743 protein-coding genes, 1 tRNA gene and 11 pseudogenes (1 of these 755 only partly in view) are annotated in these 922,746 nt (G+C 63.3%); 392 read left to right on the top strand and 363 right to left on the bottom strand.

Going from position 1 to position 922,746, the window contains the following annotated elements; all coding sequences use genetic code 11:
- Window positions 1-301: the 5' end (the start) of an NAD-dependent epimerase/dehydratase family protein gene (locus AC19YX_RS03775; RefSeq protein WP_500605682.1), read on the bottom strand. 524 nt of this gene lie to the left of the window's left edge; 301 of the gene's 825 nt are visible here — the first part of the coding sequence; it begins with the start codon at window positions 299-301; its stop codon lies beyond the left edge, outside the window.
- A 287-nt stretch (window positions 302-588) separates the two neighbouring features.
- On the bottom strand, window positions 589-1,866 hold the full coding sequence (locus AC19YX_RS03770) for an OprD family porin (protein ID WP_020300556.1): 1,278 nt from the start codon (window positions 1,864-1,866) through the stop codon (window positions 589-591).
- A gap of 303 nt (window positions 1,867-2,169) precedes the next feature.
- On the opposite strand from AC19YX_RS03770, the gene AC19YX_RS03765 reads away from it, so the two are divergent.
- Complete coding sequence (locus AC19YX_RS03765) at window positions 2,170-3,831, top strand: MFS transporter (protein WP_201130589.1); 1,662 nt, start codon at window positions 2,170-2,172, stop codon at window positions 3,829-3,831.
- Window positions 3,828-4,964 (top strand): HlyD family secretion protein, encoded by a 1,137-nt coding sequence (locus tag AC19YX_RS03760; protein WP_500605681.1) that lies wholly within the window; start codon window positions 3,828-3,830, stop codon window positions 4,962-4,964. The genes AC19YX_RS03765 and AC19YX_RS03760 overlap by 4 nt, the downstream gene beginning before the upstream one ends.
- 66 nt (window positions 4,965-5,030) lie before the next feature.
- On the opposite strand, the gene copD is transcribed toward AC19YX_RS03760, so the two are convergent.
- From copD to AC19YX_RS03745, 3 genes are all read right to left on the bottom strand, one after another.
- A complete protein-coding gene (copD, locus tag AC19YX_RS03755; RefSeq protein ID WP_500605680.1) occupies window positions 5,031-5,897 on the bottom strand; it encodes a copper homeostasis membrane protein CopD in 867 nt (288 codons plus the stop codon).
- Between the two features lie 3 nt (window positions 5,898-5,900).
- On the bottom strand, window positions 5,901-6,266 hold the full coding sequence (gene copC / locus AC19YX_RS03750; RefSeq protein ID WP_078471510.1) for a copper homeostasis periplasmic binding protein CopC: 366 nt from the start codon (window positions 6,264-6,266) through the stop codon (window positions 5,901-5,903).
- Window positions 6,267-6,347: 81 nt separating this feature from the next.
- Window positions 6,348-6,788 (bottom strand): GNAT family N-acetyltransferase, encoded by a 441-nt coding sequence (locus AC19YX_RS03745; RefSeq protein ID WP_201130592.1) that lies wholly within the window; start codon window positions 6,786-6,788, stop codon window positions 6,348-6,350.
- A 252-nt stretch (window positions 6,789-7,040) separates the two neighbouring features.
- Here AC19YX_RS03745 and AC19YX_RS03740 point away from each other — a divergent pair, with 252 nt between their 5' ends.
- Entirely contained in the window at window positions 7,041-7,661 is a 621-nt protein-coding gene (locus tag AC19YX_RS03740; RefSeq protein WP_020300563.1) for a TetR/AcrR family transcriptional regulator, read from the top strand.
- 213 nt (window positions 7,662-7,874) lie between these two features.
- Here the strand turns inward: AC19YX_RS03740 and preA are convergent, their stop codons facing one another.
- The 3 genes from preA to hydA form a co-directional block, all read right to left on the bottom strand.
- A complete protein-coding gene (preA, locus tag AC19YX_RS03735; protein WP_078471508.1) occupies window positions 7,875-9,149 on the bottom strand; it encodes an NAD-dependent dihydropyrimidine dehydrogenase subunit PreA in 1,275 nt (424 codons plus the stop codon).
- Window positions 9,150-10,517 (bottom strand): NAD(P)-dependent oxidoreductase, encoded by a 1,368-nt coding sequence (locus tag AC19YX_RS03730; protein ID WP_500605679.1) that lies wholly within the window; start codon window positions 10,515-10,517, stop codon window positions 9,150-9,152.
- A 204-nt stretch (window positions 10,518-10,721) separates the two neighbouring features.
- Window positions 10,722-12,161, bottom strand: coding sequence for a dihydropyrimidinase (hydA, locus tag AC19YX_RS03725; RefSeq protein ID WP_201130594.1), 1,440 nt, complete (start codon window positions 12,159-12,161; stop codon window positions 10,722-10,724).
- Window positions 12,162-12,783: 622 nt separating this feature from the next.
- Here hydA and AC19YX_RS03720 point away from each other — a divergent pair.
- The 4 genes from AC19YX_RS03720 to AC19YX_RS03705 all read left to right on the top strand — a co-directional run bounded on the left by AC19YX_RS03720 (window position 12,784) and on the right by AC19YX_RS03705 (window position 17,532).
- The gene (locus AC19YX_RS03720) at window positions 12,784-14,271 is read left to right on the top strand and encodes an NCS1 family nucleobase:cation symporter-1 (protein WP_201130595.1); all 1,488 of its coding nucleotides are present in this window, start codon (window positions 12,784-12,786) and stop codon (window positions 14,269-14,271) included.
- A 94-nt stretch (window positions 14,272-14,365) separates the two neighbouring features.
- Complete coding sequence (locus tag AC19YX_RS03715; RefSeq protein ID WP_500605678.1) at window positions 14,366-15,643, top strand: Zn-dependent hydrolase; 1,278 nt, start codon at window positions 14,366-14,368, stop codon at window positions 15,641-15,643.
- Window positions 15,644-15,902: 259 nt separating this feature from the next.
- The gene (locus AC19YX_RS03710) at window positions 15,903-16,454 is read left to right on the top strand and encodes a hypothetical protein (protein WP_238596157.1); all 552 of its coding nucleotides are present in this window, start codon (window positions 15,903-15,905) and stop codon (window positions 16,452-16,454) included.
- Between the two features lie 109 nt (window positions 16,455-16,563).
- On the top strand, window positions 16,564-17,532 hold the full coding sequence (locus AC19YX_RS03705) for an aliphatic sulfonate ABC transporter substrate-binding protein (protein WP_500605677.1): 969 nt from the start codon (window positions 16,564-16,566) through the stop codon (window positions 17,530-17,532).
- 754 nt (window positions 17,533-18,286) lie between these two features.
- Here AC19YX_RS03705 and AC19YX_RS03700 read toward each other — a convergent pair.
- From AC19YX_RS03700 to AC19YX_RS03690, 3 genes are read right to left on the bottom strand one after another with little or no spacing between them, the layout of a single operon-like run.
- Window positions 18,287-19,702 carry an efflux transporter outer membrane subunit gene (locus AC19YX_RS03700; protein WP_500605676.1) on the bottom strand — a complete coding sequence of 472 codons (1,416 nt, stop codon included), beginning with the start codon at window positions 19,700-19,702 and terminating at the stop codon, window positions 18,287-18,289.
- Window positions 19,686-20,852: an efflux RND transporter periplasmic adaptor subunit gene (locus AC19YX_RS03695; RefSeq protein WP_500605675.1), complete on the bottom strand. Its 1,167-nt coding sequence runs from the start codon at window positions 20,850-20,852 to the stop codon at window positions 19,686-19,688. The genes AC19YX_RS03700 and AC19YX_RS03695 overlap by 17 nt, the downstream gene beginning before the upstream one ends.
- The gene (locus AC19YX_RS03690) at window positions 20,842-24,063 is read right to left on the bottom strand and encodes an efflux RND transporter permease subunit (RefSeq protein WP_500605674.1); all 3,222 of its coding nucleotides are present in this window, start codon (window positions 24,061-24,063) and stop codon (window positions 20,842-20,844) included. The genes AC19YX_RS03695 and AC19YX_RS03690 overlap by 11 nt, the downstream gene beginning before the upstream one ends.
- 229 nt (window positions 24,064-24,292) lie before the next feature.
- Here AC19YX_RS03690 and AC19YX_RS03685 point away from each other — a divergent pair, with 229 nt between their 5' ends.
- The 3 genes from AC19YX_RS03685 to AC19YX_RS03675 all read left to right on the top strand — a co-directional run bounded on the left by AC19YX_RS03685 (window position 24,293) and on the right by AC19YX_RS03675 (window position 26,307).
- Window positions 24,293-24,697: a PA0061/PA0062 family lipoprotein gene (locus AC19YX_RS03685; protein ID WP_500605673.1), complete on the top strand. Its 405-nt coding sequence runs from the start codon at window positions 24,293-24,295 to the stop codon at window positions 24,695-24,697.
- Window positions 24,698-24,757: 60 nt separating this feature from the next.
- Window positions 24,758-25,168, top strand: a complete 411-nt coding sequence (locus AC19YX_RS03680; RefSeq protein ID WP_078471495.1) for a PA0061/PA0062 family lipoprotein — start codon at window positions 24,758-24,760, stop codon at window positions 25,166-25,168.
- Between the two features lie 122 nt (window positions 25,169-25,290).
- Entirely contained in the window at window positions 25,291-26,307 is a 1,017-nt protein-coding gene (locus AC19YX_RS03675; RefSeq protein WP_500605672.1) for a PDDEXK nuclease domain-containing protein, read from the top strand.
- 223 nt (window positions 26,308-26,530) lie between these two features.
- Here the strand turns inward: AC19YX_RS03675 and AC19YX_RS03670 are convergent, their stop codons facing one another.
- Genes AC19YX_RS03670 through AC19YX_RS03660 form a run of 3 tightly spaced genes read right to left on the bottom strand, consistent with a single transcriptional unit; the run spans window position 26,531 to window position 29,545 of the window.
- A complete protein-coding gene (locus AC19YX_RS03670; protein ID WP_078471493.1) occupies window positions 26,531-27,358 on the bottom strand; it encodes a sulfite exporter TauE/SafE family protein in 828 nt (275 codons plus the stop codon).
- Entirely contained in the window at window positions 27,355-28,632 is a 1,278-nt protein-coding gene (locus AC19YX_RS03665) for an NAD(P)/FAD-dependent oxidoreductase (protein WP_500605671.1), read from the bottom strand. Before AC19YX_RS03665 ends, AC19YX_RS03670 begins: the two co-directional genes overlap by 4 nt.
- Before the next feature lie 28 nt (window positions 28,633-28,660).
- Complete coding sequence (locus tag AC19YX_RS03660; protein WP_500605670.1) at window positions 28,661-29,545, bottom strand: MBL fold metallo-hydrolase; 885 nt, start codon at window positions 29,543-29,545, stop codon at window positions 28,661-28,663.
- A gap of 248 nt (window positions 29,546-29,793) precedes the next feature.
- Between AC19YX_RS03660 and AC19YX_RS03655 the strand changes: the two genes are divergently transcribed.
- From AC19YX_RS03655 to AC19YX_RS03640, 4 genes are all read left to right on the top strand, one after another.
- Entirely contained in the window at window positions 29,794-31,134 is a 1,341-nt protein-coding gene (locus AC19YX_RS03655; RefSeq protein WP_201130604.1) for a sigma-54 interaction domain-containing protein, read from the top strand.
- 174 nt (window positions 31,135-31,308) lie between these two features.
- Complete coding sequence (locus AC19YX_RS03650; RefSeq protein WP_201130605.1) at window positions 31,309-32,802, top strand: helix-turn-helix transcriptional regulator; 1,494 nt, start codon at window positions 31,309-31,311, stop codon at window positions 32,800-32,802.
- A 126-nt stretch (window positions 32,803-32,928) separates the two neighbouring features.
- On the top strand, window positions 32,929-33,180 hold the full coding sequence (locus AC19YX_RS03645) for a CsbD family protein (RefSeq protein WP_201130606.1): 252 nt from the start codon (window positions 32,929-32,931) through the stop codon (window positions 33,178-33,180).
- Between the two features lie 11 nt (window positions 33,181-33,191).
- A complete protein-coding gene (locus tag AC19YX_RS03640) occupies window positions 33,192-33,467 on the top strand; it encodes a DUF1652 domain-containing protein (RefSeq protein WP_078471487.1) in 276 nt (91 codons plus the stop codon).
- A 71-nt stretch (window positions 33,468-33,538) separates the two neighbouring features.
- On the opposite strand, the gene AC19YX_RS03635 is transcribed toward AC19YX_RS03640, so the two are convergent.
- Window positions 33,539-34,933, bottom strand: coding sequence for a sensor histidine kinase (locus tag AC19YX_RS03635; protein WP_500605669.1), 1,395 nt, complete (start codon window positions 34,931-34,933; stop codon window positions 33,539-33,541).
- On the bottom strand, window positions 34,911-35,594 hold the full coding sequence (locus AC19YX_RS03630; RefSeq protein ID WP_020300587.1) for a response regulator transcription factor: 684 nt from the start codon (window positions 35,592-35,594) through the stop codon (window positions 34,911-34,913). Before AC19YX_RS03630 ends, AC19YX_RS03635 begins: the two co-directional genes overlap by 23 nt.
- A 367-nt stretch (window positions 35,595-35,961) precedes the next feature.
- Between AC19YX_RS03630 and AC19YX_RS03625 the strand changes: the two genes are divergently transcribed.
- The 5 genes from AC19YX_RS03625 to hcnC all read left to right on the top strand — a co-directional run bounded on the left by AC19YX_RS03625 (window position 35,962) and on the right by hcnC (window position 40,923).
- A complete protein-coding gene (locus AC19YX_RS03625) occupies window positions 35,962-36,351 on the top strand; it encodes a hypothetical protein (RefSeq protein WP_500605668.1) in 390 nt (129 codons plus the stop codon).
- Between the two features lie 188 nt (window positions 36,352-36,539).
- Window positions 36,540-37,469, top strand: coding sequence for a hypothetical protein (locus AC19YX_RS03620; RefSeq protein WP_201130609.1), 930 nt, complete (start codon window positions 36,540-36,542; stop codon window positions 37,467-37,469).
- A 469-nt stretch (window positions 37,470-37,938) separates the two neighbouring features.
- A complete protein-coding gene (gene hcnA / locus AC19YX_RS03615) occupies window positions 37,939-38,256 on the top strand; it encodes a cyanide-forming glycine dehydrogenase subunit HcnA (protein WP_078471483.1) in 318 nt (105 codons plus the stop codon).
- Window positions 38,253-39,662, top strand: coding sequence for a cyanide-forming glycine dehydrogenase subunit HcnB (gene hcnB / locus AC19YX_RS03610; protein ID WP_078471482.1), 1,410 nt, complete (start codon window positions 38,253-38,255; stop codon window positions 39,660-39,662). The genes hcnA and hcnB overlap by 4 nt, the downstream gene beginning before the upstream one ends.
- Window positions 39,655-40,923 (top strand): cyanide-forming glycine dehydrogenase subunit HcnC, encoded by a 1,269-nt coding sequence (gene hcnC, locus AC19YX_RS03605; protein ID WP_421547112.1) that lies wholly within the window; start codon window positions 39,655-39,657, stop codon window positions 40,921-40,923. The genes hcnB and hcnC overlap by 8 nt, the downstream gene beginning before the upstream one ends.
- Before the next feature lie 59 nt (window positions 40,924-40,982).
- On the opposite strand, the gene AC19YX_RS03600 is transcribed toward hcnC, so the two are convergent.
- On the bottom strand, window positions 40,983-41,594 hold the full coding sequence (locus tag AC19YX_RS03600) for a glutathione S-transferase (protein ID WP_078471480.1): 612 nt from the start codon (window positions 41,592-41,594) through the stop codon (window positions 40,983-40,985).
- A 256-nt stretch (window positions 41,595-41,850) separates the two neighbouring features.
- On the opposite strand from AC19YX_RS03600, the gene AC19YX_RS03595 reads away from it, so the two are divergent.
- The 3 genes from AC19YX_RS03595 (at window position 41,851) to AC19YX_RS03585 (ending at window position 43,481) form a co-directional block, all read left to right on the top strand.
- Entirely contained in the window at window positions 41,851-42,768 is a 918-nt protein-coding gene (locus AC19YX_RS03595; protein WP_500605667.1) for a DHH family phosphoesterase, read from the top strand.
- A gap of 14 nt (window positions 42,769-42,782) precedes the next feature.
- The gene (locus AC19YX_RS03590; RefSeq protein WP_201130613.1) at window positions 42,783-43,052 is read left to right on the top strand and encodes a DUF7660 family protein; all 270 of its coding nucleotides are present in this window, start codon (window positions 42,783-42,785) and stop codon (window positions 43,050-43,052) included.
- An 87-nt stretch (window positions 43,053-43,139) separates the two neighbouring features.
- Window positions 43,140-43,481, top strand: coding sequence for a DUF2388 domain-containing protein (locus AC19YX_RS03585; protein WP_500605666.1), 342 nt, complete (start codon window positions 43,140-43,142; stop codon window positions 43,479-43,481).
- A 13-nt stretch (window positions 43,482-43,494) separates the two neighbouring features.
- Here AC19YX_RS03585 and AC19YX_RS03580 read toward each other — a convergent pair whose 3' ends face one another.
- On the bottom strand, window positions 43,495-43,932 hold the full coding sequence (locus tag AC19YX_RS03580; protein WP_500605665.1) for an SMI1/KNR4 family protein: 438 nt from the start codon (window positions 43,930-43,932) through the stop codon (window positions 43,495-43,497).
- Window positions 43,933-43,953: 21 nt separating this feature from the next.
- Window positions 43,954-44,874, bottom strand: coding sequence for a MurR/RpiR family transcriptional regulator (locus AC19YX_RS03575; RefSeq protein ID WP_078471475.1), 921 nt, complete (start codon window positions 44,872-44,874; stop codon window positions 43,954-43,956).
- Window positions 44,875-45,184: 310 nt separating this feature from the next.
- Between AC19YX_RS03575 and AC19YX_RS03570 the strand changes: the two genes are divergently transcribed.
- Complete coding sequence (locus AC19YX_RS03570; RefSeq protein WP_201130616.1) at window positions 45,185-47,122, top strand: bifunctional 5-dehydro-2-deoxygluconokinase/5-dehydro-2-deoxyphosphogluconate aldolase; 1,938 nt, start codon at window positions 45,185-45,187, stop codon at window positions 47,120-47,122.
- 90 nt (window positions 47,123-47,212) lie between these two features.
- On the opposite strand, the gene AC19YX_RS03565 is transcribed toward AC19YX_RS03570, so the two are convergent.
- A complete protein-coding gene (locus tag AC19YX_RS03565) occupies window positions 47,213-47,368 on the bottom strand; it encodes a hypothetical protein (RefSeq protein WP_161955750.1) in 156 nt (51 codons plus the stop codon).
- Between AC19YX_RS03565 and iolE the strand changes: the two genes are divergently transcribed.
- The 16 genes from iolE to AC19YX_RS03485 all read left to right on the top strand — a co-directional run bounded on the left by iolE (window position 47,346) and on the right by AC19YX_RS03485 (window position 65,419).
- Window positions 47,346-48,254: a myo-inosose-2 dehydratase gene (gene iolE / locus AC19YX_RS03560; protein ID WP_500605664.1), complete on the top strand. Its 909-nt coding sequence runs from the start codon at window positions 47,346-47,348 to the stop codon at window positions 48,252-48,254. The two genes, AC19YX_RS03565 and iolE, sit on opposite strands and share 23 nt — an antisense overlap.
- On the top strand, window positions 48,251-49,060 hold the full coding sequence (iolB, locus tag AC19YX_RS03555) for a 5-deoxy-glucuronate isomerase (protein ID WP_078471472.1): 810 nt from the start codon (window positions 48,251-48,253) through the stop codon (window positions 49,058-49,060). The genes iolE and iolB overlap by 4 nt, the downstream gene beginning before the upstream one ends.
- Window positions 49,061-49,096: 36 nt before the next feature.
- Entirely contained in the window at window positions 49,097-50,596 is a 1,500-nt protein-coding gene (locus AC19YX_RS03550; RefSeq protein ID WP_078471471.1) for a CoA-acylating methylmalonate-semialdehyde dehydrogenase, read from the top strand.
- Window positions 50,597-50,630: 34 nt separating this feature from the next.
- Window positions 50,631-51,452 (top strand): TIM barrel protein, encoded by an 822-nt coding sequence (locus tag AC19YX_RS03545; RefSeq protein WP_201130619.1) that lies wholly within the window; start codon window positions 50,631-50,633, stop codon window positions 51,450-51,452.
- Between the two features lie 54 nt (window positions 51,453-51,506).
- A complete protein-coding gene (gene iolD / locus AC19YX_RS03540; RefSeq protein ID WP_500605663.1) occupies window positions 51,507-53,444 on the top strand; it encodes a 3D-(3,5/4)-trihydroxycyclohexane-1,2-dione acylhydrolase (decyclizing) in 1,938 nt (645 codons plus the stop codon).
- A gap of 34 nt (window positions 53,445-53,478) precedes the next feature.
- Complete coding sequence (gene iolG / locus AC19YX_RS03535) at window positions 53,479-54,504, top strand: bifunctional inositol 2-dehydrogenase/D-chiro-inositol 1-dehydrogenase (RefSeq protein WP_078471468.1); 1,026 nt, start codon at window positions 53,479-53,481, stop codon at window positions 54,502-54,504.
- Window positions 54,505-54,690: 186 nt separating this feature from the next.
- Window positions 54,691-55,551, top strand: coding sequence for a sugar phosphate isomerase/epimerase family protein (locus AC19YX_RS03530; RefSeq protein WP_078471467.1), 861 nt, complete (start codon window positions 54,691-54,693; stop codon window positions 55,549-55,551).
- A gap of 83 nt (window positions 55,552-55,634) precedes the next feature.
- Window positions 55,635-56,681 carry a Gfo/Idh/MocA family protein gene (locus AC19YX_RS03525; protein WP_500605662.1) on the top strand — a complete coding sequence of 349 codons (1,047 nt, stop codon included), beginning with the start codon at window positions 55,635-55,637 and terminating at the stop codon, window positions 56,679-56,681.
- Between the two features lie 145 nt (window positions 56,682-56,826).
- Window positions 56,827-57,027: a hypothetical protein gene (locus AC19YX_RS03520; protein ID WP_078471465.1), complete on the top strand. Its 201-nt coding sequence runs from the start codon at window positions 56,827-56,829 to the stop codon at window positions 57,025-57,027.
- Between the two features lie 54 nt (window positions 57,028-57,081).
- Window positions 57,082-58,008 (top strand): sugar ABC transporter substrate-binding protein, encoded by a 927-nt coding sequence (locus AC19YX_RS03515; RefSeq protein ID WP_078471464.1) that lies wholly within the window; start codon window positions 57,082-57,084, stop codon window positions 58,006-58,008.
- Window positions 58,009-58,127: 119 nt separating this feature from the next.
- Window positions 58,128-59,693, top strand: coding sequence for a sugar ABC transporter ATP-binding protein (locus AC19YX_RS03510; RefSeq protein WP_201130623.1), 1,566 nt, complete (start codon window positions 58,128-58,130; stop codon window positions 59,691-59,693).
- Window positions 59,694-59,762: 69 nt separating this feature from the next.
- Entirely contained in the window at window positions 59,763-60,785 is a 1,023-nt protein-coding gene (locus AC19YX_RS03505) for an ABC transporter permease (protein ID WP_020300609.1), read from the top strand.
- Between the two features lie 216 nt (window positions 60,786-61,001).
- Window positions 61,002-62,351 carry a carbohydrate porin gene (locus AC19YX_RS03500; protein ID WP_201130624.1) on the top strand — a complete coding sequence of 450 codons (1,350 nt, stop codon included), beginning with the start codon at window positions 61,002-61,004 and terminating at the stop codon, window positions 62,349-62,351.
- Between the two features lie 330 nt (window positions 62,352-62,681).
- A complete protein-coding gene (locus tag AC19YX_RS03495) occupies window positions 62,682-63,086 on the top strand; it encodes a TraR/DksA family transcriptional regulator (protein ID WP_020300610.1) in 405 nt (134 codons plus the stop codon).
- Between the two features lie 500 nt (window positions 63,087-63,586).
- The gene (locus AC19YX_RS03490) at window positions 63,587-65,104 is read left to right on the top strand and encodes a methyl-accepting chemotaxis protein (RefSeq protein WP_242487463.1); all 1,518 of its coding nucleotides are present in this window, start codon (window positions 63,587-63,589) and stop codon (window positions 65,102-65,104) included.
- A gap of 111 nt (window positions 65,105-65,215) precedes the next feature.
- Complete coding sequence (locus tag AC19YX_RS03485; protein WP_078471461.1) at window positions 65,216-65,419, top strand: hypothetical protein; 204 nt, start codon at window positions 65,216-65,218, stop codon at window positions 65,417-65,419.
- Between the two features lie 28 nt (window positions 65,420-65,447).
- Here the strand turns inward: AC19YX_RS03485 and AC19YX_RS03480 are convergent, their stop codons facing one another.
- The 7 genes from AC19YX_RS03480 to AC19YX_RS03450 form a co-directional block, all read right to left on the bottom strand.
- Entirely contained in the window at window positions 65,448-67,664 is a 2,217-nt protein-coding gene (locus AC19YX_RS03480) for a TOMM precursor leader peptide-binding protein (RefSeq protein WP_500605661.1), read from the bottom strand.
- Between the two features lie 12 nt (window positions 67,665-67,676).
- A complete protein-coding gene (locus AC19YX_RS03475; protein ID WP_201130627.1) occupies window positions 67,677-68,033 on the bottom strand; it encodes a BMA_0021/BMA_0022 family TOMM bacteriocin in 357 nt (118 codons plus the stop codon).
- 12 nt (window positions 68,034-68,045) lie between these two features.
- Entirely contained in the window at window positions 68,046-68,399 is a 354-nt protein-coding gene (locus tag AC19YX_RS03470) for a BMA_0021/BMA_0022 family TOMM bacteriocin (protein ID WP_201130628.1), read from the bottom strand.
- Window positions 68,400-68,423: 24 nt separating this feature from the next.
- The gene (locus tag AC19YX_RS03465) at window positions 68,424-72,302 is read right to left on the bottom strand and encodes a TOMM system kinase/cyclase fusion protein (RefSeq protein WP_500605660.1); all 3,879 of its coding nucleotides are present in this window, start codon (window positions 72,300-72,302) and stop codon (window positions 68,424-68,426) included.
- Window positions 72,277-73,284 carry an FHA domain-containing protein gene (locus tag AC19YX_RS03460; protein WP_500605659.1) on the bottom strand — a complete coding sequence of 336 codons (1,008 nt, stop codon included), beginning with the start codon at window positions 73,282-73,284 and terminating at the stop codon, window positions 72,277-72,279. The genes AC19YX_RS03465 and AC19YX_RS03460 overlap by 26 nt, the downstream gene beginning before the upstream one ends.
- Before the next feature lie 123 nt (window positions 73,285-73,407).
- The gene (locus tag AC19YX_RS03455) at window positions 73,408-74,115 is read right to left on the bottom strand and encodes a RhiA family protein (RefSeq protein ID WP_421547097.1); all 708 of its coding nucleotides are present in this window, start codon (window positions 74,113-74,115) and stop codon (window positions 73,408-73,410) included.
- 141 nt (window positions 74,116-74,256) lie between these two features.
- A complete protein-coding gene (locus tag AC19YX_RS03450) occupies window positions 74,257-74,934 on the bottom strand; it encodes a hypothetical protein (RefSeq protein ID WP_500605658.1) in 678 nt (225 codons plus the stop codon).
- Window positions 74,935-75,316: 382 nt separating this feature from the next.
- Here AC19YX_RS03450 and AC19YX_RS03445 point away from each other — a divergent pair, with 382 nt between their 5' ends.
- Together AC19YX_RS03445 and AC19YX_RS03440 are read left to right on the top strand one after the other, a co-directional pair.
- Window positions 75,317-75,625, top strand: a complete 309-nt coding sequence (locus AC19YX_RS03445; RefSeq protein WP_500605657.1) for a hypothetical protein — start codon at window positions 75,317-75,319, stop codon at window positions 75,623-75,625.
- 95 nt (window positions 75,626-75,720) lie between these two features.
- Window positions 75,721-75,984, top strand: a complete 264-nt coding sequence (locus AC19YX_RS03440) for a hypothetical protein (protein WP_078471452.1) — start codon at window positions 75,721-75,723, stop codon at window positions 75,982-75,984.
- A gap of 56 nt (window positions 75,985-76,040) precedes the next feature.
- On the opposite strand, the gene AC19YX_RS03435 is transcribed toward AC19YX_RS03440, so the two are convergent.
- From AC19YX_RS03435 to AC19YX_RS03425, 3 genes are all read right to left on the bottom strand, one after another.
- On the bottom strand, window positions 76,041-76,280 hold the full coding sequence (locus AC19YX_RS03435; protein WP_078471451.1) for a DUF2789 domain-containing protein: 240 nt from the start codon (window positions 76,278-76,280) through the stop codon (window positions 76,041-76,043).
- A gap of 116 nt (window positions 76,281-76,396) precedes the next feature.
- Window positions 76,397-76,786: a hypothetical protein gene (locus AC19YX_RS03430; protein ID WP_500605656.1), complete on the bottom strand. Its 390-nt coding sequence runs from the start codon at window positions 76,784-76,786 to the stop codon at window positions 76,397-76,399.
- A gap of 70 nt (window positions 76,787-76,856) precedes the next feature.
- The gene (locus AC19YX_RS03425; protein WP_500605655.1) at window positions 76,857-77,087 is read right to left on the bottom strand and encodes a hypothetical protein; all 231 of its coding nucleotides are present in this window, start codon (window positions 77,085-77,087) and stop codon (window positions 76,857-76,859) included.
- A gap of 629 nt (window positions 77,088-77,716) precedes the next feature.
- Between AC19YX_RS03425 and AC19YX_RS03420 the strand changes: the two genes are divergently transcribed.
- From AC19YX_RS03420 to AC19YX_RS03410, 3 genes are all read left to right on the top strand, one after another.
- Complete coding sequence (locus AC19YX_RS03420; RefSeq protein WP_371106562.1) at window positions 77,717-78,187, top strand: hypothetical protein; 471 nt, start codon at window positions 77,717-77,719, stop codon at window positions 78,185-78,187.
- Window positions 78,184-78,390 carry a hypothetical protein gene (locus AC19YX_RS03415; RefSeq protein WP_078471448.1) on the top strand — a complete coding sequence of 69 codons (207 nt, stop codon included), beginning with the start codon at window positions 78,184-78,186 and terminating at the stop codon, window positions 78,388-78,390. The genes AC19YX_RS03420 and AC19YX_RS03415 overlap by 4 nt, the downstream gene beginning before the upstream one ends.
- Window positions 78,391-78,509: 119 nt before the next feature.
- Window positions 78,510-79,520 carry an ABC transporter substrate-binding protein gene (locus tag AC19YX_RS03410; RefSeq protein ID WP_500605654.1) on the top strand — a complete coding sequence of 337 codons (1,011 nt, stop codon included), beginning with the start codon at window positions 78,510-78,512 and terminating at the stop codon, window positions 79,518-79,520.
- Between the two features lie 34 nt (window positions 79,521-79,554).
- Here the strand turns inward: AC19YX_RS03410 and AC19YX_RS03405 are convergent, their stop codons facing one another.
- Both AC19YX_RS03405 and AC19YX_RS03400 read right to left on the bottom strand, forming a co-directional pair.
- Entirely contained in the window at window positions 79,555-81,687 is a 2,133-nt protein-coding gene (locus AC19YX_RS03405; RefSeq protein WP_500605653.1) for a TonB-dependent receptor, read from the bottom strand.
- 86 nt (window positions 81,688-81,773) lie between these two features.
- A complete protein-coding gene (locus AC19YX_RS03400) occupies window positions 81,774-82,160 on the bottom strand; it encodes a DUF2946 domain-containing protein (protein WP_201130638.1) in 387 nt (128 codons plus the stop codon).
- A 97-nt stretch (window positions 82,161-82,257) separates the two neighbouring features.
- Between AC19YX_RS03400 and AC19YX_RS03395 the strand changes: the two genes are divergently transcribed.
- Window positions 82,258-82,695, top strand: coding sequence for a DUF3995 domain-containing protein (locus AC19YX_RS03395; RefSeq protein WP_201130639.1), 438 nt, complete (start codon window positions 82,258-82,260; stop codon window positions 82,693-82,695).
- A gap of 34 nt (window positions 82,696-82,729) precedes the next feature.
- Here the strand turns inward: AC19YX_RS03395 and AC19YX_RS03390 are convergent, their stop codons facing one another.
- Genes AC19YX_RS03390 through AC19YX_RS03365 form a run of 6 tightly spaced genes read right to left on the bottom strand, consistent with a single transcriptional unit; the run spans window position 82,730 to window position 88,796 of the window.
- On the bottom strand, window positions 82,730-83,098 hold the full coding sequence (locus AC19YX_RS03390; protein ID WP_020300631.1) for a Na+/H+ antiporter subunit G: 369 nt from the start codon (window positions 83,096-83,098) through the stop codon (window positions 82,730-82,732).
- A complete protein-coding gene (locus tag AC19YX_RS03385; protein WP_078471443.1) occupies window positions 83,095-83,373 on the bottom strand; it encodes a K+/H+ antiporter subunit F in 279 nt (92 codons plus the stop codon). Before AC19YX_RS03385 ends, AC19YX_RS03390 begins: the two co-directional genes overlap by 4 nt.
- Window positions 83,370-83,858, bottom strand: coding sequence for a Na+/H+ antiporter subunit E (locus tag AC19YX_RS03380; RefSeq protein ID WP_078471442.1), 489 nt, complete (start codon window positions 83,856-83,858; stop codon window positions 83,370-83,372). The genes AC19YX_RS03385 and AC19YX_RS03380 overlap by 4 nt, the downstream gene beginning before the upstream one ends.
- Window positions 83,855-85,540 (bottom strand): monovalent cation/H+ antiporter subunit D, encoded by a 1,686-nt coding sequence (locus AC19YX_RS03375; RefSeq protein ID WP_201130640.1) that lies wholly within the window; start codon window positions 85,538-85,540, stop codon window positions 83,855-83,857. The genes AC19YX_RS03380 and AC19YX_RS03375 overlap by 4 nt, the downstream gene beginning before the upstream one ends.
- A complete protein-coding gene (locus AC19YX_RS03370) occupies window positions 85,537-85,881 on the bottom strand; it encodes a Na+/H+ antiporter subunit C (RefSeq protein ID WP_003202835.1) in 345 nt (114 codons plus the stop codon). Before AC19YX_RS03370 ends, AC19YX_RS03375 begins: the two co-directional genes overlap by 4 nt.
- Entirely contained in the window at window positions 85,881-88,796 is a 2,916-nt protein-coding gene (locus AC19YX_RS03365; RefSeq protein WP_078471440.1) for a monovalent cation/H+ antiporter subunit A, read from the bottom strand. Before AC19YX_RS03365 ends, AC19YX_RS03370 begins: the two co-directional genes overlap by 1 nt.
- 244 nt (window positions 88,797-89,040) lie before the next feature.
- Here AC19YX_RS03365 and AC19YX_RS03360 point away from each other — a divergent pair, with 244 nt between their 5' ends.
- Entirely contained in the window at window positions 89,041-89,514 is a 474-nt protein-coding gene (locus tag AC19YX_RS03360; protein ID WP_078471439.1) for a hypothetical protein, read from the top strand.
- An 8-nt stretch (window positions 89,515-89,522) separates the two neighbouring features.
- Here AC19YX_RS03360 and AC19YX_RS03355 read toward each other — a convergent pair whose 3' ends face one another.
- A complete protein-coding gene (locus AC19YX_RS03355) occupies window positions 89,523-90,551 on the bottom strand; it encodes a DMT family transporter (protein ID WP_102047923.1) in 1,029 nt (342 codons plus the stop codon).
- Between AC19YX_RS03355 and AC19YX_RS03350 the strand changes: the two genes are divergently transcribed.
- The 11 genes from AC19YX_RS03350 to AC19YX_RS03300 all read left to right on the top strand — a co-directional run bounded on the left by AC19YX_RS03350 (window position 90,546) and on the right by AC19YX_RS03300 (window position 101,834).
- Window positions 90,546-91,109, top strand: coding sequence for a helix-turn-helix domain-containing protein (locus AC19YX_RS03350; RefSeq protein WP_500605652.1), 564 nt, complete (start codon window positions 90,546-90,548; stop codon window positions 91,107-91,109). The two genes, AC19YX_RS03355 and AC19YX_RS03350, sit on opposite strands and share 6 nt — an antisense overlap.
- 197 nt (window positions 91,110-91,306) lie before the next feature.
- On the top strand, window positions 91,307-92,509 hold the full coding sequence (locus AC19YX_RS03345; RefSeq protein ID WP_078471437.1) for an SfnB family sulfur acquisition oxidoreductase: 1,203 nt from the start codon (window positions 91,307-91,309) through the stop codon (window positions 92,507-92,509).
- Window positions 92,510-92,522: 13 nt separating this feature from the next.
- Window positions 92,523-92,987, top strand: a complete 465-nt coding sequence (locus tag AC19YX_RS03340) for an acyl-CoA dehydrogenase (protein WP_020300640.1) — start codon at window positions 92,523-92,525, stop codon at window positions 92,985-92,987.
- Complete coding sequence (locus AC19YX_RS03335; protein WP_020300641.1) at window positions 92,987-94,384, top strand: LLM class flavin-dependent oxidoreductase; 1,398 nt, start codon at window positions 92,987-92,989, stop codon at window positions 94,382-94,384. The genes AC19YX_RS03340 and AC19YX_RS03335 overlap by 1 nt, the downstream gene beginning before the upstream one ends.
- Window positions 94,385-94,520: 136 nt before the next feature.
- Window positions 94,521-95,510 (top strand): AMP-binding protein, encoded by a 990-nt coding sequence (locus tag AC19YX_RS03330; protein ID WP_078471436.1) that lies wholly within the window; start codon window positions 94,521-94,523, stop codon window positions 95,508-95,510.
- Window positions 95,507-96,283 (top strand): ABC transporter ATP-binding protein, encoded by a 777-nt coding sequence (locus AC19YX_RS03325; protein WP_500605651.1) that lies wholly within the window; start codon window positions 95,507-95,509, stop codon window positions 96,281-96,283. The genes AC19YX_RS03330 and AC19YX_RS03325 overlap by 4 nt, the downstream gene beginning before the upstream one ends.
- Entirely contained in the window at window positions 96,283-97,164 is an 882-nt protein-coding gene (locus AC19YX_RS03320; protein WP_078471434.1) for a branched-chain amino acid ABC transporter permease, read from the top strand. The genes AC19YX_RS03325 and AC19YX_RS03320 overlap by 1 nt, the downstream gene beginning before the upstream one ends.
- A gap of 4 nt (window positions 97,165-97,168) precedes the next feature.
- On the top strand, window positions 97,169-98,218 hold the full coding sequence (locus AC19YX_RS03315) for a branched-chain amino acid ABC transporter permease (protein WP_421547086.1): 1,050 nt from the start codon (window positions 97,169-97,171) through the stop codon (window positions 98,216-98,218).
- Window positions 98,219-98,257: 39 nt separating this feature from the next.
- On the top strand, window positions 98,258-99,613 hold the full coding sequence (locus AC19YX_RS03310; protein ID WP_078471432.1) for an ABC transporter substrate-binding protein: 1,356 nt from the start codon (window positions 98,258-98,260) through the stop codon (window positions 99,611-99,613).
- Window positions 99,614-99,616: 3 nt separating this feature from the next.
- The gene (locus tag AC19YX_RS03305; protein ID WP_020300647.1) at window positions 99,617-100,384 is read left to right on the top strand and encodes an ABC transporter ATP-binding protein; all 768 of its coding nucleotides are present in this window, start codon (window positions 99,617-99,619) and stop codon (window positions 100,382-100,384) included.
- Between the two features lie 13 nt (window positions 100,385-100,397).
- Window positions 100,398-101,834, top strand: coding sequence for an FAD/NAD(P)-binding protein (locus AC19YX_RS03300; RefSeq protein ID WP_500605650.1), 1,437 nt, complete (start codon window positions 100,398-100,400; stop codon window positions 101,832-101,834).
- Between the two features lie 18 nt (window positions 101,835-101,852).
- Here AC19YX_RS03300 and AC19YX_RS03295 read toward each other — a convergent pair whose 3' ends face one another.
- The 5 genes from AC19YX_RS03295 to AC19YX_RS03275 all read right to left on the bottom strand — a co-directional run bounded on the left by AC19YX_RS03295 (window position 101,853) and on the right by AC19YX_RS03275 (window position 106,906).
- Window positions 101,853-102,962: a Gfo/Idh/MocA family protein gene (locus tag AC19YX_RS03295; RefSeq protein ID WP_500605649.1), complete on the bottom strand. Its 1,110-nt coding sequence runs from the start codon at window positions 102,960-102,962 to the stop codon at window positions 101,853-101,855.
- A gap of 271 nt (window positions 102,963-103,233) precedes the next feature.
- A complete protein-coding gene (locus tag AC19YX_RS03290) occupies window positions 103,234-104,001 on the bottom strand; it encodes an SDR family oxidoreductase (RefSeq protein WP_020300650.1) in 768 nt (255 codons plus the stop codon).
- A 31-nt stretch (window positions 104,002-104,032) separates the two neighbouring features.
- A complete protein-coding gene (locus AC19YX_RS03285; protein WP_078471429.1) occupies window positions 104,033-105,100 on the bottom strand; it encodes a phosphotransferase family protein in 1,068 nt (355 codons plus the stop codon).
- A 159-nt stretch (window positions 105,101-105,259) separates the two neighbouring features.
- On the bottom strand, window positions 105,260-106,210 hold the full coding sequence (locus AC19YX_RS03280; protein WP_500605648.1) for a 2-hydroxyacid dehydrogenase: 951 nt from the start codon (window positions 106,208-106,210) through the stop codon (window positions 105,260-105,262).
- A gap of 153 nt (window positions 106,211-106,363) precedes the next feature.
- Window positions 106,364-106,906, bottom strand: a complete 543-nt coding sequence (locus AC19YX_RS03275) for a cysteine hydrolase family protein (protein WP_078471427.1) — start codon at window positions 106,904-106,906, stop codon at window positions 106,364-106,366.
- Window positions 106,907-107,417: 511 nt separating this feature from the next.
- Between AC19YX_RS03275 and AC19YX_RS03270 the strand changes: the two genes are divergently transcribed.
- Both AC19YX_RS03270 and AC19YX_RS03265 read left to right on the top strand, forming a co-directional pair.
- Entirely contained in the window at window positions 107,418-108,698 is a 1,281-nt protein-coding gene (locus tag AC19YX_RS03270; RefSeq protein ID WP_201130649.1) for an HAAAP family serine/threonine permease, read from the top strand.
- A gap of 169 nt (window positions 108,699-108,867) precedes the next feature.
- Window positions 108,868-110,538, top strand: coding sequence for a SulP family inorganic anion transporter (locus AC19YX_RS03265; protein ID WP_207202221.1), 1,671 nt, complete (start codon window positions 108,868-108,870; stop codon window positions 110,536-110,538).
- 51 nt (window positions 110,539-110,589) lie between these two features.
- On the opposite strand, the gene acnB is transcribed toward AC19YX_RS03265, so the two are convergent.
- Window positions 110,590-113,190, bottom strand: a complete 2,601-nt coding sequence (gene acnB / locus AC19YX_RS03260; protein ID WP_078471425.1) for a bifunctional aconitate hydratase 2/2-methylisocitrate dehydratase — start codon at window positions 113,188-113,190, stop codon at window positions 110,590-110,592.
- Between the two features lie 408 nt (window positions 113,191-113,598).
- Between acnB and AC19YX_RS03255 the strand changes: the two genes are divergently transcribed.
- Window positions 113,599-114,069: a DUF1289 domain-containing protein gene (locus AC19YX_RS03255; RefSeq protein WP_078471424.1), complete on the top strand. Its 471-nt coding sequence runs from the start codon at window positions 113,599-113,601 to the stop codon at window positions 114,067-114,069.
- A gap of 189 nt (window positions 114,070-114,258) precedes the next feature.
- On the opposite strand, the gene uspL is transcribed toward AC19YX_RS03255, so the two are convergent.
- A complete protein-coding gene (gene uspL / locus AC19YX_RS03250) occupies window positions 114,259-115,122 on the bottom strand; it encodes a universal stress protein UspL (protein WP_078471423.1) in 864 nt (287 codons plus the stop codon).
- Window positions 115,123-115,347: 225 nt separating this feature from the next.
- On the opposite strand from uspL, the gene AC19YX_RS03245 reads away from it, so the two are divergent.
- The 7 genes from AC19YX_RS03245 (at window position 115,348) to AC19YX_RS03215 (ending at window position 124,532) form a co-directional block, all read left to right on the top strand.
- Entirely contained in the window at window positions 115,348-115,953 is a 606-nt protein-coding gene (locus AC19YX_RS03245; protein ID WP_078471422.1) for a MiaE family protein, read from the top strand.
- 175 nt (window positions 115,954-116,128) lie between these two features.
- A complete protein-coding gene (locus tag AC19YX_RS03240) occupies window positions 116,129-116,836 on the top strand; it encodes a winged helix-turn-helix domain-containing protein (protein WP_078471421.1) in 708 nt (235 codons plus the stop codon).
- Window positions 116,837-118,123, top strand: a complete 1,287-nt coding sequence (locus tag AC19YX_RS03235) for an ATP-binding protein (protein ID WP_421547079.1) — start codon at window positions 116,837-116,839, stop codon at window positions 118,121-118,123.
- 90 nt (window positions 118,124-118,213) lie between these two features.
- The gene (locus AC19YX_RS03230) at window positions 118,214-119,332 is read left to right on the top strand and encodes an AAA family ATPase (protein WP_500605647.1); all 1,119 of its coding nucleotides are present in this window, start codon (window positions 118,214-118,216) and stop codon (window positions 119,330-119,332) included.
- Window positions 119,329-119,766 (top strand): bpX5 domain-containing protein, encoded by a 438-nt coding sequence (locus AC19YX_RS03225; RefSeq protein ID WP_500602961.1) that lies wholly within the window; start codon window positions 119,329-119,331, stop codon window positions 119,764-119,766. The genes AC19YX_RS03230 and AC19YX_RS03225 overlap by 4 nt, the downstream gene beginning before the upstream one ends.
- A 1-nt stretch (window position 119,767) precedes the next feature.
- Window positions 119,768-121,591, top strand: a complete 1,824-nt coding sequence (locus AC19YX_RS03220) for a hypothetical protein (protein WP_500605646.1) — start codon at window positions 119,768-119,770, stop codon at window positions 121,589-121,591.
- On the top strand, window positions 121,575-124,532 hold the full coding sequence (locus tag AC19YX_RS03215; protein ID WP_500605645.1) for a bpX6 domain-containing protein: 2,958 nt from the start codon (window positions 121,575-121,577) through the stop codon (window positions 124,530-124,532). The genes AC19YX_RS03220 and AC19YX_RS03215 overlap by 17 nt, the downstream gene beginning before the upstream one ends.
- Before the next feature lie 23 nt (window positions 124,533-124,555).
- Here AC19YX_RS03215 and AC19YX_RS03210 read toward each other — a convergent pair whose 3' ends face one another.
- Window positions 124,556-125,122, bottom strand: coding sequence for a GNAT family N-acetyltransferase (locus AC19YX_RS03210; protein ID WP_078471415.1), 567 nt, complete (start codon window positions 125,120-125,122; stop codon window positions 124,556-124,558).
- A gap of 312 nt (window positions 125,123-125,434) precedes the next feature.
- Here AC19YX_RS03210 and AC19YX_RS03205 point away from each other — a divergent pair, with 312 nt between their 5' ends.
- The 3 genes from AC19YX_RS03205 to AC19YX_RS03195 all read left to right on the top strand — a co-directional run bounded on the left by AC19YX_RS03205 (window position 125,435) and on the right by AC19YX_RS03195 (window position 128,122).
- Window positions 125,435-125,869 carry an HD domain-containing protein gene (locus AC19YX_RS03205; protein ID WP_078471413.1) on the top strand — a complete coding sequence of 145 codons (435 nt, stop codon included), beginning with the start codon at window positions 125,435-125,437 and terminating at the stop codon, window positions 125,867-125,869.
- Between the two features lie 200 nt (window positions 125,870-126,069).
- The gene (locus tag AC19YX_RS03200; RefSeq protein ID WP_201130657.1) at window positions 126,070-126,609 is read left to right on the top strand and encodes a CbrC family protein; all 540 of its coding nucleotides are present in this window, start codon (window positions 126,070-126,072) and stop codon (window positions 126,607-126,609) included.
- A gap of 157 nt (window positions 126,610-126,766) precedes the next feature.
- Window positions 126,767-128,122 carry an MATE family efflux transporter gene (locus AC19YX_RS03195; RefSeq protein ID WP_078471411.1) on the top strand — a complete coding sequence of 452 codons (1,356 nt, stop codon included), beginning with the start codon at window positions 126,767-126,769 and terminating at the stop codon, window positions 128,120-128,122.
- A 55-nt stretch (window positions 128,123-128,177) separates the two neighbouring features.
- Here AC19YX_RS03195 and AC19YX_RS03190 read toward each other — a convergent pair whose 3' ends face one another.
- On the bottom strand, window positions 128,178-128,900 hold the full coding sequence (locus AC19YX_RS03190) for a pirin family protein (RefSeq protein ID WP_201130659.1): 723 nt from the start codon (window positions 128,898-128,900) through the stop codon (window positions 128,178-128,180).
- Window positions 128,901-129,148: 248 nt separating this feature from the next.
- On the opposite strand from AC19YX_RS03190, the gene AC19YX_RS03185 reads away from it, so the two are divergent.
- Both AC19YX_RS03185 and AC19YX_RS03180 read left to right on the top strand, forming a co-directional pair.
- Window positions 129,149-130,099, top strand: a complete 951-nt coding sequence (locus AC19YX_RS03185; protein ID WP_078471554.1) for a GlxA family transcriptional regulator — start codon at window positions 129,149-129,151, stop codon at window positions 130,097-130,099.
- Window positions 130,100-130,285: 186 nt separating this feature from the next.
- A complete protein-coding gene (locus AC19YX_RS03180; RefSeq protein ID WP_500605644.1) occupies window positions 130,286-131,791 on the top strand; it encodes an ATP-binding protein in 1,506 nt (501 codons plus the stop codon).
- Here the strand turns inward: AC19YX_RS03180 and AC19YX_RS03175 are convergent.
- Window positions 131,756-134,578, bottom strand: a pseudogene (locus AC19YX_RS03175) (ATP-binding protein). The gene AC19YX_RS03180 and the pseudogene AC19YX_RS03175 sit on opposite strands and share 36 nt — an antisense overlap.
- Before the next feature lie 350 nt (window positions 134,579-134,928).
- On the opposite strand from AC19YX_RS03175, the gene AC19YX_RS03170 reads away from it, so the two are divergent.
- Entirely contained in the window at window positions 134,929-135,495 is a 567-nt protein-coding gene (locus tag AC19YX_RS03170; protein WP_500605643.1) for a flavodoxin family protein, read from the top strand.
- A gap of 55 nt (window positions 135,496-135,550) precedes the next feature.
- Complete coding sequence (locus AC19YX_RS03165; protein WP_500605642.1) at window positions 135,551-136,375, top strand: alpha/beta fold hydrolase; 825 nt, start codon at window positions 135,551-135,553, stop codon at window positions 136,373-136,375.
- A 44-nt stretch (window positions 136,376-136,419) separates the two neighbouring features.
- Here AC19YX_RS03165 and AC19YX_RS03160 read toward each other — a convergent pair whose 3' ends face one another.
- On the bottom strand, window positions 136,420-136,905 hold the full coding sequence (locus AC19YX_RS03160) for a helix-turn-helix domain-containing protein (RefSeq protein ID WP_500605641.1): 486 nt from the start codon (window positions 136,903-136,905) through the stop codon (window positions 136,420-136,422).
- Window positions 136,906-137,169: 264 nt separating this feature from the next.
- Between AC19YX_RS03160 and AC19YX_RS03155 the strand changes: the two genes are divergently transcribed.
- The 6 genes from AC19YX_RS03155 to ycaC all read left to right on the top strand — a co-directional run bounded on the left by AC19YX_RS03155 (window position 137,170) and on the right by ycaC (window position 142,481).
- Entirely contained in the window at window positions 137,170-137,514 is a 345-nt protein-coding gene (locus AC19YX_RS03155) for a hypothetical protein (RefSeq protein WP_201130664.1), read from the top strand.
- 89 nt (window positions 137,515-137,603) lie between these two features.
- Window positions 137,604-138,515: a LysR family transcriptional regulator gene (locus tag AC19YX_RS03150; protein ID WP_500605640.1), complete on the top strand. Its 912-nt coding sequence runs from the start codon at window positions 137,604-137,606 to the stop codon at window positions 138,513-138,515.
- 303 nt (window positions 138,516-138,818) lie between these two features.
- Window positions 138,819-139,235, top strand: coding sequence for a DoxX family protein (locus tag AC19YX_RS03145; RefSeq protein ID WP_201130666.1), 417 nt, complete (start codon window positions 138,819-138,821; stop codon window positions 139,233-139,235).
- Entirely contained in the window at window positions 139,228-139,869 is a 642-nt protein-coding gene (locus AC19YX_RS03140) for an antibiotic biosynthesis monooxygenase (protein WP_201130667.1), read from the top strand. The genes AC19YX_RS03145 and AC19YX_RS03140 overlap by 8 nt, the downstream gene beginning before the upstream one ends.
- Before the next feature lie 112 nt (window positions 139,870-139,981).
- Window positions 139,982-141,820, top strand: a complete 1,839-nt coding sequence (locus AC19YX_RS03135; RefSeq protein WP_078471400.1) for an amidohydrolase — start codon at window positions 139,982-139,984, stop codon at window positions 141,818-141,820.
- 43 nt (window positions 141,821-141,863) lie between these two features.
- Window positions 141,864-142,481 carry an isochorismate family cysteine hydrolase YcaC gene (gene ycaC, locus AC19YX_RS03130; RefSeq protein ID WP_078471399.1) on the top strand — a complete coding sequence of 206 codons (618 nt, stop codon included), beginning with the start codon at window positions 141,864-141,866 and terminating at the stop codon, window positions 142,479-142,481.
- A 157-nt stretch (window positions 142,482-142,638) separates the two neighbouring features.
- Here ycaC and AC19YX_RS03125 read toward each other — a convergent pair whose 3' ends face one another.
- Both AC19YX_RS03125 and AC19YX_RS03120 read right to left on the bottom strand, forming a co-directional pair.
- Window positions 142,639-144,069, bottom strand: coding sequence for a mechanosensitive ion channel family protein (locus tag AC19YX_RS03125; RefSeq protein ID WP_201130668.1), 1,431 nt, complete (start codon window positions 144,067-144,069; stop codon window positions 142,639-142,641).
- An 81-nt stretch (window positions 144,070-144,150) separates the two neighbouring features.
- Complete coding sequence (locus AC19YX_RS03120) at window positions 144,151-145,170, bottom strand: alpha/beta hydrolase (protein WP_500605639.1); 1,020 nt, start codon at window positions 145,168-145,170, stop codon at window positions 144,151-144,153.
- Between the two features lie 159 nt (window positions 145,171-145,329).
- Between AC19YX_RS03120 and AC19YX_RS03115 the strand changes: the two genes are divergently transcribed.
- On the top strand, window positions 145,330-146,211 hold the full coding sequence (locus AC19YX_RS03115; protein WP_078471396.1) for a LysR family transcriptional regulator: 882 nt from the start codon (window positions 145,330-145,332) through the stop codon (window positions 146,209-146,211).
- Window positions 146,212-146,387: 176 nt separating this feature from the next.
- A complete protein-coding gene (locus AC19YX_RS03110) occupies window positions 146,388-147,035 on the top strand; it encodes a hypothetical protein (RefSeq protein ID WP_078471395.1) in 648 nt (215 codons plus the stop codon).
- A 51-nt stretch (window positions 147,036-147,086) separates the two neighbouring features.
- On the opposite strand, the gene AC19YX_RS03105 is transcribed toward AC19YX_RS03110, so the two are convergent.
- A complete protein-coding gene (locus AC19YX_RS03105) occupies window positions 147,087-147,974 on the bottom strand; it encodes an NAD(P)/FAD-dependent oxidoreductase (RefSeq protein WP_500605638.1) in 888 nt (295 codons plus the stop codon).
- Window positions 147,975-148,126: 152 nt separating this feature from the next.
- Here AC19YX_RS03105 and AC19YX_RS03100 point away from each other — a divergent pair, with 152 nt between their 5' ends.
- The gene (locus AC19YX_RS03100; protein ID WP_421547067.1) at window positions 148,127-148,591 is read left to right on the top strand and encodes an Rrf2 family transcriptional regulator; all 465 of its coding nucleotides are present in this window, start codon (window positions 148,127-148,129) and stop codon (window positions 148,589-148,591) included.
- A 9-nt stretch (window positions 148,592-148,600) separates the two neighbouring features.
- On the opposite strand, the pseudogene AC19YX_RS03095 reads toward AC19YX_RS03100, so the two are convergent.
- Window positions 148,601-149,221 (bottom strand): annotated as a pseudogene (locus tag AC19YX_RS03095) (LysE family translocator).
- 278 nt (window positions 149,222-149,499) lie between these two features.
- Here AC19YX_RS03095 and AC19YX_RS03090 point away from each other — a divergent pair.
- Window positions 149,500-150,009 carry a GAF domain-containing protein gene (locus AC19YX_RS03090; protein WP_500605637.1) on the top strand — a complete coding sequence of 170 codons (510 nt, stop codon included), beginning with the start codon at window positions 149,500-149,502 and terminating at the stop codon, window positions 150,007-150,009.
- Window positions 150,010-150,177: 168 nt separating this feature from the next.
- Window positions 150,178-150,798, top strand: coding sequence for a LysE family translocator (locus AC19YX_RS03085; protein ID WP_500605636.1), 621 nt, complete (start codon window positions 150,178-150,180; stop codon window positions 150,796-150,798).
- 21 nt (window positions 150,799-150,819) lie between these two features.
- On the opposite strand, the gene AC19YX_RS03080 is transcribed toward AC19YX_RS03085, so the two are convergent.
- On the bottom strand, window positions 150,820-151,716 hold the full coding sequence (locus tag AC19YX_RS03080; protein ID WP_078471389.1) for a DMT family transporter: 897 nt from the start codon (window positions 151,714-151,716) through the stop codon (window positions 150,820-150,822).
- A gap of 134 nt (window positions 151,717-151,850) precedes the next feature.
- Between AC19YX_RS03080 and AC19YX_RS03075 the strand changes: the two genes are divergently transcribed.
- Both AC19YX_RS03075 and AC19YX_RS03070 read left to right on the top strand, forming a co-directional pair.
- The gene (locus AC19YX_RS03075; protein WP_500605635.1) at window positions 151,851-153,182 is read left to right on the top strand and encodes an aminotransferase-like domain-containing protein; all 1,332 of its coding nucleotides are present in this window, start codon (window positions 151,851-151,853) and stop codon (window positions 153,180-153,182) included.
- Between the two features lie 84 nt (window positions 153,183-153,266).
- Window positions 153,267-154,466, top strand: a complete 1,200-nt coding sequence (locus AC19YX_RS03070; RefSeq protein WP_500605634.1) for a PrpF domain-containing protein — start codon at window positions 153,267-153,269, stop codon at window positions 154,464-154,466.
- A gap of 17 nt (window positions 154,467-154,483) precedes the next feature.
- Here AC19YX_RS03070 and AC19YX_RS03065 read toward each other — a convergent pair whose 3' ends face one another.
- From AC19YX_RS03065 to AC19YX_RS03040, 6 genes are all read right to left on the bottom strand, one after another.
- Window positions 154,484-154,933, bottom strand: coding sequence for a WapI family immunity protein (locus AC19YX_RS03065; RefSeq protein ID WP_500605633.1), 450 nt, complete (start codon window positions 154,931-154,933; stop codon window positions 154,484-154,486).
- Between the two features lie 30 nt (window positions 154,934-154,963).
- A complete protein-coding gene (locus tag AC19YX_RS03060; RefSeq protein WP_020298306.1) occupies window positions 154,964-155,290 on the bottom strand; it encodes a low molecular weight protein tyrosine phosphatase family protein in 327 nt (108 codons plus the stop codon).
- Between the two features lie 151 nt (window positions 155,291-155,441).
- The gene (locus AC19YX_RS03055; RefSeq protein WP_500605632.1) at window positions 155,442-156,221 is read right to left on the bottom strand and encodes a DUF4272 domain-containing protein; all 780 of its coding nucleotides are present in this window, start codon (window positions 156,219-156,221) and stop codon (window positions 155,442-155,444) included.
- A 38-nt stretch (window positions 156,222-156,259) separates the two neighbouring features.
- Window positions 156,260-156,547 carry a barstar family protein gene (locus AC19YX_RS03050; RefSeq protein WP_500605631.1) on the bottom strand — a complete coding sequence of 96 codons (288 nt, stop codon included), beginning with the start codon at window positions 156,545-156,547 and terminating at the stop codon, window positions 156,260-156,262.
- Between the two features lie 46 nt (window positions 156,548-156,593).
- Window positions 156,594-157,193, bottom strand: coding sequence for a helix-turn-helix domain-containing protein (locus tag AC19YX_RS03045; RefSeq protein ID WP_161955751.1), 600 nt, complete (start codon window positions 157,191-157,193; stop codon window positions 156,594-156,596).
- Window positions 157,194-157,285: 92 nt separating this feature from the next.
- Window positions 157,286-159,247 carry an oxidoreductase gene (locus tag AC19YX_RS03040; RefSeq protein WP_078471382.1) on the bottom strand — a complete coding sequence of 654 codons (1,962 nt, stop codon included), beginning with the start codon at window positions 159,245-159,247 and terminating at the stop codon, window positions 157,286-157,288.
- Window positions 159,248-159,461: 214 nt separating this feature from the next.
- Here AC19YX_RS03040 and AC19YX_RS03035 point away from each other — a divergent pair, with 214 nt between their 5' ends.
- Complete coding sequence (locus AC19YX_RS03035) at window positions 159,462-160,511, top strand: ABC transporter substrate-binding protein (protein ID WP_078471381.1); 1,050 nt, start codon at window positions 159,462-159,464, stop codon at window positions 160,509-160,511.
- 72 nt (window positions 160,512-160,583) lie between these two features.
- Window positions 160,584-161,396 (top strand): class II aldolase/adducin family protein, encoded by an 813-nt coding sequence (locus AC19YX_RS03030; protein WP_421547061.1) that lies wholly within the window; start codon window positions 160,584-160,586, stop codon window positions 161,394-161,396.
- A 129-nt stretch (window positions 161,397-161,525) separates the two neighbouring features.
- Here AC19YX_RS03030 and AC19YX_RS03025 read toward each other — a convergent pair whose 3' ends face one another.
- From AC19YX_RS03025 to AC19YX_RS02995, 7 genes are all read right to left on the bottom strand, one after another.
- The gene (locus AC19YX_RS03025) at window positions 161,526-162,320 is read right to left on the bottom strand and encodes a PA4824 family protein (RefSeq protein WP_078471380.1); all 795 of its coding nucleotides are present in this window, start codon (window positions 162,318-162,320) and stop codon (window positions 161,526-161,528) included.
- Window positions 162,321-162,486: 166 nt separating this feature from the next.
- The gene (locus AC19YX_RS03020; RefSeq protein WP_078471379.1) at window positions 162,487-162,840 is read right to left on the bottom strand and encodes a DUF2493 domain-containing protein; all 354 of its coding nucleotides are present in this window, start codon (window positions 162,838-162,840) and stop codon (window positions 162,487-162,489) included.
- Window positions 162,828-164,531 carry a Na/Pi cotransporter family protein gene (locus AC19YX_RS03015; protein WP_078471378.1) on the bottom strand — a complete coding sequence of 568 codons (1,704 nt, stop codon included), beginning with the start codon at window positions 164,529-164,531 and terminating at the stop codon, window positions 162,828-162,830. The genes AC19YX_RS03020 and AC19YX_RS03015 overlap by 13 nt, the downstream gene beginning before the upstream one ends.
- 28 nt (window positions 164,532-164,559) lie before the next feature.
- Complete coding sequence (locus AC19YX_RS03010) at window positions 164,560-164,766, bottom strand: hypothetical protein (RefSeq protein ID WP_078471377.1); 207 nt, start codon at window positions 164,764-164,766, stop codon at window positions 164,560-164,562.
- A gap of 84 nt (window positions 164,767-164,850) precedes the next feature.
- Window positions 164,851-167,568: a magnesium-translocating P-type ATPase gene (mgtA, locus tag AC19YX_RS03005; protein ID WP_421547059.1), complete on the bottom strand. Its 2,718-nt coding sequence runs from the start codon at window positions 167,566-167,568 to the stop codon at window positions 164,851-164,853.
- A gap of 284 nt (window positions 167,569-167,852) precedes the next feature.
- Complete coding sequence (locus AC19YX_RS03000; RefSeq protein ID WP_078471375.1) at window positions 167,853-168,143, bottom strand: hypothetical protein; 291 nt, start codon at window positions 168,141-168,143, stop codon at window positions 167,853-167,855.
- 412 nt (window positions 168,144-168,555) lie between these two features.
- A complete protein-coding gene (locus tag AC19YX_RS02995) occupies window positions 168,556-168,912 on the bottom strand; it encodes a hypothetical protein (RefSeq protein ID WP_500605630.1) in 357 nt (118 codons plus the stop codon).
- 396 nt (window positions 168,913-169,308) lie between these two features.
- On the opposite strand from AC19YX_RS02995, the gene AC19YX_RS02990 reads away from it, so the two are divergent.
- The 7 genes from AC19YX_RS02990 to AC19YX_RS02960 all read left to right on the top strand — a co-directional run bounded on the left by AC19YX_RS02990 (window position 169,309) and on the right by AC19YX_RS02960 (window position 176,061).
- Window positions 169,309-169,614 (top strand): hypothetical protein, encoded by a 306-nt coding sequence (locus AC19YX_RS02990; RefSeq protein WP_500605629.1) that lies wholly within the window; start codon window positions 169,309-169,311, stop codon window positions 169,612-169,614.
- A complete protein-coding gene (ltnD, locus tag AC19YX_RS02985) occupies window positions 169,607-170,512 on the top strand; it encodes an L-threonate dehydrogenase (protein WP_020298321.1) in 906 nt (301 codons plus the stop codon). The genes AC19YX_RS02990 and ltnD overlap by 8 nt, the downstream gene beginning before the upstream one ends.
- Before the next feature lie 10 nt (window positions 170,513-170,522).
- Window positions 170,523-171,815, top strand: a complete 1,293-nt coding sequence (gene otnK, locus AC19YX_RS02980) for a 3-oxo-tetronate kinase (RefSeq protein ID WP_421547057.1) — start codon at window positions 170,523-170,525, stop codon at window positions 171,813-171,815.
- Window positions 171,816-171,835: 20 nt separating this feature from the next.
- Window positions 171,836-172,474 carry a 3-oxo-tetronate 4-phosphate decarboxylase gene (gene otnC, locus AC19YX_RS02975; protein ID WP_078471552.1) on the top strand — a complete coding sequence of 213 codons (639 nt, stop codon included), beginning with the start codon at window positions 171,836-171,838 and terminating at the stop codon, window positions 172,472-172,474.
- A 176-nt stretch (window positions 172,475-172,650) separates the two neighbouring features.
- Entirely contained in the window at window positions 172,651-174,111 is a 1,461-nt protein-coding gene (locus tag AC19YX_RS02970) for a GntT/GntP/DsdX family permease (RefSeq protein WP_201130679.1), read from the top strand.
- A gap of 21 nt (window positions 174,112-174,132) precedes the next feature.
- Window positions 174,133-174,915 (top strand): 2-oxo-tetronate isomerase, encoded by a 783-nt coding sequence (gene otnI / locus AC19YX_RS02965; protein WP_500605628.1) that lies wholly within the window; start codon window positions 174,133-174,135, stop codon window positions 174,913-174,915.
- A 69-nt stretch (window positions 174,916-174,984) separates the two neighbouring features.
- Window positions 174,985-176,061: an alpha/beta fold hydrolase gene (locus AC19YX_RS02960; protein WP_500605627.1), complete on the top strand. Its 1,077-nt coding sequence runs from the start codon at window positions 174,985-174,987 to the stop codon at window positions 176,059-176,061.
- An 89-nt stretch (window positions 176,062-176,150) separates the two neighbouring features.
- Here the strand turns inward: AC19YX_RS02960 and AC19YX_RS02955 are convergent, their stop codons facing one another.
- Entirely contained in the window at window positions 176,151-176,957 is an 807-nt protein-coding gene (locus AC19YX_RS02955; RefSeq protein WP_078471369.1) for a DeoR/GlpR family DNA-binding transcription regulator, read from the bottom strand.
- A gap of 159 nt (window positions 176,958-177,116) precedes the next feature.
- Between AC19YX_RS02955 and AC19YX_RS02950 the strand changes: the two genes are divergently transcribed.
- Complete coding sequence (locus AC19YX_RS02950; protein ID WP_421547054.1) at window positions 177,117-177,452, top strand: hypothetical protein; 336 nt, start codon at window positions 177,117-177,119, stop codon at window positions 177,450-177,452.
- Here AC19YX_RS02950 and AC19YX_RS02945 read toward each other — a convergent pair whose 3' ends face one another.
- Both AC19YX_RS02945 and AC19YX_RS02940 read right to left on the bottom strand, forming a co-directional pair.
- Window positions 177,453-177,776 (bottom strand): hypothetical protein, encoded by a 324-nt coding sequence (locus AC19YX_RS02945; protein ID WP_421547053.1) that lies wholly within the window; start codon window positions 177,774-177,776, stop codon window positions 177,453-177,455.
- Between the two features lie 59 nt (window positions 177,777-177,835).
- Complete coding sequence (locus AC19YX_RS02940; protein WP_500605626.1) at window positions 177,836-178,267, bottom strand: SPOR domain-containing protein; 432 nt, start codon at window positions 178,265-178,267, stop codon at window positions 177,836-177,838.
- A gap of 360 nt (window positions 178,268-178,627) precedes the next feature.
- On the opposite strand from AC19YX_RS02940, the gene fabV reads away from it, so the two are divergent.
- The 6 genes from fabV (at window position 178,628) to AC19YX_RS02910 (ending at window position 185,857) form a co-directional block, all read left to right on the top strand.
- On the top strand, window positions 178,628-179,824 hold the full coding sequence (gene fabV, locus AC19YX_RS02935; protein ID WP_020298331.1) for an enoyl-ACP reductase FabV: 1,197 nt from the start codon (window positions 178,628-178,630) through the stop codon (window positions 179,822-179,824).
- Window positions 179,825-180,092: 268 nt separating this feature from the next.
- Complete coding sequence (locus AC19YX_RS02930; RefSeq protein WP_078471365.1) at window positions 180,093-180,791, top strand: AzlC family ABC transporter permease; 699 nt, start codon at window positions 180,093-180,095, stop codon at window positions 180,789-180,791.
- Window positions 180,791-181,102: an AzlD domain-containing protein gene (locus AC19YX_RS02925; RefSeq protein ID WP_020298333.1), complete on the top strand. Its 312-nt coding sequence runs from the start codon at window positions 180,791-180,793 to the stop codon at window positions 181,100-181,102. The genes AC19YX_RS02930 and AC19YX_RS02925 overlap by 1 nt, the downstream gene beginning before the upstream one ends.
- A gap of 53 nt (window positions 181,103-181,155) precedes the next feature.
- Window positions 181,156-182,145: an SMI1/KNR4 family protein gene (locus AC19YX_RS02920; protein WP_500605625.1), complete on the top strand. Its 990-nt coding sequence runs from the start codon at window positions 181,156-181,158 to the stop codon at window positions 182,143-182,145.
- The gene (locus AC19YX_RS02915; RefSeq protein ID WP_500605624.1) at window positions 182,142-183,101 is read left to right on the top strand and encodes an NUDIX domain-containing protein; all 960 of its coding nucleotides are present in this window, start codon (window positions 182,142-182,144) and stop codon (window positions 183,099-183,101) included. Before AC19YX_RS02920 ends, AC19YX_RS02915 begins: the two co-directional genes overlap by 4 nt.
- Window positions 183,102-183,280: 179 nt before the next feature.
- Window positions 183,281-185,857: a bifunctional diguanylate cyclase/phosphodiesterase gene (locus AC19YX_RS02910; protein WP_500605623.1), complete on the top strand. Its 2,577-nt coding sequence runs from the start codon at window positions 183,281-183,283 to the stop codon at window positions 185,855-185,857.
- A gap of 3 nt (window positions 185,858-185,860) precedes the next feature.
- Here AC19YX_RS02910 and AC19YX_RS02905 read toward each other — a convergent pair whose 3' ends face one another.
- Window positions 185,861-187,273, bottom strand: a complete 1,413-nt coding sequence (locus AC19YX_RS02905; RefSeq protein WP_421547049.1) for a DUF2252 domain-containing protein — start codon at window positions 187,271-187,273, stop codon at window positions 185,861-185,863.
- Window positions 187,274-187,436: 163 nt separating this feature from the next.
- Window positions 187,437-187,994, bottom strand: coding sequence for a hypothetical protein (locus tag AC19YX_RS02900; RefSeq protein ID WP_500605622.1), 558 nt, complete (start codon window positions 187,992-187,994; stop codon window positions 187,437-187,439).
- 215 nt (window positions 187,995-188,209) lie between these two features.
- Here AC19YX_RS02900 and AC19YX_RS02895 point away from each other — a divergent pair, with 215 nt between their 5' ends.
- Window positions 188,210-189,136 carry a pyridoxal-phosphate dependent enzyme gene (locus tag AC19YX_RS02895; protein WP_201130689.1) on the top strand — a complete coding sequence of 309 codons (927 nt, stop codon included), beginning with the start codon at window positions 188,210-188,212 and terminating at the stop codon, window positions 189,134-189,136.
- Here the strand turns inward: AC19YX_RS02895 and AC19YX_RS02890 are convergent.
- Together AC19YX_RS02890 and AC19YX_RS02885 are read right to left on the bottom strand one after the other, a co-directional pair.
- Window positions 189,130-189,945, bottom strand: coding sequence for an AraC family transcriptional regulator (locus AC19YX_RS02890; protein ID WP_078471358.1), 816 nt, complete (start codon window positions 189,943-189,945; stop codon window positions 189,130-189,132). The genes AC19YX_RS02895 and AC19YX_RS02890 overlap by 7 nt on opposite strands.
- 100 nt (window positions 189,946-190,045) lie before the next feature.
- The gene (locus tag AC19YX_RS02885) at window positions 190,046-190,447 is read right to left on the bottom strand and encodes a hypothetical protein (protein ID WP_078471357.1); all 402 of its coding nucleotides are present in this window, start codon (window positions 190,445-190,447) and stop codon (window positions 190,046-190,048) included.
- Window positions 190,448-190,571: 124 nt separating this feature from the next.
- On the opposite strand from AC19YX_RS02885, the gene AC19YX_RS02880 reads away from it, so the two are divergent.
- Both AC19YX_RS02880 and AC19YX_RS02875 read left to right on the top strand, forming a co-directional pair.
- Window positions 190,572-191,360 carry a DeoR/GlpR family DNA-binding transcription regulator gene (locus AC19YX_RS02880; protein WP_201130690.1) on the top strand — a complete coding sequence of 263 codons (789 nt, stop codon included), beginning with the start codon at window positions 190,572-190,574 and terminating at the stop codon, window positions 191,358-191,360.
- A gap of 71 nt (window positions 191,361-191,431) precedes the next feature.
- Window positions 191,432-193,552 (top strand): hypothetical protein, encoded by a 2,121-nt coding sequence (locus AC19YX_RS02875; protein ID WP_500605621.1) that lies wholly within the window; start codon window positions 191,432-191,434, stop codon window positions 193,550-193,552.
- Here the strand turns inward: AC19YX_RS02875 and AC19YX_RS02870 are convergent.
- Entirely contained in the window at window positions 193,549-194,421 is an 873-nt protein-coding gene (locus tag AC19YX_RS02870; protein ID WP_421547044.1) for a LysR substrate-binding domain-containing protein, read from the bottom strand. The genes AC19YX_RS02875 and AC19YX_RS02870 overlap by 4 nt on opposite strands.
- 107 nt (window positions 194,422-194,528) lie before the next feature.
- Between AC19YX_RS02870 and AC19YX_RS02865 the strand changes: the two genes are divergently transcribed.
- On the top strand, window positions 194,529-194,888 hold the full coding sequence (locus AC19YX_RS02865; RefSeq protein WP_500605620.1) for a carboxymuconolactone decarboxylase family protein: 360 nt from the start codon (window positions 194,529-194,531) through the stop codon (window positions 194,886-194,888).
- A 5-nt stretch (window positions 194,889-194,893) separates the two neighbouring features.
- Window positions 194,894-195,271 (top strand): tautomerase family protein, encoded by a 378-nt coding sequence (locus AC19YX_RS02860; protein WP_201130693.1) that lies wholly within the window; start codon window positions 194,894-194,896, stop codon window positions 195,269-195,271.
- A gap of 145 nt (window positions 195,272-195,416) precedes the next feature.
- On the opposite strand, the gene AC19YX_RS02855 is transcribed toward AC19YX_RS02860, so the two are convergent.
- Window positions 195,417-196,430, bottom strand: a complete 1,014-nt coding sequence (locus tag AC19YX_RS02855) for a hypothetical protein (RefSeq protein ID WP_242487432.1) — start codon at window positions 196,428-196,430, stop codon at window positions 195,417-195,419.
- Between the two features lie 34 nt (window positions 196,431-196,464).
- Window positions 196,465-197,247: a fimbrial biogenesis chaperone gene (locus tag AC19YX_RS02850; protein ID WP_201130694.1), complete on the bottom strand. Its 783-nt coding sequence runs from the start codon at window positions 197,245-197,247 to the stop codon at window positions 196,465-196,467.
- Window positions 197,248-197,668: 421 nt separating this feature from the next.
- Between AC19YX_RS02850 and AC19YX_RS02845 the strand changes: the two genes are divergently transcribed.
- The 12 genes from AC19YX_RS02845 (at window position 197,669) to lapD (ending at window position 209,891) form a co-directional block, all read left to right on the top strand.
- On the top strand, window positions 197,669-198,763 hold the full coding sequence (locus AC19YX_RS02845) for a methyl-accepting chemotaxis protein (protein ID WP_500605619.1): 1,095 nt from the start codon (window positions 197,669-197,671) through the stop codon (window positions 198,761-198,763).
- 42 nt (window positions 198,764-198,805) lie between these two features.
- On the top strand, window positions 198,806-199,171 hold the full coding sequence (locus tag AC19YX_RS02840) for a response regulator (RefSeq protein ID WP_020294535.1): 366 nt from the start codon (window positions 198,806-198,808) through the stop codon (window positions 199,169-199,171).
- 4 nt (window positions 199,172-199,175) lie between these two features.
- Entirely contained in the window at window positions 199,176-199,493 is a 318-nt protein-coding gene (locus tag AC19YX_RS02835; RefSeq protein ID WP_500605618.1) for an STAS domain-containing protein, read from the top strand.
- Between the two features lie 3 nt (window positions 199,494-199,496).
- Window positions 199,497-201,530 (top strand): chemotaxis protein CheA, encoded by a 2,034-nt coding sequence (locus AC19YX_RS02830; protein ID WP_500605617.1) that lies wholly within the window; start codon window positions 199,497-199,499, stop codon window positions 201,528-201,530.
- 18 nt (window positions 201,531-201,548) lie between these two features.
- On the top strand, window positions 201,549-203,183 hold the full coding sequence (locus AC19YX_RS02825; RefSeq protein ID WP_500605616.1) for a methyl-accepting chemotaxis protein: 1,635 nt from the start codon (window positions 201,549-201,551) through the stop codon (window positions 203,181-203,183).
- An 11-nt stretch (window positions 203,184-203,194) separates the two neighbouring features.
- Window positions 203,195-203,713, top strand: a complete 519-nt coding sequence (locus AC19YX_RS02820; protein WP_201130698.1) for a chemotaxis protein CheW — start codon at window positions 203,195-203,197, stop codon at window positions 203,711-203,713.
- Window positions 203,703-204,527: a CheR family methyltransferase gene (locus AC19YX_RS02815; protein WP_078471346.1), complete on the top strand. Its 825-nt coding sequence runs from the start codon at window positions 203,703-203,705 to the stop codon at window positions 204,525-204,527. Before AC19YX_RS02820 ends, AC19YX_RS02815 begins: the two co-directional genes overlap by 11 nt.
- Window positions 204,524-205,015 carry a chemotaxis protein CheD gene (locus tag AC19YX_RS02810; RefSeq protein ID WP_020294529.1) on the top strand — a complete coding sequence of 164 codons (492 nt, stop codon included), beginning with the start codon at window positions 204,524-204,526 and terminating at the stop codon, window positions 205,013-205,015. The genes AC19YX_RS02815 and AC19YX_RS02810 overlap by 4 nt, the downstream gene beginning before the upstream one ends.
- Complete coding sequence (locus AC19YX_RS02805) at window positions 205,012-206,064, top strand: protein-glutamate methylesterase/protein-glutamine glutaminase (protein WP_500605615.1); 1,053 nt, start codon at window positions 205,012-205,014, stop codon at window positions 206,062-206,064. Before AC19YX_RS02810 ends, AC19YX_RS02805 begins: the two co-directional genes overlap by 4 nt.
- Window positions 206,065-206,313: 249 nt before the next feature.
- Window positions 206,314-206,970, top strand: a complete 657-nt coding sequence (locus AC19YX_RS02800; protein WP_043228240.1) for a response regulator transcription factor — start codon at window positions 206,314-206,316, stop codon at window positions 206,968-206,970.
- Window positions 206,971-207,216: 246 nt separating this feature from the next.
- Window positions 207,217-207,933, top strand: a complete 717-nt coding sequence (lapG, locus tag AC19YX_RS02795) for a cysteine protease LapG (RefSeq protein ID WP_500605614.1) — start codon at window positions 207,217-207,219, stop codon at window positions 207,931-207,933.
- Between the two features lie 11 nt (window positions 207,934-207,944).
- On the top strand, window positions 207,945-209,891 hold the full coding sequence (lapD, locus tag AC19YX_RS02790) for a cyclic di-GMP receptor LapD (RefSeq protein ID WP_500605613.1): 1,947 nt from the start codon (window positions 207,945-207,947) through the stop codon (window positions 209,889-209,891).
- A gap of 55 nt (window positions 209,892-209,946) precedes the next feature.
- On the opposite strand, the gene AC19YX_RS02785 is transcribed toward lapD, so the two are convergent.
- Together AC19YX_RS02785 and AC19YX_RS02780 are read right to left on the bottom strand one after the other, a co-directional pair.
- Window positions 209,947-210,285, bottom strand: a complete 339-nt coding sequence (locus tag AC19YX_RS02785) for a tryptophan synthase subunit beta (RefSeq protein ID WP_078471343.1) — start codon at window positions 210,283-210,285, stop codon at window positions 209,947-209,949.
- A gap of 124 nt (window positions 210,286-210,409) precedes the next feature.
- The gene (locus AC19YX_RS02780; protein WP_500605612.1) at window positions 210,410-227,005 is read right to left on the bottom strand and encodes a retention module-containing protein; all 16,596 of its coding nucleotides are present in this window, start codon (window positions 227,003-227,005) and stop codon (window positions 210,410-210,412) included.
- 344 nt (window positions 227,006-227,349) lie between these two features.
- On the opposite strand from AC19YX_RS02780, the gene AC19YX_RS02775 reads away from it, so the two are divergent.
- Genes AC19YX_RS02775 through AC19YX_RS02765 form a run of 3 tightly spaced genes read left to right on the top strand, consistent with a single transcriptional unit; the run spans window position 227,350 to window position 232,274 of the window.
- A complete protein-coding gene (locus AC19YX_RS02775) occupies window positions 227,350-228,702 on the top strand; it encodes a TolC family outer membrane protein (RefSeq protein ID WP_043228256.1) in 1,353 nt (450 codons plus the stop codon).
- Window positions 228,703-228,754: 52 nt separating this feature from the next.
- Window positions 228,755-230,908 carry a type I secretion system permease/ATPase gene (locus tag AC19YX_RS02770; protein WP_078471341.1) on the top strand — a complete coding sequence of 718 codons (2,154 nt, stop codon included), beginning with the start codon at window positions 228,755-228,757 and terminating at the stop codon, window positions 230,906-230,908.
- Window positions 230,898-232,274 (top strand): HlyD family type I secretion periplasmic adaptor subunit, encoded by a 1,377-nt coding sequence (locus AC19YX_RS02765; protein ID WP_201130701.1) that lies wholly within the window; start codon window positions 230,898-230,900, stop codon window positions 232,272-232,274. The genes AC19YX_RS02770 and AC19YX_RS02765 overlap by 11 nt, the downstream gene beginning before the upstream one ends.
- Window positions 232,275-232,468: 194 nt before the next feature.
- On the opposite strand, the gene AC19YX_RS02760 is transcribed toward AC19YX_RS02765, so the two are convergent.
- The 7 genes from AC19YX_RS02760 to AC19YX_RS02730 all read right to left on the bottom strand — a co-directional run bounded on the left by AC19YX_RS02760 (window position 232,469) and on the right by AC19YX_RS02730 (window position 238,167).
- On the bottom strand, window positions 232,469-233,416 hold the full coding sequence (locus AC19YX_RS02760; RefSeq protein WP_500605611.1) for a diguanylate cyclase: 948 nt from the start codon (window positions 233,414-233,416) through the stop codon (window positions 232,469-232,471).
- Between the two features lie 134 nt (window positions 233,417-233,550).
- Window positions 233,551-234,453 (bottom strand): 4-hydroxy-tetrahydrodipicolinate synthase, encoded by a 903-nt coding sequence (gene dapA / locus AC19YX_RS02755; protein WP_500605610.1) that lies wholly within the window; start codon window positions 234,451-234,453, stop codon window positions 233,551-233,553.
- A gap of 303 nt (window positions 234,454-234,756) precedes the next feature.
- The gene (locus tag AC19YX_RS02750; RefSeq protein ID WP_500605609.1) at window positions 234,757-234,930 is read right to left on the bottom strand and encodes a hypothetical protein; all 174 of its coding nucleotides are present in this window, start codon (window positions 234,928-234,930) and stop codon (window positions 234,757-234,759) included.
- A 28-nt stretch (window positions 234,931-234,958) separates the two neighbouring features.
- Window positions 234,959-236,008: a beta/alpha barrel domain-containing protein gene (locus AC19YX_RS02745; RefSeq protein WP_421547035.1), complete on the bottom strand. Its 1,050-nt coding sequence runs from the start codon at window positions 236,006-236,008 to the stop codon at window positions 234,959-234,961.
- Between the two features lie 22 nt (window positions 236,009-236,030).
- On the bottom strand, window positions 236,031-236,963 hold the full coding sequence (locus AC19YX_RS02740) for a DUF6282 family protein (protein WP_201130705.1): 933 nt from the start codon (window positions 236,961-236,963) through the stop codon (window positions 236,031-236,033).
- Window positions 236,964-236,995: 32 nt separating this feature from the next.
- Complete coding sequence (locus AC19YX_RS02735; RefSeq protein WP_500605608.1) at window positions 236,996-237,766, bottom strand: HpcH/HpaI aldolase family protein; 771 nt, start codon at window positions 237,764-237,766, stop codon at window positions 236,996-236,998.
- On the bottom strand, window positions 237,763-238,167 hold the full coding sequence (locus tag AC19YX_RS02730) for a cupin domain-containing protein (protein WP_421547033.1): 405 nt from the start codon (window positions 238,165-238,167) through the stop codon (window positions 237,763-237,765). Before AC19YX_RS02730 ends, AC19YX_RS02735 begins: the two co-directional genes overlap by 4 nt.
- 264 nt (window positions 238,168-238,431) lie before the next feature.
- Here AC19YX_RS02730 and AC19YX_RS02725 point away from each other — a divergent pair, with 264 nt between their 5' ends.
- The 4 genes from AC19YX_RS02725 to AC19YX_RS02710 all read left to right on the top strand — a co-directional run bounded on the left by AC19YX_RS02725 (window position 238,432) and on the right by AC19YX_RS02710 (window position 243,902).
- Window positions 238,432-239,862: an NAD-dependent succinate-semialdehyde dehydrogenase gene (locus AC19YX_RS02725; protein ID WP_500605607.1), complete on the top strand. Its 1,431-nt coding sequence runs from the start codon at window positions 238,432-238,434 to the stop codon at window positions 239,860-239,862.
- 30 nt (window positions 239,863-239,892) lie between these two features.
- Window positions 239,893-241,485, top strand: a complete 1,593-nt coding sequence (locus tag AC19YX_RS02720; RefSeq protein WP_421547031.1) for a GMC family oxidoreductase — start codon at window positions 239,893-239,895, stop codon at window positions 241,483-241,485.
- A gap of 59 nt (window positions 241,486-241,544) precedes the next feature.
- The gene (locus AC19YX_RS02715; RefSeq protein WP_500605606.1) at window positions 241,545-242,888 is read left to right on the top strand and encodes an MFS transporter; all 1,344 of its coding nucleotides are present in this window, start codon (window positions 241,545-241,547) and stop codon (window positions 242,886-242,888) included.
- 192 nt (window positions 242,889-243,080) lie between these two features.
- Window positions 243,081-243,902: an IclR family transcriptional regulator gene (locus AC19YX_RS02710; RefSeq protein ID WP_078471330.1), complete on the top strand. Its 822-nt coding sequence runs from the start codon at window positions 243,081-243,083 to the stop codon at window positions 243,900-243,902.
- Window positions 243,903-243,952: 50 nt separating this feature from the next.
- Here the strand turns inward: AC19YX_RS02710 and AC19YX_RS02705 are convergent, their stop codons facing one another.
- From AC19YX_RS02705 to AC19YX_RS02685, 5 genes are all read right to left on the bottom strand, one after another.
- Window positions 243,953-244,768, bottom strand: coding sequence for an ABC transporter permease (locus AC19YX_RS02705; protein ID WP_078471329.1), 816 nt, complete (start codon window positions 244,766-244,768; stop codon window positions 243,953-243,955).
- Window positions 244,768-245,976, bottom strand: a complete 1,209-nt coding sequence (locus tag AC19YX_RS02700) for an ABC transporter permease (RefSeq protein ID WP_078471549.1) — start codon at window positions 245,974-245,976, stop codon at window positions 244,768-244,770. Before AC19YX_RS02700 ends, AC19YX_RS02705 begins: the two co-directional genes overlap by 1 nt.
- Window positions 245,977-245,993: 17 nt before the next feature.
- Window positions 245,994-247,040 carry an ABC transporter substrate-binding protein gene (locus tag AC19YX_RS02695; protein WP_078471328.1) on the bottom strand — a complete coding sequence of 349 codons (1,047 nt, stop codon included), beginning with the start codon at window positions 247,038-247,040 and terminating at the stop codon, window positions 245,994-245,996.
- Between the two features lie 90 nt (window positions 247,041-247,130).
- Window positions 247,131-248,255 carry an ABC transporter ATP-binding protein gene (locus AC19YX_RS02690; RefSeq protein ID WP_078471327.1) on the bottom strand — a complete coding sequence of 375 codons (1,125 nt, stop codon included), beginning with the start codon at window positions 248,253-248,255 and terminating at the stop codon, window positions 247,131-247,133.
- Between the two features lie 47 nt (window positions 248,256-248,302).
- Window positions 248,303-249,673: an aminotransferase gene (locus tag AC19YX_RS02685; RefSeq protein WP_078471326.1), complete on the bottom strand. Its 1,371-nt coding sequence runs from the start codon at window positions 249,671-249,673 to the stop codon at window positions 248,303-248,305.
- Window positions 249,674-250,069: 396 nt separating this feature from the next.
- Between AC19YX_RS02685 and AC19YX_RS02680 the strand changes: the two genes are divergently transcribed.
- Window positions 250,070-250,852, top strand: coding sequence for an IclR family transcriptional regulator (locus AC19YX_RS02680; RefSeq protein ID WP_020296126.1), 783 nt, complete (start codon window positions 250,070-250,072; stop codon window positions 250,850-250,852).
- Here the strand turns inward: AC19YX_RS02680 and AC19YX_RS02675 are convergent, their stop codons facing one another.
- The 14 genes from AC19YX_RS02675 to AC19YX_RS02610 all read right to left on the bottom strand — a co-directional run bounded on the left by AC19YX_RS02675 (window position 250,853) and on the right by AC19YX_RS02610 (window position 260,530).
- Window positions 250,853-251,572 carry a class I SAM-dependent methyltransferase gene (locus AC19YX_RS02675; protein ID WP_500605605.1) on the bottom strand — a complete coding sequence of 240 codons (720 nt, stop codon included), beginning with the start codon at window positions 251,570-251,572 and terminating at the stop codon, window positions 250,853-250,855. It abuts the gene before it with no gap.
- A gap of 137 nt (window positions 251,573-251,709) precedes the next feature.
- Window positions 251,710-252,867 (bottom strand): glutathionylspermidine synthase family protein, encoded by a 1,158-nt coding sequence (locus AC19YX_RS02670; RefSeq protein ID WP_078471324.1) that lies wholly within the window; start codon window positions 252,865-252,867, stop codon window positions 251,710-251,712.
- Between the two features lie 13 nt (window positions 252,868-252,880).
- Window positions 252,881-253,597: a DUF1190 domain-containing protein gene (locus AC19YX_RS02665; RefSeq protein WP_500605604.1), complete on the bottom strand. Its 717-nt coding sequence runs from the start codon at window positions 253,595-253,597 to the stop codon at window positions 252,881-252,883.
- A 20-nt stretch (window positions 253,598-253,617) separates the two neighbouring features.
- Window positions 253,618-254,046, bottom strand: a complete 429-nt coding sequence (locus tag AC19YX_RS02660) for a DUF350 domain-containing protein (RefSeq protein ID WP_078471322.1) — start codon at window positions 254,044-254,046, stop codon at window positions 253,618-253,620.
- 15 nt (window positions 254,047-254,061) lie between these two features.
- Window positions 254,062-254,712, bottom strand: coding sequence for a DUF2491 family protein (locus tag AC19YX_RS02655; protein WP_500605603.1), 651 nt, complete (start codon window positions 254,710-254,712; stop codon window positions 254,062-254,064).
- 80 nt (window positions 254,713-254,792) lie between these two features.
- A complete protein-coding gene (locus AC19YX_RS02650; RefSeq protein ID WP_078471320.1) occupies window positions 254,793-255,356 on the bottom strand; it encodes a rhomboid family intramembrane serine protease in 564 nt (187 codons plus the stop codon).
- Window positions 255,357-255,434: 78 nt separating this feature from the next.
- A complete protein-coding gene (locus AC19YX_RS02645) occupies window positions 255,435-256,133 on the bottom strand; it encodes a PspA/IM30 family protein (RefSeq protein ID WP_020296119.1) in 699 nt (232 codons plus the stop codon).
- 25 nt (window positions 256,134-256,158) lie between these two features.
- Window positions 256,159-256,848, bottom strand: coding sequence for a YjfI family protein (locus AC19YX_RS02640; protein ID WP_078471318.1), 690 nt, complete (start codon window positions 256,846-256,848; stop codon window positions 256,159-256,161).
- 113 nt (window positions 256,849-256,961) lie between these two features.
- Window positions 256,962-257,681 carry an anti-sigma factor gene (locus AC19YX_RS02635; RefSeq protein ID WP_500605602.1) on the bottom strand — a complete coding sequence of 240 codons (720 nt, stop codon included), beginning with the start codon at window positions 257,679-257,681 and terminating at the stop codon, window positions 256,962-256,964.
- Entirely contained in the window at window positions 257,678-258,232 is a 555-nt protein-coding gene (locus tag AC19YX_RS02630) for a sigma-70 family RNA polymerase sigma factor (protein WP_201130714.1), read from the bottom strand. Before AC19YX_RS02630 ends, AC19YX_RS02635 begins: the two co-directional genes overlap by 4 nt.
- A gap of 108 nt (window positions 258,233-258,340) precedes the next feature.
- Window positions 258,341-258,883 carry a DUF3455 domain-containing protein gene (locus tag AC19YX_RS02625; RefSeq protein WP_500603003.1) on the bottom strand — a complete coding sequence of 181 codons (543 nt, stop codon included), beginning with the start codon at window positions 258,881-258,883 and terminating at the stop codon, window positions 258,341-258,343.
- A gap of 111 nt (window positions 258,884-258,994) precedes the next feature.
- Complete coding sequence (locus AC19YX_RS02620; RefSeq protein WP_500605601.1) at window positions 258,995-259,459, bottom strand: hypothetical protein; 465 nt, start codon at window positions 259,457-259,459, stop codon at window positions 258,995-258,997.
- Window positions 259,460-259,478: 19 nt separating this feature from the next.
- Window positions 259,479-259,970, bottom strand: a complete 492-nt coding sequence (locus AC19YX_RS02615) for a GNAT family N-acetyltransferase (RefSeq protein WP_421547023.1) — start codon at window positions 259,968-259,970, stop codon at window positions 259,479-259,481.
- Entirely contained in the window at window positions 259,970-260,530 is a 561-nt protein-coding gene (locus tag AC19YX_RS02610; protein WP_500605600.1) for a GNAT family N-acetyltransferase, read from the bottom strand. Before AC19YX_RS02610 ends, AC19YX_RS02615 begins: the two co-directional genes overlap by 1 nt.
- Before the next feature lie 111 nt (window positions 260,531-260,641).
- Here AC19YX_RS02610 and AC19YX_RS02605 point away from each other — a divergent pair, with 111 nt between their 5' ends.
- On the top strand, window positions 260,642-261,229 hold the full coding sequence (locus AC19YX_RS02605) for a LysE family translocator (RefSeq protein ID WP_078471311.1): 588 nt from the start codon (window positions 260,642-260,644) through the stop codon (window positions 261,227-261,229).
- A gap of 1 nt (window position 261,230) precedes the next feature.
- On the opposite strand, the gene AC19YX_RS02600 is transcribed toward AC19YX_RS02605, so the two are convergent.
- The 4 genes from AC19YX_RS02600 to AC19YX_RS02585 all read right to left on the bottom strand — a co-directional run bounded on the left by AC19YX_RS02600 (window position 261,231) and on the right by AC19YX_RS02585 (window position 266,317).
- Window positions 261,231-262,064 (bottom strand): AraC family ligand binding domain-containing protein, encoded by an 834-nt coding sequence (locus AC19YX_RS02600; protein ID WP_500605599.1) that lies wholly within the window; start codon window positions 262,062-262,064, stop codon window positions 261,231-261,233.
- A gap of 124 nt (window positions 262,065-262,188) precedes the next feature.
- On the bottom strand, window positions 262,189-264,669 hold the full coding sequence (locus tag AC19YX_RS02595) for a TonB-dependent siderophore receptor (RefSeq protein WP_500605598.1): 2,481 nt from the start codon (window positions 264,667-264,669) through the stop codon (window positions 262,189-262,191).
- 106 nt (window positions 264,670-264,775) lie between these two features.
- The gene (locus AC19YX_RS02590; protein WP_500605597.1) at window positions 264,776-265,771 is read right to left on the bottom strand and encodes a FecR domain-containing protein; all 996 of its coding nucleotides are present in this window, start codon (window positions 265,769-265,771) and stop codon (window positions 264,776-264,778) included.
- Between the two features lie 3 nt (window positions 265,772-265,774).
- Window positions 265,775-266,317: a sigma-70 family RNA polymerase sigma factor gene (locus tag AC19YX_RS02585; RefSeq protein WP_500605596.1), complete on the bottom strand. Its 543-nt coding sequence runs from the start codon at window positions 266,315-266,317 to the stop codon at window positions 265,775-265,777.
- A 168-nt stretch (window positions 266,318-266,485) separates the two neighbouring features.
- Between AC19YX_RS02585 and AC19YX_RS02580 the strand changes: the two genes are divergently transcribed.
- Window positions 266,486-267,844, top strand: coding sequence for an XAC2610-related protein (locus AC19YX_RS02580; RefSeq protein WP_500605595.1), 1,359 nt, complete (start codon window positions 266,486-266,488; stop codon window positions 267,842-267,844).
- A gap of 113 nt (window positions 267,845-267,957) precedes the next feature.
- The gene (locus AC19YX_RS02575; protein ID WP_421547018.1) at window positions 267,958-270,057 is read left to right on the top strand and encodes an EAL domain-containing protein; all 2,100 of its coding nucleotides are present in this window, start codon (window positions 267,958-267,960) and stop codon (window positions 270,055-270,057) included.
- A 10-nt stretch (window positions 270,058-270,067) separates the two neighbouring features.
- Here AC19YX_RS02575 and AC19YX_RS02570 read toward each other — a convergent pair whose 3' ends face one another.
- Entirely contained in the window at window positions 270,068-272,536 is a 2,469-nt protein-coding gene (locus tag AC19YX_RS02570) for a hypothetical protein (protein ID WP_500605594.1), read from the bottom strand.
- 260 nt (window positions 272,537-272,796) lie between these two features.
- Between AC19YX_RS02570 and AC19YX_RS02565 the strand changes: the two genes are divergently transcribed.
- The 4 genes from AC19YX_RS02565 (at window position 272,797) to AC19YX_RS02550 (ending at window position 275,953) form a co-directional block, all read left to right on the top strand.
- Window positions 272,797-273,054 (top strand): transmembrane sensor/regulator PpyR, encoded by a 258-nt coding sequence (locus AC19YX_RS02565; protein WP_201132166.1) that lies wholly within the window; start codon window positions 272,797-272,799, stop codon window positions 273,052-273,054.
- Window positions 273,041-274,213 carry an NnrS family protein gene (locus AC19YX_RS02560; RefSeq protein WP_500605593.1) on the top strand — a complete coding sequence of 391 codons (1,173 nt, stop codon included), beginning with the start codon at window positions 273,041-273,043 and terminating at the stop codon, window positions 274,211-274,213. Before AC19YX_RS02565 ends, AC19YX_RS02560 begins: the two co-directional genes overlap by 14 nt.
- Before the next feature lie 114 nt (window positions 274,214-274,327).
- Window positions 274,328-275,296, top strand: coding sequence for a GGDEF domain-containing protein (locus tag AC19YX_RS02555; RefSeq protein WP_500605592.1), 969 nt, complete (start codon window positions 274,328-274,330; stop codon window positions 275,294-275,296).
- Window positions 275,297-275,353: 57 nt separating this feature from the next.
- Window positions 275,354-275,953 carry a SagB/ThcOx family dehydrogenase gene (locus tag AC19YX_RS02550; protein ID WP_500605591.1) on the top strand — a complete coding sequence of 200 codons (600 nt, stop codon included), beginning with the start codon at window positions 275,354-275,356 and terminating at the stop codon, window positions 275,951-275,953.
- 211 nt (window positions 275,954-276,164) lie between these two features.
- Here the strand turns inward: AC19YX_RS02550 and AC19YX_RS02545 are convergent, their stop codons facing one another.
- The 7 genes from AC19YX_RS02545 to gloB form a co-directional block, all read right to left on the bottom strand.
- Window positions 276,165-277,775 carry an ABC transporter ATP-binding protein gene (locus tag AC19YX_RS02545; protein WP_500605590.1) on the bottom strand — a complete coding sequence of 537 codons (1,611 nt, stop codon included), beginning with the start codon at window positions 277,773-277,775 and terminating at the stop codon, window positions 276,165-276,167.
- A 1-nt stretch (window position 277,776) separates the two neighbouring features.
- Window positions 277,777-278,796 (bottom strand): ABC transporter permease, encoded by a 1,020-nt coding sequence (locus tag AC19YX_RS02540; protein ID WP_020296098.1) that lies wholly within the window; start codon window positions 278,794-278,796, stop codon window positions 277,777-277,779.
- 1 nt (window position 278,797) lies between these two features.
- On the bottom strand, window positions 278,798-279,871 hold the full coding sequence (locus tag AC19YX_RS02535; RefSeq protein WP_078471299.1) for a microcin C ABC transporter permease YejB: 1,074 nt from the start codon (window positions 279,869-279,871) through the stop codon (window positions 278,798-278,800).
- Window position 279,872: 1 nt separating this feature from the next.
- Window positions 279,873-281,723: an extracellular solute-binding protein gene (locus AC19YX_RS02530; RefSeq protein ID WP_500605589.1), complete on the bottom strand. Its 1,851-nt coding sequence runs from the start codon at window positions 281,721-281,723 to the stop codon at window positions 279,873-279,875.
- Window positions 281,720-283,549, bottom strand: a complete 1,830-nt coding sequence (locus AC19YX_RS02525) for an extracellular solute-binding protein (protein WP_078471297.1) — start codon at window positions 283,547-283,549, stop codon at window positions 281,720-281,722. The genes AC19YX_RS02530 and AC19YX_RS02525 overlap by 4 nt, the downstream gene beginning before the upstream one ends.
- Before the next feature lie 331 nt (window positions 283,550-283,880).
- Window positions 283,881-285,314, bottom strand: a complete 1,434-nt coding sequence (locus tag AC19YX_RS02520; RefSeq protein ID WP_078471296.1) for a transglycosylase SLT domain-containing protein — start codon at window positions 285,312-285,314, stop codon at window positions 283,881-283,883.
- Window positions 285,315-285,413: 99 nt separating this feature from the next.
- Entirely contained in the window at window positions 285,414-286,181 is a 768-nt protein-coding gene (gloB, locus tag AC19YX_RS02515; RefSeq protein ID WP_078471295.1) for a hydroxyacylglutathione hydrolase, read from the bottom strand.
- 65 nt (window positions 286,182-286,246) lie between these two features.
- Here gloB and AC19YX_RS02510 point away from each other — a divergent pair, with 65 nt between their 5' ends.
- From AC19YX_RS02510 to AC19YX_RS02490, 5 genes are all read left to right on the top strand, one after another.
- Complete coding sequence (locus tag AC19YX_RS02510) at window positions 286,247-287,005, top strand: class I SAM-dependent methyltransferase (protein ID WP_078471294.1); 759 nt, start codon at window positions 286,247-286,249, stop codon at window positions 287,003-287,005.
- Window positions 287,006-287,100: 95 nt separating this feature from the next.
- Window positions 287,101-287,553, top strand: a complete 453-nt coding sequence (rnhA, locus tag AC19YX_RS02505; protein WP_078471293.1) for a ribonuclease HI — start codon at window positions 287,101-287,103, stop codon at window positions 287,551-287,553.
- 72 nt (window positions 287,554-287,625) lie between these two features.
- On the top strand, window positions 287,626-288,387 hold the full coding sequence (dnaQ, locus tag AC19YX_RS02500) for a DNA polymerase III subunit epsilon (protein WP_020296090.1): 762 nt from the start codon (window positions 287,626-287,628) through the stop codon (window positions 288,385-288,387).
- A 119-nt stretch (window positions 288,388-288,506) separates the two neighbouring features.
- Window positions 288,507-290,762 carry an Orn/Lys/Arg family decarboxylase gene (locus tag AC19YX_RS02495; protein ID WP_500605588.1) on the top strand — a complete coding sequence of 752 codons (2,256 nt, stop codon included), beginning with the start codon at window positions 288,507-288,509 and terminating at the stop codon, window positions 290,760-290,762.
- Window positions 290,763-290,776: 14 nt separating this feature from the next.
- Window positions 290,777-291,361: a GNAT family N-acetyltransferase gene (locus tag AC19YX_RS02490; RefSeq protein WP_078471291.1), complete on the top strand. Its 585-nt coding sequence runs from the start codon at window positions 290,777-290,779 to the stop codon at window positions 291,359-291,361.
- On the opposite strand, the gene AC19YX_RS02485 is transcribed toward AC19YX_RS02490, so the two are convergent.
- Entirely contained in the window at window positions 291,358-292,251 is an 894-nt protein-coding gene (locus tag AC19YX_RS02485) for a LysR substrate-binding domain-containing protein (RefSeq protein ID WP_078471290.1), read from the bottom strand. The genes AC19YX_RS02490 and AC19YX_RS02485 overlap by 4 nt on opposite strands.
- Before the next feature lie 89 nt (window positions 292,252-292,340).
- Complete coding sequence (locus AC19YX_RS02480) at window positions 292,341-292,577, bottom strand: hypothetical protein (RefSeq protein WP_078471289.1); 237 nt, start codon at window positions 292,575-292,577, stop codon at window positions 292,341-292,343.
- 229 nt (window positions 292,578-292,806) lie between these two features.
- On the opposite strand from AC19YX_RS02480, the gene AC19YX_RS02475 reads away from it, so the two are divergent.
- Both AC19YX_RS02475 and AC19YX_RS02470 read left to right on the top strand, forming a co-directional pair.
- Window positions 292,807-293,364, top strand: coding sequence for an NADPH-dependent FMN reductase (locus tag AC19YX_RS02475; RefSeq protein ID WP_078471288.1), 558 nt, complete (start codon window positions 292,807-292,809; stop codon window positions 293,362-293,364).
- Between the two features lie 133 nt (window positions 293,365-293,497).
- Window positions 293,498-294,784, top strand: a complete 1,287-nt coding sequence (locus tag AC19YX_RS02470; protein WP_201130734.1) for an arsenic transporter — start codon at window positions 293,498-293,500, stop codon at window positions 294,782-294,784.
- A gap of 1 nt (window position 294,785) precedes the next feature.
- Here AC19YX_RS02470 and AC19YX_RS02465 read toward each other — a convergent pair whose 3' ends face one another.
- Together AC19YX_RS02465 and AC19YX_RS02460 are read right to left on the bottom strand one after the other, a co-directional pair.
- Window positions 294,786-296,228: an efflux transporter outer membrane subunit gene (locus tag AC19YX_RS02465; RefSeq protein ID WP_500606132.1), complete on the bottom strand. Its 1,443-nt coding sequence runs from the start codon at window positions 296,226-296,228 to the stop codon at window positions 294,786-294,788.
- Between the two features lie 53 nt (window positions 296,229-296,281).
- A complete protein-coding gene (locus AC19YX_RS02460) occupies window positions 296,282-297,091 on the bottom strand; it encodes a helix-turn-helix transcriptional regulator (RefSeq protein ID WP_078471286.1) in 810 nt (269 codons plus the stop codon).
- Window positions 297,092-297,678: 587 nt separating this feature from the next.
- Between AC19YX_RS02460 and AC19YX_RS02455 the strand changes: the two genes are divergently transcribed.
- The 5 genes from AC19YX_RS02455 (at window position 297,679) to AC19YX_RS02435 (ending at window position 345,090) form a co-directional block, all read left to right on the top strand.
- Window positions 297,679-304,092, top strand: a complete 6,414-nt coding sequence (locus AC19YX_RS02455) for an amino acid adenylation domain-containing protein (protein WP_500605587.1) — start codon at window positions 297,679-297,681, stop codon at window positions 304,090-304,092.
- Between the two features lie 291 nt (window positions 304,093-304,383).
- Window positions 304,384-327,177 carry a non-ribosomal peptide synthase/polyketide synthase gene (locus AC19YX_RS02450; RefSeq protein WP_500605586.1) on the top strand — a complete coding sequence of 7,598 codons (22,794 nt, stop codon included), beginning with the start codon at window positions 304,384-304,386 and terminating at the stop codon, window positions 327,175-327,177.
- Window positions 327,174-341,861, top strand: a complete 14,688-nt coding sequence (locus AC19YX_RS02445) for an amino acid adenylation domain-containing protein (protein ID WP_500605585.1) — start codon at window positions 327,174-327,176, stop codon at window positions 341,859-341,861. Before AC19YX_RS02450 ends, AC19YX_RS02445 begins: the two co-directional genes overlap by 4 nt.
- 120 nt (window positions 341,862-341,981) lie before the next feature.
- Window positions 341,982-343,130, top strand: coding sequence for a macrolide transporter subunit MacA (gene macA / locus AC19YX_RS02440; protein ID WP_078473738.1), 1,149 nt, complete (start codon window positions 341,982-341,984; stop codon window positions 343,128-343,130).
- Window position 343,131: 1 nt separating this feature from the next.
- On the top strand, window positions 343,132-345,090 hold the full coding sequence (locus AC19YX_RS02435) for a MacB family efflux pump subunit (RefSeq protein WP_078473739.1): 1,959 nt from the start codon (window positions 343,132-343,134) through the stop codon (window positions 345,088-345,090).
- A gap of 22 nt (window positions 345,091-345,112) precedes the next feature.
- Here the strand turns inward: AC19YX_RS02435 and AC19YX_RS02430 are convergent, their stop codons facing one another.
- Both AC19YX_RS02430 and AC19YX_RS02425 read right to left on the bottom strand, forming a co-directional pair.
- Window positions 345,113-345,916, bottom strand: a complete 804-nt coding sequence (locus tag AC19YX_RS02430; protein WP_500605584.1) for a helix-turn-helix transcriptional regulator — start codon at window positions 345,914-345,916, stop codon at window positions 345,113-345,115.
- Between the two features lie 244 nt (window positions 345,917-346,160).
- Complete coding sequence (locus AC19YX_RS02425; RefSeq protein WP_078473741.1) at window positions 346,161-347,111, bottom strand: DUF1853 family protein; 951 nt, start codon at window positions 347,109-347,111, stop codon at window positions 346,161-346,163.
- 104 nt (window positions 347,112-347,215) lie between these two features.
- Here AC19YX_RS02425 and AC19YX_RS02420 point away from each other — a divergent pair, with 104 nt between their 5' ends.
- From AC19YX_RS02420 to AC19YX_RS02365, 12 genes are all read left to right on the top strand, one after another.
- Window positions 347,216-348,106 carry an NAD(+) kinase gene (locus AC19YX_RS02420; RefSeq protein ID WP_020296082.1) on the top strand — a complete coding sequence of 297 codons (891 nt, stop codon included), beginning with the start codon at window positions 347,216-347,218 and terminating at the stop codon, window positions 348,104-348,106.
- On the top strand, window positions 348,103-349,077 hold the full coding sequence (locus tag AC19YX_RS02415) for a metallophosphoesterase (protein WP_178103002.1): 975 nt from the start codon (window positions 348,103-348,105) through the stop codon (window positions 349,075-349,077). Before AC19YX_RS02420 ends, AC19YX_RS02415 begins: the two co-directional genes overlap by 4 nt.
- Window positions 349,074-349,946 (top strand): rhomboid family intramembrane serine protease, encoded by an 873-nt coding sequence (locus tag AC19YX_RS02410; protein WP_078473743.1) that lies wholly within the window; start codon window positions 349,074-349,076, stop codon window positions 349,944-349,946. The genes AC19YX_RS02415 and AC19YX_RS02410 overlap by 4 nt, the downstream gene beginning before the upstream one ends.
- Before the next feature lie 16 nt (window positions 349,947-349,962).
- The gene (locus AC19YX_RS02405; RefSeq protein WP_020296079.1) at window positions 349,963-350,223 is read left to right on the top strand and encodes a YeaC family protein; all 261 of its coding nucleotides are present in this window, start codon (window positions 349,963-349,965) and stop codon (window positions 350,221-350,223) included.
- Complete coding sequence (locus AC19YX_RS02400) at window positions 350,220-351,050, top strand: DUF2797 domain-containing protein (RefSeq protein WP_078473744.1); 831 nt, start codon at window positions 350,220-350,222, stop codon at window positions 351,048-351,050. The genes AC19YX_RS02405 and AC19YX_RS02400 overlap by 4 nt, the downstream gene beginning before the upstream one ends.
- A 13-nt stretch (window positions 351,051-351,063) precedes the next feature.
- On the top strand, window positions 351,064-353,727 hold the full coding sequence (gene pepN / locus AC19YX_RS02395; protein WP_500605583.1) for an aminopeptidase N: 2,664 nt from the start codon (window positions 351,064-351,066) through the stop codon (window positions 353,725-353,727).
- 467 nt (window positions 353,728-354,194) lie between these two features.
- A complete protein-coding gene (locus AC19YX_RS02390) occupies window positions 354,195-355,274 on the top strand; it encodes a WD40/YVTN/BNR-like repeat-containing protein (RefSeq protein ID WP_421547001.1) in 1,080 nt (359 codons plus the stop codon).
- Between the two features lie 31 nt (window positions 355,275-355,305).
- Entirely contained in the window at window positions 355,306-357,681 is a 2,376-nt protein-coding gene (locus tag AC19YX_RS02385; RefSeq protein ID WP_078473747.1) for an efflux RND transporter permease subunit, read from the top strand.
- Between the two features lie 198 nt (window positions 357,682-357,879).
- Complete coding sequence (locus AC19YX_RS02380; RefSeq protein WP_078473748.1) at window positions 357,880-358,173, top strand: DUF5629 family protein; 294 nt, start codon at window positions 357,880-357,882, stop codon at window positions 358,171-358,173.
- Entirely contained in the window at window positions 358,160-359,335 is a 1,176-nt protein-coding gene (locus AC19YX_RS02375) for a lactonase family protein (protein WP_500605582.1), read from the top strand. The genes AC19YX_RS02380 and AC19YX_RS02375 overlap by 14 nt, the downstream gene beginning before the upstream one ends.
- Window positions 359,336-359,502: 167 nt before the next feature.
- Window positions 359,503-359,682 carry a hypothetical protein gene (locus AC19YX_RS02370; protein WP_078473750.1) on the top strand — a complete coding sequence of 60 codons (180 nt, stop codon included), beginning with the start codon at window positions 359,503-359,505 and terminating at the stop codon, window positions 359,680-359,682.
- Between the two features lie 217 nt (window positions 359,683-359,899).
- Window positions 359,900-360,025: a hypothetical protein gene (locus tag AC19YX_RS02365; RefSeq protein ID WP_020296071.1), complete on the top strand. Its 126-nt coding sequence runs from the start codon at window positions 359,900-359,902 to the stop codon at window positions 360,023-360,025.
- Between the two features lie 52 nt (window positions 360,026-360,077).
- Here the strand turns inward: AC19YX_RS02365 and AC19YX_RS02360 are convergent, their stop codons facing one another.
- The 10 genes from AC19YX_RS02360 to AC19YX_RS02315 form a co-directional block, all read right to left on the bottom strand.
- On the bottom strand, window positions 360,078-360,692 hold the full coding sequence (locus tag AC19YX_RS02360) for a glutathione S-transferase (RefSeq protein ID WP_500605581.1): 615 nt from the start codon (window positions 360,690-360,692) through the stop codon (window positions 360,078-360,080).
- Complete coding sequence (locus tag AC19YX_RS02355) at window positions 360,689-364,333, bottom strand: AAA family ATPase (RefSeq protein WP_500605580.1); 3,645 nt, start codon at window positions 364,331-364,333, stop codon at window positions 360,689-360,691. Before AC19YX_RS02355 ends, AC19YX_RS02360 begins: the two co-directional genes overlap by 4 nt.
- Window positions 364,330-365,574 carry an exonuclease SbcCD subunit D C-terminal domain-containing protein gene (locus AC19YX_RS02350; RefSeq protein ID WP_201130750.1) on the bottom strand — a complete coding sequence of 415 codons (1,245 nt, stop codon included), beginning with the start codon at window positions 365,572-365,574 and terminating at the stop codon, window positions 364,330-364,332. The genes AC19YX_RS02355 and AC19YX_RS02350 overlap by 4 nt, the downstream gene beginning before the upstream one ends.
- 59 nt (window positions 365,575-365,633) lie before the next feature.
- Entirely contained in the window at window positions 365,634-367,277 is a 1,644-nt protein-coding gene (locus AC19YX_RS02345; protein WP_500605579.1) for a BatD family protein, read from the bottom strand.
- On the bottom strand, window positions 367,274-369,031 hold the full coding sequence (locus tag AC19YX_RS02340) for a VWA domain-containing protein (RefSeq protein WP_500606131.1): 1,758 nt from the start codon (window positions 369,029-369,031) through the stop codon (window positions 367,274-367,276). Before AC19YX_RS02340 ends, AC19YX_RS02345 begins: the two co-directional genes overlap by 4 nt.
- Entirely contained in the window at window positions 369,031-370,107 is a 1,077-nt protein-coding gene (locus tag AC19YX_RS02335) for a vWA domain-containing protein (RefSeq protein ID WP_078473755.1), read from the bottom strand. Before AC19YX_RS02335 ends, AC19YX_RS02340 begins: the two co-directional genes overlap by 1 nt.
- Window positions 370,100-370,594 carry a DUF4381 domain-containing protein gene (locus tag AC19YX_RS02330; RefSeq protein WP_500605578.1) on the bottom strand — a complete coding sequence of 165 codons (495 nt, stop codon included), beginning with the start codon at window positions 370,592-370,594 and terminating at the stop codon, window positions 370,100-370,102. Before AC19YX_RS02330 ends, AC19YX_RS02335 begins: the two co-directional genes overlap by 8 nt.
- Complete coding sequence (locus AC19YX_RS02325; protein ID WP_020296063.1) at window positions 370,591-371,538, bottom strand: DUF58 domain-containing protein; 948 nt, start codon at window positions 371,536-371,538, stop codon at window positions 370,591-370,593. Before AC19YX_RS02325 ends, AC19YX_RS02330 begins: the two co-directional genes overlap by 4 nt.
- Window positions 371,539-371,543: 5 nt before the next feature.
- The gene (locus tag AC19YX_RS02320) at window positions 371,544-372,503 is read right to left on the bottom strand and encodes an AAA family ATPase (RefSeq protein WP_003218556.1); all 960 of its coding nucleotides are present in this window, start codon (window positions 372,501-372,503) and stop codon (window positions 371,544-371,546) included.
- A gap of 221 nt (window positions 372,504-372,724) precedes the next feature.
- Window positions 372,725-373,078, bottom strand: a complete 354-nt coding sequence (locus AC19YX_RS02315) for a hypothetical protein (RefSeq protein ID WP_500605577.1) — start codon at window positions 373,076-373,078, stop codon at window positions 372,725-372,727.
- Between the two features lie 512 nt (window positions 373,079-373,590).
- Here AC19YX_RS02315 and AC19YX_RS02310 point away from each other — a divergent pair.
- Window positions 373,591-378,450, top strand: a complete 4,860-nt coding sequence (locus AC19YX_RS02310; protein ID WP_201130754.1) for an NAD-glutamate dehydrogenase — start codon at window positions 373,591-373,593, stop codon at window positions 378,448-378,450.
- Between the two features lie 101 nt (window positions 378,451-378,551).
- Here AC19YX_RS02310 and AC19YX_RS02305 read toward each other — a convergent pair whose 3' ends face one another.
- The 3 genes from AC19YX_RS02305 to AC19YX_RS02295 all read right to left on the bottom strand — a co-directional run bounded on the left by AC19YX_RS02305 (window position 378,552) and on the right by AC19YX_RS02295 (window position 380,912).
- Window positions 378,552-378,962: a cupin domain-containing protein gene (locus AC19YX_RS02305; protein ID WP_201130755.1), complete on the bottom strand. Its 411-nt coding sequence runs from the start codon at window positions 378,960-378,962 to the stop codon at window positions 378,552-378,554.
- 98 nt (window positions 378,963-379,060) lie between these two features.
- Window positions 379,061-380,494 carry a MocR-like pyridoxine biosynthesis transcription factor PdxR gene (gene pdxR, locus AC19YX_RS02300; protein WP_500605576.1) on the bottom strand — a complete coding sequence of 478 codons (1,434 nt, stop codon included), beginning with the start codon at window positions 380,492-380,494 and terminating at the stop codon, window positions 379,061-379,063.
- Between the two features lie 106 nt (window positions 380,495-380,600).
- The gene (locus tag AC19YX_RS02295; RefSeq protein WP_421546990.1) at window positions 380,601-380,912 is read right to left on the bottom strand and encodes a hypothetical protein; all 312 of its coding nucleotides are present in this window, start codon (window positions 380,910-380,912) and stop codon (window positions 380,601-380,603) included.
- Window positions 380,913-381,156: 244 nt separating this feature from the next.
- Here AC19YX_RS02295 and AC19YX_RS02290 point away from each other — a divergent pair, with 244 nt between their 5' ends.
- Genes AC19YX_RS02290 through AC19YX_RS02280 form a run of 3 tightly spaced genes read left to right on the top strand, consistent with a single transcriptional unit; the run spans window position 381,157 to window position 383,332 of the window.
- Entirely contained in the window at window positions 381,157-381,801 is a 645-nt protein-coding gene (locus tag AC19YX_RS02290; protein ID WP_201132169.1) for a secretin and TonB N-terminal domain-containing protein, read from the top strand.
- Window positions 381,798-382,343 carry a sigma-70 family RNA polymerase sigma factor gene (locus tag AC19YX_RS02285; protein WP_020296056.1) on the top strand — a complete coding sequence of 182 codons (546 nt, stop codon included), beginning with the start codon at window positions 381,798-381,800 and terminating at the stop codon, window positions 382,341-382,343. The genes AC19YX_RS02290 and AC19YX_RS02285 overlap by 4 nt, the downstream gene beginning before the upstream one ends.
- A 38-nt stretch (window positions 382,344-382,381) precedes the next feature.
- Window positions 382,382-383,332, top strand: a complete 951-nt coding sequence (locus tag AC19YX_RS02280; protein WP_500605575.1) for a FecR family protein — start codon at window positions 382,382-382,384, stop codon at window positions 383,330-383,332.
- 111 nt (window positions 383,333-383,443) lie between these two features.
- Here the strand turns inward: AC19YX_RS02280 and AC19YX_RS02275 are convergent, their stop codons facing one another.
- Together AC19YX_RS02275 and gspH are read right to left on the bottom strand one after the other, a co-directional pair.
- Window positions 383,444-384,067, bottom strand: coding sequence for a type II secretion system protein GspJ (locus AC19YX_RS02275; protein ID WP_500605574.1), 624 nt, complete (start codon window positions 384,065-384,067; stop codon window positions 383,444-383,446).
- Window positions 384,064-384,525 carry a type II secretion system minor pseudopilin GspH gene (gspH, locus tag AC19YX_RS02270; protein WP_500605573.1) on the bottom strand — a complete coding sequence of 154 codons (462 nt, stop codon included), beginning with the start codon at window positions 384,523-384,525 and terminating at the stop codon, window positions 384,064-384,066. Before gspH ends, AC19YX_RS02275 begins: the two co-directional genes overlap by 4 nt.
- A 116-nt stretch (window positions 384,526-384,641) precedes the next feature.
- Here gspH and AC19YX_RS02265 point away from each other — a divergent pair, with 116 nt between their 5' ends.
- Window positions 384,642-385,073 carry a type II secretion system protein N gene (locus AC19YX_RS02265; RefSeq protein WP_500605572.1) on the top strand — a complete coding sequence of 144 codons (432 nt, stop codon included), beginning with the start codon at window positions 384,642-384,644 and terminating at the stop codon, window positions 385,071-385,073.
- A gap of 6 nt (window positions 385,074-385,079) precedes the next feature.
- Here AC19YX_RS02265 and gspI read toward each other — a convergent pair whose 3' ends face one another.
- The gene (gene gspI / locus AC19YX_RS02260; protein WP_500605571.1) at window positions 385,080-385,469 is read right to left on the bottom strand and encodes a type II secretion system minor pseudopilin GspI; all 390 of its coding nucleotides are present in this window, start codon (window positions 385,467-385,469) and stop codon (window positions 385,080-385,082) included.
- A gap of 148 nt (window positions 385,470-385,617) precedes the next feature.
- On the opposite strand from gspI, the gene gspG reads away from it, so the two are divergent.
- From gspG to AC19YX_RS02215, 9 genes are all read left to right on the top strand, one after another.
- Complete coding sequence (gene gspG, locus AC19YX_RS02255; protein ID WP_078473767.1) at window positions 385,618-386,067, top strand: type II secretion system major pseudopilin GspG; 450 nt, start codon at window positions 385,618-385,620, stop codon at window positions 386,065-386,067.
- An 8-nt stretch (window positions 386,068-386,075) separates the two neighbouring features.
- A complete protein-coding gene (gene gspK, locus AC19YX_RS02250; protein ID WP_500605570.1) occupies window positions 386,076-387,056 on the top strand; it encodes a type II secretion system minor pseudopilin GspK in 981 nt (326 codons plus the stop codon).
- Window positions 387,053-388,219: a type II secretion system protein GspL gene (gene gspL / locus AC19YX_RS02245; protein ID WP_421546984.1), complete on the top strand. Its 1,167-nt coding sequence runs from the start codon at window positions 387,053-387,055 to the stop codon at window positions 388,217-388,219. The genes gspK and gspL overlap by 4 nt, the downstream gene beginning before the upstream one ends.
- Window positions 388,212-388,778, top strand: coding sequence for a type II secretion system protein M (locus tag AC19YX_RS02240; protein WP_421546983.1), 567 nt, complete (start codon window positions 388,212-388,214; stop codon window positions 388,776-388,778). Before gspL ends, AC19YX_RS02240 begins: the two co-directional genes overlap by 8 nt.
- Window positions 388,775-391,141, top strand: coding sequence for a type II secretion system secretin GspD (gene gspD, locus AC19YX_RS02235; protein ID WP_500605569.1), 2,367 nt, complete (start codon window positions 388,775-388,777; stop codon window positions 391,139-391,141). The genes AC19YX_RS02240 and gspD overlap by 4 nt, the downstream gene beginning before the upstream one ends.
- Before the next feature lie 260 nt (window positions 391,142-391,401).
- On the top strand, window positions 391,402-392,820 hold the full coding sequence (gene gspE / locus AC19YX_RS02230; protein ID WP_078473772.1) for a type II secretion system ATPase GspE: 1,419 nt from the start codon (window positions 391,402-391,404) through the stop codon (window positions 392,818-392,820).
- Window positions 392,820-394,031, top strand: a complete 1,212-nt coding sequence (gene gspF, locus AC19YX_RS02225; protein WP_078473773.1) for a type II secretion system inner membrane protein GspF — start codon at window positions 392,820-392,822, stop codon at window positions 394,029-394,031. Before gspE ends, gspF begins: the two co-directional genes overlap by 1 nt.
- Window positions 394,032-394,437: 406 nt before the next feature.
- Window positions 394,438-395,655 carry a substrate-binding domain-containing protein gene (locus AC19YX_RS02220; RefSeq protein ID WP_500605568.1) on the top strand — a complete coding sequence of 406 codons (1,218 nt, stop codon included), beginning with the start codon at window positions 394,438-394,440 and terminating at the stop codon, window positions 395,653-395,655.
- A gap of 187 nt (window positions 395,656-395,842) precedes the next feature.
- Complete coding sequence (locus AC19YX_RS02215; protein WP_500605567.1) at window positions 395,843-408,220, top strand: filamentous hemagglutinin family protein; 12,378 nt, start codon at window positions 395,843-395,845, stop codon at window positions 408,218-408,220.
- A 126-nt stretch (window positions 408,221-408,346) separates the two neighbouring features.
- Here the strand turns inward: AC19YX_RS02215 and AC19YX_RS02210 are convergent, their stop codons facing one another.
- The 4 genes from AC19YX_RS02210 to AC19YX_RS02195 form a co-directional block, all read right to left on the bottom strand.
- On the bottom strand, window positions 408,347-408,793 hold the full coding sequence (locus tag AC19YX_RS02210; RefSeq protein WP_500605566.1) for a DUF3806 domain-containing protein: 447 nt from the start codon (window positions 408,791-408,793) through the stop codon (window positions 408,347-408,349).
- Window positions 408,794-408,991: 198 nt separating this feature from the next.
- Window positions 408,992-409,066: transfer RNA gene (locus tag AC19YX_RS02205), tRNA-Gln, on the bottom strand.
- A gap of 131 nt (window positions 409,067-409,197) precedes the next feature.
- A complete protein-coding gene (locus tag AC19YX_RS02200) occupies window positions 409,198-409,902 on the bottom strand; it encodes a hypothetical protein (RefSeq protein ID WP_500605565.1) in 705 nt (234 codons plus the stop codon).
- Window positions 409,899-411,104 (bottom strand): SGNH/GDSL hydrolase family protein, encoded by a 1,206-nt coding sequence (locus AC19YX_RS02195; protein WP_500605564.1) that lies wholly within the window; start codon window positions 411,102-411,104, stop codon window positions 409,899-409,901. Before AC19YX_RS02195 ends, AC19YX_RS02200 begins: the two co-directional genes overlap by 4 nt.
- A gap of 388 nt (window positions 411,105-411,492) precedes the next feature.
- Between AC19YX_RS02195 and AC19YX_RS02190 the strand changes: the two genes are divergently transcribed.
- The gene (locus tag AC19YX_RS02190) at window positions 411,493-412,224 is read left to right on the top strand and encodes a leucine-rich repeat domain-containing protein (protein ID WP_500605563.1); all 732 of its coding nucleotides are present in this window, start codon (window positions 411,493-411,495) and stop codon (window positions 412,222-412,224) included.
- 154 nt (window positions 412,225-412,378) lie between these two features.
- On the opposite strand, the gene AC19YX_RS02185 is transcribed toward AC19YX_RS02190, so the two are convergent.
- From AC19YX_RS02185 to AC19YX_RS02155, 7 genes are all read right to left on the bottom strand, one after another.
- Window positions 412,379-414,832, bottom strand: a complete 2,454-nt coding sequence (locus tag AC19YX_RS02185) for a TonB-dependent siderophore receptor (RefSeq protein WP_500605562.1) — start codon at window positions 414,830-414,832, stop codon at window positions 412,379-412,381.
- Window positions 414,833-414,935: 103 nt separating this feature from the next.
- Entirely contained in the window at window positions 414,936-415,928 is a 993-nt protein-coding gene (locus AC19YX_RS02180; RefSeq protein ID WP_500605561.1) for a siderophore ABC transporter substrate-binding protein, read from the bottom strand.
- On the bottom strand, window positions 415,925-416,701 hold the full coding sequence (locus tag AC19YX_RS02175; protein ID WP_201130771.1) for an iron ABC transporter ATP-binding protein: 777 nt from the start codon (window positions 416,699-416,701) through the stop codon (window positions 415,925-415,927). Before AC19YX_RS02175 ends, AC19YX_RS02180 begins: the two co-directional genes overlap by 4 nt.
- Window positions 416,698-417,648: an iron chelate uptake ABC transporter family permease subunit gene (locus tag AC19YX_RS02170; RefSeq protein ID WP_500605560.1), complete on the bottom strand. Its 951-nt coding sequence runs from the start codon at window positions 417,646-417,648 to the stop codon at window positions 416,698-416,700. Before AC19YX_RS02170 ends, AC19YX_RS02175 begins: the two co-directional genes overlap by 4 nt.
- Window positions 417,645-418,586 carry an ABC transporter permease gene (locus AC19YX_RS02165; RefSeq protein ID WP_500605559.1) on the bottom strand — a complete coding sequence of 314 codons (942 nt, stop codon included), beginning with the start codon at window positions 418,584-418,586 and terminating at the stop codon, window positions 417,645-417,647. Before AC19YX_RS02165 ends, AC19YX_RS02170 begins: the two co-directional genes overlap by 4 nt.
- Window positions 418,586-420,352 carry an ABC transporter ATP-binding protein gene (locus AC19YX_RS02160; protein WP_500605558.1) on the bottom strand — a complete coding sequence of 589 codons (1,767 nt, stop codon included), beginning with the start codon at window positions 420,350-420,352 and terminating at the stop codon, window positions 418,586-418,588. The genes AC19YX_RS02165 and AC19YX_RS02160 overlap by 1 nt, the downstream gene beginning before the upstream one ends.
- Window positions 420,346-422,133, bottom strand: a complete 1,788-nt coding sequence (locus AC19YX_RS02155; protein WP_500605557.1) for an ABC transporter ATP-binding protein — start codon at window positions 422,131-422,133, stop codon at window positions 420,346-420,348. Before AC19YX_RS02155 ends, AC19YX_RS02160 begins: the two co-directional genes overlap by 7 nt.
- A gap of 238 nt (window positions 422,134-422,371) precedes the next feature.
- Here AC19YX_RS02155 and AC19YX_RS02150 point away from each other — a divergent pair, with 238 nt between their 5' ends.
- A complete protein-coding gene (locus tag AC19YX_RS02150) occupies window positions 422,372-423,016 on the top strand; it encodes a TetR/AcrR family transcriptional regulator (RefSeq protein ID WP_500605556.1) in 645 nt (214 codons plus the stop codon).
- Window positions 423,017-423,087: 71 nt separating this feature from the next.
- Here the strand turns inward: AC19YX_RS02150 and AC19YX_RS02145 are convergent, their stop codons facing one another.
- Window positions 423,088-424,014: a YncE family protein gene (locus tag AC19YX_RS02145; protein ID WP_500605555.1), complete on the bottom strand. Its 927-nt coding sequence runs from the start codon at window positions 424,012-424,014 to the stop codon at window positions 423,088-423,090.
- Window positions 424,015-424,178: 164 nt separating this feature from the next.
- On the opposite strand from AC19YX_RS02145, the gene AC19YX_RS02140 reads away from it, so the two are divergent.
- The 14 genes from AC19YX_RS02140 to AC19YX_RS02075 all read left to right on the top strand — a co-directional run bounded on the left by AC19YX_RS02140 (window position 424,179) and on the right by AC19YX_RS02075 (window position 437,479).
- The gene (locus AC19YX_RS02140) at window positions 424,179-424,547 is read left to right on the top strand and encodes a hypothetical protein (protein WP_238596173.1); all 369 of its coding nucleotides are present in this window, start codon (window positions 424,179-424,181) and stop codon (window positions 424,545-424,547) included.
- Window positions 424,548-424,733: 186 nt separating this feature from the next.
- Window positions 424,734-425,531 carry a hypothetical protein gene (locus tag AC19YX_RS02135; protein ID WP_500605554.1) on the top strand — a complete coding sequence of 266 codons (798 nt, stop codon included), beginning with the start codon at window positions 424,734-424,736 and terminating at the stop codon, window positions 425,529-425,531.
- Window positions 425,532-425,642: 111 nt separating this feature from the next.
- Window positions 425,643-426,296, top strand: a complete 654-nt coding sequence (locus AC19YX_RS02130) for an alanyl-tRNA editing protein (protein WP_500605553.1) — start codon at window positions 425,643-425,645, stop codon at window positions 426,294-426,296.
- Between the two features lie 387 nt (window positions 426,297-426,683).
- A complete protein-coding gene (locus tag AC19YX_RS02125; protein ID WP_201130779.1) occupies window positions 426,684-427,295 on the top strand; it encodes a transposase in 612 nt (203 codons plus the stop codon).
- A 74-nt stretch (window positions 427,296-427,369) separates the two neighbouring features.
- A complete protein-coding gene (locus AC19YX_RS02120) occupies window positions 427,370-429,001 on the top strand; it encodes a ShlB/FhaC/HecB family hemolysin secretion/activation protein (protein ID WP_500606130.1) in 1,632 nt (543 codons plus the stop codon).
- A 21-nt stretch (window positions 429,002-429,022) separates the two neighbouring features.
- Complete coding sequence (locus AC19YX_RS02115; protein WP_500605552.1) at window positions 429,023-430,828, top strand: DUF2341 domain-containing protein; 1,806 nt, start codon at window positions 429,023-429,025, stop codon at window positions 430,826-430,828.
- An 11-nt stretch (window positions 430,829-430,839) separates the two neighbouring features.
- Window positions 430,840-431,265, top strand: a complete 426-nt coding sequence (locus AC19YX_RS02110; protein ID WP_020294495.1) for an ExbD/TolR family protein — start codon at window positions 430,840-430,842, stop codon at window positions 431,263-431,265.
- Between the two features lie 3 nt (window positions 431,266-431,268).
- On the top strand, window positions 431,269-431,979 hold the full coding sequence (locus AC19YX_RS02105; protein ID WP_078472078.1) for an energy transducer TonB family protein: 711 nt from the start codon (window positions 431,269-431,271) through the stop codon (window positions 431,977-431,979).
- Between the two features lie 40 nt (window positions 431,980-432,019).
- Window positions 432,020-433,720, top strand: a complete 1,701-nt coding sequence (locus tag AC19YX_RS02100) for a putative porin (protein WP_078472079.1) — start codon at window positions 432,020-432,022, stop codon at window positions 433,718-433,720.
- Window positions 433,721-433,738: 18 nt separating this feature from the next.
- Window positions 433,739-434,386 (top strand): DNA repair protein, encoded by a 648-nt coding sequence (locus AC19YX_RS02095; protein WP_500605551.1) that lies wholly within the window; start codon window positions 433,739-433,741, stop codon window positions 434,384-434,386.
- A gap of 19 nt (window positions 434,387-434,405) precedes the next feature.
- On the top strand, window positions 434,406-434,900 hold the full coding sequence (locus AC19YX_RS02090) for a YbjN domain-containing protein (protein ID WP_500605550.1): 495 nt from the start codon (window positions 434,406-434,408) through the stop codon (window positions 434,898-434,900).
- On the top strand, window positions 434,897-435,847 hold the full coding sequence (locus tag AC19YX_RS02085) for a peptidylprolyl isomerase (protein WP_421546970.1): 951 nt from the start codon (window positions 434,897-434,899) through the stop codon (window positions 435,845-435,847). Before AC19YX_RS02090 ends, AC19YX_RS02085 begins: the two co-directional genes overlap by 4 nt.
- 43 nt (window positions 435,848-435,890) lie before the next feature.
- Window positions 435,891-436,868 (top strand): LysR family transcriptional regulator, encoded by a 978-nt coding sequence (locus AC19YX_RS02080; RefSeq protein WP_078472083.1) that lies wholly within the window; start codon window positions 435,891-435,893, stop codon window positions 436,866-436,868.
- A gap of 92 nt (window positions 436,869-436,960) precedes the next feature.
- Window positions 436,961-437,479: a GNAT family N-acetyltransferase gene (locus tag AC19YX_RS02075; protein WP_078472084.1), complete on the top strand. Its 519-nt coding sequence runs from the start codon at window positions 436,961-436,963 to the stop codon at window positions 437,477-437,479.
- A 120-nt stretch (window positions 437,480-437,599) separates the two neighbouring features.
- Here the strand turns inward: AC19YX_RS02075 and AC19YX_RS02070 are convergent, their stop codons facing one another.
- Both AC19YX_RS02070 and AC19YX_RS02065 read right to left on the bottom strand, forming a co-directional pair.
- Complete coding sequence (locus AC19YX_RS02070) at window positions 437,600-438,295, bottom strand: aspartate/glutamate racemase family protein (protein WP_500605549.1); 696 nt, start codon at window positions 438,293-438,295, stop codon at window positions 437,600-437,602.
- 143 nt (window positions 438,296-438,438) lie between these two features.
- Window positions 438,439-438,999: a hypothetical protein gene (locus AC19YX_RS02065; RefSeq protein ID WP_421546968.1), complete on the bottom strand. Its 561-nt coding sequence runs from the start codon at window positions 438,997-438,999 to the stop codon at window positions 438,439-438,441.
- 129 nt (window positions 439,000-439,128) lie between these two features.
- Here AC19YX_RS02065 and AC19YX_RS02060 point away from each other — a divergent pair, with 129 nt between their 5' ends.
- The gene (locus AC19YX_RS02060) at window positions 439,129-439,620 is read left to right on the top strand and encodes a hypothetical protein (RefSeq protein ID WP_078472087.1); all 492 of its coding nucleotides are present in this window, start codon (window positions 439,129-439,131) and stop codon (window positions 439,618-439,620) included.
- Between the two features lie 20 nt (window positions 439,621-439,640).
- Here the strand turns inward: AC19YX_RS02060 and AC19YX_RS02055 are convergent, their stop codons facing one another.
- From AC19YX_RS02055 to ccoN, 3 genes are all read right to left on the bottom strand, one after another.
- Window positions 439,641-440,066 carry a hypothetical protein gene (locus AC19YX_RS02055; RefSeq protein ID WP_102047932.1) on the bottom strand — a complete coding sequence of 142 codons (426 nt, stop codon included), beginning with the start codon at window positions 440,064-440,066 and terminating at the stop codon, window positions 439,641-439,643.
- 70 nt (window positions 440,067-440,136) lie between these two features.
- Window positions 440,137-440,355, bottom strand: a complete 219-nt coding sequence (locus AC19YX_RS02050; RefSeq protein ID WP_078472088.1) for a hypothetical protein — start codon at window positions 440,353-440,355, stop codon at window positions 440,137-440,139.
- Between the two features lie 54 nt (window positions 440,356-440,409).
- A complete protein-coding gene (gene ccoN, locus AC19YX_RS02045; RefSeq protein ID WP_078472282.1) occupies window positions 440,410-441,837 on the bottom strand; it encodes a cytochrome-c oxidase, cbb3-type subunit I in 1,428 nt (475 codons plus the stop codon).
- A 435-nt stretch (window positions 441,838-442,272) separates the two neighbouring features.
- On the opposite strand from ccoN, the gene nirA reads away from it, so the two are divergent.
- The 12 genes from nirA (at window position 442,273) to AC19YX_RS01985 (ending at window position 459,500) form a co-directional block, all read left to right on the top strand.
- A complete protein-coding gene (gene nirA / locus AC19YX_RS02040; protein WP_500605548.1) occupies window positions 442,273-443,946 on the top strand; it encodes a nitrite reductase NirA in 1,674 nt (557 codons plus the stop codon).
- A complete protein-coding gene (locus AC19YX_RS02035; RefSeq protein ID WP_078472090.1) occupies window positions 443,943-444,437 on the top strand; it encodes a DUF934 domain-containing protein in 495 nt (164 codons plus the stop codon). Before nirA ends, AC19YX_RS02035 begins: the two co-directional genes overlap by 4 nt.
- Before the next feature lie 170 nt (window positions 444,438-444,607).
- On the top strand, window positions 444,608-445,279 hold the full coding sequence (locus AC19YX_RS02030; RefSeq protein ID WP_201130788.1) for a DUF3313 domain-containing protein: 672 nt from the start codon (window positions 444,608-444,610) through the stop codon (window positions 445,277-445,279).
- A gap of 165 nt (window positions 445,280-445,444) precedes the next feature.
- Window positions 445,445-445,888 (top strand): SRPBCC family protein, encoded by a 444-nt coding sequence (locus AC19YX_RS02025; RefSeq protein ID WP_201130789.1) that lies wholly within the window; start codon window positions 445,445-445,447, stop codon window positions 445,886-445,888.
- Window positions 445,889-446,163: 275 nt separating this feature from the next.
- Window positions 446,164-446,664 (top strand): thiol peroxidase, encoded by a 501-nt coding sequence (tpx, locus tag AC19YX_RS02020; RefSeq protein WP_020300412.1) that lies wholly within the window; start codon window positions 446,164-446,166, stop codon window positions 446,662-446,664.
- 313 nt (window positions 446,665-446,977) lie between these two features.
- Complete coding sequence (locus AC19YX_RS02015) at window positions 446,978-448,294, top strand: MdtA/MuxA family multidrug efflux RND transporter periplasmic adaptor subunit (RefSeq protein ID WP_500605547.1); 1,317 nt, start codon at window positions 446,978-446,980, stop codon at window positions 448,292-448,294.
- Complete coding sequence (locus tag AC19YX_RS02010; RefSeq protein ID WP_078472111.1) at window positions 448,291-451,389, top strand: MdtB/MuxB family multidrug efflux RND transporter permease subunit; 3,099 nt, start codon at window positions 448,291-448,293, stop codon at window positions 451,387-451,389. The genes AC19YX_RS02015 and AC19YX_RS02010 overlap by 4 nt, the downstream gene beginning before the upstream one ends.
- Window positions 451,386-451,514 (top strand): hypothetical protein, encoded by a 129-nt coding sequence (locus AC19YX_RS02005; protein WP_500605546.1) that lies wholly within the window; start codon window positions 451,386-451,388, stop codon window positions 451,512-451,514. The genes AC19YX_RS02010 and AC19YX_RS02005 overlap by 4 nt, the downstream gene beginning before the upstream one ends.
- Entirely contained in the window at window positions 451,511-454,618 is a 3,108-nt protein-coding gene (locus AC19YX_RS02000; RefSeq protein WP_078472112.1) for an efflux RND transporter permease subunit, read from the top strand. Before AC19YX_RS02005 ends, AC19YX_RS02000 begins: the two co-directional genes overlap by 4 nt.
- Window positions 454,615-456,117 (top strand): efflux transporter outer membrane subunit, encoded by a 1,503-nt coding sequence (locus AC19YX_RS01995; protein ID WP_500605545.1) that lies wholly within the window; start codon window positions 454,615-454,617, stop codon window positions 456,115-456,117. The genes AC19YX_RS02000 and AC19YX_RS01995 overlap by 4 nt, the downstream gene beginning before the upstream one ends.
- Before the next feature lie 350 nt (window positions 456,118-456,467).
- The gene (locus AC19YX_RS01990) at window positions 456,468-458,549 is read left to right on the top strand and encodes a putative bifunctional diguanylate cyclase/phosphodiesterase (protein ID WP_500605544.1); all 2,082 of its coding nucleotides are present in this window, start codon (window positions 456,468-456,470) and stop codon (window positions 458,547-458,549) included.
- A gap of 204 nt (window positions 458,550-458,753) precedes the next feature.
- The gene (locus AC19YX_RS01985) at window positions 458,754-459,500 is read left to right on the top strand and encodes an SDR family oxidoreductase (protein WP_078472115.1); all 747 of its coding nucleotides are present in this window, start codon (window positions 458,754-458,756) and stop codon (window positions 459,498-459,500) included.
- Window positions 459,501-459,588: 88 nt separating this feature from the next.
- Here AC19YX_RS01985 and AC19YX_RS01980 read toward each other — a convergent pair whose 3' ends face one another.
- The 6 genes from AC19YX_RS01980 to AC19YX_RS01955 form a co-directional block, all read right to left on the bottom strand.
- Window positions 459,589-460,137 carry a hypothetical protein gene (locus AC19YX_RS01980; protein ID WP_242487534.1) on the bottom strand — a complete coding sequence of 183 codons (549 nt, stop codon included), beginning with the start codon at window positions 460,135-460,137 and terminating at the stop codon, window positions 459,589-459,591.
- A gap of 33 nt (window positions 460,138-460,170) precedes the next feature.
- Window positions 460,171-460,968 (bottom strand): PoNe immunity protein domain-containing protein, encoded by a 798-nt coding sequence (locus tag AC19YX_RS01975; protein ID WP_500605543.1) that lies wholly within the window; start codon window positions 460,966-460,968, stop codon window positions 460,171-460,173.
- A gap of 13 nt (window positions 460,969-460,981) precedes the next feature.
- Window positions 460,982-462,025 carry a hypothetical protein gene (locus AC19YX_RS01970; protein ID WP_500605542.1) on the bottom strand — a complete coding sequence of 348 codons (1,044 nt, stop codon included), beginning with the start codon at window positions 462,023-462,025 and terminating at the stop codon, window positions 460,982-460,984.
- Window positions 462,026-462,096: 71 nt separating this feature from the next.
- Window positions 462,097-463,506, bottom strand: a complete 1,410-nt coding sequence (mapR, locus tag AC19YX_RS01965; RefSeq protein WP_020300422.1) for a GntR family transcriptional regulator MpaR — start codon at window positions 463,504-463,506, stop codon at window positions 462,097-462,099.
- Between the two features lie 104 nt (window positions 463,507-463,610).
- Entirely contained in the window at window positions 463,611-465,023 is a 1,413-nt protein-coding gene (ccoG, locus tag AC19YX_RS01960; RefSeq protein ID WP_078472118.1) for a cytochrome c oxidase accessory protein CcoG, read from the bottom strand.
- A 207-nt stretch (window positions 465,024-465,230) separates the two neighbouring features.
- The gene (locus AC19YX_RS01955) at window positions 465,231-465,464 is read right to left on the bottom strand and encodes a DUF3203 family protein (protein ID WP_078472119.1); all 234 of its coding nucleotides are present in this window, start codon (window positions 465,462-465,464) and stop codon (window positions 465,231-465,233) included.
- 208 nt (window positions 465,465-465,672) lie between these two features.
- Between AC19YX_RS01955 and AC19YX_RS01950 the strand changes: the two genes are divergently transcribed.
- Window positions 465,673-466,167, top strand: a complete 495-nt coding sequence (locus tag AC19YX_RS01950) for an MgtC/SapB family protein (RefSeq protein ID WP_078472120.1) — start codon at window positions 465,673-465,675, stop codon at window positions 466,165-466,167.
- 129 nt (window positions 466,168-466,296) lie between these two features.
- Here AC19YX_RS01950 and AC19YX_RS01945 read toward each other — a convergent pair whose 3' ends face one another.
- The gene (locus tag AC19YX_RS01945) at window positions 466,297-466,467 is read right to left on the bottom strand and encodes a hypothetical protein (RefSeq protein WP_020300426.1); all 171 of its coding nucleotides are present in this window, start codon (window positions 466,465-466,467) and stop codon (window positions 466,297-466,299) included.
- Between the two features lie 248 nt (window positions 466,468-466,715).
- Here AC19YX_RS01945 and AC19YX_RS01940 point away from each other — a divergent pair, with 248 nt between their 5' ends.
- From AC19YX_RS01940 to glgB, 3 genes are all read left to right on the top strand, one after another.
- Window positions 466,716-468,710 (top strand): alpha-1,4-glucan--maltose-1-phosphate maltosyltransferase, encoded by a 1,995-nt coding sequence (locus tag AC19YX_RS01940; protein WP_201130796.1) that lies wholly within the window; start codon window positions 466,716-466,718, stop codon window positions 468,708-468,710.
- Window positions 468,711-468,821: 111 nt separating this feature from the next.
- Window positions 468,822-472,169, top strand: coding sequence for a maltose alpha-D-glucosyltransferase (treS, locus tag AC19YX_RS01935; RefSeq protein ID WP_500605541.1), 3,348 nt, complete (start codon window positions 468,822-468,824; stop codon window positions 472,167-472,169).
- Window positions 472,166-474,397 (top strand): 1,4-alpha-glucan branching protein GlgB, encoded by a 2,232-nt coding sequence (gene glgB / locus AC19YX_RS01930; RefSeq protein ID WP_078472123.1) that lies wholly within the window; start codon window positions 472,166-472,168, stop codon window positions 474,395-474,397. The genes treS and glgB overlap by 4 nt, the downstream gene beginning before the upstream one ends.
- 169 nt (window positions 474,398-474,566) lie before the next feature.
- On the opposite strand, the gene AC19YX_RS01925 is transcribed toward glgB, so the two are convergent.
- The 17 genes from AC19YX_RS01925 to AC19YX_RS01845 form a co-directional block, all read right to left on the bottom strand.
- Window positions 474,567-475,367 (bottom strand): endonuclease/exonuclease/phosphatase family protein, encoded by an 801-nt coding sequence (locus AC19YX_RS01925; protein WP_500605540.1) that lies wholly within the window; start codon window positions 475,365-475,367, stop codon window positions 474,567-474,569.
- 89 nt (window positions 475,368-475,456) lie between these two features.
- Window positions 475,457-476,215, bottom strand: a complete 759-nt coding sequence (locus AC19YX_RS01920) for a PIG-L deacetylase family protein (protein WP_201130798.1) — start codon at window positions 476,213-476,215, stop codon at window positions 475,457-475,459.
- Between the two features lie 284 nt (window positions 476,216-476,499).
- A complete protein-coding gene (locus AC19YX_RS01915; RefSeq protein ID WP_500605539.1) occupies window positions 476,500-477,159 on the bottom strand; it encodes a glycosyltransferase family 2 protein in 660 nt (219 codons plus the stop codon).
- Complete coding sequence (locus AC19YX_RS01910) at window positions 477,156-477,755, bottom strand: SAM-dependent methyltransferase (protein ID WP_201130799.1); 600 nt, start codon at window positions 477,753-477,755, stop codon at window positions 477,156-477,158. The genes AC19YX_RS01915 and AC19YX_RS01910 overlap by 4 nt, the downstream gene beginning before the upstream one ends.
- Window positions 477,752-478,510 carry a PIG-L deacetylase family protein gene (locus AC19YX_RS01905; RefSeq protein WP_500605538.1) on the bottom strand — a complete coding sequence of 253 codons (759 nt, stop codon included), beginning with the start codon at window positions 478,508-478,510 and terminating at the stop codon, window positions 477,752-477,754. Before AC19YX_RS01905 ends, AC19YX_RS01910 begins: the two co-directional genes overlap by 4 nt.
- Window positions 478,507-479,505, bottom strand: coding sequence for an acyl-CoA dehydrogenase family protein (locus AC19YX_RS01900; RefSeq protein ID WP_500606129.1), 999 nt, complete (start codon window positions 479,503-479,505; stop codon window positions 478,507-478,509). Before AC19YX_RS01900 ends, AC19YX_RS01905 begins: the two co-directional genes overlap by 4 nt.
- 1 nt (window position 479,506) lies before the next feature.
- Window positions 479,507-481,669 (bottom strand): glycogen debranching protein GlgX, encoded by a 2,163-nt coding sequence (gene glgX, locus AC19YX_RS01895; protein WP_078472130.1) that lies wholly within the window; start codon window positions 481,667-481,669, stop codon window positions 479,507-479,509.
- 144 nt (window positions 481,670-481,813) lie between these two features.
- Window positions 481,814-482,116, bottom strand: coding sequence for a DUF2934 domain-containing protein (locus tag AC19YX_RS01890; protein ID WP_201130800.1), 303 nt, complete (start codon window positions 482,114-482,116; stop codon window positions 481,814-481,816).
- A 21-nt stretch (window positions 482,117-482,137) separates the two neighbouring features.
- Window positions 482,138-484,924 carry a malto-oligosyltrehalose synthase gene (locus tag AC19YX_RS01885; protein WP_500605537.1) on the bottom strand — a complete coding sequence of 929 codons (2,787 nt, stop codon included), beginning with the start codon at window positions 484,922-484,924 and terminating at the stop codon, window positions 482,138-482,140.
- Window positions 484,921-487,002, bottom strand: coding sequence for a 4-alpha-glucanotransferase (gene malQ / locus AC19YX_RS01880; protein WP_500605536.1), 2,082 nt, complete (start codon window positions 487,000-487,002; stop codon window positions 484,921-484,923). Before malQ ends, AC19YX_RS01885 begins: the two co-directional genes overlap by 4 nt.
- Window positions 486,999-488,795, bottom strand: a complete 1,797-nt coding sequence (treZ, locus tag AC19YX_RS01875; protein WP_500605535.1) for a malto-oligosyltrehalose trehalohydrolase — start codon at window positions 488,793-488,795, stop codon at window positions 486,999-487,001. Before treZ ends, malQ begins: the two co-directional genes overlap by 4 nt.
- A 12-nt stretch (window positions 488,796-488,807) precedes the next feature.
- The gene (gene glgA, locus AC19YX_RS01870; RefSeq protein ID WP_078472135.1) at window positions 488,808-490,376 is read right to left on the bottom strand and encodes a glycogen synthase GlgA; all 1,569 of its coding nucleotides are present in this window, start codon (window positions 490,374-490,376) and stop codon (window positions 488,808-488,810) included.
- Window positions 490,377-490,869: 493 nt separating this feature from the next.
- On the bottom strand, window positions 490,870-491,823 hold the full coding sequence (locus tag AC19YX_RS01865) for a D-2-hydroxyacid dehydrogenase family protein (RefSeq protein WP_500605534.1): 954 nt from the start codon (window positions 491,821-491,823) through the stop codon (window positions 490,870-490,872).
- A gap of 135 nt (window positions 491,824-491,958) precedes the next feature.
- Window positions 491,959-492,393 (bottom strand): YqaA family protein, encoded by a 435-nt coding sequence (locus AC19YX_RS01860; RefSeq protein WP_500605533.1) that lies wholly within the window; start codon window positions 492,391-492,393, stop codon window positions 491,959-491,961.
- Window positions 492,390-492,839 carry a DUF411 domain-containing protein gene (locus AC19YX_RS01855; RefSeq protein ID WP_500605532.1) on the bottom strand — a complete coding sequence of 150 codons (450 nt, stop codon included), beginning with the start codon at window positions 492,837-492,839 and terminating at the stop codon, window positions 492,390-492,392. Before AC19YX_RS01855 ends, AC19YX_RS01860 begins: the two co-directional genes overlap by 4 nt.
- A 191-nt stretch (window positions 492,840-493,030) precedes the next feature.
- Complete coding sequence (locus AC19YX_RS01850; protein ID WP_078472139.1) at window positions 493,031-493,486, bottom strand: SRPBCC family protein; 456 nt, start codon at window positions 493,484-493,486, stop codon at window positions 493,031-493,033.
- Window positions 493,487-493,560: 74 nt separating this feature from the next.
- Window positions 493,561-495,555, bottom strand: coding sequence for a methyl-accepting chemotaxis protein (locus AC19YX_RS01845; protein WP_500605531.1), 1,995 nt, complete (start codon window positions 495,553-495,555; stop codon window positions 493,561-493,563).
- A gap of 403 nt (window positions 495,556-495,958) precedes the next feature.
- Here AC19YX_RS01845 and AC19YX_RS01840 point away from each other — a divergent pair, with 403 nt between their 5' ends.
- Window positions 495,959-496,486: a hypothetical protein gene (locus AC19YX_RS01840; RefSeq protein ID WP_500605530.1), complete on the top strand. Its 528-nt coding sequence runs from the start codon at window positions 495,959-495,961 to the stop codon at window positions 496,484-496,486.
- A 47-nt stretch (window positions 496,487-496,533) separates the two neighbouring features.
- Here AC19YX_RS01840 and AC19YX_RS01835 read toward each other — a convergent pair whose 3' ends face one another.
- Complete coding sequence (locus tag AC19YX_RS01835; protein ID WP_500605529.1) at window positions 496,534-497,529, bottom strand: aldo/keto reductase; 996 nt, start codon at window positions 497,527-497,529, stop codon at window positions 496,534-496,536.
- A 119-nt stretch (window positions 497,530-497,648) separates the two neighbouring features.
- Between AC19YX_RS01835 and AC19YX_RS01830 the strand changes: the two genes are divergently transcribed.
- The gene (locus AC19YX_RS01830) at window positions 497,649-498,563 is read left to right on the top strand and encodes a LysR family transcriptional regulator (RefSeq protein WP_078472142.1); all 915 of its coding nucleotides are present in this window, start codon (window positions 497,649-497,651) and stop codon (window positions 498,561-498,563) included.
- 104 nt (window positions 498,564-498,667) lie between these two features.
- On the opposite strand, the gene AC19YX_RS01825 is transcribed toward AC19YX_RS01830, so the two are convergent.
- The gene (locus tag AC19YX_RS01825) at window positions 498,668-498,796 is read right to left on the bottom strand and encodes a hypothetical protein (RefSeq protein ID WP_274522643.1); all 129 of its coding nucleotides are present in this window, start codon (window positions 498,794-498,796) and stop codon (window positions 498,668-498,670) included.
- Between the two features lie 170 nt (window positions 498,797-498,966).
- On the opposite strand from AC19YX_RS01825, the gene AC19YX_RS01820 reads away from it, so the two are divergent.
- Window positions 498,967-499,155: a hypothetical protein gene (locus AC19YX_RS01820; protein WP_020298154.1), complete on the top strand. Its 189-nt coding sequence runs from the start codon at window positions 498,967-498,969 to the stop codon at window positions 499,153-499,155.
- A gap of 16 nt (window positions 499,156-499,171) precedes the next feature.
- On the opposite strand, the gene AC19YX_RS01815 is transcribed toward AC19YX_RS01820, so the two are convergent.
- Window positions 499,172-499,552 carry a fe2+ zn2+ uptake regulation protein gene (locus AC19YX_RS01815; protein WP_500605528.1) on the bottom strand — a complete coding sequence of 127 codons (381 nt, stop codon included), beginning with the start codon at window positions 499,550-499,552 and terminating at the stop codon, window positions 499,172-499,174.
- Between the two features lie 299 nt (window positions 499,553-499,851).
- Between AC19YX_RS01815 and pvdQ the strand changes: the two genes are divergently transcribed.
- The gene (gene pvdQ, locus AC19YX_RS01810; protein WP_500605527.1) at window positions 499,852-502,194 is read left to right on the top strand and encodes a bifunctional acylase PvdQ; all 2,343 of its coding nucleotides are present in this window, start codon (window positions 499,852-499,854) and stop codon (window positions 502,192-502,194) included.
- A 34-nt stretch (window positions 502,195-502,228) separates the two neighbouring features.
- Here the strand turns inward: pvdQ and AC19YX_RS01805 are convergent, their stop codons facing one another.
- Entirely contained in the window at window positions 502,229-503,242 is a 1,014-nt protein-coding gene (locus AC19YX_RS01805; protein WP_500605526.1) for a FecR family protein, read from the bottom strand.
- A 152-nt stretch (window positions 503,243-503,394) separates the two neighbouring features.
- On the opposite strand from AC19YX_RS01805, the gene AC19YX_RS01800 reads away from it, so the two are divergent.
- Both AC19YX_RS01800 and AC19YX_RS01795 read left to right on the top strand, forming a co-directional pair.
- On the top strand, window positions 503,395-503,664 hold the full coding sequence (locus AC19YX_RS01800; RefSeq protein ID WP_020298150.1) for a PepSY domain-containing protein: 270 nt from the start codon (window positions 503,395-503,397) through the stop codon (window positions 503,662-503,664).
- A 218-nt stretch (window positions 503,665-503,882) separates the two neighbouring features.
- Window positions 503,883-504,920: an Ldh family oxidoreductase gene (locus AC19YX_RS01795; RefSeq protein WP_500605525.1), complete on the top strand. Its 1,038-nt coding sequence runs from the start codon at window positions 503,883-503,885 to the stop codon at window positions 504,918-504,920.
- A 69-nt stretch (window positions 504,921-504,989) separates the two neighbouring features.
- On the opposite strand, the gene AC19YX_RS01790 is transcribed toward AC19YX_RS01795, so the two are convergent.
- On the bottom strand, window positions 504,990-505,310 hold the full coding sequence (locus AC19YX_RS01790; RefSeq protein WP_020298148.1) for an ElaB/YgaM/YqjD family protein: 321 nt from the start codon (window positions 505,308-505,310) through the stop codon (window positions 504,990-504,992).
- A 155-nt stretch (window positions 505,311-505,465) separates the two neighbouring features.
- Between AC19YX_RS01790 and AC19YX_RS01785 the strand changes: the two genes are divergently transcribed.
- Window positions 505,466-505,720 carry a hypothetical protein gene (locus AC19YX_RS01785; RefSeq protein WP_020298147.1) on the top strand — a complete coding sequence of 85 codons (255 nt, stop codon included), beginning with the start codon at window positions 505,466-505,468 and terminating at the stop codon, window positions 505,718-505,720.
- Here AC19YX_RS01785 and AC19YX_RS01780 read toward each other — a convergent pair.
- Window positions 505,692-506,627, bottom strand: a complete 936-nt coding sequence (locus AC19YX_RS01780) for a LysR family transcriptional regulator (protein ID WP_500605524.1) — start codon at window positions 506,625-506,627, stop codon at window positions 505,692-505,694. The two genes, AC19YX_RS01785 and AC19YX_RS01780, sit on opposite strands and share 29 nt — an antisense overlap.
- Window positions 506,628-506,711: 84 nt before the next feature.
- Between AC19YX_RS01780 and AC19YX_RS01775 the strand changes: the two genes are divergently transcribed.
- Window positions 506,712-507,632: a carbon-nitrogen hydrolase family protein gene (locus AC19YX_RS01775; protein ID WP_500605523.1), complete on the top strand. Its 921-nt coding sequence runs from the start codon at window positions 506,712-506,714 to the stop codon at window positions 507,630-507,632.
- Between the two features lie 132 nt (window positions 507,633-507,764).
- The gene (locus tag AC19YX_RS01770) at window positions 507,765-508,661 is read left to right on the top strand and encodes a LysR family transcriptional regulator (protein ID WP_500605522.1); all 897 of its coding nucleotides are present in this window, start codon (window positions 507,765-507,767) and stop codon (window positions 508,659-508,661) included.
- Window positions 508,662-508,670: 9 nt separating this feature from the next.
- On the opposite strand, the gene AC19YX_RS01765 is transcribed toward AC19YX_RS01770, so the two are convergent.
- The 5 genes from AC19YX_RS01765 to AC19YX_RS01745 form a co-directional block, all read right to left on the bottom strand.
- Window positions 508,671-510,104: an aldehyde dehydrogenase family protein gene (locus AC19YX_RS01765; RefSeq protein WP_500605521.1), complete on the bottom strand. Its 1,434-nt coding sequence runs from the start codon at window positions 510,102-510,104 to the stop codon at window positions 508,671-508,673.
- On the bottom strand, window positions 510,101-511,297 hold the full coding sequence (locus AC19YX_RS01760) for an iron-containing alcohol dehydrogenase (protein ID WP_500605520.1): 1,197 nt from the start codon (window positions 511,295-511,297) through the stop codon (window positions 510,101-510,103). The genes AC19YX_RS01765 and AC19YX_RS01760 overlap by 4 nt, the downstream gene beginning before the upstream one ends.
- 90 nt (window positions 511,298-511,387) lie before the next feature.
- Entirely contained in the window at window positions 511,388-512,854 is a 1,467-nt protein-coding gene (locus AC19YX_RS01755) for an APC family permease (RefSeq protein ID WP_500605519.1), read from the bottom strand.
- Window positions 512,855-513,273: 419 nt separating this feature from the next.
- Window positions 513,274-513,834 carry a GNAT family N-acetyltransferase gene (locus tag AC19YX_RS01750; RefSeq protein ID WP_500605518.1) on the bottom strand — a complete coding sequence of 187 codons (561 nt, stop codon included), beginning with the start codon at window positions 513,832-513,834 and terminating at the stop codon, window positions 513,274-513,276.
- An 80-nt stretch (window positions 513,835-513,914) separates the two neighbouring features.
- On the bottom strand, window positions 513,915-514,811 hold the full coding sequence (locus tag AC19YX_RS01745; protein ID WP_078472153.1) for a LysR family transcriptional regulator: 897 nt from the start codon (window positions 514,809-514,811) through the stop codon (window positions 513,915-513,917).
- Between the two features lie 127 nt (window positions 514,812-514,938).
- Between AC19YX_RS01745 and AC19YX_RS01740 the strand changes: the two genes are divergently transcribed.
- A complete protein-coding gene (locus AC19YX_RS01740; protein ID WP_500605517.1) occupies window positions 514,939-516,459 on the top strand; it encodes an MFS transporter in 1,521 nt (506 codons plus the stop codon).
- Window positions 516,460-516,471: 12 nt separating this feature from the next.
- On the opposite strand, the gene AC19YX_RS01735 is transcribed toward AC19YX_RS01740, so the two are convergent.
- Window positions 516,472-517,725, bottom strand: a complete 1,254-nt coding sequence (locus AC19YX_RS01735) for a ferredoxin reductase family protein (protein ID WP_500605516.1) — start codon at window positions 517,723-517,725, stop codon at window positions 516,472-516,474.
- Window positions 517,726-517,998: 273 nt separating this feature from the next.
- Here AC19YX_RS01735 and glsB point away from each other — a divergent pair, with 273 nt between their 5' ends.
- Window positions 517,999-518,907 (top strand): glutaminase B, encoded by a 909-nt coding sequence (gene glsB, locus AC19YX_RS01730; protein WP_020298136.1) that lies wholly within the window; start codon window positions 517,999-518,001, stop codon window positions 518,905-518,907.
- 78 nt (window positions 518,908-518,985) lie between these two features.
- On the opposite strand, the gene AC19YX_RS01725 is transcribed toward glsB, so the two are convergent.
- Both AC19YX_RS01725 and AC19YX_RS01720 read right to left on the bottom strand, forming a co-directional pair.
- Complete coding sequence (locus AC19YX_RS01725; RefSeq protein ID WP_201130824.1) at window positions 518,986-519,453, bottom strand: LEA/WHy family protein; 468 nt, start codon at window positions 519,451-519,453, stop codon at window positions 518,986-518,988.
- A 66-nt stretch (window positions 519,454-519,519) separates the two neighbouring features.
- Window positions 519,520-520,956 carry a nucleobase:cation symporter-2 family protein gene (locus tag AC19YX_RS01720; RefSeq protein ID WP_078472157.1) on the bottom strand — a complete coding sequence of 479 codons (1,437 nt, stop codon included), beginning with the start codon at window positions 520,954-520,956 and terminating at the stop codon, window positions 519,520-519,522.
- Between the two features lie 252 nt (window positions 520,957-521,208).
- On the opposite strand from AC19YX_RS01720, the pseudogene AC19YX_RS01715 reads away from it, so the two are divergent.
- From AC19YX_RS01715 to AC19YX_RS01685, 7 genes and pseudogenes are all read left to right on the top strand, one after another.
- A pseudogene (locus AC19YX_RS01715) lies at window positions 521,209-521,703 on the top strand (RNA polymerase sigma factor); the annotation flags it as partial.
- A 43-nt stretch (window positions 521,704-521,746) separates the two neighbouring features.
- Window positions 521,747-522,688 carry a FecR family protein gene (locus AC19YX_RS01710; protein ID WP_500605515.1) on the top strand — a complete coding sequence of 314 codons (942 nt, stop codon included), beginning with the start codon at window positions 521,747-521,749 and terminating at the stop codon, window positions 522,686-522,688.
- 121 nt (window positions 522,689-522,809) lie between these two features.
- A complete protein-coding gene (locus AC19YX_RS01705) occupies window positions 522,810-525,248 on the top strand; it encodes a TonB-dependent receptor (RefSeq protein WP_500606128.1) in 2,439 nt (812 codons plus the stop codon).
- Window positions 525,249-525,464: 216 nt separating this feature from the next.
- Entirely contained in the window at window positions 525,465-526,181 is a 717-nt protein-coding gene (locus AC19YX_RS01700; protein WP_500605514.1) for a helix-turn-helix transcriptional regulator, read from the top strand.
- Between the two features lie 52 nt (window positions 526,182-526,233).
- A complete protein-coding gene (locus AC19YX_RS01695) occupies window positions 526,234-526,575 on the top strand; it encodes a nuclear transport factor 2 family protein (RefSeq protein WP_078472162.1) in 342 nt (113 codons plus the stop codon).
- 70 nt (window positions 526,576-526,645) lie between these two features.
- Window positions 526,646-527,755 carry a cell division protein ZapE gene (gene zapE, locus AC19YX_RS01690; protein ID WP_500605513.1) on the top strand — a complete coding sequence of 370 codons (1,110 nt, stop codon included), beginning with the start codon at window positions 526,646-526,648 and terminating at the stop codon, window positions 527,753-527,755.
- 43 nt (window positions 527,756-527,798) lie between these two features.
- Window positions 527,799-528,380 carry a DinB family protein gene (locus tag AC19YX_RS01685; RefSeq protein WP_500605512.1) on the top strand — a complete coding sequence of 194 codons (582 nt, stop codon included), beginning with the start codon at window positions 527,799-527,801 and terminating at the stop codon, window positions 528,378-528,380.
- A 9-nt stretch (window positions 528,381-528,389) separates the two neighbouring features.
- Here AC19YX_RS01685 and AC19YX_RS01680 read toward each other — a convergent pair whose 3' ends face one another.
- The 5 genes from AC19YX_RS01680 to AC19YX_RS01660 form a co-directional block, all read right to left on the bottom strand.
- Entirely contained in the window at window positions 528,390-529,841 is a 1,452-nt protein-coding gene (locus AC19YX_RS01680; RefSeq protein ID WP_421546937.1) for a heavy metal sensor histidine kinase, read from the bottom strand.
- Window positions 529,838-530,512 (bottom strand): heavy metal response regulator transcription factor, encoded by a 675-nt coding sequence (locus tag AC19YX_RS01675; protein WP_078472166.1) that lies wholly within the window; start codon window positions 530,510-530,512, stop codon window positions 529,838-529,840. Before AC19YX_RS01675 ends, AC19YX_RS01680 begins: the two co-directional genes overlap by 4 nt.
- 374 nt (window positions 530,513-530,886) lie before the next feature.
- Window positions 530,887-531,108, bottom strand: a complete 222-nt coding sequence (locus AC19YX_RS01670; RefSeq protein ID WP_078472167.1) for a hypothetical protein — start codon at window positions 531,106-531,108, stop codon at window positions 530,887-530,889.
- A gap of 186 nt (window positions 531,109-531,294) precedes the next feature.
- Complete coding sequence (locus tag AC19YX_RS01665) at window positions 531,295-533,034, bottom strand: phosphoethanolamine transferase CptA (RefSeq protein WP_500605511.1); 1,740 nt, start codon at window positions 533,032-533,034, stop codon at window positions 531,295-531,297.
- A 278-nt stretch (window positions 533,035-533,312) separates the two neighbouring features.
- Window positions 533,313-533,498, bottom strand: a complete 186-nt coding sequence (locus tag AC19YX_RS01660) for a DUF6026 family protein (RefSeq protein WP_043229767.1) — start codon at window positions 533,496-533,498, stop codon at window positions 533,313-533,315.
- A 242-nt stretch (window positions 533,499-533,740) separates the two neighbouring features.
- Here AC19YX_RS01660 and gnd point away from each other — a divergent pair, with 242 nt between their 5' ends.
- The 3 genes from gnd to AC19YX_RS01645 are packed head-to-tail and all read left to right on the top strand — an operon-like array spanning window position 533,741 to window position 537,077.
- Window positions 533,741-534,745, top strand: coding sequence for a phosphogluconate dehydrogenase (NAD(+)-dependent, decarboxylating) (gnd, locus tag AC19YX_RS01655; RefSeq protein WP_338013629.1), 1,005 nt, complete (start codon window positions 533,741-533,743; stop codon window positions 534,743-534,745).
- A complete protein-coding gene (gene zwf, locus AC19YX_RS01650) occupies window positions 534,742-536,259 on the top strand; it encodes a glucose-6-phosphate dehydrogenase (RefSeq protein WP_500605510.1) in 1,518 nt (505 codons plus the stop codon). The genes gnd and zwf overlap by 4 nt, the downstream gene beginning before the upstream one ends.
- Window positions 536,256-537,077 (top strand): Cof-type HAD-IIB family hydrolase, encoded by an 822-nt coding sequence (locus tag AC19YX_RS01645; RefSeq protein ID WP_500605509.1) that lies wholly within the window; start codon window positions 536,256-536,258, stop codon window positions 537,075-537,077. The genes zwf and AC19YX_RS01645 overlap by 4 nt, the downstream gene beginning before the upstream one ends.
- A gap of 57 nt (window positions 537,078-537,134) precedes the next feature.
- Here AC19YX_RS01645 and nhaB read toward each other — a convergent pair whose 3' ends face one another.
- The 16 genes from nhaB to paaF all read right to left on the bottom strand — a co-directional run bounded on the left by nhaB (window position 537,135) and on the right by paaF (window position 555,276).
- Complete coding sequence (gene nhaB / locus AC19YX_RS01640) at window positions 537,135-538,637, bottom strand: sodium/proton antiporter NhaB (RefSeq protein WP_078472171.1); 1,503 nt, start codon at window positions 538,635-538,637, stop codon at window positions 537,135-537,137.
- A 223-nt stretch (window positions 538,638-538,860) separates the two neighbouring features.
- On the bottom strand, window positions 538,861-540,912 hold the full coding sequence (gene paaZ / locus AC19YX_RS01635) for a phenylacetic acid degradation bifunctional protein PaaZ (RefSeq protein ID WP_500605508.1): 2,052 nt from the start codon (window positions 540,910-540,912) through the stop codon (window positions 538,861-538,863).
- 56 nt (window positions 540,913-540,968) lie between these two features.
- On the bottom strand, window positions 540,969-542,222 hold the full coding sequence (locus AC19YX_RS01630; RefSeq protein WP_500605507.1) for an OprD family porin: 1,254 nt from the start codon (window positions 542,220-542,222) through the stop codon (window positions 540,969-540,971).
- 38 nt (window positions 542,223-542,260) lie between these two features.
- A complete protein-coding gene (locus AC19YX_RS01625; RefSeq protein WP_020298116.1) occupies window positions 542,261-543,907 on the bottom strand; it encodes a cation acetate symporter in 1,647 nt (548 codons plus the stop codon).
- Complete coding sequence (locus AC19YX_RS01620; RefSeq protein ID WP_043229807.1) at window positions 543,904-544,212, bottom strand: DUF485 domain-containing protein; 309 nt, start codon at window positions 544,210-544,212, stop codon at window positions 543,904-543,906. Before AC19YX_RS01620 ends, AC19YX_RS01625 begins: the two co-directional genes overlap by 4 nt.
- Before the next feature lie 109 nt (window positions 544,213-544,321).
- Window positions 544,322-545,398, bottom strand: coding sequence for a 1,2-phenylacetyl-CoA epoxidase subunit PaaE (paaE, locus tag AC19YX_RS01615; protein ID WP_020298114.1), 1,077 nt, complete (start codon window positions 545,396-545,398; stop codon window positions 544,322-544,324).
- 33 nt (window positions 545,399-545,431) lie between these two features.
- Complete coding sequence (gene paaD, locus AC19YX_RS01610; RefSeq protein ID WP_500605506.1) at window positions 545,432-545,968, bottom strand: 1,2-phenylacetyl-CoA epoxidase subunit PaaD; 537 nt, start codon at window positions 545,966-545,968, stop codon at window positions 545,432-545,434.
- The gene (paaC, locus tag AC19YX_RS01605) at window positions 545,955-546,716 is read right to left on the bottom strand and encodes a 1,2-phenylacetyl-CoA epoxidase subunit PaaC (protein ID WP_500605505.1); all 762 of its coding nucleotides are present in this window, start codon (window positions 546,714-546,716) and stop codon (window positions 545,955-545,957) included. The genes paaD and paaC overlap by 14 nt, the downstream gene beginning before the upstream one ends.
- Before the next feature lie 8 nt (window positions 546,717-546,724).
- A complete protein-coding gene (gene paaB, locus AC19YX_RS01600) occupies window positions 546,725-547,006 on the bottom strand; it encodes a 1,2-phenylacetyl-CoA epoxidase subunit PaaB (RefSeq protein WP_020298111.1) in 282 nt (93 codons plus the stop codon).
- A gap of 38 nt (window positions 547,007-547,044) precedes the next feature.
- The gene (paaA, locus tag AC19YX_RS01595) at window positions 547,045-548,034 is read right to left on the bottom strand and encodes a 1,2-phenylacetyl-CoA epoxidase subunit PaaA (protein WP_078472177.1); all 990 of its coding nucleotides are present in this window, start codon (window positions 548,032-548,034) and stop codon (window positions 547,045-547,047) included.
- A 1,043-nt stretch (window positions 548,035-549,077) separates the two neighbouring features.
- On the bottom strand, window positions 549,078-550,397 hold the full coding sequence (gene paaK / locus AC19YX_RS01590; protein WP_078472178.1) for a phenylacetate--CoA ligase PaaK: 1,320 nt from the start codon (window positions 550,395-550,397) through the stop codon (window positions 549,078-549,080).
- Window positions 550,398-550,500: 103 nt separating this feature from the next.
- Window positions 550,501-551,706, bottom strand: a complete 1,206-nt coding sequence (gene pcaF / locus AC19YX_RS01585; RefSeq protein WP_421546928.1) for a 3-oxoadipyl-CoA thiolase — start codon at window positions 551,704-551,706, stop codon at window positions 550,501-550,503.
- Window positions 551,699-552,148 (bottom strand): hydroxyphenylacetyl-CoA thioesterase PaaI, encoded by a 450-nt coding sequence (paaI, locus tag AC19YX_RS01580; RefSeq protein WP_078472180.1) that lies wholly within the window; start codon window positions 552,146-552,148, stop codon window positions 551,699-551,701. Before paaI ends, pcaF begins: the two co-directional genes overlap by 8 nt.
- Entirely contained in the window at window positions 552,141-553,658 is a 1,518-nt protein-coding gene (paaH, locus tag AC19YX_RS01575) for a 3-hydroxyacyl-CoA dehydrogenase PaaH (protein ID WP_500605504.1), read from the bottom strand. The genes paaI and paaH overlap by 8 nt, the downstream gene beginning before the upstream one ends.
- 2 nt (window positions 553,659-553,660) lie before the next feature.
- On the bottom strand, window positions 553,661-554,452 hold the full coding sequence (gene paaG, locus AC19YX_RS01570) for a 2-(1,2-epoxy-1,2-dihydrophenyl)acetyl-CoA isomerase PaaG (protein ID WP_201132172.1): 792 nt from the start codon (window positions 554,450-554,452) through the stop codon (window positions 553,661-553,663).
- Between the two features lie 50 nt (window positions 554,453-554,502).
- Complete coding sequence (gene paaF, locus AC19YX_RS01565; RefSeq protein WP_078472182.1) at window positions 554,503-555,276, bottom strand: 2,3-dehydroadipyl-CoA hydratase PaaF; 774 nt, start codon at window positions 555,274-555,276, stop codon at window positions 554,503-554,505.
- Between the two features lie 369 nt (window positions 555,277-555,645).
- Between paaF and paaY the strand changes: the two genes are divergently transcribed.
- The 4 genes from paaY (at window position 555,646) to AC19YX_RS01545 (ending at window position 560,052) form a co-directional block, all read left to right on the top strand.
- Window positions 555,646-556,239 carry a phenylacetic acid degradation protein PaaY gene (gene paaY / locus AC19YX_RS01560; RefSeq protein WP_421546924.1) on the top strand — a complete coding sequence of 198 codons (594 nt, stop codon included), beginning with the start codon at window positions 555,646-555,648 and terminating at the stop codon, window positions 556,237-556,239.
- Between the two features lie 63 nt (window positions 556,240-556,302).
- Window positions 556,303-557,226 carry a phenylacetic acid degradation operon negative regulatory protein PaaX gene (paaX, locus tag AC19YX_RS01555; protein ID WP_201130837.1) on the top strand — a complete coding sequence of 308 codons (924 nt, stop codon included), beginning with the start codon at window positions 556,303-556,305 and terminating at the stop codon, window positions 557,224-557,226.
- 97 nt (window positions 557,227-557,323) lie between these two features.
- A complete protein-coding gene (feaR, locus tag AC19YX_RS01550) occupies window positions 557,324-558,238 on the top strand; it encodes a transcriptional regulator FeaR (RefSeq protein ID WP_078472185.1) in 915 nt (304 codons plus the stop codon).
- A gap of 323 nt (window positions 558,239-558,561) precedes the next feature.
- Window positions 558,562-560,052, top strand: a complete 1,491-nt coding sequence (locus AC19YX_RS01545) for an aldehyde dehydrogenase family protein (protein WP_500605503.1) — start codon at window positions 558,562-558,564, stop codon at window positions 560,050-560,052.
- A 369-nt stretch (window positions 560,053-560,421) separates the two neighbouring features.
- Here AC19YX_RS01545 and AC19YX_RS01540 read toward each other — a convergent pair whose 3' ends face one another.
- From AC19YX_RS01540 to AC19YX_RS01500, 9 genes are all read right to left on the bottom strand, one after another.
- Window positions 560,422-560,943 carry a cytochrome c family protein gene (locus AC19YX_RS01540; protein ID WP_201130839.1) on the bottom strand — a complete coding sequence of 174 codons (522 nt, stop codon included), beginning with the start codon at window positions 560,941-560,943 and terminating at the stop codon, window positions 560,422-560,424.
- Window positions 560,944-560,956: 13 nt separating this feature from the next.
- A complete protein-coding gene (locus AC19YX_RS01535) occupies window positions 560,957-561,478 on the bottom strand; it encodes a methylamine dehydrogenase light chain (RefSeq protein ID WP_020298098.1) in 522 nt (173 codons plus the stop codon).
- Window positions 561,479-561,493: 15 nt separating this feature from the next.
- A complete protein-coding gene (mauD, locus tag AC19YX_RS01530) occupies window positions 561,494-562,105 on the bottom strand; it encodes a methylamine dehydrogenase accessory protein MauD (protein WP_078472286.1) in 612 nt (203 codons plus the stop codon).
- Window positions 562,106-562,108: 3 nt separating this feature from the next.
- Entirely contained in the window at window positions 562,109-562,648 is a 540-nt protein-coding gene (locus AC19YX_RS01525; RefSeq protein WP_078472187.1) for a MauE/DoxX family redox-associated membrane protein, read from the bottom strand.
- A gap of 27 nt (window positions 562,649-562,675) precedes the next feature.
- The gene (locus AC19YX_RS01520) at window positions 562,676-563,821 is read right to left on the bottom strand and encodes an amine dehydrogenase large subunit (RefSeq protein ID WP_078472188.1); all 1,146 of its coding nucleotides are present in this window, start codon (window positions 563,819-563,821) and stop codon (window positions 562,676-562,678) included.
- 321 nt (window positions 563,822-564,142) lie between these two features.
- Window positions 564,143-565,612: a c-type cytochrome gene (locus tag AC19YX_RS01515; RefSeq protein WP_500605502.1), complete on the bottom strand. Its 1,470-nt coding sequence runs from the start codon at window positions 565,610-565,612 to the stop codon at window positions 564,143-564,145.
- 2 nt (window positions 565,613-565,614) lie between these two features.
- On the bottom strand, window positions 565,615-567,270 hold the full coding sequence (locus AC19YX_RS01510) for a GMC family oxidoreductase (protein ID WP_201130843.1): 1,656 nt from the start codon (window positions 567,268-567,270) through the stop codon (window positions 565,615-565,617).
- Between the two features lie 41 nt (window positions 567,271-567,311).
- Window positions 567,312-567,827, bottom strand: a complete 516-nt coding sequence (locus AC19YX_RS01505) for a sugar dehydrogenase complex small subunit (RefSeq protein ID WP_078472191.1) — start codon at window positions 567,825-567,827, stop codon at window positions 567,312-567,314.
- 617 nt (window positions 567,828-568,444) lie between these two features.
- The gene (locus AC19YX_RS01500; protein WP_020298094.1) at window positions 568,445-568,711 is read right to left on the bottom strand and encodes a hypothetical protein; all 267 of its coding nucleotides are present in this window, start codon (window positions 568,709-568,711) and stop codon (window positions 568,445-568,447) included.
- A gap of 353 nt (window positions 568,712-569,064) precedes the next feature.
- Here AC19YX_RS01500 and AC19YX_RS01495 point away from each other — a divergent pair, with 353 nt between their 5' ends.
- The gene (locus tag AC19YX_RS01495) at window positions 569,065-570,390 is read left to right on the top strand and encodes a sigma-54 dependent transcriptional regulator (RefSeq protein ID WP_078472192.1); all 1,326 of its coding nucleotides are present in this window, start codon (window positions 569,065-569,067) and stop codon (window positions 570,388-570,390) included.
- A gap of 70 nt (window positions 570,391-570,460) precedes the next feature.
- On the opposite strand, the gene fapF is transcribed toward AC19YX_RS01495, so the two are convergent.
- The 8 genes from fapF to AC19YX_RS01455 all read right to left on the bottom strand — a co-directional run bounded on the left by fapF (window position 570,461) and on the right by AC19YX_RS01455 (window position 578,143).
- A complete protein-coding gene (fapF, locus tag AC19YX_RS01490; protein ID WP_500605501.1) occupies window positions 570,461-571,759 on the bottom strand; it encodes a fibril amyloid transporter FapF in 1,299 nt (432 codons plus the stop codon).
- A gap of 52 nt (window positions 571,760-571,811) precedes the next feature.
- Window positions 571,812-572,546 carry a fibril amyloid subunit FapE gene (gene fapE / locus AC19YX_RS01485; protein WP_500605500.1) on the bottom strand — a complete coding sequence of 245 codons (735 nt, stop codon included), beginning with the start codon at window positions 572,544-572,546 and terminating at the stop codon, window positions 571,812-571,814.
- A gap of 50 nt (window positions 572,547-572,596) precedes the next feature.
- On the bottom strand, window positions 572,597-573,277 hold the full coding sequence (gene fapD, locus AC19YX_RS01480) for a fibril amyloid maturation endopeptidase FapD (protein ID WP_500605499.1): 681 nt from the start codon (window positions 573,275-573,277) through the stop codon (window positions 572,597-572,599).
- 64 nt (window positions 573,278-573,341) lie between these two features.
- On the bottom strand, window positions 573,342-574,328 hold the full coding sequence (gene fapC / locus AC19YX_RS01475) for an amyloid-like fimbrin subunit FapC (protein ID WP_078472196.1): 987 nt from the start codon (window positions 574,326-574,328) through the stop codon (window positions 573,342-573,344).
- A 64-nt stretch (window positions 574,329-574,392) separates the two neighbouring features.
- A complete protein-coding gene (gene fapB / locus AC19YX_RS01470) occupies window positions 574,393-574,971 on the bottom strand; it encodes a fibril amyloid subunit FapB (RefSeq protein ID WP_500605498.1) in 579 nt (192 codons plus the stop codon).
- A 1-nt stretch (window position 574,972) separates the two neighbouring features.
- Window positions 574,973-575,422, bottom strand: coding sequence for a functional amyloid chaperone FapA (gene fapA, locus AC19YX_RS01465; RefSeq protein WP_078472198.1), 450 nt, complete (start codon window positions 575,420-575,422; stop codon window positions 574,973-574,975).
- Between the two features lie 344 nt (window positions 575,423-575,766).
- Window positions 575,767-576,291, bottom strand: coding sequence for an AAA family ATPase (locus AC19YX_RS01460; protein WP_500606127.1), 525 nt, complete (start codon window positions 576,289-576,291; stop codon window positions 575,767-575,769).
- Between the two features lie 217 nt (window positions 576,292-576,508).
- Window positions 576,509-578,143, bottom strand: a complete 1,635-nt coding sequence (locus AC19YX_RS01455; RefSeq protein ID WP_043229803.1) for a methyl-accepting chemotaxis protein — start codon at window positions 578,141-578,143, stop codon at window positions 576,509-576,511.
- A gap of 290 nt (window positions 578,144-578,433) precedes the next feature.
- Between AC19YX_RS01455 and AC19YX_RS01450 the strand changes: the two genes are divergently transcribed.
- Window positions 578,434-579,264, top strand: coding sequence for an undecaprenyl-diphosphate phosphatase (locus AC19YX_RS01450; protein ID WP_500605497.1), 831 nt, complete (start codon window positions 578,434-578,436; stop codon window positions 579,262-579,264).
- A complete protein-coding gene (locus AC19YX_RS01445) occupies window positions 579,261-579,689 on the top strand; it encodes a DUF1294 domain-containing protein (protein ID WP_078472201.1) in 429 nt (142 codons plus the stop codon). The genes AC19YX_RS01450 and AC19YX_RS01445 overlap by 4 nt, the downstream gene beginning before the upstream one ends.
- Here the strand turns inward: AC19YX_RS01445 and AC19YX_RS01440 are convergent.
- The gene (locus AC19YX_RS01440) at window positions 579,686-580,030 is read right to left on the bottom strand and encodes an MmcQ/YjbR family DNA-binding protein (protein ID WP_500606126.1); all 345 of its coding nucleotides are present in this window, start codon (window positions 580,028-580,030) and stop codon (window positions 579,686-579,688) included. The genes AC19YX_RS01445 and AC19YX_RS01440 overlap by 4 nt on opposite strands.
- Window positions 580,031-580,041: 11 nt before the next feature.
- Window positions 580,042-580,950: a LysR substrate-binding domain-containing protein gene (locus AC19YX_RS01435; RefSeq protein ID WP_078472203.1), complete on the bottom strand. Its 909-nt coding sequence runs from the start codon at window positions 580,948-580,950 to the stop codon at window positions 580,042-580,044.
- Between the two features lie 127 nt (window positions 580,951-581,077).
- On the opposite strand from AC19YX_RS01435, the gene AC19YX_RS01430 reads away from it, so the two are divergent.
- Together AC19YX_RS01430 and AC19YX_RS01425 are read left to right on the top strand one after the other, a co-directional pair.
- Window positions 581,078-581,686 (top strand): FMN-dependent NADH-azoreductase, encoded by a 609-nt coding sequence (locus AC19YX_RS01430; RefSeq protein WP_020298079.1) that lies wholly within the window; start codon window positions 581,078-581,080, stop codon window positions 581,684-581,686.
- A 256-nt stretch (window positions 581,687-581,942) separates the two neighbouring features.
- Window positions 581,943-582,980: an alpha/beta hydrolase family protein gene (locus AC19YX_RS01425; protein WP_500605496.1), complete on the top strand. Its 1,038-nt coding sequence runs from the start codon at window positions 581,943-581,945 to the stop codon at window positions 582,978-582,980.
- Window position 582,981: 1 nt separating this feature from the next.
- Here the strand turns inward: AC19YX_RS01425 and AC19YX_RS01420 are convergent, their stop codons facing one another.
- From AC19YX_RS01420 to AC19YX_RS01410, 3 genes and pseudogenes are all read right to left on the bottom strand, one after another.
- Complete coding sequence (locus tag AC19YX_RS01420) at window positions 582,982-584,169, bottom strand: MFS transporter (RefSeq protein WP_500605495.1); 1,188 nt, start codon at window positions 584,167-584,169, stop codon at window positions 582,982-582,984.
- Window positions 584,170-584,345: 176 nt separating this feature from the next.
- Window positions 584,346-585,935 (bottom strand): ABC-F family ATPase, encoded by a 1,590-nt coding sequence (locus AC19YX_RS01415; RefSeq protein ID WP_078472206.1) that lies wholly within the window; start codon window positions 585,933-585,935, stop codon window positions 584,346-584,348.
- Between the two features lie 20 nt (window positions 585,936-585,955).
- A pseudogene (locus AC19YX_RS01410) lies at window positions 585,956-586,167 on the bottom strand (hypothetical protein); the annotation flags it as partial.
- Between the two features lie 92 nt (window positions 586,168-586,259).
- Between AC19YX_RS01410 and AC19YX_RS01405 the strand changes: the two are divergent.
- Both AC19YX_RS01405 and AC19YX_RS01400 read left to right on the top strand, forming a co-directional pair.
- Window positions 586,260-586,802 carry a hypothetical protein gene (locus tag AC19YX_RS01405; RefSeq protein ID WP_500605494.1) on the top strand — a complete coding sequence of 181 codons (543 nt, stop codon included), beginning with the start codon at window positions 586,260-586,262 and terminating at the stop codon, window positions 586,800-586,802.
- 52 nt (window positions 586,803-586,854) lie between these two features.
- Window positions 586,855-587,655 carry a GNAT family N-acetyltransferase gene (locus AC19YX_RS01400; RefSeq protein WP_201130848.1) on the top strand — a complete coding sequence of 267 codons (801 nt, stop codon included), beginning with the start codon at window positions 586,855-586,857 and terminating at the stop codon, window positions 587,653-587,655.
- Window positions 587,656-587,723: 68 nt separating this feature from the next.
- On the opposite strand, the gene AC19YX_RS01395 is transcribed toward AC19YX_RS01400, so the two are convergent.
- A complete protein-coding gene (locus tag AC19YX_RS01395) occupies window positions 587,724-588,581 on the bottom strand; it encodes a hypothetical protein (protein ID WP_500605493.1) in 858 nt (285 codons plus the stop codon).
- A 251-nt stretch (window positions 588,582-588,832) separates the two neighbouring features.
- On the opposite strand from AC19YX_RS01395, the gene AC19YX_RS01390 reads away from it, so the two are divergent.
- The 4 genes from AC19YX_RS01390 (at window position 588,833) to AC19YX_RS01375 (ending at window position 591,843) form a co-directional block, all read left to right on the top strand.
- Window positions 588,833-589,357: a MarR family winged helix-turn-helix transcriptional regulator gene (locus AC19YX_RS01390; protein WP_201130850.1), complete on the top strand. Its 525-nt coding sequence runs from the start codon at window positions 588,833-588,835 to the stop codon at window positions 589,355-589,357.
- A complete protein-coding gene (locus AC19YX_RS01385; RefSeq protein WP_500605492.1) occupies window positions 589,357-590,559 on the top strand; it encodes an FAD-dependent monooxygenase in 1,203 nt (400 codons plus the stop codon). The genes AC19YX_RS01390 and AC19YX_RS01385 overlap by 1 nt, the downstream gene beginning before the upstream one ends.
- Window positions 590,560-590,630: 71 nt before the next feature.
- Window positions 590,631-591,263, top strand: a complete 633-nt coding sequence (locus AC19YX_RS01380) for an ankyrin repeat domain-containing protein (RefSeq protein ID WP_500605491.1) — start codon at window positions 590,631-590,633, stop codon at window positions 591,261-591,263.
- Between the two features lie 175 nt (window positions 591,264-591,438).
- Window positions 591,439-591,843, top strand: coding sequence for a hypothetical protein (locus AC19YX_RS01375; protein WP_500605490.1), 405 nt, complete (start codon window positions 591,439-591,441; stop codon window positions 591,841-591,843).
- A 74-nt stretch (window positions 591,844-591,917) separates the two neighbouring features.
- Here the strand turns inward: AC19YX_RS01375 and AC19YX_RS01370 are convergent, their stop codons facing one another.
- Window positions 591,918-592,472 carry a hypothetical protein gene (locus AC19YX_RS01370; protein ID WP_500605489.1) on the bottom strand — a complete coding sequence of 185 codons (555 nt, stop codon included), beginning with the start codon at window positions 592,470-592,472 and terminating at the stop codon, window positions 591,918-591,920.
- A gap of 290 nt (window positions 592,473-592,762) precedes the next feature.
- Here AC19YX_RS01370 and AC19YX_RS01365 point away from each other — a divergent pair, with 290 nt between their 5' ends.
- From AC19YX_RS01365 to moeB, 4 genes are all read left to right on the top strand, one after another.
- On the top strand, window positions 592,763-593,941 hold the full coding sequence (locus tag AC19YX_RS01365; protein WP_500605488.1) for an acyl-CoA dehydrogenase family protein: 1,179 nt from the start codon (window positions 592,763-592,765) through the stop codon (window positions 593,939-593,941).
- 1 nt (window position 593,942) lies between these two features.
- Complete coding sequence (locus AC19YX_RS01360) at window positions 593,943-594,218, top strand: MoaD/ThiS family protein (RefSeq protein ID WP_201130854.1); 276 nt, start codon at window positions 593,943-593,945, stop codon at window positions 594,216-594,218.
- Window positions 594,219-594,222: 4 nt separating this feature from the next.
- Window positions 594,223-595,056 (top strand): hypothetical protein, encoded by an 834-nt coding sequence (locus AC19YX_RS01355; protein WP_242487472.1) that lies wholly within the window; start codon window positions 594,223-594,225, stop codon window positions 595,054-595,056.
- Between the two features lie 67 nt (window positions 595,057-595,123).
- Window positions 595,124-596,335 carry a molybdopterin-synthase adenylyltransferase MoeB gene (gene moeB / locus AC19YX_RS01350; protein ID WP_500605487.1) on the top strand — a complete coding sequence of 404 codons (1,212 nt, stop codon included), beginning with the start codon at window positions 595,124-595,126 and terminating at the stop codon, window positions 596,333-596,335.
- Window positions 596,336-596,386: 51 nt separating this feature from the next.
- Here the strand turns inward: moeB and AC19YX_RS01345 are convergent, their stop codons facing one another.
- Both AC19YX_RS01345 and AC19YX_RS01340 read right to left on the bottom strand, forming a co-directional pair.
- Complete coding sequence (locus tag AC19YX_RS01345; RefSeq protein ID WP_500605486.1) at window positions 596,387-596,806, bottom strand: hypothetical protein; 420 nt, start codon at window positions 596,804-596,806, stop codon at window positions 596,387-596,389.
- A 38-nt stretch (window positions 596,807-596,844) separates the two neighbouring features.
- Window positions 596,845-597,549: an alpha/beta fold hydrolase gene (locus tag AC19YX_RS01340; protein WP_500605485.1), complete on the bottom strand. Its 705-nt coding sequence runs from the start codon at window positions 597,547-597,549 to the stop codon at window positions 596,845-596,847.
- A 375-nt stretch (window positions 597,550-597,924) separates the two neighbouring features.
- On the opposite strand from AC19YX_RS01340, the gene lpxO reads away from it, so the two are divergent.
- Window positions 597,925-598,824, top strand: a complete 900-nt coding sequence (lpxO, locus tag AC19YX_RS01335; RefSeq protein WP_078472217.1) for a lipid A hydroxylase LpxO — start codon at window positions 597,925-597,927, stop codon at window positions 598,822-598,824.
- A 54-nt stretch (window positions 598,825-598,878) separates the two neighbouring features.
- Here lpxO and ligD read toward each other — a convergent pair whose 3' ends face one another.
- Together ligD and ku are read right to left on the bottom strand one after the other, a co-directional pair.
- Window positions 598,879-601,401, bottom strand: a complete 2,523-nt coding sequence (gene ligD / locus AC19YX_RS01330; protein WP_500605484.1) for a DNA ligase D — start codon at window positions 601,399-601,401, stop codon at window positions 598,879-598,881.
- Window positions 601,402-601,436: 35 nt separating this feature from the next.
- A complete protein-coding gene (gene ku / locus AC19YX_RS01325) occupies window positions 601,437-602,339 on the bottom strand; it encodes a non-homologous end joining protein Ku (RefSeq protein WP_500605483.1) in 903 nt (300 codons plus the stop codon).
- 216 nt (window positions 602,340-602,555) lie between these two features.
- Here ku and AC19YX_RS01320 point away from each other — a divergent pair, with 216 nt between their 5' ends.
- Window positions 602,556-602,918: a hypothetical protein gene (locus tag AC19YX_RS01320; protein WP_500605482.1), complete on the top strand. Its 363-nt coding sequence runs from the start codon at window positions 602,556-602,558 to the stop codon at window positions 602,916-602,918.
- Window positions 602,919-602,982: 64 nt separating this feature from the next.
- Complete coding sequence (locus AC19YX_RS01315; protein WP_078472221.1) at window positions 602,983-604,134, top strand: PQQ-dependent sugar dehydrogenase; 1,152 nt, start codon at window positions 602,983-602,985, stop codon at window positions 604,132-604,134.
- 59 nt (window positions 604,135-604,193) lie between these two features.
- On the opposite strand, the pseudogene AC19YX_RS01310 reads toward AC19YX_RS01315, so the two are convergent.
- A pseudogene (locus AC19YX_RS01310) lies at window positions 604,194-605,279 on the bottom strand (GNAT family N-acetyltransferase/peptidase C39 family protein); the annotation flags it as partial.
- 92 nt (window positions 605,280-605,371) lie between these two features.
- On the opposite strand from AC19YX_RS01310, the gene AC19YX_RS01305 reads away from it, so the two are divergent.
- The 3 genes from AC19YX_RS01305 (at window position 605,372) to ilvA (ending at window position 609,166) form a co-directional block, all read left to right on the top strand.
- Window positions 605,372-606,958, top strand: a complete 1,587-nt coding sequence (locus AC19YX_RS01305) for a RimK family ATP-grasp domain-containing protein (RefSeq protein ID WP_500605481.1) — start codon at window positions 605,372-605,374, stop codon at window positions 606,956-606,958.
- 10 nt (window positions 606,959-606,968) lie between these two features.
- On the top strand, window positions 606,969-607,898 hold the full coding sequence (locus AC19YX_RS01300; RefSeq protein WP_078472223.1) for a magnesium transporter CorA family protein: 930 nt from the start codon (window positions 606,969-606,971) through the stop codon (window positions 607,896-607,898).
- A 242-nt stretch (window positions 607,899-608,140) separates the two neighbouring features.
- Entirely contained in the window at window positions 608,141-609,166 is a 1,026-nt protein-coding gene (gene ilvA, locus AC19YX_RS01295; protein ID WP_078472224.1) for a threonine ammonia-lyase, biosynthetic, read from the top strand.
- On the opposite strand, the gene AC19YX_RS01290 is transcribed toward ilvA, so the two are convergent.
- Complete coding sequence (locus AC19YX_RS01290; protein WP_020298058.1) at window positions 609,167-609,472, bottom strand: NIPSNAP family protein; 306 nt, start codon at window positions 609,470-609,472, stop codon at window positions 609,167-609,169.
- A 69-nt stretch (window positions 609,473-609,541) separates the two neighbouring features.
- The gene (eco, locus tag AC19YX_RS01285; protein ID WP_078472225.1) at window positions 609,542-610,027 is read right to left on the bottom strand and encodes a serine protease inhibitor ecotin; all 486 of its coding nucleotides are present in this window, start codon (window positions 610,025-610,027) and stop codon (window positions 609,542-609,544) included.
- A 519-nt stretch (window positions 610,028-610,546) separates the two neighbouring features.
- Between eco and AC19YX_RS01280 the strand changes: the two genes are divergently transcribed.
- Window positions 610,547-610,816 (top strand): DUF1652 domain-containing protein, encoded by a 270-nt coding sequence (locus AC19YX_RS01280; protein WP_020298056.1) that lies wholly within the window; start codon window positions 610,547-610,549, stop codon window positions 610,814-610,816.
- A 301-nt stretch (window positions 610,817-611,117) separates the two neighbouring features.
- Here the strand turns inward: AC19YX_RS01280 and AC19YX_RS01275 are convergent, their stop codons facing one another.
- Both AC19YX_RS01275 and AC19YX_RS01270 read right to left on the bottom strand, forming a co-directional pair.
- Window positions 611,118-611,381, bottom strand: a complete 264-nt coding sequence (locus tag AC19YX_RS01275) for a DUF2790 domain-containing protein (RefSeq protein WP_078472226.1) — start codon at window positions 611,379-611,381, stop codon at window positions 611,118-611,120.
- Between the two features lie 165 nt (window positions 611,382-611,546).
- Window positions 611,547-612,560, bottom strand: coding sequence for an NAD-dependent epimerase/dehydratase family protein (locus AC19YX_RS01270; protein WP_500605480.1), 1,014 nt, complete (start codon window positions 612,558-612,560; stop codon window positions 611,547-611,549).
- A 595-nt stretch (window positions 612,561-613,155) separates the two neighbouring features.
- On the opposite strand from AC19YX_RS01270, the gene AC19YX_RS01265 reads away from it, so the two are divergent.
- A complete protein-coding gene (locus tag AC19YX_RS01265; RefSeq protein WP_500605479.1) occupies window positions 613,156-614,457 on the top strand; it encodes an OprD family porin in 1,302 nt (433 codons plus the stop codon).
- An 11-nt stretch (window positions 614,458-614,468) separates the two neighbouring features.
- On the opposite strand, the gene AC19YX_RS01260 is transcribed toward AC19YX_RS01265, so the two are convergent.
- The 7 genes from AC19YX_RS01260 to AC19YX_RS01230 form a co-directional block, all read right to left on the bottom strand.
- The gene (locus tag AC19YX_RS01260) at window positions 614,469-615,407 is read right to left on the bottom strand and encodes a carbohydrate kinase family protein (RefSeq protein WP_201130864.1); all 939 of its coding nucleotides are present in this window, start codon (window positions 615,405-615,407) and stop codon (window positions 614,469-614,471) included.
- A 151-nt stretch (window positions 615,408-615,558) separates the two neighbouring features.
- On the bottom strand, window positions 615,559-617,055 hold the full coding sequence (gene xylB, locus AC19YX_RS01255) for a xylulokinase (RefSeq protein ID WP_500605478.1): 1,497 nt from the start codon (window positions 617,053-617,055) through the stop codon (window positions 615,559-615,561).
- Between the two features lie 35 nt (window positions 617,056-617,090).
- Window positions 617,091-618,572, bottom strand: coding sequence for a mannitol dehydrogenase family protein (locus AC19YX_RS01250; RefSeq protein ID WP_500605477.1), 1,482 nt, complete (start codon window positions 618,570-618,572; stop codon window positions 617,091-617,093).
- Window positions 618,573-618,588: 16 nt separating this feature from the next.
- Window positions 618,589-619,692, bottom strand: coding sequence for an ABC transporter ATP-binding protein (locus tag AC19YX_RS01245; protein WP_078472232.1), 1,104 nt, complete (start codon window positions 619,690-619,692; stop codon window positions 618,589-618,591).
- A gap of 43 nt (window positions 619,693-619,735) precedes the next feature.
- Window positions 619,736-620,566 carry a carbohydrate ABC transporter permease gene (locus AC19YX_RS01240; protein ID WP_078472233.1) on the bottom strand — a complete coding sequence of 277 codons (831 nt, stop codon included), beginning with the start codon at window positions 620,564-620,566 and terminating at the stop codon, window positions 619,736-619,738.
- Window positions 620,567-620,576: 10 nt separating this feature from the next.
- On the bottom strand, window positions 620,577-621,503 hold the full coding sequence (locus AC19YX_RS01235; protein ID WP_500605476.1) for a carbohydrate ABC transporter permease: 927 nt from the start codon (window positions 621,501-621,503) through the stop codon (window positions 620,577-620,579).
- A 78-nt stretch (window positions 621,504-621,581) separates the two neighbouring features.
- Window positions 621,582-622,892: an ABC transporter substrate-binding protein gene (locus AC19YX_RS01230; protein ID WP_078472235.1), complete on the bottom strand. Its 1,311-nt coding sequence runs from the start codon at window positions 622,890-622,892 to the stop codon at window positions 621,582-621,584.
- Between the two features lie 346 nt (window positions 622,893-623,238).
- Here AC19YX_RS01230 and AC19YX_RS01225 point away from each other — a divergent pair, with 346 nt between their 5' ends.
- On the top strand, window positions 623,239-624,255 hold the full coding sequence (locus AC19YX_RS01225) for an AraC family transcriptional regulator (protein WP_078472236.1): 1,017 nt from the start codon (window positions 623,239-623,241) through the stop codon (window positions 624,253-624,255).
- Window positions 624,256-624,268: 13 nt separating this feature from the next.
- Here the strand turns inward: AC19YX_RS01225 and AC19YX_RS01220 are convergent, their stop codons facing one another.
- The 6 genes from AC19YX_RS01220 to AC19YX_RS01195 all read right to left on the bottom strand — a co-directional run bounded on the left by AC19YX_RS01220 (window position 624,269) and on the right by AC19YX_RS01195 (window position 633,206).
- Window positions 624,269-625,354, bottom strand: coding sequence for an LLM class flavin-dependent oxidoreductase (locus AC19YX_RS01220; protein WP_500605475.1), 1,086 nt, complete (start codon window positions 625,352-625,354; stop codon window positions 624,269-624,271).
- A gap of 66 nt (window positions 625,355-625,420) precedes the next feature.
- Window positions 625,421-627,982 carry a TonB-dependent receptor plug domain-containing protein gene (locus AC19YX_RS01215; protein ID WP_500605474.1) on the bottom strand — a complete coding sequence of 854 codons (2,562 nt, stop codon included), beginning with the start codon at window positions 627,980-627,982 and terminating at the stop codon, window positions 625,421-625,423.
- An 80-nt stretch (window positions 627,983-628,062) separates the two neighbouring features.
- Window positions 628,063-629,661 (bottom strand): ABC transporter substrate-binding protein, encoded by a 1,599-nt coding sequence (locus tag AC19YX_RS01210; protein WP_500605473.1) that lies wholly within the window; start codon window positions 629,659-629,661, stop codon window positions 628,063-628,065.
- Between the two features lie 4 nt (window positions 629,662-629,665).
- On the bottom strand, window positions 629,666-630,874 hold the full coding sequence (locus AC19YX_RS01205) for an LLM class flavin-dependent oxidoreductase (RefSeq protein WP_500605472.1): 1,209 nt from the start codon (window positions 630,872-630,874) through the stop codon (window positions 629,666-629,668).
- 15 nt (window positions 630,875-630,889) lie between these two features.
- Entirely contained in the window at window positions 630,890-632,113 is a 1,224-nt protein-coding gene (locus tag AC19YX_RS01200; protein WP_201130872.1) for a lipase family protein, read from the bottom strand.
- Between the two features lie 13 nt (window positions 632,114-632,126).
- Window positions 632,127-633,206 carry an ABC transporter substrate-binding protein gene (locus tag AC19YX_RS01195; protein WP_201130873.1) on the bottom strand — a complete coding sequence of 360 codons (1,080 nt, stop codon included), beginning with the start codon at window positions 633,204-633,206 and terminating at the stop codon, window positions 632,127-632,129.
- A gap of 346 nt (window positions 633,207-633,552) precedes the next feature.
- Between AC19YX_RS01195 and AC19YX_RS01190 the strand changes: the two genes are divergently transcribed.
- The 3 genes from AC19YX_RS01190 (at window position 633,553) to AC19YX_RS01180 (ending at window position 636,680) form a co-directional block, all read left to right on the top strand.
- Window positions 633,553-634,623: a sigma-54 interaction domain-containing protein gene (locus tag AC19YX_RS01190; RefSeq protein ID WP_078472243.1), complete on the top strand. Its 1,071-nt coding sequence runs from the start codon at window positions 633,553-633,555 to the stop codon at window positions 634,621-634,623.
- A gap of 129 nt (window positions 634,624-634,752) precedes the next feature.
- A complete protein-coding gene (locus AC19YX_RS01185; protein WP_500605471.1) occupies window positions 634,753-635,334 on the top strand; it encodes a TetR/AcrR family transcriptional regulator in 582 nt (193 codons plus the stop codon).
- Window positions 635,335-635,495: 161 nt separating this feature from the next.
- The gene (locus AC19YX_RS01180; RefSeq protein WP_078472244.1) at window positions 635,496-636,680 is read left to right on the top strand and encodes an MFS transporter; all 1,185 of its coding nucleotides are present in this window, start codon (window positions 635,496-635,498) and stop codon (window positions 636,678-636,680) included.
- A gap of 24 nt (window positions 636,681-636,704) precedes the next feature.
- On the opposite strand, the gene AC19YX_RS01175 is transcribed toward AC19YX_RS01180, so the two are convergent.
- The 3 genes from AC19YX_RS01175 to AC19YX_RS01165 are packed head-to-tail and all read right to left on the bottom strand — an operon-like array spanning window position 636,705 to window position 640,032.
- On the bottom strand, window positions 636,705-637,547 hold the full coding sequence (locus AC19YX_RS01175) for a metal-dependent hydrolase (RefSeq protein ID WP_078472245.1): 843 nt from the start codon (window positions 637,545-637,547) through the stop codon (window positions 636,705-636,707).
- 36 nt (window positions 637,548-637,583) lie between these two features.
- On the bottom strand, window positions 637,584-638,477 hold the full coding sequence (locus AC19YX_RS01170) for an SDR family NAD(P)-dependent oxidoreductase (RefSeq protein WP_500605470.1): 894 nt from the start codon (window positions 638,475-638,477) through the stop codon (window positions 637,584-637,586).
- The gene (locus tag AC19YX_RS01165; RefSeq protein ID WP_500605469.1) at window positions 638,464-640,032 is read right to left on the bottom strand and encodes a flavin-containing monooxygenase; all 1,569 of its coding nucleotides are present in this window, start codon (window positions 640,030-640,032) and stop codon (window positions 638,464-638,466) included. The genes AC19YX_RS01170 and AC19YX_RS01165 overlap by 14 nt, the downstream gene beginning before the upstream one ends.
- Before the next feature lie 274 nt (window positions 640,033-640,306).
- Between AC19YX_RS01165 and AC19YX_RS01160 the strand changes: the two genes are divergently transcribed.
- The 10 genes from AC19YX_RS01160 to AC19YX_RS01115 all read left to right on the top strand — a co-directional run bounded on the left by AC19YX_RS01160 (window position 640,307) and on the right by AC19YX_RS01115 (window position 653,805).
- Entirely contained in the window at window positions 640,307-641,302 is a 996-nt protein-coding gene (locus tag AC19YX_RS01160) for an alpha/beta fold hydrolase (RefSeq protein WP_500605468.1), read from the top strand.
- A 290-nt stretch (window positions 641,303-641,592) separates the two neighbouring features.
- On the top strand, window positions 641,593-642,870 hold the full coding sequence (locus AC19YX_RS01155) for an alkane 1-monooxygenase (RefSeq protein ID WP_078472249.1): 1,278 nt from the start codon (window positions 641,593-641,595) through the stop codon (window positions 642,868-642,870).
- A 144-nt stretch (window positions 642,871-643,014) separates the two neighbouring features.
- The gene (praA, locus tag AC19YX_RS01150) at window positions 643,015-643,506 is read left to right on the top strand and encodes an alkane oxidation protein activator PraA (RefSeq protein WP_078472250.1); all 492 of its coding nucleotides are present in this window, start codon (window positions 643,015-643,017) and stop codon (window positions 643,504-643,506) included.
- A gap of 129 nt (window positions 643,507-643,635) precedes the next feature.
- Entirely contained in the window at window positions 643,636-644,163 is a 528-nt protein-coding gene (praB, locus tag AC19YX_RS01145) for an alkane oxidation protein activator PraB (protein WP_020298029.1), read from the top strand.
- Window positions 644,164-644,257: 94 nt separating this feature from the next.
- Window positions 644,258-645,682: an outer membrane protein transport protein gene (locus AC19YX_RS01140; RefSeq protein WP_078472251.1), complete on the top strand. Its 1,425-nt coding sequence runs from the start codon at window positions 644,258-644,260 to the stop codon at window positions 645,680-645,682.
- Window positions 645,683-645,960: 278 nt separating this feature from the next.
- Window positions 645,961-648,510 (top strand): acyl-CoA dehydrogenase, encoded by a 2,550-nt coding sequence (locus AC19YX_RS01135; protein ID WP_500605467.1) that lies wholly within the window; start codon window positions 645,961-645,963, stop codon window positions 648,508-648,510.
- Between the two features lie 30 nt (window positions 648,511-648,540).
- Window positions 648,541-649,893 (top strand): 3-oxoacyl-ACP reductase, encoded by a 1,353-nt coding sequence (locus AC19YX_RS01130; protein WP_078472253.1) that lies wholly within the window; start codon window positions 648,541-648,543, stop codon window positions 649,891-649,893.
- Window positions 649,894-649,896: 3 nt separating this feature from the next.
- Window positions 649,897-650,790 carry a MaoC family dehydratase gene (locus tag AC19YX_RS01125; protein WP_500605466.1) on the top strand — a complete coding sequence of 298 codons (894 nt, stop codon included), beginning with the start codon at window positions 649,897-649,899 and terminating at the stop codon, window positions 650,788-650,790.
- The gene (locus tag AC19YX_RS01120; protein WP_500605465.1) at window positions 650,787-652,085 is read left to right on the top strand and encodes an acetyl-CoA C-acetyltransferase; all 1,299 of its coding nucleotides are present in this window, start codon (window positions 650,787-650,789) and stop codon (window positions 652,083-652,085) included. Before AC19YX_RS01125 ends, AC19YX_RS01120 begins: the two co-directional genes overlap by 4 nt.
- Window positions 652,086-652,101: 16 nt before the next feature.
- Window positions 652,102-653,805 carry an AMP-binding protein gene (locus tag AC19YX_RS01115; RefSeq protein WP_500605464.1) on the top strand — a complete coding sequence of 568 codons (1,704 nt, stop codon included), beginning with the start codon at window positions 652,102-652,104 and terminating at the stop codon, window positions 653,803-653,805.
- A 97-nt stretch (window positions 653,806-653,902) separates the two neighbouring features.
- Here the strand turns inward: AC19YX_RS01115 and AC19YX_RS01110 are convergent, their stop codons facing one another.
- On the bottom strand, window positions 653,903-657,001 hold the full coding sequence (locus AC19YX_RS01110; RefSeq protein WP_500605463.1) for a multidrug efflux RND transporter permease subunit: 3,099 nt from the start codon (window positions 656,999-657,001) through the stop codon (window positions 653,903-653,905).
- Window positions 657,002-657,013: 12 nt separating this feature from the next.
- Complete coding sequence (locus tag AC19YX_RS01105) at window positions 657,014-658,168, bottom strand: efflux RND transporter periplasmic adaptor subunit (RefSeq protein WP_201130885.1); 1,155 nt, start codon at window positions 658,166-658,168, stop codon at window positions 657,014-657,016.
- Between the two features lie 180 nt (window positions 658,169-658,348).
- On the opposite strand from AC19YX_RS01105, the gene AC19YX_RS01100 reads away from it, so the two are divergent.
- From AC19YX_RS01100 to nudC, 5 genes are all read left to right on the top strand, one after another.
- Complete coding sequence (locus AC19YX_RS01100; protein ID WP_020298020.1) at window positions 658,349-659,050, top strand: response regulator; 702 nt, start codon at window positions 658,349-658,351, stop codon at window positions 659,048-659,050.
- A 4-nt stretch (window positions 659,051-659,054) separates the two neighbouring features.
- Window positions 659,055-660,353, top strand: a complete 1,299-nt coding sequence (locus AC19YX_RS01095; protein WP_078472259.1) for an ATP-binding protein — start codon at window positions 659,055-659,057, stop codon at window positions 660,351-660,353.
- 112 nt (window positions 660,354-660,465) lie between these two features.
- On the top strand, window positions 660,466-661,245 hold the full coding sequence (locus AC19YX_RS01090; protein ID WP_500605462.1) for a class I SAM-dependent methyltransferase: 780 nt from the start codon (window positions 660,466-660,468) through the stop codon (window positions 661,243-661,245).
- A gap of 141 nt (window positions 661,246-661,386) precedes the next feature.
- Window positions 661,387-662,199 carry a crotonase/enoyl-CoA hydratase family protein gene (locus AC19YX_RS01085; RefSeq protein ID WP_500605461.1) on the top strand — a complete coding sequence of 271 codons (813 nt, stop codon included), beginning with the start codon at window positions 661,387-661,389 and terminating at the stop codon, window positions 662,197-662,199.
- Between the two features lie 6 nt (window positions 662,200-662,205).
- Entirely contained in the window at window positions 662,206-663,036 is an 831-nt protein-coding gene (gene nudC, locus AC19YX_RS01080) for an NAD(+) diphosphatase (protein ID WP_500605460.1), read from the top strand.
- Between the two features lie 169 nt (window positions 663,037-663,205).
- On the opposite strand, the gene AC19YX_RS01075 is transcribed toward nudC, so the two are convergent.
- On the bottom strand, window positions 663,206-663,985 hold the full coding sequence (locus tag AC19YX_RS01075; protein WP_078472263.1) for a TSUP family transporter: 780 nt from the start codon (window positions 663,983-663,985) through the stop codon (window positions 663,206-663,208).
- 153 nt (window positions 663,986-664,138) lie between these two features.
- The gene (locus tag AC19YX_RS01070) at window positions 664,139-665,377 is read right to left on the bottom strand and encodes an acyl-CoA dehydrogenase family protein (RefSeq protein WP_421546878.1); all 1,239 of its coding nucleotides are present in this window, start codon (window positions 665,375-665,377) and stop codon (window positions 664,139-664,141) included.
- 345 nt (window positions 665,378-665,722) lie between these two features.
- Between AC19YX_RS01070 and sfnG the strand changes: the two genes are divergently transcribed.
- Complete coding sequence (gene sfnG, locus AC19YX_RS01065; RefSeq protein WP_078472265.1) at window positions 665,723-666,814, top strand: dimethylsulfone monooxygenase SfnG; 1,092 nt, start codon at window positions 665,723-665,725, stop codon at window positions 666,812-666,814.
- A 40-nt stretch (window positions 666,815-666,854) separates the two neighbouring features.
- Here the strand turns inward: sfnG and AC19YX_RS01060 are convergent, their stop codons facing one another.
- Window positions 666,855-667,334 carry a nuclear transport factor 2 family protein gene (locus AC19YX_RS01060; RefSeq protein WP_078472266.1) on the bottom strand — a complete coding sequence of 160 codons (480 nt, stop codon included), beginning with the start codon at window positions 667,332-667,334 and terminating at the stop codon, window positions 666,855-666,857.
- Window positions 667,335-667,520: 186 nt separating this feature from the next.
- Here AC19YX_RS01060 and pssA point away from each other — a divergent pair, with 186 nt between their 5' ends.
- On the top strand, window positions 667,521-668,864 hold the full coding sequence (gene pssA, locus AC19YX_RS01055; RefSeq protein WP_500605459.1) for a CDP-diacylglycerol--serine O-phosphatidyltransferase: 1,344 nt from the start codon (window positions 667,521-667,523) through the stop codon (window positions 668,862-668,864).
- A gap of 54 nt (window positions 668,865-668,918) precedes the next feature.
- Here the strand turns inward: pssA and AC19YX_RS01050 are convergent, their stop codons facing one another.
- The 8 genes from AC19YX_RS01050 to AC19YX_RS01015 all read right to left on the bottom strand — a co-directional run bounded on the left by AC19YX_RS01050 (window position 668,919) and on the right by AC19YX_RS01015 (window position 677,662).
- Window positions 668,919-670,133: an MFS transporter gene (locus AC19YX_RS01050; RefSeq protein ID WP_500605458.1), complete on the bottom strand. Its 1,215-nt coding sequence runs from the start codon at window positions 670,131-670,133 to the stop codon at window positions 668,919-668,921.
- Window positions 670,134-670,363: 230 nt separating this feature from the next.
- Window positions 670,364-671,188, bottom strand: a complete 825-nt coding sequence (gene efeO, locus AC19YX_RS01045) for an iron uptake system protein EfeO (RefSeq protein WP_078472269.1) — start codon at window positions 671,186-671,188, stop codon at window positions 670,364-670,366.
- A 28-nt stretch (window positions 671,189-671,216) separates the two neighbouring features.
- A complete protein-coding gene (efeB, locus tag AC19YX_RS01040) occupies window positions 671,217-672,530 on the bottom strand; it encodes an iron uptake transporter deferrochelatase/peroxidase subunit (protein WP_078472270.1) in 1,314 nt (437 codons plus the stop codon).
- A 17-nt stretch (window positions 672,531-672,547) separates the two neighbouring features.
- Window positions 672,548-673,753, bottom strand: a complete 1,206-nt coding sequence (gene efeO / locus AC19YX_RS01035; RefSeq protein ID WP_500605457.1) for an iron uptake system protein EfeO — start codon at window positions 673,751-673,753, stop codon at window positions 672,548-672,550.
- 8 nt (window positions 673,754-673,761) lie between these two features.
- Complete coding sequence (gene efeU, locus AC19YX_RS01030; RefSeq protein WP_500605456.1) at window positions 673,762-674,610, bottom strand: iron uptake transporter permease EfeU; 849 nt, start codon at window positions 674,608-674,610, stop codon at window positions 673,762-673,764.
- 267 nt (window positions 674,611-674,877) lie between these two features.
- Complete coding sequence (locus tag AC19YX_RS01025) at window positions 674,878-675,783, bottom strand: AraC family transcriptional regulator (protein WP_500605455.1); 906 nt, start codon at window positions 675,781-675,783, stop codon at window positions 674,878-674,880.
- Window positions 675,784-675,861: 78 nt separating this feature from the next.
- Window positions 675,862-677,160 carry a glycosyltransferase gene (locus AC19YX_RS01020; RefSeq protein WP_500605454.1) on the bottom strand — a complete coding sequence of 433 codons (1,299 nt, stop codon included), beginning with the start codon at window positions 677,158-677,160 and terminating at the stop codon, window positions 675,862-675,864.
- Window positions 677,161-677,302: 142 nt separating this feature from the next.
- Window positions 677,303-677,662 (bottom strand): response regulator, encoded by a 360-nt coding sequence (locus AC19YX_RS01015; RefSeq protein ID WP_078472275.1) that lies wholly within the window; start codon window positions 677,660-677,662, stop codon window positions 677,303-677,305.
- 264 nt (window positions 677,663-677,926) lie between these two features.
- Here AC19YX_RS01015 and AC19YX_RS01010 point away from each other — a divergent pair.
- From AC19YX_RS01010 to AC19YX_RS00985, 6 genes and pseudogenes are all read left to right on the top strand, one after another.
- Window positions 677,927-680,093, top strand: a pseudogene (locus tag AC19YX_RS01010) (CHASE3 domain-containing protein); the annotation flags it as partial.
- 113 nt (window positions 680,094-680,206) lie between these two features.
- A pseudogene (locus AC19YX_RS01005) lies at window positions 680,207-681,427 on the top strand (response regulator); the annotation flags it as partial.
- Window positions 681,427-682,242 (top strand): CheR family methyltransferase, encoded by an 816-nt coding sequence (locus AC19YX_RS01000; protein ID WP_020298001.1) that lies wholly within the window; start codon window positions 681,427-681,429, stop codon window positions 682,240-682,242. The pseudogene AC19YX_RS01005 and the gene AC19YX_RS01000, both read left to right, overlap by 1 nt.
- Window positions 682,239-682,844 (top strand): chemotaxis protein CheB, encoded by a 606-nt coding sequence (locus AC19YX_RS00995; RefSeq protein ID WP_500605453.1) that lies wholly within the window; start codon window positions 682,239-682,241, stop codon window positions 682,842-682,844. Before AC19YX_RS01000 ends, AC19YX_RS00995 begins: the two co-directional genes overlap by 4 nt.
- The gene (locus tag AC19YX_RS00990; protein WP_500605452.1) at window positions 682,838-684,031 is read left to right on the top strand and encodes a hybrid sensor histidine kinase/response regulator; all 1,194 of its coding nucleotides are present in this window, start codon (window positions 682,838-682,840) and stop codon (window positions 684,029-684,031) included. Before AC19YX_RS00995 ends, AC19YX_RS00990 begins: the two co-directional genes overlap by 7 nt.
- Window positions 684,032-684,097: 66 nt before the next feature.
- Window positions 684,098-684,475, top strand: a complete 378-nt coding sequence (locus tag AC19YX_RS00985; RefSeq protein WP_020297998.1) for a response regulator — start codon at window positions 684,098-684,100, stop codon at window positions 684,473-684,475.
- 24 nt (window positions 684,476-684,499) lie between these two features.
- On the opposite strand, the gene AC19YX_RS00980 is transcribed toward AC19YX_RS00985, so the two are convergent.
- The 7 genes from AC19YX_RS00980 to mexE all read right to left on the bottom strand — a co-directional run bounded on the left by AC19YX_RS00980 (window position 684,500) and on the right by mexE (window position 696,100).
- Window positions 684,500-686,167, bottom strand: coding sequence for an ATP-binding protein (locus AC19YX_RS00980; RefSeq protein ID WP_078472279.1), 1,668 nt, complete (start codon window positions 686,165-686,167; stop codon window positions 684,500-684,502).
- Complete coding sequence (locus AC19YX_RS00975; RefSeq protein WP_500605451.1) at window positions 686,164-687,666, bottom strand: ATPase domain-containing protein; 1,503 nt, start codon at window positions 687,664-687,666, stop codon at window positions 686,164-686,166. The genes AC19YX_RS00980 and AC19YX_RS00975 overlap by 4 nt, the downstream gene beginning before the upstream one ends.
- Window positions 687,667-687,950: 284 nt before the next feature.
- The gene (locus AC19YX_RS00970) at window positions 687,951-689,006 is read right to left on the bottom strand and encodes a tetratricopeptide repeat protein (RefSeq protein WP_201130899.1); all 1,056 of its coding nucleotides are present in this window, start codon (window positions 689,004-689,006) and stop codon (window positions 687,951-687,953) included.
- A gap of 76 nt (window positions 689,007-689,082) precedes the next feature.
- The gene (locus tag AC19YX_RS00965; protein ID WP_421546872.1) at window positions 689,083-689,982 is read right to left on the bottom strand and encodes a bestrophin family protein; all 900 of its coding nucleotides are present in this window, start codon (window positions 689,980-689,982) and stop codon (window positions 689,083-689,085) included.
- Window positions 689,983-690,230: 248 nt separating this feature from the next.
- Window positions 690,231-691,652 carry an efflux transporter outer membrane subunit gene (locus AC19YX_RS00960; RefSeq protein WP_500605450.1) on the bottom strand — a complete coding sequence of 474 codons (1,422 nt, stop codon included), beginning with the start codon at window positions 691,650-691,652 and terminating at the stop codon, window positions 690,231-690,233.
- A complete protein-coding gene (locus AC19YX_RS00955) occupies window positions 691,649-694,828 on the bottom strand; it encodes an efflux RND transporter permease subunit (protein ID WP_078473478.1) in 3,180 nt (1,059 codons plus the stop codon). The genes AC19YX_RS00960 and AC19YX_RS00955 overlap by 4 nt, the downstream gene beginning before the upstream one ends.
- Before the next feature lie 15 nt (window positions 694,829-694,843).
- Complete coding sequence (gene mexE, locus AC19YX_RS00950) at window positions 694,844-696,100, bottom strand: multidrug efflux RND transporter periplasmic adaptor subunit MexE (RefSeq protein WP_500605449.1); 1,257 nt, start codon at window positions 696,098-696,100, stop codon at window positions 694,844-694,846.
- A gap of 1,051 nt (window positions 696,101-697,151) precedes the next feature.
- Between mexE and AC19YX_RS00945 the strand changes: the two genes are divergently transcribed.
- The 15 genes from AC19YX_RS00945 to AC19YX_RS00875 all read left to right on the top strand — a co-directional run bounded on the left by AC19YX_RS00945 (window position 697,152) and on the right by AC19YX_RS00875 (window position 713,338).
- Entirely contained in the window at window positions 697,152-698,678 is a 1,527-nt protein-coding gene (locus AC19YX_RS00945) for a B12-binding domain-containing radical SAM protein (protein WP_500605448.1), read from the top strand.
- An 87-nt stretch (window positions 698,679-698,765) separates the two neighbouring features.
- Window positions 698,766-699,674, top strand: coding sequence for a GHMP family kinase ATP-binding protein (locus AC19YX_RS00940; protein WP_500605447.1), 909 nt, complete (start codon window positions 698,766-698,768; stop codon window positions 699,672-699,674).
- Between the two features lie 2 nt (window positions 699,675-699,676).
- Window positions 699,677-700,630 (top strand): GDP-L-fucose synthase family protein, encoded by a 954-nt coding sequence (locus AC19YX_RS00935; RefSeq protein WP_500605446.1) that lies wholly within the window; start codon window positions 699,677-699,679, stop codon window positions 700,628-700,630.
- On the top strand, window positions 700,623-701,456 hold the full coding sequence (locus AC19YX_RS00930; RefSeq protein ID WP_500605445.1) for a transketolase: 834 nt from the start codon (window positions 700,623-700,625) through the stop codon (window positions 701,454-701,456). Before AC19YX_RS00935 ends, AC19YX_RS00930 begins: the two co-directional genes overlap by 8 nt.
- 5 nt (window positions 701,457-701,461) lie before the next feature.
- Window positions 701,462-702,424: a transketolase family protein gene (locus tag AC19YX_RS00925; protein ID WP_500606125.1), complete on the top strand. Its 963-nt coding sequence runs from the start codon at window positions 701,462-701,464 to the stop codon at window positions 702,422-702,424.
- Between the two features lie 44 nt (window positions 702,425-702,468).
- Entirely contained in the window at window positions 702,469-703,623 is a 1,155-nt protein-coding gene (locus AC19YX_RS00920) for a DegT/DnrJ/EryC1/StrS family aminotransferase (RefSeq protein ID WP_500605444.1), read from the top strand.
- Between the two features lie 3 nt (window positions 703,624-703,626).
- Window positions 703,627-704,340: a sugar phosphate nucleotidyltransferase gene (locus tag AC19YX_RS00915; RefSeq protein ID WP_500605443.1), complete on the top strand. Its 714-nt coding sequence runs from the start codon at window positions 703,627-703,629 to the stop codon at window positions 704,338-704,340.
- Between the two features lie 76 nt (window positions 704,341-704,416).
- Window positions 704,417-705,355 (top strand): NAD-dependent epimerase/dehydratase family protein, encoded by a 939-nt coding sequence (locus AC19YX_RS00910; protein ID WP_500605442.1) that lies wholly within the window; start codon window positions 704,417-704,419, stop codon window positions 705,353-705,355.
- A gap of 36 nt (window positions 705,356-705,391) precedes the next feature.
- Window positions 705,392-706,201: an ABC transporter permease gene (locus AC19YX_RS00905; protein WP_500605441.1), complete on the top strand. Its 810-nt coding sequence runs from the start codon at window positions 705,392-705,394 to the stop codon at window positions 706,199-706,201.
- 5 nt (window positions 706,202-706,206) lie between these two features.
- Window positions 706,207-707,538, top strand: coding sequence for an ABC transporter ATP-binding protein (locus AC19YX_RS00900; RefSeq protein ID WP_500605440.1), 1,332 nt, complete (start codon window positions 706,207-706,209; stop codon window positions 707,536-707,538).
- Between the two features lie 28 nt (window positions 707,539-707,566).
- Window positions 707,567-709,531 carry a glycosyltransferase family protein gene (locus tag AC19YX_RS00895; protein ID WP_500605439.1) on the top strand — a complete coding sequence of 655 codons (1,965 nt, stop codon included), beginning with the start codon at window positions 707,567-707,569 and terminating at the stop codon, window positions 709,529-709,531.
- On the top strand, window positions 709,528-710,532 hold the full coding sequence (locus tag AC19YX_RS00890) for a hypothetical protein (RefSeq protein WP_500605438.1): 1,005 nt from the start codon (window positions 709,528-709,530) through the stop codon (window positions 710,530-710,532). Before AC19YX_RS00895 ends, AC19YX_RS00890 begins: the two co-directional genes overlap by 4 nt.
- Complete coding sequence (locus AC19YX_RS00885) at window positions 710,522-711,490, top strand: glycosyltransferase family 2 protein (protein ID WP_500605437.1); 969 nt, start codon at window positions 710,522-710,524, stop codon at window positions 711,488-711,490. Before AC19YX_RS00890 ends, AC19YX_RS00885 begins: the two co-directional genes overlap by 11 nt.
- 116 nt (window positions 711,491-711,606) lie before the next feature.
- On the top strand, window positions 711,607-712,710 hold the full coding sequence (locus AC19YX_RS00880; RefSeq protein WP_500605436.1) for a CgeB family protein: 1,104 nt from the start codon (window positions 711,607-711,609) through the stop codon (window positions 712,708-712,710).
- Window positions 712,711-712,921: 211 nt separating this feature from the next.
- Window positions 712,922-713,338 (top strand): hypothetical protein, encoded by a 417-nt coding sequence (locus tag AC19YX_RS00875; RefSeq protein ID WP_500605435.1) that lies wholly within the window; start codon window positions 712,922-712,924, stop codon window positions 713,336-713,338.
- Window positions 713,339-713,836: 498 nt separating this feature from the next.
- On the opposite strand, the gene AC19YX_RS00870 is transcribed toward AC19YX_RS00875, so the two are convergent.
- Window positions 713,837-714,463: a response regulator transcription factor gene (locus AC19YX_RS00870; protein WP_020297990.1), complete on the bottom strand. Its 627-nt coding sequence runs from the start codon at window positions 714,461-714,463 to the stop codon at window positions 713,837-713,839.
- A 208-nt stretch (window positions 714,464-714,671) separates the two neighbouring features.
- Here AC19YX_RS00870 and AC19YX_RS00865 point away from each other — a divergent pair, with 208 nt between their 5' ends.
- The gene (locus AC19YX_RS00865; RefSeq protein WP_078473476.1) at window positions 714,672-715,883 is read left to right on the top strand and encodes an EAL domain-containing response regulator; all 1,212 of its coding nucleotides are present in this window, start codon (window positions 714,672-714,674) and stop codon (window positions 715,881-715,883) included.
- 102 nt (window positions 715,884-715,985) lie between these two features.
- Complete coding sequence (locus AC19YX_RS00860; protein WP_500605434.1) at window positions 715,986-719,612, top strand: transporter substrate-binding domain-containing protein; 3,627 nt, start codon at window positions 715,986-715,988, stop codon at window positions 719,610-719,612.
- 162 nt (window positions 719,613-719,774) lie between these two features.
- On the opposite strand, the gene AC19YX_RS00855 is transcribed toward AC19YX_RS00860, so the two are convergent.
- Together AC19YX_RS00855 and AC19YX_RS00850 are read right to left on the bottom strand one after the other, a co-directional pair.
- On the bottom strand, window positions 719,775-721,049 hold the full coding sequence (locus tag AC19YX_RS00855; RefSeq protein ID WP_500605433.1) for an MFS transporter: 1,275 nt from the start codon (window positions 721,047-721,049) through the stop codon (window positions 719,775-719,777).
- Window positions 721,050-721,368: 319 nt separating this feature from the next.
- Window positions 721,369-722,628: a CaiB/BaiF CoA transferase family protein gene (locus tag AC19YX_RS00850; protein ID WP_500605432.1), complete on the bottom strand. Its 1,260-nt coding sequence runs from the start codon at window positions 722,626-722,628 to the stop codon at window positions 721,369-721,371.
- A gap of 330 nt (window positions 722,629-722,958) precedes the next feature.
- On the opposite strand from AC19YX_RS00850, the gene AC19YX_RS00845 reads away from it, so the two are divergent.
- The 10 genes from AC19YX_RS00845 (at window position 722,959) to AC19YX_RS00800 (ending at window position 734,341) form a co-directional block, all read left to right on the top strand.
- Window positions 722,959-723,870 carry an SDR family NAD(P)-dependent oxidoreductase gene (locus AC19YX_RS00845; RefSeq protein WP_500605431.1) on the top strand — a complete coding sequence of 304 codons (912 nt, stop codon included), beginning with the start codon at window positions 722,959-722,961 and terminating at the stop codon, window positions 723,868-723,870.
- Window positions 723,871-723,964: 94 nt separating this feature from the next.
- Window positions 723,965-724,813 (top strand): HTD2 family dehydratase, encoded by an 849-nt coding sequence (locus AC19YX_RS00840; RefSeq protein ID WP_500605430.1) that lies wholly within the window; start codon window positions 723,965-723,967, stop codon window positions 724,811-724,813.
- Window positions 724,807-725,637, top strand: coding sequence for an HpcH/HpaI aldolase/citrate lyase family protein (locus AC19YX_RS00835; protein ID WP_500605429.1), 831 nt, complete (start codon window positions 724,807-724,809; stop codon window positions 725,635-725,637). The genes AC19YX_RS00840 and AC19YX_RS00835 overlap by 7 nt, the downstream gene beginning before the upstream one ends.
- A gap of 136 nt (window positions 725,638-725,773) precedes the next feature.
- Window positions 725,774-726,985, top strand: a complete 1,212-nt coding sequence (locus AC19YX_RS00830; protein ID WP_500605428.1) for an acetyl-CoA C-acetyltransferase — start codon at window positions 725,774-725,776, stop codon at window positions 726,983-726,985.
- A gap of 55 nt (window positions 726,986-727,040) precedes the next feature.
- Entirely contained in the window at window positions 727,041-728,267 is a 1,227-nt protein-coding gene (locus tag AC19YX_RS00825; protein ID WP_201130908.1) for a CoA transferase, read from the top strand.
- Between the two features lie 52 nt (window positions 728,268-728,319).
- The gene (locus tag AC19YX_RS00820; protein WP_500605427.1) at window positions 728,320-729,969 is read left to right on the top strand and encodes an acyl-CoA dehydrogenase family protein; all 1,650 of its coding nucleotides are present in this window, start codon (window positions 728,320-728,322) and stop codon (window positions 729,967-729,969) included.
- Window positions 729,970-730,128: 159 nt separating this feature from the next.
- Window positions 730,129-732,477, top strand: a complete 2,349-nt coding sequence (locus AC19YX_RS00815; RefSeq protein WP_500605426.1) for an acyl-CoA dehydrogenase family protein — start codon at window positions 730,129-730,131, stop codon at window positions 732,475-732,477.
- A 115-nt stretch (window positions 732,478-732,592) separates the two neighbouring features.
- On the top strand, window positions 732,593-733,033 hold the full coding sequence (locus AC19YX_RS00810) for a MaoC family dehydratase N-terminal domain-containing protein (RefSeq protein WP_500605425.1): 441 nt from the start codon (window positions 732,593-732,595) through the stop codon (window positions 733,031-733,033).
- Window positions 733,034-733,043: 10 nt separating this feature from the next.
- Entirely contained in the window at window positions 733,044-733,451 is a 408-nt protein-coding gene (locus AC19YX_RS00805) for a MaoC family dehydratase (protein WP_500605424.1), read from the top strand.
- Between the two features lie 155 nt (window positions 733,452-733,606).
- On the top strand, window positions 733,607-734,341 hold the full coding sequence (locus AC19YX_RS00800; RefSeq protein ID WP_500605423.1) for an IclR family transcriptional regulator: 735 nt from the start codon (window positions 733,607-733,609) through the stop codon (window positions 734,339-734,341).
- Window positions 734,342-734,476: 135 nt separating this feature from the next.
- Here the strand turns inward: AC19YX_RS00800 and AC19YX_RS00795 are convergent, their stop codons facing one another.
- On the bottom strand, window positions 734,477-735,460 hold the full coding sequence (locus AC19YX_RS00795) for an aldo/keto reductase (RefSeq protein ID WP_500605422.1): 984 nt from the start codon (window positions 735,458-735,460) through the stop codon (window positions 734,477-734,479).
- Window positions 735,461-735,565: 105 nt separating this feature from the next.
- Here AC19YX_RS00795 and AC19YX_RS00790 point away from each other — a divergent pair, with 105 nt between their 5' ends.
- Window positions 735,566-736,465, top strand: coding sequence for a LysR family transcriptional regulator (locus tag AC19YX_RS00790; RefSeq protein WP_500605421.1), 900 nt, complete (start codon window positions 735,566-735,568; stop codon window positions 736,463-736,465).
- Window positions 736,466-736,489: 24 nt separating this feature from the next.
- Here AC19YX_RS00790 and AC19YX_RS00785 read toward each other — a convergent pair whose 3' ends face one another.
- The 3 genes from AC19YX_RS00785 to AC19YX_RS00775 form a co-directional block, all read right to left on the bottom strand.
- Window positions 736,490-737,311 carry an SDR family oxidoreductase gene (locus AC19YX_RS00785; protein WP_500605420.1) on the bottom strand — a complete coding sequence of 274 codons (822 nt, stop codon included), beginning with the start codon at window positions 737,309-737,311 and terminating at the stop codon, window positions 736,490-736,492.
- A 468-nt stretch (window positions 737,312-737,779) separates the two neighbouring features.
- On the bottom strand, window positions 737,780-738,424 hold the full coding sequence (locus AC19YX_RS00780; RefSeq protein ID WP_500605419.1) for an SDR family oxidoreductase: 645 nt from the start codon (window positions 738,422-738,424) through the stop codon (window positions 737,780-737,782).
- A gap of 99 nt (window positions 738,425-738,523) precedes the next feature.
- On the bottom strand, window positions 738,524-739,408 hold the full coding sequence (locus AC19YX_RS00775) for an NAD(P)-binding domain-containing protein (protein WP_500605418.1): 885 nt from the start codon (window positions 739,406-739,408) through the stop codon (window positions 738,524-738,526).
- Window positions 739,409-739,595: 187 nt separating this feature from the next.
- Here AC19YX_RS00775 and AC19YX_RS00770 point away from each other — a divergent pair, with 187 nt between their 5' ends.
- Window positions 739,596-740,252 carry a TetR/AcrR family transcriptional regulator gene (locus tag AC19YX_RS00770; RefSeq protein WP_500605417.1) on the top strand — a complete coding sequence of 219 codons (657 nt, stop codon included), beginning with the start codon at window positions 739,596-739,598 and terminating at the stop codon, window positions 740,250-740,252.
- Between the two features lie 238 nt (window positions 740,253-740,490).
- Here AC19YX_RS00770 and AC19YX_RS00765 read toward each other — a convergent pair whose 3' ends face one another.
- Both AC19YX_RS00765 and AC19YX_RS00760 read right to left on the bottom strand, forming a co-directional pair.
- Complete coding sequence (locus AC19YX_RS00765; RefSeq protein ID WP_500605416.1) at window positions 740,491-741,984, bottom strand: cytosine permease; 1,494 nt, start codon at window positions 741,982-741,984, stop codon at window positions 740,491-740,493.
- Window positions 741,981-742,202 carry a hypothetical protein gene (locus tag AC19YX_RS00760; protein ID WP_421546853.1) on the bottom strand — a complete coding sequence of 74 codons (222 nt, stop codon included), beginning with the start codon at window positions 742,200-742,202 and terminating at the stop codon, window positions 741,981-741,983. Before AC19YX_RS00760 ends, AC19YX_RS00765 begins: the two co-directional genes overlap by 4 nt.
- A gap of 244 nt (window positions 742,203-742,446) precedes the next feature.
- Here AC19YX_RS00760 and AC19YX_RS00755 point away from each other — a divergent pair, with 244 nt between their 5' ends.
- Both AC19YX_RS00755 and AC19YX_RS00750 read left to right on the top strand, forming a co-directional pair.
- Window positions 742,447-743,211, top strand: coding sequence for an SDR family NAD(P)-dependent oxidoreductase (locus AC19YX_RS00755; protein ID WP_500605415.1), 765 nt, complete (start codon window positions 742,447-742,449; stop codon window positions 743,209-743,211).
- Window positions 743,212-743,538: 327 nt separating this feature from the next.
- The gene (locus AC19YX_RS00750; RefSeq protein ID WP_500605414.1) at window positions 743,539-744,474 is read left to right on the top strand and encodes a helix-turn-helix domain-containing protein; all 936 of its coding nucleotides are present in this window, start codon (window positions 743,539-743,541) and stop codon (window positions 744,472-744,474) included.
- A 61-nt stretch (window positions 744,475-744,535) separates the two neighbouring features.
- On the opposite strand, the gene AC19YX_RS00745 is transcribed toward AC19YX_RS00750, so the two are convergent.
- Window positions 744,536-745,411, bottom strand: coding sequence for an NAD(P)-binding domain-containing protein (locus AC19YX_RS00745; RefSeq protein ID WP_500606124.1), 876 nt, complete (start codon window positions 745,409-745,411; stop codon window positions 744,536-744,538).
- Window positions 745,412-745,626: 215 nt separating this feature from the next.
- Here AC19YX_RS00745 and AC19YX_RS00740 point away from each other — a divergent pair, with 215 nt between their 5' ends.
- From AC19YX_RS00740 to AC19YX_RS00720, 5 genes and pseudogenes are all read left to right on the top strand, one after another.
- Window positions 745,627-746,073 carry a cupin domain-containing protein gene (locus AC19YX_RS00740; protein ID WP_500605413.1) on the top strand — a complete coding sequence of 149 codons (447 nt, stop codon included), beginning with the start codon at window positions 745,627-745,629 and terminating at the stop codon, window positions 746,071-746,073.
- A gap of 38 nt (window positions 746,074-746,111) precedes the next feature.
- A complete protein-coding gene (locus AC19YX_RS00735; RefSeq protein ID WP_500605412.1) occupies window positions 746,112-746,792 on the top strand; it encodes a type 1 glutamine amidotransferase domain-containing protein in 681 nt (226 codons plus the stop codon).
- 20 nt (window positions 746,793-746,812) lie between these two features.
- A complete protein-coding gene (locus tag AC19YX_RS00730; protein ID WP_500605411.1) occupies window positions 746,813-747,607 on the top strand; it encodes an acetoacetate decarboxylase family protein in 795 nt (264 codons plus the stop codon).
- Between the two features lie 438 nt (window positions 747,608-748,045).
- Window positions 748,046-749,128, top strand: a pseudogene (locus AC19YX_RS00725) (cache domain-containing protein); the annotation flags it as partial.
- A 345-nt stretch (window positions 749,129-749,473) separates the two neighbouring features.
- Window positions 749,474-749,989, top strand: a pseudogene (locus tag AC19YX_RS00720) (methyl-accepting chemotaxis protein); the annotation flags it as partial.
- A 263-nt stretch (window positions 749,990-750,252) separates the two neighbouring features.
- Here AC19YX_RS00720 and AC19YX_RS00715 read toward each other — a convergent pair.
- Window positions 750,253-751,167: a LysR family transcriptional regulator gene (locus tag AC19YX_RS00715; RefSeq protein ID WP_242487507.1), complete on the bottom strand. Its 915-nt coding sequence runs from the start codon at window positions 751,165-751,167 to the stop codon at window positions 750,253-750,255.
- Between the two features lie 267 nt (window positions 751,168-751,434).
- Between AC19YX_RS00715 and AC19YX_RS00710 the strand changes: the two genes are divergently transcribed.
- Window positions 751,435-752,457 carry a zinc-dependent alcohol dehydrogenase family protein gene (locus AC19YX_RS00710; RefSeq protein WP_078473448.1) on the top strand — a complete coding sequence of 341 codons (1,023 nt, stop codon included), beginning with the start codon at window positions 751,435-751,437 and terminating at the stop codon, window positions 752,455-752,457.
- A 238-nt stretch (window positions 752,458-752,695) separates the two neighbouring features.
- Window positions 752,696-754,342, top strand: a complete 1,647-nt coding sequence (gene pgm, locus AC19YX_RS00705) for a phosphoglucomutase (alpha-D-glucose-1,6-bisphosphate-dependent) (RefSeq protein ID WP_500605410.1) — start codon at window positions 752,696-752,698, stop codon at window positions 754,340-754,342.
- 57 nt (window positions 754,343-754,399) lie between these two features.
- On the opposite strand, the gene AC19YX_RS00700 is transcribed toward pgm, so the two are convergent.
- Window positions 754,400-755,095 carry a pirin family protein gene (locus AC19YX_RS00700; protein ID WP_500605409.1) on the bottom strand — a complete coding sequence of 232 codons (696 nt, stop codon included), beginning with the start codon at window positions 755,093-755,095 and terminating at the stop codon, window positions 754,400-754,402.
- Between the two features lie 264 nt (window positions 755,096-755,359).
- On the opposite strand from AC19YX_RS00700, the gene AC19YX_RS00695 reads away from it, so the two are divergent.
- Complete coding sequence (locus AC19YX_RS00695) at window positions 755,360-757,819, top strand: UvrD-helicase domain-containing protein (protein WP_500605408.1); 2,460 nt, start codon at window positions 755,360-755,362, stop codon at window positions 757,817-757,819.
- 45 nt (window positions 757,820-757,864) lie between these two features.
- On the opposite strand, the gene AC19YX_RS00690 is transcribed toward AC19YX_RS00695, so the two are convergent.
- A complete protein-coding gene (locus AC19YX_RS00690) occupies window positions 757,865-758,134 on the bottom strand; it encodes a DUF1652 domain-containing protein (RefSeq protein WP_078473444.1) in 270 nt (89 codons plus the stop codon).
- 276 nt (window positions 758,135-758,410) lie between these two features.
- On the opposite strand from AC19YX_RS00690, the gene AC19YX_RS00685 reads away from it, so the two are divergent.
- The 4 genes from AC19YX_RS00685 to AC19YX_RS00670 all read left to right on the top strand — a co-directional run bounded on the left by AC19YX_RS00685 (window position 758,411) and on the right by AC19YX_RS00670 (window position 762,215).
- The gene (locus AC19YX_RS00685) at window positions 758,411-759,226 is read left to right on the top strand and encodes a helix-turn-helix domain-containing protein (protein ID WP_500605407.1); all 816 of its coding nucleotides are present in this window, start codon (window positions 758,411-758,413) and stop codon (window positions 759,224-759,226) included.
- A gap of 51 nt (window positions 759,227-759,277) precedes the next feature.
- The gene (locus AC19YX_RS00680) at window positions 759,278-760,684 is read left to right on the top strand and encodes an NAD(P)/FAD-dependent oxidoreductase (RefSeq protein ID WP_500605406.1); all 1,407 of its coding nucleotides are present in this window, start codon (window positions 759,278-759,280) and stop codon (window positions 760,682-760,684) included.
- 30 nt (window positions 760,685-760,714) lie between these two features.
- On the top strand, window positions 760,715-761,056 hold the full coding sequence (locus AC19YX_RS00675; RefSeq protein ID WP_078473442.1) for a cupin domain-containing protein: 342 nt from the start codon (window positions 760,715-760,717) through the stop codon (window positions 761,054-761,056).
- A gap of 73 nt (window positions 761,057-761,129) precedes the next feature.
- Window positions 761,130-762,215 carry a polyamine ABC transporter substrate-binding protein gene (locus tag AC19YX_RS00670; RefSeq protein WP_500606123.1) on the top strand — a complete coding sequence of 362 codons (1,086 nt, stop codon included), beginning with the start codon at window positions 761,130-761,132 and terminating at the stop codon, window positions 762,213-762,215.
- A 165-nt stretch (window positions 762,216-762,380) separates the two neighbouring features.
- Here the strand turns inward: AC19YX_RS00670 and AC19YX_RS00665 are convergent, their stop codons facing one another.
- The 5 genes from AC19YX_RS00665 to AC19YX_RS00645 form a co-directional block, all read right to left on the bottom strand.
- Window positions 762,381-763,145 carry an SDR family oxidoreductase gene (locus AC19YX_RS00665; protein ID WP_201130925.1) on the bottom strand — a complete coding sequence of 255 codons (765 nt, stop codon included), beginning with the start codon at window positions 763,143-763,145 and terminating at the stop codon, window positions 762,381-762,383.
- Window positions 763,142-764,539 (bottom strand): aspartate aminotransferase family protein, encoded by a 1,398-nt coding sequence (locus AC19YX_RS00660; RefSeq protein WP_500605405.1) that lies wholly within the window; start codon window positions 764,537-764,539, stop codon window positions 763,142-763,144. The genes AC19YX_RS00665 and AC19YX_RS00660 overlap by 4 nt, the downstream gene beginning before the upstream one ends.
- Before the next feature lie 25 nt (window positions 764,540-764,564).
- Entirely contained in the window at window positions 764,565-765,386 is an 822-nt protein-coding gene (locus AC19YX_RS00655) for a molybdenum cofactor biosynthesis F family protein (RefSeq protein ID WP_500605404.1), read from the bottom strand.
- A gap of 80 nt (window positions 765,387-765,466) precedes the next feature.
- The gene (locus AC19YX_RS00650) at window positions 765,467-766,141 is read right to left on the bottom strand and encodes a helix-turn-helix transcriptional regulator (protein WP_078473438.1); all 675 of its coding nucleotides are present in this window, start codon (window positions 766,139-766,141) and stop codon (window positions 765,467-765,469) included.
- An 86-nt stretch (window positions 766,142-766,227) separates the two neighbouring features.
- Complete coding sequence (locus tag AC19YX_RS00645) at window positions 766,228-767,562, bottom strand: aminotransferase class III-fold pyridoxal phosphate-dependent enzyme (protein WP_201130927.1); 1,335 nt, start codon at window positions 767,560-767,562, stop codon at window positions 766,228-766,230.
- A gap of 271 nt (window positions 767,563-767,833) precedes the next feature.
- On the opposite strand from AC19YX_RS00645, the gene AC19YX_RS00640 reads away from it, so the two are divergent.
- From AC19YX_RS00640 to feaR (AC19YX_RS00625), 4 genes are all read left to right on the top strand, one after another.
- The gene (locus tag AC19YX_RS00640; RefSeq protein WP_078473436.1) at window positions 767,834-769,321 is read left to right on the top strand and encodes an aldehyde dehydrogenase family protein; all 1,488 of its coding nucleotides are present in this window, start codon (window positions 767,834-767,836) and stop codon (window positions 769,319-769,321) included.
- 190 nt (window positions 769,322-769,511) lie between these two features.
- Complete coding sequence (locus AC19YX_RS00635) at window positions 769,512-771,029, top strand: APC family permease (protein WP_078473435.1); 1,518 nt, start codon at window positions 769,512-769,514, stop codon at window positions 771,027-771,029.
- Complete coding sequence (locus AC19YX_RS00630; RefSeq protein ID WP_078473434.1) at window positions 770,995-771,582, top strand: DUF3156 family protein; 588 nt, start codon at window positions 770,995-770,997, stop codon at window positions 771,580-771,582. Before AC19YX_RS00635 ends, AC19YX_RS00630 begins: the two co-directional genes overlap by 35 nt.
- 149 nt (window positions 771,583-771,731) lie before the next feature.
- Complete coding sequence (feaR, locus tag AC19YX_RS00625) at window positions 771,732-772,670, top strand: transcriptional regulator FeaR (RefSeq protein ID WP_078473433.1); 939 nt, start codon at window positions 771,732-771,734, stop codon at window positions 772,668-772,670.
- A 63-nt stretch (window positions 772,671-772,733) separates the two neighbouring features.
- On the opposite strand, the gene AC19YX_RS00620 is transcribed toward feaR (AC19YX_RS00625), so the two are convergent.
- On the bottom strand, window positions 772,734-773,537 hold the full coding sequence (locus tag AC19YX_RS00620) for a helix-turn-helix transcriptional regulator (protein ID WP_500605403.1): 804 nt from the start codon (window positions 773,535-773,537) through the stop codon (window positions 772,734-772,736).
- Between the two features lie 215 nt (window positions 773,538-773,752).
- On the opposite strand from AC19YX_RS00620, the gene AC19YX_RS00615 reads away from it, so the two are divergent.
- From AC19YX_RS00615 to AC19YX_RS00575, 9 genes are all read left to right on the top strand, one after another.
- A complete protein-coding gene (locus AC19YX_RS00615) occupies window positions 773,753-775,117 on the top strand; it encodes an APC family permease (protein WP_078473431.1) in 1,365 nt (454 codons plus the stop codon).
- Between the two features lie 9 nt (window positions 775,118-775,126).
- Window positions 775,127-776,227 (top strand): DmpA family aminopeptidase, encoded by a 1,101-nt coding sequence (locus AC19YX_RS00610; RefSeq protein ID WP_078473430.1) that lies wholly within the window; start codon window positions 775,127-775,129, stop codon window positions 776,225-776,227.
- A gap of 296 nt (window positions 776,228-776,523) precedes the next feature.
- Window positions 776,524-777,972: a serralysin family metalloprotease gene (locus AC19YX_RS00605; protein WP_078473429.1), complete on the top strand. Its 1,449-nt coding sequence runs from the start codon at window positions 776,524-776,526 to the stop codon at window positions 777,970-777,972.
- A gap of 93 nt (window positions 777,973-778,065) precedes the next feature.
- Window positions 778,066-778,452 (top strand): AprI/Inh family metalloprotease inhibitor, encoded by a 387-nt coding sequence (locus AC19YX_RS00600; RefSeq protein WP_421546833.1) that lies wholly within the window; start codon window positions 778,066-778,068, stop codon window positions 778,450-778,452.
- A gap of 218 nt (window positions 778,453-778,670) precedes the next feature.
- Complete coding sequence (locus AC19YX_RS00595; RefSeq protein ID WP_500605402.1) at window positions 778,671-780,449, top strand: type I secretion system permease/ATPase; 1,779 nt, start codon at window positions 778,671-778,673, stop codon at window positions 780,447-780,449.
- Window positions 780,446-781,780 (top strand): HlyD family type I secretion periplasmic adaptor subunit, encoded by a 1,335-nt coding sequence (locus tag AC19YX_RS00590; protein WP_500605401.1) that lies wholly within the window; start codon window positions 780,446-780,448, stop codon window positions 781,778-781,780. Before AC19YX_RS00595 ends, AC19YX_RS00590 begins: the two co-directional genes overlap by 4 nt.
- A 2-nt stretch (window positions 781,781-781,782) precedes the next feature.
- The gene (locus AC19YX_RS00585; RefSeq protein WP_500605400.1) at window positions 781,783-783,141 is read left to right on the top strand and encodes a TolC family outer membrane protein; all 1,359 of its coding nucleotides are present in this window, start codon (window positions 781,783-781,785) and stop codon (window positions 783,139-783,141) included.
- Between the two features lie 43 nt (window positions 783,142-783,184).
- Window positions 783,185-784,885, top strand: coding sequence for a polyurethane esterase (locus tag AC19YX_RS00580; RefSeq protein WP_500605399.1), 1,701 nt, complete (start codon window positions 783,185-783,187; stop codon window positions 784,883-784,885).
- 79 nt (window positions 784,886-784,964) lie between these two features.
- Complete coding sequence (locus AC19YX_RS00575) at window positions 784,965-786,818, top strand: polyurethane esterase (RefSeq protein ID WP_500605398.1); 1,854 nt, start codon at window positions 784,965-784,967, stop codon at window positions 786,816-786,818.
- Window positions 786,819-786,865: 47 nt separating this feature from the next.
- Here AC19YX_RS00575 and AC19YX_RS00570 read toward each other — a convergent pair whose 3' ends face one another.
- Window positions 786,866-787,294: a hypothetical protein gene (locus AC19YX_RS00570; protein WP_421546829.1), complete on the bottom strand. Its 429-nt coding sequence runs from the start codon at window positions 787,292-787,294 to the stop codon at window positions 786,866-786,868.
- A 298-nt stretch (window positions 787,295-787,592) separates the two neighbouring features.
- Here AC19YX_RS00570 and AC19YX_RS00565 point away from each other — a divergent pair, with 298 nt between their 5' ends.
- The gene (locus tag AC19YX_RS00565; protein WP_020297941.1) at window positions 787,593-787,976 is read left to right on the top strand and encodes a hypothetical protein; all 384 of its coding nucleotides are present in this window, start codon (window positions 787,593-787,595) and stop codon (window positions 787,974-787,976) included.
- Window positions 787,977-787,996: 20 nt separating this feature from the next.
- Here the strand turns inward: AC19YX_RS00565 and AC19YX_RS00560 are convergent, their stop codons facing one another.
- On the bottom strand, window positions 787,997-788,221 hold the full coding sequence (locus AC19YX_RS00560) for a YgdI/YgdR family lipoprotein (RefSeq protein WP_020297940.1): 225 nt from the start codon (window positions 788,219-788,221) through the stop codon (window positions 787,997-787,999).
- Between the two features lie 214 nt (window positions 788,222-788,435).
- Here AC19YX_RS00560 and AC19YX_RS00555 point away from each other — a divergent pair, with 214 nt between their 5' ends.
- Both AC19YX_RS00555 and AC19YX_RS00550 read left to right on the top strand, forming a co-directional pair.
- Window positions 788,436-790,088 carry a VRR-NUC domain-containing protein gene (locus AC19YX_RS00555; RefSeq protein WP_500605397.1) on the top strand — a complete coding sequence of 551 codons (1,653 nt, stop codon included), beginning with the start codon at window positions 788,436-788,438 and terminating at the stop codon, window positions 790,086-790,088.
- Window positions 790,085-792,361, top strand: coding sequence for an ATP-dependent DNA helicase (locus AC19YX_RS00550; protein ID WP_500605396.1), 2,277 nt, complete (start codon window positions 790,085-790,087; stop codon window positions 792,359-792,361). Before AC19YX_RS00555 ends, AC19YX_RS00550 begins: the two co-directional genes overlap by 4 nt.
- Before the next feature lie 17 nt (window positions 792,362-792,378).
- Here AC19YX_RS00550 and AC19YX_RS00545 read toward each other — a convergent pair whose 3' ends face one another.
- From AC19YX_RS00545 to AC19YX_RS00535, 3 genes are all read right to left on the bottom strand, one after another.
- On the bottom strand, window positions 792,379-792,702 hold the full coding sequence (locus AC19YX_RS00545; RefSeq protein WP_500605395.1) for an Hpt domain-containing protein: 324 nt from the start codon (window positions 792,700-792,702) through the stop codon (window positions 792,379-792,381).
- 71 nt (window positions 792,703-792,773) lie between these two features.
- Window positions 792,774-795,611 carry a response regulator gene (locus tag AC19YX_RS00540; protein ID WP_500605394.1) on the bottom strand — a complete coding sequence of 946 codons (2,838 nt, stop codon included), beginning with the start codon at window positions 795,609-795,611 and terminating at the stop codon, window positions 792,774-792,776.
- A gap of 122 nt (window positions 795,612-795,733) precedes the next feature.
- On the bottom strand, window positions 795,734-796,555 hold the full coding sequence (locus AC19YX_RS00535) for an aldo/keto reductase (protein ID WP_078473417.1): 822 nt from the start codon (window positions 796,553-796,555) through the stop codon (window positions 795,734-795,736).
- A 215-nt stretch (window positions 796,556-796,770) separates the two neighbouring features.
- Between AC19YX_RS00535 and AC19YX_RS00530 the strand changes: the two genes are divergently transcribed.
- The 12 genes and pseudogenes from AC19YX_RS00530 (at window position 796,771) to AC19YX_RS00475 (ending at window position 808,747) form a co-directional block, all read left to right on the top strand.
- On the top strand, window positions 796,771-796,986 hold the full coding sequence (locus tag AC19YX_RS00530) for a TOBE domain-containing protein (RefSeq protein ID WP_020297934.1): 216 nt from the start codon (window positions 796,771-796,773) through the stop codon (window positions 796,984-796,986).
- Between the two features lie 77 nt (window positions 796,987-797,063).
- Complete coding sequence (locus AC19YX_RS00525) at window positions 797,064-798,101, top strand: isopenicillin N synthase family dioxygenase (RefSeq protein WP_201130942.1); 1,038 nt, start codon at window positions 797,064-797,066, stop codon at window positions 798,099-798,101.
- 34 nt (window positions 798,102-798,135) lie between these two features.
- Entirely contained in the window at window positions 798,136-798,951 is an 816-nt protein-coding gene (locus AC19YX_RS00520) for a MetQ/NlpA family ABC transporter substrate-binding protein (RefSeq protein WP_500605393.1), read from the top strand.
- Window positions 798,948-799,937 carry a methionine ABC transporter ATP-binding protein gene (locus tag AC19YX_RS00515; protein WP_500605392.1) on the top strand — a complete coding sequence of 330 codons (990 nt, stop codon included), beginning with the start codon at window positions 798,948-798,950 and terminating at the stop codon, window positions 799,935-799,937. Before AC19YX_RS00520 ends, AC19YX_RS00515 begins: the two co-directional genes overlap by 4 nt.
- Window positions 799,934-800,605 (top strand): methionine ABC transporter permease, encoded by a 672-nt coding sequence (locus tag AC19YX_RS00510; protein ID WP_020297930.1) that lies wholly within the window; start codon window positions 799,934-799,936, stop codon window positions 800,603-800,605. The genes AC19YX_RS00515 and AC19YX_RS00510 overlap by 4 nt, the downstream gene beginning before the upstream one ends.
- Before the next feature lie 211 nt (window positions 800,606-800,816).
- Window positions 800,817-801,722 (top strand): LysR family transcriptional regulator, encoded by a 906-nt coding sequence (locus AC19YX_RS00505; RefSeq protein WP_500605391.1) that lies wholly within the window; start codon window positions 800,817-800,819, stop codon window positions 801,720-801,722.
- Between the two features lie 342 nt (window positions 801,723-802,064).
- Entirely contained in the window at window positions 802,065-804,113 is a 2,049-nt protein-coding gene (locus AC19YX_RS00500; RefSeq protein ID WP_500606122.1) for an ATP-binding cassette domain-containing protein, read from the top strand.
- Window positions 804,110-805,171 carry an ABC transporter substrate-binding protein gene (locus tag AC19YX_RS00495; RefSeq protein ID WP_500605390.1) on the top strand — a complete coding sequence of 354 codons (1,062 nt, stop codon included), beginning with the start codon at window positions 804,110-804,112 and terminating at the stop codon, window positions 805,169-805,171. Before AC19YX_RS00500 ends, AC19YX_RS00495 begins: the two co-directional genes overlap by 4 nt.
- A pseudogene (locus AC19YX_RS00490) lies at window positions 805,168-806,061 on the top strand (homocysteine S-methyltransferase family protein); the annotation flags it as partial. The gene AC19YX_RS00495 and the pseudogene AC19YX_RS00490, both read left to right, overlap by 4 nt.
- 15 nt (window positions 806,062-806,076) lie before the next feature.
- The gene (gene msrA, locus AC19YX_RS00485) at window positions 806,077-806,517 is read left to right on the top strand and encodes a peptide-methionine (S)-S-oxide reductase MsrA (RefSeq protein WP_238596235.1); all 441 of its coding nucleotides are present in this window, start codon (window positions 806,077-806,079) and stop codon (window positions 806,515-806,517) included.
- Between the two features lie 66 nt (window positions 806,518-806,583).
- Window positions 806,584-807,531 carry an ABC transporter substrate-binding protein gene (locus AC19YX_RS00480; protein ID WP_078473409.1) on the top strand — a complete coding sequence of 316 codons (948 nt, stop codon included), beginning with the start codon at window positions 806,584-806,586 and terminating at the stop codon, window positions 807,529-807,531.
- A gap of 49 nt (window positions 807,532-807,580) precedes the next feature.
- Window positions 807,581-808,747, top strand: a complete 1,167-nt coding sequence (locus tag AC19YX_RS00475) for an MFS transporter (protein WP_078473408.1) — start codon at window positions 807,581-807,583, stop codon at window positions 808,745-808,747.
- A 28-nt stretch (window positions 808,748-808,775) separates the two neighbouring features.
- On the opposite strand, the gene AC19YX_RS00470 is transcribed toward AC19YX_RS00475, so the two are convergent.
- From AC19YX_RS00470 to AC19YX_RS00410, 13 genes are all read right to left on the bottom strand, one after another.
- Window positions 808,776-809,570: an ABC transporter ATP-binding protein gene (locus AC19YX_RS00470; RefSeq protein WP_500605389.1), complete on the bottom strand. Its 795-nt coding sequence runs from the start codon at window positions 809,568-809,570 to the stop codon at window positions 808,776-808,778.
- Between the two features lie 11 nt (window positions 809,571-809,581).
- Window positions 809,582-810,343 (bottom strand): ABC transporter permease, encoded by a 762-nt coding sequence (locus AC19YX_RS00465; protein ID WP_078473406.1) that lies wholly within the window; start codon window positions 810,341-810,343, stop codon window positions 809,582-809,584.
- A gap of 9 nt (window positions 810,344-810,352) precedes the next feature.
- Entirely contained in the window at window positions 810,353-811,120 is a 768-nt protein-coding gene (locus tag AC19YX_RS00460; protein ID WP_500605388.1) for an ABC transporter permease, read from the bottom strand.
- Between the two features lie 298 nt (window positions 811,121-811,418).
- On the bottom strand, window positions 811,419-813,887 hold the full coding sequence (locus AC19YX_RS00455; RefSeq protein WP_078473404.1) for a TonB-dependent receptor plug domain-containing protein: 2,469 nt from the start codon (window positions 813,885-813,887) through the stop codon (window positions 811,419-811,421).
- Window positions 813,888-814,092: 205 nt separating this feature from the next.
- On the bottom strand, window positions 814,093-816,360 hold the full coding sequence (locus tag AC19YX_RS00450) for a TonB-dependent receptor (protein ID WP_500605387.1): 2,268 nt from the start codon (window positions 816,358-816,360) through the stop codon (window positions 814,093-814,095).
- 283 nt (window positions 816,361-816,643) lie between these two features.
- Entirely contained in the window at window positions 816,644-816,919 is a 276-nt protein-coding gene (locus AC19YX_RS00445; RefSeq protein ID WP_500605386.1) for a type II toxin-antitoxin system RelE/ParE family toxin, read from the bottom strand.
- Window positions 816,919-817,191, bottom strand: a complete 273-nt coding sequence (locus tag AC19YX_RS00440) for a CopG family ribbon-helix-helix protein (RefSeq protein ID WP_078473401.1) — start codon at window positions 817,189-817,191, stop codon at window positions 816,919-816,921. Before AC19YX_RS00440 ends, AC19YX_RS00445 begins: the two co-directional genes overlap by 1 nt.
- Before the next feature lie 239 nt (window positions 817,192-817,430).
- Window positions 817,431-818,489, bottom strand: coding sequence for an ABC transporter substrate-binding protein (locus AC19YX_RS00435; protein ID WP_078473400.1), 1,059 nt, complete (start codon window positions 818,487-818,489; stop codon window positions 817,431-817,433).
- 36 nt (window positions 818,490-818,525) lie between these two features.
- Window positions 818,526-819,578, bottom strand: coding sequence for an ABC transporter substrate-binding protein (locus tag AC19YX_RS00430; protein ID WP_500605385.1), 1,053 nt, complete (start codon window positions 819,576-819,578; stop codon window positions 818,526-818,528).
- Window positions 819,579-819,598: 20 nt separating this feature from the next.
- Window positions 819,599-820,765 (bottom strand): LLM class flavin-dependent oxidoreductase, encoded by a 1,167-nt coding sequence (locus AC19YX_RS00425; protein ID WP_020297916.1) that lies wholly within the window; start codon window positions 820,763-820,765, stop codon window positions 819,599-819,601.
- 376 nt (window positions 820,766-821,141) lie between these two features.
- Window positions 821,142-823,007, bottom strand: a complete 1,866-nt coding sequence (locus AC19YX_RS00420) for an ABC transporter ATP-binding protein (protein WP_500605384.1) — start codon at window positions 823,005-823,007, stop codon at window positions 821,142-821,144.
- Entirely contained in the window at window positions 823,000-824,781 is a 1,782-nt protein-coding gene (locus AC19YX_RS00415; RefSeq protein ID WP_500605383.1) for an ABC transporter ATP-binding protein, read from the bottom strand. The genes AC19YX_RS00420 and AC19YX_RS00415 overlap by 8 nt, the downstream gene beginning before the upstream one ends.
- Before the next feature lie 84 nt (window positions 824,782-824,865).
- Window positions 824,866-826,128 (bottom strand): acyl-CoA dehydrogenase family protein, encoded by a 1,263-nt coding sequence (locus AC19YX_RS00410; RefSeq protein WP_421546813.1) that lies wholly within the window; start codon window positions 826,126-826,128, stop codon window positions 824,866-824,868.
- Between the two features lie 419 nt (window positions 826,129-826,547).
- On the opposite strand from AC19YX_RS00410, the gene AC19YX_RS00405 reads away from it, so the two are divergent.
- The 14 genes from AC19YX_RS00405 to yddG all read left to right on the top strand — a co-directional run bounded on the left by AC19YX_RS00405 (window position 826,548) and on the right by yddG (window position 842,549).
- On the top strand, window positions 826,548-827,603 hold the full coding sequence (locus AC19YX_RS00405; protein WP_421546812.1) for an ABC transporter substrate-binding protein: 1,056 nt from the start codon (window positions 826,548-826,550) through the stop codon (window positions 827,601-827,603).
- A 43-nt stretch (window positions 827,604-827,646) separates the two neighbouring features.
- Window positions 827,647-828,378 (top strand): class II aldolase/adducin family protein, encoded by a 732-nt coding sequence (locus AC19YX_RS00400; protein ID WP_078473394.1) that lies wholly within the window; start codon window positions 827,647-827,649, stop codon window positions 828,376-828,378.
- A gap of 36 nt (window positions 828,379-828,414) precedes the next feature.
- Window positions 828,415-829,614, top strand: a complete 1,200-nt coding sequence (locus tag AC19YX_RS00395) for an LLM class flavin-dependent oxidoreductase (RefSeq protein ID WP_500605382.1) — start codon at window positions 828,415-828,417, stop codon at window positions 829,612-829,614.
- 11 nt (window positions 829,615-829,625) lie between these two features.
- Window positions 829,626-831,200 carry an ABC transporter substrate-binding protein gene (locus tag AC19YX_RS00390; protein WP_500605381.1) on the top strand — a complete coding sequence of 525 codons (1,575 nt, stop codon included), beginning with the start codon at window positions 829,626-829,628 and terminating at the stop codon, window positions 831,198-831,200.
- On the top strand, window positions 831,193-832,269 hold the full coding sequence (locus AC19YX_RS00385) for an ABC transporter permease (RefSeq protein ID WP_500605380.1): 1,077 nt from the start codon (window positions 831,193-831,195) through the stop codon (window positions 832,267-832,269). The genes AC19YX_RS00390 and AC19YX_RS00385 overlap by 8 nt, the downstream gene beginning before the upstream one ends.
- Window positions 832,270-832,279: 10 nt before the next feature.
- Window positions 832,280-833,125: an ABC transporter permease gene (locus AC19YX_RS00380; protein ID WP_201130957.1), complete on the top strand. Its 846-nt coding sequence runs from the start codon at window positions 832,280-832,282 to the stop codon at window positions 833,123-833,125.
- On the top strand, window positions 833,122-834,924 hold the full coding sequence (locus AC19YX_RS00375; RefSeq protein ID WP_201208191.1) for a dipeptide ABC transporter ATP-binding protein: 1,803 nt from the start codon (window positions 833,122-833,124) through the stop codon (window positions 834,922-834,924). The genes AC19YX_RS00380 and AC19YX_RS00375 overlap by 4 nt, the downstream gene beginning before the upstream one ends.
- Before the next feature lie 153 nt (window positions 834,925-835,077).
- Complete coding sequence (locus tag AC19YX_RS00370; RefSeq protein WP_500605379.1) at window positions 835,078-836,742, top strand: AMP-binding protein; 1,665 nt, start codon at window positions 835,078-835,080, stop codon at window positions 836,740-836,742.
- A 16-nt stretch (window positions 836,743-836,758) separates the two neighbouring features.
- A complete protein-coding gene (locus AC19YX_RS00365) occupies window positions 836,759-837,520 on the top strand; it encodes an SDR family NAD(P)-dependent oxidoreductase (protein WP_201130958.1) in 762 nt (253 codons plus the stop codon).
- A gap of 15 nt (window positions 837,521-837,535) precedes the next feature.
- Window positions 837,536-838,729 (top strand): acetyl-CoA C-acyltransferase, encoded by a 1,194-nt coding sequence (locus tag AC19YX_RS00360; RefSeq protein ID WP_201130959.1) that lies wholly within the window; start codon window positions 837,536-837,538, stop codon window positions 838,727-838,729.
- Between the two features lie 9 nt (window positions 838,730-838,738).
- A complete protein-coding gene (locus AC19YX_RS00355) occupies window positions 838,739-839,866 on the top strand; it encodes an acyl-CoA dehydrogenase (protein ID WP_500605378.1) in 1,128 nt (375 codons plus the stop codon).
- A gap of 14 nt (window positions 839,867-839,880) precedes the next feature.
- Entirely contained in the window at window positions 839,881-840,654 is a 774-nt protein-coding gene (locus AC19YX_RS00350; protein WP_078473384.1) for an enoyl-CoA hydratase, read from the top strand.
- Between the two features lie 111 nt (window positions 840,655-840,765).
- Complete coding sequence (locus AC19YX_RS00345) at window positions 840,766-841,542, top strand: helix-turn-helix domain-containing protein (RefSeq protein ID WP_500605377.1); 777 nt, start codon at window positions 840,766-840,768, stop codon at window positions 841,540-841,542.
- Window positions 841,543-841,643: 101 nt separating this feature from the next.
- Window positions 841,644-842,549 carry an aromatic amino acid exporter YddG gene (gene yddG, locus AC19YX_RS00340; RefSeq protein ID WP_500605376.1) on the top strand — a complete coding sequence of 302 codons (906 nt, stop codon included), beginning with the start codon at window positions 841,644-841,646 and terminating at the stop codon, window positions 842,547-842,549.
- Window positions 842,550-842,725: 176 nt separating this feature from the next.
- On the opposite strand, the gene AC19YX_RS00335 is transcribed toward yddG, so the two are convergent.
- The gene (locus tag AC19YX_RS00335; protein WP_421546805.1) at window positions 842,726-843,877 is read right to left on the bottom strand and encodes an acyl-CoA dehydrogenase family protein; all 1,152 of its coding nucleotides are present in this window, start codon (window positions 843,875-843,877) and stop codon (window positions 842,726-842,728) included.
- Between the two features lie 3 nt (window positions 843,878-843,880).
- Complete coding sequence (locus tag AC19YX_RS00330; RefSeq protein ID WP_500605375.1) at window positions 843,881-844,987, bottom strand: enoyl-CoA hydratase/isomerase family protein; 1,107 nt, start codon at window positions 844,985-844,987, stop codon at window positions 843,881-843,883.
- A 504-nt stretch (window positions 844,988-845,491) separates the two neighbouring features.
- Between AC19YX_RS00330 and AC19YX_RS00325 the strand changes: the two genes are divergently transcribed.
- From AC19YX_RS00325 to AC19YX_RS00290, 8 genes are all read left to right on the top strand, one after another.
- A complete protein-coding gene (locus AC19YX_RS00325; protein ID WP_500605374.1) occupies window positions 845,492-846,271 on the top strand; it encodes a transporter substrate-binding domain-containing protein in 780 nt (259 codons plus the stop codon).
- A 70-nt stretch (window positions 846,272-846,341) separates the two neighbouring features.
- Entirely contained in the window at window positions 846,342-847,067 is a 726-nt protein-coding gene (locus AC19YX_RS00320) for an ABC transporter permease (protein ID WP_078473380.1), read from the top strand.
- Entirely contained in the window at window positions 847,064-847,774 is a 711-nt protein-coding gene (locus tag AC19YX_RS00315; protein WP_500605373.1) for an ABC transporter permease, read from the top strand. The genes AC19YX_RS00320 and AC19YX_RS00315 overlap by 4 nt, the downstream gene beginning before the upstream one ends.
- Before the next feature lie 78 nt (window positions 847,775-847,852).
- Window positions 847,853-848,614 carry an ABC transporter ATP-binding protein gene (locus AC19YX_RS00310; RefSeq protein ID WP_078473378.1) on the top strand — a complete coding sequence of 254 codons (762 nt, stop codon included), beginning with the start codon at window positions 847,853-847,855 and terminating at the stop codon, window positions 848,612-848,614.
- A gap of 12 nt (window positions 848,615-848,626) precedes the next feature.
- Window positions 848,627-849,106, top strand: a complete 480-nt coding sequence (locus AC19YX_RS00305) for an Lrp/AsnC family transcriptional regulator (protein WP_007974731.1) — start codon at window positions 848,627-848,629, stop codon at window positions 849,104-849,106.
- Between the two features lie 395 nt (window positions 849,107-849,501).
- Entirely contained in the window at window positions 849,502-850,440 is a 939-nt protein-coding gene (ctlX, locus tag AC19YX_RS00300; RefSeq protein ID WP_500605372.1) for a citrulline utilization hydrolase CtlX, read from the top strand.
- Complete coding sequence (gene astA, locus AC19YX_RS00295) at window positions 850,437-851,471, top strand: arginine N-succinyltransferase (RefSeq protein WP_078473376.1); 1,035 nt, start codon at window positions 850,437-850,439, stop codon at window positions 851,469-851,471. Before ctlX ends, astA begins: the two co-directional genes overlap by 4 nt.
- Window positions 851,472-851,540: 69 nt before the next feature.
- On the top strand, window positions 851,541-852,401 hold the full coding sequence (locus tag AC19YX_RS00290) for a LysR family transcriptional regulator (RefSeq protein ID WP_078473375.1): 861 nt from the start codon (window positions 851,541-851,543) through the stop codon (window positions 852,399-852,401).
- A gap of 104 nt (window positions 852,402-852,505) precedes the next feature.
- Here AC19YX_RS00290 and AC19YX_RS00285 read toward each other — a convergent pair whose 3' ends face one another.
- The 11 genes from AC19YX_RS00285 to arnB form a co-directional block, all read right to left on the bottom strand.
- Window positions 852,506-853,213 carry an HPP family protein gene (locus tag AC19YX_RS00285; protein ID WP_500603116.1) on the bottom strand — a complete coding sequence of 236 codons (708 nt, stop codon included), beginning with the start codon at window positions 853,211-853,213 and terminating at the stop codon, window positions 852,506-852,508.
- A gap of 161 nt (window positions 853,214-853,374) precedes the next feature.
- Complete coding sequence (locus AC19YX_RS00280) at window positions 853,375-854,553, bottom strand: MFS transporter (RefSeq protein ID WP_500605371.1); 1,179 nt, start codon at window positions 854,551-854,553, stop codon at window positions 853,375-853,377.
- 157 nt (window positions 854,554-854,710) lie between these two features.
- A complete protein-coding gene (locus tag AC19YX_RS00275; RefSeq protein ID WP_500605370.1) occupies window positions 854,711-856,336 on the bottom strand; it encodes an ArnT family glycosyltransferase in 1,626 nt (541 codons plus the stop codon).
- A complete protein-coding gene (locus tag AC19YX_RS00270) occupies window positions 856,337-857,710 on the bottom strand; it encodes a UDP-glucose dehydrogenase family protein (protein ID WP_078472906.1) in 1,374 nt (457 codons plus the stop codon).
- Entirely contained in the window at window positions 857,707-858,120 is a 414-nt protein-coding gene (gene arnF, locus AC19YX_RS00265; protein ID WP_078472907.1) for a 4-amino-4-deoxy-L-arabinose-phosphoundecaprenol flippase subunit ArnF, read from the bottom strand. Before arnF ends, AC19YX_RS00270 begins: the two co-directional genes overlap by 4 nt.
- Window positions 858,117-858,461, bottom strand: a complete 345-nt coding sequence (gene arnE, locus AC19YX_RS00260; RefSeq protein WP_020297497.1) for a 4-amino-4-deoxy-L-arabinose-phosphoundecaprenol flippase subunit ArnE — start codon at window positions 858,459-858,461, stop codon at window positions 858,117-858,119. The genes arnF and arnE overlap by 4 nt, the downstream gene beginning before the upstream one ends.
- Complete coding sequence (gene arnT / locus AC19YX_RS00255) at window positions 858,458-860,107, bottom strand: lipid IV(A) 4-amino-4-deoxy-L-arabinosyltransferase (RefSeq protein WP_500605369.1); 1,650 nt, start codon at window positions 860,105-860,107, stop codon at window positions 858,458-858,460. The genes arnE and arnT overlap by 4 nt, the downstream gene beginning before the upstream one ends.
- Entirely contained in the window at window positions 860,104-860,988 is an 885-nt protein-coding gene (arnD, locus tag AC19YX_RS00250) for a 4-deoxy-4-formamido-L-arabinose-phosphoundecaprenol deformylase (protein ID WP_500605368.1), read from the bottom strand. The genes arnT and arnD overlap by 4 nt, the downstream gene beginning before the upstream one ends.
- Entirely contained in the window at window positions 860,988-862,979 is a 1,992-nt protein-coding gene (gene arnA, locus AC19YX_RS00245) for a bifunctional UDP-4-amino-4-deoxy-L-arabinose formyltransferase/UDP-glucuronic acid oxidase ArnA (protein WP_500605367.1), read from the bottom strand. The genes arnD and arnA overlap by 1 nt, the downstream gene beginning before the upstream one ends.
- Entirely contained in the window at window positions 862,976-863,995 is a 1,020-nt protein-coding gene (gene arnC, locus AC19YX_RS00240; RefSeq protein ID WP_500605366.1) for an undecaprenyl-phosphate 4-deoxy-4-formamido-L-arabinose transferase, read from the bottom strand. The genes arnA and arnC overlap by 4 nt, the downstream gene beginning before the upstream one ends.
- 5 nt (window positions 863,996-864,000) lie before the next feature.
- A complete protein-coding gene (gene arnB, locus AC19YX_RS00235; protein ID WP_500605365.1) occupies window positions 864,001-865,140 on the bottom strand; it encodes a UDP-4-amino-4-deoxy-L-arabinose aminotransferase in 1,140 nt (379 codons plus the stop codon).
- A gap of 503 nt (window positions 865,141-865,643) precedes the next feature.
- Here arnB and AC19YX_RS00230 point away from each other — a divergent pair.
- Entirely contained in the window at window positions 865,644-866,576 is a 933-nt protein-coding gene (locus AC19YX_RS00230; protein ID WP_500605364.1) for a site-specific integrase, read from the top strand.
- A 156-nt stretch (window positions 866,577-866,732) separates the two neighbouring features.
- Here the strand turns inward: AC19YX_RS00230 and AC19YX_RS00225 are convergent, their stop codons facing one another.
- The 6 genes from AC19YX_RS00225 to AC19YX_RS00200 all read right to left on the bottom strand — a co-directional run bounded on the left by AC19YX_RS00225 (window position 866,733) and on the right by AC19YX_RS00200 (window position 873,989).
- Window positions 866,733-869,159, bottom strand: coding sequence for a TonB-dependent siderophore receptor (locus AC19YX_RS00225; RefSeq protein ID WP_500605363.1), 2,427 nt, complete (start codon window positions 869,157-869,159; stop codon window positions 866,733-866,735).
- 104 nt (window positions 869,160-869,263) lie between these two features.
- Complete coding sequence (locus tag AC19YX_RS00220; protein WP_500605362.1) at window positions 869,264-870,235, bottom strand: FecR domain-containing protein; 972 nt, start codon at window positions 870,233-870,235, stop codon at window positions 869,264-869,266.
- A gap of 5 nt (window positions 870,236-870,240) precedes the next feature.
- Complete coding sequence (locus AC19YX_RS00215; RefSeq protein WP_500605361.1) at window positions 870,241-870,756, bottom strand: sigma-70 family RNA polymerase sigma factor; 516 nt, start codon at window positions 870,754-870,756, stop codon at window positions 870,241-870,243.
- Between the two features lie 171 nt (window positions 870,757-870,927).
- Entirely contained in the window at window positions 870,928-871,359 is a 432-nt protein-coding gene (locus AC19YX_RS00210) for a copper uptake system-associated protein (protein ID WP_500605360.1), read from the bottom strand.
- 62 nt (window positions 871,360-871,421) lie between these two features.
- Window positions 871,422-873,344, bottom strand: coding sequence for a TonB-dependent receptor (locus AC19YX_RS00205; RefSeq protein WP_500605359.1), 1,923 nt, complete (start codon window positions 873,342-873,344; stop codon window positions 871,422-871,424).
- Between the two features lie 255 nt (window positions 873,345-873,599).
- Entirely contained in the window at window positions 873,600-873,989 is a 390-nt protein-coding gene (locus AC19YX_RS00200) for a DUF2946 domain-containing protein (protein ID WP_500605358.1), read from the bottom strand.
- A 199-nt stretch (window positions 873,990-874,188) separates the two neighbouring features.
- On the opposite strand from AC19YX_RS00200, the gene AC19YX_RS00195 reads away from it, so the two are divergent.
- From AC19YX_RS00195 to AC19YX_RS00170, 6 genes are all read left to right on the top strand, one after another.
- Window positions 874,189-875,082 carry a TauD/TfdA dioxygenase family protein gene (locus tag AC19YX_RS00195; protein WP_500605357.1) on the top strand — a complete coding sequence of 298 codons (894 nt, stop codon included), beginning with the start codon at window positions 874,189-874,191 and terminating at the stop codon, window positions 875,080-875,082.
- Window positions 875,083-875,097: 15 nt separating this feature from the next.
- On the top strand, window positions 875,098-875,979 hold the full coding sequence (locus AC19YX_RS00190; RefSeq protein WP_500605356.1) for an ABC transporter ATP-binding protein: 882 nt from the start codon (window positions 875,098-875,100) through the stop codon (window positions 875,977-875,979).
- A gap of 51 nt (window positions 875,980-876,030) precedes the next feature.
- On the top strand, window positions 876,031-876,897 hold the full coding sequence (locus AC19YX_RS00185; protein ID WP_500605355.1) for an ABC transporter permease: 867 nt from the start codon (window positions 876,031-876,033) through the stop codon (window positions 876,895-876,897).
- Window positions 876,898-876,940: 43 nt separating this feature from the next.
- Window positions 876,941-877,951, top strand: a complete 1,011-nt coding sequence (locus tag AC19YX_RS00180) for an ABC transporter substrate-binding protein (RefSeq protein WP_421546786.1) — start codon at window positions 876,941-876,943, stop codon at window positions 877,949-877,951.
- 311 nt (window positions 877,952-878,262) lie between these two features.
- Complete coding sequence (locus tag AC19YX_RS00175) at window positions 878,263-878,778, top strand: hypothetical protein (RefSeq protein ID WP_500605354.1); 516 nt, start codon at window positions 878,263-878,265, stop codon at window positions 878,776-878,778.
- A 586-nt stretch (window positions 878,779-879,364) separates the two neighbouring features.
- Window positions 879,365-880,696 carry a hypothetical protein gene (locus AC19YX_RS00170; protein WP_500605353.1) on the top strand — a complete coding sequence of 444 codons (1,332 nt, stop codon included), beginning with the start codon at window positions 879,365-879,367 and terminating at the stop codon, window positions 880,694-880,696.
- 358 nt (window positions 880,697-881,054) lie between these two features.
- Here the strand turns inward: AC19YX_RS00170 and AC19YX_RS00165 are convergent.
- The 4 genes and pseudogenes from AC19YX_RS00165 to AC19YX_RS00150 all read right to left on the bottom strand — a co-directional run.
- Window positions 881,055-881,282 (bottom strand): annotated as a pseudogene (locus AC19YX_RS00165) (histone-like nucleoid-structuring protein, MvaT/MvaU family); the annotation flags it as partial.
- A 739-nt stretch (window positions 881,283-882,021) separates the two neighbouring features.
- Window positions 882,022-884,049, bottom strand: a complete 2,028-nt coding sequence (locus tag AC19YX_RS00160) for a UvrD-helicase domain-containing protein (RefSeq protein WP_500605352.1) — start codon at window positions 884,047-884,049, stop codon at window positions 882,022-882,024.
- Window positions 884,046-886,175 (bottom strand): ATP-dependent nuclease, encoded by a 2,130-nt coding sequence (locus tag AC19YX_RS00155; RefSeq protein ID WP_500605351.1) that lies wholly within the window; start codon window positions 886,173-886,175, stop codon window positions 884,046-884,048. Before AC19YX_RS00155 ends, AC19YX_RS00160 begins: the two co-directional genes overlap by 4 nt.
- A 146-nt stretch (window positions 886,176-886,321) precedes the next feature.
- The gene (locus AC19YX_RS00150; protein WP_500606121.1) at window positions 886,322-887,053 is read right to left on the bottom strand and encodes an NADPH-dependent oxidoreductase; all 732 of its coding nucleotides are present in this window, start codon (window positions 887,051-887,053) and stop codon (window positions 886,322-886,324) included.
- 259 nt (window positions 887,054-887,312) lie between these two features.
- Here AC19YX_RS00150 and AC19YX_RS00145 point away from each other — a divergent pair, with 259 nt between their 5' ends.
- Window positions 887,313-887,627 (top strand): DUF7693 family protein, encoded by a 315-nt coding sequence (locus AC19YX_RS00145; protein ID WP_500605350.1) that lies wholly within the window; start codon window positions 887,313-887,315, stop codon window positions 887,625-887,627.
- Window positions 887,628-887,661: 34 nt separating this feature from the next.
- Here AC19YX_RS00145 and AC19YX_RS00140 read toward each other — a convergent pair whose 3' ends face one another.
- The 7 genes from AC19YX_RS00140 to AC19YX_RS00110 form a co-directional block, all read right to left on the bottom strand.
- Window positions 887,662-888,354 carry an ImmA/IrrE family metallo-endopeptidase gene (locus tag AC19YX_RS00140; protein WP_500605349.1) on the bottom strand — a complete coding sequence of 231 codons (693 nt, stop codon included), beginning with the start codon at window positions 888,352-888,354 and terminating at the stop codon, window positions 887,662-887,664.
- 186 nt (window positions 888,355-888,540) lie between these two features.
- Window positions 888,541-889,887, bottom strand: coding sequence for an RES family NAD+ phosphorylase (locus AC19YX_RS00135; protein WP_500605348.1), 1,347 nt, complete (start codon window positions 889,885-889,887; stop codon window positions 888,541-888,543).
- Window positions 889,888-889,987: 100 nt separating this feature from the next.
- The gene (locus AC19YX_RS00130) at window positions 889,988-890,917 is read right to left on the bottom strand and encodes a hypothetical protein (RefSeq protein WP_500605347.1); all 930 of its coding nucleotides are present in this window, start codon (window positions 890,915-890,917) and stop codon (window positions 889,988-889,990) included.
- A gap of 403 nt (window positions 890,918-891,320) precedes the next feature.
- Window positions 891,321-892,028 (bottom strand): hypothetical protein, encoded by a 708-nt coding sequence (locus AC19YX_RS00125; protein WP_500605346.1) that lies wholly within the window; start codon window positions 892,026-892,028, stop codon window positions 891,321-891,323.
- Window positions 892,029-892,163: 135 nt separating this feature from the next.
- Window positions 892,164-894,071 carry a DUF7380 domain-containing protein gene (locus tag AC19YX_RS00120; RefSeq protein WP_500605345.1) on the bottom strand — a complete coding sequence of 636 codons (1,908 nt, stop codon included), beginning with the start codon at window positions 894,069-894,071 and terminating at the stop codon, window positions 892,164-892,166.
- Window positions 894,072-894,212: 141 nt separating this feature from the next.
- Window positions 894,213-895,631: a UvrD-helicase domain-containing protein gene (locus tag AC19YX_RS00115; protein WP_500605344.1), complete on the bottom strand. Its 1,419-nt coding sequence runs from the start codon at window positions 895,629-895,631 to the stop codon at window positions 894,213-894,215.
- A complete protein-coding gene (locus tag AC19YX_RS00110) occupies window positions 895,621-897,351 on the bottom strand; it encodes an ATP-dependent nuclease (RefSeq protein WP_500605343.1) in 1,731 nt (576 codons plus the stop codon). The genes AC19YX_RS00115 and AC19YX_RS00110 overlap by 11 nt, the downstream gene beginning before the upstream one ends.
- Window positions 897,352-897,547: 196 nt before the next feature.
- Here AC19YX_RS00110 and AC19YX_RS00105 point away from each other — a divergent pair, with 196 nt between their 5' ends.
- The 3 genes from AC19YX_RS00105 (at window position 897,548) to AC19YX_RS00095 (ending at window position 900,123) form a co-directional block, all read left to right on the top strand.
- On the top strand, window positions 897,548-898,567 hold the full coding sequence (locus tag AC19YX_RS00105) for an HNH endonuclease (RefSeq protein ID WP_500605342.1): 1,020 nt from the start codon (window positions 897,548-897,550) through the stop codon (window positions 898,565-898,567).
- Between the two features lie 374 nt (window positions 898,568-898,941).
- The gene (locus AC19YX_RS00100) at window positions 898,942-899,109 is read left to right on the top strand and encodes a hypothetical protein (protein WP_500605341.1); all 168 of its coding nucleotides are present in this window, start codon (window positions 898,942-898,944) and stop codon (window positions 899,107-899,109) included.
- A 537-nt stretch (window positions 899,110-899,646) separates the two neighbouring features.
- Window positions 899,647-900,123, top strand: coding sequence for a helix-turn-helix domain-containing protein (locus AC19YX_RS00095; protein WP_500605340.1), 477 nt, complete (start codon window positions 899,647-899,649; stop codon window positions 900,121-900,123).
- A 23-nt stretch (window positions 900,124-900,146) separates the two neighbouring features.
- Here AC19YX_RS00095 and AC19YX_RS00090 read toward each other — a convergent pair whose 3' ends face one another.
- Window positions 900,147-900,488 (bottom strand): hypothetical protein, encoded by a 342-nt coding sequence (locus AC19YX_RS00090; protein WP_500605339.1) that lies wholly within the window; start codon window positions 900,486-900,488, stop codon window positions 900,147-900,149.
- A gap of 101 nt (window positions 900,489-900,589) precedes the next feature.
- Here AC19YX_RS00090 and AC19YX_RS00085 point away from each other — a divergent pair, with 101 nt between their 5' ends.
- The gene (locus tag AC19YX_RS00085; protein ID WP_500605338.1) at window positions 900,590-900,751 is read left to right on the top strand and encodes a hypothetical protein; all 162 of its coding nucleotides are present in this window, start codon (window positions 900,590-900,592) and stop codon (window positions 900,749-900,751) included.
- 42 nt (window positions 900,752-900,793) lie between these two features.
- On the opposite strand, the gene AC19YX_RS00080 is transcribed toward AC19YX_RS00085, so the two are convergent.
- From AC19YX_RS00080 to AC19YX_RS00065, 4 genes are all read right to left on the bottom strand, one after another.
- Window positions 900,794-902,770 (bottom strand): DUF3732 domain-containing protein, encoded by a 1,977-nt coding sequence (locus tag AC19YX_RS00080; RefSeq protein WP_500605337.1) that lies wholly within the window; start codon window positions 902,768-902,770, stop codon window positions 900,794-900,796.
- Window positions 902,770-903,282, bottom strand: a complete 513-nt coding sequence (locus AC19YX_RS00075) for a three component ABC system middle component (protein ID WP_500605336.1) — start codon at window positions 903,280-903,282, stop codon at window positions 902,770-902,772. The genes AC19YX_RS00080 and AC19YX_RS00075 overlap by 1 nt, the downstream gene beginning before the upstream one ends.
- Before the next feature lie 96 nt (window positions 903,283-903,378).
- Complete coding sequence (locus AC19YX_RS00070) at window positions 903,379-904,485, bottom strand: ABC-three component system protein (RefSeq protein ID WP_500605335.1); 1,107 nt, start codon at window positions 904,483-904,485, stop codon at window positions 903,379-903,381.
- 424 nt (window positions 904,486-904,909) lie between these two features.
- A complete protein-coding gene (locus AC19YX_RS00065; RefSeq protein ID WP_500606120.1) occupies window positions 904,910-905,878 on the bottom strand; it encodes a DNA-binding protein in 969 nt (322 codons plus the stop codon).
- A gap of 170 nt (window positions 905,879-906,048) precedes the next feature.
- On the opposite strand from AC19YX_RS00065, the gene AC19YX_RS00060 reads away from it, so the two are divergent.
- Window positions 906,049-907,053: a tyrosine-type recombinase/integrase gene (locus AC19YX_RS00060; protein WP_500605334.1), complete on the top strand. Its 1,005-nt coding sequence runs from the start codon at window positions 906,049-906,051 to the stop codon at window positions 907,051-907,053.
- 123 nt (window positions 907,054-907,176) lie between these two features.
- Here AC19YX_RS00060 and AC19YX_RS00055 read toward each other — a convergent pair whose 3' ends face one another.
- Complete coding sequence (locus AC19YX_RS00055; protein ID WP_500605333.1) at window positions 907,177-907,335, bottom strand: winged helix-turn-helix transcriptional regulator; 159 nt, start codon at window positions 907,333-907,335, stop codon at window positions 907,177-907,179.
- Complete coding sequence (locus AC19YX_RS00050; protein WP_500606119.1) at window positions 907,313-907,474, bottom strand: winged helix-turn-helix transcriptional regulator; 162 nt, start codon at window positions 907,472-907,474, stop codon at window positions 907,313-907,315. The genes AC19YX_RS00055 and AC19YX_RS00050 overlap by 23 nt, the downstream gene beginning before the upstream one ends.
- A 286-nt stretch (window positions 907,475-907,760) precedes the next feature.
- Here AC19YX_RS00050 and AC19YX_RS00045 point away from each other — a divergent pair, with 286 nt between their 5' ends.
- Both AC19YX_RS00045 and AC19YX_RS00040 read left to right on the top strand, forming a co-directional pair.
- Complete coding sequence (locus AC19YX_RS00045; RefSeq protein WP_500605332.1) at window positions 907,761-908,600, top strand: DUF2971 domain-containing protein; 840 nt, start codon at window positions 907,761-907,763, stop codon at window positions 908,598-908,600.
- Between the two features lie 573 nt (window positions 908,601-909,173).
- Complete coding sequence (locus tag AC19YX_RS00040) at window positions 909,174-911,030, top strand: hypothetical protein (RefSeq protein WP_500605331.1); 1,857 nt, start codon at window positions 909,174-909,176, stop codon at window positions 911,028-911,030.
- Window positions 911,031-911,220: 190 nt separating this feature from the next.
- Here AC19YX_RS00040 and AC19YX_RS00035 read toward each other — a convergent pair whose 3' ends face one another.
- Complete coding sequence (locus AC19YX_RS00035; RefSeq protein WP_500605330.1) at window positions 911,221-912,288, bottom strand: serine/threonine protein kinase; 1,068 nt, start codon at window positions 912,286-912,288, stop codon at window positions 911,221-911,223.
- A gap of 699 nt (window positions 912,289-912,987) precedes the next feature.
- Between AC19YX_RS00035 and AC19YX_RS00030 the strand changes: the two genes are divergently transcribed.
- Window positions 912,988-914,286 carry a hypothetical protein gene (locus AC19YX_RS00030; RefSeq protein WP_500605329.1) on the top strand — a complete coding sequence of 433 codons (1,299 nt, stop codon included), beginning with the start codon at window positions 912,988-912,990 and terminating at the stop codon, window positions 914,284-914,286.
- On the opposite strand, the gene AC19YX_RS00025 is transcribed toward AC19YX_RS00030, so the two are convergent.
- A protein-coding gene (locus tag AC19YX_RS00025; RefSeq protein WP_494968698.1) for an IS3 family transposase occupies window positions 914,283-915,433 on the bottom strand; the annotation gives its coding sequence in 2 pieces (ribosomal slippage) (window positions 914,283-915,190 and window positions 915,190-915,433; 1,152 coding nt in all). The two genes, AC19YX_RS00030 and AC19YX_RS00025, sit on opposite strands and share 4 nt — an antisense overlap.
- 594 nt (window positions 915,434-916,027) lie before the next feature.
- Here AC19YX_RS00025 and AC19YX_RS00020 point away from each other — a divergent pair.
- Window positions 916,028-916,393 (top strand): hypothetical protein, encoded by a 366-nt coding sequence (locus tag AC19YX_RS00020; protein ID WP_500605328.1) that lies wholly within the window; start codon window positions 916,028-916,030, stop codon window positions 916,391-916,393.
- Window positions 916,394-916,927: 534 nt separating this feature from the next.
- Window positions 916,928-917,689 carry a hypothetical protein gene (locus AC19YX_RS00015; protein ID WP_500605327.1) on the top strand — a complete coding sequence of 254 codons (762 nt, stop codon included), beginning with the start codon at window positions 916,928-916,930 and terminating at the stop codon, window positions 917,687-917,689.
- 176 nt (window positions 917,690-917,865) lie between these two features.
- Here the strand turns inward: AC19YX_RS00015 and AC19YX_RS00010 are convergent, their stop codons facing one another.
- Both AC19YX_RS00010 and AC19YX_RS00005 read right to left on the bottom strand, forming a co-directional pair.
- Window positions 917,866-919,308, bottom strand: a complete 1,443-nt coding sequence (locus AC19YX_RS00010; protein ID WP_500605326.1) for a hypothetical protein — start codon at window positions 919,306-919,308, stop codon at window positions 917,866-917,868.
- Window positions 919,308-922,706, bottom strand: coding sequence for a DEAD/DEAH box helicase (locus AC19YX_RS00005; protein WP_500605325.1), 3,399 nt, complete (start codon window positions 922,704-922,706; stop codon window positions 919,308-919,310). The genes AC19YX_RS00010 and AC19YX_RS00005 overlap by 1 nt, the downstream gene beginning before the upstream one ends.
- Between the last annotated feature and the right edge of the window lie 40 nt (window positions 922,707-922,746).

Here is a 922,746-nt window from a genome sequence, read left to right as displayed (position 1 = left end):
AGACCCCGCAGATGTTGGCCCCGAGAATCTCCTCGAACGGCCGCTCCACCGAGACCCCGCCAAAGTGCAGGATCGCGTCGACGCCTTCGACCAACTGATGCACGGCCTGCTTGTCTGCCAGGTCGCAGTGCACCACTTCTTCCTGGGGGCCGGCGGCCGGGGCCATTTCGCCGATGTCCGACAGCCGCAGGACTTCAGCGTAAGGCCGCAGGCTTTCGCGCAGGACCTTGCCCAGGCCGCCGGCGGCGCCGGTGAGTAGCAGGCGATTGAAGGGTTTGCGCGGGGAGGGGGTGCTGTTCATGGAAAACCCTGATCAATGATCGTTGCTTGAAATTGTTGTAGGTTGTCGTATGACTTTTTCGGAGTTTCGTTATCTGAAGGGGCCTTTGTCAACGCCTGATCGCGAAAAAGCTGTGGCCTTTTGTTACCGGTCGCCGCTGTAGCCGCTGCCGCAGGCTCGGGCTGCGTTCGGACGCTGGCCTTCGAAATCGCCGCATTTCTTCCGGATGTAAGACGGCGTACTCAAGGGCAAGCGCAGCCTCGTTCCTCGGTTGTGGCTACAGCTGTTCTTCTCGACCTTTCCGCGCTTTAGAGCAGGGAGAGCGGATAACTGATGAATATCCGATTCTCGTCGAACTCGTTGGTGCTGTAGTCGCGGCGGATGCTTGCGTTGCGCCATTTCAGGTTGAGGTTCTTCAAGGCACCGCTCTGCACGGTGTAGGCCAGTTCCGACTCGCGTCCCCATTCCTTGCCGTCGGTGATGGCCCCGGTGTGCACGTTGTCGCCGCTGATGTAGCGGTTCATCAGGGTCAGGCCGGGCACGCCGAGGGCGGCGAAGTTGTAGTCGTGGCGCAGTTGCCAGGATTTCTCCCGGGCGTTGTCGTAACTGGCGTTGTAACTGTCGTTGGCCAGAGTGCCGCCGCTGGTGCCGTTGACCCGCATCCAGGCGCTGTCGCCGGTGAGCTTTTGCAGGCCGACATAAAAGGTGCTGCCGCCGTATTTGGCCGAGAGCAGGGCGAACGCGGTCTTGTTGTCGAGGTCGCCGGCCAGGGCACTGCCGTCTTCCTTGCCGATGAAGTAACCGAGGTTGGCACCCAGGGTCCAGTCGCCCAGGGGCTGGGTGTGGGTCAGATTGAGGTACTGCTGCTGATAGATATCAGTCAGCTCGGCATACCACAGGCCGACCTGGGTGCGCTTGTCGTTGAAGGTGTATTCGCCGCCGCCGAAGTTGAAGCGGTCCGAGGTGAAAGCGGTTTTACCCTGCATGAACATGTCTTCCATGCTCGAGTCGTTGCGCGGGCTGTTGCCGCGGAACTGGCCGCCGTAGAGCGTCAGGCCGTCGATTTCCCTGGAGGTGACCTGGCCGCCGCGGAAGGTCTGCGGCAGTGAGCGACCATCGTCGGAGCGCAGGATCGGCAACACCGGCATCCATTCCCCGACCTTCAATTCGGTTTGCGACAGCTTGGCCTTGAGCGCCACGCCCAGGCGGCCGAAGTTGTCGGCCGGACGCCCGTCACGGTCCAGGGGCAGCAACTGGGTGCCGCCGGTGCCTTTGCCGCCGTCGAGCTTGACCGAGTACATCCCCAGTACGTCCAGGCCGAAGCCGACGGTGCCCTGGGTAAACCCGGACTTGGCGTCGAGGATGAAGCTCTGGGTCCATTCCTCGGCCTTGCCCTGGGGGTACGCGGGGTTGGTGAAGTTGCGATTGAAGTAGGCGTTGCGCAGGTTCAGCGTGGCCTTGGTGTCATCGAGAAAACCTTCAGCCTGGCTGCACAGGGGCATGGCCAGGGTCAGGGCGGCGCAGCTGTACAGGGCGAGGGTCTGGGGCGTGGGCGAACGGGCAAACAGACGGGCGAGTGTCGTCACAGGTGAGGCTCCGTTTTATTGTTATTGTTGGCATTGTCATACGTTGTCGTACGACATGGGCGGATTATTTACGGCGCTGTGGCGGCTTGTCAACGGCCAATCCGAGTTTCGCAGGGGTGCCTGAAGGAGTGCCGCTACCCATGGCCAGCGCAGCCTCGTGCCTTGGCAGCGGCTACGCGCCGATCTGTAGCGCTCCCCACAAAAAAACGCCGAGGTACTTGCCAGCCCGCGGTGCTTTTGCGGCACACTGCCTGGCAGTTTCCGGCTTGATCGAGTCACCGTACGCCCGCACAAGGTCATTGAATGGATCACTACGTCCCGCGCAACTGGCAGCCCCACGAAAAGCCCAGCTTGCCCGGCTCGCCCTCGACACCGCTGCACTCCAACCGCAAGCGCCTGGCGTATGCCCTGGTCGGCTTGCTGGTGGCGCTGACCGGTGGCCTGGGCAATTCCCTGGTGATCGCCAACCTGCCGTACCTGCAAGGCGCCCTCGGGGCGACCACCGCCGAAATGGCCTGGCTGCCCGCGGCCTACGTCATGACCAACGTCTCGATGAACCTGCTGCTGGTGAAGTTTCGCCAGCAATTCGGTCTGCGGGCCTTTACCGAGGTGTTCCTGGTGCTCTACGCCCTGGTGACCTTCGGCCATCTGTTCGTCAACGACCTGAACTCGGCCATCGCCGTGCGCGCGGCCCACGGCATGGTCGGCGCGGCCCTGAGTTCCCTGGGCCTGTACTACATGATCCAGGCCTTCCCCGCGAAGTGGCGCCTCAAAGCCCTGGTCCTGGGCCTGGGCACTTCGCAACTGGCCTTGCCCCTGGCCCGGCTGTTTTCCGAAGACTTGCTGCAAATTGCCGAATGGCGCGGGTTGTACCTGTTCGAACTGGGCCTGGCCCTGACGTCACTGGGCTGTGTGCTGCTGCTCAAACTGCCGCCGGGCGACCGCTTCAAGACCTTTGAAAAACTCGATTTCCTGACCTTTGCCCTGCTGGCCAGTGGTGTGGCGCTGCTGTGTGCGGTGCTGTCCCTGGGGCGCATTGACTGGTGGCTGGAAGCGCCGTGGATCGGCGTCGCCTCGGCCGGTTCCATCGTGCTGATCATGGCCGGCCTGTGCATCGAACATAACCGCAGCAACCCGATGCTGATGACCCGCTGGTTGGGCAGCGGGGCGATTATCCGCCTGGCCCTGGCGGTGATACTGATCCGCATGGTGCTGTCGGAGCAGTCCACCGGTGCCGTGGGCTTTCTGCAGGCGCTGAACATGAGCAGCCAGCAGATGCGCATGCTCTACGGCGTGATGCTGCTGGGCAGCATCGCCGGGCTGGCCACCAGCGCCCTGACTATCAACCCGGCGCATCTGCTGATGCCGCTGATCATTTCCCTGGCGCTGATGGCCACGGGGTCGGTGATGGACAGCTTCTCCAACAACCTGACGCGCCCGGCCAACATGTACTTCAGCCAGTTCCTGCTGGCCTTCGGCGGCACGTTTTTCCTCGGCCCGACCATGGTCCTGGGCACCCGCAACGTGCTGACCAACCCGCGCAACCTGGTGAGTTTCTCGGTGCTGTTCGGCATCTGCCAGAACCTCGGCGGGCTGATTGGCGCCGCCTTGCTCGGCACCTTCCAGATCGTGCGCGAGAAGTTCCACTCCAGCCATATCGTCGAACACCTGACCCTGCTCGACCCCCGGGTCCTGGCACGGGTGCAAAGCGGCGGCTCGGCGGTCGGCGGGGTGATCGCCGATCCCGACCAGCGCACCCTGCAGGGCATTCGCAGCCTGGCCACCGCCGCCACCCGCGAAGCCAATGTGCTGGCCTATAACGATGTGTTCATGCTGATCGCGGTGATTGCCGTGCTGACCATGATCTGGATCTTCATTCGCAGCCTGTGGCTGATGAGCACCACCAAAGCCGCCGCGCCTGCCGGCCCGGCTCCCGTTCAACCCAACGGTGCCCCTTCTTCATGAGCGAACCGACCACCACGACCACCAATGCCATAGCCTCGACCCCGGAAGGCACGGCGCCGCCGTCGACCCCGACCCCGGTGACCGAGCCGCGCTCGTTGCGGGTGCGGATCATCTCGTCCCTGGGCTTTGCCGCCATCGCCATTGTCGGCGTGGCGATCGTGCTCTATGCCTGGCAGTTGCCACCGTTCGGCAGCGCCGTGGAAACCACCGAGAACGCCCTGGTGCGTGGCCAGGTGACCATCATCGGCCCGCAGTTGAGCGGCTATGTGTTCGAAGTGCCGGTGCAGGACTTCCAGTTCGTCAAGGCTGGCGACCTGCTGGTGCGCCTGGATGACCGCATCTACCAGCAGCGCCTGGATCAGTCTCTGGCCCAGCTGGCGGTGCAGAAAGCCGCCCTGGCCAATGTGGTGCAGCAGCGCAACAGCGCCGAGGCCACCATCAAGCTGCGCCAGGCGGCCCTGGCCGACAGCCAGGCCCAGGCGCAAAAAAGCGCGGCCGACCTGCGGCGCAACCAGGCGTTGGTCAGCGACGGCTCAGTGTCCCAGCGCGAGATGGACGTGACCCGCGCCGCCAACGCCCAGACCATCGCCGCCGTGGCCCAGGCCCAGGCATCCCTGGAAATCGCGCGCCAGGACCTGCAGACGGTGATCGTCAACCGTGGCTCGCTGGAGGCGGCGGTCGCCAGCGCCGAAGCGGCGGTGCAACTGGCGCGGATCGACTTGTCCAACACCCGGATCCTCGCGCCGCGCGACGGCCAGTTGGGCCAGATCGGCGTGCGCCTGGGGGCCTACGTCAATTCCGGCGCGCAGTTGATGGCGCTGGTGCCGAACCAGCTGTGGATCATCGCCAACATGAAAGAGACCCAGATGGACAGCGTGCGCATCGGCCAGCCGGCGAGTTTCACCGTGGACGCCTTGAACCATCGCAAATTCACCGGCCGGGTGCAGCGGATTTCCCCGGCCACCGGCTCGGAGTTCAGCCTGCTGCAAGCCGATAACGCCACCGGCAACTTCGTCAAGATCGCCCAGCGGGTGCCGGTGCGCATCACCGTCGACCCGGACCAGGCCGAAAGCCAGCGCCTGCGCCCGGGGATGTCGGTGGTGGTGAGTATCGATACCTCGGTCACGCCCTGAGAACCTGTTTGCGCGTGGCCCATGGAGCGTTAAAAGCTCCCCGGGAGCGTGAACAGGTTGCGCGGCCTACACCGCCTGCATCGGCGGCAGGGTGCCCAACAGGGAAACGGCGGCCACGGCCGCCACCCCCAGCAGCCACTCCAGCAGCACGCTATTGCGCAACGCCCCCAGGCGCTGGTCGCAGCCAGGCAGGCGCAGGCGGTGCAGCAGCGCCAGGCCCAGCATGGCCGACACCAGCAGTGCCTTGATCAGCAGAATCAGAGCAAAGCCGCTGAACAGTGGCGTCGGCCACCAGTGCCCGGTCAACACCCGGACATTGATCAGGCCACTGAGCAGCAAGCCCGCCACCAGGGCGTAACCCACGCCGCTGAAGCGCCTTAGAACCGCTTCCATCGCGGAGGGGTTCGGCTGCAGCAACAGTAACGACAACAGCATCAGCCCGCCGAGCCAGACCCCGACGCAACTCAAATGCACGATCTGATTGAGGATCAGCAACTGGCCCGCCAGCCCATCGAGCATGGCGCCGTGGCCCACCGGGGCCAGGGTTGCCAACAGCAGCGCGGCGAGGCTCAGCTTGAGCGGCAGACGAGTGCGCAGGGGGCTCAGCAGCACCCCCAGCAGCAGGGCATTGAACAGCAGGTGCCAGGACCAGACCTGGCCAAAGAAGGTCTTGCCCAGCACCAATTGCACGGTTGCCGGGTCCAGCGCCGCCGACCAGGAATCGGCCATGCTGGCGGTGATCAGCAGCAGCCAGCAGACCCCACTGAGCAGCGCCAGGGTCGCCAGCCCAGTGCTGATGCGAGCGAGGCGCCGATGCAGCACCGGGTGGCTATCACCACGGCCCAGGAGCAGGGGGCCAAAGACCCAGGCCCCGAACAGCATCAACACCATCGTGAAGTGCACAAACCGGCACAGCACCAGCAGGCTCGACATGAATTACTGACCGACCTTGAAGCTGTAGCTGCCGGCGCTTTTATGGGTGTCGACCGACACTGCGTGCCAGTCGACCTTGTAGGTGCCTGCCGCCAGCGGGGCGGCCGGGGTCACCACCAGGGTCTTCTTGTCCGCGCCTTCGGTGGCCAGGCCATTGAGCGCCACCGGCGCGCCGTCCCGGCTCAGGCTGACCTGGGTGAAGCTGGCCTCGACGCCTTCGGAGAACACCAGGCGCAAGGCCTGCGGTGACGTCACCACACTATCAGCGGCCGGGGTGCTGACTTGTAGATGGGCGTGGGCGAACACCGAGGAAGCGGCCAACAGGGAAGCCAGCAGGGCGCTGGTGGTGAGGAGTTTTTTCAGGAGCATCGCGGGATACCTTCGAGGAAGACGACGGGTGCTCAATAGAGCACGAAGCGGCCGGCGAATGAAACGCCGGCCAGTGGATTTTCAACGCTGCGCCAGGCGCATATGGATGATCGGAAAGGGCCGGCCCTCGCCATCGGTCGGCGAGCAGCCGATGTCTTCGAAACCGTAGTGCCGATAAAAGCCGTGAGCCTGGGGGTTCTGCTGGTTGACGTCGACACTGAGGCTCGGGTGCCGGGCGCGCACGTAATCCAGCAACTGGCGGCCGATGCCCTGGCCGCGTTGTGCCGGTTCGATAAACAGCATCTCCACCTTGTCACCCGCGGTGGCGATAAAACCACCCGGGCTGCCATCGGGGTGTTGCCAGAGCCAGGTCTTGAGGGCTGGCAGGTAGGCGTCGCGCACCAGGGGGTAGAGCAACTGGATATCGTCTTCGCTGAGGAAGTCGTGGGTGGCGCGTACCGAACGCTGCCACAGGTCGGCAAGCGGCTGGTCGTCGGCAGCGTTGCGTGGGCGGATAGTCATGAGTGTTCCATCGGTAACAGGACAGATGGCCGGCGACAGGGCAGGGCCGGCATTCGTGCAGAAGGAGCGGGTGCCCGGGTCGCGAATTAACGTCTGGACGGGGCACTGCGGCAGCGTCTGCCAATGAATGGGAGGGCGATCCTACCCAATCTCGCCTGTTGTGGCGAGAGGGGCGGCTGCGTGGCCGAGCAGACCTCGCCCCGCTCTGGAGCGGATGCTAGTCTTGAGCCACGTTGTCTTCAGGGAGCCCTCATGGGCAATCACAAGATCGAAATCCGCCGCAGTAACGTTGAAAAAATCCTCCTCGCCGCCGAGAAAGTCTTCGCTGAAAAGGGCTATGGCGGCACGGCCATGGCCGACATCGCCGAAGAGGTGCAACTGCCGCGCTCCAACCTGCATTACTACTTCAGCACCAAGAGCGAGCTGTACAGCGCAGTGCTGTTCGACCTGCTGGAGGTGTGGAAACAGGATGCCCTGTGCTTCGAGATGTTCGATGACCCGCGGGTGGTCCTCAGCAGCTACATCCGCGCCAAGATGAACCACTCCCGCAGTCGGCCCTACGGATCGAAAGTCTGGGCCAACGAAATCATCCACGGCGCACCGACCCTCGGCGAAGCGCTGGATGCCAGCCTGTATGACTGGGCAAAAATGAAAGAAGCGAAAATCCGCCAGTGGGTCGAAGACAAACGCATCCTGCCGGTGGAGCCTTCAAGCCTGCTGTACATGATCTGGGCCTCGACCCAGCACTACGCCGACTTCGACCACCAGGTGATGATCCTCAACGATCACCAGCCACTCTCCGACATGCAATTCGAACGCGCCCTGCAAACCGTCACCAGCGTCATCCTGCGCGGCATCGGCCTGGAACCCTGAAGCCTCCGTAGCCGCTGCCGAGCCCGCGAGGTTGCGCTGGCCGGTGTGAGCGCCGTGGAGTATCAGGTGGATGTCGGACGGTTTTGACGCCCAGCGTCCGAACGCGGCCCGAGCCTCCGGCAGCGGCTACAGTTGTAGCCGCTGCCGAGCTTGCGAGGTTGCACTGGCCGGCGTGGGCGCTGTGGAGGGTCAGGTGGATTCAGGCTGGCATACTCACACCGCTTCGCAATACGGGTTGCGCGGGTCATGCAGCCAGTCGAGGAAGGGTTTGCCGGTTTCCTGGGGGGCCATTTCGATGCAGTCCTGCACCGGGCAGGTGATCTGGCACAGGTTGCAGCCCACGCATTCGTCGTCGATCACTTCATATTTATGGGTGCCGTCCGCCTGCCGGATGCTGGCGATGGCCTGGTGCGAAGTGTCTTCGCAGGCGATGTGGCAGCGCCCGCAACCGATGCACGCCGCCTGGTCGATCTTGGCGATCACCTGGTAGTTGATATCCAGGTACTTCCAGTCAGTGGTGTTGCCCACGGCCTTGCCCGAGAACTCCTGCAGGCTGCTGTAGCCCTGGCTGTCCATCCACCGCGACAGGCCGTCCTTCATCTCCTCGACAATCCGAAACCCATGCAGCATCGCCGCGGTGCACACCTGCACCGCCCCGCAGCCCAGGGCCACGAATTCCGCCGCATCGCGCCAGTTGCCAATGCCGCCAATGCCGCAGATCGGCAGCCCCCGGGTCTGCGGGTCACGGGCAATTTCCGCGACCATGTTCAGCGCAATCGGCTTGACCGCCGAACCGCAATAGCCGCCGTGGGTGCTCTGGCTGCCGACCATGGGGTGGGCCACCATGCGTTCCAGGTCGACGCTGGTGATGGAGTTGATGGTGTTGATCAACGACACCGCATCCGCTCCTCCACGGTGGGCCGCCCGCGCTGCGAGTCGGATGTCAGTGATGTTCGGCGTGAGCTTGACGATCACCGGCAGCGAGCAATAGGTCTTGCACCAGCGGGTCACCTGCTCGACGTATTCCGGCACCTGGCCCACGGCCGCGCCCATGCCCCGTTCCGGCATGCCGTGGGGGCAGCCGAAATTCAGCTCGATGCCATCGGCGCCGGTAGCCTCCACCAGGGGCAGAATGTGTTTCCACGACTCTTCAACGCAGGGCACCATCAGCGACACAATCAGCGCCCGGTCCGGCCAGTCCTTTTTCACCTGGGTGATTTCCCGCAGGTTGATTTCCAGGGAACGGTCGGTGATCAGCTCGATATTGTTGATGCCCATCACCTCGCGGTTGGGCCCGAAATGCGCCGAGTAGCGCGACGAGACGTTGACCGCTGCCGGGTCTTCCCCGAGGGTTTTCCAGACCACGCCACCCCAGCCGGCTTCGAACGCGCGCACCACGTTATAGGCCTTGTCGGTGGGGGGCGCCGAGGCCAGCCAGAATGGGTTGGGGGCTTTGATGCCGGCGAAGACAATCGAGAGATCGGCCATTTACGCAGCCTCCACATTGAGCATGAGTTGGGCATGCATGGCTTCTGCGGCCAGCTTGCCGTGTTGCACCGCCTGCACGGTGAGGTCCTGGCCGAGGCTGACGCAGTCGCCGCCGGCATAGACCCCGGGGATGCTGGTGCGCAGCTGTTCATCCACCTGGATGCGCTCGCCCGCGCGCTTCAGTTCCCGGGCCAGCGGGTCGCTCAGGGCTGCGCCGTCGAAGGCCTGGCCGATGGCCTTGAAAATCCCGTCGGCGGCCAGTTCAAAGGTCTCGCCGGTGGTCTGCAAGCGGCCCTCCACCAGTCGAGTACGGGCGAAGCGCATGCCGCGTACTTGCCCCTGTTCATCCAGCAGCACCTCCTGCGGCGCGGCCCAGGTCAGCAGACGCACCTGATTGGCCTTGGCGATGTCCTGCTCGTGTTCGGTGGCGCCCATTTCCTCGAGGCCACGGCGATACACCAGGTTCACATCCCGCGCGCCGAGGCGCGCCATCTGCACCGCCATATCGATGGCGGTGTTGCCGGCGCCGAGCACGATGCAGCGGTCAGCCACCGGCAATTGGCCGAGGTCATCGGCCTGGCGCAATTCGTGGATGTAGTCGGTGGCGGCGAGCATGCCCGGCGCGTCTTCATGGGCCAGCCCCAGCTGTTTGCTGGCGGCCAGGCCCAGGCCGAGAAACACCGAATCGAACTGCTGGTGCAGCTCGGTCAGGCTCAGGTTGTCACCGAGCGTGTGCCCATGGCGGATTTCGATGCCGCCGATGCCCAGCAAAAACTCCAGCTCCTGTTGGGCAAAGTCATCCACCAGCTTGTATTTGGCGATCCCGTATTCATTGAGGCCACCGGCTTTTTCCCGGGCCTCGAAAATCACCACCTCGTGCCCATGCAGGGCGCTGCGGTGGGCGCAGGCCAGACCCGCCGGGCCGGCGCCGACCACGGCAATGCGCTTGCCGGTAGACGCGGCGCGCTGGAACGGGTGCTGGCTGAAGTGCGCGTTGTCCACGGCGTAGCGTTGCAGCAGGCCGATCAGCACCGGCGCGCACTCCTGGGCGTTGTTGCGCACGCAGGCCTGCTGGCAGAGGATTTCCGTCGGGCAGACCCGGGCGCAGCTGCCGCCGAGGATATTGGCCGAGAGGATTTTCTGCGCCGCACCCTGGATGTTATCGGTGTGGATATTGCGGATGAACGACGGGATATCGATCTCGCTGGGGCACGCATTGACGCAAGGTGCGTCGTAGCAATACAGGCAGCGCGACGCCTCCAGATGGGCCTGGCGCGCGTTCAGCGGCGGCGCCAGGTCGGTGAAATGACTGGCCAGGGTGGCGTTGTCTGCGATGGGGTGGGGCAAGTGGTTCAAGGTCTTGATCACGGTAAAGGCCTCACGGTTTTTTCTCGATTGCCTCTGACGGGCATTGTTTTTTCACAGCGCTGTGGCAAAGACGCTTTCAGTGGCCGGCGAACGCACTGTAGTCAGCGCGTTCACCGTGGCGAGGGCGCTGCTGTGGCGAGGGAGCTTGCTCCCGCTCGGTGGCGCAGCAACCGCAATAGCAACGGCCCCCACCACAGCGCGACCTCAGCGCTCCACGGCCGTCGCCTTGCTGGCTTCGGCGCGCTTGCTCAACAGGTCGAACACCGCCGGGTAGGGTGGGCGTTCCACGTAGCGCCCGGCGCCGCGTTCGGCCCGCAGATCGCCGTCGACCCACAGCAACTTGCCCTGGCTGATGGTGTGGCTCGGCACGCCGCGCACGGTCTTGCCTTCGAAGATGTTGAAGTCGACCTGCTGGTGGTGGGTCTTGGCGGAAATGGTGCGGGTGCCTTGCGGGTCCCAGAGCACCAGGTCGGCATCGGCACCGACACGGATCGCGCCCTTGCGTGGGTAGAGGTTGAAGATTTTCGCGGTGTTGGTGGAGGTCAGGGCCACAAAGTCCTGCATCGACAGGCGGCCGGTATTGACCCCTTCGTCCCAGAGCACGGCCATGCGGTCTTCGATACCGGCGGTGCCGTTGGGGATCTTGCTGAAGTCGTCGCGCCCGGCGGCCTTTTGTTCGGCGCAGAAGCAGCAGTGGTCGGTGGCGGTGGTATGCAGGTTGCCCGATTGCAGCCCATGCCACAGCGCCTCCTGGTGGCCGCGAGGGCGGAAGGGCGGGCTCATCACGTAGCCGGCAGCGGTCTGCCAGTCTGGGTGCCGGTATACGCTGTCGTCGAGCAACAGGTGCCCGGCCAGCACTTCACCGTAGACCGGCTGGCCTTTGCTGCGGGCATAGGTGATCTCGTCGAGGGCTTCCTTGGTCGAAACGTGCACCAGGTACAGCGGAGTGCCCAGGGTTTCGGCGATGCGAATGGCGCGGCTGGCGGCTTCGCCTTCGACCTGCGAGGGCCGCGACAGCGGGTGCGCTTCCGGGCCGGTAATGCCCTGGGCCATCAGCTTGCGTTGCAGGTGATACACCAGCTCGCCGTTCTCGGCATGCACGGTGGGCACCGCGCCCAGTTCCAGGCAGCGTTCGAAGCTCGCCACCAGGGTGTCGTCGGCAGCCATGATCGCGTTCTTGTAAGCCATGAAATGCTTGAAGCTGTTGACCCCGTGCCGGCTCACCAACTCAGCCATTTCTTCGCGCACCTGTTCGCTCCACCAGGTAATGGCCACGTGAAACCCGTAGTCGGATGCCGACTTCTCGGCCCAGCCACGCCACTGATGGAACGCTTCGAGCAACGACTGCTGGGGGTTGGGAATCACGAAGTCGATGATCGAAGTGGTACCCCCCGCCAGACCCGCCGCCGTGCCGCTGAAAAAGTCTTCGCTGGCCACGGTGCCCATAAAGGGCAATTGCATGTGGGTGTGGGGGTCGATGCCGCCGGGCATCAAGTATTGGCCGCTGCCGTCGAGCACGTCGACGCCGGCGGGAATATCCAGGTTATTACCGATGGCCTTGATCACGCCGTCGGCGCACAAGACATCGGCTTTATAACTTTCATCATGGGTAATAACGGTGGCGCCACGGATCAACAGAGACATTCCGAGTTCCTCGCAGGCATGACCGAGTTATGTCGGTTCTAAGTGTTTTATATCGACCGTGCTGCGCAAGTTTATTCCTGTCAGCGGTGTCAGGAATAGAAACTAGCTGGTGTTCCTGGAATGAGCAAGATTATTTTTTATAAGCTTATATCACTATTAAGTTGTTGAATTTAAACGAATAAATTCAAATAACTGCAAAATGGTGCAGCCCCTCACCATTTTGACGCACTTGACAGGATCGAAATATGGTCAAGATTTCCTATGTGAAATCAGCTGCTTGAAGGGGGCTTATGGCCTGAACAAAAGTGTGCAATAAGTTTCAGTGCACCAGTTTGAGTCCTGACGCTGCGGTCAACTTGCCGAACAGTTAGCCTGAGTGAACAGGCAAGTACCCGGGACGTGATAGTTAATAAGAATAAAACTGATGAACATCAGTTGTTTACATGGATTTTAACGGTCGCCAAACACCGTCAATGGACAATCCGGCACGCTTATTGAGTGCCGCCGCTGACAGGTTGGCCGGTCGCTAAAAGTCGTAAGTTCTCCGGCCATCGTCCGGCTAGCGGTCCCGTCCGCCAGCTGCCTGATGAGCAAAAATAATCAAAAGAACAGTGGAGCGGCCATGCAACAGAACAGATCTCAAGTGACCGAGCGCGCAGGCTTGTATGAGCTGGACGCCGGCAGCGACGTACTCGACAGCCCCCGTTATAACCACGACATCGCCCCGACCAAGGTCCATGAACGCACCTGGAACAAATGGCACATCACCGCGCTGTGGATCGGCATGTCGATCTGCGTGCCGACCTACACCCTGGGCGGGGTACTGACCGCCTATTTCGGCCTCAGCGTCGGCGAGGCACTGCTGGCGATCTTGCTGGCCAACATCATCGTGCTGATCCCCCTGACCCTCAACGCCTTCGCCGGCACCAAGTACGGCATTCCGTTCCCGGTGTTGCTGCGCTCGTCGTTCGGCATCATCGGCTCCAACGTGCCATGCCTGATCCGGGCCCTGGTGGCCTGCGGCTGGTTCGGCATCCAGACCATGTTCGGCGGGCTGGCGATCCACCTGTTCCTGGGGTCGATCTTCGAAGGCTGGAAGGCCCTGGGCGGCACCGGCGAGGTGATCGGTTTCATGATCTTCTGGACCCTCAACCTGTGGGTGGTGCTGCGCGGGGCCGAGTCGATCAAGTGGCTGGAAACCCTGTCCGCGCCACTGCTGGTGGCGGTGGGCATCGGCCTGCTGGTGTGGGCCCTGCCCAATGTGTCGTTGAGCGAATTGCTGGCGATCCCGCCCAAGCGTCCCGAAGGCGCCAGCGTCACCAGTTACTTCATGGCCGGGCTCACGGCGATGGTCGGGTTCTGGGCCACGCTGTCGCTGAACATTCCCGACTTCAGCCGCTACGCCAAAAGCCAGAAAGACCAGATCCTCGGGCAGATTTTCGGCCTGCCGCTGACCATGTTCCTGTTCGCCGCCCTGGGCGTGGTGATGACCGCCGCCTCGGTGAAACTGGTGGGCGTGACCGTGTCCGATCCGGTGAGCCTGATCGGCCATATCCAGAGCCCGGGCTGGGTGGCCCTGGCCATGGCGCTGATCATCATCGCCACCTTGTCCACCAACACCGCGGCCAACATCGTCTCACCGACCAATGACTTCCAGAACCTGGCGCCGAAGCTGATCGGGCGCACCAAGGCGGTGCTGCTCACCGGCCTGGTGGGCCTGGCCCTGATGGCCCATGAACTGTTGAAAAAGCTGGGCCTGCTGATCTCCGACGTCAGCCTGGAAACCGTGTACTCCAATTGGCTGCTGGGCTATTCCAGCCTGCTGGGGCCGATTGCCGGGATCATGGTGGTGGACTATTTCATCATCAAGAAACAACGCCTGGACCTGGCCGGCCTGTACCGCGATGACGTGTATCCGGCCTGGAACTGGAACGGGTTTATCGCCTTTGCCGTGCCGGTGGTGCTGACCCTGCTGTCCCTGGGCAGCGACGCATTCAGCTGGTTCTACAGCTACGGCTGGTTCACCGGTTCGGCCCTGGGCGGCATCCTCTACTACGGCCTGTGCAGCCTGCGCAATGCCCAGGCGGTGGCCGCCAAGACCCCGGTTTGAGCCTGCACCTGTTGGCTCGCGGTGATGCATGAAGCCCAGGCGGCCCGGGTTCGGGTCGCCCCACACAATCAGAAAAAAGCCTGAGGAGATCACCATGAACGCTGCCGTCGACGTTCTGCAATCCAGCCATCAGCACATCAACCGCGACCGCCTGTGGCAGTCGCTCATGGAACTGGCCAGGCTCGGGGCCACGGTCAAGGGCGGGGTCTGTCGCCTGGCCCTGACCGACCTCGATCGCCAGGCCCGGGACCTGTTCGTGAAATGGTGCGAGGAGGCCGGTTGCACGGTCACGGTGGACGGCATCGGCAACATCTTCGCCCGCCGTCCCGGGCGTACCCCGGGGCTGCCACCGGTGATGACCGGCAGCCATATCGACACCCAGCCCACCGGCGGCAAGTTCGACGGCTGCTTCGGTGTGCTGGCCGGGGTGGAAGTGCTGCGCACCCTCAACGACCTAAAGCTGGAAACCGAGGCACCGCTGGAAGTGGTGGTGTGGACCAACGAAGAAGGCTCGCGCTTCCCGCCGTGCATGATGGGGTCCGGGGTGTTCGCCGAGAAGTTCACCCTGGAGGACACCCTGGCCAAGACCGACGTCGACGGGGTCAGCGTCGGCGAGGCCCTGAACGCCATCGGCTACGCCGGCCAGCGCAAGGTCAGCGGGCACCCGGTGGGCGCCTATTTCGAGGCCCATATCGAGCAGGGGCCGATCCTCGAGGACGAGCGCAAAACCATCGGCGTGGTCATGGGCGCCCTCGGCCAGAAGTGGTTCGACCTCAAGCTGCGCGGGGTGGAAGCCCACGCCGGACCGACCCCGATGCACCTGCGCAAGGACGCCCTGGTCGGCGCGGCGGCGGTGGTTGCGGCCGTCAACCGCGCAGCCCTGGGGCACCAACCTCATGCCTGCGGCACCGTCGGTTGCCTGCAAGCCTATCCCGGCTCGCGCAACGTGATCCCGGGTGAGGTGCGCATGACCCTGGATTTCCGCCACCTGGAACCGGCGCGCCTGGACTCGATGATCGACCAGGTGCGGCAAGTGATCGACAGCACCTGCGAGGAGCATGGCCTGAGCTTTGAACTGACGCCCACCGCCGACTTCCCGCCGCTGTACTTCAACCCGGACTGCATCGAAGCGGTACGCGGCGCGGCCCAGGGCTTGGGCCTGTCCCATATGGACATCGTCAGCGGTGCCGGGCACGACGCGATCTTCGTCGCCGAACTGGGCCCGGCGGGGATGATCTTCGTGCCCTGCGAAGGCGGCATCAGCCACAACGAAATCGAAAACGCTGCCCCTGATGACCTTGCGGCCGGCTGCGCCGTGCTGCTGCGCGCGATGCTGGCGGCCTCCGCCACCATCGCCGGCACCCGCCGCTAGCGCCATGCAACCACTCAACGGCGTCCGACTCACCACGGCGCCGCCAATGGCCAGCGCAGCTTTCGGCAGCGGCTACAGCACTCACCTGTAGCCGCTGCCGAGCGCGCAAGGCTGCGCTGAACCTCAACAACTCGACGACACCGGACACCCCAGCGCATCGCTGTTAACCAGCCTCCGAACGCGGTCGGTGGCCATCGACAGCGACGACATATTTCAGGTTGCCGTACACTGGCAAAATTTCCCGCACTGGATGCCGACTATGCACAGGATGGCGCTTTGTCTGACCCTGGCCCTGAGCCTGAGTGGCTGTATCGATTACAAATGGGGCCACGACTGGAAGGCCGACAGCCTCGGCGGTTGGCAGGACGCCAGCACCGGCAAGTACAACGAGGGCACCTCGTTCAAGCTGGCCTGCGGGCCCGAGCCGCTCTATGTGAAGGTGACGTCCGCGCCGTCCCACCATCTGATGTCGCTGCTGTTCATTCCCCTGGTCCCTGCGGCCACCGGCGATGACAACCATCTGCGCATCAAGGCCAGTTACCCCAGCATCACCGCGTGTTCGGCGGCGCAGAACCCCTTGGTGATCAAGTTGGACAACCGGGTGATCAACACCATCGGCTACTTGGGCGGCGACCAGGCCGGCAGCTGCGAGCTCCGGCTGGACGCGCACGAGCTGCAGGGCGAGCGCGTGTCGATCGAGGTCAATCAGGCGGTGCTGCCCTGTGCCGTGGCTCCGCTGACCCTGAAGAAAAATGGCTATTTCTGCCTGCGGCAAACTCAGTACGGTGGTTCGGCGCCCTGTGATCGTTAGGTCCCGTCAGCCACACGAACCTAAGCTAATTCTTAAAAAGTATTTATTTTCCGTTTATTAGATCGATTAGCTTTTAGCGACTTTCCTGTCCTCCAGAAGGTCCGCCCCCATGCGTCTGCCCTTTGCTTTGCGTCGTAGTTTGTCGATCACCGCTCTGACCGGCCTGGCGCTGGGCATGGCTCTCAATGCTCAGGCCGATAGCGACCTGCGCATCGGTTACCAGAAATCCTCGACCTTGTTGGCGGTGCTCAAGGCCCAGGGCACCCTGGAAAAACAACTGGCGGCCCAGGGCGTCAATGTCACCTGGCATGAGTTCACCAGCGGCTTACCCCTGGCGGAATCGCTGAATGTGGGCAACGTCGACATCTCCGCCGACGTCGCCGATACAGTGCCGGTATTCGCCCAGGCGGCGGGAGCCAACCTGACGTACTTCGCCAGCGAAACCCCATCGCCGGCCGCGCAGTCGATCGTGGTGCCCAAGGACTCGACCCTCAAGACACTGGCCGAACTCAAGGGCAAGCGCATTGCGGTGACCAAGGCTGCGGGCAGCCATTACCTGCTGATCGCGGCGCTGCGCAGCGTTGGCCTGACATTCGCCGATATCCAACCGGTGTACCTGACTCCGGCCGATGGCCGCGCGGCCCTGGAGACCCACAAGGTCGACGCCTGGGTCACCTGGGAGCCCTTCGTCGCCAGCGCCGAACGCCAGCAGGGCGCGCGGGTGCTGCACGATGGCCAGGGCCTGGCCAGTTATCGCCGCTATTACCTGGCTTCCAATGATTACGCCAAGGCCCATCCCGAGGTGCTGAACCAGGTGTTTGCCGAGTTGCAGAAGACCGGCACTTGGGTCAAGGCGCACCCGGCGGACGCGGCGAAATTGCTGGGGCCGCTGTGGGGCAACCTTGATGCGCCGACTGTGGAGTTGGCCAACAGTCGGCGCACTTACAAGGTGGAAGTGGTGAAGCCTGATGCCTTGGGTGAGCAGCAGAAAATTGCTGATGCTTTCTATCAGGAAAAACTTTTGCCCAAGCCTGTGGATGCGCGGGCGGTGCAACTCTGGAGTCCTAAAGCGCTTTGATATGTGCTGTAGGCGCTGCTGAGGTAGGAGGTTGCGCTGGCCGGTGTTGGCGTCGGAGATCTTTCTGGTGAATGGAGTGTTGGGGGCTTATCCGTTGCTGCGGTAATGGCGGCTTAGGGTTTCGCCCTTACGGCGAGGTACTTTTGGCAAACGCCCCAAAAGTACCCAAAAGGTCTCGCCCCGAGCGTACGGCCACTCGCTGCGCTCGGGTCCCCTCGTTCCGGCGTCCCTCAGGGGGCATCGCTTCCAGCGACGTCTTCGACTGCGTCGAAGGGCGCTGCGCGCCAATCCCCTGATGAACACCTCCACTCGGCCTGCCGAAGGGGCGGGTGGATCAAGATCAAAAGCAAGGTCAACAGCCAAAGCAAAAGCAAGGCAGGCAAGCCCTGTGGCCGCTGCCGAGGCACAGGCTGCGCTGGCCAGTAAAGGCGCGGTGATTTTAGGGGAGGGGCGGGGACGCGCAGGTGCCAGTCCAGGCCGGCCGGAGGGCATGCCGAGCCTAGGCGAGGCACCGAGTGGTGGGGCAAGAGCCCTTTGGTTACTTTGGACTGGGCCGGCATTCCGGCTGTTCCAAAGTGACCCGCTGTAAGAGCGGAATCTATAGGCGCCACGCCCGCAGTAATGGATATGTACACCCATAAAACCGAGGCGCTAGGTCTTGGGGCCGCTACGCGCTGGAGCGCCAGCCCGGCCCGGCGGGAGCAAGCTCCCTCGCCACAAAAAGCTTCCTCAGCACACATAACCCCTGCTGGGTTCAGCCGCTTTTCCACCCGCCACCCAACGCCACCACCAATCCAACGCTAGCCTGCAACTCTCGCGTTTGCACTGCTTGCAAACTGCGCTGCGCCTGCAAGGCTGCGGTCTGCGCTGTCACTACATCCAGGTAGCTGACGGCCCCCGCTTGATAGCTGTTCATGGCCAGTAACTGCGTGTGCTGGGCCGCATTGACCGCCGCCTGCTGATCCAGCGCCTCCTGGCGCAAATCGCGCAATTGTCCCAGGTTGTCCTCCACCTCGCGCACCGCCCCGAGCACTCGGCTCCGGTAATGAGCCGCCGCTTCTTCAAACTCGGCATGGGCCAATCGCTCATTGGCGCTGAGCCGCCCGCCATCGAAGATCGGCAGGTTGATCAACGGCCCCAACGCCCAGTAACGATTGCCCGCCGCCAGCAGATTCCCCACGCCCTGGGTCTGGCCACCGAGCAGCCCAGTCAGGCTGAAGTCCGGGTACCACGCCGCGCGCGCTACGCCGATACCGGCATTGGCCGCATACACCCGACGTTCTGCCGCCGCGATGTCCGGTCGCCGTTGCAGCAAGGTACTGGGCAGTTGCGCGGGAATGGCCGGCAGGCTCAGCCATTGTGACGAGGGGGCGAGGCTGAAGGTGCTGGCCGGTTCGCCCACCAGCTCACCGATGGCGTGTTCGGTGAGGTTGCGTTGCGCCCGCACTTCGTCCCGTTCGGCCTCGGCGCTGGCCAGTTGGCTCTGGGCCCGGGTCAGGTCCAGTTCCGAGGCGATCTGCCCCTGGTAGCGGTCGCGGGTCAGTTGCAGGGCCTGGGCGTAATCTTCGAGGGAGCTGCTCAAGATCCGGCTCTGGGCATCCAGGCCGTCGAGCTGCATATAGAGGTTCGCCAACTGTTGTTGCAGGCTCAGGCGCGCGGCCGCCAGGTCATCGCCGGAGGCCTGGGCCTGGGCATCGCCGGCCGCGGCCTGATTGCGAATCCGTCCCCACAGGTCGAGGTCGAAGTTCAGGGAAAACCCCGCCGTGTTGCTGTTGTAGATCGACGGCTGGGTGCTGCCCCGCAGCGGTCGGCTGTCGGACTGACGCTGGCGCAGGGGTTGGGCACTGGCGCTGATCTGCGGGAACAGTCCGGCATGCAGTTGGCTGGCATAGGCCTGGGCGCCGTCGTAGTGGGCGAGGGCGGCGGCGAGGTCCGGGTTGGCCTTGAGCAGGCGCTGCTGCAGGTTGTCCAGGCGTGGGTCCTGGTACAGCCGCCACCAGGGTTCGGCCAGCGCCTGGGGCGCATGGGCCGGGTGCCAGGGCCCGTCCGCGGTCTGTTCGCGAAACTGCGCCGGCAGGTCGACGGTGGGCGCCTGGTAGTGGGGCGCCAGCGAGCAGCCGTGCAACCCCAGCAACAGCAGCACAGCCAGGGGTTTAAGCCTTGGGCGCATGGGCACCTCCGGCGTCCGCCAGTTGCACCAGATCGCCTTCACGCAGGGCGTCCGGCGGGTTGTCGATGACCTGGTCGACGGGCGTCAGGCCCTGGTCGATCACCAGGCGCTCCCCAAGGTCGAGGCCGATATGGATGCTGCGCAGATGCACGTGCCGGGCGCTGTCGATCAGCGCCACCTGGGTGCCCGCGGCGCGGAAGATCAGGGCGCTGGCCGGGATGCTGACGCCATGGGTGTCGGCCGGGATCGCCAGGGTCGCCTCGGCATAGTCGCCGGGCATCAGGGCGCCTTCAGGGTTGGCCGCGACAAACTGCGCCAGCAGGGTGCCCGAGCGCGGATCGATGGCGGTGGAGTCGCCCACCAGTTGCGCGCTGAAGTGCTGGCCCGGGTGCTCGGGCACGGTCAGTTGGGCCACCAGCCCGGGGTGGATCACGCTGGCGTAGTTCTGCGGGATCGGCACATACAGCCGCAGCTTGTGGGTGTCGGCCAGGTCGAACAGCTCCGGGTCGCTGTCGTTGTCGGCCTTGATCAACTGGCCAATGTCGGTGTGGCGCGCGGTGATGGTGCCGGCGAACGGTGCGCGGATGGTCTTGTAGTCCTCCAGTGCCGAAAGCCGTGCATAGTCGGCGCCGGCCGCCTCGGCATTGGCCTTGGCGGCTGCGGCGTTGGAGCGTTTTTCATCGGCCTCCTGGCGCGACACCGAGTGGCTGGCCAAGAGGTTCTGCCAGCGCTCGGCGGTGGTCTGGGCCAGGCGCGCATTGGCCTGTTCCTGGATCATCCGCGCCCGGGTCTGAGCCACTTGCTGGTCCAGGTCGGGGCTGTCGATATGGGCCAGCACCTGGCCGGCGGTGACCTTGGCCCCGATGTCCTGGGTCCAGTCTTTCAGGTAGCCGCTGACCCGGGCGTGGATTGGTGCCTTGCTCCAGGCTTCCAGGTGCGCCGGCAAGCGCAGGGTGTCGCCGAGCACATTCTGCTGCGGCTGCAATACCAGCACCTGCGGCACAGCCGCAGTTTCAGTCCAGGCGGTCACGGCCTGCTCGTGCCGGGTGCGCGCGGCCAGACCGTTGGCCACCAGCAGGGCGGCCAGGGTCAGGCCGCCGATGCCCAGCAGCATCAGGCGTTTGCGCGAAGGGGTGTGCTCAGGCGACATGGGTGTTTTCTCCAGCAACAGCGGGATGGGAGAGACGTCCGTGGACCAGGCTGAAGACCACGGGGACAAAGATCAGGGTGGCGACGGTGGCGAGGATCAGCCCGCCGATCACCGCGCGGCCCAGGGGGGCGTTCTGTTCCTCGGAAAGGGCCAGGGGCAGCATGCCGATAATCATCGCCAGGGCGGTCATGCACACCGGGCGAAACCGCGTGTAGCCGGCTTCCAGGGCGGCCTTGAGGGCATCGCCGTGCTCCGCCAGGCGCTCGCGGCAGAAGCTCACCACCAGGATCGAGTTGGCGGTGGCCACCCCCATGCACAGGATGGCGCCGGTCAGGGCTGGCACTGACAATGAGGTGCCGCTGAGAAATAGCATCCACACGATCCCGGCCAGGGCCGCCGGCAGCGCGGTGATGATCACGAATGGATCGACCCAGGACTGGAAGTTGACCACGATCAGCAGGTAGATCAGCACCACCGCCCCCAGCAGGCCCAGGCTCAGGCCGCTGAAGGCTTCGTGCAGGGCGTCGATCTGCCCGTGCAGGCTGACGGTGGCACCTTTGGGTCGCAGGCTGGCGGCGGCGTCCAGAACCTTTTGCATGTCATGGGCCACGGCGCCGAGGTCACGGCCCTGGACATTCGCATACAGATCCAGGGTCGGCTGGATGTTGTAGTGGCTGACCACCGCCGGGCTCTCGACCCGGGAGATATCCGCCAGGCCGCCGAGGATCTGCGACTGCCCATTGCTGCCGGTGACCGGCAGCGCCTCCAGGGCCGGCAGGCTGTCCAGGCGGTACTGCGGGGTGGCGGCGACGATGGAGTAGGACACGCCATTTTTCGGGTTGAGCCAGAAGGTCGGCGCCACCTGGGAACTGCCGGCCAAGGAGGCCACCATGCTGTTGGTCACGTCCCGTTCGGTGATCCCCAGGCCATTGGCCCGCAGGCGGTCAACCTTGACTTGCAGCGATGGGTAGCCGGTGGACTGCTGGATCCGCAGGTCGGCAATGCCCGGCACATGCTGCAGGCGCCGCTCCAGTTCCACGGCGAAGGCGCGGTTGGCCACGTTGTCGGGCCCGGAGACTTTCACGTCCAGCGGGGCCGGGGCGCCGAAGTTGAGGATCTGGCTGCTGATGTCCGCCGGCAAAAAGGCGAAGTGGCTGCCGGGAAAGCTTTCCGGCAGGGCTTCGCGCAGCTGTTTGACGTAGTCGGCGGTGGGGCCGTGGCCGGGCTTGAGGGTGACCTGGATATCGCCGTCCTGGGGGCCGATGGTGCCGCTGTTGCTGTAGGCCATGTCGATGCCGCTCAGAGGGATGCCGATGTTGTCGATGATGCTGTCCAGTTGCTCGGCCGGGATCACTTCGCGGATCCGCGCTTCGATGCGGTCGAAGGCCGCCGCGCTTTCCTCGATCCGCGTGCCCAGGGGCAGTCGCACATGCACCGCCAGGGCGCCGGCGTCGGTGGCCGGGAAGAAGTCCTGGCCCAGGCTCGGCAATAGGGCGAACGAGGCCAGCACACAGGCGAGGAAGCCGAGGATGAAGGTCTTGCGCCGGCCCAGGGCCAGGTGCAGCAGGCCGTGGTAGGTGTCGCGCACGTTGGAGAAGCGCCGCTCGAAACCCTGCTGGAAAGCCAGCAAGGCACGCACCAGGGCGTTGCGCGGCTTGGCGTGCTGCTCGCCTTCGTGATGGTTGATGAAAGCATCTTCCGGATGATGCCCGGGGCCTGCTTCCGGCGTGTGTGGCTTGAGCAGGTACATGGCCAGGGTCGGCACCAGGGTCCGCGAGAGGATGAACGAGCTGGCCATGGCGAAAATCACCGCCAGGGCCATGGGCCGGAACAGGTAGCCGGCAATGCCTTGCAGCAGGAACATCGGTACGAAAACGATGCAGATGCACAGCAGCGAGACGAAGGCCGGGCCGACGATCTGCCTGGCGCCGTCGAGGATCGCCACCTTGACCGCCTTGCCCTGTTCCAGGTGCCAGTTGATGTTCTCGATGGTCACTGTGGCATCGTCCACCAGAATCCCCACCGCCAGGGCCAGGCCGCCCAGAGTCATCACATTCAGGGTCTGACCGCTGAGGGCCAGCAGGGCAATGGCCGCCAGCACCGCCAGGGGAATCGAGGCGGCGATGATCAGGGTCGAGCGCCAGCTGCCGAGAAACAGCAGGATCATCGCGCTGGTCAGCAGGGCGGCAATGATGCCTTCCTGGGCCACGCTGCCCACCGACTGTTTGACGAACACCGAGGCGTCCCCCAGCAGCGAAGTCTTGAGCGAGGGCGGCAGGGTTTCATTGATGCGCGGCAGCATCCCGCGAATGCCGTCGACAATCGACAGGGTGGAGATATTGCCATTCTTCAGGGCCGGCATCAGCACGGCGCGCCGGCCATCCACGCGCACGATATTGGTCTGCGGCGGCGAGCCGTCGCGCACGTGGGCCACCTGGCCGATGGTGATCAGCGCGCCGTCCACGGTCTTGATCGGCAGGTCGTTGAGTTCCTCGATGGCGGTGGGGCTGTTGTTCAGCAGCACCGTGTATTCATTGCCGCCGAGCTTGGCGGTGCCCACCGGGATGATCTGGTTCTGCGCCGCCAGGGCATTGCCCACGTCCTGCGCCGACAGGCCTCTGGCCGCCAGGGCTTGGGGGTCCAGGTCGAGGGTGATCTGGCGCTGCTTGCCGCCCATGGGCGTGGGCATGGCCAGGCCGGGCAGGGAGCTCAGGGGCAGGCGGATATTGTTCTGCACCAGGTCGCGGATCTTTGCCTCCGACAGGATCGGGCTGGAAAACGCCATTTGCAGGATCGGCACCGTCGAGGCGCTGTAATTGAGGATCAGCGGCGGGGTGATGCCTGGCGGCATCTGCTTGAGCACGGTTTGTGACACCGCGGTCACCTGGGCATTGGCGGTACGGATGTCCACCCCAGGCTGGAAGAAGATCTTGACGATGCCCATGCCCGGCAGCGACTGGGATTCGATGTGTTCGATGTCGTTGACCGTGGTGCTCAGGGAGCGCTCGTAGGTGTAGATCACGCGCCCGGCCATGGCCTCGGGCGACAGGCCGTTGTACTGCCAGACCACCGCCACTACCGGGATGCCGATATCGGGGAAGACATCGGTGGGCGTACGCAGGGCCGCCATGGGCCCGATGATGCAGATGAAAATTGCCAGCACGATAAACGTGTAGGGCTTGAGCAGTGCGGTCTTGACCAGCCCGAGCATGCCGAAAACCTCCGAGGGAGTGGGATTGCAAACCTCGGCAGACTGCGGCGACCCACCTAACACGCGGCTTTCGTGAAGATGAAGGAAGATTTAAGCGCGGCCTGAAAATCCTTTCATGTGGATTCATTTGTTCAGGGCGGGGCACGCCCACAAGCTGGATAGGCATCCGGCGAGGCGTGTTATCCGGCTCGTCCCGGGCACTGTTTTTTCACTTGCGAGGTGTTGCGCCATGTCATTCAAACCCCTGTTGCTGCTGCCGGGGCTGGCCCTGGTTGGCCTGCTTTCGGCTTGCGCCGGGCCGCTGCCCAAGGCCGATCCGAGCCAGGCCTGGATCGGGCTGGCCCAGGAGTCGCCGAACGATCTGCTGGCCGACAGTGTCGACGGCAAACGCCTGGAGGATGGGCGTTACTTTCAGGTGAGCCCGGGCGCGCACCGCCTGCAAATGGCGCTGTTGCAAGGCGCCAACGGCAACTCGGCGCAGCCGGAATGCGAGGGGCGCCTGGACTACTCGGGCTTCAAGGCTGGCGAGCATTACCAGTTGCTGGAGTCGAGCCAGGGCCAGGAAGTCAGCGCCGTATTGATGGATGCCCAGGGCCGGCCCCTGGCCCATAGCGCGGACTTCAGCTGCCTGTAGCCGTGCCGCAGAAGCCGACGCAGCTCGCGCCGGCGCCCATGATTGATGAGGTGTTTAGTGATGTCCCGTAGACCGTTGTTGCTGATCCCGATGTTGAGCCTGGTGGCGTTGTTGGCGGCGTGTGCCGGGCCCATGCCCCAGCCCGACCCCAGCGAGGCCTGGATCGGCCTGCAAGAAGAGGCGCCCAATGACCTGCTGGCCGAGCGCGTGGATGGGCAGAAGATCGACGATGGGCGTTATTTCCAGGTCAAGCCCGGTGCCCACCGCCTGGACGTGACCCTGTTTGAAGAGAACGTCGGTGATTCCAACCAGCAAGACTGCGACGGCCATATCAGCTACAGCGGCTTCAAGGCCGGCGAGCATTACAAGCTGGTGGAATCGTCCCTGGGGAGCGAGGTGTCGGCGCGCTTGTATGACGCCATGGGCAAGCAGGTGGCCAGTACCCATGACTTCGCGTGCATGCCGGGCTGACAGGTCTGATTGCGTCGCCGAAATCAGGACATTTCGCTCAGTGAAAATAGACAAGGCTGACTACAAGTTCTTGGCGGTCCACTGGATGATAGGGGCCTGTGTCCTGAAACCGGGCGTGCGTTATGAATAAAGAGACTGAAGCGGCAATGACCTCCACCGATGTGGCATTTGGTGAAGTGGCGCAGATGATCGCCGCCGCGCGGCAGCGGGCGGTGCGAGCGGTGAACACTGAATTGGTGGAACTGTATTGGCAGGTCGGGGCCTATATCAGCCGCAAGATCGAGGCGGCGGAGTGGGGGGATGGCGTCGTCCAACACTTGGCGGATTACCTGGCGCGGCAACAGCCGGGCCTGCGGGGGTTTACCCGAGCGAACCTGTTTCGCATGCGACAGTTTTATGAGGTCTATCGTGATGACGAGAAAGTCGCACCACTGGTGCGACAATTGCCTTGGAGCCACCATCTGGTGGTCATGGGACAAAGCAAAGGGGCAAGGGAGCGTGAGTTCTACCTGCACTTGGCGGTCCGGGAGCAGTGGTCACGGCGAGAACTGGAACGGCAGATCAAATCGGCCCTGTTCGAACGCACGCTGACCCGCCCGGCAAGCGTCTCGGCCGCGTTGAGAGACACTCATCCCGAGGCCCTGAAGGTGTTCAAGGATGCCTACATGGTGGAGTTTCTCGATCTGGCCCAGGGGCATGGCGAAGCCGATCTGCATCAGGGGCTGGTGCGCCAGCTCAAGGATTTTCTGATCGAGATGGGGCGGGACTTCTGCTTTGTCGCGTCAGGCTATCCATTACAGGTTGGCGGGCGGGATTTTGCCCTGGATCTGCTGCTGTTCCATCGTGGGTTGAATTGCCTGGTGGCCGTTGAACTCAAGGTCGGGCGCTTCGAACCGGAGTATCTGGGCAAGCTGGATTTCTACCTGGAGGCCCTGGATCGCCAAGTGCGCAAACCTCACGAAAACCCGGCCCTGGCAGTGTTGCTCTGTGCCAGCAAGGACGACGAGGTGGTGGAATATGCCCTCAACCGTTCGCTTTCGCCGGCGTTGATTGCCGAGTATCGGACCCAACTGCCGGACAAGAAACTGCTGCAGGCCAAGCTGCAGGAGTTTTATGCGCTGGATACGCAAGCGCGATGAAGCTGGCGGCAAGCTGTGCGGGCTGTTCCGTGTGCTGGTGAGTCGAGTGAGCAGCAAGGCCGTAGCCTAGCCGCGGCGCGTGCCCCATGTTCAGTTCTGCTCGCTGCCGAACCAGTCCGCCAGCCGCCCGGCAGCCAGGTTCAGGCCATGGTCGTCGGCTGCGTGCCCGAGCGGCAGAGGTCAATATTTCCCTTGTAGGCGCCGGCTTGCCGGCGAAATAGGCTCAACGGGGCAACAGCCCCAGGGCTCCGAAGGCCAGCAGCAGCGCCGCCAGCATGCCGGTAATGGCGAACAGTTGTTGCAGGCGCGGGCCGGCCAGATGGCTGGCCATTTGTCGGCCCATGACCAGTCCCACTACCGCGCCCAAGGCAAAGGGCGCGCCCACGGCCCAGTGCATGACCCCGCTGACGCTGGCGGTCACCACGCTGCCCAGCGACACCAGGGCGATCACCGCCAGCGAGGTGGCGACGATGCTTTTGCTGTCCAGGTTGGTGTAGCGGCCCAGGGCCGGAACGATTACAAACCCGCCGCCCACCCCTAGCAAACCGGAGAGCAGGCCCGACAGCATCCCGGTCAGCGTCAGGGCGCGGGCACAGGGCAGGGTCCAGCGCAGGCGACCTTGCTGCGGGTTGAGCACGCAGGGCAAAAAGGCCGGGCGCGGTGCGGCCTGGCCGTGTTTCAGTTCACGGCTGGCCTTGAGCAACATCCGCCCGCAGGCGTACAGCAGCACCAGGCTAAACAGCAGCGCCAGGGGGGCGTTCGGCAGGCGATGGGCCAGCCACAGCCCCAGGGGGGTCAGCAGGATGCCGATGCCGGCGACAAACCCCGCCGCACGATAACGCACGATGCCCTGGCGCAGGCCGAGCAGGGCGCCGACGCTGGCCGCCAGGCCTACCGCCAGCAGGCCGACCGGCGCCGCCTCGACCATGCTCAGGCCCAGGCCGAACACCAGCAACGGCACCGCAAGAATCCCGCCACCAGCCCCGGTCAAGGCCAGGATCGCGCCAATCACCAGCCCCAGGCCGGCGCCGATCAAGGTCACTTCATTCATGCCGGCGGGGTGTCCGTGTTCAGGGTCGGACGGGCCAGCCATTCATGGCCCTTGAGCATGCCGCGCCAATACAGCGGCGGCAGGATCCGCTCTTTCAACCACCAGGCGCGGCGCGTGGCTTTGCGCCCATCCAGCAACCAGGGGGCGAAGCTCGGTGCGAGCTTGCCGCCGTAGGTGAATTCGGCGAGGACGATCTTGCCCCGTTCCACCGTCAGAGGGCAGGAACCATAGCCGTCGTACTGCGCCAGGCGCTGCAGGCGCTTGAGGGCCACCAGCACGTTGTTGGCCACCACCGGCGCCTGCTTGCGCGCGGCGGCCGCGGTTTTGGCGTTGCTGGTGTTGGTGGCATCGCCCAGGCCGTGGATATTGGCAAAACGCGTGTGGCGCAGGCTGTAGGGGTCGACGTCGACCCAGCCCGCGGCATCGGCCAGGGGGCTGCTGCGGATAAAGTCCGGGGCGGTCTGCGGCGGCACCACATGCAACAGGTCAAAGCGGCGTTCCAGGTGTTCCTGGCGCCCATCGGCCAGGGTTCGGACAAAGGTCGCGCGCTTGGCGGGGCCGTCAACCGCCACCAGGTTATGCCCGAAATCCAGGTCGATCGCGTACTTGTGCACGTACTCCATCAGGGCCGGCACGTAGTCCGGCACCCCGAACAGCACCGCGCCGGCGTTCATGAAGCGGGTGTTGATCCGTGGCAGATGGCCGTTGCGCAACCAGTGGTCGCACGACAGGTACATGGCTTTTTGCGGCGCGCCGGCGCACTTGATCGGCATCGGCGGCTGGGTGAACAGGGCCTGGCCCTGCTTGAGTTGTTGCACCAGCTGCCAGGTGTAGGGCGCCAGGTCGTAGCGATAGTTGGAGGTCACGCCGTTGCTGCCCAGGGTGGCGCTCAGACCGTCGATGGCGTCCCAGTCGAGCTTCAGGCCGGGGCACACGATCAACTGGTCGTAAGCCAGGGCCTGGCCGTTGTCCAGCACCAGGGCATTGGCCTCGGGCTCGAAGGTGCTGACCGCGGCCTGGATCCACTTGACCCCCTTGGGGATCAGCGAGGCCATGCTGCGCTCCGTGGACCGGGCGCTGAACACCCCGGCGCCGACCAGGGTCCAGCCGGGCTGGTAATAGTGCTGCGGGGCGGGGTCGATGATCGCCACGTCAAGCTGTGCGTCGCGCGCCATCAGGCTCGACGCGGCGGCGATGCCCGCTGCACCGCCGCCGACGATCAGCACCTGGTGGCTGCCGTCGACGGCCCGCTGCAGGGTGGAAATAGGGCGCATGGCAAGGTCTCCGTGGGGAGTGGAATAGTTATAGGGAATTGAGCGGGATCTTCAGGTAGCGCACACCGTTGTCCTCGGGCTCCGGCAGTTGGCCGCTGCGCATGTTGACCTGCACCGAGGGCAGGATCAGCACCGGCATGTCGAGGGTGGCGTCGCGGGCCTCGCGCATCCTGACAAAGGACTCTTCATCGATGCCCTGGTGGATATGGATGTTGTGCGCGCGCTGCTCGGCCACGGTGGTCATGTACTGCAACTCGCGGCCGTTGGGCAGGTAGTCGTGGCACATGAACAGGCGGGTCTGCGGCGCAAGGGCAAGGATCTTGCCGATGGAGCGGTACAGGGTCCGCGCATCGGCCCCGGGGAAGTCGCAGCGTGCGGTGCCGTAGTCGGGCATGAACAGGGTGTCGCCAACGAAGGCCACGGTCTCGTCGCCGACCTGCACCAGGTAGGTCATGCACGCCGGGGTATGCCCCGGGGTGTGCAGGGCGCGAGCGCTGAGGCCGCCGATGGCGAATTCGGCGCCGTCGGCCAGCAGCACGTCGAACTGGCTGCCATCGCGGGCGAACGCCGGGCCCTCGTTGAACAGGCTGGCGAACACCTTCTGCACCTGGGTGATGTGCTGGCCGATGGCGACCTTGGCCCCCAGGCGCTGCTTGAGGTAAGCCGCAGCAGACAGGTGGTCGGCGTGGACGTGGGTTTCCAGGATCCACTCGACCTCGGCGTCCAGTTCGCGGACCCGCTCGATCAGGCGGTCGGCGGATTCGGTGCGAGTGCGCCCGGACTTGGGGTCGTAGTCGAGCACGCTGTCGATCAAGGCGCAGCGCCGGGTCGTCTGGTCCATCACCAGGTAGCTGATGGTCCAGGTGTCGCGGTCGAAAAAGGCTTCTACACGCAAGGTGGTGCCGATGATCATGCTGCTCTCCAGACGATGAAGTGACGCCGGCCGGAACGGGCAGTCGTCCCTTGGGGTGTCAATAACCGTGCCAACGTCCAGGGCCGAATGGGCACGCCGTTTCATTCAATTCAATGGCTTGCAGCATAGACGGAGGGCGTTTCGAGCTGTCACTGCCAGTTATTTTGGCAGTTGGGTGGCAGTCGATGGCATTAAGTGGCAGAAACCGCCCCGGTGTTTTAAGCTGCCGCACCCCCGCAGGAGTTGCCATGTCCACCTCGCCCCGCGACCTCGCCAGCAGCCGGATGTCGGCCCTGGTGTCTTACCTGGAGCACGATCCGCAGCCGACCATCGTGCTCGATACCCAGTACAACATCATTGCCGCCAATACCGCCTACCAGCGCCAGTTCGGCGTGGAGGGCCGGCCCCATGTCGGCGCCAAGTGCTACCGGGTGTCCCATCAATTTGCCGTGCCCTGCGATCAGGCCGGCGAACATTGCCCGATGCGCAAGGCCCACGACAGCCGGGTGCCGGAGCGCATGCTGCACGTGCACCACACGCCACGGGGGCCGGAGCACGTGGAGGTGGAGTTGCGGCCGATCATTGGTGAGAGCGGGGCGGTGGTGGCCTATGTCGAGCGCCTCAATTCGTTGGCCGTGGCTTCGGTGCAACCTCAGCGCAAGGGGCTGGTGGGGCGTTCGCCGGCCTTCAACGAGGCTTTGAGCGCGTTACTGCGGGCGGCGCCGGCGCCGATCCCGGTGTTGCTGCAGGGCGAATCGGGCACCGGCAAAGAGCTGTTCGCCCGTGCCCTGCATGACGGCAGCCCGCGCGCCAGCGGGCCGCTGGTGGTGGTCGATTGCACCGGACTCACCGAATCGTTGCTGGAGAGCGAACTGTTCGGCTACGAGAAGGGCGCGTTCACCGGGGCCTTGCAGCGCAAGATCGGCCTGGCCGAAGCGGCCCATGGCGGGACCTTGTTCCTCGATGAAATCGGCGAGGTGCCGCTGGCGATGCAGGTCAAGTTGCTGCGGCTGATCGAGTCCGGCAGCTTCCGTCCGGTGGGCAGTTTGCGCACCGTGCATTCGGATTTTCGCCTGGTGGCGGCGACCCACAAGCCGCTCAAGGACATGGTGGCCGCCGGGACCTTTCGCCAGGATCTGTATTACCGCATCAGCGCCTTTCCGATTCGTCTGCCGGCCCTGCGCGAGCGTCGGGATGACCTGCCGCTGCTGATCGACAGCCTGCTGCAACGCCTGGCCCCGGGCGCGGTGCCACGGGTCGACGCCCAGGCCATGGAGCGCCTGCGGGTGTATGCCTACCCGGGCAATATCCGCGAGCTGCGCAATATCCTGGAGCGCGCGAGCCTGTTCAGCGATGACGGGGTGATCCGCGTCCAGGACCTGCCCGGCGAACTGCGCACAGACACGCTTGCGCCGCCCCAGGCTCCCGCCGAAGCCATCAGCCGCCGACGCCGCAGCAAGGACCTGGAACGCCTGGCCCACGCCCTGGAAGTGTTCGACGGCCCGCGCAGCGAACTGGCCCAGAGCCTGGGCCTGAGCGAACGCACCCTCTACCGCCGCCTGAAAGCCCTGGGCCTGCCCCCGGCGTAGCCGCTGCTGCGCCGCGATTGCACTGACACTCCACGGCGTCGATCAGGGCCAGCGCAGCTCGGCAGCGGCTACAGGGGCGGTTTTTTGGGCACGATGGCGTTGGGCTGTGGTCGTATCTTGCATCCTGTCCCGGCCCGCCCTGACGTCGCGCCGCTCACTTCCGGAGACGACCCTATGAGCCAAGCCGTACTTGCCACCGAAACCAACCGACGCCAGTTGCAGCAGATCATTTCCGGGTTGTCCGATGGGGTGATTCTGATCGAGGTCGACCAGACCATTCTCTGGGCCAACCAGGCCGCCCTGGCCATGCACGGGGTCAGCGACGTCAGTCAACTGGGGGCCAATGCCGCCGAATATGCTGAGCGCTATGCCCTGCGCTACCGCAACAACCACCCGGTGGCGGCAGACAGTTACCCGATCAACCGGGTCGCCGCCGGCGAGACGTTCAGCGATGTGGTGGTGGAGGTCAGGACCGAAATCGATGGCGAGGAGAGGCACTGGGTGCATCGCATCCGCAGCATGATTCTCACCGACCGGGCCGGAGCGCCGGAGTCGCTGGTGCTGATCCTCAGCGATGCCACCGACTGGGCCAGCGCCGAGCAGCGTTTTGAAAAAACCTTCAATGCCAACCCGGCGCCGGCGGTGATCTGCCGCCTCAGCGACCTGCGCTATATCAAGGTCAACCAAGGCTTCCTGGAGATGACCGGCTACGCCCGCGAACAGGTGATCGGGCGCTCCGTGTACCAGCTGGATGTGCTGGAAGAGGCTGACAACAAGGACCTGGCCATCGAACGCCTGAACCAGGGCGCGACCATCCCGCAGATGCAGGCCGAGCTGCGCCTGCCCGAAGGTGGCAGCAAGCTGGTGATCGTGGCCGGGCAACCGCTGGATATCAACGACGAAGACTGCATGCTGTTTTCCTTCATGGACCTGGAGCCGCGGCGCAAGGCCGAAGTGGCGCTGCGCCAGAGTGAGGAGCGCTTCGCCAAGTCGTTCCGCCTGACGCCGGTGCCGACCATGGTCTGCAGCGCCGACAGCCAGCTGGTGGTGGATGTCAACGAAGCCTTCCTCGACACCAGCGGTTATCCCAGCGAAGAACTGTTGGGCAAGACCGTGGAAGAGATCGGCTTTATCGAGGGCAGGGAGGCCTGTGCCGAGCTGTTCGCGGCCCTGGAAAAGGCCGGCAGCGTCGCCGGGCTGGAGCTCAAGGTGCGCAAGAAAGGCGCGGAGCTGATCGATTGCGTGGTCTCGGCCGACACCGTGATTATCCAGGACAGCCCGTGTTACCTGCTGGTGTTGATGGACATCACCGAGCGCAAGCGCACCGAGCTGGAACTGGTCGCAGCGATCGAGGAAGTGATGCAGGACGCCTCCTGGTTCAGCCAGACCCTGATCGAAAAACTGGCCAACATGAAAAGCACCAGCCCGGCGCAGCGGGCCAGCGCCTCCTTCACCGACCTTACGGCCCGCGAGCGCGATGTGCTGGGGCTGATCTGCGAAGGCCTGGCCGACAAGGAGATCGCCGCGCGCCTGCAACTGGCGCCCAACACCGTGCGCAATCACGTGGCCACGGTGTACTCCAAGCTGGCGGTGCACAGCCGCAGCGAGGCGATTGTCTGGGCCCGCGAACGCGGGCTGTTCGCCGGAGAGCGGCGGCGCAAGGGCTAGGCGGCCGGTGCAAATGCACTAGTTCGCCCGGTGCAAATTGAGCTTCTGCGCCGGGTCGGCGTTTCTTAGTCTGTATGTCAGCGATGCCCCCGGGCATTGCCCCTCTCACAGCGAAAGGAATGCAAGATGCGCAGCGAACAGATCAAAGGTGCAGTGGACAAACTCGCGGGCAGGGCCCAGGGCGCGGTCGGTGAACTGATGGACGATCCGCAGATGCAGGCCGCAGGCGCGACGCGCCAGGTCGCGGGCCAGATGCAGCAAAGCTATGGCGAGGCGCTGGACAACGCGACGGATTTTGTCCGGGAAAAACCCCTGGCGACCCTCGCCATCATGGCCGGGCTCGGCATTCTCGCCGGCCTGCTGTTGCGACGCCGTTGAGGTTGTCGAACATGACCAGCCTCAGCCAGTTGCGCGCGCAGCTGGAACTCAATTTCCAGCCCCTGGCCTGTGATTGCAGCCTCAATGGCGAAGCCTCGCTGACCGTGCGGTTGTACGACCGTGACAGCGGCCGTGTCGACCTGGTGGTCAGTGGCCTCAAGTTGCAGAACCTGAGAACCGCCGAGCAGGTGGCGGCGCTGATCGAGGAGTTGCGCTATGAGCTGAACAGCAACCACCTCGGCCAGCGACCCGCCCTGGCCAGTGCTTGCGAAGACGGCAACCTGTAGCCGGCGCGAAGCTGCTGCTGCGCCAGTTTAGGTGTGACCCGTCTCGGCACGGCCAGGGCGGCCCTGGCGGATCAGGTGTCGGCAATCAGGTTGGGGCGGCAGTCCAGGGACAGGCGGGCACCGCCGCGTTCGCTGCTGCCGACTTCGAGCTTGAAGCCGTGCAGGTTGACGATGGCCGCGACGATCGACAGCCCAAGGCCGAAACCGCCGTGGGTGTTGCTGTCGTCGACCCGGTAGAACCGCCGGAACACCGCGCTGCGCTCCGCCTGGGGAATACCCGGGCCGGAGTCGAGCACCTCCAGGCGCGGGCTGCCGCAGTCGTCGAGGCCACGCAGGATCACCTCGCCCCCCGGCGGGGTGAATTTGATCGAGTTGCTCAGCAGGTTGGCCAGGGCCTCGAACAGCAGGGCGCGGTCGCCGGTCAGCCGAGGCAGGCTGTCGGGCACGTCAAGGGTCAGGGTCAGCTGGCCTTCCTCGGCCAGGGGCAGGTAGAAATCGTGCAGCTCATGCAGCAGCGGCACCGGGTCCAGCACCAGGAACCCGGATCGGCGTTGCTGATCCTCCAGCTCGGAAATCCGCAGCAACCCGCGAAAGCGCGCCATCAGCGTATCGGTCTCGGCCAGCACCTGATCCATCTGCAATGCCTCGGGCGAGCCGTCGGCGGCCTGCTGCTGGATCCGGTACAGCTGGGCACGCAGGCGGGTCAGTGGGGTGCGCAGGTCATGGGCGATGTTGTCGCACACGCCTTTGACCTCATGCATCAGGCGCTCGATGCGTTCGAGCATGGCGTTGACGATGGCGGCCAGCATGTCCAGTTCGTCGCGACGGTTGGACAGGGGAAGGCGGTGGGTCAGGTCGCCGGCGACTATGGCTTCGGCGCTGGCCTGCAATTGGCGGATCCGGCGCAGCGGACGCCGCCGCAGCAGGTGCCAGCCGGCGACGCCGGGAATGATGGTCAGTGACACGCCCCAGAGCAGCGCATGGAGGATGATCCGGTTCACCGCGAACAACGAGCCGTTGTCGCGCACCAGGATCAGCCAGCGGCCGTCCTGGGTATGGGTGGCCACCGCATCGCAACTGTCGCGGGGCAGGTCGGGGTCGTCGGAGTCGATGCAGCCTTTGAGTTCGTGGATCTGCCCGTCCAGCGGCAGGTCGTCGGGGATCTCGCGGATCGGCCCGCTCAAGTGCCCGCGTTGTTCGTCGAACAGGCCATAGGCGTCGATGGCGCGCATGTCGAAGGTCATGCTGGTGGTCAGGGCCTCCACCAACTGGTCACCCTGGAAACGCGAGAACAGATGCTGGCGCTGCATCAGCGAATGCTTGGCCAGGGTTTCGAGGTAGCCGGAGACTTCGTAGTACATGACCCCCAGCAGCAGGCAGCTCCAGGCCACGAACAGCGTGCTGTAGAGCGCCAGCAGGCGGCTGCTGGAGGAGCGCCAGCCTTTAGAGGGGTTCAGCAATGACATAGCCCGAACCTCGCACCGTGCGGATCAGCGGAGTCATGCCGGGCGGATCGATCTTTTTACGCAGGCGGCCGATGTGCACGTCGATCAGGTTGGTGCCGGGGTCGAAGTGATAGCCCCAGACCTCTTCGAAAATCATCATCCGCGACAGGATCTGCCCGGTGTTGCGCATCAGGAATTCCAGCAGTTTGTATTCGGTGGGCAACAGGCTCAGCAGTTGCTCGGCCCGGGTGGCTTCGCGGCTGATCAGGTTCAGCTCCAGGTCAGCCACCCGCAGGCAGGTTTCGAATTCGCGAACCGTGCTTTTGCGCCGCAGCAGGACTTCGACCCGGGCCGCCATTTCGTCCGAGGCGAAGGGTTTGGTCAGGTAGTCATCGCCGCCGGCGCGTAGACCGCGTACCCGTTCGTCGACATCGGAGAGGGCGCTGATCATCAGGATCGGCGTCGACACGCCAATGGTGCGCAGGGTGGTGACGATGGCCAGGCCGTCGAGCTCGGGCAGCATGCGGTCCAGGGTGATCAGGTCGTAGTCGCCGCTGACCGCGCGCACCAGGCCTTCGCGGCCGTTGTCGACCCAATCCACGTCGAGCCCGTGGCTGCTCAGTTCGGCCACGATCTCACGGGCGGTTACGGCATCGTCTTCGATGGTCAGAATGCGGGTCATTGGGCTTACCTGATAAGGAATTCATGACACAGGCCGGCATTTTGCCAAGAAACGGCGCCCAGGTTCCTAAAAAAACTTTCATGTTGGCAGCAGGGCCCTTGCCGCTACCGCCCAGCCCAACGCGCCAAAGACACTGCAGCCGCCGCAGGCCGGGCCGCGTTCGGCCGCTGGCCATCCGCGACACCGTGCTTACACCTGGCACTCCTACGGCGCCCACCCGGGCCAGTGCAGCCTCGCGGAGCTCGGCAGCGGCTACAGATCTGCAATGCCGTGCATTTACCTGGCACTCCACGTCGTTCATCCCGGCCAGCGGGGGAGGGGGCTGTTATGATTCGCGGGTTTTTTTCTCTCGTTCAAGGTTGAACCGATGAAAGTGTGGCCATGGATAAAAAGTCTCGGGTTGTTGTTATTGGTGTGCCTGGTGCTGAATGCGGCGGTACACCTCTCGTTGCTCCTGCCTTACATCGTGAAGCACGTGCACCTGAGCAGCTCGATCGGCCAGAGGATGCTGATCACCCTCATCATGAAAATCCTCATCACAAGCGTGGCCGCCGTCTTGCTGCCGGCGTTGCTGTTGAAGTTCAACTTTCGCCGCTCAGCCTACGGCGCCATGCTGATCGGCATTCTGGTTTGCATGGACCTCCCTCCAGCCACCGCCCTGAGTAGCCTGTTGCTGATGCTATGGTTCCTGGCGCTGATGCTGTGGCTGGCCTGGTGCAAGCTGCGCGATGTCTACCGCTATTACCGGACCAAATGAATGGGCGGCACCGTGCAGAACGCCCGCCGGTAAACGCAGCGGTCGGCAAATTGCACGGTTCCAGCCCAACATTTTTTTTATAACTAATTGTTTTTAAAGAATTTTATTTGTTGGTTCGGTTGGCACGGTGGCTGCAATTCTCCCTTCGAGACTTGTAACACCATTTTTCTGCCTGGAGCCGAACAACAATGAATAGATCCTCTGATACCTATCTGCCTGCCGTGGATGAGTCGAGCAGCCGCTCGGGTGTGTCCTGGGGCGCGATATTCGCCGGTGCGGCGGCCGCTGCGGCCCTGTCGCTGATTCTGATCCTGCTGGGCTTCGGCCTGGGCTTTTCGGCCGTGTCGCCCTGGGCCAACCATGGCATCAGTGCCAAGGGCCTGGGGATCTCCACAATTGTCTGGCTGGCGTTGACCCAGATCCTCGCCTCGGGCCTTGGTGGTTACATCGCCGGTCGCCTGCGGGTGAAGTGGGCCAACATGCACGGTGACGAGGTCTACTTCCGTGACACCGCCCATGGCTTCCTGGCCTGGGCCGTGGCCACTCTGGTGACCGCGACCCTGGTGGTCGGTTCGGTCAGCAGCATCGTCAGCGGTGGCGTGCAGGCCGGTGCCAGCGTGGCTTCAGGAGCGGCCAGCGCGGCCACTCAGGCAGCCGGCAGTGCAGCCAGCAAAACCAGTGGCGATGACTATGGCTATTTCGTCGACAGCCTGTTCCGCGATGATCGCCCGGTGGCCGTCAGCGATGACGCAGCCCGTGGCACCGTGACCCGGATCTTCGTCCGCACCTTGGGCAACGACGGGCAGCTGGCTCCTGAGGATCGCAGCTACCTGGCGCAACTGGTGGCCCAGCGCACCAACCTGACCCAGGCTGATGCCGAGCGCCGCGTGGACGAGGTGTTCGCCAAGACCCGTGCGGCCGTGGACGAAGCCAAGCTGGCCGCCAAGCAGGCAGCTGACACCGCCACCAAAGTCGCGGCCTGGACGTCGCTGTGGATGTTTGTCGCCCTGCTGTGCGGTGCTTTCTTCGCCAGCCTGGCTGCCACTTTTGGCGGTCGCCGCCGGGATGCAGTGGTGTACCTCGAAACCGACGCCTACCTGACCACCCCTGTTCGCTGATTGAAGGAGAATTCCCATGCGCTCATTACTCTTGTGGTTCCTCGGTGTGCCGATCCCGGTGATTATCCTGATCGCCATCTTCATGCACTGATGGCCTGATCCGCCTGATACCAGGGCCGCAGCTACCTTTGTAGTTGCGGCCTTGTTGTTTGTGGGGGAAGGCACCTGGGGACACCTGACGCTCCACGGCGCCCTTTCGGGCCAGCGTCCAAATGCGGCCCGAGTCTTGGCAGTGGCTACAGGGAGGCGACGGATGGTCGGAGATGCATCAGATTCGCAATGCCGTGTCTTGGCGCAGATCAATACTTGTGTGGGCAAAACCTTCTAGATTGGGTGCGCTTCAGCCCTGCATGTTCAGCGGCGACGCATTGGCGAATCCTGACCGCAAGCCGGCTGGGCGAGCAGCTGCAGGATATTGCACGGCATGAGGCTGGCAATCCCCCTTTAATTTTCATGGATGAACGCGCCCATGGGTCCAACAGACCGCACCTTCGACATTCAGCCGCTGCCACAGGCGGACATGACTATCAGCCTCAATGGCCAGCCCGTAAGCGCGGCCATTGGTGAAACCGTGCTCAGCGTGATCCAGTCGCTGGGCCTGCGCCAGGTGGCGCGCAACGATCATGGGCAACTGGCCGGCGCCTACTGCGGCATGGGCGTGTGCCACTGCTGCCTGGTGCAGATCGATGGCCGGCACAAGCGCCGCGCGTGCCAGACCCTGGTCAGGCCGGGGATGCAGGTGCAGACCGCAGTCAACCGTATCGACCAGCCGGAGCACGCGCTATGAGCCTGTGCCCGGTAATTGTTGGCGGTGGCCCGGCAGGCATGGCAGCGGCCATCGAGCTGGCGGAGCATGGGGTGCGCAGCATCCTGATTGACGAGGCGTCGCGCCTGGGCGGGGTGGTCTATCGCGGCCCGCTGCGCGATGGGGTGCAACTGGACTACCTGGGCCCGCGCTACTGCGAAGTGCTGGCTCGGTTGCACGGTGATTTTGCCCGCCAGGCGCCGCTGATCGAAGTGCGCCTCAACAGCCGGGTGATCGGCGCTGAATCCACACGCTCATTGATGGTGCTCGATGCCGACGAGCAACTGTACGAACTGGCCTACCCGCAATTGCTGCTGGCCGCCGGGTGCCATGAGCGCAGCGTGCCGTTCCCCGGCTGGACCCTGCCCGGGGTGATGTTGCTGGGCGGCTTGCAATTGCAGATCAAAAGCGGTGTGGTCAAACCCCAGGGGCCGGTGGTGATCGCCGGAACCGGGCCGTTGCTGCCGCTGGTGGCCTGCCAGCTGCATGCCGCCGGGGTGGCGGTGGCGGGGGTCTACGAGGCCAGCGCCTTCGGCAAGATCGCCAAGCAGAGCCTGGCCCTGCTGAACAAGCCCCAGCTGTTTCTCGACGGCCTGAGCATGCTGGCCTACCTCAAGCTGCACCGCATCAGCCTGCGCTATGGATGGGGCGTGGTCGAAGCGCGGGGCGAGGGCGGGGTGAGCAGCGTGCTGGTGGCGCCGTATTCGGCCGATTGGCAGCCGGACCTGGCCCGGGCCGAGGCGGTGGCCGCCCAGACCCTGGCGGTGGGCTACGGTTTTATCCCGCGCACCCAGCTCAGTCAGCAGATGGGCCTGGAACATGGCTTCAGCGATGACGGCTACCTGCGGGCCACGGCCGATATCTGGCAGCAGAGCAGCGAACAGCACATTCACCTGGCCGGTGATATGGGCGGGATTCGCGGTGGCGAGGCGGCCATGCTCGCCGGGCGGATTGCGGCGGTGTCGATCCTGGTCCAGCGCGACGTGCTGGGCACCGAAGCCGCCTTGCAGCGGCGCCAGGTGTTGCTCAACAAGCTGGCGGCGATTGTGCGGTTTCGCGTAGCCGTCGACCGCTACACCGAGCGTGGCAGTGGCCAGACCAGCCTGCCCGCAGCCGATACCGTGATCTGCCGCTGCGAACATGCGACCCGGGGCGACATCGACCTGGCGCTGTCCCAGGGCGTGCAGGACATGGCCAGCCTGAAAATGCGCACCCGTGTCAGCATGGGTGATTGCCAGGGGCGGATGTGCGTCGGCTATTGCAGCGACCGCCTGCGCCAGGCCACCGGCCGCCAGGATGTCGGTTGGCTGCGCCCGCGCTTCCCCCTGGACCCGATCCCGTTCTCGGCGTTTTCCCAATCTGGCAAGGATGCTTCGACTCATGAGTAAGTTCTACGACGTGATTATTGCCGGCGGTGGTGTGATCGGCGCCTCCTGCGCCTACCAACTGTCCAAGCGCAAGCACCTCAAGGTCGCGCTGATCGACGCCAAGCGCCCGGGTAACGCGACCCGCGCCTCGGCCGGCGGCCTGTGGGCCATCGGCGAGTCGGTGGGGCTGGGCTGCGGGGTGATCTTCTTTCGCATGATGTCGGCCAACCGCAAGCGCGAAGCCGCGGGCTCGGCGGTGGTGGTCGACTCCAGTACACCGCATATCCTGCCGCAGTCGTTCTTCGACTTTGCCCTGCAATCCAACGCCCTGTACCCGCAGCTGCACCGCGAGCTCAAGGGCTTGCACGGGATGGATTTCAAGTTCGAGGAGACCGGCCTCAAGTTTGTGATCTACGACGATGAAGACCGGCTCTACGCCGAGCACATCGTCGGCTGCATCCCGCACCTGGCCGACCAGGTGCGTTGGCTGGACCAGGCGGCACTGCGGGCGGCCGAGCCCAATGTCAGCCTGGAGGCCCAGGGCGCCCTGGAGTTTCTCTGCGATCACCAGGTCAACCCCTTCCGCCTGGCCGATGCCTACACCGAGGGCGCGCGGCAGAACGGCGTCGACCTGTACTTCAACACCAACGTCACCGGCGTGCTGCACCAGGGCACCCGGGTCCGGGGCGTGCGCACCGACGAGGCCGGGGTGTTCAACTGCGACACCCTGATCAACGCCACCGGTGCCTGGGCCGCCGAGCTGAGCCGGATGGCCACGGGCCTGAGCATTCCGGTCAAGCCGGTGAAAGGCCAGATCCTGCTCACCGAGCGCATGCCCAAGTTGCTCAATGGCTGCTTGACCACCAGCGATTGCTACATGGCGCAAAAGGACAACGGCGAGATCCTGATCGGCAGCACCACTGAAGACAAAGGCTTCGACGTCACTACCACCTACCCGGAAATCAACGGCCTGGTGCAGGGAGCGGTGCGCTGCATTCCGGAGTTGGCCCAGGTCAACCTGAAACGCTGCTGGGCCGGCTTGCGCCCGGGTTCGCCGGATGAGCTGCCGATCCTCGGGCCGATGGCTGGGGTCCAGGGTTACCTCAATGCCTGCGGGCACTTTCGCACCGGCATTCTGACCTCGGCCATCACCGGGGTGCTGCTGGACAAACTGGTGAACGACGAGCCGCTGCCGCTGGATATCACGCCGTTCCTGGCCGACCGCTTCGAGCTGCAACCTGATCTGCAACCTGAGCCGCAGCCCGAGGCCGTCCTGGCCTGAGGCCTCAGGAGCAGGGGAGGTTCGCCAGCGCGGTTTTTCCGCTGCTGGCGACGCAGGCCTCAGATGGCCGGGGTGCTGAGGAACGCCGGCAATTGCTCGGCGTAGGCACTGAAGGCCTGGACCTTGGGAAACTGGGAGGCGTCGAGCTGATCGGCGACCATCATCTGGGTGAAACCCCAGGCCACGGCCAGGGTGATGCCCGCCTGATCGAGCTGGCCATCCTGGGGCAGGGGGTGTTTGTGCAGCTCCTGCTCCAGTTCGCGGTAGGCGGCCTGCAACTGGCCGCCCACCCGTTCCAGCCAGGGCGCGTGCTGCTTGTCGGCGGGGCGCAGTTGTTTTTCATAGACGATCTGCACCGATTTTTCGCAGGCCGCCAGCGCCAGGCCAATCACCCGCAACGCTGAGATACGCGGCTCCAGGGCTGCCGGCATCAGGCTGTGCTCCGGGCCGGCCAGGGCTTCGAGGTAATCGAGGATCAGGGTCGAATCCATCAGCACTTCACCGTTGTCGCAGACCAGGGTCGGCGCTTTGACCACCGGGTTGATCTTCTGGAACTGCTCGAAGGTACTGAACACCGACACGGCGGCATGTTCGAAGGGCAGATCCAGGCACTTGAGGCTGATGGCGACACGGCGAACGTAGGGCGAGTCGAGCATTCCGATCAGTTTCATCGAGCATTTTCCTTGTGCGAAACAACGCTGGGAGGGAGACCGCCGGGTAATTTAGCGACTCGCGCCCGGGATTGGCCATGGCAGGCCGAGAAAATTTTTCGGCGCTCGCCGACAATCCCCGGCGCCTTTGCGCTGCCCCTGCGCCACACCACAAAACCCGTCAGGCATACCAGGCGGTTACCGGTCATCAAACTGTCATGGGCGGCTGGCAGGGTGGGCGGCCCGGCCCGCGGGCTGTTTGCGCCACAAGGACGTCATGATCATTGTCACTTCCGGCTCGGCCTATCTGGATATCGATGCCTACGCCTGCTGCATTGCCTACGCCGAATTGCTCAACCTCCAGGGCCAGCCGGCCCGGGCGGTGAGCAGTGCGCCACTCAACGAAAGTGTGGCCGCCAGCCTGCGGACCCTGGGTCCCGGGCTCGACCCGTACGTGCCCGGGCCCGAAGACGAGTTTGTGCTGGTGGATATTTCCAATCACCTGCACCTGGACCCGATCGTTGCCCTGGAGCGGGTGGTGGAGGTCATTGACCATCACCCGGGCTTCGAGGAGTTCTGGGACCGGCGCCTGGCGCAGCGCGCCGATATCCGCCAGATCGGTGCCGCCTGCACCCAGGTGTTCCAGCGTTGGCACGCCTCGGGTCTGCTGGCCTCGATCAGCCCGGCGAGCGCCACCTTGCTGGCTGCCGGGATCCTCGACAACACCCTGAATTTTACCGGCCACAGCTGCACCGAAGCCGACCGCGAAGCCTACGCCGCCCTGGCCGCGCTGGCCGGCCTCGACCCGCAGTGGGCGCGAGGCTATTTCGGCGAATGCCAGCGGGCAATCGAGGGGCAACTGGAGCAGGCGTTGCTCAAGGACCTGAAAATCATGGCCCCCATCAGCAACCTGCCGCGCACCTTCGCCCAGCTCACGGTGTGGGACGCTGGCCAACTGCTGCTCCAGCGGCGGCAGATCGAGCAGGTGCTGGGGCGCCAGGGCCAGGACTGGTTGCTCAACCTGATCAGCCTTCGCGAGCACAAGAGCTACCTGCTGACCGGCAGCGCCGGCAGTTCGCAGAAACTCGCGCTGCTGGTAGATTGCCCGGCGCAGGACGGTGTGCGTGTGCTGGATCGACCGGTGCTGCGCAAAGAGTTGCTGCGCAAGGGGCTGGAGTTGCAGCCGAACAACTGACAAGGCGGGTGGTGATGGGGATTGAAGAGTATTTGCAGGCGGTGTGCGACGAACAGAGCTTCATGGCCTTCGTCGATGCGCTGGTGCAAGACCGGCTCCAGGATGCGGCGGCAGCGGCCCAGGGCCAGCCACCGGCCTGGGAGAATCTGAGCATTGCGGACTTTCTCGAAGGCGCCAACGCCTGGGCTCGGGCCACCGGGGTCGGCGCCTCCCAGGGCCTGGCCGAGGCGTCGCCCTGGCAGCGTTTCGCGGTGTTTTTGTACTGCGGGAAAATCTACGAGTAGGCGCCGACAGGCCCGGCCGACATTGCGCGAACGACTATGCTGCTGGCCGAAGCGGCGCAATCACGCAGCTACTGACTGGGAGGCACTATGCAGTTGAACGCCTTGGCCCTGGCCGCGTTGTGGCTGGGTGTCAGCCTGGGGGCCTGGGCCGAAACCGCGAGTAAGCCCAACGGCTTTGAACAGGCGTTTTCCATCACCATGGCCTTGCCCGCGCTGAGCATCATCTACACCAGCGACCTGAGCAGCGACGAAAAACAGATCAAATGGAGCCAGGCCCAGGAGGAGGCGTGCCTGTTCATTGCCTCGGAGGGGGCGATTCGCGGCGTGTTTTTCGAGCAGGCCCTGAGCCAGGTTCGCGGGCGCGGGGCGGCTCATGGGCGGGCCTTGAGCGACCTGCAATGGGCCGCGATGATCGCCAGTGCCCAGTGAGTCGGGGCCGGTTTCAGTCGGGGTCGACGATCAGTTGTGCGACAAAGGCTGAAAACGACGGCGCCAGGAACACCAGGGCGCGTTCAGGCTCATCGTAGTACTCGGACTCGAAAAAAATAATCGCGCCCGCCTGTGCGTCATCGGTGGCGAAGCAGAAGTAGTCGCCGCCTGCATCGCCGGCGAAGGGCACCAGGTTCTGCGGCATCAGCGGGTTGTCGAGGAAGGCCCCCAGGTAGGTGGATTCCAGGGTGTTGCGCCCGTATTTGAGGGACAGGAACTCGTTGATCTTGTAGCCCTCGTCCTCAACCATAAACAGGTTGGTCTGGCAGTGTCCGCCATTGTGTTGCAGGTAAAACGCTCGCAGTTGCGCCGGCAGTTCGCAGCCGATCTGTGCTTCGACCTGGGCAATATCCTGCGGAGTGAGGGCGTCCTTGCTGTGTTGCAGGTCCATGTTGGTCCCTAAAAAGCGTTACTAGTCGTCGAAGCCGACCTGTTCGTGAATTTCATCCACCTTCAATTCCAGGCGATAGGCCACGGCGATAAACAGCGCCTGGCACAGGCACAGGGTGGCGCTCAGGGAGCGGAAGGCGAACGAGCTGCCCTCATTCACCAGCAACACCGCGTTGGCGCGCTTGGCCAGGGGCGAGAGGTTGCTGTCGGTGATGATCAGGGTCTTGGCCTGGTGGTGCTGGGCAATGCGCAGGCAATGCTGGGTCTCTTTGCCGTACGGAGTGAAGCTGATGGCGATCACCAGGTCGTTGGGGCGGATGCTGCGCATCTGTTCGCGGTAGCTGCCGCCCAGGCCCGACACCAGGTGGATGCGCTTGTTGGTGTGTTGCAGGTTGTACACCAGGTAGTCGGCCACGGCGAACGAGCGGCGCACCCCGACTACGTAGATGTTGTCGGCATTCACCACCAGGTCCACGGCCTTGTCGAACGCCGCATCGTCGAGCTCCAGCCCCAGGCGCTCGATCCCGGACAGGGTGGCATTCACGCATTCACGCGCCAGGTCGCCGCCACTGGCCTTCTGCGACTTGTTGGCGATCATGCTGCGGATGCGCTGCTGGTAGTTCTGCACCGGGGTGGTCTTGTGGGTGTAGGCCTCGCGAAACAGTGCCTGCATTTCACTGAAGCCACTGAAGCCGAAGCGCTGGGAGAAACGCACGATGGCCGACGGGTGCACTTCGCACTCGCGGGCAATGTCGCTGATGCGGTCGACCATGATCCGGTCGCTCTGCTGGCTCATGTAGCTGGCGATGCGTTTGAGCTGGCGCGGCAGGCTTTCGTATTCATTGGTGATCAGCTGCAGCAGGCGCTCGGCATTGATCGGTGGGCTGGTGAGGTCGCTCTCTGGCGCGCTCTCGGAAGTCGCCGGCTGATCGGTGCGGGACATAGAAAATCCTTCTGGCTTGTTCTTATAGGGCCGGCATGGGCATCCGTCCCCTGACAATAGGTGGGCTGTGCGCAGTCTACAGGTTAGGCACGCAGAAAATCTTGAGGCTGATGGCGTCGGGCCGATTGCTGAATCGATGCACGGCCTCTGGAGCGGTGCTTGAAAAGTTTATTGGAAAAAATATTCCATGTAAAAAATTTATAGAAAAAATATTGATTGGCGCCGACAGACGTTTTAGTCTGCATCCACCAAGAGTGTTCGGTGCCGGCAAGAGGGCGAACACAGGCTGATAAAAATAACAGGAGCCAGCATGGGCCAGACTCGTTTTGCCAGTGGGCGTCAATTGGATCTGATCTGCCTCGGACGCCTGGGCGTCGACCTCTATGCACAGCAGGTGGGTGCACGGCTTGAGGATGTCAGCAGTTTCGCCAAGTACCTGGGCGGCTCGTCGGCGAACATCGCCTTCGGCACCGCGCGCCTGGGCCTCAAATCGGCGATGTTGAGCCGGGTGGGGGACGACCACATGGGGCGTTTCCTGGTGGAGTCCCTGGCCCGCGAGGGCTGTGATGTCAGCGCGATCAAGGTCGATCCGCAACGCCTGACCGCCATGGTCCTGCTGGGCCTCAAGGACCGCGAGACCTTCCCCCTGGTGTTCTACCGCGAGAACTGCGCCGACATGGCGTTGCGCGCCGAAGACATCGATGAAGCCTTTATCGCGTCGAGCAAGGCGCTATTGATCACCGGCACCCACTTCTCCACCGACGGCGTGTACCAGGCCAGCGTCCGGGCCCTGGATTACGCGCACAAACACCAGGTCCAGCGGGTACTGGATATCGACTATCGCCCGGTGCTCTGGGGCCTGGCCGGCAAGGCCGACGGTGAAACCCGGTTTGTCGCCGACCACCAGGTCAGCCAGCACGTGCAGCAGATCCTGCCGCGCTTCGACCTGATCGTCGGCACTGAAGAAGAGTTCCTGATTGCCGGCGGCAGCGAAGACCTGCTGACGGCGCTGCGCACCGTGCGCTCCCTGACCGCCGCGACCCTGGTGCTCAAGCTCGGCCCCCAAGGCTGCACGGTGATTCACGGAGCGATCCCGGCGCGCCTGGAAGACGGCGCGATCTACCCCGGGGTGCGGGTGGAAGTGCTGAACGTGCTCGGCGCCGGCGATGCCTTTATGTCCGGCTTCCTCAGCGGTTGGCTGGCGGATGCCAGCGACGAGCGCTGTTCGCAGTTGGCCAACGCCTGCGGCGGCCTGGTGGTGTCGCGCCATGCCTGCGCCCCGGCGATGCCAACCCCGGCCGAGCTGGAATACCTGTTCAACAGCCCGGTGCCGATTACCCGGCCGGACCGCGACCCGGTGCTGCAACGCCTGCATCAGGTCAGCGTGCCGCGCAAACACTGGAAGCAGCTGTTTATTTTCGCCTTCGATCACCGCTGGCAGTTGCTGGAGCTGGCGCAAAAAGACGGCCGCGACTCGGCCGCCATCAGCCAGCTGAAACTGTTGTTTATCCAGGCCGTGCAACGGGTTGAAAGCGACCTGCGCGAGCAGGGCGTCGAGGCCGATGTCGGGCTGCTGGCCGACCAGCGCTTCGGCCAGGATTCGCTGAACGCCGCCACCGGTCGCGGCTGGTGGGTGGCGCGCCCGGTGGAGGTCCAGGGGTCGCGGCCACTGGCCTTTGAACACGGGCGTTCGATTGGCAGCAACCTCATTGCCTGGCCCCAGGAGCAGATCATCAAATGCCTGGTGCAATACCACCCGGATGACGAGCCGCTGCTGCGCCTGGAGCAGGAGGCCCAGCTCAAGGGCCTGTACCAGGCGGCGCAAGTCAGCGGGCATGAACTGCTGCTGGAAGTGATCCCGCCCAAGGACCACCCTTCGGCCCACCCGGACGTGCTCTACCGCGCGCTCAAGCGCTTGTACAACCTGGGCATCTTCCCCGCCTGGTGGAAGATCGAAGCCCAGAGCCGCGAACAGTGGCAGCAGCTCGACGAACTGATCGAGGAACGCGACCCGTACTGCCGTGGCGTGGTGCTGCTGGGCCTCAATGCCCCGGCGGCCACCCTTGCCGAAGGCTTTCGCCAGGCCAGCCAGAGCCGCACCTGCCGTGGTTTTGCCGTGGGCCGCACGATCTTCCAGGAGCCAAGCCGGGCCTGGCTGGCGCAGGAAATCGACGATGAAACCTTGATCCGGCAAGTCCAGGCCACCTTCGTCGAACTGATCGACGCCTGGCGCCAGGCCCGTGACTGATTGATGAACACCGCCAGTGCTTCAGGTGCATCAACGGCGATCATTCGGGCCAGCGCAGCCTCGCTCCTCGGCAGCGCCTGCAACGCCTGATCAGCCCACCCTGTAGCCGCAGCCGAAGGCTGCGCTGGCCAGCATGAACAGCGCTGTTTTCCAGATCCACGGACGACGATTTCCAGCCCAACCGCTCAACGTTTTTTGACGAACAACAATAAAAGGTAGCGCCATGCCCAGTATCAGAATTGGCATCAACCCGATCTCCTGGAGCAACGACGACTTGCCGTCCCTGGGCGGTGAAACGCCGCTGAGCACGGCCTTGAGCGAAGGCCGCGAGATCGGCTACGAAGGCTTCGAACTCAACGGCAAGTTCCCCAGGGACGCCAAGGGCGTCGCTGATGTGCTGCGGCCCTATGGCCTGGCGCTGGTTTCGGGCTGGTATTCGAGCCAGTTGGCCCGGCGCTCGGCGGCCGAGGAGATCGACGCCATTGCCAGCCATGTCGAGCTGCTGGCGCAGAACGGGGCCAAGGTCCTGGTCTATGGCGAAGTCGCCGACTCGATCCAGGGCCAGCGCATTGCCCTGGTCGAGCGCCCGCGCTTTCACAACCAGCAGGCCTGGCAGGCCTACGCCGACAAGCTCACCGAGCTGGCGCGCTTCACCCTGTCCCGGGGCGTGCGCCTGGCCTATCACCACCATATGGGGGCCTACGTCGAATCCCCGGCCGACATCGATCAGTTGATGCAACTGACCGGCAGTGAAGTCGGCCTGCTGTTCGATTCGGGCCACTGCTACATGGGCGGCGGCGAACCGCTGGAGGTGCTGCGCAAACACATCGACCGCGTGTGCCACGTGCATTTCAAGGACGTGCGCAAGCCGGTGGTGCAGTTGGCGCGCAATAACCTCTGGAGTTTCCCGGACTGCATCATCAACGGCACCTTTACCGTGCCCGGCGATGGCGACATCGACTTTGCCGCGCTGCTGGAGGTGTTGCTGGACGCCGACTACCAGGGCTGGCTGGTGGTCGAGGCGGAACAGGACCCGGCGGTGGCCCCCAGCTATGCCTACGCCAAGAAGGGCTACGAAACCCTGCGCCATTTGCTCGGCACGGCGCAGCACAGCCGAGGGGTGGCGCAATGAGCCTGCTGGTCAAGAGTGCTGCCAAGGGCCGGACCATGGTCCAGTTGCAGGAGGGCGAACTGACCTACGTCGGGTTTGCCGCCTATCGCCTGAGCCTCGGCGAAACCCTGCCGGTCAGCGCCGGGGACAAGGAGCTGTGCCTGGTGCTGCTCGGCGGCCGGGTGGATATTCGGGGCGAAGCGCCAGGGCAGGGCGGGTTCGCCTGGGAGAACCTGGGGGATCGGCAGTCGGTATTTGAAGACAAGTCGCCGTTCGCCGCCTACCTGCCGCCCGGCAGCCAGGCCCAGGTCACCGCCCTGAGCGATGTGCAGATCGCCGTCTGCGCCGCCCCCGGTGCCCCGGACAAGCGTTTTGCCCCGCGCCTGATCCGTCCCGAACAGTGCAAGCGCAGCGTGCGTGGCAAGGGTGCCAACACCCGTTATGTGTGCGACATCCTGCCGGACACCGAGCCGGCTCACTCGCTGCTGGTGGTGGAGGTGCGCACGCCGTCCGGGCATTCCTCCAGCTACCCGCCGCACAAGCACGACACCGATGACCTGCCGCACCAGAGCTTTCTCGAGGAAACCTACTACCACCAGGTCAATCCGCCCCAGGGCTTCGTGTTCCAGCGGGTGTACACCGACGACCGCAGTATCGACCAGGCCATGGCCGTGGAAAACAGCGACCTGGTGGTGGTGCCCAAGGGTTATCACCCGGTCAGCGTGCCCTACGGCTACGAGTCCTATTACCTCAACGTCATGGCCGGGCCCAAGCGTGTCTGGCAGTTCCATAACGACCCCCGGCACAGCTGGCTGCTGGACCTCTGAGCCCAACCTTTCAACCCTTGAGGGAGCACAAGAACAATGAGCGATACCCCGGTAGTAGGTCATTACATCGACGGTCAGGTTCACACCCAGGGCGAGCGTTCGAGCCCGGTGTTCAACCCGGCCACGGGCGAGGTCCAGGCCCAGGTGGCCCTGGCCAGCCTGCAGACCGTGGAGCAGGCGGTGGCGTCGGCGCGCCGGGCGTTCCCGGCCTGGTCCGAGCAATCGGCACTGCGCCGTTCGCGGGTGATGTTCAAGTTCAAGGAACTGCTGGACCGTCACCATCAGGAGCTGGCGCAGATCATCACCCGCGAGCACGGCAAGGTGCTGTCCGACGCCATGGGCGAAGTCACCCGTGGCATCGAGATCGTCGAATACGCCTGTGGCGCACCGAGCCTGCTCAAGACCGATTTCAGCGACAACATCGGCGGCGGTATCGATAACTGGAACCTGCGCCAGCCCCTGGGCGTATGCGCCGGGGTCACCCCGTTCAACTTCCCGGTGATGGTGCCGCTGTGGATGATCCCCATGGCCCTGGTCACGGGTAACTGCTTCATCCTCAAGCCCTCCGAACGCGACCCGTCCGCCAGCCTGCTGATGGCTCGCCTGCTGACCGAAGCCGGCTTGCCCGATGGCGTATTCAATGTGGTGCAGGGCGACAAGGCCGCGGTGGATGGCCTGCTGCAACACCCGGACATCGAGGCGATCTCCTTTGTCGGTTCGACCCCGATTGCCGAGTACATCCACCAGCAGGCCAGTGCCCGAGGCAAGCGCGTGCAGGCCCTGGGCGGGGCCAAGAACCACATGATCGTGATGCCCGACGCCGACCTTGACCTGGCGGCGGACGCCCTGATCGGTGCGGCGTTCGGCTCGGCCGGCGAGCGCTGCATGGCGATTTCGATCGCGGTGGCGGTGGGCGAGGTAGGCGACGCGCTGATCGCCAAACTGCTGCCGCGCATCGATCGGCTCAAGGTCGGCAACGGCATGCAGGGCGACAGTGACATGGGGCCGCTGGTCACTGCGCAGCACAAGGCCAAGGTTGAAGGTTTTATCGACCAGGGCGTGGCCCAGGGCGCGCAGCTGTTGGTGGACGGGCGCCAGTTCAAGGTGCCGGGGGCGGAGCAGGGCTTTTTCGTCGGCGCCACCCTGTTCGATGGGGTGACCCCGCAGATGAGCATCTACCAGGAGGAAATCTTCGGCCCGGTGCTGGGCATCGTCCGCGTCGCGGATTTCGCCAGCGCGGTGGCCTTGATCAATGCCCACGAGTTCGGCAACGGCGTGTCCTGCTTCACCCGCGACGGCGGTGTGGCCCGGGCCTTTGCACGCACGATCAAGGTCGGCATGGTCGGCATCAACGTGCCGATTCCGGTGCCCATGGCCTGGCACTCCTTTGGCGGCTGGAAGCGTTCGCTGTTCGGCGACCACCATGCCTATGGCGAAGAAGGCATGCGCTTCTACAGCCGCTACAAAAGCGTGATGCAGCGTTGGCCCGACAGCATTGCCAAAGGCCCTGAATTCAGCATGCCGACTGCCCAATAATTCACATCAACCCGTTGCGTTGCGGAGAACAAGAATGAGCCAGCCCCTGCGTTTCGCCTTGAACCGTATGGTTGCACCCCGTTTGTCCCTGCCTGAATTCATCAACCTCGCGGTCAGCCTCAAGGCCGACGCGATCGAAATCCGCAATGACCTCAAGGGGGTCGAGATTGAAGACGGCACGCCGCCGCAGGAGGTGCGCGAGCTGTGCGCGGCCCAGGGCATCAAGGTGCTGTCGATCAACGCCCTGTACCCCTTTGATGTGTGGAATGACCAGCGCCGGGAACAGGTGCTGAAACTGGCGGCCTATGCCCGCGATTGCGGCGCCGAAGGCCTGGTGATGTGCCCGTTGAATGACCCGGCCGACCCACGCAGCGAGGCCGAACGCAGCGCCGGCCTGCGCACCGCCTTGACCCAGCTGGCGCCGATCCTGCGGGAACACCGGCTGCTGGGTTTTATCGAGCCCCTGGGTTTTGAAGAGTGCGCGCTGCGGCGCAAGCGGGTGGCGGTGGACGCGATCCGCGCCATCGGTGGCCTGGATGTGTTCCGCCTGGTGCACGACACCTTCCACCATCACTTGGCCAGCGAGCATGAGTTCTTCCCCGAGCTGACCGGGCTGGTGCATATCTCCGGGGTCGAGGATGCCCAGGCGCCGCTGAACAGCATCCGCGACGGTCATCGGGTGCTGGTGGGCGAGGCGGACATCCTCGGCAACGCGGCGCAGATCGACACCCTACTCAGCAGCGGTTATCGCGGCTACCTGTCGTTTGAACCGTTCGCCGACAGCGTGCATGGCCTGGCGGATATCCGGCAGGCCATCGGCGCCAGCATCACCCATTTGCGCCAAGCCCTGGCCTGAGCCGGGCCGAGCACCGTACACAGCAGGTTTTCGGTTTCTTTGGAAGGAACGGACATGAGTACGACACGATTGACCATGGCCCAGGCCCTGGTGAAATTCCTCGACAACCAGTACGTCGAGGTCGATGGGGTGCAGAGCAAGTTCGTCGCCGGGATCTTCACCATTTTCGGCCACGGTAATGTGCTCGGCCTGGGCCAGGCCCTGGAGCAGGACAGCGGCGATCTGCTGGTGCATCAGGGGCGCAACGAGCAGGGCATGGCCCATGCCGCCATCGGTTTTGCCAAGCAGCACCTGCGGCGCAAGATCTATGCCTGCAGTTCGTCGGTGGGCCCGGGCGCGGCCAATATGCTGACCGCCGCCGCCACGGCCACCGCCAACCGCATTCCCTTGCTGCTGCTCCCGGGAGATGTCTACGCCAGCCGCCAGCCGGACCCGGTGTTGCAGCAGATCGAGCAGTTCCATGACCTGAGCATCAGCACCAACGATGCGTTCAAGTCCGTGAGCAAATACTGGGACCGGATCAACCGCCCCGAGCAGTTGATGAGCGCGGCGATCCACGCCATGCGCGTGCTCACCGACCCCGCCGAAACCGGTGCGGTGACCCTGGCCTTGCCCCAGGATGTGCAGGCCGAGGCCTACGATTACCCGGACTACTTCCTGCAAAAACGCGTGCACCGCATCGACCGCCGGCCGCTCACCGAGGCCATGCTGGCCGACGCCGTGGCGGTGTTTCAGGGCAAGCGCAAGCCGCTGATCATCTGTGGCGGCGGGGTCAAGTACGCCGGCGCCAACCAGGCCTTGCAGGCATTTGCCGAGCGCTTCGGAATTCCATTCGCCGAGACCCAGGCCGGCAAGAGCGCGCTGCTTTCCAGCCACCCGCTGAACCTCGGCGGCATCGGCGAGACCGGCTGCCTGGCGGCCAACCTGCTGGCGCCGGAAGCCGACCTGATCATCGGCATCGGCACCCGCTACAGCGACTTCACCACCGCCTCCAAATCCCTGTTCAAGCAGCCTCAGGTGCAGTTTCTCAACCTCAATATCAGCCCCTGCGATGCCCTGAAACTGGACGGCGTGCAGCTGCTGGCCGATGCCCGGATCGGCTTGCAGGCACTGAGCGAGGCCCTGGGGCGCAGCGACTATCAGGCGGCCTGGGGCGGGCAGATCGAGGACGCCAGGGCGCAACTGGAGGCCGAGGTGGATCGGGTCTATCAGGTGCACTACCAACGTGACGGCTTCGTCCCGGAAATCAACGACCACCTGGACCCGGCGGTGCTGCGGGAATTTATCGAACTGACCGGCTCCTGCCTGACCCAGAGCCGGGTGCTGGGGGTGCTCAACCAGGCCCTGGCCGACGATGCGGTGATTGTCGCCGCCGCCGGCAGTTTGCCCGGCGACCTGCAGCGCAGCTGGCGCAGCAAGGGGGTCAACACCTACCACGTGGAGTACGGCTATTCGTGCATGGGCTACGAGGTCAGCGCGGCGCTGGGGGTCAAGCTGGCCGAGCCCGAACGTGAGGTCTACGCGCTGGTGGGGGATGGCTCGTACCTGATGCTGCACTCGGAGCTGGTCACCTCGATCCAGGAGCGGCGCAAGATCAATGTGGTGCTGCTGGACAACATGACCTTCGGTTGCATCAACAACCTGCAGATGGAACACGGCATGGACAGCTTCGGCACCGAGTTCCGTTTCCGCAACCCGGACACCGGCAAGCTCGACGGCGGCTTCGTGCCGGTGGACTTTGCCATGAGCGCCGCGGCCTATGGCTGCAAGACCTACAAGGTCAGCACCGAGGAGCAATTGCAGGCGGCCCTGGCGGATGCCCAGACCCAGACCGTGTCGACCCTGATCGATATCAAGGTCCTGCCCAAGACTATGATCCACAAGTACCTGTCCTGGTGGCGGGTAGGGGTGGCCCAGGTCTCCACCAGCGCCCGCACCGACGCGGTGGCCAAGACCCTCAACGAACGCCTGGCCAAGGCCCGGCAGTACTGATTGCCCTGAACTGAACAACCGCAGGAGTGTAGCCATGTCTTCGTCGTCTCATTCGTTAAAACTGGGCGTTATCGGCACCGGTGCCATCGGCCAGGATCACATTCGCCGTTGCAGCCAGACCCTGCTCAACAGCCAGGTGGTGGCCGTCACCGACATCAATTTGCAGCAGGCGGCCAAGGTCGTGGCCGACCTGGGCCTGGGCGCCGAGGTCTACCCCGACGGTCACCGGTTGATCAACGCGCCGGAGGTCGAGGCGTTGCTGGTGACCTCCTGGGGCCCCAGCCATGAAGAGTTCGTGCTGGCGGCCATCGCCGCGGGCAAGCCGGTGTTCTGCGAGAAGCCGCTGGCGGTGACCGCGGCAGGCTGCCGCCGCATCGTCGAAGCCGAGGTGGCCCACGGCAAGCGCCTGGTGCAGGTCGGTTTCATGCGCCCTTATGACCAGGGTTACCGCGCACTCAAGGCGGTGATCGACAGCGGCCAGATCGGTGAACCGTTGATGCTGCACTGCGCCCACCGCAACCCGACTGTGGGCGAGAACTACAAGACCGACATGGCCATTACCGACACCCTGATCCACGAGCTGGACGTACTGCGCTGGTTGCTGGCCGACGATTATGTGTCGGTGCAGGTGGTGTTCCCGCGCAAGACCAGCAAGGCCCATGCGCACCTCAAGGACCCGCAGATCGTGTTGTTGGAAACCGCCAAAGGCACGCGCATCGACGTCGAGGTGTTCGTCAACTGCCAGTACGGCTACGACATCCAGTGCGAAGTGGTAGGGGAGAGCGGTATCGCCCGTCTGCCGGAGCCGTCCCAGGTGCAACTGCGCAGCGGCGCCAAACTGTCCAACGCGATTCTGATGGACTGGAAAGACCGGTTTATCGCCGCCTATGACGTCGAGTTGCAGGCCTTTATCGACGGCGTGCGCGCCGGCAAGGTCGGCGGCCCTTCAGCCTGGGACGGCTTTGCCGCGGCGGTGGCCGCCGATGCCTGTGTCGAGGCCCAGGGCAGCGGCGCAATCGTCAACATCACCCTGCCGGACCGCCCGGCGTTTTATGGCTGATACCCGATCCCAAACGAAACCCTGGAGCTCGAATCCCACACCCTGTAGCCGCTGCCGAGCTCCGCGAGGCCCGAGTGGGCGTCGTAGGAGTGTCAGGTGTCAGCAAGGCGCTGCGGATGGCCAGCGTCCGCACGCGGCCCGAGGATTCAGGGCCCGTTGAGCCAACTTTTGAGGGAGTAACACCCTATGCGTATTGCACTCGATCCATATATGTATCGCCATCTGCCCTTGAACCAGATGACCGACAAGGCAGCGGAACTGGGCTACGAGTACATCGAACTGTCGCCCCGGGAAGACTTCATGCCGTTCTACAAGGCGCCACGGGTCGACCGGGCGCGGATCAAGGAGTTTCGCAAGGCCTTGAGCGACAGCGGGGTCAAGCTCTCCTCGCTGTTGCCCATGTACCACTGGGCCAGCGCCGATGAAGGCCTGCGGGTGGCGGCGGTGCGAAACTGGAAACGCGCGATCCAGATCGCCGTCGAGATGGACTGCGAGCTGGTCAACAGCGAGTTCACCGGCCAGTCGGACAAGGCCCTGGTGTGCGAGAACCAGTTCATGCGCTCCATGGACGAGCTGATGCCGGAGTTTGAACGCGAGGGCGTCAAACTCAATATCCAGGCGCACCCCTACGATTTCTGCGAGCGCAACAATGAGGCGGTGGACATCATCCGTGGCCTGGACCGGGACTGGATCAACTACGTCTACGCCGCGCCGCACACCTTCTTCTATGACGACGGCAAAGGCGATATCGCGCCGATGCTCAAGTACGCCGGCGACAAGCTGGCGCACCTGATCATTGCTGACACCTATAACCACCGGGCCTCATCGGGCCAGCGCTACATCGTCAACCCACCGGGCGTGCACGCTACCGTGCACCAGCACCTGGACATCGGCCAGGGCGAAGTGGATTGGGAAACCTTCTTCTCCACCCTGCGCGAGATCCGCTTCGATGGCATTGCCACGGTCTCGGTGTTCGCCTGGGAAGACCGCCCCGATCAGTCCAGCCTGATGATGCTTGAGCGCGTCAAAAGTGAGCTGTGCCGCTAAACCGCAACCCCTACCCAACGGCAGGCGCCAGGCCGCATGTGCTCTTGCGGCCCTGGCGCGCCGCCCCATCAGCAGGAGGATGTATGCGTATAGGTCTTGTCGGATACGGCCATGGCGGCCGTCACTTTCATGCGCCGCTGATTGCCAGCTTGCCCGGCGCGCAGTTTGTCGGGGTCGTCACCCGTTCGGCCGAGCGCCGGCAGTTGCTGGCCCAGGATCACCCGGGCCTGGCGGCGTTCGACAGCATCGGCCAACTGGCCGAGGCCGGGGTCGATGTGCTGGTGGTCTCGACGCCGTTGGCAGGGCGCCCGGCGCTGGTGCTGGAGGCGATCGAACGCGGCATCGCGGTGGTCAGTGACAAGCCTTTCGCGACCGATGCACCACAGGCGGCGTTGCTGATCGACAGCGCCGCCGCGCGCCAGGTGCCCCTCAGCGTTTACATGAACCGGCGCTGGGACTCGGACTTTCTCACGGTGCGCAAACTGATCGAGTCCGGAACCCTGGGCCGGATCACTCGCTTCGAATCCAAGGTCGAACGCTACGCGCCGCAGTCGCTAGGCAATGACAGTGGCGGCGGCTTCCTTCGGGACCTGGGCAGCCACCTGGTGGATCAGGCGCTGCAACTGTTCGGGCCGGTGGCGCGGGTGTATGCCGAGCTGCACTACACCCCCGAGGAGCCGGAGGTCGACCACGGCTTTTTTGTGTCCCTGAGCCACGCCAACGGGGTGGTCTCCCATCTGGCCGGCAGTTGCCTGCAAAACAGCCAGGGGCCGCGTTTTCGGGTCAATGGCACGGCCGGCTGTTACACGGTCGATGGCCTGGATGGCCAGGAACAGGCGCTGGTGGCCGGTCTTTCGCCGAAAACCGAAGGCGAGCGCTGGGGCGTCGAAGAGCATCGGCGCTGGGGCTGGTTCGAGCAGGGCCAGGAACGCGAGCGCATCACCTCCGAGCGCGGGGCCTGGAATCAGTTCTATCAGCAGCTGTTGCAAGCGCTGGAACAGGGGACTGCACTGCCCGTGGACCCCGCCGATGCGCTGGCCACCACCCAGGTGCTGGACGCCGCGCGGCTAAGCTGGCTGCGGCGCCAGGTGGTGGAATTGGCAACGGTTTCCAGCCCGGAACAAAATTAGAATAAAATTCTAAAATGAGTTGATATAGAAATTATTTTCCAATAAAGTCATTTCCAGGTTGCCGACTATCGAAGGCTCCGATGGGCTTCAAGCACTGCTTGATTCCCTGGAGAGCCTGCCAACAAAAACAAATCAGGTGCCGTCGATGAAAACCTCCAACAGTGCGTCGCACGTTCTGCCTTCCACGTCCCAGCCACGCTCCAGCCATGTTCCGAGCGACCCCGAACTGCCCCGGGCCGTGCACCTTTCTGTGTTCCAGTATTTTTTCGGCCTGTTGTGCATTGAGCACAACGGTGCGCTGGTGTGCTGCATTCCCGGCGCGCCCATCGTGCGCCTGCCGCACTGAGTTGCTTCTGCGCCTTATCCATAAAACCTACAAGAATGTGGAGAAAGACCTTTCATGAAGACCAAGACCCGTTTCGCCACGCTGGCCCTGTCACTGATGCTGAGCAGCGGCGCGGCCTTTGCCGACCTGAAGATCGGCGTGAGCATGTCGCAGTTCGATGACACCTGGCTGACCTACCTGCGCGAGTCCATGGACCACAAGGCCAAGTCCCTGCCCGATGGGGTCAAGTTGCAGTTCGAGGACGCCCGCAGCGACGTGGTCAAGCAACTGAGCCAGGTCGAAAGTTTTATCAGCCAGAAAGTCGATGCCATCGTGGTCAACCCGGTGGATACCGCCGCCACCCGGAAAATCACCGAAGCGGCGGTCAAGGCCGGCATTCCCCTGGTCTACGTCAACCGCCGCCCGGATGACCTGAACCTGCCCAAGGGCGTGGTCACCGTGGCCTCCAACGACCTGGAAGCGGGGCAGATGCAGATGCAGTACCTGGCCGAGAAGATGGGCGGCAAGGGCGACATCGTGATCCTCCTCGGCGACCTGGCGAACAACTCCACCACTAACCGCACCAAGGGCGTCAAGGAAGTGCTGGCCAAGTACCCGGGGATCAAGGTTGACCAGGAACAGACCGGCATCTGGCTGCGGGATAAAGGCATGACCCTGGTCAACGACTGGCTGACCCAGGGCCGCAAGTTCGACGCCATCGTTTCCAACAACGACGAAATGGCCATCGGCGCCTCCATGGCCCTCAAGCAGGCCGGGGTGGAGAAGGGCAGCGTGCTGATCGCCGGGGTCGACGGTACGCCCGACGGCCTGCGTGCGGTGAAGAAGGGCGACCTGACGGTCTCGGTGTTCCAGGATGCCAAGGGCCAGGCCGATGGCTCGATCGATACCGCGGTGAAGATGATCAAGCATGAGCCGGTGGAACAAGCTGTCTGGGTGCCTTATCGCCTGATCACCCCGGACAACGTCGACCAGTTCAAGTAATGCCGCTGACCTCGCCCCGGCGCCAGAGCGGCGGGGCATCGACACCGTCATCGTCCGTTCAATAACAACAATAAGCGGCCAGGCAGCCTCGGGCCGCCTGGCTGATGGAGTACCTGATCATGTTCTCTCGCGCGACTGCTGTGAGCACTGCGCCGCTGGCGATTCCGCCCGGCGCCCTGGCCACGGACGAACCCTACCTGCTGGAAGTGATCAACGTCAGCAAGGGCTTTCCCGGTGTGATTGCCCTGTCCGATGTGCAGCTGCGGGTGCGCCCGGGCACGGTGCTGGCGCTGATGGGCGAGAACGGTGCGGGCAAGTCGACCCTGATGAAAATCATCGCCGGCATTTACCAGCCCGATGCCGGCGAGCTGCGGCTCAAGGGCCGGCCCGTGGTGTTCGACACGCCGCTTGCGGCGTTGCAGGCGGGGATCGCGATGATCCACCAGGAACTCAACCTGATGCCGCACATGAGCATCGCCGAAAATATCTGGATCGGCCGTGAGCAACTCAACGGCCTGCACATGATCGATCACCGCGAGATGCACCGCTGCACCGCCCGGCTGCTGGAGCGCCTGCGCATCGACCTCGACCCCGAGGAGCAGGTGGGCAACCTGAGCATCGCCGAACGGCAGATGGTCGAGATTGCCAAGGCGGTGTCCTACGACTCCGATGTGCTGATCATGGATGAGCCGACCTCGGCCATCACCGACAAGGAGGTGGCGCACCTGTTCTCGATCATTGCCGACCTCAAGGCCCAGGGTAAGGGCATCATCTATATCACCCACAAAATGAATGAAGTGTTCGCCATCGCCGATGAAGTCGCGGTGTTTCGCGACGGCGCCTACATCGGCCTGCAACGCGCCGACAGCATGGACGGTGACAGCCTGATCTCGATGATGGTCGGGCGCGAGCTGAGCCAGTTGTTCCCGGTGCGGGAAAAGCCCATCGGCGATCTGCTGCTGTCGGTGCGCGACCTGCGCCTGGACGGGATCTTCGCCGGGGTGTCGTTCGACTTGCACGCCGGGGAGATTCTCGGCATCGCCGGGCTGATGGGCTCGGGGCGGACCAACGTCGCCGAAACCCTGTTCGGCATCACCCCCAGCGACGGCGGCGAAATCCGCCTCGACGGCCAGCCATTGCGCATCGGCAACCCGCACCTGGCCATCGAGAAGGGCTTTGCCCTGCTGACCGAGGATCGCAAGCTCAGTGGCCTGTTCCCCTGCCTGTCGGTCCTGGAAAACATGGAGGTGGCGGTGCTGCCCCATTACGCCGGCGGTGGTTTCGTCCAGCAAAAGGCCTTGCGCGCCCTGTGCGAGGACATGTGCCAGAAGCTGCGGGTCAAGACCCCGTCGCTGGAGCAGTGCATCGACACCCTGTCGGGCGGCAATCAGCAAAAGGCCCTGCTGGCGCGCTGGCTGATGACCAATCCGCGGATCCTGATCCTCGACGAGCCGACCCGCGGCATCGACGTCGGGGCCAAGGCCGAGATCTATCGGCTGATCTCGTTCCTCGCCAGCGAGGGCATGGCGGTGATCATGATTTCCTCGGAACTCCCCGAAGTGCTGGGCATGAGTGACCGGGTCATGGTCATGCACGAAGGCGAGCTGATGGGCACCCTCGACCGTGCCGAAGCGACACAGGAACGTGTCATGCAACTGGCCTCGGGCATGGCCCTGGTCCACTAGTTCTTACAGGCATTGAGGTCGAGGGCGCAGTGGTTCGCCGTCGGCCACGGACATAAAAGGTGAATGGTTATGAACGCGATACTGGAAAACAAACCTGCCACGGCGCCGACCCGAGCGCGTCGTCGGTTGCCGACCGAGCTGAGTATTTTCCTGGTGCTGATCGGCATCGGTCTGGTCTTCGAAGTGTTCGGCTGGATCGTGCGTGATCAAAGCTTCCTGATGAACTCCCAGCGCCTGGTGCTGATGATCTTGCAGGTGTCGATCATCGGCCTGCTGGCCATCGGCGTGACCCAGGTGATCATCACCACCGGCATCGACCTGTCGTCTGGCTCGGTGCTGGCGCTGTCGGCGATGATCGCCGCCAGCCTGGCGCAGACCTCGGACTTTGCCCGGGCGGTGTTCCCCTCATTGACCGACCTGCCGGTGTGGATCCCGGTGATCGCCGGGCTGGGGGTCGGGCTGCTGGCGGGGGCGATCAACGGCAGCATCATCGCCATCACCGGTATCCCTCCCTTTATTGCCACCCTCGGCATGATGGTTTCGGCCCGGGGCCTGGCCCGCTACTACACCGAAGGCCAGCCGGTGAGCATGCTCTCGGACTCCTACACCGCCATCGGCCACGGGGCGATGCCGGTGGTGATTTTCCTGGTGGTGGCGGTGATCTTCCACATCGCCCTGCGCTACACCAAGTACGGCAAGTACACCTACGCCATCGGCGGCAATATGCAGGCGGCGCGGACCTCGGGGATCAACGTCAAGCGTCACCTGGTGATCGTCTACAGCATCGCCGGGCTGCTGGCGGGCCTGGCCGGGGTGGTGGCCTCGGCACGGGCCGCCACCGGGCAGGCGGGGATGGGCATGTCCTATGAACTGGACGCCATCGCCGCGGCAGTGATCGGCGGCACCAGCCTGGCCGGTGGGGTCGGGCGCATCACCGGCACCGTGATCGGCGCGCTGATCCTCGGGGTCATGGCCAGCGGCTTTACCTTTGTCGGGGTCGATGCCTACATCCAGGACATCATCAAGGGCCTGATCATTGTGGTGGCGGTGGTCATCGACCAGTACCGCAACAAGCGCAAGCTCAAGCGCTGATGCTCACATCGCGCCCTTGACCACAGGCACCGCGGCTGGCTTGCCAGCCCCTGTGCAGCAAGGGCCGGGGCCGGTGTCGCGCCTTGTCGCCACCGGCCCCGGTCACGGTCCGGCCATGATCGAGCCGGGCTGACCGAAGACCTGCCAATACCCGCAGTACCCCCACAACCCGCATCAAAAAAACCTTAACAACAATAAATAGAGGTGAGCTTTGCCATGGGCGCAAGAAAAGACCCGCGTTACCTTTCCCCCTGCCTGTTGCTGGCAGCCATCGGTTTTGCCGACCACGGCCAGGCGGCGGACGCGTTCGCTGCCGACTCGAAATGGCTGACCGGCGACTGGGGCGGCCTGCGTACCGAGTGGCTGAATAAAGGCTACGACGTCCAGCTCGAGCACGGTGGCGAGTTCGCCAGCAACCTCAAGGGCGGTTACAACGACGACCGGACCGCGCGCTGGACCGAGCAGTTCGTGTTTGGTCTCAAGGTCGATCTGCAAAAGGCCATGGGCCTGGAGAATGCCCAGTTCAAACTGGCGATCACCGAGCGCGACGGCCGCAGCCTGACCAACGACCGCATCGCCGACCCGCGGGTTGGCGGCTACACCTCGTCCCAGGAAGTCTATGGTCGTGGGCAGACCTGGCGCTTGACCCAGCTGTGGTTCAGCAAGGGCTTTTTGCAGGACGGGGCGCTGGACGTGAAGCTCGGTCGCTTCGGCCCCGGAGAAGACTTCAACAGCTTTCCCTGCGACTTCCAGAGCTTGACCTTCTGCGGTTCCCAGGTCGGCAACTGGGCGGGAGGCATCTGGTACAACTGGCCGGTCAGCCAATTGGCCGGGCGGGTCAGGTACAGCATCAACCCGCAGTGGTTCGTGCAGATCGGCGCCTACAACCAGAACCCGTCGAACCTGGAGACCGGCAATGGCTTCAAGCTCGACGGCAGTGGCACCCAGGGCACGCTCCTGCCGGTGGAGGTGGTGTGGTCGCCCAAGGTCAACGGTCTGCCCGGCGAGTACCGCGCCGGTTACTACTACAGCACGGCCAAGGCCAACGACGTGCTCAAGGACCTCAACGGCCAGCCGCAACCTCTGACCGGCAATGACCTGCGCACCCATGGCAGCAAGTCCGGCTACTGGCTGGTGGCCCAGCAACAGGTGACTCGGCATGCCGGGGACGCCAGCCGTGGCTTGTCGTTGTTCGCCAACCTGACCCTGCATGACAAGGACACCAATCAGGTCGACCACTTCATCCAGGCCGGGCTGGTGTACAACGGGCCGTTCGATGCACGGCCCAAGGACGCCATCGGTTTTGGCGTGGCCCGGGTGCACACCAACAGCGATTATCGCGAGCGCGCCCAGTTGCAGAACCAGGTCAACGGCATCGGCGATTACGACAACCCCGGCTATATCCCGTTGCAGCGCAGTGAATACAGTTCGGAGTTGTACTACGGGGTCCACGTCACCCAGTGGCTGACGGTACGGCCGAACCTGCAATACGTGAAAAATCCGGGCGGCGTGCGCGAAGTGGATTCGGCAGTCATCGGCGGGGTCAAGGTCGAGACGGTGTTCTGAAAAAGCGGTTTTTCAGGGGGCAGTGCCCGGTTTTTCTCGAATGGCACTGCCGTTTGTCTTCTAAAAGACCCCTCAGGATGGAATTTTTTGTTATAAACGCACTCCGATCTGTACCGACAAAGCCCGCAATAGCGGGCTTTCGGCGCTTTGTCGGACAGATTGACTCTCATTTCAGTTGCTGAGGCCTCAAACCGGCCTTAGACTGCCGCCCCTCGTAAATTGAGTGCCGGGTGGCGCTTGGAATGTATGGCGCCTTTCCAGAGACCCCAGAGGGTCGACCGGAACGCTCCCTAATTCGCCTTAATGCACGTATTTTTTATAGAGAAATCAATGACAAAGGAAAAGTTGCTGGCCATGCCGGCGGATGACTACATGAATGCCGAGCAACTGGCTTTTTTCACTGAGCTGCTGCAAGCCATGAAGGTGGAAACCCACGAGCGCATCGAGCAGAACCGGATCGCCATTGAAAGCCTGGACACCCCGGCTGACCCGGCCGACGCCGCTTCGGTCGAAGAAGAGCGCACCTGGCTGGTCAACTCCATCGACCGCGACCAGCGCATGCTGCCGCAGCTCGAACAGGCCCTGGGTCGGATCGGTGACGACAGCTTCGGCTGGTGCGACGACAGCGGCGAGGCCATCGGCCTCAAGCGCCTGCTGATCAGCCCGACCACCAAGTACTGCATCGAAGCCCAAGAGCGCCACGAGCAGATCGACAAGCACCAGCGCCAAGCCTGATGCCATCAGCGCCGCCGCTACGCCGGCGGCGCCAAGTCCCAGATTTTTGCCTTTGGCCTGTGGCCGCTGCCGCAGGCTGCACGGGCCCGTCCAAACACCGCACATTTACCTGACTCCCCCACGGCGTCCATCCCGGCCGGCGCAGCCTCGTGCCTCGGTAGCGGCTACACAAACCTACTCATGTATCCGACACGCCACAGCGCACTCAGGGTCAGCGCAGCCCGACGGCAGCGGTTATAGGATCATTTTGATATTGCTGCTGACATCGAAAATCCCCGCCAACTGACTGACCCCATCCATTGACCTGCTGCAACCCCCCGACTAAGGGACCATGGATAATGGCGTTCTAGTATCGTCTAATGCTTGCAAACAATTAGAAACTGCTCGGGGTAATCAATGTGACAAGGGACGGATCTCTATCGGTTGCCGCTGCGCAACCGGCTCAACTACCCGACACCGCCAGCCGCTGGTGGGCGCCGACTCTGCAGAGCATCGCCCTTATGCTGCTGTTAAGTGGCCTGGCCCTGTGGGGCTGGCCGCTGTACCTGTGCCTGCCACTGGCGGTGCTGGTGATCTGGTTGCCGCGCCTGCGCTCGCGCAAGGTGCCCGTGGCCAGTGTGTCTGCCGAGCAGGGCGACATGGCTGCGCTGACCCGCGACCTGTCCTACAGCACCAGCCATAACGCCTTGTCCGCCGCCGGCGTGGCGTTTTCGGTGAAGCAGCTGGCAGGCAAACTGCAATCCCAGCTCGATTCGGCGGCGCGGATTGTCAGCAGTGCCGAGGTCATGATCCAGACCGAGCAGGCCACCTCTCAGCTCAGCCGCGAGGCCCTGGGCGCCGCCAGCCAGGCCCACGAGCGCAGTGCCGAAGGCCGCAGCGTGTTGGCCGAGTCCATCACCCGCATGCACCAGCTCAGTCAGCGCGCCAATGCCAGCCGCGAATTGATCGAAGCCCTGAGCCAGCGCAGCGAAGAGATCCAGCGCGTGACCCTGGTCATCCAGTCGATTGCCAGCCAGACCAATCTGTTGGCGCTCAACGCCGCCATCGAAGCGGCGCGGGCCGGCGAGCATGGCCGCGGCTTTGCGGTGGTGGCCGATGAAGTGCGCGGCCTGGCCGGACGCACGGCCACGGCCACCGACGAGGTCGGGGTGATGGTGGCGGATATCCAGCAGCGCACGGCCCAGGTGGTGGAGCAGATCCGCCAGCTGTCCGCCGACCTCACCATTGGGGTGGAGCAGGTTGAGCACACCGGCCAACACCTGGAAGACATCGCGCGCCTGGCGGCCGGGGTCGAAGGCCAGGTCAGCGAGATTGCCCGGGGTGCGCAAACCAACCGCGAACAGCTGGACAGCCTGTTCCATGCGGTGGAGCAGATGCGCAGCGACCTGGCCATCAGCGACCAGCAGACCCGCAGCCTGGCCGACGCCGCGGTGCAGATGGAGGGCCAGGCCGAAACCATCAGCGAGCGCCTGGCCGAGGTCGGCCTGGACGACTATCACCAGCGGGTCTACGACCTGGCCCGGGAGGGGGCGAACCGCATCGCGCAGCAGTTCGAGACCGATGTGGAGCACAACCGGGTTGCCCTCGACGATTTGTTCGACCGCAGCTACCAACTGATCCCCAACACGGCACCGGCCAAGTACCAGACCCGTTTCGACCGCTACACCGACCAGGTGCTGCCGGCGATCCAGGAGTCATTGCTGACCCGCCACGACGGTCTGGTGTTTGCCATCGCCTGCACCCCTCAGGGTTATGTGCCCACCCACAACCAGGTGTTTTCCCAGCCACTGACCGGCGACCCCCAGGTCGACACCCTGCATAACCGCACCAAGCGCAAGTTCGAGGACCGCACCGGCATCCGCTGTGGCAGCCATCAGCAGGCGCTGCTGCTACAGACCTACACCCGCGACACCGGCGAACTGATGCACGACCTGTCGGTGCCGATCATGGTCAAGGGGCGGCACTGGGGTGGCCTGCGCCTGGGCTACAAACCCGAGCAGGCCGCACCGCGCCGGTAATTGTTGCCGCGGCTGCAACAAAGCTGTGCAGGACGCGGCTGTTTCCCGGGACCGGAAATGATTAGCATGGCCAACATCGTTAGTCTGCTAACTACTTCCGGAGGGAATGCGATGCACAGCAGAGTCGATGTCGCCGTCATGATTGGCAGCGGTGTACCGCCCAGCCTGCGTGCCCTGGGGCGCAGTGTGTGCTGGGTAGTCCTGCTCAACGGTGAGCAGCGCGGTACGGCGTTCGCCAGCCGCGATGAGGCCGAGGAATGCCGCGCCGCCTGGCAGGCGCAACTTGCAGCGGCCGAGCCTGCCCGCCTGCATTGATCCTGTCGCCGAACCGCCCTTGACGCTGCTATAGAAACAGCGGCGCCGGGTTGAGCTCGCTCTCGTCGAGGGGGGCAGTTCGCCAACCCAGGGTGCAGGGCACGTCATACAGGCGCCCGGCTGCGAAGCGCGGCCAGAAATGGCGCAGCCCGGGCACGATGGCCTGCACCACATTCAAGCCGAGATCGGGACGGGTCTTGTCCACCATCAGCCATTCCAGGCCTTGCCGTGCGAACACGCGCTGGCAGTGGTCCAAGGCCTGTTCCAGGGATTCCGGTGCCTGGGTGAAGTCCCGGGCTGAAAGGCTGCCGACGGGTTGCAGAAAACTGGCGTCTGCCAGCAGTTGGCGATTCCAGGGATCGGGACCGCGCACCAGCGGATCGAACAGCTGGTTGACCTCGGTCAGCGCGCGCTGCACCGCCAGGTGCGGATCGAGGTGGCAGCCGAAGCCCAGGGCGTGGCGGTCTTCCTCGGGATGCCAGGCCACGGCGGCGCACACCGGTATCTCCAGGTCGTGGGTCAGGTCCAGGACCCAGAGCTGCCAGCCGAGCCCCGCGTAGTCCGCCGCCAGTTGGTTGAAATACGGGTCGTTGAAGCTGGCCAGGTCGAGCCCCGGGCGTTGCAGCCGGTTGTACCACCAGATGGCCGTCGCATCCCGCTCCACCAACTCCAGGGTGCCCTGGAGCAACGCCTCCGCCACACTGGTGCCGGCCGCGGTGCCATTGGGGTTGTGGATGCCGAACGCCAGCCCGGACTCTTCCGGGGCCTGGGCATAGCAGTAGGCCAGGGGCACCTGGCACCAGCGCTGCTGGCTCAGGGACCAGGCCGGGGTCCAGTCGATGGCGGTCCGGGGATCCCAGGGCAGGGGCACCTGTTGCCGGACATCGCGGGTGCCGGCGTTGATCTGCTGGCGCCGGGCGAATTGCCGCTCACTGAATTGCTGCAACGGATTGAAGCCCAGGCTGGGTTCGGCAAGGTCCACCTGGCGCGCCCGGGTACGGGCCTCATCGCCCTGATAGACCCCGCTGAATCGTTCCAGAGCCTCACACAGGGCGCTGGTACGGGCCTGTTCGGCGGTCGCGCCTTTGCCGGCGCAGACCTTGTCGATGGCCAGCCCCGGGGCCTGTGGGTCGGGGCGCACCATGTAGCCGGACACATAGACCTGGCGCAGGCCGTCATGCCGCCGGGGCATGGTGTGCAGGTAGCAGATCGGCCCGGTCAGGGGGCTGACCAGATGCCGGTAGCGCTCATAGGTCCGCTGCGCGCGCTGATGGCGGTAGCCGCCTTCGAGCCGCTGGCCGGGCGCGGCCTCCAGGCAAGGCTGGCGCCAGGCCTGGAGAGTCATCAGGTCGGGCGTTCCGCAGCCTGGGCACTGGGGGCGTTTGACCAGGGTGTGGGCCTGTGTCTGCAGGGTTCGGGTGTCCAGCGACAGGATGTCCCAGGCCTGCCGGGGGCTGCCGTCCTGTTGGCTGAACCAGTGTTCGATGGCCATGGTCAACAGCCCGTGGCACGCCATTTCACTGGCCGGCCCGCAGGTCAGCGGCGGGCGGGCATAGGTCGGCGACCCTTGCTGTTCCAGCCAGGTCTCCAGGGGCTTCTGGGTGCCGATCCAGAACCGCAGGCAATCGATGCAGGCGCTCTGCGGCAGTTCGATAAAGGGCCCGATGCTTGGCGTCAGGCCATTGGGCCTGGCCAGTAGCACGGGGCGGCCTTGCTGTTGCGCCTGCCGGCACAACCTGTGCAGTTCGGGGCAGCGGTAGTCATCGCACAGCACCAGCTTCAGTGCAGCGTCTGCCTGCACCTCGATCCCGGCCAATTGCAGGGCCTGCCGACACCGCTCGAAGCGTTCCAGGCTGACGCTGGCGGTGCGCACCAGATCGACCTGGCTCAGCGGTGGCGCCGCCCCATCCCGCCCTGAAGCCTGGCGCCAGAAAGCCTGTTCGGCGCGGGCCTCGTCGCTCTGTGGCGGTGCGTGCAGCTGGATGTAGGCGGCGCGCGCCAGGGCTTGCAGGATGCTTTCTACTTGCGGGCCGTCGAGACGCCCCGCCAATTGATCAATGATCTGCGAGCCGGTATGCCCCCCATCGATCAGGGGGGCTACCAGCCCCAGACCCTTGAGCCGGATCAGGGCGCGCCTGGACTCACTCACCACCACCAGGCTGTCGTCGTCCAGCCGATGCAAGGCAAAGCCTGGCGCGATTCTGGGGCAGGTTTGTGGCGCCCGCGGGCGTATCTGATCCGGCATGACGCAAGGTCCTCAGCAGCAGGTAAACAGGTAGATCGGCCCGGCGTCGTTGTAGGCCGCCAGCGCAATGGCCTGCTCCTCAAGCGCAGGCGTCTCGGGGATGCTGAAGGTCATGCGGTTGGGCGGCAGCAACCACTCCCGGCCGTTCCAGCCCTGGCTGGGGTCGCAGGGGGTAATCACCAGGTCGATGTTCCAGGGCACGATATAGCCGAAGTAGTCGATCAGGGCCTGTTTCGGCGATTCGATAAACAGCTGGCGGAAAGCCACGCTGATGTCGTTGTCACCCCAGGACAGGGCCACGGCGCGCAAATAGACTTCGGAGAATTCAAGCAGCACTTCCTGGCTGGGTACTTCGTTGAGGCGTGGCATGGCGTGGCTCCTTCAGCGGGTCTGGGGTTGCAGGAAGGTCAGGAACTGCAGGTTGTAGGCCGCCAGGGCCTCGGCCTGCTGATTCGCCGGTGGCGCCGGGGGCAGGTGCAGTTGCAGGCGGTCGGTTTTCTTCACCAGCCAGTCGACCACGGTTTCCGGACGGAACTCGGCGTTGTCGAAGATCACGTCGATTTCCAGGGCGAAGGGGATTTCATAGTTCAGGTACTGGCGCACCGCCGCCCGGGGGTTTTCCCGGAGTGCGGCCTTGAAGCCCTCGTCCTGCCAGGCCAGGGCCACGGCGCGAATGACTTGGGCGCGGTACAGCAAAAATTCGTCGTATACCGACGTTGAGACCTTGTGCTCCATGACAACTCCTTGTTTGCAGCGCGGTTAGTGAAACAAATTGCTCATGTCCTTTTGTGCATCGCGCCGGGAACGCGACATCTGCATCTGTTCGGCCAGGGCGCAGGCCTGTTGCAGGGTATCGGCAATCTCCGTGGCATTGCGCTGGGCCCCCTGGCGCGACAGCACCCGGGCTTTCAGACGCAGCAGTTCGGGCTGGTAGTAGCGTTCGCCCAGTTCGTCGCACAGCGCCAAGCCGCTGTTGCACAGGCTCAGGGCCTCGGCCTGATGGCCCTGGTGGGACTGGATATCGGCCATCAAGCCGTGGAAGTAGGTATGCCCCAGCAGGCAGCCCAGTTGCCGCAACTGGTCGATGGTGCGGCTGGCCCTGGCGAAGGAGGCCTGGGTCCAGCTTTGAATCAATTCGCCGTAGGCCCCGTATGCCGGCAAGCCATAGGTCGTGGCCAGCTCCACCAGTTGTCCGCAGACCTGTGCGGTCTGCTGCAGGTCGCCGGCGTACTGGTGGATATAGGCCTGGTACATCAGGGCCAGGCCCAGGGAAGGCACATGATCGAGCTCGCGGGCCTGGCGCACGGCATCCGCGGCCAGACCGTGGGCCAGGCTGTCGTCGGTGTGGGTAAACCAGGTGACGCAGGCCAGCACCGATTGCGCCCAGATGCCGCAGTCCAGGCCATACAACAGGGTCTGTTCCACGCGCTGGGATGACCGGGGCAGCGCCACGGCCTGTTGCAGGTGCTCGCGCGCCAGGCCGTAGTGGCCGTCGATCCAGGCCGCGCTGCCGGCCAGCACCAGGGCGGCGATGCGCTCCTCGCTGGAGGCGCTTTGGCGGTTATACAACTGGGCGACGATCTGCCGGACTTCGCGGCGGTGGCTGGCCACATGGTGGTAGGTCGCCAGCGACCAGAGCAGGGCGGGGGTGTGCTCGGCGTTGGTCGAGCGCAGGGCCAACTGATGGGCGCGGTTCGCGGTGTTGCGCACCCGCTCGTTGGCCCAGCCATGGCGGGCCATCAAGGCGCTGATCTTGAGGCGATAGAGGCGCAGTTCCGGGCCCTGGCGCCGGGAGCGTGGCAGCTGTTCGAGCCAGGGTTCGGCCTCGGCGATCAGGTCCAGGGCCGCGTCATACAAGGCCCGTTGCAGGGCTTGCTCGGTGGCTTGTCCGCTCCAGTGCAGGGCCTGCTCATATTGGGCGGCGGCAGCGTGATGGTGCGCCAGCACGCCCTGTTCGCCCTGGCCACTGGTGCACAGGCGAGCTTCGAGAGCGGCGGCGATCCGCCCGTGGGCCTGTTCCCGGGCCGCGCGCGGCATGCTGTCGTAGGCCGCGGTGCGCAGCAGCGCGTGCTTGAAAATGTAGTGCGCATCGCCCACCTGGCGGCAGCGCGAGACCAGGCCCACGCTGAGCAGAGTCTGCAGGTGGGCATGCAGGGTCACGTCGTCGCACGGGGCAATCTGCGCCAGCAACTCGGGGTCGAACTCACGCCCCAGCGCGGCGGCCAGTTGCGCGGTGTGCTTGGCCGCGCCGACTCGGTGCAGGCTGTGGCCGAGGGTCTCGCGCAGGCTCACCGGCAACAGCTCGCGCAGGTGCGCAGTGGCCAACTGGTAAGTGTCACCGTTCAGCACCAGGTCGCCGCGACTGCGCAGGAAGGCCACCAGTTCCTGCACGTAGAGCGGAATCCCCGCCGTGTGTTCATGGATGCTGTGCAGGGCCTGGGCGTCGATCTGTCTGCCACCCAGCAGGGGGCTCAGCAACTGTTCCAGGGTGGCGCGGTCCAGGCCGCTCAGGGGCAGGCTCGGGACCCTGGGGATCCACGGCGATTCCTCGGTTCGCGCGGTCATCACCAGGCAGATGGCGGTGCCTTGCAGCTTGGGCAGCAACTGGTCGAGGAAGGCCGCGCTGCTGGGGTCGATCCAGTGCGTATCTTCCAGCAGCAGACGCAGGGGCTGGCGCTCGCCGATGGACAGCAGCAGGCGTTCGAGGGCATCGAGCAGCATCTGCTTTTGCAGTTCGGGCGAATGTTTTTCCCAGAAACCCGGCCGCTGGGGCGCGCCGCCGATGCCCAGCCAGGAGCACAGCAGCACGCTCAGGTGATCGGCATCCAGGCCCAGTTCCTCCAGATGGCGGTGCAGGCGCTGGACGCGGTCTTGGGGCTGGGCGCTGGTGCCGCGTTCGAGATACTGGCGCACCCAGCGCAGCACCGGATACAGCGCCGCATGTTGCTGTTCCGGCTCGCACAGGCTCGACAGAATAAGGCCGTCATCGAGGGCGGCCCATTCGAACAGCAGCCTGGATTTACCGACGCCGGCTTCTCCACACAGCAGCATGGCCCGCCCGCCGTCGGCCAGGGTGTTGCGCCACAGGGCCTGCAGCGCCTGCAGTTCAACCTGGCGCCCGGCCATGGCCTCGATGCCGTGATCGAGGAAGGAAAAACCATCGCTGGCGTGCTCCCTGACCAGCAGGTAGGTCGGCGCGTCGCTTGCCATCTGAGGCATCACTTGGCTGCACTCGACAAACCTGGCCAGGGCCAGCCGGGCATCCTGGCTGAGGCGGATCTGCCCGGGAGCGGCCCGGCGTTGCAGCTCCTGGGCCCGGGCGGCGGTCTGGCTGGGCTGCATGTCGGCGCACAGCAGCACGTCGCCGACATGGATGGCGATCGACATCTCCAGCACCACACCGTGTTGCGCACGCAGCGCCTGGGCCCGGCGCCGGGTCTGGCCGATCAGTTCGAGGGCGGCGCGAGCGGCGTGCTGGCCACTGCGGTCGCTGACCCTGGGGTAGCCGAAGTAAAACAGCATGGCCGCGGCCAGCGCGCCCATGGCGTGGCCACCCAGGCGCTGGACGATGTCCAGCGAGGTGGAAAGGTGCTCACGCTGCAGGGCTTCGAGCGTCTCCAGGTCAATCGTGGTCGAGCCGGTGCGGCCCAGGCTGACGCTGCAATAAAGGGCGGTGACCTGGCGTTTTTCGAAGGGCGCGCGCGAGGGGCTGCTGGGGTTGATCCAGGTCCGTTCGTGATCGGGAGCAGCGGGCTGATCATGTTCGGCCAGGGTCATCGGGCGCAGCAGATTGTCGACGTTGACCGACGCCAGGCGCTGGTAAAGCCCGATGGTATCCCCGGCACGAATTCGGGGTTGCTTGGCCAGCGCCGCACGCAGCACCTCCTGCAAGGGATGGCCCGCCAGCCCGGGCGGCAGGGGCAGGTCCTGGGGCGTGAGCTGGGCATGGTAGATCTCGGCCAGCGTCGCGCCGTGAAAGGCCGAGCGCCCGGTCAGGCATTCGATAAACAGCAGGCCCCAGGCATAGAGGTCGGTCTTTGCCGTGGCCGGCTCGCCCCGCAGTTGTTCCGGAGCGCTATAGGAGGGGGTGCCCGTGATGTCCGTGGCGTCGAGCGGCGCGGGTACGTCATCCAGGGCCAGGCCGATGCCGAAGTCGAACAGCGTGGCGCTGGGCCTGGCGTTGGTGGCATCGATCATGATGTTCTGCGGTTTCAGGTCACGGTGCACGATGCCCAGGGCGTGGGCGCAGGCCAGGGCGTCGAGGACCTGCAGCATGATCTGGGTCGCCTCGGCGGCCGACAGCGCACCCTGGCGCAGGATGTATTCGCGCAGGGTTTCACCGGGCAGGTATTCATAGACCGCGTAATACAGGTGTCGATTCAGCGTGCCCTTGTCCAGCAGGCGCACGATGTGGGGGTGGTGCAGACGCGCGCAAAGTGCGGTTTCGCGATCGAAGCGGGTCAGCCGAGGGGCGCTCAGGCTGTCGGCGGCATCGGGGTCCAGTTGCAGCAGCTTGATCGCGACCCACTGCCCGGTGCTGTTCTGCCGCGCCCGGAAAACCGAGGCCATGCCTCCGCTGCCGAGCAGGCCGGTGAGTTCATAGCCGGGTAGATCAAAGGACCGGGATATCGAGTTCATGGCCGAACATGCTCATCGAGGTCGGGGGGAGGTGCATGCTCGTCGCCGGCTGCCAGCGACCTTCGAGCGATGAGCCCCGCCAGACCTCGATCGCCACGCTGCCCAGGCGCACGCCGCCGCGCCTCCTTTCGATAAAGTCCTGGCCGATCAGCCCCTGGGACACCGCTTGCTGGAACTGCTTGCGCAGGCGGAACACCTGGATGTTCAGGTGCGCCTTGTCCAGGCCCAGCATGCCCACCAGGTCATCGAGCTCCAGCCAGCCCTGGGTATGGAGGTCGAATCCCTGGGCAGCGTCGGCCAGGCGCTGGCGGGCAAGCAACAGCAGCAGGTAATGATGGGTCCTTTCCCCCAGCTCCAGGCTCTGCGCGCCGCGAAACAGGGTCAGTTGCACATGCTCTTCGTCGAGGCTGGTCTTGAAGCGCATGCAACTGCTGAGGGACGACGGCGCGCTGACCAGGGTGTTCTGCTCTTCGCTGGAGTACGACAGCCGCCAGTCCTGATGATCGAAATGCAGCAGCTCGCCATCGCGCAACGGGACCGCGCCGTCGCTGGTTTCCTGCATCCAGCAACCGTCGGGGGTGCGGTAAATGCAGCTGTAGGGCGGCCCCTCGTCGGACAGCACCAGGAAGTTGTGCAGGGTGAGCGGTTCCACGTGGGGCGCGAGGGGGATCAGCAGGTCGGCGGGCGGAGCCAGGTCGACCACACGCCAGGGCGTGGCATCGAGCATGCCGAAACGGATTTCGTCGCCGAGCTTGATGGCTACCGGTTGGTGTCGGGTCAGGGGCTGTTCGTTGAGCAGGCAGCCGTTGCGGCTCTGGTCGGTCAGCAACCACTGCTGGGAGCTCCAGCGAACGGTGGCGTGCAGCAGGGAAATATCGATGGCGGTCAGTGGGCTGTCACAGCGCTGGGCGAGTCGGCCGAATACATGACAAGACTTGAGCGCGTGCAATGCGCCCGTCGACGAATTCAACAAAATGGCCATGGCTCAGCTCCCTGCTTAGACAAGTTCCCGAGCGGAGTATCCATGGAAGTTCAGCCGCTGCAAATCTGTTTCAGAAAATTCTGTGCGTTGTAAGGATTTATCTGAAATGGCGGAAATATGGCATTAGGCCTGCATGGTATTGGGGCGCGCCTGTTCGGCCGGGTTGTAAATGATCGGGCCGGTCTGCTGACCCTTGGCCATGCTGGCGGGCTGGCTCGGGCTGCCGCTTTTCAAGGTCCAGGTGCCGTCGATGTTATAGAACGCGGTCATGTTGTAGATGCCGGCGGGGAAGGTGATCTGTTGGGACAGGTTCAGGGCTTCAGGGACGATGACGTCGTTGGTTGCACCGTTGTAACCGAAGCTGATCCAGTACGTCAGCGGGCCGGTGCAGGGGGTGAAGGTGCCCGCCTGATTGGGTTGGGGTTTTACGCCAAAGGTCCCGGCGCCATCCAGACCGATGCCGCAGATCACATTGTTGACCGGTGCGACCGTCGCATCGGCCTTGATCACCAGGGCCCCGGCGGTTCCCGAGCTAGGTTTGGAGAACGTATAGCCGTACTGGTTCTGGCTGAGGGTGACCTGGTTGCCGGGAGGCGCGGCAATGATTTGCTGGGTCAGGGGGCTGTCATAGTCGAACCAGACCAAGTCGTAGCTCAGGCTCCAGACGAACTTGATCTGCGTTCCCGGGTTGGCCCCCATCACCATCCAGGCCAGGGTCTGAAACCCATCACCGTTATTGAGCGTGACGTTGGCCGAGTCCTGATACACACACGCGTTGCCGCTGGATGACGAGTTGTTGATGAACCAGATTGCGTATTGCACAGCGCTCATTGATCGTTCCTTGGCGTTTGACCCTGACAGCGGGTCGGGCGATCGGTGGATAACCCAGGGTTGTCCCTCGGTGTTGGCGGGCAGTCCAGCAGCTTGAGCGCGCCAGGGCTGCTGGACGCCGCCAACGGAAGGCGCGTGGTTTTACTGAGGATTGATGGTCCAGGTGCCGTCGATGTTATAGGTCACGTTGAAGGTGGTATGCCCGGTGGTGGTGTCGCAGGCGGCCGAGAGAGTGGAGGCGCTGGAGAAGTTGATCACTGTCCCGGCCTGGTAGCTGCCGGTCTGCACGTAGAACACCAGGATTGGCTGGCAATCGACGAACTGGTTGGGCTGGGCCACCACGAAGTTCGACACGGTAGCGGGGCCGCCCGCGGCGTTCTGGATGGCCGAGCCGATGTTGAAGTTGCCGGTGGTATTGGGGTTGTAGGTCGGTGCGACGATGCGAAATGCACCTGGCTGCACGCCTGTCTGGGTGAAGGCAGGAGTCAGGCCCAGCGGTGAAACGCTCAGGTTGGTGGCGTTACCGACTGGGGGAGTGTTTGCAGGTGTGAGGTTGATCGGTTGGCTGGAGGTGGTCCCGCCGGAAACATGACCGATGGTGGGGGGAGTGGTCTGGGTCTGGGCGCCGGCAAAGTATTGCTGGTTCATTTGAAACGTCAGGACCGAGCCGGAGGTGCTGTAGGGCTGCAGTTGTGACTGGAACAGGCTGTTGGAATAGACAAGTCCACCGCCGGTATAGACCGCGGGTGATTGGAAGAAGAAAAAGCTCTGCGCAGTTTGCGAGTTGTTGGTCACGTTGATGGTGTAGATAGTGCTCATTTCAATGCCCTTTGAGTTTGAGTTTTAACTGCCAGTGTTGTGAGTGGATCCTGCAATGAGCAGGCCAGTCTTATAGGTGTGCGGAACGTGAAGTTTGTCTCGAAGTCATGGATTTGTTATTCGAGATGGAACTGTTGTTCGCCAAAGGAAAGTATCTTTCGGGCATTGTTATCGGCAATTACAAACGATTACATAAATTGCAGTTTCCCGCCGTGGATGAGCAGGACGATGTGAAGTAACAGAGGCGTAATGTCGTGTAATGGTGGCGGAACGACATTATCGCTAGCGTGGGTCACGGCCATGACTAGTGCTGCGGCTCCCGAGCGGCAGCCTTGCCAGGCGGGACAAATCGTTCTCATGGACTATTTGCAAGGAAAATCAAATGGTTATTGTGATAGAAGCAAGAAATTCGACTGCCGCCGCGCAGCGGGTTGATATCAAGCTCCACAACCAGGCAGCTATTCTGGCTACCGTGAATATCGCTGCTCAAACCAATGTGGTTCTTTATACGGTACCCGTGGCTGGCAATGTAGTTCTGGATTTGATCTGCAACGGAGTTGCTGCGCAAACGACTGTGCTCAATGTGGTCTATCCGGGTAATAGTTATGTCACCCAGAACAGTGACTGGCCCCTGAAGTGGGAAGTTCAGGCGAGTGACGACGGCTTGCAGTTGGAACTGAGCAATTCGTAGAGCTTGAATGTTTTTAGCGAATGATCGATCAAGCTCCAAACAGTGTTGTGCAGAATTAACTGAGTGGCTTTTTAATTATCAATGGAGAACTGAAGATGGTTGCTAATGTGACAGTCAATATTGTCGGCGGTGCACAAGCGCAAAACACCACGGCGGTAACACTCGGTCTGGCCCGCTGGGGGCTCAATGGTGCGGCGAACTTCGGTGCGCCGCTGCCAGTGGCCAGTGGTCTGCAGACGTTGACGGTGTACAAGACCACCGCGCCGACGCAGATCAGCATCACCGTGGAGGTGCGCGATTGGGACTCCACGCTGAACATCACGGTGCAGAACGACAGCATCGCCGTCACCGTGATTTAGCCCCGCAGTCGCCCCGGCGGCATGAGCTGCCGGGGCCTGCGCTGATCGACCGCGCCTCAGCTGTGCTGGTGCAGGCGCAGATTCAGCTCATCCACCACCCGGGCCCAGTCGGCGTCTTCACGCAGTTGTTCCTTGAGAAATGCCGCCTGTTGCGGGGTCCAGAAGGGCGCGTCGATCAGCTTCTGATCCTCGGCCAGGGGCGAGTGCTGGGCGATGAAGCCGTCGATGGCGGCGGGTGCGGAGTCCAGCCCGAGTTGATCGAACAATCCTGTGAGGTCGTGGGTTGGCGTATCCATAGATGATCTCCTTGCGCTGAAAGTGCCCTAGGTCGGGCGAGAGGCATTCAGTGCATCTGAGGCGGGTGGGCGCCAGGAGTTCGATCGGTGAGGGCCGCAGGTTTGGATGCGCCGATTCAGGCGCTGGTGTCGACCGAGCCGATCATCACGCTTTCAGCTTGAAACAGGGCGGTCTGGGCCATGGACAGCGCGCTGGTCAAGGCCAGGACCTGAGCGCGGGCGGCGGACACCAGCATCGCCCGCCCGGCTTCGGAACCGGATCGGGCAGCCTTGACCATTGCCAGCCGGGCAGTGGCCCGCCGCAGTTTCTGTTGCAGTTGCTCGATCTGTTTTTTCAGGCGCAGCAGGTGCTTTTTCTTCGCCAGCAGCAGGTTGTCCAGCTCATTGCCGGCGCTGGCCCGGGTGCCGAACAGGTTGCCTGAGCGCTCATCGTCTTCGGCTTGTGCGGCGGCGGGTGCCGGCGCCAGGGCGGGCAGGCGAGCCTGTGGATTCAAGTTGATCATCATGATGCTCTTAAATGGATGCTCGCCGGGGTATCGGTGGTTCAGCCAGATCCTTGATGGCTGTGTGCTGCACTCAGGACTTCAGCGCTCCCTGGTCGACTGCCAGCTTCAATGCCCTGGCGGCCTCGACGGCGGCAACGGCGGCGGTTTCCGAGGTCTTGAACCAGCGGTCCTTCTCGACCTGATGGAAGGTCACGGTGGTCAATGGGGGTTTGGCACGCATCACGATAACCGCTTGAAACTCGCCTTCGACTTCCCAGGATTCCCCACGGATGAAGAACTCGCCTATATCTAATTCCGTCACTGATGAGCCTTCCTTTGGAGATTATTGTGCGGGTGGAGCTTTGCCGTGCTGGCTGGTTTTTCGTTAACGGCGCAGTATGGCAGTTGTTGTCGCAGGAGTGCTGAGTTAACTCAGTGTCGTTTCGCGTTGAATCCTCCTACTTTGATTTGGGAATGTTCCAAGTACCTTTCCAGGACAAGGGATGTATGCAGAGGCCGTGGTCAATGGTTAGAATCCCGCCACTGATTGTTTTGGCACTTTGTACTGCGGCCTGAATAATCGTACCCGGTGATCGTTTTAATACCTTGATCAGGCCTTTGCCGCCGCTTTGAATGGTCGCAAGGCATAAAGTTGCTCTAGAATTGCCCCTGTGGTCAGTGATCAGTGCTTGATCCGGGCCTTCCCATCGGCGTGGCACCAGGCGATATCGCCTTATTTACCGCCTTTGTGAGCCTGTGCTGTTTACCGGTCTTCAGTGTCACCTCCTTCAGTGTTTCAGGCGTGTCTGTATCCAGACAGGTGCTGAAGGCGTGTCCGGCCTACCTCGGGTTTTTGTGTGAACCATTGCGGCGAGAGCGCCGCTCTGGCCTTTTTTTGTGCTGCCCGTTTTTCCTGCGGGGCACTTTATCTTTTGCGTTGGGGAGCTTTCCTTGGCAGTAAGTAATCTTGAGATGCATGCTTTGTTCGTGTTGGGTGATTTGCGCGCAAAGCTGGTGAAGCAGTTTCAGTCCCGTTTTGTGTACATCACCGAGCAAACCGCCGAAGGCATTTACATTGCCGAAATCGACACCGAATCCGCCCTGGTGGTTGACGATAAACAGCGCCTGGAACTCAAGGTCGGCGATCATTTTCGCGCGGCGGTGTTGCCCAGTCGCGAAGGCGGCAAGTTCGAGATCAAGTTTCGTGAAATCAAGATCACCGTCTACGGGCTGGGCGAATACGCCTTTGTGACCAGCGCCGACGGGCACGGGATCCTGTTCAAGGAAGGTCACACCGTGGTCATGGTGTTCGCCGCCCACGAACAACTGCAAGAAGGCCTGACCAAGACCCTGAAGGCCGTGACCGGCAAGGCCGCCAAATGGCGCAAGGGTGAACTGGTGACCTTCAAGGCCAGCGAGTGACGAGCGCCAGTCGCGCCGAGTTTCATCAGCAGCACCAGGAACTCGCCCGCGCCGAAGCCCAGCGCCTGTTCGCGCAAAAGGCCGTGCTGCAAGGCGCCTGGCTGAACTGGGTGGCGGCACAACTGTACAACCTGCGTCCGGCGCCCTACGCCAGCATGGTGCGTCGGGAACTCCAGCAGTTGCAGGCCCCCGCCGAAAAATAGCCGCCAGGCTTCGAAAACCGGAACCTCTACTACAGTCTGTTGACTGAATATTCAGAGGCTTCCGGCTCTGTGCTGGAAGACCATTCTGCTAATGCTGTGAAAGCACGGGGTGCACAGGCATGAAGGGACTTCGAGCACTGCTGGTCGGTACGTTGTTCACATTCGGCTCGACGCTGGGGCTGCCAGCCACGGCCGCGCAGGCGCCGATCCATTTCGCCGACCTGAACTGGGAAAGCGGCAGCCTGATCACCGAGATCCTGCGCACCCTGGTCGAGACCGGGTACGGCCTGCCCACCGACACCCTGCCGGGCACCACCATTACCCTGGAAACCGCCCTGGCCAATAACGATATCCAGGTCATCGGCGAAGAGTGGGCCGGACGCAGCCCGGTATGGGTCAAGGCCGAGGCTGAGGGCAAGGTCCTGGCCCTGGGCGACACGGTCAAGGGGGCCACCGAAGGCTGGTGGGTGCCGGAGTACGTGATCAAGGGCGACCCGGCCCGCGGCATCAAGCCTCTGGCGCCGGACCTGCGCAGCGTCACTGACCTGCCGCGCTACAAGGACGTGTTCAAGGACCCGGAGAGCCCGGACAAGGGGCGCTTTCTCAATAGCCCCATCGGCTGGACCTCGGAAGTGGTCAACCAGCAGAAGCTCAAGGCTTACGGCCTGGCCGACAGCTATGTGAATTTTCGCAGCGGCTCCGGCGCGGCCCTGGATGCGGAAATCAGCTCGTCGATCCGCCGTGGCAAACCGGTGCTGTTCTACTACTGGTCGCCGACCCCACTGATCGGTCGCTTCAAGCTGGTGCAGCTGGAAGAGCCGGCTTTCGACGCCGAGGCCTGGAAGACCCTGACCGACGCCGACAACCCCCATCCCAAGCCCACCCGTTCCCTGGCCTCGAAACTGTCGATTGGGGTGTCTGCGCCCTTCAAACAGCAGTACCCGCAGATTGCCGAGACCTTCAGCAAGGTCACCCTGCCCATCGAGCCCCTGAACAAGGCCCTGGCCGAGATGAGTGAAAAGCACGGCGATCCGCGCCAGGCAGCCCAGGCGTTCCTCAAGCAACACCCGGACCTGTGGCGCGCCTGGCTGCCCAGGGACATTGCCGACAAGGTTGCCGCCGCGCTGTAGGCCGGCGGCGGGTCGGTGAGAGGGCGGTGGTGGCTCAGAAGCGGGTCTGCACCGCCAGCTCAAAGGTGCGTGGGGTGCCCAGGTAGTAGGCCGGTGAGACGTGGGCGTATTCGGCGTAGACCTGGTTGGTGAGGTTGCGTATGCGGCCGGTGACGCTGGTCTGTGAGTCGACCTTGTAGGTCAGGAAGCTCCCATACAGCGTGTAGGACGGCACGGTAAGGGTGTTGGCGTTGTCGGCGAACACCGAGGCCACGTAGCGCGCATCGACCCCGGTTTGCCAGCGCGCTGTCAGGTCATAGGTCAGCCACAGGTTTCCCACCCGGTCTGGCACGTTGACCGGGGTATTGCCCTTGCGCGAGACGACGTTGCCGGCGGCATCTTTCTCGTTGAACTCGTCATATCGGGCATCGACCCAGGCGAAGTTGCCCTCCAGTAGCAGGTTGGGGCTCAAGTGCAGCGAACTGGCCAGTTCCACGCCCCGCGAACGCTGCTGGCCTACCGCAATGCTGTTGCTTGGATCCTGCGGGTCGGTCACCGAAAAGTCCTGGCGCTCGATGCGGTAGGCCGCCAGCGTGGCCGAGCCCCGGCCGTCCAGGTAGTCGAATTTGCTGCCGATCTCCCATTGCTTGCCGGTCGACACGTCGAAGTTCTGGGTGCCATTGGGCTGTTCGGCGGCCGTGCTGTACAGCACGTAAACGTTGGCGCTGGGGATGAACTGGTAGGTCAGGCCGAGGCGCCCGGTGACCGGCTCCCAGCGTCGCGTGAGATGACGCGGGTTGCTGGGCGTGACTTCACGGTGGTTGGTCAGGTCCAGTTCGATTGCGTCGTAGCGCAGGCCGCTCACCAGCGCCAGGCGTTCGGTCAGCGCCAGGCGGTTCTCGGCAAACAGCGCCCGGGTCGTGACCTCATTGGTCTTGTCGGCGACAAAGCCCTGGCGGGTCTGTGGCAGGTCATAGAAGTGCCCGGGCAAGTAGTTATCGGGATCGATACTGTTGGCGGCCTTGACGTTGAGCGGCGAACTGGTGGTGCGGTTGACCTTGTACTCGAAGCCGCCGGACCAGGTGCTGTCGAGGCCGAACAGCTGGCCCTCGTGGCGCAATTGGAACTGGTTGCCGTTCTGCTCGCCCTGGTGCCGCACCTGATAGGCGGTGGAGCGATTCACCCGGCTGTTGTCGGCGTTGTACTGGTAGGTCTCGAGGTTGCGGTAATCGCGCTGGCTGTCCAGGTGGTAGAGGGTGTTGCTCAGGCTGGTGCTGTCGTTGATCCGGTAGTCGATGATCGATCGCACCCAGATCGTGCGCTGCTCGTAGCGGCCGTCCGCGACGTTGTAGTTGTTGAAGCGGTTGCGCTTGTCGATCTTCAGTTCGCCGGCCTTGGGGTTGAGCACCGGGGTGCCCCAGTAGGGGCTGTCCTGGTGCTCGTCCTGGTACTCCAGGGCCAGGGTGTGGGACAGGTCCGGGGTCAGGTCGCTGAGCAGGGAAAATGCCAGGCTCCAGGCATCGCCCTGCTGGCGGTCGATATAGCCATTGCTGGTGTTGTGACTGAGGTCCAGGCGCGCGTAGTGCTGGACCTCGGCGCCCGCGTCGCTGAGGGCATGGTTGAGGCCGAAGGCGGTCTGGGTCGTGTCGTAGGTGGCGTAGCTGATCCGGCCCTCGGCCGCCTGTTCCTGGCGGTTGGCCAGTTTGCTCACGTAGTTCAGCGAACCGCCCACCGAGCCTGCGCCATTGACCAGGGAGGCCGGGCCACCGAGCAACTCGACCCGGTCGTAGATCCAGGCATCCACCGGCCGCGCCAGGCCGCTGGAGACATTGATGCCGTTGAACATCTGGGTGATCTGGCTGTTGCTGAAACCCCGGTAGGAAACAAATCCGCCAAAGCCCGGCGGCGCGCTGGCATTGACCCCGGGCAGGCTGTTGGCCGCGTCCTGGAAGGTCCGCGCGCCGTGGCGCTGCATATCGCTGCGATTGGCCACGGCCACCGAGGCCGGGGTCTGCCGCAGGCTCAGGCCCAGTCGCGAAGCAATGCCCCCGGCTTGGTCGAGGGCCAGGCCCGGTTCGGCCTCCTGTTCGCCGTCGATGGTGATCGGGGCCAGGTCGAGGCTGGCTTGCGCCCAGGCGTTGGCGGACAGGCAGCCGAACAGGCCGGCCAGCAAAGGAAGGTTTTTCATCGATGTATCCTGAATTTTTGGCTAGGAATCAGCCCACGGCCGAACGCCACGCGTTGGCGCGGTGGGCAGGTGGTCGAGCGAAAGAGTCAGGCGACAGGTGGGGCGCGCGGGTGGGCCGTGGGCCAGAGGAAGCGGGTGGGGATTTCAGCGCTGGCGATCGGCGCCGGGGGCGGGCTGTGCTGCTCCGGCAGGATCGCCAGGGTCAGGCTGGAGTTGAGTGCCGGGCCCATGCCGCCACTGGAACACAGCGGACAACCGAAGGCCTTGGACAGGGTCGGCAGCGACTCATCGCCGGGGCTCACGGGGCTCGGTGCCTGGGTCTGCGGGTCGACCGCACAGAACTGGCCGCCGATGCCGTTGAGCTGCATGCCGACCATTTGCCCGTGACCGATGCTGCAGGCGAACACGTTGAACAGGACGCAGCAATAGAGCATCCAGGCCAGCAGTGAGCGGTCGGTTCGGGCAAGTTTCATGGGGCGGCACTTTACCATCGGTGCGACTGAAAGCACTTACAAAAACGTCCAGGGCGGTCCATTCTTCAGCGACATTTTTTGTCAGGGATGTCTGAGCATGAGCCTTTTGGTCGCGCAAGGAACAGCCACGGTTTTGATCCTGATTGCCTTGGTTCATCTGTACTGGGCCCTGGGCGGGCGGCTTGGCAGTGAGGCGGTGGTGCCCCAGGTGGCGGGTGCGGCACCGGGCCAGTGGCAGCCGGCGTTCCGGCCGACGGCATGGATTACCGCGCTGGTGGCCCTGGGGTTGTTGTTGATTGCGCTGCTGGTGTGCCTGCGGGTCGGGCTGTTTCTGCCGCTGCTGGGCCAGCCGTGGTTGCAGTGGTTGATCAGTGCAATTGCGCTGTTGATGTTCGCCCGGGCCATTGGCGATTCGAGCCTGGTGGGCTTCTTCAAGGAGCCCAGCCCGTCGCGCTTCGCACGGCTCGACAGCCTGGTCTATTCGCCGCTGTGCGTGGCTCTGGGGGCCGGCCTGCTGGTGGTGGCGTGGAACTGAGGCAGCGGGGTTGCCGTTGCGCCACCACCGCTCTTCAGTTGCCGCTTTCGCTGCGCTTGCTGCTGACTTCGGCCGGTACATCGTGCCCGGCCATGCGCTTGCGAAACAGCGCGGCGCGAGCCAGCAGCAGGGTGGTCACCGGCACGGTGATCGCCAGCAGGATCGGGATCAGCCAGGCATGCAATACCGGGCCGGACTTGAGCGCCGAAAAGTAGATGATCGACGCCAGCGCCACGGCCCAGGAGCCCAGGGTGGTGGCCAGCGCCGGCGGGTGCATGCGCTGGAAATAGTCCTTCATGCGCAGCATGCCCACCGCGCCGATCAGGGCGAACAGACTGCTGAGCACCAGCAGGATCGCCACGGGGATCTCGACCCAGGGCGACAATTCAACCAGGCCATTCATTCGATCACCTCGCCACGCAGAAGGAATTTCGCCAGGGCGAAGGAGCCGACAAACCCGAGCAGCGCGATCAGCAGCGCCGCCTCGAAGTAGGTATCACTGGCGTAGCGAATGCCCAGCACCAGCATCATCAGCATCGCCAGGATGTACAGGTAGTCCAGGGCCAGGACCCGGTCCTGGGCCGAAGGGCCCTTGAACAGGCGGACCAGGGTCAGGACCATGGCCACCGAAAACAGGAACAGGCTGAGCAGGATTGCATTGGAGAGGAGGGCGCTCATTCGAAGATCTCCATCAGTGGCCGCTCATAGGCGGTCTTGAAGTGCTCGATGAATTGCTCTTCGTCGTCCAGATCGAACACGTGCAGCAACAGGATGCTGCGGTCCAGGGACAATTCCGACCAGACCGTGCCCGGCACCACCGTGGTGATGGTCGACAGCGCCGCCAGGCCGTTGGCATCGCGCAGGTCCAGGGGGATCTTGACGAACTTCGAGCGTGGCGGCCGGCGTCCGGCATTCAGCACGCTCCAGGCCACCGCCAGGTTGGACAGCACCACATCGCGGCCCACCAGCAGGAACAGGCGCAGGATGGTCATGGGCCGGCGAATGCGGATTGGCAATGGCCGCAACGGGCGCATCAGCAGGGGAGCGGCGAAACCCAGGATCGCCCCCAGCAACAGGTTGCCCGGGCTCAGGGACAGGTTGAGCAGCAGCCACAGCAGCCACAGCGCCAGGGACAGCCAGGGGGCGGGGAAGATGCGCTTCATGGCTGCACCTCCAGCGCTGCGGCTCGGGCTTCAGGGCTGGGCACGGCGCGGGTGCCCAGCACCGCCATCACGTATTGCTGCGGGTTGTTGAGGCTGTCGGCGGTGGCCTGGGTGAAGCGCAGCAGCGGCTCGGCCTTGAACGTCAGCAGCACGCTCAGCCCCAGCAGGGCGATGATCGGCACGCATTCAAAACGACGCAGCAGGGGCGAAGGCCGCTCCTCGGGAGTCCAGAAGCGCTGGATGCCAACCCGCGAAAAGGCGATCAGCGAGGCCAGCCCCGAGAGGATCAGCAACGCCAGCAAGCCCCAGGCCGCGAGGCTGATCGGCTGCTCGCTGGCAACGCCCAGGCCTTGCGGGTTGAGCAGGGCGCTGATCAGGCTCAGCTTGCCGATAAACCCCGACAGTGGCGGCATGCCGATAATCAGCAGGGCGCAGGCGATAAAGCTCAGGCCGAGGAAGGCCATGGTCCAGGGGATGACCTGGCCGACCACGGCTTTTTGCTCGTCATCGAGGTTGGTGCCCCGGGGCGGTTGCAGGGATTCCAGCGGTCGTGGCAGGACTTCGACTTCATCCTCCAGGGGGATTTCATTGGCCGAACGCGAGCGTTCGATCAACTCCGCCAGCAGGAACAGCGCACTCAGGGCCAGGGTGGAACTGACCAGGTACACCAGCGCCCCGGCGATCAATTGTGGCTGGGCGAACCCTACGGCCGACAGCAGGATCCCGGCCGAGACCAGGATGCTCAGGCTGGCCATGCGCTCCAGGCGCTGGGCGGCGAGAATCGCCAGGGCCGCGCAGGCAATTGTCGCCATGCCGCCGTAGATCAGCCACTCGCCGCCAAAGTAGGCCGATGCGCCGGCCTGCCCGGAAAACAGCAGGGTCCACAGGCGCAGCAGGGTGTAGACGCCGACCTTGGTCATGATCGCGAACATTGCCGCCACCGGCGCGCTGGCCGAGGAGTAGGCCGGCACCAGCCAGAAGTTCAGCGGCCACATCCCGGCCTTGGCCAGGAACGCGGTGGCGAGGATCGCCGCGCCGGCATGCAGCAGGCCACGGTCGGCCTCCGGCACCAGCGGGATCTTCAGCGCCAGGTCGGCCATGTTCAGGGTTCCGGTGACGCCGTAGATCAGCGCCGCGCCGATCAGGAACAGCGACGACGCCAGGAGGTTGATCGCGATGTAGTGCAAGCCCGACGAGACCCGGGCGCGCCCCGAACCGTGCAGCATCAAGCCGTAGGAGGCAGCCAGCAGCACTTCGAAAAACACGAACAGGTTGAACAGGTCGGCGGTCAGGAAGGCCCCGTAGAGGCCCATCAGCTGGATCTGGAACAGTGCGTGGAAGCTGGCCCCGGCGCGGTCCCAGCGAGCCATGGCGAACAGCAGGGCGCTGACGCCGATGATTCCGGTCAGCACCAGCATCAGTGCTGACAGGCGATCGACCACCAGCACGATGCCGAACGGCACCTGCCAGTTGCCCGGCAGGTACACGCCGATCGAGCCGGGCACGCCTTGTTGCTGGGTCCAGTACAGCAGGAGCACGGAAATACCCAGGCCGACCATGCTTGAAAACAGGTTGATCCGGGCCTTGAGCGGGCGATGTTTCTCGCCAAGCATCAGCATGATCGCGGCCGTCAGCAACGGCAGCAGGATGGGGGCGGCTATCAGGTGCGGCATCAGGTTCATTCTTTAGGCTCCCGGCCATCCACGTGGTCGGTGCCGGTCAGGCCTCGCGACGCCAGGAGCACCACCAGGAACAGCGCGGTCATGGCGAAACTGATGACGATAGCGGTGAGGACCAGCGCCTGGGGCAGCGGGTCGGTGTAGTGCAGCAGGTCCTGGGGCACGCCGTCCTTGATGATCGGCTCCTTGCCGATGAACAGGCTGCCCATGCTGAAGATAAACAGGTTGACCCCGTAGGACAGCAGGCACAGGCCCATCACCACCTGGAAGGTCCGCGGGCGCAGTACCAGCCAGACTCCGGAGGCGGCCAGGACGCCGATGGCGATTGCGATGACTTCTTCCATCAGGCGGCTCCAGGCTTGGGCAGGGCTTTGATCTGGTTCGGCTTGTGGGCCCGCACCGATTGGTGCGCCAGGGCAGTGAGGATCAGCAGGGTCGAACCGACCACCACCGCGTAGACCCCGATGTCGAAGAACAGCGCGCTGGCGATATGGATATCACCCAGTACCGGCACGCTCAGGTGCAGGGTATGGGTGGTCAGGAACGGATAACCGAAGGCCATGGCCCCGAGGCCGGTAACCGTGGCGAACAGCAGCCCGGTGCCCATCCAGCGCAACGGTCGCAGGCTCATCTGCGCCTCGACCCATTGGGTGCCGGCGACCATGTATTGCAGGATGAACGCCACCGACATCACCAGGCCGGCGACGAAACCGCCGCCCGGCTGATTGTGCCCGCGCATGAACAGGTAGAACGACACCACCAGGGCCACCGGCAGCAGCAGGCGCACCAGCACCGCCGGCACCATCATGAAGCCCAGGGCGGTATCGCTGGCCTGGCGCGGGTTGACCAGGTCAGTGACCACGTCCGGTGCCAGCAGGCGCTGCTGGGCCGGCAGTTGCATGCTTTCCTTGGGCGGGCGGAAGCGTCGCAGCAGGGCGAACACGGTCAGGGCCACGGCTACCAGCACGGTGATTTCACCCAGGGTGTCGAAGCCCCGGAAGTCCACCAGCATCACGTTCACCACATTGCTGCCACCGCCCTCGGGCAAGGCGCGGCTGAGGTAGAACGAGGAAATGTCATTCGGTGTCTGGCGCGTCAGCATGGCGTAGGAGAGCACCGCCATGCCGAGGCCGACGGCGGTCGACAGCGCCAGGTCGCGCAGGCGGCGGATGCGCGCCTTGGGCACGCTGCTGGGCAGTGGCGAGACGTCTTCGATCCGCCGCGGCAGCCAGCGCAGGCCGAGCAGGATCAGGACCGTGGTCACCACTTCGACCACCAGTTGAGTCAGGGCCAGGTCCGGCGCCGAGAACCAGACGAAGGTCACGCAGGTCATCAGGCCGCAGACGCTGACCATGGTCAGGGCCGCCAGCCGGTGATACTTGGCTTGCCAGGCGGCGCCCAGGGCGCAGGCAATTGCCAGCAGCCACAGGGTGACGAACACGATCGAGCCCGGGATCTTCGGCCGGTCGCCCCAGGTCAGGCTGCTGTTGAGCATCGGGATCAGGCCCAGCAGCACGGCGGTCAAAACCAGCAGGAACAATTGGGTCTGCAGGCGCCGGGTGCTGATCCACCGCTCCAGGCGTCGGGCCAGGCGCATCATGCTCACCAGGCTGCGTTCGAACAGGCGCTTGCCGTTGAGCGCGCCGGTCAGCGGCGGGTAGGCGAAGCGTCCCAGGTGCAGCTGCTTGCGCAGCAGCAGGTAGAGCACGATGCCGCCGGACATGGCGATCAGGCTCATGATCATCGGCGCATTCAGGCCGTGCCAGATCGCCAGGCTGTACTCGGGCAGGACCCCGCCCACCACCGGCAAGGCCGCAGCGGCCAGCAGCGGACCGACGATCTGCGCCGGGAAAATCCCCACCAGCAGGCAGGTGAACACCAGCAGTTCCACCGGCGCGCGCATCCAGCGCGGCGGCTCGTGCGGGGTGTGGGGCAGGTCGGTGGCCGGCTCGCCGAAGAACACGTCGACGGTAAAGCGCAGGGCATAGGCGACGCTGAAGGTCCCGGCGATGGTGGCGATCACCGGCAGGGCGGCTTCGACCCAGGCGGTGGAGTTGATGAACACGGTTTCGGCGAAGAACATTTCCTTGGACAGGAAACCGTTGAGCAGCGGTACACCGGCCATGGAGGCACTGGCCACCATGGCCAGGGTCGCGGTGAAGGGCATCAGCTTGACCAGGCCGTTGAGCTTGCGGATATCCCGCGTGCCGCTCTCGTGGTCGATGATCCCGGCGGCCATGAACAGCGAGGCCTTGAAGGTGGCGTGGTTAAGGATGTGGAATACCGCTGCCACGGCGGCCAGCGGGCTGTTCAGGCCCAGCAGCAGGGTGATCAGGCCCAGGTGGCTGATGGTGGAGTAGGCCAGCAGGCCCTTGAGATCGTTCTGGAACATCGCGCAATACGCGCCCAGCACCAGGGTGCAGGCACCGGCGCCGCCGACGATCCAGAACCATTCTTCACTGCCGGAAAGCGCGGGCCAGAGCCTGGCCAGCAGGAACACCCCGGCCTTGACCATGGTCGCGGAGTGCAGGTAGGCCGAGACCGGGGTCGGTGCGGCCATGGCGTGGGGCAGCCAGAAGTGGAAGGGGAATTGTGCGCTTTTGCTCAGGGCGCCGATCAGGATCAGCGGCAACAGGATGGGGTACAGGGCATGGGCCCGAATCAGGTCGCCGGCGGCCAGTACCTGATCCAGGTCGTAGCTGCCGACGACATGGCCGAGCAGCATGACCCCCGCCAGCAGGCACAAGCCGCCCGCGCCGGTCACCATCAGCGCCATGTAGGCGCCACGGCGGGCGTCGGAGCGGTGGTGCCAATAGCCGATCAGCAGGAACGAGAAGAGGCTGGTCAGTTCCCAGAAGAACACGATCTGGATCAGGTTGCCGGAAATCACCAGGCCCAGCATGGCGCCCATGAACGCCAGGAAAAACGCAAAGAAGCGCGGCACCGGGTCTTCCGGCGACATGTAGTAACGGGCGTACAGCGACACCAGGGTGCCGATGCCCAATACCAGAATGGAGAACAGCCAGGCAAAGCCGTCCATGCGCAGGACGAAGTTCAGGCCCAGGCTGGGCAGCCACATGAACTCCTCGCGGATCACGCCGCCATGGGCGATCTGGGGATATAAAAGGGCTACTTGAATGGTCCCGGCCAAGGCAACAAGGCCGGCCAACAGGGATTCGGTGTTACGTGCGTTGTGCGGCAACAAGGCCGCTACACAGCTTCCAATAAAAGGTAGAAGCAATAGAACTATCAGGGACATAGGCTTCTAATCTGCGGAGAATTCTGACGAATGATACGTGCCGGACCCCGGATCACCAAACGTCAAGCTGTGCCAGGATCCTACAAAACTAGTTACATCAGGTTTCAAAGTAGGGGACAAACCCGACACCTGCCCAAAAACCGTGGCCATTTACCCGACACCGCCAGTGACCTGCGGCCATCGCCAAATGTTATCGTGGCGCCCGCGCCGACCCCTGGCTTGCAAAGGACCCTGCAGACTCCCCATGACTTCCACTACCTTGCGCCACAAGACCCTGATCATCGTGCTGCTGGTCATCATCCTGGGGTTGCTCGTCAACCTGTGGTTCGGCTTTATCGCCAGTTCGCCGAGCATGGGGATGCGGAAGATCAAGACCCTTGAACCCTTGCTGATCGAAGGGCCCCTGGAGGATGACAACGTGTATGCGCTGCCGCCGGGCACGCTGCTGTTTCTGGACACCGGCTTTGCCGAAGGGCACGTCCGCTACCTGGCGTACTTCTATCACAAGGGCGCGTTTGCCCATGAAGAGGTGCCGGCGGACCTGGAACACGGCCCCACTCTGGGGGCGCCCACCTGGCTGTACAACGTTGATCTGGACAACCCGGACGCACCCATCCCGCGCCCCCCGATGACCCGCGACGATATCGTCCAGGCCGTGCGCGCCGGCCAGGTCACGCGCCAGGACCTGACCGCCATCCTGCGCTCCCTGCCCAAGTAGCCTGGTGCTTACTGGCGGGATTCCAGCGTCTGCTCTTGCTCATCCGCCTCAGGCACCGGTTCGGCACGGCCCCTGGTTTTCAGCTCGCTGATGATCACCGCCGCCACGATCAGCGCACCACCGACCAGGGCCAGGGCCGGCAGCCGTTCGCCGGCGATGCGTCCGACCAGCCCGGCCCAGACCGGTTCGCCGGCGTAGATCAGGGTGGCGCGGGTCGGCGAGACGCTTTTCTGCGCCCAGTTCATCGCCACCTGGATCGCCGCACTGGCGGCGCCCAGGCCCAGGGCGCTGGCCAGCAGCAGCCAGGAAAACGACGGCAGGCTTTCCTGGGTCGGCACCACCATCAGGAACGCCAGCAATGAGGTCGCCGCCAGTTGCACCACGGTGACCCGGCGCACATCGACCTGGCCGGCGTAGCTGCTGATCAGGATGATTTCTGCGGCAATGGCCACGGTGCTGATCAGGGTGGCGATTTCCCCGGGGCTGAAATCCAGCGAAGCGCCGTTGGGCCCCGACAGCAGCATCAGCCCGGTAAAGGCCAGCATGATGCCGATGCTCGGCATCAGCCCCGGGCGCTTGCCCATGAACAGCCATTGCAGCAGCGGTACAAAGGGCACGTAGAGCGCGGTGATAAAGGCCGACTGGCTGCTGGGAATGGTCTGCAGGCCGATGGTTTGCAATCCGTAGCCGAGCATGATCGCGGTGCCGATGAAAGTCCCGGCCTTGAGTTCGAACCAGGTCAGGCCCCGCAGGCTGCGGGCCGAAAACAGCGCGACGATGATTGCGCCGGCGGCAAAGCGCAGGCCGACGAAAAACATTGGCCCGCTCACGGTCATGGCGTGCTGCACCATCAGGAAGGTGCCGCCCCAGATCATGGTGATCAGCACCAGCACGCATTCGGCTTTGCTCAGCTTGAGGAAGGTTTTGCGGGAGTTCACCGGAGTCATGACCTTGCGTACAGGGGGAGTGGAACGCACAATGCGCCGAAATGCGGGCAGTATACTGCGCAATCCTTCTAAGTGAGCAATATAGTGCACAAAGAATCCGGCCAGCGGGCTTCGGTCCTGCAACATGTCAGCCTCAATGTGCGCCGCCTGCGCCACGCCGCCGGGCTGAGCCAGAGCGTCCTCGCGGAACAGTCCGATGTCAGCCGGCGGATGCTGGTGGCCATCGAGGCCGGCGAGAAAAACGTCAGCCTGGGCACCCTCGACCGGGTGGCCGCGGCCTTGGGTGTCGCGTTCAGCGACCTGATCCAGGCCCCGGAAGTGCGCGACCCCAGCCGTATCAATGAGCTGGCCTGGGCCGGGACCATCCCCGGCAGCACGGCGATGTTGCTGGCCAAGGCCGTGGCCACCCGCGAGGTGGAACTCTGGGAGTGGCGTCTGGAGCCGGGCGAGCTCTATCAGTCGCAATGCGATGCCGAAGGCTGGAGCGAACAAATCTATGTGTTCGAAGGCTGCCTGATCCTGGTACTGGGCGATACGGAGCGGCGGATCGAGACCGGCGAGTTCTTCATGTTCGCCAGCCACGTGCCCCATGCCTATCGCAACGACGGCCCGCTGGCCACGCGCTTCGTGCGCAATGTGGTGGTCTGAACTGACGCCAGGGCAACTGTTGGCCAGCCAACAGTGCTTGAACACTTTGCCTGTTTTGAATTGATGCCAGTTCTCTGATTGTTGATTAAGAGGCTGATAAACAAGGCTTTTAAACTTCGGCACGACTTCTGCAATAAGTCCTGAAACACAGGTCCGCCACGGGCCTGGCGCATTCATCCAGGACTTGGAGTCGGCCCATGACAGCCTCTGCCCAACCCACTCGAACCGCCCATATCATTCGCACCGACGCCGAGGCGATCAGCATCGCCCGGGAACTGGCCGAGCGCTTTGCGGTCGATGCCAGCGTGCGTGATCGCGAGCGGCGCCTGCCGGTCGCCGAACTCGACGAGTTTTCCGCGAGCGGCTTGTGGGGCATCACCATACCCAGGGAATACGGCGGCGCGGGGGTGTCCTACGTCACGGTGGCCGAAGTGATCAAGATCATTTCCGCGGTCGACTCGTCCCTGGGGCAGATCCCGCAGAACCACCTGGGCGTGCTCGACATCCTGCTGCAAACCGCCAGCGAAGAGCAGAAGCGCTACTACTTCGGCAAGGTGCTGCAGGGCGTTCGCTTCGGCAATGCCTTCTCCGAAGCCAAGAGCAAAAACGCCGGGGCCTTTGAAACCACGATCCGCTTCGACGGTGACAGCGCGCAGATCGACGGCGAGAAGTTCTACTGCACCGGCGCGCTGTTCGCCCATATCGTGCCGGCGGTGGCGGTGAACGAGCAGAACCAGGCGTTTATCGCCTTTATCGAGCGCGACAACCCCGGGCTGACAGTGATCGACAGCTGGGACGGCTTCGGCCAGCGCACCACCGCCAGCGGCGGCGTGACCCTGAACGCGGTCCGGGTGCCGCTGAGCGCGGTGATCCCGGCGCATCGCGCCTTCGATGAGCCCACGGCCGACGGGCCGATTTCGCAGATTATCCAGGCCGCCGTGGACACCGGCATCGCCGTCGGCGCCCTTGAAGAAACCAAACATTACGCCCGCCAGTCACGGCCCTGGATCGACAGCGGCCTGGACCATGGCTGGCAGGACCCGTTCACCATCGCCGCCATCGGCGACCTGGAATGGCGCGTCCACGGCACCGAGGCGATCCTCGAAAAAGCCGGGCGCGCCATCGACCAGGCCTTGCTCAACCCCAATGAAGACAGCGTGGCTCACGCCTCGGTGGTGGTGGCCCAGGCCAAGGTGCTGTCGGCCGAAAGTGCCTTGCTCGCCAGCAGCAAGTTGTTCGAACTGGCCGGGACCCGCTCGGTGCTCGGCAAATACAACCTCGACCGTTACTGGCGCAACGCGCGCACCCACACCCTGCATGACCCGGCGCGCTGGAAATACCACCTGATCGGCAACTTCCTGCTCAACGGCGTCAAGCCAGCCCGTCACGCCTGGAATTAAAAGGACTTCGCTCATGAATGCACTGACCCAAACCGCTGCCGCCCAGCCGTCCCTGGCCCGCAGCGGCAATGACCTGGAACGCGCCCGGCAACTGTTGCAGCAGACCCTGCTGTTCGTCCGCGAGCAGGCCCAGCCCTGGGCTGGCAGCGGCCTGGCCAAGGCCAGCGACGACCCCTATGTGATCAGCCGTTTCGGCGACTTGCAGATCCGCATCGAAGTCGCGGCGGCCTTGCACGAACGGGCCGAAGCCCTGCGCAACGCCGCCCAGGACCCGGCCGAGGTCAGCGTGGCCCAGGCCGAGGCGGCGATTGCCAGTGCCGAAGCGCTGCTGGCCGCAAGTAACGCCGAATTCGAATTGACCGGGCAACGCAGCCCGCAGTTGGCGGCTCTGAACGATCCGCTGCGCTGGAAATATCAGTTGATCGGCAACTACCGCCTCAATGGCGTGCTGCCACCGAGCCTCAGGAGTGCTGTTTGATGTCCCGTGAAATTCGCCTCAACGCCTTCGACATGAACTGCGTCGGCCATCAATCCCCGGGCCTGTGGGCGCACCCGCGCGACCGCTCGTGGCAATACAAGGACCTTGAATACTGGACCGACCTGGCCAGGATTCTCGAACGCGGCAAGTTCGACGGTCTGTTTATCGCCGACGTGCTGGGCATCTATGACGTCTACAACGGCAACGGTGACGCGGCGATCCGCCAGGCGACCCAGGTTCCGGTGAACGACCCGTTGCAACTGATCCCGCCGATGGCGCTGGTGACCGAGCACCTGGGTTTTGGCCTGACCGCGTCCCTTTCGTTCGAGCACCCGTATCCCTTCGCCCGGCGCCTGTCGACCCTGGATCACCTGACCAAGGGCCGCGCCGGCTGGAACATCGTCACCTCCTACCTGGAAAGCGGGGCCAAGAACCTGGGGCAGAAGACCCAGACCGAGCACGACGCGCGTTATGACTTTGCCGAGGAATACCTGGAGGTCTGCTACAAGCTCTGGGAAGGCAGTTGGGAAGATGGGGCGATCCTGCGTGACCGTGAGCGGCGGATTTTCAGCGACCCGAGCAAGATCCACGAGATCCAGCACTTTGGGAAACACTTCCAGGTTCCCGGTATCCACCTGTGCGAGCCCTCGCCGCAGCGCACGCCGGTGCTGTACCAGGCCGGGGCATCGAGCCGGGGCAAGCAGTTTGCCGCCGAGCACGCCGAATGCGTATTTGTTGCCGCGCCGTCCAAGGTGCTGCTGAAAAAGACCGTGGCCGATATTCGCCGCCGCGCCGCCGAGGCCGGGCGTGATCCGTCGAAGATCCTGATTTTCAACCTGCAGACGGTGATCCTCGGCGAGACCGATGCCAAGGCCAAGGCCAAGTTCGAAGAGTACAAATCCTGGGTCAGCTATGAGGGGGCGATGGCCCTGATCTCGGGCTGGACCGGTATCGATTTCAGCCAGTTCAAGCCCGATGAACCGCTTAAACATGTGCACACCAACGCCATCCAGTCGGCGGTCGAGGCGTTTTCCACGGCGGACCCGAACAAGGTCTGGACCCCCCATGAGTTGGCGGACTGGGTGGGGATTGGTGGTTTTGGCCCGTTGTTCGTCGGCAGCCCGGAGACCGTCGCCGACCTGTTGCAGGAATGGGTCGAAGACACCGATGTCGATGGCTTCAACCTGGCGTATGCCCTGACCCACGAGACCTTTGTCGACGCCGTGGAATTGCTGGTGCCGGAGTTGCAGAAGCGCGGCGTGTACAAGACCGAATACGCCCCCGGCACCCTGCGCGAAAAACTCTTCGGCGCCGGCCCACGCCTGCCCGAGATCCACCCCGGCAGCGCCTGGCGTGATCTGGGTGGCCAACGCGCCGCCGCGCAAAAAACTGCCTGAGGAGCCTCGGCAGAAAACACATAGGGCTGCAGCAGGCGGATGGTCGTTGCTCATGAGGGGCAGCGGCCACAGATTTTGATTCACCCAACCCCCAGCCAGCGGACCACCGCACGCTTTAGCCATACGAGGTAAGCCCATGAGCGTGCATGAACTGAAACGTCCGCCCGTTGCCGAGCCGTTGGCCGCTGACGGGCGGCTAAGCCTACCCCAGGCCTTGGAGCAACTGCGGCACTGGGCCCAGGTCAGCCCGTTGCAAACCGCGCTGCGCCACAAGCGTCACGGCCAGTGGTATGCCTGGCGCTGGATCGACGCCTTGCGCGATGTCGAGCGCCTGGCCGACGGCCTGCGCCAGCAGGGCTTCAGCGAGCAGTCGCGGCTGGCCCTGAGCGGTGCATTCGAACCCAACCTGTTGCTGCTGGCCCTGGCGGCCCAGAGCATCGGCGCCCAGGTCTTGAGCCTGGGCGACGAGCTCGGCCCCGAGGCCCTGCGCCAGGCCTTGTGGCGCTTGCAACCGAGCCATGCCTTTGTGCATTCGCGCCAGCAATTGCGGCAATGGCTGGCCGCGGTGCAGCACGCCCCAACGCCACTGGTGCTGATCAGCAACCAGCAGGTGCCGCGCCTGCCGGCAGATGCACCGCAACCGCTGGTGGAGTTCGCTGCATTGCTCGGCGCCAGCGAAGCCCCGCAACGCCAGGTCTACTGGCGTCAGCCGGTGGCCGCCGCGCAGTTGTGGAGCGAGGAGGGCACCCAGTGGCAGGACGGGCTCAAGGTGGTGCTCGAACAATGGTTGAGCAGCGGCCACAGCCTGGCGTTCCCCGAAAGCCGTGGCAGTGCCGGTCGCGACCGCCGCGACGTGGCCCCCAGCGGCTTGCTGCTGTCCGCCGAACGCCTGCAACGCCTGGCCGACGACATCGAAAACCGCCTGGCGCCGCCCCACAGTTGGCGCCGGCAACTCTGCGAGTGGGCTCTGGCCCATCCCGAGCACCGCCTGGCCCGGCTGTTGAAAAACCGCGTGCGGCGCCTGCTCGGCTTCCAGCGCCTGGACTTTATCTGGCAAGCCCCGAGTCACGCCGCGCGAGCCTCGGCGCCGACCTGGCTGGCCGAATTCAAACGGAACATCGCATGAGCTCAACCGATTGCATCTTGCAGGTCAGCGCCATTTCCCTGTCGTTCAAGGGGGTCAAGGCGATCAATGAACTGTCCTTCGACGTCCGGCGTGGAGAGATCTGCGCCCTGATCGGCCCCAACGGCGCCGGCAAAAGCTCCCTGCTCAATGTGTTGAACGGCGTGTACCGCTTCGACGCCGGGGCCATCGTCTTCAACCAGCAGGCGTTCAAGCGCATCGACCCGCTGAGCGCCGCGCGCCGTGGCATTGGTCGCACCTTTCAAAACAACGCGCTGTTCAAGAAGATGAGCGTGATCGACAACATCCTCACCGGGCTTTCGCGACACATGCGCGTCAGCTTTATCGAACAGGCCCTGGGTCTGCCCCGGGCGCGGCGCGAGGCCGAGGCGTTCCGCCAGCGGGCCCAGGGCATCCTCGAATTTCTTGAACTGCAGGCCCAGCGCGATGTGCTGGTGGGCAACCTGTCCTACGGCCTGCAAAAGCGCGTGGAGCTGGGGCGGGCGCTGATCGCCGAGCCCAGCCTGTTGCTGCTGGATGAGCCCATGGCCGGGATGAACGCCGAGGAGAAGCAGGAAATGGCGCGCTTTATCGCCGATATCAACCGCGACCTGGGCACCACCGTGGTCCTGATCGAGCACGACATGAGCGTGGTCATGGGCCTGTCCGACCACGTGGTGGTGCTCGATTACGGACGCAAGGTCGGCGACGGCACCCCGGCCCAGGTGCAGGCCAATCCGGAGGTGATCGCGGCCTACCTGGGAGTGGTGCACTGATGAATTTCTTTCTCGAAACCCTGCTCGGCGGCCTGCTGGCCGGCACCATGTATTCCCTGGTGGCCATCGGCTTCGTGCTGATCTACAAGGCCAGCGGAGTGTTCAATTTCGCCCAGGGCGCCATGCTGCTGTTCGCCGCGCTGACCTTTGTCAGCCTCCACGAACAGGGCGTGCCCTTTGCCGTGGCCTTGCTGCTGACGGTGCTGGTGATGGTTGTCGGCGCCCTGCTGATCGAGCGCCTGGTGCTGCGGCCGCTGGTCAACCGTTCGCAGATCACCCTGTTCATGGCGACCCTCGGCCTGTCGTTCATCATCGAGGGCCTGGCCCAGGGGCTGATGGGCTCACAGGTCCGGGCCCTGGACCTGGGCATCGACGACGTGCCGCTGTTTCTCGGGCCGTTGATGGTCAGCCAGTTCGACCTGATCGCGGCGGCGACCGCCCTCGTGCTGGTGACCGTGCTGGCACTGTTGTTCAACAAGACCCGCATCGGCGTGTCGCTGCGGGCGGTGGCCGACGACACCACCGCAGCCTTGTCCATCGGCATCAACCTCAACCGCATCTGGCAGATCGTCTGGGCGGTGGCCGGGGTGGTCGGGCTGGTGGCCGGCTTGCTCTGGGGCGCGCGCCAGGGGGTGCAATTCTCGCTGTCGCTGGTGGTGCTCAAGGCCTTGCCGGTGCTGATCATCGGCGGCTTCACCTCCATCGGCGGGGCGATTGTCGGCGGGCTGATCGTCGGCGCCGCCGAGAACCTGGCCGAGGTCTATATCGGCCCGCTGATCGGCGGCGGCATCACCCCCTGGTTCGCCTACGCGCTGGCCCTGGCCTTCCTTTATATCCGTCCCGCCGGCCTGTTCGGCGAACGCGCCATCGAGCGAGTGTGAATTCATGTCCCTGACTCTGTTGCATTCGTCGGCACCGGTGCTGCTGGTCCGGCGCCGCCTGCCCTGGGGCCTGATCGGCCTGTTGCTGCTGGCCTTTGGCGCGGTGCCCCTGCTGGGCAACGACTATTGGCTAAACGCGATCCTGATTCCGTTCCTGGTGCTGTCCCTGGCTGGCCTGGGGCTCAACCTGCTCACCGGCTACACCGGCCAGACGTCGGTCGGGGCCGCGGGTTTCATGGCGGTCGGGGCCTTTGCCACTTACGGCTTCCTGCTGCGCCTGCCGGAGCTGGGACTGCCGCTGGCGCTGCTGGGCGGTGGCCTGATCAGCGCCGTGGTGGGGGTGTTGTTCGGCCTGCCGAGTTCGCGGATCAAGGGTTTTTACCTGATGGTCACCACCCTGGCGGCGCAGTTTTTCCTGGAGTGGCTGTTCGTCAAATTCCCCTGGTTCTACAACTACGGTTCATCGGGGACCATCTCGGCGCCGAGCCTGAGCCTGTTCGGCCATGACCTCAACACTCCGGTCGGGCGCTACCTGCTGACCCTGGTCACGGTGCTGCTGCTGACCTGGGTGGCGCGCAACCTGGTGAACAGCCAGATCGGCCGCAACTGGATGGCGATCCGCGACATGGACACCGCCGCCGCGGTCATCGGCATCGGCGTGGTGCGCTACAAGCGCCTGGCGTTTGCCGTCAGCTCGTTCTACCTGGGGATCGCCGGCGCGCTCTGGGCCTTTGCCTACCTGGGTACGGCCAGCGCCGGCAGCTTCGATATCAATCGCTCATTCCAGATCCTGTTCATCATCATTATCGGCGGCATGGGCAGTCTCGCAGGAAACTTCGTCGGCGCGGCCTTTATCAGTCTGCTGCCGATCTTTCTCAGCCACGCCGGGCAGGCGCTGTTTGGCGGCGCGGTGGATGCCGGGCAGTTGCAGAACCTGCAGAAAATCATCTTCGGCGTGCTGATCATCGTGTTCCTGATCAAGGAGCCCGAGGGCCTGATCCGCCTGCTCGGCAACTTCAGGCAACGGCTGGCGCACTGGCCGCTGCGCTTCTGACCCCATCCCGTTCAACCCCTATTTCGTTAGAGAACCACTATGCGTGCATCCTTGAGAGCGACTTTCCTGAAACTCAGCCTGGCCCGCGCCGCCCTGGCGCTCGCGGCGTTTGCCAGTGTGGTGCCTGCGGCCCAGGCCGGTCCGGACCAGCAGTTTTTCCCCCTGGCCACCTACCGGGTCGGGGCGTACGCCTCCAGCGGCGTGCAGGTGTGGGCGGGGATGATCGACTACCTGAACTACATCAACCAGGTCGAAGGCGGGATCAACGGGGTCAAGCTGGTCTGGCAGGAATGCGAGACCGAATGGACGGCAGAGAAGGGCATCGAATGTTATGAGCGCTTCAAGAAAGGCCTGGATGGGGCGCCGGTCGCGGTCTACCAGCCCAACGGCGCACCGGCGGCCTATGCCTTGAGTGAGCGCGCGGAGGTCGACAAGATCCCGCTGATCACCCTCGGTTACGGGCGCACCGAGGCCACCGACGGCACGGTGTTCCCCTATAACTTCCCGGTGATGCTGACCTTCTACAGCGAAGCCTCGACCCTGGTGAACTACATCGCCCAGCGCGAAGGGGGCTTCGACAAGCTCAAGGGCAAGAAGATCGCCACCGTCTACCACGACTCGGCCTATGGCCGCGAAACCCTCGGCCCGCTGAAATTGCTGGCGCAGAAATACGGCTTCGAGAATATCCAGATCCCGGTGGCCGACCCGGGCAACGAGCAGTCGGCGCAGTGGCGGCAGGTCCGTCAGTTGAACCCGGACTGGGTGTTCCTGCGTACCTGGGGCGTGTCGACCCCGGTGGCGGTGAAGACCGCGGCGCGCTTCGGCTTTCCGGTGGACCATATCGTCGGCGATATCTGGGCCAGTTCCAGCGAAGACGTACTGCCGGCCGGCGCGGCGGCCAAGGGCTACCTGGCCTTGACCCCGTACCCGGCGGGCAGCGATTTCGAGATCCACAAGCGCCTCAAGCAGTCCATCCTCGACCCGGGCAAGAGTGATCTCAAGGACCTGAAAAACTTCGGCAGCGTCTACTACAACTCCGGGCTGGTGAATGCCGCCGTGGCGGTGGAGGCGATCCGCACCGCCCAGGGCAAGTTCGGCAAGCGCCCACTCAACGGCGAGGAAGGGCGCTGGGGCCTGGAGCATCTGAATATCGACGATGCGCGGCTCAAGGCCATGGGTTACCTGGGCCTGATGCAGAACCTCAAGCTCTCTTGCCGTGACCACGAAGGCGGCGGTTCGGCCCGGGTGCAGCAGTGGGACGGCAGCCAGTGGACCCTGGTCAGCGAATGGATCGCCGCCGATCGCGCTTTGCTGCGGCCGCTGATCGACGAAAAGTCGGCCGCCTTCGCCAAGGAAAAAAACCTCACGCCGCGCACCTGCACCGGGGATGAATAAGCCATGAGCCACGCCGCCAGCGCCGTTTCGAGCGACCCGCTGTTACAGGTCCGGGACATTGAAGTGATCTACGACGGCGCGATTCTGGCCGTGGCCGGGGTCTCCCTGAGTGTGCCCAGGGGCGGCATCGTTGCCTTGCTCGGGGCCAACGGCGCGGGCAAGAGCACCACGCTCAAGGCCATCTCCGGGCTGGTGCGGGCCGAGCGCGCGGAGGTCAGCCGGGGCAGCATCGAGTTTCTCGGCCGCGACACTGCGGGCGTCGACCCCAGCCACCGGGTGCGCCAGGGCATGGTCCATGTGCTGGAGGGGCGCCATGTGTTCCCGCAGTTGACGGTGGAAGACAACTTGCGCAGCGGCGGGTTTGTCCGGGGCCTGAGCCGGCGTGAACTGGCCCAGGACCTGGAGCGGATCTACGCCTGGTTCCCGCGCCTGAAAACCAAACGCAAGACCCAGGCCGGCCTGACCTCCGGCGGCGAGCAGCAGATGGTCGCCATCGGCCGCGCGCTGATGACCCGTCCTACTTTGGTACTGCTCGACGAACCGTCCATGGGTTTGGCGCCTATTATCGTCCAGGAAATTTTCCAGATCGTCGCCCAGCTCAATCGCGAGGCGCAGGTGAGCTTTCTGATCGCCGAGCAAAACATTAATGTGGCGCTCAAATATGCTTCCAGCGCCTACGTGCTCGACACCGGGCGCGTGGTGCTGTCGGGCAGCGCCGACGAGTTGCTGGCCCGTGGCGACCTGCATGACTTCTACCTAGGTAAACACTGACCGTGAGAACCCCATGAGCGAACCACACAATGCCCAGGCCCATCCCGAGACCGGCAGCGCCGATATCCTGATTGTCGGTGGCGGGCTCAGCGGAGCCTTGCTCGCCGGGCAGCTGTTGCGCTTGCCGGGACGGCGCCGAGTGGTGGTGCTCGAGGCGCGCAGCGAGCTGGGGCGCGGCGAGGCCTACAGCGCGGTGGAGTTGGGCCATACCCTGAACGGCAATGCTGCGCGCATGAGTGTCGACCCGGACAACGCCGATGACCTGACCCAATGGCTGACCCGCTACCTGGCGGACGGCGGCTGGCCCGAGGCGCACGAGCAAGGGGTGCCGATCAGCGAGTTGTTTCCGCCACGGGGCCTTTTCGGCCTGTATGCCCAGCAATGGCTGGCCCAGGCCGAAGCGCTCGGGGCGCGCGAGGGATCGACCGTGCGCCATGTCCGAGGCGAAGTGGTGGACCTTGAGATCGATGCCGACGGCACGCTGCTGACCCTGGCCGATGGACGCCAACTGCGAGGCGCCTATGGGGTGCTGGCCACCGGCATGTTTCCCGCCGCGCGCACGCCGCAGACCGAATCCAGTGGCTTGAATGCAGCGGCGCTGGACCCCTGGGATGTGCAGGCCATGGCCCGGCTGGACCCGCAGGCGAGGGTGCTGATCATCGGCTCCGGGTTGACCATGGTCGATGCCGTGGTGTCCCTGGAACAGGCTGGGCATCGTGGGCCGATCGAGGTGTTTTCCCGCCATGGCCTGTTGCCCCATGTCCGTCGCCAGCCGCCGGTGTGGGAAGACTTCCTGGCCCGGGATCCGGGTATTCGCAGCCCCCGGCAATTGCTGCGCGAGCTGCGCCGTCAATGTAGGGCGGCAATTGCCCAGGGGATTGACTGGCAGGCACCTTTGGACACGGTGCGTGCCCATATCGGCCGCCTGTGGAGCCAGGCCAGCGACCGCCAGCGCCGCCAGTTCGTGCGCCATGTACGGCCTTGGTGGGAGAGCCATCACCATCGCTCGCCACCCTTGAGTGCTGAGCTGGTGGCGCGACTGCATGAGCAGGGCCGGTTGCGGATCCACGCGGCGTCGTTCCAGGGCCTGGAGCCTGGAGCGGATGGGCGCCTGGCAATTCGCATCCGCCGCCGTGGGGAGTCGCACACCACCCAGGTGCCGGGTGATGCGCTGATCAACTCCAGCGGTATCGAATACGACTGGCGCCGGGTGGCGCGCGCGCTGCCCCGGCAATTGCTGGCCCGGGGCCTGATCCAGCCCGGCCCGCTGGCCCTGGGGATTGCCGCCGACCCCGGTGGCGCGGTGCTGGATGCCCAGGGGCAGGTGTCCAGTCGCCTGTTCGCCATGGGCCCGCCACTGCGTGGCCTGTGGTGGGAAAGTACCGCCGTGACCGACGTCGCCCTGCAGGCCAAGCACCTGGCGGCACGCCTGGCCGCGCTGCCCCTGTAGCCGCAGCCACGTTGGTCGCTACGGCAGGCTGACCCAGCGTTGTTCCAGGGCCGCCAGGCGGATGGCCGTGGCCAGGCGCTCGACTTCCCAGGCCTCCTGGAAGTCGGTGCCGCCCAGGCCCTGGCCGGCCACGGCCATCAGCAGCTCGTGAACCTCCAGGGTCTTCAGTTCGTTGTAACCCAACTGGTGGCCGGGAGCGGGGCTGAACGCGGCGTAGCCGGGCAGGTCGGGGCCGGCCAGCAGGCGCTGGAATCCTGCTTCGCCGGCACGGTACAGCCGCAGTTCGTTGAGTCGTTCCTGGTCGAAGGCCAGGGTGCCGCGAGTGCCGCTGATCTCGAAGCTCAGGTGGTTTTTGTAGCCATGCTTGAGCCAACTGCTGCTGAACGTCCCCCGGGCGCCGTTGGCGAAACGCAACAGGGCGTGGGCCTGATCGTCCACGGCAATCGGCCGTTGTTCCTGGCTGCCGTTGCTGGCCGGGCGCTGGCGGTGCACGGTCTGGGTGTCGGCGCATACGGCGCTGACCGGGCCCATCAGGTAGCGGGCCATGGCCAGCAGGTGGCTGCCAAGGTCGGCCAGGGCGCCGCCGGCGTGCTGGGGGTCGCAGCGCCAGGACCAGGGCGAAGCCGGGTCGGCCATGAAGTCTTCGCTGAACTCACCCTGGAAGCTGAGCAACTGCCCCAGTTCGCCAACCTCGATCAGCTCGCGAGCGCGGACGATCATCGGGTTGTGCTGGTAGTTGTAGCCGACCCGAGTCACCACGCCAGCAGCCTTGGCCGCCTGCTGCATCTGTTCGGCCTGCTCGACGCTGACTGCCAGCGGCTTTTCGCAATACACCGCTTTGCCGGCCGCCAGCGCAGCCATCGCCATGGGGAAGTGCAGGTGGTTGGGGGTGGTGATGGCCACCAGGTGCACCTTGGGGTTGGCGATCAACTGCTGCCAGTCGCCGTGGGCCTGCTCAAAACCCCAGGCCGCCGCGCAGTGCTCGGCCCGCTGGCAATCGGCATCGGCCAGGGCGGCCAGGTGCAGCCGCATGGGCAATTCGAACACCGCGCTTACATTGCGAAACGCCAAGGCGTGGGCCCGGCCCATAAAACCGGTGCCGATCAGACCAATTCCAAGCTCATGCATAGCCACGCCCTTCAGAATTTTTATTTTAAGAAGGGCTATTTATGGAATAAATATTCGCTAATTGCAATCCGTGGAATAAAAATTCACACGCGCCAGTAACCGCTGCCGAGCCCGCGAGGCTGCAACAGGCGCCATTGCATTTCAGTGTGATTGGGTTGTTCGGGAGGGCCAGCGCAGCCTAGCGGCAGCGGTTACAAGTGCTAGGTTGCGCTGGCTGGAACGGGCGCCATGGTCTTTCAGATGGAGTCGTGTCGTCCGACAGCAGACGAACTCAGGAAAGGAACCCGCCATCCACATTCAAGGCCACGCCGGTGGTGTAGCTGGAGGCATCGCTGGCCAGGTACAGCACGGCGCCGGCCATTTCGCTGGGGTCGGCCACGCGCTTGAGGGGGATTTGCGCCAGTGCGGTCTTGAGGATGGCGTCATTCTTCACCAGGGCCGAGGCGAATTTGGTGTCGGTCAGGCCCGGCAGCAGGGCGTTGCAACGGATGCCGAACTGCGCGCACTCCTTGGCGAAGACCTTGGTCATGTTGATCACCGCAGCCTTGGTCACCGAATAGATGCCCTGGAAGATCCCCGGCGATATGCCATTGATCGACGCCACGTTGATGATGCTGCCGCCACCGTTGTCGCGCATCAGCTTGCCGGCTTCCACCGACATGAAGAAATAGCCGCGAATGTTCACGTCGACGGTTTTCTGGAACGCGCCCAGGTCGGTGTCCAGCACGTTGCAGAACTGCGGGTTGGTGGCCGCGTTGTTGACCAGGATGTCCAGGCGCCCGAATTGCTCGCGAATGCCGGCGAAAACCTGGCTGATCTGCTCCATTTCCCCGATATGGCAGGCAATCGCCGTGGCCTTGCCACCGTCGGCAATAATGGCGTCGGCCACGTGCTGGCAACCTTCGAGCTTGCGGCTCGACACAATCACATGGGCACCTTGCTGGGCCAGAAGCTTGGCGATGGCTTCACCGATACCGCGGCTGGCGCCGGAAACGAAAGCGATCTTGCCATCGAGGTCGAACAACTGGGTCTTGGACATGGTTATTCCTTGTTGTAGGCGAGGGGCGCCATCAGAGGCTGGATTTCTGGATGACTTGCAGGCTCATCTGCTCCAGCAGTTTGTTCATGTGAATGAACTGCGCGAAGCGTTTGTCCTGGGTCTGACCGTGGAAGAAGCGGTAGTAGATCTGCTGCACGATGCCCGCCAGGCGGAACAGGCCGTAGGTGTAATAGAAGTCGAAGTTGCCGATCTCGATGCCTGAGCGCTCGGCGTAGTAATCGACGAACTGCTGGCGGGTCAGCATGCCCGGGGCGTTGCTCGGTTGCCGGCGCATCAGTTGCACTGCTGGTGGGTCGCCGGCTTCGATCCAGTAGGCCAGGGTGTTGCCCAGGTCCATCAGCGGATCGCCGAGGGTGGTCAGCTCCCAGTCGAGCACGCCGATGATCTGCATCGGGTTGGCGGGGTCGAGGATCACGTTGTCGAAGCGGTAGTCGTTATGCACGATGCTCGAGGTCGGGTGGTCGGCCGGCATCTTGTCATTGAGCCAGGCTTTCACCGCTTCCCATTTCGGCGCGTCCGGGGTCAGGGCTTTCTCGTAGCGGTCGCTCCAGCCGCCGATCTGGCGTTTGACATAGCCTTCGGGCTTGCCCAGGTCGGCCAGGCCGCAGGCGTTGTAGTCCACGCGATGCAGTTCGACGAACTTGTCGATAAAGCTCTTGCACAGGGCTTGGGTCTGGTTCGCGTCCAGGCCCAGCTCCGGCGGCAGGTCCGAGCGCAGGATGATGCCCTTGACCCGTTCCATCACATAGAACTCGGCGCCGATCAGCGACTCATCGGTGCAGTGCACATAGGCTTTGGGGCAGTAGGGAAAACCGTCTTTGAGCTGATTGAGAATGCGGTACTCGCGGCCCATGTCATGGGCCGACTTGGCCTTGTGGCCGAAGGGCGGGCGGCGCAGGACGAACTCCTGTTCCGGGTATTCCAGCAAGTAGGTGAGGTTCGAAGCGCCGCCCGGAAACTGGCTGATCTGCGGCGTACCGCTAAGGCCTGGAATATGCGCCTTGAGGTACGGATCGATCAGGTTGGCATCAAGTTCTTCGCCGGAACGAGTACGGGTGGACTGGTCAGTAAGCGCCATGCTTATCCCTTCTGCTTATTCTGGAGGCCAGAGATTATTGGCTAATCTAATGCGCACACCGGGCCGCCACAATCGTGGCGGGCCTTTATAGGTGAGCGTGTTGCCGGGCAATCATTGCTTTTGATACAAGCGTTTGAAAACCCCAGGCCTGACTCTAGTTCAGTTCGACGCAGGCAGGGTGAGGGGCGTCAGCAAGGGTTGGCCGGAGAAGTAGGCCCGCAGGTTTTTACCGACCATTTCCACGGTGTCGCGGGCGGCTTCCGGCGAATGGCCGGCGACATGGGGCGTCAGCACCACGTTGTGCAGCCCCTTCAACTCCTCGGGAACCTGGGGCTCGTGATCGAACACATCGAGGGCCGCGCCGGCGATGCTGCGCTGCTCCAGGGCGTGCAGCAGGGCGGCGGTATCGACCACGCTGGCGCGGGCGATGTTCACCAGAAAACCATCGGGCCCGAGGGCCGCCAGCACCTGTTTGTCGATCAACTGCCGGGTGTCGGTGCCGCCCGGGGTGGCGATGACCAGGTAATCCGATTGGCGCGCCAGCTCGGCCGGGGTTTCGCAATAGTGGTAGGGCTGGTCGGTGCGCGGCCGGCGGTTGTGGTAGCTCACGCTCATGTCAAAGCCCAGGGCGCAGCGTTTGGCGATGGCCAGGCCCACCGCGCCCAGGCCGAGAATCCCCAGGCGTTTGCCGGCCAGGGACGGGCGCATGACCTTGGGCCATTCGCCACGGCGCACAGCGGCATCGGCCCGGGGAATGTCACGCACCAGGCTCAGCAGCAGCGCCAGGGCATGGTCGGCCACCGACGAGGCGTTGACTCCGGCGCCATTGGTCACGGCAATTCCGCGGTTGCTGGCGGCCTGCAGGTCGACCTGTTCATAACCGGCGCCGATCACGCAGATGATTTCCAGGTGCGGCAAGGCGGCGATTTCTTCGGCATGCAGGCCCAGCGGACCACGGGTCAGCACGGCGTTGATCTGCCCGGCATGGGTCTTGATGGCTTGGGCGCGCTCACTGGGTGTGGGTGCGAGGATCAGGTGAAAGCCTTGGGCTTCGAGAATTGGCAGGTATTCGTTGATGGTTTCAACCAGGACCAGAACAGTGGCGGGCATGGCGGGTTCCTGAGGCGGAGGACAGGGCGCTCAAGAGTGCTGGTTGGGGGGGCTTTTGGCAATCGCCGTCGGTGCGCAAAGGTTCAGGCCAGAGACCTCGCAATCAGGTCTTGGGGAAAAGCCCGCCAGGGCGGCGGGCTGATCAGGGTGACGTCAGAACGCGATATCCACGGTGTTTTCCAGGCGTACGAAGGCACCGTTGAGGGTGGCGTTGTGGTGATCGATGATCGCCTTGGCCGTCAGCACGGGAGTGTCCATGCAAGTGTGCGCATCGGCTACCAGCACGGGCGCAAAACCCAGGTCTGCGGCGGCGCGGCAGGTGCTGTCGATGCAGTATTGAGTCTTCATGCCGACGATCACCAGTTGGCCGATGTCGGCAGCGTGCAGGCGCTCGGCCAGTTCGGTGCCGAAGAAGCAGTTGGGGCGGGTCTTGTCGAACAGGGTGTCGTGTTGCTCATCCAGCTCCAGAGTCGGCAGCAACTGCCACAACGGGCTGCCGGCATGAATGGGCGACTCGGCCGGGCCGGTGTGGCGCACGGCGAAGATCGGCACGCCGGCCTGGCGGGCGCGGCGGATCAGTTGGTTGATGTTTTCCAGTACGCGTTCGCGTTCGAAAGGTTTGTCCGGGCCGTTGAACAGTCCGACTTGCATGTCGACGACCAGCAGGGCGGGGCGCTTGGCTTGGGCTGATGGCATGGTGTTTCTCCTTGAAAGCCAGCTGGACGGAGAAACAAAAGGCCCCGTCCATCGCTGGCGGGGCCTTGGTGTCACTGCGCTGTATTCAACTCTCGCAGCCACCATCCGACCCGCCGAAGGCAGTCGTGGTGGTGGAGGTGGGGTTGAGCGCGTAAATATTCATGGGGTCCGATCATGCCGTCGTCGCCCCAAGGCTGTCAACGTCGAGCGCGCCATTCGCACTGGCCCCTGTAGCCGCTGCCGAGCCCGCGAGGCTGCGCTGGCCGGAGCGGGCGCCGTGGGGTGTCAGGTATGGACACGTTGCTGCTGATGGCCAGCGTCTGAACGCGGCCCGAGCCGTCGGCAGCGGCTACAGCCATGCCGGCAAATACACCGTTCCTCAGCTAAGTCTTTGCTTCTGTTACCGAATCCCGGACAATCGCGCCCCTGTTTCGACCAGGGCGCTGCCTGTCGGGTTTTCCGACTCGTCCTGGCCGAGTGGCAAATGACCGGAATGCGGAGATCCGACCGGATGAATGATCAGGCCAATAGCGTTGATCAACGCTTTGAAGCGGCAGCCCCAACGACCCTCAGTCGCTGGGATCGCCATGACACCACCTGGATGCTGGGCCTGTTCGGCACCGCCATCGGTGCGGGTACCCTGTTTCTGCCCATCAACGCGGGCCTGGGCGGTTTCTGGCCGCTGCTGATCCTGGCGCTGCTGGCATTCCCCATGACTTTCTACGCCCACCGGGGCCTGACCCGCTTCGTGCTTTCCGGGCGTGACGGTGCGGACATCACTGACGTGGTGGAAGAGCATTTCGGGCTCACCGCCGGCGCATTGATCACGCTCCTGTACTTCCTGGCGATCTTCCCGATCCTGCTGATCTACAGCGTGGCCCTGACCAATACCGTCGACAGCTTCATGACCCACCAGTTGCACATCGCGCCGCCGCCCCGGGCGATCCTGGCCCTGATGCTGATTTTCGGCCTGCTGGCGGTGGTGCGCTGTGGCGAGCAGGTGATCGTCAAGGCCATGAGCCTGATGGTCTATCCGTTCATCGTTGCCTTGCTGTTCCTGGCGGTGTTCCTGATCCCGCACTGGAATGGCGGCATCCTCGCCACCGTCAGCGATGTCCCGGCGCCTTCGGCCTTCCTGCATACCCTGTGGCTGGCGATTCCGGTGATGGTGTTTTCGTTCAACCATTCGCCGATCATCTCGGCCTTTGCCGTGGACCAGAAGCGCCGCTATGGCGAACACGCCGAACAGCGCAGCTCGCAGATTCTGTCCCGCGCCCACCTGTTGATGGTGGGCATGGTGCTGTTCTTCGTCTTCAGTTGCGTGCTGACCCTGTCGCCGGCGCAACTGGCCGAAGCCAAGGTCCAGAACCTGTCGATCCTGTCCTACCTGGCCAACCACTTCAACAACCCGACCATCGAATTCGCCGCGCCGTTGATTGCGTTCGTGGCCATTGCCAAGTCCTTCCTCGGCCACTACATCGGTGCCAGCGAAGGCCTCAAGGGCCTGATCGGCAAGAGCGGCCGGCGCCCGGGATCGAAAACCCTGGACCGGGTCACCGCCGCTTTCATGCTGGTGATCTGCTGGGCCGTGGCAACCCTCAACCCGAGCATTCTGACGATGATCGAGACCATGGGCGGCCCGGTGATCGCGACGATCCTGTTCCTGATGCCGATGTACGCCATCCACAAGGTGCCGGCCATGGCTCGTTATCGCGGTCAGGCTTCCAATGTCTTCGTGACCCTGGTCGGCCTGGTGGCGATCTCGGCGCTGGTGTATTCCCTGAGCGTCTGATCTGCCGCGCTCCACTGACCGCCCCGGGTTGCCGCCCGGGGCGGTTTTTTTTGCCCGGAACAAGGCGCGACATGGGCACGCTCGCCGAGATATCTGATTGATATCAAGAGTCTTGCCGCGATAGCGACTAAGCTTGGGGGCCACGATCGACCTCCAGGATTGCATCGCCTTGCCGTCTCCCGAACTCCCTGTTGTCCAGCGTCCGGAACGCTCCCGTGACCTGCTGGCCGGCCTGTCCATTGCCGGCCTGTTACTGCCCGAGGCGGTTGCCTATTCGAGCATCGCCGCCTTGCCGCCCCAGGCCGGGGTGATTGCCCTGTTTGCCGGCCTGCTGTGTTATGGCCTGCTGGGTAACAGCCGGTTTGCGATTGTCTCCGCGACCTCTTCTTCCGCGGCTGTGCTGGCAGCGGCGACCCTGTCCCTGGCCGGCGGTGACAGTGCCTTGCGCATGAGCCTGGCGTTTGCGCTGGTGCTGTTGACCGGCGGCTTCTTCGTCCTGGCGGGATTGTTCCGTCTGGGCGGGGTCACGGCCTTTATCGCCAAGCCGGTGCTGCGCGGTTTTGCCTTCGGCCTGGCCCTGACCATCGTCATGAAGCAGGTGGCCAGCGTGGTCGGGGTCCACCTCACGGACCCCAACCTGGTGCGGTTCCTGCCGCAGTTGCTGGAGCAGCTGCCGCAGTGGAACTGGGCCGGCGCCGCCGTGGCGCTCACGGCGTTGCTGGTGCTTTGGCTGTGCGGGCAGATTCGCTACCTGCCGGGCGGATTGCTGGTGGTAATCCTCGGCATCGCCGCCGGGCAGTGGCTGGACCTCGAGGCCCACGGGGTCAAGCTGATCGGGGTGATTGAACTCAAGCTGGAAGTGCCGAACCTGCCGGTGCTGCCGTTTGCCGACTGGTTGCGCCTGGGGGAGTTGGGCTTTGCCATGGTGATGATCCTGTATGCCGAGTCCTATGGCTCCATCAGCTCATTTGCCCTGAAGCACGGCGACCGGGTGTCGTCCAACCGCGACCTGCTGGCCCTGGGCGCGTCCAACCTGCTCTCGGGGCTGTTTCACGGGATGCCGGTCGGCGCCGGTTATTCCGCGACCTCGGCCAACGAAGCCGCCGGCGCCACCTCGCGCCTGGCGGGGCTGACGGCGGCGCTGGTGATGCTGGTGATCGTGCTGACGGTATTGCCCTATATCGCCCTGACCCCGGAGCCGGTGCTGGCGGCAATCGTGATTCACGCCCTGGGGCGAGGCCTGAGTCTGGAGCCCCTGGGGCGTTATTTCATCTGGCGTCGCGACCGGCTGCTGGTGATCTGCGCGGTGGCCGCGGTGTTGGTGCTGGGGGTGCTGGACGGCCTGCTGATGGCGGTCGGGGTGAGTATCGTGCTGATGCTGCGCCAGCTTTCGGGGGCGGATATCCAGATTCTCGGGCAGTTGGGCAGCGGGCATGATTTTGTCGACCTCAATCGCCATCCCCAGGCCCGGCAAGTCCCCGGGGTGTTGATCCTGCGGCCGAGCGAGGCGTTGTTCTTTGCCAACGCGGAACGGATCCTGGGCGGTGCGCTACGGCTGATCCGGCATGCCGAGGCGCCGGTGCACACGGTGGTGCTGAGCCTGGAGGAATCCCCCAACCTGGACGGCACCAGTATCGAGGTCCTGGACGATTTCTTTCTGCGGGTCAGCCAGGAACACAAGGGCCTGGCCCTGGCCCGGGTCAAACACAGGGCGCGGGCCGCCTTGCTTGCGCTGCCTTCGACCGAGGCCCTCGGGGTGCTGATCAGCGGCACCAGTGTCGATGACACGGTGCAGGCGGCGCTCAATCTCCAGCCCGCCGAAGACAAATCCCAGGCATAAAAAAACGCCGCGTATCGTGGAATACGCGGCGTTCTTCAGTGCTTTACAACGTTAGGCTTGGATCACCGGAATGTTGGCATTCGCGGCAGCCTCACGGAATTCGGCGATCTGGTCAAAACTCAGGTAGCGATACACATCGCTGGCCATGGTGTTGATCTGAGCGGCGTATTCCATGTACTCCTCGACGGTCGGCAGGCGACCCAGGATCGAAGCCACCGACGCCAGCTCGGCCGAAGCCAGGTAGACATTCGCGCCATCACCCAGACGGTTCGGGAAGTTACGGGTCGAAGTCGACACAACGGTCGAGTTCGGCTCTACGCGTGCCTGGTTACCCATGCACAGCGAGCAGCCCGGCATTTCCATGCGCGCGCCAGCCTTGCCGTAGATGCCGTAGTAGCCTTCTTCGGTCAGTTGGTGAGCGTCCATCTTGGTCGGCGGCGACAGCCACAGACGGGTTGGCAGCTGGCCCTTGACCTGATCCAGCAGCTTACCGGCAGCGCGGAAGTGACCGATGTTGGTCATGCACGAACCGATGAACACTTCGTCGATCTTCTCGCCAGCAACGCTGGACAGCAGACGGGCGTCGTCCGGGTCGTTCGGCGCGCAGAGCACAGGCTCCTTGATTTCAGCCAGGTCGATTTCGATGACTTCGGCGTATTCGGCGTCGGCATCAGCCACCATCAGCTCAGGGTTGGCGATCCAGGCTTCCATCGCTTGAGCACGACGTTCCAGGGTCCGCGCATCGCCGTAGCCTTCGCCGATCATCCAGCGCAGCAGGGTGATGTTGGAGCTCAGGTACTCGGTGATCGACTCTTTCGACAGCTTGATGGTGCAACCGGCAGCCGAACGTTCGGCCGAGGCGTCGGACAGCTCGAAGGCTTGTTCGATGCTCAGGTTGTCCAGGCCTTCGATTTCCAGGATGCGGCCGGAGAAGGCGTTCTTCTTGCCTTTCTTTTCTACGGTCAGCAGGCCAGCCTGGATCGCGTAGTAAGGAATGGCGTGAACCAGGTCACGCAGGGTGATGCCCGGTTGCATTTCGCCCTTGAAGCGCACCAGGATCGATTCCGGCATGTCCAGTGGCATAACACCCGTGGCGGCGGCGAACGCTACCAGGCCGGAACCGGCCGGGAACGAGATGCCCATCGGGAAACGGGTGTGGGAGTCACCACCGGTGCCGACGGTGTCCGGCAGCAGCATGCGGTTCAGCCAGCTGTGGATGATGCCGTCGCCTGGACGCAGCGATACACCGCCACGGGTCATGATGAAGTCAGGCAGGGTGTGGTGGGTGGTCACGTCGATCGGCTTTGGATAGGCCGCGGTGTGGCAGAACGACTGCATCACCAGATCGGTGGAGAAGCCCAGGCACGCCAGGTCTTTCAGTTCGTCACGGGTCATTGGACCGGTGGTGTCCTGGGAGCCGACGGTGGTCATTTTCGGTTCGCAGTAAGTACCAGGACGAACGCCTGCTACGCCGCAAGCCTTGCCGACCATTTTCTGCGCCAGGGTGAAGCCCTTGGTGCTTTCGGCTGGTGCTTCAGGCTTCTTGAACAGGTCCGACGGTGGCAGACCCAATTCGGTACGGGCTTTCTCGGTCAGGCCACGGCCGATGATCAGCGGGATACGACCGCCGGCACGAACTTCGTCCAACAGGACCGGGGTCTTCATTTCGAAGGTGGTCAGGACTTCATCGGTGCCGTGTTTGCAGACTTTGCCAGCATGGGGGTACAGGTCGATCACGTCGCCCATGTTCATGTTGGTAACGTCGAACTCGATAGGCAGTGCGCCGGCATCTTCCATGGTGTTGTAGAAGATGGGAGCGATCTTGCTGCCGAAGCAGAAGCCGCCAGCGCGCTTGTTCGGCACGTAAGGAACGTCGTCGCCGAAGAACCACAGTACGGAGTTGGTGGCCGACTTACGCGACGAACCGGTACCGACCACGTCACCGACGTAGGCGATCGGGAAGCCTTGGCCGCGCATTTCTTCGATCTGCTTCATCGGGCCGGTCTTGCCTTGCTCGTCCGGCACGATGCCTTCGCGAGCCATTTTCAGCATGGCCAGGGCGTGCAGCGGGATGTCAGGGCGGGACCAGGCATCCGGGGCAGGGGACAGGTCGTCGGTGTTGGTTTCGCCGGTGACCTTGAACACGCGCAGGCTGATCTTGTCGGCCAGGGTTGGGCGGTTCTTGAACCACTCGCCGTCGGCCCAGGACTGGATCACGGCTTTGGCGTGCTGGTTGCCGGCCTTGGCTTTTTCAGCCACGTCGTGGAACGCATCGAACATCAGCAGGGTGTGCTTGAGTTGGGCGGCAGCGACCGGCGCCAGCTCGGCGTCGTCCAGCAGTTCGACCAGGGTCACGATGTTGTAGCCGCCTTGCATGGTGCCGAGCAGTTCAACAGCGCGTTTCTTGTCGATCAGAGGGGAAGTGGCTTCGCCCTTGGCCAGGGCAGACAGGAAACCGGCCTTGACGTAAGCAGCTTCGTCAACGCCTGGTGGAATGCGGTTGGTGATCAGGTCAACGAGGAATTCTTCTTCGCCAGCCGGAGGATTTTTCAGCAGCTCGACCAGGCCTGCGGTTTGTTCGGCGTTAAGCGGCTGGGGAACGATACCCAGGGCTGCACGCTCTTCGATATGTTTGCGGTAGGCTTCAAGCACAGTTATTACCCTCATCAGTGGTCCCAAATGGGTGTCCGGGACGCTCATCCCGAAATTGCCGTACTCATGCGCTGCGTGGCGTTGTGGGCCACTTAGCCAGAATTACCGACAATTCCTTACAGAAGCTGCTTTCAAAGTTTTACGCCTGCAGAACGGGGAGCTGATGAGGGTTGGCGTTGGGCTTTTCCCCGCTGGAAAAACCCTTCGCCAACACCGTTCTGAAGGAACGACTGTGCTCGTGACGCTTTGAAAACAGCTTCAAACGGACATTGGCGCCTAAAAAGGCTGGCTGATTCTACGGGAAAAAAAATTTAAAGGTAAGTTAGGCCCCGAAGTTTGAGGGGTGATCAATGTTAGACAAAGGGCTAACATGCGCTCCTGTTTTGCTTTTCCGCGTACTCCCTACCTATGCCCAATCAGACTATCAAGACCCCCTGCGTCGGCCTCTGCTCCACTGTCTACGGTGATTTGGTGTGCCGTGGCTGCAAGCGCTTCCACCATGAAGTGATTCACTGGAACGGCTACAACGAGGAAGAAAAACGCGCGGTGTGGCTGCGTCTGGAACAGCTGCTGGTGCAAGTGATGGCCGGCAAACTGGAGATTTTCGACGCCCAGCGCCTGCGCGGGCAGCTGGAGGCGCGCAAGATCCGCTTTGTGCCGCACCAGTCGCAATACTGCTGGGCCTACCAGTTGATCGCCCGTGGGGCGCGGGTCATCAGCCAGCTGGATGCCTACGGGATGGTGTTGCTGCCGGAGTTCCGCGACTGGAGCCTGCCGGAACTGCGCGATGCCATTGATCGGGAATTCTTCCTGCTGTCGGAAGCCCACTACCAGCGCTACATCGCGCCAGGGTTTCTCAAGGACGCATTTGGCGCCTGAGTGAACGGCTGTGGCGAGGGGGCTTGCTGTGGCGAGGGAGCTTGCTCCCGCTGGCCTGTGCAACAGGCCCCAACCCTGCCACGTCAATCTGCCTGACCCACCGCCGCGTCCTCATTTACGGCCGCTGCGCGCCCGTGCGGGAGCGAGCTCCCTCGCCACAAGAGTGCCATGCCGCGCTAATAACGCTTTTCAGCCCTTGGCTGCCAACTCCTCCAGGTGGTCCATCATTTCCTGCGGTTTGAGCACCAGCACGTCGCTTTCCAGAGAGTCGAGCACCACTTCCGCGGTATTGCCGATCAGGGCGCCCGACAGCCCGGTGCGCGCCACGGTGCCAATGATGGTCACCGCCGCCTGCAGCTGATGGGCGGTGTGGGGGATCAGCACATCCGCCGGGCCTTCTTCGATATGCAGGTGCGCGTCGTCGATATCGAATTCGGCCTGGAACGCCTTGCACTGCTCGCGGTAGCGCGCCTCGATGGTTTCCTTGAGCTGGAACACCGGGTCGGCCGCCGACAGCATGGGCGAGGGGTGGGCGCTGATCACATGCAGCCGGGCCTTGGCCAGGCTGGCGATGTCGAAGCCGTGGTCGACGATGCTGTTGTGCAGGGCGCGGTGTTCGCCGTCGGTGTTGCCGACGTCGATGGCCGCCAGGATCACCTGGCCGGCCCAGGGCTTGGAGGTCTTGACCAGCAGCACCGGGGTCGGGCAGTAGCGCAGCAGCTTCCAGTCGGCAGGGGTGAGCAGGGCCTTTTTCAGCGGGTTGTCGGCAAAGTGCTGCTTGATCACCAGGCCACAGCCCTCGGCCTGCTGCACGTCGATGATGGTCTGGTGCAGGCTGTCATTCCAGGCCTGCTCGGTGGTCACGCTGTAGCCCTCGCTCGACAGGCTGCTCTTGAGCACGCTGAGCAGCGCCGAATGCTCGTGCTTTTTATCGCAGACCAGCAGGTGCAGGTGGGCCTGGGTCACCCCGGCGATCAGCTTGGCGCGCTTGAGCGCGAGGCTTTCGGAATGCTCGGGCTCGATAACCACCAGGATGCTGCGGATGGCTTGCATGTCGGGATCTCCAGAAGGGATGAGGGCGTGCCTGCACAACTATAGTTGCTGCGCACCGGGCAGGATGTTGATGCACATCAAGCGGCGCGACTGGTGGTCTGTGGCGCGGCCGGTATAATCGGCGACCTTCGCCGTGAACCTTTTGTCCGTGAGCCTCATGTTATTGACCCGTGATATTGCCGCCGCCCTGCCTTGTGAGTCCTTTGCCCCGCTGGAAGTGCAGCCATGAGCCTGCCGGAAATTCACGAGTTCCTCGGCTGCCGCACCCCGGATGGCTGGGTCCAGGCCGCGCTGGCGGATCAGGAAACCCTGCTCATCGACCACAAGAACTGCGAGTTCAAGGCCGCCAGCACCGCCCTGAGCCTGATCGCCAAGTACCACTCCCATGTCGACCTGATCAACCTGATGTCGCGCCTGGCGCGTGAAGAGCTGGTGCACCACGAGCAGGTCATGCGCCTGATGAAAAAGCGCAAGATCGAGCTGCGCCAGCTGTCGGCCGGGCGTTATGCCTCGGGCCTGCGCAAGGTGGTGCGCAGCCACGAGCCGGTAAAGCTGGTGGACACCCTGGTGGTCGGGGCCTTTATCGAAGCTCGCAGCTGCGAGCGTTTCGAGGCCCTGGTGCCGCACCTGGACGAAGAGTTGGGCACGTTCTATTTCGGCCTGCTCAAGAGCGAGGCCCGGCACTTCCAGGGTTACCTGAAGCTGGCCTACCAGTACGGTGACGCCAAGGACATCGCCCAGGTCATCGAGCGGGTGCGCGCGGCGGAGCAGGAACTGATCGAGTCGCCGGACGTCGAGTTCCGCTTCCACAGCGGCGTGCCTACTCTGTAAAACGGATCGGATCCGTGTAAAAAAACAGGCAAATTGTAAAAAACTCTTAAAAGAATGAAAGTTCGCGCAAAGCCGGCCGCAATGGCCGGTTTTTGCGTATTGGCGTAGCCGTGGATTCACCTGTTGGGCCCTATAATGCGCGCACTGAAAATGGGCGGGTCGCAGACGGGTACTTATGGATAACCTGGGTCTTGGCAAAGTATTGCTGGTGGAGGATGACGAAAAGCTCGCCGGGCTGATCGCGCACTTCCTGTGCCAGCACGGATTTGAAGTCCGCACCGTGCATCGCGGCGACGTGGCGCTGGCCGCGTTCCTTGAGTTCAAGCCGAAAATCGTCGTCCTCGACCTGATGCTGCCGGGGCAGAGCGGCCTGCACGTGTGCCGGGAAATCCGCGCGGTGTCCGACACCCCGATCGTGATCCTCACTGCCAAGGAAGATGACCTGGACCACATCCTGGGGCTGGAGTCCGGCGCCGACGATTATGTGATCAAGCCGATCAAGCCGCCGGTGCTGCTGGCTCGCCTGCGCGCCCTGCAACGGCGTCAGGTGCCCGAGGCGCCGGCGCGCGGCAACTTGGAGTTCGGCAGCCTGAGCATCGATCGCAGTTGCCGCGAAGTGCGCCTTGAAGGCGAAGGGATCGAGCTGACCACCATGGAGTTCGAACTGCTGTGGCTGCTGGCCAGCTCGGCGGGCAAGATCCTGTCGCGGGACGACATTCTCAACCGCATGCGCGGGATCGCCTTCGACGGCCTCAACCGCAGCGTCGACGTCTATATCAGCAAGCTGCGGGCCAAGCTCAAGGACAACCCGCGCGAGCCGCTGTGCATCAAGACCATCTGGGGCAAGGGCTATCTGTTCAATCCGTTCGCGTGGGAGCTTTAGATGCTGCGGCTTTTCCTGGGCTTGTACATTGTCCTGGCCATTGGTTTTGCCGGGGCCATCACGGCGGTCGACCATATCTTCACCACGGTGCTCAGTGACCCGCTGGAAGCCTATAACCGTGATGCGGTGCGCGGCCCGGCCTACAGCCTGACGGAGAAACTGCGGCCCTACGACAGCCAGGGGCGCGAGCAGCAGCTGGAACAGCTCAAGCCGCACTATGGCTTGCAGTTGAAGCTGGTGCAGGCCGCTGAACTGGGCCTCAGCCCCCGGGAGCAGGCGCTGCTGGACAGCAACCAGCTGGTGGTGCGCCAGACCTTCACCGAGTTCATCGCCAACATTGACGGCGGCCCGCAGCTGCTGAGCATCAAGCTGCCGGAAGAACCCTCGCTGACCATCCTCTACACCATCGCCGCCTATGCCTTGCTCGGCGCGTTGGTGGGCATCGTCCTGTACTTCTGGGTGCGCCCGCACTGGCGGGACCTGGAGCAGCTGCGGCTGGCCGCCGAGCGTTTTGGCAACAACGACCTGGGCACGCGCCTGCACCTGTCGCGGCGCTCGAACATCCGTGACCTGGCCGAGCACTTCAACCGCATGGCCGGGCGCATCGAGGGCCTGATCGCCAACCAGCGCGAGCTGACCAACGCGGTGTCCCACGAGCTGCGCACGCCGATTGCCCGGTTGTCCTTTGAACTCGACCAGCTCCGGCAGCAACCCGACCCACGGGAAAACCGCGAGCTGATCGCCGATATGTACTCGGACCTCGGCGAGCTGGAGGAAATGGTCTCCGAGCTGCTGACCTATGCCAGCCTCGAACGCGGGGCCACGGTGATCAAGCGCGAAGATATCCAGGCCCACAGTTGGCTCGACAGTGTGGTGGGCAGTGTTGCCCTGGAGGCCGAGGCGGCCGGGGTGCAACTGCGGGTTCGCACCTGCCAGGTCGATTCGATCCGCATCGAGCCACGGTTTATGGCGCGGGCCGTGATCAACCTGCTGCGCAACGCGATTCGCTATGCCGAACAGCGGGTCGAGGTGTCGCTGGTACGCCAGGGCGACGGTTATGAAGTGCGGGTCAACGACGACGGGCCCGGGGTGCCGATCGACGGGCGGGAGAAGGTCTTTGAACCCTTTTCCCGCCTCGATGCCAGCCGCGATCGGCGCACCGGCGGCTTTGGCCTGGGCCTGGCTCTGGTGCGACGGGTCTCGCAATCCCATGGCGGGCATGTCGAAGTCGGTGATTCGGAGTGGGGCGGTGCCTCGTTCCGCATGACCTGGGCCCATCTGGAATAAGGCGCCGCCCGACGCCCCGGCGCAATGCGCGCTTTGCGATCAGGGGCGGATCAGGCAGAATCCTGCGCTTTGATTTCAGGGAAGACAGTGATGATCGCCTCATTGCAGAGCGCCGCGGCGCAGGTTCGAAGCGCGGTCCGGGTCGCCACTGAAGGCCTGGTAGGCCGTGAGCAACTGGCCGAGCTGATTGTGCTGGCCGCCGTCGCCCAGGAGCACCTGCTGGTGATCGGCCCGCCGGGCACTGCGAAAAGCGCCGTGGTGCGGCGTGTTGCCCAGTCCATGGGCGGGCGCTACTTCGAATACCTGCTGGGCCGGTTCACCGAGCCTTCGGAGCTGTTTGGCGCGGTCGACCTGAAAAAACTGCGTGAAGGTACGGTCGAGACCGATGTCAGCGGCATGCTGCCCGAGGCCGATATCGTGTTTCTCGATGAGGTGTTCCTCGGCTCCACGGCCATTCTCAACACCCTGCTCGGGGTGCTCAACGAGCGGCGTTTCCGCCGTGGCCACACCCAGATCCAGTGCCCGTTGCGGGTCTGTGTCGGCGCCGCCAACGGCCTGCCGGACGACGAGGCCCTGGCCGCGTTCGGCGACCGCTTCCTGCTGCACCTGTTTGTCGAATCGGTGCCGGACAACCAGCTCGAAGCCATGCTCAGCGGCGGTTGGCAGTCCGAGCAGCGTCCGGTTCAGCAATTGCTGGGGCTGAGCCAGCTCGACACCCTGAGCCAGGCGCTGAAAGGCGTCGACCTCGACCAGGCGCGGCCACTGCTGGCCACGGCCATCCGCCGTCTGCGCGAAGCGGGCATTGCCCTGTCCGACCGGCGCATCGTCAAGTCCCAGCGCCTGATCGCCGCCGCCGCGCTGTTGAGCGGCCGCACCCAGGCCACCGACGCCGACCTGTGGCCGCTGCTCTACGTGCTGCCGACCCAGGAAACCCAGCAACGCGGGCGCGAAGTGCTGCGCGAGCTGTTTGCCGCGTCGAGCAACAGCCATCTGTTCAGCGCGGTGGAGGAGGCGACCTTGCAGCCGCTGTCGCGGGTCAATCGTCTGCAGGAAACCGCCCTCGAACTGTTGCAGCGCCCGCTGGCCGATCACGCCGCCGTGGAAAGCCTGCTGCGGGAAATCGACGCCAATTTCGACAGCGCCACCTTGCCCGAGCCGTTGCAAGGCCTGCGGGGCCAATTGGCCAGCCAGTTGTCTGGCGGCGCATGACGCAAGCGCCTGGATTGAGCTGGAACTGGCAGCCCCGGGCCGAGCCGGTTGTCGCCCGCGCGGCGGTGGCCTGGGGCGATGTCGCCCGGCGCCTGCACGCCCGCCTGCAACAGCTGCCGGCCCCCCAGGCCGCGCGGTTGCAAGCGACGGCCAATGCCCAGGTACTGCTGGTGCTGGGCGAAGAGGCCGATCTGCCGTGGATCGAAGGCCTGCAATACGCCGCGCCCGACCCTGAGGCTCCGCAGCTCTGGCTGCCGACCCACTACCAGCCCGACGTGCCGCCAGCGTTGCTGGCTCAGGCGTTGCTGGCGCGTTGTTCATCGACGCCGCTGCTGCTCTGGCACCAGCCGAAGGCGCTGATCCCCCTGCACCGACAACTGCCGGTCAGCGCGCAACACCTGGCGCGAATCGCCGCCTACTGGGCGGAGCCCTGACATGCAATTACCCCAAGCGCTGGAACCCTGGAGCGAATGGCTAGGCTGGTTCGCTCCCGAACTGCTGCCCGGGTTCGCCGATTTGCTGGGACGGATCAACCCGGTGCTCGGGCCGTTGCGTGGTCGCCAGCAAAATGGTGTGCCCGAGTCGGACGGCCTGGGCGACTTGCAACGCCGAGGGCCCTACGAGCGACTGTTGTCCAGCGAATGGCTGCTGGCGGAGGAAGTGCCCGATGAGTTTCTGCGGCGGGCCGCCGGTGGCGAGCATCTGTTTGTCGCCCCGCAGTACCGCGCGCATCAGGCCAACGCGCTGATTGTGGTGCTGTTTGATGCCGGTCCATTGCAGCTGGGTGCCTCGCGCCTGGTGCATGTGGCACTGCTGATCCTCCTTGCGCGTCGGGCGCGGGAAGCCGGCGCGCAGTTTCGCTGGGGCATCCTGCAAGCCACGCCGCGCCTGTACGAGCTGGACTCGGTGGCGCAGATCAAGCGCCTGCTGGACCAGCGGGTGTTTGCCTGCGTCAGCGCCGCGCACTGGCAGGCCTGGAGTGAATGGCTGGGGCAGCAGGAGCTGGCGGCGGGTGAATGCTGGGCGGTGGGGCAACGCCTGCCGATCGACGCCAACGACCCGCTGTGTAGCCACCGGGTACAGGTGCAGCGGGACCTGGATGGCAGCGCCCTGAGTTTCGAGGTGCTGGGTTCCGGGCGTGCCCGGTTGCAGTTGCCAATGCCCGACAACGCAGCAGCCATGGGTTTGCTGCGGGGCGAATTCGACAGCGTGCAAGCCGCCCCGGTGCGTCATGATGAGGCCGCGCCACGGGTGGCCCTGACCCTGCCACCGGTGATCTCCAGTGCCGGCAACTATGTGGCCCTGGCGCTGCTGGGCCAGCCCGGCGCAGTGGTGATCAAGCTGCCCACCGAGCAGCAGAAGAAGAAAATCGAGATCCGTCGCCACCTCTGGGCGGCCGGTCGCAGCCCGCTGAGCATGGCCTTTCTCAGTCGCACCTTTGGCGCGGTGCTCAGCGATGAGCAGCAGTTGGTGTTCTGGAAAATGTCCGGGCTGGTGAATGTGCCACGGCCGGGTATCGAGCAGCTGAAGATCCCGCCGGGCACCGCCAGCCTGCTGCCCACCGCCTGGCTGCGCAGCCGTGACGCCGGGCGTCTGTACCTGCTCGATACCCAAGGCCATTTGGCGTTCTGGACCATGCGGGTCTACCCGCTGCGCGCCGATCAAGAGCTGGGCAAGACCCATTTCCTCGCCGACCGGGTGCTGGGCATGGCCAAGGTCGAGCACGAAACCCTGGTGTATGTCCGCAATGAGCGTGGCCAGTTGCAGGCCCACACCGCCGGGGTCAATGGCGGCGGGCTTGACCGCTTCGTGGTGGGCGCTGCCGAGGGCGTCAGCCAGGTGCTGATCGCCGCCGGTTTCGCCTGGCGCCACGGCTTCGGGGCCTGTGCCTTGCTGACGGTGAACAATGGCAGTGAAAGCTGGCGCCTGCTGACCCCGGCCAGTTACCCGGCCCCGCACGAGCAGATCAGCCTGGCCCCGGGCTGGCGCGGGCTGGGCCTGGTGCGCAAGGACGAGAGCTGTTCGATGCTGCTGATGGGCCCCGACCAGCAGACCTTTGCCCTGTACTTCGAGGGCCGCCAGGAGGTGCTGTTCAGCACCAGCCACCCGGTGGTCAAAAGCAGTTTCTGCCCGATCAGCGGGTTGCTCGCGGTACTGACCGGCGCCCGCGAGCTGCTGGTGTACTCGGTGCGCCAGCGCAAAATGCGCCTGCAGCTGTTCTGTAACCTGGCGCCCGAGAAGGATGCAGCCCGTGCATGAGCCAGGCCTGGAGCCGATACGCCATCCGCTGTTGCGTGGCCGGCAGCGCATCGAAGGCCTGTGGTTCAGTGCCGAACGCTGCCCGGAACCCGAGCGTCGGCGCCTGATCCTCAGCCACTGGCAGGCCGGGGCGCGGCTCTACCGCTTTGCCCAGGGCGATCTGCTGCGCTTTGCCGCCCCCCAATCGGTGCTGTGCGAGGCACTGCTGGGCTGGCCCCTGATTCGTCACGGCCGGGCCCTGTGTTCGGCGCAACTGGATGCCGGAGAAATCGCTCGGCTGCCGGCGGCCGACCTGTGGCTGGTGCGCGGCAGCCAGGTCCTGGCCTTGCACCTTGGCGACGGGCAGTTGATCGAACCCGGGCGCTGGCTGGAGGTCGGTGACTACCCGCTGCTCGACACCTTCAATTGTGTGGTCGCGCTGCCGGCCCCGGTGTTGCAGCCCATCGCCGTGGAAACCGACCTGCGGCAGGTGCTCGGGCCTGCGCTGGCGGCGCCGGACCCGGAGCGCGCCGCGGTGATGCAGGCGATGATCGAGCGCCAGCAGCAACAACAGCGCGAGGGGCGGCAGGCCCCCGCGAGCCCCTCGAACACCGGTGCCAGTCCTGGCGCACGGACGGGCAGCGGTATCGGCGGCATCGGTGGGCTCTGGGAAAAACTGCTGCTGGCGGGCCTGGTCCTGGCGGGGCTGTTGGCGTGGCTCAAGCCCTGGATCCGCGATCGGTCCAGCAGCCTGCCGAGCGCGGCGAGTCCGGAGCCGCTGAAGTCGGCGGGCGATTTCGGCGGCTGGATCCTGGCCCTGGTGCTCAGTGCCATCCTGTTCACCGCCATGCTCGCGCTGCTGGGCAAGCTGCTGCGGCGTAACAGCCAGGGCTGGGCGCCGTCGGCGCCGGCCAGTGCCGCCGCGCCGGCCGCCCCGGGCATCCGTCAGCGGGCCCAGGCCGGGCGCGCCAAACCGGCCCAGTGGCGGCGCTGGCTGAGCCGCCTGACCCTGGGCTCGCGCCTGCGGGATCTGTACGGCAAGCGCCAGGCGGCCTATCTGCGGCGCATGCTCGACATGTTCGAGCGCGGCGACTTGCAAGAAGCCCTGCGTCACGCGATCCCTCTGGGGGGCGAGCCCTCCGGCGAGCAGGCTTTCGGCACCCCCGAACGGCGCCAGGAACTCAAGCTCGGGGAGGCCCGTGGGGCGAGCCGGGCGATGTTGTTTCCCGATGACATGCAAGCCCATCTGCGGCAGCTGTATCGGCAAAGTTTTACCCGCCTGGATCGGGAAGGGCGGATCGAAGAGGCGGTGTTTGTGCTCGCCGAGCTGCTGCACGCCCGCCAGGAGGCCCTGGATTACCTGGAGCGCCACCAGCGCTTTACCCAGGCCGCCGAACTGGCCCTGGCCTGGGACATGTCGGCGCCACTGATCGTGCGCCTGCTGTGCCTGGCCGATGACTGGCCACGGGCATTGCAGGTGGCGCGCCGGGACGATGCCTTCAACGAAGCGGTGTTGATGCTTCAGGGCAAATGGCCGGAAATCGCCAACAAACTGCGCCTGGAATGGGCCGAGGCGCTGACCAGCAAGGGCCTGTGGTTGCAGGCGGTGGAGGTGATCTGGAACCTGCCGGATGAACGGGAGCGCGCAGCCCGCTGGTTGCTCGATGCCGAAGCCGCCGGTGGCGGGCTGGCGGCAGCGGCCCTGGTCAAGCGCGCGATCCTGCTGCCCGACACCCTGGAGACCTACCGCGACTATGTGCAGCAACTGCGCGATGACCCGCAGCGCTGCGAGGAGCGCGCGGTGCTGGTCCGGGCGCTGTTGCAGCACCGCAGCCATGGCGGTTCCCTGGCCTGGCTGGCGGGGGCCATTGTGCATGCAGTGCTGGCCGACGTGGCGCAAGGCCTTGGCCCGTTGCTCGCCCATCAGGTGCAGTTGCTGGTCAAGTTGAGCAGCGACAAGCTGCTGCGCGTTGACCTGCCGACCCAACTGCTGCAGCGCTCCAAACCGACACCGCTGCACTCGGTCCTGTCGACCCTGGAATGGGTGGCCGGGGAGAGCGGTAGCCGGGTGATTTTCGATGCGGTGCTGCTGGACGACGAGCGCTACCTGCTGGCCTTGGGCGAAGCCGGGACGCTGGTGGTCGATCGCCACGGCGCGCCGCTGTTCAGTCTGGCGGCCCCGGCCTGGCACATTGTGCTGGGCCATAGCCGGCAGGTGGCCCTGGTGCTGGCCCGGCGCGATGCGGTGTGGCGCGTGAGCAAGCTGGACCTGGTGCAGCGTCGGGTGATCGACCTCGGGGTGCTGGTGATGGAGCATTTTTCCCGAAGTTTCGACGGCTGCGCCTGGACCATAGGCGCCGAGCGCCAGGTGCGGGTGGTGGATGTCGATCGCGGGTTCGAGACCTTGTGGCACGTCAGCGACCTGCCGGGCAGCCTGTTGGGGATCAAAGGCGACGCCGAGCACGAGTACCTGTTGCTGGATGCCGGGGAGCGCGGCAGCGAGCGCTGGCATTACCGGTTGCCGGGGCGACGCTTGCAGGGGCGCGATGATGTGCCGCCGCTGACCGAGGTCGGCCAGTTCCAGGTGCTGACGGCCTCCGGGGATGTGTTGCAGGGCTCGATCAAGGACGGCGACAGCGCCGAGTCGACCCTGGTGCTGGCCATGGGCGGCAGTCGCAAGAGCTGGTACCTGCCGGGCCTGGGCGAAGACCTGTTTCATCCGCCCCAGGTGTTTGCCAGCCAGAAGTGGCTATTGATCGATTACCTGGTCGGCGAGCACGAGCAGCGCTGGCACTTTATCAGCCGCAGCGACGACCGCCTGGCGGCGACCCTGACCTGGCCGCAACAGAGCATCGCCCACCTGCGCATGGGTGATTCCCACTGGCTGCTGTTCGACCGCGAGGGGCGCCTGTGCCATATCGATGTCGACACCTGCGAAGTGCGCCACCTGAGCATCCATTGAGCCGCGCCCCTGGTTCCAGGGGCTTACAGGTCCAGGCTGTGGATCACCTGGGTGGCGTCGTCCGGGTCGGTCCTGTGGCTGAAGCCCAGGGCGCTGGTCAGCTCGCGGATGCTGCGGTTGGCGGCGCTGTCCACCGAGTACAGGTGTTTGAAACCATTGCTGCGGGCCTCGTCGATCAGGTGCTGCAACAACAGTGCGCCGAGGCCGCGTTGTTGCCAGTCATCGGCCACGGTCACCGCGATCTCGCAGACATCCGCGCCATCCCCGGCCTGGGCATAACGGCTGATGCCGATCTCCCGCAGGCTGCCGTTGTCGTGGACCAGCGCGACAAAGGCCACTCGCTCCCGGGTGCCGACATCCATCAACTGGTCCAGCAGGCGGCCGTCGACTTCCTTCACTTCACCCAGAAAGCGCTGATGCCGGGTCAGCGGCGAGAGGTTTTCGATAAAGGCTTTTTCACGCTCGCGGTCCTGGGCGCGCAACGGACGGATCAGCACCGGGCTGCCGTCGTTCAGGCGATCGATCCAGTGCTGGCCCTGTTGGGCCGGAAATGACAGCGGGGCAGGGCGCAGGCTTGAGGTGCTGGGCATGGTCGAGTCTCTGAAAAGTGAAAGGGTTGCTGATCATTTACGCCTGTGGCGCGGGCGGCACTTGATCAGGGTCAAGCCTTGCGTGGGCGGCTCGACGGATCCGATCACCGGTAGGGCGGGCAGGCAATTTATGTCGCAGGTGGAACTGCGGGCGCAAAAGGCGATCTGTTGCTGGCCCTGGCGCGCAATTGATAGCGGCAGACGGCTCGGGGCGCTTAAGATCGAGCACCGCGGATCACAGGAGGTATCCATGAACAACACCGGCACAGTACTCACCCACGGCCATCGGCCCCGCGCAGCAAGGGTCAGCCCATGAGCACCCTGGAGCGAGCCATCGCCATTGCCGCCCAGGCCCACGAGGGCCAGTTCGACAAGGGCGGTTCGCCCTATATCCTGCATCCGCTCAAGGTCATGATGCGTGTCTCGACGCTTGAGGAACGCATGGCCGCGGTGTTGCACGACGTGGTGGAAGACACCCCGGTGACCCTCGACGAATTGCGCGAACAGGGCTTCAGTCAGGCGGTGCTGGCAGCCATTGACGCCCTGACCAAGCGCGAGGGCGAAGACTACCCGCTGTTCGTCGAACGTGCCGGCCGCGACCCCATCGCACGGGTGGTAAAACTGGCGGACCTGGCCGAAAACAGCGACCTGGCGCGCCTGCACAACCCCACCGAAAAAGACTTCCAGCGCCTGGAAAAATACCGCAACGCCATCGCCTACCTCACCGACCTCCACCCACCCTTGTAGCCGCTGCCGCAGGCTGCGCTGGCCCTCTGGAACACCGCACCTGCACCTGACCCAACACAGCGCCCATGCCGGTCAGCGCAGCCTCGTGCCTCCGCAGTAGCTACAACGCGGTGAGCGGTACAGGACAAGATGGCGAGTGACTCTTGCGTCGACTGATGGCAGGCTTCAGTGCGAAATCGCCTGAGCCAGGAGCTGTCCAGATGAATCTGCCCCATTTCAATTACCACCCCGACCCGGTCGCCAGCGGTTCCGTCGAGCCGTCCGAGGCCAGCTGCATCTGTTGTGAGCGGCCCCGAGGCTTGATCTACGTGGGCCCGGTGTTCGCGGTGGAAGAGTATGAAGAGAGCTTCTGCCCTTGGTGCATTGCCGATGGCAGCGCCCATGAAAAATTCGCCGTGACCTTTACCGACGAAGACAGCATCGGCCCCGACGACGATGACCTCGACGAACAGGTCCGGGACGAAATCAGCCAGCGCACCCCCGGCTTCAATGGCTGGCAGCAGGAGCAGTGGCTGACCCATTGCGGCGACGGTGCGCAGTTTCTGGGCAAGGCCGGTCACGCCGAACTGCTGGAACTGGGGGCCGAAGCGATCCTCGCGGTGCAGGATTCCACCGGCCTGCCCAACGGCCCGCAATGGGAAGGTTTTTTCAATGCCCTGGATAAACACCAGGGCCCGACGGCCTACCTGTTCCGCTGTCGCACTTGCCAGGCACTGGCGGCGTATCAGGATAACCACTGAGGGCTGCGCCAGGCGCCGCGTCTGCCTGGCTTGAGTCGAGCCGTGGCCCGTCCCCCCTGGACGTGCCGCTGCCGGCTGTTTCATCCCGCCCCTTGACCGCCCATGACGTAGAATCTTCCTGCCTGCCCCTCATTTGCCGCCGAGACCTGCCCCCTCCATGCAAACCCCCACACAACGCCCGCTATGGAAGATCTACCTGGCGTTTCTCGCGCCGATGGTGCTGTCCAACTTCCTGCAATCGATGTCGGGCACCCTGAACAGCATTTACATCGGCCAGATGCTCGGCACCCAGGCCTTGGCGGCGGTCTCGGGGATGTTCCCCATCGTGTTTTTCTTTATCGCCCTGGTGATCGGCCTTGGCGCCGGGGCCGGCGTGCTGATCGGCCAGGCCTGGGGCGCGCGGGAGCCGGGCACGGTCAAGGCGATTGCCGGTGCGACCCTGTTGCTGGGGGCGATCATCGGCTTGCTGGCGGCGGTGGTGGGCAGCCTGTTTGCCCGGGAAGCCTTGCAGGGCCTGGGCACCCCGGCGGATGTGCTGGAGGACGCGGTGTCCTATGCCCGGGTGATGATGCTGACCATGCCGCTGCTGCTGGTATTTGTGCTGTTCACCCAACTGCTGCGCGGGGTCAGTGACACGCTGTCGCCGCTGCTGGCCCTGGTGGTGTCGACCTGCGTCGGCCTGCTCCTGACCCCGGCGCTGATTCGCGGCTGGCTGGGGCTGCCGAGCATGGGCATCCAGAGTGCGGCGTTGGCCGGCCTGGCGGGCAATATCGCGGCCATGGCGGTCCTGGCCTGGCGCCTGAACCGCAAGCGACATGTGCTGGCGCTGGACCGTGGGCTGTTCGCGGCCATGCGCCTGGACCTGAACATCCTCGGCAAGGTGCTGCGCATCGGCTTGCCGACCGGCTTGCAGATGGTGGTGATCTCGCTGTCGGAGCTGGTGATCCTGGCCCTGGTCAACCAGCACGGTTCCCAGGCCACGGCGGCCTATGGTGCGGTGACGCAGATCGTCAACTACGTGCAGTTCCCGGCGCTGTCGATTGCCATTACCGCCTCGATCCTCGGCGCCCAGGCGATTGGTGCCGGGCGCCTGGAACGTATCGGGCCGATCCTGCGCACCGGGTTGCTGATCAACGTCTGGCTGACCGGCGGCCTGGTGCTCCTGGGTTACCTGTTGTCCCACTGGCTGCTTGGGCTGTTCATCACCGACCCGGCAACCCAGGCCCAGGCCCAGCACCTGTTGCACATCATGCTCTGGAGCATGCTGGTGTTCGGCTTCCAGGCGGTGGTGGGCGGCATCATGCGCGCCAGCGGCACGGTGCTGATGCCGGTGACGATTTCGATTTTCTGCATTCTGGCGATCGAGGTGCCGGCGGCCTATCTGTTCAGCGCGCACTTCGGCCTTGAGGGTGTGTGGATGGCTTTCCCGGTGACCTACCTGTGCATGCTGGCGTTGCAGAGCGCCTACTACAAACGGGTCTGGCAGCATCAGAAGATCCAGCGCCTGATCTGATCCACGCCACAACGCAACCCGGCAGGGGACGTCGCCCGTGCCGGGTTGCTGTGGGTCATGGCAATTGCGGCAGGTCCTGAGGTCGCAGGTCGAATACCAGGACTTCGGCATCCTCGCCCTGGTCGAGGTGGATTTCCCGCTCATTGCGCAACCGCGCGCCGTCGCCTTCCTGCAACCGCTGGCCATTGACCGTCAGACTGCCGCGCGCCACGTGGATGTAGGCGTAGCGCTCGGCGTCCAGGGTCAGGCTGGCGGCTTCGGCGCCGTCGAACAGACCGGCGTAGACCCGCGCGTCCTGGCGCACATGCAGCGAACCCTTGGCCCCGTCTGGGGAGATGATCAGCTGCAAGCGTCCGCGTTTTTGCTGCGCGCTGAAGTGCTCCTGCTGATAACGCGGTTCGGCGCCGCTGACCTGGGGCACGATCCAGATCTGCAGGAAGTGCACCGGCCGGGTCGAGCTGTGGTTGAACTCGCTGTGGGCCACGCCGCTGCCGGCACTCATCAATTGCACATCGCCGGGACGGATCACCGAACCGGTGCCCAGGGTGTCCTTGTGTTCCAGGGCGCCTTCGAGCACATAGGAGAAAATCTCCATGTCGCGGTGCGGGTGCTGGCCGAAACCCTTGCCGGCGGCGACCCGGTCGTCATTGATCACCAGCAGGTCGGAAAAACCCTGTTCCTTTGGGTTCCAGTAGTTGGCGAAGGAAAACGTGTGGAACGACTTCAACCAGCCATGGTTGGCGGCGCCGCGGTCCGAGGCTTTGCGAAGGGTAAGCATAAGGTCTTCTCCTGAAGGGGAGCGGGGCTGCGAGATGCAGGGCTCCGGCGTTGAGAAGAAGGTTAATGGTTACCTGTTGGCTCAAAAAGCGCCTGAAAGTTGAATGACTGTCGCTTTTGGGTTGACAGTGGGTGAGCGGCATTTACCCCGAGTTGCGGAATATTCCACCCGGGGCGAGACCTTCGCCATAATGCGCGGGCCTGATTCCAGGCCTGCAAGCTTTGCCTCCGACGAGTGCCTTCTTTGTGATCAAAACCGTGGCTATGGTGCTGTTTCCGGACTTCCTCCTGCTCGATATGGCCGGGCCCCTGGAGGTGTTTTCCATCGCCAACCGTTACCTGCCCGACGCCGACCATTACCGGATTTCGACCATCGGCACCGAGCGGACGGCGCTGCGCGCCTCGAACGGGGTGCTGGTGCATGCCGACCACCCTTTGGAGCAGTCCCTGGACAGCTATGACCTGCTGCTGGTGCCGGGCGGGCCGGGGGCCTACAACCAGCAGCACCAGCCGTTGCTGGCCTGGCTCGAATCGGCGCCGCAGCGTGCCCGGCGCTACGGTTCGATCTGTACCGGGGCCTTTATCCTGGGGCATGCCGGGTTGCTCGACGGCCACCGCGTGACCACCCACTGGCACTACACCGAACGCCTGGGCAAAAGCTTCCCCAAGGCCCTGGTCGAGACCGATCACATTTACCTCCAGGACCGTCGGCTGATCACCTCCGGCGGGGTCACGGCGGGCATCGACCTGGCGCTGTCCATCGTCGCTCAGGACCATGGCAAGAAGGTCGCCCTGGAAGTGGCCAAAGTGTTGCTGGTGGTGATGAAACGCCAGGGCAGCCAGGCACAGTTCAGCCCGCTGGTGGCGGCCGTAGCGCCCCAGGACTCGCCGATTACCCGGGTGCAGAACCATGTCCTGGAGCACCTGGAAGAAGCCTTCAGCATCGAGCGCATGGCCAGCCTGGCGGCCATGAGCGCGCGGCATTTTGCCCGGGTCTTTGCCCGCGAGGTGCAGATGACGCCCATGGAGTTTTTGCAGAGCGCACGCATCGACCGCGCCCGCAGCCTGCTGGAAAGCAGCGACCTGCCGCTGAAGACGGTGGCCTTTCGCAGTGGCTTTGGCAGCGTGCGGCACATGCGCTTTCTGTTCGGTGAAAAACTCGGCCTGACCCCGACCCAGTACCGCCAGCAGTTCAGTTGAGGGGCGGATGGCCGTGCAGGGCACCGTGATGTCCGTGCCGCTCCCCGTGCCAGCATTGCCCTGCCATGTGTGCCTGCCAAGATAGCGTCGAGCCCTCTGGAAAAGGATGCGCAGAGCTTGGCCTGGCCCGTCCGCCGATTGAGGACGCTGTGCCTGGCCAGGTCATTTCGCGCCACAGTGCATGACATGAACCGCCTTGAACCCCATGACCCCGACGCGGTGCTGCGTTTCGGGCCTTTCACCCTGCAGCGCCAGCAACGCCTGGTCAGTGAAGCGGGGCGGCCGCTGCCGTTGGGCGGACGGGCCCTGGAACTTCTCCTGGTGCTGGTGGAGTGCGCCGGCCAGTTCGTCAGCAAGGACACCCTGATCGCCCGGGTCTGGCCGCACAGCGTGGTCGAGGAGATCAACCTGCGGGTGCACATCGCCGCGTTGCGCCGGGCCCTGGCCGATGGCCGCGACGGCCAGCACTACATCATCAACCTGCCGCAGCGCGGCTACTGTTTTGTGGCCCCGGTGTATGGCCGCGCCCCGGGCGAAAGCCTGGCCAGCGACCCGACGCCTTCGGGCCCACGGCACAACCTGCCGGCGCGGCTGAGCCCGGTGATCGGTCGTGAGGAACTGCTGGGCAGCCTGCTGCGGCGGCTGTCGGGGCAGCGCCTGGTGACGCTGGTCGGCTCGGCCGGGGTCGGCAAGAGCACCCTGGCCCTGCGCCTGGCCGAATTGCGTTTGCCACGCTGTCGCGATGGCGCCTGGCGGGTTGACCTGGGAGCGCTGCGCGAACCGGCGGCGCTGATCAAGCACCTGGCGCACGGCCTGGGACTGAGCCTGGAACCCGAAGGTTCGCTGAGCGATCTGTGCCGGCAACTGGCCCCGCGGCAGATGCTGTTGGTGCTGGACGGCTGCGAGCACCTGCTGGCGCCGTGCCGGGCCCTGGTGCTGGCGCTGTTGCAGGCGGCGCCCCAGGTGTCACTGCTGCTGAGCAGCCGCGAGCCGCTGCGGATAGCCGCCGAGTGGGCACAGGCGGTGCCGGTGCTGGCGCTGCCACCGCTGTCGGCGCTGCGCAGCGTGAACCAGGCACTGGCCTATCCGGCGGTGCAGCTGTTTGTCAGTCGGGCCCGTGCCGGGCAGCAGGGCTTTTGCCTGCGCGAGCAGGACCTGCTGGCCCTGCGCGATATCTGCCGGCGTCTGGATGGCCTGCCCCTGGCCCTGGAATTGGCGGCGGCCCAGGTCGCGGCGCTGGGCATCCAGGGCTTGCAGGCCCAGCTGGAGAACGGCTTGCAGGTGTTGGGCAAGGGCCGGCGCACGGCCGTGGAGCGGCATCAGACCCTGAAGGCCGCCCTGGACTGGAGTTATGAACGCCTGAGCCTGCCCGAGCAGTGGCTGTTCCAGCACCTGGCGTTGTTTCCCGGCGGCTTCAGCCCGGCAGCGGTCAGGCGCAGCGTGGTCGGCAGCGCCCTGGAGCACGCCGACCTGAGTCACCTGTTGAGCCGCCTGGCGGCCAAGTCCCTACTGAGCCTGGAACCGCGACCGGGTGCCCTGCGCTATCGGTTGCTCAACACCACCCGCGCCTACGCCCGCGACAAACTCGATGACCCGTTGCAGTTGCAGCATTTGCAGCAGCGTTATGCCCATTACATCGGCTGCCCGAGTTGGGTCTCAGGCCGCGAGCTGGCGTTGCAGGTCGTCGAGTAGGCGCCGCACCTGCATCAGGTCGGGGGTGGCGAAACCTTCAGTGAAGCGCGCGTAGATCGGCTCCAGCACATCCCGTGCCTGCTGGTAGCGACCCTGCTGCTGCCACAGCCGCGCCAGTGAGGTGGCGCTGCGCAGCTCCCAGGCCAGGGCGCCCTGGCGCCGAGCCACGGCCAGCGCCTCGAGCAATACCCCTTCGGCGCTGCGGGTCTGTTGCGGGCAATCCTGGCTCAGCAGGTTGTCGGCCCGTACCCGCAGAATCTCCGGTGCGCTCCAGCCGGCGGCACCGCTGTTGGCGCGTTGCAGCAGGGCGTCGTCCACCACTTCGGGGCGCAGGGTCAGCATGATGTCGCGGATCAGCCCGTCGCCCTCGGCAGTTTCGGGATCGGCGCCGCCGGGGGTTGCTTCCAGCACCTGGGCATAGTGCCGGCCCCAGGTGTGGAACAGCCGCACCGAGTGTTTCTGCGCCTGTTGCAGCAGCAGTTCGAGCAAGGCCCGGGCCGTCGGCGCGTCGCCGTTGTAATGGGCGATGACGCAGCCGGACAGGGCCAGGGTGTAGCAGATCGAGGTGCCATGGTTGATCTGCAACGCCAGTTCCAGCGCCTGGCTGGCGGTGCGCCAGGCCTGCTCGGGAAAACCTTGCAGCCACAGGATCCGCGCGAGGATGGTCAGGGACGCCACGCTCTGGTCGTACTGCACGCCAAAACCGTGGGTAAAGCGATTGAGGTGGCCACTCTGGGCCATGCGCTGGATCACCTGTTCGGCGTTGTGCCGGGCCAGCACCTGGTCCCCGACAAAATGCTGCGCCAGCACCTGCAAGCGCTGGGCGCTGAGGGCCAGCACCGGTTCCTCGTGGGGCCCCAGGCGCTCGAAGTGCCGGCTCTGCTCCTGGGCCTGCCGGTAGTTGCCGCAGCACAGGTTGACCGCCATCAGCCCCGAGACGGCCTTGAGCTGGCCGAGCAGGTCGGCGCAGTGTTCGGCCAATTCCCGGGCACTGACAAAGGCCTGAAGGGTGTGCGCGGTGGCGCCGCGGGTGTGGTACGAAAAACTGCCCATGGCCAGCTGCAGGCTGATGTTCAGGCGCGGGCAGGGCGTGGCGAACTGCTCCAGCAGGGCCAGGGCCTTGCTCACGTACAGCCCGTGCTCCTTGAGCAGCGACAGTTCCTGCCACAGCGGCATGGCACTGGCGGTCAGGCGGATGGCCAGGATCTGCGGGCCGTGGGGCCCCAGGCCCCAATCGAGCGCGGCGCGGATGTCTTCGCGGTGCGGTGCATAGCGGCTGATCCACTGTGCGCTGGGGAGCAGCTCCCAGTCATGTTCGGCCTGTTTCATCAGGGCCAGGCAGCGTGCGGCGTGGCGTTCGCGGGTGGCGAACAACTCGGCGGCAGCGGCGAGTTTCTCCCGGGCGTAGCTGCGGGTGGTGTCCAGCAGGCGGTACGCCACCTCGTCGTCGCCGGCTTCCACGTTCAGCAACGACTTGGCCACCAACTGCGTCACCGAACCCAGCACCTCGCCGGGGGCGATGTGTTCGCCGCCAATCACCGCCGCCGCCGACTCCAGGGTAAAGCTGCCGCGAAACAGCGCCAGGCGCCGCAGGCAGATCTGTTCGCAGGGGGTGAGCAGGGCGAAGCTCCAGTCCAGGGTGGCGCGCAAGGTCTGCTGGCGCGGCAGGCTGCAGTCGCGGCCACGGGTCAGCAGGCGAAAGCGCCCCTGCAACTGGGTCAGGAGCCCGGGCAGGCCAAAGCGGGCGATTTGTGCCGCCGCCAGTTCCAGGGCCAGGGGAATGCCGTCCAGACGACGGCAGACCTCGATGGCCAGGGGCAGCTCGGCGTCGCTCAGTTCGAAGGTTTCCTGGTTCGACAGCGCCCGTTCCAGCAGCAATTGCAGGGCCGGGTAGCCGAGGGCCCGGGCGCGGTCCGGGGGTTCGGTCGCCGGCGGGCAGGCCAGGGAATCCAGACGCTGCACAGACTCGCCCTCGGCCCGCAGGCTTTCGCGGCTGGTGGTCAGGATGTGCAAATGCGGGGCGCTGCGCAGCAGGGTCTCGCTGATCAGGGCGATGGCATCGAGCAGGTGCTCGCAATTGTCGATCACCAGCAGCATCTACCGCTCGCGCAACTGCTCGGCAATGCCTCCCAGCGGGTCCTGGTCACGGGGGGTGAGGTCGAGCAGGCCCGCGAGGTTGGGCACGATCAGCGCCGGGTCGTTGAGCGGCGCCAGGTCCAGCAGGCGGATGCCGTCGCGGTAATGGCCGATCAGCAACTCGGCGACGCGCAGGGCGACGGTGGTCTTGCCGATGCCGCCGGCGCCGGTCAGGGTGATAAAACGCTGTTGCGGCAGCTGTTGCACCAGGCTGTCGATCAAGGCCTGGCGCCCGATCATCCGCGTGCGTCGCAGCGGCAGGTTGTGGCCGAGGCTGGCATGGGGCAGGGGGGCGCTGTGGCAGGGCGCCGGTTCGATGCTCAGGGGGGCGACAAAACTGTAGCCGCGCTGAGCCACGGTGACGATGTAGCGCTGGCCGGCCTGGCCATCGCCCAGGGCCTTGCGCAAGGCCGCCATGTGCACCCGCAGGTTGCCGTCCTCGACGACGCTTTTGGGCCAGACACGGGCGATCAGTTCCTGTTTGCTCACCACATTGCCCGCGTGTTCCAGCAGGATCAGCAGGATATCGACCGCCCGCTTGCCCAGGCGCAGCGGACGCCCGGATTCCAGCACCAGGCGCTGTTGCGGGTGGATGCGATAGGGGCCGAAATGCACGGCCTGGTCGCCGGCAAGGGGCTTGTACTGACTCATGGGGCGGTCTCTTTTTCGGCTCGCGAAGCCCACGGCCACACCCGACCCAGGCGGGCAGTGCGCTGACTGGCGATGAACCTGAGCATATTCCTCAGGTTTTACCCGCTGCGCAACGAGGACCGCGCCCGCTGTACGCCGGCGATTTTCCTCCAGGGCGCGTCGCAGAGCGGTTGCGCGCCGGATTTACGGGGCATTGCCGATCGTCTGCTGGCGGCGCAGGGGCCAGAAAATTAACAACGTTTAACTCGTGTTGACGCGGGCCCAAGCCCAACCATTGGCGGATTAAGGGCCGTGCCACGGAGTCGCCCGGGCGCCCGGAACCGGCAGGGCCAGCCATCGAGGATGCCAGGATGAGCAGGGTGGCGATTGTCTATCACAGCGCGTACGGGCGGACCCGCAGCCTGGCCGAAGCGGTGTTGGCCGGTGTCGAGAGCCAGCCCGGGAGCCGTGGCTGCCTGATCGCGGTGGAGCAGGTGCAGGAGCACTGGGACGAGCTGCACCGCGCCGACGCGATTATCTTCGGCGCGCCCACCTGCATGGGCAGCCTTTCGGCGCCGTTTCGCGGGTTTATGGACGCCACCGCCGCCTTCTATCTGGCCCAGCCCTGGCGCGACAAGCTGGCGGCTGGGTTCACCCATGCCGACAGCCTCAGCGGCGACACTCTCAACAGCCTGCTGCAACTGGCGGTGTTTGCCTCTCAGCACGGGATGATCTGGGTCGGCCTGGGCCTGCTGCCTGGCACCGGCGGCGAAGGCTCGTCCCTGAACCGACTAGGCTGTTCCCTGGGCGCCATGGCCCAGTCGTTGCCCGAACACTCGCTCCAGGCGGCGCTGGCGCTGGCCGACCGACGCACCGCGGCCTGCCTCGGCCAACGCGTGGCGCAGATTGCCGTGCGCCTGCGGCCTGATCCCGATTGACCCGGCGCTCGGCGCCGATTGTTGTTCGTCCGACCCACCCACGAGGAATCCCACCATGAGCACCTTTACCACCCGCGATGGCAGCGAGATCTACTACAAGGATTGGGGCAGCGGCCAACCCGTGGTCTTCAGCCACGGCTGGCCCCTGAACGCCGACAGCTGGGAGGCGCAGATGCTGTTCCTGGCGTCCCGAGGCTACCGGGTGATCGCCCATGACCGCCGGGGCCACGGTCGCTCCAGCCAACCGTGGGACGGCAACGACATGGACACCTATGCTGACGATCTGGCGCAACTGATCGAACTGCTGGACCTGCAGGACGCCGTGCTGCTGGGCTTCTCCACCGGCGGTGGCGAGGTGGCGCGTTACATCGGTCGTCACGGTACGGCGCGGGTGGCCAAGGCCGGGCTGATTTCTTCGGTGCCGCCGCTGATGCTCAAGACCGAGACCAACCCCAAGGGCGTGCCGCGCGAGGTCTTCGACGGCTTGCGCCAGGGTTCGCTGGCGGACCGTTCGCAGCTCTACCGTGACCTCGCCAGCGGGCCGTTTTTCGGTTTCAACCGGCCGGGGGCCGAGGTGTCCCAGGGCCGCATCGACTGGTTCTGGATGCAGGGCATGCTCGCCGGGCATAAAAATGCCTACGACTGCATCCAGGCGTTTTCCGAGACCGACTTCACCGAAGACTTGCTCAAGTTCGATATCCCGACCCTGGTGGTGCACGGTGACGACGACCAGATCGTGCCCATCGAAACCGCCGGTATCGCCTCGGCGCGCCTGGTCAAGGGCGCCCAGCTGCTGGTGTACCCGGGCGCGCCCCATGGCCTGACCGACACGCACAAGGAGCGTTTGAACGCCGATTTGCTGGCGTTTATCCAGGGCTGAAGGTAGCCGGCGCGGGCTAGGCCCGCGTCGGCCGGATTACCGGCTCAGGTGTGTGCTGCCGAAGCGCGCCCGCAAGCCATGGTTGAAGAGCCCTCGCTGAAACCTGGCAGGGCGTTGCGCGTCGCGGCGAGCCGCAGTTGGTGGCTGCGCCAGGTCATGGGGTTGACCCCTTCGCTGCGGGTGAACATATGGCAGAAGTGGGCCTGATCGCAGAAGCCGCATTCCTGGCTGATCTGGGTCAGGTTGAGGGTGGAGTGGGTGATCAGTTCCTTGGCCCGGGCGATGCGCTGCTGGCGGATCCATTCCTGGGGCGAAAGGCCGGTGCTGCATTTGAAGGCGCGGGAGAAATGGCTGCGTGACAGCGCGCAGGCGCGGGCCAGCTCGCTCACTTCCAGGCTTTGCGCCAGGTTGGCCAGGATCAGTTGCTTGATCAGGCGCTCGCGCCGCGCGCACAGGCCTCCGGTGGCGGGCCTTGGGCTGTTCGGCTGGCCATTGTCGAAGCACAAGGCAGGTTGCTCAAGTCGGGCCATGACAAGTATCCGTGGTCGATGGGAACGCACATGCCGGGTCGGTCGCCTTGCTCGAAAACACGTTCCCGGTGCGGTGGAAAAAAAACCGGGGTAGACCTGGGTATTTTTCGCCCCGGGGCGCGGGCTGACGAGTTAAACGTTGTTAATTTCAGGGTTGGCGCGGGCTATCCGTTACTGGCCATGGTGGCTATCGAGAGCAGTGATTTCTGCGGCGCCGGGAGGCTGCCCACAATGGCGCCATTCACTGTCCCGGAGCTTCTCGCCATGTCTCGCCACCCTTTATCCCTGCGTTGCGCTGCAATCACTGGCGCCCTCCTGATGCTAGCCGTGCTGGCGGGCTGCGCCAGTTCCCGGCCGGCGTTACTGATGGATAACAGCCAGGCCCGGCAGATCGAATGCCACGGTGTGTTCGGCAGTTGGGCCGGGTGCCGCAGCGAGGCCGTGGCGGTGTGTGGTGGCGGGGCGTATCAGGTGCTGAGCCGCAATCGCGAGGAGGGCGCCTCGGAGGCGCAAGTCGATGCGCACAACGCCGGGGTCGCCTTCCAGGAGCGCAGCATGCTGGTGCGCTGCGGTGTCGAGGGGCCGGTGCGGGTCGCGCTCAACGGATGACGGCGGGCACAACACAGCACAGGCGTCCAAGGCAAAACCGCTGCGCTGTGTTCAGGTGCGGGTTTGCCCTCCTGTGCCCGGACCGATTTATGAACCGCAATGACCTGCGCCGCGTCGACATGAACCTGCTGGTGATTTTCGAAGCCCTGATGTTCGAGAAGAACCTGACCCGGGTGGCGGAAAAACTGTTTATGGGCCAGCCGGCGGTAAGCGCCGCCCTGAGCCGCTTGCGCGATCTGTTCGATGATCCATTGCTGTTGCGCAACGGCCGAGGCATGGAACCCACCGCCCGGGCGCTGGCGATCCTGCAGGAGCTGCAACCGGCGATGGACACCATTTCCGGCGCGGTCAGCCGGGCCAAGGCGTTCGACCCGTCCAGCAGCTGCGCGGTGTTTCGCATCGGTTTGTCGGATGACGCCGAGTTCGGCCTGTTTCCACCCTTGCTCAGCCAACTGCGCGAAGAGGCCCCGGGGATCGTCGTGGTGGTACGCCGCGCCAACTTCCTGCTGATGTCGTCGTTGCTGGCCAGTGGCGAGATCTCGGTGGGGGTCAGCTATACCACCGACCTGCCGGCCAATGCCAAGCGCAAGAAGCTGCGGGATATTCCGTGCAAGGTCTTGCGCGGCGACAACCGCCCCGAGCCCCTGACGCTGGACGACTACTGTGAGCGGCCCCATGCCATGGTCTCGTTTTCCGGTGACCTGAGCGGCAATATCGACCTTGATCTGGCGCGGGTCGGACGTGCACGCCGGGTGGTGCTGGCAGTGCCGCAGTTCAGCGGCCTGCGGGCGCTGCTGGCCGGCACCGAAATGCTCGCCACCGTGCCCGATTACGCCGCCTGCGCCCTGACCGAAGGCAGTGCCCTGCGCGCGGAAGATCCGCCGCTGCCGATCGCTGCCGCCGAACTGTCCATGGTCTGGAGCGGCGTCCACGACAACGACCCCGCCGAACGCTGGCTGCGCTCGCGCATCGCCGAGCACATGTCCCACCCCATGGCCTGAAACCCAGCGCCTGTTCACCGACCCACCCCGATGCAGGTGCCTGTAGCCGCTGCCACCAGGTTCCGGCCGCGTTCGGACGCTGGCCCTCAAGACCGCCTCACTACACCTGACCTTTCACGGTGCTTGTTGCGGCCAGCGCAGCCTCGTGCCTCGGCAGCGGCTACGGAGGGCGAGGTCATCCTTGCTGATTCAGCCCTCGGAAAGAGAGCACGTACATGCAATTTTTCTGCGGCAACGGGTCGCACACTGGGCGCTCGATCAAACAACGCGGCCCGGGGAGGGGTATCCAATGGTGTTCGAGCAATGACGCGCTCAACCGGTGAGGCGCGGGCCCAGGACTTTGGCCTGTTGTTCCTGCGGGTCAGTGCCGCGCTGTTTCTGCTGTGGGTCCACGGCTTGCCCAAGTGGCTGCACTACAGCGCCGAATTGTCGCGCATCGAGGATCCGTTCCACCTCGGCGCCGACCTGACCCTGTCCCTGGCGATTTTCGCCGAAGTGCTGTGCCCGCTGTTGATCGTGGCCGGTGTCCTGGTGCGCCTGGCCTGCCTGCCGGTGTTGCTGCTGTTGGCGGTGGCGCTGCTGCTGGTGCACCCGGATTGGAGCCTGGAACAGGGCCAGTTCGCCTGGCTGTTGCTGATCCTGTTTACCAGCGTGCTGATCGCCGGCCCCGGGCGTCTGGCGCTCAATTCACGTTTCAGTGGAGTACTGCGCCATGTCTGAGCAAATTGCCGAACCCTCTATGCCCCAGCCGCGGCCGGGCCTGGATGAAGTCGTGACCCTGGTGGTCAAGCACCGGATCAAGGCCGGCCACGAGGCGGACTACGAAGCCTGGCTGCGCGGCATTGTGCGGGTGGCCGGGCAATGGCCGGGGCATTTGGGGGTGGATGTGGTTCGCGGCCGGCTGGGCGGGCTGGCGCACTTCACCTGCGTGCTGCGCTTTTGCTCGACCGAAGCCATGCAGCGCTGGCTCGACTCGCCGCAACGCCTGGCACTGATCAACCAGGCCGCACCGATGCTGGCCGATGGCGACCAGACCGAGGTCGCCGCGCTCAATGAATTCTGGTTCGCCCCCCTGGCCGACGCCGCGACACCGCCGCCGCGCTGGAAGCAGGCGGTGGTGACCCTGTGCGTGATCCTGCCGCTGACCCTGCTGATCCCGCTGCTCTGGGGCCCGGTGCTGCGCCTGCATCCCTGGCTTTCCAATTACCTGGTCAGCACCTTTGTGGTGACCCTGACTATCGTGTTGCTGGTGGTCTACCTGTTGATGCCGGCCGCCACCCGGCTGTTCGCGCCCTGGCTGCAGGCTTCCAGCGCCCATGAACACCTGGAGCCCGAGCATGGCCAGCAAGGATGACCCGAGCGATCCACGGCGGCGCCAGCTACTGGCGGCCGGCTCGTTGCTCAGCGCCGCGGCGGCTTTCTGGCCACGGCTGTCTTTTGCCTCATCACCTTTACAAGGAAACCCGATGAACGCCGATCTGATTCTGTTCAATGGCCAATTCCATACCGTGGACCGCGAAAATCCCCGGGCCAGTGCCGTCGCCATCAGCCAGGGGCGCTTTGTCGCCGTGGGCACCGACGCCCAGGCCATGGCCCTGCGCGGCAGTGGCACTCAGGTCATCGACCTCAAGGGCCGCACGGTCATCCCCGGGCTCAACGACTCGCACCTGCACCTGATTCGCGGCGGCCTCAACTACAACCTGGAGCTGCGCTGGGAAGGCGTGCCGTCCCTGGCCGATGCCTTGCGCATGCTCAAGGATCAGGCCGACCGCACGCCGACCCCGCAGTGGGTGCGGGTGGTCGGCGGCTGGAACGAATTCCAGTTCGCCGAAAAACGCATGCCGACCCTGGAAGAACTGAACCAGGCCGCCCCCGACACCCCGGTGTTCGTCCTGCACCTGTATGACCGGGCCTTGCTCAACCGCGCCGCCCTGCGCGTCGCGGGCTACACCAAAGACACGCCGAACCCGCCCGGCGGCGAGATCGTGCGCGACAGCAACGGCAATCCCACCGGCATGCTGGTGGCGCGGCCCAACGCGATGATCCTGTATTCGACCCTGGCCAAGGGGCCCAAGCTGCCCCTGGAGTACCAGGTCAACTCGACCCGGCAATTCATGCGCGAGCTCAACCGCCTGGGCCTGACCAGCGCCATCGACGCCGGTGGCGGTTTCCAGAACTACCCCGACGACTACGCGGTGATCGAGCAGTTGGCCAAGGACCAGCAACTGACGGTGCGCATCGCCTACAACCTGTTCACCCAGAAGCCCAAGGAAGAGCTCAGCGACTTCAAGAACTGGACCGGCAGCGTCACCCTGCACCAGGGCGACGACTACCTGCGGCACAACGGTGCCGGCGAGATGCTGGTGTTTTCGGCGGCGGATTTCGAAGACTTCCTCGAACCCCGTCCCGACCTGCCGCTGACCATGGAACAGGAGTTGGAGCCGGTGGTGCGCCATCTGGTGGAGCAGCGCTGGCCGTTCCGCCTGCACGCCACCTATGACGAATCGATCTCGCGCATGCTCGACGTGTTCGAGAAGGTCAATCGCGACATCCCGTTCAACGGCCTGCCCTGGTTTTTCGACCATGCCGAGACCATCACCCCGAACAACATCGAGCGCGTGCGGGCCCTGGGCGGCGGCATTGCGATCCAGGACCGCATGGCGTTCCAGGGCGAATACTTCGTCGAGCGCTACGGGGCCAAGGCCGCCGAGGCCACGCCGCCGATCAAGCGCATGCTGGCCGAAGGCGTGCCGGTGGGTGCGGGCACCGACGCCACCCGGGTCTCCAGCTACAACCCCTGGACCTCGCTGTACTGGATGGTCAGCGGGCGCACCGTCGGCGGCCTGGAGCTGCACGCCGAGGGCCTGCCACGCCTGACTGCCCTGGAACTGTTCACCCACGGCAGCGCCTGGTTCTCCTCGGAGCAGGGCAAGAAAGGCCAGATCAAGGTCGGCCAACTGGCGGACGTGGCAGCGCTGTCGGCGGACTTTTTCAGCGTCGACGAAGAGGCCATCAAGTGGATCGAGTCGGTGCTGACCGTGGTCGGCGGCAAGGTGGTGTACGGCGCCGGTGACTTCGAGGACCTGGCGCCGACCCGCGTGCCGGTGCTGCCGGACTGGTCGCCGGTGGTCAAGGTCCCGGGCCACTGGCGCCCGACCTCGCCGTTACAGGCTCAGGTGCACCAGTGCAGCGGCCCGTGCGGCGTGCATGCCCACAGCCATGAGCGGGCGCGCCTTTCCAATGTGCCGGTCAGCGACTTCCAGGGTTTCTGGGGCGCGTTCGGCTGCTCGTGCTTTGCCTTTTGAATCCGCTATTCCCCGAACCCAAGCACCCCCAAAGGAGTTACCCATGACTTACAAACGCTTGAACAAAGATGAAGCAGTGGTGCTGTTGGTCGATCACCAGACCGGCCTGATCTCGCTGGTGCAGGATTTCTCGCCCAACGAGTTCAAGAACAACGTGCTGGCCCTGGCGGACCTGGCCAAGTTCTTCAAGCTGCCGACCATCCTCACCACCAGCTTCGAGCAGGGCCCCAACGGCCCGATCGTGCCCGAGCTCAAAGAGATGTTCCCGGATGCGCCATACATTCCGCGCCCTGGCCAGATCAATGCCTGGGACAACGAAGACTTCGTCAAGGCGATCAAGGCCACCGGGCGCAAGCAACTGATCATCGCCGGGGTGGTGACGGACGTCTGCGTGGCGTTCCCGACCTTGTCGGCGCTGGCGGAAGGTTTTGATGTGTTCGTGGTGACCGATGCGTCCGGCACCTTCAACGAAACCGTGCAGCAGGCGTCCTGGGCGCGCATGACCGCGGCCGGCGCGCAGATGATGAACTGGTTCTCGGTGGCCTGCGAACTGCACCGCGACTGGCGCAACGACATCGAAGGCCTGGGCAACCTGCTGTCCCAGCGCATCCCCAACTACCGCAACCTGATGAACAGCTACACCGCGCTGACCGCCAAGTAAGCGTCGGACCCCAACCGCTTGCCTACCCCAGGCAAGCGGTTTTTTTGTGCCCGCTGTAGCCGCTGCCGCAGGCTCGGGCCGCGTTCGGACGCTGGCGCTGACAGGCGCCGCGTATGGCAGGTGAACTCCGGTGGTGCGCCCAGCCAGCGGCCCATCCTCAATTGCGTTTTTGCAGCCAGCCGAGAAAGCCGCTTTTGCGGGTGTCGACGGGTTTGCCCAACAGCACCGAGCGGCTGCTTTGCTGGCGTACGGCTTGGAGTTTGTTCAGGGCGCTGTTCACCTCTTTGCGCTGGGCCATGCAATCGCGGGTCAGGGTTTTGTCCAGGCGGTAGACGATGCAGGAAGTCAGCGCAGTAAAGCGGGCCTGGGATGGGGTGTCGGCGAGGATGCTCTGTTCGCCCATGACCTCGCTGGGGCCCATGCGTCCGGCTTCGACCTGGCGGTTGCCCTCGGTCACGGTGGCACTGACCACGCCGGTGGCGATCACCAGCAGGGCCTCGGGCACTTCGCCCAGTTCCAGGATCACTTCGCCAGCGGCGTACTGCCGGGGCGTCATGGCCTGGGCCATCAGGTCCCGTTCATGGCCATCCAGAGAACGAAAGACCTTCACCTCATCCAGCAACACCCTGGCCCTGGAACTGGGCTCGGCGAAACCTTCGGGCTGGCGCGAAATGCCGGCGGCCTCCAGGTGCCGGTGTGCCAGGTCGAACAACTGATTGCGCACCTGACCCTTCTGCCCCAGTTCGGCGATAAACCCGCTGGCGACATATTCCGACAGGCTCTCGCCGGCCTCCTTCAGCAGCACCTTGGGCGGCGGGTCGAGCAGCAGGCTGTTGCTGCCCTGCAAGGCCCGCTCCAGGGCATCCAGCACCCGCCGTGGACGAATGTGATTAGGCACCTTGATGCTGATCGACACCCCGTGCCGGTTGCTCGGCCGGCTGAGGTTGACCAGCTTGGCCTTGGCCGCCACCGAATTGGGAATCACCGCCGTGGTGCCGACGCTGGTCAGCAGGTGGGTGGCGCGCCAGTCGATGTCCAGCACCTTGCCTTCGACGCCGTCGATCATGATCCAGTCATCCACCTGATACGGCTTGGTGGTGTTGAGCACGATGCCGCTGAACACATCGCTCAAGGTGCTTTGCAGGGCCAGGCCGACAATGATCGCCATGGCCCCGGACGTCGCCAGCAAGCCCTTGACCGGCAGCTCCAGGACATACCCGGCCGCCGCGACAATCGCCACCAGGAACACCAGGGCGCCAATCACGTCCTGCAACAGGCGGCCGCTGTGGCCGATACGGCGGATCAGCACCAGGCCGATCAGTTCGGTCAGCACCCGCGCGGCGTACAGCCACCAGATGATTGCCAGCGCCGTGGCGCCCAGTTGCAGCACGTTGTTGTCGGGCCAGCCTTGTGCCTGCAACGGGCTGACGCCGGCATTGATGATCAGCGCGCTGTACCCCAGAAACAGCGCCAGGCGCAGGGCAACCCGCGGCAGGCGCTGCGCGAAGGGCGCGAGGTGCCACAACAGCGCGTCCACCAGCAGCAGGCAGGCACTCCAGAGCAACAGGTGATGAGCGAGAAAAGTCATGGCGGCACCGCACGGAAGGAGGGCAAAGGAGAGGAGTCGGGCAGGCGACCGCGAAGTCGACGGCCCGGCGTCAGGTATGGCTCAGTTGAGGTGCACCTTGAGTTCGGCGGCGGCCTGGCGGACCGCGGCCTGGACTTCGGGAATGCGGCTCAGCGGATTGAGCAGGCCGAAGTCGTGGATCATGCCGTTGTAGCGCACCGCCGTGACCGCGACTCCGGCACTGTCCAGCTTGCGTGCATAGGCTTCGCCTTCATCGCGCAGCACGTCGAACTCGGCGGTCTGCACCAGGGCCGGCGGCAGGCCGCGCAGCTGTTCGATGCTGGCCTGCAGCGGCGAGGCGTGGATCTCGGCGCGTTGCTGTGGGTCGCTGGTGTAGCTGTCCCAGAACCAGTTCATCATGCCCCTGGTCAGGAAGTGGCCCTCGGCAAACTGCTGGTACGACGGGCTGTCGAAGCGCGCATTGGTCACCGGCCACAGCAGCAGTTGGAAGCGCAGGTCCGGGGTCTTCTGCTCCTTGGCCATCAGCGCCACCACCGCCGCCATATTGCCGCCGACGCTGTTGCCGGCCACCGCCAGGCGACGGCTGTCGACGCCGATTTCCCGGCCGTGCTCGGCGACCCAGCGGGTGGCGGCGTAGGCCTGATTGATCGCCGTCGGGTACCGGGCTTCAGGCGACGCGGTGTAGTCGACGTAGACCGCCACGGCACCGGAGCCCAGCACCAGGTCGTGGATCAGGCGTTCGTGGGTCGGGTAATCCCCCAGCACCCAGCCGCCACCGTGGAAGAACATGAACACCGGCAGCTCGCCCCGGACCTTGGCCGGGCGCACTATTTTCAGCTGCACCGGCTGCCCGGCTACCTGAATGCTGCGTGAACTGACCTCAACCCCGGACAGGTCGACCTTGACCGAAGCCTGGGCCCCGCTGAGCACTGCGCGGGCGTCCCTGGGGCTCAGGTGTTCCAGCGGCTTGCCGCCCCCGGCGGCCAGGGCGTCGAGGAAGGCCTGGGTCTGGTGCTCCACCCCCGGGCTGCCAGCGGCGAAGGCGCTGTTCACGGACAAGGCGAGGAGGCTGGTGGCGAGGGCTTTTTGCAGAGTGTTCATGGGCGGCAATCCTTTCGATCAATTGAGTTTTTAGTTGTTTATTCAATGGGTTGCGCTGTGATGTGAAGGGTCTCAGCGACAACCTGTGCTCAGATTAATCTGATGCCTAATCGTGAAAAAGCCGCTATAAAGCGTTTGACTGTCAACCGAGGCGTGACAATGAACCCGTTTGAAGACATGCGTATTTTTTGCCAGGTGATGGACTCCGGCAGCTTCACCGCGGCGGCCGACAAGCTGGGGTTGTCCAAGCAGTTCGTCAGTCGCCGCCTGATGCAGCTCGAAGAACGCCTGGGGGTGCGCCTGCTCAACCGCTCCACGCGGCGCCTCGACGTCACGCCCCTGGGCCAGAACTACTACGAGTCGGCGCTGCGCCTGCTGGGCGAGGTCGAGGAGGTGGAGCAGGGCATTGCCGGGCAGAACAGCGAACCGCGCGGCACCCTGCGCCTGAGTGCGCCGCTGTCGTTCGCCCTGGCGCACCTGGGGTGCCTGTTGCCGCTGTTTTTGCAGCGCTACCCCCAGGTATCGGTGGAGGTCGACCTCAGTGACCGTCCGGTGGACCTGCTCAGCGAAGGTTATGACCTGGTGCTGCGCATCGGTGTGCTTGAAGACTCGACCCTGATCGCACGCCGCATCGCCACCATCCAGCGGGTCTACTGCGCCAGCCCGGGCTACCTGGCCAGCCGTGGCGTGCCGCAACACCCCGAGCAACTCAGTGGCCACGATTGCCTGCCCTATGGTCATGGACGCCAGGTGCAGTGGCGCTTCCAGGTCAAGGGCAAGCCCATGAACATCAACGTCGGCGGGCGTATGCGGGTCAACAATGGCGAGTTGCTCAAGGACGCCGCCGTTGCCGACCTGGGCATCACCTACCTGCCGACCTTTATCGTCGGTCAGGCGCTGCAGGATGGGCGCCTGGTGCGGGTGCTGGAAGACTTCGAGCCCGAGCCCCTGACTTTGTCGGCGGTCTACCCCCAGCATCGCCAGGGTTCTCGACCGGTGCAGGCCTTGATCGAGTTCCTGCGCGAACGGCTGATGGATTGAGCGCGGCCCTCAGCGCCGGGGCAAAGTGCCACGTGCGCATGGCGGCGCCCGCACAAGTGGTTTATATTCCGCGCCGCTCACGCCCGGGCTTTTTTCCGCCTGGGGTGTGGAGTCTCCATTCCCAAGGATTCGGGTGCGCAACGGACCCGTTTCGTTCTGACAAAGAAAGGAAATCAATGTCTTCTCAACTTCTGCGTGCCGCGTTCGTTCTGGGCGCTGTCGCCATTTCTTCCCAGGCCAGCGCTGCCCCTGATTTCGCCGCGTGCTTCAGCCTCAAGCCAGGTGTTTCCTTCGGCGCCGAAGGCACCACGGTCAGCATCGAAAAAGCCAAGTTCATGGGTCAGGACGCGATTGCGGTGACCCAGTCCGAAGGGGGCGTCAGCTCCGCCAGTTTCTACGACGCCAGCGGCCGCAAATTGCTGGGCAACGTGCGCTACGGGATCTCCGCCATGGGCGGCGACGCCAAGGCGCCGCTGATGACCGAGTCCTACAGCAAGGCACCGGAGTTTCCGGGCAAGGCGGCGCCGGGCGCCAAGTTCAAGCTCAGCGGCAGCGGCAAGCTGGAAAACCATGCCGACGAGACCAGCACCCCGCTGGAATACGAAGGGTTCAGCGACTACACCTTTGTCGGCTTCGAAGACCTGCCGACCAAGATCGACTACAAGGACCGCACCTTCAGCAACACCTGCCACCTGAGTGCAGAGTTCGAAGGCGGGCGCATGGAAGCGTGGTACGCCCCGGGTTTTGGTCGGGTCAAGTTCGAGCGCTACTCGGGTGATTCGCTGCTGATGGCCGAAGAAATCGACTCGGTGATCCAGGAGTAAACCCCTGCGCCGCCCACGCCTTGCGGTGTCGGGCGGCGTTGCACCTGGGCCTTAGCGCAGCACCAGCGATTGGTGCGTCGCCGCGCCGGCCCGGGCGCCATCCCCCACGGCGATCGCCACCGAGCCGAACGCCAGCGCCGCATCGCCGCAAGCGAACACCCCGCCAACGCTGGTTTCGCGGCTGGCATCGGTCTTGATGAAACTGCCCATCGCCCCGGCTTCAAGCTCGCAGCCCAGGCGCTCGGCCAAAGGGCTGGCCAGGTGGGTGCGCGGTTGGGTGAACAGGCCCTTGAGGCGGATCACCCGCTGGTCGACCAGCACCACATCGGCCTGATCGCCGCTGATATGGCTCAGCCGTTGCTCCTCCAGAGTCACCCCGCGTTTGGCCAGTTGTGCCCGTTGCTCGGCATCGGGCACGAACACGCCATTGGTAAAGAACGTGGTGGGGCCCCATTCGGGCAGCAGCAGGGCGTGATGCATGGCCAATTCGGAGTTGGCCAGCACGCCGATCGGCCCGCCCTCGAGTTCATAGCCATGGCAGTAGGGGCAGTGGAAGACGCTTTGACCCCAGCGCGATGCCAGGCCTTCGACTGCCGGCAGTTCGTCGACCACGCCACTGGCGAGGATCAGCCGCCGGGCGCTGTAGCGCTGGCCATCGAGGGTGTCGACCTCGAACAACCCGGCTTCCTGGCGCCCATGGCTGGCGGTTGCCGAGACCCAGGTCACCGTGGGGTAGGCCAGCAACTGGTTGCGCGCATCGTTGGCGATGTCGGCGGCGGGGCGTCCGTCCTGGCCAAGAAAGCCGTGGGAGTTGCCGGCAAAACGGTTGCGCCGTTGCGCCGAATCCAGCACCAGCAGCGTTCGTCGTGCCCGCGCCAACTGCAAGCCGGCAGACAGCCCGGCATAGCTGCCGCCCACAATAATCACGTCGTACACCATGCAATACACCTTCAGTGGGGTCCCTTGAAGGGCTTCAAGGATTTCACGACACACCGTAAGTTACGTGAAAGTTGCCTGTCAACACTCTCGTAACTTCACTGGTTGCAAGCGATACTCGGTCCGCCCCGATTCAGGCCGACCACGAGGACAGGATGAGAACCGACACCCGACTTTCCCGCATGCTGCATGTGCTGATCCACATGGACCGCCACCAGCAATGCGCGACTTCCGAGACCATCGCCCGCATGCTCGGAACCAACCCGGTGGTGGTGCGCCGGACCATGGGGCTGCTCAAGGAGCAAGGTTATGTGCGTTCCGAAAAAGGCCATCAGGGCGGCTGGACCCTGACCCGCAGCCTCGCCGACATGACCCTGCTGGACATTCACCAGGCACTGGGCGCGACCTCGATCTTCTCCATCGGCCTGTCCACCGACCACCCGGAGTGCCTGGTGGAGCAGGCGGTGAATGCAGCCCTCACCGACGCCTTCGATGCGGCCCAGGCGCTGCTGCTCGAGCGCCTGGGGCGGGTGACCCTGGCCGAGCTGGCCGAGGATTTCGACCGGCGCTTTCAAACCACCCTGAGCGACGCCGCCGCACCAGACGCCGACCGGGCTTGAGGCCGCGGCTCAGCGTTTGCTGAAGGCCAGGCGCGCGGCGAACAACAGAAACAGCGTGCCGGTGGTGCGGTCCATCCAGCGCATCACCGGCGCTCGTTGCAGGACGGCACTCAGCGGGCGGGTGGCGCCGATCAACAGCAGCGATCAGGCCAACCCCAGCACCACATGGATGGCCACCAGGCCAAAGGTCCACGGCACCAGTGGGCTGCCCTGGGGGATGAATTGCGGCAGGAATGACACATAGAAGATGCCGATCTTGGGGTTGAGCACATTGCCCAGCATGCCCTTGAGAAACCAGTTGGCGCCGCGCTGGCCCGGGGTCTTGGCCGCCGCCATGGTGCTGCGCGGCGCCAGCAGCATGTTCAGCCCGAGCCAGCACAGATAAGCCGCGCCGCAGTACTTGAGGGCGGTGTAGGCCAGTTCGGAAACCATGATCAATGCGCCCAGGCCAAACGCCACCGCCGCGCCCCACAGCAGGCAGCCGGCGTTGATCCCGAGGGCCGCCTGAATCGCCTGGCGCTTGCCTTCGACCGTGGCCGTGCGCAGCACCAGGGCGGTGTCGAGCCCGGGGGTGATAGTCAGGAGCGTAGCGGCCAGGGTGAAGGCCAGGAGGCTGTCGGCAATGGTCATGGCAAGGTTTCGCGGCGGGATGTGGCGGGCAGATTAGCACCTGGCCAGCCTGAACCTTTTCCCTCGCCCGCTTTCTATCCCAAATCACCGCTCCCCGGCGCCCGGGGTCTTGCACGCAGCCGGTCATTCGTCGCAGCAGGCTCAAGCCGAGGGTGCTGTTGCCGATCATTTCATAGCACTGGCCTGTCATGCCTCGAGCGGTTCGGCACAACCCGCAAGCGGCCGATGGCAACCGCAGGACTTTCAGGGGGCGCTATGGCGTCCATGCCGGGGGGAGGGTGTTTTATCCATTATTGTCAGGAGTGTTGGTCATAAAAAATCTTACCGCTGAAGAACGGGCTGCGATTGCTGAAATAGAAGTCACCTCAAATATCCTGAGGCTGACCACCCGTTTGACCCGTATGCGATTCGCCGCGATTTCCAAGATGACCGACACCCATTGGGTCGCCTGCGCGGTGCATGACGAATTGCAGTTCGGCGTGAATGTGGGCGATGAACTCTTGATCGAGGCCACCCTGTGCAATCAGCTGCGCCTGGCCCGCAAGCCGATCGTGATCGAACACGCCAGCCTTGACCCGGTGTTCTCCGAACACCCGCTGCCCAAGCACCATGGTTTTGAAAGCTACATCTCACTGCCGATCGTTTTCGCCGACGGCACGGTTTTCGGCACCTTATGCGCCCTCGATGCGTTGCCCAGAAAACTGGAAAACCCGGAGACCATGGAGTTGCTGAGTATCTTCACCCGACTGATCGGCACCACGCTGGATCTGCAGCGTAAAACGGTTTGAAGCGCGGTTGGTTAAAACCCACAGGGCGGCCAACGAAACCCTGAATGAGTGATGGGGGGGTGGACTATGGAAGGGTGGCTTGCACTGGCGCTTGCATCGCGCCCGGATGCTCTTTAAGTTTTCAGGTCTTGACTAAAAACCGTCACCCCACCTGCACTTGGAGCTCCCATGAACCTGGCCACCCTGGCGCTGTTCCTCCCGGCCTGCTTCGCCCTGAATATGGCCCCCGGGCCGAATAACCTGCTGTCGGTCAGGAATGCCACGACCTACGGCTTTCGCACGTCGTGCCTGGCTGGCGTGGGTCGGCTGCTGGCGTTTTCGCTGATGATCGCCCTGGCGTCGGCCGGGCTGGCGGTGGTGCTGCAAGCCTCGGAGCTGCTGTTCTACGGGATCAAGATCCTCGGTGCGGGCTACCTGTTGTACCTGGCGTATCAGTTATGGCGTGCCGATACCCGGGTCGAGGCCGAGAGCAACACCGCGTCCCTGGGGTTGCTGGCCCTGGCGCGACAGGAGTTCCTGGTGGCCATCGGCAACCCCAAGGCCATCCTGATTTTCACTGCGTTCCTGCCGCAGTTCGTCGATCCGACTGCACCGATCTCTGCGCAGTTCCTGGTGCTGGGCGGGTTGTTCCTGGTGCTGGAGTGGATCGCCATCAGTGGCTACGCCTTTATGGGGCTGTACATGCGGCGCTGGTTTGCCCAGCCCGCGGGCAAGCGCATCTTCAATCGCTGCTGCGCCGCCTTGTTGTCGGCGGCGGCCTCGGTGCTGTTGCTGGCGCGCCGCGCCTGAGTCTCGCGAAGGTGCGCCGGGCTAGCGGGAAAACCGCTTGGCCCCGGCCACGCAGGCGATCACGGCCACGGTGACCCCGAGCATGCCCAGGCTGACCTGTTCGTGGAGCAGGGTCGCGGCCAGCGCCAGGCCGAAGAAGGGTTGCAGCAACTGCAACTGGCCGACGGCGGCAATGCCGCCCTGGGCCAGGCCGCGATACCAGAACACGAAGCCGATCAGCATGCTGAACAGCGACACGTAGCCCAGGCTCAGCCAGGCCGGCAGGCTGATGCCGGCAAAGCGGGCCGGGGCCAGCAGCCAGGTGGCCCCGGCCATGACCGGCAAGGCCAGCACCAGCGCCCAGCAGATCACCTGCCAGCCGCCCAGGCTGCGCGATAGGCGGGCGCCTTCGGCGTAACCCAGGCCACAGATCAGCACCGCCAACAGCATCAGGATGTCGCCTTCAGGCGCTGCGCTCAGGCCTTGGGACAGGGCGAAACCCATCACCAGCGCGCTGCCCAGGATCGAGAACAGCCAGAACACCGGACGCGGTCGTTCGCCGCCGCGCAATACGCCGAACACCGCCGTCGCCAGGGGCAGCATGCCGAGAAACACGATGGAGTGGGCGGAGGTCACATATTGCAGGGCCAGGGCGGTCAATAGCGGAAAGCCCAGCACCACGCCGATGGCGACAATCAACAACGGCAGCACCTGGCTGCGGGCAGGGCGCGGCTGCTTGAACGCAAGCAGCATGCACAGCGCCAGGAGGCCGGCGATGGTGGCCCGGGCGACGGTCAGAAACACCGGGTCGAACTCCAGCACCGCGACCCGGGTCGCGGGCAGCGAGCCACTGAAAATAATCACGCCGATCAATCCGTTGAGCCAGCCGCTGGAGGTTTTTTCCAGAGTCGGGTGGGTTGGGGTCGATGTCTGTTCCATCAGGGTCACACTCGATTGCAGGGAGGGAAAGGGCAGGGCCAAGGTCAGGATTGCAGTGGCATGACGGGTGGCATGAAGCGCATGCTATGACCCGCTCCCGATACAATCAAAAAATTGTCATGGATACATTGCTCATGCCTCGCGCCCGCTATAAAGCCCTGGTTGATAGCTTCGCCGCCGACATTCGTGCTGGGCGCCTGGCGCCCGGTACGCGCCTGCCGACCCATCGCCAACTGGCGGCCGAGCACCGGCTGGCCCTGGTCACTGCCAGCCGGGTCTACGCCGAACTGGAGGCCATGGGCCTGGTCAGCGGCGAAACCGGGCGCGGCACCTTTGTCCGGGAGACCGCGCTGCCACCGGGTCAGGGTATCGACCAGCCGGATGTGCTGGCGGGCATGCTCGACCTCAACTTCAACTACCCCTCGGTTCCCGGGCAGGCCGACCTGCTGCGCACGGCCCTGCGCCAGTTGGCGTTGTCCGGTGACCTGGAATCCCTGCTGCGCTACCAGCCCCATGCCGGGCGTTTGCATGAGCGGGCTGGCGTCGCACATCACCTGCTGAGCCGCGGGTTGCAGGTGCAGGCCGAGCAGGTGCTGATCGTCAGCGGCGCCCAGCATGGCTTGGCGGTGGCGCTGATGGCGCTGCTGCAACCGGGGGATGTGATCGCCGCCGACGCGCTGACCTACTCGGGGTTCAAGGTGCTGGCCGAATCCCTGCACCTTGAAGTGCTGCCGATCCCTGCAACGGCCGAGGGGCCGGACCTCGACGCCCTCGACCAACTGTGCCGCCAGCGTTCGGTGCGGGCGGTCTACACCATGCCGACCCTGCACAACCCCATGGGCTGGGTGATGGCGCTGGAACAGCGCCGGCAACTGGTGGCGATTGCGCGCGAGCATGGGCTGTCGATCATCGAGGATGGGGCCTATGCGTTTCTGGCCGCCGAGGCGCCGCCGCCGATTGCCGCCCTGGCGCCGGAAAGAACGCTGTATGTGTCCGGGTTTTCCAAGAGTGTCGCCACCGGCCTGCGGGTTGGTTTTATCGCCGCGCCCCTGCCGCAGGTGCCGGCGCTGGAGCGCAGTATCAGGGCCACCACCTGGAACACCGCAGGGATGCTGACGGCGATTGCCTGTGCCTGGATCGACGATGGCACGGTCGCTCGGCTGGAGGCGCAAAAACGCGCCGACGCCGAGGCCCGGCAGGCCCTGGCCGACCAGGTGCTGGCGGGGTTGCCGGTGGTGCGCCACCCCTCTTCGTACTTTTTGTGGCTGCCCCTGGCCGAAGAGGTCCGCGCGGACCAGATCGCCATGGAGTTGCTGCGTGAGCAGGTGTCGGTGTCCACGGCCGAACCGTTCGCCACCTCGGCCCATGTTCCCCATGCGCTGCGCCTGGCCTTGGGCTCGCTGGAGATGGGGGCGTTGCGCGAGGCCTTGCTCAAGGTGCGACGGGTGGTGGGTGCCTATTCATGAGCGGCGCCAGCGCAGGGCTGGTCAAAGTCCGGGCAACGGCTTTAGGCTTTGCCCCCTGACTTCGCCAATCGCCCCGAGCCGACCATGAACACAGACCCGCAGCGCTGCACGCTTGACGCCGGCATTCTTCAGTTTCCGGTGTTTCACATGCGCGGCGGCACCTCGACCGGGTTGGTCCTGGCCCGGGAGGCGGTGCCCGAAGACGAAGCGCTGCTGGAGGAGTTGCTACGCCACCTGATGGGCGTGCCGCTGGTGGGGGACTGGCCGGGCAACACCCAGATCACCGGGCTGGGCCGGGGCATCCCCACCAGCAACAAGGTGTTTATCGTCGAGCGCAGGCCCGGCGAGACGCGCATGACCAGCACCCTGGCGCAACTGGCGGCCGGCAAGAGCCACATCGACTGGAGCGTCAACTGCGGCAATATGTCGGCCGCCTTGCCGCTCTATGCCCTGGCCCGGGGCTGGCTGGCACCTGAGGAGCCGACGGCGCAGATCGAAATCTTCAATACCAACACCCGGACCACGCTCTATGCGCGCCTGGGGTTTGCCAATGGCCGTCTGCTCAGCGACACCCGGATCCCTGGGGTCAACGGGGTGTTTCCCGGGGTCGATCTGTTTCTGCACGACCCGGTGGGGGCCAAGACCGGGGCGTTGTTTCCCAGCGGCCTGCGCCGCGACAGGCTCAATGGCATTGCCGCGACCTGCATCGATGTCGCGGTGCCGATGATCATCGTCAACGCCGCCGACCTGGGCAAAAGCGGTTATGAAACGCCAGCGCAGCTGGACGCCGATCCGGTGTTCAAGTCGGCCCTGAGCGATCTGCTGGTCGAAGGCGGCCAGCGCATGCAACTGCGCAATCGCAGCGGCGCCCTGATGAGCGCCGATGAACTGCGGCGCAGCGAGACCCTGCCAAAAATCTGCATCGTCAGCCCGGCACAGGCCGGTGGCCACATCAACACCCGCTACTTCACCCCGCAAAGCGCCCATCCGTCCCTGGCGGTTTCCGGTGGCTGCTGCCTGGCGGCGGCGTGCCTGATCGAGGGCACGGTGGCCCATGACGTGCTCAGCGCGCCCCAGGCCCTGGGCGCCAGCGTGGGTGAATTCCCGCTGTCGATCGAAAACCCTGCCGGCGTGCTCGACACCCTGATCACCGCACGTCTGGACGGCGAGCAGGTGCTGATCGACGCGGCGGCCTATCGGCGCAGCGCCCAGGTGCTGTTGCGCGGCAGGATGGCGCTGTACAACGCCTCGGCGGCCTTGAGCGCGGCCTTGCTGGCGCGCTGATGTCGCTCAGCGGTTCATCAAGGCACAACCGGGAAGCGTGCGATCAATCCCTGGACCCTGGCTTGCAGCACCTCGGGCCTGTTGGTGGACGCCGGCACCTGCAACGACACGCCTTCCAGGCGTTGCTCGGCGCTGGCCCAGGGGGGCGCGGCCTCGTGGGACAACACCAGCTCCAGGACCGGGTGCGGCCCGGGGTTGAAGTGAAACGCCAGGCAAGGCTCGGTGAAGTAGCAGGACTGGATGGCCGGCGCGCCGGGATCCAGGGCCCCCAGCCAACGTTCCAGTTTCAGCAGTTCCTGGGTGGTCAGGCAGGGGTCGACAAAGCTCCAGCTGCCGCGGGGGTCTTCGATCCGGCCGCGAACCTGCAGCCAGTTGGCATCCAGGCGATCCGTGTGCCCGGGGAACTGATAGTTCTCGATCTCCAGCAGCACATGGCAGGTCGGCAGGTCGAACAGTTCCAGGGCCATAGCGGCTCGATCCTTGAGTGACGGTGGGGTTCAGTCTGGCAAAAACTGCGGCACCTGCTTGCGCAGGATCTCGATCAACTCCGGGGCCATGAACTCGAAATCATCGGGGATGTTCAGGCAGATGATCTTTTTGTCCCGCAGGTGCGGCTTGAATTTGCTCGACAGTTTGCTGCGGTGCCGGGGTTCCATGACCAGGATCAGGTCCGCCCACTCCAGAAGTTCCGGGCACACCGGCACCTGGGCATCGTGGTTGATCCCGGCCGAGGCGGTCTCGACCCCCGGCCAATCGGCGAACACCTGCTCGGCAGTGGGGCTGCGCAGGCGGTTCTGACTGCAGATAAACAACACATTGACCATCCGATGGCTCCTTGAAAAAAACAGGGTCGTGCGTCAGGCCTATCAGTGGGCAGCCAGCGCTTCAGGTGGGGCGAGGGTGCTGGCGGCTGCTGGGCCGGCCGGCGCTGCGCAGCGGCCAAGTAATGGGGCCGTAGCGCAGGCGGTTTTCCTGTCAGGTATCGGTATTGACGTCGTCCCATTCCTGACCCATGTAGCCCATCAACCAGTTGAATGCGTAGTGGCGTTCATAGGTCACGCTGGCGTCGAGGCCGGCCGGGGGCGCGGTGTTTTTCATGCGGGCTTCGACCACATTCCAGTCATAGCGGTAGGTGCGGTCGGTCTGGTCGAGGACTTCTTGCAGCGGGCGCGGCTTGGCGTCGGCGATAAACTCCTCAGGAGTGCGCTTGAGCATGATGGCCGCGGCGCTGTTGACGTCGCAGACGTTCTGCGGCTTGTCCAGGGTGTCGACATAGCCCAGGGCCCAGAGCAGGACCCAGGCCGATTCGTAGCGCCAGGAGAACTTGATGCGCTGCTCTTCTGAGGGCTGGGGATTGGCGATAAACAGGCTTTCTTCCGGGGTAAAGCGCGGGGTCAGGTTGTAGCCCTCGACCAGTTTGTCCACCGTCGGCTGGTCCAGGCCGCTGCCCTTGGCCGCGACCACCAGCAAGGCCATGGCGCGGTAGGCGACGGCGTCAGTGCTGCGCGGGTGGGCGTTGGCTTGGGTGGCGATCGCCGGCAGGCCCGCCGGCAGCGGCACGCCCTCGGCACGCAGCAGGGCTTCGGAGCGCTCCTTGCGGGCGCTGCCCTCGGCCGAGACCTGCTGGTCCATGGCGTGGATCTGCTGCTTGCGCTCTTCGAAGGACTTGGTCTGGGCCTGGGCCAGCGAACCGTGGAGGGTGGCCGCGACCAGCAGCAGGCCAGACAGGGTGTTGTTGCGGGAGATAAAGGCCATTCGAGGGATCTTCTTCCTTGTTGGATAAGGGGTGTGGCTTAGCGGTAATGGGTTTGGCAGGCCTGTTCGGGATAGAGCTGCTTGAGTCGCTCCAGGCACTCCTGAATCATCCGCGCCTCGCGGGGCAGGCGTTCGGCGAACCCCGGCCAGTGCTCGAAAACCAGCTGTTCGGGCATCTCCACCAGGGCGCTGATGGCGTCCCAGAAGGCGTCCCAGTTGCAGCCATACCAATGCGGGAAACCCAGGGCATCGCGCAGCCGTGCATGCAGCTGCGGTGCGTCCTGGATGTTGGCCAGGTCGATCTGGAGCGAGGGCAGGCGGCTCATGGGGCGTTGTGCCGGATCAAATGGTGCATGACTTATGGCCTGAAAACTAAAAGGTTGGGGGGGTGATGACCCACAGCACCAGCGCATCGACCTCGCCCGGGTTGCCGTAGCGATGGGGTTCCTGGCTGGAAAAACTGAAGCTGTCGCCCTCGTTGAGCTGGAAGTGCCGTTCACCGACCCACAGCTCAAAGCTGCCGGCCAGCAGGTAGCCGGCTTCTTCGCCTTCGTGGCTGTAGCTGAGCTGGCTGTAGGTGCCCGGAGGAAAACGCGAATGCAGGAACTCCAGCTGCCTTGTCGGCTGCGGGGTCAGTAACTGGTCGACGATGCCGTTTTCGTAATGCACGCTCATGCGGTTTTGCCGGCGCACCACGTAACCCTGGTCTTCAGGCGCGGTATTGGTTTCGCTGGCGAAGAACCACTGGATGGTCACGCCCAGGCTGCGGGCGATGTTGAACAGCGCCGGAATCGACGGATACGCCAGGTTGCGTTCCAACTGGCTGATGTAACCCGCAGTCAGCTCGCTGTTTTGCGCCAGCTCGGTCAGGGTCATGCCGCGGCGTTTGCGCAGGCCGCGGATCCGTGTGCCGAGAAACTGCGGGCCCGCCGCGTTGCCGTCGGGCGGGGGCGCGCTGGTGGCAGGCGGCATCTTGCTGCTGTTGCTCATGGCGTGCTCCGAACCGTGGAGGTGGGCGCGCCGGGGCGCCCGATCCTGGAAAAGGTGCGGAGTATAAAACAGCCTTACAGCTCCCAGGCGACTTTCAAGCCTTCGTAGATCGCTTCTTCGGCGGTGCGCGGCGCCAGGCAGTCGCCGATCCGGCGAAACTCCACCAGCCCCTGCAGCTCGTCGCCCAGGGTGTCGACCACTTGGTGACCCTGGCACAGCACCAGGCTGTCGATGTTTTCCAGGAGCATGGGTTCGCCGCTGGCGGTGTGTTGCAGGTACACCGTGTTGTCGTCGCAGCCGTACAGGCGCGCATAGGGAATGATCGGGATGGCCAGTCGATGCAGCTCGCCGGCCAGTTGGTCGCGCACGTAGAGCGGCAGGTTTTCCCCGCAGTGGGTGCCGTTGACCGCCAGTTGCACCTGATGCCCGGCGCGGACCAGGCGTTCGGCGATGCCGGGGCCGATCCAGTCGCAGCGCCAGTCCACCACCACCACCGAGCGCCCCAGTTGCACCTCGTCGCGCAGCACCTGCCAGGCATCCACCACTTGCAGTTCGCCGCCACGCTCAAAGGCCGGCCAATAGGGCTCGGCGCCGGTGGCAATGATCACCAGGTCCGGGCGCTCGCGTTCCACCAGCGCCCGGTCGACCCGGGTATTGCGCACCACCCGCACCCCGGCCAGTTGCATCTCGCGTTGCAGGTTGGTGCTGGCGCCGCCGAACTCGCTGCGCCGTGGCAGCAACTGCGCCAGCAGCACCTGGCCGCCCAGTTGCGCACTGGCCTCGTAGAGCGTGACCTCATGCCCCCGTTGCGCGGCCACCGCGGCGGCCTTCATCCCGGCCGGGCCGCCGCCGGCGACCATGATTCGCTTGGGCCGGGCGCTGCTGTGCAAGGTGCCGAATTGCAATTCGCGCCCGGTTTCCGGGTGCTGGATGCAGGAAATCGGCAAGCCTTTATGGAAGTGGCCGATGCAGGCCTGGTTGCAGGCGATGCAGGCGCGCACATCTTCAGCGCGCCCGCTGTCGGTCTTGTTGGGCATTTGCGGGTCGCAGATCAGTGCACGGGTCATGCCGCACACGTCGGCCTGGCCACGGGCCAGGATCAGTTCGGCTTCCTGGGGCTGGTTGATGCGCCCGGTGACAAACAGCGGAATCTGCAGGCCGGCCTTGAAGGTCCCGGCCTCACGGGCCAGGTACGCGGCCTCGATCGCCATCGGCGGCACGATATGCACTGCGCCGCCCAGGGATGCCGAGGTGCCGGCGACGATGTGCACGTAATCCAGCTCCCGTTGCAGGGCCTGCACCGCGGCCAGGGAATCGTCCTCGCTCAGGCCCTCGGGGTCGCGTTCATCGGCGCTGATGCGCAGGCCGATGATGAACTGCTCGTCGGTGCTGGCGCGGATCGCGGCGATCACCTCGCGGACAAATCGCAGGCGTTGCTCCAGGTCGCCGTTGTAGCCATCGCTGCGCTGGTTGACCCGGGGGTTGATGAATTGCGCCGGCAGGTAGCCATGGCTGGCCACCACCTCCACGCCATCCAGCCCGGCCTGGTGCAGGCGCCGGGCGGCGCTGGCGTAACCGCGGATGATTTCGTCGATCATCCCCTGGTCGAGAGCCCGGGGCATGACCCGGAACCGTTCATTGGGCACCGCCGAGGCCGAATAGGCCACGGCCAGCAGGCCGTCGCTGGACTCCATGATCTCGCGCCCCGGGTGGAAGATCTGCGACAGCACCAGGGTGCCGTGGGCGTGGCAGGTTTCGGCCAGGCGCCGGTAGCCGTCGATGCAGGCGTCATCGGTGGCCATCAGCACGTGGGAGGTGTAGCGCGCACTGTCATGGACCCCGGCCACCTGCAGCACGATCAACCCGACGCCGCCCTCGGCCCGCGCCCGGTGGTAGGCGATCAACTGCTCGTTGACCAGGTTGTCGGTGGGCATGGAGGTGTCGTGACCGCTGGACATGATGCGGTTCTTCAGGCGTTTGCCACGGATCTGCAACGGCTCGAACAGGTGCGTGAAGGCGGAGGACGGCGTCGACATGGGAAAGCTCCAGGCGGGCCGAAGACGCGAAGGCGGGTATTCGGCATTTTTATTATTGGCCTATAGAAATTTACCCTCAGTAAAAAATCAACTTGTTTTTTTACTTGTGGTTGCAGTAGCTTCGTTTTGTGCCCGCTCCTGGGGCCACCCTCACAACAATAAAAAAGGACCCTGGCGGCGATGACCCAAGGGGGACCTGCACGAGGAACCAATGATGAAATCGAACACGCGCAAACAGGGCCTTTATCCGTTGTTCCTGCTGCTGGCTGCCGGGCTGGGCAGCGCCCAGGCAGCGCCGGACATGGTGGTGGTCGGGTACGGCGGAGCCGGACAAAAAGCCCAGGACGTGGCGATCTTCCAGCCCTTCAGCAAGGCCGACGGCAGCAAGCTGATCCAGAGCGAATACAACGGCGAGATGGCGCGGATCAAAGTCATGGTCGACACCGGCAGCGTCGACTGGGATGTGGTGCAGATCGAAGGCCCGGATTTGATGCGCGGCTGCGAGGAGGGCATGTACGAGCGCCTTGACTGGAAGGTCCTGGGGCATGCCGAGCAGTTGATTCCCGATGCCGCGCAAGACTGTGGCTCAGCGGCCCTGGTCTGGAGCGTGGCGATTGCCTATGACCGCCAGAAGCTGGCCCAGGCGCCAACCTCCTGGGCGGATTTCTGGGACGTGAAGAAAATCCCCGGCAAGCGTGGCCTGCGCAAACGCGCGGTGTACAACCTGGAGTTCGCCCTGATGGCGGACGGGGTCAAGGTCGAGGACGTGTACAAGGTCCTGGCGACCCCCGCCGGTGTCGACCGCGCGTTCGCCAAGCTGGGTGAGCTCAAGCCCTACATCCAGTGGTGGGAGGCCGGCGCGCAACCGGCGCAATGGCTGAGCGCCGGCGATGTGGTGATGACCTCGACCTACAGCGGCCGGATCGCTTCGGCGGCCCAGGGTGGCAGCCCCCTGGCGCTGGTCTGGCCGGGCAGCCTGTATGGCATGGATTACTGGGCGATCATCAAGGGCTCGCGGCATGTCGACCAGGCCAAGCGCTTTATCGCCTTCGCCAACCAGCCTGAGGTGCAGGTCAATTACGTGCAGCAGATCCCCTATGGGCCGACCAATACCCAGGCTGCGGCGCAGCTCGATCCGAAGCTGGCGCAATGGGTGCCGACCTCGGCGCAGAACCTGACGGGGGCGTTGTCGATGAACGTCGAGTTCTGGGTCGATCATGGCGAGGAGCTCGAAGAGCGCTTCAACGCCTGGGCCAGCAAGTAGTGGCGGAGCGGGCTGGACGTCCGTTGGCGTCCAGCCCTATTGTTCGCGCAGCCGATCAGCCTGGAGAACCTGATGATGAACACCCTTGCACCGCCGCTTGGCGCCGTCCCTGCAACTGCCGGCCCCGAGCGCAGCGCCACTGAACAGCGCCTGCGCGAAGAGCTGGCGGCCTGTTACCGGTTGGTTGCGCACTTTCGCATGACCGACCTGATCTTTACCCATATCTCGGTGCGCCTGCCGGGGCCGGAACACCATTTCCTGATCAACCCCTATGGCCTGATGTTCGACGAAATCACCGCGTCGAACCTGGTCAAGATCGGCCTCGACGGGCGTGCGGTGGAGGCCTCGCCGTACCCGGTGAACCCGGCGGGGTTCGTGATTCACAGTGCGATCCACGGCGCCCGCGAGGATGCCCAGTGCGTGCTGCACACCCACACCCGCTCCGGTTGCGCGGTGGCGGCGCTCAAGTGCGGCTTGCTGCCGGTGAACCAGATTTCCATGGAGTTTTACGGGCGCGTGGCCTATCACGATTACGAAGGCGTGGCCCTGGACATGGGCGAGCAGCAACGGTTGGTGGCGGACCTGGGAGACAAGCCGGTGCTGATGCTGCGCAACCATGGTCTGTTGACCGTGGGCGAGAGCGTCAGCCAGGCGTTTCTGCGCATGTATTACCTGGAGAAAGCCTGCGAGATCCAGCTTGCGGCCCAGGCTGCGGGAGAGCTGGTGTTGCCACCGGCGGATGTGTGCGCATACACCGAACGCCAGTTCAATGACCCCGCAAGGCCCCTGGAAGAGGGTGAGCTCAACGACCCCGATGCGATGCAATTGGCCTGGTCCGCTCTGCTGCGCCTCCTCGACCGCACCGCCCCCGATTACCGCCAATAACCTTGTAGCCGCTGCCGCAGGCTCGGCCGCATTCGGACGCTGGCCCTGTAAAACGCCGTATTTCTCTCGGGTGGATTACGGCGCCCATGAGGGCCAGCGCAGCCTTGTGCCTCGGCAGCGGCTACAGGGTTAGAAGCGCAGGGTGGCGCCGGTGCTTAGCCAGCGGTCGCGGGTCTGGTTGAGGTTTTGTCCGAGCACGAGGTCGAGGTCGATGCGTTGACCAACATGCAGCCTGGGCCCGGCTTGCCAGGCGTTATCGCCGCCACGCTGGCCGTAGCGTTCGGCGATCAGGGTCAGGCTCTCGGCCAGGTCGTACTCCAGTCCTGTACCCCAGGTCCAGCGGTGATTGCGCTGGCCGTCATCGTAGGCATGGCTCCAGCCGGCGTTGAGGTTCAGGCGCAGGGCCTGGATGGGCGAGTAGGTCAGGGGCAGGTTGAAGTCGGCGCCGTCAAAGGCGTGGCTGCGGTTCAGGGCCACGTGCGCCGAGGTGGCCAGGGCCAGTTGCAGGCCGAGGTCTTCACGGTCCCACAGTTGCGCCTTGAGCTGCGGGCTCAGTTGCGTCTCGGACGCGCCGTCTTCCCGGCCGTGCTGCACTTCGACGCCCAGTTGGGCCCAGGGCAGGGCCTGGAAGGTGCAGGCCGGCGACAGCACGGTCTGCTGGCTGGAATGGTCATGCCGATTGCTCTGGTGCCAGAGGTCGACGTTGCATTCCCCCGGGGCGTTGATCCCGCCATCGTCCACCACATAGGCACCCCCCGCGGCACGGGCGGTGGAGAACAGGGACAGCAGCACGATCAACACCAGGATCAGGCTGATGAACTGCAGGTTACGCCGCAGCATCCGTACCCGGGACGGCGGCAGGCTGTTGCTGATGGACGTGAATGGGCCCGGGTTGGGGGCGCTATGACGCTTGGGCTTGAGCATGGTGGAACTCCGTCAGGGTCGGGGCGATGCGCCCTGCGTGCTGGCACGCAGGGGGCGTTCGAAAGGGGACGCAGGTGGTGAGCGGATCAAGGCCCGCAAAGGGGGCACAGCGCCTGCTGGGTTCTTCGTTCATGAGGAAGGCTCGTTGTGGGTGGAAAGGGGTGGGTTATTGCCGGTCAGTGACCGACAGGGTCTGAATGCCCTGGGCCTTGGCCCGGGCCAGCAGCTCTTCGGTGTCCTCGCCGCCGGGCAAGGCAATCACCAGGTCCGGGCGACTGTCCTTGAGCATGAAGGCATTGCGCAGGCGCTCGGCGTGCTTGCCGTGGAGCTGCCAGTTGGGCGGATAGCGCACGATGTCGGCACCGATCTCTCGGGCCCAGTCTTCGATTTCCGCCCCCAGGAACTGGCTGCCGCCGTGAATCAGCACCCGCACTTCGTGCATGCGCTGGAAGGCTTCCAGCACCCGCCGGCACAGGTGGGTGTCGGCGTAGTGGCGCCCGGCGCAGATCAGGATGCGCATTGCTCTGGTTCCTTGCGGTCAATGGTGTCGGGAGCGTCTGCCAGGCCGTCACCGGCCAGGCTGCTGTTGATGTCGCGTTCCCCGGCGCGTTCCAGGGCCGGGTACGCCAGGGCGGCGATGTGGTGATGCACGCGGCGGTAGTCGCGCAGCAGGCGCTGGAAAATATCGCCGGACTCGGCCCAGGCGCTCTTGTCTTCGCGCAAGGTCCGGAAGTGCTCGCGACTGGCCATGGCTTCGAGCCTTCTCACCACTTCCTTGCGGCTGACCAGCTGGTGTGCGGTGGGCAGGTCTTCGCGCAGGAACACGGTCACCGCCAGGCTCAGGCTTTCGAGGACTTCACGGTGCAACGGGTACAGGGTGCCGAGTTCAAAGGCCGAGAAGTGCTCGCCCCGACGCAGGCGCCGCGCCGCCAATTGCGCGAGGCTGGTGGAGAGAATGTCGCCGGCGTGTTCCAGGTTGATCACGAACATCAGGATCTCCTGGGAACGGTCGGCATCCTGGTCGCTGATGCCTTCCTTGCCGATATCCGCCAGGTAGGCGCGGATCGCCGCGCTGAGCAAGTCCAGGGACTGGTCGATGCGCCGCACTTCATCGGCGCTGGCCTGCTCCGAAGTGCGCAGCAGTTGCAGCACCCGGCTGAGCATGCTCGACAGCATGTCGGCCATGCGCAGGGCTTCGCGGGCGGCGTTGGCCAGGCCGATGTTGGCCACTTCCAGGCCGGATTCGTCCAGGTACAGCGGCATCCCGGGGTCGACCACCCGCTCGGGCTCCGGCAGCAGCCGGGTGAGCAGGGCGGCAAGGGGCCCGGTGAGGCCGATGAACAGCAGGGCCAACACCAGGCTGAAGGCGCTGTGCACACCCACCACCAGCAGTGCCGGTGGCAGTTGGCCGAGGAGTTGGGGCTGGGCCAGCAACGGCACCCAGGGCAACAGCATCAGCACCCCGCTCAGGCGCACCAGAAAATTGCCCAGGGGCAGGCGCCGGGCCACGCTGGAGCCGGCGTTGACCAGCGAAGGCAGCGCGCCGCCGATGTTCACCCCCAGCACCAGGGCCATGCTGGTGGAGGGTGAAAGCAGGCCGGCGCCGGCCAGGGATGCAACCAGCAACACCACCGCGACGCTGGAGTGGCAGACCCAGGCCAGCACCGTGGCCACCAGCAGCGCCAGCAGCAGTTCGCCGTCCAGGCTGCGCATCAGCAGTTGGAATATCGCCGAGCCTTCGACGTCGCCCAGGGTGGCGCCGAGCATGCGCAGGGCCAGCAGCATCAGGCCCAGACCGATCAGGGCGCAGCCCAGGCTTTCGAAGCGTGAGTCGTCCCGCAGGCGGAACACAATAAAGCCGACCAGCAGCACCAGCGGGGTGACGATCGAGATATCGAAACTCAGCAGTTGCACCACCAGGGTCGAGCCGATATTGGCGCCCAGCATCACTGCCAGCGCCGGCGCCAGGCTCAGGGTCCCGGCGGCGGTAAAAGAGGTGGCCATCAGGCTGACGGCGGTGCTGCTCTGCAGCACCCCAGTGATGCCGATGCCACAGGCCAGGGCCATCCAGCGGTTAGTCAGGTTTTGCCCCAGCCACTGACGCAACTGCGTGCCGAAACCGCGCAGCAGGGCCGAGGAAATCATATGGGTGCCCCACAGCAACAGGGCGATGGAACCAGCGAGATTGATTAGCAGAGTAGTTCCCGACATGAGGACTCTCCTTGAACTGTTTCATTGTCTAGCGGGCCGCAACCCGGATCGAGGTGCGGTTGATGGCGCTGCTGAACGCCAGGAGAAATCGGACCTCAACCGCGCTCAGCCAGCCCCTGGCATAGAGCCGGACGCTGAGGGCGGTGAGTAGCCTGGCGCTGTTCGACAGGCCGATCACCAGCAGTGCACGCAGGGCCCGATCAAGTGGTTGCCACAGGTATTGGATCAGTCGCATTGCTGTTCTCCCCAGGGTGTTGGGAGGAGCCGTTGCCGATCCAGGGTGGCCGCCAAACCGGCCGGCCACCCTGGGCTCAGGTGCTTAGAACCACTGCTTGAAGCGGCGGATGTAGATGGTCTTCATGGTCTGGGCCACGACGCAGTAGCAGAGCAGGGTGCCGACCAGCCACGGGAAGTATTCCCACGGCAGCGGTACCAGGCCGACCATCGCGCCCAGCGGCGAGAACGGTACGTAGATCCCCAGCGCCATCACCAGGCCGGTGGCCAGCATTACCGGCAACGCAGCGGTGCTCTGGATGAACGGGATCTTGCGGGTCCGCAGCATGTGCACCACCAGGGTCTGCGACAGCAGGCCTTCGATGAACCAGCCGGATTGGAACAGGGCGGCCATTTCCACGCTGTTGGCGGCGAACACGAACCACATCAGGGCGAAGGTGGAGATGTCGAAGATCGACGAGGTTGGCCCGATCCACAGCATGAAACGGCCAATGTTGTTGGCGTCCCACTTGCGCGGCTTGCTCAGGTATTCCTTGTCCATCTTGTCCCACGGCAGGGCCAGCTGGGAGAAGTCGTACATCAGGTTTTGCAACAGCAGGTGGATCGCCAGCATCGGCAGGAACGGGATGAAGGCACTGGCCACCAGCACCGAGAACACGTTGCCGAAGTTGGAGCTGGCGGTCATGTTCAGGTACTTCATGATGTTGCCGAAGGTCTCGCGACCCTTGATCACCCCTTCCTCCAGCACCATCAGGCTCTTTTCCAGGAGGATGATATCTGCCGATTCCTTGGCGATATCGGTCCCGCTGTCCACCGAGATACCGACGTCGGCATCGCGCAGCGCCGGAGCATCGTTGATACCGTCGCCGAGGAAGCCCACGGTGTGCCCGTTGGCCTGCAGGGCCTTGAGCACCCGGGATTTCTGCAGCGGGGTCAGCTTGGCGAAGACCGTGCGCTCTTCCACCAGGCGGCTGAGGGACACGTCATCCATTTGCTCGATGTCGCGACCCAGTACCGGCACGCCGACTTCCAGGCCGACTTCGCGGCAGATCTTGGCGGTGACGATCGGGTTGTCGCCGGTCAGGACTTTGACCACTACGCCGTTTTCACGCAGGGCGGCAATGGCTGGACCTGCGGTTTCCTTGGGCGGATCGAGGAAGGTCAGCAGACCTTCGATGACCAGCTCGCGTTCGTCGCTGGCGTTGTACTGCGTACGGATCGCGTCGGGTGCCAGGTCGCGGGTGCCCACCAGCAGCACGCGGAAACCATCGCGGTTGTATTCCTCGGCCTGCTCCAGCAGTGCGGCGCGGCGCTGGGCGTCGAGTTCGACGACCTTGCCGTCCTGGCGTACCTGGGTAGCGGTTTCGAGCATTTCCTCGACCGCGCCCTTGCACACCATCAGGTGATGGCCGGTGTCGTCCGCGAGGATCACCGAGAGACGGCGACGCACGAAGTCAAACGGCAGTTCGTCGACCTTGGTCCAGGCCTGGGGCGGGCTGAACTTGGGGTTTTCTTCGGCGAAGCGCACCACGGCGCGGTCCATCAGGTTTTTCATGCCGCTCTGGTGGTAGCTGTTGAGCCAGGCCAGTTGCAGCACCTGGTCGCAGCGCCCGCCGGCAATGTCGACGTGACGTTCGAGGATGATCCGGTCCTGGGTCAGGGTGCCGGTCTTGTCGGTGCAGAGCACGTCCATGGCGCCGAAGTTCTGGATCGCGTTCAGGCGCTTGACCACCACCTTGCGTTTGGCCATGGCGGCGGCGCCCTTGGCCAGGTTGGCGCTGACGATCATCGGCAGCATTTCCGGGGTCAGGCCGACGGCCACCGCCAGGGCGAACATGAAGGCTTCGGTCCAGTCACCCTTGGTGAAGCCGTTGATCAGCAGCACGATCGGCACCATCACCAGCATGAAGCGGATCAGCAGCCAGCTGACGCTGTTCACCCCACGGTCGAACGCAGTCTGGGTGCGGGTGCCGACAATGGAGCGGGCCAGGGAACCGAAGTAGGTGCGCGAACCGGTGGCCACCACCACGGCCGTGGCGGTGCCGCTGACCACGTTGGTGCCCATGAAGCAGATGTTCGGCAGGTCGAGCAGGTCCTGCTGGTCGGCGGCGACGCTGCTGGCGGACTTTTCCTGGACCGCGCCCAGGGTGTCGTACTTCTCCACCGGCAAGGCTTCGCCGGTCAGCACGGCCTGGCTGATAAACAGGTCGCGGGATTCGATCAGGCGGATATCGGCCGGGATCATGTCGCCCGCCGACAGGCGCACGATGTCGCCCACGACCAGGTCGCGCATCGGCACTTCGCGCAGTTGGGCCTGCATGCCCATCTGCTCGCGGCGCAGGACTGCGGCGGTGGTCCGCACCATGGCCTTGAGGGCCTCGGCGGCCTTGGCCGAACGGTGTTCCTGCCAGAAGCGCATCAGGCCGCTGGCCAGGACCATGACCAGGACAATGATGACCCCGGTGAGGTCGGTTTCTTCGCCGTCTTGCAGTGGCAGCCAGAAGTCAGTGATGAAGCTGATGCCGGTCAGGGTCATCAGCACATAGATGAAGGGGTTGTTGAAGGCCTGGAGCAATTGCACCAGGGCGTGGGGTGGGTGGTCGTGGGCCACTTCGTTGAAGCCGTCCCGGTGCAGGCGGCCCTCGGCGTCGAGTTCGGTCAGGCCATTGGTGTTGGATTTGACGTTGCCCAGGGTCACGTCAAGGCTGTTCTGGGCTTCCCGGGCCGCACGCATCGACAGCTTGTTTTCGTCGCTGGACGCGTTGCCGTTGTGGGCCTTGGGTTTTTTTACTGCTGTAGTCATTGCGTGTGCTCCTGCCGCAGTCTTGCGGCACGACACACAAACAACTCACCTGATTAAAGACGAGCGAAAGTATGTCGAGCCGCAAGTAAGCGATCGATTCAGGTAGTTGCGTGTTATTGGTTTTAACGTTCGCTGCATACTCCGTGACAATGGATATACAGCGAACCTACTACTGGCCTCTTCCATAACAGGCTCCCATTGATTTGATTTAAAGCGGGCAACAGTAAGTTGCCGAATTCCTTATATAAGGAAAACGCTCGGGAAGAACACGAAGTGTCTTCGGATCAGTGGAAAGTGCGGGTTCCGAGGTACAGGCTGTAGATCATCCCGGCCTGCTGGAACAGCTGCGCGATACTCCGACTCGGTGGGTCCTGGCTGTCATCGACACACCAGCGTTGCTGGAGCTGACCGGTGGCCGGGCAGACGCGCCAATTGGACCGCAGGTGGGCCTGGGTACGGGCGCAGGGGGTGGAGAAGGGCGAGCGTGCCGCGACGCTGCGCTCACGGCACAGCTTGACGCGCATCGTCGAAGCAAAGGCGCGTACGCCTGGCATTACTGTGGATTTGAAGTTCATAACATTACCTCGCGACCGGACTGGCTCCGGTGGAGGCAAGTTACGATGGAGCTTCAAGCTCTAGCGCAGCTCACCCGACCGAAGAGTCGAGTCCCGTCATTGCCTGGGTTAGTGCCTGGTTCTGCGCAGAGGCAGCGGCCAGACAGCGTCTAGATACTGTGTCCATTGGCTTCTTTAGTGAGTTGAAAAATGGCCGGTGTTGCCGGCCCGCGCAATTTACTGGCGAGGGGGGGTGAAGTCAACATTAAAACCACCCGGATGAGTGTATTAATTGGCGTCAGACAGGAAATGTACAGGAAGTCGGCTGATTTATGGCAGTGTGCTATTTGTTGTCGTGGTTCATTGCGCCGTTATTACAAGTCAGTGCTCAGGGACTATATCCGTGAGCACTGTTGTAATTAATGAAGGGAGATTATGGCGCGCTCAATTGCCGGGATATATCCCGATAAGTCTGACTGTCGGTGGCAGCCAGTAATTGCCGACCGTCATTGAAGGTGCCGAGAAACGTCACTTCGGTCTGGGTGCCTGCCATCAGGTAACCGGCAATTGCGCCCGCCGGCCCCAGGAGCATGGCCCCGGCGATGCCGAAGCCCAGTGCATCCTTGTTGGCGACGGAATCCTGGGTGGCGATTTCCAGGGTCTTGAAGGCCGAGGCCTTGAGCACCACGCCGGGGGAAGTATTGAAGGCGGTCTTCAGCTTGAAGCTGCCGTTGCGGTATTCGCCATCACCTTGCAGGAAGTCACCTGCGAGAACTTGGATCGTTGCCATGTCGAATCATCCTTATCCAAACATTGCGGGACTCAGCATCAGGCACCAGCCCGGCAAGGGGGTCAACGCCAGTGCGATGAGGGGCGCTACCGTCAGTCGGTGGTCCTGTGTCCTGAGCATCGACCCGGCCCTGGGCGCTTGAACTGATCCAGGTCAGGGTTGCAGGCGCTGTTCGGCCGATTATCGAGGCTGGCCGACGCGCGGTAGAACCGTCGCGCCCCTGACGCCGAGCGGGCGGTATCGGTGGTGGCGGCTGCGCAGCGAGGCAGGTTGGGGAGGGTGGGTGTGTGAGTGGCGATGTTAAAAAATGTTAGATTGAAAAATAACTTCACATAATCCGTTCATTGGTGGATTATCTGTTCCAACCTGACAACAAAACCAAGCAGGATGGCCCTCATGTACGACAAGGCCCCGTTGCACCCGCCGAGCGCCAAGGCTCCTCGGTCGACCCACACCCACTCTTTGCATGCCTCGCTGCGCGTTGCCCGCCCCGAACCCGCCGAGCTGCTGGCCGCCGCCTTTGGCGTCAGCCCCGCGGTAATCCGGCACGCCGTATCGCTGCTCGCAGCTCCCGTCGCCGCACAGGCGCTGCCCGGGAGCGCGCTGATCAGCGCCAACCTCTATTCCCTCGACGCGGCCCGCCGCCTGCGCGCTGCCGCGCAGGGTACGCCGTCGCCTATTTCTGGAGTTGCTCATGAATAACAAAAACGTCGGTGTCGTCGGTCTCGGTGCCATGGGCCTGGGTATCGCCCGCTCGCTGTTGCGCAGCGGCTTCAATGTGCATGCCTGCGATGTGCGCGCCGCGGTCACCGAGCAATTCGCCAGTGAAGGCGGGGTGGCTTGTGCCAGCGCCGCGCAGATGGCCGCCGAATGTGACGTGATCATCACCGTGGTGGTGAACGCCGAGCAGACTGAAAGCGTGTTGTTCGGCGACGGTGCGGCGGTTGCGGCCCTGCGCCCCGGCAGCCTGGTGATCGGCTGTGCCACCGTGGCCCCGACCTACGCCGTGGACCTCGGGCAGCGCCTGGCCGAGCAAGGCCTGCTGTACCTCGATGCGCCGATCTCCGGTGGTGCGGCCAAGGCCGCGGCCGGCGAAATGACAATGATGACCTCGGGCCCGGCCGAAGCCTACGCCAAGGCCGAGGCGATCCTGGCCGGCATGGCGGGCAAGGTCTACCGCCTGGGCGATGCCCATGGCCTGGGGTCCAAGGTCAAGATCATCAACCAGTTGCTGGCCGGGGTGCACATTGCCGCCTCCGCCGAAGCCATGGCCCTGGGCCTGCGTGAAGGGGTGGACGCCGACGCCCTGTACGAAGTGATCACCCACAGCGCTGGCAACTCGTGGATGTTTGAAAACCGCGTGCCGCACATCCTCAAGGCCGACTACACGCCGCTGTCCGCGGTGGATATTTTCGTCAAGGACCTGGGCCTGGTCCTGGATACCGCCCGCGCCAGCAAATTCCCGCTGCCGCTGTCGGCCACCGCGCACCAGATGTTCATGCAGGCTTCCAGCGCCGGTTTCGGGCGCGAGGATGACTCGGCCGTGATCAAGATTTTCCCGGGCATCGAGTTGCCGACCGCCAAGCCCGAGTCTGTGTGAGGACCGCCCCATGAGCCCGACCCTTTCCCGCCCGTTGCTGGGCTGCATCGCCGATGACTTCACCGGCGCCACTGACCTGGCCAACATGCTGGTGCGCGGCGGCATGCGCACGGTGCAAAGCATCGGCATCCCCAGTCGCGAAGTGGCGGCGGAGCTGGATGCCGACGCCATCGTCATCGCCCTCAAATCCCGCACCACGCCGGTCAATGACGCGGTGGCCGAGTCCCTCGCCGCCCTGAATTGGCTGCGCGAGCAAGGTTGCGAGCAGATCTTCTTCAAGTACTGCTCGACTTTCGATTCCACCGCCGCCGGCAATATCGGCCAGGTCAGCGAGGCCTTGCTCAAGGCCCTGGGCAGTGACTTCACCCTGGCCTGCCCGGCATTTCCGGAGAACGGCCGGACCCTTTTCCGTGGCCACCTGTTTGTCCAGGACCAGTTGCTCAGCGAGTCGGGCATGCAGCATCACCCGTTGACGCCGATGACCGACGCCAATCTGGTGCGCGTGCTGCAATCCCAGACCACGCAGAAGGTTGGCCTGTTGCGTTACGACAGCATCGCCCAGGGCGTCGAGGCGGTCCGGACGAGGATCGCCGAACTGCGGGCCCAGGGCGTGGGCATGGCCATCGCCGATGCGCTGTCCGACCAGGACCTCTATACCCTGGGAGCCGCCTGCGCCGACCTGCCGTTGCTGACCGGTGGCTCGGGGTTGGCCCTGGGCCTGCCGGAGAACTTCCGCCGGGCCGGCAAGCTGCGAGACTTCGATGTGTCGAGCCTGCCGACCGTGGCCGGTGGCGAAGTGGTCCTGGCCGGCAGTGCCTCGGTGGCGACCATTGGCCAGGTTGCGGCCTGGCTTGAAGCCGATCGCCCGGCCCTGCGCATCAATCCGATGGCCCTGGCGGCCGGTGAACCGGTGGTGGCGCAAGCCCTGGCCTTTGCCCGCGAGCACCAGCACACCGTGTTGATCTACGCCACCAGCACCCCGGACGAGGTCAAGGCGGTGCAGCAGCAACTGGGTGTCGAGCGTGCCGGGGCCCTGGTGGAAAATGCTCTGGGCGAGATCGCCAAGGGGCTGCGCCAGGCTGGCGTGCGGCGCTTTGTGATTGCCGGTGGCGAAACTTCCGGTGCAGTGGTCAAGGCCCTGGGCGTGCAGCTGTTGCAGATCGGCGCGCAGATCGACCCAGGCGTGCCGGCCACTGTCAGCGGGGGCGACGAGCCGCTGGCCCTGGCCTTGAAATCCGGCAACTTCGGCGGTCGGGATTTCTTCGCCAAGGCCCTCAAGCAACTGGCTGGAGATGCCCAATGAGCACCGCAGTCAAAAGCGCCCTGAGCAAGGAAAACGCCCTGCGCGAAGAGATCTGCGACGTCGGTCGCAGCCTCTATCAGCGCGGCTATACCGTGGGCAGCGCGGGCAATATCAGTGCGCGCCTGGACGATGGCTGGCTGATCACCCCGACCGATGTCTGCCTCGGGCGCCTGGACCCGGCGGCCATCGCCAAGGTCAACCTGGCGGGGGAGTGGGTGTCCGGCGACAAGCCGTCCAAGACCCTGGCCCTGCATCGCCAGGTCTACGATCGCAACCCGGGCGTGGGCGGGGTCGTGCACACCCATTCCACGCACCTGGTGGCACTGACCCTGGCCGGTGTCTGGCAGGCGGATGACATCCTGCCGCCGCTGACCCCGTACCAGGTAATGAAGGTCGGGCACATCCCGTTGATCGGTTACCAGCGCCCCGGTTCGCCGAAGGTCGCCGAGCAGGTTGCGCAACTGGCCAACCGAGTGCGTGGCGTGATGCTTGAGCGCCTGGGTCCGGTGGTCTGGGAAAGCTCGGTGTCCAGGGCCAGCTACGCCCTGGAAGAACTCGAAGAAACCGCGCGCCTGTGGCTGATGACCCAGCCCCGGCCGGAACCGCTGAGCCAGGCGGCCCTGGACGAGTTGCGCGAGACCTTCGGTGCCGCCTGGTAGGGCACCGGTATTCACTTGACCCAACGTAAATGCAGGCAGGCCATGGGAGACGCGTTGCGACTCCAGTGGAGACCGGTCTGCCTGAAAAACAATAACAACAGGACTTCACCCATGACGTATCCCGACTGCAGTCTCGTTAACACACTACCCCTGGTCTGCGACGGAGGGCTGGCATCATGAGCCCGCTGATCCTGATGCTGATCGCCGGCGTGGGCATCGCCATGCTGTTGTTCCTGGTGCTCAAGTACAAGTTCCAGCCCTTTGTCGCGCTGATGCTGGTGAGCATCCTGGTGGCGCTGGTGGCCGGGGTCAAACCGGCAGACCTGGTGGCCACCATTGAAGGCGGCATGGGCAAGACCCTGGGCCACATCGCGATCATCATTGCCCTGGGCGCGATGATCGGACGCATCATCGAGCTTTCCGGTGGTGCCGAGGCCCTGGCCAAGACCCTGATCGAACGCTTCGGCAACCGCCGTACGCCGCTGGCGCTGACCATTGCCGGCTTCATCATCGGCGTGCCGGTGTTCTTCGAGGTCGGGGTCATCATCCTGATGCCGCTGGCCTATGGCCTGGCCCGCAAGGCGCGCAAGCCGCTGCTGATCTTCGCCCTGCCGATGTGTGCGGCGCTGCTCACCGTGCACGCGTTCCTGCCGCCTCATCCGGGCGCCGTGGCCGCCGCCAGCCAACTGGGCGCGGACCTGGGCCGGGTGCTGATGTTCGGCCTGCCGCTGACCGCTTTCCTGTGCTACGTCGGCTACCGTGTGGCCGGGCGCATGACCCGTCGCTTCTACCCGATGACCGACGATATCCGTGCGGAAGTCTATGGCCCCCATGTCACCAACGCCGACCTCGAAGCCTGGAACAACGGCTCCAGCCAAACCAGCGCCCAGGCCACTGCGGCCGTGTCCCACATGGGCCTGGAAGAGTCCACCAGCAGCATCGTATCCAAGCTGCCGCCGGCGCCACCACCGGGTTTCGGCCTGATCGTCAGCCTGATTCTGCTGCCGATCATCCTGATTCTCCTGGGCACCCTGGCCACTTCGCTGTTGCCCCCAGAGTCGACCTTGCGCGGGATCATGACCGTGCTCGGCGCGCCCCTGGTGGCGCTGTTGATCGACACCTTGCTCTGTGCCTGGCTGCTGGGTTCGCGTCGCGGCTGGAGCCGTTCCCAGGTGTCGGATGTGATCGGTTCGGCCCTGCCGGGCGTGGCCATGGTGATCCTGATCGCCGGTGCCGGCGGTGTGTTCGGCAAGGTCCTGGTGGACACCGGGATCGGTGCCGTGGTCTCCGACATGTTGCGCACCACCGGCCTGCCGGTGCTGGCCCTGGGCTTTTTGCTGACCATGCTGCTGCGTGCGGTGCAAGGTTCGACCACCGTAGCCCTGGTGACCACCGCCGGGATCATCGCGCCGCTGATCGCGACCCTCAACCTGACCCCCAACCACATGGCCCTGCTGTGCCTGGCCATGGGCGGTGGCGGGTTGGCGATGTCCCACATCAACGACGCCGGCTACTGGATCTTCACCAAGCTGGCCGGGCTTAATGTCGCCGACGGCCTGCGTACCTGGACCGTGATCACCACCTTGCTCGGCACCTTGGGTTTCTTGATTACCCTGTTGATCTGGCCTTTTGTCTGACCCTTTGTCCCAGGAGTTAACATGCCTCGTTTTGCTGCCAACCTCAGCATGCTCTACCCGGAACACGAGTTTCTCGACCGTTTCGCCGCCGCCGCGGCCGATGGTTTCGAAGCGGTGGAGTACCTGTTTCCGTACGACTACAGCGCCCAGGAACTCAAGCAGCGCCTGAGCGACAACGGCCTGGTCCAGGCCTTGTTCAACGCGCCACCGGGCGACTGGGCGGCGGGCGAGAGGGGCACCGTGAGCCTGCCCGGGCGCGAGAGCGAATTCCGCGCCGGTTTCGACCGCGCCCTGGAATACGCCGCCGTGCTGGGCAACTCGCGGATCCACGTGATGGCCGGCTTGCTGCCGTCCGAAAGCGACCGCGCGCGGCACCACGGCGTGTACCTGGAAAACCTGGCCTATGCCAGTGCCCAGGCGGGCAAGGTCGGGATCACGGTATTGCTCGAACCGATCAATACCCGTGACATGCCGGGCTTTTTCCTCAATCGCCAGGACCAGGCCCAGGCCATCTGCCGGGAAGTCGGGGCCAGCAACCTCAAGGTGCAGTTCGACTGCTACCACTGCCAGATCGTCGAAGGCGACCTGGCGGTCAAGCTGCGTCGGGATTTTTCCGGCATTGGCCATATCCAGATCGCCGGCGTGCCGGACCGTCACGAGCCGGACCTCGGGGAGCTGAACTACCCGTACCTGTTCAACCTCATCGACGAGCTGGGGTATGACGGCTGGATCGGCTGTGAATACCGCCCACGGGGCGACACCTCGGCCGGCCTGCAATGGCTGCGCGACTGGAAGGCCCGCTAAACCCTCGATGCCCCCCCTGTGCGCCGCTCGCGCAGGGGCTCCCAGAACAAAAACAACAGGACTCATCCCATGCAGCGCTTCGCTTCCCGGCCCGCTATCGGGCTGCTGTTTTCCCTGCTTTTCGCCGGCTCCACCCTCAGCGCCGCGCCCTTGCCGGCGGCCACCGAAGGAGACTGGGTAGCCCCCGAGTTCACCTTCCATAGCGGTGAAAAGCTGGCCAACCTGAAACTGCACTACATCACCCTCGGCAATCCGAAAAACCCGGCCATCCTCTACCTGCACGGCACCTACCGCCCTGGCAGCGATGTGCTGAGCAAGGATTTTGGCGGCGAACTGTTCGGCCCCGGCCAGCCGCTGGACGCCAGCAAGTACTACATCATTTCCACCGATGGCATCGGCGTCGGCCAGTCGAGCAAACCCTCGGACGGGCTGCGCACCAAATTCCCCGCGTACAACTACGCGGACATGGTCCAGGCCCAATACCGGCTGGTGACCGAGGGCCTGGGGGTCAAGCATCTGCGGCTGGTCATCGGCAATTCCATGGGTGGCATGCAGACCTGGATGTGGGGCCAGACCTGGCCGCAGATGATGGATGCCCTGGTGCCCATGGCTGCGCAGCCGACCGAGATGTCGTCGCGCAACTGGATGATGCGCCGGCTGCTGGTGGAGTCGATCAAGCAGGACCCGGCCTGGAACAACGGTAACTACAGCGCCCAGCCGCCGTCCCTGCGCCTGGCCAATGCGCTGTTCAGCGTCGGCACCAGCGGCGGCACCCTGGCGTATCAGGCGGCTGCACCGACCCGGGCCCTGGCCGACAAACTGGTGGATGAACGCCTCGCCGCCGCGCAAAGCGCCGACGCCAATGACTTTATCTACCAGTGGCAATCGTCCGCCGACTACAACGCGGCCCCGGGCCTCGGCAAAATCCAGGCCCCGGTGCTGGCGATCAACTCGGCTGATGACGAGCGCAACCCGCCGGAAACCGGAACCCTGGAAGCCTCGCTGCGCCAGCTCAAGAACGCGCAGCTAGTGCTGATCCCGGCCAGCGCCGAGACCCGCGGCCACGGCACCACCGGCATGGCCAGGTTCTACGCCAGGGAGCTGGGCCAGTTCATGCAACAAACCGAAAAAGCCCACCCCCTGTAGCCGCTGCCGAGGCATGAGGCTGCGCTGGCCGGGGCTGTCGCCGTGGTGTGTCAGGTGTATGGATGTCGCGTGAGCGGCTACAGGGTCGTTTACTCGGGGAGCAGCAGCTCGACGCCTTGTTTGCGAATCCCGTCTGCTGCTGCCGGGGCCAGGGCGGCGTCGCTGATGATGACGTCGAACTGCTCCAGGCCGGCGATGCGGTACATGCTGAAGGTGCCGTATTTCGAACTGCTGGCCACCAGCACCACCTGGGACGCCGACTGCATGGCCACCTGCTTGACCTCGACCTTCAGCGCCGAAGGAGTGGTGATGCCACGGCGCAGATCCCAGGAACTGGTGGACATAAAGGCAATGTCGGTCACCATCTGGCGCAGGGTGGTCACGGCCAGGCCGCCGACGCAGGAATGGTTGGAGTGGTCGAGCTGGCCACCGGTGTGGATCACCGTCACCTGCGGCGCCTCCATCAACGCTTGCACCACCCCGAAGTCATTGGTGACCACGGTCATGCCCGAGAGGGCCTTGATGTAGGGCACGATTTCCAGGGTGCTGGTGCCTGCATCCAGGTACACCGTCATGTCCGGGCGCAACAGGCGGGCGGCCAATTTGGCCATGGCCTGCTTCTGCGGCAGCTCGACCACCGCCTTGGACTGGTGGCTTGGCTCGCTGTGCAACTGGCTGGCGATGCGCACCCCACCGGTTACCGAATAGGCCCGGCCTTCCTGCTCCAGCAGGGCGATATCGCGGCGCACGGTCATGTGCGAGCAATCGAACATTTCCATCAACTGATGCACGCTCAGCACCTGGTGCTTGCGCAACTGACGCAGGATCTGCTCGCGACGTTGCTCCGGAATCATCGGCGCGCCATTGTCGGTGGCGATGTCCTTGGGATTGGGCATTCGGGCTCCAGGGTGGCTTGACTGCACAGGCAGGAAAACGGGAAGACATAGTAGCGAATCCCACACCTACGGACGAGGGATTGTGCCGTGCCGCTGAGGTTTTTTCAGGGGCCAGGTTATGATCCCCAACCCCTGAAATTGTTCCGAGGACCTGCCCCCATGTGCACCCCGCAAAACTACTGCAACGGCCGCCTGCGCATCAGCCTGGAACCTCGGGAAATGCGCATGAGCCACTGGCTCTATGGGCCCAAGGTCGAGGACCTGAGCCAGGGCCGGGTGCTGCTGGATCTGAGCGCCGGGCAATGGGACTTGCTGGCGGCGGATGAGTCGGCATTGGGCCTCGATCTGCGCCTGCGCAAGTACCCCGGGGATCGCCGGGAAGTGACCCTGAACATTCACCTGGCCGACCTGAGCCTGTGGCTCGATGGCCAGGCGGTCGCCGAGGCTGAGCTGGAGGCGGCGCTGGATGCCGCCCTCGACCGACCCCAGGGCTAGTCAGCCCGTGGTCGCCTCGATCAGTTGCGCATAGGCCTGGGCTTCCAGTTCGCCGCTGCCGCTGATGGCTTCGCCGGTTTCGTTGTACAGCGCAAAGTCATGCTGTTCGTCGCCGATGCTGGCGGCGCCGTCCAGGCCCAGCAACAGGCTGTACAACTGGTCGGTCAAGGCGCCATCAATTACCGCCAGGACCTGGGCCTTCTGGTGCGCGGTCAGCGCCAGGGCCTGCAACTGCTGGCCGACCTGGGTCTGGTCGTCGTGCAGGCTGTGCAGGTAGTGGTCTTTTTGCTTTTTGCAGTTGGCGACCAGGGTCTTGGCATCCATCGGCGAGGGCTCCTTGTGCTAGCAAGTACGAGGCTGAGGTAGGGGGGAGGTGAGCGAGTTCAAGCGTCTTCCCGAGGCAGGGTTCCCAGCAGTTCGCGGGCGCCAAAAATCGCCGGGCCGCTGACGAACACGCGAAACCGCGGGTCGTCGGGGCCGCCGTAGGGAATCCGGTCCTGGGTGGGATTGAGTCCCGCCGCGTGCAGCTCGGCATACAACTGGTCGGCCCGGGCCTGGCTGCGGAAAAAACCGACGCAGTGGTTATGGGGCAATTCCAGTATCAGTTGCAGAAAGTAGCGACAGGCCTGGTCTTCATCCTTGGACACATACTCCGGCGGCTCCGCCTGGCCGCGTTCGGTGTAGAACACGCGCCATTGCGGGCCGTGCCTGACCAGGCAGAAGGCGTCGGAGGCGCCCCGGTCGGAGCCAATGCTGTACGAGCGTGGGTTGCAGCCGGCGTCATGCAGCAGTTTTGCCAGTACTTGGGTATCCATGACGCGAGTGTTTTCCTTGGGCTTCATTCGGGGCTGACGCGGGCAAGGCGCGTCAGGTGGGCCATTGTGGCCAATCCGCGATCGGCTCGATAGCCCGGCGTGCTTCGGGATTTTCGCGCGCGGCACCCCGTGGGCGCAGGGTAACTGGTAGAGTTTCGCCGCTTGCGGCTACGCAATCCGGGTCCGGGGCACTAGAATCCCCGGGTTGTACCCACCGTGATCAGTTGAATAACGAGTCTAAATTGGCTGCATTGCCAATCTCGCCGTGACGCGAAGGCGTTCCGAGCGTCTATGAACTTGAACTCGTGACACTGCTACAGCCCGTATTGGCTCTTGGCATATTGAATTTGGAGATTGTGTATGGTCATCAAACCCCGCGTTCGCGGCTTTATCTGTGTGACGACCCACCCGGTCGGCTGCGAGGCCAACGTCAAGCAACAGATCGACTACGTCACTGAACAGGGCGCCATCGACGCTGGGCCAAAGAACGTACTGGTGCTCGGCGCATCCACCGGCTACGGCCTGGCGGCGCGGATTACCGCGGCCTTCGGTTGCGGCGCCAACACCCTGGGGGTGTTCTTCGAGCGCGGCAGCGTTGACGGCAAGCTCGGCACCGCCGGCTGGTACAACACCGCCGCTTTCCACAAATTTGCCGAAGAAAAAGGCCTGTACGCCAAGAGCATCAACGGTGATGCGTTCTCCGATGCGGTCAAGGCCGAGACCATCGAGACCATCAAGCGTGACCTGGGCAAGATCGACCTGGTGGTCTACAGCCTGGCTGCGCCGCGCCGTACCCACCCGAAAACCGGCGAAGTCCTGAGCTCGACCCTCAAGCCGCTGGGCAAGTCGGTGACCCTGCGCGGTGTGGACACCGACAAGGAAATCGTCAAGGAAACCACGCTGCAGCCTGCGACCCAGGAAGAAATCGACGGCACTATCGCGGTCATGGGTGGCGAAGACTGGCAGATGTGGATTGACGCGCTGCACGACGCCGGCGTGCTGGCCGAAGGCGCGAAAACCACCGCCTTCACCTACCTGGGCGAGAAGCTGACCCACGACATCTACTGGAACGGTTCCATTGGCGAAGCCAAGAAGGACCTGGACCACAAGGTCATCGGCATGCGCAAGCAACTGGCAGACCTGCACGGCGACGCCCGCGTATCGGTGCTCAAGGCCGTGGTGACCCAGGCCAGCTCGGCGATCCCGATCATGCCGCTGTACCTGTCGCTGCTGTTCAAAGTCATGAAAGAGCAGGGCAGTCACGAAGGTTGCATCGAACAGGTTTACGGTCTGTATAAAAACAGCCTCTACGCCGAGACTCCGGTGATCGACCAGGAAGGCCGCCTGCGTGCCGACTACAAGGAACTGGAGCCGCAAGTCCAGGACCGGGTCAAGGCGCTGTGGGACCAGGTCACCAGCGAAAACCTCTATGAAATGACCGACTTTGTCGGCTACAAGCAAGAGTTCCTGCGCCTGTTCGGGTTCGAGATCCCGGGTGTCGACTACGAAGCCGACGTCGATCCGGACGTGAAGATCGCCAATCTGGTGCAAATGTAAGCCGCACCGTCTTGCGCGTGACCCCCAACGCCCCTCCCTCGTGAGGGGCGTTGTCATTTGTGGCCGTTGCCTTAACCGGGTTGCCCATGACACCCCACGGCGCCCTTGAGGGCCAAGCAGCGACACGCGTTTTTTGTAGCCGCTGCCGCAGGCAGCGCTGGTCCGACACCGGCGGCGTCCGCCATCACGCGTAAATGCGCAAGATTGTTCAAGCCAATAGCCTCCGGGGCTGGCACAGTCGCTGTCCATTTAGGGAATGCAGGGTTCTATGTCCAGCCAGCTTTTGCCGCGCGCCGCCTTTGTGCGCGGTGCCATTGCCATCATTCCGCTGTCCCTGGCGACCGCGCCCTGGGGGCTGCTCGCCGGGTCCATGGCCATCGAGGCCAATCTCACGCCGCTGCAAGGGCAGGGGCTGTCGGGCATCGTGTTTGCCGGTGCCGCGCAATTGGTGGCGATCGGCATGCTCAAGGGCGGTGCGGGGATTTTCTCGATTCTGCTGACCACCTTGCTCCTGACCTCCCAGCACTTGCTCTACGGCATGAGCCTGCGTTCGGTGATTTCGCCCTTGCCGGGGCGCTGGCGCATGGGGCTGGGCTTTTTGCTTACCGACGAGTTGTTCGCCTTGATCAGCGCCCATGACCGGGAGCAGTTCAACCGCTGGTACGCCCTGGGCGTGGGCCTGACCTTTTACGTGGCCTGGAACCTGTTCACCCTGGCCGGCATCGTCCTCGGCAAGAGCATTCCCGGGCTGGAGCACCTGGGCCTGGACTTTTCCATCGCCGCGACCTTTATCGCCCTGATCACGCCCCTGGTGCGCAACGTGCCGACCGTGGTCTGTGTCGCCGTCTCGCTGTTCTGCTCGGTGCTCTTCAGCTACTGGCAGTGGGGGTCGGCGCTGGTTCTGTCGGGGCTGGCGGGCATGACCGCAGGCTTTATCTGCAACAAGCTGTATCGGGAGCGCACATGATGGTCTGGGCAGTGATTTTCGGCATGGGGTTCCTGGTCTTCCTCAACCGCTACGTGTTTCTCGAACCGCGCCTGCCGCTGCGCCTGGGCAGCAACGCCCGGCAGTTTCTCGGCTTTGCCGTACCGGGCATGCTGACCGCGATCTGCGGGCCGATCGTGTTCATGCCCGACCACCAGTTGAACCTGCAATGGCACAACCCGTACCTGCTCAGCTCGCTGGTGGCCATCGCGCTGGTGGTTTTCACTCGCAACACCTTGCTCAGCATGTTGTTGAGCATGGCGTTCTTTTTTCTGCTGCGCTGGTGGATGTGAAGAGCGGTTGAGGTAGCCTTGGCGCCTGCCTTTTACCGCAAGGGATGCACTGGATGAGCGAGCTGCTGCACGATATCGACCTGGCGAGTTTCTGGGAGCCGAACACAAGCGGCGACAGCCATGACCAGCCTCCGGACGATCAGCTGATCGCCGAGCTGGAACAGACCCTGGGCTACCGCCTGCCGGCGTCCTATATCGCCTTTATGAAACGCCACAATGGCGGCCGGCCCCAACTGAGCTGCTTCCCCACCGAGGAGTGGACGTCCTGGGCCGAGGACCATTGCGCCATCGACAGCTTCCTCAGCATCGGCCGCCGCCAGCGCTCGTCGTTGGGGGGGGAGCACGGCAGCCGGTTCATGATCGAGGAGTGGGGCTACCCGGACCTCGGCGTCTACATCTGCAACTGCCCCTCGGCCGGGCACGACATGATCGCCCTCGACTACCGCGAGTGCGGCCCGCAAGGTGAGCCGCAGGTGGTGCACGTCGATCAGGAAGGCGATTACCAGGTGACGGTCCTCGCCCGCAACTTCGAGGCATTCGTCCGTGGCCTGGTGTCGCCCGAGGTCTATGACACCTCGGAGCAGGACTATCTCGATGACCGGCTGAAGGTCTGCGAGGCGCCGTTTTCCGAGGTGCTGGGCGAATTGATCAGGCATTTCCACGGGCTGCCCGACACCGGCGCGGCGATCCGCCGGGTGGCGTTGCAGATCGTCGAGCAGAAACGTTATTTCGCCCTGCACGCCGACCCCTTGTCGCAGCTGCTGTACGACCTGCAGTTCTGGCTCTACCAGAGTCGGCATCCGGTGCAGACCCAGGAGCAATACCTGGCCATCTACAGCGAGATGATCGCCTTCGGCAAAGGCTTCGGCACCGGCGGTTATGCCCCCGGGTTTATCACCGACTGGTGGGCCGCCCGGGTTGAGGGCGGGCAACTGCGGCAGGGCGATGCAGGTTTTGCCCTGACCCAGGCTCATATCAACCGCATGCTCGAGCAACTGGCAGAGGTGCCGAGCCATACCGACCTGAACAAGGACCTTGCATGAGTCAGCCCCGGGTACAGATCACCGACGAACAGTTGCTCTCGGACAACTGGTACATCCTCAAGAAGTACAGTTTCAACCTGCAGCGCCGCGACGGCAGCTGGCAGGCGCAGACCCGCGAGGTGTATGACCGCGGCAATGGCGCGACCATCCTTCTGTACAACCTGGCGCAGCGCACCGTGCTCCTGACCCGCCAGTTCCGCATGCCGGCGTTCGTCAATGAGCACAGCGGGTTTCTGATCGAGGCGGCGGCCGGGTTGCTGGACAACGCCAGCCCCGAGCAGCGGATCCGCCAGGAGGCCGAGGAAGAGACCGGCTACCGGGTGCAGGCGGTGGAAAAAATCTTCCAGGCCTTCATGAGCCCGGGCTCGGTCACCGAGCGTATCCACTTCTTCATCGGCCAGTACCAGGCCCGGGACCGCATCGGCGACGGCGGTGGGCTGGAGGAGGAGGGCGAGGACATCGAAGTCCTGGAACTGGGCTTCGAGCAGGCCCTGGCCATGGTCAAGTCCGGCGAGATCATCGATGGCAAGACCATCATGCTCTTGCAGTACCTGGAGTTGCACCTGATGGCGCCGCGCAGCCTGATGATCCTGGTCGCCGGCCCGTACCGCGCCGGCACCGACGATGACCCGGCACGCCTGGCGGCCAACGTCGAGGCCATGGAGCAATGCGCCGCCGACCTGCTCAAGGCCGGGCATTTTCCCGTGCTGGGGGAGTGGGTGGCGTTGCCCATGACCCGTTTGGCGGGTTCCCGCGCGGTGGGCGACGAACTGTACAACGCCCATTTCCACGCTTACGCCGAAGGCCTGTTGCAACGCTGCGACGCGGTGCTGCGCATCGGTGGCCCCTCGGCGGGCGCCGACCGTATGGTGGCCCATGGTGAGCAGTTGGGCTTGCCGATCTACCGTGGGCTGGAGCAGGTCCCGCCATTCGTGGCGGCCACCGCAGAGGCCTGACCCTCATCTTCGCCGGGGTCCGGACGCAAGACCGGGCGTCGGCCAGGGTGGGTCGTGGCCGGGTTTCTGCAATTTGCACACTGGCTCGCGGAAAAAACTGTCTATCGTCAAAGGGCAGGTGAGAGCAGCACCAGGGTCGCCGAGGTTGGCGGCGGTGTCGCGCTCGCACCCGGAGGATTATGGACAATCTCAGCGTCGACCCCGAGCAACGACCCGCGACCCGGACCTCCAACCTGTCCCTGACCCGCGCCACCCTGCTGGGCTGTTCGTTACTGTTGCTGGCGATCTTTCTGCTCACCAGCGGCCTGCTGATCTATATCGCCCTGGGCCAGAACCGCGAGGCCGAGGCGCACAACCGTTTCGATATCGACAAGGCGCTGCAGGTTTTCGATAAATCCGCGCGTTCCACGGTCAAGGACTATGCCTTCTGGGGCGACGCCTACCGATACCTGCACCAGAGCGTCGATACCGACTGGGCATTTGGCCGGCAGAACCTGGGGTCGACGCTGTTCAGCGACCTGGGCTTTGACGGCGTGTTCGTGCTCGACCCAAGCAATCGCCCGGTGTATTCGCTGATCGAGGGCCGGTTGCAGACCGCCGCTCCACCGGATTGGCTCCGCGATATCCCACCGCAGTTGCTGGAGCGCGCACGCCAGAGTGCGTCCAGCGATGAAGCGACCAGTCGCTTTGTCGACCTGCAAGGCACCCCGGCCCTGATGGCTGCCGCGGCCCTGACCCCAGGCACCGATCCAACGGTCGAGGCCGACAACGGGCCGGCCTCGGTGCTGGTGTTCGTCGCGCGCCTGGGGCCTGAGCGCCTGGCGGCCCTGGGTCAGGATTTTGGTGTCGAGCAGTTGCACGTCGGCGGTACGCAGGCCGACCTGCCCGCGCTGCGCCTGCCCGACGCCGCCGGGGTGCTGCAATGGGTGCCGGCGCGGCCCGGGCAGCAGTTGCTGGTGCTGGTCTTGCCGCTGCTCGGCATCGCCGGGCTGGTGTTTGCCCTGATGACCGCCTTTATCCTGCGCCGGGCCACGGCGGCGGCCCGGGCCATGGATGCCCACTACAACTCGTTGCAGGCCAGCCGCTGGGCATTGGCGGCCAGCGAGGAGCGCTTTCGCGATGTGGCCGAGGCGGCTTCCGACTGGATCTGGGAACTCGACGGGCAACTGCGTTTTACCTACCTCTCCGAGCGCTTTGAAACCATCACCGGCCTGTCTCGCACCACCTGCCTGGGGCGTCCGGTGGATGAGGTGCTGACCTCCGACCAGGGGCCCTTGTCGCAATGGTTCAAGGACCATGCACGGCGAGCCAATGCCATCGTCCAGTGCAACTACTTCGCGGGGGATGGCCAGCCACGGATCTGCCGCCTGTCGGTGCGCGAGATGGAGGGCCGGGGCTATCGTGGCACCGCCAGTGACATCACCGAAGAAGTCGAGGCCCGCAGGCGCATCGAATACCTGTCCCAGCACGATGCCTTGACCGGCCTGGCTAACCGCTCGCGGATGCAGGAGTTCATCGAGGGCAAGCTCAAGGCCACGCCGACCCTGGAGGAACCACTGCTGATGCTGAGCATCGACCTCGATCGCTTCAAACCGGTCAACGACCTGCTCGGGCATGCCGCCGGGGATCTGGTGCTGAACCAGGTCTCCCAGCGCCTGCAGCAGTGCCTGCGCAGCGACGACCTGGTGGCACGCATCGGCGGCGACGAGTTTGTGCTGGTGGTGGCCGGCATGCGTTCCCAGGACGAAGTCGAGAGCCTGTGCCGGCGCCTGATCGAACGCATCGAGGAGCCGTTCCAGATCGCCGAGCACGAAGTGTTTATCAGCGCCAGCATCGGCATCGCCATGGCCCCGGCCGACGCCATCCTGGCCGAGGAGCTGCTGCGCTACGCCGATATCGCGCTGTATGAAGCCAAGGACGCCGGGCGCGCCACCTGGCGCTTTTATGCCGGTGACATGAACGCGCGGATCATCGAGCGCCGCCAGCTCGAAAGCGACCTGCGCCACGCGATCAAGCATGGCGAGCTGCGCCTGGACTTCCAACCGCGCTACCGCATCGAGGGCCAGCGGCTGGCCGGGGCCGAGGCGCTGGTGCGCTGGCAGCATCCGCAGCGCGGGCTGCTGGGGCCGGATCGGTTTATCCATATCGCCGAGGAAACCGGCTTGATCCTGCCCCTGAGCAACTGGGTGCTGCAGCACGCCTGCGAGGCGGCGGCGAGTTGGCCGGAAGAGGTGATGATCTCGGTCAACCTATCGCCCACCGAATTCCAGCGCGGGCACCTGGTGGCGCGGGTCAAGGCGGTGCTGGCCGAGACCGGGCTGAACCCGGCGCGCCTGGAGCTGGAGCTGACCGAAAGCGTGATGCTCGACGATGCCCAGGGTGCGCTGGTCATCATGCAGGGCCTCAAGGCCCTGGGGGTGCGGCTGCTGATGGACGATTTCGGCACTGGCTACTCGTCCCTGAGTTACCTGCGCTCGTTCCCGTTCGACGGCCTGAAGATCGATCGCAGTTTCGTCGGTGGCCTGACCGCCAGCGGCGGCGACCATTCGATCATCCAGGCGATTGTCGGCCTGGGCCGCGCGCTGTCGCTGACGGTCACCGCCGAGGGCGTGGAAACCATCGATCAGTTGCAGGCGCTGGGCGCCATCCGTTGTGACGAGGCCCAGGGGTTCTACCTCAACCAGCCGATGGATGCCCAGGCCATCAAGGCCCTGCTGGGCGCCCGGGACCCGGCCGCAGACACCACACCCAACTGAGGTTCAAGGCAGATGGTCGGCGGCAAAGTCCGCCTCTGAACGCGCCTGCAAACGGCCCTTGCGACAGGCTTGCTGGAAGCGTTCGAAGTCGCGCTCGTTTTGCGTGGCATAGGCCTTGGCGTACTGCCACAGGGCCTCGGCCAGGGTCTCGCTCTTGCCGATGTAGCCGCTGATCAGCGGCGCCTGCCCCGAGGCCTTGGCGTGGGCCCGAGCCAGGGCCCGGCCGCAGATCCGCGCGTAGGCGCCGAAGGTCTCGGCGTCGAAGGTTTCCAGTTCCGCCGAGACCTTCATGTCGCGCAGTTGGCGCACGTAGAAATGCCGGCCATTGGGCCCGGTGGTCCAGCCCAGGAACAGGTCGCTGGCCGACTGCATCAGGCGCTGGCCCTCGACCACGCGCTGGCCGTTATGGCTGGGGCGCGATTTGCCGCGCACGTAGCCGGCCAGCACCGAACGCCGGGCTTCCTTGAATTGCAGGAACAGCGGCCGCTCCTGGTCGTCGGTCAGCAGCGACACCAGGCAGCGGGTGCCGACACTGCCCACGCCCACCACCTTGAACGCCAGGTCGCGAGCCTTGAAGCGCGCCAGCAGGTCGCGCCGGTCGGCCTGCAAGGTGCCGCGATAGTCGCGCATCAAGGTCTCGTACAGCGGCCGCCAGTCCCCCAGGCGCATCCAGTCATCGTCAGCGTCGAGCAGGGTGGTGTTCTTGTGCAGGTGGAAGATTTCCGGCAGATCGTCGCGAATCCGCAGGCGGCCACGGGCATCGCGCTCGCTGATCTTGGGCAGCAGCTCGGCGTGGGTGCGCCGCTCGGCCTTGTCCATGGCGCGTTGCACGTGCTCCAGGGTGGCGCGGTTGGACTGCGCCTGTTCCAGCAGGTCTTCATAGGTCAGGGCGTCGTACCAGATATCCAGCGCGCTTTCCCCGGCGCAGTTGGCCATGCTGCGCTGGTAGGCGCCCACCAGTTGCCGGCACAGTTCTTCCTCGACCGCTTCGCCGTGGCGCAGGTCGCGGGCGGCGATCAGAAAACTCGCCACCAGGCGCTTGAGGTCCCACTCCCAGGGCCCGGGGTGGACTTCATCGAAGTCGTTGACGCTGAACAGCAGGTTGCGTTCCGGGGTGGCGAAACCGCCGAAATTCATCAGGTGGCAATCGCCGCAGATGGTCGAGGACAGCCCCATGTCGGGGGTGGTGGAAAGGTCATGGGCCTGGAGCAGGGCATTGCCGCGATAAAAGGTGAAGGGCGAGACCAGCATGCGCCCGTAGCGCAACTCCACCAGCGAGCGCACCCGGCCCTGGCTTGAGGCTTCGATCAGTGGCAGCGGGTCGCGCTTGATCTTGCCGGGGGCGGCCTGGCTGCTGCGCGGGCATTGCTTGCGGGCTTGCTTGCCGAGTTTCAGACGGTCGTCGACGCTGCTCATGGGGGGCGGGTTTCCGGGGGGCGGGGCAGTTGCCGCTTGGCAGCGCGCCGAGGGCCGACGGCCTTCGGCATCGCTGATAACGGCGGGAGGTTGGATGAAACGCTAGCAGGAATCCGCCGCTTGGCCAGGGCCCCGCGCTGCTCCAGGCGCGACGGGCCAGGGCTTAGCGCGATGGCAGGTCGCGGCGGTAAATCGTCAACTCGTTATTGCTGGCCAGGACCAGGATCGTGCCGCAGGGAGAAAAGCCGAAGGCGCGCATTTCCCGTTCGATCGCCAGTTTGTGCATGACGCCAGGCCGGTCGTGGAGGTTGCCGTACAGCCAGGAGCCCGGCTCCACCAGAAGCAGATGCTGTTCCGGCCAGCACAGGGTCACGCTTTCGACCATCCAGCCATCGCTGGTGCCCAGCAGCAGGCCACCGCCGTTGATGCCGCTCATGCGCAGGATCTTGCCGTCCAGCGGGCCGATGCCTGGGGTTTCCAGGTGCAGGTCGCTGTCGAAACCTTCGCGGTAGTCGCGGGCGATTTTCTCGCCGCTGTGGCAGTCGATCACGCTGCGCCCTGCGCTGGACGTCACCAGCAGCAACGGCAGGTCGCGGTCGAAACCCACTTCCAGCAGACTGCCGGCGGCCATCTCGGTGACGAGCTTCCAGGGCAGCGGCGCGGGGCTGAGCGGCATCTGCGCGACCTTGTGGCGTATGGCATCGAGGGAGTCTTGGGGCATATCGAATAGTCCGCTGGGCAAGGGGGCGATGGTGGTGGCCGGCGCCGGGCCGGTTAGGGGAGCCGGCGCGGGTCAGGGCACCCCGGGGGGCGAAAGCAAGGCCGCCCATGCATTTACCAGACTCGGGGCCGGGCCTGCAATTTTTTACAAGCCGGGGGCGGTATCGACTCAGTAGCCTGGGGGTCTATTTCCTGTTGTCAAAAAAGGCTGATCCGATGCTGCATATCCGCACCCCGTTGATTCTTCACCCCGGCCTTTCGAGCCCGACCCGGCGCATCTGGCTCAAGCTGGAAAACCTGCAACCCAGCGGCTCGTTCAAGATGCGCGGCATGGGCCTGATGTGCAGCCAGGCGGCGGAGCAGGGCAAGCGTCGCGTGATCTGTGCCTCGGGTGGCAATGCCGGGCTGGCCACGGCCGTGGCGGCCACCCGCCTGGGCCTGGGCGCCTGCATCGTGGTGCCCGATACCACCTCGCCGATGACCCGGCAACGGATCGCCGCCATCGGCGCCGAAGTGATCGTCCACGGCTCGGTCTGGGACCAGTCCAACCAACTGGCCCTGGAGCTGGCCGAAGACCCGCACAGCCAGTACGTGCCGGCCTTCGATCACCCGATCCTGTGGCAGGGGCACAGCAGCATGGTCGATGAAATCCTCGAAGACTGCCCCCAGGTCGACACCCTGGTCGCCTCGGTGGGCGGTGGTGGCCTGCTTGCCGGGCTGCTCACCGGGCTCAAGCGCCATGGCCGCACCGATTGCCGCATCGTCGCCTGTGAAACCCAAGGCGCGGCGTCCTTTGCCGCAGCGCTCGCGGCCGGGCATCCGGTGCAGTTGGATGAGGTCAAGACTGTCGCCAGCACCCTGGCCGCACGTCAGGTGGCACTCGGGCCGGTGCAGATGATCGCTGAGTTCCAGCACCGCAGCGTGGTGCTGTCGGATGCCGAGGCGATCATGGGCGTGGTGCGCTACGCCGATGATCTGCGGCAATTGGTCGAACCCTCCTGCGGCGTGTCGCTGGCGGTGGCCTACCTCGATCACCCGGCCCTGGCCGAAGCCCGGGATGTGGTGATTGTGGTGTGCGGCGGGGTGAGTATCAGCGCGCAGCAGGTTGTCGACTGGCAGGTGCCTGCCGCCACCCATCAGTAATCCGACGGCGCGACCTTGTAGGCCAGCTTGAACGCCCGGTTGAAGTGGCTCTGGTCGTAAAAACCGACCTCGGCCGCGACCTGGGCGATGCTCTGGCGCCCGCTGGCGAGCAAGCGGCAGGCGCTTTCCAGGCGCAGCCGCAGCAGCCAGGCGTAGGGCGTGATGCCGGTGGTCTTGGAAAACCGCCGCAGAAACTGAAAGCGGCTCAGCCCGCAGAGACCGGCCAGGTCCTCCAGGCTGATCTTCTGCGCCAGGTGCGCGTGGCAGAAATCCAGCAGCGTGGCCCATTGTCGGTGGCCGAGTTTTTCATCGATCGCCTCCGGCTTGACGCTCTGGGAGTGCTCCAGCAGTGACTTGACCAGGTGCAGCAATTGCTCATCGGTGGCCAGGGCCGACATCGATGAGTTGCCCGCCAGGCTCTGGTGCACCAACGCCAACTGCTGCCACCACTGGGGCGCGCGAATCAGCGCCGGCCGCAGGTGCAGCGGCTGATCGTCGCCACTGATGTCCCGGACCATGGCCGTCATCAGCTCGGCGCTGATGCGAAATGTCTTCAGGGTGTGAATCGCGCCACTGGCGGTATCGCCCGCGCCGTCGTGGATTTCGTGGGCCGGCATGAACGACACCGAACCCCGCTCCAGGCACGCCGACGTGCCGCGATAACCAATCTTCTCCATGCCCCGGGTCACCAGGCCGACGTGAAAGTCGAGGTGGAAGTGGCGCTTGAAACAAAAACCGCCGAGGTCGGCTTCACCCAGCACCAGCCCCGGGGTTTGCGTGACCTGATGGTATTGAACGCGGCCTGGCATGGGGGACTCTGGGGTTTTCTCGGGGCGGGGGAGCGATCATAAACCAGCCGGGGCAGGGCGCGACACCTGCAGATTACGGAGTGCAAGGCAGGGTTTGAAATTACGCGTCACGCAGCAAGTCGCGAGAGTTGAGGAGTTCGTAGGCGATTTCCGGGTTTTTTTCCAGGCCGCGGCGAATGGCGGCGGGGATTGACTGGCGGGTCTTGCGACATAGGCCCGGCAGCTCGTCGATATGGATGCCGATACCGCGCATGCTGCGCACCTCGTTGAAGCCCGGGGCGATCTCCAGGCGGATGCCCAATTGCTCGTAGAGCCGGCGTTGCAGGAATTCGAGGTCCTGCAGGCTCTTGAGGTTTTCCAGGCGCTCGAGCAGGCGCTTTTCTTCCTGGCGGGTCAGGCCGAGGATGCGCAGGTCCGCCTCGGGTTGGTCGAGCAGGCGCTCGCGCTCGCAGATGCAGGCACCGGGTGGGCAGGGTTGACGGAGCGGGGGAATGGGCGTCATGGGGCCAATCATAGCCACCTGTTATCGGCTTTGCCCATGGGCAGCGGAGAAAGCCCCGACGACGCATTGTGCTCGGCCCCGGGTTTGGCTAATCTCGCGCAAACCCGCATAAGCAGGCACAAACATGCACAGTGAACATTCCCTCGCCGAACTGCCTTCCCTGCGTCGGCAGAAAATCCTGCTGCTGCTCGAACGCGACGGCAAGGTCATGGCCGCGCAGTTGAGCCAGCATTTCGCCGTGTCCGAAGACACCATCCGCCGCGACCTGGCTGAACTGGCCAGCGCCGGCCTGGTGCAGCGGGTGCATGGCGGCGCGCTGCCGCGTCCGCGGGACACCGGCAAGGACTACCTGACGCGCATGGGGGAAGTCAGCGAGATCAAGCGTCAGCTGGCGCAACACGCGGCGCGACGGGTGGAGGATGGGCAGATCGTGCTGTTCGATTCCGGCACCACCACCCTGATGATCGCCCAGTCCCTGGCGCCCCGGCTGACGATCACCGCTGTCACTGCTTCACCGATGATCGCCATGACCCTGGCCGAACACAGCGGGATCAAAGTGATTCTTGCCGGTGGCCAGCTCAACCCGATTACCATGGCGGCCACCGGGCACGAGGCGCTGCGGCTGATCCAGGGCATCAAGGCCGACCTGCTGTTCACCGGGGTCTGCGCGATCCACCCCCAGGTCGGCATCAGCACGTTGCATTTCGATGAGCTGCCGCTCAAGCAGGCCATGCTCGACAGTGCGTCCCAGGTCATCGCGGTCACCACCGCCGACAAACTGGGTGCCGTCGAGCCCTTTGTCGTCGCGCCCTGCAACCGACTGCACAGCATGATCACCGAGCGCTACCTGGCCTCGGGTGATATCGAGGCGTATCGGCAGCAGGGGATCGAGGTGCTGCAGGTGGATGGCTGAGGGCGTGGCGGTGGAGCCTGGCAGGGCGGTACTCGGGATCAGCGGATCAAACAGGCAGGGAGCGGGTCAACGTGGTGGCTGACGGCAAGAAATACGCAAGTCCCCAGGCAACGGGCGGCGCGGGAAACAGCTTTGAACATCGGGTCCAGGCCTATTACCTGTTGCTGCTGATAAATGGCCATCCGACCGGCCTGGGCCTTGGGCCGCTGGTGCAGATTCAGTTCCAGGGCCAGACGTCCGGCCTGGCCACCGATGACATCATCTGCACCCATCAGCTTGGAGATACCCGGACCCGGGTCTATATGCAGTGCAAGATCACCTTGCATGCCCGGGCCTCCGATAGCGCTTTCTGCAAGGCGCTGACCGGGGCCTGGGGCGACTTTGCGGGGGGCAGTGATGGCGACGGTGGGTCTTTCACCCGCGGCGTCGATCGGCTGGTGGTGGTCTGTGATCCGGCGACGTCGAGCGAGTCCATGAAAGACGCCGCGCACGTGACCGAACTGGCAAGAGCTTCCGTCGGTGCACAGGATTTCGCGCACAAGTGCACGTACAAAAAAACCAGCAAGATGCTGGACACCATCAGGACCGTGGTCATGCCGCAGGCCCAGGGCGGCGAAGAGGAAGCCACGCAGCTCTGGGCGTTCTTGAAGTCGCTGTGGTTTTACCGTCACGACCTGAACGCCGAAGGCTCAGTGGAAAACAGCGCCATTATGGCGATGATTGCCGGCCACTTTGGCGCCGAGCCATCGCCTACATTTATCTGGGCGAGGTTGGTGTTGCTGGCGACGCAATTGAATCGCAATGGCGCAACCGTGGACCGACAGACGATCCTGGAGCATCTCGGCCCCGAGCTGGCCACCCGCACCGAGCCTGACCCAGGCCGGGTGAACGTGCGCGCGGCCAGTCCGTTCCTGCTTCCATCCAGCGCTGGTCTGCCGGGGATTGCGCGCTTCCCATTCAATTCGCCGCTCCAGGCTTTCGAGAAAATACCCGAGCTTCAGGGGTTCGATTTCCATGGGGTGACCGCCGAGCCGGTGTCGGCCTTGCTGGCATTGCGCGGGCTGAGGGTGCGCGCCTATTTCGAAGAGGACCGCATCAGCGCGTCCCGGGTGTTCCAGGACGCTTTGCGGCGCAGCCTCTGGGCGCTGGACAGCATGGCCGGCAGTTTTGATGACAAAGCCTGCCTGGCGTTGTTTGTGCTGCTCAATGCCGACAATCCGCAGTTGCAGTATCAGGCGGTGTTGTGGGCGCGGGGTTATCGGATCAGCGACCTGAAAGCGTCGAACGAGGTGGTGGAGTCTCTTGAGAAAATCGATTTCTACTTCAATCGCGGCGTCTTCGGTCGGGAGTGGCGGTTGCAGGATGCCGAAAGGACCAGGGTGATCCGGTCTGGGGTTCGTGAGTTGCGCACGCTCGATATTACCCGTGAGCTGCAAGCCAAGTCTTTCAGGGCTATGACCGGACAACCCGAGCCACCTGAGTGCGAAGATCCGCAGGAGTTGGACCGCTTCTGGTCCATGCGCTGGAATGCATTCGATCTCGGCTACGACTATCGCCATCCTGAGCACCACACCGCCTCCCAGGCAGGGATTGCCGGGGTCGTCACATTCGAGGCCCTGATGCGGGTGGTGCAGGGTGGTTGCGTCAGTGAAGCCCTGGGCCACTACGAACTGTGCACGTCGGAACTGACGTTTGATCGCTTGCTCAGTGCCCGGGTCGATCTGGCGGCCCACGTAACTAGGGGTATGCAGCGCTTGTCGGGCAATGACTCTCTGGTGCTGGCCGAACTGGACAAGCTGTTGGAAGCCAGCCTGGCCGGTGCCGAGGCGGGCTTGTCCAGGGGCCGCTTGACGGTATTGCCCGTGCCAAGGGAGTTCCGATTGTTAGCCGATGAGGTGTTTGACCTGGACTTCGAAAACATCAGCCTGCTGCCGGCTTTCGAAGAACAAGCCCGGGCCGCCCATGGGGCCACCCGCAGCGAGCAACTGGAGTTCGTGGCGGAGTCGGTCAGGCACCGCCCGCCGTACACCGCGCCCTATACCCTGATGGGCAGCGGCAGCCTGTATGCCGACTTGATCCTGGCCAGGATGTTGCGCAGCAAGTTGTTCGCCAACAGCCGCAGCGAAGGCGAGGCGGCCAATATGCATGGGCTTGGGGTCGAGCAGTTGCGCATCACCAAGGTCTTTGATTAGTCCACGGTCTGGCGTTCCAGGCTGGCGGCAATCAGCGTCGCCAATTGCTCGACCTCCGGCGCCGGCCGTTGCTGCGCGCGGTGCAGCCTGTAGCCCAGGGTCGGCAGCGGCGGCAGGCCGTCGAGAACCTGCAGATGAGCGGGAAGGCCGATGCGGGTGCGCAGGGTGACGCCCAGCCCGGCGCTGACGGCGGCCCACAGGCCGCTGACGCTGGGGCTGGTCAGGGCGATGCGCCAGGGGATGCGGGCCTGGTCCAGGGCCTGGGTCGCGGCGCTGCGCAGCACGCAGGGTGCATCGAACATCACCAGGGGTAACGGCGACTCCTGTGATGCCGGCAGTTCGGGCAGTTCCCGAGTACCGATCCAGTGCATTTGCGCGGCGCCCAGGGGCTGGCAGTGGGCCGTGCGTGCTCCGCTGTCCCAGGCCAGCGCCAGGTCCAGGCGGGCGCTGTCGACCAGGCTCAGCAGTTCGGTGTTGCGGGCGATGCGCACCTCCAGGGTGACCCGAGGATGGACCTTGGCAAAACGCCGCAGTACATCGCTGAGCAGGTGTTCGCCGAAGTCCTCCTGCAACCCCAGGCGCACGCTGCCTTCGATTTGCGTGGCCTGCAGGTCGGCGAAAATATCGTCATTGAGCTGCAACAAGTGCCGGGCCTGACCGAGCAGACTTTCGCCCACCGGTGTCAGCACCAGGCCACGGCCGGATTTCATCAGCACCGGGCTGCCGACCTGCTCTTCGAGTTTTTTCAGTTGGGCGCTGACGGCCGAGGTCGAGCGGCCGAGGCGGTCGGCGGCCTTGGCGAAGCTGTTGAGCTCGGTGCCGGTGACGAAGGTGCGCAATACATCGAGATCAAAGGTTGGGCGGCGCATGGGATAGTCCAGTAAATCGGGATTGTTGATCTTAAGTAATCTGATATTTGGGATGATCCTGGCTTGATAGTTTGCCTCCGTCAAATTCAATTTCAGGAGTGCCAACCATGAGTTTCGCAATGAGCCCGACCTCAACAGATCGACCTGCGCCAACATTCACCGGGAAGTTCGCCGAACTGACCCAGGACCTATTGTTTGGTGATATCTGGCAGCGCCCCGAGCTGTCGCCACGGGAGCGCAGCCTGGTGACGGTGGCGGCGTTGGTGGCGCTGTATCGGCTGGAGCAGTTGCCCTTTCATTTGCAGCGGGCGCGTGACAACGGTGTGAGCACGGCGCAGTTGAGCGAAGTGATCACCCACTTGGCGTTTTACTCCGGTTGGCCAACAGCGGCTTCGGCCTTGATGCTGCTGGAACAGGCCGCTGGCGAGCAGCAGTCTGTCCCGCAACCCGACGCAGAACAGGAGTAAGGCCCATGCCATTCGCCCGTATCTCCCTGCATCGGGGCAAATCCCGGGACTACCTGCAACGCCTGTCCGAAGGCGTGCATCAGGCCTTGGTGGAGGCGTTCGAGGTGCCGCCAGACGACTGCTTTCAGGTGATCCACCAACATGAAGCTGGCGAGTTGATTTTCAATGCGCACTACCTGGGCGGACCGCGCACTGACGATTACCTGCTGATTGTGATCACCGCTGGCCGGCCTCGCACGGGCGATACCAAGCGGCGTTTTTACCGGGCGTTGGTCGAGCGCCTGGAGCAATCCCTGGGGCTGGACCCGGAGGATGTGATGGTGGTGATCAGCAGCACCGAGGCACAGGATTGGTCCTTTGCCGGTGGGCGTGGCAACGAGTGACTTTAAACAATTGGCCGGCCCTCATGCGGGGGGGCAGCTAAAGGGCTGGGGTGGGTGTTGCAGGCGAGTGACATGGCCAAGCCCCTTGAACAAAGGGGTGCTTTCATTGGCCGTAGGTGTGCTGGATAGGCGCATTGCAAACAGCCTAACGATGGAAGAACTCCATGATCACCCCGCCGGTGAACGTGCCGATCCTGGGTTTGTCGGTGCGCCAGATCAAGTTGGCTTCCAGGTCCTGACTACGAGATATGTCCTTGCTGGCGTCGAACATGGGTGATTCCCGGTTGAAAGGGATGCGAATGCCGTTTCTGCGCAGTTCGAAGGCTACCGAGTTGAAGGGCTTGTTATTCACGTCATGGGGGATAAGCAGGTCTTCGCCGGGGCTGATGGTGCTGAAGTTGGCAGGCTTCATATAGGTGCTCATGCTGAAGACGGTGTCGTCGTTACAGCGCCTGGTGGCAGTAAGAGTCAGTTTGCGGTGGCTGGCCACTTTGTTGGGAGTGGCTTGCCCACTGTAGAGGGTTCCGAAGTCGATGTTTTGAGTGGAGAAACTTACCGTGGCCGGGCACAGAATATAGTTGATGAGGTTCATGTTGCGTACAGTCAGGCTGTAACTTTTTCTAGGGTCCGTCATCCCCGGGCTGTCGCCGCTTATCTGGAATGCCTTGTAGTTTATAAGTTGGGTGATAGGGCCGCTGCTATTGGTGCCGGGTGCGCTCTTTTTTACGAGGAACAGACTGTAAGTCATCGGCACATCATATTCGTGGCAGCCATCGCCCCCGGTATTGCAGTTAATTTTTACATTGGTGTTTATCCGGCAGCCTTGTGTCTGGGAACACCGATAGTCCGTCCCGTTGTAGTTGACCCCCATCTCGACATGTGGGCCCAGGCTGCTGTTACTCGTATCGTCAGGGCTAAGCTTGAGCATTACGTACTGCCATGAGTCGTTTGTGTCCAATCTGCATTTAAGGGTCAGCGAAGTACTGGTGGAGCGCCAAAGAATGGTGCCCGCTGCTGCTTCATTGGGCACGCTGATGGTATTGGGTATGTCGGTATATGCCTGGGTAATACCGTTCGAAGCACAATTCATTGTCGCCTGGCTGTTCTCTATAAAGCCGAACAGCAACAGTGTGATCAATAGTAGTTTTAATGGGTTCATGTATAAGCGCCGGTTTCCAGGTTTATTCTCTGGCTCAAGGTTTGACCTCGCCATGGCTACTGCTGCTTGACAGCCTTGCTCGCTGTTCCTTGGAGCTGCCGCCGTCGCTGATGGCCTGGTAGTCGACGCTGGTTGGGGGCTGCTTGCAGTCCAGGGCCAGGGTCTGCTCGGAAAAGGGCGCGAGCATCAGGTGGATCGTGGGCGGTGCACAGGGTTGGTGACGAGCATCGAGGGGCTCGATGTCGGTGAAGGTCACGTGATAAGGCGAAGGGTTGGCCAGCAGGGCCTTGGGTGACCCTTGTTCGGTCAGCAGTTTCCAGCTCACTTCGGCCGCAGCCCTGGCCGGATTCCTTTCTAGCGGCGGCCGGTAGAACACCTTGAAGTGATGCAGCGGTGCAATCTGCAATTGGTTGGTCCCGCTCTCCGCAGCGTCGGGCAGTTTGAGTACATCGAGCAGCAGGTAAGTCTCGCGGTCATCGGGCAGCCCGTGGCCCTGATAAAAGATTTCGATGGATTTGCGTTGCCCGGGCTGGATCAGCAGCAAGGGGTTGGAGATCGCCAGCGGGATGTTCCGGGTGTCTCGCTTATCGCCCCAGTTGAGGCTCAGTTGCATCAGTGCCGGCTCCTTGCCCAGGTTGACGATGTTGACCGGCCAGCGCTGTTGGCGGCCATCGAGAATCAGGCGGGTGCGGCCATCGTTGAACGACAGGTCGGCCTGGACGGTGGGGGGCAGCACCAGTGCGCAAACCAATGCGGCAGCCCGTAACAGACTAGCCAGGGTTGGGTTCAGGTGGCGGTTGGTCAATGGGCGCGTCATGGGGGCGGTAGTCTGCGAATTAGGCGTGTGTTTAACCTGATTAAGCGGTTGGCCGCGTCTTACAAGATGTGTTTGTAGCGGCGGGCAGGCTAGGTTTTCCTTTGCGCGATGGATATAGGAACAGTCCTAATTGCACAGGCGGGCCCGGCTGCTCGTGGGGTGTCGCGCGGCCGAGTGCAGGCCAAAACCTGCGGCGCCCTTAAGGCGATTCCCTAAGCAGCGACAGTTTTTTGTACGCGGTTTTTTTGGCGCGAGCGGCAAGCGCTTTGGGCTGGACCGATCCGGGCATGGGCGGCGGAATTTTTATGCGCTGGGAGCGTCATGTGCCCAGCACCCGGGCTGCTGAATGGATTAAGGGTTATCCTTATGTTGATCTCAATGTGCCATCGGTACTATCTGCGCACTTCGACGGGTGCAGTGGATGCCGACAATGCGGATTTATCTAGGGGTTTGGTTGGGGCTCGCGCTCAGTGTCACAGGGCTGATCCTGGCCTCGCCTACGCTTACGATAGCTGCTCTTGTCTTCAGCGCCCTGCTGCTGATTGGTCTGCGCCCGGTGCCACGGCCGGTGTCGCCAACGACCGAACCGCTGATCGAAGTCGTCGCCGATAACGCCGCGTCACCGTTGCAGAACCTGGTGCTGGCCATTGCTCCCAGCTGGCACGAGAGCCTCGGCCGCAGCCGGGAATTATTGCACTCCAATATCACCGAGCTGTTCCACAGCTTCCACAATATCGCCGCACGCCTGGACGGCAGCCTGAGCAGTTCCGAAGGCGTGCTCGGCAGCGGCGGGGTGGGCGAAAGCCTGCGCGACGCCAACCAGCGGCTGCACGAAGTCAGCGCCTCGTTTCAGGCCAGCAGCCAGCGTCAACAGGAACTGCTCGGCACCATCAGCCACCTCGACACCTACACCAGCCAGTTGCAGCAGATGGCCAAGCGGGTCCAGGACATTGCCAGCCAGACCAACCTTCTGGCCCTCAACGCGGCCATCGAAGCCGCCCGCGCCGGGGAATATGGGCGGGGCTTTTCGGTGGTGGCCGATGAAGTGCGCAAGCTGTCCACGCTGTCGGCGGAAACCGGGCAGGGGATGGACGCCAAGGTCGGTGAAATCAACCACGCGATCCAGGACACGATTGCCGCCGCGGCCGAGCTGGGCAACAGCGAGCAGAGCAACCTGGACTTCCTTAACCGCTCGGTAAGCGACGTCATGGCACGCCTGGGCGACAACCTCAATCAGCTGTCCGACGTCTCCGGGGCGTTGCAGCGCGAGGCTCGAGATACCCAGCACGACATCCAGGCGATCATGGTCAACCTGCAGTTCCAGGACCGCACCGACCAGATGCTCGACCACGTACAGCTGGACCTGCGGCAACTGCTGGCGGCCATCGACCAGGATGACCCGAGCCTGCACGACCCCAAGGCCTGGCTCGAACGCCAGCGCCAGCGATTTACCACCCATGAAGAGCGTCACGGCCAGTCCCAGGGCGCGACTGTGAACGAGGTGACGTTTTTCTAGGGCCCCGACTTTCAAGCGTTTTCATTTCCCAAGGAGCGGCATATGGCCAAGACAATTCTGATCGTCGACGACTCGCTGTCGATGCGCCAACTGGTAAAGATGAGCCTCACCGGGGCCGGGCATGAGGTGATCGAGGCCTGCGATGGGCGCGATGCCCTGAGCAAGCTGGATGGGCGCAAGGTCAACCTGATCATCAGCGACGTGAACATGCCCAACCTCGACGGCATCGGCCTGGTGAAGGCGGTCAAGGCGCGCAATGAATACCGCTTCACGCCGATCATCATGCTCACCACCGAAAGCGAGCAGGCGAAGAAGGCCGAAGGCCAGGCGGCCGGCGCCAGGGCCTGGATCGTCAAGCCGTTCCAGCCCCAGCAGTTGCTGGCGGCGGTCGACAAGTTGCTGGGTTGAGCCGGTGTTCACGCTGACGCCCTCGGCCTTCGACGGCCCGGCCCGGTTGCAGGTGGCCGGCGACCTGACCATCTATCAGGTGGGCGAGGCCCGGGAAGCGCTCCTGCAGTTGCTGCCCTTCGACGCCCCGGCCTGGCAGCTGGACCTGAGTGCGATCGAAGAATTCGACAGCGCCGGCGTGCAGTTGCTGCTGGTGCTGCAACGCAACCTGTCGAGCAACGGCAGCCCGGTCAGCGTGGTCGGCTGCGCGCCGCAGGTGCATGAGCTGATCGAGCTGCTGCGCCTGGAAACCCTGTACCCCGCAGCACCAACCGAGGATTGAGCGATGCTCAGTGGCGACCAGTGGAACCAGTTGCTCCAGGGTTTTCTCAGCGAAGGGCGCGACCTGCTCAAGGACGCTGAAGACAGCTTGCTGTGCCTGGAAAGCGCCCCGCAGGATGACGCGGCGATCAACAGCCTGTTTCGCGCCGTGCATACGCTCAAGGGCTCGGCGGGGATCTTTTCGCTGACGCCCCTGGTCAGCCTGACCCATCACCTGGAAAGCCTGCTGATGTCGGTGCGCGACGGCCAGCGCCAACTGACGCCGGCCCTGACCTCGCTGATGCTCAGTTGCATGGATGAGCTCACTGCCATGATCGAGCGCGTCGACCCCGACAGCGGCCTGCTCGACACCGACCAGGGGCAGCAGGCGATCCTGCTGACGGCCTTGGCCGAAGCCCAGGACCTGGCCCCCCACAGCCCTTCGTTGGAGCAAGCCGACGAGCCCGGCACGGCCCTGGCTGAAGCCGAGGGCGACGCGGTGCTGTGGCAGATCTCCATCGGCTTTGCCCAGGACCTGTTGCGCAATGGCTTCGACCCGGCGGCGTTTTTGCGCTACCTCAAGCGCCTGGGGGACATCGTCACCCTGCAGACCCTGACCCGGCAGTTGCCGGACCTGCACAGCTTCGATCCCGAGAGCTGTTACCTGGGCCTGGAGCTGACCTTGCGCAGCACCGCGAGCGAGGCGCAGATCCGCGAGGTGTTCCAGTTTATCGAGGACTTCTGCAGCCTGGGCATCGTGCCCCTCGAACCCCTGCCAGCCGCCGCGGAACCGGCCGTGGCACCTGTCGCGCCGCCACTGGCCGCGCCCGCCATGACCGTGGCCAATCGCGAGCGCCGGCCCCAGGACACCGCCCTGGTCAAGGTTGCGGCGCACAAGCTCGATGAGTTGATCAACCTGGTGGGGGAGCTGGTGATCAGCACTGCCGGCGCGCAGATGCAGGCCCGGCGCAATGGCGACCCGGCCTGCATCGAAAGCACCCAGGCGCTGTTCCAGTACGTGGAGCAGATCCGCGACAGCGCGCTGAAGCTGCGCATGGTCGAGGTCGGCGAGACGTTCAATCGGTTTCACCGCGTGGTGCGCGATGTCAGCCAGGAGCTGGAAAAAAAGATCCAGCTGAGCATCCGCGGCGGCGAGACCGAGCTGGACAAGTCGGTGATCGACAAAATCGCCGACCCCCTGACCCATCTGGTGCGCAACGCTATCGACCACGGCATCGAAACCCCCGAGGAACGCCTGGCGCTGGGCAAGCCTGCCGAGGGCAAGTTGAGCCTCAACGCCTATCACGACTCAGGGATGATCGTGCTGGAAATCAGCGACGACGGACGCGGCCTGAACACTGCACGCATCCTCGAAAAAGCCGTGGCCAGGGGCATGGTCGAGGCCGACGCGCAACTGAGCGAGCAGCAGATCCACCTGCTGATTTTCGAAGCCGGATTCTCCACCGCCGAACAGGTGTCCAGCCTCTCCGGACGCGGCGTGGGCATGGACGTGGTGCGCAGCGCCATCGACCAGTTGCGCGGGGTCATCGAGATCGACTCCAGCGCCGGCCAGGGCTGCACCTTTCGTGTGCGCCTGCCGCTGACGCTGGCGATCATCGACGGCTTTCTGGTGGGGGTGGGCGACGACAGTTTCGTGATCCCGCTGGACATGGTCACCGAATGCATGGAGGCCAGCGACAGCGCCTTCGAGGGCGGTTACGGCTACCTCGACCTGCGCGGCAAACCCTTGCCCTGTATCGCCCTGGACCGCCATTTCGGCCTGCCCGACAGTGGCGTGCGGCGGCGTAATATCGTGGTGGTCAGCCAGGGCCGGCAACAGGCTGGGCTGATCGTCGACCACCTGCAGGGCGAGCTGCAGACGGTGATCAAACCCCTGGGCCAGATGTTTCGCCACCTGCGCGGCATCAGCGGCTCGACCATTCTCGGCTCCGGTCATGTGGCGCTGATTCTTGATATCCCCAGCCTCTTTCGACACCTGCAAACCCGCATCGACGGGGCCCCGCGGCCGGCACTCGGCCTTGCAGAAACCCTTGCCTAGCCTTTCAGGAGAAACACCATGCAGTTCATTCGCAACATGAAGATAGGCATCCGGTTGACCTTGGGGTTCCTGGTGGTGGTGGCCTTGACCGCCGCCATCGGGTTTATCGGCATCCGCAACCTGGAGCAGGTCAATGACCTGTCCGACCGGATGTACGAGCTGGACGTCACCGGCCTGAGCCAGTTGCAGGAGGCCAATATCCAACTGATCACTGCCGGGCGCTCGATGCGCCACAGCCTGTTGGCCACCAGCCAGTCCGGGCGCGAGCAGGCCGCCAGTCAGGCGCGTGCCGCCCTGGAACAGACCGCGAGCCTGATCGCCAAGGCCCGCACCAGCTTTATCACCAAGGAAGGTCAGGCCAAGATCGACCAGCTGCAAGGCCCGCTCAAGGAGTACCAGGAGCTGGTGCAGCAGGTGCTGGGCATGCATCAGCAATCCGGGCAGTTGCAGGAGACCAGCGACATCACCGACCTGCTGCCCAAGGCTGTGGTCAGTGGCGACGCAGTGGACCAGATGATCGGCCAGGTGACCCGGCACAAGCAGGAGCGGGCCAGCGAAGCCAACCAGCAGATCAGCGACATTGCCGCCAACTCCCGGGTGCAGATGATCTCGCTGGTGGCGGTGGCCACCTTGATGGGCATGCTGATCGGGGTGCTGGTCACCCGCAGCATCACCCGTCCGCTCAACGGCGCAGTGGCGGCGGCCAACCGCATGGCCGCCGGCGACCTGAGCCAGGATCTGGCAGTCACCAGCAAGGATGAAACCGGGCAATTGCTCAGTGCCATGCAGAACATGACCCTGCGCCTGCGCAGCATCCTCGGCGATGTGCGCAGCGCAGCCGATGCATTGTCTTCGGCGTCGGAGCAAGTCAGCTCGACTTCGCAATCCCTGAGCCAGGCCGCCAACGAGCAGGCGGCCAGCGTCGAGCAGACCAGTGCCTCGGTGGAGCAGATGTCGGCCTCCATCACCCAGAACACCGAGAGCGCCAAGATCACCGACGGCATTGCCGGCAAGGCCGCCAACGATGCGGTGCAGGGCGGTGGCGCGGTGAGCGACACGGTGCTGGCGATGAAGCAGATTGCCGACAAGATCAGCATCATCGACGACATCGCCTACCAGACCAATCTGCTGGCGCTCAACGCGGCCATCGAAGCGGCCCGCGCCGGTGACCATGGCAAGGGCTTCGCGGTGGTTGCCGCCGAGGTGCGCAAACTCGCCGAGCGCAGCCAAGTCGCGGCCCAGGAGATCGGCCAGGTGGCCAGCAGCAGCGTGCACCTGGCGGAACAGGCCGGGCGTCTGCTGGGGGAGATCGTGCCCAATATCCAGCGCACCTCGGACCTGGTGCAGGAAATCACCGCTGCCTCCCAGGAGCAGAACGGCGCGGCCGGGCAGATCAACATTGCCATGGGCCAGATGAACCAGATCACCCAGCAGAACGCCGCGGCCTCGGAAGAGCTGGCCGCCACCGCCGAAGAAATGAACGCCCAGGCCGGGCAATTGCAGGAGTTGATCGGCTTCTTCCGCTTCGAGCAGGACGCCCTCGGTGCCCAGCGCCCTCAAGCCCGTGGCCCGGAGTCTTTCAAGAGTGCGCCGGCAAGCTGGAGCAAAAGCAGGACGGCGGTCGATGAAGGCCAGTTCGTCAGCTTCAACTGAGTGACCTGCCCATGACCTCACTGCACTCCAGCGCTGTCGCGGACAGCGCCCTGGCCACCCGGATCCAGCACCTGTCGTTTCGCGTGCGCGAGGCGGCCTATGCCTTGCCCATCGAACTGGTGCGGGAAATCATCGAATACGCCCACGTCACCGCGGTACCGATGATGCCGGCTTTTATCCATGGCGTGATCAACCTGCGCGGCAACGTGGTGCCGGTGCTCGACCTGGCCGCGCGCTTTGGTTTCGAGCTGACCCGGCCGGACAATCGCACCTGCATCGTGATCATCGAGCTGGCCCTGGGCGAGAGCGTGCAACGCATCGGTCTGGTGGTGGACGCGGTGGACGCGGTGCTGGATATCGACCCGTCCCAAGTGGTGCCGGCACCGCCGTTCGGTGTTGGCATCCGCACTGATTTCATCGCCGGCATGGCCCGGGGCGAAGAGGGCTTCACCATCATCCTGGCGATCGCCCAGGTGCTGTCCCTCGACGACATTTCCCAACTGAGCCTTGCGGTGCTCAATGGCCGCTGAGCCCGTGCCGGGCCTGCGGCTGCCGGAGTTGGCCGACAGCCAGTTTCGCCTGCTGCAACGCCTGATGCTCGAGGCTTCGGGCATCGCCCTGGCGGCCAATAAGCGGCCGCTGGTGGCCGGGCGCCTGATGAAGCGCCTGCGCCATTACCAGTTGCCGGGCTACGAGCAGTACCTGCAGTTGCTGGAGCAGCCGCAACACCTGGCCGAGCGCCGGCTGGTGGTGGACCTGCTGACCACCAACGAGACCTACTTCTTTCGCGAACCGGCGCATTTCGCTTTTTTTGGCCAGTGGCTGGCCAAGCGCAAAGGCGCGCTGCGGATCTGGAGCGCGGCCTGTTCCTCCGGTGAAGAGCCCTACAGCCTGGCGATGGCGGTCAGTGAGCACGGGACCACCCAGGACTGGTCGATCCTGGCCAGCGACCTGAGCCTGAGCATGCTGGAACGCGCCGCCAGCGGTATCTACGACCTGGCCCAGGCCCGGCATTTCCCCGAGGGCTGGCTGCACCGTTATTGCCTGAATGGCGTCGGGGCCATGCACGGGCGCTTTCGGGTCCAGGCCGCGCTGCGCCAGCGGGTCAGCCTGCGCGAGGTGAATCTGGTACAGCCCCTGCCCGAGGGCGTGGGGCCGTTCGAGGTGATCTTCCTGCGCAATGTGCTGATCTATTTCGACAACGACGAGAAGCAGCGCATCGTACGCCGCCTGGTGGAGCAACTGGTGCCCGGCGGCCTGTTGTTTATCGGCCACGCCGAAAGCATTCATGGCTTCGGCCTGCCGCTGCGCCTGCTCAGTCCTTCGGTGTACCAGCATTTATGAAACCGGCCTTGTTCCTCAACCCTGGCGAGTATTTCTTCGGCCGTCACGAGGGCACCGTCAGCACCCTGCTCGGCAGTTGCGTGTCGGTGGTCCTGTGGCACCCGCGCTGGCGCCTGCTGGCGGTCTCGCACTACCTGCTGCCGAGCGATCCGCAGGCGCGCAACGGCCTCGACACGCGCTACGGCGAGGCGGTGTTCAAGCGTATCCATGCCGATATGCTGCGCCACGGCACGCGCCCCTGCGAGTACCGCAAGGGGCTGTTCGGCGGTGGCAGCCTGGTGCGCTTCGAACCGGCGGGCGGGCGCAAGGTCGGCCACAGCAACAGCGCCTTCGCCCGGGAGCAATTCAGCCTGCGCAACTGGTCGCTCGATTACTGCGACCTCAATGGCGAGCACTACCGGCGCCTGCAGGTCGACGGCCGCAGCGGCGTCGTGGCCTGCCAGCGCAATGCCTCGGGCGCGCTGCCGGCACGGGCGGGTGGGCGGTGATCAAGGTGTTTATCGTCGATGATTCGGCCTTGGTGCGTCAGGTCCTCAGCACCTGCCTGGGCAACCACCCGGGGATCGAGGTGATCGGCCTGGCCGCCGACCCGCTGTACGCCATCGACAAGATGCGCCGCGAATGGCCGGACGTGCTGATCCTCGATATCGAGATGCCGCGCATGGATGGCCTGACGTTTTTGCGGCAGATCATGAGCGAGCGCCCGACCCCGACCATCATCTGCTCGACCCTCACCGAGCAGGGCAACAGTGTCGCGGTCGAGGCCCTGGCTGCCGGCGCGGTCGGGGTGTTCACCAAGGCCCGGCTGGGGCTCAAGCAAAGCCTGGAGCAACTGGCCAGCGAGCTGATCCGCAAGGTCGAGGAGGGCGCCCGCAGCCGTCCCCGGGTCTTGCCCAGCGCTCCTCGGGTGGCGCCGCCAAGCCCTGCCGTTGCGCCCATCAGCCTGTTGCGCACCACCGAACGCATCGTCGCCCTGGGCTGTTCCACCGGCGGCACCCAGGCGCTGGAGTTTGTCTTGCGCCAGTTGCCGCGTGACTGTCCCGGGATTGTGATCGTTCAACATATGCCGGAGAAGTTCACCGCCGATTTTGCCCGGCGTCTGAACAGCCTGTGTCAGATCGAAGTACGCGAGGCCAGGCACCTGGATCGCGTGCACGATGGCCTGGCGCTGCTGGCGCCGGGTGGCCTGCACATGCAGCTCAAGCGTAGCGGGGCGCATTACCAGGTCGAGGTGCTCGACGGGCCGCCGGTCAACCGGCACAAGCCCGCGGTGGATGTGTTGTTCCGCTCGGTGGCGCGGCAGGCCGGGCCCAACAGCCTGGGGATCATCATGACCGGGATGGGCGACGACGGCGCGCGGGGCTTGCTCGCCATGCGCGAAAATGGCGCCCATACCGTGGCCCAGGACGAGGCCAGCTGCGTGATTTTCGGCATGCCCAGGGAGGCCATTCGCATGGGCGCCGCGCAACAGGTCGAGCCGTTGTCCCATGTGCCGAAACTGATCCAGCAATTCGCCAGCAGCCCGCGCCACACCTGAGGCTGGCCTGGCCGGGTGCGGCACCCTGCGCGGATAACCGGGCGGCGCAGCGGGATCATCGACGACGCCTGGGTCGCCGTGCTCGGCCTGGCCGGTGTGTTGCATTGCACAGCGGTCAGGGGCGCAGGCTGGCCCACTGCCTGACCCCGGCTTTGGCAGTCTGCAATTCATCAAGGCGATCACGCCGGCTATAAAAATACTGCAACGCCTTGGCGTTGTGCCCTTATCCATGTGACTGGGCTGAAGCCTATGCTGTGTCGAATTTTGCTTGCCAACGATTACCCGGTGGTCCGTGCCGGAATGAGGGCCTTGCTGGAGAAGAAAACCGAATATGAAGTCATCGCCGAAGCCGGCGACAGCCACAGCGCCATCGAGCTGGCCTCACGCCTGTTGCCGGAAATCGTGCTGCTGGACCTGGTCCTGGAGCGCCACGCCTGTATCGACTTGCTGAAGACCTTGTCCCTGAGTTCACCCGCCAGCCGGGTGCTGGTGCTGTCGATGCACACCGACAGTCCCTTCGTCATGCAGTGCCTGCAACTGGGGGCCCACGGCTACCTGCTGCGCAGTGCCAGTGTGATCGAGCTGGAGCTGGCCCTGGAGACCCTGCGCCAGGCCGGGCAGTACCTGTCCTCGGCGGTAGTGCCCCTGGTGATCAACCACGCCATCAAGCGCCAGCATGAACCCAGCCTCAAGGCGCCGAACAAGGTGCTCACGGCGCGCCAGCTGGAGATCCTGCGCCTGATCGCCCGGGGCGAAAGCACGCGCAATATCGCCCAGGGCCTGGGCCTGAGCGTGAAGACCATCGAGGCCCATCGCTCGCAGATGATGCATCGCCTGCGGATCCACGATATCGCCGGGCTGGTGATGTTTGCCGTGCGCAAGGGCATCGTCCAGCTCAACGATTAGCCATCGCCGCAATCCGCCACCCGACAATGGCCAGCGCACCTCCCCTGTAGCCGCTGCCGCAGGCTGTGCTGGCCCGTCCAAATAACCCACCTTACTCGGCGTTCATGCCAGCCAGCGCAGTCTCGTGCCTCGGTAGCGGCTACAGGGTGTTTTGCTGGGGCGGTGAGGGGGCGGACCGTTGGCGGAAGTGATTTCACTGTGCCATTGTTTTTTGCCCGGCATACCCGCAACATGGCCGCACCTTCAATGCTGCAAGCTTGGATAATCGCAGTGGCGATACGCTTTAAACTCCCTCGGATCCTGTATGGTCTTGCCATCGCCCTGTTACTGGGTGGCAGCCTGCTGGGCGACTTGCTTGCCGATTGGGATTTCAGCCAGATCAGCCGCCGCGCCGAGGCGCTCTATGGGCCGCTGGGCCCGGGGCGGCAACGGATCGATGCCTGGCAGCAACTGCTCGCGACGCAGAAACAGGTCAGCGAGACGGAGCTACTCAAGGTGGTCAACCTGTTCTTCAACCGTCAACTGCGCTACGAGGAAGACATCGACCTGTGGCACGAGACGGATTACTGGGCCACGCCCATCCAGTCCCTGTGGAAAGGGGCCGGCGACTGTGAAGACTACGCCATCGCCAAGTATTTCAGCCTGCGCCACCTTGGTGTCGCGGCCGACAAGTTGCGCATCACCTACGTCAAGGCCTTGCGCCAGAACCGCGCGCATATGGTCCTGACCTATTATTCCAGCCCCGAAGCCATGCCCCTGGTGCTGGACAGCCTGATGGACCCTATTCTGCCCGCCAGCCAGCGCCCCGACCTGCTGCCCGTCTACGCCTTCAACGGCGAGGGGCTGTGGTTGACGGGGGCGGCGGGCAACAAGAAAGTCGGTGACACCAAGCGCCTGTCGCGTTGGCAGGATGTCTTGAAGAAAATGACCGCCGAAGGGTTTCCGGCCAGTTCGGATAATTAACAGGAGCCACGATGTCACTGTTCAAACAATTGCTGATCGCTATCTGTGTGTTTCTCGTGGTCGCGTTCAGCGGTAGCTTCATGGTCAGCCTGGAAAGTTCGCGGGCGCAGTACGTCAATCAGTTGCGCTCCCACGCCCAGGACGCGGCCACCGCGCTAGCCCTGTCGCTGACGCCGAACATCGATGACCCGGCGATGACCGAGTTGATGGTCAGCTCGATTTTCGACAGCGGCTACTACGCCAGCATCCGTGTGATCGACCTGAGCAATAACCAGGTGCTGGTGGAGCGTGCCGCCGAGCCGGATGCCAGTGGCGTGCCGGCCTGGTTCGTGAACATGATCGGCCTCGCGCCGGCGGGCGGCGATGCCATCGTCAGCCGAGGCTGGCAGCAGGCCGCGCGGGTCGAGGTGGTCAGCCACCCGATGTTCGCCCTGGCCAAGCTCTGGCAGAGCGCATTGGGCAGCCTGGGCTGGCTGCTGGTCTGCGGCGCCCTGAGCGCGGTCCTGGGGGCCTTGCTGCTGCGCCGTCAGCTCAAGCCGCTGGACTATATGGTCGAGCAGTCCCATGCCATCGCCCGGCGCGAGTTTCTCAGCCTGCCCGACCTGCCGCGCACCCCCGAGTTGCGCCGGGTGGTACAGGCCATGAACCAGATGGTGGAGAAGCTCAAGGCGTTGTTCATCGAACAGACCGAGCGCAGCGAGAAGCTGCGGGTGGAGTCTTACCAGGACAGCCTGACCGGGTTGGCCAACCGACGTTATTTCGAAATGCAGCTGCACTCCCGGGTCAGCAACCAGGAGGAGGCCAGCTCCGGCTACCTGCTGATGTTGCGGGTCAATGACCTGGCCGGCCTCAACCAGCGCCTGGGCGGCCAACGCACCGACCAGTTGTTGCAGGCGGTGGGCCAGCAACTGGTGCGGACCTGCGCCAAGTACCCGGAAACCCATAACCTGATCACCCGCAGCCGTGGCGGCGAGTTCGCGGTGCTGGCACCCGGCCTGGTGCGCGACGAAGCGCTGCAACTGGCCCAGGAACTGGAAAGCACCCTGCAGAGCCTGCGCGAAACCGGCGCCACCGATATGCCGATCGTGGCCCACATCGGGCTTGCGCCCTACAACCCGGGCGATGCCTCGGCGGACCTGCTGAAGCTGGCCGATCAAGCCCTGACCCAGGCCGAAGGCAGTGGCGAGCAGAGCTGGGTGTGCCTGGAGCACAGCACCCCGGGCACGGTCAGCGATGACTCCCACAGCTGGCATACCCTGCTGGATGCGGCGCTGGACCAAGGGCGCTTCCAGTTGTTTTTCCAACCGGTGGTCAGCAGCAGCGACACCCATCAGGTGCTGCACTACAAGGTCCTGTCACGGCTGCTGGACAACCAGGGCCAGGCCATTGCCGCCGGCCGCTTCCTGCCGTGGATGGAACGCTTCGGCTGGTCGACGCGGCTTGACCGGCTGATGCTGGAGCTGGTGCTCAAGCATCTGGCGCACCACGACCAGGCCCTGGCCCTGAACCTTTCGGCCGCCACCCTGAATGACCCGCAGGCCCTGGAGCGGGTGTTCGAGCTGCTGGCCCAGCACCCGGCACTGGGGTCACGCCTGACCCTGGAAATCGGCGAAGAACAAGTGCCCGAGCAAGCCCAACTGGAGCACCTGAACCGGCGGATCCACAGCCTGGGCTACAGCCTCAGCCTGCAGCGCTTCGGTGGCCGTTTCAGCATGATCGGCAACCTTGCGCACCTGGGCCTGGCCTACCTGAAAATCGACGGCAGCTACATCCGCGCCATCGACCAGGAAAGCCACAAGCGTCTGTTTATCGAAGCCATCCAGCGCGCCGCCCACAGCATTGACCTGCCGCTGATTGCCGAGCGCGTGGAAACCGAGGGTGAATTGCGGGTGATCCGCGAGATGGGCATAGAAGGGGTGCAAGGCCAGCTGTTCGGTGAACCAGCGCCCTGGAAGTGAAGCCTTGAAGGTCACGCCTCCTTGACGGGCAAGCCGTGAAGGAGGCGCGAGGCAATCAGATCAAACCGGTTTCGTCATCGTCGATCAGATGATTCAACCCGCCCAGCGCCGTCCGTGCCTGGGTCCGATCCATCAACTTGGCCTGGGCCGCTGGCGGCAGGTCAGTGACGCGGATCACGCCTTTGCTGGTCAGCACCTGGATCAAGTCATCAAGTACCCGGATCATCTCAAGGTCACTGTGCTTGAGCTGCTTGAGGCTGGTCTCGATCACGTCATTGGCAAACCACGACTGGATCTCATGGTGGTCAGCCGGCAGCGTCTCGGTGGCTTCGGCATAGGCCACCGCCTCGACGCGCACCAGTGCGCCTTGTTGATCACGTTGCACGTAGAACATCAGCGTTCTCCCAATAAAAAAATCCCTGCGGGCGCTGCACGCAGCACCCGCAGAGATTACACACATTTGCCCGAGGCTGATGCCAACCGGTCGCCAGTCCCGAAAGATTGGCGACCCCTGGCGATCAGTCGTGGTGCTTGACGGTCAGGTCACCACCGGCGATCAGGTTGTTGATCGCGCTGCTGCCACTGCCCCAGCTGGCGCCCTCGACCTTGATCGTGACGTCCGCAGTGCCGCCGCCATTGGCGGTGAACGACCCGGTGCTGCTGACTTGCAGGGTTGAAGTACCCGACGAGTCGGTGGTCAGCTTCAGGTAGCTGGACAGGTTGTTGTCGTTATTGCCTTGCAGCAGGTCGGACAGGTCCAGCTTGTCGCCCTCGGAGTGCTTGAAGTCAGTGATGACGTCGTTGCCGGTATCCCCTTTGAGCCAGACGAAGGTATCGGCCCCTGCGCCGCCGGAGAGGATGTCATCACCCTTGCCGCCGACCAGGATGTCGTTGCCCGCGCCGCCATAGAGCTTGTCGTTGCCGCCCTGGCCGAACAGGATGTCGTCGCCGGCATTGCCGATCAGGGTGTCAGCGCCGTCCTTGGTGCCGTAGATGTTCGAGGCACTGGCCAGCGCACCGACGTCAGCGACGTGCTCGGTGATGAACTGATGCAGGGCACGGTCGTCGATCTGATCCACCGGCTTGGACAGTTGGTCAGCTGCAAATTGCTTGAGTGCGGAACCGCCCTCGAGGTTTTTGTAGCTGATCAGGTCACCGAACAGAATGTCGTTGCCCGAGCCGCCGTTGATGGTGTCGGCGCCGGCATCGGCGGTGTGGCCGGTGATGGCGTCGGTCAGCTTGGCGGTGTCGATGGTGGTGACGACTTTGTCGGTGTCGAACTGCTGCAGCACGCTTTTGTTGATGTCGGAGCCCAGGCCGATGGCTTCCACCACGACTTTGTCGGTGACCGCGTTGGACAGGTCGTTATAGGCCGTCTTGGCCAGGTTGAGCGCCGTGTTGCTGCCGCTGGCATACCCGGCGATGTCGAAGCCGCCGTTGCTGCCGGCCACCACATAACCCTCAAAGGTCTGCGTACCGCGGTAGTCATACGAGTAGACCTTGCCATCGGCATCGACAATGACCTGGGTGCTGCCATTGATCGTTGCGGTGACCACGATGCCTTTGTTCAGGGCATAGGTCGAGTTGTTGACCTTGTCATCGAAGTAGACGTTGTTGCCACCGCCCCAGTACCGGGTCGTGCCCAGGTTCGCGTCGCCATACGTCGCGTTGTAGATGTTCGGCGCGCCATCGGTAATGAAGTACGTCAGGTTTTTTGCGCCCGCGTTGCTGGTGGCTTCGCTGCTCTTGAACCAGGCCGCCGCACTGTTGAACGCATCCTGATAGTTGGTCAGGTCGTTCGGGTTCGACGACATCTGGTTCAGCACCGCCTGCAGGGCAGCCTTGGCGGCAGCCTGGTCGGCGAGGTTGACCGAGACTTGGGCCTCGACCTTGGTATCGAAGTCGATCAGCAGCACCTTGACGATGCCGGAGTCGCTTTTGTTGGCATTGCTGATCAAGGTGTCGAACAGGGTCGAGAGCTGGGTCTTGATCGAGTTCATGGACTTGTCGCCGATACTGCCCGAGGTGTCGACGATAAACGCGATGTTGTAGTTGCTGCCCGGGGTGACGATGCCGCCTTTATCGCCCACTACCATGTTGTTGACGTTGGAGCTGCTCAGGTTGATGACATCGTCGCTGCCGCCGCCTTCGGTAATCACGTAGGGCTGTGGCGCCACGGTGATGGTGCTGGTGGCCACGTTCGAGTTCAGGCTGTCGGCACCGGCGTTGTCCTTGACCGAGATCTCGATGGTGCGATCGCCGGTGGTTGGGTACTTGCTGCCGTTGGAGAACTGGAACGACTCGATCAGCGTCTTGTAGCTGCTCGAATCGGCCGCGCCCGACAGGGTCAGCACAATTTTACCGCTGGTGTCGGTGCCGACCTTGGTCACGGTGATGCCGTTGTAAGTGCCACCAACGTTGACCAGGCTCGAGGTGAGCTGATCGCCCACGCTGGCATTCTTCAGGGTGATGGTCGCGCTTTGCATCTGGCTGTTGTCGACATCGGCGATGTTGACGCTGCCGGTAATCGCCACGCCGCCGCTCGCACGCTCGGTGAGGGCGCCGTTGTAGCCGGTTTTGGTTGCGCCGTCAGCAGTGTTGAGGTCCAGGGTCGGCGCGTCGTTGACCGGGGTCACGGTAATGGCGCCGCCAACGGCTGGCGAGGTCAACGGGTTGCTGCCATCGGCGTTGCCGCTGTCGGTGGCGGTGTAGGTGAAGTTCGCCGTGCCGTTGAAGTTCAGGTTCGGCTTGAAGTACAGCGTCGCCTCGCCGTTGGTTGCGTTGATGGTGCCGGTGAACGGCTTGGTCATCGCGGCGTCGGTGAAGAACGTACCGTTGGTAGGCGTGCTGACGGTGAACGACTTGACGTTGGCCAGGCCGTCGACATCGGTGGCGCTCAACTTGACGGCGATCCCCGAGGTCGGGTCTTCGGCACCGGTCGCCGTGGTCGCAATGGCCACAGGCGCATCGTTGACCGGGGTCACGGTAATAGCACCGCCGACCGCTGGCGAGGTCAGTGGGTTGCTGCCATCGGCGTTGCCGCTGTCGGTGGCGGTGTAAGTGAAGTTCGCCGTGCCGTTGAAGTTCAGGTTCGGCTTGAAGTACAGCGTGGCCTCGCCATTGGTCGCGTTGATGCTGCCGGTGAACGGCTTGGTCATCGCGGCGTCGGTGAAGAACGTACCGTTGGTAGGCGTGCTGACGGTGAAGGACTTGACGTTGGCCAGGCCATCCACATCGGTCGCGCTCAACTTGACGGCGATCCCCGAGGTCGGATCTTCGGCACCGGTCGCGGTGGTGGCGATGGCCACAGGCGCGTCGTTGACCGGAGTCACGGTGATGCTGCCGCCAACGGCTGGGGAGGTCAGCGGGTTGCTGCCGTCCGCATTGCCACTGTCGGTCGCGGTGTAGGTGAAGTTCGCCGTGCCGTTGAAATTCAGGTTTGGCTTGAAGTACAGCGTCGCCTCGCCGTTGCTGGCGTTAATGCTACCGGTGAACGGTTTGGTCATTGCGGCGTCGGTGAAGAACGTACCGTTGGTAGGCGTACCCACAGTGAACGACTTGACGTTGGCCAGGCCGTCGACATCGGTGGCGCTCAACTTGACCGGGATACCCGAGGTCGGGTCTTCGGCACCGGTCGCGGTCGTTGCGATAGCCACAGGTGCGTCATTGACCGGGGTCACGGTGATGGTGCCGCCGACCGCAGGCGAGGTCAGTACACCACTGCCATCAGCGTTGCCGCTGTCGGTCGCGGTGTAAGTGAAGTTCGCCGTGCCGTTGAAGTTCAGGTTCGGCTTGAAGTACAGGGTCGCCGAACCGTTGCTGGCATCGATGCTGCCGGTGAACGGTTTGGTCATCGCCGCATCGGTGAAGAAGGTGCCGTTGGTAGGCGTACTGACAGTGAAGGATTTGACGTTAGCCAGACCATCCACATCGGTCGCGCTCAACTTGACTTCGATACCCGAACTCGGGTCTTCAGCACCCGTTGCGGTGGTGGTAATGGCCACCGGTGCATCGTTGACCGGGGTCACGGTAATGCTGCCGCCAACCGGTGCCGAGGTCAGTACGCCACTGCCATCAGCGTTGCCGCTGTCGGTGGCGGTGTAGGTGAAGTTGGCGGTGCCGTTGAAGTTCAGGTTCGGCTTGAAGTACAGCGTCGCTTCGCCGTTGGTGGCGTTGATGGAGCCAGTGAATGGCTTGGTCATCGCGGCGTCGGTGAAGAACGTACCGTTGGTAGGCGTACCCACAGTGAACGACTTGACGTTGGCCAGGCCATCCACATCGGTGGCGCTCAACTTGACTTCGATACCCGAAGACGGATCTTCAGTACCGGTCGCCGTGGTCGCAATGGCCACTGGCGCATCGTTGACCGGGGTCACGGTGATGGTGCCGCCGACCGCAGGCGAGGTCAGTACGCCGCTGCCATCAGCGTTGCCGCTGTCGGTGGCGGTGTAGGTGAAATTGGCGGTGCCGTTGAAGTTCAGGTTCGGCTTGAAGTACAGCGTGGCCTCGCCGTTGGTCGCGTTGATAGTGCCGGTGAAGGCCTTGGTCATCGCGGCATCGGTGAAGAACGTACCGTTGGTAGGCGTGCTGACCGCGAAGGATTTGACGTTGGCCAAACCATCGACATCGGTGGCGCTCAACTTGACGGCGATGCCCGAGGTCGGGTCTTCGGCACCGGTTGCGGTGGTGGCGATGGCCACAGGTGCATCGTTGACCGGGGTCACGGTGATGGTGCCGCCGACCGCAGGCGAGGTCAGTACGCCGCTGCCGTCAGCGTTGCCGCTGTCGGTCGCGGTGTAGGTGAAGCTCGCCGTGCCGTTGAAATTCAGGTTCGGCTTGAAGTACAGCGTGGCCTCGCCGTTGCTGGCATCGATGCTGCCGGTGAACGCCTGGGTCATCGCCGCGTCGGTGAAGAAGGTACCGTTGGTAGGCGTGCTGACGGTGAAGGATTTGACGTTAGCCAGACCATCGACATCGGTGGCGCTCAACTTGACTTCGATACCCGAAGACGGATCTTCAGCGCCGGTCGCGGTGGTGGCGATGGCCACAGGTGCGTCGTTGACCGGGGTCACGGTGATGCTGCCGCCTACCGGTGCCGAGGTCAGTGGGTTGCTGCCGTCGGCGTTGCCGCTGTCGGTGGCGGTGTAGGTGAAGTTGGCGGTGCCGTTGAAGTTCAAGTTTGGCTTGAAGTACAGGGTCGCCGAACCGTTGCTGGCATCGATGCTGCCAGTGAACGGCTTGGTCATCGCCGCATCGGTGAAGAAGGTGCCATTGGTAGGCGTGCTGACGGTGAACGACTTGACGTTAGCCAGGCCATCCACATCGGTCGCGCTCAGCTTGACGGCAATGCCCGATGTCGGGTCTTCGGCACCGGTCGCCGTGGTCGCTATGGCCACTGGCGCATCATTGACCGGGGTCACGGTGATGGTGCCGCCGATCGCAGGCGAAGTCAGTGGGTTGCTGCCGTCCGCGTTGCCGCTGTCGGTCGCGGTGTAAGTGAAGCTGGCAGTACCGTTGAAGTTCAGGTTCGGCTTGAAGTACAGCGTCGCCTCGCCATTGGTGGCGTTGATGCTACCGGTAAACGGTTTGGTCATCGCCGCGTCGGTGAAGAAGGTGCCATTGCTTGGCGTACCGACCGTGAACGACTTGACGTTGGCCAGGCCATCCACATCCGTGGCGCTCAACTTGACTTCGATACCCGAAGCCGGGTCTTCAGCACCCGTTGCGGTGGTCGCGATAGCCACCGGCGCATCGTTGACCGGAGTCACGGTGATGCTGCCGCCAACCGCTGCCGAGGTCAGTGGGTTGCTGCCGTCGGCATTGCCGCTGTCGGTGGCGGTGTAGGTGAAGCTGGCGGTGCCGTTGAAGTTCAGGTTCGGCTTGAAGTACAGCGTGGCCTCGCCATTGGTCGCGTTGATGCTACCGGTAAACGGTTTGGTCATCGCCGCATCGGTGAAGAACGTGCCGTTGGTAGGCGTGCCGACGGTGAACGACTTGACGTTGGCCAGGCCATCCACATCGGTCGCGCTCAACTTGACTGGAATACCCGAGGTCGGGTCTTCGGCACCGGTCGCCGTGGTGGCAATGGCCACTGGCGCATCGTTGACCGGGGTCACGGTGATGCTGCCACCAACCGCTGGCGAGGTCAGAGGGTTGCTGCCGTCCGCGTTGCCGCTGTCGGTGGCGGTGTAGGTGAAGTTGGCGGTGCCGTTGAAGTTCAGGTTCGGCTTGAAGTACAGCGTCGCCTCACCGTTGCTGGCGTTGATGGTGCCGGTGAACGGCTTGGTCATCGCGGCGTCGGTGAAGAACGTACCGTTGCTTGGCGTGCCCACGGTGAACGATTTGACGTTGGCCAGGCCGTCGACATCGGTGGCGCTCAACTTGACCGGGATACCCGAAGTCGGGTCTTCCGCGCCGGTCGCGGTGGTGGCGATGGCTACCGGAGCATCGTTGACCGGGGTCACGGTGATGCTGCCGCCGACCGGTGCCGAGGTCAGCGGGTTGCTGCCGTCGGCGTTGCCGCTGTCGGTGGCGGTGTAGGTGAAGTTGGCCGTGCCGTTGAAGTTCAGGTTCGGCTTGAAGTACAGCGTCGCCTCACCGTTGCTGGCGTTGATGGTGCCGGTAAAGGGCTTGGTCATCGCGGCGTCGGTGAAAAAGGTGCCGTTGCTTGGCGTGCCCACGGTGAACGACTTGACGTTGCTCAGGCCATCCACGTCGGTAGCGGAGAGCTTGACTGCAATGCCCACGGTCGTGTCTTCGGCACCGGTTGCGGTGGTCGCGATCGCTACAGGCGCGTCGTTGACCGCCGTGACCACGATGCTCACTTTGCCGGTGGTGACTTCTTCAACCTGGGTGCTCAGCTCTTTGGCCGTGGCGGTCACGGTCAGGTCGAAGCTGGCGGTGGCGTCCTTGGCCGGGGTCACGGTCAGGGTGCCCAGGTTCCAGTTGCTGACATCGTACTGGGTGGTCGCACCGGTCGAGGTGTAGCTGTGGCCGGTGGTGCCGTCGGTGATCACGGTGCCTTTTGGCAAGCCGCTGATTTCCACCTTGTGGGATTCCGAGCCATCGTTGTCGACGAAGGTGGTGGTGATCGGGCTGACCTTGATGCTGCTGTCTTCCAGGCCGTGGTTGTACACGTAGCCGGTGTAATAGCCTTCGCCATTGACCACGTGGGCGTCGTTGAACACCGCGCCGGCGTCTTTCAGCGCCTCGAGGCTGGTGTAGGTCTGCACGCCGCTGCTGCCCAGGGCCATCGAAGGACCGTTGTCGATCGAGACGTTGACGTTGTAGTTGCCCGGACCGTTCTGGTTGTAGTGGTAGATGTCGAGGGTGTAGTAGCCCGACTCGGACGGAACGAACGGGGTCGCGTTGATCCCGGCGCCGTGGCTCCAGGTCTCGGTGGAGACCAGTTTGCCGCCCACGGTGACCGCCAGGCTGTCATCGGCAGTGCCGGTGAAGCTGTAGCTCTTGCCGGCTTCCAGGTAAATCAGGCCGGAGACCTTGGTCGCGGTGAACTGGGACACATCGCCATTGCTTACGTTGCTGATTACGCCAGTGGAGGTGGCGCTGTCAGCGGTCTTGGCGTTGATGACCCGGATCAGGTCGCTGGATTGAGCGACGCCACTGCCGTCCCGGCCCAGTGCATCAGGCAGGTTCTGGCCGTTCCAGGTCTGAATGATCAGGCCGGTCGGTACATTGCCATATTGGCCGATGGTCACCACCGGCACGTCGGTCACCGGGTGGATATCCACGGTGATGGTCTTGGTGTCGCTGTAGGCGCTGCCGTCGGTGGCCTGGAACTTCAGTTCGGTGTAGTCACCCTGTTTGTTGCCGACGCCGCTGGTGCCGAAGCTGTTATCGCCCGACTCGTTGGCTGCGGGGGTGTAGCGCACGTTGTGACTGTCGAAGTCGGCCTGGCTGAAGGCCTTGCCGGCTGAAGTGTCGGTTTTCAGGTCGGCTGCGGTGAGCGTGACCCAGGCACCGTCGACTTTGTATTCAATGGAGCCGTTTGGCAGGCTGGTGAAGACCACTTTCGGGTCTGTCGAGTCGATGTCCTGGACGCCAAAGGTGTTCCAGCTCAGCTCGATCGAGGTGTCTTCATTACCGGCGATGGCGCCATCGACTGCGGTCGGCGCGTCGTTGACCGGGGTCACGGTGATGACACCGCCCACCGCTGTCGATGTCAGCGGGTTGCTGCCATCGGCGTTGCCGCTGTCGGTGGCGGTGTAGGTGAAGTTCACCTGGCCGTTGAAGTTGGCGTCCGGCTTGAAGTACAGGGTGGCCGAACCGTTGTTCGCCGCGATGCTGCCAGTAAAGGCCTGGGTCATCGCCGCATCGGTGTAGAAGGTGCCATGGGCCGGTGCGCTGACGTTGAACGAAGCAACGTTGGCGATGCCATCGACGTCGGTGGCATTGAGGTGAACCTCGATGCCACCCACTTGATCTTCGGCGCCGGTGGCGCTGGTAGCGATGGCCACTGGCGCATCGTTGACCGGGGTGACGGTGATGGTGCCGCCGACCGCAGCCGAGGTCAGCACGCCGCTGCCGTCAGCGTTGCCGCTGTCAGTGGCGGTGTAGGTGAAGTTCACCTGGCCGTTGAAGTTCAGGTCAGGCTTGAAGTACAGGGTCGCTGCACCGTTGTTCGCGGCAATGCTGCCGGTGAAGGCCTGGGTCATTGCAGCGTCGGTGTAGAAGGTGCCGTGGGTTGGCGCACTGACGTTGAACGAGGCGACGTTGGTGATGCCGTCGACATCGGTGGCGCTCAGCTTGACTTCGATGCCGGTCGCTTGATCTTCCGCACCGGTGGCGCTGGTGGCGATGGCCACTGGAGCGTCGTTGACCGGGGTCACGGTGATGGTGCCGCCGACCGCAGGGGAGGTCAGTACGCCACTGCCATCAGCGTTGCCGCTGTCGGTGGCGGTGTAGGTGAAATTCACCTGGCCGTTGAAGTTGGCGTCCGGCTTGAAGTACAGGGTCGCTGCGCCGTTGTTGGCTGCGATGCTGCCAGTAAAGGCCTGGGTCATCGCCGCGTCGGTGTAGAAGGTGCCATGGGCCGGTGCGCTGACGTTGAACGAAGCAACGTTGGCCAGACCATCGACGTCGGTGGCGTTGAGGTGAACCTCGATGCCACCCACTTGGTCTTCGGCGCCGGTGGCGCTGGTGGCGATGGCCACAGGAGCGTCGTTCACCGGGGTGACGGTGATCACGCCGCCCACGGCAGGCGAAGTCAGTACGCCGCTGCCATCAGCGTTGCCGCTGTCAGTGGCGGTGTAGGTGAAATTCACCTGGCCGTTGAAGTTGGCGTCAGGCTTGAAGTACAGGGTCGCCGAACCGTTGTTGGCTGCAATGCTGCCTGTGAAGGCTTGAGTCATTGCGGCGTCGGTGTAGAAGGTGCCATGGGTTGGCGCGCTGACGTTGAACGAAGCAACGTTGGCCAGGCCATCGACGTCGGTGGCATTGAGGTGGACTTCGATGCCGTCCACCTGGTCTTCAGCACCGCTTGCAGTGGTGGCGATGGCGACTGGAGCGTCGTTGACCGGGGTGACGGTGATCACGCCGCCCACGGCAGGCGAGGTCAACACGCCACTGCCATCGGCATTGCCGCTGTCGGTGGCGGTGTAGGTGAAGTTCACCTGGCCGTTGAAGTTGGCGTCCGGCTTGAAGTACAGAGTCGCTGTACCGTTATTGGCTGCGACGCTGCCGGTAAAGGCCTGGGTCATCGCGGCATCGGTGTAGAACGTACCGTTGTTCGGTGCGCTGACGTTGAACGAAGCAACGTTGGCGATGCCATCGACATCGGTGGCATTGAGGTGGACTTCAATGCCGCCCACTTGGTCTTCAGCACCGGTGGCGCTGGTCGCGATGGCGACCGGCGCATCGTTGACTGGCGTGACGGTGATGGTGCCGCCGACCGCAGGGGAGGTCAGTACACCGCTGCCATCGGCATTGCCGCTGTCAGTAGCCGTGTAGGTGAAATTCACCTGGCCGTTGAAGTTGGCGTCCGGCTTGAAGTACAGAGTCGCCGAACCGTTGTTCGCCGCGATGCTGCCGGTAAAGGCCTGGGTCATCGCCGCGTCGGTGTAGAAGGTGCCATGGGTTGGCGCGCTGACGTTGAACGAAGCAACGTTGGCAAGGCCATCGACGTCGGTGGCATTGAGGTGGACTTCGATGCCGCCCACTTGGTCTTCCTGGCCCACAGCCGTAGTGGCGATGGCCACCGGTGCGTCGTTGACCGCTGCCACGGTGATGCTGCCGTTGACCGCAGGCGAAGTCAGCGGGTTGCTGCCATCGGCATTGCCGCTGTCGGTGGCGGTGTAGGTGAAGTTCACCTGTCCGTTGAAGTTGGCGTCCGGCTTGAAGTACAGGGTGGCTGCGCCATTGCTGGCCGCAACGCTGCCGGTGAAGACCTGGGTCATCGCCGCGTCGGTGTAGAAGGTGCCGTTGTTCGGCGTGCTGACGTTGAACGAAGCAACGTTGGCAATGCCATCGACATCGGTGGCGGACAGATGGACTTCGATGCCCGTTGGCTGGTCTTCGGTCCCTGCAGCGGTGGTGGCGATGGCCACCGGCGCGTCATTGACCGCAATCACGTTGATTGGCAGGTTGATCGACTCGGACTTCGGATCGGCTGTGCCGTCCTGCGCCGTGGCGGTGACGGTGAGGTTGACCACGCCATTGGCGTTCGGCGCCGGGTTGTAGACCAGGGTCGTCTTGTTCCAGGTGCTGATGTCGACGCTTTGATTGCCCGCCGTCGCGGTAAAGGTGTGGACGCCATCGGTGATGGTCGAGTTCACCGGTACGCCGCTGATTTCCAGCTTGAGCGACTCGGAGCCGTCCTTGTCGGTGGCATAGGCGTCGATGGTCGACAGCTTGATCGCATGGTCTTCCAGACCCACGTTCAGCACCTGGGTGACGTTGATGTTGTCCATCACGCCGCCCAGCGAGTTGTTGGTGTCGCCGGCCGGAGCCTTGAACTCGAGCTTGGCATCACCGTCGGTGGTGACCGGTACCACGAAGGTGTAGGTCTTCATGCCGACGGTGGTGGTGTCCAGGGTGCCGACTTTGACGCCGCCCCAGAACACGTCGATCACCGAGTTGTTTTCAGCGCCGGCACGCGGCGAGTAATCAACCGAGATGCTGTAAGCCGTGCCTGCTTCGGCCTTGATGATGGTGTACAGGCTGGCATCGTCGCCGGCGTCTTTCTCCAGTTCGATGACCTTGCTGTTGCCTGGGGTATCGACCCCGTAAATGCTGCTTTGGCCGATTTCGACCTTGCCATCGGCGTTGCCAGTGAGCCACTGGGTAGTCGGGCCGCCATTGCCGGCCGCGTTGTTGGCGTCGCCTACGGCAATCGTGCCCCAGGAACCGTTGAGGTTGGCGCTGTCGAAATTGATCGAGGTTACGCTGCCGCCGCCGATCAGGCCCAGGTGCGGGGTGTCGGTAACCGGGTTGACAGTGATGTCGGCGGTGGTCACTGGGCTCGGTTTGCCGTCATTGTCCACGGCAGTGAAAGTCAGATGGGTGCTGCCACTCCAGTCGCCAGTCGGGTCGAAGTACACCGCGGCCTTGCCATCGGCGCCAGCCGACACCGAATCGCCCACTTTGAGCTCGGTGGTCAGGGTCGCGTCGCTGTACAGCTTGCCGTTCTCCGGCAGGGCGGTGATGACGAACTTGGCGACGGTGCCGTCCACATCGCTGCCGCTCAATACGATGGTGGTCGCATGGTCTTCGTCGGTGGTGGTGGCCGCAGCCGACGCCGTCGGGGCATCGTTGACCAGGTCGATGGTGACCTTGCCGGTGGCGGTGCCGGTTTCCGGTTTTTCAACGGCCGGGTTGCTGCCGCCGTTGTCGGTCACTTCGATGGTCACGCCACGATCGGTGCCCACCGGGTTGTTGCCCGGGCTCTGGAAGGTGATGGCTTCAACCAGCTTGATGAAGTCGGCGGCGCTGCTGCCGGTTTTCGCATCGCTGGTGAGGGTGTAGACGATTTTGCCGTCGGCGGCGCTGCCGCTTTGGGTGATGGTGATCCCGGCAACCGCCAGCGCCTTGAGGGCGTCGGCATTGCTCAGCAGGTCGCCCACCGCCAGATGATCGACCGTGACCACGACTTTGCTGAAGGTGGTGTTGTCGACGTCATTGATGGTCAGGTTTTCGACCAGGGCCACCGGGTCTTTCTGCTCGGTGAAGGTGGTGCTGCTGAACTCCACTTTAGGCGCGTCGTTCACCGCGGTTATGGTGATCACGCCGCCGACCGCAGGGGAGGTCAGTACACCGCTGCCATCGGCATTGCCGCTGTCGGTGGCGGTGTAGGTGAAGTTCACCTGGCCGTTGAAGTTGGCGTCAGGCTTGAAGTACAGGGTCGCCGTGCCGTTGTTGGCTGCGATGCTGCCGGTGAAGGCCTGAGTCATTGCGGCGTCGGTGTAGAAGGTGCCGTTGTTCGGCGTGCTGACGTTGAACGAGGCGACGTTGTCGATGCCATCGACATCGGTGGCATTGAGGTGGACTTCGATGCCGCTGGTTTGATCTTCCTCACCGCTCGCGCTGGTGGCGATGGCCACTGGAGCGTCGTTCACTGGCGTGACGGTGATTACGCCGCCCACGGCAGGCGAGGTCAGTACGCCGCTGCCATCGGCGTTGCCGCTGTCGGTAGCGGTGTAAGTGAAGTTCACTTGGCCGTTGAAGTTGGTGTCCGGCTTGAAGTACAGGGTCGCTGCACCGTTGTTGGCTGCGATGCTGCCGGTAAAGGCCTGGGTCATCGCGGCGTCGGTGTAGAACGTACCGTTGTTTGGCGTGGTGACATTGAACGAGGCGACGTTGGTAATACCGTCGACATCGGTGGCATTGAGGTGGACTTCAATCCCGCCCACTTGGTCTTCAGCACCGCTGGCGCTGGTAGCAATGGCCACTGGAGCGTCGTTCACTGGAGTGACGGTGATCACGCCGCCCACGGCAGGCGAGGTCAACACGCCGCTGCCATCGGCATTGCCGCTGTCAGTAGCGGTGTAGGTGAAATTCACCTGGCCGTTGAAGTTGGCATCCGGCTTGAAGTACAGGGTTGCCGTGCCGTTGTTGGCTGCGATGCTGCCGGTAAAGGCCTGAGTCATCGCCGCATCGGTGTAGAACGTGCCGTTGTTGGGCGCGGTGACATTGAACGAGGCAACGTTGTCGATGCCGTCGACATCGGTGGCGTTGAGGTGGACTTCGATGCCACCTACTTGATCTTCAGCACCGGTGGCGCTGGTGGCGATGGCCACCGGAGCGTCGTTCACCGGAGTGACGGTGATTACGCCGCCCACGGCAGGCGAAGTCAGCACGCCGCTGCCATCAGCGTTGCCGCTGTCGGTGGCGGTGTAGGTGAAGTTCACCTGGCCGTTGAAGTTGGTGTCCGGCTTGAAGTACAGGGTTGCCGAGCCATTGTTCGCTGCAATGCTGCCGGTAAAGGCCTGAGTCATTGCGGCATCGGTGTAGAACGTACCGTTGTTCGGTGTGGTGACATTGAACGACGCGACGTTGTCGATGCCGTCGACATCGGTGGCGTTGAGGTGGACTTCGATGCCGTCCACCTGGTCTTCAGCACCGGTGGCGCTGGTGGCGATGGCCACCGGAGCGTCGTTGACCGGAGTGACGGTGATCACGCCGCCCACGGCAGGCGAAGTCAGTACACCGCTGCCATCGGCATTGCCGCTGTCGGTGGCGGTGTAGGTGAAGTTCACTTGGCCGTTGAAGTTGGTGTCCGGCTTGAAGTACAGGGTCGCCGTGCCGTTGTTGGCGGCAATGCTGCCGGTAAAGGCCTGAGTCATCGCCGCATCGGTGTAGAAGGTACCGTTGTTCGGTGCGGTGACATTGAACGAGGCAACGTTGTCGATGCCGTCGATATCGGTGGCCGACAGATGGACTTCAATCCCGCCCACCTGGTCTTCGGCACCGGTGGCGCTGGTGGCGATGGCGACTGGCGCGTCGTTGACCGCATTCACGGTGATCACACCGTCTACCGCCGGTGAGGTCAGCACACCGCTGCCATCGGCATTGCCGCTGTCAGTGGCGGTGTAGGTGAAGTTCACCTGGCCGTTGAAGTTGGCGTCCGGCTTGAAGTACAGGGTCGCCGAGCCGTTGTTGGCGGCGATGCTGCCGGTGAAGACTTGGGTCATCGCCGCGTCGGTGTAGAACGTACCGTTGTTCGGCGTGGTGACGTTGAACGAGGCAACGTTGTCGATGCCGTCGACGTCAGTGGCCGAGAGATGGACTTCGATACCGGTAGTCTGGTCTTCATCGCCGGTGGCGCTGGTGGCAGTCGCTACTGGAGCGTCGTTGACCGGGGTCACGGTGATCACGCCGCCAACCGCAGGCGAAGTCAGTACGCCGCTGCCGTCAGCATTGCCACTGTCAGTGGCGGTGTAAGTGAAGTTCACCTGGCCATTGAAGTTGGCGTCCGGCTTGAAGTACAGGGTCGCCGTGCCGTTGTTGGCGGCAATGCTGCCGGTAAAGGCCTGAGTCATCGCCGCGTCGGTGTAGAACGTACCGTTGTTCGGCGCGGTGACATTGAACGAGGCAACGTTGTCGATGCCATCGATATCGGTGGCATTGAGGTGGACTTCAATGCCGCCCACTTGATCTTCAGCACCGCTGGCACTGGTGGCGATAGCGACGGGTGCGTCGTTCACCGGGGTCACGGTGATGGTGCCGTCGACGGCAGGCGAAGTCAGCACGCCGCTGCCATCAGCGTTGCCGCTGTCAGTAGCGGTGTAGGTGAAGTTCACCTGGCCGTTGAAGTTGGCGTCCGGCTTGAAGTACAGGGTCGCCGTGCCGTTGTTGGCTGCAATGCTGCCCGTGAAGGCTTGAGTCATTGCGGCGTCGGTGTAGAAGGTGCCGTTGTTCGGCGTGCTGACGTTGAACGAGGCAACGTTGGCCAGGCCATCGACATCGGTGGCATTAAGGTGGACTTCGATGCCGCCCACTTGATCTTCAGCGCCAGTGGCATTGGTAGCAATGGCTACTGGAGCGTCATTCACCGGGGTCACGGTGATCACGCCGCCGACGGCAGGCGAGGTCAGTACGCCACTGCCGTCAGCGTTGCCGCTGTCGGTGGCGGTGTAAGTGAAATTCACCTGGCCGTTGAAGTTGGCGTCCGGCTTGAAGTACAGAGTCGCCGCGCCATTATTGGCCGCAACGCTACCGGTGAAGACCTGGGTCATCGCCGCGTCGGTGTAGAAGGTGCCGTTGTTCGGTGCGCTGACGTTGAACGACGCAACGTTGTCGATGCCGTCGATATCGGTGGCCGACAGATGGACTTCAATGCCGCCCACCTGGTCTTCGGTACCGGTGGCGCTGGTGGCGATGGCGACTGGCGCGTCGTTGACCGCATTCACGGTAATCACGCCGCCGACCGCAGGGGAGGTCAGCACGCCGCTGCCGTCAGCATTGCCGCTGTCGGTGGCGGTGTAAGTGAAGTTCACCTGGCCGTTGAAGTTGGTATCCGGCTTGAAGTACAGGGTCGCGGCGCCGTTGTTGGCGGCGATGCTGCCGGTGAAGACCTGGGTCATCGCCGCGTCGGTGTAGAACGTACCGTTGTTGGGCGCAGTGACATTGAACGAGGCGACGTTGCCGATGCCGTCGACATCAGTGGCCGACAGATGGACCTCGATGCCGGTGGCCTGGTCTTCATCGCCGGTGGCGCTGGTGGCGATGGCGATTGGCGCGTCGTTGACCGGGGTGACGGTCAGGTCCAGGGTGCTGCTCGAACCGGTGTTGGTGGTGTAGCCGATTTGCGGCACATCACCGTTGTAGTCTTTGACCGGGGTGAAGGTGTAGTCGCCATTGGCGGCGATGCTGATGCTGCCGACGCCCGCGATGGTGGCGATCTGGCCCGCGTTATAGGTGGCACTGCCCACGTTGAAGGTGGCCACGCTCAAAGTGTTGTCGATGTCGCTGTCGTTGGTCAGGACGTTGCCATAGGCAATGCCGTCCTCGGCAATGGTCTGGCGGTCGGCAACCAGCACGCTCGGGTCGTCGACGGCGACCACGGTGGTTTCGGCCGCCTTGGGGTTGATGGCCAGGTCTTCGTAGTTGCCGCCGGTGGCGCCGGTGATGGTGGTGCTGAGGTGCAGGTCTTTGCCGTCGGCCAGGTTGGCGGGCGTATCGACGCTGACGGTGCCGGTGGTATCACCGGCTTTGATGGTGATGGTGGTGTTGTTCGACAGGGTGATGGTGACGTCAGTCTGCGCCGCGTTGGTCACGGTGGCGGTGTAGGTGATTTTGTCGCCTTCATCGACCGACGCATTCGCGCTCAACGACACGGTGGTGGTGTCGATGGTGTCGGTGATCTGGGTCACGGCCGGAGCCGGATCGGTGGTGATGATCAGGTTGCCGCCGCCGGAGGTGCCGGCAATGGTGGCCGAGACCGTCGAAGCATCCAGATAAGGCGTGTCGTTGCTGGCATAGGTCACGTTCAGCACGCCAGCGGTCTGGCCGGCTGCGATTACCACGGACAGGCCGTTGGACAGCGTCACGGTCAGGTCGCTGGTGGGCGCCTGGGTGATGAATACGGTGTAGGAGATGACCCCGCCGGCTTCAGTAATGGTCGGCGTGGCGGTCAGGGTAATGGTGACGTCGCGCGGGGTGCTGCCGTTATTGTCGATGTTGCCGACAGTGAAATCGTTGCCGATGGCCGCCGCGGCGTTCAAGCCGGTGGTCGGGTAGCCGATGGTAGGGTCGACTTCGCCTGCGGTGGCTTCGAGCAGGATAAAGCTGTGGCCGCCGCCGGCGGCACCGTCTCCACCTGCGGCGGTTGGGCCGGCAGCGGTGGCTTCGAGGTCTTGGGTCGGGTCGGCACCGGCAGCGATGGCTTGCTGCAGTTCGGCGACCGAAGGGGCGGCCTGGGCGGTGGCTTCACTCAGGTTGGTCGTGGAGTCAGGAGCGTTCGCGCTCCACTGACTGTCGCGACCCAGATCGAGAACGCGGCCATCGGCCAGCTCCAGCGACACGGCGCCTTCAGGTCCGGTCTGGACTTGTTCCCCGGCAAACAGACGATCCCCTTCTACCAGCAGACGGCGAATCCCTTCTGGGGACACTGCGAATACTTGACCGACAATGCTTTTGACGACGGCAACGCTGCTCATTAAAGGACTCTCCGTGTATTACCGTGTGGGTATCCATCATGCCGACCGGCTTTTTTCGTTAGTGCCGATTCAATTGCTGGAGTACGTTTGATTCTAAGAATTAATATTGGCGTCAATAATTTGTTGAGATGTTGACTAAATTACTTTTCCGTCAAGGTATTGACCTATTTGGCGTCATCCTAAACAATCTGTTCGGTAATGTCACATTGATATTTAAGCGGCATCGCGACTTTCTGTTTGTGTCCTCCAGTTCCCACGACAAACGGTCATTTCGATTGCCATTCCAATGCAGTAGGTCAATGTTTGCTGCATTTTTAAGCAAAAATTTCCGGGAAATAATCAGAATGCGTTTGCACTTATTCAAGGCTCTTCCTTTCGCTCTAGCCGCAAGTTTCGTCCAAGCACAAACCCTGCCAGAGGCTATGCAAAAAGCACTGGATGTTCACCCGGAGATCCAGGCAGGCATCAATGCGCGTATTGCCGCCGATTACCAGCTGCGTGCCGCCAAGGGCGGATACCTGCCTAAAGTCGACGTACTGGGCGGCTACGGTCGCGAACGCTCGGACAACACCTCGACTCGTGCCGAAAGCAACAGCCATGAATGGAAGTCCTTGAATCGCGGCGAATCGACTATTCGCCTGCAACAAAATCTGTTTGACGGTTTTGCCACGCAAAGTGAAGTAGGGCGCCAACAAGCCACCGCCAACTCCCGTGGTTATTCGTTGCTCAATACTTCCGAGCGGACCGCGCTGACTGTTGCCCAGGTTTATCTGGATGTCCTGTCCCGTCGCGAGATGGTGCAGTTGGCAGAAGACAACTTGAAGAGCCACGAACGCATCTTTGATCAGATCCAACTGCGCACTAGTCGCGGCGTCGGCAGAATGGCGGACATGGACCAGGCAGAAGCCCGTCTGGCTCAGGCGCGAAATAACTTGCTGACTGAACAGACCAACTTGGCGGATGCGCAAACCAACTACTTGAGCGCCGTGGGCCAGATGCCCGACGAGCTGGTGGCCCCCCAGGGTTTTGTTGCCCTGATGCCCGCCAGCCTCGAAGAAGCACGGCGCCAGATGATCGAGGACAGCCCGGTCCTGCGCTCCGCCGAGTCCGATATCGCCGCTGCCGAGAAGCAGTACGAAGCCGCCAAGTCGACCTTCTACCCACGTTTCGACGCCGAGCTGGCGCGTTCTGCCAACAACAACCTTGGCGGTGAAGAAGGGCACGACAACAGCTACTCCGCCATGCTGCGCATGCAGTTCAACCTGTACTCGGGCGGCAGCAACAAGGCCGATCTGCAATCCAAGGCGTCCCAGGCCACCCAGGCCCTGGACATCCGCAACAACGCCCTGCGTGAGCTGACCCAGGAGCTGGGCCTGGCCTGGAACGCCTACAACAACGCCACCGCCCAGGTGCCGATCGCTCAGCAATACGTGGACCGCAGCACCAAGGTGCGCACCTCGTACCAGCAGCAGTTCAGCCTCGGCGAGCGGACCCTGCTCGACCTGCTCGACAGCGAAAACGAGCTGTTCAGCGCTCAGCAGCGCCTGGTGCAGATCCGCAACCTGCAGCTTTACACCCAATATCGGATCAAAGCCGACATGGGTCAGTTGCTGAAAAGTCAGGGCGTAGTCGCACCGATGGCATCAGTTGTGCAGAATGATATTAAACCGATGGTAAACCTGCCGCGGATGGACTGATTCTTGACGGAGTTGGGCCATTCACCTGCTTAAGCGTTAAGAGAGTGTCAGCTTGGATTCTGAAATAGGTTCGGTGCAACTTACCCATGACCCGCGCAGTCAGCATGATGATCCATTGCTCGACGGCTTGTTGACACTCTGTTCGCTGCATCACAAGCCCGCCAGTCGGGCGATGCTCACCACCGGCTTGCCCTTGGCCGCCCAGCGCCTGGGCGCCGAGTTGCTGCCCCGCGCCGCGGCTCGGGCCGGCCTGCAGGGGCGCCTGCTGCAGCGCAAGCTGGAGCAGATCCCTTCCATCGCGCTGCCAGCCATGCTCCTGCTTAAGGAAGGGCGGTGTGCGGTATTGCTCGGCTGGGAAGGCGACACCGCGCGTCTGCTGCTCAGCGAAAGCGACGGCGGCGAAGTGCGGGTTGACCGCGAATTGCTGAGTCAAGATTACAGCGGTCGGGTTTTCTTCGCCCAACCGCAACATAAATTTGACGTTACCAACGGCACGCTGATCCCGCGTGCCCATTCCTGGTTTCGTGAAACCCTCAAGCGCTCGCGTTGGCTGTATGCCGACGCCATCGCGGCGAGCCTGGTGATCAACCTGATTGCCCTGGCGGCGCCACTGTTCGTGATGAACGTGTATGACCGCGTGGTGCCGAACCAGGCCACTGCCACCCTGTGGGTGCTGGCCATTGGTATCTGCGGTGCCTACCTGTTCGACCTGCTACTCAAGGGCCTGCGCAGCCTGTGCCTGGACCTGGCCGGTAAAAAGACCGATCTGATCATTTCGGCGACGCTGTTCGAGCGCATCGTCGGAATGGCCATGAAAGTGCGTCCGGCGCGGGTCGGCAGCTTCGCGCAGAACATCCATGAGTTCCAGGGGATGCGCGACTTCCTGACCTCGCTGACCCTGGCCAGCCTGATCGACTTGCCCTTTACCCTGATCATCCTGCTGGTGATCGCGCTGCTCGGTGGCCACCTGGTGTGGATCCCGATCGTCGCCTTCCCGCTGGCCCTGGGTATTGGCCACCTGCTGCAAAAGCCGTTGACCGCGACCCTGGAGCGGACCATGGCCCTGGGCGCCGAGCGGCAGTCGAGCCTGATTGAAACCCTCGCCGGGCTGGATGCGGTAAAGGTCAACAACGCCGAGAGCGAGCGCCAGTACCAGTGGGAACAGACCATTGGCACCCTCAGTCGCCTGGAGCTGCGAGTCAAAGTTCTGTCGGGCCTGGCCATGAACATCACCCTGCTGATTCAGCAGCTGGCCGGCGTGGCGATGATCATCTTCGGCGTGTACCAGATTATTGACGGCACCCTCAGCATGGGCGGCCTGGTGGCCTGCTACATGCTCAGCGGTCGCGCCCTGGGGCCGCTGGCCCAGCTGTCGGGCCTGTTGACCCGTTACCAGCAAGCCAAAGTGACCATGGTCTCGGTCGACCAGATGATGGAGTTGCCGCAAGAGCGCAACTTCGACGAGCGCCCCCTCAGCCGCCAGGTGCTGCAAGGTGCGATGGAGTTCCGCGCGGTCGATTTCACCTACCCGAACCAGCAGACCCTGGCCCTGCGTGGGGTCAACCTCAACGTTCGGCCGGGGGAAAAGATCGGCATCATCGGCCGCAGTGGCTCGGGCAAGAGCTCACTGGCCAAGTTGCTGGTCGGCCTGTACCAGCCGGACTCGGGTTCGTTGCTGGTGGACGGCGTAGACATCCGCCAGATCGATGTCAGCGAGCTGCGTCATAACATTGGCTATGTGGCCCAGGACATCCAGCTGCTGGCCGGTACCCTGCGCGACAACCTGGTGTCGGGTGCGCGTTACGTGGATGACGAAATGGTCCTGCAGGCCGCAGAGCTGGCCGGCGTCCATGAGTTCGCCCGGTTGCATCCGCAGGGTTATGAACTGCAGGTCGGTGAACGCGGACAGAACCTTTCCGGTGGCCAGCGGCAGAACGTGGCCCTGGCCCGTGCGCTGCTGCTCAACCCGCCGATCCTGTTGCTCGATGAGCCGACCAGCGCCATGGACAACACCGGCGAAGAGCGCCTCAAGCAGCGGCTGCAGGCCGTGATCGAAAACAAGACGGTGATTCTGGTGACCCACCGTGCCTCGCTGTTGAGCCTGGTGGATCGCCTGCTGGTGATCGACCGTGGCCAGATACTCGCGGACGGCCCGAAAGCCGCCGTCATGGAAGCGCTGAAAAAGGGGCAGATCAGTGTTGCTTAAATCAGGCCCAGGCCGCTTCAAGGATGCAATCCTCGGTTACTTCAAGGGCGGCGACGCGCTTGACGATCAGCCGTTACCCGAGGTCGAAAAGGCCCTGATCGACGATGCACCACGCATCGTGCGCCTGACCATCTGGGGGGTGATCGGCTTCTTCGTGTTCCTGCTGCTGTGGGCGCACTTTGCGATTATCGACGAAGTCACCAAGGGCGAAGGCAAGGCCATCCCCTCGTCGCGGATCCAGAAAATCCAGAACCTGGAAGGCGGCATCGTCGCCCAGATCTACGTGCACGAAGGGCAGATCGTCGAGGCAGGTGCCCCCCTGGTGCGCCTGGACGACACGCGCTTTGCCTCCAACGTCGGTGAAACCGAAGCCGACCGGGTGGCCATGGAGCTGCGGGTCGAGCGCCTCAGCGCAGAAATCGACAACCGCCCGCTGAATATCACCGACGCTGCACGCAAAGCCGTGCCTAATCAGGTGTCCAACGAAGAGTCGCTGTACCAGAGCCGACGCCAGCAACTGTCGGATGAAATCGGCGGCCTTCAGCAGCAACTGGTGCAGCGTCAGCAGGAGTTGCGCGAGTTCGGTTCCAAGCAGGAGCAGTACCGCAACAGCTTGAACTTGCTGCGTCAGGAAATCGGCATGTCCGAACCCCTGGTGCAGCAGGGCGCGATATCGCCGGTGGAAGTGTTGCGCCTCAAGCGGTCCGAGGTGGAAACCCGCGGCATGCTCGATGGCACCACCCTGGCCATTCCCCGTGCCCAGGCCGCGATCAATGAAGTACAGCGCAAGATCGACGAAACCCGCGGCAAGTTCCGCAGTGAAGCCCTGGCGCAGTTGAATGAGGCGCGCACCAACCTGAGCAAGGCCCAGGCCACCTCCAAGGGCCTGGAAGACCGCGTCAGCCGGACCATGGTGTCCTCGCCGGTGCGTGGCATCGTCAAGCAGATGCTGGTCAACACCGTGGGCGGGGTGATCCAGCCCGGCAGCGATATTGCCGAGGTGGTGCCGTTGGACGACACCCTGCTGGTGGAAGCCAAGATCCGCCCGCAAGACATCGCCTTCCTGCATCCGGGCCAGGAAGCGATGATCAAGTTCACCGCCTACGACTACACCATCTACGGTGGCCTCAAGGGCAAGCTGGAGCAGATTGGTGCCGACACCGTGCAGGATGAAGATAAGAAGAACACCTTCTACATCATCAAACTGCGCACCGACCGCAGCCACCTGGGCACCGATGAAAAGCCGTTGCTGATCATCCCGGGCATGGTTGCGTCGGTTGACATCATCACCGGCAAGAAAAGCATCCTGAGCTACCTGCTCAAGCCCATCATCAAGTCTCGCGCCGAAGCCATGCACGAACGCTGATCCCGCCGTAGCCGCTGCCGAGCCCCGCGAGGCTGCGCTGTCCATAACAGACGCCGAATTGCCCTGAGTGAATCGCGTTGGCCATCCGGGCCAGCGCAGCCTCGCGGGCTCGGCAGCGGCTACAGGGCATCATTCAGCCCAACGCCGCAGGCCGGAACAGACGCCGACATCACCAAAGCAAACGGCATCCGGTGCTACTTGCCAAATGCGGCGTATACCGCGCCCATGCGCCCCTGATCCTTGGCCTGGTACAGCAGGCGGTCGACCTGTTCGACGAAGTCCAGGGCCGAGGTGTCCGGGGCGGCGAGGGTGGTGCCGACGCCAAGACTCAGGCTCAGCAGGTCGCTGACGCTGGAGGCGGCGTGCGGGATCTGTTGCTGGCGCACCAGGTGCAGGCATTTATCGGCCACCCGTTGCGCCGCCAGGGCGTCGGTTTCCGGCAGCAGCCAGACAAACTCCTCACCGCCGATACGCGCCACGAAATCCCGCCGGCGGTTGGTCGCCAGGGCCAGGGTCTGGGCCACGCGGCGCAGGCAGTCGTCGCCCTGGATATGGCCGTAGTGGTCGTTGTACTGCTTGAAGTAATCGATATCGAGAATGATCAGGCTCAGCGGCAGTTGGCTGCGCTGGGCACTGGCCCATTCACGTTCCAGCACGGTGTCGAACATGCGCCGATTGGCGATCCCGGTCAGGCCGTCCTGGAAGGAATATTCTTCGAGCTGCTTCTGCAATCGCAGCAGATGCTCTTCGGTTTTCTTGCGCTCGCTGATGTCGAACATAAACCCCACCAGCGCCTCGACTTCGCCGTCCTTGCGCACCACATGCACCACGTCGCGGATCCACACATAGTCGCCGCTCTGGGTCAGGGCCCGGTAATCGGCTTCGTGGTCGACCCCGGCGCGGGATTGAGACACGCAGAACTCCACCACATAGTCGCGATCGTCCGGGTGCATGCGCTCCACCCAGTCATTGACCCCGACCCAGCTGCCCTGGGGCCAGCCCAGCAGGCGTTCGATCTGCGGGCCGATGTAGCTGAAGGTCATGGTCTGCCAATCGATGCGCCAGGGAATGGCCTGGGTCGATTCCAGCAGGGTCTTGTAGACATCGCTATCGGTTGCGGCGGGCACGTGGCTTGAGGTCATGGCGGGCGAGATCTCGGCGAGGAAAAACCAGCGGCAGCATGCTGGCGATTCTCGCCGTGAATCAAGGCCTATCGCTGCTCGGGCGATGGAAGGTGCGGCGTGTTCGCCGCTCCCTTCATCACCCGCCGTCGACCCTACAGGGCGAGGCTGGCCGCTGCCGGTTTTGCCCCGGCGTTCTGCAGCGCCGCGAGCCGCTCGCGCAGTTGCAGAACGGTGTCGGCGCTGCTGTTGTGCATGGGCGCTCGCAGTTCGTCATTGATCAGGCCCTGCAACGCCAGGGCGCTTTTGACCGGCGCCGGGTTGGGCTCGACGAACAGGTTCTGGATCAGCGGCAGCAAGCGGAAAAACGTCTCCCGGGCTTCAGCCAGCCGACTGTCAGCCACCTGTTGATGCAGCTGCACGAACAGCTCCGGGTGAATATGCGCCGACGCGGCGATGGCCCCGGTGGCCCCCAGGCACAGTGCGCTGAAGATCTGCGGGTCTTCGCCGCACAGCAGGTCGACATCGCCGCTGGCCAGCAGCGCCAGGGTGGTCTGCAGGTTGCCGCCACAGTCCTTGATCGCCACGATCCGTGGGTGCTTGACGATCGCCAGCAGCGTGTCCTGGTGCAGGGTCACGCCGGTGCGATAGGGAATGTCGTAGAGAATGATCGGCACGCTGCTGGCGTCGGCCACGGTGCTGAAGAAGGTGTGCAGCGCGGCCTGGGACGGGCGGATGTAGTAGGGCGCCGGCACCAGCAGGCCGGCGACCGGGCGTTGCAGGATCTGCTGTTGCTGGTGCAGCAGATCCGCCAGGTTGTTGCCCGCCAGGCCCATCATCACCTGATGCCCGGGCGCCAGTTCCAGCACCGCGTCGAGCACCGCCAGTTGCTCGGTCTTGCTCAAGGCCGCCGCCTCGCCGGTGGTGCCGCACACCACCAGCCCGGCGACGCCGCTGCGCAGCAGGTGCAGGGTCAGGCGGCGCAGCGCGACAAAATCGATGGCGCCCTGGTTGAAGGGCGTGACGATGGGGACCCAGATTCCTTGAAACGATGACATGCGTGTTCTCCTGATGGTTGACCGTTGGGTCGCCGCCAGAAGAGTAGAGGGGAATCAAGCAAGGGCAGGGTGTGCGTAGCGCTCGTGTCCGGTCAGCTCATCTGACGGGACACAGCGCCCCGGTCACATGAGCGACTGTTTCTTCGATTTAGAGGTGCAAGCCAGGCGAACCCCGGCCTTGGCAGTCAAGCCAATGGCGCAGAAATGGGGGTTGCAGGCTGGGGACATGAATACACACTCGTTAATCAGGCGCACATTTTTAAAAGCTGGCACCGGGTTTGTCAATTGCCGATTGGCGCGGGTTCACACCAGCATCAGTCGCCAGGACTCGACGATCTCATGGGCGATGCGCCGCCACCGCGAGCGCGGCCCGGCCCGCTGCCCGCTGCGGTCCACGGTGAGCGTGCCGCGCAACTGCCGCGCCGCCTCGGGTGACAACCAGTGCCAGCGCTGGCCGGCGGGCAGGTGGGATGGCATGTCGTTGCTCCTGATTGGATGAAGGCGTTCAGTCGGTGCTCGGGGCGAAACCCTGCCAATAGTCCGGTCGGTCGTCCTGCTGCTGATAGCTTTGCACCTGATCGGCCGCGCGCCCCAGCAGCTCGCCGGCGCTGCAGCCGTGGCGGGTCAGGTAGGCGTCGAGTTCGTCGATGGCCCGGCGCAACACGTCGTAGCCGCCGGTGAACACCGCCGAGGTCAGCTCGGTGGCACAGGCGCCGGCCAGCAGAAAACGCGCCACGTCCAGGCCGCTGCGGGCGCCATTGGTGGCGATCAGCGGGAAGTCGCGGCCCAGTCGCTGGCGGGTCAGCATCAGCCAGCGTGCGGTCAGCGGCAGGGCCCAGCTGCCACCGATCGCGGCCGAGGTGCCGAGCAGGGGGCGCTGGCTGTCCAGGTCCGGAATGAAGCCCATGAAGCGCCCCATCATCACCACGCTGTCGGCACCGCCGCGGCGCGCAGCCTCGGCCAGGCCGACCACGTCTTCGCTTTGCCCGGTGAGCTTGATCCACAGCGGCAGGCGCGTGGCCTGGCGGATCCTGGCGACGATCTGCTCGATCCGCGCGCTGCCCCGCTCCAGGACAATCGCGCCTTTGGCGGCTTCTTCGCCGTGGGGTGCACCGATGTTCAGCTCCAGGGCGCGCAGGCCGGCCTGTTCGATCTGCACCGCAAACTGCGCGCAGCGTTCCAGGTCGCCGAGGATCAGGCTCGGGATGACATAGGCGTCCTGCTGGCGGGCCTGTTGATCGAGCCCGGCCAGTTCATCCAGCCAGCCGTCGAAGTCTCGCTGGACCAGGCCCGAGCGGCCGAACAGGCTGGCCTCGGGAGGCGGCTGGAAATTCCACGGCAGGCGATTCCACTGGGCATCGAGCAAGGTGTAGTCGGTCTTGTCCAGTTGCTGCTTGGCGGCGGTCGATTCGTTGGTCGACTTGGCGATCACCGCCCCGGCCCCGGTGGCCAGGGCACGCTTGATCGCCGCCGCATTCATGGTGTGTTCCCCGGCGCCACAGATCACCGGGTTCTTCAGGGCCAGGGCCCCGATGTGCGTCGTCAGACGGCTCATGTTCGCTCCTCGAAAGCCCGGCTCAGATGTTCATCAGGCGGGCGGCGTTGAGGGAGGTCATCTTGCGCACATCGTCGTCGCTGTAGCCCAGGTCGAGGACGCTGGCGATCACGCTGCGAAAGCCGTCGACGATTTTTGGGTTGCCCTGCTGGCCGAGGTCCGAGCCGAGGATGGTCAGGTCCACGGTGCCGGCCTCGATCACCTGGGCCAGAAACTCACCGTCGTAGAATTTGAACTTCGACCCGGGCACCCACATGCACATGGAGTGCTCCATGTACACGCCCTCGCTGGCCAGTTGGCGCATGTCGTCCAGGGTTGCGTCGACCACGTAGGTCGGGTGGTTGACCAACAGGCGCTTGACCCCGCGCTTGCGTGCCTCCTCGAACAGCGGCCAGATTTCCCGGATATTCAGGTGCCCGGCAGACAGCACCACGTCTTCGGCGGCGATCAGGTCGAGGATGCCTTTGACCTCTTCGCGCAGCTTGCCGTCGTCGTCCAGCACCGTGAGCGGGATCGGCTGCAGCATGCGCTGGGTGGTCTGGGGGAATTTGTCGACGAACTTCACGTCCTGGTGATGGTGGGCAATGTGGTTGGCCGAGGAAAAGGTCGGCATCCACACCAGCTTGGCGCCGAGTTTCAGGCCGTGTTCCACCGCGTGGATATTCAGCCCGCCCACCGAGTTGTTCAGTGGCACGCCGGACAGCATCTGCACGTTCAGCTCGCTGAAGTGTTTGTTCAGCAGGCTGGTGACGGGCGTGCAGGAGTAGTAGTGGTCCTTGAGCAGCACGGCCTTGAGGCCGGCGGCGGAGGCTTCCTGCATGGCTTCGATATGGTCGCAGTAGCGGGGCATCACCGAGGGGCCGCTGTGGCAATGCAGGTCGATGGCACCGCGTACCAGGCTGTCGATCCGGGCTTCGCGTTCAGGGTTGTCGAGGGGCTTGAGGGTGGCGTTCATGATCGGGGCACCTGTGGGTAAGGGGGCTGTGTTCAGCGTGCGAATAACGGGCGAAAGGCCTGGGCCTGCGCGGTCCAGCCGGTGCGCAGTACGGCCTGGTCCGAGCCGAGGATGAAAAAGCTCGCGCCGTGGGCGGCGTAGCGCGGGATGTCTTTGAGGTCGGCGACGAACAGCCCGGCGGCCTTGCCGGCACGCCGCGCCACCTGCAGGGTGTGCAGGGTCGCCTGTTCCACCTCCGGGTGGTCGAGGTCGAAACGGCGCAGGGACACCGCCAGGTCGGCGCGCCCGACGAACAGGCAGTCCACCCCGTCGACAGCGGCAATCTGCTCCAGCTGCGACAGGGCACTGGCGTCCTCGATCTGGCAGATCAGCGCGGCGCGACCGTCGTGAAAGTCCACGTGCCGGGCCAGGGGCAGGGCGCCGTAACCACCGGCGCGGGGCGAGTTGGAAAAACCGCGATTGCCGTCCCGGTAGCGGGTGGCGGCGACGATTTCCCGGGCCTGGTCGGCCTGGGTGATGTGCGGCAACACCAGCCCGGCGGCGCCCAGGTCCAGGGCCTGGAGCAGGGTCCCCGGACGGCTGTCGGGCACGCGCACCAGACCGGCGACCGCCGCGGCCCGGCAGGCCAGCAAGGCGATGTCCAGGCTGCTGCCGGTGAAGGCCGCATGCTCGGCGTCCAGCACTACCGCATCGAGGCCGGCGCCCCCGGCAATCTCAATGCCGGCATGGGCCGGGGTCTTGATGAAACTGCTCAGTAACGGCTCGCCGTCGAGCAACCGCTGACGCCAGGTCAGGCTGCTCATAGGGCACCGGACTCACGGGGCTCAGGGGCGCTGAATTCCGCCGCCTGATACTCCACCAGGTGCTGGTAGTCGTCGCGCAATGGCGAGAACACGTCGAGGTTCATCACCACCTCGTCGCCCAGGGGCTCGGCGTAGTGCACCACGTGGGGCGGGATGCGCAGCATGCTGCCCGGGCCGCCTTCGATCACTTCGTCACCCAGGTGAAAACGCACCCGGCCCTGCACGATGATCACCAGTTGCTCGAAGGTGTGGCTGTGGGGGAACACGTCCATCCCCGGGGTCAGCCAATTCATTACGCAAAGGGTGTCGTCGCCGCGAAAGCCGACACGCTCGACCCCCTTGCGCACGGTTTCGCGGGGCAGGTCATTCCAGTTGTGCAGCAGGGCCTGGGCCAGGTTCATGGTGCATCTCCTCAGTCTTCGGGGCAGCGAAGGCGGGCTGTCCGATTTTGTTTTTGTTTCTTTCTGAAGAATAGTGTTTCTTCTGTCGATAAAAGCTACTCCCGAAAAACCAGCCCCGTCAACTGCCCGCCAATAACTTTTAAAGCCCAATGCAATGACTTGACAGGGGCAAAAGCTGCGCCCTAGGATTGTGTCACTCAAAAAAACAATGTTTCGCACAGAAGAATACAAGGCGAAACCTTTCCAGCAGCGCGAGGAGCCACGATGCGTGTTATCCAATCCATCCTGATCGACGGCCACTGGTCCAGCGGCAGCCATGAACAACAAGGGGCCGTGTTCAACCCGGCCACGGGCGAGCAGATCGCCAGCCTGGGTTTCGCCAGCCCGGCGGACCTCGACCTGGCCCTGGCCGCAGCCGCCAGGGGCTTTGAGGTCTGGCGCAAGACATCGGCCTATGAGCGTTCGAAAATCCTGCGCCGGGCCGCCGATCTGGTGCGCGAGCGCTCCCAGGCCATTGCCGAACTGATCACCCTGGAACAAGGCAAGCCCCTGGCCGAAGCACAGATGGAGGCCTTTGGTGCCGGCGACCATATCGACTGGTACGCCGAAGAAGGGCGCCGGGCCTATGGGCGGGTGATTCCGCCGCGCCAGCGCGGTGCCCGGCAGATCGTGCTGCGCGAGCCGATCGGCCCGGTGGCGGCCTTCAGTCCGTGGAATTTCCCGGTCAGCCAACTGGTGCGCAAGATTGCCGGTGCCCTGGCTGCCGGGTGCTCGATCATTGCCAAGGGGCCGGAAGAAACCCCTTCGTCCTGTATCGAACTGTGCCGGGCGTTCCAGGATGCCGGGGTGCCGCCCGGGGTGTTGAACCTGGTGTTTGGGGTGCCGGCGCAGATTTCCGAGTACCTGATCCACTCGCCGGTGATCCGCAAGATCTCTTTCACCGGTTCGGTGCCGGTGGGGCGTGCCCTCGGTGCCCTGGCCGGGCAGCAGCTCAAGCGTTGCACCCTGGAGCTGGGCGGGCATGCGCCGTTCATTGTCTGCGATGACGTGGATGTCGAGGCCGTGGCGGCCTTGGGCGCCGGCTTGAAGTTCCGCAATGCCGGGCAGATCTGCGCCTCGCCGACCCGCTTTTTTGTCCAGCGCAGTGTCTATCCGCAGTTTGTCAGCGCCTTCAGCAAGGCTGGCGCGGCCTTGAGGGTGGGCGCCGGCCACCTGGCCGACAGCCAGATGGGGCCCCTGGCCAATCCGCGTCGGGTGGCGGCAATGCAGGCCTATGTCGACGATGCCCTGGCCGTGGGCGCAACCCTGGCCACAGGTGGGCGCCCGTCCGAGGCGCCGGGTTTCTACTTTGCGCCCACGGTGTTGACGGATGTGCCGGACAACGCCCGGGTGATGCACGAAGAACCCTTTGGCCCAATTGCCTCGATCGTGCCGTTCGATGACCTGCAACAGGTGATCGACCAGGCCAACGCCTTGCCCTTCGGCCTTGCAGCCTTTGCCTTCACCCGCTCGATCGCCCGCGCCACCCTGCTTGCCGACGAGCTGCAAAGCGGCATGGTCTCGATCAACCACTTCGGCATCGCCGCGCCGGAAACCCCCTTTGGCGGGATCAAGGACAGTGGTTATGGCAGCGAGGGCGGTAGCGAAGGCCTGGACGCCTACCTGACCACCAAGTTCGTCAGCCAGGTCGGCTGAGGCTGTTCGCGACGTATCAGGAGTGTTGCCATGGACACCCATGACTTTATCGTCATCGGCGCGGGCTCGGCCGGCTGCGCGCTGGCGGCCCGGCTGGTGCAGGCCGGCAAGCGCGTGCTGTTGCTGGAGGCCGGCCCGGCGGACAACCATCCGTACATCCACATCCCGGGGACCTTTGTCCGGGTCCATGGCACGTGCCGCACCTGGATGTACAAGACCGAGGCCGAGCCCTTCGTCAACGGACGTCAGGTCTACATTCCCCAGGGGCGAACCCTGGGCGGTGGCAGCTCGGTCAACGCGATGATCTATATCCGTGGCCAGGCCGAGGACTATGAGCAGTGGCGCGACGCCGGGTGCCCGGGCTGGGGCTGGCAGGATGTGTTGCCGGTGTTTCGCCGCTCCGAGGCCAATGCCCGACTGGGCGGCGAGTTGCACGGCCAGGGCGGGCCCTTGAAGGTCAGCGACCCGCGCCATCGCCACCCCTTGAGCGAGGCGTTCGTCAGCGCCGCGCAGCAGGCCGGGGTGCCGCTGAGCCAGGATTTCAATGGGGCGCGGCAGGAGGGGGTGGGGTTCTATCAGACCACCACCGCCGACGGGCGCCGGGCCAGTTCCGCCGCGACCTATTTGCGCGGGGTGCGCCACAGCCCGCTGCTCAAGGTGCTGACCGGGATGCACGTCACCCGCCTGCTGCTGGAGGGGCGACGCGTGGTGGGCGTCGAAGCCCGCAGCCAGGCGGGCGCCTTGCAGCGTTTTGCCTGCAACGCAGAGGTCATCCTCAGTGCCGGGGCCATTGCCTCGCCGAAAATCCTCCTGCTGTCGGGCATCGGTCCGTTGCAGCATTTGCACGACATGGGCATCTCGCCGGTGCTCGACCTGGACGGCGTGGGGCGCAACTTCCAGGACCACTTGAGCGCCTCGGTCTACGGCCAGACCCGTGAGCCCATCAGCCTGCTGGGCCATGACAAAGGGCTCAAGGCGCTGAATCACGGCTGGCAGTACCTGACCCGGCGCCAGGGCCTGCTGGCGTCCAACGTGGTGGAGAGCGGCGGCTTCGTCGACACCCGTGGCTGTGGCCGGCCCGACGTGCAATACCACGTGGTGCCGGCCCTGGTCGGGGATGTCGATCGCTTGCCGCCGGCGGGCCACGGCATCTCGGTCAACCCCTGTGCGCTGCGCCCAAAATCCCGGGGTCGGCTGCTGTTGCGCAGCCGCGATCCGTTCGACCCGGTGTCACTGCGGGCCAATTACCTCAGCGACCCGGATGACATGCTGACCCTGATTGCCGGGGTCAGGCTGGCGCAGAAGATTATGCGCGCGCCGGCCCTGGCGCGCCTGCTCAGCGGCCCGTTGCTGCTGGCCGATCGCGACGATTTGCCGGAGCAGGACTACGCCGACTATGTGCGCAGCGTGGCCAAGACCGTGTTCCACCCGGCAGGCACTTGCAAGATGGGCAGCGACGCGCAGGCGGTGGTCGCTGCCGATCTGCGGGTGCGCGGCATCGACGGCCTGCGGGTCGCCGATGCCTCGGTGATGCCGAGCATCGTCAGCGGCAACACCAATGCGCCGAGCATCATGATCGGCGAGCGCTGCGCCGACTTTATCCTGCAGCGCCCGGCCGCCTGATTCCCCGGGATGCCGGGGCGCGGCAGCGATTCTCTACAACAACAATAAAGAGAGCCTCGATGAACCTACTTTCGCGCAGCACCTTCGACAACGAGCCCGACTGGCGGCTGTACAACAGGATTGCCTGGCGCATCCTGCCGTTTCTGTTTGTGTTGTACGTGGTGGCGTTTCTCGACCGGGTCAATGTGGGGTTCGCCAAGTTGCAGATGGCCGCCGACATCGGCCTCAGCGATCTGGCGTTCGGCTTTGGCGCCGGGGTGTTTTTCATCGGCTACTGCCTGTGCGAGATCCCCAGCAACATGCTCCTGCAAAAGCTCGGTGCACGGTTCTGGATCGCACGGATCATGGTGGTGTGGGGGCTGCTGTCGATTTCCATGATGTTTATCCAGACCCCCACCGCCTTCTACGTGCTGCGCTTTTTGCTGGGCATGGCCGAGGCCGGGTTCTACCCCGGGGTGGTGCTGTACATGACCTACTGGTTCCCGTCCTGTGCGCGCTCCCAGGGCATGGCCTATTTCAATCTGGGTATTGCCATGGCCGGGGTGCTGGGCAGCCCGCTGTCGGGCTGGATCATGCAGAACTTTGCCGGCGACCTGGGGCTGGCCGGCTGGCAATGGCTGTTTTTGCTGGAGGGCTTGCCGGCGGTGATCCTGGGGGTTGTGGTGTTTTTCTACCTGGATAACGGGCCCGGCCAGGTCAAGTGGCTGAGCCCGGCGCAAAACCTGCGGGTCCAGGAGCAATTGCGTGAAGAGCGCCAGCGCAACCAGGGCCAGGGGGCCGACCACCGTTTTCGCGCGGCCTTCGTCAACAAGGGCATCTGGTGCCTGATCGTCACCAACTTCAGCTTGCTCTGCGGCACCTACGGCGTGTCGTTCTGGATGCCGCAGATCGTCAGGAACCTGGGGGTGCAGAGCCTGTTCGATACCGGCCTGATCGCGGCGATTCCGTTTGCCGTGGCCTCGGTGTGCATGATTGTGGTCAGCAAGCATTCGGACAAGACCCGCGAACGGCGCTGGCACGGCACCCTGTGCGTGGTGGCGTCGGCCTGCGGGCTGATCTTCAGCGGGTTGTTCCATGACAACGCCTACCTGTCCCTGGCCGGGTTGAGCCTGGCGATGGCCGGTGGTTTGTCGGCGTTCTGCGTGCTGTGGGCGCTGCCCGGGGTCTTGCTGACCGGCACCGCCGCTGCGGCCGGGATTGCCCTGATCGCCACCGTCGGCAACCTCGGCGGTTATGCCAGCCCGTTCATGATGGGCTGGGTCAAGGACAGCACCGGGCACCTGGAATACGGCCTGTATGTGTTGGCGGCCATTACCCTGCTGGGGGCGGTGAGCATGTTCGCCGTGCCGCAGTTACGAGGCGGGGCACGGCTGGCGCCAGGAGGCAGGGCACTCAAAGTCTGAATCGACGGCGTCGGCCAGGCCACACCCGGAGCGCGTTTTCCCCAGGGAAACCGCGCTCCGGGTGTTGTGCGTTGTGCAATCAGCTGTTTCTTCAGGCGATACAATCGGCAAGAATAGCGAAATGCTTTTTCGGCGAAGAGCGGCGCAGGAACGGGGTTCCTGCCCCCCATGCGATACAAATAGAGGTGAACAGTGAAGGCAGAAGATAAGGATGGCAAGGAAGGCACCAGCAGTGGCCCGGTGCTGCTGGAGTCGGTGGAAATGGTGTTCCGCCTGCTCGACGAACTGACCGCTGCCCGGCGTCCGCTGGGTGTGACCGAACTGGCGCAGCTGTTGCAGACCGCCAAGCCGCGCACCTATCGTCACCTGGCCTCGATGCGCCAACTGGGGATTCTGGAACAGGACCCCAGCACTGAAAAATACCTCCTGGGTTCACGCCTGGTGGCCTACGGCGAGGCGGCCAGCGAGCAGTTTGACCTGCGGGCCCTGGCCGATCCTTACCTGACCCGGATCCGTGACAACACCGGGCAGAGCGCGCTGCTGGCGGTGGCCACCCATGATTCGGCGCTGGTGGTGTCCTGTGTGGAGTCCAAGGCCAATGTGTGCATCTCGGTCAAGCCGGGCAACCGCGTCTTGCCCTACTGCTCGGCCCAGGGCCGCACGGTGCTGGCGTTTTCCGATGCGGCGACCCAGCAGCGGGTGATGCGGCGCAAGATGCCGCGCCTGACCGAGAACACCATGTGCGACCCCGAGGCGCTGGCCGAGCGCCTGGCGCTGATCCGCGAGCGGCTGTACGACGATGCCGACGGCGAAATCACCGTCGGCATCAATGCCCTGTGCTGTCCGTTGTTTCGCGAGAATGACGTGATTGTCGGCACCATCGGCATCGTCGGCCCCAGCTCGGCGATCCCGGTGCCGCCCCCGGCCAATATGCTCAAGGAATTGCAGGCCGCCGCGGCAGAAATCAGCGAACGCCTGCACGCCGCGACCTACACCCGCAAACCGGCGCGCTAGGCCCGAGGTTCCAGGCTCCTACAGACCGAGCCTGGAACAGGTGTCGGGCTTCAGGCGGGGTCTTTTGCGGGTTGGCTCAGGCGCCGCGACAGCATCAGCAGCAAGGTGGCGAACAGCACCATGATGGTCGCCGCCGCCAGCAACACCGGGCTCAGGGATTCGCGGGCCGTGGTGAACATTTCCCGGGGCAGGGTGCGCTGGTCGGGGCCGGCCAGGAACAGGGTGACTACCACCTCATCCAGGGACGTGGCGAAGGCGAACAACCCGCCGGAAATCAGCCCGGGGGCAATCAGTGGCAGGGTGATCTTGCGCAAGCAGATCCAGGGTGTCGCGCCCATGCTGGCCGCTGCCCAGAGCAGGCGCTGGTTGAGCCCGACCAGTGCCGAGCCGACGTTGATCACCACGAAGGGCACGGCCAGGGTGGTGTGGGCCAGGACCAGGCCGGTAAAGGTCCGGGTCAGGCCCAGGCTGGCAAACACGAAGTACATCCCGACCCCGACAATCACGGCCGGCACGATCATCGGCGCAATCAATAGCACCTCGATAAACCGCCGCCCCGGCAGCCGTTCATGGCTCAGCCCGAGGGCCGCGAGGCCGCCGAGCACCACCGCGAGCAAGGTGCTGAGGCAGGCGATGGCAAAGCTGTTGAACAACGCCCCCAGCCATTGGCTGGAACCGAAGAACGCCTCGTACCAATGCAGGGTCAGGCCGCTGATGGGCAGCGACATATAGCGGCTGTCGCTGAACGACAGGGGCAGCACGATCAGGATCGGCAGCACCAGGAAAGCCAGCACCAGCCAGCCGCTCAGGGACAGGCTGAAAAAGCCGAACACGCTCAGGGCGCCGGCGTTAGGGTTCTTGACCATCAGTGTCTCCCCTGGGAGCGGCCACGGGCGAGCCGGGCCTGGATCAGATAGAGCAGGGTGGTGACCGTCAGCAGGACGATGCCCAGTGCGGACGCCAGGCCCCAGTTCAAGGTGCCAGTGGTGAATTGGGCGATGTAGTAGCTGATCATCTGGTCGCCGGGGCCACCGATCAGCGCCGGGGTGATGTAAAAGCCCAGGGTCACGATAAACACCATCAGCGCGCCCGCCGCCAGGCCCGGCAGGACCTGGGGCAGGTACACCCGGAAGAAGGTGAACAACGGCCGTGCGCCCATGGAATAAGCGGCCTGGACCAGCAGCCGGTTGCTCGACTGCATGGCTGCCAGCAACGGAAACACCATGAACGGCAGCATTACGTGGACCAGCGCCAGGATCACCCCGAAGCGGTTGTACAGCAGGCGCAGCGGGCTATCGATCAACCCCAGGTACAGCAACGAGGTATTGACCACGCCCTGGTCCTGCAACAGCACCATCCAGGCCGTGGTGCGCACCAGAATCGAGGTCCAGAACGGCAGCAGGATCAACAGCAGCAACAGGTTGCGCGTGCGCGGCGTGCGCCGGTCGAGGTAGGCGCACAGCGGGAACGCCAGCAGCACGCAGATCAGCGTGGTGGCCGCGGCAATGGCGAAGGTGCGCAGCAGTATCGAGCGGTACAGCCCTTCTTCACCCTTGCCGACGATGCCCTGGTTGTAGTCGTGCTTGAGGTCCAGCGCTGACAGCAAGTGGTAACTGCCGACCGGTCCGCTGGCGCGCTTGAAGCTTTGCCAGGTTTCGTTTTCCAGCCAGCGCGGGTCAAGGGCCGCGAACCCCTGGGCGCTGCCATCCAGGCTGGCGGCGCCGCGCTTGGCGGTGGCGAGCATGGCGCGCAACTGCGGTGCCTCATAGGACAGACGGCGGGCGAGCCCCGCCAGGTCCTTGGCCGACACCTGTTGCAGGTCGGCACTGAACGGGCGCAGCAGGCGCTCATCAGGCGCCGAGCGGCCATCCCATTGCTTGAGCGCCAGGGCGGTTTGCGGCAGTGCGTCGGGCAGCTCGCTGTCGGCCACGCCCCGCCACAGCAGAGTGGCGATCGGGCCGACGAAGGTCAGCAGTAAAAACAGCACCAGGGGCGCGAGCAGGGCATAGGCGCGCCACAGCGCGCGATGATTTCTGCGTGCCACGACCGGCAGTGCAACAGCGAAGGTGGTCATCTCGAGGCCTCGGATAGTTACTTGGCCGACCAGGCGGTCCACTTGGCATTCAACTCATCGACCCGGTCGACCCAGAACTTGTCGTCGATCTGCAGCACGTTGGCGCTGTTCTGCGGCGCGCTGGGCATGTCCGCTAGGACCTTGGGGTCAACCTGGGCGATGCCCTTGATCGTGGTAATACCGGTCGGTTGCAGGGCCGGCCAGAGCTTTTGCTGGTCGGGGTTGCCCATCTCCTTGAGCAGGCCGTAGGCGGCTTCCGGGTTCGGCGAATTGCGCAGGATCACCCAGCTGTCCATGGTCTGCAGCGACTGGTTCCACACCAGGCCAAAGGGCTTGTGATCCTGGTTGATGGCATTGGTCACCCGGCCGTTGTACGAGGTGGTCATCGCCACTTCACCGGAGGCCAGCAGCTGCATGGGCTGGCCGCCGGATTTCCAGAACAGCAACTGATCCTTGATCTGGTCCAGCTTGGCGAAGGCGCGGCTGACCCCGGCCGGGGTGTTGAGCACTTTGTAGACCTCGGCCACCGGCACGCCGTCGGCCATCAGGGCGATTTCCAGATTGCCCTTGGGGCCCTGGCGCAGTGCGCGTTTGCCCGGGTACTTCTTCAGGTCGAAGAAGTCGCCCCAGCCCTGGGGTGTGCCGGCCAGTTTCGACTTGTCATAACCCAGGACGAAGTTGTAGACCGCGGCGCCGACCCCGCACTCGCTGATCGCCGAGGGGATGTAGGTGTCCTTGCCGCCGATGCGCGCAAAGTCCAGGGGCAGGAACAGGTCCTCGCTGCACCCCAGTTGCAGGTCTTCGCCCTCGACCTGGACCACGTCCCAGCCGCTGTCCGGGCCTTCGGCCTTGGTCCGCAGGATGCCGATGCCGCTGTCCCAGGAGTCTTCCTGGACCTTGTTGCCCGAGGCCTTGGCGTAGGGCGCAAAAAAGATCTGCCGTTGCACGTCCTGGTAGCTGCCGCCCCAGGACACCACGGTCAGGTCGCGGGCCTGTGCGGCGGCTGAGACCAGGCCGAGGCAAAGCAGGGTGGAACAGGTGAAAAGCGATCTGCGGTTGAACATGATTTGACTCCAGAGCTGGTTTTTAATCGTTCTTGTGGCAGCAATAGAAAGGCGTGATGCAGCTGTTTGTTGTTATGCAAGGCCGGTGTTTCAGGGCAGGATCAGCGCGTGCTCCCGTGGCAGCGCCAGCCCGACGCGCTCGCCCGGCAGGGGCAGGGCGCGCTGCAGGCTGCCGGGGTTGAGCTTGAGCATCAGCGGTGCGCCGCTGGGCAGGACCAGGTGCAAGCTGCAATGGGCGCCGTGGAAGATGCTGTCCACCAACTGCGCGTGCAGCGCCGGTTCGCCGGGGTTGGCCAGGCGCACGTTTTCCGGGCGAATCGCCAGGGCGGCCGGGTCGCCGACCGCCAGGGTCGCGCTGGCGTACGGCACTTCGTGCAGCGAGCCGTCTTCCTTGAGGCGGATACCCGCGCTGCCGTTGCCCAGGTGGCTGATCCGGCCCTCGAGGAGGTTGGTCTCACCCAGGAAGTTGGCCACGAAACGGCTGCTGGGGCGGTTGTAGATCGCTTCCGGCCTGTCGATCTGGGCGATTTTGCCTTCATGGAACACCGCGACCCGGTCGGACAGGGTCATGGCTTCGTCCTGGTCATGGGTGACGTAGACAAAGGTGATGCCGAGCTGGCGATGGATGCTCTTGAGCTCCAGCTGCATGCGTTCGCGCAGGGCCTTGTCCAGGGCGCCCAGGGGTTCGTCCATCAGCAACATGCGCGGGCGATAGACCAGGGCCCGGGCCAGCGCCACCCGTTGCTGCTGCCCGCCCGACAACTGAGCCGGGCTGCGCGAGGCAAAACCGCCCAGTTGCGCCAGCTCCAGGGCTTCGCCGACGCGCTGGGTGCGTTCTGCGGCCGGAACATTGCGCAGGTTGAGGGGGAAGGCCACGTTCTGTTCCACGGTCATGTGCGGAAACAGGGCGTAACTCTGGAACACCACGCCCATGTCGCGCTTGTAGGCCGGCAGTCGGCTGATGTCCTGGCCATCCATGAGGATCCGCCCGCGATCCGGTGCGTCGAAGCCGGCCAGCATCATCAGCGTGGTGGTCTTGCCCGAGCCGCTGGGGCCCAGCAGCGAGAGGAATTCGCCCTGGGCAATCTGCAGGTTCAGGTCGTTGACCACCCAACTGCGCTCGTCGTAGGTCTTGTGCACGTTTTCAAAGCGCACCAGGGCCGTATCACCCGTTGCGGGGGCTGCCGTCGAGGCCTGGGGGGACGCTGCGTTCATGGGCTCGGCTCGTTGTCTGATGGGTTCTTTGAGCAGGGGCGCGGCGCTCATTGCGCCAGCTCCGCGTACACCTCGTCCAGGGACTCGGCGACGGCCGTGAGGATGACCTCGACCTGGGCCGCGTCGATGATCAGCGGTGGCGCCATGACCAGGGTGTCGCCCAGGGCTCGCAGCAGCACACCGCGCCGTTGCAGGGCTTCGGCGACCCGGGCCGCGACTTTGAGGTGCGCGGGGAAGGGTTCGCGGCTGTCCTTGTCGGCGACGAACTCCAGGGCCGCCATCAGACCGATGCCGCGGGCTTCACCGATCAACGGATGGTCGGCAAAGGCCCGGACGCCCGCCTGGAACCGCGGCGCCACGGCGGCGACATTGCCCAGGATATCCAGCTCGTCGTACAGGGCCAGGGTTTCCAGGGCCACCGCCGCCGCCACCGGGTGGCCGCCGTAGGTGTAGCCATGGCCGAAGCCGCCCAGGACGTTGCTCTGGTCGGCAATGGCTTGGTAGATCGTGTCGCTGATCAGTAAAGCAGAAATGGGTTGGAAGGCCGCCGACAGGCCTTTGGCGCAGGTCAACATGTCCGGTTTCAGGCCCATGGCCTGGGAGCCCCAATAGTGCCCGGTACGGCCGAAGCCGCAGATCACCTCGTCGGCCACCAGCAGGATGTCGTACTTGCGCAGCACGGCCTGGATCTTGGCGAAGTAACCGGTGGGCGGGACGATGACGCCCCCGGTGCCCATCACCGGTTCGGCGAAGAACGCGCCGATGGTTTCCGGGCCGTGCTCGAGGATGGTCTGTTCCAGCTCGGCGGCCAGGCGCGTGCTGAAGGCTTCTTCGCTCTCCCCGGGCTGGCCCTGGCGATACAGGTGCGGGCAGCGCACGTGGATCACATCGGCCAGCGGGTCGCCCCAGCCTTTATGCATGTTCGGCAGGCCGGTGAGGCTGGCGGCGGCCAGCGTGGTGCCGTGGTAGCCGCGCTGGCGGGCGATCAGCCTGTGCTTCTGCGGCTGGCCGATGGCCGTGTGGTAATAGCGCACCAGCTTGATCGCGCTGTCGATGGCTTCCGAGCCCGAGCTCTGGAAGATCACTTTGCTCAAGGTCGAGGGCGCCCGTTCGATCAGCGCGGTGGCCAGGTCAATCACCGGTTGGGTGGTGCGGTGGGCGAAGGTCTGCTGATAGGGCAGGGTCAATAACTGCTGGTAGGCGGCCTGGGCCAGGCGCGGCTGGCTGAAACCCAGGGTCGCGCACCACAGGCCCGACATGCCTTCGATAAAGCGTTGGCCTTGGGTATCGAATACGTAGATCCCCTCGCCACGCTCCATGACCAGGGGGCCGACCTGTTCGTGCAGCCGCAGGTTGGTCTGGGGGTGCAGGTGGTGGGCGATGTCCTTGCGGGCAAGGGCTGAATCGAGCGCCGTCATAATCTGTTCCTCGTGCATGAATCGTAAGCGTATGCGTGACGTGGTTTCATATTTACGAGGATTTATACTGAGCGTCAAACGATATTTTATTTCTTACAGGAAAATACCGTTTCTCTGAGTGAGCATTTTTTTGGTTTTCTTTGATAGCGGTTGCAGCCGGGTTTTGGCTTTTTCAATCAGATCAATGGCTTATTTCATTGGCTGGCCGCGTTGCACCTGCCCAGGTTAGGCGTTCGCTTTAACCGTTCGCGGGCTTGGCCGGCAATCTCTTGCTTTTCAGCCTGTGGCGTGAGAAATAACCGAGATCAAGAAACGTGCGTACCGCCTGGCGAAACGAATCAGGTTGCAGGAAACTTGCCAGCAAGGGCCACCACAAGACTTTTTCAGGGAGCGGTAATGAGCGACGAAACAGGCAAGGGCGGAGTGCGCTCCGTGCAATTGGCGCTGGACGTGCTGGAGCAGGTCGCTGCGGCATCGGGCGAGATCGGCGTCAGTGAGCTGGCGCTGAAGCTGTCCACCACCAAGGGCTCGGTGTTCCGGCACCTGAAAACCCTGGTGGAACGCGGTTACTTGAGCCAGAACCCGGCGACTTCGCGCTACCGCCTGGGGATTCGCGCCTATGTCCTGGGTCAGGCAGCGGCCTCGGGCATCGATCTGCTGAGTGCCTCGGCCGATGCAATGCGTGATTTGCGCGAGGAGCTGGGGCTGTCGGTGGTGCTGTCGGTGCTCGAGGGCGGGCGCCTGACGGTGGTCACCACCAGCCTGGGCAAGGCGTCGCTGGAGATCGGCGTGCGCCCGGGCACCGAGTTGTCCATGCACTGCAATGCCCAGGGCAAGCTGGCACTGGCGCACTCGGACAAGTTGCTGGCGCAGTTGGTCCATGGCGCGCCGTTGCAGCGCTTCACCGAGCACACGGTGGTGGAGGTCGCCGAGCTCCAGCGCCAGGTGCACGAAGCCCGGGCCCGGGGCTACGCGCTGGCCATCGAGGAAGAGACCCTGGGCATCTGCGCCCTGGCGGCGCCGATCTTTGGTGCCACCCATGAGCTGACCGGGACCCTGGCGTTGGTCGGTACCTTGCAGCACATTCCCCGGGTGCCGCCCGCGCCTTATGTCGAAGCTGTGCGCCGGGCGGCCCTGAGGATTTCCTGGAACCTGGGCTACAAGGGCGCGCTCGGCTGATCAGTCGACGTTGCGCTCGGCCAGCCAGGCGCCCCAGAACAGGCTCGAGAAAAACCGCGTCGGCGCACCGAAGCCGGCGTCAGCCAGCAGTTGCGCGATGGCCGCTTCCGAGGCCGGCGGGTCGGCACCCTGGAGGATTTTGCCAAGCTTGGCCTGCACCTGCTCGGCGCTGGCCCCCTGTTGCCGCCAGCGCTGGCCCCAGGCCGCGAGCAGCAGGGGCTGGCTGGCGTAGGGTTGCTGGTTGCCGGCCAGAATCAACGGCGCCCCCGGTTTCAGGCGCTGAGCGAGCTGGGCGAGGATCTTCTGTTTCGCGGCTTCACCCGGCAGGTGATGGAGGACCCCGACCAGCGTCGCGGCGTCATAGGCTTCGCCCTCGGCCAAGTCGTCGAGGGTGCCCAGGTGCACGTCGGTGCGTTCCAGCAAGTCACGGGCCTGGAGTTGGCTGACGGCAAGTTCGAGCATCGCCGCCGACGGGTCGACGGCACAGAACTGCCACAACGGCTCCAGCGCCGCGCAAGCCAGAATCTCCTGAGCGGTGCCGCCAGCCCCCACCACCAGGATCCGCGCCGGCTGCCCGGATCCCAGATGCGCCGCCAGCATGCACGCCAGCAGGTCATGGCAGGCGTCGTAACCAGCCAGGGCGATGCGGCTCTGTTGGGCGTATTCATCGGCGCGCGAGGCGTCGAACTTGTCCACGGACAGATTGGGCGAGTTGGGCATGTGCAGCTCCTTGGGTTCAGGTGCTGCTTACCTTAAATGCCCTATTAGGATAAATGAAATTCATGTTTCGACTGGGATGCATTCCTGGCTGGAATGCCTGCTCCGGGCGGAGCAGGGAAGGCCAAGGGCGAGTTGCGTCAGTCGAGAATCAGGTGCGGCAGGAAGCGGCTGGAGTCCTTGGTGATCAGGCTGTTGTCTTCACGCACGCCAATGCCAGCGGCCTGGTCGCCAATCACCCAGGAACCGATCAGGGTGTAGCTGTCATCAAAACGCGGCAGCGGGGCCAGGGCCTGGAGGATAAAGGGCGCGTCGGTGTAAGGCCCGTCTTCCTTGACCACCTGATCGTCGGCGGTGCGCAGTTCGATATTGGCCCCCTCGCGGGAGAAGAACGGCTTGCGCACCCAGCCCTTGGGCACCGCACTGTTGGGGTGCGGGTCGAGGTAGCTTTCCAGCAGGTTCGGGTGGCCCTGGTTGAACTCCCAAAGGAGCGGCAGGATGCCCTTGTTGGAGATGATCGCCTTCCAGGCCGGCTCGAAGAACTGCGTGTCGCACTGGGCGATGGCGGCACCGAAGGGTTCGTGGAAGATGAACTCCCAGGCATGCAGCTTGAACAGGTGCGGGATCCAGCGTTCTTCCAGGTCGACGAAGCGTCCTTCGGCGTTGAGGCCGATGTCTTCGATGTCGATATGGCGCGATTCGATGCCGACCTGTTCCGCCACCAGCCGCAGGTAGTCGGTGGTGGCCTTGTCTTCCACCGACTCTTTCATCGAGGCGAAGTAGAACGGGCGCTTGATCCCCAGCTGGGCGAAGGCCTGGTGCAGGCGGGTGTCGATGCTGTTGAACTGGTCGGCATGCCGCGGCAGCAGGCCACGTTCGATATTCTGCTCCAGCCAGCCCCACTGGAACGCGGCGGTTTCATAGAGGCTGGTGGGGGTGTCGTAGTTCAGCTCCAGCAGCTTGGCCGGTCCCGTGCCGGCATAGGAAAAGTCCAGGCGGCCGTACAGGTGCGGGTGGCCTTCGAGCCAGGAGTTGCACACCAGGTCGTGAAACGCCGGCGGGATGCTCAGGCGTTCCAGCAACTCTTCGCTGCGCGCCACCTTGTTCGCCAGGTCCATGCACATTTCATGGATCTCGGTGGTCGGGTCCTCAAGGTCGTTTTCGATCTGCTTGAGGCTGAACTGGTAGTAGGCGCTCTCGTCCCAATAGGCTTCGCCATCGATGGTATGGAACATGAAGCCGAGCTTTTCTGCGGTCTGCCGCCAGTCCGGGCGTTCCTTGAAGGGGATCTTCTGCATCGCCGTAGTTTCCTTAGCTGCTGGAGCGCCCCGAGCTTTTGCTCGATCCGCCCCAACCGCTGCGGGCGCTGGCCTGGCTGCCGAAACCGCCGCGCGAGGTGGAGGAGGCGACGGAGATCGGCCGCGTGTTCTTGAAGCTGTTGCCCATCTGCGCCTGGCGCGACCGGCTGAAGGTCGAGCCGGAGTCGATGCGTTGATTCAGCGTCGAGTTGGCGTAACCGCCGCGGTCGTCGCGGTAGCGGTACACCGGTTCGGAGTAGTAGCTGCGATTGCCGCCGCTGAGCATATTGCCGATCAGCAGCCCGGTCAGCAGGCCGTTGGTCGAGCCGCCGGAACCGCCGGAGTTGCCCGAGTTGCCGGCGTCCATGCCCGCAGCCTTGGCCCGGTCGAGGTCGGCCTGGGTGAAGGTGCCGTCGGCGGAGATCTGAAAACCGCCGAGTTTGGGGATGAACTTACCGTTGGACTCCTGCTGGCACCAGTTCTCGACGAAATCGGCGTCGCATTCGGCCTGGTTGTCATACAGCGGCGCGCGGCTGCGGTGTTCGGCCATGGCCTTGATATAGGCGTCGGAGCAGATGTCGACCGGGAGCTTGCCGTCGACGCATTCCTGCACCGACTGGAAGTTGAATTTCTGTTGCACGGAAATGGTATCCGGCTCGGAATTGCAGCCGGAAATCGCCAGGGCCACCGAGGTCGCCAGGGACAGCTGAACGTATTGACTTCGTTTCATCACGGACTCCGTTCAGGCCATCAGTTCTGGGAAGGGGTCATGCAGGCGGCATTGAGCAGGCCGACGCTGATGGCGACTGCTGCCACGTAGATGCCGGCGGCGACTTCACCCCGGCGGATGCGTTCCGAGGTGCCCTTGAGCACCAGGCTGGTCATGAAGAAAGCAAGCATCTGCACCACGGCGGCGATCAGCGCCCAGACCACGAAGTCCAGCAGGCTGATGGAGTAGGCGATGACATTGCTGGCCGGGATCGCGAAGCCGATGATCGCGCCACCCAGGGCAATGGCGGCGGCGACGTTGCCTTCGCGGATCAGCTCGAATTCCTTGTGCGGCGTCAGGCGGGTGTAGACGAACTGGAACAGGCCGAACAGCACCGCGGCGCCGAGGATGTAGGTGACAAAGCCGATCACGGCGAATTTGTTCAGGGAAATCGAAAGTGCTTCAAGCATGGGCCTGGTCCTTGGTCAGAGAGGTTGCAAGTCGGTCATGTACAGCGAGATGCCGAGGGAAGTGCTGAGGCTGATGCTGCCTTCGGCGTCTTCTTCCACGGAAAACAGCAGGAACTCGCGGCGATCGGTGAGGCCGGTGTCCCGCGCATAGAGCATGGAGCGGTGTTCGACGACATAGGACTGGTCCGGGTTGCTGACCCGTTCGCTGAAGGCCACCAGTTCGGTCTGACCGGCTTCGGTGCCCCATTCGCGACTGTATTCGGCGCCGTCATGGCTGTAGCCGGGCAGCCCGATCAGGCTGTTGGGGCCGGCCAGGCGGCGCAACTCGGCTTCGCTGCTGATGGTCACGTAGCTCAGGTAGTTGAACAGGATCACCGATTCGACCTGGCCGTCGACCGCGCCGCTGGTGTGGATCTGCAGCCAGTAGTCTTCGTCGTTCATGTAAAAGCGCGACAGCCAGTTGGACTGGCCGAGGTCGACCACGCCCTGGCTCCAGATCTGCTGGGTGTCGGGAATCACCACCGCGCTCTTGCCGTCGAGCAGCAGCTTGAGGGTTGGGTCGAAGCTGACGGCCAGCCCTTGGGCCAGGCCCAGGGGACCGACGGCGGGCAGGCTCACCTGGGCTTTCGGGGCTTCAAAACCGAGGAATTGTTTAAACCATCCCATTGCTGATGTCCTTGAGGCGAGTGGGGCGATGCAACGCTCAGCGCTGCCGGGCATGGCGCGCGGCAAGTGTGAGCGAGGGGTTACCGGGGCGCATTAGACATCGCCCGCGGGCGCGAGAAAAGGCTTTTCGCGGCGACGAAGCCGGCGAAGGCACCGGCGATATGCCCTTCGAAGGACACGCCGGCGCGGGGGATAAAGCCGAAAATCAGCCCCGAATACAGGAACATCACCACGCTGGCGGCCAGCAGGCTGCCCCAGCTGCGCAGGAACCAGGCACGAGCCAGGATGTAGGCCCACAAACCGAAGACCCAGCCGCTGGCGCCCACGTGGATGCCCCTGAAACCGAACAACCAGACCAGGGCGCCGCCGAGCAGGATGATGGTCAGGCTGACGCTGACAAAGCGCTTCAGGCCTTCGGTCATCACCAGGGCACCCAGCAGCAGGAAGGGCACCAGGTTGGCCGCCAGATGGCCGAATGAACCGTGCAGGAAGGGCGACAGGACAATCCCCGGCAACCCCTGCAGGGTACGGGGGATCAGGCCGAAAATATTCAGGCTATAGCCAAGGGCGCTGTTGAGCACCTGTACCGCCAGCATCAGCAACGCCAGCCCGGCCAGCGTCTTGAAGCCTTTCACTGCATCCATCCTGGCCCTCCTGAAGGCCGTTCTGCCAAGACCTGTAACCGCTGCCGAAGACTCGGGCAGCGGCTACAGGTGGGCTGATTACTCGGCCGACTGTTTTTTCAGACGGTCGAGAATCGCGTTGGCGCTGCCCTGGTTGGGGATGATGTTGGCTTCCTGCAGGCGGCGCTCCAGGTCGTTGCCATTGGCGGAATCGGCCAATTCTTCATGGGCTTCGAGCTCGGCGGCGCGCTGGTCCTGCTTGGCTTGCAGGCGGCTCAGGGTGCCGACTGCGGTTTCCAGCTTGCCATTGGCCCCGCCGCTGGCGATGGAGGCACTGACCTGGGCTTTCTGCACGCTTTCCCGGGCCTTGGCCATGTCCACTTGCTGGCGCAGGCTCTTGATCCGGGCTTCGGCCTTGGCAATGTCCTTGCGCATCTTCTCGGCATAGGTGCCGAATTCGGCAGACTGCTTCTGCTCGGCGTCGAGGCTGGTGGTCAGGCCGGAGATGGCTTCAGCCACTTCCAGGGCCAGGTCTTCGCGGTTGGCCTGCAAGGCGGCCATGGCCTTGGATTCCAGGTCGGCGATCTTGGCGTTGTACTCGGCAACGCGCTCGGACGACAGCTTGTGCTTGGCCATGATGGTCACCAGCTCGCGCTTGGCGTTGGCCAGGGCGCCGTCGGCGTCGCGGATTTCCTGGTCGAGGATACGCAGGGCCTGTTGGTCGGCAATGGCTTCGCCGACTTCGTTGGCGCCGCCGCGCAGGGCGGTAAAGAGTTTGTTCCAGATGGACTGAGTCATGGTGAAGGCTCCAGGTTCGGGAAAATCAGTTGAAGAAGCTTTCGAAGGCTTCAGTGGCGCGTTGTACGTTGTCGATCAGGGTGCGCACTTCGGTCACCACGTTGGTCAGGTTGGAACCCGAGCTCAGCGCGCCGAACATGTTGTAGACCGTCTGGCCATTGGGCATCGACTCGATGCCGATCGACGACAGCGGGAACATTTCCCGGCTGCGCAGCACGGCGTCGTTGAAGCGAACCACGTCGTTGATCGATTCCAGATCCACCAGCACGGTGTCGACGATGATCTGCTCGCCCACCACCGCGATGTAAATCGGCAGGCCACCGTATTCGTTCATCTGCAACTTGATGCTCTGCTCGGAGCCTTGCATCAGGGTCAGGGTGATTTCCCGCGAGGTCACCTCATCGAGTGCCTGCAAGGCGCTGAAGAGACGATCGATGGACCAGTTTTCACCTGCAATCATGTTGTTCTCCAATACCGGTGAGCCAGCCATCAGCGGCTGGCGCAGCTTCTTCTCGAGTTCCTTGAGCACGCTGCGGTTTTCCGGCAGCACCCAAGTTTCGTGTTTCACATAACCCGCGGCGCTGAGGCCGGCACGCATCTGCTTCATATAGAAGCTGGATGGTTTCTTGCTGGAGGCCTTTGCGGGCTCTCCTGGTCGGCTCTCTGAATCCGCCGTTGAATCGTCGGGCGGGCTTGCGGGGAGGCGGGTTTTCATTGGGGTGTCTCCGTGTCTCAGGTATCACGCGTGAGAACACTACAGATCAATTCGCTGATTCTCAATAGCTCACGCGTGAGATTTTGTTACGGCGGGAAATACCCGTTCGCGGCCTAGATGACTTTCACTGCACGGCCAATGAATTGCACCGGGCCTGTGGGTTTGCCGATGGCTGAGCCGGTGCTTTGTTCCAGGGTCAGCTCGAACAACTGGTTGGCTTCCAGAGGGGGCAGTTTGTCCAGGGGCACGTGCAGGGTCTGCCCGGGCTTGACCAGGCCCAGGGAAACCGGGCCTTGCCAGTCGTCGCCCTTGGTCCAGAATTCCAGGGCCTTGTCCGCCGGAACTTGGGCCATTCCCAGGGGGATCAGCTGGATTTCCCGTGGGTTGCTGGCCTGGACCACCCAGCCGGGGGCCTGGTCTTGCGGTGCCACCAGCACCACCAGGTAGGTCGGTGTGCTGACCGGCACGGCCCGGGTCAATAGCAGGCTGCCCAGAATCAGGCTGACGGCCAGCCCGGCCGCCGCCAGCCCGCGCCACAGCGGCAGTAGATTCCACCAGGTGGATACCGAGGCGCGGGGAGGGGCGTGTGATCGGGGTTGGCTGTCGCCGAGGCTGCGTTCGATTCGGCTCCACAAATGCGCCGAAGGTGGGTGCGGCGCGGCCAGTTGGGTCAAGGGATGCAGGCGCTGTTCCCAGGCATCCACCGCAGCGCGCAGCCGCGGTTCGCTGGCCAGACGACGTTGCAGGGCGTCGCGCTGTTCGCCCTCCAGGGTACCCAGCACGTATTCGCCGGCCAGTTGCTCCAGGGTGTCGTCTGTCGGCTCGCGGTTCATCCCATGCACTCCCGCAGTGCCGTGAGGCTGCGCTTGATCCAGGCTTTGACGGTGCCCAACGGGGTGCCCAGTTTGTGTGAAATCTGCGCGTGGGAGTAACCGTCGACATAGGCCTTGAGAATGCACTCGCGGCGCGCCGGTTCCAGTTGCTCCAGGCAGTGCAGGATGCGCCCGCCCTGGGCCAGCTGTTCGCCGTGGGGCTCGGCCGGCCACTCATGCAAGGCGTGCAGGGCCTCGACTGCGGCCTCGTCGACCTGCACTTCGCGGCCCTGGCGCCGCAGGAAATTCAAAGCCAGGTGCCGGGTAATGCTGAAGATCCAGCCCCGGGCATCGCCGCGCAGCGGATCGAAGCTGGCGGCGCCGGTCCAGATCTTGATGAAAGCGTCGTGCACGATGTCTTCGGCCAGCGCGGTATCGTGCACCAGGCGCCTGGCCACGCCCAGCAGGCGCGGGCCTTCCTGCTGGTACAACGCCTGCAGCGCCTGACGCTCGCCGCGGGCGCAGGCGGCGAGGCTGGCTTCATAGTCGAACAGCGTCTCGGGCAAGGACACAGGTTTTGGCCGTCTACAGGTGGTCAGCGCCCCGGCCGGGTGGCCGGGGCTCGCGAAAGGCAGCGTAGACGAGTTCAGGTCCGGCCATTTCGCTGTTTGTGTTACCGCTTATTTGGCGGCCCAGAAAATATAGTCAGCCTGGTATTGCACCTGCTCGCGCTGGCCCTTGTTGGCGCTGGTGCAGGCCGCGCTCGGCGCCACGCCACCCTTGAGCGCCACCCGCTGGACATAGCTGACGCCGGTCATGGCGCCCTTGCCGTCGGCCGGGTTGGCCTTGACCAGTTGATAGGGCAGGTTGCCTGCGCTGGAGGGGGCGACCGCCACCTGGGTACCGGTGATTGTCGAGCCGTCCTTGGCCTGCCAGGTGGCGGGTGGGCCGAAGTAGCTGCCGACCGGCTTGCCGCTGCGATCATTGAGCACTGCCTTGGGACCGACGAAAAACCATTCGGTCTGGCCGGCGGCGTTGGCCTTGTCCCGGCATTCATAGGTGATCTCGCCGACGCCGACGGTTTCCAGGGCGATGGTGTGCCCGGCAGGCACCCGCACGCTTTCCGGCAGCTCGGTCTCGGCCTGGGCGGCGGGCATCGCCAGGAGCCAGGCGCTGGCGGCAAGGGGAGTGGCGACAAGGCTGAACAAGTGTTTGGCATTCATGGGTTGCGCTCCAGAAAGGGGGGGTAGCCGGGCAGCATCAGGGGGCTGCTGTCTGTACTACCCGCCAGGCGGCGATCTGGATGCAGGGTGCGGAAAATAAATATCCGGGCCTTAACGGCCGCTCGCATCAGGCGCCGGCAAGTCCCGCGCGCAGTGCCGCAAGCGCGCCGCCTCGTCCGCTTGCAGCACCCGCTCGGCCGGGGTCAGGGCCCGTTCGGCATAGACCCGGCTGACAAACAGGATGGCATCGTTGCCGTCCGGCTCGGTGGGGTAGTCCGGGTGGGCGCTGATTTGCCCGAGCAGCGCCTGGGTCACCGGCAGTACATGAAAGTGCACGCTGAAGCCCTTGGAGAACCCCAGTTTGTAGAACACCACCTTGACGGGCGCGTATTGCGCCTGCAGCAGGCTCTCGGTCCAGGCCAGTGCCGGGCCGAGGGCGAGCAGCGCCTGGGGCGCGAGGTCAACGATGTCGCTGGCCTCGGCGACCGAGGAAACGATCAAACTGCCCGGATAGCGGGCGTCACGGCGATAACTGACCTGCCAGTGTTCGCTCGACAGGATGTGCAGCGGGTCCATGCAGAAGGCTCTCTTTCGTCTAGGGGTGATTGAAACTGTACAGGGTGCAGGGGTAGCCATCGGCGCTGATGGCTTGGCAATCGAAGGTACCACCGCTGAGGGTGGGCATGACCCTGGCCCAGAACATCCGTGCCGGCTGGTTGGCGTCGATATGGACGATTTGCCAGGCGCCCGGCAGTTGCTCGAGCAATCGGGCGCTGACCGCGCGCCCCAGGCCCTGGCCGCGAAACCTGCGGCTGATAAACAGGTAGCCCAGGTTGTAGCGGGTGCTCGCCGCGTGCACCCGGTCATCGACGCAGGCCATCCCGGCCAGCTCGCCGTCGACACGGATCAGCCATGGGCGGGTATGGGGCGAGCGCCAGTAGTCGTCCTGGGACTGGATCTCGTACAGGCCGTGGCGCCCGAGTTTGAGGGGCAGCCAGGCGCTGAGTTCATAAAGGTAGAACTGCAACAGATGGTCGAGGATATCCAGTTCGTCGCGCTGGGCCGGGCAGAGTTCGAAGGCCGGCATCAGGCGCCACCGGGCCGTGGGTGGTGGGCGAGGTAGTCCTCGGCGTCCAGGCGATACAGCAGGCTGGGCGCGAGGTCGGGGAAATCCTCGAGTTCGCCGTACAGGCTCAGCCCCAGGCGTTCCAGGGCGCGCCGCGAAGGCAGGTTGTCGGGGCGCACCAGGCCGATTACGGCCGGGCGTTGCAGGCGGTGGAACGCCAGTTCCAGGGCGGCGGTCGCCATCTCGTTGGCATAGCCCTGGCCCCAGGCGGGCACCGCCAGGCGAAAGTACAGGTTGAGCCCGGTGCGTTCGCCAAAGCGCGAATCCATGATCCCGCCAAACCCCAGGATCTCTTCAGGGCGTTCACGCCGGCACAGCGCCCAGTAACCAAACCCCTGTTGTCGCCAGTGTTCGATCCAGCCCTGCACCTTGTCCCGACAGGCGTCGCGGCTGGCTGCGCCATTGGGGTTGAAGCGGTTGGTTTCGGGGTCGCCATGGATCGAATGGACCGCATCCAGGTCGGCCAGGGTCGGCATGCGCAACAGCAGGCGTGGGGTGTGCAGCGGCGGGACGGGGCGCATCGGCTTATTCCATGGGCGCGGCTTGGGGCCGGGGGCAGTTTTCTTCAATACAGGGGGCGGGCCGGGCATCTACCGTGCTGGCCAGACATTGTGATGGGGAGAAGGTAGGTGATGAGCGTTATATTTTCCATGGCGGCCTTTGCCCTGGCCTGTTCGATTACCCCCGGCCCGGTGAATATCGTGGCCTTGAGTGCAGGTGCCCGGTTCGGTTTGCGGGCCAGCCTGCGGCATGTGACCGGCGCGACCCTGGGCTTCATTCTGTTGCTGGTGCTGATCGGCCTGGGGCTGCATGAGCTGTTGTTGCGCTGGCCGTGGCTGACCCGGGGGATCCAGCTGTTTGGCGTGGGCTTTTTGCTGTTCATGGCCTACAAGCTGGCGCGGGACAGTGGCCAGATCGACACCCAGGGCAACGGTCGGGCGCCGTCGATGCTGTATGGCGCGCTGATGCAGTGGCTCAATCCCAAGGCCTGGCTGGCCTGCGTGGCCGGGATGGGGGCCTTTGCCGCCAATGGCGAGGCTCGGCTGGTGTGGCTGTTTGCGGCGGTGTACCTGGTGATCTGCTACCTGTCGGTGGCCTGCTGGGCCTACGCCGGCACCTTCTTGCGCCAGTACCTGGAACATCCCGGGGGCGTGCGCCGTTTCAACCGCAGCATGGCTGCATTGCTGGTGCTGAGTGCCGGCTACCTGCTGCTGCCCTGAGTCAGGCGCGGTACTGCCCGGGCGTCGCCGACAGGTGCTGCTTGAACGCGCGTTGCAGGTGGGCCTGATCGGCAAAGCCGGCTTCGGCGGCCACTTCGGCGATCGCCGCGCCCTGGCGCAGCCGCAGGCAGGCGAGTTGCACCCGCTGGTTGACCAGGAAGGCGTGGGGCGTCATGCCGTAGTGCTGCTTGAACGCACGGTTCAGGTAAGACGCCGACAGCTCCGCGGCCTGGCAGATATCGTGCATTTTCAGGGCGCGGGTACAGTTGTCGCGGATGTAGTCGGCGGCGCGTTCCAGCTTGTGCCTGGGCTCGGGCAGCGGCGCGCAACCGGGCTCGAGGTGCTGGTGCAAGGTGCGGAAAAAATCCGCGACCTGCTGCTGTTTGTCCAGGCTCGACAGCTGTTCATCCAACAGCACGGCATAGAGCTGGTTGACCCGGGCAAACAGCTGCGGGTCGTTGCTCAACGGCGTGGAATAGGGCTGGAAACCCGGGCCCTGGCTGAACCCTGTCTGTTGCTGCAAGGCCGTCAGCCAAGGGGTGTCGACATACAGCATGCGGTACGACCAGGGCTGGTCCTCGATCGGGTTGCAGGCGTGCACCACGCCTGGGTTGATCAGCACCACGTTACCGGTGCTGACGTGAAAGGTGCGGTGCTCATGCACGTAGGTGCTGTGCCCGGCGGTGATGGTGCCTAAGGAGAATTGTTCGTGGGAGTGCCGGGCATAGCAGGCCTTGCGGCCATCGGCGATGGCCCGGGCCTCGATAAAAGGCAAGGCTGCATCGCGCCAGAAATGGGGTGCCTGGTCGAAGTGCTGGGCGCCTGACGGCTTCATCGCGGGGCTTCCTTGGGGCGGGCCGGGGTGAACGAGTGTCAGGCGCCGGCCCGGCCGGATCAAGTGTTTTCAAACCTGTAGCCGCTGCCGAGCTTCGCAGGCTCGGCAGCGGCTACAGGTCAGGTCAGAAATCCCATTTGGTGGTCAGTTGCAGGCTGCGGGGTTCGCCATAGAAGCCGGTGCTGAAGTTGCCAATGCCGGTGTAGTACTTCTTGTCGAAGAGGTTCTTCACGTTGAGGGTCGAGCTCAGGTGCTGGTTGAACTGGTAGCGGGCCATGGCGTCGACCAGGAAGTAGCCGTCCTGGGTAAGGCGTGAGTCATGGCCGCCGTTGACCGTGTCGTTTGGGTCGGGCTGGAGCACATTGCCGTAGAACTCGCTCTGCCAGTTGACGCCGCCGCCGATGGTGAGTTTCTGCAGGGCGCCGGGCAGCCGGTAGCTGCTGAACGCCCGGGCCACCTGCTGCGGCGCGGTGCTGCGCAGGACCGAGCCATAGACATAGTCGTTGTTGACGTCGCGGGTGTGGTTATAGCTGTAGCCGGCGCTGAGGTTCCAACCTTCCAGCAGCTCGCCGGCCAGTTCCAGTTCGAAGCCCTTGGTGGTGGCGCCCTCGGCGGCGCGGTAGATGGCGTCGGTGCCGAAGCCGCTGACGATCTGCGCCACGTTGTCCTGCTCGATCCTGAACACGGCGAAGCTGGCATTGACCCGGCCGTCCAGGTACTCGGCCTTGATCCCGGCCTCGTAGCTGTCGCCTTCGATGGGGTCGAGGACCTGCCCGCTGGCGTCCTTGCTCATTTGCGGTTGATAGATATTGGTGTAGCTGGTGTACACCGAGTACGTGTCGTTTAGGGCATAGACCACACCCGCGTAAGGCGTCACTACCCCGGTCTGGTGGTAGCCGGTGCGCATGTCGGCCTGGGCCGGGTCGTCGAAGTCGGTGAAGTCCGAGGCTTTGAAGTCACTGACCCGCCCGCCCAGGATCAGCGACAGGTCGTCGGTGGGTTTCAGCCGGGTGGCGAGGTAGGCGCCGGTCTGGCGTTTGCTGATCTTGTCGCTACCGGCGCGGGGAATATCCGGCTTGGCGAACTTGCCGTTCCAGTCGTAAATGCTGCTGCCGAGCAGCGGGTACACCGAACCGTAGACCGGGTCGTTCTGGCGCGCGTTCATCGAGGTGAAACCGGCGATCAGCTCATGTTCGCGGCCGAGCAGGGTGAAGGGGCCGCTGAGGTTGATGTCGATATTGTCCTGGGTTTGGTCACCGACGAACTTGCCCATGTACATGAACATGCCGTCACCGGTGGCCGCATCCGGGTTGCCGCCGCTGGCCGAGCCGAGCAGGGTGTCGTGCTCGCGGTGCTTGCGGTCGTAGCTGACTTTGAGTTTCCAGTCGTTGGCCAGCTTCTGTTCCAGGGACGCGAACAGGGTCTGGGTCTGGAAGTCGCGGCGGCTCCAGTCGGTGCCGGGGTTGAAGGAGCGCGAGAAACGGGTGCGCGAGCCGTCGCTGTTGTACATCGGGAAGCCGGTCCAGCTGGCACCGCGAGAGCGGGTGTTCTGCTGGTCCATGCCGAAGGTCAGCAGGGTGTCGGGGGTCAGGTCCATTTCCAGGATGCCGTAGGCGATGTCCTTGGTGTTCTGGTAGTGGTCGAGGTTGGATTGGCGTTCCTGATAGACCCCGACAAAGCGCCCGCGCACGTTGCCGCTTTCGGTCAGCGGGCCGGAGATATCGCCCTCGCTGCGGTAGTTGTCCCAGGAGCCGACGGTACCGGTGACCGAGGCCTTGAAGTCCCGGGTCGGGCGTTTGCGGATCAGGTTGACCGTGGCCGATGGGTCGCCCGAGCCGGTCATCAGGCCGCTGGCGCCCTTGATGATTTCGACCCGGTCGAAGGTCGCCATATCGGTGCTGGTGGTGCCGTAGTCGTAGACCCCGTCGTAGGTCGAGTTGACCCCGTCGTACTGGAAGTTGGTGATGGGCATGCCCCGGGTCGAGAACTCCCAGCGCTCGCTGTCGTAGTTCTGCACGCTGACCCCGGGGGCGCGACGCAGTGTGTCGGCAATGCTGGTGGCGCCCTGGTCATCCATTTGCTGGCGGGTGATCACGGTCACCGACTGCGGCGTTTCGCGCAGGGACAGGGCCAGGCCGGTGGCCGACGACGTGGCGCCGGTGGTGTAGGACTGGGTGCCCTCGGTGGTGGCGCCCAGGCCCAGGGCCGAGACAGTGGTGGTCCCCAGTTCCACGCGCCCACTGCCCTCGGGCAGGCTCTGCAGCACATAGCCGCCGCTGCTCAGGGGCTGTGCTTGCAGGCCGGAGCCCTGGAGCAGGCGCTGCAAGCCTTCAGCGACGCTGTAGTTGCCGCTGAGCCCGGCGCTGCGCTTGCCCTGTGCCAGCTCGTTCTGCCCGGCGAGGAAGATCCCGGCCTGTTCGCAGAAGCTGTTGAGTGCCGTCACCAGCGACCCCGGGGCAATGTTGAAGGCGCGGGTCTGGTGTTCACTGGCGGGGGCCTCGGCGGCCTGGGCCGGCAGGGGGGCCAGGCACAGCAGGGCGGCGGGGATGGCCAGGGCCAGGGGGCGCAACGGGAAGCGCAAACGCAGGGTGGTGGGTGACGGCATGGGGGTCCCTTTGGATCAATTCGATCGGCAATGTGAGTGCTGCTAAGGGGTTAACCGAAGCAAACATCGAAAAGGGAACCGCAGGTCAAAAAAAATCTTCAGGGGCTCATGCCCTGGCTTCGAGGCTGACCCACCAGGGCGCCAGGCGCCGGACCCGGACCGGCAGCGCGGCCTCCAGCAGACGCAGGGCCTGGTCGCTGTCGTGCAGCGGGAACGAGCCCATCACCGACAGGTGCGCAATGCCCGGATCGCAGCCCAGGTGCCCGCTGCGGTAATGCCCAAGCTCCTGCACCAGTTGCCCCAGGGCCAGGTTGTCGGCCAGCAGCAGGCCTCGGCTCCAGGCTTCGCGGGCGGCGCTGGCGTGCTGACTCGGGCCCAGGCTGTAGCGGTCGAAGGCCAGTTGCCGGCCGGCCTCGACCACCTGCACCTGGCCACCGTCGGCGGTGCGCACCTCGACCGCCCCGGCATACACATTGAGCAGGGTGCGTTGCGGCTCCCGGCGCACGCTGAAGCGCGTACCGAGTGCGCGCATCTGCCCGTGTTCGCTGTGCACCAGGAAGGGCCGTTGCAGCGCATCCCGGGCGGTGTCGATCAGCACTTCACCCAGGTGCAGGCGCAGCAGGCGTTGCTGCGGGTCGTAGCGCACGTCCAGGGCGCTCAAGGCATTGAGCCAGATCCGGCTGCCGTCGCTGAGCAGCGCTTCGCGGGTTTCGCCGATGCCGGTGGCGTAGTCCGAACTCCAGCGGCTCAGGGCATCGGGCAGCGCGGTGCCGCGCCAGGTGCCCCAGCCCAGCAGGCTGGCGCCGCCGAGCAAGAGCAGGCCACGCATACTCTGCCGGCGTGACAGCCCCGCGCGGGCGCCGTGGCGCAGGGCCTGGCTGGCGGCCTGTTGTTCGCCGGCGACCTGCAGTGGCGCAAAACGCTGGCTGACCCGCTCCACGTAACACCAGGCCTGCTGGTGTTCCGGGTTCTGTTCGATCCACTGCTGCCAGCGCTGGCGCTCGTGCTCGGTGGCCTGCGGATCGTGCAGCTGCACGAACCATTGCGCGGCCTGTTGCAGGCTGGCGTGGCTGAGGGTGCCGCGCCTGGCTTCATTGGCCATGGGTCATTGCACCAGCAGGCCGTCGAGCTCGGCTTCGAGTATCGCGCAGTGCATCAGGGCCTGGGCCAGGTATTTCTTGACCATGCGTTCGCTGACGCCGATCTCCACGGCGATGGCCTTGTAGGGCATGCCGTGCAGTTGCGCGAGGACAAAGGCGGCGCTGACCCGCTGCGGCAGGCGCGCGAGCATGGCATCCACTTCGTACAGGGTCTCGATGATAATCGCCCGCTGCTCCGGCGACGGTTGCAGTGGCTCGGGGCGCGCGGCAAGGGCCTGCAACCAGGCCTGTTCCAGTTGCCGGCGGCGCCAGTGATCGATGCACAGGCCACGGGCAATGGTTGCCAGGTACGAACGCTGGTGCACCACGCAGGCCAGCACCGGCGGGCGCTTGAGCACCCGGACGAAAATGTCGTGGGCCAGGTCGGCGGCGTCGCAGGCGTTGCTCAGGCGACGGCGCAGCAACTCGTACAGCCAGCGATGGTGGGTGCTGTAGAGGGTCTGGACCAGGGCGGTATCGGGGGGCAGGGGTGAAAGCACGATGTCCATCCGGCGTGGGGGCGCCTTGGGTGCAAATAGGAATTGATCGCGATTTAAGCAAAAGGGTCAGTCCGGTGCAAATGATATTGGTTTGCTTTTGCATCGGGTGCGTTTCAGTAACCGGTGCTTGCCGTTAAACTGCGCGCCCCCGATTGTTTTGCAAGGATGCCGCTCCCCATGTCTATCCGCCCCGTGCTGGTGGTTGCCGGTCTGCTGCTGGCCACCGCGGCCGCCGCCGAGCCGCTGGTGTATCAGTTGACTGACCCGGCGCAGAAATACCGCGTCGAACTGCGCTTTGCCCAGCCCCCGGCCGACAGCTACGAATCGGCGCCGGCCACCGTCAGCCTGCGTGACAAAACCAGTGGCGAACTCCTGCAAACCCTGGAATCGCCTGCCGCTTATGCCACCCTCAGGCAGGACGGCAGCCTGTCCACCGGGCAGGCGCCGATGTACGGCGACCAGAGCGCGTTGTTTTTCGATGACTTCAACTTTGATGGCGAACAGGACCTGGCCCTGCGCAATGGCAGCGAGGGCGGTTATGGCGGGCCGTCCTACGATGTCTACCTGTTCGACCCCAGCACCCGGCGCCTGCAACTGAGCCCGGCGTTTTCCGACCTGACCCGTAATGGGCAGTTGGGCATGTTCGACACCGATCGCCAGGCCCAGCGCCTGCACACCTGGTCCAAAAGCGGCTGCTGCTGGCATCAGGACGCCAGCTGGAAAGTGGAAAACAACCTGCCGCTGATGGTCGAGGAGCGGATCGAGCAGGGCTACACCCCAGCGCCCGAGGAGGGCTTCATGCCCCGGGGTTATTTCAACGTCACCTACCGTGCCCTGGTCGACGGTCAGTGGCAGGAGCATTCACGACTCGAGAGCCCGGTCAGCGAGCCGCCGCAAGTGTTCAGGGGCACCCTCGAGGGCAAGATCCCGGTCGAGCTCTGGTGGCAGCGCCAGGGCGAAGTGCTGGTGGGCGAAGTGCGTTATCCCAGAGGCGGCAGCGGCCAGCCGATCCTTCTGGTGGGGGGCGACTATGAGACCGGCAGCGTGACCCTGGTGGAGTCCGGCCGCCATGGCGAGATCACCGGCACCTGGTATGTGCAGACCGAAAACAACCCGCAGGGCAAGCGTGAGGCGGTCTGGGTCCAGGGCGCGAAGCGCTTTAACGGGATGCTGCAGGAAACCCCTGGCAAGGTCGCCGAGGACAAGCTCGGGCCGGTGGCCGATGAGCAGCGCGGCGGACGCTACCTGATGCGTGACGCTGCCGAGCAGCGCAGCGCCGAGTTGATCCTGACCCTGGTACCCGGCACCGAGCCCCATGCCCTGGGCAGTGTCGGTGTGAGCATGCGCCTTGAACGGCCCGGCGTGGCGCCGCTGCTGATGCAGCAAAGGGTGCCGCTGACCGCCAGCAACCTGGCTATAGTCTGGGACCCGCAAACCCGGCGCGGCTACCGCTTGCAGTTGCTCAAGGGCGCGCTGCTGATGTCGGGCAACTACGAGTACCGCGACTTGCGCGGGACCTACGTCAAGCAGCCCTGAGCCACGAGGAAAATAGCCCTTGCGGGTCGGTGTTTCTTCAGTGTTAGCTTCACTCTCGGCAGCTTTCGAGCAGGCCAGCGCTTGTCCGGGTGTTGCAAGGGAGGGGTAACCAGATGCCGAAAACCCTGTTCAGGCTGTTCTTCACCCATCGCCTGGCGGCCCTGGCGGGCGCCGAGTCGTTGCGGGCGATTCGTGAAGGGTTGTTGTGGTTGCTGCCTTGCCTGCTGGTCTCGGCCAGTTTTCTGATCCTGGCCCAATGTGCCCGCGCCCTGGGCCTGCCGGTGCAGGTGTCGGAGATGTTCGCCGGCCTGCACACCCAGATCAACTCGGTGCTGCCGCTGCTGGTGGCAACGTCCATCGGCTACATGTTGGCCATCCGCTACCGCTTGCCGCAATTGCCCGTGGCCCTGCTGTGCCTGGCCCATGTGGTGATCGCCAGCTACCTGTTGCGTGATTACCCGTTGGCGGCGGCGACCTTCGTCCTGTTCATCGCCATCGCCTCGCCCCTGGTCACGGTGCCGATCATTGCCTGGCTGCACCGTCGGCGCTGGACCCGCCTGGTGCACGAAGACCTGGTGGGCTACAACCTCAAGGGCACCATCAATATGGTGCTGCCGGGAGCGGTGACCGTGCTGCTGCTGGTGTGCGTGCTGCAATTGCTGCTGCAGATTCCGCAGATCGCCTACATGCAGCAGCCCATGAGTCTCGGCTCGCTGGACAGCCCCTACCGCAGTGCGGCCTTGCTGACCTCGGCCAATTCGATCCTGTGGTTTTTCGGGATTCACGGCTCTTACGCCATGCAGCCGCTGTTCGACGTGATGGACCAGGCCGTGGCGATGAATGCCAGCGACCTGGCCGCCGGGCAACCGGTGCGCTTCGCCCTCAACAGCGGCCTGTTGGGCTGCTTCGCCTTTATCGGGGGCTCGGGCGGATCGCTGGCCCTGGTGCTGGCCATCCTGCTGTTTTCGCGCAATCAGTCGATGCGCCTGCTGGCGGTGGCGAGCCTGCCGCTGTCGCTGTTCAACGTCAACGAACTGTTGCTGTTCGGCTTGCCGATCATCCTCAATCCACGCCTGCTGGTGCCTTTTGTGCTGGTGCCGATGGTCAACGCCACCCTGGCGCTGGGCGCGGTGCAACTGGGCTGGGTGGCGCCGTCGGTGGCCACGGTGCCGTTCACTGCACCGGTGCTGCTCAATGCCTATCTGAGCACTCAGGGCGACTGGGGCGCGGTGTTGCTGCAGGTGGTGCTGCTGGGCCTGGGCACCGTGATTTATGTGCCCTATGTACGCGCGATTCAGCGCCAGAGCGCGGAGAACGCCAAGGTCTACCTGAGGACCTTCGACACCACCTTTCACGGCCTGGAAGAAAAGGGCCGTCTGTTCGAACTCGATCCGGTGGTGGCCTCCTATAAGGCCGCGGCCCTGCGCGCCCATGCGTTCTCCCGGGTGCAGCAGCTCAGCGAGTACGAGTTCCACCTCGAGTACCAGCCCCAGGTGTCCCAGCGCACGGGGCTCTGCACCGGCTGCGAGGCGTTGCTGCGGGCGCGGGATCGCGGCGGCAGCGAGCAGTCGCCCTGGGAACTGTTGCAGTGGCTGGGCCAGGCCAAGCTGATGGCGGATGTGGACTTCTGGGTCGCCTCTCAGGCGGTGCGCCAGCACCTGAGTTGGCAGAAAAGCGGTTTCGAACTGCCGATCACGATCAATATTTCCGGCGCGACCCTGGCCTCCGCCGAGCACAGCGAACGCCTCCTGGAAATCCTCGCCCGGGCCCAGGGCCGGGTCTCGGTGGAGGTCACCGAAGATGCGCTGGTGGGCGATGTGCTGATCACCCAGCGCCTGATCGGCAAGCTGCATGCCATGGGTGCTCGGTTTTATATCGACGATTTTGGCACCGGCTTTTCCGCCTTGAGTTACCTGCATCAGTTTGCCGTGGACAGCATCAAGATCGACCGCAGTTTTGTCCTCGCCCAGCACGAAGCCAAGGGCGCCCAGGTGCTCAATGGCCTGTTGCGGTTCTGCGAGACCCTGGACCTGGGAGTGGTGGTCGAAGGCGTCGAAACCCGCGAGCAACTGGACTTTCTACAGTCCAGCTCGGAGCTGATCATCCAGGGCTGGTACTTCAGCAAGGCCTTGCCGGCGGCGCAGATCCCCCAATTTGTGATCGACACTGCGCAGCGCGTGCAGGCCACGCGCCGACCGTTGACCGAAGGCTGAGGAAGCGGCCTCAGCGCCGGGCGGCGGGGCCGGTAAAGTCGATGCAGTCCGGGCGCGGCAACGCTTGCCAGGCCTCCAGGTCGGCCTGATCGGCGGCGCGCAGCCACAGGCCGTGATGCTCGATCAGCGGCTCGGCGGGCAGGCTCAGCAACTGGGCCAGGTCGAGCTTCAGCAGGTGGCCGGAATCGCTATCGCGCTCGGGCTGCCAGTCCCGTTCAAACAGGCGAACACTCAGGCGGTCGCCGACAAATGCTTCGAACTGCGGCCGGTTGTGCAACGGCTGCGCCGCGATGCGCAGGCTGCGCTCGCGCACATCGAGCAGCAGCAACTGCCAGCCCCGGCCGTTTTGATCGCGTCCCTGGGTCTCGCTCAACAGGCGGGTCAGTGCCAGGTAGCGCCCGTCCCCGGACCAGATCATCGACGGCGCCAGGTCCTTCAGCGCGCAACCCGAGGCCGTCAGCAGGTGCCCGCCGAGGCGCGGCATGCTCGGCCGCAGCCAGCTGTCGGCGTACTCGGTCTGGCAGCCGAACAGCCAGGCGGCATCCTCCCCGCCAGGGCTGGGCTGGATGAAATCGCCGTCGGCCACCGCGGCTTGCGGGCGCTGCACCCGGCGCCAGTCCGGCAGGCGCCGCAGGTGTCCAGCTTCGATCTGCAAGGTCGCGACCTGGTAGTACAGGCGTGAGTCCTCGCGGTAACGGCAGAACGACGTGGCGGTTTCGGCAGGGCCTGCCGGCTGGTTGCAGCGCTGTAACGGGTGGCTGTGCAGCGACTGGTCAAGGCGTCCGGCAATCAGCGCCAGGCTCAGGCGGGCATCGCGAAAATCGAGGATTCGCGCCGCGAGCATGGGCGGACCTGGGATCAGCCGACGCTGTTGCACATCCGCCACCAGCACCTGGCCGGCCACCGCTGGGGCCTGGGTAAAGGGCAGCAGGGCCAGGTAGCGCTGGCAGGTGGATACCCGGTGGTCGAGCAGCCAACTGCCCGGCAGGCTCCAGCAGCCGATCTGGCACTGGTAGCCGCCGAGGCCGTCCGGGTTGTCGCTGAGCCAACTGAAGCGAGCCCGCACCTCGTCGAGCAAGGGCTGGGATTCGATCTGGGCGCTGCCGCGCTGGCCCTGGCTGTCCAGCGGCAGCACCAGGCGGATCCGCGCCAGGGGCAGGTCGGCGACCTGGACCCGGCCCAGGGCGTCATGGCCGACCTGAGTCTGGGTGTCGCCGTGGATGCTCTGCAGTTGGTAGCCGTAGGTCCCGTAGTCCGGCTGGGCGCAGTCGAGGTAGGCGTCGAAGCGCAGGTGCTGATGGTCCAGGGCCGGCAGGCTGTACCAGTAGAAGGACGGCTCCTGCGGGCTCGCCTGCCAGGGCTCGGGCAGCGCCCGCCAGCCCCGGTCGAGTTGCCATAGCCAATAGCCGCGGGTGTCGCTGGCCGGGTCATCGGCCAGGCAGGCAAACTCGTCGCCGGTCGCGCTCCACACCCGCGGGCTGTCGGCCCCGAGCAGCAGGCCGGAAGGCTGGCCGTCGAGGCTCAGGTGATAGCGGGGGCTGCGCAATGGCTCCAGGGGTTGCTCCAACATGCGCAGGCTGTCAGGCAGGGCAATCTGCCCCGTCAGGCAGTGCTTGCCCTCGGGGCTGTGTTCCTCCAGCCCGACCCGGGCCACGGCCTGCTGCCAGGCGCCGGGCTCGAGCCACAGGTCGGCGATCGGCACCAGGTCCACCGCCCGCGCGCCCTGCAGCAAATCTTGCAGCGGGTCCTGGCGCGTGCCGTTGTCCACCAGCGGGCTGTAGCGACCGCCGAGGCCCGCTGCATCGAAGCGATCGAGTTCCCAGAACTCACTGTGGGCGCAGTGATAGACCCGGCGCTGCTGGCGGTCGAGTATCACCAGCCCCCAGTTCTGGCGCGACGGCACTGGGGCTGCGAAGTAGCGCCCGTCCTCGCTGAAGCGCGCCGAGGCGCCCAGGCCCTCCAGCAGCACACCATCGGGGAACAGGTAGTCGCAATAGGTCGGGCCGCCCATGGCGATTTCACCCTGGTTGAACACCCGGATCGGCTCGCCTTCCGGGGTCACTTGCGGTTCGTTGCCGCCCCAGGCGCTGGGGCCGGAGCCGCCGTCGTCGCCCTGGGTGACGCGGGCCAGGCCCAGGCGCCGCTCCAGACTGCTGATAGCCGCCATCCCGGCAACGATGCTGACAAACGCCGCGGCAATGTCCCAGTACGCCGGCAGCGCCCGGCCCAGGCTGAACCCCAGGCCGAACACCGCGCTGATCAGCAGACGGATCCAGCCCCGGGCCAGGGTGCTCCAGCCCAGGCGCGCGCTGAGCCAGGCCAGCAGTGCGCAGCTGGCGACCACCAGCAACGCCAGGGGCGGCGGCAGCAGGGTGACGAAAAAGATCGGCAGCAGCAGTGCCAGCAATTGCCACAGCAGCTCCAGCAACAGGCGGCCCAGGCTTTTTTCGGCACTGACGGGAGCGGGACGGTTAGCCACCAGGAGACATCCTTGTGTGCAAGAGGGGACGGCGCCCAAGGGGGTGGGCACGAATCGGGCAAATCTACGCCTTTGGCGCAGAAAAAGGCAGCCTGCCTTTATGGGTCATTATGACTGCGTAGGTAGTCATAAAGACTGCGAAAATCAGATGTCATTATGACTCGAATGATTTTATCTGGCTGAATTTAAAGGCGTTATTGGTTGGCATGAATACTGATACTACAAGGCTATATCCGAAGCGCTGTCGAGGAGTATCCATGATGATCCGTGACTTCAGTTCACCGCAGCAGGTCCTGCAACTGTCGAGCAAGGTGCTGGCCCTGGGCGCGTTGTTATTGGCGGTGGGCGTGTATGGCGCCTATTTCTATTCGGGGCCGGCGCCGATTGGCGCATTGGTGTCCCTGCACACCCTGGTGATTCTCGGGCCGACCTTGCTCAAGGTCGGTTATGTCATGCGTTTACTGGCTCAGCGCCGGTTGTACGCAGAGCAGGGGAGTGCAGCCTGTGTCATGGCGTAAGTCTTACCTGAGCTGGACCGGTCGGCCGCTGTGGAGCCTGGGCTTTCGCCCGTTTTTTCTCGCCGGGGCCGGCTTCGGCTGTATCGCCCTGGCGCTCTGGGGGATGTGGCTGTACGGGCGTTTGCCCGGCGTGCAGCCGGTGGGCGGGATGCTGGCCTGGCATCGACACGAGATGCCCTTTGGTTTCGCCACGGCGATCATTGCCGGTTTTCTGCTGACCGCGGTGCCGAACTGGACCGGGCGCCCCGGCATCAGCGGCGGGCCGTTGTTCGGGCTGTGGCTGGTCTGGCTGGTGGCGCGCCTGGCGTGGTGGCTGCCGTTGCCGGCTCCGCTGCTGCTCGGGCTGCAAGGGCTGTTTTTACCGCTGCTGGCGTGGGTCCTGGGCCGTGAACTGGTGGCCGCCGGCAAACGCGACAATTACCCGATCGTCGCGGTGCTGGGGCTGTTGGCGCTGTGCCAGGGCCTGACCCTGTGGGGCATCGCCGAGAATGACCTGGCCTATCAGCGGCGCGGAGTGCTGGCGGCCCTGTGGCTGGTGGCGGCGCTGCTCAGTGTGATTGGCGGGCGGGTGATTCCGTTCTTTATCCAGCGCGGCCTGAACCGCCCGAACAGCCCGGCGGATCGCCCCTGGACCACGCGCCTGCTGTTGATCACCACGTTGCTGCTGGCGCTGTCCATCGGCCTGGGCCTGGGTGAGTTGCCGACGCCCTGGCTGGTGCTGCCCTATGGTTTGCTCCTGGTCTTGCACGTGCGGCGGCTGTGGCGTTGGCATGACCGCGGCCTGTGGCGCGTGCCGCTGTTGTGGTCGCTGTACCTGGCCTATGCCTGGCTGGCCCTGGCGGCGCTGGCGATGGGGCTCTGGCACCTCGGTGTATTGCCGTACCAAAGCCTGGCCAGCCATGCCCTGGCGGTGGGTGGGTTGGGCGGTCTGGTGCTGGCGATGATCGCCCGAGTCAGCCTGGGGCATACCGGGCGCCCCCTGCGCGCGCCGATAACGGTGGTGATCGGCTTTGGCCTGATGCTGCTGGCGGCCTTGTGTCGGGTGCTGCTGGTGCCGTTCAACGGCTGGGCGCTGGGGTTGTCAGCGGCCTTGTGGTGCGCGGCCCTGGCTTTGTTTCTGCTGAGTTACAGCGGGTTGCTGCTCAAGCCCAGGCTTTGAGCCTTGAGGTGCCTGGAGGGCGGACGTCGGCGGCGGATCGGTAAAACGGTCGGGAGTGAAAAGGGGCGGTGGTCTACGCTAAGCAAAAAAGTTAGCCGCCCAATGGAGTTCGCGATGTTGTCCCCAGCCAAGCCCGCCAATGAAGCTGCGCGGGTGAAGACCCTACATGCATTGAAGCTGCTCGATACCGAGGCCGAAGAGCGTTTCGACCGGCTGACCCGCCTGGCCAAGCGCCTGTTCGGCGTGCCCATTGCTCTGGTCAGCCTGGTGGACAGCGAGCGCCAGTGGTTCAAGTCCTGCATGGGCCTGGAGGCCAGCGAAACCTCGCGGGATATCTCATTCTGCGGGCATGCGATTCTCGGCGAGCAGATCCTTTTGGTCAGCGATGCCGAGCTCGACGACCGTTTCCATGACAACCCACTGGTGGTCGGCGAGCCGGGGATTCGCTTCTACGCCGGCTGTCCGCTGACCGTGGCCGATGGCAGCAAGCTCGGTACCCTGTGCCTGATCGACGTCAAGCCAAGGGATCTCGACGACGAGGAGCGCGGGCTCCTGCGCGACCTGGGACGCATGGCCGAGCAGGAACTGGCAGCGGTGCAGATGGCGAGCATGGATGAGCTGACCCTGCTGTCCAACCGCCGTGGTTTCGTGGCCCTGGCCCGCTATGGCCTGGCGGCATGCCAGCGCCTGGCCAAACCCGCGACCCTGCTGTTTTTTGACCTCAACGACTTCAAACAGATCAACGACACCTACGGTCATGCCGAAGGTGACATGGCACTCAAGACTTTCGCCGATGTGCTGCGCATCGCCTTTCGCGAAAGCGACGTGATCGGCCGCCTGGGTGGCGACGAGTTCGTGGCGCTGCTGACCGGTTCCAACCATATCGAGACCTCGGCGATCATGGCCCGCCTGCAAGAGATCCTCGACGAGCGCAACACGACCCTGCAGCGCGGCTACGACTTGCGCTTCAGCGTCGGCCTGGTGGAGTACGACCCCGAGAGCCAGCAGAGCGTCGAAGACCTGCTGGCCGAGGCGGACAAGGCGATGTACGTGCACAAGCAGGCACTGCGCAAAAAACCTTGATCAGGGCCTTGGCGAAGCTGTTAACGTCAGGCTCTTTTTCAGCCTGGAAGACGCCCCATGGATGCCCGCGCCAGTGACCTGCTGCACAGCCTGTTGTCGAACCGACGCAGCCAGCGCGATTTCAGTGACCAGGGCCTGACCCTGGCACAGCTGAACTCGATCCTGCTGGCCGGCCAGGGCCACACCTCGCCCGACGGCAAGCGCGGCGCACCTTCGGCGCATGCCTTGCACCCTCTGCGCCTGCGGGTGATTGCCCGGCGCGTGGAGGGCCTCGCCCCCGGTGTCCACGACTTCGACACTGCCTCGGCCACCCTGCATCAGGTCGGCCCGGCGTTGAGCCCGGGCAGCCTCAACGCCGCGGCCCTGGGCGATGAAACCTGGCTGGAGCAGGCCGCCGCCGTGGTGGTGATCATCGCTGACCGCGAGTTGGCGATCCGGCATTTTGCCGAGCAGCAGGCCGATGGTCTCCGGGGTGCGCGCTACGTGGATTTCGAGGCCGGCGCGGTGACCCAGAACATGTACCTGGCCGTGACGGCCGTCGGATTGGGCGCGGTGGTGGTGATGGGCTTCGATGACCTGTCGATGAACGCCACCCTGGGCCTCACGGGCAGCGAGGCGGCAGTGGCGTTGTTTTGTGTTGGGCAGCCTCGGCGCTAGGTGAATAGCCACCCAGGGGCGAGGGAGCAAGCTCGCGTTCGGCCGCTTAGCGGTTGCAAGGGGGGGGGCACTGCGTCGGGTCAGATGCGTCGAGGTGGTAGGGATTGGGCCCGCTGCGCGGGCCAGCGGGAGCAAGCGCCCTCGCCACACAAGGGCAGCATTGCGCTACCCATTAACGGGTTTCCCTCAACGCTGTGGCGAGGGCAGGGCCTTATTCGGCTCCCTCGGGCACCAGAAACGCGGCTTCCAGCAACTGCCGGGTGTAGGGGTGTTGCGGCGCGGCGAAGATGTCCCTGGCGTCGCCCTGTTCCACCACCTGGCCGTGCTTGATCACCATCAGTTGATGACTCAGGGCCTTGACCACTGCGAGGTCGTGGCTGATGAACAGGTAGGTCAGGTTGTACTTGCTTTGCAGCTTGCGCAGCAGCTCCACCACCTGGCGTTGCACGGTGCGGTCCAGGGCCGAGGTCGGTTCGTCGAGGAGGATCAGCCGTGGCTTGAGCACCAGGGCCCGGGCAATGGCGATGCGCTGGCGCTGGCCGCCGGAGAACTCGTGGGGGTAGCGATTGCGGGTCTCGGGGTCGAGGCCGACTTCCTTGAGGGCGTCGATGATTGCCTGTTCCTGCTCGGCCTCGGTGCCGATCTTGTGGATGCGCAGGCCTTCGCCAACGATCTGGCTGACGCTCATGCGCGGGCTGAGGCTGCCGAACGGGTCCTGGAACACCACCTGCATTTCCCGACGCAGCGGGCGCACCTGTTGCTGCGACAGGCTGTCCAGCGCCTGGCCTTCGAAGCGAATCCCACCCTTGCTGCCGATCAGCCGCAGGATGGCCAGGCCCAGGGTCGATTTGCCCGAGCCGCTTTCGCCGACGATGCCCAGGGTCTGGCCCTGGGGCAGGCTGAAATTGATGCCGTCCACGGCCTTGACGTAGTCCACGGTGCTGCGCAGAAAGCCTTTCTTGATCGGGAACCAGACTTTCAGGTCGTCGACCTCCAGCAGTGGCGGCCCGACTTCGTTGCCGGCCGGGATGCCGCTGGGTTCCGCCGCCAGCAACTCCTGGGTGTAAGGGTGCTGCGGCGAGCGGAACAGCTCGGCGCACGACGCCTGCTCGACAATCCGCCCGCGCTGCATCACGCACACCCGGTGGGCGATGCGCCGCACCAGGTTCAAGTCGTGGCTGATCAGCAGCAACGCCATGCCCAGGCGGGCCTGCAATTCCTTGAGCAGTTCGAGGATCTTCAACTGCACGGTGACGTCCAGCGCGGTGGTCGGCTCGTCGGCGATCAGCAGCTCCGGCTCGTTGGCCAGGGCCATGGCGATCATCACCCGCTGCCGCTGGCCGCCGGAAAGCTCGTGGGGCAGGGCCTTGAGCCGCTTGTGCGGTTCAGGGATGCCCACCAGCTCCAGCAGTTCCAGGGTGCGTCGGGTCGCGACTTTGCCGCTCAGGCCCTTGTGCAGGCCGAGCACTTCATTGATCTGCTTCTCGATGCTGTGCAGCGGGTTGAGGGAGGTCATGGGCTCCTGGAAGATCATCGCGATCCGGTTGCCGCGGATATGGCGGAGGGTCTTCTCTTTCAGGGTCAGCAGGTCCTGGCCGGAATAAGTGATGGTGCCGGAGGGGTGGCGCGCCAGGGGGTAGGGCAGCAGGCGCAGGATCGAGTGCGCGGTCACCGACTTGCCGGAGCCGCTTTCGCCCACCAGGGCCAGGGTTTCGCCGCGCTTGATGTCGAAGCTGATGCCTTCGACCACCCGTTGCTGTTGCTCGCCGACCACAAATTCGACGGCGAGGTCGCGGACTTCGATCAGATTGTCCTGATTCATCTCATTTCCTCGGGTCGAAGGCGTCGCGAGCGGACTCGCCGATAAACACCAGCAGGCTGAGCATGATCGCCAGCACGGCAAAGGCACTGATGCCCAGCCACGGAGCCTGCAGGTTGGATTTGCCCTGGGCCACCAGCTCGCCCAGGGACGGTGCGCCCGGGGGCAGGCCGAAGCCGAGGAAGTCGAGGGCGGTCAGGGTGCCGATGGCACCGGTGAGGATGAACGGCATGAAGGTCATGGTCGAGACCATGGCGTTGGGCAGGATATGGCGGAACATGATCGCGCCGTTCTGCATCCCCAGGGCCCTGGCCGCGCGCACGTATTCCAGGTTGCGCCCGCGCAGGAACTCGGCGCGCACCACGTCCACCAGGCTCATCCAGGAAAACAGCAGCATGATCCCCAGCAGCCACCAGAAGTTGGGCTGCACGAAACTGGCAAGGATGATCAGCAGGTACAGCACCGGCAGCCCGGACCAGATCTCCAGGAAACGCTGCCCCACCAGGTCGACCCAGCCGCCGTAGAAGCCCTGCAGGGCGCCGGCGATCACGCCGATGATGGAACTGAGCACGGTCAGGGTCAGGGCGAACAGCACCGAAATCCGGAAGCCGTAGATCACCCGGGCCAGCACATCGCGGCCCTGGTCATCGGTGCCCAGCAGGTTGTCCGCCGAGGGCGGCGCCGGGGCCGGGACCCGCAGGTCGTAGTTGATGCTCTGGTAGCTGAACGGGATGGGCGCCCAGAGCACCCAGGCGTCCTTGGCCGCCAGCAGCTCGCGGATATACGGGCTCTTGTAGTTGGCTTCCAGGGGAAATTCACCGCCAAAGGTGGTTTCCGGGTAGCGCTTGAGCGCCGGGAAGTACCAGCTGTCGTCGTAATGCACCACCAGCGGCTTGTCGTTGGCGATCAGCTCGGCGCCCAGGCTCGCGCCAAACAGGATCAGGAACAGCCACAGCGACCACCAGCCACGCTTGTTGGCCTTGAAACGCTCGAAGCGCCGACGATTGAGGGGGGACAGTTTCATCTCAATGCTCCCGGCTTTCGAAGTCGATGCGCGGATCGACCAGGGTGTAGGTGAGGTCGCCGATCAGTTTCACCACCAGCCCCAGCAGGGTGAAGATGAACAGGGTGCCGAACACCACCGGGTAATCGCGGTTGATCGCCGCTTCAAAACTCATCAGGCCCAGGCCGTCGAGGGAGAAGATCACTTCCACCAGCAACGAACCGGTGAAGAAAATCCCGATAAAGGCCGAGGGGAAGCCGGCGATCACCAGCAGCATGGCGTTGCGGAACACATGGCCGTACAGCACTTTGCGCTGGGTCAGGCCCTTGGCCTTGGCGGTGATTACGTACTGCTTGTTGATCTCGTCGAGGAAGCTGTTTTTGGTGAGCAGGGTCATGGTCGCGAAGTTGCCGATCACCAGGGCCGTCACCGGCAGGGCCAGGTGCCAGAAGTAGTCGAGGATCTTGCCGCCCCAGCTCAACTGGTCGAAATTGTTGGAGGTCAGCCCGCGCAAGGGAAACCAGTCGAAGTAACTGCCGCCGGCGAACACCACGATCAGCAGGATGGCGAACAGGAACGCCGGGATCGCGTAGCCGACGATGATCGCTGAGCTGGTCCAGACATCGAAGTGACTGCCGTGGCGGGTGGCCTTGGCGATCCCCAGGGGGATCGACACCAGGTACATGATCAAAGTGCTCCAGAGCCCGAGGGAGATGGACACCGGCATCTTTTCCTTGATCAGGTCCACCACCTTGGCATCGCGAAAGAAGCTGTCGCCGAAATCCAGGGTCGCGTAGTTCTTGATCATGATCCACAGGCGTTCCGGCGCCGACTTGTCGAAGCCGTACATCTTCTCGATTTCCTTGACCAGGGCCGGGTCCAGGCCCTGGGCGCCGCGGTAGCTGGAACCGGCCACCGAGACTTCGGCGCCGCCGCCGGCAATGCGGCTGGTGGCGCCTTCGAAACCTTCGAGCTTGGCGATCATCTGCTCCACCGGCCCGCCGGGCGCGGCCTGGATGATGACGAAGTTGATCAGCAGGATACCCAGCAGGGTGGGGATGATCAGCAGCAGTCGACGAACAATGTAGGCCAGCATCTTATTGCTCCACGCCGGCCGGTTGGGCCGGGTCCTGGCTGCTTGAGGTCACGGCGGGCTTGGCGTCGGGCTTGATCCACCAGGTGGCGGTGCCGATGTCGTACTTGGGCGAGACCTTGGGGTGGCCGATATGGTCCCAGTAGGCCACGCGCCAGGTCTTGATGTGCCAGTTGGGGATCACGTAGTAGCCCCATTGCAACACCCGGTCCAGGGCGCGGGCATGGGCCACCAGGCTCTGTCGCGAGTCGGCGTTGATCAGGTCTTCGACCAGGGCGTCGATGGTCGGGTCCTTGAGGCCGATGAAATTGCGGCTGCCCGGCTTGTCGGCGCTGGAGGATTGCCAGAACTCGCGCTGCTCGTTACCCGGCGAGTTGGACTGGGGGAAGCTGCCGACCACCATGTCGAAATCCCGCGAGCGCAGGCGGGTGATGTACTGGGAAACGTCGACCCGGCGGATCACCAGGTCAATCCCCAGGTCGCTGAGGTTGCGCTTGAACGGCAGCAGCACCCGTTCGAACTCGGTCTGTGCCAGCAGGAATTCGATCACCACCGGCTTGCCCTGGGCGTCGACCATCTTGTCGTCGACGATACGCCAGCCGGCTTCCTGCAGCAGCTGGTAAGCCTGGCGTTGCTGGGCGCGGATCATGCCGCTGCCGTCGCACACCGACGGCTCGAAGGCTTCGCTGAAGACCTGGGCCGGCAGCTTGCTGCGCAGCGGGCCGAGGACTTTCAGCTCTTCGGCATCGGGCAGGCCGGTGGCCGCCATCTCGGAGTTTTCAAAGTAGCTGCGGGTGCGGGTGTAGGCGCCGTTGAACAGCTGCTTGTTGGTCCATTCGAAGTCCAGCAGCAGGCTCAGGGCCTGACGCACCCGCACGTCCTGGAACACCGGGCGGCGGATGTTGTAGACAAAGCCCTGCATGCCGGTGGGGTTGCCGTTGGCGATCTGCTCCTTGATCAGCCGGCCGGCGGCGACGGCGGGGGTGTTGTAGGCGGTGGCCCAGTTCTTCGCGCTCATCTCCAGCCAGAAGTCGAATTGCCCGGCCTTGAGCGCCTCCAGGGCCACGGTGTTGTCGCGGTAATAGTCGGTGGCCATGACATCGAAGTTGTAGAACCCCCGGTTGATCGGCAGGTCCTTGCCCCAGTAATCCTTGACCCGCTCGTAGCGGATCGAACGCCCGGCCTTGACCTCGGACACCTTGTACGGGCCGCTGCCCAGGGGGATCTCCAGCTTGCCCTTGGCGAAATCGCGATTTTCCCACCAGTGCTTGGGCAGGACGGGCAACTGGCCGAGGATCAGCGGCAACTCGCGGTTGTTGTTGTGCTTGAACTTGAACAGCACCCGCAGCGGGTCCTCGGCCACCACTTCGGCGACGTCGGCGTAATAGCCCCGGTACAGCGGCGCGCCGGATTTGATCAGGGTCTGGAAGGTGAACACCACGTCCTCGGCACGTACCGGATGGCCGTCATGGAAGCGCGCCTCAGGGCGCAGGTAGAAGCGCACCCAGCTGTTGTCCGGGGCTTTTTCGATCTTGCCGGCGATCAACCCGTACTCGGTGAAGGGCTCATCCAGGCTCTGGCGCATCAGGGTGTCGTAGATCAGGCCGATATTGTCCGCCGGCACGCCTTTGTTGATAAACGGGTTGAGGCTGTCGAACGCGCCGAAGCCGGCTTCGCGGAAGGTGCCGCCCTTGGGCGCATCCGGGTTGACGAAGTCGAAGTGCTTGAAGTCGGCGGGGTATTTCGGCGGTTCGCTGTACAGGGTCAGGGCGTGTTGCGGGGCGGCCTGGGCCAGGCAGGCCAGGGTCGAGAGCAACAGGCCGCTGGCCTGCAGCAGTGCGCGCATGGTCATCATTGGGCTTTCTCCGAAGACTTCAGCCACCACGCGCTCAGGCCCAATTGGTAGGGCGGCGTGGTGACGAAGGCGAACCGGTTGCGGTACGCCAGGCGATGATAATTGAGGTACCAGTTGGGAATGATGTAGTGCTGCCACAGCAGCACCCGATCCAGGGCCCGGCCGGCGGCCAGTTGTTCGTCGCGGGTCTGGGCGGCGAGCAGTTGTTCCAGCAGGTGATCGACGATTGGATTGGCGATGCCCGCGTAGTTCTTGCTGCCCTTGACCCCGACCTGGCTCGAATGGAAGTACTGCCATTGCTCAAGGCCGGGGCTCAGGGTCTGGTTGAGGGTCATGAGGATCATGTCGAAATCGAACTGGTCCAGGCGCTGCTTGTACTGCGCCCGATCCACCGTGCGCAGGCGTGCATCGATGCCGATGCTGGCGAGGTTCTCGATATAGGGCTGCAGGATCCGCTCCAGGTTCGGATTGACCAGCAGCAACTCGAACCGCAGCGGCTGGCCCTGGCTGTTGACCAGGCGCTGGCCATTGAGCTTCCAGCCGGCTTCGCCGAGCAGGTTCAGGGCGCGGCGCAGGGTATCCCGGGGAATGCCGCGGCCGTCGGTCTGGGGCAGGCTGAAGGGCTGGGTGAAGAGCTTGGCCGGCAATTGCTCGCGGTACGGCGAAAGCATCAGCCACTCATGGCCGACCGGCAGGCCGCTGGCCGAGAACTCGCTGTTGGGGTAGTAGCTCGTGGCGCGCTTGTAGGCGCCGCTGAACAGGGTGCGGTTGGTCCATTCGAAGTCGAACATCAGCCCCAGGGCTTCGCGCACCTTGACCTCGGCGAAGGTGGCACGCCGGGTGTTCATGAACAGGCCCTGGGTCTGGGTCGGAATCTGGTGCGCAACCTGGGCCTTGATCACATCGCCGCGATTGACTGCCGGAAAGTTGTAGCCGTTGGCCCAGTTCTTGGCCTGGTGCTCGATGTAGATGTCGAACTCGCCGGCCTTGAAGGCTTCGAAGGCCACGTCGCTGTCGCGGTAGAACTCGACTTCGACCCGGTCGAAGTTATTGAAGCCCCGGTTCACCGGCAGGTTCTCGCCCCAGTAGTCCTTGACCCGCTCGAACACCAGTTGGCGGCCGGGCTGGACCCGGGTGATGCGATACGGCCCGCTGCCCAGGGGCGGCTCGAAGGTGGTGGCCTTGAAGTCCCGACCCCTCCAGTAGTGCTGGGGCAGCACCGGCAGCTCGCCCATGCGCAGGATCAGCAAGGGGTTGCCGGCGCGCTTGAACACAAAGCGGATCCGCAGCGGGCCGAGGATGTCGACCCGTTGCACTTCCTGCAGGTTGGTGCGGTATTGCGGATGGCCTTCCTTGAGCAGGACCCGGTAGGAAAACGCCACGTCCCGGGCGGTGATGGGCGTGCCGTCGTGGAAGCGCGCTTCGGGCCGCAGGTTGAACACCACCCAGCTGCGGTCCTCGCTGTATTCGATGGAGCGCGCGATCAGGCCGTAGCTGGAAGTGGGTTCGTCGCCGGAAGGGGCATACAGGCCGGTGCCGACCATCAACGGCTCATTCAGCTCGTTGACCCCGTATTGCAGGAAGTTGGGGGTGGTGACCGGGCTGGTGCCCTTGAAGGTGTAGGGGTTGAGGGTGTCGAAGGTGCCAAAGGCCATGACCCGCAAGGTGCCGCCTTTGGGCGCTGCGGGGTTTACCCAATCGTAATGGGTGAATTTGGCCGGGTACTTGAGCGTGCCGAACTGCGCATAACCATGACTTTCGGTGATCGTTGCGCTTGCGGGAAAGCTCAAGGCCAGACTGATTAGGAGCAGGAGGAGGGGACGCATCAAGTCAGAGATCCGATCCAGGCGGCTTGGGCTTTGTGCTCGGTACAGTAACAGCTTGTATCAGCAGGAAAAAGGCCGTTGTAGCGGGCTTTCTAAGGCTTGGACAGGGGGATGGGGCGGGTGAGGCTTTCTGTTGCCGGGGAACCTGCTCGCGCGGGCTGCTGTAGCCGCTGCCGAGGCACGAGGCTGCGCTGGTCGCCATGAGCGCCGTGCAGCCTCAGACAGATGAGGTCAGGGGGAAAGGCTTGCCAGCGCTGCGCACTGGAGCGGGAGCAAGCTCCCTCGCCACAGCAGTCTTCCTGCTCAGCGCAAGCCCTTTGAGCGTCATCTATCAGTGCGGCAGGTAAACCGTCAGCATCTGCCCAGGCTTGAGGGCCTGGCCGGCGCGCGGGTTCCAGCGCTTGAGGTGCTGCATCTCGACGTTGAAGCGCTTGGCGACCATGTACAGCGAGTCGCCTTGCTTGACCTTGTACTGGGTCGACTTCTTGTTGTTGGCTGCGACCACCGTGGTGGTGCGGCCTGAAGTACGCCGGGTCTTGTCCTGCATGACCAGGGTCTGACCGACCTTGAGGTTCTTGCCGGTCAGCTGGTTCCAGCGTTGCAGGTCCTTGACCTCGACCTTGTTGGCCTTGGCGATGGTGCCCAGGTTGTCGCCGCGCTTGACCCGATAGGTGCGCTTGACGCCCGCGATCTCGGCGCGGGTTGCGCCTTCGAACACCGGCTTGAGCGGACGCTGGCTGATCAGCTCTTCAGGACGCATGGTCGACAGGCTGGTGGTCAGCAACTGCGCCTTGGACGTTGGCACCAGCAGGTGTTGCGGGCCGTCGATGGTGGTGCGCTGCTTGAATGCCGGGTTGAGCTGGAACAGTTCGTCCTCGTCGATATTGGCCACCGCCGCGACCTTGGACAGGTCCATGCGCTGGTTGATCTCGACCACCTGGAAGTACGGTTCGTTGGCGATCGGGTTGAGGTTGACCCCGTACGCCTCGGGGGACAGCACCACCTGAGACAGGGCCAGCAGCTTGGGCACGTAGGCCTGGGTTTCTGCCGGCAGCGGCAGGTTCCAGTAATCGGTGGGCAGGCCGAGTTTTTCATTGCGCTCGATGGCCCGGCTGACCGTGCCTTCGCCGGCGTTGTAGGCCGCCAGGGCCAGCAGCCAGTCGCCGTTGAACATGTCGTGCAGGCGGGTCAGGTAGTCCATGGCCGCGGTGGTCGAGGCGGTGATATCGCGCCGGCCATCGTAGAAACGGGTCTGGCGCAGGTTGAAGTAGCGACCGGTGGAAGGAATGAACTGCCACAAGCCCACCGCATCGGCCCGGGAATAGGCCATGGGGTTGTAGGCGCTTTCAATCACGGGCAGCAGGGCCAGTTCCAGCGGCATGTTGCGTTCTTCAAGGCGCTCGACGATGTAGTGGATGTAGAGGCTGCCGCGCTCGCCGGCGTTTTCCAGGAACGATGGGTTACTGGCAAACCACAGGCGCTGTTGTTCGATGCGAGGGTTGACGCCCAGGCCGTCCTGCAACTGGAAGCCCTGGCGCATGCGTTCCCAGACATCCTGGGGTACTTGCGGGCTGGGTTTTTCACTGAGCCAGATCGGCTTCTGCTTGATCCGGGCGTTGAAATTCTGGGTATGGCTGGCTTCGGTCTGGGGGACGTGGCTGGTGCTTTGGCAGCCCGCCAGGGTGGCGGACACAGCCACCGCGATAGCTTGAGCCAATCGCGTCAATGCGTCTGAATTGATGGTTTTACGAATAGATGACGACATTGGCTGGAAGTAAGTTCCGGGCAAAAATGTCGGGCGATTCTAGGAACCGCCCGAGGTTCGGTCAACCATTCAGAATTTTTGTACCAAGCAGCAGGGGTCTTAGAACTTATCTTTCCATGCCCTCAAGGCCGCAAAAACCGCACTCTGCGACGGGTTATCCCGGCCATTCCGTTCGTCAGCTTTTTGTTTAACGGATGTTTCCGCGGTGCGTAGAAAAGGGTTGGTGAGTTTTTCCAGGGCCAGGGTCGAGGGCAGGGTCATGCGCCCGTCCTCGCGCAGTTGGATGACCGTCGCCAGGCGCTCGGCGATGTCCGGGTTATGCGGCTCCACGGCCTGGGCGAACTTGAGGTTGCTCAGGGTGTACTCATGGGTGCAGTACACCCGGGTCTCGGCCGGCAGCGCGGCCAGGCTGGCGAGGGACTGATGCATCTGCTCCGGGGTGCCTTCGAACAGCCGTCCGCAGCCGGCGGCGAACAGCGTATCGCCGCAGAACAGCAGGCCGTCGTGGTAATAGGCGATATGCCCCAGGGTGTGCCCGGGCACGCTCATGACCTGAAATTCGCAGCCGAGTACGCTGACCCGGTCTTGGTCATCGAGCGCCACGTCGCGCCCGGGGATGTTTTCCCGGGCCGGGCCGTAGACCGTGGCGCCGCTCAACTGCTTGAGCTGCTCCACGCCGCCGACGTGATCGTGGTGGTGATGAGTGATCAGGATGTCGCTGAGGACCCAGCCGGGGTGCTGTTGCAGCCAGGCCACCACCGGCGCCGCATCACCCGGATCGACCACCGCGCAACGTTGGAGGTGCTGATCTTGTAACAACCAGATGTAGTTATCGGTGAAGGCGGGCAGGGCACTGATCTGTATCATCGTCGGATTCGCCAAGCGGAAAACAATGGCGCATCTTAGAACTTCTTGGCGGGTTGGAGAATGCAATGACCGATAAAGCGTTCGCTCAGGCCGATCCTGACTGGCTGGCTTTGATCAGCGCGGCCCGTGACTGGCTGTCCGGCCCACTGGGCCAATTTTTGCTCGATGAAGAACGGCGCATGCTCGATGACGAGCTGGGGCGTTTCTTTGGCGGTTACCTGGTGCATTACGGGCCTTCGGCGCAAACCCCGCCTGCAGCCCCTCAAGTGCAGCGCAACGTGCGCCTGGGCGCGCCCCTGCCCGGGGTGGAGATTGTCTGCGAAGAGCAGGCCTGGCCCCTGAGCGAGCACGCCGCCGACGTGGTGGTGTTGCAGCACGGCCTGGATTTCTGTCTGTCGCCCCATGGCCTGCTGCGCGAGGCGGCCAGCGCGGTGCGCCCGGGTGGCCATTTGCTGATTGTCGGGATCAACCCCTGGAGCAGTTGGGGCTTGCGCCATGTCTTTGCCCACGATGCCTTGCGCCAGGCGCGCTGCATTTCCCCGTCACGGGTCGGCGACTGGCTGAATCTGCTGGGCTTCGCGCTGGAGAAACGCCGCTTCGGGTGCTATCGTCCGCCGCTTGCTTCCCCGGCGTGGCAGGCCCGCCTGGCCGGCTGGGAACGCAAGGCCGGTGACTGGCAACTGTCGGGCGGCGGCTTCTATCTGTTGGTGGCGCGCAAGATCGTGGTCGGCCTGCGCCCGGTGCGCCAGGTGCGGCGCGAGCCGATGGGCAAGCTGGTGCCGATGCCGATGGCCAAGGTCAACCGCCGTAACGTCGAACCCTGAAACTTTCTTTTTATTGCAGGCCGGGCTTTCCGGTCGCGGACTGCGTCGCCCGATCAGCGGCCGGCCGCACGGCATTCTTGATGGATAGGTTGTAAATGAGCGATAGCGTAGAACTCTTTACCGATGGCGCCTGCAAGGGCAACCCGGGCCCTGGCGGCTGGGGCGCGTTGCTGGTGTGCAAGGGCGTTGAAAAGGAGTTGTGGGGCGGCGAAGCCAATACCACCAACAATCGCATGGAACTGCTGGGCGCCATCCGTGGCCTTGAAGAGCTCAAGCGGCCCTGCGAAGTGACCCTGGTGACCGACTCGCAGTACGTGATGAAAGGCATCACCGAGTGGATGGTCAACTGGAAGAAACGCGGCTGGAAAACCGCAGCCAAGGAACCGGTCAAAAACGCCGACCTGTGGAAACTCCTGGACGAGCAAGTCAACCGCCACACCGTGACCTGGAAGTGGGTCCGCGGGCATATCGGCCACCACGGCAACGAACGGGCCGACCAACTGGCCAACCGTGGCGTCGATGAAGTGCGCGGCTACAAACAGTCCTGATCCCCTCACGCGCGTCATCCGCCCCGGGCATGCTAAAATCGCGCCCTTTGAAACATTGAGACCTGAGCACTGATGGCCAACAGATCTGTTGTACTCGATACCGAAACCACCGGCATGCCGGTGACCGACGGCCACCGGATCATTGAAATCGGCTGCGTCGAGTTGATGGGTCGACGCCTGACCGGGCGTCACTTCCACGTGTACCTGCAACCGGATCGCGAGAGTGACGAAGGCGCCATCGGCGTCCACGGCATCACCAACGAATTCCTGGTGGGCAAGCCGCGTTTTGCCGAGGTCGCCGACGAGTTCTTCGAGTTCATCAAAGGCGCACAGCTGATCATCCACAACGCGGCGTTCGACGTTGGTTTCATCAACAACGAATTCGCCTTGATGGGCCAGCACGAACGAGCTGACATCACCCAGCACTGCACCATCCTCGACACCCTGATGATGGCCCGTGAGCGTCACCCGGGGCAGCGCAACAGCCTTGATGCCCTGTGCAAACGCTACGGCGTCGACAACTCCGGCCGTGAATTGCACGGCGCCTTGCTCGACTCGGAGATTCTCGCCGACGTCTACCTGACCATGACCGGCGGCCAGACCAGCCTGTCCCTGGCGGGCAACGCCTCGGACGGCAACGGCTCCGGCGAAGGATCGGGCAACCGCGCCAGTGAAATCCGCCGCTTGCCGGCGGACCGCCAGCCGGCGCGAATCATTCGGGCCAGCGAAGCGGAGCTCGCCGAGCACCAGGTACGCCTGGAAATCATCGCCAAATCCGCCGGCGCGCCAGCACTCTGGACCCAGTTGGCCGAGGCCAAGGCCCAGCAGCAGTAGTTGTGCTCGCGCGACCTTTTATTGTCGAAGGTCGCAGCGGGGCTTACACCCAGCGGCTCAAGCCTCTACCCTGAGGTGATTGGCGGGCCAAGGTCCGCCGCCTCAGGACACCCCGCCCCATGTACAAAGACCTGAAATTCCCGGTGCTGATCGTGCACCGCGACATCAAGGCTGACACCGTTGCCGGTGATCGGGTGCGCGGTATCGCCCGGGAACTGGAGCAGGAAGGCTTCAGTATCTTTTCCGCCGTGGATTACGCCGAAGGCCGCCTGGTGGCCTCGACTCACCACGGCCTGGCCTGCATGTTGATCGCTGCCGAAGGCGCGGGCGAAAACACCCACCTGTTGCAGAACATGGTCGAGCTGATTCGCCTGGCCCGGGTGCGTGCGCCCCATCTGCCGATCTTCGCCCTGGGCGAGCAGGTGACCCTGGAGAACGCCCCGGCCGACGCCATGAGCGAACTCAACCAGTTGCGGGGCATCCTTTACCTGTTCGAAGACACCGTGCCTTTCCTCGCCCGACAGGTGGCCCGCGCCGCGCGCAATTACTTGGATGGCCTGCTGCCACCGTTTTTCAAGGCCCTGGTACAACACACCGCCGACTCCAACTACTCCTGGCACACCCCGGGCCATGGCGGCGGCGTGGCTTATCGCAAGAGCCCGGTGGGGCAGGCATTTCATCAGTTCTTTGGCGAGAACACCCTGCGCTCGGACTTGTCGGTCTCGGTCCCGGAGCTGGGTTCACTGCTCGATCACACCGGGCCCCTGGCCGAAGCCGAAGCCCGCGCTGCGCGCAATTTCGGCGCCGATCACACGTTTTTCGTGATCAATGGCACCTCCACCGCGAACAAGATCGTCTGGCATTCCATGGTCGGTCGCGATGACCTGGTGCTGGTGGACCGCAACTGCCACAAGTCGGTGTTGCACTCGATCATCATGACCGGAGCCATCCCCCTGTACCTGTGCCCGGAGCGCAACGAGCTGGGGATTATCGGGCCGATTCCCTTGAGCGAGTTCAGCCGCGAGTCGATCCAGGCCAAGATCGACGCCAGCCCGTTGACCCGGGGCCGGCCGCCCAAGGTCAAGCTGGCGGTGATCACCAACTCGACCTATGACGGCCTGTGCTACAACGCCGAGCTGATCAAGCAGAGCCTGGGCAACAGTGTCGAGGTCCTGCATTTCGACGAAGCCTGGTACGCCTACGCGGCGTTCCACGAATTCTTTGCCGGGCGCTACGGGATGGGCACCACGCGCTCCGCCGACAGCCCGCTGGTGTTCACCACCCACTCGACCCACAAGCTGCTGGCGGCCTTCAGCCAGGCCTCGATGATCCACGTGCAGGACGGTGGCGCCCGCCAACTGGATCGCGACCGCTTCAACGAAGCCTTCATGATGCACATCTCCACCTCGCCGCAGTACAGCATCATCGCCTCGCTGGATGTGGCCTCGGCCATGATGGAAGGCCCGGCCGGGCGTTCGCTGTTACAGGAGATGTTCGACGAAGCCCTGAGCTTTCGTCGCGCCCTGGCCAACCTGAGGCTGCACATCGCCGCCGATGACTGGTGGTTTTCCATCTGGCAGCCGCCCCGGGTCGAGGGCATCGACCAGGTCCACACCCAGGACTGGCTGCTGGAGCCCGAAGGCGAGTGGCACGGCTTTGCCGGGGTCACCGACGACTATGTGCTGCTGGACCCGATCAAGGTCACCCTGGTGATGCCCGGCCTGACGGCGGGCGGTGCCCTGAGCGACAAGGGGATCCCGGCGGCGGTGGTCAGCAAGTTCCTCTGGGAGCGCGGCCTGGTGGTCGAGAAGACCGGGCTCTATTCGTTCCTGGTGCTGTTCTCCATGGGCATCACCAAGGGCAAGTGGAGCACCTTGCTCACCGAACTGCTGGAGTTCAAGCGCAATTACGACGCCAACGTCAGCCTCGGCAACTGCCTGCCGAGCGTGGCGCAGATCAACCCGGCGCGTTACCAGGGCATGGGCCTGCGCGACCTGTGCGATCAGCTCCATGCCTGTTACCGCAGCAACGCCACGGCCAAGCACCTCAAGCGCATGTACACCGTGCTGCCCGAGGTGGCGCTGAAACCGGCCGACGCCTATGACCACCTGGTGCGTGGCGAAGTCGAGGCCGTGTCGATCGACACCCTGCAGGGACGGGTCGCCGCCGTGATGCTGGTGCCGTACCCACCGGGGATTCCGCTGATCATGCCCGGCGAGCGGTTTACCGAGCAGACCCGGTCGATCATCGATTACCTGGCGTTCGCCCGTACGTTCGACAGCAGTTTCCCTGGCTTCGTCGCCGACGTGCACGGCTTGCAACATGAAGATCAGGGCAATGGACGGCACTACACTGTCGATTGCATCAAGGTTTGAGGACGTTCCCCGCTATGCAGCCAGCCATGAATCCCAAGTACCCCGGCCTGTCGGTGCGGGTCGCCGACGACGGGTTTTCCGCCTATATCTGGGGCAGTGACTTCAGTTTCGAAGTCACGGCCTACGCCCAGGCTGAAACCGGCAAGGCGGTGGCGCAGTGGCCGCTCACGTCCATCGATCCGTACCGCAAGTGCTACGGCATCGACCCGGAGGAGTTCAGCAGCTACCGCGACGCGGCCGACAGCGCGATTTTCATGGCCTACCTGGACGATCAGCCGGTGGGGCACGTGGTGGTCAGCACCAACTGGAACGGTTACGCCCATATCGACGAGCTGGCAGTGCATGCACCGGCGCGGCGCCACGGGGTGGCCAAGGCGTTGCTGGATGTGGCGCAGTTCTGGAGTCGCAAGAAAAAACTCCCGGGCATCATGCTCGAAACCCAGAACAACAACATCGGTGCCTGCCGCCTGTATGAACGCTGCGGCTACGTGATTGGCGGGGTCGATCACCTGCGTTATCGCGGCATCGATCCGCAGACCTCGGAAGTGGCGATTTTCTGGTACCGACTGTTCGCCGACGAGTTCGCCGCCCAGGGTTAGCCGGCGAGCAGGGCTTCGGCCTTCTCCGTCAGCAGTTCGAGCAGGGCGCTGATCACGCTGGACGGCTCGCGCTGGTGCAGGCTCAAGGCATACAGCGTCACGCTGATCGGTGGCGACAGCGGGCACACGTCAAGGCCGCCGCTGCGTGCGCCAAGGGCCGTGAAGGGGTCGACAATCGCCAAGCCTTCGCCGGCTTCGACCATGCTGCGCATCATCTGATAGGTCTGGACCCGGGTCTGGATCACCGGGCTGGGGCGAATATTCTGCAGCTTGCTGTCCAGGGTCACGCTGAGCGGGTCCTGGCCCTCCAGGCCGACCATCGCCTGGCCGGCGAGGTCTTGCAGGGCAATGTACTTCTGCTTGGGCTGCAGCCAGCCGTGGGGCGCGAGCAATTGCAGCTTGCCCTGGGCCAGGGGTTGGCAGTGGATATCGCGGTGTTCGGGGTTGTGCAGGCTCAGGCCCAGGTCGCAGTCGCGCAGCAACAGGCGTTTGACGATCTGGCGGGTGCCGTGGCTGGCAAGGCTGCAAGGGGTGTCGGGAAAGCGCCGGCGCAGGGCGGCGATGCTTTGTGGCAGCAGTTGCTGGGCCAGGGGCGGGGTGCCGTCGACCCGCAGCGGGGGCGCCTGATACTGCTTGAGGCTGTCAGCCAGGCGTTGCACGGGTTCGAAGGCGTCGTAGATGCCACTGATCCCGGCCTGCAACTCACGGGCTTCGCGAGTGGCCTGCAGACGTCCGCGGACGCTGGCGAAGAGCATGAAGCCCAGCTGGCTTTCGGCATCGCGCAAAAGCGCCTCGACCTCGGCCACCGACAATTGCAACAGCTCGGCGGCGGTGCCCAGGTGCCCGGTTTGCAGGAGCGCCTGAATCACTTCGATATGACGTAAACGCATGCTTGAAGTCCATGTCCAGCCAGTGAGGGATTCAATCGCTTGAATCCTAACTCAAGTCCGCGCATATGACTTCTGCTCATGACACCGGGTTATGAGGCAATGAAGGTCTCGGGTTCGCGAATGATGGTGATGTCCGATTGCACCAGCAGAAACTGGTTGTCGTCGAGTTTTTTGACGCGGTCGCCAATGGCCAGACGGTAGGTGGTAACAGGCTCGGAGCCGGTGAGACCGTCTGCCGACGGGGTGGATTCCTGGAATTCATGCACCGAATAGACGCGGCCTTCTGCGTCTCTTGCATGAAACTGTCCGACGAGTACTGCTGCCATCTTTTAGAGCCTCTGGAGATAAATCACTCAATTTGCGGTTCTGTAGACCGTGCTTGGGCGAGGTAAGTTTTGTACCGGTAAAAAAATAGTCCGCCGTCGCAAAGGGCGGTGCCGAGCCGGGCTGAAACAGGCTCTGGGGCACCATCAATTTGTGCGAACGGGGTGGCAGGATCGACCCGCGGTCATTTATAACTAGCGTCTTGTTCAACCAGATAGTCAGGAAGCAACCATGAGCAACGTTTACACGATTGCAGTGCTGGTCGGTAGTTTGAGAAAAGCCTCTATCAACCGCAAAGTGGCACTGGCGCTGGCTGAACTGGCGCCTGCCAACCTCAAATTGAACATCGTCGAGATCGGCGACCTGCCGCTCTACAACGAAGACATCGATGCTGCACCGCCGGCAGCCTACAGTACTTTTCGGCAACAAGTGAGCGCATCCGACGCGGTGTTGTTCGTGACCCCGGAATACAACCGCTCGGTGCCCGCGCCCTTGAAGAATGCGATTGACGTCGGTTCGCGGCCATATGGCCAGAGCGCCTGGAGCGGCAAGCCGGGTGCGGTGATCAGTGTTTCCCCCGGTGCCATCGGCGGCTTTGGCGCCAACCACCACCTGCGCCAGTCCCTGGTGTTTCTCAACGTGCCCTGCATGCAACAGCCGGAAGCCTACCTGGGCGGCGCGGGGTCGGCGTTCGATGACAACGGCAAGTTGTCCGAGGCCACCCGGCCATTCCTGCAGAGCTTTATCAATGCCTACGCGCAGTGGGTCGAACAGCACAAAAAAGCCTGACCCGCAGTCGCCGGCTTCCACGGAAGTCGGCTCGCGGGGCTTATGCGCGTCATGTCCGCTGAACCGATCGATCCCCTGATCTCCCCATTCCATGGGTCCGTCTAGCTGTCGGGCCCACTCAAGGCTGTTGCCCATGTTGACTGCTGGACTGATTTTTCTGCTGACCATTACCCTGGTGATCTGGCAACCCAAGGGCCTGGGCGTCGGCTGGAGCGCGGTGCTGGGCGCGGTCCTGGCCCTGTTGCTCGGGGTGGTGCACCTGAGCGATATCCCGCTGGTGTGGCAGATCATCTGGAACGCCACCGGCACCTTTGTCGCGCTGATCATCATCAGCCTGCTGCTGGATGAAGCCGGCTTTTTTGCCTGGGCCGCGCTGCATGTGGCGCGTTGGGGGCGGGGCAGTGGACGACGCCTGTTCGCCTTTATGGTGCTGCTGGGGGCGCTGGTGTCGGCGCTGTTCGCCAATGACGGGGCGGCGTTGATCCTGACCCCGATCGTGATTTCCATGCTTCTGGCCCTGCGTTTTTCCAAGGCCGCGACCCTGGCCTTCGTCATGGGCGCGGGCTTTATCGCCGACACCGCCAGCCTGCCGCTGGTGGTCTCGAACCTGGTGAACATCGTCTCGGCGGACTTTTTCAAGATCGGTTTCAACCGTTACGCGGCGGTGATGGTGCCGGTCAACCTGGTCAGCGTCGCGGCCACACTGGGGGTGCTGATGTGGTTTTTCCGCCGCGACATCCCCCGTGCCTACGACCCCGAACAGCTGGAGCCGGCGCACAGCGCGATCCACGATAAACCGACCTTTATCGCCGGCTGGTGCGTGCTGCTGATCCTGTTGCTCGGCTGTTTTGCCCTGGAGCCCCTGGGCATTCCCATCAGTGCCATCTCGGCGGTGTGTGCCGCCTTGCTGCTGGCGGTGGCTGCCCGCGGGCATCGGATTTCCACGCGCAAGGTGCTCAAGGACGCGCCATGGCAGATCGTGATTTTCTCCCTGGGTATGTACCTGGTGGTCTACGGCCTGCGCAATGCCGGGCTGACCCAATACCTGGCCGGCTGGCTGGACAGCTTCGCGACCTGGGGCATCTGGGGCGCAGCCATGGGCACCGGGTTGTTGAGTGCCTTGCTGTCTTCGATCATGAACAACCTGCCGACCGTGCTGATCGGCGCGCTGTCGATCGATGCCAGCCAGGCGCAGGGGGTGGTCAAGGAGGCGATGGTCTACGCCAACGTGATCGGCAGCGACCTGGGGCCGAAAATCACCCCGATCGGCAGCCTGGCCACTTTGCTCTGGCTGCACGTGCTGGACCGCAAGGGCATCCATATCGGCTGGGGTTATTACTTCAAGGTCGGCATCGTCCTGACCTTGCCGGTGTTGCTGCTGACCCTGGCGGCGCTGGCCCTGCGTTTGTCGCTGGGCTGAATTAGCCGCCGGCGCCGTGCTGCGGCGCCGGCAGCCTGGCCAGTTCGGGGGATTCCTGCCAGCCGCCGCCCAGGGCGGTGTACAGATTCACCTCGGCCATCAGTTGCGCCAACCGGTCATTGATCAGGTCCTGCTGTGAGCTGAACAGCGAACGTTGTGCGTCGAGAAACACCAGGTTGCTGTCCAGGCCCATGCGGTAGCGGTGTTCGGCCATGTTGTAGTAGTCCTGGGTCGCCTCCACCAGGCGTCGCTGGGCATCGAGCTGCTGCTGGTAGGTGCTGCGAGCGGCAAGGCCGTTGGACACTTCCTGGAACGCGGTCTGGATCGATTTTTCATACTGGGCGACCCGGATGTCCCTTTGCAGTCGGGAGTAATCCAGGCTGGCCCGCAGGCTGCCGGCGTTGAAGATCGGCAGGTTGATCTGCGGCTGGAAGGTCCAGCCCCCTGAGCCACCCTTGAATAATCCGGACAGTTCCAGGCTGGAAGTGCCGGCGTTGGCGGTCAGGCTGACACTGGGGAAAAACGCCGCGCGGGCCGCACCGATATTGGCGTTGGCGGCCATCAACTGGTACTCGGCCTGGAGGATATCCGGGCGCCGTTGCAGCAGGTCGGAGGGCAGGCCGGCCGGCACGGCGACTATCAGATCGTTGGCCAGGGGCTGACCGGGCAGCGCCGGGGACACCTCGGCCCCCACCAGCAGGCTCAGGCTGTTCAGGTCCTGGGCCACCTGGCGTTGATAGCGGGCCAGGCTGGCCCGGGCGCTTTCGACGCTGGTGCGCGCTTGCAGCACATCGAGGTTGGACAGTTTGCCGGCGGTGCCGCTGCGCGCGGTCAGGCGCAGGCTTTCCAGGTTGGCCTCCAGGGTCTTGCCGCTCAGCACCAGCAGCTCCTGGTCGGCGCGCCAGGTCAGGTAGGCGTTGGCCACGTTCGCCACCAGGCTGATCTGGGCGCTGCGTTGCGCCTCTTCGGTGGCCAGGTAGCTGAGCATCGCCTGCTCGCTCAGGCTGCGCACGCGGCCGAAGAAGTCCAGCTCGTAGGCGCTGATGCCCAGGGTCGCGGAATAGGACGACTTGATCAGCGGCTTGCCGGTGCCTGTGATGGCGGGCGGCAGGCGCTGGCGGCTGCCGCTGCCGTTGGCGCTCACGGCAGGGAACAGGTCGGCGCGCTGGATCCGGTACTGCGCCTGGAACGCCTCGACATTCAAGGCCGCCACCCGCAGGTCGCGGTTGTTGTCCAACGCGCGCTGGATCAACTGCCGCAAGGTCGGGTCACGAAACAGCTGATGCCAGTCGGTGCTGCTCGCCAGGGCGCGCGACCCCGTGTCGCCGGGCGCCTGGGGGTAGAGCGCGGGCGCCGGTGAAGGCGGTTGCTGGTAGTCCGGGATCAGCGAGCAGCCGCCCAGCAGCCACGTCAACAGCACCAGGGACAGGGCTGACCTGGGCAGTGAGCGACTTTCCCCAAGGGTGAAGCAGTTGCCTGATGCCGAAGTGCGGCGGATCACGCGCCGACCATCCACTTGGCCAATCCATGGCGGCCGCTTACCCCCAGCTTGGCGGCGGCACGCTTGAGGTAGGTTTCGATGGAGCTGTTCTTGAGGCTGAGTTTTTCCGCCAGTTGCGGCACCGTGCCGCCGCTCAGCAGCCCCAGGCACACCTCTTTTTCCCGGGCCGAGAGGGTGATGTCATTGCGCGACAGGCGCTCGTCGAACTCGCGTTGCAACAGCGCCTGCTCCGGCAGCGCCGGCAACCCGCCGGCCCAGGCCTGGCCCAGGGCGGCATTGCGGTTGGCCTGGGCGTGACGCTCGATCAGCGGCAGCAGGGTTTGCGACAGGCTCTTGAGAAACGACAGTTCGGACAGGGAAAACACCCGCAGATGGCGCGGTCGGTAAAAGGAAATGACGCACCGTCGATTGGACGTGCGCGACACCAGGCTGCACTGATGGGAGGTTTCGCGGACCGTATGGCGGCTTGCAGGGTCGCCGGCCCGGGCATTCACCTGGATCAGCAGCGCGTCGTCCATTTCGAGCATTTTTTCCAGCAGGGGCTGGGCGTTGCGTTGCCAGGAGGCGGGGCAGGGGCTGTCCTCGCGCAGGGTGGCGCTGCCCAGGGGCTTGATGTCCAGCAGGGAGGCGAGTTCTTCATCGAGGGTCCATTCGCTGAGTTCGACTCGGGTTACCGGAACGCGTTTTTCCACCAGGTGCAGCATGTTGGCGGCGAATCGGTCGTTGCCGGTGCTGGAGATGAGCTCGCCCAGTTCGAAGTAGAACGGCGGGCTTTCGATGGTTCCGATACTGCTGGTCAGACTCATATCCTTATCATCCTTGATGTAGACAGATCGTCGAACGTTGAACGGGGGCAGTGCGGGGCTGATCAGTTCTCCATGAAGCTGAGCCAGCACCCGACATTTCATTAAATCCCATGGAATTGTCTGAGGTCTGTACGGGAACACCGGGACAAACGCTGCCATGAAAACCACGGGATTAATTTGACGCTTGCGCTGATTGGCCGCCTTATTGTTCTGGAAAGTGTTCGTAACCTTATGAAAGTAATGGGTTTGTTCTTTTGACCCGATGACGACCAGGCGAGCGGCGTGCCTGAGCTATGGCGGATTTCCTACAGCCATATAAGCCAAGCTTCTGGAACTTTCTGCTTGCGCCCGATCCAGGCACCCGAGCTGTCCCGACTGGCGCCCAACTGCTTCCTTCCCGTGGCGTAGGCAGCGGGGCAGGTTGTCCGGGTTTCGGGTGTCACGCGGGTGTTGGGGCTGATGCTTAAATCCGGCGATACCCCCCATCGTCGGCGCCGCGCCTGAGGCCAGCACTTCGCGCGCGCTGCGGGGCCATCACATGAGAAGGATCTTATGACGCTTTTTTCTGCCGCCCCGGGTGCCCGTCCATGAACCCGGGCCCAGCGACTCCGCACACCTTTGCCCTGACCGTCGCCCAAAGCGATATCTGGCTCGACCAACTGAGCCGGGCGGATTCGCCGCGTTACAACATCGGCGGCTATGTCGAGCTGGAGGGGCCAGTGGATCCCGGGCTGATGCAGCGCGCCATCGAGCTCCTGGTGCACAAGCATGATGCCCTGCGCACCGTGCTGCTGGCCGATACCGGCCCCGACGGCCTGCCGTTGCAGACCTTCGCCCGCGAAGTGCCGGTGCACATGCCGCTGCATGATGTTTCCCGGCACACCGAACCGATGGTTCAGGCCCAGGCCCTGATGCAGCAGCAAATGGCCCGGGTCTATGGGCTGTATAGCGCGCCCCTGTTCCGTTTCTTCCTGGTCAAGCTCAGTGCCAACCATTACCTGCTGGGCACCCAGGCCCATCACCTGATTCTCGATGGCTGGGGCTTCGGCCAGATGCTGGATTCCCTGGGCGGAATCTACAGCGCCCTGGTCCAGGGCCAAGCCCCGGAGCTTGAGGCCGCGTCCTATATCGACTTCATCCACGACGACGCGCGCTACCACGGCTCGCCGCGCTACGCCCGTGATCGTGCCTACTGGCTGGACAAATACCGCAGCCTGCCCGAGCCGCTGCTGGTGCCGCGCTATCGCGAGCGTTACCCGCGCCATGGGGCGCCGGGCGGGAGCATGGTCCGGGCTTTCCCCGGGGCCCTGCATAAGCGCATGCAACAGCAGGCGAAAACCTGGCAGGCCTCGGTCTTTCATGTGCTGCTGGCGGCGCTGTATGTCTACTTCACCCGCACCGGCGAGCGTGACGAGTGGGTGGTTGGCTTGCCGATTCTCAACCGCTCCAACGCACGATTCAGGTCGACCCTGGGTCTGTTCACCCAAGTCAGTGCAGTGCGCCTGGCCTTTGGCCGGGAGCTGACCTTTGCCGAGCTGGTGGCGGCGATCCGCGATGGGCTGAAACAGGATTTTCGCCACCAGCGGTTTTCCCTGAGTGAAATGAATCGCGCGCTGGGCCTGTGGCGCGAGGACCGTGGCCAGGTGTTCGACCTTTCGGTGTCCTATGAGCAGGACGACCATGATTACCGTTACGGCGAGGCCCGGGCCCAGGCGATCAAGGTGCCGAACAACCACGAGCCGATGCCGCTGGTGATCCACCTGCGCAGCAACCGCTACAACGACCAGGCGTGGATTCACTACGTCTACAACCAGGCCTATTTTCAGGAGAACGACGTCGAGGCCCTGGCCGAGCGTTTTATCCATGTGCTGGAACAGGGGCTGGCTGACGGCGCGCGGAGGATTGACGAGTTTTCCCTGGTCACCGCGCACGAGGCGGCGCAGATCCGGCAATGGAACGCCACAGAGCGTCACTACCCGGACCGCCGGACCCTGCACGGCCTGTTCGAGACCCAGGCGCGGCTGAGCCCGGAAGCGCCGGCGGCGGTGCACGGTTCGCAGTCCATCAGCTACGCCGAGCTGAATCGCCGCGCCAATCAGTTGGCCCACCTCCTGCTGAGTCAGGGAGTGCAGCCGGGAGACCGGGTGGCGGTCCTGCTGCCACGTTCCCTGCCGTTGCTGGTCAGCCAGTTGGCCATCAACAAATGCGCGGCGGTCTATGTGCCGCTGGATATTCAGGCCCCTGGCCAGCGCCAGGGTTTTATCCTTGAAGACAGCTGGGCGCGGCTGCTGCTCAGCCATGGCGACCTGGCCCTGGAGTGCCGGACCCCGCGCATCGATCTGGAGCAACTTGGCCTTGAACGCCAGCCGGCGCACAACCCGGAGCTGGCGCAGTCGTCGCAAAGTGTCGCCTACCTGATGTACACCTCCGGCTCCACCGGCGTGCCCAAGGGGGTGCTGGTGCCGCATCGCGCCGTCAGCCGATTGGTGCTGAACAACGGTTACGCCGAGTTCAACCGCCATGACCGGGTGGCGTTCGCTTCCAACCCGGCGTTTGACGCCAGCACCCTGGAAGTCTGGGCGCCCTTGCTCAATGGGGGCTGCGTGGTGGTGGTCGAGCAAGAGGTGCTGCTGTCCAGCGAGGCCCTGGCGAAGTTGCTGCTGGAGCAGAACGTCAGCGTGCTGTGGATGACCGCCGGGCTGTTTCATCAGCACGCCGATGGCCTGATGCCGGTCCTGCATCGCTTGCGCTACCTGATAGTCGGCGGCGATGTGCTGGACCCGAACGTGATTGCCCGGGTGCTGGAGCAGGGTGCGCCGCAGCATCTGCTCAACGGCTATGGCCCGACCGAAGCCACGACCTTTTCCACCACCTTCGAGATCCGCCAGGTCGGGGCCGGGGGCATTCCCATTGGCCGGCCCATCGGCAACAGCCACGCCTATGTGCTCGATGCCCGCCAGCAGCCGGTGGCCGTGGGAGTGGTCGGCGAGCTGTATATCGGCGGCGCCGGGGTCGCTCAGGGTTACCTGAACCAGCCGCAGCTGACGGCGGAAAAGTTTCTCGCCGATCCCTTTGCCAGCGATCCCCAGGGGCGGATGTACCGCACCGGCGACCTGGCCTGCTGGCGCGCCGACGGCGTCTTGCTGTACCAGGGGCGCGATGACCAGCAGGTCAAGCTGCGGGGCTTTCGCATCGAGCTGGGGGAGATCGAAAGCTGCCTGGCGACGTGTGCCGGGATCAAGGACGCCGCCGTGCTGCTGCGCGAAGACAGTCCGGGCAACAAGCGCCTGGTGGCTTACTTCACGGTCCAGGCCGGCGCTGGCGAGGTGTCGATCAAGAGCCTGCACGCCAGCCTGCAAGGCCGGTTGCCGGAGTACATGCTGCCCTCGGCCTACGTGCAATTGCCGGCGCTGCCGCTGACCGCCAACGGCAAGCTCGACCGCAAGGCACTGCCGCTGCCGGCGGCCTCGGCCGTGCTCAGCCGCGACTACGAAGCGCCCCGGGGCGAGGTCGAAATCACCCTGGCGCAGATCTGGGCCGAGGTGCTCCAGGTCGAGCGGGTAGGGCGCCACGATCACTTCTTTGAGCTGGGCGGGCATTCGCTGCTGGCGGTGAACCTGATCGAGCGCATGCGCCAGGCCGGTCTTGGCGCCGATGTGCGGGTGCTGTTCAGCGAGCCGACCCTGGCGGCGCTGGCGGCGGCGGTGGGCAACAGCCGGGAAGTCCAGGTGCCGGCCAACCGCATTGCCCCGGATTGCACCCACATCACCCCGCAGATGCTGGCCCTGGTCAGCCTCCAGACGCAGGATATCCAGCGCATCGTCGCCGGTATCCCCGGCGGCGCGGCCAATGTGCAGGAGATCTACCCCCTGGCGCCCTTGCAGGAAGGCCTGCTGTACCACCACATCAGCGCCGAGCACGGCGACCCTTATCAGCAACACGCGATGTTCGCCTTCGCCAGCCGCGAACGCCTTGAGGCCTTTGCCCAGGCGCTGCAACAGGTGGTGGAGCGCCATGACATCCTGCGCACCAGCCTGGCCTGGGACGGCCTGGAGCAACCCATGCAAGTGGTGTGGCGCGAGGCGCGGCTGACGCTGGAGGAGGTGCGGCTGGAACCGCAGTCGGGGGATATCCTCGGACAGTTGGCCGCACGCTTCACACCCGCGCTGCGCCCGCTGGATATCCGCCAGGCGCCGATGATGGCCATGGCCTGGGCCGAAGACCCGCTGCAACAGCGCTGGATCGGCATGTTGCGCTTCCATCACCTGATCAACGACGCCACCTCGACGGCGGTGCTGATCGCGGAAATCCAGGCCCACCTGCGGGGTCAGCAAGGCCGATTGGCGCCTGCGGTCGCCTATCGCAACTACGTGGCCCAAGCCCGCCAGGCCAGTCGCCAGGCCGAGCACGAAGCCTTTTTTACCGCCTTGCTCGGCGACATCGACGAACCAACCCTGGCCTTCGGCCTGCAGGCGTATCAAGTGGAGCGCGACGACCAGGAGCAGGTGCAGTGCCTGCTCGACACCGGGCTGGGGCGCCGCCTGCGGCGCCAGGCACGGCAACGGGGGGTGAGTGCGGCGAGCCTCTACCACCTGGCCTGGGCCCAGGTCCTGGGGTGTCTGTCCGGGCGCGATGACCTGGTGTTCGGCACGGTGCTGCTCGGCAGGCTGCAGGCCGGAGAGGGCGCGGACCGGGCCCTGGGCATGTTTATCAATACCCTGCCGCTGCGGGTCAAGCTGGCGGGGCGCAGTGTCCAGCAGGCGCTGCGCGAGACCCATGACGGCCTGAGCGCGCTGCTGGTCCACGAGCATGCGGCCCTGGCCCTGGCGCAGCGCTGCAGTGGCGTGGTGGCGCCGACGCCGCTGTTCAACAGCCTGCTCAATTACCGGCATGCCCCGGCCGCCGTGGCCTTGGCCGGGCTGGCGGGTATCGAGCTGTTGAGCAGTGAAGAAATTGTCAGCTACCCGCTGAGCCTGGCGGTGGATGACCTGGGCGCGGGCTTTCGCCTGTCTGCCCGGGCCCCGCGCGCGGTCGGCGCGCAACGTCTGCTGGATTACTTGCAGAGCGCCCTCGACGGCCTGGTGCAGGCCCTGGAACAGACGCCGCAGCAGCCCCTGGCGCAGGTGCCGATCCTGCCGCAGGCCGAACGTCGGCAGCTGTTACAGGAGTTCAACGCCACCGTCGAGGCCTATCCCCATGACCAGACCCTGCATGCCCTGATCGAGGCCCAGGTCCGACGCACACCCCAGGCGGTGGCCCTGGTGGCCGGCGAGCAGCAGCTGACTTACCACGAGCTCAATGCCCGGGCCAACCAGCTGGCCCATCACCTGCGCGAGCAAGGGGTGCAGCCCGATTCCCGGGTGGCGATCTGCGTCGAGCGCGGGCTGGAGCTGCTGGTCGGCCTGCTGGGCATTCTCAAGGCCGGCGGCGCCTATGTGCCGCTGGACCCGGGTTATCCGCCGGAACGCCTGCACTACATGTTGCACGACAGCACGCCGGTCGCGGTGCTGGTCCATGGCGCAACGCGGGCGCTGATGGAAGGCAGTCGGGTGCCGCTGATCGACTTCGACCGCTGCACCTGGCAGCACCAGCCCCACAGTGATCCGCAGGTGCCGGGGCTTGGGGTTTCGCACCTGGCCTATGTGATCTACACCTCGGGTTCCACTGGCACCCCCAAGGGGGTCATGATCGAGCACCGCGGCCTGGGCAACCTGCTGCACTGGAGTTCGGGCCTGTGCCCGGGGGCGGCCAGCGGCAGCCTGTTGCAGAAGGCCCCGTTCAGTTTCGACGGCTCGGTGTGGGAGCTGTTCTGGCCGTTGAGCATCGGCATGCGCCTGGTGCTGGCGCGCCCCGATGGGCACCGGGATCCGGCGTACCTGGCGCGGCTGATCCGCGAACAGGGGATCACCCTGGTGAAGTTTGTGCCGGCGATGCTGCAGCAGTTCCTCGAGCTGGATGAAGTCAGCCAGTGCCGGAGCCTGACCGACGTCTTCGCCGGCGGCGGCGAGCTGACTGCGGCCATGGCCCGGCGCTTCCAGCAACTGCTGCCCCAGGCTCGCCTGCACAACGTTTACGGGCCCACTGAGGCCACCGTCGACAGCAGCGCCTGGACCCTCGAGCCCGGGGCCGAAGTGCCGCCGATCCAGCTGCCGATCGGCCGTCCCATCAGCAATACCCGGCTGTATGTGCTGGATGCCCATGACGCGCCGGTGCCCCTGGGTGTCAGCGGTCAGTTGCACATCGGCGGGGTCGGCGTGGCCCGGGGCTACCTGGGCCTGCCCGAGTTGATGGCCGAGCGTTTTATCGACAGTCCATTCGTGGCCGGCGACCGCCTGTATCGCACCGGCGACCTGGTGCGCTACCGCGCCGACGGCAACCTGGAATTCCTCGGGCGTAACGACTTCCAGGTCAAGCTGCACGGGCTGCGGGTCGAGCTCGGGGAGATCGAGGCGCGACTGGCCTGCCACCCGGCGTTGCGTGAAGTGGTGGTGCTGATGCGCGACGAGCGCCTGGTGAGTTACTACACCCTGCGCGGCGCGACACCGGCGCCGACGGTCGAAGCCTTGCGCGCCCATGTGCTGGCGCAATTGCCGGAGTACATGGTGCCTTCGGCCTTTGTCCAACTGGCGGCGTTGCCCCTGAGCCCCAACGGCAAGCTGGACCGCCAGGCGCTGCCGGCACCGGGCCTGGATGCGGTGGTAAACCGGGGTTACGAGGCGCCCGAAGGAGCAGTGGAAATCACCCTGGCGCAGATCTGGGCCGAGGTCCTGAAGATCGAGCGGGTCGGGCGCCATGATCACTTCTTCGAGCTGGGTGGCCACTCGCTGCTGGCCGTGAGCCTGGTGGCGCGCATGCGCCAGGCAGGGCTGGAGGCCGATGCGCGGATGCTGTTCAACCAGCCGACCCTGGCGGCGCTGGCGGCGCGGATCCTGGTGCCGGTGCAGCAGGTGGACGTACCGCAGACCACCATTCCCCAGCTCAACCGCAAGCGGCGCCTGTAAGCCGCGCAGACCACCGTCAGGCCCCGCAGTTCGGGCCTGGCGGCGCGGCCGGGGGGCTTGTCCCGGCTTCCCATGTCATGTCCGCAGACGTCGATGGTTTAGTTTTTCGAGCCTGCGGGGTGCCCCGTCGGGCCCGATGTCCCTGTCACTTTTACAGACCACGGCCCACGCGTATCCCAGGTCGGCACCGAGTGCCGGGTGCTTCGGCGCGGCGGTCGCCGGCGGGGCACAGGTTGCAGCTGAACATGGACTTTCTCGACAACCGTTTCCGAATTCAAAGCAGGTTACCCAATGCACTTCAGCGAATTGATGGCAGTTCTTTCCACCCTGGCGATCCGTCTGCAAATGGAGGACGGCGATCTGGTTATCCTGGGTGATGACGCCGCGCTGGATGATGAGCTGTGGGACAGCCTGGTCCGGCACAAGGCGCAGTTGCTGGAGCTGGTGGCCGAGCATGCCGGCGACTGGTCGAGCCCGGCCTTTCGCATCACCCCGGACATGCTGCCGCTGGTGGACCTGGACCAGGCCGCCATCGAGCGTATCGTCGCCACTGTGCCGGGCGGTGCGGCCAACGTGCAGGACATCTACCCCCTGGCGCCGTTGCAGGAAGGCATGCTCTACCATCACCTGTCGGCGCAGCAGGGCGACCCCTACGTGCTGCAGACGCGCTTCGCCTTTGACTGCCGTGCGCGTTTCGAGGCCTTTGCCCAGGCGTTGCAATGGACCATCGACCGCCACGACATCCTGCGCACCGCCATGGCCTGGGAAAGCCTGGACTCGCCGTTGCAAGTGGTCTGGCGCCAGGCGCGCCTGGTGTGCGAGGAGATCGTCTGCGATCCCCTGGCCGGTGAGGTACTGAGCCAGTTGCAGGCGCGCCACGATGCCCGCCACTACCGCCTGGACCTGCAACAGGCGCCCCTGTTGCGCCTGGTGTTTGCCGAAGACCCGGCCCGGCAGCGGGTCGTCGCGCTGCTGTTGTCGCACCACACCATCCTCGATCACAGCGCACTGGACGTGGTGCGCGAAGAGATCCTGGCCCATATGCAGGGCCGCGCCGGGGAGGTTCCGGTGGCGGTGCCGTTTCGCAATTACCTGGCCAAGGCGCGCATGGGCCAGAGCGATCAGGTGCACGAAGCGTTCTTCCGCGACATGCTCGGCGACATCGACGAGCCGACCCTGCCACTCGGCCTGCGGGACGTGCAGGGCGACAGCCACATCATCGACCACCTGCGGGCGCCGCTGGACAGCGTCCTGAGCCTGCGCCTGCGGGATCAGGCGCGGCAGCTCGGGGTCAGTGCGGCGAGCCTGATGCACCTGGCCTGGGCCCTGGTCCTGGGCCAGCTCTGCGGGCGCGACGTAGTGGTGTTCGGCACCGTGCTGCTCGGCAGGATGCAGGCCGGCGAGGGCGCGGATCGGGCCCTGGGGATGTTTATCAATACCCTGCCGCTGCGGGTCGACCTCGGCCACCTCGACGTGCGCGCCGGGGTGCGCGCCACCCACGCTCGCCTGAGCACCATGCTCAACCATGAGCACGCGTCCCTGGCGCTGGCTCAGCGTTGCAGCGGGGTCACCGCCTCGACGCCGCTGTTCAACGCCATTCTCAACTACCGCCACAGCGCCGCCGCCGACCTGGCCGAGGTTATCGAGCTGGCCGAAGGCGTGCAGGTGCTGGGCTCCGATGAAGGCAGCAACTACCCGCTGACGTTCAACGTCGATGACCTGGGCGAAGGTTTCACCCTGACCCTGATGGTCGAGCGTTCGATTGGCGTGCAGCGCATCACCGACTACCTGCACACCACCCTGCAGCATTTGGTGGAGGCCCTGGAACAGACCCCGAGCCTGGCCTTGCGCGAGCTGTCGATGGTGCCCGAGGCTGAGCGCGAAAGCCTGTTGCGCGGGTTCAATGCTCACCAGTTGTCGTTCCCCAAGAGCCAGGCCGTGCACCGCCTGTTCGAAGCCCGGGTGGCGAGCCAGCCCGACGCCGTGGCGCTGACCCAGGGCGGGCAGGGCCTGAGTTATGGCGCATTGAATGCCCAGGCCAACCAGCTGGCCCACCACCTGCTGGACATGGGGGTGAAACCTGATGACCGGGTGGCGCTCTGCGTGCAGCGCGGCCCGGCGATGCTGGTGGGGATGCTGGGTATTCTCAAGGCCGGCGCAGGTTATGTGCCGCTGGACCCGGGGTTGCCGGAGGAGCGCCTGCGCTACCTGCTCGAAGACAGCGCGCCCCGGGCGCTGCTGACCCAGGGCGCGCTGCTGGGGCAGTTGCCGACGCTGGACCTGGCGCTGATCGACCTCGACCACCCGCTGTGGCGCGAGCGACCGTCCACCGATCTGCCGCTGCCGGCCCTGACTTCGGCACACCTGGCCTATGTGATCTACACCTCGGGCTCCACCGGCCTGCCCAAGGGGGTGATGGTCGAGCACCGGACCCTGGAAAACCTGGTGCACTGGCACAACCAGGCCTTTGACCAGCACCCGGGCAGCCAGGTCTCCAGCGTCGCCGGTTTCGGCTTTGACGCCATGGCCTGGGAGGTCTGGCCGAGCCTGTGCGCGGGGGCGACCCTGCACCTGCCGCCCCGGGAGATCGGCAATGAAGATATCCAGCAACTGCTGGCCTGGTGGCAGGCACAGCCGCTGGAGATGAGCTTTTTGCCGACCCCGGTGGCCGAGTACGCCTTCAGCCAGCACCTGCAACACCCGACCCTGAAGACCCTGCTGATCGGCGGCGATCGCCTGCGCCAGTTCAACCAGGGCCAGACCTTCGCCGTGATCAATAACTATGGCCCCACCGAAGCCACGGTGGTCGCCACTTCGGGCGCGGTCCAGGTCGGCCAGGCGCTGCATATCGGCCGGCCGATTGCCAATGCTCAGGTCTACCTGCTGGATGAGCAGTTGCGCCCGGTGCCGGTCGGGGTTGCCGGCGAGCTGTACATCGGCGGTGCCGGGGTGGCCCGGGGTTACCTGCACCGGCCGCAGATGACCGCGGAGCGTTTCCTCGACGATCCGTTCAGCAACCAGCCCCGGGCGCGCATGTACCGCACCGGCGACCTGGCGCGCTGGCTGGCGGACGGCACGCTGGACTACCTGGGGCGCAATGATGACCAGGTGAAAATTCGCGGCATGCGCATCGAACTGGCCGAAATCGAGGCGCGGCTGGCCCTGCACCCCGAGGTCGAGAGCGCAGTGGTCCTGGCCCGGGAAGATGAGCCAGGGCATAAGCGCCTGGTGGCCTACTATCGGCCGCAGCTGGCGCAGTCTGACCTGGATAACGAGGCCCTGCGGGCCTGGCTCCACGAGCAGTTGCCGGAATACATGCTGCCGGTGGCCTATGTCGCGCTGGCCGACTGGCCCCTGACCGCCAACGGCAAGCTCGACCGCAAGGCCTTGCCGGCCCCGGGGCTCGAATCCTTTATCAGCCGCGATTTCGAAGCGCCCCTGGGGCCGGTGGAAACGGCCCTGGCGCAGATCTGGAAGGAGGTGCTCAAGGTCGAACAGGTCGGGCGGCATGACAACTTCTTTGAACTGGGCGGGCATTCACTGCTGGCGGTGAGCCTGATCGAGCGCATGCGCCAGGTCGGCCTGGGCGCCGATGTGCGGATCCTGTTCAGCCAGCCGACCCTGGCGGCCCTGGCGACGGCGATGGGCAGCGGACGCGAGGTCGAGGTTCCGGCCAACCGCATTGCCCTCGGCTGCCAGCGCATCACCCCGGACCTGCTGCCGCTGCTGGAACTGAGCCAGGAGGCCATCGACCTGATCGTCGCCAGCGTGCCCGGCGGTGCGGCCAATGTGCAGGACATCTACCCCTTGGCGCCGTTGCAGGAGGGCATTGTGTATCACCACCTGGCTGCCGGGGAGGGTGACCCCTACCTGTTGCAGACCCGTCTGGCGTTTGACAGCCACGAGCGCTTGCAGGTGTTCGCCGGGGTCTTGCAACAGGTGATTGGGCGCCACGATATCCTGCGCACTAGCGTGCTCTGGGAAAACCTGGAACACCCGCTGCAAGTGGTCTGGCGCCATGCCGAGCTGGTGCTGCAAGAGCTGACGCCGGACCCGGCGAGCGGGGATGTGCTGGAGCAGTTGCAACAGCGCTTCGATGCCCGCCATTACCGCCTGGATATCACCCGTGCACCGCTGATCCGTCTGGTGCACGCCTGGGATGCGGCGCAGCAGCGGGTGGTGGCGATTCTGCTGTTCCATCACCTGGCCATGGACCACACCGCCCTCGAGGTGGTGAGCCAGGAGATGCAAGCCCTGATCAGCGGCCAGGGTGCCAGCCTGGGGGCCGCTGCGCCTTATCGCAACTACGTGGCCCAGGCGCGCCTGGGGGTGAGCCAGGCCGAGCATGAGGCGTTCTTCCGGCAGATGCTCGGCGATATCGACGAGCCGACCCTGCCGTTTGGCCTGCAGGATGTGCAGGGCGACGGGCAGCCTATCGAGGAGGCCGCGCGCGCCCTGGAGCCGGCCCTGAACCGACGCCTGCGGGAACAGGCGCGAAGCCTGGGGGTGAGTGTGGCGAGCCTGATGCACCTGGCCTGGGCCCAGGTCCTGGGGCAACTCGGCAACCGCCGGGATGTGGTGTTCGGCACCGTGCTCCTGGGGCGGATGCAGGGCGGCGAGGGCGCCGACCGGGCCCTGGGCATGTACATCAACACCTTGCCGCTGCGGGTCGAAGTCGGCGCCGTGGCGCCACGGGCTGCGGTCAAGGCCACCCACGCCCGGCTCAGCGCGCTGCTGGGGCATGAACACGCGTCCCTGGCTCTGGCCCAGCGGTGCAGCGGGGTGACGGGGGCGGCGCCGCTGTTCAGTGCCTTGCTCAACTACCGCCATAGCCAGGCCGGCACCCAGCCCCAGGCCGGACCGCAGCTGTGGGACGGGATCGATGTCCTGGGGGGCGAAGAGCGCAGCAACTACCCGCTGATCCTGAGCGTCAACGACCGTGGCGACAGCTTTGACCTGAGCGTGCTGAGCCAGGCGCCGATTGATCCGCAGCGCATCTGCGGCTACATGCACACCGCCCTGGAACACTTGGTGCAGGCCCTGGAGCAGGGTTCGGCGGTCACCCTCGACCAGCTGTCGATCCTGCCGGCGGAAGAGCGCCAACAGCTGTTGCACCAGTTCAACCCGAACCCTGCGCACTACCCGCGCGGGCAGACCATTCATGGCCTGTTCGAAGCCTGCGCGGCCGCCATGCCCGAGGCCCCGGCCGTGATCCAGGGCGCGCACAGCCTGAGCTATGGCCAGCTCAACCAGAGTGCCAATCAACTGGCCCACCAACTGCTGGCGCTGGGAGTGCAGCCTGATGATCGGGTGGCGATCAGTGTGCGCCGTGGCCCTGACATGCTCCTGGGCCTGCTGGCGATTCTCAAGGCCGGCGCCGCCTATGTGCCGATCGACCCGGCGCTGCCGGACGAGCGCCAGCACTACCTGCTGCAGGACAGCGCCCCGGTGGCGCTGTTGACCCAGGGCGAATGGCTCGGGCGCTGGGCGGCGACCGCGTTGCCACTGATCGACCTCGACCAGCGGCACTGGCTCGGCCAGCCCCGCAGCAATCCGCAACTTGCCGGGCTGACTCCGGCGCACCTGGCCTATGTGATCTACACCTCGGGTTCCACCGGCCTGCCCAAGGGGGTGATGGTGGAGCACCGGACCCTGGAAAACCTGGTGCACTGGCACAACCTGACCTTCGACCAACACCCGGGCAGCCAGGTCTCCAGCGTCGCCGGTTTCGGCTTCGACGCCATGGCCTGGGAGGTCTGGCCGGCCTTGTGCGTCGGCGCGACCCTGCACCTGCCGCCGGCCGAGGTCGGCAATGACAACCTCGAACTGCTGCTGGCCTGGTGGCAGGCGCAGCCGCTGGAGGTCAGCTTCTTGCCGACCCCGGTGGCCGAGTACGCCTTCAGCCGCCAACTGCAACACCCGACCCTGAAGACCCTGCTGATCGGCGGCGACCGCCTGCGCCAGTTCAGCACGGCCCAGACCTTCGCCGTGATCAACAACTACGGCCCCACCGAAGCCACGGTGGTCGCCACCTCGGGCGCAGTCCAGGTCGGCCAGGCGCTGCATATCGGCCAGCCGGTGGGCAATGCCCGGGTTTACCTGCTGGATGAACAGCAGCGTCCGGTGCCCCAAGGCGTGGTCGGCGAGCTGTATATCGGGGGCGCCGGGGTGGCGCGGGGTTACCTGAACCGTCCACAGATGAGCGCCGAGCGCTTTATGGCCGACCCTTTCAGCGCTGAACCCGAGGCCCGCATGTACCGCAGCGGTGACCTGGCGCGCTGGCGCGCGGACGGCAACCTTGATTACCTGGGGCGCAACGACGACCAGGTCAAGGTGCGTGGGGTGCGCATCGAACTGGGCGAAGTCGAGAGCGCCCTGGCCAGCCACGCCGGGGTCAAGGAGGCGGTGGCGCTGGTGCGTGACGCGCGGCTGGTGGTCTATTTCACCGAGCAGGCCGAACAGCTGGATATCGAGCAACTGCACGCCCATCTGCAAGGCCGCCTGCCGGACGCCATGGTGCCGGCGGCCTACGTTCGGCTCGATGCGCTGCCGTTGACCGCCAATGGCAAGCTCGACCGCAAGGCCTTGCCCGAGCCGGGAGCGGATGCGCTGCTCAGCCGTGGCTTCGAGGCGCCCGAGGGCGCGGTGGAAATGGCCCTGGCGCAGATCTGGAAGGAGGTGCTCAAGGTCGAACAGGTCGGCCGCCATGACCACTTCTTCGAGCTGGGCGGGCATTCGCTGCTGGCGGTGAGCCTGATCGAGCGCATGCGCCAGGTTGGCCTCGGCGCCGATGTACGCATTCTGTTCAGCCAGCCGACCCTGGCCGCCCTGGCGGCTGCCGTGGGCAGTGGGCGTGAGGTCGAGGTCCCGGTCAACCGCATTGCGCCCGGTTGCCGGCACATCACCCCGGACCTGCTGCCACTGCTGGACCTTGACCAGGCCGCCATCGAGCGGATCGTCGCCGCCGTGCCGGGAGGTGCGGCCAATGTGCAGGACATCTACCCCCTGGCGCCGTTGCAGGAAGGCATCCTCTACCACCACATCACCGCGCAGCAGGGCGACCCCTATCTGCTGCAAACCCGGCTGGCCTTTGACAGCCTGCAACGCCTGCAGACTTTCGCCGGTGCCTTGCAGCAGGTGATCGAACGCCACGACATTCTGCGCAGCGCGGTGTTCTGGGAGGGCCTGGACACCCCGGTGCAGGTGGTGCTGCGCGAGGCCCGGCTGGTGGTGGAAGAGGTGGTGCCGCAGGTGGCGGACGCTGATGTGCTGCAACAGCTCGGCGCGCGATTCGACGCCCGCCACCATCGCCTGGACCTGAGCCGTGCGCCGCTGATCCGCCTGGCCTACGCCCAGGACCCGGCACAGCAGCGGGTGGTGGTGCTGCTGATGTTCCATCACATCGTTCTCGACCACACCGCCTTCGACGTGGTGCGCCAGGAAATGCAGGCCTGCCTTCTGGGCCAGGCCCGTGAGCTGGGGCCGGCGATGCCTTATCGCAACTACGTGGCCCAGGCGCGCCTGGGCGTCAGTGACGAGGAACATGAAGCGTTCTTCCGCGAGATGCTTGGCGATATCGACGCGCCGAGCCTGCCGTTCGGCCTGCAGGATGTGCAAGGCGATGGGCTTGCCATGGAAGAGGTGCGGCACCGGCTGCCCGCCACCCTGAGCCACGGCTTGAGGCGCCAGGCGCGTCTGCTCGGGGTCAGTGTCGCGAGCCTGATGCACCTGGCCTGGGCCCGGGTGCTGGCGGTGGCCAGCGGCAACCAGCAGGTGGTGTTCGGCACCGTGCTGGTGGGGCGCATGCAGGGCGGTGAGGGGGCCGACCGGGCGCTGGGGATCTTTATCAATACCTTGCCGCTGCGGGTCGATGTCGGTGAGCAGGATGCCCGCGCCGGGGTGCGCGCGGTGCACGCGCGGTTGAGCGCGCTGCTCGGTCACGAGCACGCGTCCCTGGCTTTGGCCCAGCGTTGCAGCGCAGTGGCCGCGCCGCTGCCGCTGTTCAGCGCGATTCTCAACTACCGGCACAGTGCCGGCGCGGCAGCGCCGCTCGACGCACACCCGGCCTGGCAAGGCATGCAGACCCTGGCCCATGACGGGCGCAGTAACTATCCCTTGAGCCTGAACGTCGATGACCTGGGCGACGACTTGCAACTGGGCGCCATGACCGTGCAGCAGATCGGCGCGCAACGGGTCTGCGGGTACATGCAGACCGCCCTGGAATCCCTGTTGCAGGCCCTGGAGCAACGCTCGCCCATGGCCCTCAAGCACCTGCCGATCCTGGCACCGGCGGAACACGCGCAGTTGCTGCACGGCTTCAACGGCAGCGCGCTTGAATGCAACCTGGAACAGACGGTGCACGGCCTGTTCGAAGCCCAGGTGCAACGCACCCCGGATGCGCCGGCCCTGCAATCGGGCGCGCAATGCCTGACCTACGCCGGGCTCAATGCCCGGGCCAATCAGCTGGCCCGGCATCTGCGTGACATCGGGGTCGGCCCGGATGTGCCGGTGGCGATCTGCATCGAGCGCAGCCTGGAACTGGTGGTCGGCCTGCTGGCGATCCTCAAGGCTGGCGGTGCCTATGTGCCGCTGGACCCGGCCTATCCGCCGGAGCGCCTGGGCTACATGCTGCACGACAGTGCGCCCGCGGCGCTGCTGGTACACGGCGCGACCCGGGGCTTGGTGCAGTGGGCTGAGGGGCCGCTGATCGACCTCGATCAAGCGGCCTGGCAGGCGCCTGCGCCAAGCCACCCGGACAGCGCCGATCTCCAGGTGCCGGGCCTGACTGCACGGCACCTGGCGTATGTGATCTACACCTCCGGCTCCACCGGCACGCCCAAGGGGGTGATGGTGGAGCACCGCGGGCTGGTCAACCTGCTGCACTGGAGCTCGGGGCTGTGCCCTGGCGCGGCGCAGGGCAGCCTGTTGCAGAAAACCCCACTGAGCTTCGACGCTTCGGTCTGGGAGGTGTTCTGGCCGCTGACCTCGGGCATGCGCCTGGTGCTGGCGCGCCCGGACGGGCACCGCGAGCCGCGCTACCTGGCGCAGTTGATTCGCGAGCAACGGATCTCGGTGATCCAGTTCGTGCCGGCCATGTTGCAGCTGTTCCTGGAACTGGACGAGGTCAGCCAGTGCCGCAGCCTGACCGATGTGTTCTGTGGCGGCGGCGAGCTGGGCGCGACCCTGGCCCGGCGCTTCCAGGCACGCTTGCCGGGGGCGCGGTTGCATAACGTCTACGGCCCGACCGAGGCCACGGTGGACAGCACGGTCTGGACCCTGGAGCCCGGGGCTACGGTGCCGGCGCTGCAACTGCCGATCGGCCGGCCGATTGCCAATACCCGCCTGTACGTACTGGACGCCGAGGACCAGCCGGTGCCGGTCGGCGCCAGTGGTCAGTTGCACATCGGCGGCGCCGGCGTGGCCCGGGGTTACCTGGGGCTGCCGGGGCTGTTGGCCGAGCGATTCATCGACAGCCCGTTCGTGGCCGGCGACCGCCTGTACCGCACCGGCGACCTGGTGCGCTACCACGCCGACGGCAACCTGGAGTTCCTCGGGCGCAACGATTTCCAGGTCAAGCTGCATGGCTTGCGTATCGAGCTGGGGGAAATCCAGGAACACCTGGAGCGCTACCCGGGGATCAGGCAAGCGGTGGCGCTGGTGCGCGAAGACGTGCCCGGCGACAAGCGTCTGGTGGCCTACTTCAGCACCCACCCCGAGAGCACCGTGCCCGAGGTCGAGGCCCTGCGCCAACACCTGTTGCAGCAGTTGCCGGAGTACATGGTGCCGGGGCTGCTGGTGCCGCTGCCGGCATTGCCGCTGACGCCCAACGGCAAGCTGGATCGCCAGGCACTGCCGGTGCCGGATTCGTCGGCGCTGCTCAGTCTCGCCTATGAAGCGCCCCAGGGCGAGATCGAAACCGTCCTGGCGCGGATCTGGGCTGAAGTGCTCAAGGTCGAGCAGGTGGGACGCCACGATCACTTCTTCGAATTGGGCGGGCATTCACTGCTGGCGGTGAGCCTGATCGAGCGCATGCGCCAGGTCGGCCTCAGCGCCGATGTGCGCATTCTGTTCAGCCAGCCGACCCTGGCCGCCCTGGCGGCTGCGGTGGGCAGCGGGCGCGAGGTCGAGGTCCCGGCCAACCGCATTGCCCTCGGCTGCCAGCGCATCACCCCGGACCTGCTGCCGCTGCTGGAGCTGGACCAGGACGCCATCGACCTGATCGTCGCCAGCGTCCCCGGCGGTGCGGCCAATGTGCAGGACATCTATCCCCTGGCGCCCTTGCAGGAAGGCATCCTGTATCACCACCTGATGGCCGAGCAGGGCGATCCGTACCTGTTGCAGTCGCAGATGGCCTTCGACAGCGTCGAGCGCCTGCAACTGTTCGCCCGGGCCCTGCAACACGTCATCGAACGTCACGATATCCTGCGCACCAGTGTGCTCTGGCAAGGCCTGGAACAACCACTGCAGGTGGTCTGGCGCCACGCCGAGCTGCACCCGCAGGAAGTGGTGCTGGACGCGGCGGATGGCGATGTACTGGGCCAGTTGCAGCAGCGCTTCGATGCCCGGCACTACCGCCTGGACATGACGCGCGCGCCGCTGATCCAGCTGCTGTTCGCCAAGGACCCGCAACAGCGGAGGGTGGTTGCCACGCTGTTGTTCCACCACCTGGCCATGGACCACACCGCGCTGGAAGTGGTGGGCCATGAACTGAGCGCATTTCTCGCCGGGCAAGGCGCGACCCTGGGCGCGGCGGTGCCTTATCGCAATTACGTGGCCCAGGCACGGCTGGGGGCCAGCGAGCAGGAACACGAGGCGTTTTTCCGCGACATGCTGGGGGACGTCGACGAGCCGACCCTGCCATTCGGCCTGCAGGATGTGCAGGGCGACGGGCGTGCTATCGAGGAAGTCAGCCAGCGGCTGGAGGCCGACCTCAGCGGGCGTATCCGCAGCCAGGCGCGGGGCCTCGGGGTGAGTGCCGCGAGCCTGTTCCACCTGGCCTGGGCCCGGGTGTTGAGCGTGACCAGCGGCCAGCGGCACCCGGTGTTCGGCACCGTGCTGATGGGCCGCATGCAGGGCGGCGAGGGCGCCGATCGGGCCCTGGGGATGTTTATCAATACCTTGCCGCTGCGGGTGGATATCGACGCCACCTCGGTGCGCGACGGGGTGCGGGCGACCCATGCCCGGCTCAGCGCACTGCTCGGCCACGAGCATGCGTCCCTGGCCCTGGCCCAGCGCTGCAGCCAGGTGGCGGCGCCGCTGCCGCTGTTCAGCGCCATGCTCAACTACCGCCACAGTGCCCAAGCACAGTCGGTTGCCCAGGCGCCGTGGCAGGGCATCCACACCCTGGCCAGCGAAGAGCGCAGCAACTACCCGCTGAGCCTGAACATCGATGACCTGGGGCAAGACTTCCGCCTGAACGTAATGACCCCGGCGCGAATCGGCGCCGAGCGCGTGTGCGGTTATATGCGCACCGCCCTGGAAAGCCTGGTCCAGGCCCTGGAGCAGGCACCGCACAGCGCCGTAGAGCAGCTGTCGATCCTGCCGGCGGAAGAGCGCCGGCAACTGCTGGGCGCCGGCCATGGCAGCCGCGAGCACTATGCCGTCGAGCAGACCCTGCATGGCCTGTTCGAGGCCCAGGTGCTGCGTACGCCGGACGCGGTGGCAGTGCGCGTCGACGCGCTGCAACTGAGTTATCGCCAGCTCAACGCCCGGGCCAATCAGGTGGCCCATCGCCTGTTGGGCCTGGGCGTACAGCCGGATGATCGGGTGGCGATCTGCGTCGAGCGCGGGCTGGAGATGATCGTCGGCCTGCTGGGGATCCTCAAGGCCGGCGCCGGTTATGTGCCGATCGATCCGGGCTACCCCGCAGAACGCATCGCCTACACCCTGGCTGACAGCGCCCCGGTGGCGCTGCTGGTGCAGGGCGCGACCCAGGCCCTGGTTGGCGAGTGCCCGGTGCCCCGGATCGACCTCGACAGCCATGCCCTGCGCGACGAGCTGCAGCACAACCCGCAGCTGCCGGGGCTCAAGGTCGAGCACCTGGCGTATGTGATCTACACCTCGGGCTCCACCGGCCTGCCCAAGGGGGTGATGGTCGAGCACCGCCAGGTGACCCGGTTGTTCGCGGCGACCCAAGGCTGGTTCGGCTTCAACCGCCGTGATGTGTGGGCGCTGTTCCACTCCTTTGCCTTCGACTTCTCGGTCTGGGAAATCTACGGCGCGCTGCTGCACGGCGGGCAGTTGCTGGTGGTGCCGCAACGGATCAGCCGCTCACCGGACGAGTGCTATGAACTGCTGTGCGACGCGGGGGTGAGCATCCTCAACCAGACCCCGAGCGCGTTCCGCCAGTTGATCGCGGCCCAGGGTCGCAGCGACCGCAAGCATTCCCTGCGCCAGGTGATTTTCGGTGGCGAAGCCCTGGACCCGGGCATGCTCAAGCCCTGGTACGAGCGCGTCGGCAACGCCGGCACGCGCCTGGTGAACATGTACGGCATCACCGAAACCACGGTGCACGTGACCTATCGCGCCCTGGAAGCCGCCGATGCCCTGGTGCCGGGTGTCAGTCCGATTGGTGGACCGATCCCCGACCTGCAGCTGTACCTGCTCGACCCGCAGCGCGAACCGGTGCCGGTGGGGGTGGTCGGCGAGCTCTATGTCGGCGGCGCCGGGGTGGCCCGCGGGTACCTGAACCGCGAGGCCTTGAGCGCCGAGCGCTTTATCGCCGACCCGTTCCACGCAGGCTCCGGCACGGTTGCGGGGCGCCTGTACAAGACCGGTGACCTGGGCCGCTGGCTGGCCGATGGCAGCCTTGAATACCTGGGACGCAACGATGACCAGGTGAAGATCCGCGGCTTCCGCATCGAGCTGGGGGAAATCCAGGCCCAGTTGGCGGCCTGCGAGGGCGTGCGCGAGGCCCTGGTCATCGCCCGCGAGGACGAACCCGGCGAACGACGCCTGGTGGCCTACCTGATTGCCGAGGACGGCCATGGGCCGAGCGCCGTGCACTTGCGTGAGCAACTGCTGGGCACCCTGGCCGAATACATGCTGCCCAGTGCCTTTGTCCTGCTGCCGGCCTGGCCCCTGACCGGCAACGGCAAGCTGGACCGCAAGGCGTTGCCGATGCCCGATGACGCGGCACTGGCCCGACGCGGCTACCAGGCCCCCCAAGGCGAGGTGGAGCAGCGGATTGCCAGCCTGTGGCAAGACCTGCTCAAGGTCGAGCGGGTCGGGCGGCATGACAACTTTTTCGAGCTGGGCGGCCATTCGCTGCTGGCGGTCAAGCTGATGGAACGCATGCGCCAGGCGCAGCTGCGGGCCGATATACGGGTGCTGTTCAGCCAGCCGACCCTGGCGGCCCTGGCGGCGGCCGTGGGCGGGGAGCCCGAGGTGCAGGTGCCGGCCAACCTGATCGGCGCCACCTGCACCGCGATCACCCCCGATATGCTGCCCCTGGCTGACCTCGACCCGGCGGCCATCGAACGTGTACTGGAGCGGGTGCCGGGCGGTGTCGACAACGTGCAGGACATCTACGCCCTGGCGCCGCTGCAGGCGGGGATCCTCTATCACCACCTGAGCAGTCAGGCCGGCGATCCGTACCTGCTGCAGTTGCAGCTCGGCTTCAGCGGCCTGGCGCAGGTCAAGGCCTTTATCGACGCCCTGCAAGGGGCGATTGCCCGGCATGACATTCTGCGCACCAGCCTGGTCTGGGACTGCCTCGACGAGCCGGTGCAGGTGGTCTGGCGCCAGGCGCCGCTGGCTGTGGAGCGGGTCGCGAGCGACCCGCAGGACGCCGATGTGCTGGGCCAGTTGCAACAGCGCTTCGACCCCCGGCATTACCGCCTCGACCTGGGGCAGGCTTCGATGATGCGCTTTGCCTACGCCCGGGACGAAGCCCATGACCGGTGGCTGGGCGTGTTGCTGCTGCACCATATCTTGCTCGACCACACCTCGTTGGCGGTGCTGGTGCAGGAAATGAGCGCCAGCCTCGGCGGCCAGGCTGGGCACCTGGCGCCGCCGGTGCAGTACCGCAACTACGTGGCCCAGGCACGCCTGGGCGTCAGCCAGCATGCCCATGAAGCGTTCTTCCAGCAGATGCTCGGCGATATCCATGAGCCGACCCTGCCGTTCGGCCTGCAGGACGTGCAGGGCGACGGCAGTGGTGTCCAGGAGTCGCACCTGGCCCTGGAACCGGCCCTGTGCCGGGCCCTGCGCGAGCAGGCAAGGCGGCTCGGGGTGAGCGCCGCCAGCCTGGTGCACCTGGCCTGGGCCCAGGTGCTGGGTCAGGTTTCCGGCCAGGACGAGGTGGTGTTCGGCACCGTGCTCCTGGGGCGGATGCAGGGCGGCGAGGGCGCCGACCGGGCCCTGGGCATGTTTATCAATACCTTGCCGCTGCGGGTCAGCGTCGGTGCGCTGACGGTGCTCGACGGCGTGCGCGCGACCCATGAACGGCTGGCGCAATTGCTTGGCCACGAGCACGCGCCCCTGTCCCTGGCCCAGCGTTGCAGCGGGGTGCCAGCGTCCACGCCGCTGTTCAGCACCTTGCTCAACTATCGCCACAGTGCGCCGGGCGCGGAGATCGGCAACGGCCCTTCGGTGTGGGACGGGATCGAGGTGCTCAACGCCCGTGAGCGCAGCAACTACCCGCTGGTGCTTAACGTCGATGACCTCGGCGAACTGTTCGAACTGACGGTCCAGGCCCTGGCCGAGGTGGAAGGTGCGCGGATCGGCGAGTACATGCGCTGTGCCTTGCACAACCTGGTGCACGCCCTGGAGCAGGCCCCGGCCACGCCGTTGCAGCAGTTGTCGATTGTCGCCCCCGCCGAGCGCGAGCGGGTGCTGCACGGCTTCAATGCCACGGCCCGGGCCTACCCGGCGCAGCAGACCGTGCACGGGCTGTTCGAGGCCCAGGTGCAGGCCAGCCCGCAAGCGGTGGCCGCGGTGCACGGCGAGCAGGTGCTCAGTTATGCCGAATTGAACCGGCGGGCCAACCGCCTGGCCCATGGGTTGTTGCAGATGGGCGTGCAGGCGGGGGACCGCGTGGCGATGCTATTGCCGCGTTCGGTGGGGTTGCTGGTCAGCCAGTTGGCCATCAGCAAATGCGCGGCGGTCTATGTGCCGCTGGACGTCAACGCCCCAGCCGAGCGCCAGCTGTTTATCCTGGCGGACAGCGCGGCGCGGCTGTTGCTGACCCAGAGCACTGAAACCCTGGCGTGCCCGACGCAGCGTATCGAACTGGACCGCCTCGACCTCGAACACCTGCCAAGCCACAACCCGGACCTGGCGCAGTCGTCCGAAAGCGCGGTGTACCTCATGTACACCTCGGGTTCCACCGGCACTCCCAAGGGCGTGCTGGTGCCGCACCGCGCGGTCAGCCGCCTGGTGCTGAACAACGGCTATGCCGATTTCACCCCGCAGGACCGAGTGGCCTTTGCCTCGAACCCGGCCTTTGACGCCAGCACCCTGGAAGTCTGGGCGCCCTTGCTCAATGGCGGGCGAGTGGTGGTGGTCGACCAGGACGTGGTGCTGTCCAGCCAGGCCCTGGGAGCGCTGCTGCAACAGCAGAAAGTCAGCGTGTTGTGGATGACCGCCGGCCTGTTCCAGCAGCATGCCGATGGCTTGCTCGGCGCGTTCCGCCAACTGCGCTACCTGATGGTCGGTGGCGATGTGCTGGACCCGAGTGTGATTGCCCGGGTGCTGGAACACGGCGCGCCTCGGCACCTGCTCAATGGCTACGGTCCGACCGAGGCCACGACTTTCTCCACCACCTTCGAGATCAAGGCCGTCGCCGCCGGTGGCATTCCCATTGGCCGGCCGATCGGCAACAGCCGCGCCTATGTACTGGATGCCCGGCAGCAGCCGGTGGCGGTGGGCGTGGTCGGCGAGCTGTATATCGGTGGAGCAGGGGTGGCCCTGGGTTACCTCAACCAGCCGCAACTGACGGCGCAGATGTATATCGCCGACCCCTTTGCCGACGCCCCTCAAGGCTTGATGTACCGCACCGGCGACCTGGCCTGCTGGCGCGCCGACGGCGTGCTGCTGTACCAGGGACGCAACGACCAGCAGGTCAAGCTGCGGGGCTTTCGCATCGAACTGGGAGAAATCGAAACCCGGATCGCGGCCTGTGCCGGGGTCCGGGAGGCGGCGTTGCTGGTGCGCGAAGACGCCCCGGGTGACAAGCGCCTGGTGGCGTACTGCACGCCGCAGGTGGCCGGCGAGGCCCTGGATATCGAGGCCTTGCACGGTGCCCTGCAAGGCCAGTTGCCGGACTACATGCTGCCGGCGGCCTATGTCCAGCTGGAACGGTTGCCGCTGACCGCCAACGGCAAGCTCGACCGCAAGGCCCTGCCGGCACCGGACGCTTCGGCGCTGCTGAGCCGGGCCTATGAAGCACCACTGGGTGAGGTCGAAATCACCCTGGCGCGGATCTGGGCCGAGGTGCTCAAGGTCGAGCAGGTGGGGCGCCATGATCACTTCTTCGAGCTGGGCGGGCACTCGCTGTTGGCGGTGAGCCTGATCGAACGCATGCGCCAGGTCGGCCTCAGCGCCGATGTGCGGGTGCTGTTCAACCAGCCGACCCTGGCCGCCCTGGCGGCTGCGGTGGGCAGTGGGCGCGAGATCGAAGTCCCGGCCAACCGCATTGCCCTCGGTTGCCAGCGCATCACCCCGGACCTGCTGCCGCTGCTGGAACTGAGCCAGGAGGCCATCGACCTGATCGTCGCCAGCGTGCCCGGCGGTGCGGCCAATGTGCAGGACATCTACCCCCTGGCGCCCTTGCAGGCAGGGATTCTCTACCACCACATCAGCGCCGGGCAGGGTGACCCCTACCTGCTGCAATCGCGCCTGAGCTTCGACAGCCTGGAGCGCTTGCAGGCTTTTGCCGAGGCCTTGCAGCAGGTGATCGCGCGCCACGATATTCTGCGTACCAGCGTGCTCTGGGAAGGCCTGGAGCACCCCGTTCAGGTGGTCTGGCGCCATGCCGAGCTGCATGTGCAGGCGCAGCAGCTGGACCCGGCGGCGGGGGATATCGTCGAGCAATTGCAGGCGCGCTTCGATGCCCGGCACCACCGGCTGGACCTGGCCCAGGCGCCGCTGATGCGCCTGATTCATGCCGAGGACCCGCAGCATGGACGGGTGGTCAGCCTGCTGCTGTTCCACCACCTGGCCCTGGACCATACGGCGATGGAAGTGGTGGGCGCGGAAATGCGCGCGCTGCTGCTCAAGCAGCCCGGCGAGCTGGGCACGCCCATGCCGTACCGCAACTATGTGGCCCAGGCCCTGCTGGGGGCTGGGGAGCACGAACATGAGGCGTTTTTCCGCGACATGCTGGGGGACGTCGAAGAGCCGACCCTGCCATTTGGCTTGCAGGATGTGCAGGGCGATGGTCTGGATATCGACGAGGCGCACTGGCCATTGCCGGCGGCGCTGAGCCAGCGTCTGCGGGAGCAGGCGCGCACGCTGGGGGTGAGCGCCGCCAGCCTGATGCACCTGGCCTGGGCCCAGGTCCTGGGCCGGCTTTGCGACCGCGAGGACGTGGTGTTCGGCACCGTGCTGATGGGCCGCATGCAGGGCGGCGAGGGCGCTGACCGCGCCCTCGGGGTGTTTATCAATACCTTGCCGCTGCGGGTGACATTGGGCGAAACCGGCGTCCGTGACGGCGTGCGCGCCGTGCACCGGCGCTTGAGCGCACTGCTCGGTCACGAGCACGCGTCCCTGGCCCTGGCCCAGCGTTGCAGCCGGGTGGCGGTGAGTGCGCCGCTGTTCAGTGCCTTGCTCAACTACCGCCACAGCGCCCACGACGGGCTGCATGACGAGCAGGCGCCCTGGGCCGGCATCGAGCTGCTGGGGGGCGAAGAGCGCAGCAACTACCCCCTGAGCCTGAGTGTCGATGACCTGGGCCAGGGCTTTGCCTTGAGCGTGCTGGCGGTGGCGCACCTGGGGCCACAGCGCATCTGCGGCTATATGCACACGGCATTGGAGCACCTGGCCCAAGCCCTGGAGCAAAACCCGGGGCTGGCGCTGAACCGCCTGCCGATTCTGCCCGAGGCCGAGCGCCGGCAGTTGCTGGAAACCTTCAACGCCAATCGCCGGCATTACCCGCGCGGGCAGACCCTTCATGGCCTGTTCGAAGCCCGGGTCGCCGAGACTCCCGATGCGCTGGCCATGATCCAGGGCCCGCAGCAATTGAGCTATCGCCAATTGAACCAGCAGGCCAATCAACTGGCCCGGCATCTGCTGGAGCTGGGGGTGCAGCCGGACGATCGGGTGGCGATCTGCGTGCGTCGCGGCCCGGCGATGCTGGTGGGGATGCTGGGGATTCTCAAGGCCGGCGCCGCTTATGTGCCCCTGGACCCGGCGCTGCCGAGGGAGCGCCTGCGCTACCTGCTGGAAGACAGCGCGCCCCTGGCGTTATTGACTCAGGGCGCACTGCTTGGGCAATTGCCGATCCTGGAGCTGCCGCTGATCGACCTGGACCAGTCGGCCTGGCACAACCCGGCGCTGGCCAATCCGCAGCTGGCACAACTGACCCCGGCGCACCTGGCCTATGTCATCTACACCTCGGGTTCCACCGGTTTGCCCAAGGGCGTGATGGTGGAGCACCGGACCCTGGAAAACCTCGTGCACTGGCATAACCAGGCCTTTGAGCAGCACTCGGGCAGCCAGGTGTCCAGCGTCGCCGGCTTCGGTTTCGATGCCATGGCCTGGGAAGTCTGGCCGGCCCTGTGCGTCGGCGCGACCCTGCACCTGCCGCCGCCGGAAGTCGGCAATGAAAACATCGAGCAGTTGCTGGCCTGGTGGCAGGCGCAGCCGCTGACGGTGAGCTTTCTGCCGACGCCGGTGGCCGAATACGCCTTCTGCCAGCACCTGCACCATCCGACCCTGAAGACCCTGCTGATCGGCGGCGACCGCCTGCGCCAATTCCCCCGGGCCCAGAGCTTTGCGGTGATCAACAACTACGGCCCCACCGAAGCCACGGTGGTCGCCACCTCGGGCGCGGTGCAGGTCGGGCAGGCGTTGCATATCGGCACGCCCATGGCCAACGCCCGGGTCTACCTGCTGGACCGTCAGCAGCGGCCGGTGCCAGTGGGCGTGGCCGGCGAGCTGTATGTCGGCGGCGCCGGGGTTGCCCGGGGCTACCTGAACCGTCCGCAAATGACCGCCGAACGCTTCCTCGCCGACCCCTTCAGCCGCGAGCCCCAGGCGCGCATGTACCGCACCGGCGACCTGGCGCGCTGGCAGGCCGACGGCACCCTCGACTACCTGGGACGCAACGATGACCAGGTGAAAATCCGCGGTATGCGCATCGAGCTGGGGGAAATCGAAAGTGCCCTGGCGCGCCACCCTGGCCTCAACGAAGCGGTGGTGCTGGCGCGCCAGGATGAGCCGGGGCAGAGCCGACTGGTGGCGTATTTCACCGCCGCCGAGGGCCTGGATATCGAAGCGCTGCGGAGCGGGCTGCAAGCCAGCCTGCCCGGGCATATGGTGCCGCTGGCCTATGTGCAGTTGCCGGCCCTGCCGCTGACGGCCAACGGCAAACTGGACCGCAAGGCATTGCCGGAGCCGGCTGCGCAGCATCTGCTGAGCCGTGAGTACCAGGCTCCCCAGGGCGCCGTGGAAATGGCCCTGGCGCAGATCTGGCAGGAGGTGCTCAAGGTCGAGCAAGTGGGGCGTCATGACCACTTCTTCGAGCTGGGCGGGCATTCGCTGCTGGCGGTGAGCCTGATCGAGCGCATGCGCCAGGCCGGCCTCGGCGCCGATGTGCGAGTGCTGTTCAGCCAGCCGACCCTGGCCGCCCTGGCGGCTGCGGTGGGCAGCGGGCGCGAGGTGCAAGTGCCGGACAACCTGATCCCGGGCGATTGCCCGCGCATCACCCCGGACATGCTGCCCCTGGTCGAACTCGACCAGGCCACCCTTGATGGCTTGCTGGAGCGGGTCCCGGGCGGCGCCGCGAATGTGCAGGACATCTACCCCCTGGCGCCGTTGCAAGAAGGCATTCTCTACCACCACATCACTGCCCGGCAGGGCGATCCGTACCTGTTGCAATCCCATATGGCGTTTGCCGACCGGGCGCTGTTCACGGCCTTTACCCAGGCCCTGCAACAGGTGATCGCGCGGCACGATATCTTGCGCACCGGGGTGTTCTGGGAAGGCTTGCAGCAACCGCTGCAAGTGGTGCTGCGCAATGCCGAGCTGGTGGTGCACGAGGAACGGCTGGACCCGGCCGCCGGGGATATTCTTGGCCAGTTGCACGGGCTTTGCGATGCGCGCCATCACCGTATGGACATCACCCGGGCGCCGCTGATGCGGGTGCATATGGCCCAGGACCCGGTCCAGGGACGAATCGTCGCGGTGGTGCTGTTCCATCACCTGGCCCTGGACCACACCGCCATGGACGTGGTCGGCCATGAGCTGCGGGCCTTCCTGCAGGGCCAGGGCCAGAACCTGGGGACGCCGGTGCCGTATCGCAACTATGTGGCCCAGGCGCGCCTGGGTGTCAGCGAGCAGGAACACGAGGCGTTCTTCCGCGACATGCTGGGGGATGTCGACGAGCCAACCCTGCCGTTCGACCTGCAGGACGTGCAGGGCGACGGCGGCGATATCGAAGAGCGCAGCCAGGCCCTGCCCAGTGCCCTCAGCGCCCGTCTGCGGCATCAGGCGCGGTTGCTCGGGATCAGTGCCGCGAGCCTGTTCCACCTGGCCTGGGCCCGGGTGCTGGGCGCCACGTCCGGCAAGCAGGCGGTGGTCTTCGGCACGGTGCTGCTGGGACGGATGCAGGGCGGCGAGGGCGCGGACCGGGCCCTGGGCATGTTTATCAATACCCTGCCGCTGCGGGTCGAGATCGACGCTACCGGGGTGCGTGACGGGGTTCGCGCCACCCATCGCCGGCTCAGTGCCTTGCTTGGTCATGAACACGCGTCCCTGGCCCTGGCCCAGCGGTGCAGCGGGGTGGCGGCGCCGCTGCCGCTGTTCAGCGCCATGCTCAACTACCGCCATAGCCAGGACAGCAGCGCGCCCACGGCGCCACCGGCATCGGCCCACGGGATCGAGACCCTGGCCGGCGAGGAGCGCACCAACTATCCCCTGAGCCTGAACGTGGATGATCGCGGCGAAGGCTTCAGCCTGACCGCCATGACCCCGGCGCGGATCGGCGCGCAACGCATCTGCGGTTATATGCAGACGGCCCTCGAATCCCTGGCCGATGCCTTGGAGCGAGCGCCGGACATGGCCCTGAACCGCTTGCCGATCCTCACCGGCGCCGAGCGTCAGCACCTGCTGCTGGAGCTCAACGCCACCGAGGTCGCCTATCCCCTGAACCAGACCCTGCACGGGCTATTCGAGGCCCAGGTCGAGCGCAGCCCGCAGGCCCCGGCGCTGCTGGCCGGCGGGCAACAGTTGAGCTATCGCCAGCTCAACCTGCGGGCCAATCAGCTGGCCCATCACCTGCGGCGCCAGGGCGTGGGCCCGGACACCCGGGTGGCGATCTGCGTCGAGCGCGGGCTGGAAATGGTCATCGGCCTGCTGGCGATTCTCAAGGCCGGCGGCGCCTATGTGCCGATCGACCCGAGCTACCCGGCAGAACGTATCGCCTACATGCTCGAAGACAGCGCGCCGGTGGTGGTACTGGTGCAAGCCGCGACGCAGCCGCTGGTGAAGGCGGGGCTCGCTCCGTTGCTGGTCCTGGACCAGCCGCTGTGGCCGGCCGAGGCCCTGGACAACCCGCAGCTGCCTGAGCTGCACGCCGGGCATCTGGCCTACGTGATCTACACCTCGGGCTCCACCGGGCAACCCAAGGGGGTGATGAACGAGCACGGGGCGGTGGTCAATCGCCTGCTGTGGATGCAGCAGGCCTATGGCCTGACGGCGGCGGACGCGGTGTTGCAGAAGACTCCGTTCAGCTTCGACGTCTCGGTCTGGGAGTTCTTCTGGCCGCTGCTGACCGGCGCGCGCCTGGTGATGGCGCGCCCTGAGGGGCACAAGGATCCGGCCTACCTGTGTCAGGTGATCCAGGCCGAGGGCATCAGCACCGTGCATTTTGTGCCGTCGATGCTCGACTTGTTCCTGGCCCACGGCGCGGCGCAGTCGTGCCGCGCCCTGGTCCGGGTGCTGTGCAGCGGCGAGGCGCTGCCAGGGAGCCTGGTGCGGCGCTTCAAGCAGCAGTTGCCGGGCAGCGAGTTGCACAACCTCTACGGGCCGACCGAAGCCGCCGTGGATGTGACGGCCTGGAACTGCGCCGGTCCCCTGGAGCAGACCCCGGACAACACGCCGATCGGCAAGCCCATCGCCAACACCCGCCTGTACCTGCTCGACGAGCAGATGCAGCCGGTGCCCCAGGGCGTGGTGGGCGAGCTGTATATCGGCGGGGTGCAGGTGGCCCGGGGTTATCTGAACCGTGGGCAGTTGAACGCCGAACGGTTCCTGGTGGACCCGTTCAGCCCACTGGACAACGCCCGGATGTACCGCACCGGCGATGTGGCCCGCTACCGCGCCGACGGCAATATCGAGTACCTGGGGCGCAACGATGATCAGGTCAAGTTGCGGGGCCTGCGCATCGAACTCGGGGAGATCCAGGCCCGCCTGACCCAGTTGCCCGAAGTCAGGGAGGCCGTGGTCCTGGCCCGGGAAGACGTGCCGGGAGACAAGCGTCTGGTGGTCTATTACAGCACCCACGAGGCCGGCTCGCGGCTGGAGGTCGAGGCCCTGCGCGGGGAGCTGTTGCAGCACCTGCCGGAGTACATGGTGCCGGCGCTGTATGTGCATCTACAGGCCTTGCCCCTGAGCCCCAACGGCAAGCTAGACCGTAAGGCGCTGCCGGCCCCGGGGCTGGAGGCGGCCATCGTCCGTGAGTACGAGGCACCCCAGGGCGACACCGAAATCCTCCTCGCCAGGCTCTGGGCGCAATTGCTCAACGTGGAACGGGTGGGGCGCCACGACAACTTCTTCGAGTTGGGTGGGCACTCGCTATTGGCCGTGAGCCTGATCGGCCGGCTGCATCAGGAAGGCATGGAAGCCGATGTCAGGGCCTTGTTCGAACATCCGACCCTGGCCGGGTACGCGGCAATTACCGAAAGAATGGAGATCGTCCTGTGAGCGTGATCGAACTGTTGGCAACACTGAAGGCAAAAGACATCCAGCTCGCGGTGCGCGATGAGCAACTGATTGTCCAGGGCAATCGCCAGGCGCTGACCGAACCTGCGGTGATCGCCCAGTTGCGCGAGTACAAGCCGCTGCTGATCGAGATGATCCGCTCGGGGCAGTACTCGGCGCCCAGGTCCGGCCAGGTCGAGGTGCCGCCGAACGGCATTCTGCCCGGTAGCCGCCATATCACGCCGGACATGCTGACCCTGGTGCAGCTGGACCCGGCGACCCTGGAGCGGGTGCTCGCCAGTGTCCCGGGCGGTGCGGCCAACGTGCAGGACATCTATCCCCTGGCGCCCTTGCAGGAGGGCATTCTCTACCACCATGCCAGTGCCGGGCAGGGCGACCCCTATGTGATGCAGGCGCATTTCGCCTTTGACCACCTGCAACGCTTGCAGGACTTTGCCCAGGCCTTGCAGGGGGTGATCGAACGCCATGACATCCTGCGCACGGCGGTGCTCTGGGAAGGCCTGGAAACGCCGCTGCAAGTGGTCTGGCGCCAGGCCACGCTGGCGTTGCAGGCCGTGCCGCTGGCGGCAGCCGACGGCGATATTCTCCAGCAGTTGCACCAGCGCTTCGACGCCCGTCACTACCGCCTGGACGTGACCCAGGCGCCACTGATCCGCCTGGCCTATGCCGAAGACCCGGCCAACCGGCGGATCGTCGCCGTGCTGCTGTTTCACCATATGGCCCTGGACCACAGCGCCCTCGACGTGGTGCGCCAGGAAATGTGTGCCTTGCTCCTGGGCCAGGGCCATGTGCTGGGCCCGGCGGTGCCGTTTCGCAACTACGTGGCCCAGGCCCGGCTGGGCATGAGCGAGGAGGAGCACGAGGCATTCTTCCGCCAGATGCTCGGCGATATCGACGAGCCGACCCTGCCGTTCGGCCTGCACGATGTACAGGGCGATGGCAGTGCCATCGACGAATTCAGCCTGCCCCTGGAACCGGCCCTGTGCCAGCGCCTGCGAACCCAGGCGCGGTTGCTCGGGGTGAGCACCGCGAGCCTGTTCCACACCGCCTGGGCCCAGGTGCTGGGGGCGCTGTCGGGCAAGCGCAAGGTGGTGTTCGGCACGGTGCTGATGGGGCGCATGCAGGGCGGTGGCGACAATGACCGAGCCCTGGGCATGTTTATCAATACCTTGCCGTTCCGCTTCGACCTGGACGCCAGCGCCGTGCAGGACGCCGTCAAGGCGGCCCACGGACGGCTCACCACCTTGCTCCGGCATGAACATGCGCCACTGGCCCTGGCCCAGCGTTGTAGCGCGGTCGCGGCCCCGGCGCCGCTGTTCAGCAGCCTGCTCAACTACCGCCACAGCGCGCCGCCCAGCGCCAATCTGGTCGCGGCGTGGCAGGGCATCTCCAGCCTCGACTCCGAGGAACGCACCAACTACCCCCTGACCATGAGCGTCGATGACCTGGGCCAGGGGTTTGCCCTGACCTTGCTGGCCAGCCGCGAGGTCGATCCGCAGCGGGTTTGCGACTACTTGCGCACGGCCTTGGAAAACCTCGCGCAGGCCCTGGAGCAGGCGCCGCAGGGGGCACTGAACCTGTTGTCGGTCCTGCCTGGCGCCGAGCGCGAGCACCTGCTGCAAGGCTTGAATGGCAGCCGGGTCGACTACCCGCAAGGGCTGAGCATCGGCCAGCGGGTCGCGGCCCGCGCTGCCGAGCAGGCGGATGCCGTGGCGGCGCTGTACCAGGGGCAGCCACTGACCTATGGCGAACTCAATCGCCGGGCCAATACCCTGGCCCGGCGCCTGCTGGACCTGGGTGTGCAGCCCGATGACCGGGTGGCGGTGATCGCCCGGCGCGGCCTCGACACCCTGGCCGGCCTGCTGGCGGTGCTCAAGGCCGGAGCCTGTTATGTGCCGATCGACCCGGCCCAGCCCCTGGAACGCCTGAGCTACCTGCTCGATGACTGCACCCCGGTGGCGGTGCTGACCCAGGCCGGGCTGCGGCAGCGCTTGCCGGCCCTGTCCGTGCCGCTGATCGAGCTTGAGGACGGCGCCGCGGCAGGGGTGGCGTTCGCCGATCCGTCACTGGCGAATTTGACCGCGCAGCACCTGGCCTATGTGATCTACACCTCCGGTTCCACCGGCCTGCCCAAGGGGGTGATGGTTGAGCATCGGACCCTGGGCAACCTGGTGGACTGGCACAACCAGGCCTTCGACCTGGGCCCTGGGCGGCATACGTCGAGCCTGGCCGGCTTTGGTTTTGACGCCATGGCCTGGGAAATCTGGCCGGCGCTGTGTGCCGGCGCGACCCTGCATCTGCCGCCCGCCCGGGACGGCAACGAAGACCTGGACGAGCTGCTGACGTGGTGGCGCGCCCAGCCCCTGGACGTGAGCTTTCTGCCGACCCCGGTGGCCGAGTACGCCTTCAGCCAGAACCTGGGGCACCCGACCCTGCGCACCCTGTTGATCGGTGGCGACCGCCTGCGGCATTTCTCCAGGGACCCGGGGTTTGCAGTGATCAATAACTACGGCCCGACCGAAGCCACGGTGGTGGCGACCTCGGGTCGGATCGAACCGGGCCAGGTCCTGCCGATCGGCAAGCCCATGACCAATGCCCGGGTCTACCTGTTGGACGAGCAGCAACGCCCGGTGCCCCTGGGGGTGGCGGGGGAGCTGTATGTGGGCGGGGCCGGGGTCGCCCGGGGTTACCTCAGCCGCCCCGAATTGAGCGCCGAGCGCTTTATGCACGACCCCTTCAGCCGCGAGCCCCAGGCGCGCATGTACCGTAGCGGCGACCTGGCGCGCTGGCTGGCGGATGGCAGCCTGGAGTACCTGGGGCGTAATGACGATCAGGTCAAGGTGCGCGGCATGCGCATCGAGCTGGGGGAAATCGAAAACCGCCTCAATCAATTGCCCGGGGTACGCGAAGCGGTGGTGCTGGCCCGGGAAGATGAACCCGGCCAGCCACGGCTGGTGGCCTACTTCACCGAACAGCCGGCAGTCGAGGCGCTGGCGCCGGCCGAGTTGCGCAGCCACCTGCTGGCGCACCTGCCGGAGTACATGGTGCCGGTGGCCTACGTCAGGCTCGACGCGCTGCCGCTGACCGCCAACGGCAAGCTGGACCGCCGGGCCCTGCCCAAACCCGACCGGGCGGCGACCTTCAGCCGCGGGTATGAGGCGCCCCAGGGCGAGCTCGAAACCACCCTGGCGCAGATCTGGGCCGAGGTCCTGCAGGTGGAGCAGGTGGGACGCGGCGATCACTTTTTCGAGCTGGGCGGCCATTCATTGCTGGCGATGCGCATGGTGTCCCAGGTGCGCCTGCAACTGGGCGTGGAGCTGGCCCTGGGCGAGCTGTTTGCCAACCCCGAACTGGCGGCCGTGGCCCAGGTCCTGGCCCGGGCCGGACGCAGCGCGCTGCCACCGATACTGGCGGTGCCTCGGGACGCGCCGCTGCCGCTGTCCTTTGCCCAGCAACGGCTGTGGTTTATCGGGCAGATGCAGGGGCTGGCGAGCGCCTACAACATTCCGGTGGCCCTGGGCCTGCGTGGGCGCCTGAATACCGATGCGCTGCAACGGGCCCTGGCGCGGACCGTCGCGCGCCATGAAAGCCTGCGCAGCCGTTTTATCCTGGAACACGATGAGCCCCGGGTGCAGATCACCCCGGCCGAGGCCGGTTTCCAGTTGCATTACCAGGACCTGCGCGGCCAGCCGGCGGCGGCGTTGCAGGAGCAGGTGCGGGCCCACGGCGCGCACGCCTTCGACCTGCAGCAGGGGCCACTGATTCGTGGGCAACTGCTGCACCTGGCAGACGAGCATCACGTGCTGCTGTTGGCCCTGCACCATATCGTCGCCGATGGCTGGTCGATGGGCGTGCTTACCCGGGAGCTGGTGGCGCTGTATGCGGCCTTCAGCCAGGGCCGGGACGACCCGTTGCCGCCCCTGGCCTTGCAGTACGGCGATTTTGCCCTGTGGCAACGGCGCTGGCTCAGCGGCGAGTTGCTGCTCAGGCAAAGTGCCTACTGGCAGCAGGCCCTGGCCGGCGCCCCGGCCTTGTTGCTGCTGCCCACCGACCGGCCCCGTCCGCCGCAGCAGGCGTATGCCGGGGGCTGTGTCGAGGTCGCGCTGGACCCGCAGTTGAGCGCCGGGCTGCAAGCCCTGAGCCAGCGCCATGGCTGCACCCTGTACATGACCCTGCTGGCAGGCTGGAGCCTGCTGCTGAGCAAGCTCTCGGGGCAGGACGACCTGGTGATCGGTTCGCCGGTGGCCAACCGCACACGGGCCGAGGTCGAAGGCCTGATCGGCCTGTTCGTCAACACCCTGGCGCTGCGCATCGAGGTGGCGCCGGAGCACAGCGTCGAGACGCTGCTGGCCCAGGTCAGGGATGTGACCCTGCAGGCCCAGGCCCATCAGGACCTGCCGTTCGAACAGGTGGTGGAGTTGACCCGGCCGCAGCGCAGCCTGTCCCACAGCCCGTTGTTCCAGAACATGCTGGCCTGGGACAGCGGCTCGGGCCCGGGCCTGGCCCAGGCCATGAGTGAATTGCATCTGCAGTTGGAAGCGGTCAGCGGCGGCGAGCACGTGGCCAAGTTCGACCTGAGCCTGACCCTGGGCCTGAGCGAGGGGCGGATTTGCGGTTCCCTGGTGTACGCCACGGCCTTGTTCGAGCACCGGACCCTAGAGCGTTACCTGGGGTATTTCGAGGTCGTGTTGCAGGCCATGGTGGCCAACGACCAGCGCCCCCTCGGGCAGATCAGCCTGCTCGACCCCGAGGCCCGGGCGCAGGTGCTGCAAGGATTCAACCCGGCACCAGTGGCGTTTGCCCAGGGGCAGACCCTGCATGGGCGGTTCGAGGCCCAGGCGGCACGCACCCCGCAAGCGCTGGCGTTGCAGGTCGGCGAGCAGCAACTGAGCTACCGCGAACTCAACGAGCGCGCCAACCAGTTGGCCCATCATCTGCGCGAACAGGGCGTGGGGCCGGATTCGCGGGTGGCGATCTGCGTCGAGCGCGGGCTGGGCATGGTCGTCGGCCTGCTGGCGATCCTCAAGGCTGGTGGCGCTTACGTGCCCCTCGACCCGAGCCATCCCGGGCAACGCCTGGCCTGGCTGCTGGAGGATTGCGCGCCGGCGGCGGTGCTGGTCGAGCCCGCCACGCTCGGCTTGCTGGGGCAGAGGGCGCTGCCGCTAATCAATCTCGATCAGCGCTGGCTGCAACCCTCGACCAACCCCCAGGTGCCCGGGCTGACCGCGCAGCACCTGGTGTATGTGATCTACACCTCGGGTTCCACCGGCTTGCCCAAGGGCGTGATGCTTGAGCACCACAGCCTGCTCAACCTGGTGGACTGGCATAACCAGGCTTTCGCCCAGGGCCCGGGCAGCCACACCAGCAGCGTCGCCGGTTTCGGCTTTGACGCCATGGCCTGGGAGGTCTGGCCGGCGCTGTGCGTCGGCGCCACCCTGCACCTGCCGCCGGCCGGGATCGGCAGCGGCAACCTCGATCAACTGCTGGACTGGTGGCGCGGGCAGCCGCTGGACGTCAGCTTCCTGCCGACCCCGGTGGCGGAATACGCCTTCGCCCAGGCGCTGGGCCACCCGACCCTGCGCACCCTGTTGATCGGCGGTGACCGCCTGCGCCAGTTCACCCGGGACCAGCGCTTCAAGGTGATCAACAACTACGGGCCGACCGAAGCCGCAGTGGTGGCGACCTCCGGCCCGATCGAAGCCGGAGGGCCCCTGCACATCGGCACGCCCATCGCCAACGCCCGGGTGTACCTGCTGGATGAACAGCGGCGGCCGGTGCCGGTCGGCGTGGCCGGTGAGCTGTACGTCGGCGGGGCCGGGGTGGCGCGGGGCTACCTGCACCGTCCCGAGCTGACGGCCGAGCGCTTTGTCGACGACCCGTTCACGGCCACGCCCGGCGCGCGCATGTACCGCAGCGGTGATCTGGCGCGCTGGCTGGCCGATGGCAGCCTCGACTACCTGGGGCGCAACGACGATCAGGTGAAGATCCGCGGGGTGCGCATCGAACTGGGCGAGATCGAAACCCGCCTCAACGCTTACCCGGGGATCAAGGAAGCGCTGCTGCTGGCCCGTGAAGACCAGCCCGGGCAGGCCCGGCTGGTGGCGTATTTCACCGCCCTCGACCCCAGCGCCGCGCCGCAGCCGGGCGAATTGCGCGGCCACCTGCTAAGCCATTTGCCGGAGTACATGGTGCCGGTGGCCTATGTGCGCCTGGACGCACTGCCGCTGACCGCCAACGGCAAGCTCGACCGGCGGGCCTTGCCGGCGCCGGACCTGGCGGCGCTGTTCAGCCGCGACTACGAGGCGCCGCAAGGCCCCCTGGAAATCGGGCTGGCGCAGATCTGGGCCGACTTGCTGCAGGTCGAGCGGGTCGGACGTCGCGATCACTTCTTCGAGCTGGGCGGGCATTCGCTGCTGGCGATGCGCATGGTGTCCCAGGTGCGCCTGCAACTGGGCCTGGAACTGGCCCTGAGCGACCTGTTTGCCAACCCGGAACTGGCCGCCGTGGCCCAGGCCCTGGCCCAGGCGCGTCCCGACAGCCTGCCACCGATTGTGGCGCAGAGCGCCGAGGGGCATTTGCCGTTGTCGTTCGCTCAGCAGCGCCTGTGGTTCCTGGCCCAGATCGAGGGCGCCGGCAGCGCCTACAACATTCCCCTGGGCCTGAGGCTGCGCGGGCCGCTGGACGTGGCCGCGCTGACTCAGGCCCTGGAAGGCATCGTGCGGCGCCACGAGGTCCTGCGCAGCCGCTTTGTGCAGGTCGAGGATCAGCCGCAGGTGTTGATTGCCGCCGCCGAGGGCCTGTTGAGCCTCGGCCGGCACGACCTGAGTGCGGATCCCCAGGCCTTGCAGGCCCTGGTGCAAGGCGAGGCGGCACAGCCATTTGACCTGGCCCGGGGGCCGCTGATTCGCGGGCACCTGGCGCAGCTCGGCGCCGAGCACCATGTGCTGCTGCTGACCCTGCACCACAGCGTCGCCGATGGCTGGTCGATGGGGGTGCTGACCCGTGAGCTGATGGCGTTGTACGCGGCCTTCAGCCAGGGCCAGGGCGACCCGTTGCCGCCTCTGGCGGTGCAGTACAGCGACTTTGCGCTCTGGCAGCGGCGCTGGCTCGGCGGTGAGCGCCTGCAGCAACAAAGCGCCTATTGGCAGCAGGCCCTGGCCGGTGCCCCGGCCTTGCTCAGCCTGCCCACTGACCGCCCGCGCCCTGCGCAGCAAAACTATGCCGGGGGCAGTGTCGAGCTGCGCCTCGACCCGGGCCTGACCGAGCAACTCAAGGCCCTGAGCCGACGCCACGGCAGCACCCTGTACATGACCTTGCTCGCCGGCTGGGGCGCCTTGCTCGGTCGCCTGGCCGGGCAGGCCGAGGTGGTGATCGGGTCCCCGGTGGCCAACCGCACGCGGGCCGAGGTCGAGGGGCTGATCGGCCTGTTCGTCAACACCCTGGCCCTGCGCATCGAGCTGCCGCCCGGGTTGAGCGTCGCGACCTTGCTGGCCCAGGTCAGGGACCGGGTTGTGCAAGCTCAGGAACACCAGGACCTGCCGTTCGAGCAGGTGGTGGAGATCACCCGGCCGCAGCGCAGCCTGTCCCACAGCCCGCTGTTCCAGAGCATGTTGTCCTGGGACGGCCAGCCCGGTGCCGCCCTGGCGCTGGATGCCTTGCAACTGGAGGTGCTGGAGGGCGGCGAGACCTTCGCCAAGTTCGACCTGGCCTTGAACCTGGGTGAAGCCCAGGGGCAGATTGTCGGCTCCCTGGTGTATGCCTCGGCCTTGTTCGATGGGAGCACCATCGAGCGCTATGCCGGTTACTTCCAGCGCCTGCTGCGGGCCATGGTCGCCGATGACCAGGGGCTGCTGGAGCAATTGCCGCTGCTTGAGCCGCACCAGCGCGAGCAATTGCTGGTGGCGTTCAACGCGACCCAGGTAGCGTTCGACCTGGAACGGAGTATCCACGGCCTGTTCGAGGCCCAGGTGCAACGCAGCCCCGATGCGCCGGCCCTGGTGGCCGAGGGCGGGCAGCTGAGCTATCGCCAGCTCAATGCCCGGGCCAACCAGTTGGCCCGGCACCTGCGCGAGCAAGGTGTGGGCCCGGATACGCGGGTGGCGATCTGCGTCGAGCGTGGGCTGGAGATGGTCATCGGCCTGCTGGCAATCCTCAAGGCCGGCGGCGGTTACGTGCCGATCGACCCGGGCTACCCGGCGGAACGCATTGCCTACATGCTTGCAGACAGCGCGCCGGTGGCCCTGTTGCTGCACGGCGCGACTAGGCACCTGCTGCCTGAGGTGGCGGCGCCGCTGATCGACCTCGATCAGCCACTGTGGCATCACCAACCGCACGATGATCTAGCGGTGCCCGGGTCGAGCCCGCGCAACCTGGCGTACGTGATCTACACCTCCGGCTCCACCGGCCAACCCAAGGGCGTGATCAACGAACACCGGGCCCTGGTCAACCGCCTGCTGTGGATGCAGCAGGCCTACGGCCTGACGGCGGCGGACGCGGTGTTGCAGAAAACCCTGTTCAGCTTCGACGTCTCGGTGTGGGAGTTCTTCTGGCCGCTGATGACCGGTGCGCGGCTGGTCATGGCGCGCCCGGACGGGCACAAGGATCCGCTGTACCTGAGCCAGGTGATCCAGGCCGAGGGCATCAGCACTGTGCATTTTGTGCCGTCGATGCTCGATGTGTTCCTGGCCCAGGGCCAGGCCGCCCGTTGCACTGGACTGCTGCGGGTGATCTGCAGTGGCGAGGCGCTGCCGGGGAGCCTGGTGCGACGCTTCAAGGGCCAGTTGCCGGGCAGTGAGTTGCATAACCTGTATGGTCCGACCGAGGCTGCGGTAGACGTTAGCGCCTGGAACTGCGCCGGCCCTCTGGAGCAGACCCCGGACAACACGCCGATCGGCAAGCCGATCGCCAACACCTGCCTGTATGTGCTCGATGGGCAGTTGCAGCCGGTGCCGCTGGGGGTTACCGGTGAGCTGTATATCGGCGGGGTGCAGGTGGCGCGGGGTTACCTGAATCGGCCGCAACTCAACGCCGAGCGCTTTGTGCACGATCCTTTCAGCCGCGAACCCGAGGCGCGCCTGTACCGCACCGGGGATGTGGCCCGTTACCTGGCCGACGGCAACCTGGAGTACCTGGGGCGTAACGATGACCAGGTGAAAATCCGCGGCCTGCGTATCGAACTGGGGGAAATCCAGGCGCGCCTGACCCAGTTGCCCGGGATCAAGGAGGCGGTGGTCCTGGCCCGGGAGGACGTGCCGGGGGACAAGCGCCTGGTGGCTTATTGCACCACCGCTGACGCCAGCCAGCGGCTGGACATCGAACAACTGCGCAGCCAGTTGCTGCTGCACCTGCCGGAGTACATGGTGCCGGCGCTGTTCGTGCACCTGCAGGCCTTGCCCCTGAGCCCCAACGGCAAGCTTGAGCGCAAGGCCCTGCCGGCGCCGGGCCTGGAGTCGATGCAGGCGCGGCCTTATGAAGCACCCATCGGCGCTACCGAAACCCTGTTGGCCGGGCTCTGGGCCGAGCTGCTGAATGTGCAGCGGGTCGGGCGCCATGACCACTTCTTCGAACTGGGCGGGCATTCGCTGCTGGCGATCACCCTGATCGGGCGCATGCGCCGGGCCGGGCTGACGGCGGATGTGCGGGTGCTGTTCGGCCAGCCGACCCTGGCGGCCCTGGCCGCGGCCGTGGGCGAAGGCCGCGAAGTCGAGGTGCCGGCCAACCTGATTGGCCCCGATTGCCCACGCATCACTCCACAATTGCTGCCGCTGTTGAACCTGGAGCAGGAGGCGATTGACCGGATCGTCGCCAACATCCCGGGCGGCGTGGCCAACGTGCAGGACATCTACCCCCTGGCGCCGCTCCAGGCGGGGATCCTGTATCACCATATCCTCTCCAGCCAGGGTGATCCGTACCTGCTGCAGGCGCAGTTCGCCTTTGACAGTCAGGAGCGGCTGCAGGCCTTTACCCAGGCCTTGCAGGCGGTGATCGAACGCAACGATATCCTGCGCACCGCGGTGTTCTGGGACGGGCTCGAAGAGCCGGTGCAAGTGGTGCTGCGCCAGGCCGCGCTGCAGGTGCAGGAACTGCGGGTCAGGGCCAGCGGCGGCGAGGTGCTGGAGCAATTGCTGACCCGCTTCGACCCGCGGCATTTCCGCCTGGACCTGGCCCAGGCGCCGCTGCTGCGCCTGTACCACGCCTGGGACAAGCGTCAGCAGCGGGTGGTGGCCTTGCTGCTGTTTCATCACTTGGTCATGGACCATGTGGGCCTTGAGGTGTTGCAGCAGGAAGTCCAGGCCTGCCTGCTCGACCAGCGCGAGCAACTGGCGCCGGCGGTGCCGTACCGCAACTACGTGGCCCAGACCCGCCTGGGCATGGGCGAGCAGGAACACGAGGCGTTCTTTCGCGACATGCTCGGCGATATCGACGAACCGACCCTGCCGTTCGGCCTGGCCCAGGTCCAGGGTGACGGCCGGGATATCGAAGAAGCTCGCCTGGCCTTGGGCGCACCCTTGAACCAGCGCCTGCGCAACCAGGCCCGGCAGTTGGGGGTGAGCGCCGCGAGCCTGGTGCACCTGGCCTGGGCCCAGGTGCTGGGCGCGGTCTCGGGCCAGGAGCACGCGGTGTTCGGCAGCGTGCTGTTTGGCCGGATGCAGGGCGGCGAGGGCGCCGAGCGGGCCCTGGGGGTGTTTATCAATACCTTGCCGCTGCGGGTCGACCTTGGCGAGCAAGGCGTCCGTGCCGCGGTGCTGGCGACCCATGCCCGGCTCGCCCGGTTGCTGGCCCATGAGCACGCGCCCCTGGCCCTGGCCCAGCGTTGCAGCGGGGTGGCGCCGCCGACCCCGTTGTTCAGCGCGCTGCTCAACTACCGCCACAGCGCGGTGGCGACGGCGCCATCGGCGGCGGCCGGGGCGGCCTGGCACGGCATGCATCTGCTCAAGGCCGAGGAGCGCAGCAACTACCTGCTGACCCTGAGCGTGGACGACCTGGGCAGTGACTTTGTACTCAGCGCCATGGCGGCTGCCGGCATCGGCGCGCAGCGGGTCTGCACCTATATGCAGACCGCCCTGGACAACCTGGTGCAGGCCCTGGAGCAGACGCCGCAGCAGGCCATCGGCCAGCTGTCGATTCTCTCCGCGCAGGAGCGCCAACAATTGCTGGTGCAGTTCAACGCCAGCGACCGCGACGTGCACCACGAACAGACCGTGCACCGGCTGTTCGAGGCCCAGGCCCAGACCAGTCCGCAGGCAGTGGCGGCGGTGCAGGGCGGGCAATCCATGAGCTACCACGAGCTCAACCGGCGGGCCAACCAGTTGGCGCACCGCTTGCTCGACCTGGGTGTGCAGCCGGGGGACAACGTGGCGCTGCTGCTGCCGCGTTCGTTCGAGCTGTTGCTTGGCCAACTGGCGATCAACAAGTGCGCGGCGGTCTATGTGCCGCTGGACATCAACGCTCCGGCCGAGCGCCTGGGTTTTATGCTCGACGACTGCCGGGCGGTGCTGTTGCTGACCCGGGGCGAGACGCTGCTGCAACACCCGGTACCGCGCCTGGACCTGCTGCAAGCGGGCCTCGATGGCTGGCCGAGCCAGGACCCGCAGTTGCCGCAATCGTCCGAAGCGGTGGCGTACATCATGTACACCTCCGGCTCCACTGGCACCCCCAAGGGCGTGCTGGTGCCGCACCGCGCCATCGTGCGCCTGGTGCGCGACAACGGTTACGCCGATTTCACCCCCCTGGATCGGCTGGCGTTTGTCTCCAATCCGGCGTTCGACGCCAGCACCATGGAGGTCTGGGGCGCCTTGCTCAACGGTGGCCAGGTGCTGGTGATCGAACATCAGACCCTGCTCGAACCCGAGGTCTTCGGCCGGGCCCTGGTGGACTCGGGGGCGACCGTGCTGTTTCTCACCACGTCGTTGTTCAACCAGTATGTGCAACTGATTCCCGAGGCCCTCAAGGGCCTGCGCATGCTGTTGTGCGGCGGTGAGCGCGCCGATCCGGGGGCCTTTCGCCGCTTGCTGGAGCAGGCCCCGGACCTGCGTCTGGTGCACTGCTACGGTCCTACCGAAACCACCACATTTGCCACCACCTTCGAGGTCCGGGCGCTGGCGGCGGATGCCGACAGCGTGGCCGTGGGCGGGCCGATCGCCAACACCCGGGTGTATGTCCTGGATCGCAGCCGGCAACCGGTGCCGCTGGGGGCGGTAGGGGAGATCTACATCGGCGGCCAGGGCGTGGCCAGGGGTTACCTGAACCGCCCGCAACTGACCGCCGAAAAGTTTGTGCACGACCCTTTTGTCGAGCAGCCCGGGCGCCTGATGTACCGCACCGGCGACCTGGGTCGCTGGCTGGGCGAGGGGCGGCTGGAGTGCATCGGTCGCACCGACGATCAGGTCAAGCTGCGGGGTTTCCGCATCGAACTGGGCGAAATCGAAACCCGGCTCGCCGCATGCCCCGGGGTCAGGGAAGCGGCAGTGCTGGTGCGCGAGGTCGGCCCGGGGGACAAGCGCCTGGTGGCCTATTACACCCGTCACGCCACGGCCGCCACGGCGGACAGCGAAGGGCTGCGCGTCGCATTGCAGAGCCAGCTGCCGGACTACATGGTGCCCGCGGCCTATGTGCTGCTCGAGCACCTGCCGCTGACCGCCAACGGCAAGCTGGACCGCAAGGCCCTGCCTGCGCCCGAGCTGCAAGCCCTGGCCGGACGGGCCTATGAGGCGCCGATCACGGCCCTGGAGAAGAGCCTGGCGCGGGTCTGGGCCGAGGTCCTGCACGTGCCGCAGGTCGGTCGCCATGACAGCTTTTTCGAGCTGGGCGGGCACTCGCTGCTGGCGATCCGCCTGCTCAATCGCATGCAGCAGGAAGGGTTGAAAGTGACCCTGGCCGAGTTGTTCCAGCATGCCAGCGTCGAGTCGATTGCCACCTTGCTCGGCCAGCGCACGGCAGTGCCGGACGACCAGCAGAGCGTGATCGAAGTGCGTGCCGGTGGCAGCCAGCCGCCGTTGTTCCTGGTGCATGAGTTCAGCGGCATGGACCTGTACTTCCCGGTACTGGGGCGGCATATCGAGGGCGATTTCCCGATCTACGGCTTGCCCGGGATCGCCTTGCAGCACCCGCAATTGCACACCCTGGAGGGCCTGGCCGCGCGCCTGGTACGGCTGATCCGCTCGGTGCAGGCCGAGGGGCCGTACCGCCTGGCCGGTTGGTCGTTTGGCGGGGTGCTGGTGTATGAGGTCGCCTTGCAATTGCAGGGGCAGGACCAGGTGGTGCAGTTTCTTGGCCTGATCGACAGCTACATGCCGCGCCTGACCGATCAGGGCAAGGCCCGCTGGAATGGGCCGCACGCCCTCAAGCGTCACCTGCTGCTGCAATGCGAAAGCCACTGGACGGTCCAGGGTGTGCCCGGCGAGGCGGCCCTGGAGCGGGTCCGACAGTTGGGCATGGAGCTTGAACAGCATGACTTTGCTTCACTGCTCCAGGCCTGCCGTGAGCGCCAGGTGCTCAACCCGCAGTTGCTGGAAACCCCGGCCAGCGACCTGGAACGCTTCCTGGCGCGGGAAGTGGCCCACGGGCATGCCATGGCCCATTACGCCCTGCATCCGATCGCGCTGCCGGTGCATCTGTTCTGTGCCCGGGAACGCCCGACCGAGCTGGCGCGGCGCAGTACCAGCCTGGGCTGGGGCGACGTCCTGGGGCCGCGCTTGCAGGCGGTCAGTGTGCCGGGGGATCACCTGAGCATGATGCAGGCGCCCCATGTCCAGACCCTGGGGCAGGCGATCAGTGCGGCCATGGCGGCCGCGGCCCCCGAGGCTTTGGCGCCGCACCAGCCGCTGCTGAGTATCCAGACCGGTCGCCCCGGGCAGGCGCCGATTTTCTGCGTGCCGGGGGCAGGCGATAGCGTGACCGGATTTATCGGCCTGACCGATGCCCTGGGGCCGGACTGGCCGCTGTTCGGCCTGCAGCCACGGGGCCTGGATGGGCAATGGCCGCCCCACAGTCAGGTGGAAAGCGCTGCCGAGCACGGGCTGTTGGCGCTGGAGCAAGTGTGTCCGGAGGGGCCGCTGCATCTGGTCGGCCATTCCTTCGGCGGCTGGGTGGCCTATGCCCTGGCCGCCCGCCTGCAGGCCCGCGGGCGCACGGTGGCGTCCCTGACCCTGATCGACAGCGAAGCGCCCGGCGGCAATGGCGGGGTGGCCAGGCCGTACACCGCGACGGCGGTCCTGGAGCGCCTGATCGAGGCCTTGCAGCTGGCGTCGGGCAAATCCCTGGGCATCGAGCCGGTGGCGTTTGCCGCCGCAGACGACCCGACCCAACTGCGCCTGCTGCACGCGGGCATGGTGCGGGTCGGCCAGCTGTCGCCCCGTTCAACCCCCGAGGCGATCTACGGCACGGTGCGCACCTTTGGCGCGGCGCTGCGCACGGTCTATCAGCCACAGCTGCTGTACCGGGGGCCGGTGCGCCTGGTGCTGGCCGAGGACCCGGCCCTGGACAGCGCCGGCAACCTGCTGGAGCAGGAGGCGATGATCCGCGGCTGGCGCCAGTACGTCGAACCGCTGTCGGTGTGGCATGGCCCGGGCAACCATTTCAGCATCCTCAAGGCGCCCGACGTCTACAGCCTTGCGGCCTGGTGGCAGGAAGGGCTGGCGCTGGCGGTGGGCGAGGGGGTGTCGTGAGGCGCTGACCCGGGACCGGCGCGGAGCCGGTTGATGGAACGGGGGCGGCACGCAGGGTCGCCCCCTTGGACAAGGCCCCGGCTACGGCCGGATCTGCCCTCAACGCATTTGTGGTCATCTATGGAAAAGTCGAAGTTGCGTAACGTGGGCCTGGGACTGGCGCTGGTGGTGGCGGCCGGGTTGGTGTTCTACACCGTGCAGGCGCCGGCCGAACCGCCGCAGTACCTGGTGGCCAAGGTCGAGCGCGGGGATATTGAAAACGCGGTGCTGGCCACCGGGTTGCTCGAAGGCATCAAGCAGGTGGATGTCGGGGCCCAGGTCTCCGGGCAGTTGAAGTCGCTCAAGGTCAAGCTCGGGGACAAGGTAAAAAAGGGCCAGTGGCTGGCGGAAATTGACCCGCTGGTGTTGCAGAACACCCTGCGCCAGGCCCTGGTCGACGAGGAGAACCTGCAAGCCCAGCGTCGGGCCACGGCGGCCCAGCTCAAGCAGACCAAGTCGATCTACGAGCGCTACAACGACTTGCAGGCCGACGCCTCGATCTCGCGCCAGGACTTCGAGACCGCCGAGTCCAACTACGAGGTCCAGCGCGCCAACCTGCTGTCGCTGGACGCGCAGATCAAGAGTGCGCATATCCAGATCGATACGGCCCGGGTCAACCTGGCCTATACCCGGATCGTCGCGCCCATCGACGGCGACGTGGTGGGCATCGTCACCCAGGAAGGCCAGACCGTGATCGCCCAGCAACTGGCGCCGGTCCTGCTCAAACTGGCGGACCTGGACACCATGACGGTCAAGGCCCAGGTCTCGGAAGCCGATGTGATCCACATCACCCCGGGGCAAAAGGTCTACTTCACCATCCTCGGTGAAGATCGGCGTTACTACGGCGAGCTGCGCGGCACGGAACCGGCGCCGCAGAACTTCCTCGACACCCAGGCCGCGGGCACCGCGAAGCAGAGCAGCGCGGTGTTCTACAACGCACTGTTCGATGTGCCCAACCCCGACCACCGCCTGCGCATTGCGATGACCGCCCAGGTGCGCATCGTGCTCGACACTGCCCAGGCGGTGCTGATGGTGCCGGTGGCGGCCCTGGGCCCGCGCAACGCCGATGGCAGCTTTCCGGTACGGGTGCTGGACGCCAAGGGCCATGCCCAGCAACGCAACGTGCAGACCGGGATCAACAACAACGTCAAGGTGCAGATCAGGGACGGGCTGGTCGAAGGTGACAAGGTGGTGATCGGCGATCCGGTATCCGCTGTGGCGGGGGCCTGACATGAGCCAGCCACTGTTGCAGCTCAAGGGCATCACCCGTAGTTTCGTGGCCGGTGAAAAAGCCTTTGTCGCCCTGAAGAACATCGACCTGACCATCAACGCCGGGGAAATGGTGGCCATTACCGGCGCCTCGGGCTCGGGCAAGTCGACCCTGATGAATATCCTCGGCTGCCTGGACTACGCCACGGCCGGCAGCTACCAGGTCAACGGCCGGGAAACCCGCGACCTGGACAACCAGGAACTGGCCGAACTGCGGCGTGACTACTTCGGCTTTATCTTCCAGCGCTACCACCTGCTGCCGCACCTGAGCGCCCTGCACAACGTCGAGATGCCGGCGATCTACGCCGGCACCCCGGAGAGCCAGCGCCATCAGCGGGCCACCGAGTTGCTCGGGCGCCTGGGCCTGTCGGGGCATTTGCTGCATCGCCCCAACCAGCTGTCCGGCGGCCAGCAACAGCGGGTGAGTATTGCCCGGGCCCTGATGAATGGCGGCGAGGTCATCCTGGCCGACGAACCCACCGGTGCCCTCGATACCACCAGCGGCAAGGAGGTGATGAACATCCTGCTGGAGCTGCATGCCGCTGGGCACACGGTGATCATCGTCACCCATGACCCGAAGGTGGCGGCCAACGCCGAGCGCATCATCGAGGTCCGCGATGGCGAGATCATCAGCGATTGCAGGCACCCGCGCCCCGGGCCGGAGCTGCCGGAAGTACCGGCACTGCGCCTCAAGCCGGCGGGCACCCGGCGCCTGGTGGCCAGCCTCGGCCTGTTCAAGGAAGCCTTCGGCATGGCCTGGGTGGCGCTGGTGTCGCACCGCATGCGGACCTTGCTGACCATGCTCGGGATCATCATCGGCATCACCTCGGTGGTCTCCATCGTCGCCATCGGTGAAGGCGCCAAGCGCTATGTGCTCAAGGACATCCAGGCCATCGGCAGCAACACCATCGATGTGTTTCCCGGGGCCAGTTTCGGCGACAGCCGCGCCGCTGCCATCGAAACCCTGATGCCGGCCGATGCGACGGCCCTCAACCAGTTGTATTACGTCGACAGCGCGACCCCGGTGGTGGGGCGCAACCTGCTGCTGCGCTATCGCAATGTGGATGTCAACGCCACGGTCAATGGCGTCAGCGACCGCTATTTCCAGGTGCGTGGCCTGAAGATGCAGGCCGGCATCGCCTTCAGCGAAAGCGATGCGCGGCGCCAGGCCCAGGTGGTGGTGATCGACGACAACACCCGCAGCCGCCTGTTCGGCGCCGGGGTCGACCCCCTGGGTCAGGTGATCCTGGTGGGTTCGCTGCCGTGCACGGTGATCGGGGTGACGGCGGCGACCAAGAACATCTTCTCCGCGGCCAACACCCTGAGCGTCTGGGTGCCCTATGAAACCGCCGCCGGACGCCTGCTGGGCCAGCGCCACCTGGACAGCATCAGCGTGCGGATCAAGGACGGCCAGCCGAGCAAAGTTGTGGAGGACAACGTGACTCAGGTCATGTTGCAGCGCCACGGCACCAAGGACTTCTTCACCAACAACCTGGACAGCATCATGAAAACCGTGGACAAGACCAGCCGCTCCCTGGCCTTGCTGCTGTCGCTGATTGCCTTGATTTCGCTGCTGGTGGGCGGCATCGGGGTGATGAACATCATGCTGGTGTCGGTGACCGAACGGACCCGGGAAATCGGCATTCGCATGGCGGTGGGGGCGCGGCAGTCGGACATTCGCCAGCAGTTCCTGGTGGAGGCGGTGATGGTCTGCCTGATAGGCGGGGCGATCGGCATCGGTCTGTCGTTCGCCATCGGCTACCTGTTTTCACTGTTGGTCAAGGAGTGGCAGATGGTGTTTTCCCTGGGCTCGATCGTCACCGCGTTTGCCTGTTCCACGCTGATCGGCATCGTCTTCGGCTTTGTGCCGGCCCGCAATGCCGCGCGCCTGGACCCCATCGAGGCCCTGGCGCGGGATTGAGCCGAAGCGGCCCGGCCTGATCCTAGGCCAGGCCGCGAGCGGCGCAGGGGGCCGCGGCCTCATCGCCGGAGTACATCCAGCGCAGCAGCGAATTGCGGCCACTGATGCCCATCTTGATCGAGGCGCGCTTGAGGTAGCTTTCCACGGTGTTGACCTTGAGCCGGAACTGTTCCGCCAACTCCGGCGCGGTACGCCCGGCGAGCAGGCCGATGCAGACTTCCGTCTCCCGGTTCGACAGGCTCAGGCCCGATTGCTCCAGGCGTTCGGCAAAGCGCTGGCGCAGGTTTTCCAGGCCCTGGACCGTGGTCGTCGTCACCGGGCCCGCCTGGCAGGTGCTGCTGACGGGTTGCAGGGCGCTGATATGGGTTTCCACCATGGGCAGCAGCAGTGACGAAAAGTCCTGGAGGATGATGCGTTCCTGGGCGGAAAAGTTCGGCGCATGGGCGCAGCGGTACACCGAGATCATGTAGCGGTAGGCGTCGCGGTGACTGCTCAGGTGCATCTGTGCACTGGCCACCCCGGGCCGGGCAGGCGCGGCCTCGCGGTGCGCCGCTGCGGCGAAGCTGTCGCAGAGAGGCTGGTGGCTGCGTCGGTCGTACACCGTCGCGGCCAGCCATCCGGGCCCGCAGGTGTCGCCGGTGTCATTGGCGGCGCTGGCGTTGCGGCCGTGGGAAGGCGCTTCAGAGGCCAGCGGCAGGCGCCGGATGTGGGTCGCGTCCACCGCCAGCTGAGTCAATATCAGGGCATGCAGCATGCGGGGGAAGTTGCGGCTGCCGGTGCTGGCGATGACCTTGCCAATGTGGGGGAACAGCAGTTGTGAGTTCATTGGTTCATCCATGAGTCCAGGTGGCGGCGTCATTGCCTTTATAACCATGAGTTTTAAGAGGATGTCCTGACCCCTTGATCGAGCACGATAGTGAGTGCAGCCCTCGTATCCTAGTACAGGGTTTCGCGGTCGTTTGCTGCTGCAGCATAAATATGGACGAATGACCTGAGGCGGGCGTTAAGCCCCACTCAGCCGGGGGCGGGCGTGGGCCAAAGGGGGTGATCAATGGACGGGTGGCCGCCGCTCAAGCCTGCCCCGGCACGTTTGGCCACAGGTCGGCCACCAGGAACAGGCGCTCGGCTTCTTCCCAATGGGCCGGGGCTTTCTGCGTCAGGCGCACCAGCAATTGCGCCGGAGCATGGGGGTCGAGCTCGGCCAGCCAGTGTTCGAGCTGGGCCGGGCTCCAGGTCTGCTCGTCGGGGTAATGGGCCGGCGCCAGCCAGGCATGGCGCGGCAAGGGTTGCCAGCGCCCGGGTGGGCTCTGGGCCAGGAATGCCGGCCAGTCATGCTGGTGCAGCCAGCGTCCGTGCAGGTGCCGGGGGTGGGCGCCCAGCGGCGGATGGGCATGGCCGGGCCAGGGGTAGAGCAGGTAGCCGCCCAGCCACAGGTGGGCGCTGAAATGGGTGATGTCCAGGGCGGTCAGTACATCGAGGCTTTCCGGGCGGGCTGAAATCGGCAACTGGTGTTCGCACAAATGGGCCAGCTTGCGGTCCAGGCGGTCATGGCAGCCCGGGCCCAGCCACTGGGCGCTGTCTTCGCCGTTGCCGGCCTGCGGCCCGAGGTACAGCTTGATCGCCAGTTCCAGGTGATGCACGCCGTCGCGGTCGCGCAGCAGCATGTCCAGCTCGCCCAGGGTGTGCCCGGCACGGCGGATCGGCAGGTTGGCCGCGAGCAGCTCGACCCCCGGGGCATGGCGCACCGCGAATTGCCACAAGCGTTCGTAGTACAGGCCCAGGCGCCGGGTGGTGGCCAGGGCCAGCCAATGTTCCAGGGCGCGGTGGTCCTGGTCGAGTTGGCGCAGCCAGTGGGCCAGCAGTTCGGGCGCCTGCACCCAGTCGCTGCCGGCCAGTGGATGACGCTGGGGCCAGGGCGTGTGTTCGAGCATGGGCGGGGCGAGGATGACCCAGGCCAGGTCGCGCACCGCGGGGTGGCGCAACTGGCGGGGGAGGTCGAGCAAGCCGGGAAACAGGATCATTCTGCGAGCATAGCTCCTCGGAGGGTGGCTGAAAGGATTTTGTCTATGGCCGGCTTTCGCCCATAATCCCTCTTTTGCCCGCCCCAGAACCCTGCAGGAGCCCCATGGAGCAATTTCGCAATATCGGCATTATCGGTCGCCTGGGCAGTTCGCAGGTGCTTGACACAGTTCGCCGACTGAAAAGGTTTCTGCTCGAACGCCACCTGCACGTGATCCTCGAGGACACCATCGCCGACGTGCTGCCAGGCCACGGCCTGCAGACCTCGTCGCGCAAAATGCTCGGTGAAGTCTGCGACATGGTGATCGTGGTCGGCGGCGACGGCAGCCTGCTTGGCGCCGCCCGCGCCCTGGCCCGGCACAACACGCCGGTGCTGGGGATCAACCGCGGCAGCCTGGGCTTTTTGACCGATATTCGCCCGGACGAGCTGGAGATCAAGGTCGCCGAGGTGCTGGACGGCCACTACCTGGTGGAGAACCGCTTCCTGCTTCAGGCCGAAGTCCGCCGTCACGCCGAGGCCATCGGCCAGGGCGACGCGCTGAATGACGTGGTGCTGCACCCGGGCAAGTCGACGCGGATGATCGAATTCGAAATCTACATCGATGGCCAGTTCGTCTGCAGCCAGAAGGCCGACGGCCTGATCGTCGCCACGCCGACCGGTTCCACGGCCTATGCGCTGTCGGCCGGCGGGCCGATCATGCATCCCAAGCTCGATGCCATTGTGATTGTGCCGATGTACCCCCATACCTTGTCAGGCCGGCCAATTGTGGTCGATGGCAACAGTGAGCTGAAAATCGTCGTGTCCAAAGATATGCAGATCTATCCGCAAGTCTCCTGTGACGGGCAGAACCACTTTACCTGTGCGCCCGGCGACACCGTCACGGTCAGCAAGAAGGCGCAGAAGCTGCGCCTGATCCATCCGCTGGACCACAACTACTACGAGGTTTGCCGGACCAAACTCGGCTGGGGCAGCCGGCTGGGTGGTGGAGGCGACTGATGCTCGATCCCGCGCGAAGTTACGACCTGATCGGCGACGTGCACGGGTGCGCCCTGACCCTTGAGCACTTGCTCGACCGGCTCGGTTACCACAGGCAGGGTGGCGTCTGGCGGCACCCGTCACGCATGGCGGTGTTCCTCGGCGACATCATCGACCGCGGCCCGCGAATCCGCGAAGCGCTGCATATCGTCCACGACATGGTCGAGGCCGGCCAGGCGCTGTGCATCATGGGCAACCATGAATTCAATGCCCTGGGCTGGAGCACCCCGGCGCCTGCGGGCAGCGGCAAGCAGTTCGTGCGCGAGCACACGCCGCGCCACGCGCGCCTGCTCAGCGAGACCCTGAACCAGTTTGAGCAGCACCCCGGCGACTGGCATGACTTCCTCGGCTGGTTTTACAAGCTGCCGCTGTTCGTCGATGCCGGGCGTTTTCGCGTGGTGCACGCCTGCTGGGATGCGGGGCTGATTGCGCCCCTGCGCGCGCAGTACCCCAACGGCTGCATCGACGAGGTGTTCCTCCAGGCCTCGGCGCTCCCCGACAGCTTCGCCAGCCTGGCCTTCGACCGCCTGCTGCGTGGCACCGACATGCGCCTGCCCCATGGCCAGACCATGACCAGCGGCGATGGCCTGACCCGTTCGTTCTTTCGCACCAAGTTCTGGGAAGACGACCCGCAGACCTACGGCGACATCGTGTTCCAGCCCGATGCGCTGCCGGAGCCGGTGGCCTGCATGCCGCTGTCCTCCAGTGAAAAAAGCAACCTGTTGCGCTACGCCAGCGACGAGCCGTTGCTGTTCGTTGGCCACTACTGGCGCAGCGGCAAACCGGCGCCGTTGCGCGCCAACCTGGCGTGCCTGGACTACAGTGCCGTGCTCTACGGCAAGCTGGTGGCCTATCGCCTGGACCAGGAAACCCGCCTGGATCCACATAAATTCGTCTGGGTCGATGTTGAGCGGCCGGAGGCTCTGGGATGAGTGCTGTTGCAGTATTGCGTCTACCGCTGGCGGTGGATTTGAGCGGTTTTGTCACCTTGCTGCAGCGTATGCAGGTGCCGCACCGGGTCAGCGAAGAGGCGGGCGAGCAGGTACTGTGGGTGCCGGACTCGATCAGTGCCGATGTGCGTGCGTTGTACGAGCGCTTTCCCGGCGGCGACCCCGAGCAGCAGCTGGACCTGCCGCAAGTGCCGACCGCTGGCGCGCGCCCGGGCTTCAAGGAACAGTTGCGCCGCAGCCCGATGACCGCCCTGGTGCTGCTGGCGAGCCTGATCGTGTGCGCGGTGACCCTGTTGGGCGACAACCTGGACACCCTGCGCTGGCTGACCTTTCTCGAGTTTCGCGTCACCGGCGACTACATCCAGTTCACGCCTCTGGCCGACAGCCTGGCAGCAGGGCAGTGGTGGCGTCTGGTGACGCCGATGCTGATCCACTTCGGTTTCCTGCACATCGCCATGAACGGCATGTGGTACTGGGAGCTGGGGCGGCGCATCGAGTTGCGCCAGGGCAGCATCAACCTGCTGGGCCTGACCCTGCTGTTCAGCCTGGTTTCGAACTTCGCCCAATACTATTTCAGCGGCCCGACCCTGTTCGGCGGCCTGTCCGGGGTCCTGTACGGTCTGCTCGGGCATTGCTGGATCTATCAATTGCTGGCGCCCAACCCGATCTATCGCCTGCCGCGCGGCGTGCTGGTGATGATGCTGGTGTGGTTGCTGCTGTGCCTGTCCGGGCTGGTCTCGATGATCGGTTTCGGGGAAATCGCCAATGCCGCCCACGTCGGCGGGTTGCTCGTCGGATGCCTCACAGGTTTGTTGGGTGGCTTGTATGGCCGCCGTAAACTGGCCCTTTAATGCTGGAGACCGTTGCATGTCCTCTTTTGTAGAAATGATCGAAAACATCACCCCGGAGATCTACCAGAGCCTCAAGCTCGCGGTGGAAATCGGCAAATGGTCCGACGGCCGCAAGCTCACCGCCGAACAGCGTGAACTGTCGTTGCAGGCGGTCATCGCCTGGGAAATGCAGAACCTGCCCGAGGAAGAGCGCACCGGCTACATGGGGCCGCAGGAATGCTCGTCGAAGTCGGCGCCGGTGCCGAACATCCTGTTCAAGTCGGATGCCATCCATTGATTGAGATTGGCCGCGGTGCAATCAGCAAGATGTCGGCGCGCCTTGACGGGCCGAACGTTCAATACGCCTTTCGCCTGGGCGAGCAGGAGGTGCCGGTCAACCCGATGATCGGCACCCAGGTCCGCCTGGAGTTCCTCGGGGCGATCCACTGCTCCCATTGCGGACGCAAGACCAAGACCAGTTTCAGCCAGGGTTACTGCTACCCGTGCATGACCAAGCTGGCCCAGTGCGACCTGTGCATCATGAGCCCGGAGCGTTGCCACTACGACGCCGGCACCTGCCGCGATCCGTCCTGGGGCGAGCAATTCTGCATGACCGACCACGTGGTCTATCTGGCCAACTCCTCGGGGGTCAAGGTCGGCATCACCCGCGCCACCCAGCTGCCGACCCGCTGGCTGGACCAGGGCGCGAGCCAGGCGCTGCCGATCATGCGCGTAGCCACCCGCCAGCAATCGGGCTTCGTCGAAGACCTGCTGCGCAGCCAGGTGGCCGACAAGACCAACTGGCGCGCCCTGCTCAAGGGCGACGCACCCGCCGTCGACCTGGTGGCCGTGCGCGAACAGTTGTTCGCCTCCTGCGCCGAGGGCCTGCAAGGTTTGCAGGAACGCTTCGGGCTGCAGGCGATCCAAGCGCTGAGCGATGTACAGCCGTTGGAAATCCGTTACCCGGTCGAGCAGTACCCGGCCAAGATCGTCAGCTTCAACCTGGACAAGAACCCGATTGCCGAAGGCACGTTGCTGGGGATCAAGGGCCAATACCTGATCTTCGACACGGGCGTGATCAATATTCGTAAATACACGGCCTATCAGCTCGCCGTGCATCAGTAGAAGGATTCGAACCATGCGCACCGATCAACCGAAGATGATTTACCTGAAGGACTATCAGGCGCCCGAGTACCTGATCGACGAGACGCACCTGACCTTCGAGTTGTTCGAGGACCACAGCCTGGTCCATGCGCAACTGGTGATGCGGCGCAACCCGGCACGCGGCGCCGGTCTGCCGCCGCTGGTGCTGGACGGCCAGTTGCTGGAGTTGCTGTCGGTCAGCCTGGGCGATCGCGAACTGAGCGCCGCCGACTACCAGCTCGACGACAGCCACCTGACCCTGCAACCGACGGCCGAGCGCTTCACTGTCGACACCAGCGTGCGCATTCATCCGGAAACCAACACCGCCCTGGAAGGCCTGTACAAATCCAGCGGCATGTTCTGCACCCAGTGCGAGGCCGAAGGCTTTCGCAAGATCACCTATTACCTCGATCGCCCGGACGTGATGAGCAGGTTCACCACCACCGTGTCGGCCGAGCAGCACAGCTACCCGGTGCTGCTGTCCAACGGCAACCCGATTGCCAGTGGCCCCGGCGAAGACGGCCGGCACTGGGCGACCTGGGAAGACCCGTTCATGAAGCCGGCCTACCTGTTCGCCCTGGTGGCCGGTGACCTGTGGTGCGTCGAAGACAGCTTCACCACCATGAGCCAGCGCAACGTGGCGCTGCGCATTTATGTCGAGCCGGAAAACATCGACAAGTGCCAGCACGCCATGAACAGCCTGAAGAAATCCATGCGCTGGGATGAAGAGACCTACGGTCGCGAGTACGACCTCGACATCTTCATGATCGTGGCGGTCAATGACTTCAACATGGGTGCCATGGAGAACAAGGGCCTCAATATCTTCAACTCCAGCGCCGTGCTGGCCCGCGCCGAAACCGCGACCGACGCTGCGCACCAGCGGGTCGAGGCGATCGTCGCCCACGAATACTTCCACAACTGGTCGGGCAACCGCGTGACCTGCCGCGACTGGTTCCAGCTGTCGCTCAAGGAAGGTTTTACCGTGTTCCGCGATGCCGGGTTCTCCTCGGACATGAACTCGCCGACAGTCAAGCGCATCCAGGATGTGGCGTACCTGCGGACCCACCAGTTCGCCGAAGACGGCGGCCCCATGGCCCATGCCGTGCGCCCGGAAAGCTTTATCGAGATTTCCAACTTCTACACCCTGACCGTGTACGAGAAGGGCTCGGAAGTCGTCGGCATGATCCGCACCCTGGTGGGCGCCGAGGGCTTTCGCAAGGGCAGCGACCTGTATTTCGAGCGCCACGATGGCCAAGCCGTGACCTGCGATGACTTCATCAAGGCCATGGAAGATGCCAACGGCGTCGACCTGACCCAGTTCAAGCGCTGGTACAGCCAGGCCGGCACACCACGCCTGGCCGTCAGCGAAGCCTATGACCCGGCGGCCAAGACCTACAGCCTGACCTTCCGCCAGAGCTGCCCGGCGACCCCGGACAAGGTCGAGAAACTGCCGTTTGTGATTCCCGTGGCCCTGGGCCTGCTCGATAGCACCGGTGCCGACATCGCCCTGCGCCTGGTCGGTGAAGCCACCGCCCAGGGCACGTCCCGTGTGTTGTCGGTGACCGAGGCCGAGCAGACTTTTACCTTCGTCGACATCGCCGAACAGCCGTTGCCGTCGCTGCTGCGGGGATTCTCGGCCCCGGTGAAGCTGAGCTTCCCCTACAGCCGCGACCAGTTGATGTTCCTCATGCAACACGACAGCGACGGTTTCAACCGTTGGGACGCCGGCCAGCAATTGTCGGTGCAGGTGTTGCAGGAGCTGATCGCTCAGCAGCAGAAGGGCGAAGCCCTGGCGATGGACCCGCGCCTGGTCACGGCGCTGCGCAGCGTATTGACCGATGACAGCCTGGATCAGGCCATGGTCGCGGAAATGCTCTCGCTGCCGGGCGAGGCCTACCTCACCGAAATCAGCGAAGTGGCCGACGTCGAGGCCATCCACGCTGCCCGCGAATTTGCCCGCCGGCAGTTGGCCGATGAGCTGTTCGAGCCTTTGTGGCAGCGTTATCAGACCAATCGCGAAGTGTCCAAACGCACGCCTTATGTGGCCGAGGCGGAACATTTCGCCCGACGTGCATTGCAGAACATTGCCCTGTCGTACGTGATGGTCAGCCGCAAGCCGGAGTTCCTGGTGCCGGCGGCGGCCAAGGAGCAGTTCGAGCACGCCGATAACATGACCGAACGCCTGACCGCACTGGCGGTGCTGGTCAATTCCCCTTACGAGGAAGAAAAGGCCTGGGCCCTGGAACTGTTCGCCGAGAACTTCAAGGACAACCCGCTGGTCATGGATCAATGGTTCAGCGTCCAGGCCGCCAGCGCTCTGCCGGGTGGCCTGGCGCGGGTCAAGGCGCTGATGCAGCACCCGGCGTTCAACATCAAGAACCCGAACAAGGTGCGGGCGCTGATCGGTGCTTTCGCCGGGCAGAACCTGATCAACTTCCATGCGGCGGATGGCTCCGGCTACCGCTTCCTGGCGGACCTGGTGATCGAGCTCAACGCCTTTAACCCGCAGATCGCCTCGCGCCAGCTGGCGCCGCTGACCCGCTGGCGCAAATACGACAGTGCCCGCCAGGCACTGATGAAAGCCGAACTGGAACGCATCCGCGCCTCGGGCGAACTGTCCAGCGACGTGTTTGAAGTCGTGAGCAAAAGCCTGGCCTGATCGGTTGACACCGCAAGCCCCGCCCGGTCGCCCCGGGCGGGGCTTTTTCATGCCGCAAGATCCAAGCCCGCCGTTGCCGCTGCCGAGGCACGAGGCTGCACTGGCCCTGATGAGCGCCGCTGTTCCCCAGGCATATCAACAGTGCTGCAGATGAGCAGCGTCTGAACCCGGCCCGAGCCTGGCGACAGCGGCTACAGATAACCTCTGCAAATTATCCGGCGGCTTGTGTTTATCAGGGCGACGAATGGCAGGCCATTCAGCTATCGTCTCATCGCCTCGAGTTAACAAAAGATAACGCGGTGTCGATTGTCAGACCTTTCCAAAGCCCGATAGGATAGATCTGCTTCCGAAGGGGCTCTAGATTGCAGGTTTCAGGACGGTATCCGGGATCAGTCAATCGTCAGGCACGCCCTGCGCGGCGCCCTTAAAGGTTGAATGACCTAACAATAATAATGGGGGAAAGGTCTATGAGTGAGCCTGTCATGGGTGTGGGTTGTTGCCGCCCGCCGGCCTTACGCAGATTCGCGTTGCTGGCTACAGCGCTCTCGCTGTTGGGGGTTGCCGCGTTGTCGGTCCCCGTCCAGGCTGCCGATACGGCGGCAGTCGCTGTTGCGACAACCGATGCCGCCGCTGCTGCGGTCTATTCCACCGAGTCGGCCAAGGCTGCCAAAAGCCTGATGCTCGACGTCGTGCACGCCGGCAAACGCCTGGTGGCGGTCGGCGACCGTGGGCACATTCTCTATTCCGACGACCAGGGCCAGACCTGGACCCAGGCCAAGGTGCCGACCCGGCAACTGCTGACGGCGGTGTACTTCGTCGACGACAAGCTGGGCTGGGCCGTCGGCCACGATGCGCAGATCCTCGCCAGCACAGACGGTGGCGCCACCTGGATCAAACAATTCGAAGACCTCAAGCGTGAAGCGCCGTTGCTCGACGTCTGGTTCAAGGACGCCAGTACCGGCTTTGCCGTGGGTGCCTACGGCGCCTTGCTGGAAACCACCGATGGCGGCCAGCACTGGGAAGACGCCAGCGACCGCCTGGACAACGAAGACCAGTACCACCTCAACGCGATTGCCGCGGTGAAGGACGCGGGGCTGGTGATTGTCGGCGAGCAGGGCAGTCTGTTTCGTTCCGCCGACTGGGGCCAGACCTGGGAGCGCCTCGAAGGCCCGTACCACGGCTCGCTGTTCGGCGTGATCGGCACCGCCGAAGCCAATACCCTGCTGATCTACGGCTTGCGCGGCAACCTGTACCGTTCCACCGACTTCGGCAGCACCTGGGACCAGGTCGAGCTCAACGCCGCTCGTGGTGCCCTGGAGTTCGGCCTGTCGGGCGCGACCCTGCTCGACGACGGCACCCTGGTGATCGTCGGCAACGGCGGCAGTGTGGTGCAAAGCCATGACCACGGCCTGACCTTCAGCGTCTTCAACCGTCCCGACCGCATCTCCTTGTCGGCGGTGACGGCCGCGGGCGACGGCAATTTGATTCTGGTGGGGCAGGGTGGCGTACGCACGACCTCGCCGACAGGCGCTGAGCTGAGCAAATGAGCCGGGCACATAATAAGAAGGCGGGGACATCATGAGCAGTCATCATCAAGACAAGGCGACGTTTCTCGAGCGCCTGATTTTCAACAACCGCCCGGCAGTGATCCTGATTTGCCTGGTGGTGAGTATTTTCCTGTTCTGGCAGGCGACGCTGATCCGGCCGTCCACCAGCTTTGAAAAAATGATCCCGCTCAAGCATCCCTTCATTGAAAAAATGATGGAGCACCGCAACGACCTGGCGAACCTGGGCAACACCGTGCGCATTTCGGTGGAGGCCAAGGACGGTGACATCTTCAGCAAGGAGTACATGGAGACCCTGCGGCAAATCAACGACGAGGTGTTCTACATCTCCGGCGTCGATCGCTCGGGCCTCAAGTCGCTGTGGAGCCCCAGCGTGCGCTGGACCGAAGTCACCGAAGAGGGGTTTGCCGGCGGTGAGGTGATCCCGCAGAGTTACGACGGTTCGGCCGACAGCCTGGAGCAGTTGCGCAATAACGTGCTCAAGTCCGGGCAGGTCGGGCGCCTGGTGTCCAACGACTTCAAGTCGAGCATCGTCGACATTCCGCTGCTGGAGTCCTACCCGGACCCGCAGGACCAGGGCAAGTTGCTGGCCCTGGACTACCAGAAGTTCTCCCACGAACTGGAAGACAAGATCCGCAACAAGTTCGAGGCGCAGAACCCAAATGTGAAGATCCACATCGTCGGTTTCGCCAAGAAAGTCGGCGACCTGATCGATGGCCTGATCATGGTGGTGATGTTCTTCGGTATCGCCTTCGTCATCACCCTGGTGCTGCTGTACTGGTTCACCTGGTGCATCCGCAGCACCATCGCGGTACTGATCACCACCCTGGTGGCGGTGGTCTGGCAGTTGGGGTTGATGCACGCCTTCGGTTTCGGGCTGGACCCGTATTCGATGCTGGTGCCGTTCCTGATCTTCGCCATCGGCATTTCCCACGGGGTGCAGAAGATCAACGGCATCGCCCTGCAATCCAGCGGGGCGGATAACGCCCTGACGGCGGCCAGGCGAACGTTCCGCCAACTGTTCCTGCCGGGGATGATCGCGATCCTGGCCGACGCGGTGGGCTTTATCACGTTGCTGATCATCGATATCGGGGTGATCCGCGAGCTGGCCATCGGCGCGTCGATCGGCGTGGCGGTGATTGTGTTCACCAACCTGATTCTGTTGCCGGTGGCGATTTCCTATGTCGGCATCAGTAAGCGGGCGATCGAACGCAGCAAGAAAGACGCGACCCGCGAGCATTCGTTCTGGCGCCTGCTGTCGAACTTTGCCAGCCCGAAAGTCGCACCGGTGTCCATCGCCCTGGCCCTGGTGGCCTTCGGTGGCGGCCTCTGGTACAGCCAGAACCTGAAGATCGGCGACCTCGATCAGGGCGCGCCGGAACTGCGTCCGGACTCGCGCTACAACAAGGACAACAGCTTCATCATCAATAATTACTCCACCAGCTCCGACGTCCTGGTGGTGATGGTCAAGACTGCCGCCGAAGGCTGTTCGCGCTACGAGGCCATGGCGCCGATCGACGAGCTGATGTGGAAGATGCAGAACACCGAGGGCGTGCAGTCGGCGATCTCCTTGGTGACCGTGTCCAAGCAGATGATCAAGGGCATGAACGAAGGCAACCTGAAATGGGAGACCCTGTCGCGCAACCCGGACGTACTCAACAACTCCATCTCCCGTGCCGATGGTCTGTACAACAACAACTGCTCATTGGCGCCGGTGCTGATCTTCCTCAATGACCACAAGGCCGCGACCCTCGACCGGGCGGTGCATGCGGTGCAGGAGTTCGCCAACGAGCACAACAAGGATGGCCTGGAGTTCCTGCTGGCTGCGGGGAACGCCGGTATCGAAGCCGCGACCAACGAAGTGATCAAGGAGTCGGAGCTGATCATCCTGATCCTGGTCTACATCTGCGTCGCCACTATGTGCATGATCACCTTCCGTTCCTGGGCGGCGACCCTGTGCATTGTGCTGCCACTGGTGCTGACCTCGGTGCTGGGTAACGCGCTGATGGCGTTCATGGGCATCGGGGTCAAGGTGGCGACCCTGCCGGTGGTAGCGCTCGGGGTGGGGATCGGGGTCGACTACGGCATCTATATCTACAGCCGCCTGGAAAGCTTCCTGCGCGCCGGCCTGCCGCTGCAAGAGGCCTACTACCAGACGCTGAAATCCACCGGCAAGGCCGTGCTCTTCACCGGCCTGTGCCTGGCCATTGGCGTGGCGACCTGGATCTTCTCGGCAATCAAGTTTCAGGCCGACATGGGCTTGATGCTGACCTTCATGCTGCTGTGGAACATGTTCGGCGCGCTGTGGCTGCTGCCAGCGCTGGCACGCTTCCTGATCAAACCGGAGAAACTGGCCGGGCAGAAGGGCAACTCGCTGTTCGCCCACTGACGGCCCGCCGTCCAACAAGCCGCAACCCAGGTTGCGGCTTTTTTATGCCCCCAGTGCGGCCCATGTCCACCTGACACGCCACGGCGTTCATTCCAGCCAGCGCAGCCTCGCGGGCTCGGCAGCGGCTACAGCTTCGCGCGACTCTTTTAGGTCGGCCGGGGTCTGAGCAGCTATCATTGCGGCTTTCCCTTTTGATGATTGACTGCCATGACCGCTACTTTGCTCACCGCCCTTGAAACCTGCGACATGCTGGAGATCGACGGCCTGCATGCCTTTGATTTCTCCCTCGACGACCAGCAGTTGCTGATCGAATGCATGGACGGCCGGGCAGCCAAGCGCTGGAACTTCAGCCTGGCCCAGGTGCAGGCCGCAACCTTCGATGAGACCTTGCAAAGCTGGACCATCCTTGGCGATTCCGGCGAGCACCGCCTGGTGTGCATGAGCGCGTTCACTGCCCGCGATGATGAGGAAGAGCACGATGAAGATGCGTAGTTTCTGGCCTCTGCTGATGGCCGGCAGTGTCGGCGCCATGGGCGTCCAGGCGGCGCCTGTGGACAGCCACGAACTGTTGGTCGGTTCCTACACCCAGGGCACCAGCGAAGGGATCTACCGCCTGCAGTTCGACAGCAGCACCGGGCAGATCGCGGCCAAGGCGCTGCAAGTGGTGAAGAGCGCCAACCCGTCCTGGCTGACACTGTCCCGGGACCAGAAACTGCTGTTTGCGGTCAATGAAAACGGCCCCGGCCAGGCCGATCCGGTGGGCCGGGTCAGCAGCTTTCGCCTCGACCCCAAGAGCCACCAGCTGCGCCTGATCAATCAGGTGCAAAGCCTGGGCAATGAACCCACCCATTCCAGCCTCAGCGCCGATGGCCGCTATCTGTTCGTCGGCAACTACTCGGTGAGCGAAGACCCGGGCGGCAGCCTGGCGGTATTGCCGGTCAGCCCCGAGGGCAAGCTGTCGCCGCCGGTGCAACTGAGCAGCCACCCGGCGAGTCGGGTCAATCCGGAGCGTCAGGTTTCGGCCCACGTGCATTCCGTGGTCTCAGCCCCTGACGGGCAATTTGTCTTCGCCAATGACCTGGGCGCCGACAAGATCTTCGTCTACCGCTACGACCCCAAGGCCAACCCCGAGCTGCCGCTGACCGCCGCCAAGCCGGCCTTCGTCAGCCTGCCGCCGGGCAGCGGCCCGCGCCATCTGCTGTTCAGCGCCGATGGCAAGCACGCTTACCTGAGCATGGAAATGAGTGCCCAGGTCGCGGTGTTCGATTACCAGGCCGGGCAGTTGACCCAGCGCCAACTGGTCGACCTGGCCGCCGAGCAGCCGCCTGAGAAGCGCGCCGGTGCAGCCCTGCATGCCTCGGCGGACGGCAAGTTCCTGTATGTCAGCAATCGCGGCACCGCCAACGAGTTGCTGGTATTCGCCATCGACCCGGCTAGCGGCCAGCTCAAGGAACTGCAACGGCGCTCGGTCGAGGGCGACCATCCACGGGAGTTCAGCCTCGACCCCAGCGGCAAGTTCGTCTTGATCGCCAACCAGAAAAGCAACCAGATCGTGGTCGTCGAGCGCGACCGGAACACCGGCCTGCTGGGTAAAACCGTACAGAAACTGGCGTTCGATGCCCCCAGCGACATCAAGTTCCTGGTGCGTCAATAGGCCGCAGGCCCCGGTTTACGGGGCCTGCCTCCTTGTATTAATCCCACTGATATCCGCTACTTGTGCAATGAATTTCAACGCGCCCACCCTCGGGCGTAGTTTTGCTTCACCGCCCGGGCTCAACCGCCATACGGGAAGTCAACCAACTGCATCCGAGGGTTACCGCCATGAACTTCAATCTCTTCTCCGTGATCGCCGCTTCCGCCATCTCCGCCACCGTGGCCTTGCCTGCCAGCGCCAGCTCCGAGGTCAGCAGCAAACAGTCGCGCACCAACACCTACACCCAGAAATACCTGCAACAGAGCGCCAACTTCTACGCCGCCCTGGACCACAAGACCCAGCACTGAGCGTTCAACCACCCCTGTTTTCAAGCAGCGTATGCAGGAGCGAAGTCATTGGCTCCCCCCTCGGTCACTCGGCGGGGTCAGCAGTGATGTCGCTCCTGCATCACGTGTTTGCGACACGCGAGCCTGGGGCCGGGAAATAGTCTTGGTAATGTCATATCGCCATATGTTTAAATTTGACGCTAACTTTTTGACTCTTTCCCAGCAAAGGATCGACAGCATGGTCATGCGTCTGGCAGTGGTACTTCTGTTTCTCTATTCCACCCCGATCGTCTCGGCGGCGCAGCCGGTCGAAGGCGAACCGGAAGCCTCGCGCGAGCGCATGCTGAGTCTGTTGCAGGACTGAATCTGCGCCGGGCCTGCCAGGGCGCCCGTGATATCACCGGCGCCGGGGTCGATCAGCTTGGCTTGGCCATCACCGCCACGAACAGTTCCGAGTCCAGGATCCGCCGCAGCCAATCCTGCAGGCGCGGGTAGGGCGCCTGGGCAAACCATTCGCGGTCGACATGGGCGAACTGGCGCACAAAAGGCACCAGGGCTGCGTCTGCCAGGCTCATGTGCTCGGCCAGCAGGTAATCGCGCTCGCTCAATAAACGTTCCAGCCGTTGCAAAAACAGTTCGCCCTGGGCGCGGTAGTGCGCCATGGACTCCTGCGGATGGCGCTCGGGGTATTTGTAGCGATTGAGCCAGTGCTTGAAGCCCTGATCGTTGTCGCTGATCAGCGCCGCCATGGCCTCCTGTGCCGCCGGGTCCTGGCGCAGCAACCAATCCTGCGGGTCGTGCCGGGCCAGGGCCCAGCGCATGATGTCCAGGCTCTCATCGATCACCTGGCCTTGCACATCCAGCACCGGCACCGTGCCTTTGCTCGACAGCGCGAGCATCTGCGCCGGCTTGGCCTTGAGGCTGACTTCGACGATGTCCACTGTCACTGCGCAGTAACGCAGCGCCAGGCGGGCACGCATGGCGTAGGGGCAACGGCGAAAGGAGTAGAGGGTCGCGGCGGCCTGACTCATTTGACCTCCAGGGTGCTCAGGCCGTTGCCTTGTCGGCGGACCTGGATCTGCACCGGAATTCGTTCGTGCATTTCCTGCACGTGGGAAATCACCGCCACCTTGCGCCCCTGGGCCTGCAAGCCATCCAGGGCGTCCATCGCCAGTTGCAGGGATTCCGGGTCGAGGCTGCCGAAGCCCTCGTCGATAAACAGCGATTCGATCTTCAGCGTGCTCGACGCCATGGACGCCAGGCCCAGGGCCAGTGCCAGGGATACGAGGAAGGTCTCGCCACCGGACAGCGAGTGCACCGAGCGCAGTTCATCGCCCATTTCCGTGTCCAGCACCAGCAGGCCAAGCATGCTGCCACCGCGTTTCAGGCGGTAGCGGCGCACCAGTTGCCGCAGCTGGGCATTGGCGTGGTGCACCAGCAGGTCGAGGTTGTAGGCCTGGGCGATCTTGCGGAAGGTGTCGCCGGTGGCCGAGCCGATCAGGGCGTTGAGGCGCGCCCAGCGCTGCCATTCGTTGTAGGCGTCGCTGATGCGCTGGCCCAGGGCCTGGTTGGCGTCCTGGCGGCGCTGGTCTTCGCTCTGTTGCGCGCGCAGTTCCGCCACCTGCTGTTCGCTGGCCAGGGCCTCCTGCTGCAACGCCTCCAGGGCCTGGGTCAATTCCTCGGCCGCGAGGTTGCCGTTGTGCTGGGCCTGATGCTGTTCCAGGCGCTGCTGACGTTCCTGCAGCAATACCCTGGCCTGCTCGATGGCCTTGTCATTGGCTTGCAGGCGCTGACGCAACTGCTGGACCTGTGGTTCATCCAGAGCCAGCAGTTGCTGTAACCCCTCCTCATCGAGTTCGGGATGCCCGGCGCGCCAGTGTTGGATGCTGGCAGCCAGTTGTTGCTGTTCATCCTCCAGAGCCAGTCGCCGTTCCTCGCGGGCCTTGAGTTCGGCGCCGAGCTGGATCAGTTGCTGATGCAGGTCCTGGAGTTGCTGCTGGGCTGCGGCCTGGGCGCTGCGAGCCTGCTCCACGGCCTGATCCATGTGTTGTTGCCAGTGCTCGGCGCTGCTGTGTTGCCCCAGCAGCTCAGCGAGTTTGTGCTGGCAAGCCTGCTGCTGGGCGCTGAGCCCGGCGAACTGCTGCTGGGTGTCTGCCAGTTGCTGCTGACGGGTCAACTGGCGGTCCTGTTCTTTCTCCAGGGTCAGTTGGCGCTGTTGCTGTTCCTCGGCCTCGTCCTTGTGCTCGCGCAACTGCTCGATGCGTTGCAGCACCTGCTGGTCCAGCTGCACAAAGGTGTTGGCCGGGTCGCGGCGCAGGCCGTCGAGGACCTCGGCCGGCAGCAACTGATTGAAACTGGCCAGTTCTTCTTCCAGGCGCTGTTGGTCGGCGCCCAGTTGCTCCTGCTGTTTGTGCAAGTGCTGGGTCGCCTGCTGGCTGGCTTCGACGGCGAGCTGCAATTGCTGTTGCAGGCGTGCGGCGTCTTTTTGCAGGGTCAGCAGGGCACCCTGGCGGCTTTCGTCCTGGGTGATGCTCTGCTGTAACTGCTCCAGTTGCTGATGCAGCCAGGCGTCCCGTCTCGCCGGGTCCTGGTCCAGCAGGCTGGCGCTCTGCGGGTGGGCTTGCAGGCTTGGGGCCAGGGCCTGTTGCTGGACCGCCAGTTGCTCCTGCTGTTGCAGAAACTCTTTCTGCTGGGCGATCAGGCCCTGGACCTGGGCCCGCAGTTCGTTGAGTTGCTCCTTGAGGCCATCCACGGTCTTGCGCGCGTTAGCCTCTTCGCTTTCGTCGTGGCGACCGAGGCTCTGCAACAGGGCTTCGGGCTGGTGATAGGGGTGTTCGGCGCTGCCGCACACCGGGCACGGCTGGTCATCCTGCAACTGCCCGCGCAGCTCTTCGACACTGGCGCTGCGGGCCAGCCGCTGGCGTTCGAGCAGGGCCTGAGTGACGCTCAGGGTCTGCTCAGCCACCGTCAGCTCGGCCTTGGCCTGCAAGCCGACCTTGTTCAGTTCTTCGCGCTGGGTGGCCACTGCCTGCTGCTTGTCCAACAGGGCCTGGCCGCGCTGGTCCAGTTCCTGCTGCTGGGCCCAAAGCCGTGCCAGGTCCTCGATGGCGCGCTGTTGCTTGCGGTTGTCCTTGAGCAGGCCGTCCAGCAGTTCGATCTGCTCGGCCACGGCCTGGGGTTCGGCGCCGGCTTCGCGGTAGAGCAGTTCCAGGTGCGCACGCTGCTCGCTCAAGTGTTGGGCGGCGGTATTGGATTGCTGTTCCAGGGCCGGCAGTTCTGCTCGGCCCTGGTTCAGGCGATTGCCGATCAGCATCAGCTGCTGCAAGCGTTCGCGGTAGACATTCCAGGCCTCGCCCAGGGGCGCGAGGGCGGCGCTTTGCGCCAGTTGCCCGGCGATTCGCTCCAGGCGCTCGCCCACCAGGCGCTGTTGTTCCAGCAGTTGCACAATGTTCTGCTGGCCTTCCACGCTTGCCGTTTCGGCGCGGCTCTGCTGTTGCCCGGCATCCTCCAGGCTCTGGCTCAGGCGGCTCAGGTTGCCCTGTTCGGCAAAGGCTTCACGCAGCAACGGCACGCTGTCGCTGTGCTGGCTCTGGGCCTGGGCCAGGGCGGCGCCGGCATCCAGCAGCTGCTGTTGCAGCTGTTCGTGGCGCTGTTGCAGGTCGATCTGCTGCGTGGCCTGTTGCCCGATCTGCTGGCGCAGCGGTTCCAGGGCCTGGCTCAGTTCAGCCTGACGCAGAAACTGATGCCGCTGCGGCGCCAGGTGTTCCAGGCGCTGCAGGCGCAGGCGTTCCGGGGCCAGGGTTTGCCCCTCGTGCTCGGCGGCTTGCAACTGCTCGCTGGCGCTGTGCTGCGCCTCTTGCCACTGCCGCAGCTCCTTGAGCCAGGTGTTCTGCTGTTCTAGCTGCTTGAGTTGGGCCTGCTGGGTTTTGAGCTGCTGCTGGGCGTCGTCGAAGCGCCGATCCAGCTCGGCCCGGGCCTCGGGCTCCAGGGGGACGATGCCGCTGGCCTGGGCCTTGAGCTCCTTGTGTACCTCTTCAGCTTCTTTGCTTTTGCTGTAGGCGCGCCGCCCCAGTTGGCTGTAGATCGCGGTGTTGGTGAGCTTCTCCAGCAGTTCGCTGCGGTCCTTGTCATCGGCCTTGAGGAAGGCGCTGAACTCGCTCTGGGCCAGCATCACCGCGCGGGTGAATTGCTCGAAGTTGAGCCCGAGCTTGGCTTCGATCAGTTGCTTGTATTCGCTTTTGCTCTGGTTGCTCAGCAGCTGTTCCTGGTCCAGGTCCGTCAGGCTCTGGCGGCTGCCCTGCAACTTGCCGTTGGCCTTGTCCCGGGCGCGGTTGGCTTCCCAGCGCGCGCGGTAGCGACGGCCGTCGATGCCGACAAAGTCGACCTCGGCATAACCGCTGCCGGTGCCACGGCGCAGCAGGGTACGCGGGTCGCTGGTGAGGATCTCGCTGTCGACCTCCGGGACCTTGGTCTCGCGCCCGATATTGCTCAGGCGCGGCACGGCGCCGAACAGGGCCAGGCACAGGGCGTCGAGCAGGGTGCTCTTGCCGGCACCGGTAGGGCCGGTGATGGCGAACAGGCCGGCGCTGGCCAGGGGCTCGGCGGTGAAGTCGATCTCGAACGGGCCGGCCAGTGAGGCCAGGTTTTTCAGGCGGATGGCAAGAATCTTCATGGTTGTTCGGTCTCCATCTGCACGTCCTGCAGCAGCACCGCGAAGTCCTTGAGAGTCTGTTCGTCGACCTCGCTGCCGTAGCTGTCGTGCCAGGCGCGGCTGAACAGCTCCTGGGGGCTGAGCTGGTCGAGTTCGATCAGTTGCGCGCCGTCCTCGCTGCTGTCGCCAGTACGGTTGCCGGCGTATTCGGCGGCGATCCGCACCAGGCGCACGGCCTTGTTCTGCAGGGCGGTTTCCACTTGCTGGCGCAGGTCGGGCTGGGGTTCGTCGAGCCGTATCCGCACTTCCAGCCAGGGCTGGCGCTGTTCGTCGGCCAGCAGGTCGATGTCCGGCAGTTGCCCCAGTTGCAGCAGGATCTCGGCCAGTGGCGCTGGGCCCAGACGTTGCAGGTGCACGGCGCGGGGAATCAGCCTGGGTTCGACGCTGACCAGGGTCTCGCCGTCCAGGCGCACGTCGAGGATCTGGTGCTTGTAGTCGATCTCCGAGAACGACAGCGGGATCGGCGAACCGCTGTAGCGGATGCGCTCTTCGCCGTTGACCTTTTGCGGTTTGTGCAAATGGCCGAGGGCGACGTAGCTGATGCTTGGGCCGAACAGGCTGGCGGGTAGGGCTTCGGCGTTGCCGATGATCAGGCTGCGCTCGGAGTCTTCCGAGATCGAGCCGCCGGCCATGTGCGCGTGGCTGATGGCGATCAGGGCCTGACCCGGCTCGCGCTTGGCCTCGGCGGCGGCGATCAGGCGTGCATGCACCTGGCCGATGCCCTTGAGGTAGTCGTCGCCCAGTTGCGCACCAGTGACTTCGGCCGGGCGCAAAAAGGGCAGCGCCAGGCACCAGCCGCCAATCGCGCCGCTGGCGTCGGGCAATGGCAGCAGCAGGCGTTCGGCGTCGAGCTGGCCATCATCCAGCCACAGCACCCGGCCCAGGGCGTGGGTGCGCAGGCGCCGCATCAAGGGCGCGGGCAGTTCGATGCGAGCCCCGGAGTCGTGGTTGCCGGCGATCATCACGATGGTCAGCAGCGGCTGCTGTTCGTGGGCGCTGACGATAAAGTCGTACAGGCCTTCCTGGGCTTTGACCGGCGGGTTGACGGTGTCGAAGATATCGCCGGCGATCAGCAGCACATCGGGCTGCTCCTGCTTGAGCTGGCGCAGCAGCCAGTCGAGAAAGCTGGAATGTTCGAAGTCGCGTTCCTGGCCGTGGAGGTTCTGCCCCAGGTGCCAGTCGGAGGTGTGGAACAGTCGCAAAATAAGCTCCAGAAAGCAGCGGCAAGCTTGTAGCTAGAAGCTCAAAGCTTGCCGCGGCCCTACTTAGGGTAAAGGGGCGGCAGGCTGCTGGTGTCGGCCACCGGGGCCTGGACCCGCTCATTGATGGGGATGGTGCGAATCGCGCGCCACAGTTCTTCGCCTTGCCAGTATTGGCCGGTTTCGCTGTAGAGCGCGCCGTTGAGGCCGTCGAGGGCGTCGGACAGCGGCACGAAGCGTGCGGCCATGTCGGCCAGGGTTTCCGGTTGCTGGCGAGCCCAGGCATCCAGGGCCTGGCGGGTGGCCTGAGGGTCGTTGGCCAGGCTCGCGCGTTTCAGGTCGTCGAGCAGCGTGCGCGGGCTGGGCCCGGTTTGCGCCGCCCGCAGGATCGCCGGTTGCCAGCGGGCGCGCCACCACAGGCCGAAGCCGATCAGGGTGGTGCAGGCCAGCAGCAGTGTGCTCAGTTGCCAGGCCCAGAGGCTGGAATTGTCGACGCTGCTGCTCGGTGTCGGGTTGCCGGCCGGGGTGTCGACCACCAGGCTCGGGTTGTTCGCCACGTGCAGGGTACGGGCGGGCAGGGTGCTGCGTTCCAGGTGGTCTTCGAAGGTGTTCCACCACACCACTTCCACCGCCGGCAGTTCAATGTTGCCGCTGCGGTTGGGCACCAGGGCCTGGCTGTCTTCGCGAATGCCGATCAGCCCGCGCTCGCTGTTCTGGTTGCTCAACTGCGGCTGGTCCGGGTAGCTGCGCAGGCCGCTGACTTCACTGCTGGGCAGGGGCGGCAGTTGCGAGCTGGACAGGCCTTCGGCGCGCAGGGTCAGGCTGCGGGTCACCGAGTCGCCGACCTGCAGATTGTCCGGCTCCGGGTTCCAGCTTTCGCTCAGGCTCAGGCTGCGGGCCGGCAGCCAGGGAGCGTCGGCCGGGTAGGCGGCGGGCTTGGCCTTGACCGACAGCGGCATTTCGGCGGAGCTGACGTGGATCAGCTTGCCCGGCTTGGGCCCCAAGGGCGCCGGCTCCTGGCTTGGCTTGACGTCGACCATGGTCGCGCTGAAGGTCTGCGCCGGGATCAGCAGCGCGCCGCTGTGTTGCGGGTAGATGGCGTAGCGCATCTCTATCACGCCGTGGCGCACGCCATTGATGACCTTCTCAAAGGTGCGCTGCTCGCCCAGCTGTTCGACTCGGGCGTCGCCGATCTGCAACGGGGTCAGGCTGCTGTCGTCGTACAGCGCCACCGAATGGTAAATGTGCAGGGTCAACAGGGCCTGGGCCTGCACGTAGACGCTGTCCTGGTCGAGGCTGACGTCGATGAACACCGGCTCCATGCGGCTGTCGGGCAGTTGCGCAGCGCTCTCGATCACCTGCAGGGTGATCGGCTGGCTCTGCACCTCGCCCAGTTGCAGGGCCGGGATCAGCACGGTGCCGGTCTGGCGTGGCAGCAGGGTGATGATCCAGCGCGTGGTGGCGCGGCTTTCATCGCTCAGGGTGGTCAACTGGTTGACCTGGCGCGTGCCGCGCACCTCGAACGACGGCTCCAGCGGCGCCAGGTCGGGTTTGCCGAACAGGGTGACGTCGTTGGACTCCAGGGTCAGCTCCACGGTTTCTCCGGAGTTCACCCGGCTGCGGTCGACACTGGCGACCAGCCCGGCGCCCTGGGCCAGGGAGGCCCAGAGAAAGAAGGTGAGCAAGAGGGCGGTGAAGCGGGTCATCGAGTTTTTCCCTGATCCTGATGTTGTTGCTGTTCGTACCAGAATTTGCGCCGCAGCAATTCGCCGGGGTCGTCCGGAATCTTGCGCAGCCATTGCTCCAATGCCTGCCGGCGCTCGCCGTCCAGGGTCTCTGCACCGGCGCGCAGGGGTGGTGTGGTGGTGCGCTCGTCACCCAGTTCGGAACCTGGCACATCGGACTGCCCGGACTGGGCCTGGGTGTCCGCAGGTTGCTCTTCGTCTCCCTGGCCATTGCCCGCAGGCGGGTTCTGCCCCTGGTTTTCGTGTTCGCCGGGTGCCTGGGAGCCTTGGTTGGCAGCGCCCGATTGCGCCGAGGTGCCGGCTTCGTCGCCGTCGCCAGGCTGCTCCTTGTCCGGGAGCTCGGGGGTGGTCACCTGTTGTTCTTGCAGCAGGCTTTCGACCAGGGCCTTGTTCTGCAGCGCCGGTTGCAGGTCGGGCTGCAACTCCAGGGCCTGTTCGTAGGCGTCCACCGCGGCCTCCAGCTCACCGCTGCGGGCCAGGGCGTTGCCACGATTGTAGTGGGCGCGGGCGTCGCTGCCTTCGGCAAAGCGCTGAGCGGCAGCGGCGTAGTCGCCGGCCTCATACAGGGCCACGCCTTGCCATTGCAGGTCCTGGAAGTGCCGCGCCGCGTCGGCGGGGCGTTGCTGTTGCAACAGGCGCTGGCCTTGCTGGTCGGGCCGCAGCCACAGGTCGTTGAACTCGAAGGCGTAGCTGGGCTGCGGCAGCATGAACAGCAGCGGCAGGCAGAACAGCCAGCCACGGCGCCCGGCGCAGGCCGCCAGCAACAACAGCGGCAACAGCAGCCAGTAACCCTGGTCGGCCCAGGTGTCGAGTTGCAGGGTCTGGCCGTCGTCGCGCAGGTTGCGCGGGCCACCCAGCAGGCCCAGGCCGCGCAAGTCATTGTCATCCAGGCGCACCTGGCGATAACGCCCGCCGAGGTCGCCGAGGAAGCTTTTCAGACTCGGGCTGTCGAGGCGCGAAACCAGGATCGCGCCCTGGTCATCCTTGAGCAGGCTGCCGTTTTCCTGGGTTACCGGTGCACCGTCACGGCTGCCGATCCCCAGCATCAATAGTTGCGGTGCACGGCCACCCAGGGCCTGGCGGATGCCTTGGCGTTCCTGTTCGCTGAGGGACGAGGCGATCAACAGGATCCGGCCCTGGCCCAGGGCGCCCTGGTCCAGCAGTTGCAGGGCCTTGTGCACCGCGAGGTCGGCGCGCTGGCCGGCCTCGGGCATGATCGACGGCTTGAGCGCTTCGAGCAGGTTGCGGCTGGTGGCCAGGTCGTCCGACAGCGGCACCAGGGTGTGGGCACTGCCGGCGTAGACCACGATGGCGGTCTGCGCGTCACTGCGCAGTTGCAGCAGGTCCAGTAGCTTGCGCCGCGCCTGTTCGAGGCGGTTGGGCGGCACGTCGCTGGCAAGCATTTGCGGCGTCAGCTCCAGCAGCACCACCAGCGGGTCGGCGGGCTTCTGGCTGATTTGCTCCACACGCTGCCAGCTGGGGCCGAGCAGTGCCAGGACAGCGATCAGCCACGCCAGGCCGAGCACCACCCAGGGCATTTTGCTCTCACGGCCGTTGCCGCCGCTGAGCAGGGCAGCATGGAAGGCCGGTGGCAGGATCATCTGCCAGCGCCCGGCGCGTTTTTGCCGATGCCAGAGGTGCCACAGCAGCCAGCCGAGCGGCAGCAACAGCAGCAGCCAGGCGGGGCGGAACCAGTGCGGCCAGAGCGCGGCGATCATCGACGCCTCCGCAGGCGCAGGCGTTTGAGACGCTCGCGCCAGTCATGGGCCGGTTGCAGGAAGTGCGCCTTGGTGAAAAACCGTTGCAGCGGGTTCTCCGGCCAGCGCTCGCGCACCACCAGCAGCATGCTGAAAATCAGCGCCAGGGCCAGCGGCCAGCTATAGAGTGCCTGGGCCGGGCGCGCCTGGGTCGGCTGCTGGGCCACGGGCTCCAGTTGGTCGAGGGTTTCCTTGATGGCTTGCAGCTCCTGGCCGTCGCGGGCGCGGAAGTAGCGGCCGCCGGTGACTGTGGCGATTTCCTTGAGGGCCGGCTCGTCCAGGTCGAGGCTCGGGTTCAGCCCCAGCAGGCCCTGGGTGCCGCTTTGCTCGGGGTCGGCGCCGATGCCGATCGGGTAGATTTTCACCCCTTCTTCAGCGGCCAGGCGCGCAGCGGTCAGGGGGTCGATTTCGCCGCCGTTGTTGGCGCCGTCGGTCACCAGGATCAGCACCCGGCTTTGCGCCGGGCGTTGGCGCAGGCGTTTCAGGGCCAGGCCGATAGCATCGCCGATGGCGGTATTTTTACCGGCGATGCCGATCTTCGCTTCATCCAGCCAGATGCGCACCGTGCGGCGGTCGAAGGTCAGTGGCGCCTGCAGGTAAGCCTTGCTGCCGAACAGGATCAGGCCCACGCGGTCGCCTTCGCGGCCTTCGAGAAAGTCCCCCAGAAGGTGCTGCACCAGGCTCAGGCGGCTGACGTCTTCGTCCAGCCACTGCATATCGGGGAAGTCCATGGAGCCGGACACGTCCACCGCCACCAGCAGGTCGCGACCGCTGGCCGCCACCGGCAGGGGTTCGCCCAGCCATTGGGGACGGGCCGCAGCCAGCAGCAGCAACAGCCACAGCAGGATGAACGGTGCCTGCTGGCGCCAGGCCGGCAGGTTGGCCCGGGCCCGGCGCCGGGCCAGGCCTTCGAGTTCGGTGAGGAAGCTGATCTTCAGCGCCGGCTCGCCGCTGTCGGCCACCGGCAGCAGCACCCGCAGCAGCCACGGCAGTGGCAACAGGGCAAAGACCCAGGGCCAGGCGAACTCAAACATGTTTGCGGATCCAGGTGTCGACCGCCTGGGTCAGGCCGGCGATGGCTTTGTCGTCGAGCTTGCACTCGGGCTTGTAGGCGCCTTCCACCAGCACCATCCAGCGCGTCAGCCCCGCAGCCGGGCAGCGGTTGTCGAGAAACGCCAGCCATTTGCGGCCGTTCAGGGTATGGCTCTGGCTGTAGGGGTAGTGGTTGCGGCACAGGCGCTTGAGCAGCGCATTGAGCTGTTGCAGCCAGGCCCCGGCCGGTGCGCCGTCGTAGGGCTTGGGCAGCAGCGCCAGTTCGGCCAGGGCCGCCAGGCGCACCGGGTCCAGGGGCAGTTCGGCGCGCACGACGGGGCGCTTGCGCGGCCACCAGCGTTTGAGCCGCCACAGGCCGAACCCCAGCAACGGCAGCAGCACCAGCAGCAGCCACCAGCCCGGGGCGGGCGGCCAGAAGCCGATGGCGGGCGGGGCCATCAAGGGCTGCAGTTGTTCGAGGCTGCTCATCGGGATTTACCCGGACGTTGCGGGTTCAGGTATTCGCGCAGCTGTTCGACCATCTCGCTCTGGGTGCTCAGGGGCATCAGCAGCACCCGCAGCTTTTGCGCCAGCAGCTCCCAACGGGCGATGCGCGCCTCACTCATGGCGCGGTAGGCCTGGCGCAGGTCGTAATTCAGGGTGTCGAGCTCCAGCTGCGCACCACGCTCGGCAAAGCGCAGCAGGCCGGCGGCGGGCAGGGCGTGGTCGAGGGGGTCGGACAGCGGCATCAGCAGCAGGTCGCAATGGCGTGAAAGCAGGCTCAGCTGTTGTTCGGCGGCGTCGGACAGGGCGCGCTCGTCGCAGATCACGATCACCAGGCTGCCCGGGCGCAGGACTTCGCGGCCACGGCGCAGGGCGGTGCCCAGGGCGTCGCGCTCGGGTTCGGTCTCGGTGTGCAGCGACTGGTTGACCCGCACCAGGCGGTTGAGCAGCTGCAACAGGCTCTGTTTGCTGCGGCGCGGCTTGATTTCGTAGTGTTCGTCATCGCCGAACACCAGGCCGCCGACCCGGTCGTTGTGACCCAGGGCGGCCCAGCCGATCAGGCTCGCGGCCTGGGCGGCGAGCACCGATTTGAACATCAGCCCGGAACCGAAGAACAGCCGGCGACTTTGCTCGACCATGATGAAAATCGGCCGTTCGCGTTCTTCATGGAACAGCTTGGTGTGCGGTTCCTGGGTGCGCGCCGTCACGCGCCAGTCGATGGTGCGCACGTCGTCGCCGGCCTGGTAGACCCGCACCTGATCGAAGTCGACCCCGCGTCCGCGGAGTTTCGAGTGGTGCAGGCCGATCAGCGGGCTGCGTTGGCTCGGGGTCGAGAACAGCTGCACTTCGCGCACCCGATGGCGCATCTCGATCAGCTCGGCGAGGCTGATGCGGATGCCGGGTTCGGCGGTCTTGGGGCTCGGGCTCATGGGGGTCAAGCGACGGCAACGACGTCGAGAATACGCTGGACCACCCGGTCCTGGTCGATGCCTGCGGCTTCGGCTTCAAAGGACAGGATGATGCGGTGGCGCAATACGTCGAACAGCACGGCCTGGATATCTTCCGGGCTGACGAAGTCGCGCCCGGCCAGCCAGGCATGGGCCCGGGCGCAGCGGTCGAGGGCAATCGAGCCCCGGGGGCTGGCGCCGTAGGCGATCCACTCGGCCATCTCCGGGTCGAACTTGGCCGGGGTGCGGGTGGCCATGACCAGTTGCACCAGGTATTCCTCCACGGCGTCGGCCATGTACAGGCCGAGGATTTCCTTGCGCGCGGCGAAAATCGCCTGCTGGCTGACCCGGCGTTCGGGCTTGGTTTCGCCGTTCAGGGCTTCGCCACGGGCCTGTTGCAGGATGCGGCGTTCGACGGCAGCGTCGGGAAAGCCGATTTTCACGTGCATCAGGAAGCGGTCGAGCTGGGCTTCGGGCAGGGGGTAGGTGCCTTCCTGCTCGATGGGGTTCTGGGTCGCCATCACCAGAAACAGGGGCGACAGCTCATAGGTGCTGCGCCCGACACTGACCTGGCGCTCGGCCATGGCCTCCAGCAGGGCCGACTGGACCTTGGCCGGGGCGCGGTTGATTTCGTCGGCCAGCACCAGGTTGTGGAAGATCGGGCCTTGCTGGAACACGAAGCTGCCGGTTTCCGGGCGATAGATCTCGGTGCCGGTGATGTCGGCCGGCAACAGGTCAGGGGTGAACTGGATACGATGGAACTGCGCTTCAATGCCTTCGGCCAACTCTTTGATGGCCTTGGTCTTGGCCAGGCCTGGCGCACCCTCGACCAACATGTGACCGTCGGCGAGGAGGGCGATGAGCAGGCGCTCGATGAGTTTTTCCTGGCCGAGAATCTGCGTTGAAAGAAAGGTTCGCAGCGCAAGCAGCGCTTCACGATGTTCCATCGATGACTGTTCCTGGAGAGGGAGAGCCCGGGTGTTCGAGTAACGCCGGGGCTGGGGGCGATACTTTAATCCATAGCAGGGGGTGCCGACTAACGGGGAAATCCGGAATTGCCGATTTAGTCGAAAAAATCAGCCCGTAGCGCTGTAGCCGCTGCCGCAGGCTGCGCTGGCCGGGGAGGGCGATACAGGTTTGTCCGACACCCTCCCGGCGGCCACAGGGCTTACAGCTGGCTTACATAGGTGCCGGTGCCCTTGAGTATGTTTTGCAGGGTCAGTTCGACTTCGGCGAGGTCGCTGGCGGCGGTGGCGTGGTGGATTTCCAGGTGGTCGTCGCCGTTGAGGGCGTCGGCGTCGGCCGCGGCGATTTCGATCAGCAGGCGGGTCGGGCTCAGGGTGACTTTCACCCCGTCCAGGGTCGAAGGCTCACCGTCGAGGGTGATTTCCAGCTCGTCCTCATCCGGGTAGCGGCTCATCAGAAACATGTCGCCCTGGCTGCTGTGGCAGCAGAGCATGGCCATGTTGTCTTCTTCGTCATCGCAGGGGTTGGCGATCAAATGGGCGGTGGTCAGTTGCATGGGGCTGTTCCTGAAGAGTGGCTGCACGGACCCACAGCGGGGCAGGCAAAGCGCAATTCTGCCAGCCCTGGGGAATTTCTGCTGGTTTGCGTGTCTGAGAACAGGTCGTGACCGCAGTCGCCCTGGCGGGTCATTTCTGGTACGCCAGTACCCCGAAAACCAGGTTCAGGCCACGGTTCGGCCCGCTGGCTGCTAGTGTTGTGCGGGGTGCGGCGCGTCGGGTGCGTGCCAATGACCGAATATGTCGCAGCATCGCAAGCAGCGGCCTTGCCGCACTCGTTAAGCTGCGCAACGGATGGACACCTGTAAAGGCATTGTGCGCGTGATGCGTCAGTCGTTTTTGCAGATGCCCATCGCAGCGAAGGTGAATGTGACCCGAGTGTCCCGTCCAGCTTCACCACCTTGTCATCCTGCAACCTCTGCCCGAGATCAGGAGCAGGGTGACGCTTGACCCCGCAAGGGGATTGCACGCGACGCTTCCATCAATAACAAGCCCAAGCGGAGTACCACAGATGGCGTTCTTCACCGCAGCCAGCAAAGCCGACTTCCAGCACCAACTGCAAGCGGCACTGGCGCAGCACATCAGTGAACAGGCACTGCCACAAGTGGCGCTGTTCGCTGAACAATTCTTCGGCATCATTTCCCTGGACGAACTCACCCAGCGTCGGTTGTCCGACCTGGCGGGCTGCACCTTGTCAGCCTGGCGCCTGCTTGAGCGCTTCGATCACGCGCAACCGCAAGTGCGCGTCTACAACCCCGACTACGAACGCCACGGCTGGCAGTCGACCCACACCGCGGTCGAGGTCCTGCACCATGACCTGCCGTTCCTGGTCGACTCGGTGCGTACCGAGCTCAACCGTCGCGGCTACAGCATCCATACCCTGCAAACCACCGTGCTCAGCGTGCGTCGCGGCAGCAAGGGCGAGTTGCTGGAAATCCTGCCCAAGGGCACCCACGGCGAAGGCATCCAGCAAGAATCGCTGATGTACCTGGAAATCGACCGTTGCTCCAACGCCGCCGAGCTCAATGTACTGAGCAAGGAACTGGAGCAGGTGCTGGGTGAAGTGCGCGTCGCAGTGGCCGACTTTGAACCGATGAAGGTCAAGGTCCAGGAACTGATCGACGGCATCGACAACAGCCAGTTCGCCATCGCGGCGGACGAAAAGACCGAAATCAAGAGCTTCCTGGAATGGCTGGTGGGCAACCACTTCACCTTCCTCGGCTATGAAGAATTTGTGGTTCGCGAAGAGCAGGACGGCGGTCATATCGAATATGACCCCAACTCGTTCCTCGGCCTGACCAAGCTGCTGCGCGCCGGCCTCACCGCCGACGACCTGCGCATCGAAGACTACGCCGTCAACTACCTGCGCGAACCGACTCCGCTGTCGTTCGCCAAGGCCGCGCACCCAAGCCGCGTGCACCGTCCGGCCTACCCGGACTACGTGTCGATCCGCCAGATCGATGCCGACGGCAAAGTGGTCAAGGAATGCCGTTTCATGGGCCTGTACACCTCGTCGGTGTACGGCGAAAGCGTGCGGGTCATCCCGTACATCCGGCGCAAGGTGGAAATCGTCGAGCAGCGCTCGGGCTTCCAGGCCAAGGCCCACTTGGGCAAGGAACTGGCCCAGGTCCTCGAAGTACTGCCCCGTGACGACCTGTTCCAGACCCCGGTCGACGAACTGTTCAGCACCGTGATGTCCATCGTGCAGATCCAGGAACGCAACAAGATCCGCGTGTTCCTGCGCAAAGACCCCTACGGTCGTTTCTGCTACTGCCTGGCCTATGTGCCGCGCGACATCTACTCCACCGAAGTGCGGCAGAAGATCCAGCAAGTGCTGATGGATCGCCTGCAAGCCTCGGATTGCGAGTTCTGGACCTTCTTCTCCGAGTCGGTACTGGCCCGCGTCCAACTGATTCTGCGGGTCGACCCGAAGAACCGCATCGACATCGACCCGCTGCTGCTGGAAAAAGAAGTGGTCCAGGCCTGCCGCAGCTGGCAGGACGACTACGCCAGCCTGGTGGTCGAAAGCTTCGGCGAGGCCCACGGCACCAATGTGCTGGCGGACTTCCCGAAAGGCTTCCCGGCCGGCTACCGCGAGCGCTTCGCTGCGCACTCGGCCGTGGTCGACATGCAACACCTGCTGAGCCTGACCGAAGCCAACCCGCTGGTGATGAGCTTCTACCAGCCCCTGGGCCAGGTCTCGGGCCAGCGCGAGCTGCACTGCAAGCTGTACCACGCCGACACCCCGCTGGCATTGTCCGACGTGCTGCCGATCCTGGAAAATCTCGGCCTGCGCGTGCTGGGCGAGTTCCCGTATCGCCTGCGCCACAACAACGGCCGTGAGTTCTGGATCCACGACTTCGCCTTTACCGCTGCCGAAGGCCTGGACCTGGATATCCAGCAGCTCAACGACACGCTGCAGGACGCCTTTGTCCACATCGTGCGTGGCGATGCCGAGAACGATGCCTTCAACCGCCTGGTGCTGACGGCCGGCCTGCCATGGCGCGACGTCGCACTGCTGCGTGCCTACGCCCGTTACCTGAAGCAGATCCGCCTGGGCTTCGACCTGGGTTACATCGCCAGCACCCTGAACAACCACACCGACATCGCCCGCGAGTTGACCCGGTTGTTCAAGACCCGTTTCTACCTGGCGCGCAAGCTCACCAGCGACGACCTGGAAGACAAGCAGCAGCGCCTGGAACAAGCGATCCTCACCGCCCTGGACGACGTTCAGGTGCTCAACGAAGACCGCATCCTGCGGCGCTACCTGGACCTGATCAAGGCCACCCTGCGCACCAACTTCTACCAGACCGACGCCAACGGCCAGAACAAGTCGTACTTCAGCTTCAAGTTCAACCCGCACGCGATTCCAGAGCTGCCGAAACCGGTGCCGAAGTTCGAGATCTTCGTCTACTCGCCACGGGTTGAAGGCGTGCACCTGCGCTTCGGCAATGTGGCGCGTGGCGGCCTGCGCTGGTCCGACCGTGAAGAAGACTTCCGTACCGAAGTCCTGGGCCTAGTAAAAGCCCAGCAAGTGAAGAACTCGGTGATCGTGCCGGTCGGCGCCAAGGGCGGCTTCCTGCCGCGTCGCCTGCCACTGGGCGGCAGCCGGGACGAGATCGCGGCCGAGGGCATCGCCTGCTACCGCATCTTCATCTCCGGCCTGCTGGACATCACCGACAACCTGAAAGACGGCGCCCTGGTGCCACCGGCCAACGTGGTGCGTCACGACAACGATGACCCGTACCTGGTGGTCGCGGCCGACAAAGGCACCGCAACCTTCTCCGACATCGCCAACGGCATCGCCATCGACTACGGCTTCTGGCTGGGTGATGCGTTCGCTTCCGGTGGTTCGGCCGGTTACGACCACAAGAAAATGGGCATCACCGCCAAGGGCGCGTGGGTCGGCGTGCAGCGCCACTTCCGCGAGCGTGGCATCAACGTTCAGGAAGACAGCATCACCGTGGTCGGTGTCGGCGACATGGCCGGCGACGTGTTCGGCAACGGCTTGCTGATGTCCGACAAGCTGCAACTGGTGGCCGCATTCAACCACCTGCACATCTTTATCGACCCGAACCCAACGCCGGCCAACAGCTTCGTCGAGCGTCAGCGCTTGTTCGACCTGCCGCGTTCGGCCTGGACCGATTACGACACCAGCATCATGTCTGAAGGCGGCGGTATCTTCTCGCGCAGCGCGAAGAGCATTGCCATCTCGCCACAGATGAAAGAACGCTTCGACATCCAGGCCGACAAGCTGACCCCGACCGAACTGCTCAATGCCTTGCTCAAGGCACCGGTGGACCTGTTGTGGAACGGTGGTATCGGCACCTACGTCAAGGCCAGCACCGAAAGCCACGCCGATGTCGGCGACAAGGCCAACGATGCACTGCGGGTCAACGGTAACGAGCTGCGCTGCAAGGTAGTGGGTGAGGGCGGCAACCTCGGCATGACCCAGCTGGGTCGTGTGGAGTTCGGCCTCAATGGCGGCGGTTCCAACACCGACTTCATCGACAACGCCGGTGGCGTGGACTGTTCCGACCACGAAGTGAACATCAAGATCCTGCTCAACGAAGTGGTGCAGGCCGGCGACATGACCGACAAGCAGCGCAACCAGCTGCTGGCGAGCATGACCGACGAAGTCGGCAGCCTGGTGTTGGGCAACAACTACAAGCAGACCCAGGCCCTGTCCCTGGCCGCGCGCCGTGCCTACGAGCGTGCTGCCGAGTACAAGCGCCTGATGAGCGACCTGGAAGGCCGGGGCAAGCTGGACCGCGCCATCGAGTACCTGCCGACCGAGGAGCAGCTCACCGAGCGCGCCGCGGCGGGCAAGGGCCTGACCCGTCCAGAGCTGTCGGTGCTGATCTCCTACAGCAAGATCGACCTCAAGGAAGCACTGCTCAAGTCCCTGGTACCGGATGACGACTACCTGACCCGTGACATGGAGACCGCGTTCCCGCCAAGCCTGGTGGCCAAGTTCTCCGAAGCCATGCGTCGTCACCGCCTGAAGCGCGAAATCGTCAGCACCCAGATCGCCAACGACCTGGTCAACCACATGGGCATCACCTTCGTGCAGCGCTTGAAGGAGTCCACCGGCATGAGCCCGGCGAACGTGGCCGGTGCTTATGTGATCGTGCGTGACATCTTCCACCTCCCGCACTGGTTCCGTCAGATCGAAGCCCTGGACCACCAGGTTTCGGCTGAAGTGCAGTTGGCGTTGATGGATGAGCTGATGCGCCTGGGCCGTCGTGCCACGCGCTGGTTCCTGCGCAGCCGTCGCAACGAGCAGGATGCAGCGCGCGACGTCGCCCACTTCGGCCCGCACCTGGCGGCGTTGGGCCTCAAGCTCGACGAACTGCTGGAAGGCCCGACCCGCGAAGGCTGGCAGAACCGTTATCAGGCGTATGTCGAAGCCGGTGTGCCAGAGTTGCTGGCGCGCATGGTTGCAGGCACCACTCACCTGTACACCCTGCTGCCGATCATCGAAGCCGCTGACGTCACTGGTCAGAGCGCCGCCGATGTGGCCAAGGCCTACTTCGCCGTGGGCAGCGCCCTGGACCTGCCGTGGTACCTGCAGCAGATCAGCGATCTGCCAGTGGGCAACAACTGGCAGGCCCAGGCCCGCGAAGCCTTCCGCGACGACGTGGACTGGCAGCAACGGGCGATCACCATCAAGGTTCTGCAAATGGCCGATGCGCCGGACGACATGGAAGCCCGAGTGGCCCTGTGGCTGGAGCAGAACGCGAGCATGGCCGATCGCTGGCGCGCCATGATGGTGGAAATCCGTGCCGCAGTCGGCACTGACTACGCCATGTACGCGGTGGCCAACCGTGAACTGCTGGACCTGGCACTGAGCGGTCAATCGAGCCTGTAACGGCCTGATCGAGCGTTAACCCAAAAAGCCCCGTATCGCGAGATACGGGGCTTTTTCATTGCACTCGATAATGGCAACGCCCAACCCCACCATCCCCGCCGCTACTTCTCCAACGGCGTTAACACCGCGTCCTGCTCATCCATCAACATGAACACTAAGAGCTTCGCCGGCTCGGTCTGGCTGGCATTGCTCGACACCGGATGCCGCGAACCGGCAGGCTCGAACCAGGACTGCCCGGCCTTGTAGGTTATCGCCGGCTGGTCATTGACCCGCGAAGTGATCGCGCCCTGCAGCACATAAGCCATGGCCGCGCCGGCATGCCGATGGGGCACCGTGGCCTGGCCCGGGGCGTAGTCCACGGTCAGCATCAGGGCTTTCTTTCCAGGCATATTGCTCAGGGCCTGTTCCTGGAGAATCGCCAGCTTTTCCTGGCCGTACACCGGTTCATGGGCGGCGGCGCCCAGGGAGGTCAGCAGCGCCAGGGCGGCGAGGGCAGCGGTCAATGGGTTCATGGTCGGGTTCTCGTGCTCAATGAAAAGACCGACCCAGACTAATCCCGCTCAGCGCCCCGACCTATGGCCAATCCCGGCAAAGAACGGCAGACCACTGCTCAGGCGATCTGCCGCAGGATGTCGCGCACCTGGTCCAGGGCCGGATCGATGTCCAGGGTTTCAATGGCGCCAAACCCGATGAACAGCCCGCTTCTGACCGGCGTGTCGTTGAAGAAACAGTCCAGGGAGTACAGCCCGATCCCGGCCTGTTTCGCCCGCTCCAGCAGCAACGGCAGGTTCACCGGCACCTTGCACAAGGCCGCCATATGGAAGCCGGCGGTGGAGGGAATGGCTTGCAGCCAGGGCGAAAGGTCGCCGTCGAGGCGCTGCAGGATACGCTCGCGGCGCCCGGCATAGACCGTGTGGCAGCGGCGGATATGCTTGAGCAGGCAGCCATCGCTGATGAACTTGGCCAGGGCCCACTGCGCCAGGGTCGAGGTGTGGCAGTCGGTCAGGTGCTTGGCTCGCACCACCGCGCCGATGATCGCCGGCGGCAGCACCCCATAACCCAGGCGCAGCTGCGGCAGCATGGTCTTGGAAAAGGTCCCGACGTAGGCCACCACCCCATGGCTGTCCAGGCTTTGCAGCGAGTCGGTGGGCCGTCCTTCGTAGCGAAACTCGCAGTCGTAATCGTCCTCGATGACAATCGCCCCCAGTTGCTGCGCCCGCTGCAACAGGGCCTCGCGCCGTGCCTGGCTCATGGGCATGCCCAGGGGGAACTGGTGCGACGGGGTGACGTAAATCAGCCGCACGCCATCGGGGATCAACGCCACCTGCAACCCTTGCTCATCCACCGGGACCCCGATCACCGTCGCGCCCTGGGCACTGAACAGCATGCGCGCCGGGCTGTAGCCGGGGTCTTCCATGGCCACCAGGCTGCCGGGTTCGAGCACCACCCGGGCGATCAGGTCCAGGGCCTGTTGCGCACCGTTGCAAATCACAATGTCGTGTTCGGTGCAGACCACGCCCCGGGAAAACGCCACGTGCCCGGCAATGGCGCTGCGCAGGGCCGGCAAGCCCTCCGGCTGGCTGTAGAACCCGCCGTGTTCGGCCATGCGCCGCAGGGCTTCCTGGGTGCAGCGCCGCCATTCCTCCTGGGGAAACTGATTGCGCCGGGTCGCGCCGCCGATGAATTCATAGCGCGCGGTGCTTTCCAGGGAGGGGTGGCGCAGGGGCCAGGGCAGGTTCTGCCATTTCTCCAGGTTGGCGGCGCAGGCCAGGTCCTGGGCCGCCTGTTTGCGTTCGACCTTGACCGCCCGGGCATTGACGAAGGTGCCACGGCCGATCTTGCCGATCAGCAGGTTGTCGTAGGTCAGCAGGGCATAGGTGTCGGACACGGTCTTGCGTGAAATGCCCAGTTGTTGCGCCAACAGACGGCTGGGCGGCAACTGGGCCCCGGCGGCCAGGCGCCCGGATTCGATGGCGCTGCGCAGTTGTTGGTAGAGCTGGTCGGCCAGGTCCTTGCGGCCGTTGATGACGACATGCAGTTCCATCGATACATCCTGAGCAAGGCAATGGACGCAAGGTTACTCCCATGCCCGCAGCGGGTGTAGCGCCGCAGCCAGCCTGGCGCTCGCGGCGATGGCATTGTGCTGTGTCTTATGGCCGTTGCGGCTTCACCGAGGTGCCGAATGTATTGCCCATGCGAACGCTGGTGGCGGCCGGGGTCGATAGGCCGATCTGGTTCGGCGGGCGTTTCTCGACCGGCACGGTCTGCGCCTGCTGGTTGTGCTGCGCGGCCTTGGCGGCGTCCGGGGTGCCGCCCATCTGCTGGCTCAGGCAGCCGTAGTCCGGTGCCTTGTAACCGCCGACGCTGACGTCGACGCAGCCGGTGGCGGGCTCTTCGGCCTGGGCGGCGAAGGGCAGGGCGGCGCACAGCAACAGGCTGGCGAGGGTCGGAAACAGCTTCATCTGGGCCTCCTGGCGGGCCCGAAGGAGTGGGCCGGTATGGGACCTGAGTGTAGTGCAGGGGCCCTGGGCCAAAGGTGATGTTTTTTTTGCTATCACCGTAACATCAGATTCATAAACTGGCCTCAGGATGACGGTTTTCAGGGACGCGTCAGCCGTGCAGCGATGCAGAGCAGAGGTCGAGCGGCGGTCTTGGGTGCACGCACGTTTCGCGGGCTGTTGCCTGGCGGTGCTGCTGGGCCTGGCCATGCCCGGCCTGCTGCGGGCCGAGCCATTGGGGCCGCCGCAGATCGACTCGCCGCAGTTGCTGGCGCTGGACCTGCCGGCGCAAAACCTGGCGGACGCCCTGGAAGCTTTCAGTCGTTCGACCGGGATGGCGGTGCTGGTGGACCGCGAGTTGACCCGGGGCCGGCGCTCGATTGGGGTGCACGGCCGTTACAGCGCGCGCGAAGCCTTGGGCCTGTTGCTCACCGGCAGCGGCCTGGTGGCGCGTTATGCCCGCAGCGATGCGTTCACCCTGCAGGTGCCCGAGGCCAGTCAGCCACTGTCACCCAAGGGGCCACGTGCGGCACGGATCAACAGCAGCTACGCCACGGCGTTGCAGCAGGCGATCGAGCGCAGCCTGTGCCGCTCGCCATTGACCCGCCCGGGCAGTTTCCGGGCGCTGGTGCAGGTCTGGATCGGCCCTGACGGCAGCATTGAGCACAGCCGCCTGGTCAGTTCCACGGGTGATGTCCAGCGCGATGAAGCGCTGGTCCGCAGCCTGGGCAGTACCCGGGTCGAACGCCTGGCGCCGAGTTCGTTGCGCCAGCCGCTGACCTTACTTTTGATGCCGGACACCACAGGAACACGCATGGAATGCACAGCACGGGAAGGAGCTTCCGGGGTATGAAAAATACCGGGCACAGTCCGATGGTCAGGTTGTTCTTGACCTCCTACGAGGATTTCAAGGTGCGTCTGCGCCGACGCCTGGGCTCGGAGGACCTGGCCAACGATGTCCTCCACGAAACCTACCTGCGGGTCGACCGCATGGAGGTCCCGCCGAACCTGCTGCAACCCAATGCCTACCTGTACCGCATGGCCCTGAACATTGCCGCCGACCGGCGCCAGTCCGATGCCCGGCTGTTGACCGGCAGCGAAGTCGAAGAGCTGTTGCAGGTGGCCGATGAAGCCCAGGACCCGTCGCGGGTGGTAGGCGGCCAGAAAGAAATCCAGACCCTGCTCAAGGCCCTTTATGAACTGCCGGCGCGGCGGCGCAAGATTTTTATCGCGGCGCGCCTGGAAGAAGCGCCGCACCTGGAAATCTCCCAGCGCTTCGGCATTTCCACGCGCATGGTGGAGAAGGAACTCAAGGCCGCCCTGGGGCACTGCGCCTTGCGCCTGGAAAGAAAAGTCATCCAGCGGTTCGGTCCCGGGGCCGGAAAACCGTCTTAGTCAACGAGTCCCTGATTAATCCGTGAGTATTTGCGCGCTTGAATATTTTTAGCATTTCCACTGCTCGGGATACGCCAGACAGCCGACTGTACAGCGAGGCCCGCGACTGGCTGCTGCTCCTGACCTCGGGCCAGGCCACCGTGGCCGACGCCAGGGCCTTGCGCCAATGGTGCGCGCAGAGCCCGGAGCATGCCCGGGCCTTCGAGCAGGCCAAGGCCCTGTGGCAGCAGTTGGCGCCCGCCGCCGAGCACTGGCAGCAGGCGACGCAGCCCCGGCGTTTCGGGCGGCGGGCGTTCCTGGGTGGGGCGATTGCTGCCTCGGCGGCCTTGTTTATGGTGCGGCTCACGGTGCCCGGCGGTTTTGCCGGGTTGACGGCCGACTACCGCACCGAGGTCGGTGAGCAACGGCGAGTCGAACTGGCCGAGGGCGTCAGCCTCGAACTCAACACTCAGACCCGCATCAACCGCCGGGCATTGGCCGAGGGCGAGCAGGGCATTGAGTTGCTGCAGGGCGAAGTCGAGGTCCTGGCCCAGGCTGCGCGGCCGCTCAAGGTCCAGGCTGGCGCCGGCTGGCTGAGCGCGACAAGGGCGCGCTTCAACGTGCGCAACACCGACAGCCGGGTCTGCGTGACCTGCATCGAAGGTTCGGTGGCGGTGGCGGTGGGTGGACGCAGCATGGCGTTGGAGGCGGGCCGCCAACTGATCTACGACGCCCAGGGCATCGGCCAACCGCAGGTGGTGGACACCCAGGCGGTGGTTGCCTGGCGCGAGCAGGTCCTGGTGTTCGACAACGCCAGCCTCAACACCGTGATCGACGAGATCAACCGCTATCGCCCGGGGATGCTGGTGCTGCTCAACGCCGAGTTGGGCAAGCGCAAGGTCCAGGCACGCTTCAGCCTCAACCAGCTGGCCGGCGTGGCCCTGCTGATCCGCGACGCCTACGGCGCCAAATGCACCGAACTGCCGGGCGGCGTGGTCCTGCTCAGTTAGGCCCTGTAGCCGCTGCCGAAGGCTCGGGCCGCGCTGTCCCTCCAACCCATGCATTCCTTCCGGATGTATCCCGGCGCCCATACGGGCCAGCCTGGTGGCAGCGGCTATAGATTATTGCAGGGGGCCGAGCACTTGTCGGTAGCGTTCCACGCCTTGGGGTGTCTGGCGCACCAGGCTGATTTCCAGGCCGGGTGGGTTGTCCTGGCGATTGCCGCTGAGTTGTCGCCAGCCTTTGTCGGGGTCCCAGACCCGCAGTTGCAGGTCGCTGACCTGGCTCAGCACCGCCACCGCCTGTTTCGGCGCGGGCAGGGGGTAGCGGTCGCCGGCGGGGGCGGCGGCGCGGTACAGGGTGTCGCCCTTGAGCCACCAACGCACCCGTTGCAGGCCGGCACCCGGGACCGCCGCGCTGCGGATCAGGTCCAGGCGAAAGCCCTTGCTGTCCGAGCTGCGCACACTCAGGGCCGGTGGCGCGGCGGGCCGTAGCGGGTCTTCCCGAGGTTCGGCCGAGGTCTGTTCGGGTTCCGCCAGTTCGATCCCGGCCCGCAAGCTGATGTCGCGCTGCAACTGGTTCAAGGCGCGCAACAAGGCTTCAGTCTGCTCGGTGCTGGCCTGCAGATGACGGTCGGCGCGGGTCACGCTGTCCAGCCCGCGCCAGGCAATCAGGCTGACCAGCGCCATGAGCATGATCGCCACCATCACTTCGATCAGGGTAAACCCCTGCTGCGTCCGCTTCATGGCTGGTTCACCAGCCGCAACCGGCCATCCGCGTCGCGTTGCAGGCCGAGGCTGTGCTGCCCGTCGGACAGCACCAGGCGTAACGGCGGGTTGATCCACTCGGCGTCCAGCACCAGGGTTTGCCGGGGCTCGATGCGCACCTGCATCGGCGTGCTGTCCCAGGACCGTGCATGCAATTGCGGGTCGCCCGCGAAGTGCTCCAGCCCCTGGCCGTCGGCGCTGCGCCGGCTGAAGCCATAGCCTTTGGCGTCCGCGCGCCAGGTGATCGGGCGCCCATCGACCCGTGCCTCGGCCTGGGCCATTTGCAGCAACTGGCTCAAGCGCTCGGCATCCTTGCGCAGCTGTTGCAGCGGGTCGGGCTTGATGCTCAGGCCGACCGCCGCACTGGCGATGCCGATGATCACCAGCACCACCATCAGCTCGATCAGGGTGAAGCCCTGTTGCTTGAGGTTGTTCATGTTCGCGCTCCCTTGCGTCGATCCGATGCTGCACGGCGAAGATGATGGGCGTGTGAAATAAAAACGTGAGAATTGGCCTGTAGGCTGTCGGCACGGACAATCAGGAGGTCCCATCCATGGCATTCGCCCATCGTATTTCAGCTGCGCACGCGGTCCAGGGCCTGGCCTTGCTGGCCGCCCTGGCCGGGGTTGCGACCTGGTCATCATTGCTGCTCACCTCCGCCGAGTCCCACACCCCGCCCGTGGCGCCCCAGGTGCTGGCGGAGCGCAACGACAACCCGGCGCTGCAGTGGTTTTCCAATCGCCCGGCGCCGGTGCAGATCAAGGTCTCCGGGGTACTCAGCGGGGCCCATGGCGCGGTGGCGATCCTCAGCCTCAACGACGGGCCGCCGCGCAGTTTCATGCAGGGCGAACGCCTGAGCCAGGGTGTGCGCCTGGCGGCGATCGAAGGCGATGCGGTGCTGATCGAGCGTGGTGGCGAAACCACGCGCCTGAGCCTGCCCAAGCCAGCGGAGCCGCCGGCCTTGCCGAATCTCACCCGGCCCTAGACCGGCCTAGGGCAACTTCTTCAGCAGCGCGCGGCCCACCAGGGTTTCCAGGCGCGCCAGGGGCGGTCCGTCTTGGCGCCGGTCCAGCACCTGCACGCTGACCTTGAACAGCCGCGCCTGCGGCCCTTGGCTGATGACCTGTTCGCAACGCAATTGCAGGCGGCCCTGGTCACACTCGAACACCTGGCTGCCCAGGCTCGGGCGGCCCTCCAGGCGCACTTCGGCGAGGCGGCTCTGGGCGGCCAGCATGGCGATGGATTTGTCCCGCAACAGGCCGTTGCTCTGGGTCATGACCCCGGCCACGCGCACGGCCGCCGACATGGCCACGGCGATGATCGCCAGCGCCACCAGCACTTCGATCAGGGTAAAACCTTGCTCATTACTCGGGTGTGGCATGGCGTGCTCGGGCCGGGAAACAGGCCCGCAGACTAGCCTTCGGGCTTGACCGATTGGCGACCGAAACACCCGAGGATTTTCAATACCACTGACATATCTTCTTGCAACACTGCGCGACGAATCCGCAATCAAGCCAAGGAATGTCGAGATGGATATCGCGCACTTCACGTCCCCGCCCCGAGGCCCTCGCGGCCAGCGTGGCTTCACCCTGATCGAGATCATGGTAGTGGTGGTCATTCTCGGGATCCTGGCGGCCATGGTGGTGCCCAAGGTCCTTGACCGGCCGGACCAGGCGCGGGCCACGGCGGCGAAGCAGGACATTGGCGGGTTGATGCAGGCGCTGAAACTCTACCGCCTCGACCACGGCAGCTACCCGAACATGACCCAGGGCCTGAAGGTGCTGGCAGAGCGCCCGGCCGACGCCAAAAACAGCAACTGGCGCTCTTACCTGGAGCGCCTGCCCAACGACCCCTGGGGCCGGCCTTATCACTACCTCAACCCGGGCGCCAACGGTGAGGTCGACGTGTTTTCCCTGGGGGCCGACGGGCAACCCGATGGCGACGGTGTGAATGCCGATATCGGCTCCTGGCAGCTGTAAGGGCGACCATGAAAACCCATTCGCCGAAGCCGGCGAAGCAGCGCGGCATGGCGATTATCAGTGCCTTGCTGATTGCTGCCGTGGTCGCGGTCATCGCCGGAGGCATGCTCACCCGGCAGACCCTGTTCACCCGCACCCTGGAGGCCGAGCAACTGCGGATCCAGGGCAACTGGCAGTTGCAGGGCAGCCTGGAACTGAGCCGCCAACTGCTGTGGGAGGCGCGCCAGCACGAGGTCCTGACCCGCCTCGATCAGGCATGGGCCCAGCCTCTGGGCGGGATCCAGGCGAGCAACCTTGGCGGCGTGTTTGAGGGTCGGCTGGAGGATGAGCAGGGCAAGTTCAACCTGCGCAACCTGGTGCTCAATCAGCAGCCGGACGCCGCCCAATTGCAGAACTTCCAGCGCCTGTGCGCGCTGCTCGGCATCGACGCCAACCTTGGCCGACGCATCAGCCAGCGAGTGATCGCCTCCTATGACCTGCTGCCTGAGCGGCTGGCGCCAGTGCCGGTGAAGAACGGCTTCGACAGCGGCCGTGAAACCTCACCGGGCAGTGCCGCGCGCCTGCTGCCGGCCAGACAGCCGATGCTGCGCAGCCTGGATGACCTGCGGGGCCTGGAAGGGCTGGATGAACGCCGGCTGAAGCAGCTGGCGGCCTATATCAGCCTGTTGCCGAGCAACACCTGGGTCAACGGCAACACCGCCAGTGCCGAGGTGCTCAGCGCAGTGGTGCCGGGCCTGGGTTTGCCCCAGGCCCGGGCCCTGGTAGCCGAGCGTGACGGCGGTCGTTGGTTTATCAACCGCGGGGACTTTTTCAACCGCCTGCGTTTAAAGGGGCTGGCCCTGGACCAGGTCCAGGTGGGGATCACCAGTGAGTGGTTTCAGCTCAATGGGCTGGTTCGCCGCGAGCAGCGCCGGCTGCATCTTCAGGCGCTGTTGCATCGGCCCGAAGACCGCCTGCCACAGGTGATCTGGTCGCGGGTGGGGGCATGAGCCGGTTGCGGGTCGCCTTGCCGGCCCTGGAACACCTGAGCGCCGAAAGCCTGGTGCAGTTTGCCTGGCTGGACCGCGCCGGACAGGTCAGCCGTGAGGGCCAGGGCAGCCTGGCGCAACTGGGGCTGGCACACAAGGCGCTGGCGCTGGAGTGCTTCCTGCACCCCCAGGACAGCCTGCTGACCAGCCTCGAATTGCCGCTGTTGCCGACGGCCAAGGTCGCGGCGGCGGTGAATTGCGCGGCCCAGGCGCTGATCCTCGGGCCGTTGCAGGAGATGCATGTGGCTCACGGCCCCCGCGAGAGCAATGGCCTGGTGCAGATTGCCTGGCTGCCCAAGGTGCGCCTGGCCCACCTGGGGCGGGTCCTGGCCCAGGTGCAGCTGAAGGTGCGCGGCCTGTACCCGGCGCCCTATGCCCTGGCGCTGCCGCCCCCTGGACGGCTGACGGTGGCCCTGGCGGCGGAGCATTTGCTGTTGCGCCACAGCCTGCAACAGGGCGCGGTGCATCCCTTGGGCCAGCAGGCACTGCAGGACCTGCTGGCCTCGGGCGCCGAGTTGCAGTGGGTTGGCGAGGGCGCTCCGGCAACGGCGCAGGCGCTGGGCACGGCACAACGCTGGAGCGGCGCGGCACCAACCTGGGGCCTGCACGGCGGGCTCGACGCGCCCCGTGTCGGCGCGGCCGGCTGGGGCCGGGCGCTGGCGTGCGGCGCCCTGGCCGTGGCGATCTGGGCCCTGGGCCTGAACCTGTACGCGGCACGACAGGCCGAAGAGGGTCAGCGGCTCAAGGCGCAGATGAGCCAGCGGGTGAAACAGGCCTTCCCCGAATTGCCGGTGATTCTCAACCCGTTGCAACAGGCCCGCCAGCAATTGGCCGCTCGCCAGAGCGGCACGGCGGCTGACCCCGGGCAACGCTTTGCCAGCCTGTTGCAACTGGCGGGCAAGGCCATGCCGTTTATGGTCGGCGGCGTGCAGCAACTGGAGTTCGAGCAAGGGCGCCTGCACCTGAGGCTGTCGAACGATAGCCAGCAGGGCGCGCCAGGCGACTGGCAAGCGGCCTTGACCCAGGCCGGTTTTGCCGCCGTTCGCGATGAACACGGCTGGACCCTGGGCCCCCTGGCCGAGTCCGCCGAGGCCACGGCTGCCAAGGAGGCCGCGGATGAGTAAGCGCGCGTTGGCCCCGTATCGATTGCGCTGGCAGCGCCTGCGAAGCCAGGCCGAACAGCTGTGGAGCGGCCTGGCGCTGCGGGAGAAGCGCCTGCTGGCGGGCATGGGTCTGGGGCTGTCCGGCCTGCTGCTGTGGATGCTGCTGATTCAGCCGGCGCTGGCCAGGATCGATTACTGGCAAACCGAAACCCCCAAGCTGCGGGCCCAGGCCGAAGCCTTGCACGTGCTGCTGCAAGAGGTCGCCAGCGACCCGCGGCCAACCCCCGGCGCGGACCTGGAACCGGCGTTGCGCCAGGCCCTGGACAGTGCCGGGCTCAAGGACCGTTATCAATTGCAGGCCCCCGATGCTGCGGCACCCGGCAGTTGGCGCCTGACCTTTCAAGAGGCCCCGGCGGATGCCGTGGTCGGCTGGCTGCTGGGTAGCCCCCGGCAATTTTCCCTGGAGGTGTCCGAGGCTCGCCTGCAACGCGCAGGCGCGGCCCAGGCCGAAGATTCGGCCGGCACATTGTCCGGAACCGTTCGCATGGATCAGGCGCTTGGCGCTAAGGAAGCTTCATGAAGTGGTCAGGCTCCAACACCGCGCGCTGTCGCAAGGCCGCGCCCCTGCTATTGCTCGCCCTGGGAGCGTGCAGCAACACCCAGTCGCCGACACCGCCGCCCTTGCTGGTGGACAGCGAACTGGGCCAACCCCTGGCCGATACCCGACGCAGCGGCGACGCCTTGCTCGACCGCCAGCGCCCGGCCAGCAGCCTGGAGCCGCGGCCAAGGGTGCAGCACCCGGTGACCAACAGCGCCCGTGGCCACGCCGCCAATACCCGTGGCAGCGCAGCGCGCAACCCCCTGGGCGAGCAGCCGGTGCAGCTGAACTTTGTCGAGGCCGATATCCAGGCCGTGGTGCGGGCGTTGTCCCGCTCCACCGGCCAGCAGTTCCTGGTGGACCCGCGGGTCAAAGGCACTTTGACCCTGGTCAGCGAGGGGCAGGTGCCGGCTCATCAGGCCTATGCCATGTTGCTCGCGGCGCTGCGCATGCAGGGCTTCAGCGTGGTGGATGTGGGCGGCGTGGCCCAGGTGGTGCCCGAGGCCGATGCCAAGCTGCTGGGCGGGCCGATCTACAGCGCCGAAAAACCCGCGGGCAACGGCATGTTGACCCGGACTTTTCGCCTGCAATATGAGAACGCGGTGAACCTGATCCCGGTGCTGCGCCCGATCGTTTCGCCGAATAATCCGATCAACGCCTACCCGGGCAATAACAGCATCGTCGTCACCGACTACGCGGAAAACCTGCAACGGGTGGCGCAGATTATCGACGGCATCGATACTCCGAGCGCCATCGATACCGATGTGGTGGCGGTGCAAAACGGCATCGCGGTCGATATCGCGGCCATGGTGGCCGAGCTGCTGGAAAACCAGGGCGGCGACCAGACGCAAAAAATCAACGTGATCGGCGACCCACGCTCCAACTCGATCATCATCCGCGCCGGCAGCCCGGAACGGACCGAACTGGCACGCAACCTGATCTACAAACTGGACAACGCCCAAAGCAACCCCAGCAACCTGCACGTGGTCTACCTGCGCAACGCCCAGGCCGGCAAATTGGCCCAGGCTCTGCGCGGCTTGCTGACCGGTGAAAGCGACAGCGGTGGCAACGACAATGCCCGTTCGATGCTGAGCGGCATGGGCGGCTCCGGACAAAGCGCCCAGGGCAGCAGCCAGAACAGCAGCGGCACACCCACCGCCAGCGGCAACCTCAATGGCAGCACAGGCAGCAGCGGTTATGCCCAGGGCGCCAGTGCCGCCAGCACCCAGGGCAGCAGCACGGCCCAGAGCGACCAGAACACTGCGTTCAGCGCAGGCGGCGTCACCATCCAGGCCGACGCCACCACCAACACCCTGTTGATTTCCGCGCCGGACCCGCTGTACCGCAACCTGCGGGAAGTGATCGACATGCTCGACCAGCGCCGGGCCCAGGTGGTGATCGAAAGCCTGATCGTCGAAGTCAACGAAGACGATGCCAGCGAGTTCGGCGTGCAATGGCAGGCCGGCAATTTGGCCGGTACTGGTGGTTTCGGCGGGGTCAACCTGGGGGGGAGCGGGCTCAACGGCACACCCACCAGCAAGACCAGCATCGATGTCTTGCCCAAAGGCCTGAACATCGGCCTGGTCAACGGCACGGTGGATATTCCGGGAATAGGCAAAGTGCTGGACCTCAAGGTTTTGGCCCGGGCCCTGAAAAGCAAAGGCGGGACCAATGTGCTGTCGACGCCCAACCTGCTGACCCTGGATAACGAGGCGGCGAGCATTTTTGTCGGGCAGACCATCCCCTTTGTCACCGGCAGCTATGTGACCGGAGGCGGCGGCACCAGCAATAACCCGTTCCAGACCGTACAGCGCGAAGAAGTGGGGTTGAAGCTGAATGTGCGGCCGCAGATTTCCGAAGGCGGCACGGTGAAACTGGATATCTACCAGGAAGTCAGCAGCGTCGATCAGCGCGCTTCGGTGGATGCCGGCACTGTCACCAACAAACGCGCAATCGATACCAGCATCCTCCTGGATGACGGGCAGATCATGGTCCTCGGCGGCCTGCTGCAGGACGGCTACAGCCAGAGCAACGACTCCGTGCCCTGGCTGTCGAATATCCCCGGGCTTGGTGCGCTGTTTCGCAATGAAAAACGCAGCGTCAACAAAACCAATCTGATGGTGTTTTTACGCCCCTACATCATCCGCGACAGCGGAGCGGGGCGCAGTATCACCCTGAACCGCTACGACTTTATGCGCCGCGCCCAAGGTGGCCTGCAGCCGGAAAGAAGCTGGGCCATGCCGGATATGCAGGCACCGCAATTGCCCTCGGTAGAGAAGGGCATCCCCGGCGCAACCCCGGCGGCCCAAGGGCCCAGGGCCGTGATCAGGGCGGTGCCGCAATGATTCGGCGCCAACACCCAGGCCGGCCGGAAGGCCGCCGCGCTCTTGATTTTGATCTGCAGCGTCCCGTTAAACCACGATGGCCGGAGCGAGGGCATGCCGAGCCTAGGCGAGGTACCCAATGGTGGGGCAAGAGCCCTTTGGTTACTTTGGGCTGGGCCGGCATTCCGGCTTTTCCAAAGTGACCCGCCGTAAGGGCGGAACCAATACCAGCCCACCCCCCAACAACGGATCTGCCCCGATCTAAATCCCGCGGAGTCCACATGACCCAACTCCCCTACGCCTGGGCCAAATCCCACCGCATCCTCCTGCGCCAAAGCGAGGCGGGCGCCATACTCCTGGTCTGCCCCTCAACCCCCGGCTGGTCAATCAACGAAGCCCAACGCCAATTCGGCCCCAGCCCCATCGAACACATCCGCGATGACGAACTCGATGGCCTGCTGGCCAGCGCCTACGCCGACACCGGCAGCGCCGCCGCCGTGGTGGGCGCCGCCGAAAACGAAGTCGATCTCGATCGCCTCATGCAAGACATCCCGGAAATCACCGACCTGCTCGACACCCAGGACGGCGCCCCGGTGATCCGCATGATCAACGCCTTGCTGACCCAGGCCGCCCGCGACGAAGCCAGCGACATTCACATCGAACCCTACGAAACCCATTCCGTGGTGCGCTACCGCGTCGACGGCACCCTGCGCGATGTCGTGTCGCCGCGCAAAGCCCTGCACGGCGCCCTGGTCTCACGGATCAAGATCATGGCCCAACTCGACATCGCCGAAAAACGCCTGCCCCAGGACGGCCGCATCGCCCTGCGCGTGGCCGGGCGCCCCATCGATATCCGCGTCTCCACCGTGCCAACCGGCCATGGCGAACGGGTGGTGATGCGCCTGCTGGACAAACAGGCCGGGCGCCTGCAACTGGAAACCCTGGGCATGGACCCAGAGGTGCTGGCCCGACTCGACAGCCTGATCCGCCAGCCCCACGGCATCGTGCTGGTCACCGGCCCCACCGGCAGCGGCAAAACCACCAGCCTGTATGCCGCTCTGGCCCGGCTCGACGCCAGCACCAGCAATATCCTCACCGTCGAGGATCCGGTGGAATACGACCTGCCCGGTATCAGCCAGATCCAGGTCAACGCCAAGATCGACATGACCTTCGCCCTGGCCCTGCGGGCCATCCTGCGCCAGGACCCGGACATCATCATGATCGGCGAAATCCGCGACCTGGAGACCGCGCAGATAGCAGTGCAAGCCTCGCTGACCGGGCACTTGGTGCTGGCAACCTTGCACACCAACGATGCCGTGTCGGCCGTCAATCGCCTGATCGACATGGGGGTCGAACCCTTTCTTCTCGCCTCATCAATGCTCGGAGTCCTCGCCCAGCGTCTGGTGCGCCGCCTGTGCTCGCAGTGCAAGGAAGAGGACCCGACGGCCCCCGGCACCTGGCGCCCACAAGGGTGCGCCGCGTGCAATCACACTGGCTACAGCGGCCGCACCGGGATCCATGAGTTGTTTTGCATCGACGACGATATTCGCACCCTGATTCACCAGGGCGCCGGCGAGCAGGCCCTCAAGGCCGCTGCCCGTAAAGCCGGAATGCTGAGCATGCGCGAGGATGGCGAGCGCTGGGTGCGCAGCGGTGCCACCGCGCCGGAAGAAATCCTTCGCGTAACCCGGGACGCCTGATGAATCGCTATCGCTACGAAGCCGCCGACGCCAGCGGCAAGATCGAGTCCGGGCATCTGGAGGCCGACAGCCAGAGTGCGGCGTTTACCAACCTGCGTGGCCGTGGCCTGACGGCGCTGATGGTGCAACTGGACAGCCATCAGGGAACCAATGGGGCAGGGGGCCTGTTCAGCGCCAAGCTTTCAGACAACGACCTGGCCTGGGCCACCCGCCAATTGGCCAGCCTGCTGGGAGCCAGTCTGCCCCTGGAAGCCGCGCTCAGCGCCACGGTGGAGCAGGCCGAGCGCAAACATATCGCCCAGACCCTGAGCGCGGTGCGCGCCGATGTGCGCAGTGGCATGCGCCTGGCCGAGGCTCTGGCGGCGCGGCCCCGGGACTTTCCGGAGATTTACCGGGCGTTGATTGCCGCGGGGGAGGAGTCCGGCGACCTGGCCCAGGTCATGGAGCGTTTGGCGGACTACATCGAAGAGCGCAACAACCTGCGGGGCAAGATTCTCACCGCCTTTATCTACCCCGGGGTGGTGGGGCTGGTGTCGATCGGCATCGTGATTTTCCTGCTCAGCTACGTGGTGCCCCAGGTGGTCAGCGCGTTTTCCCAGGCGCGCCAGGACCTGCCGGGCCTGACCCTGGCCATGCTCAACGCCAGTGACTTTATTCGCAGTTGGGGCTGGTTGTGTTTCAGCCTGTTGGCAGGCGGTTTCTGGGCGTGGCGCCTGTACCTGCGCAACCCCGCCGCACGCCTGAGCTGGCACAGCCGGATCCTGCGCCTGCCGCTGATCGGGCGTTTTGTGCTGGGCCTGAATACCGCCCGTTTTGCCTCGACCCTGGCGATTCTCGGCGGCGCCGGGGTGCCGTTGCTCAGGGCCCTGGAAGCCGCTCGGCAAACCCTGTCCAACGACCGCCTGAGCCTGAGCGTCAGCGATGCCACGGCCAAGGTGCGTGAGGGCGTCAACCTGGCGGCGGCGTTACGGGTGGAAAAGGTCTTTCCGCCGGTGCTGATCCACCTGATCGCCAGCGGGGAGAAGACCGGCGCCTTGCCGCCGATGCTGGAGCGCGCGGCGCAGACCCTGTCGCGGGATATCGAACGCCGCGCCATGGGCATGACCGCGTTGCTGGAGCCGCTGATGATCGTGGTCATGGGCGCGGTGGTGCTGGTGATCGTCATGGCGATCCTGCTGCCGATCATCGAGATCAACCAACTGGTGACCTGAGTAAGGTCACCCGGTTTTTATCTGCGGCATGGGGTCAGGCCCGAAATTTTTTCACTGCTGTGCCAGCGCTCCCGACTCCGGGCAGGCGGGTTCTCGGGTTCGTTGTTCTGTCATGTGTCGGGCCCGGCTTCAACAGCGCTGCCGGCTCCCGCCGAGGCCCGCTGAACTCTCGCGCTCACCTGCCTGGCGTGCCCCCGCAAAACCCTGCTGAACACCCGAGAATCCTGGGCAAAAACCCGCAGCTCCTCCCGAGGTTTTTTCCTTTATCTGTCACCGGAAGCTGCGAACTTCTCTACCCATGGCCTCACCCCTCAAGCCCTCTGGATCAAGGCTGCGGACCGGAGCGCCATGGCGTCATGCAAGAGCCATCTACCCCACGTACGAACACGATGAAAGGAGCTTCTTCATGTTTAAGCGCAACGTTCTCGCAGCATCCCTGACCCTCGCGGCCCTGTGCTCGGCCCAGGCTGCACTGGCAGACATCAACGGCGGCGGTGCAACCCTGCCACAACCGCTGTACCAGACTGCGGGCGTACTGACCGCCGGTTTCGCGCCCTACATCGGCGTCGGCAGCGGCAACGGCAAATCGGCCTTCCTGAACAACGACTACACCAAGTTCGTGGCCGGCACCACTGGCAAGAACGTGCACTGGGCGGGCAGCGATTCCAAACTCTCCGCGGCTGAACTGAGCGGCTACGTGACGGCTCACAACACTGCCTGGGGTCCGTTGATCCAGGTGCCTTCGGTGGCCACTTCGGTTGCCATTCCTTTCCGCAAAAGCGGCGCCAACGCCGTTGACCTGAGCGTCAACGAACTGTGCGGTGTGTTCTCTGGTCGTGTGAACCAGTGGGATCAGATCACCGGCTCCGGTCGTACTGGCCCGATCACTGTGGTCTACCGCAGCGAGAGCAGCGGCACCACCGAACTGTTCACCCGTTTCCTCAACGCCAAGTGCGCTGAAACCGGCGCCTTCGCCGTCACCACGACCTTCGCCAGCAGCTACTCGGGCGGCCTGCCAGCCGGTGCTGTGGCCGCTACCGGTAGCCAGGGCGTGATGACTGCGCTGAACGACACCACCGTTGCTGAGGGTCGTATCACTTACATGAGCCCGGATTTCGCCGCCACCACCCTGGCCGGTCTGGACGACGCCACCAAAGTGGCCCGCGTGGGCAAAGATGTGGCGAAAAACATCGTCGGCCTGTCGCCTGCACCGGCCAACGTCTCGGCTGCAATCAACGCCGTAGCCGTACCGGCCACTGCTGATCGTGCCAACCCGAACGCCTGGGTTCCGGTCTTCACTTCCCAGGCTCAGATCGACCTCAACCCAACCGACCCGAGCCTCAAGCTCTACCCAACCACCGGCTACCCGATCCTGGGCTTCACCAACCTGATCTTCAGCCAGTGCTACTTCAACCAGGATCAAAGCAACCAGGTGCGTGATTTCTTCACTCGCCACTACGGTGCCGCAGCGGCCACCAACAACGACGCCGCCATCACCGCCAACCGTTTCGTACCGCTGCCAATTGCCTGGAAAACTGCTGTACGCAGCAGCTTCCTGACCGCCACCAGCGACCAAAGCATCGGCAAAAGCAACATCTGCAACGGCATTGGTCGTCCGCTGTAACCCTCGCTTCACTGTCGCGCAATACCCGATCAGCAACGGCCCAGGCCGTTGCTGATTTTTTGCTTGGGGCGCCTTGAGGCCTCAAAGATGAATTTTCCATGACAAGCGTTCGGTCGCAGCCCGCGCCAACGGCCTATTGCCTGAAGCGTCGTGCTCCCGTGGGCGTCATAACAAAGGATGAGTCGTAATGGTTCGCTGCAAACCACCGGTCAAACCCCAAGCCCAAGGCCACGATGGCCAGGCGATCCTGCGGCTCAAGCCCCTGGCCCATGCCATCGCCTTGCTGCTGATGGCCGGCAGTGCCCATGGCGCCACGGCGTTCAGTTCCGGTTGGTTTGCCGCCAAGGGCGCGTCCCAGGCGGCCACGGCCGCGCGCACCGGGGGTCAGGTGCCGGGCATGCCGCCGCCGTTGTCCCAGCAGACCCGGGCCAACCAGCAGTTGCAGCGTTCCCTGAGCAACCTCAACACCAGTGTCGCGGCCATTGCCGCCCAGCAAGCGGCCCAGGCGGCCGGGCGCCAGGCCGCGTTCGGCCGGGTGACCACGGTGCCCGACGGCCTCGGCGAAGGCGGGCTCAAGGTCGACAACAGCCTGACCCAGGGCTGGACCAACGCCAAAGGCCCGGTGCAGACCCAGGCCGGCGGCCAGACCACGGTGACCATCGAGCAGACCGCCGACAAGGCGATCCTCAACTGGGAGACCTTCAACGTCGGGCGCAACACCACGGTCGATTTCCAGCAGCAGTCGAGCTGGGCCGTGCTCAACCGGGTCAACGACCCCAATGCCCGGCCCAGTGAGATCCAGGGCCAGATCAAGGGCGCGGGCACGGTGATGATCATGAACCGCAACGGGGTGATCTTCAGCGGCAGCAGCCAGGTCAACGTGCGCAACCTGGTGGCCGCGGCCGCCAGCATCAGCGATGACCAGTTCACCCAGCACGGACTGTACGTGGACACCAACGGTACCCTGCCGACCTTTACCGATGCCGCCGGCAAGGTCGAGGTGCAGCGCGGGGCGCTGATCCAGACCCACAGCCCGGCGACGTCCACCGACGCCGGTGGCTACGCCTTGCTGCTGGGGTCGGAAGTGGAGAACGCCGGCACCCTGATCACCGCCAAGGGCCAGACCACCCTCGCGGCCGGTGACAGTTTTTATATCCGGCGTGGCGTGGGCACCAGCGGCAACCAGCATTCCACCACCCGGGGCAACGAAGTGGCGACCAGCCTCAACCCCGGCAGCAGTGCCGGCAAGGTCACCAACACCGGCCTGATCATGGCGTCCACCGGCGATATCACCCTGACCGGGCACCAGGTGCAGCAAAACGGCGTGGCCCTGGCCAGCACCTCGGTGGACACCCGCGGCACGATTCACTTGCTCAATTCGGCCAGCGACAGCACCGGCAGCGTGACCCTGGGGCAGGGCAGCACCACCGCGATCCTGCTCGACAGCAGTGGCAGCAGTGCCCTGGACAGCCAGCGCAACAATGGCCTGATCAACCTCGACGGCACCCCGACCAACCTGATCACTGGCCAGTTCAATAACCTCAGCAGCATCAGCGACCGCACCGATCAGTCCCGGATCGAAATCGTCAGCGGTGGCCATGTGGATTTCCAGAGCGGCTCCATCACCCTGGCCACCGGCGGCCAGGTGGCGGTGACGGCGGGCCAGCGCAGCCTGGTGCGCGACGGCGCAACTATCGATGTGTCCGGCGCCGTCGGGGTCAAGGTGGCGATGGAATCCAACACCATCAAGATCAACGTCCAGGGCAACGAGCAGCGCGACTCGGCGGGCAACCGCGATAACGGCCAACTGATCAACAACGATGTCTGGGTCGACCTGCGGGAGCTGGTGTTCGTCCCGGCCGGCACCAATGGCTACGCCACCGACCGCTGGTACACCGCCGGCGGCCTGCTGGAGGTGGGCGGCTACCTCGGTACCCAGGGCCATACAGTCGGTGAGTGGATGGCCCAGGGCGGCACCCTGACCTTTACCGGCAAGGACGTGGTGACCCAGTCCGGTGCCCAGTTGAACCTCTCCGGCGGCACCGTCGACGTGCAAGGCGGGTATATCCAGCAAAGCTGGCTCAAGGGGCCCAATGGCCAGCTGTACGAGCTGTCGCGGGCACCGGGGGACATTCTCTACACCGGGCTCTACAAGGGGTATGAAGACATCAGCGCGCGCTGGAACCGCAACGACTACTACTACAACCCGCTGATCGCCCAACAACGGCGCTACGAGGCCGGCTACACCATCGGCCGCGACGCCGGCAAGCTGGTGATCGGCACCCGCAACGCCGTGCTCGAAGGCCAGTTGATCAGCGACGTATTCAAGGGCGAGCGCCAGACCCAGGCGCCCAACGTCAACCTCGACGGCTACCAGCAATCCCACAAGGCCGCTGCCCAGCGGGCGCAGTTGATCATTGGCAACTACACGCCGATCTACAACAAGGCCAGCGGCACCCTGCGCTACGCCCTGAGCCCGAGCGTGGACCAGGTGCTGATCGAGGCCAACACGCAGAAGATCGCCGACGGCCTGGACCTCACCAGCGCCTTGCCGGCAGATCGCCAAGGGCAGTTGGTGCTGGACAGCGACCAGCTCAACGGCTTCCAGCTGGGGGCGATCAAGGTCGGTGCGCGGCAGCAGATCCAGGTCAACAGTGGGCTGAAGGTGGCCGACGGCGGCGATATCACCCTGTTCGGACCCCAGGTCCAGATCAACGCCGACCTCACCGCCCATGGCGGCCGGATCAATGCCGGCGACGTCTTGAACCAGGTGGATGTGAACCGTGGTTTTGTGCTCGGTGACGTGATCCTCGCACCCATCGGCGCTGCCCAGCCCCGGGTCGATGTGGCGACCGGGGTCAAGCTCGATGTCTCCGGGCGCTGGACCAACCTCGCCCTTGATCCGCAGGCCAGCGAGGGGCTGGCCTTTATCAACGGCGGCAAGCTGTCGCTGCGCAGCAGCGGCGACCTGAACCTGGCCAGCGGCACCCGGCTGGATGTCACGTCCGGTGCGAGCATCGGTTACGACGGCAAGACCAGTGGCGGCAAGGGCGGTGATCTGACCCTGGCGGCCGATGGCTCGCTGGACCTTGGCAGCGAGCTGCTCGGCTACGGGGTCAACGGCGGCGGCACCCTGGCGCTGCAGGCGCACAAGGTGCTGATCGGCGACACCGGCGCCGCGCCTGTGGCCGGCACGCTGCAACTGGCCGGGGACTTCTTCGACAAGGGCTTTTCCGCCTACGACATCACCGGCAATGAAGGCCTGATTGTCGCCGACGGCGCCCGGGTCGACGTCAACCAGCCGCTGTACCGCCTGGGCGCCGAGGCCAGCACCCGCCCCACCGGCAGCGCGCCGGCCAGCGTGCTGCAAAGCTGGCTGCCGGAGCTGTACCAGCAGGACCCGGCCAAAGGTGTGCTGACTCAGCGCCGTGGTGCCAGCCTGACCCTGAGCGCCGGCACGCAATACGCCACCGCCGCCCAGTTGGCGACCACCGCCCTGAGCGTTGGCCAGGGTGCGGTGATCACGGTCGACCCGGGGCAGGCGATCAACCTGCGCAGCGTCGGCCAGTTGACCGTCAATGGCACCCTCAATGCCTGGGGTGGCCGCGTCAGCCTCGGCGGCCTGACGACGGCCAGTGGCGAGGCGGCCAACGCCACCGGCCACGGGCGTTCGATCTGGGTCGGCGATCAGGCGCTGATCGATGTCGCGGCCCGGGCGGTGAGCGCGGTGGACAACCGTGGCCGCAGTTACGGGCAGGTGCGCAATGGCGGCACGATTGCCATCGGCGGCGAGATCGACCTGGCCACCGGCATCGCCAAGGCCAGCGATCTGTTCGTGGTGGTGCGAGAAGGCGCGCGGCTGGAGGCTTCCGGCGCCCAGGCGGCCCTGGATATACCGGGGCAGGGCCGGGTGCAGGTGGCCAGCAATGGCGGCAGCATCAGCTTCGCCTCCAACAACGGCCTGTACCTGGACGGCAGCTTTGCGGCCCGGGCCGGAGGCGCCGGCGCGGCGGGCGGCAGCCTGTCCCTGGCCCTGGAAAGCCCGTACTACATCAAGAATGCGCTGACCGACCGGGTGCTCAAGCCCCGGGAACTGGTGCTCGGCCAGGTGCACCAACCGAGCACGCTGCCGGCGACCGCCGAAGACGCGGCCGCCAGCCTGGAGTACGGCCATGGCCGCCTCGGGGTGGACCAGGTCAGCGCCGGTGGTTTCGACAGTCTGGCGCTGCTGAGCAACGGTCTGCTCAGTTTCGATGGCGATGTCTCGCTGCATATGGGCCAGAGCCTGCGCCTGTACAGCAGCGCCCTGAACCTCAGCGAGAACGCCGCGGCCCACTCGCGGGTCGAGTTGTCGGCGCCCTACCTGTTGCTGGCGGGGATCCTCGCGCCACTGGAAGCCAAGGATCAGTATGAGCATCCGGTGCTCGGTGGAACGCCTTCACAGCGGCCGACCCAGGCGCAGTTCAGCGCCAGTGGCAACCTGATCGACGTGCGCGGCAGTGTGGTGTTCGGCAGCCTGGGCAGCCTGCGCCAGGCCAATGGCAGCCAGCAGGTTATCGAGCGCCGTGGCTTCGATGATGTGCAACTGACCAGCCAGGGCGACCTGCGCTTCCTCGCCGGTGCCGGCGCCGATGTGATCGCCAAGGGCATCAGCACCCAGTTGCTGACCCACGGCGACATGACCCTGCGGGCGGCGCAACTGTACCCGGCCACCGAAGTCGGGGCCCGAGTGCTGGCTGGTTACGTGGGGGCCGGCAATGGCCTGCTGCTGAACTTCGACCCCGCACGGACCCTGACCATCGGCCGCAGCGGCAATGCCGAGCTGGCCGTGCCTTATTCGGCCTTCGGCCGCCTGCAATTGGGCGCGGCAACCATCAAGCAGGGCGGGGTGCTGCGTGCGCCCCTGGGCCTGATCGAAATCGGCAACCTGGGGGCGACCCGGGTCGAGTTGCTGCCCGGCAGCGTGACCTCGGTCAGCGGCAAGGGCCTGGTGCTGCCTTATGGCGGCACGGTCGACGGCCAGCTCTACAAGTACAACGGCAAGAATGTGACCTTCCTTGGCCAGGGAGCGCTGGTGAATGAAAACAGCGACCTGAGCGTGGGGGTGATCCTCGGCGGCCAGTCGGTGAAGGTGCTGCCCGAGGCCACGGTGGATCTGTCCGGCGGTGGTGAGTTGCTGGGGGCCGGGTTTATCTCCGGGCGTGGCGGTTCCACCGATGCCCGCTACAGCCCGTTGGTGCAGATTGGCGCCAATGGCGGCTTTGTCCTGCCGGGCCTGGGCACCAACCCGATCTACGCGATCGTGCCCGGGGTGCAGCCGGGCTATGCGCCGGTGGCGGCGGAAGGTGGGGCGGTGGACCCGATGATCGGCCAGCAGATCAGCATCGGCGCCGGAGTGCCGGGCCTGGCGGCAGGCACCTACACCTTGATGCCGTCGACCTACGCCCTGATGCCGGGGGCGTTCCGGGTCGAGATCAACGGCCTGGCCGGGCTCGGCAGCGAAGGCACGGCGCAGCAGCTGCGCAATGGCTCCTGGTCAACCGCCGGGCGCCTGTCCGTGGCCCATACCGGGATCGGCAACAGTGTGGCCAGCCAGGTGATCCTGACCCCGGCCGAGACCTTGCGTCGTTACTCCCAATACAACGAAACCGGTTATGCGCAGTTCGCCCTGGCCGACGCGGCCAAGCTCGGGGTGCCGCGGCCGCTGTTGCCGGTGGATGCCAAGACCCTGAAGCTGGCCCTGTACGCGGGCGCCGGGGCCGAGGCGTTTTCCTTCGAGGGCATTGGCCGCTTCGAGGCGGCTGCCGGTGGCTACGGTGGCACGGTGGCGGTGCTGAATTCGGGTTTTGGCGGTATTGAAGTGGTGACAGCCGGCAACGCCGCCAGCAGCGGCTTCGGCGGCGTGACCCTGGATGACCGGAGCCTGAACGCATTGGGCGCGGCGCGCCTGATGCTCGGCGGCCTGACCTTGGTCAAGTACGGTCAGGGCGGCAACTACATCACCCTGGCGAGTGGCACCAACGCTATGTCGGGCTCGATCACCTTGCGCCAGGGCGCGAGCCTGGCCGCGCCCGAGGTGTTTCTGGTGGCGGGCAACGGCCAGATCGTCCTCGAACAAGGCGCGTCGATCAACAGCATCGGCCGCGGCCGGGCCAGCTACGACGCCCGGGATGGGTTTATCTACCAGATGAGCAACCTGCTGGCGGTGTCCAACGGCCTGCTCAACGTCATCGGCCAGACCCAGGCCGGCGGCCAGGTCAGCGGCGGCATCCAGGTCGGCGCTTGCACCAACGCCCCGTGCAGCGGGCAGACCGCGCTGTATTCCGAGGGCAGTATCGTCGCCCTGACCGACAACACCTTCGAGCTGGGAGACCAGGTGCGCTACGGCACCCGGCACCTCAACCTGGGCCTGAGCAGCGTCAACGTCGGCAGCCCCGAGGCCCTGGCTGCGGCCGCGGCCAGTGGCCGCCTGCCGACCGGCATGACCCTCAACCAGCAGTTGCTGGACCGCTTGCTGCGCGGCGACACCCAGTTCGGCGCGCCGGCCCTGGAGACCCTGCAACTCTCGGCCCGGGACAGCTTCAACTTCTACGGCAGCACGGCCCTGGACACCTATGACCCACTGACCGGCAAGTCGCTGCTGAGCAACCTGCTGCTGTCGAGCCCGGCCATCTACGGCTCGGGCAGCGCCAGCGACGTGGCGAGCATTCACACCGCCAACCTGATCTGGCAGGGCACGGATACGCCTGCCGGCGCGGTGGTGGCCGGTGGCGCCGGCACGGGCAGCGGGCGCCTGGATATCCAGGCCGAGCGCATCGAGTTCGGTTATGGCGCCTTCGCCCAGCCCAGCACGATCAAGAGCTTCGATCGCCTGGCCCTGGGCTTTGGCAGCGTCAACCTGAGTGCCAGCGAGCGCATCACCGCCAACCACAAGGGCAGCCTGGCGGTCTACCAAAGCCAGGGTGCCTATGAAACCGGCAAGGGCTTCCAGTACAGCGGCGGCAACCTGAATATCCTCACGCCGTTGCTGACCGGTGCCGCCGGTTCGGTGAATCGCATCACCGCCGGGGGCGCGATTGATGTGGCGGCAACGGGCGTTACCCCGGGCACGGCTGACGGCCAGGGCGCCGAGCTGGCGTTGCAGGGCGACAGCATTCGCCTGGCCAGCGCCGTGGTGCTGCCCAGCGGCAAGGTGACCCTGGGCGCGCGGGGCGATGTGCTGCTGACCGACGCCGCGCTGATCGATGTGGCCGGGCGCGCCATCGCTTTCAACGACCTGACCAAATATGGCTGGGGCGGCGACGTGCTGCTGCAGAGCCGCGCCGGCAACGTGCTGCAGGCGGCGGGTTCGACCATTGACCTGTCGGCCAGGAACAACCAGGCCGGCAAGCTGCAAGCCATCGCCCTGGACCCGGGCGCGGGTGGCGTCGACCTGCAAGGACGGATCCTCGCCGGCAGCAGCGGCTATTACGATGCCGGTGGCAGCCTGATGCCGTACGCGGCGGGCGGCGTCGAGATCCAGGCCCAGCACCTGGGAGCCGGCGCGAGCCTCGACCAGCAGTTCGCCGCGCTCAACCAGCGGCTGAACGAAGGCCAGGTGTTTGGCGCCCGCAGTTTCCAGCTCAAGCAGGGTGACCTGACCATCGGCAATGGCCTCAAGGCCGGCAGCATCAGCGTCTCTCTGGACAACGGCAGCCTGCGGGTCAACGGCCTGGTGGACGCCAGCGGCGAACGGGTCGGCAGCATCAACCTGGCGGCCAGGAACGGCCTGACCCTGGACGGCAGCGCAGTGCTCGACGCCCATGGCAGCCGGCTGCGGGTCGACAGCTACGGCAAGATCATCGACTCGCCCAACCGCGCCACGGTGGTGCTCAGCTCCGGCCAGGGCCAGTTGACCCTGGCCGACGGCGTGCGCATCGACCTGCGCCATGGCACCGAGGTTGCGCTCGGCACGGCCCCCGGCGCCAACGACGGTCGCAGCCGCGGCACCCTGGAGCTGAATGCGCCACGGCTGATCAAGCCCGATCAGAGCAGCGACGACATTGCCATCGACGCCCATGGCCAGCTGGATATCCAGGGTGCACGCTCGATTGCGGTCAACGGCATGATCAGCTACGACGATGCCCGGGAAGGCACCGATACCAGCGCCAGTGGCCGCCCATACCAGGTGATCGATGAGGATTACCTGAAGCAGAAACATGCACTGAGCGTGCTGTTTATCAACGCGGCGAAGAACAACAGCGACCTGATGCAGAACAAACTCGCCGGCCTGAACAATGCCACCTACGCCGATGCCTTCCATTTGCGCCCGGGGGTGGAGATCGTCAGCAAGACCGCCGACGGCGATCTGGTGGTGCAGGGCGATATCGACCTGTCGCAGTTTCGCTACGCCAGCGTCAACCCGCACACCGAGCAGACCCAGGTGTACGGCTCCGGTGAGGTGGGCAGCCTGACCTTGCGCGCCGGTGGCGACCTGAACATCTACGGCAGCATCAACGACGGCTTTGCGCCGCCACCGCCCACCGACGATGACACGGGCTGGATTCTGCGGGCCGGCCTCGACTTCACCGGCGGCGACATCGTGGTGCCGGGCACGGGCGTGACCCTGGCCGACGGCACGCTGTTCCCCGGCGGCAGCACCCTGAACTACGACCTGCCGATCCGTGGCCTGATGCTGCCGGCCGGCAGCCGCCTGCCGGTCGCCGCGACCCTGGCCCAGGAGCTGTTCCTGCCGGCGGGTACGGTGCTGTCGGCGGCGGTGCGCGATGCCGACGGCAAGGTGCTGTTCACCGCCGGCTCCTTGCTCGGCCACGACCAGACCCTGGCCGTGGGCAGTGTGCTGGACGCCGGCACCTTGCTGGTCGGCAACACCCGGGTCGGGGCCATGACCTGGCCCAAGGGCGTGCCGCTGCCAGGCCAGGCCGGGAGCCGGGCGGTGGTCACCCTCGATGGCAGCCGGCTGCTGCCGCGCGGGGCGCTGATCCCGTCCGGCACCGACATCAAGCTGCCGGCCGGTGTCGAGTCGGTGCAGTTGCGGCCCGAGGTGGCCGGGCGCCAGGGCAAGCTGTGGGCCATCGCGCCGATGCTGGCCGAGGGTTCCCAGTCCTGGTCGCTGCGCCTGGTGGCGGGTGCCGATACCCAGGCCGCCGACAGCCGTCTGCTGCAAACCCAGGCTCGGGCCGGCGATCTGCATCTGGCGGACAGTCACTACGGGATGTACGGCCAGCCGGAGTTTGTCTGGACCGAAGAGGGTTCGCTGGACTTCTTTGGCGACGACAGCATGGTGGGGCTGCCGATCGACTTCGTCGAACTGCAATACCCGGGGCTTTGCGACGATACGCCCAGTTATTGCCAGGTCGGCAGTGGCTATACCCTGGTCGCCAGCAGCACCCGCCCCAGCGTGGTGCGTACCGGTGCCGCCGACCTGGAGCTGCTGGCGGCGGGCAACCTGAGCATGGACTCGCTGTTCGGCGTCTACACCGCCGGCACTTCCTCGACCCAGACCTCTGCCAGCGACCCCTACAACCTGGCGCGCTCAGGCAGCGGCGGCAAGGTCCTGAAGAACCTCGCCGGCGGCTATGAAGCCCTGGTCGACGGCGGCACCCAGAGCCTGTACCGCGCCTGGTACCCGGAAGGCGGCGGCAACCTGCGGATCAAGGCCGGCGGCGACCTGAGCGGCAATATCGTCGACCTCCCGAGCCAGAGCCCCAACGGTCGCCCGGTGGGGTCGGACATGGGCCATGACTCGAGCAATGTCGGCAACTGGCTCTGGCGCCAGGGCAACGACGCCGGTGCCGGCCAGGCGCGGGACACGGCCTGGTGGATCAACTTCGGGACCTACACCGCCAACAGCGTGTCCGGTGCCGACCAGATGGTCGGTTTTACCGGCTTCGGCACCCTGGGCGGTGGCAACCTGGAGGTTGAGGTCGGTGGCGATGCCGGGGTGCTCGCACCGCTGGCGGCGGCGGATTTCGCCGGCTACGCCAACCGCCGCAGCCAGGGCCTGATCCTGGCCGTCGGCAGCACCGGGCGCCTGGCGGCCGATGGCAGTCGGCAAGTGACCGGTGGCGGCGACCTGAACCTGCGGGTGGGCGGTGCCCTGAACCCTTATCGCCAATACGGGGCCGGTGCGTTCAACGGCGCGCTGGTGGACCTGCGCGGCCATGTGCAAGTGAGCGGCAGCGCCCTGGGCAGCCTGGAGCTGCATTACGGCGCCCGGGCGGTAGACCAGAGCTCCAGCGAAATCCGCGCCTTCGACTTCCAGCGCGCGACCCTGGCGGCCGCCTCGGGCGGCCTGACCCTGGTGCCGGGGGACGCCACGTTCAACCTGTCGACCCGTGGCGACCTGGTGCTGCAGACCGTGGCCGACCCGGGTCGGGCGACCCTGGTCAATGGCTGGAGTTATCAGAGCCCCGCTGGCACCTGGGGCGTCGGCCAGAGCTGGTTCACCCTGTGGACCGAGCGCACCGCGGTCGATCTGTTTTCCGCCGGGGGCAACCTCACGCCCATGAACGACGGCAGCCCTACCGATATGGCGACGGTGTACCCGGCCACCCTGAGGGCGGTCGCTGCCAGCGGCAGCCTGTATTACGGGCACTCCAGGCAGTTTTCGGCAGGCGCGAACAACGTCCCGGCGGCCCTGGTACTGGCGCCGTCGCTCAATGGCCAACTGCAGTTGCTGGCCGGCGACTCGATCTACGGCGGGGACCTGACGGTGAGCCGCTCCAGCGCCGCGGCGCGGGTCCTGGCCACCCCGCAGCACCCGGCCTATATCGTGACCACAGACAACCTCACGGGCGCGCCCATCGTCGGCCGCGGCAATCTGCCCAGTGACGGCAACCGGGCCCGTGGCGGGACCTTTCCGTTGTTCGCCTTCGGCCCCAACAGTGCTTCCACCGAGTGGGGCAGCGCCGCCGAACCGGCACGCTTCTATGCCATCAATGGCGACTTGATGGGGGTCAGCAGCGGCCGGGCGATCACCATGACCTCCACCACCGACTCGCGCTTCGGGCAAACCTTCTACGAAGGCGGTGGGCCGGTACGGATGCTGGCCGGGCGCGATATCGTCAGCAGCGGCACGCCCATGAACGGCAGCACTGGCGGCGACTTCAACTTTGGTTCCTATACCCTGGTGGGCAACCTGTTTATCCATAACGACCCGACCGATATCTCCATCGCCAGTGCCGGGCGCGACATCCTCTACAGCAACTTCAGGGTCGCCGGCCCCGGCACCCTGGAGCTGACGGCGGGGCGCACTATCCTGATGGAGGACAAGGTCAGCGTCATCAGCCTCGGCGGCGTGGCACCCGGTGACAGCCGCCCCGGGTCGAGCATCGTGATGCAGGCCGGCGTCGGTCCCAACGGCCCGGACTACCAGCGCTTCGTGCAGGCCTACCTCGACCCGGCCAACCTGGCCCAGCCCGGGGAAAGCCTGGGCGCCGGCAAGGTGGCCAAGACCTATGAGGGCGAGTTGCAGGCCTGGCTGGCCGGGCGCTTCGGTTTTGTCGGCGACAGCACCCAGGCCCGGGCCTATTACGCGGCCCTGCCGGCGGAGCAGCAGCGGGTGTTTGCCCGCGAGGTATATTTCGCCGAACTCAAGGCCGGCGGGCGCGAGTACACCCAGGAAGGCGGCCTGCGCCAGGGCAGCTATGCCCGTGGACGTACGGCGATTGCGGCGTTGTTCCCGCAGACCGATGTGGCCGGCAACCCCATCCGCTACCAGGGTGATATCACCCTGTTCGGCGGCGCCGGGGTGCACACCGATTTTGGTGGCTCGATCCAGATGCTGACCCCCGGCGGCAACCAGACCTTCGGCATCGAAGGCGCGGCGCCACCGGCGTCGGCCGGGGTCATCACCCAGGGCACGGGGGATATCCAGCTGTATTCCCTGGGCAGCATCCTGCTCGGCCAGAGCCGGATCATGACCACCTTTGGCGGCTCGATCATGGGCTGGTCGGCGGCCGGCGACATCAACGCCGGGCGCGGTTCCAAGACCACCGTGGTCTATACGCCGCCCAAGCGGGTGTACGACACCTGGGGCAACGTCGGCCTGTCGCCGTCGGTGCCGAGCACCGGGGCCGGGATCGCCACCCTCAACCCGATCCCGGAAGTCGCGGCCGGCGACATCGACCTGATCGCGCCCCTGGGCACCATCGATGCCGGCGAGGCGGGGATCCGCGTGTCGGGCAATATCAACATCGCCGCGCTGCGGGTGGTCAATGCGGCCAACATCCAGACCCAGGGCAAGTCGTCCGGGGTGCCGGTGTCGGCGGCGGTCAATACCGGGGCCATGAGCTCGGCCAGTTCGGCGGGCGCTGCGGCTTCCCAGGCTGCTGAAGACGCTGCGCGCAACCAGCAGGCGGCGGCGAAACAGGGGCGGGCGTCAATCGTTACCGTCGAGGTCCTGGGCTTTGGCTCCGAACCGCTGCAACGCGGTCGCGAAGACGCCAGCCGCGCCCCGGGCTACAACCCCGACAGCCCGGTGCAAGTGCTGGGCGCCGGGCCCTTGAGCGACCAGGCACGGGCGCGCCTGACCGATGAGGAACGTGGGCAGCTGACGTTATAGGGTTGTTCTCGTAGTACGTTCGGGGGCGATCGCTGATCGCCCCTTTTTTTTGCCGGTCGCCCCGCCACGACCTATGCCGCGCCGCGTACGCAACCGCAGTTCGGGCTGATCAGCGCGGGTGGCTGCTCACTGGTATTCATGGCTCTGGGTTTCAATGAACTCCTTGAGCCAGTGGGCGATGTGTTCGACGTCGATGGGCTCGCCCTGCCTGACGCGTTTCAGCAGCAGGCCAGTCACGCCGATCTGCAGGGTGGTCTGCCGGTAGCGCAGGACCGGATCGACGCCGTACTCATCGCTGACCAGGGCCCAGGCCAGGCCGGGGACTTGCGCCAGCAGTGCGTCGCCCAGCGCGATGCCCATGGCCTCCCAGGCCTGGACGTCGGAATCCTCCAGGGTCTGGCTGGCGACCATCTGCTGCAACAGGGCGAAATCGGCGCCGGTGCCGCTCAGGGAGGCGCCTGGGAACTGCCGGGCAATCCGTTCGCCGAGTTGGGCCCGCAAGCCGTGCATCGTGGCCAGCAGGTCACCAGGGATAGGGCCGAAGGTTGCCGTGGCGGGTTGGGAATTCGACATCAGAAAGCTCCATAGGGTGGTGTCGTGGGGCGCTACTATCGGATTTTTTCGAGCCGATTTCCAGAGTGCAGACGCAGCTTGGCCGTGGCAGGCGAGGCGAGGTGACTGATGGAGGAGGTCGTTCGGTACAGCCGGCATGTGCGCGGCTCAAGCCAGGTATCGGCTGCGGGATAACGGGTGGATAACCCTTGAAGAAAATGGCAGGGGCGGCTGGATTTGAACCAACGCATGGCAGGATCAAAACCTGCTGCCTTACCGCTTGGCGACGCCCCTGTAGCTGTTGCGACGTTGCTTGCTGTCACTGCAGGCCGTGGAGGCCCCTGTGCAAGAACGCGCGGAAATTTATCAATATTTATCGCGTATGGGAAGTGAAAGTTGAAAAAAATAGTTTTTAAAACAGCGGCTTACTCAGGCACTGGGCCCTCGGCTATATAAGCGGCCTGGGTATCCTTCAGGGGCCGGGCAATGTCCAGCGCATGGCGGATGGCCCGCAGCTCATCGCCCGCCAGGCGCTTGCGGCCCAGGTCGCAGGTGCTGGAGCCCGGGTCCATATGCAGTGAAAACAGCCCGGTCAGTTGCACGCCATCGTCTTCCAGGAGCATCTCCATATAGGTTTCATGGGGTGCGCTGGCGGTCAGGTAGATCAACCCCGCAACCTCGGCGCGGCCGCACACGCGTACCTCATCCCAACTCAACCGGGTGCCGCGCGCAGTGCCTACCTGGGGCAGGTGCCAGGCGTCCGGGGCGGGCGGCAGTGCACGCAGGACAGGCAACAATGCCTCGCAGGCAAGCACCTCGAATTCATAGCGGTACTTGCCATGCAGCATGCCGTGGGCGTTTGCCGCGCTGGGCAGCGCGCGGATAACCCTGGCCCGCAGCAGGTGACTCAGGGCGATTTCCGAAGGTTGTTCGCTCCAGCCGTTGAGGTCGGAGACCGGCGGGCACCAGATCAGTTGCAGGGTTTCACCGGGCGTCAGGTGGGCCTGCCAATCGAAGGCTGCCAGGGTGTTTTGACCCACGGCCGGCAGCAGGTCGCACAGGTACAGGGTCGGTGCGCCGTAGTCGATGCCCAGGTCGGTGGCCCAGAACAGGGGCAGGTAGGTATTCATGGGGCGGTTCCGGTTGCGGTTTTTTCGAGCGCCAGCGGGCCGCCTGTGCCGAACGCGATCCTGGCGAAGCGCTGGCCGATCCGCTGATGCGCGGCATCGTCCGGGTGCAACTGATCAGGCAGCGGCAAATCGGCAAAATCCTCGGCGCCGTACAGCTGCAGGCCGTCGAGATAATGCAGGTTCGGGTCGTCGGCCCGGCGTTGCTCGACGATGCGCTGCAGTTCCTGGCGGATGCGGGTCAGGGTCAACTTGCCGGTCTGGGCTTCTGCGGGGTCACCCGACGCACGAAACAGCACCTTGCCCGCTGCCAGGGCCTGGCTATCAAAAGCGCCGGGGCCGGGGGTGTGTTCATGAATCGGGCAATAGAGCGGTGAAATCAGCAGCAGCGGGGTGTGCGGGTGCCCGTCACGCAGGGTGTCGAGAAAACCGTGCACCGCCGGGATAAAGGCTCGCAGGCGCATCAGGTCGGCGTTCACCAGATTGATCCCGAGCTTGACGCTGATCAGGTCGGCGGCGATGCCGCCCATGCTGCGCGCGGTGAAGGGGTCGAGCAGGGCGTTGCCGGCCAGGCCGAGGTTGTACAGCTCCACCTGGCCAAGGCGGGCCGCCAGCGCCGGCCAGATCGAGGTCGGGCTGGCGGCATTGGAACCGTTGCTGATGGAGCTGCCGTGGTGCAGCCAGACCGGGCGCCCCGTGGCCTTGGGCACCGCCAGCGGGGCGTTGCTGCGCAGGGCCTGGAGCCAACTGGTTTCGTTATAGGGCAGCCAGATTTCCACGGTCTTGTCCCGCGCCGGCAGGCCGGCAAAACCCAGGGTGGCGACCGACCCCGAGGTGCACGTCTGCGCACCCGTGGCCAGGTCGATGCGCACCTGGTCACCGCCCTGGGCGCTGCACTGGTGCAGCAACTGTCCATCCACCCACAGGTCATAGACCCCCAGCGGCCGGGGCGGTGCGCCGCTATACAGGTAGCGGATCGGCACTACATCCAGCTCGATCTCGGTGGCCTCGGTTTGCAGCACCAGGCGCACCCCGCAGGGTTGGGCTTCGGCCCGGGCGAACTGCGGGTCCGCGCATTGCGCCCGGGCCCAGGCGGGCAGGCGGTGGGGCAACAGGCCCTGTTCGCCGGCTTCCAGCTCCACTGCACCGCGCATCAGTTCCAGGCTGATGGGGGTGGTGATCAGGGCAGGGCGGGGGTGGGTCATGGTGGCGGCGCCAGATGGGGGACGGAGGATCTTAACAAGGGGCTACATAGGGGAGCTACATAAGGGAGCTACATAAGGGGGGTACATAGGGCGCGTACCGCCCTTTGCGGCCGCTGCGCAGCCGAGCGGGAGCAAGCTCCCTCGCCACAGGGAGAGGAGCCAGGTGTATGGGCGTCGCACTGTGCTTTTTTTTGTGGCGAGGGAGCTTGCTCCCGCTGGCCTGCGCAGCAGGCCTGATCTGGTCACTGATACCTCTGACCCAGGCTACAGAGGGGGCTACATGAGGAGCAGCGGTGGAGGCCATGTCTGCCGCGCGCAACGCGTTGCCGGGGCTATACTGCGCCGCCGCGCTCAAGGGCGGACTCTTTTTCAGGCAGAGGCGTCGCCGATGATCGTGTTACTCGACAGGCCATTTCCAGAGACCTCGCTGGCGCAAAGTGCCGAGCTCGACCTGCGCAATATCGGGCCCAAGGTCTGGCCCCAGGTGCTGGCGCACTGCCGCGCGCAAAAGCTGCGGCTCTACCACCTGACCCTGGCCTCCCTGCAAGGGCTTGAGCGGCTGGTCGACACCCGCGAGCTGGAGCTGGAGTGGGCGACGAAAATCGACGACATGACGCCGCTGTGGCAATTGACCCGCTTGCAGAGCCTGTCGATTGTTGACGTTCCCCGGCTGCATGAACTTGCAGGCATCGAGGCCTTGCAGCAGCTGACCCGATTGCACCTGTCGGGCAGCCAGGGGGCGTCTGGCAGCCCGATGCGCCTGGTCTCCCTTGAACCCCTTGTGGGGTTGCCCGGGCTCAGCGAGCTGTCGTTGGTCAACGCCAGGATCGATGACGATGATATCCGCGTGCTGGCACGCTGCACCGGCCTGCGCCGGCTCAAGCTGTCGAACCAGTTCGAGCGGGCTCAGGTGGCCTTTGTTGCCGGCCGGCTGAATTCACAATTGGCGGAGCCGCTGACGGCCTGTATCGAGACCCGCGTTCCCTGCAAGAAATGCGCTGCGCCGACCTCGTTGTTCAGCGGACGGCGAATGCCGTTTCTGTGTCCTGATTGCGACCGCAAACGCTTCGAGAAATTGACCGGGGAGTTTGATCAGCTGGTGCGTGAGGCGCAGGGGTAGCCGCGCCGATGGGGGTGGGTTGGGGGATGTTGGGAGTTTGTCGGATGGTTTTCGGCGGCTGTGCTGGCCAGCGCAGCCTGCGGCAGCGGCTACAGTGGCTCGCGTGCATGCCGGGGGGTGTCGGACTCCCCTCGGCAGTGGCGCCGGATGTGGGTTAGAAGTCCACGGTGGCGGAGAGTTCGAAGGTCCGCGGCGCTCCCAGGCCGAGGCTGGAGGTCAGGGGCATGCCCCAATAGGCCTTGTTGGTGACGTTGGTGACGTTACCGCGCAAGGTCAGCGGACGGCTGGCCAGCTGGGTGGCGTAGCGAGTACCCAGGTCATAGACGGTGTAGCCCGGCACCGACAGCGAGTTGTCGGCGCTGATGTACTGCCTGGAGATGGCGGTGGCATTGGCGGTCAGCGTCAAGCCCTGTACCAGCGGAGTGTCCCACTCCACGCCCAGTTTGCCCTGCAGTTTTGGCGTGCCCGTTGCGGTCTTGCCCGCGTTGACTCCACCGGCCGTCTTGGTGACCTTGGGATCGACATGGGCCACGCCCCCCATCAAGCGCACATCGGTCAGCGGCGAGCCGAAGAACCCCCATTCCACCCCTCGGTTGCGCTGCTCGCCGCCAAAGGAAAACACGTTGGTCACCGGGTCGGTGTAGCTGCTCGGGCGTTCGATCTGATACAGGCTGAGGGTGTGGGTGAACTCGCCAAGGTCCAGCTTGATGCCGACTTCCTTCTGCTTGGATTTGTAGGGGGCAAACACGTCCCCGGCATTGGCTGCGGTCGCCGGCGCGGTGGCGCCTTTGCTCAGACCCTCGATGTAGTTGGTATAGAGCGAGACATGGTCCGTGACCTTGACCACCAGCGCTGCCGCGGGGGTGGTCGCGTTCTCGTCATAGCGCCCGGTGCGGGCGCCGGTGGTCACGCTGAAGGTGTCGCTGAGCACTTCCTGGCGGCGCACGCCCAGGGTCAATTGCACGCGATCATCGAGGATCGACAGGGTGTCAGCCAGGCCGTAGCTGGTCAGTTGGGTTTCCGTATGGCTGATGATCGGCCAGCTCTCGCCTGCGGCAGGGCCCCAGGTTGGGTGATAGATATTGGTGACCCAGTTTGCCCCCGGGACCGATCGGCGGCCGTAGTCTTTTTGGGTGTCTGCGTAACGCGTGGTGTTCAGTACCCATTGATGCTTGACCGGGCCGGTTTGCAATTGGCCCTTGAACCCTGCCTCCCCGGAGGTCTTTTCGATGTTCATCTTCAACTGGCCCATGGTCGACTGGTAGTCGCCTGCAGCGTTGAGTACCTGGGACGACATGGCGCCGCTGTAGCGGTAGCGGGTCTTGCTGGCGCCGAAGGCGGCATAGCCCAGCAGGTGCTCGCTGATTTCATATTCGCCACGCAGGATCGCGCCCTGGTCCTTGGTTTCGACAAACGCCCAGTCCGGGTTCAACAGGGTGTCTGCCTTGGGCGGCTTGGGCACCGCCACCCCCGGGGCCAGGCTCAGGCCGCGATTCTGGCCACGCACGCGGTCTTCGCTGTTGTAGAGATCAGCAGACAGGCGCGCCCGCTCGCCACGCCAATCCAGGCCCAGGGAGGTCAGCTGGGCCTTCTGTTCCTGATGCCGGGTCGCCGTGTCGCCATCCCGATAGACGTTGTTGAAGCGAACACCGAACTGCTGGTTCTCGCCAAAACGCCGGCCCAGGTCCAGGTGCCCGCCGTATTGCGCATCGGACATGTAAGTGGTGGTCAGGCGGGTCAGCGGTTCGCTGCCCGCGCGCTTGGGCACCAGGTTGACGGTGCCGCCCACCGAACCGCCGGGGGGCATGCCATTGAGCAGGGCGGACGGGCCTTTCAGAACCTCGATGCGCTCGTACATTTCCGGCGAAATCCGGTAGTAGGGCGCCACGCCGAACAGGCCGTCGATCGTCACGTCGCTGATGCTGCTGGCGAAGCCGCGTATGGAGTAGTTCTCGCTGTAGGTGCCTTTCAGGCCGTTGCTGAACACTGCGGGATCGGTGGCGGCAATCACCTGGGTGAGGTCTTTGGCCTGCCGGTCGTTGATGAATTTTTCCGTGTAGCTGATGGTGCTGAACGGCGTTTCCATGAAGTCCTTGTTACCCAGCAGGCCAATGCGGCTGCCATACGCCACCTGCTCGCCGGCATACGCGGCCGGCAGGTTATCGAGTACCGCGGTTTCCCCTTGCACCATGGTTGCAGGCAGCACGGCCACGGCATGTTCTGCGCTGCCGGCCGAGGCCAACCGGTAACTGCCGTTGGCCTCGGGCTCGACCCACAAGCCGTGTCCGCGCAGCAACTCGCTGAAGCCAGCGTCCACGCTGTAGCTGCCGGACAGCCCCTGGCTGTGCTTGCCCAGTAGCAGGCCGGGGTCGGCCGCCAGCTTGACCCCCGCCGCCGCGGCGTAGGTGTTCAATACCTGCCCCAGCGGGCCGGCCGGCACGTCGAAGCGGCTGAGGGCTGCCTGCGCCCGGCCAGTGTCTTGCGCCACGGCTGCCGGGACGGTCAGGGCCAGGGTCAGCCCGAGGAGGGCGATCTGCACCGCGGCAGAGCTGCCCTTGAGCGCAAAGGCTGAACGAGGAGGCGCGATGGAAGGGTGGCAGTGGGTCATGCTGGGGCTCCATAAAATTAAGTAGGGGCAAATCTAAATAAACAAGGTAGGGCGAATGAGAATCAGTAAATGACAGGGCGCAACACTAGCGCTGCCCGCGCAGTCAGTCCTGATAGCCCTTGATCACGTCGTCGATCACCAGCTTCAGGGAAGTCGGGCTGGCGGCAGTGACGTACCAGGCCTGGGCGTCGACGAACACCACGCGCCCGTTCTTCCAGGCCTGGGTCTGGCGCAGCAGCGGGTTGCCCATGCTTTGGGCATTCAGGGGCGGGCGGCCCTCCATCACGGCCGTGCGATCCACCACGTAAATGATGTCGGGGTTGGCCTGCTGGATGAACTCGCTGGAAATGGGCTGGCCATGCAGGCCGGTCTCGGCGGTCGAGCTCGCCGGCTTCACGCCCAGGGCGGTGAACACGAAGCCGTAGCGCGATTGCACACCGAAGGAACTGAAGGCGCCGTTGTTATGCAGCACCACCAGTGCGCGCTCGGGACGGTCCTGGGTGATGCGCCTGGCTTCTTCGACCCTGACCTGCAACTGCGCGGCTTTTTGCCGGGCGAGGTCCGGCTTGCCGAAGATCTGCCCGAGGGTCATCAGGTGATCCTTGATGACCTCGATATGCTGGTTCGCGCTATCGCGGTAGTCGACGTCGAAATGCAGCGTCGGCGCGATCTGGCTCAGTTCCTGGTAGTGGTTGGCCTGGAGCGAGGTGATCAGGATCAGGTCCGGCCTGGCGCCATGCACTCGCTCCAGGTTGGGTTGCACGATCGAGCCCGTGTCCTCGACCTGCGGGTCGTTCTGGTAGCGGCTGAGGAAGTGCGGGACGAAATCCTTGGGCATGCCGACGATAGCGACGCCCAGCTGGTCGAGAAAATCCACTTCATTCATGTCGAGGGCGATGGCCCGTTGCGGAAGCTGGCTGATCACCGTCGTGCCCAGCTTGTGCTGCACCGTGACGGGCGTGAACCCAGTCAGCTCTGTGGCGCTGCTAGCGGCGTGTGACGGTGCGGCGGATTGCGGGTCGCACCCTGGCGCCACGACCGCCGTGGTCAGCAGCAGGGCCAGTGCCCAGGGCCGGTTTATGTGATTGAGGGTCATTTCAGTGCTCTCGATGGGTTGAAGTAGTTGCACAGGTAGCCGCGCTCGTCATGGCTGATGGCAAAGTCCAGCCCGTACAGCTCCTGCATCCGGGGCTGGGTGACGACCTCGGCAACGCTGCCGGTGCAATGCACGGCGCCGTTCTTCATGGCGACGATATGGTCGGAATAGTTGGCGGCGAAGTTGATGTCATGCACCACCAGGATCACCGTGCGCCCCTGTTCGTCGCACAGCCGGCGCAGCGCGCCCATGATCTGCACCGCGTGCTTGATATCGAGGTTGTTCAGCGGCTCGTCGAGCAGCAGGTAATCGGTCTGCTGGGCGATGGCCATGGCCAGAAATGCCATCTGCCGTTGACCGCCGCTGAGTTCATCGAGGTAGGCGTGACGCAGGGGCTCCAGGGACAGGAATGCGAGCGCTGCATCGATCGCCTGCTGATCCTCGTGGGTCAGTGCCCCGCGGCTGTAGGGGAAGCGCCCGAACGCCACCAGTTCATCGACCGTCAGCCGCAGATTGAAATCCGGCGACTGGCGCAAGGTGGCAACGCGTCGTGCGTAGGCGCCGATGGGAATGTCTGAAACCCTTTGCCCGTCGAGACGGATTTCACCCCGGGTCGGTTCCATCAACCGGGCGATCATCATCAACAGCGTGGTCTTGCCTGCGCCGTTGGGGCCGATCAGCGAGGTCAGGCGCCGGCTCGGGAACTGCGTGTCGACGGCGCGCAGCACGTTCTTGGCACCATAGGCTTTGTGAAGGTCGTGGACGGTGATCATGGGGCTCCTCGGGTACGGACCATCAGCGCGAGGAAATACCCGCCACACACCAGGTTGACCAGAATGCCGACGGTGGTTTTGTAGTTGAAAACATGCTCGACCAGCAGTTGGGCGGCGATGAAGATGCCTATGGCAATCGCAGTGCCCAGGGGCAGGGTGACCCGATGCCGGGACGTGCGCGCCAGGGCGTAGGTAGTGTTGGCCACGAACAGCCCCATAAAGGCCGTGGGGCCGAGCAGGCTGGTGGAAATCGCGACCAGTGTCGCGATCAGCGCGAGTTGCAGGCGAACCGTGCGCCGGTAATCGACCCCCAGGGAAATGGCCTGGTCGCGGCCCAGGGAGAGCACGTCGAGGGTCGGCAGGGTCCTGCGGGCTGCCAGGCACAGCGCCGTGACCACCAGCCCCGCATAGAGCAACTGCTGGGGCTGCGCCTTGTTGAAAGAGGCCTGGCTGAACCCCAGAAGCACTGAAAACTCGCCGGGGCTGATCCTGACCTGGATGAACTGGGTCAAGGTGCCGAGCACCATGGTCAGCACCAGTCCCACCAACAGCAGGAAGAACACGTTGTTCCTGCCGTCGCGGAACAGCCAGCGCTGGATCGCCCACGAGTAGGCGAGCATCAGCAGCACCGAGAGCAGGAAGTTGCCGTTGGTGCCGAGCAGCACCAGGCTGGAGGTGCCCATCAGCAGAACCAGCAAGGCTTGCAGCAGCAGGTAGACCGCCTCGTAGCCCATGATCGCCGGGGTCAGTATGCGGTTGCCGGTCAGGGTCTGGAACACGATCGCGGACCAGGCGATGCACACGCCTGCGACACCGATGGTCCCCAGCCGGACCAGCCGTTTGGGGATCACATAATCGAAGTCCAGGCCTGAGCGCAGCAGCACAAACGTCAGCGCCAGGGCGATGACCAGGATCCAGACCCCGTACCCGCTTGCCAGGCGCCTCATTTGTTCCTCCAGATGATCAGCGCGAGGAACAGCACGCCGCCCACGCCGCCTGCGGTCAGGCCGATGGGCACTTCGAACGGATAGATCACCAGCCGCCCCAGGATGTCGCAGGCCAGCAGCAGCGAGGCGCCGCCCAGGGCGACGATGGGCAGGGTGCGGCTCAGGTTTTCGCCGTAGCGCAGCGCTACCAGGTTGGGGATCACCAGCCCGACAAAGGGGATCGCGCCCACGGTAATCACTGTGGCCGATACGGTAATCGCCACCAGCATCAGGCCCAGCGCGGCCGTTGCCCCATAGTTCAGGCCCAGGCTGGTGGCCACGCTCTCGCCCATGCCAAGCACGGTGAAACGCTGGGCATAGAGGTAGGAGAGGGCGACGATCGGCAGAATCAGGTAGATGATTTCGTAGTTGCCCTGGACCACCTTGGAAAAATCACCCAGCAACCAGCCCTGCATGCTTTGCAGGATGTTGTGGCGATAGGCGTAGAACTCGGCGATGGCGCTCAAGACCCCGCCATACATGAGGCCGATCACCGGGACCAGCACCGTGCTCTTGAACCGGATGCGGCGGATGAGCGCGACGAAGATCAGGCTCGCACCGAAGCAGAACACCAAAGCGAATAACATCCGCCCCAGGGTGCCGGTTGCGGGCGCTACGGACAGCGAGACGAGGATGCCCAGCTTGGCTGCATCCAGCCCGCCGGTGGTGCCCGGCTCAACGAACTTGTTGCGCACAATGTGCTGCACAATCACCCCGCAGACCGACAACCCGACCCCCGTCAGCACCAGCGCTGCCAGGCGTGGCAGGCGGCTGGCGGTCAGCGTCAGCCAGGCATCGCCCGACAGCGACAACAGTTGGCTCCAGGCCACCTGCCGCGCGCCGACCAGCAACGACACAAGGCACAGAAGGGCGAACAACCCCAGCCAGCGTGCACGCATCAACGGGGCTCGCTGCCGGTAGCGCTCGCGATGCGCCAGCCCCGGGCAGCCCGGCGCTGCTCCAGGAACTGCGCGTAGCGGCCGCCGCTGGCGCGCAGGGATGCCGGCGAGCCCTGTTCGACGAGACGACCCTCATCCAGCACCAGGACCTGGTCGGCCATCGCCACCGTGGACAGCTGGTGGGCAATCACGATCAACGTGCGTCGCCCCCGCAGCCGGGCCAGGGTCTGGGTAATGACGGCCTGATTCTCCGCATCCAGGGCGGCGGTGGCTTCGTCCACCAGCAGGATCGGCGCGTCCTTGATCAGCGCACGGGCAATGGCGATGCGCTGGCGTTCGCCACCTGACAGGCGTGCACCGCCTTCTCCGACCGGGGTGTCGATGCCCTGCGCCAGGCGCTCGATGATCTCGCTGACGCCGGCCTGTTGCGCTACTTGCAGAATTTCGGCGGCGCTGGCATCGGGTTTGCCGATGCGGATGTTGTCGGCAATGCTGCCTTGAAACAGGTAGCTGTCCTGGAATATCTGGCTGATCTGGCCGGCCAGTTGCGCGCTGGACATCTGCCGCACATCCACGCCGCCGATCAGCACGCTGCCCTGGCTGACATCGAAGAAGCGCGCAATCAGGCGCACCAGTGTGGTCTTGCCGGAACCGGACGCGCCGACCAGTGCGACCATGTCGCCCGCGGCGATGCTCAGGCTCAGGTCACTGAGGACATCGGGCTGTTCCGGCCCATAGCGGAAACTCACCTGGCGCAACGTTATCGAGGCATCGGCCGGGGCCTGCGGCTGCTCCGGCTCGGGCAAGGGCCGGACCGCGAGGATTTCGTACACCGTGTCGAGCTGGCCGTGGGCGCCACGCAGGATCTCGCCATAGCTGGCCACGTCCAGCAGCGGATCGATGTAACGGCACACCAGCAACAGGGCCGTGACCACGCCCAGCACCGAGCCGGTTTCCAGGCCGCCGCTCAGGCTGGCGTTGAGCCACAGCGCGGCGGCCACCAGCAAGGCGGCAAAGGTGGCCTGGACGAACCAGGTATTGAGCACCGCCGACAACGAAGATTGCAGGATCAGGCGCAGTGCGGACTGCCGTTGCTGATCGATGGCCTGCTCCAGCAAGCGGGTACTGCCGCCCCCGCCATTGAATGCACGCAACACCGACTGGGCCTGGGCGAACTCGACCATGCGCTGGCTGGCGTCGGCGAAGTGCTGCTGGTAGACCGCGTCGGCCCGCCGGCCCAGGCGGACGGTGAATAGAAACGCGCCGGCGAGCAGCGGCAGCGCCGCCAACGCGATCAGGCCCATGGGCCAGTGCAGGGCGAACAGGGCCGCCACCATCACCAGCGGGGTCACGATGCCGCTGATCACCGGGGTCAGCACATGGGCCGGCAGTTGGGCCACGGCCATCATGCCGTGGGTGATCACATGGCTGAGCCGGGCCGTGTTCTGCGACGTGAACCAACCGACCGGCAGGCCCGCAACGTGGTCGCCGATGCGCTGTCGAGCGCCCCGCAGGACCGCGACCCCGACCGCGACCCCGGCCTTTTCCAGTGTGCGGCGCCAGGCCCAGCAGGCGAGCATGCCGGCCAGCAGCACACTCAGCCACAGCGTCGCGCCGCGCACATTGCCGGCCAGCAAGTCGCCAATCACCGGCACCAGGGTGAGGATGGTCAGCCCGCTGAGCACACCGTAAGCCACGGCCAGCACCAGGTAGCGCCGAAAGACCGGCGCCTCGTCGCCCAGCAGTTGCATGAAGTTCTTCAGCATGACGGCACCGCCTGTTCTTTGGCCTGGTCATGGCCGCCCAGGGCCCACAGTCGGGCATAGGTTCCCCCGCGAGCGAGCAATGTGGCGTGATTGCCTTGCTCCTGCACCTGGCCGTTCTCGAGCACGATGATCTGGTCGGCGTACATCACGCTGTCCAGGCGGTGAGCGATGACCAACAGGGTGCGGCCCGCGGCGAAGCGCGACAGCGCGTCCTGGATCGCCACTTCATTTTCGGCATCGGCGGCGGCCGTGGCTTCGTCGAGCACCAGCACCGGCGGATCGAGCAGCACGGCACGGGCAATGCTCACCCGTTGCTGTTCGCCGCCGGAGAGCTGGGCGTCCTCGCCAATCACCGAGTCGTAGCCACGAGGCAGGCGCACAATGCGCTGGTGGATGTTGGCCATGCGCGCGGCGTCTTCGATTTCCTGCTGGCTGGCCGAGGGCCGGCCCAGGGCAATGTTGTCGCGCACGCTGGCATGAATCAGGCGCACCTCCTGCAGCACGAAACCCAGGTGCTGGTACAGGTTTGTCGACTCGATATGCCGCAGGTCCACGCCGCCCAGGGTGATGCGCCCCTCGCTCGGGTCGAAGAAGCGCAGCAGCAGGCGAGCCAGGGTCGATTTGCCAGCGCCCGAGGGGCCCACGATGGCGGTGGTGGTGCCCGGTTCAAGGGTGAAGCTGATGCCCGAGAGCACCTTGTGCCCGCTGGCGTAGCCATAGCCGACCTGCTCCAGGCGGATCTCGCTGCCAGCTGGCACCTGGCGTTGCGCCGCCGTCGGTTGTTCGAGCACCGGGGTCTGCAACAACTGCTGTACGCGCTGCGCTGCACCCGTCGCCTGATTCAGGTCGTGGGTGATGTAGTACAGCAACAGCAGCGGGGCGCAGAGACCTGGCGTGACCAGGGCGAACGGCAGCACATCCAGCGGGGCGATCCAGCCCTGGCTGACGAACAGCGTGCCGCAGATCAGCACCACGCCCAGTACCGCCACCGGAGCGATCATGGCGTTGGCGTTGGCCATCGAGGCAACCAGCGGGCGGGTGAAACCGATGAAGGTCTGAGCGAAGGCGTCGATGGCCTCGCGGTAGCCGCGGTGTGCCTGGCCACTGGCGCCAAAGGACTTGACCACCGGGATGCCATGGGTGAACTCGACCACGGCGTTATCGATGCGGCCCATCGCCGTGACGAATTCATCCATGTTCGCGCCGCTGGCTTTCATGGCCCTGGCGAAGAACAGGAAGTACGCAGGGAACGGCAGGATCGAGACGATGGCCATGGAGTAGTCCATCGCGAACAGGTAGATCACCGAAATCAGAATGGCGCCGACGGCGCGGCCGGCAGTGGTAAAGAAATGCGCGGTCAGGCTGTGCAGGGTGTTGATGTCGTCCTGCATTGCCTGCTTGACCTCGCCCGAGGCCCGGCTGGTGAACCAGCCCAGGGGCACTTGGCTCAGGCGCTGGGTGATCGCCAGGCGCAGGTGGTGGGTGAGGCGGTTGTCAGCCAGGTGGGCGAGCATTTCGGCGCAGGCCAGCAGCGCCATTCCGACGAATAGGCTCGCCACGCTGATTGTCACCACCCACCACACCTCGCTGGCGCTGACGGCAACGTCACCGAGGACGATTCTGGCGAGCTGGGCGATGCCGGCCAGCGGCACCAGGGCGAGCATCGCGCCGCCGGCTGCCAGCGTTGCCGCCACTGCCAATCGGCCACGGATCGGGCGCAGTACCTGACTGATCGGGCCGGGCACCTTGGGTGCGGCGCGGGCCGTGTCGTTAGTTTCCATGAGGAGGCGAGTCCAGAAATTCAGGAGGATGAAAAAGCGCGTTCGCACTGCCTTGTGCCTGGCCTTGGCGAGTCGCTGCCGCGCTGCCGTGCTCCAGGAACAGGGCAGGGACTGGGTGCTGGCTTCGCGTGAAACAGCCTTGAAAATCAACGCGGTAATTAGTTGCATGACTATAAACTAATTTGCGGAATCTAGACAAGACGGCTACAACACTGCAGTCCCCGCACTAGGAATCAGCATGAAACCGCCACAACCACCCGCAACACGCGGGCGTCCTCGCACCATCACCCGGGAACGGATCGTCGACGCCGGTATCAAGATGGGCTTGCCGAGCATCACCTTCGTGGGTGTCAGCGCCGCGCTCGGGGTCAGCCATATGGCGCTCTACAAGCACGTGGCGAACCTCGAAGCACTGAAGAGCATGGTCGCCGAGGAGATTTTCAGCCGTTGGCAGATCCCCCAGGCCAGCGGCAACGAGCCTGGCGGCCTGCGCGAGTACCTGAGCCTGTTCGTCACTTCGACTCGCGAGTTCGTCAAGGCTCACCCCGGGCTGACCCCCTACGTGATCCGCAGGCTGGCGGCGACGCAGCCCATGCTTGCCAAGATCGACGGGCATCAGAGCCATATCGCCCAGGCCTATGGCATTTCAAAGGAGCAGGCGCGCTGGTTGCTGGCGACTGTGGCCTTCCACTGCATCGCCGTGTCCGACACGGTGTATTCGGTCACGGGCCGGGAGCCGGTGGTGAACGCGGACCGTGCGGTGGAAGAGGCCGAGATGGAGCTGGAGCTGGCTCAGGGCATGCAGGCGCTGATTGTCGGCGCGCTGGCCATGCTGGAAGAGGGGATTGATGGCGTCGGCGCTGAGGGCCAGGTCACGACATAGGTTGCGGCTGCGATAGCCACTGCCGCTCGACTCCGGCCACGGCTACAGGGGGTAGCCGCGGCGGCTCGCTCTTATGCAGGCCGCACAGTCGACAGCTCCAACTGCTCGACCATGTCCCCGGTGAAAAAATCCACGACCTCGGCCAGATGGGTCAACAGATGATCGCCAAACCAGTCGGCGGCGAGCCGGGCGGGTGGGCCTTTCTGGCGCACGAAGGTGTTTTCGATCCGGCCGCTGTCGGCTGCGATGATGATGTCTTCGCCCCAGCGCGAGTGTGGCGTTGACGAGATCGGCACGCATAAATGGCTGCCGGATTCGTTGAACAGGATCGTCCCCGAGCCCAACTGGCCGTATTCCCCCAGGTCCCGGGACCACAGCGTGGCGCCCGTGCGGTCGCAGCAGAGCAGCCGATTGCTGTCGGTCGTGACAAACAGGGACTGGCCGTCCCGGGAAAACCGCAGGCTCTTGCTCTTGGCCTCCAGCGCCAGCGTCAGCTTGTCGATTTCGCCACTGGCGCAGTCCACCGCCAGCAGGCTGTTGCGCGTACGCTCGTCGGGCACCCACAGCCTGCCTTGCAAGGGGTCGATGCAGCCGTAGCGCGCGTCCACATCTCGGGCGATAGGCTCACTGCAAGTTCCGTTGTCGAGGTCGATCACCACCGGGCGTTTTTTGCCATTGAAAGTGCTGGTCAGCGCGTAGCGGCCACTGGGGTCGAACCGGCACCAGAACGACAGGAACTGTTGGGTCTCATGCAGCGCCGCACCGTCCTCCAGAAAACTCAGGCGAGAGCGACTGGCGCCCCGCACCACCTGCCAGTCAGCCCCTTGCAGGGCCATGCGCCGACCATCGCGCGCCACATCCCACACCCTGTCATCCGGCTGGGCACCCAGCGGTTGGGTCAGCGCCCCCGTGTCCGGATGGTATTGGGTCAGGCACGGGACCTTGGCGGTGTCGCTCTTGTCAAAAAACACCAGGCGGCGCGGAACATCGACGTACATGAAAACCCCAAAAGCCAGCGAACAAGGAGCGGCAGGATAAAGGCTGGGAGGAGGGGTGGAAAGTGACGTCTGGTGTGGCACACCTCCGGGCTGGGCGGATCCTGCATCGACGTTGCATACTCCGGCCTTTTGCATGGCGGATCCTTGCATCGATGATTATTACTTTGAGCGACGCCGACCTTGATGACGTGATGCGCGCCGCCATCGAAGAAGGCTCCGGCCTCGACCTGAACCCTATTGCTCAGCGCCTGCAGGTCGATCGGCGCGACCTGTTGAACCAGGTCGCGCTGGCCGTGGCCCGAAGGTTTACCTCCAACAGTCGGGATTTCGAGTTCTGCGATGAGGTCATGAACGGGTTGATTGGCGCGATTGTCGACCTGTCCCTGGACGCGCAAATGCCTGAGCCGGCGTTTTCCATCTATCAGGCGTTTGATGCCGGGGAATATTGCCACCGCGGCGATCCTCGGGAGGTGTGCCCCTGGGAGAAATACACGCGGCCGGAGCTGGAGCGGATTTTAGCGGCGGTGAAGTAGCTGCTGCTGGAGGCTGCGCTGATCATAAAATCCAGCGCAATTGTTCCAGGTGTACTTCCAGCGCCCATGAGGGCCAGCCCAGCCTCGTGCCTTGGCAGCGGCTACAGCCGGGCAAATTGTTGTTTGACCCGGCGCGCGCGTCTGGGCAAGGATCCGCAACCCCTCTCACAACCCAGGCGCTCGATTTTGAATCACAAACAACTGCTGGCTTATCTTCCCCGTGATCTGGTCGATCCCATCGTACATGACGTTTCGCGACTTACCGCCTGGGAGATGCTGGGCCCGGAAAAAGACCCCCATGAGGCGCTCGCGGCGCGGGTGATCGGGCCGCTGTTGTTGCGTTGGAATTGTGTGTTGAACGCCTCCGGGGAGGTTGCCACCGATCATTACAAGGACCTGATATGCCTGGCCCTGGCGGTGGTGCTGCACCGTCATGGGTTCAAGGACGACGGCTTGACCCACGGTGCGTTGCGGGCGGTCGACCGGCTCAACGACCAGGTGGTGCTGAGCGACGCTTTTTATCGCCAGCGCGAGGCGGTCAAGGCCTTGCTCGTTTCGCCGCCGACCGCGCTGAGCCGGCGCCCGGCAAGGACCAAGGACCAGACGTTCTGGAGGGCCGGTGATGCCGCGTCGGTGCAGATCGGCGAGTGGTTCTACGGGATTTACGTCCTGGAGATCCTCGGCAATCACGAAGCGCCCATTGTCGAGATTTATGATTTTGCCTCGCGCCAGCGCCCCGAACCGGCGGATCTCCTGCAGTGCCGGGCCAAGGGCCAGCGTTACAACGATGGCCAGCAGCGTATCTCGCGCCATGCGGCCTACGGCCTGCGGGACCTGCCTGACCGCGCGAATCAGTTCCAGATCATCGCCAGCGGCGTCGCGGCGCCCGGCACCGATCATTTGCAACCCTCGGTCGGCCTGTTCGCGGTCAGCGATCACTTCCGGCTGTTGCGGGATATCCAGGCGCTGTTTGCCCAGGCCTGACCTCGCGGGCAAGGCGCCAGGAGCAGGGCGCGCATAGAGCAAGATCGTACAAGCCATCCCGGTCCGGATTAACTACTGTCTGTTCATGTTCAAAAAAGGAAGATCAGGAACATGACGCGCAAAATATTCTGGGACGAGCCTTACCGGACGATGCTGGACACCGTCGTCACCCAAGTGAATGGCGAGCAGGTGCAGGTCGAGGCGACGATATTTTTCGCCTTCTCCGGCGGCCAGGAAAGCGATCACGGCTCATTGGCCGGTTACCCGGTGATCAAGGCCGAAAAGCTCGGCCTGGAGATCGTCTACACCTTGGCGCACGACCACTCGCTCAAGGTCGGGGACCCGGTCGCATGGCGCATTGACTGGGCCAGGCGCTATCGGCTGATGCGTCTGCACTTCGCCGCGGAAATGGTCCTGCAACTGGTCTATCAACTGCGCCCGGGCATTGAGCGGATCGGCGCGCATATCGCTCAGGACAAGGCCCGTATCGATTTCGCCAGCGATGTCAGCCTTGCCGTCTGGTTCCCCGAGATCGAACAGGCGGCGAACGAACTGATCGCCCGTGACCTGCCCATCGTCACCGACTTCAGCGATGTCCAGGCCCAGCGCAGGTATTGGCAGGTGGAGGGGTTTGCCCGGATGGCCTGTGGCGGCACCCACCCCCGTTCAACCCGCGAGATTGGCCAGGTGAAACTCAAACGCAAGAATACCGGCCGGGGCAAGGAGCGGATTGAGATCCTGTTGCTGGACGATCTGTCTGTTTAAACCCTTGCGGGTGAGTCTTCTGGTTAATCCGGGTGGGAGCTTGGCACCTCGGTCCGCTAGCCGCGGGTGCCAGGCTCGGCTTGCCTATGGATGCGGGCCATAAGAACCCCACACTTCCCCCGCCTGTATCTCTCGCGCCTATTCTGGCCAGCATCTGAACGCGGCCTGAGCCTGCGGCGGCTACAGGCTCTCTTGCTCTTTTTCTTGATTTTTTTCAGCGCCTGCCCGGGCTTTTGCCGTGGGCGGTTGGGCGGCGCTTTTTTGTGAATGAAGCTTTTGTGACAAAAGTTCGGTAGCACCGGGTCGCACAGGTCTTGGCTATGTAACGCGCTTGAGGGGGCCCAGGGGGCTTTTTTCGGGGCGAGGCGGGATGCCAGGAGTGAGGCGATGGGGACTATGGAACGTTACTCGAAAGTGGGCATGCAGGAGCTGGATCAGCGGCTGTCGAAGATTGTCGAGGCCGCGCGCAAGAAGCCGGTGTCGGTGTATCGCTACGGCGCGCCGTGGGTCTGGATTGTGTCCCAGGATGACTGGCAGGGCGCCTTGAAGGAGGTGTCCAGCTACATCCCGCCGGGGCATTCGCTGGTGCTGCTGCGCCCGCAGATCGATGACTTGCTGGCCGAGCACCGTGACCTGCTGCAAGGCCTGAACGCCGAGCCGGGCATGCTGATCGCGCCGCAGACGGTGTTGCAGATTTTGTTGCTGCAACTGCTGTATTCGGTGCCCAGCGAGCAGCAGTTGTACGAGCAGCTCAATTACAACCTGCTGTTTCGCTGGTTTGTCGGCCTGGACCTGAATCAGAAGGTCTGGAGTTTCAACGCCCTCAGCCGCGACATCGCCACCTTGCTCAACAACCCGCGAGCGGTGCAACTGATCCAGAAAATCATCGGTGAAGTGTTCTGCGGCGCCTTGCTGCAAATGCCGGAGTTCTCCCTGAATTTCGCCTTGCTGCACACCTGGCTGTCGCGCCACGCCCACACATCGACATCGAACAATTGAAGGGGCCAAACGCTGTGCAGACAGCGACGGCCGGTTCCGGGCGACCGGGCAATTTCGGCAATCTAGGGGGCGGTGTGGAGCATCTGTTCAAGTCAAAGCGGCCGGCGGCGGGCGGGCGCGGCCTGGCGCTGTGCGGCTGGCTGGCGCTGGGGGCGCTGGTGCCGACGGCCCAGGCCGACGAGGCGCCTGTGGGGCAGGGCGCGGAGCCGGCGCCACGGCTGGTGGACGTCAACGAGTACTTTGTGCGCGGCAACACGGTGCTCGATGCCCGGGCCATCGAGGAGGCGGTGTACCCGTTTCTCGGCCCGCAAAAGGCCTTGAGCGATATCGAAGGCGCGCGCGATGCCTTGCAGAAGGTCTACCAGGCCCAGGGCTATCAGTCGGTGTTTGTCGAGCTGCCGGAGCAGAAGGTCGATGACGGTATCGTCTACCTGCAAGTCAGCGAGACCAAGGTCGGCCGGGTGCGTGTGGTCGGCGCCAAGCACTATTCGCCGGTGGAGATCCGCGACGAGGTGCCGGCGCTGCAAGAAGGCCAGGTGCCGGATTTCGCCCGGGTGCAGACCCAGCTCGCCGGCCTCAACCGCAGCGCCGGGCGCCAGGTCACGCCGCTGGTGCGTGAAGGCCAGCGCCCGGGAACCATGGACGTCGACCTGCAGGTGGAGGACCAGAATCCGTGGCACGCCAGCCTTGGCCTGAACAACGACTACAGCGCCGACACCGAGAAGCTGCGCAGCGTCGCCACCCTGGGCTACGACAACCTCTGGCAACTGGGGCACAGCATTTCCCTGACCTACTTCACCGCGCCCCAGGACAGCGCCAACGCCAAGGTCTGGTCGGGCTCCTACAGCGCGCCCTTGAGCGAGCGCTGGAGCCTGCAGCTCTCCGGCTATCAGTCCGACAGCAACATCGCCACCATCGGCGGCAGCAACGTGCTGGGCAAGGGCCATTCCTACGGCGTGTCGGCGATCTACAGCCTGCCGGCCGCCGGCAACTGGGCCAACTCGTTGTCCGTGGGGGTGGATTTCAAGGACTTCGACGAGCAGATGCGTTTCGGCTCCAGCAGCGACCAGATCCCGCTCAAGTACGCGCCGCTGACCTTTGGCTACAACGGCTACCGCTACAGCGAAAGATCGCAACTGGGGCTGGGCCTGAACCTGATCGTCGGCACCCGCAGCTTTTTCGGCTACGGCAGCGATGCGGAGGAGTTCCAGTACAAGCGCGACGCCGCGAGCCCGAGCTTTGCCGTGCTCAAGGGCGACCTGAACTTCACCTACACCTTCGCCAGCGACTGGCAGTCGGCGTCCAAGGCCGGCTTCCAACTGGCCTCCGGACCGCTGGTGTCCAACGAGCAGTATTCCGCCGGTGGCGCCACCTCGGTGCGCGGCTACCTGGCCGCCGAGCGCACGGGGGATGAGGGCTACCTGCTGTCCCAGGAGCTGCGTACGCCGTCCCTGGCCAGGTTTCTCGGCAGCTATGTGCAGGAGTGGCGCTTCTACGCCTTCGCCGAAGGCGCACACCTGTCCCTGCATGACCCGCTGCCCGAACAGGAAGACGAGTACAGCCTGGCCAGTGTCGGCCTCGGCACCCGCGCCAGTTTGAGCAAGTGGCTGTCCGGCAGCCTGGACTGGGGCTACCCGCTCAAAGACGGCCCCAACACCCAGAAATACGACCCGCGCCTGCACTTCAGTGTGCAGGCGACGTTCTGACTTTTACGGAGAACCCATCACATGCAACGCTTATTCCTGAGCCTGTTGATCTGCCTGGGCTTCGTGCTCCCGGCCACGGCCCATGCCTGGTGGCAGGATGACTGGCATTACCGCAAGCAGATTTCGGTCGACACCACGCCCCAGGGCGCGGCGATCAACGAGGCCCTGGGCCGTACCGCGCTGCTGGTACGCCTGCACACCGGCAACTTCACCTTTGACGGGGTCAAGGAAGACGGCGCCGACCTGCGCTTTGTCGCGGCCGATGACAAGACCGTGCTCAACCACCAGATCGAAAGCTTCGACCCGCTGATGGGCATGGCCCTGATCTGGGTCGATGTGCCCAAGGTCGAAGGCGGCCAGCGCCAGGACATCTGGATGTACTACGGCAACCAGAAGGCCCCGGCCACCGCCAATGGCCAACTGACCTTCGATCCGAACTACAGCGCGATCTACCACTTCGACGGCGCCAACGGCACGCCGGCCAAGGACACCACCGCCTACGGCAACACGGCGCAGAACGCCACGGGCGCCAGCATCGACGGGGTGATCGGCCGCGCCTTGCAGTTCAGCGGCCAGCCGCTGTTGTTGCCGGCCAGCCCGTCGCTGCAACACAGCGCCGGTGGCGCCTTTACCTTCAGCAGCTGGCTGCGCCTGGACCAGGCCAGCGGCGAGCAAGTGCTGCTGGCCCGTCGCGACGGCGCCCACAGCCTGTTGCTGGGCTTGAACCAGGGCACGCCGTTCGTGGAGATCGACGGCCAGCGCGCTGTTTCGACCCAGCCGCTGAACCCCGGTCAATGGCAACACCTGGCCTTTACTGCCCAGGGCGAGCGGGTTGCGCTCTACCTCAACGGCCGCGAAACCGCGAGCCTGGCCCTGGCGCTGCCGGCGTTCAATTCGCCCCTGGCCATCGGCGCCGACCTGCCGGACGCCGCCAGCACCCACCTGCCATTCACCGGGGCCCTGGACGAACTGCGCTTGTCCAAGGTCTCGCGTCCGGCCGCCTTGCTCCTGGCCGACGCCAGCGCCCAAGGCGCCGAGTCGAAGCTGGTGGCCTATGGCGTCGATGAAGAGCAGTCGGGTTTCGGTTTCGGCAGCCTGGGCTTTCTGCTCAACGCGGTGCCGGTGGACGCTTGGGTGATCATCCTGGTGCTGGTGGGGATGATGATCCAGTCCTGGGTAATCATGCTGCGCAAGAACCGCATGGTCAGCCGGGTCAGCAGTGCCAATGAAGTCTTTCGCGAGCAGTTCGCGCAGATCGGCACGCGCCTGGAAATGTTCGCCGACGACCCGCAACTGGCCGAGCGCCTGACCCATTCCTCGCTGTGGCGCCTGTACCTGGTGGCGGTCAAGGAGATCCGCACCCGGCGGGCCCAGGGCGCCGACACGTCGTCGGTCTCGGCGGCCACCATCGAGGCCATCCGCTGCTCCATGGACGGGGTGCGCACCCGGGAAAACCAGCAGCTCAGCGCCAAGCTGTCGACCCTGTCCAACGCCATCGCCGGCGGACCCTATATCGGCCTCTTGGGCACGGTGCTGGGGATCATGGTGGTGTTCCTCGGCACGGCCATGGCCGGTGACGTCAACATCAACGCCATCGCCCCGGGCATGGCCGCGGCCCTGCTGGCCACCGCCATGGGCCTGTTCGTCGCGATCCCGGCGCTGTTTGGCTACAACCGCCTGATCACCCGCAACCGCGAGGTCAGCGCCGACATGCGGGTGTTCGTCGACGAGTTCATCACCCGCCTGGCGGAGATGCACGGCGAGAGCCAGCACAGCGAAAACGCCCATTGGCGGGTCAGCCATCCCAACGCTTCCGTACCGGCCTGAGGAGAACCGCCATGGCTTCCGTGAACGCCTCCCATGACGACGAAGAAGATGCCGCCGTCGACAGCATCAACATCACGCCCCTGGTGGACGTGCTGATGGTGGTGCTGGTGATGTTTATCCTCACCGCCACCGCCCAGGTCTCGGGGATCCAGATCCACCTGCCCAAGGCCAGCGCCTCGGTGTCGTTGTCCGAGGCCAAGACCAAGGCGATTTCGGTGAACGACGGCGGCCAGGTGTTCCTCGACGCCTACCCGGTGACCCTGGCCGAGCTGGAAGAGCGCCTGCGCATCGAGAAGGCCCAGAGCCCGGACTTTCCGGTGATTGTCCGCGGCGATGCCACGGTGCAGTACCAGAAGGTGATCGAGGTGCTCGACCTGCTGCGGCGCCTGGAGCTGTCCCAGGTCGGGCTGGTCACCGGCAAACCGAGCCAGGGCTGAGCAATGACCGCACAACAACCTATCCAGCTGCCACCGGTGCGGCACACGCCGCGCGCCGCGCGCCTGTTGAAGTGGGGCGCCGGCCTGCTGCTGGGCGCGGTGGCGGCCTGGCTGCTCTGGCAATGGGCCAATGACATGAGCGGCGTGCGCCGTGAAGCGCCCAAGGTGCCGACCATCATTCCCTTGCCGCCGCCACCCCCACCGCCTCCGGAAAAGCCGAAGGAGCCTGAGCCCCAGGTCGAGGAAAAAGTCCCCGAACCCGAGCCGACACCAGAGCCGGAACAGGTCAAGCCCGAGGAAGAGGCACCGCCCAACCCGGCCCAGGACCTGGCCAACCCGATGCAGATCGACGGCGATGCCCAGTCCGGCAACGACGGTTTCAACATCGGCGCCGGCAAGGGCGGCGGCATGGCCGGTTCCGGTGGGGGCGGCCTGGGCACCGGGACGTTCAAGCAGTACCTGGCGGCGACCTTCCAGCGCCTGCTGCGCGAAGACCCGGAGCTGCGCAAGAAGGCCTACGCAGTACAGGCGGACCTGTGGTTGAGCGCCGATGGCCAGGTCACCCGGGCCGAGCTGGTGCAGTCCAGTGGCGACCCGCAGACCGATGCCCAGGTGCTGGCGGCGTTGCGCGCCACGCCGCGGCTCAAGGAGCGCACGCCGGCCTCGCTGACCCTGCCGGTGCGCCTGTCCCTCAAGGGCCGGCGTCCGGATTGATCGAACCCTATTTGCAGTTTTCTACAGGAGTTGTGTGCAGATGATTTCCCACGTGAATCGATTGACCCTGGCGGTCGGCATGGTCATTGCGACCCTGGTCGGCCAGGCGACGGCCGCTCCGGCTGCGCCTTCGGAAAACGCCACGATCAACCTGATCCGCCTGCTGGTGCAGCAGGGCGTGCTCAAGCAGGAACAGGCCGACGGGCTGATTGCCCAGGCTGAAAGCGAAGCCCGCCAGGCCCGTCAGGCGAGCAATGCGACGGCGGTGGCGGCCGGCCCCGCCACCGCCCCGGGGGATGTGCGGGTGCAGTACGTACCGGCGGCGGTGCGCGACCAGATCCGCGATCAGGTCAAGGCCGAGGTCATGGCCACCGCCAAGCAGGAAAACTGGGCCCAGCCCAACACCTTCCCCGACTGGGTGTCGCGCATCAGCTTCGACGGCGACATTCGCCTGCGGGACGAGTCGCGCTACTACTCGGGCAACAACAGCAATGAAATCGTCGACTACGCCAAGCTCAACGACACGGGCCCCTACGACGTCAACAAAGACACCAACACCAAACTGCCACCCTTGCTCAACACCCGCGAAGATCGGGAAAACCTGTTCCGCCTGCGCGCACGGTTGGGCATGAAAGCGCTGATTTCACCGGAGTGGACCGCCGGCGTGCGGATCGGCACCGGTTCCGACAACAACCCGGTGTCCACCACCCAGACCCTGGGCGGCGGCTTTGGCAAGAAGGACATCTGGCTCGACCAGGGCTACCTGACCTGGAAGGCTACCCAGGACCTGACCCTCACCGGCGGGCGGATCGCCAACCCGTTTTTCTCCACCGACATGATGTATTCCAACGACCTCAACTTCGACGGCGTGGCGGCGATCTTCAATCACACGCTCAACAGCGATTGGGGGCTGTTCGGCACCCTGGGCGCGTTCCCGGTCGAGTACAGCTCCGACACCGCCAGCAGCAACGGCCTGGACAAGGAAGACAGCGACAACAAATGGCTGTTCGGCGGGCAGATCGGCGCCAACTGGCGGATCAATCGTGGCAACAGCCTCAAAGGCGCGTTGGCCTACTACCGCTTCGACGACATCGAAGGCCAGCGCTCCAGCCCTTGCGCACCCTGGGCCGGGCAGCCGGCGTGTGACAGTGACGGCTCGCGGGTGGCCTTCATGCAGAAGGGCAACAGCGTGTTCCTGCTGCGCGATATCAGCCCCAACCCGGCCACGCCCGGCCTGACCCCGCAGCCGCAGTACGTCGGCCTGGCGTCCAAGTTCGACGTGCTCGACCTGAACCTGGTGTGGGATGCCGAGTTGCCGGACGACCTCAAGCTGCGCAGCCAGACCAACTTCATTCACAACCTGGCCTACGACAAGGGCGAGATGCTCAAGCGCAGCGAGGGCGAAATCGTCAACAACATCAACCGCAATGGCCAGTTTGAAAGCGGCGCCAACGCGCTGATGGTGCAGTTCACCCTGGGCAGCGCGCTGGAGATGAAAAAGGCCGGCGACTGGAACCTGCTGGCTGGCTACAAGTACATCCAGCCCGACGCCTTGCCGGACGGCTTCAACGACTCGTCGTTTCACCTGGGCGGCACCAACGCCAAGGGCTATTTCATCGGCGGCAACTACGGCATCGACAAGAACATCTACGCCAGCGCCCGTTGGCTGAGCGCTTCAGAGGTGTATGGCGCGCCGTTTGAAGTCGACGTCATGCAGCTGGAAATCAACACGCGCTTCTGACGCGCAGGGAGACGCCACATGAACACGCGAACCCGGGCAGGCGCTTGCTGCCTGTTACTGGCCCTGGGCGGCCTGGCCGCCAGCGGTGCCTCGGCCGAAGGCATGGAGGAGCGCCTGCGCACTCAGCTGCGCAGCACCACCGCGCAATTGCAGGCCCTGCAAAGCGAACAGGCCCAGGCCACTGCTGCACGCAGCGCTGCGGAAAACCAGGCAAAGCAGGCCCAGGCGCAAATCAGGCAACTGACCGCCGAGCTGGACAAGACCCGGGCCCTGGCCGAACAACTGGCCGGCCAGCAGCAAAGCCTGCACAGCCAGGCCCAGGCCCAGGTGGCGGCCAGCAGCGAGCAGGCCGGCAAGTTCAAGAAGGCCTATGACGAGCTGCTGGTCATGGCCCGGGGCAAAGAGACCGAGCGTGCGCGGTTGCAAGGGCAATTGGCCGAACGTGACACACAAGTGCAGCAATGTTCGGTCAAGAATCAGCAGATGTACGAGGTCTCCAAAGAGGTACTGGCGGCCTACGAAAAAATCGACGTGGCCGACGTGATGAAAATCCGCCAGCCATTTGCCAGCAGCGCCCGGGTCAAGTTCGAGGAACTGGCCCAGGGCTTTGGCGACGGGCTGTACCAGAACCGCTTCGATGCCCCCCAGGCTGCGATCAACCACTGACTGACAAGGAAGAACCTGCATGAACAGCCCACAACTGATTACCAGCGTCACCGTGCCAAGCCTTACCGAGCTGCTGCAAGAGGCCGGCTACCGGGTCAACCAGAGCGAACAGAACGCCATCGTGCAACTGCTCAGCGCCAGCCAGGGCATCGGTTTTGCCGTGCGCTTCGGCAACCCGGCGGCGGAGCCGGGCAGCTACGTGGATTTCACCTACAGCTGCGCGCTGCGGGTCCAGGGTGATTTGCCGGACGGCCTGGCGCAGCTGTGGAATGCCTCGCGGCGCTTTGCCCGCCTGGGGTTGCAGGGCGAGTTTCTGGTGATGGAAATGGACGTGGTGGTGGCCGGTGTTGGCGAAAGCCACCTGCGCAGCCAGCTGGAACTCTGGGACCGCCTGTTGCAGGAATTCATCGTCTACCTGCGCGAATACAGCCAGCACGCGGCGCAGCTCCAGGCCCAGGAATCCGCCGCCGCTGCCCCCGCGCCGGCCCCCACTGAAGAGGCGCACGCCCTGTGAAAAAGCCCAGCCTGGTGATCGGCGCCGGGGCCCTGGCGTTGCTGGTGGTGGGCGTGGGCCTGGCCTTGCGTCCTGGCGTCGACCCGGTGGCCGCCCAGCAGGCGGCGCCCGCCATCGACCTCGAGCCAAGCGGGCCGGCAGTGGCACGCCTGGGCAATCAGCAGGTGGCACTGCCGGAGCTCACGGCGTTGCTCGCGGCGCTGCCCGAAGAGTCGCGGCAGCAACTGCGGGGCAATCGTCCGGCCCTGGAAACCTGGATTCGTTCGCGCCTGGCGCAAAAGGCCGTGCTGGAGCAGGCCGATGCCCAGGGCTGGCGCCAGCGCCCGGAGGTCGAGCAGCAGATGCGCGCCGCCACCGAGCAAATTGTGTTTCGCGACTACATGCTTTCGGTCAGCCAGGTGCCGCCGGGCTACCCCAGCGAGGCGGAACTGCAACAGGCCTACGACAGCGGCAAGGCGGGGTGGATGACCCCGGCGCTGTACCGGGTCAGCCAGATCTTCCTGGCGCTCGATGACCCGCAAAGCCTGGATTCGGTGCGGCGTCAGGCCCAGGAGTTGAGTCGCCGGGCCCAAGCCGCGCCCGCCGAGTTCGGCGCCCTGGCCGCGCAGTACTCCCAGGACCGCGAGAGTGCCCGGCGCGGTGGCGATAGTGGCCTGCAGCCCTTGCAGCAACTGGTGCCGGAGGTGCGTGGCGTGGTGGCGCGGCTCAAGCCAGGGTCGGTTTCGGACGCGGTGCAGAGCGCGGCCGGGTTCCATGTGCTCAAGCTCGTCGAGCAACAGCCGGCGCGCCTGGCCAGCCTCGATGAGCTGCGCGAACGGCTGACCCAGGCCCTGCGTGCGCAACGCCAGGAGCAGATCGCCAAGGCCTACCTCGAAGGCATGCTCAACACCGCGACCCTGAGCATCGATGGCGCGCAATTGAACAAAGTGCTGGAGGAGCCGCTTTAGCCACCGGCAATGGATGCAATAACCATAAGACAGGGAGTCAACAATGGCCTTTTTAGAACCCGCTGCACCCCAGGGCATCGCGCCTTATCGCTCGTCCGGCGAACCTCGGGAAGCCTGGCTGGCCCTGGCGGCCGCCATCGACCCCGAGGTGGCCCGCTACTTTCTGGCCAGCGCCCGCTGTGGCTGTTTCATGCAGGCGGCGCGCAGCCTCAATATCAAGGCCACGCTGTTGCGCAAGCAGCTGGCCTTGCTCGAAGAACAGGTGCAGCGCTCATTGTTCAGCTACCACGGGAGTGCCTTGACCTTGAGTCGCGAAGGCCATCAGTTACAGGCGCAGTTGATCGCCCTGGCCCATGAACGGCGGTTGCCGGTGATCGAGCAGCCGTTGATCCGCCTGGCGGTGGCCGAGTCGATCCTGCACGACATCCTCGGCCGCGACCTGATTGCCCTGCTGCGGCGCAACGCCAGCGTGCGCCTGGAGATCATCTCGATCGACAGCGAGCTGTCGCTTCAAGCCCTGAGCGCCGATGTGGTGCTGTGGCTGGCCGGGGTGGACTCGCCAGCGCCCGGGCCGAGCTTCGCCACCGATACGCCGCGAGCCCTGGCGCGTCTGGACTACCTGCCGCATATCGCCAAGCGCTATTCGCGGGTGGCGGCGCGCCCCGACAGCCTGGATGACCTGGCCGACTACATGCTGGTGCAGTGGCAGCATGACCGCCAGATCGAGGCCTTGCGTCCCTGGAACAGCCTGGTGGAACAGCGTCTGGCCGGGGTGGTGCAGGTGCATGCCTACGAACTGATGCTGGAGATGATCCGCTGCAGCGCCTGCATCGGGCTGCTGCCGCGCTACATGAGCTGCTTCGATCGCGGGCTGACGGCCTTGCCCGGGTTGTTCGCCGAGGGCATGCAGCGCCAGGCGTGGATGGCGGTCAATGCCCAGGTCGAGCACCCGCAGGCGGTGGAGCTGATGGTGGAGCTGATCCTCAACACCTTCAACGAGCGGCGCGACTGGTTCGAGTAACGGGTGGGACGGCAGGCGGGCGAGGTGCTCGCCAAGTCGGAGGCGGGCCGCTTACACTCGGCGGCCACACCGATTTCAAGGACGAGCCTGCCATGTCTCACCGTGACCCGACCATCGTCATCGAACGCTTCAGCGAGGCGCACCTCGATGGCATCACCGCCCTCTATAACGACCCGGCCGTGGCGCGCCAGGTGTTGCAGATGCCGTATCAGTCGCGCGAGGTCTGGCGCAAGCGCCTGGACCCGGACAACGAGCGCCGCGTGGCGCTGGTGGCGCTGCATCAAGGCTCGGTGATCGGCAGTTGCAGCATCGAGCAGTACTCGCGGATCCGCCGCGCTCACTGCGGCAGCATCGGCATGGGCGTCGCGGTGCCCTGGCAGGGCAAGGGCATTGGCACCTGTCTGCTGGCGGCGGTATTGGATGTGGCCGACAACTGGATGAACCTGCGCCGCGTGGAATTGACGGTGTACGCCGACAACGAAGCCGCCATCGCCCTGTACCACAAATTCGGTTTCGACAGCGAAGGCCTGCTGCGTGAATATGCCGTGCGGGACGGGCGTTACGTCGACACCCTGAGCATGGCGCGCCTGCGGCCAGCCCCCACGGCCTGACCCACCGTCAGCGGCTACCCTGTAGCCGCTGCCGAAGGCTGCGCTGGCCCTCACCAGCGCCGACGCCCTACCTGAAACAACCTCGGCCAAGCGCCAATCCCGCGCCCAAACCTGACTGCTTCAGGGCTGCTGCAAGGCAAAGGCAACTGCCGCCTGCGCATGCAGCTCGGTGGTGTCGAACAGGGGCAGGGGGCTGTGCTCGGGCTTGATCAGCAGGCCGATTTCCGTGCAGCCCAGGATCACCGCCTGGGCGCCGCGGGCCATCAATGAGGCGATGACCTGCTGATACACCCGGCGCGATTCGGCGCTGATGATGCCCACGCACAACTCCTCGTAGATGATCCGGTGCAGCGCCTGGCGCTCCTCGGCGTCCGGTACCAGCACTTCCAGGCCCTGGGCGCCGAGGCGCTCCTTGAGGAAGGGTTGCTCCATGCTGAAGGCCGTGCCCAGCAGCCCGACCTTGAGTGTGCCGGCTTCCCGCGCGGCCTGGGCCACGGGGTCGGCGATATGCAGAAAGGGCACCTCGACCGCGTTCTGAATCTGCTCGGCGACCCGGTGCATGGTGTTGGTGCAGAGCACGATGCACTCGGCGCCGCCAGCTTGCAGGCGCTGCGCCGCGTCCACCAGAATCAGCGCCGCATCTTCCCAGCGCCCGGCATGTTGCGCCTGCTCGACAGGCCCGAAGTCGACGCTGTACATCAGCAGTTTTGCCGAGCGCAAGGGCCCGAGCTGCTCGCGCACCTGCTGGTTGATAAGCCGGTAATACTCGGCGCTGGACTCCCAGCTCATGCCGCCGATAAGGCCGATGGTTCGCATGCAAGACTCCTGTTGATGACCTCCTGTGAGGCCGCAGAGTGTGCCCCGAGAACGCCCCGTCGATCTATCAGGAAATATCATTCGCCGTAACTGCCGACCCCGGGCCGTTGCCACGCCCGCTTGGGCGGTGCCTGGGGGCGCTGTCAGCTCGGGTGTTCGATTAGCCGCCGTTCGCCGTTGGCCCCCAGTTCGTAGGTCTTGATGTCGCAGCCGCCGTGATTCTGGTCCTGCACCTGGATCAGGAATTCGAACAGGTAGCTGCTGTTGCCCTTGGGGGTGAGGAATACGGTGGGCGGGCGGCAGGTCAGGCTGTATTGGGCGTTGTAGGTCTGGTACAGGGCCTTGACGTTGGTACTGACCTTGTACGCCTGACCGACCTCGACAATCTGCTCACGGCTGGGCAATGAGCGCATGCGCTCGCGACCGAAGGAGTCGACGAACTGGGAGAAGCCGGTGACCAGACTGCCCATTTCCTTGAGTTCGGTGTTGTCGAACACCTTGCCCACTTGCTTGAGCTGAGGGGTTGGGGTGCTGGCCGGGCCGCTGGAGAACATCACCGGTATCGCGCTGCCCTTGGCCATGTACACCAGCCTGGCGTGTTGCCCATCGAGCGCTGCGCCGGGGGCCGGCGGCCGCTGAGAGCAGCCGCCAAGCAGCAGTGCCGGGCAGAGGCCGAGCCATAACGAGAGGGAGGTGGTGCGCACGGGGCCATCCTGGTGCTGGGGTATGTGCTTCTGTGTCGGCCGTACCGACGGGCACTTTAGTCATACGGCCGTGGCTGGCATCTGCCATGATCCAGACCCGCAACACCGGTTTACTCAAGGATCAAGACAATGGACGACGTACAGCAACTGGGCGAGATGCTCAAGCAATTCGCCCAGAGCGAAGCGCACAAGAAACAGCTGTTCGAAAGCCAGTCGGCGGTCTGGGCCACCCGTATCGGCGAGCTGTTCGACCAGATCGAGCAATGGCTGGACCCGGTCAAGAGCCCCAACCTGCTGGAAGTCGCGCGCGAACCCTATGTCGCGTTCGGCCCCAGCGTGGCGGTGGAAACCTCGACCTTCAAGACCGAGAAACTGACCATCGTGATCGCCGGCAAGCCGGTGGAATTCGTGCCGGATGTGATGGGCGCCGGTGGTCTGATTTCACTCGCGGTGATGGGCCTGACCGCAGCGCGTTATGGCAGCGTGTCCCTGGTGGGGCTGGCGTCTGGCACGTGGCAATGGCGCAAGACCAACGGCCTGAAAGACCCGGATACCTTTGCCTTCGACGGCAACTTTCTCGCCGCGCAACTGCAAAGCCTGATCCCCCGCGAACGCGGTTGATCCCGCCGTCGGCGCCGTGCCTACGGCGCCACGACCTGCAACTGATAGCTGCGCTCGGCGCTTTGCCCGGCGCATTGGGTGCCGTAGCTGGCGGTGTAGATCAGCACCGGATAGACCCCTGGGGTGTGCGCGGTGCCCGACAGCTCTGCGAAGTCGCTATTAGCCAGCTGCCGCAGCTCGATGCCCTCGGGCAAGCGTGTGGCCGGGTCCAGGTAGAACCCGCTCAGGGGCGTATGGGACCCCGGCACCGTCAACCTGACCTGATAGGGCTGGCCGACGATGGCGGCGGGCAGTTGTCCGGGCTCGATCTGCAACGCCGTGCGGCCCATGCAGCCGAGCATGAACAGCGACTCGCAGCCCCCCAGCGTCAGGCTCAGGCCGAGCAACGCCAGGGTTTTCAGGGTGTGCCGGCCGGCCTTGCCGGGTGTGTCGTGGTCAGTGTGCATGGCAGACGTCCTTGTGAAACCAGGCGTGCAGCTTAAACCAAAGGGCCGGTGCCGGACCGTGGTCCAGGCCTCAAATATCGATATTGCCCCAACCCGGCCTGGCTTCTTCGGGGGCCACGGCCTTGACTTTCTTGCCGGTGGCCAGCTCGACCCGGCGCGCCACTTCCGGGTCGTCGGCAAAGGGAATCAGGCTGGCATCGTCCAGGCTTTGGCTGTTGTGGTGGCGCAGGCAGTACTCGATGCACAGGTACAGGCCGGCCACGCCCAGCAGGTTGAAGAGGATTTCCATGGGTGAATGCTCCCGGGCAAGGCGGGCGCCCCCGCTAGAGGGCGCCCGGGTTGGTCAGGCAATCTGCGCTTCGCGCTCGGCCAGGCCAAGGTCGGCCACGCGTACGGTGCGCCAGGTGTTGTAGGCCATCAGCAGCATGCCGCTGAGGAAGAACACGCCGCCGGCAAAGCGCACCACGAACCCCGGATGGCTGGCCTGCAAGGCTTCGACAAAGGAGTAGGTGAGGGTGCCGTCGTCGTTGATCGCGCGCCACATCAGGCCCTGGGTGATGCCGTTGACCCACATCGAAGCGATGTAGAGCACGGTGCCGATGGTCGCCAGCCAGAAGTGCAGGTTGATCAGCGGTGTGCTGTACATCTGCTCGCGGCCGAAGACCTTGGGGATCATGTGGTACAGCGAGCCGAAGGTGATCATCGCCACCCAGCCCAGGGCCCCGGCGTGCACGTGGCCGATGGTCCAGTCGGTGTAGTGGGACAGGGCGTTGACCGTCTTGATCGCCATCATCGGCCCCTCGAAGGTCGACATGCCGTAGAACGCCAGGGACAGCACCAGAAAACGCAGGATCGGGTCGGTGCGCAATTTATGCCAGGCGCCCGAGAGCGTCATCATGCCGTTGATCATGCCGCCCCAGCTCGGGGCCAGGAGGATCAGGGACATGGCCATGCCCAGGGACTGCGCCCAATCCGGCAGGGCGGTGTAGTGCAGGTGGTGCGGGCCGGCCCAGATGTACAGGGTGATCAGGGCCCAGAAATGCACGATCGACAGGCGATAGGAGTACACCGGGCGCCCGACCTGCTTGGGCACGAAGTAATACATCATCCCCAGGAAACCGGTGGTCAGGAAGAAACCTACGGCGTTGTGGCCGTACCACCACTGGACCATGGCGTCCGTGGCCCCGGAATACACCGGGTAGGACTTGAACCAGTCCACCGGGATCGACAGGTGGTTGACCACGTGGAGCATGGCGATCACCAGGATAAAGGCGCCGAAGAACCAGTTGCCGACGTAGATATGCTTGGTCTTGCGCTGCACCACGGTGGTGAAGAACACGATGGCGTAGGCGACCCAGACCACCGTCATCCACACCGCGCCGCTGAACTCGATCTCGGCGTATTCCTTGGTGGTGGTGTAGCCCAGGGGCAGGCTGATCAGCATGATCACGATCACCGATTGCCAGCCCCAGAAGGTGAAGGCGGCCAGGGTGTCGGAGTACAGCCGCACCTGGCAGGTGCGCTGTACCGCGTAGTAGCTGGCGGCAAACTGGGCGCTGCCGGCAAAGCCGAAAATCACCAGGCTGGTGTGCAGCGGACGCAGGCGACCGAAGGTGGTCCAGGGCAGGTCGAGGTTCATTTCCGGCCACACCAGTTGCGAGGCGATCCACACCCCCATGGCCATGCCGATGACGCCCCATACCACGGTCGCCACGACGAATTGGCGAACGACCTTGTAGTTGTAGGCCGGTTCGATTGTTGCTGTGCTCATGGTCAATTCTTCCACGGTTGCAAAGTCTTGCCAGGCCACCCGGTCTGGCATGCCGCAAACTGTAGAAAGCATGGGCGAAACAAAACAGGCTCAGAAAAACTGCATTAATACGGATCAGATTTTTCGCCTGCCTGCGGCCATCGGCCGCGCCCTGATATGGTTTTTTAGTATTTACCTGAATCTGTAACGCGCTGAGCTGTTGCGCCATAGTCTTCATCACACAAGAACCCTGTCCGCCCCCTCCAGCGTGCGACCCCCAACCCTGTAGCCGCTGCCGTGGCACGAGGCTGCGCTGGCCCGTTGCTGGGCCAGGATCGCTCTGGCACTCCCCGATTGTCCGGGCAGGCCAGCGTCCGAGCGCGGCCCGAGCCTGCGGCAGTGGCTACAGGTTGGAGGGGGCGGGAGGGAGCGGCGCAGTACTGATGAGGCAATGACATGTATCTGTATGACGATTACGACCGGGCCCTGGTCTTTGAGCGGGTGGCGCAGTTTCGCGATCAGGTCGAGCGGTTCCTGGCCGGCGAACTGAGCGAGGAAGAGTTCCTGCCGCTGCGGCTGCAGAACGGCCTGTACATGCAAAAGCATGCCTACATGCTGCGGGTGGCGATTCCCTACGGCACCCTCAGTGCGCGGCAGATGCGCACCCTGGCCAGCATCGCCCGGGACTACGACCGCGGCTACGGCCACATCACCACCCGGCAGAACATGCAGTTCAACTGGATCGAGCTAGTCGAGGTGCCGGACATCCTCGAACGCCTGGCCGAGGTCGAGATGCATGCGATCCAGACCTCCGGCAACTGTGTGCGCAACATCACCACCGAAGCCTTTGCCGGGGTGGCCGCCGACGAGATCCTCGACCCTCGGCCGCTGGCGGAAATCCTGCGCCAGTGGTCGACCATCAACCCGGAATTCTTGTACCTGCCGCGCAAGTTCAAGATCGCCATCTGCTCGGCCAGGGAGGATCGGGCGGCGATCATGATGCACGACATCGGCCTGTACCTGTACCGCACCCGGTCCGGGGAAATGCTGCTGCGGGTGATCGTCGGCGGCGGCCTGGGGCGCACGCCGATCCTTGGCTTGCAGATTCGCGAAGGCTTGCCCTGGCAGCACCTGCTGTCCTACGTCGAGGCCGTACTGCGGGTCTACAACCGTCACGGGCGGCGCGACAACAAGTACAAGGCGCGGATCAAGATCCTGGTCAAGGCCCTGGGGATCGAAGCCTTCGCCAAGGAAGTGGAGGAGGAATGGCAGCACCTCAAGGACGGCCCGGCGCAATTGACCGAAGCCGAGTACCAGCGGGTCGCCAGCGCCTTTGTCGCCCCCGATTACCCGCCGCGCAGCGAGATCGACCTCGACCACGGCGTGCGCCTGGCCGAGAACCCGGGGTTTGCCCGCTGGGTTGCGCGCAACGTGCAGCCGCACAAAGTGCCGGGCTACACCTGCGTGGTGCTCTCGACCAAACCGGGCATGGCGTCGCCGCCAGGGGATGTCCGCGCCGAGCAGATGAGTGCGGTGGCCGACTGGTCCGAACAGTTCGGCTTTGGTGAGATCCGCATGGCCCACGAGCAGAACATCGTCCTGCCGGACGTGCCCAAGTCGCTGTTGTTCGACCTCTGGCAGCAAGCCTGCGAGCAGGGCCTGGGCTGCGCCAACGTCGGCCTGCTGACCGACATCATTGCCTGCCCCGGCGGTGATTTCTGCGCCCTGGCCAATGCCAAGTCGATCCCCATTGCCCAGGGTATCCAGCAGCGTTTCGAAGACCTGGATTACCTGCACGACCTGGGGGATATCAGCCTCAATATCTCCGGCTGCATCAATGCCTGCGGCCACCACCACATCGGCAACATCGGCATTCTCGGGGTCGATAAAAACGGCAGCGAGTGGTACCAGGTCACCCTCGGCGGCGCCCAGGGCCGCGACAGCACCCTGGGCAAGGTGATCGGTCCGTCGTTCAGCGCCGCCGAAATCCCCCAGGTGATCGAGTGGATCATCGCTACCTTCGTGCGCTACCGCGAAAGCGAAGAGCTGTTTATCGACACCCTCAACCGCATCGGCCTGGAACCGTTCAAGGAGCGGGTCTACCCCAAGGCCCAGGAGGCACTGGCATGAATAACCTGTTGCAACTGCAGGAAGGCGAAGCGCGGCTGGTGGAGGACGATGCCTGGACCCTGGTCCGCGAGGTCGACGGCCCGTTGCCCGACGGGCCCCTGGTCTTGCCCCTGGCGCGCTGGCTGATCCGGCGCATCGAGCACCACCCGGCGCGGGACGCGGTGTGGCTGGGCCCGGACGACGAGGTGGAAAGCCTCAAGCCCTGGCTCAAGCTGCTGCCGATGATTGCCCTGGACTTCCCGAGCTTTCGCGACGGCCGTGCCTACAGCCAGGCCTATCTGCTGCGCACCCGCCTGGGCTGGCTCGGCGAGTTGCGCGCCATCGGCGATGTGCTGCGCGATCAGCTCAGCCATATGCGCCAGTGCGGCTTCGACAGCTTTGCCGTGCGCGAAGACAAATCCGCCACCGACGCCCTCAAGGGTCTGGTCGGCATGAGCGTGCAATATGGGCGCTCGGTGATCGAGCCACGGCCGCTGTTTCGCCGGCGCTAGGTTTTTAGTGCGTCCGCAGCGATCGGGGCGAGTTTCGGTTGCGTGCGGGCGTGTGAAGTGACTGGTAACGGGGGTAGAAACAACTCCGCAGCACCAGCAAAGTGCCGTGTTTTGGCTATACCTATAACTCCTCCAAACCAGCATCGCTTGGCCCCTGATAGGAGTTACCCATGAAACGTTCACTGATGATAAGCATGCTTTGCATCGCCTCACTCGGGATTACCGGCTGCTCCAGCAGCGTCACCCAACCCGACGAATATTCCGGCTTCCTCAAGGATTACAGCCGGCTCAAGGAAGCCAAGTCGCCCTCGGGGGTGGAGGTGATGCGCTGGATCGATCCCAAGCTCGACGTGAAGCAATACCGCAGCGTGTACATCGAACCTACCCAGTTCTACCCTCAGCCCCAGCCCACCGCAAAAATCCCCCAGAGCACTTTGTCCGGCCTGACCCGTTATTACGACCAGGCGTTGCAGCGCGAGATGAGTAAGTCCCTGCCGCTGGCCAACGGTCCCGGCCCGGGTGTGATTGTGGTGCGGGCGGCGATCACTGCGGTCAGCAGCAAGACCGAGGGCCTCAAGCCTTATGAAATCATCCCGGTGGCCCTGGTGGCTGCGGCAGTCAGCACCGCCAGTGGCATCCGCGACCAGGAAACCACCCTCGCCACCGAAGCAGTATTCCTCGACGGCAGCAGTGACGCGGTGTTGGCCCAGGTGGTGCGCAAAGGCACCGGCAAACCCTTGGAAAACGATACCCAAGTGATGCAGGCCAACGACGTCAAAGGCGTGATCGACGGCTGGGCTTCGGACCTGCACCAGTCCTACCTCAAACTCAAGGGTCGCTGATCTGGCGGCGGTAGATAGGCTGTGCTGCCTCTGGCGGTTGTGTATACCGCATCACGAAACTGAAAGAATGACCTGAAGGTTGTCAAATCGACTCGTTAATACTTGGCTGAGACTCTTTCTTGGCCTGCGGTGGCGGTTTTTTTCAACACAGGGAGTTGTTCATTAATGGCGGTCTTGTTACGCAGCACCTTCATTCCCGGGCGCAGCCCGGCGCAAGTCCTCGACTTCTGCCTGGAGGGCAGCAACTTTCCGAAGATTTTTCCGGAGCCGGTGACGCCCCTGGGGGAGATCGATATCAACGACCTGCGGATCGCCGAGGGGCGCGAGTTCAGGTTTCGCCACTGGATGTTCGGTGTCATCCCGGCGAACTGGAAGGTGGTGATACGTGAGGTGGGCCCCAGCCATTTTGTCGACGAGATGCTCAAGGGGCCGATGCGTGCCTTTCGCCATGAGCATCGGGTGGAGGCGGCCGAAGGCGGGACCCTCTACACCGATCGCGTGACCTACCAGGCGCTGGGCGGTGCGCCGCTGGAGTGGCTGCTGGTGAATGCCTATATGCGGCGCATTTTCCAGGCCCGCCATCGCAACATGCTTGAACTGCTGGCCTGACCCCAAAACCCCGTAGGCGCTGCCCCAGGCTCGGGCCGCGTTCGGACGCTGGGCCTGACTGGCGCTGGGGGAGTGTCTGGAATAGGTGTGGCGGTGTTGAGGGCCTGCGCAGCCTCATGCCTCGACAGCGGCTACAGGGGCGCAGGGAATGTGGCGGGATTTGGGGGATAAATTGTGGGCTGGGCATAGGTCGTTGGCGTGTTTCGTGGTTAACTTCGGCCTTTCGAAAAAACCTTATCGCTGTTCAATCACCTTCGTGCAAAAGGACTCCGTTCATGGCTCAAGTCACTCTTAAAGGCAACCCGGTGCAAGTCAACGGTCAACTGCCGCAAGCCGGTTCCAAGGCCCCTGCGTTTTCCCTGGTGGGTGCAGGCCTGGCCGACGTCACCCTGAGCAGCTTTGCCGGCAAGCGCAAAGTGCTGAATATTTTCCCAAGTGTCGACACCCCGACCTGCGCCACCTCGGTGCGCAAGTTCAACGCCCAGGCCAACGAACTGGCCAACACCGTGGTGCTGTGCATCTCGGCTGACCTGCCGTTCGCCCAGGCTCGTTTCTGCGGCGCCGAAGGCCTGGAAAACGTACAGAACCTGTCCACCCTGCGTGGCCGTGAGTTCATCGAAAACTACGGCGTGGCCATTGCCGACGGCCCGCTGGCCGGCCTGACCGCACGCGCAGTGGTGGTGCTGGACGAGAACGACAACGTGCTGCACAGCGAGCTGGTCAAGGAAATCGCCGAAGAGCCGAACTACGACGCTGCGTTGGCCGTTCTCAAGTAAGCCTCTGTTCCCGTTCTGCGGCGCTGGGCTCAGGCGGCGTTGAAAATGGCTTTGAAATGCGGATTTAGAACCCTGAACTGCAGGTTCTCAGCCATTTTTGCCTGGCCTGGGCGTCGTTAGATCGCGAACCGGCTGCAACAGGTTTTACAATTATTAACGGCCTGGCCCTGTCCAGGCCGTTTTTATTTGTGCTTCAGTGGCTTAGCGGGCGTTGTAAAACGTAAGCCAAAGGTAAATTGCCGGTAAAGGCGCTTTGCTAATCCCCCGCCAGTGCTTATCTTTCAGCCTTCTCAAGAAGACCTCCTCGCGCCCAATGGTTGATCATTCCATGCAATCCTCCGCTCCCCGCAAATCCCGTCGCTGGCTGTTCGGCCTGCTCGTCCTGCTGGTCATTGCCGTCCTGTGCTGGAAATTCTGGCCCGCGTCGAGCACCTCGAAGGACGAAGCAGCACCCAAGGCCGCCGCCGGGCATGCGGGCAGAAGCGGGGCGATGCGTCCGGGGTTCGGCGGGGCGACCGGGCCGATCCCGGTGCGCGTGGCGCCGGCGACCGAGGGCGACTTCCCCGTGTATTACAAGGCGCTGGGCACCGTTACGGCACTGAATACCATCAATGTGCGCAGCCGGGTCGCCGGTGAGCTGGTCAAGGTGGCGTTCGAGGAAGGGCAGATGGTCAAGGCCGGCGACCTGCTGGCGGAAATCGACCCGCGACCTTACCAGAACGCCTTGCTCCAGGCCGAAGGTACGCTGTTGCAGAACCAGGCCCAGTTGAAGAATGCCCAGGTCGACCTGGAGCGCTACCGTGGCCTGTATGCCCAGGACAGTATTGCCAAGCAGACCCTGGACACCGCCGCCGCACTGGTGGGCCAGTACCAGGGCACGGTCAAGACCAACCAGGCAGCGGTCAACGACGCCAAGCTCAACCTGGAATTCACCAAGATTCGCGCGCCGATCGCCGGTCGCCTCGGCCTGCGCCAGCTGGACGTCGGCAACCTGGTGGCGGCCAACGACACCACGGCGCTGGTGATCATTACCCAGACCCAGCCCATCAGCGTCGCCTTCACCTTGCCGGAAAACAGCCTCGACACCGTGCTCGCCCGTTACCACAGCGGTGCCAAGCTGCCGGTCGAAGCCTGGAATCGCGGCGACACCCAGTTGCAGGCCACCGGCGTGCTGCAAAGCCTGGACAACCAGATCGACACCACCACCGGCACCCTGAAGTTCAAGGCGCGCTTTGATAACCGCGACCAAAGCCTGTTCCCCAACCAGTTCGTCAATGTGCGGCTGCTGGCCGACACCTTGAAAAAGGTGATCCTGGCCCCGTCGGCGGCGATCCAGTTCGGCACCAATGGCACCTTCGTCTACGCCCTGGATGGCGACAACAAGGTGCAGATCCGTCAGCTCAAGGTGGGCGACAACAACGGCGAATCGACGGTGATCAAGGAAGGCCTGGCCGCCGGCGACCGCGTCGTGCTCGAAGGCACCGACCGCCTGAAGGACGGCAGCGCGGTGGAGGTGGTCAACGACAGCGTTGACGTGCCGACCACCCCGACTGAACACCTGCAAGGCAAGCCGACCACCTCCACCGGAACCCCGGCCGCCGGGACCAAGGCGCAAAAGGGCGGCGCATGAATCTCTCGCGGCTGTTCATCCTTCGTCCGGTAGCCACCACCCTGAGCATGCTGGCCATTGTCCTGGCCGGCCTGATCGCCTATCGGCTGTTGCCGGTGTCGGCCTTGCCCCAGGTCGATTACCCGACCATCCGCGTCATGACCCTGTACCCAGGGGCCAGCCCGGACGTGATGACCAGCGCGGTTACCGCGCCCCTGGAACGCCAGTTCGGGCAGATGCCCGGCCTGACCCAGATGGCGTCCACCAGCTCCGGCGGCGCCTCGGTGCTGACCCTGCGCTTCAACCTCGACATCAATATGGATGTCGCCGAGCAACAGGTGCAGGCCGCGATCAATGCCGCCACCAACCTGTTGCCCAAGGATCTGCCGGCGCCGCCGGTGTACAACAAGGTCAACCCGGCGGACACCCCGGTGCTGACCCTGGCCATCACTTCCAAGACCATGTTGCTGCCCAAGCTCAATGACCTGGTCGACACGCGCATGGCGCAGAAAATCGCCCAGATCAGCGGCGTGGGCATGGTCAGCATTGCCGGCGGCCAGCGCCAGGCGGTGCGGATCAAGGTCAACCCCGAGGCCCTGGCGGCCAACGGCCTGAACCTGTCGGACGTGCGCACCCTGATCGCCGCGTCCAACGTCAACCAGCCCAAGGGCAACTTCGACGGCCCGACCCGGGTCTCGATGCTCGACGCCAACGACCAACTGACGTCGCCCAAGGACTACGCCGAACTGATCCTGGCCTACAACAATGGCGCGCCGTTGCGGCTCAAGGATGTGGCGCAGATCGTCGACGGCGCGGAAAACGAGCGCCTGGCAGCCTGGGCCAACGAGAACCAGGCCGTGCTGCTGAATATCCAGCGCCAGCCCGGGGCCAACGTGATCGAGGTGGTGGACCGGATCAAGGCCTTGCTGCCGAGCATCACCGATAACCTGCCAGCCGGCCTGGACGTCATGGTGCTGACCGACCGCACCCAGACCATCCGCGCCTCGGTCACCGACGTGATGCACGAGTTGCTGATCGCCGTGGCCCTGGTGGTGATGGTCACCTTCCTCTTTCTGCGTCGCGCCAGTGCCACCCTGATTCCGTCGATCGCCGTGCCGCTGTCGCTGGTCGGCACCTTCGGCGTGATGTACCTGGCCGGGTTCTCGGTGAACAACCTGACCCTGATGGCCCTGACCATCGCCACCGGGTTCGTGGTGGACGATGCGATCGTGATGCTGGAAAACATCTCGCGTTATATCGAGGAAGGCGACAGTCCGATGCAGGCGGCGCTCAAGGGCGCCAAGCAGATCGGCTTCACCCTGATCTCCCTGACCCTGTCGCTGATCGCGGTGTTGATTCCGCTGTTGTTCATGGCCGATGTGGTGGGGCGCCTGTTCCGTGAGTTCGCCATCACCCTGGCGGTGGCGATCCTGATTTCCCTGGTGGTGTCCCTGACCCTGACCCCGATGATGTGCGCGCGCCTGCTCAAGCGCGAACCCAAGCCTGAAGAACAGGGCCGCTTCTACCGCGCCAGCGGCGCCTGGATCGACTGGCTGATCGAAAGCTACGGCCGCAAATTGCAGTGGGTGCTCAAGCACCAGTTCCTGACCCTGTTGGTGGCCATCGGCACCCTGGGCCTGACGGTACTGTTGTACCTGGTGGTGCCCAAGGGCTTCTTCCCGGTGCAGGACACTGGGGTCATTCAGGGTATTTCCGAGGCGCCGCAGTCGGTGTCCTTCGCGGCCATGAGCCAGCGCCAGCAGGAGCTGGCCAAGATCATCCTCGAAGACCCGGCGGTGCAGAGCCTGTCGTCCTACATCGGGGTCGATGGCGACAACGCCACCCTCAACAGCGGCCGCCTGCTGATCAACCTCAAGCCCCACAGCGAGCGGGACCTGAGCGCCAGTCAAGTGATCGCGCGGATCCAGCCCCAGGTCGACAAGCTGATCGGCATCCGTCTGTTCATGCAGCCGGTGCAGGACCTGACCATCGAAGACCGGGTCAGCCGCACCCAGTATCAATTCAGCATGTCGTCGCCGGACGCGGAACTGCTCAGCCTCTGGAGCCAGCGCCTGGTGGAAGCCCTGGCCCAGCGCCCGGAACTCACCGATGTCGCCAGCGACCTGCAGGACAAGGGTTTGCAGGTGTTCCTGGTGATCGATCGCGACGCCGCCTCGCGGGTCGGGGTCTCGGTGTCGAACATCACCGACGCGCTGTATGACGCCTTCGGCCAGCGCCAGATCTCCACCATCTACACCCAGGCCAGCCAGTACCGCGTGGTGCTTCAGGCCCAGGCCGGGGAGAGTATCGGGCCCCAGGCCCTGGAGCAGATCCACGTCAAGACCACCGACGGCGGCCAGGTCCGGCTGTCGAGCCTGGCCCATGTCGAAGAGCGCCAGGCGCAGTTGGCGATTGCCCACATCGGCCAGTTCCCGGCGGTGATGATGTCGTTCAACCTGGCACCGGGCGTGGCCCTGGGGCAGGCGGTCGACATCATCGAGCAGGTGCAGCAGCAGATCGGCATGCCGGTGGGGGTGCAGACCCAGTTCCAGGGCGCGGCCGAAGCGTTCCAGGCCTCGTTGTCGAGCACCTTGCTGCTGATCCTGGCGGCGGTGGTGACCATGTACATCGTGCTCGGCGTGCTCTACGAGAGCTACATCCACCCGATCACCATCCTTTCGACCCTGCCTTCGGCGGCGGTCGGTGCCTTGCTCGCGCTGATCCTCAGCGGCAATGACCTGGGGATGATCGCGATCATCGGCATCATCCTGCTGATCGGTATTGTCAAGAAGAACGCGATCATGATGATCGACTTCGCCCTCGACGCCGAACGCAACCAGGGCATGGCGCCGGAGAAAGCCATCTACCAGGCGGCGCTCCTGCGTTTCCGGCCGATCCTGATGACCACCCTGGCGGCATTGTTCGGTGCCGTGCCGCTGATGCTGGCTACGGGTTCCGGCGCCGAACTGCGCCAGCCCCTGGGCCTGGTGATGGTCGGCGGCCTGTTGGTGAGCCAGATCCTCACGCTGTTCACCACGCCGGTTATCTACCTGTACTTCGATCGCCTGGGGCGCCGCTTCGGCAAGCGCGAAGTCGGCCAGGAGCAGGGCGTATGAAGCGGCGCAGCGGCCAGTTGCAAGCCGCAAGCCGCAAGCTGAATCAAGAGCAGCAGCAAGAGCATGCGCCGATCGCGCTTTTCTCTTGCAGTTTGAGGCTTGAAGTTTGGAGCTGCTCCCGATGAACCTGTCCGGACCATTCATCAAGCGCCCGGTGGCGACCATGCTGCTTTCCTTGGCGATCATGCTGCTGGGCGGCGTCAGCTTCGGCCTGCTGCCGGTGGCGCCGCTGCCGCAGATGGATTTCCCGGTGATTGTGGTCCAGGCCAGTCTGCCCGGGGCCAGCCCCGAGGTGATGGCGTCCACCGTGGCCACGCCCCTGGAGCGCTCGTTCGGGGCGATTGCCGGGGTCAACACCATGAGCAGCCGTTCGAGCCAGGGTTCGACCCGGGTGATTTTGCAGTTCGACCTGGACCGCGATATCAACGGCGCCGCGCGGGAAGTGCAGGCGGCGATCAACGCCTCGCGCAACCTGCTGCCCAGCGGCATGCGCAGCATGCCCACCTATAAGAAGGTCAACCCGTCCCAGGCGCCGATCATGGTGCTGTCGCTGACCTCCGACGTATTGCAGAAGGGCCAGCTCTACGACCTGGCCTCGACCATCCTTTCGCAAAGCCTGTCCCAGGTGCCGGGTGTGGGTGAGGTGCAGATCGGCGGCAGCTCGCTGCCGGCGGTGCGCATCGAACTCGAACCGCAATTGCTCAACCAGTACGGCGTGGCCCTGGACGATGTGCGCAACGCCATCGCCAATGCCAACCAGCGCCGGCCCAAGGGTTCGGTGGAAGACGATCAGCGGCTGTGGCAGATCCAGGCCAACGACCAGCTGGAAAAGGCCAAGGACTACGAACCGCTGATCATCCACTACAAGGACGGCGCAGCCCTGCGCCTCAAGGACGTGGCCAAGGTCAGCGATGGCGTCGAGGACCGCTACAACAGCGGCTTCTTCAATGACGACGCGGCGGTGCTGCTGGTGATCAACCGCCAGGCCGGGGCCAACATCATCGAGACAGTGAACGAGATCAAGGCCCAGTTGCCGGCGTTGCAGGCGGTGCTGCCGGCCAGCGTCAAGCTCAACCTGGCCATGGACCGCTCGCCGGTGATCAAGGCCACCTTGCACGAGGCCGAAATGACCCTGCTGATCGCCGTGGCCCTGGTGATCCTGGTGGTGTTCCTGTTCCTCGGCAACTTCCGTGCCTCGCTGATCCCGACCCTGGCGGTGCCGGTGTCGCTGGTGGGCACTTTCGCCATCATGTACCTGTACGGGTTTTCCCTGAACAACCTGTCGCTGATGGCGCTGATCCTCGCCACCGGGCTGGTGGTGGACGATGCCATCGTGGTCCTGGAGAACATTTCCCGGCATATCGACGAGGGCATCGCGCCGATGAAGGCGGCGTACCTGGGGGCCAAGGAAGTGGGCTTTACCTTGCTCTCGATGAACGTGTCGTTGGTGGCGGTGTTCCTCTCGATCCTGTTTATGGGCGGGATCATCGAGAGCCTGTTCCGCGAATTCTCCATCACCCTGGCGGCCTCGATTGTGGTCTCGCTGGTGGTGTCCCTGACCCTGACCCCGATGCTTTGCGCGCGCTGGCTCAAACCCCACGTCCCGGGCCAGGAAAACCGTCTGCAACGCTGGAGCCAGCGCAGCAACGAGTGGATGACCGAAAAGTACGCCACCAGCCTGGACTGGGTGCTGCGCCATCGGCGCCTGACCCTGCTCAGCCTGCTGCTGACCATCGGCGTCAACGTGGCGCTGTATGTGGTGGTGCCCAAGACCTTCCTGCCGCAACAGGACACCGGGCAACTGATCGGTTTCGTGCGCGGCGACGATGGCCTGTCGTTCAGCGTGATGCAGCCGAAGATGGAAATCTTCCGCCGCGCCGTGCTCAAGGACCCGGCGGTGGAAAGCGTGGCCGGCTTTATCGGCGGCAGCAACGGCACCAACAACGCCTTTATGCTGGTGCGCCTGAAACCGATCAAGGAACGCAATATTTCCGCGCAGAAGGTCATCGAGCGCATGCGCAAGGAAATGCCCAAGGTCGCCGGCGCCCAGCTGATGCTGATGGCCGACCAGGACCTGCAGTTCGGCGGTGGCCGCGAGCAGACCACCTCGCAGTATTCTTACATCCTGCAAAGCGGCGACCTCGGATCGCTGCGCGAGTGGTACCCGAAGGTGGTGACCGCGCTCAAGGCCCTGCCGGAGCTGACCGCCATCGATGCCCGCGAAGGCCGTGGCGCGCAACAGGTGACCCTGGTGGTTGACCGCGACCAGGCCAAGCGCCTGGGGGTGGACATGGACATGGTCACCGCAGTGCTGAACAACGCCTACAGCCAGCGCCAGATCTCCACCATCTATGACAGCCTGAACCAGTACCAGGTGGTGATGGAGGTCAACCCGAAATACGCCCAGGACCCGATCACCCTGAACCAGGTGCAGGTCATCACCAGCGCCGGCGCGCGGATTCCGCTGTCGACCATCGCCCATTATGAAAACAGCCTGGAAGACGACCGCGTCAGCCACGAGGGCCAGTTCGCCTCGGAAAGCATTTCCTTCGACATGGCCGAAGGGGTGACGGTGGAGCAGGGCACGGCGGCCATTGAGCGGGCCATCGCCAAGCTCGGCATGCCGGAAGACGTGATCGTCAAGATGGCCGGCACCGCCGACGCCTTCGCCGCGACCCAGAAGAGCCAGCCGTTCATGATCCTCGGCGCGCTGCTGGCGGTGTACCTGGTGTTGGGCGTGTTGTACGAAAGCTACATCCACCCGCTGACCATCCTCTCGACCTTGCCCTCGGCCGGGGTCGGGGCCTTGCTCTCGATCTACCTGCTGGGGGGCGAGTTCAGCCTGATCTCGCTGCTGGGCCTGTTCCTGCTGATCGGGGTGGTGAAAAAGAACGCGATCCTGATGATCGACCTGGCGCTGCAACTGGAGCGCCACCAGGGCCTGGCGCCGCTGGAGTCGATCCGCAGTGCCTGCCTGCTGCGGCTGCGGCCGATCCTGATGACCACCCTGGCCGCGATCCTCGGCGCCGTGCCGTTGCTGCTGAGCACCGCCGAAGGCGCGGAAATGCGTCAACCCCTGGGCCTGACCATTATTGGCGGGCTGATCTTCAGCCAGGTGCTGACCCTTTACACCACCCCGGTGGTTTACCTGTATCTCGATAAACTGCGCCATAAATTCAACCACTGGCGTGGAATACGTACCGATGCCGCTCTGGAAACGCCGCTATGACTGACTGTTCGCCTCGCAACTCTCTTGTGCGCTCCGCCCAGCGCCTGGCCCTGGCTCGTGGCTCGCGCCTGTTGAGCCTGAGCCTGAGTCTGGCGCTGCTCAGTGCCTGCGCCATCGGCCCGGATTATCAGCGCCCGCAAGTGGCTGAGCCGGAGCAGTACAAGCAGGCCGAGGGCTGGCGCCAGGCCAATCCCAGCGATGCCCTGGCCCGTGGCGCCTGGTGGGAGCTGTATGGCGATGCGCAACTCAATGGGCTGGTGGAGTCGCTGAACAGCGCCAACCAGACCGTGGCCCAGTCCGAAGCCCAGTACCGCCAGGCCCAGGCCCTGGTGCGCAGCGCACGGGGTTCGTTGTTCCCTTCGGTGGACCTGAGCGCCGGCAAGACCCGCGCCAGCCAGGGCACCGGCAGCAGCAGTTCGGGGCTGAGCAGTTCCTCCAGCGGCATCCGCGACACCTACAACAGCCAGTTGGGCGTGAGTTGGGAGGCGGACGTGTGGGGCAAACTGCGCCGTGGCCTGGAAGCCAACGAAGCCAGCGCCGAGGCCAGCTTTGCCGATCTGGCGGCCATGCGCCTGAGCCAGCAGTCGGAACTGGTGCAGAACTACCTGCAACTGCGGGTGATCGACGAGCAGAAGCGTTTGCTCGAAGCCACGGTGGCGGCGTATCAGCGTTCCCTGACCATGACCGAGAACCAGTACCGCGCCGGGGTGTCCGGCAAGGATGCGGTGGCCCAGGCCCAGACCCAGCTCAAGAGCACCCAGGCCGACCTGATCGACCTGATCTGGCAGCGCGCTCAGCTGGAAAACGCGATTGCGGTGCTGATCGGCCAACCTCCGGCGGGTTTCAGCCTGGCCGAGACCCAGAGCATCCCGGCCTTGCCCCAGGTGCCCCTGAGCCTGCCGTCGCAGTTGCTGGAGCGGCGCCCGGACATCGCCTCGGCCGAGCGCTCGGTGATCGCGGCCAACGCCAATATTGGCGTGGCCAAGGCGGCCTACTACCCGGACCTGACCCTGAGCCTGGCGGGTGGCTATAGCAGCAGCACCTATGCCGACTGGATCAGCCTGCCCAACCGCTTCTGGTCGGTGGGACCCAAGCTGGCGATGACCCTGTTCGACGGTGGTCAGCGCTCGGCGGAAGTCGACCGCACCGAGGCGGTGTACGACCAGACCGTGGCCAAGTACCGGCAAACCGTGCTCGACGGGTTTCGCGAGGTGGAAAACTACCTGGTGCAACTCAAGGTCCTGGAAGACGAGAGCGCCGTGCGCCAGCAAGCCCTCGACGCGGCCCGGGAATCCCAGCGCCTGACCGAGAATCAATACAAGGCCGGGCTGATCGCCTATCTCGATGTGGTCGCGGTCCAGGCCACGGCCCTGAGCAACGAACGCAACGTGCTGAACCTGCTGCAAAGCCGCCTGGTGGCCAGCGTTCAACTGATCGCCGCCCTGGGCGGTGGCTGGGACGGCCAGTTGCAAGCCAGCGAGCAAAAGCCCAACCCTTGAAACCCCACGGCGGCTACAGATTTGTCCCACGGCGCCCCCGTAGCCGCTGCCCCAGGCTGTGCCATTCCTAAAACCCGAAAACCCTGCACCTGACACCCCTCCGGCGCCTGTCCGGCCCAGCGCAGCCTGGCGGCAGCGGCTACAGCGAGGCTTGTTGTTTTGGGGGGCGGAGCGGCTGATTTCGAGGCATGCCCACAGGGCCCGTAAGGGCATGGCGGGCCGGAATAAAGTCTTCCGTCTGACTAATGGCGTTCTGCTCACTTTGTGAGTGCGTTCTGCCGTGCAATCAGTACAATCTGCCGCTTTGCCCACCGAGCCTGGATCCAGGCTTAACGGCTGCGAGACCCTTGATGCTCATTGGTTCCTACTCTCCCGCGCTGGTCGTCATTTCGCTGTTTGTGGCGATTCTTGCGTCCTATACCGCCCTGGATCTCACAGGGCGTATTGCCACTACCCGTGGCCTGGCGGCGCAGCTGTGGATGGTCGGCGGCGCGCTGGCCATGGGGGTGGGCGTATGGTCGATGCACTTTATCGGCATGTTGGCCTTTGAGTTGCCGATCGAGCTGGGCTACGACCTGTCGATCACCGCTTTGTCGCTGCTGATTTCCATCCTGTCCTGCGGTTTTGCCCTGTGGCTGGTGAGCCAGACGCGCCTGCCGTTCTGGCAGTTGGGTTTTGGCGCCCTGGTGATGGGGGCCGGGATCAGCGGCATGCATTACACCGGGATGGCGGCGATGCGCATGCAACCGGGCATCGACTACGATCCGACGCTGTTCAGCGCATCGCTGCTGATTGCCGTGGGCGCATCGGCCGCGGCGTTGTGGATCGCCTTCCGCCTGCGCCGCAATACCCCCCATGTGCGCCTGGTCCGGGCCGGTGCAGCGGTGATCATGGGCATCGCGATTGTCGGCATGCATTACACCGGCATGGCCGCCGCGCGGTTTGCCGATGGCAGTTTCTGCGGCGCCCTGGGCAATGGCCTGAATGGCAAGGGCCTGGATAACCTGGTGCTGATCACCACCCTGGCGGTGCTGATCATCGCCTTGCTGACCTCGGTGCTCGATGCGCGCCTGGAAGCGCGCACGGCGATCCTGGCCGAGTCGCTGACCGAGGCCAATCGCGAGCTGACCCAGCTGGCCTTGCACGACACCCTGACCAGCCTGCCGAACCGGATCCTGCTGGCCGACCGGATCGACCAGGCCATGCACCGGGTGACGCGCCAGGGTGGCTGCTTCGCCCTGATGTTTATCGACCTGGACGGGTTCAAGCCGGTCAACGATGCCTTCGGCCACCACATGGGCGACCAGTTGCTGCGGGAAGTGGCCCAGCGTTTGCGCGAGGATTTGCGCAACGAAGACACCCTGGCGCGGATCGGTGGCGATGAGTTCGTGCTGCTGGTGCAACTGGCCGAGCCCGATGACGCCATGCGCGTGGCTGCACGCCAGGTCGGGCTGATTTCCCGGGTGTTCCGGGTGGCCGACCATGACCTGCAGATCTCCGCCAGCATCGGCATTGCCGTATACCCGGGCAATGGCCAGAACGCCCAGGAACTGCTGATGAACGCCGACGCCGCGATGTATCACGCCAAAGGCGCCGGCAAAAATGGCTACAGCTTCTTCGATGCATCGATGAACACCAACGCGCGCCGACAACTGCAACTGTTGCAGGACTTGCGCAACGCTCTGGATCAGCAGCAGTTCAGCCTGCACTACCAGCCCAAATTCGATGCGGTGAACGGCTTGCCGGTCGGTGCCGAGGCGCTGTTGCGCTGGAACCACCCGCAACAGGGGCTGCTGTTGCCGGACAAGTTCATCGAGCTGGCGGAAAAGACCGGGCTGATCATTCCGATTGGCGAATGGGTGCTCAACGAAGCGTGCCGGCAGATGCGCGAGTGGTATGTGCAGGGCTACACCGGCTGGCGTAGCGCGGTAAACCTGTCGGCATTGCAGTTCTGTCATGCCGGGTTGGTCAAGAGTGTCGCCGGTGCCTTGGCCCGCTATGAGCTGCCGGCCAACAGCCTGACCCTGGAAATCACCGAAACCACGGCCATGAGCGATGCCGATGCGAGCATGACGGTGCTGCAGCAGCTGTCGGACATGGGGGTGGACCTGTCCATCGATGATTTCGGCACCGGTTATTCCAGCCTGATGTACCTCAAGCGCTTGCCGGCCAACGAGCTTAAAATCGACCGCGGTTTCGTTCGCGACCTGGAGCACGACAGCGATGACGCGGCGATTGTCTCGGCCATCGTCGCCCTGGGCCAGGCCCTGGGTTTGCGCATCGTCGCCGAGGGCGTGGAAACCGGTGTCCAGCAGAACTTCCTGACCCAATTGGGCTGTGATTCGCTGCAAGGGTATTTCCTTGGCCACCCACTGCCCGCCGAACGTTTTATGCAAGACATCCAACTCGCCGAGCAAGCACAAAACCCGTAGCTGCTGCCGAGGAATGAGGCTGGGTCGGGCGCCGGAGTAATCTGGAAGGAATACGGTGTAGCGGGCGGCCAGGCGCCGCAGCTATGTCGGGAACGATTGCAGTGTTGGAGAGCACCAGGCATCCACTGGGCAAAGCAGTTTTCATCGCTGCGCGCAGGGTGTTTAATTGCCCGGGTTTAAAGGATCAGCAAGGGGATTGGCCGTATGGATAAAGTCATCGTCATCACTGGCGGCGGACGGGGGATTGGCGCTGCCACGGCGGTGCTCGCCGCGCAGCAGGGCTATCGGATCTGCATCAATTACCAGGCCGACGAACAATCGGCGCTCGCGGTGTTGGAGCAAGTGCGCGCGCTGGGGGCCCAGGCCATTGCGGTCCGCGCCGATGTGAGCATTGAGGACGAGGTGATCAGCCTGTTCAACCGGGTCGACGCCGAACTGGGACGGGTGACCGCCCTGGTCAACAATGCCGGGACCGTGGGGCACAAATCCCGTCTCGACGAGATGTCCGAGTTCCGCATTCTCAAAGTACTCAAGACCAATGTCCTGGCGCCCATGCTGTGCGCCAAGCAGGCGGTGCTGCGCATGTCGCCACGCCATGGCGGGCAGGGCGGCAGTATCGTCAATGTGTCGTCGGCCGCGGCGCGCCTGGGTTCGCCCAACGAGTACATCGACTACGCCTCGTCCAAGGGCGCGCTGGACACCTTCACCCTGGGCCTGTCCAAGGAAGTGGCCGGGGAGGGGATCCGGGTCAACGCGGTGCGTCCGGGTTATATCTTCACCGACTTCCATGCCCTGAGCGGCGACGCCGACCGTGTCAGCAAGCTCGAAAGCGCGATCCCCATGGGCCGCGGCGGACGCCCCGATGAAGTGGCCGAGGCGATTATCTGGCTGCTGTCGGACAAGGCCTCGTATTCCACCGGCAGCATTATCGACCTGGCTGGCGGCCGTTGATTCGCGCTTGAGCCTGGGTGGCGACGGGGGAGCCTGGGACCGCTGCACAGCGCAGCGGAGCCAACTCCCTCGCCACGGGCAGGCCGCTTCAGCCCAGGCGCGGCCTGCGGCTGCGGTGGCTCAGCAGCAAGGCCAGCAGCAGCCCCAGCAGGCTGATGCCGTACATCATGTGCAGGCTCAGGAAGTAGTCCAGGGTTTCACCAGGGCGCACGCAGCTGTAGCTGAAGCCCTGGCCATCCTGGGTCACGCCCGGCGCGGCACTCAGGTCTACCGCCACCTGGGGTGGCGACACTGGATCAGGGTTGCCGATGTCGGTCCAGGTCTGGCTCGCCAACTGGTCGATTGCCGCCAGTTGCGCGCCGTTGCAGCGGTGGAGTGCATAACCGCCGATGATCAGCAGCGCGAATATCAGGATCAGCATCGGTATCACGTAGTAGCGCTGCGCAGGCAACACGCGCACCACCACCAGCCCTGTAATAAAGCCCGAGACCAGCAGGTTGGTCCAGATTGGCAAACTGTCGTTCCAACTGTCGGGGATCAGCAGCATCAATGCGTAGGGCACGACCAGGCTCATCAGCAGTTTGCACAGGGCAGCCGCCAATACGGCGACCAGCAAAGGTTTGATCAAGGATTTCATGGGCAATTCATAACCTGATGAGGAAGATGGGGGTCAGTCGTGGTCGGCGGGCGAGGGGATCGGCGGCGGGCTGAAACGCCGCGCGTATTGCACCAGGTCCCGTGGGTAAATCAGGTGTTTGACCCGGCTGTCATCCAGGTCATAGAGGTAGGCGATGGCGGCCGCCTCGAAGGCCCAGTAGCCGACATACTCGCTGTCATCGACCTGCTGATGGCTGTCGAACCAGGGTGCCTGGGTGAAGGCCGGGTACCACTGGTTGCAGTATTCCTCCAGCAATTCGGCGGCTTCGTCACGGTCCTCGGCGTAGATGGCGTTGATCAGCGGCGTATACAGTTCGTGGTACCACTCGTCCAGGTCCAGCCGCTCGGCCAGGAACGGCTTGAGCAGATCTTCCACCAGGGTGTCTTCGCCGTGATAGCCGGCGCGGTCGAACAGCGCGACGAAACGCGGTAGCAGGTCGCTGCGCTGGAGCAGGATGCACAGGCTGATGACTTGCACATATTCCTCGAACTCATGCACCGCGGACTGGATGTCGAGGGGCGCAATGTCCGGTGCCTCGAGCCAGTCGCCGAGGGCCTGTTGATGGCGCTCGTAATCAAGGATCAAGCGGTCCAGGCGCCCGGCCAGGGAGGCGATGTCGGCCCCGGCGGTGTACTCGAGAATCAGCGCGCTCAGGGTCGCAGTCTGAATTTCCAGGGCTTCCAGTTGTGGGCCCTGTTTGCCCGTATCAGGCGGCATCGGGTGTGCCAGCAACATCTGCTCGGTGCCTGCCAGGCTGTGGCGCAGGTCGTGGTACTGCTGTTGGCTGAGAAAAACCTGTCGTCTGTTCATGGGTGCTCCAGGCTTATTCAAAGATCAGCGGGGTAAAGGGGGCCCGGCGGCCTGAGGTTTCTTCGAACAACTGCGCCAGGTCCGTTTCATCGAGGTCCAGGCCCAGCTCGTCAAGCTCCTCTCGCAACTGTTCGACATCGCCCTCAACGATCTGCAACGGCAGGCGATGATAGGGCCGCGGGTCTTCGCCGTAGTACACCTTGGCCGGGCCGAAGGGCACGTCTTCGAGGCGGGCGAAGCCTTCGTCGTCGAGGCTGCCCTGGCGTTCCGAGCCATCGCTGAAGATCACCCGGTACGCCGCGCCGGACACCGGTTCCAGGTTGCCGTAGTGCAGGTTCAGTTCCAGCCAGTGGCCGCTGCCCTCGCTGCCTTGATTGAGGCTCTGGGTAGTCTTGGCGCCATCGCTGGCCCCGGCCCCCGGCAGGGCGCCGGGGCGTTGTTGGGACTGGGGCTTGAGGAATCGCGCCGGCTCCTGGCTGCCGGTATCGGCTCCCGAACTGTTGCGCTGCACGGCCACCCAGGGGTCGATGCGTTCCTGCAGGGTCTGGATCAGGAACCCGCTGTGCCCCGTGGCTTCGTTGAGGTTATGGCGGACCATGGTCTGTTGCTGCGGGGTTAGCCCGAGGAAGTGCCGGGACTGTTCCACCACCTGCTGCACCAGCAGCATGTCATCCCTCAGGCGTTGCGCGTCGAGGGTCTTCTCCAGCAACTGCTCCGGGCTGGTCTTGATCCGGCAGGCTTCGAGGCTATAGCGGATCAGATCGAACAGGCTGCGGGCATGGCGTTGGGGTGCACGGTTGATGGCGCGCAGGATCAGCTTGAGGTCCTGGCCCGGGCCGGGGATCCAGCCCACCAGGGACAAGGCCAGGTCGAAGAAAGCGTCTTCCTCGTCGTCGGCAAAACGCACCGCTTCCAGCTCGATGATCGCCTGCACCGTGTCGTAGGCGTTGAGCTCCTGGGTCAGCAGCGGCAACCGTCCACGGTAGATGGCCTTGATCAACTGCTCCTTGGCGTCCTGATAGTCGATCAGCGACTCATCGTAGAGGTCTTCGCCCATGGCGCGCTCCATCCCTGGAAAAATTCGAGGGCGGATGCTGCCGCAATTGCCCCCGGGCTGCAAGGCCCGGTTCAGAAAGAACGGACAATCCGCCCCAGGGTTTCCATGGCCCGTTCCATGGCTTCGTCCCATGGGCTGCCGTAGTTCAGGCGGATGCAGTTCCTGAAGCGCTGGGTCGGCGAGAAGATCGGCCCCGGGGCGATGCTGATGCCTTGGGCCAGGGCCATCTGGAACAGTTTCAGCGAGTCCATTTGCGGCGGCAGTTCCAACCACAGGAAGTAGCCTCCGGCCGGCTGGCTGACCCGGGTCTGGGCCGGGAAGTAGCGGGCAATCGCCGCGAGCATGGCGCTTTGCTGTTCTTCCAGGGCGTAGCGCAGTTTGCGCAGGTGCCGGTCATAACCGCCGTGCTGCAGGTAGTCGGCGATGGCGGCCTGGGCCGGCATCGAGGCGCACAGCGAGGTCATGAGTTTCAGGCGTTCGATCTTCTGCGCGTAGCGCCCGGCAGCGACCCAGCCGATGCGGTAGCCGGGGGCCAGGCTTTTGGCGAAGGAGCCGCAGTGCATCACCAGGCCTTCGGTGTCGAAGGCCTTGGCCGGTTTCGGCGCCTGCTGGCCGTAATACAGTTCGGCGTAGACATCGTCTTCGATCAGCGGCACCTGGTGCACCCGCAGCAATTCCACCAGTTCCTGTTTCTTGGCTTCGGGCATGGTCGCGCCCATGGGGTTCTGGAAGCTGGTCATGCACCAGCAGGCCTTGATCGGATGACGCTCCAGGGTCTGCGCCAGCACCCCGAGGTCGATCCCGTCCCGTGGGTGTACGGGGATCTCCACGGCCTTGAGCTTGAGCCGCTCCAGCACCTGCAGGCTGGCATAGAAGGCCGGGGCCTCGATCGCCACCAGGTCGCCGGGTTCGGTCACGGCCTGCAGGCACAGGTTCAGGGCTTCCAGGGCGCCGTTGGTGATCAACAGTTCTTCCATGGGCAGCATCAGCCCGCCGACCATGTAGCGCAGGGCGATCTGGCGCCGCAGTTGCGGGTTGCCCGGGGACATGTCGGTGACCACCATGCGCGGGTCCATCTCGCGGCTGGCGCTGGCCAGGGAGCGGGCCAGGCGTTGCAGGGGGAACAGGGTCGGGCTGGGGAAGGCTGAGCCGAAGGGCACGGTGGTCGGGTCCTTGATCGAGTCCAGCACCGAGAACACCAGTTCACTGACGTCGACTTCGGTGGACTCGCTGACCTGGCTGCTGATCACCGGCTCCGAGAACGGGCTTGGCGCATGGGTGTTGACGAAGTAGCCGGAACGCGGCCTGGCGCGAATCAGCCCGCGGCGTTCAAGCAGGTAATAGGCCTGGAATACCGTGGACGGGCTGACCCCGTAGGTCTGGCTGGCGTAGCGCACCGACGGCACGCGCTGGCCGGGGCCCAGGACTCCGGAACGGATCAGTTCGGCGATGTCCTCGGCAAATTTTTCGTAGCGTTTCATCGGTATCCCGCGATGGACTGAATTCGGATTGCTGGTGTGGCGAGGGAGCGGACTCCCTCGCCACAGAGGATCGCTTGCTCAACAAAAGCAGCGCATCTTAAGGCTCAGCGATTCAATGGCGCCACAAAACGGCTTTTGGCCACGCTGTAGACTTCGGGCTGGTCAGTGTCGGTGACTTTGAAACCGATGGTCTGCGAGCTGCTTTGCGGCTTGTCGGTGATCATGGCCACGGACACCGGGAAGTCGGTGATTTCCCCGGGCGCCAGGCTGAACTCGGTCTTGCCTTGCAGCTTGAAGCCGTCGCCGTCCACCAGTTCGACGCGATAGTCCTGGCGCTGCTGGGTCTTGTTGATGACCTTGAGGCTGTAGATGTTCTCGATCTGGCCTTCGCTGTTCTCGCGGAACAGCCCACGGTCCTTGCTCACGTCCAGGGACACCATCGGCCGTTCCACCAGGGCCAGGGCCAGGGCGCCGATCATGATCACCAGCACCGCGCAGTAACCGATCAGGCGCGGTCGCAACAGGTGCGTCTTGCCGCCCTGCAACTGATGCTCCGAGGTGTATTTGATCAGGCCGCGGGGGTAATTCATCTTGTCCATGATCGAGTCGCAGGCGTCGATGCAGGCCGCGCAGCCGATGCATTCCATTTGCAGGCCGTCGCGGATGTCGATGCCGGTCGGGCAGACCTGCACGCACAAGTGGCAGTCGATGCAGTCGCCGAGGCCAACGTCCGCCGGCTTGACGTCACGCTTGCGCGGACCACGGTTTTCGCCACGGGCCACGTCGTAGGAAATGGTCAGGGTGTCCTTGTCGAACATCACGCTCTGGAAGCGTGCATACGGGCACATGTGCATGCATACCGCTTCCCGCAGCCAGCCGGCGTTGATGTAGGTGGCGCCGGTGAAGAACAGCACCCAGAACAGGCTGACGCCGCCGATCTGCAAGGTCAGCAGCTCTTGGGCCAGGGGCCGGATCGGGGTGAAGTAGCCGACGAAGGTCAGCCCGGTCATCACGCTGATGCCCAGCCACAGCGTGTGCTTGGCCGCGCGCCGTGCCAGTTTGTTCGGCCCCCAGGGCGCCGCTTGCAGCTTGATCCGCTGGTTGCGCTCGCCTTCGGTGACTTTCTCGCACCACATGAACAGCCAGGTAAAGGAGCTCTGGGGGCAGGTGTAGCCGCACCAGACCCGGCCGGCGAACACGGTGATCGCGAACAGGCCGAAGGCGCAGATGATTAGCAACGCCGACAACAGGATGAAATCCTGGGGCCAGAAGGTCGCGCCGAAGATGTGGAACTTGCTTTCGGAAAGGTCCCAGAGCACCGCCTGGCGGCCGCCCCAGTTGAGCCAGACCGTGCCGAAAAACGCCAGGAACAGAAAGCCGGCGCCGGTCACGCGCAAGGTACGGAACAACCCGCTGAAGCTGCGGGTGTGGATTTGGTTGTCGCTGGATTTGGCCTTCATCTTTGGGCGTGAAGGCTCGAATGTTTCTACTAATCGGACGGGGATTCTATCGCTCATGGTCTTTCGCTCATCAGCCTCCATCAGGCCGGTGCACTATGACCATCGATCTGTTTGCATAACAGACTCAGCTATTGCATTAAAAAGCGGATCAGATACGCCTTCGGGGGCTGCCTGCGACAACTTGCTGCACCCTGGCAAACTCCCGCTGGCGCGTGGCGCCGAGCCCTAACGCAGGCGTCGGCGCTTGTCTGTGATCCAGGTCAGTCAAATCACCGACTCACTGTCGGTGGCCTTCAGGTGCTTACGGCCGTCGGTAGCGCCTGCTACGGTCAATGCGTCGGCTTCTGCTTCGGTGATGTACACCCGCTGGCCTTGCAGCTCGACGGCGGACATGGATTTTTCACTGTCGGTGATGATGGTGACTTCGTTGGCGGGCCACTGGCCGCGGACTTCGTCGGTGTCGATGTAACAGATCTGGTTTTCGATACGCAGGCTCATGGCGCGAGTCCTTTTTCAGGGGTGATACAGGTTAGGGCGCCGCAGCCGGGCATGGTTCGGTGCAACCGATTAATGGTCATGGTGGGTGCGGGTGCCGTTGCAACTGCACCGCACTTTTTGCCCCGGGCCGCTGTCCATCCTTGGTCGAGGGCTGCTCGCGTTCAGGTGCCGCCGCTCTCCACACGAATCCCCACACAAGGATCGAACCATGAACGCCTGGTGGCATGAAGTCTGGGTAACCTTGCAGGCCGAGTTCGCCGATATCGGCGATGCCAGGCAGCTGACACAAATCACCGTGCGCCTGCTGATTGCGGCGACCCTGGGTGGGATTCTCGGTTTCGAGCGCGAGCACAAGGGCAAGGCCGCCGGGGTACGCACCCATATGCTGGTGGCCCTGGGCGCTGCGTTGTTTGTGCTTGTGCCGCAGATGTCCGGGTCCCAGGCCGATGCCATGAGCCGGGTGGTGCAGGGGGTGATCGCCGGCATCGGTTTTCTCGGTGCCGGGACCATTCTCAAAGGCCGGGAAGACGGCGACGAACAGCACGTCAAGGGCCTGACCACCGCCGCCGGGCTGTGGATGACCGCAGCCATCGGGGTCGCTGCGGGGCTGGGGCGCGAGGCCACCGCCGTGCTCAGCACCTTGCTCGCCCTGGGGGTGTTCAGCCTGATGCCGCGCATCGTGCGCCTGCTGGACAAACCCTAAACCTGTAGCCGCTGCCGAGGCACGAGGCTGCGCTGGGCCTCAAGGCCAGCGTCCGAACGCGGCCCGAGGCAGCGCGACACTGGCCTGCGAACTCAGCCGCTCAGCATCTTCAGCCTAGGTGTCTAAGCTTCATCCCCTGGGCTCGACAATCACCGGCGGCATGGTGCTGGGCGGATCGCCCTTGGGGGGCGGGGTGCTTTCGGGCGGCTCCTGTTCCGGCACCGGTTGCGGTTCGCTGGGGGGCAGGGTCGGTTGGTCGATGTTCGGATCGGGGGTTTCTGCCGGAATCGGGATATTCATCGTACTGGCCTCCTTTGTGCTTGGCTTTGCACAGGCTCATGGGGTGGACCCTGCGTGAGGCGAATTGATTCCCTGCCGTTGGCGGCGTCCGTCCGGCCGAGTTCATCCGGCGGCGCCACATTCGGCTGAACTTTTAGCGCGCTGCTCGGTTCGGAACTTAAGTCTCTGAACTTAAGTGCGCCCGTCTGGGCCACGTGTGAATACATCAGGTACAAGAGCGTCCACGGGGCGTTAAGGGGTGATGCTCAATGACTGCTGATAAACCGACTGAGCTGCACTACAACCCGCATTTACCGCTGTCACAGGCCTTGCTGCTGCCACGTATCGCCATCGAAAACACCGAGCCGGTGATCGATGGCGGGCAGTTTGCGGTCAAGGCGGTCGAGGGCGAGACTATCAACGTGCGCAGCAAAGTGTTCGCTGACGGTCACGACAAGCTGGCGGTGCGCGTGCGTTGGCGTGCCGAGGGCGATGAGGTCTGGAACAGCCGGGCCCTGGACGACCTGGGCAACAACGGCTGGGGCGGCCAGTTCAGCGTGCCGACCCAGGGCCTGTATCGATTTTGCATTGAAGCCTGGGTCGATCAGTTCGCCAGCTTCACCTACGAGCTGGAGAAAAAATTCCTCGCCGGGATCCCCGTCAGCCTTGAGTTGCAGGAAGGCCGCAACCAGGTGCAGCTGGCGTTCGAACGCAGCGAGGGCGAGTTGCGCGAGCAGTTGATCGCGTTGCATCACCGGTTGTCCGGGTTGCTGGAAACCGAGCAGGTGCAATTGTTCCTGGCCGCGGACAGTGCGGCGCTGATGGCCGAGGCCGACCATCGGCCCTACCTCAGCCTGAGCCCCGAGTACCCGCTGGACGTCGAACGCTCCCTGGCCCAGTTCGCCAGCTGGTATGAGCTGTTTCCGCGCTCGATCACCGACGATCCCCACCGCCATGGCACCTTTAATGATGTGCACTCGCGCTTGTCGATGATCCACGACATGGGTTTTGACGTGCTGTACTTCCCGCCGATCCACCCCATCGGCCGCAGTTTTCGCAAGGGGCGCAACAATTCCCTGAACGCCGGCCCCGATGATCCGGGCAGCCCCTATGCCATTGGCAGCGAGGAGGGCGGGCATGACGCCATCCACTCCCAGCTCGGCACGCGCGAAGACTTCCGGCGCCTGGTGGCCGCGGCCGCCGAGCACGGCCTGGAAATCGCCCTGGATTTCGCCATCCAGTGTTCCCAGGATCACCCTTGGCTCAAGCAGCACCCGGGCTGGTTCAACTGGCGCCCGGACGGCACCATCAAATACGCCGAAAACCCGCCGAAAAAATACCAGGACATCGTCAACGTCGACTTCTATGCCGCCGAAGCGATCCCCAGCCTGTGGCTGGAGCTGCGGGACATCGTGGTCGGCTGGGTCGAGGAGGGGGTGAAGATCTTCCGTGTCGACAACCCGCACACCAAGCCGCTGCCGTTCTGGCAGTGGTTGATCGCCGATGTGCGGGCGCAGTACCCGGAAGTGATGTTCCTCGCGGAAGCCTTCACCACCCCGGCGATGATGGCGCGCCTGGGCAAGGTCGGTTACTCCCAGAGCTACACCTATTTCACCTGGCGCAACACCAAGAGCGAGCTGGCGACCTACTTCACCGAGCTCAACCAGGCGCCGTGGCGCGAGTGCTTTCGGCCCAATTTCTTCGTCAACACCCCGGACATCAACCCGGCCTTCCTCCATGAGTCAGGGCGCCCGGGGTTCCTCATTCGTGCCGTGCTGGCAACCATGGGGTCGGGGCTGTGGGGCATGTACTCGGGGTTCGAGCTGTGCGAAGCCGCGCCGGTGCCGGGCAAGGAGGAGTACCTGGATTCGGAGAAATACGAGATCCGCCCCCGGGACTTCACCGCGCCGGGCAACATCATTGCCGAGATCGCCCAACTCAACCGCATCCGCCGCCAGAACCCGGCGTTGCACAGCCACCTCGGGCTGACGATCTACAACGCCTGGAACGACAACATCCTGTACTTCGGCAAGCGCAGCGCCGATGGCAGCAACTTCATCCTGGTGGCGGTCAGCCTCGACCCGTTCAACGCCCAGGAAGCTCATTTCGAATTGCCACTCTGGGAGTTGGGCCTGCCCGACGACGCCCAGACCCAGGGTGAGGACCTGATGAACGGCCACCGCTGGACCTGGTACGGCAAGACCCAGTGGATGCGCATCGAACCGCACCAGCCGTTCGGCATCTGGCGCATCAGCAGCCCTTGATCCCGCCTGCCCGGTGCTGGCGCAACCCGCGCGAGCACCGAGAGCAGTGCCAGGGGGAGGTTGACGACCTTCGCGCAGTATCCGGACCCATCACATTTTCAGGAGTTTCCAATGGCGAAGAAGCCCAGACCAGCCACCTTTATCAATGACCCGCTCTGGTACAAGGACGCGGTGATTTACCAAGTGCACGTGAAGTCCTATTTCGACTCCAACAACGATGGCGTCGGTGACTTCCCGGGCCTGATCGCCAAGCTCGACTACATCAAGGAGCTGGGGGTCAACACCATCTGGCTGCTGCCGTTCTACCCGTCACCGCGCCGCGACGACGGCTATGACATTGCCGAATACCGTGGGGTCAGCGCCGACTACGGGACCATGGCCGACGCCAAGCGTTTTATCGCCGAGGCCCACAAGCGCGGGCTGCGGGTAATTACCGAGCTGGTGATCAACCACACTTCGGACCAGCACCCCTGGTTCCAGCGTGCGCGCAAGGCCAAGAAGGGCTCCAAGGCCCGGGACTTCTACGTCTGGTCCGATGACGATCAGAAGTACGACGGCACGCGGATCATCTTCCTCGACACCGAAAAATCCAACTGGACCTGGGACCCGGTCGCCGGCCAGTACTTCTGGCACCGCTTCTATTCCCACCAGCCGGACCTCAACTTCGACAACCCGCAGGTGATGAAGGCGGTGCTGTCGGTGATGCGCTATTGGCTGGACATGGGCATCGACGGCCTGCGCCTGGACGCCATCCCCTATCTGATCGAGCGCGACGGCACCAATAACGAAAACCTGCCGGAGACCCACGTGGTCCTCAAGCAGATCCGCGCCGAGATCGACGCCAATTACCCGGACCGCATGCTCCTCGCCGAAGCCAACCAATGGCCCGAAGACACCCAGCTGTATTTCGGCGATGTGAAGGGTGACAACGGCGATGAGTGCCACATGGCTTTTCACTTCCCGCTGATGCCGCGCATGTACATGGCCCTGGCCCAGGAAGATCGCTTCCCGATCACCGACATCCTGCGCCAGACCCCGGAGATTCCCGCCAACTGCCAGTGGGCGATCTTCCTGCGCAACCACGATGAGCTGACCCTGGAGATGGTCACCGACAAGGAACGCGACTACCTGTGGAACTACTACGCCGCCGACCGGCGTGCGCGGATCAACCTGGGTATCCGCCGGCGCCTGGCGCCGCTGATGGAGCGCGATCGTCGGCGCATCGAACTGCTCAACAGCCTCCTGCTGTCGATGCCGGGCACACCGACCCTGTATTACGGCGATGAGATCGGCATGGGCGACAACATTTACCTTGGCGACCGCGATGGCGTGCGCACGCCCATGCAATGGTCCATCGACCGCAACGGCGGCTTCTCCCGCGCCGACCCGGCCAGCCTGGTGCTGCCGGCGATCCAGGACCCGCTGTATGGCTATCAGTCGGTCAACGTCGAGACCCAGGCCGGCGATCCACACTCGCTGCTCAACTGGACCCGGCGCATGCTGGCGGTGCGCAAGCAGTCCAAGGCCTTTGGCCGGGGCAGCTTGAAGATGCTGTCGCCGAGCAACCGGCGGATTCTGGCCTACACCCGTGAATACACCGGGGTCGACGGCAAGCACGAAATCATCCTCTGCGTGGCCAACGTCTCGCGCAGTGCCCAGGCCGCGGAGCTGGACCTCTCGGCGTTCGCCGGCATGGTTCCGGTGGAGATGCTGGGGGGCAATGCCTTCCCACCCATCGGCCAGCTGAATTTCCTGCTGACCCTGCCGCCGTACGGTTTCTACTGGTTCGTGCTGGCGGCGGAAAACCAGATGCCGAGCTGGCACGTGGAGCCGGCGCAAAGCCTGCCTGATTTCAACACCCTGGTCCTGAAAAAACGCCTCGAAGAATTGCTCGAAGAGCCGGCACGCACCACCCTGGAGCACACGGCGCTGCCGACCTGGTTGCCCAAGCGGCGCTGGTTCGCCGGCAAGGACAGTGCGATCGAAGGCGTGCGTATCGCCTATGGCGTGCGCTTTGGCGATCCGCAGCATCCGGTGCTGTTCAGCGAACTGGAGGTCACCAGTGGCGGCCAGGTCGGGCGTTATCTGCTGCCTTTCGGCCTGCTGGGCGAAGACCAGTTCGGCGCGGCCTTGCCCCAGCAACTGGCCCTGGCCCGTGTGCGCCGGGGGCGCCAGGTCGGCCTGATCACCGATGCCTTCGCCCTCGACAGTTTTGTGCGCAACGTGCTGCTGGCACTGCAAGCCAATACGGTGCTGAGTTCGACCCAGGGCGAGATTCGCTTCGAGGCCACCGAGCTGCTGGCGGGCCTGGGCCTGAATGCCGAGTCCGAGGTGCGCTACCTGTCGGCGGAGCAGTCCAACAGTTCGGTCGCGGTCGGCGGCAGCCTGGTGCTCAAGCTGATCCGCAAGGTCGCCGCCGGGGTGCACCCGGAACTGGAAATGGGCGCCTACCTGACGGCCGCCGGCTTCGCCCATATTTCACCCTTGCTGGGTTCGGTGATCCGCCGGGACGAGCAGGGCCAGGACAATCTGCTGATGATTGCCCAGGGCTACCTGAGCAATCAGGGCGATGCCTGGGAGTGGACGCAGAACAACCTGGAACGGGCGATCCGCGACGAGATGGCCGAGGTGATTTCCGAGCAGCAACAGCACTACAACGCCCTCGGTGAACTGCAGGACTTTGCCGGCATGCTCGGCCAGCGCCTGGGCGAAATGCACCAAGTGCTCGCAGCGCCCAGCGACAACCCGGACTTTGCCCCGCTCAAGAGCACGGCCAAGGACGCCCAGGCCTGGGGCAAGCAGATCAGCGCCCAGCTCGAGCGGGTCCTGCAATTGCTCAAGCAGCATGAAAATAACCTGGAACCTGCCGATCGGCAGCGGGTCAGTCAATTGCTGCAAGGTAAGAAGGCGATCCTGGCCTATGTGCAAACCCTGGCCAAGCAGGCCATCGGCGGTTTGCGCATCCGGGTTCATGGCGACCTGCACCTGGGACAGGTGCTGGTGATCAAGGGCGATGCCTACCTGATCGACTTCGAAGGCGAACCGGCGCGGCCGCTGGAAGAACGCCGCGGCAAGCACAGCCCGTACAAGGATGTGAGCGGCGTCCTGCGTTCGTTCGACTACGCGGCGGCGATGGCGCTGAATGTGCAAGGGGTGGATAGCTCGGAGCAAGCCCTGGCCAGCCGGCAACGGGTGACCGAACGCTACCTGGCCCAGGCGCGCGAAGCGTTTGTCGAGGCCTATCGCCTGGCAACGGCTAATCTTGCTCATGCCTGGCAGGACAGCGCCGGTGAAGAGGCCTCGCTGTTGTTGTTCGGGCTGGAGAAAGCCGCCTATGAAGTGGCCTATGAGGCCGAGAATCGTCCCGGCTGGTTGGCCGTGTCGTTACGCGGCCTGGTCGGGCTGTTGAGTGCAGTGCAACCCTTTTCCGATACAGCGAGTAGTGGAGAGCAGTCATGAGTTTCTCGAACAAGGAACAGGGTCGGACCGAAGCGGTGTTGCTCCCCAGTGCGAAAGACATCGAAGCGCTGGTGCGCGCCGAACACCATGATCCATTTTCCATTCTCGGCCCCCACGATGACGGGGCCGGTGGGCAGTTTATCCGCGCGTTCCTGCCCGATGCCCTGAGTGTGCAGGTGCTGGCCCGGGACGGCGGCGAAGTCCTCGGCAGCCTGGAGACCGGCCCGGTGCCGGGGCTGTTTCTCGGGCACTTCGCCCAGGCCCGGGATTACCTGCTGCGTATCCAGTGGGCCGGTGGCGAGCAGGTCAGCGAAGACCCCTACAGCTTCGGTCCGCTATTGGGGGAGATGGACCTGTATCTGTTCGCCGAAGGCAACCACCGCGACCTCAGTTCGTGCCTGGGCGCCCAGTTGAAAACCGTGGACGGCGTCGATGGCGTGCGCTTCTCGGTCTGGGCGCCGAATGCGCGGCGGGTGTCGGTGGTGGGTGATTTCAATATCTGGGACGGGCGCCGGCATCCCATGCGCCTGCGCCATCCGTCCGGGGTCTGGGAGTTGTTTATCCCGCGCCTGCAACCGGGCGAGGCCTACAAGTACGAGATCCTCGGCGCCGACGCGATCCTGCCGCTCAAGGCCGACCCCATGGCCCTGGCCACCCAGCTGCCGCCGGACACCGCGTCCCGGGTCGCCGCGCCGCTGAGCATCGATTGGCAGGACGGCGAGTGGATGCAGGCCCGTGGCGAGCGCCAGCGGCCTGACGCGCCCTTGTCGATCTATGAGCTGCACATCGGCTCCTGGCAATGCGAGGTCAACGACCTGGGGGAAGTCGCCCGCCAATACAACTGGCATGAACTGGCTGAGCGGGTGATCCCCTATGTCCAGGACCTGGGCTTTACCCATATCGAGCTGATGCCGATCATGGAGCACCCCTTTGGCGGCTCCTGGGGTTATCAGCCGCTGTCGCAGTTCGCCCCCAGCGCGCGCTACGGTTCGCCGGATGATTTCGCGGCCTTCGTCAACGCCTGCCACCAGGCCAATATCGGGGTCATCCTCGACTGGGTGCCGGCGCATTTCCCGACCGATGCCCATGGCCTGGCGCAATTCGACGGCACCGCGCTGTACGAATACGGCAACCCCCTGGAAGGCTTTCACCAGGATTGGGACACCCTGATCTACAACCTGGGGCGCACCGAAGTCCACGGCTTCATGCTGGCTTCGGCGTTGCACTGGCTCAAGCATTTCCACGTCGACGGCCTGCGGGTCGATGCCGTGGCCTCGATGCTCTACCGCGACTATTCGCGCAAGGCCGGCGAATGGGTGCCGAACCGTCACGGCGGCCGGGAAAACTTGGAGGCGATCGACTTCCTGCGCCACCTCAATGACGTGGTGGCCCTGGAAGCGCCGGGCGCTTTGGTGATTGCCGAAGAGTCCACCGCCTGGCCCGGGGTCAGCCAGAGTACCCAGCAGGGCGGCCTGGGGTTTGCCTACAAGTGGAACATGGGCTGGATGCACGACTCCCTGCATTACATCCAGCAGGACCCGGTGTACCGCGCCCACCACCACAACGAGCTGAGTTTTGGCCTGGTGTATGCCTGGTCCGAGCGGTTTATCCTGCCGATCTCCCACGATGAAGTGGTGCACGGCAAGCATTCGCTGATCGACAAGATGCCGGGCGACCGCTGGCAGAAATTCGCCAACCTGCGGGCTTACCTGAGTTTCATGTGGGCCCATCCGGGCAAGAAGCTGCTGTTCATGGGCTGCGAGTTCGGCCAGTGGCGCGAGTGGAACCACGATCAGCAACTGGACTGGTACCTGCTGCAATATCCGGAGCACCGTGGGGTGCAGAAGCTGGTGGGCGACCTCAACCGCCTGTACTGCCAGGAGCCGGCGCTGCACGACCAGGACGATGCACCCCAGGGCTTCCAGTGGCTGATTGGTGATGACGCGATCAACAGCGTGTATGCCTGGTTGCGCTGGAGCAAGGACGGCAAGCCGTTGCTGGTGGTGGCCAACTTTACCCCGGTGCCGCGTCAGGCCTACCGCATCGGCGTGCCGTTCGCCGGGCGTTGGAGCGAAGTGCTCAACAGCGATGCCGAGACCTACGCCGGCTCCAACTACGGCAACTCCGGCGGCGCCTTCACCGAAGACGTCGCCAGCCATGGCCAGGCGCTGTCCCTGGTGCTCAACCTGCCGCCGTTGGCCGTCCTCATCCTGCGCCCCGAAGCCTGACCGTCGTCGCAGCCTCGCGCAGCGGTAGCCGCTGCCGCAGGCTGCGCCGGCCGTCATGGATACGGAGATAGTCCAGACCTGCCTCGGCGTCCATCAGGGCCAGCGCAGCCTAGCGGAGCTCGGCAACGGCTACAGGGTTGCAGCGGCTATACGCTGGCCGTCATGGCGTTCAGAGGTGGATTTCGACGGACAGGGGCAGGTGGTCCGAGAGGTGAGTCCAGGGTCGGTTGCCGAGGATTTTCGGTTCATGGCTGCTGGCGTTGCGCAGGTAGACCCGGTCCAGGCGCAGCAGGGGAAAGCGCGCCGGGTAGGTCTTGGCCGGGCGGCCGTTGTGGCGTTCGAAGGCTTCGTGCAGGTCGGCGCGCTTGGCCAGGGTGGCGTTGCCGTGCAACTGCCAGTCGTTGAAGTCGCCGGCGATGATCACCGGCGCATCTTCCGGCAGGGATTCGAGCAATTGGCAGAGCAGGGCCAGTTGCAGTTGCCTGTGACTCTCCAGCAGGCTCAGGTGCACGCAGATGGCATGCACCTCGGCGTGCCCCGGCACCTCCAGCACACAGTGCAGCAGGCCCCGGCGCTCGGGGCCGGTGATCGACACATCGAGGTTGCGAAACTGCCGGATCGGGTACTTGGACAGCAACGCATTGCCGTGGTGGCCATCGGAGTAGACCGCATTGCGCCCATAGGCGAAGTCGCTCCACATGCTGTCGGCAAGAAACTCGTACTGCGATTGCTGCGGCCAGTTTTCATGGCGCGACGCGTGCCGGTCATGTTCGCCCAGCACTTCTTGTAGGAACACCAGGTCGGCACCGGTGCTGCGTACTGCCTCGCGCAGTTCCGGCAGGATGAAGCGGCGGTTGAAGGCGGTGAAGCCTTTGTGGGTGTTGACCGTCAGGATCCGCAACCGGTGGATCGCAGGGGCCTGGTCCTGGGGGGCGGACTCAACGGGGCGCCCGGGGGGATGACTGCTCACGCTCACTCCTTTTGATCAGTGCCAGTTACTTATGCGACTGATAGCGCGCCCGTCAGTTCAGGTTTTTCATGGGTTGCCTGGCCCCGTGGCTACATCAGGATGATCTCGTAGGGCTGGCGCAGGCGCTCCAGCAGCACCGCCGACAGTGCCGGAGCCAGGCCGATCTTCGGGTCGCCCTGCAACTGGCTGGCATAGGCGTGGGCGGCATGCCGCTTGCGGGCCACGGTCCAGGTGTCCAGGCGCAGCTTGCGCGCGCGAGGCCAGGGGATCTGGTACTCATCGCGCAGGGCCCGGTGCCAGACCCCGACCGGCAATTCAAAGTGACGTGCCCCGACCTGGGCTGCGGCCTTGGCGGTGGCACGGCCGACGGCTTCGTGATCGGGCGGGCCGTCTTCGCACCAGGTGCTGAACACCACGTCGTCGTGGCGCAGATAGCGGCTGATGAACTGGCTGAGCTGATGCTCGCGGGCGGCGAGGGCGTTATCGGTAAAGCCGCCGCGGATCCACTTCAGGCTGTGCAGGGGCAAGCCCAGGCGCCTCAGGGCCTCGGCGCTTTCCTGGGGACGGAACACGCTCAGGCGGCGCTCCGACCACAGTTCCGAGCCCGGGTGGCTGGCGCTGCCATCGGTGACGGAAATCAACTGCAAGGGGTGCCCGTGGTGCGCCAGCACTTGCAGCAGGCCGCCGCTGGCGATGACTTCATCCCCCGGGTGCGGGGCGACGACCACGGCCCGGGCGCCGGCGGGCACCAGGCTGGCGAGATGAATCGGCGGCACGTCGACCAGTTGCCGCGTACCGTTCCAGATCTGGTTCGGCCAGTGGTTTTCTATAACGGGTATGGATTTCATCGGTGTCACATCCCTGTTCCTGGCAGTCTGCGGCAGCACATCTGGCGCTGGCCGGCAGCCTTGGGTTCGCACGCACGCCAATGTGTCGACGACAGTTTGGCGTGAAGTACCGGCGCTCCAGACCTTGGATTGCCGTATTTGCGCGGGGGCAATCATACACAGCCCGCTCGCGCCTACGCAGCGCCGTGGCGGTTTTTTCTCCGGCACGGCATGCGGTTTTCACCATAGTCGGTAAATCCGCGGTGTGCAGGCCGGCCTGACGGGCGACCGCCACCGGCCTGGGGTCAGGCCGGCGCCACCAGGCTTTTCAGGTAATCGCCGAAGCCGCCACGGGCGCGGCTGTCGAGGCGGGCGCTGGTGATGACCTGCGGCCGATGGCTCCAGGCGATGCTGGCACCGCAGCGCTCCAGCTGGCGCACCAGTTGCACGTCTTCATCGCAGGCCAGGGGTTCGAAGCCCCCGGCGCGGCGGTAGGCCTCGGCACTGATGCCCAGGTTGGCGCCGTGGATATGCCGATGATCGTCACGGGCCTGATAGGCCTGGTGATAACGGATCTGCGCCTGGGAGTCGAAGCCCTGGCTCCAGACGTCGACTGTCACGGTGCCGCACACCGCGTCGGTACCCAGGGCCAGTTGCGCCACCAGCCAGTCGGGGGCGACCCGGCTGTCGGCGTCGGTGCAGGAGATCCAGCGCGCACCCTGTTCCAGCAGGTGATGGGCACCCGCCGCCCGGGCCTGGCCGACGTTGCGGGCACTGAGCGCCAGGCTCTGCACCGGGTGCTCGCCGACGATCTGCGCCGAGTTGTCGCTGCAACTGTCGAGGACCACCAGGATCTGCACCGTTTCGCCGCCCAGGCTGGGGTGGCTGCCGGCATGCAGTGCGGCTTGCAGGCAGTGCTCCAGGTACTGCTCTTCGTTGTGAGCCGGAATCAGGATGCCGATCATCGCAGGCCCTCCAGGGTGGCCACCGAATCCGCCTCGCGGCTCCAGAGGTCGAGCATGAAGTCGGCCTCCTGATGCTCCAGCAGGCGCGGCAGTTGCAGTTGGCGGTGCAGCTGGTCGTGAACCTGGCCGGCATCCAGTGGGCAGCCGGCGATGGGCGGGCGCCAGTGGCAGGCCAGCAACTGGCCGTCCGGGGTCAGAGAGCGCAGGGCCTGACGGATCAAGTGCGAGAGGTCGGCGGCGTCCAGGTAGTAGCCGATTTCGCTGAGCACGATCAGGTCGAAGCGCTGGTCCGGCCAGTCCCTGGGCAGCCGCCCCTGGAACACCTGGGCATGGGCAAAGGGTTGCAGGCGCTGTTCGGCCAGGCTCACCGCCGCCGCCGCGGTGTCGCAGCACAGCAGACGCTCGCAGCGGGTCGCCAGTTCGGCGCTGAGTTCGCCATTGGCGCAGCCCGGCTCGAAGACACTGCGGTAGCGTCGGCGCGGCAGACAGGCCAGGGTCAGGGCCCGCTTGCGCTGTTCGTACCAGCGTTCGCGAAACGACCAGGGATCGGCGCTCTGGGCGAACAGCTCATCGAAGTAGCGGTTGCCGACGCTCATACGAACACCACTTCAAAGGGTTGCAGCAGGCGCTCGATGATATGGGGCGCCAGGACCGGTGGCAGGCCGATCTGCGGGTCGCCTTCCAACTGGCTGGCAAAGGCATGGATCGCGTGGCGCTTGCGGGCTACCAGCGAGGGCTCGAGCTGCAGTTTGCGCGCACGCTGCCAGGGTATCTGCTGGTCTTCGGGACCGGCCCAGTGCCAGGTCCACACCGGCAGTTCATGGAACGCCGCGCCCACCGCCCGCGCCGCTGCCGCACTGGCACGGCCCACCGCTTCATGGTCGCAGTGGCCGTCTTCGCGCCAGGTGCTGAACAGCACGTCGGTGGGCCGCAGGTAGCGCTGGATAAACGCCGTCAGGCGCGGCTCATCGGCGGCCACCTGGCTGTCGCTGAAACCGCCTCGCAGCCATTGCAGGCGGTGCAGGGGCAGGTCCAGGCGACGCAGGGCCTCGGCCGATTCCTGAGGGCGTACCGCGCTCAGCCGCTCCACCGGCCAGCGCGCCGAACCGGGGTGGCTGGCGCTGCCGTCGGTGACCGAAATCAGCAGCAGCGGTCGGCCACTGTTGGCCAAGAGTTGCAGCAGGCCGCCGCAACCGAGGATTTCATCATCCGGGTGCGGCGCGATGATCACTGCACGGTGCCCCGGGGGCACCAGTTCGTCGCAGCTGATCGACGCCAGTTGCGCCAGGTGCGTGGAGTTCTGCCACTGCTGCAACGGCGTGCCATGGCCGACGATAGGGTTGGGTTTCATAGTTGCCATGTTCCTTCTGGCTGGTTGGCGACCTGTTCGCCCAAGGCGGCCAGGTCACGCTCGGCATGACTTTGGCGCAGGTACACCGGCAGGTCGGCCAGCAATTGGGCGAAGCGCCGGTCCTGGCAGTAGGGGCCGGCGCCCAGGGCCCGGCCGACGTGCTGCAGCACGCACTCGACGCTGGCTTCGGTCACTGCTCGGGCGCGACGTGCCAGCAGCGCAGCATCGGCTTTTGGCCCGTGGTCGATGGCCTGGGCGCTTTCCCGCAGGACGCTGGCGCTGGCCTGCAAGGCGCTGTCGACGGCGCCGAGATGGGCCCGGGCATGGGGTTCCTGGCGCGTGGCGCAGTGCTCGAGCAGGCGTTGGGCGATGGCGCGCGCCGCGCCATGCCAGCAGGCGGCGATACCGATGCCGCCCTGCCAGAAGCCGGGGCGCCGCAGGTAGTCGCCGGGGCCGCCGACCTGTTGCGCTTCGGCCTGGTCCAGGTTGACCACCAGGCTGGCGCTGCTGGCCATGCCCACTGCGTGCCAGCCCTCGGCGTCCAGGGTGACCCCGGGTTGTTGGAGCTCGACACACATCAACTGCTGCTGTCCGTCCGCGTCCCAGGCGGTCAGCAGACCATGGCTGAGGACCGCCGCCCCGGAGCACCAGGCCTTGCTGCCCTGGAGCCGCCAGCCGTCGCCATGGCGCCGCACCTCGACCCGCGCCTGGGGCGGCTCGGCGGCCCAGGTGCCGAGGGTGGCGCCCAGCGGCGGGCTGGCGCCGAGTTCGGCGAAGATGGCCAGGGCATCGGTATGGCCTTCGTACAATTTGCACAGCCCCAGGTCGTGGCCACCGACCGCCGCCAACTGGCGCCAGCGTCGCAGGGTGGCGCCCTGGCCGGGCAGGGGCAGGCGGTCCAGACCGAGTTCGACCATCCGCCGCAACTGGCGCCCATGGTCCTCGGCGCTGGGGGCACCTATAGGCAAGCCTTGTAGGTAACGCTCCAGGTCCATATCAGTCGTCATCCTCGCGTTGCAGTTCGAAAAACAGCAGCGAGCGGCCGGTCACCGAATACTCGTGGCCGAACTGGAAGCGTTCCTGGCCGCGTACCGCCGGCTGGTTGGTGTCGATCATGCACGTCCAGAACTCGCCCTGGGGCACTTCCGGCAGCCTGAAGTTGACGATGTCGTGGTGCGAATTGACCACCAGCAGCACCGTGGCATCGGCCCCCGGACGCAGGATCCCGGTTTCCTGGGCGCGACCGTCGAGCAGCATGCCCAGGCAGCGGCCATTGGCGTCCTGCCATTGCTCGGTGCTCATTTCATTGCCGTCCGGCGCGAGCCAGGTCACGTCCTTGACCCCGATATCTTCGTTGTATTCGCCCACCAGGAATCGTCCGCGGCGCAGGATCGGGTAGGCCATGCGCAGCTTGATCAGGCGCTTGACGAACTTGAGCAGCGACTTGCCGTCATCATCCAGCTCCCAGTTGATCCAGCCGATCTCGCTGTCCTGGCAGTAGGCGTTGTTGTTGCCGTGCTGGGTGCGGGCGAACTCGTCGCCGGCCACCAGCATCGGCGTGCCCTGGGCCAGCAGCAGGGTGGCGAAGAAGTTGCGCATCTGGCGCAGGCGCAGGGCATTGATTTCCGGGTCGTCACTGGGGCCTTCGACGCCGTGGTTCCAGGACAGGTTGTTGTTGCTGCCGTCCTGGTTGTTTTCGTCGTTGGCCTCGTTGTGCTTGTCGTTGTAGGACACCAGGTCATGCAGGGTGAAACCGTCGTGAGCGGTGATGAAGTTGACCGAGGCGTACGGCCGGCGCCCGCGCTGGTTGAACATTTCGCCGGAGGCGGTCATGCGCCCGGCAAAGTCTGCCAGTTGACCGTCGTCGCCTTTCCAGAAGGCGCGCACGGTGTCGCGGAACTTGTCATTCCATTCGACCCAGCCCGGTGGGAAGCCGCCGACCTGATAGCCGCCAGGCCCGCAGTCCCAGGGCTCGGCGATCATTTTCACCTGGCGCAGCACCGGGTCCTGGCGGCAGGCGACGAGGAAGCTGTGGCGTTCGTCGAAGCCATCGTGGTAGCGGCCGAGGATGGTTGCCAGGTCGAAGCGGAAGCCATCGACGTGCATTTCCGTGGCCCAGTAGCGCAGCGAGTCGGTGACCATCTGCAATACGCAGGGGTGGCTCAGGTCCAGGGTGTTGCCGGTCCCGGAATCGTTGATGTAGAAGCGCTTGTCGTCGGGCATCAGGCGATAGTAGGAGGCGTTGTCGATGCCGCGCATGGACAGGGTCGGGCCTTGTTCGTTGCCCTCGGCGGTGTGGTTGTAGACCACGTCCAGGATCACTTCCAGGTTGGCCTCGTGCAGGTGCGCGACCATCTCCTTGAACTCGGCGATCTTGCCGCTGGCCAGGTAGCGCGGGTCGGGGGCGAAGAAGGCGATGCTGTTGTAGCCCCAGTAGTTGGTCATGCCCTTGTGCAGCAGGTGCTGGTCATTGACGAAGGCGTGGATCGGCAGCAACTCCACCGACGACACCCCGAGCTTGCGGATGTGCTCCAGGACGTCATCCACCATCAACCCGGCGAAGGTGCCACGCACATTCTCGGGGACGGCAGGGTGGCGCATGGTGAAGCCGCGCACGTGGGTCTCGTAGATGATGGTCTTGTCCCAGGGCACGCTGACGCGCTGGTCGTTGCCCCAGGTGTGAGCCGGGTCAATGACCTTGCTCTTGGGCACGAAGGGCGCGCTGTCCCGTTCATCGAAGCTGAGGTCGGCGTCGGGGTGGCCGATGGTGTAGCCGAACAGCGCTTCGGACCACTTCAACTCGCCCACCAGTTGCTTGGCGTAGGGGTCGATCAGCAGCTTGTTGTGGTTGAAGCGGTGGCCGTTGGCCGGGTCGTAGGGGCCGTAGACCCGGTAGCCGTAGATCAGCCCCGGATGGGCGTCGGGCAGGTAGCCGTGGTAGATCTCGTCGGTGTATTCCGGCAGCTCGATGCGTTCGAGTTCGACTTCACCGGTGGCATCGAACAAGCACAGTTCAACCTTGGTGGCGTTCGCGGAAAACAGCGCGAAGTTGACACCCAGGCCATCCCAGGTCGCACCCAGCGGAAAGGGCAAGCCTTCGCGAATGCGCGAGGCTTCGGGTTCTGGCTGGGGCGCGGCGGATTTTTTTGGCGTGCTCATAGGTGCTCCTGCAAAGGGGTTACAAAACGGGCTGAGGGTTTTTTCCGGGCAAGCGATTCCCCTGTGGCGCTCAGGCACGCCACGCGTTCAAGGCATTAAAAAAAGGCCGGGCCCGGACTCGGATCCGGGCGCCGGAACCGGACGTCAGCTGGCCGGTGGCTTACGGGGGGCGCGGGGCTTCTTCGGCGCCTCGGCTTTTTCTCCGGGCGGGACCACCACTGTGCTGGCAGCTGCCGGCTTGGCCTTGGGTTTGGCGGCAGGCTTTTGTGCGGGCTTGGCCGCCGGCTTGGCTTTGCTGGCCTTGGGTGGCTTGCTCGGGGCCAGGGCCTCGGCTTCGGCCAGCTTGCGTGCCATCTCCCAGTGACGGGCTTCCTGGCCCTCGGGCTGGCCTTCGGATTCCCAGATTTGATAGGCAAACTCGCGAATGCGTTTATCGTCGGTGCTCATCGCAATGCTCCTGAAACTGACTCAAGTTTGGATGAAGAGGTTGACCGGGAAATCCCGCAGTGCGGAACTGATTAGCAGGTCCTTGTGGTGTGTGACTGCACCCGTTGAAAAAAGTCCCTTCAGGTTTTGTTGTGGAGCGGCGAACGGTAGATGCACCTTCGTATCGCCCCAATCCAGCGCGTGGATTCTGGGTGTTGCGCTGCTATCCAGCAGCGTGGCGGCCAGCCTTGGCACCAGGATCACCGCCCATTGCCCGTGCAGTTCCCGGGCAAAGGCCAGCACCTGGTCGGCATGCTCGCCGCTGACCTGCAGCGGCTGGTAACGACCCCGGCGAAACAGCTCCGGGTACTGCGCACGACGTTGCAGGACCTGGGCGATCAATGCCTGTTTGATCTGCCCGTTGCGCCATTCCTGCAGCAGATGTTCCGGGTCGGCGGCGGCCTGCAGCGCCTGTTGCCGGGCACTGAAATCCACGGGCCGGCGGTTATCCGGATCCACCAGGCTGAAGTCCCAGAACTCATCACCCTGATACAGATCGGGCACTCCCGGTACGCTCATGCGCAGCAAGGATTGAGCCAGGCTGTTGAGGGCACCGGCCGGGGCGATGGCATGGGCTGCGTGGCTGATCGCCGTGCGCAGCGCCAGGCCTTCAGGCGCCAGCAGCAGCGCCCGCAGAAACTCGCCCATGGCCTGTTCGTAACCGTCGTTGGCGGCGGCCCAGCTGCTTTGCAGCTTGGCTTCGCGCAGGGCTTTTTCCTGCCATTGCCACAGGCGCTCGGCGTAGCGTTCGAGCCCGGCCTGATCGTCTGCGCGCAACTCCAGCGGCCAACTGCCGAGCAGGGCCTGGTACAGAATCAACTCGTCGCCGGCCGAGGGCGCCACCGGGTTGCGGCGCAGGGCCTGGGCCAGGCTGCGCCACTGCTCGACCTGTTCGACGTACCACGGCGCGCGCTCGCTGAGCACCGCCAGGCGGGCGCGGCTGTCTTCACCGCGTTTGTGGTCGTGGGTGGCAGTGGCCAGGAGGTTGTCGGGGAAGTCCCGCAGGCGCTCTGCGCATTGGCGATGGAAGTCGGCCGGGGGGGCGCTGAACTGTTCGGTGCTGAACCCCACGTCATTGCGCGACAGCAGCACCGCCGAGCGATAGAACGCGGTGTCTTCCACGGCCTTGGCCGCTGCCGGCGAGGTCAATTGCTGGAAGCGCACGCAGGCATGCTTGAGCAGTTTGCGCGAGCGTCCGGGCGGCAGCTGGCGCCAGCCCTGGCCACCGAGCCAGCGTTCCAGGTAGTCGAGTACCGGCCAGTCGGCTTCGCCCAGGGAGCTTCTGGCACCGTCCAGGGCCTGCTGGAAAAAAACCTGGTCCTGCGTCGAGCGCCCGCAGGCACTGATATAGGTGCGGTACACCGGGAAGTGCACGATCAGCTCCTGCAACGCCCGGCGAATTGCACCCAGGGTCAGGTCGCGGCTCATCACATCCTGCCGCGCCACTTGCAGCAGGGCCTGGGCCACGCTTTCAAAGTCACCGGCCAGTGAGCCGTTGAGGATCTGCTGGCGCGCCAGCCGTGCCTCGTCGATAAAGGCCGCCGGGCGCTCGCTGTGCCGGCTCCAGAGCTCGGCCAGTGGCGCCTGGCCCCGGGGGTCGTGTTGCAGCAGCGAGACCTGGTTCATGAACTCGTAACCGGTGCTGCCGTCGACCTTCCAGTCGCGGTGCAGGGTTTCGCCTTCGCCAAGGATCTTCTCCACGTAGATCGGCAAGTGCCGGCCCGGGCTCAGGGCATCGACCCGGCGCCGCAGCTTGCGGCAGTAGCCGCGCGGGTCGGCCAGGCCATCGATATGGTCGATGCGCAGGCCGTCCACCAGGCCCTGGCTGATCAGCTCGAAGATCTTGGCGTGGGTGGCTTCGAACACGGCGGGGCGCTCGACCCGCAAGCCCCCCAATTCGTTGACGTCGAAGAAGCGCCGCCAGTTGATGTCGTCGGCCGCCGTGCGCCAGCTGGCCAGGCGGTAGCTTTGCTGTTCCAGCAGCGCGTGCAGGCGGGCAAAGCCTTCGTTCTGACGGGCGTCGTACAGGGCCAGGGTGCGCTCGACGGCCTGATGGATGGCCGGGTCCGCCAGCAGTTCGCGCAGCGCCTGTTGCAAGGGGCGCGCCTGGGCATGGGCGTCGGGCCGGTAGCGCAGGGTACTGAATTGATCGGCCAGGGCCTTGAGCGCCTCGGCCTGCTGGGCGCTCAACTGGGCGTCGGGTTTGAGCAGTTCGCCGTAGTCGCTGGGGCAGATCGGGAAACGATGATCATAGTGCTGGGCGTGGAACTCACCCTGCTCGGCGTCCAGTTGCAGCACCAGGCTGCCTTCCTGCAGGACCGTGCCGTAGTCATTGCCTAGGAACGGCAGCAGCAGTTGCCCCTCCATCAAGGGGTCGGGGGAGTGCCACTGAATATCGAAGAACTCGCCGTAGGGACTCAGGCGCCCCCATTGCAGCAGGTCCAGCCACCAGGGGTTATCGGCGCCGCCGACGGCCATGTGGTTGGACACGATGTCCAGAATCAGGCCCATGCCGTGTTGCCGCAGGCTGGCCACCAGGCGCTTGAGGGCCGCTTCGCCGCCCAGTTCGGGGTTGACCCGGGTCGGATCGACCACGTCATAGCCGTGCATCGAGCCGGCCCGGGCGCACAGCAGCGGCGAGGCATAGACATGGCTGATGCCCAGTTCGGCGAAATAGGGCACCAGCGGCACTGCGTCGTCCAGGGTGAAGCCTTTATGAAACTGCAGGCGCAGGCTGGCCCGCAGCAGGGGTTCGAACGCTGGGCTCATTGGTCACGCTCGACAGCCTGTTGCCGGGCGCAGGCCAGCAGTTCCAGGCGCCGCGCGGCATCCGGGTCGTCCAACAGCTCACGGGCCGGACGCGCCAGACGCCGGCGCCAATTGGGGTGGCTGTCAGTGGTGCCGGGCAGGTTGGGCTGCTCGTCGACACCCAGGGCATCCTCCAGCGGCAACAGCACCAGGGGCGCGCGGGTATGGCCCAGAAAACGTACGCTGGCATCCACCACTTCATCGGCTTCGTGGGCGTGTTCGCGAAAACTCTGCGGGTCCTGGTCCAGGGCCTGACGCAGGCCGTTGCGCTCGTGCTGGCGATGCTCGCGCCAGTGGGTGGCGCCGTTTTCATCCACCAGGCCCAGGCGCAGGTTCCAGTCGATGTCGCGGCCATGCCACCAGCCATTGAGGGTGGGCAGGTCATGGGTGCTGGTGGTGGCTAGGGCGTTGTCGGGCCAGTCGAGGATGGGTTTGAAATGGCAGCCGTGGTCCTGCTCGAACAACAGTACCCGCATGCCGAGAATCGAGCGCGCCGCGAGTTTTTCCCGCAGGCCGTCGGCCACCGTGCCCAGGTCTTCGCCGAGGACGATGGCCTGGTGCCGATGGGATTCCAGGGTCAACAGGCGCAGCAGGTCGTCCACCGGGTAATACAGGTACGCACCGTCGCTTGGCGGCGAGCCCAGGGGGATCACCCACAGCCGTTGCAGGCCCATCACATGGTCGATGCGCAAGCCGCCGGCATGGGCGAAGTTGGCCCGGAGCATTTCGATAAAGGCGTGGTAGCCGTTGCGCACCAGGCCCTCGGGGGAGAACGCCGAGATGCCCCAGCCCTGGCCCTGGCGGTTGAGAATGTCGGGGGGCGCGCCCACGGTCAGTTCTGCCAGCAACTCGTCCTGGCGACTCCAGGCCTGGCTGCCGCCACCGTCGGCACCCACCGCCAGGTCGGCGATCAGGCCGATGCCCATGCCGCTGCTGCGGGCCGCACTCTGGGCGCGGGCCAGGCCACGGTCGATGAGCCATTGGCAGAAGGCGTAGAAGCCGATTTCCCCAGCGTTTTCTTCGGCAAAGCGTGCCAGCTCAGGGCTGCGCGGGTTGCGCCAGGCCTCGGGCCAGTGGCGCCAATCGAGGCTTTCGCCACGGGCGCTGCGCTCCGCTTGCAGGGCTTCGAAGCGGCAGTGGTTTTCCAGGGCTTCGCCGCTGGCGTGGCGGAAACTGGCAAAGTCTTCGTGCAACGGGTGCTGCCCGCTGCCAAAGCTCCGGTACAGCTCGCGCAGCAGGGTCTGTTTGGTTTGCGCTGCCACGGGCCAGTCGATCAGGGGTTGTTGTTCCAGCTGGTGCAGGGTCTCGCTAAGACCGCAGGCGTCGATCGCGCTCTGCCAGGCGTGCTCGCCGAGAATGCTCGCCGGCGCACAATACAGGCTGTTGAGAAACAGGCGGCTAGAGGGTGAATAGGGGCTGTAGCGGCTGCTGTCGCTGCTAAACATGGCGTGCAGCGGGCTGATGGCCAGGGCATCGGCACCGCGCTCGCCGGCGACCCGCGCCAGTTCTTCCAGGGTCTGGGTATCGCCGAAACCGCCATCTCCGGTGCGGCGCAACGAGTACAGCTGGACACTCAGGCCCCAAGCCCGGGGCGTCGGCTGGTCCACGGCATCGGCCACGCTGTGGCAGTGCTCGGGCGCCACGGCCAGGGTGAAGTGCTGGTCATCGATGCTCACGGCCTGGTAACCCACCGGCACCAGCCCGGGCAACACGGCGTCGGCGTCGAGTTTGAGGTTGAGTATCGAACCGTCTTCGAGGTGAATTTCACAGGGACTGTGGGGCGCAAAATAGTGCGCCAGGTCCAGGCCCTGGCCGGCATCCGCGGTCAACAGCGGCGGCAGGTGCCGGGTCTGTTGCACCGCTTGCAGTTGCAGCAGGCTTTGTTCGATTTCCTCATCGGTGTCGGCGGGGTGGCCGAGGCCTTTGAGGACGGCGCGCAGTACGCGCGGTTCGACCCGCTGCGGACGGCCGTTGGCGTCGATCCAATCGACGGCCAGGCCAGCTCGGCTGGCCAGTATTTCCAGGTGCGCATCGCTCATGGACGCTCTCCATCAAGGGGTGCGGAAGGGGGTACGGCGGTCAGGCTGACCCGCGCGCTGTAGCCGCCGAGGCGGCCGGGGTGCATGCAGGCCGGATCCTGGGCCGGGTATTGGAACAGTGGCCGGGCATCGTCGAGCGGGGGCAGGGCCACGCTGTCGGCGCCGAGGTTGAGGTCGATGCGCAGCAGGCTGCCGTCGCCCAAGCGCCAGCGGGCACTGACCGCGCCTTCGGCCAGGACTTCTGCGCCCAGGGCCAGAGCCCCCGGCAGCCGCGGGATGATGTACTGGTGGCGCAGGCCCAGCAGGTGCTGGTACAGGGCGCGGGTTGCCGCTCCCTGTTCCGGGCTGGCCTCGGGCCTTGAAGCGTGGAAGGTGGACGCCGCGTTGGGGTCGGGGATCCGTTCCCGTTGCTGCGGATCGGCGAACACGCTGAAGTCGGCGAATTCATTGCGCCGGCCTTCACGCACGGCGTCGGCCAATTCACCGTGGTGGCTGGTGAAAAACAGGAATGGCTCGGTCGCCGAGTGTTCGTCGCCCATGAACAACAGCGGGATCATCGGCGACAGCAGCAGCAACACCGTGGCCGCCTCCAGGGCCTGGGGCGGCGCCAGGCGGTTCAAGCGTTCGCCAAAGGCGCGGTTGCCGACCTGATCGTGGTTTTGCAGAAACAGCACAAAGGCACTGGGTGGCAGATGGCCGCTGGGCTCGCCGCGAGCGTTGCCGTGGCGTGTGCGGTGGCCCTGGTAGACAAACCCCTGGCTCAGGCAGCGCGCCAGCTTGGCCGTGGGTTGTTCGGCAAAGTCGGCGTAATAGGCGTCGGTTTCACCGGTCAGCAGCACGTGCAGGGCGTTGTGCCCGTCGTCGTTCCACTGCGCATCGAAACCCTGTTCGAGGAGGCTGGCCTGGTTGAACTCGTTTTCCAGGTTGAGCCACACCTGCCGTCCTGGGGCGACCTGGCTGCGCACGCGACGCGCCAGTTCCTGGAGGAAGTCCGGGTTGTCGATGGCGTGCACCGCGTCCAGGCGCAGGCCGTCAAAGCGGTATTCGAGGAGCCACATCAGGGCATTGTCGATAAAGAAGTCGCGCACCTCGCGGCGGCGGAAGTCGATGGCCGCGCCCCAGGGGGTGTGTTGGTCTTCGCGAAAGAAGCGTTTGGCGTAATGGTGCAGGTAGTTGCCGTCGGGGCCGAAGTGGTTGTAGACCACGTCGAGGATCACCGCCAGGCCCAGGCCGTGGGCGCTGTCGATCAGGAACTTGAGGTCCTCTGGCGAACCATAGGAGGCTTGCGGCGCATAGGGCAGGACCCCGTCGTAGCCCCAGTTGCGGCTCCCCGGGAACTGCGCCAGCGGCATCAGTTCGATGGCGGTGATGCCCAGCCGCGCCAACTCAGGCAGCCGTTCTGCCACCACGCGATACCCACCGAGCACCCCCACGTGCAGCTCGTAAATCACCGCCTGGTGCCAGGGCCGGCCCTGCCAGAGCGGGTGTTGCCACTCGTAGGCGAGGGGGTCGACCACCACGCTCGGCGAGCCGATGTCGCCGGCCTGGAAGCGGGAGGCCGGGTCAGGCACCTCCAGTTCGCCATCGATCTTGAACCGATAGTGGCTGCCGGCCGGGCAGCGGGCCTGCAGCACATGCCAGCCCTCGGCCTGAGGCTGCATGGGCAGGGAACGCCCATCTTGCAATTCAACCTTTACTTCATGTGCATCAGGCGCCCACAAGGCGAAGCGGGTATGTTCCGCATCCAGCATGATCGCGCCGTGGGGCCAGGTTTCCAGAGTCCTTGACGGCATCCATGTGGCCTCTTATTTGTGCATCGATTTACCCAGCGCCTTGGCAACCAGTTGTTCATAGAGTTCGGCGTAGGGTTCGACTGCCTTGCACCAGTTGAAGGGTGCGGCCATGGCCCGGCAGCGCATGGCATTGAGCAGTTCGGGGTAGGCGAACACCTTGAATGCCCGTTGCAGGGCTTCTTCGTAACTGGGCACGGTGGACTCGTCGAACAGGAACCCGGTCACGCCGTTTTCGATGGTGTCGGCCAGGCCCCCGGTGTTGCGTGCCACCGGCAACGAGCCGAAGCGCTGGGCGTACATCTGGCTCAGGCCGCAAGGCTCGTAGCGCGATGGCATTAACAGAAAGTCGCTACCGGCAAACATGCGTCGGGCGTCGGTTTCGTTAAAGCCGATATGCACCCCGATCTGCCCTGGAAAACGCTGGGCCAGGGCGCGCATGGCCTGTTCTTCTTCCGGCTCGCCACGGCCGATGATGGCGATCTGGCCACCGGACTTGACGATAAACTCGGCCACGCCTTCGGTGAGGTCCAGGCCCTTCTGGTAGACCAGGCGCGAGACCACGGCGAACAGCGGGCCCGACGAATCGTCGAGGCCGAACATCTGCCGTACATGGTCGGCGTTGACTGCCTTGCCGTCCCAGTCGCCAATGCCGAATGGGCGGAACAGGTGCGGATCGCTGGTGGAATCCCAGCTTTCGTCAATGCCGTTGGGGATACCGCTGAGCAGGCCCTGCTGGGTCTTGCTGGCCAAAAAGCCGTCAAGCCCGCAGCCGAAGGCCGGGGTGGTGATTTCCTGGGCGTAGGTTGCGCTGACCGTGGTGATGTGGCTGGAGTAGGCCATGCCGGCCTTGAGGAACGACAGCTTGCCGTAGAACTCCATGCCTTCCTGTTGCAGGGCATGTTCGGGGATGCCCAGCTCCGGGCAGCAGGCGAGGCTGACCACGCCCTGATACGCCAGGTTATGGATGGTGAACAGGGTTGGGGTGCGTTGACCGCGCCAGTGCATATAGGCCGGGGCCAGGCCGGCGGGCCAGTCGTGGGCGTGCACCAGGTCGGGGCACCAGTGGATCTGCGCCAGGTTGGCGGCGATATCGGCGGCGGCCAGCCCCAGGCGCGCGAAGCGGATGTGGTTGTCCGGCCAGTCGCGGCCGTTGTTGGCGCCATAAGGCGTGCCTTCGCGCTCATAGAGCTCGGGGCAGATCAGAACGTAGATGACCAGACCGTCGGGCATGTCCATGCGCCCGATCTTGCAGGCCGGCAAGGCCGCGTGGCCGCCCAGCTCACCGATGATATGGATCGGGTTTTCGCTGTGCAGCACCTGCGGGTAGCCGGGAATCAGGACCCGTACATCGTGCAGATGGGACATGGCCCGGGGCAGTGCTGCCGAGACGTCGCCCAGGCCGCCGGTTTTCACCAGGTCGGCGATTTCCGAGGTCACGAACAGGACTTTCTTGCGGTTGGGATTGATCCGATGAATCGGCGAAACCGTTTTGCCACCCGGAGCGAGCATGGACTTGTTGGCCGCTTCACTGGCCTGAGGCTGAGGTTGTTCTCCCTGGGTTTCCAATACGGCACTGATCATGTGTCTCTCCCATTTTATTGATCTGGTCCTGGTCTCACACCTGCACTGGCGCCGGTTCGCTGCCTGAATTGGGCCTGGATCCGGGCGCACAAGCGCTACGCAATGAAGAGCCAAGGCAGCCCATTGCGTCGAAGCAAAAAGGGTGAAAGGGGCATTGCAAGGATTGCACCAGTCGCTATGGCCCCACCTTTAAGCTGACCCAAGGGCTACAGCAAAAGTTTCGACTATTTTTCAGTAAAGGTGACTGTCCGGTCACTTTGTGAAAACCAGTCTAGGACAGAACCTAGAGCCTGGCAGGCGCGATCGGGGAATAAGTTCGACCGGCGGCGACAGCGGGCGCAAATAACCCGACGAAAGGTAGGGGCTGCACTGCGGGAGGGCGGACAGGTGCGGCCCGTGGCGCGAAAAAGCACCGCCAGGAGCGAGGTCGCGGTGCGGGCGTCATTCCCCGCGCACGAAAGCGGTGCGTGGCTCTGACGCGGCGCCGGGCGCTCTAGTTGAGTGGGCGCAACGCTTGGCCGGCGTGCCAGGCCAGCAAGTCCTCGATCATCTGCCCATAAAACTGGCGGTAGTTGTTGCGACTGACGTAGCCAAGATGGGGCGTGGCCAGCACCGTGGGCAGGTGGCGCAGGGGATGATCGGCGGGCAGTGGCTCCGGATCGAACACATCCAGCGCCGCGCCACCCAATCGGCCCTGTTGCAGGGCATCGATCAGCGCCGCTTCGTCGACGATCGGCCCGCGCGCGGTGTTCACCAGCAGCGCTGCAGGTTTCATCCAGCCCAGGGCCTGGGCGTCCACCAGGCCACGGCTGCGCTCGCTGAGCACCAGGTGCACCGAGAGCACGTCGGCCTGTTCAAACAGTTGCTGCTTGCTGACAGCGGTCACCCCGACCTCGGCGGCGCGCTCCGGGGTCAGGTTCTGGCTCCAGGCGATCACGCGCATACCGAACACCTGGCCGAATTGCGCCACCCGCTGGCCGATGCTGCCCAGGCCGAGAATACCCAGGGTCTTGCCATGCAGGTCACCGCCCAGGCCTTGCTGCCAGCCGCCATTGCGCAGGGAGGTGGCTTCGGCCAGCAGGTTGCGGGTGTGGGCCATGATCAGGGCCCAGGTCAGTTCGGGGGCGGCGTGCTTGTAGCTGTCGGTGCCGCACACCTGGATCCCCAGGCTGCTGGCCGCCGCGAGGTCGATGGCGGCATTGCGCATGCCGCCGGTCAGCAGCAGCTTGAGGCGCGGCAGGCTGCGCAGCAGGGCCGCGTCGAAGCGGGTGCGCTCGCGCATCACGCAGATCACCTCGAAATCCGTCAGGCGCTGGCTCAAGGTCGCGGTGTCGGCGGGGTAGTCATGGACAAAGGTGACCTCGCCAATGCCTTGCACTGGCGACCAGTCCACCACGTCACGGGCGACCTGTTGCCAGTCATCGATTACCGCAATCTTCAGCGTCATGGGGCGGCTCCTGGGGCGGGGAGAATCTGCACGCTCAACCCGGTTCCTGCACGTCTGGACAGGGAGGGCGTAGCGGGTGGCAGACGATCTTGGCGCAAATCCGCTGCGAATTCCACGGCCCCGATTGGCATGGATTCAGGCGGTGATGCCCAGGGTCAGCAGGGCCAGCACGCCATAGCGTGCGCCCTTGGCCAGGGTCACGATCAGCAGGAAACGCTTGAGCGGCTCACCCATGACCCCGGCCACCAGGGTCAGCGGGTCACCGATGATGGGCACCCAGCTCAGCAGCAGCGACCAGTGCCCGTAGCGTTGGTAATGCACCCGGGCGCGCTCCAGGTGGCGGGGGCTGACCGGGAACCAGCGCCGGCTCTTGAAGCGTTCGAGGCGCCTCCCCAGCCACCAGTTGAGCAGCGAGCCGAGGACATTGCCCAGGGTCGCACTCAGCAACAGCAGCCACAGCGCGTAGTGGGGGTTGAGCAGCAGGCCGACCAGCAGCGCTTCCGATTGCAGGGGCAGCAGGGTGGCGGCGCCGAACGCCGCGAGAAACAGCCCGAGGTAGCCGAGGATCAATGGGCCGGATAGTCCGCGACCACGACGTCCTGGCCGTCTTTGGTCAGGCCGATGACCTGGTAGGCGTCGGCGGGCATGCCGTCCATCTCCATGCCGGGCGAACCCATGGGCATGCCCGGGGCGGCGATGCCCAGCAGGTCGCTGCGGTTGCGCAGGGCCAGCACCTGCTCGGCCGGGACATGGCCTTCGACGAATTTGCCGTCAATCACCGCGGTGTGGCAGGAGGCCAGGCGTGGCGCCACGCCGAGGCGCTGCTTGACCGCGCTCATGTTGCTTTCAACGTGGTCCTCGACCTTGAAACCGTTGGCTTCCAGGTGCTTGATCCACTCCTTGCAGCAACCGCAGTTGGCGTCGCGGTGCACTTCAATCGGGATGGGCGCGGCGGCCTGGGCCAGGGAAGTGACGAACAGGGCCGACAGGGTGGCCAGGCGCAGGGTGTTTTTCATGAAAGGTCTCGTGATCAAAAGGAGGTCCGGGGGGCGGTGCATTTTGAGCTTTTTTCGACCCGTCGCCGGGCACTTGTGTTTCAAGGTTATACAAACTACAGCCCGCCCTGTAGCCGCTGCCGCAGGTGTTGCTTGGGGGGAGATTGAACCGTGGTTGCTGACAGATCACTGAGGGCGACATTACAGATTTGTCAGCGAGGCGGGATTTCCAGCTTGTGCTTGAGGTTATCCAGGGCCCGGTTCGATTGCTCCACCAGGCGCGAGTGGATGCCACCCAGGTTGAGGTCGGAGGTGTAGTGCAGGGTGCGCTTGAACAGGGTGGCGTTGCCCCGAGTCTGCAGTTGGTAATGCAGGGTGCCGTCGACGGCGATGGAGCTGAAAACCGCCTTGAATTCCCGGGGCGGGAGGGCGGTGATCACCCGGCAATTGAGGTGCACTTGCAGCCCGAGGAGGTCGATGACCCCGGTAAAGCGCTGGCCCAGGGGCAGGGAACCCGGGTGACCGGTACTGGCGCTGAGGGCCGTGGGGTGCCATTCGTGCCAGCGCTCGGGCTGGGTCACGTAGTCATAAACCTGGTCGATGCCTGCCTTTATATAGAGCTCATTGATGATGTGCTCGTCCAGCAGATGCGATTGGCGCTGTCCCATGCTGCACCTCCTTGTGACCGGAGCTGCAAATATAGCTGCACTGGCGCGCCACGCACGCCAGTGCAACCGACCGTTCAGCGGACTTTGAAGCGCGCCATCAGGGCGCTGACCCGGTTGTTGGCCTGCAGCAGGTTCTGGGTGTTGCTGGCGCTGGCCTGGCCGCTGTCTACCAGTTGCTCGACCATGTGCCGGATGCTGACCATGCTGCGATTGATCTCTTCGGTCACTGCGCTCTGTTGTTCGGCCGCGGTGGCGATCTGGGTGCTGAGGCTGTTGATCTGGTTGACCGAACCGGCCATTTCATCCAGCCCGGAGTTGACCCTGGCCGTGGCGTCCGCCGCCGACTGGCAGCTGGCCTGGGTGTTTTCCATGGCGCTGACCGAAGAGCTGACGCCCAGGGTCAGGCGGTTGAGCATTTCGTTGATCTCCGAGGTGCTGGCCTGAGTGCGGGCGGCGAGGGCGCGCACTTCATCGGCCACCACGGCAAAACCGCGGCCTTGCTCGCCGGCCCGGGCGGCTTCGATGGCGGCGTTCAGCGCCAGCAAGTTGGTCTGCCCGGCAATGGCGCCGATCACCCCGAGAATTTCGGTGATGCGCTGGGCATCCTGCTGCATGGCCTCGACCTTGTGGGTAGCGCTGGCCACTTCGTCGATCAGCGCCACCACGCTGCTCGACGCTTCGCCGACCACCACCCGCGAGCGTTCGGCGTGTTCGTTGGCGCGCTGGGTAAAGGCCGCGGTTTGGGCGGCATTGGCCGCGACGCTGTCCGCGGTGGCGCTCATTTCGGTAATGGCGGTGACGGTCTGGTCGGTTTCCGAGGCATGCCGCGCGAGGATCTGCGTGGTCTGGGTCGAGGTCTGTTGCAGTTGCTCCAGGCTGTTGGCCATGGCCCCGGTGGCCTCGGTCACCTCACCGATCATGTTCTGCAGGTAGACGATAAAGCGATTGACCGAATGGCCGATGGCCCCCAGTTCGTCTTCGGCGCGAATGGTGATGCGCCGCGTCAGGTCGGCATCACCGGTGGACAGCGCGTCGATATTGGCCTTGAGCGCCTTCATCCGCTGCACCAGCTGGCGGATCGCGTACACCTGCAACAGCACCAGCAGCACGATCATCGGGATCTGCAACAGGCTCAGGGTGCTCAGCACGTCGTCACGCTGGGCGGTGATCAACTCGGTCGGCAGGGCGCTGGCCAGGAACCATGGGGAGCCCTCGATCGGGCGCATGAAGAAGGTGCTGGCGACCCCGGCGTTGTCAAACTCGACCCGCTGCAACGAGGCGTCGCGGCGTTCCAGCCCGGCCTTGACCTGGGCAGCGAACGGCGAGCTGGCTACCAGCTCGCTGATGTTCTTGAGTACGATCTGGCCGTTGATGCGCGAGCTGTTGCTGATGATCTTGCCGTCGGCCTCGACGATCAGCATCTCGGCCTTGAGGTCCTGTTCCTTGCGCGCCACCAGGTCGTTGAAAAAGCCCAGGGTCACGTCGATGGTCGCCACGCCGTACGGCACACCGTCCCGGGTAATGGCCATGGCGCAGTTGGTGCGCGGCTCGGCGCTGGCATCATCCTTGTAGGCGGCGGCCCAGGCACATTGTCCACGCGGGGTCTGCATGCCGCCCTTGTACCAGGACTGGTCGTAATAGTTGGGCGCCGGGTCGCTGTTCCAGAAGGTATTGACCGTGAGCTTGCCGGAGGCATCGCGGTGCCAGAAAGTGCTGTGCTTGTTGCGCCCCGGGGTGCGCTGGCCGGGCAGGGGCCAGATGCCGCCGCCAAACACTTTCAGCTCGCCGTATTGGTCCACCAGGCCCGGCAGGACCTTGTCGATGGTGTCGCTGTCGAGCAGGGGAATGGTCTGGGTGATGGTGCGTTGCTGGGCCTGGACCTTGTTCAGTTCGCCCTGGATCTGCTGGGCCACTTCGGCGATGCGATTGAGGACCACCTGTTCTTCGGTGTGGCGCAGCTTGGGCGCCACCAGCTGGCTGATGCCGACGACCGTCAGCACGAACATCAGCAGGATGAACAGGACCAGAAACAACGTGTAGCGAGCTTGGATCGTGCGCAGTGCGGGCATTGGACCTGTCCTTTCGAAGCGTTTCTTATTATTCGAAGCGAGCGCCCCCTCTCAGGGCTTCGTCAGGTTGTCGGCGTGGTTTTGCCCAGCTTTAGTACGCCCGTGCAAGAAAGTTATGGCCGTCGTCGCCTGATATCGCTGCGATGTATCCGAGACCGTTCAATTGTGTGGGCTGCAGGTCTGAAAACAGACATGAAAAGGGACGTGGACACGTTGTGCTGATGAGTACAGGCCTTGTAGAACGTGGCCTGGCAGGTTTGTATCGAAAATGTACAAGATTTGTAAATTTCCGAAATAAAGCGTTGTTGGAGGGCGATGGCACGTTGATACTTGCGCCTATTCGTCGCTCGGCCGAGGCTTCGCCGCCCGAGCACTGTGTACATATGAAAAAGGAAGCATGCTCGTGACAATCGGATATGTCGGTGCCTGGACCAGTAAAGCCGGTTTGTTGGTACGTGAGGGCTCGGAGAGCGCCAAGCCGGTTTCCCAGAGCGCCAGGGTGCGACAGATGCTGGCCCTGGTCGGCAACGACCCGACGGCGCTCAGCACCAAGAAGATGGATGAGCTCAAGCTGCACAGGCAGATCAAAGGCTTTGATCCGACCAACGTCACCGCCAATCAGTTGGGCAGCATGAGCACCTTCCTCAAGACCAACGGCCTGATCACTGATATCACGGCGATGAACCTGCTCAGTGCCGGCAATGATTTCGACCGTTTCGGTGCGCCGAAGAACCCGGACCAGGTGTTCAATGCCCTGGAATTCTTCGCCACCAAGCTTGAGACCATCCAGAACAACAACCTCAAGGGCAACAAGTACGCCAACTACTTGATCCCCGAGTACAAGAAGGCCATCTACGTCCTGCAAAACCTGCAGACCTATGGCAAGGGCAACGGTACGACGGTCGACAAGAACATCTCCGCCAAGGCCTGACGCCTTGAGTGCGTCGGGGCTCTGGCCGAGCCCGCGGCGCGCGCCTTTCACTTGTCGAGCAGGGCCATCACTGCCTCGGGGTAGCGTTGGCCAGCCGTGGCCTCGGGGCTGAAAATTCGCTCCAGGGCTTGCAGCTCGGCGGCCTCCAGGCGCACCTCCAACGCCGCGACGTTTTCTTCCAGGTATTTGCGTTGCTTGGTTCCGGGAATCGGGATCAGGTAGTCGCCCTGCGCCAGCACCCAGGCCAGGGCCAATTGCCCAGCGGTCACGCCTTTTTCCGCCGCCAGGCGCTGCACCTGATCCACCAGCAGCAGGTTTTTCGCGAAGTTCTCCCCCTGAAAGCGTGGGCTGAAGCGCCGGTAGTCATCGGCGGCGAAGTCGTCTGGGCTTTTCAGCGCGCCGGTGAGAAACCCTCGGCCCAATGGGCTGTAGGGCACAAAGGCGACGCCCAGGCGCTGGCAGGCGGCGAGGCAGCCGTTGTCTTCCTGATCGCGGCTCCACAACGAATATTCACTTTGCAGGGCACTGATCGGATGCACCTTGTGCGCCCGCTCCAGGGTCGCCGCCGAGGCTTCGCTGAGCCCCAGGTAACGCACCTTGCCGGCCTTGACCAGTTCGGCCATGGCGCCGACGGTTTCCTCGATCGCCACCTGCGGGTCGATGCGGTGCTGGTAGTACAGGTCCAGGGTTTCAATCCCCAGGCGCTGGAGGGTGCCGTCGATGGACGCGCGGATGTATTCGGGACTGCCGTTGACCCCGCGGGCCGCCGGGTTGGCCGGGTCGCGCACGATCCCGAACTTGCTGGCCAGGAACACCTGTTCGCGCTTGCCGCGAATGGCCTGGCCGATCAGTTCTTCGTTGCTGTGGGGGCCGTACATGTCGGCGGTGTCCAGCAGGTTGATACCCAATTCCAGGGCGCGATGCAGGGTGGCGATGGCTTCGCGGGTATCGGTGCCGGTGGTGTAGAAGTCGGTCATGCCCATGCAGCCGAGGCCGATGGCGCTGACGTGAGGGCCGTTTTTACCAAGTTGACGGGTTTGCATCGGGGTATGACTCCGGTTGGTTAAGTGTCGCCATTGTTCTCCTCGACAAAACCAAGATAAACCGGCTAAAAACGCTATCACTGTTCGTAATATCTAAATAATCCACGAGTCTGCGCCCCATGGACCGTTTCAACGCCATGCGTGTTTTCACCCGTATCGTCGAACTTGGCGGCTTTGCCAAGGCCGCTGACAGCCTGCAAATGCCAAGGGCGTCGGTGACCATCCTGATCAAGCAACTGGAGGCCCATCTGGGTGTGCAGTTGCTGCACCGCACCACGCGCCAGGTCAGCCCGACCCTGGATGGGGCCGCCTATTACCAGCGCTGTGTGCAATTACTGGCGGACCTGGAAGAGACCGAGGCGGCATTTTCGGCGACCCGGCGCAACCCGCGTGGCACCTTGCGCATCGATATGCCGGCCGGCGTCGGGCGCTTGATCGTGATCCCGGCATTGCCGGCGTTTTCCGCGCGTTATCCGGCGATCGAGCTGGAGATCGGCCTCAACGACCGGCCGGTGGACTTGATCCGCGAGGGTGTGGATTGCGTGTTGCGCGGCGGCCTGTGCCTGGATGACTCCCTGGTGGCCCGGCCACTGGTGCTGATGGAGCAGGTGACCTGCGCCAGCCCCGGTTACCTGGAGCGCCATGGCACGCCGCAGTCCCTGGACGAACTGGGCGGGCATCAGGTGGTGGAGTACTTTTCCAGCGTCTCCGGCAAGCGCTACGGCCTGGAGTTCGAGGTGGGGGAGGAAGTGCGCCTGGTGGACCTGCCCAAACAGGTGGCGGTCAACAGCGCCGATGGCTACCTGGCGGCCTGTGAGGCTGACTACGGGCTGGTGCAGACGCCGTACTACCACGTTGCCCAGCAGTTGGCCGACGGACGCCTGCGGCAGGTACTGCGGGATGTGCCACCGCCGAGGTTGCCGCTGACTGCGCTGTACCCGCCGCAGCGGCATTTATCGACGCGGGTGCGGGTGTTTGTCGATTGGCTGGTGGAGCTGTTCGACGGGCCGGGCGTGCACCAGTACCGGCGCTGAGCGGCCACAGCAAAACGCCCGCTGGGGAGCGGGCGTCGGGACGGTGTGCTGCGGGTCGGCGCTTCAGGCTGGCCTGGATCGGTCAGTGCTGGAGTGCCGGGTCTTCAACGGTGGTAGTAACCAGGCCCGCCGTCGTAGTAGCGATGGCCTCCGTGCCCGCCTGGAAGAAAGATGCAGCCGGACAGGGTCAGCATCAGCAGCAGGGGAATCAGCACTGTGATTCGACGGAACATGTTTCAATCCTCATGGGCTCTGGGGGACAACTTCGGCGCCCGTGCAGCGAAAACTTTTGCGCGCCTGTAACATACGACCCCGTTTGCCCTGTCCCATCCCCGAATCTCGGTAGGTGCTTGGCATTCGTCTTGATACAAAGCCGATACATTCCAAGGCCCAGGAACCCGTAATGACCCAGTCACAACGCTTGAAATACTCGATTCTGATCTCCCTCCTGGTACTGGGGATCATGCTTGGCCTGTCCTACCTGCAGAACAACGGCGTCATCAGCGAGAAGATGTTCCAGTACATCGCCATCGGCGTGGCCGTGGCGGTAGTGGTCATCAACGGCGTGATGCGCCGCAAGGTCAAGCCCTGAGCTGAACCCGGCGGGCTCAGGCGCTGCCGTCGAGCAAGGCTGCGGCCTGCTGGTGCAGGCTGTAGCTTTTGTCGGCGTTGAGGATGATCACCCCTTCGCTGCACAGGCGCTTGAGCACTTCACGCACACTGAGGAACGACAGCGGGATATCCAGTTCCAGCAAATGGCTGTGAATACCGCGTACACCCAGTGAACGGTCGTTCTCGGTGGCCACCAGCAGGGCGTCTATGACTTTGAGGCGAATCAGGCTGGTGCGCAGGCCGAAGCCCTTGAGCAGCTGGCGGATACGCTCGTTACTGTTGCGGTCGGCGTTCTTGCCGAACACACCGGCGCCGGCATTCAGAGAAGGCGAGGACTGCGCGGTGTTGCCGTCCGTTGGCAATTGCGGGTTGTACATGCAAAAACTCCTTTTCAGAGCCTGATCAGGAAAATGATGGGTGCTCTCATTAACTAAGACGTATGAGCACGCCAAATCATGAAGCCCCAGATGTATAAATTTCGTCAGTATCTTGTCGCTGACACGTCAGACAGCTTTCTGTCGCCCCTCGCGCGCTAAATTTCCCGGTCGGTTTTCGTCTTTATGGGCAGGCACTTTTCGGCTTCGGCCGGACTGCACCGTGTTCTCCAGGCTGGCTCGACGTGTGTGCGTCGTCCCCCCTTGCCGGCCTGGTGTCTTTTTTTCGAGCAGGAGTCGGCGTGATTATTTCCAGGCAGTTACCCAGTGTGTGCCTCGCAGCCTTGTGTCTGGGGCTGAGCCTTGCGGCCCACGCCCGCACCCCGGCCCCCGCGCAACCGCGCGAGGCCAGCGCCGAGATCCGGCGAACCGCTTTCGGCGTCCCCCATATCCGTGCCACCGACGAACGTGGCCTGGGATATGGCATCGGTTACGCCTATGCCCAGGACAACCTGTGCCTGCTGGCCAACGAGGTGCTGACGGTCAATGGCGAGCGCTCCAGGTACCTGGGGGCCGAAGGGCAGACCCTCGAGCAGCGCGACAACCTCACCAGCGACGTGTTTTTCAAGTGGCTGAACACACCCGACGCGGTGTTCGGCTTCCTGCAGGCGCAAACCTCCGAGGTGCGCCAGTTGATGGGGGGCTATGTCGACGGCTACAACCGGCAACTGGCCGAACGCCGGGCCCAGGGGCTGCCAGCGCAGTGCGACGGTGAATGGGTACGGCCGCTGACCACCCTGGATCTGGTGAAATTGACCCGGCGCCTGCTGGTGGAAGGCGGCGTCGGGCAATTCGCCGAGCCCCTGGTCGGCGCCACTCCGCCCGGTGCTACGGCCCAGGCCAGCATCAGTCGTGCCAGCCTGCAACTGGCTGAGGCGCGTCAGCAGCGCTTTGCCCTGGACCGCGGCAGTAACGCGGTGGCCGTCGGGGGCGAGCGCTCGTTCAACGGTCGCGGCCTGTTGCTGGCCAACCCGCATTTCCCGTGGATTGGCGGCATGCGTTTCTATCAGATGCACCTGACCATCCCTGGCAAGCTCGATGTCATGGGCGCCGCGTTGCCGGGGCTGCCGATGATCAATATCGGCTTCAATCGGCACCTGGCCTGGACCCACACGGTCGACACGTCCAAGCACTTCACCCTGTATCGCCTGCAACTGGACCCCAAGGACCCGACTCGCTACCTGCTGGACGGCAAGTCGCTGCCGCTGACTCCGCAGACCCTGAATGTCCAGGTGCGGGGGGCGGACGGCGAGTTCCAGCTTGTCACGCGCACGGTCTACAGTTCGCAGTTCGGCCCGGTGGTGCAATGGCCGGGCAAGCTCGACTGGGATCGCCAGTACGCCTACAGCCTGCGTGACGCCAACCTGGAAAACGACCGGGTGCTGCAACAGTGGTACGCCATGAATCAGGCGTCGGACCTCAAGCAACTGCAGGGCTCGGTGCACAAGATCCAGGGCATCCCCTGGGTCAATACCCTGGCGGTGGATGACCAGGGCCAGGCGCTGTACATGAACCAGTCGGTGGTGCCCAATGTCAGCGCGGCCAAGCTGGCGCTGTGCAGCGACCCACGGGCGGGTACGCAGATGATCGTGCTCGACGGCTCACGCAGTGCTTGCGCCTGGGACAACGCCCCGGGGGCTGCGCAGCCGGGCATCTTCGCCGCGCGACAATTGCCGCAACTGCTGCGCGGCGACTTTGTGCAGAACTCCAACGATTCGGCCTGGATGGTCAACCCGGCTGCGCCGCAGGAGGGGTTCTCGCCGCTGATCAGCCAGCAGGACCTGCCGCTCAAGCAACGCTCGCGATTTGCCCTGGAGCGCCTGGGCCGGATGAGCGGCCCGGGCCAGATTGGTGTCGCCGATTTGCAGCAGCTGGTGATGGATAACCAGGTGTACCTGGCCGGGCAGGTGCTGCCGGACGTGTTGCAGTTCTGCGCCGGGGACCTGGGGGCCGATGCCGGGCGGCTTGAGGCTGTGTGTGCCAGCCTGAAGACCTGGGATCGCAGCGCCAACCTGCAGGCCGGCCTGGGCTTTGTGCACTTTCAGAATGTGATGCAGCCATTGCTCAAGCACAACGACTTCTGGCGCGTGGCCTTTGATCGTAAAGATCCGCAGCACACGCCGCGCGGCTTGAACATCGACCAGCCGGCGGTGGTTCAGGCCCTGCGTGAAGCGATGCTGGGCTCGGTGACCAAGGTGGCCGAAGCCGGGCTGGGCGCGCAGACGCGCTGGGGTGATATCCAGGTGGCCAGCAGCGGTGAGCGGCAGACGCCGATTCATGGCGGCCCGGAAAGCCTGGGGGTGTACAACGCGATGCAGAGCGTGCCGGGGGCCAAGGGCAAGCGTGAGGTGGTCAGCGGCACCAGTTACCTGCAAGTGGTCAGCTTTGACGATCAGGGGCCTCACGCCCAGGGGCTGCTGGCGTTTTCCCTGTCCAGCGATCCGGCGTCGAAATATTCGCGGGACCAGACCGAGGCGTTCTCCAACAAGCAGTGGCACGCACTGCCGTTCACCGAGGCGCAGATCAAGGCTGATCCGAGCTATCAGGTGCAAGTAGTGGGTGAGGGTGCCCCGGCCAAGCGCTAGGGGTAATCGGGCTGCGCCTGTCAGGGCGCAGCCTTCAGATTTTCGGCGGGCTTTGCGGCAGCGAGTTGATCACCGGGTTGCCGTCTTTGTTACGCGTCAGGTACACCGGCAGCACCTTGGGCAGCGAAGCCGGCAGGCCCTTGACCTCCTTGATGTTGTAGATGCCGCCAACACGGATCGCCCCGGTGGCCTGGTCGGCCAGCATCAGCGGCGCGCTCAGGTAGCGGTTGATCAAGGGCAGGGCATCGCTCAGGGCCAGGTTGTCGAGTACCAGCTTGCCGCTGCGCCAGGCCAGGGAACTGTCGTTGGCGTAGGTCTGGCTGATCTGCGGTGCGTAATCGCCATGTTTGTATCTTGCCTGGGTCCCGGGTTCGAGGCGAAAGCCATCGCCGGGCAAGGCATTGTTGCTGGTGACCAGCACCGAGCCTTCGATCAGGGTCACGCGCACCTGATCCTCATACATCCACACATTGAACTGGGTGCCGGTGACTTTCACCTGGCCCTGGGCGGCCTTGACCACGAACGGGTGGCTGCTGTCATGGCGCACTTCAAAGAAGGCTTCGCCCTTGCGCAGGGTGACCTGGCGCTGATCCTTGTAGTTGCTGTAAGTCAGTTCGCTGCCCAGGTTCAATTCAACCTGGCTGCCATCCCCCAGGGTCACCTTGCGCACCGTGTTGTCGGTGGTGAAGTGCTCGTAGGAGGAGGGGATCCAGCCCAGGTTCCACCCGGCATAACCGGCCAGGGGCAAGGCCAGGGCGCTGATGGCCGCTGCCACGCCGTAACTGCGCCAGTGCCTGCGTGCCCGGGGCTGGACTGTCGGGGGAGGCGTGAGCTGTTCGGGCAATGGACGGGGCAGATGGTCGGCGACGTCCCAGATTTCGCGCATCGCTTCATATTCAAAGGCGTGCAGAGGATCGGCGTCATGCCATTGCTGGAAGGCCTGGCGTTCTTGCGCCGTGCAATCGGATGCATGCAGACGCATGCACCAGTGGGCTGCCGCATCCGTGATGGCGTCGTATTCGGCTTCTGAGAGGGTGTGTTCGCTCATTGACTCTTCCTGATTTCCGACATTCTACCCTCCACGCCAACCCTTGGAGAACAGCCGTCATGGCGAATGCGCATCAAAGTGGAACTTATTTTTTACGGTAATGCCCTAAAAACAGGACTTACGTAATCAGTATCCACAAATGGAGTGAAAAAATGATCAAGAAAACCCTCGCCGCTTTCGTCGCCACTGCCTCCCTGCTCAGCGCCGGTGCCGCGCTGGCCGATCGTCCGGGCGCAGGCTGGATCAGCATTGAAAAAGCCGTCGAAACCGCGAAGACCAAGGCCGGCTATGTAGAGATCTACGAGATCGAAGCCGATAACGACGGCTACTGGGAAGGCAAAGGCCGCAAGGCTGACGGGATTGTCTATGAGTTCCGTATCGACGGCGCTTCGGGCAACGTCTTGCGCGACCAGAAAGACTGATAGCCCTCGCGCCAGGGCACGTTCTGTAGCCCTGGCGCTCCTGCCCCCTGTCTCGACTCCTCGCTGCAAACGTCCCCTCCGGCCTCCGATTTCCTCTGAACGACCTGTGTTGGCATTGGCTGTGCACGCCTGCGCGGTGGTTGACAGCAGGCGCGTCGAAGGTTGTTTAATCCGCTTCTACGCTGTTGCCCCCTCCAATAATTAAACTGGAGCTTCAGATGTCCGCATTGCCCCTGGTTGATGAAACGCCTGGCGAAACCCTGTCGCTGGACCAACTTACACAGCTCCTCGAAACCATCTTTCTGCGTCACGGCACTTCCCTCGAGGTGGCCCGCAGCCTTGCTGCCAACTGTGCTGGCGCCGAGCGCGACGGCGCCCACAGCCATGGCGTGTTCCGTATTCCCGGTTATGTCTCGACCCTGAAAAGCGGCTGGGTCGATGGCCAGGCGGTGCCGGTGGTTGAGGACGTGGCGTCGGGCTTTGTCCGGGTCGACGCTGCCAATGGCTTTGCCCAACCGGCGCTGGCCGCTGCCAGGGCGTTGTTGGTGGAAAAAGCCCGCAGCGCCGGGATCGCGGTGCTGGCGATCCGCAATTCCCATCACTTCGCCGCGCTGTGGCCGGATGTCGAACCCTTCGCCTATGAAGGCCTGGTGGCCTTGAGCGTGGTCAACAGCATGACCTGCGTGGTGCCCCATGGCGCCGACCGGCCGTTGTTCGGCACCAACCCGATTGCCTTTGCCGCGCCCCGCGCCGGGGGCGAGCCGATCGTCTTCGACCTGGCCACCAGCGCCATTGCCCACGGCGATGTGCAGATTGCCGCACGCAAAGGCGAGCGCCTGCCGCCGGGCATGGGCGTGGACAGCCTGGGGCAGGCGACCCAGGACCCGAAGGCGATTCTGGAAGGCGGCGCCTTGCTGCCCTTTGGCGGGCACAAGGGGTCGGCGTTGTCGATGATGGTCGAGCTGCTTGCTGCGGCCTTGACCGGTGGCAATTTTTCATTCGAGTTCGACTGGTCCAACCACCCTGGGGCCAAGACGCCCTGGACCGGGCAGTTGCTGATTGTCATCGACCCGAGCAAAGCGGCCGGGCAGAACTTCGCCGAACGCAGTCAGGAACTGGTCAGGCAGATGCATGGGGTCGGGCTCAAGCGTTTGCCGGGCGATCGGCGGCATTGGCAGCGGGAGAAATCACAGGAGCAGGGGATAACCCTGGCACGCACCGAGCTGGCACAGTTGCGGGAATTGGCGGGGTTGTAGCGGTTGACGCGATAAACAAGGCTCAGGCGAGCGCAAGGCTCGCCTGAAACCCTTGCTCAGGAACCGATATCAGGAACGGCGCCCGAGCAACAGGCCAACCACCAGGCCGAAACCTGCGGAAATGGCCACGGTCTGCCACGGGTGGCCACCGATGTAGTTCTCGGTGGCGTCCACCACCGGTTTGCTGCGTTCACGCACATTGGCCACCGAATCCAGTGCCTGCTTGAGCTTGAGCGCAACCTGCTGACGCAAGGTTTCACCTTCTTCGCCGACCAGCGCGGCGCTGCCCTTGAGCAGTTTTTCCGATTCTTCGATCAGCGCCTGCAACTCGCTGAACGCCTGGTCCTTGATTTGTTCTTCGGCTGCTTGCGCGACAGTTTTGCGAGCCATTGAGTTACTCCTTGAGTTAAGTGATGCGGTGAACAATGGAGTCGAGCGGGAGCGGAAAAGTTGCAGCTATTTTCCGCTTCCGTGAAAACCCGAGGGTAAACCCGTAGCCGCCTAAGGTGTAAGATGTCGCCTATTTTACGCAGCAGGAATTTCCCATGAGCTTCAACCTGGCCGACAAAACCCTGGCCGAACGCGCCGCCCTCGAAGATGAAAAGTCCCGCCTGTTCGACCTCTGGCAGAGCAACCTGGGCAAGGCCAAGGGCGATGCCGCGCGGCTGTTCGGCGAGCGCAGCAAGCGCAAGGGGCGCTGGTCCGAGTGGGTTCGCGCCGAACTCGACGGCATGTCGCCGCCGGAATACGCGAACATGGTCCGCAGTGAAGTCAACCGGCTGATGGCGGCGAGCAAGTAACCGCGAAGCTTTCGATAATCGCCTCACGCACCTTGAGCAACACCGGGTCGACCTGGGCGCTGGTCCGCCACCCCAACTCGATCGGGTAACGCGGCAGGTCCAGCGGGCAGGGCAGCAGCGCCAGCCCGCTCAAGGCGGCAATCCCCCGGGCGGCGTGGGCCGGGATGGTCGCCACCGCCTGGCTGCCCTTGAGCAGATAGGGCAAGGCCGCAAAATGGCTGGTGGAGGCGCACACATGGCGGCTCAGGCCCAGGGCGGCGAGCCCCTCGTCGGTGATCCCGATAAACCCCTGTGACGACACCAGCACATGTTCGCGCGCGACAAACTGCGCCAGGCTCAGTGCCTGCTGCCCGGGTTCCAGGCTGGCCGGGTCTGCCAGGCACAGGTAGCTGCCTTCGCCCAGCACCTGGCGGCTGAGCAGGCGTTCGGCAAAACCGCCGGCGCTGATCGCCAGGTCGATGCTGCGTTGCAGCAGGGCTTCACCGACGATCTGGCTGTGGCTCTGGCGGAAAATCAGGCGCAACTTCGGCGCCCGCCGGGCCACGGCCTCGATCAAACGCCGGCCATAGGCGATCTCGAAATCATCCGACAGCCCCAGCGTCACCGAGCGGCCCTGATAGTCGTTGGCGCTGGGGTCGACCATGGCCAGGCTCTGCCGGCATTTGTTCAGGGCCTCGCTGATCACCGGCTTGAGCTGGTTGGCCCGCAGGGTCGGTGCCAGGCCGCGTCCGGTGCGCACGAACAACGGGTCGCCATACAATTCGCGCAAGCGACGCAAGGCCGCGCTCATGGCCGATTGGGTGACGCCCAGGCGCAACGCCGCGCGGCTGGCGCTGGACTCGTCGTGCAGGGCTTCGAAGGCCTTGAGCAGGTTGAGATCGACGCTGGCGATATTCATATGGTTCATATCATTAAGCACTGAGATGGGGTTTATGCATGATCGGCGCGCGGCGGAGAATGGGCAACACTTCACCGCTGACGGAGCTTTCCGATGCCTGTATCCATCGTCGCCGCGCTACAAATCGGCTCCCTGCCCGAAGGCAAGGCCGCCACCCTGGAACAGATCCTGTCTTATGAAAACGCGATCATCGAAGCCGGTGCGCAACTGGTGGTGATGCCCGAAGCGCTGCTTGGCGGCTACCCCAAGGGCGAAGGGTTCGGCACCCAGCTGGGTTACCGTCTGCCGGAAGGCCGTGAAGCCTTCGCCCGCTACTTCGCCAATGCCATCGACGTGCCGGGGGTGGAAACCCAGGCCCTGGCCGAACTCTCGGCGCGCACCGGGGCCAATCTGGTGCTGGGAGTGATCGAGCGCAGCGGCAGCACCCTGTATTGCACGGCGCTGTATTTCGACCCCCAGCACGGTCTGCTGGGCAAGCACCGCAAGTTGATGCCCACCGGCACCGAACGCCTGATCTGGGGCAAGGGGGACGGTTCGACCCTGCCGGTGTTCGACACCCAGGTAGGGCGCGTGGGCGCGGTGATCTGCTGGGAAAACATGATGCCGCTGCTGCGCACCGCGATGTACGCCAAGGGCCTGGACCTGTGGTGCGCGCCGACCGTGGATGAGCGCGAAATGTGGCAGGTCAGCATGCGTCACATCGCCCATGAGGGGCGCTGCTTTGTGGTCAGCGCCTGCCAGGTCCAGGCCTCGCCCCAGGCGCTGGGCCTGGAGATCGCCCATTGGCCCGCCGAGCGCCCGCTGATTGCCGGCGGCAGCGTGATTGTCGGGCCAATGGGCGATGTGCTGGCCGGGCCCCTGGTCGGCTGCGCGGGGCTGATCAGCGCGCAGATCGACACCGCGGACCTGGTGCGCGCCCGCTACGACTACGACGTGGTCGGGCACTATGCGCGCCCGGATATCTTCGAGTTGACGGTGGATGAGCGCGCCCGGCCCGGAGTGCGTTTTACCTGAGGTGCAGCCACGCTTCGCGGGTGTTCGCCCGGGCTGGCCGAGGGGCCTGCAAGCAAGGCCGCCAGCAGTTGACGCTGGCCCCGGGCTGCCGTTGAATAGCCAGCCTCACGCCCCTTTGCCCGCGGAACTACTGTGCTTAGAAACGTCACCGATATGGACTTGCGTCTGCTGCGGATTTTCTCCGTGGTGGTCAAATGCGGTGGCTTCACGGCGGCCCAGGCCGAGCTGAACATGAGCCAATCGAACATCAGCACCCATATCTCCAGCCTGGAAAAACGCCTCGGCTATCGCCTGTGCGAGCGCGGCAAGGGAGGCTTTCGCCTGACCGAGAAGGGCCAGCGCATCCTGGCGGCGGCCAGTGCGCTGTTTGGTGCGGTGGATGTGTTTCGCAACGAGGCCCAGGAATTGTCCGGGCGCCTGGTGGGTGACCTGTATCTGGCCCTGGCCGACAACATCGCGACCTTGCCGGCGGCGCATATCGACGCAGCGATCGCGCGCTTTTACCGGCGCGACCAGGATGTGCACCTGCACGTGTTCGTCAACTCGCCCACCGAGCTGGAGCTGGCGGTGATCGACGGCCAGTTGGACCTGGCCATTTCCTATTTCAGCCGTAGCCTGCCGACCCTGGACTATCAGCCGTTGTACAGCGAAGAGATCGGCGTGTTCTGTGGGGCTCGGCATCCGCTGTTCGCCGAAGCCGCGCCGACTTTGGAGCAGATCAAGGCCTGTGACTGGATTCGCCACGGGTTCCTGCCGGCCAACCAGGTGCTGCCGGTGGCGCCGTCGCGTGCCACGGCCACCGCCTACCACATGGAGGCGGTGGTGCATGGGGTGCTGGCGGGTACGCACCTGGGTTATTTGCCCAATCACTACGCCCGGCCCTGGGTGCATGACGGGCAGATGCGCGCGTTGCATGCGCAGACCCTGCGCTACGAGGTGCAGCACAGCATGATCACCCATGCCGGCCACCCCCATAGCGAAGCCCTCAAGGCCTTTATCGATGACCTGCTGAGCGAACACTGCAACTGAGCACCGCGTTTACCCCAGGCAACGGGTCACGTGCTTCAGCGACTGATAGGCGGCCAATCCCCAGGGCCCCAGTTCACGGCCGATACCGCTGCCCTTGGTCCCACCCCATGAGGTTTCGACGAACACTGCCTGGATCGAGTTGATCCACACATGACCGACCTCCAGGGCTGCCGCCAGCCGTTCAGCCCGGGCCAGATCGGCACTGATCACTGTCGCCACCAGACCGAAGGCGCTGTCATTGGCCAGGGCCAAGGCTTCGGCTTCCGTGCTGAAACGCCTTGCGCAGAGTACCGGTCCGAAGATCTCCTCGCGCCACAGGCGGCTGTCGCCCGGCACCTGGTCGTACACCGTCGGGCTGACGAACCAGCCGGGTTCGGCCAGGGCTTCACCGCCGGTCAGGCACACCAGGCCTTCGTCGCGGGCAATGGCGAAATAGTCGAGCACCTTGCGGTACTGTGCCTCGCAGGTCAGGGGGCCCATATCCACTTCCTGATGCTGCGGGTTGCCCACCCGCAACCGTTCCAGGGCCTGGGTCAGGCGTTGCAGCAGGGAATCGGCAATGGCTTCATGGACCAGCAGGCGTGAAGTCGCCGAACACATTTGCCCGGCGTTCCAGCAGAAGCCGGCAATGATCCACTCCACCGCCTGATCCAGATCGCAGTCCTCGAACACCAGGATCGGCGATTTGCCCCCCAGCTCCAGGGTCACCGGCCGGCAATGTTCGGCGCAGCTGTGCATGACTTTTTGCCCGACCGGGTTGCTGCCGGTGAACGACAGCTTGTCCAGCCCCGGGTGCGCACTGAGGGCCGCGCCGACAGTGCTGGCACCGACCACGATATTCAACACCCCGGGCGGCAGGCCCAGCGTTTCTGCGATCTCGGCGTAGACCTGTTCGATCAGAGGCGTGACCTCCGACGGCTTGAGCACCACGGTGCAGCCGGCGGCCAGGGCGGGGGCAATCTTCCAGGCGCTGGTCACCAGGGGGAAGTTCCAGGGCACGATCAAGCCCACCACGCCCAGGGCCTCGGCCCGGCAATGGGCCTGGAAGCCGGGAGCCGACAGCGGCACTTCGCGGTTCGGGGTGGCGTCCAGTTGTTGGGCCAGCCCGGCGTAGTAGGTGAAGGTGGCGATGGCATCGTCCAGGTCGACACTGGCTTCGTGCCGCGGCTTGCCGTTATTGCGCATTTGCAGCTCGATCAGCGTGCTGCGGCGTCGTTCGAGTTCGTGGGCGAAGCTGTGCAGATAGTGCCCGCGCTGGCTGCCGCTAAGGCTGTGCCAAGGACCGAGGGCCTGGCGTGCGGCAGTGACGGCGAGGTCGATCTGCTGCGCGCTGGAGCCCTGGAGACGGGCAATGACCTGGCCCAGTGACGGGTCGCAGGGGCTCAGTTGCTCGTCGCCTTCGCCATCCTGCCACTGGCCGTTGATATAGAGCGCCGGATTCATGGACGCACCCCCGGCAGCACGCCGTGTACCGCGTTGCAGAAAATCGTCCGGTACTGCTCGGCGTTCAGGGGCTGGGCATTGGTCTCGGAAGAGGAAATATCGGCCACCGCCTGAGCCCCGACCCAGTCGGCGTCGGCCGTGTCCAGGCCGATCTCGCCAAGGCTGTGGGGGATGCCCAGCTCCGCGCGCAGCGTCAGGACCCAGTCCAGGAAGCCTCGGAAGTCAGGCTGCGGCAATTCCAGGTAGCGGGCCAGGCGCGCGATATCGGCGTCGATCACCGGCTGGTTGGCCACCAGCACATAAGGCAGCAGGATCGCGTTCAACAACCCATGGTGCTTGTGGTAGCGCGCTCCCAGCGGGTGCGCCAGGGCATGCACGCCGCCCAGGCCTTTCTGGAACGCCACGGCGGCCATGGCCGAGGCCACCAGCATGCCTTCGCGGGCCACCAGGTCCTGGCCGTTGGCGTAGGCCTGGCGCAGGTGCTGGCTGACCAGGCGAATGCCTTCGACGGCGATGCCGCTGGACATCGGGTGATACAGCGGCGAGCAGAAGGCTTCGAGGTGATGGGTCAACGCATCCATGCCGGTCGCGGCGGTCAGTGCCGGCGGCAGGCTGCGGGTCAGTTGCGGGTCGAGGATCACACAGGCCGGGAGCAATTGTGGATGGCTGATCACCCGTTTCACGTGCAGCCGGGTATCGGTCAGCACCGCCTCACGGCCCAGTTCCGAGCCGGTGCCGGCGGTGGTGGGCAGCGCGATCAGGGGTGGCAGGCCAAGTGCGGGGAAGTCGCTCAGGCTCGGATAGCGCTCGATGATCTGCGACCATTCAAAGCGCTCCAGACCCTCAGGGTCGCAGGCTGCCAGGGCGATGCCCTTGGCCGCGTCCATGGCGCTGCCGCCACCCAGAGCGATCAGCGAGTCGTGCTCGCCGGACTGGAACGCGGCAACGCCGCGCTGCACATCTTCCAGGCTGGGGTTGGCGCCCAGTTCGGAAAACACCGCAACGGGCAGCCCGGCGCGGTGCAACTGCGCAACCAGCAGGTTGAAGGGTTCGAGGGTGAGCATGCCGGGGTCGGTGACCAGCAGCGGACGGCCCATGTTCAACAACCGGCAACGTTGCCCGAGCAGGTCCAGGGCGTCGGCGCCGCAGAAGATTTCAGTGGGGTAGTTCCAGTAATGCACAGCAGGGGACATGGTTTTCTCCAGCACGAGTGAGTTCACAGGTGGCCAGTCATGGCCACCCGGGCAGGGAGTAGGGCGCTGTCGGCGACAGCGCGGGGGAAGTCAGTTGGTGGGTAGCGGGGCGCTGGGTGTGCGCAGGTAGGGCTTGGCCAGCAGCATGTACAGCAGGCCAAGCAGCGCCAGGCTGGAGAACACCAGGATCACCGCCCAGACCTGGAACCACGGAGCACCCGGTGGCGCCAGGGACTCCCGGGGCCAGGCGACGTTGATGGTTTCGAACACCAGCCAGACAAACGCCAGCAGGTTCACCGGCAGGCCCCAGCGTCCGAGACTGAATACGCCGGCTTCGGGCTTCCAGCGCCCGCGCAGGCGGGCAATCAGGGCGCAACTGATAACGATCAGGAACACCATGAAAAAGCCGCCGCTGCCAAAGGCGATCAGGGTGCCGACGGCCGTGGCATTCAAGCCCAGAGCCAGGCCGAAGCTGGCGAACAGGGTGCTGAAGACCATCGCGGCGAACGGCACCTTGCGCTTGTCCACCCGGCGCAGAGTGGCCGACGCCGGCAGGATCGAGTCCCGGGCCATGCCGAACACGGCGCGGCCAATGTAGGTCTGCACCGACACCACGCAGGCAATAAAGGCCACCAGCACCACGCCGACGAAGGGCCGCTCGGACCAGGCCCCAAAGGCGTCGACCACCGCCGGGGTTACCGGGTCGATCACGCTACCGGCGACCATGCCGGCGGTATCGGTAAACGACAGGGTGACGGCGAACGCGGTGAGCATCACTGTCAGCCCCACCAGGATCATCGAGCGCAGGATGGCCCGTGGGGTCGAGGTGCGGGCGTCGGCGGTCTCTTCGGAAACCTGGGAGCAGGCATCGAAGCCGAGGAAGGCCCAGCCGCCGACGGCCATCGCCGTGATAAAGCCACTGAAGTACGAACCATCGGCCGGGGCCGTGGCGCTCAGGCCTTCTAACAGCAGCGACCAGGAGTGGTTGCGGAAAAAGATCAACAACAACAGGCCGATACCGATGGAGGCAATGGCTTCGGCGATGATCCCCGCGTTGACGAAATATTTCAGCGGGTTGATGCCCAGCAGATTGACCCCCAGCCCGAGCAGCAGCAGGACTGCGCCGCTGGCCACCTGGGCGTTGGCTTCCGGTGCATGACCAGTGACGAACAGCCACAGCCAGAACCCGCCGAGGTAGGCCACGGTGGTCAGGGACGCCAGGGCCGACGCGAGGTACATGAAACCGGTGAACCAGGCCCAGCGATCGCCCGCCAGGCGCTTGACCCACTGGTAACAACCACCAGCCAGCGGGTACTGCGAAGCCAGTTCGGCGTACACCAGGGCCACCAGAAGCTGCAGGGCCAGGCACAGCGGCACGATCCAGACCCAGGACGGGCCTGCACTCATGGCCCCCAGGGCCATCACCGAATAGATGCCGACCACCGGCGAGACCGTGGCAAAGCCTACGGAAAAGGACGACCAGAGCGACAGGCCACGGTGCAGCTCCTGGCGGTAGCCCTGGCGCTGAAGCAGGGTTTCATCATGGGAAGAGTTCATTGCGCACCTCGTGCGCACGGCGCAGCACGGGTACGGCGGCCACGGGTAGGGCGTCGAAATTGGGACATAGGGAGTTCCTGGAATCGGCAGATCAAATTGTTATTGGGGTGGCCTGTAGCTTTTGTTGTGGGCGGACCGACCTTGCCTGCCCTCGGATGAGGACAGGGCGAGCTTAAGCGCGGTAAACATCAAGATGAATACACATATTAGTAAGCTGACATTTGAGTTTGTTGATGTTTGCCGAGCTGGTGAGGCGAGCAGGAGCAATCGCATCCAAGGCGCCAGTGTCCGCAGAGAAAGACGACAAGCCGCCGCAGCTTGGGCCGCCGATGGCGGCTGTGGGGCCAGGGCGTTACGCCCGACGAACGCCGGGACAAAGGGCGCCAAGCGCCCGCTTTGAAGCCAAGCCCGGGTGCGGTTTACCTGAGGCGCTGCCACTCTTCGCGGGTGATTTCCCAGAGCTCCCTGGGGAGTCGCCCGGCGACGAAGTCCCCCTCGTCGCAGCTGATCAGGCGCATCCCGCTGCGTTCGGAAATCCGCCGTGAGCCCAGGTTGGGAGCCGCCTTGGGCGCCCGCAGCAGGGGGCGTTGCAGCACCTCGAACCAGTAGGCGGTGACCGCGGCGCTGGCTTCGCCCATATACCCCTGGCCCTGCCAGGCGGGAGCGAGCCAGAAGCCACGGTTGTTATCGGTTTCATCCATCAGGCTGACGTTGCCGATCAACTGTCCGGGCGCTGATTTCAGGCAGATTGCCCAATGCCATTCTTCACCCCGGGCCATGGCCGGCAGGGCCAGGTCTCGCAGGTAGCTCAGGGCACCATCGGCCGGGTAGGGCCAGGGCACCAGGGCGTTGAGATACCGCACCACCTGCCAGTGAGCAAACTGCGCTTGCACTGCCTCGGCGTCCGCCATTTGCAGCGGCCGCAGGATCAGGCGATCGGTGTACAGGGTGGGGATCTCGACAGTGAGTGGGGTGTCCATCGGGGGGCGCGGCTCCTGAGTCGGTCATGGCGCCGCCATATTCCAGCCTGAGCCGGCGCTGGGCAAGGATTACCCGAGGATCAATCGCGCCCCAGGCGCAGGTGCTCGCCGAGAAAGTCGACGAACACCCGCAGCTTGGGCAGCAGGTGGCGGCTGCTGGGCCAGAGCACCGAAAATTTGCCGCTGTCGATCTGATAGTCATCCAGCACTGCCACCAGGCTGCCTTCGGCCAGGGCGCCGCGGACCACGAAATCCGGGACAAAGGCGATGCCCAGGCCCTGGCTGGCGGCAAAGATCAGCGACTCCAGGTTGTTGCTGGTCAAGGCGCTGCGCAGGCTCAGGGGCGGCTCGCCGGCGGGCAGGCGCAGGGTCCACTGCTGCAACTGGGTGGTTCCGGGGAATTTGTAGCGCAGGCAGGCGTGCTGCTCCAGATCCCGGGGGGACTGCGGCGTGCCGTGTTCGGCAAAGTACTGCGGAGCGCTGACCAGGACAAAGCCGAAGGGCCCGAGGGTGCGGGACTTGAGTTGCGAGTCGGCCAGCTCGCCGCTGCGGATCACCGCGTCGACGCCCTCGGCGATCACATCGATCAAGCGGTCGTTGAAGTCCAGGTCGAGTTCGATCTGCGGGTAGCGCCGGGTGAACTCCGGAAGAATCGGCAACAGCATGCGATAGCCGATGGCGGGCAGGCTGACCCGCAACTTGCCGCGCGGAGTGTCGCTGATCCGCGCCAGTTCGGCTTCGGCTTCTTCCACCTCGCCGACGATGCGCTGGCAACGCTCGAAAAACAGCGTGCCTTCGTCGGTCAGGCTGATGCGCCGGGTGCTGCGATTGAGCAGCCGCACACCGAGCTTGTGCTCCAGCCGCGCCAGGCTTTTGCCGACCGCCGAGGCGGAAATTCCCAGGCGTTCGGCGGCGCCCACCAGGCTGCCGCTTTCCACCGTGCGGACGAATGCCAGCAGGCCGTTCAGATTATCCATGGGGACCTCAATTAGAGCGTTTATGTCCGCAAGCCAAGGACTTTAGCCCTGTTTTTTGCTGATTGCGGCGAATCTATCATCCAAACCCACCCCTGTCCGCTGTGGCTTTTGCCTGTTCGAGGTCCTGATGAACCCTGAAATCGATCTGCCCGCCGCCTTCCAGGCCGCCACCCCTGCCAGCCGTGCCTATGGCGTGCTGGCGGCGGTGTGCCTGGCGGCGCTGATACTGCCCCTGACCTTTGTCGGCGTGGCCGTGGCCACCCCGGCCATTGCCCGCGAGCTGGGTGGCAGCCCCATGGCCCTGAGTTGGGTGACCAACGCCTTTATGCTGACCTTCGGCAGTGCGCTGATGGCCGCTGGGACCCTGGCCGACGAGTACGGCCGCAAGCGGGTGTTCAGCCTGGGTGTCGGCCTGTTTGCCCTGACGTCCCTGGTGCTGGCCTTTGCCCCTTCGGTGCTGTGGCTCGATGGCCTGCGGGCGTTGCAAGGGCTGGCGGGCGCTGCAGCCCTGGCCGGCGGTTCGGCGGCCCTGGCCCAGGAGTTCGAGGGCCGCGCCCGCACCCGTGCCTTCAGCCTGCTGGGCACCACCTTTGGCGTCGGTCTGGCATTCGGGCCGCTCCTGGCCGGAGTGCTGATCGAGCACTACGGCTGGCGCGCGATCTTTATCAGCGGCACCTTGATTGGCGGGCTGTCGCTGCTGTTTGGCGTGCCGCGCATGCACGAATCCCGTGACCCGGACGCTGCCGGTGTCGATTGGCCCGGCACCCTGAGTTTTACCGCAGCGCTGGTGCTGTTTACCTGGGGCGTGCTGCAGGCGCCGCAAAGTGGCTGGGGCAGCGTGCTGGTGCAAAGCCTACTGTGGGGCTCGTTGCTGGCGCTGCTGGGGTTTGTCGCGATCGAGTCGCGGGTCAAGCGGCCGATGCTGGATCTGTCGCTGTTTCGCTACCCGCGTTTTGTCGGGGTGCAGGTGTTGCCGATCGCCACCTGCTACTGCTTTGTGGTGCTGCTGATTCTGCTGCCGATCCGCTTTATCGGGGTTGAAGGCTACAGCGAGATCGAGGCCGGGCTGATGATGATGGCCCTGTCGGCGCCGATGCTGGTGGTGCCGTTGCTGGCGGCGTGGCTGACGCGCTGGGTCAGTAGTCGCGTGCTGTGCAGCGCCGGCCTGCTGCTTGCCGCCTTCGGCCTGTATCTGCTGAGCCGGGTAGGCGTGGGGCAGCCCACGGCCAACGTGCTGCCGATGCTGTTGATTGGCCTTGGGGCGGGTTTGCCCTGGGGCCTGATGGATGGCTTGTCGGTCAGTGTGGTGCCCAAGGAGCGTGCCGGGATGGCCACCGGCATCTTCAGCACCACCCGGGTGGCGGGTGAGGGCATTGCCCTGGCCCTGGTGGTGGCATTGCTGGCCGGGCTGCTGCAGCACTCCCTCGGCGCGGCGCTGGTGGACGCCGCGCAGATTCCCCTGGCCGCGCAGCAACTGGCCAACGGCAACCTGCAGGCCAGCAGTGCGCTGTTGCCGGAGGTCGGGCGCGGTGCCCTGTTGCAGCTGTATGTGGAGGCCTTCGGCCAATTGCTGCGGGTGCTGATCGGCATCACCCTGGTCTCGGCCCTGGCGGTGTGGCTGGCCCTGCGCGAGCCGGCTCGTCCTTGAGCGCGGGAGGTTTCAGCGGAACTCGAACAGCTCGTAATGCAGATTGCCCTCGGGGATCGCCTGTTCGCGCATCAGCTCGCGGACGCGCTCCAGCAAGCCCTTGGGCCCGCAAAAGCTGATCTGGATCTGTTGTGGGTCGGTTTGCGCTACGGCGTGCTTGAAGGTCTCGGACAGTTGATCGACCCCGCCATCCTGACCAACAAAGCACACGCCGCGTTGCTCGGCCATGCTTTGCAGCTGTTCGGCAGTGGGAAACGCGCGTGAGGGATTGAAGCAATACACCAGGGTCGTGTTATCCAGGCGTTCGCTGGCATCGTCTTGCAGCCAGGCGATAAACGGCGAGATGCCAACCCCGCCCGCGACCCAGATTTCCCGTGGTGCATCGACCTGGCGCTTGAACTGTCCATAAGGCGCATAGACATCCGCGAGCATGCCGACCTTGACCTGGTCGCGCAGCTTTTGCGTGTAGTCGCCCAGGGCGCGGATCACGAATTCGATACGCCCATCGCTGGCATAGGCGCTGGCAATGGTGAACGGATGGGGCTCGCGCAGGCCCTTTTCCTTGAGCGCAAGAAAGGCGAACTGCCCGGCCTTGAACGCAAAGCCGTGCTGCACAGGCGTCAGCTCCAGGTGCAGGGAGTGTTTGTGCGCCGACACGGCGCTCACGGTGTATTCGCCGGCCTTGGCCAGCACTGGGTAGAGCAACAGCTTGTACAACGCACCGAGCAGCCCCAGGCCGCAAAGCAAAGTCAGCCACAGGCCCGATGGGTTGTTCAGGGCAATCGGCGATTTGAAGCTCAGCCAATGCAGGATGACGATCACGAACAGCGGGCCGGAGAGCTTGTGCCACCAGCGCCACAAGCGATAGGGAATATTGCGGTTCAACGCCAGCAGCACAATCAGGCCCAGGGCCACATAACTGAGCTGGCGCACCAGGCGCGTCCAGTACTTGGGCCACTCGATGATGGGCACGCTGTTCCACAGGTCCAGGTTGGCCTTGAACACAAAGTGGTAGCTGGCAAACACCAGCGCCCAGATCCCCAGCCACTTATGCGCTTCATACACCCGGTCGAGGCCACCGAACAGCCACTCGACCCAGCGCCAGCGGCTGGCCAGCAGGCACGAGGTGGCCATGTACGCCAGCGCCGAGGCCCCGAGAATCAGGCTCAGGCTGGCGGAGGTGAGCCAAGTGCTGCTGGGGATTTCGATCAGGACGGTGATGCTGGTGATCAGCAAAATACCAAGGATGCAATGCCAGGGTTTCAACGCGCTTCGCCTCTGTAGACACCGGTTTTCCGGCGATAGTGCCGCTGCGCCGGGTGCACTCATCGACTGGCCAGCATCGGCGAGCAGCCGCTGTGAGCGGTCGAGGGCACGGTTGTGGCAACGGTTTTTACGGTCATGCAGCCTACTCGCATCGCGCCAGGGGGGAGGTGACCTGTGTCAGGTGTGGGCCGTAACTGTGCTGCGCGGCGGTTGTCGGGCGTCTAGCAAGCACAGCCCCGCAGCGGTTCGGGGCCAGAGATTGCGAGCCTGACGATGCAAGCGCTGTTGAACGAAATCCTCGACCAAGTTCGGCCACTGATTGGCCAGGGGAAAGTCGCCAATTACATCCCGGCCCTGGCCGACGTGCCGGCCAACCAGCTGGGGATTGCCGTGTATGGCAACGACGGCCAGGTGTTCAGCGCCGGCGATGCCGACACGCCGTTTTCGGTGCAGAGCATTTCCAAGGTGTTCAGCCTGGTGCAGGCCATCGGTCATTCCGGCGAGGCGATCTGGGAGCGGCTGGGGCATGAACCTTCGGGGCAGCCGTTCAATTCCCTGGTGCAGCTGGAGTTCGAGCGTGGGCGCCCGCGCAACCCGTTTATCAACGCCGGGGCACTGGTGATCTGCGACATCAACCAGTCACGGTTTGCCGCGCCGGCCCTGTCGATGCGTGATTTCGTGCGGCGTCTGTCGGGCAACCTGCAGGTGATGGTCGACGGCAAGGTGGCCGACTCCGAGTACCAGCACCGCGCCCGCAATGCGGCCATGGCCTACCTGATGCAGTCCTTCGGCAACTTCCACAACGATGTCGAGGCGGTGCTGCGCAGCTACTTCAGCCATTGCGCGCTGCGCATGAGCTGCGTCGACCTGGCCCGGGCGTTCTGTTTCCTGGCCAACGACGGCTTTTGCAAGCACAGCGGCGAGGCCATCCTCACCGCGCGCCAGACCCAGCAGGTGAACTCGATCATGGCCACCAGCGGCCTGTATGACGAGGCCGGCAACTTTGCCTATCGCGTCGGCCTGCCGGGCAAGAGCGGGGTGGGCGGCGGCATAGTCGCCGTGGTGCCGGGGCAATTCACCGTGTGCGTGTGGTCCCCGGAACTCAACGCCGCCGGCAACTCCCTGGTCGGCATGGCGGCCCTGGAACTGCTGAGCCAGCGCATCGGCTGGTCAGTGTTCTGATCCCGTAGCCGCTGCCGAGGCATGCGGCTGCGCTGGCCAGAGTGAACACTGAAGAGTGCCTATTGAAAACAGGTTGCCTCACCAGGTGCCATTGGCGGCATTGGGCAGGCTCAGGGTGCCGTGGTCGACAAAACGTAGGGTGCCGAACAGGCCGCCGGCCAGTTTGCCGCGCAGGGTGTAGGGCAGGTTGTCGACATTCTGGTTCTGGCTCAAGCCCAATGTCTGGCGCAGCACGGAAAACGCCGAGACGCTGACCGGCACCACCAGCACCTCTTCCGAGAAGCGCCCAATGCTGCCGTGCTGGTCACTGACCCCCGAGGCCAGGGGCCGGCCGTTGACGTCCAGGTCCAGGGCCACGCCGTTGTAGTCGATCGCGGTTTCGTTGGGGTTCTGCAGGCGCAGCTTGACCGCGAAACGCATCTCCAGATCCTGGCTGGGCAGGGGCTCGATGCCCACCACATTGATGTTCAGCGGGTCGCGATTGGGGAACAGGGCACAGGCGCTCAGGCTGAGCAGCACCAGGGACAAAGCGATCAATCTGCGCATGGGGTACCCGTCAGGTTGGAGGACATACAGGGGGCGGTCGCCCCCCGCTGTAGACGTCCGCTGACCTCAGGAGTTCGCTTTGGCGCTCATGTCCGGGTCCTGCATGACCTTGAGGGTTGCCGCCTCGGGGTCGAACTCGTCTTCTTCCAGTTCCATGAACTCTTCCGGCAGGAAGATATTCAGGAAAATGGCGCAGAAGGCGCCCACGGTGATCGGCGATTCAAAGATGTTGTGCAGCGCCTTGGGCAGCTCGCGCAACACTTCCGGCACCGCCGCCACGCCCAGGCCCATGCCCAGGGAAATCGCCACGATCAGCACGTTGCGCCGATGCAGGCCGGCTTCGGCGAGGATCTTGATCCCGGCCACCGCCACGGTGCCGAACATGATCAAGGTGGCGCCGCCAAGGACCGGCTTGGGCATCAGTTGCAGCACCGCGCCGATCATCGGGAACAGCCCGAGCAGCACCAGCAGCCCGGCAATAAAGTAGGCCACGTAGCGGCTGGCCACGCCGGTCAGTTGGATCACCCCGTTGTTCTGGGCAAAGGTCACCATCGGCAAGCTGTTGAACACCGCCGCCACCATCGAGTTGAAGCCGTCGGCCAGCAGCCCGGACTTGATGCGCTTGATGTACAGCGGACCCTTGACCGGCTGTTGGGAAATCATCGAGTTGGCGGTCAGGTCGCCGGCCGCCTCCAGCGGCGAAATCAGGAAGATCACCGCCAGGGGGATAAAGGCGATCAGGTCGAACGAGAAGCCGTACTTGAACGGCACCGGCACGCTGACCAGGGGCACGTCGGGCAGGCTGGCCATGTCGACCCGGCCCAGCATCCAGGCGACGACGAAGCCCAGGGTCAGGCCGATGACGATCGAACCCAGGCGCAGCATCGGGTGGTTGAAGCGGTTGAGGATGACGATGGTCAGCAGCACCAGTGCTGCCAGCCCCAGGTTGCTGGCCGCGCCCAGGTCCGGCGCGCCGAAGCCGCCGGCCATGTCGGTGACCGCGACCTTGATTAGCGACAGGCCCATCAGGGTGATGATGGTGCCGGTGACCACCGGGGTGATCAGCTTGCGCAGCTTGCCGATGAACTGGCTGAGGAACATCTCGATAAAGGCCGCGCAGAAGCAGATGCCGAAGATGGTCGAGAGAATCTCTTCATTGCTGCCGCCACGGCCCTTGACCATGAAACCGGCGCTGAGCAGCACGCTGATAAAGGAAAAACTGGTGCCCTGCACGCACAGCAACCCGGAGCCGATAGGGCCCAGGCGCCGGGCCTGGACAAAGGTGCCCAGGCCGGAGACGAACAGCGCCATGCTGATCAGGTAGGGGGTTTCTTCGTGCAGGCCGAGCACCCCGCCGAAAATCAGGGTCGGGCTGATGATGCCGACAAAACTGGCCAGCACATGCTGCAACGCGGCGAAGATGGCCGCGCTGAAATGCGGGCGGTCGTCCAGGCCATAGATCAGGTCGGACTTGTAGCGAGGGATGCGATCAGGTGCGGTCATGAAAAGGCCTGCCAATGGCGTGTCGGTACAGGGGGCACACGCCGGAAAGTGGACGGGACTTGGTTTGCGAAAGGATTGCGCCAGGCAAAACCTGCGAACCGGTCAGAAAAAGGAGGCGCAGGATGCCAGAAAGGCGCCGCAGTCAGAAGCGTAAATAGCGGCAAAGGCGCAACTTCGAAAGGATACGAAAGATACTGTTTCTCATTTGCCGTTATGGAATAATCCGGCCCCCGAACCCCGGACCGCCCCTCGATGCTGCCCACGCCCAGCCTGCTGCTGAGTTTTCAGGAGCACTACGACGACCTGCTGAAGTTTCTCACCCGGCGCATGAGTGATCGCCAGCGTGCGGCCGATGTCGCCCAGGAAACCTACCTCAAGCTGCTCAAGGTCGATCAGACGGTGGCGGTGCACAACGACCGCAGCTTTATCTTTCGCGTGGCCGGCAACCTGGCCATTGACACCTTGCGCCGTGAGCAGCGCCTGGCGGCCAATCACAGTGACGGCCAGGAGCATGCCGAGGCCGTCGACCCGGCGCCGGCGCCCGAGGCGGTGCTGCTGGCCAAGGAGCGTCTGGCGCTGCTCGACGACGCCCTGCAATTGCTCTCGGCCAATGCCCGGCAGGCCTTGCTGCTCAACCGTATCGAGGGCCTGACCCAGGCCCAGATCGCAGTTCGGCTGGGCGTTTCCGAGAGCATGGTGGCAAAATACATCGGCCAGGCCCTGCGCCATTGCCGCGACTGGCTCAAGCACAATCATGCATGATCCTTCTCCCTCAGCCGCCGACCTGCCCATGACCCAGTCCCCGATTCCCGAGCCTGACGACAGCCTCGAAGACGCCGCCGTCGACTGGCTGGTGCTGCTCAACTCGGGCCAGGCCAGCGCCGCCCAGCGCATGGCCTATCAGCAATGGCGCCTGATCAGCCCGGCCCACGCCGCGGCCGCCGACGAGGCGCAGCAACTGTGGGCCGACCTCGGCATGACCGCGGCGGCGAGCGAGCTGCGGGCCCAGGCTCAAGTGCCACGACGGCCACGGCGTTGGTGGCCGGCCCTGGCGGCTTCGGTGCTGGTCGCCGTTGCCGGGATCACCGGCTGGCAACAGTGGCCGGCCTTGAGCGCCGACTACCACACCAGTGTCGGCCAGCAGCAGACCCTGACCCTGGACGATGGCTCCACAGTCACCCTCAACAGTGCCAGTGCCTTGTCGGTGGCCTACACGGCCAGCGAGCGCAAGGTCATCCTGCGGGCCGGCGAGGCACTGTTCGAGCCGGCACCCGACCGGCAGCGGCCGTTTGTGGTGAGCGCCGGCGACGAGCGCCTGCAAGGCACCGACAGCAGTTTCAGTGTGCGCCGCGACGGTGGCGACCTGACGGTGGTGGTCAGGAGCGGCCAGGTGCAGTTCAGCGGCGACCATCAGCCAATGCTGTTGCAGGCCGATCAGCGCCTGCAGCACCGAGCCGGCCAGCCCCTGCTGGCCCAGCAGAAGGTGGATGCCGCCAGCCTCACGGCCTGGCAGCGCGGCAAGCTGATCTTCAATGGCCGGCCGCTGGGGGAGGTGATTGGCGAGTTGGAGCGCTATCAGCATGGGCGGATCGTGATTTCCGATGCGCAACTGGCGGCTCTGCCGGTCAGCGGGGTATTTGATCTGAACGACCCGCAAGGGCTGCTGCGCACCCTCGAACAGCGCTACCCGCTGAAGGTCACGTACCTGCCATGGCTGGCGGTCCTGCACTGATTTGAATTTTTTTCGCTGGGCCGTTGCAAGTTCCGGTTGGCGAAATCGTCGTAGTGAGAGCGAGAAGAAAATCATTCTCATTGACGTATTCAAACGGGGCGGGAAAACAGTCGTGAAAGGTATGTTCAAGCAGTCGACACAGGTCCGGGCCAAGGCCCTGGTGCGCCGTACACTCCTGGCTCAGGCCATCATTGCCGGGCTGTGCAGCCCGGTGCTGGTTCAGGCCCAGGACGCCGTCGCCCCCAGCCACAGCGCCGAAGAGCGCCGGGTCAACCTGGCATTGCCCGCCCAAGCCCTGGACCAGGCCCTGACCGGCTTTGCCGACCAGGCCGGGTTGCGCCTCTTGTACACCACCGCCGATGTCGAGGGCCTGCAAGCCGAGGCGTTGAATGGCGAGCTGAGCGTGGCCCAGGCCCTGCAACGCCTGCTGGCCGGCAGCGGCATGAGCTGGGCGTTCAGCGACCCGCGCACGGTGATCCTGCGCCGCGCCACGGCGCCGTCAGCGAGCCTCAACCTCAAGCCGATCCAGGTCAGCGTCGCCTCACGCACCAGCACCGCCATCAGTGAAATCCCCGGCACCGTATGGGTGGTCGACCAGACCCAACTGCGCGAACAATTGCAGACCGGGGTCAGCCTCAAGGAAGCCATCGGCAAGCTGGTGCCGGGCCTCGACCTGGCGCCCGAGGGACGCACCAACTACGGCCAGAACATGCGCGGGCGCAACGTGCTGGTGATGATCGACGGTGTCAGCCAGAACAGCTCCCGTGGGCTGTCCCGGCAGTTCGACAGCATTTCCCCGTTCAACGTCGAGCGGGTGGAAGTGCTCTCCGGCGCCAGCGCCATCTACGGTGGCGGCGCCACCGGCGGCATCATCAATATCGTGACCAAGAAGGGCGAGGCGGGGGCGGCGCAGTTTGAAACCCAGGTCGGGGCCAGCAGCGGCTTCAACAACAGCGATGACCTGTCGACCCGTATCGCGCAGTCGGTCAGCGGCGGCAACGAGCGCATCAACGGCCGGTTGGCGGTCGCCGCCGAACAGAACGAGGCGTTCTACGACGGTTCCGGCAACCAGATCTTCATCGACAACACCCAGACCGACCTGCAATACAACCGCACCGTCGACCTGATGGGCAGCCTGGCGCTGCAATTCAACGAGGCCCAGGGCCTTGACCTGCTGGCCCAGTACTACGACTCCGGTAACCATGGCGGCACCGGTATCTACTTTCCCAACCTCAGCTACCAGAAGCCTTCGGACCTGGAAGACGCGCAATTGCGCGGCGGCTACTCCACCGATCTGCAGCCACGCACCAAGCGCCTGCTGCTCAATGCCAGCTACCACTACGACGATGTGCTGGGCGGTCAGGACTTCTATCTGCAAGGCTCCTACCGCAAGGAAGACGACAACTTCTACCCGTTCCCCTATTACAACGCGGCCAACCCCACAGGCTCCAAGGGCGTGTATTTTGCTGCCTCGCAGCAGAACTTCGAGGTCAGCAGCCTCAAGGCCCTGCTGGTCAAGGAGTGGAGCGCGTTCAAGCTGACCTATGGCGTGGACCTGGACCGCGAGCGTTTCAACGCCGAGCAGAGCGTGTTCAACTCCCAGACCTCGTCCGCCACCGGTGGCCTCGACCTCGATACCTTGAGCAAGGCGCCGCGCTATCCCAGCTACCGGGTTGACGGGCTCTCCGGCTATGCCCAGCTGGACTGGCACGCCACGGACAACCTGACGGTGTCCGGCGGTGCGCGGCGGCAGAAAATGGATGTGGATGTCGGCCAGTTCAAGAACGTGCCGGGCGGCAGCAATGACTATGAAGTGAGCCTGTACAACATCGGGGCCATCTACGATTTCAAGAATGGGCATCAGACCTGGATCAACTACGGCGAGGGTTTCGATCTGCCGGACCCGGCCAAGTTCTACGGCAAGCCGGGCTTGAGCGTCGACGACAACCCCCTGGCCGGGATCAAGAGCCGCCAGGTGGAGACCGGCTGGCGTTATTCGGACAGCGACTGGGATGCCCAGGCGGCGCTGTACTACATCTGGTCGGATAAGGTCATCACCACCGACAGCGCCACCCTGACCATTGATGTGATCGACCAGAAGAGCCGCGACTACGGGTTTGAAGGCGCCTTGACCCGCCACTTCGCCAGCGGCTGGGAAGCTGGCAGCACCCTGCACCTGGTGCGTTCGGAAGAAGAGGACAAGAACGGCGACTGGATCAAGCGAGATGCGCGCTATGCCTCGTTGTCCAAGTCCACGGCGTTCGTGGGCTGGAAGGGCGACCGCAGCAGCGCCCGCCTGCAAGGCAACCACGCGTTCACCCTCAAGGATGACGCCGACCACACCATCAACGGCTACACCACCTTCGACCTGCTGGGCAGTCATGACACCGGCTTCGGCACCTTCAGCGCCGGGATCCAGAACCTGTTGGACAAGCAATACAGCACGGTCTGGGGCCAGCGCGCGACACTGTTCTACTCACCGGCCTACGGGCCGGCGTACCTCTATGACTACCAGGGCCGAGGCCGCACCTACACCCTCGGGTGGTCAATGGCGTATTAACCCCTGTCGCCGCTGCCGCAGGCTGCGCTGGCTCGCATCAACACCGCAAACTCCCTGGCATCCCGGGCGTCGGTCAGGGCCAGCGCAGCCTCGTGCCTCGGCAGCGTCTACAACGGTGGATACCGCGCATCTCCAGCAACAGGCCGGCGGCTCCTGACAGTTTCTGACAGGGGGCTCTGCTAAGCTGCGCGGCTCTTTTGTGTGGAGGCTGCTGCGGTGTCGCGAACCAGTCGTTTACTTACCCTGCTGCAAGTCCTGCGTGGCAAGAGCCGTCCGGTGACGGCCGCGGTCCTGGCGCGGGAGCTGGAAGTCTCCGAGCGCACCTTGTACCGCGATATCGCCGAGCTGACGGCCCTGGGTGCCCCGGTGTATGGCGAGGCGGGCATCGGTTATGTGCTGCGCAGCGGCTTGTTCCTGCCGCCGTTGATGCTCAATGCCGACGAGACCGAAGCCATTGTGCTGGGCCTGCGGTATGTCGATCAGCGCGGCGATGATGTGCTGGGCAAGGCCGCCGCCGATGCCCTGGCCAAGATTGCCGCCGTCTTGACCCCGGCGGCCCAGGAGGCCTTGCGCAACCCTACGGTCATGCCCGGGCCGTCGGCCTGCGCCTACCCGGAAAACGTGGTGCCGCTGGATGTGTTTCGCCAGGCCATTCGCGAACAGGCCAAACTGCATCTGGACTACGCCGACGCCAAGCAGGTCTCCAGCCAGCGGCTGATCTGGCCCCTGGCCCTGGGGTTTATGAACGAGGCGCGGGTGATCGTTGCCTGGTGCGAGTTGCGCGGGGCTTATCGGACCTTTCGCACCGACCGCATCCTCGCGGTCAGCGCTCGCGGAGAGGTCTACCCCGGTCGGCGCAGTGACCTGTTGCGCACCTGGCGCACGCTGATGCAGCTGGATGAACACGGGCGCTTCACTCCTGACAAGAACTGACGCAGGGGGCCATTAGCATGGCGCCTGACTTCACTCACAAGGAGCTTCACGCATGCCCAGCACCGCCCCCGTACTCGCCCCGGCGATCGCGGCCTACATCGCCGCCGCCAACGCCCGCGACAGTTCGGCAGTGACCAGTTTCTTCGCCGAGGACGCGACGGTATTCGATGAAGGCCGGCAGCGTGTCGGCACCCAGGACATCGCGCACTGGATGGCCGACTGCGCCCAGCGTTACCAGCCGCGCCTGCAAGTGCAGGCGGTGCAGCAGCGCACCGGCAAGGTGCTGCTCGACAACCTGGTCTGGGGTGCGTTTCCCGGCAGCCCGCTGGCGTTACGCTACGTGTTCCGGCTCGATCCCCAGGGCAAGATCTGCCGCCTGGACATCTCCCTCTAGGCGCAGCCCGGCAGTGGCAGGCGCCAGCGGCGTGGCATACTGCGCGCTCTTTGCCCGGATCGTTCGCCCCATGCCTTTTGATTCCCCCCTCAGCGCCTATCAGCATGCCCTGGAGCAAGGATTTGTCGCCGACCCGGCGCAATTGCGCGCGGTGCAGGCCCTGGAGCAATGCCACCAGGCCCTGCACCAGGGCCAGACGCCGATTACCGGGGTGTACCTGTGGGGGCCGGTGGGGCGCGGCAAGACCTGGCTGATGGACCAGTTCTACCAGAGCCTCAGGGTGCCGGCGCGGCGTCAGCATTTTCACCACTTCATGGGCTGGGTCCACCAGCGCTCATTCCAGCTGACCGGCACCGCCGACCCTTTGCAGGCGCTGGCCCGGGAACTCAGCGCCGAGGTGCGGGTGCTGTGTTTTGACGAGTTGTTCGTCAACGACATCGGTGATGCGATCATCCTCGGGCGCCTGTTCCAGGTGATGTTCGATGAAGGCGTGGTGGTGGTCTGCACCTCCAACCAACCGCCCGCCCAGCTGTATGCCGACGGCTTCAACCGCGAGCGTTTCCTGCCGGCGATCCAGTCGATCGAGCAGCATATGCAGGTGGTTTCGGTGGATGGTGATGAGGACCATCGCCTGCACCCGGGCACCGGCCTGCAACGCTACTGGGTCACGGCGGCAGGCGAGCCCAGTGCCCTGGGGCCGGTGTTCGAGCAGTTGAGCGCGGGGCAGGCGGTATCCAGCGCGGTGCTGGCGGTGGGGCATCGCAACGTCACGGTGCTCAAGGTCAGTGAAACCGTGCTCTGGTGTCGCTTTGCCGACCTTTGCGAGGCGCCGTTCGCGGCCATGGACTTCATGGCGCTGTGCGACCGCTTCAGTGCCATTCTGCTCAGCGAAGTGCCCAACCTCAGCGCCCGGCAGCGTCCGGGACGCATCGCCCGAGGCACCGAGGATGGCGCGCAGCGGGTTGATGCCGGGGACCGCCAGTTGCCCCAGCTGTCGGTGCACGACGACAGCGTGCGGCGCTTTATCGCCCTGGTGGACGAGTGTTATGACCGCAAGGTGCCGCTGTACCTCGAGGCCCAGGTCCCGCTGGAGCAGCTGTATACCGAGGGTTACCTGGAGTTTGCCTTCCGTCGTACCTTGAGCCGCTTGCAGGAAATGCAGTTGCAGCGTTTTTGCTGAAGATCCCGCTCCTGGATCTGCCATTGCTCCGTGAGGTGTTGCCGTGAACCAGCCCTTGTCCCACCACTTGTCGACCATGGCCTACCAGAACGCCTGGGCCAACCACCGTCTGGCCAAAGCCTGGGGCCAGTTGAGCGCGTCCGAACTGGTCGCGCCGCGCAGCAGCTTTTTCCCCAGCTTGAGGGCCACCCTCAATCACATCCTGACCTGCGACTGGTTCTACGTGGATGCCCTTGAACGGGAGCTTCGCGGCGAGCCGCCACGGGTCGATTGCTATGTGTTTTTCGACGTCGACGAGCCCTGTGTCGAGGCCGGTGAACTGCGCCAGGCACAATCCACCGTCGACCAGCGGCTGCTGGCGTACTGCGCGCAACTGCGGGACGCCGATCTGGGGCGCAGGGTGACCATCGCCCGGGAGACGCCACAGCACGACAGCCGCTTGCGCATGCTCAGCCATCTGTTCGAGCACCAGATCCACCATCGCGGCCAGGTGCACGCCATGCTCAGCGAAGCCCGGGTCGCGCCGCCGCAACTGGACGAGTTTTTCTGCGCCGGCGAGGCCGGGTTGCGTGCTGCGGACTTTGCCGAGCTGGGCTGGACCGAAGCACTGATCTGGGGCGACTAAGCGCTCGATTCAGCTCCCGGTCAGCGGGCGACGCCGGAACACCAGGCGGAACTCGGTCAGGCCGTCGGGCTGGCTGCTGACGTCGGTCTGGCCCTGATGCAGGTTCATGATCGAACGCACAATCGCCAGGCCCAGCCCGGTGCCGCCTTCGGCTCGGGAGCGGCTGCTGTCGACTCGGTAGAAGCGCTCGAACAGGTGCGGCAGGTGCGCTTGCGCAATCCCGGCCCCGGAGTTGCTCACCGTCAGCGCTACGCCTGCGGCCAGCTCCTCCACCTGCAGCGAGATGGCGGCCTGCCGCGGTCCATGGCGGATGGCGTTGGACAGCAGATTGGAAATGGCGCGCTGGATCATCAACCGGTCGCCGTGTACCCAGCCGCTGCCGGACAGGCTCAGAGCCTGGTGTTTTTCCTCGGCGCTGAGGGCGAACAGCTCCATGACCCGGCGCGCCTCTTCCTCCAGGGCAACAGGTTGGAAACTGACCTGGGAAGCCGGGTGGCTGACCTGGGCCAGGAACAGCATGTCGCTGACGATCCGGGTGACCCGTTCCAGCTCCTCAAGGCTCGACTCCAGCACCTGCTTGTACTGCTCCGGCGGGCGCTCGCGGGACAAGGTGACCTGGGCCTTGCCCATCAGGTTGGTGATGGGCGAGCGCAGTTCGTGGGCCAGGTCATCGGAGAATTGCGCGAGCTGCTGCACGCCGCCGTCCAGGCGGTGCAGCATGAAATTGATGCTATGGGCCAGTTCCGCCAACTCCCGCGGCAGGTTGTCCTGGGACAGGCGGTGGGTCAGGTCCTGGGTAGTGATCTGCGCCGCCACCCGGCTGAATTGCTGGAGCGGCAGCAGCCCGCGTTGCACCAGCCACCAGGCGCCGATACCGATCAGCAACAGCAGCAACGGCAGGATGATCACGGTCGAGCGCAGGTAGGCGCTGAGCAAGGCCTGGTCATTTTGCCGATCCAGCGACAGCACCACTCGCACCTGTTCGCCACTGCCCAGGGGCAGCAGGCGCGAGGCGCTGAGCAGGGGCCGGCCGCGGCTGTCCGCCCAATCCAGAAATGCCGGGCTGTCGGCGCCGCTCAAGGCGGCGGGCAACGGCTCCAGGGGCTGGCTGCCGATGTCGAGCAGGGGCGGCGCCTGGCGATCGACGGCGAGAATCCGCAAGTGCAGGTTGTCGTGGCCCATGACCAGGTCGAGCAGGGAATGGGGGCGGGCGGCGATGTCCGCGGTCTTGAGGTCGCTGGTCAGGCTGTGCTGGATCTGGGCCAGCTTGTTGTCCAGGCTTTCCCGGGCGAGTTTGCCCAGTTCGTGGGTCAGCGCGAGGTAGGCTAGGGTCGCCAGCAACAGCACCAGGCCGGCGCCCATCAGGCTCACGGTCAGCCCCAGGCGCATCGACAGGCTGCTGGGTTGCCTCGCCGGCATCGGCATCGGCAACGGTCCGGCCTTGCCGGCCCCTGGCCTCATTGGCGCACCTCCAGCACATAGCCGACACCGCGAATGGTGTGGATCAGCTTGATGTCGCTGGCATCGTCGATCTTGGCCCGCAGGCGGCTGATGGAGACCTCGACCACGTTGGTGTCGCAATCGAAGTTCATGTCCCAGACCTGGGAGATGATCTGGGTCCGGGTCAGCACTTCGCCGGCCTGACGCATCAGAACATGCAACAGCGTGAATTCCTTGGTGGTCAGGTCGATTCTGCGGTTGCCGCGGTAGGCTCTGTGGCGCCGTGGATCAAGTTCCAGATCGGCCACTCGGAATACGTCCACCGCCGTCAATTGTTCATTGCGCCGCAGCAACGTACGAACTCGGGCCAGCAACTCGGGGAACTCGAAAGGTTTGACCAGGTAATCATCGGCGCCCAAGTCCAGGCCTCGGACTTTATCCGCCAAGCGTCCGCGGGCGGTTAACATGATGACCCGCGTACTGTGTTCACGGCGCATAAGTTCCAGCACTTGCCAACCATCTTTGTGTGGCAGGTTGACGTCGAGAATCACCAATTGATAATCCTGCTGATCAATCAAGTGCAAGCCATCCTGGCCATTCGCCGCACAATCGACGACATAGCCACTTTCCGTCAGGCCCTGTTGTAGATAGTCAGCGGTTTTTGGTTCGTCTTCGACAACCAGGATGCGCATCAATAGTTCCTCGTATGACTCAAGTTGAATATGAGCGGTGTAGAAAAAAGCCGTGGCCAGTCCTCGATTACTCCGCGAAGGAGCTTCGGGCGGCAGGTTGGCCTGGGTTTGGGTGGGCGGATAATGAAGCCTGTAGCTGCTTTAGGGTCAAGAGAGGAATGGCTCTGAATCAACGGTTTGCGTGAGGCTCGGCGAGGCGGGGGGCGCCTGCTGTTGTATCAAGGCGTGTCTGTTTGCAGGCACCGACAATCGGTTGGTGAAGGCCAATGGCTAATCCCGGGTGCGCGATGTGGATATACGAATAATGAAGGGCGTGAGCGACATCCAACAAGAAAGGCGCCCGGTCAGGCGCCCATTGCTTTAACGGTGTGAACTTAGGCGTCCGGGGTGTGTGCGGAAGTTTTATCGGCTGAAGATTCAATAGTGTTCTTTGGGGTTTCGCTGGAGGCGGTGGTTTCAACCGTGCCGTGAGTCTGTTGCTGGCTCACGCGGAAGTTCTCCCAGAACTGTTGCGAGCGTTCCGAACCATCTTCGGCAAAGGCACTGGCCGAGCCAAGCGTTATCAAAGTGGTCAGAATAAAAGTTGAACGTTTCATGCGTTGTTTCCCATTAACAATGTTCGCTGCCCGCCTTATCTCTGGATAAGTGCTGATAGGGGCGGAGTGTGTGCGAAGTTTATTAAATGGGAGTTAACGCCGGCATGAGCCGTTGATTACATATTCGTAATCTTTGCCCGAGGGCGATACAAGACGACTCGTGGGAGTCGTCTTGTTGGGGGAGGGTTACTGCTGGACCACTTCCGTGGTGCGCGGCTTGGGTTTCATCAGGCTGAAGTCGATCAAAGCCTTGGATTGGCGCTCGAAAGGGTTGCCGATCAGCAGCGGCCGCGGCTTGAAGCTGTCGCTGACCAGGCTCTTGCTGCGGTCCAGTTCGTCGGCGCTGAGGCCGGCCAGGTCGGCCCAGGTGTGAATCAGCTGCGAGCTGCTGTAGGGGCGACCCAGGTCGCCGGCAAAGCTCCAGTCGTGGGTTTCCCGCCATTTCGGCGAGGCCCAGGCCATGAACGGGATGGTGTACATCGGCGCGGTCGGTTTGCTTTCGTTGCGCCCCAGGGTGTTGTGGCCGGCGGAGTCAAAGACGTCTTCGCCATGGTCGGACAGGTACAGCAGGAAGCCGTTGGGATCGGTCTTGGCGTAGTCCTTGATCAGGTTGGACACCACGAAGTCGTTGTACAGCACGGCGTTGTCGTAGCTGTTGTAGGTCGGTACCTGATCGTCGCGCACGCCGGCGGGCACGCCCTGACGGTCGGTGAACTTGTCGAAGGTTGGCGGGTAGCGGTACTGGTAGCTCATGTGGGTGCCGAGCAGGTGCACCACGATGAATTTGCGCGGGGCTTTGTCGGCCAGGGCCTTGCTGAAGGGCTCGAGCACATCGCCGTCATACTGGCGGGCGTTCTGGTTGCGGTTGTTGTTCAGGTACACCTGCTCGTCGGCCTGCTCGGAGAACGTGGTGAGCATGGTGTTGCGCTTGGTCATGGTCTGCTGGTTGGTGATCCAGTAGGTCTTGTAGCCAGCCTGTTTCATCACGCTGACCACCGACGGCGTGGTCAGGTACAGCTCGGGATTCTCTTCGTCGGCGAAGGTCAGCACCTGTTGCAAGGCTTCAATAGTGTATGGCCGAGGCGTGATCACGTTGTCGAACACCGCCAGCTGATCCTTGAGCTTGTCCAGCTCCGGAGTGGTCTGGCGCGGGTAGCCGTAGAGACTCATGCGTTGGCGGTTGGTCGATTCGCCGATGACCAGCACCAGGGTCGCAGGCAGGTCGGCCGAGGCGTCCTTCAGGTTTTTCAGTGGCGCGATCTTGCTTGCGCTGGCCAGCATGCCTTGCATGTTGTCCAGTTGTTCCAGGTAGCGGCGATAGGCAACCACCATCTGCCACGGCACGGCGGGCTCGATGCGGGTTTCGAATCGCTCCAGGCCGCCGCGCAAGCTGTCGGAACGGGCGATCTGCTTGACCAGCGGGTAGCCGACCACCGCCACCAGCAGCGCCGTGGTCGCGACCAGGGCCCGGCCACGGGGCATGTACACCGGGCGCAAGCGGGTCCAGAGGAAAATGGAGAACGCGGTGTGGGCGATAAAGGCGAGGACGATCCACCAGGCAAAGTATTGCGTCATGTACTCGCCGGCTTCCGACGGGTTGGACTCGAACATGATGAAAATGACGCTTTGCGAGAATTCCTGCTGATAGATGAAGAAGTAGCCGAGGCTGGCCATGGAGCAGGCCCACAACACGATACCGATCAGGGCGGCGAGCAGGCGGGTGCGTGCGGGGAACAGCAGCACCGGCGCCAGCCAGATCGAGCTCATTATGAAAGCCTGGCGGAAGCCGGCGAAACCGGAGGTGTCGGTCAGCAGGATCAGCAGTTGGGTGATGCCGGAAAAGTACCAGAAGAACAGGAAGAGCCAACCCAGACCGGCCCAATCGAAACCTTTCGCAGACGTGTCGCCGCGTTTAAACAATGCCATGGAGCGCTCCAACCGGTTAATCACTGCTATCGCGGACACGCAGGAGCGGTCCGTGAGCCAGGGCGGCTCTGAACCGAGCGGCCACAATGGCCGGAGTATCAACACTCAGGTGTGAAAAGTTTGTGAGCTGAAAGCGCGCCGCGTTCCGATGAACGGTGAGGATGGAACGGCTGATGAGGGGGGGGCAGTCATTGCCGGCATCATCCCCGCAAGGGATGACGCCGGCGATGTGGCGCAGAGGGCTGCGTCAGGTTGAATGCTGGGTCCGCTGGCGGGACTCAGTTCGGCGAGGGTGCGTGCAGGCTGGTGATCTGGGCGGTCTGGCCCTGGCCTTGAAGCAATAGACGCAGTTGCGAGAGTTCCTGCTGCAGTTGATCGCGTTCTGCTTTCAATTGACGCAATTCATCACGACGGATCGTGACATACAGGGTTTGTGCAGGTCGTGCCGGTAGTACTGTGCCCATTGCTCACCTCGCAAATGGCGTGTTTCAACTGTGTGTGTACCGCTCGGTTTCGAGGGTCAAAACACTATCGGCGCCGATTTTGATTTCTTTTGCCGGCAAAGGGAACTTTTTTATTTTTCAATGTCGTTGTGTCTTCGAGGCGATTTGCGTCGTTATCCACTGTCTGCATGGGAAACTAAGTCCGGGCGCTCTGGACTAACCCTCATTGGCCCCATTGGGCTATAACCTTTTGACACAAATCTATTCGTAGTAAGGAGCATCAGCACATGCAACTGGGGATTATCGGACTGGGCCGCATGGGCGGCAACATTGCACGGCGCCTGATGCTCAACGGGCATGAAACCGTGGTGTATGACCGCAACGCCGAGTTTGTCAGCACCCTGAGCGGTGAAGGCGCCAAGGGCGTGGCCGATCTGCCGGCCCTGGTGGCAGGCCTGGAAAAACCGCGTGCGGTATGGGTCATGCTGCCGGCCGGCGCACCCACCGAAGACACCATCGAGACCTTGAGCCAACTGCTGGAAGCGGGCGATGTGATCATCGATGGCGGCAACACCTACTACAAGGACGACATCCGCCGCGCCCACAGCCTGGCGCAAAAAGGCCTGACCTACATTGATGTCGGCACCTCCGGCGGCGTCTGGGGCCTGGAGCGCGGCTACTGCATGATGATCGGCGGCGATGCCGACGAGGTTAAGCGCCTGGACCCGCTGTTCGCTGCCCTGGCGCCAGGTTATGGCGACATCCCGCGGACCAAGGACCGGGTAGCCGAAGATGACCGTGCCGAGCGTGGCTACATTCATGCCGGCCCTGCGGGCTCCGGGCATTTCGTCAAGATGATCCACAACGGCATCGAGTACGGAATGATGCAGGCCTTTGCCGAAGGCTTCGACATTCTCAAGACCAAGGCGTCGGAAAACCTGCCTGAAGATCAGCGTTTCGACCTCAACGTCGCCGATATCGCGGAAGTCTGGCGTCGCGGCAGTGTAGTGTCCTCGTGGCTGCTGGACCTGACCGCCGACGCTCTGGCCACCGATCCCAAGCTCGACGGTTACTCCGGTTCGGTCGCGGACAGTGGGGAAGGGCGCTGGACCATCGAAGCGGCCATGGAGCAGTCGGTGCCGGTACCGGTGCTGTCCAACTCGCTGTTCGCACGGTTCCGTTCGCGCCAGCAAAGCACCTACGGCGATAAACTGTTGTCGGCCATGCGCTTCGGCTTCGGCGGCCACGTGGAGACTTCGAAAAAATGACCACTGTGCGCAGGAAATCCAAGGCTGAACCCGCACCGCCCACCACCCTGTTTCTGTTTGGCGCCCATGGCGACCTGGTCAAGCGCCTGTTGATGCCGGCGCTGTACAACCTCAGTCGCGATGGCTTGCTGAACGAGGGCTTGCGGATTGTCGGGGTCGATCACAACGCTATCAGCGATGTGGACTTCGCCAAGAAGCTGGAAGACTTCCTGCGCACCGAAGTGGCGAACAAGGTCGGCGACGGCGCGACCCTGGACCCGCAGCGCTGGGCCAAGCTCGCCCAGGGCATCAGCTACGTCCAGGGCGACTTCCTCGACGATTCGACCTACAGCGCGCTGGCCGCCAAGATCGCTGCCAGCGGCACCGGCAATGCGGTGTTCTACCTGGCCACCGCGCCGCGTTTCTTCAGTGAAGTGGTGCAGCGCCTGGGTACGGCCGGATTGCTGGAGGAGAGCCCCGAGGCCTTTCGCCGGGTAGTGATCGAGAAACCCTTCGGCTCCGACCTGCAATCTGCCGAAGCCCTGAACGGTTGCCTGCTCAAGGTCATGAGCGAAAAGCAGATCTACCGCATCGACCATTACCTGGGCAAGGAGACGGTGCAGAACATTCTGGTCAGCCGTTTCTCCAACAGCCTGTTCGAAGCTTTCTGGAACAACCATTACATCGACCACGTGCAGATCACCGCGGCAGAAACCGTTGGTGTGGAAACCCGTGGCAGCTTTTATGAACACACCGGTGCCTTGCGCGACATGGTGCCCAACCATCTGTTCCAGCTCCTGGCCATGGTGGCCATGGAGCCGCCCGCGGCCTTCGGCGCCGATGCCGTGCGCGGCGAAAAGGCCAAGGTGGTCGGCGCTATCCGGCCCTGGACGATAGAAGAGGCTCGCGCCAACTCGGTCCGTGGCCAGTACGTGGCCGGTGAGGCCGGCGGCAAGGCGTTGCCGGGCTATCGCGAGGAGCCCAATGTGGCGCCGGACAGCAACACCGAAACCTATGTGGCGCTCAAGGTCATGATCGACAACTGGCGCTGGGTCGGGGTGCCGTTCTACCTGCGCACCGGCAAGCGCATGAGCGTGCGCGACACCGAGATCGTCATCTGCTTCAAGCCGGCGCCCTATGCTCAGTTTCGCGACACCGAGGTCGACAAGCTGCAACCGACCTACCTGCGGATCCAGATCCAGCCCAATGAGGGCATGTGGTTCGACCTGCTGGCGAAAAAGCCCGGGCCGACCCTGGACATGGCCAATATCGAGCTGGGGTTCGCCTACAAGGACTTCTTCGAAATGCAGCCGTCCACCGGGTACGAAACCCTGATCTACGATTGCCTGACCGGCGACCAGACCCTGTTTCAGCGTGCCGACAATATCGAGAATGGCTGGCGTGCGGTGCAGCCGTTCCTCGACGCCTGGAAGGAAGACGCCAGCGTGCAGGCCTACCAGGCCGGTGCAGATGGCCCAGAGGCTGGAACCCAACTGCTGGCCCGCGATGGTCGCGAATGGCACAGCCTCGGATGAATGACGCCACGCGACAGCCCATCCGCTTCCTGCTCAGCGACATGGACGGCACCTTGTTGCTGCCCGATCACAGCCTCAGTTCGCGCACCATCGACGCGGTAAGGGCGCTGCGTGAGGCGGGGATTTATTTCAGCCTCGCCACCGGCCGCCCACCCAGGGCCATGCTGGCCCAGATCAGGACCCTGGGCGTCGACCTGCCCACGGCGGCCTTCAATGGCGGCACCATTGTCCATCCCGATGGCCGCTTTCTCGCCCGCCATCACCTGCCGGTAGACGCGGCGATCACCACCATTGAGCTGTTTTCGACGCAGCCCGAGGTGGAAGTCTGGGTGTTTGCCGACGGTGAGTGGTTGTTGCGCGACCCCCACGGGCCGATGGTGCCACGCGAGCAACATGGCCTTGGCTACCCGCCGGTGGTGGTCAAGGGTTTTGAGGAGTACTTGCCGCGCATCGACAAGATTGTGGCCGCGAGCAACAACGCGTCGTTGCTGGTGGCGCTGGAGGCGCAATTGCAAGCCCGGGTCGAAGGTCAGGCCCAGGTGTCGCGCTCGCAGCCGGTGTACCTGGATGTCACGGCGATGGAGGCCAACAAAGGCCAGGCCCTGGTGACCCTGGCGGCTTTTCTCGGGGTGGACCTGGCGCACACGGCGGCACTGGGCGATGGCGGCAATGATCCGGCGATGTTTCACAAGGCCGGGTTGTCGATTGCCATGGGCCAGGCGCAGGAGGAGGTCAGGCGCCAGGCTGACCGGGTCACGGCGAGCAACGTCGATGATGGTGCGGCGCAGGCCATCGAGCGTTATATCCTGGCGCGCTGATCGCTCGCGCCGGCCGATTGCCGGCGCCAGGCCCTTGAGCCCGGTGCCGGCCCATCGCTACAACCAGTAACTCACCGCGTACCAGCCCAGCAGCCCCATCACCACGGTGTAGGGCAGGGCCATCCACACCATGCGCCCGTAAGACAGGCGCACCAGCGGGGCAATCGCCGAGGTCAGCAAAAACAGGAACGCCGCCTGGCCATTGGGCGTGGCGACGCTGGGCAGGTTGGTGCCGGTGTTGATGGCGATGGCCAGGGTTTCGAAGTGTTCACGGCTCATGTGCCCGTTGAGGAAGGCCTGCTTCACCTCGGTGATGTAAATGGTCGCCACAAACACGTTATCGCTGATGGCCGACAGCAGGCCGTTGGCGATAAACAGCATGCCTGGCTGTTGCTCCGGCGGCAGGGCCAGCACCCACTGGATCAGTGGCGTGAACAGTTGCTGATCGTGAATCACCGCCACCACCGCAAAAAACACCACCAGCAGTGCGGTGAATGGCATGGCGTCCTTGAACGCATTGCCGATGCGGTGTTCTTCGGTAATGCCGGTGAAGGCGGTGATCAGCACGATCACCATCAGCCCGATCAGCCCCACTTCGGCGATATGCAAGGCCAGGCCGGCAATCAGGATCAGGGCTGCCAGGCCCTGTACCAGCAGTGCCGCACGCTGGCGCGGGGTACGCTCGGCATCGTCGACGGCGGCGTAATCGGCCAGCACGGCGCGCACATTGTCCGGCAACAGGGTGCCGTAGCCGAACCAGCGCAGTTTCTCCAGGAGCACGCACGTCAGCAGTCCGGCAGCCAGCACCGGCAGTGACACCGGGGCGATCTTCAGCAGGAACTCGGCGAAGTGCCAGCCCATTTCATGACCGATCAGCAGGTTCTGCGGCTCACCCACCAGGGTGCACACACCGCCCAGCGCAGTGCCGACCGCGCCGTGCATCAGCAGGCTGCGCAGGAAGGCGCGGAACTGCTCCAGGTCCTCGTGGTGCAACTTGGGCAGCCGCTGGTCGTCGCTGAAATCGCCTTCCTGGCGTGGGTCGTTGCCCGAGGCCACGCGGTGATACACCGAGTAGAAGCCCACGGCGGCGCTGATAATCACCGCCGTCACGGTCAAAGCGTCGAGGAACGCCGAAAGAAAGGCCGAGAGGAAGCAGAACAGCAAGCCCAGCAGCACCTTGGAGCGCACCCCGAGCAACAGCCGGGAGAACAGGAACAGCAGCAGCTCCTTCATGAAGTAGATGCCGGCCACCATAAACATCAGCAGCAGGATCACCGGGAAGTTGTGCAGCAGCTCTTCATACAGCGCCTGGGGTGTGGTCATGCCCAGCAGCAGAGCTTGCACCAGCAACAGGCCGCCGGGCATCAGCGGGTAGCACTTGAGCGCCATGGCTAGAGTGAAGATGAATTCCAGCACCAGCAGCCAGCCAGCCGCTGCCGGGCTAACCAGCCAGAACAGCAACGGATTGAGAATCAGGAACGCGACGATACTGGCCTTGTACCAGCGTGGTGATTGACCGAGAAAGTTATGGGCAAACGCCTGGGCCATTGAACCGGACATCGGCGGCTCCTTTTATTGAGAAGCGCGCAAAGTGCCGCAAGCCGCATTGAAGAGCAAGGATCGATGAAATCTTTTGTCACAATCCGTAGACGCTGCCGAAGGCTTGGGCCGTGTTCGGACGCTGGCACTGAAGTACAACCCATTCCTTACGGATGTACTCCAGCGCCCATCCCGGCCAGCGCATCCTCGCCAAGCTCGGCAGCGGTTACAGGCTCGCGGGGGCTTACCCTTCGCGTTTGACGACGAGGGTCAGGATGTCGTAGCTGGCCACCAGTTCGCCCAGTTGGTTGGTGACTTCCACGTCCCAGGCCACGACGCCTTGGGGGATGCCCTGGGGGCTGAGTTTGCCCTGGTCGATCTTGCGTTTGCAGGTCAGGCGCGCCTGGATCGTGTCGCCGATGCCCACCGGGTTGATAAAGCGCAGGGTGTCCAGGCCGTAGTTGGCCAGTACCGGGCCCGGTGCCGGGGAGACGAACAGCCCGGCCGCGGCCGACAGCACGAAGTAGCCATGTGCGATGCGCTTGCCGAATTGCGATTCCTTGGCGGCGATCTCATCGAAGTGCATATAGAAATGGTCGCCGGACAAGCAGCCAAAGTTCACCAGATCCGCCTCGGTCACCGTGCGGCGATGGGTCAGCAGCGACTCGCCGATCTGCAGGTCCTGGAAGAAGCGGCGGAACGGGTGCACCTCGGTCTCGATCACCTTGGCCCCGCGCACGTATTCACCGGTAACCGCCGCCAACATGCTCGGCGACCCCTGGACGGCGGCCCGTTGCAGGTAATGCTTCACCGCTCGCAGCCCCCCGAGTTCCTCGCCACCGCCAGCGCGGCCCGGGCCGCCGTGTTTCAGTTGGGGCAAGGGTGAACCATGGCCGGTGGATTCGCCGGCGCATTCGCGGTCCAGCACCAACAAGCGGCCGTGCCAGGCAGCCGCCACCGGGATCGCCTTGGCGGCAATCTGCGGATCGCGGGTCACCAGGCTGCCCACCAGGCTGCCTTTGCCGCGAGCCGCCAGGGCCAGGGCTTCGTCCAGGTCGTCATAGGCCATCAGCGTGCTGACCGGGCCGAAGGCTTCGATATCGTGGGCACCCGCCCCATGCGGGTCGCGGGCCAGCAGCAGGGTTGGGGCGAAGAATGCCCCCTGGCTGACGTTTTCGCCGCGGGGTTCGAAGCCGTCGCGGGCACCGAACAGCAGGTCGCTGCTGTGCAGCAGGCTTGCCACGCGCTCGGCCACATCCCGTTGCTGGTCGTGGGAGGCCAGGGCGCCCATGCGCACGCCTTCCACCGACGGATCACCGACCACCACCTTGGCCAGGCGCTTGCGCAAACGGCTGGCCACGGCGTCGATGTGCTTGGCCGGGACGATGGCACGGCGGATGGCGGTGCATTTCTGACCGGCCTTGGTGGTCATTTCCCGGGCGACTTCCTTGATGAACAGCTCGAATTCTTCATCGTCCGGGGTCACGTCCGGGGCCAGGATCGCGCAGTTCAGCGAGTCGGCTTCGGCGTTGAACGGCACCGAGTGGCGAATCAGGTTCGGGTTGACCCGCAGCTTGGCCGCGGTGTCGGCGGAGCCGGTGAAAGTCACCACATCCTGGCCTTCGAGGCGGTCCAGCAGGTCGCCGGTGCTGCCGATCACCAGTTGCAGGCTGCCGCTGGGCAGCAGGCCCGACTCGTCCATCAGGCGCACCACGGCCTCGGTCAGGTAGCTGGTGGCGCTGGCCGGCTTGACGATGCACGGCATGCCGGCGAGGAAGCAGGGGGCGAATTTTTCCAACATGCCCCAGATTGGAAAGTTGAAGGCATTGATGTGCACCGCCAGGCCACCACGGGGCACCAGGATATGAGTGCCGGCAAAGCTCCCGAGCTTGCTCAGTTGCAGTGCCGGGCCTTCATGCACGATGTTGCCCGAGGGCAGTTCGCGGGCGCCGAGGCTGGCATAGGTGAACAGCGTGCTGTTGCCGCCTTCGATATCGATCCAGCTGTCGGCGCGGGTGGCGCCGCTGTGGTGGGACAGGGCGTACAGCTGTTCCTTGCGCTCGCTGAGGTACAGCGCCAGGGCCTTGAGACGCTGGGCCCGTTGCTGGAAATCCAGGGCCATCAGCGCGGCGTTGCCCGCGCGGCGACCATGCTCGACGGCTTCGGCGAAGTCCGGGCGTTCTTCATGGGTGCGTGCCAGTTCATGGCCATCAAGGGCGCTGCGCAGCACTTGGGCACCGTGTTGGCCGATCCAGCGGCCGGCGATGAAGCTTTGCAGGGTAGGGGCGTGAGGCATCACGATTGCTCCGGTTCAAAAATGAGGCCGGCGCGGCGAACCGCGCCGGAGGGGGGTTACCAAAGCGCCAGGGTGTAACCGAGGATCAGTCGGTTTTCATCGATGGCGGTGCTCAAGCCATTGCCGGAGCGGAACGTCAGGTTGCGCCAGCGAATGCTCACGTCCTTGAACACGCCGCTCTGGATGACGTAGGTGATGTCGGTGTCGCGTTCCCACTCGCGGCCGTTGTCGACGGCGCCGGCCTTGACGTGGCGGCCATCGGTGTAGCGGCTCATGAAGGTCAGGCCGGGAATGCCCTGGGCGGCGAAGTCGTAGTCGTAGCGCAGTTGCCAGGAGTCTTCTTCGGCGCGGGTGTAGGTGTTGTAGGTCACCAGGTTGACCACGTACGGATCGCCGCCGTTGAGGAACGGGAAGGCGCTGTCACCCGACAGCTGCTGCCAGGTGGCGCTGACTTTGTGTGCGCCGTGGGCCAGGGTGAACATGCTGTTGAAGTTGCGGTTGTCGATACGCCCGGCACGTTCGGCGCCGTCGCCGCGACTGTCGAAATAGCGCAGGTCGCTGCGCAGGCTGAAGCCGTTGCCCAGGGGCTGGCTGTGCACCAGGCCGAGGAATTGCTGGCGATAGATTTGATCGAGCTTGCCGTAGTAATAGCTCAGGCTCAGTTGTGGGTTGAAGGCATAGCTGCCGCCGGCGAAATCGAAGTGGTCGCTGCGGGCGGCGCCATAGCCAATGTCGTCGTTGCTGGAGGAATCCCGCAGGTTGGTCTTGGTCAGGCGCCCGGTATTGATGGTCAGGCCGCTGATTTCCTGGCTGGTGAGCAGGCCGCCCTGGAAGGTCGAGCCCAGCAGTCGGGTGTCGTTGTAGGTGGCCACCGGCAGCAATGGCTGCAAGGTGCCGAGCTTCAACACGCTTTTGGACAGGCGCAGCTTGCCGGTCAGCCCCAGTTCGCTGAACTCGTCCGCCGGCTCATGGCTGTTGGGGCCATAGGGCAGCAGGCCGGTGCCACGGCGGTCGGGGCTGGAGTCGAGTTTGAGTCCCAACTCGCCCAGGGCATCCAGGCCGAAGCCCAGGGTGCCCTCGGTAAAACCGGACTCGATGCGGGCGGTAAAGCCCTGGCCCCATTCCTCGGCCTTGGACTGCGCGGCGTTGTCCTGGCGGAAATCACGGTTTAGGTAATGGTTGCGCAACTCCAGCCGCGCCTTGCTGTCGCCAATGAAGTCGGCCAGGGCACTGGAGGCGAACAGCGGCAGGCTGAGGGCCGCCATGATCGACAGTAGAGCCTTGGGTGAAGCGATGTGAGCGGGGTTCATTGTTGTTATTCCCTGTCATCCGATCGGTCGTGGTGAGTTCAGTGGTTGCTGGCGCTGGAGGCGCCGATGCCGGTCATCGAGCGGATGAACTGCGCCAGGTAGCGCCCGCGCTCCAGTTCGGCCCGGGGCGAGCGGTCGGTCACCGAGAACAGCCACGCGCTGAGGAACGCCAGGCTCATGGAGAACAGCGCCGGGTTGGAGTAGGGGAACAGCGCCTGCTCGTGGTGCAGGACGTTGACCCAGACCGCCGGGCTCAATACCAGCAGAACAATGGCCGAGATCAGGCCGGCCAGGCTGCCGGTGACCGCGCCACGGGTGGTCAGGCCTTTCCAGTACATGGAGAGGAACAGCACCGGGAAGTTGACCGAGGCGGCAATCGCCAGCACCAGGCCAGAGAGGAAGGCGATGTTCTGCGACTCGAACAACAGGCCAAGGATGATCGCCAGCACGCCGATGCACAGGGTGGCGATGCGCGACACGCGGATTTCCTGCTTCTCGGTGGCCTGGCCCTTGCGGATCACGCAGGCATACAGGTCATGGGACACCGCCGAGGCACCGGACAGCGCCAGGCCCGCCACCACCGCGAGAATGGTGGCGAAGGCCACCGCCGAGATGAAACCGAGGAACAGGTTGCCGCCCACGGCCTGGGCCAGGTGCACGGCGATCATGTTGCCGCCGCCGATGATCGCGCCGTTGGCATCGCGGAATGCCGGGTCGGTGCCGACCATGACGATGGCACCGAAGCCGACGATGATCAGCAGCAGGTAGAAATAGCCGATGAAACCGGTGGCGTAGAACACGCTTTTACGCGCTTCCTTGGCATCACTGACGGTGAAGAAACGCATCAGGATATGGGGCAGGCCGGCGGTGCCGAACATCATGCCCAGGCCCAGGGAGATGGCGTCGATCGGGTTCGACAGCAGACCGCCCGGGGCCATGATCGCGCTGCCCTTGGCGTGCACCGCACTGGCACCCGCGAACATCGCCTCGGTACTGAAACCGAAATGCTTGAGCACCATAAAGGCCATGAAGCTGGTGCCGAACAGCAGCATCACCGCCTTGATGATCTGCACCCAGGTGGTGGCGAGCATGCCGCCGAAGGTCACGTAAAACACCATCAGCACGCCCACCAGCATCACCGCGTACAGGTAGCTGATGCCAAACAGCAGTTCGATCAGCTTGCCGGCACCGACCATCTGCGCCACCAGGTACATCAGCGCCACGGTCAGGGTGCCGAAGGCCGAAGTCAGGCGCACCGGGGTTTGTTCCAGGCGATAGGACACCACGTCGGCAAAGGTGTATTTGCCCAGGTTGCGCAGGCGTTCGGCGATCAGGAACAGGATGATCGGCCAGCCGGCCAGCACCCCCAGGGCGTACAACAGGCCGTCATAGCCGTTGAGGAACATCATGGCCGAGATGCCGAGGAAGGACGCGGCGGAGATCATGTCGCCGGCAATCGCCAGGCCGTTCTGGAAACCGGTCATGCCGCCACCGGCGGTGTAGAAATCACTGGCCGAACGGGTGCGCAGGGCCGCCCAGCGGGTGACGCCGAGGGTGAACAGGACGAACACCAGGAACATGCCGATGGCGTTCCAGTTCAACGGCCGGGCGCTGCCCTCGGCGGCCAGCGCAACGTCAGTGGCGAAGGCACAAGGCAGCAGGAACAGGGTCAGGAGGCGCTTCATTGGGCGCACTCCTGCTTGAGTTTTTCGTTCAGCGGGTCGATCACGTGGTTGGCGCGGTACACATAGAAACCGGTCAGGGCAAAGGCCAGCAGCACGATCACCACGCCCACCAGCATGCCGACCGTGGTCACGCCGCCGCTCAGGGATTGGCCCAGGGTGCTGGGGGAAAACGCCACCAGCAGCACAAAGCCGTAATAGATCACCAGCATCGCCAGGCTCAGCGACCAGTAGAGGTTCTGTTTGCGGCGCACCAGCTGGATAAAATCCGGGTGCTGACTGATCTGTTGTATCTCTTGCGGGGTCATGGCGGCGCTCTCTGGGTTGTTGTTTTTGTTTTGGGTGAAGCAGGTTGCGGGCACGGCGTCAGGCATCGCGCCTGCACGGTGGCAGGCGCTGCTGGGGTGACGGCTGGCGTCAGAGTTGGTCGAAGTCCAGCACCACCTTGGCGCTGACCGGGAATGACTGGCACGACAGCACGTAGCCGGCCGCCACTTCGTAGTCCTCGAGGGCGTGGTTGCTGTCCATTTCCACCTCGCCTTCGATCACCTTGCATTTGCAGGTGGAGCAGACCCCGGCCTTGCACGAATAAGGCAGCTCGGCGCCCTGGATGTTGCCGGCGTCGAGGATGCTCAAAGTGTTGCGCGGCAGGTCGAAGGCCAGGGCGCGGCCATCGCTGATCACGGTGATCTGGCTGGTGGCGGCGTCGATCTGGCGTGCAGCTTCGCGGGCCTCGCGTTTTTGCTGGCTGCCGGCGGCGGCAAACAGTTCGAAGTGAATGCGCTCGGCCGGCATGCCCTTGGCCTTGAGGCTGTCGCGCACGGTTTCGGTCATTTCCTGGGGGCCGCAGATAAACGCCGCGTCCAGGGCCTTGACGTCGAGCCAGCGGGAAAACAGCTGCTCGCATTTCTCAGCGTTGATCCGGCCGTTATAGAGGTCGACATCCTGCTGCTCGCGGCTGAAAACGAAGATCAGGTTCAGGCGCTGCAGGTAACGGTTCTTCAGGTCCTCGAGCTGTTCGCGAAACAACGCACCGGAACTGGAACGGTTGCCGTAGAGCAGGGTGACCTGGCTGTGGGGTTCGGTTTCCAGGGTGCTCTTGATGATCGACAGGATCGGCGTGATACCGCTGCCGGCAGCCACCGCCAGGTAGCGCCCGTGCCGCGCCGGGTCCAGTTCGACATGAAAATGCCCGGCGGGTGGCATCACTTCCAGGCGGTGCCCGGCCTTGAGCTGTTCGTTGGCAAAGGCCGAGAAACGTCCGCCGGCCACACGCTTGATGGCGATGCGCAGTTCGCCGTCATTGACCCCCGTGCAAATCGAATAGGAGCGGCGTACTTCTTCACCGTCCAGTTGGGTGCGCATCACCAGGTGCTGGCCCTGGGTGAAATGAAAGCTGTCCTGCAGGTGCTGCGGAATCTCGAAGGCGATGGACACGGCGTCACGGGTTTCGCTGCGCACATCCTTGATTACCAGGCTGTGGAATTTGCTCATTGTGGGTCTCCCACTGACACGGCAAGCGGCCGCTCAGATGCACTTGAAGTAGTCGAACGGTTCCAGGCAGTCACGGCAGCGATACAGCGCCTTGCAGGCGGTCGAGCCGAACTCGCTGAGCAGCTCGGTATGGGCGCTGCCGCATTGCGGGCAGAGGATGTCGTGGCGCTCTCCCAGCAGGCCGCGTTTGCTGGTGCTGCCCGGGCGCGGCGGCGCGATGCCATAGGCCCGCAGGCGTTCGCGGCCGTCGTCGGTGATCCAGTCGCTGCTCCAGGCCGGGGTCAACTTGCGTTGCAACTGCGGAGCGCGGAAACCGGCGAGTTCCAGGGCGTCGCGGATGTCGCTTTCGATCACCTCGGTGGCCGGGCAGCCGGAGTAGGTCGGAGTCACTACCACGTGCAGGTGGCCGTCGCGCCAATCGAGATCGCGGACGATCCCGAGGTCGACCACGCTGACCACCGGCACTTCCGGGTCCATGACCTGGGTCAGGGTCGCCCAGGCCGCGTCCAGGTCGCCTGGCTGTACCGCCCGCGCGCCCCGGTCGCTGGTGATCAGCTCACCAGGTCGCATCGGGGTACGCTCGGGGCAGGAACTGCATTTCCGCCAGCAGGGTGCCCAGGTGTTCGCTGTGCAGGCCGCGACGGGCATCGAGGTAGAAGTAGCTCGGCGCCGCCGGCAGGGGCAGGGTGGCGCGGGTGAAGACCTGCTCGACCCGGGCCTGCCAGGCGCTGGCGATCTGCGCGGCATCCGGCACCAGGCCGGCGGCGTGCAGGCGGGTTTCGCTGTCGTCACCGCTGATCAGCTCGATGGTGAAGCGCCACAGCAGGGGGATGGCATCGAGCATGCGCTGATGGCTCTCTTCGGTGCCGTCGCCCAGCCGTTCGACCCATTCGCCGGAGCGGCGCAGGTGATAGGTGGCTTCCTTGACCGCCTTGGCGGCGATCCCGGCGATGCGCTCGTCGCTGGACTGGCTCAGGCCCTGGAGCACTTCCAGGTGCCAGGCGTCATAGAAAAACTGCTTGAGCATGGTCACCGCGTAGTCGCCGTTGGGCTGCTCCACCAGCAACAGGTTGCGGTAGGCGCGCTCGTCGCGGCGGAACGCCAGGTGGTCGGCGTCGCGGCCGTCGTCGAGCAACTCGGCGGCGTAGTCCAGCCAGTTGCGGGCCTGGCCCACCAGGTCGAGGCCAACGTTCATCAGTGCCAGCTCTTCTTCCAGCGCCGGCGCGCGACCGCACCATTGGCACAGGCGCTGGCCCTGGATCAGGGCGCTGTCACCGAGGCGCAGCAGGTATTGGATCAGATCGGTTTGAGTGGTCATGGTCGGCCTCACATGTGTCCGACTTCAGGCGGCAGCTCGTAGAAGCTGGCGTGGCGATAGACCTTGTCGTCGGCCGGGTCGAACAGCGGGTCTTTCTCGTCCGGGGACGAGGCGACGATCAGATTGGATGGCACCACCCACAGGCTCACACCCTCGCTGCGGCGGGTGTACAGCTCGCGGGCGTTCTCGATGGCCATGACACTGTCGGCGGCATGCACGCTGCCGACGTGTTTGTGGTTGAGGCCGTGCTTGCTGCGCACGAAAACTTCGAAGAGGGTCCATTCAGACATCGGGGTGACTCCACATCAGGCGTTTGATCGACGGGCGATCAGGCGGCGTTTTTATTGGTTTTCTTGCGGGCGTGGGCGACAGCGGCCTGGCGCACCCAGGCGCCGTCTTCAATGGCCTTGCGCCGGGTCGCGACGCGTTCCTGGTTGCACGGGCCATTGCCCTTGAGCACTTCGTAGAATTCGTCCCACTGGATTTCGCCGAAATCGTAGTGGCCGCGCTCGGCGTTCCACACAAGGTCCGGGTCGGGGCAGGTGCAGCCCAGCAGTTCCAGTTGCGGGATGGTCTGGTCGATAAAGCGCTGGCGCAGCTCGTCGTTGCTCTGGCGCTTGATTTTCCAGGCCATGGACTGGGCGCTGTTGGGCGAGTGTTCGTCGCTGGGGCCGAACATCATCAGGGCCGGCCACCACAGGCGGTTGATGGCGTCCTGGACCATGTCTTTCTGCGCCTGGTTGCCCTCGCGCATCATGGTCAGCAGCACTTCGTAGCCCTGGCGCTGGTGGAAGCTCTCTTCCTTGCAGATGCGCACCATGGCCCGGGAATAGGGGCCGTAGGAGGTGCGCTGCAACACCACCTGATTGACGATGGCCGCGCCGTCCACCAGCCAGCCCACCGCGCCCATGTCGGCCCAGTTCAGGGTTGGGTAATTGAAGATGCTCGAGTACTTGGCGCGGCCGCTGTGCAGCTTGGCGATCTCCTCGTCGCGGTCGGCGCCCAGGGTCTCCATGGCGCTGTACAGGTACAGGCCGTGACCGGCTTCGTCCTGGATCTTGGCCATCAGTTGCAGCTTGCGCTTGAGGGTCGGCGCGCGAGCCACCCAGTTGCCCTCGGGCAACATGCCGACGATTTCCGAGTGGGCGTGTTGGGAAATCTGCCGGATCAGCGTCTGGCGATAGGCATCGGGCATCCAGTTCTTGGCTTCGATCTTGATTTCCGAATCAATTTTTTCCTGGAAAGCGCGCTCCTGTTCGGACATCTCCGACAGGCTCTTGATGCTCTTGACCCCGGTTTCTACCAGCTGTGCATACATGACGTGTCTCCCGCCGTGAAGGTGTGCGTGGGCATGGAGAACTTTATATGTGATACATAAATAAATATCAAACACAAAATAACGTGTCGTATATTTTTTTGTATCGCATTAGGGGGTGAAGGCTCCAGATCAGGGGTTGCTTCTCAAGCCTGTCAGGCGAGTGCTGTCGGGCTGTTGTGGCGAGGGAGCTTGCTCCCGCTGGGGCGCGCAGCGGCCCTGAAACCGGGCGTTGCGGTGCCTCAGGGAGATGGAGTTGGGGTGATTGCGGCTGCTGTGCAGCCGAGCGGGAGCAAGCTCCCTCGCCACAGGTGGGATCGGCTGTGTTTGGGGGTGTTTTCTGGCTGCAACGATGGGGTGTTTCTCAAGGCTGTCAGGCGAGCACTGTCGGGCCGTTGTGGCGAGGGAGCTTGCTCCCGCTGGGGCGCGCAGCGGCCCTAAAACCGGGTGTTGCGGTGCCTCAGGGAGATGGAGTTGGGGTGATTGCGGCTGCTGCGCAGCCGAGCGAGAGCAAGCTCCCTCGCCACAGGGGCGGCTGTGTTTGGGGGTGTTTTCTGGCTGCAACGATGGGGGGCTTCTCAAGGCTGTCAGGCGGGCACTGTCGGGCCGTTGTGGCTAGGGAGCTTGCTCCCGCTGGGGCGCGTAGCGGCCCTGAAGCCGGGTGATGCGGTGCGTCAGGGAGATGGAGGCGGGGTGATTGCGGCTGCTGCGCAGCCGAGCGGGAGCAAGCTCCCTCGCCACAGGGGGGATCGGATGTGTTGGGGTGTTTTCTGGCTGCAACGATGGGGGGCTTCTCAAGCCTGTCAGGCGAGCACTGTCGGGCCGTTGTGGCGAGGGAGCTTGCTCCCGTTGGGGCGCGCAGCGGCCCTGAAACCGGGTGATGCGGTGTATCAGGGAGATGGAGTCGGGGTGATTGCGGCTGCTGCGCAGCCGAGCGGGAGCAAGCTCCCTCGCCACGGAGGGCGTTCACCACGCTGTTTCAGGGGCTTGAAGCGGAGGGGCGCCCCGGCATCGGGCGATGCGGGGCGTGGCAGGGGCAGGGGTGGTTATTTGCGATTGTCGATCACATGGCAGGCCTTGCCTTCGGAGCGCTTGATGGAGAACGCCGGCTGCAAAACGATACGGGAACTGATGCCAATGTTGGTTTTGATGTGCCGGCTCAGTTCGCTGCAGATGGTTTTCTGCTGCTCTTCAGGCAGGTGCTGGTGCTCGCTCTTGAGTTCGACGTGTACGTCGACACTGTCGAGGTTGCCGTTGCGATAGAGATGGATCTCATAGCTCTCGCACAGCTGCCGGACCTTGAGCACCTGTTCCTCGACCTGGGTCGGGAACACATTGACGCCGCGAATGATCAGCATGTCATCGCTGCGTCCGGTGATCTTGTCGATACGGCGCATGGGGCGGGCGGTGCCGGGCAGGAGCCGCGTCAGGTCGCGGGTGCGGTAACGGATCATCGGCAAGGCTTCCTTGCTCAACGAGGTGAAGACCAGCTCACCCATCTGCCCGTCGGGCAGTACCTCGCCGGTGATGGGGTCGATGATCTCGGGGTAGAAGTGGTCTTCCCAGATGGTCGGGCCATCCTTGGTCTCGGCGCACTCCATGGCCACCCCCGGGCCCATGATTTCCGAAAGGCCATAGATATCCAGGGCAGTGATCCCCAGTCGTTGCTCGATGGCGCTGCGCAGTTCGGCGGTCCAGGGTTCGGCGCCGAAGATGCCCAGGCGCAACGCGAGCTTTTGCGGGTCGATGCCCTGGCGCTCGATTTCATCGGCGATGTTGAGCATGTAGGAGGGCGTGACCATGATGATGTCCGGCTGGAAATCCTTGATCAGTTGCACCTGTTTTTCGGTCTGCCCACCGGACATCGGGATCACGGTGCAGCCCAGGCGCTCGGCGCCGTAGTGCGCCCCCAGGCCACCGGTAAACAGGCCGTAGCCGTAGGAGATATGCACCTTGTCGCCACGCCGCCCGCCACCGGCGCGGATCGAGCGCGCCACCACGTTGGCCCAGGTGTCGATGTCGTTCTGGGTGTACCCGACCACTGTCGGTTTGCCGGTGGTGCCGCTGGAGGCGTGCAGTCGCACCACGTCCTGCATCGGTACGGCGAACATGCCGTAGGGGTAGTTGTCACGCAGGTCGGACTTGGTGGTGAAGGGGAATTTTGCCAGGTCATCGAGGCTGCGCACATCGTCAGGGTGCACCCCCAGTTCGTCGAAACGCTGGCGATAGAGCGGTACGTTGTTGTAGGCGTGGTTCAGGCTCCAGCGCAGCCGGTCAAGCTGATGCTGGCGCAGTTGGTCGATGCTGGCGGTCTCCAGCGGGTCCAGCACGGGGTCAAGCACGGCTTTGGCAATTGGCATGTTCATGACTTCACTCGAATTGTTTTTGTGTTGCGACCCGCCGGCAAGCGGGTCTTGAGTGCATGCGCCAAGGATACCTGGCGGCACCCTGGGTCTTGCGTTGTTTCTACTAGAACCTTTCGATAATCAGGGCGATGCCCTGGCCGACGCCGATGCACATGGTGCACAAGGCGTAGCGGCCCTGGCGTTGTTCCAGTTCGTGCAGGGCCGTGGTCACCAGGCGTGCGCCGCTCATGCCCAGGGGGTGGCCCAGGGCGATGGCGCCGCCATTGGGGTTGACCCGTGGATCGTCATCCCCCAGCCCCAGTTCGCGCAGCACGGCCAGACCCTGGGCAGCGAAGGCTTCGTTGAGTTCGATCACGTCCATGTCTGCCAGGCTGAGGTTGGCCAGTTCCAGGACCTTGCGCGTCGCCGGCACCGGGCCGATGCCCATGATTCGCGGCTCGACTCCGGCCGTGGCCATGGCCACCACCCGACCCCGGGCCTTGAGCCCGTAACGCTGGGCGGTGGCGGCATTGGCCAGCAGCAGCGCACAGGCGCCGTCATTGACCCCGGAGGCGTTGCCGGCGGTGACGGTGCCGTCCTTGCGGAATGGCGTGCCGAGCTTTTGCAGCTGTTCGAGGGTGGTGTCGCCCCGTGGGTGCTCGTCGTGTTCGACGACGATGGCCGGACCTTTGCGCTGAGGGATCTGCACCGCGACTATTTCACGGGCCAGGCGCCCGCTGGCCTGGGCGGCAGAGGCGCGTTGCTGGCTGCGCAGGGCGAAGGCGTCCTGGTCGGCGCGGGAGATATTGAACTGCGCAGCGACGTTTTCGGCGGTCTCCGGCATCGAGTCGATGCCATATTGCTGCTCCATCAACGGGTTGACGAAACGCCAGCCGATGGTGGTATCGAAAAGCTGCGCCTGGCGAGAAAACGCGGTCTCGGCCTTGCCCATCACCAGGGGTGCACGAGACATCGACTCGACGCCACCCACCAGCATCAGCGAAGCCTCGCCGCAGCGAATCGCCCGCGCCGCGCTGCCGATGGCGTCCAGGCCTGAGCCGCACAGGCGATTGAGGGTGGTCCCGGGTACGCTGACCGGCAGTCCGGCCAGCAGGGCCGACATGCGCGCCACGTTACGGTTGTCTTCGCCGGCCTGGTTGGCGCAGCCGTAGAGCACATCGTCGACCGTGCTCCAGTCCACTTGCGGGTGGCGGCGCAGCAGTTCGCGCAGGGGTATCGCGCCAAGGTCGTCGGCGCGCACGCTGCTCAGGGCGCCGGCATAGCGGCCGATGGGGGTGCGGACTGCATCGATGATCAGGGCGTCATTCATTGGGGGTCTCCTGCGCCAGCACCGGGCCGCGCACTTTGTAGGATTTGCCATGGAACAGGGCAATCAACTGCCCTTGCTGGTTTTCAATGCGCACGTCGTAGTTACCGGTGCGACCGCTACGGCTTTGTTCGATGCAGTCGGCGGTGAGGGTGTCGCCCAGGCGTGCCGGGGCGATGTAGTCGATGCTGCAGCCGATGGCCACGGTGGCCTCGTTGTAACTGTTGCAGGCAAAGGCGAAGGCCGAATCCGCCAGGGCGAACAGGTAGCCGCCGTGGCAGGTGCCGTGGCCCTGAAGCATATGGGCGCCGACGCTCATGCCCAGTCGGGCGGCCCCCGGCGCCACTGACAGCAGGCGCATGCCCATGGCCTGGCTGGCCTGGTCACGTTCAAACAGGCTTTGTGCGCATTGGCTGGCCAGGTTCATGGCTTGGTGGTTAGTCATGGAAGGTGCTCCCTTCGGCTACCTTGCGCCGCAGCAGCAGGGACGGCCGGTAACGTTCTTCGCCATAGGCGGCTTGCAGGTTTTCCAGGACGTACAGCAGCGCCGCCAGGCCGATGCGGTCGGCCCAGGCCAGCGGGCCCTGGGGATAGTTGACGCCGGCGCGCATCGCCAGGTCGATGTCGGCAGCGCTGGCCACTCCGTGCAGGAGGGCGTCGGCGGCCTCGTTGGCGAGCATCGCCACGCTGCGCAGCACCACCAGTGCCGGGCTGTCAGTGACTTGGCTGACCTTGAGCCCGGCGCGCTGCAACAACGCCACGGCTTGCTCCATAGCCTGGGGCGAGGTGTCGGCGCTGCAACTGATGGCAATGCGCCCGGCACTGGAAAAATCGCCCACCAGGTCCAGCAGGATCAGGTTGCGCAGGCCGCTGGCACGGGCGCGTTGGCTGGCCGAGCGGCCATCGCTGAGGGCCAGCACCGCGTCGCCAACCCGCAGCAGGCCGCTGCCGTCGCGAAGGGTGAGGTGAATGCCGGCCTCGCGCAGGCGCGGCAGCAGTTCGCGGGCGATGCCGAGGTCGCCCTCGACTTCGCAGCAGTCAATGCTGGCCTGGCTTTCGAGCTGGGCAGGGGCTGGACGTGGGGCGCCTTCGGCATAGCTGTAGAAGCCCTGGCCGCTCTTGCGGCCCAAATGGCCGGCGTCCACCAGTTCTTTCTGGATCAGCGACGGTTGGTAGCGCATGTCGCCGTAGAAGGCGTGGAACACCGAGCAGGTCACGGCGTAGTTGACGTCGTGGCCGATCAGGTCGGTGAGCTCGAAGGCGCCCATGGCGAAGCCGCCGCCTTCGCGCAGCAAAGCATCGAGGGTGGCGCAGTCGGCGGCGCCTTCCTGCAGCAGGCGCAGGCTCTCGGCATAAAACGGCCGGGCCACGCGGTTGACGATAAAGCCCGGCGTGGATCGGGCGTGCACCGGTTTTTTCCCCCAGGCGGCCGCCGTGTCATACAGGCAACGGGCCAGCGCAGGGTCGCTGGCGAGGCCTGAGATCACCTCGACCAGGGCCATTACCGGCGCCGGATTGAAGAAGTGCAGCCCCAACAGGCGCTCGGGCCGTGTCAGGCCGGCGGCGATGCTGGTGATCGACAGTGATGAGGTGTTGCTGGCGAGGATGCAGCTATCCTGGCACAGGCTTTCAAGCTGACGAAACAGCTGCTGTTTGACCTCGAGGTTTTCGACAATGGCTTCGATGATCAGGTCGCTGTCGGCCAGGCTGTCGATGGATTCGGCCACGTGCAGGCGGTCCAGGGTGGCGCGATGGGCCTGGGCCTCGAGCTTGCCGTTCTGCACTCGCTTGCCGAGCTGGCGGTCGATGCCGGCGATGGCCTGGGCGGCAGCGCCGGGACGGCTGTCGAGCAACTGCACCCGGTGCCCGGCCTGGGCCGCGACCTGGGCAATGCCGGCCCCCATGGCGCCGGCGCCGATCACCGCGATGCGGGCGTCTGTAGTCAATGCGCTCATGGTCAGCGGCCCTTGAAGGTCGGTGTGCGTTTTTCCATAAAGGCACTGACGCCTTCGCGGTAATCCTCGCTGCGCCCGGCCAGGCGTTGCAGGTCTTTTTCCAGCTCCAGTTGCTCGTCGAAGCTGTTGTGCAGGCTGGCGTTGAGGCTGCGCTTGATCAGGGCCAGGCCGTAGGTCGGCTGGGTCGCCAGGTGCCGCGCCAGCTTCAAGGCTTCGTCGCGCAGATCGGCATCGTCGACGCAGCGGTAGATCAGCCCCCATTGCTCGGCTTGTTCGGCGCTCAGGCGATTGCCCAGCAGCGCCAGGGCCTTGGCTCGGGCCATGCCGACCAGGCGTGGCAGGGTCCAGGTGCCGCCGGAGTCGGGAATCAGGCCGATCTTGCAGAACGCCTGGATAAAGCTCGCCGAGCGCGCCGCCAGGACCAGGTCACAGGCCAGCGGGATATTGGCCCCGGCCCCTGCTGCGACACCGTTGACCGCGCAGATCACCGGCAGCGGCAGATCGCGCAGTTGGCGGATCAGCGGGTTGTAGAACTTCTCGATGGATTCGCCCAGGTCCGGCACGGCACTGCCGGGCGCTACGTTGCGGTCGCTGAGGTCTTGGCCGGCGCAGAAGCCACGGCCTTCGCCGGTCAGCAGCAGCACCCGGACTTGCGGGTCATTGCGCAGCAGCTTCAGCGCCTGTTTGACTTCACCGTGCATCTGCGCGTTGAAGCTGTTGAGTTGCTCGGGGCGGTTGAGGCTGAGCAGGGCGACGCCGGCCTCGATGGAAAACAGGATGTGTTCGAAGTTCATGGTCATGGCGCTCTCTGCGAGGTCGTTCGAATAAGGGGGCCTGGGCCGGGTCATTGCCCGCTGAAGTGCGCCGGGCGCTTGTCCTGGAAGGCGCGTATGCCTTCGTCGCGGTCACGGGTGCCGGCCAGCAGGGTGAAGGCCTGGCGTTCGAAGCGCAGGCCCGTGGCGAGGTCGGTGTCCATGGCCTTGAGCAGCGCCTCCTTGGCCAGGCGCACTGCCAGCGGGGCTTTGCCAGCAATCAGCGTAGCCAGTTGCAGGGCGCGCTCGACGGTGAATTCGGGCTGGGTGACTTCGCTCACCAGGCCGGCGCGCAGGGCGTGGCGGGCGTCGATCGATTCGCCGCCAAGGACCATTTGCATGGCCACAGACTTGCCGACAGCGCGCAACAGGCGTTGGGTGCCGCCGGCGCCGGGCATGATCCCGAGGTTGATTTCCGGCTGGCCGAAGCGGGCGTCTTCGCCGGCAATAATGATGTCGGCGTGCATCGCCAGTTCGCAGCCACCGCCCAGGGCGAAACCGTTGACGGCGGCGATCAGTGGTTTGCTGAAGCGGGTGATGGCGTGCCACGACGCCTGGCGCGGGTCATTGAGGATGCCCACCAGGTCGCGCTCGGCCATTTCCTTGATGTCGGCGCCGGCGGCGAACGCTCTGGCGCTGCCGGTCAGGACCACCGCTCGGGCATCGGGGTCGGCTTCAGCCTCGGCCAGGGCGCTGGCCAGTTCCGCCAGCAACTCGGTGGTCAGGGCGTTCAAGGCCTGGGGGCGTTGCAGGGTAATCAGGCGTACGCCGTGCTCGAAGCATTCGACGGCAAGGGTTTGAGGCATGGCGGATGCCCTCGGGTGCACGCTCGGCCTGGGGCCGGCTCATTATTGGATCGGCTGGGACGCCGGTTTTCGCCGAGTATATCGCAAATGCGATACACGAATGCAATATTAAAATTGATTTAATGTGTCTTATTGCTTGTCGTTGGATGGCCAATTGCTACAGATCAACGGGTGTTTTTGATTCTTTTAACCCCTGTTTCATTGGTTTTAAAGCGTGTTTGTTGTTCGGCGCAGGGCTGCCTTGTGTCTTGATCGTGAAGCGATACGCTTTTAATCGCTTTGTTCGATTAAAACGATGTGATACAAAGTGCAGCCATTACGGCATCGCTTTGCGCAGTGCTTCCTGCAGCGCCTTATCAGGAGTGTTTCATGACCTGCTACAGCCTCGATGGCCTGACCCCGGTGGTCGATCCCAGCGCCTATGTGCATCCGTCCGCCGTGCTGATCGGCGATGTGATTATCGGGCCTCATTGTTATGTCGGGCCGCTGGCCAGTTTGCGCGGCGATTTCGGCCGGATCGTGCTGGAAGAGGGTGCCAACCTGCAGGACACCTGTGTGATGCATGGCTTTCCCGACAGCGACACGGTGGTCGAGCGCAACGGGCACATTGGTCATGGCGCGGTGTTGCACGGCTGCCGGATCGGCGCCGATGTGCTGGTCGGGATGAATGCGGTGGTGATGGATAACGCCCGCATCGGGCCGCGTTCGTTTGTGTCCGCCGCCGCCTTCGTCCGGGCCGGGTTCGAATGCCCGGAGCAGTCGCTGGTGCTGGGCACGCCGGCCAGCGTCAAGCGCCGCCTGAGTGACGACGAAGTGGCCTGGAAGCAGGCCGGAACCCGCGAATATCAGGTGCTGACCCGGCGTTGCCTGGAGAACATGCAGGTCTGCGAGCCCCTGGCCGCGCCCGAAACCGATCGTCCTCGTCACAGCGACAGCGGCTTTCGAACCAAAGGTGCGCAATAATGCCGCAGCCGGGTCGAGCGTTATGAAACCCGGTATATTTATTCCTTTTTTCTCGGTACGCCCATGTCGTCCCTCGCACCTTTGAATCAACTTATTACTCGTTTCCAGGAGCAGACGCCGATTCGCGCCAGCTCGCTGATCATTACCCTGTACGGCGACGCCATCGAACCCCACGGCGGTACGGTGTGGCTGGGCAGCCTGATTCAATTGCTGGAGCCGATCGGCATCAATGAGCGGCTGATCCGCACCTCGATCTTCCGCTTGAGCAAGGAAGGTTGGCTGACCGCAGAAAAGGTCGGGCGCCGCAGTTATTACAGCCTGACCGGCACGGGTCGCCGCCGTTTCGACAAGGCCTTCAAGCGGGTCTACAACGCCAGTGTGCCGGCCTGGGACGGCTCCTGGAGCCTGGTGATGCTGTCCCAGCTCAATCAGGACAAGCGCAAGCAGGTGCGCGAAGAATTGGAGTGGCAAGGATTTGGTGCGATCTCGCCGGTGGTGCTGGCTTGCCCCCGCAGTGATCGCGCCGACATCAACGCCACGCTGCTCGACCTGGGGGTGCAGGAAGACACCATCGTCTTTGAAACCACCGCCCAGGATGTAATGGCCTCCAAAGCCTTGCGCCTGCAGGTGCGCGAGAGTTGGAACATCGACGAGCTGGCGGCGCACTACAGCGAGTTCATCCAGCTGTTCCGACCGCTCTGGCAGGCGCTTCGCGAGCAGGAGCAACTGCAGCCGGCGGATTGTTTCCTGGCTCGTCTCCTGCTTATTCATGAATACCGCAAGTTGCTGCTGCGCGACCCGCAGTTGCCGGATGAGTTGCTTCCCGGCGACTGGGAAGGCCGGGCGGCGCGTCAGTTGTGCCGCAACATCTATCGACTGATCTATGCCCGGGCCGAGGAGTGGCTGAACCATGCCCTGGAAAATGCCGATGGGCCGCTGCCGGATGTCGGGGAAAGTTTTTATCGGCGTTTTGGCGGGTTGAAGTAAGCAGAACCACGGAGCAGGAGCGTTCAGGAGAACAGCCGTCATCCCGGTCGCCACAGACGGCCGGGCAGAATAAAAATAATGCCTGGTGAGGTTCGACATGAGAGCGTGCAACGCACAACAGCGTGAAGGGTTTGATCAGTGGCTGAACCAGATCAACCAGATCTGCGGTGCCTTCGATGCCCAGGCCCTGGGGCCGGCGTTTTCCGGTGCAATCCGCGAGTTCCGAAGCGGGGCGCTCAAGCTCAGTTTCGTCGATGCCTGCCAGGCGCGCCTGTACCGCACTGCGCGCGAGGTGGCGGCCAATGAGGGCAACAAGTATTTCGCAGTGTTCCAGTTGGAAGGCACGGCCGGCATGGCCCAGGGCGATAGCCGGGTCAAGCTTTCTGCGGGCGATATCACCTTGATCGATGCGTCACGCCCCAGTGATTTCACCTACAGCGACAACTCGCGCCAGTTGTCGCTGATCTTGCCCCACCAACAGGTGGAGCAAGCCTTGCGCTTCAACCAGGTCCAGTGCGGGCGGCGGATCCCGGCGACTTCGCCGATCGCCATGCTCTCCCATCGGCTGATTCTCGAAACCACCTGCCAGCCGCAACTCAATCAGGTGGAAAGCGAAGCGACCCTGGACGCGATGATCAGCCTGCTGCGACCGGCCATCAGCGCCAGCGAAGACAGCGTCGACCCGCACCAACGCATCTTGTGCAAGAGCTTTGCCTTTATTGACGAGCATATTCGTTGCGAGGAGTTGTGCCCCGAGTGGCTGGCTCGCGAGGTGGGGGTTTCGGTGCGTGGGCTGTACCGGCTGTTCGCCAAGAAAGGCCTGGTGGTGGCGCAGTACATCAAGAACCGGCGCCTGGATTTTTGCGCCGAATCACTGCGTCAGCCCGGGGCGGAACAGAAGCTGTCGGCGCTGGGGTATTCCTGGGGCTTCAGCGATTCCAGCCATTTTTCCACCGCGTTCAAGGCGCGGTTCGGCGTGTCCCCCGGCGAATACCGCAAGCGTTACGCCTGAGCCCCGCCGCCGCTGGCGGAGTTCACGAGCACCCTTGATCTGTCTGAAGCACCTACGGCGTTCATGCCGGCCAGCGTAGCCTGGCGGCAGCGGCTACAGCGCAATCCTGTAGCCGCTGCCAACACCCGGATCGGCCGGGAACACCCTCGATGCCCATGCCGGCCAGCGCCACCTTCGACAGTGGCAACAGGGCTCCTATTGATACAGCCTGGCAGCCTCACCAATACGTCTGGCATACAAAGCAAACCCCGCTGGTTTCCCAGCAGCAACACTTCGATCTCTCTCACCACGGGCCGCAAGGCCGTTCCTTATCAGGAGTCTGCATGAGCAAGGTTGAAGTTCTGCCCCAGGTCAGCGCGTTTCTACAGCGCCAGCATGGTTGTTTTATCGACGGCCGCTGGCACCTCGACGACGGCCCGACCACGCCGGTCCTGAACCCGGCCACCGGCCAGGAGATTGCCCGGGTAGCGGATGTCGGGCTGGAGGTCCTCGATCAGGCCGTGGCCTCGGCTCACCGGGCCTACACCTCCGGCATCTGGTCTGGTCTGCGCCCGGCTGATCGCGAGCGGATTCTGTTGAGCTTCACTGCGCTGGTGGAGCAGCACGCCGAGGAGCTGGCCCAGTTGGAAACCCTCAGCCAGGGCAAGTCGATCAACATCGCGCGGATGCTCGATGTCGGCGCCACGGTGGAGTTCATGCGCTACATGTCCGGCTGGGCAACCAAGATCGAAGGCCAGACCCTGGATGTGTCGATCCCGATTCCCGAAGGCACGCGCTTCACCGCCTTTGCCCGACGTGAACCAGTAGGCGTGGTGGCGGGCATTGTGCCGTGGAATTTCCCGTTGATGATCAGCGCCTGGAAGCTGATGCCGGCCCTGGCCTGTGGCTGCACGGTGGTGATCAAGCCCGCCAGCGAGACGCCGCTGACCGCCTTGCGCCTGGCTGAGCTGGCATTCGAGGCCGGGATTCCCGCCGGGGTATTCAACGTGGTCACCGGGCGCGGCAGCACGGTGGGCAATGCCCTGGCGTCGCACCCGCTGATCAGCAAGGTGTCGTTCACCGGCTCCACCGAAGTCGGCAAAGGCGTGGGCGTGGCGGCGTTGCAGAACATGACCCGTTTCGCCCTGGAACTGGGGGGCAAGAACCCGATGATCGTGCTGGCCGACGCCGACATTCCCAAGGCGATCCAGGGCGCGCTGCTTGGTGGCCTGCTGAACCAGGGGCAGGTATGCGCCGCCGCGTCGCGTTTCTATGTGCAGCGTTCGCGTTATCAGGCGTTTGTCGACGGCCTGGCGGCGGCGGTGGCCGGGATGAGTATCGGCGCCGGCATGGACCCTTCGGCAGCGATCAACCCGCTGGTCTCGCGCAAGCAGCAACAGAGCGTGCTCAAGCATATCGAGCTGGCAAGGGAGCAGGGCGCGCGCCTGGTGGCAGGCGGCGAGGCGCTGAACCTGGACGGATTTTTCGTGCAGCCAACGGTGCTGGCGGACGTTGACCACAGCATGGCCGTGGCCCATGAGGAGGTGTTCGGCCCGGTGCTGTCGGTGATCCCGTTCGACGACGAAGACAGCGCCATCGCCATGGCCAACGACAGCCCTTACGGCCTGGCGGCCAGCCTGTGGACCAACGACCTGACCAAGGCCATGAACCTGGTGCCACGGATCCAGGCCGGTACGGTGTGGGTCAATGCCCACGTGCTGCTGGACCCGAACATGCCGTTCGGCGGGGTCAAGCAGTCGGGGATGGGCCGTGAATTCGGGCGCGCGGTGATCGAGGCCTATACCGAGTTGAAATCGGTGTGCATTGCTCATTGAGCCTTGAGGCAACAGCCAGCCCCGTAAGCCTGATGCCGTCCATCTGAGGATGAACACTGTACGTGTGCGAGGGAGCTTGCTCCCGCTGGACCGGCCGGCGCTCCGGTGCGTAGCAGTCCCATGTTTGAGGATGCTCCACGCTGAAGGGCCAGCCTGGCCTAGCGGGAGCAAGCTCCCTCGCCACAGATGTCTTTCTGCTAATGCTGTCGTTTAAGTGAACAACAGCAGCCCCGTTTGCCGGGGCTGCTGCTGAATGGACAGGGTCTGTGCGCTGCCTTCCTGACCAGGCCCTTGCCGCATCACTGGGGCAATGGCCGTGTCGCTTTCGCTCCTGTCTGACGCCGCTTATCGCCCGGACGTGCCCACTGCCTAACGCGGCATCCCGTCCTCGATCACAATCCCCTGCGCCTGCATCGCCTTGATCAGCCCGGACCGGGTGTCGGGCAGGTTGAGGATGGAGACGCTGCGGATCGCGCTGACTTCTTCGGCCGTGTAGGGCTGGACCTGTTGCGGCAGGCTGTCACCGGCCATGCCGTCGCGGGTCAGCAGCCAGTTCAGCATGTCTGCCAGTTGCGCGTTGTTGAGGGCGGATTGGGAGATGCCGGGGACCCGGACCAGAAACTCCCGGCCGCCGGCGACTTTGAGAAAGTTGCCGACAAAGCCGCGCATGCGCGGCGTGTCATTGGCCGGGGAGCCCTGGCCGCTGGCCTGGTGGCAGCCGGCGCATTGCAACTGATAGTTGACCGCTGTGCTGTAGCCAGCCTCGGCGATGGGCACCTGGGGCCGCTCGTTGCCGGGCGCCGGCCGTTGCTGCGGGTCGGGAATGGCCCGGGCCAGGGCCAGCGGGGCGGCGATCAGGCACAGCAGTCCGAGCAGCAACCGGGTGCGCAAGGCGCCGCCCACCTTAGACCGCCACGCCGCGGATGACCGCGATGGTGCAGTTGTAGACGTGGGACTTGGCGCCCAGGCACCAGTTCACGTCGTTGTTGTTGAACGGGCGGTACAGCGGTTCCTCGCTGTCGTTGCGGGTGCAGGCGCACTGGGCGCAGCTGTGTTTTCCGCAGCAATCGTTGTAGGAAATGATGTAGTCCTTGCCATCCCCCGGGTTGCGGCAGGTGCCGATCCAGGTGATTTGCGAGACTTCGGCCCCCGGCGGGCAGGCGGTCACGGTGCCGCCGCAGCAACTGCAGAGAAAACCGTCGATCGAGCAGTAGCGCCAGTAGTCGCAACTGGTGGGGTCGCCCGGGTCGCCGGCTTTCGGTGCTTCGGCGGCCAGGGCCTTGGAGGTGCGGTCGATCGGCAGAAGCAGGGGCAGGGCGGCGCCCACCACCATCAGCGAGCCCAGGCGCGACAGCAGCTTGCGCCGTGAAGTGGTGTCGGCGACCCGCCGGGTGGAGCGCTCGAACAGAAGGTCGAGTAATTTCATGGAGGACTCCTTGGCTTATTGTTGTGGCGCGTGCGTGTGGACGTGGTCGCGGTGCAGGTAGTCCTGCAGTGTCGCGCTGCCCAGATGCTCGACTTCGAACAGGCTGTCCAGGTGCTCGCGGGAGTTGACCAGGCCCTTGGCGCGCAAGGTGCCGCTGCTGTCGATCAGGGCCGCGTAGGGCAACTTGCCGATCTGGTAGGTCATGCCGACTTCCGGGCCGACCACATAGCGCGCGCCTTCGAGCTTGAACTCGGTGATCAGCTTGCGCTGGGCCTCCAGGTCGCCATCGCTGACATAGATCACCTCCAGGCGCTCGGCCTGTTCCCTGGCAATGGATTTGATGGCCGGCAGCAGCGACTTGCAGATCGGGCAGGTCGGCGACAGGAAAAACAGCAGTTGGCCCTTGTCGCCGGCATAACCGAAGTTCACCGGACGCCCGTCACGGTCGGCGGCGGTGACTTTCGGCGCCGGCTCGTTGACCGCCACGCCCTTGTCCAGCATCAACGCACCGGCCGGCGCGATGCGGCCATGCAGAATACCGATCTGCCGCACCAGCCCCATCACGGCGAACGCCAGGGCAATCAGCAGGCACCAGAGCAATACGTTGGAAACAATCAGAGCTTGCATCATTCACCTTCCAATCAATTTGAGAAGACCTGGGCTGTTGGCCAGAAGGCCATCGGCTGCGGCATAAATCAGTAACGCCACCGCGCTGGCGGCGAGCACCACGAAGGCGTCGAACAGGCCCAGCGCACGGCTCTCGGGCTGCCAGGCGGCAAGCAGTGCCACGGCGACCAGCAGGCCGTTGCGGATCAGCAGCAGCGGGCGGATCGGCTGGCGCTGGTGCGGCCCGGCGCAGCCGCAATCAATGTCCTTGCGCCCGCGCCAGAGGTTGATGGCCATCGCGGTGGCGTACAGCGCCAGCAAGGCCGCCGCCGCCATTGCGGCGCCAGTGCGGCTGAGCGGCAGCAGCAGGGCGAAGGCCAGGGCCAGTTCCAGCCATGGCAGACCGCGGGCAACCGGGCGCACCAGGGCACTGGGCAGCAGTTGATAGGCTTGCAGTTGGGCACTGAAGCGGGCCGGTGCACGGACTTTATGGGTCGCGGCGCTGGCCAGAATCACCGCCGTGCACAGGGCCCCGGTCAAGGTGAAAAGTGGATCAGGTTGCATGGGGAGCCTCCTGGAGTGGAACGCGGGTTAGTGGCTCAGGACCTGGATCGGGGTCTTGGCGATCTTGTCCATCGTCCCGTTGAACTTGCCGCTCTTGAGGTCGAAGATTTCCAGGCCGCCGCTGACGTTGGTGCCGATCAGTAGGGGCTTTTCATCCTGGGTGGCGTGCAGGCTCCAGACCGGGTTCGGTGCTTCGAGGGTGCCGATCTTCTTGCCGGTCTTCAGGTCGAACACCCAGATATAGGGGCTCGGGTCTTCCCACTTCATGGCCTGGTGATCGGCATGCATGATCGCGTACAGACGATTGAGCCTGGGCGCCACTGCCAGCAGCTGCCAGCCGCCAGGTGCCCAGCCGGCCTGTTGTTCCTTGGCGTCGACCAGGGACCAGGCGGGAAGGAACTTGGGCGTGTCGCCGGAAAAGTCCACGCCGCGCACGGTGCCGGTGGTGCTGGTGAAGTAATAGATGTCGCCTACGGCGATTCCGCGTTCGTTGAGCTTCTCTTTATTGGGGTCGAAAAACGGCGTCTGGCTGCGGGAGGCTTCCTGGCCTTGCTCATTGAGCTTGACCACCTGCAATTGCCCATCGCCACACAACGAGGCGAAGCTGCGTTTGCCCACCGGGTAGCTGAGCACACAACCGCTGATGGCGATTTCGCTGGCCACGCTCCTGCTTTGGGTGTCGACCACGGTGACCGAGGTTGCAGGGGTGAAGTTATAGACGTAGGCAAAGCGGCTGTCGGAACTGACCCCAAGGGCATAGCGCTGGGTCAGGATCGACGCGCGCTTGGAGGGGATCACCACTTCCCAGTCGGGGGACAGGGTCGAGGTGTTCCAGGCCGTTAATACGTCGGTGCGGGTGCCGCGGGTGCCGCGTGAGTAGAAGGCGTCGGCGCTGTAGAGGTATTTCTGGTCCGGGCTCAGGGTGGCCGGGGCGGCAAATCCGGTGCTGACCATGCCGAGCATGCGCTTGGCGTCCGCGTCGATCACCGTGACCCGGCCGGTAACGAAGTTTTCGAACTCCACATCCACCACGTAGGCTCGGTGCGGCTCGGGTGGCACCGCCAGGGTGACCTGGCCGATGGTGTCGGCGGGCAAATCGGCCCAGGCGGGCAACCCGCCCAGGCAGATGCCCAGGGCCAGGGTTGAGTGAAAGAGGATCCTGTTTATTCGCATCGGGGGGCTCCCTGAATTATTAGGCTGCGGATCGTGCATGCAGGGGCAGGGGTCTGCAGGCCCAGTCTGCCTTAGCCATTCAGGGAGAGAGTTGTTGTGGCTGCCAATCACTTGTGTGCCAGTGCCACGCTGAATGGCGGGAGAAAACAGGCGAGGCTGTCGCGGAATCGGCAAACACACTGTGCGGTCTGAATCGCCTTTGGCGTGCTTGGCGCCGAACATCAGAAGGGCTGACAGAAAAAAGCCCGCGAGGCCGTGGCTTCGCGGGCGTGAGCAGGCTGGTTACCGAGCGCAGCCCGGGTGTGCTGTTAAGCGCAGGCGCTAATACGGGCGACGGCGACGTCGATACAGCACGACAGATACCAGCCCCAGCAGCATCAGAGCCCCGATCAACAGCAGCGCGAGATAGGGCTGGACCCTGGCCAGTAACGGTGGTGCTCCACCGGCGCGGATCAGGGCGACTTGCTCGGCGCTGATTTGCAGGGTCGGGTCGCCAAACTCCCGGGACACGTGGTTGGCGATCAACGCGATCTGTTGATCGCTCAGGGCATTGACCGCTGATTGCGTCCCGAACCCGGGCATGAATACCTGGGTCCCGCCCACGTTACGATCAACGCCAAACAGGATGGTCGCCACCAGGTTATTGGCTTCACCCTTGTGACTGCCTCCGGTAGTGCTGGAGTTGAACAGCGGCGGAAAGGCCTGGTTGTTGCTTCCACGGCCATCGGGTTGGTGGCAGCTGGAGCAGTTGCTGCTGAACAACGCGGCGCCGTTGTTGAGGCTGTCACTGGCATTGATGGCTGACAGGCCGCGTAACGTCGCCTCACTGCTGCTGGGCTGGCCGAAGCTGAAGGCGCTTTTGCGGTCCTGGGCCGAGCGGATGGGCGGGATGGTGCGCAGGTAAGACACGATGGCACTGATGTCCTCTGTCTTGAGGTATTGCAGGCTGTCTTCCACCACCTCGGCCATGCCGCCGCCGGCGCGGGCCTTGCCTTGGGCGACGCCCGTCTGCAAATAGCTCACCAGTTCGGCATCGCTCCAACCGCCAATGCCGCTGACAGGGTCGGAGGTAATGTTGGGCGCGTGCCAGCCAGCCAACGCCGCCCCGGTAAAGAGTTTGTCGTCTTGTTCGGCCATCAGCACATTGCGCGGGGTGTGACACACGCTGCAATGCGCCAGGGTCTGGCTCAGGTACGCGCCACGATTGATCGCCTCGCTATGGTCCGGGTTATCGATGAAGGGCCCTTTCTTGAGAAACAGCAGGTTCCACCCCAGCATTGAACTGCGGATGTTGAAGGGAAAGGGCAACGCGGTCTGCGGCGGCACATTGTCAACCGCCACCACCCCGTGCATGAAGTAGAGGTACAGCGAGTGGATGTCCTCATCTTTTAGCTGGCTGTATGAGGTGTAGGGCATGGCCGGGTACAGATGCGCTCCATCGGCGCGGATGCCGTTGCGCAAGGCATTGGCAAACTGGGCTTCGCTGTAGTTGCCGATGCCGGCGATTTTGGAGGGGGTGATGTTGCTCGAGTAGATGACGCCCAGCGGCGAGATGATGGGGTAGCCCCCGGCAAACTCGAGGTTGCTCCCGGGGCGGGTATGACAAGCCGTGCAGTCGGCAGCCCGGGCCAGATAGTGGCCCTCTTCAATTTTTTTCGACAAGGCGAGCGCCGAGGCGTCCTTGGCCTGGGCTGCGGGGAGCATGAGCCCCAGCAGCAGGAGCAGCGCGGTGCTGTTTACCCGTCGGCACAATCGCCGCAGGTCATTCGATGAGCGTAGAAGGCCGGTCATCATCAGTTACCCGCCAAGGAGCTGGAAATCGAATCCGCAGCCTTCAATCCTAAAGCCACCATGGTCAAGGTGCTGTTGACCACGCTTCCCGAAGGCATTGCAGAGCCGCCCGGCAACCAGAGGTTGGCATGGTCATGGGCACGACAGTCACCGTCGACCACCGAGGTTTTCGGGTCGTCGCCCATGATGGTCGACCCCATCAGGTGGTTGTTGCCGTTGAAGGGGCTGGTGTGGAATTCGACTCCGTTAAACAACCCGCTCAGATGCCGCAGCCGTTCACGTGCCGCCACCGCGCCGCGGCGGACATAGTCGCCGGTGTCGTAGTGGATGTCCGGGCAGGCCAGACCTAGCCCATCAAAACGGGTATTGCTCAGGGTCAGGCGGTTATTGGCGTCAGGCAGGGGCTCCATCATCACCGTGATGTAGATGCCGAATGCCACGCGCCGGCGGATTTCTTCATCCAGCTCGACGCCGACCAACCCCATGTCCAGGGCTTGCTGGGTGGCATTGGGCACCCGTGAGCGGTTATCGAAAATAAAGCTGAAGCTGGAGTGATCCGCGCGAGTCGGGCTATCGCGCATGCCGACCATGCTGCTGTTTTCCTGAGGGCCGCGACCGCCCCAGATCGGTTTGTCGGCCAGGAACGAACAGTAGAAGCCGGTGTGGTCCATCATGTTGCGGCCCACCTGGTCCGAGGAGTTGGCGATGCCATTGGGGTTGGCCGGATTGGCGGCCTGTAGCAGCAGGCGAGGTGTCTCTATCGCATTGCAGGCCAGTACGAACACCGTGCCGCTGGCGCGATGTGACTGGCGCTTGGCGTCGTACCAATGCACCGCCGTGACCTTGTTGTTCTGATCGGTATCGATTTTGTAGGCCACCGACTCGGCCAGCACCAGGGCGCCATTTCGTTCGGCTTTCTGCACATGTTGAATACCGGCGTACATGGCGCCGATCGGGCAAATCGGTTGGCAGTTGTTACTGCCACAACAGGCCGGACGCCCCTCCCAGGGCGTGACACTGCGTGCTTGGGGTACGGGAACAAAGTGATAGCCGTGGGGGTTCACCACACTGGCCACATAATTGTCGGCGTAGCCCCTGGGTATCATGTCGAACAGATAGGGACGACTGCGCTGCGAGGGGGATTGCAGGGCAGGATCGTGAGGCCCCGATATTCCCATCTCTTCTTCGGCGCGACAGTAATAGGGTTCGAGTTCATCGTAGGAAATCGGCCAGTCGCGACCCACGCCGTAGGTGCTGTTCAAGACAAAGTCCACCGGCAGATGGCGCCAGTTCGAACCGGCCCAATGCCAAGTCGTGCCGCCTACGGCACGCAAGTAATATTGCTTGAAGCTATTGCTGTCGGGACCACTCAGGCTGATGTAGTTGTTGTCCGGGAAATATAAGGGCGCGAGTGCATAGGGCGTTTGCGGATAAATAGTTTGGTAGTCGGGTTTGTCAATCAGGCGGTGATCGAAGGGCAGGTTGCGAAAGTTCTCCACGACTTGAGCTCGTTCAATAATGGGGCCGGCTTCCAGGATCAATACTGAATGTCCTTGTCGTGCCAGTTGATCGGCGATCATGGCTCCCACTACTCCGGAGCCCACAATAACCACATCGGCCTCAATATCGCCGTTGGTTTTTTTAATAGGACTGTTCATTAGGCTATTTGCTCACGGCGCGTGCATAAAAGAAGGGGCAATCAGACCGGTGCTGAAACACCAACGGCCGGTGGCGGGTGAACCCAGCCCTGGGGGCCGTGCTGGCAATAACTGGGTACGTTGCAGGCATCCAGGGTGGGCCGAAACATCAAGGCGTCGTAAAAAGACACGCTGACCGCTTGCGCGTCCCGGCCGATAGTCCCGGTGTACCAGGCTGTGACAATCGTCAGCGCTGGGACGCGCAAACCCGCATCGCTGGCCGTCACCAGCAATTGCTGGGCGGATTGGTCCGGGCGCAGCAGGTTGCTCAGCGCGCCGACATGATGCTCGAAGTGGCTGTCCTGATTTTCCAGCGCAGCCAGGATCCGGGCGCTGGTGATGGGATTGAGGTCGGCATGTCCGGTCAGCGCTCGTGAAAGCTCCAAAAAGCCATTCAAGGCTGTTGCTGTGGTTCTCAGCCCGGCGGCCTGCGCGATACCTGTCGGCAAAAAGAGTGGGGCGCTGACTAACAGGCAGGCTGAACTTGCGAGCATAAAACGGCGTCGAGTAAAGGACATAGAGAGCCCGTTGAGTGATGTCAGTTAAAAGATAGTGTTGGTGTGATAGGTCTTGGTTTTTAACACGAATAAACTGCGCGTGTTGTTAAAGCTACTAAAAGTTTAAATAAGAGCTTGTTTATATGTTTTGACCTTGACGTGGTCTTGCTGCATTAATGATCGTCGCCAGCGCTGTTGGATTTTTATGGTTTTGAGTTTTTGCAGAAGGATAAATGTTAGTTTGATGTCACTTGTATTTTGAGTGTGACTATATAAGTGGTGACTTGCTGGTTGCTCGTGATTTTATATGGATTAAAAGATGGCGTTATGCGGTCGGTGAGTGGCGGGGAAGTTGTTAGGTGCAGTCGTTGCTGGGAAAGTATTTATAAACCTATGTGTGCTATCGCACAGACTGACTGCGTCTGTGTAGGTGTCTGTGTTCTTCAATACAACTAAAGTTTGAATAAGCGGGTCGCCGATCTGCCCAATGCTGAAGGAGGTTTAATCACGTCTCTGGAACCGAGGTGCTGGGAAGGGCTAAAACCTGCGCATAAAAAAACCGCGAAGTGGCGAACTCGCGGTTTTTTGGGGTGTGGTTTGTTGGCTGCGATTCAGGTTGCTGCCAACGTCAACCGAGCTTACTTGGGCATGGCCCAGGACTGCAGTGTGTAACCTTCCTGGCTCAACTCGGCGCGGGCTTGTTTGAGCAGGTTTTCCAGTTGTGCCGGATCGGAATAGGCACTGCTGGGGATCTGTTTGCGACCAATACGGGTATTGGTGCGGTCGATGACGGTCAGGCTCAGTTCGCCATTACCGTCTTGTGGGGCCCAGGCTACGCATTGAAATGGCTGGAATGCGCGGTCGGCGATCAAGAGTGCTTCGTTGATACGGAGCGGGGCGTTCATGGGGTCTTCTCTCTTAAGGTGCCCAATCAAATGATGTGCCGTCGGTTGGGCTTACCGTTCGGCTGGTACTTGTACTGATGCCCCACTGTGAAGACGGGTCACACATTTAATCGATAAATTTCGTGTTTCTTTCAAACAAGGGGCCCAAGTCAATAAAGTTGAAAGTTAACCGAAAGGTTGGGGATTAAGCCGAGCACACAAACCGATAAAAGCGCAGCTGGTTAGTCGGTTTGGCTATTAGCGCTATAAACAAACGGTACAAGACGCTGTCAAGTTCTTGCTAACGTTACACCCAGGTTTGCCAAAGTGTTGTTTCTAATAACTTTTCCTCTATTTGGCGCCAAGGATCAGTCATGCTCGAAGCCCCTGTGCAACGTCGACTGTTGGTGGTTGATCCGTGTGACGATTGTCATCGTCTGCTGCCCGGCTTGCGCTCTGTTGGCTGGAACGTCGACAGCTGTGGCCTGGAGGCGGCCGCCGACCGTTCCTGCGATGTTGGCCTGCTGCGCCTGCAACCCTTTCATCTGGAACGCCCCGAAGCGGTCAAGGACCTGATCAGCCGCAGCGGCACCGAGTGGATCGCGGTGCTGAGCCCCGATGTGCTGCGGTTGCAGAAGGTCGGGGACTTTGTCTGCGAGTGGTTTTTTGACTTTCACACCCTGCCGTTCGATGTCTCGCGGGTCCAGGTCACCCTGGGTCGGGCCTTCGGCATGGCGCGTCTGCGCGGGCAGGGCGCCATCCATATCGAGCAGCCCGAACATGAGCTGCTGGGCGACAGCCGGCCGATCCGCGATCTGCGCAAACTCTTGAGCAAGCTGGCGCCCACCGAGTCACCGGTACTGATCCGCGGCGAAAGCGGGACCGGCAAGGAGCTGGTGGCCCGGACCCTGCACCGGCAATCCCAGCGGCACAGCAAACCCTTCGTGGCGATCAACTGCGGGGCGATTCCCGAGCACCTGATCCAGTCCGAGTTGTTCGGCCATGAAAAGGGCGCCTTCACCGGGGCTCACCAGCGCAAGGTCGGGCGTATCGAGGCGGCGCACGGCGGCACGCTGTTTCTGGATGAAATCGGTGACCTGCCCCTGGAACTGCAAGCCAACCTGCTGCGCTTTCTCCAGGAAAAGCACATCGAACGGGTCGGCGGCAGCCAGCCGATCCCGGTGGATGTGCGGGTGTTGGCCGCAACCCACGTCGACCTGGAGTCGGCAATTGGCAAGGGCCGTTTTCGCGAGGACCTGTATTACCGGCTCAATGTCCTGCAAGTGGTCACCGCGCCGTTGCGCGAACGCCACGGCGACCTGGGCATGCTGGCCAACCACTTTTCCCACTTCTACAGCCAGGAAACCGGGCGCCGCCCGCGCAGCTTCAGCGAGGACGCCCTGGTGGCCATGGGCAAACATGATTGGCCGGGCAATGTCCGCGAGCTGGCCAACCGGGTGCGGCGTGGCCTGGTGTTGGCCGAGGGGCGGCAGATCGAGGCGCGGGACCTGGGCCTGCTCAGCCAGCAAGCCATCAGCGCGCCCATGGGCACCCTCGAAGACTACAAGCATCGCGCCGAGCGCCAGGCGTTGTGCGATGTGCTCAACCGCCACAGTGACAACCTCAGTGTCGCCGCCCGGGTCCTGGGCGTGTCGCGCCCGACCTTCTACCGCCTGCTGCACAAGCATCAGATTCGCTAATCACCCGCGCACTAAAAAAGCCCGCTGCGATTGATCTCGCAGCGGGCTTTTTTTTGTAGCTGGGGGGCCGTCAGAAGTAGTACGGGAATTTCAGGCTGAAGGTGAAGTCCGGGGCATCCTGGGTCATGCCGATGGACAGGTTGGGCACTACGGTCAAGTTGTCGGTGGCAGCAATGGTCATGCCGACGTTGAAGTAGCCGGCGTTGGCATCGCTGGAAACCACCGACTGCCAGTCGCCGCCATTTTGCTTGAGCTTGCTCTTGCGTTGGATCTGGTCCGAGACCGAGAACGACATACTCATCTTCTCGTTGAGGGCGAAGGCGACGCCGGCGCCGATCTGGAAGCTGTCACCCAGGCTGACCTTGCCCGGAATCTTGGAGTTCAGATCGGAACTGATATCACTGAACGACTCTTCCAGGTTGTGGGTGTAGGACAAGCTGCCGAAAAGTACCGCCGGGTCGAAGGTCTTGACCAGGGAGATACCTGGCGTGATGGACCAGACGCCGTTACCCGTCGGCAGGCTTTCAGGCACTGCCAAGTTGTCGTTGTTGGATGAAGGTACGAACTTGATACCGAATGGATCCTTGCCGGTAGGGGCCTTGACCCGCAGGCTCACCACCGCATCGGGCCTGTAGTCAGATTCGTCGAGGAATTTGTACGCCACGCCAAAGTTGATATCGCCCAGGGTCGGATCACGGGTTACCGTCTGTTCTGAGGTGCTTTGTGCGTTGTTATCAGCTCCACCCGACTGATAGGTGGACTCGCGGTAGACCACGGGGGCGTTGATATCGAACTGCCAACGGTTGTTCAGGTTGTAGCGGGCGGTCAGGTCCAGGGTCCAGTTATCCGACTTGATCCGGTCCAGGTTGACGCTGCCCAGCAGGATCGAGTCCAGGGCCAGGAAGCCATTGAGGGTCAATTGCCGCGCATCGTAGCGTGAGTAGCTGATGCCGGTTTCGACGCTGAACTTGCCGCCGCCAAAGAAGCCGCTGGCCTCGTCGTAGAGGTTGCTCACGCTTTGTGCCGGTGCCGAATCATCCTTGAGTGACTGACCATAGGAACTGCCCCCGCCGGCAGCGCCTCCGGAGGCCGCGCCCGCGCCGGTGCCGGCGACCTGCTGATTGCCCTTGAGATCGGCCGGCGACTTGGCCAGGCGCTTGGGCGGTGCTGCTGCGGGCTGATCCTCGACCTGGCGGACCCTTTGCTCCAGTACGGCAAGGGCCTTCTGTTGTACTTCGTAACGTTGCTTCAACTCCAGAAGTTCTTGTTTCAGGGCCGCTACATCCGCATCTGGGGCCGCCTGCAAGGCCGCCGCAGGGAGGAGCGTGCTAAGACAAACGACTGCGCGCAATGAAACTGATCGATACATGAAAAAACCGTCCCTTGTGAACCCCAATGGTCGAGAGGAGCGTAGTTCAAGATCAGAAGTTGCGTAGGCCGTTGAGCGTACTCAAATTACAGTCCAGGGCGCCGCTGCTCGGGCCGTTGTTTCTGAGGACGACGTTGAGTTGGGTCAGGTTGTTGACCATGTTGCTGTCACCCAGCAGCCGGGTGTTTTGCAGCAGGTTGCCCTGAGCCACTTGCTGCAGGGTATTGCCCTGGTTGCTGTTGGCCAGGATGGCCATCTGAATACCGCCATTGGCGGCGGAAACCGAGACTGTGCCGGCGGCATTACTGCCGGTAATGGTTTGTCCGCTGATCAGTACCTGGCCTTGTCCGGGCACCAGGGCCGGGGCTTGGTTGGTTTCGGTGACATTGATGCTGACGTTGTTGTAGGCGCTGTTGCCGTCGCCGGCGGCGCGCACGGTCTGCGTCACGCCCTGGCCGGTGCCCAGGCCAGCGCCGCCGATCACGTTGCCGGTGCCTGAAGTGGGGGTGCTGCCGTTGCCGGTCTGGCTGATGGTGGTCACATAGAACTGGGGCGTTACCGTGGATTGCTGGATCTGCAGGGTGCTGGTGGCACCGATCAGGTCGCCACTGGCGTTGCGCCAGGTACTGCTCATGACCACGCCGAAGCTGATGATTCGCCCCGGCATCACATAGCGGCCGCGCATTTGCGACAGTTCCGAATCCTGAATTTCGATGGGCGTGAAACCAGCATGTGCTGGAAGAGCTGCTGCCAGGCAGGCGGCTGCCAGCCAGTATGAAGTTTTCATCTGCTGCTCCCGGAGCGTCCTGCCCCCTTTTTATCGTTGTGTGCGCTTCTCTAGAAGAAGTCGCTTTGTATAAAGCCGAAATCCATCAACTCCGCGTCTCGGACCGGGTAGAAACCATCGAGTTTGTTTTTCGCGGTCAGGGGGGCGGGGGGATCGAGCAAGGCGTTGGTCTTGTCGTAGCCCGGGCCGATGATGGCGAACACGATGCCATTCCAGCCTTTGACGAAGTCTTCATGGGAGTAGCGTTTGTGGCCCAGTACCGGGTCACCGATATAGACCCAGTCCTTCTGGGCCCGCTGCATCACCACGAAGTGCTTGTAGCCTCGAATTTCCATCAGTACCACCACCGGAATGGTCACCGCTTCGAGCTTTTCGGGAGGAATCCGATAGCCCCGGGCGCGCATGCCGATACTTTCCGCGTAGCGTTTCATGTCGAGCATCGAGAAGCCCTGGGTCTGGACCAGCTTCTGGTCCGAATTGACCAGCATGCCCTTGATGACTTCATCTTCGGAGACATCCATCCAGTAGGCCTGGCGCAGAATCGTCGCCAGTGCGGCGGCGCCGCAGCTGAAGTCGGTCTTCTGTTCGACGATGTCGCTGAACTTGCGCTCACGAATGCTCTGTACCTGCTTGAAAATCAGGCTGCCGCCGGGAAGTCCGGGAACCGCCATCTGTGCTGCAAACACAGGGCCGCAAAGGCACAGCAAGAGAGTGAAGATCGCAGTTCGCATGATCGTTACGCCTTGTGAGACTGTGGAAAAGCCCCGTTGCCGGGGCTTTCTTTTTCGATCGCGACTACATGCAGGCTTTGCAGCCAGCAGCGATGGACAGCGAGTTGCTTTGTTGGTTGCCCACACCTGCCGAGACGTTGGCGCCGCCGTTGCCGGAGAAGCCGTTCATCGAGCCGGTCATGCTGGCGTTGTTGACCACTGGGTTTTTCCAGCCGTCTTTGGTCAGCACTTGCTGGGTCCAGTAGCCAGCCAGTTCGATCGTGCCTTGTTCTTTGAAGGTGAGTTTTTGATCGTCGTTGCCATGGCCTTTGTTGTCGCCGTAGCCATGACCGCTGCCATGACCGTCGTCGCCTTCGATTTTGCCGCTGCCGGTACCTTTGTAGGTGCCCGAGGCTACGAAGCCACCAGTGAGGGTGTCTTTTTTGTAGGCCTGTACGCCTTTGTTATCCACGACCAGGTTGGTCGACTGCTGGTTGGCCGAAGCAGCCGCAGTCGCTACGCGACCACCGGATACGGCGATGGCCAGGTTGTTTTTCTGTTGGTTGAAGTCGCCGGCGGTGACGTTGATGCCCAGGTTGCCCGAGCCGTTGTTGCCGGAGTTGTTGAGGATTGCGTTGTTTTGAGTCGACGAGTTTTTAACGTAGTTATTGTTGTTGTACTGAGTGGCGCTGGACGCGGCCACGGCGCTGCCGAAGATGAAGTTTTCATCGGCAGTGGCCAGGGCGGCAGCGTTGTCTTGTTGGTTGCCGTCGCCGGCTGCAACGTTGGCGCCCATGTTGCCGTTGGAGTTGTTGAGCGAGTTGTCAGCCTTGCCGGTGTTCAGGGTGCCCTGGTTTTTCACCACGTTGGTGTTGCTGTTTTGCACGTCGATCACTGCCGCCCCGGCCCCGGCGGTGATTTGCAGCAGGGTGTTCAGATCCGGACCCTGATTGTGATCGTCATGGCCATTGCCATGCCCATTGCCGTTGCCTTGCCCGCCTGCTTGAGCGGCCATTGCCATAACTGCAGCCAGTGCGAAAACCAGTGGTTTGAGAGCCATTGTAGGTTTCATGGTGTTTCTCCGGTGCTTATTAGTTGGTTAAGTGTTGGTACTTTCTAATTGCACTGCGTTTGGGTCAGTCAGCGACCCGGATGCTCAGGGTGTTAGCCATTCGGTTCCCCACCCCGGCACTCTGGTTCACCTGAGTCACTCCACGGCTGCCGGTGAAGGCCTGGTCGCTGGTAACGACCTGGCGGCTGCCTTGATGAGCGTCAGTTGCTCCTGAGCTTGGTAACAGCGCCACGTTCTGTTGGGACAGGACGCTGTCGTCGATGCCTTGCGGATTGGCACTGATGCTGATCCGCATGGCGTTGACCATTTGGTTATTGGCGCCGGAGGACTGGTTGACGCCCAGTGCTCCGCCGCCATTACTGAAAGAGTTGCCGCCGATGGTGCTGCTGGCATTGATCGAGCGATCGGCTGGCGTGGTGAGTTTCTGATTGACGCTGGTGCTGGCGCTGGCATTGGTGCCGATGGCGATGGCCCGCACGTTGGTTTGTTGTTGCTGGTCGCCGGCGGCCTGGTTGATGGTGAGATTGCCGGTGTAGCCCGCGCCGGAGTTCTGGATGGTCGAGGTGCTGGTCACCTGGCTGGCCGAGTCGGCCATGGCGCTAGTGCAGGTGAGCAGGGCGATAAGCAGCAGGGACCGGTTCATCTCACTGCCCTCCGATATTGCTCAAGGGCGCCATGCCGGCGCTGATCGAGCGATTGATCGAGTTGGAGATGGAGGCGCCCGAGCCGCCGCCGTGGCCGGCGGACATGCCTGGCAGGCCGTTGGGGTTGGTCACCACATTCAGCCCTGGAACGTGTCCACCGCTGGGCATGATAGTGTTGCGAATCAGCGCGCCGCTGTTGACGCCGGCAAAATCGCCGTCGGTCATTTCACTGCCACCGATGATCCCGTTGATCCGCGCCGAAGGGTTGGCGTTGACGGTGGTGGGGTACGGGTCCGGTTGCAGCGACTGGCGACCGATGGGTTGAGGGTGCACGGTGCGCTCAAGCACAATCACGCCGTCGCCGGCTGCCTGTACGGGAAGGCAATACGCCGCGCTGACGGCACAACCGATCAGCAAGAGGCGGGTCAAACCTTGATTGATATTCCCCACGGCGGCATTCCTTCTTCTGAGCGCTGGCCCTAACCAGAGCGTTGACAGGAAGAGAGCAGGAGCTGTGCCGCTTTTTAATTCTTTCGAGAATTCAAGGCCTTGGATTTTTTTGCCGAGGGTGGCGATCGCGAGTGTTTCAACCCTGAGACAGGTGGCAGGACCGGCACATGGCCATAGGCGGGCCGATGCTCTAGATCAGGGGTTCGCAAGAGGCTGTATCAGTGGCTTAACAGATCCGCGGGCAATCGCGGCGAGCCTTGGCGCAGGCTGATATGGGGGCGGGCACCTGTTTCAGGAATGGACACTTGGGCCCTGTTCGGCGGGAAAATGCGCGGGTCAGGGCTTCAACCGGCGAGCAATTGGCCGACCTCAGCCAGGGCCAGTTGCCGACGTTGCTCCCAATCACCGCCCACCACCGTAAACGGCTGGCGATGTTGCACCAGCCAGTTCCGCGAAGCCTGGAAAAAACCCAGCCGCTGCTCCAGCTGCGGCTGGCAGCGCTGGCCGTCGTCAACCCAGCCCACCTGCTCCGGTGACAGCAGCAGGTGCAGGTCGTAGCGTCGGGCCAGCAGTTCCGGTTCGAGCCAGGGCGGGCAGTCGCCAAACAGGGTCTGGCTCCAGAGCATGTTGCTCAGCAAATGAGTGTCGAGGATCAACAGTTCAGGGTTGCGCGCCCGGGCTGCGTCTTCCCAGTCCAGTTGGCCCCTGGCGATCTGCGGAATATCCGCGAAGCAAGTGTCGCGGCCTTGCTGATCGATGAAATGGCGCACGTACTCGCCGACCTGGATGCCCCCCAGGCGCGCCTGCAGCTCGTTGGCCAGCCAGCTCTTGCCGCTGGACTCGGGGCCGGTCAGCACCACCACTTTCATGCTCGGCAGACCGCAGTAGCGCACCCATCTGCCCGCCAGCTGGCGTTGGCCCTGAGCCAGGCGGCAACGGCGCCGAGCGCAACGGCAAACAGTTCAAGCCCGGGCATGGACATTCCTTGGGAAAATGGAGGAGGGCGCGGATTGTAACCAGAGTGCGGCGCTGCGCGTTAGTCCGAGCGCGGCGAAGGTGGCGGGCAGGGCCCGCCACCGCCGGGACCTAGACGCGGAACTGGCGCAACAGACCGTTGAGCTGCTCGCTGAGCTCCTTGAGGTGGCGACTGGCGGCGCTGGACTGCTCGGCCGCCATCGCCGTGCTGTGGGACAGGCCTGCGGCTTGGGTCACGTTCTGGTTGATGTCTTCGACCACATGGGCCTGCTGCAGGGTGGCACTGGCGATGGAGGCGTTGAGCCCGTTGAGGTTGCGCAGTGCCTGGCCGATGGCATTCAGACTCTGGCCGGCCAGACCGGCCTGTTCGATGGTCATCTGCGAGGCACGGCTGCTGTCGCCAATCACCTTGACCGCGGCTTCGGAATGGTTCTGCAGGCGCTCGATCATCGACTGGATCTCGGCCGTGGATTTCTGCGTGCGTTGTGCCAGCAACCGCACCTCATCAGCCACCACCGCAAAGCCGCGACCCTGTTCGCCGGCGCGGGCCGCCTCGATGGCCGCATTCAACGCCAGCAGGTTGGTCTGCTCGGCGATCGAGCGAATCACCTCCAGCACACTGCCGATCTGAGTGCTTTCCGCGGCCAGGGTGCGAATCACTTCAACCGCCTGGTCGATGGTGCTCGACAGCCGGTCGATCTGTTGCAGGCTGCCGTCGATATTGACCTGGCCCTGTTGCGCCTGGGCCTCGGCATCGCGCATTTCACTGGCGGCATGCTCGGCGTTTTTCGCCACATCCTGCACGCCGTAGGTCACCTCGTTGATGGCGGTGGCCACCAGCTCCATCTGCTGCGATTGCTGCTGGCTGCGTTCCTGGGCCTGGCTGGCGTTGCTGCCCAGGTCTGCCGAGGACTGCTCCAGGGCACCGGCGGACACCTGCAACTGGCTGACCACCAGGCGCAACTTGGCGGTAAAGCCGTTGAAATGCCGCGCCAGTTCCGTGACCTCATCCTGGCCGTGGGTATCGAGGGTGCGGGTCAGGTCGCTTTCGCCGCTGGCGATATTGGCCATGGCATGCACCGTTTCCTGGAGGGGGCGCACGATGCTGCGGGCGATCAGCGCCACCAGCAGGCCCATCAGCAGCGCAATGCCCAGGCCGATAAACGACGCCTGACGGACCTGGGTGTAGAACTCGGCCTGCATGTCATCGATATACACCCCCGAGCCGATGATCCAGCCCCAGGGCTGGAACAACTGGACATAGGAGGTTTTCTGCACCGGCGCGTCCGCCCCGGGCTTCGGCCAGCGGTAGTCGACCATGCCGGCGCCCTTGGTCTTGGCGATGTTGACCATCTCGTTGAACAGGGCAAAGCCATCCGGGTCCTTGATCGCCGAGAGGTTCTGGCCTTCAAGCTTGGGGTTGGCCGGGTGCATGACCATCACCGGGGTCAGGTCGTTGATCCAGAAGTAGTCGTTCTGATCGTAGCGCAAGCCGCGAATCACGCTCAGGGCCTGTTTCTGCGCAGCCTCGCGGCTCAGGGTGCCGGCGGTTTCGAGGCTTTGGTAATACGCCAGCACACCGTTGGCGGTCTGCACCACATGTTGGGTTTTCTGCGCCTTGGCCTGATACAGATCGTTGTGGATCTGCTTGAGCATCAACATGCCCAGGGTCAATAGCATGAGCACCGCGACTATCAGGATCAGCCACAGCCGGCGGCTGATCGATACATTGCGCAAGCTATTCATCATTGCGTCACTCCGATTTGTTGTTCTTGTCATCAATAGTCGCGAGTATTCAGGCACCTTGTCGGCCCGGGGCGCCGAGCCTGTCGGCCAGACAAGGTCGAAGCGTTATTCATGCATGTCTGATAGGATTTCGGCCCCGCAGCGGAAAACCTGAATCCGGCTTGATTTTTCACGGATTTTTCATCGGTTGTTGTTAATCCTATTGCGCGCGCACCACCGCTACGCTCATCGCAGTGAACACTAAAAAAAAACGATCAGGGCCTGCTGCAGCACGGCCTTATGGGGGATTGATGGATCTTTGGACCGCCGCTCAGGCGTTGATACTTGGGGTTGTCGAGGGGCTGACAGAGTTTTTGCCCATCAGCAGCACCGGCCACCAGATTATTGTGGCGGACCTGCTCGACTTTGGCGGTGAGCGCGCCATGGCGTTCAACATCATCATCCAGCTCGGGGCGATCCTGGCCGTGGTCTGGGAGTTTCGGCGCAAGATCTTCGACGTGGTGGTGGGCCTGCCCAGGCAACGCAACGCCCAGCGGTTTACCGTCAACTTGCTGATCGCGTTTTTCCCGGCCGTGGTGCTGGGGGTGATTTTTGCCGACCTGATCCATCAATACCTGTTCAACCCGATCACGGTGGCCACGGCCCTGGTGGTCGGCGGGGTGATCATGCTCTGGGCCGAGCGCCGCGAGCATGAGGTCCATGCCCACAGCGTTGATGACATCACCTGGCAGGACGCGCTGAAAGTCGGTTTCGCCCAATGCCTGGCGATGATTCCCGGCACGTCGCGCTCCGGCTCGACCATCATCGGCGGCCTGCTGTTCGGCCTGTCGCGCAAGACCGCTACCGAGTTTTCGTTCTTCCTGGCCATGCCGACCATGGTCGGAGCGGCGGTGTATTCCGGCTACAAGTACCGTCATCTGTTCCAGCCCGATGATATGCCGGTGTTCGCCATCGGCTTCGTGACCGCGTTTGTCTTCGCCATGATCGCGGTCAAGGGCCTGCTCAAGTTCATCGCCAGCCACAGCTACGCCGCGTTTGCCTGGTACCGGATCGTGTTCGGCCTGCTGATCCTCGCCACCTGGCAGTTTGGCTGGGTGGACTGGGCGGCGGCCAAGCCTTGAGCGAGCCACGGAGCAGTGGTCGCCCCGGGCGCAACAGCGGGACGACGGTCGCGCACCCACGCCTGAAGTGGCTGGCGTTCGCCTTGCTGTGCGGGCTGCCGTTGTTCGGCTCGCTGTCCCTATGGCAGCAGGGGGTATCGCTGCTACCCCTGGTCGGTTATGGGGTCGTCAGCGGCCTGACCTTTGCGCTCTACGGGTACGACAAGCGCCAGGCCCGCAACAACGGCCGGCGCACGCCGGAAAAGGTCCTGCACGCCCTGGAGCTGGCCGGTGGCTGGCCCGGCGCGTTGCTGGCGCAGCAAGTGTTCCGGCACAAGACGCGCAAGGTCTCGTACCAGGCGCTGTTCTGGCTGATCGTGGCGGTGCACCAAGTGTTCTGGATCGACCGGCTGTTTCTCGACGCCGGGCTGTCGAACCTGCTCTAGAGCAGCAGCCCTACCTGTACCCGTTTCGGCAATTTGGCCACCACCAATTGATGGGAGCGCCGCAGCAGCTCTTGCAGCTCGCCGGCGACCAGCGGGTAGGGCGTGTCCATGATCACCCAATGGGCTCGCGCCAAGTAAGGTGCGGGATGGAGCCCCGGGCGGTCGACATGGCCGAGGAACAACTCCTTGTCGACCTTGAACGCCAGGGAGTCGCCCCGCAGGCCTTGCAGGGCGAACATCTTGTTGCCGGCAATGGAAAACACCCGCACGCCACCCCACTTGTAGTCTTCCCGGGCGCCGGGCAAGGCCAGGCAGAATTGCGCCACATCGTCTTCGCTCATGGGTTTGGCTTTCACAGGGTTCGGTCTCCGCAACTCTTGAAGGATTCGGTCAGGTGGTCGATCCAGGACCGTACGGCCGGCAATAACCCGCGGCGATGGGGATAAACCGCCTGCAGCCAGCCGCCCGGCAGCGACCACTGGGGCAGCAGTTGCACCAGCTGGCCAGTTTGCAGTTCTTCCTCGCAGTACATCATCGGCAGAACGGTGAAGCCCAGTCCGGACAGGGTGCAGGCCTTGCGCACGATAAAGTCGTCGATGCCCAGCCGCGCCTCCAGCGCCAAATCAAACTGGGTGCCCTGTTCGTCGAACATGCGCAAATGCACCTGGCGATCGGCTTCCAGGGCGCCGAGCACCGGTACCTGGTGCAGGTCTTGCGGGTGGCTGATGCTGCGCTCGCGCAGAAAGTCGGGGCTGGCGACCATCACCGTCTGTGCCTGGCGCAGGCGGCGAGTAACCAGCAGCGGGTCTTCATCCCCCAGTTCGCGCACACGCAGGGCCACGTCGATGCCCTCGGTCACCAGGTCGACGCGGCGATTGAGCAGCATCATTTCCAGCTGAACATGGGGGTGTTTGCCGAGGAAGGTGCTGATGACCTGTGGCAGGAACTGGTGCGCCAGGCCCACCGGGCAGGACACCCGCAAGCGCCCACGGGGCTCACTGGACATGCTGGCCACGGCTTCGTCGGCCATTTCCGCCTCCAGCAGCATGGCCTGGCAATGGCGCAAATAGCGCTCGCCGACCGCGGTCAGCTTCAATTGCCGCGTGGTGCGTTGCAGGAGGCGCGCATTGAGGCGTTCTTCAAGCTGGGCAATACGCCTCGACAGGCGGGACTTGGGGATGCCCAGCAGGCGCCCGGCGGCGGCAAAACCACCGGCTTCCACCACCTTGGCAAAGTAATAAAGATCGTTGAGGTCTTGCATGACGGGCTCGACTGTTCCACTGATGAGACGAACTATCGCATTTATGCCGACTAATCAGCTATTGGTTTCATCTGTAGGATCACCCCCACTTGATCGCCCGGTGGCGATCCTCACTTGGAGATCCCACATGAAACTGTTGCATATCGATTCGAGCATCCTTGGCGACCACTCGGCCTCCCGTCAGTTGAGCCACAACGTGGTGGCCGCCTGGCAAGCCGCCGATCCATCGGTGGTGGTCACCTACCGCGACCTGGCCAGCGATGCCATCAGCCACTTTTCCGCCGCCACGTTGCTTGCCGCCGGCACCTCGGCCGAATTGCGCGACGCCGCGCTGCAGCACGAAGCCGAGCTTAGCGCTTCGACCCTGGCCGAGTTCCTGGCGGCTGACGCCGTAGTAATTGCTGCGCCGATGTACAACTTCAGTATTCCGACCCAGCTCAAGGCCTGGATCGACCGCATTGCAGTGGCCGGCCAGACGTTCCGTTACACCGAAGCCGGCCCTGAAGGCCTGTGCGGCAACAAGAAAGTTGTGGTGGTTTCCACCTCCGGCGGCCTGCATGTGGGCCAGGCAACCGGCGTCGGTCATGAAGATTACCTCAAGGTCATGCTGGGTTTTATCGGCATCACCGACCTGGAATTCGTCCGCGCCCACGGCCTGGCGTACGGTGAAGAAGTGCGCAGCAAGGCCTTGAACGACGCCCAGGCGCAGATCGAAGAGCAATTCGCCGCCGCGTAATACTTGTGTAAAGACTTAATCCGGGTGCGGTAACGCGCACTAAACTCTGTATTCTGATCAGTGTCGAAAATGATCAGAGTACGGAGTTTTTTTGTTTTTGCCTTTCACGCCTTCTGGCCCAGGTTATGCAGATAGAAGTTCATCGGTCTTTTGCCTGTTCCCCTGCCAGCGTTCGCCAGATGTGTTGCAAGGCCTTGGCTGCAAGGGAGGGCAGGGGCAAAGGGTTTCTCGATCCAGCCGCAAAGGTGGGCGTCCCATGAAACGTCTCAGTGCACTGTTACTGATCTGCCTGCTCAGCAGCCTGATTTCGGTGCAGGCCGCGCCTGCACAGCACCCGCACTGGAGCGTCGGTTATCACGAGATGACCTTTCTCGACCCGCTCGATCTGCAACCCATGCGCGCCATCGCTTTTTATCCATCCACCGGTTACGAGCACAACAGCACGCTTGAGGGATACCAAGTGGCGGCGACCCAGGATGCCAAGGTCGCCATTGGTCGTTTCCCGATGCTGATGCTGTCCCATGGCAATACTGGCACCCCGCTGGCACTGCACGATCTGGCCACCTCCCTGGCCCGCAAGGGGTTCGTGGTGGTGGCGGTGATCCACCCCGGGGACAACTCCAAGGACCACAGCCGCCTCGGAACCTTGAGCAACCTCTATGGGCGGCCGATCCAGATTTCCGAAGCCATTACCGCGACCCTGGCCGACCCGATGCTGTCACCTTTCGTCAATGCCGATCAGGTGGGGGTGATCGGCTATTCCGCCGGTGGCGAAACCGCGCTGATTCTTTCGGGCGCCACCCCGGACCTGGATCGCCTGCGGCGCTATTGCCAGGAACGTCCCGATGACCGGGATGCCTGCAATACCCAGGGTGAACTGATCGTCGATCGCGATGATTTGCAGCCGGTGGCGGATGCCCGGGTGCATGCCTTGATGCTGATGGCGCCGCTGAGCCTCAAGTTCGGTCGCCATACCCTGGCGGGCGTGCATGTACCGGTGCTGCTCTACAGTGGCGACGGCGACAAACTGGTGGCGCTGGACAAGAACGCCGCGGCCCTGGCACGCAAGCTGCCTGTGGCACCGGACTTCAAGCTGCTGGCCGGCGCCGGGCATTTCGTGTTCATGGCCCCGTGCAGCGAAGCGCAATTGGCAGCGATGCCAGCGCTGTGCACCGATGCCGATGGCGTCGACCGCGAGGACATTCACCGCAACCTGATTGCCGAGGCCGGCAAATTCTTCGCCCACACCCTGGGCAAATCCAGCCGCGCCGGGATGCAGACCGCGGATCAGTGAGTCAGGTGTTGGAGCGGCGCTGCAACAGCAGGGTCAGGCCCAGCGCGGTGACGGACAGCAGCGCCGCGCAGAAGAAGATCCATGAATACCCCAGGTTCAGCGCCACCGCCCCCATCAACGGCCCGGCAATCGCCAGCGCGAGATCGAAAAACACCGCATACGCACTCAGGCCCGCACCGCGACTGCTGTTGGGCACCTGCCTGATCGCCTCGACGCCCAGCGCCGGGTACACCAGTGACAAGCCAAAACCGGTCAGCCCGGCGCCGATCAGGGCGTAGGCGGTGGAGGGCGCGAGCCACAGCAGGACCAGGCCCAGGGTCTCGATGCTCATGCAGGCGATAGCGGCCCTGAAGCCGCCGAAGCGGCTGATGGCGGAGATGAACAACAGCCGCGACACGATGAAGCACACGCCAAATACGGTCAGGCAGTAGGCGGCGCCGGTCCAGCCGCGATTCAGGTAAAACAGGGTAATAAAGGTGGTCAGGGTGCCGTAGCCGATGGAGGCCAGGCTCAGGCTGGCGCCATAGGGGGCGATGCGCCCGAACACCGCCCAGAACGGCAGGCGCTCGCCACGCACCACCGGCACCGAGGCTTTGTTGCGGATCAGTACCAGAGCCAGGGCTGCCAACAGTGACAAAGCGATGCCGAGGCTGGCGAAACCGTACTGGTCGACCATCACCACCCCCAGGGGTGCCCCAATGGCAATCGCCCCATAGGAGGCAATGCCGTTCCACGAGATCGAGCGAGCGGTGTGTTCGGCGCCTACCTGGCCCATGCACCAGCTGATGGTGCCAACCCCGATCAGGCCCTGGGCCACGCCCAGCAGCAGGCGCCCGCCGAGCAGGATGGTCAGGCTCAGCAGCGGCAGGCTTTGCAGCAGGGTCGAGAGCAGTGTCAGGCCGCCGCTCAGGAGGATCCCGATCAACCCGTACACAATGGCGCGCTTGGTGCCGACGCTGTCCGACATGCGCCCGGCCATGGGCCGGCTGAGCAGGGTCGCCAGGTATTGCGAACCAATGGTCAGCCCGGCCACCACGGCGCTGAAACCCAACTGTTCGTGGACATAACCCGGCAACACGGCAATCGGCAGGCCGATGCAGAGGAAGGCAATAAAGGTATAGAAAACGATGGAGACGATCTGCAGGGTGATCGTCATGGAGCTGGTGGCAGGCGGCTGTTGCGCAGACATGAGGGCTCGTTCGCGGGCGGGCGGTTGGAGAACCGCATCATGGCGTGGCTGGATAATAAAAGAAAGCAGGCTATCTATTGCTTCGAGCTGGCGTACCACCGTGCGGGAAAAACAAAAAGCCCCGTCACCAGGACAGGGCTTTTTCTTGCAGCTTGCCGCTTATCGAGGCTCTTGCCTTAGATCGCTACACCCTGGCTGCGCAGGTAGTCATCGTAGGTGCCGCTGAAGTCGGTCACGCCGCTTGGGCTGAGTTCGATGATGCGGGTGGCCAGGGACGAGACGAACTCACGGTCGTGGCTGACGAAAATCAGCGTGCCCGGGTAGTTTTCCAGCGCCAGGTTCAGCGCCTCGATGGATTCCATGTCCAAGTGGTTGGTCGGTTCGTCCATGATCAGCACGTTCGGCTTTTGCAGAATCAGCTTGCCGAACAGCATGCGACCTTGCTCGCCACCGGAGATGACCTTGACCGACTTGAGGATCTCATCGTTGGAGAACAGCATGCGGCCCAGGGTGCCACGAACCATTTGTTCGCCTTCCTTGGTCCAGCGGCCCATCCAGTCGAACAGGTTGGATTCGTCTTCGAAGTCCGACGCGTGGTCCTGGGCGTAGTAGCCCAGTTCAGCGGCTTCGGTCCATTTCACGGTGCCGGCGTCCGGAGTCAGTTCGTTGACCAGGGTACGCAGCAGGGTGGTCTTGCCGATACCGTTCGGGCCGATGATCGCGACGCGCTCGCCGGCTTCGACCTGGAAGCTGAAGTCCTTGAACAGGGTTTTGCCATCGAAGCCTTTGGCCATGCGCTCGACAATCACTGCTTGGCGGTGCAGCTTCTTGGTTTGTTCGAAGCGGATGAACGGGCTCACGCGGCTCGAAGGCTTGACCTCGGCCAGTTGGATCTTGTCGATCGCCTTGGCGCGGGAAGTGGCCTGCTTGGCTTTCGAGGCGTTGGCCGAGAAGCGGCTGACGAACGATTGCAGTTCGGAAATCTGCGCTTTCTTCTTGGCGTTGTCCGACAGCAGTTGCTCGCGGGACTGGGTCGCCACGGTCATGTATTCGTCGTAGTTGCCCGGGAACAGACGCAGCTCGCCGTAGTCCAGGTCAGCCATGTGGGTGCACACGCTGTTCAGGAAGTGACGGTCGTGGGAGATGATGATCATCAGGCTGTTGCGCTGGGTCAGGATGTTTTCCAGCCAGCGGATGGTGTTGATGTCCAGGTGGTTGGTCGGTTCGTCGAGCAACAGCACTTCAGGATCGGAGAACAACGCCTGGGCCAGCAATACCCGCAGTTTCCAGCCTGGGGAGACTTCGCTCATCGGGCCATTGTGCTGCTCGATGCCGATACCCAGGCCCAGCAGCAGTTCGCCAGCGCGGGATTCGGCGGTGTAGCCGTCCATTTCGGCGAAATCGGTTTCCAACTCGGCCACGGCCATGCCGTCTTCTTCGGTCATTTCCGGCAGCGAGTAGATGCGATCGCGCTCAGCCTTGACCTTCCACAGCTCTTCGTGACCCATGATCACGGTGTCGATCACGGTGAATTCTTCGTAGGCGAACTGATCCTGGCGCAGCTTACCCAGACGCACGTTCGGTTCCAGCATCACCTGGCCGCCGGATGGATCCAGGTCGCCGCCGAGGATCTTCATGAAGGTCGACTTGCCGCAACCGTTGGCACCGATCAGGCCATAACGGTTGCCGGCGCCGAATTTGACCGAAACGTTTTCGAACAACGGCTTGGCGCCGAATTGCATCGTGATGTTAGCTGTGGAGATCAATTACTTTACCTATCAATAGCTTAGAGTGCGCTTGTTTCGGCTGGGACCAATTTGGGACTGATATGGAGCGATTCGATTTCGCTCCAACCCGTACGTTGAGTTGATCCATCGCGCATAAGTCGAGAGCAGCATCTGCACGTTATGGCCGAGCTGCTGGGAGATGAATGCGGGGGTTCATGCCAGACATGGCGCGCATTGTCGCATAGGTGTGACGACAGTTGTATGGCGGTCTGCACCCTCCAGTCTCTTGACCACCCCCTGGGCCCATGAAAGCATCCGCCGTCTTTGAGCTACTACCTATCGCCACGGAACGGACTGCCAGCCATGAAAATCACCTCCCTCGCCATGACCCTGGCTGCACTCCTGCTGAGTGCGAACTTGCAAACGGCCCACGCGGCATCGGAACTGATCGGCAAGCGGGTGCAGAACACCTATGACGTGACGCTTTACCTTGACCCGGAAAAAGGCCTGGCCTACGCGATGAAGGACTGGAAGTTCCTGCGCTATCACTACAACCCTCGGCAACTGAAAATCAGCTATGCGATGCAGAACGTGGAGGCGCAGCCAACCTCCACGCCGGCGGAGCCGGTGGTGATCGAGATGGCCGTCAAGAGCGACCGTGAGCTGGCCAAGCTGAAGCTGAGTGAAGAAGACCAGTGCTACGAAGCCTTCACCGAAGTGCTGGGGCGCCTGGTCGACGCTGCGGCCGAGGCCAAGAATCTGGAGGATAAGCAGTACTTCCACCTCGCCGAGGTGATCACCCTGGACGACAAGAAGGTGCCCGGCGCACCGGGTGTGATCACCTGCAAGATCCCCGACCACGGTTCCATCTATATGTACGCCCGAGGTCAGGTCAGCGTTAAGTGACGGACCAGGCTGTGCGGCCCCTCAGGAACGGCCCCGATAAAGGACGATGCACATGGATATTGGATTGGCCCATGAGATCGAGGCCGCAGAACGGCAGTACTTGTGTGCTCGGGTCGAGAATCTGCTGAGGATCGAGGGCAACCCCTACGGGGCCAGGGTTTTCTCCAACGGCGCCGCGGCGTGCTTTTACGTGCAGGCCACGCCGAGCCCGATGTTCAATCGCATCTACGGCGACAATCCGGGGGAGCCTCAGGCCGTGTTGAGTTTGCTCAAGGCATCGGCAGCCTATTCGACCGTCACCCCGCTGATCGGAAAAGCCCCCGCGATGCAGCCATACGCCGAGCTGGCCGGCGCATCCCTGGAGAAGTTGAAGGGCTGGACGCATTTGCAATTTGCCTGCGCCATCGACAACGGGGTCGCAAACCGTCACCCCTTTGAGATCGAAGAGGTCACACCGCAGACGCTGGCCGAATTCGCCGAGGTTCATGCCGGCGGTTTTCGCACCAAACCGGAGCTGCGAGAGCTGTCTCAAGCTTCTTTTGCGGGGCATGGGCCGGATGAGCGCATGAAAATCTACGTGCTCAAAGCCCAAGGCCAGGTCGTGGCGGGTGCCTTGATGTACCTGGCCGACCATGGGGTTGCCTACCTGGGAACGGCCGCCACCCGCAAAACCGCGAGGGGCGCGGGCTATCACGGCGCCCTGATCTCCCATCGGATAGAGCAGGCCAGGGCCCATGGTTGCCGTGTCGTCGCCGCGACGGCGCTGGCCAACTCGCAAAGCCGACGCAATCTGCAACGCGCCGGTCTGATGCCGTCCCATGCCCAAGCGCTGTACCGCCTGGCTGATACCTGAGGCCGGCCGCGAGTTGAAGTGGAGGGGGGCGACCGCCATTCAAGGCCTTGTCATCCCCCAGGGCCCACTCAGTGGTTGCTGATGTATTCCCTTTTCTGGCCGTCGTAGACATAGGTCACGTTGTCGGCGGCAGCCAGGGGGCGGGTGCTGTCCGGGCCATCGAAGGTGGTGCCGCTGAGCGTGACCTTCACCTGCGGCATCGGGCCCTGGCCGTCGACAAAACTCAGTTCGCCCTTGCTGAAGGTGCAAGGCATCACGGCGCCCTCATCGCACGCGGCCGAGTTGTCCTCGCCGGTGCGCACCTGGCCGATAAAGGTCCAGATCCAGCCGTTGTCATCCTCGTTTTTCTTCGGATTGAACACGAACAGCGTGTAGCCGTTGAAGATGACGCCGCTGTCGAAGGTCGAGGTCGGTACGGCCAACAGCAGGCGGCCATCGGCTGTGCGGTGTTCCAGGGCAGGGCGAGCGGGGTCGACGTCCTCGGGCTTTTCCCGGGCTCCAAAGAAACCGATCTTGCGTTCGATGTAACGCAAGGTATAGGCCTGAGTCTGGCCCGGGTGAGTGCGCTCGAATGTCGCCTCTGCCAGCCTGACCTGGACCTCGGGTGCGGCGAAGTCCTCGCCCTGGCGGGCGGCATTGTCCCGGGTATGCCAGACGAACGCGGTGTAGTAGTGCTTGCCTTCGAGGTCGAGCTCATGGCCGTACCAGAAAGTCGCAACGGCACCGTCCTCCAGTTCCCCGGTGTCGGCCTGATCGTCGAACTGGATGTTTTCCATCACGCTGAGCACTGCACCAGGGGGAATCGGCGCGTCCTTGGCCTGGACCAGTGCAGGCGCTGCCAGGGTTATTGCGGCCAAGACCCAACCGGCCACTATCTGACCCAGGCCAGCGTCCTTGCGCGACTGTGGCGCCATCTTGATTTTCATCGTTTCAACATCCTTGTAGAGCCTGTGAAAAGCCTGGGGCAGCATCAGTCCCTGGACCAAAGCCGCTGCCTATTGGGTGAGGCGCGATCATATAGGCAGGGTTTTATAACCGACAAGATGCTGGCAAATGGCAATTGTGCGGTTGCTGCGGGCTGACAGGGTAGGGGCTCTAGCGGTTATCAGAAAACTAGCTAAGCAAGTTAGCTATATGCTAATTTGCTGGCCCGTTACCCTCGGCCGTTGATTTCATCATGCCTATCTCGCCACGCTCATCTGCGCCATTGACCACCGAGGACCCACGCGGCCTTCGGATTGCCAGTGATCCGGTCGGGCAACAGCTGCAACAGATCGCCATCCTCACGCGCAAGGCGGCGGGCCATTTGGGCACGTCGTTGGGCATCAACCAGACCGACGTAGCGGCACTGGAGCACCTGATTACCGACGGCCCCTTGCCACCGACCGAGCTTGCAACGCGCCTTTCAGTGACCACTGCCGGCATCACCCAGGTCATCGACCGGCTGGAGCGCGCCGGGCACGTGATCCGTGAGCGCCAGCTCAACGACAAGCGCCGGGTACTGGTGCGTCCGGTACCGGCCTCGGTGGCGCAGACCTATCGGCATCTCGCGCCAATGCTCGACGGCCTGGGCACGGTGCTGGGCGCGCTGGAAGGCCAGGACCGTGCAGTGGTCGAGGCGTTTCTGGAGCGAGTGATCGAGGTCTACCGCAGCACCTTGCCGGGCACTGCCCAGCCAACCCTTGAGCACCGGGAGCCGTGATGAAACCGCAAAAAATTCTTGTCACCGGTGCAAGCATCGCCGGGCCGGCATTGGCCTATTGGTTGTCCCGGCAGGGCATGGACGTCACCGTTGTCGAAAGGGCGCCGGCATTTCGCGACGGTGGGCAGACCGTCGATGTGCGTGGCGCCGGGCGCGTTGTCGTCCAGCGTATGGGCCTGGAGGATCTGATTCGGGCTAACGCGACTCAGGAGCAAGGCATCGCCTTCGTTGACCAGGGCAACCGGACCAAGGCGTTTATTGGGGTGAACGCCTTCGACGGCGAGGGGCCGATAGCTGAGCTGGAAATTCTTCGTGGCGAACTGGCCAAGCTATTGATCCAGCGCAGCGAGGACCGGGTCAGGTACCGATTCGGCGACAGTATTCAAAGCATCGAGGACGATGGCCGACAGGTTCATGTGCGCTTCGAGCAGGGCGATGAGCAGGTTTACGATCTGGTCATCGTGGCCGAGGGCATTGGTTCGGCGACGCGCAATCGGGTGTTCGGCGATGAGGTCCGGCGCCGGCCACTGGATGTGTATACCGCCTATTTCACCGTGCCCCGGCAGCCAAGCGACGGTCAGGTCATGCGCTGGCACAACATTCCAGGTGGCCGCTGTGTCTGTTTGCGCCCGGATAACCTGGGCACCACGCGGGCTTTTCTGTCCTTTCAGCAGGCCCCGAACGGGTACGAGAAACTTGCCCATGACCAGCAGATAGCCTTGCTCAAGCAAAAGTTTGCCGACGCGGGCTGGGAGACACCTCGCGTGCTGGCGGCGCTGGATGAAACAACCGACCTTTACCTGGAAGCGGTCGGCCAAGTCAGGATGCCCCGTTGGTCCAAGGGGCGCATCGCGCTGGTGGGGGACGCGGCCTATTGCGCCTCGCCCATCAGCGGCATGGGCACCAGTCTGGGGCTGTGCGGCGCCTATGTATTGGCCGGGGAGCTGGCTCGTCACGTCGACCACACCCAGGCGTTCGCCGCTTATGAACAACGGATGCGGCCTTACGTCGCCCAGGCGCAAAGTGTGCCCAAATTCGCCCCCAGGTTGGCGTCGCCCCATTCACGGCTTGGCATCGGACTCGGCCATGCCGTGCTGAGGTTGGCAACCGCGCCTGGATTCAAGACATTGCTCGGCAAGTTCCTTTCACCCAAGGCGGACGCCATCGACTTGCCAGACTATGACGTGCAACAGCAAACATAAGTCCTTTGGTCAGCCTCGGACCGGCCGGTGCTGCAACTGGATTGACCTCTATGCCTGATAGGTAGCAATCGATGATTGATGAAGTGTTGATAGTGGATCTCTTTGAAGCCGGCAACGCCCTGGTTAACGGCGATGCAAGTGCAATGGAGCGCTTGCTACCACGTCTGAAAAGAAGCGAGTCATATAACGATGTGCCCATGTTGTTTTATGTGGGTGACTCTATCGAGAGCCTTGAGTTTCTGGCGGCGAATGACGTTGATCTGTTTCAAAAAAGTGATCTGGGAGGAGGCAATCTGCTGCATCGAGTGGCGTTGGAACATGACGATCCGGTGTTTGAATGGGTACTGGCCTGGTACAGAAAACACAACAGGGTCGATCAAGCGGATGACCATGGAATAACCGTGCTCTCCATGCTTCTGAAGTTCGGCCACATCGAGCGTGTAAAACGATTGATCGACAATGGGGCCAGTCTTTCATCTGCCGCCCGCAACGGGCTGACCCCTGCACGACAAGCTGTTATTTGCATGGAGCAAGAGTGGGATGCAATGGCGGGCCTTGAACTGATCCTGAGCCATGGACTCATCCTGGGCAGTGAAGAATTGGAATATTTAGCGCAAACCGCGCGAGCTATCAGTCGGCCCACACTGGCGCGGTGGATTGAAGAAGATCTACTTCCAGCGGCGGCGCTTCAATTGCGCAAGTAGCGAGTGGAACATGGCCGAATACAGTCCTCTAATGCACCTTCGGTACTACGACTATTTGCCCGGGTGCACGCTCTTTGGTCTCGTTCGGCCTGAATACAATGGACGTCGTTAGTTGCGGCTGTAATTCTGCGATTCTGCCCTTCGAGGGTGATCTTCAACGATAAGGAATCTCGGAATGCTCGGTTATTACGCGCAATACAGTCAGCATTACATCACCAGCCTGATGATCGTTACTACGCTGTTTTTTGCCCTGCCGATATTTATCGCGCCCATTGCCTGGGCCCGGGCGATGCGCTGGACCATTCCTGAACACCAGCATCTGGCCATTTATTTTGGCCGCTGCCTGGGGGCTTTTATTCTGGTGGTGGAAGTTGCCATGCTGCGTTCCGCGACCACTGGCACCAGTTTCAGTTATGCCTTCGATATTCTGTTTGTGGTCTTCGCCTTGATGTTTGTGGTGCATGTCTACGGTGCGGTGAAACGCATCCAGCCTATTACCGAAACCCTGGAAATCGGTTTCTGGATGATTCTTTTCGTGCTTAACACGCTGTTCTATCCGGCGACCTCCATTACCCTTTGAGAACCGCTGATCAAGCGTGCCTAACCGATCCGTAAGAGCAGGGGGGCGCCCATCGATTTTCAGCGGTTGATACTTCAGTCCAGCGCACTTTCAACTGATTCGGTGCGTCGGCAGAACAGTTCGAAGCTGGGGGCCAGACAGCGTGCGTCCTCGAAACCCAGATTGCCCGCAGAGGCCACGAGTACAGGGTATTCGGCGTGGGGAGCGGGTTCGCGCACATCCAGCACTGCAAAGTTGCCGGCCCCATCCAGCCCCAGGGGGATCGCCTGGGGCATGTACTCGGGGAACTGGTAAGCCAGCAGGAACTCGCGAACCTCTCGGGTTCCAAAAAAACAGAATTCCATTTCGCCCTGGGTGACCAGCCCGCCATTGGACCATGCCAGAAACGCCAGCCAACTCGTTGCCGGAGACGCGCCGGGCATCGGCCAGGCGCTGGGGTCTATCGGCGTCCAGCTTGAGTGCAGGCCGTGACTCACGGGCCAGGGGTTACGCTGCGCGTCAAGGATCGAACGGCGCTCGTCGGCCTGGATCGGTCGCGACAAGTCGGCCAGCAACTGGTCGATCTCGTCCCGCGTGGCTGCGGGCTCGCGCTTGAGGTTGGGCAATAGCGAGTGCCAATTGATGTCCATCGCGAAAACTCCTGGGGGCGGCCTGGGAATTGGCCAGTCACTGAATCCGTCTGCGGCACCGCCCGTCGGGATCCTCGACACCCATCTTCAAGGACCACGGGGGCCGGCGGCGAATGTGGCATTTTGCCGCGAAAAACAACACTTGTTATATGGATATTCCTGTCTAGCCTATCCATCGGATTGACTGAATCCACGTATTTAAACATGACAACCAGCCGATAGTTCACGCCTCTATCGTCGGCGAGTTACGCGCTTTAAAACACACAGTCCCAAGGCAGAAGGATCTGCATATGAATATCGATTGGCAAGGTGCGAGCGATGTCGAGTCGTTGTTCGGTTCATTAGTCAACGAACAGGTCAATCCCTATGCCCTGGAACGTGATCGCAGTTCCACTCCGATTCCGGATGAAGTATTCAGGTTGTTTGCCGAGCGCGGCGGATTCCAACTGGCACTCCCACAGCGTTATGGCGGCGCCGATATAGGCGTTGCGCAATGGGGCAGTGTGCTGGAGAAGCTCGGGTACTTGTCCAGTGATATGTCTTTTCCATTCCTGTTGTCGGTCAGGATGTCCTTTATTCTTTTTCTGGCAGCGGTCGGCCGGCGCGAAGTGGTAGCGCCTTATATCGATCGACTGGTGGCCGGGACTAGCATCGGTGCATTTGCCTACACCGAAAACGCCGACGCCTTTTCATTCGTGTCCAATGCACGGCATGACCCGGACAGCGGGTACTACCTGCTCAATGGCGGAAAACCTTACGTCAGCGGCGGGCGCACTGCCGATCTGTTCGTGGTGTTCGTGCGCAGCGACACCCGGGACCTGCAAGTCTTTCTGGTGCAGCGCAGCGATCCGGGAGTCAGCACCAGCCCCATGAAGATGAGCGGTGTACGGGCCTTGGGCACGGTGTACCTGACCCTGGATAACGTGCGGCTCAACGAGAGCCGCCTGCTGGCAGGGACGGATGGCCTGGCAGTCGCGCAACGCTACTTTCTCAACTGCCGGCGTTCATTGCAGGCCTGTCCGTTCCTCGGGCATGCCCGGCGCGTGATAGAGCAAACCATCGGCTACCTGCAACGGACCATTCGCTACGACGGTCGCCTGGCCGAGATGCAACATGTGCAGGCAGTGGTCGGGGAGATGTATATCGCCCTGGAGTCGGCCCGCTCCGTTGTCTATCGCTCGTTGTTGCGGCAAGTAAACGGGGACACCGATCCCTATTGGGATTCCCTGTCTTCCGCTGCCAAGCATTGCGCGGTGGAAAACATCACCCAGATTGCGTTGTCCGCACTCAAACTTACGGGCGGCTGGGGGTACACCGAAGAAAGTGGCATTGGCCGCGCACTCCGCGATTTCACATCACTGTTTGCCGGCGCCGATCCGCAGGAAAAACTAGTGGTCGATTTGGGCATCAGGAAGTTGCACGAGTTTGACCTGTTGAGCCAACAGCTGACTAACCAGGAAGGTGAATGACATGAAATTCAAACTGTCCGGAAATCTGGCGCGCTTCGTTGATTACAAGCGTGAACTTGAGATTGATGTTTCTGCCGCCAACACGGTGAATCAGGCCGTTCAGGAACTGGTCAAGCACTACCCCAACTTGCAGGAAATTATTCACGATAAAAACGGTGATATCAAAAAGGGCTATCTGATCTCGTTGAATGGTCAGAAAGTGGACCTGACGCAGCTGGATAACCGAGTGAGCAACGATGGCTGCATCGATATCTTCACCGCTGTGGCGGGAGGCTGAGGCCATGGGCGAACGTCCTGTAGCCGTGATGCGGCCGATTGACCCGACCTTGTTCAACCCGTTGCAGTTTCAGTCCCGGTCGCTGCTCTCGCTGTGCAAGAGCAGCATGTGGTCCTGGTTTTCCGAACGCCTGGATATCTCGTTTCCGGGGCTGATCCGTGAGCACCACCAGAGCCTGGTGGCGGTCGAGGCGGATGTGGATTACCTGCGTCCTTTCGGGATGTTCGACAGTGATTGGTTCCAGGTCTCGGTGGAGCAGGTCCGTCTCAGGCAAGACAACACGGTGCTGGAGATTTTTCATCAGTTTCAAGCGGACGGTGGGGTGTTTGCCAAGGTCAGGATGCTCTGGCGCTTGCTGGAACTCGATGGCGATGCGGCCTTGACCGGGGTTCCCGGGCAATTGCGGGGCAGCGTCCTGAAACACCTGCTGCCGGCCGAGGTCGATCCCGGGCGCGAGCCGCGGTATGTCGATGCGCAGGTGGCGTTGATCGAGGACGAAGGGGAGCGCGTTGCCGGGGCCGAGTACCGCTTCACCCTCTATCGCCACCTGTGCGAGGTGGCGGACCAGTGGTGTTTTCTCGAGGTGCCGGGCCTGGCATCAGAAGGGCGGGAGCGCCTGGTGGATGCCCTGGTCGATGACCCGCTGGCCCTGCGCAGTGGTTTGGGCAAGCCGTTGCAGGAGGTCCTGGTCAAGTTGTGTTGCCCCTTTTACCTGTTCGATGAGGGCGAAGTGCGGACCACGACCTTTATCCATCACGGCAACCCGGTCTATATCCACCGGGTCATCAACCTGACGCGCGATAACCGCCTGGCGGCGGTGGTCATCGAGACGTTCTAGGCGCGCACGCTCGGGTGTTCGGCCGCGGCGGGAATGCCGCGGCCTTTATTTCCAGGGAATGAAGACGATGAGCAGAGCAGGGGATCAGCAGCAACCGGTGAGCCTCGAACCGGGCGAGGTGGGGCTGTATTCGAGGCATCTGTTGATGCCTGCCATTGGCATCCAGGGCCAGCTGGCGCTGAAGGCGGCCAGTGTGCTGATGGTCGGCGCGGGCGGGCTGGGGTGCCCGGCATTGCTCTACCTGGCGGCCGCCGGTGTGGGGCGGCTGGGGATCATCGATGCCGACCGGATCGAGGTGTCCAACGTCCACCGCCAGGTGCTGTTTCGCACTACGGACAAGGGCGAGAACAAGGCAGATGTGGCCAAGGCCCGTCTGCAGGCGCTCAACCCCTACATTCACATCCAGGCCTACGTTGAGCGCTTCAACATCGAAAACGCGGCCGCACTGGTGGCCGACTACGACATCGTGATCGACGGCACCGACAACTTCACGGCCAAGTACTTGATCAATGATGCCTGCTGCCTGGGGGGCAAACCCCTGGTGTATGGCGCAATCATTCAGTTCGAAGGCCAGGTCGCGGTATTCAACGCGTTGCAGGCCGACGGCCAGCGCAGCGCCAATTACCGCGACCTGTACGCCGAGCCACCGGAGGCCGCCCTGGCGCCCAATTGCGCCGAGGCCGGGGTGCTGGGCGTGTTGCCGGGGATCATTGGCTGCTTTCAGGCCAATGAGGCGATCAAATTGATCACTGGTATCGGCCAGCCCCTGAGCAATCGCTTGTTGATGTATGACGCGCTTTCGGCGAGCACCCAGGAAATCCGCTACTCGGCCGCGCTAGGCAACCCGCTGCGAGACCCGCTACAGCCCTTTGCCCTGCAGGAATTGCCCGTGGCCTGTGCCGCGCCCACCAGCGACGGAGGCCTGAACATGGGGCTTGGCCAATTGCTGGAGCTGGCGCGCAAGGGGACTGCGGTGCATCTGGTGGACGTACGGGAAGCCCATGAGCGCGAGCAGGTGTCCATTGGCGGGGTGCACATCCCGCTGGCGCAGCTCGAACACCTGGGCGGGCGCTGTTTGAGCGATGCCCCGGTGGTGCTCTACTGTCAGTCCGGCCTACGCAGCCAGCGCGGGGCAGTGCAGGTGTCCAGGCAGTGGGGGCGCTCGGATATCTTCAGCTTGCAGGGTGGGATCAGTGCCTTTCTCGGCTCGGACCTATACCCGGAACTGATGGCGAAACTCACCTTGTGCCAGTGCTCGGGGTTGCTTCGCCTGCAGTGAGTGTCGGCTGAGGAGGGGGAGCGCGCCTTGGCTTGCGCTGACCGGCGCTGCTCAACCCGCAGCGGGGAGCAGGGCCTGGGCCTTCTTTTCAACCAGGCCAGCGCCCATGACCAGCATCTGGGGGAGATCGAGCTGGTCCTGTGCTGATGCGGGTCCCAGATGCTCATCCCCCAGCCACAACTCGGTGGCGACGATTCTGCGATCCAGGCCGCGTTGGGTGGCGGTGAGTACCTGGTTGCCGACCTGCAGCCAACGCTGGGCCCGGATGGGGGCTTTGGAGGTGTACAGGGTCAGGCCGAAGCCGTCCGGCAGGTCCGCGGGCATCTGTGCTGCGCTGAGGGTCGTGGCGTAAAGCCCAAGCAGGATGGTGTCTTTGTAGCGCTGCGACACATACAGGACTTTGGCCGGCCGAAAGCCCTGAGCCAGGGGAATCAAGACAATGTCACCGACTGCGGTTTTTCCGGGCTTCATCAAGCAATCTCTTCAGGCAGGTGGCGCAATGGACGGGTTCAGGACACCGATTGCAGAAAGCGGGTCAGGTGCTGCGCCGCTGGGTCCGGGGCAGCCTGCAGCAGGCAATGGGGGCCGTCGAGGGTCACGATCTGCGCATCCGGCCGCAGGCTTGTCACTGTTTCGCTGGCGCTGGCCGGCACCAGAAGGTCCTGGCTGGCCCGCAGGTACAGCACAGGGACGCGACTGGCAGCCAGTGCCTGACTGACATCCACCGCCACCACCGCCCTGAGCCGGGCCTGCATCACCCGCGGCGTGACCTGGGCCACTGCCTGTGCCAGCGCCTGATGCAGGGCCGGCGTCGCGTAGCTGCCGAGCAGAACTTTGCTGATCGGCCCCAGCGGTGCCCGGGCCAACGGCAGCAGCTTGAGCAGGAAACTCAGGCGTCCCAGGCGGGGCCTTGGGTTGCGCACGAAGGTGCAGCACAGCACCAGGCCCTTGAGCAGTGGCGTGTTCGTGGCGGCAATGGCCACGGCGATCGGGCCGGAAAACGACTCGCCGAGCACTACAAACGGTCGCGTCTGGGGCAAGGCCTGGCGCACCAGGGATTCGAGGGCCGGATAGTCCAGGGGCTGATCACTCGGATAGCGCAGCACGATCAGCTCGAAGCGCCCACCCAGGGCGGCAATCAGCGGCTGAAAAAGCTCTCCGGTGCCGTCCATGCCGGGCAGCAGGATCAGCGCCGGTGCGAGGGGGTCAGTCATGGGTATCGCGGTCCTTTGCGGGCGGTCGTTGCAGGCGCTCGCGGGTAGGCGTCGAGCGCGCGCAGCATAACAGGCTGAAAACCTCCTCGGGCAAGGCGCGCGCTATGCATCGACGATCGCGCCCGGAGCCTTGGGGACGGTGCACAGGCGGGTGACCGATGGGGTGGCGGCAAGCGCAGTTTTTCACAATTTTGAGTTAACTTTTGGTTACAGAATGTGGCTAAATTGCCAACCAATGGCCAGATGCCAATGAGTGAGGCGGTTCATTAACCTGCCTGCAGACTGCGCTTTTTTAATTCAGACGCTGCAATTTGCCCTTCAACCATCGGTTTGCAGGGGCGCGGCATATTCTTTTCTGACGTGTGACGATTTCTCGTGAAACTCATTATTGCTGCTGTTTATGTTCTCTCTATCGCCTACGTCCACCTGCGCGGTCGTGTGCGCCATAAGCTGGGCCGCCAACTGAGTGATCACTCAAGCTTCCTGGCCCCGATCAACTGCTTCCTCTACCTGTTTTCGAAGAACCCCAACCGTCCCTACCTGGACCCGGCCCAATTCCCCGAATTGCAGCCGTTGCAGGAGCACTGGGAAGAAATTCGCGCCGAAGGCCAGAACCTGCTCAGGGCAGGGGAGATCAAGCGCTCGGATACTTATAACGACCTGGGCTTCAACTCCTTTTTCAAAAGTGGCTGGAAGCGCTTCTACCTCAAGTGGTATGGCGACAGTCACCCGTCGGCGATGAAACTCTGCCCGCGCACCACCGAACTGGTGCAAGGCATCGGCTCGATCAAGGCGGCGATGTTTGCCGAGTTGCCGCCAGGCTCCAAGCTGGTGCGCCACCGCGACCCCTACGCCGGTTCCTATCGTTACCACTTGGGCCTGGACACGCCGAACGATGATGGCTGCTACATCAATGTGGACGGCGAGAGCTATTCCTGGCGTGACGGCGAAGCGGTGGTGTTTGACGAGACCTACATCCACTACGCGGAAAACACCACCCCGCACAATCGCATCATCCTGTTCTGTGACGTCGAGCGGCCGATGAAGTACCGCTGGGTCGCGGCCTTCAATGCCTGGTTCAGCCGCACGGTGATGGCCGCTGCCGGTTCGCCCAACGATGCCGGGGACAAGACCGGTGGCCTGAATCGCGCCTTCAACAAGCTGTACAAAATCCGCCTGCGCGGCAAAGAGTTGAAGAAGCGCAACCGTACGCGTTATTACCTGGAAAAGTGGGCCATCTTCGGCGGCCTGCTGTTGCTGTTCATCCTGATCTGACCCCGCCCCCGGGCGCCTGCACCCTCGCTGCAGGCGCCGCTGCCGCCCCTCGTCTCAGGGGGGACTGGCCCCCAGTTGCTGCCACATTTTTGCGCTGATCCGCTGCCGATGGCCATAGCCGGTCCAGGGGTCGTCTTTGAGGGTTTCCAGGCGTTGCCAGAGAGTGCGGATGTCCCATTGCTGGGCGCTGCGCAACCCTGGCAGCTCATCGCGGCTGATAGGCACCGACACCGGCAGGCCGGGCCTGGCCCTGACCGAATAGGCCGCCACGGTGCTGGCGCCACGGGCATTACGCAGGTAGTCGACGAATATTTTCCCGACACGGTTCTTCGGGCCCATGGTGGCGCTGATCCGCTCCGGCAACTGCTGCGCCATAAAGTGCGCGATGGCCTTGGCGAAGGCCTTGACCGTGGCCCAGTCATGGACCCGTGCCAGCGGCACGATCAGGTGCATGCCCTTGCCGCCACTGGTTTTCAGAAACGCCTGCAGCCCCAGTTCGTCGAGCACCGAAAGGGTCAGCTGGGTCGCTTCGAGCATGGTTTTCCAGGGCAGGGCCGGGTCCGGGTCGAGGTCCAGGACAAACTGGTCCGGGGTATCGATGTGCTCGGTGGTGGCGCCCCAGGTGTGCAACTCGACCGTGCCCATCTGCGCCGCGCCGATCAGCGCCGGCAGGCTGTCGATTTCCATCAGGCGCGCATGGCCGGGGTCCAGGGCCGGGTCCAGGTGCTTGATGTGGGGGATGGCCAGGTGTTCGGCGTGTTTCTGGAAGAATTGCTCGCCCTCGACCCCTTCGGGCGCGCGCAGCAAGGACACCGGGCGCCGCCGCAGGTGGGGCAGGATCCAGTCGCCGATGCTTTGGTAGAACTGGGCCAGCTCAAGCTTGGTGGTGCCGCTGCGGGCATCGATGACCCGTTCCGGGTGACTGATGCGCACCCCGGCGACACTGTCCGGGGGCTGGCTCGGGCTGTGTTTCTCCGCTGGCGTTCGATGCTCCCTGGGCGCTGGTGCCTGCTCGCGAACCACCTGGGTCGCTGGTTTGTCGCTGCGCAGGGCAATAAAGGCGGCCTGACGCACCAGGTCTTCACGGGTCCACTCGGCAAACTCCACTTCGCCCACCAACTGCGGTTCGATCCAGTGCACGCCCCGGGCCTGGGCCGTCGTCAGTGGCTTGGCCAGGGGCGAGGCGGGGCGTTCCAGTGGCTGCATCTGGCCATGCAGCTGTTTCAGCATGGCCTGGTTGAACCCGGTGCCCACGCGCCCGGCGTAGACCAACCCGGACGTGGCGTACACCCCCAGCAGCAACGCACCAAAGCCGCTGCGCGAGCCTTGCGGGCGGGTGTAGCCGATGATCACGAACTCCTGGCGCAGGCGGCATTTGAGCTTGATCCAGTCCGGGCTGCGCCGCGACACATAGGGGCTGCCGGCGCGCTTGCCGATCACGCCTTCCAGGGACAGGGCGCAGGCGCTCTCGAAAATATCCTGATGGTGGGCGGCGAAGGCCTCGGAGAAGCGCAGCACCTTGCTGTTCTTGCGCCCCAGGGCCTGCTTGAGCAGCGCTCGGCGCTCTTCCAGCGGCGTCTGGCGCAGGTCGGCGCCTTGCAGGAACGGGGCGTCGAACAGGTAGTAAATGATGTCCAGGCTGCGGCCGATGTCGAAGGCGCTCTGCAAGGCCTGGAAGTCTGGCAGGCCCTTGTCGTTGAGCACCACCACCTCGCCATCCAGCCAGCTGTCGCGCAACTTCAGCGCCGCCAGGGCCTTGGCCTGCAACGGCAGGCGCGGGGTCCAGTCATGGCCGTTGCGGGTCAGCAGGCGCACCTGGCCTTTTTCGATCCGGGCCATGATTCGGTAGCCGTCGAATTTGATCTCGTAGCGCCAGTCACCGTTGGGCGGCTGTTCGGCCAGGGTCGCCAGCTGCGGTGCCAGGCGTTCTGGCAGGGCCGTGGCGGCTGCTGTGGCGCGCGTGGACTTTTTGTCTTTGGGCGGGGATTTTGGCTTACTCCGGCCGGCACCGACCGTGGCCTGGCTGATCACGCTTTTAGGCAGGTCTTCGAGGACGTCGTATTCATCGGCGGAACGGGCTTGCGGGTCGTTTTCCTTGATCAACAGCCACTGCTGCTTGTCGCCACTGCCGCGTAAATGGGTGCGGACCAGGGTCCAGTCACCTGCCAGCTTTTCGCCGATCAGGCGGAACTTGAGCTTCCCGGCCTCGTAGCCGGCCTGCGGATCGCCATGGGGCTGCCACACGCCATGGTCCCAGACGATCACATCGCCGGCGCCATATTGGCCGGCAGGGATGCTGCCCTCGAAATCGCGGTAACTCAGGGGGTGGTCTTCGACATGCACGGCCAGGCGTTTCTGAGTCGGGTCCAGGCTCGGGCCCTTGGGCACCGCCCAGCTTTTCAGGGTGCCGCCCAGCTCCAGGCGAAAGTCGTAATGCAGGTTGCGTGCATCGTGTTTCTGGATCACGAAACGCAAGGCCGAGGCCCCCGGCCTGTCCTTGGCCGACGGCGTGTCCGAGGGCTCGGAGGTGATGTCGAAATTGCGTTTGCGGCTGTATTCACTCAGGGGTCTGGCCATGACGGACTACCTTGTGCTGCGCGCCCATGCGAGGTTCAGGCGCGGGTCTTGTGCGTGGACTTCTTGCTGGGGGCTTTTTTGCTGGCGGGTTTGGCAGGCGCGCGTCGGGTGGCCGGTTTGGCGGATTTGGCCGGGGCCTTGGCGCTGGGGCGCGAGCCGAGGCTGCGCTTGAGCATTTCGGTGAGGTCGATAATGTCGGCGCTTTTGCGTTGCTCCTCGCCAGCCTGGGTCTCGACGTCCTCGATCTTGCCGGCGCGGGCTTTCTTCTCCACCAGGGCGTGGATCTTGTCCTCGAAGCTGTCGCGGTACTGCTCGGGCTCCCAGTCGGCGCTCATGTCTTCCACCAGGCGCTTGGCCATTTGCAGCTCACCCTTGGCCAACTGCGGCTGGGTGACTTCGGCCCCCAGTTCGAGTTCGTCGAGGCTACGCACCTCGGCCGGCCAGCGCAGCATCACCAACACCAGCGCCGACTCCAGGGGCATCAGTGCCGCCAGGTGCTGGCGGGTGTGCAGCACCACGTGGGCGAGGGCGACCTTGTCGGTGCTGGTCAGGGTCTCGCGCAGCAGCGCGTAGACCTTGCCGCCGCGTTTGTCCGGAGCGAGGAAGTACGGGGTGTCGATGTTTTGCAGGGGGATCTGCTGGCTGTCGACGAAGGCAAAGATATCGATGGTCTGGGTCGACAGCGGGTGCGCCGAACGAATTTCCTCTTCGCTGAGCACCACATAGCGGCCTTTCTCGTATTGCACGCCCTTGACGATGTGTTCCTTGGTGACTTCCTTGCCGGTGACTTTGTTCACGCGCTTGTAGCCCACCGGGTCCATGCTGCGCTGATCCAACCAGTCGAAGTCGACGCCGTGGGACGCCGTGGCCGACACCAGGGCCACCGGGATATGCACCAGACCGAAACTGATCGCGCCCTTCCAGATTGCCCGTGCCATGGTCGTCGCCTCTGCAATGTGAGTCTTCAGGTGACCTGCGGCGTTCGGCAAAAGTTTCGCCCATTAACGTGCGGCGATTCCCTGACGATTCCCGGACCAGGCCGGCTGCGGATATTCGGTGTTACATGTTCTTAAGGATTATTTAATTAACAAAGGCGAACCCCGGGCGTAGCGTGGACTCGAAACTGATATCTGCTTGCTATCAACGAGGGCCCTATGAACAGACTGATGGGACGCCTGGCCGCGCTCGCCCTGGCCGCATGTGCCAGTGCCTTGGTGCAGGCCGCTCCACAGGCCGGTACTGGCGCAGCGAAATTATTGCTGGCGCAGAGCCTGCCCAATAGCGGCAACGACAACCCCTACAACAGCCCGACGCGCCGGGCCAACCCCAATAGCATGCAAGGCACCCAACCCAGCGCTCCGGCCATTCGCGGGCCGAATACCGCTCCGGTGCCGCGTCCGCCGACCCTGGAAAACGGCGGCATCGGCAACGGCTATCCACGCACCGGCAGCCCGCCCAGAGCCAATCCGCAGCCCCAACCCGGTAGCCGTGACCCTCAATCGAATGACAGACGCTGAGCGCTGCCGAGGACGTTGACGGTCCTTGGCCCGCCGGACTTTCAAGCAACGGAAGGAATAGTGCATGTTGCGTAAAACTCTCCTGGCCACGTTCTGCGCCAGTGTTTTCCTGACCACCGTACCCGCCGCCTCGGCTGCCACCGCGCAGCAATATGCCAGCGAGCAGGGCACCCTCAGCGTCACCCCCATCACCCAGAACCTCGATCATCCCTGGGCCCTGGCCTTCCTTCCGGACAGCCAGGGCATGCTGGTGACCGAGCGCCCCGGCCATCTGCGGCTGGTTAACGCCGACGGCCGGATATCGGCGCCACTGACCGGTGTGCCGCAGGTCTGGGCCAAGGGCCAGGGCGGCCTTTTGGACGTGGTGCTGTCACCGGACTTCAAGCAGGACCGCATGGTCTACCTGTCGTACGCCGAGGGTGGTGGCGAAGGCGGCACTGCCGGGACGGCGGTGGGTCGTGGCCGGCTGTCCAGTGACCTGAAGAGCCTGGAAGGTTTCCAGGTGATCTTCCGCCAGGAACCCAAACTCTCCACGGGCAATCACTTCGGCTCGCGGCTGGTGTTCGACCGTGACGGCTACCTGTTTATCACCCTCGGCGAAAACAACGATCGGCCGACGGCCCAGGACCTGGACAAGCTGCAAGGCAAAGTCGTGCGCCTCTTCGCTGACGGCAAGGTGCCGGACGACAACCCCTTCGTCGGCCAAAGCGGCGTGCGTCCGGAAATCTGGTCCTACGGCCACCGCAATCCCCAGGGCGCGGCCCTCAATCCCTGGAGCGGCACCTTGTGGGAGAACGAGCACGGGCCCAAGGGCGGCGATGAAATCAACATCATCGAGCGCGGCAAGAACTACGGCTGGCCCCTCGCGACCCACGGCATCAATTACTCCGGCCAGCCGATCCCCGAAGCCCAGGGGCAGAGCGCACCGGGCACGGTGGCCCCGCACCATGTCTGGGAGAAGTCTCCGGGCATCAGCGGCATGGCGTTCTATGACGGTGACCGCTTCAAGGCCTGGCAGCACAACGTGTTTATCGGCGCACTGGCCTCGCAGGAGTTGATTCGCCTGCAATTCGACGGCGAGCAGGTGGTGCATGAAGAGCGCCTGCTCGGCGAGCTCAAGGCGCGCATCCGCGATGTGCGCCAGGGGCCGGACGGTTACCTCTATGTCTTGACCGACGAGGACAAGGGCGGGCTGTACCGCGTAGGCCTGAACTGATTGCCGGCGGTGCCGGGGCCAGGGTCACCGCTGGCATCCGGCACCTGTGCCAGGGGGGCGTACAGCACCACCGCCGCCCGCAGCTTGCTGCTGCCGAAGCTGCACATCTTGGCGAACTCGGCGTGGCTCACCGGCAAGTGCTGGCAGTCCACGGCCTGGCGATGCTGGCTGTGGTCGACGTCCGGGTCGTGCAGGTAGACAAAATCCGGGTCACAGTCAGTGACCATCACCCAATGCGGCGCCTTGGAGCGGGTCAGGCGATAACTGCTGATCAGCACCAGGGGCTGCCCACCGTCGTGCAGCAGGCGCGGCAGGTCCAGCGGTCCGCCCAGCACCTGCTGCACCGAACTCTGGGCCAGTTGCGCGCAGAACTCTTCGTGCACCAGGCGCATGACGTCCTTTTTACGCTCGTCCCGCACGCCATTGAGAAACAGCGGGCCCACGGTATTGACCTGTAACCGCACCCGAAAACCTCGCTGCCAGGCCGCCAGTGCCAAACCCTGGGGGCTGCAGCCGCCATGGCCTGCGGTCATGAACACGGTGGTGGCTTCACGCCAGATCTGCAGTTCTTCGCGTCGCTCCAGCAGCCGGCCGGGTTGCAGGGCGCCCATGGCCATCAACAGGCAGGCCGGGCCGCAGGTGAAGTCGGTGGTCTGGGGGTAGTAGGGCACGCGGATGCTGCGGGTCTCGCGGTGCTGGAGGATGCGTTTTTCCAGGCGCAGGGCATCGGCGTGGTCCTGGTAATAGTCGTGGATCAGGGCAAAGCGCCGATAGCCGTTGCGCTCATAGAGGGCAATCGCCGACGGGTTGTCGCTGCGTACCTCCAGGCGCAGGTAGGCGCAGTCATGCGCCAGTGCCCGTGCCTCGATCTCTTGCAGCAGGCGCTGCCCCAGGCCCTGGCTCCGTGCCTGCACGGCGATGGCGATCGAATACAAGCGCGCCAACGAAGTGCCACGGTGAAACAGCACCAGGGCATAGCCCTGAATGCCTCCCTGGTGTTCGGCGACGACCAACTGCCCATGGGCCCGGCTGATCATCCATTGGAAGCTGCGCGGCGTCAGCCGGTCGCTGGTGAAACATTGCTGTTCCAGCGCCAGCAGACTGGGCAGGTCGTCGAGGGTTGCAGTGCGAAAGACAAGATCCATATAACCGCCGTAAAAGTTGCGTAATGAAACGGGACTTTTAAAAAACTTCATGCTTAATAGAAACGGTCTTGTTCTTCAGCGGATCAATCACTATGTCAGCGGTACAGGGTCAATGGCGTGAAGTATCCGAGCAAAGTTTGCCGGAAACAATAACGACAACTGCTTATTTTTCCGAGGCGGCTAGAACTTCCAGCCAGCTGGTTATTATTGTCGAACGCAAGGAAGACTGGGCGTCCTACTTCCCCAGCGAAGACGTGGTCACGGCTCAGGAATACCTTGAGCAAACCCGTGGCAACGAGCCGGGCAAGCGGGTCCAGGTGATCAACCTGTGCCGCAGCTACAAGTACCTGGGCCATGGCTACTACTGCTCGTTGCTGGCCGAGGCGCGGGGCCATCGGGTGATTCCTTCGGTGCGGACCATCAGTGAGCTGACCCGCAAATCGCTGTATGGCCTGGCCTTGGATGACCTGGATAAAACCCTGGAAAAGGCCCTGAATAATCATGCTTACAGTGACACTGAAGCCTTTACCCTGACCTTGTACTTCGGCAAAAGTAGTATCGAGCCGTTGCAGGATCTGGCGCGTCAGTTATTCGAGTTGTTTCCCTGTCCCATACTGTTAGTTGACTTCAAGAGAACTAACGGCTGGCACATTGAAGGGGTCAAGTCCGGCACTTTGCATAAAGTGCGCGATGATCAGGAAGATCAATTCGCCAATGCCCTGGACAGTTTCAGCCACAAGATCTGGCGCCTGCCACGCTCGCGGCGCATGGCCCGTTATGACCTGGCGATCCTGCATGACCCTCAGGAAGCCTTGCCGCCGTCCAACGCCCTGGCCCTGGAGCGTTTTATCCGGGTCGGCAAGGGGCTGGGCATCGATGTCGAACTGATCGAGAAAAAGGATTACTCACGCCTGGCCGAATACGACGCCTTGTTGATCCGCGAAACCACCAGTGTCGACAACCACACCTACCGCTTCGCGAAAAAGGCCGAGAGCGAGGGGTTGGTGGTGATGGATGATCCGGCGTCGATCCTGCGCTGTACCAACAAGGTGTACCTGACCGACCTGCTCAAGAGCCATCAATTGGGCATGCCGGCCACCGAGATTCTGTACAAGGAGCGACCGCAGGACTTCGAGCGCGTGGGCGAGCGCCTGGGGTTCCCGCTGGTGCTGAAGATCCCCGACGGCTGTTTCTCCCGTGGGGTGATCAAGGTCGAAAGCCAGCAGGCGCTGCTGGAGGCGACGGCCGAGCTGTTCGAGCATTCGGTGCTGTTGCTGGCCCAGGAGTTTTTCTACACCGAGTACGACTGGCGCATCGGTGTGCTCAACCGCAAACCGATCTTTGCCTGCCAGTACTTTATGTCCAAGGGCCACTGGCAGATCTACAACCACAAAGCCAAGGGCCAGGACATCAACGGCGAGTGCCGGACCCTGGCGGTGCACGAGGCGCCGCGAGCAGTGGTGGAACTGGCGGTGAAGACCGCCAACCTGATCGGCGACGGCCTGTATGGGGTCGACCTCAAGCAGTCCGGCGACAAGGTGGTGGTGATCGAGGTCAACGACAACCCGAACATGGACGCCGGCATCGAAGACGCCTACTTGCAGGACGACCTGTATTCCCTGGTGCTTGAGGAGTTTGTCCGACGCCTGGAGCTCAAGCGTCGCGGCCAGGCCTGGTGAGGCCGTCGCGATGATCCAGAGCTACCGCTTGGCCCAGGGGCGCCTGCTGCCGGTGCAGCGGCTGGACGCCGAAGTGATGTTGTTCTGCAACCCCGACCTGGGGGAGCGCGACCTGCTGCACAGCGCGTTCAAGCTCGATGAGCATGCCCTGGCCTCCGCCCTGGACCCGGACGAGGTGTCGCGCATCGAGTTTCATCCCGACAACCTGTTCCTGATCTGGAAGCGCCCGGAAAACTACTCCGGCGGCGGCAGCCTGGCGTTCGAGGTGTCGTCCTGCGGGTTGCTGTTTTCGCCGGATCGCCTGCTGGTGATCGCCACCGACGACGGCCAACTCGACGGCCTGGGCCAGCGCCAGGCCCTGCACACGCCGCTGGATGTACTGCTGGACCTGCTGCTGGGCAATATTCACCACTACCTGGGGCACCTGAAGGTGATCAAGATGGTCGCCCGGGAGTTGCAGCAGCAGTTCAACGCCTCCATGGAAAACCGCCACCTGGTGCAGATGTTCAACCTCAGCGAGAGCCTGATCTATTACATCAATGCGATTCACAGCAACGGTGCGGTCCTGACCCGGTTGCGCAACCATGCCGAGAAGGAGCATTTCAGCCCGCAGGCGGTGGGCCTGATCGACGATCTGATCATCGAAAACAACCAGTGCTACAAGCAGGCGGAGATCTACTCCACGGTGTTCTCCGGGCTGATCGATGCCCGCGGCAACCTGATGAACAACAACATGAACAGCCTGTTGCGCAAGCTGACGCTGATCAACGTGGTGTTTCTGCCGCTCAACCTGCTGGCCAGCATCGGCGGCATGTCGGAGTTCAGCATGATGACGGCCGGCACGCCCTGGTGGGTGTCGTATCCGTTGTTTCTCAGCGCCATGGGCCTGGGGGCGGGGGCCATGGTGCTGGGGCTGAAGCGGCTGGCGAAAAGCCCTTGAGCATGGATCTATCCAGGGGTTACTTCAGATAAAGCGCGGCTTGGTGGCGAAATGTCCATTGACGGGTCAGCCTTTTGCCGGGTAATTTCCGTGCATGACTTCCCCAGCATTCCGTTCCCAGCCAAGCATTATTACCGCCATTCCTTATTGGCGGGCTTGCTGACGACTGCACCCAACCCGCCCTGGAGGCGGGTTTTTTCTCTCTGTCTTCCGGGCTTCGAACACCACCCAGGAGACCTCCCATGACCCGCGCCAACCGCCAGGACCCGCAACTCGGGCTGCTTGAAGGCTATGTGAAGAAAATCCTCGCGGCGCCGGTCTATGACCTGGCGGTGCGCACGCCGCTGCAATTGGCGCCGGCCCTATCCCAAGCACTGGGCAATCAGATCCTGCTCAAGCGCGAAGACCTGCAACCGACCTTTTCCTTCAAGATTCGCGGCGCCTACAACAAGTTGTCACAGCTCAGCGAGGCGCAGCGTCAGCGTGGGGTGATTACCGCCTCGGCGGGCAATCACGCCCAGGGTGTGGCCCTGGCGGCGCGGGAGCTGGGTATCGAGGCAACCATCGTCATGCCCACCCACACCCCGGAGCTGAAGGTGATCGGGGTGCGCAGCCGTGGGGCCGAGGCGGTGCTGCACGGGCCGAGCTTTCCATTTGCCCTGGCCTACGCCCTGGAGCTGGCAGCGCAGACCGGGCGCACCTTTGTCTCACCGTTCGACGACCCGGATGTGATCGCCGGGCAGGGCACCGTGGGCATGGAGATCCTGCGCCAGCAGCCCGGGGCGCTGGATGCGATCTTTGTACCGGTGGGTGGGGGCGGGTTGATCGCCGGGATTGCCGCCTACGTCAAGTACCTGCGCCCTGAGGTGCGCATTGTGGGCGTGGAGTCCGAGCACTCCAATTGCCTGCAAATGGCGCTCAAGGCCGGGGAACGGGTGGTTCTGCCCAGCGTCGGTACCTTCGCCGATGGGGTCGCGGTGGCCCAGGTCGGCGCCCATGGGTTCGAGATCTGCCGCCACTATGTGGATGAGGTCTTGACCGTGAGCAATGATGAACTCTGCGCCGCAATCAAGGACATCTACGACGATACCCGCTCGATCACCGAACCTTCCGGCGCCCTGGCCGTGGCCGGGATCAAGCGCTACGTGGCGCAGCGGCAAGTGCGCGGGCAAACCCTGGTCGCCATCGACTCGGGGGCCAATATCAACTTTGACAGCCTGGGCGGCATTGCCCAGCGCGTGGCCCTGGGCAATGCCGTGCCGGCCTGATCAGGCCAGCAACGGACGCATGAAGCTGCGTTCGTAGCTGAGGATGAATTTCTTCTCCAGCAGCGAATCCACCAGGGCCACGCTTTGCGGGTCGGTGAGGGCGATGTGGCGGTAGCTTTCGTAGTCGGCCAGGGATGGGAAGCTGAACAGGCAGTAGGCGATATTGCTGGCGCCTTCGGACGGCAGGAAATAGCCGTGGTGGGTGCCACCGAGGCGCTCGACCACCTCGATCCAGGTCTTGGCGTAGGCCTCGAATTCGGCGAGTTGGTAAGGGTCGATCACGTATTTGACATGGCAGGTAATCATGTTCGGCAATCCTTGGAATTCGACGAGGACCTGAATCGGTCAGGGGGTGATGCAGCGTCGGCAGCCGACTTACTCGACGCGGGCGCTGTCGATTTTTTTCCCGGCGCTCCAGATCCGGTAGCGCACTTCGACGTCCTTGGGGGCGTAGATCACGATGGGCAGCTTGCTGTTGTAGCGCAGCATGAAACCGTCACCGATCACCGGGACGAACGCGCGATGGCTCTTGCCATCGGGGCAGGCCATCAGGGTGGTCATGGGCCCCGTCACCTGCTCTAGGCGGTAGTACGAATAGCCCCAGCCCTCGAGGGTTTGCTCCTGCAGGTTGCCGCCCAGGCGTTGCTGGTTGCAATCCACGGTCAGGGTCTTGCCCGCCAGGATCTCGACCTTGTAGTCCTGTTCCTGGGTTTTTTTCTGAAGCTGGATGACTTGCCGGTTGAAGCCGGATTCGGCCTTGGGGTAGGGGGCAACGTCTTCAAGTTTGGCGGCGTTCGCCGTTGAGGAAATACCCCACAGCAACAGGGCAATGCCGGCGGAATGGATGGATGTCGAGCGCATGACGCCTCCTTGCGGATAAAAAGAAAGACCCACTCATTTGCGTGGATCAGGGCCGGGGCCCGGGTCGGGCATTCTTACTGCCTGCGCTGGGTCAATGCAAACCGTCCGTCTGCGGTCTGGCAATTTGCAGGGCGCAATGCAGCCTTTGTTGCAGATTGCATGATGTCGGAATGATATTTATGGCCCAAGCCCTTGATTGTCCTAGGCATGCCCGGTGGTCGTCATGGGCATGTTCCGTGCATCTCATACCCTCAAGCCTGATCTCTGTGTCACACCCGGAAACAGCCTGTGGCGGGGCCATCCCTCCAAATGGATCGATGCCTGCAATCCTGGGTAAAAAGCTTGGAGCTCAGAGCTAAATAGAATTTAGCGGGAGCGGGAAAGCGGCCTAGTCTAGGAGTTGGTCCTGTCTTCATGGAAGGTCAAGGCACGGCCCGGATCGAACTCGAACACGGAAGTCACTGCAGCCCTGCTGTTTTGTCCATTGATTGGCAGTCTCAAATAAAGGAGAGAGTCGCCATGTTTTTATCTGCCCTGGAACTACGCAACATTATTGAAAGCAGTTTTCTGCCCAAACGCTGCCAATGCACCTTGAGCCCGGACTTGTCCATGACGGTGAAAGTCTTTGGCGACCATGAAACCGACCGCGTGGACCTGGTCGTGACCGGCATCGATGCCTCGGGCCTCAATGGTTGCCGGGAAATCAACGAGCTGATCGCCGAATTGCGCTATGACCTGGCCCACAATCCAGGTCAGCAGAGCCTGCCCCAACGAGCCCGTGCCTACTAGTCAAGCAGTGGGGCACCGGGGTTTGTCACCATACGCCTGGCTTGGGTGAACCCCAGGCCCGGGCTGGTTTTTTGCCATGCAATGCGGCGCCGAGCCGGTTTCCCGGTCAGGCGCTGCGTTCAGGTCATTTCCTTTATTTCATTTAGCCGATTCGATAGCGCCCAAGGTGAAGCCGCGCCTCAGGGTATTTCGTGGGCGCATCTGATAACGCCCGGCGAACGGGGCCGAGAGACAGCGACTGAATCAGGCGCTGTGGCCGGGGTCAGGTGGCAGGGTTGCGGCGCCTGACCCCGGGGCTGTTTCAGTTCTGATCGCTGCAGGCTTCGGACAGTTTGCTGTAGCTGATGTCTTCAAGCTTGCCGGCGTTGTCGATGAACTTCATGTCAGCCGTCACCACCTTGCATTCCAGGGTTGTAGGCTCGGTCATCGACACCACTTTGGCCACGTGCAAGGGCATGCCGTAGTGATAGGGCACGGGGTGTGTGGTGGTGGTATCGGCCTGGGCCAGCCCGGTAACGCCAGTCAGGGCCAGGGCTGCGCCGATCAACAGGATGCGCGCGTTCATAATGAATCTCCGATGCAGACATTAGGTCGCTCAGCGCCGGATGGCCGCTGAACCTGCCGCGGAGGGCATCAGAAGTATCTGAGCTAGCGCGGTCCAGTACAGCTTTGGACCGCGGGATTAACCAATGATTAAGTAGGGAGCTAAGCAGTTGTAGAAAAAAGCCAATCAGTATTCGCGGCCTTGGGGTTGCGGACTCTGCCCCGAGAGCTCCAGTGCCGGCGCCGGTGGCACGCAGCCGGGCCGGTAATAGGCGTGAAACCACTCGACGAAATGCCCCAGCCCCTGGGCCAGCGGCGTCTGTGGTCCGAACCCGGTGAGGTTTTCCAGGGCGCTGATGGGTTCCGGCCCTGGGGGCAGTTCATTACCCGGCAAGCTCAGGTATTCAAAGCGGGCCTTGCGGCCCAGCAACTGTTCCAGGGTGGCCACGTAATCCTTGAGTTGCACCAGGCGCTGCCCACCGATATTGAACAGGCGCCGGGGCAGGGTGCTGTCGAGCCAGGCCGGCGATTCGTCCTGCAGTTGGGTGTGGCCCGAGGGCGGCTTGTGCAGCAGGCGGACCAGGGAGTGGACCACATCGTCGATGTAACTGAAGTCGCGCTGATGCAGGCCGTGGTTGAACAGTTTCAGCGGCAACTCCTCGCAAATCGCCCGCGCGAACAGATGGGGCGCCATGTCTGGCCGCCCCCAGGGCCCATACACCGTCAGAAAGCGCAGCGCGGTGGACGGTATACCTTGCAGGCGGCCGTCACTGTCCACCTGCAAGGCACTGCCTGCTTTGCAGGTGCAATGGCTTTCGGGGGCGGCGTAGATCAGGTGTTCAACGGTATGACGTTGGCAGGGGGCCAGGATCGGCTGCAAACCCGCTTGGCTGCAATCAGACTGCCCATGGGCGTTCGCTTGGGTACAGCGTCCACCGGGCTGAGTGGCAAGGTGGACCACCACCTGCGGGCGGACTTCGGCAAATAGCCGCCCCAGGGCCGGAGCGTCGTTCAGGTCCAGCTGTCGTAGGGGAAATTGGCCCACCTGCTCGGCGACCCAACGCACCCGATCCTGCTTGAGCTGCGGGTCGTAATGGGCATTGAAGTTATCCAACCCGGTCACCTGATGCCCATCCTTGAGCAGACGCAGTGCCGTATGAGCGCCAATGAACCCGGCTGCCCCGGTGATGAGTATGTTCATGTGTGGCAGCCCCCGTGTTGCGCGACCCCTGAAAGAACGGACGGTGCGCGAGCATACGGCTTGCCTGCAGGATTGCCGGCTAAAGCTCTGATATCCAAGGGAACGACCTCGTCCGTGATGAGCATGATGGGGGTTATTGGCCAGACAGCTGGCGCACGCCGAAAAAACAGCTTTTCCGTATTTTTGACGCTATCACATGCTAAAGACGGTTAATTGACGCTAGGCCGTGTTGTATAAATGACGAGGTTGTAATAAATAAAAAACCAATTCAATATTTACCTTAACTATCAATTATTTGAAGTGATTTTCTAATCTGATGTGTGACTAAGAGAAAGCTGCATCTCTTGTAGGAGAATGCCGACGAGCGGTCATGAATTCGGATCCAAACTTCATGTTGTTTCTCCGTACCGACCCTGGCTACCCGCTGAACCGGGCGACACCGTCAGACTAAGGTCGGGTTTGGTGTCATAAAGCCATCTGCGATGATTGCCGCCCCTCATTGATTCAATCAATTTTGCCCCTGCATCCGAATTTGTCGGGTGGATGGGGTCGCTTGTTTTTATCGCTGTATCGATTGGCTGTTGGAGCTTTTTTCATGTGTTGCCCATTTTCTTTGTCCCCTGCGCGCCCGGTTCTGGGCTTCGGCGCTGCCTTGCTCTGCGCCGGTTTTGCCGGCCCGGTGCGGGCTGAAGGTTTTTTCGAAGACAGCAGCGCGCGGCTGGAGTCACGCACGGTGTACTTCAACCGTGATTTTCGTGACGGCCATACCAGTGCCGCACAAGGGGCCTCCAAGCGTGAGGAGTCGGCCCAGGGTTTTATCCTCAATCTGCAATCGGGGTACACCCGGGGCACCTTTGGCTTTGGCCTCGATGCGCTGGGCATGCTCGGACTCAAGCTCGATTCCAGCCCGGGTCGCAGCAACAGCGGGCTGTTGCCGTCCCACGGCCAGGACCCCAGGGGTTCCGAGGATCAATACGCCAAGCTGGGCCTGACGGCCAAGGTGCGTTTCTCCCGCAGCGAGCTCAGATACGGCGCGTTGCTGCCGGACCTGCCATTGCTCAAATACAACGACGGTCGCCTGTTGCCAACCCTGTTCAACGGAGCCCTGCTGACTTCCCGGGAGCTTCAGGACCTGACCTTTACCGCCGCGCGCCTGGATCGCTACACCGCCCGTGATTCCACCGATGCCCAGGACATCCGCGTGCATTGCAAGAACAAGCGCTATGCCTGCAACACCACGGCTGATCACTTCGACAGTTACGGGGTCGACTACCGCTTCAATGAGCGCCTGAGCGCCCAGTACCACTACGCGCAGCTGGATGACGTCTATCGCCAGCACTTTATCGGCCTGCTGGCCAATCAGCCCCTGGGCAGCGGCGTACTCAAGGCCGACCTGCGCCTGTTCAAGAGTGCCGACAGCGGCGCCCAGCGTGCGGGCTCGATCGATAACCGCGCCTTGAGCGGCATGCTGGGCTACGCCGTCAGCGGCCATACCTTCAGTGCCGGCTGGCAGCGCATGAATGGCGCCAACTCGATGCCGTATCTGGATGGCAGCAACCCGTACCTGGTGAACTACGTCCAGGTCAACGATTTCGCCGCCGCCCAGGAGCGTTCCTGGCAGTTGCGTTATGACTACGACTTCAAGGCCCTGGGCCTCAATGGCCTGAGCTTCCTCACCCGTTATGTCAACGGCGACCACATCAACGTGCCGGGCAGCGCCCAGGCGGGGCGAGAGTGGGAGCGCGACAGCGAGCTGAAGTACGTGGTGCAGCAGGGCGATTTCAAGGGCCTGAACCTGCGCCTGCGCAATGCCACGTACCGCAGCAACTACGAGAAGTTTGCCCGGGATACCGACGAAACCCGGCTGATCCTGAGCTACAACTTCTCGATCCTGTAGCCGCCCGAGTTTCAGCCCAGTTGCTGCCGATAAGGCAGGTCCGGCCCGGTGCGGGTGCAGGTCAGGGCGGCGGCGCCGACCGCAAAGTCGAGCAGGGCGTCGACCTGGGCTTTGCTCAGTTGTGCCAGCCCCGCTGGTGAATCCAGCTGCTGCTCGGTCAGCCAGGCAATCAGGGCCGCCTGGAAGGTATCACCGGCACCCACGGTGTCGGCAATTGTCACTGGTCGCGCCGGCACCGACCAACTGCCGTGGGCCCGACTGAAGACCGTTGCGCCCTGGCCGCCGCGGGTCAGGAAGGCCAATTGGCAGCGCTGCTGCAGCCAGCCCTGGATCACTTCGGCAGGGTCCCGGTCGGGGTAGAGCAGGTTCAGGTCCTCGTCGCTGACCTTGATCAGGTCGGCATGCGGCACCAGGCTGCCGATACGCTGGCGCCACAGGCCGATATCAGGCTGCGGATTGAGCCGGACATTGGGGTCGAGGCTGATCAGGCGCTGACCGCTTTCGCGTTGCACCAGCGCTTGCAGGGTGTCGCCAATGGGCTGCACCACCAGGGAAAACGAGCCGATATGCAAGCCGCGTACATCATTACCCAACAACGGCAGGTGGCTCGGTTGCAGCTGGCGGTCGGCGCAGCCTTCGCCGCGAAAGCTGTACTGGGGTGAGCCGTCGGCCCCCACGGCCACCATGGCCAGGGTGGTCGGCGCCTCGAACTGCACCAGGAAATCGGTGCGCACGCCTTCCTCCTGCAACACCTGATGCAGCCGGCGCCCGAGGAAGTCACTGGACAGGCCGGCCAGCAGGCCGACATCGACCCCGAGCCGCCGCAGTCCCACGGCCACGTTGAACGGCGAGCCACCGGCAATGGCCTGGTAATTCACTTTCGAGGTCAGGCCGCTGGCGTCGTCTTTGCTGAAGAAATCGAACAGCGCTTCGCCGCAAACAAGGTACATAAGTCATTACTCATCAATAGGTTACGTGTTTTTATTAAAGCTTATTCTTGGGTTTGTGACCGAATCCCAGGGAATCCATGGCCCAAGGCGCTCCGGCAAGGCGTTTTCTGCAAGCAGAAAGCCTGATTTTCATGGATAAATTCGTTGAAAATCAAATAGATAAAACATAATTGTGATGTCGTTTGTACAGTTCGTGATAAGCGCTCACATTCGCCGTAATCGGCAGTGTTTCACTGCCCGGGTCCAGCGTGACACAGCGTTCGCACAATTCGCCCAGGGGGGTGTCGAGCCCGCTCTGGCGCGCCTGGCACCAGGCGGCCTGGATTGCCGCGCCCAGGGCTGCGGCTTCGCTCTGCTGGGTGCAGACCACCGGGGTGTCCATGATGTCGGCGACTATCTGCCGCCATACCGGGCTTTTCGAGCCGCCGCCGATCAGGCGGATGCTGCGGCTTTGCAGGCCATTGTTGCGCAGCAGGTCCAGGCCATAGCGCAGCCCGAAAGTGGTGCCTTCCACCACGGCGCGGCACAGATTGGCCTGGGTCAGGTTATCCATGGTCAGCCCCAGCAGGCTGCCGGTGGCGTGGGGCAAGGCGGGCACCCGTTCGCCATTGAGGAACGGCAGCATACACACGCCTTGGGCACCGATTGGTGCTTGCTGTACCCGCTGGTTGAAGGTTTCCAGGTCCAGGCCCAGCAGTTCGCGCACCGCGCCGGTGGCATTGGTCAGGTTCATGGTGCAGATCAACGGCAGCCAGCCGCCGCTGGATGAACAGAAGCTCGCGACCGAGGCATCGCGGCTGACCTGGGGCTGGTCGGCATAGGCATACACGGTGCCGGACGAGCCGAGGCTGATGGTGATCGCCCCCGGCTGGATATTGCCGGTGCCTATGGCGCCCATCATGTTGTCGCCGCCGCCACTGGAAACCAGGGCGGCAGGGTTGAGCCCCAGGTGCCGGGCGATGTCCGGGAGGATGGTGCCCACCGCCTGCGCGGATTCGATCAGCGGCGGCAGTGCCGCCTGCAAGCGCCTGCTGGGGTCGATATGGGCCAGCAGTTCCAGGTCCCACTGGCGGCTGCGCACATCGAAGTAGCCGGTGCCCGAGGCATCGCCGTATTCGCTGCAGGCGCGCCCGGTGAGCCAGAAGTTCAGGTAATCGTGGGGCAGCAGGATCCGCGCGATACGGGAGAACAGCTGCGGATGTTGCTCCTTGGTCCATAGCAGCTTGGACACTGTGTAGCCCGGGGCTATCACCAGGCCCAGGCGTTCCAGCGAACCGGACTCGCCCCCCAGCCATTCCAGTAGCCGGTCGTTTTCCGCGGTGGATTCGGTGTCGCACCACAGTTTGGCCGCACGCAGCACCTGGCCCTGGTCGTCGAGCAGCACCAGGCCGTGCTGCTGCCCTGAAACGCCGATGCCGAGGATCTGCTGGCCATCGACTCCGGCCGCCTGCAAGGCCTGTGCGGTGGCGTGGCTGAAGGCTTGCAGCCACTGCTGGGGGTCTTGTTCACGCCGACCGTTGTCGCCGCTGATCAGGCTGTGGGGGGCCGCGCCCAGGCCCAGCACCTGACCGCTGTGGGTGTCGAGAATAATCGCCTTGGTGCCCTGGGTGCCGCAGTCGATCCCCAGAAACAGCTGCTGTGTGGTCATGAATCACCCTGCGCAAACTATGAAATCCAGCGTTTTCAGCCGTGGCTGGCCAGCACCCGCTCCAGGGTCTTGCTCACGCCGTGCTCGCGCAGGCTGGCCAGGCAGCGTTCGAAGGCTGCGACAAAGGCCGGCGAGCGGGCAAGGGCGCTGCCGAAGATTTCCTCGACCCCCAGCAGGCGCCGGGTCAGCAGGGCATCGTCGGCCACCAGGCCCTGGCAGAACTCGGCGCGCGGGTCGGGAATGCTGTAGCGCGTGCCGTTCTCGTCGACGCCCTTGAGGTACAGGGCCCAGGCCGCCACCACCAGGGCCGCGCGCTCGGTGTCGCGGCCGTCGGCAAGCAGGCGGTTGAGGGTAGGCACGGTGAACTTGGGAAACTTCGATGAACCGTCGGAACAGACCCGCTCCAACTGGTCGGCAATGGCCCGGTTGGAGAAGCGCGCCACCAGGGTGTCCTTGTAGTCGGCGAGGTCGATGCCCGGCACCGGCGCCAGTTGCGGGGTCACGTCCAGGTCCATATAGGCGCGCATGTAGGCGACGAACAGCGGGTCGGCCATGGTCTCGTGGACAAAACGGTAGCCCTTGAGGAACCCCAGGTAGGTCAGGGCCAGGTGGCTGCCATTGAGCAGCTTGATTTTCATCTCTTCGTAGGGCGTGACGTCGTCGGTGAACTGCACACCGACCTGTTCCCAGGCCGGGCGGCCATTGACGAACTTGTCCTCCAGTACCCACTGCACAAAGGGTTCGCAGACCACCGGCCAGGCGTCGTCCACTGCGTGCTGGTCGTGCAGCTGCAAGCGGTGGGCGGTGCTGGTCATGGGCGTGATGCGATCGACCATGGCGTTGGGAAAGCTGACGTTGGCGGCAATCCAGTCGTGGAGGTCGGCGTCGCGCAGGGCGGCAAACGCCAGCAGCGCCTTGCGGGTCACCACGCCGTTGTGCGGCAGGTTATCGCACGACATCAGGGTAAAGGCCGGGGTGCCGGCGGCCCGGCGTCTGGCCAGGGCCGCGCAGAGAAAGCCGAACACGGTTTTCGGCTGGGTCGGGTGGGCCAGGTCGTGCTGGATCTGCGGCAGGTGGGCCATGAACTCGCCGCTGCTGTCGTCGATGCAGTAGCCGCCCTCGGTGATGGTCAGGGACACGATGCGGATCTCGGGGCTGGCCAGTTTCTCGATCAGGGCCTGGGCGCCGTCCTCGGCCAGCAGCATGTCGCGGATCGCGCCGATGACCCGGACCTCGGTGTCGTCGCCATCGCCCAGCTCGAACAGGGTGAACAGGTAGTCCTGCTCCTTCAGGTCATCCCGCGCGCGGCGGTCTTCGGCGCGCAGCCCGATGCCGCAGATGGCCCAATCCAGGCCGCTGCCGGTGTTCATCAGGGCGTCGGTGTAATACGCCTGGTGCGCACGGTGGAAACCGCCAACGCCGATGTGGGCGATGCCTTGGCGCGTGTCGTCCAGGGCGTAGGCGGGCAGTTGCACTTCAGAGGCGAGGCGGTGCAGGTTGGCGTGGTTGAGTTTCATCGCAGGTTCTCGGCTATCAGGCGGCGGCGCGCAGCGGGCGGGTCAGCGCCACGCCGTCGGCATCGAATAAATGGCAGTGTTCGGCGTCCAGGTGCAGGCTCAGGGTTTCGCCGTAGCGGCTGGCCAGGTCGCCGCGCACGCGCATGGTCAGGGCTTCGCCGGAAGCGGTCAGCACGTGGCAGAAGGTGTCGCTGCCCAGGCGTTCGCTGACGTCGGCCGTGACCTGCAGGGTGCAATCGCCGGGTTGGGCCAGGTTCAGGTGTTCCGGGCGGATGCCCAGGGTCACGGCGCCGCCGACGCTCAGCTTGGCGCCGCTCAGGGGCAGGCTGATGCGGGTGCCGGCATCCAGCAGCACTTCGCAGCCCTGGCTGTCGATCCGGGTCACCTGGCCCTTGAGAAAGCCCATCTTCGGCGTGCCCAGGAACCCCGCGACAAACAGGTTGGCCGGCTGATGGTAGAGCTCCAGGGGCGAACCGACCTGCTCCACGCGGCCGCTGTTGAGCACCACCACCTTGTCCGCCAGGGTCATGGCTTCGACCTGGTCGTGGGTCACGTAGATCATGGTCGCCTGCAGTTCCTTGTGCAGGCGCGCCAGCTCCAGGCGCATCTGTACCCGCAGCGCGGCGTCGAGGTTGGACAAAGGCTCGTCGAACAGGAATATTTTCGGGTTGCGCACAATCGCCCGGCCAATGGCCACGCGTTGGCGCTGGCCGCCGGACAGCTGCTTGGGCTTGCGTTCGAGCATCGGCCCCAGTTCGAGGATCCGCGCCGCTTCATTGACCTTCTTCTCGACCTCGGCCTTGGCCACCCCGGCCAGGTCCAGGGCGAACGACATGTTCTTGCGCACGCTCATGTGCGGGTACAGGGCATAGGTCTGGAACACCATGGCCAGGTCGCGCTTGGCCGGGCTGACCTCGGTGATGTCGCGTCCGTCGAGCTCGATGGTGCCGCCGCTGACTTCCTCCAGCCCGGCAATCAGTCGCAGCAGGGTCGACTTGCCGCAGCCCGACGGTCCGACGAATACCACGAACTCCTTGTCGTTCACCTCCAGGTCGATGCCCTTGATGATGGAGAACCCTTCGAAACCTTTTTGCAGATTGTTGATTTTCAGGTGGGCCATGATGGGCCTCCGCTTCTAAATTCGTTGTTGTTTGAAGGTGCGGTTATTTCACGGCGCCGAAGGACAGGCCCCGGACCAGTTGTTTCTGGCTGATCCAGCCAAAGATCAGGATCGGCGCACAGGCCAGGGTCGACACCGCGGACAACTTGGCCCAGAACAAGCCTTCGGGGCTGGAGTAGGAGGCGATCAACGCGGTCAACGGCGCGGCATTGGAGGAGGTCAGGTTCAGCGACCAGAAGGCCTCGTTCCAGCACAGGATCAGCGACAGCAGCACAGTTGAAGCCAGGCCGCCCTTGGCGATCGGCAACAGTACCCGGACCATTTCCTGCAACAGGGTGGCGCCGTCCAGGCGCGCGGCCTCGAGGATGTCCCGGGGGATGTCCTTGAAGTAGGTGTAAATCATCCAGACCACGATCGGCAGGTTGATCAGGGTGTAGATGATGATCAGCGCGATCCGCGTATCCAGTAGGCCGAAGCTTTTGGCCAGCAGGTAGATCGGCATCAGCACCCCCACCGGCGGCAGCATCTTGGTCGACAGCATCCACAGCAGCGTGCTCTTGGTGCGCTGGGTTTCGTAGAAGGCCATGGAGTAGGCCGCCGGCACCGCAATCAACATCGCCAGGGCCGTGGCGCTGAAGGAAATCACCACCGAGTTCCAGGCAAAGGCGAAGTAATTGCTGCGCTCGTTGATGTGCAGGTAGTTCTCCAGAGTCGGCGTGAAGATGAACTGCGGCGGCGTGGCAAAGGCGTCGATTTCGGTCTTGAAGCTGGTCAGCACCATCCAGAAGATCGGGAAGAAGATCAGGATCGCGATGGCCCAGGCCAGGGTGCCGAGCAGCAGGCTTTGCAGGCGGCGGGATTGTTGAAGCGTCATGGCGCGGCCCTCAAGGCTTGTCAGTCAGGTTTTTGCCGAGCATGCGGACCAGGATGATCGCCGCGATATTGGCGATCACCACCGCGATCAGGCCGCCGGCAGAGGCCATGCCCACGTCGAACTGCACCAGCGCCTGGTTGTAGATCAGGTAGGCGAGGTTGGTCGAGGCGTAGCCGGGGCCGCCGTTGGTGGTGGTGAAGATTTCGGCGAACACCGAGAGCAGGAAGATGGTTTCGATCATCACCACCACGGCGATGGGGCGCGCCAGGTGGGGCAGGGTCAGGTGCCAGAAAATCGCAATCGGCCCGGCACCGTCCAGGCGCGCGGCTTCCTTCTGTTCCTGGTCCAGGGACTGCATGGCGGTCATCAGGATCAGGATGGCGAAGGGCAGCCACTGCCAGGACACAATGATGATGATCGACAGCAGCGGGTAGTGCGCCAGCCAGTCCACGGGCTCGGCGCCGAACACCTTCCACAGGGCCGCGAGAATCCCCGACACCGGGTGGAAAATCAGGTTCTTCCAGATCAACGCACCAACCGTGGGCATGATGAAAAACGGCGAGATCAGCAGCACCCGCACCAGGCCGCGGCCGAAAAACTCGCTGGCCTCCAGCAGGGCACTGATCAATACCCCGAACACCACACTGATCAGCAGCACGCTGCCCACCAGCAGCAGGGTGTTGGTGGCGCCGGGCAGGAAGCCCGAATCGGTGATGAAGTAGGTGAAGTTCTCCAGGCCGACGAATTGGTTTTCGCCGGGGTAGAGCAGGTTGTAGCGAATCAGCGAGAAGTACAGGGTCATGCCCAGGGGCACGATCATCCACAGCAGCAACAAGGCCACCGAAGGGCTGACGAGGAACCAGCCGGGGTTGATCAAGCGGCTTTTACGCGGCTTGTCCGGGGTCGCGGTTTGCACGGGGGCAGTGGTGGTATTCATGGCGATCACAGGCTCGTTAGGCGGCGGGGCCTTGCGCCGAGGGGCAGGCTCCCGCGGCGCAATGGGGGTATCTACAGACTATTTGGGGTAACCGGCGCGCTTCATTTCGCGCTCGGTGAAGGTCTGTGAATCCGCCAGGGCTTTTTCCACGGTCGAGCCGCCGGTCAGCGCGCTGGAGAAGAACTTGCCGACCTGGGTACCAATGGCCTGGAATTCAGGAATGGTCACCAACTGGATGCCCACATACGGCACCGGCTTGGCCGATGGGTCTTTGGGGTCGGCGACTTTCAGCGATTCGAGCGTCACCTTGGCAAAGGGCGCCGCCTTCATGTACTCGTCGCTGTAGGTCGAGGTGCGGGTGCCTGGCGGTACGTTGGCAATCCCATCGGTCTTGGCGACCAACTGGCTGTATTCCTTGGACGTGGCCCAGGTGGTGAAGACCTTGGCGGCGTCCTTGGCTTTGGAACTGGTCGGAATCCCCAGGGACCAGGAGTACAGCCACGAAGCACCTTTTTCGGTTTTCTCGTGGGGGGCAAAGGTGAAGCCGACGTGGTCAGCCACCTTGCTCTGAGTCTTGTCGGTCACGAACGAGCCGGCGACGCTGGCATCGACCCAGATCGCGCACTTGCCGCTGTTGAACAGGGCGAGGTTTTCGTTGAAGCCGTTGCTGGAGGCCCCCGGCGGGCCGGATTTCTTCATGTTGTCGACGTAGAAGTTCAGCGCGTCTTTCCATTCCGGACCGTTGAACTCGGGTTGCCACTTCTCATCGAACCAGCGCGCACCGTAGCCGTTGGCCAGGGTGGTGATCAGCGCCATGTTCTCGCCCCAGCCGGCCTTGCCACGCAGGCACAGGCCGTATTGCTCTTTGCTCTTGTCGGTGAGTTTTGCCGCGAATTCGCCGATCTGGGTCCAGGTCGGGTGCTCGGGCATGGTCAGCCCGGCGTCCTTGAACAGGTCGGTGCGGTAGTAGGTGATCGAGCTTTCGGCGTAGAACGGCAGGGCGTACAGCGCGCCCTTGACGGAAAGGCCGTCGCGTACGGAAGGGAAGACATCCTCCAGGTCGTAGTTCGCCGGCAGGTCTTTCATCGGCTCCAGCCAGCCCTTGGCGCCCCAGAGTGCGGCTTCGTACATGCCGATGGTCAGCACGTCGAACTGTCCGCCCTGGGTGGCGATGTCGGTGGTCAGGCGTTGGCGCAGTACGTTTTCTTCGAGCACCACCCAGTTGAGCTTGATGTCCGGGTGTTCGCTCTCGAAGGTTTTCGAGAGTTTTTGCATGCGAATCATGTCGCTGTTGTTGACGGTGGCGATGGTGACGGTCTGTGCCGCGAAGGTGACGCCGCTGAGGGTCATGCAGGTGGTGACGAGCAGAGCTTTTACCGAAGGTTTCATCGTGCACTCCTCTTCCGGGCCCAGGGGGCGACAGAAGGACGGTTATTGTTTTTGTGTCTTCCGCAGACCAGGAAGATGTGCGCTGATTACAGCCCTCAAAACCCTCGCTGACAAATCATCCCTGACACTTTAATCGATACTTTTTTGCACTCGGTGCCAACAGCCATATCCCCAGCGATCGCTGTTTGAGCGGGCCCGGGCTCAATGGGCGCTGCAAGAAAGGCGCAAAAAGCGTATTGGTTTTGGTGTGGGCACGGACCTCTCAGCCAAAAGGCCACTGGCTTTTTAGCCGCCACTGCCTAAGATGGCCGACCCATCCCCCCTGTACAGGAAGCTGTTAAGCGCGATGTCGGAAAAAGACACCATTTCCATTCACCTGGTGCGTGAAGCGCTGTTGCAGAGCTGTGCCCGTGGTGCGGCCAGCGTTGAAGCCCTGAATAAGGTCGGCATCGACCCGCAGTTGCTCGATGACCCCGCCGCCCGAGTTCCGGCCACGGCCTATGCGCGCCTGTGGCGCTTGCTGGCGCGGCGCCTGGACGATGAGTTTTTTGGCATGGACCCGCGCAAGCTCAGGTCCGGCAGCCTGGCGTTTCTGTGTCGTTCGTCCATGGCCCAGCTCAACCTGGCGGCGGGGCTGGAGTCGGGACTGGGGTTTCTGTCGCTGATGCTCGAACGCCTGCCGGCGCAACTGGTGCGCCAGCAGAGCCTGGCGGAAATCGTGCTGCTGGAGGACGATCCGCAGCCGGGTCGCGCCTTCACTTACTTCACCTACTGGATGATCGTGCACGGCGTGGCCTGCTGGCTGGCCGGGCGGCGGATCCCGATCCTGGCCATCGAGTTGCGGTGCCCAGAGCCGGACTTCTGCGACGACTACAAGGTGATGTTTTCCGAAAACCTGCGTTTCGACCGGCCGCGCACGCGGATGATCTTTGCCGCCGATTGCCTGGACCTGCCGATCAAGCGCAGCTTCGAAGAACTCAAGCGCTTTTTGGCCCATGCCCCGGCCAATATCCTGGTCAAGTACCGCGACCCGCAGAGCCTGGCCAGCCGCATCAAGCACGACTTGCGCCAGCTTGCGGCCGAGCAGTGGCCGGAAACCGAGAGCCTGGCCCTGAGCCTGTGCATGTCGGCCTCGACCCTGCGCCGGCGTCTGGCGGAAGAGGGCCAGACCTACCAGGGCCTCAAGGACAGCGTGCGCAAGGAGCTGGCGATCATCTGGCTGGCCGAGCCGCAGATCAGCTTTGCCGAAATCGCCAGCCGCCTCGGGTTCGCCGATGCCAGCTCGTTCTACAAGGCCTTTCGCAAATGGTCCGGTTCCAACCCCGGGCATTACCGCAGCCTGATTCTCAACGAAGCCCACTGACCCCGCGCAGCGGTCAGGCCGAGCGCACTTGGCGGCGCGCGGCCTCTTCGCGCACGGCGGGGAGGATCCAGCGCCCGTAGTCGACGGTGTCGTACAGCGGGTCGTAACCGCGGTTGAGGAAGGTGGTGACCCCCAGGTCGACGTAGTCCATCAGGGCCTGGGCCACGGTTTCCGGGGTGCCGACCAGGGCGGTGGTGTCGCCATAGGCGCCGACGGCGGTGGCGGTGGGCATCCACAGCGCGCGGTCATGGCGGTCGCCCCGGGCGGCGGCGGCCAGCAGGCGTTCCGAGCCGGTGCCCTTGATCCGTTTCTGCCAGGGGCTGCCGGCGGCGAACTGCGGGTTGGCCTTGATCTGCGCCAGGATCTGCTCGGCGCGTTGCCAGGCCAGTTCCTCGGTGGCCCCCAGGATCAGCCGGACCGAAAGGCTGACCCGGGGTGCCGCGACTCCAGCGGCCTGGGCGGCGGCCTTGAGTTTGGCGATCTGCTCGGCGACCCCGCTCAGGGGCTCGCCCCACAGCGCATACAGGTCCGCATGCTTGACCGCGATCTGGTAGGCGATGTCCGAGGACCCGCCAAAGGAAATCGGGATGTGCGGCTGTTGCAGCGGCTTGACCGGGGAAAACGCGCCCTTGATGTTGAAGTACTGCCCTTCGAAATCGAATGGTTCCTCGGCGGTCCAGGTACGGCGCACGATCTCCAGGTACTCGTCGGTGCGTTTGTAGCGCTCGGTCTTGTCCAGCAGGGTGTCGCCTTCCTGGGGTTCGGCGGTGATGCCGGTGATGGCATGCAGGCGAATTCGCCCGCCGCCGGTGGTGTGGTCCAGGGTGGCGAAGGCCCGGGCAGCGACGGTCGGCGCCGTGAGGGCCGGGCGGTGGGCAATCATGAAGCCCAGGCGCTCGGTGTGGGCGGCGGCATAGGCGGCGATCTGCAAGCTGTCGGCACTGCCCGGGCCGCTGGCGATCAGCACCCGGTCAAAGCCGGCGTGCTCATGGGCGCGGGCGTGGTGGCGAATGAACTCCAGATCAAAATCCGGACTGCGCACGCCCCGGGTCTCGGACCATTGGCGAGGGAAAATCATGCCGACAAATTCAATGCTCATCTTGGGTTTCCTGAGGGTGTGATTAATCAATCCGTAGCGGCTCTGTAGCCGCTGCCGCTACAGCTGTTAAAACTGGTAATCCACCTGGGCCAGCAGGGTGCGGCCGGGCATGGGTTGCAAGAAGGTGTTGGTGGAACCGGCGAGGCCGCTGACGAAGTTCAGTTCGTTGGTCAGGTTGAGCACGCGCAAGGTGGTGCTCCACTGGGGCTGGCGGTAGTACAGGGCCAGGTCGAGGTTGTATTCGTCGGGGATCTTCACGGTCTTGCTCAGGTTCAGGTACCAACTGCTGGTCCACCAGCCGGAAAGCTCGGCGCCAAAACCTGAGTCGAAGCGGTAGTCGACATAGCCACTGGCGGTGTATTCCGGGATTTGCACCGCGTCGAAGCGCCCGGAAGGCCGCTGGTTGAGGCTGTTGTTGTCGCCGAACACGGTGCCGTTGTCGGCGACGAAACCGGCCGAGGCAAAGCCTGCCTGGGAGGTGAACTCGTTGTAGGCGTTGAGCTTGGACAGGTTCAGGCCGCTGCGCAGGTGGTCGCTGGGTTGGTAGCGCAGGGTGGATTCCACGCCCTTGATCACCAGCCGCGCGATGTTGTTATTGCTGTCCGGGGCCTGGTCGCGGGCCTGCTTGAACGCGGCCAGGGTCATGAACAACTGGTCGGGCACGGCTTCGACCTTCAGCCCGACTTCATGCAGCACGCTCAGGCTCTGGAAGGCCAGGGGGTTGAGCTGGTTGGCGCCAGCGCCGCTGCCCCAGCCCAGGCCGTTGGAGAAGAACCCGGTATTGACCGCCAGGGAGCGGTCGAAGGTGTAGTACAGGGTGCTGTTTTCGGTCGGCTTGACGTAGGGGCTGACCTGAAACGAGAACAGCCGGTAGTTGTTGCCGTCCTTGCGCGGGTTGCCGCCGGCGAGGACGAAGGGGTTTTCGATCTCGGCATCGATCCAGCTGCGGCTGGCGCCGATGTTCAGGCCCAGGCGCTCGCCGAAGTGCAGGTTGTGCTGGCTGAACAGAGTGCGGGTGGTCCAGGTGCTTTCGGCGGTGTAGGGCGCCACGGATTCGGCGTACAGGCCGTGGCCGGCGGGGTACATGGCACCCAGGTTGAGCCAGCCGTAGTAGCTGGAGTACTGGGGCACCCCGGGCTGGCCGATCCAGGCGCCATTGCCGCCGGCAGGGTTGCTGCCGGTGAGCCCCAGCAGGTCGCCGGGGTTCTTGCCCGATGGGTCCTGAGTCAGGTCGTAGGCGTTGATGGTGTTGCCGAAGTTGTTGTTGGCGGCAATCGACTGGTTGAACTCGCGGCGGTAGATCAGCCCGCTGTTGCTGTCGTCGCGCAGGGTCCAGTCGCCGAGTCGGGTTTCATTGCGTGAGCGGAACTCGAAACGGTTGTCGAACAGGTTGTCCCTGGACTGCACCTGGAACGAACCTACGGCGTCGGTCAGGTCCCTGGAGCGCTGGTAGAAGGTGCTGTTGGCCAGGGTGATGCTTGGCGACAGGTCAGCTTCGACCCGCAGCTGGGTGGTGAAACGCCGCGAGCTGTTTTCGTCCTCCTTGCGCTGCCCGGTCTGCGACGACAGCGAGGTCAGGCCGTTGCCCGCCAGGGTCGGGTCATAGACCCAGCCGCGCAGGCTGCCGGGGCTGGCCTGGGTGTTGGGCGAGGCGGTCTGGAAGCTGCCGTCCACCACTGCGTACTGGCCCTGGGCGTTGCGCTGGCGCTGGACCCAGCCCAGGGTCGGTGCATCGGCGGCCCCCGAGGCCAGGACCGGCGACCACAGGGTGTTGCCGTTCTGGATGATCGGCGTGGCGCGCCCGGCATAGTACTGGCCGCTGTCCACCAGTTGCTGGGTGGCGCGGTTCCAGCCGTGGGTGATGTTGTAGTCGTAGTAATTGTCGTAGCTGGCGTTCCAGTCGACCCGCACGCTGTCGTTGCGCCAGGCCAGGGCACCGTAGAAGGCGTCGAAGTTATTGTCGACGTTGTCGTAGAAGTCCTGCTGGCGCTGTTTGGTGATGCTCAGGCGGTACGCCAGGTTGTCGCTCAACGGCCCGGTGTTATCGATGCTGAATTTGCTCGAGTCCCGGGACTCGCCATCGGGAATCCACGACCCCAGCTCGCCGCTGAGCTTGGTCTTGAACTCGTTGAAATTGGGTTTCTTGCTCAGGTAGTTGACGTAGCCACCGCTGCCGGACACCGAGCCGTAGGTCACGGAAGAGGGCCCGGCGACGATATCGGCACCCTCGTAGGCGTTGAAGTTGGCCGGGTGGCGCACGCCATAGGCGCGTTGGCCGTCCTGGAACACTTCCGAGCCCTGGGCCCGGAACTGCGGGGCGATGCCGGCGTTCTGCCCGCCACCGCGGGTGATGCCTGGGGCGTACTTGACCAGGTCATCGGCGCTGCGGATCGAGTCGTTGGCCAACTGCTCGGCGTTGACCTGGGTCACCGAGCGCGGGGTGTCGAGCACTTTGCCCTCAAGGCCACCGTAGACCGAGGTCGGCGGGCGGGTGGGCAGGGCGTCGTCCTCGGACTCGCTGGCGCTGGCCTGGACCGTGACGGTTTGCAGCTGGGTATCGGCGGCAAACGCCTGGATCGGCAGGCTTGCAGCCAGCAGCAGAGGTAAACGCAAGGCGATAGCGTGCATGGCAGAAATGCCCCTTGAAAAATGGGAGGTCGATGTCGAGTCGCGAGTGGGGCGAGACAGCAGGCTGCCTCGCCACCCTGTCAGGCGGTGTCTTTGAGCCAGAGCTTTTCAAAACGCCAGGTGCTGAACAGCGACTGCTCCGCTTCGGCGCCGCCGACCCGGGTGGCCACGCTGTCCAGCAGATCGGCGTAGCCCCAGATCAGCATGCCGCCGCGCTCGTACTGGATCTGCTGCACCTGGTGCACCAGGGCCTTGCGTTTCTCCAGGTCGGGCTGGGCCATGGCCGCCAGGAACAGCTCGCTGAAATGCGCGTCGCTGAAGTGAGTCTTGTTGGCCACGGCAAAGGGCGCATCGGTGTGAATCGCGCTGGCCAGAAATGGCGCGCCGATGCTGCCACCGGTGCTCAGGGTCCAGTCGTTGCGCAGCGGGCCCTGGAAGGTCGCGAGATCCACCTGCTTGACCTTGAGGGTCACGCCAATGCGCTTGGCCTGTTCCGCCAGCACCAGGGCCGAGGTCAGCCCCGGGCCGGGGGTGGTCACCAGTTCCAGCTCCAGGTGTTCCTGGCCGGCTTCCTTGAGCAGTTGCGCTGCGCGCTGCGGGTCGTGGGCCCGTGGCCCGAGGCTGTGGTTGAAGGTCGGGTCGCTCGGCGCATACAGGTCGTTGGCCACCCGGCCCTGGCCGTTGAGGGCGCGGCGCACCAGCTCCTCGCGGTCCGCCAGGAGGCGAAACGCCTCGCGTACCCGTGGGTCGTTGAAGGGTGGCTTGTCCAGGTTCATGTCGAAAGACAGCCAGTTGCCGGTCACCGACTTCAGCACCTTGAGCCGCGGGTCGCGCTGCAACACCTCCAGTTGTTCGGTGGGCATGACGTTGGCCATGTCGATCTGGCCGGAGCGCAGGGCCGCCAGGCGCGACACCTGGTCCTTGAAGTCGATGATCTCCAGCTCATCGGCGTAGGGCTTGCCGTCTTTGTAGTAATTCTCGAAACGGGTGAACAGCGAGCGCTGGCCGGGGGTGAAACTCTTCAGCTTGTAGGGGCCGGCACCCACCGGATTGGTCACCGGGTGGTAGTCCACCGGGACGATGCCGCCAAAGTTGACCCAGGTTTCCGCCAGGGGCATGTAGCTGCGGCCCTCGCGAAAGCTCAGGCGCACCGTGCGCTCGTCGAGTTTGACCAGGTTGTCGCGGTCCACCCAGTGCAGCAGCGCGGCGTAGGGCGAGGCCAATTGCGGGTCGGTCAGGCGGCGGATGGAGAAGATCAGGTCATCGGCGTCGATGGTCTTGCCGTGGTGGAACTCCAGGTCCGGGCGCAGGCGCAGGGTCCAGCTGCTGGCGTCGGCATTGGGTTCGGCAAACTCGGCCAGGGCCAGGCGCGGCTGCATCTGCTCGTCCCATTCCCAGAGCTTGCTGTACAGCGCAAAGCCGCGAACGATGCCGCTGCCGATGGGCTTGTGGGCATCCAGGTTGCCGCTCTGGTTACCGTCGAGGATGCCCAGGCGCAGGCGCCCGCCGTAACGCGGCGTGTCGTCGTTCAGGGCCCCGGCGGCGGCCGCTGCGGGCGGGTCGCTGCGCTGATCGCAACCGGCCAGCAGGCTGCCGCCCAGCAGCAGGCCGCCGCCGAGGGCGACACTGTGGCCGATAAAGTCCCGCCGACTGATTAACAACCGATGATCCTGGCTCATGGCATCAGGCTCCGGCCGGGCCGTTGGCGGAGCGCAGCTCCAGCGGCGCTTCCTGGGGCCGGCTCAGCTCGGCCCGTTCGCCGCGAAAGTGCGGCAGGATGTGCTCGCCCAGACGGTAGGCCTCTTCCAGGTGCGGGTAGCCGGCCAGGAAGAACAGATCAATGCCCAGGGCGTTGTACTCACGGATCCGCGCCACCACGTTTTCATAGCTGCCGACCAGGGCGCAGCCCGGCGGGATACCGATGTAGCCGAAGCCGGTCCAGACATTGGGGTGGATGAAAAAGTCGTCGAAGCCCTGGGCCTCGTTCTTCTGCGCGAATTCGGTTTCGTAGCTGAGCTTGCGCGCGGTGCGCAACCCGGCGTGGGCGGCCACCGCCTTGACCGCGCCACGGGCAATGCCTTCGTCGAAGAAACGCTTGGCTTCCGTGCGTGCCAGCTCTTCGGTCTCGCGGGTGATGACGTCGATCGACAGGCCGAAGCGGATATCCGTGCGCCCGTATTTCAGGGCGCGCTGGCGAATGTCGGCAATCAGCGCGGCGATCTCGTCCGGGTGCTCGGCGCGCATCAGGTAGAAGTCCGCATGCTTGGCGGCGAACTCCCGGGCCGGAATCGACGAGCCGGCGGTGCAGATCAGCGGCAACTCGGCCTTTTTCAGCGGCCCGCGCAGGCCGCCGCCTTCGGCCCGGTAGAAGCGGCCCTCGTAGTGGAAATTCTCGTTGTGCCAATAGCCTTTGACCACGTCCATGAACTCGATGGCGCGCGCATAACGCTCGTCGTGGTCGCTGAAGTCGCCGACCTGGCGCTGAATCGCATCCGAGCCGCCGTTGATGATGTTCCACACCAGGCGGTTGCCGGTGGCGCGCTGGTAGGTCGCCGCCTGCTGCACCGCGACCCAGGGCGTGTAGTGATAGGGCTGGAAGGCGGTGACGAACTTCAGGCTGCGGGTTTCCCGGGCCAGCAGCGAGCACACGGTCCAGGGCTCTTCGCCGGTCGGCGCGTTGACCATCAGCGCGCCGCCGAAGCCGTTGATTTCCGCCGCCCGGGCGATCTGCCCCAGGTAGTCGATGTAGGTGAAGTGGTCGCCAACGCTGAACCCCGAGACTGCACCGGTGCTGGGGCCGCCGCGGTGCCAATCGCCACGGTTGCGCGGGTCGCCGGGGAGGAACTGGGTTTCGCCGTGCAGTGGCAGGCGGGTAAAGAATTCAATGCTCATGGGCGGGTCTCCGGCTTACTGCACGCTGGGGTTGCAGATGGGGGTGATGGGCTGATCGTTGATCACCTTGTGGGCAAAGGGCACCGAGTCCTTGAGCGAGGCGTTGACCGTCTCGCTATGGCCCAGGCCCTTGTACAGGTGGCCTTCGACCACCGAACCGGTCTTGCAGGCGTCCTGCATCAACGCCACCTGGGTCGAGGCGGCAGGGGTTTTGTCCTCGGCGCCGGTGCCGATAAAGATCGGCTGCGCCAGCTTCAAGGTCGGGTAGGAAACCTGCTTCTGCCAGGCGGCCAGTTGATTGCCCTGGTAGTCCTTCTTGGCGTTGGCCGGAGTCAGGCCGACGCCGACCACATCACTGACCAGCGCTGCCAGGCAACTGGTGCGGGCCTGTTCGAACAGCGGCAGGGCCTTGTCGGTGTAGAAATCCCGGGGGTCGATGCTCGGGTCGTACTGCTGAGCGGCCAGCAGGGTGTAGAAGCCGTAGGCCAGGGAGGCGTCGACCTTGTTCGGGTCCTGTTCGCCGACGTTTTTCGCGCCCACGGTGTAGATCACTCCGGTGCCGATGCTGCCCTTGACCCCCAGTGTCGGGGCGTAGGTCGGGGCATAGGCGGCCGAGGCGAAGGCGCCGGCGCCGCCCTGGGACTGGCCGATGATCAGCACCTTGTTGGCCAGCCCGGGAACCCCGGCGACCACCGCCTTGGCGGCGTCGAGGATGCCGTAGGCGGCCATGCGGTTATTCAGCAGCGGGTGCCCGCCCGGGACGCCGAGGCCCTGGTAGTCGCTGGCGACAATCGCGTAGCCCTCATCCAGCCAGCGGCTCAGGTACTGCACGTCGCGGTAGGAGCGGCCTTGCCAGGAGGGCGCGCAGACATCCGCCACGCCCACCGTGCCATGGCCCCAGCTGGCCACCGGCCAACCGCCGGCCGGTGCCTTGCCCTTGGGCAGGAACAGCGTGCCGGAGACCACGATCGGGGTCTTGTTGTCGATGCCGTCGGTGGAGCTGTAGAGAATCCGCTGGGCGCTGGCGGCATTGGGCAGGCTCAGGGTCTTCTCCAGCGGTTCGCTGCGCAGCAGTTTGCCCGGGGTGGCGGGGATCGCCTGCTGCCAGGTGTAGAAGGCCGAGACGCGGCCGTCGCCTTGCAACGGGTCAGGTTTCGGGGCGTGGGTCTCGGCAGCCAGGGCACTGAGGGACAGCGTCAGGATGCTCAGGCCGAAGGCCAGTCTTGGGGCGAGTTTCATCGGGATTTCCCTATCAAGGTTGGGTCGTGACCGGGCCACGCAGGGCCGGCCAGTAGTCGGTGAGGTTGAGGTCGATCAGGGCCTGGCGGGTGTAGCCGGTGGCCAGGGCCGGGCCGATGTCGTAGTTGTCGCGAATCAGTTGGTTGGCCAGGGCATAGGCGGTCAGCGCCTGGTAGTGAGCCTTGAGCTGGGCATCGCTTTTGGGCGCCCAGCGTTGTTTCCAGGCCACCGGGTCGTTCTGGTCGTCGCGGCGCAGCACGCTTTCGGCGGTGCCGGCGCGGGACGACAACTGGTAGTAGGCGTCCTGGTTCTGTTCCTGGGATATCCACCAGGCCGCCTTGACCCAGGCCGTGGCCAGCAACTGGGTCAGGTCCGGGTGCTGCTCGATAAAACGGTCGGTGCCCCAGAGGTCGGAGACCAGGCGCCAATCGTTGTCGCCTTGCTTGGTCGACCAGATGATCTTGCCCACACCTTTGTCTTCCAGGGCATAGGCCTCATTGAGCAGTACCGCGGCATCGACCTTGCCGGCGGCGACGGCTGCGGCACCGACCTGCGGGTTGAGGTTGGCGATCTTGAAGTCATCGAGCTTCAGGCCCTTGCTGGCCAGAAAATTGCTGAAGGCGAATTCCCAGGGCCGGCCGCGATGCAGGGCCAGGCGCTTGCCCTTGAGGTCCTCGATGGTATTGGCCGTGGAGCTGGCGGGTACCACCAGGTAGATGTTGTTGCCACTGCCGCCGGGCACGATCAATTTGCCGGGCACGCCGCCTGCACCGGCGATCACCGACGGCAGGTCGCCGCGTACCGCAAAGTCGATGCTGTTGTTGCTGAAGCCTTCGTTGATCTGCGGGCCGGCGCCGGCATGGGGCAGGGCGATCCACTCCAGCTTGACCCCACGTTGCTTGAGCTGTTGTTCGAGCCAGCCATCCTCGATGACCCGCCCGGCGATGCCGCCGAATACCGGTTTGCCGCCCTGGGTAAAGGCGACGATGGCGATCTTCACCGACGCCGGAGCCTGCGCCGTTTCGGCCAGGGCCGTGACACTCACCAGCAGCGCGGCCGCGGCGGCCAGGCTGTTGCGCCAGAAACCTTTCATTGCAATCCCCTTAATGGCTGGCCGACGCCAGTGCGTCGGTCATCAAGTTGCCGAACCCGCAGGTTGGCTGTCGCAAAGGAGAGAGCAGATTGCATGCCAGCGCCTGGAAAAAGCCCTGCAGGCCTTGTGCGCCAAGGCTTTGGGCGTGCGACCAGGTGCGCGGGCGGTGGCCGCGTTGCTGATCTGTGAACAGTGCGGCTGCTGGCCGGTTGCTGCTCCAGCAGCAATGAGTGTGCGGCTGGCAGGTATATCTCTTTATGGAATATACAAATACGAATTGATAATTTTTTGGTCTAGCTTTCTTCGTGCACTATTGAGCCCGCGCTTTTACTGCCAGGAATGCACCATGTCGCTGATCACCCATCCCCACGCTCGCGAATTGACCAAGTCGGTGCGGGCCACCGTCCTGGTGTTCAAGGACCCGCGCTCCCAGGAATTGCTCAGCCGCATCGAGCGCCTGGCCCCCAGTGAGGCCAATACCCTGATCATTGGCGAGACCGGTACCGGCAAGGAGCTGGTGGCCCGACATATCCATCACCTGAGCCGCCGCGGACGCGAGCCCTTTGTCGCCGTGAACTGCGGCGCGTTCGCCGAGAGCCTGGTGGAGAGTGAGCTGTTCGGCCACGAAAAGGGCGCCTTTACCGGCGCCACCACCCACAAGGCCGGCTGGTTCGAGGCGGCCAATGGCGGCACGCTGTTTCTCGATGAGATCGGCGATTTGCCGCTGAACATGCAGGTCAAGCTGCTGCGGGTGTTGCAGGAGCGGGAAGTGGTGCGCCTGGGGTCACGCACGCCGATACCGATCAATGTGCGACTGGTGGCGGCGACCAACGTCAACCTGGCGGACGCCGTGGTGGCCGGGCATTTCCGCGAAGACCTGTTCTACCGCCTGCACGTCGCCACCATCCGCCTGCCACCGCTGCGCGAGCGCCCGGGGGACATTCTGCCCCTGGCGGAGTTTTTCCTCGAGGAGCACTGCCAGCGCCTGGGTTACAACCGCGCCACGCTGACCATCGAGGCTGAGCGCAAGCTGCTGGAGCACAGCTGGCCAGGCAACATCCGTGAATTGGAAAACGCCATTCACCATGCCTTGCTGGTGTGCCGCAACCAACGGGTGGCGCCAGCCGACCTGCACCTGGTGGACATGCGTTCATCCGGCATTCGCCAGGATCAGGCGGCCCAGGCCGTGCACGCCATCGCCGGCCCGGTGGACCTCGAAAGCGCCCTCAATGCCCTGTTCGAGCAGAATATTCCGGACCTCTACGAGCACATCGAAGAAACCATCTTTCGCGCCGCCTACCGCTACTGCCACGGCAACCAACTGCAAACCGGGCGCCTGCTCAACATCAGCCGCAATATCGTGCGTGCGCGCCTGGAGAAAATCGGCGAACTGAGTCGCCCGGCCTCGGGCGAATAACCAACGACCTGCCCGATGCCCGGCCTGGACGCCAGGCCGAGGCAGGGCGGTTTTTTTACCCGCAATGATTGACGGCTGGGGAGGCTTGCTCTAGTTTGTGGAACGTTCATTCCAGTACAGGTGATTACCGTGCGCCCCAAGGAGTTCGACCCCGAGCAGATTGCCGATGCCGCGATGCAGGTGTTCTGGCAGCGCGGTTATGCCGCGACCTCGATCCAGGATCTGGTGGAAGGCACTGGCCTGAGCCGCAGCAGCCTGTACAACGCGTTTGACAGTAAGCACGGGTTGTACACCTGCGCCCTCAAACGCTATCAGGAACGGAGCAACGCCAATATCGCCCTGTTGGCCCAGGACGCACCGGCAAAGGAGCTGGTGCGCCAGTTGCTGCTGCGCATCGTCGACGATGAACTTGACGACACGCAGCGCCTGGGATGCCTGGCGGCCAATGCCGCGCTGGAGGTGGCGGGGCAGGATCCGGTGGTGGCCGAACTTGTGGCGCAGAACTTTCGCCGGGTCGAAGCCGCGCTGGAACGGGTGTTACGCCGAGGGCAGGAACAGGGCGATATCGATCCCGATAAAAACCCTCGGGCCCTGGCCAGTTTTGTGGTCTGTACCGTCCAGGGCCTGCGGGTGTTGGGCAAGGGCAGTGCAGCCGATGAACGTCGTGAGCGGTTGTCGAATGTGCTTGAGGTTGTTCTGCAAAGCCTTTGATTATTAAGTAAATAAAACTTTATACGGGCTGGAGCCTGAGCTTCGCCGTGAAAAATTTTGCCCTGTTCTGGAATGATCATTCCATAAAGTGCATGGCCCTTCGCCGAGGCTTATCGAGCCTGGCGATCGGTCCTTTATCACCCAAAAAAGGAGAGTCTTCGATGCCCACCCCTAACCCCGGGTTGCCGATTTGGCGCCTGCTGGCATTCACCGTAGCCGGCTTTATCACCATCATGACCGAGACCATGCCCGCCGGCCTGCTGCCTCAGATCAGCCAAGGACTGGGTATTTCCCAGGCCATGGCCGGGCAGTTGATCAGCCTGTATGCCCTGGGTTCGGTGGCGGCGGCGATCCCCCTGGTGGCGGCGACTCGCAGCTGGCGCAGAAGGCCGCTGCTGTTGCTGGCGATCGCCGGCTTGCTGCTGTTCAACAGCCTGACCGCACTGTCGACCTATTACCCGCTGACCCTGGCCGCGCGTTTTATTGCCGGGATGGCCGCGGGGCTGATCTGGGGCCTGCTGGCCGGTTATGCCCGGCGCATGGTGCCGGAGTCGTTGCAAGGCCGGGCCCTGGCGGTGGTTGGGGTCGGTCAGCCGCTGGCCCTGTGCCTGGGGGTGCCACTGGGGGCCTGGCTGGGCAGCATGATCGAGTGGCGCAGCATTTTCTGGATCATGTCGGCGCTGGCAGCGCTGCTGTTGCTCTGGGTGCGCGTGGCAGTGCCGGATTATGCCGGCCAGGCGGCGACGCGGCGCCAGCCGGTGGCGCGGATCTTCCTCACCCGGGGCATTCCTTCGGCGCTGTTGGTGATCTTTGTCTGGATGCTCGCCCACAACATTTTGTACACCTACATCGCGCCATTCCTGGCCACGGTGGGGCTGGGCGAGCATCTGGATCGGGTGTTGCTGCTGTTCGGCCTGGCATCGATTGTCGGCATCTGGCTGACCGGCCTGCTGGTCGACCGCTGGCTGCGGGTCCTGACCCTGTGCAGCCTGGCGGGATTTGCCCTGGCCGCGCTGGTACTGGGCATCGGCGCTGGCCAGCCGCTGGTGATCTACCTCGGGGTAGCGGCCTGGGGCCTGACCTTCGGCGGTGCCCCGACCCTGCTGCAAACCGCCGTGGCAGACGCTGCGGGTGACGGCGCGGACGTGGCGCAGTCGATGCTGGTGACCATCTTCAACCTGGCAATCGCCGGTGGTGGTGTGGTCGGTGGCCTGTTGTTGAACAGTGCCGGCGCCCAGGCCTTCCCCTGGACCATGGCCGCCCTGGCTGTGGTCGGCCTGGCCACGGTGTGGGTCGCCAGCAGCCACGCCTTCAAGCCCGGGCAGCGCCTGGCGGGCTGCGGCTGATACCACGCCGAGGCCCGCCGCCAGTTATTGGCTGCCGGCCCCGGCCTTGGTCAGGGCGATGGCGTCGACCAGGCCATCGATGCCCTGCAGCAGCTCGCGGTTGTCGTGGTCCCAGGGGTGAAAGCCCGGCTTGAAGAACTGCAACCAGGGCAGGGCGATATTCGGGAACACGCCGCGCCGGCCGTACAAGTACTTGATCACCCGCCACAGGCCGCGCAGATGGCCGCCACGCTTGCGGTCGGCGATCAGCATGCGCAGATGAAAATCAAACACCACCAGCCAGAACATCAGGGTGGTGAACAGCATGCTCGAGGTGCGGATCAGGTAGCGCTTGGGCCCGGGCTTGAGCACGGTGTTCCAGACGTCGTAGGACACCGCCTTGTGTTCGGTTTCCTCCAGCGCGTGCCACATCCACATCTGCCGGTAGCCTTCGACCGAGTTGCCGAAGCGCGTCGGGTCGCGCAGCAACAGGTCGGCGAGGATCGCCGTGTAATGCTCCAGGGCCACGGTCACCGCCAGGTTGAACGAGGCCGGGAAGTGTTTTTTCTGGAAGTCGAGGATCGCCCGCAGGCGTCGGTCGAGCTTGTGTGCCGGCAGCCCGGCCGCCTGCAACAGGTCGTTGTAGCGCAGGTGCTCGCGGCTGTGCATGGCTTCCTGGCCGATAAAACCCTGGATCTGCTGTTTCAACAGCGGGTCGTGAATCTGCCCGCGGTAATGGCGCACGCTGTCCATGAAAAACAGCTCGCCGGCGGGAAACAGCAATGAAAGCGCATTGAAGAATTGGGTGACGTGGCTGCCTTGTTCATGCCAGTCGCAGGCGCGGTCGGCGGGCAGTTCAGGCTGGATGTCGCGGCGGATGGGCAGCATGGCTGGCGCTCCTCTAGACAGTAAGGGTCGGGCGGCTCACAGGCCGCGTTCGTTATTGGCCTGGTAGACCTGGTGCTTGCGTCGGTGCGCCACCAGGCGCCGGGTGGCGAACACCAGCAACGCCTGATAGGCGCTGGGCAGCAGGCGCACGAACAGGTCGAGAAAACGCGCGTCGCGGCCGATCAGCACCCGACGCCTGTTCTTGCGCACCCCATGCAGAATCACCTTGGCCGCCTGCTCGGCAGAGGTGATGAAGAGTTTTTCAAAGTCCTCCCGGGCTTGCTGCTCGCTGTCGATCAGAAAACCCTTGAGGTTGTCGGTGATCCGGCTGGAACGGGCGATATCGGTGCGGATCCCGCCGGGGTAGACGCAGGTGGCGGACACGCCGTTGGCCTGCATGTCCAGCTCCTGGCGCAGGGATTCGGTGAAGCCGCGCACCGCGAACTTGGTGGCGTTGTAGGCGCTCATCCCCGGCTGGGAAAACAACCCGAAGACGCTGGAGGTGTTGACGATGTGGCCTTCGCCGGCCTGCTTGAGGAAGGGCAGAAAGGCCTGGGTGCCATGCACCACGCCCCAGAAATTGACGTCGACGATCCACTCCAGGTCGGCCAGGCTCGACCCTTCCACCGTGCTCGACAGCGCCACCCCGGCGTTGTTGAACACCAGGTGCACCTGCCCATGCTCGGCGGCGCTGTGGGCGGCCCAGGCGAACATCGCCGCACGGTCGCCGACGTCCAGTTCCTGGGCCGTGATGCGCAGCGGCAGCAGGGTGGCGGCTCGGGCCAGCTCCACGGTGTGGGCCAGGCCCTGGGCATTTTTATCCGACAGCGCCAGGTGGCAGCCTTCACGCGCCAGGTTGATCGCCAATGCGCGGCCCATGCCGGACGCGGCCCCAGTGATGGCGGCGACTTTGCCGTTAAAGTTTTTCATCGGTGGCGGCCTCGTGCAGGTGGGAGTGGCTGGGCGCGTGCTGGGGTGCCGGGTGGGCGTCGTGCCGGGCGCCGGCGTTCAGGTAGTCCTTGAGTTCGAAGCTGGCGGTGGCCTGGCGAAAGCGCCAGGTCGACCCCGGCCACAGCGTGGTGTTGTGGCCGGTGCGCGGGTCCAGGTACCAGCTGCGGCAGCCGCCGGTGGACCAGATCGCGCCCTTGAGTTGCTGCTGCAAGCGCGCGTTGTAGATGCTCTCGACCCCGGCCTTGACCTCCAGCGTGGCCAGGCTCTGGCTGCGCATCTGCGCCAGGGCCTTGAGGATGTACTCGACCTGGGCCTCGATCATCAGAATCATCGAGTTGTGCCCCAGCCCGGTATTGGGCCCGATGATCATGAACAGATTGGGGAATTGCGGCACGCAGGTGCCGAGGTAGGCGTGGGCGCCGTTGGCCCAGCTGTCCATGATGTCGACCCCGCCACGGCCGATCAGCAAGCCGCGGGGCAGGGGCTCGGTGGCCTGGAAACCGGTGCCGAAGATGATGCAGTCGGCCAGGTGTTTGACCCCGTCGGCGGTCACCACGCCATCGGCTTCGACCCGGGCAATGTCCTGGGTCACCACCTGCACGTTGCGGCGTGACAGCGCCGGGTAATAGTCGTTGGAGATCAGGATGCGCTTGCAGCCGATGGTGTAGTCGGGTGTCAGGCTGCGGCGCAGGGCGGGGTCGGCAACCTGGCGCCGCAGATGGCGCAGGGCCATGCGCTGCACCAGGCGCATCAGCCCGGGGCGATGGGCGAAGGCAATGACCCGGCTTTCCAGGGCCCAGTAGATGGCCGAACGCACCAGTTTCTGGGTCCACGGCAGGTGCTTGAATGCCCAGCGTTCGGCGGGCGACAGCGCGCGATCAGGCTTGGGCAGGATCCACGGCGGGGTGCGCTGGAACAACGCGAGCTGCGCCACCTGGGGCGCAATCTGCGGCACGAACTGAATGGCGCTGGCCCCGGTGCCGATCACCGCCACGCGCTTGCCCTGTAGCGGGTACTGGTGGTCCCAGTGCTGGGAGTGAAAGCGCTGGCCCTGGAATGACTCCAGGCCCGGGATCTGCGGGATGGCCGGGCGCGACAGGCCACCCATGCCCGACACCAGCACCCGCGCACTGACCCGGCGGCCGTTGCTGAAGTGCAGCGCCCAGCGTTGGCGCTGTTCATCGAAGGTGGCGCGCTGCAAGCCCATGCCCAGCCGCAGGTGCGGGGTCAGGCCAAAGCGCTGCGCGCAGTCTTCGAGGTAGGCGCGGATTTCCGCCTGGGGCGCGAACTGGCGGCTCCAGTTCGGGTTGGGCGCAAAGGAAAACGAATAGACATGGGATTGCACGTCGCAGGCGCAGCCCGGGTAGTGATTGTCGCGCCAGGTGCCCCCGAGGGCGTCGGCCTGTTCGGCAATAAAGAAGTCGGCAAGGCCTGCCTGCTTGAGTTTGATGGCCATGCACAGCCCGGCGAATCCGGAGCCGATGATCGCGATGTCAACGGTTTCCCAATCCTGGGGCGGCGAGTACGCATTCATGGTGTGTACCTCGATTGTGGTGACGCCTGAGGGTGACTTTCGTCGGTGGATGAAATCTCAGCATTGCATAATTAAAATTTATGTTTTAAAAAATAATTTAAATAATGTACCTGAAAAATTCACCGACGCCAGTGGCCTGTACCCAGCAAGGGATTCATCGCAGCGGCTGCGATGGCCTGAAATCGGACAGCAGGCCCGTGGCAGGGGGATCGCCGTCATCAGGATCAATTCCGGTCCGGGGGCATGGCGCAGGGAAGCCAAGGGGGCGCACGTTATGGAATGGCTTGTGGCTGTTGTGCTGCTGGGGGTGGTGAGTGTCGGGCTGTGGGTGATCAGTTTTCGCATCACCCGCCGAATCGAGACCGCGGTGCCGATCGACGGGCGCTTTCTGGAGGTCGGTGGCGAGCGCCTGCATTACGTGGATGAAGGCAAGGGCCCGGCGCTGCTGATGATCCACGGGCTTTCAGGTTGTGGTCGCAACCTGACCCATTCACTGTCGCCGCGGCTGCGGGAGCAGTTCCGGGTGATCACCATCGATCGCCCGGGCTCGGGCTACTCGACCCGCGGCCGGGGCGCGGCCGCCGATCTGCCGGCCCAGGCCAGCCTGATTGCCAAATTCATTCGCGCCCTGGACCTCGGACAGCCGCTGATTCTCGGCCATTCCCTGGGCGGCGCGGTGGCCCTGGCACTGGCCCAGGACCATCCGCAATCGGTGTCCGGGCTGGTACTGGTGGCGCCCTTGACCCATCCGCAGCGGATGCTGCCCCTGGTGTTTCTGTCATTGGCGGTACGCCCGGGCTTCGTGCGGCGCTGGGTCTCGCTGACCCTGGCCACACCCCTGGCGATGCTCACGCGCCATAGCCTGGTCAAGGCGGTGTTCGCCCCCGATGCGCCACCGGCGGATTTCGCCGAACGCGGCGGCGGGCTGCTGGGCATGCGCCCCGACAACTTCTATGCCGCCTCCAGCGAGATTGCCCTGGTCAACCGCTCGTTACCCAACATGCTCAAGCATTACCCGAGCCTCGACCTGCCGGTGGGGCTGGTCTATGGATCCGCCGATCAGGTACTGGATTACCGCAAGCACGGCCAGGCCATGGCAGGCCGGGTGCCGGGAATCATGATCGATATTGTCGAAGGCGCCGGGCACATGTTGCCGATCACGGCGGTGGAGCGCGTTGCAGCGATGGTGCATCGGGTCGCAGCCCAAGCCAGGCCGCAACGGAAGGCGACGCTGCTGCATCCGCCCTTTGCCATGAACCAGGCAGGCTAGGGTGGTTCGGGGTGGTTTACGCCCCGGACGGCCTTGGCGGCACGCTGCACATTCGCAGCGTTGGCAACATTCAAAATGGATCCAAGAAAATAGTTGACGAGCTAATGAACCCGGGCTATTTTTTTTAAAAAATGTTTTGAATGTTTTTTTTGAAAGTGCAATTGAGCGATTAAAATAATGAAAATAACGCCTTTTGACGCATCTTGTATTTCTCGCTGCACCGCTGTCCACGGCGCTTGTGCGTCGATCTTCCGTTCGCCCCGCGCGGCCCTGACCCTGCGGAGGCTGCCATGAATTCCACTGTAGCAGCACCTGGCGTCTGGACTGACAGCAAGCGCCATCTGTGGTGGCTCGGCATCATGCCCCTGGCCACCCCTCTGCTTTCTGGATCCCTGGCGATTGTCAGCGGCGTGCAGGAACTGTGGTGGGTGGGCGTGTTGGTGATCTTCGGCCTGATCCCGCTGATCGACGGCCTGCTCGGCGAAGACGTCAGTAACCCACCGGAGTCGGCCGTCGGCGGCCTGGAAGCACAAAGCTATTACCGCTGGATCGTCTACACCGGGGTGCTGTTGGTGATTTCCTCAGTGGTGATCACCGGCTGGCTGGCGGCGGGGGGCATCGATTGGATCATCGCCGGGGGCCTGTTGCAGGCCACGGCGTCACTGGCACCGGACAGCTTCCTGGCCAGCGCGGCGGGTTACCTCACCGAGCGCGTGCAGGTCCATGGCGCGGTCAGCTGGTTCACCTACCTGGGCATGGCCATGTCCACCGGCGCCGCCACCGGCATCGCCATCAACACGGCCCATGAGCTGGGGCACAAGCCGCGTCTGCTGGAGGTGGTGCTGGCCAAGATCACCCTGGCGCCGACCTTCTACGGCCATTTCTATACCGAACATAACCGGGGGCATCACGTGCGGGTCGCCACCCCCGAAGATCCGGCCAGTTCGCGCCTGGGGGAGAGCTTCTGGTCCTTCCTGCCGCGCTCGGTATGGTTCAGTGCCCGCTCGGCCTGGCACCTGGAACGGGAACGCCTGAGCAAGCAGGGCCTGTCGGTGTGGCACTGGAAGAACGGCGTGCTCAGTGCCTGGTGCTACAGCCTGGTGTTGTGGGGCGCGATGATCGCCTGGCTGGGGTGGGCGGTGCTGCCATTCCTGATTATCCAGGGCATCTACGGCTTCTCGCTGTTGGAAGTGGTCAACTATGTCGAGCATTACGGCCTGCAACGCCAGAAGTTGCCCAACGGTCGTTATGAGCGCTGTTCGCCGCGCCACTCCTGGAACAGCAATCGGATTGTCACCAACATCTTTCTGTTCCAACTCCAGCGCCACTCCGATCACCACGCCAACCCGACCCGCAGTTACCAATCCCTGCGCCACTTCGATGAGTCGCCGCAACTGCCCTATGGCTACGCGAGCATGATCGTCTGGGCCTACGTGCCTTACCTGTGGCGCCGGCGCATGGATCATCGGGTGCTCAAGCACTACGGCGGCGATGTGCTGCTGGCCAATATCCAGCCCTCCAAACGCTCGAAAATACTCGCCAGGTACGGCAACAGCAGCACCTTTTAAATGAATTGAACGGTTGTTACGGACACTCGGGATCAACGTATCGCGCAGGTTTTCATCGCCCCGGATTCGTCGATTTCGAGCGCCCTGAAGTTTGAAGAAAGTGGCTTGCCCTCAACAACAATAAATAAAGGGAAGGACCTCATCATGCTGATCACCGCCAAATTGGCTGCCCCTCTGGTACTGGCCGCGTTCGGCCTGGTTGCCTACAGCCAGGCGCAAGCCGCGCGGATCGAACCCGCCGGCAGCGATTTCACGGCCAAGGGCCCCATCAGTTTCGCCAAAAGCATCATCAACGCCGATTGCACCATTGAAGTCAGCGGCAAGGTCAGCCCCGACGGCGCCTTTGCCAGCGTGGAGAAGGTCGGCTTCAGCGGCGGCTTCAAGTGCGGCCAGGTCGAGGCCACCCATCTGCCCTGGAAGCTGGTGGCCAAGGATGAGACCAGCGGCGCCATGTCCGGGATCCAGGTCACCGTCAATGCGCCCCTGGTGGGCGGCGATTGCGGCCCGACCACCGCCGAAGGCAGCTGGAACAACAGCAGCGGCAAGCTCCAGGCGTCCCAGGTGGCGCTGGACGGCGGCTGCACCATCAAGACCGTGTCGATCCAGATGCCGCCGACCTTTCGCGTCGTGCCCTGAACACTGACCCACAGAATTTGAGATTTGGCTGAAAGGGAAGCTCGGTCGCTGTCGTTGTACTCCGTGTTGTCTCACCCGAGGCCATTAACCCGGCGAAATGAATCGCCATACATGTGAGGAAAAATAACAATGAAAGGCATCAAAACCCTCGTTTCTGCTGCTGCTATCGCTGTTTGCCTGGGCGCTGCATCCATGGCCAGTGCCGCGAGCATCATCATCAAGGATCCAGACGCTCCAACCGGTCCGGTGGACGGTCCATTCTCGACTTCGGCCGGGCAGATCGTGGTCAAGTCGCCATCGTCGCTGCAAGCCCCTGTCACCTGCGGCATCACCTTTACCGGCAACGTGTCGGGCGGGATTGCCACCATCAACGGCGCGAGCCTGACCGGTGGCGGTCTCTGTGCATTGCCTGTGCTGAAAAACATTCCGTCGCCGGGCTGGGTGCTGACTGCCTCGTCGCTGACCAACGGCACCGTGACCAACGTGGGTTACACCATCGCGTCGTTCCCTTCCACCAACTGCGGGCCTAACACCATCGCGGTGACCTGGAACGAGAGCACCAAGACCCTTTCCGGAAGCAATATCGGCCTGACCGGCAACTGCACAATCGTGTCGCTGTCGGCCACTGCGCCGAAGTTGAGTGTCACCAACCCGTAAGCATTCGATTGATCAATGTTGTAAGGCAAACGCCCCTAACCGGGCGTTTGTCCAGGTCGGATAAGCAGTGCTCAAGAATAATAAGGAGTGGGGCATGAATAATAAGAAACAACAGGCACAGGCGCTTTTGGGGCTGGCCTTGGTAGCGGGTTGCATGGCAGTCGGCAGTCAGGCTCAGGCCGGCGGCTTTTCTACCCCCACTTACGGTGCACCGGGATGGGGTCGCGCCTTCGGCGGCGGCTCCCTGTTCAAGAATGACCCCAGTGCCGCCTTCAACAACCCGGCGGCCATGGCGTTCATCGACCACAACGTGGCGCAGATGACGGTGGACTACGCGCGGATCAATCTCAAATACAAAGGCGATGCCTACGACTATCTAGGCAACCCGGCATCCACCGCGCCGGTAGACGACTTTGGCAACTCGACGCCTCTCTCGGGTGACGGCGGCGAGGGCGGGTTTACGGCCTGGCTGCCGACGGGCTTCCTGGTGATGCCGATCAACGATCGCTTTGCGTTCGGTCTCAGCCAGGTTGTGCCGCTGGGTATGCGCAGCACCTGGGATGAAGGCTGGAAGGGCCGCGACTTCGCGGTCGACACCAAAATCGAGACGGTGGGTTTGACCGGGTCCTTGTCATTCAAGGTCAACGATCAGTTCTCCCTCGGCCTGGGCGCCATCGTCCAGCACAGCAAGGGCTTCGTCAGCCAGAACCTCAACGTCTCTGGCGCGGCGGGGATGTCGATTCTGCCCGGGGCACCTTCCGGCGTGGGCGCCAACCTGATGCGAGTCAAGGTGGACAACACCTCGGTCGGCTGGTTTACCGGCGTTACCTGGAAGCCCACCGAGCAAGACACCCTTGGCCTGAATTACCACGCCAAGATCAAGAACAAGATGGAGGGTAAGTACAACATCCGCGCCGATGCGATCGGCCGCAGCTTCATGACCGATACCGACAACAACGGCAACACGCTGATCGAGCTGGCCTATCCGGGGCTCAAGTTGTATCCGGACGGTGCCAATGCCGAAACCCAGCTGGATGTACCGGCTACCGCCGGCCTGGACTGGGTGCACGTGTTCAACGATCGCTTGACCTTGGGCGCCAGTGCGACCTGGACCCAGTGGTCGTCGTTCAAGGACCTGACGCTCAAGTCCAACGGCGCCACCATCATCGCGATCCCCTACAACTACAAAGACAGCATGATGTACTCCCTGGGGGGCGACTACCGGTTCACCGACCAACTGACCTTGCGTGCCGGTGTGGCTTTCGATGAGACCCCGACCCGCAATTCCACCCGCGACCCACGTATTCCCGACAACGATCGCTGGTTCACGTCCCTGGGGTTTGGTTATGACATCAAGGCGATTCCGGGGCTGGTGATCGATGGCGCGTACTCGCGGCAATTCGTCAAGGAAGCCCGGATCAAAACCGTGAATCAGGACCGCCTTGGCGGCTCGCGGCTCGACGGCAAGGTGGACGCGAAGGGTGAAGTGGTCAGCGTGTCTGCCACCTACAACTTCTGATCGCCACCCTCTGATCCACCCCGGTGCATGGGCATGCGGCGGTACAGGGTTGCCTGTATTGCCGTAGCCTGAAAAGGCACTGGCGACCCATTTCTGATCAACTCTTTGCAAGCCCGAGGCTGACGTTGTTCGGCCGTTATCATTTCGCCAAAACACTAAATAAATATTTAAAAATAAAATTTGAAACGTCTATCTATCCTTTGTAGGGTGATCTTCGAGAAGCCGGCACAACGCCCAGGTTTCCACGGGTTGTCTGCACGAACCAAGAGAGGTATTCCATGATTGTCTGGTTATTGGTGGGACTCGCTGCGGCGCTCACACTGGCCTATCGGCAGGCGGCTGCGGCCATGTGGCTGGGTGTTGGCCTGGTCTGGCTGGCGGCCGGTTATCTGTTTGACCTGGCGGCTTCGTTGGGCCTGATCCTGGGGGCGCTGCTGGTGGTCGTGCCGGCGGCGATCCTCAGCCTCAAACCCCTGCGCCGCACCCTGCTGACGCGCAGGGCCCTGGGCCTGTTCCGGCAGATCATGCCGGCGATGTCCGAGACCGAGCGTGCGGCCATCGAGTCCGGCAGTGTCTGGTGGGATGCCGAGCTGTTCAGCGGTACGCCGCGCTGGGAGCGCCTGCTGCAGGCCGCACCGGCGGCGCTGAGTGTCGAGGAGCAGGCGTTCCTCGACACCGAAGTGGAGAAGCTGTGCGACATCGCCAACGACTGGGAGACCACCCAGATCTGGCAGGACCTGTCGCCCCAGGCCTGGCAATACACCAAGGACGCCGGCTTCCTGGGGATGATCATTCCCAAGCAATACGGCGGCAAGGGCTTCTCCCATTACGCCCATTCCCAGGTGGTGATGAAGCTTTCGACCCGTTGCTCGGCGGCGGCGATCTCGGTGATGGTGCCCAACTCCCTGGGCCCCGCCGAATTGCTGCTGCACTACGGCACCGAAGCCCAGCGCCAGCACTACCTGCCGCGTCTGGCCCGGGGCGAAGACATCCCGTGCTTTGCCCTGACCAGCCCCTACGCCGGCTCCGATGCCGGGGCGATTCCCGATCTGGGGATCGTCTGCAAGGGCCTGCATCAAGGCCAGGAAGTCCTGGGTTTCAGCGTCACCTGGGACAAGCGCTACATCACCCTGGGACCGATTGCCACGGTGCTGGGCCTGGCCTTCCGCGCCGAAGACCCGGACGGCCTGCTGGGCAAGAAGGGCAGCCTGGGCATTACCTGCGCACTGATCCCTACCAGTCACCCCGGGGTGCAGAGCGGGCGCCGGCACTGGCCGTTGAACGCGGTGTTCCAGAACGGCCCGACCCAGGGCAAGGATGTGTTTATCCCCCTGGAATGGGTGATCGGCGGCGCCGACCAGGTCGGCAACGGCTGGCGCATGTTGATGGAGTGCCTGGCGGCCGGGCGGGCGATTTCCCTGCCGTCGGCCAACGTCGGCCTGGGCAAGGTCGCGGTGCGCGGCACCACCGCCTATGCGGCGATGCGCAAGCAGTTCGGCCTGCCCATCGGCAAGTTCGAAGGGGTGCAGGCGCCGCTGGCGCGCATGGCCGGGCATCTGTATGCCTGCGATGCGGTGCGCAAGGTCTCGGTGGCGTCCCTGGATGCCGGGGAAAAACCCTCGGTGATCTCGGCCATCGCCAAGTACCACGTCACTGAGCGCGCACGAATCATCGTCAACGACGGTATGGACATCGTCGCCGGCAAGGGCATTTGTATGGGGCCCAATAACTTCCTGGCCCGCGCCTACCAGCAGAGCCCGATTGCGATCACCGTGGAAGGCGCGAACATCATGACCCGCTGCCTGATCATCTATGGCCAGGGCCTGATCCGTTGCCATCCCTATGTGTTCCGTGAAATGGAAGCCGCTCGGGATCCCGGTCGCCAAGGGCTGGAAGCCTTCGACAGCGCGATGTTCGGCCACATCAGCTTCTTTATCGCCAACAGCGTGCGCGCCGGTGTGCACGGTTTGACCGGCGGGCGCCTGCTCAAGGCCCCGGGCAACACCGACAAGGCCCTGGCCCCTTACTACCGGCAGATCAATCGGCTGTCGGTGGTGCTGGCCCTGGCCTCGGATATTTCCATGGGCGTGCTGGGCGGCGCCCTCAAGCGCAAGGAAAGCATCACCGGGCGCCTGGGGGACATTCTTTCCCAGCTGTACATCCTGTCCTGCGTATTGAAGCGCTTCGAGGACGATGGCCGACCCCAGGCCGACCTGCCGCTGGTGCATTGGGCGGCCCAGGATGCCTTGCTCCGGGCCCATGAAGCCCTGGCCGAGGTGCTCGACAATTACCCGTCCAAGGCTGCGGCCCGGGTGATTCGGGGCTTGAGCTTTCCGTTGGGGATTCCCCAGCGCAAACCGTCCGACCGGCTGCTGGCCCAGGTTGCCGAGCTGGTGCAGATCCCGGGGGCAACCCGCGACCGCCTGCTGGCCGACTCCTACATTCCCCAGGCCGATATCGACAAGCTGGCCTACGGCGAACTGGCGTTCCGCTTGCAACCCCAGGTCGACCTGATCGAGGCCCGGCTCAAGCCGCTGATCAAGCAGGGCAGCCTGGCGCCGCTGCCGATCTCCCGTGAGGCGTTTGTCATCTGGCGCGCCAAGGCCCTGGAGGCGCAACTGATCAGCAGCGACGAGGATGAACTGCTCGGGCGCTATGTCGAGTACGGCGACCATGCGATCCAGGTCGATGACTTCCCGCAGGACTTCGGACTGCTCGAAGCCTTGCAGCAGCGCCAGGCGCACTTCGACCAGGCCGGCAAGGCCACGTCCCGGCGTCGGGTGGCCAGCAGTGAAGGTTCGGCGGTGTCGAGCGACGCGCTCTCTTAAGGTTTTTCGGTTTTTTAACGGGGTTTCTCCATGTCTGACGGTTATCTTTCGTTCGTCAATTCCCCTTGGGGGCGCCGGCTCGCGCAAACCGCGGGCCTGCCACAACCCTTGGCCCTGCAACGCCAGCGCGAGGGGCAGGGCGGCAATCTGGTCAACCCGGTGATTCTCGCCAGCGGGTCCGAGGGTCGGTTGCTGGGCGAGCTGCAACGGATCTTCGCCGCCACCGATACCGTGGCGGCCCAGGCGGCGAGCATCAAGGCGCCGTCCACGGTCAAGGTCCAGGGTGCGGTATTCGATGCCAGCGGCCTGCGCGATATCGCCCAGCTGGATGAGTTGTATCGCTTCTTTCATGCCAATGTGCGGCGCCTTGGCGCCCATGGCCGGGTGCTGGTGCTGGGCACGCCGCCCGAGCAGTGCAAGGAACTGGCGCAGGCCGTGGTGCAACGGGCCCTGGAAGGATTTGTGCGTTCCCTGGGCAAGGAGCTGCGCCGGGCGATTACTGTGCAGTTGCTGTATGTGGAACCGGGGGCTGAGGCCGAGCTGGACAGCAGCCTGCGGTTCTTTTTGTCGCGACGTTCGGCCTACGTTTCGGGGCAGGTGGTGCGGATCGCCGAACCGGTGGACGTGCCCAAGCCCATCGCCTGGGACCAGCCACTGGCCGGACGCCGGGCGCTGGTGACCGGAGCCAGTCGCGGCATTGGCCTGGCCATCGCCCAGGTGCTGGCAGGCGAGGGCGCGCACGTGGTGTGCCTGGATATCCCGCAGAACGCAGCAGCCTTGCAGCAGGCGGCGACCGCGGTGGAGGGCAGCGCGCTGGCCCTGGACATCACCGCCGCCGAGGCCGGCAGCCAGTTGCTGGGGTTTGTCGGTGAGCATGGGGCGTTCGACATCGTGGTGCACAACGCCGGCATCACCCAGGACAAGACCCTGGCCAAGATGACCGAGGCGGCCTGGCGCCAGGTGCTGGCGGTCAATCTGGAGGCGCCGCTGCTGCTGAGTCAGGCGCTGCTGGAGGGCCAGGGCCTGAACCCGGGGGGGCGGATTGTCTGTGTGTCGTCGATCTCTGGGATCGCCGGCAACCTCGGGCAGACCAACTACGCCACGTCCAAGGCCGGGGTGATCGGCCTGGTGCAAAGCCTGGCGCCTTTGGCGGCGCGGCAGCAGGTCACGGTCAATGGCGTGGCGCCGGGGTTTATCGAGACCCAGATGACCGCCAAGATCCCGTTGCTGATCCGCGAGGCCGGGCGCCGCATGAACTCGCTGTCCCAGGGTGGGCAAGCGGTGGATGTGGCACAGACCATCGCCTGGCTGGCCCATCCGGCCTCGGGCGGGATCAATGGGCAGGTGGTCCGTGTCTGCGGCCAAAGCCTGCTGGGAGCCTGAGCCATGACTGTCGACTCTGCCATTCGTATCATCGAGCCGCTGCCGTCCCGGGGCCAATTGCTCTACGACGGTCTGCGCAGCCTGCGCAAACCCAAGCCGGACGCTGCGCCGCCGTTGCCCACCGAGCGCCTGGTGCGCCCGGCGGTGGAGCTGCAGGCCGCAGAGGTGGCGCGCTACGCCCGGGCCTGCGGCTTTCGTCGCGAGCATGGGGTGCCGCTGTCGTTTCCCCACACCCTGGCCTTTCCCCTGCACCTGTTGCTGCTGACCCGCCCAAGCTTTGCCTACCCGGCCAGCGGCATGGTGCACCTGGCCAATCGCATTCGGCAGTACCAGCCCCTGGAAGAAGGCCAGGCCCTGCGCCTGGAAGTCTTCGCCGAACGCTGGCTGGCGCACCCCAAGGGCCAGGCACTGTCCATCGCCACCCGTGGCTACAGCAACGGCAGCCTGGTCTGGGAGGGCGACAGCCTGTACCTGCGCCGCGGGGTGGTGGCGCCGGTGGGCGAGCCCTGGCAAGGCGCCCTGGCACTGGCGCCGGAAGCATTGCGCCGCACTCAGCGCTGGACATTGCCGGCGGACCTGGGGCGGCGCTTCGCCAAGGTCAGCGGTGACTTCAACCCGATCCACACCTCCTGGCTAGGGGCACGCCTGTTCGGTTTTCGGCGGCCCATCGCCCATGGCATGTGGACCCTGGGCCGGGCCCTGGCAGCGCAGCAACCGCCCCAGGCACTGGAGGCGGCGCAGCTGGAGTGCGAGTTCAAGCTGCCGATTTTCCTGCCGGCGGCGGTGACCTTGTGGAACGCGCCGCCAAGCGGATCGCGGCATGAGTTTGAAGTGCGTAACCAGGCGGGCGACAAGCCGCACATGCGCGGGCTGTTTATTTGGGGAGCGGGGCAATGAGTGAATACAGTTTCAACCCGGCGCCGGTGCGTCGGGTGGCGATCCTGGGAGGCAATCGGATTCCATTCGCCCGCTCGAACACGGTGTACGCCAACGACAGCAACCAGGACCTGCTGGTAGCAGCCCTGCAGGGCCTGGTGGATCGCTACGGCCTGCAAGGGCAGCGTCTGGGGGAGTTCGCCGCGGGGGCGGTGATCAAGCATTCCCGGGACTTCAACCTGGCGCGCGAGACCCTGCTGTCCACCACCCTGTCCGCGCAAACCCCGGCCTACGACGTGCAGCAGGCCTGTGGCACAGGGCTGGAGGCGGCGTTGCTGGTGGCCAACAAGATCGCCCTGGGGCAGATCGAAGTCGGGGTCGCCGGCGGTGCCGATACCACCTCCGATGCGCCGATCGGGATCAATGAATCCATGCGCCGCACGCTGCTCCAGGCCAATCGGGCCAAGGGCGCTGGCAACAAGCTGCGGACCCTGCTCAAGTTGCGGCCAGCGATGTTTTTCAAACCCCTGCTGCCGCGCAATGGCGAACCGCGCACCGGGCTGTCCATGGGCGAGCACTGCGAAGAAATGGCCAAGCGCTGGCAGATCAAGCGCCTGGCCCAGGACGAACTGACCCTGAACAGCCATCGGCAGCTGGAGGCGGCCTATCAGCGTGGTTTCTTCAATGACCTGATCACCCCCTACCGTGGCCTGGCCCGGGACAATAACCTGCGGGCCGATGCCAGCCTGGAAAAGCTTGCCGGCCTGAGCCCGGCCTACGACCGCCAGAACGGCACCCTGACCGCCGGCAATTCGACGCCCCTGACCGATGGCGCCTCGGTGGTGCTGCTGGCCAGTGAAGCGTGGGCGGCGGCGCACAACCTGCCGGTGCTGGCATACCTGCGCACCGGGGAGACGGCGGCGGTGAACTTTGTCGACGGCTCCGAGGGCTTGCTGATGGCCCCGGCCTATGCCGTGCCGCGCATGCTGGCCCGGGAAGGCCTGAGCCTGCAGGACTTTGATTTCTACGAGATTCACGAAGCCTTCGCGGCCCAGGTGCTGTGCACCCTCAAGGCCTGGGAAGACCCCGACTATTGCCGTGACCAGCTCGGGCTGGAGGCGCCCCTGGGCAGCATCGAGCGCAGCAAGCTCAACGTCAACGGCGGCTCCCTGGGTTGCGGTCATCCGTTTGCCGCCACCGGTGGGCGGCAACTGGCGACCCTGGCCAAGGCCATCGCCGAGCGCGGTGGCGGCCGAGGCCTGATATCCATCTGTGCAGCAGGCGGGCTGGGTGTTACCGCCATCGTCGAAAAATAACAACAAGGAGACTGCCATGAGTGTCGTAAGCCTGCACCCCGCTGAACGCATCTGGTTGAACGCTTATCTGCCGGGCGTGCCGACCGATATCGAAGCCGAGATCGACCGCTACCCGTCGCTGCGGGAAGTGTTCCTGGAGCATGTGGAGAAATACCGCCAGCGCGTGGCTTACGTCAGCATCGGCACCGAGATGGGCTATGACCAGTGGGAGAAACGGGTCTTTGCCTTCGCCGCCTGGCTGCAATCGAAGGGGGTGAAGAAGGGCGACCGGGTGGCGCTGATGATGCCCAACTGCCTGCAATACCCGATCTGCCTGTTCGGCACCCTGTTGGTGGGGGCGGTGGTGGTCAACGTCAACCCGCTGTACACCGCCCATGAACTCAGGCATCTGCTCAAAGACAGCGGCGCCGAGACCGTGGTCATCTTTGAAAACTTCGCCCACACCCTGGAGCAGGCGCTGCCCGGCAGCCGCCTGAAAAACATCGTGGTTGCCGCCATTGGCGACCTGCTGGGCACCTTCAAGGGCGCGGCGCTGAACTTTGCCCTGCGCCACGTGCAGAAACAGGTGCCGCGCTTCAACCTGCCGGGGTCGATCCGCTTCCCGCAGCTGATGAAACTGGCCAGCGTGCTCAGTCATCAACCGATTCCGCTCAAGCACGACGACATCGCCTTTTTGCAGTACACCGGCGGCACCACCGGCGATGCCAAGGGCGCAATGCTGACCCATCGCAATATCCTGGCCAACCTGATGCAGGCCAAGGCCTGGGTCGGCAATCAGTTGGACGAGAACCAGCAGGAAACCAACGTCACCCTGTTGCCGCTGTACCACGTGCTGTCGCTGACGGTGAACTGCCTGATGTTCATGTGCCTGGGCGGGCGCAATATCCTGATCGCCAACCCCCGGGACGTGAAGCGGGTGCAGATGATCCTGCGCAAAGAGAAGTTCAGCGGCATTGTCGGGGTCAACACCCTGTTCAACGGTCTGCTGGAAAACGAGGAGTTTCGCGGCCGGGATTTTTCCGGGCTGAAACTGGCAATCGCCGGTGGGATGGCGACCCATACGGCGGTGGCCCGGCGCTGGAAAGAGGTGACCGGGGTGCCGATCATCGAAGGTTACGGCCTGACCGAGTGTTCGCCGGTGGTGAGCATCAGCCCGATCGACATTGCGCGCATGCGCGAGGGGGATTTCACCGGCACCATCGGCGTGCCACTGCCGTCGACCTGGGTGCGGTTCGTGCGTGAAGACGGCGAACTGGCGGACCTTGGCGAGGAGGGCGAATTGCAGGTGCGCGGGCCCCAGGTGATGAAGGGCTACTGGCAGCGCCCGGATGAAACCGCCAAAGTCCTGGACCGCCATGGCTGGCTGTCCACCGGTGACATCGGGGTGATGAACGAGCAGGGGTTCATCCGCCTGGTGGACCGCAAGAAAGACATGATTCTGGTCTCGGGTTTCAACGTCTACCCCAACGAGATCGAAGACGTGGTGGCCCTGCACCCGGGAGTGGCCGAAGTGGCGGCGATCGGCGTCGAGGACGGGGTAAGCGGCGAGAAGGTGAAGATCTTCGTGGTGCGCAAAGACCCCAACCTGACCCAGGAACAGCTGCTGGCCCACTGCCGCGAATACCTCACGGGCTACAAGGTGCCGCGTTTCGTCGAGTTCCGCACCGAAGAGTTGCCCAAGACCACGGTGGGCAAGGTGCTGCGTAGAGCCCTGCGCTAGGGGGGGCCGCTGTTGCAGGCTCGGGCCGCGTTCGGACGCTGGCCCTCAAGACCGCCGCAAGGCACCAGGTGTGCCTGCGGCGTCCCCCATGACCCGCTCAATCGTCGGTTTTGCGGCGCCCCACCAGTTTCATCACCACCACAAAGAACACTGGCACGAAGATCACCGCCAGGGTCGCGGTGATCATGCCGCCGATCACCCCGGTGCCGATGGCTTGCTGGCTTGCCGAGCTGGCGCCGGTGGCGATGGCCAGGGGCACCACGCCGAGGATAAACGCCAGGGAGGTCATGACAATCGGCCGCAGCCGCAGGCGCGCCGCTTGCACCGTGGCATCCACCAGGTCGTGGCCTTCGTCGTACAGGCTCTTGGCGAACTCGATGATCAGGATCGCGTTCTTCGCCGACAGGCCAATGATGGTGATCAGCCCGACCTTGAAGAACACATCATTGGGCATGCCGCGCAAGGACACCGCCAACACCGCGCCCAGCACCCCCAGTGGCACCACCAGCAGCACCGACGTCGGGATCGACCAGCTTTCATACAGCGCCGCCAGGCACAGGAACACGATCAACAGCGACAGCCCCAGGAGCATCGGCGCCTGGCTGCCCGACAGGCGTTCCTGCAGCGACAGCCCGGTCCACTCCTGGCCCAGCCCGGCTGGCAGTTGCTCCACCAGGCGCTGTACTTCGGCCATGGCTTCGCCGGTGCTGTGGCCCGGGGCCGGTTCGCCGGAAATGCTGATCGCCGGGTAGCCGTTGTAGCGGGTCAACTGCGCCGGACCCTGGACCCAGTGCGCGCGGACGAACGCCGACAGCGGCACCATCTTCCCGGCGTTGTTGCGCACGTGGATTTTCATCAGGTCGGCAACCTGGCTGCGCTGATCGCCTTCGGCCTGGACCACCACCCGCTGCATGCGGCCCTGGTTGGGGAAGTCATTGATATAGGCCGAACCAATGGCCGTGGACAGCACGTTGCCGATATCGGCAAAGGAAATGCCCAGGGCGTTGGCCTGCTTGCGGTCCACCTCCAATTGCACCTGAGGCGCTTCGGCCAGGGCGCTTTCGCGGACGTTGGTCAGGATCGGGCTTTTTTCCGCCGCCGCCAGCAACTCGCTGCGCGCTGCCATCAACGCCGCATGCCCCAGGCCGCCGCGGTCCTGCAAGCGGAACTCGAAGCCGCTGGAGGTGCCCAGGCCGTCGATGGGCGGCGGCAACACGGCGTAGGCCACCGCGTCCTTGATCTCGCTGAGGGCCGCGTTGGCCCGATCGGCAATCGACATCGCCGAATCGTCGCTGCCCCGGGACGACCAGTCCTTGAGGGTGGTAAAGGCCAGCGCCGCGTTCTGCCCGCTGCCGGAGAAGCTGAAGCCGAGGATCACCGTGCTGTCGCCAACCCCGGGTTCACCGGCGTTGTGCGCTTCGATCTGTTCCACCACCTGCACCGTGCGGTTCTTGCTGGCGCCGGGTGGCAACTGGATATCGGTGATGGTGTAGCCCTGGTCTTCCACCGGCAGGAACGAGGAGGGCAGGCGGCTGAACAGCAGCCCCAGGCCCACCAGTAGCACGCCATACACCAGCAGGTAGCGTCCGCTGCGTTTCAGCGCGTGCACCACCCAGCTCTGGTAACCCTCGCTCAGGCGTTCAAAGCGGCGGTTGAACCAGCCGAAGAAACCACGTTTTTCGTGGTGCTCGCCCTTGGCCAGGGGTTTGAGCAGGGTCGCGCACAGCGCCGGGGTCAGGGTCAGAGCGAGAAAGGCCGAGAACAGGATCGAGGTCGCCATCGACAGCGAGAACTGCTGATAGATCACCCCCACCGAACCCGGCATGAACGCCATGGGGATAAACACTGCCACCAGCACCAGGGTGATGCCGACAATGGCCCCGGTGATCTGCTGCATGGCCTTGCGCGTGGCCTCCTTGGGCGACAGGCCCTCGTTGGCCATGATCCGTTCGACGTTCTCCACCACCACAATGGCGTCATCCACCAGGATGCCGATGGCCAGCACCATGCCGAACATGGTCAGCACGTTGATCGAGAAACCCAGCAGCAACATGGTGGCAAAGGTGCCCATCAGCGCCACGGGCACTACCAGGGTCGGGATCAGGGTGTAGCGGATGTTCTGCAGGAACAGGAACATCACCGCGAACACCAGCACCATGGCTTCGACCAGGGTGTAGACTACTTTGGTGATCGAGACCTTGACGAAGGGCGAGGTGTCATAGGGGATCTTGTATTCCACGCCGGCCGGGAAGTAGCGCGCCAGCTCGTCCATTTTCGCCCGCACCCGGGTCGCGGTGCTCAGGGCATTGGCCCCGGGAGACAGCTGCACGCTGACCGCAGTCGACGGCTTGCCGTTCAGGCGCGTGGAAAACTGATACTCCTGGCTGCCGATCTCGACCCGTGCCACATCGCCGATGCGCACGGTAGAACCGTCCTGATTGGCCCGCAGCACGATGTCGGCGAACTCCTGGGGCGTCGACAGCTGGCCCTTGACCAGGATCGAGGCGGTGATTTCCTGGGTCGAGCGGGTCGGCAGGTCACCAATGCTGCCGGCCGAGACCTGGGCATTCTGCGCGGCGATGGCGGCGCTGACATCGGCCGGGGTCAGGTTGAAGCCGATCAGTTTCTGCGGGTCGACCCAGATGCGCATCGCCCGTTCGGACCCATAAAGCTGCGCTTTGCCGACGCCATCCAGGCGGCGGATCTCGTTCATCACGTTGCGCGCCAGGTAGTCGCTCAGGGCCACGTCATCCAGGCGTCCGTCGCTGGAGGTCAGGGTGATCAGCAGCAGAAAGCCCGCCGAAACCTTTTCCACCTGCAGGCCTTGCTGGGTCACGGCCTGGGGCAGGCGTGGCTCGACCGCCTTGAGCCGGTTCTGCACGTCGACCTGGGCCATCTCCGGGTTGGTCCCGGGCTGGAAGGTGGCGGTGATGGTGGCGCTGCCGAGACTGCTCTGGGATTCGAAATACAGCAGGTGATCGGCGCCGTTGAGTTCCTGTTCGATCAGGCTGACCACGCTTTCGTCCAGGGTCTGGGCCGAGGCGCCGGGGTAGGTGGCGTAAATTTCCACCTGCGGCGGGGCGACGTTGGGGTATTGCGCCACCGGCAATTGCGGAATGGCCAGGGCACCGGCCAGCAGGATGAACATCGCGACCACCCAGGCGAATACCGGACGGTCGATAAAGAATTGCGGCATGGGGGTTCCTACCTACTGAGCAGCCTGGGCGAGGGGGAGAGGGCTGTCGTCGATCTGTACCTGCTCGCCGGGGCGGGCGTGTTGCAGGCCTTCAACCACAATGCGGTCACCGGGTTTCAAGCCCTGGGTGACGATCCAGCGGTCCTGCTGCACCTGGCCCAGTTGCACCGGGTGCTGGCTGACGCGCAGGTCGCTGTCCAGCAGCAGCACCTGGGCGATGCCGGCGCTGTCGCGCAGGATGGCCCGCTGCGGCACGCTGATGCCTTGCTGGTTCACCGCCTGTTCCAGGCGCACCCGGACAAAGCTGCCGGGCAGCAGGTCAAGGTCAGGGTTGGGGAATTCGCTGCGCAGGATAATCTGCCCGGTGCTGGGGTCGACACTGATATCGGCGAACAACAGCTTGCCCGGCAGCGGGTAGAGGCTGCCGTCGTCCTGGATCAGGGTGGCCTTGGCCTGGTCCTGGCCGACCTGCTGCAACTGCCCGGCACGGAAGGCCCGGCGCAGGTCATTGAGTTCGCGGGTCGACTGGGTCAGGTCGGCATGGATCGGGTCCAGCTGCTGGATCAGCGCCAGGGGCGTGGTTTCGTTCTGCCCGACCAGTGCGCCTTCAGTCACCAGGGCGCGGCCGACGCGGCCGGAAATCGGCGCAGTGACGGTGGCGTAGCCCAGGTTGAGCCGGGCCCGCTGCACCGCCGCCTGATTGGCCGCGACCTCAGCGGCGGTCTGGCGGGCATTGGCCCGGGCGTTGTCGTACTCCTGGCCGCTGATGGCCTGGTCGTCGACCAGTTGGGCGTAGCGCTGTTCCTGCAAGCGTGCCTGGAACGCATTGGCTTCAGCCTTGCGCAGGCTGGCCAGGGCGCTGTCGAGGTCGGCCTTGAACGGCGCCGGGTCGATGCGGAACAGCACCTGGCCCTGCTTGACGTCACTGCCCTCGCGGAAGGTACGTTGCAGCACCACGCCGGCCACCCGGGCGCGGACCTCGGCGATGCGCGGCGCGGCAATCCGCCCGCTCAGCTCACTGCTGATCGACAGGGGCCGGGCCTCGATGGTTTCAACCCGGACTTTGGCCGCTGGCGGTTGTTGTTCACTGTCGGCGGAAGGGCCACAGGCGCTCAGGGTCACGGCCAGGGCGACCAGGCCAAGTTGCGCAAACAGGTTTTTCGACATGCTGATACCCCAATAATGACCCCGGCATGCTAAGGGCAAGGGTCAAGGGGCGCTGTGAAGCTCTGTAGGTGCTGTGTGAAAAAGTGTGAAGCGGGCACGCGCTGGGGCCCGAGGTTGTATATCCTTTGTGCCCCTCGTGAACTTTCGCCGCATGCTCGTCGGCAATTTCTGGACGTCCCCATGCCCAATATCCTTCTGGTCGAAGACGACACCGCGCTGTCGGAGTTGATCGCCAGCTACCTGGAGCGCAATGGCTACCAGGTCAACGTGATCAGCCGCGGTGACCAGGTGCGCGAACGGGCGCGGGTCAGCCCGCCGGACCTGGTGATTCTCGACCTGATGCTGCCCGGGCTCGACGGCTTGCAGGTGTGTCGCCTGTTGCGCTCCGACTCGGCGACCCTGCCGATCCTGATGCTCACCGCCCGTGACGACAGCCACGACCAGGTGCTGGGCCTGGAAATGGGCGCCGACGACTACGTGACCAAACCCTGCGAACCCCGGGTCCTGCTGGCCCGGGTACGCACCCTGTTGCGCCGCAGCAGCCTCAGCGAACCTCAGAGCGCCAGCGACCGGATCCTGATGGGCAACCTGTGCATCGACCTTTCGGAGCGCAGCGTGACCTGGCGCGAGCAGCCGGTGGAGCTGTCCAGCGGTGAATACAACCTGCTGGTGGTGCTGGCGCGGCATGCCGGCGAAGTCCTGAGCCGCGACCAGATCCTGCAACGCTTGCGCGGCATCGAGTTCAACGGCACCGACCGCTCGGTGGACGTGGCGATTTCCAAGCTGCGGCGCAAATTCGACGACCACGCCGGCGAGGCGCGCAAGATCAAGACCGTATGGGGCAAGGGCTACCTGTTCAGCCGCTCCGAGTGGGAATACTGAGTCCATGCTGCGGATCCTGATCCGGCTGTACCTGATCACCATCGTCACCTTCAGTGCCGCCATCTACCTGATCCCCGACCTGGTGGTCAGGGTGTTTCACGATCGTTTCCTGAATTACAACCTGGACCAGTCCCGGGGCCTGCAAAACCTCATCATCAAGCAGTTTCACGCAGTGCCGGCCGAGCAGTGGCTGAGCCTGGCGGCGCAGATGGACCAGGAGTTCCAGCCGCTGCACGTGGCCCTGGTGCGTATCGATGACCCCGACTTCAGCCTGTATGAGCGCGAGCGCCTGGAGCGCGGGGAAAATGTCGTGCGTGTCGGCGACTGGGGCTGGCGGACCCTGGCGGTGGCGCCGCTGGATGGCCAGCAGGCGGTAAAGCTGGTAGTGCCGCCGGACCCGCTGGACGTCAACCTGCTGTACTGGAGCATCAACGTGCTGATTGGCGCGGCGTTGCTGGCGTGCCTGCTGTTCTGGCTGCGCCCGCACTGGCGCGACCTGGAGCGGCTCAAGCGCACGGCCGAACGCTTCGGCAAGGGCCACCTGGGCGAACGCACGCACATCGCCGCCAGTTCCAACATCGGCAGCCTGGCCCATGTCTTCGACACCATGGCCGGGGATATCGAAAACCTCCTCAACCAGCAACGGGACTTGCTCAATGCGGTGTCCCACGAGCTGCGCACGCCCCTGACCCGGCTCGACTTCGGCCTGGCCCTGGCGCTGTCCGACGACCTGCCGGCGCCGAGCCGCGAGCGCCTGCAGGGCCTGGTGGCCTATATCCGGGAACTGGATGAACTGGTGCTGGAACTGCTGTCCTACAGCCGCCTGCAAAACCCGGCGCGCCTGCCGGAGCAGGTCGAGGTGGCACTGGACGAGTTCATCGACAGCATCCTGGGCAGTGTCGACGATGAGCTGGAATCACCGGACATCGTCATCGATGTACTGCTCAACGGCTCCCTGGAGCGGTTCACCCTCGACCCGCGCCTGACTGCGCGGGCGATCCAGAACCTCCTGCGCAACGCCACGCGCTATTGCGAGAAGCGCATCCAGATCGGGGTCCAGGTCAGTGCCGAGGGCTGCGAGATCTGGGTCGATGACGATGGCATCGGAATCCCCGAGGCCGAGCGCGAACGGGTGTTCGAACCCTTCTACCGCCTCGACCGCAGCCGCGACCGTGCCACCGGTGGTTTCGGCCTGGGCCTGGCCATCAGCCGGCGGGCCCTGCAAGCCCAGGACGGCACGCTGACCGTCGAGGCCTCGCCGTTGGGCGGAGCGCGTTTTCGCCTGTGGCTGCCCAACCCCTAGGCGCGGTTCCTGGTGCTGGCATCGGGCTGAAACTGACATTTTCTTCATGGGCCGCCAGGGGCGGGCAGGGCTAAGCTGAGCGCCATCGGCGATCCATCAGGAGCAGCGGACCATGAGCGAATCAAAGCCAGCCATTCACCATTCGGCAGCCGACGGCTACAAAGGCGCGGCGGACACCTATGTGCGCGGCCGGCCGGATTACCCGCCGCAACTCGAGCAATGGCTGCGTCACACCCTGGGCCTGGGGCCTGGCCAGGTGGTGCTGGACCTGGGCGCGGGCACCGGCAAGTTTACCGGCCGGCTGCTGGCCACCGGCGCGAAGGTGATCGCGGTGGAACCGGTGGCGCAGATGCGCGCCAAGCTGGCGGCGGCCCATCCTGCGGCCGAGGCGCTGGATGGCAGCGCCCTGGCAATCCCGCTGGCTGATCAGTCACTGGACGCGCTGGTCTGCGCCCAGGCCTTCCACTGGTTTGCCAGCCGCGAGGCGCTGAACGAGATGCAGCGCGTGCTCAAGCCTGGCGGCCGGCTGGGCCTGGTGTGGAACCTGCGCGATGCCCGGGTGCCGTGGGTCGAGCGCCTGGACAGGATCGTCAACGCCCTGCAGGGCGATACCCCGCGCTACTACACCGGGGCCTGGCGCGCCGCCTTTCCCCATCCTGGCTTTACGCCCTTGCAGGAACAGCACTTCAGTCACGGCCACAGCGGCGCGGTGCAGGACGTGTTGTTCAATCGGGTGCGCTCCACCAGTTTTATCGCAGCCCTGGGTGAGACGGAGCGGGCGCTGATCGATCGCCAGATCCAGGTCCTGATCGACAGCGAGCCTGAGTTGCGAGGCAAGTCGCAGCTCACGGTGCCCTACGAAACCGCGGCCTTTTGCGCGATAAAACGTTGATTCGGCAGGGGGCATAGCGGCCTGGACCGGGCCGCCAGGGCGCTGCCAGTCCCGCTTTTGGCCGATGCGCTGCCTTACTGCGTGGCGGCCGTGCTTGCTATAGTTCGGCCCTCATTTTCTGCCCAGTAAAGGATCACTGCCATGTCCGAATATCAAGCCTTTCGCGTCGAACTTGCCGACAACATCGCCCATGTGCAGATCAACCGCCCGGAAAAGATCAACGCCATGAACGCCGCGTTCTGGAGCGAGATCGTCGACATCTTCCGCTGGATCGACGACACCGACGCCGTGCGCGTGGTGGTGCTCAGTGGCGCCGGCAAGCATTTTTCCTCGGGCATCGACCTGATGATGCTGGCCGGGGTGGCCAACGAGCTGGGCAAGGACGTTGGGCGTAACGCCCGTCTGCTGCGGCGCAAGATCCTCAATCTGCAAGCCTCGTTCAATGCCGTGGACAATTGCCGCAAGCCGGTGCTGGCGGCGATCCAGGGTTATTGCCTGGGCGGTGCCATCGACCTGATCGCCGCCTGCGACATGCGCTATGCCGCCGAGGATGCGCAGTTCTCGATCAAGGAAATCGACATCGGCATGGCCGCCGATGTCGGCACTTTGCAACGTTTGCCGCGTATCATCGGCGACGGCATGTTGCGTGAACTGGCTTACACTGGCCGCACCTTCGGTGCCGAGGAAGCGCGCGGCATGGGCTTGGTCAATCGCACCTACAGCGACGCTGCCAGCCTGCTTGACGGGGTGATGGGCATTGCCCACGAGATCGCCGGCAAGTCGCCGATCGCCATCACCGGCACCAAGGAAATGATCAGCTACATGCGTGACCATCGCATCGACGATGGCCTGGAATACATCGCCACCTGGAACGCCGCCATGCTGCAATCCACTGACTTGCGCGTGGCCATGGCCGCCCATATGAGCAAACAGAAACCCGAATTTCTGGATTGAGTGACTATGACTTCACGCTGGACCACAGCAGTACTGGATATCGACCTCCCCGGCGGCTGGGCCGTGGCCCGCAGCCGGGATGGTTTTCTGTTCGACGACAATGGCGCGCTGTTTCCCCGGGAATGGCTCAAGCGCCAGGACCTGTCGATTCTCACCGAGCACGGCATCGGGCATCTGGATGGCGAGCCGGTGTACCTGCTGGAGCTGAGCCACTCCAGTGAAGTACCGGGCTGCAGCTGGAAAGGCTTGCGGGCATTCATGCTCGAAGGCGACCACACCCTGTACAAGGTCCTGGGTTATGCCGCGCAGATCGGCACCTGGGCCCGCGAGCACCGCTTCTGCGGCAACTGCGGGCAGCCGATGCATCAAGTACCCCGGGAGTGGGCGATGTACTGCGAGCCCTGCGACTTGCGCAGCTACCCGCGGATTTCGCCGAGCATGATTGTGCTGATCACCCGTGGTGACGATGTGCTGCTGGCGCGCTCGCCGCGTTTTGTGACGGGGGTCTACAGCACCCTCGCCGGTTTCGCCGAGCCGGGGGAGTCGGCGGAGGAATGCCTGATTCGCGAAGTGCGCGAAGAAGTGCAGGTCGAGGTGCAGAACATCCAGTACGTCGGCAGCCAATGCTGGCCGTTTCCCCATTCGATGATGCTGGGCTTTCACGCCGAGTACGCCGGTGGCGAGATCGTGCCCCAGGCCGATGAGATCGAAGACGCGCAGTGGTTCAACATCCGCAACCTGCCGCCATTGCCCGCCTCGCGCTCGATCGCCCGTTACCTGATCGACCTCTATGTCGCCCAGCGCCTGGGCCAACCCGAGCCCATCCTCCCCACCTGAGCAGAGCGCCTGTAGCCGCTGCCGCAGGCTGTGCTGGCCACCCGCGACACACAACACTTCAGGACTAACGCTGGCGCCCACATCGGCCAGCACAGCCTTGCGCTGGCCATCCGCAACAACGCATCGCTTCAGGAATCACGCAAGCTCGCTCAGCGGCTACAAAGGGCTGTCAGGCGACGCTGAACCAGTGTTGCCAGGCCAGGCGTACGGTCAGGCCCAGGACCACGGTGATGAACACCGGGCGAATGAATTTGGCGCCGCCACTGATGGCGGTACGGGCACCGAAGAAGGCGCCGACCATCACTGAGAGGCCCATGCACAGGCCGATGATCCAGTCCACCTGCCCGGAAAACACAAACACCGACAACGCCGCGGCGTTGCTGACGAAGTTCATGCTGCGCGCCACACCGCTGGCCTTGACCAGGTCGATGGGGTAGAGCAGCAGGCTGCTGACGGTCCAGAAGGCACCGGTGCCTGGACCTGCAATGCCGTCGTAGAAGCCCAGGCTGAAGCCCTGGGTCGATTGCCATTTCTTCTTGATCGGAGCATCGCTGTCCAGCGGCGCCTTGGGCGTGCCACCAAACAACAGGTACAGGCCGCAGGCAAAAACAATCACCGGCAGCATCTTGTTCAGCCACTCGGCGGGCAGGTAATGGGCGACCACCGCACCCACCAGTCCGCCCACCAGGGTGCCGACGATGGCGTGGGTCCACTGCCGTGGATGGAACAGCTTGCGGCGATAGAAGGTAAAGCTGGCGGTGGCCGAGCCGAAGGTCGAGCTGAGCTTGTTGGTGCCCAGCACCAGGTGGGGCGGCAATCCGGCGGTGAGCAGTGCCGGGGTGGTGAGCAGGCCGCCACCGCCGGCAATGGCGTCGATGAAGCCGGCGATAAAGGCTACGAAGGTGAGAATGGCGAGGGTGGTCAGGTCTACGCTGAGTTCGAAAGGCATGGGTTCGGCTTATTTCGGCGGGAAGCGCAAAGGGGGCTGCGCGAAAGACCGACATATTACCTGCAACCCAGGTCGCCACGCGACCGTGACCGACGCTATTGCACACTGGCCGCAGCCAGGGCCCCTTCGCCAAAGGGACCCGGCTGCAGTGGCCTAGGCCTTCTGCGGCCCGTTGCCGATCTGCCAGACAAAGGGTGGTTCGTTGCCGTTGACCACCCAGTCGCCGATGATCCGCGCCTTGTAGATCACCGGGTTGTGCGAGGACACGGTACGGGCATTGCGCCAATGGCGGTCGAGGGCCTTGCCCTGGCGGATGTCCGACGCCCCCAGAGCGTTGAACAACTGGGTGGTGGCCCGCTGGATCAGTTCGCTGACCACCACCTGGGCGGTGGCCGATTCGATTTCCGCGGCGACATTGGCTTCACGCTCCAGCGCCTCATCCCCGGCAAAGCGTGCCAGGTAGGCACGTTGCGCGGGCTCTGCGGCGCGCACGGCGCTGGCTTCGGCGGCGTACACCCAGGCGGCGACTTCGCCGACCACCTGCTGCACCTGGGGGTCTTCGCTGACCCGCGGCGCATTGCCGTGGCTGTAGATGCGCTTGCGGCTGCGTACTTCATGGGCCACGTCGCGCAGCGCGGCGCGCCCGATCCCGGCCAGGGTGGCCAGCAGCACCAGTTGATAGAAGGCGGTCTGGTACTTGAAGCGGGTGGCGAAGTCGATGACGTTCTCGGCGTCGACCGCGGCATCGCGAAAGCGCGAAGTGCCGCTGCCCGTGGTGCGCTGGCCGAAGCCGTCCCAGTCATCGCTGTGCTCGATGCCCGGTTGGCGCGCACGCACGGCCGCGATTACATCGCCGCCGGTGTCGCTGCGCTGGGCGTAGACGTCGATCCAGTCAGAGAAAATGCTGCCGGTGCTGTAGAACTTCTCGCCATTGAGCTTCCAGGCGTCGCCGTCGGGCGAGACCTTGGTGACCACATCGCCAATCGCCACGTTGCCGATCTCGGTCCAGGCGCAACCGACGATGTCGCCCTCGACGAAACGCTTGAACCACAGGTCCCGTCCCGGACCCGGGGCGGCGTTGAGCCGGTCCTCGGCAAAGGCGAAGTGCCCGCGCAGGGCCTGCGGCACATTGGAATCGGCTTCAGCCAGCTCGATCAGCAGCTGGAACAGTTGCGGCAGGGACGCGCCGCCGCCACCGTACTCCACCGGCACCCGCACTGCGCCGAACCCGGCCTGCTTCAGCCACTGGATCGGTTCATGGGGCAGGCTGCGGTTTTGCTCACGCTGTACCGCGCCGTCGGCGATTTGCTTGAAGATCGGGCGAAAGCGCGCGGCCAGGGCCTCGTAGTCGACGCCAATGGACAGCGGGTTGATTACCTGGTGTTCAGTCATGGGACGGTTCCTTGAATCGGCAGTTGAAGAGCAGGTGTCTGCCCAGACGTTTGCACACTCCATGCCGCAGTTGCAGGCCCCGGTTTTTCTGGGGCTGGCGCTGGCTGTCGGGCTGGTAACTGTTGCTCGGCCAACAGCGCTTCAACAAATCGCTGTCTTTCATGGGAAGTGGCCGGGGTTTGGCGCGGCATCCGTCGGGCCGCGAATGCCCCTCGCAAAACAGCGCCCGATGGCTGTACTCCGCCCGCTGCAGGCCATGCAGCCCGGGCCTGCAGGCGCAGCCCTGGCAACTGGCACGCTTGCTGCTCTGCTAGCCATACCTTCTCTAGTCCCGAGGACAAGCCAATGAGTCAGCAAGCCGTCAAATTTGCCTACTGGGTGCCCAACGTCAGCGGTGGGCTGGTGGTCAGCAAGATCGAACAACGCACCGACTGGGGCATCGACTACAACCGCAAGCTGGCGCAACTGGCCGAAGCCGCCGGCTTTGAATACGCCTTGACCCAGATCCGCTTCACTGCCGGTTACGGTGCCGAGTTCCAGCATGAATCCGTGGCATTCAGCCATGCGCTGCTGGCCGCCACCAGCACGCTCAAAGTGATCGCGGCGATCCTGCCCGGGCCATGGAAGCCGGCGCTGGCGGCCAAGCAATTGGCAACTATCGACCAACTGACCAATGGCCGCATCGCGGTCAACATCGTCAGCGGCTGGTTCAAGGGTGAATTCCAGGCCATCGGCGAGCACTGGCTGGAACACGATGAGCGTTATCGTCGTTCCGAAGAGTTCATTCGCTCGCTGAAGGGCATCTGGTCCCAGGACAATTTCACCTTCAAGGGCGACTTCTACCGGTTCGACAACTACAGCCTCAAGCCCAAGCCCCTGGGCCAGCCGGAGGTCTTTCAGGGCGGCAGTTCACGGGCGGCGCGCGACATGGCGGCGCGGGTGTCGGACTGGTACTTCACCAACGGCAACACGCCACAGGGAATCAAGGCCCAGGTCGACGACATCCGAGCCAAGGCCGCGCTGAACAACCATTCGGTAAAAGTCGGGGTCAATGCCTTTGTCATTGCCCGGGATACCGAGGAAGAGGCCCGCGCAGTGCTGGCGCAGATCATCGACCAGGCCGACCCCGAGGCCGTCAACGCCTTTGGCGATGCGGCAAAGCAGGCCGGCAAGGCCTCACCGGAAGGCGAAGGCAACTGGGCCAAATCCACCTTCGAAGACCTGGTGCAGTACAACGACGGCTTCAAGACCAACCTGATCGGCACCCCGCAGCAGATCGCCGAGCGCATCGTCGAACTCAAGTCGGTGGGGGTGGACCTGGTGCTGGCGGGCTTCCTGCACTTCCAGGAAGAGGTGGAGTACTTCGGCAAGCGGGTGTTGCCACTGGTGCGCGAGCTGGAAGCCAAGGCCGCGGCGCAACGCGAACAGGCCGCCTGATTCGCCGCGCGGGGCCGGCAGCGCCCCGCGCAGGCCTCGGTTACAACCCCAGCTCACTGAGGCCCGGATGATCGTCCGGGCGCCGGCCCAAAGGCCAGTGGAACAGCCGTTCGCTGGCCTTGATTGGCAGGTCGTTGATGCAGGCGTAACGCTTGGCCATCAGGCCGTGCTCGTCGAACTCCCAGTTTTCATTGCCGTAGGAACGGAACCAGTTGCCGGAGTCGTCATGCCATTCGTAGGCATAACGCACGGCGATGCGGTTATCGGCAAAGGCCCAGAGTTCCTTGATCAATCGGTAGTCCAGCTCCTTGGCCCATTTGCGGGTCAGGAAGGCCTTGGCCTGGGCGCGGTCATGGATGAACTCGGCGCGGTTGCGCCATTGGGTGTCCAGGGTATAGGCCAGGGACACGCGCTCGGGGTCGCGGGAGTTCCAGCCGTCTTCGGCCAGGCGAACCTTGTGCAGCGCCGACTCGCGGCTGAACGGGGGCAGGGGCGGACGAACTTCTGGGGCAGATGACATCGGGCGTCTCCAGTCATGGTTGCGTGCAGGGAGTGTTTACACCCTTGTCGCGCTGGCGCCAACTGCCGGCCCGACGCCATGGGTCGTCGGCAGCATCGATAGCGGCCGTGACGACCGCCACAAGACCCGAGCGGTCGCTTGGTGTAAGCTCGTCGGCTCTTTGGATTTCGAGCCACTGCGAGCCCTATGCCGTCGCTTTTCAAACGCTCCCTGCTGCCCAAACTGCGCAGCTTTCCGTTGACCGCCGATGCCGTCACCATTCTTTCCGGCGCCGCCGAGTTCCGCCGCTGCTTGCTGGAACAGATCGCCCAGGCTACCCAGCGCATCTATATCGTCGCGCTGTACCTGCAACAGGACGAAGCCGGGCAGGAAATCATGGATGCCCTGCACGCCGCCAAGGCTGCCCGTCCCGAGCTGGACGTGGTAGTGGTGGTTGATTGGCTCAGGGCCCAGCGCGGCCTGATCGGCGCCGGCAAGCAGCCGGGCAACTCGGCCTGGTATCAGGACATGACCCGTACCCATGCCAGCGAAGTGCCGGTGTACGGGGTGCCGGTGCAAACCCGCGAGCTGTTCGGCGTGTTGCACCTCAAGGGCTTTGTGATCGACGACTGCGTGATCTACAGCGGCGCCAGCCTGAACAACGTCTACCTGCACAAATTCGACAAATACCGTTTCGACCGTTACCACCTGTTGCGCAACCAGGCCCTGGCCGACTCCATGCAGCACCTGGTGCAGCACGGCCTGGTGGCCTCGCGTGCGGTGCATCGCCTGGACCTGCCCGGTCTGCCGACTACCCGCAGCCTGCGCAACGACATCGGCGACCTGCGCAGCCGCCTCAAGCACGCGGCCTATGACACCAGCGCCGGGAGCGTGACCAAGGGTGAATTGTCGGTCAGCCCGTTGCTCGGCGTGGGCAAGAACAACCCGCTGAGCCGGGTGATCTGCGAACTGATCGCCAGCGCCCAGCAGCAGCTGACCATCTGCACCCCGTATTTCAACCTGCCGTTGGCGGTCACCCGCGAGATCAACCGGGCCCTGGCCCGTGGGGTGAAGATCGACATCATCGTCGGCGACAAGACCGCCAACGACTTCTACATCCCGCCGAGCGAGCCGTTCAAGGTCATCGCCGCGCTGCCGTACCTCTACGAGATCAGCCTGCGCCGCTTTGCCAAGCGTCATCAGCGCGCGATCGACAGCGGCCAGCTCAACCTGCACCTGTGGCGCGACGGTGATAACACCTACCACCTCAAGGGCATGTGGATCGACCAGCGCTACACCTTGCTGACTGGCAACAACCTCAATCCGCGGGCCTTCCGTCTTGACCTGGAAAACGCCTTGCTGCTGGACGACCCCAAAGGCGAGCTGCTGGAACCGCGCCAAGTCGAACTGGAGGAAATCTTCCGGCACACCCGGCGCATCGAGCACTTCCAGAACCTGGAAAGCCTGGTCGACTACCCGGCGGCGGTGGGCAAGTTCCTGCGCCGGGTCAGCCGGGTACGGATCGAACGCCTGCTCTATCGCATCCTCTGAACCGGCCGGCGCCCGTGACCACAGCCTTGGGCTGCGGTCACGGGCGCTGCCCGGTCAAGCGGGCCGGGGCTGGGTCTTGCTGTCCGGCCACAGGGCCACCAGGATCAGCAGCAGCGCTGCCATCAGGTACGGCAGCCGTGGCTCGACGGCATAGATCAGGGCGCCCGTCAGCGGTCCGATCACCGCCCCGAAACCTTGCGCCGCGCCAATCGAGCCGGCAGTAGCCCCTTGCTCCGAGGCCTCCACGGCATTGGCGGCGAGAGCCGAGAACGAGGGGAAGATGCCGCCCATGCCCGCCGCCGCTACAAAATACGCCAGCCACAGGCCCCAGGCGCTGTCCACCAGCATGCTCCCGGCATAACCGCAGGCGGCGATCAGGGCGCCGACGCGGATCATCCGCAACGGCGGCCATTCCAGCTTGCGCACCACCAATTGCGCGCAAATCAGCGCCACCCCGACCATGGCCAGGGCGATGCCGGCGGCTTGCGCGGCGTCGGCCGGGTTCAGGCCGAGACGGTCAAGGGCATAAAAGCTGACGGTGATCTGCGACACCGACACACACAGCATCGCCACGAACGCCACCGCCATTGGCTGGCGCAGGCGTGGATCGGCCAGGCGCACCGAACGTGGCGGCTGTTTGAGGTGCAGCTCCTGGCGCGGCAGCTTGAACAGCAGCACCAGGAAGGCGATCAGCGGCAACAGGGCCATGGCATACAGCGGCAGGCTCAGGCTGACCCTGGCCAGCATCGCGGCAAACGCCGGCCCCAGGACCAGGCCCACGGCATTGGCGGCACCCAGGGTGGCCATGGCGCGGGCACGGTGCTCGGGTTCGACGTTATCGGCGATCAGGGCGAAACCGCCCACCGGCACCGCGGCATAAAACACCCCGACCAGGCCACGCCCGAGCATCAGCCCGAGAAAGGCCAGCCACATGCTTGGCAGCACCCGCAGGGAGACGTCGATAAACAGGCACAAGGCCCAGTAGGCGAGGGTGAAGCCGGCCGTGCCGACCAACAGCACCCGACGCCGGCCAAAGCGATCGCTGGCCGCGCCCCAGGGCCGGGCCAGAAGCACCCAGATCACCCCGGACACGGTCACGGCGGCGCCGGCCTGCCAGGTGGCCAGTGCCAGCTCGCGCGACAGTGGGCCGATCAGGGAGACGAAAGCCATCATCGACATGGTGCAGGCCATGTACGCGATCATCAGTGGGAACAGTTTGAACGGGGCGGCGGTCAGCGGCTGAGTGGTGGTGGCCGTTGAGCTGGGCATAAAAAATCATCCATGAGGGGCGGGCGTTTCGCGACCTTATACAAGCAGCGGGCGAAGGCTCAGGGTTATTGGCGCGGCTGATGGTAGCCCGACAGGGCGCGGGCGGGTACAGGCGAGTGTGTGCAGATGCTTGGCAATGGCGCGGGCAAAGCTGCCGCCGCAGGCATGGGCTGCCTGCGCGACAGGGGCCGCAGAGCCCGGGGCAGGGCCTGCGGCAGCGACAGCCGGGGTCAGTTCAGGCCCAGTTTGCCGCGCAGGGTCGACAGGTCTTCAGCCAGGGTGTTGACCGGGCCGACCAGCGCCTTGCGATCGTTTTCCTTGACCTTGTCATAGGTCTGGAAGCCACCGTCGGCGGTTTTGTACTTGGCCAGGATCTTGTTCACCGTGGCAAAGTTCTTGTCGACCTTGGCCACGAAGGCCTTGTCCTGCTTCTCTATCTGCGGACGGAACAGGTCGACGATTTTTTTCGCGCCGTCGATGTTGCCCTGGAAGTCATACAGGTCGGTGTGGCTGTAGCGGTCTTCTTCACCGGAGATCTTGGTCGCGGCCACTTCTTCAAGCAGGGCGGCGGCGCCACCCACGACTTTTTCCGGAGGGAAGGTCAGGCCGGCGACGCGGGTCTGCAGGTCCTTGACGTCCTTGTTCAGGCCGTCGGCCAGCTCATCCAGGCCCTGGGTGCTGTTTTCCGAGAACAGTGAGTACTCCAGGCGGTGGAAGCCGGTGAAGTCCTCGGCCTTGACGCCTTTCTCGTGGTCGTCGACCCGGGAGTCGATGGACGCATCGAGGTCACTGAACAGCTCGGCAATCGGCTCGATCGACTCGTAGTACACGCGGGTCGGGGCATAGAGCTTCTTGGCGGTGGCCAGGTCGCCTTTTTTCACCGCGTCGGTGAATTGCTGGGTGTGGCTGGCGAGCTCGTCGAGCTGCTCGGTGACGTAGATCTTGTAGTCGGAAATCGGCCCCACCAGTTCCAGCGGCGACGTGGCGGCAAAAGCCGAAAGCGGAACATGGAGCAAGCCAAGGGTCAGCAACACAGCAAGAGGCGACTTTTTCATGGGACGTTTCCGTGGGGGGTGGGTTGTATCAAGCAGAGGTTTTGGGTTGGGTGGCGTTGAGCAATGTGCGACCGATAAAGTCCTGGTCGCCGGTTACACCCGGCAGGGTGAAGAAATAACCGCCGCCGACGGGCTTGAGGTATTCCTCCAGGGGCTCGCCGTTGAGCCGGGTCTGGACCGCAATGAAGCCTTGCTCCAGGTCAGCCTGGTAGCAGATGAACAGCAGCCCCATGTCCAGCTGACCGTTCTTGTTGACGCCGTTGGAGTAGTTGAACGGTCGGCGCAGGATCAGGTTCTTTTCGGTTTGCGCGGTGCGCGGATTGGCCAGGCGAATGTGCGCATCGAGCTTGGTCAACTTGCCGTGGGGGTCCTGCTGGTAGTCGGGGACCTGGGTTTCGTGCTGGCCACCCATGGGCGCGCCGGTGGTCTTGATCCGGCCGATGATGCTTTCCTGCTCCTGCAGCGGCGTGCGGTCCCAGCGCTCGACAAAGTTGCGGATGATGCGCACTGCCTGATAGCTGCCGTGGGCGGCCCAGGCCGGTTCGTCGCTGCCCGGCTGGACCCATACCAGCCGCGTCATGGCGCTCTGGTCGTTGGAATCGGGGTTGGCCGAACCGTCGCGAAAGCCCAGAAAATTGCGGGCGCTCTGCGCCGGTTCGCCGGCACGGACCGGGGCCTGGGGCGGCACGCTGCCTTCCTGTTTCCAGCGCACCAGCAGCAGGTCCGGCAGGTTTTTCACGATGTCGCGCAGGGCGTGAATGTTGGTGTCGGTGGTGTTGGAGCAGAACTGCAGGCTCAAGTCGCCATGGCAGCAGTCGGCTTCCAGGGCGTCGTTGGGAAAGCCGACCATGCGGATCAGGCGCTTGGGCTTGGCGTCGCCCAGGCCGAAGCGCTCATCGAACAGCGATTCGCCGACCGAGACGGTGATGGTCAGGTTGTCCGGGGTCACCACCGGGCCCAGGATGCCGGAGTCGGGCGGTGGCAGTTTCGGGTCGATCTCGGCCACCGGGCCGCCCCGCATCAGGAAGCTGATGCGTTCGTTGAGAGTACGGAACAGGCGCTCCAGGTCTTCGCGGTCGCTGGCCAGGACGTCGAACGACACCAGCATGCCGGCTGCCGGGCGCGGGGTGACGATGCCGCTCTGGTGCTGACCGTGGAAGTCGTGGCGGTCCTGGGTCTTGTCGCTGCTCGGCGCCTCGGTGACCTGGGCCGGTGTGCTGGCGGCCATCGCCGGGCAGCTCAGGGCCGAGCCGGCCAGGGCGACGCCGGCGGCGCCCATGCCCAGCAGCACGCGGCGACGCTGAGCGGAAAATGACGGTTGCTGCTGATCTGAATCGTTCATTTCACAAAGTCTTCTGCTTACAGGCCGGACAGGCCAAGGGCGGGATCGATGGCATCCAGTGCGTCGGCCAGTTGCTTGGCCTGGTCGGCAATCTGTTGGCGCTGAGTGGCATTGACGCTGTCGTAGGTGCGGTAGCCGTCGCCTGCGCGCAAGGTGGCGAACTGGGACTCCAGGCCGCTGATGGCGGTGTCGATTGGCGGCAACAGCTCGGCGGCGGCCTTGCTCAACAAGGGCCGCAACAGGTCGATGACCTTGCGCGTGGTTTGCAGGTTGCTGGCAAAGCCATTGAGGTCGCTGTGGCTGTAGCGTTCCTCTTCACCGCTGACCGCGCGCACTTCAGCCAGGCTGCGCACGTTGCGGGCGACCACGCTGACCAGTTGCTCAGGTGGCAATGACTGGGCCAGCAGTTGCTGCTTGAGGCTGCTGACATCGTCGAGCAGGCGCTGGGCCACGGGGGCCATGCCGCTCAGGTCGCGTTGCTGGAACAGGGCGTATTCGAGGCGGTGGAAACCCTGGAATTGTGGGTCCTGCTCGCGCTTTTCAAAGTAGTCGGCGCGGGCATTGATCGCGTTGTCCAACTCGGCCAGGCGTTGCGCGGCCGGGGCCAGGCGCTGGTAGGCCGCGCGGGCCGGCAGGTACAAGGCCTGGGCCTGTTGCAGGTCGCCTGCGGCCACGGCTTGCTGCAGGGCGGCGACCGCCTTGATCAGGGCGCTGCTCTGGCTGCTGAGGTAGACCCGGAACTCCGAGAGCGGGCCGATAAAGGCCACCATCGACGGGCGCGCCTTGGCATTGGCGTCGGACTCCGCCGTCGGCGTCACGTGCAGGGTGCCGCGCGGGTTGCTCAGCAGGCCGCAGGTGATGGCGTAGTCGCCGGGCAGCAGGTTGGCGTTGATCACCTGGCTCAGGCCCGGGGCGATGTTCTCGCGCTCTTCGACCACCAGCACGCCGTCGAGGATTTCCCATTCCACGGCACGTTCGGAGCGGTTGACGATCCGGAAGCTCGCTCGCCCGGCCGGCACGCTCAGGGCGTTGGGCTCGCAGCTGTGGGGGTGGATGGTGACAGTGATTTCACCCTGGTTCTGGTTGCTCTGGCGCTTGCTGGCCGCGAGCTGCGAGGCGTAGTAGAACAATCCGCCGGCGGCGATCATCACGATCACCGAACCGGCTACCGCCCAACGCAGAGCGCGGGGGGGCGAGGCCTGTGGGGATGCTTGCTGGGTCATGGAGAGCCTTACTGACTGGAAACGGAAGACGAGGAACTGGCCGGTTTGGCGGGCGGGGCGCTGGGCAGGAAGAACAGCACCAGGGTCACCACCAGGTACAGCAGGTAGGCGCCCAGGGTGCTGATGGTCGGTGCATCCTGGTAGCCGAACATGCCGGCCAGGACCGAGCCCAACGGGCCATCCATCGGCAGGCTGGCGCTGAAGTCGAAGAGCACGGTTTGCAGGTGGTTCCAGACGCCTGCTTCATGCAGGGCCTGCACCGAGTTGGCGAGGATCCCGGCGGCGACCACCAGGATAAACAGCCCGGTCCAGCGGAAGAACGCGCCGAGGTTCAGGCGCATGCTGCCGGTGTAGATCAGGAAGCCGACGATGATCGCCAGGATCAGGCCGAGCAGGGCGCCTATGGGACCGGCAGGGCCTTCGCTCTGCTGGAACACTGCGAGCAGGAAGAACACAGTCTCCAGGCCTTCGCGGGCCACGGCGAAAAACACCATGGCGATCAGCGCGGTGACCTGGTGCTTGGAGCCCGCCAGAGCGTGGTCCAGGGACACATGCAGCGAATGCTTGATGGAGCGCGCCACCTTGCGCATCCAGAACACCATGGAACTGAGGATGCCTACCGCCACCAGCCCGACCACGCCTTCGAACAGTTCCTGCTGCTTTTGCGGGAATTCCGCGCTCATCAACTCCAGGCCGCCGCCGACCAGCAGGGCCAGGGCCGCGGCGAGGAAGACGCCGATCCACACTGCGGGCATCCACTGGCCACGGCCGGTCTGCTTCAGGTAGCTGGCGATGATGCCAACGATAAGCGCGGCTTCAATGCCTTCGCGCAGCATGATCAAAAAGGGAACGAGCATTCAGCACCGGCGGGGAAGGAGTCAGGGGTTCAATTTGTAACATAATGATACTCATTGCTGAATGACTATTATTGCTATCTCCTGAACATGGGCTGAACGGGACTCGTTTACAAACAGCCAGGCCCCGCCTATGACGGCGTGGCGTTGAATCTGAATGAAATTGCCGTTCGTCGCCCACAACGCGCCCGGGTTCCGGGCGCGGCAGGCGAGGCGTGGATTGATCGCGGGGGAGGATGCAGAAGGCCGGTTTAGAGCGCCAGGAATGGTCTAGCCGAGGTTCTGCTCGGTCAGCCGTTGCACCGCCAGTCGGCGGTAGTGGGACGGGGTCATGCCCTTGAGCTGTTGGAAACGCCGATTGAAGTTGGAGATGTTGTTGAAGCCGGATTCGAAACACACATCGGTCACCGGCTTGTCGCCGTCGGCCAGCAACTCGCAGGATTTGCTGATCCGCAGGCGATTGACGAACTCGACGAAGCAACGCCCGGTGGCCTGCTTGAACACCCGGGAGAAATAGGTGGGTTTCATGCCCAGGTAGTCGGCGACTTCTTCCAGCGGCAGTTCCCGGGCGTAGTGACTAAAGATGTAGTCCACCGCACGGTTAGTGCGATCCACATTGTGTTCGTCGGCCAGTTGCACGTTGGTTGCGCCGGACAGCAACTGAAAGTCGTCACTGGCCGCCAGCAGCTCCAGCAGAATGAAAAAGTACCCCAGGCGCGTGACGCCGCTGGAGTCGGCGATGCGCTGCATCAGGTTCATGGCCTGGGCAATGGTGCGCTTGCAGCGGAACTCGATGCCGTATTGCGCGCGTTCCAGCAGTGGGGCGAGGTTTTTCAGCTCGGCGAAAACCTGGTAGCCGCTTTCGAACAACTCGTCAGTGAAGTTCACCAGCATGTCGCGCTTGGGCACCACTTCATCCTCGGCCACCTGGCTGATCCAGTTATGGGGCAGGTTGGGACCGGTGAGGAACAGGGATTCGGGGTAGAAGTTGCCGATGTAGTCGCCGATGAACACCTTGCCCGAGCTGGCGACGATCAGGTGCAGCTCGTATTCCTTGTGAAAGTGCCAGCGCACCAGAGGGCAGGGAAAACCGTGCTGGCGATAGATGACCGACAGGCCGTTGTGGTCGTCCATCAACTCGTAGGAAGGGTCGGTGATTTTCGCGGATCGGCTCATGGCGCAGGGCTTTTCTTGTTGTTGGCTCGACGGATAATGCCCTCTGCCATCTCCTGGCACCAGTGCCTGCGGCAGCGGCTACTGAGTCGGGATGCGATTTTTGGCTTCGATCCACTGGGCCATGTACTGGGTACTTTTATGGTGATGGTGGCGCAGCATGGCGCCGGTGAAGTTGTCGCGGCGCAGTTGGGCCAGGTTGGCCCGGCATTCGGCCAGGCGCTGGATCAGGGCCGGGCCGTGCACTGGCTGGCGGTAGCGGGCGGCGAGCAGTTGCTGGCCCCGTTGCTGGGCCTGGCGCCAGGCTGCCGGGTCTTGGTACAGGCTGACTGCCGCCGCTGCCAGGGCCGTGGCCGATTGCGCGATGGCTCCCGGCCAGGGTTCGTCGGCGTGCATGGCTTCGGCGCCGACCGGGGTGGTAATGCTCGGCGTACCGCAGAGCATCGCATCCACCAGCTTGCCCTTGATCCCGGCCCCGAACCGCAGGGGCGCCATGCAGATGCGCGCGGCACTCATCACCTGCAACGCGTCCTCGGCCCAGTTCATGATGTGAAAGCCTTGCCCCGGGTTATGCAGTGCCGCCGCCTTGGGCGGGGTGTAGGCGCCATATAGATGCAGCTGGGCGCCGGGCAATTGCTGGCGGATCAGCGGCCACAGGCTGTTCTTCATCCACAGCACCGCATCCCAGTTCGGCGCGTGGCGAAAGTTGCCGATGCTGAGAAAGTGCGCGCGCTCCTCATAAGGCACAAAACGCTCCGGCATCTGCTCCAGCATCAGCGGGCACCAGTGCAGCAGGGCCGGCGGCAACTTGAAGTGCTCGACCAGCAACTGGATCTCAAACTCGGAAATCATCAGGTTCAGGTCGCAGCGATAGATCGCGGCAATCTCGCGCTTGGCCAGGTCGGTCTCGGCCATGTTCTCGAATTCTTCCCGCAGCGCCGGGGCGAACAGGGCGCTGAAATCGTCGCTGTCAGTGCTGTCTTTCAGGCGCTGTTTGAGCCGGTCGTGGCGCGCGTGGCGCAGGCTCTGCAGGTCGGAGGTCTCCAGTACGCGCAAGGCGTTCGGGCAATGCTGCTCAACGCGCCAGCCGAACTGCTCCTCCATCATGAACTGATCGAACAGCACGATATCCGGCGCCAGCTCGGCGACAAAACGGTCGAAGCTGCTGTTGTTGAGCTCGATCGGGCATTCGCGAATGCCCAGGGCCGCCAGGTTTTCCTTGTGTTCACCTTCATTGGCCGGGCTGCTGAAGGTGATGTCCCAGCCCTGTTCGAGGAAGGTCTGGAGGATCTGCATCATGTGTCCGCCCGCAGCGGAGGAACGGGGCTCAGGCCAGACGTAACCAATGATCAGGACTTTGGTTGCGGCGGTCGGACTCATGAGCGGGTATTCCTGGCAGGCGTGGGGGGAAATCGGGGCGCAATTAAACCACAGCTGGGCGTCAGCGCCGCGATCAACGCAGCGCCGTCAGCTTGGCTCGGGCGGGAAGGGCAGGGTCAGCCTGGGTCGGCAGGCGCAGCCATCAGGCGAGGATGGAACGCACCTTGTCACGCAATTGGTCGATGGAGAACGGCTTGCCGATAACCGACATGCCGGGCGGCACTTCGATGTTTTCGGCATAACCGCTGGCAAACAGAATCGGCAGGCTCGGGCGCAGTTCCCGGGCGCGTGCGGCCAATTGCTTGCCGTCCATGCCGGGCAGGCCGACGTCGGTCATCAGCAGGTCGATGGTCAGGCTGGTGTCTTCGAGCAGTACCAGAGCGGCCTCGCTGCCGTCGGCTTCCAGTACCTTGAACTCAAGCTCTTCGAGCACGTCGACGATCAGCATGCGCACGATGGTGTCGTCTTCGACTACAAGGATGGTGGAAGCGATGCTGGACATAAAAGGACACTCTCGGAAAATTGAAATCGGTAGGCCGGGGCCGGAAAATCGCGGCCTCTTGCATCAGTAAGTCGCGACTGATCACAAGTTCCCGAAGCTGTACAAAAAACCTTTGCTGTACAACCGGCGCCCAGAATAACTGCTCTTGCGCCGGCAGGGCAGTGCACAACGAAAAATTGCCGGGCAAAACTCGCAGAAAAATAGCTCCAGGGGCCCTTTGTGGGGCAAACTCCGTGTTTTTTTACACTTCACCAAGGCCAAATCATGATCCGTCCGTCTTCGGTTGATGAACAGAGTTTTCGCAAACTCCTGAGTCGCAACATCTCCCTGCCATTGGGCGTCGGGGTGTTGAGCGCGGTTTTTTTCGTGTCCCTGATTACCTACCTGTTGTCGGTGATCCAGTGGGTCGAGCACACCGACCGGGTGATCAATAACGTCAACGAGGCCTCGAAGCTGACCGTTGACCTGGAAACCGGCATGCGCGGGTTCCTGATCACCGGTGACGAGCGTTTCCTCGACCCCTACGAGGTGGCCAAGCCGCGGATCATCGATGAGCTGCAAAGCCTGCAGCAACTGGTGGCGGACAACCCGCAGCAAGTCGACCGCTTCCGCCGCCTGGAAGCCTTGCAGGTCGAGTGGAATAATTACGCCCAGGGCATGATCGACCTGCAGCGTCAGAGCGGTGACTATCGCGGTGCGGTGAAGGCCGGACGGGGCAAGCGCCTGACCGATGAAATCCGCAAGGAATACGACGAAGCCGTGGCCATGGAGCAGCAACTGCGGATGGCGCGCAATGAAGATGTCCGGCGCACCACCATTCTCAGCGTGACCCTGTACCTGGTGTTTGTCCTGGGCCTGAGCGGGTTGCTGGCCTACATCGGCCGGCGTGACTTGATGGCCCTGTCGAAAAGCTACAGCGACAACCTCGAGTCCCAGCAAAGAAGCGCCCGGCGCCTGGAGCAGCAAGCCTGGCTGCGCAATGGCCAGACCGAACTGGCCGAGCAGGTCCTGGGGCAACTGACCCTGAACCTGCTGGGGCGCAATATCCTGCAGTTCTGCGCGCAATACCTGGGCTCGCCGGTGGCGGCTCTTTATGTACGTGAAGAGCACGGCGGCCTGAAACGGGTGGCGAGCTACGGCTTTTCCCGGGAGCAGGAGCAACAGGAACAGTCGATCTACAGCGGCGAGGGCATCGTTGGCCAGGCCGCCCAGGAAAACCGCCTGATCCGCCTGGACGAAGTGCCGGTGGACTACTTCAAAGTCAGCTCCGGCCTCGGCGACGGCGCGCCACGCAGCGTGCTGGTGGTGCCGACCAGCAACGACGAGCGGGTCAACGGTGTGGTCGAGCTGGGCTTTTTGCGGGCCTTGACCGATCGCGATATCGAATTGCTCGAGTTGATCGCCGACAACATCGGCACCTCCATCGAGGCTGCGCGCTATCGCCAGCGCCTGCAGGAAGTCCTGGCCGAAACCCAGCAGCTCAACGAAGAGCTGCAGGTGCAGCAGGAAGAGTTGAAAACCGCCAACGAGGAACTGGAAGAGCAGTCGCGGATCCTCAAGGAGTCCCAGGTCCACCTGGAAACCCAGCAAGTGGAGCTGGAGCAGACGAACGAGCAGTTGGCCGAACAGGCGCAGACCCTGGCCGAGCAGCGCGATGCCATGGACCGCAAGAACAACGAGCTGAACCAGGTGCAGATCCAGCTCGAAGAGCGTGCCGACGAGTTGCAGCGCTCCAGCAAGTACAAGTCCGAATTCCTCGCCAACATGTCCCACGAGCTGCGCACGCCGCTCAACAGTTCGCTGATCCTGGCCAAGCTGCTGGCGGAGAACCCCCAGGAAAACCTCAGCGCCGAGCAGGTCAAGTTCGCCGAGTCGATCTATTCGGCCGGTAACGACTTGCTGAACCTGATCAACGACATCCTGGATATTTCCAAGGTCGAAGCCGGCAAATTGGAGATGCGCCCGGAACACGTCAGCGTGCCGCGCCTGGTCGAAGGCCTGCGCGGCATGTTCCAGCCGCTGACCGTGGACAAGGGCCTGGCGTTCGAGCTCGAGGTGCAGCCCGGCACGCCGCAGATGCTGTTCACCGACCGCCAGCGCGTCGAGCAGATTCTCAAGAACCTGCTGTCGAACGCGGTGAAATTCACCGAAAAAGGCCAGGTCAGCCTCACGGTCTCGCGCCAGCCGGGTGTCGGGATTGCCTTTACCGTGCGTGATTCCGGGATCGGCATCGCCCAGGATCAGCAGCAGAGCATTTTCGAAGCCTTCCGCCAGGCCGACGGCACCACTAACCGGCGTTACGGCGGCACCGGCCTGGGCCTGTCGATTTCCCGCGATCTGGCGGCCTTGCTCGGCGGCTCGATCACGGTCAGCAGCGAGCCAGGGCAGGGCAGTATCTTCACCCTGGAATTGCCTGAGCAGTACATCGAGCAGGCCGAAGGCAGCCCATTGCCCGAGACGCCGACGGTGGTGGTCAGCACCACGCCGTTCACGCCACGGCCGGCCCCGGCGCCGCTGCCGGAGGTGGTTGAAGTGCCGATCGCGCGTTTTGCCGATGACCGCGACAAGGCTCCTTTCGCCACGCGCTGCATCCTGGTGGTGGAAGACGAGCCCAATTTTGCGCACATCCTTTATGACCTGGCCCATGAGCTGGGCTATCACTGCCTGGTGGCCCACGGCGCCGATGAAGGCTACAGCCTGGCGGCGCAGTTCATCCCCGACGCGATCCTGCTTGACATGCGCCTGCCAGACCATTCCGGGCTGACGGTGCTGCAGCGCCTCAAGGAGCACGCCGAGACCCGGCACATCCCGGTGCACGTGATTTCGGTGGAAGATCGAGTCGAGGCCGCCATGCACATGGGCGCCGTTGGCTATGCAGTCAAGCCCACCACCCGTGAAGAGCTCAAGGACGTGTTCGCGCGCCTGGAAGCCAAGCTGACGCAGAAGGTCAAGCGCGTGCTGCTGGTGGAAGACGACGACCTGCAACGCGACAGCATCGCCCGCCTGATCGGTGACGACGACATCGAAATCACCGCCGTCGGCCTGGCCCAGGAAGCCCTGGACCTGCTGCGCCAGAACATCTACGACTGCATGATCATCGACCTGAAACTGCCGGACATGCTGGGCAACGATCTGCTCAAGCGCATGTCCACCGAAGACATCTGCTCGTTCCCGCCGGTGATCGTCTACACCGGTCGCAACCTGACCCGGGACGAAGAGGCCGAACTGCGCAAGTACTCGCGCTCGATCATCATCAAGGGCGCCCGCTCGCCGGAGCGCCTGCTGGATGAAGTGACGCTTTTTCTGCACAAAGTCGAATCCCAGCTGTCCCATGAACGACAGAAGATGCTCAAGACCGCCCGCAGCCGCGATCGGGTCTTCGAGGGGCGCAAGATCCTGCTGGTGGACGATGACGTGCGCAACATCTTCGCCCTCACCAGTGCCCTGGAGCAGAAAGGCGCGGTCGTGGTGATTGGCCGTAACGGCCATGAAGCGATCGCTAAATTGAATGAAGTCGAGGACATCGACCTGGTGCTGATGGACGTGATGATGCCGGAGATGGATGGCTATGAAGCCACGATCGAGATCCGCAAAGACCCGCGCTGGCGCAAGCTGCCGATCATCGCAGTGACCGCCAAGGCCATGAAGGACGACCAGGAACGTTGCCTGCAGGCCGGTTCCAACGATTACCTGGCCAAGCCGATCGACCTGGATCGCTTGTTCTCGCTCATTCGAGTCTGGTTACCCAAGATGGAAAGAATCTAGTGGAGCGCAATACCGAAATCGAACTGCGTTTGTTGATCGAAGCTATTTATCTCAAATACAGCTACGACTTTCGCGACTACTCCGGCGCTTCGATCAAGCGCCGGGTCAACCATGCCTTGCGCCAGTTCGAATGCAAGACCATATCGGCCCTGCAGGAACGGGTGCTGCACGACCCGACGGCGTTCATGCAACTGCTGCAGTTCCTGACGATTCCGGTCAGCGAGATGTTCCGCGACCCGTCGCATTTTCTGGCGATCCGCCAGGAAGTGGTGCCGCTGCTCAAGACCTACCCCTCGATCAAGATCTGGATCGCCGGCTGCAGCACCGGTGAAGAGGTGTATTCCATGGCCATCCTGCTGCGCGAGGAAGGCTTGCTGGAACGCACCATCATCTACGCCACGGACATCAACCCCAGCTCGCTGGAAAAGGCCAAGCAGGGGATCTTCTCCCTGGAGAATATCCGCGCCTACACCCACAACTATCAGCAGGCCGGTGGCCAGCGCTCGTTTGCCGATTACTACACGGCGGCCTACGACTACGCGATTTTCGACAAGACCCTGCGCGAAAACGTGACCTTTGCCGACCACAGCCTGGCCACGGACAGCGTGTTCTCCGAAACGCAATTGATTTCTTGTCGTAACGTATTGATTTACTTCAATAAAAAGTTGCAGGATCGGGCGTTTGGGTTGTTTCATGAGTCGCTGTGTCATCGTGGCTTCCTGGTCCTGGGCAGCAAGGAAACCCTGGATTTCTCCGCCTACGGCAAGCATTTCGAACCCCTGGTCAAACAAGAACGGATCTACCGCAAGTTATGAGCCACGGTGTTATCGAACCTGAAACCCTGCCTCGGGTCGAGGCTGTAGTCGTCGGCGCTTCGGCGGGCGGCGTCGAGGCGTTGTTGAGCATCTTTGGCGAGCTGCCACGGGGCTTTGAGCTGCCGATCATTGTCGTGCTGCACCTGCCGGACGAGCGCCGCAGCCAGTTGGCCGAGGTCTTTGCCAAGCGCGTCGCGCTGCCGGTCAAGGAGGCCGAGGACAAGGAGTCGCTGACCCCCGGCACCCTGTACTTCGCCGCGCCCGGTTATCACCTGTCGGTGGAGCAGGATCGCAGCCTGTCCCTGAGCCTGGAGGCGCGCCTGCATTACTCGCGCCCGGCCATCGATTATCTGTTCGAGTCCGCAGCCGATGCCTATGGGCCCAGGCTTGCGGCAGTGCTCCTGACCGGGGCCAATCAGGATGGCGCCCGGGGCCTGGCCCAGGTCAAGCGGCGCGGTGGCCTGACCGTGGTCCAGGACCCGCAGGAAGCCCAGGTCGCGACCATGCCGGACGCGGCGCTGGCCCTGCACCAACCGGACTATATTCTCCCTTTGCGCGGCATCAGCCGTCTGCTAGTCGAGCTGGAACGAATCGCATGTTAAGTACCATTCAAGCCAAGCTGCTGATCGTCGACGATCTGCCGGAGAACCTGCTGGCCCTCGAAGCGCTGATCAAGCGCGAAGACCGCACCGTGTACAAGGCGCTGTCGGCTGACGAAGCGCTGTCGCTGCTGCTGCAGCATGAGTTCGCCATGGCCATCCTCGACGTGCAGATGCCCGGGATGAACGGATTTGAACTGGCCGAATTGATGCGCGGCACCGAAAAGACCAAGAACATCCCCATCGTGTTTGTCAGCGCCGCCGGGCGCGAGCTCAATTACGCCTTCAAGGGCTATGAGAGCGGGGCCGTGGACTTTCTGCACAAGCCGCTGGATATCCATGCGGTGAAGAGCAAGGTCAATGTGTTCGTCGACCTGTATCGCCAGAGCAAGGCCATGAAGCAGCAGGTCGAGGCCCTGGAACAGAGCCGGCGCGAGCAGGAAGTGCTGCTCAAGAAGTTGCAGGCGACCCAGAACGAACTGGAGCAGGCGGTGCGCATGCGCGATGACTTCATGTCGATCGTGGCCCATGAAGTGCGCACGCCCCTCAACGGCCTGATTCTCGAAACCCAGCTGCGCAAGATGCACCTGGCCCGGGACAACGCCGCCGCGTTCACCCTGGACAAGATGCACGCCATGGTCGACCGCGATGAGCGCCAGATCAAAAGCCTGATTCGCCTGATCGAAGACATGCTCGACATCTCGCGCATCCGCACCGGCAAGCTGTCGATCCGCCCCAGCCGCTTTGATCTGTGCCAACTGGTCCGGGGCCTGCTGGAAAACTTCGCGCCCCAGGTCCATGCCGCCGAGTCGTCGGTGAGCCTGAGCGCCGAGGACAGCGTTGAAGGCGAGTGGGATGAGTTCCGCATCGAGCAAGTCATTTCCAACCTGCTGACTAATGCCCTGCGCTACGGGGCCAAGAGCCCGATCGAAGTGCGGGTCTACCGCCAGGACGGCGAGGCGCGGGTGGAGGTGCGTGATCACGGGATCGGCATCAGCGAAGACAACCAGAAGCGGATTTTCCAGCAGTTCGAGCGGGTTTCCGGCAGCCCGGTGGCCGCCGGCCTGGGCCTGGGATTGTTCATTTCAGAGCAGATCGTCGCCGCTCACGGCGGCTCCATCACCGTCCAGAGCCAGATCGGCGAAGGCGCGCTGTTTCGCGTGAGCCTGCCGCTTGGGGAAAACCACTAAACTCGACGCAACCTCTGCGTGACCCAGTGGTCGTATCAGCAGCAATTGACCGAACAAAGGCGCCCCATGAGTGAAGATGCACAAGACGTCGTATTGATCGTCGAAGATGAACCGGTGATTTTGATGTTGCTCGCTGACTACCTGTCCGGCCTGGGTTACCGGGTCCTGCAGGCAGAAAACGGCGAACAGGCGTTCGAGATCCTTGCCAGCAAACCGCACCTGGACGTGATGATCACGGATTACCGTCTGCCTGGCGGGATTACCGGGGTGATGATTGCCGAGCCGGCAGTCAAGCTGCGCCCGGACCTGAAGGTGATTTTTATCAGCGGCTATCCGACCGAGATTCTTGAATCCGGCAGCCCGATCGCCAAGACCGCGCCGATCCTGGCCAAGCCGTTCGACCTCAACAGCTTGCAGGAACAGATCCAGGAACTGCTCGCCTGAGCGCCGGCCTGATGCCTTTGGGCATCAGGCCTTGATCATTTCCCGGACCTTGGCGGTCAGCAGGTCGAAAGTGAAGGGTTTGGTGATCATCTGCATCCCCGGGTCGAGGAAGCCGCCACGCACCGCCGCGTGTTCGGCATAACCGGTGATGAACAGAACCTTGAGCTCCGGGCGGATCTGCCGCCCGATCTCCGCCAGTTGCCGGCCGTTCATGCCGGGCAGGCCCACGTCACTGATCAGCAGATCGATGCGTTGGCCCGAGTCGAGAATCGGCATCGCCCCGACGGCATCGCCGGCTTCGACAAAGTTGTAACCCAACTCGCTCAATACCGCGCTGACCAGCACCCGGACCGCCGTGTCGTCTTCGACAATCAGCACCGTCTCGCCGTTCTGCGCATAGGGCAATAGTTGTGGTGCCAGGTGTTCGTCCTGTTGCACGTCGCCACTGAAACGCGGCAGGAACAGGCTGACTTCGGTGCCCCGGCCCAGGGCGCTGGTGATGCTGACATGGCCGTGGGACTGCTTGCTGAAGCCGTAGATCATCGACAGGCCCAGGCCAGTGCCCTGGCCGATCGGCTTGGTGGTGAAAAATGGATCGAACACCCGGTTGATGATGCTTTCCGGCATGCCGCAGCCGTTGTCGCTGACGCGCAGGACCACGTAGTCGCCGGGTTCCAGGTTGTCATGGGCCTGGGTGAAGTCGTGGTCCAGATGCTGGTTGAACGTCTCGACCAAGAGCCGCCCGCCATTGGGCATGGCATCGCGGGCGTTGAGCACCAGGTTGAGCAGGGCGCTTTCCAGTTGATTGGGATCGGCTTCGGCGACCCACAGCGTGGGGTTGAGCTGCATCTCCAACTGCGTGCTTTCACTCAGGCTGCGGTGCAGCAGCTCACCCATGGATGTCACCAGGGTGTTCATCTCCACCGGTTTGGAGTCCAGGGACTGGCGCCGCGAAAAGGCCAGCAGCCGGTGAGTCAGGCCCGCGGCGCGGTTGGCGGAGGTCACGCCGAGGTCGATCAGGCTGTCCAGGTCTTCGGTGCGACCCCGGGCCAGGCGCCGTCGCAGCAGCTCCAGGCTGCCGATGATGCCGGTCAGCATGTTGTTGAAGTCATGGGCAATGCCCCCGGTCAGTTGCCCGACCGCTTCCATTTTCTGGGATTGCCGCAGGGCCTCTTCGTTGTGCCGCAGCTGCGCGGTGCGCTCCTCGACCTGCTGCTCCAGGGTTTCCAGGGTGCTTTGCAGGCGCAGTTCGCTCTGGCTGAGGTCGATCAACCGATCCCGCGCTTCATACTGGCGCCGCCGTCCGCGCAGGGCGGTGCTGACCAGGCTGATCAGGGTGGCCGGGTGAAATGGGCGTTCGAGAAAGGTCACATTACCCAGGTTGCCCAGGCCCGAGGACGGGTTCTGCTCCGGCCCGCCATGGTGAGTTAGCAGCACAATCGGCAGATCGGACCACGCAGGTTGCTGCTCTAAGTGCTGCAGCAAGGGTTCGATATCGGCCCCGCGCAGGGCTTCGGAGGAAATAATCAGCAGCCCGGCGCCGTGCTCCAGTTCCTCGCACAGCGCCGCCAGATGGGGGGTGATCACCCCCTGAAAGCCCGCTTCCTTGAGCATCAGTTGCGCCAGTTGGCTATCACGCCCCAGTGGCGTGAGCACCAGGGCGCGTTCGGAGAGCGGTTCGATAACGGTCACGGCTGCTCATCCTCGAGCAGCGGATTGCTCTCGCCGAGGTAGGTGGGCACGCCGCGCAACACGCCCTGGAATGCGGCCAGGGGCTCGCCGGTGGTCATGCCCTGGCTGCCGATACGGTATTCGCGGATGGTCGATTCATGGCTGCCGGTACGCTTCTTGATAATGGAAATGGCCCGGCGCACCTTGCCCAGGGCCTCGAAGTAACGCAGCAGGATCACCGTGTCGGCCAGGTAGGTGATGTCCACCGGCGCCTGCATGTCGCCGACCAGGCCGTGCTGGGCCACGGTCATGAAGGTCGCGGCGCCCTGGCGGTTGAGGTACAGCAGCAGCTCGTGCATGTGCAGCACCAGGGCGTTCTCTTCAGGCATGGCGGCCTGGTAGCCGTTGATACTGTCGATGACCACGGTCTTGATATTGCCTTTGTCGACGCAGCGCCGGACCCGGTGCGACAGTTCGCCCGGTGACAATTCGGCGGCGTCGACCTGCTCGATCATCAGGTTGCCGGTGGCTTGCAGGGCCTCGAGATCGATGCCCATGTTTTTCATGCGTTCAAACAGCAGGCCCAGTTCTTCGTCGAAGATAAACAGCGCGGCTTTTTCGCCACGGGCCACAGCAGCGGCGGCGAAGACCATGGAGATCAGGGATTTGCCGGTACCGGCCGGGCCGAGGATCAGGGTGCTGGAGCCAGTCTCGATACCGCCGCCGAGCAGGGCGTCCATTTCCCGGATGCCGCTGGTCAACTGTTGACGCACGTAACGCCCACGGTGCTCGGCGGCCACCAGCCGTGGGAACACATGGACGCCATCGCCCATGATGGTGAAGTCATGGAAACCGCCGCGGTATTTCTGCCCGCGGTACTTCACCACGCGGATCCGTCGCCGTTCGGCGCCATAGTTGGGGGTCAGCTCTTCCAGCCGCACCACGCCGTGGGCGACGCTGTGGACGGTCTTGTCCAGGGATTCGGTGGTCAGGTCGTCCAGCAGCAGTACGGTGGCGTCGTAACGTACGAAGTAATGCTTGATGGCCAGGATCTGGCGGCGATAGCGCAATGAGCTTTGCGCCAGCAGGCGGATCTCCGACAGGCTGTCGAGCACCACCCGGGTTGGCTTGACCCGCTCGACCACTTCGAAAATCTGCTTGGTGGCTTCGCCCAGCTCAAGGTCCGAGGAGTACAGCAGGCTTTGCTGGTGCTCGGCGTTGAGCAGGCTTTCCGGCGGGGTGAGTTCGAAGATATGGATGTTTTCGTCCAGCTCCCAACCGTGGGACAGCGCACCCTGGCGCAGTTCACGTTCGGTTTCCGAGAGAGTGATGTACAGCGAACGTTCGCCGGCGCGGGCGCCAGCCAATAGAAAATGCAAGGCCACGGTGGTCTTGCCGGTACCAGGCTCACCTTCGAGCAGAAACACATGCCCGCGGGATAAGCCGCCGGAAAGAATATCGTCCAGACCTTCGATGCCGGTGGCGGCTTTGGCGCTGATCAACTCGGTGGATATCGTCAAGAAATGCCCTCGCGTGGCGACTGATCGTAATAGGCAGTGGCGCGCGAACGCCCTTCAAAGCACTGCCTCAATACTTGACCGTCGCCGATGATGGCGGTTCAACATTTATTGTTCTGTAGGGGCCGGGGGCGGGGGCTGTCGGGGATTTATGAGGTAGTGCGGATGTTCAGCGCCCGACGACCTCTGTAGCCGCTGCCGATGGCTGCGCTGGCCCTTCAGTGCGCTGGAGTGTGTCAGGTGTACATGCGCAGGGGCGACTGGCCAGCGCAACCTGGCGGCAGCGGCTACAGGCCTTGCTGCAGTGCCGGGTCGTCGGGGTTTTGTTGTTCGAGTTGGGCCAGCAGCACCTGGACGTTTTGCAACTGGCCGCTTTCTTTCCAGTAGCTGATCAGCAACACCCGTGCCTTGCGGTTGGCCGGTTGGCGCTGGACGATTTCTTCCAGTTGTTTCTGTGCCGCTTCCAGCTCTTGCTCACTGTGCAGGGTGGTGGCGAGGTCGTAACGGTAGTCCGCGTTGTTCGGCTCCAGCTCCACCGCGCGCGACAAGCCGAGCAAGGCAAATTCGCCCTGTTGGTGATGCAGCAGCCACAGGCCCAGGGCGTGTTGCAGATAGGCCGAGTCCTGCTGCGCCTGCAACTGCTTGGCCAACAGCTGGCGCGCGGCGTCGCTGCGCCCCTGTTTATCCAGCACTTCTATTTGCAGCACCACGGCCTGCAGGTTATCCGGTTGCAGGCGCAGGGCCTGCTCAAGGGCCTGCTGGGCTTTGACCAGGTCGGCGTTGTGCAGGTACAGGCGCGCCAGTTGGTACTGGGCTTCGACATCGTCCTCCCGGGTCTTGAGGACCTGGGTGTATTCGTCGATCACCTGTTGCAGGGGGCCGAAATACAGCCCCTGGTCGTCCGGCGACAGCCCGAGCAACGCGGTGGCGGCGGCAAACCGCACCTCCTGCTCCCGGTCTTCCAGCAGCGGACCCAGCAGCAGGCTGCGCTGACCGTTGGGCACCAGCCCCAGCACGCTTTGAATGGCCGCCTGGCGCACTTCGGCGCTGGGGTGGTAGAGGTCGGCGTCGGCCAGTTTCAGGGCTTGCGGGCTGGGGTAGTTGGGCAGCTCATTCAACAGCCGGATGCGTCGGGCATCGGTCAGGTCAGGGCGCGCCAATTGCTGATAAAGCACCCGAGCCGCGCCCCCCTGGCCGTTACGTGCCTGCTCAAGAGCCTTGGCATAGCCATGCTTGATCGCCTCCGGCACTTGCGGCGGGCTGCTGCGCAGCATGAACCAGCCCAGGCTCAGGGCCAGGGCAATAAGCAGACTGATCAGCAGATAGCGACGGGGAGGGGACATGCAAGATTCCGGAGCAGAGCGACTTTTTCTAGAGGCGCAAGCTTCGGTCAGGAACCGGCTGGAGTCAAACCCGGACTCAGGTCAACACGTACTCCACCGGCTCCAGCGGCGGCGGCAGCGGGCTTTGCCCCAGTGCTGCCAGGACTTCGCGTTCGAGGGTGCGCAGGATCGCGTTGCACGGCAGATCGTTCTCGTCAAAGCCGAACGGGTCCTCCAGATCGTCACCGATTTCGTCGAGGCCGAAAAAGGTGTAGCTGACGATCGCGGTAAAGATCGGCGTCAGCCAGCCCAGGGGTTCGGCCATGGCAAACGGCAGCAGGATGCAGAACAGGTAAATGGTGCGATGCAGCAGCAGGGTGTAGGGAAAGGGCAGCGGCGTGCTCTTGATCCGCTCGCAACTGGCCTGGACCTGGCTCAGGCTCACCAGGCGTGTTTCCAGCTGGGTATAACGCCACTCGCTGATCAGGCCCTGTTCGGCCAGGGCCGAGCAGCGCCGCCCCAGGCTCTGCAGCAGGTTGTCGGTGATATTCGGGTGACTGCGGTCGAGGGGTTCGCTGACCCAGGGCTGGCCGGCGCTGACTTCGTCTTCCAGGCGCAGGCGGGCGATCAGGCTGTGGGCGAAACCGCATAGCTCGCGCAGCAGACTGTCACGCTGCGGGCTGTATTGGATGATCAGGGTTTCGCGGATCAGCGAGCGCACCTCGATGATCAACTGGCCCAACTGTTTGCGGCCTTCCCACCAGCGGTCATAGCAGGCGTTGTTACGAAAACTCATGAAGATCGACAGTGACAGGCCGAGCAAGGTGAAGGGCGTGGCATTGACCTTGGAGAAGTACGCCGGGTGCAGGGTTTCCACCAGCACAATCACTGATGCCAGCAGGGTCACGAGAATGCTGCGCAGGGCGATTCGCTTGGCAATCGACCCTTTGAGGGAGAACAGGATGCCGATCAGGTTCGGCTTGGGACGGACAATCATCGAGGGACTACGACCAATGGCGGACACGGTGCCGCAGGGCTTGCACGGCGGGTTAAGGCTAGAACCCGAGCTGTGGGTTGTCCAATTGCTATGGCTGACAGGTTGATCAATATCATCTATCAATGATCACCTCTTCATAAGTCAAAAGGTCATCGGCGTTAAAAGCGAGGCCAAAAAAAGCCCCGCGACCGAATGGGGCGCGGGGCAAAAAATTGGTTGGTTGCGGCCAACCAAAGGAGCTCTGTCTGTTACTTGCTGGCCACCGTCTCGGGCTGCCAGCCGCCACCCAGGGCCTTGTAGATGGCAACGATGCTGCGATACAGGTCGACTTCGGCCTGGGCCTGGGAGTCTTCGGCGGCCAGGCGTTCACGCTGGGCGTCGAGCAGAACCAGGAAGTCCACCGTGCCCTCGCGATAGCGGATCTGCGCCAGGTCGGCCGCCGCGCGACTCGATTCACTCTGGCGAATCAGCGAGATCAGCCGTTGCTGGCGCTTGCCGTAGTCGCTGAAGGCGTTTTCCGACTCTTCCAGGGCCAGCAGGACCTGCTGCTCGTAGGTCGCCAGGGCGCCATCGGCATTGGCGTCGGCACCGCGCAGGCGGGCCCGCACACTGCCCAGGTCGAACGCAGCCCAGGTAATGCTAGGGCCCAGGGCCCAGGCATTGGCGGCCGAGGAACCGATCTGCGAACCGCGCCCGGCTGTAAAGCCGAGGAAGCCGCTGAGGCTGACCCGTGGGAACAGGTCGGCCTTGGCTACGCCGATCCGTGCCGTCGCCGCTGCCAGTTTGCGTTCGGCGCTGAGAATATCCGGACGACGTTGCAGCAGTTCACCCGGGTCGCCGATCGGCAGCGCCTTGGCGATTGCCGGCAATTGCGCCGGGCTCAGGTCCACGGTGAGCTTGTCCGGGCGCTCGCCGAGCAGGGTGGCAATGCGATTGCGCTGGCGTACCTGTTCCGCTTGCAGTTGCGGCACGCTGGCTTCGACCGACGCCAGGCGCGCATCGGCGCGCACCACGTCGAGCTGATCGCCGACCCCGGCATCGCGCAGGCTCTCGGTGATCTTGCGCGACTCCTGCTGGTTGTTCAGGTTGGCCAGGGCGATTTTTTCCCGCAGCTGGGCGCCGCGCAGTTGGCCGTAGGCGTCTACCAGCTCGGCGATCATGGTCACTTGCAGCTGGAACAAATCAGCCTCGGCGGCCTGCTGGTCGGCGTCGCTGGCTTCCAGGTTGCGCTGGATTCGGCCGAACAGGTCCAGCTCCCAGGCCATGTCCAGGCCCAGGTCGTAGCGCTCGCTGTTGACGCGCTTGGTGGTCTGGCCAGGGATCTGTCCCTTGGCCAGGTCACTGCTGGCACGGCTGGTGATGGTCGGCATGGCGTCATTGCTGGCGTCGTCCCGAATCGCCCGGGCCGCACGCAGCCGGGCAAAGGCTACCCGCAGTTCGCGGTTGCCTTGCAACGACTGGGTCACCAGCTGATTGAGGATCGGGTCCTCGAACTGCTGCCACCAGATACCTTCGAAGCGTGCACGGTCAAAATTCTTCTGTCCGGCGGCGCCATCGGTGGCGGCCGTGATATGGGCCGCCTCCAGGTTCTCGGTCTTGTAGTCCGGACCTACGGCACAGGCGCTCAGCGCCAGTACCAGGAGGCTTGGCAGGAAGACTTTCAGGCTCATTGTTGCGCCTCCAGTTTCAGGGCGCGGGCGGCTTTGCGGGCCTCGCTGCGCTCCACATAGTTGCGGATCAGGACGTAGAACACCGGCGTCAGCAGCAGGCCGAAGAAGGTCACCCCGAGCATCCCGGAGAACACCGCGACACCCATGGCGTGACGCATTTCCGCGCCGGCACCGCTGGAGAACACCAGGGGCACCACACCCATGATGAAGGCGAACGAGGTCATCAGGATCGGCCGCAGACGCAGGCGGCAGGCTTCCAGCACCGCAGCCAGCGGGTCCAGGCCTTCCTCTTGCTTATCCTTGGCGAATTCGACGATCAGAATCGCGTTCTTGCACGCCAGGCCCACCAGTACGATCAAGCCGATCTGGGTGAAGATGTTGTTGTCACCCCCCGACAGGATCACCCCGGTAATGGCCGAAAGCAGGGTCATCGGCACGATCAGGATCACCGCCAGTGGCAGGCTCCAGCTTTCGTACTGGGCGGCGAGCACCAGGAACGCCAGCAATACACAGAGCGGGAACACAAACAGCGCGGTGTTGCCCGAGAGGATCTGCTGGTAGGTCAGGTCGGTCCACTCGTAGGTCATGCCGTTGGGCAGTTCTTCCTTGAGCAGTTTCTCGATGGCTTTCTCGGCCTGGCCGGAGCTGTAGCCTGGGGCCGCCGCACCGTTGATTTCAGCGGTGATAAAGCCGTTGTAGTGCATCACGCGGTCCGGGCCCGAGGTGTCGCTGACCTTGATAAAGGTCGCCAGGGGGATCATCTCGCCTTTGTTGTTGCGCACCTTGAGCTGGCCGATCTGGTCCGGTTCGAGGCGGAACTGCTGCTCGGCCTGGACGTTGACCTGGTAGGTGCGGCCAAAGCGGTTGAAGTCGTTGGCATACAGCGAACCCAGGTAGATCTGCAGGGTGTCGAAGATGTCACTGACGGCGACGCCGTGGGTCTTGGCTTTTTCCCGGTCGATGGCGGCATCGACCTGGGGCACGTTCACCGTGTAGCTGGTGAACAACCCGGCCAGTTCCGGCACGTTGTGGCTCTTGTTGATGATGTTCATGGTTTCTTTGTACAGCTCGTCATAGCCCAGGTTGCCCCGGTCCTCGATCTGCAGGCGGAACCCACCGATGGTGCCCAGGCCCTGTACCGGCGGCGGCGGGAAGATCGCCATGTAGGCTTCCTCAATCCCGGCGAACTGGCCGTTCAAGGCACCGGCAATGGCGCCGGCCGACTGGCTCGGGTCCTTGCGCTCGTCAAACGGTTTGAGGGTGACAAACACGATGCCGGCGTTGGTGCTGTTGGTGAAACCGTTGATCGACAGGCCAGGGAAGGCCACGGCCGCCTCGACCCCAGGCTGTTTCAGCGCCAGGTCGGACATGCGTTTGATCACTTCCTCAGTACGGTCCAGGCTCGCCGCATCCGGCAGTTGCGCGAAGGCCACCAGGTATTGCTTGTCCTGGCCGGGTACGAAGCCGGTCGGGGTGCTGGAGAAACCGAAGAAGGTCAGGACCATCAATCCGGCGTAGAGCAACAGGGCGATGCCGCTGCTGCGGATGACCCGGCCCACGGTGCCGACGTAGCCATGACTGGCGCGGTCGAAGAAACGGTTGAAGGGACGGAACAGCCAGCCACCGAAAATCTTGTCCAGCACCTTGGAGAAACGGTCCTTGGGCGCGTCATGGCTTTTCAGCAACACCGCTGCCAGGGCCGGCGACAGGGTCAAGGAGTTGAAGGCCGAGATCACGGTCGAGATGGCGATGGTCAAGGCGAACTGTTTGTAGAACTGCCCGGTCAGCCCGGAAATAAAGGCCGCCGGGATAAACACCGCACACAGCACCAGGGCCGTGGCGATGATCGGGCCGGTGACTTCACGCATGGCGCGCTTGGTGGCGTCCACCGGGTTCAAGCCGAGTCCGATGTTACGTTCGACGTTCTCCACCACCACGATGGCGTCGTCCACCACGATCCCGATGGCCAGTACCAGGCCGAACAGTGACAGGGCGTTAAGCGAGAAACCGAACAGGTGCATCACGGCGAAGGTGCCGATCAGCGAGACCGGTACCGCCACCAGGGGAATGATCGAGGCGCGCCAGGTCTGCAGGAACAGGATCACCACCAGCACCACAAGAATCAGTGCTTCGAACAGGGTATGCACCACCGCCTCGATCGAGCCACGAACGAAGATCGTCGGGTCATAAACGATGCTGAAGTCCATGCCTTCGGGGAAGTTCTTCTTCAGCTCGGCCATCTTGTCCCGAACTTCATTGGAGATCTGGATCGCGTTCGAGCCTGGGCGCTGGAAGATCGGGATCGCCACCGCCGGCTGATTGTTCAGCAGGGAGCGCAGGGCATATTGGCTGGAGCCGAGCTCGACCCGTGCAATGTCCTTGAGTCGAGTGATTTCACCGTTGTCGCCGGAGCGGATGATGATGTTCTCGAACTCTTCCTCGGAAACCAGACGCCCCTGGGTGTTGACCGACAGCTGGAAGCTGGTGGCGTTGGGGGCGGGCGGCGCACCCAGGGCACCGGCGGCGACCTGGCGGTTCTGCTCGCGAATGGCGGTTACCACGTCGGTCGCGGTCAGGTTGCGTGAAGCGGTCTTGTTCGGATCGAGCCAGACCCGCAGTGAGTAGTCGCCCATGCCGAACAGTTGCACGTCACCGACACCGCCCAGGCGCGCCAGCTCGTCCTTGATATTGAGCAGGGCGTAGTTGGACAGGTAGAGCATGTCGTAGCGTTTGTCCGGCGAGGTCAAGTGCACAACCATGGTCAGGTCGGGCGAAGCCTTGTCGACGGTGATACCGATACGCGTCACTTCTTCGGGCAGCTTGGGCTCGGTGCGGGTCACGCGGTTTTGCACCTGCACCTGCGCGTTGTCCAGGTCGGTGCCCAGGGCGAAGGTGATGGTCAGGGTGATTTTGCCGTCGGCGGTCGACTGCGAGGACATGTAGAGCATGTTCTCGACGCCGGTGATGGCCTGCTCCAGGGGAGCTGCCACGGTTTCACCGATGACCTTGGGGTTGGCCCCCGGGAAGTTGGCGCGTACCACCACGGTCGGCGGCACCACTTCCGGGTATTCGCTGATCGGCAACTGGAACAGCGAGATCGCGCCGGCGATCAGGATCAGCAGCGAAAGCACCGCAGCGAAGATCGGCCGTGAAATGAAGAATTGGGAAAAATTCATCGGAGTTGTCGTCCCTTAACCGCGTGGAGTCGCAGCGCTGGCCAGTTTCACTGCCGAGCCAGGCGCGCTTTTGGCGGGCGTGACTTGGGGCAGGTTGCTGGCTTCCAGTGCTTGTCGTTGTTGCGCCAGAGCGGCGAGGGTTTCCTTGGTGGCCATTAGAATCACTTCAGGCGTGACCGGCGAACCCGGACGCACCCGCTGCAAGCCCTTGACGATGATGGTGTCGTCCTTGTTCAGGCCGCTGCGCACGATGCGCAGGCCTTCGATCTTCGGCCCCAGCTCGACGGCGCGGTAGGCGGACTTGTTGTCGCCATCCATCACCAGAACGAACTTCTTGCCCAGGTCGGTGCCCACCGCTTCGTCGTTGATCAGCACGGCGGAGTAGGTGCCGCTGCCCACCAGTTTCAGGCGTGCATAGAGGCCCGGGGTGTAGGTGCCGTCGCTGTTGTCGAACACGGCCCGGCCGCGGATGGTGCCGGTTTTCGGGTTGACCTGGTTGTCGACGAAGTTCATCTGGCCCAGGTGCGGGTTGCCGTCTTCGTTGGACAGGCCCAGGTACACCGGGGTGGTTGCACCGCGCTGACCCTGGCGTGCGAGCTGGGTGTACTTGAGGAACACGCGCTCATCGGCATCGAAGTAGGCGTAGACCTTGTCGGTGGAGACCACACTGGTCAGCGCAGTGGTATCGGCGGTGACCAGGTTGCCGGCGGTGATTTCCGCGCGGCTGACGCGACCGCTGATAGGCGAGGTCACGCGGGTGAAGCTCAGGTTCAGCTTGGCCAGATCCAGTTGCGCCTGGATCGCGCCGACAGCAGCCCGGGCTTCCTGGGAGGCGCTGGTGCGCGAGTCGGCCAATTCGGCGGAGATGGCGTTGCTGGCGCGCAGGCGTTCGCCGCGCTGGGCTTCGTTTTCACTGCGGGTGGCGTTGGCACGGCCTTGGGCGACCAGGGCCTCCAGACGGCGTACCTCAGCCTGGAATGGACGTGGATCGATCTGGAACAACAAATCGCCCTTTTTCACCAGGGCGCCTTCGGTGAAGGCCACTTGATCGATCTGGCCGGAAACCCGTGGGCGGATTTCAACGGTTTCCGGGGCTTCGAGGCGCCCGGTGAATTCGTCCCATTCATTGACCGGCTGTTCCAGCACCTTGGCCACGCTGACTTTGGCAGCGGGCATGCTGGCGGCGGTTTCCGGGGCTTTACCGCAAGCACTCATCACCAGCACGGCCAGGGCCGCGAGTGGATAGCGCAAGAGTTTGAGTGACTGGTCCATGGTTCATCCGCCAAGGTAATTTAAGATGGGCGGATGATGAGCGGCAGGCTGGTATCGCACGAATCGAATGAAGCGAAGGTAACTATCATCGGGAATGATAGAGAGCCCCATGCGAGCCCCCTAGCATGCGCCTTTCGTTAGGGGGCTATCAATTGCCCGGCGTGTAATTCTTTGTTGTCCTGGGCGCAACATTGCGTAGTTAGCTTCTGAAGGATGCATGCGAGTGGCACAGAGTAGCGGGAGACCTTCGTCTTTTCGGATATATCCTCAAAGAGCGAACTTTGAGGAGTTTCAGGGGGTTAAGTATTCAACGGGCTCATGTTTTTGGACATCGCTGAAAGCTGTACGCAGACCACCGGAGCGTATAAATCCTAGTTTATTCAACCGTCCGCACCGCCGATCACAGGGGATTTTATCGCAGACAAAATGCCCTGATTTGGGGGGGGGGAGCTAGAATTGAATACCTATATATCAATTGGAGCGCCGGCTGCGTTATGTTTTAAGGCAGAATTCGGAGCGGTTCGCGAATTAATATTTACTGCGTGTGTCGGAGGTATGATCAAGATGTGCGCAATGGCAAATAGCCATGCGTTGATCTATGAGTGATCGAGGAGGGATTTTCTTCGGCTGACCCGATCTATGCTCATTGATAAAATGCTGATCGGGATCATGATCCTGATGTGATTAATACGCTTAAATGTGCAGTGCGTGAGCACTTTCGGAGGGAATATGAGAGCTCTAGTCTCGCTCACGGGCCTGCAAAAAAATATTTATCAGTATCACTATTCAATGAGTTACAGCTGAATTTGCTAAATTGAAAGCGTATTTGACATGTTTTTCGTTTTCTTTATAGATTTGGCCGTGCGAAGCAGGTAGTGTTGGTCGATATTCGACCGATGTGCAGTCCAGATTAGTTACTTTGATTAGAGGATTTCTCAGCTGTTTTTTCATAGGGCTGTCATTTTTGCTAGGTAGTATCAGCGATAATGGTACTGCGGTACTGCGGTGCTGAAGTATTCGACTGGGGGGAGGTCAAGGGGTGGCGGTACATATGGATGTGTTGTTTGTGACACCTGACTCGTCCGCCAAGGCTTATCAGGGTTTGGCTGACGTTTATTCTGCAATAGAGCCGCCTACATGGTCTTTACTGCTGGCTGAGTCGTGTCGCAGTCAAGGGTTTGAGGTTGCGATTCTAGATTGTGATGCTGAACGGTTGACACTTGAACAGTCGGTTCTTCGGATAGAAGAGTACTGTGCACGATTAGTCGTGTTCGTCGTATATGGGCAGAACCCTAATTCTGGTACGACCAGTATGATTGGGGCTCTCGAGTTGGCGAGGGCGCTAAAGGAGCAGTCCCCGTTATTCAAGATCTGCTTTGTCGGTTCGCATATCAGTGCTTTGCCCCGGGAGGTCCTGGCGCACTCTAGTATTGATATTGTTTTGTTGAATGAAGGGGTCTATGCGCTGCACTCTCTGCTCAGGAGTAACCTGGGTGACGACCTTTGTTTCATCAAGGGGATAGGCTACAAGCAGTCGGGGCCGGCAAATTTTCCTATGCCAACTCTAAACCCGCCAGAGCGATTGGTGCCTCAGGAGCGCATGGACATCGATATGCCGGGCTATGCTTGGGATCTCTTGCCCTACAAAGAACGTCCTCTGGATCTGTATCGAGCGCACTTCTGGCATGCGGGCTTCGATCATGGTAATCGCACGCCCTTTGCGGCCATCTACACTTCTCTAGGCTGCAATTTTGGTTGCAACTTCTGCATGATCAATATCCTTAATCGGACCGATAATTCTGATGATGTCGATGCTGCGAGCTTTCGCGGCATGCGGTTCTGGAGTCCGGCCTGGGTTATGCGTGAAATGGAAAAACTGGCACGACTTGGCGTGCATAGTCTTCGCATCAGTGATGAGATGTTTTTTCTTAATCGCAAATTTTATCAGCCGATTTTAGATCAGGTCATTGAGCGTGAGTTCAATTTTAATATGTGGACCTATTCGCGCGTCGATACTGTACGTCGTGATGCTCTGGAGCGTTTTAAAAAGGCGGGAGTAAACTGGTTGGCGCTAGGTGTCGAAGCCGGCAATCAGATGGTTCGCCAGGAAGTTTCCAAAGGCTCGTTCAAGGAAGTCAATATTCGAGATGTCTGCAATGGAATCCGAGATACAGGTATCAACGTCATTAGCAATTTTATCTTCGGGTTTCCTGATGATAATCATAAGACCATGCAGGAAACATTAGATCTCGCGATCGAGCTGAATTGTGAAATGACCAACATGTACCCGTGTCAGGCACTGCCAGGAAGCCCTATGAACAGGATGGCGAGAGAAAATGGCTGGAAGTTGCCTTCTCGTTACGAGGGGTATGCATTCTTGTCTTATGAGTGCGAACCACTTCCGACAAAGTTTCTGTCAGCCGCTGAAGTGTTGAGGTTTCGAGATGAGGCTTGGCAGACGTACTTCACAAATCCTGTGTATTTAGCTCTTGTTCAGGAAAAATTTGGCCTTCCGCAGCGCCAAAACATTGAAGATATGTCTCGTATAAAGCTGAAGCGCAAACTGCTTGGGAACTAGTCAGTGATATTAACTCGCACGCCGTATCGGATTTCGTTCTTTGGCGGAGGTACCGACTATCCAGGTTGGTTTCGGGATGAGGGAGGAGTGGTAGTTTCCACCTCAATTGACAAGTACTGCTACATCAACTGCCGCCACTTGCCGCCGTTCTTTGATCATAAATACCGTATTGTCTATTCAGCGATAGAGAATGTGATGGAGCCGAGTGAGATTCAACACCCCTCGGTGCGTGAGGTACTTCGATACATGGACTGTGATCGGGGATTGGAGATACATCATGACGGTGATTTACCTGCGCGTTCCGGGCTGGGTTCAAGCTCGTCGTTTACCGTAGGACTTTTGCACGCCTTAAAAGCGCTCGACGGTGAGCAGGTTTGCCAAGACTCATTGGCGAAGATGGCAATACATGTTGAGCAGAACCTGATCAAGGAGAGTGTAGGTTCACAGGATCAGGTTGCTGCCGCATATGGCGGTTTCAATCGTATTGATTTTCATCGTAGTGGCGATTTCAGTGTGGCACCCATCATCTTGCCGGATGCGCGCCTGCAGTTCCTGCAAAATCATTTGATGTTGTTCTTCACAGGGTTCTCCCGCATCGCGTCTGAAATTGCGCAGAGCCAAATCCAAAATATATCGGTCAGGCACGGCGAACTGACTCAGATAATGCATATGGCGGATGAAGCTTTGTCCATCCTTCAGGGATCAGGATCATTGGATGACTTCGGTACTCTGCTTCATGAGGGGTGGTGCTTGAAAAAAAGCTTGTCGAATCGAATCAGCAATCCGGATCTTGATCATATTTATGATTCCGCCAGGTCTGCGGGAGCCATAGGCGGCAAATTACTAGGGGCTGGTGGCGGTGGGTTCATGCTGTTTTTCGTCAAACCTGAACTGCAGTGGCAGGTCCTTGAATGCTTGAAAGACTTGATTCATGTGCCGTTTCGGTTTGAGAACTCTGGGAGCCGTGTGGTTCTTTACCAGCCCAATGGATTTTAAGTATGTCGCTGTTTCTTTCTAAACACACGCGGATATTTATCGCAGGGCACCGTGGAATGATTGGCTCGGCGTTTGTCAGGCATTTTACTGCAGCGGGTTTTACCCAGTTAATTCTTCGTGACCATGAAGAGCTGGAGTTGACCAACAAGCTGGCTGTCGAGGCATTTTTCGCCGATCAACGTCCGGAAATAGTGATTCTAGCTGCGGGTAAGGTGGGCGGGATTGTCGAGAATCTGACGTACCCTGCGGACTTTGTTACCTGCAATCTGGAAGTCCAGACCAATGTAATACAGAGCGCTCATCTTCACGATGCGCAGCGCCTGTTGTTTTTTGGCTCGTCTTGCATGTATCCCCGCGAGTGCGCACAGCCAATGGCTGAAGGAGCTCTTCTGAGTGGAAAACCAGAGGTGACCAGTATGGCCTATGCCATAGCGAAGCTGGCGGGTGTGCAAATGTGCTTGGCCTATAACCGGCAATTTGGCGAGCAGCGCTTCATTCCGGTTATTCCGAACAGTGTCTATGGTCCTAATGACAACTTTGACCCGCAGTCTGGGCACGTTCTTTCTGCATTGATTAATCGTTTTCACAGTGCGGTCCGGGCAGGCGATCAAATCCTGACACTCTGGGGTAGTGGACAACCAAGGCGTGAGTTTATCCACGCAGACGATCTAGCGAGCGCGTGTCATTTGCTGCTTAACACTGATCTTTCTTCTACCGAGCTACCGATTAACATTGGTACGGGCTCCGACCTGGCGATCAGCGAGCTGGCCCAACTGATCGGCGATGTTGTCGGTTACCGCGGCGATATCAATTGGGATACTGAGCGCCCCGACGGCACCTTGAGAAAACTGCTCGATAGTTCGCGTATTAGGGCCCTTGGCTGGCATCCGGGCATATCTCTTGAAAGCGGTATCCGCCAAACATATGCGTCTTTTTTGGAGAGCTGCCATGAATAACATTGAACCGGCTCTTACTGAACTGTTGCAGGAAAAAGCCAGCTGGGTTTGGCGGGAAACACTGAAAATCCATCAGCGGGCGCCTGAAACACGGGTGGCGTCGTCTTTGTCGCCCATCGAGATTTTCGTGACGCTCTATTACGGTGGTTTTTTACGCCAGAATCCTGCTGATCCGCGCTGGCCCGGACGTGACCGCTGCATCATCAGTAAAGGCCACGGCTCCCTCTGCATGTACCCGATCCTTGCTGATCTGGGCTATTTCTCGTCAACTGAGCTTGATCGCGTGTGCCAGGCAGGTAGTTTTCTGGGTGGTATTCCAGATCCAGTGATACCGGGTTATGAGACGATCAATGGTTCGCTGGGGCACGGCATCGGCGTCGGCGCGGGAATGGCGTTGGCGTTGAAACGTCGCGGGCGGGATCAGCGTGTCCATGTGGTCACCGGTGACGGTGAGTTGCATGAAGGTTCGAACTGGGAGGCGTTCATGTTTGCAGCACAACATCGTTTGGACAATCTCACAGTCCTTGTCGATAACAACCAGATCAGCATGCTCGGGGCGACGGACGATATTGTTTCCCATCGTGATTTGCATGCCAAGTTCACGGCGTTCGGATGGCAGGCCCAGGTAGTGGTTGATGGTCACTCGCCTCAGGCCATTTCCAATGCTCTGACTATCAGTCGGGCATGTGAGAAGGGGAAGCCACAGATCATTATCGTCAACACTCGCAAAGGTCACGGGGTGCCTGGTCTGGAAAACGCGCCGTTGTCACACATTACCCCTATCGCTCCAGACCTAATTGAGCAGTTGCTGGGGGCCAGACAGTGAATATTATGCCGCCGTCGTTAAAGCCACGCGCGATGCGCGACACCTTGCTCTCGTCCATTCTCGAGGCAATGGTGAGCGATGATGTATTTTTTGTCACGGCAGATTTCGGCTCGCCGGTGCTTGATCACATCCGTGAACGTTACCCAAACCGGTTCGTCAATGTCGGCATCGCAGAACAGAACATGATCAACGTATCAGCCGGCCTAGCGCTTGAAGGCTTCAAGGTATTTGCCTATGCAATAGCACCATTCATCACAATGCGATGCTTTGAGCAGATTCGCGTCAATCTTGCCTTACTGTCGACGGTTCGTCCGCTCAACGTCAATCTTATCGGGGTCGGGGCTGGATACAGTTATGTTGTCTCGGGGCCGACCCATCAATGCTATGAAGACATCACGCTGATGCGCAGTATGCCGAACATGCAGGTGTTCTCACCCGCAGATCAGGTGACTTCCGGCATGCTGGCCACCGAGTGCCTAACGCGGCCCGGGATCAAGTACCTGCGCCTGGACGCCCAAGTACTTCCGGTGATCTACAGCCATGCCTTGCCTGACTTCAAGCGCGGTTTCAATGAGCACGGGGAGGGCGAAGAGCTCTGCCTTGTATCGACAGGCTATATGACCCAAACAGCAATCCAAGTGGCCGAGGACCTCGCCGGGCATGGACTGAAGGTGAGGGTAGTTGACTTGTTCGATCTGAGCCAGTTCGACGAAGAGGCCCTGGTCGCCCGGCTTCAATGTGTACGTGGGGTCGTATCGCTGGAGGAAGGATTCCAGGGGAGTGGAGGGCTGGACTCGTTACTGTTCAACCTTCTTTCACGGCGCGTGCCAGGCAAACCTTTCCTGAATATAGGCGTCGCTCCGCAGTATCGATTCGAGCTGGGCGACCGGCAAACACTCCATGAACAGGTGGGTATCGGTCGTCAGGCTGTTATTCAGAAAGTGCGGGACTTTCAACAATCACTTTGACCAAATAGGCAGTGGAGCATCCGTCAACGATGAAATACCCCCTAATGCGCAATAATATCTTGCGAGAAGACTTGGATGCAGTGATTGAACACCTGCGTCAGGATGACCCCAAACTTACTCATGGCGAGAATGTGAAGGCTTTTGAGGAGGAGTGGTCGCAATGGCTTGGGGTCAAGTACAGCGTTTTTGTGAACTCCGGTGCTTCGGCGAATTTGCTGACCATGGCGTTGCTCAAGCTTCGTCACCCGGAAGGTGGCGAAGTGCTTGTGCCATCGCTGACCTGGGTATCCGATATTGCGAGTGTTCTGCAAAACGGCTTCACACCGGTATTCACCGATATTGATCCTCGTACGCTCTCGATGGATCCGAAGGAGATCCTGAGCAAATTGAACGATCGTACCCGAGCCGTGTTCCTGACTCACGTGCAAGGCTTCGACGGTATCGACGACGAGGTGATGCAGGAACTGGAGCGTCGCGATATTCCGTTGATTGAAGATGTGTGCGAGTCCCACGGTGCTGAACATAACGGGCGCCGTCTGGGGAGCTTGGGCTGGGTTTCCAACTTTTCGTTCTACTATGCCCATCATATGAGCACCATCGAAGGTGGCATGATTTGCACTAATGACCCGTTGGTTTATCAACAAGCTCGCATGTTGCGCTCCCACGGTATGGTACGGGAGTCTAATGATCCTGAGTTACGGGCTCAGTATCAGGAGGGTAACCCTGAGCTCAATCCCGACTTCATTTTCGCTTTTCCCGCGTTCAATACACGAAACACCGAAATTGGCGGGATCCTCGGGCGCAAGCAACTCAAGCGATTATCCGCGAACGTGGAGCGTCGTACAGAGAACCTGCATCGGTTTCTCAAAGGTATTGATCCGCAGAAATACCGCACTGATTTCAAGCTAGAAGGCTCGAGCAACTACGCATTCAATCTAATTTTGCGTGAGCCGGATAATGCAATGGTAGAGCGGCTCATGACGCACATGAAAGAAGGTGGTATCGAGTTTCGTAGGGGCAGTGCAGGCGGCGGCAATCAGCTGCGCCAGCCGTACCTCAAAGGCATTGTGTCGTCGGACTACTACCTTGAGTTTCCGGAAACCGAGCACATCCATTTCTACGGATTCTATATCGGTAATTTCCCAGATTTGCGAGACGAGGAAATTGACGATTTGTGCCACTTCCTCAATCGCGTATAGCCCATGACTGTCACGACCGCGATCATATTGGCCGGAGGATTGGGGACTCGCTTGCGCAGTGTCGTATCTGATGTGCCAAAGCCCATGGCGCCCATCAATGGCCGTCCGTTTCTCGAGTCGTTGATGGATTACTGGATCGATCAGGGCATCAGTCGCTTCATTCTGTCAGTGGGCTATCAGTGCCATGTCATCACCGAACACTTCGGCAGCGCTTATCGAACTGCCGAAGTGGAGTACGCGATTGAATATGATCGTCTCGGAACTGGCGGTGGCTTGCTGCTGGCTGCGTCGAAGTTGCGGGATGAGGAAGCGTTTCTAGTGCTTAATGGCGACACCTTCTTTGCGGTACCACTCGCGGCACTGGATGGGTTTGCGCGGCAAAGTGTCGCGGATTGGGTGTTGTCTCTGTTTCGCGCAACCGAAGCGAATCGATATATGGGGCTTGAGCTGAACGAAAGTCAGCACATCGTCTCATTGGCCTCGCAGCGCGGGGAACTGGGGGGGCTTTCTAATGGCGGTGTCTACTGGGTGCGTCGCAGTAGTTTGACTGACATACCATTCACTGTGGGTGAAGCTCTGTCGTTGGAGGATGAGCTTTTACCAACCTTACTTGGCCGCGGTACTCCTTTATCGGGTTTCGGTGTCGATGGCGTTTTTATCGATATCGGTATTCCCGAGGATTACCAACGCGCGCCCCTTGTATTGACTGCAATTTGAATCGCAGGCATGAGTCTCCTGGGAACAGGAACTTATGCCTTCACATCATTTAAATATTTGAAGAAGGTAGCAGGCGATGAGCCATAACATTCTCGTGACCGGTGGTGCTGGCTATTTGGGGGCTACTCTCGTCCCCGCATTACTGGACGCAGGACATAAAGTCACTGTGTTGGATAACTTCCTGTTCAAGCAAGCGAGCCTGAACCATATATGCCATGCGCCCAACTTCAATGTGGTGAAGGGAGATATTCGTATTGAGAGCGTGATGAAGCCGCTGCTTAGCAAGGTCGATGTGGTCATTCCGCTTGCGGCGTTGGTCGGTGCCCCGATGTGCAACGCCGATCCGGTAGGGGCTTCGAGCATCAACCACGACGCGATTGCGATGATGCTGCGATTGTTGTCACCTGAGCAGGTTGTGCTCATGCCAACCACCAACAGTGCTTATGGTACGGGGGATGCCAACAATTTCTGCAGTGAGGAGTCACCCCTGCGGCCGATTTCCCAGTACGCCAAGGAAAAGGTTGAAGTCGAAGAACTGCTGATGCAGCGGGAAAATGTAATCAGCTTCCGTCTGGCAACGGTTTTCGGCATGTCTCCGCGGATGCGCACGGATCTTCTCGTCAATGACTTCACTTATCGTGCCGTCCATGACCGCTTCGTCGTACTGTTCGAAAGCTCATTCAAACGAAACTACATCCATGTACGCGATGTGGCGCGAGCGTTCCTGCATGGTCTAGACAACTTTTCAAACATGAACGGTGAAATCTATAACGTCGGCCTTTCGGACGCTAATATTTCCAAGCGTGAGTTGTGCGAGCGAATCCAGAAGCAGATCCCGGATTTCGTGTTCCTTGAGGCTCCGGTCGGGAAGGATCAGGACCAGCGCAACTACGTGGTATCCAATGCAAAGCTGGAAGCGACCGGCTATAGCACCTCAATCTCTCTGGATGACGGCATCAAAGACTTGATCAAGGGTTTCACCATGATCAAGAACACGGTTTACGGCAACGTTTGACTGTCGTGATGTACTAGGCAATATAAGGACTGTCACTTGGCTAGCCATCTTTCTGTGAGGGAACTGCTGCGTAATGTGATCCGACATCGTGCCATGATCCAGGCGCTTGCTATGCGTGATCTACAAAGTCGCTATGTTGGAACGCTTGGGGGCTTGATATGGGCGTTCGCTCATCCGATCGCGATTGTCGTGGTGTTTTATTTCGTCTTTGCGGTCGGCTTCCGTTCACAGGCTCCCGTGAACACACCCTTTATTCTTTGGTTCGTCTGTGGCCTGGTGCCTTGGTTCTTTTTCAGTGATGCGTTGCAGTCGATCACCTATTCGGTCACCCGAAATGGTCATCTGGTCAAAAAAACGGTGTTCCCCACGGAGATCTTGCCGTTGGTCCATCTGATGTCAGGTCTGATTCCCCATGGGGTATTCCTATTGGTACTGGCGGGTTTGATGTTGTTCTATAACGTGCCAATGTTCCCGGCGCGCTTGCTGTTTGTCTATTACATGCTATGCATGTTTCTCATGTTGCTGGGGTTAGGGTGGCTGCTTGCTGCATTGCAGGTATTTTATCGGGATATTGGTCAGGCTCTGACGATTCTGCTTAACCTATGGTTTTGGAGTACCCCCATCGTCTGGTCTCCGGAGATCATGCCACCGGCCATAGCAGAATGGATGGTTTATAACCCCATGAACTACATCGTTCAGGGATATCGAGAGGCCTTGATTTTCCAAACGGTTTTATTGCCACCGCTGGATCAGACCCTAGTGTTCTGGGGAGGCAATATCATTCTGTTGTTTCTGGGGGCTTTCATCTTTCGCCGGTTGAAGCCGGAATTCGCGGATGTTCTGTAATCGCCATGCAAAACGATATCGTTATCTCTGTGAAGAACGTCTCCAAAAAATTCAGATTGTTTTCTTCGCCCAGGCAGCGCCTGATTGAAGGGCTTCACCCTTTGCGCAAGCAATACCACAAAGAGTTTTGGGCATTGCATGATGTTTCCTTCGAGGTAAACAAAGGCGAGTTCATCGCGATCTTGGGGCGTAATGGCTCTGGCAAGTCGACGTTGTTGCAGATCATTTGCGAGGTGATGCAGGCAACTAATGGCAGCACCCAGGTGAGCGGTAAGATTTCTGCATTGCTGGAGTTGGGGGTGGGTTTTAATCCCGAGTTCACTGGGCGAGAAAATGTGATTCTCAATGGTTCGATCATGGGTTTCAGTCGTGCTGCGATGGAGGCCAAGATGCCTGAAATCGAAGGGTTTGCAGAAATAGGCGAACACTTCGACCAACCCGTGAAAACTTACTCTTCGGGAATGTTCGTAAGAGTGGCCTTTGCGGCCGCCATACATGTCGATCCGGAAATCCTGATTATTGATGAGGCGCTGAGTGTCGGGGATGCTAAGTTCCAGCATCGGTGTTTCCAGCGTATTCGCGAGTTCGTCGAACAAGGTAAGACCATCCTATTCGTTTCCCATAGTGCCGATACGGTGTTGCGCCTTTGTCAGCGGGGTGTGGTGATTGAGCATGGCCGTGTGTCTTATGACGGTCCTATTGTTGCCGCGGTCAATCACTATCAGAACCTGTTGTCCGGAGGGGCTGAACAGACACAGTTGGAAGATTCGCCCGCCACGCCGATCGAGGTCACGTCAGGTGAGGCGGAGCGGTTGCTGGCTAGTGGAAAGGCCGACCTAGTCTGCAGCAGGCCTTCCTACAATGCCCACGAAACACGGCTGGGCAGCGGTGAAGTCAAGATTATAGATTTTGAAATTCTGGCGGATGGTCAAAGTAACCCGCCTGCCATCTCTTCGGGCCAGACGATAGAACTGTTAGTCAAAGTACTTTTCCACAAAAAGCTGGATAGCGTTTCTGTTGGATTTGCCATTGTGTCCCTCGATGGTACCTATGTCTTTGGAACCAACTTGTTGATGCTCGGAGCCCCCTTGTTGTCAGCAGATGCGGGGGAGTGTCTGGTTGTCAGATTCTCTTTGCATGCAGGGCTGGTAGGTGCCGAGTACTTTCTGGATCTTGGCTGCACTCAGGTTACCCCAGAAGAAGACCGTTTTATGGATGTAAGACGTTCGATGGCATGGCTCAAGTTTGCCACAACCCCGGGGATTGTTGGTTTTGCCAATCTGCAGGTCAAACATGATGTTTTGTCCATGTCTGGCCGGCAGGAGGGAGGCTTATGATCTACACGCACGTTGAAGGGGCAGCATGATGAGCAGGTTGGCAGTGGCCGTTCCATGGAACCAGAGCCATTACATTCCTTTGTCTGGATTTCATCCGTTGTACAGCGGGCTGTTCGATCCGGCACCTTTTGGGGTCGATATCAATGGGTGGGACAATGTCGCCCTGCAGAACATGCTTGCCAACTCTGATGATTTTCGCAATTGGCTCCTATCGGGACTGGCCACACAGGCCGATCATCAGGGCGTACTACACATTAGTGGCTTTGGAGTGGAAAACCGACGGTTGACCCAGATGCTGCCGGGGGATATTGAGCTTTTCCATTCTGCTCCCTTTCCCAGTCTGACCCGACCTTTCTTGCTGCATTTTGAGTCGTTACGCTCGTTGTTTTCACCGTGGGCGGCGGGGTCAGATTCTGTCGAGGAGAAACTGCCGCTGATTCGCGAGTATTACCGGAATTTGCTGGGTGGCCCCTTGTGTCTGGGGGTTTTTTCCCATCAGCCTACCGCCCTGACCGCATTGAGGGATTTTTTGGGATCTGCGCAAATGGAGTCTCGACTATTCACGACTTCCATAGGACTACCAGCACCAGAAATCCGCTTCGAGTGTGTGCTTCTCGAGAGGCCATCGCTCTCTCTTCCCCGTTTTATCTTTGTTGTTACCTCGGGCCATGAGACTGACTTTTTTACTTGCGGAGGGCATCGGGTATTACGCTTCTGGCAAGCCTTCCTTGCTGGAGGGCATAGCGCGACCCTGACCATGGCTTGTGAGCGCCCTAGTCCAGAAGTGCTAGAGGCGGCGGGTGTGGATAATGCTTTCGTAGGCCGCGAGACAGGTCACAGCATTTTGTGGACGGGCTCCTCTCTTGCAGAGCTTGAGACCCTGATGGCAGGGTCGCATGTCTTCCTGCAGCCTGCTGATGTGCTGTGCACGTTCGAAACTCTTCGGGCGATGAGCCTGGGCTGTGTTCCGGTGATCGCGGCGGTCCAGGGGAGCACAACGCTACTTCTGGATAATAGGCAGGGGCTGACGGTTGGCGCTGAGCCTGCAAGCGCAAAACCTTGGGAAATACCAAAGCGAACTGATCATGAGGATGAGCAGATCATTCAGGAGCTGTTGCGCCGCATTCCCGAATTGCTAGCACCACCGCTGTACTTTGCGCTGCAACAGGCCGCTCACCAGCGGAGCATGACAGACTTCACTGCGAAGGCTTTTGCACAATCGTTTTGGGGGCGTGCTCTCGAGCTTTACATCGCCAGCAAGAGTCCGACGCCGCCTGTCTTGAAGGCGCCTCCGATTCCATTGAGTCAGTACCTGCTCGACGCGCAAGGTCTGCGCCTGGCTTTCAGCATGTCTGCACATCCGCGATTGCGAATAAATACCGGTTTGTACAGTGTTTGGTCCCAGGGTGCGTATTTCGCACTTCTGAAGGGCTGCCCGATCATGGCAACTCAGGATTGGTCAGTAGTGGTTCAGTACAGCCAGTCGCAGGTCGAACCCATGGTTCTAGCAAATAGCCTGCCCGAACTGATGGGGAGATACCTGCCGCAGCCCGTGACACCGCTGGAGCCCAAGGGCTCGGAGACGCTGAGGCTGCTCTCCAGACTCCTGATGCGGTTTCCGCGGTTGCACAGTCGTTGTTCGCAATGGCTGCGGCAATATCGTCGCCTAAAAAAAACGCTGTCAGCCTCTGGCGCAAACTCAGTGGAGAGCATCGGACATCATCCATCTCCCGCCACCCCGAAATATAAAGGTGAGCCGCATCTGGTCGTGGATGGGTTTCATGGTTTCAGCATCATTCTTTACGATGGGTGCTTTCACGCAGTACTGCAGAGTGATGGAGCATTGACCGCCGAGAGGCTGGATAAGGGGCTCTACAATCGATGCTACTCGGACACCGACCTTCAGGTGGTCAAGCAGTTTGTAATTGCCGGCCTGGCCGAGAAGGGCTCGGCTGTGTGCCTTGACAAGACGATGGACAAAGGATCGGTATGAGCAAATTTCACACCAGACCAGCGGTTCACCTCTGGGTCTATAATCACTCATTCTTTGGCATCAGTGATCAAGTCGATTTCCTGGTGCTCGCATTGCAGCAGCAGGGCTATTCGGTCAGTGTCGGTAATCAACCCCATGAAGAACGCCTGAATATAGTGATCGAGAATTTTTCCGAGCACTCACGTGACACCCTTATTGATTTCTGCAGTACCCACCAAAAACGGGTCGCAGTGATCATGACCGAACATCTCGATTTCGTTGACGATAGGATCTTCATCCACGGCGATCCTCTCTGGAACAACAATGATTACATGCATCCGACCATGCAGGTGGCGCGCATCCAGCATTTGTTCGAGTGCCTCCCGTACATCTGTAGTTTTTTGATCCTTGGTGATCTTCCCGAGTTGATCAGCATGGACAAGATGTTGCCGGGTGTTCCGGTAAGAACCATCAGCTTTCCGATGTTGGAGTTGGTCGAGTCGGTTTCAGGGACCGAAGTACCGGCGACTGACTTATTGTTCACAGGGGCTGTCACGGATTATCGAGGCAAGATGCTCGACCTGTTGCAGGATCAAGGATTCTCGCTTGCTTGTCCTCACCGCTTTGTATCCCATGAGGAACGCGATGCATTGAATCGCGCATCTCGGCTGATACTCAATATCCCGCAACGTCTGGAGTGGCGCTGGCTTTCTCTGATGCGCATCATCGCGGCATTGCGAGTCGGTCGGGTAACCGTTTCCCTGGGAACGGCGGATACGTCGCAGATCGCTGCCTGCTGCCCTCAGATCGAACTGGGCCCCGATTGGTTCGAAGTGCTAAGGACCCATGTTCAAGATGCTGAGGCCCTGTATATAGAAATGCATGGCCGTTATCACGCAATGGCTGAGAAGTTCGCCCGCGAGAAACCTTTCCCGCACGATCTCTTCGCCTATTGGCAAATGACCGATCACGTAACGTCTTCGTCCACAACTCAGAATCTGGAAGTGAATAATGGAGGATGAACTGTCCGCAGTTACAGGCACTGCAAAAATGTTCAAGGCGAGTGGCTCGGAAGGCGATAATCACTCGAATGAAATCACCCTGATATCCCTGCTCTTGCCGACTCGGGCTCGACCCGAGTTGGTCAAACGTTTTTTTGAAAGTGTCGTGAGTACCGCAGCGAGTCTCGACGCCATCGAAGTCATCCTTTACGTCGATGATGATGATCCGGGAAGCCATGGACTAGATGGAGGGGCCCTGCATACAGTGCGGATCATCGGTCCAAATCAGTCCATGGGCGCTTACAATTCCGAATGCTATCGAGCTTCCCGTGGTCAGATCATTGTATTGGTCAATGACGACATGGTGATGCGGACTGTTGGCTGGGACAGTGAAGTGCGTTCGATGCATGAGCGTTTTGCCGACCGGATATATCTGGGGTATTGCAATGACCTGCTAAAGAAAGGCGGCTTAGCGACTTTTCCGATCCTATCGCGCAGCACCTGTGAACTGCTTGTCGATCCTTACCCAACGGCTTATGCGGGGGCCTTTATCGACGTTCATCTGTTTGACATCTTTAAACGTATTCAGCATCAGGGATTTGATCGGTTTATCTATCTCTCCGATGTGGTCTTCGAGCACTTGCACTACCGTACGGGTAAGTCTGTCTATGACGAGACATACAAAAAACGCGGGCGTTTCCAAGACGATTCGATATTCATCAGATTGAGTACTCACCGGCGAGATGCGGCAGTGCGGCTCCTCAGAGCGCTTCGAGATGAACCGATCGGTTCCCCAGCGGTGCCGGAGGAGTTGGGCGATACACCGGCTATAAACCGCAGTGCATTGTTTTTTTACTTCAAGCGGATATTCCTCGATGCGGATCTACCCCTTCGCTGGCGCACATACCTGTGGGTCTGGTTCACGCTACGTCATTCAGCGGCCCATGGATTGCTGAAGCCTTTCATCAAGGGTCCGTAAGGTCAGTATTGGTTCAGTAGACAATGTCATGGACTACGGTTCTCGAAGCTAACTGTGCAAGCCAACTGCCTCCCGGAGGGGCGACACTAGAATTATTTTAAGGAGCAGCTTGGTTTATGGCCTGGTTTCATTTTTGTACCGCCAATCACCATGAAGTAGGTAAGTCTACGTTGACTGATATGGCTGATTGGTTCGAGGCCGGGCTGCTCGATTTGGGGCATAAGGTCACTTTTTCCGCAAGCAGCGTAGAAAGGTCGGCGATTAATCTGTTTTGGGAATATTTCGAACCCGGGATGGCCGACGCGCTTATCCGATCCGGTGTCGACTACGGAATCATTGCCACGGAAATACCGGATGGTCAGGGTTTCAATTGGCGAGACGAGCCCGAGTGGGTAACGAGGTTCAATACATTTGCCGAAGTGGCACAACGTGCCAAGTTCATCTGGACGATGGTGGAAAGCACGGTGCCGTTCTATGCCAGGTTTTGTCCAACGGCATTTATCGAATTGGGATTTTCGGAGCGACTCATTCCTCTTCAGGCGAATGACAGCCCTCAATATGATTTTTGTTTTTTTGGGCTAAGGACCCCCTATCGAGAGAAGGTGGTGGAGCAGTTGGGCCAATATGCACGTATTGAATGGCCTGTGGGCTTTCTTTCTGCTGACAGTGTTGAGCAGCTCATTGGCAACAGTCGGATCGGCCTGAACTTCAAGCAGTCCGATCAATGGCCGATACCTTCTCCGACTCGCCTGGGAAGGTTGATGATGGCGAAACGGGCGGTGGCTGCGGAATATGTGCCTGTACCCACTCGGCAGGGTGATATTGCGGGTATCTGTCCAGAGAAGATGCCGTTTCACGAGTACGCCTTGAGTATTCTTGACTCTGGCTGGGACAGAAAGGCTGAGACGGTTTTTGAGCTTTATAAGGCTAGCATGCCGATGGCGCACATCATGGAACAGGTATTGGACAGGACCCTTCTTCATTCCCTCGATGGCAGTGCATCGGGAACAGTGCCGCTGAAGTTGTTGCCCCCGATGTTGGTTGAGGAAGATCCAATCTGGAATTTTGTTTGTTGGGGGGAGGAATATTTCTCACTAAAAAAGGAGTTGGGAAACGTGGATGTGACACTGGGTATTGAAACCCTCCAATACCTGTACAAGGCGGGAAGCATCTTGCACGCTGGCAGCCTGTCTGAGCTGCATCGATTGATCGAGCAATAGCAACTGCTGGCGCACTCTCCAATAAGTACCAATGTAGCCGCCGCTTTTTGCTGATTTTTTTTGGCCATCTTAGATTAGCTTTTTACCATGGATGGTTTTTGGTTTTAGAATTACTATTTTTATAGATTGTTAAACGCTATAAAACGTCTTGGTGGGACATGAAATACTAGGCACTGCATGAAGAAGATTTTTAAAAGCGAGAATGCTTAGCTTGTTTCTCGCCTTGTCGATATTTGTCTATCATATTCCCCAGCGTCATTTTTATTGGCTTCATGTACCTGTTTCGGCCATATTATTTTTCATGGTCTTTGATTTCTATATGGCCTTGGTGGTCAATGATAAATATATGAAAAATTATGGCGAGTGGATCACCAATTTTTATCCGCCAAGCGTGTTCAGGATTTTAAAAATTTATCTGGTCATACTTGTTTTTTTGTCTGCCGCTTGTCTTTCTGTACTGGTAAGAAAAAACCGCCTTGACCGTTGGCTGGGTTCACGGAATGGTTGTCGGTGTAATACTGGAGAAAGTGGGGCTGCCGATAGGGATTTATTCAACTCAGATGATCATCATCGGCGTTTCACTGTTGGTGGGCGAATTCGTGTGCATTGCAATAGAGTCTTTGCTTGAAAGCTGGCGACACCGCAGGACCGCTGCCTCTGTCCCCTCCGAGGTGAACTCAAGTTCGTGAAGGCCGTTCAAGTAGGTGAGTGTGGCGAGCATAGCTCTTAGCTTTTATATTTGTTGTTGTGATGACAAACAAGCCCTTGAAGTCCCACCTGCCAGACTCGTAATTAGTTTCTCTTTAATTGTTTTTGTTCGTGATGTTTTGCAAATTCGAAAAGCCAGAATGTCAAGCAGCGAGAGGCGTTATTTAACTCACAAGCAATTTAGATGAGACCTGAAGTACTCAATAACAAATGCGCACCCAGTTGCTTGCCAATCGCTGCCGCCATTCGCAACTATCGGCGCATGGCGGCTACCTAACCGCAAAGCCGAAGAATTGGCTGTGCCATCCTGCAGGAGCCTCTGTACAGCTGTTAGCCGCCAGAAGCACATTCATGCAGTATGGTGGCGGTCAGGCCTGGATTGAGGCGCGGCCATCTAAAAGTCACTGCAACAGTTAATTCAAGCCGTCAAGGCATTACGTTTGGCGAACTCGGCCAGGTCCACCAGGGACGTGGCATTCAGTTTCTGCAGCAGACGGGTCTTGTAGGTACTGATGGTCTTGTTGCTGAGGAACAGCATTTCGCTGATCTGCTTGTTCGAGTAGCCCTGGGCCAAGTGCTGCAAGACCGTCAACTCGCGATCAGTCAGGGATTGAATCTGCATCAGTTCGGTGAGTTGCTCCGCCGGATTGACCGTGTCCGAGGCCAGTGGAGGAAAGAAGGTATACCCGCTGTCCACCGCCTTGATCGCGGTAATCAGATTGTCCATGCCTTCTTCTTTATTGACGAAGCCACGGGCACCGAGCTGGATACAGCGTCGGCACACCGAGTCGGCAGGTTGCGAGGTCAATATCAATATTTCGCTGCGCACGTTGAGTGTCTTGATTCGGGTAATAACGTTGAAACCATCCAGTTTTGGAATGCCGATATCGAGAATCACCACCTGCGGTGTCAGCTCACGTACCAACTGAACTGCATCGATACCGTTGTCGGCTTCACCGACCACACGCATACCGTTTTTTTCCAACAGAGCCCTGACGGCGAATCGAATCACCGGATGATCGTCAACTATCAGAACACTATGCATGGTGTTGTTTAACCTCTCGAAACACGTCGGTCATGGGATGTCTTATTGGGAAAAAAAGCTGACGCCATTATTAGCCGAGTCGGACAGCGGAGTACTTGCGCCTAGTTTAGCTTCGGAAAATTCTTGGATGACATAGGAAATTTCCCATTTAGGCCTCAGATGCAGCCTCGCACACTGATCATCCCCCCCTTTTGTGTGTAGACCTGCGATGCAAGACTTGATTGTTTTGGTGCTCGAGGATGAACCCTTCCAGCGTCTGGTCACCGTGACCGCGCTGGAAAAGCTGCTGCCGGGCCGCGTGCTGCAAGCAGCGGACGGCGATAAAGCGGTGGCTATCCTGGCCGAGTGCAGCCACGTGGATATTGTGCTCTGTGATCTGAAAATGGCCGGGATGGATGGCCTGGCCTTTCTGCGTCATGCCAGCAACAGCGGCAAGGTGCGGGGGGTAGTGCTGTGCAGCGAGCTTGAACCTATCCTGCGCCAGGCCACGGTGTCGATGATCCACTGCCTGGGCCTGCCGTTCCTCGGTGATTTGGGCAAGCCCTTCAACATGGAGGGCTTCTGCCTGCTGGTCAAACGCTACCAGGCGCGTTGCAATGCTGCGCCCATTTTGCTGTCGCCGGCCGAGATGCCAACGCTGGGCGACGTGCGACAGGGCCTGGACGACCACCAATTCGAGGCCTATTACCAACCCAAAGTCACCCTGCATGGGCAGGTCCTGGTCGGTGCCGAAGTGCTCGCGCGCTGGGCGCACCCGCAGTTGGGGATCTTGGCCCCCGCGCACTTTTTACCGGTGATGGAGCAGCACAACCTGATCGACAGGATGTTCTGGCATCTGTTCGAACAGGGCCTGGCCCTGCACCAGCGGCTGGCGGCCCAGGGCCGGGGGATCAACCTGGCGTTCAATCTGCACCCGGCGCAGTTGGCCAACGCCGTGTTGACCGAGCGCATTCCGATGCTGCTCAAGCGTGCCAAGGTGCCGCCGGCCAGCGTGATGTTCGAGATCACCGAGTCCGCGCTTATCGGTGCTCCGGCCAGCAGCCTGGAGAACCTGGTACGGCTGCGGATTCTTGGCTGTGGCCTGGCCATGGATGATTTTGGCGCCGGCTATTCGTCCCTGGATCGGCTCAGCGAGCTGCCATTCAGCCAGATCAAGCTCGACCGGGCGTTCGTGCACAAAATGCAAAGCCAGCCCCGGAGTGCCGCGATCGTCAGTTGCTCGGTGGCACTGGCGCGGGCACTGAACATTTCGCTGGTCATTGAAGGTGTGGAAACCGTCGAGCAACAGGCTCGCCTGATCGAGTTGGGTTGCAGCATCGGCCAGGGCTTCCTGTTCGCCCGCCCCATGCCGGAAAATCACTTTATCGACTACTGCCTGGGCCGGGCGGCAAACCAGAATGGGCCGGGTAACGATGATTAAGCCTGGCCAACGGCTTTGATCTATTATTGCGCGAGCCGCGACGGCTGCGTTTACCCACAACCGGCTCCCGTATTCCCAGGCATTTTCGGTCTCTGAACTCCCATGTATTTACGTTCTTTCTGGCTGTGCTTGTGCCTGCTTTCCATCAGCGCCTCAGTGGTCGCTGCTTCGCCGGGTCTAGTGCCCAAGGCGCTCTCCAGTCAATTGCGCATCGACCGTCACGATATGGCGATTTCGCCTGACGACTGGCGCTGGCTGCGGCACAAGGCCGAACTCAGGGTCGGTGTGTCGCCCAGCGAGTCGCCGCCATTCTCGGTCAATGCCCAGGACAACCAATACGAGGGCATCAGCGCCGATGCCACCCACCTGGTTGCACAGTTGCTCGGCGTCCAAGTGAAAATCGTGGCTTTCGCCAACGATCAGGATGCCGAGCAGGCCCTGCAAGCGGGCAGCATCGATATGGTCAGTCGCCACGGCAGTTCGTTGCCACGCCAAGACCTTATTTTCAGCATGCCCTATGCTCGGGACCGGCTCGCGCTGTTCAAGCGTAACGCCGAGCCACAGCATTCGCCCCTTGATCTGGCCGGCGTGCGCGTGGCTGTCACGGGTGAGCACCTGACGGAGTTGCAGCAGCGCTACCCGGGTGCCGATTTCAGGGTTTTTGCCAGCCATGAGCAGGCGATTGCCGCCGCTGCCTTTGGCCAGGCCGATGCTTACCTCGATGACCTGTACAGCGCCTATTACCAGATCAATCGTTCGTTCTACGGCTACGTGCGCTTCGAGCGTTTTGCCGATTTGCCCCTCGGTGGCTACAGATATGCGCTGCGGGGCGACAACACTCGCTTGCAGCACCTGGTGGATGTGGCCATCGAGACCATTGGTCATGATCAGTTGAACATTCTGGCCAAACGCTGGGTCGGCAACAGCTTTATCCCCGGCGAAGAGCCGATCCATCTGACCCCGGAACAGTTGCGCTGGATCGAGCGGCACCCGGTGGCGCGACTGGTGATCAATGACGACCTGCCCCCCGGTGCCTATTTTGATGCCAATGGGGTCTTTTCCGGCAGTGTGATCGATCTTCTGGAAGTGATCACCCTGAGTACCGGCCTGGACTTTCAAGTGGTCTCGCGCAGCGGCGGGTACCCGCAGATCATCCAAGCCCTGCAACAGGGCGAGGCCGATCTGGCGCTGATGACGGCGAGCCCCGAGCGGGAAGACTACCTGCGCTTTTCCAGGCCGCTGATTGCCGGCCCTTTTGTGTTGCTCAGCGATATCGAGCAGCAAGGCAAGTTGGGCGATCTGGTGAATAAGCGGGTGGCCATTCCTTCCGGTCACGTCGCTCTGCAGCGGCTGCGTCAAAGCTATCCGCAAGCGCAAGTGATCGAAGCCGGCAGCACCCTGGATTCGATGAATCTGCTCTACGAGGGCAAGGCCGATGCCGCCGTTATCGCGCTGCCCGCAGCACGCTATTACACCGAGCGACTGTTTCGCGACAAGTTGGTCATCAACCATGTAATCGATCTCGGGCCGAGTACGATCAACTTTGCGTTGCGCCGCAGCGATGCGGAGCTGCAGTCGATCATCAACACGGTTTTGCAGAACATTGCGCCGGATGAGTTGAACGCGATCTCCAATCGCTGGCGCTCCCCGCCAGGCATGAGCGGGCAGACTTGGGTCGATTATCAGCGGGTGATCAGCGAGGTAATCGCCGGTGCTGCGCTGCTGGTGCTGTTGTCCCTGGTTTGGGTGATTTACCTGCGTCGACAAATCAAGGCGCGGCGCACCGCCGAGCGGATGCTCAACGATCAGTTGCGGTTTGTCGAAACCTTGACCGACTGCATGCCGCCGCCGCTGTACGTCTGTGACACCGCGGGCCGCGTGCTGTCGTGCAACCGCAGCTACCTGAAAAGCGTCGGTCTGGGCAGAGAACAGGTGCTGAACAAAGCAGTGCAGCAGTTGCCTGCGGAAAACTTCGAAGGCCCGCCTGATTTCCATCGTGACTACCAACGAGCCCTGGACGAGGGGCGAACGGTCGAGTCGGTGCATGCCGTTCAACTGCAAGGCCGGGAAGTCTGGATCAGCCACTGGGCACATCCGTTTCAGAGCGCCCAGGGCGTTCTTAAGGGTGTGATCTGCGGTTGGGTCGACATCACCGAACACCGTCACCTGGTGCAGCAGTTGCAGGAGGCGAAAAACCACGCGGACGATGCCAGCCGGGCCAAGACCAGCTTCCTGGCAACCATGAGTCATGAAATTCGCACGCCCATGAACGCGGTCATCGGCATCCTGGAGCTGGCGCTCAAGCGCGCCGACAGCGAGCCCATCGACCGTGCGAGCATCGAAATTGCCCACACTTCGGCCAGAAGCCTGTTGGAATTGATCGGCGATATCCTCGATATCGCCCGTATCGAATCGGGCCGCCTGAGCCTCTCGCCCAAGCGCGCCAACCTGCGCGAACTGGTTGAATCGGTCGCGCGGGTATTTGAGGGGCTGGCGCGACAGAAACGCCTGAACCTGGTGCTGGAGATCGACTCGAGCATCAATTGCGATGTTCTGGTCGACGCCCTGCGGTTCAAGCAGATTCTCTCCAACCTGGTCAGCAATGCGATCAAGTTCACTGAAGAGGGCATAGTCAAGATCAGTATTGTGGGCAGCTTGAGCGACAGCAGCCTGCTCAATGTGAGTATCCGTGTCGAAGACAGCGGCATCGGTATCAGCTCGGTCGATCAGCAGCGCCTGTTCCTACCGTTTTTCCAGGTGCAGCGCACGATGCAGCACTCTGAAGGTACGGGCCTGGGCCTGGTGATCTGTCGCTCGCTGTGCGAAATGATGGGGGGCCGGCTGAACATCAGCAGCACCTTGGGTCGGGGTACGCAGGTCGAGATCGAGCTGCGGGTGCAAGTGCTCGAGCCCATCAGCGTCACGCAGCTCTCGGCGCTACCAACGTCCCCGCAGCGTTATCGCCTGCAGGTGCTGGTGGTGGATGATCATCAGGTCAATCGCCAGGTGCTGTGCCAGCAACTGGAGTTCCTCGGCCACGATGTCGGCGAGGCGGAAAACGGCCAGAAGGCCTTTGAATACTGGAGTGAACAGCCTTTCGATATTGTCATTACCGACTGCCACATGCCGCTCATGAATGGTGTCGAGCTGACTCGTGCAATCCGCCGTATGGAGCAGGAGCGGGCGTTGGAGCCCACCGTGATTCTCGGCCTGACCGCAGACGCCCAACCCGAAGAGCTTGAACTGTGCATCCTGGCGGGCATGAACGATTGCCTGATCAAGCCCATCGGGATTGATGACCTGGACGCTCGCCTGCTGGCGCTGCACCAGGCCGATCAGCTCGAACATTCCTCCTTGCAGCCACTGGACGCGACACACGGGGTGGCGCAACTGGTCGATCTTGGCCCGCTAGAGTTGTTGATCAGCAGCGAACCGGTGAAATTCCGCCAGATCCTGGATGAACTGATCAACAGCAATCGCAAGGACTGCCAACGGATGTTCACGTTGTTGCAAGAAGGCGAGATCGACAAACTTTCGGAGCTGGCGCATCGCATCAAAGGTGCTGCGCGGGTGGTGATAGGCGAGCAGTTGGTGGAGTGCTGTCGGCGCCTCGAAGCGGCATGCGAAGACTCGCAAGTGACATCGGCGCAGCTCAGGCAGGCGGTGGAGGAGGTCGAAACAGCTATCAATGCGCTGGAGCGGGCGCTGCTGAATCTCCAGCAGCGCTGAGGGGCTGTATCAAATGGCGCTATGCATCCACTCATCCCAAAACCGTAGTGTCTCGGCATCAGTGCCAAAGCCGGCGCCTTTGTCCAGGGTACAGAGCTCAAGGACCGTGTGTGTTCTTGAGTTAAACAAGGGGGGATTTATAACGGGTCAATGTTTAGAGGTTTATTGTTTTATGGGGTCGAATTGCTTTTCTTTGATAAACAGCGCGGGAATAACTCCGCAAATGAAATAGGCCGCCCCCATGATCAAGAAGCCGGTTCCAATGGACGCATAGGTGGCCAGGAAACCTATGGTTGCCGGAGCAATGGCGGCTCCAATACGCCCGATGTTATAAGCACCGCCCACGGCCGTTCCTCGAAACTTTGCCTCAAAGCTTTCTGTCATGTAGGTCGCGTTGACGGCATAGGGGATCCCGTACAGAAACCCAAAGGTCACCATTAGCGGCAAGATTGTTTCCGGTGTTTGAAACAACACGATGATGGGCAGGAATGCAGCGGTTGACAGTGTCCCAAATGCAAAGGTGGCTCGGCGGCCGAATTTATCTGCGGCGATGCCGGCTAATATTTTGCCTAATATCATGGCGGTGTAAGTTCCAACCATATAGGAGGTCATGGACTTGAAGTTGATCCCCAGTTCACCTTCGAGATATGAAGGCATCCAGTTGTTCACGCCAAAGTAACCAAACTGCAGGAAGCAGGCAGTGAGCGCCCAGAACATAAACATGCGGTTGGCGGCCGGGTCATTCCATATCTGTCTGAAGGTGCCAGCGCTTTTGCTGGGGGTGCATGTTCGCGGTTGAGTCCCTTTGTTTTTCAACCGCTCGGCGCGTGCTTTTAACCAGGTGTCTGATTCCGGAACAAAGATCTGCATGAATATCGCGAGCACCACGGGAATCGCGGACACATAAAATAACCAGCGCCAGCCGTGCTCGGGCAAGATCCAGCCCGCAAGCAAGGTCGCGACTATATAGCCGACCGAGTAGCCCGCCTGCAGGGTGCCAAGGACCGTGGTCCTATAACGTGTGGGCACGTATTCCGCCATAAGTGTCGTACAGGCCACATAAACCGCGCCCAAGCCCAGGGATGCGATAAAACGTATAACTGCAAATTGGCTGTAGCTATTCGCCAGCCCCAGGGCACCGCTGGCCAGGCTGAATAACACAATGCTCCAGATGATGGTCTTGACCCTGCCGAGGCGGTCACACAACCATCCACCGTAAATGCCACCAATGGCCATGCCGGCCAATGTCAAACTGCCTAAAGTCCCGGCCTCAAGACTGCTCAGCCCAAACTCTGATTTCAGGCTGCTTAAACTATAGGAAAGGAGCATCAGGTCGGTGCCGTCAGCGACTAGGCAGATAAAGCAAAAAAAGAAAACTGCAATCCAGGTTCGATCTTTATTCAGTGTTAGTGCTTGTGTCTGAGCAATATTGTTCATAGGTATGCCTGTGTTTTTTATTTTTATAAGGGTTTGACGTGCTATGGGGTAAACATCTATCGGCACAGTGCGAGGTTGTGACTCGCCATCACGCCACTATCGTTAGTCGCTTTGTTGAAGTCGCTCAGGACCGCTTTATGTCATTTGCAACTAATGGTGCCTGTCAGGTCCGTTTGTAGTGCGTGTTATTTGTATTTCGCCTGGGGCCACGACTTTTAGTTTGAAGGGTGATTTGAAGTGTTACTCGGGAACTTCAAGCCTGCACGTTGAGCGTTGCTCTCGTGCGGAGGCGCGTAGGTCTCCAGTGGATTTACAGCGTTCACGGCGTAGGGCTTTTTTGCTTTGGGCGATTCCAGATCACGCCGGCAGCAGCCAAGTGTCGCAACTCATCAGTCGAGAGGTTGATCCACTGGCTCAGAATTTCTTCGGTGTGCTGGCCAAGCCTTGGCGGCTCGCGACGATAGTCGGCAGGTGTCTCGGAGAGCTTGCCAGGATAGGCCAGGGTGGGGATGTCTACGTTATCGTCTCGCACGAAATGGTGGACCGATTTTCTTGCTTCGATAAACGGGTCGGCAAAGACCTGGTCGATGGTGTTGACGGGGCCTGCCGGAACCTTGGCAGCGACCAGTTGCGCTATCAGTTGGTGACTGCGCCATGTTCCTACGATCTCTTCAAGTTCGGCTTCCAGTGCATCACGGTGAATGACGCGTCCTGAGTTCTCCATGAATCGCTCGTCAAGCGCGAGGTCGGGGCGCCCCAGCACCTGGACCAGTGCTTTGAACTGGTGGTCGTTGCCCACTGCGATGATCAGGTCGCCATCCAGGCTTTCGAACGTGCGATACGGAACCACTGTCGGGTGCGCATTACCCATGCGCCCCGGCACTGTGGCGCCCACCAGCCAGCTCATGGCCTGATTGGCGAGCATGGCAATCTGGGTATCGAGCAGCGAACAGTCGATGTGCTGGCCGATGCCGGTTTTCTCTGCGTGACGCAGGGCGATCAGCACCGAGACGTTGGCGTAGATACCGGTAGTCAGGTCGGTGATGGCGACCCCGACCTTGGTGGGAGCGGCATCCCGATCGCCGGTGATACTCATGAGGCCGCCCATGCCCTGGGCGATGAAGTCATAACCGCCGCGGTCTGCGTACGGGCCGTCCTGGCCGAAGCCGGTGATGGAGCAATAGACCAATTTAGGGTTGATGACTCGCAGGCTCTCGTAGTCGAGCTGGTATTTTTTCAGCCCGCCGACCCGGAAATTTTCAACCAGGATATCGGCCTGTGCCGCAAGGCGCCGGATCAGGTCGGCGCCTGCCGGGTCAGCGATATCGATCGCCGCGGAGCGCTTGTTCCTGTTGCAGCCAAGGTAATAGGCGCTTTCACCTGGCCCGCCCTCGCTGTCCTCGGGAAGGAATGGAGGTCCCCACCTGCGGGTGTCATCACCCACCCCGACCATTTCGATCTTGGCCACGTCGGCGCCGAAATCTCCCAATATCTGCGTGCACCACGGGCCTGCCAGTACGCGGGAGAGGTCCAGTACAAGCACGCCCTCCAAGGGGCGCTTGCTGGTGTTCGTGTTCATTTGTCAGTCATTCCTCATCTCTAGAAAAAACAGGCCTCCGTCGTTGTCGGCGGTGTGAGTCGTGTTGTGGATGTCGAAGCTACTTCAAGTTGATTTTGTTTTCAATATGGAGAATGCTATTCAGCATGATGACTAAAACAAGGTGTTTCAGTTCTATAGATAATCAGGAGTAGGCTGTGATTCCCGTGGGCTGCCAAGGCTGTATGTCGACTTATCCTTATTGTTTGTAGGATTTTTCGTTGTTTTTAAGCTTTGTCGTGCAAAACAAGATGGCCAGGGATAGAGGGTTCCGCGTTTTGCAAAATTTCCGATTGCTGATTGAGGTTCAGAATGGTGATTTTAGAAAGCAAGGTAATTGTGGTGACGGGCGCCGGTGGTGGCATCGGGCGGGCCATGGCGCTGGAGATGGCGCGCGCCGGTGCGGCGGTGGTCATAAACGACGTCGGCGTGTCACTGGGAGGTGAGGGCGGTTCCTCCTCGCCGGCTGAGGAAACCCTGAAACTGATCGAGGCCGAAGGCGGGTGCGCAGTCATCAATACCGACAGCGTTGCCGAGTGGAGTGGCGCGCAACACATCATCGCCTGCGCGCTGGACAGCTTCGGTCGGATCGACGGCGTGGTGAACAACGCGGGGATTATTCGTGACGTGATTTTTCACAAAATGAGCCCGCAAGACTGGTTGTCGGTGATCCAGGTTCACCTCAACGGCAGTTTCTTCGTCAGCCGTGCGGCGGCCGAGCACTTTCGCCAGCAGGAAAGTGGCGCCTTCGTGCACATGGTCAGCGCCTCCGGGCTGATCGGCAACGTCGGCCAGGCCAACTATTCGGCGGCCAAGCTGGGCATTGTCGCGCTCTCCAAATCCATCGCCCTCGACATGCAGCGCTTCAACGTGCGTTCCAACTGCATCGCCCCATTTGCCTGGAGCCGCATGACCAGCGCTATTCCGCAAACGAGCCCGCAGGAGACGGCGCGGGTTGAGCGCCTCAAGCAGATGACCCCGGAAAAGAACACGCCACTCGCCGCGTACTTGCTGTCCGATCGGGCCAAGGATGTGAACGGGCAGGTGTTCACCGTACGTCGCAACGAAGTGATGCTGATGAGTCAGAGCCGCCCGCTGCGCTCGGTGCAACAAAGCGAAGGTTGGAGCCCGCTGAGCATCGCCGAACATGCCATGCCGGCGTTGGCCGATGGCTTCACGCCCTTGCAGGTGAGCTCCGATGTGTTCTGTTGGGATCCGGTCTGAACGCTCGGTCAGCAGCCATTCAATAAGGAGATAGAGCCATGAGCTTCAAGGGTCCGCAACAACGCTGCCTTGCCCGCTTACCGGAGGCTTGGCGATGAGCACTCAGCAACCTGAGGCAATCCAGGCCTGGCTGGGGCGCCGCGAAGTGTGCGAGGCGCTGCTCACCGAGCAGATGCTCGAGGCCTATCGTGCCACCCTGGGTCCGCATCTTTGGCAAACCGAAAGTCATGCGCCGCCGGGTTTGCACTGGTGCCTTGCTCCGTCCACGGCACAGGCCGGCATGGATGAGCTGGGGATTGATGGGCATCCGCAACGTGGCGGTTTTTTACCGCCGGTGCCTCTGCCTCGGCGAATGTGGGCGGGGGGTGAAGTGCACACCCTGGCACCGCTGCCACTTGGCCAGCGTATCCAGCGGGTGTCGACCATTGCCGATATCCGCTTCAAGACCGGGCGCAGCGGCCAGTTGTGTTTCGTCACGGTCGAACATGAGTTGTCCTGCGCTGGGAGGTTGGCCATTCGCGAGCGCCAGGACATCGTCTATCGAGGCGCCGCGACCTGCACTGCGGGCCCAGCCGAGGCAGCACCGCCGCGGCCGGGCCAGCGGCAATGCTGGGTACAGACGCCGCCAACGCTGCTGCTGCGTTACAGCGCACTGACCTTCAATGCCCACCGCATCCACTACGACTTGCCCTACGCCACCGGTGAAGAGGGTTACCCCGGGCTGGTGGTCCATGGGCCGCTGCAGGCCAGCGTGCTCTTCAACCTGATGGCCAGCCATGCCGGGCGGGTGCCGCAACGCTTTGCCTACCGTGGTCTAGCCCCCTTGATTGGCGGACGGGCATTTCGTGCCGCGGTGGATTGGCAGCAGCACGGAGCCAGTCTTGAGGGGTGGACCCAGGATGCGGATAACCAGGTGAACATGGAGGCCAGTGCGACATGTTAAGCAGCTCTTTTCGGGCGCCGATTGCGGCCTTGTTTGTGCCGGGCGATCGCCCCGAGCGGTTTGCCAAGGCTGCCGCCAGTGGGGCCGATACCGTTGTTCTGGATCTGGAAGACGGCGTGGCGCCGGCCGCACGCGACGTAGCTCGGCGCTCTGTGGCTCTGCATGGGATTCAATCGGTGCCGGTCATTATTCGGATCAATGCCGCCGCCAGCGAGGCCTTCGAAGGCGATCTCATCGCGCTGCGCGCTGCGCGTTTTGATGGGCTGATGCTGGCCAAGGCCGAAACGGCCGCCGATATCCAGCGCGTGCACGATCTGCTGGGGTACCAGGTGCCGGTGATTGCACTCGTCGAAACCGCCAACGCCTTTATTGACCTCGCCGGCCTGCTTCAGGCCCCGGGTGTGGTTCAAGCCGCCCTGGGTGCGCTGGATCTTGCCCTGGACCTGGGCTGCCAGCCGAGCTGGGGGGCGCTGGCTTACTGCCGCGGGGTGCTGGTATTGCAGTCGCGGCTGGCAGGCTTGCCGCCGCCGTTGGACGGTATTGCCACACGTTTTGACGACCCGGAGGCGGTGCACCACGAGGCATTGATGGCCGCCGGCCTTGGCTTTGGCGGCAAGCTGGCGATTCACCCGCGCCAGGTGTTGCCGATCAAGCAGGCGTTCGTGCCGGATGACCAAGCGATTGCCTGGGCGCGCGCTGCGCTGAAGGCCTGTGACAGCGGCGCTGCGGTGCAGCTCGATGGCGAGATGATCGACCGGCCGCTGATCGAGCGCGCACGACGCATTCTTGCCCGGGCGAGCAACACCGGGGGCTGCGCAGTATGAACGCCTGGTTCGGCACTGCCCGGATAGCCGCTTCCAAGCCCCCGGTCGAGGGTGCCTGGTCAAAGGTCCTGAATGGGGGGCGTATCCCGCTTTGCGGCTCCTCGAAATCATTTCTCTAACAAGGTGAGTGAACACTATGCGTGAAGCAGTTATTTGTGAGCCGATGCGTACTGCGGTGGGTCGCTATGGCGGCATCTTTCGTGACGTTCCCGCTGTCGAGCTGGCAGCGCAACTGATCGGTGAGTTGGTCAAGCGCACCGGGCTACCTCCCGAGGTGATTGACGACGTTATTCTTGGCCAGTGCTACCCCAACGGCGAAGCCCCCGCTATTGGGCGGATCGCGGCGCTGGATGCCGGGCTGGGGGTTCGAGTCCCTGGTTTGCAGCTGGATCGGCGCTGCGGTTCCGGCCTGCAAGCGGTGATCGATGCTGCAATGCGAGTGCAGACCGGGGCCTGTGATCTGGTCATTGCTGGCGGTGCGGAAAGCATGAGCCAGGCTGAACACTACGTGCTGGGCAATCGCTGGGGCTTGCGCGGGGATTCCAGCCCATTGTGGGACCGCATTGCACGGGGGCGTATCACCTCGGGTGGCAAGCATTACCCGGTGGCGGGCGGCATGCTGGAGACCGCAGAAAACCTTCGGCGTGAGTACGCCATCAGTCGGCATGCGCAGGATGAAATGGCGCTGCGCTCGCACCAGCGGGCGATTGCCGCCCAGGCTAATGGCAGTTTTGAGGAAGAGATCGTTCCGGTCGCGGTCAAGACCCGCAACGGGGTGATGCAGGTCAGCATCGACGAGCATCCACGGGCCGATGTGTCGATGGAAAGTCTGGCTGCACTCAAGGCGGTGCGCCTGGGCGCCGACCCCGAAGCCACGGTGACCGCGGGCAACGCCAGCGGCCAGAACGACGGCGCCGCCGTGTGCATTGTCACCACCCGTGAACAGGCCGAGAAGCTTGGATTGCGGCCTTTTGGCCGGCTGGTCAACTGGGCGGTGGCGGGAGTTGAGCCTGAGCGCATGGGCATCGGTCCGGTGCCGGCCACCGAGTTGGTACTGCGCCGTGCCGGGCTGACGCTCAAGGACATGGACCTGATTGAAATCAACGAAGCATTTGCCGCGCAAGTCCTGGCCTGCACCAGCGCCTTGTCGTTCAACGCGGGTGATTATGAGCGCCTGAACGTCAATGGTTCGGGGATTTCCCTGGGCCATCCGGTTGGGGCGACAGGGACCCGGATTCTGGCGACCATGCTGCGCGAACTGGGGCGGCGTAATGGCCGCTACGGCCTGGAGACTATGTGTATCGGTGGCGGCCAAGGGCTGGCGGCGATCTTTGAGCGGGTGAGTTGAGCGCTGTACGCAAGAGTCAACCCCTCAATAGATTCAGCGGCAGGAGCCAGGTCCCATGTACCCGTTCTTGAAAGGTTTACGTGTCATCGAATGTGCGTCTTTTATCGCCGCGCCTTCCTGTGCCCTGCATTTGCAACAGTTGGGCGCCGAAGTGATTCGCATCGACCCCATCGGCGGCGGCCCCGACTTTAAGCGTTGGCCGGTATCCAGTTCAGGCGCGAGCTTGTATTGGGAGGGCTTGAATAAAGGCAAGCAATCCGTGGCGTTAGACCTGTCACGCGCCGAAGGTCGGCAGTTGGCCATCGACCTGATCACCGCGCCCGGGGCGAATGCGGGAATTTTCGTCACCAACTTCCCGGTGGGCGGTTTTCTTGCCCATGAAGCCTTGTGCAAGCAGCGCGCGGATTTGATTACGGTGCGGGTCATGGGCTGGGGGGACGGTACGTCGGCGGTCGACTACACCGTCAATGCTGCGATTGGCGTGCCCTACATGACGGGCGATGAGGTCAATGCAGAGCGCCCGGTGAACCATGTGCTGCCGGCTTGGGATCTGCTGACGGGAGCCTACGCGGCTTTTGCGACGCTGGCGGCAGAGCGTCAGCGGAACCTGACCGGGCAAGGGCAGGAGGTTCGAATCCCGCTGTCTGACGTGGCCATGGCGGCATTGGGCAATACCGGGCAGATCGCCGAAGCCCTGCACAGTGGCGATCGGGCTCGTCAGGGGAATGCGCTGTTTGGCGCTTTTGGGCGGGACTTCGTTACGGCTGATGACCAATACCTGATGGTGGTTGCCATTACCGCCAAGCAGTGGAAAGGGCTGCTGAACGCTTTGCAGCTCAAACAGCGGATCGAGCAACTGGAAGGCGTGCTTGGCGTTTCTTTTGAGCGTGATGAAGGGCAGCGCTTTATCCATCGTGATGCCTTGTTCCCGATCTTCGAGCGCTGCATTGCCGAGCTCACCCTGGAACAGGTAACGGCCCGCTTTGCTGCCAATGACCTGTGCTGGAGCCCTTATCGCACCTTGGGCGAGGCAATGCAGGTCGACCCGCGCCTAGCGCTTTCTTCGCCGCTCTTTACGCAACTGACCCACCCCAGCGGGCTGACGTATCCAGCCCCCGGGGCGGCCGCGACCTTTGTCGGCACCCCGCGCGATGCCGGTGTGCGGGCGCCTTATCTCGGGGAAAACACCGATCAGGTCCTGGAACAGGTGCTGTCACTGACCTCGGCGCAGATCGCCCAACTGCATGACAGCGGGTTGGTGGCGGGCAGCCGGCATGGGTAGTGGCGGCACCTGGTTGGCAACTTCATGAATGCATTCATTGATTGAGACGGTTATGACAACAACAACTTCTTTTACCGCTCATTTGCAGGGTGCTGCGCAGGCAGCGCAACACTATGGCCACAGCCTCCACGGGGCGGCCCGTGAATTTTTTTGCAGTGACGGCCCGCCAGCTTCGGCTGCGCTCAAGCAGCATCAGCGTCTGCTCCATGGCTTGGCCTGGGTGGCGACAACGGTGGAGGCGATTGTTCGATCTGCCGAGTGGGGCCGGCAATTGGCGGCCAAGGGGCACCTGGGCAAGGTGGATGAAATGGCCCTGGCCGTAGGCATCGCCGAATACCTGGCTCAGCTCTCTGGCGGCATCCCGATGGGGCAGAACGAGATATTTCGCCCTGGGGAGCTGGATCTGGAGCCTGCCGCCCGGCGGCTTGCCGAACACCCGGATGTTCGCGCTCTGCAAGCCGCCGGTGGGGCGGCGGGGCGCTTGGCCCTGGTGCAGGCCTGGCGTGAGGGCGACAGGGTCAGCGAAACCCTGTTCGATCAGGATCTGGACCTGATTCGCGATCAGTTTCGGCGCTTTACCGCCAACGAAATCACCCCCTATGCCCATCAGTGGCACCTCAACGATGAGTTGATCCCCGATGCGTTGATTGCCCAGTTGGCGGAGCTTGGGGTGTTTGGCATCTGCATCCCCGCTGAGCACGGCGGCATGGGGCTGGGCAAGCGAGCGATGTGCATCGTCACCGAGGAGCTCAGTCGCGGCTGGATCGCGGCCGGCTCGCTGGGCACACGCTCGGAAATCGCCGGGGACCTTATCGACTCGGTCGGCACTGCTGAACAAAAGGCCCGTTGGCTGCCGGGGATTGCCTCGGGAGACATCTTGCCAACGGCGGTGTTCACCGAGCCCAACAGCGGTTCTGACCTCGCTTCGCTGCGTACTCGTGCCAGTCGCACGGTCGATGGCGGATGGCGCATTGACGGCAACAAAACCTGGATTACCCACGCCGCCCGCAGCGACTTGATGACCTTGCTGGCGAGGTCCGAACCAGGGGTTGAGGGGCATGCCGGACTGTCGATGTTTTTGGCGGGGAAACCCCGAGGTACTCAAGCCGAACCGTTTCCTGCGGCGGGTATGAGTGGTGGGGAGATCGAGGTCCTGGGGTACCGGGGCATGAAAGAGTACGAAATCGGTTTTGATGGTTTTGCAGTCGACGCTGACGGGCTGCTGGGTGGAGTGCAGGGCCAGGGCTTTCGGCAACTGATGCAAACCTTCGAGGGGGCCCGGATACAGACCGCAGCCAGGGCGGTTGGCGTGGCGTGGCGCGCGTTCGACCTGGCATGGCAATACGCACTCGATCGCCAGCAGTTCGGGGCACCGATTATCGAGTTCCCACGGGTGTCGGACAAGCTCGCGATGATGTTGGCCGAAGTGATCATGGCCCGTCAGCTCACGGTGTTTTCAGCGACAGCCAAGGAGCAGGGCCGGCGCTGTGACATCCAGGCTGGCATGGCCAAGTTGCTGGCTGCCCGGGTGGCGTGGAGCAACGCCGACGCGGGTTTGCAGATCCATGGTGGCAATGGCTATTCGTTGGAGTTTGAAATCAGCCGCGTGCTGTGCGACGCCAGGATCCTCAGCATTTTCGAGGGGGCTGCGGAAATTCAGGCCCAGGTCATCGGCCGCGGCCTGTTGACCCAGGAACCTTGAGCATAGGTAGGCGGCAGACGAGTCAAGGGCGGTCAGGCAGTGGCCGATCGAACAATAAAAAGGCACCGAACAGGTCGACAGTTTTCGCAAGGCCGGCTTTCTGGGCCGATGGTGCTCAGCGCAACTGTCGATAAAGGCGTCTAAAAAAGCGAGGTAACCATGACACACCCTATGCACAACCCTCAGGCAGAAATGACAGAAGTACTGGTCGCGATCGAGGATTCGGCAGAAAAATTTCTCAAGGACCGCGGAGGCCTGAATGTGCCCCGGCAGCACCGCATATTCGAGCCCCAGGAGCTGCCAAAACAGGAGTTTGGCCGTGACGACTGGCAGCAGATCGTCGCCCTGGGCTGGCCGACCATGCTGGTGCCCGAGGCACTCGGCGGGCTGGGGCTGGGCCTTGATGCCGCGTCGGCGGTGGCGCGTAAAGTCGGGCGCTGGCTGGCGCCCGAACCGTTCACGGCAGTTGCTGGCGTGGTGGTGACGCTGCTGGCCGGTGCGTCATCCGCCGCTGCTCGTGAACTGCTGGAGTGGGTGTTAAGCGGCGAGCGTATCGTCGGCGTCGCTCTGGATCTGGATGAGCGGCTGAGTGCGTCGTCCATGGCCTGTCGAATCGAAGTTGGAGCAGAGGGGGAACGTCGCCTGTATGGCGTGGCGCCGTATGTGGTGCCTGTCGACCCGGCGGATGGCTGGCTGATCGTTGCTCTGGATGAGCAAGGGGGGCCGATATTGCTGTACGTGGCAGCCGACAATGCAGGCCTTCGGGTCGAGCCGCAGATCGAGGCCGACGGGCGCTGTCGGGCCCGCTTGTGCTTCGACGGTGTTCGCCTGTCGCGGCCGGCGATTGTTGCCCAGGGGCCGGAGGTCGCCGAGCTGCTGGGCCGAGCCGCCTCCATCGGTCGCCTGTTGTACGGCGCGGAGTTGCTGGGCGCTGCCGAGCAGATGCATGAACTGACCCGGGACTACATCTCGCAACGTCACCAGTTTGGCAAACCGATCGGCAGTTTCCAGGTATTGCAGCACCGCTGTGTCGATGTGCTGATTCAGATCGAGCTGGCCCGTGCCAGCCTGCGCCAGGCTGTCGCTAGTGCCACGGATCAGGCGCTGAATATCGCCTCGCTGCAAGCCAATTTGTGCGCCGGCCACGCGGCCATGGAGGCCGGTCAGGCGGCAGTCCACCTCCATGGCGCCATGGGCGTGACCGATGAGTGCGACGTAGGGCTTTATTTCAAGCGTGTGTTGGCGCTACTGCCACGTTTCGGGTCGGAGCAGACCCTGAAGCTGCGCTGGTTCGAGCTGACGCGAAATGACAACCACGGGGGCCAGGTGGTCTGCGACTGGAGCGGTGAGTTTCCGAGGCGTGGCGATTGGGATTGTTGGTCAGACGGCGAATTTCGCCGCATGTTGCGCGCTTTTCTCATCAGGCACTATCCAACCCCACTGCGGCATATGCCACGCCGGGTGCATTGGCACGAAATCGGCGATTGGTACCGCTGCCTGTCGCAGCAGGGCTGGATCGCTCCTGCCTGGCCCGAAACCCATGGCGGCATGGGGCTGCCCGCCGCCAAGCTAATCGCCTGGCACGAAGAGTTCGAAGCCTACGGCGTAGCAAGAGCCCCGGACCAGGGGATTTTGATGGTGGGGCCGGTTCTGATGCGGTTCGGAACCGCCGAGCAGCAACAGCGTTTTCTACCGAAAATCTTGAGCGGGGAGAACATCTGGTGCCAGGGTTATTCCGAACCCAATGCCGGCTCGGACCTTGCCAGCCTGCGCGCTGAAGCGCTGCTTGAGGGCGAGCACTTCATTGTTTCGGGCCAGAAAACCTGGACCACCCTGGCCCAGGATGCCACCCACATTTTCCTGTTGGTGCGCACCGACAAGGCGGCCAAACCGCAGGCGGGTATCAGCTTCCTGCTCTGTGACCTGAACTCGCCGGGTATCAGTGTGCGTCCGATACGTGATCTCGCCGGGCACTGTGAGTTCTGTGAGGTGTTCTTCGACAACGTGCGTGTGCCCCATGAAAACCTGGTAGGGCAGGTGAACCAAGGCTGGACCATTGCCAAGGCTTTGCTCGGGTTCGAGCGCCTGCACTTGGGGAGCCCCAAGCAGTCGCAGCATGCGTTGGGGCATTTGAAGGCGCTGGGGCAGCAGCTTGATTTGATGGGCGACTCTGCCTTTCGTACCCGTTATGCCGAGTTGGCCCTGGATGTGGCGAACCTCACCGCGCTTTACACCCAGTACGCCGACTATGTGAAGCGCGGCGAACCTTTGCCGCCCTCGGTGTCGATACTCAAGATCTGGGCGACTGAGACTTACCAGCGCATCGGCCTGGCCATCGTGCGCAGTGCCGGGTCCCTGGGCGCCTTGGCTGGGGCGACGGCGACGGGGGACGGGCAGCAACACCTGCTGGCCGCGCTCTACAACGGCAGTGCCGCGAAGATCTACGGCGGCTCCAACGAAGTGCAGCGCAACATTCTGGCGCGCACGGTTCTGGAACTACCGAGTTGAGGGGCAAGTGGCGGTCAACCGATTGCTGCTCAATGGCAGGCGGCAGGAACATCAAGCGCGGGTGGCGATGTAGCCACCCGGTTTTAAGGTCAGCGATGGCCGAGGAGTACCGTAAATGATCGACAAAAGTCATATCGGCGCCTTGGTTTCCAGCCACACGCAAGTGGTCGAAGCCGGTCGCCTGCGTTTTTTTGCCAAGGCAACCCAGCAGCAGGATGCGTGTTACAGCGACGAAGCGGCAGCGCTCGACGCGGGTTATCCGCTATTGCCGGTGCCACCGACCTTCCTCTTCTGCCTGGACATGGAAGCCGGGGGCTCAGCCGCCACCCTCAAGCACCTGGGTCTGGATAACGGGCGAATACTGCACGGCGAACAGGGTTTTACCTATCACCGCATGGTCTTTGCCGGTGAATGCCTGAGTTTCGAGACCAGGATCGTCGACATCTATGACAAGAAAGAGGGGGCGCTGGAGTTTGTGGTTCGCGAGACCCGTGTCACCGATGCCGCTGGGCATTTGGTCGCGCTAATGCGTAATAGCCTAGTCATACGCCATTGAGGAGCCGTAGGTGAAACTTTCCGAAATCGAAATCGGCCACTGTTTGCCGTCGTTGACTGCCGAACCCATCAGCCGCCTGACACTGGCGTTGTATTGCGGCGCCTCTGGCGATCACAACCCGATCCATGTGGATATCGACTATGCCAAGCAGGTCGGGAGGTCCGATGTGTTCGCCCACGGAATGCTGTCCATGGCCTATCTGGGCCATGTGCTGACACGCTGGGTGCCCCAGGAGCGTTTGCGTCAGTTCTCGGTGCGGTTCGTGGCGGTGACCCAGGTCGGCGATGCTCTGAGCAGTTCCGGCAAAGTAGTGGAGATAGACATGTCTGCCGGCACCGCACGCCTGGAGATCACCAGCCGAAACCAGGCAGGTGAAATTAAGCTGTCAGGTGAAGCCGTGGTGGCCCTTGATGCGTGAAAGCGCTAGGCGCGCTTGCGCCCGTTGACTGAGGTTCAGTAACCCTTAGAATTCATTCGCCATAAAGAATATTAATTCGAATAGTGAATATGACTTCAGAAAAAGAAAGCAACACCGCGACGGCGAGCGCCCCCGGTCCTAAAGAAGTCGGCGCGGTGGTCAACGCCATTCAAATCCTCCGTCATCTCGCCCAATGCACCGAGCCCAAAGGCGTTGCGGCTATTGCCCGGGCAACGGGTATCAGCCCCAGCAGTGCTTTCAACATCCTGCGCACCCTGACCAATGAACAGTGGGTGTCCTTCAGCGATAGCGGCAAGACCTACAGTCTGGGGCTGGGGCTTTCCGAACTGGCAGTCAGTTTTATCGGTCGCAGCTACGCTGACCTTATCCAGCCAGAGCTTGAACGCCTGAGCCTGAACCACCGCATCATGGTCCTGCTGTGGGAGGTCACCGGCGATAACTACATGCACGCCATCGCCCGTGCCATCCCGGCCGTGGCGCATATCGACGTCAATCTCAAAACCCGTATGCCAGAGCTGTTGGGTGCCAGCGGGCGGTGTATTGCGGGCCTGCGCAATCTGCCCGAAGACGAACTACGCCGCCGTTTCGCCCGCTTGCATTGGGAAAGCCCGCCGAGCTTCGAGAGCTATCTGGACGAAGCTCGTCAAACCGTGCACACCGGTTGGGCCATTGATGATGGCAACTTGTATCGCGGCGTCAGCGTGGTATCCAGTGCCGTGACTGACCACCACAACCAACCGCGTTTCGTGGTTTCCGGTATTGGCATCAGCGCCCAGTACGATCGAACCCAGCTGGAGGCTCTGGGCGAGGCGCTAAGCAGCACGTCAGGGTTTATCAGCCGGGCGTTGTTTCCTGGGGAAAAGCGGTAAGCGCTCACCGCAGCTTGAGAGGCCTCGCTTGCGAGCCCCAATGCGGGGAGAGAGAGGCTCTCGGAATCTGCAAGGATGAAACAACACTGCCAGGGCCCTTACACGGGCGCCGGCAGTGGGCGAGGGGGTTGGCCGTCAGCGATTAACGTTTTTCTGCAGATGAGCCGGATAACGATCACCCACCACCTTGATCTGCTCCAGCGCCGTGGCGATGGCAGCCAGATCGGGCGGGGTCAGGAGGAGGTCGGCAGCGCCGGTGTTCTCTTCCAGCCGATGCAACCGGGTGGTGCCTGGAATGGGGACGATCCAGGGCTTCTGTGCCAACAGCCAGGCCAGGGCCACCTGCGCCCGGGTTGCACCTTTACCCTCCGCGATCTGGCCGAGCACCTCGACCAATTGCGCATTGGCCTTGCGGTTCTCTTCGGTGAAGCGCGGCACCACATTGCGGAAGTCGCCCTCCGCGAACCGGGTGTTCGCGTCGATGGCGCCGGTGAGGAAGCCTTTGCCCAGGGGGCTGAATGGAACGAAGCCGATTCCGAGCTCTTCCAGTACCGGCAGAATCTGCTGTTCCGGCTCGCGCCACCACAGCGAGTACTCGCTTTGCAGGGCGGCGACTGGCAGCACGGCGTGGGCGCGGCGGATTGCGTCGGGCCCGGCCTCCGACATTCCGAAGTGCAGGACTTTGCCTGCTTCGACCAATTGCTTCACGACGCCTGCAACTTCCTCAATCGGTACCTGTGGATCGATGCGGTGCTGGTAGAGCAGTTCGATACGGTCGGTTTTGAGGCGCTTCAACGACGCCTCGACCACGGCCTTGATAGTTTCAGGCCGGCTGTCCAGACCGTCATCCGGCCGGCCGTTTTTGAAGCCGAACTTGGTCGCAATGACCACCTGATCCCGGATTGGGGCCAAGGCTTCGCCCAGCAGTGCTTCGTTGGTGTAGGGCCCATAGGCCTCTGCGCTGTCAAAGAAGTCGACACCTTTGTCGAAGGCGTCGCGGATCAGGGTAATGGCGGCCTTTTGCTCCAGGGCAGGGCCATAAGCGAAGCTCAGGCCCATGCAGCCCAAGCCGATGGAGGACACTTCCAGGCCGCTTTTGCCGAGCTGACGTTTCTGCATGTTTCTTCTCCTTCGCAAGGATGGGGGGACCGGTACACTTTAGATTCCTGTGCCTTGCTCAACAATTGGCACCACGCTTCATAGGTAGTTGAGGAGTATTCACGAATGATCCGGGCCGGCCTTCCCGAGTTGACCGCTTTTGTCGCCATCGCTGAACAACGCAGCTTCAGCGGCGCGGCCAGGATGCTGGGGGTTTCGGCCTCGGCGCTGAGCCATTCGATGCGTGGCCTGGAATCACGCCTTGAACTGCGCCTGTTCAATCGGACAACCCGCTCGGTTGCCTTGACGGAGGCGGGTGAGCAACTCTTCCTGCGGGTGCAGCCGCTGCTGGGTGAGCTCGAATGCGCCGTCAACGACGTCACCTCGGAGCGCAATACGCCCTCGGGCCTGATTCGCCTGAGCGCATCCGAATCGTCATTCAAGCTGTTGATCCGCCATGTCATGCCCCGGTTTCTCCAGGACAACCCGCAGATCCATATCGAGTGTGTGGCGGATAGCCGCTTGGTCGATATCGTCGCCGATGGCTTCGATGCCGGCATTCGGTTGTTCGACGATGTCCCGCGGGACATGATCGCGGTGCGTTTCGGCCCGGACGTACGATTTGCCGCAGTGGCGTCGCCCGAGTACCTGAGTCGGCACCCGGCGCCCATGGCACCCCATGACCTCAAGGCGCATCGATGCATCCGTTTTCGCTTTGCCAGCGGCACGCTGTTTCGCTGGGACCTCGATCACCTGGGCCGATCATCCAGCCTCGATGTCGACGGCCCCATGACCATGGACAACATCAACCTGATGACGGACGCGGCGTTGGCGGGTATCGGCATCGCCTGGGTGCCTGAACATCAGGTCGAGGAGCATCTGCAGGCCGGGCGCCTGGTCCACCTGCTGCCTGACTGGGGCCCTTCCTATGCCGGTGCCTTCTACTACCCGGCCAACCGACATCCACCGATGGCCTTGCGGATGTTCGCGGAAGCGGTGCGCGAGTGGGCGCGCCAGCCAGGCTAGAACCGCGGCGGCCGGCCTGTGACGCTACTGGTCAGCGCCGTACCAGTATTGAGCGGTCACACCACCATCCATCAGGAAGTCGCTGCCGGTAATGAATGTCCCTTCGGGGCCCATCAGCAGCGCCGCGACCGCCGCGACTTCATCGGGCGTACCGCCACGCTTGGCCGCGCAGGATTCGATCATGCGCCGATACCCATCCCCACGCGGGCCCTTGAGTTCATCCCGGGCCAGGGGTGTGAAGATAATGCCCGGGCTGATGGTGTTGACACGTGCACCACGCTTGCCCCAGCGAACGGCTTGCGCCGCCACGCGCAGCGAGTTGCCACGCTTGGAGATCTGGTAGGCATTCAGGGGATCGGTTACCCGCTCGGGTTGCAGCATCGGCAGCGCAAGAAGTGCCTCAGTCGGGCTCAACGCCAGGGCTCGGTTCTGCTCGACGCTGAGCGCCGGCAAGCGGTGGCCTGACTGCGAGGCGATAACGATGGCCGATCCCCCTTTGGCGATGACCTCGCCAAACAGCTCCAGCACCAGGGCGGTGCCATATAAATCGACCTGGAGGATGGTGGCAGGCGCGGCCTGAGACGGGGAAACGCCTGCGGCGTGGATGACGCCGGTGATGTCGCCAATACACATCGCCTGGGCGACGAGTGCCCGGACCGACTCGCGGGATGAGACATCAACCTTGGCTGTCGTAACCTCGAAACCTGCGTCGCTCATGACCTTTGCGGCAGCATCTGCAGTTGCTTGCTGCAAGTCTGCCAGCAACACATGTTTGCCAGCACTGACGCGCCGAGCGATGGCTTGGCCGATCGAGCCGGCTCCGATAACTACAGTGACCTCGGTCATCTTTATGTTCCTGGGCGGGTGTGAGGCCACTTTAGGGTGTGCAGCGCTTGATTATTAGCCTTCCAGCGGTGCGTGGCCTTGTGAGCTCAATTCAGCAGTTACCCCGGTCAGGCCCGGGCATTCATAGAGGCTAAGGCCTGGGTGACAGCCTGGACGTGCTTGCGCAGCACGCACCCAAGGCTCGGCTTGTAGAAGGCGTTGTGATGGAAGGGGAGCTGGAAAGAAAAACAATGGAGAAGGTACAGGTGTGGCTGGGCGCACATGCATCCCTAAGCCAGGCTGTCAGAAGTTGAATCGCCGTGATTTAACGCCCTCGCACGCTTCCAGAAAGTATCAGTCACAGACTTCAGGGGGGGGCGCCGCAGACCTCTGATCAGGGCTCTGATTCAGCACTGAAATCTCCGGTTGTGCCCCAACCTATGCCGCCCCGACCGCAGCAGGCGAATAGGCATGCTCCGCGCCGGCTCGCTACTGCGCGATAAAGCCTCCGTCGATCACAAATTCAGCACCTGTTGCGAAGCGAGACTCATCCGAGGCGAGAAACAGCGCCATGTTGGCGATGTCGACCGCTTCGCCCAAAAAGCCGATGGGGTGCAACTTTGCCAACCGCTCCAGCTCGACCGGATCGTTCCCGATCATTGGTGTAACGATGTACCCAGGGTGGATACTGTTGACTCGGATCCTGTAGCCGCTTCGGCCCGCATGCAGTGCCGCTGATTTGGTGAGGTTGCGAATGGCACCCTTGCCGGCGCAGTAGGCGGCATATTCGGGATGGCCGACCATGCCTTCGATCGAAGACAGATTGATGATCGAGCCACCACGCTTTCGCAGGTGCTTAAACCCATGTTTTATGCCGAAGAAGGTGCCATGCAGATTCACCGACAATTCTTTGTCCCACTCTTCAAAACGCATGGTTTCGACATTGCCAGCCAGCGCAATGCCCGCGCAGTTCATCACCACATCGACAACTCCGAAGTGCGCCACGGCCGCTTCGAATGCGCTGATCCATTGCTCTTCATCCCGCACATCCAGCGGGATAAATAGCGTTTCGCCACCTGTTGCATGTATGGCTTCAATAACGGTGCCAGCCCTCACGCCATCTACATCGCACAAGGCAAACCCTGGCGCCTTCTTCTGCAAAACGGATGGCGCTGGCCGCGCCGATGCCCGATGCAGCGCCGGAAATCAGTGCCACTTTACCCTTAAGCCGGTTCATTGTTTTTGACTCGAGACTTGAAGGTGGCTGGCGTAGGTGGCGGCTATCCCGAGATGGCCGCGCCCTTCAGCCACGGCCATTTCCATGCAATGGAGGTTGGCGGTGAAGAGGCTGGCGCGCTGCCCGCTATCGAGCATGGTCTGGCGCCAGGATTTCACTGCCGCCACATAAATGGAGAGGGTCGCCTGGTCCGTTCGATAGTCATCAGACTTGTGGTGATTGATGACCGCAGTGAGTTCGGTTTTCAGCAGGTCGAGGAAGTAAACGAGACAGTTTTCGAGTGGTTCGATGCCGACCCCAGCTTTCCTGGCGAAGTCCACGGCCTCCAGAAAGGCACCGATACCGGTGTTGTAAAACGCACCCGCCATGGCGGCATCCAACACATTGGCCGCGCTGATCAACTCGCCGATCCAGCGCGAAGCAGCGCCTGGCAATCGCAGCAGCGCTTCGTGCCGCAACCAGATGTCCTCAGGGCCCGAGTAGTGGATCAACGTGCTTTCCTGGCCAATGTCGTCAGGGTAGGCCTCTATTGCAGCCTCCAGGTAACGGCCCCCGTGGGAACTGATGTAAGCCGCTAGTTCGGTGGCGTCTTTGGCCGAGCCGGTCATAAAATTGATAAAGTCGCGCCCTGAGATCAAAGGTTCATGACCGGCCATGACACTTCTGAAAACGCTGTAATCCAGCAACACGACCAGTACCAGGGCGTTTGCCTCAAGCGCCGATGGGAGGTTGAGCGCTGCCCGCGCGCCGCTTTTGACCAGCGGCGCGGATCGCTCAGGGGAACGGTTCCACACCGTCACTTCCACGCCGCGATTCAGATAACGGTTCGTTAAAGCAGAGCCCATCAGGCCTGTACCGAGCAGCGTGAGTTGTTGAACCATGATATTCCCCTGAGGTAATCGCATTGATTGTGGTTTGCAGCGAAATGTACGCTTGAAGGCGAGTACGGCTTATCCGGAATCGGCAACTCGACAGGTGCTGCTCACCCGCGCCTGCAATGAGTGCGTCGTCCAGGCGTAAGATGCCGACGTATCCAGTGACGTAACGCGACAAAGGAGCCGCCAGCGCGTGCTATCGGAAGAGGGTCAAATCAAAGTTGGGGAGGTCAGCCCCTACAGCCGTGCCGGCAGGCGGTTGAAGAAGATCGAAGACATTAACGATGCCGCCGCGAGGGTGTTCGTCCAGGACGGTTATGCCCAGTTCTCCGCGCGCAAGGTCGCCAAGGAATTGGGGATCAGCTTGAACAACCTTCAACACTACTGTGGCAACACTGAGAATCTTTGCCGGCAAATGATCGCGGCAAAGCTGGGCCAGTATGTCGAATCAGTGAATCAATTGGTCGAACATGCCCGCGCCGAGACTCCCATTGAAAGGTTGGCTGTGGCCATCCGCGAAAACTCCGCAGCGACGCTGGATACCGCCACGGGCAAGTTCTTTTTCCAGATGGGCGCGCTGGCCAGTCACGACCCGTCCATCAAGGCGTTGATGGTTGAGCAGTACGATCAATTTCTGATGGGCTTCTGCCGCTTGATTTCCGAGATCAGCCCGCAATTGCCTGATGATCAGGTTCAAACTTACGCCGCGTTGATCGCGACGCAGATCGATGGGATCTTCTTTTATCAGGACCAGCTAAGCCCGGTATCCGGTGTTCGCGAGCAAATGGTCGAAACGGCGATCGCGTTATGGACGAGCATTCTGATGCCCGCGACGACCGCCGAGTCTTAAGTACCCGCCAGCGCTATATTGCTCCGCTCTTCGGTGGCGCTTGCGACAAATCGCGGGTTTTCTCGACCCCGACACTCATCTGCTGCCATGGGTGGCCGACCTTGGCCTACGCAGCGCCTTCTTTGCGCATGGGGAGCTATGTACAGGGCAAAAAAAGGGCACCTGGTAAGACGCCCCGAGAGGGAGGCTGATGCTGGGTCAGCGGGAACTGGGCATCGGCAGGATTGCAGCAGGTCGGTTAGAGGCTGACCTTCATGGCGCCGGGCCCGGGGATGGGGTCAAGTGTGGGCCGGCTGCTGATCGCCGTTCCTTTGGTGTAATGACCTTTGCCCAATGGCGCCACGACGAGCCTTACCGCCAGGTAATACGCGGCGCCCGAGAGGGCGATGACCGGAATGGACGCGCCGAGGTAACGGAACCACCCACTCATCGCCACCGTCACCGGATCGTACATCGCCAGGTAGCCCACCACCGCCACAATGCTGATGCCGACGGCGAGCCAATTGACGCCGCCCCAATAGGCGTAGTGACTGTTGCGCGAGGCGAACAGGCTGGGCGCATCGAGCTGCTCGCGTCTGAGGATGAAATAGTCCACCAGTGTGATGCCCGAGATGCCGACGAACATCACGCCGTTGTACGACAGCCAGCTCATCACCTTGGACAGCAACCATTCGGTCTCGAAGGCAAAGTACACCCCGGGCAGCAGGAGCAGCGCGAGCAGCAGCTCCCATTTCAATCGCGCGAAGAATTTCACCTGCTGAATGGAAACCCCGGCCAGGTACATCATCACCACCATGGTCGCAATGTTGGCCGTCAGGACGATGCTCATCACGATAGATCCGAACACCGGGCCGCCCACGGCAATCATCCAGATGGTGGGGTCGTAGGTCCCGGCGCTGATCGCGGCGAGGGCCGCGACGGTTGAGACAACGGCAGCGCCGAGGATGCCCACGCCAATGATCGAGGGGCCCATGACATGGTGTTTGCTTTTGACCAGGCGGGTCAGGCCACCCATGATCGGCCACCACGTCATTGAGTTGGAGACGCCAAATTCGACCGCGAGGGCCAAGCCCTGTACCGGGTCATGGGAGAGCATCTGATCCTGTGGCACCTGGTTGTGCCATAGATTGTCGAGCCCGAACTTGTGCACCAGGATGCCGAACATCACCAATGTGATAAGCATGTGCAACGGGCCGATATAGCCATTGAGGCGCTCAAAGAATTTCGGCCCCTTGCAGGCGATGAACCACACAACCAACAACGCCAGCAACGCCACACCTATGACCAGGTGTTCATGTGAGTCGCCGGTGACCTGGGTGCCTGTAACGGTCGCCGCGACATTTGCCGCCCCTCTGGCAGTCAGCGCCTCGACCACATAAGACCAGCCGATCAATGTCGCCATCAGACCGAACAGCGGCACCACGATGCCGCGATAACCGAAAGATGCCTTGGCGGTATCGATCGGGTCGGTGCCGTACTTGTAGCTGGGTACTCCGGACGCGAGCGACACCAGCGCCATGCCGATAATCAGGCCAATCACGTAGCCCATGACACCGAGCCGCCAGTCCCCGACATAGGGCAGGTAGCTGCCAATCAGGAACGCCCAGGTGGCTGCACTGAATGCGCAGCAGGTCCACAGGAACGAGCCATAGGATTTGTATACGCGGTTGCCCGATAGAACCGGCAGCCGGCCCGCGAGGGCTTCTTGTTCGACGCTACTTGATGTGCTCATGCCGTCGCTCCTACAGCCAGCAAGGTGCCGATCCACAGAGCAGCCCCCAGGAGAATCCAGAAAGAAGCCTCTCGAACGAGCGGGGCAGCACTGCTCCAGCATTCGGAGTTCGTGTGTTCAGGCTGATTCATGGCCTCCAGTTGTTTCAACAGATCCGTGTTCAAGCTTTCGCTTGTAGTCATCATTCCTGTGCCGTGTCCAACGTCAGCTTTGCTCATGTCGTTGCTCTCCGGACGTGTGCTTGCGAGGCCGTCCGCTTTGGCTGTTTTAGAGAATTATTATGGCTGCATTACTCAGTCTTGCCGGCCGCGGGTAACTGCGACCTGTATTGAGCCTACGCCGGGCGGTTGCGACCCCGTATCCGTTTTTGGCAAGCCGTCCGCTTGCCGATATTGGCTACAGCCGATGAGTTGCTCGACGCTACGTTAGGCGCTCAGCCTCAAGGCAACGTGGAGCACACCTGTGAACAATGAAAAGCACCTTGTGGTTGTTTCCGGAGCGGGTTCCGGTATCGGCCAGGCAACCGCAATCCATTTCGCCGAGCACGGTTACAGCGTCATCGGCTGTGATCTATCGCTGGCCGGGCTGGAGGAGACCGCAAAAAAAGTCGAGGGGGGAGGGTTCCTTTCCCGGGTTGTCGATGTCTCTCAAGAGCACGAAGTGCATGCACTGTTTGAGTGGGTGAAATCCATCAGGTCGGCATTGCATGCTGTAGTGGCCTGTGCGGGCGTAGCTCGAACAGGCTTGGTTCACGAGCTGTCGGGCCAGGAGTGGGCATCCATGATGGGGGTGAACCTCACCGGGACCTGGTTGATGGCCAAGTATTCAATGCCGATTTTCATGGTGCAGCAGCGTGGGGCGTTTGTGGCAGTCGGTTCTGATGCATCGGTGCGTGGAGCATCGGGATACGCCGCGTATTGCGCGTCCAAACACGGTGTCCTCGGGCTGGTGCGGTGCCTGGCCCTTGATTACGGGCCTTGGGGCATCCGCAGTAATGCGGTATGCCCGGGCTTTGTTCAGACAAGAATGATGGAGAGCCTGTTTGCCGAAGCGGATGACCCGGACGCCGAGATGAAGGCCTATGCCAAGGAAGTACCACTGGCACGATTTGCCCGACCCGATGAAGTCGCGAAGGTAATCTTTCACCTGGCTTCGGACCAGGCGAGCTACACCAACGGGATCGCCTATTCATTAGATGGTGGGGCCACTGCCGGGCATTTCGGCTAGGCCCTGAGAGCCTGGGGATGGGTAGTTTATTCTCGATTGATTCGATGTGGGCTGGGTAAAATCGAACCAGTATGGGTCGGATGACCCAGTTTGTGGCGGGCATATCGACCGTCGATACAATCAGCCAAGCCTCCGAGTGCCTCCAGCGGCTTTTTTGTTCGGCCTGGAAAGTGCGCTCTAGACACCTGCATGTGTTGTGGGTCGAACTCCGAGAGTTGGCGATACAGGAGCGGCGCAAAGCTTGCATTCAGTCCCGTGTCACCCGAGAGACTGCGAGATTGCATGATGGCTACACTCACCTCCCCACACACTGCCCAGTTTCGATTCATGGAAAGCCACGACGCGTTCGAGCACGCGGGATGCCTGAGCGAATGGGATGACAACCGTTACCATCAGTTGGAGAAAAAGGCACATTTTCATGGTGCCATCGCCAGCCACTCCATTGCAGGGAAGATGCTGATTACGCGCGAGACCATGGACAGCCCCTGCGTCGAGCAGATCTGTCATGTTCCGTTGGATTCAATCGTCATTGTCAACGTGCGCTCGGACGAAGATGTCTTGCTCAACGGCCGATATGTCAATGCGAACACTTTCCATATTTCGTCGGGACGCTCTTTCCATGCAGTCGCCAAAGCTCCCATCGAAGCGCTGATGTTGACTGTCAGCAAAGCGGCTTTTTTTGAGAGTTTCAACACTGAAACGTTCTTGAACAGCGAGTCCAAGCCTTTCGAACGATTCATTCAGCCCACCAGAGAGACCCAAGTCGATTTTGAGTCGAACCTCAAGTCTCACCTCGGTGGTGCCCAGGCCGGCATCGGGTTGACACCTTTCAGCAGCAGCCTGGGAAAGGTGTTTGACTGCGTGCAGGAAATTCTTGATTACGAGTGGTCCAGCCATCTGGTGATTCCACCGTCGACCAGGGCGTACATCGTCGAAAGGAGTTGTGAGTTCTTCGCGCAACATATTCAGGATGAGGATATCGGTGTGCTGGATCTCTGCAGCCATCTACGGATCAGCCGCCGTACGCTGCAATACAGTTTCGAAGACATCCTGGGCATGACACCGCTGAACTACTTGAGGTCGGTGCGCTTGAACACGGCCCGCAAGCTGCTGATGTCCTCACCCAAGGACACGATCCAGGGCGCGGCCATGGATTCGGGCTTCAGCCATCTGGGGCGTTTCTCAAAGTACTACCAGGATTTTTTCGGCGAGCTGCCTTCCGAGACGGTCAGCCGTTTGGGCGCACATCAACGCCATCATTAAACCGGTGGACATGAAAAAGCCGGCTCTGTTGGAGCCGGCTTTTGTTTAGCTGCGCCGAGGCCTATGCGCCGGCTACCAGGTATTGGGAGTTGAAGCCCAAGGCGCCATGGCCTGCGTCCTGCGCTGTTTTCAGATCGTCGGCGAGCGCTGAAATATGGCTGGCGCGCAGACCGCTGGCCTTGAGTGCGTCGCGCCATTGCAAGACGGCGTCCAGGTACACGTCGACTGTTGCCTGGATGGTACTGAAATCGTTGGCCTCGATTTCCTTGATGCTTTTTTGCACCTTATAGCGCAGCAGGTCGAGCATCTTGTCCGCGAACTCCGCCAATTGGCCGGCACTCACGCCTTGGGTCTTGGCATAGGCCGCGGCTTCCAGGAATCCCGCCAGGCCTACTGCGTAAAAACTGCCGGTCATGGCAGCATCGACGATGGGCGGTACCGAGAGGTCTTCACCTGTGTAAATGGTGCCCTGAGGCGCCATCGGGGTGACGGTTTGCGCAATTTCGTCCCAGACTGACGGCGCGCAGGCGTATTGGATCGCCGTGTAAGGCCCGCCAATCAGGTCAGGGTAGGAGGAAATGGCGGCATTGATAAAGGTCCCGCCGCGACGCTCAACCACGGCGCTAAAGCGTGGTCCGTCTTCGGGCATGGAGGTGCTGAGATTGGCAACAAAGCGCCCCCTCAAGTCCAGCTTCTCGCTGTGGCTTTCAATCAGTGACGCACCGCCCGCCGCACTGCTGATAATCATGATGGTCAACTCACTTGCATGAACGGCGTCTACAAACGAGGGGGCGAGAGTGGCGCCCTTTACCACCAGGCGCTGGGCGGCCTGCGGGCGACCGTCCCACACCGTGACCTTACGGCCTGCCGCAAGCAGCGTGCTGGCCAATCCAGAGCCCATCAGGCCGGTGCCTATAACCGATATTGTTTTAGCCATCTTCTTATTCCTCGAAGGGGCGAGACGCACTCGCCGGGTTATCTACACCCCGAACGCTAAGGGCTGAACTCCCAAGTCGATAGCCATTTTCGGCAACTTCATTTTTGTTTGTTTCGGTACGTCGCCTGGCGCGTGCGTTGCCGATTCTGGATAGGGCCAACCGAGCTCCGCCTGTAGCGTGTGGCCACCGATAGCCACAAACCGTGAGGCCTGAAATGAACCTTATCCAGAAACCACAAGACGCTTATGTGCAGGTTGACCAAGTCAAGTGGCAGGCGTTTCCCGAGCAATTTCATACCGGTGGTGTGAAGTGGAAACTGCTGCACGTGTCGCCTGAGTTAGGTATTTGGACCGTCATGTTTTACTGCCCCAACGGCTCGATTCTGTTGCCGCATATTCACCATGGGCCCGCGGAAGGCTACGTGTTCGAGGGCATTCTCGAGTTGCGGGGCGGGCCGGAGAAGGGGGGGGCGCTCTGTGTCCAGCATGGGTTCCTGTATGAGGCGACAGGCGCTGAACACGATGAAACCAAAATGCTCGCCGACACCACATTCATTCTGCAAATGGTCGGCCCCATCACCTGGAAAACAGCCGACGGCCAGGACGTCAACCAAACCTGGTCCAGCGCTCAGGCCCTCTGGGAACAGCAAACCGCTGCCTGATTCCCGGCCTTCAATGAATACGTTGTGGAGTGCGCTTGATGAGTATTTTGTTCGTTTTGACTTCGCATGATGCCTTTGGCGATACCGGCCGCGACACCGGTCTGTGGCTCGAAGAGTTTCTCGTGCCGTACTACACCTTAATAGACGCGGGTTACCCGGTACGACTCGCTTCGCCCAAAGGCGGCCGTGTGCCCATTGACCCGCTGTCGATTGACGCCTTCAAGGATCATCCACTTTACAAACGCTTTGGGGCAGATGCAGCCCTCAAGGAACGCCTGGGTTCGACCCTCGAACTGTCGGCTATCGTCGATTCGCAGGTCAGCGCCCTGATTTATCCCGGCGGGCACGGCCCGCTGTGGGACCTGCGTAACCAGCCCGATTCCATCGCGCTTATCGAGTCACTCCTTGCCCAAGGTAAGCCTGTTGCAACCATTTGCCATGCAGGTTGCGCGCTGCTGGATGCACGCAAGCGTGACGGTCGACCCTGGGTCGAAGGTGTGCAGGTCACGGCCTTCAGCGACAGTGAAGAGGCCGCAGTAGGCCTGGAAAAGGCTGTTCCCTACCTCGTCGAGGCCGAGTTGAAGGCGCTGGGCGCGGTGTATTCCAAGACCCTTGATTGGGAACGTCACGTGGTAGTCAGCGGCGCGTTGATCACCGGTCAAAATCCAGCGTCCTCACAAGGTGTAGCCGAAGCTGTTATCGAACAATTGAACGCTTGAATCCAGGGAGATCGACGGCCATGAGTTTTGTAAAAACCAAAGAAGAGCTTGAGGAAATTCAACGCATTCTGTCCGAGGGGCGCTGCACCATTGAGGCGTTGTCGATTGAGTTCGAAACAACGTTCGAATTCCTGCGCTCGGTGCTGCCGCCATGTTTTGAGCTGCCCGAAACACCTACCGCCATCGCCAGCGTCTCTCGTTGGCAGAGCGAGCTTTGTGGTGAGTTTGACTGCGGCATCATTTCTCTCAAGTGCCGATATCAAGAGCTTGAGGGCACAACCATGCTGGTGTTGATTGTCAGCGGCGACATGCCGGTCACGATCGGTCGGGAAATGTGGGGGGAGGCGAAGAAAACCGGTATTGCCCAGGTCTATCTCGACGGCCATGAGGCCTACGGCTTTTGTGAGCGTAACGGTGCACGCTTGATCGAGATCGAAGCCGAGTTTGGCGACAACATCGGGCCTTCAAGTTCTGAGGGCTACGACTTCGAAATCAAGGCGGTGCCTCACTCTTCGGGTTACGGCCTGCAGCACGACCCGATTTTGAACTGCATGAAGAATCAGGAAAACCTGCGGGTAAAACGTATCGGAGCTGGAACCCTGAAGCTCAGTGGTACGGCCCTCGACCCCCTGCACACCATTCCCGTGGTGTCGGTTGGAGCGGCTTATTACACGGAAGGTGAGTCGAGCTGGACGGTCCCACGGCTGGATGTACTGCCGGATGCAGAGGCTTACCTGCCGTTTGTCTACGGGCAGAAATTCGATGACTTCCGACTGTTTCGCAAGCCTGCGCGCTTCCAAAAAACGGTCGGGTAGGCGGACTGGGCTGGTTTTCACGGGAGCATGCAGGTGCTTGGTAGGTCATGAAATTGAGCGGTAGCCCTTTGGCGCCTGAGAAGGCGCCTTTTTTATGCGTATTTTTTGACCGGCCTGTTGAGGTTTTTTTAATAACTCTCTGGATCGCCCAAGAACACTTTTGACTGGGCTCTAGAACAACCCTGATACCTCTTTTTCTTAACCTCGGCTCAAGGAGTTTCTCGTAAAACCCAGTCAGTGAAGAGGTTACGCATTAGCCAACATTGCTTTCCGCCTGGATGTTTGCCGCGCAAAAGCTTTGAGTATCGTTCTAAAGTGCGCACCGTCGCGGTCGATAATTCAGAGTACGCATGGGCTCTATCTCCTCATAACAACACATGCGACGTTCGGCTCTAGCGTTTCCCCTTGCCAAAACTATAAATACCCGCAGGTGAAGTCATGAATATCAAGCAGAAGCTGACCTGGGCGTTCGCGGCTATCGCGTGTGTCCCGGTCATCCTGGTCGCCATTTTGGTAGTGCTGAATCTGCGAGAAGGGGCCCTGGCCAATTTCCTCGACAGCAGCGGTCGCGAGATCCGCCAGATCGACAATGGCATGAAGCAGTTTTTTGACGGCATCAGCCAAAACGTCGACTACGTAGCCAAGGACCCGCGCGTTGTCGCGGCCAAAGATCTCAAGAGCTACGCTGGCGCCGAAGCAGCGCAAATTCCGCTCACTCAGACCAACAAAGAGCTGCTGGCGATATTCGACCAGTTCGCCAAAAGCCATCCGAGTACCGCTTACCTGTCCCTGGGGCTGAGCGATGGCGGCTACGCCAGCTGGCCGGACGACACCAAACTGAACAACTACGACCCACGCGTACGTCCCTGGTACAAAGCGGCCATCGCCGCGCCAGGCGCCACCGTGCGCACCGGTGCCTACTATTGGGCGCCGGACGATGTGACGCTGATCGGCACCGTGCACACTGTCGCCGACGCCGCCGGGAATATCCTGGGAGTGGTTGGCCTGGACGTGTCGCTCAAACAGCTCACCGAACTGGTGCGCAACATCAAGCTGGGCGACAGCGGTTACCTGATGCTGGTGGAAGCCAACGGCAACGTGCTGGTAGACCCCAGCGACGCCAAGCACAACTTCAAACCCCTGGCCGACCTGGGCCCCAACTACGCCGAGCTCGCCAAGCGAGGCGACGGCGTGACTCAGATCGAGATTGATGGCGTGCCCTACATGGCCAACGTGGTCAGCTCCAAAGACCTGGGCTGGCGCTTTATCGGCCTGATCAAGCGTGATGAAGTGCTGGCCGACGCCACCCGCCTGACCTGGTTGATCGCCGCTATTGCGGCGGCCTTGGCGTTGGTGTTCGCGATAGTTGGCGCCAGTTTTGCCAGCGTCATCGTGCGTCCGATTCGCGGCGTGGCCGACGGCCTGCAAGAAATCGCCGAAGGAGAAGGCGACCTGACGCGCCAACTCAAGGTGCAGGGCAAGGACGAAACCGCCAGCCTGGCGGGCTGGTTCAACCAGTTCCTGGGCATGATCGCGCAATTGGTGCAGCGCATCGGCAACGCCTCATCTGACCTGCAGACCGCCGCCGCCGACACCAGCGAAGTGGCCAACAACATGAACCAGGCCGCAGGTCGCCAGCGTGAAGCCGTGGAGCTGGTGAGCACTGCGTTCAACGAAATGGTCGCTACTGCCAACGAAGTCGCGCGTTCGTGCAGTGCCGCCGCGTCGAGTGCCGACGAAGGCTACCGCGACGTACATGACGGCCAGCAGCACATCGGCGAAGCCACCGGCAGCGTGCTCAAGCTCAGCGAAGACCTGCAAAAGTCGACCCAGACCATGCAGTTGCTGGAGCAGGACAGCCAGAACATCAACACCATTCTCGACACCATCCGCTCGATTGCCGAGCAGACCAACCTGCTGGCGCTCAACGCAGCAATTGAAGCGGCGCGCGCCGGAGACCAAGGCCGAGGCTTCGCCGTGGTCGCCGACGAAGTCCGCGCCCTGGCCCGTCGGACAGCCGACTCCACCGGCGAGATCGACAGCTTGCTGGGCAATCTCTCCCGCCGCACCCAGGAAGTCACGCAGCAGATGCAAGGCAGCCTGCAGGTGTCCCACACCAGCGTGGAACGCATCCAGCAGGCACGTGACAGCTTCGACAAAATCCGTGGCTCGGTGGACTCGATCCGCGACCAGAATACCCAGATCGCCACCGCCGCCGAGGAGCAGCACCAGGTGGCCGAAGAGATCAATCGGCACATCGCGCAGATCCATGCCGACGCCCAACTGGTCGAAGGCTTTGCCCAGTCCTCACAGACTGGCTCGGGTCGATTGATAGAAATTTCTGGTCAGCTCAAAGGCCTGGTGGGTCGTTTCAAATATTAGGATCCCAACCCGAATGAAAACGGTGAGCACTCACCGCTTTCACTCGGCCGATATACGCAGTTTTTATCGCTGAAAGCCTCAGGCCTCGGAGCCATCCTCATCATTAGCCCGCTTGGCCTTAGGCTGGGGGGGCATTCTTTGCAAACCATCCAACGCGTGTCCTCAGATTTGCCTCCGGGTGTGGCAATCCACTGGAAGTGGATGGAGCTTCATGGTTTGTGGAAAGGCAGAAATGATCAGCCGAACAGCCTGCCAGACTACGTCTAAAGACTCTCAGGGTCGCCGAAAAACATCTGAATCCGCGACCGCAACCAACGCTCTCCCGGGTCGTTGTCCTGGGAGCCGCGCCAGGCCATGTGCAGTTCGAAGTCGCGTACCGGCAGCGGTGGGTCTTCGGCGCGCACGCCGCCAGCGGCGGTCAGGGCTTCGGCGGTGTAATCCGGAACAGTGGCCAGGATATCGGTGCCCGCCAGCAGGGTGCTCAAGCCGTTGAACTGCGGTACGGCCAGCACCACATGGCGCTTGCGTCCGAGTTTTTCCAACTCTTCATCGATAAAACCGCTGAGATCGCCGGCGAACGAGACCAGGGCATGGGGGCGGGCGCAGAAGTCATCCAGGCTCAAGGCGCCGGGTACGGTGTCGGCGCGCAGCAATTTGGGCAGGCTGCGGCGCAATACCTTGCGCTTGGCGTTGGCCGGCAGGTCGGTGGTGTAGCTGACGCCAATCGAGATTTCGCCCGAGGCCAGCAACGCCGGCATCAGCAGGTAGTTGGCGCGGCGTACCACCAGCACGATTCCGGGAGCTTCGGCGCGCAGGCGCTTGAGCAGCATGGGCAGCAGCGCGAACTCGACATCGTCCGACAGACCGATGCGAAACACGGCGGTGCTGGTGGCCGGGTCGAATTCGGCGGCGCGGCTGACCGCGGTCGAAATCGAATCCAGGGCCGGCGAGAGCAGGGCGAAGATTTCCACCGCCCGCGCCGAAGGCTCCATGCTGCGGCCGGTGCGTACAAACAGGGGGTCGTCGAACAGACTGCGCAGGCGCGACAACGCCGCGCTGATGGCGGGCTGGCCGAGGAACAATTTCTCGGCGGCACGGGTCACACTGCGTTCATGCATCAATGTTTCGAACACGATCAACAGGTTCAGGTCGACACGACGCAGGTCATTACGATTCATCTGGAGTCCTGGCAGAGTCAGTAAACTTGACGAGAGCGGCCATATAAGAACAATGGCCGGCGTGAATCTTACGGGGAAAGGCTGCTACTCTGCACCGGCTAATTCAGTTTCCTGCCAGGCAAGTTCGCTCTGGCACGCGGTTTATAAGGGTTGCCGGAGCTGCGGAATCAATGACAGGCATGTCGACTATTAATAGCCACTGATGGTCTTGCTGTAAAAGCCCAGATAAAGTTCAGGGCATTAGAGGTTACTTTGACGAGGTTTGCGATGTCCCGCACGATCCGTTTTCACAAGTTTGGCTCGGCCGAGGTGCTCAAATGCGAAGAGCATGCGGCCGCTTTGCCTGCGCCAGGCGAAGTGCAGGTGCGCGTCGAGGCGATTGGCATCAGTTGGTATGACATTCTCTGGCGCCAGAACCTGGCCTCGTCCCATGCTCGCCTGCCTTCAGGCCTAGGGCATGAGATGGCCGGTGTGGTCACCGCAGTCGGTGATGGCGTCGACGACCTGGCAGTGGGTGACAAAGTCGCCAGTTTCCCTGCCGAAAGCCCCAATGATTACCCGGTATACGGCGAGCAGATCGTATTGCCGCGCTCGGCCCTGACCCGTTATCCGGACATTCTCAGCCCGATCGAGGCCAGCGTGCATTACACGCCGCTGCTGATTGCCTATTTCGCCTACGCCGATCTGGCCCGAGTCAAACCCGGGCAGTTCGCCCTGGTTACCGATGCCAGCCATTGCGCCGGCCCATCCTTTGTCCAGCTGGGCAAAGCCCTTGGGGTGCGGGTGATTGCCGCGACCAAGACCGCGGAAGAGCGCGAGTATCTGCTGTCCCTGGGTGCCGAGAAAGTGATCGTCACCGAGGAACAGGACCTGCTGATGCAGATCAACAAGTTCACTGACGGCCGTGGCGTGGACGTGGTGTTCGATGGCTTGGGTGGCCCGCAGATGTCACTGCTGGGCGATGTCCTGGCGCCGCGTGGCAGCCTGGTCCTGTATGGCCTGCAGGGCGGTAACCAGACGCCATTCCCGGCCTGCGCGGCGTTCCAGAAGAACATCCAGTTCTTTGTGCACTGCATCGGCAACTTCACCGGCAAGCCGGAGCTGGGTATCGTCCAGGACCAGGTGGCACTGCAGCGAGCCTTGCGTGACATCAACCAGTTGACCGCGGACCGAGTGCTGCTGCCGCTGAAGACCCGGGTGTTCCCGTTCAATGAGTTTGTCGAGGCGCACCGTTACATGGATGAGTGTCCATGCCGCGAGCGGGTTGCGCTGCAGGTCGAATCGGCCTGATCCCCACGCCAGGGTTCGCCACCACGAACCCTGGCGTTTTTTATCGCACCGGTGCCTCAAGCGCCGGTCTTTCATCTTCCCTCCCGATCACTCCAGCCCGTCCCGGGCGGCGCCTGCGTGTTCGTTGTGCAAATTCTGCAAGTTCCGCTCATGCCATGGGATAGATCCCGTCGCGCGATGGTCAAACTGCCAGTAAACTGCGTTCCACTCCCGAATCATCCTTTTCCAGAGGTTTTGCATGACACTCAGTCCTTTTGCGGGCAACCCGGCACCAGCTGAATTGTTGGTCGATATCCCGCGACTGGTAACGGCCTATTACACCGGCCAGCCCGATGCTTCGGTTTCTACCCAGCGTGTTGCCTTTGGTACTTCGGGGCACCGTGGCAGCTCGTTCGATCTGAGTTTCAACGAATGGCATGTACTGGCCATCAGTCAGGCCATCTGCCTGTATCGCGAATCCCAGGGTATCGATGGCCCGCTGTTTGTCGGCATCGACACCCATGCGCTGTCCACGCCTGCCGGCGCCAGTGCCCTGGAAGTGCTTGCCGCCAACGGTGTGACGGTCATGATTGCCGCCGGGGATGAGTACACACCCACTCCGGCCGTTTCCCACGCCATCCTGTGCTACAACCGCGGCCGCACTTCGGGCCTGGCGGACGGCATCGTCATCACCCCATCGCACAACCCGCCACAAAGCGGCGGTTACAAGTACAACCCCACCAACGGTGGTCCGGCCGATACCCATATCACCAAGTGGATCGAAGCCAAGGCCAACGAATTGCTCGCGGCCAAGCTCGCCGGGGTCAAGCGCATCAGCTACGAGCAGGCGCTGAAAGCCGATACCACCCACCGTCACGATTACCTCAACACCTATGTCGCCGACTTGATCAATGTGATCGACATGGATGCCATCCGTGGCGCCAAGCTGCATCTGGGCGTCGATCCACTGGGTGGAGCAGGGGTGCGCTACTGGTCGGCAATCGCCGAGCACTATCGCCTGGACCTGGACGTGGTGAACAAGCAGGTCGACCCGACTTTCCGCTTTATGTCGGTGGACTGGGACGGGCAGATCCGCATGGACCCGTCCTCCAGCTACGCAATGCAGGGGCTGATCGGCCTGAAGGATCGCTTCGATGTGGCCTTCGCCTGCGACCCTGACCACGACCGCCACGGCATCGTCACCCCGAGCGGTGGCCTGCTGGCGCCGAATAATTACCTGGCAGTCACCATCGACTACCTGTTTCAGAATCGTCCGCAATGGCGCGCCGATGCCGCCGTTGGCAAGACTGTGGTCAGCAGTGGCCTGATTGACCGGGTTGCCAAGCGCTTGGGCCGCCGTTTGTATGAAGTGCCAGTAGGCTTCAAGTGGTTTGCCGACGGCCTGTTCGATGGCTCGTTGGGATTTGGCGGCGAGGAAAGCGCCGGCGCCTCATTCCTGCGCAAGGACGGCGGTGTCTGGAGTACTGACAAGGACGGATTGATCCCGGCCTTGCTGGCAGCAGAAATGACCGCCCGTACTGGCCGCGATCCGAGCCAGGCCTACCGTGCCCTGTGTGATGAGCTGGGCGAACCTTTTTCGGTACGGGTCGATGCCAAGGCCAATCCGCAACAGAAAGCCTTGCTCAGCAAGCTTTCGCCGCAGCAGGTCACCTCGACCCAACTGGCTGGTGAAGCAATTGAGCAGATCCTCAGCCACGCGCCGGGTAATGATCAGGCCATCGGCGGGCTCAAGGTCATGACCGCCAACGGCTGGTTCGCCGCGCGACCTTCGGGCACCGAGGACATCTACAAGATCTACGCCGAAAGCTTTATCGGTGATGACCACCTCAAGCAATTGGTGCAGGAAGCCCAGACCCTGGTGGATGGCGCTATCAGCGGCAACTGACAGGCAGGTAAAAAAAGGGCGACCCCAGGGTCGCCCTTTTTTATGGCTTCTGTTTTATCAGGCCAGGTCCACCAGCACGATTTCACTGTCCTCGATCGCCGTCACTCGCAAGACGCTTTCCTCGGCAACCGCCACACCGTCTCGAGCTTGTGCACGCAAGCCGTTGACTTCAATCACCCCGGTAGCGGGCACCAGGTAGGCACGCCGGCCCGGGTCCAGTGCATATTCGGCTGATTCGCCAGCCTTGAGGTTGGCCGCCACCAGGCGCGCATCGGCGCGAATCCGCAGGCTCTGGTCATCGCCGTGCTTGCCGCTGGCCAAGGTCACAAACCCTTCGCGCTGGCCTTTGGGGAAAGGCTTGGCGCCCCAGGATGGCGCTGCGCCGGCCTGGTTGGGAATGATCCAGATCTGAAAGATCCGGGTTGGCGTCGATTCCAGGTTGTACTCGCTGTGGGCGATCCCGGTGCCAGCACTCATCACCTGCACGTCGCCGGCTTCGGTCCGGCCTTTATTGCCGAGGTTGTCCTGGTGAGTGATGGCGCCTTCGCGCACATAGGTGATGATTTCCATGTCGCGGTGCGGGTGCTGGGGGAAGCCGGTGCCAGGGGCGATCACGTCATCGTTCCACACCCGCAGGTTGCCCCAGTTCATGCGTGCCGGGTCGTGGTATTCGGCAAACGAAAAGTGGTGGTGAGCATCCAGCCAGCCATGATGGGCGCCGCCCAGGGATGCAAAAGGTCTGAGTTCAAGCATGATCGTCTCCTGTAAGGGATCGGCCTGGTCGCTGCCATAGAGCGCCAATCCCGGTTGATGGCGAGCATCATCTATCAGCCATGCATCGATAAAAAGCGCAAAAAATGCCGTAATCCAATCTATAAATTAGATATTTATACGGGCCTGTTGCTGCTGTCGAATCTTCAATTCATCGCTTAAGTGGATGACCTGTAAGCATTTCGCTAGAAGTCAGCGGCAAATGCAGCGACCATAGCCCACACAGCCTCACACCCTGGAGTCAGCGTGCCGCAACACACCCCCGATCTTCCTCCCGAGCTTTTGCCACTGGCCGAAATGCCGCTGTTCAAGCGGTTGGCAGCCAGGTTTTTCGGACATGGCCTCACCCGTCTACGCGCTCAGCATCGGGCTTCCTGGCTGCATGGCCAGGCGGATGGCTTTCGCAGCGGGCATACCGCAGGCGTCGAGTATGGCTATAAGGAGGGCAAGCTCGAAGGCATCGAGGAGGGCCGTCAGGTGCTGTTGATCCGCGATACGCGCAATACCGAGCACCGTGCTCCTGGCGTAGATGACCTGCTGTTCGATGACTGGCGCCTGCCGCTGAGTGCGGAGTTGAAGAAGCGCATCAAGGCCGATGTCGCCCGCTTGCTGCCGGCCCATGCCCAGCCTAGCACGGCGCAGTGGAAGATGATTTTCAGCGATACCCCGTCCACTTCCGTGATCGCCGGCGCCGGGGCGGGCAAATCGACTTCCCTGGTGCTGCGCATCCTGTTGCTGCATCACTACCTGGGCTTTGAGCTCGACTCCTTGACGGTGGTGACCTTTACCCGTGAGTCGCGCAAGGACTTTATCCAGAAACTGATCCAGGTGTTCAGCCTCTGGGGCCTTAGTCTGGGCTTGCGCGACGCGCGGGAAGTGGTGCGCACCTTTCACTCGCGAATCCTGCCGATGGTGCGCAGCCTGCCGGGGTTCGAACGCCTGCAGGCGTTTGAAAATCTCAGTGAGCGTGGGCCGGGCGCGGATGAGGAGGTGGAGAGCAATCCGTTCGACCTGCGCATCAACGACGCCCAACGCCGTCACCTGAATGCCTGCTACCACGTCTTGCATGGCCGCGATGAGCGCTTTCGCCAGGCGATCAAGCCGCTGTTGCGCCATGCCTTGCAGCTCAAGGAGCTGGAGCGCGATCACCCTGATGTGCAAAAGCGCATGGCGGTCACCGAATTGGCCGCCAAGCGCGACGAAGAGCTGTGCGACACCCTGGAAGACCTGTGGTTTCGAGCCGGCGCTTGGCCGATCAAGGGTATCGAACCCAATCGACAAAGCATCGAAATCAACGGCTCGCGCTTCCATTGCCATGGTTATGCGGCCGAGTTGGATGCTTGGGTGGTGCTGGGCTTCGACCCGCGGGAAAACCCCCAGGTCAGCCGTCCCGGGGCCAAGCTCACGGTGCGCGCGGAATGGGCGGTCAAGCGCACCCTGTTTCAAGCTTTCTGTCATAAGCCTTTGATATGGCTTGATTCTTATGATTCAGCGAAGCGCGTCCTGTCGTCATTGGCCGGAGATGCCAGCGCGGGGCCGGGTTTCGACTACAAGGTCAAGGGTGAGCTGGCTTCGGCGCCATTACTGGATTGTTTTGTCGGTGCCGCAGGCTTTATCGAGAACCTCGGGCTGGATGTGTGCGATGCGGTTGGGCGCATGAGCTTTGCCAAGGATGACCCGGATCGGTATTTCTTCGAAGCGCTCAGCCTGTTCTGGCGTGCCCTGGAGGACCATTTGCTGGACCAGTCGCCGCCGATCATGAGCTACAACCGCATGTTCGCCTTATTCAGCGAGCATTCGCCGGAGAACCTCAAGCTGTTGAGCAATGAGCGCCTGCGCCCTTTGTCACATCTGATGATCGATGAATTCCAGGATGTTTCGCCGCAGATCGTCTCCTGGCTTCGCGCTTGCCTGCGGGAAATCCGTAGTCGCGGCCCAGCCATGCACGTAGGGCGCGGCGCCCAGCGGTCGTCCCTGCTCTGTGTGGGCGACGACTGGCAGTCGATCTATGGCTGGCGCGGCAGTTCGCCGAAATACTTCATGGAGTTCAACAAGGAGTTCCCATCGCCCAGCACCACCCGGGTCATGCTCAGCGAGAATTACCGCAGCCACCAGCACATCATCGACGCCGCTGAACACATTGTCCGGGCGGCGCCGGCGATCAGCGGGAAAAAAGCCAAGGCCAGTGGGGCCGAGCAGGAGTTGCGCCCGGTGCAGGTGCTGGACCGCGATGACGCAGGTCTGGGCAAGCGCCTGGCCGAGCACTATCAGAAGGGCGATTCAATCTTGATGCTCTTTCGAAAAAGTAGCGATAAGTTATTGATTGAAGAGCATATTAATCAAATAGTTAATGTTGATTCTAGATTGCCGATCGAAGCCCGCAGGCTTAAGCAACTGACCTATCACAGCTCCAAGGGCTTGCAGGCGGATGCCGTGTTCCTGCTGGGTGATTGTCAACACTTGACCAGCTCGCCCTACAAGAATCAGGTCTATCGCATGGCCGGCCTGGGCAAGGACGGCGACGCCGAGCCCTACGACAGCGCACAGAAGGATGAAATCCTGCGCCTGGCCTATGTCGGTATCACCCGTGCGGTGAAGCACTGCTACTGGTACGTCGATGGGCAGGAATCTGCGGCTGCCAATGCACCCAAGGCGTCTGATCGGGTTGCGCGGGGCAAAGCGTTTTTCAACGATTTGCGTGCATGAAAAAGCCCGCTGCATAAGCGGGCTTTGGTTCAAAAGGTGGGGTAGTCAGGCCTTGAGTGCCAAAGGCGGCGTGAAGGACTCAAGTTCATCTTCCACCGCCTCGATTATTCGCTCGACGTCGGTGGCGTTCATCACGGTGGCGCAGGGGATGCCGGCTATGGCGATCATGGTTTCGCCACTGACGCGATCGAAGAGCCGGGCGATCATGCTGCCGGGCGCATCCATGCTGGCCTCGAAACCCATGGGGTGAAAATGCCAGCGCATCAACTGACATGCGTTGGGAAAGGTGACCTTGCTGACGGAAACTCTATTCATGAGATGCCCACCTGGATCATTGAGCGCTTCCTTTTGCTCGCGGTAGGTAAGGAGGGACCGTCGATGGTCCTTCCTGTGGAGCTTGTAAAAATAGCACCCGCTTGTGACAGTCCGCGGTTTTTTTTCAGGTCGTTTGGCGATTGCCTTGCAGAATTTTGATGCAGGTCATGTCCTCGCGATTTTTGGGCACAATGCCAGTATTCGCGCGACCGGGATTGCCCATTGAAGCCGCCTGCCAACTTCGGCAAGCTCGGTTTTTATTTTGACGAGTGCCCTATGTCCGCCTTTGATGACGGCCCGCAGCAAACCCAGGCCACCGCCGAAACCGTGATGCGCTATCACCTGTGCTGGAAGCACCGGGATCTGGATGGCGTGATGGCGCTTTACCATCCAGATATTCAATACAACGACTTTTTCCAGAACCGCACCCTGGGCCTGGATCAATTGCGTGAGTACGTGGCCAGCAGCATGCCCCGCGACGCGGACGAAGCCCTGGAGCACAGCGATCGCATCCGGGTGGATGGCAATACCGCGTTTATCCAGTACCAGGTCACGTTGCGTGGCGGCCGGGGCCTGGTGTCATTTCGCGCCAGCGAGGCGATTACCGTGCGTGACGGTCTGATCTGGCGCGTCAATGAATACGCCTCTTTGGTGCACGAGACCCTGCCCGACAAAGCGCGCCACAGCATGCGCCCAGCTGCGAGCCGCCTTGGATTGTCGCCGCGCCAACTGAGCTTCATGGCCGAGGACTTGCAGCAGTATTTCGAGCGGCAACAGCCGTATCTGGATCCTGAGCTGGATTTGCAACGGGTGGCGAAGGAGTGCGGTTACAGCCGCAATCAGATTTCTTACCTGCTCAACCAAGTGCTGGGCCAGAGCTTCTACCGCTATGTGAACCAGGCGCGCTTGCAGCACCTGCTGCTGGCGTTGGACCAGGCGACGCCTCCGCTGCGTGTCGATGAGTTGGCCTTTGCCGCCGGCTTCAATTCGCTGTCGGCGTTCTACAGCTGTTTTCGCCAGCACACCGGCCAGTCGCCCAAGGCTTACGCCAAGCAAATTTCTTTGCGTGCACGCGCGCAAGACAACGCCTGACCCCAGCCACTAGGATCGCCGCTATCGAAAACTCGGTTGCGGAGTTGTTGCATGCCAGCATGGCGCACTATCAGTTTGTGGATGGACCAGCTCGACGAGCCGCTGCTGGCGCGGCCGTCTCTTGAGCAGGATCTGGATGTCGACGTAGCCATCATCGGTGCCGGTTACACCGGGCTGTGGACGGCTTATTACCTCAAGCGCCAGGCGCCGCAGTTGCGCATCGCCATTGTCGAGGCCCAGACCGCCGGCTTTGGTGCCTCAGGGCGCAATGGTGGCTGGCTGATGGGCAATCTGTTGGGGGAGGACAGGTTGCTGGCCGGGTTGTCGAGCGAAGAGCGTCGGGCGTCCTTTGATCTGCTCCACAGCATTCCGGATGAAGTGGCAAACGTCATCGAACGTGAAGCCATCGACTGTGATTACCGCAAGAGCGGGGTGTTGTACTGCGCGGCGCGCTATCCCGAACAGGAAACCAGCCTGCGTCAATACCTGGCCAAGCTGCATGCCCAGGGCCTTACCGATGCCGACTACCACTGGCTCAGCCCTGAGCAACTGGGCCAGCAGGTGCGTATTGCCAATGCCTACGGCGCTATCTATTCCCCTCATTGCGCGACCATCCATCCCGCCAAACTGGTACGTGGCCTGGCGCGGGTGGTTGAAGGCATGGGCGTGCAGATCTACGAAAACAGCCCGGTCACCCACTGGCAGTCTGGCGGGCTGCAAACGGCCAAGGCCCAGGTGCGTAGCCGTTGGACGGTACCGGCGGTAGAAGGCTATTCGGTGACCTTGCCGCCCCTGGGCCGTTATCAGATGCCGGTGCAGAGCCTGTTGGTGGCCACCGAGCCGCTGTCCCAGGCACTGTGGGACGAGATCGGCCTGGAGCACGGGCAAGCGTTCAGTGAAAGCAGCCGTCAGGTGACCTACGGCCAGCGCACCCTGGATAACCGCCTGGTGTTCGGCGCCCGTGGCGGATACCGCTTTGCCGGCAAGCTGCGGCATGACTTCACCTTGAGCGACAACGAAGTCGGGTTGCGCCGCTATCTGTTCGGCGAGCTGTTCCCACAGCTGAAGAATGTGCGCATCACCCACTCCTGGGGCGGCAACCTGGGCATGTCCCGCCACTTCAAGCCCCATATGCTCTGCGACCGGCGCCATGGCATTGCCCTGGCCGGTGGCTACGGTGGCGAAGGGGTTGGAGCCAGCAACCTCGGCGGCCGCACCCTGGCCGATCTGATTCTTGAACGCGACAGCCCGCTGGTGCGCCAGCCCTGGGTCATGGCCGAGGGTCGTGTGGATGGCTTGCGCCCCTGGGAGCCTGAACCCTGTCGCTGGCTGGGCTACAACGCGATCATTCGCAGTTTTGTCCATGAAGACCAGACCCTGGCCAACCCGGCCAGCCCACCGTGGCGGCGCAAGTTGGCCAGTCGCGTGGCCGGTTTCATGGAAGGTTTCATGCACTGACTGTGCGATTTCCAACCCATAGGTAGAACCATGAGCATCACTCAATTCAAGAACACCGCCACGGCTGTCCTCGATCAATCGAGCCCGGTCGCCGTGCCCCTGGGCAGCCCGGTCGCCGTCACGTCGGTGACCTGCGTCGAGCGTAACGACGGGGTCGAGACCGGCATCTGGGAGTGCACACCGGGGCGCTGGCGGCGGCAGATCGTGGCCCAGGAGTTCTGCCACTTTATTCAAGGCCGCTGCACCTTTACTCCAGACAACGGTGAAACCCTGACCATAGAAGCCGGCGATGCCCTGATGTTGCCGGCCAACAGCACCGGAATCTGGGATATCCAGGAAACCGTGCGCAAGAGCTATGTGTTGATTTTCTGATCCTTTGATCCCTGATCCCTTGATTGCCTGCCAATAAAAATAGCCCATACCCAGGAATCGCCCCATGACCCGGATGACCCCAGCTTCGCTGCTGTTCGCTCCCCTGATGCTTGTCGCTGCACTCGGCCAGGCCGCCGAGACGGTGAAGATCTACAACTGGTCGGACTACATCGCACCGGACACGATGAAGAATTTCCAGAAGGAAACCGCCATCGGTTTCAGCTACGACGTCTATGACAGCAACGAAACCCTGGACGGCAAGTTGATGACCGGCAAATCCGGGTATGACGTGGTGTTTCCGTCAAACCACTTCATGGCCCGGCAGATCCAGGGTGGCGCCCTGAAAAAGCTCGACAAGGATCAGTTGCCGAACTGGAAGAACCTCAACCCGGTACTGCTCAAGGCCCTGCAAACCAACGACCCGGGCAATGCGCATGGGTTTCCTTACCTGTGGGGCAGCACCGGCATCGGCTACAACATGGCGAAGGTCAAGGCGGTTCTGGGCGACAATGCGCCGGTGGACTCCTGGGACCTGATCTTCAAGCCCGAAAACATGCAGAAGTTGCAGAAGTGCGGGGTGGCGATCCTCGATAACGGTCCCGAGTTGCTCCCAGCAGCCTTGAACTACCTTGGGTTGTCGCACCACAGCCAGAACCCGGCGGATTACAAAAAAGCCGAGGAACTGCTGATGAAAGTTCGGCCTTACATCAGCTACTTCCACTCCTCCAAATACACCAGCGACCTGGCTAACGGTGACATCTGCGTGGCGGTGGGATTCTCCGGCGACATCCTGCAGGCCGAAAGCCGGGCCAAAGAAGCCAAGAATGGCGTGGAAATCGGCTATTCGATTCCCAAGGAGGGCGCAGCCATCTGGTTCGACATGGTGGCGATGCCGGCCGATGCTCCGGATGAGAAGGCGGGTTACGCCTTTATGAACTACTTGCTGCGCCCTGACGTCATGGCCGCTATCAGCAACTACGTGCATTACGCCAACGGTAACCAGCAGGCAGACAGCCTGATCGACCCTGCAATCAAGAACGACACCAAGGTTTATCCGAGCCCGGACATGATGGGCAAACTGTTTGCCCTGGAAGCCATGCCGCTGAACATCGACCGGATCCGTACCCGGCTGTGGAACAAGATCCGCACCGGCAGTTGAGGGCGGCGGGCGAGTTGAGCAGGAGTGCCGAACCTGCCCTTGGATCCTGGCGTCCACGCGCGGCTCGGCAGCGGCTACAACCTTCTGTAGCCGCTGCCGCAGGCTGCGCTGGCCCTCGGCAGCGCCCTAACGACTCCAGGGCTTGCACCACGGACGGCGACTGCCTCAGCTCAGTTGTGCATTCTCCGGCAACAGCGCACCACCATCGACAACCAGGGTTTGCCCGGTGATATAGCCGGCGTTGCGCGACGCCAGAAACAGCATGGCGTAGGCAATGTCCTCGGGGCTGCCCAGGCGCTTGAGCGGGATATGCTCGGCCAACTCCGGAGAGTCACCGAGGTTGGCCATGGCCTGGGTGGCAATCAGGCCGGGCTCGACCCCATTGACCGTGATTCCATATTCGGCCAGTTCCAGCGCCGCGCTGCGGATAAAACCGTTGACCCCGGCCTTGGACGCGGCGTAGTGGGCCAGCCCGGGAATCGCCGTGCGTGGGCCGGTGACCGAGGAGGTGATGACGATGCGCGGGTGCTGGGCGAGGCGCAGCGTTGGCAAGGCGGCCTGGGTCAGCCAGAAGCAACTCTTGAGGTTGACCGCCAGGGTCTGCTCCAGGGTGTCATCGCTCAGGTCGATCAGCTTCTGCATCGGAAACACGCCGGCGTTGTGCAGCAGCAGGTCCAGTCCGCCAAAGGTTTCAAGGGTGGCCTCTACCGCCCGATTGGCGGCGCTGCGACTGCCGAGGTCGACCGTCAGCAACTCGGCCTGGCCCCCGGCCTCGCGTATCAGGCGCAGGGTTTGTTCACCGCTGTCCCGGGAGCGGGTCGCCAGCATGACCTTGGCCCCCTGTGCTGCAAACACCTGAGCAATCGCCCGGCCAATGCCCTGGCCGGCACCGGTGACCAGGGCGATACGTCCTGTCAGGTCCTGGCTCATGAAACAGCTCCCTGAAGGTTGGGCTGGGCAAGGACCTGGCTCAGGCATTGGTCCAGCAAGCGATTGTGCAGGTCGACGTCCTGCGCGGTGGTGGCCGGGCACATCAGGGCCATGTTGTGGAAGGGCGTCAGCAACACCCCACGGTTCAGCAGGTACAGGTGCAGGTAGGCCTCGATCAACCCATGGCGCGCGTGATGGGCTTCGCCGCCATTGCGCGGGGCGTGGTCCATAAACAGGTATTCGACCCGCGCGCCGATGCGAGTCACATGCCAGGGCAGGCGATGGGTGTCGATGATGCGCTGGACCCCCTCACGCAGCCGCTCGGCCAGCGTGATCATGTGGGCATAGTTGGCCTCGGTCATCACGTCGCTGAAGGTCGCGCGCATGGCGGCCATTTGCAGGGCGTTGCCGGCCAGGGTGCCACCGAAGCCGAAATGGTTGATCGCCTGTCCCGGCTGGAAATGCGGCAGCACCTGCCAAATCCGCTCGGCCATGGCCTGGCTGCAGCCCCATACCGCAGCGGGAATACCGCCAGCGATGCATTTGCCGAGCACAAAGAAGTCCGCCTGCAAGCCGTGTTCGACGCTGTAGCCGCCAGGGCCGCAGGAGATGGTGTGGGTTTCATCGATGATCAGCGGCACATCGAAGCGTCGTGTCAGTGCTCGCAGGCCATCGTGAAAGCCAGGGGCCGGCGGCACCATGCCGACGTTGGTCATGAAGGGTTCGGTCAGTACCGCGGCCACGTCACCCTGGGCCAGGGCGGCTTCGAGGGCGGCCAGGTCATTGAACTCCACCAGTCGCGTGGTGGTGTCATGTTTGATTCCGTTGGCGTGCACCCCTTCGCGAGGAATCATCTGTCCGGCGCTGTCGAACTCCACCTGGGACTCGTCGACGCTGCCGTGGTAATTGCAGTTGAACACCAGCACCTTTTCGCGACCGGTGATCATCCGGCACAGGCGCAGGACGAAGCGATTGGCGTCTGTGGCCGATGTCGTGACCTGCCAGTACGGCAGGCCGAAGCGGCGCACCAGTTCCTGGCCGACCCACAGGCTATCGGCAGTGGGCAGCATCAGGGTCGAGCCGTGGAGCGCCTGATCGCCAATGGCTTTGGCGACCGCCGGCTGACTGTGACCAAACATGGCGCCGGTATCGCCCAGGGCGAAGTCGACATAGGTGTGCCCGTCGCAGTCGGTCAGGGTCGCGCCCTGGGCATCGGCGACCAGGATCGGGTACAGCCCCGGCCATTGCTGCATCCAGTGCAGGGGAGCGCCGTACAGCCAATGCTTGAGGTTTTCCTGGTAGTACTCGCCGGAACGGGGATGGCGTTCGGCGAATTGTCGCAGCTCGGTTTGGTAGCAACTGGCGACACGTTCGAGATCAAGGCCGAGGGTCATGGGTAACGCTCCAGTTCAAAGGGGCTTAACGGTATTCGGTGCGATTGAGCACGTAGGCGAGGGCGCCCACCGGGAAGTTGGCGGCGCTGCTGAAGTCGTCGCCCTGGTAGCCGAAGATCTTGCCGTCGGTCTTGCCGGCTGCCAGGTCAATCAATACCAGGCCCAGGGTGGGGATGATCTTTTCCCGCCAGACAAACAGGTAGAGCTGATCGGCGACCTTGTAGTAGTGGCAGCGGTCGGTATCCGCCAGCCCCTGTTCAACGCCTTCCAGGCACTGCCAGCTGTAGAAGTTCGAGTTCAGGTACACATGCTCATAGGCTTCGGTGGCGCTGTAGATGTACTGGTTGCGCAGGCCAACCAGCTCCAGGGTCGGCGCGTGTCGAGGGGTATCGGGGGTGAAGGGCGAGTCGATGCTGCCATGCAGGAACTGCGCGCTGACTGCCGTCAGCTCCCGGCCGGATAACGCGCGGCTGAACAGGTCGACTGCGGCTTCGGCCTGGGTCGGCATCTGCCCGATCACGGCGGTGAATAGGTTGTGCATCAAGTCCAGCACCAGGCTGACCGAGTGGGTCCGGCCGTCTTCCAGCTTGAGAAAGTCCACCAGGTAGATGCCCGGCCGGATTGAGCTGGCGCGATAGGGCGCATCGCCGCTGGCGTCGTTATCAGCGGTTTGCCAGTGCAGGGTCTCGGCGCCGAATTGGTGCTCGATCAGCCAGCCATTGGCGAAGTGCAGCGTGAGGCTACGGCCCTTCAGGTCATCGAGTGCCGGGAGGATGTGGTTGTCGCTGGCAAAGCCATCGGCCAGGGCGCCGACGGTGATCCATTCTGGTTGTGTGTGGGTGGTCATGGGCTGGGTCTTGTCGGTTGAGGGAAGACTCCATAGTCATCCCGTCGACCCGCGTCGCCCATCAACCGGATGGTTGAGTTCTAGAGGAATAGCACCTTGACCAGCTCGGTGCGGTTGCCGACAGCGGCTTTGCGAAACAGGTTGATCAGGTGAGTCTTGACCGTCGGCAGGCCCAGGCCCAGGTGCTGGGCAATGACTTTGTTGCTGGCGCCTTCGCGCAGCAGCCAGGCGATTTCCTGCTCCCTCGGGGTGAGTGCGGCCAGGCGTTGGTCGGATTGGGAGTAGGGCGCCTGGGCGGCGATTTCCAGCAGCCCCTGCAGGGCGTGCAGGGTTGTCAGCTCATCAGGGCTGAAACGTCCGAGGCTGGCATCACGCAGCAGCGACAAGCCGGCAATCGGCCGCTGACCGTCGCTGGCCAGGATCTCCACCACATCGCACACCCCGTTGCGTTGTAAAAAGCCCTGGTAGACCTCGGTCTCGTGACGGCCCTGTTGGGCCATGCCCATGTGCAGCGACAGCACCGGGCGGCCTGCCGCGGCGCAGTTGCGGGGCCGCAACGGGTCGTAGTGACGGTAGCGTTGCAGGTAAGCGTCGTGCATGTGCGGGGTCATGCGATGCAGCGAAAAGTGTTGGGCCTGCAGTTGCTCGTCAATGCGATAGAACGCACAGAGGGTGGCCGGCACGACCTGGGTAAATGCCCGGATACAGCGCTGGCCGAGTTCGAGGGCATCGGGCAGGGCGGGTGACTGGCTCATCGATGACTCCTTGGATTGAGGCAACCACTCAAAGGGACGATAAGGCCCGAAGGGGCCTTATCGAGCGCAGCAACCGCTGGGTAGCGTCAGCGGCGCGCCTGGGACAGGCCCAGTTCCAGGGCATTGACGATCACGTCGATCTGCTCCTGCTGGATCACCAGAGGTGGCGAGAGAATGATCTTGGTCCCCACCGGGCGCACCATGACGCCGTTGTCGCGGGCAATCTGTGCCACCTGGTTGGCGTAGCCACTCATGGGGTCGATTGGCTCGCGGGTGGTTTTATCGGCCACCAGGTCGAGGGCGACCATCAGACCCTTGCCGCGTACTTCGCCGACACTGTCAAAGCGTTCGGCAAAGGGCTGCAGGCGCTTGAGCATGTAGTCGCCCATTTTCGCGGCATTGGCCGGCAAATCATCCTTGACCACGATATCCAGGCAGGCCAGGGCCGCAGCACAGGCCACCGGGTGCCCGGAGTAGGTGTAGCCATGCATGATGGCGCCGGTGAAGTTGCTGTTCTTCTCGAACGCCGCTTCGACCCGTTCGTTGACCACGGTGGCGCCCAGGGGGATGTAGCCTGAGGTGATGCCCTTGGCCAAACACATGATGTCGGGTTTCACGCCCCACAGGCGGCTGCCGAACATCGAGCCGCTGCGGCCGAAACCGGTCACCACCTCGTCGGCGATCAGCAGCACGCCGTACTTGTCACACACCTCACGGATCAGCGGCCAGTAGTTGGCGGGCGGCACGATGACGCCGCCGGCGCCCTGGATCGGCTCGGCGATAAAGGCCGCGACGGTGTCGGGGCTCTGGAACTGGATTTCACGTTCGAGAATGTCGGCGCAGATCTTGCCGAGTTCTTCCGGGTCCTGGCTGTAGGGGTTGCGGTACAGCCATGGGGTGTCGACATGGAAGCAGCCTGGCAGCAGCGGCTCGTAGTTGCGACGGAACACGGTGTTGCCATTGACCGAGGCGCCACCAAAGTGGGTGCCGTGGTAGCCCTGGCGCAGGGAGATGAACTTGGTGCGATCGGCCTGGCCTTCGAGTTTCCAGTACTGGCGGGCCAGCTTCAGGGCGGTTTCGATGGCGTCCGAACCGCCACTGCTGAACGCCACGCGGCGCATCCCTTCGGGCTCCAGCAGGTTCATCACCACTCGCGACAGCTCTTCGGCACGAGGGTGGCTGACGCCGTCGAACAACTGGAAATACTCCAGCTCATCCAGCTGCGCGGTGATCGCCGCTTTCACTTCCTTGCGGTTGTGGCCGACGTTGACGTTCCACAACCCGGCAACGCCATCCACCAGTTGGTGGCCCTTGTCGTCATACACATAGCAGCCATCGCCACGGACAATACGAATCGGCTCGCGTTGCTTCATTTCGTTGGGGTGCAGCATGGGGTGCCAGAAGCGGCTTTGTTCGCTCACGTTGAGTCTCCTGATAACGCACGGACAGCGTGGGTCTATTAGTGCGTCATTTATACCCCTGGCGCTTGCCTCTGTGTGCCAGGGTTCTTGATCGTCACTGCCAGACTGATGCAAGGCATGACGCCGCGCGCAGCGATCATTGGTGACCGATTGTGCAAGGCATCGATGGGCTGGCAGCCAGTGCCAAGTTTCCCGGCAGCCAGGATCAAGACGACGTTCGGCTTTGCGCTCAGAGTCTGTCTCGAACTAGGTCTATTTCCGAGGATTCCAGATGAGCGTTGCCATCGACCCACGTGTCGCTGCATTTATAGACAGTCAGCATGGACTGCTGATTGACGGTCACAGCCAGCCAGCGCTATCCGGTGCGCAGATGCCGGTCTTCAACCCCGCCACCGGCGAGGAGCTGACCCGGGTGGCCGCGGCTGCCGCGGCGGATGTCGACCTCGCCGTTGCCGCTGCGCGCCGAGCCTTCTGCGGCAGTTGGGCAGCGCAACGCCCGGCCGACCGTGAGCGTCTGCTGCTGAAACTGGCCGACCTTCTAGAGGCCAACGGCGAACACCTGGCCCAGCTCGAAACCCTCAACAACGGCCAGTCGATCCACCTTGCCCGCGCCCTGGAAGTCGGCGCCGCAGCGGAATTCACCCGTTATATGGCGGGCTGGGCGACCAAGATCGAGGGCAAGAGCCTGGACGTTTCGATCGCCGCGGTGCCCGGAGCCAAGTACCGCGCCTATACGGTGCCGGAGCCGGTGGGGGTGGTGGGGGCCATCGTGCCGTGGAATTTCCCGTTGCTGATGGCGATCTGGAAGATCGTTCCGGCATTGGCCTGTGGCTGCACGGTGGTGCTCAAGCCGGCGGACGAAACACCGTTGACGGCCTTGCGCCTGGGGCAGCTGTGCCTGGAAGCAGGCATCCCTGAAGGCGTGGTGAACGTGGTGACCGGTACTGGCGCCGTCGCCGGTGCCGCGTTGGCCGGGCACCCGGGGATCGACAAAGTGGCGTTCACTGGCTCGACCCAGATCGGCAAGGTCATCGGGCATGCCGCAGTCGACAACATGACTCGGTTTTCCCTGGAGCTGGGCGGTAAATCCCCGGTGATCGTGCTCGATGATTGCTCTCCCGAGGTGGCGGCCGCCGGTGCTGCAGGGGCCATCTTCTTCAATCAGGGCCAGGTGTGCACCGCGGGGTCGCGCCTCTATATCCAGCGCGCGATCTTCGACCAGGTGCTGGAGCGGCTGGCAACCATCGCTGGTGGGCTGAACATTGGCCCCGGGCTGGATGAACAGGCACAGATCAACCCGCTGATTTCGGCAAAACAGCAAAAACGCGTGCTGGGCATGATCGAGCGTGGTGTGGCCGAAGGTGCGCGGGTGGTTTGTGGTGGCGTTGCCCATGGCGAGCAGGGCTTCTACGTGCGCCCGACAGTGCTCACCGATGTCACTGCCGATATGCAGGTGGTGCGTGAGGAGATCTTCGGTCCGGTGGTGGTGGCCACCCCGTTCGACAGCCTGGATGAAGTGGTCGAGTTGGCCAACGACAATCAATACGGGCTGGGGGCGAGCATCTGGTCCAACGACCTGGCCAAGGTCATGGCCCTGATTCCGCGAATCAAGGCCGGTACGGTCTGGGTCAATACCCACAATATGCTCGATCCGTCGATGCCGTTTGGCGGTTACAAGCAATCGGGCATCGGTCGCGAGATGGGCCATGCGGCGATCGAGGCGTATACCGAGAACAAGTCGGTATGCATCGCCTACTGATTGGCTGCAGGCCTCGTCAGTTCGACGATGGAGACGTCGATGGCCCTGTTGCACGACAGTGCCTGCTCGGGTAGTCGAGCAGGTTCCGTTCAAGCTGCGTCAGACAGCAAAGCAATTCGCGCACCTTCGGGTGCGCCCTTGAAATGCCTAAAACAACAATCACTAACGCATGCTTTCGAGGTCCAGAACCATGTCATTCAACGACAAACTCACCCGACACCTGAACCAGGGCGTGGTCGGTTTCCCCACGGCACTGGCCAGTGCGGTCGGCCTGATCATGGCCAGCCCGGTGATCCTCACCGCCACCACCGGCTTCGGCCTGGGCGGCGGCGCCTTTGCCGTGGCCATGGTGATCGCCATGGTGATGATGCTCGCCCAGTCGACCACCTTCGCCGAAGCCGCGTGCCTGCTACCCACCAACGGTTCGGTGTATGACTACCTGGCCTGTGGCCTGGGACGGTTTTTTGCCATCACCGGGACGATTTCCGCCTACCTGATCGTGCATGTGTTTGCCGGCACGGCGGAAACCATCCTCAGCGGCATCATGGCCCTGGTCAACTTCGAGTCACTCAACACCATGCTCGAGCAAAGCGGCAGCGCCTGGCTGGTCGGGGTCGGGCTGGTGATTTTCTTCGGCTTGCTGAATGCCGTGGGCATCACCGCGTTCAGCCGCGCCGAGGTGATCCTGACCTTCGGCATGTGGACCACCCTGATCATCTTTGGCGTGGTTGGAGTGATCAAGGCACCGGCAGTGGAGCTCAATGGCTGGTTTGGCGAGTCCATGGTCGGCACCGACCTGCCGACGATCCTGTCACTGGTGGGCATGGCGATGTTCATGTTCGTCGGCTGCGAGTTCGTCACGCCCCTGACCCCGGATGTGCGCAAGGCGGCCAAGACCATTCCACGAGCCATGGCCCTGGGCCTGGTGGGTGTGGCCACGTGCATGTTCATCTACGGCGCGGCGATGAAACGCCAGGTGGCCAATATCCCCCTTACCGCAGACGGCAGCGTGCATTTGCTGGATACGCCCATGGCCATCCCGCAGTTCGCCGAGCAGATCATGGGGCCCTTCGGGCGTATCTGGTTGGGTGTCGGCCTGCTGTTCGCCGGCGCTGCGACGATCAATACCCTGATGGCCGGCCTGCCACGGATTCTCTACGGCATGGCCCTGGATGGCGCCTTGCCCAAAGTCTTTACCTACCTGCATCCGCGCTTCAAGACGCCGTTGCTGTGCATTGCCGTGGCGGTCTTGATTCCGTGCCTGCACGCCTGGTGGCTGGGTGGCAGTACCGACAACATCATGCACCTGGTACTGGCGGCGGTTTGCGCCTGGAGTACGGCTTACCTGCTGGTCACGCTGTCGGTGGTGGTGTTGCGCATTCGTCGACCGGACTTGCCACGGGCCTACAAGTCGCCGTGGTTCCCGCTGCCGCAGATCGTCTCTTCGGTGGGCATTCTGCTGGGCATGTGGTTTATCACCCCGCCGGGCATGAATCCGCGTGATATCTATGTGCCATTTGGCAGCATGCTCGGCCTGACGGCGGTCTACGCCCTGGTCTGGACCGTGTTTGTGCAAAAGGTCAATCCATTCCGCCCGGTGCCGGTGGAAGAGGTGCTGGAGAAAGCGTTCAACCTGCAATCAGAGGTGCACAACGCGCCGGGAGCGATGCCTGATGAACAGTTCAAGCTGGCTGCAAAACCTCTCTGATGTCTGGGACCGGCCGCCCTCCGGCTATCGCCCGGGCGTTACCCTGGGGCAACTGCGGCGTGATCTCGCGGGTCTGGAATGTGAGGTCGCAAGCCCGACTCGGGTGCAATTCAGCACGGGCGACCTGGAGTTTGAGGTGCAGGAGCGGGCCCAGGCCCAGTTGCTGATGCACATCGTGGTGTGCGAGTTCGTGCTGCGGGTGCCCAGCCAGCAGACCGAGGCGACGAAAATCGTGCTGCGCCACACCGGGGCGATCCGTCGCCAGGGTGTGGCTGCGCGGCTGAGTGAGGGTTCTGCGCAGGCGATGGCACCACTGCTGGAGCGCTTGCACGCCGATGCGCCCTTGCTCGCTGCGCTGCTGCCCCTGGACTTCAAGCGTCTGGAGCTGCAACGCGACGCGCAGGGCTGGCAGGTACGCCTGGAACACTTCGGTGCCAGTGAAGTGGTCAATCGTCTGCCCGGGTTTCGTCGCTACATCCGTCTGACCCACGAGCAGCGCGCCGCGTTGCTGGCCACCTTCACCCGGTTGTACAGCCTTCTAGGAGAGTTCTGACAACCATAACCGTCTCTGCTGGCATACGCCGTGCTTAAGCCATAACAAACTATCCATGGTGCCAAGGCTCCTTGCCTGGCAAATAGATAACATGTTAATGATATCGCCATAACAACAAAGGCGGTCTCAACCGGCTTCTGGAGGTGCACATGCTTGCTTCGCATAGTTTCGGTTCCTGGGTCGGCGCGCTGCAGGGTGTGTGCGGTCGTTTTGACGCACGCCCGGCGCTGAACTCGGCGTTGTTTATCGGTGAGGTCGGGCTGCTGGATTACGCAGGCCTGGAAGTCGCGCAGATCCGCACCAATGCCGGGCTGATCTCGCGCAAGAGCACCAGTGTCGATCAGGACGACGATCGCCACTGCTTCCTGATCATGCAGCGCAGCGGCCATGCCCAGCTGCGCCAGGGCGGCGAGACGATCGAGCTGGCGCCCGGAGACATGGCGCTGCTGGACTCGGCCGGCGCTTGTGAAATCGTGCCCCACGGCCTGATTGAGCACTCTTCGTTCCACCTGTCCCGGGATGAGGTGTACCGCCACCTTCCGGCCCATCAGCGCAAGTTTGGCAAGCTGTCGCAGAACTGCGCCAGCGGCCGGCTGATGCGCATGCTGGTGGAGCAGATCTGCGCCGGCGAGCTGCAAGGCTGCGCCGCCCAGCAGGAGGGCGAGGCGTTGCAGGAAGCCTTGATTGCCTTGCTCGGCCCCACGCTGCGCCAGGCCAGCAGCCACAGCCTGGACGGTTACGACAGCCTGCACGGGGGCAGCCTGTGCAGCCAGGCACAGCAATTGATCCGGCAGTCGCTGAACGAGCCCAACCTGAGCCCGGTGTCCCTGGCTAATCAGATGAATATTTCCGTGCGCCAGTTGTACCGTCTGTTTGAGGAGCAGGGTGACAGCGTCTGCCGATTCATCCAGCGTTCGCGGCTCAATCGCAGCGCTGCCGACCTCAGCAACCCGCGGCTGCGCAATGAGTCGATCACCGATATCGCCTTCAAGTGGGGCTTTACCGATTCGGCGCATTTCAGCCGTACCTTCAAAAAGCACTTTGACCAGTCACCACGGGATTACCGGGCCCACTCATTGAACGGCTAGGCGCGGTTCCCGGCACCAGGTCGACCTCTGGCCCGTGTCTGCTGTTGCGGAAAACCCCTGGCTTCAGGGGTTTTCCAGGTCATGCCCCAGGGATTGGATAAACAGCGAAAACAGCTCGGGCTGGGAGGAAATATCGAGCTTGGCGTACAGGTGGCGCCGGTGAACCTTGATGGTGTCCGGGGAAATTTTAAGGCGCTCGGCCATGGCCTTTGAGGAAAACCCGCGCAGGATCAGGCGCGCAATCTCCAGCTCCCGGTCCGACAACACTCCACAACCGAAATGACTGAGCGCATCGCGGATCTGGCTGGCCATTTCCTCGGCGGGCGCGGGCAGGGCGCGCACTGCGCTTTGCTGCCAGTGCTGCTGCATCAGCGGCAGGACCCAGGCCGCAAACGTGGTCAATTGGCCGACTTCTTCGGTGCTGAACAGCCGTTGCATGCCCAGGGACAACGACAGGGTGCCGCCCTCGGGGATCTGCAGGATCAACTGCAGCTCGTCTTCGAGCACGTTGTCGTGGAAGTAGTTGAGGAAGTATTCGCTCTGGCGAAAGTGATCGGGGGCGACTTCCTCCAGGCGGTACAGGCCGCTGGGATAACCCTCGCGACAGGCCTGGAAAAACGGGTCCAGCAGGTACAAGCCATTGAGGTAGCTGAGCATCGATGCCGGCTTGCTCGTAGGCTCGGCGTCGTATTCCTCCAGGGCCTGGGGCAGGCCATCGCGGGGGTAGAAAATCGCCAGGGCGTTATCGAACGGCGAGGCCTGGTGCAGCAGCAGGATCAGCTGCTTCCAGAAGCGAGGCGTGCCGATCTGCGTCAGGGTACGGCCCAGCGCGGCATGCATGCCGACTTCGCGGAACAGAGTGCTCAAATACGTGGCTCCACTTCAGGGGGGGGCGGTGATGGGCGTTGGTGCAGGGTTTCGGGCATTTGCGCCACGGCGTCAAGGGGGAGTACTCCAATAGGGGAATTGGTCGGGCCACCCGGGCGCTCTAGAGTAGCGTCCATCAAGTGCGGCCCAGAACGCACCCAGCCGATTTATTTTCGTTTCTGCCTCAGACCAAAAATAACCACGAGGATAACGATATGAGCTCTCCCGCTGCGCCCGATGGCGCACTGAAACCGACCCTGAGTGTGTTCGATGTGGTGGCCATTACCGTGTCCGGTGTGACCCCCGCCAGTTCTGTGTTCGTGATTGCGCCCTTTGCCATCCACCAGGCCGGCAGCGGGGTGTTCCTGGCTTTCGTGATGGCCGGGTTACTGGCCCTGATGTTCGCCTTTTGCTACGCCGAACTGGGCCGCGCCCACAACAGCGCCGGCGGTGAATACGTCTATGCCAAGCGGGTGTTCGGCGGCATGGCCGGTTACGCGACCTTTCTCACGGTGCTGGTGATGTTGCTGTTTATCCCGCCGGTGCTGGCAACCGGTGCCGCCACCTACCTGAACAATGCCCTGGGCACCCAGTACGATTCCCAGACCGTCGCCCTGGTCATTGTGGTCTGCAGTTATTTGTTGGGCATCCTCAATATCAAGCTCAATGCCTGGATCACCGGGACCTGTCTGTTGCTGGAGATTGCCGCGTTGCTGGTGATCGTGTGCCTGGGCTTCGGTAACGCCACACAACCATTGAGCATCCTGGTGCATCCGCAAATCGTCGAAAACGGCGTCTTGCACATGGCGCCCTGGGCCCTGGTGATCGGTGCAGTGGGCATTGGCCTGTTTTCCTACAATGGTTACGGTCCGGCAGTGCTGCTGGCCGAAGACATGAAATGCCAGGGCCGTGGCGTGCACAAGGCGGTGCTGTGGTCCCTGGTGCTGGTGGTGATCATTGAGCTGGTGCCGCTCACCGCGCTGTTGATCGGTGCGCCGTCTCTCACTGCAATGCTCGCCAGCCCCGACCCGATTGGCTATCTGCTGACCAGCCATGGCAATGAAACCCTGTCGCGGGTGGTCAGTGCCGGAATCTTCCTTTCCGTGTTCAACGCCATTGTCGCCATCGTGATCCAGATTGGCCGGGTGGTATTCAGCAGTGGTCGCGATGCGCTCTGGACCCCGAGCATCAATCGCCTGTTCACCCGCATTCATCCGCGCTGGGACTCGCCGTGGATGGCCACGCTGTTCCTGGCGGTGCCCTCGGCGATTCTCAGTTTCAGCTCGAACCTGGCGGACCTGACGTCATTCAGCGTGCTGCTGATCATGCTGGTGTACCTGATCGTGGCGCTGTGCGCCTTGCTCAGCCGGGTGCTGCTGCGCGATCGCGAGCATCCGTACCGCATGCCGCTGTGGCCGCTGCCGGCGTTGCTGGCAGTACTGGGCGCCGGCTACTTGCTGGTCAGTCTGTTCCTTGAAGCGTCGCTCAGGGACATCATGGTGATCATCGGCCTGCTGGCACTGTCGGTGATTCTGTATGGCACCAACGGTCGGTTCAGTCCGGCCTTTCAAAAACTGTAAGGAGTGGTTATGCGCGCACGTCAATTGGGGATCAGCCTGGGCCTGGGCACACCTGGCCCGTTCAATGCGATCACCGATGTACCGGGGGTGCGGGTCGGTCACAGCACGCTCAAGACCGAGGTCGACGGCAAGCAGGTGCGCAGTGGCGTGACCCTGATCCAGCCGCGGGCCGGTCACGCTCGCCAACAACCCTGTTTCGCCGGCTGCCACGTACTCAATGGCAACGGCGACGCCACTGGGCTTGAGTGGATCCGCGAGGCCGGACTGCTGGCGACGCCGCTGGCGATCACCAATACCCACAGCGTCGGCGTGGTCCGCGATGCCCTGATTGCCGCCGAGCGCGACAGCCTGGCGGACCCGGCGGTGTACTGGTGCATGCCGGTGGTGATGGAAACCTACGACGGCCTGCTCAACGATATCTGGGGCCAGCACATAGGCCCGCAACACCTGCGCGAGGCCATGGCCCTGGCTGAGTCGGGGCCGGTCGCAGAGGGCGCGGTGGGCGGTGGCACCGGGATGATCTGCCATGAGTTCAAGGGCGGTATCGGCACCGCTTCACGGCGGCTGCCGGCGGAGCAGGGTGGCTTTACCGTGGGTGCACTGGTGCAGGCCAATCATGGCAAGCGCCAGGAGTTGCGGGTCGACGGTTATCCGGTGGGGCGCCACTTGATGGGCATCGCTTCACCTTTCGACGAGGGCGGCACCCCGGGCATGGGGTCGATCGTGGTGATCCTGGCCACCGATGCACCCTTGCTGCCCCATCAGTGCCAACGCCTGGCGCAGCGTGCGTCGATCGGCATCGCGCGCACCGGGGGCGGCACCGAAGATTCCAGCGGCGATATCTTCCTGGCCTTCGCCACCGGCAACCAGGACCTGCCTGCCGCCGACTACGGGCGCAAGGACCTGCCCCTGAGTACGCCGCTGGCCATGCTCAACAACGATCACATCTCACCCTTGTTCAGCGCAGCGGCGGAAGCGGTGGAAGAGGCGATCATCAATGCCTTGCTGGCGGGTGAGCCGATGACCACCCGCAGTGGCACCCTGGTGCCGGCGCTGCACGCGCAAACCCTGCTGGAGGCATTGCAATGCAGCGGCTGGAAAGCAACTTAATGCAACTCTAAAGTTGCCGATGGATGCTCTATTTAGTGTCGATTATTTAATTATTAAATTGTCGATTGTCGGACAATTAGTTGTCGGGCTGGCTTTTAAAAATAATCTTTTACCGGCCCGATCATTGTTTGCGGGAGTTTGTCTGGACAACAAAGTTTGACGCCAAAAAAGTACTAGACGTCTTGTTTAAAATTGTGTCAGTTTTCTTGCGCCTGCATTGGGCGAGTGATAGGACGATCTCGCCAGGGATTGTTGCTATCGAAAAAAACTGCTCCATTGATTACAAGGAAGTGTTCATGTCGAAAGTACAAGACAACGCTATTACTGCTGCTGAACAAGCGCTGCTGCCATTGGCTGCTGCAAGTTCGGCGTATAACCAGATCAATAGCTTCAGCCATCAGTATGACCGTGGCGGTAACTTGACGGTCAATGGCAAACCCTCCTACACGGTCGATCAGGCCGCGACCCAGTTGCTGCGCGATGGCGCTGCCTACCAGGACCTCAACGGCAGCGGCAAGATCGAGCTGACCTACACCTTCCTGACGTCGGCGTCCTCGAGCACGCTGTACAAGCACGGGATCTCCGGGTTCAGCCAGTTCAGCGCCCAGCAAAAGGCCCAGGCCGCGCTGGCCATGCAGTCCTGGTCGGATGTGGCGAATGTCACCTTCACTGAAAAAGCCTCCGGCGGCGATGGTCACATGACCTTCGGCAACTACAGCGGTGGCCAGGATGGTGCGGCGGCCTTCGCCTACCTGCCGGGGACCGGCGCCGGCTATGACGGCACCTCCTGGTACCTGACCAACAGCAGTTACACCCAGAACAAGAACCCGGAGCTGAACAACTACGGCCGTCAGACCCTGACTCACGAAATCGGCCACACCCTGGGCCTGGCGCACCCCGGCGACTACAACGCGGGCAACGGCAACCCGTCCTACAGCGACGCGACCTATGGCCAGGACACCCGTGGCTACAGCGTCATGAGCTACTGGAGTGAAAGCAATACCAACCAGAACTTCAGCAAGGGCGGGGTCGAAGCCTATTCGTCCGGCCCGCTGATGGATGATATTGCCGCGATCCAGAAGCTCTACGGCGCCAACACCAGCACCCGTGCGGGCGATACCACCTATGGCTTCAACTCCAACACCGGGCGTGACTTTCTCAGCGCCACTTCGGCGTCGGACAAGCTGGTGTTCTCGGTCTGGGACGGGGGCGGCAACGACACCCTGGACTTCTCCGGTTTCACCCAGAACCAGAAGATCAACCTCAATGAAGCCTCGTTCTCCGACGTTGGCGGCCTGGTGGGCAACGTCTCCATCGCCAAGGGTGTCAGTGTCGAAAACGCCATCGGCGGTTCGGGCAATGACCTGCTGATCGGTAACAACGGGGCCAACGAGCTGCGTGGCGGTGCCGGCAACGACATCCTCTACGGCGCCGGTGGCGCGGACAAACTCTGGGGTGGGGCCGGTTCCGACACCTTCGTGTTTGCCGCCAGTTCCGATTCCAGGCCGGGTGCCGCCGACCAGATCATGGATTTTGTCAGCGGCCTGGACAAAATTGACCTGACGGGCATCACCAAAGGCGCTGGCCTGCACTTCGTCAATGCTTTCACCGGTGCTGCCGGCGACGCCGTGCTCAGCACCTCGGGGGGCATCAGCACCCTGTCGGTGGACTTCTCCGGGCACGGCGTGGCGGACTTCCTGGTCAGCACCGTGGGCCAGGCGGCATTCAGCGATATCGTTGCGTAATTGAGCAGCAAGGAGGGAGGCGCGAAAGCGTCGCCCTCTGTTGTTGCAATGGCCGGGCGCCTGAGCGAGGCTAGCCCGCGAATGGAGCCCCCGATGACCCGCAAAGCCTTGACCTGCAAGCCCCGCGCGTGGCTGTTCACGACGCTGATGATGTTTTTTGGAGATGTAACCATGGCAAGCAGCCTGAGATTGGCCGACCCCTCTGAACTGGCCGGAAAGTGGCAATTGCAACAGCCGGCGCAACCGGCGCAGCAATGTGCCCTTGAACTGTTGCCCAACGGCACCCTGGGGGCGGGCGCCGACTGCCTGACCCAGTGGCTGGGTGCGGCCGCCATCGGCTGGTTTCCCGAGCCCGACGGTATCGCCGTCACCGGCGCCGAAGGATCGAAGATCATCTTCCTGAGTCGACAGAAAGAGGGGCTTTATCAAAGCACCTTGAGTTCCGGACTGGTGATCGTACTGCAGCGCGCAGGGCACTAGCCTTAGTTCAAAAGAGCCCGCGTCAATGGCGCAAGTCATACAAGGCTGTCAGTCATTGACCCTTGACTGCTAAATAAGGACAACACTGACTCGTCTACAAGTAGAGCCTGTTGTTGTATGCCCGCTTTATATATAAACAGCGCCCGTATTGCGTCGGGCGATGCATGTCTTCCTGCGCCGCAAGGTTCAGGTTATTAGTTCAGGGAAGACCAACCAAGATGGCGAAGACCACTCAAGCCGCACCCTTATTCAAGGCGCTCGGTGATTACAAGGGTATTTTGATCAGCGTCGGGTGTTTCACGGCGTTGATCAATGTACTGATGCTGGTGCCATCGATTTACATGCTCCAGGTTTATGACCGGGTTCTCACCTCGCAGAACCAGACCACCTTGCTGATGCTGACCCTGATGGTGGTCGGCTTCTTTGCGTTTATCGGCCTGCTTGAAGTGCTGCGCAGCTTTATCGTGATTCGCATCGGCAGCCAATTGGAGCGGCGCTTCAACCTGCAGGTCTATCAGGCGGCGTTCGAACGCAACCTGGCGCGTGGTGAAGGCCATGCCGGCCAGTCACTGGGCGATTTGACCCAGATTCGCCAGTTCGTCACCGGTCCGGCGCTGTTCGCCTTCTTCGATGCCCCCTGGTTTCCCATCTACCTGCTGGTGATTTTCCTGTTCAACACCTGGCTGGGTGTACTGGCTTCAGCCGGGGCCGTGCTGCTGATCGGTCTGGCCTGCCTCAATGAAGCCATGACCCGGCAACCCCTGGGCCAGGCCAGCGGCTATTCCCAACGCTCCACGCAACTGGCCAGCAGCCATTTGCACAATGCCGAAACCATCCAGGCCATGGGCATGCTCGGGGCACTGCGCAAACGCTGGTTCGAGGTGCACTCGCGGTTTCTCGGGTTGCAGAACCAGGCCAGCGATACCGGCGCGGTCATCAGTTCCCTGAGCAAGACCTTGCGTCTGTGCCTGCAATCGTTGGTGCTGGGGCTGGGGGCCTTGCTGGTGATCAAGGGGGATATGAGTGCGGGGATGATGATTGCCGGCTCGATCCTGATGGGGCGCGTATTGAGCCCCATCGATCAACTGATTGCGGTGTGGAAACAGTGGAGCACCGCCAAGCTGGCCTATCAGCGCCTGGACGCGCTGCTGCAGGAGTTCGGCAGCCGCCAGAGCGCCATGGCGCTGCCGGCGCCCAAGGGCCAGGTCAGCTTAGAGCAGGTCAGCGCCGGGCCACCGGGCCGACGCCTGGCGACCCTGCAACAGGTCAGCTTCAGCCTGGGGGCCGGCGAGGTGCTGGGGGTGCTCGGCGCCTCGGGCTCCGGCAAGTCGACCCTGGCCCGGGTGCTGGTCGGGGTGTGGCCGACGCTGGCGGGCACGGTGCGCCTGGATGGCGCCGATATCCATCGCTGGGACCGGGAGCAACTGGGCCCCTATATCGGCTACTTGCCCCAGGACATCGAGCTGTTTAGCGGCAGCATCGCCGACAACATCGCGCGCTTTCGCGAGGCCGACCCGCAGCAAGTGGTGGCAGCGGCGCAGCAGGCCGGGGTGCACGAGATGATCCTGCGCCTGCCCCAGGGCTACGACACGCTGCTGGGGGATGAGGGCAGCGGCTTGTCCGGTGGCCAGAAGCAACGGGTGGCCCTGGCCCGGGCGCTGTATGGCAAGCCGAGCCTGGTGGTGCTCGACGAGCCCAACTCCAACCTCGACACCGTGGGCGAAAGCGCCCTGGCCGCTGCCATCGCCCAGATGAAGGCCCAGGGCACCAGCGTGGTGCTGGTGACCCATCGTTCCTCGGCCCTGGCCCAGGCTGACAAGTTGCTGGTGCTCAACGAAGGGCGCTTGCAGGCCTTTGGCCCGAGCCAGGAAGTGCTCAAGGCCCTGGCCGGTGCACAGGAAGCGGCCCGCACGCCCAATCCCGCACCGGCCGCGACCCCGGCCGGCTTGAGCATGAGCCGGCAATACCAGGCGCCGAACCGGAGTAACGGCCCATGAGCCAGGACCAGCAGATGATCAATGACAGCACTTACACAGCACCGCGCCCGGAGCGCGACGCGCGGTTTTTTGCACGGCTGGGCTGGGCCCTGGCGCTGTTCGGCGCCGGCAGCTTTTTTGCCTGGGCGGCCCTGGCACCGCTGGACCAGGGGATCCCGGTGCAGGGCACGGTGGTGGTGTCGGGCAAACGCAAGGCGGTGCAATCGATGAGCGGCGGGGTGGTCAGCCGGATCCTGGTGCGCGAGGGGGAGGCGGTGCGCCAGGGCCAGCCGTTGTTTCGCCTGGATCAGACCCAGATCGGCGCCGATGTGCAGTCGCTCCAGGCTCAGTACCGCATGGCCTGGGCCAGCGTGGCGCGCTGGCAGAGCGAGCGCGACAACCTCAAGCAGGTCGACTTCCCGCCGCAGTTGAGCAGCGATGACGACCCGCGCCTGGGCCTGGTGCTGGAAGGCCAGCGGCAATTGTTCAGCAGCCGGCGCGAGGCATTCTCCCGCGAGCAGGCGGCCATCGGCGCCAATATCGAAGGCGCCAGTGCGCAACTGGCCGGCATGCGCCGCGCGCGCAACGACCTGAACAACCAGGCCGACTCCCTGCGTCAGCAATTGGGCAACCTGCAACCCCTGGCCGACAACGGCTATATCCCGCGCAATCGCTTGCTGGAGTACCAGCGCCAACTGTCGCAAGTGCAGCAGGAACTGGCACAGAACAGCGGCGAAAGCGGACGCGTGGAGCAGGGTATCCGCGAGTCGCGGCTCAAGTTGCAGCAGCACGCCGAGGAGTACCAGAAGGAGGTGCGCAGCCAGTTGGCCGATGCCCAGCTCAAGAGCCTGACCCTGGAGCAGCAACTGGCCTCGGCCGGGTTTGACCTGCAGCACAGCGAAATTGTCGCCCCATCCGCTGGCATCGCCGTCAACCTCGGGGTGCACACCGAAGGCGCGGTGGTGCGTGCCGGAGAAACCCTGCTGGAGATCGTGCCCCAGGGCACGCGGCTGGAGGTGGAAGGGCGCTTGCCGGTGAACCTGGTGGACAAGGTCGGCAGCCATTTGCCGGTGGATATCCTGTTCACCGCCTTCAACCAGAGCCGCACGCCCCGGGTGCCGGGGGAGGTCAGCCTGATTTCCGCCGACCAGATGCTCGATGAGAAAACCGGCGTGCCCTACTACGTGCTGCGCAGCAGCGTCAGCGAACAGGCGCTGGAAGCGCTCAATGGCCTGGTGATCAAACCCGGCATGCCGGCCGAGATGTTCGTGCGCACCGGCGAGCGTTCGCTGCTCAATTACCTGTTCAAGCCACTGCTCGACCGGGCAGGTTCCGCGTTGACCGAAGAATAAGGATGTTGCGTCGCATGAGTAAGCTTTCCATCTTCGCTGCCGTCCTGCTGCTGGCCTGTGGCAATGCCTGGGCCATGGGACCGTTTCAGATTTACGAGCAGGCGCTGCGCAACGACCCGGTGTTCCTCGGCGCCATGAAGGAACGCGACGCCGGTCTGGAAAACCGCGCCATTGGCCGCGCCGGCTTGCTGCCCAAACTGGGCTACAGCTACAACAAGGGCCGCAACACCTCCAAGGTGACCTACCTCGACACCGTGCGCGGCACCCAGCATGAGGACCGCAACTACAGCAGCTATGGCTCGTCCTTCACCCTGCAGCAGCCGCTGATCGACTACGAAGCCTACGCGGCCTACCGCAAGGGCGTGGCCCAGGCGCTGTTTGCCGATGAGAACTTTCGCGGCAAGAGCCAGGAGCTGCTGGTTCGGGTGTTGACCTATTACACCAAGGCCCTGTTCGCCCAGGACCAGATCGACATTGCCCAGGCCAAGAAGCGCGCGTTCGAGCAGCAGTTCCAGCAGAACCAGCACATGTTCCAGCAGGGCGAAGGCACCCGCACCGACATCCTTGAGGCCGAGTCACGCTATGAGCTGGCCACCGCCGAAGAAATCGAGGCCCGGGATGAACAGGATGCCTCGCTACGGGAACTGGGGGCGCTGATCGGGGTGCCGGCGGTGGATATCGGCGACTTGCAGCCGCTGGACCAGGGTTTCCAGGTGTTCACCCTGACCCCGGCCAATTTCGCCACCTGGCATGAGCTGGCCCTGAGCAACAACCCGAACCTGGCCTCCGGTCGCCAGCGCCTGGAAGTTGCGCGTTACGAGGTGGAACGCAACCGCGCCGGGCATATGCCCAAGCTCAACGCCTATGCCTCGGTGCGCCAGAACGAGTCGGAAAGCGGCAATACCTACAACCAGCGCTATGACACCAACACCATCGGCATCGAGGTCAGCGTGCCGCTGTACGCCGGCGGCGGGGTGTCGGCGGCGACCCGCCAGGCCAGCCGCTCCATGGAGCAGGCCGAGTACGAACTGGACTCACAGACCCGCGAAACCCTGATCGAGCTGCGGCGCCAGTTCAGTGCCTGCCTGTCGGGCGCCAACAAACTGCGGGCCTATCAGAAAGCCCTGAGCTCGGCCGAGGCCTTGGTGGTCTCCACCCGGCAAAGCATCCTCGGCGGCGAACGGGTCAACCTTGATGCGCTGAACGCCGAGCAACAGCTCTACAGCACCCGGCGCGACCTGGCCCAGGCGCGCTACGACTACCTGATGGCCTGGACCAAGCTGCATTACTACGCCGGCACCCTGCGCGAAGCGGACCTGGCGCGGGTCGACGAGGCCTTTGTGCCGCGCAGCTCGCACTGACGGGCTCCGGGCAGACATGATCAGCACACGAGAGGAAACCCCCATGGGCATTTTTGCTTACAAGCAGTTCTCCGAGCAGGAGGCCAAGGCGCAGTACAGCGCCGCCATGACCCTGGCGCTCTATGCCTACGCCCCTGACGGCCAACCCCAGCCCGGCGGTTGGCTGACGATTGGCGCCGAGGCTCTGGGTTACCAGGGCCGGGTCGGTCCCCAGGGCACGTTTTTCGGGGAGCAGGCCGGCTTCACCAGCGCCGAGGCCGAGGTCCTTGGCCAATACGATGCCAATGGCCAACTGACCTCGATCGGCATTGCCTTTCGCGGCACCGGTGGCCTGGGTTTCAGCGACACCCTGGGTGATATCAAGAACAACCTGCTGGCGGCGATCGGTCCGGTGGATTACGCCCAGAACTACACCCAGAACGCCTTCAACCAACTGCTGCAGGACGTGGCGACTTTCGCCCAGGCCCAGGGCCTTGGGGCCAAGGATGTGCTGGTCAGCGGCCACAGCCTGGGCGGGTTGGCGGTCAACAGCCTGGCGGCCCTGAGTGGCGAGCACTGGGGCGGGTTTTATCAGCAGGCCAACTACGTGGCCTTTGCCTCGCCGACCCAGAGCCCGGCCACGCCCCAGGTGCTGAACATCGGTTTTGAAAACGACCCGGTATTCCGGGTGCTCGACGGCACCCGCTTCAGCGTGACCTCCCTGGGCAGCCACGATCAGCCACAGCCCTCGGCCACCAACAATATCGTCAACTTCAACGACCATTACGCCAGCACTCTGGAGAACCTGCTGCCGCAAAGCATTCTCAACCCGCAGTCGTGGCAGGCCCACGGGTCGGCCGGGTATGCCGATGCGCTGAATCGGGTGATCGACTCAAGCTTCTACGGGCTGACGAGCAAGGATTCGACCCTGGTCATTTCCAACCTGTCGTCGTCCAGCCGTGGCAACACCTGGGTCGAAGACCTCAATCGCAATGCCGAGGCGCATACGGGCAGCACCTTTATCATTGGCAGTGACGGCAACGACCTGCTCAAGGGCGGGCGTGGCAATGACTTCCTGGAAGGCCGCGATGGCGATGACCGTTTTCGCGATGACGGCGGCTATAACGTGATACTCGGCGGCAAGGGACACAACGTGTTCGAACTGCGCCAGCCCCTCGATCACTTCACCCTGGCCAACGATGGCGACGGCACCTTGTATGTGCGCGATGCCTACGGCGGCATCAGCCTGACCCGGGACATCGGTGCCCTGGTCAGCAAGGAGCCGGGCTTTGCCTGGGGCCTGTTCAGCAAAGAGGTGAGTCACGAGGTCACCGCTGCCGGGCTGTTGGCCGGTGACCAGTTGACGCCCTACAACCATTCGCTCAACGGCGATGCCTACGGCAATTCACTGGTGGCCAGCGGCGAGGGCGACTGGTTGTTCGGCCTTGGCGGCGATGACCTGCTGCGCAGCGAGCACAGCCAGGTGACCTTCGTCGGCGGTGCCGGCAACGATGAGCTGTACGCCAGCGGCGGCGGCAACACCTTCCTGTTCAACGGCGCCTTTGGCTTCGACACCCTGCACGGCTACCAGGGCAGCGACAGGCTGGTGTTCCTCGGCGTCGAAGGTGCCGGGCAGGGCTACGACTACAGCCAGCACCTGACGCAGAGCGGCCAGGACACGGTGCTGAGTGTGGGCGACTACTCCGTGACCCTGGTCGGTATCGCCCCGGACAGCCTGGTCGGCGCGGGGCTGGTCTTCGCCTGAGCAGGCAGTGCAAGCGTGCGCCGTCGGCTTGCTGGCGGCGCCGGTTTCAGCCCGGTTTTCCCAAAAGAGAGGCACCATCATGGCGGTCTATGACTACAAAAACCTCGGCAGCGAAGGCAGCAAGGCGCTGTTCGCCGATGCCCTGGCAATCACCCTGTATTCCTACCACAACCTCGATAACGGCTTTGCCGTGGGCTATCAGCACAACGGCTTCGGCCTCGGCCTGCCGGCGACCCTGGTCAGCGCACTGATCGGCAGCAGCGATTCCCAGGGGGTGATTCCCGGCGTGCCGTGGAACCCCGACTCGGAAAAGGCCGCCCTCGACGCCTTGCACCAGGCCGGCTGGACACCGATCAGCGCCGCCCAACTGGGGTATGGCGGCAAGGTCGATGTGCGTGGCACTTTTTTTGGTGAAAAGGCCGGCTACACCACGGCCCAGGCCGAAGTCCTCGGCCAGTACGACGCCAATGGCCAGTTGACCTCGATCGGCATTGCCTTTCGCGGCACCAGCGGCCCGCGCGAATCGGTGATCAGCGACTCCATCGGCGATGTGCTCAACGACCTGCTGGCGGCCCTGGGGCCCCAGGACTACGCCAAGAACTACAGCGGCGAGGCGTTCGGCGGCCTGCTGGGCGATGTCGCGGCCTTTGCCCGGGCCAATGGCCTGAGCGGCTCGGATATCGTGGTCAGCGGCCATAGCCTGGGCGGGTTGGCAGTCAATAGCCTGGCGGACCTAAGCGAAGGGCGCTGGGACGGGTTTTTCAAGGATGCCCAGTACCTGGCCTACGCTTCGCCGACCCAGAGCGCCGGCGACAAAGTGCTGAACATCGGCTTTGAAAACGACCCGGTGTTTCGCGCCCTGGACGGTTCCACCTTCAACCTGTCATCCCTCGGGGTGCACGATGCGCCTCATGAGTCGGCGACCAATAACATCGTCAGCTTCAACGACTTCTACGCCTCCAGCGCCTGGAACCTGCTGCCGTTCTCGATTCTCAATGTGCCCACCTGGCTGTCCCACCTGCCCAGTGGCTACGACTCCGGCATGACCCGGGTGCTGAACTCGGCGTTCTATGACTTCACCCACCAGGACTCGACCATCATCGTCGCCAACCTGTCTGACCCGGCACGGGCCGGCACCTGGGTCCAGGACCTCAACCGCAATGCCGAGGCGCACCGGGGCAGCACTTTTATCATCGGCAGCGACGGTAACGACCTGATCCAGGGCGGCAAGGGCAATGACTACCTGGAGGGCGGCGCGGGCAACGATACGTTCCGTGATGGCGGCGGCTACAACATCCTGCTCGGTGGCCAGGGGCACAACACCCTGGAGTTGCAGCAGTCGGTGCACAACCTGGAATTTGCCAACGATGGCGCCGGCAGCCTGTACATCCGCGATGCCCAGGGCGGTATCAGCATCACCCGGGATATCGGCACCTTGACCAGCAAGGAGTCAGGCGCGTTGTGGGGGTTGTTCAAGGATGAGGTCAGTCACCAGGTCACGGACAAAGGCCTGCTGGCGGGCTCGGTGCTGACCGCCTACGCCAAGTCCCACAGTGGCGACGCCGGCGCCAACCAGGTGCGGGCCGACAGCGTGGGTGACTGGCTGTTCGGCCTGGGGGGCAACGATCATCTGCTGGGCGAACTCGGCCATCACGTGTTTGTCGGCGGCGCCGGTGATGACCTGCTGCAGGCGGGGGGCGGCCACAACACCTTTGTCTTCAGTGGCGACTTCGGCCATGACCGGCTGCTGGGGTACCAGCCCAGTGACAGCCTGGTGTTCATGGGGGTGGCCGGGGTGGCGCCGAACGACAGCTACCGTGCCCACGCCACGGCGGTGGGCAATGACACGCTGCTGAGCTTTGGCCAGGCTTCGGTGACCCTGGTGGGCGTGGGCCTGGAGCAGTTGAACGGCGCGGGCATCGTCCTCGCCTGAGGCATCGAGACGGGCGGCGCGTGCCTCGCATGCGCCGCCACCCCCCATCACTGGTAGCCGATCACGATGCCCTTGAGCTTGCGCCCATCGATGGTCTGGATGTCCCGGTCCCACAATGGGCCGCTGACATAGGCTGATACCGGCTGGATCTTGTCATACACCACGACCACTGCATCGCCGCCGATCTTCGCGGCTTCTTCCCGTAGTTTCTGCTCGATTTCACTGACCGGTGGTGCCGGATCGACGCTGCTGTCCAGGACCACTTCACCGAGGCGAATGTGAGGGCGGGTCGGCTCGCTGCGCAGCACCTGGACCGACGCCGGTGAGGTGGGCCCGGCGTGGGTCACGCCGACGTATTCAGTGGTTCGCGCATTGATGTTGGCGCAGGCGCTCAGGCCGCCCAATACCAGGGTCAACGCCAGGGTCTTGAGGGGCAGGGTCCGGCAATAGTTCAACAGCGGGTTAGGGCTTTGCACAATGGCTACTCCTTGTAGGGGGCAATGCAGGCATCGCGGCAGTCATCGGTAACCGGGCGTGACCCGCACCCCAAATAATGACTCCAATACCTTGCACCTGGGGCTACCGCCCGAGGGCGCTCATGGTGAGCGCTGGGAAAGCATAGCCAACATGACGCAGACCGCGAGGGCGGGCCCGGCGCCTTTATCCAGGGGCGCGGGCAGGGACTAAAGCGTCAGGCAGCCCATGCGTTATTCAGGCACGGGCAATGGCCACAAGCCGTCGCACCGGCCCAATGGACAGCAGGAGACAAGTCAGGTGAGTAACAACAAGAGGTGTGCAATCGGTCTGGTGCTGAGCCTGCTGGCAGGCACGACGCTGGCGGACGAGCTGCCGCACAACTCGATTTTGCAGCGTTATGGCGTGACCCCGGAGCAATTGCCGGCCGGGGCCAAATTGAAGGTCGAACCCAAGCAACAGCCCGCCCCCAGCCGCTTTCACATCGCCCCGGAGCAACCCTGGGCCCAGGTCCGCCTGGGGGACGGCCAACAGCCGGAAACCACGGGCAATATCAGCATCGACAATGCCGCCAGGCAGGAATATGACCGCTGCCAGAAGGTTCGCGGCGAGTTGTACAAGCGCAATGCCCAGCAGAGTATTTCCTGCGATGGCAGTGTCCCGGGGCTCGGCCTCTACCGCTGATTGTCCTTGATCGGAAGCGGTTATTGTTCCTGGCGGACGGTGGCTACATCGTCCGCCTTGATGCGAATTTTCTTGCCGGAAATATCGACGAACTCATAGAAGCCATCGGCCGTGCGGGTCTTTGGCACATCCTTGGTCAGGTACTGGGTGCCGTTCTGCAAGGTCACCACGGTGGGCGAGGCGCAACCCGCCAAGGCCAGGAGTGCGGTGGCAGCCAGGGCCAGGCCCAGGGTTTCAAACTTCATAGACAAACCTCTCGTTCATGCACGTTGAAGCGGCACAGTGTGCCGTATTTTGATGACTCTATAGTCATTCTCCATCGCGATAACCCTCGGAAAAAAGTGTTCGTCCAGGGCCGGCAAGCCGGGGCGCCATTTATCCAATAGTGTTTGCCAGGCACGGCGCACAGCTGTTATCTGTATGCATAACCAGTGTCTTTTTCCGCGGTGCCTGCCTTCTGTGACTTCCAACCCCCTCGAAAACCCGTTCTATTACCTGCACAACTTTCAGCAAGTGCTGGCCTGGATCGAGCAGCGGTATGCCGACCTGCTGTGCCCTGAAGAGCAGCGCTTCATCGCTGATTTCGCCGGGTTGCCGCAACCTGCCCAGGCATTGCTGGTACGCCTGGTGATGCGCAAGGGCCGGCATTTTCGTGCCGCCAAGCTGAGTTATGCCGAGATCGGCGATATCACCCTGGCGGCCACGCCCCTGGTGCGCCTGGGCTGGGTCGACCCGGGGGCCGAGGTGTCCCTGGACGAGCTGTTCGGTCTGTTGCAAAAGGCCGAAATCCTGCAGTGTTTCGCCGCCCTCATCGATCAGCCCAAAGCCAGGAAAACCGATTGGCTGGCGGCATTGACCGAGCATGGGGCCCCGCCCCGAGCCTTCGCCGATTGGTGCCCGCAGCTCGATGATCAGTTGCTGAGCCTGACAGTCATGGATCTGTGCGATCGCCTGCGCCTGATGTTTTTCGGCAACCTGTACCAGGACTGGTCGGAGTTCGTGCTGGCCGACCTTGGCATCTACACCTACGAAAAAGTCGAGTTCAGCGCCGATTCCCGCGGCTTGCGCAGCCGCAGGGACGTGGATGGCTTTATCTATTTGCAACAGTGCCAGGAAGCCTTCGAAGCCGGGCACGAGCTGGCTGATGTGCTGGCCCGGATCCAGGCCTTGCCCATCGACAACCCCTGGCTGGAAAAACGCCGCGCCAAGCTGCTGTTTCAGCTGGGCCAGCACTGCGAACGTGTGGCGGACTGGGCGCTGGCCCTGGCGATCTATAGCGGCTGTGCCTACCCCGGGGCACGGATGCGGCTGATCCGCGTGCTGGAACGCAGCGGCGACTATCCCCAGGCCCTGGCGCTGGCCGAGGTAGCGGCCCAGGCACCGCAAAGCGCAGCCGAACAGCAGCTGTTGCTGCGGGTGTTGCCGCGCCTGCGGCGCAAGCTGGGCGGGCCGGTCCAGCGCCGGGTGCCGGGTCGCGAGCCACAACGCCTGGAGCTGAACCTGGCCCGCAGCGATGCGCTGCTGTCGGTGGAGTACCACGTCCAGGCCCACCTGCATGCCGAGCAGGCCCCGGTGCACTACGTCGAGAACAGCCTGATCAATTCGCTGTTCGGCCTGCTGTGCTGGCCGGCGATCTTCGCACCGTTGCCCGGGGCGTTCTTTCACCCGTTCCAGCGCGGGCCGGTGGACCTGTTGAGTGAAGATTTCCATCCCCGTCGCGCCGAGTTGTTCCAGGCCTGCCTGGCCGAGCTGGATGACGGGCGTTACGTCCGCACCATCCGCCAGCGCTTCGTGGCCAAGTGGGGCGTGCAATCACCCTTCGTGTTCTGGGGGGCGCTGACCGAAGAGCTGCTCGACCAGGCCCTGGACTGCCTGCCAGCGATCCACCTCAAGCACTGGTTCGAGCGCCTGTTGCTGGATATCCGCGCCAATCGTGCCGGCATGCCGGATCTGATCCAGTTTTGGCCCGAGCAAAAGACCTACCGCATGATCGAGGTCAAGGGCCCGGGCGATCGCCTGCAGGACAACCAGTTGCGCTGGCTGGAGTTCTGCCACCAGCACCAGATGCCGGTGGCGGTCTGCTATGTGCAATGGCAGGAGCAGCCGGCTTGAGCTACCGCATCGCGGTGCGGACGCTGTGCGAGTTCACGGCCAAGATTGGTGACCTCGACTTGCGTTTCACCCCATCGCCCACTGCGCTCGAAGGCATCGCCGGCCATCGCACGGTGGCCGCCCGACGCAGCCCCGGCTACCAGAACGAAGTGGCCCTGCAAGGCCAATATGGGCCGCTGACGGTCAAGGGCCGGGCCGATGGCTACGACCCCACGCAAAACCTGCTGGAGGAGGTCAAGACCTACCGTGGCGACCTCAGCCGCATGCCGGCCAACCATCGGCAACTGCACTGGGCCCAGGCCAAGGTCTATGGCTGGCTGATGTGCCAGGCCCTGGAACTGAGTGAGATCCGCCTGGCGCTGGTGTATTTCGACATTGTCAGCGAGCAGGAAACCGCCTTGGTCGAGCCCTTTGAGGCGGCGACGCTGGAGCAGTTTTTCAAGCAGCAATGCGCAGTCTTTGTGCAGTGGGCCGAGCAGGAACTGGCGCACCGCAGCGCGCGGGACCTGGCAACCCAGGCCCTGGCGTTTCCCCATGGAGAGTTTCGCAGCGGCCAGCGCTCCCTGGCGGAGTCGGTGTACAAGGCGGTGAGCACCGGGCGCTGCCTGATGGCCCAGGCACCGACCGGGATCGGCAAGACCATTGGCACCATCTTCCCCATGCTCAAGGCCATGGCCCCGCAGCACCTGGACAAGCTGTTGTTCCTGACGGCCAAGACCCCGGGCCGCAAACTGGCGCTGGATGCGTCCCAGGTGCTGTTCGACAGTTGCCCCGAACTGCCGTTGCGGGTACTGGAGCTGGTGGCCCGGGACAAAGCCTGCGAGCACCCGGACAAGGCCTGCCACGGCGAGTCCTGCCCCCTGGCCCGCGGCTTCTACGATCGCTTGCCGGCGGCGCGGCAGACGGCCAGCCAGGTGCGCCTGCTGGACCAGCAGCGTCTGCGGCAGATTGCCCTGGCGCATGAGGTCTGCCCCTATTACCTGAGCCAGGAAATGGCCCGCTGGAGCGACCTGGTGGTCGCGGACTACAACTACTACTTCGATTTCAGCGCCTTGCTGTTCGGCCTGGCCCAGGCCAATCAGTGGACCGTGGCGGTGTTGGTGGACGAGGCGCACAACCTGGTGGAGCGCGGGCGATCGATGTACAGCGCCAGCCTCGACCAGTACCAGATGAACACTGTGCGGGCGGCGGCGCCCGAGGCGCTGAAAAAGCCCTTGCAACGCTTGAACCGGGAGTGGAATGCCCTGCACAAGGAGCAACTGGCGCCATACCAGGCCTATGCCCAGGCGCCGGCAGCCTTGCTCAAGGCCCTGTCGCTGTGCGTTTCGGCGATTGGCGATTACCTCAACGATCACCCCCAGGGGCTGGATGCCAGCCTGCAGGGTTTCTACTTCGAGATGCTGCAGTTCACCCGGGTTGCCGAGCTGTTCGATGAGCACTTTCTGTTCGATATCAGCAAGCGTGAACTCAATGCCAAGCGCAGCCTGTCCCAGCTGTGCCTGCGTAATGTGGTGCCGGCGGGTTTCATTCGCCCGAGGCTGACGGCGGCGCGCAGTTGCGTGCTGTTTTCCGCGACCCTCAACCCGCGGCATTACTACAGCGACCTGCTGGGCCTGCCGGACACCACGGTCTGGGTCGATGTCGAGTCGCCGTTCGACGCGGCGCAACTGGAGGTGCATATCGTCAAGCGCATCTCCACCCGTTTTGTGCATCGCCAGGCGTCCCTGGCGCCGATTGTCGAGCTGATGGCTCGCCAGTTCCGTCAGCGTCCCGGCAATTACCTGGCGTTCTTCAGCAGTTTTGATTACCTGCAGCAGGTGGCGCAGCTACTGGCCCGAGAGCATCCGGACATTGCCCTGTGGTTGCAATCGCGGGGCATGGACGAAGGGCAGCGCCAGGGCTTTCTCGATCAGTTCAGCAGCGAAGGCCAGGGCATCGGGTTTGCGGTGCTGGGCGGGGCGTTTGGCGAGGGTATCGATTTGCCGGGATCGCGGCTGATCGGTGCCTTTATCGCCACCCTGGGCCTGGCCCAGTTGAACCCGGTGAACGAGCAGTTGAAGCAGCGCATGGCGGCGATCTTTGGCGCCGGTTATGACTACACCTACCTCTACCCGGGGCTGCAGAAAGTGGTGCAGGCGGCGGGCCGGGTGATTCGCAGCCAGCAGGATCGCGGGGTGGTGATGTTGATCGATGATCGTTTTGGCGAGGCACGGGTCCAGCAACTGCTGCCGAGCTGGTGGGCCTTGCAGCCCGATCTGCCGCTGCCGGGTTGAGTTCATTCGAGTTGAGCTCATTGCTCCAACTGATCAAGAAACAGCGTCAGCCGTTGCGCCAGCTGCCGGGCCTGTAGCTCCAGGCCGGAACCTGAGCACTGCTCGCGCAGTTGGTTTTCCAGCTCGACACAGGCGCGCGCCAGGGGCAAAGCGTTGACCACGCCCAGGGCCCCGGCAACGCTGTGAAAGCATTGCGCCGCGTGCAAGGTATTGCCCGTGTCCAGGGCGATCTCAATGCGCTGGATATCCGCACGCAGGGTGCTGATAAACACTTCGCGCAAGGCCACGGGCAGTAGCAGCGCATCCATATCGGCGGCGCAAGGTGGGCTAGACAAGGGCATGGGCAGTAGCCGCTCCGAGTGGGTGGCAGGGGTTGCGGGTTGGGGCGATTGCGCGGGCAACAGCGGCAGGTTCAGGTGTCCGGCGGTCCGGGCTGCGGCGCTGCCTTGGCGTAGGGCGCGAGATAACTGAGCAGCGTGCGCAGGGAAAAGGGTTTGACCAGACAGCGCTCCATGCCGGCGGCCAGGCATTGGGCTTCTTCGCCGTGCATGGCGTTGGCGGTTGCACCGAAAATCGGCGTGCTGCACCCCAGTCGCCGCAGCTCTCGGCTTAATTCATAGCCATTGAGCCTGGGCATGTTGATATCGGTCAGGACCACATCGAAGCGCTCGTTGTGCCACAGGCTCAAGGCTTCGTCGCCGTTGCCGGCCAGTTTTACGCTGCAGCCCAATTCTTCCAGCTGGTCCTTGAGGATCAACTGATTGATCACGTTGTCCTCGGCCACCAGCACATGCAGGCCCAGCTTGGGCAGATCGTGGCTCTGGACCAGGGTTTCGTCCTCGGTAGCGGGCTGTCCCTGGGCCTGGCTGACGGCCCGGTGAATGGCCCGCAGGTCGCTGACATCCACCTGCCAGCCATGGTTGCGGCGCGGCTCGTGATGCCCGATGCCGCAGGCCAGAACCAGCGGCCCCTGCCATTCGGGTTCGAGCCGGTGCTTGATGGCGCCCGGGTGCAGTTCGAGCAACACGCAGTCGCTGGCGGCATCGATGTAGCCGGGCAGGCGCAGGTGCACCCGCGCGCCCCAGCGTCGCAACCAGCCCGCCAGGCTCTCCGCCAGCTCGCGTACTGAAGACCGCACGTAGATGATCTGGGGCCCGAGCAGGGGCATGAAAGGGGATTGAGCCGTGTCCATGGCCCGTTGCAACGGCAGGCTCAGGCTGAAGCTGCTGCCCAGCCCAAGCTCGCTGACCACGCGCATGTCGCCGTTCATCAACCGTGTCAGGCGCAGGCAGATGGGCAGACCCAGACCGGTGCCGGCAACCACGTTGGTATTGCCCGAGGTCTGGAAAAACGGTTCGAACAGCATCCTTTGGTCCTGCTCGGCGATGCCCTTGCCGGTATCGCTGACCTGCCACTCGAGGGTGCAGCGGTTCCCCTCCAGTTCAAGCAGGTGGGCCCGCAGCACCACGCGCCCGACGTCCGTGAACTTGAGCGCATTACTCAACAGGTTGCCGAGTATCTGCCGCATGCGCGCGACATCACCCACCAGCCGTTCCGGCAGTTGCCACTCAAGGCAGGCATACAGTTGCAGGCCCTTGGCCTGAGCGGCGGCGGCATAGCTCTGGACGATTTCGCAAGCCAGGTCCAGGGGCGAAAACTCCCGGAGTTCCAGTGCCAGTTCTCCGGCTTCGATTTTCGACACGTCGAGCACGCCGCAGATCATCTGCAGCAGGGTCGCCGACGAGCCCTCCATCGCCTGCAGATAGTGTTTCTGCTGCTGGTCGAGCCGGGTGCGCCCCAGCAGTTCCAAGGTTCCGAGCACACCATAGAGCGGGGTCCGGATCTCGTGGCTCATGGTAGCCAGGAACAGGGTCTTGGCCTCGTTGGCAGACTCGGCCAGGGAACGGGCTTCATCGAGTGCGGCTTCAACCTGCTTGCGTGTGCTGATGTCGCTGAAGGCGCAGAGCAGCACGTCTTCGCCGTGGTAGCGGGTTGGCACCGAACTCAGCTGGAGGTGCCGGCCCTCGGCGGTTTCGAAATCATCGATGGGGGCGCCGCCATCCGGTTCAAACGCCTGCCGGATCCAGCCATCCCACAGCAGGCCCTGGGCTTTTCCTTGATCCAGCCATTGTTGCGCCAGGGTATTTTCCAGGACCACCTGACCGTCGCTGCGGCGTAACACGCACAGGGCCACGGGGGCGGTCTGGATCACGTCGCGGCTGAAAGCCTCACTCTCCACCAATGCCTGGATCCGGTTCAGCGCCGGGACGATAAAGTGCTGCTCCACACGCCGGGTCAGCAGGTAGATCAGGCCGCTGCTCAGCAGGCTGAACAGCAGCGCGCCCAGCAGTTGCGGCCACAGATCCTGGAGCAGCTTGCGCAGTTCGAAGGCGTAGATCAGTTGCCAATCCGTGGACTTGAGTTGCTTGCGGATCACCAACTGCTCGGGAAACCAGGCACCGCCGATAAAACCGAAAAAGTTATCGCGCTGCAGCTCAAGCAGGGCCTGGCTCAAGCGGTAGGTAGGGGTGTTGGTGAGGACCAGGGCGCCCTGGGAGTTGAGGATCATGAATTCCCCGGCGCTCTGGTCGCTGAGAGCCGCCAGGACTTCGTTGCCATCCATCTCCAGGCCCAGCCAGCCGGAATCGGCGACGCGATGATCGAGGGCAAAGAAAATGTACAGCTGGGTGGACTGCGCCGATTGTTCGGTCAGCCACTGACCTTCCTCGCCGAGCGTCATCCGGGGTTCCCGCGTCGACAGGTGCTCCAGTACCGACGCCGGCACGGCGGCTGCCTGCGGGTTGGCGCTGTACAGACGCTCGACCCGAGGTCGAGGGGCTGCGCTGATGTACAGCAGATTCAGTTGATTGCGCTTGAGGTGTTCGCGCATGCGTTCGGTGAGCCAGATACTCCACCGCTCGCCACCGGCATTGCCCAGTTGCAGCCTGATCTGGTCTTCAGCCGCTGGAGGCAGTTGCGCCTGTTCCGCCGTCTGGCGCACCGCCGACAGGCTGAGGCTTTCGAGCAGGGTTTCACGGGTGGTGAAGAAGGTTTGCGCCTGGGCAATGGCGCCGCTCATGTAGCTGTGACGCCGGGACAGGTTGTCGTTCAGGGTCGAACGCACAAAGTTGTAGACGCCGATCAGGATGCCTGCGAGCAGCAGCAACGCAAAAAGCCGAAGCAAGCGGAGAACGGCTTCAGGCCGGGAAAAGAGTGGATTTATCTGATGCAGGCAGCTTTTTAGTCTCATGCGCCAACTGTAAAGCTGAGACACACTGCCCAGGCATCAGACGAATCTTAAATACATCGGTGTCAGAACTCTGCTAATCGTCAGTCTTTTCTGAGCAGCGTCCAGAAAGCGCCGATTCGGGCTTAAATCATCGCCAGGCGTCGCTTGCGTGTGGGGCCGGCGAAGGCGCTATCGATGGCGGCCAGGTCCTCGGCCTCCAGTTGCAGGCTGGCAGCGGCGGCGTTGAGTCGCAGGTGTTCCGGATGCACCGCCTTGGGAATCGCGATTACCCCCTCCTGGCGCAATACCCAGGCCAGGGAAACCTGGGCCGTGGTCACCTGGTGGCGCTGGGCAATCTGTTCCAGCAGCGGATGGGCGAGCAGGGCGCCGGCCTGGGCAATCGGGCAGTACGCCATGATCGGCAGGCGCTGCTGCTGGCTCCAGGGCAGGAGGTCGAACTCGATGCCGCGCTCTTCGATGTTGTACAGCACCTGGTTGGTGGCACAGGCCGGTGCCGCCAACTCCTGCAAGTCGTCCAGGTCGAAGTTGGACACGCCCCAGCGCCCGATCTTGCCGTCGGCCCGCAGGCGTTCAAAGGCCTCGACGGTTTCTTCCAAGGGGTACTGGCCGCGCCAGTGCAGCAGGTACAGATCGATATAGTCAGTGCCCAGCCGTTTCAGGCTGCGCTCGCAAGCCTGGGGGATACCCTGGCGGCCGGCATTGTGCGGGTAGACCTTGCTCACCAGAAACACCTGCTCGCGCCGCCCGGCAATGGCTTCGCCGACCACTGTCTCGGCGCCGCCCTCGGCGTACATTTCGGCGCTGTCGATCAGGCTCATGCCCAGATCGATACCGGTACGTAACGCGTTCACTTCCCGGGTCCGTTGATGACGGTCCTCGCCCATGTGCCAGGTGCCTTGTCCTATCACCGGGACGCTGACGCCCGCCAGTTCGAGCCTGCGCATACATAACCTCCTGAAACAGCCTGATCGGCTGTGGGGCCCCAGAAAAACAAAGGTGCCGCGTGGGGTCAAGCCGACCGGCTTGGCGGGGAGGGGTTCAATATATCTAAAAAGAATAAAATACTAATTATTTATTCCTTTAAAACAGTTCGCCAAGGGTGCACTTTAGCCCTCAGCCACCCGGCGGATTTGCCGGGCCTCACACAGGAAGACCGAGCATGACCATTAAAGCGATCAACGTACGCAATCAGTTCAAGGGCGTGATCAAGGAGATCCACGAAGGCCAGGTGGTTTCGGAAATCGACGTGCAGACCGCGTCGGGCATCGTCACCTCGGTGATCACCACCCGTTCGGTGCGCGACCTGGAATTGAAGATCGGCAGCGAAGTCATTGCCTTCGTCAAATCCACCGAAGTGTCGATCGCCAAGCTCTGAACCCGTTTTGAGCGCAAGGGTTGCGCGCAGGGGTTACGGCGCGCATCGGACTTTTTCAATTCACAGGGGAGTGAAGCATGTCGCACTCGCTGGATATCACCGCGCTGCCTTCGCTGGACCTGGCGCTGCTGGACGGTAGCCCCGCGCAGCGCCAGGGGTTTCTTGAGCAACTGCGCCATGCGGCGCGGGATGTGGGGTTTTTCTACCTGACCGGACACGGCATCGACAGCCAATTGCTGAAACAGGTGCAGCAGCAGGCGCGGCAGTTCTTTGCCTTGCCCGAGGCGCAGAAACTGGCGGTGGGGATGATCAATTCCGCGCATTTTCGCGGCTATAACCGCGCGGCCTCCGAGATCACCCGTGGCCAGCCGGACTTGCGCGAGCAGTTCGATGTCGGGGCCGAGCGCCAGGCCCTGGCACTGGACGCCCACAGCCCGGCCTGGGCACGCCTGCAAGGGCCCAACCAATGGCCCGAAGCCTTGCCCCAACTCAAACCCTTGCTGCTGGAATGGCAACAGGCGATGACCGCCATGTCCCTGCGCCTGCTGCGCGCTTTCGCCCTGGCGCTGTCACTGCCGGAGCAGGCCTTCGATCAGTTGTACGGCGACAAGCCCAATGAACACATCAAGTTGATCCGCTATCCCGGTCGTGTCCCCGGCGAAAGCCAGCAGGGCGTCGGCGCGCACAAGGATTCCGGGTTCCTGAGTTTTCTCTTGCAGGACCAACAGGCCGGGCTGCAGGTGGAGGTCGAGGAAGGCCGCTGGATCGATGCCCTGCCACGGGAGAACTCGCTGGTGGTGAACATCGGCGAGCTGCTGGAGCTGGCGAGCAATGGCTACCTGCGGGCCACCGTGCACCGGGTGCATTCGCCGCCGCCGGACCGCGATCGCCTGTCCATTGCGTTCTTCCTCGGCGCCCGGCTGGACGCAGTGGTGCCGCTGTATCCGCTGCCAGCCGAGCTGCAACGCGAAGCCCGTGGCCCGGCCAGCGACCCGGCCAACCCGTTGCTGCGCGATGTCGGCTGGAATTACCTCAAGGGGCGTCTGCGCTCCCATCCGGATGTGGCGCAGCGCTTCTATGGCGACGCCTTGCTGCCCGCGGCACTGAGTGCCTGACCTCTTTATTCGTTATCCGATCAAGGACTGCCCCATGTTGAAGAAAAGCGCATTGACCCTGGCGTTGTTGAGTGGACTGTCCGCCGCATTTGCCGTGCAGGCCGTGGAACCCCTGCGGGTCGCCGCCGACCCGGTGCCCCACGCGCAGATCCTGGCCTACGTGCAGAAGATCGACCCGCAGTTGCAGCTCAAGATCATCGAGATCCCCAACGGCGTGAATTCCAACGAGTTGCTGGCCCACGGTGATGTCGACGCCAACTATTTCCAGCACCTGCCGTACCTGCAATCCCAGGAGCAGGCCCTGGGCCAGAAGTTCGCGGTGGCCGCCACGGTGCACATCGAGCCCCTGGGGATTTACTCCCACCGCCACAAGAGCTTCGACCAGGTGCCCGTCAAAGGCACAGTGGCGGTGCCCAATAACGTCACCAACCTGAGTCGCGCCCTGTACCTGCTGCAAGACAATGGCCTGATCAAGCTCAAGCCCGGTTTCGACGACCCGGCCCGCGACCAGGCGACCCCCAAGGACATCGCGCAGAACCCCAAGCAACTGAAGATTATCGAGATCGAATCGCCGCAGATCCCCCGGGCCCTGGACGATGTCGACCTGGCGGTGATCAACGGCAACTACGCCCTGGAAGCCGGGCTGGTACCGGCCAAGGATGCCCTGGGCCTGGAGAAGGCCGCGCACAACCCTTACGCCAACATCCTGGTCACCATCCCCAAGCTGGTGGATGACCCGCGGATCAAGCAATTAGCCAAGGACCTGAATTCGCCGCAAGTGGCCAAGTTCATCACTGAAAACTACTCGGGGTCGGTGATCCCGGTAGCGGTCGCGGGCAGCCAGCCATGATTGAAGTCGAGCAGTTGAGCAAAAGCTACGGGGCCGGGCAGGCACCGGCGCTGGACCGGGTGTCGTTGAGCATCCCCGATGGCGCGGTGTACGGCATTCTCGGGCGCAGCGGGGCGGGCAAGTCGACCCTGTTGCGTTGCCTCAATCTGCTCGAACGCCCCAGTTCCGGGCGCATCATCATGGACGGGCAAGACCTGACCACCCTGGGCGACAAGCCATTGCGCCAGCAACGCCAGCGCATCGGCATGATCTTCCAGGGCTTCAACCTGCTGCATGCGCGCACGGTCAGGGACAACATCGCGGTGCCCCTGGAAATCGCCGGCATGCCCAAGGCCCAGCGCCTGGCGCGGGTCGGCGAGCTGCTGGACCTGGTGGGCCTGGGCGACAAGGCCGAGGCCTTTCCCTCACAACTGTCGGGTGGACAGAAGCAGCGCGTGGGCATTGCCCGGGCACTGGCTGCGCGCCCGGCGTATTTGCTCTCGGACGAAGCCACCAGCGCCCTCGACCCGGAAACCACGGCGTCGATCCTGGAGCTGTTGCGCGATATCAATCGCCAGTTGGGGGTGACCATTGTCCTGATCACCCACGAGCTGGAGGTGGTCAAGTCGATCTGCGACCACGCCGCCTCCCTGGCCCTGGGGCGCCTGGTGGAGGCCGGGCCGATTCGCCAGTTGCTGGCGGACCCGGGTTCAAGCCTTGGGCGTTCGCTGTTGCCCGGTTACCAGAGGGCGCTGGGTGCCGAAGACGACACCCGCCAGGCGCTGGAACTGACGTTTTTCGATTCCCTGCTGGCGACCCCGATTCTGCAGGAACTGGCCCAGCAGCAGGGGGTGGATGTGAGCTTGCTGGCCAGTGGCGTGGAGTCGATCGGCGGGCAGCGGGTAGGGCGCCTGCGTGTCGCGTTTCGCCAACCCCACGATGCGCTGAAGCTGGCGCAGGTGGTGGACTTTCTCAAGCAGCGCGGGGTCAGGGCTGAATCCTCATGAACAAAACCACTGACTGGAATGAAATCGCCCAACTGCTGTTCAACGCCACCGGGGAAACCCTGTACATGGTGCTGCTGGCCGGGCTCTTTACCCTGCTGATCGGCCTGCCGCTGGGGGTGTTGCTGTTTGTCAGCCGTGCCCGCGGCCTGTATCCGCTGCCAAGGCTCAACAACGCCCTGGGGGCGCTGGTCAACCTGGGGCGCTCGCTGCCGTTCGTGGTGATGCTGATCGCCTTGATCCCCCTGACCCGGCTGGTGGTGGGCACCACCCTGGGCAGCACGGCGGCGGTGGTGCCGATCACCATTGGCGCCTTTCCTTTTTTTGCGCGAATCGTCGAGAACGCCCTGGATGAAGTCGACAAGGGGCGCATTGAAGCGATCCTGGCCATGGGCGGTGACATTCGCCATGTGATCTTCAAGGTGCTGCTGCCCGAAGCGCTGCCGGCACTGTTGGCGGGGATCACCCTGACCCTGGTGATGCTGATCGGTTTCTCCTCGATGGCCGGGGTGATTGGCGGTGGTGGCCTGGGCGACCTGGCGATTCGCTACGGCTACCAGCGTTTCAACAACCAGATCATGGTCGCCACCGTGGTGGTCCTGGTGATTCTGGTGCAGGGCGTGCAGAGCCTGGGGGATCGCCTGGTGCGCTCGCTGGCTCACCGGCGCTGAAGCCGTCACGCAGCACAGCAAGCCCGGTGCGAAGGGTCGCGCCGGGCTTTTTCGTGGGTGCCTGGATCTGCAGACTGGCTGCTGCAGTCGCTTCAATCAGCCCCCTGCGGGGCAGTGAAAAGCGCCGTAACAATCAACGGGCTTTGCAGGGCGGCTGATTGGAACTATGCTTTTTCGACATTTTAGTGACTGTTTTTCATGTGCGGGCCAAATGAAAATTGACGATATCGATGCCTTTGTCGAAGTGATTCGTTGCCAATCGATCAGCCATGCGGCCGAGTCGCTGCAACTGACTCAACCGGCGATTACCCGGCGTGTACAGAACTTCGAGCAGGCCCTGGGGGTGGAGCTGTTCGACCGCAATACCAAACCCTTGAAACCCACCGTGATCGGCACCCGGGTCTATGAGCAGTGCCGTTCGATCCTGCGGGAAATGGACGCCCTGCGTGAACTGGTAGCCAGCGACACGCCGCCCACCGGGCTGTTTCGCCTGGGCGTGCCGCAAACCATTGGCGATGTGGTGCTGCTCGATGCGCTCAAGCACATGCGCAGCGAATACCCGGACCTGCGGGCCCAGGTTGCCACCGGCTGGGGCGGCCAGTTGGTGGGCAAGATCGAAAGTGCCGAACTCGATGCGGTGGTGGCCTTGTTCCCGGCGGGCAAGGTGTTCCCGGAAAACATCATTGGGCAATCCATCGGCAAGATCGAACTGGTAGTGGTCTGTGCCCGCGACCTGGTGCCCAAGCGCCCCTGCAAGCTTGCCGACTGCTACCACAACGGCTGGGTGCTCAATCCCGATGGCTGCGGTTTTCGCGCCGGCCTGCAACGTACCCTGTCAGACCAGGGCCTGGCCTTGCGCGTCAACCTCGAAACCTTCGGCACCGAGTTGCAGCTGGGCCTGGTGGCCGACGGCCTGGGGCTGGGCCTGGTGCCGCGACCGTTGCTGGAGCGCAGCGTCCACCGCGAACAGTTGGCCGTGGTGCCGCTCAAGGACTTCAAGCCGGTGATGGACCTGTGGCTGGTGTACCCGCACTTCCTGGGCAATCTGCAGGGGCCGGTGGAGTCCTTTGGCCGGCTGGTGGCCGCGTCATTGAAGAAGATCGGCGACGCAGCCTGAAGCTCGCCGCAGAGGCCGGGGCAGGGTGCCTGCCAGCGGCGAGTGGGCAGGGCCGGTCGAGGGCGCAGAGGAATAAACCTGAGCCTAAGCTAATTCCTAAATGATATTGGATTGTAGTTTTTAAGATCGTTTAGCTTTATGTCGCAAGGGCCGGGGCCTGCGTACCAGCGCAGCCCCCGGCCTTTGCGTCAGGCGTCCGTCTACAGGACTTGGCCTGATGTTCAGTCCATTTTTCCAGCCCCGGCGCCCAGGCTCACATGAGCGGCGCCGCCGGGGCCGCTTGGCGGAGCTGTCGTGTCAATCATTCAAACTTCTGTGGCGCAATCGCGGCTCGCTTCCGGGCTGCCGATCTCCCTCGACGATCCCGCCGGGGCGACCGACGTGGTGCTCGAACTGCGTGATATCACCAAGGCCTACGGGCGTGATCACGCAGGGTCGAAAGCGCCGGCGGTGAGCAACGTCAGCCTCAAGGTGCGGCGCGGTGAAGTGCTGTGCCTGATGGGCACCTCCGGCAGCGGCAAGTCCACCTTGCTGCGCCATATCAACCGCTTGATCGAGCCCAGCAGCGGCGAAGTGCTGATCGACGGCCAGGCCATCAGCGGCCTGAGCCCCCAGGGCCTGCGTGAGCTGCGCTCGCGGCGCATCGGCATGGTGTTCCAGCACTTCGGCCTGCTGCCCCATCGCAGCGTGCTCGATAACGTGGCCTTGCCCCTGGAGCTGCGCGGCGAACCCGAGGCCTTGCGCCACGCCGCAGCGGCCGTGCAGTTGCAGGCCGTGGGCCTGGAAGGCTGGGGCGAGCATTACCCCCATGAGTTGTCGGGCGGCATGCAGCAACGGGTCGGCCTGGCACGGGCGCTGGTCAGCGAGCCGGACATCCTGCTGATGGACGAACCCTTCAGCGCCCTGGACCCGACCATCCGCCGCGACCTGCAAAGCCATTTCCTGTCCCTGGTGCGCGAGCGCGGTATCAGCACCTTGCTGGTCACCCACGACCCGGTCGAAGCGGTGCGCCTGGCGGACCGGATCGCCGTGTTGCGCCATGGCCAACTGGTGCAGGTCGGCACCCCACAGCAGTTGCTCGAACAACCGGCAGATGCCGAAGTAGCAGACTTTTTTCGTGATTGCGGCCCGTCGCCAGTGGCCGCGCCCCAGGCCGCCGAGCCCCCTCGGCCTGTGGCCAACAGCGCCGGCGCAGTGGCCTATACCCAGGGGCTGCCCGGCTGGCAAGCCTTGCTCCTGGGGCCCGCAGCCCTGGCCGCCCGTGGCCGTGGCGGGCTGTTCTGGTTGACCTTCGGCGCCGAGCTGGCGGCCCTTGCGACCCTGGCCCGCGGGGTGCTGCAGGGCGCCTGGCTGCCGGCGCTGGTGGCCGTCGCGGTATTGGCCTCCAGCCGTTTGATTGCCATCAGCCAGAGTGCCAAGCCGCTGCGTCGGGCCCAGGCCGGCTGGGGCCTGGCCCTGCTGGTGCTGCTGATCAGCCAGGCGCTGGTGGTCTGGCGGGTGGTGACGCCGGACGCCAGCGGTGCGCTGTTGCAGTTCCCGGCCAACCGCCAGGCGCTGCTGCTGACCGCCGACAGCATCGATCAATTCATCAGTTGGTCCCAGGTCAACTTCGAAAGCGCCTTTGTCGGGGTGATAGTCGCCGTGCGCACCGTGATCGAGGGCGTGGAAAACGTCCTTGGCTGGCTGCCCTGGCCGGTTGCGGCCCTGGCCCTGGTGTTGCTGGCATGGCGTTCGGCGGGCACCGCCCTGGCCCTGACCAGCACCGTGGCCCTGCTCTATATCGGCCTGTTCGGTTTCTGGGAGCGGACCATCGCCACCCTGGCCCTGGTCGGTTCCTCGGTGCTGATTGCCCTGGCCATCGGCGTGCCCACCGGGATCATCCTGGCCAAGCGCCCCCTGGCCCGGCGCCTGATCACGCCCTTGCTGGATGTGATGCAGACCCTGCCGACCTTTGTGTACCTGATTCCGGCTGTGGCGTTTTTCTCGGTGGGCAAGACCCCGGCCGTGATCGCCACGGTGATTTTCGCCCTGGCGCCGATGATCCGCCTGACCTCCCTGGGCATCCAGGAAGTGCCCAAGGACGCGGTGGAAGCCGCCGTCGCCCACGGCGCCAGCCCCTGGCAGACCCTGCTCAAGGTGCAACTGCCCCTGGCTCGTCGCTCGCTGCTGCTGGGGGTCAACCAGACCATCGTCATGAGCCTGTCGATGGTGGTGGTCGCGGCGCTGATCGGCGCCGGAGGCCTGGGCTACGACGTGATGACCGCGTTGCGCAACATCAAGGGCGGCGAAGGCATGTTGGCCGGTGCGGCGATTGTGCTGTGCGCGCTGATCCCGGACCGAATCATTCAGTCGAGCCTGCGCAAGCAAGGCTCCACCTCTAACCAAAAGTGAGACATACCGTGAAGACACGCCTTTCGCGCACCCTGGGTACCGCTGCATTACTGGCTACCCTGAGCCTGCCGGCCACCGTGCTGGCCAAGGACAAAATCGTCATCGGCGAACAGAACTGGACCGGCGCCATCGCCATCCAGCACATCCTCGGCGAGGTGATCAAGACCCGCCTCGACGGTGATGTGTCCTACCTGGCCGGCGACGTTGCGGTGCTGCTCAGCGCCGCCGCCAAGGGCGACGGTTCGGTGGATGTGCTGACCGATATCTGGCTGCCCAATCAGTCGGCCGCCTGGGCCAAATACGTGACCGGCGACAAGCATTCGCTGGTGCCCAACAAGCAGCCCTATGCCGGCGAACAGGGCTTCTACATCCCGGGTTACCTGCAAGACAAATACGGGGTCAAGAGCGTCTACGACCTGAAGAAACCGGAAGTGGCCAAGCTCTTCGAGCCCCTGGGCGGTGGTGAAGCCCAGCTGCTGGTGGGCCCGGCAGGCTGGGAGTCGACTTACATCGGCCAGGTCAAGGCCAAGGATTACGGGTTTGCCGACAAGTTCGAAGCGGTGTCCACCGAAGCGTCGGTGACCTACGCCAAGCTCTCGGCGGCCTACAAGGCCGGGCGCGGCGTGGTGTTTTATGCCTACACCCCGGACTGGATCTTCTCCGCCTTCGACCTGCGCCGCCTGGAAGAGCCGGCATTCGACGGCTATGCCCAGGACAACAAGAAGGGCGACCCGTTGTACAAGGCCGATGGTTGCTGGAAGTTCATCAGCCCGACGGTGGACCCGGACTGGCTGAACAAAAGCAAAATCACCTGCGCCTTCCCGGATGCCAAGGTCTACGTCCTGGCCTCTGCCACCTTGCAGCAACGCGCGCCACGCATCGCCAGCTTCCTGCATAACGTGGCCCTCGACCCGGCCGTGCTCAATGGCCTGATCCTGCAGATCGAAAAAGAAAAGCAACCGGCTGACGTCGCGGCCAAGGCCTGGGTCGATGCCAACCGGGCAACGGTCGACAAATGGCTGGCCGAGCCGCAGCAGACCGTAGGGGCTATTCAATGACCAGCGCCAGCCTGCGTCTGCTCGATGGCGGCATGGGTCGCGAGCTGCAGCGCATCGGCGCGCCATTTCGCCAGCCGGAATGGTCGGCCCTGGCGCTGATCGAAGCCCCCGAGTTCGTGCTCCAGGCCCACCGCGCCTTTATCGAGGCTGGGGCACGGGTGATCACCAGCAACAGCTACGCCCTGGTGCCTTTTCATATCGGCGAACAACGCTTTAACCAACAGGGCCGGGCCCTGGCCGAGCGTGCCGGGCAGGTGGCGCGCCAGGCCGCTGCCGACAGTGGGGAAGCGGTGATCGTTGCCGGTTCCTTGCCGCCGGCCCTGGGCTCCTATCGCCCGGACCTGTTCGATCACTCGCGTTCGGTGGCCATCCACCGGGTACTGATCGACGGCCTGAGTGCCCACGTCGACCTGTGGCTGGCGGAAACCCAAAGCTCGATCGCGGAAGTCCGTGCCGTGGCCGAAGCCCTGGGCAGCGACAGCAAGCCGTTGTGGCTGTCATTCACCTTGCTCGACGTGCCGGGCGCCGATGGCGTGGCGCGCCTGCGTTCCGGCGAAGCGGTGGCCGAGGCGGTGCAGGTGGCGGTGCAACTGGGGGCCAGGGCGGTGCTGTTCAATTGCAGCCAGCCCGAGGTCATGGCTCAGGCGCTGCACGATGGGCGGCAGGTGCTCGAAGCCCTGGGCCTGGACCTGGAGTTGGGGGTGTATGCCAACGCGTTCCCGGTGGTCAGCAGCGATGCCAAAGCCAACAGCACCTTGTTGCAGATCCGCGATGACCTGGGCCCCGAGTCGTACCTGCACTGGGCGCGCACCTGGGTTGAGGCCGGGGCGAGCATTGTCGGCGGTTGCTGCGGCATCGGCCCGGAACACATCGCCGCGCTGCACCGCCACTGGTTCGCGGCAGAGGTGCAGCAGGCGACCTTTGGCGCCGGTTGTTTCTGGGGCGCCGAAGCGGCCTTCCGGCAATTGCCCGGGGTGCTCGACAGCCGTGTCGGCTTTGCCCGGCCTGCCAGTGGCGAGGTGCTGTCGATAGAAGTCGTGCAGGTTGATTTCGACCCCCGGCAGATTGCCTACAGCCGCCTGATCGAGGCGTTCTGGACCCTGCACGACCCGACCTCGGTCGACCGTCAGGGGGCGGATGTCGGGGTCAAATACCGCTCGGCGTTGTTCGTCAATGGCCCCGAACAGGCCGCCAGTGCCGAGGCTGCCCGCGAGCAACTTGAAGCCAGCGGACGCCTGGCCAAACCGGTGGCGACCGTGGTGCTGCCCCTGGGCGAGTTCGAACTGGCCGCCGAAGAACACCAGCGTTACCTGGAAAAACACGGCGCCAGCGCTTGCTCGCTCTGAACCTTGAACCGGTCGCGGCCCGCGTGCCGCGCCCGGCTTTCCCTTGATGATTGTTGTGAGGTCTGCATGAAATTCTCCCGACACCTGCGCGTGCTGCTGGCCGGCGCCATACTCGCCGCGCCCCTGGCGCACGCGGCCGACAAGCCGGTGCTGCATATCGGCGATCAGAACTACTACAACATCCGCGCCTCGGTCGAAGCTTCCGGGGTGCTGGAAGGCGCGCCCTATACCGTGGACTGGAAACACTTCCAGGCCGCCGCGCCCCTGGCCGAAGCCCTGAATACCGGGGCCCTGGACCTGGGCTTTCTCGGGGATTCCGGGTTCCTGTTCCTGGCGGCCAAGCAGGCGCCGGTGAAACTGATCGGCGTTTCCCGGCAAAATCCCGACACCATCGCCTTGCTGGTGGGCAAAGACTCCACTGCCAAGAGCATCACCGACCTCAAGGGCAAGAAAGTCGCCTACTGGCCCGGCGCCTGGAGCCAGCAACTGACCTTGCGCGCCCTGGAGCAGGCCGGGCTGCCGGAAGATTACGTGCAGTGGGTCAAACTGATGCCGATTGACGCCGCGGCGGCCTTGCCCCAGGGCAGCATCGACGCGTTTCCGGTGTGGGAACCCTATATCTCCCAGCAGATCCTGTTTTCCGGCGCGCGTCCGATTGTCAGTGCCAAAGGCCTGATGCCTGGCCTCAGCGCAATTGCCGCCTCCACGCCGTCCATCGACAGCAAGCGTGAAGCCATTGCCGACTTCCTCCAGCGCCTGAAAAAAGCCCGGGCCTGGGTCGATACCCACACGGACGAGTACGCCGACCTCTGGGCGAAAAAAGCCAACCTCGACCAGGGCGTATCGCGCCACTGGTTGCGCCAGGCGCATCTGACCCTGGGGCCGGTGGATGCCCAGGCCGCCGCTGACCTGCAAGGCACGGCGGACTTTCTGTTCAAGGTCAAGACCCTGCAGGCGCCCTTGAACACCGCGCCGATCATCGATCAGTCGTTCCAGAAGGCCTTGGCCGACTGAACCCTCGCGCACGGCGCGGTCAAGCAACGGCAGACAAGGAAAGGTCCCGATGCAACAGCTCAGCCCGGATCCCGGCGCCCGTCAGCGCTGGGCAGCCCTGACCCGGATCAACCTGTTGTCGGTGCTGTCGCAGATCGTGCAGATCGGCACCGTCACGCCGTTGCTGTCGTTGTCCCTGGAGCAGCGCGGCGTCGGCGCGACCGGGATCGGCCTGATCGTCAGCGCGGCCTGGCTGGCGATCCTGCTGCTGTACAAGCAGGTGCCGAGGATCCTGGCCCGGCTCGGGCTGGTCCGGACCAACCTGCTGAGTGCCTTGCTCAGCGTGCTGGCACTGTTGGGCATGGCCTTCAGCGAGCACCTGGTGCTGCTGTTTCTGTTGAATTTCCTGTTGGGTATCGGCCTGATCCTGCGCTGGATCGCTTGCGACACCTGGATTGTCGCGGTGGCCAGCCGCAGCGAACGCGGCCGGGCGATTGGCGTGCACGAAACCCTGATGGGCCTGGGCATCGCCGCCGGGCCTTTGCTGCTGGTGGCGCTGGGGGTGGAGGGGCGGCTGCCGTACCTGGCCTGCGCCGCGATCATTGCCCTCAGCGCTGGCCTGGCCCTGAGCCTGCTGGCCCATGACTGTCGCCCGCAAACGCCCCTGGCCAAACACCATTCGCGGTTGTTTACGCTGATCCCCCTGGCCTTGTGCGGGGCCTTCGTCGCCGGCTTCTGCGAAACCTCGTCGGTGGCTTTTCTGGCCGGCTACAGCGTGTCCGCCGGTTATCTGCTGACCGCCGCCACCTTGTTTATTGCCTTGTTCGGTGCCGGCGGCACTCTGTTGCAACTGCCCCTGGGCTGGCTCGCCGACCGCACTTGCAGCCGCAGCGCACAACGGACCTGCGCACTGCTGGTGCTGGCGGGCACCCTGGCCATCCCCTTGAGCCAGCCGTGGCCGTGGCTGGCGTCGTTGCTGGTGTTTGTCTGGGGCGGGGCCATCGGCGGCCTGAATACCCTGGCGGTGATGGAAGCCGGCGAGCGGGTGGCTGAGCATCAGGTGTCGACTGCCATGACCGCGATCGCGCTGTTCTACACCCTGGGCAGTGTCCTCGGACCGATTGCCACGGGGTTGGCGGTGTCCCATATCAGCGCCAGTGGCTTGATGCTCACGGTGGGGGCGGTGGCGCTGCTGTTTCTCGTCCTCCTGGCCTGGCACCGAGCGCCGCGCCCCTAAACCCTCGGCCTGTCATGGACGGCTGGGATCAATGCCCCACCAACTCTTCGAGCAATTGCTCCTTGTAGCCTTGCAGCACGCTTGAGGAACGGTCCCGCGGGTGCGGCAGGTCGACCTCGATCTGGTGCTTGATCCGGCCCGGGTGGGCGTCCATCACGATCACCCGGTCGCCGAGGTACAGCGCTTCCTCGATGTCGTGGGTGACCATGATCACCGTGCAGCGCTGCTGGACCCAGATGCGTTGCAGCTCGTGTTGCAGGTGAACCCGGGTCAGGGCGTCGAGGGCGCCCAGGGGTTCGTCCAGCAGCAGCACCTTGGGTTTGTTGATCAGCGCCCGGGCGATGGCCGCGCGTTGCGCCATGCCGCCGGACAACTGATGGGGGTAGGCATTTTCAAAGCCCTGGAGATTGACCAGGGCAATGTGCTCGGCCACCAGCCGGTCTTTTTCCGCCTGGGGCAGGGGATGGTTCTTCAGCGCCAGGGCGATGTTCTTGCTCAGGGTCATCCACGGGAACAGGCGATGGTCCTGGAACACGATGCCCCGTTCCAGGCTGGTGCCGGAAATGACCTGGTCGTCGAGCAGGATCTGGCCCTGGTACTCGGCTTCAAGCCCGACAATCAGCCGCAGCAGGGTGGATTTACCGCAACCGCTGGCGCCCAGGATGCTCACGAACTCCCCGGGGCGGACCTTCAGGTTGATTTCTTGCAGCACCGGCAGGGGTTTGCCTTCGATCTTGTAGGCCTTGCTCAGGCCACGGATCTCAAGGGCGCCGCTCGCCAGTTGCTGGCTGCGGGACGGGGCGTGTTGGGCAATTGCGTTCATGGGGTGGCCTTTCAACGAATGGAGCGCCAGCGCAACAGGTGGCGGCTCAAAAGGGTAAACAGCAGGTTCATCAGGTAGCCGCAAAGGCCGATGCACAGCACGCTGAGCACAATGACCTCCATCCGCGAGCCGGCTTCGGCGTTCATCATCAGGTTGCCCAGGCCAGCCCCGGAAGACAGGAACAATTCACTGCCCACCGCCGTGACCCAGGCGAATGCCAGGGCGTGCAACACACCGGTGGCGATGCTCGGCACAGCGGCCGGCAGCAGCACATGACAGAACTGCTGCCAACGGCTGAGCACCAGCACCTGGCCGACCTCGCGGTAGCGCTGCTCGACGTGACTGAAGCCCTGGTAGGTGTTGAGCACCATCGGGTAAAAGGCGGCGAGGCTGACGATCAGCACCTTGGAGAACTCGCCATTGCCGAACCACATGGCGATCAGCGGGATCCAGCCCAGCATCGGCACCTGGCGGATCGAGTGAAACAGCGGGCCGATCAAGCGGTTGGCCAGGCTCGACAGCGCCATCAGCACCCCCAGCAGCACGCCGAACACAATACCCAGGGCCAGGCCGCTGCTGGTGCGCGCCAGGCTTGCCAGCAGGTTGACCAGCAACTCGCCGTTGCCCAGCAGTTCGAGCAGGGCGCTGCCGATGGTCGACAGCGGCACAAAGGCATAGGCGCCGGCGGCGTCCTGGCGCGACAGGTACTCCCAGGCGCCGATCAACAGCAGCGGCAGCAACAGGCCACGGGTTTTTCTCAGCCAGTGCAACATGGGCGGCTCCTAGCGGGTCTGCCAGCGGAACAGGTGCTGTTCCAGGCGGCGAAAGGTGAAGTCCAGGGCAAAGCCGATGACCCCGGTAACCAGGACCCCGACCATGACCACGTCGATGCGCAGCATTTGCCGGCCCATTTCAATCATCTGCCCCAGGCCGCTGTCGGCTGCCAGCAACTCGGTGGCCACCAGCACCACCCAGGCCCGGGTCAGACTGATACGAAAACCGGTGATGATCGGCGGCGCGGCGGCGGGCAGGGCGATTTCGCGGACCAGGGTCGGCCAGCGCAGGCGGTAGACGTCAGCCACCTCGAAGTAGCTGCGGGGGATGGCCTTGACCCCTTCGCTGGCGGCCAGGGCCACGGGGAAAAAGGCGGTCTTGGCGACGATGATGATTTTGAAGGTTTCGTCGATGCCGAACAGCAGCACGAACATCGGAATCAGGGCGATGCTGGGGATCTGGCGCAGGGTATGGAACAGCGGGCCGCAATACACCTCGACCTGCCTGGACAAGGCCATCAACACGCCAAAGGCCAGGCCGCTCAGGGAACCGATGGCAAACCCCAGGCCCAGGCGCGACAGGCTGTTGCCCAAGTGCTCGTACAGTTCGCCACTCGCCAGCAGCCCGGCAAACGCCTGCGCCACCTGGGCCGGCGGAATCAGCAAATTACGCGGGAAAATCCCGGCCGCGGCCACCAACGCCCATACCGCCAACAGCGCGATGGGCGAGATGAGCCAGGTCAGGGCAGTCAATACAGAACGGGTACGAAAGGCCATGGCGAGTCTTAATTCAGCGAAGTACCCCAGTGCCTTCGCAAGAGCTGTGCCACTCCGGATCCGTAGCTGCGCCGAAGGCTGCGTTAGGCCTGGAGAGGGCCGTGTTTTTTCTGGGAGATCACGGCGTCAGGGCTGGCCAGCGCCGCCTTCGGCAGCGGCTACAAGGGCCTGTCGTGGACCTGTAGCCGCTACCGCCAGGCTGCGCTGTCCCTGGAAGGCACCGTGGTTTTTGGACGTGTCGGGAAGGGGTGGTGCCTGGCCAGCAGTGACTGCTGCCTGGGCAACACCCCGTCAGCAGTCAGAACTCGTAACTGACGCTGGTGTAGTAGAACGCGCCCTGGGCGCCTTCGGGGCTGGTGGTGGAATATTTGGGGACGCCGTACAGCTGCACGCCGTCGGACTTGTCCGGGTGGCTGTCGAACAGGTTGATCGCACCCACCGATACTTTCAGTGCCTTGTCGAAGGTGTAGGACAGGTCGAGGTCAGTGACCCACTGCGGGCTGTAGGTCTGGTCCAGGGTCGGGTTGGTCGCGTTCAGGCTCTTCCACTCGCCATAACGCCGCTGGGCCACCGTCAGGCCCCAATTGTCATACAGCCAATTGGCGCTGAGGATCAGCTTGTTTTTCGGCGTGCCGTCTTCGATCAGCCCCTGGGTCGTGCGGCCGATGATCTGCGAGCCCTGGATATTGCCGACATCGCGCAAGGCGGTGATTTTGGTGTTGTTCTGGCTGATCCCGCTGCTCAGGTTCAAGCGCCCCCATTGCGCTAGGTCCAGTTGATAGTTGCCGGTCAGCTCGACGCCATCGGTGCGGGTATCGGCCACGTTGGTGTAAAAAGCCGCGCTCTGGATATTGGCGTAGGGCGTGCCGGCAAAGATCGGCGACACCACCGAGGCCGGCAGCTGGTCGGAGAGGGTGATGCGGTTGTCGATGTTGATCCGGTACGCGTCCAGGGTCACCGACGCGTTGGGCAGTGGCCGCCAGACCAGGCCCAGGGAGTAGTTGGTGGACTCCTCGGGCTTGAGCGCCTTGCCCCCGAGCAGCGCGGCTTCCGGGCTGTTGGCGCGCAGGGTGCGTTGCTGCACCTCTACATAGTTGCCGCTGCCTGGCGGTTGTTCGACCACCTGCACGCTGAACGAGGACATGCCGCTCTGCACCAGCGACGGCGCCCGGTAGCCGGTACTGGCGGTGGCGCGGGCGGCGATCTGCGGGGTGAAGTCATAGCGCAGCGACAGCTTGCCGTTGGTGGTGTCGCCAAAGTCCGAATAATGCTCGGTGCGCACCGCGACACCGGCCTGGAACTTCTCGGTGACCTGGCCTTCGACGTCGATGTAGGCCCCCAGCACCTTGCGGTCCAGGGACGCGGCGTCGACCTGGGTGATTCCCGAGTAGTAGCCCGGAATCCGTCGGCCGGTGATCGGGTCGATGCTGTTGAACAGCGGGCCGTTCTGCCAGCCCGCGGCTTCACCGGCGCTCAGCTCGTAGTTCTCTTTGCGCCAGGCCAGGCCGGCGGACAGGGTCAGCGGCTTGAACAGCAGGTCGGTGGGGAAGTCGCGTACCCAGTCCAGGGTGATGTTGGTCTGATCGGCCTCGCGTTCGCCGGTGTAGATCTTCTCCGGGCTGCTGACCCCCCAGCTCGGGTTGATCGCATTGCGGTCGGTGGATTTGACGCTGTTGTCACCGTGGTTCAGCGCCAGGTCGAACTTGCCCAGTTGCTCGGTTTCATAGCGCAGGCCACCGGTGACCGCGTAGTCCTCCAGGGTGTAGCGGGTGATGGGCACGCGGCCGTCGGGGAAGCGCGCCAGGGCGACGCTGCCGTAGTTGTTGCGCAGGCTGGTGGGCGGGTCGAAGAAGTTCTCGGCGTCGCTGTTCTTGTGGGAGTAGGTGGCAAAACCGTAGGCGGTCAGCCCTTCGCCCACGCCGATTTCGCTGTTGGCGGTGACGTTGTACTGGTCCGAGATATTCGCCGCCCCCCAGCGCCAGGTGCGGTTCGGGTTGTTCTGCTCGCGCGGGGTGTTGATGCTGGTGGAGCCGGGGTAAAAGATCCGGTTGTCGGGGTTGGTGTCACTGGCCGGGTCCTGGCTGCCGGCGTCGAAACTCAAGGTCAGGAAGCCGTCGTTGGGCAGGGCGAAGCCTTTCCAGCCGCTGAGCTTGCGCTGGATGCCGTCGCCCTTGTCATAGCCGCCAAAGCGATAGCCGAGGTTGCCGCCGTCGTCCTTTTCCTTGAGCACGATGTTGATCACCCCGGCAATCGCGTCGGAGCCGTACTGGGCGGCTGCACCGTCCCGCAGGATCTCTACCCGCTGGATAGCGCTGATGGGGATCAGGCTGAGGTCGACTGCCGCGGCGCCCCGGCCGTTGACCAGGCTTTGCCGGGTAACGTTGGCACTGGTGTGGCGGCGTTTGCCGTTGACCAGCACCAGCACCTGGTCGGAGGCCAGGCCGCGCAGCGAGGCGCCCTGGGCGATGGATCCGGCGAAGGCACCCTGGGGTGACTGCGGGAAGCTGAAGGACGGCGACAGTGCGGTCAGCGCTCCGGACAGATCGCTGGCCCCGGTCTGCTGCAGTTGTTCGCCGGACAGCACGTCCACCGGCGCTGCGCTTTGCAGGGCAGTGAGGTCGCTGCGGCGGGTGCCCAGCACCACCACCGTGTCCAGGTGGTCGCCGCTGGCGGCGGGTTTGCTTGAGGTTTCGGCAGCGAAAGCAGGCACGGCAAGGCTGCCGATGACCAGCGCCACGGCGCCGGCCAACGGATTGCGATGGAACATGGAAAAATTCCTTTTTGCTGAGAACGGGCGTGTGCAGGAACCGGCCGTCGGTAGCGGCCTTGCGAGCGGCATCCCGCCCGGCTGCTCCTGCAGGGTTATGTGGATGCCGGTGGCCCGGAAATCGCGGTGTACTGCCGGAGGGGGCAGGCCTTCAAGCCGATGCGCGACGTGAGGGCCCGCTCCAGCGGGGTGTATCGCCGCCGGATCAGAAGCGGCTGGTGACGCTCAGGCCGACGGTGCGTGGGTCGCCGTAGGTGATGACGTATTGGCCCAGGGTGCCGTTCGGCCGGCCATGCACTTGGTAGCGGCGGTCGGTGAGGTTGTTCACAAAACCGGTGACGCTGAGTTTTTCATCCGGGCTGTACCAGGTCAGGCGACTGTTGGCCAGGGTGTAGTGGGGCTGGCTCAGGGTCTTGTCGGCGCTGCTCTGGCGATCGGCGAGGAAGTACTCCTTGTCGCGGAAACTCACGTCGCCACCGGCCACCAGCTTGCCGCCGATTTCCAGGGGGAAGGTGTAGTCCGCGCCCAGGGACACCACGTTGCGCGGCGAGCGCACGAAGCTGTTGCCGCTGTAGTCGCCGGTGACCGCGCCGGTGGTGGGGTTGGTGTTCTTGAAGTCGGTGTATTCGGTGTCGAGGAACGACACCGCCGCCCGCAGGTGCAGGTAATCGGTCGGCTGGCCTTCGAGTTCCAGCTCGGCGCCCTTGACCTTGCCCGAGGCGCCGTTGGTCAGGGCCGTGGTCAGCACCCCGTTGTTGACGGTCAGCAGATTGACCTGGATATCCGAGTAGTCGTAGTAGAAAACGTTGGCGTTGGCGGTCAGGCGGTGATTGAACCACTCCGACTTGAGGCCGATTTCATAGGCGTCCAGTTGTTCCGGATCGACCGTGGTCAACTGCGCCAGGCTGGTGGAAAGGCCCGTGTTGAAGCCGCCCGAGCGGAAGCCATGGGCATAACGGAAGAACACCCGCACATTGTCATTGATCCGGTATTCCGGGGTCAGGTCGTAGGTCCAGGCTTCCCAGGTCTTGTCTTCCTGGCGGTTGCCGTTGGTGCCGCTGCCGCCCAGGGCAATCAGCGGGCCGTTGGCCGTGGCGCGTGTCAGTTGGGTCAGATCGAGGTCGATGTTTTTCTTTTCCTGGGTCCAGCGCAGGCCACCGGTGACGGTGAAGTTGTCGGTGAAGTCGTAGGTCAGGTTGCCGAACAGCGCGTAGCTGTCGGTCTTGTGGTCGTAGTTGAGGTCACGCAAATCGGTGACGCCACCAATCTGGTTCGAGCCGGTGCCATTGGGCGTCGGGCCCGGGGTGATGATGCGCTGGGCCGAGCTGTCGAGGTCTTCGTGGAAGTAATGCGCACCGAGCAACCAGCGCAGGGTTTCCTGCTGGGGCGAGGCCAGGCGCAGTTCCTGGGAGTACTGGGTGTACTTGTTGTCGGAAATCGCCGCGCCGTTGACCTCGTAGGGCGTGTAGTCGGCGTCGCTGGTGGAGCGCCCGCGAATGTAGTCATAGGCGCTGATCGAGGTCAGGGTGTAGTCGCCCAGGTGCCAGTTCAGGGTCAGGGACGTGCCGTCATGATCGAGCTTGGCATCTTCGTTGGTATTGAGCGCGATATTGCGCCCGTTCGGCCGCTGATAGCCGACGTTGTAGTAACGCCCGACCGGCAGCGAACCGTTGCTGCCATCGCCCTTGAACTCACGGCTGTGGATCTTCAGCAAGGCGTCGAGGTCTGGGTTGAGCTGGGCCAGGAACTGCAGGCGCACGGCTTTCTTGTTGACGTCGCCATAGGTGTGATCGTCGGTGAGGTTTTTCTGGAAACCGTCACGCTCCTCGGAGTACAGCGAGATCCGCGCCGCCAGCTTTTCGTCCACCAGGGCACCGCCCAGGGCGCCGCTGAGGATGCGTTCGTTCTTGCTGCCAAAACCGATGGTGCCGAAGCCGTCAGTGTCGAAAGTCGGCTTCTTGGAAATCACGTTTACCGCGCCTGCGGTGGTGTTCTTGCCATACAGCGTGCCCTGGGGCCCGCGCAGGATCTCGATACGCTCCAGGTCGAACAACGGGCCGCCACCGGCAATCGGCGCGTTCAAATACACGTCGTCGGCATAGATTCCCACCGGGAATACGGTGGCGGCGCCGGTATCGCCGGTACCCAGGCCACGGATGTACCAGCGCGGACGGCCGTCACCGTCGGGGTTCTTGGCCGAGGCGTTGGGAATAAAGGTGGTGATGTCGCCCATGGCGCGCACGCCGTCGGCGGTGATGCTGGTGCCCTGGACCGCCGAGACCGCCACCGGAACCTCTTGCAGGGTTTCTTCCCGGTGCTGGGCGGTGACGGTCACGGTCTTCAGCGCAGGTTCGCTGCTGGTCTTGCTGTCGGCCTCGGTGCTCTCGGCCGCCAACGCCAACTCGCTGACAGCGCCGCCTGCGAGCCATAACGCAAGCCCGATGCTCTTGGTAAGCGGATGAAGTTTATGCATGTGAATCTCCCCCGGAAAAGTTGTGCTACAGGGGCTAGAGCAGAGATCGTGCCAAGAGGTTTTTCAGGCTGGTTAGTTTTAATAAGCTATTGATAATAAAGGGAATAAATATTTGGCTTGGGCACTTTAAAGCCGTTTTTCAATAACCGGATTAGTGGGGTCCAGCCTGACTGAAATAGCGTGCCGATTAATCAGCAGAAGTTGCGTGGAGGCTGCTGCTGGAGCAGCAGCAACAGCGGTCGAGAATGCTGCTCCAGCAACAGGCTGAAGAAGAAAGGGGAGCCTAGCGATCTTCCCGGGTATGCCACAAGCGAAGGAGGTAAATCGTGGAGTCGACGAGTTCGTAGCGTATTTCATAGTGGCCGACCTGGATTCGTCGAACATCACGTGGTTCAAACTCCTCCAGCCGTTCACCCATTCGTGGGTTGGCCAGCAGTGAGGTCGGCGCCGCGGAGAGTTGTTGCACCGTGCGTGCCGCAGCGGGCTGATTAACCGTCGCTAGAAACTCATACAACCGTGCAATGTCAGTCAGCGCCTTATGTGTCCATTTCAGCTCCATCAGCGCGGTACCGGCAACGGAGTATCGGTGCTCAGGCTGTCTGCCCAGGCCTGGACTGCTTGATGATCAATCACGCGCCCGGCATCAACATCGCTCAAGGCCTCGCGGGTCAGGCGGCTGCGTTCTTCTTCCTGGTCTATCCAGGCAGTCAGGGCCTGCTTGACGATCCAGTTTCTCGAGCGTTCCAGGCGTTCAGCCATCATGTCGACTTTTTCCGCCAGTTGAATGGGGACGTGTGCGGTGACAGAGCGGGTTTTTACGGTGGTTGCCATGGCGGAATGTCTCCTGATCGGTTGGCGGCAAAAACGGAACATACTGTGCTGGCCTGCAACCATCGCAGCGCTTCGTCTAAACGACTATGAATTATTATGATTGATCATTAATCGTAATGAATCGGAATTCATCGGTAAGCGCCTGATCATGGACTTCGAGTCCGTAAATCTCAAGCCTCGGAGGGTTATCGGCAGACAACCGGAGCGCCTTGCGCGCACTCCGGCATGGGGGGAGGGGGTCAGACGGCGACGCGGGAGGTGGAGCCTATGACTTTTTCCAGGACGCTGAAGTCGATCCAGTCGCGTACGTCGAAGCGGCGCGGGATGAAATCCCAGCGGTGGAGGAAGTCGGTGAAGTCTTGCAGCGCTTCGATCGAACGTGCATCCAAGGTGGTGCGCAGGCGCCGGTGTGCATCTTCGCCGTAGGCTGCGGCCACCCAGTATTCGCTGGTGTTCAGTTCGCGAGCGAGAAAACGCCGGGTTTCCTCGGGGTTGGCCCAGGCCCATTGCTCGGTGCGCAGCACGGTGTCGACGATTTTCACGCTGGCGTCGAAATGTTCCTGCAACAGGTTGATGTCCACGGTCAGGGTCCGTGGCGTGCCGTTGTTGCTGCGGATCAGCGGGTCCGGGTGGGAGCCGGTGTCGACCACCACGTGCAAGCCGAACTCGTTGGCCAGGTGCACGGCATGGGCGCCCTTGAGGAAGATCGCGTCAATATCGCCGCGCAGCAGGCCGATCAGCTCGTTGTTGCGACGGCTGAAGCGGCTAACCCCGAGGCTGACTTCCGAGCCATACACATGCTGCTTCTGTTCATCGCTGTAGGTGCCGCCGTAGGGGTAATCCACCAGCTCGACGTCGGACACGTTCAGGCCTTCGAGCTTGAGCGCGTTCTCCAGGCCGCGCAGGGCCTGGGCGCGGGTGAAGTCGATCTGCACGTTGGCCCATTTCGGCAGGCCGAAGCGGCGGTTCTTCAGGTCGCGGATGCTTTTGACCCCGCTTTCGGCGGTGGTCAGGATCAGCTGCACCTCGTCGCTCCAGGACAGCCCCAGGACCCGGGTCTGCACGCCGCTGGCGTAGGCCCAGATCGCCGGGATGTTGCCGCCGTGGCGCACCGAGTTCTGCAAGTGGTGGTCGTAGTGCGCTTCGCGAACTTCCCGTTCGCTGGATTCGCGCAACGACTGGATATTGGTGCCGAACGGCAGGAACGCTTCCGCCAGGCGGCCGGACTGCACCGCGATGCCAAGCCCAGTGGGGACCGGGCTGTGGGTGTACCAGAGGGTATCGAGTGGTTTGCTCATAAGGGTCTTCAGTTCGAATCCATGAAACCCGGCGGGTTAGCCCGCCAGTGCGGTAGGGGTGGCCAGCAGCGCTTCCAGCGGCCGACGGTCGATCCAGTCGCGAACATCGAAGCTGTGCGGGATAAAGCGCCAGCGATGCAGGAACTGGGTGAAGTCCTGCAACGCGTCGATGGCCTGTTCATCGAGGGCGGTGCGCAGGCGCAAATGGGCGTCTTCGCCGTAGGCGGCATTGACCCAGTACTCGCTGCTGTTGGTTTCCCGGGCCAGGTAGCGCCGGGTCTCTTCGCCGTGGGTGTGGGCCCACTGCTCGGCGCGCAGCACCGAATCGAGAATCCCGCTGGCCACGTCGAAATGCCCGTCGAGCAGGGCCAGGTCCACCGCCAGGGTGCGCGGCGTGCCGTTGTTGCTGCGGATCAGCGGGTCCGGGTGGGAGCCGGTATCGATCACCGTGTGCAGGCCGAAATCATGGGCGTGCTGGGCGGCGCTGGCGCCCTTGAGGAAGATCGCATCAACCTCGCCGCGCAGCAGCCCCACCAGTTCCAGGTTGCGCCCGTTGCCCGGCTGGGCACCGACCGGGGTGCCGCTGACGGTGCGCACCGGGGCGTCGCTGAAGGTGCCGCCGTAGCGGAAGTTCACCAGCTGCAGGTCGCCGACTTGCAAGCCTTCGAGCTTGAGCGCGTTCTCCAGGCCGCGCAGGGCCTGGGCCCGGGTGAAGTCGATCTGCGCGCCGGCCCAGTCCGGCAGGCCGAAACGCCGACCCTTGAGGTCCTTGACGGTTTTGATGCCGCTGTCATGGCGGGTCAGGATCAATTGCACTTCATCGGCCCAGGACAGGCCGATCACCCGGGTCTCGCGACCTTGGGCCCGGGCCCAGATCGCCGGGATGTTGCCGCCATGGCGCACCGAATGGCGCAGGCTGTGATCGAAATGTGATTCACGTACCGCCTGGTCGCTGGACTCGCGCAGCGACTGGACCTGGGTCCCGAGGGCGCCGAGGGTGTCTTGCAGCCAGCCTTTCTGCACGGCGATGCCCAGTCCGGTGGGGACCGGGCAGCGGGTGTACCAGAGCGTATCGAGGGGTTGGGTCATTGCGGGCTCTCCGGTGGCGCTCAGGCGCTGGCTTTAAGGTGGGGGGCGGGCGCGGGTTGCGCGACCGGGCGCTGGTGCACCAGGGGCAGGACTTCCTGGCCGATGCGCAGGGCTTCTTCCAGGTGCGGGTTGCCGGCCAGGATAAAGGTCGAGAACCCGGCATCGCGGTACTCCACCAGGCGTTCGGCGATGTTCTGGTGGCTGCCCACCAGGCCCACGGTCGGCCCCGGCTTGGCCTTGGCGAAACCGGCCCAGAGGTTGGGGCCGATGATCAGGTCGTCGAAACGGTCGATGTTCTGGTGGTAGGCGGTCTGGCGCGCGGCGCCCACCGAGTCGGAGCCGCTGGTGAACCCCTTGGCCACCACGCTGCTCTTGCCTTCGAGCTTGTCGAACTGGCGGCGCAGGTCGGCCCAGGCCTGTTCTTCGGTTTCCCGGGCGAACAGGTCGACCCGCAGGCCGAAGCGCACGCTGCGTCCCTGCTTGTCCGCCAGCTCGCGCACGCGCTCGATGTGCGGCTTGAGCTTGTCCACCGGCTCGGCCCAGTTCAGGTACACATCGGCGTGCCTGGCGGCCACGTCCAGCGCAGCGTCGGAGAACCCGGAGAAGTACACCCCCGGTTTGCGTTCATGTTGCAGGCCCGGGGGCAGGGCGCCGTTTTCCAGCTGGAAGATATCGCCGTCATAGGAGAAGCGTTCGTTCTCCCACAGGCCCTGGATGATGTCGAGGAACTCGCCGGTGCGCTTGTAGCGCAGGTCATGTTCGAGGAAGTCGCCATTGGCGCGCTGGCTCGCGGGGTTGCCGCCGGTGATGATGTTCCACTCCAGGCGCCCGCGGCTGAGGTTTTGCAGGATCGCCGCTTGCTGCGCGGCGTAGGCCGGCAGGGTCCAGGTGGCCTGGAACGCGATCAGGAACTTGATGCGCCGGGTCTCACGGGCCAGGGCTGCGGCCACCACCCAGGGCTCCGGGCCAGTGGGCAGCAGGGCGCCTTCGAAGCCGGCCAGTTCAGCGGCCTTGGCCACCTGGGCGATGTAGTCGATGTAGGTGAAGTCGTCGGGCTCGCCATTGGGCAAACGGCCCGGGGCAATGTTGCCGGGGCGATACTGCGCGCTGCCCCGGTTGTGTTTGTCGGTGCTCAGCTGTGGACCGTCGGTGCCCAGCGGCAGGCGCCAGAAAAATTCAGTGCTCATGGATGCTCCTGATTCAGTAACGCGTTGCGCCGCGCGGGTGCGAGGTCGCCGTGCCAGGGTGAGTGCAACGGCCATGCCATGGGCTGCCCTAAGCGGTTTCGGCCAGCAGGGCCGCAGGTTTTAGCGCAGTACTCGCAACGCTCGCCGGCCGGGGTGCGTCTGTAGCAACACCCCGTCAGCAATCGCTGCTGGGCGTGCAACAGCCTGATTAATCCCCGACACGGGCCCGAACAGCGCAGCCTGCGGCAGCGACTACAGCTGTAGCCGCTGCCGAGCCCGCGAGGCTGAGCTGGTCCGGACAGGCGCCTTGCATCTAGCTGATGAATCACCGACATAGGCCCGAACAGCGCAGCTTCTGGCAGCGGCTACAGGGCTTTTAGGCGGTGGTGGCGCTGATTTCGTCGATGCTGGCCCCGGTTTCGGCGCTGCGCAGGTAGGTCTGGTACAGCGCCGCATAGGCGCCGCCCTGGTCGATCAACTGGTGGTGGGGGCCTTGTTCCACCAGGCGCCCATGGCGGATCACGGCGATGCGGTCGGCGTCGCGGATGGTCGCCAGGCGATGGGCAATGATGATGGCGGTGCGGCCCTGACACAGGCGGCGAAAGGCCCGCTGGATGCGGCGTTCGGTGTGGATGTCGACCGCCGAGGTGGCCTCGTCCAGCACCAGCACCGCCGGGTCCGCGAGGTAGGCGCGTACCAGGCACACCAGTTGCCGCTGGCCATGGCTCAGGTGGCTGCCCAGCGGCCCGACTTCGGTCTGGTACTGATGGGGCAGGCGCTCCAGCACCTCGTCGGCGCCCAGTTCCCGGGCTGCGGCAATCAGCGCGGCATCGTCGGCATGGGGCGCGGCCAGGCGCAGGTTGTCGAGGATGCTGCCGCTGAACAGCACGTTGTCCTGCAACACCACCCCAACGCTGCGCCGCAGCTCGTGCTGGGCCAGGTCGCGAATGTCGATGCCATCGAGCTTCACCGCCCCCGACTGGACCTCGTAAAAGCGCGTCAGCAACTGCACCAGGGTGCTCTTGCCATGACCCGAGGGGCCGACAATCGCCAGCACTTCGCCCGCTGCAATCTCCAGGTCCAGGTCATTGATCACCGGGGTCTTGGCCGCGGGGTCATAAGCGAAGCGCACACGCTCGAAACGCACCGCGCCCCGGGCCCGGCCCAGGCTGCGCGGCTCCGGGATGTCGTTGATCTGCGGCTTGGTGTCCAGCAGCAGGAAGATGCGCTGGGCCGAGGCCGAACCGGTGGCGTAGCGTTCGAACAGGTCCGACAGTTCCTGCAATGGCCCCAGAAACAGGAACACGTAGAACAGGCTTTCCGCTACCTGGCCCACCGTCACGTCCGCCTGCGCCAGGCCGTAGCTGCCCACCAGCAACAGCACAGCCATGCCCGCCGAGCTGAGCAGCGCGGTAAACGGCGCGAACCAACTGGAGCGCAGGCTGCCGCGAATCAGCGCCTGATTGAAATCGTCCAGCAAACCGCGGTAGCGCCGCAGGTTCGGTGTCTCCTGGGCGCACTGTTGCAACATGCGCGCGCCGCTGACGCTTTCCACCAGGTGCGCGGTAAAGCGGCTGCGGTTTTCCGCGACCTTGGCCCAGTTGCGCTGGGAAATGCGCTTGAAACTCCAGGTTGCCAGCACCAGCAAGGGCACGGTGGCCGCCAGGCTGAGAAAGAACCGGGGCTCGATGCGCCACAGCATGACCGAGGCCAGGCCGCAGCGCAGCAGGGCCCCCAGCAGCTCCGGCGGGCCCTGGATCAGCAGCGGTTCGAGGCTGTCGACATCGCGGTCGGCGCGGGAAATGATGCGCCCGGCCTTGGTTCGGTCGAAGTAGCTGACACTCAGTGACTGCACATGGGCAAACACCCTGACCCGCAGGTCGTTGAGCACGCGAATCGCCGCGCTGCCGGCCACAAACTGCGACAGCCCGGCCAGCAGGAAGCGCCCGAGCCAACTGGCCGCCAGTCCCAGGCCGAGCCACAGCACCAGACGTTCATCCAGCAACCAGTGCTGTTCATTCAGCACCAGCCCACGGTCCAGCAGTTCGCGCACGAACCACGGCCGCAGAAACACCGTGAGCACCAGCAGCACTTCGATGCCGATCACACTGAAGATCTGCCCGCGGATCGGCCCCAGCAATGGCAGCAGCCGGCTGAACATGCTGCGGTCCAGGGCTTTCCTGGCCAGCAGTTCTTCGATTTCGATATCGCTCAGGGCCTTGCCGGCGATTGGATTAGCCATGGTCGATCCCCAACAGGTCGCGGTAGTCCGGATTGCTGTGCAGCAGTTCGGCGTGGGTGCCGCTGGCGGCGATTTTTCCGTGTTGCAGCATCAGCACCCGGTCAGCCAGGAGAATGGTCGACAGCTTGCTGGAGATCACCAGCAGGGTGGTGGCGCGCCCCTGGTTGCGGCGCAACTGACGGATATTGTTCAGCACCTGGCGCTCGCTGATGGCATCCAGGGCACTGGTGGCGTCGTCAAGGCAGAGAATGTCCGGGGTGCCGAGCAGGGCCCGGGCCAGGCTCAGGCGCTGACGCTGTCCGCCGGACAGCGTCACCCCGCGATCGCCCAGGGGCGTGGCCAGGCCCTGGGGCAGGCGTTCCAGCACATCTTCGGCCGCAGCCAGGCGCAGGCCATGGCGCAACTGCTCATCGCTGGCCTGGGGCGCGCAAAGGCGCAGGTTGGCAGCCAGGGTGTCGGAAAACAGAAAGCTTTCCTGGGGCACCACGTGCACCCGCCGGCGCAGCTCACTCAGGTCGAGCTGGCGGATGTCGTGCCAGCCGGCACTGTCGGAGCCCAGCAGTAGGCGCCCGGCGCTGATGTCGCTTAGGCGCGGCAACAGGCTGGCGAGCAGGCTCTTGCCAGTGCCGGTGGCGCCGACCAGGGCCACGATCTCTCCCGGCTGCAAGGTCAGGCTGCACTGGTCGAGGATGTTCAGCCCGCCACCCGGGGCGCTGACGCTGACCTGTTCCAGCTTCAGGCCCAGGGCGCTGTCGGGCAGGCGGGCGCTGCCGCTGCGGATGGCCGGTGGCTCGTCCAGCAGTTGCCAGATGCGTTCGGCGCTTGCGCGGGCGTCGGCGAAGGTCTGCATCACCCGGCCGATGCCTTCGATGCGAAACACCAGGGTGGTGGCGATCAGCAGCGAGGTCACCAGCTCGCCGATCCCCAGTTGCCCGGCGGCCACCAGGTGCGCGCCGTACACCAGGATCCAGACATGGCCCAGGGCGACCACTGCCTGGGGCAGGGGAATGCGCGAACTGGAGTAAGCCAGGGCCTGGCGCGCATGCCCGGCAAACAGCGCCACCTGGCCGGCGAAGCGCTGCACGCGGCTGTGCTCGAGGCCGAACGACTTGATCACCCGCACCCCGCCGATGCCTTCGCTGAGGTCCTGGTTGACCCGGTCGTAAGCGGCGCCCACCGCGCGGTCCAGGCTGACCAGGCGCTCGGTCTGCAACACAAAAATGCCCAGGCCGAACACCGTCAGCAACAGCGGCACCAGCCCCAGCAACGGGTTGTACCAACTCAGCAGGCCGACCGTGGCCAGCACCACCAGCGGGGTTTCCACCACCTGGCGCCAGAAGCTGATCAGGGCATCGCGCACCTTGTCGGCGTCGCGGGTGGTGCGGGTGATCATCTCGCCCATGCCGTGCTGCCAGTGATAACCCAGGTGCAGGCCCTGGACCTGAGCCAGGATGCGCTCGCGCAGGCGGGTCAGCAGTTCCTGGCTGAGCACCAGGGACAACACGCTGGCGGCGTATTGCAGCACGCCACGGCCCAGGGCCACCGCCAGCATCAGCCACAGCCAGTACCAGCCGAGGCTGGCGTCCAGGCTGCCATCGGCCTGGCGCAGCACCGCACGTCCGGCGCTGACGTCATTCACGGCATGGCCGATCAGCCATTGCTGCCAGACCAGCCCCAGGTTGACGGCGATGTACAGCGCGGCCACCAGGGCAAAGCGCCAGGGCATTTCCCGGTAGATCGCCAGGCTGCGCAAAAGAGGGTGTTTTTCGATCATGAAAGGCTCGTTGCAAGGAGGAGGGGCTAAATCGGTGGCCAGGCGTGACGCGGGCCGGATCCCGCGCCACACAGCGTCGGCAGGTCAGCTGCGGGTGGCGCCCTGTTTTTCCTTGGCATTGAGGATTGCGGTGTATTCGCCAGGGTCGACGCCGTTGAGGTAGTAGTTGCCCACGTGGTGCAGGCGCCAGCGGATCGGGTCGTGGGTGGTGTGGACCCGGGCGTTGCGCCAGAAGCGGTCGAGGTTCCATTTGCTCAGTGAGGAACTGGCCCCCAGCAGCGAGAAGATGTCGCTGGAGATCTTCAGCGAGGCGCTGTCGGAATGGGCGCGGGCGGTGGCCACCGAGAGAATCAGCTCGTCTTGCAGCTCTTTGTTTTCCGGGTCCAGCTCATGCTGGTCGAAAACCCGCGCCGCATCGCGCAGCAAGGATTCGGCGCCACGCAGCGCCACGGCGTATTCACCGATCTGCTTGATGATGTGCGGCTCTTCATTGGCGAAATCCACACCGCTCTCGACCCAGGGCCGGGCGTGGTGCTTCAGGTACTCCACCGCTGCACCCAGGGCGCCGGCGGCGATCCCGGTATCGATGGCTGCGTGCAGGATCTGCGGGAAGGTCAGGCCCGTGCGTTTCATCGGCCCCTTGCGCTGGGAAACGAAGCGCTCGTCCAGCTCGATGTTGTCGAAAATCACGGTGCCGCTGACCGAGTTTTTCTGGCCGAAGGCGTCCCAGTCGTCGACCAGGGTCAGGCCCGGGGTATTGCGGTTGAGCAGCACCCCGGCGCCGCCGTCTTCGCTGGCCGCGGTGAGGGAGATCCACTCGGCCAGGTACGAACCGGTGGAGTAGAACTTGCTGCCATTGAGAATCAGCTTGCCGTCCGCCCGGCGCTCGACCCGGGTCTTGAGCGCAAACTTGTTCTTGCCGCCGATTTCCGCGAGGGCGTTGCCGAAGCGCTTGCCGGCCAACACATCGCTGATCAGGCGGTCTCGGACCTCATCCGGGTAGCCATTGAAGATCCCGCGCAGCATCACGTTATGGATCTGCAGCAACTGGCCGACACCGCCGTCGGCCACGGAAATCAGGCGCACGGTTTCAACAATGGTCTGCACCGAGGCGCCCAGGCCGCCAAAGGCCTTGGGCACGCCGATGGCGGTCAGGCCACTTTCCGATAACAACTGTGCCTGGCGCCGTGGCAACTGGCCGTTGGCCTGGCTGTCGGCGGCAATCTCGGCAATTTCCCTGGCTATCTCCCGGGCTACGGCAATGGCCTCGGCCTCGCTGTGCAGGAGGCGCACGGGGGCCTGTTCTTGCAACGGTTGCGTGGCGGGGTTGGGTTCGACGGTGCTCATTGCATTACCTCTGTTAAGGGATCTGATGCCGCCCTGCAGGCGCTTGATGCCTGCGCCTACCCAGGGCGGCTGGGTGAAACAGCCTTGAGCAAGTTCTGCGCCAGGGCGTTTTTAAAACCCCGAAAAACCCCTGCAAGCCACAGCCGGCGGGGCCTTTACCCTGGGTGCAGGGCGTCTGTCAGGCCTCGATTGCTGCTGGAGCAGCAGTGCCCGGCAGGCTGCTGCTCCGGCAGCAGCAGTCGGCGTGCAAAGCTGCTGGCAGGCCAGCAATCGGCCGCAGGGAATTGTCAGGGGGAGGGCGCCAGGCCTTGTAAAACGGGGCTTTGCGCTCTTGGCACGGGCGCTGCAATAGCCCAGGCAAGCCATCCACCTTGGCCAGCAGTCACCACGACTGCCTTGACCCGCCACAGGAGCTCGCCATGACGCTTGCCGCCACACTCGCCGAACCCGTTGCCCAGGCCGCCCTGGAACAGATCTGGTTCACCCGTTGCCCGGTGCCGACCGCCTCCGGGATCGCCTACAAACTGGGCTGGCTCAGCGAAGAATTCGCCGCCGACGGCCTGCCGGTCTCAACCCTGCAGGAGGCCCGCCAGCTGGGCCATCACCACTACGATCACCAGTTGCCCGGGCTGTTTCGCGAAGGCGGCAATGTCCCGGCCCTGGCCGCGCGTGCCGCCGGTTCACCGAGCCGGCTGATCGGCCTGACCTGGATCGAGGAGTGGCAGACCATCCTCGTGCGCCCCGACTCCGGGATCCGCAGCGCCCAGGACTTGAAGGGCAAGCGCCTGGCCCTGCCGGCGTGGGGCGACAGTCGTCCGGGCAGCATCGCCCGGGCCATGAGCCTGCACGGTTACAAAGGTGCCTTGAGCCTGGCCGGCCTGAGTTTCGACGACGTCGAGCTGGTGGAAGTGGCATTGCAGAACCAGGAGCAGGCCGCCAACCCCCAGGAAGGTTTGCAGCGCCTGTGGTCAGGCCTGGACTACCTGGTGCGCGGTGAAGTCGACGCGGTGTACGTCAAGGGCGCGTCGGCCGCTGACGCCGCGCGGCGCCTGGGGCTGGTGGTGGGCATTGATCTGGACCTGATCGCCGACCCGCGCTACCGCATCAACAACGGCACGCCACGGCCGATCACCGTGCACCAGAGCCTGCTGGACAACCATTTCGAGCTGGTGGTGCGCTTTCTCGCGCAGACCCTGAATGCCGCCGACTGGGCCGCCAACAACCGTGAGGCGCTGAACGCGATTCTCGAAGAAGAAACCCGCGCCGGCAGTGCCGGAGTGGCCGAAGCCTATCGCGGCGCCTTCCACACCACCCTGGCCCCGGACCTGTCGCCCCAGCGCCTGGAGTTTCTCGGGGTGCAAAAAGACTTCCTGTACCTGCACGGCTTCCTCGAACGCGATTTCGCCATCGCCGACTGGGTCGACCCGCGCCCGCTGCAAGCGGCCCATGAACTGCTGGCCAAACGCCGCGCCTGACCCTGAACCCAGCCTTTACCTCAATTCCTGTCGGAGAACTGCCATGACCGTACTTATCCATGAACAACCCATCAGCCAAGAACTGCAGAGCTTTATCGATCAGGTGCTGATCGACGCCGAAGAAGCCTTCACCGTGTTCCGCGAAACCAACACCATCACCGCCAACGGCACCGTCGGCTTTATCGAGCGGGTGCCGGGCCAGGAGTTGCTGGTCTCGGTCAACTACGGCGGGCCGTGGAACTACCGCAAGCCGCTGCAGGCCACGGTCACCGACTTTGCCGGCAAGGTGATTTTCGGCAAGGGCAAGGGCGGCCTCGGGCGCTACACCAAGCTGTTCCAGACCCACCCGGACGTGACCACCGTGTCCCACGTGCACTCGCCGTACCTCGGTGCCTGGGCCCAGACCCACCGCACCCTGCCGTTCAACTACGTGCCGGTGCAGCGCTACCAGCTGGCCCGGGAACTGCCGGTGTACATCGATCGTCGTCAGCCAGAGGTGGACTTCATCCTCGACAAGATCGCCGAGAACCCCTTCAACCTGGCGATTCTCGAGGCCAACGGCGGCTCCACCGTGTGGGGCAAGCAGGGCCTGCGCGCCACTGCCGAATTCATCCTGTTGCTGGAGGAGGGTGCGCAACTGCAACTGCTGGCCGATGCCCTTGGCGGCTCGCGCCCTTACGGTCCCGGGGTGCTGACCCAGCAATGGAAAATGAGCGGCCTGTTCGAGCGCGCCACCGAACTGGGCCTGGTGCCGGCCATCGATCGCCGAAACTGATCGCGGTCGTCCACTCACTTTCAAGGAAGCATGACCATGGCGGTAAAGATTCTCTGGTACCTCACCACCCCCGATGGCCCCTATCCATGGGAGCCCGAAGGCCGCTGGAGGACCGACTTCGAACACCTCAAGCAACTGGCGGTGGCCAGTGACCGGCTGGGCTACTACGGCTCGTTGCTCGGCTCCAGCCCCAATGAAAGCCTGGCGGTGTCGGCGGCCCTGATCGACGCCACCCAGCGCCTGCGCTTTCTCGTGGCGCAACACCCGGGCGAGCTGTCGCCGGCGGTGTTGGCCAAGTGGGCCCTGACCTTTGACCAGTTTTCCAACGGCCGCCTGCTGTTCAACGTGGTCAATGGCAATGACGCGGGCCTGGCGACCCTGGGCGTGCATTACCCCCATGACGAGCGCTACGACTTCAGCCTCGAATACTGGCGCGCTTTCCAGAGCATCTACGCCGGTGAAACCGCAGGCTACGACGGCCGTTACGTCAAACTTGCCGCGCGCTCGCCAGGCGCCGCCAGCCATCCCCTGGGCGGCTGGCATCCGCCGCGGCAGAAGCCGGGCATCCCGCTGTGGGGTGCCGGCACCTCCGGCCCCGGGGTGGCGCATTCGGTGCAGTTGCTTGACGTCTACCTGAGCTTCGCCAACACCCCGCCCAAGCTCGGCGACAAGTTCCGCAAAGTGGCCGCTGAAGCGGCCAAGATCGGCCGTGAGCTGACCTTCGGCACCCGTCTGCAAATCATCGTCCGCGAGACTGAGGAAGAAGCCTGGGCCCACGCCGAGAAACTGCTGCAACGCACCTCGCTGCAAACCGCGCGCAACGCCATCGAGCGCCAACTGCCGCCCGGTGCAACCCTGGACAGCTTCCACAGCGATGACCCGCAGACCCAGCGCAATGTCGATACCATCCGCGCCGGGCGCCTGCCCAAGGCCCGGGACCTGGAGATCTACCCCAATGTCTGGCTCGGCCCGAGCCTGTTCGGCTTCAATATTCTCGGCCCGGCCGCCGGCACTTACCTGGTGGGCAGTGCGCAGCAGGTGGCTGAACGTATTCGCGAATACGAGGCCCAGGGCACGTCGGCCTTTATTCTTTCGGGCTTCCCGTTGATCGATGAAGCGCACCGGGTGGCGGACCTGCTGTTCCCGCTGCTGGACCTGGACCATGGCTTCGAGGTGCCGCGACTGGGCGTCACCCCGGTGGCCAAGGCCCAGCCCAGCGCCGTCGAAGCGGTATAGGGGGGAGGGCCATGAGTGAGGCATTTTCGCGGCGGATCTTTCTCGGCAACAGCCTGGCCGTCGGTGGCGGGCTGCTGCTGGGCAGCAGTCTGCTCAGCGGTTGTGACGGCGGCACAGCACCCGCCGACAGCGCGGCGCTGCTCAGCAGCACACCGGTCCAGGGTGGGCGCTTGCGCATCGGCATTATCGATGGCGACCAGTCCGGTAACCTCGACGCGCACAAGCCGGTGGGCGGCGGAATCATTCGCGGCTGGGCGCTGTACAGCAAGTTCTGGGAATGGAACCGCGACGTCAGCACGCGCCTGGCCCTGGCCGAGTTCGCCGAACCCAATGCCGATGCCAGCGCCTGGACCATTCGCATCAAGCCTGGGCTGGAGTTCCACCACGGCAAGAGCATTGGCGCCGATGACATGCTGTTTTCGATTCTGCGCCTGACCGACCCGAAACTTGCCTCACCCTTTGCCGGGCTGGTGGGGGCCATCGACCGCACGGCCCTGCGCAAGCTGGATGCGCGCACGATCGAAATCCGCTTCAAGCAGGGCCAGAGCTTCTTCCCCCTGGATGAAACCCTGATCAGCTTCGGCGGCATCGTGCCCACCGACTATGACCCGGTGACCAACCCGGTGGGCGCCGGGCCGTACAAGCTCAAGAGTTTTATCCCGGGCCAGCGCTCGCTCTACAGCCGCTTCGAGAATTACTACAAACCCGGCCAGCCCTATGCCGATGAACTGGAGATCATCGAATTCAAGGACCAGGTGTCCCGCGCCGCCGCCCTGCGCGCCGGGCAGATCGACGTGGCCAGCGGAGTGCAGGCCGAGCACAGCGCGCTGCTCAAGGCCGATACCCGGCTCAAGCTCTACGTGTCACCCAGTACTTCATTCACCGGCTTCAACCTGAACCTGGCCAAGGTGCCGTTTCAGGATGAGCGGGTACGCCAGGCATTCCGCCTGCTGGCCGACCGCCAGGAACTGGTGGACCGCGGCCTCAACGGCTTCGGGCGGATCGCCAACGACCTGTATTCGCCCCACGACCCGACCTACAACCATGCCATCGCCCAGCGCCCCCATGACCTGGACCAGGCGCGCTCCTTGCTGCGCCAGGCCGGGCAGGACGGGTTGCGGGTCGAGCTGACCACCACCCCGGGGCCAGGGGTCAATGCCGCGCTGGTGTTCGCCCAGCAGGCGAAAAAGGCCGGGGTCGAGATCAAGGTGACCCAGGTCGACGGCTCTGTGTTCAACGGCCCGCAGCGGGAAAACTGGCAGTTGTCGCCCGGCGCTACGCCGGCCCGGGGTTTTCTCGCTTCGGCGCTGCACAACGATGCCCCCCAGGCGATCTACAACCGCAGCAACTTCCACGACCCGCGCTTTACCGCGCTCTACCAGCAGGCCCTGGCCCAGCCCGACCTTGCGCTGCGCAAGCAGTTGGTGCATGAGGCGCAAGGTATCCAGCACCAGCGCGGCGGCCTGCTGATCTGGGGCTTCAATGATGTGCTGGATGCGGCCTCGACCCGAGTCGGCGGCTTGCAGCCGGAACAGACCACCTTCGCCTCCTGGCGTTTCGACGAGTTGTGGTTGAACCATGCCTGAGCCGACTGTTGCCAACGCTTCCTGCAAGACCCCACGCACCCCGGCCTGGCTGGCCTGGTTTATCGGGCGCCTGGGCTATGGCCTGCTTACCGCCTGGGTCATCAGCCTGGTGGTGTTTATCGCCACCCAGGCGCTGCCCTCGGACCCGGCGCGGGTGATCCTCGGTCCTGATGCGCCCCTGGAAAGCATCCTTACCCTGCAACGCCAACTGGGCCTGGACCGGCCCATCCTCGAGCAGTACCTGCGCTGGCTGGGCTCGGCCCTGAGTGGCGAGCTGGGGGTGTCCCTGGACTCCAATGCGCCGGTGGCCGACATCCTGTTCGGGCGTTTCGGCTACACCCTGGCCCTGCTCGCCGGGGTCATCGCCCTGGTGGTGCCGCTGGCGTTGCTGGTGGGGGTGTCCCTGGCCTTGCGCCGGGACAGCCGGGTCGATCGCTGGAGCCTGTCGCTGCTGATCTTTCTCAAGGCCACCCCGGGCTTTCTCCTGGCCATCGGCCTGGTGCTGCTGTTTTCCATGCCGCACATGGACCTGCTGCCGGCGGTGTCGATCCTCGACCCGGACAAATCCCTGCTGCGCCAATTGCAGTTCCTGGTGTTACCGGTGCTGGCCCTCGGCCTGTCCGCGCTGCCGTACCTGACGCGCATGGTGCGCGCCTCGATGATCGAAGTCCTGGAGTCGGACTACGTGGTTGCCGCACGGCTGCGGGGCATTCCCGAGCGGCGCATCGTCTGGCGCCATACCTTGCCCAATGCCCTGATCCCGGCCATCCAGGGTGTGGCCCTGACCCTGCGCACGCTGATCGGCGGCGCGTTGCTGGCCGAGGTGATCTTCAGCTACCCGGGGATCGGCACCTCCCTCAACTCGGCGATCCAGATGCGCGACCTGCCGATGATCCAGGCCATCGTGCTGCTGATCACCCTCGGTGTGGTGCTGATCAACCTGCTGGCCGACCTGTTGACCGTATTGCTGACCCCGAAACTGCGCACTGCGCGCCGGGTGACCATGATTCGCCGCAACCGCCGGGGCATTCAGCCCTGGTGGCGGCGTTCGCCCTCCAAAGCGCCTTGAGAGGTGACGCATGACTGACGTATCAAGGGCCCGCTGGCAGCGCTGGCTGGCCGAACCGCAAACCCGCAAGGGCGCGCTGATCACCCTGTTGCTGGTGGCCCTGGCCTTGTTCGGCCCCTGGCTGGCGCCCCATGCGCCGACTGACATGCTTGGCCAGGTGTACGGCGCGCCGTCGGTCGCGGCGCCTCTGGGCTATGACTTTCTGGGGCATGACGTGCTGTCGCGGCTGCTCAGCGGTGGCCTGTCGGTGTTGTGGATGTCGCTGGCCGCGGCGGCCATCGCCTTGCTGGTGGGCAGCGCCCTGGGCCTGCTGGCCGGCTTTTCACGGCGACGCCTGGACCAGTTGATCACCTGGCTGGCGGATGTGTCCCTGGCGTTTCCGGACCTGATCCTGGTGCTGTTGATTGTCTCGATGCTGGGCCGCGCGCCCTGGCTGATTGTGCTCACCGTGGCCATCGCCTTCACCCCCGGGGTGATCCGCCTGGCCCGGGGCAGTGCGGTGGCGGTGGCCGGCCAGGAGTTTGTCGAGGCGGCGCAGATGATGGGGTATTCGCGGCGGCGGATTCTGCTGCGCGAGATTCTGCCCAACATCCTCACGCCGCTGCTGGTGCATTTCGGCAACATGCTGACCTGGGGCGTGGGCATGCTCTCGGGCTTGAGCTTCCTCGGCTACGGCGTGGCTCCGCCCACCGCCGACTGGGGTTTGATGATCAATGAAAACCAGGCCGGGCTGCTGGTCCAGCCCTGGGCAGTGCTGGCCCCGGCGGTACTGATCGGGATCTTCGCCTATGGCACCAATATCCTCGCCGAAGGCATCGGTCGCAGCAGCTCACGGATCGGAGACAAACAACCATGAACGCCATCGCCGGGATCGAGACGCCGCGCAGCCCTGTCAGCACCCGAGTGTTGCAAGTCACTCAATTACGGGTCGAACTGCGGGACCAGGTGGACGTGCTGTCGGGGGTGTCCTTCAGCCTCGACGCCGGGGAGATTGTCGGGCTGGTAGGGGAGTCGGGGTCGGGCAAGACCACCCTGGCGACCGCCTTGCTGGCCCATGCCCGGCGCGGCGCACGGATTGTCAGCGGGCGGGTTGAAGTGGCGGGGCAGGCGCTGCTGGAACTGCAGGGCGAGGCCCTGCGCCAGGCCCGGGGCAGCCTGATCGGCTACGTCGCCCAGGACCCGGCCACTGCGCTCAATCCGGCGCTGCGCATCGGCGGCCTGCTGCGCGAAACCCTGGCCGTGCACCAGGTGCGCCTGGACCGCGCGGCCCAGCAACAGCGGATCGTCGAGACCCTTCGCGATGTCGGCTTGCCGGATGACCCGGAGTTTCTGCGGCGCTTTCCCCATCAACTGTCCGGCGGCCAGCAGCAGCGGGTGATGCTGGCCCTGGCGTTTGTCCTGCGGCCACGGCTGATTGTGCTGGACGAACCGACCACGGCCCTGGACGTCACCACCCAGGCCCATATCCTCGCCACCCTGCGTCGGCTGTGCAAAAGCCTGGGGGTGGCGGCGGTGTACGTGTCCCACGACCTGGCGGTGATCAAGGACCTGGTGGACCGGGTGATGGTGATGTACGCCGGTCGCCTGGTGGAAATTGCCAGCCGCGAGGCGCTGTTTACCCGGCCCGCGCACCCTTACACCCGGGGGTTGCTGGCGGCGATCCCGGATGTTGCCCAGCGCCGCGAGCTGCTGGCGATTCCCGGGCACGCCCCGGCGCCTGGGCAGCGACCCGCCGGTTGCGCCTTCGCTCCCCGCTGCTCGCGGCGGCGTGCCGAGTGCAGCGAAGCCGAGCCGCCCCTGCGCGAGCTGGTGGCGCAGCAGCAGGTGGCCTGTGTCGAGCCCTATGTGCAGGGCCTGCAACTGACACCCCAGCTGCCGCTGCTAGCGATTGAAGACAGTGCGCCGCGCCCGGCGCTGCTGGAAATCAACGGCCTGAACCTGGCCTACGACCGCCAGGTGCTGTTCGACGTCTCGCTGCGCCTGCTGCCCGGGGAATGCCTGGCGCTGGTGGGCGAGTCCGGTTCGGGCAAGACCAGCCTGGCGCGGGCGGTGGCCGGGCTTGGGGAAAACGCCGAGGGCGAGCTGCGGTACGCCGGGCAGCCGCTGAAACTGGCGGCGCGCCAGCGGGCTGCCGGGTTGCGGCACCAGATCCAGTACATCTTCCAGAACCCGTACCGCGCGTTGAACCCGCGGCAAAGCGTGTACCAGACCCTGAGCGCGCCCTTGCAGCACTTCTTCGGCATCAAGGGCGCAGCGGCCCGGGAGCGGGTCGAGGCGGTGCTCAAGCGTGTGTCGTTGCCGGCTTCGGTGGCCGACCTGTATCCCCACAGCCTGTCCGGTGGCGAGCGGCAACGGGTGGCCATCGCCCGAGCCCTGATCTGCGAGCCGAAATTACTGATCTGCGATGAAATCACCTCGGCCCTGGACGTCTCGGTGCAGGCCTCGATCCTGGCCCTGTTGCGCCAATTGCAGGCCCAGGGCCTGACCCTGCTGTTTGTCACCCACGACCTGGGGGTGGTGCGGGCGATCGCCGACCGGGTGCTGGTGCTCAAACTCGGGCGGGTGGTGGAGCAGGGGCGGGTGGACGAGGTGCTCGACCGGCCCCAGGCGGCCTACACCCAGACCCTGCTGGAGAATTCGCCGACCCTGGCCTGAGCCGTGCCCCGGGCGCCGCCAGGGTCGGCGCCTTGGCCAAACCAGTCACACAACTTGATGGCTTTGACCATTGCCGCAGCAGGCCTGCAGCGCCAGTATTTCCTCGCTTTTATGGTGTTCCCATCCTAATAAGAACAGCGAGGGATTCTGGCGATGCGCGATTACTTGTCTGCCACAACACAGTTCAACTACCAGCACACCGTCGACGCTGCCCTGGCGGGCAACCTGTCGGCACTCAATGCCTGTGTCGAATGTTGTGACCGGCATGCCTTGCCGGGCCGCATCGCCCTGTTCTGGGAAGGCCGCGACGGCAGCAGCGCGACCTACACCTTCAGCGAACTGCAAGACAAGGCCGCGCGTTTCGCCAACTTTCTCGTGGCCCAGGGGGTGGGCAAGGGCGACAAGGTCGCCGGCCTGTTGCCACGCAACGTCGAGCTGCTGATTACCGTGCTCGCCACCTGGCGTATCGGCGCGGTCTATCAACCGCTGTTTACCGCCTTTGGCCCCAAGGCCATCGAGCATCGCCTGAGCAGCTCCGGCGCCGCCCTGGTGGTGACCGATGCGGTCAATCGGCCCAAGCTTGGGGAAGTGGCGGGCTGCCCGACCATCGCCACCGTTGGCGGGGCCAAGGGCCAGGGCATCGTGCGCGGCGATTTCAGTTTCTGGGCCGAACTGGCCAATTACCCGGCCCGGCATGAGCCCGTCATGATGACCGGCGAGGACCCGTTCCTGCTGATGTTCACCTCGGGCACCACCGGTCCGTCGAAAGCCCTGGAAGTGCCGCTCAAGGCCATCGTCGCGTTCCAGAACTACACCCGTGACGCGGTGGACCTGCGCCCCGAGGACGCTTTCTGGAACGTCGCCGACCCGGGCTGGGCCTATGGCATCTATTTCGGCGTCACCGGGCCCCTGGGCCTGGGCCACCCGATCACCTTCTACGATGGCCCGTTCACCCTCGAAAGCACTTGCCGGGTGATTAACAAGTACGGCATCAGCAACCTCACCGGTTCACCCACGGCTTACCGCCTGCTGATTGCCGGCGGCGACGACTTTGCCCGTTCGATCAAGGGCCAGCTGCGCATTGTCAGCAGCGCCGGCGAGCCGCTGAACCCGGAAGTGATCCGCTGGTTTGCGGACAACCTGGGGGTGGTGATCCACGACCATTACGGCCAGACCGAGCTGGGTATGGTGCTGTGCAACCACCACGGCCTGGACCACCCGGTGCATGTCGGCGCTGCCGGCTTCGCTTCGCCGGGGCACCGGATCGTGGTGCTGGACGACGATTACCAGGAACTGGGCGTCGGCCAGCCGGGGATTCTCGCCGTCGACCGCACGCAGTCGCCGATGTGCTGGTTCGCCGGCTACCAGGGCGCGCCGACCAAGGCTTTTGTCGGCAATTATTACTTGAGCGGCGACACCGTCGAGCTCAACCCGGACGGCAGCATCAGCTTTGTCGGGCGCAGTGATGACGTGATCACCACTTCCGGTTATCGGGTCGGCCCGTTCGACGTCGAAAGCGCGCTGATCGAGCACCCGGCGGTGGTCGAAGCCGCGGTGGTGGGCAAGCCGGACCCGGAGCGTACCGAACTGGTCAAGGCCTTTGTCGTGCTCAGCAATCAGTACCGGGCAGCGCCGGAGCTGGCCGAAGAACTGCGCCAGCATGTGCGCAAGCGCCTGGCCGCGCACTCGTACCCCCGTGAAATCGAATTTGTCAGCGAGTTGCCGAAAACCCCAAGCGGCAAATTGCAGCGCTTTATCTTGCGCAACCAGGAGATCGCCAAGGCTCAAGAGGCCGCGGCGCACAACGCTCAAGCTTGAACCCAAGGAAATAATGATGCAGATCGAAAACAAGGTTTTTCTCGTCAGTGGCGGTGCTTCCGGCCTTGGCGCCGCCAGCGCCGAGATGCTGGTGGCCGCGGGTGCCAAGGTGATGCTGGTGGACCTCAATGCCGAGGCCGTGGCGGCCCAGGCGCAGAAGCTCGGCTGCCACAGCGTGGTGGCCGACATCAGCCAGGAAGCCGCTGCCGAAGCGGCGGTGCAGGCGACCGTCAAAGCCTTTGGCGCGCTGCACGGCCTGATCAACTGCGCCGGCATCGTGCGCGGCGAGAAGATCCTCGGCAAACACGGGCCCCACGCCCTGGCCAGCTTTAGCCAAGTGATCAACGTCAACCTGATCGGCAGCTTCAACCTGCTGCGCCTGGCCGCTGCCGCCATCGCAGAAAGCGAAGCCAATGCCGATGGCGAGCGCGGGGTGATCATCAACACCGCCTCGGCCGCCGCCTTCGACGGCCAGATCGGCCAGGCGGCCTACGCGGCGTCCAAGGGCGCGATCGCCAGCCTGACCCTGCCTGCCGCCCGCGAGCTGGCGCGCTTTGGCATCCGGGTGATGACCATCGCCCCGGGTATTTTTGAAACCCCGATGATGGCCGGCATGAGCGATGAAGTGCGCGCCGGCCTGGCGGCGGGCGTGCCATTCCCGCCACGCCTGGGCAAACCCGCGGAATACGCGGCGCTGGCCCGGCATATCATTGAAAACAGCATGCTCAACGGCGAGGTGATCCGTCTCGACGGTGCCTTGCGCATGGCCGCCAAATAAGCAGGAGATTGCCCCATGAATACCTCCCAGGATCCCATTGTTATCGTCAGCGCCGTCCGCACCCCCATGGGCGGCTTTCAAGGTGAACTCAAGGGCCTGACAGCGCCGCAACTGGGCGCCGCGGCCATCCGTGCAGCCGTGGAACGCGCCGGCGTGGCCAGCGACGCGGTCGACGAAGTGCTGTTCGGCTGCGTGCTGCCGGCCGGCCTCGGCCAGGCTCCGGCGCGCCAGGCTGCCCTGGGCGCGGGGCTGGATAAAGCCACGCGCTGCACCACCCTGAACAAAATGTGCGGTTCGGGCATGGAGGCCGCGATCCTGGCCCACGACATGCTCGTGGCCGGCAGCGCCGAGGTGGTGGTGGCCGGGGGCATGGAAAGCATGTCCAACGCGCCGTACCTGCTGGACCGCGCCCGCAGCGGCTACCGCATGGGCCATGGCCGGGTCATCGACCATATGTTCCTCGATGGCCTGGAAGACGCCTACGACAAGGGCCGGCTGATGGGCACCTTTGCCGAGGACTGCGCCCAGGAGCACGGCTTCAGCCGTGAAGCCCAGGACGCGTTCGCCATTGCCTCCACCACCCGCGCGCAACAGGCGATCCAGGATGGCAGCTTCAAGGCCGAGATCGTGCCGCTGAACGTCACCGTCGGCAAAGAGCAGGTGCTGATCAGCAACGACGAACAGCCGCCCAAGGCCAAGCTGGACAAGATCGCCTCGCTGAAACCGGCGTTCCGCGACGGGGGCACGGTTACCGCCGCCAACTCCAGTTCGATCTCCGACGGCGCGGCGGCCCTGCTGCTGATGCGTCGCTCCCAGGCGCAGAAACTCGGGCTCAAGCCGTTGGCGGTGATTCACGGCCACGCGGCATTTGCCGACACCCCGGGGCTGTTCCCGGTAGCCCCGGTGGGGGCGATCAAGAAATTGATGCAGAAAACCGGCTGGTCCCTGGATCAGGTCGACCTGTTTGAAATCAACGAAGCCTTTGCCGTGGTCAGCCTGGTCACCATGAGCAAGCTGGAAATCCCCCATGACAAGGTCAACGTGCACGGCGGCGCCTGTGCCCTGGGCCACCCGATCGGTGCCTCGGGCGCGCGGATCCTGGTGACCCTGCTGTCGGCCCTGCGCCAGAAAAACCTGAAGCACGGGGTGGCGGCCATCTGCATCGGCGGCGGTGAAGCCACGGCCATGGCCGTTGAATGCCTGTATTGAGGAAGTGCCATGTTGCCCAATGACGAACAACTGCAGATCAGCGAAGCGGCCCGGCAATTTGCCCAGGAACGGCTGAAACCGTTCGCCGCCGAGTGGGATCGCGAACACCGTTTCCCCAAGGAGGCCATCGGCGAGATGGCCGAGCTGGGCTTTTTCGGCATGCTGGTGCCCGAGCAGTGGGGCGGTTGCGACACCGGCTACCTGGCCTATGCCATGGCCCTGGAAGAAATCGCCGCCGGCGACGGTGCCTGCTCGACCATCATGAGCGTGCACAACTCGGTGGGTTGCGTGCCGATCCTCAAGTTTGGCAACGATGAGCAGAAGGAGCGTTTTCTCAAGCCCCTGGCCAGCGGGGCCATGCTCGGCGCCTTCGCCCTTACCGAACCCCAGGCCGGCTCCGATGCCAGCAGCCTGAAAACCCGGGCCCGGCTGGAGGGCGATCACTACGTGCTCAACGGCTGCAAGCAGTTCATCACGTCCGGGCAGAACGCCGGGGTGGTGATTGTGTTCGCGGTCACCGATCCGACGGCGGGCAAGCGCGGGATCAGTGCCTTTATCGTGCCCACCAACTCGCCGGGCTATAAGGTGGCGCGGGTCGAGGACAAACTCGGCCAGCATGCCTCCGACACCTGCCAGATTCTATTTGAAGACGTGCAGGTGCCGGTGGCCAACCGCCTGGGCGAGGAGGGCGAGGGTTATCGCATCGCCCTGGCCAACCTCGAAGGCGGGCGCGTGGGCATTGCCTCGCAATCGGTGGGCATGGCCCGCGCCGCCTTCGAGGCGGCCCGGGATTACGCCCGGGAACGGGACAGCTTCGGCAAGCCGATCATCGAGCACCAGGCGGTGGCTTTCCGCCTGGCGGACATGGCCACCCAGATCGCCGTCGCGCGGCAGATGGTGCATTACGCCGCCGCCCTGCGCGACAGCGGCAAGCCGGCCCTAGTCGAGGCTTCGATGGCCAAGCTGTTCGCGTCTGAAATGGCCGAGAAAGTCTGCTCCTCGGCATTGCAAACCCTGGGCGGTTACGGTTACCTGAGCGACTTTCCGCTGGAGCGCATCTACCGCGACGTGCGGGTTTGCCAGATCTACGAAGGCACCAGTGATATTCAGCGCATGGTCATTTCGCGCAATCTTTGAGAAGGAGCTGCTTCATGAGTTACGAAACGATTCTGCTAGACGTCCAGGGCCGCGTCGGCCTGATCACTCTCAACCGTCCGCAGGCGCTGAACGCGCTCAACGCGCAGATCGTCAGCGAACTGAACCAGGCCCTGGACAGCCTGGAGGCCAACCCGGAAATCGGCTGCATCGTGCTCACCGGCTCGAAAAAAGCCTTTGCCGCCGGCGCCGACATCAAGGAAATGGCCGAGCTGAGCTACCCGCAGATCTACCTCGACGACCTGTTCAGCGACAGCGACCGCGTGGCCAACCGGCGCAAGCCGATCATCGCCGCGGTCAACGGTTTCGCCCTGGGCGGTGGCTGTGAACTGGCGCTGATGTGCGACTTCATCCTGGCCGGCGACAACGCCAAGTTCGGCCAGCCGGAAATCAACCTCGGCGTGCTGCCGGGCATGGGCGGCACCCAGCGCCTGACCCGCGCCGTGGGCAAGGCCAAGGCCATGGAAATGTGCCTGACCGGACGCTTTATCGACGCCGTGGAAGCCGAACGTTGCGGCATCGTCGCGCGCATCGTGCCTGCTGATGAACTGCTGGATGAAGCCCTGAAAGTCGCCACCCTGATCGCCGGCAAGTCAGTGCCGATCAGCATGATGATCAAGGAAAGCGTCAACCGCGCCTTTGAAGTCAGCCTCTCCGAAGGAGTACGCTTCGAGCGCCGGGTATTCCACGCGGCGTTCGCCACCCAGGACCAGAAGGAAGGCATGGCGGCGTTTATTGCCAAGCGCACGCCTGAGTTCAAGGACCAGTAACCTCGCGTCACCGCTCAAGCCGGGGACAGGCCAGCCCCGGACTTGAGCGTTTGTGGCTAGGCGGTGGGCAGTGCTGAAGACCTTCAGGTGCCAATACGAGGAGAGTCATTGATGAGCGCTACCGCCCCCCAATCGTTCTCTTTGACCGTGCGCTCCTATTCCGGTCAGGTGGAGCTTCACGAACACGACTTTCATCAAATCGTCCTGCCCCAGTCAGGTTCGATGGACATTGAGGTCGATGGACGAGGTGGCAAAGTCGATGGGAGCCAGGGGGTGGTAATCGCCGCGGGCGCCCGCCATACCTTCCTGGCCAACCGCTGCAATAGCTTCCTGGTACTGGACGTGCTGACCCAGGGGGCTCAAGGGCCGAAAAGCGCTGCGCCATTACTTGAGCCACTAAGCGACAAACGCTTTTTTGCAGTCAGGCCCGATATCCGGCATCTGCTGGATTACGCGAGCAGCAACGGGGCAGGGTTAATCAGTTTGCCTGCGATGGTCGAGCCATGGAGCCGATTGCTGCTGTGCTCCTTGTTGCAGCCCGATGTTGCTCCGAACCATCCCGGGCAATTCATCCTCGCCAGGGCGCAGGCCTATGTTGAGCGGCATCTGAGCACCCCCATGACGGTGCGTGATATCGCCCGAAATGCAGGCACCAGCGAACGGCGCCTCTATGTCCTGTTCGGCCAGCACCTGAAAACAACCCCGTTTGCCCATATCGCGACGCTGCGCCTGAACCTGGCCATCGACCTGCTGCGCCAGACCTCGTTATCGATCATTGAGATTGCCCATCGTGCGGGTTATGCCGACCAGAGTGCGCTGACCCACGCCCTGAAAAAAGCCCGCAACCTGACCCCCGCCTCGGTGCGTAAACAAGCGCGCGAGCACTGAAAACGGCAGCCCCGAACAAATTTTCGGCAGCCTCTATCAATACGAAGCCCTGCAACCTTTCTATTGTCCCCAGATGAGTATCATCCGCAGACGGGGCTTGCATGAACACTTCCAATCCATCCATCACCATCGTCAAGGGTGCCGCAGGCGCCACGTTGATTGGGGTGATTGCGGTGTTTCTATGGGCGTGCCTGGCGCTGCTGACCACCTTGACCGCAGGTATCCCGCCGTTTCAGTTGCTGGCATCGAGCTTCGCTGTCGCCTTCCTGGCCAGCCTGTGTACGCTCGGCCTGCGCGGCGCGGGAGGGTTCAGCAGCTGGCGCCAGCCCTGGTATGTGTGGGCAACCGGGTTCGCCGGGATTTTCGTCTATCACGCCTTGTATTTCTTTGCCCTGAAGGTCGCGCCCGCGGCTGAAGCGAGCCTTATCGCCTACCTGTGGCCGCTTCTGATCGTGCTGCTGTCGAGCTTTTCAAGCGGCGAGTCCCTGAGTAAGCGCCAACTGCTGGGCGCCTTGCTCGGTCTTGGGGGAACAGCCTTCATCATGCAACAGCGCGCCCACAGTGAAAGCGTGGCGGTGCCGGTCATCGGCTATGCCGCTGCCTTTGCCTGCGCCTGGGTCTGGTCGATTTATTCGGTCGTCAACCGACGTTTCAGCGATGTCCCGAGCAGCATCATCGGTGGTATCTGCGGCTTGGTAGCGGTGGCCGGGTTGCTCTGCCACCTGGCTTTCGAAACCACGGTCAAGCCTGAAGCGGCCCAATGGGCGGCGATTATCGCCCTGGGGCTGGGCCCGGTGGGCCTGGCTTTTTTTGCCTGGGATCACGCCACCAAGCACGGCAACCTGGCGATGCTGGGGGCCTTGTCTTACCTGGCGCCATTGTTCTCCACGCTGCTGCTGATTGCCGTGGGACAAACCGACGCCAAACCGATCCTGATAATCCCCGCGGTGTTGATCATCACGGGGGCTGTCATTGCCACTTCACGCTCACGCAAGACCTCAGCGTGATATCGACCCGTCAAGCAGACAGGTAACCGCCGTCGCGCCAATGACGCTGACCGTGTCAGGCCGTGGCACCTGGCCCGTGGACGCTTGACTGAAGGCGCTTTGAGCGCTGGATGGAGGCCAGGCACCATGAAAAATCGCAGCCATGGCTGCGATTTTTTTGCATCAAGGAGTACTGATTACAACTGGTAGTGCTTCAACTCCCGGGCAATCAACATGCGTTGAATCTCGCTCGAGCCTTCGTAGATCTGGGTAATCCGTGCATCGCGGTAGTAGCGCTCCACCGGATAGTCCTCCAGGTACCCGTAGCCGCCATGGATCTGCATCGCCGAGGAGCAGACTTTCTCGGCGATTTCCGAGGCGAACAGCTTGGCCTGGGATGCTTCCGACAGGCACGGTTTGCCGGCGCTGCGCAGACGCGCGGCGTGCAGGATCAGCAGGCGCGCCGCGTTGAGGCGGGTCTGCATGTCGGCCAGCATATTGGCGATGCTCTGATGCTCGATGATCGGCTTGTCGAACTGCACCCGGTCGCGGGAGTAGGCCAGGGCGGCTTCAAAGGCGGCGCGGGCGATGCCCAGGGCCTGGGCGGCAATGCCGATGCGGCCGCCTTCAAGGTTGGACAGGGCAATGGCCAGGCCCTTGCCCCGTTCGCCCAGCAGGTTGGCTTCGGGGATGGTGCAGTTGTTGAGGGTTACCGCGCAGGTGTCGGAGGCGCGAATGCCCATTTTGTGTTCGGTGCGATCGACGATAAACCCTGGAGTTTCGGTGGGCACCAGGAACGCCGACAGGCCTTTCTTGCCCAGTTCGGGGTCGGTCACCGCAAAGACGATGGCCAGCTTGGCGCGCTTGCCATTGCTGACGAACTGCTTGGCGCCGTTGATCACCCACTGGCCGTCGCGCAGTTCGGCGCGGGTGCGCAGGTTGTGCGCTTCGGAGCCGGCCTGGGGTTCGGTCAGGCAAAAGCAGCCAATGCTCTGGCCGCTGGCCAGTTGCGCGAGCCAGGTCTGTTTTTGCGCTTCGCTGCCGTAATTGAGGATCGGCCCGCAGCCCACCGAGTTGTGGATGCTCATCAGTGCACCGGTGGCGCCGTCGCCCGCGGAGATTTCTTCGACCGCCAGGGCATAGGCCACGTAGTCGACGTAAGTGCCACCCCATTCCTCGGGCACCACCATGCCTAACAGGCCCAGTTCGCCCATCTTCGCCACCAGGGCGTCGTCGATCCAGCCGGCTTTTTCCCAGGCCTGGGCGTGGGGGGCGATTTCACCGCGGGCAAAATCCCGGGCCATGTCGCGGATCATCACTTGTTCTTCGGTCAATTCAATGTCGTGCATGGCTCAGCTCCCGCTGGTGTCGAAGCCGCTGAAGAAACTCGCCACGTGCCCGGCGTCGAGCGCCTGCAGGGTCGGTGGGTTCCAGCGCGGCGTCTTGTCTTTGTCGATCAGCAAGGCGCGTACGCCTTCGATCAGGTCGCCGCGCTCGAACCACTGACGGTCCAGGTGCAGCTCCAGGGCGAAGCAATGTTCCAGGCTCAGGTGGCGGCCGCGGCGCAGCATCTCCAGGGTCACGGCCATGGCCAGGGGCGAGCGGCTCTCCAGCAGGTCGGCAGTGGCGTGGGCCCATTCGCGGCTGTCGCCGAGGCTGACCTCGCGCAGTTGCTCGACGATGCTCGGCACGTCGGGCAGGGCGAAGTAATGGTCGATGGCCGGGCGCAGGGCGGCCAGCGGCGCATCCGGCAGTTGTTGCACACCGAGCTTGGCCAGCACCCCTTGCAGGTCCTTGAGCGGCATATCGCTCCATTGCAGGTGGTCGAGGCGCTGCTCAAGCAGGCCCAGCCGGTCGCTGTCCAGGTGCCAGTCGGCAAGCCCGCAGTACAGGGCATCGGCGGCGCGAATCTGCACGCCGCTCACGCCCAGGTACAGGCCCAGTTCCCCGGGAATGCGCGACAGGAAGTAACTGCCACCGACGTCGGGGAAGTAGCCGATGGCCACTTCCGGCATCGCCAGACGGCTGCGTTCGGTGACCACCCGCAGATCGGCGCCTTGCACCAGGCCCATGCCGCCGCCCAGGACAAAGCCGTCCATCAGCGCCAGCACCGGCTTACGGTAGTGGTGGATCGTCAGGTCCAGGGCGTATTCCTCGACGAAGAAGTCCTGGTGCAGGGTCTGGCCATTCTTGAAGCTGTCGTACAGCGAGCGGATATCGCCGCCGGCACAAAAGGCTTTTTCCCCAGCCCCGCGCAAGACCACCGCGTGCACTTGCGGGTCCTGGGCCCAGGCATCGAGTTGCTGCTGCAAGGTGCGCACCATCTGCAGGGTGATGGCGTTGAGACCGGCGGGGCGGTTGAGGGTCAGGTGGCCGATGTGGTTGCGGACCTCGACCAGCACTTCATTGCACGTGCTGTCGATGTCCCGTGTCGCCTGGGATGAAACCTGAGCAGTCATCACTAACTCCCTGCTTTTATTGTTCTTTATAGGACGCTCGCGCGCGAGCGATGGCGGATCGTAACAGTGCAAATTTGCCAAGTACAACCGGGATAACTGCAGGTTGCCTGTGCATTTTTACCTTATGGGCAAGCCCGCAACCCGCGACCGGGCCTGCGCTTCGCAGGGTACAAAAAGCGACGCATTATTGATTTACAAGCCCAATCCTGAGCCATGACGACAGAATCGGCTGTCAGACGGCTGTGTTCAGCATGGTTCGGCTGTCTGGGCGGGGCCTTACGACACCTGGCCGACCCCGGCTATTGGCATTCTGGCGGTCCGTTACAGCGCACCCAGGTGGTGACTGAGGACGGATGGCACGTTCGACGACCGGTGACTGCCGGTCGAAAACAACAATAAGACACCCCTGCGATGGACCTCGCAATAACTCTCTGCCCCTGTCGAAAAGTGTGGTTCGGTGCCTGCGCCGGCCGCGATAAATCCAAATACTCCGGGACTCTGAAGATGAACAATAAATGGCTGGCTTTGCCTGCACTGGCGTTGGCGTTGTGCGCGACCGGTGCCAGCGCCAAGGAATGGAAAGAACTGCGATTCGGCGTCAACCCCAGCTATCCGCCGTTTGAATCGACCACCGCCGATGGCGGCGTGCAGGGCTTCGGCGTCGACTTGGGCAATGCTATCTGCGCCGAGCTCAAGCTCAAGTGCGTGTGGATCAGCAATGACTTCGACGGCCTGATCCCGGCTCTCAAGGCTGGCAAATTCGACGCCATCGAGTCGTCGATGACGGTCACCGATGCACGGCGCAAACAGATCGACTTCACCGACCGCCTGTATGCCGGGCCGACCGCCATCGTCACCCGCAAGGACTCGGGCCTGCTGCCGACCGGCGAGTCGCTCAAGGGCAAGACCCTGGGCTACATGCAGGGCACCATCCAGGAAACCTACGCCAAGGCCAAGCTCGGTCCGGCCGGGGTCAAGTTGCGTGCCTATCAGAATCAGGACCAGGTTTACGCCGATCTGGTGTACGGCCGTCTGGACGCCTCGATTCAGGACAAGCTGCAAGCGCAGATGAGCTTCCTGACATCGCCCCAGGGCGCTGACTTCCAGAACAGCGAGGGCATCAGCGACCCGTTGGTGCCGTCGGAAATCGCCATTGGCCTGCGCAAGGACCAGGACGAACTCAAGGGCATGCTCAACGCCGCGATCAAGGCCCTGCACGAGAAGGGCATCTACGCCCAGATCCAGCAGAAGCACTTCGGTGATCTGGACCTCTACAACAACTGATCCGCGAACCCTGCCCGGCGCCGTGCGATGCGGCGCCGCGTAGGGCTGTGGCGCATCAAAGGTGACTGGCGTGAATACCTTCCTCAATCTTTTCGGTCTCGATCTCGGGGCCCTGCAGGGCTATGGCCCGCTGTTGCTGCACGGCACCTGGGTCACCCTGAAACTGTCGGCACTGGCGCTGCTGGTGAGCATGCTCCTGGGCCTGCTGGGCGCGGCGGCCAAGCTTTCGCCGCTGCGCCTGCTGAACGTGCCGGCGACCCTCTACACCACGCTGATTCGCGGCGTGCCGGACCTGGTACTGATGCTGCTGATCTTCTACAGCCTGCAGGGCTGGCTCAGCAGCCTCACCGAGTTCATGGGCTGGCCGTTCATGGAGATCGATCCGTTCGTGGCCGGCATCATCACCCTGGGCTTTATCTATGGCGCGTACTTCACCGAGACCTTTCGCGGGGCGATTCTCAGCGTACCCCGGGGCCAGCAGGAAGCCGCCGCGGCTTTTGGTCTCAATCGCTGGCAACGCTTCCGGCACGTGGTCTTCCCGCAAATGATGCGCTTTGCCTTGCCGAGCCTGGGCAACAACTGGCTGGTGCTGCTCAAGGCCACCGCCCTGGTGTCGATCATCGGTCTGTCGGACCTGGTCAAAGTGGCTCAGGAAGCCGGCAAGAGCACCTTCAATATGCTGGATTTCCTGTTGCTGGCCGGCGCCCTGTACTTGCTGATCACCAGTGCTTCCAACTACCTGCTGCGGGTGCTTGAGCGGCGTTACAACCAGGGCGTACGAGGGATGTCGCGATGATCGAACTGATTCAGGAATACTGGAAAGCCTTTCTGTTCAGCGATGGCGAAGGCCTGACCGGGCTGGCCATGACCCTGTGGCTGCTGGTGGCGAGCATCGCCATGGGCTTTGTCCTGTCGCTGCCGCTGGCGATCATGCGTACTTCGCGCTGGGCGCTGCTGCGCTGGCCGGTGCAGCTGTTCACCTATGTGTTTCGCGGGACGCCGTTGTATATCCAGCTGCTGATCTGCTACAGCGGCATCTACGGCATCGCCGCCGTGCGGGCCCAGCCGCTGCTCGAAGGTTTTTTTCGCGATGCGATGAACTGCACCTTGCTGGCATTCACCCTCAATACCTGCGCCTACACCGTGGAGATTTTCGCCGGGGCGATCCGCAGCATTCCCTACGGTGAAATCGAGGCCGCCCATGCCTATGGCCTGAGCGGCTGTCGCCTGTACCTGCGGCTGATTCTGCCTTCGGCGCTGCGCCGGGCCCTGCCGTTCTACAGCAACGAAGTGATCCTGATGCTGCACGCGACCTCCGTGGCGTTCACCGCGACCATCCCCGACATCCTGAAAATCGCCCGTGACGCCAATGCCGCGACCTTTATGACCTTCCAGGCATTCGGCATTGCCGGCTTGCTCTACCTGGCCCTGTCATTCGGCCTGGTGGGGGCCTTTCGCCTGGCCGAGCGCCGCTGGCTGAACTTTCTCGGGCCCGCGCACTGACCCTGTGCGGTGCGTGTCGACCTGCCCTTATTTTTGTGTGAAGTGCCAGCCGGCGGGCGGGCGCTTCAGGAGTAGCCCATGTACAAACTGACCGTTGAAAATCTCTACAAGCGATTTGGTGACAACGAGGTGCTCAAGGGCGTCTCGTTGAAGGCGCGCGCAGGCGACGTGGTGAGCATGATCGGTGCCAGCGGCTCCGGTAAAAGCACCATGCTGCGTTGCATCAACTTTCTGGAGCGGGCCGACGAGGGCAGCATCGAGCTGGATGGCGAGCGTATCGCCACCCGCGCGGCCCCCGGCGGCATGCGGGTGGCCAGCCCGGCCCAGTTGCAGCGCTTGCGCACGCGGCTGGCCATGGTGTTCCAGCATTTCAACCTGTGGAGCCACCTGACCGTACTGGAAAACATCACCCTCGCGCCGTGCCGGGTGTTGGGCGTCAGCCGCAAGGACGCCGAACAGAGCGCCCGGGCCTACCTGGACAAGGTCGGCCTGCCGCAGCGGGTCGCCGAGCAGTATCCGGCGTTTCTCTCCGGTGGCCAGCAACAGCGCGTGGCGATTGCCCGGGCGCTGGCGGTGGAACCGGAGATCCTGTTGTTCGACGAGCCGACCTCGGCGCTCGACCCGGAACTGGTGGGAGAGGTGCTCAAGGTGATCCAGGCCCTGGCCGAGGAGGGGCGTACCATGTTGATGGTCACCCACGAAATGGGCTTTGCCCGGCAGGTGTCGAGCCAGGTGTTGTTTTTGCATCAAGGACGGGTCGAGGAGCAGGGCGATGCACAGATCCTCGACCAGCCACAAAGTGAACGTTTGCAGCAATTTTTATCCGGCCGTTTGAAGTGAGGGAAAACACCCATGGCGGACATCCGCGACCTGTCGATCGTGCTTGATCGGATCGACCAGGCGATCATCGAGGTGCTGCGCCACGAAGGGCGCATCACCTACCAGAAACTCTCCGAACGCGTGCACCTGACTCCCAGGCCATGCCTGGAACGGGTGCGCAAGCTCGAACAACTCGGAGTGATCCGCGGCTACGGCGCGATTCTCGACGAGAAAAAGCTGACCCCGGGGTTGTCGTTGCTGGTACTGGTGGCGTTGTCCAACCAGAGCGGACGCGCCGCGCAGAAGGCCTTCGAAGCCAAAGTCCGCGCCTGCCCCCAGGTGCTCGAATGCCGGTTGATCAGCGGCGCCTTCGACTACAGCCTGCGCATGCGCTGCCGCGACATGGAGCATTACCGGGTGCTCACTGAAGTCTGGTTCGACGACCCCGATCTGCACATCGACAAATTGGTCAGCCACCCCGAACTGGCGATGGTCAAGACCACCATGGAGTGACCCCGTGGTCGCTGCCGCAAGGCAGCGCCCGCGCCCGCGCCCGCGCAGTCACGCAACATTCCAGCGCCTGTCCCGCCTGTATGGCCCGTCGCAACACCGCAACTCCAGCTGATCCCAGCACCGCCCGCTTATTAGTCGCTGCCCCCAGGCCCGGACCTCATTCGGATGCGGGCCCTCTGCAACATCGCACTCTGACCTGATATTCCACAGCGCCTGCGACGGCCAGCGCAGCCTGGCGGCAGCGGCTACGGGCCGCGTTTTTCGGCACCGCCGAATCGGCTGCACGCCGGCGCGCTTTCAGCCATTTCCGGCATAGCCCCCGGCCTTATCAGCCGGGTTTTTCCGGCTCCGAGCCCGACAATGAGCGCCTCTCAACCCTCATTGATGCTGTGCCCATGCAAACCACCAATACCGTTTTGATGATTCGCCCGACACGTTTCTCCTTCAATCAGGACACCGCCGCCAACAACCGCTTCCAGCGCCCCGCGGCAGTCGCCGAAGATGTGCAGCGCCAGGCCCTGCAAGAGTTCGACGGCTATGTCGCGGCGTTGCGCGCCGAGGGGGTGGAGGTCATGGTGCATGACGACGCCGAGGCGCCGCACACGCCGGACTCGATCTTCCCCAACAACTGCTGGAGCAGCCACCCCGACGGCACCCTGGTGCTGTACCCGATGCAGGGCCATAACCGGCGCCTGGAGCGCGATAAAGGTGTGCTCGAGCGCTTGCGCGATGCCTATCAGGTCGAACAACTGCTCGACCTGTCGAGCCTGGAGCAGCAGGAAATCTTCCTCGAAGGCACCGGCAGCATGGTCCTGGACCGCGAACGGCGGATTTGCTACGCCGGCTATTCCACCCGTACCCATGCCCGGGCCCTGGATCAGTTGATCCAGCACCTGGGCTATGAGTTGTGCGCCTTCAGCGCCGTCGACCGCCAGGGCGTGGCGATCTACCACACCAATGTGATGATGAGCGTCGGTACCCGCCTGGCCGTGGCGTGCCTGGAATCGGTGCGCGATTTGGGCGAGCGCCGGGCCTTGCACAGCCGTCTCGCAGACAGCGGGAAACAGGTCATGGCCTTGAGCTGGGATCAGCTGGAGTCCTTCGCCGGCAACATGCTGGAGGTGCACACCCGCACCGGCGAGCCGCTGCTGGTGATGTCGCGCACCGCCTGGCAGTCCCTGGATGGCGAGCAGCGGCGACTGGTAGAGCGTCATGCCCGACCGCTGCCGGTGAACATCGACACCATCGAACGCATTGGCGGCGGCAGCGCGCGCTGCATGCTGGCCGAAGTCTATCTACCCAAACGTGCCACCCCTCTGGAGCAATCGCGATGATCGTGCGTCCCGCTACATTGGCCGACCTGCCGGCCTTGTTGACCCTGGCCCACAGCGCCGGAACCGGCCTGACCACCTTGCCGGCAGATGCCGGGCGCTTGCGCCAGCGCCTGGAGTGGGCTGAGAAGACCTTTGCCGGGCAAGCCGAACGCGCCGATGCCGACTACCTGTTCGTGCTCGAAGGTGAAAACGGCGAGGCCTTGGGGATCTGTGCCCTGGCCGGGGCCGTGGGCCTGCGCGAGCCCTGGTACAACTACCGCCTGGGATTGTTTGTGGCGGCGTCCAAGGACCTGGGGATCAACCAGCAACTGCCGACCCTGTTCCTGGGCAACGACATGACCGGGCATTCGGAGCTGTGCTCGCTGTTTCTTCACGCCAACCACCGCAGTGGCCTCAATGGGCGTCTGTTGTCCAAGGCGCGGTTTCTGTTCCTGGCGGAGTTCCGCGAGCATTTCGGCGACAAGGTGATCGCCGAGATGCGCGGGTTCTCGGATGAAGAGGGCGTCTCACCGTTCTGGGAGGGCCTGGGCCGGCATTTTTTCAAGATGGATTTTGCCGACGCCGACTACCTGACCGGCCTGGGCAACAAGACGTTTATTGCCGAGTTGATGCCCAAGTTCCCGCTGCCCACCTGCCTGTTGCCCCAGGAGGCGCGCTCGGTGATCGGCCGCGTCCACCCCAACACCGAGCCGGCCCTGGGCATGCTCAAGTCCGAGGGTTTCGGCTTCAAGGACTACATCGATATTTTCGACGGCGGGCCGCTGATCGAGTGCGCCACCGGCGAGATTCGTGCGGTGCGTGACAGCCAGGTGCTGCAACTGAGCATCGGTACGCCGGGCGAGCAGGCCGAACCCTACCTGATCCACAATCGCCAGTTCGCCGACTGCCGGATTACCGCAGCCCCGGCCCGGGTGGCGGCCGGCACCCTGATTGTCGCCGCCAGCACTGCCGCCAGCCTGGGCTTGAACGCCGGCAGCTCGGTACGCGCGGTGAGCCTGGCGGTGCCGCAGCAGCAGCTGTCGGCAGCCTGAGCAACACCGCTGCAGCGCGGGCGGGCGAGCGCCGCTACAATGGCGCTCGACTTTTGTGTCCGAGGCACCATGGATATCGAGCTGGCCCGCACCTTTTTGCAAATCGTCCGCAGCGGCAGCCTGGTGGCCGCCGCCGAGCATCTGCACCTGACCCAGACCGCCATCAGCGCCCGGGTGCAGAACCTCGAAAGCCAGCTCAACTGCAAGCTGTTCGTGCGCAATCGTGCAGGGGCCCGGCTGACGCCCGACGGCGAAGCCTTCATTGTCTACGCCAACCAGTTGCTGCAGACCTGGGAAGCCGCCCGGCGCGACCTGCCGTTGCTGGAGGGGTATCGCAATGTGCTGCACATCGGCGGCGAAATCAGCCTGTGCAACCCGCTGATGCTGAACTGGGTGCGACGCCTGCGCCTGGCGATTCCCAGCCACGCGATCCGCAGCCAGGTGGGAGACGGCGCGAGCCTGCAGCGGCAACTGGAGATGGGCGTGCTGGATGCTGCGCTGGTGTATCAGCCGGTGTACTGGCCGGGGTTGCAGGTCGAGCAGTTGCTGGAGGAAAAACTGATCCAGGTGCGCCTGGCCGGCCAGCCTGAGCCTTATGTGTATATCGACTGGGGCGATGATTTCCGGCGTCAGCACGACGCGGCGCTGCCGGATCAGGCCAAGGCCGCGGTGGGCTTCAACCTCGGGCCGCTGGCGTTGCAATTCATCCTTGAGGGCGGTGGCAGCGGCTACTTCCGGACCCGGGTGGTGCAGAGCTACCTCGACAGCGGCGTGCTGGAACGGGTGGAAAAAGCTCCGGAATTCAGCTTCCCGACCTACCTGCTGTATGCCCGCGAGCGCGACTCCGTCGAGTTGCAACAGGCCTTCGACGTGCTGCGCGAGGTCATCGCCGGCGACAACGACTGGTCCCAGCGGTGGTCGCCTTTGTAATCACACGATGGCCGTAACCGACATTGCTACTGCGGCGGTGGTGATGGCCAGCGCAGCCTGGGGCAGCGGCTACAGGTTGCCCGGCATACCACGACGGCGTCTGGTCAGAGTCTGGGGGCCAGCACTTCGCCGATGCTGCGCCGGCGGGCGTGGGCTTCGCTGGCGTGAATCAGTTGTTCGAGGTCTTGCGGGGTGACGTCGAAAAACTCCTGCATCTCCGCCAGGGCCAGTTGCAGGTCGGCGGCGGTGATTGCCTGGCTGTCCACCACGGGCGGGTGGGCAGGGATCGCCGGCGTCGGTTCGCTGGCCGCCTTGGGGTAACGGATGCGCGTCAGGTTGTTATAGACCAGGGCGCACAGCAGCAGGCACAGCGCCCCGAGCATCGTCGGCGCCAAGGCGCGCCAGTCCAGGGCAATGGTCGCCGGGTCAGCCAGAACCAGGGTCAAGGCCAGTGCGCCGGCGGGTGGATGCAGGCAGCGCAGCCAGCACATCAGCACCAGGGCCATGCCGGCGGCGAGACAGGCACTGCCCAGGCTGCGTCCCAGCACATGGGCCGCCAACAGCGCGACCACCGCGGCACACAGATAGCCGCCCAGAATAGACCAGGGCTGGGCCAGCGCCCCGGAAGACACGGCAAACAGCAACACGGCCGAGGCCCCCAGCGGGCCGATCAGGTGCACCGCGACTTCCATGCCGAACACTTGTCCGCACAGCCAGACGCTGATCAGTGTCCCCAGGGCCATGCCAATGGCGGCGCGGCTCCATTCCGCGGGACGGGTATTGATGGCGGCAGGTTTCCAGCGTGCAAACATAAGCAGAGCAATCCAATCGACGGGCAAAAAGAAGGGCTGTCTGGATAACCAGAAAGCCCTTTAACGTTCCAACATTTGGGGGAGGAACGGGCACAGTGTGCCGCGCCTTGCTGCTGCACACAAATTCATAATGATGCTGCTTAACTGCATTATTTTTGTATTTAAGCTGGGTCAGCCAAGGCCACGCGCCGGGCACTGAGGAAACACAGCAACCCACCCAGGGCAGTCAGCGCACTCAAGGCATAAAACATGGTCGGCGCCGGTGAGTGCACCAGCAGGTAACCGCAAATCACCGGGCTCAATGCACCGCCCAGGGCCGCCAGGTTCTGCGCGCCGTAGTAGCTGCCACGCAGAGCATCGGGGGCCAGGGTGTCGATAAACAGAAACTCCGCCGGGTAAATGATCATTTCGCCCAAGGTGAAGACGAACATCGCCAGGCACCAGCCCAACAGGCTGTAGGCCAGGCTGAAGCCGATCAGCCCGAGGATGAACAGGCCGGTGCCGACCGCAATCCAGTAGCGCAGTTGCTCACGCTTGAGGAAGCGGCCGATCTGGTACTGCAACAGGATCACGCACAAGGCGTTGCAGGCCAGCAGGGCCGCCATGGTGTCGAGGGCGCTTTGGGCGTCCGAGGTGACCAGCAGGTACTGCGACAGGTACAGGGTGAAGCGGCCATGGACGATGGTGCTGAGCAGGCAACCGGCGGTGAACATGATCAGCGTGCGGTCGTTTTTCAGGGTGACCAGGGTCTGGATAAAACTTTGCGGTTTGCTCAGGGTATCGCTGCCCGACGCCGAAGGAATGCCGCGCATCAGCAGGGTGCTGAACAGGGCGATAACACCGGCAATCAGAAACGGTGCCAAGGGCCAGGCGCCGGCGATCACCACGCCCAGCATCGGCCCCGTGGCGTAGCCGATATTGGTCAAGGTGTAGCGCAGGGAGAAGGCCTTGGCCCGTTGGCTGATGGGCAGGTTCTCGCTGAGGATCGCCTTGGAGCCGATCAGGAACAGCGCCGAGGCGGTCTCGGTGACCACCAGAATCACGGTGGTCAGGTAGAGGTTGTGGGCAAAGGTCAGCAGCACGAAGCCGATAGCACTGGAGAGCATGGTCAGGATCAGCAGCCGGCGCTTGTCCAGGCGGTCGATGATGTAGCCGCCGTACAGCGCCAGCAGGGTGGCGACAAACACCGCGATGCCCAGCAGCAGGCCGACGTCCTGTTGGTCGAGGTGCAGCTTTTCGCTGAGAAACAGCGTGAGCAACGGGCTGGTGATGGCGCGGCTGATCACGATGGTCAGCGAACAGATCATCAGGCGCCGGATAACCAGGGAATAAGTAGCCACGACCGTGCAGAGTCCTTGTGCCGGATACGGGCAGCATCCATTGAGCCGCCCTGGAGCGCCCATTACAGGCACCTTCTGTGCGCAGCCTACAGAATCCGGCGCATGGCGTAACGCAAATGCTCGTGTGCCCCGGGTCAATCACCCAGCCCCGATAGCCTCAGGGCTGGGGCGTCGAGCCTGCCGGAACGTGCAGCAACAGGTAGTCATTTTTGTCGAAGCGCCCACTCAAGGCTGGTTTCAGCTGCCCCAGGGGCGAGTCGTGCAGGCTCGGCAGCAGGTTGCGGTCGATCACCACCCAGGCCGGGCCCGGCACCTGCGCCAGGGCTTGCGGCTGATCGGTGAACAGCGGCTGCATATCCTGCTCGAGGTGCACCATGAACTTGATCGCCTTGGCGTCCTTGCCCATGCCGTACAGCACCAGCGGCGCCGGGTCGCGCTGGATCAGCTGCAGCGCCGCCTCGGTGAAGGCTTGCGTGTCGTACAACTGGCGCTGCACCGGCTCGAACACTCCGATATAGCTGGCCCACACCGCCAGCACGGCGGTGTAGGCCAGGCCGACGGCTCGCCAGCGCGGCTTGAGCAGCCAGGCCAGGGCGACGGCCTGCAACAGCCCAAGCAGGATCAGCATCGGCGCCAGGTGCTCCAGTTGCTCGGGAAACTTACGCCGTAACAGCAGCAGGCCAATCAGCAACAGCCCGGGCAATACCAGCCACAGGCCCTGGATCAGGCCGCGCAGCCAGGCGAACCAGCGGCCCTGCTGAACCTGGAAGGGATAGGCCGCAACCATCGCCGCCATGGGCAGCATCGGCAGCAGGTAGCGCGCCTTTTTCGCCTGGGGGATCGACAGGCCGATCATCACCACCAGTCCGGCAGCGGTGCACAGGCGCAGCAGCTTCAATGCCGGGCCCGATTCCCTGGAGCGGCCCAGCAGGACCGCGATCCACGCCAGGATCGCCAGGGGGTAGGCGAGGGCGTAGTTGCCCAGAGAGCTGGTGAAATAGTAGAAGGCATCGCTCGCGCCCTCACTGCCGTCCATGCGCCCCATGAACTGCATGCGGATCACATCGTCGACAAAGGCTTGCCCACCGCTGAGCCTGGCCAGCCACAGCAGCAGGGCAACGCAGGCGCCCAGCAGCAACAGGGCGCTGAATCCGAAGCCGAACAGGCGCCGCCATTGGCCGTTGAGCAGGTAATAACTGCAGAGCATACCGGTGGGAATCACCAGGCCGATCGGCCCGCGAATGGCGAAACCCAGGCCCAGCAACAGGAAGATCAGCCACAGCCGGCGCGGCGCGGCGAAGTGGTCATGGGCATACCCCAGGTAAAACACCGCCAGGGCCACCGCCGCCAGCAACTGGTCCTGGGACACGGCGCGGGTTTCACTGATAAAGGTGTTGCTGAGCAACAGCAAAGCGACGCTGAGCAAGGCCCAGGTCCTGGAATAGGGCGCCAGCAGGCGGTAGATCAGGCTGACGATCAGTGCCGAAGCGATGGCCGTGGGCAACCAGGCGCTCAGGCTGCTGACCTGGCCCGAGGGCAGGGAAAACAGCCAGATCAACAGGGTCGAGGCACTGGAATAGTCAGCGTAGGGCTGGCCATAGGTGGTGGGGAAAAACCCCGGCCCGTGGCGCAGCATCTCCTTGGCGAACAGCACGAAGCGCGAGTCGAAACCGATGATCGGCTGCTGATAGACGCCGGCGCAGAACAGCAGTAATGCCAGCAGCCCCAGCCCCAACGATTGCCAGAGAAGAGTTTTCGAAGGGGGACTGGGGAGCGGATTCATTCAGGCATCGACCGTGTGTGCAGACCATTGTTGATGGGGGATAGGCAGGTTGCGCGACTCGCCCCGACCGATCGGGAAGTAGGTGAAGCCATTGCGCGCCAGGCGTTCGGCGTCGTACAGGTTGCGCCCGTCGAAAATCACCGGGGCCTTGAGCCGTTGTTCGATCAGTTCGAAATCCGGCGCCTTGAACTGCTGCCATTCGGTGCAGATCACCAGGGCGTCGGCGCCGTTGAGTACCGATTCCGGGGTGCCCATCAGCATCAGCTTCGACTCGTCGGGGTAGAGCTTTTGGGTTTCCTGCATGGCTTCCGGGTCGAAGGCGCGGACCTGGGCACCGGCCGCAAACAGTGAGTCGAGCAGGACGCGGCTCGGCGCATCGCGCATGTCATCGGTGTTGGGCTTGAAGGCCAGGCCCCAGAGGGCGAAGGTCTTGCCGCGCAGGTCGCCTTTGTAGAAGGCATTGATGCGCTCGAACAGCTTGTGTTTCTGCCGCTCGTTGATTGCTTCCACCGCTTGCAACAGATCGCTGGAGCAATTGGCCGCCTGGGCGCTGTGGATCAGCGCACGCATGTCCTTGGGAAAGCACGAGCCGCCGTAGCCGCAGCCCGGGTAGATGAAGTGGTAGCCGATGCGGGTGTCGGCGCCGATCCCCAGGCGCACCGATTCGATATCGGCCCCCAGGTGTTCGGCCAGTTCGGCGATCTGGTTGATGAAACTGATCTTGGTCGCCAGCATGCAGTTGGCAGCGTACTTGGTGAGCTCGGCGCTGCGCAGGTCCATGAACATGATGCGGTCATGGTTGCGGTTGAACGGCGCATACAGGTCACGCATCACTTCCCGCACTTCTTCGCGCTCGCAACCGACCACGATCCGGTCCGGACGGCGGCAGTCGGTCACGGCCGAGCCTTCCTTGAGGAATTCCGGGTTGGAGACGATATCGAACTCCAGTTCACGCCCGCCCAGGGCCTGCTCGATGTGGGCCTTGAGGGTGTCACCGGTGCCCACCGGCACCGTGGATTTCTCCACCAGGATCACCGGCTGCTGACGGTGGCGAGCCACCGCGTCGCCGACCGACAATACGTAGCGCAGGTCCGCCGAACCGTCGTCGCTGGAGGGCGTACCCACCGCGATAAACAGCACCTGACCATGCAGCACCGCGAGTTTTTCATCGCTGGTGAACTGCAGGCGCTTGGCTTCCAGGCTGTCGCGCACAAGGCTGGCGAGGCCAGGTTCGAAGATGCTCACATGCCCCTGTTGCAGCAGCTTGACCTTGTTCTCGTCGATGTCCATGCAGATGACATCGTGGCCGACTTCAGCCAACACGGCGGCCTGTACGAGACCGACGTAACCACTTCCAAATACGCTGATTTTCATGGGGTATTCCTGGGACTTGTCGCGGGTGCAGATCGAGAGTTGATGGTAATCACGCCGAGGATGACCAAGGCCACCCCCAGGCTTTTGGAAAGCGTGAAGGGTTCATGGAACCAGGGCAGGCCGGCCGCCAGCAGGTACACCAGGGCGTAGCTGATGCTCAGCAGCGAATAGGCGCGGCCCAGGGGCAGGTCGCGCAGGGCCAGCAGCCAGCACAGCATCGACAGGGCATAGGCACAGATGCCTGCCAGCACCACGCCCAGGGCCACATAATCAATGCCGCCGCTGCCCAGTGCGTCCAGCCATTGGGCCGGCTCGGGCAGGCGGGTCATGCTCCAGCGCATGCCCAACTGGGCGGCGCTGACCAGGCTCACACTGCCCATGGCGAAGGCGAAACCGCGGGACCGGCTCATGCGTGGCGACTCAACAGCAATACCCCGGCAATCACCAGCGCCACGCCCAGCCAGTGACGGCGGTCGATGTGCTCGCGAAACACGAAGTGGGCAATCAGGGTAATCAATACAAAGTTCAGGCTGAGCATGGGGTAAGCCACGCCCACTTCCATGCGTTGCAGTACCAGCAGCCACACCAGCAGGCCCAGGCCGAGGCTGAACAGGGCCAGCCATAGCCAGCCTGAACGCAGCTTTTGCAGGGCGCTGGAAGGGCGGTCACGCCAGCTTTCAACGGCAAACTTCTGTGCCACCTGGCCCAGGCAGGTCAGCCCGCAGGCCAGCAGTAGAAGCAACAGGCTCATGGCTGGCTCTGGGGAATGATGAAGATCACGATATTGCCTTGCTCGTAACGCTTGGCGTCCTTGGGCAGCAATTCGACTTCATGGGCTTCGTCACTGCTCTTGACTCGCATCACCACGCCGATGGTGCCTTGCTGGCGGTTTTCGGCGATCCATGGCTGGACCTGATTCAGGTCGACCTTGCGCGCGGCGGTGTCTGCATAGCCCAGGCCGTATTTCACTTCGCCTTCGGTGTTGTATAGCGTCACGTCGGCGCGGCCCAGACGCCAGGCCAGGGCCGATGCGGCGCCCAGATCGTTGCTCAGCAGGGCCTTGGCCTGACCCAGTTCGGCGACGTGGTCGATGATGAACTGGTCGGGAATCTTGTTGTAGACCACCTTGTTCGGCAGGGCCGCGGGGGCCAGGGCCACCAGCAGAAAGCTGCCCAGGGCCGGCGCCGCCCACAGCGTCAAAGGGCGCATGGCCTGCAGCAGGTTGCTGAAGATCCAGCCCAGCAGCACCACGTACACCAATACCAGGTGCTGGGGCTCGTCCACATACACCGGTTTTTTCAGCTGGAAGTACACCAGGGCCAGCAGTCCCAAGACGCCGGCCACCAGGTTGAGCACACCGTTGCAGGCCAGGAGTCGGGTCTTGCCGGCGGCCAGGCGGTCCATCAGGGTGTTGCCCATCAACAGTGCCAGGGGCAGCAGGCACGGCAGGATATAGGCCGGCAGCTTGCCTTTGCTCAGGCTGAAGAAGGCCAGGGGCAGTACCAGCCACAGCAGCAGGAAACCGCTGCTGTTCAGGCGCCGCTGTTGCCAGGCCTGTTTCAGGCTGGCTGGCAGCAGCAGGACCCAGGGCACGCTGAAACCCACCAGCAACGGCAAGTAGTACCACCAGGGTGAGGCGTGCTGGGCATCGTCCCCGGCAAAGCGTCGGATATGCTCGTGCCAGAAGAAGAAGCGCCAGTAATCCGGTTCCTGGGCGTGCACCGCCAGGGCCCAGGGCAGGCTGATCAGGATTGCGACCAATACGCCGATGCCGCCGTAGATCAGCAGCGAGCGCAGGCGCTTCTGCCAGACCGCGTAGGGCAGGGCCACCAGCACCGGCAGCAGCCAGGCGAGAAAGCCCTTGGTCATGAAGCCCATGCCGCAGGCCAGGCCCAGCACGACCCAGGCCAGCACCTGGCCGCGTGGGGTGCGGCAATCGAAGGTAAACCACAGCGCCACCAGGCTCAGGTTGACCCAGAAGGTGAACTGCGGATCGAGGTTGGCGTAGCCGGCTTGCGCCGCAACCACGGTAAAGCTCATGTAGAGCAGGGCGCTGGCCAGGCTCTTGCGCGGATCGTTCCACAGGCGCCGGGCCAGCAGATAGGCCAGGACCACGCTGAGGCCGGTGCTCAGGGCCGAGGCCACGCGCACGCCAAACAGGTTGTCGCCGAACAGCGCCTGGCCGATGGCGATCATCCAGTAACCGGCCACCGGCTTCTCGAAGTAACGGATGCCCATGAAGTGCGGGCTGGCCCAGTTGCCACTGTGGAGCATTTCCTGGCTGATCTGCGCGTAGCGGGTCTCGTCCGGGATCCACAGGCCATGGGTGGCCAGCGGCGCCAGGTAGAACAGGCCGAAGGCAATCAGCAGTAAGGGCAGGGCCCAGTGTCTACTCATGCGCCCTGTACTCCCAGCCAGCCTTCACGGCCTTCGAGGGCGCCGCGCACCACCTGCCCCTGGGGCAGGCTGGACAGGTCCGCGGGGAGCAGCTGCCCCAGGGGTTGGAACTGGATGTCGCGTTGCTGGGCACTGGCCAGCAACTGACGGAAATCATTGGCCATCAGAATCCCTTCTACCTCGGCATGAATGGTGTAGGCGTTGAGCTTGTCAGGGCTGAACCGATCCAGAATAAACGCGTTGAAATCCTGCGCTGCCACCACCGGCCCGACCACTTCATCGAAGGTCGGCAGGTCCACCGGGATCTGCGGCGCACCAAGGCTGCCGTCCGCCAGCCGCGGCTGGAAGATCGAATCGCCACGGCAATCGCTGTTGTAGCGCAGGCCGAAGGTCTGCTTGGCCTCGATCACACGCTCGTCGGCACGCCAGCCGGCGCTTGCCGAACAGTCGACGCGCTGGCCAAGAATGTCATTGAGGGTGTCGAGACCCTGGCGGATCTGCTCGATCAGTTGCGCCTGGCTCCAGCGCCCGGCGTTGGCCTGCCAGCCATGGTGATCCCAGGCGTGCAGGCCGACCTCATGACCGGCGGCCAGGGCCTGGCGCATCAGATGCCCCAGGTCGCGGCCAATGGGTTTGCCCGGCCACGCGGTGCCGGCCAGCAGGATGTCCCAGCCGTAGAGCCCCGCTGCATTGGAACGGAGCATCTTCCACAGGAACTGCGGACGAATCAGGCGCCATAAATGGCGCCCCATGTTGTCCGGACCGACGCTGAAGAAGAAGGTCGCCTTGACCCCGGCTTCATCCAGCAGTTCGAGCAACCGCGGCACCCCATCACGGGTGCCACGATAGGTGTCGACATCGATGCGCAGACCTGCCTGCATCAACGTTTGTCCGCGATTTCGAGCATGGCTTCACGCAGGAAGAAATCCAGCGTATTGCCGATGGTTTCGCTCATCTCCACGGTCGGCTCCCAGTTCAGCAGGCGCTTGGCGTTGGCGATGCTTGGCTTGCGGTGCTCCACGTCCTGGTAACCGGCACCGTAGAACGCCTTGCTCTCGACATCGCGGAAGCCGGCGAACGGCGGGAAGTTGGCCCGCAGCGGGTGGGCTTCGAACTGACGCAGCAGCTCTTCGCCGAGCTGGCGGATGCTGGCTTCGTTGTCCGGGTTGCCGATGTTGATGATCTGACCGTTGCAGGCGTCATTGTCGTTGTCGATGATCCGCGCCAGGGCTTCGATGCCGTCGGCGATGTCGGTGAAGCAGCGTTTCTGCTCGCCGCCGTCGAACAAGCGGATCGGCGTGCCTTCCACCAGGTTCAGGATCAGTTGGGTAATGGCTCGGGAGCTGCCGATACGCGCCGAATCCAGGCGGTCCAGGCGCGGGCCCATCCAGTTGAACGGACGGAACAGGGTGAAGTTCAGGCCCTTGGCGCCGTAGGCCCAGATCACCCGGTCCAGCAGTTGCTTGGACACTGAGTAGATCCAGCGCTGCTTGTTGATCGGGCCGACGATCAGGTTCGAGGTGTCTTCGTCGAAGTTCTTGTCCTGGCACATGCCATAGACTTCGGAGGTCGAGGGGAAGATCACGCGCTTGTTGTACTTGACGCAGTAGCGCACCAGCTTGAGGTTTTCCTCGAAGTCGAGCTCGAACACACGCAGCGGGTTGCGGGTGTATTCGATCGGGGTGGCGATAGCTACCAGGGGCAGGACCACGTCGCACTTCTTGATGTGGTACTCGATCCACTCCGAGTGGATGCTGATGTCGCCTTCGACGAAGTGGAAGTTGGGGTGGCTGCGCAGGCGCTCGATGGCGTCAGAGCCGATGTCCAGGCCGTAGACTTCGTACTTGTCGTCACGCAGCAGGCGCTCGGACAGGTGGTTGCCGATAAAACCGTTGACCCCCAGGATCAGCACCCGGGTCCGGCGTGGTGCACGACCGGATTCCGCACCGCGCAGCACCGAGCCATCCACCAGCCCCAGCTCGTTGGCCAGTTGCGGGCCGCTCAGGTACAGGCCGTTTTCATTGCGCTGGCCGGCGTTGATCACCAACGAGTCCTGGCCGCAGGCGATGCGCAGCGGGTCGACACTGATCACCCGGCCCGGGGCCAGGCCTTCATTGCCCTTGACCACGTCGGCGCTCCAGACAATCAGCTTGTGCTCGCCCACGGCGCAGAACGCGCCCGGGTACGGCTTGGTCACGGCGCGAACCAGGTTGAACAGCTGCTCGGCGCTGTTCTTCCACAGCAGCTTGCCATCAGCCGGGGTACGGCGGCCGAACGTGGTGACCTTGGACTCGTCCTGGGCGGTCTCGCTGATTTTGCCCTGGGCCAGCAGCGGCAGGGTGTCATGCAGCAGGCTGGAAGCGGCGTTACGCAGTTTGGCGTGCAGGGTCAGGGCGGTGTCGGTGCGGTCGATGGCCACGCGCTCCTGGGCAATGATCGCCCCGGCATCGGCGCGCTTGACCATGCGGTGCAGGGTCACGCCGGTTTCGGTTTCGCCATTGACCAGCACCCAGTTCGCCGGAGCACGGCCGCGATAGCGGGGCAGCAGCGAGCCGTGCAGGTTGAACGCACCTTTGCCGGCGGTGGCCAGCAGGGCTTCGCTCAGCAGGTTGCGGTAATAGAAGGAGAACAGGTAGTCGGGGTTGAGCTTGGCGATGCGCTCGATCCACAGCGGGTGGTTGGCGTCTTCCGGCGCATGCACCGGGATGCCCTTGAGGGAGCACAACTGGGCCACGGAGCCGTAGAAGGTGTTTTCTTTCGGATCGTCGGCATGGGTGAATACCGCGGCTATCTCGTAACCCGCGGCGAGCAGGGCTTCGATGCCGGCACAGCCGATATCGTGGTAGGCGAAGACGACAGCTTTATTGCTCATGGCGAAACCTGATCAGAGAGAGTGGAAGTAAGACCGTCGACAGTGACAACGGGAGCAGGGGCGGCAGGTTGACTGCGCAAGACTTTTTCGATGAAGAAGCGTGGCCGGGCACGAACGTCGCTGTACATGCGCCCCAGGTATTCACCCAGCAGGCCCATGCCGATGAACTGGCCACCGGTGAATACGAAGAGCACCGCGAACAGCACAAAAGTGCCGTCGCCCGCCCATTCGGCACCAAACACCAGGCGCAACAGGATCAGGGCGAAGGCGAACAGCATGCCCAGCGCCGCCATGCTGAAGCCGATGATGCTCAGCAGGCGCAAGGGGGTCGTGGTCATGCAGGTGATCAGGTCGAACATCAGGTTGACCAGACGCATCGGGCTGTATTTCGAATCGCCGTGCTCGCGCTCGGCATGCTCCACCAGGACCTCGGTGGTATGGCGGGCAAAGCTGTTGGCCAGGATCGGAATAAAGGTGCTGCGCTCGCGGCAGGCGAGCATGGCGTCGACGATGGTGCGGCGGTAGGCGCGCAGCATGCAGCCGTAGTCGCTCATGGCCACCCCGGTGGAGCGCTGCACTGCGAGGTTGATCAGCTTCGACGGCCAGCGGCGGAAGGCCGAGTCCTGGCGATTGTTGCGCACCGTGCCGACCACGTCATAGCCCAGCTCGGCCTGGGCCACCAGGCGCGGGATTTCTTCCGGCGGGTTCTGCAGGTCGGCGTCGAGGGTAATCACCACATCGCCACGGGCCTGTTCGAAACCGGCCATGATCGCCGCATGCTGCCCGTAGTTGCGGTTGAGGATCACCGCTACCACCGGGCTGCCTTCGCGCTCGGCGGCGGCTTGCAGGATGTTCGCCGACTCGTCGCGGCTGCCGTCGTCGACCAGCACGATTTCGAAGTTGTGCTTGAGCAGGCGACAGGCTGCTTCAGTGCGACGCAGCAGTTCGGGGAGGCTCTCTTCTTCGTTGTAGACCGGGATCACGATCGACACGAACTGAATTGGATAAGGTTTCAAAGGCTTCAGTCCAGGAGGGTGGCAATGGCACCGACGACCCGATCGACATCGTCGAGGGTCATGTCGGGGAACAATGGGATCGAACACAGGCGTGCCGAGTTCCATTCGGTATTGGGCAGTTGCACGTCGGGGAAGCGCTGGCGGTAGTAGGTGTGCAGGTGGGTGGCAATAAAGTGGATGCCGCTGCCGATGTTCTGTTCCTGCAGGCCTTTCATGAACGCATCGCGGTCGATCCCGCAGCGCTCGGCATCGATGCGCAGGATAAACAGGTGCCAGGCGTGCTGCTGCGGGTAGGCGGGCAGGTGCAGCGGTTGCACCGGGAGGCCGGCCAGGCGTTCCAGGTACGCCTGGGCCAGGGTCTCGCGCTGGGCGTTGATCTGCTCCAGGCGCTTGAGCTGGACCAGGGCGATCGCAGCATTGATATCGGCCAGGTTGTACTTGAAGCCGGGCTCGATCACCTGGGCCTGGGGCTTGCGGCCGTGGGTCAGGCGATCATAGGCATCCACACCGAGGCCGTGGAACTTGAGCATGCGCACCCGATCAGCCAATGCCTGGTTATCGGTGGTGAACATCGCGCCTTCGGCGCAGCTCATGTTCTTGATCGCGTGGAAGGAGAAAATCGCCGTGCCCTGGGCGCCGATGGCCCGGCCACGGTACTGAGTGCCCGCGGCGTGGGCGGCGTCTTCGATCACCGGGATCCCGTGCTTGTCCGCCAAGGCGTAGAGCGGATCCAGGTCAAAGGCGGCACCGGCGTAATGCACCGGGATGATGGCCTTGGTGCGCGGGGTGATGGCGGCCTCGATACGCTGGGCATCGGTCATCAGGGTGTCGCGGTCGATGTCGACAAACACCGGGGTCGCCCCCAGCAGGCAGATCATATTGGCGGTCGAGACCCAGGTCTGGGATGGAGTGATGACTTCGTCGCCGGGGCCGATGCCCAGGGCCAGCAGGGTGATATGCATGGCGCCGGTGGCGGAGGACAGGGCAACGGCATGCTGGCAGCCGACCCGTTGTGCAAATTGGTGTTCGAGCTCCTGGTTTTGCGGGCCGGTGGTGATCCAGCCAGAGCGCAGAACCTGCTCTACAGCGGCGATCTCTTCATCGCCAATACTCGGGCGTGAGAAAGGTAGGAAAACCTGATTCATGCAGACCTCGGGGTGAAAAAGTGTCAGGAGTCAAGCAAAGTCGAGGACGCGGTGCGCGCCGTAACCGGTGTGTGGCGAGGAGGGGCATGTACAGTCATTCAGTCTCATCCATAAGTCAGCGCGACGTGGGGATTCATGCTCTGTTGCAGTAAAGACCATAGAGGCCAAAAGTAAATGTAGATCAAGGTGTTATCTTTTCAATTGGAGGAATGACTTGCATTACGCTTCAGGCTTGAGAGTGGATTCAGGTTAAGCGGAAAAATGTGAAACGAATATGAAAAAAAAGCCAACGCGGCGTTTATCTTTGACCTAGACAGCTAGTGTTCAGACTTTGCCCCGCGCCGACTTCAAATGGATGCCAAGGCCCACGCCAAGCCCCTTTGGCAAATGCCTGAACATCCCTTGCGGCGATGGATTCGCGCTTGAAACCTTGCAACCCGGATTGAATCCGCTCAACGTGAACCGCCTGAAAGTTGAACGTGCCTCACGTTCGCCCCACCGCCATGACCCGGACAAAAGAGCACCCCTTGCACGCTGCCAACCCCTTGACCCTGTACCTCGCCCGACTGGCGCCATCGAGCCAGTTGACCATGCGCTATGTGCTGCAGGATGCCGCCGACCGCCTGGGCCACGACCAGAGCAATATCGAGGACCTTGCCTGGCACCGGTTGCAGCCCGCCGATGTGATCGAGTTGGTGTCGGCGCTGCGCAGCGACGGTTACGCGCCCAACACCTCGTCGTTGTACGTCAATGCGCTGCGCGGGGTGATGAACGAGGCCTGGCGCCTGAACCTGATCAGCCAGGAGCATCTGCTGCGCATGCGCTCGGTCAAGCCCATGGCCGGGACGCGGCTGTCCCAGGGGCGCAACCTCAAGCGCACGCTGATTCAGGAGTTGATGGCGGCCTGCGCGGCGGATCCGCGGCCCCAGGGCCTGCGCGATGCGGCGATCATCGCGGTGCTGTATGGCTCGGGCATGCGCAAGTCGGAGTCGGTGAACCTGGATCTGGCCCAGGTCGATTTCGCCGAACGCAGCCTGCAGGTGATCGCCAAGGGCAACAAGCAGTTGATCAAATATGCGCCGCAGTGGGCGTTCGCCAAGCTCCAGGCCTGGCTCGATTACCGCCGTTCGCAGTTACCACCGGGGCAGGAGGATGATCTGTTCCTGTTCAATCGCATCCGTCGGGGCAGCCATATCTGCCGCGAGCGCCTGACTAAACACGCGATCTACTACATCGCCCGGCAACGTGGGGCCGAGGTCGGGGTGCGGATCATGCCCCATGACTTTCGCCGCTCGTTCATCACCCGGGTGATCGAAGAACATGACCTGTCGATTGCCCAGAAGCTGGCGCACCACACCAATATCCAGACCACGGCCAATTACGATGTGCGCGACGACAACGAGCGGCGCCGGGCCATCGACCGGTTCGATCTGTAGTTGCAATAGTTCTGGGCCAGCACGGTGGTTGTGAGGACCAGCGCAGCCTCGCGGGCTCGCAGCGGCTACAGCTGTAGCCGCTGCCGTAGGCTGCACTGGCACCGTCCAACACCGCAAACATCCCTGACACACGTTGTGTCCCAGAGCGCCGCAGCTTTAGAAATCGACCGAGGCCGACAGCAGCAGGGTGCGTGGCGCGCCCTGGGAGAAGGCGCCATAGGAGGCGACGCCGGACCAGTATTCACGGTCGAACAGGTTCTGCACCGTGGCGCGCAAGGTGGTCGGGCGGCCTTCGATCTGGGTGCTGTAGCGGGCCCCGGCGTCGATTCGGGTCCAGGGGTCGAGCTCCTGGGCGTTGGACTGATTGACGTACTGGCTGCCGGTGTAGATTGCGCCACTGGTCAGGGTCAGGCCTTCCACCCAGGGCAGGTCCCATTCGGCCCACAGGTTGGCCTGGACCTCGGGCACGCCCACCGGCTTGTTGCCACGGTTGGCGGGAGTGCCGGTCTTGGTCAGCTCGGCATCCAGCAGGGTCACGCCACCGAGCAGGCGCGTGCCCTCGGCCACTTCGCCGAACATGTTCAGCTCGACTCCACGGTTGCGCTGTTCGCCTTGTACCGAGTACACCCCGGCGGCCAGCTCGCCGCTGGGCTTCTTGATCTGGAACAGGCTCAGGGTCGAAGTGAAGGTGCCGTAGTCAACCTTGAGCCCCACTTCCTGCTGGCGCGAAATATAGGGGGCGAAGATTTCCCCGGAGTTGGACGCCGTGGCCGGGGCCACATCGCCCTTGCTCAGGCCTTCGATGTAGTTGTAGTACAGCGACACATGTTCCCAGGGCCTGATCACTACGCCGAACAGCGGGGTGGTGGCGCTTTCATCGTAAGCCGAGGTTACGACGCCGGCTGGGCTGTAGTTGTCGGAGCGGATGTTCTGCTTGCGCAGGCCGAGGGTCACCTGCACGCGCTCATCGAGCACCGACAAGGTGTCGGCCAGGGCCACGCCCGAGAGTTCGGTTTCGGACACTTTCAGCGCATCCGGGGTGGGAATCGCCGGTTTCGGATGATCGACCGGGTGGTAGATGTTGGACAACACGGCCGGCGCGGAAATAATCCCCCGTGACAGCTCGTCGCGGTAGCGGCTGACCTGCAGCGACGTGCTGTGGGCCACCGGCCCGGTGTCGAACCGTGCGCGTGCGCCGGCATCCACGGTGTAGCGCTCGACCTCGAACTTGTAGTAGCCCGGCACCGACGAGGTGTCGCCGGCAGCGTTGGTGATGGTTGGCGTCTGGTCGGACATCCGCGCCACATCGGACTTGCCGCCACCGGCATGGGCGAACAGGGTCAGGGCGTCATTCAAGTCATATTCGCCGCTGAGCAGCGCGGCCTTGTCCCGGGTCTTGGCCCAGCCCCAGTCCTGAGTGACATTGGTGCTGCCGTTGGCCGCGGACGGGATGTCTACCCCCTGGGCAATCAGGAATGGCCGCGAGGGCGCGTCAAATTCTTCCTGCTGGCTGATCAGATCGAGGCTGGTGCGCAGGCGCTCGCCCTGGTAATCCAGGGAGATCGCGCCGATATCGACTTCCCGGGATTGTTTGTCGATCGAAGTATCGCCCTGCTGGGTGCTGCCGTTGATGCGCACCCCGAACTGGCGCTCGTCGCCGAACCGCCGGCTGAGGTCGATATGCCCGCCAAGCTGGCTGTCGGTGGCGTAGCTGGCGGTGAAGCGGGTCAGGTCCTGGTCCAGCGAGCGCTTGGGCACGATATTGATCACGCCACCGACGCCGCTGTTGGGCGACATGCCGTAGAGCAGGGCGCCGGGGCCCTTGATCACCTCGACCCGTTCGGCGTACTCGGTAAACACCCGGTAGTTGGGCGCCACGCCATATACCCCATCGAACGCCAGCTCGCCGAGGTTGCCTTCACCGATCGGAAACCCGCGAATGAAGAACGAGTCGACCACGCCGCCGGTCTGGCCGGTAGCCCGCACCGAAGAGTCGCGCTCAAGCACGTCGGCCACGGTCACCGCCTGTTGGTCCTTGATCATGGTGGAGGTGTAGTTGGCCACGTTGAATGGCACGTCCATCAGGTCTTTGTTGCCCAGCAGGCCGAGGCGTCCGCCGCGTGCCACCTGGCCGCCGGCATACACCTCGGGCAAGGTGTCGGCCAGGTTGGCGCTGGCGTTGATGGTGGTTTGCTCCAGGGTCAGGTCGGCGCCGTCACGCGGGCGGGGCACCAGGGTGTAGCTGCCATCGCTGCGGCCCACCAGGTCCAAGCCGCTGCCGGCTAGTAGCTGTTGCAGGACCTCTCGGGCGGAATAATTGCCGCTGACCCCGGGGCTGTTCAGGCCCTCGGTCAACGCCGGGTCGAACGACAGCGCCAGGCCGGCTTCGACGGCAACGCGCGACAGGGTCGAGCCCAGGGGGCCGCTGGCGATCTCGTAGGGGCGGCTGGCGACGCTGTTCAGTTGCTCCGGCGCGGCGGCCCACAGGCTCGGGCTGGCCGATGCCAGGGCCAGGCCCAGCAGGGCGCTACGAATGGCCAGGTGCAACCTGCGGTCCAGCAGGGGAGGACGGGCAACGGACATGGAGGGAGGATCCTTTATTGACGAGTTGAGGAGTACTTTCTCCTCTAGCCAGCCGAGATCGAAAAAAGTATCAGCCCGGATCGATTATTTTTTTCGAAGGCGATTCAGCTCGGCGACAACAGCACCCAGTAGCCATTGAGATGGGTCTTGGCCACCACCGGGTAGGTCTGCACCAGCATGTTCAAAGTCCGACCCGTATCGCTCAGCGGGTAGGAGCCGGAGATGGGCAGGTCGGCAATGGCCGGGTCGCAGCGCACCAGGCCCCGGCGATAACGCGTCAGTTCGCTGAGAAAGTCCGCCAGGCGCATCTTGTCGGCCAGGAGCATGCCCTGGGTCCAGGCCAGGGCAGCGCTGTCGATGGCTTGCAGGCCTTCGAAGGCGAGGGCGGAGAAGGCGCTGCGCTGCCCGGCCTGGACGATCAGAGGGGGCATTGCTCCGGCGCCGGCCAAGGCCACGCGGACTGCACCTTCGACCACCGCCAGCAGGGTTCGCGAAGGTTCTTCACGCACGCTGAAGCGCGTGCCCAGGGCCTGCATGCGACCTTGCGCAGTCGCCACCAGGAAAGGCCGCGGGTTGGAGCGGTTGTCGACCGCGGTGTCGACGAAAATCTCGCCACGGCGCAACAGCACCAGGCGTTGCTGGGCGTCGAAGCGCACATCCACCGCCGAGTCGGTATTGAGGGTCAGCCGGGTGCCGTCCACCAGGGTCAGGTGCCGTTGCTGGCCGACCTGCGAGCGGTAATCGGCGGTCCATTGTTGCCATTCGGCGAGCTGCCAGGCGCTCCAGCCCGCCGGCACCACGGCCAGCAGCGCCGCCAGCTTGCCCAGCGCCGCCCTGCGGCCCGGGTTTTGCGGGCGGTCGAGGCAAGACATCGCCACCGTCGGCGGCAGCCCGCCGAACTTGCCCAGCAACTGTTCGGCACGCTCCCAGGACCGCTGGCATTCGGCGCTGCTGGTGCGCCAACGTTCCCAGGCGGCGTGGTCCTGGGCCGAGACCTCGCCTTCGTGCAGACGCATCAGCCATTCGGCGGCTTCTTCAAGTACTTGCGGGTCGATGATCGACGCCTTGCTGGCCATGGGCATCACTCCACCAGGCTCAGGCACTGCAAGAAGGCCTGTTTCATATAGCGTTTGACGGTGATCAGCGACACCCCGAGCTGGCTGGCGATGTCGTCGTATTTCAAGCCGCCGATCTGCGACAGCAGAAACGCACGCTTGACCAGGCGCGGCAAGGCGTCGAGCAGGGCGTCGATTTCATGCAGGGTTTCCAGCACCAGCAAACGCTGTTCGGGGGACGGCACCTCGGGCTCCGGCAACTGCGCCAGGGCGCTGAGGTAGGCTCGTTCCAGTGCCTTGCGTTGATACCAGTTGACCAGGATCCCGCGCGCGACACAGCTCAGGTAGGCGCGTGGTTCCTCGATGATCTCCACCCGCGAGGCGAGGATCCGGGTGAAGGTGTCGTGCACCAGGTCGGCCGCATCCATGGCATTGCCCAGCTTCCTGTGCAGGCGCGTGTACAACCAGTTGTGATGACCACTGTAAAGCGCCTCGACAGTGCGCCTGTGGGTCTGGAGGCCTGCGGGCAGGGAATCGCTCATGGACGGCTATTTTTGAGAGTGAGAAGTATTCCCAATGCTAATTTACAGCCCGCCGCGGGCGCAAGGAGGATCTGGGGGATCCTCCCAACGGAGCGGGCCTGACGCGGCGTCGACCAGCCGCTGGCCAGGCGGCAGATCAGCACAGGCTCAGTTCATGAACCGGGTGCTCAATCAATGGCCTTGATGAGCCGGATCCTGCTCGACCTGCATCACGCCTTTGAACAGCGCCAGTTGCTTGACCCGGGCCGGGGGCAGGGCGCTTTCGGCCTGGATCACTGCCTGGCTCATGTGGCCTGCAGCCTCAGGCGTCAAGCCGGCGCTGCGCAGGGTGGCAGGGTCGAGCAACGAGTCTCCGGCGCAGAGCACCACCCGCCAACCGCTGGCGCTTTTGCTGAGCAGTGCCCGGCCGCCGCGCTGGCCCTGGGTCCAGCCGGCGACGGCGTGCCCGCCTTCGACCGTCACCGGCCCGACATCCAGCGCCGCGTCGGGGCGTTCCCAGGTGTGGCGCATCAGGTGTTCGATGCTTTGCTGGTCGGCGGCGCTATCGGCCAGGACCGCAGTGGAGAGGCTGCCCAGCAGCAGTAACAAGGGGGTAAATTTCATGGGGTGTTTCCTCGAGTCGAGGCCACCGGCGACAGGCCGGCAGCGAAGGGGATAGCGGTAGGTCAAAAGCCCAGTTTCAGTCCCAGTTGCGCCGACGTGCCGGGCATCGGGTAGCCGGTGCGGTAGGCGTAGTCACGGTCGAACAGGTTTTCCACGGCGACAAACACTTCGCCGACCTTGCCCAGGGCCGGCACTGCGTGCCCGACCCGCAGGTTGACCACGGTGAAGCTTGAAACCTGGGAGAAGTTGTTCGCCCCGGCCGTGCGTTCTTCGGCCAGTACATACATGCCGCGCTGGTACTGGGCATCGGTGCTGAAGCGCCAGGGGCCGGTTTCGTAAGTGGTCCCCAGCGACAGCGATTGCCGGGGGGCGTAGGGCAGGGTCTTCAGCGATGGCTGGAGCCAGGTGTAGCCGACAAAGCTGCTCCAGCTATCGGTCCAGCGCTGTTGCCAGGTAGCTTCGGCGCCTTTGATCTGGTAGTCCCCGAGGTTGATGAATGAAGGCCGTGAAACCGCCGGCGGGAAGGCGAACAGGTAGCGGTCCTGGAGTTTGTCCTTGAACAGCGCCAGGTCCAGGGTCGTGCGGTCGAAGGGGTTGAACTTGACCCCGAACTCCCGGTGATCCAGTTGCTCCGGCTTCAATTCGCGCCAGGTGTCGCCCAGGACTGGAATCAGATTCGCCATCACCGGCGCCCCCAGGCCCGGGTAGTTGATGCCCCGCGACCGGTTCAGGCGAAACTCCAGCTGGCTGCTGGACAGCAGCAACCCGGCATGGGGCGCAGTCGCGCTTTCGAACACGTTGTGGTCGTAGGTGCGCACCCCGGCCGAGGGCGTCAGGGTCCAGTCCTGATTCAGCTCGAAAGCCTGGCTCAGGGCCAGGTGCGGCGAGATCACGCGCAGGGTCGGCGCATCGAAGTCGGCGCGGGGCGCGGGGGCAACACGCTTATAGGCCACGCTGCCTTTGCTCTCATCAATGTCCAGGCCCAGCGCCACTTCGCCGTTGCGCCAGGGGCGCAGGGTTTCTTCCCAGCGCAGCCCTTGCAGGGTGAAATCGCTGATGGTGTCGCCGTCGAGGCCTTGTTGCTCCAACGCACTGCCCCGTCCCTGGTTGTGGTAGAGCTTGACGCTGCCGTCGCCCCACTCGTAGCCATGGTCGAGTGACACCGACGCCAGGGTGCCACGGGTATTGAAGTGGCCGGTCTTGGTTTCGGGCCGGCCTTTCTGTCCCGGGTCCGAGGCCTGGTTGTTGGCGTGCAGCAGCAACAGGCCGGCGCTCCAGTTGTCGTTCAAGCGGTAGCCGAGCCGCGCCAGGCCATTGTTCAGGCGGCCATCGCCATCCGCCCGGTCCCCGTCGGAATGGGCCGCCCCCTGGGCCAGCAGATAATCCCAGTCGCCACTGCGGCCGATCAGCGATGCCTGCTCGGTGGCGGTGCGAGAACTGCCGCCGCTGAATTGCAGTTCGCCGTGCTGATTGTCCAAAGCGTCGGCGGTGCGTGGGGTCAGGTCGATGGCGGCAAAGGTGTTGCCGAACTTCTGCGGCTGCGGGCCCTTGTAGACGTTGATGCTCTGCATCGCATTGATCGGCAGCAGGTCCAGCAGCGGGTGGCCCCACACGCCCATGTAGAAAGGTACGCCGTCGATGTAAGTCTTGATCTCGCTGCCCGGCCGGCTGGCTCCCATGCCGCGGATATACACCGCGCCGCCTTCGGCACCGCCAAACGAACCCACCGGGTTGAAGCGTGAAACCGTGACCCCAGGCGTCCGCCGCAGGGCTGATGCCAGGTCCAGGGCGTTGAGGTCGCGGATCTGTTGCTGGCCGACCACGGTGGTCAGGCTGGCAAATGAATCGACGCTGTTCTGGTCGATCACCGAGGAACCGATGACCGGCGTTGCCGGCAGTTCCAGGCTCTGGTCTTGTGCCTTGGCCGCGACGCTGGCGCCCCATAGCGTCAGGGATAAACCGTAGCAAATTGCCTTGTTTGTCATGCCTTGCGTTCCTTGTCATGCACCCGGGCCGATGCCCATGCAGCCGCACCGGCCGGTGGTTTGATGCTTGATACTTTCCAGCTGCGGCGCACTCGGCGCCGCAGGCGAGGGTGTGATCAGGGTTGGAAAGGGTCAGCAGCGCGCACACCGAGGCGGGCCCGAGGGCCGGCAAGTGGCGCTATCGACGTGACGGCACCGGGCACCCGGCAAAACGCACGGACACAGGCGAAGTCAGGCCGCGATGACCCTGATCGATCAGTGCAAGGGGGAGGCGCGAGGGTTGGCCGAGGGCCAGGAATAGCGGGGCGGGGCTTTACTGCGGGTTTCAACGGGACGGCGCTGGACTTTACGCGAGCGCATCAGCCAGGCCATGCAGACAAAAAATACAATACCGAGGGTAATGGAACTGCACATCGGGCAGTTGAAGGTGCTGGCCCAGTCGCTCTGGGCCTGTGTCGCCGGATCAGCGGCGAGGTCGCTGAGGCCGGAACCGGAGGTGGACACCGAACAGAACTGCCCCCCGAGGCCGTTGAGCGTGAGACCGCTCATCTGTCCGTGAGCGATGCCGCAGGCCAATAGATTGAACAGGACGCAGGCATACAGCATCCAGGCAATCAGCGAGCGGTCGGTGGGGGTTCGTTCCATGGCGCGAACTCTAGCACCGGACTTCGAGCAGAGAAAGTGTCCGTCTGCCTGGTCCAGGAGGCCCGATACCTGGCGATAGCGCTCCTCTGACTACTCATTCGCGCTCTATTGATATGCAATAAAGGTATTTAAATTAAGTTTCTTATACCTCTAAAGTTCTCCCATTCAGTCAGCCGCCGCTTACGGAGTCGGAGTTCTCATGCCAGCAGCCTCCCTCGTTTCAACCTCTGCCATTGCCGCCCAACCGTTTGAAGTACGCCCGTTCTCCGGACGGGTCGGCGCCGAGATCCTGGGGCTGGACCTGTCCTTGCCGCTCAATGAGCTCGATTTTGCCCGCGTGCACCAGGCCCACCTGGACCATCACGTGGTGGTGTTTCGCGATCAACGCATCACGCCGCAGCAGCAAATCGATTTCAGCCGCCGTTTCGGGGTGTTGCAGATTCATGTGCTCAAGCAGTTCCTGCTGCACAACCACCCGGAAATCCTGATCGTTTCCAACATCGTTGAAGACGGCCAGCCGATCGGCCTGGGGGACGCCGGCAAGTACTGGCATTCGGACCTTTCCTATAAGGAACTGCCGAGCCTGGGCTCGATGCTGCATGCCCAGGAATTGCCCAGCGAAGGCGGCGATACGCTGTTTGCCGATATGCACTTGGCCTGGGACACCTTGCCGCAACACCTGCGCGAGGCGGTCGAGGGCCGCTCAGCGGTGCACAGTTACACCGCGCGCTACAGCGAGGGGCATAACGCCGCGAGTTGGCGTCCCACCCTGACCCCCGAACAACTGGCCCAGGTGGTGGAGGTCAGCCATCCGATCGTGCGCGTGCATCCGGAAACCGGACGCAAGGCGCTGTTTGTCAGTGAGGGGTTTACCACCCATATCGTCGGGTTGCCGGCCGATGAGAGCCGCCAGTTGCTGACCGAACTCTATGCCCACAGCGTGCGGGCCGAGCATGTCTACCGGCATCAGTGGCAGGCCCATGACCTGGTGTTCTGGGACAACCGCTCGCTGATCCACCTGGCTGCCGGATGCCCGGCACACCTACGCCGCAAACTGTTTCGCACCACCATCCAGGGTGATGCGCCGTTCTGACCTGGGAGCTTTTCCATGAACGCTGTTCTGCAAGGCCACACGGCCAGCAAAAGCACGGTCACCCGGCACCTTGATCCAGCGGCAGCCGAGCCGCTGCTGCAGGTGCAAAATGTCAGCCTCGAATACCGCACCGCCAAGCGCGTGGTGCGCGCCACCCACCAAGTCAGTTTTGAAATCGATCCGGGCGACCGTTTCGTGCTGCTCGGTCCCTCAGGATGTGGCAAGTCGACGCTGCTCAAGGCCGTGGCCGGGTTTATCACGCCCAGCGAAGGGCAGATTCGCCTGGCCGGCACCGAAGTGACCCAACCCGGGCCGGATCGGATTGTGGTGTTCCAGGAGTTCGACCAACTGCCACCGTGGAAGACCGTGATCCAAAACGTGATGTTTCCGTTATTGGCGTCTCGCACCCTGAAGGTTAAGGAGGCCAGGGAACGGGCTCATTACTACCTGGCCAAAGTCGGCCTCAGCGCATTCTCCGATGCTTACCCGCACACCCTGTCCGGTGGCATGAAAGCCCGGGTCGCCATCGCCCGTGCCCTGGCCATGCAGCCCAAGATCCTGTTGATGGATGAGCCCTTTGCCGCCCTCGATGCCCTGACCCGACGCAAGATGCAGGAGGAACTGCTGCAACTGTGGGACGAGGTGCAATTCACTTTGATGTTCGTCACTCACTCGATAGAAGAGGCGCTGGTGGTGGGGAACCGGATTCTCCTGCTGTCACCGCACCCCGGACGGGTACGGGCCGAGATCAACAGCCACGAATATGACCTGCAGAGCCTGGGTGGCGTGGGTTTCCAGAACACCGCGCAGCGTATTCACCGGTTGTTGTTCAACGAGGAGGAGGGCAGTGCACCTGTGTCCGAGCTGAACTTCCAGGACCTGCGCATTGCGTACTGAAGCCTGGCCCTGCGCGGCGTAACGCGCTACCGATCTCAAGAGAATCCCAGCATGAGCCTTACCCGTCCTGTGCGTGAAGAATACGAAGTCGCGCTGGAGCCATTTACCCAGCACGACCTGACCCGCGATATCCCCTGGCCACTGCGTATCTGGCAACTAGGCTGGGTGCGCAAGAGCCTGATCCTGATTGTCCTGGCGGTGATCTGGGAAGTGGCTGCTCGATTGCAAGACAACGACCTGTTGCTGCCCAGCTTCCTGCAGACCGCCGCCGCCTTCTACGACGGCATGCTCAGCGGCGAGTTGCCGGGCAAGGTCTGGATCTCCCTGACCGTGCTGCTCCAGGGTTACGTGATCGGCATCGTGCTCGCGTTTGCGCTGACCACCCTTGCGGTGTCGACCCAACTGGGACGCGACCTGCTGGACACCCTGACCGCGATGTTCAACCCGCTGCCGGCCATTGCCTTGCTGCCGCTGTCACTGCTGTGGTTTGGCCTGGGGCAGAACAGCTTGATTTTTGTCCTGGTGCACTCAGTGCTGTGGCCGCAGGCGCTCAATACCTATGCCGGCTTTCGCGGGGTGTCGGAAACCCAGCGCATGGCCGGGCGCAATTACGGGCTCAAGGGCCTGCGCCTGGTCTGGTACATCCTGATTCCGGCAGCGCTGCCGTCGATTCTTTCCGGCCTGAAAATCGGCTGGGCCTTCGCCTGGCGCACCCTGATCGCCGCCGAGCTGGTGTTTGGCGCATCGTCGGGCAAGGGCGGGCTGGGTTGGTACATCTTCCAGAACCGGAACGAGCTGTACACCGACAAGGTGTTCGCCGGGTTGGCAGCGGTGATTCTGATCGGGCTGCTGGTGGAGAACCTGCTGTTCGCCAATGTCGAGCGCCTGACTGTAAAGCGTTGGGGCATGCAGCGCTGACAGCGCCAACCCCGCCCATTGTTCAATCACCACGAGGTTAATCATGGCCATCACGTACAAACGCAACACCCTGACATTGTTGGCCGCCACCCTGGGCGCCTTGCTCAGCACCGGTGCCCAGGCCGAGGGCAAGATCAGCATCGCCCAGCAGTTCGGTATCGGTTACCTGATCCTGGATGTGGTGCGCGACCAGCAACTGATCGAGAAACATGGCAAGGAGCAGGGCCTGGAGATCAAGGTCGACTGGAACAGCATCTCCGGCGCCACCGCAATGAACGAAGCCTTGCTGGCCGGGGCGCTGGACGTGGTATCGGCCGGGGTACCGCCGATGCTGACCCTCTGGGACCGCACCCGGGGCAAACAGAACGTCAAGGCAATCGCCTCGTTGGGCTCGATGCCCAACTACCTGCTGACCAACAACCCCGAGGTCAAAAGCCTCAAGGACTTCAGCGACAAGGACCGTATCGCGGTGCCGGCGGCGGGTGTGGGCTTCCAGTCGCGCACGCTGCAGATCGAAACCGCCAAGCAGTTCGGTAACGACAATTTCAAGAAGTTCGACAACATCTCCGTCAGCCTGGCCCATCCCGATGCCACGGCGGCCTTGATTGCCGGCGGTTCGGAAATCAATTCGCACTTCTCAAGTCCGCCGTTTCAATACCAGGAACTGGAGAAACCGGGCGTGCACAAAGTGCTCAGTTCCTACGACGTACTAGGGGGCCCAGGGACATTCAACGTGCTGTACACCACGGAAAAATTCCACGACCAGAACCCGAAAACCTATAAGGCCTTTTATGCCGCCCTGGCCGAAGCCGAGCAGATCATCAAGGCCGACAAACCGGCGGCGGCCAAGACTTACATCCGTGTCGAGCAATCCAAGCTGCCCCTGGCGCTGGTCGAGAAGATCGTCGCCGACCCGGAAATCGATTTCACCGTGGTGCCGCAGCGCACCTTTATCTACGCCGAAAAACTGCAGGAGCTCGGCGTGCTGAAAAACAAGGCGCAAAGCTGGAAGGACTACTTCTTCGAAGAGGCCCACGGCGGTGCTGGGAGCTGAGGGAGAAGGAAGAGGGCGGATCAATTCGCAGGCGGGAAGGCCGTATTGAAAGGCTCGCATATTTAAGTTTTTTATAACTAAACTAAATGGTTATTTAGTTTAGTTATTCTTATCGATTATAAAAAAGGAGGAGGGTAGCTTATTAGATGAACAAGGGTTCGTTCATCCGTGTTAGTTATCTTTCAAGCATGTACGTTATCTTTCAGGGTAGGTAAATTAGCTACTCTCTGACAGCGCGTGTAATCGGTAACAAGCTACGTTTTCCGTGGCCTGTAGCCGTTTCCCCTTCAAATATCTGGAGCAAGGAAGCTATGATTCGTGAAAATTTGCCAAGTCTTCGCGTTGTTGAAGAAGCGCGAGAATACTTAAAATCTGCACAGCTTATCGAGCGACATGCCCAAAACGGCGACTTCGGTCTGTTCTGGCCAGCGGCATTGAATGCTGGATTAGCGTGCGAACTTTATCTCAAATCATTTCTTGTCGAGTTTGATCCTAATCACCCTGGAGATAGAGAAGATCCCGAAGGGTACCTGAAGTTGATGAGCGGCCTACCAAACGACAAGCACGATCTGCGGGCTCTCTATAAGGCAATTTTTCCAGAACTGGCTGAGCAACTGCGTCAAATCTCGGATCGTCTCTCACCTGGTTTCCCGCTCGAGGAACGGATCCGGGCGTGCTCAAGACTTTTCGTCGAAACTCGCTATACGTACGAGGCCAGGTCTGCTCAAGGAATTGATAGCGTGGTGTTTGAACTGGCGCCGCACCTTGACCAGGTGCTGGAGGAAATGACGCGTCGACCAGTTAGCAGCCGATCGTCAGGGCTTTGATTTTCGCGTCCGCGAAAACGCCGGCCGGAGGCAGTCCCGGGCTTCAAATCTGACCGGCAGAGCCCCCCAGTTTTGCACAGTATAGTTCGCATAATGTATATTATGTTAAACCAGATGCTATGTTAGAAATGTTCATGATGTCACCTGCACCCTAAAACCGGACTTTGCCACGAATTACCAGAATCTCTAAAAATCAACGACCTATACACCCTTCCTCCAAAGCTTTCGAGCTTATCGTCGGCTCCGTCCATCATTTCCTCAGACTTGAAAACCAGAATCTCTTTCACGACTTCAGTCCTCCCTACAAATCCATCTCATATCTCAAGGATGCAGCTTTGTTCAAAGCCTAAATCTCTTCGTTGCGTGCATCCCATCAGTCTACGTCTCCCACGATCTCCTGCGCGACCGTTCGGCGCCTACATCCAGATCTGAACTATCTTTACGACGTAGTGCATACGATCACCGAATAGCATCCTCAACCATTTTGGTGAGCACCCGCGTTGTCACTCAGATCCCCAGACCAGTTACTCTGAACTAGCGACAACGCCTACCAATCTGCCAACGGATTTCTACAGGAGTCGCCTCAATGGCTGAGCCGTCAGCTCCTTATCCCTTGTTTCCACCTCTGGCGTTGCTCAACGAACATGCCCAGGTTGAGCGCCCAATCAACGTGGAAGTTCGCCAGCGACTCGATGCCATTCCCACACACTTGTACGCCTTGAGCGCTTGGCGAACTGGCATTGCTTTCCTCATAAAGCGATCTCAACAGCCTGACTTCAAGGAACGGCACTATAAAGTGTTGTGCCCGATCATCGAGTCGATGATGCACTGGAGCTGGTCAATTTGTGGTAAACCATTGCAAGCTTGGAACAGTGTCGACGCCCGGGCATTTATGGATTTCATCATGCTGCCGCCAAGTACTTGGGTGACCACCCCGGGTTGTAGCCGCTACTCGAAGAAGACCCGCCAAAATTTCGCCGAGAAATCCCTCGATCCTGGCTGGCGCCCAATCATTCGAAAGACGCGGCTGGGCAGCGACCCTGGCCTTAGCTCCAAACATCACCGGAACTGGTTCATTACACACGGGCGCGAGTATTTTGCCTTTGCGTCATCTCCGGCCAACCACCACACCAACAACGAGCCTGCAAACCCGTTCCAAGATTTGCTGCCTAAAGACTTTGATGCCCGCCCTGAGAAGCGCCGGGTCAGTTTCACACGTGAACAGCTCAATGATCTGCTGGAGATTGCGGAGTCGCTTACGAACTACGACGTGAAATGGGAGCCTTTTCTCTTCATTTTTGCAGTGGCCTTGTATACAAACATCCCAATGCGAGCTCTGGGTGCAACCCAGACGATCAAGCCTACCTTTTCCTACTTCAAGGCACGTGCTCCCGAAGGCTGTGAGCCCATCACGAGTCCGCCCAAAACTGAGTTCGCTAATCGCTACCTAGATTCACAGTACACGCTCGCCAAAGGCCCTGGATCGTTCGAAAGTCCGCTCTATCCTGAACGGCAGTTCGCCATAGGTTTCCAGTTCCATGCTTTATTCAGCCGGTATGCTCAATTCCGTCACATGTACGACCATCCTCTACACCCTTCCAGCTTCCTCATTCCTCGGGGTCAGGGTGTGGATGCCTATGTCTACGGCAGCCTCATCGAAAAGCTCAGCGAATTTACCGCAAGCATTCTTGAAGTTCTTCAAGCCAGGCCTGCCCTGGAACGGACGCATTGGAAAGGTTCGGACAAGCTTGATCCCCGGGCCTCGCTCACCTTCGTTGAGTTACGAGATTCAGCCAAGCGTGCTGGCTTGATTCCCAAAGCCTTAGCCTCACGGGACGCTGGGAAGGATGCGCATATTTGGCCTGATATTGGCATTTGCGAGAAAATGTCGGCAGCACAATGGTTTCGATCGCATTAATAACTGCCGCTAACTGCGCCAAACCAGGTGCTGGGATTCGAAACAAGGTGGTTAGGGGACGGCCTAGCTCGGTAGAAAGATCGTCGCCATATAGCATGATATCTAGTTTAAGTATGTCAATTTCGGGTTCCGAGCAAACAGATGCGGCTTGCAGGGCACGTCCCTGCCCTGCCCCTTTTCGGGCGCAGCTTGATGACCCCAATCGATACCGTCAGTGTAATATGCCGCATGCAATGTCAACCATTCAGCAACATCAGCAAATGAAGTTGCCTGGCTGCAGCCATCGGTGGTGGGGCGAAGAGCTACTCCGAAAACGACAAGGGGCCCATTCAGGCCCCTTGATCACAAGAAAGTCTTATCATGCCAACCAGCTTTCGACTTCCTCGCCGCCATGCTGGGCTTTCCACTCTTTCAGCGTTTTATGGTTGCCACCTTTGGTTTCCACGATCTCACCCGAATGCGGATTCTTGTAGCGCTTCACTTGGCGCGGCTTGCGACTGCCCTTCGCTTCGGCAGCTGCCGGAGCACGGCGAGTAGATGCTTGCGGATCGAGGATCGAGATCACATTTCTTAGGCTGTACCCATGCCAGCGAAGCTTCGGAGAATTCCCAATAGGCCAACCCAAAGGCGTTGCCGCGGGCTTTGTGTTGCAGCTCTGCCCAGTTACTCCAGCTATTCAATCTTGGCAATCATCCGAGCGATGCCAAGTCATGCTCGTTGACGGCGTCCATTCCTTCTTAGTTGAGGGCCGTGGCGCCACCTTCTGATCACACAGATAGCGTTTCGGCCAGCTAGAAGCGATGTTATCTGGATGTATATACAGTCATCCTGTCGCCTCGCAAAAATCGAGACCCTGCCCAATTCAGGCTGACCACAATCAGCTTCACATGCCTCCTGCTCAGCCTGAAAGGCAGACCGCATGCGACCTGTAGAAATTTGTGAAGATGGCGACTGCACCTAGGACACCCGCATCTGGCAGGTCATTCAGATGAGCATTTTTCAGCGCCGAGCAATATACTGTATGAATATGCAGTATAAGTGCCTCGCGCCCGCATATTTGCCATGCTGCATTTCGGAGCGGTACGGCCTAGCAGATCTTGCCCTCGGCATTGAATGCCCCGCTCAGATAGAGGCGCGAATGTGTCCGGCCAAAAGCACCTCCAGAACCGAAAAAGGCCTGGTGCCCTCCCCGCTGATAATGGCTTGTAAACCTACTTTTTAACCAGTAAACCGGAGAGGTTTACAGTGCAAGAAATAGGTTTACAGCATTTAAATTACGCGTTTGACCGTGACATTAGAGATACTGAGCGTTTGCTCCTAAACCGTTAAATACAGAGGGTTGGCACAGGCACAGGCACAGCCGCCGGCGCTGTAAGCTCCAGAATCGACCACCCCGCCGTCTCCAGCGCAACCCTGCGTTTATCGCCAACAGCCCCCTCCCCCAATGAGCTCTTGCGTATGGCAAGGCACAACATATGGGTCGGCCGGGTCATCCCGACGTACATCAGCATCATGTCCTTCTTAGCACTGTCCGGTGGCCTCTTAGCCGCAGCCTTGCCGCGCTCGAGCCACGGCATGAGCTTTTGGATGAAATGAGTCTTCCTGAAAGTCTCCAGAATCAGGGTCGCGGCGTGGGTTTTGCCCTTCTCTGAATGGATGGATGACATCCGAACGTCGACACCATCGTTGCCTTCCTGGTACCGGTACGTGTTGACCAGCGCCCCTCCACTTTCTCCAGCTTCAGTCGCTACTGGGGCGGGCTCCCAGGCAAGGTATTGCTGGCCTAGTGGATCAGCGGCCACGCCCTCGGCATCACGAAGAGCAGCTGCCAGTAGCAGCAGTTTTGGAGCGATGATCTTCACCCAATCCAGTTGCGTGACTTCGGACGATACGAAAAGGATCTGCTGCAGGCACTCCCGGTACCGTGCAAAGGCTTCTGGCTTGGTAGCGAGCTTCTCCTCCACGGATGCTTTGTGCCGGCCTCTCAACTGCACTGAACTGTTTGGAAACGCCAGTTCGCCGAGGCTGGCCAAGCAGGAAGTCAGCAATTCGACGGCTGATGAAGCTGTGGGCTCTCGCATCGCGGAACGCCGAGCGATGTGGGCACCTTCCGCGAACGTACGTGGTTTGAACGACGTCTTGGTCGTATCAGACCGGTAGGATGGCCAGTAGTGTTCCAGAGCTTTCGGATACTGGTTCTGCTTAAAATTTTCTAATCGATGCACGGCGCCGACTGCGAACACACCCGCTTTGCGAGTTTCTGTCGGCAGATGCTTCAGCACCAGCTTGCCGAATTCATCCAGCACCCCGGACGCGTCGTCGTCCGGGAAGACAATGATCGTATTCGGAACGGTACCCGGGGTGCTGGGCGTCCGAAGGCCTATCAATCCGTTCGTGATGGGAACATACGCGAAGGGGTTGGCGATCGACGCGATGGCCTGGTCAAAGCGGAAGCTGCTGGCGATCTCCAACTGACGCCCAGTGTCAGGGAACGGATCTGGCAGTGATGTCTTCTTCTCGAAGATTTCCTGGTTTGGATCCCCGACGCGAATGACCCTGACGTCCGGATTATCATGGGGGAAGACCCGTTGAAGAATGCCAGCCTGGTCAGGTTGGGTGTCCTGCATCTCATCGATAAGAACGCACGGAAAACGGAGGCGCAACGCGGCGGCCACACCCTTTTCCTGATCGAGCAGAGCATGCCCTAACACGAATACTTCATCGAAGCAGAAGTAACCGGCCTTAGCTGCACCACTGAGCGATTTCACCACACTCTTGTAGGTCGCCGTGTGGGATGCAAAACCAATGTCTTCATCGCCGAGCGGCTGGTCGAAATCAGGAGACCGGACACGCAAGCTGAGAAGGCTTTTAAATTTCTTCTCGAAGGCGGCCTGTGCACCCAAATGTTCACGGTAGGTGAGTTCCCTGCGACGGGCTTTATGAGTGGCCTCATCGTCGATTGCCTGAAGTGCAATCCCTTTAGAGCGCAACCATGGCGAGGCCAGGAATCGGCCAGTGAAGCCATGAATGGTGTCGATGTAGTGAGGAAAACGCAGCAGCCGCTGTCCCACCTCCGTGCCGCCTAGGCGCTTTTCGATCTCTTCCCGGGCGGCGTTTGTGTGCGAGAGCACGCAGATACCCTGCATGCGGCTCTTCCAATGACGAGCCAGGATTGCGAGTTTCGCGACGACCAGCGTCGTCTTACCGCTACCGGGGCACGCGGCCACGTCCACAGTATCCATGGATTTCAGGAAATTGCGACGGGGCTCATCCAGCATCTCCAGCCCCATCAACCCAATGACCCAGTCCACATCAGCATCAGTGATGGGGGCAACCAGTTGGCTGAGCGTCATTTGACGGCCTCCTCCAATGGATCCGCGGCACCAGGGCTTGGCACGGTCGGTGTCATCGTTGGGTGAGAGGGACTTGTGCTGGTCAGGTCAGAGCCCCGGGTCGCATATTCGATCGCGTGGACAACGTAGGTGGGAAGCAGTCCCCGAAGCTTGATGACGTCCAGGCTTTTGTCCTCGAAGCGCCGGTCAATGAAGTCAATCAGATGCTGGGCAGCGATTGCTTTGGACGCCCTGTTGAACAGCTTGTAGACCGCAGAGCATCGGGCTTCTTCGGAGGCATGGGTGGTCTGAATCTTTTTAAATGCTGTGTCCGCTTTTTTCAGCAAGCTGGCCTTGGTCTCAGTGCCATTGTCGATCTTTTCCTCATAGATGGCCAAGTAGGCGGCGTGATGGACTTCCCTCGAGAGCCCCTTGAACGCCAGGTCGTATTCGAGCGTCCAGTGGTCGGCTACGAACGTCCGCACACATTGACCATCACTTTCGCAGCGTTTATCGCGATGCTTCTTGAGTCCCTTTTCAATCTCCTCCGAAGTGGAGCCGAAGTCTTTCATGGCGCGCCAGCGTCGTTTTGCGATATCTGGCCAGACTGTCCCCTTCACGTCCTTCAGGCGCCGGATCTCGGGCGCGCAGTCCGGCATTACGTCCATATCGGTGATACATGCCGTGGGCACGGTGATCTCGCCTTTGGAGGTGTCCTTGCGCTGTAGAATCTTTGAGTAGCGCCGCAGCCCCACACCGCCGACGTTGATGATCGATACACCGTGCTTGGTGAGATCCCTGCCGAGCCGTCGCGCCAGCGAAGGCAGCAGAATGGCTTCCGCATCGCCTTCCACGACGAGCAAACCTTTGGCGAAAAACAGGCCCGCCTTGGTGACGTCCAGGAAGCGACTGAGGAACCGATAGTCATCCGGTGCCAGGCGGGTTTGATCTTCCGCAAGTGAGAAGGCCTGCTGGCGTTGCATCAGCACCAGATTCTGCAGGGGAATTTTCGAACTGAGGTTTGGGCTGTGCGTGGTCAGAATGACCTGAACTGGCCTCAAGCCTGCAGATGGCCGGGCCGCGGCCTCAAGAAACTCCATCAGTTGGAGTTGGCGTTGCGGGTGCAGGTGCGCTTCAGGTTCTTCGATCAGGAGCAACGGAAGGCCGTCTGGCTCTTTACCGAGCAGCAGTAGCTCACAGGCCATGAACAGCACGTTGTTGGAGCCAAGCCCGTAAACACCGCGAGCCTCACCTGTGGCGTGATCCAGCAACCCAAGTTCCAAACGCTCCAGGATCTGCTTGAGCTTCGCGGGATCCGTTCCGGCTTCCCCGAAACCGATACGGCTCGTCAGGGGTTGGCCGGCGAGCGATAAAGGGCGCAGGTACGTGTCGTTAATTTCCTTCTGAGCAGAGACAATGGCGCCGTGACTGTTTACCAGGTGGCGAAGAAAATCGCCCATGCCTGCAATGCTGAGGGCTTCAGCGCCAGCCAGGTCATTCGGGAGCGCCGCGGGGTCGAGTGCGCTGCCGGCATCAATATTAGGGAAACTACTCAATACCTGCGAGAGCCGGGAGTTTCTGCCTGGGGACATCTCTCGCTCTGCGTCGCGAAGCGGTTTCAGGTAAGCGGTGGCCAGTAGTTGCCGTACACCCATGTCCAGGGACGGGCCTTCTCCGTTTTCACCCGAACGAACCGAGATATCGACCCATTTGCGAGTGGAGGCAGAGGCGACGACGCGGCGAGCTGACCAGTGAACATAAAGCCGTCCCACACCGTCCTTATAGGTCACGTATTCCGCGAAAGCGCCGAGTTCGCCAGCGCTCAGTCCTTCCAGGGTGCATCTGATGGTGATGGTTTCCGCCTGGGCACCATCGCTGGCAATGTGAAAGTCCTCGATCTGCAGTCGAAGGTATTCAGCGTCCCGGGTTTGCAAAACGTAGCGTATTGCATCGATGACGGCAGTTTTACCCGCGTCGTTTTCACCTACCAAGGCAGTCACGCCCTCGTTGAACTGGATGTTCAACGCATGACCACCATGGCCAAACTGGCGGAAATTTTCGATTTTCAAAGCCGAAAGGAACAAAGCGCTGCCCTCACCTGATTCAGTGGCAGGGATTGGGTTGATCAGCGCCAGCCTGGCCGGCACCACCCTTCCCTGGATGCGCTAGCTATATGCCATGAAAAGTCCGTTGGGGGCTACACGATTCGGACGGCTCTCCACTAACCGACTGGCACTGAAAGGCCAGATGTCGATCGGCAATGCCCTTCGCAGGCAAGTATCAGGTGAAAGAGTCAGCGCAGACCAAAGCCCATCCGCTTCAACTCCTCGACCAGCTCTTCGCGGCCATGCAGGCTCGAAACGCTCCGCAGCCTGTTGATCACCTGCTCTGACCAGCCCGATGCCTTCATCCCCTCGCGCTTATAGAACGCACCCAAGAGTTCATCGTACTCAGCGAGGGCATCCGCTTCGCTGACGGCAGAGTAAGTTTCATGGTGGAGCACTGCGCGCTGGGGCAACCTCGGTTTGACCTTGGCTGGCCGCTCATCTGACGGATAACCAACGCATAGTCCGAATACCGGGTAGACCTGCGGCGGTAATTCGAGCTCTTTGGCGACACTTTCGATGTCGTTGCGGATGGCGCCGATGAAGACACTCCCTAAGCCCAGCGATTCCAAGGCCACAACAGCGTTTTGCGCCGCCAATGCAGCGTCGATCGTTCCGAGCAAAAGACTTTCCAGGAAAGGCAGCGCCTCCAGATCGACATCGCTCTGCTCACCAATCCTGGAGGCCCTGGAAAGGTCGGCCAACCATACAAGGAATAACGGCGCTTGACGGATGTAGGCCTGATTGCCGGCGAGAGCCGAAAGACGGCTCTTCCGATCGTCGTCTTGAACCGCGACGACGCTCCAGACCTGGAGATTCGAAGACGTAGATGCCGATTGTGCCGCGGCGATCAGAGTTTCGATCGTTCCCTCAGGTAACGGTTGATCATTGAAGGCCCGGACACTCCGATGATCAAGCAGTTGATCGAGGGTATCGTTCCATTGCGTGAGGGGGGGATGTCTGGCGTACCGTAGCGGGCGGCCAGTCTCGAATGTGCGTTAGCTGTCATGCGGGATCTCCAAAGGAGAACGAGCCTACCAAATCGAGCCCGGGACGACACACCAGCCAGAGAAGGTTTCATTTACCATACAGTGAATCGTCTGGATCTGCGCGTCCTGGCACAAAGCGTGACCATTCCGCAGTCGAATACCAGCGTAAGCCCTCACACAGGTAGATCGTTTGTCAGCTCAACCTCTCACCCCCCGTGAAGCCTGCCAAGTCCTTCGCGACATTGCCCAGGGTGTGCGTACCATGCGCCGTCTAGGCACCCAGTCGTGGTCTGAAATCTACTGCGGGCAAATGACCGTGGAGACTGACGGCTGGGTGATCACGCTCTACAACGATTGCGACACTCTGGATTACTGCGACAGCTGCTACAACCCGGCCGGCCGCGCTTACGTTTTCGATTCGAGCCAGAGGTATGGCACCGATCCTGTTGAGCTACTCAGCACATGGGAGCACTCCCAGCTAGAAAAGTGGTTGAGCGCCGTCTAGATGGCTGACGCAGGCTTAAAGCTTGAGGAAAAACCTACGGCCAGCGAACCAGATCCAGTTCTTTGATCCGGATAGCCATCGCCGCATCCGATACCCCAAACTGCTGGGCCAGTGACAACAGATGCCGGTTGTTGAATCGGGTGCACCGCGCCAGCGCCAGCTCGCGCTCACCCGAGTCTTTCGAGGCGTAGAGCAAGCGATCCGGGTTAATGGGGTCGAGGTGATAGGCAATCACATCGCTAAAGCGCAATTGCCCGCTGCAGCAGAACATGAATTCGAACCGCTCTCTCAGCAGCTTCTGAGGCATGAGGAAGCATGCTGCGAAGCGATCAGCTTGCCGCTCTGCGGGTGGTCGTGGTGTCTGCAGTGGACTGCCGTCAAAGGCGCGGTCGCGATGCATGACGGTTTCTTCGTGAAGCACTAGATGGCCTATCTCATGGGCACCAGTGAAGAGCTGGACTTTGTCACCAAACTCGGTGGCGACGGCGATCTTGTTCGATTGACGATCTATCAAGCCTGCGATGCGAGTGCCGGTGTTGTGCCGGTTGAACTGGGTGTCCCCCAGAGTGGGATGTACATGGTAGTCATAGCCGCAGACCAAGGCGGCGATTTGGGGGCTACGCATCATCATTGGCGGAGTATCTTGATCCGGCCAGAGGTATCGGCGATCGCGGTAAATCTGCATGAGCAGGTCAGTCGCTGCTTTCTCGATAGAAGCTTCGTTCATGGCAAAACACCAGATATAGGCTCTCAAGCTCAATCTAGCCCAATATGTAGTGTTTTCAATATATGCTTAACACAACATATGGGTTTTGCCGATGAACGGTAGACCTAGCAATGACGCCTGCTCAAATCCCTGCGGTGAATGCCAGAGATATCTGGAGCTAGATCCTATTGTTAGCAGGCAGCCACCCTAGCGAAAACCATGGTATTTCCTGTCCTTCGACCAAGGAACGTAGTGAACTGGATCGACTTCGCTGCTGAAGCGAACACCCTGGATTTTGTGAATCATGATGCACTCTCGAGCTAGACGCAGGCTCGGTTCCGGCGGTGGTACGAGGGGCAGGTACGGGGGGCGTTGATCTCCGCTTTTAGGTTCGGCCTCCCAGACCTCTGGATAATACACCCACCTATCCTCATCAGATTCCCAGAGACTCACATACTCAGCCTTCTGTGTGTCCTCGAGCCTTTCTACACCGCTTGCCTTATGGAAAAGAATCACGTTCTGGCCGGGTGAGGCATCCTGCTGCACTTGTACAGACGGGAACAAGATTCCGTCGAGGTTCAGCTTTTCATGTGTTGCTAAGAAGTCGGCAATAGCTTGCGTGATGAGATACCCACTTTCCGCCGAATCTGGCATGACGGGCATCGTCAGCTGGCGTTGTAAGTCTTTGAGAAAAGCGCAGCGTTCGGAGAGGCTCCTGCGAGTTGGATTGAAGTAGCTCAACTCCCCGTGGGGACGCATTGAGGCCAGGTCATTCAGGTTGAGAAGTCGCAGAGGCCGGATCACGTCGAACCGCGCTGTAACCACCATACTTCCAACGGGAGGGCGCACCTCTGCAATCGCTGTATGGTCATCCGTGGCGCCATAAAAAACCGAAATACCCTTGGCATTCATTCGGCCAGGAGAGCCCTTACCTCCCGCTACCGGGCCGAGATACTTTTCAGGGTGTGTCAGCGCTTCTTCCAATGCCTCTTCAGACTGGAACACCCGCCCCCGTTGGAATGACGTGATCTGATGTCCTTGACCGACCATCACAACGGCCGATCGGTCGTCCTTTGAGCGCAAATCCTCAATGCCGTCGAAGACCATGGTCAGAATTGACCCCACCATGGGATTTGCCAGCCGCGATTCAAACTGCAGGCTGTGCTCCATTTTGCGCCAGTCCATTGTTAACTCGGACGAAGCCTCAGTTTCTTCGACGAAATAAGGGTCATCGTCATCATCTTCGTAGCTCCTGGAGTCAAGCAAACGCTCATGGATAACAGAAAGTAGGACCTGATCGGCACCTAGCATGCGCTCCAGAACGTCATACAGACTTACACCGATTGGAGGATAACCATGATGAATCACTGAACTGGGTTGTTGGATCTCACGAAATGAGGCATGGATTGCCTTTTCACACAGTTCCACCAACTCTTCCATGTCCATGACCGGAAGCTCTTGGTCGCAATAGTCGCACTCACTGACATCATTGCCCGAAGCGTGATCCCGCAGGTGGGCTTCGGTGAGGCAATCGGTACACACCAGTTGACCCATCACTTGCTCCTTGGCTGTTTTACACGGTACTTGCCTGCGGCCAAGCAAAGGCCACCCGTTGTATTGAATTTCTGCCGAGATGCATCATCTCGACTTGGATTCAGCTTCTCAAGGGCCCAAGGTCGATCGCCAAGCAGCGAAGGTCGGTGACTTGTGCAACCATGGTGTCGCTAGCCTCATGATGGGTGAAGACGCCCAGGAAGTAGAACGTGAAGTACCTGACTAGCCGCGCCTGCTCGAGAAGCTCATTCACATAGCGCCTCGATCGGTGCTGAGTCATCACTTCATCTGAGACGTGAAGGAAGGCGTCCTTATCCGCGACCTTGTCAAAGAAACTGAATACGAAACCAGCCCCTTCCCTCCGCTCTATGCGTCCTCCACCGTTGTAGACGTACCCTGCAGTATCAGGCCTGGCCCAAACCACCTTTTTGAAATACGAACGCAGCGGTATCACACCACGCCCTGCTACGTTGATGGTCACCTCGGGGAAGAGGTCTTTCAGGGTGTCGCGGGTCTCCTGGTAGTAATCCACGAGCTCTCGAAGATCACGGGTACGATGCTTCCGATCGGTACGGGTGCCTTCTGCGCCACCACCGCCCCGTTGACGATTGGGTTCCGCCTCGTCGTTACCAAGGGCGACTCGAGGTGGACGTGCTACTGGCTCTTCTGGCTGCGTCGGAGGAACAAAGATATCGATGACCGAGGTGAGGTGGCGTTTAGCCAAACGGGTGCGGGTCTGCAACTCCGTTTCTCCTGGCAATGGTGCATCGCTCCCCTCGTCCTCATCGGGCAGCACCCACTCGCACTCCGCATGGTGGGCATAGTGCTCGTTGTCCTTGTAGTGCGGAGATTTGACACGCGCTTTTTCGGTCGGGTGAATGTCGTAATTGACGGCGGTGATCTTAGGCACCACCTTAAGCATCCTGCACTCCGGCGATGAGCACTGGAACAGAAAACGGCTGCGTGGCTGGTTTTGATTGAAATAGGCCTGACGTGCTCCGCCAATGCTTAATTCCTCGCCCAGCTCCACACAGTACGCTCGGGTGATCCTTCTCTTCGTTCGCATCTACAGCCTCAACGCAAAAGCTGAAGACTAACGCGCTAGATAAAGGGCGCCAAGGCTTGAGATAGAGCTATTTATCTAAGACCTTGGTCGAGCATTGTGTCATCTAGAAGAGAGGAACATAGGTCGAGGGCCTGGCCTGATTGCTGACAGCACCCTCACCTGAAGGCGTCTGTCTCCGCTTCGGCAGCAACACGGCCGACGGATCTCGCCCCAAGCTGACGGTCAACTGGGCCATTAGGCTAGCCAGATCACATCTTTATCCTGGGAGGCTTCCATCGTCAGTCCTGCGCTCTCCGCCTGCCATGCTTGCCAGGAGCAGGTTTCGAGTCATGACGGGCGAATGTGTGAGGGAGGTAAGGTAAAGCGCTTAGCCCATCCTAGGCCCGCTAAAGCCGCTTGGATTGGGCCTAGGCGTTGATTTAGGGGGATCAAAGTCGGTTGAGTCCAGCCACGTTTTCAAATCACTCACAGATGTGAACTCCATCAGGAGTAATTCGCCCCGGTCAGGGTGGTCAACGATCAGCTCGATCCCCGATTCGCCGCTTCCTTCCAGACTCATCAGCCAATCGGTATAGCGTTCAAAGGTCACAAAATCCGTTCCGAGGTCGCCCGAGAGGAAATCTTCAACCAGATGTTCTGCCTTGAGCATCAAGTCATTATGCGAATGCTTTTCCATCAATCCGGATTTTTTACCGAAGATGTCCTGATTACAAACTTCAGCGTAGTAAGCGTTGAAATTCACTCCTCGTCTTCGAACCAAGTTAATCTCGTTTACTTCAGACCAAGCTACGTAGTGGCACTCCAAGCTCAAGCTCCTCCAACTGTCTTCTACATCCAGTATTCGGCAGAGCTTAAGCCGTCTCGGCTTATTAGCTTCATGCTTGATGTCCCATTTTTCGAATTTAAATTCAACCATAAGTATTTTAGTATGGTTGGTGAAAAAGTAATCTGCACCGAGGACGGTATCTTGCCCGTCAAGAGAGCAGCGAGTGACCTGCCGGCCAGAGTGCAACGCACTACGTTCCATGAATTTGGAAAAGGCGTCAATAACGGACTGCTCGTGTCTTCTTTTCACTATTTTCCTGCATTCATCATCAATAAACCCTGCGCAACCATGGGTTGCCACTTGCAAAGCTAGGGGGCTATCACCCCCTGCTCTACCTACAAATAGTCAACAATTGCAATCGTAGCGGCTTGTCGCTAACGCTTCTCAGGTGGCAACGCTAGCTTCTGTTGGGCTGGGGGGGATGGAGGCGCTTACCGTGCCACTCTCTTCTTTCAGATCCAGCGCTCGCCAGTAAGGCATTGCTACCCACTTGAGGATGAACCACCAGGCGTACACCACACTAGGCGAGTAGAAGTCATCATCATTCATCAGTCCATGGGCAAATTCGTTTCTCAAATTTGGGCCAAATGGACTACAGAACTGGGCCTTGAGCTCGAACAGAACATTTGGCCCGAACACATTTTCAACACCTTCGACGTCGAGCAAAGTACTCAACCCGTTCTCGTTAACAATGTCGTTACGGTCAGTATTGGAGGTGTTCAGGCCTGCCTCCTTCATGTGGTATCGAACGATATTCTCCAGCTGCGGGATGAGAAAATGTGCGGCCATCGCGAACTCTCCTACCATCCCCCAGTACAGTCCTTTACCAACCATGAGTGCTCGCTCTGGCGGCACGAGTGCCGAAACTTTAGCCAGGTTCACGAGATCTTGTTCCCTGAAGCAATGCTCCCGTTGGATGACTTGGAATACAGGAAAAATCCAGCCCTCAACGGCAAGGTCTCGAGTGAGTTCGTGGCCTTGCACCATTTGAGCCCAGATGCGCTCCTCGTCTGACGGCGTCGGCACGGCGCTCATCGACATCCCTGGAGCTTTGGCTATAACGCGTCCGTTTCGGTCGACACAGGTGAATTCTGACAATGCGCTGATCAATCCTACCTGCAGGTTGCGAATGGCCCCCGTTCTTGCCTCTTGCCGACTAGCGAAAGGAAATTTTGTGGTTAAGGCGCGTAGGGCTGTGAGAGCCGATTTACCGTTTGTCTCTTCAAGCGCCATGGCTACCAGTTTTGAAATGTCTACTGGCCCTGTAGAGATCGTGTACATCGTCTCCACAGTCAAGCTCCCAGCTTCAGCGATTTGTGACCGCAACTGCTCATAGACTTGCGTGATGCCCAACTGGTCGCGGAGTGCCTGGGGCACCCTTCGGAAGATCTGAAGGGCCTTTGCCAAGTGATTCATTGCGATGAGAGGCTGGGCGACGCTGCCCCCCTCCCTGAGCCTCGCTTCCGTGATCCACGTTTGGGCCTCGGCCACCACCATGCGTGCTGACGCCAGCCGATTTTTGGCAATACTGTAAGCCTGTGCTCCCAATTCGAAGCAGTGGCGCGCTCTGAGTAACTGGCCGTCCCGCTCGTATTCACGACCCGCGGTTTCAAGCTTTTCGGGAAGGTCTGCTGCCTGGCTATGGACTAGGCGGTGCTCTAGTACGGTACCGGCAAGGTGCGGAAACATTTCAGATAGCGACTTGAACTCCACCTCGAGCGCTTCGAAAAGTCGGTTGGTTAGCTGTTCAAGAATCACCCTGCCGCTTTTGCCCAAGCCTCTTGCAAGCGAGATAGCACGATCCCAGCACTCCTTGCCGCCCCCCCACCAGCTGTCGTCGTTGATGGCTGCAACCTGATATCCCTCGATGGCTGCTAACGCGTAGGCGACGCGCTTGTGATCGGGATTCAACCAGAGGACTTCTGCTAGGCGAGTCTTGATCAGCCCAGGCTCGATCAAATCGATCAAGATCTTCACAAAGTCGTATTCTTCGATCGTCAGATCGGAAACGTCCAGCGAGCGTCTGTCTTCAAACACCGCAAATGGCCTCAAGGGCTCCTGGGGGTTCGAGGGGTTAAGCATGAGGGAGCAGAGGTCAGACAGCAGCCAGAGCACCCGAGCGTGGGAGTAGTCAGCATTCCGCGTCTCTGCCTGGGCGCTGTCTGCCAGAGCACTACAGATGTCTTGGTACTTGACCGGTATGTCTCGCAAGATCGAACTCAAGTCGATCGACCTGAATACTTCAATCGTCAGTGGCGTATCGTTAGGGTAGCGGGAGGACTGGTCTGACACTTCTGTTCCTCAGGTCATTGATGGCTCGTGATGGCGTACGGACAACACAAGTGATGGTACCTGAACGTTGCGCTCTAGAGCCCTCGGTGGAAGGCAATGCAAGCAGAAATGCGCGCCAGCAACCTCTTGAGCTATGAACCTCTAGATACGGGGAATTAGTATGGGGCTCTCGGAACAGATGACCAGTTTCCTCGCTCCCCGGGTCATCGCCACATAGAGGTTGTTGGCATCCATCTGGCTGGGGTTCAGGATCACGGCAATTTCCGCCTCCAGGCCTTTGAGCAGTAGCGTGCTGCCCACAGCGCGACGGGACAAAGGCCGGCCCAAAAGTCGGTTTCGTTCACGCACCTGCAGGGCAGCATCTCTCAATGAATGCGTACCGGCTGCGGCCATCCGCAGGGCGCTGAGGCATGCCCGGAAGACCTCAGGCCTGTAAACATGGGTATCGGGTTGGGCTCCGAAACTCTCTAGTAAATGCAACGCGGCAGCAAGACCGGGTGCCTGATGAAAATCCACAGCGCTACGTTCTATGGCAGTCGGCTCCGTGCGGTTACGACCACCCATGATGATCGCCACTCGCCCCATAAGAGCTGCAGCGCCAACTCCTGTCATTACGCTCGCGGCGAGACCCACCAGTTCATTCAGCGCCTGGTCGGACGTAGGGTCAAAGGATCTGGCGAAGCTAATTAGTTCGCTGAGTTCGACATTCTCAACCGCGGTAGCCCCCGGTGTCTGGCTGGACAGGCGGAAGCGGCTGGCGGGGCTCGTTGAATCGCCAATGATCAGGGCTGACTCGCCGTCCCTGATCCGAACCAAGGCTGCATTGCGCCGTTGGGCTTCTGCGGTATCGGGTCGTATCGCGACCCACTCGACTTCCTGTGGCGCATTGCGCAGGTCGATCCCCTCTCCTGCTGCCAACGGCCGACGTAGCTCGAGTAACCATCGACCCAGTTCTTCTGTATTGGCGCGGCGCCAACGCCAGGGAATGTCTAGGGTTCCGATCGGGGGAAAATGCGGAGTGACGTCAGCCTGCCAGTTCACCAATGGATTTCCGCGAAAACCGAAAATCGCCTGCATTGGGTCGCCAAGTACGTAGGTCGGGACAGTCTGGGCAAGCCACGTGACGATTACGTGCTGGGACTGATTGCAATCTTGGTACTCATCAACCAGCAGGCGTGAGTAGCTAGCCCGTATTACAGGGCTTATGTGACCGTTCTGTAACAGTAACCCTGCTGCACTTCGTATGGCTGGGTAATCATGCGCGCGATTTTCCAGCAAGAGAATTGCGGGGTCGTGTCCGCTGCGTGCGGGGAACTTACTGATTAACCTCATCGCGAAGCCATCCAGGGTGGCAACCTGGTACTTCGAAGTGTGAATGTGCGCTCGCTGAAGTCGGGTGCGCAGCGCTGCTACTCCAGCATTCGTGTGAGTCAAAATCAGTATGGGTTTGGCATCGGTGTGAGCCGCCAGGGTGTCAGCGATTAATTGGGTTTTTCCGCAGCCCGCGGGGGCCGTCACAGAACCCCGCGGGAATGCTGAAAAATCTATTTCAGCCGGCATGCACCCACTCCTTGATACCGTTAATAATTCGCTGAAAGCCGCCCTCAGCTGTGGGCAGATTCGGGCCAATGATATCCTTGGCAATAGCCTGATACGTCGTCACCGATTTGTACCAGCCTTTTGAGCGGATCCGCGAAGCGATCCCCAGCAAGACACGTGTTTGCGCAGGATAGCCATTCCCAGCAGCACGATGCTCTTGGATGACCTGCAGGCTTGATTGACCTTCGGATTTCGACTGAATCTGCCCCGCGACGCGCTCGAGCTCGTTTACTTCCAGCGCTTTCGAGATCAACGCATCAATGGCCGGGTCAGGCAGGCTGGCAAACAACTCATCTTCTAGGGCCCGCCCCTGCCCCCAAGTCATGGCTTGTCCGCCCCGCGCCAAGAAAGCTTGAGCGATTTCAGGCGTGGGTGGCTTGTCCGCATCGACAAGGAGGAGCACACGGTAACCAAGGCCCAGTAATGCGGAACCTCGGTTGTAGACGTTATCTGTGGTGCCGCCCCCGGCGTTTACGTATGCACACCCCCTGGCCAGAAATGAATCATGGTTGGCGGCGCTCCAAAACTGATCGAGCCCCCGAACCAGACCTACTTCGCTGGCCCCTTCACACACGATCACTTGCTTCGCCAGAAAGGCCTCAGGATCAGCTCGCAATGTGCTTTGTACATCGTTGCTGGTGCCTGCAACCAACATCTGATGGCGGTCGTGCACTTTGCGCACGACATACAATTGGTCGCCCGAGAGCTCGCGCAGGGCCACTGGAGAGTGCGTGGTAATGAACACCTGCAGGGGTTGATCCGGATCCTTGGCGCCCATGGAGTCTAGGAATCGCACTAAGCGGTGGGGCTCGAGGCCGTACTCAACTTCATCTACCAGGGCAATGGTCGCAGCGTCGGCGGCCATGCGCTGAAGGCCCGCAACCAACAAGCGTGACGAACCTGTGCCGAGAGATCGAAGCGGAATGCCTGCACTGTCGTGCAGCGCAATGGCGCCATCACCGATTGAAACAGCGTGGGCATCCAACAGAGCCTGTGCGCCCTCGCCCACGGGAACGCCAAGGTATCGCGATGTCCGGTTCACAATGTCCAGAGGGTGATGGAGCTGGGCAGAGGCTTGAGCACCGAAGTTTTCCCGAGCCTGCCTAGCGGCGCCTGCCAAGGCACCACTCAGCTCCGGTCGCTCTTCGGTCAAGCGGTTGAGGATTGAATTGCGGCTCCAGGAGAGGTTCATACTGGCGAAGCTGCCGATCCGCGCCGGGGCAATTCTGGAACGATCCTTCCAAGCAAGGCTTCTCTCGGTACCCACTTGAGCTGCACGCTCTGAATAGAGTGTCCACGTCGGTTCGAGATCACTAGCGACATGCAGTCTCAGGGTCACGACGGTTTCAAGTCCTGATCCCGGCTCGTCTTCCAATACACCTGTCTGGAAATTGAAGCCTCGGAGAAAATCACCATAAGCCTCCAGATTGATCATCTCATTAGGAAGGCATCCCAGCGTGGCCGAGATCGTTATGGGCACATCGACGTTCAGGTTGTAGAAGTCGGTGTCGCTGAACGACACGCTGCGCCGCGCGCCGAGACAGAAATCGATGGCATCAAGGATGCTCGATTTACCGCTGTCTCCTGGGCCTATGAGGCAGTTGACACCGTTAGACGGTGCCCAATCGAGGAATTGAATGGCCCGGAAGTTACTGATCTCAAGCTTTCGTATTCTGACCATTGGTACCGCCTCCTTGCGCCACGTCTTCGCGGGCCTGATTGGCGATAGTAGTCCTGTGGAAGCATCTCCGCAAAGTGGCGTGCGATGCATAGAAACACGCATTGTTCAAGCAGATCAGGTGGGTACGTCCACGCTGGTCTACGCGCCCTGCTTGTAGCCCGCTATCATCCAGCATCTTTAATGATACGGTTTAGGTATGGTCGAAGCTCCCAAAAACGATCCTCACAAAGCTGTTGCTCGCTTTTCAACAGAGCAATCCGCAAGGATTGAACAGTTCATTGATCTGAACGAAAAGCGTGTCAGAGTGCTGACTGAACGCTATGTCCTCCATGTGTTCAGTGTGTTTTCTCCTACCCAGCCGAAACTCAGACTGGGATACAAGCTGCCAAAGGTGTGTCGGTATTGCGGGAAAAACGAAAACTCGACGACTTTCCGCGACGAGTCGCATGCCATACCCATTTTTCTAGGGAACAAGACGATTATTGACGAGCTGGAGTGTGATCATTGCAACCACCACTTCGGGGATCATCTTGAAAACAGCTTCGCAGCCTACACCCATCCCCACCGCCCCTTTCAGCGGATCCGGGGGCGCAATGGAATTCCCAAATACAAAGCCCCATTCCTAGAGGTTTGGGCTGCAGATCAATCCAACCTGGTGATCTGTGTTGATGGTGAAGACGGAATCGGGGCCCTGGAGGTAGAGGGCAAGAATCAGCTCCGTTTCAAGGTAAAACGTCAACCCTACTACCCAACAGCCATTCACAAGATGCTGATCAAGATGGCGTTGGCCATGATGCCAGATGATGATCATCGCCTTTTCGACTACCTAAAACCTTGGCTTCTAAGCAAAAACCATCAGCCTAGCTTTAGTGGATCGGTACCGGTCATTGAATGGGGGATAAGCGGAGGCGTCAACCCGAACAAAATTACCTGCATCGTTGCCAAGGTGAGAGAGGCGTTCAAAGAAACGACCTACAGGTACCAGTTCATATTTCAATATGGGAATTTCCAGTATCAGCTTGTGATCCCCCTCCCAGACGAGTATGACCAGCAGAAAACCTTCGTTTATGCCCCATTGTTCCTGCATGAGGAGCACTTTCGACTTTTCGGCCCGCCTGATTATCAGGAGAAGCACTTCGACTCGCCTGACCGTGTACATGGCGAAGAACTCAGAATTTTGCTTCAGTACAGCGATAAATTCTCCGACGAGCCTTGAGTCAGGCAGACATGAATAGCATGTCAGTTCCCGGGCAATGGAGCTCAGCCCGCGGCAGTAGAGGCTAATCGGAACGATGGCGTTTCCGCCAGAATCGCTTTGCTCCTAGCCCAAGGGATCACACCTATATTCAGGGTCGTCGAACGTTACGACTCAAAAGTGGACGCTCTGGAGGGTAAGAGCAGGCTGGTCAAGCAATACGTCCAGCGGGGACTTGTCCTCTGTTGTACCTGAAGCCGGCTGTACCATTGGGTACTGCTATTGGCGATTCCCCCTGCTTCATCGGGCCGCATCACTACCCCTCTAGAGAAGCCTTGAAATGCAGGCTTCGGAACTATTTGAGTCGAGTACCACCAGGCTATATATCGAATCAGGTGGCGATCGAGAAGCTCGTCCATCTCTGGGCAACCACTTCTCCACAGGTCAAGGCGATCGGCTTATCTACGGTGTCGACGCATGATGGCATTCGCTTGCTTGCCGAACTGGCGAACCACACCATCGCGGAGTTCGATTATGCACGAGCGATTGATTTGCTACCGTGACAAAGATGCCCAGAGCAGTCGCCCTGATATCTGAACACAACATCTAGTGATTTTTCTTCAAAAATTAGCTTAAAAACCACTGCATGTTGTTTTTTGGAATTCGGCATGTTTGTTTGTATTCAAAGCATAGGCGCAGCCAGAGGCTGCGAAGAGGGCGATTCCCCTCAGCCCCTACGGGGCCATGCAGCGCCAACCTGACAGCAGTGGTCAGATCTGGAAACCGTCAAAAGCGAAAACCGTCAATCAAAACCGTCTGTGATCCTTGCAGATCACCTGCGCCTGCACATCACTCGCTTTTTTCTTGTCCTCAAATAAAGAACTCCGTCTCGCGAAAAAAATTTCAAGGGTGCATGCAGAAAAAAAGTAAAAATACAGAAAATCTCCCTGCTTACCCTATCAAATCCAGGTGAAAGCACTGGTTTTGCCGACTCGCTGATCTTGGGCATTCAACCGCGTTCGCGTGCAGCGGAGCTCTCCTTCGTGGCCCAAGAATCATCGGCGACCAGTCTGGCGCCAAAATGTCTGTGATACTCTCAGATGCTCTACGATGAGTCTTTCCGCTGCTGCAGGTGTTTGGCAATTCTTCACGTTTCACCCTGGTCGGGAGCTTCCATGTCGCTTAAAACAGGCTTCGCCACCGTACTGAAAGCCATGCGAATTAGCCGCGGGCTGACACACAAGCAAATGGCCGAGGCCAGCAGTCGTGGCTACATGTCAAAATTGGAACAGGGGCGATCAAGCCCTACCGTCCACAAATTAACTGCCATCAGCGAGACTCTCGGGCTAAGCCCTCTGACACTTTTTACTCTGACGTTGAGTGTGGAAAACGGCCAGCCTATTGATAGCCTTGTACAGCGACTCAGAGCTGATGTGGCAGACCTGGAGGCCCATGGCGCGCTCACAGACTTGGGAATCCCATCATTGCCAGTGATCAGCGCAACAAGGGCCGCTCCATCCCGCCGGCAGAAGGTTGCTTGCCCTTCCCCTCAAACTGAACTGTGCTTCGCCGAATAGCAGATGGTGAGATCACCCCGTGATCAAAGTCCAAGGTCAATTGAAAACAAGGTGTCCCTGAGCTCAGCGGGCACAGCCTGGGCATCTACAAGGCCTTTTAACACGTGATAATTCAAATGAGACCGTAGCTGCTCCCGGACATGGATGAAGTCGCTATCCGTGCGCGGCACATGGGCCTTTGGCAAAACGCTCTCAAGCACTGCGAATGCCGGCTCTCCTACATTTTCCTTGTAGATGCGAGTCAAGCTATCGAGCCCGGGTTTGCGGCGAAAACTGCTCACCGCATCATTCGCTATCGCCGCGAGCGATGCACCATAATGCGCAGCGGCGCGCCCCCAAATCAGCGCTTCCTGCTCAACCTTCAATAGCCTACCCTCATGGCCTCCAATCGACGCGCAAATTTCGACTAAAGCGTGCTCTAGCGTCAGGGCCTGCGTGCGGCTCAACTATCTCGGAACTCTAGAAGATGCACATTCAACTGGATCTCAACCACAACGACCTCGACGCGTTGCTACGCCACTGCCGGGAGTTTGTTCCCGGCAGTGGGGACGCGCGCGAGGACTCCCGCTTGGCTGATGCCTTGGAGTCACTTGCAGCGGCACTGGAGGACGCCTTGCAAACGAGTTGAACATCAAGCCCGTGTGCAAGCCACCGCAAGGTGTCCGAGGATTTATTCAGTAGGAATACTGAACCAGTCAGGCACCAGCTTGGTGTCTCTCCATTCTTCGGTCAGCACCACCCCTGGAATCTTGCCCCAAACACCGTCATCAGCATGGTCTAGTACAATGATCTGCAGCCGTCCTTCGGACGAGTTGACCGCATCTGCGAAAGCTTTGAATACCTTACGAACCGCCACGCGATCTTCATCATTCAGCTCGTGCTCCTCCTCGACCTGCGCGGCACGCTTTACCGGGAAGTAGACTTGGCTGGGCTGGTCGAACACGAGAAAATGAGGCACCGGGTGTTCAACAGTTGTCTTGGCCATGAATAGCTTCTGCAACGCGAGGAGCATCGCTACGTGGTAAGCGAGCCAATTCGCACCACTACCAATTTCCCATAGAAAGTCATCGCGGCCATCATGGCGCACCTTGATGGCCAAATCCGTGATCGATAATCCGATCTTCGCATCTTTCCACTCAGCATCGAGAGACGGTGTGATCTTCGCGCAATAAGCACTCAACGAGTCTAGGATTTTTCGGGTATTCGCCCTGATCAAGTCCACGGATACGAGCGGAGCGAGCTCAGCCATTCGATCCTCAACCTGCTTCAATTCTTTAGCTAGAGTGCTATCGAATTGGGCTTCTTTGTAGTTCTTGACTGCTTCTTCAAGCCTGCCCAGATATCGGTCAATGTCTGCTTCGCGCAAGGCCTGCCCTGTGGCTTGAGCGTCGACCAACTCAATAGCTCTGATTTCCTTGCGAATGGCATCGAGTTCATCTGAGTCTTCGCTCATCGCGTTTCGCAGTCGTAGTGTCTCGCTCTCAATCGATATGGGAACTACTGGAGCGACGCGGGCACTGTCCTCAATGCTGCTGAGCGCCTCACACAGTGCGTCGAGCTCTAACGATGCTGACAGGGCTGGGGATCCAAGCGCACTTATCGGAGTAACATTGTCTTTTCTGATCAGGCCTTTCAGCCAGGTCGAAAGGGACAGGCGATCTTTCATGGTTTCAAGGGCGGACACATAGGCATCAGCATCTTTTTGCAGTCCGCTAAGCTGATTCAGCTTTTGGCGACCTGCAAATAAATTCGCTGCAATGAGGTCTTCTCTGGCCTTGAGCTGTCCGATGGTCGTGATCGAAGCCTCAATGGTCTTGAGCCTCGGCTGGGCGTCTCTAGAGCTTTTCTGCAGAATCGCGCCAAGCTGCTCAACCGCAACGGGCCACTCCTCGGAAAGCATTGAGTCAATGCCAACCAAGCCATACTCACGCGCCCGGAAGTACCAACTATTGGCTTCGCCGCGCAGCCGGGCTGACGCGACAGTCAGTGTGTTGATTTCTGTCCGCAGCTGCTTTTGTCTACGTTCAAGATCCTTCATTTCCCAAGATGCCAGCAGCGTCTGGGGGGTAACCGCCCCCAAAATGAAGGGGAAAATGTCCTTCAGTTTTTCTCGGTGGCCTGTAGTGTCCGCTTTGTAGAAAAGGACGTCCGGGTTGGCGACGATGTTCTGCGGCTGGAAGGTGAAGGCCATCAGGTCACGGAAGCTGGGCCGATTCTTGAATCCAAATTTAACATCATCCCCAAACCCAATGTTTGGCAAGCCGGAGAGTCGATTCAAGATGCCTTTGACTATGCTACGGTTGGAGTTTTTTCGTTCGATCTTGGCTGGGATGGTGACGTTCTGCCCCTCCAATACGAACATGTCATCGGTGGATCGCTGCCGACCCGGCTCGGATCTTGCGAATAGCTTCATGCCTTCATCGGTATTTACCAGCAGCCCAAACCATGCACAGGTGTTCCTGATAGTACCCACGGGGATTGCACATTTTTCCGAGGCTAGGCAGTAGTCGATAATCGGGATGACCGCGGACTTACCCGCCTTGGACGAACCGCTGATGACGTTCACAGCACCTGGCGTGAACTTCACTTCACGATAGTCGCGGCCATTTTTTGGCCACAAAATTAGCTTTTCAATTTGCAGTTTCATCAAAAACCTATCCGTAGGGCAGTCTGGACTTCCTGGATGGAAAGAGCTCCACACCAACCACCAAGCTTGTCTGCGTGCTTGCCTAACTCTCTTACCGTGTTAGGGATGTTAGACGGGTACCGCTTGGTCTTGTAATCGACGACAGCTGTGGTGCAATCAAGGGTTAGCAGCCCGCTTTCCAATGCGATGTCGAGGCTGGTGAGCGACGTGTTCCTGAGCGCCAGCATCCGACGCTGGATGGACAGCAACAACTCCTGTTCCTTGGAGAATTTCCCTGCGAAAAGCCGTAGTCCGGAGGTTAGGTTGGTCTTGCCCATGACCGTTCGCAAGGGCTCACTGAAGATAACCGGCAATACTATGAACAGGAACGGCAGTGTTGGGCCTGCACCTGAGCTCTGCCGCTTAAACCCTTTCACGAACTCCCACATGAGGGCAGCCCCAAGGGCGGGATTTTGCACCAAGTAGATCTCGTCGTTGAGTCGAGGAGATATTTTGACTTCAGGGGTTTCCATCCTGGACAACCTGTTTCAAAGCTAGGCCACATGCCTCCAAATAGAGTCAGGTGGCCAGCGGAATTAGTATTTACCGACGGCGTTGGAAGATATTCATCAATCGTCGAGCAGATCAAGGTAGCGGGGATGCCAACCGATCTTCGTCACGTTGGCGAACTCTTGGTAGGTGCCGCGCACGAAGAACTTTGGTGACTCGGTACCGTCCAGAGTCTCGGATACGTCCATGCACTCCATTTTCAACAGCTGGCCTCTATCTAGTTCTGAAGCGCTGGGAAAAGCCATGTTCGTCTTCTTGTTCAGAAGCGACCATCTATTGAAAAGAGTCTTGCGGAATTCTTCAAAGTCCGAGTCGCACACCAAGCCTTTCTCACCCCACCGCACTTTATTTGTCTTCGACTGCAAGAAGTCCGATACCGCTTCAAACCCATCCCCAGCTTTGTCGATGAGGTCAAGCTGACGAAGCAATGTCAAAACCAAAGGACGGTTCTCTGCGATCTCGTCCTCTGATGGAGCAGGCAAGGTGTAAGCCTTTAGTAAGTTCAGAGCGCTCCGGCTAGTGAAAGTCGACATGTAGTCTTTGAAATCTGTGCGCGACAGCGCAGGATAATTGCAGGCTGCAATCAGTGCATCGGAGTTGTTTTTGACCCATCCAATGGCAACGTTGCAAGCGTCTTCCAGCCTGTCATCTGGAACGGTGAGCGCGAAGTGATTAGAAATCCTGCCGATCAGATCGTCATTTCCCGTCTCTAGCTCGAAGGCCATGACTAGGTCAGCACGCTTGCCCTCGTCGTAATTGAGAAACTTTTCAATGTAGGGTTTGCACTGCTCCGGCTTTTCCACCTTGTAGGATTCGCGTATATCCGCCACCACGCGCTCGACCAGTGTCCTCGTATGGGCAAAATGAAGCTGATTAGCAAACTCGCCTTCTTTCTTCTGTAAGACGTACAGTCGGAAGCGCGTTTTGCTGAGATCGATCAGGCCTGCCTCAATAACATCGATCCAGTTGGCGAAGGTCTTCCATAGATCGACAGAGAAATTGCTGATGGGGTTCGTCACCAAGCCGCTTTTAGCCTGCTCAAGCAAGGCAGAACCGTCAGCATGATGAACATCGGTGTCGTCAAACACCTCCAGTGCAACGTAGGAGCCCTTGGGGGCGTCGCAAAGGTGCAGGCACATCCGAGTGGACTGCAGCGAGAATCCCAAGAAAGATCCCGGCCGGCTGGACTTGAGTTGAGGGGCCTGGGTTGGTATTGGGTTTGATTCCGAGCCAATCACATTTATTCATCCCTGCTCTGCTGAAAGAGTTCGCACCGACTGCCCAAGTAGAGCTAGGCGGAGTCTCTGCATGCATGCGCGCCCACCCAGGTGAGGCCTGACCGTCACGAAGATTGCACATTGCCATCATTTTTCACAGGATGTTATCGCACTTGGAAGGCAGGATAAACCGGGCAATAAGATTCGAGATGTAGCCCCCCACTGTGTCATACGCTCCTGTGTGGGAATGTCACATCCCTTTGCCGGGCCGATCCGCCCAGCGAAGAAGATCGCTATTGACCATCCCTTCGAAGCGGAGAGAAAACACGAAAAGAGTACATTTGTACTCCGTCGCTATATCACGGCATGGGGCTTACTGCTCCCTGACTGAGCCATCGGCTTCGATCGCGGCACGGAGTGCCCCAAGCTCTGCTTCAGACTGTTCGAGTTGAACCTGCAGTACCTCTGCCCTTTGCTGTGCTGCTGTTCCAGTGAGATGGGCCTCAGTAGCCTCTCTAGCCTTGGTCTCAAGCTGTTGGCCGAGCAGTTCCTTAGCGCCCTCTGCCCGGGCAGTCGCCGCATTGGCAATACCGAGGTCTCCACGCATACTTTCAAGGGCGTCTCGATGCTGTGAGGCTTCTCTGGCGTGCTGGCGATTCTCGGTAATGAAACGCTCGTTGTCGCGGATCAGGCGGGTGATCTCTTCCTGTTTAACCATTAGGGTCTGCTGGAGAACTGTCACCTGCTGCTGAGTCTGATAGACCTGGGCTTCGTGGCGGCTCAGATCCTGGTCACGTTGTTCCTTGACCGAAGCGCGGTAGTGTTCGAGTGCTTCCCTGGCGTGTCCGTGTTTCTGCTCCAAGGACTGGATCTGCTCGTCCTTCTCCTTCACCCGAACCTCTAGGTCATTGCAGCTTTGGCTGATCCTGGCGTTACGGGTGATTTCGCTCTGCAGTGTGGACTGGGAGGTCTTGAGCGCTTCGTCCTGGCTTTGCAGTGCCGACTGGAGCTTGGTGATCTCTTGCTTCGCCTCGTCTAGTTGATTTCGAAGTGTACTAACCTCCGCTTTCGTCGCTTGGCGCTCAATCTCAAAAGTGGAGCGTTCCTGCAGCAGTGCTTCATTCCCCTCCGCAAGCAATCGCTCCAGCATCTTCCCGACCAAATCAGAAAGCTCATCGCTTAGCCGTGACGGCGATGCCGATGGGTGCGGGTCATATGCTTCAATTTCCTTCATATATCGCTGAATAGTCGTTTTCGAGCCGGTATTTCCAAGCTCTACGCGAAGTGCATCGATGCTCGGATTCTGACCCCGGGCTAGCAAAGCCTCCCGTGCTTTGCGCACCAGTACCAAGTTTATACCACCTCTAGCCATGTCCCCTCCGACGATTTCGTAATGTGTTACGTGTCACGTAATAACATGCCACATTGCCATGTTTTTTATGTATATAGCACAAGATATTGACAAGCCATAATCAATGATTATCTCTTGTCATGCCTGCGACCGGGGGTAAAATGACCCCTAAGGCAGTACAAATGGCAAATGCGAGCAACCGATGGCTCGAGGCGAGAAATTACGTGTTTGAAGTGGTCAGCAAGGCAGATAGGTACCTGGAGGCAAGTGTTCGAGAGAACACCTCGAAGAGCTATGCGGCTGCCCTCGCCCACTTCGAGGTGAATTGGGGCGGCTATCTGCCCACTACCACTGAGTCCGTAGTGCGGTACATCGCTGAGTACGCTGACCAGCTGGCGCTCAGCACCCTTAAGCAGCGCCTGGCTGCGCTCGCCAACTGGCATCAAAGCAACGGTTTTCCCGATCCCACTAAGGCACCGAGGGTCAGGCAATTGCTGAAGGGCATCCGGGCACTTCATCCAGTGCAACAGAAGCAAGCTGCCCCTTTTCCTCTGCTGCAGCTCGAGAAAGCTGTTGCTCACCTTGAGGGTGAGATTGTTCAGGCAAGATCCAACGGCAACATGGCAGCCCTACTGAGATCGACACGGGATATCGCACTGCTCACCATTGGCTTTTGGAGGGGGTTCCGCGGAGACGAGCTCTCTAGGCTAACTGTCGAGAACACGCATGCCGAACGCTATGTGGGCATCAGGTTCTACCTGGGATCTAGTAAAGGGGATCGGCAGAACATTGGCCGGGAGTACAAGACTCCGTCGTTGAGCAAGCTCTGCCCCGTTGAGGCATACCTGAACTGGATTGAGGTGGCCGGTCTGTCACGCGGTGGTGTATTTAGAGGAATTGATCGCTGGGGCAACATCAGCGATAGACCGCTTGCAGCCCACAGCCTGATCCCTCTCCTTCGCGACACACTTGAGCGTTGCGGCTTGCCGTCACAGATCTACAGTGCTCACTCGATTCGACGCGGATTTGCCACCTGGGCATCAAGCTCTGGCTGGGATATCAAAACGCTCATGGAGTACGTGGGCTGGAGTGATATGAAGTCTGCAATTCGCTATGTGGAGCCCGCTCAGCTGTTTGGTGGTCTGATCAGAAAGCTGGAAGGCTGAATGCTGGCGCTCAGAGGGGGGGGGGATGTTGCCCTCCCGATTGATCTCGCCGCGCAGCAGCAGTGGCAGGCGCTCATGAAGACGCGCACAATTTAGTGATGGTGGCGATGGACACCTCGCGGGTTACGAGCTCTCAGTTCGCTCGTCATATCGCACACGGGCCTCAGCGATGGCGGGAAGATGTTTACGGCCCCAAGACGAGAGTGCCATCAGCGGCTCAATCAAAGAGCGGCCCAAGTTGGTGAGCTCGTACTCCACTTTAGGCGGAATCGTGGGGTACATCGTACGATGTGACCAGGCCATCTCGCTCCAGGCCACGTAATGTCAAAGTCAGCATCCGGTGTGACACCCCACCAATACTTCGAAGAATAGTGTTGAAGCGTTGACGACCATCTGGCAGCCCCCCCCCCCCGACCACCATCACCGTCCATTTGTCGCCCACGCGATCAAGCACCTCTGCCAGCGCATGGCAATCGGTTTGGGTTTCCTCGTCAGGCACGAGAGTCTTCACTTGCGACGGCTCGGAGATGCGGCAGCAAGCAGTCTACGCACGGCCTGAAGAGCGTCCAACGCTCTGGTTCGGGATTTGGCTTGCGCACGCTCGCAAGCCAGCCCGAATCCATGTCGCCCTAGAGGATTAAGTTTTTGCTCCTCTCCGTGTAATGTGAGCCTCCCACCTGCACCACCTGATAAGGATTTCATCGCCAATGAACGGAATTGCCTATCGCTACGCAACAGCTGACACTTTCGAGAAAATGCTCGCGAGTCAGGAGCTATGGTTCTCTGATCTCCGGAAAATGAATGATTGGGACGAGTACGCTGCGGGGTTTAGGATTGCTAACGAACTCATAACAAACGAGTTCCCGCAGTACGCATCCATTCTGGGTGAGATTTCGCCAGAGCGGATGAGTGATCTGTTCATGGTGCTCATTTGCTCGTTTTCAAATCACGGCGACTGCCTGAGCATGTGGCGCGGCTATGGGGAAAATGGTAAGGGGGCGGCCATTGGCTATGACACTCACGAAATTGAAAACCACCACCTCTTCGCTCGCTATCTGCAGAAAATGAATCCTGTCAATGGCAAGGTGAAATTCAACTCCGTAATTTATTCAGAAGAAAACTACAAAGAAATCATTCGTCGAAATATCGCGCAGGTATTTTCCATTTCCAGCGACGCAGCCCCAGAAGAGGTTCCGCTTATCTTGGAGCTGAGAAAGAAGATGTTTGGCAGCGTCCTAGTCAGACTTTGCACGCTGTATAAAAATAACTTCTTCGAGGACGAGCGAGAAGTTCGGGGATTCATTGAGGTTAATGAATATATCGATCCTTACGAGGTTTCCAAAAGGTCGGGCGACTTCGGCGATTCATCGTTTCACAAAATTCGCTCAGATTTTAAAGGGATCCCTTCTATCAAAGAAGTTGTGCTCGGGCCTGGCTACGAAAAAACTGATGAGCACGTTCGGAGTTTGCTTGTCGAATACGGACTTCCTGATGTGAAAATCAAGCGCTCCTTGGGCACATACCGCCTATCTGCCAATAGTAATTAGTTTGGCTAGATGGCCAGGAGCACTATTAAGCCCCTGGCCAAAAATGATACTTTCTAAGCGGTCTTCAAACCCTGATCGGAGGACATAGGTGTCTCCAGCCTGCTTCAGTCACTTGCTCAACCATCGAACCATGGATTGATTGAACTTCGTAGGCTCTTCCATCTGTGGGGCATGGCCCAAACCTGCGAACTCTATCAAATCCGATCCCGGAATGGCCCGCTGGGCAGCACGCCCCAATTCCGGGTAGTTGCAAATCTTGGCTTTTACGTCCGGTGGTGCGATGTCACTACCAATCCCTATCAGAGGTCTAGCGTTCAGAGTTACCACGCCCAAGAAATTATGGCTCGATGCATCGCTTTTGGCTGAGTAAGCCAGAATACTCGTAAAGTGCATCATTGACGTGCACATAACACTCCTAATGCCCTGAAGTCCTTTGGCCCGAAATCATTCGGCGCACTTATTTATTGCGCGCGTATATTTTGGTATAAAATTAAATTCGTCAACGAGCCTTGGGCAAACCGTTCGGGACTCAACGACCACCCAATCACACAACCAGAATGCGGGTCACATTACATGGGCGAAGCTGAATTTCCGTACCAATCTTCAGAGTTTTACTTGAGGCACATGAGTGATGCTATTGAAGCATCACAATGTGGTGATGTACCCGCGGTATCAGTTGCAGTGTTCAGCTTTTTTAGCGGGAGTGAATACAAGCCCGGCACTACTGCCGAGCTGGACTCGTTCCATTTTCTCTGTGTCTTTTATTGCAAAGAGCTGTCGATATTCATTAGCACGCGGCCGACGTTTATGCTGAAGTGGATACAGACACTATTCCACTATTGCCGAAGTATGGCAGCAATGCCAGAGATCGTAGAAACCGTCTGGCCAGTTGCAGCCAGAATGGTAGACAAACTAAAGGGTCACTTTGAAGTCGAGGGGATGCTGGCTTCGTCCCAGCTGGCGACCTGGGATTACTTTTACGGCAAAGACAATCACCCCAGCTATGTGGAAGGAATAAAAAAGTGGAAAGTAACGCACCCAAGAGCAATCGCCTATAGGAATCTTCTTTGTAGTACAGCAATAAATCAGGACAGTCCAGACTTCAAGGATTATGTCCAAGGGTGCTACTTGACCAAAGATTTCTACACCCATGAAAACCAGGCTGTAGCGATCCTGAGTTATTATTGCCATATTGAGGAAAGTGAGAGCATTCTGGATGAGCTGCTGCACCTCATCCGCGCTGAAGATATGAAAGCTTTGACCAAATCCGGAAACTGCGATTTCCTGAAAGGCATAATCGGGCACTTTTACGACCACAATGACTATCAGTCGTTGTTCAAGCTTCTGTCATCAATGAAAAATGTTGCCCCTAACGCCATTCCCGGGCATGGCTTTGTCTTGAGCAATGGTCGAACATTGACCGCCATGACTGCAAGCTCAAGGATTGATTTTCCGGCAGAGGGAAACTACCCAAGCTATGAGCGACTGATCAATATTAGGAATCAATTGCTTGGCGTATACGTTAGCCTTTTGGGTACACCTAGCCAAGATGCCAGATTCTTTGACGCCGATCGTAGTGGCACCCCTGCAGTGGACGATGATTTATCTTCCTACAGGGATGTTGTGATTGAGCACTTTCGGTTGAATAACGATATCTACGACGAGGTGAACTCAATCACTTTGGCCCCCTCTCATGACTTCCCAATTCAAGCGGCTAGGTTTGGATTAGGCAAAAATGCGCCCTGGATATCTGCTAGCCTTGAAGTAATGGTAGACGATCCGGACGAGCGCTCCTTTGTATTTATGCTTGCCAGCCATACTCACACCGTGAATGTTGAGCAAGCATTCATCCGAGCCCACTTCGGTGCATCCGCTGAAATCTACATAGACCCAAGCATCGAAATATTCACAGAAATCTTTAAGAGCGAAAGGCATAGTGTTATCTACATTTCGGCTCATGGGGCGTATAATCACTGGGGCAGCGGCAAGGAAGATCATATTTTATTTTCAGATGAATGCATTATTCCCGGCAATGTATTACATTCGTGCATTCCTAAATCGCTCTACGCCAGAAACGTGATTCTGAACATTTGTAATGGTGCCACAGTTGAAATAAGCTGCAACCCATACTCCAGAGGACTTGCAGCCTCAATTGCGAGAGGAAATCAAAGGGTGGTTTCGCACCTCTGGCCGGTAAATCCAATCTATGCCGCCTCCTTCGGATTGCTCGTTCTTCACTATCTCAGAGAACGCGACCTGCTTGCTGCAAGCAGGGAAGCTTTTGGTATCCTAAACCAAGAAAAAGACAGCATCATTCAGATGGTTCGCTCATTGGGGGCAGACTGTGATGCTTTATCCGACTATCTAGAGAAAACCGAATTTAGAATGAACGCATTCAAAAACATCGGAAGCATTGCTGTATACAGCTAGCAACCAATAACCCAGGCCTTCAGTAACGAAGGCCCTTTTGTTATAATCGATCCAGCCTGGAATATTCTAATAGAAACTTATAGACAGCATTGCACACACTGGCCAGCCCTCCTCAAACCCTGCTTTTCAAAGTAAACAGGTGAGGTGTAGGTGACTCGGTCATATGACGATGATAGCCGGCGAACTACGCCTAGCCGAAGCGCTTTTGAAACCTCGCCCACGCATTCGCTAGGTAGGGCCATTCATCTGCTAAATCACCTTTTGAAGCGTTTCCATCAAAGTGGTCGATGACACCACTCAGCTGAAAGTGGGAAATTTCGCATCGAGCCTTGATAAGACTGAGAATCTCGTCCCTCAAACCCATCATACTAGGTCGCTCATCAGGATCGACTGATAGTGCTCGCTTAACCAGGTTGATGACATCCGAACGCAAATTGCCAGGCGCCTGTAGAGGACACCCGCGTGCTATCCATTTCTGCCAGTCTGCAGAGCGAGTCCATTTGGTCGAGTGTCCTGGCTTGGCCGACGGCCATACGTCATCAGTACGAACACCTACCGGGTGAACGCCGCTGGTGAGAAGCTCATGTAGAATGATGCCTAGGGCAAAAACATCTGTCTTTTCGGAGAGCTGGGTTCTACCCCACTGCTCCGGGGCCATATACGGCCTTGACCCTTCGAAAACCGCAGGTGTCTTTAAGAAAGCGTTAGCGAGTCCAAAGTCGGCAATCATCGCCACCTGATAGATATCAATGTTTCTGAGTCCATTGATGACTTTTTCGAAATCACGCACAAAAATATTGGCTGGCTTCAGATCTTGATGGCAAGCAAGGCCACGGCTATAGCAGTGTATTAACCCCGAGCAACAGTAGGCGATCAGAGAAAGTTGCCTGATCTCGCTTTGCCCTGACATGTAGTCCAGTAGGTCTCCATCCCAATATCGAAACAGGGCAACTGGCGCGCCCAGGACTTCCCGCAGATCGAAACACCAATGCACAAATGTGTGATGCGAAAAACGCAACTGGAGAGCCAGCTCCTGAACGAAACGCTTGTTTGCTTCTACAGCAGGAACCGTCTCAAGCTTGCGAGGCACCTTAGCGCACACGTAACGAGGATGAACCGACTCTCCCTGATCCATGACAAAGATGTCACCGCACACACCGTTTAGCCGCTTGACGACTACACCGCGATTATCTAATGCGGCCGCAAGCAGGGATTTCTGCTCGCCCTCGCTAAAGTCGTAGAAAAACGGGAGTTCCATGTTTGTGTGTTCCATCACTAGAGAGCGCTCCACCTGCCACACCTCACCCATCTATGAACGAGCGATGAGCAATAAGATGCTTAGTGTAGCGTTAACGCAACGGAGGCCGCTGCCCCGCGTTCGGCTAGCGTCAAGCACGGACGCGATCAGGCCCGTGGATTAACAGGCCTTCCCTCCTCCTTGAACGGCGGCCCAACCTTGGCCTGGTTAGACTCTTCAGCCCGGGACATCGACTACTGGCACGGGTACGACATCAGGCTCACGCGCACGATGATCATCAGCTATGCGCTGACCATCAATAGCCATGGAAACGGTGATCGTTCAGCTCCGCACTTGCCAAGCCATCTTGAGGTTTCAGGTCGACCAGAAAACGTCATGGATGGGACTTGCCACGTATGCCATTCAGATTTAGCACGCGTAGAGCAGAACGTTAACCGCGGGGCTTGAGCGGCTGGAGTGGCCCTTGCTGAATTCAGCACTGCGCACCGGATGGTGATTGCATAGCGCGTTTTCGTGGCTCATACGCCAAATCCAAACCTTCATAAGCCGTTGGCTATCATGGCAATCTACTGGCAACCGAAGCCGCCAGGATTTAGGATCTTGATCAGCCAAAGAACATCACCACCCTGAGCACAGGTCACGGGACTCTGACACGCCTGGCAGGCCAGGTGATGCCCAATTGAAACAAGGAGAGCTTCAATGAGTTTCAGCGATGCCCACGACGTTGCGACTGAGGCACTGGAAACCTTTCACAAGATTGAAGACAGTGCAGCGCGGCTTCTAGCGACCCGCAGCGGTGAGGCGTCCGACGCCCTGGCAGTGATCAACACGTTCACCAACACTGCAGCAGTAGCCAAAATCGCATCTATTGGTGACGACACCACCAAATCGTTGCTAAGCCTCGTCCGCGAGCCTGCGGTCTCACGTGTGGTTGCCGAGACAGACGAAGGCGAGGTCATCACCTACTATATCTGCCGAACGACCAACATCACGGTCAAAGGGACGATGCTGGCGGGCTACCGTACCCCTATCGGCCGTCTGGCCGTCTTCGATGTCGGTGAAAGTGTCGAGCTTGAGGTTGCGGGGAGGCAGAGAGGCTATCGTATTCTCGAAAAGCTTGAGCTGAAGCCTCTAAAGAGTGACGACCTTTGGGATGCCATCGACAGCATTTGGCGCCGCCGACGTACAACCCCACAGACAATTCCTTCGCTTCGAAAGCTTGTTCAGCCCGTCGACGACAACGCATTCCTAGCGATGCTAGGCGGCGACTCTGAGGCAGACAAAATCCTGGAGGGTGTAGTGCATGAAATACGCAGAGCCATGGCTTTGCGTGACCAGGCAATTCTCGACAAGATCCAGGACGAGATTTTCCGGTTGTCGATTGATCATCAGCTGATCATCCTCGGCCCTCCAGGTACCGGCAAAACCACAACACTGATCAAACGCCTTGGTCAGAAACTCGATGTGCAGGCACTAAGCCCAGACGAACAACGGCTGCTAGGCCCAGCGACCAACCGCCAACGCTGGATGATGTTCACACCCTCCGACCTGTTGAAGCACTACGTCAAAGAAGCATTCAACCGGGAGAATGTTCCCGCGTCTGACGACCACATCAAAACCTGGAACAAGCGTCGGCATGACCTGGCGAGGTCAACATTTGGCATTCTGAGAACCGGTAATAGCGGCAGCTGCATTCTCAAGGAGGATCGCCGCTATTCCAGCTTTTCGGTCAGTGATGATCCTCGGCAATGGTTTGCCGACTTCAAGTCGTATCACCAAAACCGTCTGCTCACCTCTCTCAGAGAGGGCGCCGGCCTGCTGAAAGACTCGGCGCCGAACCTCTCGGATACGGTCGTGAAAGAGCTGCTCACCACGGTAGATGAACTGAGTCCCGAGGGGCTGCTCGGGGCCTACGCGATCTGGAACAGAATCGAGTCGCGAATCGAGCCGTTGCTCAAAACGAGCCGAGGGACAACTGAATCGCCCCGGATTCTCTAGACACCTTGCAAGCTCATTGCGTAACGCTTTTCAAACTCTACCGGTGACAGTTGATTGTTGAAACCATGGCGGCGTTTCGCGTTGTAGAACATCTCGATGTAATCAAACACATCACTACGAGCATCTTGCCGCGAGGTGTAGATTTTCCGCTTGATCCGTTCCCGTTTCAGAAGCTGGAAAAAGCTCTCGGCCACGGCGTTGTCATGACAGTTGCCTCGCCGACTCATACTGGCAACCAAATTGTTCGCCTTCAAAAAACTGCGCCAATCGGAGCTGCTGTACTGGCTACCTTGGTCGGAGTGAACCATCACCTCCTGCTTCGGTTTACGCCTCCAAACCGCCATCAATAACGCATCAATGGCCAAATCACTGGTCATCTGCGACTTCATTGACCAGCCGACGACCTGACGAGAAAACAGATCCAGCACCACCGCCAAATACAGCCAGCCTTCATAAGTACGAATGTAGGTGATGTCGGTGACCCAAACCTTGTTGGGTTTCACGACATCGAACTGGCGCTTCAGCAAATTGGGTGAGGCGACCGCTGGCTTACCGCCGTGCTTGCTAGGGCGGCGTCGATACCCTGTCTGAGAGCGCAGACCTTCAAGACGCATCAGCCTCGCCACACGATGCCGACCACAATCCTCACCGACCTCGCGCAGATCGTCATGGATTTTGCGATAGCCATAAACGCCGCCGCTCTCCAGCCAGGAATGCTTGATCAAACCCAGCAGTCGCTGGTCGTCTTTGGCGCGTAAAGATTGCGGCTCAGACAGCCAGGCGTAATAACCGCTGGGATGGACTTTCAGTGTCAGGCAAAGCCGTCGAATCGAATAGTCGCCCGCGCGCTGCTTGATAAAGGCGTACTTCAGCCGCACTCCTTGGCAAAGTACGCGGCGGCCTTTTTTAATATGTCTCGCTCTTCAGTGACGCGCTTGAGTTCCGCTCGCAGACGACGCAGTTCAGCGTGCTGATCATCATCCTGCTGCCGTTCTTCTTGAGGTTTGCTGTAGCGCTTTATCCAGGCATAGAGGCTATGCGTCGACACGCCAAGACGGGCCGCTACCTCAGCGACAGGCAGCTTCTTTTCGGTCACTTGATTGACTGCTTGGATTTTGAATTCTTCGGGGTAACGCGGGTTGCTCATGGCACCTCCTAATTGGCCTCAGTTTAAGGCAAAGAGGTGTCTACGAAACCCGGGGCGATTCACAACTTCCCAACGACTAAATCTATATATACGAAGCTATCCCTCTGATTCAGCTTGAATACTAGATCTGTCGAAATTTGAAGGTTAAGTATTTTTTCTTCGGCTAGCTAGATTTTTCGCCACGAAAGTCATGGCTTGCTTACATCGATTTTTTTGTGCCGTTAGCCAGCAGGCGCTTCCTTCCATAGACAAAAGGAGCTCGTATCCTGCACGACAGGCGGATCGCATCGAGATGAGTGCATTTCCAATTTATGGGTGTACGCAATGCCTAATGTTGTTTTCAGGTGTATGCTGAGACTATTGTTTAGTTCAAATGTATGTTTTAGCTGGTTTTCACTTCAAAAGCCTTGAAGTGAAAATTCAGCCTAATTCTTTTCAGATTTATCAAGAGACACCTAGAATCTCTTGATATGCAAAGGGAATGGCCTAAGCAGTTTTGCTGTGAGATTTACTTCAGCGTACTTCTGACGTCCAATCTCTCAACGGGCCATGTCCTTCGTGTTCATGGCGAGTCCTTGAATGAGGTGGCTGCCGATGAAGCTGATTCAGTGCCGGTTCTCTTCAGGTCAGCGTGTGCCGCTGCTCGTGCAAGCTGGTTACGCAGCGCCGTTACCCATACTCATTCCGTTCATCTACGTCCAACTTAAAATCAGGCACCGCGCTTACAACACGGCTGCGGCGCACCTGCGCGCGATCCAGGCTTTCTACGCCTATGCCAAAAGCCGAGATCTGGATATCGATGAGGCCATCTTGGCCTGCCACTTTGAGGCGATTCTGTCTTTATTAGACGGTTATGCAATATCGAAGTTGTATTTGCAGATGTCGCCGACGTCATTGAGCGGCGCTTTGAGAGCCATATCATCAATGTTCGTCCAGGTCGCACTCGTTACCGCAGCCTGACAGATACGCAACTCCAGATCATTCGCACATTGATTGTCCCAGGAGCTGCGGAGAATCCGTTTCCGGAACGACTGCAGTTGCGCAATTGGCTAATGATTGAATTGCTACTGGAGACTGGTATCCGCCGCGGAGAGCTTCTGAAGCTCTACACCACCGATATCAATCAGGGTTCTCAGCGAGGTCGAATCAGAGCTCGTAAAAGTGACCAGTGCGCCTCTGATCACCAGTGTTGTTAACCTACTTGCCAATCGTCGCGACGCCTCCCCTCTTTTTGCCCGATTCTCCACTTGGCTGATGCGTAAAGTGCTGGAGTCGACAAGAGAGGAAATCGAAGACCCCAGAAATGCTGGATACTTTGACAGTGAGTTACTCAATGCAATCGGAAATATCCTTTCCAGTTGCCCTCCCTTAGCGTGCCCGCCTGAAGATGCAAGTCCATGGGTGCACTGGAGTTATAGATGTGCGCTAGCCTCACACGCACATTCCGGTGTAATGGACGCCCCAGACGTTCAGACTTTTCTGAAGGAGTGGGAGTTGTCCGCAGATGATTGGATGCGACGATCTGGAGAACTTTTGCGTCAACGCGCTGAATTCTACGTTGGCCAAAAGCGAGAATTCCCAAGTCTGGTGGCTTATCTGTTAGCGTACCCGTTTGTTTGCGCTCCCGAACCAGCACAATTGTGGTCCAATCTGTGGGTGAATACTTACGCGCTGAGAGAGATTGTCGAGTTTGGGTATCCAGATGCTGTCAACGGGTACCAATCTCGCTCGGACGCAAGTAGCCTTACATTAATGGCGTTCCAAATTGGTCTCGCTTTACTCGATCAGGTAAGCGCTTGCTGCCAAATCCCAGACTCTGATCTCGCTCGGAGTATGAGCAAGCTACACAGCGCCCTCGCCCACGCCGCACTGCAGATGCTAGAAATCGACGATACTTTAGTCCTCAAGAGTTGGCAGAATGCTTTGAGGCATCTCGCAACCAGGCGCATGGTCTGGGAAGCACCCGGCGCGATCAAGCCTTCTAACATCTTTCTCCCTGATGATATCCCCACTACAGCTAACTATTTGCACAAATTAAGTTCCAATCCTTTTGAAATGCTCACACTTATGCATACCGCCTTGGCCAATGAGTACGACTTGAATAATTTACGAACACTTATGCTTCAAACCGATCTGAGGCTGTCAGATATAATTGCACTTGTAAAACGTCTTAATCAATACAACGAGTACAAATATCCTTTAAATGGGAATTCAATGGCAGCCATTGAAAAACTTGCTCGGGATCTCGATTCCTGAGTAATGAAGCTTTGCTATGAATCGCCTGGGTTTTCTACGCTGCGTCCTAGGTCGCAAGGTGTGTAAGGCACCAGTGCGAAATCGGCGTCATTTGCGTAGTGCTCAATCTTTTCGATGGGGTAGAACCCGTCGAAGGCTCGAAGCCTTTACCCCACAGCTGCGAACGCCCCTAGCCACTATGAGGCGGCGGGTCGTTCGAAGCTACCGAGGTAGCGCTGCGTATTACCTATGACGTACTCGCTCATCGTGCGGTTTATCAGGTTTTCAACAATCAGGATCTTGGCGGCATCCTCCGTGATGAATCCGAATGGGATAGGCACCGGAGACAACGTCGGCAAAACCAAGTGGTAAATCACAACCGCGCATTTTCCGTGAATGACCATCGCCTCAAGCGGAGCCAATTGCTCTGACTCAACAAAGCCGCACAGAAGCAGTCTGGCATTGTTGCAGTCGCCTTTTGCGCGCTTGATCGCCGGCCAATCATCGCTGGCAGAAACAGGGATCAAAATCTTAGCGTCGAAAACCGGTTTACCATCATTCTCGCCGCCCTTGCTTTTTGTTTTTGAGAGATCAGAAAATGCACTGCAAATCTGGGCATGCCTGGCCGAGCGGCCCCAGAGCTCGTGAGAGGCCGGAGCCAGCCAGGACAGGCTAATCGGGGCGGCATGCGGTTCACCCTGAAGCGCTTTCTGATGTTTGCGCAGTACCGAAGAAACTCTATCCCAGTTTTGCTGTAATTGAAGCGATCCAAAAAGTCGCAGCCCGGAAGACTCTCTAACCTGTGCAACGGCACTTGCGCTGTTGTACAGAGCAGAAAGGTCCAGCCCATTTGAAGACATAAAGTCATAGGCGTCCGAATCTCCCAAGATGTCGGCGAGCTGAAGAACCTGATTGAGGTTTCCTCTACCCAGCATGCGGCCCAACTGCTCCGTACGCTGACGCATATAGATCTCGTTTTCGCGCAGGCCTTCCTTCGCGACAAAGCGTATCTGCCGAGAGTCGGCATCAATGCTTACACGCTCTTCTATCTTTTCCCAGCCATCCCTTACTTTTTGAACGCCTGCGACCTTGTAGAGCTCCGGCGGCCCCCCATCCTGCGACTGCCCGCCCAGGTGACCAGCGCGATAAATGTCGTAAATCTGACGCATGAACGCACCGACGGCCTTAGCACCGGACTCGGAAAGCGTATCGCTTGGCGCCTGCAATTCCAGGCAACGTTTGGAGTCGGCATCTCCAAGGCTTTTTCCAAGGCAAGTAAACGACAGGAGCTCAAACACGAACATCTGCTCGCGCTCTTCCTTGCGCTTCACAATCGGTGACTCATGGTTGCTGGCAAACAAGCCACGGCCTTTATCGGTCAGCTCTATTCGTCCATCAGGACGCGTTTTAAGCTCCCCGGTTTGTAGAAACGGTGTGATTGCAAAACTGAGCTCTTGAGCCGTAAACCCGAAATAATTGGCGATTTCAGCTGGCAGCAGCGCCGAAATTTTTAGCAGCCGCAGAAGAAATTCCGGTACGACTGGCAGGCCCCCTTTGTCCACTAGGGTGTACTCAATACGGAACTGTTGCGCGGGCACCACGACGTCCAGCTCGAATAGAACAACTGGGTTAAGTTCCATCAGACAACCCTCCTGGCAGGCGTCACTGGTTTGATGCAGTAGTTGATCGTGTCCTGTTTCGTCTGGATAAAGCTGGCTACTTGACCCAATGGAAGCCTCGCGTTCCTGCCGCTCCACATTTTCAAACTGCCTACGATGACCAACCGCTCCATCGCGCGTGACATCGCGACGTTGATACGATTCGGGGTCGCCAAAAAGCCAGGTGATTGATCCGCTTTGGCCCGAGTCAGGGAGACTATGATGATGTTGTTTTCTTTACCCTGATAACTATCGACGGTCTCAATTTTTACCAGCTTGCGGAACTCCTCCGACCAGATTTTCTCGGCAAATCTCTTTCTCACTAGTTTTCGCTGATCGAGATACATGCAGATGACCCCGATTGGAGGTTCTTGGGACTCGGCCATCTCCATAGCCATGCCCGCGCAAAATTCGGTGTCCTCTGCGATTTCTTCTAGCAGCCGTATGATCGCATCCGCTTCAGCATTGTTAGACAGGCTCAGCGTGCCGCTGTCGTAGGCTTTCTTGCCTAACTCGCTGGTGTCGATCCAAGTCACCACATGGGACAGGCACTCAGGAACCTTTTGTGAAAAATAGGTAGGGCTTGGTCTGTAACCGTTCTCAAGGTCTATGTCATAAAAGATCTCGTTAACCAGGTCGCCAATCGCTGGAAGCATTCGATATTGCGTATTGAGCGTCGCCCGAGTGGCACGCCCATACTGGGAATGGAACACTCGCTCAAAGTCGCTGCGCATGACCTGCTGGAATTCAGCTGAGCTGGTGGTAATGCCCAGGGAACGGGCAATAGCTACCTTATGTTCTTCTTCATACGTAGGACGCAGCTGGTTGTGGTCGCCGACTAGCAGGACCCTAGAGCCCACCTGCATGGCGATAGCCAATTCACTCGGCGCCGATCGAGCAGCCTCGTCGATGATGACCCAATCAAAATGGGTTTCTGCAAGTTTGAGATGTTGCAGTCCGATACCCACGCAGGTGCCGCAAACCAATGTCCTGGACCGCATGAGGAACTCATCATAATTGGCCCTGTTGCTCGACAGGCGCTCAACGTACTCATGAGAAAGTTGGATCAGGTCAAGGCAGTGTTTAAATTCCGGAGGCCGCACGCCATGAACCGTTTGGACGTGATCATAGATGCGCTCCAGCAATTCTTGGGGTGAGCTTTCGCCCTCACCCAGCTCGCCAAGAAACAAGCTGGCATTAAGATTCAGCTCGCCCATCAGAGAGGACTTCAGCGCTTGCAAAGCCATTCGATCTGCTCCGCTTCCCTGAGCGCGCAAAATTTCCTCGTCCAGCTTTTTCAACGATCGGACCAAGTGAAACACTCGCTGATTCACATCGACCATCGTCTGGGCAAAAGCCTTACTTAAACCCAACGACGAAGCCATGAAGCCCACGCGCTCCTTAAGTTCAGCGCTAAACCCATTTCTCTGGCGGTCGACGATATTGCGAGAATAAACGTCCAGTAGCTCCTCAGAGACAACCTGATCACGGTTACTGAAACGTACAACGTTCAACTCGGTGTCCAGTCGACGGCAGTGCGCGCGGATCCGTTCTGCTGCAGTATTGACAGCTTCATGAGACTGGCTGACAAGGAGGATATTTCGCACCCCGACTTTGCTGATCAGATAATGGATGAAGGCCGCGATGAACTCTGTCTTACCTGTTCCCGGAGGCCCCTGCAAAAGGCCCACTGGGCCTCTGGTGATAAGCTGCGTAAATGCGGCACGCTGGGCCTCATTCAGTCCGATGACCGTGCCACTTGCAGTAGTGCGTTCGTATACTGCAAAGTCTGAATCGCTGGGCTCTTCAGCATACCCCCTTGGTGCCAGTTTGCATTTTTCGTCGAAGTAATCCATCAAATCTGGCAGCACTGATTGGCGGTTCATAATCCGCTCCATCGCACCACGACGACGCGTCATTGATGTCTTATTTTGCCGGCTTTGGAGGAACAATTGAGAGTCAGCCTGTACGCGTTTCGAACGACTGGAGGCAAGCACGTAGACTGCATCACGCACGCTCATGCCCAGGTTGATCTCACCGATATCAATATCCTTCTCCCCGTCTCTGAGGATCAGTCGGATGTTGTCTCCCGCCTCAAAACTCTCAAGGGCCTTCGCATCCATGGCGTAGGGAATCAAAAGTCCTACGCCATCCTTGTGGAAGTGTGGTTCTTCGGAAACACGGAAAGAGGGCTGGGCCTCAAGTTCAGTAGAAGTGATGGTTTTCCATATCTGGCTGACAGGAAAACTGCGCACTTTCACAGCTTCTAGCTGCGCCTCATCTATGGCCAGTCCGTTGTCCTCGTCCTCACCAGTAATCGAGTCCGCAACGCTTTCACCGTCCTCAATCGCCGCTTGCTTACGCACTTCAGCGTCATGCACCTGCGCGGCGAGATTTAAAAACGCCTCGTCTTTTGCCAGCAGCTTGGTCAGCTCATAGACATTGACGCTGGTACCGCCTGAAATGCTGAACCGTGCCTCTATGTGGTGGTTTGCCTGACGCGCCAGATAGGCGGGAACCCGCATCTCCTGATTGGCTCTGAACGCATTTACAAACTGCTTGGAAGCAGGATTGAACTCGGTCAGTAACTGCCCGCCGACACCTGCGAACGTCACCTCCAAGGCTTTGGTGGGGGCTCTTTGGTCGGGTTTCACTACAACGAACACTTTTCCGTTGTCAGGTAGGATCTCAAATGCATCGCCACTTCTGTTTCTAAGGACGACAGAGACGGTTTCAATGGTTTTTGCAGGCGTGAAAGCAGCTTCCAGAGCATCCTTGAAACGCTCCAGGGAAAGAAAGCCGGATTCAGTATCTTTCTCATGCGCGACGGCCGCCCTCAGGGCGTGAATGTCCTTTTGCGACGGCACGTCCCAGTCCATGTCCAAGAGCTCAAACACCATTCTCATCACAGCAAAGTTGTCTCGCTCTGCTGGGGTACAGTTTTCCAATACGGGGCTGTAGCGGGTGTTGACCGGTGACGCGCCTGAAGCCGAGAAATCCGGACAGTCGAGCAGGTAGACTTGGGTATTTTCGGGAGCGGAACCGACATTGACTTTGACGTTGTGTGGATGCAGATCGCCGTGGCTCAATTGCTGGCCATGCAACCCGTCAACTGCCTCGATTAGCCCGTGGGCGACGACGATACGGGTCTCAACTGACAACCCCTTCAGCTCATCCCAGTGCTCACCGTCGATATGCTCCTGAGCCAGGAATGGGTTACCGCTGCGGTCGTAACCAAAGTGTTCAATTTTTGGCAGAAAGGCGAAACCGCTTCCTTTCAGCTGTTCCAGGACTGCGGATTCCACGGCCATCCGGCCACCTATTCCATGAACATCCGGCCACTGATTCCACGGTGATCCGGCCACCCGTTCCACGCTCATCCGGCCATCCTTAAAGCAGGCAGCAACGCAGGATTAATTC

The organism is Pseudomonas sp. MF09150 (assembly GCF_059862355.1).
The sequence above is the reverse complement of the archived record's forward strand: the minus strand, read 5'-3'. Positions and strand labels throughout refer to the sequence as shown.

Bases quoted from the DNA above. Each gene is read 5' to 3' on its own strand.
- AC19YX_RS03765 (WP_201130589.1), top strand. From the start codon at position 2,170: ATGGATCACTACGTCCCGCGCAACTGGCAGCCCCACGAAAAGCCCAGC.
- AC19YX_RS03760 (WP_500605681.1), top strand. From the start codon at position 3,828: ATGAGCGAACCGACCACCACGACCACCAATGCCATAGCCTCGACCCCG.
- copD (WP_500605680.1), bottom strand. From the start codon at position 5,897: ATGTCGAGCCTGCTGGTGCTGTGCCGGTTTGTGCACTTCACGATGGTG.
- copC (WP_078471510.1), bottom strand. From the start codon at position 6,266: ATGCTCCTGAAAAAACTCCTCACCACCAGCGCCCTGCTGGCTTCCCTG.
- AC19YX_RS03745 (WP_201130592.1), bottom strand. From the start codon at position 6,788: ATGACTATCCGCCCACGCAACGCTGCCGACGACCAGCCGCTTGCCGAC.
- AC19YX_RS03740 (WP_020300563.1), top strand. From the start codon at position 7,041: ATGGGCAATCACAAGATCGAAATCCGCCGCAGTAACGTTGAAAAAATC.
- preA (WP_078471508.1), bottom strand. From the start codon at position 9,149: ATGGCCGATCTCTCGATTGTCTTCGCCGGCATCAAAGCCCCCAACCCA.
- hydA (WP_201130594.1), bottom strand. From the start codon at position 12,161: ATGTCTCTGTTGATCCGTGGCGCCACCGTTATTACCCATGATGAAAGT.
- AC19YX_RS03720 (WP_201130595.1), top strand. From the start codon at position 12,784: ATGCAACAGAACAGATCTCAAGTGACCGAGCGCGCAGGCTTGTATGAG.
- AC19YX_RS03715 (WP_500605678.1), top strand. From the start codon at position 14,366: ATGAACGCTGCCGTCGACGTTCTGCAATCCAGCCATCAGCACATCAAC.
- AC19YX_RS03710 (WP_238596157.1), top strand. From the start codon at position 15,903: ATGCACAGGATGGCGCTTTGTCTGACCCTGGCCCTGAGCCTGAGTGGC.
- AC19YX_RS03705 (WP_500605677.1), top strand. From the start codon at position 16,564: ATGCGTCTGCCCTTTGCTTTGCGTCGTAGTTTGTCGATCACCGCTCTG.
- AC19YX_RS03700 (WP_500605676.1), bottom strand. From the start codon at position 19,702: ATGCGCCCAAGGCTTAAACCCCTGGCTGTGCTGCTGTTGCTGGGGTTG.
- AC19YX_RS03695 (WP_500605675.1), bottom strand. From the start codon at position 20,852: ATGTCGCCTGAGCACACCCCTTCGCGCAAACGCCTGATGCTGCTGGGC.
- AC19YX_RS03690 (WP_500605674.1), bottom strand. From the start codon at position 24,063: ATGCTCGGGCTGGTCAAGACCGCACTGCTCAAGCCCTACACGTTTATC.
- AC19YX_RS03685 (WP_500605673.1), top strand. From the start codon at position 24,293: ATGTCATTCAAACCCCTGTTGCTGCTGCCGGGGCTGGCCCTGGTTGGC.
- AC19YX_RS03680 (WP_078471495.1), top strand. From the start codon at position 24,758: ATGTCCCGTAGACCGTTGTTGCTGATCCCGATGTTGAGCCTGGTGGCG.
- AC19YX_RS03675 (WP_500605672.1), top strand. From the start codon at position 25,291: ATGAATAAAGAGACTGAAGCGGCAATGACCTCCACCGATGTGGCATTT.
- AC19YX_RS03670 (WP_078471493.1), bottom strand. From the start codon at position 27,358: ATGAATGAAGTGACCTTGATCGGCGCCGGCCTGGGGCTGGTGATTGGC.
- AC19YX_RS03665 (WP_500605671.1), bottom strand. From the start codon at position 28,632: ATGCGCCCTATTTCCACCCTGCAGCGGGCCGTCGACGGCAGCCACCAG.
- AC19YX_RS03660 (WP_500605670.1), bottom strand. From the start codon at position 29,545: ATGATCATCGGCACCACCTTGCGTGTAGAAGCCTTTTTCGACCGCGAC.
- AC19YX_RS03655 (WP_201130604.1), top strand. From the start codon at position 29,794: ATGTCCACCTCGCCCCGCGACCTCGCCAGCAGCCGGATGTCGGCCCTG.
- AC19YX_RS03650 (WP_201130605.1), top strand. From the start codon at position 31,309: ATGAGCCAAGCCGTACTTGCCACCGAAACCAACCGACGCCAGTTGCAG.
- AC19YX_RS03645 (WP_201130606.1), top strand. From the start codon at position 32,929: ATGCGCAGCGAACAGATCAAAGGTGCAGTGGACAAACTCGCGGGCAGG.
- AC19YX_RS03640 (WP_078471487.1), top strand. From the start codon at position 33,192: ATGACCAGCCTCAGCCAGTTGCGCGCGCAGCTGGAACTCAATTTCCAG.
- AC19YX_RS03635 (WP_500605669.1), bottom strand. From the start codon at position 34,933: ATGTCATTGCTGAACCCCTCTAAAGGCTGGCGCTCCTCCAGCAGCCGC.
- AC19YX_RS03630 (WP_020300587.1), bottom strand. From the start codon at position 35,594: ATGACCCGCATTCTGACCATCGAAGACGATGCCGTAACCGCCCGTGAG.
- AC19YX_RS03625 (WP_500605668.1), top strand. From the start codon at position 35,962: ATGAAAGTGTGGCCATGGATAAAAAGTCTCGGGTTGTTGTTATTGGTG.
- AC19YX_RS03620 (WP_201130609.1), top strand. From the start codon at position 36,540: ATGAATAGATCCTCTGATACCTATCTGCCTGCCGTGGATGAGTCGAGC.
- hcnA (WP_078471483.1), top strand. From the start codon at position 37,939: ATGGGTCCAACAGACCGCACCTTCGACATTCAGCCGCTGCCACAGGCG.
- hcnB (WP_078471482.1), top strand. From the start codon at position 38,253: ATGAGCCTGTGCCCGGTAATTGTTGGCGGTGGCCCGGCAGGCATGGCA.
- hcnC (WP_421547112.1), top strand. From the start codon at position 39,655: ATGAGTAAGTTCTACGACGTGATTATTGCCGGCGGTGGTGTGATCGGC.
- AC19YX_RS03600 (WP_078471480.1), bottom strand. From the start codon at position 41,594: ATGAAACTGATCGGAATGCTCGACTCGCCCTACGTTCGCCGTGTCGCC.
- AC19YX_RS03595 (WP_500605667.1), top strand. From the start codon at position 41,851: ATGATCATTGTCACTTCCGGCTCGGCCTATCTGGATATCGATGCCTAC.
- AC19YX_RS03590 (WP_201130613.1), top strand. From the start codon at position 42,783: ATGGGGATTGAAGAGTATTTGCAGGCGGTGTGCGACGAACAGAGCTTC.
- AC19YX_RS03585 (WP_500605666.1), top strand. From the start codon at position 43,140: ATGCAGTTGAACGCCTTGGCCCTGGCCGCGTTGTGGCTGGGTGTCAGC.
- AC19YX_RS03580 (WP_500605665.1), bottom strand. From the start codon at position 43,932: ATGGACCTGCAACACAGCAAGGACGCCCTCACTCCGCAGGATATTGCC.
- AC19YX_RS03575 (WP_078471475.1), bottom strand. From the start codon at position 44,874: ATGTCCCGCACCGATCAGCCGGCGACTTCCGAGAGCGCGCCAGAGAGC.
- AC19YX_RS03570 (WP_201130616.1), top strand. From the start codon at position 45,185: ATGGGCCAGACTCGTTTTGCCAGTGGGCGTCAATTGGATCTGATCTGC.
- iolE (WP_500605664.1), top strand. From the start codon at position 47,346: ATGCCCAGTATCAGAATTGGCATCAACCCGATCTCCTGGAGCAACGAC.
- AC19YX_RS03565 (WP_161955750.1), bottom strand. From the start codon at position 47,368: ATGCCAATTCTGATACTGGGCATGGCGCTACCTTTTATTGTTGTTCGT.
- iolB (WP_078471472.1), top strand. From the start codon at position 48,251: ATGAGCCTGCTGGTCAAGAGTGCTGCCAAGGGCCGGACCATGGTCCAG.
- AC19YX_RS03550 (WP_078471471.1), top strand. From the start codon at position 49,097: ATGAGCGATACCCCGGTAGTAGGTCATTACATCGACGGTCAGGTTCAC.
- AC19YX_RS03545 (WP_201130619.1), top strand. From the start codon at position 50,631: ATGAGCCAGCCCCTGCGTTTCGCCTTGAACCGTATGGTTGCACCCCGT.
- iolD (WP_500605663.1), top strand. From the start codon at position 51,507: ATGAGTACGACACGATTGACCATGGCCCAGGCCCTGGTGAAATTCCTC.
- iolG (WP_078471468.1), top strand. From the start codon at position 53,479: ATGTCTTCGTCGTCTCATTCGTTAAAACTGGGCGTTATCGGCACCGGT.
- AC19YX_RS03530 (WP_078471467.1), top strand. From the start codon at position 54,691: ATGCGTATTGCACTCGATCCATATATGTATCGCCATCTGCCCTTGAAC.
- AC19YX_RS03525 (WP_500605662.1), top strand. From the start codon at position 55,635: ATGCGTATAGGTCTTGTCGGATACGGCCATGGCGGCCGTCACTTTCAT.
- AC19YX_RS03520 (WP_078471465.1), top strand. From the start codon at position 56,827: ATGAAAACCTCCAACAGTGCGTCGCACGTTCTGCCTTCCACGTCCCAG.
- AC19YX_RS03515 (WP_078471464.1), top strand. From the start codon at position 57,082: ATGAAGACCAAGACCCGTTTCGCCACGCTGGCCCTGTCACTGATGCTG.
- AC19YX_RS03510 (WP_201130623.1), top strand. From the start codon at position 58,128: ATGTTCTCTCGCGCGACTGCTGTGAGCACTGCGCCGCTGGCGATTCCG.
- AC19YX_RS03505 (WP_020300609.1), top strand. From the start codon at position 59,763: ATGAACGCGATACTGGAAAACAAACCTGCCACGGCGCCGACCCGAGCG.
- AC19YX_RS03500 (WP_201130624.1), top strand. From the start codon at position 61,002: ATGGGCGCAAGAAAAGACCCGCGTTACCTTTCCCCCTGCCTGTTGCTG.
- AC19YX_RS03495 (WP_020300610.1), top strand. From the start codon at position 62,682: ATGACAAAGGAAAAGTTGCTGGCCATGCCGGCGGATGACTACATGAAT.
- AC19YX_RS03490 (WP_242487463.1), top strand. From the start codon at position 63,587: ATGCTGCTGTTAAGTGGCCTGGCCCTGTGGGGCTGGCCGCTGTACCTG.
- AC19YX_RS03485 (WP_078471461.1), top strand. From the start codon at position 65,216: ATGCACAGCAGAGTCGATGTCGCCGTCATGATTGGCAGCGGTGTACCG.
- AC19YX_RS03480 (WP_500605661.1), bottom strand. From the start codon at position 67,664: ATGCCGGATCAGATACGCCCGCGGGCGCCACAAACCTGCCCCAGAATC.
- AC19YX_RS03475 (WP_201130627.1), bottom strand. From the start codon at position 68,033: ATGCCACGCCTCAACGAAGTACCCAGCCAGGAAGTGCTGCTTGAATTC.
- AC19YX_RS03470 (WP_201130628.1), bottom strand. From the start codon at position 68,399: ATGGAGCACAAGGTCTCAACGTCGGTATACGACGAATTTTTGCTGTAC.
- AC19YX_RS03465 (WP_500605660.1), bottom strand. From the start codon at position 72,302: ATGAACTCGATATCCCGGTCCTTTGATCTACCCGGCTATGAACTCACC.
- AC19YX_RS03460 (WP_500605659.1), bottom strand. From the start codon at position 73,284: ATGGCCATTTTGTTGAATTCGTCGACGGGCGCATTGCACGCGCTCAAG.
- AC19YX_RS03455 (WP_421547097.1), bottom strand. From the start codon at position 74,115: ATGAGCGCTGTGCAATACGCAATCTGGTTCATCAACAACTCGTCATCC.
- AC19YX_RS03450 (WP_500605658.1), bottom strand. From the start codon at position 74,934: ATGAGCACTATCTACACCATCAACGTGACCAACAACTCGCAAACTGCG.
- AC19YX_RS03445 (WP_500605657.1), top strand. From the start codon at position 75,317: ATGGTTATTGTGATAGAAGCAAGAAATTCGACTGCCGCCGCGCAGCGG.
- AC19YX_RS03440 (WP_078471452.1), top strand. From the start codon at position 75,721: ATGGTTGCTAATGTGACAGTCAATATTGTCGGCGGTGCACAAGCGCAA.
- AC19YX_RS03435 (WP_078471451.1), bottom strand. From the start codon at position 76,280: ATGGATACGCCAACCCACGACCTCACAGGATTGTTCGATCAACTCGGG.
- AC19YX_RS03430 (WP_500605656.1), bottom strand. From the start codon at position 76,786: ATGATGATCAACTTGAATCCACAGGCTCGCCTGCCCGCCCTGGCGCCG.
- AC19YX_RS03410 (WP_500605654.1), top strand. From the start codon at position 78,510: ATGAAGGGACTTCGAGCACTGCTGGTCGGTACGTTGTTCACATTCGGC.
- AC19YX_RS03405 (WP_500605653.1), bottom strand. From the start codon at position 81,687: ATGAAAAACCTTCCTTTGCTGGCCGGCCTGTTCGGCTGCCTGTCCGCC.
- AC19YX_RS03400 (WP_201130638.1), bottom strand. From the start codon at position 82,160: ATGAAACTTGCCCGAACCGACCGCTCACTGCTGGCCTGGATGCTCTAT.
- AC19YX_RS03395 (WP_201130639.1), top strand. From the start codon at position 82,258: ATGAGCCTTTTGGTCGCGCAAGGAACAGCCACGGTTTTGATCCTGATT.
- AC19YX_RS03390 (WP_020300631.1), bottom strand. From the start codon at position 83,098: ATGAATGGCCTGGTTGAATTGTCGCCCTGGGTCGAGATCCCCGTGGCG.
- AC19YX_RS03385 (WP_078471443.1), bottom strand. From the start codon at position 83,373: ATGAGCGCCCTCCTCTCCAATGCAATCCTGCTCAGCCTGTTCCTGTTT.
- AC19YX_RS03380 (WP_078471442.1), bottom strand. From the start codon at position 83,858: ATGAAGCGCATCTTCCCCGCCCCCTGGCTGTCCCTGGCGCTGTGGCTG.
- AC19YX_RS03375 (WP_201130640.1), bottom strand. From the start codon at position 85,540: ATGAACCTGATGCCGCACCTGATAGCCGCCCCCATCCTGCTGCCGTTG.
- AC19YX_RS03370 (WP_003202835.1), bottom strand. From the start codon at position 85,881: ATGGAAGAAGTCATCGCAATCGCCATCGGCGTCCTGGCCGCCTCCGGA.
- AC19YX_RS03365 (WP_078471440.1), bottom strand. From the start codon at position 88,796: ATGTCCCTGATAGTTCTATTGCTTCTACCTTTTATTGGAAGCTGTGTA.
- AC19YX_RS03360 (WP_078471439.1), top strand. From the start codon at position 89,041: ATGACTTCCACTACCTTGCGCCACAAGACCCTGATCATCGTGCTGCTG.
- AC19YX_RS03345 (WP_078471437.1), top strand. From the start codon at position 91,307: ATGACAGCCTCTGCCCAACCCACTCGAACCGCCCATATCATTCGCACC.
- AC19YX_RS03340 (WP_020300640.1), top strand. From the start codon at position 92,523: ATGAATGCACTGACCCAAACCGCTGCCGCCCAGCCGTCCCTGGCCCGC.
- AC19YX_RS03335 (WP_020300641.1), top strand. From the start codon at position 92,987: ATGTCCCGTGAAATTCGCCTCAACGCCTTCGACATGAACTGCGTCGGC.
- AC19YX_RS03330 (WP_078471436.1), top strand. From the start codon at position 94,521: ATGAGCGTGCATGAACTGAAACGTCCGCCCGTTGCCGAGCCGTTGGCC.
- AC19YX_RS03325 (WP_500605651.1), top strand. From the start codon at position 95,507: ATGAGCTCAACCGATTGCATCTTGCAGGTCAGCGCCATTTCCCTGTCG.
- AC19YX_RS03320 (WP_078471434.1), top strand. From the start codon at position 96,283: ATGAATTTCTTTCTCGAAACCCTGCTCGGCGGCCTGCTGGCCGGCACC.
- AC19YX_RS03315 (WP_421547086.1), top strand. From the start codon at position 97,169: ATGTCCCTGACTCTGTTGCATTCGTCGGCACCGGTGCTGCTGGTCCGG.
- AC19YX_RS03310 (WP_078471432.1), top strand. From the start codon at position 98,258: ATGCGTGCATCCTTGAGAGCGACTTTCCTGAAACTCAGCCTGGCCCGC.
- AC19YX_RS03305 (WP_020300647.1), top strand. From the start codon at position 99,617: ATGAGCCACGCCGCCAGCGCCGTTTCGAGCGACCCGCTGTTACAGGTC.
- AC19YX_RS03300 (WP_500605650.1), top strand. From the start codon at position 100,398: ATGAGCGAACCACACAATGCCCAGGCCCATCCCGAGACCGGCAGCGCC.
- AC19YX_RS03295 (WP_500605649.1), bottom strand. From the start codon at position 102,962: ATGCATGAGCTTGGAATTGGTCTGATCGGCACCGGTTTTATGGGCCGG.
- AC19YX_RS03290 (WP_020300650.1), bottom strand. From the start codon at position 104,001: ATGTCCAAGACCCAGTTGTTCGACCTCGATGGCAAGATCGCTTTCGTT.
- AC19YX_RS03285 (WP_078471429.1), bottom strand. From the start codon at position 105,100: ATGGCGCTTACTGACCAGTCCACCCGTACTCGTTCCGGCGAAGAACTT.
- AC19YX_RS03280 (WP_500605648.1), bottom strand. From the start codon at position 106,210: ATGCCCGCCACTGTTCTGGTCCTGGTTGAAACCATCAACGAATACCTG.
- AC19YX_RS03275 (WP_078471427.1), bottom strand. From the start codon at position 106,906: ATGCCATCAGCCCAAGCCAAGCGCCCCGCCCTGCTGGTCGTCGACATG.
- AC19YX_RS03270 (WP_201130649.1), top strand. From the start codon at position 107,418: ATGAATGATCAGGCCAATAGCGTTGATCAACGCTTTGAAGCGGCAGCC.
- AC19YX_RS03255 (WP_078471424.1), top strand. From the start codon at position 113,599: ATGCCCAATCAGACTATCAAGACCCCCTGCGTCGGCCTCTGCTCCACT.
- uspL (WP_078471423.1), bottom strand. From the start codon at position 115,122: ATGCAAGCCATCCGCAGCATCCTGGTGGTTATCGAGCCCGAGCATTCC.
- AC19YX_RS03245 (WP_078471422.1), top strand. From the start codon at position 115,348: ATGAGCCTGCCGGAAATTCACGAGTTCCTCGGCTGCCGCACCCCGGAT.
- AC19YX_RS03240 (WP_078471421.1), top strand. From the start codon at position 116,129: ATGGATAACCTGGGTCTTGGCAAAGTATTGCTGGTGGAGGATGACGAA.
- AC19YX_RS03235 (WP_421547079.1), top strand. From the start codon at position 116,837: ATGCTGCGGCTTTTCCTGGGCTTGTACATTGTCCTGGCCATTGGTTTT.
- AC19YX_RS03230 (WP_500605647.1), top strand. From the start codon at position 118,214: ATGATCGCCTCATTGCAGAGCGCCGCGGCGCAGGTTCGAAGCGCGGTC.
- AC19YX_RS03225 (WP_500602961.1), top strand. From the start codon at position 119,329: ATGACGCAAGCGCCTGGATTGAGCTGGAACTGGCAGCCCCGGGCCGAG.
- AC19YX_RS03220 (WP_500605646.1), top strand. From the start codon at position 119,768: ATGCAATTACCCCAAGCGCTGGAACCCTGGAGCGAATGGCTAGGCTGG.
- AC19YX_RS03215 (WP_500605645.1), top strand. From the start codon at position 121,575: ATGCAGCCCGTGCATGAGCCAGGCCTGGAGCCGATACGCCATCCGCTG.
- AC19YX_RS03210 (WP_078471415.1), bottom strand. From the start codon at position 125,122: ATGCCCAGCACCTCAAGCCTGCGCCCTGCCCCGCTGTCATTTCCGGCC.
- AC19YX_RS03205 (WP_078471413.1), top strand. From the start codon at position 125,435: ATGAGCACCCTGGAGCGAGCCATCGCCATTGCCGCCCAGGCCCACGAG.
- AC19YX_RS03200 (WP_201130657.1), top strand. From the start codon at position 126,070: ATGAATCTGCCCCATTTCAATTACCACCCCGACCCGGTCGCCAGCGGT.
- AC19YX_RS03195 (WP_078471411.1), top strand. From the start codon at position 126,767: ATGCAAACCCCCACACAACGCCCGCTATGGAAGATCTACCTGGCGTTT.
- AC19YX_RS03190 (WP_201130659.1), bottom strand. From the start codon at position 128,900: ATGCTTACCCTTCGCAAAGCCTCGGACCGCGGCGCCGCCAACCATGGC.
- AC19YX_RS03180 (WP_500605644.1), top strand. From the start codon at position 130,286: ATGAACCGCCTTGAACCCCATGACCCCGACGCGGTGCTGCGTTTCGGG.
- AC19YX_RS03170 (WP_500605643.1), top strand. From the start codon at position 134,929: ATGAGCAGGGTGGCGATTGTCTATCACAGCGCGTACGGGCGGACCCGC.
- AC19YX_RS03165 (WP_500605642.1), top strand. From the start codon at position 135,551: ATGAGCACCTTTACCACCCGCGATGGCAGCGAGATCTACTACAAGGAT.
- AC19YX_RS03160 (WP_500605641.1), bottom strand. From the start codon at position 136,905: ATGGCCCGACTTGAGCAACCTGCCTTGTGCTTCGACAATGGCCAGCCG.
- AC19YX_RS03155 (WP_201130664.1), top strand. From the start codon at position 137,170: ATGTCTCGCCACCCTTTATCCCTGCGTTGCGCTGCAATCACTGGCGCC.
- AC19YX_RS03150 (WP_500605640.1), top strand. From the start codon at position 137,604: ATGAACCGCAATGACCTGCGCCGCGTCGACATGAACCTGCTGGTGATT.
- AC19YX_RS03145 (WP_201130666.1), top strand. From the start codon at position 138,819: ATGACGCGCTCAACCGGTGAGGCGCGGGCCCAGGACTTTGGCCTGTTG.
- AC19YX_RS03140 (WP_201130667.1), top strand. From the start codon at position 139,228: ATGTCTGAGCAAATTGCCGAACCCTCTATGCCCCAGCCGCGGCCGGGC.
- AC19YX_RS03135 (WP_078471400.1), top strand. From the start codon at position 139,982: ATGAACGCCGATCTGATTCTGTTCAATGGCCAATTCCATACCGTGGAC.
- ycaC (WP_078471399.1), top strand. From the start codon at position 141,864: ATGACTTACAAACGCTTGAACAAAGATGAAGCAGTGGTGCTGTTGGTC.
- AC19YX_RS03125 (WP_201130668.1), bottom strand. From the start codon at position 144,069: ATGACTTTTCTCGCTCATCACCTGTTGCTCTGGAGTGCCTGCCTGCTG.
- AC19YX_RS03120 (WP_500605639.1), bottom strand. From the start codon at position 145,170: ATGAACACTCTGCAAAAAGCCCTCGCCACCAGCCTCCTCGCCTTGTCC.
- AC19YX_RS03115 (WP_078471396.1), top strand. From the start codon at position 145,330: ATGAACCCGTTTGAAGACATGCGTATTTTTTGCCAGGTGATGGACTCC.
- AC19YX_RS03110 (WP_078471395.1), top strand. From the start codon at position 146,388: ATGTCTTCTCAACTTCTGCGTGCCGCGTTCGTTCTGGGCGCTGTCGCC.
- AC19YX_RS03105 (WP_500605638.1), bottom strand. From the start codon at position 147,974: ATGGTGTACGACGTGATTATTGTGGGCGGCAGCTATGCCGGGCTGTCT.
- AC19YX_RS03100 (WP_421547067.1), top strand. From the start codon at position 148,127: ATGAGAACCGACACCCGACTTTCCCGCATGCTGCATGTGCTGATCCAC.
- AC19YX_RS03085 (WP_500605636.1), top strand. From the start codon at position 150,178: ATGAACCTGGCCACCCTGGCGCTGTTCCTCCCGGCCTGCTTCGCCCTG.
- AC19YX_RS03080 (WP_078471389.1), bottom strand. From the start codon at position 151,716: ATGGAACAGACATCGACCCCAACCCACCCGACTCTGGAAAAAACCTCC.
- AC19YX_RS03075 (WP_500605635.1), top strand. From the start codon at position 151,851: ATGCCTCGCGCCCGCTATAAAGCCCTGGTTGATAGCTTCGCCGCCGAC.
- AC19YX_RS03070 (WP_500605634.1), top strand. From the start codon at position 153,267: ATGAACACAGACCCGCAGCGCTGCACGCTTGACGCCGGCATTCTTCAG.
- AC19YX_RS03065 (WP_500605633.1), bottom strand. From the start codon at position 154,933: ATGGCCCTGGAACTGTTCGACCTGCCGACCTGCCATGTGCTGCTGGAG.
- AC19YX_RS03060 (WP_020298306.1), bottom strand. From the start codon at position 155,290: ATGGTCAATGTGTTGTTTATCTGCAGTCAGAACCGCCTGCGCAGCCCC.
- AC19YX_RS03055 (WP_500605632.1), bottom strand. From the start codon at position 156,221: ATGGCCTTTATCTCCCGCAACAACACCCTGTCTGGCCTGCTGCTGGTC.
- AC19YX_RS03050 (WP_500605631.1), bottom strand. From the start codon at position 156,547: ATGAGCCGCCTGCCCTCGCTCCAGATCGACCTGGCCAACATCCAGGAC.
- AC19YX_RS03045 (WP_161955751.1), bottom strand. From the start codon at position 157,193: ATGCCGCCTGCCACCAGCGCGCCCCCGCCCGACGGCAACGCGGCGGGC.
- AC19YX_RS03040 (WP_078471382.1), bottom strand. From the start codon at position 159,247: ATGTCGACGCCGTCCTCCGCCTTCACGCACCTGTTCGAGCCGTTGCAG.
- AC19YX_RS03035 (WP_078471381.1), top strand. From the start codon at position 159,462: ATGAAATCGAACACGCGCAAACAGGGCCTTTATCCGTTGTTCCTGCTG.
- AC19YX_RS03030 (WP_421547061.1), top strand. From the start codon at position 160,584: ATGATGAACACCCTTGCACCGCCGCTTGGCGCCGTCCCTGCAACTGCC.
- AC19YX_RS03025 (WP_078471380.1), bottom strand. From the start codon at position 162,320: ATGCTCAAGCCCAAGCGTCATAGCGCCCCCAACCCGGGCCCATTCACG.
- AC19YX_RS03020 (WP_078471379.1), bottom strand. From the start codon at position 162,840: ATGCGCATCCTGATCTGCGCCGGGCGCCACTACGCCGACACCCACCTG.
- AC19YX_RS03015 (WP_078471378.1), bottom strand. From the start codon at position 164,531: ATGTCGGGAACTACTCTGCTAATCAATCTCGCTGGTTCCATCGCCCTG.
- AC19YX_RS03010 (WP_078471377.1), bottom strand. From the start codon at position 164,766: ATGCGACTGATCCAATACCTGTGGCAACCACTTGATCGGGCCCTGCGT.
- mgtA (WP_421547059.1), bottom strand. From the start codon at position 167,568: ATGACTACAGCAGTAAAAAAACCCAAGGCCCACAACGGCAACGCGTCC.
- AC19YX_RS03000 (WP_078471375.1), bottom strand. From the start codon at position 168,143: ATGAACTTCAAATCCACAGTAATGCCAGGCGTACGCGCCTTTGCTTCG.
- AC19YX_RS02995 (WP_500605630.1), bottom strand. From the start codon at position 168,912: ATGGCAACGATCCAAGTTCTCGCAGGTGACTTCCTGCAAGGTGATGGC.
- AC19YX_RS02990 (WP_500605629.1), top strand. From the start codon at position 169,309: ATGTACGACAAGGCCCCGTTGCACCCGCCGAGCGCCAAGGCTCCTCGG.
- ltnD (WP_020298321.1), top strand. From the start codon at position 169,607: ATGAATAACAAAAACGTCGGTGTCGTCGGTCTCGGTGCCATGGGCCTG.
- otnK (WP_421547057.1), top strand. From the start codon at position 170,523: ATGAGCCCGACCCTTTCCCGCCCGTTGCTGGGCTGCATCGCCGATGAC.
- AC19YX_RS02970 (WP_201130679.1), top strand. From the start codon at position 172,651: ATGAGCCCGCTGATCCTGATGCTGATCGCCGGCGTGGGCATCGCCATG.
- otnI (WP_500605628.1), top strand. From the start codon at position 174,133: ATGCCTCGTTTTGCTGCCAACCTCAGCATGCTCTACCCGGAACACGAG.
- AC19YX_RS02960 (WP_500605627.1), top strand. From the start codon at position 174,985: ATGCAGCGCTTCGCTTCCCGGCCCGCTATCGGGCTGCTGTTTTCCCTG.
- AC19YX_RS02955 (WP_078471369.1), bottom strand. From the start codon at position 176,957: ATGCCCAATCCCAAGGACATCGCCACCGACAATGGCGCGCCGATGATT.
- AC19YX_RS02950 (WP_421547054.1), top strand. From the start codon at position 177,117: ATGTGCACCCCGCAAAACTACTGCAACGGCCGCCTGCGCATCAGCCTG.
- AC19YX_RS02945 (WP_421547053.1), bottom strand. From the start codon at position 177,776: ATGGATGCCAAGACCCTGGTCGCCAACTGCAAAAAGCAAAAAGACCAC.
- AC19YX_RS02940 (WP_500605626.1), bottom strand. From the start codon at position 178,267: ATGGATACCCAAGTACTGGCAAAACTGCTGCATGACGCCGGCTGCAAC.
- fabV (WP_020298331.1), top strand. From the start codon at position 178,628: ATGGTCATCAAACCCCGCGTTCGCGGCTTTATCTGTGTGACGACCCAC.
- AC19YX_RS02930 (WP_078471365.1), top strand. From the start codon at position 180,093: ATGTCCAGCCAGCTTTTGCCGCGCGCCGCCTTTGTGCGCGGTGCCATT.
- AC19YX_RS02925 (WP_020298333.1), top strand. From the start codon at position 180,791: ATGGTCTGGGCAGTGATTTTCGGCATGGGGTTCCTGGTCTTCCTCAAC.
- AC19YX_RS02920 (WP_500605625.1), top strand. From the start codon at position 181,156: ATGAGCGAGCTGCTGCACGATATCGACCTGGCGAGTTTCTGGGAGCCG.
- AC19YX_RS02915 (WP_500605624.1), top strand. From the start codon at position 182,142: ATGAGTCAGCCCCGGGTACAGATCACCGACGAACAGTTGCTCTCGGAC.
- AC19YX_RS02910 (WP_500605623.1), top strand. From the start codon at position 183,281: ATGGACAATCTCAGCGTCGACCCCGAGCAACGACCCGCGACCCGGACC.
- AC19YX_RS02905 (WP_421547049.1), bottom strand. From the start codon at position 187,273: ATGAGCAGCGTCGACGACCGTCTGAAACTCGGCAAGCAAGCCCGCAAG.
- AC19YX_RS02900 (WP_500605622.1), bottom strand. From the start codon at position 187,994: ATGCCCCAAGACTCCCTCGATGCCATACGCCACAAGGTCGCGCAGATG.
- AC19YX_RS02895 (WP_201130689.1), top strand. From the start codon at position 188,210: ATGCTGCATATCCGCACCCCGTTGATTCTTCACCCCGGCCTTTCGAGC.
- AC19YX_RS02890 (WP_078471358.1), bottom strand. From the start codon at position 189,945: ATGCCAGGCCGCGTTCAATACCATCAGGTCACGCAAACCCCGGGGCTG.
- AC19YX_RS02885 (WP_078471357.1), bottom strand. From the start codon at position 190,447: ATGACGCCCATTCCCCCGCTCCGTCAACCCTGCCCACCCGGTGCCTGC.
- AC19YX_RS02880 (WP_201130690.1), top strand. From the start codon at position 190,572: ATGCACAGTGAACATTCCCTCGCCGAACTGCCTTCCCTGCGTCGGCAG.
- AC19YX_RS02870 (WP_421547044.1), bottom strand. From the start codon at position 194,421: ATGCGCCGCCCAACCTTTGATCTCGATGTATTGCGCACCTTCGTCACC.
- AC19YX_RS02865 (WP_500605620.1), top strand. From the start codon at position 194,529: ATGAGTTTCGCAATGAGCCCGACCTCAACAGATCGACCTGCGCCAACA.
- AC19YX_RS02860 (WP_201130693.1), top strand. From the start codon at position 194,894: ATGCCATTCGCCCGTATCTCCCTGCATCGGGGCAAATCCCGGGACTAC.
- AC19YX_RS02855 (WP_242487432.1), bottom strand. From the start codon at position 196,430: ATGAACCCATTAAAACTACTATTGATCACACTGTTGCTGTTCGGCTTT.
- AC19YX_RS02850 (WP_201130694.1), bottom strand. From the start codon at position 197,247: ATGACGCGCCCATTGACCAACCGCCACCTGAACCCAACCCTGGCTAGT.
- AC19YX_RS02845 (WP_500605619.1), top strand. From the start codon at position 197,669: ATGCCGACAATGCGGATTTATCTAGGGGTTTGGTTGGGGCTCGCGCTC.
- AC19YX_RS02840 (WP_020294535.1), top strand. From the start codon at position 198,806: ATGGCCAAGACAATTCTGATCGTCGACGACTCGCTGTCGATGCGCCAA.
- AC19YX_RS02830 (WP_500605617.1), top strand. From the start codon at position 199,497: ATGCTCAGTGGCGACCAGTGGAACCAGTTGCTCCAGGGTTTTCTCAGC.
- AC19YX_RS02825 (WP_500605616.1), top strand. From the start codon at position 201,549: ATGCAGTTCATTCGCAACATGAAGATAGGCATCCGGTTGACCTTGGGG.
- AC19YX_RS02820 (WP_201130698.1), top strand. From the start codon at position 203,195: ATGACCTCACTGCACTCCAGCGCTGTCGCGGACAGCGCCCTGGCCACC.
- AC19YX_RS02815 (WP_078471346.1), top strand. From the start codon at position 203,703: ATGGCCGCTGAGCCCGTGCCGGGCCTGCGGCTGCCGGAGTTGGCCGAC.
- AC19YX_RS02810 (WP_020294529.1), top strand. From the start codon at position 204,524: ATGAAACCGGCCTTGTTCCTCAACCCTGGCGAGTATTTCTTCGGCCGT.
- AC19YX_RS02800 (WP_043228240.1), top strand. From the start codon at position 206,314: ATGCTGTGTCGAATTTTGCTTGCCAACGATTACCCGGTGGTCCGTGCC.
- lapG (WP_500605614.1), top strand. From the start codon at position 207,217: ATGCTGCAAGCTTGGATAATCGCAGTGGCGATACGCTTTAAACTCCCT.
- lapD (WP_500605613.1), top strand. From the start codon at position 207,945: ATGTCACTGTTCAAACAATTGCTGATCGCTATCTGTGTGTTTCTCGTG.
- AC19YX_RS02785 (WP_078471343.1), bottom strand. From the start codon at position 210,285: ATGTTCTACGTGCAACGTGATCAACAAGGCGCACTGGTGCGCGTCGAG.
- AC19YX_RS02780 (WP_500605612.1), bottom strand. From the start codon at position 227,005: ATGAGCAGCGTTGCCGTCGTCAAAAGCATTGTCGGTCAAGTATTCGCA.
- AC19YX_RS02775 (WP_043228256.1), top strand. From the start codon at position 227,350: ATGCGTTTGCACTTATTCAAGGCTCTTCCTTTCGCTCTAGCCGCAAGT.
- AC19YX_RS02760 (WP_500605611.1), bottom strand. From the start codon at position 233,416: ATGACCTCAAGCCACGTGCCCGCCGCAACCGATAGCGATGTCTACAAG.
- dapA (WP_500605610.1), bottom strand. From the start codon at position 234,453: ATGTCATCGTTTCAAGGAATCTGGGTCCCCATCGTCACGCCCTTCAAC.
- AC19YX_RS02750 (WP_500605609.1), bottom strand. From the start codon at position 234,930: ATGCCATCCCACCTGCCCGCCGGCCAGCGCTGGCACTGGTTGTCACCC.
- AC19YX_RS02745 (WP_421547035.1), bottom strand. From the start codon at position 236,008: ATGAGCCGTCTGACGACGCACATCGGGGCCCTGGCCCTGAAGAACCCG.
- AC19YX_RS02740 (WP_201130705.1), bottom strand. From the start codon at position 236,963: ATGAACGCCACCCTCAAGCCCCTCGACAACCCTGAACGCGAAGCCCGG.
- AC19YX_RS02735 (WP_500605608.1), bottom strand. From the start codon at position 237,766: ATGAGCAGCCTGACCTGGCGTCAGCGGTTGCTCGACGGCGAGCCGTTA.
- AC19YX_RS02730 (WP_421547033.1), bottom strand. From the start codon at position 238,167: ATGAACCTGGCCCAGGCCCTGCTGCACAACTGGAATGACCTGCCCCGC.
- AC19YX_RS02725 (WP_500605607.1), top strand. From the start codon at position 238,432: ATGCGTGTTATCCAATCCATCCTGATCGACGGCCACTGGTCCAGCGGC.
- AC19YX_RS02720 (WP_421547031.1), top strand. From the start codon at position 239,893: ATGGACACCCATGACTTTATCGTCATCGGCGCGGGCTCGGCCGGCTGC.
- AC19YX_RS02715 (WP_500605606.1), top strand. From the start codon at position 241,545: ATGAACCTACTTTCGCGCAGCACCTTCGACAACGAGCCCGACTGGCGG.
- AC19YX_RS02705 (WP_078471329.1), bottom strand. From the start codon at position 244,768: ATGGTCAAGAACCCTAACGCCGGCGCCCTGAGCGTGTTCGGCTTTTTC.
- AC19YX_RS02700 (WP_078471549.1), bottom strand. From the start codon at position 245,976: ATGACCACCTTCGCTGTTGCACTGCCGGTCGTGGCACGCAGAAATCAT.
- AC19YX_RS02695 (WP_078471328.1), bottom strand. From the start codon at position 247,040: ATGTTCAACCGCAGATCGCTTTTCACCTGTTCCACCCTGCTTTGCCTC.
- AC19YX_RS02690 (WP_078471327.1), bottom strand. From the start codon at position 248,255: ATGAACGCAGCGTCCCCCCAGGCCTCGACGGCAGCCCCCGCAACGGGT.
- AC19YX_RS02685 (WP_078471326.1), bottom strand. From the start codon at position 249,673: ATGACGGCGCTCGATTCAGCCCTTGCCCGCAAGGACATCGCCCACCAC.
- AC19YX_RS02680 (WP_020296126.1), top strand. From the start codon at position 250,070: ATGAGCGACGAAACAGGCAAGGGCGGAGTGCGCTCCGTGCAATTGGCG.
- AC19YX_RS02675 (WP_500605605.1), bottom strand. From the start codon at position 251,572: ATGCCCAACTCGCCCAATCTGTCCGTGGACAAGTTCGACGCCTCGCGC.
- AC19YX_RS02670 (WP_078471324.1), bottom strand. From the start codon at position 252,867: ATGCAGAAGATCCCCTTCAAGGAACGCCCGGACTGGCGGCAGACCGCA.
- AC19YX_RS02665 (WP_500605604.1), bottom strand. From the start codon at position 253,597: ATGAAACGAAGTCAATACGTTCAGCTGTCCCTGGCGACCTCGGTGGCC.
- AC19YX_RS02660 (WP_078471322.1), bottom strand. From the start codon at position 254,046: ATGCTTGAAGCACTTTCGATTTCCCTGAACAAATTCGCCGTGATCGGC.
- AC19YX_RS02655 (WP_500605603.1), bottom strand. From the start codon at position 254,712: ATGGGATGGTTTAAACAATTCCTCGGTTTTGAAGCCCCGAAAGCCCAG.
- AC19YX_RS02650 (WP_078471320.1), bottom strand. From the start codon at position 255,356: ATGGATGCAGTGAAAGGCTTCAAGACGCTGGCCGGGCTGGCGTTGCTG.
- AC19YX_RS02645 (WP_020296119.1), bottom strand. From the start codon at position 256,133: ATGACTCAGTCCATCTGGAACAAACTCTTTACCGCCCTGCGCGGCGGC.
- AC19YX_RS02640 (WP_078471318.1), bottom strand. From the start codon at position 256,848: ATGAAAACCCGCCTCCCCGCAAGCCCGCCCGACGATTCAACGGCGGAT.
- AC19YX_RS02635 (WP_500605602.1), bottom strand. From the start codon at position 257,681: ATGAACCGCGAGCCGACAGACGACACCCTGGAGCAACTGGCCGGCGAA.
- AC19YX_RS02625 (WP_500603003.1), bottom strand. From the start codon at position 258,883: ATGAATGCCAAACACTTGTTCAGCCTTGTCGCCACTCCCCTTGCCGCC.
- AC19YX_RS02620 (WP_500605601.1), bottom strand. From the start codon at position 259,459: ATGGACCCGCTGCACATCCTGTCGAGCGAACACTGGCAGGTCAGTTAT.
- AC19YX_RS02615 (WP_421547023.1), bottom strand. From the start codon at position 259,970: ATGCCGGCCTTCGAACTCTGCCCGGCCCAGCGCGACGAACTGGATATC.
- AC19YX_RS02610 (WP_500605600.1), bottom strand. From the start codon at position 260,530: ATGCGCCCCGTCCCGCCGCTGCACACCCCACGCCTGCTGTTGCGCATG.
- AC19YX_RS02605 (WP_078471311.1), top strand. From the start codon at position 260,642: ATGAGCGTTATATTTTCCATGGCGGCCTTTGCCCTGGCCTGTTCGATT.
- AC19YX_RS02600 (WP_500605599.1), bottom strand. From the start codon at position 262,064: ATGAAGCCGTCAGGCGCCCAGCACTTCGACCAGGCACCCCATTTCTGG.
- AC19YX_RS02595 (WP_500605598.1), bottom strand. From the start codon at position 264,669: ATGCCGTCACCCACCACCCTGCGTTTGCGCTTCCCGTTGCGCCCCCTG.
- AC19YX_RS02590 (WP_500605597.1), bottom strand. From the start codon at position 265,771: ATGGCCAATGAAGCCAGGCGCGGCACCCTCAGCCACGCCAGCCTGCAA.
- AC19YX_RS02585 (WP_500605596.1), bottom strand. From the start codon at position 266,317: ATGGACATCGTGCTTTCACCCCTGCCCCCCGATACCGCCCTGGTCCAG.
- AC19YX_RS02580 (WP_500605595.1), top strand. From the start codon at position 266,486: ATGTCTATCCGCCCCGTGCTGGTGGTTGCCGGTCTGCTGCTGGCCACC.
- AC19YX_RS02575 (WP_421547018.1), top strand. From the start codon at position 267,958: ATGCCGAAAACCCTGTTCAGGCTGTTCTTCACCCATCGCCTGGCGGCC.
- AC19YX_RS02565 (WP_201132166.1), top strand. From the start codon at position 272,797: ATGATCCGTGACTTCAGTTCACCGCAGCAGGTCCTGCAACTGTCGAGC.
- AC19YX_RS02555 (WP_500605592.1), top strand. From the start codon at position 274,328: ATGTTGTCCCCAGCCAAGCCCGCCAATGAAGCTGCGCGGGTGAAGACC.
- AC19YX_RS02550 (WP_500605591.1), top strand. From the start codon at position 275,354: ATGGATGCCCGCGCCAGTGACCTGCTGCACAGCCTGTTGTCGAACCGA.
- AC19YX_RS02545 (WP_500605590.1), bottom strand. From the start codon at position 277,775: ATGAATCAGGACAATCTGATCGAAGTCCGCGACCTCGCCGTCGAATTT.
- AC19YX_RS02540 (WP_020296098.1), bottom strand. From the start codon at position 278,796: ATGAAACTGTCCCCCCTCAATCGTCGGCGCTTCGAGCGTTTCAAGGCC.
- AC19YX_RS02535 (WP_078471299.1), bottom strand. From the start codon at position 279,871: ATGCTGGCCTACATTGTTCGTCGACTGCTGCTGATCATCCCCACCCTG.
- AC19YX_RS02530 (WP_500605589.1), bottom strand. From the start codon at position 281,723: ATGATGACCATGCGCGCACTGCTGCAGGCCAGCGGCCTGTTGCTCTCG.
- AC19YX_RS02525 (WP_078471297.1), bottom strand. From the start codon at position 283,549: ATGCGTCCCCTCCTCCTGCTCCTAATCAGTCTGGCCTTGAGCTTTCCC.
- AC19YX_RS02520 (WP_078471296.1), bottom strand. From the start codon at position 285,314: ATGTCGTCATCTATTCGTAAAACCATCAATTCAGACGCATTGACGCGA.
- gloB (WP_078471295.1), bottom strand. From the start codon at position 286,181: ATGATACAGATCAGTGCCCTGCCCGCCTTCACCGATAACTACATCTGG.
- AC19YX_RS02510 (WP_078471294.1), top strand. From the start codon at position 286,247: ATGACCGATAAAGCGTTCGCTCAGGCCGATCCTGACTGGCTGGCTTTG.
- rnhA (WP_078471293.1), top strand. From the start codon at position 287,101: ATGAGCGATAGCGTAGAACTCTTTACCGATGGCGCCTGCAAGGGCAAC.
- dnaQ (WP_020296090.1), top strand. From the start codon at position 287,626: ATGGCCAACAGATCTGTTGTACTCGATACCGAAACCACCGGCATGCCG.
- AC19YX_RS02495 (WP_500605588.1), top strand. From the start codon at position 288,507: ATGTACAAAGACCTGAAATTCCCGGTGCTGATCGTGCACCGCGACATC.
- AC19YX_RS02490 (WP_078471291.1), top strand. From the start codon at position 290,777: ATGCAGCCAGCCATGAATCCCAAGTACCCCGGCCTGTCGGTGCGGGTC.
- AC19YX_RS02485 (WP_078471290.1), bottom strand. From the start codon at position 292,251: ATGCGTTTACGTCATATCGAAGTGATTCAGGCGCTCCTGCAAACCGGG.
- AC19YX_RS02480 (WP_078471289.1), bottom strand. From the start codon at position 292,577: ATGGCAGCAGTACTCGTCGGACAGTTTCATGCAAGAGACGCAGAAGGC.
- AC19YX_RS02475 (WP_078471288.1), top strand. From the start codon at position 292,807: ATGAGCAACGTTTACACGATTGCAGTGCTGGTCGGTAGTTTGAGAAAA.
- AC19YX_RS02470 (WP_201130734.1), top strand. From the start codon at position 293,498: ATGTTGACTGCTGGACTGATTTTTCTGCTGACCATTACCCTGGTGATC.
- AC19YX_RS02460 (WP_078471286.1), bottom strand. From the start codon at position 297,091: ATGAGTCTGACCAGCAGTATCGGAACCATCGAAAGCCCGCCGTTCTAC.
- AC19YX_RS02455 (WP_500605587.1), top strand. From the start codon at position 297,679: ATGAACCCGGGCCCAGCGACTCCGCACACCTTTGCCCTGACCGTCGCC.
- AC19YX_RS02450 (WP_500605586.1), top strand. From the start codon at position 304,384: ATGCACTTCAGCGAATTGATGGCAGTTCTTTCCACCCTGGCGATCCGT.
- macA (WP_078473738.1), top strand. From the start codon at position 341,982: ATGGAAAAGTCGAAGTTGCGTAACGTGGGCCTGGGACTGGCGCTGGTG.
- AC19YX_RS02435 (WP_078473739.1), top strand. From the start codon at position 343,132: ATGAGCCAGCCACTGTTGCAGCTCAAGGGCATCACCCGTAGTTTCGTG.
- AC19YX_RS02430 (WP_500605584.1), bottom strand. From the start codon at position 345,916: ATGAACTCACAACTGCTGTTCCCCCACATTGGCAAGGTCATCGCCAGC.
- AC19YX_RS02425 (WP_078473741.1), bottom strand. From the start codon at position 347,111: ATGATCCTGTTTCCCGGCTTGCTCGACCTCCCCCGCCAGTTGCGCCAC.
- AC19YX_RS02420 (WP_020296082.1), top strand. From the start codon at position 347,216: ATGGAGCAATTTCGCAATATCGGCATTATCGGTCGCCTGGGCAGTTCG.
- AC19YX_RS02410 (WP_078473743.1), top strand. From the start codon at position 349,074: ATGAGTGCTGTTGCAGTATTGCGTCTACCGCTGGCGGTGGATTTGAGC.
- AC19YX_RS02405 (WP_020296079.1), top strand. From the start codon at position 349,963: ATGTCCTCTTTTGTAGAAATGATCGAAAACATCACCCCGGAGATCTAC.
- pepN (WP_500605583.1), top strand. From the start codon at position 351,064: ATGCGCACCGATCAACCGAAGATGATTTACCTGAAGGACTATCAGGCG.
- AC19YX_RS02390 (WP_421547001.1), top strand. From the start codon at position 354,195: ATGAGTGAGCCTGTCATGGGTGTGGGTTGTTGCCGCCCGCCGGCCTTA.
- AC19YX_RS02385 (WP_078473747.1), top strand. From the start codon at position 355,306: ATGAGCAGTCATCATCAAGACAAGGCGACGTTTCTCGAGCGCCTGATT.
- AC19YX_RS02375 (WP_500605582.1), top strand. From the start codon at position 358,160: ATGAAGATGCGTAGTTTCTGGCCTCTGCTGATGGCCGGCAGTGTCGGC.
- AC19YX_RS02370 (WP_078473750.1), top strand. From the start codon at position 359,503: ATGAACTTCAATCTCTTCTCCGTGATCGCCGCTTCCGCCATCTCCGCC.
- AC19YX_RS02365 (WP_020296071.1), top strand. From the start codon at position 359,900: ATGGTCATGCGTCTGGCAGTGGTACTTCTGTTTCTCTATTCCACCCCG.
- AC19YX_RS02360 (WP_500605581.1), bottom strand. From the start codon at position 360,692: ATGAGTCAGGCCGCCGCGACCCTCTACTCCTTTCGCCGTTGCCCCTAC.
- AC19YX_RS02355 (WP_500605580.1), bottom strand. From the start codon at position 364,333: ATGAAGATTCTTGCCATCCGCCTGAAAAACCTGGCCTCACTGGCCGGC.
- AC19YX_RS02345 (WP_500605579.1), bottom strand. From the start codon at position 367,277: ATGACCCGCTTCACCGCCCTCTTGCTCACCTTCTTTCTCTGGGCCTCC.
- AC19YX_RS02335 (WP_078473755.1), bottom strand. From the start codon at position 370,107: ATGTTTGAGTTCGCCTGGCCCTGGGTCTTTGCCCTGTTGCCACTGCCG.
- AC19YX_RS02330 (WP_500605578.1), bottom strand. From the start codon at position 370,594: ATGAGCAGCCTCGAACAACTGCAGCCCTTGATGGCCCCGCCCGCCATC.
- AC19YX_RS02325 (WP_020296063.1), bottom strand. From the start codon at position 371,538: ATGAGCCCGAGCCCCAAGACCGCCGAACCCGGCATCCGCATCAGCCTC.
- AC19YX_RS02320 (WP_003218556.1), bottom strand. From the start codon at position 372,503: ATGGAACATCGTGAAGCGCTGCTTGCGCTGCGAACCTTTCTTTCAACG.
- AC19YX_RS02315 (WP_500605577.1), bottom strand. From the start codon at position 373,078: ATGCAACTGACCACCGCCCATTTGATCGCCAACCCCTGCGATGACGAA.
- AC19YX_RS02310 (WP_201130754.1), top strand. From the start codon at position 373,591: ATGGCGTTCTTCACCGCAGCCAGCAAAGCCGACTTCCAGCACCAACTG.
- AC19YX_RS02305 (WP_201130755.1), bottom strand. From the start codon at position 378,962: ATGAACCCATTGACCGCTGCCCTCGCCGCCCTGGCGCTGCTGACCTCC.
- pdxR (WP_500605576.1), bottom strand. From the start codon at position 380,494: ATGGAACTGCATGTCGTCATCAACGGCCGCAAGGACCTGGCCGACCAG.
- AC19YX_RS02295 (WP_421546990.1), bottom strand. From the start codon at position 380,912: ATGAAGCTGTTTCCGACCCTCGCCAGCCTGTTGCTGTGCGCCGCCCTG.
- AC19YX_RS02290 (WP_201132169.1), top strand. From the start codon at position 381,157: ATGCCCGGCCTGCTGCGGGCCGAGCCATTGGGGCCGCCGCAGATCGAC.
- AC19YX_RS02285 (WP_020296056.1), top strand. From the start codon at position 381,798: ATGAAAAATACCGGGCACAGTCCGATGGTCAGGTTGTTCTTGACCTCC.
- AC19YX_RS02275 (WP_500605574.1), bottom strand. From the start codon at position 384,067: ATGAAGCGGACGCAGCAGGGGTTTACCCTGATCGAAGTGATGGTGGCG.
- gspH (WP_500605573.1), bottom strand. From the start codon at position 384,525: ATGAACAACCTCAAGCAACAGGGCTTCACCCTGATCGAGCTGATGGTG.
- AC19YX_RS02265 (WP_500605572.1), top strand. From the start codon at position 384,642: ATGGCATTCGCCCATCGTATTTCAGCTGCGCACGCGGTCCAGGGCCTG.
- gspI (WP_500605571.1), bottom strand. From the start codon at position 385,469: ATGCCACACCCGAGTAATGAGCAAGGTTTTACCCTGATCGAAGTGCTG.
- gspG (WP_078473767.1), top strand. From the start codon at position 385,618: ATGGATATCGCGCACTTCACGTCCCCGCCCCGAGGCCCTCGCGGCCAG.
- gspK (WP_500605570.1), top strand. From the start codon at position 386,076: ATGAAAACCCATTCGCCGAAGCCGGCGAAGCAGCGCGGCATGGCGATT.
- gspL (WP_421546984.1), top strand. From the start codon at position 387,053: ATGAGCCGGTTGCGGGTCGCCTTGCCGGCCCTGGAACACCTGAGCGCC.
- AC19YX_RS02240 (WP_421546983.1), top strand. From the start codon at position 388,212: ATGAGTAAGCGCGCGTTGGCCCCGTATCGATTGCGCTGGCAGCGCCTG.
- gspD (WP_500605569.1), top strand. From the start codon at position 388,775: ATGAAGTGGTCAGGCTCCAACACCGCGCGCTGTCGCAAGGCCGCGCCC.
- gspE (WP_078473772.1), top strand. From the start codon at position 391,402: ATGACCCAACTCCCCTACGCCTGGGCCAAATCCCACCGCATCCTCCTG.
- gspF (WP_078473773.1), top strand. From the start codon at position 392,820: ATGAATCGCTATCGCTACGAAGCCGCCGACGCCAGCGGCAAGATCGAG.
- AC19YX_RS02220 (WP_500605568.1), top strand. From the start codon at position 394,438: ATGTTTAAGCGCAACGTTCTCGCAGCATCCCTGACCCTCGCGGCCCTG.
- AC19YX_RS02215 (WP_500605567.1), top strand. From the start codon at position 395,843: ATGGTTCGCTGCAAACCACCGGTCAAACCCCAAGCCCAAGGCCACGAT.
- AC19YX_RS02210 (WP_500605566.1), bottom strand. From the start codon at position 408,793: ATGTCGAATTCCCAACCCGCCACGGCAACCTTCGGCCCTATCCCTGGT.
- AC19YX_RS02200 (WP_500605565.1), bottom strand. From the start codon at position 409,902: ATGAATACCTACCTGCCCCTGTTCTGGGCCACCGACCTGGGCATCGAC.
- AC19YX_RS02195 (WP_500605564.1), bottom strand. From the start codon at position 411,104: ATGACCCACCCCCGCCCTGCCCTGATCACCACCCCCATCAGCCTGGAA.
- AC19YX_RS02190 (WP_500605563.1), top strand. From the start codon at position 411,493: ATGATCGTGTTACTCGACAGGCCATTTCCAGAGACCTCGCTGGCGCAA.
- AC19YX_RS02185 (WP_500605562.1), bottom strand. From the start codon at position 414,832: ATGACCCACTGCCACCCTTCCATCGCGCCTCCTCGTTCAGCCTTTGCG.
- AC19YX_RS02180 (WP_500605561.1), bottom strand. From the start codon at position 415,928: ATGACCCTCAATCACATAAACCGGCCCTGGGCACTGGCCCTGCTGCTG.
- AC19YX_RS02175 (WP_201130771.1), bottom strand. From the start codon at position 416,701: ATGATCACCGTCCACGACCTTCACAAAGCCTATGGTGCCAAGAACGTG.
- AC19YX_RS02170 (WP_500605560.1), bottom strand. From the start codon at position 417,648: ATGAGGCGCCTGGCAAGCGGGTACGGGGTCTGGATCCTGGTCATCGCC.
- AC19YX_RS02165 (WP_500605559.1), bottom strand. From the start codon at position 418,586: ATGCGTGCACGCTGGCTGGGGTTGTTCGCCCTTCTGTGCCTTGTGTCG.
- AC19YX_RS02160 (WP_500605558.1), bottom strand. From the start codon at position 420,352: ATGCTGAAGAACTTCATGCAACTGCTGGGCGACGAGGCGCCGGTCTTT.
- AC19YX_RS02155 (WP_500605557.1), bottom strand. From the start codon at position 422,133: ATGGAAACTAACGACACGGCCCGCGCCGCACCCAAGGTGCCCGGCCCG.
- AC19YX_RS02150 (WP_500605556.1), top strand. From the start codon at position 422,372: ATGAAACCGCCACAACCACCCGCAACACGCGGGCGTCCTCGCACCATC.
- AC19YX_RS02145 (WP_500605555.1), bottom strand. From the start codon at position 424,014: ATGTACGTCGATGTTCCGCGCCGCCTGGTGTTTTTTGACAAGAGCGAC.
- AC19YX_RS02130 (WP_500605553.1), top strand. From the start codon at position 425,643: ATGACGCGCAAAATATTCTGGGACGAGCCTTACCGGACGATGCTGGAC.
- AC19YX_RS02125 (WP_201130779.1), top strand. From the start codon at position 426,684: ATGGGGACTATGGAACGTTACTCGAAAGTGGGCATGCAGGAGCTGGAT.
- AC19YX_RS02115 (WP_500605552.1), top strand. From the start codon at position 429,023: ATGCAACGCTTATTCCTGAGCCTGTTGATCTGCCTGGGCTTCGTGCTC.
- AC19YX_RS02110 (WP_020294495.1), top strand. From the start codon at position 430,840: ATGGCTTCCGTGAACGCCTCCCATGACGACGAAGAAGATGCCGCCGTC.
- AC19YX_RS02105 (WP_078472078.1), top strand. From the start codon at position 431,269: ATGACCGCACAACAACCTATCCAGCTGCCACCGGTGCGGCACACGCCG.
- AC19YX_RS02100 (WP_078472079.1), top strand. From the start codon at position 432,020: ATGATTTCCCACGTGAATCGATTGACCCTGGCGGTCGGCATGGTCATT.
- AC19YX_RS02095 (WP_500605551.1), top strand. From the start codon at position 433,739: ATGAACACGCGAACCCGGGCAGGCGCTTGCTGCCTGTTACTGGCCCTG.
- AC19YX_RS02090 (WP_500605550.1), top strand. From the start codon at position 434,406: ATGAACAGCCCACAACTGATTACCAGCGTCACCGTGCCAAGCCTTACC.
- AC19YX_RS02080 (WP_078472083.1), top strand. From the start codon at position 435,891: ATGGCCTTTTTAGAACCCGCTGCACCCCAGGGCATCGCGCCTTATCGC.
- AC19YX_RS02075 (WP_078472084.1), top strand. From the start codon at position 436,961: ATGTCTCACCGTGACCCGACCATCGTCATCGAACGCTTCAGCGAGGCG.
- AC19YX_RS02070 (WP_500605549.1), bottom strand. From the start codon at position 438,295: ATGCGAACCATCGGCCTTATCGGCGGCATGAGCTGGGAGTCCAGCGCC.
- AC19YX_RS02060 (WP_078472087.1), top strand. From the start codon at position 439,129: ATGGACGACGTACAGCAACTGGGCGAGATGCTCAAGCAATTCGCCCAG.
- AC19YX_RS02055 (WP_102047932.1), bottom strand. From the start codon at position 440,066: ATGCACACTGACCACGACACACCCGGCAAGGCCGGCCGGCACACCCTG.
- AC19YX_RS02050 (WP_078472088.1), bottom strand. From the start codon at position 440,355: ATGGAAATCCTCTTCAACCTGCTGGGCGTGGCCGGCCTGTACCTGTGC.
- ccoN (WP_078472282.1), bottom strand. From the start codon at position 441,837: ATGAGCACAGCAACAATCGAACCGGCCTACAACTACAAGGTCGTTCGC.
- nirA (WP_500605548.1), top strand. From the start codon at position 442,273: ATGTATCTGTATGACGATTACGACCGGGCCCTGGTCTTTGAGCGGGTG.
- AC19YX_RS02035 (WP_078472090.1), top strand. From the start codon at position 443,943: ATGAATAACCTGTTGCAACTGCAGGAAGGCGAAGCGCGGCTGGTGGAG.
- AC19YX_RS02030 (WP_201130788.1), top strand. From the start codon at position 444,608: ATGAAACGTTCACTGATGATAAGCATGCTTTGCATCGCCTCACTCGGG.
- AC19YX_RS02025 (WP_201130789.1), top strand. From the start codon at position 445,445: ATGGCGGTCTTGTTACGCAGCACCTTCATTCCCGGGCGCAGCCCGGCG.
- tpx (WP_020300412.1), top strand. From the start codon at position 446,164: ATGGCTCAAGTCACTCTTAAAGGCAACCCGGTGCAAGTCAACGGTCAA.
- AC19YX_RS02015 (WP_500605547.1), top strand. From the start codon at position 446,978: ATGGTTGATCATTCCATGCAATCCTCCGCTCCCCGCAAATCCCGTCGC.
- AC19YX_RS02010 (WP_078472111.1), top strand. From the start codon at position 448,291: ATGAATCTCTCGCGGCTGTTCATCCTTCGTCCGGTAGCCACCACCCTG.
- AC19YX_RS02005 (WP_500605546.1), top strand. From the start codon at position 451,386: ATGAAGCGGCGCAGCGGCCAGTTGCAAGCCGCAAGCCGCAAGCTGAAT.
- AC19YX_RS02000 (WP_078472112.1), top strand. From the start codon at position 451,511: ATGAACCTGTCCGGACCATTCATCAAGCGCCCGGTGGCGACCATGCTG.
- AC19YX_RS01995 (WP_500605545.1), top strand. From the start codon at position 454,615: ATGACTGACTGTTCGCCTCGCAACTCTCTTGTGCGCTCCGCCCAGCGC.
- AC19YX_RS01990 (WP_500605544.1), top strand. From the start codon at position 456,468: ATGCTCATTGGTTCCTACTCTCCCGCGCTGGTCGTCATTTCGCTGTTT.
- AC19YX_RS01985 (WP_078472115.1), top strand. From the start codon at position 458,754: ATGGATAAAGTCATCGTCATCACTGGCGGCGGACGGGGGATTGGCGCT.
- AC19YX_RS01980 (WP_242487534.1), bottom strand. From the start codon at position 460,137: ATGAAATCCTTGATCAAACCTTTGCTGGTCGCCGTATTGGCGGCTGCC.
- AC19YX_RS01975 (WP_500605543.1), bottom strand. From the start codon at position 460,968: ATGAACAGACGACAGGTTTTTCTCAGCCAACAGCAGTACCACGACCTG.
- AC19YX_RS01970 (WP_500605542.1), bottom strand. From the start codon at position 462,025: ATGGGCGAAGACCTCTACGATGAGTCGCTGATCGACTATCAGGACGCC.
- mapR (WP_020300422.1), bottom strand. From the start codon at position 463,506: ATGAAACGCTACGAAAAATTTGCCGAGGACATCGCCGAACTGATCCGT.
- ccoG (WP_078472118.1), bottom strand. From the start codon at position 465,023: ATGAGCGATAGAATCCCCGTCCGATTAGTAGAAACATTCGAGCCTTCA.
- AC19YX_RS01955 (WP_078472119.1), bottom strand. From the start codon at position 465,464: ATGAGCCTGCGTATCGAAAACCAGATCTGTTACATCGACACCGACGAA.
- AC19YX_RS01950 (WP_078472120.1), top strand. From the start codon at position 465,673: ATGAACGCCTGGTGGCATGAAGTCTGGGTAACCTTGCAGGCCGAGTTC.
- AC19YX_RS01945 (WP_020300426.1), bottom strand. From the start codon at position 466,467: ATGAATATCCCGATTCCGGCAGAAACCCCCGATCCGAACATCGACCAA.
- AC19YX_RS01940 (WP_201130796.1), top strand. From the start codon at position 466,716: ATGACTGCTGATAAACCGACTGAGCTGCACTACAACCCGCATTTACCG.
- treS (WP_500605541.1), top strand. From the start codon at position 468,822: ATGGCGAAGAAGCCCAGACCAGCCACCTTTATCAATGACCCGCTCTGG.
- glgB (WP_078472123.1), top strand. From the start codon at position 472,166: ATGAGTTTCTCGAACAAGGAACAGGGTCGGACCGAAGCGGTGTTGCTC.
- AC19YX_RS01920 (WP_201130798.1), bottom strand. From the start codon at position 476,215: ATGAAATCCATACCCGTTATAGAAAACCACTGGCCGAACCAGATCTGG.
- AC19YX_RS01915 (WP_500605539.1), bottom strand. From the start codon at position 477,159: ATGATCGGCATCCTGATTCCGGCTCACAACGAAGAGCAGTACCTGGAG.
- AC19YX_RS01910 (WP_201130799.1), bottom strand. From the start codon at position 477,755: ATGAGCGTCGGCAACCGCTACTTCGATGAGCTGTTCGCCCAGAGCGCC.
- AC19YX_RS01905 (WP_500605538.1), bottom strand. From the start codon at position 478,510: ATGAAACCCAACCCTATCGTCGGCCATGGCACGCCGTTGCAGCAGTGG.
- AC19YX_RS01900 (WP_500606129.1), bottom strand. From the start codon at position 479,505: ATGGACCTGGAGCGTTACCTACAAGGCTTGCCTATAGGTGCCCCCAGC.
- glgX (WP_078472130.1), bottom strand. From the start codon at position 481,669: ATGAGCACGCCAAAAAAATCCGCCGCGCCCCAGCCAGAACCCGAAGCC.
- AC19YX_RS01890 (WP_201130800.1), bottom strand. From the start codon at position 482,116: ATGAGCACCGACGATAAACGCATTCGCGAGTTTGCCTATCAAATCTGG.
- AC19YX_RS01885 (WP_500605537.1), bottom strand. From the start codon at position 484,924: ATGAGCCCAGCGTTCGAACCCCTGCTGCGGGCCAGCCTGCGCCTGCAG.
- malQ (WP_500605536.1), bottom strand. From the start codon at position 487,002: ATGAGCGATGCGCACCTGGAAATACTGGCCAGCCGAGCTGGCCTGGCC.
- treZ (WP_500605535.1), bottom strand. From the start codon at position 488,795: ATGCCGTCAAGGACTCTGGAAACCTGGCCCCACGGCGCGATCATGCTG.
- glgA (WP_078472135.1), bottom strand. From the start codon at position 490,376: ATGATCAGTGCCGTATTGGAAACCCAGGGAGAACAACCTCAGCCTCAG.
- AC19YX_RS01865 (WP_500605534.1), bottom strand. From the start codon at position 491,823: ATGACGCTGAAGATTGCGGTAATCGATGACTGGCAACAGGTCGCCCGT.
- AC19YX_RS01855 (WP_500605532.1), bottom strand. From the start codon at position 492,839: ATGAAAAACACCCTGCGCCTGGCCACCCTGTCGGCCCTGTTCGTCACT.
- AC19YX_RS01850 (WP_078472139.1), bottom strand. From the start codon at position 493,486: ATGGGACAGCGCCAATCGCATCTGCTGGACGAGCACATCATCAATGAG.
- AC19YX_RS01845 (WP_500605531.1), bottom strand. From the start codon at position 495,555: ATGCCCGCACTGCGCACGATCCAAGCTCGCTACACGTTGTTTCTGGTC.
- AC19YX_RS01835 (WP_500605529.1), bottom strand. From the start codon at position 497,529: ATGCAAACCCGTCAACTTGGTAAAAACGGCCCTCACGTCAGCGCCATC.
- AC19YX_RS01830 (WP_078472142.1), top strand. From the start codon at position 497,649: ATGGACCGTTTCAACGCCATGCGTGTTTTCACCCGTATCGTCGAACTT.
- AC19YX_RS01825 (WP_274522643.1), bottom strand. From the start codon at position 498,796: ATGTTCCGTCGAATCACAGTGCTGATTCCCCTGCTGCTGATGCTGACC.
- AC19YX_RS01820 (WP_020298154.1), top strand. From the start codon at position 498,967: ATGACCCAGTCACAACGCTTGAAATACTCGATTCTGATCTCCCTCCTG.
- AC19YX_RS01815 (WP_500605528.1), bottom strand. From the start codon at position 499,552: ATGTACAACCCGCAATTGCCAACGGACGGCAACACCGCGCAGTCCTCG.
- AC19YX_RS01805 (WP_500605526.1), bottom strand. From the start codon at position 503,242: ATGAGCGAACACACCCTCTCAGAAGCCGAATACGACGCCATCACGGAT.
- AC19YX_RS01800 (WP_020298150.1), top strand. From the start codon at position 503,395: ATGATCAAGAAAACCCTCGCCGCTTTCGTCGCCACTGCCTCCCTGCTC.
- AC19YX_RS01795 (WP_500605525.1), top strand. From the start codon at position 503,883: ATGTCCGCATTGCCCCTGGTTGATGAAACGCCTGGCGAAACCCTGTCG.
- AC19YX_RS01790 (WP_020298148.1), bottom strand. From the start codon at position 505,310: ATGGCTCGCAAAACTGTCGCGCAAGCAGCCGAAGAACAAATCAAGGAC.
- AC19YX_RS01785 (WP_020298147.1), top strand. From the start codon at position 505,466: ATGAGCTTCAACCTGGCCGACAAAACCCTGGCCGAACGCGCCGCCCTC.
- AC19YX_RS01780 (WP_500605524.1), bottom strand. From the start codon at position 506,627: ATGAACCATATGAATATCGCCAGCGTCGATCTCAACCTGCTCAAGGCC.
- AC19YX_RS01775 (WP_500605523.1), top strand. From the start codon at position 506,712: ATGCCTGTATCCATCGTCGCCGCGCTACAAATCGGCTCCCTGCCCGAA.
- AC19YX_RS01765 (WP_500605521.1), bottom strand. From the start codon at position 510,104: ATGAATCCGGCGCTCTATATCAACGGCCAGTGGCAGGATGGCGAAGGC.
- AC19YX_RS01760 (WP_500605520.1), bottom strand. From the start codon at position 511,297: ATGTCCCCTGCTGTGCATTACTGGAACTACCCCACTGAAATCTTCTGC.
- AC19YX_RS01755 (WP_500605519.1), bottom strand. From the start codon at position 512,854: ATGAACTCTTCCCATGATGAAACCCTGCTTCAGCGCCAGGGCTACCGC.
- AC19YX_RS01750 (WP_500605518.1), bottom strand. From the start codon at position 513,834: ATGGACACCCCACTCACTGTCGAGATCCCCACCCTGTACACCGATCGC.
- AC19YX_RS01745 (WP_078472153.1), bottom strand. From the start codon at position 514,811: ATGGATAATCTGAACGGCCTGCTGGCATTCGTCCGCACGGTGGAAAGC.
- AC19YX_RS01740 (WP_500605517.1), top strand. From the start codon at position 514,939: ATGAACCCTGAAATCGATCTGCCCGCCGCCTTCCAGGCCGCCACCCCT.
- glsB (WP_020298136.1), top strand. From the start codon at position 517,999: ATGCAAGCGCTGTTGAACGAAATCCTCGACCAAGTTCGGCCACTGATT.
- AC19YX_RS01725 (WP_201130824.1), bottom strand. From the start codon at position 519,453: ATGCGCAGATTGATCGCTTTGTCCCTGGTGCTGCTCAGCCTGAGCGCC.
- AC19YX_RS01720 (WP_078472157.1), bottom strand. From the start codon at position 520,956: ATGACCGCACCTGATCGCATCCCTCGCTACAAGTCCGACCTGATCTAT.
- AC19YX_RS01710 (WP_500605515.1), top strand. From the start codon at position 521,747: ATGACCCAGTCCCCGATTCCCGAGCCTGACGACAGCCTCGAAGACGCC.
- AC19YX_RS01705 (WP_500606128.1), top strand. From the start codon at position 522,810: ATGTTCAAGCAGTCGACACAGGTCCGGGCCAAGGCCCTGGTGCGCCGT.
- AC19YX_RS01695 (WP_078472162.1), top strand. From the start codon at position 526,234: ATGCCCAGCACCGCCCCCGTACTCGCCCCGGCGATCGCGGCCTACATC.
- zapE (WP_500605513.1), top strand. From the start codon at position 526,646: ATGCCTTTTGATTCCCCCCTCAGCGCCTATCAGCATGCCCTGGAGCAA.
- AC19YX_RS01680 (WP_421546937.1), bottom strand. From the start codon at position 529,841: ATGAGGCCAGGGGCCGGCAAGGCCGGACCGTTGCCGATGCCGATGCCG.
- AC19YX_RS01675 (WP_078472166.1), bottom strand. From the start codon at position 530,512: ATGCGCATCCTGGTTGTCGAAGACGAACCAAAAACCGCTGACTATCTA.
- AC19YX_RS01670 (WP_078472167.1), bottom strand. From the start codon at position 531,108: ATGAAACGTTCAACTTTTATTCTGACCACTTTGATAACGCTTGGCTCG.
- AC19YX_RS01665 (WP_500605511.1), bottom strand. From the start codon at position 533,034: ATGGCATTGTTTAAACGCGGCGACACGTCTGCGAAAGGTTTCGATTGG.
- AC19YX_RS01660 (WP_043229767.1), bottom strand. From the start codon at position 533,498: ATGGGCACAGTACTACCGGCACGACCTGCACAAACCCTGTATGTCACG.
- zwf (WP_500605510.1), top strand. From the start codon at position 534,742: ATGACCACTGTGCGCAGGAAATCCAAGGCTGAACCCGCACCGCCCACC.
- AC19YX_RS01645 (WP_500605509.1), top strand. From the start codon at position 536,256: ATGAATGACGCCACGCGACAGCCCATCCGCTTCCTGCTCAGCGACATG.
- nhaB (WP_078472171.1), bottom strand. From the start codon at position 538,637: ATGTCCGGTTCAATGGCCCAGGCGTTTGCCCATAACTTTCTCGGTCAA.
- paaZ (WP_500605508.1), bottom strand. From the start codon at position 540,912: ATGCCTCACGCCCCTACCCTGCAAAGCTTCATCGCCGGCCGCTGGATC.
- AC19YX_RS01630 (WP_500605507.1), bottom strand. From the start codon at position 542,222: ATGAACCCCGCTCACATCGCTTCACCCAAGGCTCTACTGTCGATCATG.
- AC19YX_RS01625 (WP_020298116.1), bottom strand. From the start codon at position 543,907: ATGAAGCGCCTCCTGACCCTGTTCCTGCTGCCTTGTGCCTTCGCCACT.
- AC19YX_RS01620 (WP_043229807.1), bottom strand. From the start codon at position 544,212: ATGACCCCGCAAGAGATACAACAGATCAGTCAGCACCCGGATTTTATC.
- paaE (WP_020298114.1), bottom strand. From the start codon at position 545,398: ATGAGCAAATTCCACAGCCTGGTAATCAAGGATGTGCGCAGCGAAACC.
- paaD (WP_500605506.1), bottom strand. From the start codon at position 545,968: ATGCGACCTGGTGAGCTGATCACCAGCGACCGGGGCGCGCGGGCGGTA.
- paaC (WP_500605505.1), bottom strand. From the start codon at position 546,716: ATGACCACTCAAACCGATCTGATCCAATACCTGCTGCGCCTCGGTGAC.
- paaB (WP_020298111.1), bottom strand. From the start codon at position 547,006: ATGTCTGAATGGACCCTCTTCGAAGTTTTCGTGCGCAGCAAGCACGGC.
- paaA (WP_078472177.1), bottom strand. From the start codon at position 548,034: ATGTATGCACAGCTGGTAGAAACCGGGGTCAAGAGCATCAAGAGCCTG.
- paaK (WP_078472178.1), bottom strand. From the start codon at position 550,397: ATGAACATGCCAATTGCCAAAGCCGTGCTTGACCCCGTGCTGGACCCG.
- pcaF (WP_421546928.1), bottom strand. From the start codon at position 551,706: ATGAATGACGCCCTGATCATCGATGCAGTCCGCACCCCCATCGGCCGC.
- paaI (WP_078472180.1), bottom strand. From the start codon at position 552,148: ATGACTAACCACCAAGCCATGAACCTGGCCAGCCAATGCGCACAAAGC.
- paaH (WP_500605504.1), bottom strand. From the start codon at position 553,658: ATGAGCGCATTGACTACAGACGCCCGCATCGCGGTGATCGGCGCCGGC.
- paaG (WP_201132172.1), bottom strand. From the start codon at position 554,452: ATGAACTTCGAACACATCCTGTTTTCCATCGAGGCCGGCGTCGCCCTG.
- paaF (WP_078472182.1), bottom strand. From the start codon at position 555,276: ATGCCTCAAACCCTTGCCGTCGAATGCTTCGAGCACGGCGTACGCCTG.
- paaY (WP_421546924.1), top strand. From the start codon at position 555,646: ATGACCTGCTACAGCCTCGATGGCCTGACCCCGGTGGTCGATCCCAGC.
- paaX (WP_201130837.1), top strand. From the start codon at position 556,303: ATGTCGTCCCTCGCACCTTTGAATCAACTTATTACTCGTTTCCAGGAG.
- feaR (WP_078472185.1), top strand. From the start codon at position 557,324: ATGAGAGCGTGCAACGCACAACAGCGTGAAGGGTTTGATCAGTGGCTG.
- AC19YX_RS01545 (WP_500605503.1), top strand. From the start codon at position 558,562: ATGAGCAAGGTTGAAGTTCTGCCCCAGGTCAGCGCGTTTCTACAGCGC.
- AC19YX_RS01535 (WP_020298098.1), bottom strand. From the start codon at position 561,478: ATGAAATTACTCGACCTTCTGTTCGAGCGCTCCACCCGGCGGGTCGCC.
- mauD (WP_078472286.1), bottom strand. From the start codon at position 562,105: ATGCAAGCTCTGATTGTTTCCAACGTATTGCTCTGGTGCCTGCTGATT.
- AC19YX_RS01525 (WP_078472187.1), bottom strand. From the start codon at position 562,648: ATGCAACCTGATCCACTTTTCACCTTGACCGGGGCCCTGTGCACGGCG.
- AC19YX_RS01520 (WP_078472188.1), bottom strand. From the start codon at position 563,821: ATGCGAATAAACAGGATCCTCTTTCACTCAACCCTGGCCCTGGGCATC.
- AC19YX_RS01515 (WP_500605502.1), bottom strand. From the start codon at position 565,612: ATGACCGGCCTTCTACGCTCATCGAATGACCTGCGGCGATTGTGCCGA.
- AC19YX_RS01510 (WP_201130843.1), bottom strand. From the start codon at position 567,270: ATGAACAGTCCTATTAAAAAAACCAACGGCGATATTGAGGCCGATGTG.
- AC19YX_RS01505 (WP_078472191.1), bottom strand. From the start codon at position 567,827: ATGTCCTTTACTCGACGCCGTTTTATGCTCGCAAGTTCAGCCTGCCTG.
- AC19YX_RS01500 (WP_020298094.1), bottom strand. From the start codon at position 568,711: ATGAACGCCCCGCTCCGTATCAACGAAGCACTCTTGATCGCCGACCGC.
- AC19YX_RS01495 (WP_078472192.1), top strand. From the start codon at position 569,065: ATGCTCGAAGCCCCTGTGCAACGTCGACTGTTGGTGGTTGATCCGTGT.
- fapF (WP_500605501.1), bottom strand. From the start codon at position 571,759: ATGTATCGATCAGTTTCATTGCGCGCAGTCGTTTGTCTTAGCACGCTC.
- fapE (WP_500605500.1), bottom strand. From the start codon at position 572,546: ATGAAAACTTCATACTGGCTGGCAGCCGCCTGCCTGGCAGCAGCTCTT.
- fapD (WP_500605499.1), bottom strand. From the start codon at position 573,277: ATGCGAACTGCGATCTTCACTCTCTTGCTGTGCCTTTGCGGCCCTGTG.
- fapC (WP_078472196.1), bottom strand. From the start codon at position 574,328: ATGAAACCTACAATGGCTCTCAAACCACTGGTTTTCGCACTGGCTGCA.
- fapB (WP_500605498.1), bottom strand. From the start codon at position 574,971: ATGAACCGGTCCCTGCTGCTTATCGCCCTGCTCACCTGCACTAGCGCC.
- AC19YX_RS01460 (WP_500606127.1), bottom strand. From the start codon at position 576,291: ATGAAAGTGGTGGTGCTGACCGGCCCCGAGTCCAGCGGCAAGAGCTGG.
- AC19YX_RS01455 (WP_043229803.1), bottom strand. From the start codon at position 578,143: ATGAATAGCTTGCGCAATGTATCGATCAGCCGCCGGCTGTGGCTGATC.
- AC19YX_RS01450 (WP_500605497.1), top strand. From the start codon at position 578,434: ATGGATCTTTGGACCGCCGCTCAGGCGTTGATACTTGGGGTTGTCGAG.
- AC19YX_RS01440 (WP_500606126.1), bottom strand. From the start codon at position 580,030: ATGAGCGAAGACGATGTGGCGCAATTCTGCCTGGCCTTGCCCGGCGCC.
- AC19YX_RS01435 (WP_078472203.1), bottom strand. From the start codon at position 580,950: ATGCAAGACCTCAACGATCTTTATTACTTTGCCAAGGTGGTGGAAGCC.
- AC19YX_RS01430 (WP_020298079.1), top strand. From the start codon at position 581,078: ATGAAACTGTTGCATATCGATTCGAGCATCCTTGGCGACCACTCGGCC.
- AC19YX_RS01425 (WP_500605496.1), top strand. From the start codon at position 581,943: ATGAAACGTCTCAGTGCACTGTTACTGATCTGCCTGCTCAGCAGCCTG.
- AC19YX_RS01420 (WP_500605495.1), bottom strand. From the start codon at position 584,169: ATGTCTGCGCAACAGCCGCCTGCCACCAGCTCCATGACGATCACCCTG.
- AC19YX_RS01405 (WP_500605494.1), top strand. From the start codon at position 586,260: ATGAAAATCACCTCCCTCGCCATGACCCTGGCTGCACTCCTGCTGAGT.
- AC19YX_RS01400 (WP_201130848.1), top strand. From the start codon at position 586,855: ATGGATATTGGATTGGCCCATGAGATCGAGGCCGCAGAACGGCAGTAC.
- AC19YX_RS01395 (WP_500605493.1), bottom strand. From the start codon at position 588,581: ATGAAAATCAAGATGGCGCCACAGTCGCGCAAGGACGCTGGCCTGGGT.
- AC19YX_RS01390 (WP_201130850.1), top strand. From the start codon at position 588,833: ATGCCTATCTCGCCACGCTCATCTGCGCCATTGACCACCGAGGACCCA.
- AC19YX_RS01385 (WP_500605492.1), top strand. From the start codon at position 589,357: ATGAAACCGCAAAAAATTCTTGTCACCGGTGCAAGCATCGCCGGGCCG.
- AC19YX_RS01380 (WP_500605491.1), top strand. From the start codon at position 590,631: ATGATTGATGAAGTGTTGATAGTGGATCTCTTTGAAGCCGGCAACGCC.
- AC19YX_RS01375 (WP_500605490.1), top strand. From the start codon at position 591,439: ATGCTCGGTTATTACGCGCAATACAGTCAGCATTACATCACCAGCCTG.
- AC19YX_RS01370 (WP_500605489.1), bottom strand. From the start codon at position 592,472: ATGGACATCAATTGGCACTCGCTATTGCCCAACCTCAAGCGCGAGCCC.
- AC19YX_RS01365 (WP_500605488.1), top strand. From the start codon at position 592,763: ATGAATATCGATTGGCAAGGTGCGAGCGATGTCGAGTCGTTGTTCGGT.
- AC19YX_RS01360 (WP_201130854.1), top strand. From the start codon at position 593,943: ATGAAATTCAAACTGTCCGGAAATCTGGCGCGCTTCGTTGATTACAAG.
- AC19YX_RS01355 (WP_242487472.1), top strand. From the start codon at position 594,223: ATGGGCGAACGTCCTGTAGCCGTGATGCGGCCGATTGACCCGACCTTG.
- moeB (WP_500605487.1), top strand. From the start codon at position 595,124: ATGAGCAGAGCAGGGGATCAGCAGCAACCGGTGAGCCTCGAACCGGGC.
- AC19YX_RS01345 (WP_500605486.1), bottom strand. From the start codon at position 596,806: ATGAAGCCCGGAAAAACCGCAGTCGGTGACATTGTCTTGATTCCCCTG.
- AC19YX_RS01340 (WP_500605485.1), bottom strand. From the start codon at position 597,549: ATGACTGACCCCCTCGCACCGGCGCTGATCCTGCTGCCCGGCATGGAC.
- ligD (WP_500605484.1), bottom strand. From the start codon at position 601,401: ATGGCCAGACCCCTGAGTGAATACAGCCGCAAACGCAATTTCGACATC.
- ku (WP_500605483.1), bottom strand. From the start codon at position 602,339: ATGGCACGGGCAATCTGGAAGGGCGCGATCAGTTTCGGTCTGGTGCAT.
- AC19YX_RS01320 (WP_500605482.1), top strand. From the start codon at position 602,556: ATGAACAGACTGATGGGACGCCTGGCCGCGCTCGCCCTGGCCGCATGT.
- AC19YX_RS01315 (WP_078472221.1), top strand. From the start codon at position 602,983: ATGTTGCGTAAAACTCTCCTGGCCACGTTCTGCGCCAGTGTTTTCCTG.
- AC19YX_RS01305 (WP_500605481.1), top strand. From the start codon at position 605,372: ATGTCAGCGGTACAGGGTCAATGGCGTGAAGTATCCGAGCAAAGTTTG.
- AC19YX_RS01300 (WP_078472223.1), top strand. From the start codon at position 606,969: ATGATCCAGAGCTACCGCTTGGCCCAGGGGCGCCTGCTGCCGGTGCAG.
- ilvA (WP_078472224.1), top strand. From the start codon at position 608,141: ATGACCCGCGCCAACCGCCAGGACCCGCAACTCGGGCTGCTTGAAGGC.
- AC19YX_RS01290 (WP_020298058.1), bottom strand. From the start codon at position 609,472: ATGATTACCTGCCATGTCAAATACGTGATCGACCCTTACCAACTCGCC.
- eco (WP_078472225.1), bottom strand. From the start codon at position 610,027: ATGCGCTCGACATCCATCCATTCCGCCGGCATTGCCCTGTTGCTGTGG.
- AC19YX_RS01280 (WP_020298056.1), top strand. From the start codon at position 610,547: ATGTTTTTATCTGCCCTGGAACTACGCAACATTATTGAAAGCAGTTTT.
- AC19YX_RS01275 (WP_078472226.1), bottom strand. From the start codon at position 611,381: ATGAACGCGCGCATCCTGTTGATCGGCGCAGCCCTGGCCCTGACTGGC.
- AC19YX_RS01270 (WP_500605480.1), bottom strand. From the start codon at position 612,560: ATGAACATACTCATCACCGGGGCAGCCGGGTTCATTGGCGCTCATACG.
- AC19YX_RS01265 (WP_500605479.1), top strand. From the start codon at position 613,156: ATGTGTTGCCCATTTTCTTTGTCCCCTGCGCGCCCGGTTCTGGGCTTC.
- AC19YX_RS01260 (WP_201130864.1), bottom strand. From the start codon at position 615,407: ATGTACCTTGTTTGCGGCGAAGCGCTGTTCGATTTCTTCAGCAAAGAC.
- xylB (WP_500605478.1), bottom strand. From the start codon at position 617,055: ATGACCACACAGCAGCTGTTTCTGGGGATCGACTGCGGCACCCAGGGC.
- AC19YX_RS01250 (WP_500605477.1), bottom strand. From the start codon at position 618,572: ATGAAACTCAACCACGCCAACCTGCACCGCCTCGCCTCTGAAGTGCAA.
- AC19YX_RS01245 (WP_078472232.1), bottom strand. From the start codon at position 619,692: ATGGCCCACCTGAAAATCAACAATCTGCAAAAAGGTTTCGAAGGGTTC.
- AC19YX_RS01240 (WP_078472233.1), bottom strand. From the start codon at position 620,566: ATGACGCTTCAACAATCCCGCCGCCTGCAAAGCCTGCTGCTCGGCACC.
- AC19YX_RS01235 (WP_500605476.1), bottom strand. From the start codon at position 621,503: ATGAATACCACCACTGCCCCCGTGCAAACCGCGACCCCGGACAAGCCG.
- AC19YX_RS01230 (WP_078472235.1), bottom strand. From the start codon at position 622,892: ATGAAACCTTCGGTAAAAGCTCTGCTCGTCACCACCTGCATGACCCTC.
- AC19YX_RS01225 (WP_078472236.1), top strand. From the start codon at position 623,239: ATGTCGGAAAAAGACACCATTTCCATTCACCTGGTGCGTGAAGCGCTG.
- AC19YX_RS01220 (WP_500605475.1), bottom strand. From the start codon at position 625,354: ATGAGCATTGAATTTGTCGGCATGATTTTCCCTCGCCAATGGTCCGAG.
- AC19YX_RS01215 (WP_500605474.1), bottom strand. From the start codon at position 627,982: ATGCACGCTATCGCCTTGCGTTTACCTCTGCTGCTGGCTGCAAGCCTG.
- AC19YX_RS01210 (WP_500605473.1), bottom strand. From the start codon at position 629,661: ATGAGCCAGGATCATCGGTTGTTAATCAGTCGGCGGGACTTTATCGGC.
- AC19YX_RS01205 (WP_500605472.1), bottom strand. From the start codon at position 630,874: ATGAGCATTGAATTCTTTACCCGCCTGCCACTGCACGGCGAAACCCAG.
- AC19YX_RS01200 (WP_201130872.1), bottom strand. From the start codon at position 632,113: ATGAAACTCGCCCCAAGACTGGCCTTCGGCCTGAGCATCCTGACGCTG.
- AC19YX_RS01195 (WP_201130873.1), bottom strand. From the start codon at position 633,206: ATGAAAGGTTTCTGGCGCAACAGCCTGGCCGCCGCGGCCGCGCTGCTG.
- AC19YX_RS01190 (WP_078472243.1), top strand. From the start codon at position 633,553: ATGTCGCTGATCACCCATCCCCACGCTCGCGAATTGACCAAGTCGGTG.
- AC19YX_RS01180 (WP_078472244.1), top strand. From the start codon at position 635,496: ATGCCCACCCCTAACCCCGGGTTGCCGATTTGGCGCCTGCTGGCATTC.
- AC19YX_RS01175 (WP_078472245.1), bottom strand. From the start codon at position 637,547: ATGCTGCCCATCCGCCGCGACATCCAGCCTGAACTGCCCGCCGACCGC.
- AC19YX_RS01170 (WP_500605470.1), bottom strand. From the start codon at position 638,477: ATGAAAAACTTTAACGGCAAAGTCGCCGCCATCACTGGGGCCGCGTCC.
- AC19YX_RS01165 (WP_500605469.1), bottom strand. From the start codon at position 640,032: ATGAATGCGTACTCGCCGCCCCAGGATTGGGAAACCGTTGACATCGCG.
- AC19YX_RS01160 (WP_500605468.1), top strand. From the start codon at position 640,307: ATGGAATGGCTTGTGGCTGTTGTGCTGCTGGGGGTGGTGAGTGTCGGG.
- AC19YX_RS01155 (WP_078472249.1), top strand. From the start codon at position 641,593: ATGAATTCCACTGTAGCAGCACCTGGCGTCTGGACTGACAGCAAGCGC.
- praA (WP_078472250.1), top strand. From the start codon at position 643,015: ATGCTGATCACCGCCAAATTGGCTGCCCCTCTGGTACTGGCCGCGTTC.
- praB (WP_020298029.1), top strand. From the start codon at position 643,636: ATGAAAGGCATCAAAACCCTCGTTTCTGCTGCTGCTATCGCTGTTTGC.
- AC19YX_RS01140 (WP_078472251.1), top strand. From the start codon at position 644,258: ATGAATAATAAGAAACAACAGGCACAGGCGCTTTTGGGGCTGGCCTTG.
- AC19YX_RS01135 (WP_500605467.1), top strand. From the start codon at position 645,961: ATGATTGTCTGGTTATTGGTGGGACTCGCTGCGGCGCTCACACTGGCC.
- AC19YX_RS01130 (WP_078472253.1), top strand. From the start codon at position 648,541: ATGTCTGACGGTTATCTTTCGTTCGTCAATTCCCCTTGGGGGCGCCGG.
- AC19YX_RS01125 (WP_500605466.1), top strand. From the start codon at position 649,897: ATGACTGTCGACTCTGCCATTCGTATCATCGAGCCGCTGCCGTCCCGG.
- AC19YX_RS01120 (WP_500605465.1), top strand. From the start codon at position 650,787: ATGAGTGAATACAGTTTCAACCCGGCGCCGGTGCGTCGGGTGGCGATC.
- AC19YX_RS01115 (WP_500605464.1), top strand. From the start codon at position 652,102: ATGAGTGTCGTAAGCCTGCACCCCGCTGAACGCATCTGGTTGAACGCT.
- AC19YX_RS01110 (WP_500605463.1), bottom strand. From the start codon at position 657,001: ATGCCGCAATTCTTTATCGACCGTCCGGTATTCGCCTGGGTGGTCGCG.
- AC19YX_RS01105 (WP_201130885.1), bottom strand. From the start codon at position 658,168: ATGTCGAAAAACCTGTTTGCGCAACTTGGCCTGGTCGCCCTGGCCGTG.
- AC19YX_RS01100 (WP_020298020.1), top strand. From the start codon at position 658,349: ATGCCCAATATCCTTCTGGTCGAAGACGACACCGCGCTGTCGGAGTTG.
- AC19YX_RS01095 (WP_078472259.1), top strand. From the start codon at position 659,055: ATGCTGCGGATCCTGATCCGGCTGTACCTGATCACCATCGTCACCTTC.
- AC19YX_RS01090 (WP_500605462.1), top strand. From the start codon at position 660,466: ATGAGCGAATCAAAGCCAGCCATTCACCATTCGGCAGCCGACGGCTAC.
- AC19YX_RS01085 (WP_500605461.1), top strand. From the start codon at position 661,387: ATGTCCGAATATCAAGCCTTTCGCGTCGAACTTGCCGACAACATCGCC.
- nudC (WP_500605460.1), top strand. From the start codon at position 662,206: ATGACTTCACGCTGGACCACAGCAGTACTGGATATCGACCTCCCCGGC.
- AC19YX_RS01075 (WP_078472263.1), bottom strand. From the start codon at position 663,985: ATGCCTTTCGAACTCAGCGTAGACCTGACCACCCTCGCCATTCTCACC.
- AC19YX_RS01070 (WP_421546878.1), bottom strand. From the start codon at position 665,377: ATGACTGAACACCAGGTAATCAACCCGCTGTCCATTGGCGTCGACTAC.
- sfnG (WP_078472265.1), top strand. From the start codon at position 665,723: ATGAGTCAGCAAGCCGTCAAATTTGCCTACTGGGTGCCCAACGTCAGC.
- AC19YX_RS01060 (WP_078472266.1), bottom strand. From the start codon at position 667,334: ATGTCATCTGCCCCAGAAGTTCGTCCGCCCCTGCCCCCGTTCAGCCGC.
- pssA (WP_500605459.1), top strand. From the start codon at position 667,521: ATGCCGTCGCTTTTCAAACGCTCCCTGCTGCCCAAACTGCGCAGCTTT.
- AC19YX_RS01050 (WP_500605458.1), bottom strand. From the start codon at position 670,133: ATGCCCAGCTCAACGGCCACCACCACTCAGCCGCTGACCGCCGCCCCG.
- efeO (WP_078472269.1), bottom strand. From the start codon at position 671,188: ATGAAAAAGTCGCCTCTTGCTGTGTTGCTGACCCTTGGCTTGCTCCAT.
- efeB (WP_078472270.1), bottom strand. From the start codon at position 672,530: ATGAACGATTCAGATCAGCAGCAACCGTCATTTTCCGCTCAGCGTCGC.
- efeO (WP_500605457.1), bottom strand. From the start codon at position 673,753: ATGACCCAGCAAGCATCCCCACAGGCCTCGCCCCCCCGCGCTCTGCGT.
- efeU (WP_500605456.1), bottom strand. From the start codon at position 674,610: ATGCTCGTTCCCTTTTTGATCATGCTGCGCGAAGGCATTGAAGCCGCG.
- AC19YX_RS01025 (WP_500605455.1), bottom strand. From the start codon at position 675,783: ATGAGCCGATCCGCGAAAATCACCGACCCTTCCTACGAGTTGATGGAC.
- AC19YX_RS01020 (WP_500605454.1), bottom strand. From the start codon at position 677,160: ATGAGTCCGACCGCCGCAACCAAAGTCCTGATCATTGGTTACGTCTGG.
- AC19YX_RS01015 (WP_078472275.1), bottom strand. From the start codon at position 677,662: ATGTCCAGCATCGCTTCCACCATCCTTGTAGTCGAAGACGACACCATC.
- AC19YX_RS00995 (WP_500605453.1), top strand. From the start codon at position 682,239: ATGAGCCACGGTGTTATCGAACCTGAAACCCTGCCTCGGGTCGAGGCT.
- AC19YX_RS00990 (WP_500605452.1), top strand. From the start codon at position 682,838: ATGTTAAGTACCATTCAAGCCAAGCTGCTGATCGTCGACGATCTGCCG.
- AC19YX_RS00985 (WP_020297998.1), top strand. From the start codon at position 684,098: ATGAGTGAAGATGCACAAGACGTCGTATTGATCGTCGAAGATGAACCG.
- AC19YX_RS00970 (WP_201130899.1), bottom strand. From the start codon at position 689,006: ATGTCCCCTCCCCGTCGCTATCTGCTGATCAGTCTGCTTATTGCCCTG.
- AC19YX_RS00965 (WP_421546872.1), bottom strand. From the start codon at position 689,982: ATGATTGTCCGTCCCAAGCCGAACCTGATCGGCATCCTGTTCTCCCTC.
- AC19YX_RS00960 (WP_500605450.1), bottom strand. From the start codon at position 691,652: ATGAGCCTGAAAGTCTTCCTGCCAAGCCTCCTGGTACTGGCGCTGAGC.
- AC19YX_RS00955 (WP_078473478.1), bottom strand. From the start codon at position 694,828: ATGAATTTTTCCCAATTCTTCATTTCACGGCCGATCTTCGCTGCGGTG.
- mexE (WP_500605449.1), bottom strand. From the start codon at position 696,100: ATGGACCAGTCACTCAAACTCTTGCGCTATCCACTCGCGGCCCTGGCC.
- AC19YX_RS00945 (WP_500605448.1), top strand. From the start codon at position 697,152: ATGGATGTGTTGTTTGTGACACCTGACTCGTCCGCCAAGGCTTATCAG.
- AC19YX_RS00935 (WP_500605446.1), top strand. From the start codon at position 699,677: ATGTCGCTGTTTCTTTCTAAACACACGCGGATATTTATCGCAGGGCAC.
- AC19YX_RS00930 (WP_500605445.1), top strand. From the start codon at position 700,623: ATGAATAACATTGAACCGGCTCTTACTGAACTGTTGCAGGAAAAAGCC.
- AC19YX_RS00925 (WP_500606125.1), top strand. From the start codon at position 701,462: ATGCCGCCGTCGTTAAAGCCACGCGCGATGCGCGACACCTTGCTCTCG.
- AC19YX_RS00920 (WP_500605444.1), top strand. From the start codon at position 702,469: ATGCGCAATAATATCTTGCGAGAAGACTTGGATGCAGTGATTGAACAC.
- AC19YX_RS00915 (WP_500605443.1), top strand. From the start codon at position 703,627: ATGACTGTCACGACCGCGATCATATTGGCCGGAGGATTGGGGACTCGC.
- AC19YX_RS00910 (WP_500605442.1), top strand. From the start codon at position 704,417: ATGAGCCATAACATTCTCGTGACCGGTGGTGCTGGCTATTTGGGGGCT.
- AC19YX_RS00900 (WP_500605440.1), top strand. From the start codon at position 706,207: ATGCAAAACGATATCGTTATCTCTGTGAAGAACGTCTCCAAAAAATTC.
- AC19YX_RS00895 (WP_500605439.1), top strand. From the start codon at position 707,567: ATGAGCAGGTTGGCAGTGGCCGTTCCATGGAACCAGAGCCATTACATT.
- AC19YX_RS00890 (WP_500605438.1), top strand. From the start codon at position 709,528: ATGAGCAAATTTCACACCAGACCAGCGGTTCACCTCTGGGTCTATAAT.
- AC19YX_RS00885 (WP_500605437.1), top strand. From the start codon at position 710,522: ATGGAGGATGAACTGTCCGCAGTTACAGGCACTGCAAAAATGTTCAAG.
- AC19YX_RS00880 (WP_500605436.1), top strand. From the start codon at position 711,607: ATGGCCTGGTTTCATTTTTGTACCGCCAATCACCATGAAGTAGGTAAG.
- AC19YX_RS00870 (WP_020297990.1), bottom strand. From the start codon at position 714,463: ATGCATAGTGTTCTGATAGTTGACGATCATCCGGTGATTCGATTCGCC.
- AC19YX_RS00865 (WP_078473476.1), top strand. From the start codon at position 714,672: ATGCAAGACTTGATTGTTTTGGTGCTCGAGGATGAACCCTTCCAGCGT.
- AC19YX_RS00860 (WP_500605434.1), top strand. From the start codon at position 715,986: ATGTATTTACGTTCTTTCTGGCTGTGCTTGTGCCTGCTTTCCATCAGC.
- AC19YX_RS00855 (WP_500605433.1), bottom strand. From the start codon at position 721,049: ATGAACAATATTGCTCAGACACAAGCACTAACACTGAATAAAGATCGA.
- AC19YX_RS00850 (WP_500605432.1), bottom strand. From the start codon at position 722,628: ATGAACACGAACACCAGCAAGCGCCCCTTGGAGGGCGTGCTTGTACTG.
- AC19YX_RS00845 (WP_500605431.1), top strand. From the start codon at position 722,959: ATGGTGATTTTAGAAAGCAAGGTAATTGTGGTGACGGGCGCCGGTGGT.
- AC19YX_RS00840 (WP_500605430.1), top strand. From the start codon at position 723,965: ATGAGCACTCAGCAACCTGAGGCAATCCAGGCCTGGCTGGGGCGCCGC.
- AC19YX_RS00835 (WP_500605429.1), top strand. From the start codon at position 724,807: ATGTTAAGCAGCTCTTTTCGGGCGCCGATTGCGGCCTTGTTTGTGCCG.
- AC19YX_RS00830 (WP_500605428.1), top strand. From the start codon at position 725,774: ATGCGTGAAGCAGTTATTTGTGAGCCGATGCGTACTGCGGTGGGTCGC.
- AC19YX_RS00825 (WP_201130908.1), top strand. From the start codon at position 727,041: ATGTACCCGTTCTTGAAAGGTTTACGTGTCATCGAATGTGCGTCTTTT.
- AC19YX_RS00820 (WP_500605427.1), top strand. From the start codon at position 728,320: ATGACAACAACAACTTCTTTTACCGCTCATTTGCAGGGTGCTGCGCAG.
- AC19YX_RS00815 (WP_500605426.1), top strand. From the start codon at position 730,129: ATGACACACCCTATGCACAACCCTCAGGCAGAAATGACAGAAGTACTG.
- AC19YX_RS00810 (WP_500605425.1), top strand. From the start codon at position 732,593: ATGATCGACAAAAGTCATATCGGCGCCTTGGTTTCCAGCCACACGCAA.
- AC19YX_RS00795 (WP_500605422.1), bottom strand. From the start codon at position 735,460: ATGCAGAAACGTCAGCTCGGCAAAAGCGGCCTGGAAGTGTCCTCCATC.
- AC19YX_RS00790 (WP_500605421.1), top strand. From the start codon at position 735,566: ATGATCCGGGCCGGCCTTCCCGAGTTGACCGCTTTTGTCGCCATCGCT.
- AC19YX_RS00785 (WP_500605420.1), bottom strand. From the start codon at position 737,311: ATGACCGAGGTCACTGTAGTTATCGGAGCCGGCTCGATCGGCCAAGCC.
- AC19YX_RS00775 (WP_500605418.1), bottom strand. From the start codon at position 739,408: ATGGTTCAACAACTCACGCTGCTCGGTACAGGCCTGATGGGCTCTGCT.
- AC19YX_RS00765 (WP_500605416.1), bottom strand. From the start codon at position 741,984: ATGAGCACATCAAGTAGCGTCGAACAAGAAGCCCTCGCGGGCCGGCTG.
- AC19YX_RS00760 (WP_421546853.1), bottom strand. From the start codon at position 742,202: ATGAGCAAAGCTGACGTTGGACACGGCACAGGAATGATGACTACAAGC.
- AC19YX_RS00750 (WP_500605414.1), top strand. From the start codon at position 743,539: ATGGAAAGCCACGACGCGTTCGAGCACGCGGGATGCCTGAGCGAATGG.
- AC19YX_RS00745 (WP_500606124.1), bottom strand. From the start codon at position 745,411: ATGGCTAAAACAATATCGGTTATAGGCACCGGCCTGATGGGCTCTGGA.
- AC19YX_RS00740 (WP_500605413.1), top strand. From the start codon at position 745,627: ATGAACCTTATCCAGAAACCACAAGACGCTTATGTGCAGGTTGACCAA.
- AC19YX_RS00735 (WP_500605412.1), top strand. From the start codon at position 746,112: ATGAGTATTTTGTTCGTTTTGACTTCGCATGATGCCTTTGGCGATACC.
- AC19YX_RS00730 (WP_500605411.1), top strand. From the start codon at position 746,813: ATGAGTTTTGTAAAAACCAAAGAAGAGCTTGAGGAAATTCAACGCATT.
- AC19YX_RS00715 (WP_242487507.1), bottom strand. From the start codon at position 751,167: ATGAATCGTAATGACCTGCGTCGTGTCGACCTGAACCTGTTGATCGTG.
- AC19YX_RS00710 (WP_078473448.1), top strand. From the start codon at position 751,435: ATGTCCCGCACGATCCGTTTTCACAAGTTTGGCTCGGCCGAGGTGCTC.
- pgm (WP_500605410.1), top strand. From the start codon at position 752,696: ATGACACTCAGTCCTTTTGCGGGCAACCCGGCACCAGCTGAATTGTTG.
- AC19YX_RS00700 (WP_500605409.1), bottom strand. From the start codon at position 755,095: ATGCTTGAACTCAGACCTTTTGCATCCCTGGGCGGCGCCCATCATGGC.
- AC19YX_RS00690 (WP_078473444.1), bottom strand. From the start codon at position 758,134: ATGAATAGAGTTTCCGTCAGCAAGGTCACCTTTCCCAACGCATGTCAG.
- AC19YX_RS00685 (WP_500605407.1), top strand. From the start codon at position 758,411: ATGTCCGCCTTTGATGACGGCCCGCAGCAAACCCAGGCCACCGCCGAA.
- AC19YX_RS00680 (WP_500605406.1), top strand. From the start codon at position 759,278: ATGCCAGCATGGCGCACTATCAGTTTGTGGATGGACCAGCTCGACGAG.
- AC19YX_RS00675 (WP_078473442.1), top strand. From the start codon at position 760,715: ATGAGCATCACTCAATTCAAGAACACCGCCACGGCTGTCCTCGATCAA.
- AC19YX_RS00670 (WP_500606123.1), top strand. From the start codon at position 761,130: ATGACCCCAGCTTCGCTGCTGTTCGCTCCCCTGATGCTTGTCGCTGCA.
- AC19YX_RS00665 (WP_201130925.1), bottom strand. From the start codon at position 763,145: ATGAGCCAGGACCTGACAGGACGTATCGCCCTGGTCACCGGTGCCGGC.
- AC19YX_RS00660 (WP_500605405.1), bottom strand. From the start codon at position 764,539: ATGACCCTCGGCCTTGATCTCGAACGTGTCGCCAGTTGCTACCAAACC.
- AC19YX_RS00655 (WP_500605404.1), bottom strand. From the start codon at position 765,386: ATGACCACCCACACACAACCAGAATGGATCACCGTCGGCGCCCTGGCC.
- AC19YX_RS00650 (WP_078473438.1), bottom strand. From the start codon at position 766,141: ATGAGCCAGTCACCCGCCCTGCCCGATGCCCTCGAACTCGGCCAGCGC.
- AC19YX_RS00640 (WP_078473436.1), top strand. From the start codon at position 767,834: ATGAGCGTTGCCATCGACCCACGTGTCGCTGCATTTATAGACAGTCAG.
- AC19YX_RS00635 (WP_078473435.1), top strand. From the start codon at position 769,512: ATGTCATTCAACGACAAACTCACCCGACACCTGAACCAGGGCGTGGTC.
- AC19YX_RS00630 (WP_078473434.1), top strand. From the start codon at position 770,995: ATGAACAGTTCAAGCTGGCTGCAAAACCTCTCTGATGTCTGGGACCGG.
- feaR (WP_078473433.1), top strand. From the start codon at position 771,732: ATGCTTGCTTCGCATAGTTTCGGTTCCTGGGTCGGCGCGCTGCAGGGT.
- AC19YX_RS00615 (WP_078473431.1), top strand. From the start codon at position 773,753: ATGAGCTCTCCCGCTGCGCCCGATGGCGCACTGAAACCGACCCTGAGT.
- AC19YX_RS00610 (WP_078473430.1), top strand. From the start codon at position 775,127: ATGCGCGCACGTCAATTGGGGATCAGCCTGGGCCTGGGCACACCTGGC.
- AC19YX_RS00605 (WP_078473429.1), top strand. From the start codon at position 776,524: ATGTCGAAAGTACAAGACAACGCTATTACTGCTGCTGAACAAGCGCTG.
- AC19YX_RS00600 (WP_421546833.1), top strand. From the start codon at position 778,066: ATGACCCGCAAAGCCTTGACCTGCAAGCCCCGCGCGTGGCTGTTCACG.
- AC19YX_RS00595 (WP_500605402.1), top strand. From the start codon at position 778,671: ATGGCGAAGACCACTCAAGCCGCACCCTTATTCAAGGCGCTCGGTGAT.
- AC19YX_RS00590 (WP_500605401.1), top strand. From the start codon at position 780,446: ATGAGCCAGGACCAGCAGATGATCAATGACAGCACTTACACAGCACCG.
- AC19YX_RS00585 (WP_500605400.1), top strand. From the start codon at position 781,783: ATGTTGCGTCGCATGAGTAAGCTTTCCATCTTCGCTGCCGTCCTGCTG.
- AC19YX_RS00580 (WP_500605399.1), top strand. From the start codon at position 783,185: ATGGGCATTTTTGCTTACAAGCAGTTCTCCGAGCAGGAGGCCAAGGCG.
- AC19YX_RS00575 (WP_500605398.1), top strand. From the start codon at position 784,965: ATGGCGGTCTATGACTACAAAAACCTCGGCAGCGAAGGCAGCAAGGCG.
- AC19YX_RS00560 (WP_020297940.1), bottom strand. From the start codon at position 788,221: ATGAAGTTTGAAACCCTGGGCCTGGCCCTGGCTGCCACCGCACTCCTG.
- AC19YX_RS00545 (WP_500605395.1), bottom strand. From the start codon at position 792,702: ATGCCCTTGTCTAGCCCACCTTGCGCCGCCGATATGGATGCGCTGCTA.
- AC19YX_RS00540 (WP_500605394.1), bottom strand. From the start codon at position 795,611: ATGAGACTAAAAAGCTGCCTGCATCAGATAAATCCACTCTTTTCCCGG.
- AC19YX_RS00535 (WP_078473417.1), bottom strand. From the start codon at position 796,555: ATGCGCAGGCTCGAACTGGCGGGCGTCAGCGTCCCGGTGATAGGACAA.
- AC19YX_RS00530 (WP_020297934.1), top strand. From the start codon at position 796,771: ATGACCATTAAAGCGATCAACGTACGCAATCAGTTCAAGGGCGTGATC.
- AC19YX_RS00525 (WP_201130942.1), top strand. From the start codon at position 797,064: ATGTCGCACTCGCTGGATATCACCGCGCTGCCTTCGCTGGACCTGGCG.
- AC19YX_RS00520 (WP_500605393.1), top strand. From the start codon at position 798,136: ATGTTGAAGAAAAGCGCATTGACCCTGGCGTTGTTGAGTGGACTGTCC.
- AC19YX_RS00515 (WP_500605392.1), top strand. From the start codon at position 798,948: ATGATTGAAGTCGAGCAGTTGAGCAAAAGCTACGGGGCCGGGCAGGCA.
- AC19YX_RS00510 (WP_020297930.1), top strand. From the start codon at position 799,934: ATGAACAAAACCACTGACTGGAATGAAATCGCCCAACTGCTGTTCAAC.
- AC19YX_RS00505 (WP_500605391.1), top strand. From the start codon at position 800,817: ATGAAAATTGACGATATCGATGCCTTTGTCGAAGTGATTCGTTGCCAA.
- AC19YX_RS00480 (WP_078473409.1), top strand. From the start codon at position 806,584: ATGAAATTCTCCCGACACCTGCGCGTGCTGCTGGCCGGCGCCATACTC.
- AC19YX_RS00475 (WP_078473408.1), top strand. From the start codon at position 807,581: ATGCAACAGCTCAGCCCGGATCCCGGCGCCCGTCAGCGCTGGGCAGCC.
- AC19YX_RS00470 (WP_500605389.1), bottom strand. From the start codon at position 809,570: ATGAACGCAATTGCCCAACACGCCCCGTCCCGCAGCCAGCAACTGGCG.
- AC19YX_RS00465 (WP_078473406.1), bottom strand. From the start codon at position 810,343: ATGTTGCACTGGCTGAGAAAAACCCGTGGCCTGTTGCTGCCGCTGCTG.
- AC19YX_RS00460 (WP_500605388.1), bottom strand. From the start codon at position 811,120: ATGGCCTTTCGTACCCGTTCTGTATTGACTGCCCTGACCTGGCTCATC.
- AC19YX_RS00455 (WP_078473404.1), bottom strand. From the start codon at position 813,887: ATGTTCCATCGCAATCCGTTGGCCGGCGCCGTGGCGCTGGTCATCGGC.
- AC19YX_RS00450 (WP_500605387.1), bottom strand. From the start codon at position 816,360: ATGCATAAACTTCATCCGCTTACCAAGAGCATCGGGCTTGCGTTATGG.
- AC19YX_RS00445 (WP_500605386.1), bottom strand. From the start codon at position 816,919: ATGGAGCTGAAATGGACACATAAGGCGCTGACTGACATTGCACGGTTG.
- AC19YX_RS00440 (WP_078473401.1), bottom strand. From the start codon at position 817,191: ATGGCAACCACCGTAAAAACCCGCTCTGTCACCGCACACGTCCCCATT.
- AC19YX_RS00435 (WP_078473400.1), bottom strand. From the start codon at position 818,489: ATGAGCAAACCACTCGATACCCTCTGGTACACCCACAGCCCGGTCCCC.
- AC19YX_RS00430 (WP_500605385.1), bottom strand. From the start codon at position 819,578: ATGACCCAACCCCTCGATACGCTCTGGTACACCCGCTGCCCGGTCCCC.
- AC19YX_RS00425 (WP_020297916.1), bottom strand. From the start codon at position 820,765: ATGAGCACTGAATTTTTCTGGCGCCTGCCGCTGGGCACCGACGGTCCA.
- AC19YX_RS00420 (WP_500605384.1), bottom strand. From the start codon at position 823,007: ATGGCTAATCCAATCGCCGGCAAGGCCCTGAGCGATATCGAAATCGAA.
- AC19YX_RS00415 (WP_500605383.1), bottom strand. From the start codon at position 824,781: ATGATCGAAAAACACCCTCTTTTGCGCAGCCTGGCGATCTACCGGGAA.
- AC19YX_RS00410 (WP_421546813.1), bottom strand. From the start codon at position 826,128: ATGAGCACCGTCGAACCCAACCCCGCCACGCAACCGTTGCAAGAACAG.
- AC19YX_RS00405 (WP_421546812.1), top strand. From the start codon at position 826,548: ATGACGCTTGCCGCCACACTCGCCGAACCCGTTGCCCAGGCCGCCCTG.
- AC19YX_RS00400 (WP_078473394.1), top strand. From the start codon at position 827,647: ATGACCGTACTTATCCATGAACAACCCATCAGCCAAGAACTGCAGAGC.
- AC19YX_RS00395 (WP_500605382.1), top strand. From the start codon at position 828,415: ATGGCGGTAAAGATTCTCTGGTACCTCACCACCCCCGATGGCCCCTAT.
- AC19YX_RS00390 (WP_500605381.1), top strand. From the start codon at position 829,626: ATGAGTGAGGCATTTTCGCGGCGGATCTTTCTCGGCAACAGCCTGGCC.
- AC19YX_RS00385 (WP_500605380.1), top strand. From the start codon at position 831,193: ATGCCTGAGCCGACTGTTGCCAACGCTTCCTGCAAGACCCCACGCACC.
- AC19YX_RS00380 (WP_201130957.1), top strand. From the start codon at position 832,280: ATGACTGACGTATCAAGGGCCCGCTGGCAGCGCTGGCTGGCCGAACCG.
- AC19YX_RS00375 (WP_201208191.1), top strand. From the start codon at position 833,122: ATGAACGCCATCGCCGGGATCGAGACGCCGCGCAGCCCTGTCAGCACC.
- AC19YX_RS00370 (WP_500605379.1), top strand. From the start codon at position 835,078: ATGCGCGATTACTTGTCTGCCACAACACAGTTCAACTACCAGCACACC.
- AC19YX_RS00365 (WP_201130958.1), top strand. From the start codon at position 836,759: ATGCAGATCGAAAACAAGGTTTTTCTCGTCAGTGGCGGTGCTTCCGGC.
- AC19YX_RS00360 (WP_201130959.1), top strand. From the start codon at position 837,536: ATGAATACCTCCCAGGATCCCATTGTTATCGTCAGCGCCGTCCGCACC.
- AC19YX_RS00355 (WP_500605378.1), top strand. From the start codon at position 838,739: ATGTTGCCCAATGACGAACAACTGCAGATCAGCGAAGCGGCCCGGCAA.
- AC19YX_RS00350 (WP_078473384.1), top strand. From the start codon at position 839,881: ATGAGTTACGAAACGATTCTGCTAGACGTCCAGGGCCGCGTCGGCCTG.
- AC19YX_RS00345 (WP_500605377.1), top strand. From the start codon at position 840,766: ATGAGCGCTACCGCCCCCCAATCGTTCTCTTTGACCGTGCGCTCCTAT.
- yddG (WP_500605376.1), top strand. From the start codon at position 841,644: ATGAACACTTCCAATCCATCCATCACCATCGTCAAGGGTGCCGCAGGC.
- AC19YX_RS00335 (WP_421546805.1), bottom strand. From the start codon at position 843,877: ATGCACGACATTGAATTGACCGAAGAACAAGTGATGATCCGCGACATG.
- AC19YX_RS00330 (WP_500605375.1), bottom strand. From the start codon at position 844,987: ATGACTGCTCAGGTTTCATCCCAGGCGACACGGGACATCGACAGCACG.
- AC19YX_RS00325 (WP_500605374.1), top strand. From the start codon at position 845,492: ATGAACAATAAATGGCTGGCTTTGCCTGCACTGGCGTTGGCGTTGTGC.
- AC19YX_RS00315 (WP_500605373.1), top strand. From the start codon at position 847,064: ATGATCGAACTGATTCAGGAATACTGGAAAGCCTTTCTGTTCAGCGAT.
- AC19YX_RS00310 (WP_078473378.1), top strand. From the start codon at position 847,853: ATGTACAAACTGACCGTTGAAAATCTCTACAAGCGATTTGGTGACAAC.
- AC19YX_RS00305 (WP_007974731.1), top strand. From the start codon at position 848,627: ATGGCGGACATCCGCGACCTGTCGATCGTGCTTGATCGGATCGACCAG.
- ctlX (WP_500605372.1), top strand. From the start codon at position 849,502: ATGCAAACCACCAATACCGTTTTGATGATTCGCCCGACACGTTTCTCC.
- astA (WP_078473376.1), top strand. From the start codon at position 850,437: ATGATCGTGCGTCCCGCTACATTGGCCGACCTGCCGGCCTTGTTGACC.
- AC19YX_RS00290 (WP_078473375.1), top strand. From the start codon at position 851,541: ATGGATATCGAGCTGGCCCGCACCTTTTTGCAAATCGTCCGCAGCGGC.
- AC19YX_RS00285 (WP_500603116.1), bottom strand. From the start codon at position 853,213: ATGTTTGCACGCTGGAAACCTGCCGCCATCAATACCCGTCCCGCGGAA.
- AC19YX_RS00275 (WP_500605370.1), bottom strand. From the start codon at position 856,336: ATGAATCCGCTCCCCAGTCCCCCTTCGAAAACTCTTCTCTGGCAATCG.
- AC19YX_RS00270 (WP_078472906.1), bottom strand. From the start codon at position 857,710: ATGAAAATCAGCGTATTTGGAAGTGGTTACGTCGGTCTCGTACAGGCC.
- arnF (WP_078472907.1), bottom strand. From the start codon at position 858,120: ATGAGCCGGTCCCGCGGTTTCGCCTTCGCCATGGGCAGTGTGAGCCTG.
- arnE (WP_020297497.1), bottom strand. From the start codon at position 858,461: ATGAGCCTGTTGCTTCTACTGCTGGCCTGCGGGCTGACCTGCCTGGGC.
- arnT (WP_500605369.1), bottom strand. From the start codon at position 860,107: ATGAGTAGACACTGGGCCCTGCCCTTACTGCTGATTGCCTTCGGCCTG.
- arnD (WP_500605368.1), bottom strand. From the start codon at position 860,988: ATGCAGGCAGGTCTGCGCATCGATGTCGACACCTATCGTGGCACCCGT.
- arnA (WP_500605367.1), bottom strand. From the start codon at position 862,979: ATGAGCAATAAAGCTGTCGTCTTCGCCTACCACGATATCGGCTGTGCC.
- arnB (WP_500605365.1), bottom strand. From the start codon at position 865,140: ATGAATCAGGTTTTCCTACCTTTCTCACGCCCGAGTATTGGCGATGAA.
- AC19YX_RS00230 (WP_500605364.1), top strand. From the start codon at position 865,644: ATGACCCGGACAAAAGAGCACCCCTTGCACGCTGCCAACCCCTTGACC.
- AC19YX_RS00225 (WP_500605363.1), bottom strand. From the start codon at position 869,159: ATGTCCGTTGCCCGTCCTCCCCTGCTGGACCGCAGGTTGCACCTGGCC.
- AC19YX_RS00220 (WP_500605362.1), bottom strand. From the start codon at position 870,235: ATGGCCAGCAAGGCGTCGATCATCGACCCGCAAGTACTTGAAGAAGCC.
- AC19YX_RS00215 (WP_500605361.1), bottom strand. From the start codon at position 870,756: ATGAGCGATTCCCTGCCCGCAGGCCTCCAGACCCACAGGCGCACTGTC.
- AC19YX_RS00210 (WP_500605360.1), bottom strand. From the start codon at position 871,359: ATGAAATTTACCCCCTTGTTACTGCTGCTGGGCAGCCTCTCCACTGCG.
- AC19YX_RS00205 (WP_500605359.1), bottom strand. From the start codon at position 873,344: ATGACAAACAAGGCAATTTGCTACGGTTTATCCCTGACGCTATGGGGC.
- AC19YX_RS00200 (WP_500605358.1), bottom strand. From the start codon at position 873,989: ATGGAACGAACCCCCACCGACCGCTCGCTGATTGCCTGGATGCTGTAT.
- AC19YX_RS00195 (WP_500605357.1), top strand. From the start codon at position 874,189: ATGCCAGCAGCCTCCCTCGTTTCAACCTCTGCCATTGCCGCCCAACCG.
- AC19YX_RS00190 (WP_500605356.1), top strand. From the start codon at position 875,098: ATGAACGCTGTTCTGCAAGGCCACACGGCCAGCAAAAGCACGGTCACC.
- AC19YX_RS00185 (WP_500605355.1), top strand. From the start codon at position 876,031: ATGAGCCTTACCCGTCCTGTGCGTGAAGAATACGAAGTCGCGCTGGAG.
- AC19YX_RS00180 (WP_421546786.1), top strand. From the start codon at position 876,941: ATGGCCATCACGTACAAACGCAACACCCTGACATTGTTGGCCGCCACC.
- AC19YX_RS00175 (WP_500605354.1), top strand. From the start codon at position 878,263: ATGATTCGTGAAAATTTGCCAAGTCTTCGCGTTGTTGAAGAAGCGCGA.
- AC19YX_RS00170 (WP_500605353.1), top strand. From the start codon at position 879,365: ATGGCTGAGCCGTCAGCTCCTTATCCCTTGTTTCCACCTCTGGCGTTG.
- AC19YX_RS00160 (WP_500605352.1), bottom strand. From the start codon at position 884,049: ATGACGCTCAGCCAACTGGTTGCCCCCATCACTGATGCTGATGTGGAC.
- AC19YX_RS00140 (WP_500605349.1), bottom strand. From the start codon at position 888,354: ATGAACGAAGCTTCTATCGAGAAAGCAGCGACTGACCTGCTCATGCAG.
- AC19YX_RS00135 (WP_500605348.1), bottom strand. From the start codon at position 889,887: ATGGGTCAACTGGTGTGTACCGATTGCCTCACCGAAGCCCACCTGCGG.
- AC19YX_RS00115 (WP_500605344.1), bottom strand. From the start codon at position 895,631: ATGCCGGCTGAAATAGATTTTTCAGCATTCCCGCGGGGTTCTGTGACG.
- AC19YX_RS00110 (WP_500605343.1), bottom strand. From the start codon at position 897,351: ATGGTCAGAATACGAAAGCTTGAGATCAGTAACTTCCGGGCCATTCAA.
- AC19YX_RS00105 (WP_500605342.1), top strand. From the start codon at position 897,548: ATGGTCGAAGCTCCCAAAAACGATCCTCACAAAGCTGTTGCTCGCTTT.
- AC19YX_RS00095 (WP_500605340.1), top strand. From the start codon at position 899,647: ATGCTCTACGATGAGTCTTTCCGCTGCTGCAGGTGTTTGGCAATTCTT.
- AC19YX_RS00085 (WP_500605338.1), top strand. From the start codon at position 900,590: ATGCACATTCAACTGGATCTCAACCACAACGACCTCGACGCGTTGCTA.
- AC19YX_RS00080 (WP_500605337.1), bottom strand. From the start codon at position 902,770: ATGAAACTGCAAATTGAAAAGCTAATTTTGTGGCCAAAAAATGGCCGC.
- AC19YX_RS00075 (WP_500605336.1), bottom strand. From the start codon at position 903,282: ATGGAAACCCCTGAAGTCAAAATATCTCCTCGACTCAACGACGAGATC.
- AC19YX_RS00060 (WP_500605334.1), top strand. From the start codon at position 906,049: ATGACCCCTAAGGCAGTACAAATGGCAAATGCGAGCAACCGATGGCTC.
- AC19YX_RS00055 (WP_500605333.1), bottom strand. From the start codon at position 907,335: ATGTACCCCACGATTCCGCCTAAAGTGGAGTACGAGCTCACCAACTTG.
- AC19YX_RS00050 (WP_500606119.1), bottom strand. From the start codon at position 907,474: ATGGTGGTCGGGGGGGGGGGGCTGCCAGATGGTCGTCAACGCTTCAAC.
- AC19YX_RS00045 (WP_500605332.1), top strand. From the start codon at position 907,761: ATGAACGGAATTGCCTATCGCTACGCAACAGCTGACACTTTCGAGAAA.
- AC19YX_RS00040 (WP_500605331.1), top strand. From the start codon at position 909,174: ATGGGCGAAGCTGAATTTCCGTACCAATCTTCAGAGTTTTACTTGAGG.
- AC19YX_RS00035 (WP_500605330.1), bottom strand. From the start codon at position 912,288: ATGGAACTCCCGTTTTTCTACGACTTTAGCGAGGGCGAGCAGAAATCC.
- AC19YX_RS00030 (WP_500605329.1), top strand. From the start codon at position 912,988: ATGAGTTTCAGCGATGCCCACGACGTTGCGACTGAGGCACTGGAAACC.
- AC19YX_RS00020 (WP_500605328.1), top strand. From the start codon at position 916,028: ATGAAGCTGATTCAGTGCCGGTTCTCTTCAGGTCAGCGTGTGCCGCTG.
- AC19YX_RS00010 (WP_500605326.1), bottom strand. From the start codon at position 919,308: ATGGAACTTAACCCAGTTGTTCTATTCGAGCTGGACGTCGTGGTGCCC.
- AC19YX_RS00005 (WP_500605325.1), bottom strand. From the start codon at position 922,706: ATGAGCGTGGAACGGGTGGCCGGATCACCGTGGAATCAGTGGCCGGAT.